The 709383-nt window shown below is 66.9% G+C and carries 624 protein-coding genes, 6 tRNA genes, 1 rRNA gene, 5 pseudogenes and 3 riboswitches (1 of these 639 running past the window's edge); of the genes and pseudogenes, 355 read left to right on the top strand and 281 right to left on the bottom strand.

Going from position 1 to position 709383, the window contains the following annotated elements:
• Positions 1-109 (top strand): 5S ribosomal RNA (rrf, locus tag N440_RS17885); the annotation flags it as partial.
• Between the two features lie 370 nt (positions 110-479).
• On the opposite strand, the gene N440_RS17880 is transcribed toward rrf, so the two are convergent.
• The 3 genes from N440_RS17880 to hemH all read right to left on the bottom strand — a co-directional run bounded on the left by N440_RS17880 (position 480) and on the right by hemH (position 4689).
• Positions 480-2585 carry a methyl-accepting chemotaxis protein gene (locus tag N440_RS17880; RefSeq protein WP_133935940.1) on the bottom strand — a complete coding sequence of 702 codons (2106 nt, stop codon included), beginning with the start codon at positions 2583-2585 and terminating at the stop codon, positions 480-482.
• A 290-nt stretch (positions 2586-2875) separates the two neighbouring features.
• Entirely contained in the window at positions 2876-3730 is an 855-nt protein-coding gene (locus tag N440_RS17875; RefSeq protein WP_133935939.1) for an alpha/beta hydrolase, read from the bottom strand.
• Complete coding sequence (gene hemH, locus N440_RS17870) at positions 3727-4689, bottom strand: ferrochelatase (RefSeq protein WP_133935938.1); 963 nt, start codon at positions 4687-4689, stop codon at positions 3727-3729. Before hemH ends, N440_RS17875 begins: the two co-directional genes overlap by 4 nt.
• Positions 4690-4854: 165 nt before the next feature.
• Here hemH and N440_RS17865 point away from each other — a divergent pair, with 165 nt between their 5' ends.
• From N440_RS17865 to tatC, 4 genes are all read left to right on the top strand, one after another.
• Positions 4855-5748 (top strand): YSC84-related protein, encoded by an 894-nt coding sequence (locus tag N440_RS17865; protein WP_133935937.1) that lies wholly within the window; start codon positions 4855-4857, stop codon positions 5746-5748.
• Positions 5749-5823: 75 nt separating this feature from the next.
• Positions 5824-6051 (top strand): Sec-independent protein translocase subunit TatA, encoded by a 228-nt coding sequence (tatA, locus tag N440_RS17860; protein ID WP_005420453.1) that lies wholly within the window; start codon positions 5824-5826, stop codon positions 6049-6051.
• 15 nt (positions 6052-6066) lie between these two features.
• Positions 6067-6531, top strand: coding sequence for a Sec-independent protein translocase protein TatB (gene tatB / locus N440_RS17855; protein ID WP_133935936.1), 465 nt, complete (start codon positions 6067-6069; stop codon positions 6529-6531).
• Positions 6528-7277: a twin-arginine translocase subunit TatC gene (gene tatC, locus N440_RS17850; protein ID WP_008267959.1), complete on the top strand. Its 750-nt coding sequence runs from the start codon at positions 6528-6530 to the stop codon at positions 7275-7277. The genes tatB and tatC overlap by 4 nt, the downstream gene beginning before the upstream one ends.
• Positions 7278-7347: 70 nt before the next feature.
• Here the strand turns inward: tatC and N440_RS17845 are convergent, their stop codons facing one another.
• From N440_RS17845 to N440_RS17835, 3 genes are read right to left on the bottom strand one after another with little or no spacing between them, the layout of a single operon-like run.
• Positions 7348-8259 (bottom strand): BPSS1780 family membrane protein, encoded by a 912-nt coding sequence (locus N440_RS17845; RefSeq protein WP_049455838.1) that lies wholly within the window; start codon positions 8257-8259, stop codon positions 7348-7350.
• 50 nt (positions 8260-8309) lie between these two features.
• On the bottom strand, positions 8310-9056 hold the full coding sequence (locus N440_RS17840) for a glutamine amidotransferase (RefSeq protein WP_133935935.1): 747 nt from the start codon (positions 9054-9056) through the stop codon (positions 8310-8312).
• Positions 9028-10863 carry a GspE/PulE family protein gene (locus tag N440_RS17835; protein ID WP_133935934.1) on the bottom strand — a complete coding sequence of 612 codons (1836 nt, stop codon included), beginning with the start codon at positions 10861-10863 and terminating at the stop codon, positions 9028-9030. Before N440_RS17835 ends, N440_RS17840 begins: the two co-directional genes overlap by 29 nt.
• An 84-nt stretch (positions 10864-10947) precedes the next feature.
• On the opposite strand from N440_RS17835, the gene glyQ reads away from it, so the two are divergent.
• The 8 genes from glyQ to N440_RS17795 all read left to right on the top strand — a co-directional run bounded on the left by glyQ (position 10948) and on the right by N440_RS17795 (position 27377).
• Positions 10948-11859 carry a glycine--tRNA ligase subunit alpha gene (gene glyQ, locus N440_RS17830; RefSeq protein ID WP_053451179.1) on the top strand — a complete coding sequence of 304 codons (912 nt, stop codon included), beginning with the start codon at positions 10948-10950 and terminating at the stop codon, positions 11857-11859.
• Positions 11860-11930: 71 nt separating this feature from the next.
• Positions 11931-14006 carry a glycine--tRNA ligase subunit beta gene (glyS, locus tag N440_RS17825; RefSeq protein ID WP_133935933.1) on the top strand — a complete coding sequence of 692 codons (2076 nt, stop codon included), beginning with the start codon at positions 11931-11933 and terminating at the stop codon, positions 14004-14006.
• Between the two features lie 195 nt (positions 14007-14201).
• On the top strand, positions 14202-15998 hold the full coding sequence (locus N440_RS17820; RefSeq protein WP_133936057.1) for an autotransporter assembly complex family protein: 1797 nt from the start codon (positions 14202-14204) through the stop codon (positions 15996-15998).
• The gene (locus tag N440_RS17815; protein WP_133935932.1) at positions 15995-19855 is read left to right on the top strand and encodes a translocation/assembly module TamB domain-containing protein; all 3861 of its coding nucleotides are present in this window, start codon (positions 15995-15997) and stop codon (positions 19853-19855) included. Before N440_RS17820 ends, N440_RS17815 begins: the two co-directional genes overlap by 4 nt.
• 171 nt (positions 19856-20026) lie before the next feature.
• Entirely contained in the window at positions 20027-22174 is a 2148-nt protein-coding gene (locus N440_RS17810; protein ID WP_133935931.1) for a S46 family peptidase, read from the top strand.
• A 135-nt stretch (positions 22175-22309) separates the two neighbouring features.
• On the top strand, positions 22310-25768 hold the full coding sequence (locus N440_RS17805; protein ID WP_133935930.1) for a PAS domain-containing hybrid sensor histidine kinase/response regulator: 3459 nt from the start codon (positions 22310-22312) through the stop codon (positions 25766-25768).
• 252 nt (positions 25769-26020) lie between these two features.
• Positions 26021-26110, top strand: a riboswitch (yybP-ykoY riboswitch).
• An 88-nt stretch (positions 26111-26198) separates the two neighbouring features.
• Positions 26199-26774 (top strand): manganese efflux pump MntP family protein, encoded by a 576-nt coding sequence (locus tag N440_RS17800; RefSeq protein WP_010482394.1) that lies wholly within the window; start codon positions 26199-26201, stop codon positions 26772-26774.
• A 147-nt stretch (positions 26775-26921) separates the two neighbouring features.
• Positions 26922-27377 (top strand): transposase, encoded by a 456-nt coding sequence (locus tag N440_RS17795; RefSeq protein WP_133935929.1) that lies wholly within the window; start codon positions 26922-26924, stop codon positions 27375-27377.
• Positions 27378-27480: 103 nt separating this feature from the next.
• Here N440_RS17795 and N440_RS17790 read toward each other — a convergent pair whose 3' ends face one another.
• Complete coding sequence (locus N440_RS17790; protein WP_006477308.1) at positions 27481-28146, bottom strand: response regulator transcription factor; 666 nt, start codon at positions 28144-28146, stop codon at positions 27481-27483.
• 121 nt (positions 28147-28267) lie between these two features.
• Positions 28268-30211, bottom strand: a complete 1944-nt coding sequence (gene acs, locus N440_RS17785; RefSeq protein WP_049455828.1) for an acetate--CoA ligase — start codon at positions 30209-30211, stop codon at positions 28268-28270.
• A gap of 245 nt (positions 30212-30456) precedes the next feature.
• On the opposite strand from acs, the gene N440_RS17780 reads away from it, so the two are divergent.
• From N440_RS17780 to xth, 4 genes are all read left to right on the top strand, one after another.
• A complete protein-coding gene (locus N440_RS17780; RefSeq protein ID WP_133935928.1) occupies positions 30457-31884 on the top strand; it encodes a DcaP family trimeric outer membrane transporter in 1428 nt (475 codons plus the stop codon).
• Between the two features lie 111 nt (positions 31885-31995).
• The gene (locus N440_RS17775) at positions 31996-33660 is read left to right on the top strand and encodes an MFS transporter (protein WP_133935927.1); all 1665 of its coding nucleotides are present in this window, start codon (positions 31996-31998) and stop codon (positions 33658-33660) included.
• A 185-nt stretch (positions 33661-33845) separates the two neighbouring features.
• Positions 33846-35255 (top strand): coniferyl aldehyde dehydrogenase, encoded by a 1410-nt coding sequence (locus N440_RS17770; RefSeq protein WP_133935926.1) that lies wholly within the window; start codon positions 33846-33848, stop codon positions 35253-35255.
• Positions 35256-35377: 122 nt separating this feature from the next.
• On the top strand, positions 35378-36160 hold the full coding sequence (xth, locus tag N440_RS17765; RefSeq protein WP_133935925.1) for an exodeoxyribonuclease III: 783 nt from the start codon (positions 35378-35380) through the stop codon (positions 36158-36160).
• Positions 36161-36263: 103 nt separating this feature from the next.
• Here the strand turns inward: xth and N440_RS17760 are convergent, their stop codons facing one another.
• On the bottom strand, positions 36264-36515 hold the full coding sequence (locus N440_RS17760; protein ID WP_005411656.1) for a GlsB/YeaQ/YmgE family stress response membrane protein: 252 nt from the start codon (positions 36513-36515) through the stop codon (positions 36264-36266).
• An 84-nt stretch (positions 36516-36599) separates the two neighbouring features.
• Between N440_RS17760 and N440_RS17755 the strand changes: the two genes are divergently transcribed.
• The 9 genes from N440_RS17755 to N440_RS17715 all read left to right on the top strand — a co-directional run bounded on the left by N440_RS17755 (position 36600) and on the right by N440_RS17715 (position 44886).
• Positions 36600-37199: a 4'-phosphopantetheinyl transferase superfamily protein gene (locus N440_RS17755; RefSeq protein WP_133935924.1), complete on the top strand. Its 600-nt coding sequence runs from the start codon at positions 36600-36602 to the stop codon at positions 37197-37199.
• Between the two features lie 39 nt (positions 37200-37238).
• Complete coding sequence (gene rsmG / locus N440_RS17750; RefSeq protein WP_133935923.1) at positions 37239-37877, top strand: 16S rRNA (guanine(527)-N(7))-methyltransferase RsmG; 639 nt, start codon at positions 37239-37241, stop codon at positions 37875-37877.
• 112 nt (positions 37878-37989) lie between these two features.
• Positions 37990-38787, top strand: a complete 798-nt coding sequence (locus tag N440_RS17745; protein ID WP_006476989.1) for a ParA family protein — start codon at positions 37990-37992, stop codon at positions 38785-38787.
• A complete protein-coding gene (locus N440_RS17740) occupies positions 38787-39710 on the top strand; it encodes a ParB/RepB/Spo0J family partition protein (protein ID WP_008267278.1) in 924 nt (307 codons plus the stop codon). Before N440_RS17745 ends, N440_RS17740 begins: the two co-directional genes overlap by 1 nt.
• A 126-nt stretch (positions 39711-39836) precedes the next feature.
• On the top strand, positions 39837-40568 hold the full coding sequence (locus N440_RS17735; protein ID WP_133935922.1) for a suppressor of fused domain protein: 732 nt from the start codon (positions 39837-39839) through the stop codon (positions 40566-40568).
• 51 nt (positions 40569-40619) lie between these two features.
• Entirely contained in the window at positions 40620-41585 is a 966-nt protein-coding gene (locus N440_RS17730) for an NAD-dependent epimerase/dehydratase family protein (RefSeq protein WP_133935921.1), read from the top strand.
• 89 nt (positions 41586-41674) lie between these two features.
• Positions 41675-42397, top strand: coding sequence for a glycosyltransferase family 2 protein (locus N440_RS17725; RefSeq protein WP_049455817.1), 723 nt, complete (start codon positions 41675-41677; stop codon positions 42395-42397).
• The gene (locus N440_RS17720; RefSeq protein WP_006476984.1) at positions 42397-42744 is read left to right on the top strand and encodes a lipid-A-disaccharide synthase N-terminal domain-containing protein; all 348 of its coding nucleotides are present in this window, start codon (positions 42397-42399) and stop codon (positions 42742-42744) included. Before N440_RS17725 ends, N440_RS17720 begins: the two co-directional genes overlap by 1 nt.
• Before the next feature lie 393 nt (positions 42745-43137).
• The gene (locus tag N440_RS17715; RefSeq protein WP_230078963.1) at positions 43138-44886 is read left to right on the top strand and encodes a DUF885 family protein; all 1749 of its coding nucleotides are present in this window, start codon (positions 43138-43140) and stop codon (positions 44884-44886) included.
• 133 nt (positions 44887-45019) lie between these two features.
• On the opposite strand, the gene N440_RS17710 is transcribed toward N440_RS17715, so the two are convergent.
• From N440_RS17710 to N440_RS17690, 5 genes are all read right to left on the bottom strand, one after another.
• Positions 45020-48229, bottom strand: a complete 3210-nt coding sequence (locus tag N440_RS17710; protein ID WP_133935919.1) for a CusA/CzcA family heavy metal efflux RND transporter — start codon at positions 48227-48229, stop codon at positions 45020-45022.
• Positions 48230-48239: 10 nt separating this feature from the next.
• On the bottom strand, positions 48240-49445 hold the full coding sequence (locus tag N440_RS17705; RefSeq protein ID WP_133935918.1) for an efflux RND transporter periplasmic adaptor subunit: 1206 nt from the start codon (positions 49443-49445) through the stop codon (positions 48240-48242).
• Positions 49442-50695, bottom strand: a complete 1254-nt coding sequence (locus N440_RS17700) for a TolC family protein (protein WP_133935917.1) — start codon at positions 50693-50695, stop codon at positions 49442-49444. The genes N440_RS17705 and N440_RS17700 overlap by 4 nt, the downstream gene beginning before the upstream one ends.
• A 56-nt stretch (positions 50696-50751) precedes the next feature.
• Positions 50752-51084 carry a hypothetical protein gene (locus N440_RS17695; protein ID WP_133935916.1) on the bottom strand — a complete coding sequence of 111 codons (333 nt, stop codon included), beginning with the start codon at positions 51082-51084 and terminating at the stop codon, positions 50752-50754.
• Between the two features lie 233 nt (positions 51085-51317).
• Positions 51318-51716, bottom strand: coding sequence for a RidA family protein (locus tag N440_RS17690; protein WP_133935915.1), 399 nt, complete (start codon positions 51714-51716; stop codon positions 51318-51320).
• Between the two features lie 108 nt (positions 51717-51824).
• Between N440_RS17690 and N440_RS17685 the strand changes: the two genes are divergently transcribed.
• From N440_RS17685 to N440_RS17650, 8 genes are all read left to right on the top strand, one after another.
• Positions 51825-52718, top strand: a complete 894-nt coding sequence (locus N440_RS17685; RefSeq protein WP_133935914.1) for a LysR family transcriptional regulator — start codon at positions 51825-51827, stop codon at positions 52716-52718.
• 82 nt (positions 52719-52800) lie between these two features.
• The gene (gene dnaQ, locus N440_RS17680; RefSeq protein ID WP_133935913.1) at positions 52801-53310 is read left to right on the top strand and encodes a DNA polymerase III subunit epsilon; all 510 of its coding nucleotides are present in this window, start codon (positions 52801-52803) and stop codon (positions 53308-53310) included.
• A 318-nt stretch (positions 53311-53628) separates the two neighbouring features.
• On the top strand, positions 53629-53865 hold the full coding sequence (gene rpmB, locus N440_RS17675; protein WP_005411638.1) for a 50S ribosomal protein L28: 237 nt from the start codon (positions 53629-53631) through the stop codon (positions 53863-53865).
• Positions 53866-53875: 10 nt separating this feature from the next.
• Positions 53876-54043 carry a 50S ribosomal protein L33 gene (rpmG, locus tag N440_RS17670; RefSeq protein WP_170272460.1) on the top strand — a complete coding sequence of 56 codons (168 nt, stop codon included), beginning with the start codon at positions 53876-53878 and terminating at the stop codon, positions 54041-54043.
• Between the two features lie 249 nt (positions 54044-54292).
• Positions 54293-55711, top strand: a complete 1419-nt coding sequence (cls, locus tag N440_RS17665) for a cardiolipin synthase (RefSeq protein WP_133936055.1) — start codon at positions 54293-54295, stop codon at positions 55709-55711.
• A gap of 45 nt (positions 55712-55756) precedes the next feature.
• On the top strand, positions 55757-57178 hold the full coding sequence (locus N440_RS17660; protein ID WP_133935912.1) for an FAD/NAD(P)-binding protein: 1422 nt from the start codon (positions 55757-55759) through the stop codon (positions 57176-57178).
• 9 nt (positions 57179-57187) lie between these two features.
• Positions 57188-59380: a DNA helicase II gene (gene uvrD / locus N440_RS17655; protein WP_133935911.1), complete on the top strand. Its 2193-nt coding sequence runs from the start codon at positions 57188-57190 to the stop codon at positions 59378-59380.
• A 194-nt stretch (positions 59381-59574) separates the two neighbouring features.
• On the top strand, positions 59575-60129 hold the full coding sequence (locus tag N440_RS17650; RefSeq protein WP_133935910.1) for a hypothetical protein: 555 nt from the start codon (positions 59575-59577) through the stop codon (positions 60127-60129).
• A gap of 85 nt (positions 60130-60214) precedes the next feature.
• Here N440_RS17650 and N440_RS20390 read toward each other — a convergent pair whose 3' ends face one another.
• Positions 60215-60361 carry a hypothetical protein gene (locus N440_RS20390; RefSeq protein WP_166671571.1) on the bottom strand — a complete coding sequence of 49 codons (147 nt, stop codon included), beginning with the start codon at positions 60359-60361 and terminating at the stop codon, positions 60215-60217.
• Between the two features lie 186 nt (positions 60362-60547).
• Here N440_RS20390 and N440_RS17645 point away from each other — a divergent pair, with 186 nt between their 5' ends.
• The 3 genes from N440_RS17645 (at position 60548) to N440_RS17635 (ending at position 70560) form a co-directional block, all read left to right on the top strand.
• Positions 60548-60994, top strand: coding sequence for a universal stress protein (locus N440_RS17645; protein WP_005411629.1), 447 nt, complete (start codon positions 60548-60550; stop codon positions 60992-60994).
• Positions 60995-61464: 470 nt separating this feature from the next.
• Positions 61465-63024: a ShlB/FhaC/HecB family hemolysin secretion/activation protein gene (locus tag N440_RS17640; protein ID WP_208322809.1), complete on the top strand. Its 1560-nt coding sequence runs from the start codon at positions 61465-61467 to the stop codon at positions 63022-63024.
• A 9-nt stretch (positions 63025-63033) separates the two neighbouring features.
• Positions 63034-70560 carry a filamentous hemagglutinin N-terminal domain-containing protein gene (locus tag N440_RS17635; protein WP_133935909.1) on the top strand — a complete coding sequence of 2509 codons (7527 nt, stop codon included), beginning with the start codon at positions 63034-63036 and terminating at the stop codon, positions 70558-70560.
• A gap of 54 nt (positions 70561-70614) precedes the next feature.
• On the opposite strand, the gene N440_RS17630 is transcribed toward N440_RS17635, so the two are convergent.
• Positions 70615-70899, bottom strand: coding sequence for a DUF2782 domain-containing protein (locus N440_RS17630; protein WP_040006855.1), 285 nt, complete (start codon positions 70897-70899; stop codon positions 70615-70617).
• Between the two features lie 98 nt (positions 70900-70997).
• On the opposite strand from N440_RS17630, the gene polA reads away from it, so the two are divergent.
• Both polA and N440_RS17620 read left to right on the top strand, forming a co-directional pair.
• Entirely contained in the window at positions 70998-73772 is a 2775-nt protein-coding gene (gene polA / locus N440_RS17625) for a DNA polymerase I (RefSeq protein ID WP_133935908.1), read from the top strand.
• 328 nt (positions 73773-74100) lie between these two features.
• Positions 74101-74580, top strand: coding sequence for a YetF domain-containing protein (locus N440_RS17620; protein WP_008266839.1), 480 nt, complete (start codon positions 74101-74103; stop codon positions 74578-74580).
• 74 nt (positions 74581-74654) lie between these two features.
• Here the strand turns inward: N440_RS17620 and N440_RS17615 are convergent, their stop codons facing one another.
• The 7 genes from N440_RS17615 to N440_RS17585 form a co-directional block, all read right to left on the bottom strand.
• A complete protein-coding gene (locus N440_RS17615) occupies positions 74655-75818 on the bottom strand; it encodes a hypothetical protein (protein WP_133935907.1) in 1164 nt (387 codons plus the stop codon).
• A gap of 96 nt (positions 75819-75914) precedes the next feature.
• Positions 75915-76811, bottom strand: a complete 897-nt coding sequence (hemF, locus tag N440_RS17610) for an oxygen-dependent coproporphyrinogen oxidase (RefSeq protein WP_133935906.1) — start codon at positions 76809-76811, stop codon at positions 75915-75917.
• A 54-nt stretch (positions 76812-76865) separates the two neighbouring features.
• The gene (locus tag N440_RS17605; RefSeq protein ID WP_133935905.1) at positions 76866-78476 is read right to left on the bottom strand and encodes a hypothetical protein; all 1611 of its coding nucleotides are present in this window, start codon (positions 78474-78476) and stop codon (positions 76866-76868) included.
• A 37-nt stretch (positions 78477-78513) separates the two neighbouring features.
• The gene (locus N440_RS17600) at positions 78514-79635 is read right to left on the bottom strand and encodes a hypothetical protein (protein WP_133935904.1); all 1122 of its coding nucleotides are present in this window, start codon (positions 79633-79635) and stop codon (positions 78514-78516) included.
• Between the two features lie 35 nt (positions 79636-79670).
• Entirely contained in the window at positions 79671-80228 is a 558-nt protein-coding gene (locus N440_RS17595) for a hypothetical protein (RefSeq protein ID WP_133935903.1), read from the bottom strand.
• A gap of 30 nt (positions 80229-80258) precedes the next feature.
• Positions 80259-80678 carry an NUDIX domain-containing protein gene (locus tag N440_RS17590; RefSeq protein WP_133935902.1) on the bottom strand — a complete coding sequence of 140 codons (420 nt, stop codon included), beginning with the start codon at positions 80676-80678 and terminating at the stop codon, positions 80259-80261.
• A complete protein-coding gene (locus N440_RS17585) occupies positions 80675-83044 on the bottom strand; it encodes a S9 family peptidase (RefSeq protein ID WP_133935901.1) in 2370 nt (789 codons plus the stop codon). The genes N440_RS17590 and N440_RS17585 overlap by 4 nt, the downstream gene beginning before the upstream one ends.
• A gap of 167 nt (positions 83045-83211) precedes the next feature.
• Here N440_RS17585 and N440_RS17580 point away from each other — a divergent pair, with 167 nt between their 5' ends.
• From N440_RS17580 to N440_RS17550, 7 genes are all read left to right on the top strand, one after another.
• Positions 83212-83541, top strand: coding sequence for a hypothetical protein (locus N440_RS17580; protein ID WP_005414880.1), 330 nt, complete (start codon positions 83212-83214; stop codon positions 83539-83541).
• A 37-nt stretch (positions 83542-83578) separates the two neighbouring features.
• Positions 83579-84238 (top strand): sigma-70 family RNA polymerase sigma factor, encoded by a 660-nt coding sequence (locus N440_RS17575; protein ID WP_133935900.1) that lies wholly within the window; start codon positions 83579-83581, stop codon positions 84236-84238.
• Positions 84235-84450, top strand: a complete 216-nt coding sequence (locus N440_RS17570) for a hypothetical protein (RefSeq protein ID WP_133935899.1) — start codon at positions 84235-84237, stop codon at positions 84448-84450. The genes N440_RS17575 and N440_RS17570 overlap by 4 nt, the downstream gene beginning before the upstream one ends.
• Positions 84451-84649: 199 nt before the next feature.
• Positions 84650-86047: a cytochrome ubiquinol oxidase subunit I gene (locus N440_RS17565; protein ID WP_008266442.1), complete on the top strand. Its 1398-nt coding sequence runs from the start codon at positions 84650-84652 to the stop codon at positions 86045-86047.
• 1 nt (position 86048) lies between these two features.
• Positions 86049-87062: a cytochrome d ubiquinol oxidase subunit II gene (gene cydB, locus N440_RS17560; protein ID WP_006476247.1), complete on the top strand. Its 1014-nt coding sequence runs from the start codon at positions 86049-86051 to the stop codon at positions 87060-87062.
• 150 nt (positions 87063-87212) lie between these two features.
• Positions 87213-87473 carry a YcgL domain-containing protein gene (locus N440_RS17555; RefSeq protein WP_006476245.1) on the top strand — a complete coding sequence of 87 codons (261 nt, stop codon included), beginning with the start codon at positions 87213-87215 and terminating at the stop codon, positions 87471-87473.
• A complete protein-coding gene (locus N440_RS17550) occupies positions 87466-90804 on the top strand; it encodes an ankyrin repeat domain-containing protein (protein WP_133935898.1) in 3339 nt (1112 codons plus the stop codon). Before N440_RS17555 ends, N440_RS17550 begins: the two co-directional genes overlap by 8 nt.
• Positions 90805-90930: 126 nt before the next feature.
• On the opposite strand, the gene N440_RS17545 is transcribed toward N440_RS17550, so the two are convergent.
• Positions 90931-92709, bottom strand: a complete 1779-nt coding sequence (locus tag N440_RS17545) for a monovalent cation:proton antiporter-2 (CPA2) family protein (protein ID WP_133935897.1) — start codon at positions 92707-92709, stop codon at positions 90931-90933.
• Positions 92710-93052: 343 nt separating this feature from the next.
• On the opposite strand from N440_RS17545, the gene mgtE reads away from it, so the two are divergent.
• Positions 93053-94423 carry a magnesium transporter gene (gene mgtE / locus N440_RS17535; RefSeq protein ID WP_053451136.1) on the top strand — a complete coding sequence of 457 codons (1371 nt, stop codon included), beginning with the start codon at positions 93053-93055 and terminating at the stop codon, positions 94421-94423.
• A gap of 83 nt (positions 94424-94506) precedes the next feature.
• A complete protein-coding gene (locus tag N440_RS17530; protein WP_133935896.1) occupies positions 94507-97233 on the top strand; it encodes a bifunctional acetate--CoA ligase family protein/GNAT family N-acetyltransferase in 2727 nt (908 codons plus the stop codon).
• Between the two features lie 24 nt (positions 97234-97257).
• Here N440_RS17530 and N440_RS17525 read toward each other — a convergent pair whose 3' ends face one another.
• Entirely contained in the window at positions 97258-97638 is a 381-nt protein-coding gene (locus N440_RS17525; protein ID WP_006475882.1) for a YbjQ family protein, read from the bottom strand.
• 159 nt (positions 97639-97797) lie between these two features.
• On the opposite strand from N440_RS17525, the gene N440_RS17520 reads away from it, so the two are divergent.
• Positions 97798-98520, top strand: coding sequence for an alpha/beta hydrolase (locus N440_RS17520; RefSeq protein WP_133936052.1), 723 nt, complete (start codon positions 97798-97800; stop codon positions 98518-98520).
• A 99-nt stretch (positions 98521-98619) separates the two neighbouring features.
• Here the strand turns inward: N440_RS17520 and dkgB are convergent, their stop codons facing one another.
• Together dkgB and N440_RS17510 are read right to left on the bottom strand one after the other, a co-directional pair.
• Positions 98620-99429, bottom strand: a complete 810-nt coding sequence (gene dkgB / locus N440_RS17515) for a 2,5-didehydrogluconate reductase DkgB (protein WP_133935895.1) — start codon at positions 99427-99429, stop codon at positions 98620-98622.
• Between the two features lie 86 nt (positions 99430-99515).
• A complete protein-coding gene (locus tag N440_RS17510) occupies positions 99516-100730 on the bottom strand; it encodes an MFS transporter (protein ID WP_133935894.1) in 1215 nt (404 codons plus the stop codon).
• Between the two features lie 106 nt (positions 100731-100836).
• On the opposite strand from N440_RS17510, the gene N440_RS17505 reads away from it, so the two are divergent.
• The gene (locus N440_RS17505; protein ID WP_133935893.1) at positions 100837-101739 is read left to right on the top strand and encodes a LysR family transcriptional regulator; all 903 of its coding nucleotides are present in this window, start codon (positions 100837-100839) and stop codon (positions 101737-101739) included.
• Positions 101740-101900: 161 nt separating this feature from the next.
• Here the strand turns inward: N440_RS17505 and N440_RS17500 are convergent, their stop codons facing one another.
• Positions 101901-104021, bottom strand: coding sequence for a methyl-accepting chemotaxis protein (locus N440_RS17500; protein WP_133935892.1), 2121 nt, complete (start codon positions 104019-104021; stop codon positions 101901-101903).
• Positions 104022-104205: 184 nt separating this feature from the next.
• On the opposite strand from N440_RS17500, the gene N440_RS17495 reads away from it, so the two are divergent.
• From N440_RS17495 to N440_RS17480, 4 genes are all read left to right on the top strand, one after another.
• Positions 104206-104661: an Rrf2 family transcriptional regulator gene (locus N440_RS17495; protein WP_133935891.1), complete on the top strand. Its 456-nt coding sequence runs from the start codon at positions 104206-104208 to the stop codon at positions 104659-104661.
• Complete coding sequence (locus tag N440_RS17490) at positions 104651-105556, top strand: NAD(P)/FAD-dependent oxidoreductase (RefSeq protein ID WP_133935890.1); 906 nt, start codon at positions 104651-104653, stop codon at positions 105554-105556. The genes N440_RS17495 and N440_RS17490 overlap by 11 nt, the downstream gene beginning before the upstream one ends.
• 176 nt (positions 105557-105732) lie before the next feature.
• Positions 105733-107403 (top strand): SulP family inorganic anion transporter, encoded by a 1671-nt coding sequence (locus N440_RS17485; RefSeq protein ID WP_133935889.1) that lies wholly within the window; start codon positions 105733-105735, stop codon positions 107401-107403.
• Positions 107400-108020: a ParB-like protein gene (locus N440_RS17480; protein ID WP_133935888.1), complete on the top strand. Its 621-nt coding sequence runs from the start codon at positions 107400-107402 to the stop codon at positions 108018-108020. The genes N440_RS17485 and N440_RS17480 overlap by 4 nt, the downstream gene beginning before the upstream one ends.
• A gap of 69 nt (positions 108021-108089) precedes the next feature.
• Here N440_RS17480 and N440_RS17475 read toward each other — a convergent pair whose 3' ends face one another.
• The 4 genes from N440_RS17475 to N440_RS17460 form a co-directional block, all read right to left on the bottom strand.
• Complete coding sequence (locus N440_RS17475; protein ID WP_133935887.1) at positions 108090-109310, bottom strand: RtcB family protein; 1221 nt, start codon at positions 109308-109310, stop codon at positions 108090-108092.
• A 56-nt stretch (positions 109311-109366) separates the two neighbouring features.
• Positions 109367-110491, bottom strand: coding sequence for a slipin family protein (locus tag N440_RS17470; RefSeq protein WP_049457716.1), 1125 nt, complete (start codon positions 110489-110491; stop codon positions 109367-109369).
• Between the two features lie 354 nt (positions 110492-110845).
• Positions 110846-110919, bottom strand: a tRNA-Arg gene (locus N440_RS17465).
• A gap of 647 nt (positions 110920-111566) precedes the next feature.
• Entirely contained in the window at positions 111567-112523 is a 957-nt protein-coding gene (locus tag N440_RS17460; RefSeq protein WP_133935886.1) for an aldo/keto reductase, read from the bottom strand.
• 169 nt (positions 112524-112692) lie between these two features.
• Between N440_RS17460 and N440_RS17455 the strand changes: the two genes are divergently transcribed.
• The 3 genes from N440_RS17455 (at position 112693) to N440_RS17445 (ending at position 114523) form a co-directional block, all read left to right on the top strand.
• Positions 112693-113550, top strand: a complete 858-nt coding sequence (locus N440_RS17455) for a class I SAM-dependent methyltransferase (protein WP_133935885.1) — start codon at positions 112693-112695, stop codon at positions 113548-113550.
• A 104-nt stretch (positions 113551-113654) separates the two neighbouring features.
• The gene (locus N440_RS17450) at positions 113655-113915 is read left to right on the top strand and encodes a hypothetical protein (protein WP_133935884.1); all 261 of its coding nucleotides are present in this window, start codon (positions 113655-113657) and stop codon (positions 113913-113915) included.
• A 68-nt stretch (positions 113916-113983) separates the two neighbouring features.
• On the top strand, positions 113984-114523 hold the full coding sequence (locus N440_RS17445; protein WP_008264992.1) for a pseudouridine synthase: 540 nt from the start codon (positions 113984-113986) through the stop codon (positions 114521-114523).
• A gap of 72 nt (positions 114524-114595) precedes the next feature.
• Here the strand turns inward: N440_RS17445 and N440_RS17440 are convergent, their stop codons facing one another.
• Complete coding sequence (locus tag N440_RS17440) at positions 114596-114970, bottom strand: hypothetical protein (RefSeq protein ID WP_008266133.1); 375 nt, start codon at positions 114968-114970, stop codon at positions 114596-114598.
• 135 nt (positions 114971-115105) lie between these two features.
• Positions 115106-117610 carry an ATP-dependent helicase HrpB gene (hrpB, locus tag N440_RS17435; RefSeq protein ID WP_133935883.1) on the bottom strand — a complete coding sequence of 835 codons (2505 nt, stop codon included), beginning with the start codon at positions 117608-117610 and terminating at the stop codon, positions 115106-115108.
• Positions 117611-117677: 67 nt separating this feature from the next.
• On the opposite strand from hrpB, the gene N440_RS17430 reads away from it, so the two are divergent.
• Positions 117678-118475, top strand: coding sequence for a TatD family hydrolase (locus tag N440_RS17430; protein ID WP_133935882.1), 798 nt, complete (start codon positions 117678-117680; stop codon positions 118473-118475).
• Between the two features lie 66 nt (positions 118476-118541).
• Here N440_RS17430 and N440_RS17425 read toward each other — a convergent pair whose 3' ends face one another.
• The 4 genes from N440_RS17425 to N440_RS17410 form a co-directional block, all read right to left on the bottom strand.
• Positions 118542-119441 (bottom strand): NAD-dependent epimerase/dehydratase family protein, encoded by a 900-nt coding sequence (locus N440_RS17425; RefSeq protein WP_133935881.1) that lies wholly within the window; start codon positions 119439-119441, stop codon positions 118542-118544.
• The gene (gene panE / locus N440_RS17420) at positions 119438-120376 is read right to left on the bottom strand and encodes a 2-dehydropantoate 2-reductase (RefSeq protein ID WP_053451121.1); all 939 of its coding nucleotides are present in this window, start codon (positions 120374-120376) and stop codon (positions 119438-119440) included. The genes N440_RS17425 and panE overlap by 4 nt, the downstream gene beginning before the upstream one ends.
• Before the next feature lie 253 nt (positions 120377-120629).
• Positions 120630-121421 carry an ABC transporter permease gene (locus tag N440_RS17415; protein WP_008267475.1) on the bottom strand — a complete coding sequence of 264 codons (792 nt, stop codon included), beginning with the start codon at positions 121419-121421 and terminating at the stop codon, positions 120630-120632.
• Entirely contained in the window at positions 121418-122386 is a 969-nt protein-coding gene (locus N440_RS17410) for an ABC transporter ATP-binding protein (RefSeq protein WP_006428385.1), read from the bottom strand. The genes N440_RS17415 and N440_RS17410 overlap by 4 nt, the downstream gene beginning before the upstream one ends.
• Positions 122387-122471: 85 nt before the next feature.
• Between N440_RS17410 and N440_RS17405 the strand changes: the two genes are divergently transcribed.
• Positions 122472-123221: a ferredoxin--NADP reductase gene (locus N440_RS17405; protein WP_133935880.1), complete on the top strand. Its 750-nt coding sequence runs from the start codon at positions 122472-122474 to the stop codon at positions 123219-123221.
• An 89-nt stretch (positions 123222-123310) separates the two neighbouring features.
• Here the strand turns inward: N440_RS17405 and N440_RS17400 are convergent, their stop codons facing one another.
• The 3 genes from N440_RS17400 to N440_RS17390 all read right to left on the bottom strand — a co-directional run bounded on the left by N440_RS17400 (position 123311) and on the right by N440_RS17390 (position 126547).
• A complete protein-coding gene (locus N440_RS17400) occupies positions 123311-124474 on the bottom strand; it encodes a lytic polysaccharide monooxygenase (RefSeq protein WP_133935879.1) in 1164 nt (387 codons plus the stop codon).
• Positions 124475-124655: 181 nt separating this feature from the next.
• Positions 124656-125828: a lytic polysaccharide monooxygenase gene (locus tag N440_RS17395; RefSeq protein ID WP_133935878.1), complete on the bottom strand. Its 1173-nt coding sequence runs from the start codon at positions 125826-125828 to the stop codon at positions 124656-124658.
• A 233-nt stretch (positions 125829-126061) separates the two neighbouring features.
• A complete protein-coding gene (locus N440_RS17390) occupies positions 126062-126547 on the bottom strand; it encodes a DUF1203 domain-containing protein (protein ID WP_133935877.1) in 486 nt (161 codons plus the stop codon).
• Positions 126548-126701: 154 nt separating this feature from the next.
• Here N440_RS17390 and N440_RS17385 point away from each other — a divergent pair, with 154 nt between their 5' ends.
• The 4 genes from N440_RS17385 (at position 126702) to N440_RS17370 (ending at position 131423) form a co-directional block, all read left to right on the top strand.
• Complete coding sequence (locus N440_RS17385) at positions 126702-127904, top strand: GGDEF domain-containing protein (protein ID WP_133935876.1); 1203 nt, start codon at positions 126702-126704, stop codon at positions 127902-127904.
• Positions 127905-127972: 68 nt separating this feature from the next.
• Positions 127973-129499, top strand: coding sequence for an alpha/beta hydrolase (locus tag N440_RS17380; RefSeq protein ID WP_133935875.1), 1527 nt, complete (start codon positions 127973-127975; stop codon positions 129497-129499).
• A complete protein-coding gene (locus N440_RS17375; RefSeq protein ID WP_040006902.1) occupies positions 129496-130242 on the top strand; it encodes an ATP-binding cassette domain-containing protein in 747 nt (248 codons plus the stop codon). The genes N440_RS17380 and N440_RS17375 overlap by 4 nt, the downstream gene beginning before the upstream one ends.
• Positions 130239-131423 (top strand): ABC transporter permease, encoded by a 1185-nt coding sequence (locus N440_RS17370; protein WP_049455978.1) that lies wholly within the window; start codon positions 130239-130241, stop codon positions 131421-131423. Before N440_RS17375 ends, N440_RS17370 begins: the two co-directional genes overlap by 4 nt.
• Before the next feature lie 24 nt (positions 131424-131447).
• On the opposite strand, the gene N440_RS17365 is transcribed toward N440_RS17370, so the two are convergent.
• Together N440_RS17365 and N440_RS17360 are read right to left on the bottom strand one after the other, a co-directional pair.
• Positions 131448-132158, bottom strand: a complete 711-nt coding sequence (locus N440_RS17365) for a transposase (RefSeq protein WP_133935874.1) — start codon at positions 132156-132158, stop codon at positions 131448-131450.
• A 100-nt stretch (positions 132159-132258) separates the two neighbouring features.
• Positions 132259-133056 carry a helix-turn-helix transcriptional regulator gene (locus tag N440_RS17360; RefSeq protein ID WP_133935873.1) on the bottom strand — a complete coding sequence of 266 codons (798 nt, stop codon included), beginning with the start codon at positions 133054-133056 and terminating at the stop codon, positions 132259-132261.
• A gap of 77 nt (positions 133057-133133) precedes the next feature.
• Here N440_RS17360 and N440_RS17355 point away from each other — a divergent pair, with 77 nt between their 5' ends.
• Positions 133134-133388 (top strand): hypothetical protein, encoded by a 255-nt coding sequence (locus N440_RS17355; RefSeq protein ID WP_133935872.1) that lies wholly within the window; start codon positions 133134-133136, stop codon positions 133386-133388.
• Positions 133389-133469: 81 nt separating this feature from the next.
• On the opposite strand, the gene N440_RS17350 is transcribed toward N440_RS17355, so the two are convergent.
• Both N440_RS17350 and N440_RS17345 read right to left on the bottom strand, forming a co-directional pair.
• On the bottom strand, positions 133470-134471 hold the full coding sequence (locus N440_RS17350) for an energy transducer TonB (RefSeq protein WP_006475839.1): 1002 nt from the start codon (positions 134469-134471) through the stop codon (positions 133470-133472).
• A gap of 201 nt (positions 134472-134672) precedes the next feature.
• A complete protein-coding gene (locus N440_RS17345; RefSeq protein WP_040006910.1) occupies positions 134673-135314 on the bottom strand; it encodes a TIGR00645 family protein in 642 nt (213 codons plus the stop codon).
• 110 nt (positions 135315-135424) lie between these two features.
• Between N440_RS17345 and N440_RS17340 the strand changes: the two genes are divergently transcribed.
• The 4 genes from N440_RS17340 to N440_RS17325 all read left to right on the top strand — a co-directional run bounded on the left by N440_RS17340 (position 135425) and on the right by N440_RS17325 (position 140906).
• On the top strand, positions 135425-136114 hold the full coding sequence (locus N440_RS17340) for a glutathione binding-like protein (RefSeq protein ID WP_133935871.1): 690 nt from the start codon (positions 135425-135427) through the stop codon (positions 136112-136114).
• A 158-nt stretch (positions 136115-136272) separates the two neighbouring features.
• Positions 136273-138498, top strand: a complete 2226-nt coding sequence (locus tag N440_RS17335; RefSeq protein WP_133935870.1) for a DPP IV N-terminal domain-containing protein — start codon at positions 136273-136275, stop codon at positions 138496-138498.
• A 25-nt stretch (positions 138499-138523) separates the two neighbouring features.
• Positions 138524-139039 (top strand): cytochrome c oxidase assembly factor Coa1 family protein, encoded by a 516-nt coding sequence (locus N440_RS17330; RefSeq protein ID WP_133935869.1) that lies wholly within the window; start codon positions 138524-138526, stop codon positions 139037-139039.
• A gap of 67 nt (positions 139040-139106) precedes the next feature.
• Positions 139107-140906, top strand: a complete 1800-nt coding sequence (locus N440_RS17325) for a DUF885 domain-containing protein (protein ID WP_049455985.1) — start codon at positions 139107-139109, stop codon at positions 140904-140906.
• 95 nt (positions 140907-141001) lie between these two features.
• Here the strand turns inward: N440_RS17325 and N440_RS17320 are convergent, their stop codons facing one another.
• Positions 141002-141472 carry a hypothetical protein gene (locus tag N440_RS17320; RefSeq protein WP_133935868.1) on the bottom strand — a complete coding sequence of 157 codons (471 nt, stop codon included), beginning with the start codon at positions 141470-141472 and terminating at the stop codon, positions 141002-141004.
• Positions 141473-141656: 184 nt separating this feature from the next.
• On the opposite strand from N440_RS17320, the gene N440_RS17315 reads away from it, so the two are divergent.
• From N440_RS17315 to N440_RS17300, 4 genes are all read left to right on the top strand, one after another.
• On the top strand, positions 141657-141905 hold the full coding sequence (locus N440_RS17315) for a hypothetical protein (RefSeq protein WP_006475755.1): 249 nt from the start codon (positions 141657-141659) through the stop codon (positions 141903-141905).
• 122 nt (positions 141906-142027) lie between these two features.
• Positions 142028-142945 (top strand): bestrophin family ion channel, encoded by a 918-nt coding sequence (locus tag N440_RS17310; RefSeq protein WP_133935867.1) that lies wholly within the window; start codon positions 142028-142030, stop codon positions 142943-142945.
• A gap of 19 nt (positions 142946-142964) precedes the next feature.
• Complete coding sequence (hemB, locus tag N440_RS17305; protein WP_133935866.1) at positions 142965-143954, top strand: porphobilinogen synthase; 990 nt, start codon at positions 142965-142967, stop codon at positions 143952-143954.
• Positions 143955-143986: 32 nt separating this feature from the next.
• A complete protein-coding gene (locus N440_RS17300) occupies positions 143987-144256 on the top strand; it encodes a hypothetical protein (protein ID WP_006475735.1) in 270 nt (89 codons plus the stop codon).
• A gap of 87 nt (positions 144257-144343) precedes the next feature.
• On the opposite strand, the gene N440_RS17295 is transcribed toward N440_RS17300, so the two are convergent.
• A complete protein-coding gene (locus N440_RS17295; protein ID WP_133935865.1) occupies positions 144344-145207 on the bottom strand; it encodes a PD40 domain-containing protein in 864 nt (287 codons plus the stop codon).
• A 48-nt stretch (positions 145208-145255) separates the two neighbouring features.
• On the opposite strand from N440_RS17295, the gene aroE reads away from it, so the two are divergent.
• From aroE to dinG, 3 genes are all read left to right on the top strand, one after another.
• The gene (gene aroE, locus N440_RS17290) at positions 145256-146101 is read left to right on the top strand and encodes a shikimate dehydrogenase (RefSeq protein WP_008268064.1); all 846 of its coding nucleotides are present in this window, start codon (positions 145256-145258) and stop codon (positions 146099-146101) included.
• Positions 146102-146104: 3 nt separating this feature from the next.
• Complete coding sequence (locus N440_RS17285; RefSeq protein ID WP_133935864.1) at positions 146105-146458, top strand: hypothetical protein; 354 nt, start codon at positions 146105-146107, stop codon at positions 146456-146458.
• A gap of 155 nt (positions 146459-146613) precedes the next feature.
• Positions 146614-148716, top strand: coding sequence for an ATP-dependent DNA helicase DinG (dinG, locus tag N440_RS17280; protein WP_049455991.1), 2103 nt, complete (start codon positions 146614-146616; stop codon positions 148714-148716).
• Positions 148717-148784: 68 nt separating this feature from the next.
• Here dinG and N440_RS17275 read toward each other — a convergent pair whose 3' ends face one another.
• On the bottom strand, positions 148785-149957 hold the full coding sequence (locus N440_RS17275; RefSeq protein ID WP_133935863.1) for a DUF418 domain-containing protein: 1173 nt from the start codon (positions 149955-149957) through the stop codon (positions 148785-148787).
• An 85-nt stretch (positions 149958-150042) separates the two neighbouring features.
• Positions 150043-151881: a dihydroxy-acid dehydratase gene (gene ilvD, locus N440_RS17270; protein WP_133935862.1), complete on the bottom strand. Its 1839-nt coding sequence runs from the start codon at positions 151879-151881 to the stop codon at positions 150043-150045.
• A 409-nt stretch (positions 151882-152290) separates the two neighbouring features.
• Between ilvD and N440_RS17260 the strand changes: the two genes are divergently transcribed.
• Together N440_RS17260 and N440_RS17255 are read left to right on the top strand one after the other, a co-directional pair.
• Positions 152291-152863, top strand: a complete 573-nt coding sequence (locus tag N440_RS17260; protein WP_014038869.1) for a DUF1190 domain-containing protein — start codon at positions 152291-152293, stop codon at positions 152861-152863.
• A 7-nt stretch (positions 152864-152870) separates the two neighbouring features.
• Complete coding sequence (locus tag N440_RS17255; protein ID WP_133935860.1) at positions 152871-154049, top strand: glutathionylspermidine synthase family protein; 1179 nt, start codon at positions 152871-152873, stop codon at positions 154047-154049.
• Between the two features lie 299 nt (positions 154050-154348).
• Here N440_RS17255 and N440_RS17250 read toward each other — a convergent pair whose 3' ends face one another.
• The 9 genes from N440_RS17250 to baeS form a co-directional block, all read right to left on the bottom strand.
• Positions 154349-155647 (bottom strand): DUF58 domain-containing protein, encoded by a 1299-nt coding sequence (locus N440_RS17250; RefSeq protein WP_133935859.1) that lies wholly within the window; start codon positions 155645-155647, stop codon positions 154349-154351.
• Positions 155644-156630, bottom strand: a complete 987-nt coding sequence (locus N440_RS17245) for a MoxR family ATPase (protein WP_005411535.1) — start codon at positions 156628-156630, stop codon at positions 155644-155646. The genes N440_RS17250 and N440_RS17245 overlap by 4 nt, the downstream gene beginning before the upstream one ends.
• Positions 156627-157811 (bottom strand): DUF4350 domain-containing protein, encoded by a 1185-nt coding sequence (locus N440_RS17240; protein ID WP_133935858.1) that lies wholly within the window; start codon positions 157809-157811, stop codon positions 156627-156629. Before N440_RS17240 ends, N440_RS17245 begins: the two co-directional genes overlap by 4 nt.
• Positions 157808-159433, bottom strand: a complete 1626-nt coding sequence (locus N440_RS17235) for a DUF4129 domain-containing protein (RefSeq protein WP_133935857.1) — start codon at positions 159431-159433, stop codon at positions 157808-157810. The genes N440_RS17240 and N440_RS17235 overlap by 4 nt, the downstream gene beginning before the upstream one ends.
• Positions 159423-160415 (bottom strand): stage II sporulation protein M, encoded by a 993-nt coding sequence (locus N440_RS17230; protein WP_133935856.1) that lies wholly within the window; start codon positions 160413-160415, stop codon positions 159423-159425. Before N440_RS17230 ends, N440_RS17235 begins: the two co-directional genes overlap by 11 nt.
• Complete coding sequence (locus N440_RS17225; RefSeq protein WP_133935855.1) at positions 160412-161101, bottom strand: RDD family protein; 690 nt, start codon at positions 161099-161101, stop codon at positions 160412-160414. Before N440_RS17225 ends, N440_RS17230 begins: the two co-directional genes overlap by 4 nt.
• Positions 161102-161224: 123 nt before the next feature.
• Positions 161225-161755, bottom strand: a complete 531-nt coding sequence (locus N440_RS17220) for a gamma carbonic anhydrase family protein (RefSeq protein WP_006475442.1) — start codon at positions 161753-161755, stop codon at positions 161225-161227.
• Between the two features lie 157 nt (positions 161756-161912).
• On the bottom strand, positions 161913-162617 hold the full coding sequence (locus N440_RS17215; RefSeq protein WP_133935854.1) for a response regulator: 705 nt from the start codon (positions 162615-162617) through the stop codon (positions 161913-161915).
• On the bottom strand, positions 162614-164017 hold the full coding sequence (baeS, locus tag N440_RS17210; protein ID WP_133935853.1) for a sensor histidine kinase efflux regulator BaeS: 1404 nt from the start codon (positions 164015-164017) through the stop codon (positions 162614-162616). Before baeS ends, N440_RS17215 begins: the two co-directional genes overlap by 4 nt.
• Positions 164018-164134: 117 nt before the next feature.
• Here baeS and smeA point away from each other — a divergent pair, with 117 nt between their 5' ends.
• From smeA to smeC, 3 genes are read left to right on the top strand one after another with little or no spacing between them, the layout of a single operon-like run.
• Positions 164135-165331, top strand: coding sequence for a multidrug efflux RND transporter periplasmic adaptor subunit SmeA (smeA, locus tag N440_RS17205; RefSeq protein WP_133935852.1), 1197 nt, complete (start codon positions 164135-164137; stop codon positions 165329-165331).
• A 12-nt stretch (positions 165332-165343) separates the two neighbouring features.
• Positions 165344-168493, top strand: coding sequence for a multidrug efflux RND transporter permease subunit SmeB (smeB, locus tag N440_RS17200; protein WP_133935851.1), 3150 nt, complete (start codon positions 165344-165346; stop codon positions 168491-168493).
• Positions 168490-169905 carry a multidrug efflux transporter outer membrane subunit SmeC gene (smeC, locus tag N440_RS17195; protein WP_133935850.1) on the top strand — a complete coding sequence of 472 codons (1416 nt, stop codon included), beginning with the start codon at positions 168490-168492 and terminating at the stop codon, positions 169903-169905. The genes smeB and smeC overlap by 4 nt, the downstream gene beginning before the upstream one ends.
• A 281-nt stretch (positions 169906-170186) precedes the next feature.
• Here the strand turns inward: smeC and mnmG are convergent, their stop codons facing one another.
• Positions 170187-172076: a tRNA uridine-5-carboxymethylaminomethyl(34) synthesis enzyme MnmG gene (mnmG, locus tag N440_RS17190; protein ID WP_133935849.1), complete on the bottom strand. Its 1890-nt coding sequence runs from the start codon at positions 172074-172076 to the stop codon at positions 170187-170189.
• Positions 172077-172610: 534 nt separating this feature from the next.
• Complete coding sequence (locus N440_RS17180; protein ID WP_040006928.1) at positions 172611-173102, bottom strand: hypothetical protein; 492 nt, start codon at positions 173100-173102, stop codon at positions 172611-172613.
• A 159-nt stretch (positions 173103-173261) separates the two neighbouring features.
• On the opposite strand from N440_RS17180, the gene N440_RS17175 reads away from it, so the two are divergent.
• Positions 173262-174224 carry a pyridoxal-phosphate dependent enzyme gene (locus N440_RS17175; RefSeq protein WP_133935848.1) on the top strand — a complete coding sequence of 321 codons (963 nt, stop codon included), beginning with the start codon at positions 173262-173264 and terminating at the stop codon, positions 174222-174224.
• Entirely contained in the window at positions 174221-174853 is a 633-nt protein-coding gene (locus N440_RS17170; RefSeq protein WP_006475275.1) for a YdcF family protein, read from the top strand. The genes N440_RS17175 and N440_RS17170 overlap by 4 nt, the downstream gene beginning before the upstream one ends.
• 122 nt (positions 174854-174975) lie before the next feature.
• Here the strand turns inward: N440_RS17170 and bioC are convergent, their stop codons facing one another.
• From bioC to bioB, 5 genes are all read right to left on the bottom strand, one after another.
• Positions 174976-175860: a malonyl-ACP O-methyltransferase BioC gene (gene bioC, locus N440_RS17165; RefSeq protein ID WP_133935847.1), complete on the bottom strand. Its 885-nt coding sequence runs from the start codon at positions 175858-175860 to the stop codon at positions 174976-174978.
• A 12-nt stretch (positions 175861-175872) separates the two neighbouring features.
• Complete coding sequence (locus tag N440_RS17160; RefSeq protein WP_133935846.1) at positions 175873-176652, bottom strand: SDR family oxidoreductase; 780 nt, start codon at positions 176650-176652, stop codon at positions 175873-175875.
• A gap of 29 nt (positions 176653-176681) precedes the next feature.
• Positions 176682-177461 carry a pimeloyl-ACP methyl ester esterase BioH gene (bioH, locus tag N440_RS17155; protein ID WP_133935845.1) on the bottom strand — a complete coding sequence of 260 codons (780 nt, stop codon included), beginning with the start codon at positions 177459-177461 and terminating at the stop codon, positions 176682-176684.
• 18 nt (positions 177462-177479) lie between these two features.
• Positions 177480-178703 carry an 8-amino-7-oxononanoate synthase gene (bioF, locus tag N440_RS17150; RefSeq protein ID WP_133935844.1) on the bottom strand — a complete coding sequence of 408 codons (1224 nt, stop codon included), beginning with the start codon at positions 178701-178703 and terminating at the stop codon, positions 177480-177482.
• A 67-nt stretch (positions 178704-178770) separates the two neighbouring features.
• On the bottom strand, positions 178771-179814 hold the full coding sequence (gene bioB, locus N440_RS17145; RefSeq protein ID WP_133935843.1) for a biotin synthase BioB: 1044 nt from the start codon (positions 179812-179814) through the stop codon (positions 178771-178773).
• Positions 179815-179933: 119 nt separating this feature from the next.
• Here bioB and N440_RS17140 point away from each other — a divergent pair, with 119 nt between their 5' ends.
• The 5 genes from N440_RS17140 (at position 179934) to N440_RS17120 (ending at position 183724) form a co-directional block, all read left to right on the top strand.
• Complete coding sequence (locus N440_RS17140) at positions 179934-180332, top strand: hypothetical protein (protein ID WP_238581834.1); 399 nt, start codon at positions 179934-179936, stop codon at positions 180330-180332.
• Positions 180333-180474: 142 nt separating this feature from the next.
• Positions 180475-181815 carry a chloride channel protein gene (locus N440_RS17135; protein ID WP_133935842.1) on the top strand — a complete coding sequence of 447 codons (1341 nt, stop codon included), beginning with the start codon at positions 180475-180477 and terminating at the stop codon, positions 181813-181815.
• Positions 181816-181951: 136 nt separating this feature from the next.
• Complete coding sequence (locus N440_RS17130; protein ID WP_133935841.1) at positions 181952-182647, top strand: ComF family protein; 696 nt, start codon at positions 181952-181954, stop codon at positions 182645-182647.
• A 58-nt stretch (positions 182648-182705) separates the two neighbouring features.
• Positions 182706-183257 carry an HdeD family acid-resistance protein gene (locus tag N440_RS17125; protein ID WP_133935840.1) on the top strand — a complete coding sequence of 184 codons (552 nt, stop codon included), beginning with the start codon at positions 182706-182708 and terminating at the stop codon, positions 183255-183257.
• Positions 183254-183724, top strand: coding sequence for a hypothetical protein (locus tag N440_RS17120; protein ID WP_133935839.1), 471 nt, complete (start codon positions 183254-183256; stop codon positions 183722-183724). The genes N440_RS17125 and N440_RS17120 overlap by 4 nt, the downstream gene beginning before the upstream one ends.
• A gap of 51 nt (positions 183725-183775) precedes the next feature.
• Here N440_RS17120 and N440_RS17115 read toward each other — a convergent pair whose 3' ends face one another.
• From N440_RS17115 to N440_RS17090, 6 genes are all read right to left on the bottom strand, one after another.
• The gene (locus N440_RS17115; RefSeq protein ID WP_133935838.1) at positions 183776-185554 is read right to left on the bottom strand and encodes an MFS transporter; all 1779 of its coding nucleotides are present in this window, start codon (positions 185552-185554) and stop codon (positions 183776-183778) included.
• Between the two features lie 186 nt (positions 185555-185740).
• Entirely contained in the window at positions 185741-186868 is a 1128-nt protein-coding gene (nagA, locus tag N440_RS17110) for an N-acetylglucosamine-6-phosphate deacetylase (RefSeq protein ID WP_133935837.1), read from the bottom strand.
• The gene (locus tag N440_RS17105; RefSeq protein ID WP_049458368.1) at positions 186865-187641 is read right to left on the bottom strand and encodes a DeoR family transcriptional regulator; all 777 of its coding nucleotides are present in this window, start codon (positions 187639-187641) and stop codon (positions 186865-186867) included. The genes nagA (N440_RS17110) and N440_RS17105 overlap by 4 nt, the downstream gene beginning before the upstream one ends.
• 34 nt (positions 187642-187675) lie before the next feature.
• Complete coding sequence (locus N440_RS17100) at positions 187676-189010, bottom strand: D-tagatose-bisphosphate aldolase, class II, non-catalytic subunit (RefSeq protein WP_133935836.1); 1335 nt, start codon at positions 189008-189010, stop codon at positions 187676-187678.
• 16 nt (positions 189011-189026) lie between these two features.
• Complete coding sequence (locus tag N440_RS17095) at positions 189027-189965, bottom strand: ROK family protein (protein ID WP_133935835.1); 939 nt, start codon at positions 189963-189965, stop codon at positions 189027-189029.
• Positions 189958-191112 (bottom strand): SIS domain-containing protein, encoded by a 1155-nt coding sequence (locus N440_RS17090; protein ID WP_133935834.1) that lies wholly within the window; start codon positions 191110-191112, stop codon positions 189958-189960. Before N440_RS17090 ends, N440_RS17095 begins: the two co-directional genes overlap by 8 nt.
• 322 nt (positions 191113-191434) lie before the next feature.
• On the opposite strand from N440_RS17090, the gene N440_RS17085 reads away from it, so the two are divergent.
• The 3 genes from N440_RS17085 to N440_RS17075 all read left to right on the top strand — a co-directional run bounded on the left by N440_RS17085 (position 191435) and on the right by N440_RS17075 (position 199312).
• Positions 191435-194794 carry a TIM-barrel domain-containing protein gene (locus tag N440_RS17085; protein WP_133935833.1) on the top strand — a complete coding sequence of 1120 codons (3360 nt, stop codon included), beginning with the start codon at positions 191435-191437 and terminating at the stop codon, positions 194792-194794.
• Positions 194795-194915: 121 nt separating this feature from the next.
• Entirely contained in the window at positions 194916-197891 is a 2976-nt protein-coding gene (locus tag N440_RS17080; protein ID WP_133935832.1) for a TonB-dependent receptor, read from the top strand.
• 65 nt (positions 197892-197956) lie between these two features.
• A complete protein-coding gene (locus tag N440_RS17075; protein WP_133935831.1) occupies positions 197957-199312 on the top strand; it encodes a Gfo/Idh/MocA family oxidoreductase in 1356 nt (451 codons plus the stop codon).
• Between the two features lie 60 nt (positions 199313-199372).
• Here N440_RS17075 and N440_RS17070 read toward each other — a convergent pair whose 3' ends face one another.
• The 3 genes from N440_RS17070 to N440_RS17060 form a co-directional block, all read right to left on the bottom strand.
• The gene (locus N440_RS17070; RefSeq protein ID WP_133935830.1) at positions 199373-199786 is read right to left on the bottom strand and encodes a DUF5615 family PIN-like protein; all 414 of its coding nucleotides are present in this window, start codon (positions 199784-199786) and stop codon (positions 199373-199375) included.
• Complete coding sequence (locus N440_RS17065) at positions 199783-200487, bottom strand: DUF433 domain-containing protein (protein WP_133935829.1); 705 nt, start codon at positions 200485-200487, stop codon at positions 199783-199785. The genes N440_RS17070 and N440_RS17065 overlap by 4 nt, the downstream gene beginning before the upstream one ends.
• 146 nt (positions 200488-200633) lie before the next feature.
• Positions 200634-200710 (bottom strand) — tRNA-Arg (locus N440_RS17060).
• A gap of 149 nt (positions 200711-200859) precedes the next feature.
• On the opposite strand from N440_RS17060, the gene ubiA reads away from it, so the two are divergent.
• Positions 200860-201753, top strand: coding sequence for a 4-hydroxybenzoate octaprenyltransferase (gene ubiA / locus N440_RS17055; RefSeq protein WP_133935828.1), 894 nt, complete (start codon positions 200860-200862; stop codon positions 201751-201753).
• 168 nt (positions 201754-201921) lie between these two features.
• A complete protein-coding gene (locus N440_RS17050) occupies positions 201922-203346 on the top strand; it encodes a TIGR00366 family protein (protein ID WP_180869447.1) in 1425 nt (474 codons plus the stop codon).
• Between the two features lie 206 nt (positions 203347-203552).
• On the opposite strand, the gene N440_RS20385 is transcribed toward N440_RS17050, so the two are convergent.
• Both N440_RS20385 and N440_RS17045 read right to left on the bottom strand, forming a co-directional pair.
• The gene (locus N440_RS20385) at positions 203553-203774 is read right to left on the bottom strand and encodes a hypothetical protein (RefSeq protein WP_166671570.1); all 222 of its coding nucleotides are present in this window, start codon (positions 203772-203774) and stop codon (positions 203553-203555) included.
• 69 nt (positions 203775-203843) lie between these two features.
• Positions 203844-204470 (bottom strand): YiiX/YebB-like N1pC/P60 family cysteine hydrolase, encoded by a 627-nt coding sequence (locus N440_RS17045; protein ID WP_133935827.1) that lies wholly within the window; start codon positions 204468-204470, stop codon positions 203844-203846.
• An 81-nt stretch (positions 204471-204551) separates the two neighbouring features.
• Here N440_RS17045 and N440_RS17040 point away from each other — a divergent pair, with 81 nt between their 5' ends.
• Together N440_RS17040 and N440_RS17035 are read left to right on the top strand one after the other, a co-directional pair.
• Entirely contained in the window at positions 204552-205058 is a 507-nt protein-coding gene (locus tag N440_RS17040) for a hypothetical protein (protein WP_133935826.1), read from the top strand.
• A gap of 77 nt (positions 205059-205135) precedes the next feature.
• Entirely contained in the window at positions 205136-206986 is a 1851-nt protein-coding gene (locus N440_RS17035) for a M3 family metallopeptidase (RefSeq protein ID WP_133935825.1), read from the top strand.
• Positions 206987-207007: 21 nt separating this feature from the next.
• Here N440_RS17035 and N440_RS17030 read toward each other — a convergent pair whose 3' ends face one another.
• From N440_RS17030 to N440_RS17020, 3 genes are read right to left on the bottom strand one after another with little or no spacing between them, the layout of a single operon-like run.
• Entirely contained in the window at positions 207008-207679 is a 672-nt protein-coding gene (locus N440_RS17030) for a VOC family protein (RefSeq protein WP_133935824.1), read from the bottom strand.
• Between the two features lie 58 nt (positions 207680-207737).
• A complete protein-coding gene (locus N440_RS17025; RefSeq protein WP_133935823.1) occupies positions 207738-208850 on the bottom strand; it encodes an alpha/beta fold hydrolase in 1113 nt (370 codons plus the stop codon).
• A 13-nt stretch (positions 208851-208863) separates the two neighbouring features.
• Positions 208864-209691: an AraC family transcriptional regulator gene (locus tag N440_RS17020; RefSeq protein ID WP_133935822.1), complete on the bottom strand. Its 828-nt coding sequence runs from the start codon at positions 209689-209691 to the stop codon at positions 208864-208866.
• A 187-nt stretch (positions 209692-209878) separates the two neighbouring features.
• On the opposite strand from N440_RS17020, the gene N440_RS17015 reads away from it, so the two are divergent.
• The 3 genes from N440_RS17015 to N440_RS17005 all read left to right on the top strand — a co-directional run bounded on the left by N440_RS17015 (position 209879) and on the right by N440_RS17005 (position 214178).
• Positions 209879-210286 carry a hypothetical protein gene (locus N440_RS17015; RefSeq protein ID WP_133935821.1) on the top strand — a complete coding sequence of 136 codons (408 nt, stop codon included), beginning with the start codon at positions 209879-209881 and terminating at the stop codon, positions 210284-210286.
• A 188-nt stretch (positions 210287-210474) separates the two neighbouring features.
• Entirely contained in the window at positions 210475-212877 is a 2403-nt protein-coding gene (locus N440_RS17010) for a TonB-dependent receptor (protein WP_133935820.1), read from the top strand.
• Positions 212877-214178: an aminotransferase class V-fold PLP-dependent enzyme gene (locus N440_RS17005; protein WP_133935819.1), complete on the top strand. Its 1302-nt coding sequence runs from the start codon at positions 212877-212879 to the stop codon at positions 214176-214178. Before N440_RS17010 ends, N440_RS17005 begins: the two co-directional genes overlap by 1 nt.
• A gap of 87 nt (positions 214179-214265) precedes the next feature.
• Here the strand turns inward: N440_RS17005 and N440_RS17000 are convergent, their stop codons facing one another.
• The 4 genes from N440_RS17000 to N440_RS16985 are packed head-to-tail and all read right to left on the bottom strand — an operon-like array spanning position 214266 to position 218138.
• Positions 214266-215780, bottom strand: a complete 1515-nt coding sequence (locus N440_RS17000) for a PLP-dependent aminotransferase family protein (protein WP_133935818.1) — start codon at positions 215778-215780, stop codon at positions 214266-214268.
• A gap of 9 nt (positions 215781-215789) precedes the next feature.
• Positions 215790-216389 carry a DUF6436 domain-containing protein gene (locus tag N440_RS16995; RefSeq protein WP_133935817.1) on the bottom strand — a complete coding sequence of 200 codons (600 nt, stop codon included), beginning with the start codon at positions 216387-216389 and terminating at the stop codon, positions 215790-215792.
• Positions 216389-216667: a hypothetical protein gene (locus tag N440_RS16990; RefSeq protein ID WP_243831360.1), complete on the bottom strand. Its 279-nt coding sequence runs from the start codon at positions 216665-216667 to the stop codon at positions 216389-216391. Before N440_RS16990 ends, N440_RS16995 begins: the two co-directional genes overlap by 1 nt.
• A gap of 55 nt (positions 216668-216722) precedes the next feature.
• On the bottom strand, positions 216723-218138 hold the full coding sequence (locus tag N440_RS16985; RefSeq protein ID WP_133935816.1) for a PLP-dependent aminotransferase family protein: 1416 nt from the start codon (positions 218136-218138) through the stop codon (positions 216723-216725).
• 183 nt (positions 218139-218321) lie between these two features.
• On the opposite strand from N440_RS16985, the gene cyoA reads away from it, so the two are divergent.
• The 5 genes from cyoA to N440_RS16960 are packed head-to-tail and all read left to right on the top strand — an operon-like array spanning position 218322 to position 222867.
• On the top strand, positions 218322-219227 hold the full coding sequence (gene cyoA, locus N440_RS16980; protein WP_049456487.1) for a ubiquinol oxidase subunit II: 906 nt from the start codon (positions 218322-218324) through the stop codon (positions 219225-219227).
• Positions 219228-219232: 5 nt separating this feature from the next.
• Complete coding sequence (gene cyoB, locus N440_RS16975; protein ID WP_014038802.1) at positions 219233-221209, top strand: cytochrome o ubiquinol oxidase subunit I; 1977 nt, start codon at positions 219233-219235, stop codon at positions 221207-221209.
• The gene (gene cyoC, locus N440_RS16970) at positions 221206-221841 is read left to right on the top strand and encodes a cytochrome o ubiquinol oxidase subunit III (protein ID WP_080357230.1); all 636 of its coding nucleotides are present in this window, start codon (positions 221206-221208) and stop codon (positions 221839-221841) included. The genes cyoB and cyoC overlap by 4 nt, the downstream gene beginning before the upstream one ends.
• A 1-nt stretch (position 221842) precedes the next feature.
• Entirely contained in the window at positions 221843-222175 is a 333-nt protein-coding gene (gene cyoD / locus N440_RS16965) for a cytochrome o ubiquinol oxidase subunit IV (protein ID WP_006399830.1), read from the top strand.
• A gap of 11 nt (positions 222176-222186) precedes the next feature.
• Entirely contained in the window at positions 222187-222867 is a 681-nt protein-coding gene (locus tag N440_RS16960) for an SCO family protein (RefSeq protein ID WP_133935815.1), read from the top strand.
• 110 nt (positions 222868-222977) lie between these two features.
• Here N440_RS16960 and N440_RS16955 read toward each other — a convergent pair whose 3' ends face one another.
• Together N440_RS16955 and N440_RS16950 are read right to left on the bottom strand one after the other, a co-directional pair.
• Positions 222978-223553, bottom strand: coding sequence for a hypothetical protein (locus tag N440_RS16955; protein WP_053451042.1), 576 nt, complete (start codon positions 223551-223553; stop codon positions 222978-222980).
• A complete protein-coding gene (locus N440_RS16950) occupies positions 223553-225331 on the bottom strand; it encodes a S8 family serine peptidase (protein WP_133935814.1) in 1779 nt (592 codons plus the stop codon). Before N440_RS16950 ends, N440_RS16955 begins: the two co-directional genes overlap by 1 nt.
• 310 nt (positions 225332-225641) lie before the next feature.
• Between N440_RS16950 and N440_RS16945 the strand changes: the two genes are divergently transcribed.
• Positions 225642-226082, top strand: a complete 441-nt coding sequence (locus N440_RS16945) for a DUF2231 domain-containing protein (RefSeq protein ID WP_053451040.1) — start codon at positions 225642-225644, stop codon at positions 226080-226082.
• Positions 226075-227385, top strand: a complete 1311-nt coding sequence (locus tag N440_RS16940; protein WP_133935813.1) for a sorbosone dehydrogenase family protein — start codon at positions 226075-226077, stop codon at positions 227383-227385. The genes N440_RS16945 and N440_RS16940 overlap by 8 nt, the downstream gene beginning before the upstream one ends.
• 138 nt (positions 227386-227523) lie before the next feature.
• Here the strand turns inward: N440_RS16940 and N440_RS16935 are convergent, their stop codons facing one another.
• On the bottom strand, positions 227524-228186 hold the full coding sequence (locus tag N440_RS16935) for an exopolysaccharide biosynthesis protein (RefSeq protein ID WP_133935812.1): 663 nt from the start codon (positions 228184-228186) through the stop codon (positions 227524-227526).
• A gap of 151 nt (positions 228187-228337) precedes the next feature.
• Here N440_RS16935 and yidA point away from each other — a divergent pair, with 151 nt between their 5' ends.
• Entirely contained in the window at positions 228338-229171 is an 834-nt protein-coding gene (gene yidA, locus N440_RS16930) for a sugar-phosphatase (RefSeq protein ID WP_133936050.1), read from the top strand.
• 516 nt (positions 229172-229687) lie between these two features.
• Positions 229688-232006 (top strand): TonB-dependent receptor, encoded by a 2319-nt coding sequence (locus N440_RS16925; RefSeq protein WP_133935811.1) that lies wholly within the window; start codon positions 229688-229690, stop codon positions 232004-232006.
• 190 nt (positions 232007-232196) lie between these two features.
• Here N440_RS16925 and N440_RS16920 read toward each other — a convergent pair whose 3' ends face one another.
• The 4 genes and pseudogenes from N440_RS16920 to N440_RS16905 form a co-directional block, all read right to left on the bottom strand.
• A complete protein-coding gene (locus tag N440_RS16920) occupies positions 232197-232712 on the bottom strand; it encodes a hypothetical protein (protein ID WP_133935810.1) in 516 nt (171 codons plus the stop codon).
• Between the two features lie 13 nt (positions 232713-232725).
• Entirely contained in the window at positions 232726-233556 is an 831-nt protein-coding gene (locus N440_RS16915; RefSeq protein ID WP_133935809.1) for a hypothetical protein, read from the bottom strand.
• Positions 233557-233765: 209 nt separating this feature from the next.
• Positions 233766-234821 carry a radical SAM protein gene (locus N440_RS16910; protein ID WP_133935808.1) on the bottom strand — a complete coding sequence of 352 codons (1056 nt, stop codon included), beginning with the start codon at positions 234819-234821 and terminating at the stop codon, positions 233766-233768.
• A gap of 498 nt (positions 234822-235319) precedes the next feature.
• Positions 235320-235922, bottom strand: a pseudogene (locus tag N440_RS16905) (ATP-binding protein); the annotation flags it as partial.
• 16 nt (positions 235923-235938) lie between these two features.
• Here N440_RS16905 and N440_RS16900 point away from each other — a divergent pair.
• From N440_RS16900 to N440_RS16890, 3 genes are all read left to right on the top strand, one after another.
• The gene (locus tag N440_RS16900; RefSeq protein ID WP_133935807.1) at positions 235939-237111 is read left to right on the top strand and encodes a tyrosine-type recombinase/integrase; all 1173 of its coding nucleotides are present in this window, start codon (positions 235939-235941) and stop codon (positions 237109-237111) included.
• A gap of 263 nt (positions 237112-237374) precedes the next feature.
• Entirely contained in the window at positions 237375-238724 is a 1350-nt protein-coding gene (locus N440_RS16895; protein WP_133935806.1) for a hypothetical protein, read from the top strand.
• A gap of 1260 nt (positions 238725-239984) precedes the next feature.
• Positions 239985-240512: a hypothetical protein gene (locus tag N440_RS16890; protein WP_133935805.1), complete on the top strand. Its 528-nt coding sequence runs from the start codon at positions 239985-239987 to the stop codon at positions 240510-240512.
• Positions 240513-240950: 438 nt separating this feature from the next.
• On the opposite strand, the gene N440_RS16885 is transcribed toward N440_RS16890, so the two are convergent.
• The 3 genes from N440_RS16885 to N440_RS16875 all read right to left on the bottom strand — a co-directional run bounded on the left by N440_RS16885 (position 240951) and on the right by N440_RS16875 (position 241836).
• Positions 240951-241325 carry a hypothetical protein gene (locus N440_RS16885; protein WP_133935804.1) on the bottom strand — a complete coding sequence of 125 codons (375 nt, stop codon included), beginning with the start codon at positions 241323-241325 and terminating at the stop codon, positions 240951-240953.
• A 127-nt stretch (positions 241326-241452) separates the two neighbouring features.
• Positions 241453-241545 (bottom strand) — tRNA-Ile (locus N440_RS16880).
• Positions 241546-241596: 51 nt separating this feature from the next.
• Positions 241597-241836 (bottom strand): hypothetical protein, encoded by a 240-nt coding sequence (locus N440_RS16875; RefSeq protein ID WP_069138757.1) that lies wholly within the window; start codon positions 241834-241836, stop codon positions 241597-241599.
• A 157-nt stretch (positions 241837-241993) separates the two neighbouring features.
• On the opposite strand from N440_RS16875, the gene N440_RS20575 reads away from it, so the two are divergent.
• The 5 genes from N440_RS20575 (at position 241994) to N440_RS16840 (ending at position 254765) form a co-directional block, all read left to right on the top strand.
• Positions 241994-242248, top strand: a complete 255-nt coding sequence (locus tag N440_RS20575) for a helix-turn-helix transcriptional regulator (RefSeq protein ID WP_133935803.1) — start codon at positions 241994-241996, stop codon at positions 242246-242248.
• A 1010-nt stretch (positions 242249-243258) separates the two neighbouring features.
• Positions 243259-248316: a hypothetical protein gene (locus tag N440_RS16865; protein WP_208322794.1), complete on the top strand. Its 5058-nt coding sequence runs from the start codon at positions 243259-243261 to the stop codon at positions 248314-248316.
• Positions 248317-249828: 1512 nt separating this feature from the next.
• Positions 249829-250743 (top strand): DUF4238 domain-containing protein, encoded by a 915-nt coding sequence (locus tag N440_RS16850; RefSeq protein ID WP_133935802.1) that lies wholly within the window; start codon positions 249829-249831, stop codon positions 250741-250743.
• A gap of 658 nt (positions 250744-251401) precedes the next feature.
• A complete protein-coding gene (locus tag N440_RS16845; RefSeq protein ID WP_133935801.1) occupies positions 251402-253471 on the top strand; it encodes a hypothetical protein in 2070 nt (689 codons plus the stop codon).
• Positions 253472-253910: 439 nt separating this feature from the next.
• Positions 253911-254765, top strand: a complete 855-nt coding sequence (locus tag N440_RS16840) for a hypothetical protein (protein ID WP_133935800.1) — start codon at positions 253911-253913, stop codon at positions 254763-254765.
• Positions 254766-255202: 437 nt separating this feature from the next.
• Here the strand turns inward: N440_RS16840 and N440_RS16835 are convergent.
• The 4 genes and pseudogenes from N440_RS16835 to N440_RS16820 form a co-directional block, all read right to left on the bottom strand.
• Positions 255203-256108: pseudogene (locus N440_RS16835) on the bottom strand (YifB family Mg chelatase-like AAA ATPase); the annotation flags it as partial.
• 179 nt (positions 256109-256287) lie between these two features.
• A complete protein-coding gene (locus N440_RS16830; protein WP_133935798.1) occupies positions 256288-257064 on the bottom strand; it encodes a hypothetical protein in 777 nt (258 codons plus the stop codon).
• 979 nt (positions 257065-258043) lie between these two features.
• Positions 258044-258303 (bottom strand): annotated as a pseudogene (locus N440_RS20515) (hypothetical protein); the annotation flags it as partial.
• Positions 258304-258340: 37 nt separating this feature from the next.
• Positions 258341-258697: a hypothetical protein gene (locus N440_RS16820; RefSeq protein WP_133935797.1), complete on the bottom strand. Its 357-nt coding sequence runs from the start codon at positions 258695-258697 to the stop codon at positions 258341-258343.
• 663 nt (positions 258698-259360) lie between these two features.
• Here N440_RS16820 and N440_RS16815 point away from each other — a divergent pair.
• From N440_RS16815 to N440_RS16785, 7 genes are all read left to right on the top strand, one after another.
• Positions 259361-259963, top strand: a complete 603-nt coding sequence (locus N440_RS16815) for a DUF998 domain-containing protein (RefSeq protein ID WP_133935796.1) — start codon at positions 259361-259363, stop codon at positions 259961-259963.
• A 55-nt stretch (positions 259964-260018) separates the two neighbouring features.
• Positions 260019-260384 carry a hypothetical protein gene (locus N440_RS16810; protein WP_133935795.1) on the top strand — a complete coding sequence of 122 codons (366 nt, stop codon included), beginning with the start codon at positions 260019-260021 and terminating at the stop codon, positions 260382-260384.
• Between the two features lie 192 nt (positions 260385-260576).
• Positions 260577-261134 carry a TIR domain-containing protein gene (locus N440_RS16805; RefSeq protein ID WP_133935794.1) on the top strand — a complete coding sequence of 186 codons (558 nt, stop codon included), beginning with the start codon at positions 260577-260579 and terminating at the stop codon, positions 261132-261134.
• A gap of 8 nt (positions 261135-261142) precedes the next feature.
• Positions 261143-261979: a macro domain-containing protein gene (locus N440_RS16800; RefSeq protein ID WP_243831358.1), complete on the top strand. Its 837-nt coding sequence runs from the start codon at positions 261143-261145 to the stop codon at positions 261977-261979.
• A gap of 36 nt (positions 261980-262015) precedes the next feature.
• A complete protein-coding gene (locus N440_RS16795) occupies positions 262016-263236 on the top strand; it encodes a toll/interleukin-1 receptor domain-containing protein (RefSeq protein WP_166671568.1) in 1221 nt (406 codons plus the stop codon).
• A 431-nt stretch (positions 263237-263667) separates the two neighbouring features.
• Entirely contained in the window at positions 263668-263964 is a 297-nt protein-coding gene (locus N440_RS16790; RefSeq protein ID WP_133935791.1) for a hypothetical protein, read from the top strand.
• Positions 263965-264181: 217 nt separating this feature from the next.
• The gene (locus tag N440_RS16785) at positions 264182-264553 is read left to right on the top strand and encodes a DUF4279 domain-containing protein (protein WP_243831357.1); all 372 of its coding nucleotides are present in this window, start codon (positions 264182-264184) and stop codon (positions 264551-264553) included.
• Here the strand turns inward: N440_RS16785 and arr are convergent.
• Both arr and N440_RS16775 read right to left on the bottom strand, forming a co-directional pair.
• Positions 264546-264980: an NAD(+)--rifampin ADP-ribosyltransferase gene (gene arr, locus N440_RS16780; RefSeq protein WP_133935790.1), complete on the bottom strand. Its 435-nt coding sequence runs from the start codon at positions 264978-264980 to the stop codon at positions 264546-264548. The two genes, N440_RS16785 and arr, sit on opposite strands and share 8 nt — an antisense overlap.
• Before the next feature lie 126 nt (positions 264981-265106).
• On the bottom strand, positions 265107-265358 hold the full coding sequence (locus N440_RS16775) for an accessory factor UbiK family protein (RefSeq protein ID WP_008268279.1): 252 nt from the start codon (positions 265356-265358) through the stop codon (positions 265107-265109).
• A 154-nt stretch (positions 265359-265512) separates the two neighbouring features.
• Here N440_RS16775 and N440_RS16770 point away from each other — a divergent pair, with 154 nt between their 5' ends.
• The gene (locus N440_RS16770; RefSeq protein ID WP_005411374.1) at positions 265513-265851 is read left to right on the top strand and encodes a P-II family nitrogen regulator; all 339 of its coding nucleotides are present in this window, start codon (positions 265513-265515) and stop codon (positions 265849-265851) included.
• Between the two features lie 219 nt (positions 265852-266070).
• On the opposite strand, the gene N440_RS16765 is transcribed toward N440_RS16770, so the two are convergent.
• On the bottom strand, positions 266071-266730 hold the full coding sequence (locus tag N440_RS16765; protein ID WP_133935789.1) for an RIO1 family regulatory kinase/ATPase: 660 nt from the start codon (positions 266728-266730) through the stop codon (positions 266071-266073).
• Between the two features lie 434 nt (positions 266731-267164).
• Between N440_RS16765 and N440_RS16760 the strand changes: the two genes are divergently transcribed.
• The gene (locus tag N440_RS16760) at positions 267165-268070 is read left to right on the top strand and encodes an aspartyl/asparaginyl beta-hydroxylase domain-containing protein (RefSeq protein ID WP_040009311.1); all 906 of its coding nucleotides are present in this window, start codon (positions 267165-267167) and stop codon (positions 268068-268070) included.
• 132 nt (positions 268071-268202) lie between these two features.
• Here the strand turns inward: N440_RS16760 and speE are convergent, their stop codons facing one another.
• Positions 268203-269057, bottom strand: coding sequence for a polyamine aminopropyltransferase (speE, locus tag N440_RS16755; protein WP_014648709.1), 855 nt, complete (start codon positions 269055-269057; stop codon positions 268203-268205).
• Between the two features lie 191 nt (positions 269058-269248).
• Between speE and speA the strand changes: the two genes are divergently transcribed.
• Positions 269249-271138, top strand: a complete 1890-nt coding sequence (gene speA, locus N440_RS16750; protein ID WP_133935788.1) for an arginine decarboxylase — start codon at positions 269249-269251, stop codon at positions 271136-271138.
• 36 nt (positions 271139-271174) lie between these two features.
• Complete coding sequence (locus N440_RS16745) at positions 271175-271495, top strand: DUF6122 family protein (protein ID WP_133935787.1); 321 nt, start codon at positions 271175-271177, stop codon at positions 271493-271495.
• Between the two features lie 97 nt (positions 271496-271592).
• Here N440_RS16745 and N440_RS16740 read toward each other — a convergent pair whose 3' ends face one another.
• From N440_RS16740 to N440_RS16730, 3 genes are read right to left on the bottom strand one after another with little or no spacing between them, the layout of a single operon-like run.
• Positions 271593-272921, bottom strand: coding sequence for a sensor histidine kinase (locus N440_RS16740; protein ID WP_133935786.1), 1329 nt, complete (start codon positions 272919-272921; stop codon positions 271593-271595).
• On the bottom strand, positions 272918-273577 hold the full coding sequence (locus N440_RS16735) for a response regulator transcription factor (protein WP_133935785.1): 660 nt from the start codon (positions 273575-273577) through the stop codon (positions 272918-272920). Before N440_RS16735 ends, N440_RS16740 begins: the two co-directional genes overlap by 4 nt.
• On the bottom strand, positions 273577-273867 hold the full coding sequence (locus N440_RS16730; protein ID WP_133935784.1) for a PepSY domain-containing protein: 291 nt from the start codon (positions 273865-273867) through the stop codon (positions 273577-273579). The genes N440_RS16735 and N440_RS16730 overlap by 1 nt, the downstream gene beginning before the upstream one ends.
• Before the next feature lie 145 nt (positions 273868-274012).
• On the opposite strand from N440_RS16730, the gene N440_RS16725 reads away from it, so the two are divergent.
• Positions 274013-274447 carry a PepSY domain-containing protein gene (locus tag N440_RS16725; protein ID WP_133935783.1) on the top strand — a complete coding sequence of 145 codons (435 nt, stop codon included), beginning with the start codon at positions 274013-274015 and terminating at the stop codon, positions 274445-274447.
• A gap of 127 nt (positions 274448-274574) precedes the next feature.
• Here the strand turns inward: N440_RS16725 and N440_RS16720 are convergent, their stop codons facing one another.
• From N440_RS16720 to N440_RS16710, 3 genes are all read right to left on the bottom strand, one after another.
• A complete protein-coding gene (locus tag N440_RS16720) occupies positions 274575-275054 on the bottom strand; it encodes a hypothetical protein (protein WP_006474647.1) in 480 nt (159 codons plus the stop codon).
• 202 nt (positions 275055-275256) lie between these two features.
• Positions 275257-276468, bottom strand: a complete 1212-nt coding sequence (locus tag N440_RS16715) for an FAD-dependent oxidoreductase (RefSeq protein ID WP_133935782.1) — start codon at positions 276466-276468, stop codon at positions 275257-275259.
• A 12-nt stretch (positions 276469-276480) separates the two neighbouring features.
• The gene (locus tag N440_RS16710) at positions 276481-276975 is read right to left on the bottom strand and encodes a lipocalin family protein (RefSeq protein WP_133935781.1); all 495 of its coding nucleotides are present in this window, start codon (positions 276973-276975) and stop codon (positions 276481-276483) included.
• A gap of 182 nt (positions 276976-277157) precedes the next feature.
• Here N440_RS16710 and N440_RS16705 point away from each other — a divergent pair, with 182 nt between their 5' ends.
• Both N440_RS16705 and N440_RS16700 read left to right on the top strand, forming a co-directional pair.
• A complete protein-coding gene (locus N440_RS16705) occupies positions 277158-277406 on the top strand; it encodes a hypothetical protein (protein ID WP_006474562.1) in 249 nt (82 codons plus the stop codon).
• An 87-nt stretch (positions 277407-277493) separates the two neighbouring features.
• A complete protein-coding gene (locus tag N440_RS16700) occupies positions 277494-279923 on the top strand; it encodes a DUF3772 domain-containing protein (RefSeq protein WP_133935780.1) in 2430 nt (809 codons plus the stop codon).
• 520 nt (positions 279924-280443) lie between these two features.
• Here N440_RS16700 and N440_RS16695 read toward each other — a convergent pair.
• The gene (locus N440_RS16695) at positions 280444-282549 is read right to left on the bottom strand and encodes a phosphoglycerol transferase I (RefSeq protein WP_133935779.1); all 2106 of its coding nucleotides are present in this window, start codon (positions 282547-282549) and stop codon (positions 280444-280446) included.
• 244 nt (positions 282550-282793) lie between these two features.
• A pseudogene (locus N440_RS16690) lies at positions 282794-284449 on the bottom strand (AarF/UbiB family protein); the annotation flags it as partial.
• 198 nt (positions 284450-284647) lie between these two features.
• On the opposite strand from N440_RS16690, the gene N440_RS16685 reads away from it, so the two are divergent.
• On the top strand, positions 284648-285574 hold the full coding sequence (locus tag N440_RS16685) for a DUF808 domain-containing protein (protein ID WP_133935777.1): 927 nt from the start codon (positions 284648-284650) through the stop codon (positions 285572-285574).
• A gap of 105 nt (positions 285575-285679) precedes the next feature.
• Here the strand turns inward: N440_RS16685 and N440_RS16680 are convergent, their stop codons facing one another.
• Positions 285680-287218, bottom strand: coding sequence for a GGDEF domain-containing protein (locus N440_RS16680; RefSeq protein WP_049456251.1), 1539 nt, complete (start codon positions 287216-287218; stop codon positions 285680-285682).
• A 105-nt stretch (positions 287219-287323) separates the two neighbouring features.
• On the opposite strand from N440_RS16680, the gene N440_RS16675 reads away from it, so the two are divergent.
• The 3 genes from N440_RS16675 to N440_RS16665 all read left to right on the top strand — a co-directional run bounded on the left by N440_RS16675 (position 287324) and on the right by N440_RS16665 (position 289255).
• Entirely contained in the window at positions 287324-287959 is a 636-nt protein-coding gene (locus N440_RS16675; RefSeq protein WP_049456257.1) for an NAD-dependent dehydratase, read from the top strand.
• Positions 287959-288666: a YafY family protein gene (locus N440_RS16670; RefSeq protein ID WP_133935776.1), complete on the top strand. Its 708-nt coding sequence runs from the start codon at positions 287959-287961 to the stop codon at positions 288664-288666. The genes N440_RS16675 and N440_RS16670 overlap by 1 nt, the downstream gene beginning before the upstream one ends.
• 202 nt (positions 288667-288868) lie before the next feature.
• Complete coding sequence (locus N440_RS16665; RefSeq protein WP_133935775.1) at positions 288869-289255, top strand: VOC family protein; 387 nt, start codon at positions 288869-288871, stop codon at positions 289253-289255.
• 30 nt (positions 289256-289285) lie between these two features.
• Here N440_RS16665 and N440_RS16660 read toward each other — a convergent pair whose 3' ends face one another.
• The 5 genes from N440_RS16660 to pdhA form a co-directional block, all read right to left on the bottom strand.
• Positions 289286-290275, bottom strand: a complete 990-nt coding sequence (locus N440_RS16660; RefSeq protein ID WP_243831356.1) for a hypothetical protein — start codon at positions 290273-290275, stop codon at positions 289286-289288.
• Between the two features lie 231 nt (positions 290276-290506).
• Complete coding sequence (locus N440_RS16655; RefSeq protein WP_133935774.1) at positions 290507-291895, bottom strand: dihydrolipoamide acetyltransferase family protein; 1389 nt, start codon at positions 291893-291895, stop codon at positions 290507-290509.
• A complete protein-coding gene (locus N440_RS16650) occupies positions 291892-292245 on the bottom strand; it encodes an SH3 domain-containing protein (protein WP_012512332.1) in 354 nt (117 codons plus the stop codon). The genes N440_RS16655 and N440_RS16650 overlap by 4 nt, the downstream gene beginning before the upstream one ends.
• A 1-nt stretch (position 292246) precedes the next feature.
• Positions 292247-293314: an alpha-ketoacid dehydrogenase subunit beta gene (locus N440_RS16645; RefSeq protein ID WP_006474353.1), complete on the bottom strand. Its 1068-nt coding sequence runs from the start codon at positions 293312-293314 to the stop codon at positions 292247-292249.
• Positions 293307-294389: a pyruvate dehydrogenase (acetyl-transferring) E1 component subunit alpha gene (pdhA, locus tag N440_RS16640; protein ID WP_049456247.1), complete on the bottom strand. Its 1083-nt coding sequence runs from the start codon at positions 294387-294389 to the stop codon at positions 293307-293309. Before pdhA ends, N440_RS16645 begins: the two co-directional genes overlap by 8 nt.
• Positions 294390-294724: 335 nt before the next feature.
• On the opposite strand from pdhA, the gene N440_RS16635 reads away from it, so the two are divergent.
• From N440_RS16635 to N440_RS16620, 4 genes are all read left to right on the top strand, one after another.
• A complete protein-coding gene (locus tag N440_RS16635) occupies positions 294725-295600 on the top strand; it encodes a tryptophan 2,3-dioxygenase family protein (protein WP_008265566.1) in 876 nt (291 codons plus the stop codon).
• A gap of 180 nt (positions 295601-295780) precedes the next feature.
• On the top strand, positions 295781-297280 hold the full coding sequence (locus N440_RS16630; RefSeq protein WP_133935773.1) for a peptide MFS transporter: 1500 nt from the start codon (positions 295781-295783) through the stop codon (positions 297278-297280).
• A 19-nt stretch (positions 297281-297299) separates the two neighbouring features.
• On the top strand, positions 297300-297905 hold the full coding sequence (locus tag N440_RS16625; RefSeq protein ID WP_133935772.1) for a thioredoxin family protein: 606 nt from the start codon (positions 297300-297302) through the stop codon (positions 297903-297905).
• A 263-nt stretch (positions 297906-298168) separates the two neighbouring features.
• Positions 298169-299308 (top strand): hypothetical protein, encoded by a 1140-nt coding sequence (locus N440_RS16620; protein WP_133935771.1) that lies wholly within the window; start codon positions 298169-298171, stop codon positions 299306-299308.
• A gap of 79 nt (positions 299309-299387) precedes the next feature.
• Here the strand turns inward: N440_RS16620 and N440_RS16615 are convergent, their stop codons facing one another.
• Positions 299388-299879 (bottom strand): MarR family winged helix-turn-helix transcriptional regulator, encoded by a 492-nt coding sequence (locus tag N440_RS16615; RefSeq protein WP_053451008.1) that lies wholly within the window; start codon positions 299877-299879, stop codon positions 299388-299390.
• A gap of 129 nt (positions 299880-300008) precedes the next feature.
• Here N440_RS16615 and hppD point away from each other — a divergent pair, with 129 nt between their 5' ends.
• Positions 300009-301121 carry a 4-hydroxyphenylpyruvate dioxygenase gene (gene hppD, locus N440_RS16610; protein WP_006474253.1) on the top strand — a complete coding sequence of 371 codons (1113 nt, stop codon included), beginning with the start codon at positions 300009-300011 and terminating at the stop codon, positions 301119-301121.
• 104 nt (positions 301122-301225) lie between these two features.
• Positions 301226-302533 carry a homogentisate 1,2-dioxygenase gene (gene hmgA / locus N440_RS16605; protein WP_133935770.1) on the top strand — a complete coding sequence of 436 codons (1308 nt, stop codon included), beginning with the start codon at positions 301226-301228 and terminating at the stop codon, positions 302531-302533.
• 75 nt (positions 302534-302608) lie between these two features.
• Here hmgA and N440_RS16600 read toward each other — a convergent pair whose 3' ends face one another.
• Positions 302609-303169, bottom strand: coding sequence for a hypothetical protein (locus N440_RS16600; protein ID WP_133935769.1), 561 nt, complete (start codon positions 303167-303169; stop codon positions 302609-302611).
• A 125-nt stretch (positions 303170-303294) separates the two neighbouring features.
• On the opposite strand from N440_RS16600, the gene N440_RS16595 reads away from it, so the two are divergent.
• Both N440_RS16595 and N440_RS16590 read left to right on the top strand, forming a co-directional pair.
• The gene (locus N440_RS16595; RefSeq protein WP_133935768.1) at positions 303295-303951 is read left to right on the top strand and encodes a hypothetical protein; all 657 of its coding nucleotides are present in this window, start codon (positions 303295-303297) and stop codon (positions 303949-303951) included.
• A gap of 73 nt (positions 303952-304024) precedes the next feature.
• Positions 304025-304990: a sodium:calcium antiporter gene (locus N440_RS16590; protein WP_133935767.1), complete on the top strand. Its 966-nt coding sequence runs from the start codon at positions 304025-304027 to the stop codon at positions 304988-304990.
• A gap of 87 nt (positions 304991-305077) precedes the next feature.
• On the opposite strand, the gene N440_RS16585 is transcribed toward N440_RS16590, so the two are convergent.
• From N440_RS16585 to N440_RS16550, 8 genes are all read right to left on the bottom strand, one after another.
• On the bottom strand, positions 305078-305467 hold the full coding sequence (locus tag N440_RS16585; protein ID WP_133935766.1) for a Na+/H+ antiporter subunit G: 390 nt from the start codon (positions 305465-305467) through the stop codon (positions 305078-305080).
• Positions 305464-305748, bottom strand: a complete 285-nt coding sequence (locus tag N440_RS16580; RefSeq protein WP_006399171.1) for a K+/H+ antiporter subunit F — start codon at positions 305746-305748, stop codon at positions 305464-305466. Before N440_RS16580 ends, N440_RS16585 begins: the two co-directional genes overlap by 4 nt.
• Positions 305745-306251 (bottom strand): Na+/H+ antiporter subunit E, encoded by a 507-nt coding sequence (locus tag N440_RS16575; protein ID WP_133935765.1) that lies wholly within the window; start codon positions 306249-306251, stop codon positions 305745-305747. The genes N440_RS16580 and N440_RS16575 overlap by 4 nt, the downstream gene beginning before the upstream one ends.
• Positions 306248-307783: a monovalent cation/H+ antiporter subunit D gene (locus N440_RS16570; RefSeq protein ID WP_133935764.1), complete on the bottom strand. Its 1536-nt coding sequence runs from the start codon at positions 307781-307783 to the stop codon at positions 306248-306250. Before N440_RS16570 ends, N440_RS16575 begins: the two co-directional genes overlap by 4 nt.
• Positions 307780-308172 (bottom strand): Na+/H+ antiporter subunit C, encoded by a 393-nt coding sequence (locus N440_RS16565; protein ID WP_006474204.1) that lies wholly within the window; start codon positions 308170-308172, stop codon positions 307780-307782. Before N440_RS16565 ends, N440_RS16570 begins: the two co-directional genes overlap by 4 nt.
• On the bottom strand, positions 308172-311000 hold the full coding sequence (locus tag N440_RS16560; protein WP_133935763.1) for a monovalent cation/H+ antiporter subunit A: 2829 nt from the start codon (positions 310998-311000) through the stop codon (positions 308172-308174). The genes N440_RS16565 and N440_RS16560 overlap by 1 nt, the downstream gene beginning before the upstream one ends.
• A gap of 333 nt (positions 311001-311333) precedes the next feature.
• The gene (locus N440_RS16555) at positions 311334-311819 is read right to left on the bottom strand and encodes an Mpo1-like protein (protein ID WP_049456234.1); all 486 of its coding nucleotides are present in this window, start codon (positions 311817-311819) and stop codon (positions 311334-311336) included.
• A gap of 135 nt (positions 311820-311954) precedes the next feature.
• Positions 311955-312881: a phosphoribosylaminoimidazolesuccinocarboxamide synthase gene (locus N440_RS16550; protein ID WP_166671567.1), complete on the bottom strand. Its 927-nt coding sequence runs from the start codon at positions 312879-312881 to the stop codon at positions 311955-311957.
• Positions 312882-313025: 144 nt separating this feature from the next.
• Between N440_RS16550 and N440_RS16545 the strand changes: the two genes are divergently transcribed.
• From N440_RS16545 to N440_RS16500, 10 genes are all read left to right on the top strand, one after another.
• Positions 313026-313355: a DnaJ domain-containing protein gene (locus N440_RS16545; RefSeq protein WP_005411327.1), complete on the top strand. Its 330-nt coding sequence runs from the start codon at positions 313026-313028 to the stop codon at positions 313353-313355.
• Between the two features lie 29 nt (positions 313356-313384).
• A complete protein-coding gene (gene rpe, locus N440_RS16540) occupies positions 313385-314059 on the top strand; it encodes a ribulose-phosphate 3-epimerase (RefSeq protein ID WP_032127160.1) in 675 nt (224 codons plus the stop codon).
• A 60-nt stretch (positions 314060-314119) separates the two neighbouring features.
• Positions 314120-314602, top strand: a complete 483-nt coding sequence (locus N440_RS16535; protein WP_133935761.1) for a GNAT family N-acetyltransferase — start codon at positions 314120-314122, stop codon at positions 314600-314602.
• 268 nt (positions 314603-314870) lie between these two features.
• Positions 314871-315824 carry a lipid kinase YegS gene (gene yegS / locus N440_RS16530; protein ID WP_133935760.1) on the top strand — a complete coding sequence of 318 codons (954 nt, stop codon included), beginning with the start codon at positions 314871-314873 and terminating at the stop codon, positions 315822-315824.
• 196 nt (positions 315825-316020) lie between these two features.
• Entirely contained in the window at positions 316021-317496 is a 1476-nt protein-coding gene (trpE, locus tag N440_RS16525) for an anthranilate synthase component I (protein ID WP_133935759.1), read from the top strand.
• A gap of 67 nt (positions 317497-317563) precedes the next feature.
• A complete protein-coding gene (locus tag N440_RS16520; RefSeq protein ID WP_049456228.1) occupies positions 317564-318343 on the top strand; it encodes an SIMPL domain-containing protein in 780 nt (259 codons plus the stop codon).
• 2 nt (positions 318344-318345) lie between these two features.
• Entirely contained in the window at positions 318346-318933 is a 588-nt protein-coding gene (locus tag N440_RS16515; protein WP_008267909.1) for an aminodeoxychorismate/anthranilate synthase component II, read from the top strand.
• Positions 318934-318949: 16 nt separating this feature from the next.
• Entirely contained in the window at positions 318950-319981 is a 1032-nt protein-coding gene (gene trpD / locus N440_RS16510) for an anthranilate phosphoribosyltransferase (RefSeq protein ID WP_133935758.1), read from the top strand.
• A gap of 74 nt (positions 319982-320055) precedes the next feature.
• On the top strand, positions 320056-320850 hold the full coding sequence (gene trpC / locus N440_RS16505) for an indole-3-glycerol phosphate synthase TrpC (RefSeq protein ID WP_014038737.1): 795 nt from the start codon (positions 320056-320058) through the stop codon (positions 320848-320850).
• Positions 320847-321563, top strand: a complete 717-nt coding sequence (locus N440_RS16500) for a haloacid dehalogenase-like hydrolase (protein ID WP_008267607.1) — start codon at positions 320847-320849, stop codon at positions 321561-321563. The genes trpC and N440_RS16500 overlap by 4 nt, the downstream gene beginning before the upstream one ends.
• A 123-nt stretch (positions 321564-321686) precedes the next feature.
• Here N440_RS16500 and N440_RS16495 read toward each other — a convergent pair whose 3' ends face one another.
• Both N440_RS16495 and crp read right to left on the bottom strand, forming a co-directional pair.
• Positions 321687-322448, bottom strand: coding sequence for a sulfite exporter TauE/SafE family protein (locus tag N440_RS16495; RefSeq protein ID WP_014038735.1), 762 nt, complete (start codon positions 322446-322448; stop codon positions 321687-321689).
• Positions 322449-322510: 62 nt separating this feature from the next.
• On the bottom strand, positions 322511-323200 hold the full coding sequence (gene crp / locus N440_RS16490) for a cAMP-activated global transcriptional regulator CRP (protein ID WP_010482649.1): 690 nt from the start codon (positions 323198-323200) through the stop codon (positions 322511-322513).
• Positions 323201-323349: 149 nt separating this feature from the next.
• Between crp and speD the strand changes: the two genes are divergently transcribed.
• On the top strand, positions 323350-324144 hold the full coding sequence (speD, locus tag N440_RS16485) for an adenosylmethionine decarboxylase (protein ID WP_006473908.1): 795 nt from the start codon (positions 323350-323352) through the stop codon (positions 324142-324144).
• A gap of 170 nt (positions 324145-324314) precedes the next feature.
• Positions 324315-324635: a quaternary ammonium compound efflux SMR transporter SugE gene (gene sugE, locus N440_RS16480; protein WP_005411314.1), complete on the top strand. Its 321-nt coding sequence runs from the start codon at positions 324315-324317 to the stop codon at positions 324633-324635.
• 93 nt (positions 324636-324728) lie between these two features.
• On the opposite strand, the gene coq7 is transcribed toward sugE, so the two are convergent.
• Positions 324729-325373: a 2-polyprenyl-3-methyl-6-methoxy-1,4-benzoquinone monooxygenase gene (gene coq7 / locus N440_RS16475; RefSeq protein ID WP_133935757.1), complete on the bottom strand. Its 645-nt coding sequence runs from the start codon at positions 325371-325373 to the stop codon at positions 324729-324731.
• Between the two features lie 197 nt (positions 325374-325570).
• Between coq7 and rplM the strand changes: the two genes are divergently transcribed.
• Together rplM and rpsI are read left to right on the top strand one after the other, a co-directional pair.
• Entirely contained in the window at positions 325571-325999 is a 429-nt protein-coding gene (gene rplM / locus N440_RS16470) for a 50S ribosomal protein L13 (protein ID WP_005414692.1), read from the top strand.
• A gap of 2 nt (positions 326000-326001) precedes the next feature.
• Positions 326002-326394, top strand: a complete 393-nt coding sequence (rpsI, locus tag N440_RS16465) for a 30S ribosomal protein S9 (protein ID WP_005411311.1) — start codon at positions 326002-326004, stop codon at positions 326392-326394.
• A gap of 278 nt (positions 326395-326672) precedes the next feature.
• On the opposite strand, the gene N440_RS16460 is transcribed toward rpsI, so the two are convergent.
• Positions 326673-326747, bottom strand: a tRNA-Gln gene (locus N440_RS16460).
• Between the two features lie 55 nt (positions 326748-326802).
• Positions 326803-326879: transfer RNA gene (locus tag N440_RS16455), tRNA-Met, on the bottom strand.
• A 120-nt stretch (positions 326880-326999) separates the two neighbouring features.
• Here N440_RS16455 and N440_RS16450 point away from each other — a divergent pair.
• The 3 genes from N440_RS16450 (at position 327000) to bfr (ending at position 328552) form a co-directional block, all read left to right on the top strand.
• Positions 327000-327620, top strand: coding sequence for an RNA pyrophosphohydrolase (locus N440_RS16450; RefSeq protein WP_008265361.1), 621 nt, complete (start codon positions 327000-327002; stop codon positions 327618-327620).
• A gap of 108 nt (positions 327621-327728) precedes the next feature.
• Complete coding sequence (locus N440_RS16445) at positions 327729-327938, top strand: bacterioferritin-associated ferredoxin (RefSeq protein WP_006473776.1); 210 nt, start codon at positions 327729-327731, stop codon at positions 327936-327938.
• Positions 327939-328081: 143 nt separating this feature from the next.
• Positions 328082-328552 carry a bacterioferritin gene (bfr, locus tag N440_RS16440; protein ID WP_005419804.1) on the top strand — a complete coding sequence of 157 codons (471 nt, stop codon included), beginning with the start codon at positions 328082-328084 and terminating at the stop codon, positions 328550-328552.
• Positions 328553-328575: 23 nt separating this feature from the next.
• On the opposite strand, the gene N440_RS16435 is transcribed toward bfr, so the two are convergent.
• From N440_RS16435 to N440_RS16425, 3 genes are read right to left on the bottom strand one after another with little or no spacing between them, the layout of a single operon-like run.
• Complete coding sequence (locus tag N440_RS16435; protein ID WP_133935756.1) at positions 328576-330777, bottom strand: ATP-binding protein; 2202 nt, start codon at positions 330775-330777, stop codon at positions 328576-328578.
• A gap of 1 nt (position 330778) precedes the next feature.
• A complete protein-coding gene (locus N440_RS16430; protein WP_006473693.1) occupies positions 330779-332665 on the bottom strand; it encodes an EAL domain-containing protein in 1887 nt (628 codons plus the stop codon).
• A 44-nt stretch (positions 332666-332709) separates the two neighbouring features.
• The gene (locus N440_RS16425) at positions 332710-333327 is read right to left on the bottom strand and encodes a DUF4126 domain-containing protein (RefSeq protein WP_008268141.1); all 618 of its coding nucleotides are present in this window, start codon (positions 333325-333327) and stop codon (positions 332710-332712) included.
• A gap of 179 nt (positions 333328-333506) precedes the next feature.
• On the opposite strand from N440_RS16425, the gene N440_RS16420 reads away from it, so the two are divergent.
• The 5 genes from N440_RS16420 (at position 333507) to ampE (ending at position 337189) form a co-directional block, all read left to right on the top strand.
• Positions 333507-334250 carry a DUF6776 family protein gene (locus tag N440_RS16420; protein ID WP_049456220.1) on the top strand — a complete coding sequence of 248 codons (744 nt, stop codon included), beginning with the start codon at positions 333507-333509 and terminating at the stop codon, positions 334248-334250.
• A 4-nt stretch (positions 334251-334254) separates the two neighbouring features.
• Positions 334255-334719 (top strand): polymer-forming cytoskeletal protein, encoded by a 465-nt coding sequence (locus N440_RS16415; RefSeq protein WP_008268410.1) that lies wholly within the window; start codon positions 334255-334257, stop codon positions 334717-334719.
• A 31-nt stretch (positions 334720-334750) separates the two neighbouring features.
• Positions 334751-335143, top strand: a complete 393-nt coding sequence (gene erpA / locus N440_RS16410; protein ID WP_049456218.1) for an iron-sulfur cluster insertion protein ErpA — start codon at positions 334751-334753, stop codon at positions 335141-335143.
• Positions 335144-335262: 119 nt separating this feature from the next.
• Positions 335263-336168 carry an NAD(+) diphosphatase gene (gene nudC / locus N440_RS16405; RefSeq protein ID WP_133935755.1) on the top strand — a complete coding sequence of 302 codons (906 nt, stop codon included), beginning with the start codon at positions 335263-335265 and terminating at the stop codon, positions 336166-336168.
• A gap of 133 nt (positions 336169-336301) precedes the next feature.
• The gene (gene ampE / locus N440_RS16400) at positions 336302-337189 is read left to right on the top strand and encodes a regulatory signaling modulator protein AmpE (protein ID WP_133935754.1); all 888 of its coding nucleotides are present in this window, start codon (positions 336302-336304) and stop codon (positions 337187-337189) included.
• 507 nt (positions 337190-337696) lie between these two features.
• Here the strand turns inward: ampE and N440_RS16395 are convergent.
• The 9 genes from N440_RS16395 to N440_RS16355 all read right to left on the bottom strand — a co-directional run bounded on the left by N440_RS16395 (position 337697) and on the right by N440_RS16355 (position 351938).
• Entirely contained in the window at positions 337697-338122 is a 426-nt protein-coding gene (locus tag N440_RS16395) for a DUF2752 domain-containing protein (RefSeq protein ID WP_006473646.1), read from the bottom strand.
• 43 nt (positions 338123-338165) lie between these two features.
• On the bottom strand, positions 338166-338444 hold the full coding sequence (locus tag N440_RS16390; RefSeq protein ID WP_006473644.1) for a CD225/dispanin family protein: 279 nt from the start codon (positions 338442-338444) through the stop codon (positions 338166-338168).
• A gap of 34 nt (positions 338445-338478) precedes the next feature.
• Positions 338479-338766, bottom strand: coding sequence for a CD225/dispanin family protein (locus N440_RS16385; protein WP_008265497.1), 288 nt, complete (start codon positions 338764-338766; stop codon positions 338479-338481).
• A 181-nt stretch (positions 338767-338947) separates the two neighbouring features.
• A complete protein-coding gene (locus N440_RS16380; protein WP_133935753.1) occupies positions 338948-340837 on the bottom strand; it encodes an MFS transporter in 1890 nt (629 codons plus the stop codon).
• Positions 340838-340976: 139 nt separating this feature from the next.
• On the bottom strand, positions 340977-341771 hold the full coding sequence (locus N440_RS16375) for an SDR family oxidoreductase (RefSeq protein ID WP_133935752.1): 795 nt from the start codon (positions 341769-341771) through the stop codon (positions 340977-340979).
• Positions 341772-341914: 143 nt separating this feature from the next.
• Positions 341915-344092 (bottom strand): YccS family putative transporter, encoded by a 2178-nt coding sequence (gene yccS / locus N440_RS16370; RefSeq protein ID WP_133935751.1) that lies wholly within the window; start codon positions 344090-344092, stop codon positions 341915-341917.
• 139 nt (positions 344093-344231) lie between these two features.
• Entirely contained in the window at positions 344232-347354 is a 3123-nt protein-coding gene (locus N440_RS16365; protein ID WP_053511607.1) for an efflux RND transporter permease subunit, read from the bottom strand.
• A gap of 31 nt (positions 347355-347385) precedes the next feature.
• A complete protein-coding gene (locus tag N440_RS16360; protein WP_006473613.1) occupies positions 347386-350619 on the bottom strand; it encodes an efflux RND transporter permease subunit in 3234 nt (1077 codons plus the stop codon).
• Between the two features lie 74 nt (positions 350620-350693).
• A complete protein-coding gene (locus N440_RS16355) occupies positions 350694-351938 on the bottom strand; it encodes an efflux RND transporter periplasmic adaptor subunit (protein ID WP_133935750.1) in 1245 nt (414 codons plus the stop codon).
• Positions 351939-352124: 186 nt separating this feature from the next.
• On the opposite strand from N440_RS16355, the gene N440_RS16350 reads away from it, so the two are divergent.
• From N440_RS16350 to N440_RS16295, 11 genes are all read left to right on the top strand, one after another.
• On the top strand, positions 352125-353444 hold the full coding sequence (locus tag N440_RS16350) for a M20 family metallopeptidase (protein WP_133935749.1): 1320 nt from the start codon (positions 352125-352127) through the stop codon (positions 353442-353444).
• A gap of 530 nt (positions 353445-353974) precedes the next feature.
• The gene (queF, locus tag N440_RS16345) at positions 353975-354793 is read left to right on the top strand and encodes an NADPH-dependent 7-cyano-7-deazaguanine reductase QueF (RefSeq protein WP_133935748.1); all 819 of its coding nucleotides are present in this window, start codon (positions 353975-353977) and stop codon (positions 354791-354793) included.
• Positions 354794-354970: 177 nt separating this feature from the next.
• The gene (locus N440_RS16340; RefSeq protein ID WP_006473550.1) at positions 354971-355264 is read left to right on the top strand and encodes a LysM peptidoglycan-binding domain-containing protein; all 294 of its coding nucleotides are present in this window, start codon (positions 354971-354973) and stop codon (positions 355262-355264) included.
• Between the two features lie 46 nt (positions 355265-355310).
• The gene (locus tag N440_RS16335) at positions 355311-355823 is read left to right on the top strand and encodes a hypothetical protein (protein ID WP_006473548.1); all 513 of its coding nucleotides are present in this window, start codon (positions 355311-355313) and stop codon (positions 355821-355823) included.
• Positions 355824-356718: 895 nt separating this feature from the next.
• Positions 356719-358941, top strand: coding sequence for an NADP-dependent isocitrate dehydrogenase (locus N440_RS16325; RefSeq protein WP_006473546.1), 2223 nt, complete (start codon positions 356719-356721; stop codon positions 358939-358941).
• Between the two features lie 282 nt (positions 358942-359223).
• Positions 359224-360189 (top strand): hypothetical protein, encoded by a 966-nt coding sequence (locus N440_RS16320; protein ID WP_133935746.1) that lies wholly within the window; start codon positions 359224-359226, stop codon positions 360187-360189.
• Complete coding sequence (locus N440_RS16315; protein ID WP_133935745.1) at positions 360182-360730, top strand: ATP/GTP-binding protein; 549 nt, start codon at positions 360182-360184, stop codon at positions 360728-360730. The genes N440_RS16320 and N440_RS16315 overlap by 8 nt, the downstream gene beginning before the upstream one ends.
• Positions 360723-361139: a roadblock/LC7 domain-containing protein gene (locus N440_RS16310; protein WP_006473506.1), complete on the top strand. Its 417-nt coding sequence runs from the start codon at positions 360723-360725 to the stop codon at positions 361137-361139. Before N440_RS16315 ends, N440_RS16310 begins: the two co-directional genes overlap by 8 nt.
• 54 nt (positions 361140-361193) lie before the next feature.
• On the top strand, positions 361194-361553 hold the full coding sequence (locus tag N440_RS16305; protein ID WP_006473505.1) for a hypothetical protein: 360 nt from the start codon (positions 361194-361196) through the stop codon (positions 361551-361553).
• 146 nt (positions 361554-361699) lie between these two features.
• Complete coding sequence (aceK, locus tag N440_RS16300) at positions 361700-363430, top strand: bifunctional isocitrate dehydrogenase kinase/phosphatase (RefSeq protein ID WP_133935744.1); 1731 nt, start codon at positions 361700-361702, stop codon at positions 363428-363430.
• A 61-nt stretch (positions 363431-363491) separates the two neighbouring features.
• Complete coding sequence (locus N440_RS16295; protein WP_133935743.1) at positions 363492-364382, top strand: energy transducer TonB; 891 nt, start codon at positions 363492-363494, stop codon at positions 364380-364382.
• 34 nt (positions 364383-364416) lie between these two features.
• Here N440_RS16295 and N440_RS16290 read toward each other — a convergent pair whose 3' ends face one another.
• From N440_RS16290 to N440_RS16280, 3 genes are all read right to left on the bottom strand, one after another.
• Positions 364417-365991, bottom strand: a complete 1575-nt coding sequence (locus tag N440_RS16290) for a sensor domain-containing diguanylate cyclase (RefSeq protein ID WP_133935742.1) — start codon at positions 365989-365991, stop codon at positions 364417-364419.
• A gap of 114 nt (positions 365992-366105) precedes the next feature.
• The gene (locus N440_RS16285; RefSeq protein WP_133935741.1) at positions 366106-367122 is read right to left on the bottom strand and encodes a cupin-like domain-containing protein; all 1017 of its coding nucleotides are present in this window, start codon (positions 367120-367122) and stop codon (positions 366106-366108) included.
• A 64-nt stretch (positions 367123-367186) separates the two neighbouring features.
• Positions 367187-370177, bottom strand: coding sequence for a TonB-dependent receptor (locus N440_RS16280; RefSeq protein ID WP_133935740.1), 2991 nt, complete (start codon positions 370175-370177; stop codon positions 367187-367189).
• A 488-nt stretch (positions 370178-370665) separates the two neighbouring features.
• On the opposite strand from N440_RS16280, the gene N440_RS16275 reads away from it, so the two are divergent.
• The gene (locus N440_RS16275) at positions 370666-371862 is read left to right on the top strand and encodes a sugar MFS transporter (protein WP_083797423.1); all 1197 of its coding nucleotides are present in this window, start codon (positions 370666-370668) and stop codon (positions 371860-371862) included.
• A 17-nt stretch (positions 371863-371879) separates the two neighbouring features.
• Here N440_RS16275 and N440_RS16270 read toward each other — a convergent pair whose 3' ends face one another.
• Positions 371880-372887: a LacI family DNA-binding transcriptional regulator gene (locus N440_RS16270; protein WP_040006979.1), complete on the bottom strand. Its 1008-nt coding sequence runs from the start codon at positions 372885-372887 to the stop codon at positions 371880-371882.
• A 341-nt stretch (positions 372888-373228) separates the two neighbouring features.
• Between N440_RS16270 and N440_RS16265 the strand changes: the two genes are divergently transcribed.
• Positions 373229-375760 carry a glycoside hydrolase family 3 protein gene (locus tag N440_RS16265; protein ID WP_133935739.1) on the top strand — a complete coding sequence of 844 codons (2532 nt, stop codon included), beginning with the start codon at positions 373229-373231 and terminating at the stop codon, positions 375758-375760.
• Positions 375761-375870: 110 nt separating this feature from the next.
• On the opposite strand, the gene rho is transcribed toward N440_RS16265, so the two are convergent.
• Both rho and trxA read right to left on the bottom strand, forming a co-directional pair.
• The gene (rho, locus tag N440_RS16260) at positions 375871-377622 is read right to left on the bottom strand and encodes a transcription termination factor Rho (RefSeq protein ID WP_008266970.1); all 1752 of its coding nucleotides are present in this window, start codon (positions 377620-377622) and stop codon (positions 375871-375873) included.
• Between the two features lie 228 nt (positions 377623-377850).
• A complete protein-coding gene (gene trxA / locus N440_RS16255; RefSeq protein WP_005411275.1) occupies positions 377851-378180 on the bottom strand; it encodes a thioredoxin in 330 nt (109 codons plus the stop codon).
• Positions 378181-378691: 511 nt separating this feature from the next.
• On the opposite strand from trxA, the gene rhlB reads away from it, so the two are divergent.
• The 8 genes from rhlB (at position 378692) to N440_RS16210 (ending at position 385834) form a co-directional block, all read left to right on the top strand.
• Complete coding sequence (gene rhlB, locus N440_RS16245) at positions 378692-380413, top strand: ATP-dependent RNA helicase RhlB (protein ID WP_133935738.1); 1722 nt, start codon at positions 378692-378694, stop codon at positions 380411-380413.
• A 197-nt stretch (positions 380414-380610) separates the two neighbouring features.
• Complete coding sequence (ftsE, locus tag N440_RS16240) at positions 380611-381297, top strand: cell division ATP-binding protein FtsE (RefSeq protein ID WP_006473446.1); 687 nt, start codon at positions 380611-380613, stop codon at positions 381295-381297.
• Positions 381298-381300: 3 nt separating this feature from the next.
• Positions 381301-382248 carry a permease-like cell division protein FtsX gene (gene ftsX / locus N440_RS16235; protein WP_133935737.1) on the top strand — a complete coding sequence of 316 codons (948 nt, stop codon included), beginning with the start codon at positions 381301-381303 and terminating at the stop codon, positions 382246-382248.
• A 7-nt stretch (positions 382249-382255) separates the two neighbouring features.
• The gene (locus N440_RS16230) at positions 382256-383098 is read left to right on the top strand and encodes a response regulator (RefSeq protein ID WP_006473442.1); all 843 of its coding nucleotides are present in this window, start codon (positions 382256-382258) and stop codon (positions 383096-383098) included.
• Positions 383095-383808: a uracil-DNA glycosylase gene (ung, locus tag N440_RS16225; RefSeq protein WP_133935736.1), complete on the top strand. Its 714-nt coding sequence runs from the start codon at positions 383095-383097 to the stop codon at positions 383806-383808. Before N440_RS16230 ends, ung begins: the two co-directional genes overlap by 4 nt.
• Before the next feature lie 278 nt (positions 383809-384086).
• Positions 384087-384962, top strand: a complete 876-nt coding sequence (gene rpoH / locus N440_RS16220) for an RNA polymerase sigma factor RpoH (RefSeq protein WP_006473441.1) — start codon at positions 384087-384089, stop codon at positions 384960-384962.
• A gap of 166 nt (positions 384963-385128) precedes the next feature.
• Entirely contained in the window at positions 385129-385518 is a 390-nt protein-coding gene (locus N440_RS16215; protein WP_133935735.1) for a type II toxin-antitoxin system RelE/ParE family toxin, read from the top strand.
• Complete coding sequence (locus N440_RS16210) at positions 385502-385834, top strand: DNA-binding transcriptional regulator (RefSeq protein WP_006473426.1); 333 nt, start codon at positions 385502-385504, stop codon at positions 385832-385834. Before N440_RS16215 ends, N440_RS16210 begins: the two co-directional genes overlap by 17 nt.
• A gap of 85 nt (positions 385835-385919) precedes the next feature.
• Here N440_RS16210 and purD read toward each other — a convergent pair whose 3' ends face one another.
• From purD to purH, 3 genes are read right to left on the bottom strand one after another with little or no spacing between them, the layout of a single operon-like run.
• Entirely contained in the window at positions 385920-387203 is a 1284-nt protein-coding gene (gene purD, locus N440_RS16205; protein ID WP_133935734.1) for a phosphoribosylamine--glycine ligase, read from the bottom strand.
• Between the two features lie 58 nt (positions 387204-387261).
• The gene (locus N440_RS16200; RefSeq protein WP_133935733.1) at positions 387262-388140 is read right to left on the bottom strand and encodes a hypothetical protein; all 879 of its coding nucleotides are present in this window, start codon (positions 388138-388140) and stop codon (positions 387262-387264) included.
• 16 nt (positions 388141-388156) lie between these two features.
• Positions 388157-389740: a bifunctional phosphoribosylaminoimidazolecarboxamide formyltransferase/IMP cyclohydrolase gene (gene purH / locus N440_RS16195; protein WP_133935732.1), complete on the bottom strand. Its 1584-nt coding sequence runs from the start codon at positions 389738-389740 to the stop codon at positions 388157-388159.
• A gap of 209 nt (positions 389741-389949) precedes the next feature.
• On the opposite strand from purH, the gene N440_RS16190 reads away from it, so the two are divergent.
• From N440_RS16190 to N440_RS16165, 6 genes are read left to right on the top strand one after another with little or no spacing between them, the layout of a single operon-like run.
• Entirely contained in the window at positions 389950-390567 is a 618-nt protein-coding gene (locus N440_RS16190; protein ID WP_133935731.1) for a CDP-alcohol phosphatidyltransferase family protein, read from the top strand.
• 34 nt (positions 390568-390601) lie between these two features.
• Positions 390602-392353, top strand: coding sequence for a bifunctional alpha/beta hydrolase/class I SAM-dependent methyltransferase (locus N440_RS16185; protein ID WP_133935730.1), 1752 nt, complete (start codon positions 390602-390604; stop codon positions 392351-392353).
• A gap of 20 nt (positions 392354-392373) precedes the next feature.
• Positions 392374-393684, top strand: coding sequence for a phosphatase PAP2/dual specificity phosphatase family protein (locus N440_RS16180; protein ID WP_243831380.1), 1311 nt, complete (start codon positions 392374-392376; stop codon positions 393682-393684).
• Positions 393681-394118, top strand: a complete 438-nt coding sequence (locus tag N440_RS16175) for a hypothetical protein (protein ID WP_133935728.1) — start codon at positions 393681-393683, stop codon at positions 394116-394118. The genes N440_RS16180 and N440_RS16175 overlap by 4 nt, the downstream gene beginning before the upstream one ends.
• A gap of 13 nt (positions 394119-394131) precedes the next feature.
• Complete coding sequence (locus tag N440_RS16170) at positions 394132-394761, top strand: lysophospholipid acyltransferase family protein (protein ID WP_133935727.1); 630 nt, start codon at positions 394132-394134, stop codon at positions 394759-394761.
• The gene (locus N440_RS16165; RefSeq protein WP_133935726.1) at positions 394758-395753 is read left to right on the top strand and encodes a phosphatidate cytidylyltransferase; all 996 of its coding nucleotides are present in this window, start codon (positions 394758-394760) and stop codon (positions 395751-395753) included. The genes N440_RS16170 and N440_RS16165 overlap by 4 nt, the downstream gene beginning before the upstream one ends.
• A gap of 127 nt (positions 395754-395880) precedes the next feature.
• On the opposite strand, the gene fis is transcribed toward N440_RS16165, so the two are convergent.
• The 3 genes from fis to prmA form a co-directional block, all read right to left on the bottom strand.
• The gene (fis, locus tag N440_RS16160) at positions 395881-396156 is read right to left on the bottom strand and encodes a DNA-binding transcriptional regulator Fis (RefSeq protein ID WP_005419706.1); all 276 of its coding nucleotides are present in this window, start codon (positions 396154-396156) and stop codon (positions 395881-395883) included.
• Positions 396157-396271: 115 nt separating this feature from the next.
• Entirely contained in the window at positions 396272-397039 is a 768-nt protein-coding gene (locus N440_RS16155; RefSeq protein WP_133935725.1) for a DUF3426 domain-containing protein, read from the bottom strand.
• A 42-nt stretch (positions 397040-397081) separates the two neighbouring features.
• On the bottom strand, positions 397082-398002 hold the full coding sequence (gene prmA / locus N440_RS16150) for a 50S ribosomal protein L11 methyltransferase (RefSeq protein WP_049458317.1): 921 nt from the start codon (positions 398000-398002) through the stop codon (positions 397082-397084).
• A gap of 151 nt (positions 398003-398153) precedes the next feature.
• Here prmA and N440_RS16145 point away from each other — a divergent pair, with 151 nt between their 5' ends.
• Positions 398154-399119 carry a hypothetical protein gene (locus N440_RS16145; protein ID WP_133935724.1) on the top strand — a complete coding sequence of 322 codons (966 nt, stop codon included), beginning with the start codon at positions 398154-398156 and terminating at the stop codon, positions 399117-399119.
• A complete protein-coding gene (locus N440_RS16140; protein ID WP_040006982.1) occupies positions 399116-399490 on the top strand; it encodes a hypothetical protein in 375 nt (124 codons plus the stop codon). Before N440_RS16145 ends, N440_RS16140 begins: the two co-directional genes overlap by 4 nt.
• A 127-nt stretch (positions 399491-399617) precedes the next feature.
• Here the strand turns inward: N440_RS16140 and accC are convergent, their stop codons facing one another.
• From accC to N440_RS16115, 5 genes are all read right to left on the bottom strand, one after another.
• Positions 399618-400985 carry an acetyl-CoA carboxylase biotin carboxylase subunit gene (gene accC, locus N440_RS16135; RefSeq protein ID WP_006473295.1) on the bottom strand — a complete coding sequence of 456 codons (1368 nt, stop codon included), beginning with the start codon at positions 400983-400985 and terminating at the stop codon, positions 399618-399620.
• 10 nt (positions 400986-400995) lie between these two features.
• The gene (gene accB / locus N440_RS16130) at positions 400996-401475 is read right to left on the bottom strand and encodes an acetyl-CoA carboxylase biotin carboxyl carrier protein (protein WP_133935723.1); all 480 of its coding nucleotides are present in this window, start codon (positions 401473-401475) and stop codon (positions 400996-400998) included.
• Between the two features lie 53 nt (positions 401476-401528).
• Complete coding sequence (locus N440_RS16125; RefSeq protein ID WP_133935722.1) at positions 401529-401954, bottom strand: lysozyme inhibitor LprI family protein; 426 nt, start codon at positions 401952-401954, stop codon at positions 401529-401531.
• Positions 401951-402400, bottom strand: a complete 450-nt coding sequence (aroQ, locus tag N440_RS16120; protein WP_133935721.1) for a type II 3-dehydroquinate dehydratase — start codon at positions 402398-402400, stop codon at positions 401951-401953. Before aroQ ends, N440_RS16125 begins: the two co-directional genes overlap by 4 nt.
• A 321-nt stretch (positions 402401-402721) precedes the next feature.
• Positions 402722-403462 carry a DOPA 4,5-dioxygenase family protein gene (locus tag N440_RS16115; RefSeq protein WP_133935720.1) on the bottom strand — a complete coding sequence of 247 codons (741 nt, stop codon included), beginning with the start codon at positions 403460-403462 and terminating at the stop codon, positions 402722-402724.
• A 163-nt stretch (positions 403463-403625) separates the two neighbouring features.
• On the opposite strand from N440_RS16115, the gene N440_RS16110 reads away from it, so the two are divergent.
• On the top strand, positions 403626-404453 hold the full coding sequence (locus tag N440_RS16110) for an isocitrate lyase/phosphoenolpyruvate mutase family protein (RefSeq protein ID WP_133935719.1): 828 nt from the start codon (positions 403626-403628) through the stop codon (positions 404451-404453).
• A gap of 33 nt (positions 404454-404486) precedes the next feature.
• On the opposite strand, the gene N440_RS16105 is transcribed toward N440_RS16110, so the two are convergent.
• Positions 404487-405020: a hypothetical protein gene (locus N440_RS16105; protein ID WP_133935718.1), complete on the bottom strand. Its 534-nt coding sequence runs from the start codon at positions 405018-405020 to the stop codon at positions 404487-404489.
• 127 nt (positions 405021-405147) lie between these two features.
• On the opposite strand from N440_RS16105, the gene N440_RS16100 reads away from it, so the two are divergent.
• Entirely contained in the window at positions 405148-405744 is a 597-nt protein-coding gene (locus tag N440_RS16100) for an NAD(P)H-dependent oxidoreductase (protein ID WP_133935717.1), read from the top strand.
• Positions 405745-405760: 16 nt separating this feature from the next.
• Positions 405761-406354, top strand: coding sequence for a TetR/AcrR family transcriptional regulator (locus tag N440_RS16095; RefSeq protein WP_049458309.1), 594 nt, complete (start codon positions 405761-405763; stop codon positions 406352-406354).
• A gap of 13 nt (positions 406355-406367) precedes the next feature.
• Here the strand turns inward: N440_RS16095 and N440_RS16090 are convergent, their stop codons facing one another.
• On the bottom strand, positions 406368-407150 hold the full coding sequence (locus tag N440_RS16090; RefSeq protein WP_133935716.1) for a D-alanyl-D-alanine carboxypeptidase family protein: 783 nt from the start codon (positions 407148-407150) through the stop codon (positions 406368-406370).
• Positions 407151-407270: 120 nt separating this feature from the next.
• Between N440_RS16090 and N440_RS16085 the strand changes: the two genes are divergently transcribed.
• A complete protein-coding gene (locus tag N440_RS16085) occupies positions 407271-408818 on the top strand; it encodes an alkaline phosphatase (protein ID WP_133935715.1) in 1548 nt (515 codons plus the stop codon).
• Here the strand turns inward: N440_RS16085 and N440_RS16080 are convergent.
• Positions 408815-408994 (bottom strand): hypothetical protein, encoded by a 180-nt coding sequence (locus N440_RS16080; protein WP_133935714.1) that lies wholly within the window; start codon positions 408992-408994, stop codon positions 408815-408817. The two genes, N440_RS16085 and N440_RS16080, sit on opposite strands and share 4 nt — an antisense overlap.
• A 98-nt stretch (positions 408995-409092) precedes the next feature.
• On the opposite strand from N440_RS16080, the gene N440_RS16075 reads away from it, so the two are divergent.
• From N440_RS16075 to N440_RS16060, 4 genes are all read left to right on the top strand, one after another.
• The gene (locus N440_RS16075) at positions 409093-409998 is read left to right on the top strand and encodes a LysR substrate-binding domain-containing protein (RefSeq protein WP_133935713.1); all 906 of its coding nucleotides are present in this window, start codon (positions 409093-409095) and stop codon (positions 409996-409998) included.
• 89 nt (positions 409999-410087) lie between these two features.
• Positions 410088-410777: an HAD-IA family hydrolase gene (locus N440_RS16070; RefSeq protein WP_133935712.1), complete on the top strand. Its 690-nt coding sequence runs from the start codon at positions 410088-410090 to the stop codon at positions 410775-410777.
• Positions 410774-412069 (top strand): DUF5690 family protein, encoded by a 1296-nt coding sequence (locus tag N440_RS16065; RefSeq protein WP_133935711.1) that lies wholly within the window; start codon positions 410774-410776, stop codon positions 412067-412069. Before N440_RS16070 ends, N440_RS16065 begins: the two co-directional genes overlap by 4 nt.
• 11 nt (positions 412070-412080) lie before the next feature.
• Positions 412081-413235 (top strand): TIGR03364 family FAD-dependent oxidoreductase, encoded by a 1155-nt coding sequence (locus N440_RS16060; protein WP_243831355.1) that lies wholly within the window; start codon positions 412081-412083, stop codon positions 413233-413235.
• Positions 413236-413274: 39 nt separating this feature from the next.
• Here N440_RS16060 and phnF read toward each other — a convergent pair whose 3' ends face one another.
• Positions 413275-414021: a phosphonate metabolism transcriptional regulator PhnF gene (gene phnF, locus N440_RS16055; RefSeq protein WP_008268280.1), complete on the bottom strand. Its 747-nt coding sequence runs from the start codon at positions 414019-414021 to the stop codon at positions 413275-413277.
• 100 nt (positions 414022-414121) lie between these two features.
• Between phnF and N440_RS16050 the strand changes: the two genes are divergently transcribed.
• Both N440_RS16050 and N440_RS16045 read left to right on the top strand, forming a co-directional pair.
• A complete protein-coding gene (locus tag N440_RS16050) occupies positions 414122-415264 on the top strand; it encodes an alpha-D-ribose 1-methylphosphonate 5-triphosphate diphosphatase (protein WP_133935709.1) in 1143 nt (380 codons plus the stop codon).
• A gap of 136 nt (positions 415265-415400) precedes the next feature.
• Complete coding sequence (locus N440_RS16045) at positions 415401-418013, top strand: TonB-dependent receptor (protein WP_133935708.1); 2613 nt, start codon at positions 415401-415403, stop codon at positions 418011-418013.
• An 83-nt stretch (positions 418014-418096) separates the two neighbouring features.
• On the opposite strand, the gene N440_RS16040 is transcribed toward N440_RS16045, so the two are convergent.
• From N440_RS16040 to N440_RS16030, 3 genes are all read right to left on the bottom strand, one after another.
• Positions 418097-418813, bottom strand: a complete 717-nt coding sequence (locus tag N440_RS16040) for a transporter substrate-binding domain-containing protein (RefSeq protein ID WP_133935707.1) — start codon at positions 418811-418813, stop codon at positions 418097-418099.
• Positions 418814-418874: 61 nt separating this feature from the next.
• Positions 418875-420398, bottom strand: a complete 1524-nt coding sequence (locus N440_RS16035; protein WP_133935706.1) for a carotenoid oxygenase family protein — start codon at positions 420396-420398, stop codon at positions 418875-418877.
• Positions 420399-420424: 26 nt separating this feature from the next.
• The gene (locus N440_RS16030) at positions 420425-420847 is read right to left on the bottom strand and encodes a DUF2141 domain-containing protein (protein ID WP_133935705.1); all 423 of its coding nucleotides are present in this window, start codon (positions 420845-420847) and stop codon (positions 420425-420427) included.
• A 161-nt stretch (positions 420848-421008) separates the two neighbouring features.
• On the opposite strand from N440_RS16030, the gene N440_RS16025 reads away from it, so the two are divergent.
• Genes N440_RS16025 through N440_RS16015 form a run of 3 tightly spaced genes read left to right on the top strand, consistent with a single transcriptional unit; the run spans position 421009 to position 423138 of the window.
• On the top strand, positions 421009-422109 hold the full coding sequence (locus N440_RS16025; RefSeq protein ID WP_133935704.1) for a histidine kinase: 1101 nt from the start codon (positions 421009-421011) through the stop codon (positions 422107-422109).
• Positions 422106-422744, top strand: coding sequence for a response regulator transcription factor (locus tag N440_RS16020; protein WP_133935703.1), 639 nt, complete (start codon positions 422106-422108; stop codon positions 422742-422744). Before N440_RS16025 ends, N440_RS16020 begins: the two co-directional genes overlap by 4 nt.
• Before the next feature lie 22 nt (positions 422745-422766).
• Complete coding sequence (locus tag N440_RS16015) at positions 422767-423138, top strand: VOC family protein (protein ID WP_133935702.1); 372 nt, start codon at positions 422767-422769, stop codon at positions 423136-423138.
• A 97-nt stretch (positions 423139-423235) separates the two neighbouring features.
• Here the strand turns inward: N440_RS16015 and N440_RS16010 are convergent, their stop codons facing one another.
• A complete protein-coding gene (locus N440_RS16010) occupies positions 423236-424075 on the bottom strand; it encodes an arylamine N-acetyltransferase (protein ID WP_133935701.1) in 840 nt (279 codons plus the stop codon).
• A 203-nt stretch (positions 424076-424278) separates the two neighbouring features.
• Between N440_RS16010 and N440_RS16005 the strand changes: the two genes are divergently transcribed.
• A complete protein-coding gene (locus N440_RS16005) occupies positions 424279-426846 on the top strand; it encodes a methyl-accepting chemotaxis protein (protein WP_133935700.1) in 2568 nt (855 codons plus the stop codon).
• Between the two features lie 77 nt (positions 426847-426923).
• Here N440_RS16005 and N440_RS16000 read toward each other — a convergent pair whose 3' ends face one another.
• The 5 genes from N440_RS16000 to N440_RS15980 all read right to left on the bottom strand — a co-directional run bounded on the left by N440_RS16000 (position 426924) and on the right by N440_RS15980 (position 435159).
• Entirely contained in the window at positions 426924-429449 is a 2526-nt protein-coding gene (locus N440_RS16000) for a sulfite reductase flavoprotein subunit alpha (protein WP_133935699.1), read from the bottom strand.
• 583 nt (positions 429450-430032) lie between these two features.
• A complete protein-coding gene (locus N440_RS15995) occupies positions 430033-430584 on the bottom strand; it encodes a TlpA disulfide reductase family protein (RefSeq protein WP_133935698.1) in 552 nt (183 codons plus the stop codon).
• The gene (locus N440_RS15990; RefSeq protein ID WP_133935697.1) at positions 430581-432965 is read right to left on the bottom strand and encodes a protein-disulfide reductase DsbD; all 2385 of its coding nucleotides are present in this window, start codon (positions 432963-432965) and stop codon (positions 430581-430583) included. Before N440_RS15990 ends, N440_RS15995 begins: the two co-directional genes overlap by 4 nt.
• A complete protein-coding gene (gene cutA, locus N440_RS15985; RefSeq protein ID WP_133935696.1) occupies positions 432962-433300 on the bottom strand; it encodes a divalent-cation tolerance protein CutA in 339 nt (112 codons plus the stop codon). The genes N440_RS15990 and cutA overlap by 4 nt, the downstream gene beginning before the upstream one ends.
• A gap of 68 nt (positions 433301-433368) precedes the next feature.
• On the bottom strand, positions 433369-435159 hold the full coding sequence (locus tag N440_RS15980) for an endonuclease (protein ID WP_133935695.1): 1791 nt from the start codon (positions 435157-435159) through the stop codon (positions 433369-433371).
• A 355-nt stretch (positions 435160-435514) separates the two neighbouring features.
• On the opposite strand from N440_RS15980, the gene N440_RS15975 reads away from it, so the two are divergent.
• Together N440_RS15975 and groL are read left to right on the top strand one after the other, a co-directional pair.
• A complete protein-coding gene (locus tag N440_RS15975) occupies positions 435515-435802 on the top strand; it encodes a co-chaperone GroES (RefSeq protein ID WP_006396661.1) in 288 nt (95 codons plus the stop codon).
• Between the two features lie 81 nt (positions 435803-435883).
• On the top strand, positions 435884-437533 hold the full coding sequence (gene groL / locus N440_RS15970; RefSeq protein ID WP_006473018.1) for a chaperonin GroEL: 1650 nt from the start codon (positions 435884-435886) through the stop codon (positions 437531-437533).
• 157 nt (positions 437534-437690) lie between these two features.
• On the opposite strand, the gene N440_RS15965 is transcribed toward groL, so the two are convergent.
• Entirely contained in the window at positions 437691-437957 is a 267-nt protein-coding gene (locus N440_RS15965) for a hypothetical protein (protein ID WP_133935694.1), read from the bottom strand.
• Between the two features lie 155 nt (positions 437958-438112).
• On the opposite strand from N440_RS15965, the gene N440_RS15960 reads away from it, so the two are divergent.
• From N440_RS15960 to N440_RS15935, 5 genes are all read left to right on the top strand, one after another.
• Positions 438113-438613, top strand: a complete 501-nt coding sequence (locus tag N440_RS15960) for a MarR family transcriptional regulator (protein ID WP_133935693.1) — start codon at positions 438113-438115, stop codon at positions 438611-438613.
• The gene (locus N440_RS15955) at positions 438610-439347 is read left to right on the top strand and encodes a DNA alkylation repair protein (RefSeq protein ID WP_133935692.1); all 738 of its coding nucleotides are present in this window, start codon (positions 438610-438612) and stop codon (positions 439345-439347) included. The genes N440_RS15960 and N440_RS15955 overlap by 4 nt, the downstream gene beginning before the upstream one ends.
• A gap of 112 nt (positions 439348-439459) precedes the next feature.
• Entirely contained in the window at positions 439460-439717 is a 258-nt protein-coding gene (locus tag N440_RS15950; RefSeq protein ID WP_006472969.1) for a hypothetical protein, read from the top strand.
• 295 nt (positions 439718-440012) lie between these two features.
• A complete protein-coding gene (locus N440_RS15945; protein WP_133935691.1) occupies positions 440013-441086 on the top strand; it encodes a 3-deoxy-7-phosphoheptulonate synthase in 1074 nt (357 codons plus the stop codon).
• A gap of 360 nt (positions 441087-441446) precedes the next feature.
• Entirely contained in the window at positions 441447-442310 is an 864-nt protein-coding gene (locus N440_RS15935; protein ID WP_133935689.1) for a hypothetical protein, read from the top strand.
• Between the two features lie 31 nt (positions 442311-442341).
• Here N440_RS15935 and N440_RS15930 read toward each other — a convergent pair whose 3' ends face one another.
• Positions 442342-442959, bottom strand: coding sequence for a trimeric intracellular cation channel family protein (locus N440_RS15930; RefSeq protein ID WP_006472906.1), 618 nt, complete (start codon positions 442957-442959; stop codon positions 442342-442344).
• Between the two features lie 84 nt (positions 442960-443043).
• Positions 443044-443147, bottom strand: a riboswitch (glycine riboswitch).
• 13 nt (positions 443148-443160) lie between these two features.
• A riboswitch (glycine riboswitch) is annotated at positions 443161-443250 on the bottom strand.
• Positions 443251-443290: 40 nt separating this feature from the next.
• Between N440_RS15930 and N440_RS15925 the strand changes: the two genes are divergently transcribed.
• Together N440_RS15925 and N440_RS15920 are read left to right on the top strand one after the other, a co-directional pair.
• The gene (locus N440_RS15925) at positions 443291-443566 is read left to right on the top strand and encodes a GIY-YIG nuclease family protein (protein WP_049456845.1); all 276 of its coding nucleotides are present in this window, start codon (positions 443291-443293) and stop codon (positions 443564-443566) included.
• 120 nt (positions 443567-443686) lie between these two features.
• On the top strand, positions 443687-444118 hold the full coding sequence (locus N440_RS15920; RefSeq protein ID WP_133935688.1) for a nuclear transport factor 2 family protein: 432 nt from the start codon (positions 443687-443689) through the stop codon (positions 444116-444118).
• 82 nt (positions 444119-444200) lie between these two features.
• Here the strand turns inward: N440_RS15920 and N440_RS15915 are convergent, their stop codons facing one another.
• Positions 444201-445481, bottom strand: a complete 1281-nt coding sequence (locus N440_RS15915) for an NAD(P)/FAD-dependent oxidoreductase (RefSeq protein ID WP_008264780.1) — start codon at positions 445479-445481, stop codon at positions 444201-444203.
• 123 nt (positions 445482-445604) lie between these two features.
• On the opposite strand from N440_RS15915, the gene N440_RS15910 reads away from it, so the two are divergent.
• Both N440_RS15910 and N440_RS15905 read left to right on the top strand, forming a co-directional pair.
• Positions 445605-446384: an NYN domain-containing protein gene (locus tag N440_RS15910; RefSeq protein ID WP_133935687.1), complete on the top strand. Its 780-nt coding sequence runs from the start codon at positions 445605-445607 to the stop codon at positions 446382-446384.
• 112 nt (positions 446385-446496) lie between these two features.
• Positions 446497-447117 carry a glutathione S-transferase gene (locus N440_RS15905; RefSeq protein WP_133935686.1) on the top strand — a complete coding sequence of 207 codons (621 nt, stop codon included), beginning with the start codon at positions 446497-446499 and terminating at the stop codon, positions 447115-447117.
• A 95-nt stretch (positions 447118-447212) separates the two neighbouring features.
• On the opposite strand, the gene N440_RS15900 is transcribed toward N440_RS15905, so the two are convergent.
• Positions 447213-449390 (bottom strand): primosomal protein N', encoded by a 2178-nt coding sequence (locus N440_RS15900; protein ID WP_133936045.1) that lies wholly within the window; start codon positions 449388-449390, stop codon positions 447213-447215.
• Between the two features lie 412 nt (positions 449391-449802).
• Between N440_RS15900 and N440_RS15895 the strand changes: the two genes are divergently transcribed.
• From N440_RS15895 to sppA, 4 genes are all read left to right on the top strand, one after another.
• Positions 449803-450807: a hypothetical protein gene (locus N440_RS15895; RefSeq protein ID WP_133935685.1), complete on the top strand. Its 1005-nt coding sequence runs from the start codon at positions 449803-449805 to the stop codon at positions 450805-450807.
• The gene (locus N440_RS15890) at positions 450800-451375 is read left to right on the top strand and encodes a DUF3106 domain-containing protein (protein WP_133935684.1); all 576 of its coding nucleotides are present in this window, start codon (positions 450800-450802) and stop codon (positions 451373-451375) included. Before N440_RS15895 ends, N440_RS15890 begins: the two co-directional genes overlap by 8 nt.
• A 199-nt stretch (positions 451376-451574) precedes the next feature.
• On the top strand, positions 451575-452939 hold the full coding sequence (locus N440_RS15885) for an MATE family efflux transporter (protein ID WP_133935683.1): 1365 nt from the start codon (positions 451575-451577) through the stop codon (positions 452937-452939).
• A 120-nt stretch (positions 452940-453059) separates the two neighbouring features.
• Positions 453060-454982, top strand: a complete 1923-nt coding sequence (sppA, locus tag N440_RS15880; RefSeq protein ID WP_040006996.1) for a signal peptide peptidase SppA — start codon at positions 453060-453062, stop codon at positions 454980-454982.
• A 75-nt stretch (positions 454983-455057) separates the two neighbouring features.
• Here the strand turns inward: sppA and N440_RS15875 are convergent, their stop codons facing one another.
• Complete coding sequence (locus N440_RS15875) at positions 455058-455270, bottom strand: hypothetical protein (RefSeq protein ID WP_133935682.1); 213 nt, start codon at positions 455268-455270, stop codon at positions 455058-455060.
• A gap of 111 nt (positions 455271-455381) precedes the next feature.
• Here N440_RS15875 and N440_RS15870 point away from each other — a divergent pair, with 111 nt between their 5' ends.
• Positions 455382-456158 carry an SDR family oxidoreductase gene (locus N440_RS15870; protein WP_008267396.1) on the top strand — a complete coding sequence of 259 codons (777 nt, stop codon included), beginning with the start codon at positions 455382-455384 and terminating at the stop codon, positions 456156-456158.
• Between the two features lie 92 nt (positions 456159-456250).
• Here the strand turns inward: N440_RS15870 and N440_RS15865 are convergent, their stop codons facing one another.
• From N440_RS15865 to N440_RS15825, 9 genes are all read right to left on the bottom strand, one after another.
• Positions 456251-456994, bottom strand: coding sequence for a hypothetical protein (locus N440_RS15865; RefSeq protein ID WP_133935681.1), 744 nt, complete (start codon positions 456992-456994; stop codon positions 456251-456253).
• 35 nt (positions 456995-457029) lie between these two features.
• Positions 457030-457725, bottom strand: a complete 696-nt coding sequence (locus N440_RS15860) for a DUF4124 domain-containing protein (protein ID WP_133935680.1) — start codon at positions 457723-457725, stop codon at positions 457030-457032.
• A gap of 43 nt (positions 457726-457768) precedes the next feature.
• Positions 457769-458359, bottom strand: a complete 591-nt coding sequence (locus N440_RS15855) for a Sua5/YciO/YrdC/YwlC family protein (RefSeq protein ID WP_080375971.1) — start codon at positions 458357-458359, stop codon at positions 457769-457771.
• Between the two features lie 140 nt (positions 458360-458499).
• Positions 458500-460977 carry a DNA topoisomerase I gene (locus tag N440_RS15850; RefSeq protein ID WP_133935679.1) on the bottom strand — a complete coding sequence of 826 codons (2478 nt, stop codon included), beginning with the start codon at positions 460975-460977 and terminating at the stop codon, positions 458500-458502.
• 193 nt (positions 460978-461170) lie between these two features.
• Positions 461171-462103 (bottom strand): RDD family protein, encoded by a 933-nt coding sequence (locus N440_RS15845; RefSeq protein WP_133935678.1) that lies wholly within the window; start codon positions 462101-462103, stop codon positions 461171-461173.
• A 49-nt stretch (positions 462104-462152) separates the two neighbouring features.
• Complete coding sequence (locus N440_RS15840) at positions 462153-462905, bottom strand: pilin (protein WP_049456862.1); 753 nt, start codon at positions 462903-462905, stop codon at positions 462153-462155.
• 39 nt (positions 462906-462944) lie between these two features.
• Entirely contained in the window at positions 462945-463418 is a 474-nt protein-coding gene (locus tag N440_RS15835) for a DUF494 family protein (RefSeq protein WP_006472770.1), read from the bottom strand.
• Positions 463419-463461: 43 nt separating this feature from the next.
• Complete coding sequence (gene dprA / locus N440_RS15830) at positions 463462-464589, bottom strand: DNA-processing protein DprA (RefSeq protein ID WP_133935677.1); 1128 nt, start codon at positions 464587-464589, stop codon at positions 463462-463464.
• Positions 464590-464718: 129 nt separating this feature from the next.
• Positions 464719-465852, bottom strand: coding sequence for a LysM peptidoglycan-binding domain-containing protein (locus N440_RS15825; protein WP_133935676.1), 1134 nt, complete (start codon positions 465850-465852; stop codon positions 464719-464721).
• A 126-nt stretch (positions 465853-465978) separates the two neighbouring features.
• On the opposite strand from N440_RS15825, the gene def reads away from it, so the two are divergent.
• The 5 genes from def (at position 465979) to N440_RS15800 (ending at position 472018) form a co-directional block, all read left to right on the top strand.
• Positions 465979-466491, top strand: coding sequence for a peptide deformylase (gene def / locus N440_RS15820; protein ID WP_008267110.1), 513 nt, complete (start codon positions 465979-465981; stop codon positions 466489-466491).
• Between the two features lie 120 nt (positions 466492-466611).
• Positions 466612-467535 carry a methionyl-tRNA formyltransferase gene (fmt, locus tag N440_RS15815; RefSeq protein WP_133935675.1) on the top strand — a complete coding sequence of 308 codons (924 nt, stop codon included), beginning with the start codon at positions 466612-466614 and terminating at the stop codon, positions 467533-467535.
• Between the two features lie 3 nt (positions 467536-467538).
• The gene (gene rsmB, locus N440_RS15810; RefSeq protein ID WP_133935674.1) at positions 467539-468870 is read left to right on the top strand and encodes a 16S rRNA (cytosine(967)-C(5))-methyltransferase RsmB; all 1332 of its coding nucleotides are present in this window, start codon (positions 467539-467541) and stop codon (positions 468868-468870) included.
• Between the two features lie 23 nt (positions 468871-468893).
• Positions 468894-470603 (top strand): glycosyltransferase family 39 protein, encoded by a 1710-nt coding sequence (locus N440_RS15805; protein ID WP_133935673.1) that lies wholly within the window; start codon positions 468894-468896, stop codon positions 470601-470603.
• A gap of 158 nt (positions 470604-470761) precedes the next feature.
• Positions 470762-472018 carry an O-antigen ligase gene (locus N440_RS15800; protein ID WP_133935672.1) on the top strand — a complete coding sequence of 419 codons (1257 nt, stop codon included), beginning with the start codon at positions 470762-470764 and terminating at the stop codon, positions 472016-472018.
• Between the two features lie 27 nt (positions 472019-472045).
• Here N440_RS15800 and N440_RS15795 read toward each other — a convergent pair whose 3' ends face one another.
• Entirely contained in the window at positions 472046-472852 is an 807-nt protein-coding gene (locus N440_RS15795; protein ID WP_133935671.1) for a glycosyltransferase family 2 protein, read from the bottom strand.
• Here N440_RS15795 and N440_RS15790 point away from each other — a divergent pair.
• Positions 472851-473909 (top strand): CDP-glycerol glycerophosphotransferase family protein, encoded by a 1059-nt coding sequence (locus N440_RS15790; RefSeq protein ID WP_133935670.1) that lies wholly within the window; start codon positions 472851-472853, stop codon positions 473907-473909. The two genes, N440_RS15795 and N440_RS15790, sit on opposite strands and share 2 nt — an antisense overlap.
• An 85-nt stretch (positions 473910-473994) precedes the next feature.
• Here N440_RS15790 and N440_RS15785 read toward each other — a convergent pair whose 3' ends face one another.
• The 4 genes from N440_RS15785 to N440_RS15770 all read right to left on the bottom strand — a co-directional run bounded on the left by N440_RS15785 (position 473995) and on the right by N440_RS15770 (position 478243).
• Positions 473995-475533 (bottom strand): PH domain-containing protein, encoded by a 1539-nt coding sequence (locus N440_RS15785; protein ID WP_133935669.1) that lies wholly within the window; start codon positions 475531-475533, stop codon positions 473995-473997.
• Positions 475530-476030, bottom strand: coding sequence for a PH domain-containing protein (locus N440_RS15780; RefSeq protein ID WP_053510186.1), 501 nt, complete (start codon positions 476028-476030; stop codon positions 475530-475532). Before N440_RS15780 ends, N440_RS15785 begins: the two co-directional genes overlap by 4 nt.
• Positions 476031-476105: 75 nt before the next feature.
• Entirely contained in the window at positions 476106-477239 is a 1134-nt protein-coding gene (ribA, locus tag N440_RS15775) for a GTP cyclohydrolase II RibA (protein WP_133935668.1), read from the bottom strand.
• A gap of 83 nt (positions 477240-477322) precedes the next feature.
• Positions 477323-478243, bottom strand: a complete 921-nt coding sequence (locus N440_RS15770) for a lauroyl acyltransferase (RefSeq protein ID WP_008267479.1) — start codon at positions 478241-478243, stop codon at positions 477323-477325.
• A 61-nt stretch (positions 478244-478304) separates the two neighbouring features.
• Between N440_RS15770 and dtd the strand changes: the two genes are divergently transcribed.
• From dtd to N440_RS15750, 4 genes are all read left to right on the top strand, one after another.
• Complete coding sequence (gene dtd, locus N440_RS15765; RefSeq protein ID WP_006472318.1) at positions 478305-478745, top strand: D-aminoacyl-tRNA deacylase; 441 nt, start codon at positions 478305-478307, stop codon at positions 478743-478745.
• A gap of 90 nt (positions 478746-478835) precedes the next feature.
• Positions 478836-480689 (top strand): RNA polymerase sigma factor RpoD, encoded by a 1854-nt coding sequence (gene rpoD / locus N440_RS15760; protein WP_008265787.1) that lies wholly within the window; start codon positions 478836-478838, stop codon positions 480687-480689.
• 267 nt (positions 480690-480956) lie between these two features.
• Positions 480957-481268: a hypothetical protein gene (locus tag N440_RS15755; protein ID WP_133935667.1), complete on the top strand. Its 312-nt coding sequence runs from the start codon at positions 480957-480959 to the stop codon at positions 481266-481268.
• 40 nt (positions 481269-481308) lie between these two features.
• Positions 481309-481384 (top strand) — tRNA-Ile (locus N440_RS15750).
• Positions 481385-481453: 69 nt separating this feature from the next.
• Here the strand turns inward: N440_RS15750 and N440_RS15745 are convergent.
• Positions 481454-481966, bottom strand: coding sequence for an integrase (locus N440_RS15745; RefSeq protein ID WP_208322793.1), 513 nt, complete (start codon positions 481964-481966; stop codon positions 481454-481456).
• Here N440_RS15745 and N440_RS15740 point away from each other — a divergent pair.
• Positions 481938-482297: a hypothetical protein gene (locus tag N440_RS15740; RefSeq protein ID WP_133935666.1), complete on the top strand. Its 360-nt coding sequence runs from the start codon at positions 481938-481940 to the stop codon at positions 482295-482297. The genes N440_RS15745 and N440_RS15740 overlap by 29 nt on opposite strands.
• 737 nt (positions 482298-483034) lie before the next feature.
• Here the strand turns inward: N440_RS15740 and N440_RS15735 are convergent.
• Positions 483035-483925: a sel1 repeat family protein gene (locus N440_RS15735; protein ID WP_133935665.1), complete on the bottom strand. Its 891-nt coding sequence runs from the start codon at positions 483923-483925 to the stop codon at positions 483035-483037.
• A 166-nt stretch (positions 483926-484091) separates the two neighbouring features.
• Between N440_RS15735 and N440_RS15730 the strand changes: the two are divergent.
• A pseudogene (locus N440_RS15730) lies at positions 484092-484903 on the top strand (SOS response-associated peptidase family protein).
• Positions 484904-485022: 119 nt separating this feature from the next.
• Here the strand turns inward: N440_RS15730 and N440_RS15725 are convergent.
• From N440_RS15725 to N440_RS15700, 7 genes are all read right to left on the bottom strand, one after another.
• A complete protein-coding gene (locus tag N440_RS15725) occupies positions 485023-485877 on the bottom strand; it encodes a DNA adenine methylase (RefSeq protein WP_133935664.1) in 855 nt (284 codons plus the stop codon).
• Between the two features lie 12 nt (positions 485878-485889).
• Entirely contained in the window at positions 485890-487542 is a 1653-nt protein-coding gene (locus N440_RS15720; protein WP_133935663.1) for an AAA family ATPase, read from the bottom strand.
• 71 nt (positions 487543-487613) lie between these two features.
• Complete coding sequence (locus N440_RS20590) at positions 487614-488183, bottom strand: DUF4113 domain-containing protein (RefSeq protein WP_343133948.1); 570 nt, start codon at positions 488181-488183, stop codon at positions 487614-487616.
• On the bottom strand, positions 488138-488863 hold the full coding sequence (locus tag N440_RS20585; protein WP_343133947.1) for a Y-family DNA polymerase: 726 nt from the start codon (positions 488861-488863) through the stop codon (positions 488138-488140). Before N440_RS20585 ends, N440_RS20590 begins: the two co-directional genes overlap by 46 nt.
• Positions 488847-489329, bottom strand: a complete 483-nt coding sequence (umuD, locus tag N440_RS15710) for a translesion error-prone DNA polymerase V autoproteolytic subunit (RefSeq protein ID WP_133935662.1) — start codon at positions 489327-489329, stop codon at positions 488847-488849. The genes N440_RS20585 and umuD overlap by 17 nt, the downstream gene beginning before the upstream one ends.
• Before the next feature lie 384 nt (positions 489330-489713).
• Complete coding sequence (locus tag N440_RS15705) at positions 489714-490181, bottom strand: hypothetical protein (RefSeq protein WP_133935661.1); 468 nt, start codon at positions 490179-490181, stop codon at positions 489714-489716.
• 86 nt (positions 490182-490267) lie between these two features.
• Positions 490268-491056, bottom strand: coding sequence for a hypothetical protein (locus tag N440_RS15700; protein WP_133935660.1), 789 nt, complete (start codon positions 491054-491056; stop codon positions 490268-490270).
• 265 nt (positions 491057-491321) lie between these two features.
• Between N440_RS15700 and N440_RS20570 the strand changes: the two genes are divergently transcribed.
• The 6 genes from N440_RS20570 (at position 491322) to N440_RS20380 (ending at position 495116) form a co-directional block, all read left to right on the top strand.
• Complete coding sequence (locus N440_RS20570) at positions 491322-491456, top strand: hypothetical protein (RefSeq protein ID WP_279587429.1); 135 nt, start codon at positions 491322-491324, stop codon at positions 491454-491456.
• 204 nt (positions 491457-491660) lie between these two features.
• Complete coding sequence (locus N440_RS15695; protein ID WP_133935659.1) at positions 491661-493019, top strand: hypothetical protein; 1359 nt, start codon at positions 491661-491663, stop codon at positions 493017-493019.
• A gap of 88 nt (positions 493020-493107) precedes the next feature.
• On the top strand, positions 493108-493386 hold the full coding sequence (locus N440_RS15690) for a hypothetical protein (RefSeq protein ID WP_133935658.1): 279 nt from the start codon (positions 493108-493110) through the stop codon (positions 493384-493386).
• 98 nt (positions 493387-493484) lie between these two features.
• Positions 493485-493799, top strand: a complete 315-nt coding sequence (locus N440_RS15685) for a DUF5076 domain-containing protein (protein ID WP_243831354.1) — start codon at positions 493485-493487, stop codon at positions 493797-493799.
• A 694-nt stretch (positions 493800-494493) separates the two neighbouring features.
• Positions 494494-494850, top strand: a complete 357-nt coding sequence (locus N440_RS15680) for a hypothetical protein (RefSeq protein ID WP_008267900.1) — start codon at positions 494494-494496, stop codon at positions 494848-494850.
• A 104-nt stretch (positions 494851-494954) separates the two neighbouring features.
• The gene (locus N440_RS20380; protein WP_166671565.1) at positions 494955-495116 is read left to right on the top strand and encodes a hypothetical protein; all 162 of its coding nucleotides are present in this window, start codon (positions 494955-494957) and stop codon (positions 495114-495116) included.
• A gap of 63 nt (positions 495117-495179) precedes the next feature.
• Here N440_RS20380 and N440_RS15675 read toward each other — a convergent pair whose 3' ends face one another.
• From N440_RS15675 to N440_RS15660, 3 genes are all read right to left on the bottom strand, one after another.
• A complete protein-coding gene (locus N440_RS15675; protein WP_243831379.1) occupies positions 495180-495653 on the bottom strand; it encodes a fasciclin domain-containing protein in 474 nt (157 codons plus the stop codon).
• 265 nt (positions 495654-495918) lie between these two features.
• Entirely contained in the window at positions 495919-496170 is a 252-nt protein-coding gene (locus tag N440_RS15670; RefSeq protein WP_006472189.1) for a hypothetical protein, read from the bottom strand.
• Positions 496171-496699: 529 nt separating this feature from the next.
• The gene (locus N440_RS15660) at positions 496700-497530 is read right to left on the bottom strand and encodes an alpha/beta hydrolase (protein ID WP_133935656.1); all 831 of its coding nucleotides are present in this window, start codon (positions 497528-497530) and stop codon (positions 496700-496702) included.
• Positions 497531-497731: 201 nt separating this feature from the next.
• Between N440_RS15660 and N440_RS15655 the strand changes: the two genes are divergently transcribed.
• On the top strand, positions 497732-498730 hold the full coding sequence (locus N440_RS15655) for a helix-turn-helix domain-containing protein (RefSeq protein WP_208322792.1): 999 nt from the start codon (positions 497732-497734) through the stop codon (positions 498728-498730).
• Between the two features lie 76 nt (positions 498731-498806).
• Here N440_RS15655 and N440_RS15650 read toward each other — a convergent pair whose 3' ends face one another.
• Positions 498807-499205, bottom strand: a complete 399-nt coding sequence (locus N440_RS15650) for a DoxX family protein (protein WP_133935654.1) — start codon at positions 499203-499205, stop codon at positions 498807-498809.
• Between the two features lie 120 nt (positions 499206-499325).
• On the opposite strand from N440_RS15650, the gene N440_RS15645 reads away from it, so the two are divergent.
• Positions 499326-499745: an H-NS histone family protein gene (locus tag N440_RS15645; RefSeq protein ID WP_053510169.1), complete on the top strand. Its 420-nt coding sequence runs from the start codon at positions 499326-499328 to the stop codon at positions 499743-499745.
• A 49-nt stretch (positions 499746-499794) separates the two neighbouring features.
• Positions 499795-500202, top strand: coding sequence for a hypothetical protein (locus N440_RS15640; protein ID WP_133935653.1), 408 nt, complete (start codon positions 499795-499797; stop codon positions 500200-500202).
• Between the two features lie 23 nt (positions 500203-500225).
• Here the strand turns inward: N440_RS15640 and N440_RS15635 are convergent, their stop codons facing one another.
• Complete coding sequence (locus N440_RS15635) at positions 500226-500867, bottom strand: glutathione S-transferase family protein (protein ID WP_133935652.1); 642 nt, start codon at positions 500865-500867, stop codon at positions 500226-500228.
• Between the two features lie 473 nt (positions 500868-501340).
• Between N440_RS15635 and N440_RS15630 the strand changes: the two genes are divergently transcribed.
• Positions 501341-501793, top strand: a complete 453-nt coding sequence (locus N440_RS15630) for a PA2169 family four-helix-bundle protein (RefSeq protein WP_133935651.1) — start codon at positions 501341-501343, stop codon at positions 501791-501793.
• A 150-nt stretch (positions 501794-501943) separates the two neighbouring features.
• Here N440_RS15630 and N440_RS15625 read toward each other — a convergent pair whose 3' ends face one another.
• Complete coding sequence (locus N440_RS15625; RefSeq protein ID WP_133935650.1) at positions 501944-505303, bottom strand: autotransporter domain-containing protein; 3360 nt, start codon at positions 505301-505303, stop codon at positions 501944-501946.
• A gap of 188 nt (positions 505304-505491) precedes the next feature.
• Between N440_RS15625 and N440_RS15620 the strand changes: the two genes are divergently transcribed.
• Both N440_RS15620 and N440_RS15615 read left to right on the top strand, forming a co-directional pair.
• Positions 505492-505692, top strand: a complete 201-nt coding sequence (locus N440_RS15620; RefSeq protein ID WP_006472022.1) for a hypothetical protein — start codon at positions 505492-505494, stop codon at positions 505690-505692.
• A 122-nt stretch (positions 505693-505814) separates the two neighbouring features.
• Positions 505815-506165 carry a VOC family protein gene (locus tag N440_RS15615; RefSeq protein WP_133935649.1) on the top strand — a complete coding sequence of 117 codons (351 nt, stop codon included), beginning with the start codon at positions 505815-505817 and terminating at the stop codon, positions 506163-506165.
• A gap of 15 nt (positions 506166-506180) precedes the next feature.
• Here N440_RS15615 and N440_RS15610 read toward each other — a convergent pair whose 3' ends face one another.
• Positions 506181-506798, bottom strand: coding sequence for a TetR/AcrR family transcriptional regulator (locus N440_RS15610; protein ID WP_133935648.1), 618 nt, complete (start codon positions 506796-506798; stop codon positions 506181-506183).
• Positions 506799-506923: 125 nt separating this feature from the next.
• On the opposite strand from N440_RS15610, the gene N440_RS15605 reads away from it, so the two are divergent.
• Complete coding sequence (locus N440_RS15605) at positions 506924-508396, top strand: MFS transporter (protein ID WP_133935647.1); 1473 nt, start codon at positions 506924-506926, stop codon at positions 508394-508396.
• An 11-nt stretch (positions 508397-508407) separates the two neighbouring features.
• Here N440_RS15605 and N440_RS15600 read toward each other — a convergent pair whose 3' ends face one another.
• Together N440_RS15600 and N440_RS15595 are read right to left on the bottom strand one after the other, a co-directional pair.
• Positions 508408-508713, bottom strand: a complete 306-nt coding sequence (locus N440_RS15600; RefSeq protein ID WP_133935646.1) for a KGG domain-containing protein — start codon at positions 508711-508713, stop codon at positions 508408-508410.
• Positions 508714-508876: 163 nt separating this feature from the next.
• Positions 508877-509341 (bottom strand): MarR family transcriptional regulator, encoded by a 465-nt coding sequence (locus N440_RS15595; RefSeq protein ID WP_133935645.1) that lies wholly within the window; start codon positions 509339-509341, stop codon positions 508877-508879.
• A gap of 50 nt (positions 509342-509391) precedes the next feature.
• Here N440_RS15595 and N440_RS15590 point away from each other — a divergent pair, with 50 nt between their 5' ends.
• The 4 genes from N440_RS15590 to N440_RS20375 all read left to right on the top strand — a co-directional run bounded on the left by N440_RS15590 (position 509392) and on the right by N440_RS20375 (position 514428).
• Positions 509392-510303, top strand: coding sequence for a S41 family peptidase (locus N440_RS15590; protein ID WP_133935644.1), 912 nt, complete (start codon positions 509392-509394; stop codon positions 510301-510303).
• Between the two features lie 98 nt (positions 510304-510401).
• Positions 510402-511295 carry an NAD(P)-dependent oxidoreductase gene (locus N440_RS15585; protein WP_133935643.1) on the top strand — a complete coding sequence of 298 codons (894 nt, stop codon included), beginning with the start codon at positions 510402-510404 and terminating at the stop codon, positions 511293-511295.
• Between the two features lie 210 nt (positions 511296-511505).
• Positions 511506-514037, top strand: a complete 2532-nt coding sequence (locus N440_RS20565) for a methyl-accepting chemotaxis protein (RefSeq protein ID WP_133935642.1) — start codon at positions 511506-511508, stop codon at positions 514035-514037.
• Between the two features lie 220 nt (positions 514038-514257).
• Complete coding sequence (locus tag N440_RS20375; protein WP_166671564.1) at positions 514258-514428, top strand: hypothetical protein; 171 nt, start codon at positions 514258-514260, stop codon at positions 514426-514428.
• A 58-nt stretch (positions 514429-514486) separates the two neighbouring features.
• Here N440_RS20375 and N440_RS15575 read toward each other — a convergent pair whose 3' ends face one another.
• Positions 514487-516532, bottom strand: a complete 2046-nt coding sequence (locus N440_RS15575; protein ID WP_133935641.1) for a TonB-dependent receptor — start codon at positions 516530-516532, stop codon at positions 514487-514489.
• A 491-nt stretch (positions 516533-517023) separates the two neighbouring features.
• Here N440_RS15575 and mdoH point away from each other — a divergent pair, with 491 nt between their 5' ends.
• The 5 genes from mdoH to hemC all read left to right on the top strand — a co-directional run bounded on the left by mdoH (position 517024) and on the right by hemC (position 522897).
• Complete coding sequence (mdoH, locus tag N440_RS15565) at positions 517024-518949, top strand: glucans biosynthesis glucosyltransferase MdoH (RefSeq protein ID WP_133935640.1); 1926 nt, start codon at positions 517024-517026, stop codon at positions 518947-518949.
• Between the two features lie 50 nt (positions 518950-518999).
• Entirely contained in the window at positions 519000-519659 is a 660-nt protein-coding gene (locus tag N440_RS15560) for an alpha/beta hydrolase (RefSeq protein WP_080374968.1), read from the top strand.
• A 3-nt stretch (positions 519660-519662) separates the two neighbouring features.
• Complete coding sequence (locus N440_RS15555; RefSeq protein ID WP_208322791.1) at positions 519663-520706, top strand: sensor histidine kinase; 1044 nt, start codon at positions 519663-519665, stop codon at positions 520704-520706.
• A gap of 10 nt (positions 520707-520716) precedes the next feature.
• Positions 520717-521448: a LytTR family DNA-binding domain-containing protein gene (locus N440_RS15550; RefSeq protein ID WP_133935638.1), complete on the top strand. Its 732-nt coding sequence runs from the start codon at positions 520717-520719 to the stop codon at positions 521446-521448.
• A 537-nt stretch (positions 521449-521985) separates the two neighbouring features.
• A complete protein-coding gene (gene hemC / locus N440_RS15545) occupies positions 521986-522897 on the top strand; it encodes a hydroxymethylbilane synthase (protein ID WP_133935637.1) in 912 nt (303 codons plus the stop codon).
• 117 nt (positions 522898-523014) lie between these two features.
• Here the strand turns inward: hemC and N440_RS15540 are convergent, their stop codons facing one another.
• On the bottom strand, positions 523015-523791 hold the full coding sequence (locus N440_RS15540) for a DUF481 domain-containing protein (RefSeq protein WP_133935636.1): 777 nt from the start codon (positions 523789-523791) through the stop codon (positions 523015-523017).
• Between the two features lie 106 nt (positions 523792-523897).
• Positions 523898-524500 carry a hypothetical protein gene (locus N440_RS15535; protein WP_133935635.1) on the bottom strand — a complete coding sequence of 201 codons (603 nt, stop codon included), beginning with the start codon at positions 524498-524500 and terminating at the stop codon, positions 523898-523900.
• An 81-nt stretch (positions 524501-524581) separates the two neighbouring features.
• Here N440_RS15535 and N440_RS15530 point away from each other — a divergent pair, with 81 nt between their 5' ends.
• Positions 524582-525553 carry a YafY family protein gene (locus N440_RS15530; RefSeq protein WP_008267051.1) on the top strand — a complete coding sequence of 324 codons (972 nt, stop codon included), beginning with the start codon at positions 524582-524584 and terminating at the stop codon, positions 525551-525553.
• Positions 525554-525579: 26 nt separating this feature from the next.
• Positions 525580-526374, top strand: coding sequence for a MetQ/NlpA family ABC transporter substrate-binding protein (locus N440_RS15525; protein ID WP_008264544.1), 795 nt, complete (start codon positions 525580-525582; stop codon positions 526372-526374).
• Between the two features lie 106 nt (positions 526375-526480).
• Here the strand turns inward: N440_RS15525 and glpK are convergent, their stop codons facing one another.
• The 3 genes from glpK to N440_RS15510 all read right to left on the bottom strand — a co-directional run bounded on the left by glpK (position 526481) and on the right by N440_RS15510 (position 530409).
• On the bottom strand, positions 526481-527980 hold the full coding sequence (gene glpK, locus N440_RS15520; protein ID WP_049458454.1) for a glycerol kinase GlpK: 1500 nt from the start codon (positions 527978-527980) through the stop codon (positions 526481-526483).
• Between the two features lie 105 nt (positions 527981-528085).
• The gene (gene glpD, locus N440_RS15515) at positions 528086-529591 is read right to left on the bottom strand and encodes a glycerol-3-phosphate dehydrogenase (RefSeq protein ID WP_133935634.1); all 1506 of its coding nucleotides are present in this window, start codon (positions 529589-529591) and stop codon (positions 528086-528088) included.
• 182 nt (positions 529592-529773) lie between these two features.
• Entirely contained in the window at positions 529774-530409 is a 636-nt protein-coding gene (locus tag N440_RS15510) for an OmpW family outer membrane protein (protein ID WP_133935633.1), read from the bottom strand.
• Positions 530410-530595: 186 nt separating this feature from the next.
• Between N440_RS15510 and N440_RS15505 the strand changes: the two genes are divergently transcribed.
• The 3 genes from N440_RS15505 to lpdA all read left to right on the top strand — a co-directional run bounded on the left by N440_RS15505 (position 530596) and on the right by lpdA (position 534907).
• Positions 530596-531165, top strand: a complete 570-nt coding sequence (locus N440_RS15505; RefSeq protein ID WP_133936042.1) for a DNA-deoxyinosine glycosylase — start codon at positions 530596-530598, stop codon at positions 531163-531165.
• Between the two features lie 113 nt (positions 531166-531278).
• Entirely contained in the window at positions 531279-532991 is a 1713-nt protein-coding gene (aceF, locus tag N440_RS15500) for a dihydrolipoyllysine-residue acetyltransferase (protein ID WP_133935632.1), read from the top strand.
• A 107-nt stretch (positions 532992-533098) separates the two neighbouring features.
• Positions 533099-534907, top strand: coding sequence for a dihydrolipoyl dehydrogenase (gene lpdA / locus N440_RS15495; protein WP_133935631.1), 1809 nt, complete (start codon positions 533099-533101; stop codon positions 534905-534907).
• Between the two features lie 448 nt (positions 534908-535355).
• On the opposite strand, the gene N440_RS15490 is transcribed toward lpdA, so the two are convergent.
• A complete protein-coding gene (locus tag N440_RS15490; protein WP_133935630.1) occupies positions 535356-536174 on the bottom strand; it encodes a hypothetical protein in 819 nt (272 codons plus the stop codon).
• Positions 536175-536633: 459 nt separating this feature from the next.
• On the opposite strand from N440_RS15490, the gene N440_RS15485 reads away from it, so the two are divergent.
• The 9 genes from N440_RS15485 (at position 536634) to N440_RS15445 (ending at position 543850) form a co-directional block, all read left to right on the top strand.
• A complete protein-coding gene (locus N440_RS15485; RefSeq protein WP_006471338.1) occupies positions 536634-536999 on the top strand; it encodes a hypothetical protein in 366 nt (121 codons plus the stop codon).
• Positions 537000-537030: 31 nt separating this feature from the next.
• A complete protein-coding gene (gene atpB / locus N440_RS15480) occupies positions 537031-537831 on the top strand; it encodes a F0F1 ATP synthase subunit A (protein ID WP_133935629.1) in 801 nt (266 codons plus the stop codon).
• 73 nt (positions 537832-537904) lie between these two features.
• Positions 537905-538210 carry a F0F1 ATP synthase subunit C gene (atpE, locus tag N440_RS15475; protein WP_005411133.1) on the top strand — a complete coding sequence of 102 codons (306 nt, stop codon included), beginning with the start codon at positions 537905-537907 and terminating at the stop codon, positions 538208-538210.
• Between the two features lie 106 nt (positions 538211-538316).
• A complete protein-coding gene (locus tag N440_RS15470; RefSeq protein ID WP_005419512.1) occupies positions 538317-538787 on the top strand; it encodes a F0F1 ATP synthase subunit B in 471 nt (156 codons plus the stop codon).
• A gap of 2 nt (positions 538788-538789) precedes the next feature.
• Positions 538790-539317, top strand: a complete 528-nt coding sequence (locus N440_RS15465) for a F0F1 ATP synthase subunit delta (RefSeq protein ID WP_133935628.1) — start codon at positions 538790-538792, stop codon at positions 539315-539317.
• Between the two features lie 44 nt (positions 539318-539361).
• Positions 539362-540909: a F0F1 ATP synthase subunit alpha gene (atpA, locus tag N440_RS15460; RefSeq protein ID WP_008266965.1), complete on the top strand. Its 1548-nt coding sequence runs from the start codon at positions 539362-539364 to the stop codon at positions 540907-540909.
• A gap of 97 nt (positions 540910-541006) precedes the next feature.
• Positions 541007-541870 carry a F0F1 ATP synthase subunit gamma gene (atpG, locus tag N440_RS15455; protein WP_006471334.1) on the top strand — a complete coding sequence of 288 codons (864 nt, stop codon included), beginning with the start codon at positions 541007-541009 and terminating at the stop codon, positions 541868-541870.
• 37 nt (positions 541871-541907) lie between these two features.
• Positions 541908-543314 carry a F0F1 ATP synthase subunit beta gene (gene atpD, locus N440_RS15450; RefSeq protein ID WP_006471333.1) on the top strand — a complete coding sequence of 469 codons (1407 nt, stop codon included), beginning with the start codon at positions 541908-541910 and terminating at the stop codon, positions 543312-543314.
• 113 nt (positions 543315-543427) lie between these two features.
• Positions 543428-543850: a F0F1 ATP synthase subunit epsilon gene (locus N440_RS15445; protein WP_006471332.1), complete on the top strand. Its 423-nt coding sequence runs from the start codon at positions 543428-543430 to the stop codon at positions 543848-543850.
• Between the two features lie 176 nt (positions 543851-544026).
• Here N440_RS15445 and N440_RS15440 read toward each other — a convergent pair whose 3' ends face one another.
• Positions 544027-544413: a GtrA family protein gene (locus N440_RS15440; protein ID WP_133935627.1), complete on the bottom strand. Its 387-nt coding sequence runs from the start codon at positions 544411-544413 to the stop codon at positions 544027-544029.
• Positions 544414-544496: 83 nt separating this feature from the next.
• Here N440_RS15440 and glmU point away from each other — a divergent pair, with 83 nt between their 5' ends.
• Positions 544497-545864 (top strand): bifunctional UDP-N-acetylglucosamine diphosphorylase/glucosamine-1-phosphate N-acetyltransferase GlmU, encoded by a 1368-nt coding sequence (glmU, locus tag N440_RS15435; protein ID WP_133935626.1) that lies wholly within the window; start codon positions 544497-544499, stop codon positions 545862-545864.
• Positions 545833-546366 (top strand): GNAT family N-acetyltransferase, encoded by a 534-nt coding sequence (locus N440_RS15430; protein WP_133935625.1) that lies wholly within the window; start codon positions 545833-545835, stop codon positions 546364-546366. The genes glmU and N440_RS15430 overlap by 32 nt, the downstream gene beginning before the upstream one ends.
• Positions 546367-546422: 56 nt before the next feature.
• Here the strand turns inward: N440_RS15430 and N440_RS15425 are convergent, their stop codons facing one another.
• From N440_RS15425 to N440_RS15395, 7 genes are all read right to left on the bottom strand, one after another.
• Positions 546423-547775, bottom strand: a complete 1353-nt coding sequence (locus tag N440_RS15425; protein WP_133935624.1) for an ATP-binding protein — start codon at positions 547773-547775, stop codon at positions 546423-546425.
• Positions 547772-549118 (bottom strand): sigma-54 dependent transcriptional regulator, encoded by a 1347-nt coding sequence (locus tag N440_RS15420; protein WP_133935623.1) that lies wholly within the window; start codon positions 549116-549118, stop codon positions 547772-547774. The genes N440_RS15425 and N440_RS15420 overlap by 4 nt, the downstream gene beginning before the upstream one ends.
• 121 nt (positions 549119-549239) lie before the next feature.
• On the bottom strand, positions 549240-549617 hold the full coding sequence (locus N440_RS15415) for a PDZ domain-containing protein (RefSeq protein WP_049456533.1): 378 nt from the start codon (positions 549615-549617) through the stop codon (positions 549240-549242).
• Between the two features lies 1 nt (position 549618).
• Positions 549619-550836 carry an FtsX-like permease family protein gene (locus N440_RS15410; RefSeq protein WP_133935622.1) on the bottom strand — a complete coding sequence of 406 codons (1218 nt, stop codon included), beginning with the start codon at positions 550834-550836 and terminating at the stop codon, positions 549619-549621.
• A gap of 20 nt (positions 550837-550856) precedes the next feature.
• On the bottom strand, positions 550857-552155 hold the full coding sequence (locus N440_RS15405) for an ABC transporter permease (protein ID WP_133935621.1): 1299 nt from the start codon (positions 552153-552155) through the stop codon (positions 550857-550859).
• Between the two features lie 10 nt (positions 552156-552165).
• The gene (locus N440_RS15400) at positions 552166-552891 is read right to left on the bottom strand and encodes an ABC transporter ATP-binding protein (protein ID WP_133935620.1); all 726 of its coding nucleotides are present in this window, start codon (positions 552889-552891) and stop codon (positions 552166-552168) included.
• A gap of 35 nt (positions 552892-552926) precedes the next feature.
• On the bottom strand, positions 552927-554204 hold the full coding sequence (locus N440_RS15395; RefSeq protein WP_133935619.1) for an efflux RND transporter periplasmic adaptor subunit: 1278 nt from the start codon (positions 554202-554204) through the stop codon (positions 552927-552929).
• Between the two features lie 203 nt (positions 554205-554407).
• Between N440_RS15395 and glmS the strand changes: the two genes are divergently transcribed.
• Both glmS and N440_RS15385 read left to right on the top strand, forming a co-directional pair.
• Complete coding sequence (glmS, locus tag N440_RS15390; protein ID WP_133935618.1) at positions 554408-556246, top strand: glutamine--fructose-6-phosphate transaminase (isomerizing); 1839 nt, start codon at positions 554408-554410, stop codon at positions 556244-556246.
• Positions 556247-556693: 447 nt separating this feature from the next.
• Entirely contained in the window at positions 556694-557125 is a 432-nt protein-coding gene (locus N440_RS15385) for a CBS domain-containing protein (RefSeq protein WP_006471195.1), read from the top strand.
• Between the two features lie 67 nt (positions 557126-557192).
• Here the strand turns inward: N440_RS15385 and N440_RS15380 are convergent, their stop codons facing one another.
• Both N440_RS15380 and gloA read right to left on the bottom strand, forming a co-directional pair.
• Entirely contained in the window at positions 557193-557621 is a 429-nt protein-coding gene (locus N440_RS15380) for a VOC family protein (protein ID WP_133935617.1), read from the bottom strand.
• A 93-nt stretch (positions 557622-557714) separates the two neighbouring features.
• Positions 557715-558230, bottom strand: coding sequence for a lactoylglutathione lyase (gene gloA, locus N440_RS15375; RefSeq protein ID WP_133935616.1), 516 nt, complete (start codon positions 558228-558230; stop codon positions 557715-557717).
• 125 nt (positions 558231-558355) lie between these two features.
• Between gloA and N440_RS15370 the strand changes: the two genes are divergently transcribed.
• The gene (locus N440_RS15370) at positions 558356-559468 is read left to right on the top strand and encodes a PLP-dependent cysteine synthase family protein (protein ID WP_133935615.1); all 1113 of its coding nucleotides are present in this window, start codon (positions 558356-558358) and stop codon (positions 559466-559468) included.
• A gap of 83 nt (positions 559469-559551) precedes the next feature.
• Here N440_RS15370 and N440_RS15365 read toward each other — a convergent pair whose 3' ends face one another.
• Positions 559552-559956, bottom strand: a complete 405-nt coding sequence (locus N440_RS15365) for a hypothetical protein (protein ID WP_006471153.1) — start codon at positions 559954-559956, stop codon at positions 559552-559554.
• A 170-nt stretch (positions 559957-560126) separates the two neighbouring features.
• Here N440_RS15365 and N440_RS15360 point away from each other — a divergent pair, with 170 nt between their 5' ends.
• The gene (locus N440_RS15360; protein WP_133935614.1) at positions 560127-562157 is read left to right on the top strand and encodes a M3 family metallopeptidase; all 2031 of its coding nucleotides are present in this window, start codon (positions 560127-560129) and stop codon (positions 562155-562157) included.
• An 83-nt stretch (positions 562158-562240) separates the two neighbouring features.
• Here N440_RS15360 and N440_RS15355 read toward each other — a convergent pair whose 3' ends face one another.
• The 3 genes from N440_RS15355 to N440_RS15345 form a co-directional block, all read right to left on the bottom strand.
• Positions 562241-563044: an SDR family oxidoreductase gene (locus tag N440_RS15355; RefSeq protein ID WP_133935613.1), complete on the bottom strand. Its 804-nt coding sequence runs from the start codon at positions 563042-563044 to the stop codon at positions 562241-562243.
• The gene (locus N440_RS15350) at positions 563041-563607 is read right to left on the bottom strand and encodes a DUF1415 domain-containing protein (protein ID WP_133935612.1); all 567 of its coding nucleotides are present in this window, start codon (positions 563605-563607) and stop codon (positions 563041-563043) included. The genes N440_RS15355 and N440_RS15350 overlap by 4 nt, the downstream gene beginning before the upstream one ends.
• 101 nt (positions 563608-563708) lie before the next feature.
• Positions 563709-564191: a YajQ family cyclic di-GMP-binding protein gene (locus tag N440_RS15345; RefSeq protein ID WP_006471121.1), complete on the bottom strand. Its 483-nt coding sequence runs from the start codon at positions 564189-564191 to the stop codon at positions 563709-563711.
• A gap of 146 nt (positions 564192-564337) precedes the next feature.
• Here N440_RS15345 and N440_RS15340 point away from each other — a divergent pair, with 146 nt between their 5' ends.
• From N440_RS15340 to N440_RS15330, 3 genes are all read left to right on the top strand, one after another.
• Entirely contained in the window at positions 564338-565234 is an 897-nt protein-coding gene (locus N440_RS15340; RefSeq protein ID WP_133935611.1) for a DMT family transporter, read from the top strand.
• A gap of 147 nt (positions 565235-565381) precedes the next feature.
• Positions 565382-566389 carry a methionine ABC transporter ATP-binding protein gene (locus N440_RS15335; RefSeq protein ID WP_133935610.1) on the top strand — a complete coding sequence of 336 codons (1008 nt, stop codon included), beginning with the start codon at positions 565382-565384 and terminating at the stop codon, positions 566387-566389.
• On the top strand, positions 566386-567075 hold the full coding sequence (locus N440_RS15330; protein WP_006471118.1) for a methionine ABC transporter permease: 690 nt from the start codon (positions 566386-566388) through the stop codon (positions 567073-567075). Before N440_RS15335 ends, N440_RS15330 begins: the two co-directional genes overlap by 4 nt.
• Positions 567076-567206: 131 nt before the next feature.
• On the opposite strand, the gene N440_RS15325 is transcribed toward N440_RS15330, so the two are convergent.
• Entirely contained in the window at positions 567207-567803 is a 597-nt protein-coding gene (locus N440_RS15325; protein WP_133935609.1) for a lipocalin family protein, read from the bottom strand.
• 127 nt (positions 567804-567930) lie between these two features.
• On the opposite strand from N440_RS15325, the gene N440_RS15320 reads away from it, so the two are divergent.
• Together N440_RS15320 and N440_RS15315 are read left to right on the top strand one after the other, a co-directional pair.
• Positions 567931-568257: a hypothetical protein gene (locus N440_RS15320; RefSeq protein WP_133935608.1), complete on the top strand. Its 327-nt coding sequence runs from the start codon at positions 567931-567933 to the stop codon at positions 568255-568257.
• Positions 568258-568326: 69 nt separating this feature from the next.
• On the top strand, positions 568327-570423 hold the full coding sequence (locus N440_RS15315) for a prolyl oligopeptidase family serine peptidase (protein WP_133935607.1): 2097 nt from the start codon (positions 568327-568329) through the stop codon (positions 570421-570423).
• A gap of 74 nt (positions 570424-570497) precedes the next feature.
• On the opposite strand, the gene N440_RS15310 is transcribed toward N440_RS15315, so the two are convergent.
• On the bottom strand, positions 570498-571685 hold the full coding sequence (locus N440_RS15310; RefSeq protein WP_133935606.1) for a pyridoxal phosphate-dependent aminotransferase: 1188 nt from the start codon (positions 571683-571685) through the stop codon (positions 570498-570500).
• Positions 571686-571865: 180 nt separating this feature from the next.
• On the opposite strand from N440_RS15310, the gene N440_RS15305 reads away from it, so the two are divergent.
• From N440_RS15305 to hslU, 9 genes are all read left to right on the top strand, one after another.
• Positions 571866-573977, top strand: a complete 2112-nt coding sequence (locus tag N440_RS15305; protein WP_133935605.1) for a S9 family peptidase — start codon at positions 571866-571868, stop codon at positions 573975-573977.
• Between the two features lie 54 nt (positions 573978-574031).
• Positions 574032-574457: a YbaN family protein gene (locus N440_RS15300; RefSeq protein WP_006471105.1), complete on the top strand. Its 426-nt coding sequence runs from the start codon at positions 574032-574034 to the stop codon at positions 574455-574457.
• An 82-nt stretch (positions 574458-574539) separates the two neighbouring features.
• A complete protein-coding gene (locus N440_RS20500) occupies positions 574540-574791 on the top strand; it encodes a lipoprotein (RefSeq protein ID WP_049456714.1) in 252 nt (83 codons plus the stop codon).
• The gene (dapF, locus tag N440_RS15290; protein ID WP_133935604.1) at positions 574784-575635 is read left to right on the top strand and encodes a diaminopimelate epimerase; all 852 of its coding nucleotides are present in this window, start codon (positions 574784-574786) and stop codon (positions 575633-575635) included. The genes N440_RS20500 and dapF overlap by 8 nt, the downstream gene beginning before the upstream one ends.
• Positions 575632-576306 (top strand): DUF484 family protein, encoded by a 675-nt coding sequence (locus N440_RS15285; protein WP_133935603.1) that lies wholly within the window; start codon positions 575632-575634, stop codon positions 576304-576306. The genes dapF and N440_RS15285 overlap by 4 nt, the downstream gene beginning before the upstream one ends.
• Before the next feature lie 16 nt (positions 576307-576322).
• Positions 576323-577213, top strand: coding sequence for a tyrosine recombinase XerC (gene xerC, locus N440_RS15280; RefSeq protein WP_006471088.1), 891 nt, complete (start codon positions 576323-576325; stop codon positions 577211-577213).
• A 77-nt stretch (positions 577214-577290) separates the two neighbouring features.
• Positions 577291-577491 carry a DUF3079 domain-containing protein gene (locus N440_RS15275; protein ID WP_024957056.1) on the top strand — a complete coding sequence of 67 codons (201 nt, stop codon included), beginning with the start codon at positions 577291-577293 and terminating at the stop codon, positions 577489-577491.
• A gap of 74 nt (positions 577492-577565) precedes the next feature.
• On the top strand, positions 577566-578117 hold the full coding sequence (gene hslV, locus N440_RS15270) for an ATP-dependent protease subunit HslV (protein ID WP_005411093.1): 552 nt from the start codon (positions 577566-577568) through the stop codon (positions 578115-578117).
• 103 nt (positions 578118-578220) lie between these two features.
• Positions 578221-579594: an ATP-dependent protease ATPase subunit HslU gene (hslU, locus tag N440_RS15265; protein WP_133935602.1), complete on the top strand. Its 1374-nt coding sequence runs from the start codon at positions 578221-578223 to the stop codon at positions 579592-579594.
• A 63-nt stretch (positions 579595-579657) separates the two neighbouring features.
• On the opposite strand, the gene N440_RS15260 is transcribed toward hslU, so the two are convergent.
• Together N440_RS15260 and smeT are read right to left on the bottom strand one after the other, a co-directional pair.
• Complete coding sequence (locus N440_RS15260) at positions 579658-580644, bottom strand: Gfo/Idh/MocA family oxidoreductase (protein WP_133935601.1); 987 nt, start codon at positions 580642-580644, stop codon at positions 579658-579660.
• A gap of 61 nt (positions 580645-580705) precedes the next feature.
• Entirely contained in the window at positions 580706-581365 is a 660-nt protein-coding gene (gene smeT / locus N440_RS15255; RefSeq protein WP_133935600.1) for an efflux transporter SmeDEF transcriptional repressor SmeT, read from the bottom strand.
• Between the two features lie 209 nt (positions 581366-581574).
• On the opposite strand from smeT, the gene smeD reads away from it, so the two are divergent.
• The 3 genes from smeD to smeF all read left to right on the top strand — a co-directional run bounded on the left by smeD (position 581575) and on the right by smeF (position 587404).
• Positions 581575-582759 (top strand): multidrug efflux RND transporter periplasmic adaptor subunit SmeD, encoded by a 1185-nt coding sequence (smeD, locus tag N440_RS15250; protein WP_008265543.1) that lies wholly within the window; start codon positions 581575-581577, stop codon positions 582757-582759.
• Positions 582760-582771: 12 nt separating this feature from the next.
• Positions 582772-585894, top strand: coding sequence for a multidrug efflux RND transporter permease subunit SmeE (gene smeE / locus N440_RS15245; protein ID WP_133935599.1), 3123 nt, complete (start codon positions 582772-582774; stop codon positions 585892-585894).
• 124 nt (positions 585895-586018) lie between these two features.
• Positions 586019-587404 (top strand): multidrug efflux RND transporter outer membrane subunit SmeF, encoded by a 1386-nt coding sequence (gene smeF, locus N440_RS15240; protein WP_133935598.1) that lies wholly within the window; start codon positions 586019-586021, stop codon positions 587402-587404.
• A gap of 143 nt (positions 587405-587547) precedes the next feature.
• Here smeF and N440_RS15235 read toward each other — a convergent pair whose 3' ends face one another.
• The 4 genes from N440_RS15235 to N440_RS15220 form a co-directional block, all read right to left on the bottom strand.
• Positions 587548-587970 carry a low affinity iron permease family protein gene (locus tag N440_RS15235; protein ID WP_133935597.1) on the bottom strand — a complete coding sequence of 141 codons (423 nt, stop codon included), beginning with the start codon at positions 587968-587970 and terminating at the stop codon, positions 587548-587550.
• Positions 587971-588032: 62 nt separating this feature from the next.
• Positions 588033-588359 carry a hypothetical protein gene (locus tag N440_RS15230; RefSeq protein WP_008266057.1) on the bottom strand — a complete coding sequence of 109 codons (327 nt, stop codon included), beginning with the start codon at positions 588357-588359 and terminating at the stop codon, positions 588033-588035.
• A 74-nt stretch (positions 588360-588433) separates the two neighbouring features.
• Positions 588434-588694 carry a hypothetical protein gene (locus N440_RS15225; protein WP_008266493.1) on the bottom strand — a complete coding sequence of 87 codons (261 nt, stop codon included), beginning with the start codon at positions 588692-588694 and terminating at the stop codon, positions 588434-588436.
• A gap of 198 nt (positions 588695-588892) precedes the next feature.
• Positions 588893-589345: a nucleoside deaminase gene (locus N440_RS15220; protein ID WP_005411083.1), complete on the bottom strand. Its 453-nt coding sequence runs from the start codon at positions 589343-589345 to the stop codon at positions 588893-588895.
• 80 nt (positions 589346-589425) lie between these two features.
• Here N440_RS15220 and ubiE point away from each other — a divergent pair, with 80 nt between their 5' ends.
• From ubiE to N440_RS15200, 4 genes are all read left to right on the top strand, one after another.
• Complete coding sequence (gene ubiE / locus N440_RS15215) at positions 589426-590187, top strand: bifunctional demethylmenaquinone methyltransferase/2-methoxy-6-polyprenyl-1,4-benzoquinol methylase UbiE (RefSeq protein ID WP_006471026.1); 762 nt, start codon at positions 589426-589428, stop codon at positions 590185-590187.
• 301 nt (positions 590188-590488) lie between these two features.
• Positions 590489-592417 carry a M1 family metallopeptidase gene (locus N440_RS15210; protein ID WP_133935596.1) on the top strand — a complete coding sequence of 643 codons (1929 nt, stop codon included), beginning with the start codon at positions 590489-590491 and terminating at the stop codon, positions 592415-592417.
• Positions 592418-592541: 124 nt separating this feature from the next.
• Positions 592542-593273, top strand: a complete 732-nt coding sequence (locus tag N440_RS15205; protein WP_053450830.1) for a hypothetical protein — start codon at positions 592542-592544, stop codon at positions 593271-593273.
• Positions 593273-593896, top strand: a complete 624-nt coding sequence (locus tag N440_RS15200; protein ID WP_133935595.1) for an HAD family hydrolase — start codon at positions 593273-593275, stop codon at positions 593894-593896. The genes N440_RS15205 and N440_RS15200 overlap by 1 nt, the downstream gene beginning before the upstream one ends.
• A 178-nt stretch (positions 593897-594074) precedes the next feature.
• Here N440_RS15200 and N440_RS15195 read toward each other — a convergent pair whose 3' ends face one another.
• Entirely contained in the window at positions 594075-595013 is a 939-nt protein-coding gene (locus tag N440_RS15195) for a carbohydrate kinase family protein (RefSeq protein ID WP_008266164.1), read from the bottom strand.
• A gap of 283 nt (positions 595014-595296) precedes the next feature.
• Between N440_RS15195 and N440_RS15190 the strand changes: the two genes are divergently transcribed.
• The 9 genes from N440_RS15190 to N440_RS15150 all read left to right on the top strand — a co-directional run bounded on the left by N440_RS15190 (position 595297) and on the right by N440_RS15150 (position 607175).
• Entirely contained in the window at positions 595297-596343 is a 1047-nt protein-coding gene (locus tag N440_RS15190; protein ID WP_005419402.1) for a rod shape-determining protein, read from the top strand.
• Positions 596344-596464: 121 nt separating this feature from the next.
• Positions 596465-597601 (top strand): rod shape-determining protein MreC, encoded by a 1137-nt coding sequence (gene mreC / locus N440_RS15185; RefSeq protein ID WP_133935594.1) that lies wholly within the window; start codon positions 596465-596467, stop codon positions 597599-597601.
• Positions 597598-598083 (top strand): rod shape-determining protein MreD, encoded by a 486-nt coding sequence (gene mreD, locus N440_RS15180; protein ID WP_008265483.1) that lies wholly within the window; start codon positions 597598-597600, stop codon positions 598081-598083. The genes mreC and mreD overlap by 4 nt, the downstream gene beginning before the upstream one ends.
• A gap of 3 nt (positions 598084-598086) precedes the next feature.
• On the top strand, positions 598087-600162 hold the full coding sequence (gene mrdA, locus N440_RS15175) for a penicillin-binding protein 2 (protein WP_133935593.1): 2076 nt from the start codon (positions 598087-598089) through the stop codon (positions 600160-600162).
• Positions 600159-601271: a rod shape-determining protein RodA gene (gene rodA / locus N440_RS15170; protein WP_053511901.1), complete on the top strand. Its 1113-nt coding sequence runs from the start codon at positions 600159-600161 to the stop codon at positions 601269-601271. The genes mrdA and rodA (N440_RS15170) overlap by 4 nt, the downstream gene beginning before the upstream one ends.
• A 91-nt stretch (positions 601272-601362) precedes the next feature.
• Positions 601363-602457 carry a rod shape-determining protein RodA gene (gene rodA / locus N440_RS15165; RefSeq protein WP_133935592.1) on the top strand — a complete coding sequence of 365 codons (1095 nt, stop codon included), beginning with the start codon at positions 601363-601365 and terminating at the stop codon, positions 602455-602457.
• 986 nt (positions 602458-603443) lie between these two features.
• Positions 603444-604589, top strand: coding sequence for a lytic murein transglycosylase B (gene mltB, locus N440_RS15160; protein WP_006470749.1), 1146 nt, complete (start codon positions 603444-603446; stop codon positions 604587-604589).
• Positions 604586-605854: a septal ring lytic transglycosylase RlpA family protein gene (locus N440_RS15155; protein ID WP_053450825.1), complete on the top strand. Its 1269-nt coding sequence runs from the start codon at positions 604586-604588 to the stop codon at positions 605852-605854. The genes mltB and N440_RS15155 overlap by 4 nt, the downstream gene beginning before the upstream one ends.
• A 100-nt stretch (positions 605855-605954) precedes the next feature.
• The gene (locus tag N440_RS15150) at positions 605955-607175 is read left to right on the top strand and encodes a D-alanyl-D-alanine carboxypeptidase family protein (RefSeq protein ID WP_008264856.1); all 1221 of its coding nucleotides are present in this window, start codon (positions 605955-605957) and stop codon (positions 607173-607175) included.
• Positions 607176-607432: 257 nt separating this feature from the next.
• On the opposite strand, the gene N440_RS15145 is transcribed toward N440_RS15150, so the two are convergent.
• On the bottom strand, positions 607433-608506 hold the full coding sequence (locus tag N440_RS15145; RefSeq protein WP_133935591.1) for a lipid A deacylase LpxR family protein: 1074 nt from the start codon (positions 608504-608506) through the stop codon (positions 607433-607435).
• Between the two features lie 342 nt (positions 608507-608848).
• Between N440_RS15145 and N440_RS15140 the strand changes: the two genes are divergently transcribed.
• From N440_RS15140 to gnd, 8 genes are all read left to right on the top strand, one after another.
• Positions 608849-609841, top strand: coding sequence for a CsgG/HfaB family protein (locus N440_RS15140; protein WP_133935590.1), 993 nt, complete (start codon positions 608849-608851; stop codon positions 609839-609841).
• A gap of 168 nt (positions 609842-610009) precedes the next feature.
• Positions 610010-610288, top strand: a complete 279-nt coding sequence (locus N440_RS15135) for a YbeD family protein (RefSeq protein WP_005411067.1) — start codon at positions 610010-610012, stop codon at positions 610286-610288.
• A complete protein-coding gene (gene lipB / locus N440_RS15130; protein WP_006470564.1) occupies positions 610276-610986 on the top strand; it encodes a lipoyl(octanoyl) transferase LipB in 711 nt (236 codons plus the stop codon). Before N440_RS15135 ends, lipB begins: the two co-directional genes overlap by 13 nt.
• 18 nt (positions 610987-611004) lie before the next feature.
• Complete coding sequence (gene lipA / locus N440_RS15125; RefSeq protein WP_133935589.1) at positions 611005-612015, top strand: lipoyl synthase; 1011 nt, start codon at positions 611005-611007, stop codon at positions 612013-612015.
• Between the two features lie 282 nt (positions 612016-612297).
• Positions 612298-614475, top strand: a complete 2178-nt coding sequence (locus N440_RS15120; RefSeq protein WP_008267560.1) for a carboxy terminal-processing peptidase — start codon at positions 612298-612300, stop codon at positions 614473-614475.
• A gap of 187 nt (positions 614476-614662) precedes the next feature.
• The gene (locus N440_RS15115; RefSeq protein ID WP_133935588.1) at positions 614663-615262 is read left to right on the top strand and encodes a DUF2242 domain-containing protein; all 600 of its coding nucleotides are present in this window, start codon (positions 614663-614665) and stop codon (positions 615260-615262) included.
• Between the two features lie 23 nt (positions 615263-615285).
• Complete coding sequence (locus N440_RS15110) at positions 615286-616518, top strand: hypothetical protein (RefSeq protein WP_208322790.1); 1233 nt, start codon at positions 615286-615288, stop codon at positions 616516-616518.
• A gap of 10 nt (positions 616519-616528) precedes the next feature.
• Positions 616529-617434, top strand: coding sequence for a phosphogluconate dehydrogenase (NAD(+)-dependent, decarboxylating) (gnd, locus tag N440_RS15105; RefSeq protein WP_133935587.1), 906 nt, complete (start codon positions 616529-616531; stop codon positions 617432-617434).
• 298 nt (positions 617435-617732) lie between these two features.
• Here the strand turns inward: gnd and N440_RS15100 are convergent, their stop codons facing one another.
• On the bottom strand, positions 617733-618776 hold the full coding sequence (locus N440_RS15100) for an oxidoreductase (RefSeq protein ID WP_133935586.1): 1044 nt from the start codon (positions 618774-618776) through the stop codon (positions 617733-617735).
• A gap of 171 nt (positions 618777-618947) precedes the next feature.
• Between N440_RS15100 and N440_RS15095 the strand changes: the two genes are divergently transcribed.
• The 4 genes from N440_RS15095 to N440_RS15080 all read left to right on the top strand — a co-directional run bounded on the left by N440_RS15095 (position 618948) and on the right by N440_RS15080 (position 623304).
• A complete protein-coding gene (locus N440_RS15095; protein ID WP_006470382.1) occupies positions 618948-619331 on the top strand; it encodes a BON domain-containing protein in 384 nt (127 codons plus the stop codon).
• 202 nt (positions 619332-619533) lie between these two features.
• Complete coding sequence (locus N440_RS15090; protein WP_133935585.1) at positions 619534-621351, top strand: ATP-binding protein; 1818 nt, start codon at positions 619534-619536, stop codon at positions 621349-621351.
• A complete protein-coding gene (locus N440_RS15085) occupies positions 621348-621788 on the top strand; it encodes a response regulator (protein ID WP_005411057.1) in 441 nt (146 codons plus the stop codon). The genes N440_RS15090 and N440_RS15085 overlap by 4 nt, the downstream gene beginning before the upstream one ends.
• A 4-nt stretch (positions 621789-621792) precedes the next feature.
• Positions 621793-623304: an ATP-binding protein gene (locus tag N440_RS15080; RefSeq protein WP_133935584.1), complete on the top strand. Its 1512-nt coding sequence runs from the start codon at positions 621793-621795 to the stop codon at positions 623302-623304.
• A gap of 75 nt (positions 623305-623379) precedes the next feature.
• Here N440_RS15080 and N440_RS15075 read toward each other — a convergent pair whose 3' ends face one another.
• Positions 623380-624123, bottom strand: coding sequence for a 20S proteasome subunit A/B (locus N440_RS15075; protein WP_133935583.1), 744 nt, complete (start codon positions 624121-624123; stop codon positions 623380-623382).
• A 90-nt stretch (positions 624124-624213) separates the two neighbouring features.
• Between N440_RS15075 and folK the strand changes: the two genes are divergently transcribed.
• On the top strand, positions 624214-624699 hold the full coding sequence (folK, locus tag N440_RS15070) for a 2-amino-4-hydroxy-6-hydroxymethyldihydropteridine diphosphokinase (RefSeq protein WP_133935582.1): 486 nt from the start codon (positions 624214-624216) through the stop codon (positions 624697-624699).
• A 60-nt stretch (positions 624700-624759) separates the two neighbouring features.
• On the opposite strand, the gene N440_RS15065 is transcribed toward folK, so the two are convergent.
• Positions 624760-625497 (bottom strand): pteridine reductase, encoded by a 738-nt coding sequence (locus N440_RS15065; protein ID WP_133935581.1) that lies wholly within the window; start codon positions 625495-625497, stop codon positions 624760-624762.
• Positions 625498-625556: 59 nt separating this feature from the next.
• On the opposite strand from N440_RS15065, the gene N440_RS15060 reads away from it, so the two are divergent.
• Both N440_RS15060 and N440_RS15055 read left to right on the top strand, forming a co-directional pair.
• Entirely contained in the window at positions 625557-626741 is a 1185-nt protein-coding gene (locus N440_RS15060) for an SAM-dependent methyltransferase (RefSeq protein ID WP_133935580.1), read from the top strand.
• A complete protein-coding gene (locus N440_RS15055; RefSeq protein ID WP_008265663.1) occupies positions 626738-627130 on the top strand; it encodes a membrane protein in 393 nt (130 codons plus the stop codon). The genes N440_RS15060 and N440_RS15055 overlap by 4 nt, the downstream gene beginning before the upstream one ends.
• Positions 627131-627174: 44 nt before the next feature.
• On the opposite strand, the gene N440_RS15050 is transcribed toward N440_RS15055, so the two are convergent.
• From N440_RS15050 to N440_RS15040, 3 genes are all read right to left on the bottom strand, one after another.
• Entirely contained in the window at positions 627175-629532 is a 2358-nt protein-coding gene (locus N440_RS15050) for a family 20 glycosylhydrolase (protein WP_133935579.1), read from the bottom strand.
• Positions 629533-629643: 111 nt separating this feature from the next.
• Positions 629644-632307, bottom strand: coding sequence for a TonB-dependent receptor (locus N440_RS15045; RefSeq protein WP_133935578.1), 2664 nt, complete (start codon positions 632305-632307; stop codon positions 629644-629646).
• Between the two features lie 143 nt (positions 632308-632450).
• Positions 632451-633467 carry a glucokinase family protein gene (locus N440_RS15040; RefSeq protein ID WP_133935577.1) on the bottom strand — a complete coding sequence of 339 codons (1017 nt, stop codon included), beginning with the start codon at positions 633465-633467 and terminating at the stop codon, positions 632451-632453.
• A gap of 376 nt (positions 633468-633843) precedes the next feature.
• Here N440_RS15040 and N440_RS15035 point away from each other — a divergent pair, with 376 nt between their 5' ends.
• The 6 genes from N440_RS15035 to N440_RS15010 all read left to right on the top strand — a co-directional run bounded on the left by N440_RS15035 (position 633844) and on the right by N440_RS15010 (position 642831).
• Positions 633844-635130, top strand: a complete 1287-nt coding sequence (locus N440_RS15035) for a sugar MFS transporter (protein WP_049458851.1) — start codon at positions 633844-633846, stop codon at positions 635128-635130.
• A gap of 39 nt (positions 635131-635169) precedes the next feature.
• On the top strand, positions 635170-636237 hold the full coding sequence (locus N440_RS15030; protein ID WP_006391719.1) for a LacI family DNA-binding transcriptional regulator: 1068 nt from the start codon (positions 635170-635172) through the stop codon (positions 636235-636237).
• Positions 636238-636244: 7 nt separating this feature from the next.
• On the top strand, positions 636245-637273 hold the full coding sequence (locus N440_RS15025; protein ID WP_133935576.1) for an SIS domain-containing protein: 1029 nt from the start codon (positions 636245-636247) through the stop codon (positions 637271-637273).
• Positions 637273-638421: an N-acetylglucosamine-6-phosphate deacetylase gene (gene nagA / locus N440_RS15020; protein WP_133935575.1), complete on the top strand. Its 1149-nt coding sequence runs from the start codon at positions 637273-637275 to the stop codon at positions 638419-638421. Before N440_RS15025 ends, nagA (N440_RS15020) begins: the two co-directional genes overlap by 1 nt.
• A complete protein-coding gene (locus N440_RS15015) occupies positions 638421-639488 on the top strand; it encodes a heparan-alpha-glucosaminide N-acetyltransferase domain-containing protein (RefSeq protein ID WP_133935574.1) in 1068 nt (355 codons plus the stop codon). Before nagA (N440_RS15020) ends, N440_RS15015 begins: the two co-directional genes overlap by 1 nt.
• Before the next feature lie 313 nt (positions 639489-639801).
• Positions 639802-642831 carry an autotransporter outer membrane beta-barrel domain-containing protein gene (locus tag N440_RS15010; RefSeq protein WP_133935573.1) on the top strand — a complete coding sequence of 1010 codons (3030 nt, stop codon included), beginning with the start codon at positions 639802-639804 and terminating at the stop codon, positions 642829-642831.
• 179 nt (positions 642832-643010) lie between these two features.
• Here N440_RS15010 and N440_RS15005 read toward each other — a convergent pair whose 3' ends face one another.
• Positions 643011-643442, bottom strand: a complete 432-nt coding sequence (locus tag N440_RS15005) for a hypothetical protein (protein ID WP_133935572.1) — start codon at positions 643440-643442, stop codon at positions 643011-643013.
• A 374-nt stretch (positions 643443-643816) separates the two neighbouring features.
• Here N440_RS15005 and N440_RS15000 point away from each other — a divergent pair, with 374 nt between their 5' ends.
• From N440_RS15000 to N440_RS14990, 3 genes are read left to right on the top strand one after another with little or no spacing between them, the layout of a single operon-like run.
• Positions 643817-644851, top strand: coding sequence for a S41 family peptidase (locus N440_RS15000; protein WP_133935571.1), 1035 nt, complete (start codon positions 643817-643819; stop codon positions 644849-644851).
• A 3-nt stretch (positions 644852-644854) separates the two neighbouring features.
• Positions 644855-645190: a hypothetical protein gene (locus N440_RS14995; protein WP_133935570.1), complete on the top strand. Its 336-nt coding sequence runs from the start codon at positions 644855-644857 to the stop codon at positions 645188-645190.
• A gap of 49 nt (positions 645191-645239) precedes the next feature.
• Positions 645240-645674 carry an SseB family protein gene (locus N440_RS14990; RefSeq protein ID WP_006470037.1) on the top strand — a complete coding sequence of 145 codons (435 nt, stop codon included), beginning with the start codon at positions 645240-645242 and terminating at the stop codon, positions 645672-645674.
• A 342-nt stretch (positions 645675-646016) separates the two neighbouring features.
• Here the strand turns inward: N440_RS14990 and N440_RS14985 are convergent, their stop codons facing one another.
• The 3 genes from N440_RS14985 to N440_RS14975 form a co-directional block, all read right to left on the bottom strand.
• Positions 646017-647237, bottom strand: a complete 1221-nt coding sequence (locus tag N440_RS14985) for a multifunctional CCA addition/repair protein (protein WP_133935569.1) — start codon at positions 647235-647237, stop codon at positions 646017-646019.
• Positions 647238-647312: 75 nt separating this feature from the next.
• Positions 647313-647549, bottom strand: a complete 237-nt coding sequence (locus N440_RS14980) for a hypothetical protein (RefSeq protein ID WP_008267778.1) — start codon at positions 647547-647549, stop codon at positions 647313-647315.
• A 66-nt stretch (positions 647550-647615) separates the two neighbouring features.
• The gene (locus N440_RS14975; RefSeq protein ID WP_133935568.1) at positions 647616-649601 is read right to left on the bottom strand and encodes a transglycosylase SLT domain-containing protein; all 1986 of its coding nucleotides are present in this window, start codon (positions 649599-649601) and stop codon (positions 647616-647618) included.
• A gap of 151 nt (positions 649602-649752) precedes the next feature.
• Between N440_RS14975 and N440_RS14970 the strand changes: the two genes are divergently transcribed.
• The 3 genes from N440_RS14970 (at position 649753) to N440_RS14960 (ending at position 653542) form a co-directional block, all read left to right on the top strand.
• On the top strand, positions 649753-650160 hold the full coding sequence (locus tag N440_RS14970) for a biopolymer transporter ExbD (protein WP_133935567.1): 408 nt from the start codon (positions 649753-649755) through the stop codon (positions 650158-650160).
• Positions 650161-650218: 58 nt separating this feature from the next.
• Positions 650219-650449 carry a hypothetical protein gene (locus N440_RS14965; RefSeq protein WP_208322789.1) on the top strand — a complete coding sequence of 77 codons (231 nt, stop codon included), beginning with the start codon at positions 650219-650221 and terminating at the stop codon, positions 650447-650449.
• Positions 650450-650680: 231 nt separating this feature from the next.
• Entirely contained in the window at positions 650681-653542 is a 2862-nt protein-coding gene (locus N440_RS14960) for a TonB-dependent receptor (protein WP_133935566.1), read from the top strand.
• A gap of 87 nt (positions 653543-653629) precedes the next feature.
• Here N440_RS14960 and fhuE read toward each other — a convergent pair whose 3' ends face one another.
• From fhuE to N440_RS14940, 4 genes are all read right to left on the bottom strand, one after another.
• Positions 653630-655789: a ferric-rhodotorulic acid/ferric-coprogen receptor FhuE gene (gene fhuE / locus N440_RS14955; protein ID WP_133935565.1), complete on the bottom strand. Its 2160-nt coding sequence runs from the start codon at positions 655787-655789 to the stop codon at positions 653630-653632.
• A 229-nt stretch (positions 655790-656018) separates the two neighbouring features.
• Positions 656019-656495 carry a hypothetical protein gene (locus N440_RS14950; RefSeq protein ID WP_133935564.1) on the bottom strand — a complete coding sequence of 159 codons (477 nt, stop codon included), beginning with the start codon at positions 656493-656495 and terminating at the stop codon, positions 656019-656021.
• 75 nt (positions 656496-656570) lie between these two features.
• Positions 656571-657122, bottom strand: coding sequence for a M23 family metallopeptidase (locus tag N440_RS14945; protein WP_133935563.1), 552 nt, complete (start codon positions 657120-657122; stop codon positions 656571-656573).
• A 90-nt stretch (positions 657123-657212) separates the two neighbouring features.
• Positions 657213-657695, bottom strand: a complete 483-nt coding sequence (locus N440_RS14940; RefSeq protein ID WP_040007093.1) for an Lrp/AsnC family transcriptional regulator — start codon at positions 657693-657695, stop codon at positions 657213-657215.
• Positions 657696-657767: 72 nt separating this feature from the next.
• On the opposite strand from N440_RS14940, the gene N440_RS14935 reads away from it, so the two are divergent.
• Positions 657768-658637 carry an EamA family transporter gene (locus N440_RS14935; protein WP_133935562.1) on the top strand — a complete coding sequence of 290 codons (870 nt, stop codon included), beginning with the start codon at positions 657768-657770 and terminating at the stop codon, positions 658635-658637.
• Between the two features lie 65 nt (positions 658638-658702).
• Here N440_RS14935 and N440_RS14930 read toward each other — a convergent pair whose 3' ends face one another.
• The 4 genes from N440_RS14930 to N440_RS14915 all read right to left on the bottom strand — a co-directional run bounded on the left by N440_RS14930 (position 658703) and on the right by N440_RS14915 (position 661991).
• Complete coding sequence (locus tag N440_RS14930) at positions 658703-659440, bottom strand: endonuclease/exonuclease/phosphatase family protein (RefSeq protein WP_008267450.1); 738 nt, start codon at positions 659438-659440, stop codon at positions 658703-658705.
• A gap of 53 nt (positions 659441-659493) precedes the next feature.
• The gene (locus N440_RS14925; RefSeq protein ID WP_133935561.1) at positions 659494-660327 is read right to left on the bottom strand and encodes a thiol:disulfide interchange protein DsbA/DsbL; all 834 of its coding nucleotides are present in this window, start codon (positions 660325-660327) and stop codon (positions 659494-659496) included.
• A 106-nt stretch (positions 660328-660433) separates the two neighbouring features.
• Positions 660434-661084 (bottom strand): thiol:disulfide interchange protein DsbA/DsbL, encoded by a 651-nt coding sequence (locus N440_RS14920; protein ID WP_133935560.1) that lies wholly within the window; start codon positions 661082-661084, stop codon positions 660434-660436.
• Positions 661085-661190: 106 nt separating this feature from the next.
• Complete coding sequence (locus tag N440_RS14915; protein ID WP_133935559.1) at positions 661191-661991, bottom strand: c-type cytochrome; 801 nt, start codon at positions 661989-661991, stop codon at positions 661191-661193.
• A gap of 156 nt (positions 661992-662147) precedes the next feature.
• Between N440_RS14915 and yihA the strand changes: the two genes are divergently transcribed.
• Together yihA and N440_RS14905 are read left to right on the top strand one after the other, a co-directional pair.
• Positions 662148-662750, top strand: coding sequence for a ribosome biogenesis GTP-binding protein YihA/YsxC (gene yihA / locus N440_RS14910; protein ID WP_133935558.1), 603 nt, complete (start codon positions 662148-662150; stop codon positions 662748-662750).
• 40 nt (positions 662751-662790) lie between these two features.
• On the top strand, positions 662791-663222 hold the full coding sequence (locus N440_RS14905) for a hypothetical protein (RefSeq protein WP_133935557.1): 432 nt from the start codon (positions 662791-662793) through the stop codon (positions 663220-663222).
• A 65-nt stretch (positions 663223-663287) separates the two neighbouring features.
• Here the strand turns inward: N440_RS14905 and N440_RS14900 are convergent, their stop codons facing one another.
• From N440_RS14900 to N440_RS14885, 3 genes are all read right to left on the bottom strand, one after another.
• Positions 663288-664262, bottom strand: a complete 975-nt coding sequence (locus N440_RS14900) for an MBL fold metallo-hydrolase (protein WP_133935556.1) — start codon at positions 664260-664262, stop codon at positions 663288-663290.
• Positions 664263-664947: 685 nt separating this feature from the next.
• Positions 664948-665772, bottom strand: coding sequence for a helix-turn-helix transcriptional regulator (locus N440_RS14890; RefSeq protein WP_133935554.1), 825 nt, complete (start codon positions 665770-665772; stop codon positions 664948-664950).
• Positions 665769-666473: a VIT family protein gene (locus tag N440_RS14885; protein ID WP_133935553.1), complete on the bottom strand. Its 705-nt coding sequence runs from the start codon at positions 666471-666473 to the stop codon at positions 665769-665771. Before N440_RS14885 ends, N440_RS14890 begins: the two co-directional genes overlap by 4 nt.
• 152 nt (positions 666474-666625) lie before the next feature.
• Between N440_RS14885 and N440_RS14880 the strand changes: the two genes are divergently transcribed.
• Positions 666626-667990: a glutamate--cysteine ligase gene (locus N440_RS14880; RefSeq protein WP_133935552.1), complete on the top strand. Its 1365-nt coding sequence runs from the start codon at positions 666626-666628 to the stop codon at positions 667988-667990.
• 49 nt (positions 667991-668039) lie between these two features.
• Here the strand turns inward: N440_RS14880 and N440_RS14875 are convergent, their stop codons facing one another.
• On the bottom strand, positions 668040-669296 hold the full coding sequence (locus tag N440_RS14875; RefSeq protein WP_133935551.1) for an NnrS family protein: 1257 nt from the start codon (positions 669294-669296) through the stop codon (positions 668040-668042).
• 65 nt (positions 669297-669361) lie between these two features.
• A complete protein-coding gene (locus tag N440_RS14870; protein ID WP_049455898.1) occupies positions 669362-670420 on the bottom strand; it encodes an NAD(P)-dependent alcohol dehydrogenase in 1059 nt (352 codons plus the stop codon).
• 107 nt (positions 670421-670527) lie between these two features.
• On the opposite strand from N440_RS14870, the gene N440_RS14865 reads away from it, so the two are divergent.
• Positions 670528-671412 carry a LysR family transcriptional regulator gene (locus N440_RS14865; RefSeq protein ID WP_133935550.1) on the top strand — a complete coding sequence of 295 codons (885 nt, stop codon included), beginning with the start codon at positions 670528-670530 and terminating at the stop codon, positions 671410-671412.
• Between the two features lie 67 nt (positions 671413-671479).
• Here the strand turns inward: N440_RS14865 and N440_RS14860 are convergent, their stop codons facing one another.
• Positions 671480-672133 (bottom strand): TetR/AcrR family transcriptional regulator, encoded by a 654-nt coding sequence (locus N440_RS14860; protein WP_133935549.1) that lies wholly within the window; start codon positions 672131-672133, stop codon positions 671480-671482.
• 85 nt (positions 672134-672218) lie between these two features.
• Between N440_RS14860 and N440_RS14855 the strand changes: the two genes are divergently transcribed.
• On the top strand, positions 672219-672914 hold the full coding sequence (locus N440_RS14855) for a hydrolase (RefSeq protein WP_133935548.1): 696 nt from the start codon (positions 672219-672221) through the stop codon (positions 672912-672914).
• Between the two features lie 12 nt (positions 672915-672926).
• Here the strand turns inward: N440_RS14855 and N440_RS14850 are convergent, their stop codons facing one another.
• Both N440_RS14850 and N440_RS14845 read right to left on the bottom strand, forming a co-directional pair.
• Positions 672927-673343 carry a VOC family protein gene (locus N440_RS14850; RefSeq protein WP_133935547.1) on the bottom strand — a complete coding sequence of 139 codons (417 nt, stop codon included), beginning with the start codon at positions 673341-673343 and terminating at the stop codon, positions 672927-672929.
• A gap of 59 nt (positions 673344-673402) precedes the next feature.
• Positions 673403-674506, bottom strand: a complete 1104-nt coding sequence (locus N440_RS14845; RefSeq protein WP_133935546.1) for an alkene reductase — start codon at positions 674504-674506, stop codon at positions 673403-673405.
• A 130-nt stretch (positions 674507-674636) separates the two neighbouring features.
• Between N440_RS14845 and N440_RS14840 the strand changes: the two genes are divergently transcribed.
• The 5 genes from N440_RS14840 (at position 674637) to N440_RS14820 (ending at position 679542) form a co-directional block, all read left to right on the top strand.
• On the top strand, positions 674637-675542 hold the full coding sequence (locus N440_RS14840) for a LysR family transcriptional regulator (protein ID WP_133935545.1): 906 nt from the start codon (positions 674637-674639) through the stop codon (positions 675540-675542).
• Positions 675543-675612: 70 nt separating this feature from the next.
• Entirely contained in the window at positions 675613-675888 is a 276-nt protein-coding gene (gene frmR, locus N440_RS14835; protein WP_008266233.1) for a formaldehyde-responsive transcriptional repressor FrmR, read from the top strand.
• Positions 675889-675946: 58 nt separating this feature from the next.
• Entirely contained in the window at positions 675947-677056 is a 1110-nt protein-coding gene (locus tag N440_RS14830) for an S-(hydroxymethyl)glutathione dehydrogenase/class III alcohol dehydrogenase (RefSeq protein ID WP_133935544.1), read from the top strand.
• Between the two features lie 50 nt (positions 677057-677106).
• Positions 677107-677937, top strand: coding sequence for an S-formylglutathione hydrolase (gene fghA, locus N440_RS14825; RefSeq protein WP_133935543.1), 831 nt, complete (start codon positions 677107-677109; stop codon positions 677935-677937).
• Between the two features lie 159 nt (positions 677938-678096).
• On the top strand, positions 678097-679542 hold the full coding sequence (locus N440_RS14820) for a GGDEF domain-containing protein (RefSeq protein WP_133935542.1): 1446 nt from the start codon (positions 678097-678099) through the stop codon (positions 679540-679542).
• A 34-nt stretch (positions 679543-679576) separates the two neighbouring features.
• On the opposite strand, the gene N440_RS14815 is transcribed toward N440_RS14820, so the two are convergent.
• Both N440_RS14815 and N440_RS14810 read right to left on the bottom strand, forming a co-directional pair.
• Entirely contained in the window at positions 679577-680047 is a 471-nt protein-coding gene (locus N440_RS14815; protein WP_133935541.1) for a hypothetical protein, read from the bottom strand.
• 5 nt (positions 680048-680052) lie between these two features.
• Positions 680053-680499, bottom strand: coding sequence for a universal stress protein (locus tag N440_RS14810; RefSeq protein ID WP_133935540.1), 447 nt, complete (start codon positions 680497-680499; stop codon positions 680053-680055).
• Positions 680500-680640: 141 nt separating this feature from the next.
• On the opposite strand from N440_RS14810, the gene N440_RS14805 reads away from it, so the two are divergent.
• The 4 genes from N440_RS14805 (at position 680641) to N440_RS14790 (ending at position 685755) form a co-directional block, all read left to right on the top strand.
• A complete protein-coding gene (locus tag N440_RS14805; RefSeq protein ID WP_049455908.1) occupies positions 680641-681549 on the top strand; it encodes a LysR family transcriptional regulator in 909 nt (302 codons plus the stop codon).
• 176 nt (positions 681550-681725) lie between these two features.
• Complete coding sequence (locus tag N440_RS14800) at positions 681726-683240, top strand: MFS transporter (protein WP_133935539.1); 1515 nt, start codon at positions 681726-681728, stop codon at positions 683238-683240.
• A gap of 23 nt (positions 683241-683263) precedes the next feature.
• A complete protein-coding gene (locus tag N440_RS14795; RefSeq protein WP_133935538.1) occupies positions 683264-684346 on the top strand; it encodes an HlyD family secretion protein in 1083 nt (360 codons plus the stop codon).
• Positions 684343-685755 carry an efflux transporter outer membrane subunit gene (locus N440_RS14790; RefSeq protein WP_133935537.1) on the top strand — a complete coding sequence of 471 codons (1413 nt, stop codon included), beginning with the start codon at positions 684343-684345 and terminating at the stop codon, positions 685753-685755. The genes N440_RS14795 and N440_RS14790 overlap by 4 nt, the downstream gene beginning before the upstream one ends.
• A gap of 112 nt (positions 685756-685867) precedes the next feature.
• Here N440_RS14790 and N440_RS14785 read toward each other — a convergent pair whose 3' ends face one another.
• The 5 genes from N440_RS14785 to N440_RS14765 form a co-directional block, all read right to left on the bottom strand.
• Positions 685868-686206 (bottom strand): hypothetical protein, encoded by a 339-nt coding sequence (locus tag N440_RS14785; protein ID WP_006469105.1) that lies wholly within the window; start codon positions 686204-686206, stop codon positions 685868-685870.
• A 77-nt stretch (positions 686207-686283) separates the two neighbouring features.
• A complete protein-coding gene (locus N440_RS14780) occupies positions 686284-687225 on the bottom strand; it encodes a DegV family protein (protein ID WP_133935536.1) in 942 nt (313 codons plus the stop codon).
• A gap of 95 nt (positions 687226-687320) precedes the next feature.
• Positions 687321-687953, bottom strand: coding sequence for a 2-hydroxychromene-2-carboxylate isomerase (locus tag N440_RS14775; RefSeq protein WP_133935535.1), 633 nt, complete (start codon positions 687951-687953; stop codon positions 687321-687323).
• A 20-nt stretch (positions 687954-687973) separates the two neighbouring features.
• Positions 687974-689257 (bottom strand): amidohydrolase family protein, encoded by a 1284-nt coding sequence (locus N440_RS14770; RefSeq protein WP_133935534.1) that lies wholly within the window; start codon positions 689255-689257, stop codon positions 687974-687976.
• Complete coding sequence (locus N440_RS14765; protein WP_133935533.1) at positions 689257-690666, bottom strand: amidohydrolase; 1410 nt, start codon at positions 690664-690666, stop codon at positions 689257-689259. Before N440_RS14765 ends, N440_RS14770 begins: the two co-directional genes overlap by 1 nt.
• 159 nt (positions 690667-690825) lie before the next feature.
• On the opposite strand from N440_RS14765, the gene N440_RS14760 reads away from it, so the two are divergent.
• The gene (locus N440_RS14760; protein WP_005414446.1) at positions 690826-691602 is read left to right on the top strand and encodes an AMP nucleosidase; all 777 of its coding nucleotides are present in this window, start codon (positions 690826-690828) and stop codon (positions 691600-691602) included.
• A gap of 43 nt (positions 691603-691645) precedes the next feature.
• Positions 691646-692185: a DUF924 family protein gene (locus N440_RS14755; RefSeq protein WP_133935532.1), complete on the top strand. Its 540-nt coding sequence runs from the start codon at positions 691646-691648 to the stop codon at positions 692183-692185.
• 78 nt (positions 692186-692263) lie between these two features.
• Here N440_RS14755 and grxD read toward each other — a convergent pair whose 3' ends face one another.
• From grxD to N440_RS14740, 3 genes are all read right to left on the bottom strand, one after another.
• Positions 692264-693190 (bottom strand): Grx4 family monothiol glutaredoxin, encoded by a 927-nt coding sequence (grxD, locus tag N440_RS14750; RefSeq protein WP_049455915.1) that lies wholly within the window; start codon positions 693188-693190, stop codon positions 692264-692266.
• Between the two features lie 172 nt (positions 693191-693362).
• Positions 693363-693980 carry an SGNH/GDSL hydrolase family protein gene (locus N440_RS14745; RefSeq protein WP_133935531.1) on the bottom strand — a complete coding sequence of 206 codons (618 nt, stop codon included), beginning with the start codon at positions 693978-693980 and terminating at the stop codon, positions 693363-693365.
• Between the two features lie 3 nt (positions 693981-693983).
• Positions 693984-695258: a pyridoxal phosphate-dependent aminotransferase gene (locus tag N440_RS14740; RefSeq protein WP_053450757.1), complete on the bottom strand. Its 1275-nt coding sequence runs from the start codon at positions 695256-695258 to the stop codon at positions 693984-693986.
• A 123-nt stretch (positions 695259-695381) separates the two neighbouring features.
• On the opposite strand from N440_RS14740, the gene rsgA reads away from it, so the two are divergent.
• The gene (gene rsgA / locus N440_RS14735; protein WP_243831377.1) at positions 695382-696482 is read left to right on the top strand and encodes a ribosome small subunit-dependent GTPase A; all 1101 of its coding nucleotides are present in this window, start codon (positions 695382-695384) and stop codon (positions 696480-696482) included.
• Positions 696483-696675: 193 nt separating this feature from the next.
• Positions 696676-697929: a flavohemoglobin expression-modulating QEGLA motif protein gene (locus N440_RS14730; RefSeq protein WP_133935530.1), complete on the top strand. Its 1254-nt coding sequence runs from the start codon at positions 696676-696678 to the stop codon at positions 697927-697929.
• Between the two features lie 430 nt (positions 697930-698359).
• Here N440_RS14730 and N440_RS14725 read toward each other — a convergent pair whose 3' ends face one another.
• The 4 genes from N440_RS14725 to N440_RS14710 form a co-directional block, all read right to left on the bottom strand.
• Positions 698360-700660, bottom strand: a complete 2301-nt coding sequence (locus tag N440_RS14725) for a TonB-dependent receptor (protein ID WP_133935529.1) — start codon at positions 700658-700660, stop codon at positions 698360-698362.
• A gap of 227 nt (positions 700661-700887) precedes the next feature.
• The gene (gene phbB, locus N440_RS14720; protein WP_053509577.1) at positions 700888-701628 is read right to left on the bottom strand and encodes an acetoacetyl-CoA reductase; all 741 of its coding nucleotides are present in this window, start codon (positions 701626-701628) and stop codon (positions 700888-700890) included.
• Between the two features lie 24 nt (positions 701629-701652).
• The gene (locus tag N440_RS14715; protein WP_049456280.1) at positions 701653-702981 is read right to left on the bottom strand and encodes a CitMHS family transporter; all 1329 of its coding nucleotides are present in this window, start codon (positions 702979-702981) and stop codon (positions 701653-701655) included.
• Positions 702982-703056: 75 nt separating this feature from the next.
• A complete protein-coding gene (locus N440_RS14710) occupies positions 703057-704193 on the bottom strand; it encodes a porin (protein ID WP_133935528.1) in 1137 nt (378 codons plus the stop codon).
• Between the two features lie 232 nt (positions 704194-704425).
• On the opposite strand from N440_RS14710, the gene N440_RS14705 reads away from it, so the two are divergent.
• The 4 genes from N440_RS14705 to N440_RS14690 are packed head-to-tail and all read left to right on the top strand — an operon-like array spanning position 704426 to position 708230.
• Complete coding sequence (locus N440_RS14705) at positions 704426-705115, top strand: response regulator transcription factor (RefSeq protein ID WP_133935527.1); 690 nt, start codon at positions 704426-704428, stop codon at positions 705113-705115.
• Entirely contained in the window at positions 705108-706499 is a 1392-nt protein-coding gene (locus N440_RS14700) for a sensor histidine kinase (protein WP_133936039.1), read from the top strand. The genes N440_RS14705 and N440_RS14700 overlap by 8 nt, the downstream gene beginning before the upstream one ends.
• Positions 706496-707551, top strand: a complete 1056-nt coding sequence (locus tag N440_RS14695) for an ABC transporter substrate-binding protein (RefSeq protein ID WP_133935526.1) — start codon at positions 706496-706498, stop codon at positions 707549-707551. Before N440_RS14700 ends, N440_RS14695 begins: the two co-directional genes overlap by 4 nt.
• A gap of 28 nt (positions 707552-707579) precedes the next feature.
• Positions 707580-708230: a response regulator transcription factor gene (locus N440_RS14690; protein ID WP_008268765.1), complete on the top strand. Its 651-nt coding sequence runs from the start codon at positions 707580-707582 to the stop codon at positions 708228-708230.
• 530 nt (positions 708231-708760) lie between these two features.
• Here N440_RS14690 and N440_RS14685 read toward each other — a convergent pair.
• Positions 708761-709383, bottom strand: partial view of a PAS-domain containing protein gene (locus tag N440_RS14685; protein ID WP_133935525.1) — the 3' end only. 2020 nt of this gene lie beyond the right edge of the window; 623 of the gene's 2643 nt are visible here — the last part of the coding sequence; its start codon lies off the right edge, out of view; its stop codon occupies positions 708761-708763.

Below are 709383 nucleotides of genomic sequence, written 5' to 3'. Positions count from 1 at the left end.
GAAATTAGCGCTGTGGAACCACCCGATCCCATCCCGAACTCGGAAGTGAAACGCAGCTGCGCCGATGGTAGTGTGGCTCAAGCCATGCGAGAGTAGGTCATCGCCAGGGTTTACACCCAAAACCCCGCTGCTCACGCAGCGGGGTTTTTCTTTGGCCGCAGGAAAATACACCTGCCGGAATGCACCGGTGGATCCACGCCACGCGTGGAGTGCTGCCGACCCTGGTTGGCGGCTACCGATGATGGTCCGTGCGTTGTATCGGGTGGTGGCTGTCGTAGACCCACGCCATGCGTGGATGTGTGACGTAGGCCTGCGCAATGCGCAGACCGTGGTTGCCGGCCAGCGGCCGGCGCTACCGATGGATCATGCCGTCGTGCGACGCCCATCAAACGTGCCCTTCCCGTGATCCATCACGCAGAGCACATAAAAAACGGCGCCCTGCGGGCGCCGTCTCCAATCGATCCGGTTGCACGTTCCGATCAGGCGACCAGAGCGACCTCACGCGTTTCCTGCTGGCGGAATACCGAGACCGCCTCGGTCAGCGTTCCCGCCTGTGACTGCAGTTCACGCGCGGCAGCGGTGGCTTCCTCCACCAGTGCAGCGTTCTGCTGTGTGGCCTGATCCATCTGCACCACGGTCTGGTTGATCTGCTCGATGCCGATCGACTGTTCCTGCGAAGCGGCTGATATCTCCCGCATCAGGTGGCTGACGCTCTCGACACCACCGACGATGCCCTGCATGCGCTGGCCAGCATCGGCCACCAGCTGCGCACCTTCACCCACCTGGCGGCCGGCTTCGTCGATCAGTTTCTTGATTTCCTGCGCGGCTGCGGCGGAACGCTGGGCCAGCACGCGCACTTCGCTGGCCACCACCGCAAAGCCGCGGCCCTGCTCGCCGGCCCGCGCGGCCTCGACCGCGGCGTTCAGCGCCAGGATGTTGGTCTGGAACGCGATGCCGTCGATGACGCCGGTGATATCGCCGATGCGCTTTGACGCGCCCTCGATCGCCTGCATGGTGTCGACCACCCGCTGCATGGCGGTGTTGCCGTCACCGGCGGCATTCTGTGTGGAGGCGGCCAGCTCACTTGCCTGGCGGGCATGGGCAGCGTTCTGGCGAACGGTGGCGGTCAGTTCCTCCATGGATGCCGCGGTTTCCTGCAGGTGCGCGGCCTGGCGCTCACTGCGTTCGGACAGCGCGCCATTGCCGGCGGCGATCTCGCTGGCGGCGGTACTGATCGAGATGGAGCACTGCTGGATGCGGCCGACCATACGCGCCAGCTGCCCGGCGGTGGCGTTGGCATCACGCTGGATCGCGGCGAAGGCGCCTTGGTACTCGCCGTGCATGCGCCGGTCCAGATCGCCATTGGCCAGCGCAGAAAGCATCTGTCGCACTTCGTCGACAGTGCTGCCCAGCGTATCGAGCAGTTGGTTGATGCCACCGGTCAGACCCTCCAGGAAGCTGGCACCTTCGCCCGCTTGCAGACGCTGGTCGAGATCGCCTGCGGCGGCGGCGGCAACAATGCCGGCGACTGCGTTCTCAAGCGACAGTTCGTGCGTGCGGTCATGCCACTCCACGGCGAAACCGAGGCGCACGCCCTGTGCATCGAACACCGGCGTGACCACCTGCGCAAAGTGCACCGGGCCGATCTGTACCTTGCCGTTATGCGTGACCTGCAGGCCATTGAGGATCGCGCGGATGCGGTCCGGGTTGGCGTGGAAGCGGTGGATGCTGCTGCCGACCAGACGCTCGGCATCGAAGTCGGGGAAGGCCTGGCGCAGTGTCGCCTGCTGGTTGCGCAGCAGGGCTACCACCGAGCGGTTCACGTAGCGGATCACGTGGTCATTGTCGGCAATCATCATCGCGGTGCGCGAGGCGTCCAGGGCCTGGCGGATCTGTGCGTTCTCGGCGTGTGCTTCAGCCTCGCGCCCGCGCTGGGCCTGCACGTGGCGCGCGGTATCGGCCAGCGCGTGGGCCAGCGAACCGGGTGCATAGGCCGTGGTATCCGCATGCGCGCCAAGATCGGCACCGGTGGCGATATCGCGGGCCAGCGCAGCCAGGCGGCGTGGGCCATGGCCCAGCGCCTCGGTCTGCTGGCGCAGGCGCAGTGCGACCTGGCCGAGGAACAGTGCAAGGCCGGCAAACAGCGTTGCCTGCAGCAGCGTTGGCCCGGCCGCGGCACCTTCCAGCAGCGGCTGCAACAGCGCGAGCGTGCCAACGCCACCGGCCAGCCATACCGGCAGGCGATCACGGTGGCTGAGCAGCACGCCCAGCAGCACCGCGATCGGCAACGCCGGCGACAGGCCGACCACCACGCACAGCAATGCCAGCTGCAGCGACAACAACAACGCCAGGCCGTTGCGGGCGAGGCTGTGGCCGGCCTGTGGGCCGGCCAGCCAGATGGCCGGCAGCACGGCGGCCGCAGCCAATGCGGCACCCGGCACGTGGGGCCCACGCAGGGCCAGAACCAGGCCAGCCACGGCCAATGCCGCGCTGCCGATCAGCAGTCGGCGATCAGCACGGCGGGCGAGCTGCTGCAGATGCGGCAGGCGGGCGGTATCGGGGGGGCGGGAGGATGCAGCGGACATCGGCGACTCCTGGATCAACAGACGGCAGCGGCCACGCCGCGACGCACGCATGAGCGCGTGGCCTGGGCGTGGACCGGGAATTCGGGGAATGCGACGTCATCAACGCCGCGGAGACAGCGCGCCGTGACCCCATCCTGTGGGTGACGGTGCAGTAGAGCGGGCATGCGGACTTCCTTGCAGAACCAGACACACGCCGCAGGCCCGACCGGGCCCGCGTGCTGCGGGCGCAGGGGCCCGCAACTGATGTATCGGCTGCAAACGCGCGGAGTGAAGCGCGCCGAGACGCGGACTCAGCCGGCGTTGTCGTTGCTGAAGAAGTGCAGGATCACGTCGGCAACCTGCGCCGGGTCTTCCATGTGCAGGTGATGGTTGCCGGGAAACACTGCCAGCCGTCCATCGCGCAGGTGCCGCAGGCGATCGCTGCGCATGGGCTCGGGGTAATAGGACTGCGCTGGCGTGGCGTAGATCACCTGCGTCGGGCAGGCGATGGCCTGCAGCAGATTGTCGATCTGGCCTTCGCTGAGGCGGATCGCGGTGGGCAGCATCAGCCGCGGATCGCTGCACCAGCGATAGCCGCCTTCGACCGGTTCCACGCCGCGTTCGACCAGCAGTCGTGCGCAGTGTTCGCTGAGCTGGTTGGTCATCATCCGTGCGCGGATCGGCGCAGCCAGGTCGGGGAACACGCGTAGCTGCTTGCGTGCGAGCGCACGCGTGGCATTCACATGCTCGCGCAGGCGATGCGCGGTTTCTTCCTCCGGCCCGCGCAGGCCGCCGAGTGCTTCGATCGCCAACAGCCGTTCGATGCGGTCGCTGACCGAGGCGGTGAGGCTGGCGATGCCCGCACCCATCGAATGGCCGAGCAGGCTGAAACGGTCCCAGCCCAGTGCATCGGCCACATCAAGCACGTGGCAGATCGCGGCGGGCGTGGTGTAGCTGGCCCCCACCGGAAGGTGCGCGCTGTGGCCATGGCCGGGCAGATCGATGGCGACCAGCTGCAGCGAGGACAGGTGCGGGGCCAGCGGCACGAAGCTGGCGGCATTGTCGAGCCAGCCGTGCAGGGCCAGCACGCACGGACCCTCGCCGTGGTTGCGCAGGCCGGCGACGCGTGCGCCACCGACCTCGAGTTCAAACGGATGCAGGCTCATGCCAGCGAGGCCACGGCCAGCCGCGCCAGGGCGCGTGCGTGCTCCGGTTCGGCGTTGAGGCACGGGATGTAGCGCATCGTCGCGCCGCGTTCGGCCAGCGTTTCGGTGAAGCCCATTGCCACCTCCTCCAGCGTCTCCAGGCAGTCGGTGGCGAAGCCGGGGCAGACCACGTCGATCTGCCTGACGCCAGATTCGGCCAGCGCCCACAGGCTGGGCTCGGCGTACGGTTGCAGCCAGCGCTCGCGGCCGAAGCGCGATTGATAGCCCATCTGCCACTCGTCCCTGCCCAGGCCCAGCGCGTTGGCAATGGCCTGCGCGCTGGCCTCGCACCGCTGCGGATACGGATCGCCGCCATCGGCCAGGCGTTGTGGGATGCCGTGGAAGGAGAACATCAGCGTCTGGCCACGGCCGTGCTGTTCCCAGTAGCGCTGGATGGAGCCGGCAACGGCCTCGACCCAGCCCGGGTCGACCGAATAATCGCGCACCAGGCTGACCGTCACGCCGGGGTTGCGGCGCTGCCAGGCATCGACGCGGTCTTCGACCGAGGCGGTGGTGGTGGTCGAGTATTGCGGATACAGCGGCAGCACCACGATGCGACGCGCGCCTTCGGCGGCCAGGCGGTCGAGCTCGCCGGCCAGCGCCGGTTCACCGTAGCGCATCGCATGGCGAACCCTGAGCGTCGGCAGCAGTGCCTGCATGGCCTGCGCCAGCTGGCGCGTATGCACCATCAGCGGAGATCCGTCGGGCAGCCAGACCTGGGCGTACTTGGCCGCCGAACGGCTGCTGCGCAGCGGCAGGATCAGCCCGCGCAGCAGTGGCTGCCACAGCAGTGCCGGGATCGAGACCACGCGGGGGTCGGACAGGAATTCAGCCAGGTAACGGCGTACGGCGGGGGCCGTCGGCGTCTCGGGCGTGCCTAGGTTGACCGCCAGCACGGCGGTATCGGGTGCGTCGAGCATGGGATGTATTGTCGCCGATCCGGTGCCGCGCCGGCATGCAGGGTTCGGATCGCGGGCATAGCGGGCATCTATATGAGCAGGCAACGCTCATTGGCGATTCATGGCAACACTACTAATTTCAGTCACTTGCTATATCTTCCTATGGACTGACTTCTGGAGCCTGCCATGCGTCGCCCGATCCAAGCCCTGCTGATCGCCGCCAGTCTGCTGTCCAGCCAGGCCATGGCCGGACCGCAGGAAGACCAGCGCGCCCGCAACGCCGTGCGTGTGCTGGCCGAAATCCAGGGAATCCCTGAACAGGGCATTCCGGACAAATTGCTCGACGAAGGCCGCGCGGTCATCGTCATTCCCGACACGATCAAGGCCGGCCTGGTCATCGGTGGCCGTCGCGGCCATGGCCTGATGTCGGTGCGCATGGCCAATGGCGCCTGGTCCAACCCGGTGTTCGTCAAGCTCACCGGTGGCAGCATCGGCTTCCAGGCCGGTGTGCAGTCCTCGGACGTGGTGCTGGTGTTCCGCAACGACCGCAGCCTGGACAATCTGGTCAACGGCAAGTTCACGCTGGGCGCCGATGCCGGCGTTGCCGCCGGTCCGGTCGGCCGCAACGCCGCCGCCGCCACCGATGGCCAGCTGAAGGCCGAGATCTGGTCGTGGTCGCGTGCCCGTGGCCTGTTCGCCGGCGTCGCCCTGGACGGTGCGGTGCTGCAGATCGACGATGCCGCCAATCTGGACGCCTACGGCAGCAACACCACGCCGCGCATGATCTTCGAAGGTCGCGCCGTCGGTTCGCCGTCAATGGACGTGGTCGCGTTCCGTGATCGCCTGGAAGAGGCCACCTACGCCGCGCGCAACAACCGCAACGGCAACGGCGGCAATGCGCCGCGTCCGGCAGCGGCCCCGGCGGTCGCCCCGGCGCCTGTTCAGGCAGCACCGGCCGCCCCCGCCGAGGCCACCACCGCGCCGCTGCAGAACGTGCCGCAGACCCCGCCGCCGCAGCAGCAGGGCTTCCAGCCGGTCAACGACGGCGAGATCCGCACGGAAACGCTGGGCGGAAACTGACTTTCGTCACGCGCGCCGGCTAACAGCCGGTGCGCTATGCTCGACAGCCTGATCACTAACGTAACGAGCGTCTTTATGGGCAGTTTCAGCATCTGGCATTGGTTGGTCGTGCTGGCCATCGTCCTGCTGGTGTTCGGCACCAAGCGCCTGACCAGTGGCGCCAAGGACCTCGGTTCGGCGGTCAAGGAATTCAAGAAGGGCATGCGCGACGAGGACAAGCCGAACGCGCAGCTGGGCGACGAGTCGCGCAGCCAGGACGCCTCGCGCACCGCGCAGGACGAGCACGACCGTAACGCTCGCTGATCCGGAGCGGTTGCGGTGTTTGATATCGGCTTCAGCGAACTGCTGGTGATTGCGGTGGTCGCCCTGGTGGTGCTCGGTCCCGAGCGCCTGCCCAAGGCGGCCCGCTTCGCCGGCCTGTGGGTGCGTCGTGCCCGCAATCAGTGGGATTCGGTGAAACAGGAGCTGGAGCGCGAACTGCAGGCCGAGGAGATCAAGCGGCAGATGCAGGACGTGCGCCAGGGCATGCAGGACACCGAGAACCAGCTGCGCGCCAGTGGTGAAGCGATCCGTCGCGAAGCCCAGCAGGTACAGCAGCAGGGCGACGATCTGGCGCAGCAAGTACGCACGCCGGCGCCGGCCGATCTGCCGCCGCACCTGGGCGAACCGGCTGCCACGGACCAGGCACCGGCACAGGACGTCGCTGCGGTAACGCCCAGCGCCGCCACGGCCACTGAAACCAATGCGACGCCGCCGGCGCAGAACACGGAGCGCCCCTCATGAGTGAGCAGGATTTCGGCGAAAGCTCGCTGGTTGAACATCTGGTGGAACTGCGCGGCCGCCTGGTGCGCGCATTGCTGGGCCTGGGCGTGGCGCTGCTGGCGCTGCTGCCATTCACCCAGAAGCTGTACAACGCGCTGGCCGAACCGCTGGTCTCGCAGCTGCCGAACGGGCAGACGATGATTGCGACCAACCCGGCCGGTGCCTTCTTCGCGCCATTGAAGCTGACCTTCTTCGTCGCCCTGTTCGTGGCGGTGCCGTGGCTGCTGTACCAGCTGTGGGCGTTCGTTGCGCCGGGCCTGTATGCGCGCGAAAAGCGCCTGGCGGTACCGCTGCTGGTGTCGTCGGTGGTGCTGTTCTACACCGGCTGTGCGTTCGCCTACTTCCTGGTGCTGCCGGCGGTGTTCCACTTCCTCACCACCTTCAGCCCGGACGTGATTGCGATCACCCCGGATGCGAACGCCTACCTGGACTTCGTGCTGGCGATCTTCTTTGCCTTCGGCGGCAGTTTCGAACTGCCGGTGGCGATGGTGATCCTGGTGCTGCTGGGCTGGGTGACGCCGCAGCAGTTCAAGGAAGGCCGCGGTTACGCGATCGTCGGCATCTTCGTGGTGGCCGCCGTGCTGACCCCGCCGGACGTGGTGTCGCAGCTGATGCTGGCCATCCCGATGTGCCTGCTCTACGAGCTGGGCATCCACGCCGCACGCTGGCTGGTGCCGTCGTCGGTAGTGAAGAAACCCGCCGCCTGAAAAAAGGGGACGGAGGGAATCAAGTCGTTTGTGCCGCTAACGACTTAATTCCCTCCGTCCCCTTTTTCGGTCAGGCGTGGAAGATGTCGCTGGAGGTCGGGGTGGTCGGGATCGGCGGTGCGGCGCGGCTGCCGCGGTGCACGAACATCTGCTTCCATGCGGCATAGACTGCGCCGACGTACAGCGGCATCAGTACCGTGGTCAGTACCAGCTGGGCGATGAAGGCTGCGGCCAGCGGGCCGCCGATCAGCATCGCGATCTGGATCACGATCACGAACAGAATGTACATGCAGAACGCGGCGATCAGGCCGAGCACGGCGAACACGATCATCGCGCCGATGTTCTCGATGCAGCCCTGCAGGCTCAGGCGCAGCGCGTGCATGCCGCTCTGCTTGTCGAACACCACCAGCGCCGGCTGGGTGAACATCGCCAGCGACAGCGCGACCGCACTCAGGAACACCAGCAGCATCCACAGCGCGATGCGCTTGGCCGGCAGGTTGGCGACCAGCGCGGCGGCATCGTCCGGCTTGATCTGCTGGCCGCTGCGGCTGATCTCTTCCATCTTGGTCATGACCTCGCTGAAGGCGGTGAAGCCCTCGCGGCCGATCATCATGAACAGCAGCGCGCCCAGCAGCAGCACCGCCAGCACCTGGATCGCCAGCGGTACCAGCAGGTGGCTGACGCGGTGGTCGCGGATCGGCTGCAGCAGGTGCGAGGCCAGGCCCGGGCGGCCTTCGTCGATCTCGCCGACGGCATACAGCATGCCGCCGAACATGATCGGCGAAATGGCCAGGGTCATCAGCTGCACCGCCATGCCGGCGGCGCCGGGAATCAACGTCGACAGCAGGGTGACCACCCAGCTCACCAGCAGCCAGGTCAGGCCGATCCGGGCCAGCTGCAGCGGCGCACGCCGGTACAGGGAGAACGTATCCAGCAACCACTGGGCGCCCGCCGAAGCCGGCAGCTTGCGAATCTCTTTCATGGACATCCGGGAGGGACAGGAGGGGGCCGGGCGGCTGCCCGTGGCGCCGATTATCCCTGTTTTGCCGCCGGCTGGGCTGAAGACAGCCGCGCCTGGCGGACGAAGCGGCGCAACAGCTGGCGGGCCAGCGGTGCGGCGCTGACCGCGCGCTCGATGCTGCGGGCACAGCCGCCGTGGCGGCCGATGCAGTCGGCGCGGGCGCGCACGTAGCCACGCATGTGGTGGGTGGCGAATTCCGGATGGAACTGCACGCCCCACGCCTGGCGCCCCCAGCGGAAGGCATGGCAGCCATCCAGCGGCGAGCGCGCCAGTACTTCGGCACCGTCGGGCGCGCGCAGCACGGTCTGCAGATGGGTGGCGTGGGCGGCGAAGTGCTGTGGCAGCCCCTGGAACAGCGGGTCCTGCGCGGCCTGCGGCTGCAGTTCCAGCTCGATCGTGCCGGATTCGCGGCCGGCCGGGTTGTAGGCCACCTCGCCGCCCAGCGCGTGCGCCAGCAACTGATGGCCGTAGCAGATGCCGAACACCGGCAGGTCGTCGTGGGCGGCCTGGCGCAGCCAGGCGGCGCTGCGCTCGCTCCAGTCGGCGTGGTCGGTGACGAACGCGGCCGAGCCGGTCACCAGCACGCCGGCGAAGCCGTGCGGATCGGGCAGGGCGCCACCGTGTTCGACATCGACCACCACCGTCTCGTGCTCTTCCAGCCCGGCGGCGACGCGGATCCAGTGCGGGAAGCGCCCGTAGCGGCGCAGTGACGGCACCGGGCGGCCGGTTTCAAGGATCAGGAACGGAGCTGGGTTCATCCGGGGGCGGCAGCACTGACAGGACTTCCTCGATTGTAGTCAGCCCCTGCGCCACCTTTTCAAGCCCGGCCTGACGCAGGGTTCGCAGCCCTTCAGCCCGCGCGGCGCGGGTGAAACCGGCCAGGTCCATGTCGGCGCGGATCTGCCCGCGCAGCCGCGAGCCCAATGGCAGCAGCTCATACAGGCCGATGCGGCCGAGGAATCCGGTGCGTCGGCACTCCAGGCAACCGACCGGCCGACAGGGCGTGGCGGCATCTGGATATGCAGCATGGCTATCAGCCAGCACCGCCCAGTCGGCGGCGCCAAGGCTGTGCGGCTGCTTGCAGTGCGGGCACAGGGTGCGCACCAGGCGTTGGGCGAGGATGCCGTTGAGGGTGCTGGCCAGCAGGTAATGCGGCACGCCCAGGTCGAGCAGGCGGGTGACCGCCGAGGGCGCATCGTTGGTGTGCAGCGTGGATAGCACCAGGTGGCCGGTCAGCGAGGCCTGCACCGCCATCTGCGCGGTTTCCAGGTCGCGGATCTCGCCGATCATGATGATGTCCGGGTCCTGCCGCAGCAGGGTGCGCACGCCACTGGCGAAGTCCAGGTCGATGTTGGTCTGCACCTGCATCTGGTTGAACTCGGGCGCGATCATCTCGATCGGGTCTTCCACCGTGCACACGTTCACGTCCGGCGTGGCCAGCCGCTTCAGCGTGGAATACAGGGTGGTGGTCTTGCCCGAGCCGGTCGGGCCGGTGACCAGCACGATGCCGTGCGGGCGCTCGACCAGTGCATTCCAGCCGGCGGCCTCCTGCGGGCTGAAACCGAGCTGGTCGATGCTCTTGAACGCGGCATCCGGGTCGAAGATGCGCATCACGCACTTCTCGCCGAAGGCGGTGGGCATGGTCGACAGGCGCATCTCGACTTCGCGGCCACCCGGCGAGCGGGTCTTGATGCGGCCGTCCTGCGGGCGCCGGCGCTCGGCCAGATCCATGCGGCCGAGCACCTTGATGCGGCTGACCACGGCGGTCATCACTGCCGGTGGCACTTCGAACACCTTGTGCAGCACGCCGTCGATGCGGAAGCGCATGCGTCCCATCTCGCGGCGCGGCTCCAGGTGGATGTCCGAGGCGCGCTGTTCGTAGGCGTACTGCAGCAGCCAGTCGACGATGTGCACGATGTGCTGGTCGTCGGCGTTGACGTCGCCGGTACGGCCGAGCTCGACCAGCTGTTCGAAGCTGGGCAGGGTGATGCTGGCTTCGCCGCGCGCATCGCTGCGGGCGCCACGCACCGAACGGGTGACCCCGTAGAACTCCATGGTGTAGCGATGCAGGTCCAGCGGGTTGACCACCGCCAGCTCGATGCGGCGCCGGGTCAGGTGCTGCAGGTCGCGGCGCCATTCCTGCACCAGCGGCTCGCTGGTGGCCACCAGCACGCGCTCGGCATCCACCGCCAGCGGCAGGAAGCGATGGCGGCGGGCATAGGCATGCGACACCAGCGCAGTGACCGCGGCGACGTCGACCCGGGTCGGGTCGATGCGCAGGTAGCGGCAGCCGGTACGCTGCGCCAGCCATTCGCTGAGGCGTTCCAGGGTCAGTTCGCCGCCGCCGGTGGCGGCCAGCTTGAGGTTGGACAACAGCACCAGCGGATGCACTTCACTGGCGTTGCGCGCCCCCTGTGCGGAGAACCGCATGCGCTCGCGGTCCTGCTCGGCCACCAGGCCATCGGCGATCAGCGCCGCGGCGATCTGCTCGAAATGCAGGCGGCCCCAGGGCAGCGGAACGCCGCCCGCCTCGCCGGGCGTGCCCACCGGCAGCCGATGTTCCATCTGCCTGCTCCTCCCGGGTACGGAATGCCCCGCAGGTCGGCCGTTATACTAGCGCACCCCCCTTGCCGGCCAAGAATCGTCCGCATGTCCGCGACCCCGACCGTTCCGATCACCTTCCAGGGCCTGATCCAGACCCTGAACCAGTTCTGGGCCCAGCAGGGCTGCGTGCTCATCCAGCCGCTCGACCTGGAGGTGGGCGCCGGTACCTTCCATCCGGCCACCTTCCTGCGTGCGATCGGTCCGGAAGGCTGGAATGCGGCCTACGTGCAGCCCTCGCGCCGCCCGACCGACGGCCGCTACGGCGAGAACCCGAACCGCCTGCAGCGCTACTACCAGTACCAGGTGGCGATGAAGCCGGCGCCGGACAACATCCAGCAGCTGTACCTGGATTCGCTGAAGGCACTGGGCATCGACCCGCTGGTGCACGACCTGCGCTTTGTCGAGGACAACTGGGAATCGCCGACGCTGGGTGCCTGGGGCCTGGGCTGGGAAGTCTGGCTCAACGGCATGGAAGTGACCCAGTTCACCTACTTCCAGCAGGCCGGTGGCCTGGAATGCCGCCCGGTGCTGGGCGAGATCACCTACGGTCTCGAGCGCCTGTGCATGTACCTGCAGAACTGCGACAACGTCTACGACCTGGTGTGGACCTATGGCCCGGATGGCCAGCCGGTGACCTACGGTGACGTCTACCACCAGAACGAGGTGGAGCAGAGCACCTACAACTTCGAATATGCCGACGTGGACGAACTGTTCCACCGCTTCGATGCCTGTGAGCGCGAAGCGCAGAAGCTGGTGGAAGTGAACCTGCCGCTGCCGGCCTACGAGCAGGTGATGAAGGCCAGCCACACCTTCAACCTGCTCGATGCGCGCCGCGCGATCAGCGTGACCGAGCGCCAGCGCTACATCCTGCGCGTGCGCGCGTTGGCCCAGGCGGTGGCCAAGGCCTATTACGAGCAGCGCGAGAAGCTGGGCTTCCCGGGCGCGAAGAAGGCCTGACCGCCGCTCTCCCCCTTACTCCGGGGCGCCGGACGCGTCGCGCGCTGCGCCCCCACCACAGGATTGAAACGATGAGCCAACTGTCCCCCCTGCTGATCGAACTGGGCACCGAGGAGTTGCCGGTCAAGGCACTGCCGGGCCTCGCCCAGGCGTTCTTCGATGGCGTTGTCGACGGCCTGCGCAAGCGCGGCGTCGCACTGGACCTGGGCGACGCCCGCCCGTTGTCGACCCCGCGCCGCCTGGCGGTGCTGCTGCCGGGCGTCGGCCTGGAACAGCCGGAACAGCACAGCGAAGTGCTGGGCCCGTACCTGAACATCGCGCTGGACGCCGAAGGCCAGCCGACCAAGGCCCTGCAGGGCTTCGCCGCCAAGGCCGGGATCGACTGGACCGCGCTGGATAAGACCACCGACAACAAGGGCGAGCGCTTCGTGCACCGCGCGGTGACCCCGGGCGCGCGCACTGCCAGCCTGCTGCCGGAGATCCTGCGCGAGGCGATCGCGGCGATGCCGATTCCCAAGCCGATGCGCTGGGGCGACCACGCCTGGGGCTTTGCGCGCCCGGCGCACTGGCTGGTGCTGCTGCACGGTGCCAACGTGGTCGAGGCCGACCTGTTCGGCCTGCAGGCTGGCCGTGTCAGCCGTGGCCATCGTTTCCACCACGACCAGGCCGTGTCGCTGGCACAGCCGCAGGATTACGTGGAAGCCCTGCGCGCCGCGTTCGTGCTGGTCGACCCGAGCGCGCGCCGCGCGCGCATCGTCGCCGAGGTCGAGGCCGCTGCGGCCAAGGCCGGCGGCAGCGCCCGCATCACCGAGGACAACCTGGAGCAGGTGGTGAACCTGGTCGAGTGGCCGTCGGCGGTGCTGTGCAGCTTCGAGCCCGCGTTCCTGGCGGTGCCGCAGGAAGCGCTGATCGAGACGATGGAGATCAACCAGAAGTTCTTCCCGGTGCTGGATGACAGCGGCACGCTGACCGAGAAGTTCATCGGCATTGCCAACATCGAATCGAAGGACGTGGCCGAAGTGGCCAAGGGCTACGAGCGCGTGATCCGCCCGCGCTTCGCCGATGCCAAGTTCTTCTTCGACGAAGACCTGAAGCAGGGCCTGGCGTCGATGGGCGAGGGCCTGAAGACGGTGACCTACCAGGCCAAGCTGGGCAGCGTGGCCGACAAGGTCGCCCGCGTGGCCGCCCTGGCCGAGGTGATCGCGCCGCAGGTTGGCGCCGACGCCGCGCAGGCGCGGCGCGCCGCCGAACTGGCCAAGAACGACCTGCAATCGCGCATGGTCAACGAATTCCCGGAACTGCAGGGCATCGCCGGCCGCCACTACGCGGTGGCAGGTGGCGAATCGGCCGAGGTCGCGCTGGCCATCGACGAGGCCTACCAGCCGCGCTTCGGTGGCGATGACATCGCGTTGTCGGCGCTGGGCAAGGTGCTGGCGATTGCTGAACGCGTGGACACCCTGGCCGGTGGTTTCGCCGCAGGCCTGAAGCCGACCGGCAACAAGGACCCGTTCGCCCTGCGCCGCAATGCGCTGGGCCTGGCCCGCACGATCATCGAGAGCGGCTTCGAGCTGGACCTGCGCGCGCTGCTGGCCAGCGCCAACGCCGGCCTGGCCGCGCGCAACGTGCAGGCCGACGTCGGCGAGCTGTACGACTTCATCCTCGACCGCCTGAAGGGCTACTACGCCGACAAGGGCGTGCCGGCCACGCACTTCAACGCAGTGGCCGAGCTGAAGCCGGCCTCGCTGTATGACTTCGACCGCCGCCTGGATGCGATCGGCACCTTCGCCGCGCTGCCGGAGGCGGAGGCACTGGCAGCGGCCAACAAGCGCATCCGCAACATCCTGCGCAAGGCCGAGGGCGACATTCCGGCCCAGATCGACACGGCGCTGTTGCAGGAAGACGCCGAGCGCGCGCTGGCTGAAGCCGTCACCGCGGCCATCGACGACACCGGCGCCAGCCTGCAGCACAAGGACTACGTGGCCGTGCTGGCCCGCCTGGCCCGCCTGCGCCCGCAGGTCGACGCCTTCTTCGATGGCGTGATGGTCAATGCGGAGGACCCGGCGCTGCGTGGCAACCGCCTGGCGCTGCTGACGATGCTGGGCGAGCGCCTGGGCAAGGTCGCGGCGATCGAGCATCTGTCGAGCTGAAGCCGGTATCGGTAGTGCCGGCCGCTGGCCGGCACTACCGGCGGATGTCCATCGGGGTCATCGCCGGCATCGCGGACGATGCCGGCTTCCTCATCGGCATTCACGACGATCGCCACAAAGGCGCGTATTTTGACCGCCACTTAACAACCGATCCCGAATGACGTGATGCATTTCGCATCGTCACCTCCGGTCGGTATGCTGTGCCGCATGCAGCCAAAGAAATACGCCCTGCCGCTGATGGTCCTGTCGCTGGCCGCCACTTCCGTGGCCCACGCGCGCGGCACCATCGACAAGGTGGACATCAAGGGATTGGACAAGGGCGACGACGCCGCAATCATCGAGAACATCCAGGAATCGCTGTCGCTGTACGACACGATCGGCAAGGAGCAGGGCGAGTCGCGCCTGGAATACCTGTTGTCGCAGGCCGAGCGGCAGACCCGCCAGGCGCTGGAACCGTTCGGGTACTACAACCCGGTGATCAAGGTCGAAGCTCCGCGCGAGGACGAGCACGTGCGGGTGCTGATCCATGTCGACAAGGGCGCCCCGGTGACCGTGCGCCGCGAGCACATCGACATCACCGGCCCGGCGATCTACGACCAGTACCTGCAGGACGACCTGGCCGCGTTCAAGCCGCGCAAGGGCCAACGCTTCGAGCACACCCAGTACGAAGCCAGCAAGATCACCATCACCCGCCGCCTGGCCGAGCGTGGCTACTTCGACGCCGACTACACCCAGCGCCAGGTGCAGATCACCCGTGCCGACAACGCCGCTGACATCGACCTGACCTGGGACAGCGGCCGCCGTTACAACATGGGCCCGGTGCGCTTCCACCAGGACTACTTCGTCGACAAGCTGTTCGACCCGCTGGTGTACTGGGACCAGGGCAGCTACTACCACGAAGGCAAGCTGGACCGGCTGCGGCAATCGCTGACCAAGCTGGACTACTTCAGCGTGATCGACATCCAGCCGCGGCCGGACCAGGCCGACGACAACGGCGACGTGCCGGTGGACGTCAACCTGACCCGCGCCAAGCGCACCATCTACACCGCCGGTCTGAGCTACGGCAGCGAGAGCGGCCCGGGTGTGCGTGGTGGCATCGAGCGGCGGTTCCTGAACAACCGCGGCCACAAGATGAACACGCAGCTGGACTACGCGCAGAAGCGCAAGAGCCTGGTGACCAGCTACCGCATCCCGGCGTTCAACTGGCTCGACGGCTGGTACACCTTCGCCGCCAGCGCGTATGACGAACAGACCGATTACATCGATCTGCGCAACTTCAAGCTGATCGCCAGCCGCAGCGGCGAGATCAACGAGCACTGGACCGCGATCGCCTCGGTCAACGCGCTGCGCGAGCGCTGGCGCTACGCTTCCGGCACCGAATTCACCGATGCGGTCTACAACACCTCGACGCTGGTGTACCCGCAGATGGTCGCCGACTACGTCAACGTCGACGACCAGATGTTCCCGCGCAAGGGCATCAGCGGCACCGCGACGCTACGGACCGGCATCGAGGGCGTCGGTTCGGATACCAGCTTCGTGCAGGCCAATGCCGTGCTGCGCTGGTACATCCCGGTGGGCGAAAGCAACCGCCTGATCCTGCGCGGCGAGGGCGGCACCACCTGGACCAGCGACCTGGTCGCGATGCCGCCGAGCCTGCGCTACTTCGCCGGCGGCGACCGCAGCATCCGCGGCTATGCCTACCGTGAGGTCGGCCCGCGCACCCCTGCGCCGGACAAGTACGCACTGGGCGCCAAGAACCTGGTGATCGGCTCGGCCGAGTACGAGCACTACTTCAATGGCGGCCCGTGGGGCGCGGCGGTGTTCGTTGATACCGGCAGTGCCTTCGACAACACCATCGACCTGCATACCGGCGTCGGCTTCGGCGTGCGCTGGAAATCGCCGGTCGGCCCGGTGCGCATCGATATCGCGCACGGCCTGAACAACCCGGATTCGCAGTTCCAGCTGTACCTGAACATCGGAGCGGACCTGTGAGCACGCCTGCACCCACGCCGACCCCGAACACGACGCCGCGCGTGCGCTTCTACCGCCGCCGCCGCTTCTGGGCATGGTCCGGCGCCGGCGTGATCGGGCTGGTGCTGCTGGCCCTGCTGGCGGTGTACTGGCTGCTGCAGACCGTGGCCGGCCGCGATGTGCTGCTGGCGCAGGTGGTGGCACGGCTGCCGGTGGGCGCCAGCTTCACCTGGGACAAGGTGGACGGCCCGGTGGCCGGTCCGCTGACCCTGTACAACGTCGACTTCCGCTATGACGACATCCATTTCCACGCCGAGCGTGCGCACCTGGAGCCGGACCTGCGCCCGTTGCTGGGCCGCAAGCTGCTGCTGGACAAGCTGGAACTGACCAACGCGACGTTGAACCTGGCCAAGAGTGACGAGCCGTTCAAGCTGCCGTCATGGCCGGATTCGCTGCCGCAGATCGAAATGCCGCTGGCGATCCAGGCCGATGCCATCGCCATCGATGGCTTCCGCATCAGCCAGGCCAACGAGCCGGTGATCGACATCAGCCGCGTGCGCGGTGGCATCGAGATCGCCAACGGCGAATTCCAGGCGCACAAGCTGGTCGTGGACAGCGACATGGGCAACTTCACCGCCCAGGGCCGCTACATCCCGGCCAAGGACTACGACACCGACGTGACGGTCACGGCGGTGCTGCCGGCCCCGCGTGGGCGCACTGCGGCGACGGTGGGGCTGGTAGCACGCGGCGACCTTGCGCACATGGAGGTAGCGGTGGCCGGGCGTGCACCGAAGCCGCTGCACGCGATGCTGGTGTTCGACGGGCGGACCGATCCGACCTGGAATGCCAGCGTGCGCAGCGACGAGCTGGATCTGTCGCTGCTGTCGCCGGCGCTGGCGAGCTCGGCGATCGCACCGTTGGCACTGGACTTCACTGCCGCCGGCAAGGGCGGCAACGCCAACTTGCACGGCAAGGTGAAGCAGGGCGACCAGGAACTGGAACTGGCACCGTCGGTGGTGTCACTGCAGGACCAGGTCCTGAAGGTTTCGCCGCTGCTGGTGAAAGGCCTCGGCGGCGAAGCGCGGCTGGAAGGCACGGCCGATTTCAGCCAGGAAGACCAGCAGAAGCTCAATTTCTCGGTGGTCGCACGCGATCTGACCTATGTGCCGGCCGCGGACCCGAACACCGCCGGCAGCGCGCCGGTACCAGTGACGCTGAAGGAAGCGCGTTTCGGCCTGGCCGGTACGTTGAAGGCGTGGGCGGCGATCGGCCGCGCCGAGGTCGAACGCGAAAAACAGAAGGCGCAGCTGCGCTTCGATGTGCGCGGCAATGACCAGGCTGCGTCGATCCACCAGCTGCAGGCGCAGACGCCGGGTGGCCAGCTGCAGGTGGAAGGCCAGGTGGCATGGGCGCCACAGCTGGACTGGGACGCCAAGGCTGCACTGAAGGATTTCGACCCCGGCTATTTCGTGCCGGGCTGGAATGGCCGCCTGTCCGGCAACCTGGCCTCCAAGGGCCGCCAGCTGCCGCCGCCGGCCAACGCCGCACCGGGCACTGCCGGCACGCTGGAAGCCACGGTGGACCTGCCGTCGCTGAAGGGCATCCTGCGCCAGCGCAACCTCGACGCGCAGGGCACGTTCGCGCTGCAGGGCGATCAAGGCCAGGGCGACCTGAAGCTGTCGCTGGGCAGCAGCCGGGTCACTGCTTCGGGCAAGGTCGGTGATCGCCTCGACATCGACGCACGCTTCGAACCGCTCCAGCTGAGCGATCTGCTGCCGGGCGCCGACGGTGGCCTGCGTGGCCAGGTACAGGTGAAGGGCCCGCGCGATGCGCCGGACATCACCGCCGACCTGATCGGCAACAACCTCAACTGGGATGGCTACGGCGCCGAGAGCGTGAGCATCAAGGGCCACCTGCCGTGGCGTGGTGACAGCGGCACGCTGGCGGTGCAGGGCCAGCAGGTCAACGCCGGCATGCTGCTGGAACGGCTGAACATCGATGCGCAGGGCAGTGTGTCCAACCTGCGGCTGGCCGCGCAGACGCGCAACGAGATGGGTGCGATCGAGCTGCAGGGCAGCGTGCGCCAGCAGGGCGCGCAGTGGCGTGGCGAGCTGGCATCGCTGCGCATCGCACCGGTGAAGGGCGATGCCTGGTCGCTGCGTGCGCCGGCCGCGTTTGCGATCAATGGCAGCACCTACACCCTGTCCGAAGCCTGCCTGGCCGCCGCCAGCAGTGGCGCGTTGTGCGCGCAGGCGAACTGGCCGCGCGAGGGCCTGGTGGTGCGCAGTGATGCGCTGCCGCTGGCGCTGGTGCAGCCATGGCTGCCGCCGCAGTCCGGCCGTCGCATCTACCTGCGCGGCGATGTCAGCCTGGACGCGCAGATCCGCCCGCGCGGCAACGCCTGGGAAGGCCATGTGGAAGTGCGCTCGAAGGAAGGCGGCGTGCGCCTGGGCGAGAACCGCACCACGGTGGGCGATGCGTCGCGTGGCGAGCTGGTGCGCTACGACCAGTTCTCGCTGAAACTGGACATGACCCCGGCCAGCATCAAGGGCTATCTGGGCATGGGCTTCCAGGGCAACGGCTTCGTCGATGCCAAGATGCAGACCGGCTGGGAAGCCAGCGCGCCGTTGAACGGTGAGCTCTACCTCAACATGTCGCGGCTGTACTGGCTGGAGCTGTTCTCGCCGGATATCGTGCGCCCGACCGGCCTGATCGAAGGGCACGTCAGCCTGCGCGGCACCCGTGGCCAGCCGTCGCTGGGCGGTGATGCGCAGCTGAGCAACTTCAAGGGTGAATTCCCGGCGCTGGGCCTGACCTTCGACCAGGGCAAGGGCAGCTTCGTGGCCCAGCCCGATGGCTCGGCCAGGATCACCGCCCAGGCCAATTCCGGCCAGGGCACGCTGTACGTGGATGGCGGCCTGTCGTGGTTCGGTGATGCACAGCCGCTGCAGCTGAAGATCCACGGTGACAACGTGCTGCTGTCCAACACCAGCGAACTGCGCATCGTCGCCAATCCCAACCTCGATTTCACCCTGGCCAAGGCGGCTATGGAGTTGCGTGGCACCGTGCATGTGCCCGAGGCCGATATCGACCTCGAACGCCTGGACCGCGGTACCTCGGTGTCTGAAGACGTGGTGGTGCTCGACCCGGTCGATCCGGAAGAATCGCGCACCTCGCCGCTGGACATGGACCTGGTTGTCAGCCTCGGCGACAAGGTGAAGATGACCGGCTTTGGCCTGAAGGGCGCACTGACCGGCAAGATGCAGGTCTGGGCCAAGCCTGGCCGCGAGATGACCGCCAATGGTGGCCTGGAAGTGAGCGGGCGCTACAAGGCGTATGGGCAGGACCTGACCATCACCCGTGGCAACCTGACCTGGAACTACAACGCGGTCTCCGACCCGCGCATCAACATCCGTGCCGAGCGCCGGGTCGGTGATGTCACGGCGGGCATCGACGTGACCGGGCGTGCGCAGCAGCCGCGTGCGGACGTGTGGTCCGATCCGGCGATGTCGCAGTCCGAGGCGCTGGCCTACCTGGTGCTGGGCCGCAGCCTGACCGGCGCAAGCAGCGACCAGACCCAGCAGGTCAACGCGGCCTCGGCGGCACTGTCCGCGGGCAGTGGCCTGCTGGCCTCGCAGCTGGGCGCCAAGCTGGGCCTGGACGACGCCGGCGTGAGCCAGTCGCGCGCGCTGGGGGGCTCGGTGATCGGTGTCGGCAAGTACATCTCGCCCAAGCTGTACGTCGGCTACGGCGTGTCGCTGGTCGGTGCCGGTTCGGTGATCACGCTGAAGTACCTGCTGCGCCGCGGCTTCGACGTGGAAGTGGAATCGAGCACGGTGGAAAACCGCGGTTCGATCAACTGGCGGCGGGAGAAATAACGATCCGGTAGTGCCGGCCGCTGGCCGGCAACTGCACCGTATCTCCCGGGTTGCGTGGGTTGCCGGCCAGCGGCCGGCACTGCCGTGCACGTCGGCCCCAACCATCGGCCGTTGCCGCGGCCGCCCCCAGCGGCTATGGTCCCGGGCTGTTCTGTCGTACCGGATTGCCCCATGTCACCACGCAAAGCCCTTCCCACCGCCCTGGCCCTGGGCCTGACCCTCGCCGCCGGTGCCCACGCCGATGAAGGCATGTGGATGCCGACGCAGCTGCCGGAGCTGGCCAAGCCGCTGCAGGCGGCCGGTTTCAAGGGCAATCCGGCCGACCTGGCCAACGTCACCGCACCGCCACTGAGCGCCGTGGTGCGTGCCGGTGGCGGCACCGGTTCGTTCGTGTCCGCCGACGGCCTGCTGCTGACCAACCACCACGTGGCGATGGGCGTGATCCAGTACAACAGCTCGCCCGAGCACGACCTGATCAACGGCGGTTTCATCGCCAGGGACCGTGCCGATGAGCGCCCGGCCAACCCGGACTTCCGCGTGCTGGTCACCGTCGGCTTCGACAAGGTGACCGACCAGGTGCTGGCGCAGGCGCGCGGCAAGACCGGCCGTGCCTACTTCGATGCGGTGGATGCGGCCAGCAAGCAGATCGTGGCCGAGTGCGAGAAGGACGGCAGCGTGCGTTGCTCGGTCGCCAACATGTACTACGGCACCGACTTCTACCGCATCGCCCAGCTGGAGCTGAGCGACGTGCGATTGGTCTACGCGCCGCCGCGTGCGATCGGCAACTACGGCGACGAGATCGACAACTTCATGTGGCCGCGCCACACCGGCGACTTCACCCTGCTGCGTGCCTACGTCGGCAAGGACGGCAAGCCGGCCGCCTACAGCAAGGACAACGTGCCCTATCAGGCGCCGGCACACCTGCAGATGTCGGTGGAAGGCCCGAAGGAAGGCGATTACGCGATGCTGGCCGGTTACCCGGGCATCACCTACCGCCACCGCACCGCCGCCGAATTCGCTGGCCAGATCGATACCGTGCTGCCGCGCCGCGTGTCGGTGTTCCAGCAGATGATCGACACCATCGAAGCCGCCAGCGCCAAGGATGCGCAGGCGCGTACCCGCTACGCCTCGCAGCTGCAGTCGCTGAAGAACAACCGCAAGCGCGCCGCCGGTGAGCTGGAAGGCCTGCTGCGCAGCGACGCCAAGGCGCAGCGTGCCGCCGACGAGACAGCCATGCTGGCCGCCACCGATCGCAGGTACCAGGGCGACATCAAGGCGCTGCTGGCCAACCTGTCGCAGGGCGCGACGGTGGGCGAGCGTGACCTGCTGCTGGACCAGATGGCCGCGCAGAGCCAGCTGCTGCGCTCGGCATTGCTGCTGGAGCGCCTGCGCATTGAGTCGGCCAAGCCCGACGCGCAGCGCGAGAGCGGCTACCAGCAGCGCGACCAGGCGATGATCGAAGGCGTGCTCAAGCAGGTGCAGCGCCGCTATGCGCCGGAGGTCGAGAAGGCGCTGCTGACCACCCTGCTGACCCGCTACCAGCAGCTGCCGGATGCGCAGCGCGTGGCCGAGTTCGACGCCGCCTTCGGCCGCACCCCGCAGCAGCTGGCTAAGGCATTGGACACCCTGTACGCCGGCACCCAGCTGGGCGACGAGGCGCAGCGCCTGTCGCGCTTTGCTGCCGCCCGCGAAGGCAAGGCGCTGGCCGCCGATCCACTGATCGCCGTGGCCGGCCCGCTGGTGGCCGCGCAGCTGCGCATCGAGAACGAGAGCAAGACCCGCGAAGGCGAGCAGCTGCGCCTGCGCCCGGCCTACATGCAGGCGCTGTTCGCCTGGCGTGCCAAGCAGGGCCGTGCGGTGTACCCGGATGCCAACCGCACCCTGCGCATCAGCTACGGCAAGGTGGAAGCACTGCATCCGCGCGATGGCGTGAGCTACTCGCCGGTGACCACCGTGGCCGGCATCGTCGAGAAGAACACCAACGCCTATCCGTTCGATGCACCCAAGCCGCTGCTGGCGGCGATCGCCAAGGGTGACTTCGGCAGCACCGCCGATCCGGCGCTGAAGACCCAGACGGTCAACTTCCTGACCAACCTGGACACCACCGGCGGCAATTCCGGCTCGCCGGTGCTCAACGCCAAGGGTGAACTGATCGGCCTGAACTTCGACAGCAACTGGGAATCGGTCAGCGCCAGCTGGTGGTTCGACCCGCGCTACAAGCGTGCCGTGCACGTGGACATGCGCTACCTGCGCTGGCTGCTGGCCAAGGTCTACCCGGCGCCCGAGCTGCTGAAGGAAATGGGCGTGCCGGCCCAGTAAGAAGCCGGCCACGACCAACGGTCGTGGCCCGCACCGCGTAGGCCCCCACCCTGGTGGGGGTGGTTGCCCCCAACGAGCCCGTACACCCGGCCATGCCTGGCCTACACTGCGGGTTCCTCCGACGGAAACACGCGCGTGGTCTCCAGCTGGATCCTGCTGCTGGTCTCGGTTGCCTATGCCGCGCTGCTGTTCGGCGTGGCGTGGTGGGGTGACCGCCGGCCGATGTATCCCGACCGGCCGTGGCTGCGGCCGGTGGTCTACAGCCTGGCGCTGGCGGTGTACTGCTCGTCGTGGACCTTCTACGGCGCGGTCGGCACCGCTGTGCGCAACGGTATCGGCTACCTGCCGATCTACATCGGTCCATTGCTGCTGCTGATGTTTGGCTGGCGCATCATCGAGCGCCTGGCGCTGATCGCGCGCAGCCAGAACGTGGTCTCCATCGCCGATTTCATCTCCTCGCGTTTCGGCCGCTCGCGGCGGTTGGCAGCGCTGGTGGCGATCATCGCGCTGATCGGCATCGTTCCGTACCTGGCCCTGCAGTACAAAGCGGTGGCGATGAGCCTGCAGGTACTAACCGGCAACACCGGCCCGACCGGCTACTTCAGTGACCCCGCGTTGTACGTGGCGTTGTTGATGGCGCTGTTCGCCACCCTGTTCGGTACCCGCCAGGTCGATGCCACCGAACACCATCACGGCATGATGCTGGCCATTGCGCTGGAGTCCGTGATCAAGCTGGTGGCGATGGTGGCCGTGGGCGTGTTCGCCTACGTCTGGCTCAGTGACCGCAATGAAGCAGTGGTGGAATCGGTGCATACGCTGTTCACCGGGCTGCCTCCGGTGGGCTTCCTGTCGCAGACGCTGCTCAGCTTCCTCGCCATCATCTGCCTGCCGCGCCAGTTCCACGTAGCGGTGGTCGAATGCGGGGATGTGCGTGATGTACGCCGTGCGCGCTGGATGTTCGGCGGCTACCTGGTACTCATTTCGGCGATGGTGCTGCCGATCGCCACCGCCGGTGTCAGCCTGTTCGGCACCGGCAGTGGCGTGGCCGATGACTCGATGGTGCTGGCCCTGCCGCTGGCGGAAGGGCGCAACGCACTGGCGTTGATTGCCTATATCGGGGGGTTCTCCGCGGCGACCGGCATGGTGATCGTGTCCTCGATCGCGCTGGCCACCATGGTCAGCAACGATCTGGTGATGCCGGTGCTGCTGCGTCGAAGTGGTGATCATCAGGAAGCGGCCGACGTGGCCTCGCGCGTGCTGTGGATCCGCCGGCTGGCGATCCTGCTGCTGGCACTGATGGCCTACAGCTACTACCGCAGCAGCAGCAACGACAGCACCCTGGCCAGCTACGGCCTGATGGCGTTCGCTGCAGTGGCGCAGTTCGCACCGGGGTTGATCGGTGGCCTGTACTGGCGCGGCGCCAGCCGCCGCGGCGTCGAGGCGGGCATGCTGCTGGGCTTCGGCACATGGTTGTACACGCTGCTGCTGCCGGCGATGACGATGGCGGGCTGGATGGACGCCGGCTGGGTACAGAACGGCCCGTTCGACATCACCTGGTTGCGCCCGCAGCAGTTGTTCGGGATGACCGGTTGGGACCCGCTGACCCATGGCACGTTCTGGTCACTGCTGGTCAACGCGGCGACGATGATGCTGGTGTCCGCGCGCTGGCGGCCGGGCGTGGACGAGCGGCTGCGCGCCGCGCCGTTCCTCGATCCGTATGCCGAGCGTCCTTCGGTGGCCGGTGGCTGGCCCGGTCATGTGCACGTGGGTGACCTGCTGGCACTGGCCTCGCGCGTGGTCGGTGAACGCCACGCGCGGCGCGCTTTCTTCGAACAGGCGCAGTCGCTGGGACGCGAGTTGCAGTCCTCGGCACCGGCCGACCGGCCCTGGGTGCAGTTCACCGAGCGACTGCTGGCCGCATCGATCGGTGCGGCCTCCGCGCGGCTGCTGCTGACCAGCCTGCTGCGCGGCTCGGGCATGGACCTGGGCGAAGTGGTGGCGGTGCTGGATGAAGCCGGGCAGGAGCTGCGCTTCAACCGCGAGATTCTGTCGACCACGCTGGAGAACATCAGCGCCGGGGTCAGCGTGGTCGATCCGGACATGCGCCTGACCGCCTGGAACCGTCGTTACCAGGACATGTTCGGTTACCCCGACGGCATGCTGTATGTGGGGCGCCCGGTGGCCGATCTGATCCGCTACAACGCCGAACGCGGCGAGCTGGGCGAGGGCGACATCGAAGTGCAGATCAACCGTCGCATCGGCTACATGCGCGCCGGTTCACCGCACGTGTTCGAGCGCACCCGCAGCGATGGCAAGGTGATCGAGATGCGTGGCCAGGCGCTGCCCGGTGGCGGCTACGTCACCAGCTACAACGACATCACCGATTACAAGCACGCGGAAAAAGCACTGCTGGAAGCCAACGAGACGCTGGAACAGCGCGTGGCCGAGCGCTCACATGAGGCCGAGGTCGCCCAGCAGTCGAAGACCCGCTTCCTGGCGGCGATCAGCCACGACGTGCTGCAACCGCTGAATGCCGCGCGCCTGTTTGCTTCCGCGCTGCGTGACAGTGACCACGTCAGCGATGAGCAGAAGCATCTGGCCGAACGCGTGGACGCCTCGCTGCGTGCTGCCGAAGAACTGCTCGATGGTCTGCTGGATGTGTCGCGACTGGATGCCGGTGGCCTGCACCCGGTGATCGGCGAGTTCGACGTGAGCGCGCTGATGCGCGAACTGGCTGCGCAGTACACCCCGGTGGCCGCCGGCCGTGGCCTGCGCCTGGACCTGTTCGCGCGACCGGCGTGGGTACGCAGCGACCGCCGCCTGTTGCGCCGCGTGCTGCAGAACTTCCTGGCCAACGCGCTGCGCTATACCCGCCAGGGCCGCATCGTTCTGGCCGTACGCCACCGCGGCGACGAAGTGGAGCTGCAGGTGTGGGATACCGGCCCCGGCATTCCCGAGCACCACATGCGGCAGATCTTCGACGAATTCCACCGTTACCAGCAGCCGTTCGACTGGGGCGAGCAGGGCCTCGGCCTGGGCCTGTCGATCTGCCAGCGCATCTCGCGCCTGCTCGACCATCGCCTCAACGCGCGAAGCCGCGTGGGCAGTGGTTCGATGTTCTCGATCATCCTGCCGCGGGTGGCGCCGCTACCCGGTTATACCGAGATGGCCTCGCCGGTACAGGCCGTGGCCGCACCGGTGCGCAGCGATTCGCTGGCCGGGCTGCGTGTGCTGTGCGTGGACAACGACGAGGAAATCCTCGACGGCATGCGCGCGCTGCTCGGCCGCTGGCAGGTGCAGGTGATCACCGCTGCCACCGTCGACCAGGCGCTGGAGAAGATCGCCGAGCGCCCGCAGGTGATGCTGGTGGACTATCACCTGCACGACCGCATGGACGGCCTGGATGCGCTGGTGGCCCTGCGCGATGCGGCGGGCTACCCACTGCCCGGCGCGCTGTTGACCGCCGACGGCCGCGATGAACTGAAGCGCATGGCGCGCGAGCGCGGCTACCGCGTGCTGACCAAGCCGATCAAGCCGGCCTCGCTGCGCGCCTTCCTGGGCGCGCTGCGCGACGCCGGCAGTGGTGACGCTTGAATCGCAGTTGTAGAGCCGAGCCCATGCTCGGCCCAGGCGCGGAGCGCGGGTCTCCGTGCTCGGGCCGAAGAGCAGCCGAGCGTCGGCTCGGCTCTACAAAATCCGGTTGCGCGAACCGTCTGTAGAGCCGAGCCCATGCTCGGCTCCCGAACGCATAGCGGCGCCGATATAGCCATCGCTATAAAAACCAGCCCTGCCTGCGCGTTTCGCTGGAAATGCGCCACGCGCGGATCGCGGTGCTAAGCTTCGCGTCCCCTTGGGGAGTAGCCGGATTCCTTCGCAGGAATCGTCCACGTCAACATACTCGGCCAGTGCGCCGTGGCGTGGACAACCATGATGGTTGGCGAGACCAGCGGCCCGCGCGCGCAACGTCAGGTTGGGCGCGAGCGCAGGCCGTGCGTCCGTCCTAGCCCGACCTCAGCCACCGCCCATGTCCCCCATTTCGATCCTCCTGATCGGCTTTGCCATGTCCACCGATGCCTTCGCCGCTGCAATCGGCAAGGGTGCGGCCATGCGCAAGCCGGTGTTCCGCGATGCACTGCGTGCCGGCATCATCTTCGGCGTCATCGAAGCGATCACGCCCATCATCGGCTGGCTGCTTGGCCGCGCCGCCCTGCAGTACGTCGAAGCCTTCGACCACTGGATCGCCTTCGGCCTGCTCGGCGCGCTGGGCATCCACATGATCTACAACGGCCTGCGCCCGGACAGTGCCGAGGAAGACGAAGACCCCTCGCAGCACCACGGCTTCTGGAAGCTTGCGCTGACCGGCTTTGCCACCAGCATCGACGCGATGGCGGTGGGCATCGGCCTGGCCTTCATGGACGTGCATATCGGCGTGATGGCTGCGGTGATCGGCCTGTGCACGCTGACCATGGTCACCGTCGGCATCATGCTCGGCCGCGTGCTGGGCAGCATGGTCGGCAAGCGTGCGGAGATCATCGGTGGCGTGATCCTAGTGATCATCGGCGCGACGATCCTGTACGAACACCTGCACGGCGTGGGGTAATCAGGGGTACCTGCACAGCCGAACCCTCGCTCGGCTGCCTCACACGGTAGCCGAGTGTGGGCTCGTCTCTACATTGGGGCATTCGCCGATGTCCAGCGCAGCATTCTGCTGATGTAGAGATCCTCTGCTGCGCCGTAGTCTTCCTGCATGGCCAGTCCCGCACTCCGCTTTGGTCGCTGGTCGCAGACCGGCAATGTCTATTCGATCACCGCCGTCACATTCGCGCGTCGCTGCTGGTTCGACGATGCGGCCAACGTCGAACTTCTGATCGAAGCACTACGCACGGTAGAGCGGACAGGTCGAAGCTTCTCCCTCGCCTGGGTGGTCATGCCGGATCATCTGCATTGGCTGCTCGAACTACGTACCGGGACGCTTGCCGGCTGCATGCAGATACTCAAATCGCGGAGCGGGCGTTCCATCGGCAGGCGCGTGGATGCCAACGCGCCGATCTGGCAGCCGGGGTTCTACGATCATGCGCTGCGCAGTGACGAGTGCCTGCGCACGCAGGCGATGTACATTGCAGCCAATCCAGTGCGTGCCGGGCTTTATACCTGTCTCGGCGATTATCCCCACGCTTGGAGCAGGTGGCCTCTGCGGGACTAATGCAGCCTTTATGCGAAAAGCAGCCGAGCGTGGGCTCGGCTCTACAAAGGCATCATGAAGGCTGTAGAGCCGAGCCCATGCTCGGCTCCGCAGTCCGTTACGATCAGTCTTCTTCCGGTGGCAGCACGATGGCGTCGTCGTCGATCGCCAGCTTGCCGGCCATCAGCACGGCCTGGGTGCGGTTGGTCACGCCCAGCTTGCGCAGGATCGCAGTGACGTGGGCCTTGATCGTCGCTTCGGAGACGTTGAGGTCGTAGGCGATCTGCTTGTTCAAGCGGCCAGCGCCCAGCATCTGCAGCACGCGGAACTGCTGCGGGGTCAGCTCGCGCAGGCGCTGGCCGACTTCGCGTTCCTCGCTGCCGGTGGGCGGCACGTTGTGCGCTTCCGGCGGTGCCCAGGTCTCGCCATCGAGGATGGTGCCCAGTGCATGGCCGATGGTGTCCGAGTCGGCCGACTTCGGAATGAAGCCGAGCGCGCCGTGGTCGAGCGCGCGGCGCATCACCGTGGCTTCTTCGCGTGCGGACACCACCACCACCGGCAGGTGCGGGTGCAGCGAGCGCATGTGCACCAGGGCGTTGAAACCCTGCGCTCCGGGCATGTTGAGGTCCATCAGGACCAGGTCGGCGTCGTTGTGCTGGTCGGCCAGCGCGTACAGCGCTTCCACGCTGTCGGCCTCGAACAGCTGCACGCCCGGGATGACCCGCTGCACCGCCCCACGCAGGGCTTCGCGGAACAGCGGGTGGTCATCGGCAATCAGGAGGGTGGTCATGGGTCGAGCTTATCGATCAGGAAAAGGAGCGACGTGATGGCAGGTGCAGGACGGGTCGGACGCGGCCGGGTCCCTCCTCCCGGCCACGTCCCTGGCGCGTCCTGCGCCTGCAGTCACGCCATCAGCGCACCTTGCGCTCGTCCACCAGCGACGCCACCACCGACGGATCGGCCAGGGTCGAGGTGTCACCGAGCTGGTCCGGCGCGTTCTCGGCGATCTTGCGCAGGATGCGGCGCATGATCTTGCCCGAGCGGGTCTTCGGCAGGCCCGGCGCCCACTGCAGGTGGTCCGGCGTGGCGATCGGTCCGATCTCCTTGCGCACCCAGGCGACCAGTTCCTTCTGCAGTTCGTCGCTCGGTGCTTCTTCGGCCACCAGGGTCACGTAGGCGTAGATGCCCTGGCCCTTCACGTCGTGCGGGAAACCGACCACGGCCGCTTCGGCCACCTTCGGGTGCGAGACCAGCGCGCTTTCCACTTCGGCGGTGCCGATGCGGTGGCCGGACACGTTGATCACATCGTCGACGCGGCCGGTGATCCAGTAGTAGCCGTCCTCGTCGCGGCGGCAACCGTCGCCGGTGAAGTAGCTGCCCGGGTAGGTACGGAAATAGGTGTCGATGAAACGCTGGTGGTCGCCGTACACCGTGCGCATCTGGCCCGGCCAGGAATCACGGATGATCAGGTTGCCCTCGGTCGGGCCGTCCTGGATCTCGCCATCGGCATTGACCAGCGCCGGCTGCACGCCGAAGAAGGGCAGGGTGGCCGAACCCGGCTTGAGGTCCATCGCGCCGGCCAGCGGCGAAATCAGGATGCCGCCGGTTTCGGTCTGCCACCAGGTATCGACGATCGGGCAGCGGCTGTCGCCGACCACTTCGTAGTACCAGCGCCAGGCTTCCGGATTGATCGGCTCGCCGACGCTGCCGAGCAGGCGCAGCGAGGCGCGCGAGGTCTTCTTCACCGGCTCCTCGCCCTCGCGCATCAACGCACGGATGGCGGTCGGGGCGGTGTAGAAGATCGACACCTTGTGCTTGTCGATCACGTTCCAGAAGCGCGAGGTATCCGGATAGTTCGGCACGCCTTCGAACATCAGCGAGGTCGCGCCGTTGGCCAGCGGCCCGTACACGATGTAGCTGTGGCCGGTGACCCAGCCGACGTCGGCGGTGCACCAGTAGATGTCGTCCTCGCGCAGGTCGAACACCGCTTCATGGGTGTAGGCCGCGTACAGCAGGTAGCCACCGGTGGTGTGCAGCACGCCCTTGGGCTTGCCGGTGGAGCCGGAGGTGTAGAGGATGAACAGCGGGTCTTCCGCGTTCATGCGCTCGGGTTCGCAGGTGGCCGGCTGGCTGTCCACCACGTCGTGGAACCAGCGGTCGCGCGGCGCCTGCATGTCCACCGCGCCGCCGGTGTGGCGCACCACCAGCACGGTTTCCACGGTATTGGTGCCGGGCAGCTTCAGAGCCGCATCGACGTTGGCCTTCAGCGGAATCTTCCGGCCACCGCGCAGGCCTTCGTCGGCGGTGATGATCAGCTTGCTCTGGCAGTCGCTGACGCGGTCAGCGATCGAGTTCGGTGCGAAGCCACCGAACACCACCGAGTGGATCGCACCGATGCGCGCGCAGGCCAGCATCGCCACCGCAGCGTCGACGATCATCGGCAGGTAGATGGTGACCCGGTCGCCCTTCTTGACACCCAGGTTGCGCAGCGCGTTGCCGAGGCGGCAGGTGCGCTCGTACAGCTCGCGATAGGTCACGTGCTGGGCCGGCGCGTCGGGACCATCCGGTTCGAACAGCAGCGCGGTCTTGTCGCCGCGCGTGTCCAGCTGGCGGTCCAGGCAGTTCACGCTGGCATTGAGCTCGCCATCCTCGAACCACTTGATGTGGAAGTCGGACAGGTCGTAGCTGACGTTCTTGATCTTCGTCGGCTTGCGCATCCATTGCAGGCGCTCGGCGGCCTTGCCCCAGAAACCATCCGGGTCGGTCACCGAAGCCTGGTACTGCTGTTCGTACGACGTCTTGTCGATGCGTGCCTTGGCGGCGAACTGCGGATCGACGGGGTAGATATCAGCCATGGCACCCTCACTTGCACGTTGACTTTGTATGTGCGGTCGCAGCATCGCGGCGACCGATTCCCCTCAGTTTGCCCCATCCACCCCCGGCCGCGTCACCACTCTGGTTAGACCATGGTCGAAAGTGAGCGCCCAGCAGGGCCGGGTTCGACCAATGGCGAATAGCCGCTGTGCGCGAACGCCCCGCAGTCTCGGCTCGACCGTGCCCCACGCGCGGCATCACCTTGCCACTTGGGAGAGAGGGCAACATGAGCCACCGTACGTTGAAAGCCGTGCGCACACCTTTGGCGGCCTGCCTGTTGGTCGCCCTGGTCGCACCGGGCATGGCGTTCGCAGAGACCGCCAAAGAGAAAGCGCTGGAAGCACGCGTTGCCGAACTGGAACGCCAGGTCCAGCTGCTGCTGTCTTCGCAGCAACAACAGCAGACCCAGATCAGCCAGACCCAGCAGGCGGTGACCGAAGTCCGCACGGTGCAGGCCGGGCAGAAGCCGGTCGCACAGGTGCCGGCCGGCAAGCAGCCGATCCAGGTCACCACCCTCACTCCGGGCGCCGCGCCGGGCACCACGGTCAAGTTCGGCGGCTTCATCAAGGCCGACTTCCTGGCCACCCAGACCAGCGATGGCCAGCTGGCCGACGATGCCACCGGCCGTTCGCTGTACCTGCCGGGCCAGACCCCGGTGGAAGGCGCTGGCGGCACCGGCAAGCGTTCGGGCACCGACCTCAACGCCCACGCCAAGTTCTCGCGCTTCAACCTGGGCATCGACAACGTGAGCGAGTCCGGCAACAAGGCCGGTGCGTTCTTCGAGATGGACTTCTTCGGCAACTCGCTGGGCAACCAGACCGCCACCAATACCTATGGCGTGACCCTGCGCCACGCCTACATGTACTGGAACAACTGGCTGGCCGGCCAGACCTGGTCCAACTTCATGGACGCCGCCGCGCTGCCCGAAGCGGTCGACTTCGTCGGCCCCACCGACGGCGTGATCTTCGTGCGCCAGGCCCAGGTGCGTTACACCCAGGGCGGCTTCAGCGTCGCGCTGGAGAACCCGGAAACCACCACCCTTACCGGTACCCGCAACCCGGTCACCGGTGCCTGGACCAACACCAGCGCCAACTCCGATCGCGGCAGCCTGCCCGATCTGACCCTGCGTTATGGCTGGAAGGGCGACTGGGGCACCTTCGGTGTCGGCGGCATCGTCCGCCAGCTGAAGGTCGACAACCAGGCCACCGGCGCCAAGGCCGACAAGGTGGCCGGCGGCCTGACCCTGGGCGGCAAGTGGGTGATGGGTGACAGCGATTCGCTGCACTACCAGCTGACCGGCGGCGAAGGCATCGCCCGCTACATCGGCCTGGGCATCACCGCCGACAGCGCCTACGACGTGGCCCGCGACGAGCTCAACCCGACCGGCGTGCTTGCCGGTTATGTGGGCTGGCGGCATGCGTTCTCACCGAAGCTGCGCACCAACCTGATCTACGCGCGCAGCGACTACGACAACGACAGCGTGCTGGGCCCGCTGGTGACCAAGAGCGTGCAGAGCGTGCGCGGCAACATCTTCTACTCACCGCTGCCCAAGGTCGATATCGGCGCCGAGCTGATGTACGGCCGCCGCGAGATCGAGAACGGCAACAAGGGTGACATCACCCGGTTGCAGTTCACCACCAAGTACAGCTTCTAAAGGAGTGCCGACCAACGGTCGGCACCTACCGAGATTGTGTGCCGGCCAGCGGCCGGAACCTGCCAAATTGAGTGCCGACCAAGGTCGGCACCTACAGAGGGAACACGTCCCATGTCCAGCACTGCATCAAGCCCGCACAATCCAGCGGGCACCCTGACCCAGGGCCACAAGAAGGTCATCTTCGCATCGAGCCTCGGCACGGTGTTCGAGTGGTACGACTTTTTCCTGTACGGCTCGCTCGCCGCGATCATCGCCAAGCAGTTCTTCAGTGGCGTCAACGAAACCACCGGCATGATCTTCGCGCTGCTGGCGTTCGCCGCCGGCTTCTTCGTGCGACCGTTCGGCGCGGCCTTCTTCGGCAGCCTCGGCGACCGCATCGGCCGCAAATACACCTTCCTGGTCACCATCCTGATCATGGGCATCTCGACCTTCCTGGTCGGTGTGTTGCCCAATTATGCCTCGATCGGCTTCGCCGCTCCGGTGATCCTGATCATCCTGCGCCTGGCCCAGGGCCTGGCGATGGGCGGTGAGTACGGCGGTGCTGCCACCTACGTGGCCGAGCATGCGCCGGACGACAAGCGTGGCCTGTACACCAGCTTCATCCAGTGCACGGCCACGCTCGGCCTATTCATGTCGCTGCTGATCATCCTGGCCTGCCGTTACTTCCTGGGTAACGAAGCTTTCGAGGCCTGGGGCTGGCGCATCCCGTTCCTGGTCTCGATCCTGCTGCTGGGCATCTCGGTGTGGATCCGCCTGCAGCTGAGCGAGTCGCCGCTGTTCCAGCAGATGAAGTCGGAAGGCAAGGGCTCCAAGACGCCGTTCCGTGACAGCCTGAAGGGCGGCAACCTGAAGCTGATGCTGCTGGTCCTGCTTGGTGCGGCAGCCGGCCAGGCCGTGGTCTGGTACGGCGGCCAGTTCTACGCGCTGTTCTTCCTCAGCAGCATGCTGAAGGTCGATGCCACCACGTCCTACCTGCTGATCGCCGCTGCACTCGCACTCGGCGTGCCGTTCTTCATCTTCTTCGGCTGGCTGTCCGACCGTATCGGCCGCAAGAAGATCATCCTAGCCGGCTGCCTGCTGGCTGCCGTCACCTACATCCCGATCTTCAAGGGCCTGACCCACTTCGCCAACCCGGCCATCGAAGAAGCCCGCAGCAATTCGCCGGCGCTGGTGGTTGCCGATCCGGCAACCTGCTCGTTCCAGTTCGATCCGGTGGGCCTGCGCAAGTTCACCAGTTCCTGTGACGTGGCCACCGCCGCGCTGACCAAGGCCGGTGTGCCGTACGACGTGCAGCCCGCCGCCGCCGGTTCGCTGGCGATGGTGAACGTGGGCAGCGCCAGTGTCACCTCGTACGAGGCCGCCGGCCTGAGCAAGGACGAAGGCAAGGCCAAGGCCGATGCGTTCGGTGCCGAGCTGAAGACCGCGCTGACCACGGCGGGCTACCCGGCCAAGGCGGATGGCGCGCGCATCAACATCGCAGGCACGATCTTCATGCTGTGGCTGCTGGTGCTGTATGTGACCATGGTCTACGGCCCGATTGCCGCCTACCTGGTCGAACTGTTCCCGACCCGAATCCGCTACACCTCGATGTCGCTGCCGTACCACATCGGCAACGGCTGGTTCGGTGGCTTCCTGCCGGCGATCTCGTTCGCGCTGGTGGCCGGTACCGGCAACCTGTACTACGGCCTGTGGTACCCGATCATCATCGCGTTGATGTCGGTGGTGGTGGGTGGCCTGTTCCTGCGTGAGACCAAGGACGTGGACATCACCAAGTAACCGGCGTGCCGACCCACGGTCGGCGCCCACCGGGTTTCAGGGGCCGCGGTGCAGACCGCGGCCCTTTTGTTTGGTAGTGCCGGCCGCTGGCCGGCAAATGCACGATGTCTGCCGGAGATCCATGGGGCTGCCGGCCAGCGGCCGGCAATACCATTGCGTTGCGCAGCACCCCGTATAGTCGGCCCATGACCACCACCACGCCCGCCGAGCTCCCTGCCGTCCTGCACACCCTGCGCAGCGCTTGGCAGTCGCAGCGGCCCACACTCGACCAGCGCGAGGCCGACCTGCGCCGCCTGCGCGAGGCGCTGAGGCCACGTCTGGACGAAATGGCCCAGGCCATCGCCGAGGACTTCGGCCACCGCGCCCGCACCGAATCGAAGCTGGCCGATGGCATGAGCGTGCTGTCGGCCATCGACCACCTGCGCCGCCACCTGCGGCGCTGGTCGAAGCCGCAGCGGGCATCGGCTGGGTGGAAGCTGTGGCCGGCACGCGCGCAGCTGCGGCCGACGCCGCTGGGGGTGGTCGGGGTGATCTCGCCCTGGAACTACCCGGTCACGCTGGCGCTGGTGCCCTTGGCTACAGCCATCGCCGCTGGCAACCATGTGCTGCTGAAACCCTCCGAACACACCCCGCGCACCAGCGCGTTCCTGGCCGATCTGCTGGCCAGTGTGTTCCCGCCCGATCGGGTGGCGGTGGTACAGGGCGGGGCGGACGTGGCCGCGGCGGTGTCCTCGCTGCCGCTGGACCATCTGCTGTTCACCGGCTCGACGGCGGTGGGCCGAAAGGTGATGGCTGCCGCGGCTGAGCATCTGGTGCCGGTCACGCTGGAGCTGGGCGGCAAGTCGCCGGCGATCGTCTGCCGCGATTTTCCGCTGGCCACCGCCGCCGCACGGCTGGCCACCGGCAAGTGGTTCAACGCCGGGCAGACCTGCATCGCGCCGGACTACGTGTTGATCGACACCGCACGCCAGCGCGAGTTCGTGCAGGCGCTGCAGCAGCAGGTACGCGAGCGCTATGGCGATTTCAGCGATGCCGAGGATTACACCCGCATCATCAACGAAGGCCAGTACCGGCGCCTGCAGGGCTATCTGGCGCAGGCGCGCGAACGCGGCGTGCCGGTGATTCCGCTGGCGCAGGTGGATGAAGCGCGCGCCGACCGTGAGCGCCTGCTGGTGCCGACCGTGGTGCTGGACCCGCCGGACGACCTGGACCTGATGCGCGAAGAGATCTTCGGCCCGATCCTGCCGGTGCGCGCCTACCCGGACCTGGAGGCCGCGCTGGCCGACGTGCTGTCCCGTGACCGGCCGCTGGCGTTGTACCCCTTCAGCCACGACAGGGCGACGGTGGAGCGCATCCTCGGCCAGGTGGTGGCCGGCGGGGTGACGGTGAATGACACGCTGCTGCACTTCGCCGCCGATGGGTTGCCGTTCGGGGGCGTGGGCGCCAGCGGCATGGGGGCGTACCACGGCCGGGCCGGGTTCGACGCGATGAGCAAGCGGCTGCCGGTGCTGTGGCAGTCGCGCTGGGCGGCCAGTGACCGGCTGCGGCCGCCGTATTCGAAGATTGCGGGGTTGTTGAGGCTGCTCGTGCGGTAGTGCCGGCCGCTGGCCGGCAGATGCAGGGTCTTGCCGAGGGTTGCCGGCCAGCGGCCGGCACTACCCGGTAGGTGCAACCAAGGTTGGCGTCTACCAAACCCGGGCCGGGTAGAATGCCCCCCATGAAGATCGCCTCGTGGAACGTCAATTCGCTCAATGTCCGTCTGCCGCACCTGGAGCAATGGCTCAAGGCGTTCGGCCCGGACATCGTCGGTATCCAGGAAACCAAGCTGGAGGACCACAAGTTCCCCGATTCGGCGCTGATCGCCGCCGGCTACCGCAGCGTGTTCGCCGGCCAGAAGACCTACAACGGCGTGGCGCTGCTCTCGCGTGAGCCCGCGCAGGACGTGCAGATCGGCATTCCCGGCTTCGAGGACGAGCAGAAGCGTGTCATCGCCGGTACCTTCGGCGACCTGCGGGTGATCAACCTGTACGTGGTCAACGGCCAGGACATCGGCACCGACAAGTACGACTACAAGCTGCGCTGGCTGGAGGCCGTCCATGCCTGGATCGCCGAAGAACTGCAGCGGCACCCGAAGCTGATCGTGATGGGCGATTTCAACATCGCCCCGGACGCGCGCGATGTGCACGACCCGGAGGTGTGGAACGAAAACCACATCCTGACCTCCACCGCCGAGCGCGGCGCGCTGAACAAGCTGCTGCAGCTGGGCCTGCACGATGGCTTCCGCCTGCACAACGACGAGGCGGGCACCTTCAGCTGGTGGGATTACCGTGCGGCCGGCTTCCGCCGCAACCTGGGCCTGCGCATCGATCTGACCCTGGTCTCCGACGCGCTGAAGGGCAGCGCGGTGGCCTCGGGCATCGACCGCGAGCCGCGTACCTGGGAACGCCCGAGCGATCACGCGCCGGCGTGGGTGGAAGTAGCGTCGAGCTTGCTCGACTGATCTCCCATGCAGTCGAGCAAGCTCGACTCCACAGAACGGGGCCCGACGATTGCCGGGCCCCTTGTGATGCGTCTGCCGGCCAGCGGCCGGCACGACCACCGCGTCAGCGTATGCTCTTGCGGGTGAACAGGTTGACGATCGCCAGCAGGATCACCGCACCGATCAGCGAGAACAGGAAGGTGCGGATGGTGATCGCTTCGTTGATGCCGCCGCCGAACAGCCAGCCGGAAATCAGCGCGCCGACGATGCCGACCACGATGTTGAGGATGATGCCCTGCTGGGCGTCGCGCTTCATGATGATGCTGGCCAGCCAGCCTACGATGCCGCCGACGATCAGCCAGATGATGATGCCCATGATCGAACCTCCGGTGGGGAACTGTGACCAGTTGACGCGCATGGCTGTGAACCCGTCGTGCAATTGCGTGATGGGCGCGTGCGGATGAGCCTGCCAGCCACCCTCGACGGCCCGTGGCGCTTCGGCCCGGTGACGGTCTGGCGGCGCACCCACGTGCCTGGCCAGCGGGGCGAACCGCAGGCGCGGCAGGTGCTGGCGCAGGCGCTGGGAGCCGAACCGGAGGCGCTGCCGCTGGTGCGCGACGGCAAGGGACGGCCTGAACTGAGCGGCGCACTGGCCCACTACGGCACCGGCTGGAGCCACAGCGGTGAGGTGCTGCTGGTGGCGCTGGGCGAGGGCGTGCGGCTGGGCGTGGACCTTGAGCTGCTGCGGCCGCGACCACGCCTGCTGGAAATCGTGCGGCGCTTCTTCCATCCCGAGGAAGTGGCCTGGCTGGAGAGCCTGGACGAGGCCGGGCGCGAGCACTGGTTCTTCCGCGTGTGGTGCGCCAAGGAAGCGATGCTGAAAGCCCACGGCCAAGGCATTTCGTTCGGCCTGCACCGGCTGCAGCTGGCCCCCGGCAATGACGGCGCCCTGCACCTGCGCTGGTGCGACCCGGAACTGGGCGAGGCCGCGCGCTGGCACCTGCACGAATGGCAGGCCAGCGGGCAGTTCCGCGCGGCATTGGCCTGGTATCCGCACTGAAGCGGCGAATCAGCGCGCAAAACCGGCGATAATGCCGGCATGAGCGAACACCCACTTCCCGCCAGCGTGACTGCCACGCTGGAACAGGGCCTGGCCAGCATGGGCCTGGATGCCGCGCTGGCACCGCCGCTGCTGCGCTACCTGGCCCTGCTGCACCGCTGGAACGGCACCTACAACCTCACCGCGATCCGTGACCCGCAGGAGATGGTCACCCGTCATCTGCTCGACTCGCTGGCGATGCAGCCGTTCGTGGCCGATGGCAGCCTGGCCGACCTCGGCACCGGCCCCGGGCTGCCCGGCATCCCGCTGGCCATCGCCTGCCCGGGCCTGCAGGTCACCCTGGTCGAGAGCAACGGAAAGAAGGCGCGCTTCATGCGCGAGGCGGTGCGCCAGCTCGGCCTGGGCAACGCCCGCGTGGCCGAATCGCGCGCCGAGGCACTGGACGAGGCCGGCCGTTACGACCAGCTGACCGCGCGCGCGATGGATACCCTGGCCGGCATCGTCCGCGTCGGCGGCCACCTGCTGCGCCCCGGTGGCGTGTTGCTGGCCATGAAGGGCGTCTATCCCCATGAAGAGATCGCGGACCTGCCGGAAGGCTGGCAGGTGCGTGAGGTGACCCCGCTGAGCGTGCCCGGCCTGGCCGGCGAACGCCACCTGGTCGCTGTTACAGGCCCCTGATTACCGCCGCCAGCCCCTTGTGGAACAACGGGTTGGCGATTCACGATTTCCGCAAGGGGCCGGTTGTACGCATAATGACCGGTCCCAGCACACGTCGACGAGGCACACCCGCATGGCCCGCATCATCGCCATCGCCAACCAGAAGGGTGGCGTCGGCAAGACCACGACCGCCGTCAACCTGGCCGCTTCCCTGGCCAACGCACCCAAGCGCGTGCTGTTGGTCGACCTGGATTCGCAGGGCAACGCGACCATGGGCAGTGGCGTGGACAAGCGCGAGCTGGCTGCCTCCACCTGCGATCTGCTGCTTGGCGAGAACAGTGCTGCCGACGTGCGCGTGCAGGCTGCCGAGGGCTACGACCTGCTGCCCGGCAACATCGACCTGACCGCCGCCGAGATCCAGCTGATGGGTGAGAGCGAGCGCGAGCAGCGCCTGAAGCGCGCGCTGGCGCCGATCCGCGACGAGTACGACTACATCCTGATCGACTGCCCGCCGGCGCTGTCGCTGCTGACGCTCAACGCGCTGGCCGCCGCCGATTCGGTGATCGTGCCGATGCAGTGCGAGTACTACGCGCTGGAAGGCCTGAGCGCGCTGGTGGAAACCATCGAAGCGCTGCGCACCAGCCTGAACCCGGCGCTGGAGATCGAAGGCGTGCTGCGCACCATGTTCGATGTGCGCAACAACCTGGCCAACGCGGTCTCGGCCGAGCTCACCGAGCACTTCGGCGACCGCGTGTTCCGCACCATCGTGCCGCGCAACGTGCGCCTGGCCGAGGCGCCCAGCCATGGTCAGAGCATCGTCGGCTACGACCGCGCCTCGCGCGGTGGCGTGGCCTACCTGGGCCTGGCCGGCGAGATCATCCGCCGCAACAACGAACGCAACAAGGCCGCCAAGGCCGTGGAGACCGTCTGATGACCAGCAGCAAGCCGGCAGCCAAGAAGCGAGGCCTCGGCCGTGGCCTGGATGCGCTGCTCGGTCCCAAGGGCGCGGTCAGCCAGGTGCAGGCCACCACCGCGGTGATCGAGCCGCTGCCGGGTGAAGTGCTGCGCAAGCTGGCCGTGGGCCAGCTGCAGCCGGGCAAGTACCAGCCGCGCCGCGAGATGGACGAGGGCAAGCTGTCCGAGCTGGCCGACTCAATCAAGTCGCAGGGCGTGATCCAGCCGATCCTGGTGCGCCAGCTGCCGGCGGGCAACTACGAAATCGTCGCCGGTGAACGCCGCTGGCGCGCCTCGCAGCTGGCTGGCCTGGACGAAGTGCCGGTGGTGGTGCGCGAGCTGGAAGACCGCACCGTCATCGCGATGGCGCTGATCGAGAACATCCAGCGCGAAGACCTCAACCCGCTGGAAGAAGCCGAAGCGCTGCAACGCCTGATCAGCGAATTCACCCTGACCCATGCCGAGGCCGCCGAGGCCGTCGGCCGCTCGCGCGCGGCGGTGTCCAACCTGCTGCGCCTGCTGGAGCTGCCGGTGGCGATCCGGCTGCTGCTGGAAACCCGCCGCCTGGAAATGGGCCATGCCCGTGCGTTGCTGACCCTGGCCCCCGAGCTGGCCGGCAAGCTGGCGCAGGAAGCGGCCGACGAAGGCTGGTCGGTGCGCGAGGTCGAGCGCCGTGCGCAGGCCTTCGCCGCTGGCAAGGTGCCGAGCAACCGCCCGGTGGCCACGCCGAAGGTGCAGCAGGCCGACATCGCCTCGCTGGAAACCGAGCTGTCCGAAGCGCTGGGTGCCAAGGTGGCGATCAACCACGGCCGCGGCGGCAAGGGCAAGCTGATCATCCATTACACCGATCTGGACACGCTCGACGGCGTGCTGGAAAAGCTGCGTACGCGCCAGGGCTGAGCCCGGTGCAGCAACGGGGGACGCGGCCCGTTCCTGCCGTGTCCCGCGAATGACAGGGAACGCACCGCCGCGCGCGCCGTGGGATGTACTGCCTTCCGGCCCGTGGCCTCATCCAGGGAGCAGGACATGAGCAACGCATTCGACGACGTCAGCCCGGGCGGCAGCCCGATCATGGTGCACAGTCGCCAGAAGGACTTCACGCCGGCGCAGGGCGAAGAGCACATCGAGGCCATCGGCGCGCACATCGAGCGCCATCTCGGCCCGGTGTCCGGCGTCTTCCACGAGATCATCTCCGACCTGGTGCACATCGACGTGCACGTGGTGCCGGCCAATGAGCAGTTCCCGTACCTGCGGCTGGTGACCTCCGGCATGAGCGACCTGCCGATGACCGTGCCCGCCGAGGTGGATGCGGACGTGCCGCGCTACATGGAGCTGATGGTGACCCTGCCGGCCGACTGGCCGATCTCGCAGGACGCCTTCGAGGACGAGCGCAACTACTGGCCGGTGCGCCTGCTGAAGGGAATGGCGCGGCTGCCGCACGAGTACGACACCTGGCTGGGCTTCGGCCACACCATCCCCAACGGCCACCCCAGCGAGCCCTATGCGCCGGGCGTGGGCTTCGACGGTGCCATCGTGCTGCCGCCGGTGACCACCCCGGAAGACTTCGCCGAACTGGTGCTCGAGGACGGCAAGACCATCGCCTTCATGGCCCTCATGCCGCTGTACCCGGAAGAGATGGACCTGAAGCTGAAAAAGGGCGCCGAAGCACTGCTCGACCGCTTCGATGCGAAGAACATCCAGGACGTGATCGAACCCGGCCGCAGCAATGTGGCCAAGAAGCGTTTCGGGCTGTTCTGAGCCCGCAGCGTATCCTCTGCACCTGTACTCATTGATTTCCAGGCAACTGCAATGACCCTCCTGCTTACCGGCGCTGCCGGCTTCATCGGTGCCTACACCGCCCGCGCGCTGCTGGAGGCGGGCCAGCCGGTGGTCGGCCTGGACAACTTCAACGACTACTACGACCCGCAGATCAAGCGCGACCGCGTGGCCGCGCTGTGCCCGGCGCTGGACCTGCGCACGCTGGACCTGACCGACCGCGATGGCCTGGCCGCGCTGTTCGACGAGGTGCAGCCGACCGCGGTGATCCACCTGGCCGCACAGGCCGGCGTGCGCTATTCGCTGGAAAACCCGCACGCCTACGTCGACAGCAATCTGGTCGGCTTCGTCAACATGCTCGAGCTGTGCCGCCACCGTGGCGTGCAGCACCTGGTATATGCCTCCAGCAGTTCGGTCTATGGGGATTCGGCCACGCCGCCGTTCTCCGAGGACCAGCGCGTCGACCAGCCGCGTTCGCTGTACGCGGCGACCAAGGCCGCCAACGAGCTGATGGCCTACACCTACGCGCAGCTGTATGGCCTGCATGCCACCGGCCTGCGCTTCTTCACCGTATATGGTCCGTGGGGCCGGCCGGACATGGCGCCGCTGCTGTTCTCGCGCGCAGTGCTGGCCGGTCGGCCGATCGATGTGTTCAACGAAGGCCGCATGCAGCGCGATTTCACACATGTCTCCGACATCGTGGCCGGTATCCTTGGCGCCCTCGCGCATCCGGCCGACGGTCCGGTGCCGCACCGGGTGTTCAACCTCGGCAACCATACGCCGGTCGAGCTGGAGCGCTTCATCGGCGTGATCGAGCAGGCTGCCGGCCGCTCCGCGCAGAAGGTCTACAAGCCCATGCAGCCCGGCGACATGGTGCGCACGATGGCCGATACCCGGCGCGCCCATGACGCCTTCGGCTTCGACGCGGTGACCCCGATCGAAGCGGGACTGCCACCCGTCGTGGAATGGTGCCGCGAGTACTTTGGTGATCGCGCCTGAGGACGGATCCTCACGCCGCCGGGTTCATCTTCGGATAACCTCGGTTTCGGAGAATGCGCGGTCTTTGTCCCCCTTTGGCCGAGTGCCTTATGAGCCAACCCGAGCTTTCCGTTGTCGTCCCCGTGTTCAACGAGCGCGACAATGTCACCCCGCTGGTCACCGAAATCACCGCGGCGCTGCGTGGCCGGGTACCGTTCGAGATCATCTACATCGATGACCACTCGCGCGATGACACCCTGGCCGTGCTGCAGGGCCTGAAGGCGACCACGCCGGAACTGCGGGTGCTGCACCACGTGAACCAGAGCGGGCAGAGCACCGCCGTGCGCACCGGCGTCAAGCATGCACGGGCGCCCTGGATCGCCACCCTGGATGGCGATGGCCAGAACGATCCGGCCGACATTCCCAAGCTGCTGGCCGCGCGCGATGCGGCCGAGGCGCAGGTGAAGCTGTTTGCCGGCTGGCGCGTCAACCGCCAGGACAGTGGCAGCAAGCGCTGGGCCAGCCGTTGGGCCAACGCCATCCGCGCGCGCATGCTGCGCGATGACACGCCCGACACCGGCTGCGGCATCAAGCTGTTCGAGCGCAGCGCCTTCCTCGACCTGCCGTACTTCGACCACATGCACCGCTACCTGCCGGCGCTGATGCAGCGTGCCGGCTGGAAGACCACCAGCGTGCCGGTCAACCACCGCCACCGTACCGCCGGCGTGTCCAAGTACAACAACCTGGGCCGCGCGCTGGTCGGCATCCGCGACCTGCGTGGCGTAGCTTGGCTGATCACCCGCAGCAAGCGCACCGCGGTGGAAGAGCGGTGATGGGCCTGGCACTGCACTGGCTCGACCAGCCGCTGACCTGGCTGTACTGGACCGGCCTGCACGTGACCGGCTGGAAGCTGATCGGCTATACCGGCGCGCTGATGTTCGGCGGCCGCTGGCTGGTCCAGTTCATCGCCTCCAAGCGTGCCGGCAAGCCGGTCATCCCGCGCCTGTTCTGGTACATGAGCGTGGTCGGCAGCCTGATGACGCTGAGCTACTTCCTGTTCTCGGCCAAGCAGGACTCGGTGGGCGTGCTGCAGAACCTGTTCCCGGCGTTCACCGCGCTGTACAGCCTGCAGCTGGACATCAAGCACCGGGGCTGGAAGCGGGACAGGGCCAGCCACTGAGGCCTCCGGGGCCGCCATCCGGTGGGTGCCGACCTTGGTCGGCACATATGTATCCGGGCCCGGGATATCCACGCATGGCGTGGATCTACTGCATGCCCGGCGACCGTCCCCGGTATATGCCGACCTTGGTCGGCGCTGGGTTTCCGTGATGCCAACCAAGGTTGGCAGCTACCAGAGCAGCGGGACTTTGCCACGTCTGGCGGAAGAGCAGCCGACTAACAGTCGGCTCTACCACGCGCCTTCGGCGCTGGGGCCCCGGCCTGCGGCCGGTTCCCGGTCCTGCCTGCGTTGCAGGCAGGACCTTCGTCCCATGCCACGGGCGGTGGGCGGTGCCATGATCGGGGTCTGCCTTCCCGGGAACCTGTGCTCGTGAAAACCCGTCTTGCCCTTGCCCTGCTGATTGCCCTGTCCACACCCGCCGTGGCCCTGGCCGCACCGCCCGCCACCGCTGCACCGGCCAGCGTGGCCACCGAATCGCCCGCCGACGCCGCCTTCCGTGCGGTGTACGAGAAGGAATGGAAGTGGCGCCAGGACGGCGGCGGTGAGGCCAGCGAGGACGAAGACGCCCCGGCCAATGCCACCCGCATGCCCGACGTCGGCCCGGCCGCACAGCAGGCACGCCTGAAGGTGTGGGACGAGACTCTGGCCGCGCTGAAGAAGATCGACCCGAAGACTCTGTCGGCCGACAACCAGGTCAACTACGCGATCTACCGCGACCAGGTGTTCAACCTGGCCGAAGAGGTGCGCCTGCGCGGCTACGAGATGCCGTTCAACGCCGACTCCTCGTTCTGGTCGAACCTGTCCTTCATGGCCCGGCGCGAGATGAAGACCGTGCAGGACTACCAGAACTACATCGCACGCCTGAATGACGTGCCGCGCTACTTCGGCCAGCAGACCGAGAACATGCGCGCCGGCCTGAAGCGCGGTTTCAGCGTGCCGCGTGCCGTGCTCGACGGCCGCGAGGTGTCCATCGCCACCGTTGCCGAACTGAAGGACCCGACCGAATCGCCGCTGTACGCGCCGTTCAAGAAGCTGCCCAACAGCATCCCGGCCGCCGAGCAGGCCCGGCTGCAGGCGCAGGCGCGCGAAGCGATCAGTGCCAAGGTAGTGCCGGCATTCCAGCAGCTGCGCACCTTCTTCGTCAGCGAGTACGTGCCGCAGGCGCGCACCACGCTGGCTGCCGAAGCGATGCCGGACGGCAAGGCGTACTACAAGCAGCAGATCCACGAATACACCACGCTGGACCTGTCGCCGGACGAGATCCACCGCATCGGCCTGGGCGAAGTCGCTCGCATCCAGGGCGAGATGAACGACATCATCAAGCAGGTGAAGTTCAAGGGCAGCTTCGCCGAGTTCCTGACCTTCCTGCGTACCGATCCGCAGTTCTACGCCAAGACCCCGGAAGAGCTGCTGTCGCGCGCGGCGTGGATCTCCAAGCGGGCTGACGGCCAGCTGGGCAAGTACATGACGCTGCCGCGCGCGCGCTTCACCATCGTGCCGGTGCCGCCGGACATCGCGCCGTTCTGGACCGCCGGTCGTGGTGGCATGGGCACCTACTGGCTCAATACCTACAACCTGCCGTCGCGCCCGCTGTACAACCTGCCGGCGCTGACCCTGCATGAATCCGATCCGGGCCACGCGCTGCAGGGTGCCATCGCCGCCGAGCAGAAGAACCTGCCCGAGTTCCGCCGCAACGCCTACATCTCCGCCTATGGCGAAGGCTGGGCGCTGTACTGCGAGAAGCTGGGCGTGGAGATGGGCATCTACGAAACCCCGTACGAAGATTTCGGCCGCCTGACCTACGAAATGTGGCGCGCCGCGCGCCTGGTCATCGACACCGGCGTGCACAGCAAGGGCTGGACCCGCGAGCAGGCACTGGCCTACCTGCGTGACCACACCGCGCTGAGCGAGCATGAAGTGACCACCGAAGTGGACCGCTACATCTCCTGGCCGGGCCAGGCGCTGAGCTACAAGCTGGGCGAGATCGCCATCGTGCGCCTGCGCGCGCAGGCCGAGAAGGAACTGGGCGACAAGTTCGACATCAAGGGCTTCCACGACACCCTGCTCAAGCAGGGCTCGGTGCCGCTGCCGGTGCTGGAACAGCAGATCCAGGCCTACATCGCCGAACGCAAGAAGGCCTGACCGTTCCAAGGTAGTGCCGGCCGCTGGCCGGCAACCTGCATGCACTGCAATCGTTCGACATTGCCGGCCAGCGGCCGGCACTACCGGGGATCGGAAAACGGGGTCGGATCGCAGGATCCGACCCCGTCATGTTTCACCCCATCGCCCGCGGCTTGGCCACGCGCGCGGCAAACGTCGGCAGCACCAGCAGGGTCAGCACGGTGGCGGTGATCAGCCCGCCGATCACCACTGTCGCCAGCGGCTTCTGCACCTCCGCACCGGAACCGCTGGCAATCGCCATCGGAATGAAACCGACGATCGCCACCAGCGCCGTGGTCAGCACCGCGCGGATACGGCTCGATGCACCGTTGATCGCCGCCTGCAGCGGCAGGTCGCCGGCATCCAGGCGCTCGCGGATCGCCTGCATCAGCACCAGCCCGTTCAAGGTGGCCACGCCGGACACGGCGATGAAACCGACCGCCGCCGACACCGAGAACGGCATGCCACGCAGCAGCAGCGCGAGGATGCCGCCAACCAGCGCCAACGGTACGCAGCTGAACACCAGAATGGCTTCCTTGCCGCTGCGCAGTGCCATGAACAGCAGGCTGCCGATCAGCAGGAAAACCACCGGCACCACCGTCGCCAGCCGCTTCTCGGCGCGCTGCAGGTTCTCGAACTGGCCGCCCCAGGTCAGGTAGGCACCCGGCGGCAGTGCCACGTCGGCCACCGCCGCCTGTGCTTCGCCGACGAAGCCGCCCAGGTCACGCCCGCGCACGTTGGCCTGCACCACCACGCGGCGGCTGCCGTTGTTGCGGCTGATCTGGTTCGGCCCTTCGCTGACCGTGATGCGTGCGACCGACGACAGCGGAATCACCAGTCCCGACGGCGTAGCGATCGGCAGTGAAGCGAGCTGGTCCGGATCGTTGCGCGAGGCATCGTCCAGGCGCACCACCACGTTGAAGCGGCGATCACCTTCGAAGATCTTGCCGGCTGCCGTACCGCCAATGCCGGTGGACAGCGCATCACTCACGTCTGCGGCAGTCAGCCCGTACTGTGCCGCCGCCACGTGGTCGATGGCCACGTTCAGCGTAGGGAGGCCGGAGATCTGCTCCACCCGCACGTCGGCCGCGCCCTCCACTGCACGCAGCTTCAACGCCACCTGGTCGGCCACCTTCTGCAGCTGGCTGAAATCATCGCCGAAGATCATCACCGCCAGGTCGGTACGCACGCCGGAAATCAGCTCGTTGAAGCGCAGCTCGATCGGCTGGCTGAACTCGAAGCTGTTGCCCAGCTGCTGCCCGGCCAGCGTTTCGAAGCGCGCCACCAGCACATCCTTGCCCAGCTTCGGATCCGGCCAGTCCTTGCGTGGCTTCAGCACGATCACGCTGTCGGAGATGTTGGTCGGCATCGGGTCGATGGCGGCCTCGGCGGTACCGGTGCGCGAGAACACGGTTTCTACTTCCGGCTGCTTGGCAATCGCCTTTTCCAGTGCCAGCTGCATCGCCAGCGACTGCTCCAGCGAAGTCGACGGCACGCGCAGGGCCTGCATCGCCACGTTGCCTTCGTCCAGCGTCGGCATGAACTCGCGTCCCAGCAGCGAGAACGAACCGATGCCCACCACCACCATCATCACCGCTCCGGCCAGCACCGTGCGCGGATGGGCCACCGCCCTGCGCACCACCGGCTCGATGCGCGCACGCAGTACGCGGATCAGCTTGGTCTCGTGCTCTCCATCATCGGCATGGGCGTCGCCGTCTTTGGCCTTCGGCTCGCGCACCAGCAGCGCGGCCATCGCCGGCACGAAGGTGAAGGAGAAGATGAAGGCACCGACCAAGGCCAGCATGAAGGTGGCCGCCATCGGGTGGAACGTCTTGCCCTCCACACCTTCCAGGGTGAGGATCGGCGCGAACACCAGCAGGATGATCAGCTGTCCGAACGCCGCAGGGCGCGCCATCTTCATGGCCGAATCGGCGGCCACGCGCAGGCGTTCCATCGCGGTCAGCGCACGACCCAGCTCGGCGCGGCGCTGGCCCAGCATCAGCAGGGTCGATTCGACCACGATCACCGCACCGTCCACCAGGATGCCGAAGTCCAGCGCACCCAGGCTCATCAGGTTGCCGCTGATGCCGAAGCGGTTCATGCCGATCACCGCGAACAGGAACGACAGCGGAATCACCAGCGCGGTGATCGTCGCCGCACGCAGGTTGCCCAGCAGCAGGAACAGCACCACCACCACCAGCAGCGCACCCTCGGTGAGGTTCTTGGCCACGGTCTTGATGGTGGAATTGACCAGTACGCTGCGGTCCAGTACCGGCGCTGCCACGATGTCGGCCGGCAGCGATGTGTTCACCTGTTCAAGGCGTGCGGCAGCGGCCTGCGCCACGGTGCGGCTGTTGCCGCCGGCAATCATCAGCGCGGTGCCCAGCACGGCTTCATGGCCGTTGCGGCTGGCCGCACCCAGGCGCGGCGCGCGGCTCAGCTCGACCTCGGCCACATCGGCCACGCGCACCACCACGCCGTTGCGGGTGGCCACCGGGGCCTGTGCCAGATCCTCGGTGGTCAGCGCCAGGCCATCGGCACGCACCACCAGGCCTTCGCCGGCACGCTGCACGAAACCGGCACCGGCCTGCACGTTGGAGCGCTGCAGTGCGGTGACCAGATCGGCCAGGCCGAGACCGTGCGCGGCCAGCCGGGCGCTGTCCGGATGCACGCCGTATTCCTTGACGTAGCCGCCGACCGTATCGACGCCGGCCAGCCCCGGGCTGGAACGCATCTGCGGCGCGATGATCCAGTCCTGCACGGTGCGCAGGTAGGTGGCGCGTTCTTCCGGCGTGCGCAACAGGTTGCCTTCCGGCGTGCGGTAGACCTCACCGGCCTGCCAGCCGGCTTCACCGAGCTTGGCCAGCCTGGCCGGATCGAACGTGGTGAAGTCCACCGTCCACATCAGCACTTCGCCGAGGCCGGTGGTGACCGGCGACAGCATCGGCGACGCGCCATCGGGCAGGTCTTCGGATGCTTCGCGCATGCGCTCGGCCACCTGCTGGCGGGCGAAGTAGATGTCGGTGGCATCGGTGAAGATCGCGGTGACCTGCGAGAAGCCATTGCGCGACAGCGAGCGCGTGGTGGTCAGGCCGGGAATGCCGGCCAGCGCGGTTTCCAGCGGGTAGGTCACCTGCCGCTCGATCTGCTCCGGGGTCAGCGCCGGTGCCACCGTGTTGATCTGCACCTGGCGGTTGGTGATGTCCGGCACCGCGTCGATTGGCAGCTTGCCCAGCTGGAACAGGCCCACGGCAGCGATCAGCGCCGCCATGAACACCACCAGCCAGCGGTGGCGCACCGCTGTTTCAATGATCAGCTTGAACATGGTCGCCTCCTCAGTGGCCGTGCTCGGCTTCGCCCTTGGCCAGTTCGGCCTTGAGCAGGAAGGCGTTGGCGCCGACGATGCGCTCGCTGCCGCTCAGCCCGCCGAGGATCTCGATGCGGTCGCCGGCCCGACGCCCGGCCAGTACCGGCTGTGCCTTGAAGCCGCCGTCGACGGCAACGAACACCGCGCTGCTGCCATCAACGTTCTGCACCGCATCGGCGGGCACGCTGAGCGAACCGTCCTGGCCCTCGGTGACCACCACCGCCGAGACCGGCGAACCGGCCGGCGGCAGCGCGGCATTCACCGGCGTGGCACGGATCACCGCCACACCGCCCTGCTGGCGCACATCGGCGGCCGAACCGGTAACGGTGGCGGTGAAGCTGCCCCCCGGCACGCTCACTTCCAGCGTCATGCCCGGCGTGACCTGTGCGGCCAGCGCCGGCGGTGCGGTGAACACCAGCTCGTTCATCGCCGGATCGGCGACATCGGCCACCGCGCTGCCGGCGGCAACCACGCCACCGGGAGTGACCTGCACGTTGCCGACGATGCCGGCCACCGGGCTGGTGATGCGCACGCGGCCACTGGCATCGGGCGCACCGTTGGCGGCGGCCTGCGCCTGCGCGGCGGCGGCCTGGGCCTGTGCTGCCAGCGAGCGGGCGCGCGAGGCTTCCAGCTCCTGGCGGGCGACCACGCCCTGGTCGACCAGCGCCTTGTCGCGGCCATAGGCCAGGCGCGCGGCCTCGGCTTCGGCCGACGCAGCCAGCGCATTGGCGCGGAACACCGCGGCTTCACCACTGACCACGATGGCCAGCGCCTGGTTCTGCTTCACCGCCGTGCCGGGCGCAACCAGCACGCGTTCAACGCGGCCGGTCACCGTGGAGGCCACCGAGGCACGTGCGCCTACCGACGGTTCGACCCGGCCGGACAGGCGGGTCGAACCGCCACCGCCGCGGCCGACGGCGACCACTTCAATACCGGACGCCTTGATCTGTTCCGGGGTCAGTTGCACTACGCCTTCATCTGCGTCCGCAGGCGCCTTCGCCGCTTCCGCCTTGGCTTCCTTGCTGTCGGCGGCGTGGCCGTGGCCATCGTCGGTGCCGGCCTTGGCCGTTGTGGGGTCTTCATTGGCAGGTGTCTGCGCGTTGCCGGCGCAGCCGGCCAGGAACACGGTCAGCAGGAGGCCGCCGATCAGGGGGAAGGAACGGGAGAGAGTCATGGGGCCTCCACAAAAGGTGCGCGCCCTTCCAGGCGGGCAAGATCGATTTCCGCGCCGACGCGTGACAAGCGCGCGTCCACGGCGGTGCCGCGGGCGGCGATGAGGGCGCTGCGCGTGCTGCGCAGTTCCAGCTGCGAGATACGTCCGGCATCGAAGCCGACGCGGGCCAGGCGATACGCCTCTTCGGCGGCGACCACGCTTTCATCGGCGGCGCGGGTACGGCTGCCGGCGGCCTTCAGGCCGGCCACGGCGGACAGGCGTTCGGCCTCGCTGTCGCGGCGCTGCTGGTCCAGGCGTGCCTCGGCCGCGCGCTGGTCGGCATTGGCGGCGCGGATGCCACCGCGGTTGCGATCGAACAGCGGGATGCTGAGGCTGACCCCGAGGTTGTAGGCACGCTCGCCGCCTTCGCGGAAGCGGGTTTGCGCTGCGGTAACGCTGAGGTCGGGCAGGGCGCGCTTGCGCTCCACCTCGACCAGCTTGCCGGCCGCATCGGCCTCGGCTTCGGCGATGCGCACGGCCAGCGCGACATCGGTGGCGCCACGCGGCAGCGGCGGGGCACGGTCGAGCAGGCTGTTGTCGATCGACTGCACCGGCGCATCCAGCAACGCGGCACCGGCCAGCCGCGCCAGCGCGGCATCGCGGAACGCCTGTGCTTCATCCAGCGACGCCGTGGCATTGGCCACTTCGCTCTGCGCCTGCACCGCGCGCAGCTGCGGTTCGCGGCCCTGCTTGACCATCGCGTTGACGGCGGCCGCATCATCGCGGGTCAGCGCGAGCGCTTCGCTGGCGAGGGTGTAACGACGCAATGCACTTTCCGCCTGTGCGTAGACCACCGCCAGTTGACTGGCGACATCACTGCGGCTCTGCGAACCACGCAGGGCAGCGGCTTGTGCCTCGGCCCGGGCGGCACGGACGCGCGCGCCACGCTGGCCCCAGACCTCCAGCGGCTGGGACAGGGTGAGCACGGTGTCGGCCTTGCCCATGCCGCCATAGGAGCCGGTGCCCCAGGCATTTTCGGCCGAGTAGGAGAGGGAAGGGTTGGGCAACGCACGGGCCTGGTCGGCGCGCGCATCGGCGGCTTCGGCCAGTGCCGTGCCCACACGGGTGCCGGGCAGCTGGTCCAGGCGTTCAAGCAGGGTGTCGTAGGAGGGGGCGGCTTGCGCCATCACCGATGCCGCCGGGGCCAGGCCCAGCAGCACAGCGACGACCAGCCCGGCCGCGCGCGGCGACCGAGGTGTCAGGATCGACATAGGGGGATTCCGGTTGTGAGTGAAACGGGAGCCCGCAATCGCGGGACGCGCTCAACTCACGCCCGGGGAGGACGCGTCAATTCATCCTGGGCGACCGCATAGGTCGCCGCATCGCCTGCATTCATCCAGCGCGCCGGCAGTGGCGCACCGAAGGCAGCGAGGGTGCTGGCCGGCAGGCTCAAGTTGGAGTGGTGGCAGTGGTTGTGGCCACAGGCACCGACATGCTTGCCATCGGTATCGCCATTGGAATCCGGCGCGGACTCCACGTGCACCGTGCTGGCGTGCGGTTCCACCGTGCACGCCAGTGCGTCGGCCACCGGCACGACCACGAACGCCGCCATCAGCAGCATCAGCAGGTACGAGCGGAGGTGGCGGGAGATCCGGCGCATGAAGGGGAGGCTAGCAAGCGGTTTTCGCCGGATACAATATCAATGGCCGCTTCGGGAATCCGTCGGAATCTCCCGTTCAGGTGGACGGCCTGGGGGGCTTTCTGCGCATGTGGGCGCTGACCTCCTGCCCTGGTAGGTGCCGACCTCCTACCCTGGTGGGTGCCGACCTCCTGCCCTGGTGGGTGTCGACCTTGGTCGACACGCCTTTCGATGCTGCCGGCCAGCGGCCGGCACTACCGGTCTGCAGGCAGCTTCGCGATCACCTTGATCTCGAACTGGAAGCCATACAGCCAAGTCACGCCGATACCGGTCAGGGTCGGATGCGGCGCCTCGCCCCAGTACTCGGGCACGATCGCCCACGCCTTCTCGAAGTTGGTTTCCGGATCGACCAGGAACACGGTCACGTCGATCACGTCATCGAACGTGCAGCCTGCGGCAGCCAACACTGCATTGAGATTGTCGAAGGCGCGGCGCACCTGCGCTTCGAAGTCCGGCTCGGGCGAGCCGTCCTCGCGGCTGCCGACCTGGCCGGAAACGAACAGGAAGCCGTCGGATCGGATCGCCGGCGAGTAGCGGTTGCGCTCGTACAGGGCCTGGCGCCCGGCGGGGAAAACGACATCGCGCTGTGACATGGGGAAGATCCCGTGGGAGAGAACGCCATCGTCCGCCCCTTCGCTGTCTGGATAAACCGCGATGATCTGCCTAAATTGATTGCCAATCCCAAACAATCACGGCCTGTCATGGACCGCTTCGAGGCGATGCGGGCGTTTGCCCGGGTGGTGGAGACCGGCAGCTTCACCCGCGCCGCGCTCTCGCTTCAGGTCAGCCGCACCACGGTCACACAGCTGGTACAGCAGCTGGAGGCGCACCTGCGGCTGCGCCTGCTCAACCGCACCACGCGCCGGGTCAGCGTCACCGCCGATGGCGCGGCCTACTACCCGCGCATCGCGCGCCTGCTGGCCGAGCTGGAAGAGGTGGAGGGTGGGCTGGGTGATGCGGCCACCCAGCCGCGCGGGCGGCTGCGGGTGGATGTGCCCGGACCCTACGCTCGGCTGCGGCTGGTGCCGGCGCTGCCGGATTTTCAGGCGCGCTACCCGGAGATCCAGCTGGACATCGGCGTCAGCGACCGCGAGGTCGATGTCATCGCCGACAACGTCGACTGCGTGATCCGTGGCGGCACCCCGGCCGACCCGGCACTGGTGGCGCGGCCGCTCGGCGCGCTGCCGATCGGCTTCCACGCCAGCCCGGGCTATGTGCAGCGCTTCGGCCTGCCGGCCGACCCGCGCGCGCTGGAAGGACCCGATCACCACATGGTCGGCTTCCTCAGCCCGCGCAGTGGCCGGGCCAGGGTGTTCAACGCTCAACGTGGCGATGAACGCATCGAGGTGCAGGGCCGCTACACGGTCGGCTTCGACGACGGTAACGCCTATCTGGCGGCTGCGTTGGCGGGGCTGGGCGTGGTGGCGTTGCCCAGTTACATGGCCGCGCCGCACGTGGCGCGTGGCGAGCTGCTGCCGATGCTGCAGGAATGGCAGCTGCCACCGATGCCGATGCATGTGATGTTTCCGCCGAACCGGCACATGAGCCAGCGGCTGCGGGTGTTCATTGATTGGGTGGTGGAGGTGCTGGGGTGAGCATCTGCAACGTTTCCGAATCCGCTCACGCGGCTGCACGTGCGAAAATCACCACGGCACGCAACAGGAAACTTCGTCACGCATGAGCCGCATCGTCGCACTGGATACCGAAACCACCGGCATCTCCCATCGGCTCGGCCATCGCGTGATCGAGATCGGTGCCGTCGAACTGATCGATGGCCAGCTCACCGGGCGCCAGTTCCACACCTACCTGCAGCCGCAGCGCAAGGTCGACTGGGGCGCACAGCGCGTGCATGGCATCAGCGATGCGATGCTGGTGGGCAAGCCGCTGTTCTCCAGCAAGGCCGCCGAACTGCTGGCGTTCCTGCGCGGCAGCGAGCTGGTCGCGCACAACGCCACCTTCGACGTGGGTTTCCTGGACAACGAGCTGCGCCTGTCCGGCATTCCCGGCACGCTGGCCCAGCATTGCCGCATCACCTGCAGCCTGAAGCTGGCGCGCGGGCGTTGGCCCGGCCAGGGCAACAAGCTGGACGATGTACTGCAGCGCCTGCGCATTCCAGGCAACCGCGGCCTGCATGGCGCGTTGAAGGATGCCCATCTGCTGGCCCAAGTGATCCCGCACCTGCGTTGAGCCCGGCCGCTTGTGTAGAGCCGAGCCCACGCTCGGCTCGGTCTTGCGGGCCGAAGCAGCCGAGCATGGGCTCGGCTCTACAGGAAGGCGGCCATCCTGTTCAGCTCCGGCCTGTGGGTAACTTGCGCAAGTGCTTGAACCCATGCATAATGCGCGGCTCGCTGTGTCCGGTTTTCTACCGGGCGGCACCCCCGGGAGCACGTCCCCGGCCGCCCAACGCCAGCGTAACCCTTTGATTCTCTTGACGTGTGGTGGGCAACCACTGAGGCCGCCGTCTCCCGGGCTACGGGCTGACACAACTTACTATCGAGGTGCGCCATGTCCCGCGTATGCCAGGTTTCCGGCAAGCGAGTGCAGACCGGTAACAACGTCTCGCACGCCAACAACAAGACCCGTCGTCGTTTCCTGCCCAACCTGCACGAGCGTCGCTTCTGGGTTGCCAGCGAGAACCGCTGGGTGAAGCTTCGTGTTTCCGCGCATGCACTGCGCACCATCGACAAGAACGGCATCGATTCCGTTCTGGCTGAGCTGCGTGCGCGCGGCGAAAAGGTCTGAGGAGTAGACGATCATGGCAGGCAAGCGCGATAAGGTCCGTATGATTTCGACCGCCGGTACCGGTCACTTCTACACGACTGACAAGAACAAGAAGAACACCCCGGGGAAGATGGAATTCTCCAAGTACGATCCGGTCGTGCGCAAGCACGTCCCGTACAAGGAAGGCAAGATCAAGTAATCCGCAAGGATTGCTGGTCCCCGCGAAGAAACCCGCCCTTGTGGCGGGTTTTTTCATGCCTGGTATTCCCGTGGAGGGGCCGACCGTTCCGGCATTGCCGCAGTGGGTGCCGACCGTTGGTCGGCATGCTGTCCCCACACCCGGTAGGTGTCGACCTTGGTCGACACGCTGGTTCAAAGCCGTCGAGCAAGCTCGACTCTACACACCCTGCTGGGCAGAATGGCCCATCACCTCCCGACGGGCGACGCGATGCTGTTCGAGTGGTTGCTGGGTTCGTACCTGCTGCTGATCGACTGGCTGATCCGGCTGGTCGCACTGTGCTGGATCCCCACCCGCACCACGCCGGGGGCGGCGCGCAGCTGGCTGCTGCTGGTCGGCTTCGTGCCGCTGCTGGGCCTGCCGCTGTACCTGCTGTTCGGCCACCCGTGGCTGTCGCGCGAGCGCATCCGCCGCCAGGCCGAGGCCTCGCAGGTCATCCGCGAGGAGCAGGCGCTGCAGCACCGCCTGCGCTGGACCCCGCAACCGGACACCGCCTGCGCCGAGATCGTGCCGCTGGTGCAGCGCCAGGGCGATTTCATGCCGGTGCACGGCAACGCGGTCGACCTGCTGACCGACTACGACGAATCGCTGCATACGCTGATCGCCGACATCGACCAGGCCGAAGACCGCGTGCACCTGCTGTACTACCTGATGTTCGATGATGCGGTGGGCGAGGCGGTGGTCGAGGCGCTGCAGCGTGCAGCCGCGCGCGGCGTGCAGTGCCGTGTGCTGCTCGACGCGGTGGGCGCCAAGCGCGGCCTGCGCGCCTATCGAAAGCGCCTGGAAGCGCGCGACATCGAAGTGCGTGCAATGCTGCCCGGTGGCCTGCGCTGGCGCCGCAGCGGGCGCATGGACCTGCGCAACCACCGCAAGATCGCGGTGATCGACAACGAAGTGGCCTATGTCGGTTCGCAGAACCTGGCCGGCCCCGGCTTCGTGCCCGGCCACCCGAACCGCGAGCTGGTGGCGCGCGTGCGTGGCCCGGCGGTGGCGCACCTGGAAGCGGTGTTCGCCAGCGACTGGTACATGGAAACCGGCCAGCGCCTGGACGTGATCGCCGATGTACCCGAGTGCAGCGATGACATCGCCACCCAGCTGCTGCCCAGCGGCCCGGCCTACCCGTACAGCAACGCACGCGATGCGGTGGCGGCGCTGATCCACCTGGCACGGCGCCGGCTGGTGATGGTCACCCCGTATTTCGTGCCTGACGAAGCCACGCTGAGCGCGCTGCGCATTGCCGCGTTGTCCGGCGTGCAGGTGCAGCTGATCCTCTCGGCCAGCAACAACCAGCGGCTGACCTCATGGGCGCAGGAGGCGTACTACGACGAGCTGCTGCGTTGCGGCGTGCGCATCGCCCTGTACGAACCGCAGTTCCTGCATGCCAAGCACATGAGCGTGGACGAGGACATCGCCGTGCTCGGCTCGATCAACATGGATATCCGCTCGTTCGCGCTGAATGCCGAAATCGGCCTGATCTGCTACGACCGCGCGCTGGTCCAGCAGCTGTGCGCGATCGAGGACGGCTACCTGCGCGAGTCACGGCAGCTGGACCTGCAGCAGTGGCGCAGCCGCCCGACGTGGCGGCGCAGCCGCGAAGGCATCGCACGCCTGGCCGATGCGTTGATGTGAGGCCGCAGTAACCGCCCGCTTCGGCACGCCGGCCTGTCATCGCCGATGGCCTACAATCGGCCCATGACTGATTCACCGCGTAATGGCGAACTGGACCTGGCGATCATCGGTGGTGGTGCGGCCGGGGTGCTGGTGGCGATCCAGGTATTGCGCCAGGCCCGTGCGCCGCTGGCGCTGGCCATCTTCGAGCCGGCCTCGCAGCTGGCGCAGGGCATCGCCTATGCCACGCCGTGGCCCGAGCATCTGCTGAACGTGCCAGCGGCGAAGATGAGTGCGTTTGCCGACGCGCCCGGCGATTTCCTCGACTACCTGATGGCCGCCAACGCCTACCCGGGCGAGGCGCGCGAGGTGCTGGGCGAGCGCTACGTGTGCCGCCACTACTTCGCCGCCTACCTGCAGCAGCGCCTGCAGGACGCCGCCGCGGCCAGCCCGGCGCAGCTGCAGGTGATCGCGCAGCCGGTGCTGGGCCTGCAGCCGGATGACCATGGTTACCAACTGCAGCTGGGCGATGGCCAGACGCTGCACGCCGCACAGGCGGTGCTGGCCACCGGTAACAGCATGCGCCCGCTGCCGGTGGCCGGCGCCGATGCGCTGCCTGCCGATGACGTGATCGAGGCTTGGGACTACGACGGCGTACGCACCCTGGCCGGCGAGCAGGCCGTGGCTATTGTCGGGTCTGGCCTGAGCATGGCCGACACCGTGCTGGCGTTGGTCGCTGCCGGCCATAGCGGACCGCTGCACGTGATCTCGCGCCATGGCCTGCTGCCGTTGTCGCATGCCCACGGCGGCCTGCCCAGCTTCGACCCGGCCACGCTGATGCCGATGAACCTGCGCCAGCGCCTGCGTGCATTGCGCGGGTTCGCGCGCCAGGCTCAGGCCGAAGGCCTGCCGTGGCAGGGCGTGATGGACCGCATCCGTCCGCACGGGCAGACGCTGTGGTGCAGCCTCGATGAGGCCGACCAGCGCCGCTTCCTGCGCCATGTGGTGCGGTATTGGGACGTGCATCGCCACCGCATCGCCGAAGAAGTGGATGCGCAGTTGCAGGCGCTGCAGCACAGCGGCCAGCTGCGCATTCACCGCAGCCGCCTGCAGCGCGTCTGGCGCGAGGGCGGCGCCGTGCAGCTGTCCGGCCGCGATGCCTCGGGCAATGAACAGCAGTGGACGATCGGCGGGGTGATCAACGCCACTGGCGTGGAAACCCGTGCCAGCGCGCTGCGCAATCCCTTGCTGCAACAGCTGCAGGCCGAAGGGCTGGCCCGCCCCGGCCCGCACGGCCTGGGCCTGGACAGCACGGTGCCGGGTGATCGCCTGTGTGCCGCAGGCGGCCAGCCGCAGGCACGATTGGGCGTACTCGGCAGCCTGCGCATCGGCAGCCTGTGGGAAAGCCTGGCCGTGCCTGAACTGCGTCAGCAGGCGCAGGCACTGGCAACCCAGGTGGTCGCAGGAGCCGCGACGGCGATGCCGTAAAATGGGGGCATGGATGTCTCCCACCTGCTTGATGGCCTGAACCCGGCCCAGCGCGAAGCCGTCTCCGCTCCCCCCGGCCACCACCTGGTGCTGGCCGGTGCCGGTTCCGGCAAGACCCGCGTACTCACCCACCGCATCGCCTGGCTGCATGAAGTCGATGGCGTGCCGACCCACGGCATTTTCGCGGTGACCTTCACCAACAAGGCAGCCGGCGAAATGCGCCACCGCATCGATGCGCAGCTGCCCAACGGCAGCCGCGGCATGTGGATCGGCACCTTCCACGGCCTGGCCAACCGCCTGCTGCGCCTGCACTGGCAGGACGCCAAGCTGCCCGAAGGCTTCCAGGTGATGGATTCGGACGACCAGCTGCGGCTGGTCAAGCGTGTGGTGCAGGCGCTGGAACTGGATGACGGCAAGTACCCGGCCAAGCAGATCGCGCGGTGGATCAACGCGCAGAAGGACGAAGGTCGCCGCCCGCAGCACATCCAGCCCGAACCGAACGACGCGTGGCTGGAAACCATGCGCCAGGCCTACATCGAGTACCAGGCGCGCTGCGACCGCGCCGGCCTGGTCGACTTCGCCGAGCTGCTGCTGCGCGCGCACGAGCTGCTGCGCGACAACCCGGCGCTGCTGTCGCACTACCGCGCCCGCTTCCGCGAAATCCTGGTGGACGAGTTCCAGGACACCAATGCCATCCAGTACGCCTTCGTGCGCGTGCTGGCCGGTGATTCCGGCCACGTGTTCGTGGTTGGCGACGATGACCAGGCCATCTATGGCTGGCGCGGTGCCAAGGTGGAGAACGTGCAGGGCTTCCTGCGTGACTTCCCGGGCGCGCAGACCATCCGCCTGGAACAGAACTACCGCTCCACCGCCAACATCCTCGGCGCCGCCAACGCGGTGATCGCGCACAACCCCGACCGCATCGGCAAGCAGCTGTGGACCGACAGCGGCGACGGCGAGCCGATCGACCTGTATGCCGCGTACAACGAGATGGACGAAGCGCGCTACATCGTCGAGCGCGCGCGCCAGTGGGTGCGCGACGGTGGCAGCTACACCGAAGTGGCCGTGCTCTACCGCAGCAACGCGCAGTCGCGCGCGCTGGAAGAAGCCCTGCTGAGCGAGCAGGTGCCGTACCGCGTGTACGGTGGCATGCGCTTCTTCGAGCGTGCCGAAATCAAGGACGCGCTGGCCTACCTGCGCCTGCTGTCCAACCGCAACGATGACGCGGCGTTCGAGCGCGCGGTCAACACGCCCACCCGTGGCATCGGCGACCGCACGCTGGACGAAGTGCGCCGCGAGGCGCGCGCGCAGGGCATCTCGCTGTGGGAAGCGACCATGCTGGTCACCCAGGGCAGCGCGCTGGCCGCACGTGCGCGCAATGCGCTGGCCGGCTTCCTGGTGCTGGTCAACGAGCTGCAGGCGCAGACCCTGCACATGACCCTGGCCGAGCGCGTAGACCACGTGCTGGCCCGCTCGCAGCTGCGCGAGCACTGGAGCAAGGAAAGCCGCAACGCGCTGGATTCGGAATCGCGCACCGACAACCTCGACGAACTGGTCTCGGTGGCTTCGCGTTTCGTACGCCGCGCCGACGACATCGAGGAAGTGGGCGAGGACATGGACGAGCTGGTCGCGTTCCTGGCCTATGCGGCACTGGAGGCCGGTGAGGGCCAGGCGCAGGCGGGCGAGGACGGCGTGCAGCTGATGACCCTGCACTCGGCCAAGGGCCTGGAATTCCCGCTGGTGTTCCTGGCCGGCCTGGAAGAAGGCCTGTTCCCCAGTGCACGCTCGCTGGAGGAAAGCGGTCGGCTGGAAGAAGAGCGCCGCCTGGCCTACGTGGGCATCACCCGCGCGCGCCAGAAACTGGTGCTGAGCTACGCCGAATCGCGCCGCATCCATGGCCAGGACAACTACAGCCTGCCGTCGCGCTTCCTGCGCGAGATCCCGCGCGAACTGCTGCATGAAGTCCGCCCGAAGGTGCAGGTCTCGCGGCCGGCCTCGCTGGGCAGCAGCCGGGTGATGGGCCATGCCTCGATCGAGGCACCGCCGCTCAAGCTCGGCGCACTGGTCACCCATCCCAAGTTCGGCGAAGGCATGGTGACCGACTACGAAGGCAGCGGTGCCCACGCCCGTGTGCAGGTCGAGTTCGCCGACGCCGGCAGCAAGTGGCTGGTGATGGCGTATGCCAACCTGACGGTGATCTGATCGCCGTCGAGGGGCCGGGAATTCCTGTAGAGCCGAGCCATGCTCGGCTGCTTCTGGTGGGGAAGGAGCAGTCGAGCAAGCTATGCCGGTCGTCCTGACCGGCACCCTTCGGGCCGTCGCAAGCGACGTTGGCAGCGGCTCCTGCCGCTACCTTCGACTCTACAATAGGCGGCACTTCTCACAGGAACGCCCCCATGACCGAACCCACGCTGCACGTCACCGTGAAGTTGAACGCCCGGCTGCAGCCGGAGCACCGCCATGAACTGTTCGAGGATCCGCTCGATGCGCTGCTGCAGGCGGCCCAGGTGGGTGAGCTGACCGGCGGCGGCACCGCGATGTCCGACCTGGGTGAAGTCGAGTACGGCGATATCGAAGTGGCGCTGATCGATGCGAGTGGCGTGCCGAAGCTGATCGATCTGCTGGAGCAGCTGGGCGCGCCGAAAGGCTCGCAGCTGCAGGGCGCAGGCGAGGCTGACCGCAGCTTCGGCGTGACCGAAGGGCTGGGCATCTACCTGGACGGGCTGACCCTGCCGGACGACGTCTACGAGCAGTGCGATTCCAACCACGTGTTCGAACAGCTGTCGGAGAACATCGACGGCCTCGGTGAGATCTGCAGCTGGTGGCAGGGCCCGACCGAGACCGCGCTGTACATGTACGGCGAATCGTTCGTGGCGATGCGTGATGCCATCGCTGACTTCGTGGCCAGCTACCCGCTGTGCCAGAACGCGCGCGTGGTGCAGATCGCCTGAACAAAGCAACGGTAGAGTCGAGCTTGCTCGACTGCTTCTACCCGCAAAGAAAGCAGTCGAGCAAGCTCGACTCTACGGCAGCCCGTTAGCGGCCGGCCGCCTGCCGCGCGTTGTCGCGCAGCGCCATGTCCTTGCCGATCTGGTAGCCGCCGAACAGCACCGCCAAGGCGATGATCGCGGCGACCAGGATGGATTTCTGGGAACTCCAGGCGGGCGGTTTGTTGTCCTGCATGTCGGTCGTCCTTGAGCGCGGCAGTGCGCCGCCCGCCGAGCATGCGCCGCACTGACCGGCGCACGCAAGCGGGCGATGCGCACACGCCGCTGCGCGGCGCCGGATTGATCCTGCTCAAGGCGCGGCCTGCACATCCGGTGTGCAATGGTGTCGTTCCCATCTGGCAGATCGCTACGGAGCCCCACCATGTACAAGCGCATCCTGATTGCCACCGACGGGTCCGAGCTGGCCGACAAGGGCCTGGCCAAGGGCCTGGAGCTGGCCAAGGACCTCAATGCCGAGGTCGATATCGTGACCGTTTCCGAGCCGTGGGCCGTCGGCATGTACGACGCCATGGGCTGGAGCGTGGGCTATATGAACAGCCCCGAGTACAAGGCCGACCGCGAGGAAGGCGCACAGAAGGTGCTGCAGCCGGCGCTGGCCAAGGCCGCCGAGCAGGGCATCACCGCCAACCCGGTGCATGTACTGGACCGCTACGCGGCCGACGGCATCATCGAGACGGCGGGTGAGCGCAACAGCGACCTGATCGTGATGACCTCGCATGGCCGCCGTGGCGTCACCCGGGTGCTGCTGGGCAGCCAGACCGCCGAAGTGCTGGCACGCAGCACGCTGCCGGTGCTGGTCATCCGCTGATCCACACCCGCTGATTCACGCGTTCCCGGGGAGGGGACCCGACGCCGGCCGCAGGATGCGCGCCGGCGTTGTCTTTTGTGGGCCCTGAGTGGCGCACGAGCATTCAGATCGATCCATGTGGCGTCGACATCGGCCCTGCAGAGGCGTGTCCGACGAACGGTTACGAACGGCACGCGTCGCCGTTCATTCTTTGTGGCATCCTCCGCGCGGGGTTGTTGAGGTGCATGCATGTCTGGGCCGTGGGCGGATCGCCTGCTGGCTGCCAGCGCGTTCTGCTGCGCCTGTCTTTTTCATGCACTCCGCCCGGGGACTGGCGGAGCGTTGTCCGTTGCCTTGGACATCTGCCGTCATTGGAGGACATCTTGATGCCGTTGAAGCGTTCGTCGTTCGCGTTGCTGCTGTCTGCAGCATTGCCTGTTGCGGCGGCGGCCCCCCCGGCCGACATTCCAGCGGACACCCGGTTGCCCGACATGGACGCGCGTACCGGCAGCCAGACCCTGCAGGTGCGTGGTTTCCGCGCCAGCGACGTCGGTGAGCATCCACAACGAGGCATCACGCCCGCCCACGTCCAGGCTGTGCTGGATGCGTACTTCGCGCGTATTGCGCAGGGCGCCGACGTGGCGGTGCTGGACTTCGCCCAGCTGCAGGGGGCGGCGGACGCGGTGACGGCGGCCTATCGCAAGGCGGGTTTCCTGGTCAGCGTCGCCTACCTGCCGCCGCAGAAGCTCGATGCCGAGGGCCGCATCGAAGTGCGCGTGCTGGAAGGGCGCATCGGCAAGGTGGTGGTGCAGGGCAACCAGCGTTACCGCAGTCATACGCTCAGCAACGTGGCCGAACGCCTGCGTGGGCAGCCGTTGCGCCAGGCCGACATCGACAGCGCGTTGCTGTACGCGCGTGACCTGCCGGGGGTTTCCGTTTCCTCGGTGCTGCAACCCGGCGAGAACGTCGGTGAAACCGACCTGGTGCTGGTCGCGCGTGAAAGCGGCCGGCCCTACGAGATCAGCACCAGCGTGGACAACCATGGCACCGCGTTGACCGGGCGCGGCCGTGCCCAGCTGGGTGTGACCTGGAACAGCCCACTGGGCCTGGGCGATGTGTTCGCCGCCAGTGGCACCTATGCATTCGATCCACAGGCCAGCCGTGCCGGCGCACTGTCCTACAGCGTGCCATTGCAGGCTGTCCAGGGCCTGTCGGTGCTGGCCGGTGCCAACCGCAGCGAGCTGGAGGTGGACGACGGCATCCTGCGTGGCTTCAAGCTCAAGGGACCGGCGTCGCAGGCCTATGCAGGCGCCGACTGGAAGTTCATCAACCGGCCCGATCTGCAGGTGACCAGCTCGGCGCGCTACATCCGTGAAAGCTCGCGCTTTGAAGCGCTGGGGCTGGTTCTTTCCAAGCAGAAATACGATGTGGCCGAGGTGGGGGCCAGCGTGCGCCACAACGATGCACGCTGGCATGGCATCAACCTGGCGCAGTTGAGCGTGCGCCAGTCGCTGCGCGATCGCTCGGCCGACTTCGATGCGATCAACCCGACACGTGACAGCCGGTTCAACGTGGTGCGCCTGGGCCTGCTGCGGCTGCAGTACCTCAGCCGCAGCCAACGCCTGCTGTTCAAGTTCAATGGCCAGTACAGCAACAACTCGTTGCCGGCACTGGAGCAGTTCCAGGTCGGTGGCAACGACAGCGTGCGGGGATACGCGCAGGGCGAGACCCTGGGTGATCGTGGCTGGTTCGGGGCGCTGGAGTACCACGTCGACGCGCCGGGCTTCGGCGATGTGGCCTCGCCGTTCCGGGGCGTGCCATGGCGCGAAGTGCTGGAGCTGGATGTGTTCGCCGACCAGGCGCGGGTGTTCGATGTTGATGGGCTGGAGGCACCGGCCGACCTGGCATCGGTGGGAATGGGCGCGACCTTCCGCCTGCGCCAGTGGAAGAACCTGGAACTGCGCGTGGCGGCGGCCAAGCCGACCAGCGCCCTGCGACCGGGTGACGGCCGCGATGTCCGCGTATATGCGCGGCTTGGCCTGACCTTCTGAGGAGCGACCATGAACCGTATCTACCGACTCGTCTTCAATCCTTCGCTGGGCCAGGTGCAGGTCGCTGCGGAGTTCGCGCGCGGGCCACGCCGCGCTGTCCCGGCGCGATCGCACACCCCTCTTTGGCTGGCACCGTTGACCGCGGCGCTGCTGCTGACCGGCAGCCTGCAGGCCACCGCGCAGACCCTGCCACAGAACGGCACCATTACGTCGGGCTCGGGAATCATCAACGTCAATGGCAACACCATGACGATCACCCAGCAGAGCCAGGCTGCGTTGTTCCAGTGGAGCAGCTTCAACATCGGCTCAGGCAACACGGTCAGGTTCGATCAGGCGGGCTCGAGGTCGACGGCCATCAACCTGGTGACCGGCCCGTCGGCCAGCATCATCAGCGGCCAGCTGCTGTCCAACGGGCAGGTATTCCTGCTCAATCCGGCGGGCATTACCTTCACCGGCACTGCCAGCGTCAACGTGGGCGGGTTGCTGGCGAGCACCCTGGCGCCCGGCGCACAGGGGATTCCGCTGGATGGTGGTGGGTTGGCACCCAGTTTCGAACTGGGTGGCGCAGGGGGCAGTGCCGCGGTCAGCAACCTGGGAGGTACGCTGACGGCTACGGCCGGCGGCATCAGCCTGGTCGGTGGCTCGGTGTTCAACAACGGTTACATCGCCGCACCGCTCGGCAACATCGATCTGGTGGCGGCAGGTGCGGTGACCGCGGTGACCGGTGTGTCATCGACCGGCATGCCGAGCCTGTCGTTCGCCACCACTGCGTCGAGTGGCAGGGCAGGTACCGGCATCAGCAACGTCGGGACCCTCAGTGCACGCAACATCAACATGACCGCGCTGATGGGACCCGGGCTGTCCGCCACCGGCATCAACGCGGGTGGCACGATCATCGCCAACGCCATCGATGCCAGCGACGGCAGCCTGACCATCCGCAGTTCTGCACCGGTGGCGATCAACAACGCCATCGTTACGGCCACGGCGATGTCCACGGTGGGATCGGCTGTCATGGGGGGGCCGGTCGCCATCCAGATGACCGGCGGCAGCATCGACGCCACGACCGTGAACTTGAATGGCGGCATCAACGGCGACGTGGTGCTGTCAGGCTCGATCAAGGCAGACTCGATCGGAATCGACGCGAACAACATCACCCAGACCGCGGGTTCGCTGGAGGGCGCGCTGCAACTGGATACGCAGGGCCGAGTGACCCTGGGACAGGCGAGCAATGCCGTCAGCCGCGTTGGCGGCCATGTCGGTACCGACCTGACCCTGGCCACCTCGACCAGCCTGGCGAACAGTGGGGCGCTGTCGGTCGGTGGCAATACCACGCTCGACGCAGCTGCGGGCAATATCACCCTGACCCATGCCGGCAACAGTTTCGGCAACCGGGTCAGCGCGAAAGGAGCCGATGTCAGTCTGGTCGGCATCGGTGCACTGAACCTGGGCGATATCGATGCGCGCAGCCTGGATGCGCAGGGCGGCAGCCTTGGCCTGAGCGGTACGATCACCACGTCCGGTGACCAGGCCTATCGGTCCGCGGTGACACTGCAGGGCAACTCGACGCTGCAGGGTGGGACGATCCTGTTCGACGGCACCGTTGATGGCAGCTACCAGCTGGGCGTCGACGCCAGCGGAATGGCCACGTTCTCCGGTGCCATTGGTGGCAGCACCGCATTGCAGGGTCTCAATGTCAGCGCCGGTAGCGGCGCGCGCCTGTTCGGCGATGTCAGCACGCTGGGCACGCTCGGGTTCGCTGGTCCGGTGCGCGTGTACGGTGTGCGCAGCCTGACCTCGCTTATCGGGAGCCTGACACTCGGCGGAACGGTCGACGGTGACGGCGGCGGTCTGAATCTGAGTGCACGCCAGCTCACGATCGGCGGCGAGGTGGGAGGAACCGGGGCGGTGGGTCGCCTGCACGGCCGCGCCGATACCATCGTGCTGGGCAGCCGCCTCACCAGCAACGGCGAGATCCTGCTGCAGGGCAACGTGGTGCTGGACGGCAACACGCAGCTGATCAGCACCGGCGGCGGCGCCCTCACCACCGACGGTATCTCCAGCAACACCGCCGGTGGCTACAACCTGGCAATGAAAACCGCTGGCCAGATCCAGGTCAACGGCAACATCCAGGCCGCCGATGTCAGCATCACCGGGCATCTCTTCAACGGTCAAGGCATCGTCAGCAAGGGCAACCTCAACATCGATTCCGGAATCAGCCTGACCCAGATGGGCAGTTTCCAGGTCGATGGCCGGACCTCGCTCAGCAGTGCGGGCGACATCAACGTCACCGATGCAGGCAATCGCTTCGGTGGCGAGGTCAGCCTGAGGGGCAGAAGCGCCCAGCTACGCGCGGGCGATCTGCTGCTGGGCAACAGCACGCTGTCGGAGAACCTGCGGCTGGATCTCACCGGCGGGCTGCAGCAAGCCGCGGGCAGCATGCTGGACATCGGCGGCACCACCCATGTCGACGCCGGCGGTCCCATCAATCTCGACAGGGCGAACGGCTTGGGCCAGCCGGTCAACCGGTTTGGCGGTGAGGTGTCACTGAAGGGTCGCGGCAGCTACATTTCCGCTGCGGGCACGCTGGCCTTCTCCGATTTCGACGTGGACAGCCTGTTGGCGACGGCGGATGTCGTGCAGCTTCCCGCCAGCGGCAGGAGCATCGGCCTGCAGTACTTCCAGGGCAATGTGGTGCTGACCCGCGACAGCGTGCTGGACAGCCAGCTTGGCCAGATCAACTTCCGGGGGCGCATCGATGGTGGATACGCACTGACGCTCGCACGCGGGCTCAATGTAGTGTTTGCCGGTGACGTGGGCGGCAATCAGGCGCTCGCCAGCCTCGACAGCCGTGGTGCGGGTCCGCTCCAGCTCGGCGGCAACATCACGGCCGACGGCGCGATCCGCCTGGGCAACGTCAACCTGGTGGCGAACACCCCCCGGGTGTTCAGCATCCGCAGCAACAATGGCAACCTGTTGGCCGGTCGTATCGACGGCAGCAGCGATGGCCGCAGCAGCCTGGTGCTCAACGCGCACGGTGCGCTTGAACTGCAGTCCGGCGCAGGTACCACGCCCGGCGCGGGGCTGGCCAATCTCGAACTCAAGGGGGCAAGCGTGATCGCGCAGGCGATCCGCACCAGTGGCCGGCTTGACGTCAGCAGCACCACCGGGTTCACCCAGGGCGGTACGCTCACCGTCGGTGGCGATGCCAGCTTCAGCGCCGGCAGCGGTGGCGACCTGATGCTGGATACAACGGCCAACACCTTTGCCGGCAAGGTCGCGTTGAGCGGCAACCAGGTGCGGATCCGTGCGCAGCCGGGCCTGGCACTGGATGGGGTGACGGCTGCGGCGCTGGATGCAGACAGCGCGGGGGCGCTGTCGTTGGCCAATGCCAATGTTGCAGGCACTGCGGTCCTTGACGGCACGTCCCTGCTGTTCGACCAGGTGAGCATCGGCGGCGCGCTGGTGGCGACCGCACGCGCAGGTGCCATCAACCAGGGAAGTGGCAGCCTGGCGATCGGCAACAACAGCCAGCTGACCGCCGGCACCGACATCGTGCTGGGCGGAGCCGGCAATCAACTGGGCAGTGCCTTGCAGGTGCAGGGGCGCGACATCACCCTGTCCAGCAGCACGGCCCTGGACCTGCAGAATCTTCAGGCCGCGCGTGACGTGCGGCTCAGCGGCAACGGCGTGCGGCTTGGTGCAACCTCGGTGCAGGGAACACTGCAGGTGAACAGCACGGGTGCGATCACCCAGTCTGCTGCACTGCAGGTGGCAGGCAACAGCCGCTTCCAGGCGGGTTCGGACATCACCCTGGACCAGGCCGGCAATCGTTTCGACGGCAGCGTCGCCCTGCAGGGGGCCAATGTTGCCCTCGGCACCAGCGGTGGCCTGCTGTTCGACGCCGTATCGGTGTCAGGAAATCTGGATGCACGCGCTGGCAGCGCCGGTGTTTCCCAGCAGGCGGCAGTCCAGGTCGGCGGCCGCAGCGACATCCGCACGCAGGGCGCCATCGCGCTGGACCGAGCCGACAACCGGTTCACAGGTGCGGTCGGACTCGATGGGAAGGGTGTCGATCTGCGCGCCGCAGGCGATCTGCAGATTGATCGTCTGAACAACGCCGGGCAATCCGATATACGCCTGCGTGCGGGCGGAGGACTGCAACTGCCCACCTCTGCCATCGATGCCGGTACCGGCAACCTGACCCTGCTCGCCGAGGGTGGGGTGTTGCAGGCCAATGCGCTGCTGGCCGGCAACAACGTCACGCTGACAGGCCGCGATGGCGTGCGGCTGGGTGGTGACCTGCGCAGCGGTGGTTTACTGACCCTGTCCAGCAGCAATGCGGACATCGTGCAGGCCGCTGCGCCCAACGGCGTGGGTGGCAGCGTGCAGTCGGTCGGTGCGGTGCAGGTCAACGCAGGCAACGGACGCATCGCCCTGGGCAACGTCGGCAACCGTTTCGGTGGCGCGCTCAACCTGTCCGGTGGTGATATCAACGTGGCCGCCGACACGCTGCTGCTGGGCAGCGTCAACGCGGGCGGCACGTTGTCACTGGCCAGCGCCGGCGACATCCGCCAGCAGGGTGCCGCGCAGGTGGTGGGCACGACCCGCCTGAGTGCCGGCGGTGACATCGACCTGCAGGCCGCGGGCAACCGTTTCGGTGATGCCGTGGCCGTGCAGGGCCGGCAGGTGGCATTGGCCAGCACCGACCCCCTGCAGCTGCAAGGGGTGACGGCGGACAGCCTGATCGCGCGTAGCGGTGGCCACTTGAGCCTGGGTGCCGCCGGCATCGCGGGCAATGCCACGATCGAAGGGGCCTCCCTGCTGCTGGATGGAGCCACCATCGGCGGCACGCTGTTGGCGACCGCACACGCGGGTGCGATCCGCCAGGGAAGTGGGAGCCTGGCGATCGGCAACAACAGCCAGCTGACCGCCAGCACCGATATCGTGCTGGGCGGAACCGGCAATCAACTGGGCAGCGCACTGCAGGTACAGGGCCGTGACATCACCCTGTCCAGCAGCACGGCACTGGATATCCAGCAGCTGCAGGCTGCGCGCGATGCCGTGCTGGCGGGTAACGGCGTGCGGCTCGGGGCCACCTCCGTGCAGGGAACACTGCAGGTCAACAGCGCCGCTGCGATCACCCAGTCCGATGCGCTGCAGGTGACGGGCAACAGCCGCTTCCAGGCCGGTTCGGACATCAGCCTGGATCAGGCCGGCAATCGTTTCGATGGCAGCGTCGCCCTGCAGGGCGGCAACATCGCCATCACCACCGGTGATGGCCTGCTGCTCGACAGCGTGTCCGCCAGCGGCAACCTGGATGCACGCGCGGGCCTGGGCGGTGTCTCCCAGCAGGCGGCGCTCGAAGTCGGCGGCCGCAGCGACGTGCGCACGCAGGGCACCATTGCACTGGACCGTGCCGACAACCGCTTCACGGGTGCGGTCGGGCTGGACGGCAACGGTGTCGATCTACGCGCAGCGGGCGATCTGCAGGTCGATCGCCTGAACAACGGCGGCCCGTCCGATGTGCGCCTGCACGCCGGGGGAGGCCTGCAGCTGCCGGCCATCGATGCCGGTGCCGGAAACCTGACCCTGCTCGCCGATGGCGGTGCGGTGCAGGCCAATGCGCTGCTGGCCGGCAACAACGTGACCGTGGTCGGCCGCGATGGCGTGCGCCTGGGGGCCGATCTGCGCAGCAGCGGTTCGCTGAGCCTGGCCAGCAGCAACGCGGACATCGTGCAGGTCGCCGTGCCCAATGGGGTGGGGGGCGGCGTGCAGTCGGTCGGTGCAGTGCAGGTTGATGCAGGCAGCGGGCGCATCGCGCTGGGCAATGCCGGCAACCGTTTCGGCGGCGCGCTCAACCTGTCCGGCGGTGACATCAACGTAACCGGCGATACGCTGCTGCTGGGCAATGTGGCCGCGAGTGGCCAGCTGTCGCTGGCCAGCGCCGGCGACATCCGCCAGCAGGGTGCCGCGCAGGTGGTGGGCACGACCCGCCTGAGCGCTGGCGGTGACATCGACCTGCAGGCCGGTGGCAACCACTTCGGCGATGCGGTCACGGTGCAGGGCCGGCAGGTGGCGCTGGCCAGCGATGGCCCGCTGCAGCTGCAGGGCGTGACGGCGGACGGCCTGGCTGCACGCAGTGCAGGACGCCTGACCCTGTCGACGGCCAATGTCGCCGGCGATGTGACCCTGCAGGGCCAGCAACTGCACTTCGGCACGACCCGCGTGGGCGGTAACCTGCAGGCGGTGGGCAGCAACGGCATCGATCAGGACGGCACGCTGCGCGTGGATGGCAGCACCGACCTGCGCAGCAACGCATCGATTGCACTGGGATTGGCTGGCAACGATCTGCGCGGCGCGGTGTCGCTGGCTGGCGCGGGTATCGATCTGGCCAGTGCGGGCGACCTGCGCATCGGTTTGCTCGACAGCCACAGCGCGGCGGTTCGCCTGCAGGCCGGGGGCGCACTGGATCTGCCCAGCGGCGCAATCGATACCGGCAACGGTGACCTGCAGCTGCTGGCCGGCGGCGCATTGCGGTTGCCGGCGGCGCTGCGCGGCAACAACATCACCCTGCGCAGCGGCCAGGACCTGCAGCTCGGCCAGGATGTACTGGCCGCGGGTGTACTGCAGCTCGCAACGGGTGGCACGCTGACCCAGACCGGCGGTGTACTGGCCGCACAGCGCCTGCAGGGTAGTGCCGGCGGCAAGGCCAGCCTGCGTGGTGACAACCGTATCGCCACGCTCGGTGACTTCAGCAGCCAGGGCCTGGAGTTGAAGACCCTGCACGGTCTACAGGTGAGCGGCGACGTGCAGGCTGGCGCGCAGGGCCTGCTCGATGTGCACGGTGGTGATCTGCTGCTCGATGGCAGTGTGCAGGCGGGCGGGCTGCGCCTGCAGTCGTCCGGTGCGATCCGCGCGGGTGCCGGTGGCCGCCTGCTGGCTGACCAGCTCAGTGGACGCGCGGCCGGCCCGACGATGCTGGGCGACGCCTCACTGTTCGTGGCCAATGCCATCGGCACCCTCGGTGATTTCCAGTCGCCCGCAGGCTTCAGCCTGACCAGCGCCGGTACCCTGACCCTCGCCTCGCTCAACGGCAGCGCATTCAGCGTCGATGCCGGTAGTAGCGGGTTCCACCTGAAGGTGCAGGGCGGTGACATCCGCCAGCTGGGTACCGCGCCGGTGCTGGCCGGTGCCAGCCATTGGTGGTCCAGCGGCAGCATCGGCACCCAGCCCCTGCCGATCTATCTGACCAGCGCCGGCAGAACGCACACGATCGATTTCATCGGACGCCCGCCGGCCTATTTCCATGCCGTAGGCACGGATGGCCGCCCTCTCGTGGTGGGCGATGGACCTGATCCCGAAGCGATGCGTCCTGGAGTGCTCGCACAGGGCGCGGTGCTGCCGCGGGCCGTCTATGTCGATGCGGCGGCGGCAGCCGTTGAGCAGCGTGCGATCGGCATCACGTACCCTGGAATCCGGTTGCCGGCGGCGACGGCGCGGGCCTGCGACGGTGACGCGGCGGGTTGCGTGCAGTAACCCGTTGAACATGGGCGGAGTGCTGCCACTCCGCCCGGTTCGATGCCGGTCACATCACCAGCTGTACAGCTTCCAGTACACCGGCGACACGCCGTCCTTGTCGTTGTCGAAACGGCCGTCGCCATTCTTGTCGTACATGTAGTACGGCGCGCCGCGCGACGGGGTCACCTTGACCATGCGCAGCTGGCCGGACACGCGGTATTCCTCGATGGTGTCACCGTTGTCCATGGTGCGCTTGGAGACATCGGCGCCCTTGACGTCCACCGGGGGAGCACCTGCGCCACCCATGCTGGCGCAGCCAGCGAGCAGGAGCACGGAAGCCAGCATCAGGGTCTTCATCGGCGGGGGCCTTTGCCTGGATAGAGCCCTGATTATGCCCCATCGCCGGGTGCGTGCCGTGTCGTCGCGGTGCAGGCACGGGCGCGTAGAATCGGCGCATGAGCAGATTAGTCCTGATCGACGGGTCCAGTTACCTGTACCGCGCGTTCCACGCGCTGCCGCCCCTGTCCAATGCACAGGGTGAACCCACCGGCGCGCTGTTCGGCGTGGTCAACATGCTGCGCTCGACGCTGAAGGAACGCCCGGCCTATGTCGCGTTCGTGGTCGATGCGCCCGGCAAGACCTTCCGCGATGACCTGTACGACCAGTACAAGGCCAACCGGCCGCCGATGCCCGACGAGCTGCGCAGCCAGGTCGAGCCGATGTGCCGCATCGTCGAGGCGCTGGGCATCAGCATCCTGCGCATCCCCGGCGTGGAAGCCGACGATGTGATCGGCACGCTGGCCCTGCAGGGCCTGGCACAGGACCTGAAGGTGACCATTTCCACCGGCGACAAGGACTTCGCCCAGCTGGTGCGTCCGGGCATCGAGCTGGTCAACACCATGACCGGCAGCCGCATGGATTCGGACGCGGCAGTGATGGACAAGTTCGGCGTGCGTGCCGACCAGATCATCGACCTGCTGGCACTGATGGGTGACACCGTCGACAACGTGCCGGGCGTGGAGAAGTGCGGGCCGAAGACCGCCGCCAAGTGGCTGGCCGAGTACCAGCACCTGGACGGGGTGATGGCGGCCGCGCCGACCATGAAGGGCAAGATCGGCGAGAACCTGCGCGCCGCGCTGGAGCGGCTGCCGCTGAACCGCGAGCTGGTGACCATCCGCACCGACGTGGCGCTGGACGCCAGCCCGACCACACTGGCCCTGCGCGAGCAGGACGTGCCGGAGCTGACCGAGCTGTATACGCGCTACGGCTTCACCCAGGCGCTGAAGGAACTGGGGGCACCGCTGCCGGCGCCCACCGCTGCCAGTGAGGCCACCCCGAGCCTGCGTGGTACCGCCGCCGGCTTCGCCCGTGGCAGCGCCGAGGCGCCGGCCGCCGGTGCGCTGGACCCGGCGCTGGCCGCGCCCGGTGAATACGAGACGGTGCTGACCACCGAACAGCTGCAGGCCTGGGTCGAGCGCCTGCAGCAGGCCGACCTGATCAGTTTCGATACCGAGACCGATGCGCTGGACGCGATGCGTGCGCGCCTGGTCGGCGTCAGCCTGGCCGTCGAGCCGGGCAAGGCCGCCTACATTCCGGTCGGCCACGACTACCCGGGTGCACCGGCGCAGCTGCCGATGCAGCAGGTGCTGGACGCGCTGCGCCCGGTGCTTCAGGACCCGGCGAAGAAGAAGCTGGGCCAGCACGGCAAGTACGACCTGCATGTACTGCGCCGCCACGGCGTGGACGTTCAGGGCTACCACGACGACACCATGCTCGAGAGCTTCGTGCTCAATTCCACCGCCACCCGCCACGACATGGACTCGCTGGCCCTGCGCTACCTGGGCTACAGCACCATCAAGTTCGAGGACGTGGCCGGCAAGGGCGCCAAGCAGATTCCGTTCTCGCAGGTGGGCATCGACGAAGCCAGCCGCTATGCGGCCGAGGACGCGGACATCACCCTGCGCCTGCACCACGCGCTGCAGCCGCAGCTGTTGGCCGAGCCGGCGCTGGACAGCGTATACCGCGACATCGAGATGCCGCTGGTGCCGGTACTGACCACGATCGAAGCCAATGGCGTGCGGATCGATACCGATGAACTGCGCCGGCAGAGCCAGGACCTGTCCTCGCGCATGCTGGCCGCGCAGCAGAAGGCCACCGAGCTGGCCGGGCGCAGCTTCAACCTGGATTCGCCCAAGCAGCTGCAGGCGGTGCTGTTCGATGAGCTGAAGCTGCCGGCGGTGGTGAAGACCCCCAAGGGCCAGCCCAGCACCAATGAAGAGGCGCTGGAGGCGATTGCCGAGCAGCACGAGCTGCCGCGGGTGATCCTGGAGTACCGCGGCCTGGCCAAGCTGCGCAGCACCTACACCGACAAGCTGCCGGAGATGGTCAACCCGGACACCGGCCGCGTGCACACCAGCTACCACCAGTCCGGTGCCGCCACCGGCCGCCTGTCCTCGTCGGACCCGAACCTGCAGAACATTCCGATCCGCACCGAGGACGGCCGCCGCATCCGCCGCGCGTTCATCGCGCCGGAGGGCTTCCAGCTGCTGGCGGCCGACTATTCGCAGATCGAGCTGCGGATCATGGCCCACCTGTCAGAGGACCCGGGCCTGGTGCGGGCCTTCGAACAGGGCGCCGACGTGCACCGTGCCACCGCCGCCGAGGTGTTCGGGCGCACGCTGGAGGAAGTGACCCCGAACGAACGCCGTGCCGCCAAGGCGATCAACTTCGGCCTGATGTACGGCATGAGCGCGTTCGGCCTGGCCCGCAACCTGGGCATCGACCGTGGCCAGGCGCAGGACTACGTGGCGCTGTACTTCAGCCGCTACCCGGGCGTGCGCGACTTCATGGAGCGGATGCGCCAGCAGGCCCGCGACCAGGGCTACGTGGAAACCCTGTTCGGCCGCCGCCTGTACCTGAACGACATTCATGCCCGCAACCAGGGCCTGCGCGCGGGTGCTGAACGCGCGGCGATCAACGCGCCGATGCAGGGCACCGCCGCCGACATCATCAAGCGCGCGATGGTGGACGTGGACCAGTGGCTGCGTGACAGCGGCGCACCGGCACGGATGATCCTGCAGGTGCACGATGAACTGGTGTTCGAAACCGAAAGTGGTTTCGTCGAAGACTTGCGTTTGCAGGTGGTGGAACGCATGTCGCAAGCGGCCAAACTGCGGGTGCCGCTGGTGGTCGATACCGGCATCGGCAACAACTGGGACGAAGCACACTGACCCCGTTTCAGGCCGAAAACGACGTGAATTTGTTCATCAGTCGGAGGTTTCTGACTCGATCATGAATGTTCCCCCGATTGAAGTTCATTAAATTGGGCCCCTTCACGAACCGTTAGTGTTCGGAGTGCTTCTATAACTCTCGACAGGCGCAATGCCTGTTGTGGATCTCTCCCATCCCCTGGAGCAGATCTCGGAACGGGGACTCCTCCCCAAGTGCCCGTTCCCCGGCCCCGTTGACCTCCCCCTGGTCAGCGGGGCTTTTTATTTGTGCCGTTGCCAGATTCCCTGGTCTGCGCCACGCTGGGCCACCGCTCCGCAGGGGAAAACGATGCCCGATCTGTTCGCACTGGCGATGCCGTGGTGGGAGTTCATCCTGCGCGCGGTAGTGGTCTACGTCGTAGTGCTGGGCATGGTCCGGCTCAGCGGCAAGCGCGCGCTGGGGCAGATCACGCCGTTCGACGTGCTGCTGATCGTGCTGCTGGGCAATGCCGTACAGAACGCCCTGCTGGGCACCGACACCTCGCTGGGCGGCGGCCTGCTGCTGGCGGCGACCCTGATCCTGCTCAACTACGGGGTGGGCTGGGTCAGTACCCGCAACCGGCGGATCGAGCGCCTGGTGGAGGGAGAACCGGTGGTGATCGCGCGCGATGGGCGCCTGTTCGACACCGTGCTGCGTCGCGAGCAGGTCACCCGCGCCGATTTCGAGGCCGCCATGCGCCAGCAGGGCTGCCTGGGCGTGGAGGATGTCGAACTGGCCCTGCTGGAGATCAACGGGCACATCACCATCATCCCCAGGAAGAGCACCTGACCGGGTAGCGCCGTGCCTGGGCCCGGCTGCACGGTGCATCAGCCGGGCGGGGGACCGGCGCTACCCAGCCCCGGTCATGGCGTGCAGCGTTCGTTGCCCGCCGCCGGCTTGCGCTCGTAGTAGGCGAAGCGGTTGCCACCGTCGATACCGGCCAGGTTGCCGTTCTGCAGCAGCTGCAGCACGAAGTCGCTGCCGAGTTCGCGATGGATGAGGATGCGGCCGTCGCGCAGGCTGGCGCGTAGTGGCTGCTCGCGGCCACCGGCTTCGACCACGCCGCCCTGCAGGAAGCGCAGCTGCGACAGCACGCTGCGTTCGGCTTCAAAGCTGCCGCAGGGCAGCGCGCTGGCCGTGACCGGTGCCAGTGCCGTGCCAGGAGCGCTGGCCAACACGCCGAGGTCCTTGGCCGGCCCGCAGGCCGGGGCGTCCGCGCGCTGTGCACACGACAGCTGCAGCGCCTCGCGGGCCTGCTGCAGGCGGCCACTGCTCCACAAGGTCTCGGCGGTGTCGGCGCAGAACGTTTCGCCCTGCTGCACGCGGCACAGGGCGATCAGTTCATCCAGCTGTTCCGGCGGCAGCGGCGCATCCACCGAATGCTGCAGGCCGAGCAGGGCCTTGCCCATCATTTCCGAGGCGACCTGCCTGGCCACTGCCGTGCAGCCCTCGGCGTCGAACGACGGTGACTCCTCCTTGCAGATCTCGGGCATCGGCGGCTCCGCTGTGCTTGGCGAAGCGTCCTTGGCCTGCTGCTGGTAGGTTTCCAGCAGGCGCATGCAGGCGGCGCCCACGCCCTCGGCGCACCAGGCATACAGCTTCTGCGGCTCGGCTTCCGGCAAGGCCTCCAGGCACTCGGAGGTGTTCATCACGCAGCCGTCTTCGATGGGCTCTGGCATCACCTTGCATGCGGCGGAGCGCTCACGGGTGAACTCGCGGTACGGGGTGCTAAGGGTGCGGTCGTTGTCGGAGAAGTACCAGTTCTCCAGGCGGCCTGTGGACAGGTTGCCGGTGCCGAGCACGTCGTCCTGGCGGGCGATGCGCAGTTCCTCGGTGGCCTGGTAGGGGCCGGACAGGAAGCCGTGGCCCTCGCTTTCGAGGGTCAGCGTGGTGTTGCCGCTGCTGTCCTTGTAGGTGCCGCAAGCCATCGATTGCGCGGCGGCCGGCAGGCTGGCCGAGGCCAGCACGAGCAGCAGCAGGGAGCGCCAACCCGCAGCGCGGGGGCGGAGGGCAACAACAGCAGGCATGACATCATCCTTGAAGAAGAAAGAACACGACCTGTCCGGTGCAGGACGCACCGCAGGCAGGGGAAAGCACCACGCCCCAGGCGTGGCGCCGGAAGCTCAGAGCCAGTCGCGTGGCACCAGGTAATCCGCCAGGCGTGCCTCGGCACTGCCGGCGTCCGGGTTGAAGCCGTATTCCCAGCGCACCCGCGGCGGCAAGCTCATCAGGATGCTTTCGCTGCGGCCACCGCTCTGCAGGCCGAACAGCGTACCGCGGTCGTAGACCAGGTTGAATTCCACGTAGCGGCCACGGCGGTACAGCTGGAACTCGCGTTCGCGCTCGCCATGGGGCGTGTCCTTGCGCTGCTGCACGATCGGCAGGTACGCCTCCAGGAAGCCATCGCCGACCGCGCGCAGATAGTCGAAATCGCGCTCGAAATCGCCATGCAGGTCATCGAAGAACAGGCCGCCGACGCCGCGTGTTTCGTTGCGGTGGCGCAGGAAGAAGTACTCATCGCACCAACGCTTGTGCGCGGCGTAGCGTTCCTCGCCGAAGGGTGTGCACAGATCGCGTGCGACCCGGTGCCAGTGCTGCACGTCCTCGTCGAACGGATAGAAGGGGGTCAGGTCGAAGCCGCCGCCGAACCAGCTGGCCACCACTTCGCCGTCGCGCTGCGCCTGGAAAAAGCGCACGTTGGCGTGGGTGGTCGGCACGTAGGGATTGAGCGGGTGGAACACCAGCGACACGCCGGTGGCGCGCCACGAGGCGCCGGCCAGTTCCGGGCGGTTGGCCGAGGCCGACGGCGGCAGGCGGCTGCCAGCCACGTCGGAGAAGCCGATGCCGGCCTGTTCGAACACTGCACCGTCGCGCAGCACGCGGGTACGCCCGCCGCCGCCCTCGGCCCGCTGCCACAGGTCTTCCTGGAAGCGGGCCTGGCCATCGGCGGCCTCGATCGCCGCGCAGATGCGGTCCTGCAGGTCGGTGAGGTAGGCGCGCACGCGCTCGAATTCGTTCATGGCGCGTACTTTACCGCAGGGCCCGCCCGAAGCTGCGGACAGGCCCTGGCGGGCTCAGCGCTTGCGGTTGGAATTGCGTGGCGGGGTGCCCCCTGCCGCCGCGTCTTCCATGGCCTTCTGCAGGGCGCGGCCCAGTTCCAGCGCGCTCCAGTTGCCGGTTTCCAGCACGTCGCAGGCGACGTGGCGGCCACTGCCATCGGCGTTGCACAGCTGCTCCAGCGTGGCATGGGCATCCACCTCGGGGCTTTCGCCGTGGGCGGTGACCAGATTCTCGCAGCCCTCGCGCACGCCAGCGCGGCACACGGTGGTGAAGTGCCCGGCCGCCTGCGGCCACTGCCCGGACATCGCTAGGCGATTGCCCAACACGTTGCAGCCCTGCAGCCTGCCTTGTGCGCAGCAGTCCTCGGCAGATCCGTCGGCCAGCGCCTGCGGGCAGTCCTGCGGCAGCGGCAGCACGGTGTACTGCTTCGGCGCGCTGCAGCTGGCGGGGGCATCGCCGGTGGCGGTGAACACCTGGTAGCGGGTCCACTTGTCCAGGCCCAGCAACTGGCCGCCCGGCAACGGACGCAGCACGAAGTCGCCGCCTTTGTCATGACGGATGCGGATGTCGCCCTCTTCGATACGCGCACGCAGCTGGCTGTTCCAGCCGGTGCCGACCAGGCCGGCATCGCCGAAGGCCAGCGTATCCATCAAACCGCCATCGGAATGGAAGCTGCCGCAGGGCAGGGCGGTCGCCGGTTGGGGCATCAACGCGGTACCCACTGCCTGCAGGCCGGGCAGGTGGGCGCAATCGGTGGCTTCAGCGCCTGTCGCGCAGGACAGAGCCAGCGCCTGCACCGCCTGCAGGTGGTCGCCCGATTCCCAGGCCAGCTCGGCCACCCGCGCGCAGAAGCGCTCATGGGGTCGCTGCTGGCACAACTGCAGCAGCTGCCGGCGCTGTCCCCTGGGAACCACCACCGGTGTGGACGGGGACACCATCGACTTCATCGTTTCGGCCATCGCCACGCCCATCACCGCCCTGACGATCTTTTCCTGCAGCGCTTGATCGTCTTTCAGTGCGGCGGCACAGGCGGGCGTCTCGTTGCTGAAGCCACCGTCGCGGCAGGCGGCGGGCAGCTCGATGCCGGCCAACGCCGCATCGACGATGGCTTTCTGTCCGGATGCATCCGGCCTGGCCGGGGTAGCGGCATCGTCATGCCAGCGATCGGCCAACTGCAGGCACATGCCGGGCACCCCTTCGCGACAGGCGGCTTCCAGCGCGGCCGGCGTCGCCTCGCGACGATTGTCCATGCAGGCCGCTGCATCGGCCAGGCAGCTTCCGTCCGCCGCGGCGGCGGCGGCCGCGCAGGTTGCCGGCTCCTGCAGGTTGAACACTGTGCCATCCACCTCGACCGTGCGGCCGCGGTCGCGCACCTGCAGTTCGCGGGGCAGCCCGTATTCCAGGCTCACCAGCTGCAGTTTTCCATCGATCCGCTGGAAAGCGACCGGAGAGGGTGCACTGCCGAAGTGCTTCTGCTCGCCACGGTTGGGTGAGCTGATGCGCAGCGTGCTGCTGCCTTCATCGGCCTTGAACAGGCCGCATTGCAGTGACTGCGCGGCGGCCATCGGCGCGGCCAGCAGCAACGCCCAGGCCAGCCAGCGGCGGCGCGGTGCGGGTGAATGCATGTCGTCTCCTTGACGATCGAACGGAAAACTCCAGGCGCTACGGCGAACCACGGCCCTCGCGCGGGGGCGTGCATTGTGCCGTGCCTGGCACGGGTTGGTAACGCTGGTAGGCCGTCTGCACATCCATGCCAAGCAGGTCGCCATTGCCGAGCTGGCGCAGCGTCAGGGTTTCGCCGTTCTGCTGCAGCTGGACGGCGCCTTCGTGCAGGCGGGCCTGCGTGCCATCGCCGAAGTCGAGCATGTCGATCACGCCACCGTCAGCCTGGTAGCGGCCACACGGCACATGTTGGAGCGCCACCAGGCGCAGGTCGGCACCGAGTTCACGCAATGGTGCGGTACGTTCGCAGGCACTGACGCGGCCGCCATCGCAGGTGACCTGCAGGGCCTGCACCGCCAATGCGGGCTCCAGCGCGATCAGCTGCTGCGCGGCCACTTCGACGCAGAAGCGCCCACCACGGTATTGCAGGCACAACTGCTGCAGGCGATCGCGTGCAGCGGCCGGAAGCGGCGCATCCAGCGTGTCTTCGTCTTCCTGTGCCAGCCGTTGGGCCACCCGCCGCATGGCGGTGGCCAGTGCATCGTCGGTCATGGCTTCGCAGGCCTGCCGCTCGTGCCCGGCGGTGTGTTCGCGGCACGGCGGCGGGCGCTCGAAGACGGCCGGGCCGGCGTCATCGGCAGCATCCGCCGCACTGCCCTCACGCATCAGCCGCAGCAGCGTCGAGCAGCCCGCACCCACGCCCTCGTCGCAGGCGCGCCGGGCCTGGCCGGGCGAGGCCGTTGGCAGCTGCACCATGCAGTAGCTGCCAGCAGCGCGGCAGCTGCCGGCCACCGCGCCGGGTTCGGCGGTGCAGGCCCGGGACTGGCGCAGGGTGTAGATCACCGTCACGCTGTCCTCGATGCGCTGCCCATCGGCGCTGATCCGGATCGGTTCCGCCACGCCATCATCGAGCATGACCAGGCGGGTCTGTGCCGCACTGCGATCGACCCACAGCGGTTCCGGCTCACCGATGCCGTTGTGGCGGTAGCCGCTGCTGGGGCTGGTGAACACCAGTGCCATGCCGTCATCGAGGCTGCGATACTCGCCGCAGCGCAGGGCATCGGCGCTGGCAGGCAGCGCGGCGAACAGCAGCAGGGCAGGGAAAAGAGCCAGCAAGCGCATGCGACGGTCCTTGTCGTGCGAGAAGGGGATGGGGCTCAGCGGAAGCGTGAGCGGATATCGGGCCGCAACAAGCGCCAGGCCAGCCAACCCTGCAGACCCAGGAACAGCACTGAAGTGCCGAGCAGGGTGAAAGTCATCATCCAGCGACGCGGCTGCAGCGACTGCTGCATCTCCGGCCCGTCGGCGAGCAGCACGATCATGTCGCGCATGAACACGTCCCACCACCAGGTGATCGCGAAATTGGCCAGTGCGCTCAGCAGCAGCATCACCACGAAACTCCATAGGCCCCAGTAGCGTTCGCGCAGCAGCCCCCAGCTGGCCACGGCCGAGACCAGGCAGAGCAGTGCGGCGATCATCGAGGCAACCACCGGGTGCGCCAGCAGCCAGGCCACGCTGTGCATCTGCCGATGCTGTGCTTCACCCGCCAGCAGCTGCCAGAGTGGAACGTCGTGCAGCGGCCAGACCAGTAGCCCCTGCAGCACGAAATAGCCGGCCAGCAGCGCGGACAGCCAGAAGGACGCCTGGACCAGTGGCCGGATCCACGCGTGGTAGGGCGAAGGCTGCAACGAGGGCGGCGGGAGCGGCACTGACATCCGATGTCCTTGCAATCGGCACCCGCGCGGTCAGCGGGCCGTCACCCGGGTGGCGACGGCCGGCAGGATATGGTGTTCGCTCAGCGGTGCCAAGGGCAGGCCGTGTGGCGGCTGCAGCGGCACCCAGGCCAGTTCGGCAATCTCGGCGCGCGCCTGCGGGGTACCGTCCACCTGCACCCACCAGGCCTGCGCCTGCACGCGGTGGCCGGGCTCGTTCACCGCCCAGTCTTCGAAGGTGCCCAGCGCCAGGGCGGCATCGGCGCGCAGCTGCACGCCCAGTTCCTCGTCCAGCTCGCGGGCCAGCGCCTGCAGCGGCGCTTCGCCGGGTTCGGGCTTGCCACCCGGCTGGATGAAGCGGTGGGCGCCCTGCTTGCGCACCACCAGCGCCCGGCCACGGTCATCCAGGATGACCGCGGCCACGATCTCTATCGTGGCCGCGGCAGTGCTCACTTCAGGTTCTGCTCGAACAGCTTGAGGATGCGCTTGTACTGGTCCAGCCAGGAATCGGCACGGACATAGCCGTGGCGCTCCAGCGGGTACGGCGCGATCGACCAGTTGTCCTTGTGCAGTTCGATCAGGCGCTGGGTGAGGTTCACCGAGTCCTGGAAGAACACGTTGTCATCCATCATGCCGTGGGCGATCAGCAGGTTGTCCTGCAGGTTCTGCGCGTACTCGATCGGCGAGGACACGCGGTACGCCTCCGGATCGATGTCCGGGGTGTTGAGGATGTTGCTGGTGTAGCCGTGGTTGTACTGGTGCCAGTCGACCACCGGACGCAGCGCGGCGCCGGCCTTGAAGGTGCCCGGCGAGCGGAACAGCGCCATGAAGGTCATGAAGCCGCCGTAGGAACCGCCGTAGATGCCGGCGTGGTCGCGGTCTCCCTGCTGGGTGTCGACCAGCCAGTCCAGACCGTCCTTGTAGTCTTCCAGTTCCGGGTGGCCCATGTTGCGGTAGATCGCCGTACGCCAGTCGCGGCCGTAGCCCTCGCTGCCGCGGTAATCCATGTCCAGCACGATGTAGCCCTTCTGCACCAGCAGGTTGTGGAACATCTGCTCGCGGAAGTAGGCCGGGTAGCGCTGGTGCACGTTCTGCAGGTAGCCGGCGCCGTGCACGAACATCACGATCGGGTACTTGCGGCCCGGCTGCTTGTTTTCCGGTTCGTAGTACTTGGCCCAGACCACGCCGGCGCCATGCTTGGACGGCACTGCCACCAGCTTCGGCTGGACCCACTGGCGGGCCTTGTAGTCGGCGGTGCGGGTGTCGGTCAGCACGCGTGCCTGGCCACCGGCACTGGGCAGCACCGCCAGCTGCGGCGGCAGGTAGGCGCCGGAGTAGCGCACCAGCAGCTGCTGGCCATCCGGCGACAGCGAGAAGTCTTCCACGCCGTTGAGGCTGGTCAGCTCGCGCACCTGGCGGCTGCCGGTGTCGACCGCGCAGACCTCATAGTCATGCGGGGCCTGCTGGTTGCACAGGAAGTAGAAGCCCTTGCCATCGGCCGACGGCACCGGCGCCGAGGTTTCCCACTTGCCGCTGGTCAATGCCTGCGGCTTGGCGCTGCCGGCCTGGGTGTACAGATGCGAGAAGCCCGATTCCTCGGACAGCAGCCACAGCGTGCGGCCATCGGCCATCCAGCCGAAATCGTTGAAGCCCCAGTTGATCCAGGCGTTGTCGGTCAGCCGGTGGCGGTTCTGCACGCGGCCGTCGGCGGCATTGACGCTGATGATCCAGCGGTCCTTGTTGTCGTTGGCACGCAGCATTACTGCAGCCTGCTGGCCGTCGGCGCTCCAGCGGATGCCACCGCCCATGAAATCGCTCATCACCTGCAGGCTGCGCTCGCCCTTCAGTGCGTCCTTGCCGGCCTTGCGGCGCAGTTCGGCCAGCGGATCGGTGCCGATGCCCGGCAGGCCCGACAGCGAGATCTTCTCGGCCTTGCCGGTGCGCACGTCGACGTACCACAGGGTGTGCGGCTCGAAGCCGTTGCGGCCAACGCGGGTGCGGGTGTCCTCGGTTTCCTCGTAGCCCGATTCGGTCACGTACAGCGGCATCTTGCCGCCGCGACCGTCATCGAAGTCCTTCGGCTTGGTCACCACGATCAGGTGGCCCAGGTCCGGCGACAGCACGCTGTCGGCAATCTCCACATCGGTGCCCAGGTACACCGGGCCCGGCGCGCGGGTCGGGTCGGCCTGGCGCCAGCGCTGGTCCTGGTCCTTCAGCGCCTCGCGCTGGTCGCGGTCACGGCGCAGGGTTTCCAGCGTACGCAGCTGCTGGTCGCGCAGCACGTCGGCCTTCGGCGGCGTACGCGGGTCCTTCTCGGCCTTCAGGCTGGCCACCTGCTGCACACCACTGGCGGCAGTCCAGTGGAACCAGTTCTGGCCGACGCGCCAGATCACGCCGTTGTCGGCAGCGAAGTTCACGTTGCCCGCGCGCTCGTTGCTGCGGGTCAGCTGGGTCAGCGCACCACTGCGCAGGTCGCGCACGAACACGTCGCCATTGCGGACGAACGCACTGCGGCTGCGGCTGCGGTCGTAGACCGGCTCGGCCACGTCCAGGGTGCCGCGCTGGTCATCGGCCACCTGCGCGGCCACGCCACCGGCCACCGGCTGGCGGAAGGTGTCGCGCACCGGGCTGCCGTTGCGCTTGAGCTGGTACTCCACCTGCTGGCTGTTCCACGACCACCAGGCCTTCTCGACCGGCGGACCGATCCAGTCCGGGTCGGCCATGGCCTGTTCGATGGTGATCGGCGTCGGCGCGGCATGCGCGGCCGGTGCGGCCAGCACGGCCGACAGCAGGAGGGACAGGGGCAGCACTCGGGACATGGGCGGACGGCACCGGAAGAGGAAACCGGGCAAGGGTAGCAGTCGCCCCGGTCGCGGGCAGGGGCCACAGGTCATGGCAGCGGAATCGGCAAACTGCTGCAACCGGTTGCCGGGCTCGCGCATCCATTGTCCTGAACCCGCATCATCCACCGAACAGGAGCCCGACCATGCAGGAACTGATCCCGATCACCCTCTTCATCTGCATCGCCTACGCGATCCATGCCATTGCCGATGCCCGCGCCCGCAGCAAGCTGGTGGCCCCGCACGTGCCGGAGGAGGTGATCCGCTCGCTGGCCGTGCTGGAAGAAGAGCGCCGCCGCCAGGGCGCGCTGCGCTGGGGCATCAGCCTGGTCTGCCTGGCACTGGCGATGGCCCTGCTGGAAGCCATCGGCGCCCGTGACCTGACCTTCGGTGCCGCCGCCGCGCTGGTTGGCAGTGCTGGCCTGGGCCAGCTGCTGGCCTGGCACTTCACCCGCCCCGCCGCACGCAAGGGCTGAGCCGCCGCATGCCACGGGCACAGGGGGCGCCCCGTAGATGAGCCTGCTCGGCGAAGCATTGTCGGCACTGCGGGGCCGTCGCCGCCACGATGCAGCGGCGACGGCGACGGCGGCACCCGCTGCACCGCTGGATGCGGACCAGGCCCTGGTACGGGCCATCATCGACGGCTCGCAGGCGGCGTTTTCGCAGCTGGTCGAGACCCATCAACGCACCTGCGCGCATGTGATCGGGCGCATGGTGGGCGACCGCGACCAGGTAGCCGACCTGCTGCAGGAGACCTTCCTGGCGGTGTTCCGCCAGCTGCACCGGTTCCGCTTTGAATCCTCGCTGCGCACCTGGGTTTCGCGGGTGGCCTACACCACTGCGTTGCAGCACCTGCGTCGGCGGCGGCTGGAGGCGCAATGGATGGTGGCGGTGGAGGTGCCTGAGGAACTGGGCATCGGCGATGAAGGCCCCGGGCCGGCTGAATTCAGCGAATCGCTGCAGGCCGGTCGCCAGCTGGGCGCGGCACTGGAGCGATTGAGTGCGCCGCAGCGATTGATTGTGGGCCTGCACTATCTGGAGGACTTCGATCTGGCCGAGATCGAGCAGGTCACCGGGCTGGCGCGCGGTACCATCAAGAGCCACCTGTACCGCGCGCGACAGATCCTGAAGCAGGAGCTGACGCGGCACGCCACCGCCGGAGAACTGCTGTGAGCCAATCGACTGACCCTCGCGATGCGGACGAGCGCGCGCTGGCACAGGCGTTGCGTGAACAGGCGCAGCAGGAACAGATGCCGGATGTGAGCGAGGCGCTGCAGAAGCGCATTGGAGCCGAATCGCGCGATAGCGGTGTGCTTTACGTGGTGGTGCAGGTGCTGTTGTTTGGCGCGCTGCTGGCTGCGGCGGCCTGGTATTTCTGGAACTGAGGCGCCCTCCGGGCGGTGGGCCTGGTAGATGCCGACTTTGGTCGGCGTTTGGGCGTGTGTGCCAACCAAGGTTGGCAGCTACCAGAGCGGTTGACCCCTGCGACAAAGTGAAGCAGCGCGTCACCCGGTCGCATCCCGGCTTAACCAAATCCTCCTAAAGTGGTCCGGTATCCCACCGGTCGCAGGCAGGAGGCGTCCCTTGGACGCGTTGTTGTTGTCCCGGATCCAGTTCGGATTCGTCATCAGTTTCCACGTGCTGTTCCCGGCCTTCACCATCGGCACGGCCAGCTGGCTGGCCTTCATTGAATGGCGCTGGCTGCGCACGAAACTGCCCGTGTGGCGCGAGCTGTATTTCTTCTGGCAGAAGATCTTCGCCGTGTCATTCGGCATGGGCGTGGTCAGCGGCATCGTCATGGCCTTCCAGTTCGGTACCAACTGGCCGCGGCTGAGCGAAGTGGCCGGCACGGTCATCGGCCCGCTGCTGACCTATGAAGTGCTGACCGCGTTCTTCCTGGAAGCCAGCTTCCTCGGCGTGATGATGTTCGGCTGGGGGCGGGTGTCGCCGCGCCTGCATTTCCTGTCCACCTGCATGGTCGCGCTGGGCACGCTGTTCTCCACGTTCTGGATTCTTTCCTCCAACAGCTGGCTGCATACGCCGGCCGGCTACGAGATGGTCAACGGCATCGTGCACCCGGTGGACTGGTGGCAGGTGGTGTTCAACCCCTCGTTCCCGTACCGCCTGGCGCACATGGCGCTGGGTTCGTTCATCACCACCTGTTTCGTGATCGGTGGCGTCGGCGCGTGGTACCTGCGCAAGGGCACGCATGTGGAAGCCGGGCGGCGCATGCTGGTCGCGGCGGTAGCGTTCGCGGCGCTGACGGTGCCGGTACAGATCTTCGTCGGCGACATGCACGGCCTGAATACGCTCAAGCATCAGCCGATGAAGATCGCGGCGATGGAAGCGCACTGGCATGAAACCAAGGAAGGCGAGGGCGTGCCGCTGGTGGTGTTCGCGCTGCCCAACGAAAAGGAAGAGCGCAACGATTTCGAAGTGGCGATCCCGAAGCTGGGCAGCGTGATCCTCACCCATTCGCTGGACGGCAGCTTCGATCCGCTCACCTCGGTGCCGGCCAGCGAACGGCCGCCGGTGACGCCGGTGTTCTTCGCCTTCCGCATCATGGTCGGGCTGGGCACGCTGATGCTGCTGCTGGCCTGGGTCTCGGCATTCCAGCTGTGGCGCCGGAAGCTGCTGGATTCGCCGTGGCTGCTGCGCGGCTGGAACTGGATGTTGCCGAGTGGCTTTATCGCACTGCTGTCCGGCTGGTTCGTCACCGAAATGGGGCGCCAGCCGTGGGTGGTATATGGCGTGCTGCGCACCGCCGACGCAGTGGGCCCGCAGAGTGCGTGGATGACCGCGCTGTCGCTGGGTGTCTACGTGGTCGGCTATGCCTTCGTGTTCGGCTGGGGCATCTGGTACCTGGTGAAGATCCTGCGCCATGGGCCGCAGCCGTATGCCGAAGGGCCATCGCTGGACCACGGCAGCCATACCCCGGCGCGCCCGCTGTCGGCAGCCGACGAACCGCTGGAGGATCGCTGACATGGACCTGATGACCTGGCTGCCGGTGGCGTGGTTCGCGGTGATCGGTTTCGGTGTGCTGATGTATGTGGTGCTGGATGGCTTCGTGCTCGGCATCGGCATCCTCGCCCCGTTCGCCGAAGACGAGGAACAGCTGGACCTGATGATGAACACCGCCGCACCGATCTGGGACGGCAACGAGACCTGGCTGGTGCTGGGCGGCGCCGGCCTGCTGGCGGCATTCCCGAAGGCCTATGCGGTGCTGCTGTCGGCGCTGTATCTGCCGGTGCTGCTGCTGGTGGTGGCGCTGGTGTTCCGCGGCGTGGCCTTCGAGTTCCGCTTCAAGGCGCATCGCTCACGCCGGTTGTGGAGCGTGGCGTTCGCACTGGGCTCGCTGCTGGCCACCTTCGCCCAGGGCGTGATCCTCGGCACGCTGGTGCAGGGCCTGCCCCTGCAGGACGGCGTCTATCACGGTGGCCCGTTCGCCTGGTTCAGTCCGTTCGCGATGTTGACCGGCGCCGCGCTGGTGGCCGGCTACGCGCTGCTGGGCAGTACCTGGCTGATCCTGAAGACCGAAGGCCGGGTGCAGGCGCTGGCGCGGCAGATGACCCGGCCGCTGGTGGTGGCGGTGATCGCGGCGATGGGCCTGGTCAGCAGCTGGCTGCCGTTCCTGCAGTCGCGCCTGATGGACCGCTGGTTCAGCGATGGCAACTTCTGGTGGCTGTCGCCGGTACCGCTGCTGACCCTGGCGGTGGCGGCCGCGTTGTGGCGCAGCGCCACCCATCCGCGCCGTGACCTGCCGCCGTTCCTGCTCAGCCTTGCCCTGTTCGTGCTCGGCTTCCTCGGCCTGGTGCTGGGCATGTGGCCGTACCTGCTGCCGCCATCGATGACCTTGTGGCAGGCCGCTGCGCCGGCATCATCGCTGGGCTTCACCCTGGTCGGGCTGGTGATCCTGCTGCCGGTCATCCTCGGCTATACAGCGTGGTCCTACCGGGTGTTCCGCGGCAAGGTACACGCCGACGCCGGCTATCACTGAGCACCGGGCCAAGGCTGAACGCCGTCGCCACATTGCTGAACCTCGTCGGGGAAACACCGTCGATCACGCCGCCATCGTCGGCTGACGGCTTTCCCCGGTGTCGGCTTTCCGACACAATCATGGCTCTTCCCGGGTTATTGTCCCGCGGACATGCACGCCTACGTCTATAAAAGCCAACTCAAGCCGGACACCTACGTCTACGTTCCCCGACGCGAAGATTTCAGCGCGCTGCCTGCGCCGCTGCTCAAATCGCTGGGGACGCTCACTTTCGTGCTGGACGTTGCCCTGGATGCCCAGCGCCGTCTGGCGCAGGCCGACCCGGACAAGGTTCGCAGCGAAATGAGCGAACGCGGCTTCTACCTGCAGGTGCCGCCCTCGGTGGCCAGCTTGATGCCGCGGCACTATGACTGAACCTTCCCGTCCGCGTGCCCTGTCGATCGCCTTCACTGTTGGCGCCGTGCTGGCGCTGGGCGCTGCCGTGGGCGGCGTCCCGGGCGCCCTGCTTGCCGCACTGGCGCAGCCTGCGTTCGCGCTGGGCGTGTCGTGGTGGCGGCGCAGCCGCGCGCTGCTGCCGTTGAAGGTGGTTGCGCGCCAGGACCTGCCCGCGCTGCTGGCGCTGTGGGCGGCCGCACCGGTCCTGCTGGCGCTGCTGCTGGCCTGGCCGCTGGCCGCGCTGCGCGATAGCGGCAGCCTGGCGGCGGTGCTGGGCCTGAGCGTGCTGGTCAGTGCCGGCCTGCTGGCGGCCTGGCGTACCTGGCCGCTGTGGAATGATGTGGAACGCCTGGATGGCAGCCTGGCCCAGCACTGGCAGGCGCTGGCCGGACGTGACCTGACCGCCTGGCGCGGCCTCGGTGTGGCCGCACTGGTGATCGCGCTGGCGGCACTGGTGGTGCTGCCGGCCTGGCCGGGCCTGCTGCCGGAAAGTGCTCGCTGGCCGGCCGCGCTGGCCGTAGTGGTGCTGTCGCCGCTGCTGCACCTGTTGCTGCAACGGGTGGCACCCGCACCGCTGGTGTCGTTGCGTACCGGCGCGTTGAACGCGACCAGCCACGAACACGAACCGATGTTCGCCGCCGCGGCCGAGACTGCGCCGCTGGAGGCGATGGCGCCGCAGGAACTGACCCCGGCCCTGTACGAAGCCGCCCGCCATGGCCGCATCGACCGCGGCCTGCAGCTGCTGCAGGCCGGTGCCGATCCCTATGCATTGCCGGACCCGAACTGGCGCGACCAGCGCAGCCTGGCGGTACTGGCCGCGGTGCTGCCAGACCTGCGCCTGCTGCGCGAGCTGATCGCCCGCGGTGTTGACGTGAACGCGCCGCACCGCGGCATGACCCCGCTGCTGGCGGCGACCCGTGACAGCTGGCATGGCCGCCCCGAAGCGGTGATGACCCTGCTCGCCAACGGTGCCGATTCGCGCGCCACCGACAGCGACGGCAACACGCCGCTGCATCATGCCGCGCGCAGTTCCGACCCGGGCGTGGCGGCGCTGCTGCGCGATGCCGCGGCCGAAGTCGATGCGCTGAATAGTGATGGCTGGTCACCGCTGGCGGTGGCCTGCCAGGTCGGCAACTGGCGCCTGGCGCGTTTCCTGCTCGAACGCGGTGCCCGCAGCGAGCCGGCCGAAGGCACTCCGGTGCTGCTGGCCGCCGCCGCCACCGAAGACGACGATCCGGCCGGCGTGCAGCTGCTGCTCAAGCACAAGGCACGCGCCGACGCGCGTGATCGCCAGCGCCGCAGCGCGCTGCACGAGGCCGCATTGGCGGGCCACGTCGAGATCATCGGCGTGCTGCTCGGTGCCGGCGCCAACCTGGAAGCGCGCGATGCGCTGGGCCGTACGCCGTGGCTGGAAGCGGCCCGTGCCGGTCGCGCTGCGGTGATCGAGCACCTGCTGCCGCACAAACCGGACCTGGTCGCCGTGGACGGCGAAGGCCGCAACGCAGTGCAGCTGGCGGTGATGGCCGAGGATGTCTCGCCGCTGCTGATCAAGCGCCTGGTCGAGCTGGGCATCGCCGCCGATGCCGCCGATCCGGTCGGTCGCCGCGCGGTGGACTACGCCGCCGAAGCGGGTCGCTGGGCGATCGTGGCCCTGCTGGACCCGTCCTATCCGTTGCCGGCCGCCGTCAGTGATGGGCTGGCCGAGCGCGGCGAAGCGGCCATGGCCAGCGGCCTGCTGCCGGACCGTCCGCCGCTGACCCTGCTGCGTGAAGCGCTGGGCTTCGGCAACACCGAAGGCATGGCCGCGCTGGCCAGGCTGTGCCAGCCGGAAGAACTGGGTGGCCTGCTGCTCGATCCTGAGCTGGCGCTGGAGCCGCGTGCGGTCGACTGGCTGCTGGGCCACGGCGCCGATCCCTATGTGCGTGACGCCTGCGCCGACACGCCGATGTTCGCGCTGCTGTCGCGCGGCATCGATGCGGTGCCGGCACTGCAGGTGATGCTGCAGCGTGGCCTGTCGCCGGCCGGGCGCGGTGGCCTTGCGCGCTTCCTCGCCGCCTGCGCCCAGCACGACCAGGCCGCCCGAGGGCTGGAACAGCTGGCGCTGGAATTGCTGGAGCGTGGCGCCGATCCGTTTGCGGCCTCGCCGGCCGGCGATCCGCCGCTGTCGCTGGCGGTACGCCTGGGTTGGCTGCGCCTGCAGCAGGCCCTGCTGAAGGCTGGCGTCGATCGCGAAGCGCGCGACAGCCACGGCATGACCGCCTTGCATCTGGCCACCGCGCTGGCTCGCGAAGGTGCATTGAAGCTGCTGGTGCAGCACGGCGCCTCGCCGGAAGCACGCGCCGCTGATGGCCAGACGCCGCTGGGCGTGGCGCTGTCGATTGGACGCCGTGACCTGGCCGACTGGCTGGACTGGCGGGTGTGGCCGTTGCCGCGACGCACCCTGCGCGAGGCCGATCTGCCGGCCGCCGCGATGGCCGGCGACGTCGATGCGGTACGCCGCCTGATCGATCTGGGATTTGCGGTCGACGCGGTCGATGCACAGGGCTGCACCGCGCTGCTGCGTGCGGCCGGTGGCGGCCATCTGGCAGTGACCGATCTGCTGCTGGCGCGTGGCGCTGATCCGCAGCACGCGGCGGCCAGTGGTGCCACGCCGTTGTCGGCGGCGGTCAGCATGCGCCAGGTCGATATCGTCTCGGCCCTGCTCGATGCCGGTGCCAAGCTGGAACATCGCCTGCCGGGCGGTGTGACGGTGCTGATGCTGGCCTCGGCGCTGGGCCTGCCGGACATCGTCGCGCGCCTGCTGACCGCTGGCGCCGATGTACATGCCGGTGACGCGCAGCAGCTGGGTCCGCTGCACTGTGCCGCGCTGTATGGCTTCAGTGCCCGTGACCGCTCGCGCCTGCTGGCCCTGCTCGACACCCTGCTGCTGGCCGGCGCCGAACCGGACCAGGCCGCTGCCGGTTCGGTCACGCCGTTGCTGCTGCTGCTGGGCGCACGCGCCGAGCCGGGTACCGCCTGCGACGAGCAGGTGGTGATGGCCGCGGTGGAGCGCCTGCTGGACGAGGACGTGAGCCTGGACGTGCGCGACCCGCGCGGCTTCGGCCCGCTGCATCTGGCCGCCCTGCATGGCCTGCCGCTGCTGGTGCAGCGCCTGCTGCGCGCCGGTGCCGATCCGGAAGTGCGCGACAGCCTCAACCGCAGCCCACGCGAGATCGCCGTGATGCGCGGTTTCATCGACGTGGCCGGTGAGTTCGAGCCGCGCGTGCCGGGTGTTTCCTCGATGGCCCGGTTCCTGCGCGATAACGGCTGATCCCTGGAAATGGGTAGTGCCGGCCGCTGGCCGGCAACCTCATGAAACCTCCGGGATCTCGAGATTGCCGGCCAGCGGCCGGCACTACCGCAATCTGTGGTGGGTGCCGACCGTTGGTCGGCACGCCTACGTGTCGTCGCTTTCCGCGTCGGCCTCGAACAGGTGCATCAGGTCGTTGCGCGCATCGCGCGAGGTCTGGATCACCGCGGCCTCGTCGTCGTAGACCAGGTACTGGTCGCGCAGCAGCTGTTCGTCATGTTCGCGGAAGCGCTGCACATGGCGCTCGGCCACGTTCGCCGCAATACCCAGCGCGGTCAGCACACGCCCGCTCATCTCCAGGCTGGTGCCGAACACTTCGCGGAACGGCTCGGCCGACATGTCCATCAGCCGCCACGCATGCTGGCGGTTGCGCGCGCGGGCCAGCACCGTTGCATCCGGATACAGCCGGCGCACCATGCGCACCGCGCGCAGGTTCGTCTCCGGGTCATCCACGGTGATCACGAACACATCGATGTGCTCGCCGCCCGCTGCGCGCAGCATTTCAGGCCGGGTCGGGTCGCCGTAGTACAGCTGGTTGCCGAAGCGGCGCAGGTCGGCCACGGTGTCCGGGTTCGCCTCCAGCGCCACGAACGGCACCTTCTGCGCGGTCAGCAGGCGCGCGATCACCTGGCCGAAGCGGCCCATGCCGGCGATCAGCACCTTCGGCCGATTGTCCGGTGCCACCTTGTCAGCCTCGGCGGCCTGGCGCGGTGCGGCCTTCTCCTGGCCGAGCAGCTTGAGCAGCGCGATCATCAGCAGCGGTGTGATCGCCATCGACAGGCCGACGATGGCCACCAGCCGGTCATGGTTGGCGTTGCCCAGCAGGTGCGCGCGCTGCGCTTCGTTGAACACCACGAAGGCGAATTCACCGCCCAGCCACAACACGCTGCCCAGCAATAGCGACTGCCGCGAACTGAGCTTTGCAATACGCCCGATCACGTACAGCAGACCGAACTTGACCACCAGCAGGATGCCGACGCCCGCGGCGATCAGCCACGGCTCGGACGCGATGCGGTCGAGGTCGATGCCCATGCCCACCGCGATGAAGAACAGGCCCAGCAGCAGCCCCTTGAACGGCTCGATCTGTGCTTCCAGTTCGTGCCGGAATTCCGAGTCGGACAGCAGCACGCCGGCCAGGAACGCACCCAGGCTGGGGCTGAGGCCGGCTTCCTGCATGAACCAGGCGGTGCCCAGCACCACCAGCAGGGCGGTGGCGGTGAACACTTCCGGGCTGCGGGTGCGCGCGATGATGCTGAACACCTTGCGCAGCACCGGTCGCCCGCACAGGATCACCACCGCCAGCGCACCCAGCGCCACGGCGGCATCCTCCCAGCGCAGCGTCTCGTTCTTGACCCCGCCCAGCAGCGGAATGGCCGCCAGCAACGGGATCGCGATCAGATCCTGGAACAGCAGGATGGCAAAGCCCAGCCGGCCATGGTCGCTGTTGATCGCCTTGTGCTCGGACAGCAGCTGCAGGCCCACCGCGGTGGACGACAGCGCCAGCGCCACACCCACCACCAGCGCGCTTTTCCACTGGAAATGATCGAGCAGCAGGAGGCCGCCCAGCACCAGCCCGGACAGCGCGACCTGCGCCGCACCGGCACCGAACACCGAGCGGCGCATCACCTTCAGGCGCGCCGGTGACAGTTCCAGGCCGATCACGAACAGCAGCATCACCACACCGATCTCGGCGGCGCCGAGGATGCGGTCGGCGTCCTGCACGAAGCCCAGCCCGTCAGGACCCAGCACCACGCCGGCCGCCAGGTAGCCCAGCACCGCACCGAAGCCGAATTTCTTGAACACCGGCACGGCAATGACCGCCGCCAGCAGCAGCACCAGCGCCAGTTCCAGACCACCGCTATGCATGGGAATACCTGGTCATCGGGGGAACCGGCCGCGCGTCCGTTCGGAGGAGGGAAAGCATGGCGAACGCCACGGCCACATTATGCGCGCCGGTGCGTGTACGCACGAGGACACGCGTGCCGGCAACGGTGCCGGCTGGCCCCGGGTTGACCTGCATGCCCGGCAGGTCCAGACTCCCCGCCGCTGGCGGCGCGTCCGCCGGCACACGCATCCCGGAGTCCCCAACCCATGTCCAGCGACAGTAGAAGTCGACCTCGTTCGACGCCAGCGATGGCCACCGCCTGACATCGGGACGGTTTGCCTGCGTTGGCGTTGCGCGAGGTCGCACCCCCACAAGGCAGAACCGATGAACCAGAAGCAATTGCTGCGCGCAGGGGCCGATGCTGCTGCCCTGGCCGCACCCCTGGCGAACTACAACACCGCCGACGCGGTGGAGTTCCTCAATACGCTGGAGCTGACGCGCGCCGCGGACACGCTGGCAGCGCTGCCGTTGCCGCGTGCGGTGAAGATGCTCGAAGCACCGGAGCTGCACCGCAGCGGCGAGCTGGTGGCCGCGTTGCCGCCGGCCCGCGCCGCCGCCCTGCTCGGGCTGATGGCCGACGACCGTGCCACCGACATCGTGCACGAGCTGGACGAGGACGAGCGCGCGCGGTTGATCCCGCTGCTGGGCACCGATGCGCGCCAGGCCATCCAGAAGCTGCTGAGCTACCCGCCCAACACCGCCGGCGCGCTGATGACCACCGAGTACGTGGCGGTGCCCGCCAGCTGGACCGTGGCGCAGACCCTGCAGCACATCCGCCAGGTCGAGCGCACCCGCGAAACGGTGTACGCGATCTACGTTCTGGACCCGGCCAGCCAGCACCTCCAGCAGGTGGTGACCATGCGCCGGCTGATCACCGGGTTGCCGGAGGAATCGATCCTGGACGTGGCCCAGGTCAATCCGCCGGTGACCGTGGACGCGCTGATGGACCAGGAAGAAGTGGCGCGGTTGATCCGCCGCCACGACCTGCTGGCGATCCCGGTGGTCGACGCGCAACAGCAGATGCTCGGCATCGTCACCGTCGACGACGTGCTGGATGCACTGATCGAGGAGTCCACCGAGGACGCGCACAAGTTCGGCGGCATGGAAGCGCTGGACAAGCCGTACATGCAGATCGGCTTCCTCGAGATGCTGCGCAAGCGCGCCGGCTGGCTGAGCGTGCTGTTCCTGGGCGAGATGCTCACCGCCAGCGCGATGCAGCATTACGAGGACGAGCTGGCACGCGCGGTGGTGCTGACCCTGTTCATTCCGCTGATCATGAGCTCGGGTGGCAACTCCGGCTCGCAGGCCACCTCGCTGCTGATCCGCAGCCTGGCGCTGCGCGAACTGCGTCTGCGCGACTGGTGGAAAGTGGCCCTGCGCGAGATCCCGACCGGCATGGTGCTCGGCGCCATCCTCGGCTGCCTGGCCATCGTGCGCATCGTGATCTGGCAGCTGGGTGGCCTGCACGACTACGGCGAGCACTGGATCCTGCTGGCGATCACCATCGGTGCGGCGCTGGTCGGCATCGTCACCTTCGGCTCGCTGTCCGGCTCGATGCTGCCGTTCATCCTGAAGCGCCTCGGCTTCGACCCGGCCAGCGCCTCGGCCCCGTTCGTCGCCACCCTGGTGGACGTGACCGGCCTGGTGATCTATTTCAGCATCGCCGCGATGATCCTGCACGGCACGCTGCTGTAACAAAAAGGGGACGGAGGGGATTAAGTCGTTTGTGCCACAAACGACTTAATCCCCTCCGTCCCCTTTTTGGGTACCGTAGGCGCATGAGTACCTACCATCTGCAGTCTGTGTTCCGTCCGCAGTCGGTCGCGGTGATCGGTGGCAGCCCGCGCGAGCGCTCGGCCGGCCGTGCGGTGATGCGCAACCTGCGTGGTACCGGCTTTCCCGGCAAGGTCGCCTGGATCAACCCGCGGCATGCCGAGATCGATGGCATCCGCACGGTCAAACGGCTGAAGGATCTGGACTGGGTGCCCGACCTGGTGGTGATCACCGCGCCGGCGGCGATCGTGCCGCAGGTGGTGCGCACCGCCGCCGAGCGTGGCGTGCAGGCGGCGATCATCCTCACCGCGCACCTGGGCGAAGGCCCCGGCTCGCTGTCGGCGCAGGTGGAGGCGGTGGCGCGCGCGCACGGCCTGCGCATCCTCGGCCCGCACTGCCTGGGCGTGATCGCGCCGCATGCGCGGCTCAACGCCAGCATTGCGGCGCATTTCCCGCAGGCCGGCGACCTCGCGCTGATCTCCGAATCCTCGGCCATTGCCGCCGCACTGGTGGAGTGGGGCGTGGCGCGCTCGGTCGGTTTCTCTGCCGTGGTCTCGCTGGGCGACACGATGGATGTCGACTTCGGCGATCTGCTCGATTACTTCGCCACCGACTACCGCACCCGCGCCATCCTGCTCTATGTCGAGCAGATCAAGGACGCGCGCAAGTTCATGTCGGCCGCGCGTGCCGCCGCCCGTGCCAAGCCGGTGGTGGTGGTGAAGTCGGGCCGCGCCGAACGCGTGCAGCCGGGCAGCCGCGATACCCATGTGCAGGCGCTTGCGCGCGCCGACGATGTCTACGGCGCGGCGTTCAACCGCGCCGGCCTGCTGCGCGTGGGGGCGCTGGACGAACTGTTCACCGCCGCCGAGTCGCTGGGGCGGCTGGGCACCTTCCCCGGCCGGCGCCTGGCCATCCTCAGCAACGGCGGCGGTGTCGGCCGTCTTGCAGTGGACCAGCTGATCGCACTGCGGGGCACGCTGGCCAACCTGTCCGACAGCACCATCGAAAAGCTCGACGCGGTGCTGCCGCAGGGCTGGTCGCGCAGCAATCCGGTCGACATCGTGGTCGATGCCGACGGTGACCGCTACGCCGCGGCCATCGAAGCGCTGCTGGCCGACAGCGAGAATGACGCGGTGATGGTGGTCAACGTGCCGACCGCGTTCACCTCGTCCGCCGATGCAGCGCAGGCGCTGACCCGCACGCTCGGCCTGCGCCCGCGCCATCACCGCGACAAGCCGGTGTTCGCGGTGTGGCTGGGCAACGACGACCAGGCCACCGCCACGCTCAACGCGGCGCGGGTGCCGACCTATCCGACCGAGGCCGAAGCCGTGCGTGGCTTCCAGCATCTGGTGCGCTACCGCGAAGCGCAGAACGCGCTGATGGAAACGCCGCCCAGCCTGCCACAGGATTTCAATGTCGATGCGGCGGCCGCGCGCGCGTTGGTCGATGCCGCACTGGCCAACGGCCAGCAGTGGCTGGACCCGCTGGCCACCCACGAACTGCTCAAGGCCTATGGCATTCCGTCCGCACCGGTGATGCACGCGCGCGATGCGCACGAGGCGATGGACCTGGCGCAGCCGCTGCTGGAGCGCGGCGCCAGCGTGGCGTTGAAGATCCTGTCGCCGGACATTCCGCACAAGTCGGAAGTGGATGGCGTGCGCCTCAACCTGGGCACGCTGCCGGCAGTGCAGAGCGCGGCCAATGCGATCCTGTCGCGGGCCCGCCAGCTGCGGCCGGACGCACGCATCGATGGCCTGCTGGTACAGCCGACCATCGTCCGCCCGAAGGCACGCGAGCTGATCGTCGGCATTGCCGACGACGCCACGTTCGGCCCGGTGATCGTGGTCGGTCGTGGCGGCACTGCGGTCGAAGTGATCAACGACAAGGCGTTGGCACTGCCGCCGCTGGACCTGCGCCTGGCCCATGAACTGATCGGCCAGACCCGTGCCTCACGCATCCTCAAGGCCTACGGTGACGTGCCGGCCGCCGACGAGCGCGCGCTGGCGCTGGCGTTGGTGAAGCTAGCGCAGCTGGCCGCCGACATCCCCGAAGTGCGCACGCTGGACATCAATCCACTGCTGGTCGATGGCAAGGGCATCCTCGCCCTGGATGCGCGCGTCGCCATTGCGCCCTCGCGCATCCTGCACAAGGGCCGCGGCCATCCGCGTTTCTCGGTGTTCCCGTACCCGAAAGAGTGGGAGCGCACCATCGAACTGTCCGACGGCGGCCGCGCCTTCGTACGGCCGGTGCGGCCGGAAGACGACGCGCTGTTCCGCGCGTTCTTCGCCCGGGTCAGCGACGAGGACCTGCGCCTGCGCTTCTTCCAGTCGGTGAAGCACTTCAGCCACGAATTCATCGCGCGCCTGACCCAGCTGGACTACGCGCGCTCGATCGCACTGGTGGCGATTGAACCGCGCAGCGGCGAGATGCTCGGCGCGGTGCGCCTGCACGCCGACGCCGATTACCACCGCGGCGAGTACGGCATCCTGATCCGCTCGGACCTGAAGGGCCACGGCATCGGCTGGCGGCTGATGGCGATCATGATCGAGTACGCCAAGTGGCTGGGCCTGGATGTGGTCGAGGGCCAGGTGCTGCGCGAGAACAGCACCATGCTGGCGATGTGCCAGAGCCTGGGCTTCAAGACCAAGCTGGACCCGGACGACCCGACGGTGATGATGGTGACCCTGCCGGTGCAGCAGGTCGAGGTGCCGGAGGTGCCCCCGGTGGCGTGAATCACGCCCGGCGGCACACCGGCCTCAGCGCAGGGGTTCCACCACCACCGCCGTGCCATAGCACAGCACCTCGGTCAGCCCGGTCATCACATCGGTGGCGTCGTAGCGCATGCCGATGATCGCGTTGGCGCCCAGTTGCCGCGCGTGCTTGACCATGTCGCGGTAGGTTTCCTCGCGGGCCTGTTCGCACAGTTCGGTGTAGATGGTGATGTTGCCGCCGAACAGGGTCTGGATGCCGCCCAGGAAGTTGCCGACGATCGAGCGCGAGCGCACGGTGATGCCACGCACCACGCCGAGGTTGCGCGCCACACGGTAGCCGGGCAGCTCGAAGGCGGTGGTGACCAGCGAATCGTCGAAGCGCAGCGCCGGAGGGGAGGGGATGCCGCTGTTGTAGGGGTCTGCCATGGTCGCGTCCGTGTCGTAGAGTCGAGCTTGCTCGACTGCCAGCCAGACAGTCGAGCAAGCTCGACTCTACGGCGGGAAGCAGTCGAGCAAGCTCGACTCTACAACCCAATGGCCCGATGCGGCATGGCTCCGTCACCGTACTGGCGCGACAATACCGCCATGACCGACCGCATTCCCCTGCTGCTGCTCCCCGGCCTGCTCAACGATGCCGAGCTGTGGCGCGCCCAGCTGGCCGACCTGGCCGATATCGCCGACTGCACGGTGGGCGACCAGACCCGGGGCGAAACCCTGCAGGCGGTGGCCGAAGACGTGCTGGCGCAGGCACCGGAGCGGTTTGCGCTGGCCGGCTTCTCACTCGGTGGCTTCGTCGCCCAGCAGATCCTGCGTATCGCTCCGGAGCGGGTAGTGCAGCTGGCATTGATCGACACCTCGATCCATGCCGATTCGCCCGAGCGCGCCGAACAGCGCCGCAGCCAACGTGCCAGCGTGCGCCTGCCGGGGAAATTCCATGGCTTCGGTGATGCACTGATGTGCAGCTACATCGATGCCTCGCGGCTGGACGACTACGTGCTGGTTCAGCGCGTGCGCGACATGACCGCGCGGCTGGGCGCCGAAGTGTTCCTGCGCCAGAGCGCGCTGGAGCGCCGCGATGGGCATGACGTGCTGGCGGACTACCGCGACCCGCTGCTGATCGTGTGCGGTGCCAACGACCGCATCACGCCGCTGGCAGTGGGCCAGGAAATGCACGCGCTGGTGCCGCATTCGCAGCTGGTGGTGGTGCCCGATTGCGGGCACCTGGCGCCGATGGAAAAGCCGGATGAGGTGAGCGCCGCCATGCGTAGCTGGTTGCTGCAGGACGAGAAACAGCCCCGCCTTTGGTAGGTGCCGACCTTGGTCGGCACGCTGTTTCAACGATCGATCACAGGTCAGTGCCGACCAAGGTCGGCACCCACCGATTCGGTGCCGCAAACACGGTCGGGATCAATCCCAGGCCGGGGCGATGCCTTCCGGGTTGGCCAGGCGCTGGCCGCGGTCGAGCTTGGCGATCTGCGCCATGTCTTCGTCGGTCAGGCGCACGGCCGCCGCTTCCAGGTTGGCCGCCAGGTTCTCGCGCTTGGTCGACGACGGAATGACCGAGAAGCTCTGCTGCAGCGCCCAGGCCAGCGCAACCTGTGCCGGGGTGGCCTGGTGGCGGCCGGCGATGGCCTGGATCACCGGGTCCTTCAGCACTTCGCCATAGGCCAGGCTCATGTAGGCGGTGATGTGGATGCCATTGTCCTGCAGGAACTTCACCAGCAGGCGGTTCTGCAGGTACGGATGGATCTCGACCTGGTTGGTGGCGATCGCGTCGGCACCGAGAATCTCGATCGCCTTGCGGGTCTGCGCGATGGTGAAGTTGGAGATGCCGATCTCCCGGGTCAGTCCCTGCGCCTTGGCTTCGGCCAGTGCCGGCAGGTATTCCTCCATCGGCACGTCGACCTTGTCATTCGGCGACGGCCAGTGGATCAGCGCCAGGTCGACGCGGTCGGTGCGCAGTTTCTCCAGGCTGGTGCGCAGGCTGGCCAGCAACGCATCGTGCTTGAACTCGGTGATCCACACCTTGGTGGTCAGGTACAGATCGTCGCGCGGCACACCGGATTCGGCGATGGCCTGGCCGACTTCGGCTTCATTGCCGTAGATCTGCGCGGTATCAACGGCGCGGTAGCCGACCTCCAGCGCGTTGCGCACCGAGTCGATCACGGTCTGGTCTTTGAGGCGGAAGGTGCCGAGGCCAAAAGCGGGGACAGTCATGGAAAGCTCCAAGGGGGGAGGGACCAGCAGAGGAAAGAGGGTAGGCCACGTGCCGTATGCATGCCGGCAACGGTGCATTGCATGGATCAATGCGCGGTGGCGGCAATGCCGTCGGCGCGCGGGTCGATACCATCGCGACGGTCCAGGCGACCACTGAGCGCGGTCAGCGCGTAGGCGCCAACCACCACCAGCGCACCCAGCCACGGCGTGTGCATCAGGCCGATGTGCTCCACCACCAGGCCACCCAGCGAGGCGCCCAGGGCGATGCCGATGTTGAATGCGGCGATGTTCAGGCCCGAGGCCACATCGGTGGCCTGCGGCGCATAGCGCTGCGCCTGCTTGACCACGTAGACCTGCAGGCCCGGCACGTTGCCGAAGGCCACGGCCCCCAGCGCCAGCACCGTCAGCAGCATCAGCACGCTGTTGGAGGCGGTGAAGGTGAGCACGAACAGCACGATGGCCAGCAGCGCGAAGATGCGCTTCAGTGCCGGCACCGGGCCCAGGCGGTCGGCGAGGCGACCGCCCCACAGGTTGCCGATCGCCACCGACACGCCGTACACCAGCAGCACCAGGCTGACCGCATTGGCCGAGAAGCCGGTGACGTCCTGCAGGATCGGCGCGAGGTAGGTGAAGGCCAGGAAGGTGCCGCCGTAACCCAGGGCGGTCATTGCATAGACCAGCAACAGGCGCGGCTGGCCCAGCACCGCCAGCTGCTGGCGGAAGCTGGCCGGCGCGCTCTGCGGCAGGTTGCGCGGAACGAACAGCAGCGCGCCCAGCAGGGCGATCACGCCGAGGCCGGCCACGGCCAGGAAGGTGGCGCGCCAACCCAGGTGCTGTCCGATGAAGGTACCCAGCGGCACACCGGTCACCAGTGCCACGGTGAGCCCGGTGAACATGATGGCGATGGCACTGGCGGCCTTTTCCTTCGGCACCACCGCGGTGGCGATGATCGCGCCGATCGAGAAGAACACGCCATGTGCCAGGCCGGTGAGGATGCGTGCGGCGATCAGCGAGGTGTAGCCCGGCGCCATGAAGGCGATGACGTTGCCGAGGGTGAACAGCACCATCAGCGCCACCAGCAGGGTCTTGCGCGGCACGTGGCCGGTCAGCGCGGTCAGCACCGGCGCACCGATGGCTACGCCCAGTGCATACAGGGAAACCAGCAGGCCGGCCGAGGGCAGGCTGACCTGCAGGTCGGCGGCAATGGTCGGGATCAGGCCGACGATGACGAATTCGGTGGTGCCGATGGCGAACGCGCCGAGGGTCAACGCCAGCAGGGCGAGGGGAATGCCACGGATCATGACAGGGTCCAGCAGGGGAAGAGGCTGCGCAGTCTGCGCCGCCATCTCTGGCCGAAAAACCGGTCTTCACGCCAATCACTCTTGCCGTGCAGTCAATAATGGCGGCATGAAGACGACGCTTGATGAAATGCAGGCCTTCCTGGCGGTGATCGACAGCGGTTCGATCAGCGCCGCCGCCGAGCAGCTGGGGCAGACGCCGTCGGGCGTGAGCCGCGCGCTGGGGCGGCTGGAGGACAAGCTGGGCACCACGCTGCTGACCCGCACCACCCGCCGCTTGCACCTGACCGCCGAGGGCGAGGCGTACCGGCGCCATGCGCGCGCGATCATCGATGCGGTGGAATCGGCCGAGGAACAGATGGCGGCGCGCCGCGAGCGCCCGGCCGGGCGCCTGCGCGTGGACGCGGCAATGCCATTCGTGCTGCACGTGATCGCGCCACTGGTGGCCGGTTATCGAGAGCGCTACCCGGACGTGCAGCTGGAGTTGAACAGTTCCGACCGCTACATCGACCTGCTGGAACGGCGCACCGACCTGGCGATCCGGATCGGACCGTTGGCCGACTCCACTTTGCATGCACGGTCGCTGGGCCGCTGCAGGCTGCGGTTGGTGGCCAGCCCGGCCTATCTGGACAGGCTGGGCGAGCCGAGCACGGTCGCCGCGCTGGGCCAGCACACCCTGCTTGGTTTCAACGAGCCGGAATCGCTGAACCGCTGGCCGCTGGCCGGGGAGTCGGAGGGATTGCTGCTGGTGCGACCGGACATCGCGGTGTCCAGTGGCGAGACGCTGCGCCGGCTGGCGGTGGAAGGGGTGGGCATCACCTGCCTGTCCGACTTCGTCACCGATCGCGACCGCGCCGCCGGCACGCTGGTGCCGGTGCTGGCCGCGCAGACGCTGGAGGTGTACCAGCCGATCCATGCGGTGTACTACCGCAACACGGCGGTGTCAGCGCGGATCAGCTCGTTCCTCGATTATCTCGGTGAAGCGATGGCGCAGAGCGATTACCTGCGCTGAGCGTTGCCGCCGGGTTGCCGGCCAGCGGCCGGCACTACCACAGGCTCCGGTGGGTGCGGACCGTGGGTCCGCACTGTTCTGCCGTCGCCCGACCCACGGTCGGGCGCTACCCATGTCCGCGTTCCACGGTAGTGCCGGCCGCTGGCCGGCAACCGGATCAATCAGGCCGCACGTTGCAGCGCATCCTTTGCCGCTGCCGTTGCCGACAGGTCAAACACATCCACGGCGTCGATCAGGCGGTTCGCCTGCTGCTCCAGGCTGCGTGCAGCGGCGCTGGCCTCTTCCACCAGCGCAGCGTTCTGCTGGGTGGTGCCATCCATCTGGATCACGGTCTGGCTGACCTGCTCGATGCCAGCGCTCTGTTCCTGCGACGCGGCGGAGATCTCGGCCATGATGTCGGTCACGCGCTGCACCGAGGCCACGATCTCGGCCATGGTGTCGCCGGCCTCGCGCACGCGCTGCGCGCCGTGCCCGACCTGTTCCACCGACGCTTCGATCAATGACTTGATCTCCTTCGCCGCAGCGGCCGAACGCTGCGCCAGCGTGCGCACCTCACTGGCGACCACGGCGAAGCCCCGGCCCTGTTCACCGGCGCGTGCCGCTTCCACCGCAGCGTTCAACGCCAGGATGTTGGTCTGGAACGCGATGCCATCGATCACGCTGATGATCTCGGCGATCTGCCGCGACGAGGTCTCGATCGCGCCCATCGTCGCCACCACCTGGCCGACCACGCTGCCGCCCTGCGAGGCGACGCTGTGCGCGCCGATCGCCAGCTGGTTGGCCTGGCGTGCGTGCTCGGCATTCTGCCGTACGGTGGATGTCAGCTCTTCCATCGAAGCGGCGGTCTCTTCCAGGTTGGCAGCCTGCTGCTCGGTGCGACGCGACAGATCGTTGTTGCCGGCGGCAATCTCCGCCGCCGCTGTGTGGATGTTGCCGGAGGCGTGCTTGATGTCTGTGACGATCGTCGCCAGCTGGGCGGCGGTAGTGTTGGCGTCGCCGGCGATGCGGGCGAACACGCCCTGGAAATCACCGTGCATGCGTGCGCCGAGGCGGCCATCGGCAATCGCGCGCAGCATGCCGGAAACCTCACCGAGGTTCAGTTCGGTGGCCTGCATCAGCCGGTTCAGGCCGTCGACCATCGCGCGGAAATCATGTTCGAAGCGCGCGCTGTCGCCGCGCTGGCTGAAGTCGCCGGCGGCGGCGGCTTCGGCCAGGCGGCGGATCTCGCCGTTGATGGTGCCCAGATTGGCCTTGGCGGTATCCAGCGCTTCGGTGATCACCGCCTTCTCGCCGGGCAGGCGTTCCATGTCCTGGCTGAGGTCGCCGATGGCATAGCGGCCCATGATCGCGATCGCGCGCATCTTCACCTGGATGTGCGCATCCACCAGCGCGTTGCTGTCGGCCACCATCTCGCCGAATGCGCCGGGGAAGGCGCTGGCATCCATGCGATGGCTGATGGTGCCGGCCTCGTGCGCCTGCGCCATCGCGCCCTGTGCGTCCAGTACGCCGCGCAGCGTGGATTGCACCGCCTGCATCGCCTGCGCGAGGCGGCCGATCTCATCGCGGCTGCTCACCCGCACCACGTGCTGCAGGTCGCCAGCGGCGACCGCGCGTGCGGCAGCTTCCACCGCCAGCACCGGCTGCACCACCGCACGCCGCAACCACCAGGCCAGGCCGATCAGCAGCAGCACCGCGGCCAGCACGGTCAGCGCCGCGCACAGCAGCAGGGTCTGCCGCGCCTGCTGCGAACGCGCCGCCAGTGCCGCCTCGGCCACCTGCGTGGCCTGCGTGCTCAGCGCATCCAGTGCGGTGGCCACCGGACGATCCTTGCCACGCACCAGGGTGTCGCCAGCGGCGGGATCGTAGCCGGCGGCGGCGAAGGCCTGCAGCGCGGCGTGATAGTCCTTCTGCAGCTGCGCATGCAGGCCGATGAAGGCCTGCGCCTGCTCGCGCGTGCGCGCATCCGGGCTGCTGGCAAGGCCTTTGGCCAGCTGTTCGACCAGACGGCCTTCGCTGTCGAAGGCCTCCAGGTGACGCTGACGCAAGGCATCGTCGTGCCCGCGCAGCAGCACGTTCTTCCATTCCTGCACCTGGCCGCGGAACTCGCGCTGCAGGCGTTCGGCATCGCGGCTGTGCGCGACTTCGGGCGGGACATCGGTGGACAGCTTCAACCAGGCGGAAGCAAGACCTGCCAGGGCGCACAACAGGACTACGGCCAGGCCAACGGAAACCGCGCCGAGCAGCTTGGACTGCAGGCGGGGTGCACGGACAGACGCATTCATCGGAAGGGGCTCTCGGGAAGGGGCGATGCGGTATCGACCGGTTTCGATCACCTCTGAAGTGCGACGTTGATCACATTCGCGTTTCGTTTAGCGAAGTGAAGGGAACGTTTCATAGGACAAATGTGTCCAGATGGAACAAAAGCAGACTCTGGACAGGGGATTTAAATGTAACTATTGTTGTTACATGAAATCCGCGAACCCGCTTTCCGATGCCCTGCACGTGATGGCGCATCTGGTCGGCCAGACCGCACCGCGCACCTCCGAACAGCTGGCGTCGTGCCTGCCGACCCATCCGGTGGTGATCCGGCGCCTGCTGGCGCAGCTGCACAAGGCCGGCCTGGTGCACAGCGCACGCGGCCATGGCGGCGGCAGCCAGCTGGCCCGTGACGCCGCCACCATCACCCTGCACGACATCTATCTGGCCGTAGGCGCGCCGCCGCTGGTACAGGTCGGCGCCCGCGATTCCGGCGGCGGTTGCCCGATCCAGCAGCTGGTCAACAGCGCCCTGCTGGAGGGCGCACGCGAGGCGCAGCGCCTGCTCGAACAGCGCCTGCAGGCAGCCACGCTGGACCAGCTCGGCGCCGATTTCGCCCGCCATCTCGCCCATCACCGTTCCCTGGAAGGTCACCATGAATCCTGATGTGCTCATCGTCGGTGGCAGCTATGCCGGCATCGCCGCCGGCCTGATCCTGGCCCGCGCCCGTCGCCCGGTCACGATCATCGACGCCGGTTCGCCGCGCAACCGCTTCGCCAGCCATTCGCACGGCGTGCTGGGGCTGGATGGTGTCAGCGGCGCCGAGCTGCTGAAAACCGCACGCCAGCAACTGCTGGACTACCCCAGCGTGCGCTGGCTGCACGCCGAAGCGGTGCATGCCCGCAGCACCGCCGAGGGCGTGGACGTGGAAACCGCCGACGGCCAGGTGCTGGCCGCACGCAAACTGCTGCTGGCCAGCGGCATCGCCGACCAGCTGCCGGACCTGCCCGGCCTGGCCGAGCGCTGGGGCAGCACCGTGCTGCACTGCCCCTACTGCCATGGCTATGAAGTCGGTGGCGGTGCGATCGGCCTGCTCGGTGGCCATCCGATGTCGGCCAGCAAGGCGCCGCTGTTCGCCGACTGGGGCAATGTCACCTTCTTCAGCCAGGGCCTGCCGATCACCGATGACGAACGCGCCGCCATGCAGCAGCGTGGCGTGCAGATCGAGACCTCGCCGGTACTGGGCGTGCAGGGCGACCAGCCGAGCTGGCTGGAAGTGGAACTGGCCGATGGCCGTCGCGTCGCGCAGCGGGCACTGTTCGTGCCGGCCACCCAGGCGATGGCCACGCCGCTGGTGCAGCGGCTGGGCTGCACGTTGGCCGAGAGCCCGCTGGGCGTGTTGATCGAGGTCGATGCGCTGAAGCAGACCTCGGTGCCGAACGTGTATGCCGCAGGCGATGCGACCACGGTCGGCAATATCACCCTGGCCACCGCCGAAGGAGTGCGCGCGGGCATCGGCATGCATCATGCGCTGGTGAGCGAAGACAGCGTGCCGCGCTGATCGGGCTTGTTCTGTAGATGCCGACCCTGGTCGGTGCCGTTCCATCCACGCATGGCGTGGATCTACTGCACCCTCGGGGCCGGATCCCATAAGCAGAAATGGATCTGACCGCTGACGCCATTTCCACTTCCCAACGCCGATAGTGGCTGCAACGTACCCGCGCGCCCGAACCCGGCATGGACGAAGCAAACCGCCTCAGATCGCTGCTGGCCCCGTTGCAGGGCCTGCGTGGCTGGCGACCGGCGCAGGCCACGCGCGATGCGATTGCGGGCGTGACCCTGGCCGCAATCACCCTGCCCGAACAGATGGCGACGGCGCGGCTCGGTGGCTTCGAACCGCAGGTCGGCTTCTACGCTTTCGTCGGCGGCACGCTGGGTTTCGTGCTGCTGGGCCGCAACCGCCGGCTGACCGTCGGCGCCGATTCCACCATCACGCCGATCTTCGCGCTCACCCTGGCCGGCCTGGCCGCGCAGCACAGCGGCGTACTGGCCGGCAGTGCCGTGGTGCTGGCGCTGCTGGTGGGGGTGTTCCTGGCGCTGGCGGCGCTGCTGCGCATCGGCGTGGTGGCCGCGCTGCTGTCGGTGCCGGTGGTGACCGGCTTCCTCGGCGGCATTGCAGTGCACATCGCCGCTTCGCAGCTGCCGGTGGCACTGGGTGTCAGCCTGCAGTCCAGTGAGCTGCCGGAGCGGCTGTACGAACTGCTGCTGGCGCTGCCACGGGCACAGCTGCTGCCGACCGTGATCGGCTTCGGCGTGCTGTTGGCCATGGCTCTGTGCGACCGGATCAATCCACGCATTCCCGGCGCGCTGATCGCCGTGGCCATCGCCACCGTGCTGGTCGCTACGCTGGGCGCCGAACGGCTGGGCGTGGCGACGCTCGGTGCGGTGTCACCCTATCCGCCCGCGTGGCAGCTGCCCTCGCTGGCGACCTTCACCACGCTGGTGCCGCTGGCCCTGCTGTTGACCCTGGTCATCATCATGCAGGTGGCCGCCGTCGATCGTGCGTTTCCCGGCGAGGAAGAGCCCGACGTCAACAAGGACTTCCTCGGCGTCGGCGCCGGCAACCTGCTGTCGGCCGCGTTCGGTGCGTTCCCGGTCAATGCCAGTCCGCCGCGTACCGCAGTGGCGGTGGAGGCCGGGGCCACCTCGCAGCTGGGCGCCTTGATCGCCGCAGCACTGGTGATGCTGCTGGCGTTCTGCGGCGGCAGCGTGCTCGGTGCCATTCCCGATGCGGCACTGGCCGGCGTGCTGCTGTTTGTGGCGGTGCGCCTGTTCCGCTTGCGCGTGCTGATCGATATCGCCCGCCGCGCGCGCGGCGAAGCGCTGCTGGCGGTGCTGACCTTCCTGGCGGTGGTGTGCCTGCCGATCCAGTCGGGCATCGCGATCGGCGTGGGGCTGGCCCTGCTGCATGGCGTGTGGATGATCGCGCACAGCCCGATGCTGACGCTGACCCGCCTGCCGGGCAGCACCGTCTGGTGGCCGGGCAGCCGTGGCGAGAGCGAACCCGGCGTGACCGTGCTGGCGTTCCAGGCGCCGCTGCTGTTCGCCAACGCCGACAGTTTCAAGCGGCAGCTGCTGGCCAGCATCGAGGCGACGCCACCGCCCGGGCTGATCGTGCTGGAGGGCAGTGCCATCGTCGAGATCGACTACAGCGCCGCGCAGACCCTGCGCGAGGTGATCGGGCTCTGCCAGCAGAAGGGCATCGTGTTCGTCATCGCGCGGTTGGGCTCGCTGCGCGCGATGCAGGCGCTGGATCGCTTCGGCATCGCCGCCCTGCTGGGGCCGGACGGAACCACCCACAGCGTGCAACAGGCCGTTGACCACTACCGCACACGAGGCACGCCATGACCCGCATTCCCGAACCGCGGCTTTCGCCGGTCGCCATCCTCGAACTGCGGCCGACGCAGATGAGCGTGGGCCTGCTGGAAGTCCAGCGCAAGCGTGCGCAGTGGAAGACGTTGCCGAAGCAGGACGAGGAACGCTACCTCGGGCGGCACATGGTGCCGGTGGTGGTGGGGCCGTCGGGGCGGTTCTACCTGATCGACCATCATCACCTGGCGCTGGCCCTGCACGAAGAAGGTATCGAGCACGTGCTGACCGCGGTGCAGGCCGATCTCTCGCACCTTCCGCGGAAGCTGTTCTGGACGGTGATGGAGCGCTACTGCTGGGCGCATCCGTTCGATGCCGAGGGCGTGCGGCAGCCGCCGTCGGCGATGCCGAAGTCGCTGCTGGACCTCGCCGATGACCCGCATCGCTCGCTGGCCGGCGAAGTCCGCCGTCGCGGCGGCTACGCCAAATCGGTGCAGCCGTTCGCCGAGTTCCTGTGGGCGGATCATTTCCGCCAGCGCATGACCCGTAAGGTGATCCGCCGGGATTTCCAGCAGGCGGTGGCCACTGCCACCGAGCATGCCCGCCACGCTGACGCGCGCTATCTGCCGGGCTGGTGCGGCATCGAGCACGATTGAGCGAAGTCGGATGCCTGGCGTGGTCGGCTTGACGTGTGGTGGGTGCCGGCCTTGGCCGGCACCGTTCCCTCATCCCTTCACGCACAGCACCTGGCGCAGGGTGTGCACCACGTCGACCAGATCCAGCTGTGCGGCCATCACGTCGTCGATCGACTTGTATGCGGCCGGTGACTCGTCCAGCACGCCGCTGTCCTTGCGGCATTCCACATGCGCGGTCGCCTCGCGGTGCTGGGCCAGCGTGATCTGCTGGCGCGCAGTGCCACGGCTCATCACCCGGCCGGCACCGTGGCTGCAGCTGTGGAAGCTGTCCGCGTTGCCCTTGCCACGCACGATGTAGCTGCGCGTGCCCATGCTGCCGGGAATGATGCCCAGCTCGCCCGCGCGCGCGCTGACCGCGCCCTTGCGCGTCACCAGCAGCTCCTGGCCGTGGTGCGTCTCCTTCTGCACGTAGTTGTGGTGGCAGTTCACCGCCATCGCTGCCAGCTGGAACTTCGGCAGCCGGTGGCGCATCTCGGCCAGCACCCGCGACATCATTGCCTCGCGGTTCTGCCGGGCGTAGTCCTGCGCCCACGACACCGCTTCAACGTAGTCATCGAACAGCGGCTCGCCTTCCATGAAGAACGCCAGGTCCTTGTCCGGCAGGTGGAAGCCGAGCACGCGCCGCGCCAGTTCCTCGCGCGCCTTCTCGATGAAGTAGGTACCGATCAGGTTGCCGGTGCCACGCGAGCCGCTGTGCAGCATCACCCACACCGTGTCCGTCTCGTCCAGGCACAGTTCGATGAAGTGGTTGCCGCCGCCCAGCGTACCCAGCTGGCGGTCGAGCTTGTCGGTGCGGATCCTGCGGTGCCTGTCCTTGATCTTCTCCAGGCCGACGGCCAGCCCGGACTGCACCAGCCGGGTGTTGATGCTGTCGGGCATGCGCTGGTGCTCGCCGCCGCGGCCGTTGCCGACCGGGATGCTGCGCTCGATGCTGTTGCGCAGCTGCCGCAGGTCATCGGGCAGGTCGTTGGCGCGCAGCGTGGTACGCACGGCGGCCATGCCACAGCCGATGTCGACGCCGACCGCGGCCGGGATGATCGCGCCGCGGGTCGGGATCACCGAGCCCACGGTCGCGCCCTTGCCCAGGTGCACGTCCGGCATTACCGCCACCCACGGCCCGACGAACGGGATCGCGGCGATGTTGCGCAGCTGCTCATGCGCCTGTGCTTCCAGCGGCACACCGTTGACCCAGCCCTTGATCGGCGTGGTGCCCTCGGCGTGCAGCCATTGATAGTTGTGTTGAGTGTCCATGTTTTCGTGTATGTCCTTGATGGGCCGGCGGCGCGTCCCTGCGCCGCCGCTACCCCCTACCTGATCGTCACCAGCTGCTTCAGCACGCCATCCAGGCCGCCGAACACGGTGAGCGTGTCGATCTTCTCGGTGACCTTCTCCAGCGCCTCCAGCTCCTTCAAGCGCATCAGCACCGGGTTGTCCTCGATCAGCTTTGCGGTGTTGAGCTGCGAACGCGTGGCATTGGCCTCCTCGCGCCGGCGGATCACGCTGGCCTGGGCCTGCTTCTCGGCCAGCACCACACCGTTGAGGATCTCCTTCATCTCGCCCGGCAGGATCACGTCCTTGATGCCGACGCCGAGCAACCGCACGCCGTGGCCCTCGATCGCCGCCTGCACATGCGCGGCGATCTCGCCGTCCAGTGCCGCCTTGTCGCCCAGCAGCTCGTCCAGGCTGCGCGCGGCGATCGCCTGGCGCAGGCCGAACTGCAGTTGCCGGTAGACGAACTCGTCGGCATTGCTGAGCGTGCGGTGTGCGCGCACCGGGTCAACCACCTGCACGGTCGCGGCCAGGTTCACCCGCAGGGTCACCTTGTCGCGGCTGAGCAGCTCCTGGCCGGACACGTCCAGCGAACGTGCACGCAGCTCCACGCGCTCCACCGACACGTTGCCGTTGAAGTTCCAGAACGCGTGCAGGCCGGCGTCCAGCGTCTGCCGCAGCGTGCCATCGATGAACAGCAGGCCGACCGACTCGCTCGGCACGGTGCTGATCACCGCCACACGCGGCAGCACACCCAGTTGGCCCAGGCGCTGCTGCACGTCCACCGCGATGCGCGGCTCGTCACCCAGGGCCATCACCCGCACCTGGGTGTCGACCGAACCCCGCCAATACAGGCGGCGGCTGCCCGGCGGCAACACTTCATCGATGCGGCCATTGCGCAGCAACAGGCCGACCTCGGTGGCGCCGACATTGGCCAGCACGAAGTGCGTGCCCAGCGTCGCGCCCAGTGCCTCGATCAGGCTGTCCTGGTCGCTGCCGGTGTAGGCCGCGCCCTTCGATGCGGTGTGGATGTCCACCTGCGGGCGGCCGCCGAACGGCGACAGGCGGTGCACGCCCGGCAGCAGGATCTGCTGGAAACGACGGTTGCGATACACCAGGCCGCGCTCGCCGTCGCCGATCACGACCTTGATGGTCCAGAACATGGGAATCTCTCCTTGTATGGCTCTGGTGGTTCGACCCGATGCGATGAAACGCCATGACCCGGGCCGATCAGGTCGTGGCGTGGCCGGCTGCACAGCGTGTGCAGCCCGCGGAAGAGGGCGGCCATCGCGGGACGGTCCGCATGCGGAGCCTGCGGCGCGTCATCACCCGTGCCATCGTCGTTGCCGGCAGGCAGCACCGGTGCGGAGCGGAGCAGCAGGTGGCGACGGGCCAGGGCCCGGCGTGTGGTCCGTTGCCTTCCTGGCCGCGCCCGAAGGCGGTGGCAGGGAAGGCGGCGATGGCCGCTGGGGCTTGCGCCCCGGGTGTTGCTTCAAGTCATGACGTGACAGGTCATGTGGTTTGGAGTGGGAATCGAACCCACGACAGACGGATTAGGGATCCGTTGCTCTGACCAAGCTGAGCTATCCAGTTGGGAACCGCGCGGAATCGAACCGCGTACCGGCGAACCGGCGCCTGCGTCCAGCAGGCGATCCAGGCGATGGCCTGTCCGCGACCTCCGGCATACGCCACGGCAATGCCGCGCGCACCAGCCCGTGGTGGAAACGGGACCGTTGGAAAATCGAGGGTGCAGGCCGCCGACATTATCGCGAGCGATAATGTTCGGGTGCGATGCAGATAATGTCCAGGCGTCGCCGTTCGCGCGAAGTAAATCCTTCGGCGGGGCGGGAAAACCTGGGTCAGTGCGCGGCGGGCTGCCGCGCGGGGTGCAGTTCTGGCATCGCGGGTCCTTGTGCCGACGCAAACGAAAACGCCCCCGGGACTTGCGTTCCGAGGGCGTCGTCAGGCCTCGGAGATCGGGGTGGCCGATCTCCGCAGGGCGGGTATCAGGCCGTTGTCAGCTGGACGTCCTTGCCGAACGCGCGCGCCAGCAGGTCCATGCGAAGGCATGGCAGCAGCTTGGCGATGGCGACGGAATGCGCGTTCAAGGGAAGTTTCCAGTGGTTGTTGAAACGAGGTGCGCACGATAAACCACGATTTAGTCGTGCGCAACCATTTTGTTCAATTATTTTCTTCGACGCACGTGTCATGCCGGCCAGCGGCCGGCACTACCGGGTCTCAAGATTCCTTGCTGGCGGCATCCAGCTGCGCGACATCCTGCACGCTCAGCGACACGTTGGCCGCCGCCAGCAGGTCGTGCAGCTGCTCGACGCTGGTGGCGCTGACGATCGGCGCGGTGATCGACGGCCGCGCGATCTGCCAGGCCAGCGCGATCTGCGCGGCGCTGGCGTTGTGCTTGCTGGCCACATCATCCAGCGCCTCCAGGATGCGCAGGCCGCGCGGGTTGAGGTAACGCTTCACCACGTTCTCGCCCCGCGCCGGGCTCTTGGCCGCATCGGCCGCGGTGCGGTACTTGCCGCTGAGGAAGCCACTGGCCAGCGCGTAGTAACCGATCACGCCGATCTGCTCGCGCTGCACCAACGGTTCCAGTTCCTTCTCGTAGCCGGCGCGGTCGTACAGGTTGTACTCCGGCTGCAGGGTTTCGTAACGCGGCAGCTTGTAGTCGGTGGACACCTTCAGCGCATCGGCCAGGCGCGTGGCGCTGTAGTTGGAGGCACCGATGGCGCGCACCTTGCCGGCTTCGATCAGCCGCCCGAACGCGGCAAGCGTGGCTTCCAGTGGCGTCGACTCGTCATCCTCGTGGGCCTGGTACAGGTCGATCACGTCGGTCTGCAGGCGGCGCAGTGAATCCTCGACGGCGGCATTGATGTTGTCCGGGGTCAGGCCGGGGCGCTCGGCCCACTTGGCCACCTTGGTCGCCAGCACCACCTTGTCACGCTTGCCGCTGCGGGCAAACCATCTGCCGATCAGCGTTTCCGATTCGCCGCCGGCATTGCCCGGCACCCACGCCGAGTACACGTCGGCGGTGTCGACCAGGTTGAAGCCGGCGTCGACGAAGGCATCGAGCAGGGCGAAGCTGGCCTTCTCATCGGCGCTCCAGCCGAACACGTTGCCACCGAAGGCGAGCGGACGTACATGCAGGCCGGAACGGCCCAGTTCGCGGGTTGCCGTCATGGGCACGGACTCCTTGGGGGAAGTGCTCCAGAATAGAACGCGCTGTGTGACCGCGCTGCGGCGGCGACCACAAAACAGTGTTCCGCCGCGCGCCTCCGGCTAACGTTTTGTGAACACCTGGGACGCCGCGACTGCTAGTCTCGCCGCATCTTCCGCTGGAGTCGCCCCGATGATGCCTGCTTCGTCCCTGCGTGGTTGCCGCCTGCTGCTTGCCTCGGCCCTGCTCGCCGCTGTTCCCGCATTCGCCGCACCGGCCACGGTGGCACCGGCGAAGATCCAGGTCTCGCCGGCCATCGATGCGGCGGTGAAGGCGCCCACCCGCGATGCCAACAACGTCAAGCGCGACACCTATCGTCATCCCGCGCAGACGCTGTCGTTGTTCAAGGTCGCGCCTGACAAGACCGTCATCGAGATCACCCCCGGCAATGGCTGGTACTCGGAAATCCTGGCGCCGCTGCTGCATGACAAGGGCCACTACGTTGCCGCCGTGGTCGATCCGATGGCGGTGCCCGAAGGCCGTGGCCGTGATTACCAGCAGCGCAGCCGCGACAGCCTGGAAAAGAAGTACGCCGCTGCACCGGCACAGTTCGGCAAGACCGCCGTGGTCGCCTACGACCCGGCGAAGCCGGTGTTCGGCCCGGCCGGTTCAGCCGATGTGGTGCTGACCTTCCGCAACGTGCACAACTGGCGCAAGGCCGGCCAGGCGCAGGGCATGTTCCAGGGCTTCTTCAACGTGCTCAAGCCGGGTGGCGTGCTGGGCGTGGTCGAGCATCGCGCCAAGGCCGATGTGGCCGACGACGATGACACCGGCTACGTCGGCCAGCAGCAGGTGATTGCGATGGCCGAGGCGGCTGGCTTCAAGCTGGACGCACGCAGCGAGGTCAACGCCAACCCGCGCGACACCAAGGACCACCCGAACGGCGTATGGACGCTGCCGCCGACCAACCAGCATGACAAGGCCGACGACGCGAAGTACCAGGCAATCGGCGAAAGCGACCGCATGACCCTGCGCTTCATCAAGCCGTAAGGCGGCACGCCGCATTGCCCGCGCGGAGTGCCCACCATGGAGCCGGGCCCATGCCCGGCTCACCGCGCGCGCCGGGGTTCAATCGTATTCAAGGACATGGACTGTTGAAGAAGATCCTTTACATCGCCGTCGCGGTACTGGTGCTGACGCGGCTGATCGATTTCGTGTTCTACGGCGGCCACGCCCACGACCTGGTCGGGGCCGCTGGTTTCGGAGTGCTGTTCGCCGGCATCCTGCTGGAAGAACGTGCACGCAGCGCCCGCCCGCCCTCCGCACACCTGCGGCGCCGCGCCAACATCATCGCGGCGTGCGGCATCGCGCTGGTGCTGGGGTCGTTCCTGCTGGAATGGAAGGTGTTCGGCTGAGCCGGCGGTGATCGCGGCGGCGGCGCGGGAATGGGACAATGCCGTACCCACCGCCTGCCGCACCCGCGATGCTGATTGCCTTCAACAAGCCCTTCAACGTGCTCTGCCAGTTCACCGACCGCAGCGTGCCGCCGCGGCCGACCCTGGCGGGATTCGGCCTGCCGCCGCGGGTGTACGCCGCCGGCCGCCTGGACCACGACAGCGAGGGCCTGCTGCTGCTGACCGACAACGGCACGCTGGCGCACAAGCTCACCGACCCGAAGCACAAGGCCGACAAGACCTACTGGGTGCAGGTGGAGGGAACGCCCAGCGACGAACAGCTGCAGCAGTTGCGCGACGGCGTGCTGCTCAATGACGGGCCGACCCTGCCGGCGAAGATCGAACGCCTCGATCCGGCGCCCTCGCTGTGGACTCGTGATCCGCCCGTGCGCTTCCGCAAGACCGTGCCCGATGCGTGGCTGGCGATCACGATCCGCGAGGGCCGCAATCGCCAGGTACGGCGGATGACCGCAGCGGTGAACCTGCCGACGCTGCGGCTGGTGCGGGTGGCGATGGGGCCGTACCGGCTGGACGACCTGCAGCCGGGGCAATGGCGGCAGATCGGCTGAACGCACCGCAGAAACGGAAAGGGCCGGAGCGCCTCCCGTGGAAGCGGTCCGGCCCTGGCAACGCGCAATGCCTCAGGCGTCGCTGCCGATATCGCTATGCTCGTCAACCACGGTGGCATTGCGGCGGTCACGTGCGCTGATGCGCTGTGCCTGCCCATTCACCACATGGCCATTGGCGGCCTTCTTCTTCTGCTGCTTGCGGTACAGCGCATAGCCCAGCAGGCCGACACCCACGGCGGCTGCGGCCACGGCCACTGCCGGGTTGCGGCGCACGAACTTGGTGGCGGCTTTGCCGCCGGTCTTCACTGCGCCGATGGCGGCACCGGTCTTGATCCAGTCCGCATTGCGCAGGCTGCCACCGGCGCTCTTCAGGCCATCGCCGGCGGTGTGGGCCAGCTCCAGGGCGCGCTCCAGGGCGCGGTCGGTGATTACAGTCAGCTTGCTCATGCGGGGGTCCTTTGCCTCGGGTCGAAGTCCAGTGTCGCGTGTTGTCCGTAAACGGTATGTCAGGCGGGGCCGTGCGTGGCGTGACCCCAGCGCAGCCATTCAGGATCAGGCAGGGTCTGCAACCGGCACGACCGGTCAGGTCCCGCGCGGCTTGGCCCGGTGCGTGGCGGTGGCCCTCCACGGATCATCCGGCCACGGATGACGCGGGTAACGGCCCTTCATTTCCTTCTTCACTTCGGCGTAGGTGTTTTCCCAGAAATTGCGCAGGTCCTGGGTGACCTGCAGCGGGCGGCCGCCGGGCGAGAGCAGGTGCAGGGTCAACGGCACGCGGCCCTCGGCGATGCGTGGGGTGTCGGCCAGGCCGAACAGTTCCTGCAGCTTCACCGCCAGCACCGGCGGCTGCGGTTCGCCGTTCTCGCTGTCCAGCGCATAGGTGATCGGCCGCTCCAGTCCGGAAGGCACGGTGATGCGGGTCGGCGCATGGCGTTCGACCTGCTGCCGTTGTGACCACTCCAAGGGCGACTTCAGCGCCTCGCCGAAGCTGGCTTCATCCAGCGCATCCAGGCGGCTCTTTCCGGCGAACGCGGGTTGCAGCCACTGCGCGCGGTTGGCCAGCAGGGCGGCGTCGCTGCAATCGGGCAGTTCCAGCTCCGGCATCCAGCGTCGCAGCGATTCCACCCGTGCCTGCCACTGGCGCAGGCCTTCGGTCCACGGCAGCGCCTGCAGGCCGAGCTCGGCCACCGCGTCGGTCAGCGCCTGCGCAGCCTGCTGCGGATCGACACGGCCGGCCGAGCGGCTGTCCAGCACGATGCGGTCGAAACGGGTCTCGCGCAGCGCCACCAGGGCGCGACGCTCGCTGTCCCAGCGCACCACATCTTCGGTCACGAAGCGTTCCGGCCACGCCGTGCGCAGCTGGCCTTCATCCACCGGTGCGGCGCGCAGCAGCAGCGCATCGCGCGCCTCGAAGCGCAGCTCGCTGGCTACCAGCCAGGGTTCGCCGCGCAGGTCGCTCAGTTCGTGCAGGCGTGCACTGCGGCCATTGGCCAGCAGATAGCGCAGCGGATCGTTGGGGTGCTGGACGCCAATGCGGTCGGGGAAGGCATGCGCAAGCAGGTCACCCAGTTCATGCGCTTCGATGCTGGAGGGCGGGGTGGCCTCGCAGCGCAGGCGTCGGCGCCACTGCTTGGCGGCCGCATCGATGGCGGCCAGCCCGCTGCGGTTGGCATCACCCGGCGCACGGCCATTGCGGAACGCCGCCAGCGCCCGCCAGCGTGCCGCCAACGCGTCACCGCCCTGGCGCAGCGGATCGCGTGCCTCCAGCAGCGCGGCCAGATCGGCCGCCAGTGCCTGCGCACGTGGATCCGGTGCGGCCAGCAGCATCGCCGCCATCCGCGGATGCGTGCCCAGCGCCAGCACGCGGCGACCGAGCGCGGTGATCGCGCCGGACTCGGACAGCGCGCCCAGTCGTTGCAGCAGTTCGCGTGCCGCGCCCATCGGGCCGGCCGGCGGCGGGTCGAGGAAGCGCAGGTCGCTGCTGCCCCAGGCCGCCAGCTCCAGTGCCAGCCCGGCCAGTTCCACCTGGTCGATCTCGGCACGGCGCTGTGGTTCCAGCCGCTGCGACTGCGGCCACAGCCGCCAGGCCACGCCCTCGGCCACGCGCCCGGCTCGGCCGGCGCGCTGGTCGGCCGAGGCCTGCGCAATGGCGACCACATCCAACCGGGTGAAACCGCTGTTGGGGTCGTAGCGCGGTTCGCGTGCCAGGCCGCTGTCGATCACCACGCGCACACCGGGCAGGGTCACCGAGGATTCGGCCACGTTGGTGGCCAGCACCACGCGGCGGCGACCATCACTGGCCGCCTGCAGGACGCGTGCCTGCTGCTCCACCGGCAGTTCGCCGTGCAGGGCCAGTACTTCGACGCCGACATCCAGTGATTCCTGCAGGCCCGCCTGCACGCGCGCGATCTCGCGCTGGCCAGGCAGGAACACCAGCAGGTCACCGGGGTGTTCTGCCAGCGCCTGCTGCACCGCGCGGCGCACCTGCAGTTCCAGTGCTTCGTCGCGACGCGCCGGGAAATGGCTGATCGCCACCGGGTAGCTGCGGCCCTCGCTGCTCAAGCGCGGTGCATCGAGGAAGCGGGCCAGGCGCTCGCCATCCAGCGTGGCCGACATCACCACCAGGCGCAGGTCGTCGCGCAGCTGTGCCTGCACGTCCAGCGCCAGCGCCAGGCCAAGGTCACCACTGAGGTGGCGTTCGTGGAATTCGTCGAACAGGATCGCGCCGACCTGTTCCAGCATCGGGTCGTCCTGCAGCATGCGGGTCAGGATGCCTTCGGTGACGACCTCGATGCGGGTGCGCGCCGAGACCTTGTTCTCGAAGCGGATGCGGTAGCCGACCGTGCCGCCCACCTCTTCGCCCAGCTGCCGCGCCATGAACAGCGCCGCGCTGCGCGCGGCCACTCGGCGTGGTTCCAGCAGGATGATCTTCCGTCCCTGCAGCCACGGCGCATCCAGCAGCGCCAGCGGCACCTGGGTGGTCTTGCCGGCGCCCGGCGGCGCTTCCAGCACCAGCCGCGGCTGTGCGGCCAGGTGCTGCTGGATCTGGGGCAGCAGTGGGGAGATCGGGAAGAGCGGGGCGTTCATGTGCAAAGGATAAGGGGCCACGGCGGGCGCAGGTACAATGCGCGGGCACTTTTCCCCCGCGATGACCATGCACCTGATCGATATCGGCGCCAATCTCACCCACGATTCCTTCGACCGCGACCGCGATGCCGTACTGGACCGCGCGCGCCAGGCCGGCGTGGTGCAGATGGTGATCACCGGCGCCAGTCGCGAGCACTCGCCGCTGGCCCTGCAGCTGGCGCAGCAGCATCCGGGCTTCCTGTACGCCACCGCCGGCGTGCACCCGCATCACGCGGTGGAGTACACCGAAGAGTGCGACGCCGAGATGCGCGCGCTGCATGCCCACCCGGAAGTAGTGGCGGTGGGCGAGTGCGGGCTGGACTACTTCCGTGATTTCTCGCCGCGCCCCGCCCAGCATCGCGCGTTCGAACGCCAGCTGCAGCTGGCCGCAGACAATGGAAAGCCGCTGTTCCTGCACCAGCGCGACGCGCACGCGGATTTCATGGCGCAGATGAAGAACTTCGAAGGCCGCATCGGTCCGGCGGTGGTGCATTGCTTCACCGGCGAACGCGATGAACTGTTCGATTACCTGGACCAGGACTGGTACATCGGCATCACCGGCTGGTTGTGCGATGAGCGCCGGGGCGCACACCTGCGCGAGCTGGTGAAGAACATCCCGGCCAACCGCCTGATGATCGAAACCGATGCGCCGTACCTGCTGCCGCGCACGCTGAAGCCGCTGCCGAAGGACCGTCGCAACGAGCCGATGTTCCTCTCGCACATCGTGGAAGAACTGGCACGCGACCGAGGCGAAGACGTGGCGGTGACCGCAGCCAACGCGACCGCAGCGACCCGTGCGTTCTTCCGCCTGCCCGACGCCGGTTGATCCGGTAGTGCCGGCCAGCGGCCGGCAATCAGACGGTGCTGCCGGCCAGCGGCCGGCACTACCGGTTCAACCGCGAAGATCCGTATCAGTCAATGCGCGCAGCCCTTCGCGATAGGTCGGAAACTGCGGCTCCCAGCCCAGCGCTTCACGCGTGCCACGGCTGTCGATGCGCTTGTTGCTTTCGTAGAAGCGCCGCAAGGTCGGGCTCAATCGCGGGTCGTCCCACGCCACGGCAGGCGGCATGGCAAACCCGCCCAGCTGCGCGGCGAAGGCCAGCACGTCCTGCGGCGGTGCCGGCTCGTCATCGGCCGGCAGGTACGTGGCGTGGGGCGTGGGCCGTTGCATCGCAGCGATGATCGCCGCCGCCAGGTCCTGCACGTGCAGCCGGTTGAACACCAGGCCAGGCCGCACCACATGGCGTGCGCGCCCCTGTGCCAGCTGCAGCAGCGCATTGCGTCCAGGCCCATACAGGCCGGGCAGGCGCAACACCGCCGAAGCGATGCCGCGTTGTTCGGCCAGTGCACGCCATTGTGCTTCGGCCTGCCTGCGTTGCTGGCCGGCGGCTTCGGTGGCGTCCGCCACGCTGGTTTCGTTGATCCAGCCGCCGGCGCGATCGGCGTACACCGAGGTTGACGACAGATAGCCGACCCAGCGCAGCTCGGGGCTGGCCTGCAGTGCCGGCAGCAACAGGCGCAGTGCAGGATCGCCTTCAGCGTCGGGTGGCACGCTGCACAACACGGCGTCGGCCTGCGCCATTTCGTCGAGCAGGGCCGGTGACAGTGTCGCGTCGGCGCGCAGTTGATGGCGCCGCACGCCGTCGTGCGGTGCCGACGCCGGATCACGCACCGTGCCGGCCACATGCACGCCCCGTGCCTGCAGCTGCGCGGCCAGCGCGCGTCCGCTCCAGCCCAACCCGAGGATCAGCACCCTTGTGGGCAAGGTACCCGCGGGCGAGGGGAGGCTCACGCGCTGCGCAGCGCCTGGTAGGCCTGCAGGCTGCTGTAGGCGACCTGCAGCAGCAGGGCTTCCTGGTCGGCCTTGCGTGCGCGCGCCAACATGTCGCCGACGATCTGTTCGGCCTCCACCTGCTGGCCGGCTTCCAGATCGCGCAGCATCGACGCCTTCAGCGCTGAACCCGCCTGGGTCAGCGTGCCGCGTGCGGTCTCCTGCGCAGCATCGGGAACCGGCTCACCGGCGGCCTCGGCCACGGCCAGGCATTCGTCGTACAGCCCCCGCACGATGGCCTGCCCATCATCGGTGGCGACGATGCTGCCGATATCCGCGCGCAGCAGGCAGGTGGCGGCAGCCAACGCGGTCAGGAAGGTGTACTTGATCCACTGCTCCTGGCCGATGTGCTCGCTGGCCAGATGCTCGAGGCTGGCCTGCGCACAGGCGGCGGCGAAGGCCTGCACGCGCGCGGAGATCGCGCCGCCATCACGCTCGCCAAAGGTGAGCTTGGCCGGCTTGCCCAGATGCAGCACCGCGCCATCGGGCGCCTTGGTGGCGCTGATGAAGCACAGGCCACCGAGCACGGCGTCGCGGCCGAAGCGCGCGTCCAGCACGTTGTAGTGATGCAGGCCGTTGAGGATCGGCAGCACGGTGGTGTCTGCGCCCACCGCAGGGGCGATGGCGTCAATCGAGCTGTCCAGGTCGTAGGCCTTGCAGCTGAGGATGACCAGATCGAACGGTCGCTGCGCGGCGAGCGCGGGCAGGGCGTCGGCAGTGACATGCTGCACCGGGAAGCTGGCATCGCCCAGCGGGCTGCGGATGACCAGGCCGTCGCGGTCCAGCTGGGCGGCGCGTGCGGGGCGGACCAGGAAAGTCACGTCCACGCCGGCCTGGGCCAGGCGGCCGCCGAAGTAACCGCCGGTACCGCCGGCACCGAGAATCAGGATGCGCATTGCACGTTCACCGTTTCTGGGGGAATCAGGCCTGCGATTGTGCCGGAGATTGCAGGCAAAAAAGAGCCGAGCATGGGCTCGGCTCTACGGGTAATACTTTGTCCACGCCTGGCGTGGATCCATCGTGTCGACCAAGGTCGACACCCACCAAGAGCGGGCCATGCCACCCCGCCATCCCACGGAAAGTCAGCTTTTGCCGTTGAAGTTGACGTTGATTCGGCGGGTGCAGGGCCGCAGGCCCTGCGCGCAGAACTCAACTACGCATGCCCACGCCACGGCGCAGCAGCCACAGCGCCAGCGCCGTCAGCACCACCACGAAACCGATCATCAGCCCGTAGGCCATCGGCAGCGGTACATCGCTGCTGCCCAGCAGGCCATAGCGGAACGCATTGACCATGTAGAAGATCGGGTTCGCGTGCGTGGCCGCCTCGGCCCAGCCCGGCAGCAGCTTCACCGAATAGAACACGCCACCCAGGTAGGTCAGCGGGGTCAGGATGAAGGTCGGCACGATCGCCACGTCGTCGAACTTCTTCGCATATACCGCGTTGATGAAGCCAGCCAGCGAGAAGATCGTCGCGCCCAGGATCACCGTGGTCAGCATCACGATCGGGTGCGGGATGCGCACCGGGGTGAAGAACATCGCGATGATCAGCACGATCACGCCCACCATCAGGCCGCGCAGCACGGCACCGGCCACGTAACCCCACAGGATCACCCAGTTCGGCATCGGGCTGACCAGCAGTTCCTCCACGTGGCGGCCGAACTTGGCGCCGAAGAACGAGGAGCTGATGTTGCCGTAGCTGTTCTGGATCACGCTCATCATCACCAGGCCCGGCACGATGAACTGCATGTAGGTGTAGCCGCCCATGTCACCCACGCGCGACCCGATCAGGTTGCCGAAGATCAGGAAGTACAGGGTCATGGTGATCGCCGGCGGCACCAGGGTCTGGCCCCAGATGCGCATGATGCGGGCGACTTCGCGGCGCACGATGGTCATCAGCGCGACGCGGTTGCGCTGGCCGTCGGTCAGCTCGGTGGTGCTCATGCGGAGGTCTCCAGGTTGCCGGTGAGGCGCACGAACAGCTCCTCCAGGCGGTTGCTCTTGGTACGCATCGAACGCACGCGGATGCCGGCCTCGTTGAGCGTGGCGAACACGCGGTTGAGGTCCATCGCGCGCGGCATGTCGATGTCCAGCGTGTGCGGGTCCGGTGCGGTCAGGGTCGCGCCCTCGATCACCGGCAGCTGCGCGGGCAGCTCACCGTCGATGTCCAGCAGGAAGCCTTCCACGTCCAGCTTGGCCAGCAGCGCGCGCATCGGGCCCTGCTCGACGATCTGGCCGTGGTTGATGATCGCCAGGTGGCGGCACAGGTACTCGGCTTCTTCCAGGTAATGCGTGGTGAGGATGATCGTGGTGCCGGCCGCGTTGATCTCCTTGAGCACGCGCCACATGTCGCGGCGGATCTCGATGTCCACGCCGGCGGTCGGCTCGTCCAGGATCAGCAGGCGCGGGCGGGTCATCATCGCGCGCGCGATCATCAGCCGGCGCTTCATGCCACCGGACAGCGTGCGGCTCATCACCTGGGCCTTCTCCCACAGGTGCGCCCGCTTCAGTTCCTCTTCGGCGCGCTGCTCGGCTTCCTCGCGCGGCACGCCGTAGAAGCCGGCGTAGTTCACCAGGATGTCGAAGGGCTTCTCGAACAGGTTGAAGTTGATCTCCTGCGGCACCAGCCCGATCAGGCGCATGGTGGCGCTGCGGTTGCGCACCAGGTCGCTGCCGAACACCTCCACCTGGCCCTCGCTGAGGTTGACCAGGGAGCTGATGATGCCGATCAGGGTCGACTTGCCGGCGCCGTTGGGGCCGAGCAGGGCGAAGAAGTCGCCCGGGGCCACTTCCAGGGAAACCCCCTTCAGGGCCTGGGTGCCGTTGTCGTAGGTCTTGCGCAGGTCGCGCACGCGCAGGGCGGGCGCCGTTTCATTCAGGGATGCCAAGCTCGAAGCCTTCGCGCCCATGGGCTGGCGCTGGAGAGGGGGCGGGGAGGGGCTATTATAGAAGACCCCGAGGGCTTGCCCCGGCTACACACTGTCCCGAAAAGTCGTGCCTGTTCAATTCCCCCTCAAGCTGGTCGGCCGCCGCATGCTGGCCCCGACCGTCGGCCACTACCAGTTCGTGCGTGATGACGGACAGCCGCTGGATTTCCAGCCCGGCCAGTTCATCCAGGTCCATTTCAGCTACGCCGACGGCACCGAGACCAAGCGCAGTTATTCGCTGGCGACCATCCACGACCACGCGCTGGGCCCGGGCGAGGCGGTGGATATCGCGGTCAGCTTCGTGCCCGGCGGTGCCGCCACGGCCCTGTTCGAGGCGCTGGAGGACGGTGGCCAGGTCAGCGCGTCCGGCCCCTACGGCCGCTTCTGCCTGAATCCCGGCGATCACAACGGCCGCTACCTGCTGATCGCCACCGGCACCGGCGTCACCCCGTACCGCTCGATGCTGCCGCTGCTGGAGACGGCCATGGCCGAGCGCGGCGTGCAGATCGTGCTGCTGCAGGGCGCGCGCAGCCCGGGCGAACTGCTGTACAGCGAAGACTTCTACAGCTTCGCCGAAAAGCACCCGAACTTCCGTTATGTTCCGTGCCTGTCGCGCGAACTGCCAGCCGATCCCCATCCGGACGTACAGCACGGCTACGTGCAGCAGGCGCTGGCCGGTTTCACCCCGGACCCGGCCACCGACATCGCCTACCTGTGCGGCAACCCGGACATGGTCGATGCCTGTGCCGAGCTGCTCAAGGCCGCCGGCCTGGGCAACCCGCAGATCCGCCGCGAGAAGTACGTCAGCAGCAAGTAAGTAAGGTAGTGCCGGCCGCTGGCCGGCAACCTCATGGCGCCTTGAAATGCCCACCGGAGGCGGCATCACGCCGCCCCCGGTGCCGTGACTCAGTACTCGATCCAGGCATCGCGCCAGGCAGAGCCGGTACCCGGGCGATAGGGTTCGGCATTGATGTTGCACCAGGCGCCTTCCGGGAACGGGCGGCAGGCGTACAGCTTGCCATCGGTGCCCTTCACCACGGTCTGGCCCGGGATGTAGCTGCCGATACCCGCCGGGTACACGAAGTCGTAGTCGCCAGGCGGCGGATCGACCGGATCCGGATCCGGCATCCGGGTATCGAGCTGGAACAGATGGCCTGGCGTGAGGTACACGCGGTTCTCGGTAGCCGATGCCACCGGCGTGATCACGCCATTCTTCAACACACCCACGCGGGCATGCTGGGCGCTCGCGTTGACCTTGCGGGCCAGGGCCAGCGGCCACTGCGTCGCGCCGGTCTGGCCGGCAACCAGGGTGATTTCCGGGCGTTCGAGGTCGTTGCCGTTGCCATTGAACACGCGCAGGGTCAGGGTCGTGCCCACTTCCAGCGCGCCACGGGCAGTGACCGGGCCGGCGTCCTGCCACTGCGGGGGCGGGGTCACGCCGCCACCGTCTTCAAAGCGCACGTCCATGCAGGTGTAGAACGCTTCGGTCGAATCGGCGCGCTGCCAGGTGTTGTAGATCACGTGCTGGCCGCTGCGCTTGGGCAACGGGCAGTCCAGCTTGTAGACGTCGCCGGAAAGCGGCACGTTGCCCAGCGTGCAGAACTCCTGCAGGTCGGCCCAGCGCAGCGGGCTGCCCGGTTGCCAGCCCTCGCGGGTGACGTAGAACTTCCAGTCGCGGGTGGCGTGGGGTGCCGGTGCCTTGAATTCGAAGGTATAGCGACCGCGCGCGTCGGCACGGATCGGTGAGGTCTGCCAGTCAGTGCGGTTCAGATCCAGCCCGCGGTACTTGCTGTTGCCACCACTGCACAGCTCGCCATCGGGCACCACGGCCTGGTGGTTGCCGTTGGCGTTGGCCTGGTTGATGCCGGCCCAGTCGTAGAACGGCTGCGCGCCGCCGATGGCCTTGGCTGCCGCACAGGCCGGGTTGGTCGGGTTTTCAGGGTTGCCCTGGTAACAGGAATAGACACGGCTGGATGGCTTGGACATGGTGCCGTGGGCGAACGCGCTGCCTGAAGCGGCTACGCCGGCGATCACGGACAGCGCGAGGACGGCCCGGTGGGACAGATGCATGGAGATCTCCTGTGGGTGGTGGAACCCGGTGAAGTCTCGGTATGCCGACTGCCTGTATCCATCGGATTACTTTGAAAAAAGAGGTGCGTGATCTCGAGTGCGAACGACTTCACGCTTGCAAGCCAGTGCGTTTCACGATTTGCAGGAAACGGTGCTCCGGCACCGTTCCCTGCATCCGATCTCAGTATGCGATCCAGGCATCGCGCCAGGCCGCGCCCACGCCGGGCCGGTACGCCTCGGCGTTGACGTTGCACCAGGCGCCTTCCGGGAACGGGCGGCAGGCATACAGCTTGCCGTCGCTGCCCTTCACCACGGTCTGGCCGGGCAGGTAGCTGCCGATGCCGGCGGGGTACACATGATCGAAATCGCCGCCCGGCGAGGGCGTGCCCGGGTCCGGCAGCTGGGTGTCGAGCTGGAAGCGGTTGCCGTTCTTCAGGTACACCCGGTTGCCGGTGGCTGACGCGGCGGGTGTGATCACCCCGTTGCTGAGTACACCCACGCGCGCATGCTGGGCACTGGCATTGACCTTGCGCGCCAGCGCCAACGGCCATTGCGCCGGCGCGGTCTGGCCACTGGCCAGCGTCGCCTCCACGCGTTCGACGTCGTTGCCATTGGCGTTGAACACCCGCAGGGCCAGGGTGGTGCCGACCGGCAGTTCGCCGCGTGCGGTCACCGGGCCGGCATCCTGCCATTGCGGTACCGGCGTGGTGCCACCGCCGGTGCCTTCAAATCGCACGTCCATGCAGGTGTAGAACGCTTCGGTCGAATCCGAGCGCTGCCAGGTGTTGTAGATCACGTGCTGGCCGCTGCGTTGCGGCAGCGTGCACTGCAGCTTGTAGGTGCCATCGGCCGACAGCGGCGTGTTGCCCAGCGTGCAGAACTCCTGCAGGTCGGCCCAGCGCAGCGGGCTGCCCGGCTGCCAGCCGTCGCGGGTGACGAAGAAGCGCCAGTCGCGCGTGGCGTGCGGCGCGGTCGCCTTGAACACGAAGGTGAACCTGCCGTTGGCATCGGGCTGGATCGGCGTGGTCTGCCAGTCGCTGCGGTCCAGATCCAGGCCGCGGAAGGTCGGGTTGTTGCCGCTGCACAGCTTGCCGTCAGGGACCACGGCCTGGTGGTTGCCGTTGGCATTGGCCTGGTTGATGCCGTTCCAGTCGTAGAACGCCTGCGAACCGCCCACTGCCTTTGCGGCGGCGCAGGCCGGGTTGGTCGGGTTCTCCGGGTTGCCCTGGAAACAGGCATAGACGCGGCTGACCGGCGTAGTCATGGTGCCATGGGCGAACGCGGTGCCGGCCAGGGCCAGGCCCGCAGCAGCGAATGAGGTGGCCAGCAACAGCGGTGTGGATCGGAATGACATGGCGCATCCTTGTGGTCGTCGAAAGGGAGCGGTGACCGCAGGAACTGCGCCGCGCGGCGGACTTCCGGCGCCACCCCGGCGAGTATCGAGTCGCCCTGCTGGGTGTGGAACCGTGGACGTTCCGATCCGTGACTGCGCATGTGAAGCCCTTCCCGCAGGCTTCACGTGGGGCTGAACGGATGCGCTGGGCGTCACGCGATCGGCGTGGCGTCGATCACGTCATGGAGGCCTCGCTACGCGGCCTGTGCATCGACCCTGTCGGCCTGGCACGAGAAGCAGCCATGCGCGGCGTTGTGCAACTGCACGAACGCCACCGCCGCGTTGGCGAACAGCGCATCCAGCTGCGCGGCGACCTCGGTACCCGCACAGACCTGGGCACCCAGCATCAGCGCAGACCGGTCGTAGGCACGCGCCGAGATCATCCGCCGCTGCACATAGGGAGGCACTACGCCGGGTGGCAGCACGCACCGGGTCACGCCGCGCTGTACGAAGATCGGGCCGGACGCGTGATAGGGCGAGTGCAGGGGCAGATGGACGTGCGACAGCAGGAGCAGTTCGCTGCCACTGGGCGGGTCGCTCAGGCTGATCCGGCAGGGATGGCCGCCGCCGTCGCCCGCCCAGCGGCGCTGGATGCCCAGCGCGGCAAGCGCCGTGTCGTTCTTCTCGAACAGGTGCTGGAAAGGGCGGTGGTCGAGGCCACCGAGGTACCACGCGTGCATGGGCAGCTCCTTGGGTTTGCGCGGATTCTGCGTGTGCATCGGTGGCATTGCTCGCCGTTTTCCGACCTCGCATCCGCACCGGGCCACGGAACCCCGCAGGCATCGCCAGGCAAGGCGCTAAGATGCGCGCGCCGCCCCGGCCGACGAGCGCCGCATGTCCCTGGATTTCCCCACCATCACCGTGCTTGGCTTCCTGCTCTGCATCGGCATCGCCGTGGGCTTCTCGCTGCTGCTGGTCGTGCTGCGCGGGCAACCGGTACTGCGGCAGTGGACCATCAGCCTGTGGCTGCTGACGCTGGGGGTGACCCTGCTGGCACTGCGGCCCTACCTGCCGCTGGCGCCTGCGGTGCTGGCCGGCAATGCAGCGATGGCCGGCTGTGGCCTGATGATGCTGCGCGGGGTGGCGCTGCACCTGCAGCAGCCACTGCCGCTGTGGCGGCCGCTGCTGATGGCGGCGGCATTCATGGCCTGCATTTTCGCCTTCCTGGTGCTCTGGCCGGACCTGCACATGCGCCTGCAGGTGTTCAGTGTGTTCGCACTGATCGTCGATGGCTGGATTGCCTGGCTGCTGCTGCGCCATGCGCCCGCGCAGCAACGCACCAGCTGCCGGTTGGCGGCGGTGGTGTTCCTGGCCGAAGCCACGCTGTATGCCGTGCGCCTGTTCCTGCCGGTGGCGCCCGACGCCGGCGAGGACATCATGCGCACCGGCTCGCCGATGTTCGTCACCTACATTGCCGGGGTGATGCTGGAGCTGGCGCGCTGCTTCGCCATGGTGTTGCTGCTGGTCGAGCGCATGCTGGTCGACCTGCGGCACGCGGCGCGTACCGATGGCCTGACCGGCCTGCTCAACCGCAGCGCGGTACTGGCCGATGGCCAGGCACAGCTGCAGCGCTTCCGCCAGCAGGGCCGCCCATTGGCGCTGTTGCTGGTCGATGTCGACCATTTCAAGCAGATCAACGACCGTTGGGGGCACCTGGCCGGTGACCAGGTGCTGCGCCACTTCTCTGCCGTGCTGCAGCACTGCACGCAGGGAAGGACGCACCTGCTGGGCCGCTATGGGGGCGAGGAATTCGTGCTGGTGCTGGCGGGCAGCACGTCGAGCGACGCAGTCATGCTGGCGGCGGTGATCCGCACCCGCCTGCAACGGCACCCGGCAGTGCTGGCGACGGGGCCGGTTGCGGTCACCGCCAGCCTGGGACTGGCCATGGACGAAGGGCAGGGTGACCTGTCCACGCTGCTGGCCGCCGCCGATGCGGCGCTGTACCAGGCCAAGGCCGCCGGGCGCGATCAGCTGGCCTGCGCACCGGCAGCGGCGATTTCGCCGTTTCCCATCGCCGTCGAGGCCGTGCCCGTGTAAGTTGGGTCACATCTTCCGCGGCAGCCCGTCGTGGTCGACAGGAACGTCCTCCAGGGGAAACAAGCACGATGCAAAGACACCACTTCGCGTTGGCCGGAATGCTGGCCAGCCTGATGCTTGCCGGTTGCAGCCAGCCGCCGTCAGCCGACACCCGGGGCGCCAGCGACGCCCCGAGCCGCCGCTTCGGCGCCATCGATTTCCAGCCCTGCACGCTGTCCACCGAGGGTGCCAGCGCCAATGTCGAAGCCCTGTGCGCGACCCTGCAGGTGCCGGAGGACCGCGCCCACCCCGGCGGCCGCCAGATCGACCTGCGCATCGCCTGGCTGGAATCGGGCAGCAGCGGAGCCGGCCAGCCTGATCCGGTGTTCTTCCTGGCCGGTGGCCCCGGGCAGGCCGCCAGCGAAGTGGCGGTCATCGTCGACAGCGCGCTGCGCCAGGTGCGCAAGCAGCGCGACGTGTTCCTGATCGACCAGCGCGGCACCGGCGGTTCCAACCCGCTCAGCTGCCTGGGCGCGGATGGCAAGGAACTGCAGATGGACGAGGACGCGGCCCCCACCGAGGCCTCGCTGCGCGATTACGCGCAGCGCTGCGCAGCCTCGCTGCAGGGGCGCGCCGACGCACGCTTCTACACCACCGCCGAGGCCATCGCCGATCTGGACGCCGTACGCCAGGCGCTGGGCGTGGACAGGCTGAACCTGGTCGGTGGTTCCTACGGCACGCGCGTCGCCCAGCGCTACGCGATCGCCTACCCGCAGCACACCCGCAGCCTGGTCATCGATGGCGTGGTGCCCAACGACCTGGTGGTCGGCGGCGAGTTTGCCCGCACGTTCGACAACGCGATCACCCTGCAGTCGGCGCAGTGCCGCAAGGATGCCGCCTGCAGCAAGCGGTTCCCGGTCGATACCCGGGAACAGCTGCGCGCCGTGGCCGAGACCCTGCGGCGTGCGCCGGTCACGGTCGATTACCGCGATCCCGGCACCAATGCGCCCCGCCAGGACGTGCTGACTCCGGACAGCGTGGTCGGCCTGGCCTTCGCATTCTCCTACGTGCCCGAATATTCTTCGCTGCTGCCGCTGGTGCTGGATGAAGCGGCGCAAGGCCGATACGCACCGCTGGCCTCGCTGGTGCGCGGCGCGACCCGCAGCATGGATTTCCAGATCAACCGTGGCATGCAGTGGTCGGTGATCTGCAGCGAGGATGCGCCGCGCTTCCAGGCCCCGGCAGAGAGCGATGACGCCTTGTTCGGTGCCGAAGCGGCACGTGCGTTCTTCGCGGCCTGCCCGGTGTGGCCGCACCAGCCGGCACCGGCCGCGCTGACCGCGCCGCTGAAGTCGGACCTGCCGGTGCTGCTGCTCTCCGGTGAGCTGGATCCGGTCACCCCGCCGCGCTATGCCGAACAGGTGCTCAAGGGCCTGCCCAATGGCCGTGCGCTGGTCGCCCGCGGGCAGGGCCATGGCACGCTCAACGCCGGCTGCATGCCGCGCCTGCTTGGCCAGTTCATCGACACCACCGATGCCAAGGCGCTCGATGCCAGCTGCCTGGATACGCTGAGCTACGTGCCGGCGTTCACCTCGTTCAACGGATGGACCCCATGATCGTCGCCGACAACCTGCACAAGGCCTTCGACACCCGCACCGGCCGTATCCAGGCGGTGTCCAACGTCGGTTTCCGTGCCGCCGATGGCCAGATCACCGGCCTGCTCGGCCCCAATGGTGCCGGCAAGACCACCACCATGCGCATGCTGTACACGCTGATGACACCCGACCAGGGCAGCATCAGCGTCGACGGCATCGACGCCGCCCGCGACCCGGTGGAAGTGCGGCGCCATCTTGGCGTGCTGCCCGATGCGCGCGGCGTCTACAAGCGCCTGACCGCGCGCGAGAACATCGCCTACTTCGGTGAACTGCACGGCCTGTCCGCGCAGCGCATCCGCGAGCGCATCGAAGTGCTGTCGCATGCACTGGACATGGGTGACATCCTCGACCGCCAGACCGATGGCTTCTCGCAGGGCCAGCGCACCAAGACCGCCATCGCCCGTGCGCTGGTGCACGACCCGCGCAACGTCATCCTCGATGAACCCACCAACGGCCTGGACGTGATGACCACGCGCGCACTGCGCCGTTTCCTGCTGGGCCTGCGCGAGGAAGGCCGCTGCGTGATCCTGTCCAGCCACATCATGCAGGAGGTGGGCGCGCTGTGCGACCACATCGTGATCATCGCCAAGGGCACGGTGATGGCCGCCGGCAGTGCCGATGAACTGCGCGCGCAGTCCGGCGAATCCAACCTGGAAGACGCGTTCGTGAAACTGATCGGCAGCGAAGAGGGCCTGCACGCATGAGCATGATGTCGACCCTGATGACGGTGATGCGCAAGGAGCTGCGTGACCTGTCGCGCGACCGCCGCACACTGGCGCTGACCCTGCTGTTCGGCCCGCTGCTGTACCCGCTGCTGATCCTGGGCATGGGCAAGCTGTCTGAAAGCCGCGTGCGCACCCAGATCGAGCAGCCGCTGCAGATTCCCACCATCGGTGCCGAGCACGCACCGAACCTGGTCCGCTTCCTGGCCGCCCAGGGACTGAATGCCACTGCCGCGCCGAAGGATCTGGCCGAGGCCATCCGCTCGCAGGAGATCGACGTGGCGCTGCGCATCAGCCCGGAGTTCGGCCGCAACTGGGCCGACGGCAAGCCGGCGCTGGTGGAGGTGATCCGTGACAGCACGCGGCGTGCCGCGGAGGTGCCCACTGCGCGCCTGCAGGCGGCATTGGCCACCTACAACGGCCAGGTCGGTGCGCTGCGGCTGATGGCGCGTGGCATCGATGCCCAGGTTGCACGGCCACTGGACATGGCCAGCCAGGACATGGCCAGTGCCGAAGCCAAGCGCGGCCTGATGCTGTCGGCACTGCTGCCGATCCTGTTGACCCTGACCTCGTTCCTGGGCGGCGCCTATCTGGTGATGGACACCACCGCCGGCGAGCGCGAGCGGCAGTCTCTTGAACCGCTGCTGGCCACGCCGGGTTCGCGCAGCGCCATCGTCAGCGGCAAGATCGCCGCCGCCTGCATGGTCGGCTTCGCGTCGCTGCTGCTGACCCTGATCGCGTTCAAGGTCAGTGCCCAGATCGCGCCGGGCAACATCGGCCGCCAGCTCAACATGAACATCATGGCGATGGTGCAGATGCTGCTGGTGATGCTGCCGATGCTGCTGATCGGCACCTCGCTGCTGACCTTCCTGGCCGCTGCGGCCAAGAGCATGAAGGAAGCCCAGAGCCACATGACGTGGCTGATGCTGTTGCCGATGCTGCCGGGTTACGCGCTGATTGCCTATCCGGTGAAAAGCCAGCTGTGGCAGTACGCGGTGCCGTTCCTGTCGCAGAACCAGATGCTGCTGAAGGTGATCCGCCACGAGACCATCACCCCCTCGGTGTGGGCGATCTACCTCGGCGCCAGCCTGGGCCTGGCCGCCGTGTTGTGGTTCGCCGCCGTGCGCCGCTACCACAACGAACGCCTGGCCATCTCCGGCTGACCCGCAAAAAGGGGACGGAGGGAATTAAGTCGTTTCTGTCCCTCCCGTCCCCGCTTTTCGCGGACGCCCCCGCTTGCGCAGCACCACGGATCTGCCCAGCGTCTGCTCCACCATCCGCAGGAACGCGTTCTCTCCCAATGGATGCTGTCCCGCGCTGTGGGCACGGATGGCCGGCAGGTCCGCCGGTGCATCCAGGTCGTGCAGGAACCGCGCATAGAGCATCGCGCGCTGTTCTCTTTCCAATGCCAATGCGTGGAATGCAGGATGCTCCGTCAGCATCGGATCATCACGGTGTTGCAGGTTTCCGTGCACGCTCGACCATGGATGGTCTTCCGGATCGATGGTCATGCCGGCGCGGACAGGATTGAGCTCGATGTAGCGATACACGCTGAGCAGGTAGCTGTCGCTGTCAACCATGGAGGAATGGAAGCGCCCCTGCCAGAGCGGGCCGCTGCGCGCATGCCGTTGATTGAACGCCTGGACATAGCTGTTGCCCTGCATGCGCATTGCATTGGCCAGGCCCAGACGGGTGGATGGCGTGGCCAGCAGATGAACGTGGTTGCCCATCAGAACGTACGCATGCAGCGCGACGCGATGTTTCACGAAGGCGTTGTGCAGCAGGTGCAGGAACAGTTGGCGGTCTATATCGTCAACGAAGATGGCGCCCTTGTTCACACCCCGCTGCGTTACGTGGTACGGCTGGCCAGCCAACATCAGGCGCGCTTGTCGAGGCATGGGGATCCACGCGTGCGGAGATTGCCCAGAGTGCTGCTGCCGTGCCTGTGGAAGACATCAGGCATTGCCGCGAAGTTGTGTGGGGCGTGGCAGAAGCGACTTAATTCCCTCCGTCCCCTTTTCCGTAGCGCGCGGGTGTCACCCCCATCTCGCGCTTGAACACGCCGATGAACGCACCGGGCGTGTCGTAGCCCATCGACAGCGCGACGCTGATTACCGGCTCACCCGCCAGCAGCTGCGGCAGTGCAAGCAGGACGCGCAGGCGTTGCCGCCAGCGGCTCAGTGTCATGCCGGTCTCGGCCAGCCAACGGCGGGCGAGGCTGCGGCTGGACAAACCACTGGCGATGGCCCACGCCTCGATGCTGCGGTTGTCGTGTGGCGCGCGTGCCAATGCAGCGGCGATCCGCCGCAGGCGACGGTCGCGTGGCTGGGCCAAGGCCAGCGGCAGCGGTGTGCTGGCAGCGATCTCATCGGCGATCACACCAGCCAGTCGCGTTTGCACAGCATCCAGTGGTGGGGGGGGCCATTGCAGCGCACGCGTCGTCGCAGCCTTCAGAAGCGCGTTGGGCTGAAGAATGCGTGGCGTGACGGGCAGGCCCAGGCAGGCCTCGGCATTGAAGTACAGGCTCCAGCCATCGAACCGCTCCGCGCTCACCAGTGCGTGCGGCAGTGAGGGCGGTATCCAGGCCACATGACCCGCCGGCAGCAGCCAGTGCAGGTGGCCAACGTCGATCCGCAACAGGCCCTGATGCGCGCCCAGCAGCTGGCCTCGGGCATGGTGGTGACGGGAGGTGCGGCGCGGGCCGTTCAGGCGCAACTGGGCCGCCCACACCACCGGTCCGTCGGCGGCATCGGCCAACGCGGGGTCGATCAATGCAGTGGATGTCTGATTTGACATATCGAATGGCCGTTATACGGCAGAACCGTCATCGCCAGGTGCACAGACTGGAGTCCACTTCAACGGAGTACTCCGCCATGCAGCCACAGGACATCCTTCCCGACCACCAGAACGACGTCCAGATCAACGGTCTCATCGTGCGCAAGGGCAGCGTCGGTGCCTTCCTCGCCAGCGCTCGTGACTGGCAGGACCCTGCCGGTGATCCCGCCGTTCGTGCCAACGCCGAAGCCGACCTGCGTGCGCTGTTGCCCGGTCTGCACGCACTGGGGCTGTTCAAGGTGCTGGCTGCGCGTGATCCGGCGTTGCAACGCCTGATCGACGGCGTGGCCTGAAAAGGAGAAGGCCCGGACAAGCCGGGCCTTTGCGTCAATCTGGGGCGGAAGCGACTTAATCCCCTCCGTCCCCTTTTTCGGTCAGCCGCCCGGCGCGAACACCAGCGTACGGCGGGTGGTAACCGGGGCGCTGACCGGCTCGAAGCGCCAGCGCTTCACTGCGTTGAGGGCTTCGCGGTCGAATACGCGGCCGGGCGTTGCGCGCAGCACGCGTGCGTTCACCACCGAGCCGTCGGTGCCGACGGTGATCTCCACCAGCACTTCGCCCGAGGTGCCCGAGCGCAGGGCTTCGCCCGGATAACGCGGCGCCGGCGTGCTGACCGGGCGCAGGGTCGGTGCGGCCGGGGCTGCAGCCTGGCGTGCGGCGCTGGCCTGCTGCGCGGCGGCCTGCTGCTGCTTCTGCTCGGCTTCACGACGGGCGGCGGCCTGGCGTTCGGCCTCCTGCCGCTCGTTGTCGCGGCGCGCGGCATCCTGCTGCGCGGCAATCTGCTTGGCGGCATCGGCCTCCTTGGCGCGCTGCTCGGTCAGACGCTGCTGCTCGGTCTGCTGCTTGCTGCGGTCCTCGGCGTCCTTCTTCGCCTTTTCGGCTTCCGCTTCGGTGCGCTTGGCGGCGTTCTGCACGCCCTTGGCCAGGCCTTCCTTGAGGCGCGGCAGCGCCGGCGCGGACGCATCCACTTTCTCGATCAATGCCACCAGGCGCTGCGCCTCGGTGTAATCCTCGCGGGCCAGATGCTGCTCGGCGGCGATCAGGGTGTAGGGCAGCAGGTCGGTCAGCGCACTCTTCACCGAGGCGTCGTCTGGCGTCTTGTCACGCAGGGCGAGGTAGTACTCGATGGCGTTGTCACCGGCCGGTGCGTACATGCGGTTCTCGCGCAGCGCCTGGCTGGCCGATTCGCGCAGCTGTTCGGTACCCATCGACTGCACCTTGGCAGCGACCACCGGAGCGGCCGGTGCAGCAGCGGCCGGTGCCTTGTCCGGTGCGGAAGCCGGAGCTTCCTCCTTGCCCGAGCAGGCGGCCAGCGCCAGTGCCAGGGCAACCGGCAGCCACCGGCGCGCGGCGGTGATCATTGAGACGTGCGACATCCTGCTCCCCTCTAGAAGACGACGTGACGTAAATCATTGATATGCATGGCCGGGACCTGCGGTCCGGGCGCGGCTGGGTGACGTTTCCCGACGCCACCGCCGGCAACGGCGAGGGTGCAATCTAGCATCCCGGCCACCGCCGCGTACAAGGGGCGGTGGCCGGGACAGGCAACGGCGGTCAGGCCGCTGCCGGCGACGGCCTCAGTGGTCGTGCGCCTTGTCGTGCGCCTTGCTGTGGCTGTTGGACATCAGCTTGTCGGTCCAGGCGATGCCGATCGCCGAGAGGATGAACACGCAGTGGATGATGGTCTGCCAGAGCACACCTTCCTGGGTCATGGTCGTGCAGGTCTCGACGCCAGCACTGTAGAAGCTGGTCGAAGCCGACGACACCGCGGCGGCCCATTGTTCCGGCTTGCACAGCGGCAGGCCCTTCAGCGCGCTGGTGGCGATGAAGGTCTTCAGCAGGTGGATCGAGGAGATGCCGATGATCGCCATCGCCAGCTTCACCTTCAGCACGCTGGCATTGACGTGGCTCAGCCATTCCGGCTGGTCCGGATGGCCTTCCAGGCGCAGGCGCGAGACGAAGGTCTCGTAGCCGCCGACGATCACCATCACCAGCAGGTTGGAGATCATCACCACGTCGATCAGGCCCAGCACGATCAGCATGATCTGCTGTTCGCCCATCGAGACGGAGTGGGACAGCAGGTGCCAGAGCTCCTTGCCGAACAGGAACACGTACACGCACTGGGCAAGGATCAGGCCCAGGTACAGCGGCAGCTGCAGCCAGCGCGAGGCGAAGATCAGCGAGGACAACGGGGACAGGGGACGAGGACTGTGGCTCATGCAGGACAGTGCGTTTCGGGGGAGCCGCGAGGTTACCGGCCCGCCATGACGGTGCCAACCCAACTCACGCACTAGACTCCAGGTTCCTTTCCGCACCCCGAGCCGCCGCCATGATCGACCTGTATTACTGGCCCACCCCGAACGGCCACAAAGTGACCCTGCTGCTGGAGGAAACCGGCCTGGAGTACCGCATCCACCCGGTCAACATCGGCTCGGGCGACCAGTTCAAGCCGGAATTCCTTGCGATCTCGCCCAACAACAAGATGCCGGCCATCGTCGACCAGGCCCCAGCCGATGGCGGTGCCCCGCAGAGCGTGTTCGAGTCCGGCGCGATCCTGCTGTACCTGGCCGAGAAGACCGGCCAGTTCCTGCCCAGCGACCCGCGCGGTCGCGTCACCACCCTGGAATGGCTGTTCTGGCAGATGGCCGGGCTGGGCCCGATGAGCGGCCAGATGGGTCACTTCAACGTGTACGCGCCGGAGAAGATCCCGTATGCCATCGAGCGCTATGACAACGAAGTGCGCCGCCTGCACGGGGTGATGGACAAGCGCCTGGCCCAGCACGCCTTCCTGGCCGGTGATGAATACACCATCGCCGACATGGCCAGCTACCCGTGGATCGGCGCCTACGACAGGATCCCGGTCGACTTTGCCGCGTTCCCGAACCTGAAGCGCTGGCATGAAGCGATCGCCGCGCGCCCGGCCACCCAGCGCGCCTACGCCCTGCGCCAGCAGGTGAACCCGAACGCCGGCAAGCCGCTCAGCGACGAAGAGCGCAGGCACCTGTTCGGCCAGCGTTGACCCGGGACGGTGGGTGCCGACCGCGGGTCGGCACTCCATACGGGCAGGCCTTATGGGCAAAAGGTCATGCTGTCTTCCTCCACGGGCTTGGTTAGGATGGGGGACGACCGTCCCGCATCCATCGTGGTGGGCGGACCTGCCGTTTGCCGGGATTCTTCATGCGCCACCTGTTCGCTTCGCTCGCCCTCATGCTCGCCACCAGTACCGCCGCCCACGCTGAAAAGCTGACCCTCGAAGCCATCACCGGCCCGCTGCCGTTGTCCGGCCCGACCCTGATGAAGCCCAAGGTGGCGCCGGACGGGTCGCAGGTCAGCTTCCTGCGCGGCAAGGACAGCGACCGCAACCAGCTGGACCTGTGGACCTACGACATCGGCAGCGGCCAGACCCGCCTGCTGGTCGACTCCAAGGTGGTGCTGCCCGGCACCGAGACCCTCAGCGATGAGGAAAAGGCCCGCCGCGAGCGCCAGCGCATCGCCGCGATGACCGGCATCGTCGATTACCAGTGGTCGCCGGACGCGCAGCGCCTGCTGTTCCCGCTCGGCGGCGAACTGTATCTCTATGACCTGAAGCAGCAGGGCCAGGCGGCGGTTCGCCAGCTGACCCACGGCGAGGGTTTCGCCACCGACGCCAAGCTGTCGCCGAAGGGTGGTTTCGTCAGCTTCATCCGCGGCCGCAACCTGTGGGTGATCGACCTGGCCAGCGGCAAGCAGCTGCAGCTGACCCGCGACGGCAGCACCACGATCGGCAACGGCGTGGCCGAATTCGTCGCCGACGAAGAGATGGACCGCCACACCGGCTACTGGTGGGCGCCGGATGATTCGGCCATCGCCTTCGCGCGCATCGACGAGTCGCCGGTGCCGGTGCAGAAGCGCTACGAGGTCTATGCCGACCGCACCGACGTGATCGAGCAGCGCTATCCGGCCGCGGGCGATGCCAACGTGCGCGTGCAGCTGGGCGTGATCGCGCCGGCCGCCGACGCACAACCGCGCTGGGTCGACCTGGGCAAGGAACAGGACATCTACCTGGCCCGCGTCGACTGGCGCGATGCGCAGCACCTGAGCTTCCAGCGCCAGTCGCGTGACCAGAAGCAACTGGACCTGGTGGAAGTGGCGCTCGATTCCAACCGCCAGCGCGTGCTCGCCCACGAAACCAGCCCGACCTGGGTGCCGCTGCACAACAGCCTGCGCTTCCTGGAAGACGGCAGCGTGCTGTGGTCGTCCGAACGCACCGGCTTCCAGCACCTGTACCGCATCGACAGCAAGGGCAAGACCACCGCGCTGACCCGCGGCAACTGGCCGGTGGACGAGCTGCTGGCGGTCGATGAGAAGGCCGGCAAGGCCTACTTCCGCGCCGGCATCGAGACCTCGCGCGAAAGCCAGATCTACGCGGTGTCGCTGCAGGGCGGCGAGCCGCAACGGCTGTCGAAGGCGCCGGGCATGCACAGCGCCAGCTTCGCGCGCAACGCCAGTGTCTATGTCGACAGCTGGTCCAACAGCAGCACGCCGCCGCAGATCGAGCTGTTCCGTGCCAATGGCGAGAAGATCGCCACCCTGCTCGAGAACGACCTGGCCGATCCCAAGCACCCGTATGCGCGCTACCGTGACGCGCAGCGCCCGATCGAGTTCGGCACGCTCACCGCCGCCGATGGCAAGACCCCGCTGAACTACAGCCTGATCAAGCCGGCCGGTTTCGATCCGTCCAAGCGCTACCCGGTGGCGGTGTACGTCTATGGTGGCCCGGCCAGCCAGACCGTCACCGACAGCTGGCCCGGCCGCGGTGATCACCTGTTCAACCAGTACCTGGCCCAGCAGGGCTACGTGGTGTTCTCGCTGGACAACCGCGGCACCCCGCGTCGTGGCCGTGACTTCGGCGGCGCGCTGTACGGCAAGCAGGGCACGGTGGAAGTGACCGACCAGCTGCGCGGCGTGGCGTGGCTGAAGCAGCAGCCGTGGGTGGACCCGGCACGCATCGGCGTGCAGGGCTGGTCCAACGGCGGCTACATGACCCTGATGCTGCTGGCCAAGGCATCGAACCAGTACGCCTGCGGCGTGGCCGGTGCGCCGGTGACCGACTGGGGCCTGTACGACAGCCACTACACCGAGCGCTACATGGACCTGCCGGCGCGCAATGAAGCGGGCTACCGCGAAGCGCGCGTACTGACCCATATCGAGGGCCTGCGGTCGCCGCTGCTGCTGATCCACGGCATGGCGGACGACAACGTGCTGTTCACCAACTCGACCAGCCTGATGAGCGCGCTGCAGAAGCGTGCCCAGCCGTTCGAACTGATGACCTATCCGGGTGCCAAGCATGGCCTGTCCGGTGCCGATGCGCTGCATCGCTACCGCGTGGCCGAAGCCTTCCTGGGACGTTGCCTGAAACCCTGATCCGCAGCCGGGAAGGAGCCCGCCGATGACCCTGCCACCGCCGATTCCCGCCCATCAGCAGCGATCTGCTGGCTGGTGGTGCCGCCACTGGCGCTGGGCGATGCCGTTGACCGTGGTGCTGGTGCTGGGCACGGTCGGCGGCGTGGTGGCCTGGAGCGTGCTGGGTTGGAGCGAGGCGGCGCGCGAGAGCCCGCCGATGCGCGAAGCACTGCGCCGCGCCGGTTGCAGCATCGAGCTGGTGGACGCGTTCGGCGAGCCGCTGCGTGCCGGGTCGATGCCGCTGGGCAGCATGCAGACCGCGATCAACGGCCAGCGTGATGTTGGCCTGACCGTCTCGCTGGAAGGGCCGCACGCGCATGGCCGGTTGTTCGTGAAGGGCACCCGCAGCGACGATGTGTGGGATTACCCGGTGATGTACGTGCTGGCCGAGGACAAGCAGACCTTCGACCTGACCGCGCTGGATGATGATGAAGCCGCGCACGAATGCGCGCTGCAGGCCTGCCGTGATCGTGGCGAGTGCCCGCTGACCGCCGCATTGTGACCTCCGGCCGATTGTCGACGCCGCACTGAACGCGTAGGGTGCGGGCAACCCTGTCCTGGAGTGCACCATGAAGCCGATCGCGTTGGCCGTTGCCCTGGCCCTGACTGCCGCCCCGCTGCTGTCCGCACCGCCGGCCCTGGCCGCACCCGCCGCCAAGGCCACCACCCCGGCCAGCCCGGCCTGGGTCGCCCGCAGCAATGCGCTGGCGCAGATCCTGCTGGATGCGCAGGGGCCGTTCCAGCCGGAAGAAACCGGTTTCTTCGGCGTGCCCGGCTACGACGACAAGGTGGCTGATCTGGGCCCCGACAACGGCAAGCGCTACCGTGCCGCGATGGCCAAGGCACGCGACGAACTGAAGGCGAAGCTGGCCACCGAGCAGGATCCCAACGTCCGCCAGGACCTGGAGATCATGATCCATGCCGCCAGCCAGAACATCGAAGGCAGCGAGCTCAACGAGAAGTACCTGCTGCCGTGGAGCGACGCACCGCAGACGGTGTTCAGCGGCCTCAACCTGCTGTTGTCCGACCAGGTGCCGGCCGAGCGCCGGGCCAAGGCGGTCGATCGCCTCAAGGCCTATGCCGGCCTGCAGCCGGGCGGCACCGCCTTCACTACGCTGGCGCGCCAGCGCTACGAAGAGCGGCTGAAGGACAGCACGCTGCTGCAGCCGACGAAGATCGAAGTGCAGCAGTCGCTGGACAACGTCGAGACCTACATCACCGGCATCGAGTCGCTGCTGAAGAAGTACCAGATCGCCGGCGCCGACGAGGCGATGAAGACCCTGGCCGGGCAGATGAAGGACTACGCGGCCTGGACCCGCACCGAGGTGCTGCCGAAGGCACGTGCCGACGCGCGCCTGCCGGCGCCGCTGTACGCCTACCAGCTCAAGCAGGTGGGCATCGACATCGACCCGAAGCTGCTGATGCAGCGTGCGCAGCTGGAGTTCATGGAAACCCGCTCGGCGATGCAGCAGCTGGCGCCGCTGGTGGTGAAGGACAAGGGCCTGAAGGTGGCCGATCCGAGTGACCCGGTGGCGGTGATCCGCGCGCTGAAGGCCGACAAGATCGCTGACGATCATCTGGAAGGCCATTACCGCAAGGTGATCGATGCGATCGACCCGCTGATCCGCGAGCACGCCATCGTCGACGTGCCCAAGCGCGCGATGCAGATGCGCCTGGGCTCGGCCGCCGAGAGCGCGGCCAGCCCGGCTCCGCACTTCCTGCCGGCGCCGCTGGTCAACAACACCGGGCAGCAGGGCACCTTTGTGCTGCCGCTGGGCAACCCGGCCGCGGGCCCGGGCGCGCAGTACGACGATTTCAACTTCGGGGCAGCGGCATGGACGCTGAGTGCGCATGAAGGCCGCCCGGGCCACGAGCTGCAGTTCACCGCGATGGTCGAGCGTGGCATCTCGCTGGCGCGCACCATGTTCGCGTTCAATTCGGTGAACGTGGAAGGCTGGGCGTTGTATGCCGAAGCCGAGATGGTGCCGTACGAGCCGCTGGACGGGCAGATGATCGCGCTGCAGTTCCGCCTGCTGCGCGCCGCACGCGCGATGCTTGACCCGATGCTCAACCTCGGCCTGACCGACCGTGCCAACGGCGAGCGCGTGCTGATGGAGCAGGTCGGACTGTCCAAGGCGATGGCTACCCAGGAACTGGATCGCTACATGGTGCGCATGCCGGGCCAGGCTGGCAGCTACTTCTACGGCTACACCCGCATCCTGGAACTGCGCATGCAGACCGAGCTGGCGCTGGGCGCGAAGTTCGACCGCCTGGCGTTCAACAACTTCCTGCTCGACCAGGGCCTGCTGCCGCCGGACCAGCTGGCCGATGCAGTGAACAAGGTGTTCGTGCCGAAGTACAAGCGCTGAGCATCGCCGGGCAGTGCCGGCCGCTGGCCGGCATTGCCTGGGGTTCCCGGGGTTGCCGGCCAGCGGCCGGCACTACCGGCGGTGGCGCAGTCGCGTCACCGCTGCGGCGGCGGTGGCGGCGTGATCACCTGGGTCGGCAGCCGTGCCGGCGGCTGCGGATTCGGCACCCAGATCGCCACACCGGCGGCGCGCTTCTGCGTGGTCGGAATACCGATGCCGACGCCGCCACCGACATGCGAGCCGAACGTACCGGCGCCGACCGACATGCCCACCGGCGAACCGCTGCTGCCGACACCCATCAGCACGACACCATTGGCACCCAGCGCCGCGGCCTCACGCTTCAGGCGTGCCACCGCCGCATCGGTCTGGCCCTGGGTGCCAAAGCCCACGGCGGACGCCGATTCCAGCTGCGCGATTTCCTGCGAACCGGCCGGCGGCGTCGAATAGATCTGCACCTGGGCCGGGTCGATCGGTGCGCGGGCGCGGCCCAGCATCACCTTGGACGTACTGGCACAACCGGCGGCGGCCAGCAGCATGGCCGCCAACGCGGCCCAACGAATGTTCATGGCATCACCCCTGCAGGACTGGTTGCGATCATCGGCGGGCCACTCTGAATCGGGGCCAACACCCGGGCCAGGGCACGCACCACCGCACGCTAGCACGGCCCTGGTGACAGCCCCGCCAATGGCAGTAGGCGGCAGCGGCGGGAACGTCTATGGTGGGCCCAGGAACCAACGGCGGGAGAGCGGCATGGGTGTGATCAGTCTGTTGTGGGGCGTACTGGCGCTGTTGTGGATGATCCTGGCGCTGATTCCGCTGCTGGGCTGGGGCAACTGGTTCCTGATCCCGTTCGCTGCCGTCGGTGCGGTGATCGCCGCGCTGGGCATCCTGTTCACCCACCCGAGCAAGCGCGGCCGGGCCTGGGCCGGGCTGGTCCTGAACGGCATCGTGGTGGTGGTCGGCATCCTGCGCCTCGGCCTGGGCGGCGGCGTGATCTGAGCCCGTCCCGGGGTGCGACAGGGCGTCGCAGGCACACGGCCCACAGCCGGGCAGGGGCGTACAATAAATGGCTGCGCGAGCCCCCCGCGTGCCTGTGAATCCGCGCCCGGCGCGGCTGCCCCATGATCATCCGACCCCGTCCCCACGGCTGGCAACTGCTCTACATCCTGCGCGGTTCGATCGTCAAAGCGATCGCCCCCAAAGTGCTGGCCATCCTGGTCCTGTCCATCGCGGTCGCCGCGGTGGTCGAACTGGCGCCGCCGACCGGCATCGAGCGCGTCTCGGTCACCCCGTTCACCCTGCTCGGCCTGGTGCTGTCGATCTTCCTCAGCTTCCGCAACAGCGCCTGCTACGAGCGCTGGTGGGAAGGCCGCAAGCTGTGGGGCCAGCTGGTCTTTGAATCGCGTTCGCTGGCACGCCAGGTCAACCTGCTGCTGGCCGATGACGCCGGCCGTCGCCGCCGCATCGCTTACCTCACCACTGCGTTCGCGCATGCGCTGGCGGCGCGCCTGCGCGGACGCATCGTCGCCCTGGCGGCATTGCCGTGGCTGGACAAGCCGCAGCGCGAACAGCTGGGACAGCGCGAGAACGTGGCCGATGCGCTGCTGGCGATGATCGCCGCCGAGCTGGCCCAGGCCCTGCGTGCCGGCGCGCTCAATCCGATCCTCTACGCCCAGCTGGAGGAGCGCCTGCACGCGATGTCGTCGATCCAGGCCGGCTGCGAGCGCATCCTCACCACCCCGCTGCCGTTCGCCTACACCCTGCTGCTGCACCGCTGCGCGTGGATGTTCTGCGTGCTGTTGCCGTTCGGCCTGGCCAGTTCGCTGGGCTGGGGCACGCCGGTGCTGTCGGCGGTGCTGGCTTACGCCTTCTTCGGCCTGGACCAGCTGGGCGAAGAAATGGAAGACCCATTCGGCCTGGAGCCGAACGATCTGCCGCTGGACGCGCTGGTGCGCACGATCGAGATCGACCAGCTCGACGCGCTCGGCGAACGCCCCTTGCCCGAACCCCTGCTGCCGCAGGGTTACCTGTTGCAATAGCCACTCCTCGGAGCCTGCCATGTCCCATCCGCTTTACCGCCCGCGCCGCATGCGCCATGACGAGTTCTCGCGCCGCCTGATGCGCGAGAACACGCTGACCACCGACGACCTGATCTACCCGGTGTTCGTGCACGAGCTTGCCGGCCGCACCGCGGTGCCGTCGATGCCGGGCGTGGAGCGGCTGTCGATCGAAGAACTGTTGAAGGTGGCCGAAGAAGCGCTGGAGCTGGGCATTCCGGTGATCGACCTGTTCCCGGTGATCGACCCGTCGCTGAAGTCGTTGGACGCGTCGGCGGCGTGGGCCGAGGACGGCCTGGCGCAGCGGGCGATCCGCGCGCTGAAGTCGCGCTTCCCGGAACTGGGGGTGATGACCGACGTGGCGCTGGACCCGTACACCACGCATGGCCAGGACGGCATCATCGATGACAAGGGCTACGTGCTGAACGACATCACCGTCGACGCACTGGTCAAGCAGTCGGTGTCGCATGCCGAGGCCGGTGCGGACATCGTCTCGCCGTCGGACATGATGGACGGCCGCATCGGCGCGATCCGCCGCGGGCTGGATGCCAGCAACCACATCAACGTGCGCATCATGGCCTATTCGGCCAAGTACGCCTCGGCGTTCTACGGCCCGTTCCGTGATGCGGTGGGCAGCGCGGCCAGCCTCGGCAAGGCCGACAAGAAGACCTACCAGATGGACCCGGCCAACGGCGACGAAGCCCTGCGCGAAATCGCGCTGGACCTGGAGGAAGGCGCCGATATGGTGATGGTCAAGCCGGGCATGCCCTACCTGGACCTGGTACGCCGGGTCAAAGAGACCTTCGGCGTGCCGACCTTCGCTTACCAGGTCAGCGGCGAGTACGCGATGATGAAGGCCGCCTTCGCCAATGGCTGGCTGGACGAGCGCGCCTGCGTGATGGAATCGCTGCTGGGCTTCAAGCGGGCCGGTGCCGATGGCGTGCTGACCTATTTCGCGCCGCAGGTGGCGCGATGGCTGCGCGAGCGCTGACAATAGCGCGACGATAGACGGAGGAATGCGCGATGGGACCCGAACTGGGATGGATGCAATGGCTGATCTGGGGCATCGGTACGCTGGTGTTCGGCGCCATCATTGTCGGTGTCTTCATCGCGGCCTGGCGGGCCGGCAAGCGCCCGCCGGAGCAGCTGTCGGCGGCCCGCCACGTGGCCCGTGAGCAGGCCCTGCCGGACAGCGTGCAGGCCGAACTGGCCGCGTTGAACCAACGCAGGGACAACGGCCAGTTGAGCGAGGTCGAGTACGAGCAGCAGCGCGCCAGGGTGTTGTCGCGCTGACGGGTGGGTGCCAACCCTGGTTGGCACTTTCCTGCATGCCAACCAAGGTTGGCATCTACCAGACGGCTATCCACGCATGGTGTGGATCTACTGCACGCACCCGGGCACCGCCGCCACCTTCGGCACCGCCAACCGGTACACATCCACGCCGCCGGCACGCGGCGCCTTGGCCGCACTGCTGGCGACCAGCATCTCGCCCGGCCTGGCGTTGTCGATCACCGGCGCGCCGGTCCAGCCGCCGGCCTGGTTGAACGACAGCCCCAGCGGCTGCAGCGCCACGCCGCTCCACGCGCAGCCGCTGCTCCAGACCTGCGCGGTCGCGCCGCTGCCACGGCTGAACACCACCGCGCCGTCATGGCCCAGCCAGTCGCCGTCGGTCTCGTCGTCGGCGCTGTTCAAGGCGGTCAGTGCGGTGGCTGGGCCACGCACACCCTGCGCATCCAGCGGCGCCACGAACAGGTCCCAGCCCGCGCCACGTCCCTGCTGGCGGGCAAACAGCAGGCGCTGGCCATCCGCGCTCAGGGCCGGTCCGCGCTCTTCCTGGCGCCCGCCATCGCCGGCCAGGGCCTGCGCAGTGCCCAGCCGGCCATCGGCGGCCAATGCCGCGCGATACAACGCCAGCGTGCCTTCGCGGCCGGCCGCGAACAGCAGCCAGCGCCCATCGCGGCTGAAGTAGGGATCGCGGGCCTCGCCGGCCACGCCCACCGGCAGGGGCTGCGCCTGCTGCCAGCGGCCATCGGCCACGCGCGCCTCCCACAGGCCCCAGCCGGACTCGCTGCGGCGCGCGAAAACGATGCGCTGGCCATCGGCGCTGATCGTGGCGCGGCCCTCGTCGGCGCGCGTCGAGACCACGCCCATGCCTTCGATGCCGTACTCGTTCAACGCCATCGCCACGGGGGCAGAGAGTAGACTGGCGGCGAGCACCAGCAGGGGCGGGGTGATGCGCATCATCCGGGTCCGTGCACGAAAGAGCATCAGTCTAGCCAGCTTGAGGATTCCATGACCGACCGTTACGCCGTCTTCGGACACCCCGTTGCCCACTCGAAGTCGCCGCAGATCCATGCGACGTTCGGTCGCCAGGAAGGCATCGCGGTGGATTACCGCGCGATCGACCTGGCCCCGGATGCGTTCCTGGCCGGCCTGGAGGCATTCGCCGCCGAGGGCGGTGTCGGCGCCAACGTCACCCTGCCGCACAAGGAAACCGCGTTTTCGGTGTGCACCACGCTGACCGCACGGGCGCGCCGCGCCGGCTCGGTCAACACTCTGCTGCGCAAGGGCGACCGCTGGCACGGTGACACCACCGATGGCATCGGCCTGGTGCGCGACCTGACCGACCGCCACGGCCTGGACCTGCGTGGCCGCCGCATGCTGCTGATTGGCGCCGGTGGCTCCGCACGCAGCGTCGCCCCGGCGCTGCTTGATGCCGGCATCACCGAACTGGTGGTGGTCAACCGCACGCCGGAACGCGCCGATGAACTGATCGACGCGATGGGCGAACCGGGCCGCGCGATCAGCCGCTACTGGGAAGACCTGCGCGACCTCGGCGACTTCGAGCTGATCGTCAACGCCACCTCGGCAGGCCGCGACCGCGATGTCGAGTTCAAGCTGCCGCTGTCGCTGGTCAACTCGATGACCACCGCCGTTGACCTGAACTACGGCGAAGCCGCCATCGCCTTCCTGGCCTGGGCGCGCGCGGCGAACTGCCGCAATACCGTCGATGGCCTCGGCATGCTGGTCGAACAGGCGGCCGAGAGCTTCCTGCAGTGGCACGGCGTGCGCCCGCAGACCGACGAGGTCTACCAGTCGCTGCGCCAGGGTGCGGCCGTGCTGGCCGGCGAGGACTGAGCCATGGACAGCACCGCCTTGCTGGTGACCGTACTGAGCATGGTCGGCGTACGCCTGCCGGTGCTGATCGCACTGTGCGTGGGCCTGGTCTGGGTGGTCGGCGCGCCGCGCGATGCCACCCGTACTGGCGCGCTGGTCGGGCTGGTGCTGTTGCTGCTGTCCTGCCTGGGCGGCCTGGCCGCCGGCATCCTGCCGATGTGGCTGGTCAGCAGTGGCAACTTCGGCGCCGTGTCGGGCATGGGTGCCGTGCTCGGCGTGCTGCACTTCGCGCTGGCGATGGTCGAGGCCATCGGCGTGGTGCTGCTGGTATGGGCGCTGGTGCGCCTGCTGCGGCTGCGTGGCAACCCGGTGCAGTGACGCCACGGTGACGGCCCTGGGCCGTCGCCAGTACCGCCCGGCGTGTTCATCCCGCTGCCGGGCGTCGTCGCTGCCCCGTTCAGGGTGCCAGCGGCGGCGGACGTGGCCGGCCATGCGACAATGACCGGCCTGATCCAGCCACGGTAATTCCCGGCGTGACCGAAACCGTCGCCGCTCCGCGCACGCTCGATGACCCCTTGAAGGACGCGATCCGCAAGGCGTACACGACGCTGCAGGCCAATACCCCCGGCTTTTCCACCCGTCGCTCGCAGAGCCAGATGATCGGCGTGGTGTCGCGCGCGCTGTCGAAAAGCGGTGGTGTCGGCGTGGTCGAGGCGCCGACCGGCGTCGGCAAGAGTCTGGGCTACCTCACCGCGGGCGTGCCGATCGCGCTGGCCAGCAAGAAGAAATTGGTGATCAGCACCGGCACCGTGGCGCTGCAGTCGCAGCTGGTCGAGCGCGATATTCCGAATTTCCTCAAGGCCACCGGCCTGGAAGCGACGGTGGCGCTGGCCAAGGGCCGTACCCGCTACCTGTGCACGCGCAATGCCGCCGAGGCGCAGGGCGAGGGCTCGCAGGGCGGCATGTTCGAGGATGACGCGCCGCTGTTCGACCGGCCGTTGGCGCCGATCGAGATGGACATCGCCAAGCGCCTGACCGATGCCTTCACCGGCGGCAGCTGGGATGGCGACATCGACAACGCGCCGGAGACCATCAGCCCCGGCCTGCGCAGCCGCATCACCACGCCGGCCTCGGGCTGCGCAGGGCGTCGCTGCGCCTATTCGGCGCAATGCGCGGTGCTGCGTTCGCGCAATACGGTGCGCGACGCACAGATCGTGGTGACCAATCACGCGCTGCTGCTGTCGGCGCTGTCGATCGGCGACAGCGACAATGGCCAGCCGCTGATCGCGGCGCCGTCGGACATGCTGCTGGTGCTGGACGAAGGCCACCACATCGGCAACGTGGCGATCGACCAGGGCGCGGCCAGCCTGGCGCTGGACGAGATGGCCAAGCGCACCGGTCGCCTGCAGATCCTGATCGCCGGCGCCTACCGCGCGGTCGACAAGGACCGCCTCGGCAACCTGCTGCCCAACGAGGCGATCGAGGTGGCCAGCAACGTGGCCAAGCAGCTGCGCGCCTTCCGTGATCACGTCGAGCGGGTGTGGATGCCGGCGCCGGCCGATGAGGAGCCGATGTGGCGCGCCGCCAATGGTCGCCTGCCGGAGGCCTGGCGCGAGCCGATCGAAGCGCTGGCCGACGATACCCGCAGCCTCTACAACTGGGCGCATGCGGCCACCGCGCAGGTGGCCAAGGGCAAGCCGGACGATGCCGCGCGCGAGCGCCTGCAGCGCAACCTGGGCATGGCGCTGGAAATGATCGAGCAGCAGTACAACCTGTGGCAGGCCTGGCGCCGCGAGGACAAGGACGGCGCGCCGCCGATGGCGCGCTGGGTCACTGCCACCCGCGACGGCGACCTGGTGCTGCACGGCTCGCCGGTGTCGGCCGCGCACGTGCTGCGCAAGCTGCTGTGGGACGAAGTGGATTCGGTGGTGATGACCTCGGCGACGCTGACCGGCGGCGGCGATTTCCAGTCGCTGGCGATCGACAACGGCATTCCTGAAGAGGCCGAGATGGTCTCGCTGTCCTCGCCGTTCGACCTGCCCAACCAGGCCGAGCTGATCGTGCCGAAGTTCCCGGTCACACCGGATGATCGCGAAGGCCACCCGCGCGAAGTGGCGCGCTACCTCGACACCGAGCTGGACTGGGCCAAGGGCTCGATGGTGCTGTTCACCTCGCGCTGGAAGATGGAGAAGGTGGCCGGCCTGATGTCGGCCGCGCGCCGCAAGCAGGTGCTGGTGCAGGGAGATATGTCCAAGACCCGGCTGATCGACGAACACCTGCGCCGCGTCGCGGCGGGCGAGGGCTCGGTGCTGTTCGGCCTGAACTCGTTCGGCGAGGGCCTCGACCTGCCCGGCGAAGCCTGCACCACGGTGGTGATCACCCAGGTGCCGTTCGCGGTGCCGACCGACCCGCAGACCGCCACGCTCAGCGAGTGGTTCGAAGGGCGTGGGCTCAACGCGTTCAACCTGATCGCGATTCCGCACGCGCTGCGCACGCTGACCCAGTTCGCCGGCCGCCTGATCCGTACCTCCACCGACACGGGTCGCGTGGTCATTCTAGATTCACGGCTGCTGACCCGCCGCTACGGCAAGCGCATCATCGACGCGCTGCCGCCGTTCAAGCGCGTGATCGGCTGACAAAAAAGGGACGGAGGGGATTAAGTCGCAAATGGCAAAAACGACCTGATCGCTTCCGTCTCCGATGGCTACCGACGCAGCGGCAGCCATTGTCCTTCGCTGGCGCTGCGCCACAGCCATTCCACCGGCCCGAAGCGATGGTCGCGCAGCCACCACGCACTCGCCCACAGCTGCAGCGGGAACACCAGTGCCGCCACCAGCAGCACCGGCCACAGCCCGTGCTGCGGACCGATGCCCCACCCGAAGCCGGCAAACAGCGGCACGCAGATGGCGCTTTGCAGCAGGTAGTTGCTCAGTGCCATGCGCCCGGCCGGGACAAACACGCGCAGCATGCGTTCGGCCCACGGGTGCAGATAGAGCAGGGCGAAGATGGCGGCCGCTGCGATGCCCAAGGCCAGTGGCGCAACGCGGTACGACACGCGCAGCAGGTAGCCCGGCACACCGCTACGCAGCACCGGCCACGCCTGCTTCAGCGCGTCGGCGTGGGCATCGATCCACAGGAACGCGACCGTCAACAGCAGCCCACCGACGGCGATCGCGCGCAGCAGCGGCAGATGCGCCTGCGGCTGCTGAAGGAGCCCGCGACGACCGGCCCAGTAGCCCAGCAGGAAGCGGCCGAGCACGAAGAACAGCAGTGCCCAGTTGCTCAGCTTCAGCCATGCCGCCAGCTGAAGGTTGTGCCACCACGCCTGCGCCAGGCTGCCGTGCGCCAGTGCATCGAGTGCTATGGCGTTCATCTGCGCGCGCGGTGTGAGCAGGGCCACCCATTCGCGGATCCACGGCGACAGCAGCGGTGGCAGCAACAGGGCGATGAACAGGCCACTGCACAGCAGGGCACGATCGCCCAGGTGCCGGAACAACGGCAGCAGCAGGCCGACCACGGCATACACCAGCAGGATGTCGCCCCACCACAGCAGTACCGAATGCAGCAGGCCGATCACCAGCAGCACCGCCATCCGCCGCAGGTGCGCGGCCATGCTGCCCGGCGCGTGGCCGCCCATCTGCATGGCTACGCCCATGCCGAACAGCAGCGAGAACAGCGTGATCGCCTTCATGTCCACCAGCCACTCCATGCCGGTGCGGATGGCCTGGTCGAGCGCTGCGCTGGGCAGCGCCTGCTGCGCGGCCTCGGTCATCAGCGCATCGAGCGAGAAGAAGCGCAGGTTGACCAGGAACACGCCGAGCAGCGCGAATCCGCGCAGGGCATCGATGAGGGGTTGGCGCGGCGGGCGTTGGATCATGCCGAGACCCTACACAAAAAAGAGGACGGAGGGGATTAAGTCGTTTGTGCCACAAACGACTTAATCCCCTCCGTCCCCTTTTGGGTCAGTCGCCCAGCAGGGCGGTGTTGCGTACGGCGCCCTTGTCGGCGCTGGTGGCGAGCAGGGCGTAGGCCTTCAACGCGCTGGTGACCTTGCGCGGGCGCGGCGCGCGCGGCTTCCAGCCACGCGCATCGGCGTCGGTGCGGCGCTGGGCCAGGGTGGCGTCATCCAGCAGCAGATCGATGCGGCGGGCCGGGATGTCGATGCGGATGCGATCGCCGTCTTCGACCAGGCCGATGACCCCGCCGCTGGCGGCTTCCGGCGAGACATGGCCGATCGACAGGCCCGAGGTGCCACCGGAGAAGCGACCATCGGTCAGCAGTGCGCATTGCTTGCCCAGCCCCTTCGACTTCAGGTAACTGGTCGGATACAGCATCTCCTGCATGCCCGGACCACCCTTCGGGCCTTCGTAACGGATCACCACCACCTCGCCCGGCTGCACTTCGTCGGCGAGGATGCCGGCGACGGCGGCGTCCTGGCTTTCGTAGACACGTGCGGCGCCTTCGAACACATGGATCGACTCATCCACGCCGGCAGTCTTCACCACGCAGCCATCCACGGCCAGGTTGCCGCGCAGCACGGCCAGCCCGCCTTCCAGCGAATAGGCGTGCTGCAGCGAGCGGATGCAGCCCTCGGCGCGGTCCACGTCCAGCGTCGGCCAGCGCGTGGCCTGGCTGAAGGCCTCCTGGGTAGGAATGCCGGCCGGGCCGGCCTTGAAGAAGGTGTGCAGGGTGTCGTTGTCGCTGCGCACCACGTCCCAGCGTTCCAGCGCGTCGGCCAGGCTGGCGCTGTGCACGGTCGGCACGCTGGTATCGAGCAGGCCCGCGCGGTCCAGTTCACCGAGGATGCCGAACACACCGCCGGCGCGGTGCACGTCCTCGATGTGGTACTTCGGCGTGTTGGGCGCCACCTTGCACAGCTGCGGTACGCGCCGCGACAACGCATCGATATGGGTCAGGTCGAAATCGACCTCTGCTTCCTGCGCAGCGGCCAGCAGGTGCAGGATCGTATTGGTTGATCCGCCCATGGCGATGTCCAGGGTCATCGCGTTGGCGAACGCGGCCTGGGTGGCGATGCCGCGCGGCAGCGCGCTCGGGTCTTCGCCGCCATACCAGCGGTGGCAGAGTTCGACGATCAGGCGGCCGGCGCGGCGGAACAGCGCCTCGCGGTCGGCGTGGGTGGCCAGCGTGGTGCCGTTGCCGGGCAGCGACAGGCCCAGCGCTTCGGTCAGGCAGTTCATCGAGTTGGCGGTGAACATGCCCGAGCACGAACCACAGGTGGGGCAGGCACTGCGCTCGAATGCGGCCACCTTCTCGTCGGAGGCGCTGTCATCGGCGGCCACCACCATCGCGTCGACCAGGTCCAGCTTGTGCTCGGACAGCTTGGTCTTGCCTGCTTCCATCGGTCCGCCGGAGACGAACACCACCGGGATGTTCAGGCGCAGCGCGGCCATCAGCATGCCGGGGGTGATCTTGTCGCAGTTGCTGATGCACACCAGCGCGTCGGCGCAGTGCGCGTTGACCATGTACTCCACGGCGTCGGCGATGATCTCGCGGCTGGGCAGCGAGTAGAGCATGCCGTCGTGGCCCATTGCGATGCCGTCGTCCACGGCGATGGTGTTGAACTCCTTGGCGACACCGCCGACCTGCTCGATCTCGCGCGCGACCAGCTGGCCGAGGTCCTTCAGGTGGACGTGGCCGGGCACGAACTGGGTGAAGGAGTTGGCGATGGCGATGATCGGCTTGTGGAAGTCGCCGTCCTTCATGCCGGTGGCACGCCACAGGGCGCGGGCGCCGGCCATGTTGCGGCCGGCGGTGGAGGTGCGGGAGCGGTATTCAGGCATGGCTGGCGGAACGGGCGGGCCGTACAACGTGGGGGTCGCCCGATCATGGACAATTTTTTCGGTTGCTGCTGCAACCACCTTCAGCGCTTGCAGCGGCTTGGTGGTCCACGCATTTCCCCTTATCCCCGCGCCTTCGGCGCGCCCCCTTGAACAACAAGGGGGCTTCTCGCCGGAGACTTGGCTGTGCGCGCTGGGCATCGCCGGGCGCCGCCGGGTGTGTGCCAACCCAGGTTGGCACCTACCAGAACGGTGCGCCGTCCGGAGTCGGATCCCATCGTGGCGCGATGGCCTCTGACCCCAATGCCCGACGAAAATGAAAGTCCGTTCATCTTTCCCACTTTGCCGATTCCGGTTGTTGGCCAGGATTTGGCATCATTGGGGCATTGATCCGTCGACAGGGCATGAGGCCATGAAACGTTCCCGCACCACCGCGCTGCTGCTGATGAGCGCCGCGCCGCTGCTGTTCACCGCCTGCCAGAAGGAGCCGGAGGTGAAGGTGCAGGAGGGCCTGTATACCTCGGTGGAGGCCTGCACCGAGGCCACCGGCGATCCGTCGTCTTGCCGCAATGCCTTCGCCGAAGCGCAGAAGCAGGCCGCCGATGCGGCGCCGAAGTACGCCAGCAAGGAAGCCTGCGAGAAGGACTACAAGCCGGAACAGTGCGTGCAGCAGCACACGTCGGCGGGTACCTCGTTCATCGGCCCGATGATGATGGGCTTCTTCATGTCGCAGATGCTGAGCAACCGCGGCGGCCTGGCCCCGCAGGCGCCGGCGGCGTCGCCGGCCTACCAGGACAAGAGCGCCGGTTGGGCGCGCCCGGCGCCGGGTGGCAGCGGCGGCCTGAACACTGCCAGCGGCATCGGCGCGGGCAAGGCCGGCCTGGCCCCGGTCACCAGCGAACCGAACCGGGCGGTCACCGCCAGCCGTGGTGGCTTCGGCAACACCAGCGCACGCCGCAGCACCAGCGGCAGCTACGGCGGCTGATCGACCCATGCAGCGCATCCGGATTGCCGAGCGTGCCCAGTGGCGGGCACGCGCGGAAGAGGCGGGTTTCCGCTTCCACACCATCGACGGTCAGCCGTACTGGGATGAAAGCGCGTACTACGCGTTCACCCTGCGCCAGATCGAGCAGGACATCGAAGACCCCAGCGCCGAGCTGCACCAGATGGCGCTGGACCTGGTCGGCGATGTCATCGCCAGCGAGCGATTGATGGATCAGCTGGCGATTCCGTCGCACTACCGCGACTGGATCGCCGACAGCTGGCGCCAGCGCCAGCCGCATCTGTACGGGCGCCTGGACCTGGCCTACGACGGCACCGGTCCGGCCAAGCTGTACGAACTGAACTACGACACGCCGACCTCGCTGTTCGAGGCCAGCTTCTTCCAGTGGCAGTGGCTGGAAGACCAGCGCAACGCCGGTCGCCTGCCGCAGCACGCCGACCAGTTCAACGCGATCCACGAGGCGCTGGTCGAGCGCTTCGGCGAACTGGCCGCGCAGCTGCCGCCGCCGCTGTATTTCAGCGCTGTGGGCAGTTCCGATGAAGACCGCGGCACCGTCGATTATCTGCGTGACTGCGCCTCGCAGGCCGGCCTGCATGGCCAGGCCATCGCCATCGAAGATATCGGCCTGTCCGAAGATGGCCGCTTCACCGCGCTGGACGATTCAGTGATCGGCACGCTGTTCAAGCTGTACCCGCTGGAAGACCTGATGAGCGAGGAATTCGGCCGCGCGCTGCCCGGCTCGGGCGTGCAGCTGCTGGAGCCGGCATGGAAGGCGGTGCTGAGCAACAAGGGCATCCTGCCGTTGCTGTGGCAGCGCAATGTCGGTCATCCGAACCTGCTGGAAGCACACTTCGATGACGGCAGCACGCTGGCCTCGGGCTGGGTGCGCAAGCCACTGTTCTCGCGCGAAGGCGCCAATATCGAGATGCACCTGGCCGACGGCAGCACGCAGCGCAGCGACGGTCCCTACGACGGCCCAGCGATCATCCAGCGCGCGCATCCGCTCACCCGTTTCGAAGGCGGTTACCCGCTGATCGGCAGCTGGGTGGTCGGCGATCACGCCTGCGGCATCGGCATCCGCGAGGACGACAGCGCGATCACCCGCGACAGTGCGCGCTTCGTGCCGCACGCAATCGTGGACGAGGCGCCGACGCGGATCTACGTTTGATGGAGGTACGGCCTACAGGGCCGTCGTGCCAACCAAGGTTGGCACCCACCAGAGCGATGTGCCGGTAGTGCCGGCCGCTGGCCGGCACCGTTGTTGGTAGATGCCGACCTTGGTCGGCGCTGTGGGTTCGTGCCAACCAAGGTTGGCACCCACCAGAGCGATGTGTCGGTCGTGCGGGCCGCTGGCCGGCACCGCTGTTGGTAGAAGCCGACCTTGGTCGGCGCTGTGGGTTCGTGCCAACCAAGGTTGGCACCTACCAGAGCGATGCGTCCGTCGCTGGCCTCCAACCGTCATTGGCATCAGAGCAACCCTTCGCGCTTCACTGCCAGGTAGCGCTCCACCAGCGCAGCGGGCAGCGCGTCGGCGGTCACGTCCAGCACCATCACCTTCTCGCTGCGCAGCGCTTCGTGTGCCTTCGCGCGCTGCTGCAGGTACAACGCAGCGGCACCCGCCTGGGCGGCATCCTCCAGCGTCTGCACCTCGTCCTCCAGCGCAACGTCCAGCTCGCGCTCGCGCAGGCTGGCCACGCACACCAGGTGGCGTTGCTGCAGCAGGCGAACGGCTGCCAGCAGGTCCTCGATGTCCTCGTCGCGCACGTTGCTGACCAGCATCACCAGGGCGCGCCGACGCTGTCGCAGTGACACTTCGGTGGCGGCGGCCAGGTAGTCGGTGGCTACCGCGCGCGGTTGCAGGTCGTAGCTGGCGCGCAGCAGATGCTCGACCGTGCCCATGCCGCGCTGCGGCGCCACCCAGCGGCGCTCGCCACCGGCGGCGAACAGGCCGGCGGCATCGCCCTGGCGCAGGGCCAGGTAGGCCACCACCAGCGAGGCGTTCAATGCATGGTCGAAGTGCGAGAGCCCGCCTTCGCTGGCCAGCATCCGTCGGCCACTGTCGAGCATCAGCAGCAGCTGCTGGTTTTTCTCGTCCTGGTATTCGCGCGAGATCAACTTGCGCGCACGCGCGGTGGCCTTCCAGTCGAGCTGGCGCAGGCTGTCACCGACGCGGTACTCGCGCATCTGGTGGAAGTCGGTGCCTTCACCGCGGCGGCGTTTGACGTGCGCACCGACCAGCCGCGAGGCCTGGTCGGCACTGAACAGGGCGAAGCGGGTGAGCGGCACGAAGTTCGGATAGACGCGCACGTCCAGCGCGGGCGGCAGCGTGCGCTGCTGCCACCACAGCCGCCAGGGCGAGCGCATGCGCAGGTGCACGCCTTCGAAGCGGAAGAGCCCGCGCTGCAGCGGTTGCAGGTGGTAGTGCAGGGTGGAGGCGCTGCCGGCCCGCAGCTGCACACGCTGTGGCAACGATTCCAGCGGCCAGCCACCGGGCACCAGGTCGAACACCTGCACCGTCATCGATGCGTCCGCCTGCAACCGCAGTGCGGCGCCGCGACGTACGCCCAGCGCCAGCGCCTCGGGCAGCTCGCGCTGCACCTGCGGCGAAGGTCGTCGCGCCTGCCGCCACAGGTCCCACAGCGCCGGCAGGGCGATGGCCAGTGCGGCCAGCGCCCAGCCCCCGCGCGGCAGCAGGCCGCCCAGCACCAGGCCGCCCAGCACGGCCCAGGCCAGCAGCAGCACCAGCAGCAGTGGGGACGGCCTCATCGGCGCGGTGCTTCCACCTTGGCCAGCAGTGCACCCAGCACATCGTCGGCGTCCTGGCCTTCGATCTGCAGTTCCGGGGCCAGCGCGATGCGGTGTCGCAGCGCCGGGCGAGCAATGTCGCGCACATCATCCGGCGTGACGAAATCACGACCGGCCAGCACCGCCTGCGCGCGAGACGCACGCACCAGTGCGATGCTGCCGCGCGGCCCGGCACCGACGGCGATCCCCGGCCACTGCCGGGTGGCCGCCACGATCCGCACCGCATAATCGATCACTTCATCATCGACGGTGATCGCGGCAGTGGCGCGCTGCAGTTCCAGCAACTCGCCGGCACCAAGTACGCGTGGCACCTGGCTCAGGTCGAAATCGCTGGCGGCGCGGCCGCTGGTGATCGCAGTCACCATGCGCTTCTCGTCTTCCAGCTGCGGGTAGTCGATCAGCACCTTCAACAGGAAGCGGTCCAGCTGTGCTTCCGGCAGCGGATAGGTCCCTTCCTGCTCCAGCGGGTTCTGCGTGGCCAACGCCATGAACGGCGGCGCCAGGGTGAACGCCTTGCCTTCGATGGTCACCTGGCCTTCCTGCATCACTTCCAGCAGCGCCGACTGGGTCTTGGCCGGTGCGCGGTTGATCTCATCGGCCAGCAGCAGGTTGGTGAACACCGGGCCGCGGCGGATCTTGAAGCTCTCGCTCTTCGGGTCGTACACCGCGTGGCCGCTGACGTCGCTGGGCATCAGGTCGGGGGTGAACTGTACGCGGCCGTAATCCAGTTCCAGGGCCTGTGCCAGCGCACGCACCAGCAGGGTCTTGCCCAGCCCGGGGACGCCCTCGATCAGCACGTGGCCACCGGCCAGCAGCGCCACCAGGATCTGATCCAGCACATCGGCCTGGCCGATGAAGGCATGGCCAACGGCATCGCGGATGGCGTCGACGCGTTCGATCAGGCGGGCGTTGGCGGCCGCCGGCAGCTCGGGCACTTCGGTCATAGCAGGGATCTCATCTGGAGCAGCAAGCGGATGCGCTCGCGCAGGGCGGAGGAATCGTGTGGCGGAGGGGGTGTGAGCGCGCTGGCAACGCGGCCCTGCGGCCACTTCAGCAGCTCGGCGATGGCCTGCTCGCGCGGTGCGCCGTCGAGTGCGGCGGCGACCGGCGCGCGCAGGCGCAGGCGGTGCAGGAACAGGGCAAGCACGGCGTCGTACAGGCGCGCGCCGTGGCCGAAGCGCAGCAGCAGTTCGCCGCTGGCACGCACATGCTCCAGCAGCGAGCGGCGTTCCAGCAGCGGCGACGGCTGCAGGCTGCCGAAGCGCTGCGAGCGGCCCCACAGCCAACCCAGCAGGGCCAGCAGCAGCGGCACCCACAGCGGCCAGCCGTGGTAGAACAGGCGCGCCCACAGCGACGGCGGGCGTCCGGCGTAGACCAGCCAGACCGCACCCCTGCCGTAGTTCGGATCGAGCAGATAGCGGGTCAGGTCGCGGTGGGCCGGATCGTGCAGGCCATCGCTGGGCCTGCCCGCAGCGGCGCCCAGCCGTGCGGCGGGTGTGTCGACATCGCCACGCATGAACTCCATGTCGGCCAGTACGCTCACCTTGCCCTGGCCATGGCGCAGGCGCGCGAACACCAGGTCGCGGTCACCGCCCCAGCGGCGTTCGGCCTGTGTGCGCGCGGCAAACCCGAGCGTGAAGCGGCGGCCTCCACAGAACTCGCTGTGACCGCTGTCGTCGTCGATATGGAACGGCTGGCAGTCGCTGCGCTGGAACAGGCTGTCCACTCCCAACTGGTCCAGCAAGGGTCCCTGCGTGCTGCCGGCATCGTCCTCCGCCGGGGGCGGTGTGCGCACCAGCAGATGCCCGCCCCGGTCGACCCAGTCCAGCAGCGGTTTCACGCTCGGTGCCGGCAGTTCGCTGCTGTCCTGCAGCAACACCACCGTGTCGTGCGGCCCCAGCGTCATCTGCTGCAGGTCCAGCCGTGGTCGTGAATGCACCTCGATGCCGTCGGCGCGCAGGGCCTGGCCGAGCACGTACAGCGGGTTGTAACTGGCCTCGCCCTGCGGCGGCAGGGTGAGCGTCTCGGTCACCCGTTCGTGCGTGCGCAGGTAGAGGATCGTCAGTGGCACGCCGATCAGCACCAGCAGGCCCAGCAGCAACGACCAGAACAGGCGCGGGCTCATGCCTGCCATCCGTACTGCTGGCGCAGCGTGTCGGCCAGCGCGTCGAAGTCGCTGCGGCTGGGCAGGCGGCCACCATAGGCGGCGTACTGCCACATGCGCACGATGCGCGCGAACAGGTCACGGTCGGCGGCCTCCGGCATGCGCCGTGAGGCACGCAGGCACTGCGCCTCGGTGGCGCCGGGGGGCAGCGCGATGCCGCTGCGCTCGCCAACGGTGCGTACGCTGGCGCGGTAGAGCAGGGCCAGCGCCTGCCGTGGCCGGCCCTGGTCCCATAGCAGGCCGGCCTGGGTGGCCACGTCCGGCGGCAGCACCGCGGGCAGTTCCACCGCCTCTTCAACCACCGGCGGCGCGGTACCGGCCTTGCGCCGGCTACTGCCACGCAGCCAGGGCAGCCACATCCGCGCAGTCAGCAACAGCACGAGCAGCAGGACGCCCAGAAGGCCCCACAGGCCCCACTCGGCCAGTCGCGCCAGCCAGGCGATGCCGTCCTTGCGTGCCTTGCGCTCGGCCTTGTTGCCGCTGTCGCCTTGCAGCGGCTTGTCTTCCTTCTTCTTTTCCTCGGCCTGCTCGATCGGCTTCCAGTGCGTGACCTGTCGGGTCGGGTGCTGCAGTGGGTCTTCGTAGGCACGGTTCACCGCCTGGCGGAAACCGGCGGTATCCACCGGTGTGTCGCCGAAGATCATCGCCGGCGTGTTGGCCGGGTCGTTTGCGGCGGTGGCCGGTTCCTCCGCGCTGTCTTCGTCCTCGCCGGCATTGTCGGCGTCGTCGGTGATCGACTGCGCGTCCTGCGCGTCCTGCGCGTGCACCGGTGCGCAGGCCAGTGGCAGCGCCAGGCACAGCAGCAGGGCCAGCGTCGACGCCGCCGGCAGCAGTCGATCACGCAGGCGGCGCAGGGCGATTTCCACATCCCAGGCTTCCATCTGCGTGCGCCGGTTCAAGTACAGGCCGAAGCCGGCACCGACGAAGAACGGCCCGACCAGCACCGAGGCCAGCCAGCACGCCAGGTTGAAGCCGAAGCGTGCCCATGCCGGCGTGTCCCGGCCGATCATGTCCCAGGCCGCACGCCACGATTCGGACATCAGGTCCAGCGGCATGAACATGAACACCGCACCGATCGCACCGGACACCAGCACCGCTTCGAATGCCAGGCAGGTCACCGTCAGCACCGTCGCTGCACCTGCGGCGCCGGCCGCGACCGCACGGCGGCGTGGGCCGCGCTGGTCCGGTGCGTTGCCTTCCAGCAGGTTCACCGGCAGGCACAGGCTGCGCAGCACGCTGAAGCGGCGCCAGCCCAGGTAGCCCCAGAAGCCGGTACCGCCCCAGTGGCGCTGCGCGCGCAGCGCCGCCAGCGTGCCCACCGGCTCTCCAAAGATGCCGCGTGACAGCACGTACAACGGCGCGCGTTCGAACAGCGGCTTGCACCACCACATCGCCAGCCAGGCCCAGCCGAACGCATCCAGCCACCAGCCCAGCGCGTTGAAGACCACGAACAGCGGCACGCTGGCCAGCAGCCAGCTGCCCCACACCGCACGCGCGTGGCGTCGGGCGAGGGCGCTGCCCAGCTCCATGGCTTCCCAGCTGCTGCGTGCGCGCAGCACCACGTCCAGGTGGTCAATGCGCATCGCCGGCTCCGCGTCCGCCACGCCACAGCCACAGCAGTACGCCCGTCCACAGCACGCCGGCCACGCTGAACTTGCCCCACGCCGGCACTTCAGCGATCGATGACCAGAACGCTTCGATGAAGGCGGCGACCAGCAGCATGAAGACTACGCCGAGGCACAGCCGTGCCCCGATGCGGCCACCGTCGACCAGCGCATCCAGCCGGCTGCGCCGGCCGGGTGCCAGCAGCTTCATGCCCAGCTGCAGCCCGGCGCCACCGGCGATCACGATCGCGGTCAGCTCGAACGCGCCATGCCCGGCCACGAACCGCCAGAACGGGCCGCCGTAGCCGATGTGCTGCAGGTGGCCCGCCACCGCACCGATGGTGACACCATTGAAGGACAGCACCAGCAGCGTGCCCAGCCCGGCCAGCAGGCCACTGGCGAAGGTGCGCAGGGCGATGCTGATGTTGTTCATGACGTAGTGGCCGAACATCATCCAGTCGGTACCGCTGTCGCGGCCCAGGCGCTCGGCGGCGGGGTCGTACATGCGCTCCATCGCGGCGATCTGGCGGTTGTCCATCAGCATGTGGATCAGGTCCGGATGGACCTGGGCCAGCACGAAACAGGCCAGTGCCGGCAGCGCGAACATCGCCAGCGCCACCCACATGCTGCGTGCCTGGCTGCGGACCAGCAGCGGGAAGTCGGCCACCAGGAACTCCAGCGCGGCGCGCCAGCGCGTTGGCCGCGTGCGGTACAGCACACTGTGGCCCTGCTGCATCAGCTGCTGCAGGCGCTGCACCAGCTGTGGGCTGTAGCCGCGTTCGCGGGCCAGCGCCAGCTGCTGGCACAGGCGCCGGTAGCGCTGCGGGAAGGCGGTGTCGTCCAGTGCCAGCCCACTGGCCTTGCGGCGGGCGCGGCGCGAGGCACCGGCACGCAGCAGCAGCCACTGCTCCAGGTCCTGCCACTCCTGCTGGTAGCGGGCGACGAACTGTTCCTGCTTCATCGCCGCCCCAGCAGCCAGTTGGCCATGGCATACAGGCGCAGCACGCCGATCTGGCCCTGAGCGCCGGTCAGCGGCTCGGCGATTCCGGCCAGTTCCTGCTGGCGCGCCGCCGACAGCCGCGGCGCGCGTTCGGCGAAGGCCATCAATGCGGCCTGTTCATCCGGGCGCAGCGGCTGCGGCGGGGCCAGCACGCTGTCGATGGTCGGCGGCGGCGGCAGGTACAGCGCGGGCGCATGCACCACCACCGTGCCGGCGACCAGGTCGCCGAGGCGGCGGCCATGGGGGTCGAACAGGCTGCTGACCAGGCCCACTGCATAGCCGAACGGCAGCATGTCCACGGTACGCAGCAGGTTGCGGGTGATCGATGCCATCCAGCCCACCGGTGCGCCATCGCGGGACAGCACGCGCAGGCCCAGCGCGCGCTTGCCGAGGGTGCGGCCCCACAGCGCCTCGCAGACGATCGGGTAAGCCCAGTAGACCAGGAACATCAGCACCAGGTAGAGGCCGGAACCGAACGTGTCCAGCAGCGCCAGCGGAATCGACATCAGCACCAGCACGGCGATGCGCACGCCGAGATCGACCAGCCAGGCCATGGCCCGCGGCAGCGGCCCGGCCGCCGGCAACTGCATCAGCACGCCCTCCGGCGTCACCACCTCGCGGTAGGTGTCGAGCATCGGTGCGGCCATCAGTGCGAAGGCCTTCGATGTGGGCGCCGGAGTCCTCTCCGGCAGGCAGCCACAGGCATGGGGGTCTCGACAGATCCTGGTCGGGCCCAGACTTTAGCAGAGCCGCATGGCGGCGTTGGCCGCTCAGCCCAGGTATTCGTCCTTCAGCCGCACGTAGTGGTCGGCCGAGTAGTGCAGCGACTCGATCTCCTTGTCGCTCAGCGTGCGCGCCGGCCGCGCCGGGTTGCCGACCCACAGTTCGCCCTCGCCGACCACCTTGCCTGGCCCGATCACGGCACCGGCACCGACGAAGCCGTGGCGCTCCACCCGGGCTCCGTCGAGGATGCAGGCGCCCATGCCGATCAGGCTGTAATCACCGATCGTGCAGGCATGGATGATGCAGCCATGGCCGACGGTGACGCCCTCGCCGATCAGCGTCGGGTAGCCGGCCTTGTTGTACGGGCTGTGGTGGCTGACGTGGATGATGGTGCCGTCCTGCACGTTGGTGCGCGCGCCGATGCGCACGTAGTTGACGTCGCCACGGATGACCGTGCCCGGCCAGATCGACACGTCGTCGGCCAGTTCGACGTCACCGATGACGGTGCAGGCCGGATCGATGTACACGCGCTCGCCGAGGACGGGCATCTTGTCGCGGAAGGGGCGCAGCGGGTTCATCGGTGTCTCCGGAAAATCAGGGCATTCGCGACGATGATACCTGCGTGGTCCGCACGCCGCGTGCCTGCCGCGGGGTAGTGCCGGCCGCTGGCCGGCAACCTCATGGGCGCACCTGGATTTCCGTGGTTGCCGGCCAGCGGCCGGCACTACCCGTTTGCTAGGGTTCGTAGCTGTAACCCATCCCGTAGACCGAACGGATTGGTTCGCCGTCCATGCCGGCGTCGGCGAGCTTGCGGCGCAGGTTGCGCACATGGCTGTCGACGGTGCGGTCGACCACCACGCGGTGGTCCAGATAGAGGCGATCAAGCAGTTCATCGCGTGCCCAGATCCGGCCGGGCGTGGCCAGCAGGGTGCGCAGCAGGCGGTATTCCACCGGGGTCAGGTCCAGGCCCTTGCCGTTCCAGGTGGCACGCGCGGCCGGTTCGTCGATGTGCAGGCCGCTGCTGGCGCGCGCGGCCGGGTCCGGCCTGTAGCGGCGCAGCACCGCCACCACCCGCGCCACCACTTCGCGCGGACTGAACGGCTTGCAGATGTAGTCGTCGGCACCGATCTCCAGCCCCAGCAGGCGGTCGATCTCTTCCACCCGCGCGGTGACCATGATCACCGGCACGTCGCTGCTGGCGCGCAGCTCGCGGCACAGGTCCACGCCATCGCGCTGCGGCAGCATCAGGTCCAGCAGCACCAGATCAGGCTGGTAGCGTGCGAAGGCGTCGATCACCTGGCCGCCATCATCCACCCACTCGCTGACCATGCCGGCTGCGGCCAGGTAGTCGCGCAGCACGGCGGCCAGGCGCGGTTCGTCCTCAACGATGAGAATCTTCGCCGGTGCGGCGGGCGATGTGCTGGCGGGGGAGGTGCTCATGCAGGCTCCGGCAGGGTGATGACCACGCGCAGCCCACCCAGCGGCGAGGGCTCGGCGTGGATCTGGCCGTGGTGGGCAAGAACGATGTTGTGGCTGATGGCCAGGCCCAGTCCGCTGCCACCGCTGGCACGATTGCGCGAGCTTTCCACCCGGTAGAAGCGCTCGAACAGCAGCGCACATTTTTCCGCCGGCACGCCCGGTGCGGTGTCTTCCACGATCAGCTGTACGCCGGCAGGCACCCGTGCGGCCTGCACGAGTACGCGGCCGCCGGCATGGGTGTAGCGCAGCGCGTTCTCCAGCAGGTTGGCCAGCACCTGCTGCAGGCGTCGCTCGTCACCGGATATCTGCAGCGGTGTGGCGGGCAGCGCTTCTTCCAGTGCCAGCCCCGCTGCGGAGAAGCGCACGCGCATGCCATTGAGCTCGCTGCGCAGCAGGGCCACCAGGTCCAGCGGGGCGAAACGGTACGCCAAGCCGCCGGACTGGGTCATCGACAGATCGTGCAGGTCGTCGATCAGCTTGCCCAGCTGGCGGATCTCGCCCTGCAGGGCACCAAGATTGGCGCGGTCCAGCGGGCGGATGCCGTCCTCGATCGCCTCCAGTTCGGCACGCACCACCGCCAACGGCGTGCGTAGTTCGTGCGAGATGTCGGCGATGAAGGCACGGCGGTTGCGCTCGGTATCGTCCAGCGCCTGCGCCATCCGGTTGAAGTCGTTGACCAGTGCGTCCAGCTCGTCATCGCTGGTGCGCTCGATGCGGGTGGCGTAGTCGCCGGCGGCGAGCCGGTGGGTGGCCGCCGCGAGCTTGGCCAGGCGCTGGCGCAGCGCGCGTGACACCAGCCAGGCCAGCAGCACCGTCACCAGCAGCAGCGAGATGCCAATCACCCACCAGGCGCGCATCTGGGTGTTGTAGAAGTTCAGGTCGTTGGTGGCGATGACGGTCTGGAACGGCACCATGCCCAGCCAGCCCACCGTGTGCCCGTCCACCTGCACCGCGTGCGGCTCGTCATCGCTGGTCGCGTCGGGATTGCCTGCCACGTAGCGGTGCTGTGCATCGAACAGGCCCAGCCGCGACGGAACGCCGGTCTGGTCGGACAGCGGTGGCACCGGCCCTTCATGCCCGTGCGCCAGGTCCGGGCGCAGCATCCGCGCCCAGCGATCACTGTCACCGCGCAGGTGGCCCCAGCCGCCGTGCTCGCGGAATTCGCGCTGCAGGTGCGGCATCAGGCGCTGCATGCGCAGGTCGCCCTGGTCGTTGAGGTAGTCCAGGAACCCGGTCTGGAACGCCACGCGGCTGGCAATGCCGTTCACTGCCAGCACCAGCAGGCAGGCAGTGAAGATCGCGAGGAAGGTCTTCGCGGTCAGGCCGAATTTGAGTCGAATCTTCGCCATCGCGGGGGCCATTAGCGGCGCATGCGGCGCCGAAAGCAAGCGCCAGCTGAGCCGGTCGCACAATCTCCATATTCTCTGCACAGTTCCACGGCAGCGTGCCCGGGTCAACGCAAGGCTCCCACGCCCCCCATGTCACTCCTGCGCCCGCTGTCCCGTTCTTCCCATCCCCTGTTGCTGCCGCTGTTGCTGGCCCTGGCAGCCTGTTCCGCCGGCAGGACCGAAGCGCCGGCCACGCCTGAAGTGGGCATCATCACCGCCAGCGCACAGCCGCTGGCGCTGCAGCAGACCCTGCCCGGCCGCGCAGTGCCGTTCGAAGTGTCCGAGGTGCGGCCGCAGATCGGTGGACTGATCCGCCAGCGGCTGTTCACCGAAGGACAGCAGGTCAAGGCCGGCCAGCTGCTGTACCAGGTCGACCCGGCGCCGTACCAGGCGGCCTTCGACACCGCCCGTGGCCAGCTGGCCCAGGCCGAGGCCACCGTGCTGTCGGCGCAACCGAAGGCCGAGCGCACCCGCGCGCTGGTGAGCATGGACGCGGCCAGCAAGCAGGACGCCGATGATGCGACCTCGGCATTGAAGCAGGCGCAGGCCAATGTGATCGCTGCGCGCGCTGCGCTGCAGGCCGCCCGCATCAACCTTGACTACACGCGGGTGACCGCACCGATCGACGGCCGTATCGGCACCTCCAGCGTCACTGCCGGTGCGTTGGTCGCCGCCGGCCAGGACGCCGCGCTGACCACCATCCAGCGGCTGGACCCGGTGTACCTGGATGTCACCCAGTCCAGCACGCAGATGCTGGCGCTGCGCAAGCAGCTCGATGCCGGCCTGGTGAAGGCCATTGATGGCAAGGCACAGGTGAAGGTCGTGCTGGAGGATGGCAGCACCTATGCCCATGAAGGCACGCTGGAATTCGTCGGCAGCGCGGTCGATCCGGGTACCGGCAACGTGGTGCTGCGCGCGGTCATTCCGAACCCGGACGGACTGCTGCTGCCGGGCATGTACCTGAAGGCGGTGCTGCCGATGGCCACCGATGCGCGCGCGCTGCTGGTGCCGCAGAAGGCGGTGGTGCGCAATGAGCGCGGTGAGCCGCTGCTGCGCCTGCTCGACGCCAAGGACCACGTCATCGAGCGCCGGATCAGCACCGGCCAGGTGGTGGGCAACCAGTGGCAGATCACGCAGGGCCTGAAGGCCGGCGAACGGGTGATCGTAAGCAACGGCAGCGCGGTAGCGCTGGGCCAGCAGGTGAAGGCGGTGGCGGTCACCACCGCGCAGCTGGCAGCAATGCCGGCGATCGACCCGAACGGCAACACCGACGAAAAGTCGCACTGAGGCCTGCCGCGCATGGTTCGTTTCTTCATCGACCGGCCGATCTTCGCCTGGGTGATCGCCATCGCGGTCAGCCTGCTCGGCCTGCTTGCGATCCTGATCCTGCCGGTGGACCGCTACCCGCAGATCGCCCCGCCCACCATCACCATCCGCGCCACCTACACCGGCGCCTCGTCGCAGACCGTGGAAAACGCGGTCACCCAGGTCATCGAGCAGTCCCAGCAGAGCCTGGACCACCTGATGTACATGACCTCCACCAGCGCCTCCGACGGCTCGGCGCAGGTCAACCTGGTGTTCGCCACCGGCACCAATCCGGATACGGCGCAGGTGCAGGTGCAGAACCAGCTGCAGGCCGCGATGGCCACGCTGCCGCAGGCAGTGCAGCAGAACGGCCTGACCATCACCAAGTCCAGTGGTTCGATCTTCGAGGTGCTGTCGTTCACCAGCGAAGATGGCAGCATGGACAACTTCGATGTCGCCAACTTCATGGAAGCGCGCATCGATGACCAGATCAGCCGCGTCAGTGGCGTCGGCAACATCCAGCCGATCGGCCAGGAATACGCCATGCGTATCTGGCTGGACCCGGAAAAGATGCGCCAGTACGCGCTGATGCCGTCGGATGTCGAGACCGCACTGCAGGCGCAGAACACCGACGTGTCGGCCGGTGAGTTGGGTGGCCAGCCGGCACTGAAGGGCCAGCAGCTGGACGCGACCGTGACCGCGCGCAGCCGCCTGCACACCCCCGAGCAGTTCGCGCAGGTGGTGCTCAAGGCCGATGCCAACGGCAGCGTCGTGCACCTGGGCGACGTGGCAACGATCGGCCTGGGGCCGGAGAGCTACGACAGCATCAGTACCTTCAACGGCAAGCCGTCGGCCTCGCTGGGCATCGAGCTCAATGCCGGTGCCAATGCCATCGCCGTGTCCAAGGCCATCGATGCACGGCTTCAGCAGCTGCAGAAGTACTGGCCGCATGGCTACACCGCCCACGTGGCCTTCACCACCACCCCGTTCGTGACCATCTCGCTGAAGGAAGTGGTGATCACCCTGATCGAGGCGATCATCCTGGTGGTGCTGGTGATGTACCTGTTCCTGCAGAACTGGCGGGCCACGCTGATCCCGACCATCGCGGTGCCGGTGGTGCTGCTGGGTACGTTCGGTGTGCTGGCCGCGTTCGGCTATTCGATCAACACCCTGACCATGTTCGCGCTGGTGCTGGCCATCGGCCTGCTGGTGGACGATGCCATCGTGGTGGTGGAGAACGTGGAGCGGGTGATGACCTTCGAAGGGCTGGCGCCGAAGCCGGCCACGCTGAAGGCCATGGACCAGATCACCGGCGCGCTGGTCGGCATCGTGCTGGTGTTGACCGCGGTGTTCCTGCCGATGGCGTTCTTCAGCGGTGTCACCGGGGTGATCTATCGCCAGTTCTCGGTCACGATCGCTGCCGCGATGATCCTGTCGGTGCTGGTGGCAATGACCATCACCCCGGCGCTGTGCGGCAGCATCCTGCACCAGATTCCCAAGGGCGGGCATCCGCACGGCGACCACGGCGGCGAACCGAGCCTGCTGGGCAAGTTCTTCATCTGGTTCAATCATCGTTTCGAGCGCACGTCGAATGGGCTGCGCCGTCGTGTGGATGGTTTTCTTGGCCGGCGCACGCTGGGCGTGCTGTTCTACCTGGTGCTGAGCGTGGTCACCGGCCTGCTGCTGTGGCACCTGCCCGGCGCATTCCTGCCCGATGAGGACCAGGGCATGCTCAACGCACTGGTGAAGCTGCCGGCCGGCTCCACCCTGGAGCAGACCCGTGCGGTGATGGATCGCCTCAGTGCCGCCGCGGTGAAGGACGACAGCGTGCTGTCGATCCAGGCCACCGCCGGCTTCAGCGTCACCGGCAGCGGCCAGAACGTCGGCCAGGCCTTCATCCGACTGAAGGACTGGGACGACCGCAAGGACGATGCCGATACCATCGCCGCGCGGCTGACCCGGGCGATGGCCAGCGTGCCCGACGCGCAGGTGTTCATCACTTCGCCACCGGCCATCCTCGGCCTCGGCGATGCCGGCGGCTTCACCCTGGAACTGCAGGACGAAGGCGGTGCCGGCCATGCCGCCGCCGTGGCCGCACGCAACACGCTGCTGAAGGAGGCCGCCAAGGATCCGAAGCTGGTCAACGTGCGCTACGCCAGCCTGGAAGACGCGCCGGTGTACGCGGTCAAGGTGGACGACGCCAAGGCACAGGCCATGGGCGTGAATCCGCAGGACGTCAATGACACCTTGAACGCGGCGCTGGGCGGCGATTTCGTCAACAACTTCATCTACAAGGGCCGCATCAAGAAGGTGTTCATCCAGGGCACGGCCGAAGCACGCATGCAGCCGCAGGACATCGAGCGCTGGAGCGTGCGCAACCAGGCCGGGCAGATGGTGCCGCTGTCGTCGCTGATCAGCACGCACTGGACCAGCGCACCGGCTGCGCTGCAGCGCTACAACGGTGTGTCGGCGATGGAAATCACCGGCCAGCCGGCGCCGGGTGTCAGCTCCGGCGAGGCGATGGCCGAGATCGCGCGCCTGGCCGATACCTTGCCGGAGGGCTTCAGCCACGCCTGGTCGGACATGGCCTACCAGGAACAGCTGTCGGGCAACCAGGCGCCGATGCTGTACGCCATCTCGCTGCTGTTCGTGTTCCTGTGCCTGGCCGCGCTGTATGAAAGCTGGGCGGTGCCGTTCGCGGTGATGCTGGCGGTGCCGGTGGGCGTGTTCGGTGCGGTACTGATGATGAACCTGCGCGGCCTCAACAACGACGTGTACTTCCAGGTCGGCCTGCTGACCACGATTGGGTTGGCGGCGAAGAACGGCATCCTGATCGTCGAGTTCGCGCGCATCCTCGAACAGCAGGGCAAGAGTACCCGCGAGGCGATCCTGCAGGCGGTCTACCTGCGGCTGCGCCCGATCGTGATGACTTCGCTGGCGTTCCTGATGGGCGTGCTGCCGCTGGTGTTCGCCACCGGTGCCGGTTCGGCCGCGCGCCGTTCGCTGGGTACCGGCGTGGCCGGCGGTACGGTCGCTTCGATGGTGCTGGGCATGTTCTTCGTGCCGTTGTTCTACCTGCTGGTGCGCCGCCTGTTCCCGGGCCGCGCGCCGGCCGACGCCACTGCCCCGGAGGCAAGCCCATGAAGCCGATGCTGCTGCGCGCCCTGGCGGCCGCCACCATGACCACCGTACTGGGCGGTTGCGTGAGCATGGCGCCGCGCTATCAGCGCCCCGAGGCGCCGGTGCCGGCGCAGTTCGGCAATGCTGCAACGGGCGAGACCGATTCGGCGTTGGCGATGCCGGCCTGGCGTGAGGTGTTCCTCGAACCGCGCCTGCAGCAGGTGATCGCGCTGGCATTGCAGAACAACCGCGACCTGCGCGTGGCGGTGCTGCAGGTCGAGAAGGAACGGGCGCAGTACCGTATCCAGCGTGCGGCATGGCTGCCCTCGGTGGACGCCAGTGGCAGCGTCACCCGCTCGCGCGTGAGCGATGCCAACAGTGAGACCGGGGCCACCCAGATAACCGAAGCCGATGCCGTGCAGGTCGGCATCAGCAGCTGGGAGCTGGACCTGTTCGGGCGCATCCGCAGCCTGAACAACGAGGCGCTGCAGAACTGGCTGGCCAGCGCCGAGAACCAGCGTGCAGCGCGCACCAGCCTGGTGGCCGAAGTGGCAACGGCCTGGCTGGCACTGGCCGCCGATGGGCAGTCGCTGGCATTCACGCAACAGACCCTGGACAGCCAGCAGCAGACCCTGCAGCGCACCGAGGCCCGTCATGCGCAGGGCCTGGCCTCGGGCCTGGACCTGTCGCAGGTGCAGACCAGCGTGGAGGCTGCGCGCGGCGCGCTCGCCAGGTTGCAGACCCAGCAGGCGCAGGATCGCGATGCATTGCAGCTGTTGGTGGGGTCGCCGCTGGATCCGGCCCTGCTGCCGACCGCGCAGGCGCTTGACGGTAGCGTGGCACTGGCACCGTTGCCGGCCAACCTGCCGTCGAGCGTGCTGCTGCAGCGCCCGGACGTGCTCTCCGCCGAACACGCGCTGCAGGCGGCCAATGCTGATATCGGAGCGGCGCGCGCTGCGTTCTTCCCGACGCTGACCCTGACCGCCAACTACGGCCACAGCTCCACCGCGTTGTCGACGCTGTTCTCGGCCGGCACCCGCGGCTGGTCATTCGCACCCAGCATCACCGCACCGATTTTCCACGCCGGTGCGCTGAAGGCGTCGCTGGATGCCTCGAAGATCGGCAAGGACATCGGCATCGCGCAGTACGAGAAAGCGATCCAGCAGGCCTTCAGCGAAGTGGCCGATGCGCTGGCCACACGTGATCACCTGACCGCGCAGATGGACGCGCAGCGTGCGCTGGTGGCTGCCAGCCAGCGCAGCTACACGCTGGCCGACGCGCGCTACCGCACCGGGCTGGACGGCTATCTGCAGGCGCTGGATGCGCAGCGCGGCCTGTATGCCGCGCAGCAGGACCTGATTGCCCTGCAGCAGCAGGAGGCGGGCAACCGGGTGACGTTGTTCAAGGTGCTGGGCGGGGGCGCCGACGCGCGGTAACACGCTTGCGCGGGTGTGTGCGTCCTCCGCTCCGTTGGGTGCCGACCTTGGTCGGCACAAAGGCCTTCATCCACGCATGGCGTGGATCTACCGGGGCGGGAGGCCTTGGTAGGTGCCGACCTTGGTCGGCACAAATGCATGCAGCATCGCGATCGGATGACTCGTGCCGACCAAGGTCGGCACCCACCAGGTCAGAGTCATGCGCCGACCAAGGTCGGCACCCACCAGGGCAGAGTCATGCGCCGAGCAAGGTCGGCACCCACCAGAAGCGACGGTGCTGCCTACGCCACGCGGCCGCGGCGGGCGCGCTCCAGGTGCACCAGCAGCAGCGAGATCGCCGCCGGGGTCATGCCCGGGATGCGCTGCGCCTGGCCGATGGTCTGCGGGCGCACACGCTCCAGCTTCTGCAGCGCTTCGGCCGACAGCCCGCGCACCGTGGCGTAGTCGAAGGCTTCGGCAATCGGCGTGGCTTCATGCCGCTGCTGGCGCTCGATCTCCTCGCGCTGGCGGTCCAGGTAGCCGGCGTACTTCACCCCGATCTCCACCTGCTCGGCCACCTTGCCGTCGGCCACGGCCGGGCCCAGCGACGGCACCTGCATCAGCTGCGCGTAGTCCAGCTCCGGGCGCTTGATCAGGTCCAGCACGTTGGTTTCGCGGCTGACCGCCACGCCGAGCGTTTCCTGCACTTCGCGGCCCAGCGCATTGGCCGGGGTCGCCCACAGCGCGCCCAGGCGTGCGCGCTCGGCGGCAACCGCGGCCTGCTTGGTCTCGAACGCGCTCCAGCGGCGGTCATCGACCAGGCCCATTTCGCGGCCGGCCGGGGTCAGGCGCTGGTCGGCGTTGTCCTCGCGCAGCTGCAGGCGGTACTCGGCGCGGCTGGTGAACATGCGGTACGGCTCGTTGGTGCCGTGGGTGATCAGGTCATCCACCAGTACACCCAGGTAGGCCTCGTCGCGACGCGGGCACCAGCCGTCCAGCCCGCGCACCTGGCGTGCGGCGTTCAGGCCGGCCAGCAGGCCCTGCGCGGCGGCTTCTTCATAGCCGGTGGTGCCGTTGATCTGGCCGGCGAAGAACAGGCCGTTGACCAGCTTGGTTTCCAGCGAGGCCTTCAGGCCGCGCGGATCGAAGAAGTCGTACTCGATCGCGTAGCCAGGGCGGGTGATATGCGCGTTCTGGAAGCCACGGATGCTGCGCACCATTTCCAGCTGCACGTCGAACGGCAGCGAGGTGGAGATGCCGTTGGGGTAGATCTCGACGATGCCCAGGCCTTCGGGCTCGACGAAGATCTGGTGGCTGGCCTTCTCGGCAAAGCGCACCACCTTGTCCTCGATGGACGGGCAGTAACGCGGGCCGATGCCTTCGATCTGGCCGCTGTACAGCGGTGAGCGGTGCAGCGCATCGCGGATGATCTGGTGGGTCTGTTCGGTGGTGTGGGTGATCCAGCAGCTGACCTGCTGCGGATGCTCGTTCACCGAGCCGAGGAAGGACATCACCGGCCGCGGCGTGTCACCGGGCTGTTCGTCCATCACGCTGTAGTCCAGCGAGCGGCCGTCGATGCGCGGCGGCGTGCCGGTCTTCAGGCGGTCCACCTGGAACGGGCGCTCGCGCAGGCGCGCGGCCAGCGTGGTGGCCGGCGGGTCGCCCATGCGGCCGGCGGCGTACTGGGTCGGGCCGACATGGATCTTGCCGGCCAGGAAGGTGCCGGCGGTCAGCACCACGGCCTCGGCGTCGAAGCGCAGGCCGGTCTGGGTGATGACCCCGCGCACGGCGTCGCCTTCGATGACCAGGTCATCGACGGCGGCCTGGAACACGGTCAGGTTGGCCTGGCCTTCGACGATGGCGCGGATCGCCATGCGGTACAGGTTGCGGTCGGCCTGGCAGCGGGTGGCGCGCACGGCCGGGCCCTTGGAGGCGTTGAGCGTGCGCCACTGGATGCCGGCGCGGTCGGCGGCATGCGCCATCGCGCCACCGAGGGCGTCGATTTCCTTGACCAGGTGGCCCTTGCCGATGCCGCCGATGGCCGGGTTGCAGCTCATCGCACCCACCGTTTCGATGTTGTGGGTCAGCAGCAGGGTGCGCACGCCGGTACGGGCCGCGGCCAGCGCGGCTTCGGTGCCGGCGTGACCACCGCCGATGACGATGACGTCGTAACGATGGAAGGACGGGTTCATGGGGGGGCTGTTCAGCTGGGGGCGGGCGCGGCCGGGGCGCCGCCGGGGTGGCGATTTTAGCGCCATTCGGGGCCGCGGCGCCGGCGCCCGCCGGCCGGCATCGAAATCAGCCCTAAAGTTGGCAGGATTTTTGCAGATAACCCAATAGCACCCACCGTGGCTGGCGCCGCAGGCGCCGGTGACCGGAATTGGAACAGGGGCCGGTACAGGCGCACGGTGGGGAAGCAGGGGGCCGGCAGTCGGGGGACTGTCCGGCCCTGTTTTTTTAGGGGGTTACCGGGAAAGCTCCATCCACGCATGGCGTGGATCTACGGATGCCTCCCCTCCCCAAAACAGACGGCCCCGCATTGCGGGGCCGTCTGCCTTCAGAGGTGCCGACATCCGACAGGGCCGGAACAGGGGGGATCCAGATGTTCCTGTCGGATATCGACGTAGAGCTTTTTGCGGCGGCCCGTGTCGTTTTTGTCACATTGTGACGCGGGCCGTCACTGCTCGCGTAGAGTGCGGCTTGGACCGTGTGAAATGCAAGATGGTTCAGCGCTCAAGTGTGCGCTGCGTCGCACGATCCATGTTGCGCCAAGGGGAGCCGTTCATCCTCGGCGCGCTCGGCGCCGGGGCTGGCCGGGCCTGAGGCGCGGGCGCCGACGGCTGCACGCTGGACTGCGGCGGGCGACGCATCGAGTCCATGTTCCGCCACGGCGAGCCACCGTTGTACGACGGACGCGACGGCGGCGGCGGGCGGTTCTCGCCACCGTTGCCAGGCGGGCGCGGCGGCGGCCGATGGTTGTGCGGCGGCCGGTAGATCGGGCGCGAGTAGTACGGATTGCCATAGCCGCCGTAATAGCCGCCATAGCCGCCGTAATACGGGTAACCATAGTTGTAGGGATAGCCGGCCGGGTAGCGGTACTCCACCGACGGCGCACCGTGGTAGTAGCCGCCGCCCCGGCCACCGCCGACGTAGTCGTAGGTGGCGCAGCCGGTCAGGGCCAGCATCAGGCCACCGGCAAGCATCAAGCGCATTTTCATGGTGGGTCCCCCCAGAGGACGGGTGTGCAGTCAGCTTCGTGCGCGGGCATTGAATCGGCCCTTAATTCCGCTGGCCAGGATGAATGGAGGTGAAGGGCTGCATGCTGGCATGACGTGTGCCCCGGTCGCCAGCGCGGGGGCATACGTTAATCTTGCGTCATGAGCGATTCACTGTTGCCCAGCGCCGAAGACGTCCTGCTTGCTGCCGCGAGGATCGCCCCGCATGCCAGCGTGACCCCGGTCCTGCGCTCGCACACGCTTGACGCGATGGCCGGGGCGCAGCTGGCGTTCAAGGCCGAACACCTGCAGCGCGGCGGCGCATTCAAGTTCCGCGGCGCCTGCAACGCGGTGTGGTCGCTCGATGCTGATCGCGCCAGTGCCGGCGTGGTCACGCATTCCTCCGGCAATCATGGCGCCGCGCTGGCCCTGGCCGCGCGTACCCGTGGCATTCCCTGCCACGTGGTGGTGCCCGAAGGTGCGGTGGCGGCCAAGCTGGCCAACATTGCCCGGCACGGCGCCACGCTCTGGCGCTGCCCGCCGACCATCGCCGACCGTGAGGCCACCTGCGCCAAGGTGCAGGCCGATACCGGCGCGACACTGGTTCATCCGTATGCGGACCCGGCGGTGATGGCCGGACAGGGCACTGCGGCGTTGGAACTGCTGCACAGCGACGGCCCGTTCGATGTGCTGGTGGTGCCGGTGGGCGGCGGTGGCCTGGCCAGCGGTACCGCGCTGGCGCTGCAGCATGCCAGCCCGCAGGCCCGGCTGGTGCTGGCCGAACCGGCCGGCGCCGATGACACCGCACGCTCGCTGGCCGCCGGCGCGCGCCAGGGCGCGTTCACCCCGGACACGATCTGCGATGGCCTGCGCACCCTGATCGGTGCGCCCAACTTCGAGCTGCTGCGCGCGGCGGGTGCGGAGGTGATCGTGGTCGATGACGCGGCGACGCTGGCGGCGATGCGCCTGCTGTGGGAGGTACTCAAGCAGGTGGTCGAGCCTTCCTCGGCGACCGTGCTGGCCGCGGTGCTGGCGCAGCCGCAGCGTTTTGCCGGGCTGCGCGTGGGCCTGGTGTTGTCCGGCGGCAATGTCGACCTGCCAGCGCTGCGTTGGGGGACGCCTTGAGCCGTGACCGGCAGCGGCATCGCACCGGCCTGCTGGGCTGGTTGTGGCGGCTGTTCGTGGTGCTGGTGATCTGGCTGCTGGGTGTGACCGCGTGGATCGTCTGGGTGGGCGAGCGTGACCAGGCGGCCAAGGCCGATGCCATCATCGTGCTCGGTGCAGCGGCCTATGACGCCAAGCCGTCGCCGGTGTTCGAAGAACGCATCCGCCATGGCCTGGATCTCTATGAGGCCCAGTACGCGCCACTGCTGATCTTCACTGGTGGCTATGGCGGCACCGGCGCGCGCTTTTCCGAATCGCAGGTGGCGCGGCGTTATGCGCTCAAGCATGGCGTGCCGGACGACGCGATCCTGATCGAGACCGCCTCGCGCAACACCGTGCAGAACCTGGTCGAAGCCAAGCGGTTGATGGATCAGCGCAACCTGCACCGGGTGATCATCGTCAGTGACCCGCTGCACATGGCGCGCGCGCTGCGGCTGAGCAAGGCGCTGGGTATCGATGCACTGGCCTCGTCCACGCCCAGCACGCGCTTCCGCAGTTTCCATACCAGCTGGCGTTTCCTGGTGCAGGAGATCTATTTCTTCCACCGCGACCTGGTGCGCCCGCCGCTGAGTTCACCGGCCAATACCTGAAGCGGAAGCCTGCTTCTGGTGGGTGCCAACCTTGGTTGGCACACGGCCGGCGGCACCGCGATCTGATGGGTTGTGCCAACCAAGGTTGGCACCTGCCAAAAAGCAGATTCGCGGTCGTTCGATCAGGTCTGCTTGCGCCGGATCGGAATCGCCGACACCGGTACCGAGGCCACGTCATGCCCGCCTTCGCGGATCGGGGCACCCGGGTCCGGCGCCCAGGCGTGGGCGTAGATCACTTCCCAGCTGCTAGGCAGCTTGCCGTCGGCGCGGCGCATCGGTTCGTATGCGGCGGCGGCCGCCGCGAAGCGGCCACGCCCGGTCAGCGTGTGGCGGCGGTCCGTCCGCGCGTTGGTGGCACCCATCGCGCGCAGCTCGCGCATCAGCGAGGGCAGATCGTCGTAGGTCAGGGTGAACAGGTCGCGGTCCAGCACCGGGTCGCGGAAGCCGGCCATCATCAGCGCGTCGCCGAACTGGGCAATCTGCGCGAAGCGGCTGACGTGCGGGCGATCGTCGGCGGCGGCGAAGGCTTCATTGAGTTCGACCAGCGTGTCCGGGCCGAAGGTCGAGCACAACAGCAGGCCGCCGGGCTTGAGCACGCGGCGGAACCCGGCGAACACCGCCGGCAGGTCGTCCACCCACTGCAGGCACAGGTTGCTGAAGATCACGTCCACGCTGTTGTCGGCCAGCGGCAGCGCGGCCGCATCGCCGCACAGGCGCTGGAACGGCTTCCACCAGCCGGCCTGGCGCTTGGCCTGGTCCAGCATCGGGAGTGCCACGTCCAGCGCGATCACCTGCGCCTTCGGCCAGCGCTTCTTCATCAGTGCACTGGCGTGGCCGGTACCGGCGCCGATGTCCAGCACCACCTCGGGCTTGCGTGCCTCCAGGTAGTCCAGCGACTCGATCAGCCGCGACTGCACCTCGCGCTGCAGGGCGGCGGCGGCGTCGTAGCTGTTGGCGGCGCGGGCGAACGCGCGGCGGACGTGGCGGGCATCGAAGTGGGACGGCATTGCGAAAGTCTCTTAGAACGTACCGGGGTAGGCGCCGCCGTCGATCAGCAGGTTCTGCCCGGTGAAGTAGCCGGCCTGTGCACTGCACAGGAAGGCGCAGGCGGCGCCGAATTCGTCCGGCGTGCCGAAGCGGCCGGCGGGAATCTGCTGGCGGCGGCGCTCGGCCACTTCGCCGGCGTCGCCGTCCTTGCCCGCACTGTGGGCGAAGTTGGCGCGCAGGCGGTCGGTATCGAACTGGCCGGGCAGCAGGTTGTTGATGGTGACGTTGTGGGCCACGGTGCGGCGCGACAGGCCGGCGACGAAGCCGGTCAGGCCACTGCGCGCGCCGTTGGACAGCGCCAGGATGTCGATCGGGGCCTTCACCGCCGAGGAGGTGATGTTGACGATGCGGCCGAAGCCGCGATCGATCATCGCGTCCACGGTGGCGCGGATCAGGGCGATCGGCGCCAGCATGTTGGCGTCCAGCGCGGCGATCCAGTCATCGCGCTCGAAGCTGCGGAAATCACCGGGCGGCGGGCCACCGGCATTGGTGACCAGGATGTCCACCTGCGGGCACGCCGCAAGCGCCGCAGCGCGACCGGCCTCGGTGGTGACATCGGCGGCGACCACGTGGACTTCAGCGGCGCCGGGCAGGGCACGCAGCTCTTCAGCGGCGGCCTGCAGGGCGGCTTCGCCCCGGGCCACGATCACCACGTTGACGCCCTCGCTTGCCAGCGCCCGCGCACAGCCCAGGCCCAGCCCCTTGCTTGCGCCGCAGACCAGTGCCCAGCGGCCGTTGATACCCAGATCCATGCGTCAGTCCTGCGCAGTTCGGAAGGCGCTCATTGTCCGCCATCGGCCGGTGACAGGCCGGCAACGAAGTGTTGCAGGGCGGCGGCGACCTCGTCGGCATGGCCGAGGAACGGCGCATGGCCGCCGTGGGCGACGGTCAATGCCTGACTCTGCGGGGCCAGCGCCGCAGCGGCCTGCATCGCAGCCGGCGACACCAGGCGGTCGCGCTGGCCGGCGATCCACAGGCTGGGTTTACCCAGGGCCGGAAGAGCGCCGCGCAGGTCGGTGTTTTCCAGCAGGCGCAGGCCTTCCAGCAGCGCACGTTCGGTGGGCGCACCGCGCTCGACCAGGCGCTGGCGCAGCGTGCGCAGCTCCTCGCGGGCGTGCGCCGAGCCCATCACGTCCAGTGCCAGGAAGCGTTCCAGGGTGCCGCCGAAGTCGGTGGCCAGCTCACGCCCGAACTGCTCGAACACCGCCGGTTCCACCGCATGCGGCCAGTCCTCGCCACGCACGAAACGCGGCGTGGCCGCGATCATCGCCAGCCCGCGCACCTTGGGCAGCGTCGCCGCCGCATGCAGTGCGAACAGCCCGCCCAGCGACCAGCCGCACCACACCGCCGGCGGCGTGGCCGCGGCAATGGCGTTGACCACGAACGGCAGGCGCAGCGGCGTGGTGTCGTTGCGGCTATGGCCGTGGCCGGGCAGATCGACCCGATGCAGGGTGAACCGGTCCGCCAGGCGCTGCACCAGCGGTGCGAACACACCGCCCTGCAGGGCCCAGCCATGGATCAGAACCAGGTCCAGCCCACGGCCGGTCACTTCAATATGCATGGGAAAACGGCAGCAGGCTCAGGCAAAGGCGGGCAGCGGTGGCGGGGCGCTCTCACGTGCGGCCAGGGCCACGTGGTCGCGCGCGCTGGCGATGGCGTCGACCAGGCCGCGCACCTGGTCCGGCGAGTGCAGCGCGGACAGGGTGACGCGCAGCCGCGCCTTGCCTTCCGGTACCGTCGGCGGTCGGATCGCGCCGACCAGCCAGCCGGCCTGTTCCAGCGCCCGCGACATCGCCACGGCCGAGTGGTCGTCGCCACACAGCAACGGTTGGATCGGGGTCTCCGAGGCCATCAGGTCCAGTCCGTGGCGACGCGCTTCGCTGCGGAACAGCGCGATCAGATCAGCCAGTTTGGAGCGGCGCCAGTGGTCGCGGCGCGCCAGGCGCACCGCTTCCAGTGCCGCCGCCGCCATCGCCGGTGGTACGGCGGTGGTGTAGATATAGGGGCGTGCGGTTTCGGCCAGATGCTCGATCAGGTCGTCGCGGCCCAGCACCAGGGCGCCGGAACCACCCAGCGCCTTGCCCAGCGTGACCAGCTGCAGCGGCACATCATCCACGCCCAGTCCGGCCGCCGCGACCGCGCCACGGCCATCACCGACCACGCCTACGCCGTGCGCGTCATCGACGTAGAACAGCGCCTGCTGCAGTCGTGCCACCAGCGACAGTGCACGCAATGGGGCGATGTCGCCATCCATGCTGAAGACACCATCGGTGGCCAGCATCGCCGCGCCATCAGGTGCGTGCTTGAGCTGACGCATCGCACCTTCCGCATCCAGATGCGGATAGCGGCGCAGGCGCGCGCCGGCAAGCCGGGTCGCATCCAGCAGGCTGGCATGGTTGAGCTTGTCCTGCACGCAGACATCGTTCTCTTCGCTCAACAACGCCTGCTGCACCGCCAGGTTGGCGGCGAAGCCACTGCCGAACAGCAGCGCACGCGGGTAGCCCAGCCACTCGGCCACCTCGCGTTCCAGTGCGTCGTGCATCGCGTGGTGGCCGCAGACCAGGTGCGAGGCACCGGCACCGGCGCCTTCGCGTGCGGCCGCGTCCTGCAACGCATTGACCACGCTGAACTGCTGGGCGAGGCCCAGGTAATCGTTGCTGCAGAAGCCGGTCAGCCACTGGCCGTCCACCTCCAGGCGCACGCCATCACGACGGCTGACCGTGCGTCGCGGGCGGCGACGCCCCTGGGCATCGCGCAGGGCGCGCTGGGCATGAAGGCGAGCGGTCAGGTCGGGGCGGGCCATGGCGGCTGAATGCGGCGACGGGGCGGCTAGGGTAGCGCGTTGCCGCGACGCCTGCCTGCATCCCGTCTCAGGCCGCGTGAGCGCAGCCGCAGCCGAGCGCATCGGCGCTGATGTCGGCGTGCACGGTGCCGCCGTGGTCGTGGCTCTCGGCATCCACCTGCACCGCCATCGGCTGCAGCCCCAGCCGCGCGAACAGGGCCAGGTCGCGCTCGCTTTCCGGGTTGCCGGTGGTCAGCAGCTTGTCGCCGTAGAAGATCGAATTGGCACCGGCAATGAAGCACAGCGCCTGCAGTTCGTCGCTCATGGCCTCACGCCCGGCCGACAGCCGCACCATCGAGCGCGGCATGGCGATGCGCGCCACGGCGATCATGCGCACGAACTCGAACGGGTCCAGCTCGGCACTGCCGTGCAGCGGCGTACCCGCCACCTGCACCAGCTTGTTGATCGGCACCGAATCGGGATGGGCCGGCAGCGTGGCCAGCGCCAGCAGCAGGCCGACCCGCTGCGCGCGCGTCTCGCCCATGCCGACGATGCCACCGCAGCAGGTTTTCAGGCCGGCGTCGCGCACGTGCTCCAGCGTATCCAGGCGGTCCTGGTACTGGCGCGTGTGGATGATCGAATCGTAGTAGTCCGGCGCGGTATCGAGGTTGTGGTTGTAGTAGTCCAGGCCGGCATCCTTCAGCGCACGCGCCTGTTCGCCACTGAGCATGCCCAGCGTGGCGCAGGTCTCCAGGCCCAATGCCTTCACCCCGGCGATCATCGCCGCCACCTTCGGGATGTCGCGGTCCTTCGGCGAACGCCATGCGGCGCCCATGCAGAAACGCGACGCACCGGCGGCCTTGGCCTGGCGCGCCTTGGCCAGCACCGCGTCGGTGTCCATCAGCTTCTGCGCGTTCACCCCGGTGGTGTAGCGCTGCGCCTGCGGGCAGTACGCGCAGTCCTCCGGGCAACCGCCGGTCTTCACCGACAGCAGCGTGGAGACCTGTACCTGCGACGGGTCGAAATGCTCGCGGTGGACCGCTGCGGCGCGGAACAGAAGCTCGGGGAACGGCAGATCGAACAGCGCCTGCAGTTCGTCGTGTTGCCAGTCGTGGCGGATGGCAGCAGCCATGGCGGGACCTTGGGTACGGATGGAGCGAGGGCGGCAGTGTGGGTGGGTGCGCCGGGGCTGTCAACCGGAATGTATTCAATATGGTTTACAGTGGCCGGTACGCGCGGCCGGGACACGCGTTGAAACTGATCCGGAAGGAGGCGGTGCGCGCTGCGCCGGCGATACACTCAGGCGTGCACATTCAATCGGGCCGCGTTGCAATGGACTCTCTCGACAGCTGGCTGCCGATCACCCGCGAAGAGCTGGAAGCCCTGATCGCGCGGCAATTGCAGGACTGCTCACCGGGGCACCGAGCCATCTTCGAAACGCTACGAGTGCCATTGCGTGCAATGCCACTGCACAGGCTGGGCACCATCGAGTCGGTGTGGGTGGTCGCACAACTGCCTGACGGGTTGCTGTACTACGAGGATGTCGAGGAGGGATTCGAGGTGGGTGCGCCCGGCGAGGACGGGGTACTGCCGGACCGGGGCTGTTCCCAGCTGGAGCTGACCCACGTTCTCCATCGTTTGGCGATCTGAACATCGGCGTTGCAGATCGTTGCATCTGTCCGGGCTTCGGGTGCGCTTCCCCGCAGTACCAGTGCATTTCACCGCATCCTGCAAGGCCTTCAGCCACAGTAGCCGCTGTCCGCCAGCGTTCGCAGCGTCCAGACTGCCCTGCATGATTGATCTTTACCGCCTCCGCGGCCGTATCACTGCGCTGGTCCTGAGCGAGGCCTGGCGCCGCCGCGCTGCGCTGTGGGGCGGTGCCGTGGCCGTAGCGCTGGTGGCGATCCTGTTCGCCAAGGCCAGTGATGCGGCCTTCCACCTGTTCCAGCGCATCACCTCGCACTCGCCGTGGTGGGCCCTGCTGCTCACGCCGGGGATCTTCGCGTTGCTGGCCTGGCTGACCAGTGGCGTGCTGAAGCCCACGCGCGGCAGCGGCATTCCGCAGGTCATCGCTGCGCTGGACAAGCCGGATGCATCGTTCCGGGACGCCAACCTTTCGCCCGCCGTGTCGGCGGGCAAGCTGCTGCTGACCTCGCTGTCGCTGCTGGGCGGTGCGTCAGTGGGGCGCGAAGGCCCGACCGTGCATGTGGGCGCCAGCCTGATGTACCTGTTCGGCCGCTGGTTCGGCTTCAAGGACCCGCGCGAGCTCTCGCACTTCCTGCTGGCCGGTGGCGCCGCCGGCATCGCCGCCGCCTTCAACACACCGCTGGCCGGCATCGTCTTTGCCATCGAAGAGCTCAGTGGCCGTTTCGAGCATCGCTTCTCCGGCACGCTGCTGACCGCCGTGATTGTCGGCGGCGTGGTGTCGCTGGGCCTGCTGGGCAACTACACCTACTTCGGCCATGTAAGTGCGCGGCTGCCGCTGGGCCAGGGCTGGCTGGCGATCCTGCTGTGTGGCGTGGTGGCCGGGTTGCTGGGCGGAGTGTTCGCGCGTGCGGTGCTGGCCAGTGCGGCGGGGCGTCCACGTTGGCTGGGTCAACTGCGGCAACGGCATCCGGTGCTGCTGGCCGCTGGATGCGGCCTGGTGGTGGTGCTGCTGGCGCTGGTCTTCGGTGAAGGCGCATTCGGTACCGGATATGAGCAGGCGCGCAGCCTGGTGCAGGGCCAGGCGCTGGTAGGCCACGAATTCGGGCTGATGAAGCTGCTGGCCAATCTGGCGTCCTATGTGGCGGGCATCCCCGGTGGCCTGTTCTCGCCGGCGCTGGCGGTCGGTGCCGGGCTGGGCCACAACCTGGCGGTGCTGATGCCGGGCGTGGACCCGCGCGCGTTCGTGCTGCTGGGCATGTGCGCCTACCTGACCGGTGTCACCCAGGCACCGCTGACCTCGGCCGTGATCTCGCTGGAGCTGACCGACAGCGGTGATCTGCTGTTGCCGATCCTGGCCACGGTGCTGATCGCCCGCGGTGTGTCCGGGCTGGTGTGCCGGGTGCCGATCTATCGTGGGCTGGCAGAGCTGTTGATGCCCGCGATTGCTGCACCGCCCGATCCTGCGAACCGCGAACACACGCGATAGCGGGAAGCGGCGCGTGAGGACGTGCTGCGTTCCGCTGCGTGATTCCGCATGCTGATGCGCAGTGGCGGACAGCGCCGACGCGGTGGCAGGCGGTTCACCGATGGCGGCGCTAGCGCTGGTAGAGAAAGCATGGGGCATGCCCATCCACCTCCTGCATGCGGCCGGTGCCGCCTCCCATGCGTTGCTGCGCATACTGCTGCCGCTGCGCTGCCTGGTCTGCAACGATCCCGGGCACGATGGCCTGGACCTCTGCGCCGCCTGTTTCGCGGAACTACCGTGGTCCGGCCGCGCATGCCTGCGCTGCGCATTGCCGCTGCCCGACACCGCGCTGATCGTCTGCGGCAGCTGCCGCGAAGAAGCACCGCCGCAGGCGGCAACCCATGCCAGCCTGTTGTACCTGCCACCGGTCGACCAGCTGCTGGTGCGTTACAAGTTCCATCAGGATCTGGCGGCAGGTCGGCTGCTCGCACAGCTGATGCAACGCACGCCCCCACCCTGGTCGTGCCTGCCATTGGTACCGGTGCCGCTGCACAACCGTCGCCTGCGCCAGCGTGGCTACAACCAGGCGGCCGAACTGTGCCGGCTGCTGTCGATGCCGGTCTGGAATGGCGTATACCGGCGCCGCCACACCGCGCCGCAATCCGAACGCAGTGCCGAACAGCGCAGGGAAAACCTGTTCGATGCGTTCGATGTGCGCGGGCAGGTGCCTTCGCGGCTGACCGTGGTCGATGACGTTATGACCACCGGCAGCACGTTGATGGAGATCGCCGAAACGCTGCGCTGCGTGGGTGCGGAAGAAGTGCGTGCGTGGGTATGCGCGCGGGTGCCGTGATCGCTCCCTTCATCGACAGGGGCTAGGATGAGCCAGGTTCCGGATCGAAGGAGTGGCCATGAATTCCCCCTTGTCTCCCTTGTTGTCGGCGGTCGGCCGTAGCTGGTGGATCCTGCTGTTGTATGGGCTGGTCGCGCTGGGCTTCGGCATTGTCGCCATCGGCTGGCCGCTGTCGGCGGCGATGGCACTGGCGTGGACGCTGGGCATAGTCGCCATCGTTGAGGGCGTCATCAGCCTGTTCGCACTGATCAGCGGTGGCAGTGGTGCTTCCCGTGGCTGGCTGGCGCTGTATGCCATCGCTTCGCTGGGCTTCGGCATCCTGGCGGTGATCAATCCGCTGGCCACCGCCAGCGTGCTGGTGCTGTTCCTGGCGGCGTGGCTGCTGGTGGCCGGCATCTATCGCATTGTGTTCGCGATCCGGGTGCGCAAGCAGATCCAGGGCGAGTGGTTGTTGATACTCAGCGGTGTGCTGGCGGTGGTGCTGGGCCTGCTGTTTGCGGCCAACCCGTACGCGGGCGTGGCGGTGACCACGCTGTGGATCGGCATCGGCAGCCTGCTCTACGGCCTGTTGCAGGTGCTGGTGGCGTTCAAGCTGCGGAAGCTGAAGTGAGGGCTGTGCTTCCGCTTCTGCTGGGGGCGGCGCTGGTGCTGAGCGGATGCGCGCCGGGTGCCATGCCCGATGCGTTGGAAGGCAAGGATCATGTGCCACGCCCCGGCGTGGACGTACGCCTGAGTGCGGTCGATGCGGCGGGCAAGGGTACGCCGGCGCAGTGGCAGGGCGAGACCCTCGCCCTGCGCGAGCCACCGATTGCCGGCAGCGCGGACATTGCCGATGTGCGCTATGTGCTGGATGAAGGCAAGCAGCCGGGCCTGCAGATCCGCTATCGGCGGGAGGCGCACCAACGCATCCACGATGGCACCGCAGCCCTGGTTGGCAAGCGCGCGGCGATCAGCGTGGACGGCCGCGTGCTGATGGTGGCGACCGTGCAGGGACCGTTCGGTGAATCGATGATGCTGAGCGGGCTGTCCAGCGTTGCCGAAGCCCAGGCGCTGGCCAGGCACATCACTGGAGAATGACGGGCACGCCAACACCCCGCGCTGCGCGCGGAGGTCGACCCAGGTCGACCGCTACCGGGCGAAGCGGGCCTCGATCTCTTCCAGCGACTTGCCCTTGGTCTCCGGAAGCCAGAATGCGGCTACCAGGAAGAACACAAAGGTGCATGCCGCCCAGAACACGAACATGCTGGCGTAGCCGTAGTGGCCCACCGTGGGCAGGAAGATCGCGGCGATGGTGGTGGACACGAACTGGTTGATCAGCAGCGCGATGCTCATGCCGTTGGAGCGGATGCGGTTGGGCATCAGCTCCGACAGCGCCAGCCACACGCAGACGCCGGGGCCGACCGCGAAGAACGCGACGAACACCAGGATGCAGGCGGCCACCGCCCAGCCGTGGGCCGGCGGCGGCACCGGGCCGATGCGTGCCTGCTCGATGCGCAACGGTGCCTGCGCGGCCTTGGCCGGGTCGGCGAATGGGTTCAGATGCAGTTTGCGGAAGAACGAGCCGATCACGCTGTCCGGCTGCACGGTGCCGGTGCGCTCGATGCGCAGTTCGCGGTCGGTCAGGTTGTCGCTGCGCAGGGCGCGCACATTGGTGAAATCGCCATAGGCGTACGACACGGTCAGCTGCAGCGGCCGGCCTTCGCTGTCGATGCCGGCGCCCAGGCGCTGCCACTGCGTTTCATCCAGCACCAGCTGCAGGCCATCGCCGCTGACCGCCGCCTGCAGCTGCGGCTGCACGTCGGTACGGCCGCGTTCGGCCTGGAAGAACAGGGTCGCGGCGGCCAGCAGGGCCACGCAGATACCGCCGCTGCCGAACATCAGCAGGAACTTGCGGCCCTTGCGATCGACCAGCAGCAGCGCGACCACGGTCATCACCGCATTGAGCAGCTTGATCGCCACGTCGGCGCCGTTGGCCACCGAGCCGGACAGGCCGGCCTGATTGAGGATGTTCACCGCGTAGGCCAGCACCGAGTTGATGCCGGTGGCCTGGGTGCAGGCCAGCACCACGCAGGCGAGCAGGAACGGCACCACGTAGCGGCGGCTGAGCAGCGGGTCGCGCTTGCCGCTGCTGCTGCTCGATTCCGGTGCCTGGATCTGCGCCAGCGTGGTCTCCACCTGCGCGGCCGGCAGCACGCGTTGCAGGCTGCGGCGGGCGTCGTCCACACGGCCGCGGCGCACCAGCCAGCGTGGCGACTCGGACAGCCAGAAGATGCCGGCGCAGAACAGCAGGCCCGGCGCCAGGCAGGTCCAGAAGATGGTGCGCCAGGCGTGGTCCTTCACCGTGAACAGTTCCTGCGCCTGCTGCGCGACCGGCAGTGAGCGCACGGCTTCAGCGGCGGCGTCGACTGCATGTGCGTGGTACAGGCCGATCAGCGCCGCCAGCACCAGGCCGATGGTCAGCAGCAGCTGGAACATGGCCGCGCCGCGCCCGCGTCGTTCGGGGCTGAGTACTTCGGCCAGGTACAGCGGAATCACCACGCCGATCAGGCCGCCACTGATGCCCTGCAGCAGCCGGCCGAGCAGCAACGGCGTGTAGCCCGAGGCCAGCGCCATGATCGGAATCGACGCGGTGAACAGCAGGCCCGCCAGCAGCATCGCGCCGCGGCGTCCGATCAGGTCGGCCACCATGCCGGCAAACAGCGAAGACAGCACGCTGCCCAGCAGTACCGCCGCCACGACGAAACCGAGCTGCTGGCTGCTGAGTTGCCAGGCGTGGCTGGCGGTGGCTTCGAGATAGGGCAGGGCGCCTGCGATGATGCCGATGTCGATGCCGTACAGCAGGCCGCCGAGGCCGCCGATGAAGAGCAGGTAGCGTACGGGCCAGCGCGGGGCGGTGGGTGCAGTCATCGGCATATTCCCAGGAGGCGTTTCGGTGCGGATTGCTTTCGTAGAGTCGAGCTTGCTCGACTGACCGCGCAGGGCGCGGCAGAGCAGTCGAGCAAGCTCGACTCTACAAAGGCGGTGCGTCAGGCATTTCCGGCGTCAAGGAGCGGCGGTACGTCAGGTGTTCCAGGCGTCAGGACGGGCGGCACGTCAGGCGCTTGCAGCGTTCAAATCGACCACGTGCCCGCCGACCACCACCTGCTGCAGGCGCAGCTCGGCGTCCAGCACCACCAGGTCGGCGCGGGCGTCGGGCGCGATGCGGCCGCGATCGCCCAGGCCGAGGTAGTCGGCCGGGAAGGTGGAAACGCGTTGCGAGGCGTCAGCCAGCTCCAGGCCCACCTGCACCAGGTTGCGCAGCGCCTGGTCCATGGTCAGCGCGCTGCCGGCCAGCGAACCGGTCGCCAGGCGCACGCAGCCGCCGCACTTGTGCACGCGCTGCTCGCCCAGTGCGTATTCGCCATCGGGCATGCCGGTGGCAGCGGTGGCGTCGGTCACCGCATACAGGTGCGGGATCGCGCGTGCGGCCAGCCGGATCACGCCGGGGTGGATGTGCTGCAGGTCGGGAATGATCTCGGCGTACTGCGCATGCGCCAGCGCCGCCGCTGCGATGCCCGGGCGATAGTGATCGACACCGGTCATGCCGTTGAACAGGTGGGTGAAGCCGGAGGCGCCGGCCTGCAGCGCGGCCACGCCTTCCTCGTAGGTACCCGCACTGTGACCCAGCTGAACGCGGATGCCCATCGCTGCAAGCGCGGGAATCAACGCGGTGTGCTCGCCGATCTCCGGCGCCAGCGTCATCACCCGGATCGGCGCGAGTGCATGCAGCTGCTGCACCAGGGCCAGCGTCGCTTCGATGGTGCGGTTGGGCTGCGCGCCCAGCCGTTGCGGGCTGATGAACGGCCCTTCCAGATGCACGCCGACGATGCAGGCCGCCTCGGCATCGGGCGCCGCCATGGTGGTGGCCACACCCTGCAGCGCATGCTCGATTTCGTCCAGGCCGGCGGTCATGGTGGTGGCCAGCAGCGTGGTGGTGCCGAAGCGCAGATGGGTGCGGGCAATGGTGCGCGCCACGTCGCCGCCCTGCATCAGGTCCACGCCGGCCGCGCCATGCACATGCAGGTCGATGAAGCCGGGCAGGATCACCGGCAGCTGCAGATCGTCAGCACCGCTGTGGTCGTCCACCTGCAGCTGGCGCACGTGCGAATCGAAGTGGACATGGCCGCGCCGCCAGCCCAGCGGGGTGAGGATGCGGCCATGCAGGGAACGGGTGTCGGTCATGCGGTGGGCTCGGCGATGATCACTTCGATGCCCAGCCGTTGCAGTCCCTCGCGGGAGGCGTCGTCGATGCCGGCGTCGGTGATGATGGTGTGGATCTGATCCAGCAGTGCGATGCGGTGCAGGCTGACGCGGCCGAACTTGGAGGCATCGGTCAGCACCACGATGCGGCGCGCGCGCTCGACCATGCGGTGGTTGAGGCGGGCTTCGGCTTCGTCGTGGGTGGTCAGGCCGAACTGCAGGTCCAGGCCATCCACGCCCAGGAACAGGGTGTCGAAGCTGTACGAGTTGAGGCTGGCTTCGGCCTGGCTGCCCTGCAGCGACAGCGACTGCTGGCGCAGCAGGCCGCCGGTCAGCAGCACGTTGATGCCGGGTGCATTGGCCAGTTCCCAGGCGATGTTCAGGCCGTTGGTCATCACCGTCACGTCGCGCTGTGTGCGCAGGTGGCGGGCCAGGGTCATCGTGGTCGAACCGGAGTCGATGATGATGTTGTCGCCGGGGCGCACCAGGCGCGCGGCGCAGGCGCCGATTGACTCCTTCAGCGGCAGGTTCAGCGCGTCCTTCTCGTGGATGTCCTGTTCCTGCGGCGGCGTGCGCACCAGCGTGGCGCCGCCGTGGGTGCGGTTGGCCAGCCCCTGCGACTCGAAATGGGTCAGGTCGGCACGGATCGTCACCGCCGACACGCCGAAGCGCTCGACCAGATCGGCCACCTGCACCGAGCCATGCTCGATCAGCAGCTGCAGGATCTGTTGCCTGCGGGAGCGGGTGTTGCGCATGGCCATCTCTCGGTGTCGTCAGGAAAGGTAGAGATTAGCCGTTCGCAAGAACGGAGGTGGCCGAACTTTCGTTCTGCTTGCGGTGGCCGGCCTGGTTGGCACTGCAGGCGCGGGCGTACTCGCCCAGGCACAGGCCGATGCGGTGCTGCACCAGTGCGGTGGGCGTGTTGGCCAGGGCGCCTTCGCGCACGGCACGGTACTGCTCCGGCAGGTACTGGCTGAGCAGCACCAGTGGCGGCGCGTGCTGTTCCAGGTTGGCGAACAGGGTCTGCACGGCCTGCACCAGCGCCGGCTCGCCCCAGTAGTAGCGGCAGCGGTCGCTGAAGGAGTAGCTGCGCAGCAGCCGCAGTGCGGCGTCATCGCCCTGGTAGTAGGACTGCCAGTACTTCGGCTGCGCCACCATCACCTCGTCCAGCACCTGCGGCAGGCGCGAGCATCGCGCGGCCGGCAGCAGTTCCGCTTCGATCGCAGCCAGCGCGAACAGCGCTTCGCGAAAGGCGAAGGTGGCGGCCGGGCCGACCTTGAGGATGGCGAAGTGGTCGCGCACCAGTGCGTGCAGGCCGCTTTCGCGCTGGTAGTCGGTGGAGTGCGCTTCGAACACGATGCGCGGCTGCTGTTCGAGGAAATCGGCCAGCGTGCCAGCGGCGGCGGCATCGTACTCGTGCACGCTGCTGTGGTCGAAGTCCACGCCCGGCTGCACCACCATCGCGATCACGCGCTGCCAGGCATCGCGCAGCTGCGGCGTATCGAACGCCTGCTGGTGGATGGCCAGGGTCTGCGCGGCGGCCGCGGGCGTGGTCACCTGCAGGCCTTCGGCCAGCGAGGCTTCACCACCGGGAATCGGCACTTCGGTACCGATCACGTAGACCGGCGGTGGCAGGCCACGCTCGGCGGCGGTGCGCTCGGCGATCTCCGCCAGCTCGGCCGAGCGCGCGGCGACGATGGCATCGGGCAACGGCACCGGGTCGTCGGCACAGGACATGCTGCAGTCCAGATGGATCTTGTGGAAGCCGGCGGCGACGTAGGCCTCGATCAGCACACGGGCGTGGGTCATCGCTTCGGCGGCCGGGCGCTTCTGCCAGGCATTCGGGCCAAGATGATCACCGCCCAGGATCAGCCGCTCGCGCGGGAACCCTTCTTCATCTGCCAGCGTGCCGACGTAATCGCGGTACTGCGGCGGGGTCATGCCGGTGTAGCCGCCGAACTGGTCGACCTGGTTGGAGGTGGCCTCGACCAGCAGCACGGTGCCGTGCGCCATCGCCACGTGCATGGCGGCGCGCAGCACCTGCTCGTTGCTGCAGCAGACGCTGTACAGGCCGACGTTGGCACCGGCGCGGTGGGAAGCAAGCAGGGTCTGCAACGGGGACATGGTCAAGCTCCGGACATCAGGAAAACGAGGGGTGGCAGGCGAGCAGGGCAGCACCACGTGCGCCGCCGGCATCGCCGAAGCGGGGCGGCACGATCGGGGGTACCTGCACGCCGTTGAACAGATGCGCCGATACGGCGGCCGGCAGTTGCTGGTACAGCGGCGCGTACTGCGAGAGGCCACCGCCAAGCACGATCACGTGCGGGTCCAGTGCCAGCACCAGCGCGGCCAGGCTGTGGCCGAGCAGGTCGCGGTGGATGTCCAGCGCCTTGCGCGCACGCGTATCGCCGGCCTCGGCGAGTGCGATCACCGCGCTGGCGTCGGTGGCGCTGCCACCCAGGTGGCGTTCGATCATCGCCAGCCCACTGCCGGAGACGTAACGCTCGACGCAGCCCTGCAGGCCGCATGCACAGTCGATCAGCGGCAGGCCATGGCGCTGCAGCAGGTGGCCGGGCACGCTCCAGTGGCCCCATTCTCCGGCCAGGCCGTTGAAGCCGGACAGCAGGCGGCCGTGCAGGCAGAAACCACCACCCGCACCCGTGCCGAGGATGGCGCCGAACATACTGGGGTAGCCATCGGCGGCGCCGCCGTGCGCTTCGGAAAGGGCAAAGCACTGCAGGTCGTTGCCGAAATGCAGTGGGCGCTGCAGCCGGGCCTGCAGATCGGCGGCGACGCTGTGGCCGGTCAGCGCCGGCACGTTCGCACTGAGCTGGCGACCGGTGCGGCGATCACGCACGCCGGGCAGCGCGATGCCGATGGCGGCGTCGTTGCGGCCCAGTGCAGCATCCGCATCGGCCACCAGCCCCAGCATGGCCTGCAGGAAGCCTTCATAGTCGCCCTGCGGCGTGCTGACGCGGCGGCGCCAGGTGACCTGCATCGCCGCATCGCACGCCACCAGCTCGATCTTGGTGCCGCCGATGTCGATGCCGTAGCCGGCGTGGGCGATCAGCTCAGCCATGGTGGATGGTGACGCCCTTGACGACGCGGTTGACGGTGCCGTCCGGGAACGGATTGTCCGGGGTCAGCCCGAGTGCGGCCGAGCGCTGCAGCGCGAACAGCTGCGCAAAGCCCAGCCACACCGGCGCCAGCCACGGGTCGTCCAGTGCCGGCACGGTGAGGGTGTATTCGTCTTCGGCACCGATATCCGAATGCGGGCCGATCGCCAGCACCTGGCCGGCCACGCCGTCGCGACGCAGTTCTTCCAGCAGGTCCTGCTCGTAGCGGCGCGCCAGCGGCTGCACGCTGCGCAGTACCACCACCAGCGTGTTGCCATCCAGCGTCGATTTCGGGCCGTGGCGGAAGCCCAGCGGCGTGTTGGCCAGCGCCAGCACGCGGCCGGCGGTCAGCTCCAGCACCTTCAGCGCGCACTCGCGGGCCAGCGCTTCCAGCGGGCCGCTGCCGAGGTAGATGATGCGGTTGAACGAGCGCTGCGCCAGCGCGGCGACCGGCGCATCCCACTGTGCCTGGCCTTCGCGGGCCAGCGCTGCGATCTGCTTCAGGCGCGCGATGCGCGCGTCCCACGGCGAGCGGTCGAATACGGTCAGCGCGGCCAGCAGCATGCAGGTCAGGCTGCTGGTCATCGCGAATGCGCGGTCGCAGCTGGCCGACGGCATCAGCAGGGTGCAGGTGTCGGCGCGGCCGGCGCCGCGGCGGGCCAGCTCGCCATCGGCGTTGCAGGTGATGTCGAGGAAGCGCGCGTCAGCCACGTCGCTGCGCACGCGGTCCACCGCCGCCACGCTTTCCGGGCTGGAGCCACTGCGGCCGAACGAGACCAGCAGGGTCGGGCGGTCGCGCTGCAGGTACAGCGCCGGGTGGGTCAGCAGGCTGGTGGTATGCACCACGCGCACGTCGGCTGGCCACTGCGCGTTGATCGCGTCGGCCACCATCTCGGCGATGAAGCCGGAGCTGCCGGCGCCGGTGAACAGCACGCGCTGGCGGGGATCGTTGAGGCTGTCGCCGAGGAAGGCCTGCAGGCGATCGCGGGCACGCGACAGATCCTGCGCAAGGGCTTCCCACAGCGCAGGCTGCTGGGCGATTTCGGTTGCGGTATCGGCTCCGCCCAGGCGCTGCCAGGCGGACACATCGGAAAGCAGGGTGACGTCCATTCGGAGGTTCCAGTTGGGCCAGCGCACCATCTGTGTTTTCTTTCGAAATGTCAAATACCGAAAGTAAAAAGAAAGAAAACGTGATGCCGTGTTTGCCTTGAGCTGGACGTGCGGGAAAACGAAAGAAGAGGCTGGATGCCGTATCGCACAATGCTTAACAGGCAGCTGCAAGCGCTTACACAAAGTATTGCGACGCAACAACTTTCGTTTCAATGGAATATATCTTCCTTTTTCCTTTCAATTTGTTGACATCTTTCGAATCGCTGCCCTAGAGTCGGCCCAACCGCTTTCGAAACGCCCGGTGAACGGGTTGGGAGTCCGCGTGGAAAACTGCGTTCGTCGCTCGCCGCTGCTGCTGGCCCTGTTGCCGGCGCTGATGCTGGCATCCCTGCCGGCCCGGGCAGAGCCGGTCGGCAACCTGCGTTCGGTGGCCGCCAGCAACGGCCGCGACGGCGTGCAGGGCTGGGACCTGCAGACCGACAAGGGCGCGCGCATCCGCATCGAACTGCCGGCGACCGACATCATCCGCGTGCAGGCCGGCCGCAATGGCACGCTGACCGGCGCCGGCGACAAGGCCGCGCCGATCGTACTGCCGCAACCGAAGGCGAACGTAAAGGCGCAGCTGGAAGAAGACGCGCAGGAAATCCGCGTGCGTACCGATGCATTGGTGCTGCATGTGCAGCGGCAGCCGTTGCGCCTGCGCCTGGAGCGCCTGGACAACGGCCAGCCCACCGCCTTGTGGCAGGAACTGCAGCCGCTGGACCTGGATGCCACGCAGAGCGTGCAGGTGCTGTCTTCGCGGGCCGATGAAGGCTATTACGGTGGCGGCCAGCAGAACGGCCGTTACCAGTTCAAGGGCCGCGAGCTGGAGGTGTCCTATTCCGGCGGCTGGGAAGAGGGCGACCGCCCCAGCCCGGCACCGATGCTGCTGAGCAGCCGCGGCTGGGGCATGCTGCGCAACACCTGGAGCGATGGCAGCTACGACCTGCGCCAGCCCGATCAGGCCACGCTGCTGCACCGCGAAGATCGCTTCGACGCCTACTATTTCGTCGGCGCGGACCTGCCGAAGCTGATCGAACGCTACACCCAGCTGACCGGCCGCCCGAACATGGTCGCGCGCTGGGCGCTGTCCTATGGCGATGCCGATTGCTACAACGACGGCGACAATGCGAAGAAGCCGGGTACCGTGCCCGAGGGCTGGAGCGACGGCCCGACCGGCACCACCCCCGACGTGATCGACAGCGTGGCCAAGCAGTACCGCGCGCACGACATGCCCGGTGGCTGGATCCTGCCCAACGATGGGTATGGCTGCGGTTACAAGCAGTTGCCGGAAACGGTGAAGGGCCTGGCCGGCTACGGCTTCCGCACCGGCCTGTGGACCGAGAACGGCGTCGACAAGATTGCGTGGGAAGTGGGCAAGGCCGGCAGCCGCGTGCAGAAGCTGGACGTGGCCTGGACCGGCAAGGGCTACCAGTTCGCGATGGACGCCAACCGCCAGGCGTTCAACGGCATCCTCGACAACTCCGATTCGCGCCCGTTCCTGTGGACGGTGATGGGCTGGGCCGGCATCCAGCGCTACGCAGTGGCCTGGACCGGCGACCAGAGCAGCAGCTGGGACTACATCCGCTGGCACGTGCCGACCCTGGTCGGGTCGGGCCTGTCCGGCATGGCCTACGCCAGCGGTGACGTTGATGCGATCTTCGGCGGCAGCGCCGAAACCTTCACCCGCGACCTGCAGTGGAAGGCGTTCACCCCGGTGCTGATGGGCATGAGCGGCTGGTCGTCGAACGCACGCAAGCACCCGTGGTGGTATGACGAACCCTATCGCAGCATCAACCGCGATTACCTGAAGTTGAAGATGCGCCTGACCCCGTACATGTACGGGCTGGTGCACGAGGCCGCGCAGACCGGCGCGCCGCCGGTGCGTGGCCTGATGTGGGACAACCCGCGCGATCCGCACGCGCAGGATGAAACCTACAAGTACCAGTTCCTGCTCGGGCGCGACCTGCTGGTGGCGCCGGTATACCGCAGCCAGGCGGCCAGCCGTGGCTGGCGACGCGACATCCATCTGCCGGCCGGCGGCTGGATCGACTACTGGGATGGCCGTCGCGTGCAGGCCAGTGCCGACGGCCGCCAGCTGGACCGTCAGGTGGACCTGGCCACGCTGCCGGTGTTCGTACGTGCTGGTGCGATCCTGCCGATGTACCCGTCGATGCTGTTCGACGGTGAAAAGCCGCTGGATGAGGTGACGTTCGACCTGTACCCGCAGGGTGATTCGCAGTACACGCTGTACGAAGACGATGGCAACACCCGCCGTTACCAGCAAGGCGAGTCGAGCACGCAGGTGATCCGCGTGCAGGCACCGGCGCAGGGCAGTGGCCCGGTGCAGGTGCAGATCGATGCGGTGCAGGGCCAGTACAACGGCCAGCTGGCGCAGCGTCGCTATGGCCTGCGCGTACTCAGCCGGCAGGCGCCGCGTGCGGTGCAGGCCGGCGGTCGCGCGCTGCCGGCGCTGGCGGATGCCGCCGCCTTCAACACTGCGGCCGAAGGCTGGTACTTCGACGCCCAGGAGCGCCGCGGAACGCTGCATGTGCGCACAACCGCGCAGGACATCCGCCAACCGCTGCAGCTGCAGCTGGACTTCGCGGTAGCCGCTGCCGTCGCCGATGATGCCTACCCCGCCGCGCCGGTGCTCGGCCGCGAACTGCCGGCCGACAGCCTGCTGGTGGTCAACCGCCCGGCCGAAGAGCCCGGCCATGCGCTGGAAAACGCCTTCGACGATGATCCCGCCACCTGGTTCCGCAGCGTGCGCAACCAGGCCGTGCGCACCGGTGCACACGAGTGGGTGATCGGCTTTGGCGAGCGCAGGATGATCGATGGCATCGACATCGCACCGCGCAACGACAAGAACTGGAAGCACGGCCAGGTGCGCGATTACGAGGTGTACCTGGGCGACAGCAATGGCGAGTGGGGCGAGCCGATTGCCCGTGGCCGCCTGCAGCTGAAGGAAGGCGTGCAGCGCATCGACTTGCCGGCGCATGCCGGTCGCCTGCTGCGGTTCCGCGTGCTGAGCGTGCAGAACCCGGAGGGCGACGGCGCCAGCAGCACCGACCCGATGGTCACCGCAGCGCAGGGCAGTGCCCGCGCCTTCGATGCGCTGCAGCCGCGCGACGTCGGCCCGATCGCGCTGTCCACCTTCCACATCCTTGAGCACCAGGAACCGGAGCGACCGGCCCGGCAGCGCTATCTCTCCGAGCTGCCGGTGCCGGCCGCGCTGGCCAGCCAGGTGCGCGCCGACCAGTCGTTCCGTGGCGATGCCGGCATGCGCATGAACGGCCTGCAGTTCCGCCGTGGCCTCGGCGTGGCCGCCAACAGCCGCATCGACCTGCGCCTGCAGGGCGGCTGGCACCTGCTGCGCGCCGACCTCGGCATCGACGATGCGTGCCGCACTGCCGGTGGCCTGCAGTTCCAGGTCTGGGGTGACAACCGCCTGCTGTACGACAGCGGCCTGGTGAAGGCGCCTGGCGTGGTCAAGCCGGAGCTGGACATCCGCGGCCTTTCTACCCTGAGCCTGCGCACGCTGGGTGCGCAGGGCAGCCAACCCGCCCAGGTCTGTGCCAACTGGGCCAACGCCGTGCTGATCGGCCAGGAGGGCGACTCCGCCAGCATCGTCGCCCCATGACCGCCTCGTAACACCGCTCCTCCCCCCGCCCATACCGACTACGGCCCTGCTGGCCGTGGCCCGGGAGCGTTTTGCCCGCCGATCCACCATTTGCGCCGCACCCTGCCAGGAGAGAACCCCGATGTTGCCCGCACGCCACCACCGCCCCCCCTGTCGCTCGATCGCTCCGCTGACGCTGGCCATTGCCGGCGTGCTGCTCTCGGTCGCCGTTCCTGCCGTTGCACAAGAGAGCAAGGACAAGGCCACCGACCTGGCCCGCATCGAGGTGACCGGCTCCAACATCCGCCGCACCGACGTTGAAACCGCATCGCCGGTGCAGGTGATCAGCAAGCAGGACATCCAGAACATGGGTGCGCGCACGCTGCTGCAGGTGCTCGACAACCTGCCGGCGGCGCGTCCGGCACAGCAGGACGCGCGTTCGCTGTTCACCGGTTCCGACGGTGCTTCGCAGGCCAACCTGCGCGGGCTGGGTGCACAGGGCACGCTGGTGCTGCTGAACGGTCGTCGCCTGTCGTACTACGGTGCACCGGCCGGCTTCCAGACCCAGTTCGTCAACATCGATGCGATTCCGGCCGCGGCCATCGAGCGCATGGAAGTGCTGACCGACGGCGCCTCGGCGGTGTACGGCACCGACGCGGTGGCCGGCGTGATCAACGTGATCACCAAGCGCAACTTCCAGGGTGCCGAAGTCAGCTTCACCAACGACACCTCCTCGCGCATCGACTCCTACGGCGAACGCCAGGCCAGCATCACCGCCGGCTTCGGCGACCTGGCCGAGAACCGCTTCAACATCTACGGCGCGGTGAACATGTACCGCCGCGACGCGATTCCGCTGAGCGACTTCTACGACAAGCGGCCCGACCAGTACTACGTCAACAACCCGAACTACCTCAACAACCTGCGCCTGGGCGTGGGCAGCAAGCCGGGCGAGTTCAACCCGGGCAGCTACTTCGCGTTTGACCCGGTCACCGGCCGCCGCGTGCAGGAGGCGGCACCGGGCTGCAAGAACGTGCTGACCAGTGAAGCGGCCGGCCCGCGTTGCGTCTGGGAAACCTGGATGAACAACGAGATCGATGCCGGCGCCAAGTCCGAGCGCAACACCGCCTACCTCAACGGCACCTTCCTGGTGGGCGACAGCACCGAGATCTTCGCCGAGGCGACGTACACCGACATCGACCTGCGCGCCAACGGTGGCACCCCGCGCACCTACGGCACCACCACCGGCAACCCGACCAGCTGGTTCTCGCGCAACACCGGCAACAACGTCAACCAGTTCCTGTATCCGTTCCTGGGCCCGAACAACGAGTACAACCACGCCAGCCCGGAAATGAAGGCGATGATGGGCGGCGTGGTCGGCCTGCAATACCTGCTGCAGGATGCCGGCGCCAACTACTTCGGCCAGCGCAACACCGACAAGAGCTATCGCGTGCTGGCCGGCGCGCGCGGCAACGTGGGCGACTGGAACTGGGAAACCGCGTTCGCCAGCGCCGGTACCCACTCCACCACCTACCAGACCATCAACGTCAATACCAAGGGCTTCGAGAAGGCCTTCGGCCCGTACACGATCGATCCGGGCACCGGCCGCGTGATCATTTCCGATCATCCGGCCTACAAGTTCGGCGAGATCAGCGAAGCCAACGCCGCACTCATCCGTGAAGCCTTCCCGACCTTCGACATCCAGTCGTGGACCCGCCTGCATACCCTGGACGGCAAGATCGAAGGCCCGCTGTTCCAGCTGCCGGCCGGCGAAATGCGTGCAGCGTTCGGCTTCAACGCCAGCCGCGAAACCTTCTACACCCCGGGCAACGCCGATGCGGCCAACGGCCTGATCACCCAGCAGGGCGGCTCGTGGTTCGATGGCAAGCGCAACACCTATGCGCTGTTCGCTGAGACCGTGGCGCCGATCACCGACAAGCTGGAGCTGGATGCGGCGGTGCGCGTGGACAAGTACCCGAACTTCAGTGCCAACATCGCACCGAAGATCGGCTTCAAGTACCAGGCCTTCGACCAGCTGATGCTGCGTGGTACCTACTCCACCGGCTTCCGCGCACCGAGCTTGGCCGAGTCCGGCAACGGCGGCGTATTCGCACAGCTGGGCGGCTTCCGCGACGAGCTGCGCTGCAACGAGACCAACGCCATCGCCAACCTGCTGCTGAAGTCGCAGCGGCCGGGCGATGTCGACCTCGGCAAGACCCTGCTGAACGTCGATTGCAACCGTACCGTGGCGCGCATGACCCAGCCGAACAAGGACCTGAAGCCGGAGAAGGCAAAGATCGCCACCCTCGGCTTCGTCTACGAGCCGGCCAGCTGGCTGTCGGTGTCGGCCGACTACTGGTTCATCTACCGCAACAACGAGATCGTTGCGCCGGACTACCGCCGCATGGAAGACATCATCTCGATGTCGCGTTCGCCCATCACCGACAGCGACCGGGCCAACCTGGCGCAGCTGGCGGCGATGTGCGCCGATCCGGCCAGCGGCGTGAGCTGCCCGGCGAACCTGCCGGGCTACTCGGCGGGCAACGTGGCCAGCGTGGTCGGCCAGTACAAGAACCGTGGCAAGACCCTGATCGACGGCTTCGACATCGATGCCCGCAGCCGCTTCTCGCTGGGTGACTGGGGCAACCTGAACATCGGCCTGGCCGCCACCATCGCCAACCGCAACCGCTTCTACATGGATGCGGAGAACGGCTGGTACTACGGCGATGTGGTGGGCTACTACAACAACCCGCGCCTGCGTGCCACGCTCAATGCCGACTGGACCTACAAGCAGGTCACCACCAGCATGTTCGTCAACTATGTGGGCGGCACCAAGTGGGCCACCGACCAGGTCGACGAAGCGAGCAACAACAAGGAAACCTGCACCGGCGGTTACCTGGCCCTGCAGAAGAGCAAGTGTGACGGTGCACCGTCGTGGTGGACCGCCAACATGAGCGTCACCTGGCGCCCGGATGATGCCTGGAACCTGAGCTTCACCGTCAAGAACCTGTTCAACCGCCTGCCATTCTACGACCCGAACAGCTTCCTGGGTGACTCCAGTGACTACGCGACCATCTTCGGTCGTGGTTACAGTGTGACCATCGGCTACCGGTTCAAGTAATTCCGTTTGCGTGACCTGGCGTGCCGGCTGTGGCCGGCACGCTGCCCAGAGGAGAGATGTTTGCCATGAAGCGTAGGGAATTCATCGCGGCCAGCGCCGCTGTCGCCGCCAGCAGCCTGCTGCCGCAGACCCCGGCATGGGCACGCGGGCGCAAGGTGCGCCTGGCCATGATCGGCACCGGCATGCGTGGCCTGGTGCTGCTGAAGGAACTGGTGCGCCGCGACGATGTCGAGGTGGTCGCGCTGTGCGACATCGAGCCGATCATGCTCGGCCGCGCCGTGGACATGGTCAGCAAGGCCGGCAAGCCGGCGCCGAAGACCTATGGCCAGGACCGTGACACCAACGCCTGGAAGCGCCTGCTGGAACAGAAGGGCATCGATGGCGTGATCATCGCCACGCCGTGGGAATACCACGCGCCGATGGCAATTGCCGCGATGCAGGCCGGCGTGGCCGTGGGCTGCGAAGTGGTGGCCGGCATCACCCTGCAGGACCACTGGGACGTGCTGAAGACCCAGCTGAGCACCGGTACCCCGTACATGCTGCTGGAGAATGTCTGCTACCGCCGCGACGTGATGGCCGCACTGCAGATGGTGCGCCAGGGCCTGTTCGGCGAACTGGTGCACCTGCAGGCCGGCTACCAGCACGACCTGCGCGGCGTGAAGTTCAACTCCGGCGATCCGAACCAGCCGTACGACAGCGGCGTGGAATTCGGCCCCAAGGGCTGGAGCGAAGCGCGCTGGCGCACCGAGCATTCGGTCGAGCGCAACGGCGAGCTGTACCCCAGCCACGGCATCGGCCCATGTGCGATGTATACCGGCATCAACCGCGGCAACCGCTTCACCCACATCAATGCGTTCGCGACCAAGGCGCGCGGCCTGCATGACTACACCGTGGCCAAGAGTGGCGGCACCACTCATCCCAGCACCAAGGTCAAGTTCAAGCTGGGTGACATTGTGACCACCACGCTGGCCTGCGAGAATGGCGAGACCATCCTGCTGCAGCACGACACCTCGTTGCCGCGCCCGTACTCGATGGGCTTCCGCGTGCAGGGCACCAAGGGCCTGTGGATGGACGTCAACCATTCGATCCATATCGAAGGCCGCAGCCCGCCGCACCAGTGGGAAGAGTTCAAGAAGTACCAGGACGAGTACGAACACCCGCTGTGGAAGCAGAACGCGGACACCGCCGCCAGCGCCGGCCACGGTGGCATGGACTGGTTTGTCATCCATGCCTTCGTGGAAGCCCTGAAGGCCAAGGCACCGATGCCGATCGACATCTACGACGCGGTGACCTGGAGCGCGATCACGCCGTTGAGCGAGCAGTCGATCGCCAACAGCTTCCAGACGCTGGAGTTCCCGGACTTCACCGCCGGCGCGTGGAAGCAGCGCAAGCCGATCTTCGCGTTCGACGGGAAGTACTGAGTTCTGCCCCTTTCATGCGGTGACAGCAACGCCGGGCATTGCCCGGCGTTGCTGTTCGGCTTAACGGGTCGACTTGATCTGTGCCAGTCGTCCGCCAGATGCTCTCGCGTGCGGCACGCGGAACATGGCGCCGGGTTGAACCAGTTGCGCTTGTTGCATCATTTTGGGCCACCACTCGAGCAGGCGTGCTGCACGATCATAGTGGCTGAGCGTGCTCCATCCCTTGGCCAGTACGAAAACCGTTAAACCGAGCCGTGCGATAGCCTCACGTTCGGCAGGTTTGCGCTGATGATGGTCCTGAGTGACGTGAACGCGGATACCGCGATGAATTGCGGCATCGAACAACTCGAGGTCGGTAGTGCCGGGCTTCACGAACTCTCTTACGTGAACAACCTCGTGATCATCACTGCGCGCAATGGCGTCGATGGCCCGGGCGAGCGCAGGCGGCAGATTCTCGTCGATCTGCGCCTTCAAGGCGTTTCTCGGCCTTCAAACTGCAGTGCTTTCCTGACTGCAGCAAGAGGCAGATCATACAGGCGTGCGACCCGCCGCTCGTCGCCGCCTTCGGTTTGCAGCGCTTCAACAATGGCAATCGTGGGAACGCCTGACTCGGAGAGAATGGGCTGGCCGAAACTTCGCTTCGGATCAAACACCACCGCCCTTGATCCCCTCATGGGGAACCATCGTTCTGCGCGATCATCGATACCCAACTCGATTCCATCGCGCAAGGAGGGAGCGATGACCTTGCGCATGACGTCCTGTCGCTTCACGACGTCAACCAACGCTTCATCGCCGCTCTCGTCCAGAAGCTCCATGAAGATGCGACGACCATCGGTCTTGAAGGTTGTACTGGTGAAGGGATAGTCCTTGCCCAGCCTCTCCCGTAGTTCGGTGATGGTCAGCCGGATCAGATTAAGTGGTACGCCACACGCAACAAACGTACGTATGAAGCGGAGTTCGATGAGGTCGCGGAAGCCGATCCCATCAATGTCCGACCCCGCCCACTGCGACGACCACAGTGGCGGGTGCGCCTGGACATTACCGTGATAACGGCTTTCGTATCCCTTGACCCAGCGCCTGAGTTCGGACGGTTTGCCACCAATGAAGCGCGCAGCATCGGCGTATGAGTACAGGCCGAGGCCAAGGCTGTCCGAAGCTGGCAGGGCGATTCCCATGGGGCTGAGTCTACCCAATGTAGGAGGAACAACGAATTCGGCTCTTCATCTTGTGCCAAGCAGGTCTCATTCACTGAGACAGATGGCACGCCATCACTTGTCCTCGCCATTTGCAGACGGGTCAAATCTGTCAAAAAACGTAAAGATGGCGCGCCCGGAGGGATTCGAACCCCCGACCAATGGCTTCGGAAGCCACTACTCTATCCGGCTGAGCTACGGGCGCGTTGTAGAACCGCCGCGCCGCCGACCAGTGCCGGGGCGGGCATCGCAGCGCCATGAAGCGGTGCGGGACCGGCATTCTATCCAGTTTCGCCGAACAAATCTCCCCCCACGGGCAAAGCCCTGCCAGAGGGGCAGGAGTATCCTATCGGCATGGCTGATACCCCCCTCACTTCGCCGCAGTCGTCGGCGACGCCGCGTTGGCGGCATTACTGGAGTCTGATGCGCGCTGATCGCCCGATCGGCACGCTGCTGCTGCTGTGGCCCACCTGGTGGGCGCTGTGGCTGGCCGCCGGCGGCCTGCCGCCGTTGTGGACGCTGTTCGTGTTCACCGCCGGCGTGTGGTTGACCCGCTCGGCCGGCTGCGTCATCAACGACTACGCCGACCGCTGGCTCGACCCGCACGTGGAGCGCACCAAGGCGCGTCCGCTGGCCACCGGCGCCATCAGTGGCCGCGCTGCGCTGGCGTTGTTCGCGGTGCTGATGCTGGTGGCGTTCGGCCTGGTGCTGACCCTGAACGGGCTGACCATCGGCCTGAGCTTCATCGGCGTGTTCCTGGCCGCCAGCTACCCCTACCTGAAGCGCTACACCCATCTGCCGCAGGTCTACCTGGGCATGTCGTTCGGCTGGGGCATCCCGATGGCATTCGCTGCCGTGCAGGGCGAGGTGCCGATGCTGGGCTGGCTGCTGTACGCCGGCAACATCCTGTGGTCCACCGCCTACGACACCTGGTACGCCATGGTCGACCGCGAGGACGACCTGAAGATGGGTTCGCACTCCACCGCGATCCTGTTCGGTGATCTCGACCTGGTCATCCAGGGCGTGCTGTATGCGCTGTTCCTGGCCACCATGGCGCTGGTCGGCGTGCGCGGCGGGCTGGGCGGGTACTACCTGGCCGGCGTGGCCGTGGCCACCGCGCTGGTGGTGTACGAGTTCTGGATCTGCCGCAACCGCGAACGCGGCCCGTGCTTCAAGGCGTTCCTGCACAACAACTGGGTCGGTGCCGCGCTGTTTGCCGGCATCGCAGTCGATCTGGCCCTGCGCTGACCCCTGGGTGAGGTAGCGCCGGCCGCTGGCCGGCTGTGCACGTGTGCGATCCCGAGGTTGCCGGCCAGCGGCCGGCACTACCAGCCTCCGCCACCTACGACCAATAGGTGGCTGACAGCCTGCACCCCACCGCCCAGAATCGAGCGATCGAACCTGGGAGGGTGGATGATGGCTTCGACGGCAGCAGTACAGGACGGCTGGATGGCGCGCGCAGCATTGCGCTCGGCCGCCTGGGCGGAAAAGTGGTTCCCCGATGCGTATGTGTTCGCGGTGCTGGGCGTGGTCATCGTCGCGCTGGCCGCGATGGGCTTCGGCTCGACCCCCCAGGCTACCGCCAGCGCCTTCGGTGACGGCTTCTGGAGCCTGATTCCCTTCACCATGCAGATGGCCTTCGTGGTCATCGGTGGCTATGCCGTGGCCACTGCACCGGTGGTCGCGCGCTTCATCGACTTCCTCGCCCGGGTGCCACGCACCGGCCGCGGTGCGGTGGTGTACGTGGGCCTGGTCAGCATGCTGGCCTCGCTGCTCAGCTGGGGTTTCTCACTGGTGTTCGGCGGCCTGCTGGTGCGGGCGCTGGCGCGCCGTACCGAGCTGCGCATGGACTACCGCGCGGCCGGTGCGTCGGCCTATCTCGGCCTGGGTGCGGTGTGGGCGATGGGGTTGAGTTCGTCGGCCGCGCAGCTGCAGGCCAACCCGGCCAGCATGCCGCCGGGGCTGGTGGAGATCACCGGCGTATTGCCGTTCACCGAAACCATCTTCCTGTGGCAGTCGATCGCGCTGACCGCGGTACTGATCCTGGTCTCGCTGCTGATTGCCTGGCTGACCGCACCCGCCGCCGGCAGCGCCCGCACTGCCGAGGAGTTCCCTGGCGCCGCGCAGGCCGAGCCGGAGCCGCTGCAGCGACGCACGCGCCCGGGCGAATGGCTGGAGTATAGCCCGCTGCTGACCGTGCTGCTCTCGCTGCTGGCGTTCGGCTGGCTGTTCAACGAGTTCGCCAACAAGCCGGTGGTCACCGCCATCGCCAACCTCAATACCTACAACTTCCTGTTCATTTCTCTGGGCCTGCTGCTGCACTGGCGGCCGCGCAGCTTCCTCAACGCCGTGGCCAAGGCGGTACCGAGCACCACCGGCGTGCTGATCCAGTTCCCGCTGTACGGTGGCATCGCGATGATCCTCACCCACGCTGCCGGTGGCGATGGGCAGACGTTGGCGCACCGGTTGTCGAGCCTGTTCGTGCACGTGGCCAGTACCGATTCGTTCGCGCTGGTGATGGGCGTCTACTCGGCGGTGCTGGGCTTCTTCGTGCCGTCCGGTGGCGGCAAGTGGATCATCGAGGCGCCGTACGTGATGCAGGCCGCCAACGAACTGAAGGCGCACCTGGGCTGGGCGGTGCAGGTCTACAACGCGGCCGAAGCGCTGCCGAACCTGATCAACCCGTTCTGGATGCTGCCGCTGCTGGGCGTGCTGGGCCTGAAAGCGCGCGATATCGTGGGCTTCACCTTCATCCAGCTGCTGGTGCATATCCCGCTGGTGCTGGGCCTGCTGTGGCTGCTGGGCATGACCCTGGCGTATGTGCCGCCGGTGATGCCTTGAATCCAGCGCGGGTGTCCCTGCAGCAGGGCACACCCGCCACGTTCAGCGCGCGTTTCCGGCCGCGGCAGCCATGAATGCGCGTTGCCCCGACGCTGGCATGAGCACATGCCGAACCCGCATGAATCCTTCATGGGCTTGTGCTGCAAGGGCCTTGGCGTGTTCATTCACGCGCGTACACACAGATGTAGCCGCCCACGCACGCGTGATTAACCAATCGCTGCAGACGATGGCCCCGTCCACCGCATTTCGCGCGTGGCTTTCGGAGAACGGACATGGCACAGCAGAACCAGAACCCGAACCAGAAGCAGCCGGGTCAGCAGAACCAGCAGGATCAGCAGGATCAGCAGCAGGGCCGTCGTGACCAGCAGCAGCAACAGCAGCAACAGGATCAGCAGCGCAAAGAGCGCAACCAGCAGCAGGGCGGCCACGACGAAGAAGAATGACCACGCGCGGTACGCGGCGTGACCGGTGAAGCCCCGCCTCGTGCGGGGCTTCGCTTATTCCAGCACGCCGATACGCTGCAGCACCGGCGCGGCCGACATGTCGTTGGGGTTGGTGCCGGGCTGATCCTGCGGAACCTCCATGCCCATGCCGTGGTACAGGTCGACCCAGTGCTGGGCGATCTGCCCGGTCTGCGGATTGCGGAAGTTCATCGGCTGCAGCGCGAACACATGGTGTGCGCGGAAGGCGCGCTCGATGAAGTCCGAGCAGTAGTAGCTGTCCTCGTTCAACACGTATGACGTGTTGTACGGCTTGCCGAGCATGGTGCGTGCGGTGGCGACCGCATCCTTGACGGTCGCCTGCTGCGGCGCACGCAGTCGATAGACCACGATCTGCCGATGCTTGGCACGCGCGTCCTGGCGGAACGCGGACAGCGACTGCCGGCGCGATCCCTTCTCGTCGGCGTGCAGTACCTCCCACCCTTTCGGCGCGGAAGCGACCAGCGCGACGTGATCGAAGCTGGGCGCGCCCTGCTTGCCGGTGGCATCGTCGATGGCCGCGCTGAGGCCGCTGCGGCCGGCGGTCACGAACAGCAGGTCGCCTTCGCGGACATCGACGGCCATTGCCACGGCCGGCCACAGGGCGGGCAGCAGCAGGCCGATCAGGAGCAGTAAGCGATGCATGGAATTCTCGGACGGGCGGAATACGGGAAGTGTAGGGGGCGCGGTAGCATGGGGCGACCCAACCGGATTCAGGATGAGCCCATGCGTCGATACCGTTCTGCCGCAGTGCTGACGTTGGCCTGTGGCGTGGCCCTGGTTGCCTGCACGCCCGAGCCGCCGCCAACGCCCACGGAAACCGCACCGGCCGCGCCCGCGCCGACATCCACGGCCGCAGCGGTTCAGTCGACGCCGGCCAGTGCTGAATGCCCTTATCCGCAGTTCGATGCGTTCCTGAAGCACTTCGGCAACGAGATCGCGCTGCAGGAAAAGGCCACCGCCGATCCGCTGCTGGACAGCTACATCGATGCCGAGGCCGAGCCGGAACCGCGCAAGGTCGAAAGCCGCCTGGCACTGGCCGACGTCGAGTGGCCGGTGATGCCTGATCCCGCCGCGCTGGCAGGGCAGGGGCGCGAAATGCAGGTCAGTGTGCTGGCCGATGGGCAGCGCCAGGTGCAGATCCGCACGCCGGACAGCAGCGACCAGCAGACCTACACCTTCGCGCAGGCGCCGTGCTGGACGCTGGTCAAGCGCGAGGACGAGTCGATCTGAAGGACGCCTGATCCGGCACAGGCGCGGGGCGGCAGCGGCTGCTAGGCTCAAGGCCTGGTCCAGGCAGGGAGACGCCGATGCAGGCTCGCAGGATGCGCACTATCACCGCCGCCATGGCTGCCGCGCTGGCGATGGCCCCTGTTGCCGGTATCCGGGCGGAATCGCTGCAGGCCGACGATCGTGCCTACTTCGCCGATGCGGCGGCCGAGCAGCGCGCGCGTGATGCGCTGGAAAAGCAGCTGGAGGCCCTGCAGCACGCGGCCGGCCTTGCGCCCGCGCAACGTTTCCAGCAGGCCGAGGCCATGCAGGCACAGTGCCTGCGCCATCATGCCTACTTGCACCTGCAGGCCGCCCGCAACGCGCGCGACCACCGACCGGCACAGGCGCTGGACCAGGTGATGGGGCTGTGCAGCCGCATCGCCCGAACTGCTCGCGCTGCACTGCGTGAGGCGCCCGTTGACGCCGAGTGGACAGCACCGTATGCGTTCCTGCGCGCGCGTGCACTGAAGGAAGCCGCCGTCCCGGCCGATGCCGCGCTGGATGAGGCGGTGGACGCCCTGGCGGATCCGGCGCTGGACAGCTTCGCGCGCCTGCGCGGGCAGATCCTGCGCAGCGCCGAATACCCGCAGATCGAGCGCGATGGACGGCACTGGGATACCGGGCACGACAAGCAGGCCCTGGCCCGGCATCCGGATCGCGCGTTGCGCGAGGCGGGCTGGAAGGGCTACTGGCAAGGTCTTCAATCACGCCGGGAGCCGATGGCCTCGGTACTGCTGGGGCTGGTGCAGGTGAACGATGCCGCCGCACGCCTGCAGGGCGATGGCTCTGCCCCGGCGCGTGGCTACCAGCGCATGGGCCTGGATACATCGGCGGTGGATGCGACGTTGCTGGCAATCGAACATCATGCTGGCGATCGGCGTGGCTACCAGAACATGCTGCTGCGCCACGCCGCGCGCTCGGGCATCGATGCGCCGCAGCTCTGGGATACCACGGTGCCCGATGCCGGATACACCCCGCCGGTGCTGGCGCTGCCGCAGCTGCGCGACACCGCCGCCGATGCCATGCAGCATCTGGGCCCGGCGTATGTTGGCGAGCTGCGCGCGCTGCTCGATCCGGCCAACCGGCGCATGGACCTGGCCACCGAGCGCGGTGACCGCAGCCTGGATGCCTTCCCGGTGAGCGCACCTGGCGCACCGGCAATGCTGTTCGTCGGCGTGCGCAGCGGCGAGCTGGAGAGCGATGTCGAGATCGCGCACGAAGCCGGTCACGCGCTGCATGGCGAGTGGATGCAGCGTGGCCATGCGTCGCCGCTGCAGCGCAATGGCAGCCCCTGGCTGACCGAGGCGTTCGCCATCTACAACGAACTGCGCTTCCGCGACCAGCTGTACCAGCAGGCGCAGGACCCGCGGGCCAAGGCCTACTACCTGAAGTCGTTGCTGGACGACATGGTGCTGCAGCTGTTCACCTCGTCCGAGGAAGCGCAGCTGGAGCAGTCGATCTACCGGGGCGTGGCCGATAACACGCTGGGTACCGCCGATGACCTGGATGCGCTGACCGGCCAGGTGCTGGCGCGCTTCGGCCAGGATCCGGAGCACTATCCGCAGCTGCGCAACAGCTGGATCGGCAAGCGCCTGATGTATGACGACCCGAACTATCTGGTGAACTACCTGTATGCAGGGCTGTTGGCCGTGCAGCTCTACGTGCAGGACCAGCGCGACCCGGAGCGGTTCCGCCAGCGCTATCTGGCCGTGCTGGGCGAAGGCTTTGATCGCGCGCCGAACGAGCAGGTGGCACAGCTGCTGGGGCAGGCGCCGGATTGGCCGGCGCTGGTCGATGCGGATCTGCAGGTGTTCAATCAGATGGCTGCCCAGCTGCAGGCCTTGCACGCGGGGATCGAAGCGGGGCAGGGCACGCGCACACACGAGTGAGCGTCGTGCCTGAAAGCCGTTTCAGACCGATACGACCTGCCAGCCCAGGGCGTCGTCGTGCAGTTCGCCGACGCCGGCCACGTCGCCCACCCGCAGCAGCAGCCCGTGCGCGTTGGGCAGGTCCTTCTGCTCGGGGAACCAGCGGCGATCGGCCGCCACCACGATCAGCAGGCCCTCGTCGTCGCCCATCGGCGCAAACTGCGGCGACGGCGGGCTGATCGGCTGCAGGCCGAACCGCTGGCTGGCCTGTTCGCGCACGCTGTCCACATCGTGGCTGGGCAGGCCGACTTCGCTGAGGCAGGTCAGCTCGCCGCCGTGGAAAGCGCCTTCGCGCGTGCTGGCCGGCAGGCGGCGGCGCCCGATCAGCTCCAGGATCAGGCCATCGGGGCCGGTGAAATAGACTGACTGCGACTGCCAGCTGCTTTCCAGAGCAAAGTAGTCCAGCCCCGCTGGATTGCGCTGCAAGGGGGTGCGCTCGCGCAGCCAGGCCATCGCCTCGCCGAAGCGGTTGTCCGGCACGTTGAAGGCCAGGTGCACGCCGCCGACCGGATGATCAGCGGCGGGCTGCAGTTCGATCGTGCTCCAGCCGACGTGCACGTGGTTGCCGACCACGCGCTGCTGCAGAACGTCGTGGAAGTACGCGGCGACGGTGGCCACGTTGGACACCGGCAGGGTCAGGTGGAGCAGGCGCATGATCGATCCTCCGTGGAGCGCATGCGCCGAGTTTAATCCTGCGGGAATTGCGCACGCGTCACCGTAGATGCAACGGTTCGTTATCGTGCGGCTCACGCAGCGCAGCGTCGAAGAACCCTATCGCTGCATCCACCGTCCGCCGGTGGGTTCCCGCCCTTGACGTCGCAGCGGTGCACAGGTCCGGTAGCCGCTGCACGCCGGCAGCCGTACAGGTGGACAGGAAATCGTAGTGGCCGACATCCGCCAGGCGCAGCAACGTCGCACCCGGAATCAATGCCTGTGCAGCTTCGCCATTGCTCGTCGGCGGGGCAACCTTGTCAGCGTCGCCCAGCACGATCGACACCGGCAGCTGCAACGAGGACAGCTGCCCGGGCGCGAACGCCTGCACGATCGCCGGCGCCAGCAGGAACACCGCGCGCACGCCGGGAATGGCGCGCGTGTCGTCAGAGTGGGAGATCCAGGGGGCCAGTGCAGGTGAGGCCGCGGCGGCCAGGCGCGCTTCCATGGTGTGCGTGGCGGCCTCCTGCTGCGGCCGGCAGACGCCGTCATCCGGACGAGCACGGCAGAACGCCAGCAGCCGTTGCAGGTCGGGTCGTGCACCGGCGGCCAGCAGCGCGGTGTAGCCACCGGCCGAGAACCCGACCACGCCCAAGCGGCTGTGATCGACGTGTGCGCCGAGCACCGGATCGGCCTGTACCGCCGCCAGCGCGGCGCGCAGATCATCCGCGCGCAGCCAGCTGAGCACGCTGCCCGGCAGGGTCATCGCGTCTGCGCCGTTGTTGCCGGGATGATCGACCGCGATCACCAGATACCCGGCGCGCGCCAGCGCCGTGCCCAGCCAGCCCATCATGCGCGCGCTGCCGCCATTTCCATGCGAGAGCAGCAGGGTGGGCAGACGCTTGCCTGCGACCGGTGCATCCAGCGCTGCACGTCCGACGTCGAACAGGGGTGCATCGGGTGGGCCGATGGTCAGCGCGGTTTCGCGGCTGCCGGCCTGTGCCGGATACCAGACCGTGTAGCGCAGCGCGTCGCGGTGCTGCACATCGCGCACCGCGGCGCTGTCCACCGTCGTGGTGCCGTGGCGTTCGCCGGCCAACCCGGTTTCGTCGGCGGCGGCGACGGTCGCCAGGCCCGTCAGGATCATTCCCAGCACAGCGGCCATCATGCGCATCTTCAACTCCATGTCAGCGAGGGCGTTGGTCCACCGGCAGCCAGATTTCCACACCGCCATTGCCGGTGTGCTCATCGAAGCGGGTGTCGTAGCGTTCCAGGTCCGGCGCATCGGCCAGGCTCAGACCCGAGCGGGGAAGGTAGTGGTCCAGCAGCCAGAACCACGTGGAGCGGATGCTGGAGATGTGCCCGCCGTGCCAGGCCACCAGATAGCGACGCGCCGGTACCGCCACGCGTTGCCAATGTGCGGGCACAGTCGAAAGCGCGCTGGCCGGCAGTGCCGCGATGTAGTCGAAGCCGCCGTCGTCATCGCTGTTGCAGCATACGCCGAAGCTGATCGGCGCCGGCGCCGGCCATTCACGGTTGAGCTGCGCCCACTGCCCGGGAATCGCACCGCCACTGTCACGGGTGTGACGCATGCCGATGCCGGCAACCTGGAAGGCGGGAGTGTCGAGCAGGTGCGGGGCTTCCGTGCAGGCGGCCGGCGCATCGTCCACGCGGATCGCCTGCACCAGTGCCAATCCGGCGATGCCGTTCTCGCGCACCTGCTCCGGCGTCTGCCCGAACTGTTCGCAGAAGGCACGGGTGAACGCGGCATGGGTGGTGTAGCCCGCCGACAGTGCCACCGGCAGGATGTCACCCGCACCCTCGGCCAGTCGCTGCGCGGCGGCGCTCAGGCGCCGCCCCCGCAGGTAGCGCACCACCGAGGTGCCAGTACGGGTCTGGAACAGGCGTGACAGATGGAATGGCGAAAGCCCGGCCGCCGCTGCGATATCGGCCAGCGTCAGTGGCGAATCCGCGTGCGTTTCGATGTACCACAATGCCTTGCCTGCCGCGCTCATTCCGCTGTTCCCCGAAGCCGATGCCAGGCACAGTAGCGGATCGCGTGGCGCTTCGTTTAGCAGTTCTTGCGCTGCCGGGGCTTTGCCGCTTCCTGCGTACCGGCCACAATGCGCGCTTCATGGATGAGATCAGGAGCAGGAAGATGCGAACGACGGCGTGGGATGCCCGGCCAGTGGAGCCCGGCCGATGATCGAGATGATCCAGATGCTGCTCATGCTCTGGGTACTGCCGAGTCTGCTGACCCTGGCGCTGCTGCTGCTGATGCTGTTCGGTGCGCCACGGTGGCGCGGCAATCCCTGGGTGTACCGCGCCGGCTTCGCGTTGCTGGGTGGGTGCCTGACACCGACGTTGTTTGGAGCCGGTCACGGTGGGTTGCCGTGCGCGACCATCGGCGGGCTGGTGATGATACTGACGCAGCTGCAGTGGATCGGCGATCTGCAGGCCGACGTCATGGGCATCGGGATTCGCAACCGCGGCATCTGGATCATGTCCACCCCCGCTCTGGTGGTGTTCGCCGCCCTGATGTTCGTTCCGCTGCGAACGGCGCGGCCCACCCGTTTCGGCTTTGGCAACGACAGCAACGGCAACGGCTAGCCCCCTATACGCGGGGATGGGGCGTCGGGCGGTGATGGGGTGTGGCAGGGGCCAACCTGGGTTGGCGCATCAAGCTGTCGTACTCACGTCATGGCTCCTTCACAGATCGCGCCGAGACTGCGCGCCTTGTCCAGCCCTGTCGTGCCTGCGCAGGTGCTGGCCCTGTCGTGCCTTTCCGGAGCCCTGCCGTGCATCGTTCGAAGCTTTCGCGTTCCATCCTCCTTGCCCTTTCCATGGCCAGCGCAGGAGGCGCGATCGCAGCGGAGGCCGATGCGGTCGATGCCACGGCGGGCAGCCGCGCGGCGCCCACCCAGCTCGATGCGATGCTGGTCACCGGCACCCGCGCCTCCAACCGCACCCAGTTCGAAACGCTGGCGCCGGTGGATGTGTTCACCAAGGAAGACATCAAGTCGGTTGAATCCACCGACCTGAAGGACGTGCTGGCCCAACTGGTGCCGTCGTTCGTCGTGCAGCGCCTGCCGATGGCCGACGGCCAGGTGTTCGTGCGCCCGGCCACCCTGCGTGGTCTGTCGCCGGACCAGACGCTGGTGCTGGTCAACGGCCGCCGCTTCCATCGCAGCGCGTTGCTGGGCAACCGTGGTGCGCAGGCGGCCGATCTGGCGCAGATTCCGACCAGTGCAATCAAGCGAATCGAAGTGCTGCGCGATGGTGCCTCGGCGCAGTACGGCTCGGATGCCATCGCCGGCGTCATCAACATCATTCTCGAGGATGGCCCCGGCACCGAGATCACCGCCGGCTATTCGCAGTATGCGCAGGGTGACGGTGCCTCGCGCGACTTCAGCGCGCGCACCGGCTGGTCGCTGGGTGACTACGGCAGCCTGGTGCTGTTCGCCGAATCGTCCAACTCCGATGCCACCTCGCGCACCCGCCAGCGCCCGGATGCCATCGCGTTCCAGGCCGCACATCCGGACCTGGATGTACCCAATCCTGTGCAGCGCTGGGGCCAGCCGGACCTTGAAAGTCGTCGCGTCGGCTTCAACGTGAAGGGCAACGCCAGCGACACGCTGGAGCTCTATGCCTTCGGCCTGTACAGCCACAGCGATGGCGTCAGCGATTTCAACTGGCGCAACCCCGATACCACCACCGGCGCCTACCGCACGACCACGATCTTCCCCGGCTGGAACCTGCGTTCGATCTATCCGGTGGGCTTCAGCCCGCGGTACGGCAACACGCAGAACGACCTGCAGCTGGTGGGTGGCCTGCGCGGCGAGATCACGCCCAAGCTGCGTTGGGATGTGAGTGCCTCGTACGGTCGCAACGCCATCGACTACAGCCTGAAGAACTCGATCAATGCCTCGCTCGGCCCGGCCAGCCCGACCGCGTTCGATCTCGGCCGCCTGACCCAGACCGAGAAGAACGCCAACGCCGACTTCAACTACGAGTGGGACGTGGCCGCGCTGGCCAAGCCGATCAACGTCGCCTTCGGTGGCGAGTTCCGCCAGGAGACCTACCAGGTGCGTGCCGGTGACCCCGCCTCGTATGCGGTGGGTCCGGGCGCGGCCGCGGGCCTGGAAGCCAATTCCAACGGCGCGCCGGGCTTCTCGGCCAGTCAGGCCGGACAGTGGAGCCAGCGCAGCAAGGCGGCCTATGTGGATATGGAGGTGCCGCTGGGCGAGCGCTGGAGCATCGGCGCGGCCAGTCGTTATGAAGACTTCTCCAGCTTCGGCAGTACGCTGGACGGCAAGCTCTCGGCGCGCTTTGCGATCACCCCGGACGTGGCCTTGCGCGGTACCGTGTCCACCGGCTTCCGTGCACCGACCCCGGCGCAGCTCAACACCACCAGCACCACGCAGGGCCTGGACACGCGCACGCTGCAGATCTTCACCAGCGGCCGCCTGTCGCCGAATGATCCGCTGGCCCAGCTGCTCGGTGCCCAGCCGTTGAAGCCGGAGGAATCGCGTACCGCGTCGCTGGGCCTGACCTGGCGCACCGACCTGGGCCTGTCCGGCTCGGTGGATGTGTACCAGATCAAGCTCACCGACCGCTTCAGCCAGTCGGCCAGCTTCGCCATTCCGGCCGGCACGCCCAACCCGCTGGGCTATACCTCGGTGAACTATTTCACCAACGACTTCGATACCACCACCACCGGCGTGGACGTGGTCGGCAACTACCTGCGCGACCTCGGCGCGGGCCGCATGACGCTGACCCTGGCCTACAACTACAACCGCACCCGCGTGGACAACGGCAGCACCTCGGTGGCCACCAACGAGACCCAGCGCGTGCTGTTCGAAGACCGCCTGCCCGAGCACAAGGGCAGCCTGACCGGCAGCTGGGACATCGGCGCGTGGTCGCTGATGGCGCGCATGCGCTACTACGGCGCCTGGACCGACTCCAGCGGCAACGCAGTGGGCGACATCTACCAGCGTTTCGGCGCGATGAGCTTCCTCGACCTGGCCGTGGGCTATCGCATCAACGAGCACCACAGCCTGCGCGTGGGCGCCGACAACGTGTTCGACCGCTACCCGGATGAGGCCACCTTCCAGGCCAGCCGTGGCCTGGTCTACTCGCGCAACGCGCCGTACGACACCGATGGTGCCAACCTGTACGCGCAGTACCGGTTGAGCTTCTGATGGACCGTACCCGCCGTTCCCTGCTGCGCGCCGCCACGTTGCTGCCGGCCGCCGCCGTGCTGCCTTCACTGCCTGCCCAAGCGGCCGCGCGCTACGCTGGGCCGATGGAGATTCCTGCGAAGACCGTGGCACCGGAAAAGCTGGCCCACGATGAAACCTACTGGTCCGCGGTGGCCAGCCACTTCGACATCACCGACGAAGTGAACCACCTGGAGAACGGCTACTGGGGTGCGATGGGGCGCGAGACGCTGGCCAGCTACCAGCGCCACACCGCCGAGGTGAACCGTGGCAACGCGTGGTATGGCCGCCGTGAGTTCCCGGCGCACTACATGGCGGTGCAGCGGCAGGTGGCCGAACTGCTGGGCGTGGCGGCCGACGAGATCGCGCTGACCCGTGGTGCCACCGAGGCCATGCTGGCCCTGATCGGCGGCTACAACCGCCTGCAGCCCGGCGACCAGGTGCTGTACGCCGACATCGACTACGACAGCATGATCGGCGCGATGCGCTGGCTGCAGCAGCGTCGCGGCGTGCAGGTGGAGCGCATCGCACTGCCGGCAGTGCCGGACCACGCGCAGATCCTGCAGGCCTACGAGGCCGCGTTCGCGCGCCTGCCGCGGCTGAAGCTGGTGCTGCTGACCCAGGTCAGCCATCGCCACGGGCTGGTGCTGCCGGTGGCGGAGATCGCCCAGCGTGCGCGGGCGCGCGGCATCGATGTGATCGTCGATGCCGCGCACGGGTTCGGCCAGATCGACTACGCGGTGCCGCAGCTGAAGGCCGATTTCGTTGGCATCAACCTGCACAAATGGATCGGTGCGCCGGTCGGCGTTGGCGCGATGTACGTGCGCAAGGGCCGCGTGGCGGATCTGGATCCATACATGGGCGAGACCGACGACAGCCGCGTGGGCAGCCGGGTGCACACCGGCACGGTCAACTTCGCTGCCTACCTGGCACTGCCGGAAGCGATCGCATTGCACCAGCGCATCGGTGCGGCCAACAAGCAGGCGCGCCTGCGCTACCTGCGCGAGCGCTGGACAGTGCCGGCACGGCAGATGGCACATATCGAAGTGCTGTCCTCGCCGGACCCGGCGCTGGCCAGTGCGCTGGCCAGCTTCCGTCTGCGCGGGCGCACCAGCACGGCCGACAACATCGCGCTGCAGAAGCGCCTGCTGAATGAGCACCGGGTGTTCACCACGCACCGTGACGGCCTCGATTCCGGCGCCTGCGTACGGGTGACGCCGTCGGTATTCACCCGGCCGGAGCAGATGGATGCATTGGTGAAGGCGCTCTCCGCCCTGGCCTGACCCTGCTCTGGTGGGTGCCAACCTTGGTTGGCACATTCCAACCGTGCCGGCGAATCTTCCGCCGGCCAGCGGCCGGCACTACCAGGCCTACCGCTCGATCGCCGGCAACGCATCGGACAACAACAAACGGTCAATCCGCCGCAGCGCACTTTCCAGTTGCCGGCGGTCCGCCGCCAGCCCCAGTGACAGCCGCACGCCGTTCTGATGCAGCACCCCGGACGGGCAGAACGCCGATGAGGGCGCAATCGCCAGCCCCTGCAGCTGCGCGGTGCGCACCAAGGTGGCATCGGTCCACGGCGCTGGCACCCGGCACCAGGCATGCAGGCCCTCGGCGCGCTGCAGCAGCGACGGTGCCAGCAGATAGCGCGCCATGCGCATGCGCTCGCGCGCCTCGCTGCGCACCTGTGCCAGCAACGATTGCGCCGAGCCATCCAGCAGCAACTGGCTGGCCAGCGCCGACACCAGCGGATGACCCATCAAGCGGGTCGCCCGCAGCGCGGCCGTCATCGACTCCGCATGCGCCGCATCCGGGCATTGCACGAACGCGGTTCGCAGGCCGGGGCTGATCACCTTCGACAGTGTGGCCACGTAGAACACGTGGCGCGGGGCCAGGGTTGCCAGTGGTGTCGGCGCGTCCTCGGCGAGGTGCCAGTACGGATCGTCTTCGATCGCCAGCAGGCCTTCGCGTTCCAGCACGCGCGCCAACGCTTGGCGCCGCTGCAGCGGCAGGGTCAGCGCCGTCGGGTTCTGGCAGGTGGGATTGAGATAGACCAGCCGCGCGCCGCTTTCGCGTGCCTGCCGGGTCAGTGCCTCGGGACACATGCCGTGTTCATCGCTGGCCACCGGCAGCAGGCGCCGGCCCAGTGCGGCCGCTGCCTGCAGCAACCCCGGGTAGACCAGCGTGTCGCACAGGATTGCATCGCCATCGCGGCTCTGGCTGACCAGGATCGCCGCCAGCGCGACCTGTGCGCCTTCGGTCAGCAGCAGGCAGCCGTCGTCCACGATGCCCAGCATTGGCCGCAGCCAGCGCGCCGCGGCATGGCGATCGGTCGGGTTGCCGCCGCCCAGGTGGTAGGTCATCAGGTTCGGCGCGTTGCTGCGCGCAAGTACGGCGGCGGCGCCACGGCGCAGTGTTTCGGCCAGTGCATCGGCATCGGGCACCGGTGGCACGTTCATGCTCAGGTCCACCACCTGCTCGAAGCCGGCCTTGGGCGGTGCGATGAAACTGCCCTGCGGACCCCGCGCCTCGATCAGGCCGCGCTTGCGTGCTTCATCGAAAGCACGGGTCACCGTGGTCAGGTCGACGCCGAGCTGCAGCGCCAGCGCGCGCTGCGAAGGCAGCCGTTGTCCTGGTGCAAGGCCGCCGCGACGCACCGAGCGTTCCAGTGAATTGACGATGCGCAGGTAGATCGGCCCACTGTGCGCGAGCACGTCCTGCACCCACTCGCGCGCTGCGACATCCGGTCGCGGCATGTAGGGAGCATGTCGGGGCGTATCGTTGCTTCCAACGGCGGGAGCCTGTCCATAACCATCGGTCGGTTCGGACAGGTGACCGCCGTTGTTGTTTACGGCGGTCGCGCCGGCCAGCCTCGGTGAAGTCATTGCGCGTCCTCAGCGCGGGGCGTGCCAGGGGCAGTAACAGCCCACGGCAAGCAGTCCTTTCGGGCGCACGGTTTCGTCGCGCACCAGTTTGTCCAGCAGCGGCTCGACGAAGCTGTTGGCCGAGTTGCAGACCATGCCGATGCTGTATGGGCCGGCATACGCGAGGTGGCCCTGCCGGTCCCAGATCGCCACCGCAGGGCTGGCCGGAATGTGTTCGATGCCGTCGATGGTCGGCAGGTGGATCACCTTGCTGCGTAGCGGCTCGGGCAGTTCACCCTCGGTCCCGGGGCGGCGGATCGCATAGAAGTCGATGCCGGCGCGGCGGTACATGCTGATCAGGTAACTCAGGTGTGCGCCGGTTTCGCGGTTGCACACACCGCAGGCCGGGTCCCAGAAATGCACCACGCGGATACGGCCGGTGTCACCGGCCAGATCGGCGGGCAGGCGCAGCTGCGAGTCGTCGAAGACGATGGCCTGTTCGGTGAAGGTGGATTGCGCGCCGTAGCCGAAGTACTGCCACAACGCCGCCGCCACGCCGGCCATGAACAGGCAGGCGAGGGCGATCATCATCGGCAGCAGCCAGCGGCGGCGCGGCGCGGCTGCGCCCATCAGGACGCGTCTCCGCCGAATTTGTGCGCGTACTGCTTGCGCATCTCGCGGCAGGAGTCGGCCTGCGCGCGGCGCTGGATCTCGCTACGCGCCGGATCCTCGCTGCGCTGCACGCACTGCTCGATGGCGTGGCGCTCGGCGGCCTGCACTTCCACGGTCTGCGGCTGCAGGCAGACCCAGGCCAGCGCGGCCAGCATCAGCACCACAAAGCCACCGCACCCGGCCATCACCAGATGGAACTTCAGTTTCTCGGCGCGCATCGACGCTCGTCCATTCATCCATACATTGCATACAAAATATCATCTTGTATGGATGTCGCGCCATGCGCACGCTTCAGACGATGGCGTTGTGCCGGGCCTCGGGGGCTTCGGACAGGATCTCATTCAGCTTGGCCAGCGCCCCGGCCAGCGCGCCCTGGTCGACCGCGCCGCCCAGCGACAGGCGGATGGCGTTGCCCGGTGGCGGTTCTTCCACACTGAAGGCGTCGGAGCTGGCAATGCCCAGGCCTTGTTCCTGCGCGGCCTGGATCAGCCGGTACTGGTCCAGCCGTGGCGGCAGCGGCAACCAGACATGCAGGCCGGCCGGATGGGCGCGGGCACGCGAAGGCAGGTACTGCGCGGCAATCGCCTGGCGTTCGCGCAGTTCCTGCTGGAAGCGCTGCACCATGTCCTGGGCCTGGCCGCTGCGGATCCATTGCGAGGCCACGGCCACCATCGACTGGGTCGGCATCAGCGCGATCGCGCGCAGCGCATCCAGCACCGGTTCCATCGGCTCGCCGGCCGGCACCACCAGATAGGCGGTGCGCAGGCCCGGCGCCAGGCACTTGGACAGGGTGGAGATGTAATAGACCGGGCAGCCGGCGTCGCGGTGGGCGGCCAGCGGCGGCGCGGCGTCACCGGCCAGCAACCAGTAGGGATCGTCTTCGATCACGGTCATATCGTGGCGCTTCGCTACCGCCAGCAGCGCCTGCCGACGCTGTGCCGACATCGTCGCCGTGGTCGGGTTCTGGATGGTCGGCACCAGGTACAGCAGGCGCGGGCGGCGCAGCTGGCAGGCTTCTTCCAGCGCGTCCGGAAGCATGCCTTCGGCGTCCATCGCCACCGGCACCACGCCCCGCTGCAGCACGCGCGCGGCGGCCAGCAGGCCGGGGTAGGTCAGCTGCTCGGCGGCGATCAGCTCGCCCGGCTGGGTACGGGCCAGGATCAGTGCACACAGCGCGGTCTGCGCGCCGGGGCAGATCACCACCTGGTCGGCCCCCACCGTACCCAGCATCGGTGCCAGCCACTGCACGGCGGCGGCGCGGTCCTCACGGGTGCCGGCGCCGACGTGGTAACTCATCAGCTCGCCCTGGCCCAGCTGCTGGCCCACGTGCTGGAAGCCGGCCTCCATGCCCTGCGCGAACGGCGCGCTGCCCAGCAGCGGCGGGATGTTCATGCTCAGGTCGACCGAGGTGCTGCGGTTGCCGGCCGACAGTGCAATGAAGGTACCGCCAGCGCCCTGCGCATCGAGCAGGCCGGCCTGGCGCAGCTCGGCAAAGGCGCGGGTGACGGTGGTCAGGTCCACGCCCACCTGTTGGGCCAGGTCGCGCTGCGGCGGCAGGCGGTCGCCGGGGCGCAGCACGCCGTCGTCCACCGCCTCGCGCACCTGCTGGGCAATCTGCAGGTACAGCGGGCCGGCGCCCTCGCGGAAGGGGCGAACCCAAGTGCGGTTGGGGTGTTTCAGGCGGCGGCCGGCGGCAGGAGGCGTCATCGGTCAGATTTTTCCATACGTGCAGATGCACAAGTCCATACAATCATGTATCTTGTATGGGCTTGATTGGAGTGGATCGCCTCCTTGTAGGCGACCTCGTACCCACAGTGTAGCCGCTCCACGCCCGGGCGCTGCGCGCAGGCGAGCCGGTCAAGCGCGCTTCTTCAACAGGGTTGACCTCCAATGAATATCTGCTGGAACCGCATCCGCCTGGCGCTGGTCGCCCTGGCCTGCGTCGGCCTGTCGGGCTGTGACTGGGTGCTGCTGGATTCGAAGGGCATGGTCGGGCTCGCCCAGCGCGACCTGATCCTGATCTGCATCGGCCTGATGCTGATCGTGGTGATACCGGCCATCGTGCTGACCTTTGTGTTCGCCTGGCGTTTCCGCGCCGGCAACACCAAGGCGAAATACACGCCGGACTGGTCGCACTCCACCAAGGTGGAGATCGTGGTCTGGGGCGTGCCGCTGGTCATCATCGCGGTGTTGGCGGTGATCGTCTGGCAGTCCACCCACGAACTGGACCCGTACAAGCCGCTGGACGTGGCTGGCGAACCGCTGCACGTGGACGTGATCGCCACCGACTGGAAGTGGGTGTTCGTATACCCGGACCTGGGCATCGCCACGGTCAACCAGCTCAACTTCCCGGCCAACCGCCCGCTGGCGTTCAACATCACCTCCAACTCGACGATGAACACCTTCTTCATCCCGCAGCTGGGTGGGCAGATCTATGCGATGGCCGGCATGCGCACGCAGCTGCACCTGATCGCCAACGAGCCGGGCCAGTTCCGCGGCATGTCCGGCAACTACAGCGGGCATGGCTTCTCGAACATGAAGTTCATCGCCACCGCCAGCAGCAACGAAGACTTCGAGCGCTGGGTGGCCGAGGTGCGCAGCGCGCCGCAGGCACTGGATTTCAACCAGTTCAAGGCGCTGGCCGCACCAACCAAGAACGCACCGGTACAGCACTTCTCCAGTGTCGAGCCGCTGCTGTTCAAGAAGGTCATCGACCAGTTCATCGGCGTGGGTGAGAACACCGCTGCCGCCACCCCGGCGGGCGCTGCCGGTGGTGCCCAGGTTTCCCAGGAGTAACGAACATGTTGGGTAAATTGACGTGGGAGGCCGTGCCGCTGCACGAGCCGATCGTGGTGGTCACATTGGCGGCCATGGTGCTGGGTGGCCTCGCGCTGCTCGGCGCGGTGACGTACTTCAAGCTGTGGGGCCCGCTGTGGCGTGACTGGTTCACCACCGTGGACCACAAGAAGATCGGCATCATGTACGTGGTGGTGGCGCTGGTCATGCTGGTGCGTGGCTTCGCCGATGCGCTGATGATGCGCGCGCAGCTGGCCGCGGCCGGCCCGGGCAGTGACGGCTTCCTGCCACCGGAACACTACGACCAGATCTTCACCGCGCACGGCGTGATCATGATCTTCTTCGTGGCCACCCCGTTCGTGGTCGGCCTGATGAACATCATCGTGCCGCTGCAGATCGGCGCGCGCGACATGGCGTTCCCGTTCCTCAACGCCTTCAGCTTCTGGATCTTCGTGGTCGGCGCCGCGCTGATGATGATCTCGCTGGGTGTTGGCGAATTCGCCATGACCGGCTGGGTGGCCTACCCGCCGCTGTCGGGTATCGAGTTCAGTCCAGGGGTGGGTGTCGATTACTACATCTGGGCGTTGCAGGCTTCGGGCATCGGCACATTGCTGACCGGCGTCAACCTGTTCATCACCATCCTGCGCATGCGTGCGCCGGGCATGACCCTGATGAAGATGCCGGTGTTCACCTGGACCGTGCTGGTCACCAGCGTGATCATCATCGCCGCGTTCCCGATCCTGACCGTGGCGCTGGGCGCGCTCACCCTGGACCGCTACCTGGACTTCAACTTCTACACCAACACGTTGGGTGGCAACCCGATGATGTACGTGAACCTGGTGTGGGCCTGGGGCCATCCGGAGGTGTACATCCTGGTGCTGCCGGCGTTCGGCATCTTCTCTGAAGTCACCGCCACGTTCGCGCGCAAGAAGCTGTTCGGCTACAAATCGATGGTGGGCGCCACGCTGGCGATCGGCATCCTGTCGTTCATCGTCTGGCTGCACCACTTCTTCACCATGGGCTCCGGTGCCAGCGTCAATGCCTTCTTCGGCATCATGACGATGATCATCGCCATCCCCACCGGCGTGAAGATCTTCACCTGGCTGTTCACCATGTACGGTGGCCGCGTCGAGTTCAGCGTGCCGATGCTGTGGACCATCGCGTTCCTGGTCACCTTCACCATCGGTGGCATGACCGGCGTGCTGCTGGCCATTCCGGGCGCGGACTTCCTGCTGCACAACAGCCTGTTCCTGGTCGCCCACTTCCACAACACCATCATCGGCGGCGCGCTGTTCGGCTACCTGGCCGGCTTTGCCTACTGGTTCCCGAAGGTGTTCGGCTTCACCCTCAACGAGCGCCTGGGCAAGTGGTCGTTCGCCTGCTGGGTGATCGGCTTCTACCTGGCCTTCATGCCGCTGTACATGCTCGGCTTCATGGGCATGACCCGCCGCATGAACCAGTACGACAACCCGGCGTGGACGCCGTACCTGATTGCTGCCTTCATCGGTGCGCTGTTCGTGTTTGCCGGCATCATCCTGATGCTGGTGCAGATCTACGTGAGCGTACGCGACCGCAAGCGCAACCTGGACCTGACCGGCGACCCGTGGAATGCACGCACGCTGGAATGGGCCACGCCGTCGCCGCCGCCGTTCTACAACTTCGCCGTGGTGCCCAAGGCCGATGAGCTGGACGCCTTCCACGAAGCCAAGAAGCGCGGCCTGCCGCCGCCGCCGAAAAAGTACGCGCCGATCCACATGCCGAAGAACACCGGCGTGCCGCTGATCCTCAACATCTGGATTCTGGTGCTGTGCTTCGCGTTGGTCTGGCACATCTGGTGGATGGCCGCGGCCAGCTTCATCGCCATGATCGTCACCCTGATCGTGCGCTCCTACGACGAGGACGTGGACTACTACGTCAGTTCCGAAGAGGTGGCGCGCACCGAAGCGGCCAGCCTCGCCAAGCTGAAGGAGGTACGCGCATGAACCTGTTGACCCGCCCGGAGCTGGCCAGCGACACGCAGGCGCACGAGGACCACCACGCACACGACCATGGCCACGAGCAGGGCGGCATGAAGGTGTTCGGCATGTGGGTCTACCTCATGTCCGACCTGGTGCTGTTCGGTTCGCTGTTCGCCTCGTACGCGGTGCTCAGCACCGCCTACGCCGGCGGCCCCACCGGCAAGGATCTGTTCTCGCTGCCGTTCGTGATGGCCGAAACCTTCCTGCTGCTGGTCTCCAGCATCACCTACGGGCAAGCGGTGCTGGCGATGCATCGCCACGATACCTCCGCGGTGCTGCGCTGGCTGGGCGTGACCTTCGTGCTCGGCGCGTCGTTCATCGGCATGGAGATCTACGAGTTCTCGCACCTGATCCACGAAGGCGCAGGCCCCAGCACCAGTGCCTACCTGTCAGCGTTCTTCGCGCTGGTGGCCACCCACGGCCTGCACGTGGCCAGTGGCCTGATCTGGATGGCGGTGGTCATGCACCAGGTCTACCGCCGTGGCCTGACCCCGACCAACATCACCCGCGTCTCGTGCCTGAGCCTGTTCTGGCACTTCCTGGACCTGGTGTGGATCTGCGTCTTCACCTTCGTCTACCTGATCGGAGCCTTCTGACATGGCCCACGTCGAAACCTCGCGCGCCGGCAATGCGCACGGCTCCACCAAGTCCTACCTGATCGGCTTCGTGCTGTGCGCGCTGCTCACCGTGGTGCCGTTCGCACTGGTGATGAACCCGGTGCTGTCGCGGCCGCTCACGCTGTTCCTGCTGGTCGGCTTCGCGGTGGCGCAGATCCTGGTGCAGCTGGTCTATTTCCTGCACATGGACCGCAAGTCCGAAGGTGGCTGGAACCTGGCCAGCTTCGTGTTCACCCTGGTGATCCTGTTCATCGTCGTCGCACTGTCGGTCTGGATCATCTGGAGCATGCACTACCACATGATGATCAACTGAGCCTGCGAACCGTGAAAGGCATTGCGTTCCCCCATCGTGGCCTGCGCCTGGCCGCAGGCCTGCTGCTCGGACTGCTGGCTGGCTGCAGTGCGCAGTCGCGCATGGACTTCTATTCCAAGGACATCGCCTGCGAAGAACTCGGCCAGCACTGGTCGATGCCTGACAGCCACGGCACCGTGCGTGGCCCGGCGGATCTGCAGGGGCAGGTGACCTACCTGTTCTTCGGCTTCACCAGCTGCCCGGACGTGTGCCCGACCACGATGGTCGAGTTGAGCCAGGTCAAGCACCTGATGGGCAAGGACGCCGACCAGCTGCAGGTGGTGTTCGTCAGCGTCGATCCGGCCCGCGACACGCCCGAGGTCGCCCGCACCTACGTGGAAGCGTTCGACCCCAAGGCAATCGCGCTGGTCGGCAACGAGGCACAGTTGGCCGCCATGGCCAGCGACTTCAAGGCGTTCTATGAAAAGGAACCCGGCCCGATTCCGCAGACCTACACGATGAGCCACATTGCCGGTGGCTACGTGTTCGATCGCCAGGGCCGGCTGAGGCTGTTCGCACCGTATGGCATGCCGGTGGACAAGCTGTTCTCCGACGTGCAGCGCCTGCTGCTCGAGCCGGCCCACCCGGCGGCCGGCAGCGACCCGCTGGCCAGCTGCAGCCTGACCCACAACGGCACACTCGCCGCCCGCTGACGCTGGTGGGTGCCAGCCACAGCTCCTGGTGGGTGCCAACCTTGGTTGGCACACCCCTGATCCCCCGGCCGGCCAGGAGAGCCAACCGGCCGGGGGCACCACTCAACGCCTTACTTGGTTTCTTCCCACTGCACCACGTCCGGCTCGGTGGCGCGGATGCCGGCGGTGGACAGCAACTTGGTGGTCGCATCCAGCGCCGCGTTCACCGACGGGTACTCCACGATGGCCTGGCCCGACGCCTTCGACACCTTCACCACGCTGCCGCCCGTGGCGCTTGCTGCGCGCTGGGCAGCGGCTGCATCGGTGAAGAACACCTTGACCCGCGACGTCGCCACCACCGGCGCTCCGTCGTGGGATACCGCCGCGGCGAACTTGCCGGCGCCGGCATCAGCAGGCGCGGCCGCTGCGCCGTCCAGCGAACGCTTGGTACGCGTGCTGGTGGCCGCCGCCTGCGAGGTGATCGTGAACCGACCGCCGCTGACCTGCTTCACCGTGGTCGTGGGAGACAGCTGGAAACGCGTGCCACCCACATCGAACGAGCGGCCGGTAGCGGACGCCTTCAGTTCCTGCGCATCCACGGTTGACGGGGTCCTGGCCGGAGGCGTCTGCCCCGAGCTCTGTGCCCAGGCAGGGGAGGTCATCGCCGCGAAGGCGAGCGTGCTCAACAGAATGGTCTTTTTCATCATCAGTGCCCCAGAACGCGGATCTTGAAGGATTCGAGGTTGCCACGCGATGCAGCAGTCGCGGCCTGCCCCATGTCGGTCACTTCCAGCGTCCAGGTGCCGGTGGCATTCTCATCCAAGAAGGCATTGCTGGACAGCAGGTCCCAGCTGGTGAAATTGCTCTGCGCGTTCCCCGTGCCCGAACCGATCGCGGTGAACGCCGGTTGCACCACGCTGCGGGTGCCGCTGGGCGAAACCAGCACGAACTGCAGCTGGCGCGTATTGCGGTGGTTGACCCGGAAGCCGAGCTGCACGCTTTCGATGTTGCGCGCGCCGTTGGCCAGCTGGAAGGTCAGGCGCGCCGCGGCGGCCGAGGTGTTGCCGATGGCCACGGTGCGCGTGGTGGTGCGCCAGCCGCTATCGACCAGCGGTCCCAGCGACTGGAAGTTCTCGGCGACCTCTACTGCACGCGCAGCATTGACCACGCCGAAGCCATACCAGTTGCTGTAGGCACGGTTGGCGGCGTTCACCGTCCAGCCCGGCACCAGCGTGCGCCCGTCGGCCAGTGTCACCGCCGGCTGGTTCGGGTGGTTGCGGGTGGCGGTGGTGGCCAGGATGTACTTCACATCGCGATAGGACAGGTTCGGATTGGCTTCCAGCACCAGCGCGGCCACGCCCGATACCATCGGTGCCGACGCTGACGTGCCGTTCATCTTGGCGGTGTAGTTGCAGGTGCTGTCGATGGCCGACTGGTTGCTGTCCAGCGTGTTCTCGCGGTTGGTGTTCTTGTTGCTGCCCTGCGCGCACCCGGTCACGTCGGTGGTGACGATGGCCGGGTCGTACGCGCGTGCCACCAGGCCCGGTGCGTACTGGGCCTGCAGGCCGTACTCACCGCCAAAGGCCGAGACCCACAGGGCCGAGCCGGTGGAGGAGTACGACGAGCGCACGCCATCGGCGCGCACGGCGGCAACGGTGATCACGTTGAACAGGTTGTTGCGCGGATCGCGGCCAGCCGGCACGCAGCCGGTGTTGCGGTTCTTGGTGTCATTCGTGCAGACATCGAAGGTGTTGCCGAGGTTGTCCTGCCAGTACCCGTTGTTGAAGTTGTTGCCGGCCGACTTCACGTAGATGCCGCCGCGGCCACCGCGCGTACCCGACAGCGCCTGCTCATACGAACGTATCGTGTTCTCGCTGTACGCCAACGGCAGGTTCGGATTGCCCGGGCCGGCGCCCCAGCTGTTGTTGAACACCTGCACGTCGGCCGATTCCGCGCCATCCCACCAGGCGTACTCGATGTTGCTCTGCTGGTTGCCCTGGGCGGAGCGCGAAATGGGGTTGAAGCCCTTCAGCGTTGCCGCCGGAGCCACACCACGCACGCCCAGGTTGTTGGCGCCCACTGCGCCGGCGATGCCGCCGACCATGGTGCCGTGGTTGTCGGCGTCCGGATTGGACGGGGTGGGATTGTTCGAACCATTGGCGAAGTTCTTGCCGGCCACGGCCGCCACGTTGGCGGCCAGGTCCGGATGCGCGATCTGCAGGCCGTCATCGACGATGGCGATGGTGACGCCCTGGCCGCGGATGCCGTTGCGGTACAGGCCATCCACGTTCAGATCGTTGCCGGCCACCGGCAGCGTGTCGGCCGGTACCGTCTGCCCGGTATTGCGCAGGTGCCACTGGATGCCCGCCAGCGGATCGGCCTGCTGGGCCTGTGCGGTGACGGCCAGGCTGCCCAGCACCAGGGCAGTGGCAAGGGCCAGCCGCGCGGAGCGCGGTGGCGCGGAGCGTTGCGTGTGTCGCTTCATACACGAATCCTTCTGTTGTGAATCGGCATGGCAGGACGGCGGGGCGGAACTGCCCCATCGCAACGAGCCAAACGCGAGACAACGAAGAACCCCCTACCTCTTCACAGCAGCAATCTGCGGATGTGCCAATTCCGTCACAAACACTTATGACGTGGGGTAATGACGGCTGCGTTGGCTGGCATCTGGGGGATGCCAACCTTGGCTGGCACCCGCACCCACGCATGGCGAGGATCTACCCGGCGTCATCGCGCGCCCTCACATCCGCCTGTGCTACTACGGCCCTCGCACACATCCGTACCGGAGCACCCAGATGGTCAACCCCCTCGCCCAGGCCCATCGCGGCCCAGGCACTACGCTGTTCAGCCTGTTGAACCCGATACCGTTCGGCTTCTTCGTCGGCGCGCTGATCTTCGACGCGATCTACCTCAACAGCGCCGAGGTGATGTGGGGCAAGGCCGCGGCCTGGCTGATCACCTTCGGCCTGCTGATCGCCATCGTGCCGCGGCTGATCAACCTGTTCGCGGTCTGGCGCCGCAACGGCACGGCCACCCGCATCGACCGCATCGACTTCTTCCTCAACCTGGTGGCCGTGCTGCTGGCGATCTGGAACGCCTTCGTGCACAGCCGTGATGCCTATGCCGTCGCGGTGCCGGGCACGATCCTGTCGGCGCTGACCGTGGCCCTGATCGCACTGGGCCTGATCCTGCTGTCATTGCAGCCGCCGGTGCTGCAGGGAGGCCGTCATGGCTAAGCACATCCTGCCCGCCGTGGCCGCCCTGGCACTGGCCGTCACCCTGTCGGCCTGTGCAGGCAAGGCCGAGTACCACCCCGCCGACCAGTCCGGTACGAAGCCGCCGCTGCCGGCGCCGAAGAACTTCCTGATGCCGCCAATGCAGGTGCCCAAGGGCGTCGGCTGGGCCGAAGGCCAGTCACCGACGGTGGCCGACGGCCTGAAGATCGAGCGCATCGCCGCCAACCTGCAGCATCCACGGCGCCTGCTGACCCTGCCCAATGGCGACGTGCTGGTGGTGGAAGGCAACGGCCCCGGTGAAGAACCGGTCACCACGCCCAAGCAGTGGATCGCCGGCAAGGTGAAGGCCCGTTCGGGCAAGGCCGGCAAGGGCGGCAATCGGGTCACCCTGCTGCGGCGTACGCCCGGCACCACCACCTGGAACCAGCACGTCTACATCGAGGGCCTGCACTCGCCGTTCGGCATCCAGCTGATCGGTGACACGCTGTACGTGGCCAACACCGGCAACATCATGCAGTACCACTACGTGCCGGGCGAAACCCGTATGTCCGACAAGGGCCGCGAGTTCACCGACCTGCCCAGCACCATCAACCACCACTGGACCAAGGAACTGCTGGCCAGCCGCGATGGCAGCAAGCTGTACGTGGGCGTGGGCTCCAACAGCAACATCACCGAGAACGGCCTGGCAGTCGAATACCGCCGCGCCGTGGTGCTGGAAGTGGACGTGGCAACGCGTGGCAGCCGCATCTATGCCTCGGGCATCCGCAACCCGACCGGGCTGGACTGGGAGCCGAGTACCGGGAAACTGTGGGCGGTGGCCAACGAGCGCGACGAGATCGGTGCCGACCTGGTGCCGGATTACCTCACGTCGGTGAAGGAAGATGGCTTCTACGGCTGGCCCTACAGCTACTACGGCCAGCACGTGGATGAGCGCGTGCAGCCGCAGCGTCCGGATCTGGTGGCCAAGGCGATCGTGCCGGACTACGCCATCGGCTCGCACGTGGCACCGCTGGGGCTGCTGTTCTACACCGGGCAGGCGCTGCCGGCGCAGTACCACGGCGGCGCCTTCATCGGCGAGCACGGCAGCTGGGACCGCTCGCCGCTGAGCGGCTACGAAGTGGTGTACGTGCCGTTCAAGGACGGCAAGCCGACCGGTCGGCCGCAGACCGTGGTCGGTGGCTTCACTTCCAAGGACGAGAAGACGCTGATGGGCGCACCGGTGGGCATGGCAATGGATGCCGAAGGCGCACTGCTGGTGGCCGACGATGTGGGCGACGTCGTGTGGCGGGTGTCGGCCAAGTAGCCTTGTAGAGTCGAGCTTGCTCGACTGCTTTGGATCTGGCCCTTGTAGAGTCGAGCTTGCTCGACTGCTGTTGGAAGGAGCAGTCGAGCATGGCTCGACTCTACAAAAAGCCGGAATCAGCCGAGCATCGCCTCGGCGCTACGCTTCCGACGGCGCCGCGCGCAACCCGCTGAACACCGACTCAGCGGCAAACCCCACCCCACCCAGCAGCACGCCGAAGTACACCACCGTGGCCACCACGAAGGCGTAGCCGGCCGCCACCGCCGCACCATCACGCTGGATGAAACCGATCGCAAACGACATCAGCGCCAAGGCCGGCAGCGTGTTGCTGAAGGGAATCGGCCCGGCCGGCGCCATCAGCAGCAGGGTCGCGAACACCAGCATCAGGTTGTTCAGGCGCATCATCTTCTTTGAGCGCACCATCACCGCCAGCCGCATCGGCCGCGACAACCGCTCCATGCGGTGCACCCACTTCAGCGCACGGCCCAGGTTGGCCTTCAGCTTGTCGGTGGCGATCTCGCGGCGCGCCAGCTTCTGCGGCACCCACAACGGGCGGTTGCGCACCCGGCTCAGGCCGATCAGCAGGATCGAGGCACCGAACACCGTGCTCAGCCCGGGTATCGACACCGGGATGATGAAGATGGCCGAGAGCAGGATCACGATCAGCAGCAGGCCCTCATCGCCCAGCGCACTGAGCAGGGTGCCGACGCTGACCTGGTCGCCGGGCAGCTCGTCGATCATCTGCTCGATCTGCTGGGCCAGCGGCGCGCTGTCGTTGGTTTCGGGGGCACGGTAGGTCATGCGTCGCAAGGTTCTCCAGGGAAGGGCGGTCAGCGGGCCGTCCTGCGGTGGGGGACGCACAGGCTCCCGCAGTATCCCGGCCAACGCCGGCAAAGAGGTGAACCGGGCATGAGGGGGTAAAATGGAGGGCCCGCATGAAGGTAAGACGCTGATGGACATGGGCCGCAGGCAATCGACCATCGAACTGGTCGCCATCGACATGGATGGCACCCTGCTGGATCCGGCCCACCAGCTCACCGCACGGGCCAGGCAGGCCATAGCGCAGGCGCGCGCGCTGGGCGTGCACATCGTGCTGACCAGTGGCCGTCCGGTTCCCGGTCTGGCGCCGTTCCTGCAGGAGCTGGGCATCAACGGCGACGATGACTACTGCATCGCCTGCAATGGTGGGCTGGTGCAGCGCATCGGCACGCGCGAAACCGTGGTCGAGTATCCGCTCAGCTTCGACGACTTCCTGTTCTGCGAGCAGGTGGCCCGCGACCTGGGCGTGCACTTCCAGGCGCTGGACAGCCAGCGCATGTACACGCCCAACCAGGACATCAGCTACTACACCGTGGCCGACTCGCATCTTTCGCGGATGCCACTGTCGTATCGCCGCGTGCAGGACATGGACCCGTCGATGTCCTTCATCAAGCTGATGATGATCGACGCGCCGGACGTGCTGGATGCCGCCATCGCGCGCCTGCCTGCCGAACTGACCGAGCGCTTCGCGGTGCTGAAGAGCGCGCCGTTCTTCCTGGAAGTGTTCGACCACCGCGCCGGCAAGGGGCCAAGCCTGCAGAAGCTGGCCGAGCACCTCGGCATCGACCGCGCCAACGTGATGGCCATCGGCGACCAGGAAAACGACCTGACCATGCTGCAGTACGCCGGCACCAGCGTGGCGATGGGCAACGCCATCGATGCGGTGAAGGCCGTGGCGCGGTTTGAAACCACCAGCAACGCCGACGAAGGCGTCGCGCGCGCGATCGAGCGTTTCGTCCTGCAGTAACCACGCGTCCCTCTGCCCTGGTGGGTGCCAACCCCGGTTGGCAAACGCAGACGGCAAGTGCCGACCAAGGTCGCCTCCACCAAGTCTATCCACCTTGGTGGGTGCCAACCTTGGTTGGCACACGCAGGCGGCAAGCGCCGTCCCAGGTCGGCCTCCACCCAGTCCCATCCGCCCTGGTAGGTGCCAACCTTGGTTGGCCACGCAGACGGCAGGCGCCGACCAAGGTCGGCCTCCACCACGCCGGACCTATACCCACGTATAACCCACCCATCCCCACCGCCATCGGCGCTGTACCACGGCGCAATGGCGGATGCGGCAGTGCGATGCAAGAATTTCGCACGTCGAAATCACCCCACCGAATCCCACGGCAGATGATCGCTTTCATCTGCTGACCGGCGCGCGCTGCGCCGTCTTTCCTCAACGCAATCGCATCGCCAGCCAGGGCGCCGACACACCGGTGCTGCAACGCGCTGGGCGTGCGCCTGCGCCGCTCTCTCCCTGCACCTGGATCTGCCCATGAACACTCCACCCACGACGCGCCTCGCCCTGGCCATCATCACCGTCATCGCCACACCCGCCTACGCCGCCGAATCGGCCGACACCGCGCACGACACGCCCACCACCTTGAACGCCCTGCAGGTGATCGCCACGCCGCGTGGCGCCGCCGTCGCGCCGACCCAGGTGGTCGGCCCCAACCGCTACATCATCAAGGCCGAAGACCTCGACGCGATGGTCACCGGCAACAACGGCCTGGCCATGCTCAAGCAGGTACCCGGCGCCAGCTACACCGCCACCGACGGCCTGGGCCTGGATATCTCGGCCACCAGCCTGTTCGTGCGCGGCTTCCGCATGAATGAGATGGGCATCACCTTCGAGGGCGTGCCGCTGAACGACAACGGCTTCCTCTCGCTCACCGGCACCAGCGTGGTGAATGTGGGCGTGCCCGATGGCATCGGCGCGATCACGGTCAGCCCCGGTGGTGCGCCGGTCAGCGTGTTCTCCAGCAGCGTCAACGGTGGCAGCCTGGAATACCGCCTGCGCGAGCTGCAGGACACGCCCAGCCTGCGTGTGAAGCAGGGCGTGGGCAGCAACAGCACGCGGGTCACCACCGTGTCCGGGCAGAGCGGCCAGCTCGGCGAGCACGGCCCGAAAGTACTGGTCGACCTGCAGCGCGTGTCCGCCGACAAATACCAGGGCGAGGGCACCCAGAACTTCCTGCGCGGCGATCTGAAGCTGCAGCAGGACGTGGCCTGGGGTGACTTCACCGTGTTCCTGTCCGACAGCAAGGCCAAGGTCTGGGGCTACAACAACATCTCCTTCGACATGATCCGCAAGCTGGGCTGGAAGGCCGATATCTTCTATCCGGACTACGCGTGGGCCTGGTACGTGGCCTCGCCGGAAAACGCGGACAAATCCTGCGGTGCCTACACCTGCGGTGAGCTGTCCGAACTGATCCCGTACGACACCGGCCAGACCACCCGTGATCGCGTGTCCTCGATCAACCATCGCTTCCAGATCAGCCCGGCGCTGAGCGGCAACGTGCAGCTGTACAACGCCAACAGCCACACCCAGGCCACGCTCACCGACCCGACCGTGCCATCGCCGAACGGTGCACCGTTCTCCGAACAGGTGCAGACGCCGCGCGTGAACCGGCTGGGTGGCATGCTCAACCTGCAGTTCGAGACCGGCGCGCATACCTTCACGGCCGGCATCTGGCAGGAGAAGAGCAAGGCCGCGGCCAAGACCGAGTGGTACCAGCAGCCGCTGCTGGGCGAGGGCCCGCCACTGAAGGCCACCGGTCCGTTCGATGTGTATGGCCCGGCGTTCAAGACCGACAACGCATCGAGCTGGGTGACCCGCTCGCGCCAGTTCTACCTGCAGGACGACATCGTGTTGAACGACACGCTGAAGCTGGGTGTCGGCTTCAAGGCCGTGGACTTCCGCACCAGCGGTGGCGGCCTGGGTGATGCCAAGGACCGGCCGGTGAACGGCACGCTGCGCGCGAAGAGCAACTTCCTGCCGCATGTCTCGCTGTTCTGGAGCCCGACCGAATCCACCGATGCCTTCATCGATCTGGCCAACACCATGAACGGCTACCGCGTGGCCCAGCGCGGCAACATCGGCTACACCGCCTCGGCGTGGACCATCACCGACCAGGAAGAATTCGACCGCGTGGCCGGCACGCTGCGCCCGGAAAAGAACTGGAACCTGACCGTCGGCGCGTCGCATCGTTTCGACCGGCTGACGATTACCGGCGATGTGTTCTACAACGACATCCGCAACCGCCTGCTGTCGGCCGCCATCGGTACCCAGTTCGCGCAGATCAACACCGTGCGGCTGATGCCGAAGATGCACGTGATCGGCGCCGACCTCGGCATCACCGCCGACCTGACCGCCCACCTGCAGTTCTACCAGGGCGTGGCCGTGGCCCGTTCGTACTACGACAGTGATTTCGTGGTGGGCGATACCGTGTACCCGATCAAGGGCAATGCGCAGCCGGGCTACCCGCAGATTTCGCTGGTGAGTGATCTTTCCGCGCACTTCGGTGACTGGCGTTTTGGTGCCACCAGCACCTCGTACCTGCGCCAGCCCTTCACCTACGAGAACGACATCCGCGTGCCGACCTTCTGGCAGGTCAACGCCTATGCCGCCTACCGCTTCGGTGCGGACAGCGCCGTGCCGGGGCTGGAACTGCGGCTGGACGTGAGCAACCTGTTCAACCGCCACAACATCGGCACCGCCACCATCGCCGGCTCGTCGTTCTCGGGGGATTACCAGACCCTGCAGCGCAGCGCGCCCCGGCAGCTGATGTTCAGTACGTCGATGGCGTTCTGAGGCAACCCCCACAATGTCTGCAATCCGGTAGCGCCGGGCCATGCCCGGCGGAACACCGCCGACGCCGACAAAACCCGCCAACCAGGCTTCGCTTCCAACAGGATCTGGGCCGGTCCCTCCAGTGGCTGATCTCGGTTGGCAATCACTTCCTCATGATCGCGGCATCATGGGACTCGGTCCGGCTGCGGACCTAGCGAGCTGGTGTGCGGCGATCACACTGCAAAAGGTCATCAACTGTCGATTGGTCCAACACCACGCTGAAGTCGCCGCTGATGGGCAGAAGAACGGGGCTACGTCCAGCGGACAGGGCGAAGACACGCCTCCCGCCCGGATCCTCGAACCAGCCCACATTGACACCGCGCGAGCTCATGCCGTTCCTGCGCTTACCTAGTGAATCACCCACCGGTTCAGTTGCGCCGATACCCACCAGCGCGACCGTTGGCAGCTCGGCCTTCCAGAAGCCCGCCTGCAAAGTGGAAGTATCCCCTTCGACTACGATCTTCGAACGTAGCGCCAGCATCGCTGTGGAGGCAGAAGTTGCGGCGCCGATCATGCAAAGGATGGCAATTGCAGCCGCCTTCTTCCTCGGGGCCAGGCCGTCATGGAATGCGAGGCCTATGGCACAGATGAAGAGGATGATTGCTGGGGCAAGCTCCTGTAGGAGCACGCCGCGATTGAACAGAGTAACGGGAATGGTGCACTGCATGTGTTCAGGCCTCCTAGCTCATCCCAATCGACTTCTCCGTGAAGGCTAGCGTTGCCTCTACGAGATCTGGAAGCTCGACTTCATCGTAATCAAGCAGGTGATGTTCCTTCATCGCTACAAAGAACGCACCGAGCTCCGCTTTGGCTAGCTCATCTCTGGTGAGCTCAAAGACGCGAGATGAGCCGGTAAGCTGCGCCAGTCGGCTTGCGACCTCAATATTCTGCTGGGCACCGGGATCTGAGCTCTGCAATAGGTGACCATATGCTTGGGAAGAGCGACTCTTCTCATCATCCTCGCCATCGCCCTCCACGGTGACGCTGGATACGATTGCCAGCCAGGTAAAGGCAACCACGGCCGAGTGAACGCCCACAGCAGCGCCAATGGCGGCAACGACGAGGGCGAATGCGCCGAGGATCAGAGACGCATCGTTGTTGTCTCCAATCGCGGCCAAGGCCGCTGCATCCAGGGGAGTCGCGCCGCCGCCCGAACTTGCAAGCAGTTTCTTGTAGGTTCCAAGATCAAGTTTAGTGCCGGGAGCCAACTTGAGGCCGCTGGCAATCGAATCCCGGTTGTGCTGCAGAACTTGATCAACTCTCTGCGCCAGAGCCTCGGTGGACACAGGAGAGAATGCGCCTGCTGCTTGGAGATAGGAAATAACCGCCCGGTAGTCCTTGTCCAAGACCGCCTGTTTTACCTCAGGCTGGGACATCGCAATCAACAGCGCAACGTTCGCATCGCCCTTCACTAGCTCCGAGCCATCCATGCCGCGGGCATTCAGAAACCCGGCGGGGTCGCGATTAAACGCTGTACTGGCCGCTCGATCCTGTAGCAGATCCTCAATCAAGGCGCTGAACCTTGAGTACTCCAGCCATCCCTCAACTGGAACGCCTGCTCTCGAGATGGGTAGCATGAAGCGGGCGGCCCCTTGAGCACCACCGGTCAAGCTTCCTGGCTCGCCGTAGAGTCGTGTACTGACATTGGATGCTGCCAAGGCTGTTGCAGCTGGAGCTACCGTTGCAGCGACAAGTGTGGACTGTATGAAACGACGACGCTTCACTGCATTGCCTCCATAGCGGTTTGGCTTGCGATTCGATTAAAGCCCACGTCATTGACAGCTTTGGCCAGGAAGAAGCGGGTCATCACTGATGGCATGAAGCTCCTGTGCAGTTCTAGCAGGCGATTGCGTACCTCGGTGCTTCTGTGAAGGATTACGCAGGCTTGACAGATGTGGACCACGTCTTTCAGAAGATCGTTGGCGGATTGCTCCGGAAGGATTTTCTCAATGATCTTGTATGGACCATCAACATGAATCCAGTACTTGAGGAAGTCATTCGTCTGCCGCCGGTAGATCTCTGATGCCGATTCATCGTTGATGCTGCCCAATTTCATCTCCGGGATATGTTCGAGAGTCAGGCCGCAGCACGCGGAGACCTCTCCGTAGGGCGTCACAACGATGTTGTCGAAGATCTGGCTACAACCCCTGCGAAGGGTCTGCCTAGTAACTGTTCCGCCCCTCGCGTCGTCGGTCTCATGAAATGGCATCCACGAGTTGGATTGAATGAAGAGCTTTCTGGCCTGAACCAATGCCCGAACCTCGGGTTGCTCCACTACTGCGCGGAAATGCGGACTCCCCTCAACGTCCGCTTCGACCGTAATCAAGCAAAACAGCCCATGCTCCGCAGCAGCAACAGCGCAATGCATTATGCTCTTGGCAGGAACCCACTCCTGATGGTCTTTTCCGGTGCTGAGGTTTAGCTCCTTCAGCCCTGCGTCGGCCAGCTCGGCGATCTTCCTGCGCGCACTGGAGAGCGTTCTCCCCCACGAACCGTTACTGACAATTCTGGTTGAAAGACCTTCTTGGGTAGCATGTGCGACAGCGGCCGAAAGATCAGCCTTGAGCATAGTGGCTTCACCGCCACTGAAAACGGCAACCAGTAGTGAGGTGAAGCTGTGCTTTGCATCGGATATGGACTGCTTCATCTCTTCCAGAGATAGGCGGCCTTTAATGCGCGGACTCGACTCGAAGCAGCACTGACGACATTCTGCGGTGCAGCCGTACGTCGTGATCATAGTGATGGTTCGAGGAGTAAGGTGCTGGTCCAGCGACACGTCGAAACCTCCTTGTCAGGATGCGAAGTTCTATTTCGGAGCGAGATCAGACCATCGCTCTGTCGCTACTGCTGGCTGCGACGGAATTTTCTATCACGGCATTTTGCAAAATGACAACGCATTGCCGAAGGATTCAAAGAAGTCCTATGTTCGCCCGGAAGAAACGACTCTTTGAGTGAGATCAAGAGTAAGCGGGCTGTTGCACCGCTGATTGCACACGGCGATGCCGAGTAGCGGCAATGCATTCCATGGCAGGGGGCGTGAGTGATGCTCAGTATCCAATGGCCGCTTCCGCGTATCCCATTGGTTCAATCCGGGCGGACTACGATTGTATGGCGCAGTAAGCGCTGGAACGGTCCTCTTCGCCGGAATGCAATTGGGGCGTGAGCTGCATATGGCGGTGCGCTCGTCTTGCCCCACATGCCTGCTCCTGACAGAAAGGGAGGGCATAAGCGACATGTTTTGCACTTGATCCCAAGTGAGACGCTGGGAGTTCTTTCAACCCCCGGGCTTCCCCCGATCCAACTGCCGGTACCCGATCGCTTCAGAAAGATGCGCGGTCTGGATCGCTTCACAACCCGCCAGATCCGCAATCGTGCGCGCTACCCGCAGGATTCGATGCATCGCCCGTGCCGAAAGCTGCAGGCGCTCGATGGCCTGCTCCAGCACATCCTGATCGGCCTCGCTCAACTTCGTGCAGGCGCGCAGCGCCGCCGGTGGCAGATGGGCATTCAGCCCGCCACGCGCCTGTTGCCGGGCATGCGCGGCTTCCACCCGCTCACGCACCGATGCACTGGGCTCTCCCAGCGGCGTACTCTCGCGCAGTTCCACCGCGTCCATCCTGGCCACGCTGATATGCAGGTCGATGCGGTCCAGCAGCGGCCCTGACACCCGCGCGCGATAGCGGGTGATGCGCTCATCCGTGCACAGGCAGCGGTTGCTGCGGTCACCGACCCAGCCACACGGGCAGGGGTTCATCGCGGCCACCAGCTGAAAGCGCGCCGGATACTGCACGCTACGCGCCGCGCGCGCGATACGGATATGCCCGGATTCCAACGGCTCACGCAGCGTCTCCAGTGCGCTGCGGTTCCATTCCGGCATTAGGTAATCCTGTGTCATGTCACGCGGCTACACTGTATCCGAGGGACTCCACTCGGGAGATCATCCTATGCTTCTGCTGATAGTGAAGGTGCGTGATCCCAGCCTATTCAGTCAGTATCTTCCTGCCGGTACCCAACTGGGGGCCAACATGACAAGCAGGCTTCCTGAAGGTTTTCCATTGCTCATCGATGGTGAGGGGAAGCTAAATTGGGCTTGCTTTTGCTATCTCTTGGAGAAGTACCGGATAGATAGTGCTCGGGATCGTCGGAGAACGCTCCAGACCTATGCCGAAGGATTGAAGGACTGGTTACAGCACCTTGACGCTCGGGGTATGGACTGGACCAGGCCACCTCCAGTGGCGCTGAGTGATTTCAGGAGGTCCATGGCACAGGGTATCGGGCGAGGGCGTCCTGCCTCAAACTCTACAGTCAATCTAAGAACTGCAATTGTCAGGGACTTCTATGCCTTCCTGGTCGATTGGACCAGATGGCGCCTCCATCATCCTTTGGAAGAGATCGACCGATATCCGATTGATAGGTTTCTGCATGCGGCATCGAAAGTGGCAGCCGCCAAAGCCTACAAAAAAGTTCCGAAGACGCTCTCTGCGCAAGATGCTCAGAGCATCGCTGTTGGACTGAAGCTTCCTTACTCGCTGATGTTCAAGTGGTGCATAGCCACGGGGCTTAGGCGGACCAACGTTGCAAATTTAACTATCGCGCAACTCCCTGAAGAAGTCGACGAAATTGCCTATGTCAGGCTGACGGTAAAGGGAGGTAAGCCGCTAGATGTCCCTGTTACCAGAGCTCTAATGAGTGTGACTTGGGACTACATTGAAACGGTTAGGCCGAGGCTTCTGTCGAGGACGCGCATAGAAACGGATCAGATCTTCGTCAATGAGAAGGGAATGCCTGCTACTTCCAGCTCTTACTACAGTGCATTTCGACGTGCCGCGATGCTGGCGGGAATACGCGCGTCACCTCACTGTACACGTCATACCTTTGCCGCTCACATGAACGCTGCCCTCGAGCGTTGTGCAGTCAGTGGTGCCGGGATAAATCCGACCAAAGTTCTGCAGCACATTCTTGGTCATTCCAGTCCTGCGACAACAGAGCTATACCTGGATACCGTTAAAGCGATGGACCTCGGAGTGCTGCGAGCGCTGATCGAAGTGCAGGAGAGCCTTGAATGAAGAATGAGAGCCTAGTGATCAGGTTTGTGAGCGACATTCCGGGACGGGACGTGGAGTCATACGATTTTCGTTTGTTGGGTCTCAGTCCTGCTGTCGCCTCGCATCTAGCAAGGTCATTCCAAGCATTGACGGCGACCTACAGATCCGTAAGCAGAAGGCAAGCGTGGGCCTCGGTAAGAAAGTACTGCAGATACTTGGCAACTCAGCATGATCCTAATGCGGCAGTGAAGCGTCAGTCAGTCATTAAGGACTTCCTCTGCTCCATGGATCGGAATGTTCGCCAGTCAACTGCGATCTCTCACTACAACTTCATTGCAGCGATCTACAGATGGCTTTCGCTGAACGACGCAGCGAACACAATTTTGTGGATGAATGTTGATTCCGGTCCTTGCGGATTGACGCGAGAGGCAAAGTCTGTGCGCAGTATCAGATTGTCTGTCAGCGACCTATCTGTGATTTTTTCAGCTAGTAAGAAGGGCATTGATCGTGTGCGTCGACGATTAGAGGTTGGCGAGACCGCGATCAGAACTGGTGAATGTGAGGAGCTCTCCGGCCGTGACGTTGTCACATTGGTTGGCATCCAGAAGGGGTTGCAGCGAGGAGTGCTAGCAAAGCACCAGCTGACAAGGAGTGGCTTGATTCAGCACAGCTGCCGGTACAGGGAGGTTCGTCGCTACCTCGTCTTGGACGCACGTGATTTCATCCCATATCTCATTTGTCTGATGTGCCAGACACTCGCTAATCCTCAGTCGGCAATGGAGATCTCCGTGGACTGTGTTGAAGCGCATCCGGTTGACCCGTTGAAGAGACGCGTCATATGGGACAAGTACAGGGCCGGACGGCAGCAGGTGCTAGACGTGAGTGCAGATGGTCGTTACTCAGTTCCTGCTCTGGTAGACGATATCACTCAAAAAACTCGCGTCTTACGCCCGATTGCTGGTGATTTTTCAGCGCGCTTGTTCATCAGTCCGTTCGGGGCGGGGGCGAGGACTCCCAATGTCCAGGGTTGGCACAACGCGCTGGCCGAATTCATCAAGGAGCATGATCTTCCGGACTTCAACTTCGTCGACATTCGCGCGTCTGGTGCAGAGGCTCTGAGTACATCAGGTGTTGGAATTGAGTCCATACAGAGGAAGATGCAGCACAGCCATCCTAGGACAAAGCAGCGATACCTGAGTCAGCATCCTCCCTCGTCACAAGCTCGAAGAAGAGTTGCGACGTTCATTGGCAAGGTTCTGGAAGAGGCCAGGCGTCCAACTGTGCGTCGCTACGAAACTGTGACGGGATTGCAGTGCTCTGATCCGTCTTCGGGGGTCGCGCCGCAGTCAATTGTTGGGAAGGAGTGTCTCCAGTACCTGCAGTGCGCGACATGCCCCAATAGCATTGTGGTGATTGACAGCGCGAAGCATGTGTCCAGGATGCTCGCAACACTGAGTTCGCTAGAGCGAATGAAGAAGCAGGCCTCTAAATCAGTCGATGTCCGAGCACGCTATCTGGAAGCTTTTGAGGCAACGCACCAGGTCTTGCTGGCATTGCTGGAAAGGGTTCCCAAAAATGTGCTTGAAGTAGCGAGGCCGCTTGCTCTGAAGATCCCGCAGCTGAGTATGGAGTGATCTATGAAGAGGATCCGATCTGCGCCCCCGGAGGTTGCTTTCGATCTCGCCAAATTTGGTGTCCGGTATGAAGATGGCTGCTGGGAGCTCCGTCAGTACGTTGTTGGTGATTCCTATCATAGGGCCTGCTTAGACTTCCATAAGTTGCCCTCCGCTTGGAGGTCTTCCGCGAAGGATTACTTTGCCAAAACTCTTCTAGGGTTGGTTCCGCGGGCGTCGACTAACCCATTGACGTTGAGAGAGCGGTTCTACGCTATCAAGTCTTTCGCTGTCTGGTGTAAAGAACACGGCGCTGCATCGCCCAAAGAAATTGATTCTGAGCTGATTGAGTATTGGGGCCGCAAGGTTGTGGGATTTCAGAAGGGAAGGCGGATCACTCCGCGTGCGGAGGCCTGTCGGTCTACGAACGTGGAGGATTTTCTAAGAGGACATACTGGCTGTTCTGCCGAGGTACGGGCCGCCAGCTCTGCGGTCGCACAGCGCTCACGCAAGAGAATTAGGATGGCTGGGAATGAGCCCGGAACTGACGCTCTCGGCGAGGATCTGATTCTAAGGGTGCTGAGGGACGCACTGGTGGTGATACAGGAGGATGCACCGGAGGTACTTAGGCTCGTCAGCAAGTTTGCCGGACCCAGGGCCACAAGGACTGCCAGACGTGGGCGTCGCCATTGGCACTCAGAGTGGGTAGGGGATCGGCCGAGCTTTCGCTCTGAGGCCATGAAGAGGCTTGGAGAGCGCGCGTGTTTGAGCGAAGAGCGGATGATTTGCACAGTGATCGGTGCCGCTATCGCCGCGATTGCGCTTCTTTCGGTTATGCGAACGTCCGAGTTGCAGCGACTCTGTGTCGGATGTGTTGAGAAAGAGGGTGACGATGAGTTCGGTAGTTGGATCATCAAGGGAACTCTTGCCAAAAGTGGGCGTGCCCACACTTGGATAGTGGTCCCAGAGGTCAAAGCTGCTGTGGAGGCAATTGAACTATTGGGGGCAGAAGGACGGGCTAGTAGCGGCACTAAGGCGCTCTTGGCGGCGCGAGTGGTGAGCAGAAAGCCGTATCTGAGTGGCCGGACGCGCGCACCATCTAAGGTTGCATGGGCTTCGATGTTGCTATGCAGAGTGAGAGAGTTCGCCCTGCTTTCGTGCCCTGAGGGAGGAGCGGCGCTGGAGTGCCTGAGTTTTCGGAAAACCCGGAGATTCCTAGCCCGATTCATTGCGAGGCGAGATCGCTCCAGTCTCGGTACTCTCGCATTTCAGTACGGCCACTTGGATGCGCAGATCACTGATACGTACTATGTCGGCAGCGACCCAGAGCTGACCAAGCTGCTGAACGAAGAATCCAGCTTAGAAGTGATCAGGGCCATGGAGGATATTGCGCGCTCTAATTTGGTACATACGAATATTCCTGCTGAAGTGATGGAAGCGACCAGGCAGAGGATCGAAGCCGTACTGTCGCGCGCGAGCACCCAGAAGGAGGTGTTTCGAATGCTGGGCGCCGGGGTTGTTCTGGGTCCCTGCGATTGGGGATACTGCTTCTATCGGCAAGGTCGATCGAAGTGCGAGGGGAATGAAGACGGACCGAACAAGGCGAATAGAACTCCAACTACCTGTGCGAGCTGCTTGAACTTCGCAGCGACGCCTCGGCATGCCGAGTGGTGGAGGCGGCGCGTTGCTGATTTGGAAGAATTCGCCAGGTTTCGAGGAACTCCGGCGCAGTCCAAGAGGATCGCCGCTGAGAGATTGGAACAGGCAGTGAAGATTCTCTCTACCATTGGGGGAAGTGATGAACCGTGAGTGTCTTTTGACCGAGTTCGAGCTGCAGCTGGCGGCTTGGAGGGCCGGTGGCAGAAAGCCATCAGTTAGATCGGTTGCAGAAGGCTGTGGGATCTCGAGACAGTCCGTCTATCGGTCCCATCAATGCGTGGTTGCGAAGATTGCTGAGCTTTCAGACCCGCAAAAACGCGAGAGGGACGTGGCCTTGAAGGTCGATCTTCTTCGAGAGCGACTCAAGCGCGAAGTTGAGAAGGTCGGGATTCTTACCACGTTGTGTGGTGAGCTGGCAGCGGCCTTGCATGATGCCCGTGAGGAGCTCGCCTTTGCGCAGTCAACGGTTGAACGACTCCGAATGAAGAAGGGGCGAGGATGACGCTCGGCAAGCCTGTAGCAACATTCTGAGGACATTTGTGCCGATGCCTGGTCAGTTCTCTGACTGGAATTCAGCAAGCGCAGCCCTCAAGACTTGGTAGGGCATTGTTGAGAGGAGCTCTGCAGGCGATCGCCCATCCAGAAGGGCATGGCCGGAGAGAAACCATTCAATCTCTGCCCAACCAGTGGTTCGTCCTTTTGCGTCAAGAAACTGGCCGGTGCTTCGAATCGATCCAAGGATCTCCGTGAGGTATTGGACTGGCTTGCCATCGCTGCCGAACTGCCAGGGTGGAAAGCGCCAGCTACCGCCCGAGTCAGGTAGATAGGCTGCCAGAAGTCTTCCTTCACGAAGCCATCGCATAGCGGATGGCGCTTGGCCGCTTCGCTCGTCGCTAAGAGCTTGCTCGACTTGCGCTGCAACCGACCATTGGTTGGCGAGTTCAGTTCGCCGAGCAGCTGCAACCTGCTCCAGTGTTGTCGGCCTTCTATTGCTAGGCACAGAGGCTTGCTCCAGCGGGTTCAAGCAGATTGAGCGGCAGACGCTCGTGCTGACGGGCACGACCTGTCGAGGTGACAGGCGCGTGGTGCATGGTGCCCCTGGTCGGGCTCGAACCGACACAAGCCGCTTATCTGGCGCTGACGGGTTATAAAACCGCTGCTCTACCCATTGAGCTACAGGGGCATGTCAACTGACGATGCCTCCGTATTCGGTGATACGAAGCGAGGACCTTGTTCATAGCACGGCTTCGCCGGCGAGAAGGTCCCGGTTGTGCTCTGCAACGCGCACCACATCCAAGAAGACGGTTTCCGCCAGATAGATCGACAGCTGTCGGAGAAGGCTGTCTCTGAATGCTTCAGCCCCTGAGTCGCGTGCCATCACACCCAGTCGGAAGTCGGTCACGGCTTGGACCTCCGGGCCAGAGACTCCGTCCAAGACCTCACGAACAGACCAGCTCAAGATCACTTCGATCATGTTGTCTCCTCACCCAGCAGGATGCGGCCAAGGCGTCAGGGGGATGGCGGTTCCGCGTACGCGGCTGCCTCCACCGGTCAGATCGATAGTACATGATTTTCTTGTATTCGGTGCGTGAGCCATACCTTGCCAATCGCCCCGGTTCGGCGATGGTTCGATGGCCAGAAAAACGATCTACCAAGCCGAATATAGAAGCTTGATCGAAGCACTACGGCTTCGACGTGAGGCGTTGGCAAGGAGCCAGACGGAGGTGGCCAAGGCACTGGGTTGGTCCCAGCAGGCTCTTTCGGCGGTAGAGGCCGGGGCGCGTCGTCTCGACGTCATTGAGTTCGTTCAGCTGTGCCGGGTGCTCGAGATCTCCAAGGAGGATGCGTTCGCACTCCTGCCCGACCTGCAGACTGGTTCGGTCTAACCGTCCGGCAAGGTAATCGCTACGCCCCAGCGCCGTTGCTCTCTCCGCCGCAGCCCAGTGTCCCGTCCGGTCTATTCCTTCCTCATCTCAGCTCTCCTTGTCTAATGCAGCGCGTACTCCGTAGGCAGCAATCACAACCAGCGTCTGTACGTTCATTGTTGTCCAAACTGCCAGACCGGCGTGGATTGGATGATTCCAGTTGTGCATTCGGACAACTGCACCCCAGCACCAAGCTCAGCCGTTATGGCTAGCTTCCAACCAAGGCGCCCGCTCAATTGCATTGCGGTGGCTCCTGCAGATTTCGACTTTGGCACGGCACAGTCGGAGCAGAGTGCAGTTGAAAACTCGGCGATTTCCCGACCCGAAATGTGATTCGCTCGAGACGAATCCCCTGTCGCGGCTTGGCTCGGTTGGAGCTTCACGGAATTCTGCTTCTGGCCACTGCAAGACAAGCCAGCCTGAGTCAAGTCTTCTGACGCTGATCGGCCGAGGTCTGCTTCTGGTTGATGGCGGACATCGCGCCCGGCCGGAGCCGTCAAAGTGGTGATAACGTCTGCTTGCGATCCATTTGAGACGTCCCGGAGGTCTGCTTCCCGGTGCGCACCCCAGATTTTGATTGCAGGCTCGGTGGATTCGGGACCTCCTGGTAGGCACAGTTTCTCGGTGCAACTCAGTGTGCTGAACTAGCAATTGGGAATCTACGACGCGCTTCAAGTCCAAGGTAAGATTGCGAGGCCCCCCCCCCAACGCTTGTTTCCGACGGACATGGCAATAGTCCAGAGCTGCTGAGCATTAGGAAGCTAATGGCCCGATCAAAGAACACATCGAAGCCGAAGGGGCCTCGCGGCGGCAGTGCGAAACGCGCGCCCGCGACGCTGCGATCAACTAGCGGCGCCGGGTTTGATTTCGAGGACCTGATTAGTTCCTGGCAGTTGGTGAAAGCCCTATCAGGTGAACCGGCACCAGGAATCGGAGGCGTCGTAACACAGGTCCAAGCCCAGGTCTCAACCTTGGGCTGGCGTATCGATGACCTGCTGCTGACAGCGCAGGCGACCGGCGTCCCACGGCGGTTGGCGATTTCGGCCAAGGGCAACTTGCAGGTAAGCGCAGCCGGCTTGCCCGCTGACTTTGTGACGCGCGCCTGGGATCAGTGGCGTGATCTGCAGGGACCTTTCAGCCGAGTTGCTGACGGGCTTGCCTTGGTGACGATCGGGAACGACCAGGCGTTCAGCCCGACGTGGCGCGAGGTGAAGAACGCATGCAGCGGTACAGATATGGTGCTTGCGTTGAGTCGCATCCGCAGCAATACGAGGCAGTCGCGCGTCTTCGACAGCGTCCAAAAGCCCGGTAGCGCGTCCGACGAAGAGACCATCGAGCTCATTCGCCGCCTGCATGTGCTGTCGACCGACTTTCAGCTCGCGCACTCCGATACAGAGTACCAGGCTATCGCGCAGTGCCGTCGCTTGCTCGAATCCACCCGCGAGGACGAAGCGCAGTCTCTCTGGAAGGAGCTAACTAACGTCGCGAAAGAGGTGCGCCTTCGTAATGGGACCGTCACCGTCCCGGGCCTGTTGTCCTTGCTCCGGCGCCAGTTCGGCCTTCGCCATCACCCAGACTATGAGCGTGATTGGGAGACGCTCTCCAACATCACCGAGGACCACAAGGCACGGATAGAAACCGAGCTGCCGTCAGGCTATGCCGTGCCCCGCGCGGAGGAGAATGCGACGCTCCAGGCTGCGATCTCCGACAATCCGGTCACGGTGGTCTTCGGGGAGTCGGGCTCGGGCAAGTCGGCGCTGGTCAAGTCGGTGTTGGATGGCGCGTACCCATCTTGGAACCAGGTGTGGTTCGGTTCGGGTGATTTGAAGACGGCGCTCAGTGCGGCGCGCCGCAGCGCCCTTCCCCTGACGCACGAACTTTCACTTGTGCTGAACGCCACGGTGAAGCCGCAGAACGTGCTGGTCATCGACTCTGCGGAACGAATCGAAGCCGGCGAGTTCGTCGTGATCCGCCAGCTGCTTCAAGCCATCCTGCCGAATGACGGCGACGAGACTGAGCGTGCGTGGCGCGTCGTTATCGTCACGCAGACGCAGAGTTGGGTCGAAGGCGAGGCGACGATACTCGGCGGATGGAAAGCGCATCTGGTTGAGGTCGAGGCGCTCAAGGGCGATGCTGTGAAGTTGGCGCTTCTGTCGTCGTCCAGCTTGGGTTGGTTGATCGCGCATGACGACACCCTCGCGGCATTGACGAACCTGCGGACGCTGGCGTGGGTAATTAAGGCTGGTGCGGCGCTGGGGTCGATCGCCGGTAGGCTGGCGTCTCACACCGCTATCGCCGATCGCCTCTGGAAGCACTGGACGGGCGACCGCGCTGACGTGCAGGCCCTGATGATGCGCCTCGCCCAGCGAGAAGCGTCGTTCGAGCGCAGCTTCGCGCTGACAGATCTGGAGCCGGCGGACGTGGCGACGTTCGCGGGACGGCCCGAGGAGCTTCCGCTGCACCTGAACGAGCGGACTAACCATATCGAGTTCGAGCACGATCTAGCGGCGGATTGGGCGCGCTTCCAATTCCTGAAGCAGATTTGTAGGGACACGCCGAAGTGGGCCGCCCTGGCGGGAAATCCGCTATGGACGAACTCGCTTCGGATGCTCGGCCAGTTCCTGCTACGACAGCCGGCCGAGGCTGGCACAGCCTGGGACGTAGCGTTCCAAGCCGCGGCGGCCGCGAAGAACGAGCTGGCCGGCGATATCCTCCTTGATGCGCTCTGCTTGGACCCCGATGCCGAACGCTTCTTGACCGAACGTGTCGACCTCCTGCTCGAGAACGGCGGGAAACACTTGACACGGCTGCTTCTGCGCTTCCACCACATCGCTACTGTGCCGACCGGCGACAGAATGGGACTTAGCGCGGCAGTCGGCTTATACATGGAGGCGCAGTTCCGCTCGATTGTCTTTGGCCGGTGGCCGCCCGTTCTGCGCTTCCTCATCGCGCAGCGGGAGCGACTAGCCGGACTGGTTTCGTCCGCTCTCGCGAAGGTGATCGAGACCTGGCTGACGGATACGCCGCGCACGCTGAGCAGCGGCGATCTGATGCCGTTCCGGCGAGAGATGGCGGAGATGGCGCTCACAATGGCTCGGACCGTGCAGGTCGAGAAGGGCCGTGGCGTGATGTATTTGTCGCGTGAGCCGTTGCTGTACACCGCACCACTGGCTGGCGCGGCCGACCTGCCGACCGAGGTCGGTAATTGGGCGCTCGAACTCGCGGGGCGCCGAGAGATCGACGTTTATGTCCAAGGACGCATCTCCGAGGTTCAACTACAGGCGGCGAAGACCCACATCGAGCGCCTGAAGACCGATGCCGAGTACAAGGCTCGAGAAGAACGGAAACAGATGTTGGGCACCATCGGGGCGTTCCGCGAACGCTTGCCGCCCTGGCCGCTTGGGGCCAGTGGCGAGGTCGACATGGATTTCCGGACCGCCTGCCTCAAAGAGAATGCCATCCGTTTTCTGATGCGCGCGCAACCTGAGCTGGCGGCCGAAGTCCTGCTCGCGCTCATCATTGAAGACCAGCCGGAACGGGACTATGCGTCCGATCGGTTCGAAATGGACCTCGGCCTCGAATACTCCAAGGACGCGTACCCGACGGCGTTCTGGAAGAGCCCGTTCTTTCCCTTCTTCCAGCTGGCCCCGGAAACCGCGCTCACCTCGCTCATCGCGCTGGTGAACTTCTGCACGGAGCGCTGGCTCGCCGAGGTCATGGAGCGGCGTGCAGGTGAGGTTCCCGGGGTGACACTGCAATTCGCGGACGGGTCGGATAAAAATTTCCCCGGCTGGTGGCAGGTTTTCGACTGGCCGCAGTCCAGTGACGCGATGCGCAACGGAAACCTGTTCTGCGCGCTCGATGCGTTGGAGCGCTGGCTTACGCTGCGGCTCGACGCAGGTGAGAACATCACCGATGATATCCGGAGGATACTCCGGGAGGGGAACTCCGCAGCGCTCGTCAGTGTGCTTCTCAACGTCGCCAAGTATCGACCGTCGTTGCTGACGGGGCCGCTCGCGGCTCTATTGACGTTCCCAAACCTGTTCTATTGGGACAGCGTCCGAGTGAAGCAGGTTGGCTCTAAGTTCATCGGTTGGAGCTGGCTCAAGGGCGGCCAGGCGATATATGACTTCGCCCGTGATTGGACCTTGGCGCCCCATCGCCAGCGGAAGTTCCTCGATGTCGTAGTCGAACTCCTGTTGGTCGACCATGACGTTGCGCGGAGTCTTCGAGCCCTGCTGCCAACCTGGGCGCTGCCTGATGACCAGAAGGAGGCGTTGGAGTTCAAATTGCTCTTTGCCGCGCTCGACGAAACCAACTATCAGACCGTCACCGACCCGGCGACGGGCGCGGAATCCAGGCGCTTCGTCTGTCCCGAAGAGCTGAGCGTCGAGGTGCAGTCGTGGCAAGCCGACAGTGCGTCCACCCTCACATACCTTCTCGTTCCGGACCAATGCGAGCGGCGGCTTCAGGGTGGTCGTCCGCTCACCGACGATGAGGCCACGTACCTCTTCAATCTGCTCAAAGAGTGTGAGGCCGGAGCGGAAGGCGAAGATGAGGATGTGAAATCGAAATGCCGTTTCGCCATAGCCGGCACGCTCGTCGCGTTAGGCGGCGCTTGGCTTAGCCAGAGCCCTGAAGCGCAGAAGCACGTGCTCGAACTCGTGCGCACCGCTGTGGCAGCGGTCGCGTCGACAGTAAGCGAGATTCGTAAGCGGCGCATGGGGTGTCTCCGCTACGAGCTGAAGTTTGTCGCCTACGCGGTCATGCACCTGTGGCTCACCGATGGAGATGGTGTTCAGGAATGGGAGGTCGCCGTCCTGCGCCTTCTGACGAGTGGCGACAGGCAAACGACCGCCGTTGTGGTCGGCGTCGCCTACGCCAACCGAGAGCAGCTTGGCACCGCCTGGTGGCGGCTGCTCCGCGCCGGGTTGTTCTGGTCAGGCCTTATCCTGCTCGCTCCGCACCACGGCGATGGCGACGTCGCGGAGCGCGCCTGGACGGTGTGGCTCGCACGACTGCGTCGCTTTCCGCTCCGTGGACCGAATGCGACGCCTGATGATCTCGACTTCAAGCGTGTGGCCGCTGGCCAAGAGCGATTGGATTTCCAGCGCCGGATGCGGCTCTATCGTGCCGGCGACCAGGCTTGGCGGGGAAAGCCGGAGCGCGAACGGGGCGGTTCGCTAGACGGTCACTTCCTCGAAGTCCTGTTCAACTGGCTCATCGACGGCGATGGCACAGGCAACCGCGAACTCGACACGCGCTTGGTGCTGCGCATTTGGGACTACGACGCCACGCGCGCCAAAGCGCGCGCGAAGAAGGAAAACGGGGTGTACGACCTGCCTAGCCAGGACCTCGGCTACGATATCCTCCTGAAGCTCGCATTCCTGTCGATCGCGGCGCCCGAATGGCTAGCCCGCTCGGTTTGGGAGCCTGTTCTCACCCACGGTCCGGCCGCGCACTACGCGCTGCAGCACTTCATTCGTGGCTTGTTCATGCGTCTCGGGAAAGGTGACGACCCGGTGGCATTCGAGCGCGTCTGGCGGGCCACTGCCGAGTACGGCATCGCCGCCGATTGGTCTCAACCCGGCCTCTGGTTCTACGGCGAGCGCCTGATTTGCGACTTGCTCGGCTTCGGTAACGAGGATGCGTTGTCCCGGCTGAACCCGGGTGCGGCTCTGCGGATGAAAGGTGCATACGAGCGCTGGGCCGCCGCGCATTTGAGTCAGGACGAAGAATGCGTCACGCGTTTCTGCCACTTCCTGACGACGAGCTTCGGAGCCCCGCTTCGCCTTGACGGACTTCGCTGGCTTGCCAGCACGCAACGCGAGTCTTCCGGTCGCTGGTATCGTGAGGGTACTGACGAAGCGCTGGTGGAGCTGTTGGCGGCGGCATTGATCTCCGACGCACGAGCTCTCACCCAAGACGCTCAGGCGCGGCAGGCGCTTGTCGAGATAGCCGCCACCCTCGCAGCCAAGAACATCCCAACCGCCCTGGCTCTCCAAGAGCGTATTAAGCAGCTGCGATAGAGGTCGCGAACAGGCTTCGCTCGGTCGGCGTGACGAAAATCTATTCGCTGCACCAATCTCATTGTCTGCTTTTGGCCGACAGCAGACATGCCGGCGCCAGGCGGCGCGACCAAGAATGCTAGAGTCCGCTATCGACCCATAGCGGTCATTGGTGCGGCCGCCGAGCGTACCGCCGGGTCTGGTTATACGCCGCCTTGTTAGTCGGACCCAGCCGCCCTAAGATTGAGCTGCATCAGGGGGGGGGGCGGTAAAAATGGGGCTTTGTGAATAAATCGTATATCTGGACCCACCGGTCCTTCTATTAGATAGCTAGTTGCCGTGTCCAACAAGATAGCGACTGAAAGAAAGATTCTGCGTTGCATCAACGACATGTATCTTCCGCAGTATCCCTACCGGCCCGACAAAGGCCCCGTTGGACAGGTCATGATTCCGATTGACGTCGAGGCGGTGGCGAATCGTCTAGGCATGAGCAAGCACCTACTCTTCGGTTACCTAACCTCGTACTTAGACCACAAGTGGCGGCACAAGACAGGAGAGAACAGCTACGCGCACCTTTTTGCCGCTGCGTAGGTGACATGAGGCATGTTCAATTTCCCTTACCTTGCGGCAATCCTAGCCAGCCATGACCAAGAGCATTCAAAATTCGCGTGGTCGCTTGGCGTGTCCCTGGTGGCATTGGCATTGTCAGTCGGTGCCATTATTGCGCAGCTGGTGTCCGCGTAATGGAACCCAACAATTCATTCGAGCCGACACCGCTTCGCGGCGCGGCTTAATTCAGGCGTTATGCCATTGGCGGAATCTATGCTTTCAAACTACTTGGGAACGATGGTACTGATCGGATTTTGCGCGATGCTGCAAATTGGGCTTGGAACCTACCTGTTCTACGGCAGAAAGATTTCCCCGCCAGTGCGCCTAATCTTCGGCGTAAGCATGGCGCTTCTAGGGGTGCTTAGCTATCAACTTACGGATTCCGTGATTGAAAGCCAAGAAGCGCTCATTCACGCCATCGGCGGTTACGGCCCTGACGTCATATCACTTCAAACATCAGTTACGTGGCTTACCACGGCGCGTCTTGTGTTCTCACTACTTGTTCCCGCTTTGGGGTGCGCTCTCGCACTTTTCTATCCGGCACTTCCAACGAAGGACGGGGCTCCCGCTAAACACCGGGATGCCGCAACTCCATCCTCAACTGACGTGAACCGGAAGGTTAAATCTCCCCCCAAGACCTCTGATGATCCAGAATCAGAGGTCTAACATTTCGTTCAAGGCGGGACGTCGCGATCAGTGTGATCAGATGTCCTGTAGTGGAGCCCTAGTGATGCGTGGTGGAGTGGGACGCGGGTCTCGCCGTCTGATGGGGGCCAAATACCCTGGGTAGCGTAGCTTAGGTGGCCCAAATCCCGTTCTGGCCGGAAGCGGACTTCAGGGCTACTTAAGAGACTGGTCTGGTGCTAGCGCTCGCTTTCGACCCATAGCAGACATTGTCGTCTGAGCTCAAAGGTAAGATAGGCCATGGCTCCCGCTAACAAATACGATCCGCTCGAAACCCGGAACCAGCACTACGTGCCCCAGTTTTGGCAGCGTCGCTTCGGGCCCGGAAATGGAGAAGTCTGGACCCTACAAGACAACCGCACGAAGAAGGCCGGCCCGAAGAAGTTAATGAGTCAGGATTGGCTCTACACGATCTATGACGCGGGAGGGCGTCCTTCCAATTCGTTGGAGCGCGCGGCGGGTCACTTCGAGGCCAGGGCAGCGAAGGCGTTCTCGAATTTGGACACGCCAGGTGCAGTGGGCTCGGTAGAGGACCAGATCTTCCTTCGATGGTTCGTGGCCTTCAGCGCATGTCGACATCCGGACACCTTGAGCATGGGTCACCGCAGGTCGAAAGAGCTCGCTGTCGCGCTGGCTGACGCGTTCAATCAGCCTCTGAGTGACTATCAGGTCAGCTTGAGCACCTTTGGAATCGGGCCTGAGGAAGCTGCCTGGGCCTACGACCTCATTCGGAGACGGGATGAGGAAGCGTTACTTGAGGAGATGGACGATGTGCTCACCCGGCCTCCGAACGACGCAATCTTGCCCTCGCAGATCGCGCTCGATCCAGAAACGATTGAGCGCGTCTTCTTCCAACTGGCGCGGCACAGCGTAGAGATCCTGGACGCTCCGGTCGGAACGGCCTTCGTGTTGGGAGACACTCCGTTTCCCCCCGACCTCGGCTCGGGGTTCACCTTGCCTATCTCGAGCGGACTAGCCCTTCGGTGGAGTCCCGCGGACGGCGACATGCTTCCCGATTGGACGCGCCGGCTCGCGACGCCAACCGAGGTGGCTGAAACGAATCGGGTTCAAGCGGACAACGCGGCCTGCGTCTTGATTGCGCAGGCGGAAGCTGACCTATTGCCCTTCAAGTCTTGTCCAAACTTGGGTGCCTAGTAGCTGCTCAGCGCGTCTGCGTCCACACACATAGCCGCTCGACTCTTATCGACGGGCTACGCAGTTCGATATGTCCGCTCCTGTCCGATAGCAACAGGCAGGGAGACGTCGCAGTGAGGATGGCAAGGACAGACCATGTAGGCAATGACGCAACAGCGACATTGCTAACGTGGTGGGTTGAGAAAGGATTGCACGCACATGACCAACCTATGGCTGCATTATGGCATGCGCGGCACATGTAGGTCGCAACGACGGGTTGTACCCAGTAGAGCTCGGGAGGCAGTACGCACTAAACGGCTGACGACCGTCTACGAAACCCTGTGCGATTCACTGGAGCGATTCGACGATCGCGACCAGCTGTCGACTGGCGTGCTAAGGCTCTATCTGTTCCTTCGTCAGCGCGGATTTTGTCGAAATCCGCGTGAGCATCCTCCGTTGTCGCAAGGCGCGTGTATATGAACAATCCTGCATACTAGACAAGTTATACCTGTGGCCGGCAATGAACGGGCATGATCGTCCTCTGACCATGGGTCCGAGGGAAATTTTTTCAGCAATCTACCTTGGCACCTGGCGACCCGCTAGCCTTGCTTGGTGCACGCTTCCACGCGAATGCCGCGTGGCAACCGAAGGGCGATCTGCACGAATAAGGATTTTAATCATGGCAGGTAAACGGCAGCACTACATTCCCCGCTTCCTTCAACGAGGCTTTCTCGCCTCGGATCGAGAGGAACGTGATGGCGAATGCACTTGGTGGCACTTCCGAGGTAATCCTCCTCGCAAACTACCTATTAGCCACGTCGGCGTTCGAGAGTACTTCTACTCAAGGGCTGCTACGAACGGCGAGCGCACGCTGGACGACGTAATTACCGATCAGGAGTCGCGTGTGCAGTCGGACCTGCAGTATGCGCGCATCTCACTGGCAGGGGATCGGCTCGACGCCGAACGGATCGGCGCACTTGTAACTCATCTGGTTCTTAGGACCGCGTACATTCGCTCCGCCTTGGGTGACGCAGGCGAAAAGATTACACAAGCGATGCTCAACAGCGTGGGGAGCCCGGCTGGCCTTCACAAACTGCTAGACGTTGATGCCCCTGCTCCAACTGCTCAAGTGCGAGCCATAACTTCAGGTGTGGTCGAGCGCTTGGAAGCAGAGGGCCACGACGTTATCCCGGCGCTCCTGGAGCGCACGCTTGCGTATTATGTCCGTGAGAACTTTGAAGATTTCATTCCGGAGTTCGACTGGACGTTCGGTGGGGTGCAAGCAGAAATTGCCAGGCAGCTCCCCGTGATCATCGCTCGCTCTCACCAAGCCACGCTGGCAGAAGGCAATTTTGGCGCTTGGGATAGCGCCCTTTCCAAGCTCGCCTGGACTAAGGTTTCTTTGCAATCGGTGGTCCTGCCCGATTGCATCGCTGTTGCGCGTTCAAGCAAGATGGATTGGGCTCCCCTGTTGCTAGTAGGTACCCAGGACCTGGATGCATGCATCCTTCCGCTGGACGATTCCAGTGTGCTGATTGGGGCGGCCAGCGAGGGAGTGTCTGTTTCCGCCGGCGAGCTCAGTGATATCTGCGCCGCCTGCAGCGATGATTTTTTCATCGCCGCATCGCCGATGCCAGAACTATCCGGGGCACTAGGTCGACGATCCGGCCAAGCCGTGGTCCACTTGGTGCAAGACGCTGTGGAGGACGTTCAGTCGTCAGTTCATCCACCGTCGTTCCCGCACGTAGCGCCATCGCCGCCTGCGCCGCGTTTGCGTGAGTACACACTTAGCATGCCAGCCGATTTGGGCGAGGAGCATGCAGCATTGCTGACTGACGCCGTGCGGGAATCGGTCGAGGATCTCTCCGCTGTCTTTCCCCTTCACATGCTTGATGGCATCACGATCGCACGGAACTATGCCCAGACGCTGCAGGAGCTGGACATGGGTGATCCCCGACTGCCGGCGCAAACTAGCAGCCCGCGGCCTGATGGCGTCGGCGTGGGTAGATGCGTGAGCGTTTCTCGAAACGGCGTTAAAAAACAACACATCGTGCTCGGCTGGCCGGTCGCACAAGGCTTGCTTTCAGACCGACCTGACGCGCAGCGCGCCTCAATTCACACCATGGCTAAGATGCTGGTGTCAGCGAGCTTCGATGAAAGTCATGTCCTTCAGAATACTGAAGGTACATGCCCGGCCGGGCCATTCACGCACATCCTGCATCGCGCAATCTCCACGGTTCCGAGCCAGTACTACATTTCACGTGCGACTGCCTCCGTCGATACGGAGGCGAGCGATCGCTATGCTGCTCTTATCAAAGGGTATGTCCCTGACATCATCGTGGCGTTGCAACAGGCGCACGTGCGGTATCAAGCCTCCGAAGATGTCAACGAGCTGCTGGAAACTGCGCTTAGTTATGTTGGCCCACTCATCGAGCATGTGGCGCAGTGGTGTGGCCACGTCGATGGCCATAACAAGTCGAGTGGTGACCCGCAGAGCTCTGGAGCCGCTGCGGGAGGGCACGAACCCATCCAGGCAGCCTTGGCACCGCTGCAGCTAGGCAGATGGTCGAGCCTACTACATGGTGATCTTCGCACGCTATTCGAAGTGCCTGAGAACTTCACCACCGAAGGCGTGTATGCGCTCACAAGCCATCTGGAGCGTGCGCTCTGGTCTGTCGGGATTCACCCATGGCCAATGGACGACGGTCAGATGTACGTGACAGTGGGTGCGCCGCCCTGCACACCCTAAGACGCTTTGCGCAGATTGATGGATGGACTTCCCCCAAGATGCCGTGTCCCGATTCAGTATCGGCCTGGCTCATCGAAGCCGCGTGATGACTAGGGAAAAGGGGCATCCCATCATTCAAGCCGAAGCCGCTTAGCGGCTCGGCTTAATTCAGGCGTTGGACGTCCGCTTCTGGCCGAAAGCGGACACCGCACATGGTGACTGTCCAAGACCCCGTGAGCGCTCCCTCCGCCCGTCCGAACATCTCGATGTAATTGAATACATCAGAGTGCGCCTCGTCCCGGGTTGGGTAGATCCGTCGCTTGATTCGACCGCCCATCGCTAGTCACTAAAGCGAAAAGTCGATATCCTTAATCGTTACGATCAATGAAAATTTCGCTTGAGTTTGGAGCAATGCGGGCGGGTGGCATTGTGCCGCCGAACATACAGGGGAGTCATTGGGGTGGGTGAATCTTTTTACGCCGTGGACTGGGGACTCATCACCGCCATCGGCGCAGCAGGATGTGCGCTCGGCATCGCGGTTTTTGTCCTCTCTTATCATCTAAACAGCCGTCGCCGGCGCGGCATAGAGGTCGAAGGTGTTGAGGCATCTCGGTACTTGGCGAGCGAGCTGTCACAGGTTTGGTCGGCGATCAAAAGGCTCGAGGCTTCCGAGGGGCTGCCAGGCAGGGGCGCTAGCGTGGTCACGGAGGAACTCGTCAGGGCTCACCTACCAACCATTACAGAGGAAGTCGCTGACCGGGTCCGGGGATCCTTGGCTAGTGAAGTAGTGGAATGGGAGAGGGTTGAGCAGGTCCGGAAGACCATCGCATTGGCGTCCTCTAGACTATCCCTTGAAATGGAGTTGCTTAGGTCCCGTGCAAGTAGCAACCTTGCGTTCGGATCAATTGCAACAGTTTTCGCTATTGGCCTATTGGCGTACATGGCTTTTTCGGTTAATACCTCGACTTCGTTGACAGCGATGGCGACCATGCAGCTTCCGAAGCTGAGTCTAGCGATCTTTATTGAGGTGTTCGCATTCTTCTTCCTAAAGCTTTACAAGGCTAATCTCGCCGAGATTCGCCTGTATCACCTTGATCTTAGCCAACTTGCATCACTCGGCGCTGCAGTGGAGCTTGCATGGGCTGCGGACGGAACTAATGCGCTTGGTGACTTTGCTCGGGACTTGTTGGGAAGAAAGGTTGATGTGGGTGAAGTTGGAACAGCGCCCCGTTCTACCGAAGGGAAAGTGGATCCCAAATTGATCGCCGACTTGGCAGCATCCATAGCTAAGATAGTCTCTGCACATAACAAGTAAGGAATAGCAGGCATCCCTTACCCTCGGTTGCTGCCTCGAAAGCAGTCAGTTCTCGCCGGTCGGCGGCACTCGCCAGAGTACGTGGTCGGCGCGAGTTAGTTGCAGGAAGACTGTTGCGGGGGGGGGCATGAAGAAGCATGCAAAACGAATGTGGGATCCTCACCAAGAACCACATCGCCTTCTACTTGTGAGCACTATGGTTGTTCATTCCACCGCCGTGGCCCGCTCGCGGTGCTTGGACTCGACGAATTCGTCGTCGGCAAAGTCGATTTGCAGTTGCCGTTCCATTCAGCGGCAACAAAACGCACCGTCCGAGTGCATCCGACCGATGGCAGCTTTCTTTGTCCGAGCGGCTTGCGTGCATAGTGGAAGCTTCCCATCCGCAGGGTTGAACACAACAAGCCCCCGGTTGACTGTCAACTTGACAACCTAACTTTCAGCTCGTCCAGGAACAGCACCCCGTGGTGCGCCAGCGAAATCTCGCCGGGGCAGGGCGGGTTGCCACCACCCACCAGCGCCGCCGCACTCGCACTGTGGTGCGGCGCCCGGAACGGACGCTGCCGCCAGCGGCGCGGGTCCAGCCCCTCACCGCTCACCGAGGCAATCGCGGCCAGCTGCAGCGCTTCAGTCTCTTCGGTGTCCGGCAACAGACTGGGCAGGCGCGAGGCCAACAGCGTCTTGCCGCAGCCAGGGCTGCCGATCAGCAGCAGATGATGCCCACCGGCTGCGGCCACTTCCAATGCGCGCCGTGCATGCGCCTGCCCGCGCACATCGGCCAGATCCGGCAGTGGCAACGGCGTTGTGTCCACACGCTCCACTGGCGGCAGCAGGCGTGGGTTCCCCAACCCAGCGCAGCACTCCAGCAACGTACGCGCTACCCGCACATCAGCGTGCTCGGCCAGCGCGGCCTCGGCGGCATTGCCCGGTGGTACCACCAGGATGCGCCCGGCTTCAGCGGCTGCAATCGCCGCGGGCAGCGCTCCGGCCACCGGCCGCAGCTCGCCGGTCAGGCCCAGCTCGCCCAGGAACTCATACTGAATTAGCGCCTGCGGATCGACCTGGCCGCTGGCCGCAAGAATGCCCAGCGCAATCGCCAGATCGTAGCGGCCACCCTCCTTGGGCAGATCGGCAGGCGCCAGGTTCAAGGTGATGCGCCGTTGTGGAAAATCGAAGCGTGCGCAGAGCAGTGCCGCACGCACGCGTTCGCGTGATTCGCGCACGCTGGTTTCGGCCAGGCCGACAATCTGGGTGGCGGGCAGGCCGCCAGAGAGATGCACTTCCACCCGCACCAGCGGGGCATCGACCCCGGCGCGGGCGCGGCTGTAGACCAGCGCCAGGCTCATGTACGGTTTCCTGCGGCGAGATGTTCGATGGTGCGGCCGTCGAACTACTGTGCACCATCAGGCGTTGCGGAGGATCAACCTAGGAGTATCCCGGCCCGAGGGCCGGGTACATCGCCTCGGCAGAGAGGAGCAGAGCGCCGGCGTTTTGGCGTTGGACATGACCGAGCAGGAAGGTGAGCTCAATCCAGTCCGGCCGTTCTGCGCATGCTCTTGTAGCTGCTGTCGACAGCGCTGGGATCCATGGGCCCCATTTTCTCCAGGTAAGCCTGCAGCAGCCCGGAAGATCGCTTGTCGCCCAGTTCGCCTGCCACTGCGATGGATGCGGCAACAGGGAAGGGAACACCTCCGGTTGCGGCGCTGCTCACGCCGAAGAGGTACGCAGAGAATGGGCTTGGATGGAACTTCAGCAGCTCCCCGGCGGTGACATGAGCATCAATGAAGTCCTGTTGAAACCTGTCGCGAAGCTCGGGAGAGGCTTGAAAGGCTTCCAAGATGTTTTCGGCGCCGGACGAGGCTGTCAGCGATTCAATCATCTGCAGTTGCCTGTCAACATAGAAGGCCTTTGCTTTTGTATCCCCCTTCTCTGCTTTGGCCTTCAACGCGTCCGTAGACAGATTCCGAGCCTCGATCCATTCCTTTGCTGTCGGGAACCCAAGTGCCGCCACTTCAGCGGCCGGCATTGCATCCAGACCCGAGAAGATATTGTTGTAGCGCGTGGACAGCGCACTCAGGTACCGACGATCTTCTTCAGAGAAATGGCCCCGGTCCTCAGGCCACTGGAGCTCCGATGACGGTCGCTGGATTTCATCAGCGCCATTCTGCGCCGGCGCCGTCTCTGCCTGCAGTGCGGATTGATCAGGTTGTGGCGTCTGGACTGCTGATGGCTGGCATGCGCAGACAAAAAGCGTTGCGACGACGAGGGAAACAAGATGTCTGGCGGAGTAACCCTTGTTCATGGATTGCACCCGTTGGCTTTCATGTCATGTACCCACGCGGCACACGCGTTTGCGGAGATTGATTGTGCGTAGGCATCGTTTGATTCATTTGTGGTGGCTACGGCACCATGATAGAGGCCTGCGTACCCGGTGCAGATGTTGTAGGAATCAGGTCTGGACAAGCCCTGGCATCCAGATTCCATGGCATGCCTGAACTGCGTATCGCACGTCCCCCGGTGCTGCGCGCTCCCCCAGCAGGCATCGTGGCTATTGCACGCTTCAAGGAAGCTGACACCCGGAAAAGGGGCATTGAGGTCACCGGAATAAGTAGAGGAGCTGGCGTACGATAGAACCTTGCTCAAGAACCAGTTCGACCGCGGGCCCGTGCCACATCCATTGGCGGTCCAGGCAGCATCGAATCCAGGTACCGATGGTGGTGAACCATAGTTGCAGTTGGCGGGTTTGCCTTCCCGCATGCTTCTACACACCTTTGTAGTGTCCAACTCGAGAGGCTCATCCGGGTAGCGGTCGTTCTCCTCCAGAAAGCGTTGATGTGCAGACAAGGATTCCTGATTGACCGCATTGGAGCAGGCGGTACCAGTACATTTGAAGTCACCTCCACCAGCCCGAGGGGCGGTAACCAAGACGGGGGGGAGTGCTACTGGTTGAGAGTGTGCAGAGAAGAGCAATGAGCTGAGAATCGTAGATGCAAGGATGATCCTTCTTTTCATATGGATTCCATTCGTCGCGTGTGATCAGCGTGTTGGCAAGCAGGTCCCTTCTCTAAGTACGATGGAAAGTGCCGGATGGACGGTCACGCACCATGCCGTGGAAGGTGCGTGAGATCATGAGTCCTGAGGAATTGGGAAGGTATGGGGGAAACCTTCGCAGAGGCCTAGGGTGACGGCGCGTTTTGCAAGATGCATTGCCCGATAAGCGTGCTGACCTTCAGTTGTGTTCAATTCACGCGAATGTCTTCGCGCCCGTGCATCGAAATCCTTCAGCGGTTGCGCATGCAGGCCACTGGCAGCAAGTACCTTCGGTCAGTAGCGACCTTAGGATCCAGCAGACATCGCTTCGTTTCAGGAACGACGACACTGAGGCGCCCAAACCGAGCCTGGACCCCGCGGCCCCCGCACGCTCCACCAGCAACCGGCCCTGGCGCTGGTGGATATTCAGCCAATGCGCGAAGCTGATGCGCAGGCGCTCGATCTCCGGTGCCCGCTGCCTCGCATCGGCGGGCATACGGATCAACACACGGCACATACGCAGGAAGAGACGCGCCGTACGCGCGCCCTCAATCCCTGGGCCGCATCCGCTCGTGGATGAATGCAGTAAGTGCAATATCGGCCATCACCAGCCCCTCCATCACCCGATCACCCACGTACTGCTCGGGCTCGCCGTTCTGGCGCGTGCGCTCGGCCGCCAGCAGGATTTCCTGCACGATGCGCTGGCCGGTTGCCGCGCAGTCGGCGTCGGACAGCGCGATCTGCCGGCTGCGCAGCTGATGGCGCTCGGGCCAGGGCTGGCCGTCGGCCGCAGCGCCCGCGCCAATGGCGTGCAGGACGGCGATGAGGCTGGTGGGGTCCAGGGTGGGGCCGGGTGATGGCGGCTGCTGGATGGGGCGCGGGGGAGGGGAGTGCGGCTTGGTCATGTCAGGCTCCGTGCATGTAGGCAGAAGCCGCCACCGATAAGGGTGGCGGACGGGGCATGGCTCGAAAACCGGATGTTGGGAACCGGCGGGTACAAGACCCCCACGCCCCGCCCGCCATAGCTGGCAGACGGATTGCCAGCCGGCACCACGCAGGGTGATGCCGGCTGGCAAGCGCAAACTACTTCCCAACGACGGGTTTTCGAGGCCCGACCACCGATGCACGGTGGCGGGGTAACGATTACCTGCTGTTGGGAGGAATGCCAAGGGGTGGGGGCCAATGCCGCCAAAACCCGAGACGTTTTTGGCATTGTCGCATAGCGCGGAAAGGGGCGAGAGCCTTGGCGTGCTTGGGAGACGACACTTCTGGAACGGAGTCGTCAGATCGTTCGGCCAGAGACGCAAGGCGCGGCAGATGCGACAACATTGGGCCGACGGCAATGTGTGATCGCCAATGCGATGGAACCGGCGCAACGGCCGCTGATGGGTGCCGCGTGCTTCGCCTTCAAGCGCGAGTGACTTTCTGCCTATTGACCCCGTAGGGCGTCACGCAGAATCTGACTACCGCTGTAGTCACGCGGAGCTGTCCTGTCCGCAGCAGGAAGGTTTTGCGGCGTTTGAACGGATTCCATCCACTGACGCAGGCCAATACAAGGATCACTGTACGTGTTACGTCGCAATCGACTTCTTCTGCCTGCAGGTCTGGTCCCGCTTCCGTGGTTCCTGTTCTGGACCAGCGTTGCTGCGGTGTTCGCGCCGGGCTACAACCCGCTTGTACTGCACGCCAGCGAGCTGCTGCATGCGCCTACCCTCGCAAGCATCTGCGCCAGGATCGCCGCCATCGGTTCCGGCGTGGGCTTCGTGGCGTTCTCCATCGGGGTATGGCGGGAGTCCGGTCGCCGCATTGCCGTAGGCGCGCTCTGCTGGATGATCTTTGGCGTCTCGATGTTGACCAACGGGCTCTGGCCGATGGGTCATCCGATGCACGGCTTCTACACCATCGGTATCGCCAACATCATTGCACCGGCGATGTCGCATATCGAGTTGAGCGCGTGGTCTGCCCATCGAAGGGCGTACGCCGTGACCGCTATGGTGAGCATCGCGGCAGTCGCCTATCTCTGGTTGAATCTGGTGGGACTGGACCCTGAGGGGTACCGGGGACTGACCCAGCGTTTGTTCTCGTCGATCAACTCGATGTGGCCATTCCTGGTTGCGCTGTACCTGCTACGCAGGGGATCAAGTGCGCTGAAGGCGCAGCCGGCGCTTTGATGGAAAGGCATGCAGGCACGTGGACGGCTATTGGGCGTGTGGAGATGAAAAGGGGATGAGGATCTTTCGCCGTCAGCTGATCTACGTTCAAGTGCACCAGGACCACTTCATTGCCCGCGTGGTCGGTGGAGACAGGACCATCCGTCGCCAGTGTCATGCCCTTGGCAATCGTGCGGGGCCGATCAAGGACTTCTCCACTCTCCGGCCCCAGCTCAAGGCGATCTTCTCGGAGCTCCTGCCTGGGTTCTCTCTCGTCAAGCCGTGGGGGCTTCTGCACTTTGATCCGGTGGAGTATCCGGTCACGAAGGAAGAACTCGCTGGGTTCCAGAAGGTTGCCATGCAAAGCGGCGTGAGCTTCTGCCTTCTCTCCACGTGGGAGCAGCGGCATGAAGACAGGGATCTGTTGGAGATGTTCAAATGAGGCTGGCTCGAGATTTACTTCAGGGCCAAACCGCTTCGTGATGGGGCGTGGTTGAATTATTGCGAGCGTCGGCTTCCGGCCACATGGTGTCATGCAACCCAAAGCGCCAATCTGAGGCCGATAGTACTTGGGTGCTTCCGGACGGAAGTTCATTTACATTATGGTCTAGAACCCGGCTAGGAGATCAAGCACGTGCGTACCGGCAATTATGCGGCCTTCTACGTGGCCGAGCCTTTCAACGCTGGCCCCTTGGCGGCACATGCAACGAAGGATTTCGTCTACTACAACACCTTGAGGATGTGGAAAGGTGCGGATCCGGCATTTCCGTTTTCGGACTCTCACGCCACGACATACAACGTACGCGATGGAAGCGATTGGGAGACTACGCTGAAGCCGCGGCTACGGGAACGGTTGCGCAACTCTAAGAACGTCCTCCTGTTTCTTAGCGCCGAGACAGTGAACTCAAGGGCTATTCGTGAAGAGATCGAATACGGCATTCAGGTTCAGAGGCTGCCCTTCATTGTCGTGTATCCCGACTACAAGACGCGAGCCGAATTGCTTCGCGACGGCCGTCTCAAACAATCCGTCCGCGATTTGTGGAGCAAGGTTCCAGCGTTTCGCGATAATATGGGCCAAGTGCCGACACTGCATGTTCCCCTACACAAAGAAACGGTCACGTTGGCTCTTCGAGCAAGAGAATTCATGTTTGAGACCAAGATTGATCCCTGCATCCGTCGCTATGACCCGTGAGCTGGTCCATGGCCAAGGTGAGGATTAGAGATAGACGCGTACGTAAGGTATTTCAAGAGAAGGCAGCCGCCTTCTTTGGATTGCTTTCCATCGTTGTTATATTCGTAGACATCCCGGATGAAGTTCGTTTTTGGGCCGGCATTGCCGTGCTTGCTGCAGCGGGCATCGGTTACCTCGCTGTATGGTTCTGGGCCGATAATCTCAATGAGATCAGCATTGAGATCGAAGGGAGCAGCGTCGACATCAAGGTGGGTGACATCTTCGCTCAGCCTGGCTTCAAGGCGATTGCCTTCAATGAGTACTTGGACACCCAGGTCGATGATAGGGTAATTAGTAGGGCGTCGCTCAACGGAGTGTTCATAGAGAAGCATGTTGGCGCCGACCTAGCCGCCTTGGATGCCCATATCGATAGCTACCGGTTTGACCCCGATGCGGTCGAAGACCGAGAGGTGGAGAGGCACGAGGGCCGGCGGACGCGGTATCAACTAGGAACCATATGCGTCTATGGGGATTACTTGCTGACGGCGTTCTCCAAATTTGACGAGAAGAACAGAGCTTCATTGACAATGCCTCAGTACCTCGAGTTCCTGATCGCCTTTTGGGATCGCGTAAATCGCGTATATGCCCAAAAGAACGTTTCTACGGCGATCTTTGGTTCTGGTATTACGCGCATTCAGGGCCACCGTGATATTAGCGATGAAGACCTGTTGAAGATCATGCTTTGGACATTCCGCATCAGCGAGATGCGATTCAAGTATCCCGCCAAGCTGACCATTGTGATCCATGAGGACAAGATCGACAGGATCAACCTCTTGGACATCAAGTCTGCTAGGAACGGCGTGTAGACCTAAACGGCTGCTGAGGGGAGGAGCTATATGGTCATGAAGTTCAATGGAAAGCCTTTTCGGCCTGGCGATCTTGAAAGGGCCATTGACAAGGCGGCAAAAGAGCTCGTCGTCAAGCGCATTCGCGAAACCGCGGGAACGCTCCGCGACCCCGATACAGATCAGTTCGCAACTGTGGCGGTAGATGGGGCCGATCTACACAATCTTGCCATTAGCGTAGAATGTTCCGCACAGTTGATGGAACACGTCCATGAGAATTTGAAGCTGCAGCCAAGTATCAGCGCTGAAATTGAGGAAGGTCATACCGAAATCGTTGAACCGCACGTCTTTCTGAGCTTTGGTTGGGAGGACCGCGCGCTTGCTGAGCACATCGCTACACAGCTAATTGAAGCGGGGGTTCAGACATGGTGGTCCGAATGGGAGATTCGTGCAGGAGACAGCCTGCGACGCAAGATTGATGCGGGAATTGGCGGCTGCACTCATTTTGTCGTTCTTCTCACGCCGACGTCTATCACCCGTCCTTGGGTTCAAGAAGAAGTTGATGCCGCTTTTGCAAGAAAGATGGGTGAAGGGATCAGCCTCATATCTCTTCGGCACAACGTCGAGATGGGTCAAGTTCCGCCACTGCTTGCGGGTTCGCTTTGCCCGCAGATTGGTGAAGGAACGAATGCCATCAAGCAGCTCGTCAACGATATCTTAGGTATTTCACGTAAGCCGCCGCTGGGAAGCAGGCCCGCCGCGGCGGGCCTGCCCAGGTCCAACTATTCACAGGCTGCCATGGCAGTAGCAAAAGTATTCGTCGAGGGCAGCCCGTTTGGAACCTTCAATGACCACGCACTAGGTGATGAACATCTTCAGTCGCAAACAGGCCTGACAAAGGACGACCTAACTGATGCACTGTTTGAGTTGAAGCGATGGGTTGAAGTTAGGTTCGGTACGGTATTCGCTCGCGAAGGTCTCTACGCGGAGTTCGATGCATTCTGGATGGACTGGAAACCTGCAGACGATGCGATATTTCTAGCTAGCCAACTCATGAACGATCCCCAATTCCCCCATGAGCCGAAGCGTATCTCCGAACTACTCGAATGGCCTCCTCGGCGACTGAACCCTGCGATCACGTATCTTGAAAGGCGAGAGATCGTGAGAACGCTTCGGGGGCTTGATACTGAGCCGTACATGGTGTTCAGCATCGAACCTACTAACGACACCAGAAGGTTCCTAAGAGGTAGGTATTCTCCAGGGTCAGAGTGGAGCTAAGGATCAACTTCGCAATTTCTGTTGACTGAACCGACTTCACCGATCGGTCCGGTCAAGGATTGAATGTCTGCTTCTGGCCGAAGGCGGACACTGGCAATGGTCGTCTAGCCGGGACTTACGCTAATGTCTACGTTCGAGCCAAGGCGGGCATCTGAAGTTTCACAGGATCCGCGTTGCGGTGGTCACTGAGCCCTCTGCTCGGTCCGGTCGTAAGTTGGCTTGTTCGGGCAAGCCCAGCCGCCCTCAGGACGAGTCGTGTCAGGGCAATAGTGCGCCACGCGTTTCGATGTGAATAAGTAGTACAACGGGGGCCAAGGACCCGGCTGTTAGATAGTTAGGACGCAGCGCGGGGATTGTCGCGGGCTGCGAGCCTAGTAGGCGGGAACCGGTGGCGATCAATCTCGCCAGTCAATATTCACAGGGGAAAAACAATGAGCTACCTCGTCTTCTGCACATTTGACCTCAAAGGTGCGTCTAGCCAAGACTACCAAAATGCATATGCTGATCTTGAAAAGCTCGGGCTGAGGAAGGTTCAGAAGAACAACCAAGGCGGAAATGATGTGGTTCCAACTACATCAGTCATGGGTTTCTTTGATGGAGCCAGCGCCTCTAAGGTATGTGGACACATCCGGGACAATGTACGGGTAGCCTTCACTTCTCGTAAGTTCAAGTCAGAAATATTCGTAGTAACTGGTGGTGACTGGTCGTGGGTCGCTTCTACAACTTGAGCCTAGGACAGCGACCTAACAATTCATTCAAGCCGAGCCCGCTTGGTTCCGGAGCTGAGCGTCGGCTTTGGGCCGATAGCTGACCTGACGCCGATGAGGCGTGTGGATTGGAAGAGATTCCGAAAGGACAACTGGATTCCCTTGGCAGCAATCGATCATTCCCTGGTAACCCTCCGATTATTCGGGGGACGACCTTCTGCCCGATGAAATCTCTGTCATGCTCGGGGCGACTCCGACCGCGTCGCATCACAAGGGCCAGAAACTTACAGCCAGCCAATCAGGCGCCCTGCGCATCGCCAGGACCGGTAGCTGGCGACTCAGTGCTCCTCGTCGTGAGCCTGAAGATCTGGAAGCGCAGATCTTCGAAATCCTCGATCAACTCACAGGCGATCTCGCCGTATGGCAGTCATTGGCGCGCTTCCGACCTGACCTGTTCTGCGGTCTCTTCATGGGCAGCAGCAACGATGGCGTCTCGCTTTCGCCCCGCGCGCTGCTTGCCTTGGGGCAGCGCGGCATCGAGCTCGGGCTGGACATCTACGATGCCGATGAAGAAGAGCGCAACGTTCCGCGCCCGGAGGCCATCAGTTGATGATTTCCCCACTCCCCGAAGCAACAAACGCCTTCAACTGCCGAACGAACTCCGCGTCGTAGAGCTCCCATTCCGTAATCTCCCCCACAATCCGCAACGGCTGCGCACTGCGATACGACCGCGTCGGGTTCCCCGGAAACTTCTTGTTGGTGACATTCGGGTCGTCCTCAAACGGCCCGGTCGGCTCCACCACATACACGCGCGGCCTGCCTTCGCCCCGGGCCATCTCCGCAGCCAACCCGGCGCCCTTGGCAACCGTAGTGAAGTAGATGTGGTTCATCACCACGCTGTCGCGATAGTTGGAGCGAAAGCCCGCACTCAGCAGCTCGCCCACCGCGAGGTCTGCGCGGGTGCCGTGATAGAACGGCCCGGCCACCTGGTCACAGGTGTCATGCGAAACGGGTCTCCATTCGGTGTCCTGTGCCATCAGCACTGCCCCTTCGTGTCCTGCCGGATCGACAGGCCGGCGAGTCTAGGGCGCCCGGTAGGCCTTGCGGCAAGGCCCCATCCGCGAAATACTCTGTAAGTGGGAGGCGCGGTGCGCCTCCTTTTTTCATTCTGCGGTGCCGCGCCCTTCCAGTTCGCGCACGGCCGTTTCCAGCGCGTCCAGTTTTTCGCGGGTCTTCAGCAGCACGGCGCGCTGCACTTCGAACTCCTCGCGGGTGACCAGATCGAGCTTGGCCAGGCCGGCCTGCAGCGCGCTCTTGAAGGTGGCCTGCAGTTCCTCGCGCGATTCGCGCAGGCCCGGCGGCACCAGGTCGCTGAGGCGACGGGCGAGGTCATCGATGTGGTTCAGGTCGATCATGGGGTGCTCCGTGGGGGTGGGCCCGTGCATCCGGCGCGGGCAGGCCAATCGGCACAAGGATACTGCCGGCACCCGCTGCCCGGACAGGCCGCAGCGGCTTCGCACGGGCCGCGTTCAGGCGCTATCCTCCACGCCGGAAGACAGGAGACAGACGATGAAGATGGTCATGGCGGTGATCAAGCCGTTCAAGCTCGACGACGTGCGCGAAGCGCTGGCCGAGCGTGGGGTTACCGGGATCACGGTGACGGAAGTGAAGGGCTTTGGGCGCCAGAAGGGCCATACCGAGCTGTACCGTGGTGCGGAGTACGTGGTCGATTTCCTGCCGAAGGTGAAGCTGGAAGTGGCAGTGACCGATGACCAGGTGGAGGCGGTGGTTGAGGCCATCGTGAAAGCTGCGGGTACCGGCAAGATTGGTGACGGCAAGGTGTTTGTCTACGACCTGGGCAGCGTGGTGCGTATTCGTACCGGTGAGTTGGACGCGGACGCGTTGTAACCCGGTTTTGTGCGTATTCGGGCTGTAAAGCGGCTTTTGTAGAGTCGAGCTTGCTCGACTGAAGCGCAGAGCAGTCGAGCAAGCTCGACTCTACAAAGAGCGGTAAAGCAGTCGAGCAAGCTCGACTCTACAAAGAGCGGTAAAGCGGTCGAGCAAGCTCGACTCTACAAAGAGCGGTAAAGCGGTCGAGCAAGCTCGACCCCTACCAAAACAAAGCATTTACCGGCGCTTTGCCCACCTGTAGAACCGCTTCCAGCCCTGGCGCACCGCCGCCACCCAGCCCGGGTCGGCCACCAGCGCGGCCTGCGCGGCGCTCGGCGCCTGGCCGGTCACGCGCTGGCGGATCTTCAGCAGGTTCTTCATGTCGCTGCGGCGCATCTGCCGGCTCAGCGGGCCGCGGCGCAGCCAGCGGGGTACGCGCCAGGCCGAGGTGAAGTCCAGCAGCACCGGCACGCCGCTACTGACCACCACATTGGTGCCATGCAGGTCGTTGTGGGTGATGCCGGCTGCGTGCAGGCGGCTGAGCGCGTGCTGCAGCTGCTCGAACACGTCGTTGCCGACGGCCTGCGCGGTGCTGAGGGTCTGGCCGGGAATGAATTCCATGCCCAGTGCCAGGCCACCGAGGGTGCCGAGCAGGGCCGGGGCGTGTTTCCAGCCGCCGAGGCGCTGCAGCATGCGCGCTTCACGGCGAACCATCAGCCGGGCGATCAGTGAAACCGGGGTGCCGCGGTAGCGGGAGTAGTCCTTTATGACCGCTTCGCGCCCGTCCAGGCAGGTGCGGTAGACGTCGGGGGCCAGGAAGCGTTTGCCGCGCTTGAGCAGCAGCGGCGCCGCGGCGTCATCGCCGCAGGAGGAGGGGGGCAGTGCAGGGAGATACATGTCGGGGTCTCGGTCGACCCGGTGGGTGGCGCAAAGCGTCAAGCGAACCGGTGTTACAGGAAGTTACTAAGCATTCGTTAATTTTAGTACTCGCCAGTTCGCTAATCGACGATTTGTCGGAGAAATGTCGGGGTCGTGGCTGGAACAGTTCGTCACGCAGAATCGGACAATTGTGTCTCACTTATGCGGATCATCCTGTTGGATCAACAGGTTGGGCGCACTTCTGGCCCATTCATCGGCGGCGCGCTGAACGCGACGCACGCCCGGCTTGACCCCGACGCACGCGCTGCCGACCATAAGCTGTTAACCCGCGACATCGGCGGCCGCCCCCTCCGGCACGTCCCCGTCCCCTGCCGCGCTCCCACCGGTGCTGGCCGCCAGGCCGTGCATCGCCCCGTTTCCCGTTCCGGCCGCGGCTGGAGGAAAGTGCTTTGATCATCAAAATCGTCATTGCAGCGCTGTTCGTGGCCTGCGTGCTGTACATCCACTTCCGTGGCAAGGTCCGCGCGCGCTGGTCGCGCCAGTTGCTGGACCACTCCAGTTTCATGGCCCCCATCAACGTGGTCATGTACATGTTCTCGAAGGTGCCGACCACGCCGTTCCTGGACCCGGCCAAGGAGTTCCCGCAGCTGGAGCCGCTGCGCCAGAACTGGCAGATGATCCGCGATGAGGCACTGGCGCTGCGCGATGCGCAGAAGATCGCTGCCTCCAGCACGTTCAACGACGCTGGCTTCAACTCGTTCTTCCGTCGTGGCTGGAAGCGCTTCTACCTGAAGTGGTACGGCCCGTCGCACCCGTCGGCGAAGGCGATGTGCCCCAAGACCACCGCACTGCTGGAATCGCTGCCGGACGTGCGCGCGGCGATGTTCGCGCAGCTGCCGTCGGGCAGTGAACTGCGCCCGCACCGCGATCCGTTCGCCGGTTCGCTGCGCCTGCACCTGGGCCTGGCCACGCCGAACAACGACGGCTGCTACATCGAAGTGGACGGCATCAAGAAGAGCTGGCGCGATGGTGAGTGGATGATGTTCGACGAGACCTACATCCACCATGCGCACAACGAGACGCCGGATGACCGTGTGATCCTGTTCTGCGACATCGCCCGTCCGCTGCACTTCGGCCTGCCCGGCCTGTTCAATCGTGCGGTGGCGGCTACGCTGCTGGCCGGTGGTGCGTCGCCGAACCTGCCGGGCGACCCGACCGGTGGCGTCAACAAGGCGTTCGGCAGCGTGTACAAGGTGCGGCTGAAGGCCAAGGCACTGCGCGAGCGCAGCGTGGTGGCCTACCAGCTGATCAAGTGGGGCCTGGTGGTGGCGGTGATTGCCGGTATCTGGGCGCTCTGAATTGTAGAGTCGAGCCATGCTCGACTGCATTTCAGTCAGATTGCAGTAGCCCCGCAGAAGAGCAGTCGAGCATGGCTCGACTCTACAGAAGGCAGAAACCCGCGCTGTTGCCAGCGCGGGTTTTTTGTTGGATCAACCCTTCAGCGCCGCCTGCACGAACGGCGGGGTCACCAGCACGCCGGTGTGCAGCGCGGCGGTGTAGTACAGGGTGTTGAAGGTCTTGGCGGCCGAGTCGGCCTGGCGGAAGTCGAAGCTGCTGTCGCCCTTGCGCGCCATGGTCACGCTCCACCAGCCGGTGGGGTAGCACGGCTGCGGGAACGGCAGGGTCTTGAACGAACCGAAGCCGGCCTTGCCCATCTCGGTGCGCATCTCGTTGATCAGGTCCAGCTGCATCAGCGGCGACTCGGACTGCTGCACCAGGATGCCGTCGTCCTTCAGGGCCTTGAAGCAGCTCTCGTAGAAGGCCTTATTGAACAGGCCTTCACCCGGGCCGACCGGATCGGTCGAATCGACGATCACCACGTCCACGCTGCCGGCCGGGCAGTTGGCCATGTAGGCCACGCCGTCGTCGAACAGCAGCTCGGCGCGGGCGTCGTCGTTGGAGTCGCACAGTTCCGGGAAGTGCTTGCGCGCCATCACCGTGACCTGCTCGTCGATATCGCACTGGGTCACGCTCTCCACGCCGCTGTGCTTGAGCACTTCGCGCAGGGTGCCGCAGTCGCCACCGCCGATGATCACCACGCGCTTGGGCGCGGCGTGGGTGAACAGCACCGGGTGGCTGATCATCTCGTGGTAGAAGAAGTTGTCCTTGCTGGTCAGCATGATGGCCCCGTCGATGGTCATCAGGTTGCCCCAGTCGGTGGTCTGGAAGATCTCGATCTTCTGGAACGGCGACTGCACCTCGTCCAGCTTGCCGGTGATGCGATAGCCGATGGCCGAGCCGGTGCGCTCGAAGTGTTCGATGTACCAGTTGTTGCTGTCAGTCATTGGAAAACAGTCCTGTTCGGAGGGGTGAAGCCGGGCTGGCGGGCGGGGCCGCGTGGCACAGATGCCACATCCGGACGGATCGGCCCGTTCAGGTTGGAACCTGTCACGGGCGCGGGCGCGCATGATAACGAACCTGTGGGCATATAGGCGTTATCATGCCCCCCCTTTTATTGCCAACAAGGCCGACTGAAATGACCGATTGGTCCCTCGACCAAGCCCGCAAGACCTACTCGATCCCGCATTGGGCGGACGGTTACTTCGACGTGGATCAGGCCGGGCACATGGTGGTGAGACCGACCGGGGCGGACGGCCCGGTGGTGTCGCTGCCCAAGGTGGTCGATGCGGCGCGCGCGGCGGGGGCCAAGCTGCCGCTGCTGGTGCGCTTCCCGGACATCCTCGGCCAGCGCCTGGGCAAGCTGCAGGCGGCCTTCGGCCAGGCCCAGCAGGACTGGGAATACAGTGGCGGCTACACCGCCGTGTACCCGATCAAGGTCAACCAGACCCGTGGCGTGGCCGGCACCCTGGCCAGCCACCATGGCGAGGGCTTCGGCCTGGAAGCGGGCAGCAAGCCCGAGCTGATGGCCGTGCTGGCGCTGTCGCGCCCGGGTGGCCTGATCGTCTGCAACGGCTACAAGGACCGCGAGTACATCCGCCTGGCCCTGATCGGCCGCAAGCTGGGCCTGCAGACCTTCATCGTCATCGAGAAGCCGTCCGAGCTGAAGCTGGTGCTGGAAGAGTCCAAGGCGCTGGACGTGAAGCCGGGCCTGGGCGTGCGCATGCGCCTGGCCTCGCTGGGCGCCGGCAAGTGGCAGAACAGCGGTGGCGACAAGGCCAAGTTCGGCCTGTCGCCGCGCCAGCTGCTGGACCTGTGGAAGTCGCTGCGTGACACCGAGTACGCCGACTGCCTGAACCTGCTGCACTTCCACATGGGCTCGCAGATCTCCAACGTGCGCGACATCGCCAACGGCATGCGCGAAGCCACCCGCTACTTCGTGGAGCTGTCGCGCCTGGGCGCGAAGATCACCCACGTCGACGTGGGCGGTGGCCTGGGCGTGGATTACGAAGGCACCCGTTCGCGCAGCTTCTGCTCGATCAACTACGGCCTGCATTCCTACGCCAGCAACATCGTGCAGCCGCTGGCCAATGCCTGCGAAGAGTTCGGCCTGACCCCGCCGCGCATCGTTACCGAGTGCGGCCGCGCGATGACCGCGCACCACGCGGTGCTGATCGCGAACGTCTCGGAAGTGGAAGAGGCGCAGGAAGGCCGCGTGCCGGACCAGCACGACGACGAGCCGGCGGCGATCCGCCACCTGCGCGAGATCCACGACGAGCTGGACGTGCGCCCGGCGGTGGAACTGTTCCAGGAAGCGCAGCACTTCCACGCCGAAGGCCTGGCCAGCTATGCGCTGGGCCAGATCGACCTGCCGCAGCGTGCGCGCATCGACGATCTGTTCTACGCCATCGCCCACGGCGTGCGTGCGCGCCTGAGCTACGACGAGAAGAGCCACCGCCCGGTGCTGGACGAACTGAACGAGCGCCTGGTCGACAAGTACTTCGTCAACTTCAGCGTGTTCGAATCGATCCCGGACGTGTGGGCGATCGACCAGGTGTTCCCGATCGTGCCGATCGAGCGCCTGGACGAAACCCCGGACCGTCGCGGCATCATCGCCGACATGACCTGTGACTCGGACGGCATGGTGGAAACCTATGTCGAGAACGAGAGCCTGGACAGCTCGCTGCCGCTGCACAAGATGAAGCCGGGCGAGAGCTATCGCATCGGTTTCTTCATGGTCGGCGCCTACCAGGAAATCCTGGGCGACATCCACAACCTGTTCGGCGACACCGACGCGGTGGAAGTGCTGGCCGATGCCGATGGCTATGCCATCACCCAGCAGCGCCGTGGCGATACCACCGACGTGATGCTGGACTACGTGGGCTACCGCCTGGACGAACTGCGTGCGACCTATGCGCAGCGCGTGGCCGAAGCCCAGCTGTCGCCGGAACGTGCGCAGGAACTGTCGGACGCGCTGGAAGCCGGCCTGACCGGTTACACCTACCTGTCCGACGAACCGCTGGTGTAAGGGGCGCGCCGGGCCTGCCTGGCGCCACCGTTGCCGATGAGCGCACGCGCGATCTTCCACCTGTTCCTGCATGCCGCCGTGCCAGCCCTGCTGGCATGGCTGTTCTGGCGCAAGCGCTTCGCCTCGGCGTGGCTGCTGATGCTGCTGGGCTGGATCATCGATCTGGACCACCTGCTGGCCGATCCGATCTATGCGCCGAACCGCTGCAGCATCGGCTTCCACCCGTTGCACACCGCGCCGGCCATCGCGGTCTATGCCGGTCTGTGCGTGCCGAGGAAGACGCGGCTGTTTGGCATCGGCTTGATGATCCACATCGTGCTGGACGCGATCGACTGCTGGTGGATGCATCACCGTTGATGCTGGGTGCGTGTCGACCAAGGTCGACACCTACCGGGCGCATGATCATCGACGGAACTGACGGACTGCTTTGGTGGATGCCGACCTTGGTCGGCACCTACCGCTGGGTAATGCCCGGCAACCACAACGTGGCTCGCAATCCCGGCTGTGCATTTTCCAGTGCCAACCGCCCGCCATAACTGGCGGCGATATCCCCCACGATCGCCAACCCCAATCCGCTGCTGCCTTCGCGCTCATCCAGCCGTACACCACGCTGGGTGACCCGTTCCAGCGCTTCTGCAGCCAGGCCGGGGCCGTCGTCGCGTACTTCGATGCGCAACTGCCCATCGATGGCGTCCGCCTTGAGGCTGACCTGCTGCTTCGCCCACTTGCCGGCGTTGTCCAGCAGATTTCCCAGCATCTCCTCCAGGTCCGCACTGGCACCGGCGAACTGCAGCGCCGGATCGATATCGTGGGCCGTGAATGAGATGCCGTCGTTGCCATGCACGCGCTCCATCAACCGGCACATGGCCTGCGCGGCTGTTGCCACGTCGGTGCGCTGTCGGTGGTCGGCGGCCAGCCCGGTCGCCAGGTAGCGATCAACGCTGGCCTGCATGCGCGCGCCCTGCTCGCGGATGGTGGCGCGCCACTCGCTACCGGTGCCTTCGGCTTCGGCACCCAACACGCTCAAGGGGGTTTTCAACGCATGCGCCAGATCCTGTGCACTGGTGCGCGCGCGCGCGACCATGCGTTGCTGGTGGTCCAGCAGCGCGTTGAGTTCTTCGCCCAACGGCGCGACTTCTGCGCCCAACCCACGTGTCTCGATGCGCTGCGCGTCGCCGCGTCGCACCCGTTCCAGCTGTGCACCGAGGCGATGCAACGGACGCAGGCCGAAGTGCACCTGGCTGGCCAGCACTGCCAGCCAGGCCGCCACCAGAACCCCCAGCGCGATGGCGGTACGCTGGCGGAATGCGGCGACATCCGCATCCAGCGCGCTGCGGTCGGCGGCGACCACGGCCACGAAGGGCTCGCTGGCGCGGGGCAGGCGTACCTGTTGCACGCGTGCGCGCAGCGATTGCTGCAGAGGCCCAGCCAGATTGCGCGTGGCTGCCCCAGCGGCCGTAGTCGGCAGGGTTTCGTCCCACAGTGAGCGCGATTGCAGCAGCACGCGGCCATCGGCCCCGGCGATCTGCCAGTACGTGCCGGAGAAAACGCGCTGGAAGCGCGCGTCATTCGGTTCCTGGCGCAGGCGCAGCTGCCCTTCCGGGTCCACTTCGGCCTGCGCCAGCAGGGTCAGCATGTCCTGCTGCAGTTCGTGGTCGAGGCGGTCACGCGCGCTGCGCTTGAACAGCTCGCCCAGCAGCGCACTGGCCAGCAGCGAAACCAGCAGCAGGCCGACGCCGCCGGCCAGCAGCAGGCGGCGCCGCAGCGACGCCTGCCGGCTCACGGCACGGCCAGCCGCCAACCCTGGCCGCGCACGGTCTGGATCAGCTCGGTGCCGAGCTTGCGGCGCACGCGCCCGAGCAGCATGTCCAATGCGTTGGAGTCCGGGTCATGGCCGCCGTCGAACACCTGCTCGCCCAGGCGATCGCGACCGATCACCTGCCCACTGTGATGGATGAAATAGCTGAGCAGGCGGAACTCCTGCGGACTGAGGGACAGCGCCTGCCCGTCCAGTTCGAAGCGGCCGGCGTTCACGTCCAACTGCAACGGGCCGCACTGCAGGCGCGGGCTGGCGTGGCCGCGGCTGCGGCGGATCAGGGCGCGCAGGCGCAGCACCAGTTCATCGGCCTGGAACGGTTTGGTGAGGTAATCGTCGGCACCGGCATCGAAGCCGGCCAGCTTGTCGTGCCAACGCCCGCGCGCGGTCAGCACCAGCACCGGGAAGCTGCGGCCATTGCCGCGCCAGCGTTCGATCACGCTCAGTCCATCCAGCCCGGGCAGGCCGAGGTCGACGATGGCTGCCTGCAGGTCCTCGATCTGGCCGATCTCTTCGGCCTGGCGACCGTCGGCGACCACTGCCACCACATAGCCGGCCTGCTCCAGCAGGGGCAGCAGGCGTTGTGCCAGTGCGGCGTCGTCTTCAGCCAACAGGATGCGCATCAGTCGTCCAGCTCCGTCTTCAGCAGCTTTCCGCTGCGGGCATCATAGTCCAGCTCCACCACCACGCCGTCGCCACGCAGGATCTCCACTTCGTAGACGCCGTCGTCCAGCTCCACTTCCAGCAGTTGGCCGGGGTAGCGCCTGAGTGCATCCCGCACCACGCTTTCCAGTGGTACGTAGCGGCCCTGCTGCACGGCACGGCGCGCGACCTGCTGCGCCGGGTCCTGTACGGGCGCGGCGGCGATCGGGGCGTTGGCCAGGGCCAGCAGCAGGGGCAGGGTGGCGAGCATGCGGGTGCGGAAAGAAAGAGGGGAACAGGCGCGAGTGTGGCGGGGATGACTAACAGCGGGCTAACAGCCGTGGCTAAGGCGCTGTTAGCCGGGGCCTGCATCGTGGCGTTGCCGGAATGATCCGGCCACGAACAGGAGAACCCCCATGTTGAAGTCGCTCACCCTCGCCACCGTTGCCCTGCTGGCCATCGCACCGGCCGCGCAGGCCGCACCGCTGGGCATGGCCCAGGTCGAACAGGCCCTGCGCAAGGCCGGCTACACCCAGATCCACGAGATCGAACGCGATGATGGCTTGTGGGAGGCGGATGTCAGCCGCGCCGATGGCCGCTTCAGCGAGGTCTACGTGGACCCGAAGACCGGCGAGATCTTTGATGAACACAGCAGCCGCGCGCTGTTGACCACCGAGCAGGTGCTGGCACGCGCGCAGGCGCATGGCCTGCGCGAGATTCATTCGCTGGAACGCGACGGCGCGACCTGGTCGCTGGAAGCGCGCAATGCCCGCAACCAGAAGGTGGAGGTGCGCCTGAGCGGTTATGACGGCCGCATCCTGCACAGCGAGCGTGATGGCTGGCTGGATTGATTCGCGTGCCGGTAGGTGCCGACCTTGGTCGGCACACGGGGGAGAAGCGTGTCGACCAAGGTCGACACCCACCGTCACATGCACCGGTAGTGGCCGACCCTGGTCGGCCCGCCTCCCGCGCGCGGCGTTACCAGCCGTACGGCGGCGGGTAATCCCAGCCCGGGCCGCGGCCGTAGTAGCCGCCATAGGGGCCGAAGAAGCCCGGGCCCTTGCCTTCACTCACGTGGATGTTGAGGTTGAGCCCGTGGGTCTTGCCTTCATCGGTGGTGTAGTTCTTGCTGAGGTTCAGCGTGGCGGCGTTGTAGTGGCTGTTGCCGCCGTTCTTGGAATAGCCGATGCCGGTGGTGAAGCTGCCGGATACCTTGACCTTGTCGTCGGTCACGTCGGCGATCCTGGCGTCGTCGTGCACGCGCGGGCCGCTCTTGTCGCCGTAGTAGGTGCCAGGCGGGTCCTGCTGCAGGGCCGGGTCGTTGAGGTAGCGCATCGGCGCCTGCGGCAGCGACAGGTCCAGGCCGGCCGCCTGCGGCGCGGTGGCGCCGGCAGCGGACTGGGCCAGCACGGTTCCCGGCAGGGCCAGGCACAGCAGCAGGGTCAGGGGGCGGATCATGACGGCGCTCCAGCGGACAGGTGGCCACGCAACACGCGGCGGTACAGGCCGACGCTAGCAGGGGTTGCTTGAATGATGCCTGTCGGCTGCCGCTTGCGGTAGATCCGGGCCTGCTCGATTGCGGCCTCTGTAGCGTCGAGCCATGCTCGACTGCTCCTGCCGACAGCAGTGGAGCATGGCTCGACGCTACAAGAGGCGGGCGCTACGGCAACCGTTCAAAGCTGAACAGCCCTTCCAGCGCATGCTTCCGCCGCTCGATGCGGGCCCGCAGCAGCTGTGCGCCGATCATCGAGTAGGTGATGCCATTGCCGCCGTAGGCCATGGCGAAATGAACCCGGGGACCCCACTGCGCGTGCGGGCCGAAGAACGGCAGGCCGTCCGCGGTCTCGGCGAAGGTGCCGGCCCAGGAGAAGGCCGGCACCGGATCCAGTCGTGGGAACCAATGCCGCAGCTGTTTCATCAGTTTGTCGGCCTTGCGCTCTACCCGCCGGTCGCGCCGGGCGGGAATGTCGATGGCGTCGTCCAGCCCGCCCACCAGCAGGCGGCGGTCGCCGGTGGCGCGCAGGTACAGGTAGGGGCGGGCGCTCTCCCACACCATCGTGTTGCGCAGCAGACCCAGCATGTCGGCATTGATCGGATCGGTGATGAAGGCGTAGCTGCTGCGGTTGCGTGCGACCCGCTGTTCGAGCCAGCGCTGGTTGGCATAGCCCATGGCCAGCACCACGTGGCGGGCGTGGACGGTGGCGCCGGCCTCGGTCAGCGCACGCACGCCTCGCGGGCCCGGCGTGAGCGCGTGCAGCACGGTACGGTCATGCACGTGGCCGCCACGCCGGCGCACGCGCTGCAGCAGCGCATAGGTCAGCCGGTAAGGGTCGACCCGTGCCGCCTGGCGGGTCAGCAGCGCACCACCGGCGTCCACGTTGAAGCGTTCCCGCAGCGCCTCCGGGCCCAGCCAACGCGCATCCAGGCCGATGCCGCGCCGCGCGGCACCCTCGGCCATCAGGCGTGGCACGTCGCGATGGCGGCTGGCCAGGTACAGGCTGTCCATGCGCCGGAAGTCGACGTCCTTCAGGCCGCGTGCCACTTCGCCCAGCGCCGGTATTGCCTCGGCACAGGCGAGGTAGGCCCGTGCAGCGGCGTCCTGCCCGTAGCGTTCGGTCAGTTCCAGCAGGTGGGTATCGATCTCGTACTGCAGCAGCGCGGTGCTGGCGGCGGTGCTGCCCCAGCCGATGTCGCGCTGCTCGATCACTGCAACGTCGTGGCCGTGATGGGACAGCTCGTCGGCGATCAGCGCGCCGGTGATGCCGCCGCCGACCACCAGCACGTCGCAACGCACGTCCTGCTGCAACGGCGGGAAGGCGTGGATCAGGCCGTTGCGTACTGCCCACCACGGGTAGCCACTCTTCAGGTCCATGCGCGGCGTTGCTCAGGCAGTGGGGCGGCCGGTGTGCGGGGTCTGGATCAGTTCGGACAGATCGAAGCCCTGCAGGCGGGCGGCCGCCAGATAATGGTCCTGCACGGTCGCGTCCAGGCGCGGCTCGCGCGCCAGCAGCCACAGGTACTTGCGATCCGGGCTGCCGACCAGCGACACGCTGTAGTCCGGGGCGATCTGGATCACCCAGTAGTCGCCCTTGGCGAACGGCAGCCAGCGCAGGCCCTTGGGCAGGAAGCTCACTTCCAGGCGCGCGCTGTCGTTGTCGACGGCACAGGCCTCGCCACTGGCCTCCTCGATCTCGCCGTCCATGCGGCAGCGGTTGGTGACGCCGACGTTGCCGCTGTCGAGCAGGGTGTAGTGCGCCGACACGTCGGTGCAGCCTTCCGGCTCGTGGCGCATCGGCAGGCGCGCGATCTCGTACCAGGTGCCCAGGTAGCGGGGCAGCTTGAGGTCGGCGACGGTCTTCAGCGGTGGGTGGTCGGTCATCGGTGGTGGTGGCAGGGGTGGGCCTCCACGATGCCGATGGCCTTGCCATGGGCGGGTGAAGCCGGGGCGATGGCCGTGTCCAGAACGTTCCGTCGCCCCGGCGGAGTGCGCGTTGTCATCGGCGTGGCGGTATCCTGCCGCCAGCGCCGTGTTTTCCTGATCCAACCGAGGTGGAGGTGCCGATGTACCAGGTGATCCTGTTGAAGAGTGAATCCGCGTTCGCACGCGAGCAGTGGCCGCAGGTCGATGACCTGGTCGACTACGAAGGCGTGAGTTACAGCCTGCGCGCCGGCCCGCGCCAGCCGTTGCCGACCGACCATGACTGGCACCCGGTGGCGGTGTATGCGCCCGACGAGATCACCGAGGAAGAGTTCCAGGACTGGTACGCGCTGCAGCAGCCGACCGTGGAAGAGCTGCGCCTGAAGTACTGACACTCGACGCTGCCGGGGCTGCCCACCCGCCCTTTATCGGCGGTGCCGTATAGTCGCGCGCAGGCGCGGTGGTCCGCGCGAACCGGTGTGGCTGGCGTGTCTTCTTTCCTGCGATCGATCCGTGCACGGGGCCCCTGGCTGGCCCTGCTGCTGTGCAGCGTCTTCCTGCTGTCCGCGCCGGTGCTGGCGCAGGACGAGGACCCCACGCCGAAGCAGCAGCTGGCGGATATCGACTCCAGCCTGAAGGAGATCGACCGCAAGCGTGGCGATGCGGAAGCCATCGAGACGCTGGCGATGCTGTCCGAGAATGCCTCGCAGGCACGGCGCGATGCCGAGGCGCTGGATAAGTCCCTGCAGCCGCAGCTGGACCGCCTCAACGAACAGCTGGCGCAGCTGGGGACGCCGGCAGAAGGCACGACCGAACCGCCGGAACTGGCAACGCAACGGCGCACCCTCACTAAACAGCGCGACGGCCTGGCCGCTTCGGTGGCGCAGGCCAAGGCCAGCGCCGTGCGTGCGCAGCAGCTGGCGGCGGACATCGAGCAGCAGCGCACCGCACAACGCACGGAAGAACTGGGCCAGAAGGTCGCCTCGCCGCTGTCGCCTGCGCTGTGGAGCAAGGTGGCCGAGCGCCTGCCGATCGATATCGCGCGCGTTGCGCCGCTGGCCGAGCAGGGACGCGACGCGTTCGTCGCCGGCATCCGCACCCATGGCTGGGGCACGCCGGTGCTGGGCCTGATTGCCGCGCTGGTGATGATGTTCCCGCTGCGGTTGTGGCTACGCCGCCTGGGGCGGCAGTTCGCTGCGTCCGACCGTGCACCCGATGGCCGCCTGCGCCGTTCCGGCCTGGCCATGTGGCTGTTGCTGGTGGGCACGCTGCTGCCCGGCTATGCGGTGGTGGTGTTCATCGCCTCGCTCAACGCCATCGGTGCGATTGCGCCGCGCCTGCAGAACGTGGCCGACGGCGTGCAGCAGGCCACCTTCGCCGCCGCGTTCATCGCTGCGCTCAGTGCCTGCCTGCTGGTGCCGTCGCGGCCCTCGTGGCGGCTGCTGAACCTGGATGACACCGCTGCGCTGAAGCTGCGCAAGTATGCCTGGGGCGCGGCCGCGCTGGCCTGGTTGAGCACGGTGCTGGTCGCCATCGACCGGGCCACGCGCACCAGCGATGTCACCACGGTGGCGCTGGACGGTGTGATCGCGCTGACCTACCTGGGCCTGATCATGGCCATGCTGGTGACGCTGGCACGCCTGCATCGGCGGCAGACCGCCGAGGCCGAGGCCAAGCTGGAAGCGCAGGCCGAAGGTGTGGGCGCGAGTACGCCGGTGCGACGCAGCAGCTGGCTGGTGCTGGCACGCGTGGCAGGCAACATCGCGGTGGTGGCGGCCATTGTCGCGACGCTGCTGGGCTACGTGAATTTCGCCAAGTTCGTGAACCAGCAGTTGATCGGTGGCAGCATCGTGGTGCTGGCGGCGACGTTGCTGTTCAAGTTCGTCGATGACCTGAGCACCTGGATGCTCAACGCTGACAGCAAGGTCGGCCAGACCATCCTGCTCAGTACCGGGCTGAGCGTGTCGCGGCTGGAGCAGGCCGGCGTGCTGCTGTCGGCCATGTTGCGGACCCTGGTGGTGCTGGTTGCCCTGCTGGCCCTGGCCGCGCCGTTCGGCAATGTCGGCACGATCGTCGAACGCATCGCCTCGCTGTCCAATGGCATCAAGATCAACGAGGGCCTGACGCTGCAGCCCGGCCGCATCGTCACCGGCGTGCTGGTGCTACTGGTAGGCATGGGGCTGACCCAGCTGCTGCAGCGCTGGCTGACCGACACCTATCTACCCAAGACCGAGCTGGATCTGGGCGCGCGCAACTCGATCAGCACCATCGCCGGTTACGTCGGCATCATCCTGGTGTGCCTCTGGGCGCTTACCGCGATGGGGCTGAACCTGAAGAACCTGGCGCTGCTGGTCAGCGCGTTGTCGGTGGGTATCGGTTTTGGCCTGCAGGCGATCATCCAGAACTTCGTCTCGGGCCTGATCCTGCTTGCCGAGCGCCCGGTGAAGATCGGCGACTGGGTGAAGCTGGGTGACCAGGAGGGCGACATCCGCCGCATCAACGTGCGCTCGACCGAGATCCAGGTGGGCGACCGGTCGACGCTGATCGTGCCGAACTCGGAGCTGATCACCAAGACGATCCGCAACATGACGATGGGCAACAACCAGGGCCGCATCCAGATCCAGTTCGCGGTGCCGCCCAGCACCGATGTCGGCAATCTGCGCCAGGCGCTGCTGGATGCGTATACCGCGCATACCAACGTGCTGAAGCAGCCGGCGCCGACGGTCTACATCGACAGCATTGCCGGCGGCCAGATCACCATCAACAGTTTCGCGTACGTGGCCAGCCCGCGGCAGGTGTATGCCACCCGCAGCGATCTGTACTTCAGCCTGTTGCAGATCCTGGCGGAGCGGAACATTCCGCTGTCGACCCCGACCGACATCCACATCACCCGCGATCCGCAGGAGTAGGGGTTTCTTTGCAGGGCTGCGCCCTGCACCCGCTACGGGCTAGAGCAAACGCAACAGCAACAGCAACAGCGTGCATTCCGTGGGATGGCGGGGTGGGTCCGGTTGCGGGGGACGCCGTAAATACGTCCATGTAGGCTCGGTCGCCGCATCCATGCGGCCCACGCCCCCGCAACCGGACCCACCCCGCCTTCGACAGTTGGCCGCGATCTGTCGGAACGGCGTTCTGCTCTGGTGGGTGTCGACCTTGGTCGACACGGTAGATCTGATCCGAATTTGATTATCGATATCTGACAGAAGTGTCGACCAAGGTCGACACCCACCGACAGCCGCAGGAATCTGTCAGAGGTGGGGCGGTGCCGGAGTGCGGGGTGTCAGCCGCATGGATGCGGCTGCCAAGCCCCCATGGATGGGTTTACGGCGTCCCCGCACTCCGACACCGCCCCGCCAACCCACGGACTGCCCGCTCTTGATGTTGCCGTTGCTTGCAGCAGGTGCAGGGCGCAGCCCTGCAAAGAAACCCCTACCCCCGCGGGCGGCTGCGCGAGGGCACCAGTGCGAACGTATCCACCGCCAGCTTCTCGGCATGGTTCAACCACGCACGGATCTCCAGATCATCCACTTCGTGGTCCAGCCCGAACGACACGTTGATCTTGCCGTTGGCATCAGGCTGTACCCACTGCTGGGCCAACACCACCTTGCGCTGCGAGGACACCGCCTCGATCCAGAAACCGCGATCCGGGCGCGTGCTCGCCACCAGCTGCAGCATGTACTGGCCGGCGCGGGTACGGCGGCCCTTCTGGGTGATCATGTGTGCCTGGCGCACGCTCGGGCGCGGGCCCTGGAAGGCGTCCAGCGGTGCATCCACCGCGATGCCGCCGCGCAGGTCATTGTCGCGGTAGAGCTTGATGCCGTTGTCGCGGTTGACCAGCAGGGCGCACCAGTCGCCGTCGGCCGAGCCGTCCTCGAACGCGGTGCAGCGGTCGACGTAGGCCAGGGTGTTGTCCGGATTCGCATCGTCGAACTGGCGCGAGGTGTTTTCCAGGTACACCGACTTCAGGCCCCAGTCCTTGTCGTACTCCAGCAGCACCGGCGGCTGCACGTGCTGCAGGCCGACCACTACCTGGTCATCGCCATCGATCTTCAGTTCGCGGGTCGGTTCGCCCAGCCACAGTGAACGCGCGAAGGCGAGGTACTGCGGATAGTCACGGCCACCCTCGCGGCGTGCGGCCACGCTGGCACTCGGTGCGCGCTTTTCATCCAGCAGCGAACGGCCGAAGCCCATGGTCTGCAGCCTCGGGTCGAGCAGGCTGAGCAGGGTGGCGCCGGAATCGAGCGTCGAACCGTCCTCCACCGCCAGCTGGCGCGGTGCCACGCCGTTGCCGAGGAACAGCAGCAGGTTCTCGCGCTTCTGCTGGGTCAGGATGTGGGTGAGATCGTTGGGCATCGCCAGGTGGTCGGAGGCGATCACGATCAGCGTGTCCTTGCCGTACGGGCTGGCCTGGATGCGCTGCACCAGCTGCGAGATCAGCCGGTCGCTGCACTTGAGCGCGTTGAGCATGTTGATGTTGCCGTACTGGCTCTGGTAACGCTCACCCTTGCACGACACCGGCAGGTGACCGGCGGGATGATGGGTGTCCATCGTAAGCGTGGTCAGCATGAACGGTGAGCCCGCACGCGAGAGCTGTTCGAAGCGCTGGTAGGCGGTATCCAGCAGTACATCGTCATGCACGCCCCAGGCCGAGTAGTGGATGCGGCCGATCTTCTTCTGCTGCTTGAACCACGCCAGGTCGTGCACTTCATCGAAGCCGTGGCTGGCCAGGAACTGGCCCTTGCCGGCGAACTGGCCGTTGGCGCCGCCCAGGTAATGATTGGTGTAGCCCTGCTGCTTCAGGTAGTCGCCCAGGCACACGGCCTTGGGCAGGAAGCTGCCCATGCGGTCCATGCTGTTCTCGTCGCCCTGCGAGGTGGTCAGCGGCACGCCGCACATCGACGACACCAGGCCGGCGATGGTCCAGCCGCTGCCCTCGGCCGAGGCCAGCCCACGCACGTCCAGCGACTGGGACGCCAGGCGGTTGAGGTTGGGCATCAGGCCCGGGAACACGTTCTCGTCCAGGTAGGTGCGCTCCAGGCTTTCGCCGTAGATCCAGACGATGTTGCGCGGGCGCTGCAATGGCTGCGTCGGCACCTGGTATTCGGGTGCGATACGGGCGAAATCGACCGGGCGCAGCTGCTGGTACAGGCGCTGGCCGTCACGCGCCAGCGGGCTGATCATGATCGTGGCCACCCACACCGCCGCGAAGCCTGCAAACCAGGCAGCACCGTGGCCGGACCGGCGCCAGCGCTTCACCCGCGTGGCGAACAGCGGTAGCAGCGAGACCAGCGCCAGCACGATGAAGCCGGCGATATAGCCCTTGAAGTCGGAGACACCGGCGCCTTCCATGTCGGCGCCCAGGTGGTACAGGGTGGCGGCATTGAGCCCATCACCGGACAGCTTGTCGATCAGCCACCACGCACTGAGTGCAAGCAGCAGCAGCGAGAACGCACCGGCCTTCCACCACACCCACCTGTCGGACGCGAGGAACAACCAGCACAGCAGCAACAACGACAGCAACAGTATCCAGAGCATAGGCAGCTTCGGCAGTGACGGGGTGGTGGTGATGGACGTCGTACCGACGCGTGTCCATCCGACCGGCGCTGCCGCAAGCACATTCACATGACAGGCCGATGACCCGATAGTGCATGCACGAACCTGACTGAAATGTTTGTTGAAATGACGCGCGCGCAATCACGCCCGCAAGGTAAAGCGGGCGTGAAAGGCTTCGTTGGATTGCATTAAAAACCGCATGAATACGGCGGTTTCAATGCATGTGCTAGCGGTGGCCGCGTTCCTCGCGCGCCCGCGCGCGACGATCAAACAACAGTGCGCTGGTCACGATGCCCAGTCCGAGCACCACGCCGATCAACAGCAGGACCAGCGCGATGAGCGGGTAGCCGAACAGATGCCAGCCGGTGTCGATCTTCATCATCATCGCAGCGGCCATGATCAATGCGGCGCTGATGATGCCGGCCGCCACGCGGTTGGCGATCTTCTGCAGGTTCTCCATCAACCGTGACTCTTCCAGGCCGGTCACCTTCATCTGCAGGCGGTTCTCGGCCAGCAGCGCCATGATGTCCGACAGCTTGCGTGGCCCATCGCGCAGCAGCTGCTGCAGCTCCATCGCTTCGCTGGCGATGTTGGCGGCCGACAGCGATTTCTTCAGGCGCGCGCGCATCACGTGCTGCAGCTGGCGCTCGACGATGCGGCGGGTTTCCAACTCGGGCGCCAGCAGCCGGCACACCGTTTCCAGGTTGAGCAACGCCTTGCCCAGCAGGCTCAGCTCCGGCGGCGTGCGCAGGCCGCAGGCGGTGGCGATGCGCACCATGTCCAGCACCACGCGGCCCTCGGAGAAACTGCCGCTGGCGGCGTAGCGCGCAATCAACTGGCCGGTCTCGCGCAGGTAGCGCTCCTCGTCGAACGCCTCCAGCCGGGTGCTGATGCTGATCAGGTCGTCGGCCACTTCTTCGCCGCGGCCATCGACGGCGGCGAACAGGATCTTCAGCAGCCGCTCGCGCAGGCGCGGCGGCATATGCGCGACCATGCCCAGATCGAAGATCGCCAGTCGGCCATCGGGCATCACCCGCAGGTTGCCCGGGTGCGGATCGGCATGGATCTCGCCGTGCACGAAGATCTGGTCCAGGTAGCCACGGATCAGCGCCGCGGCCAGCGGGTCCATTGATTGCTCGGTGCGGCGCACATCGGGAATCGCGTCCACGCGCACGCCGGTAGCCAGTTCCATGGTCAGCACGCGCTGGCTGCTGTAATCCCACAGCGGTTGCGGAATCCACAGCCGGCGGAATGGCTTGAGATGGCGACCAAACCGCGCCAGGTTCTCGGCCTCGGCGTGGTAGTCCAGCTCCTGCATCAGGGTCTTGGCGAACTCGTTGAGCCAGTCGCGCAGGCGCACGCGGCGACCCACCTGGGTCAGGTGGTCGGCGGCCAGCGCGAAGCTGCGCAGCGCCTCCAGGTCCGAGCGCAGCTGCGCGGCCACCTCGGGCTTCTGTACCTTCACCGCCACCTGCCGGCCATCGTGCAGCACCGCGCGGTGCACCTGCGCGATCGATGCGCAGCCCAGCGGCTCGGGATCGAACGAAGCGAACAGCTTGTTCACCGGCGCACCCAGTTCCTGCTCGACGATGGCATGGATGCGCTCGACCGGGATCTCGGCCACCTTTTCCTGCATGCGCTCCAGCGCGGTGGCGAATTCCACCGGCACCATGTCCGGTCGCGTGGACAGCATCTGGCCCAGTTTGACAAAGGTCGGCCCCAGCGCTTCCAGATCGCTGACGAACTGTTCCGGGTTGCCGTCGGCGGGCACGTCGGCCTGGTGGCTGGCAGCATCCAGGTTCATTCCCGAGAACACCCCCGAATGGCGGTAGCGCATCAGCAGGCGCAGGATCTGGCTGCGCCGGTTCATGCCCTTGACCAGCGGGGGATTGCCATTGGCGGTGGGCGGATTGCTCAAGCGACACTCCCATGCGACAAAGTTGGTAGTGCCGGCCGCTGGCCGGCAATGTCCAGATTCCGCAGTGTCGCCGGGGGGCGGTAGGCACGCGGTGAATCCGACCGCTTCCGCAGCGGCCCCGGTATCGGTCAGAATCCGCTCATTCCCTCACTTGGATGCCCCATGGCCGGTGCCAGCCTGTTCGCCCTGCTCGACGATATCGCCTCCCTGCTGGACGATGTCTCGGTGCTGACCAAGGTGGCGGCGAAGAAGACCGCGGGTGTGCTGGGCGACGATCTGGCGCTGAACGCGCAGCAGGTGACCGGGGTCAACGCCAACCGCGAGCTGCCGGTGGTGTGGGCGGTGGCCAAGGGGTCGCTGGTCAACAAGGTGATCCTGGTGCCGGCTGCGCTGGCGATCAGTGCGCTGGAGGCGTGGCTGCACAGCCGTGGCTGGAATGTGCCGCTGATCGTGCCGTTGATGATGATCGGTGGCGCCTTCCTGTGCTTTGAAGGCGTGGAGAAACTGGCACACCGCTTCCTGCACTCATCCGATGACGACGCTGAGCGCCAGGCCGAGCGGCGCAAGGCGCTGGCCGACGCGCAGGTGGACATGGTGGCGTGGGAGAAGGACAAGGTAAAAGGGGCGATCCGCACCGACTTCATCCTCTCGGCCGAGATCATCGTGTTGACCCTGGGCGTGGTGGCCACCGCGACCTTCACCAACCAGCTGCTGACGCTTGCGGTGGTCGCACTGGCAATGACGATCTTCGTCTACGGACTGGTGGCGGGCATCGTCAAGCTCGACGACGTTGGCCTGTACCTGTCGCGCAAGGGCGGCGCGATTGCGGCGTTCGGTCGTGGCCTGGTCGCCTCTGCACCGTGGCTGATGAAGTTCCTGTCGGTGGCCGGCACCATTGCCATGTTCCTGGTCGGTGGCGGCATCCTGGTGCACAACGTGCCGGCACTGCATCACGCGGTGCAGGCACTGGGCGGCGAGGGCCAGTGGGGCTGGTTGATCAGTGCGATCGGCAACATGGTGGTCGGCGTCATCGCCGGTGCCATCGTGCTGGCTGCGGTGAGCGGCTTCCAGAAGCTGCGCGGGAAATAAGCGGCGACGGGTTCCCCGGTAGGGGCCGGCCTTGGTCGGCGCTTTGTTTTTCGCGTGTGCCAACCAAGGTTGGCACCTACCTGGGCGGTTCACGGGGGCCGGGCGCTATCCCGCCTGCACCCGGTTCTTGCCTTGGCGCTTGGCCGCGTACAGCGCATCATCGGCGCGCCGCAGCAGCGCCTCGGCATCATCGCCGGGCTGCCATTGGGCCAGCCCCGCACTGAAATGCACCGGCACCCGCCGGTCCTGCACGGTCAGCACGCGGTGCGCCAGCGAGCGCTGCAGGCGCTGCACGGTGGCCATGCTGTCGGCACCCTGGGTTTCCGGCAGCACCAGCACGAACTCGTCCCCGCCCAGCCGCGCGATGCCATCGGTGGCGCGCAGCAGCAGTTTGCACACGGCCACCAGGTGCTGCAGCAGCGCATCGCCACCGGCATGGCCATGCGCGTCATTGGTCTGGTGGAAATCATCCAGATCGATCACCGCCACGCCCAGCGGCGAGTTGTTACGCGCGGCACGCGCCAGCTCGCGTTGCAGCAGCTCTTCCAGGCCACGGCGGTTCAGTGCCTGGGTGAGTGGATCGATGCGGGCCAGATCGCCGGCCGCGCGCAGTTCCTGCTCCAGCTCGGCGATGCGTTGTTCGGCACGCTCAACTTCCTGGCGCGCATTGGCCAGGTGGTCGCGCGCCTGCGCCGCTTGCTGCTGCACCTTGCCGGTGTCGCGCATCACGTCCTGCAGCAGCTGGTTGAGGTCGGCGATGCTGCGCGCCTCGCGCAGCTGCAACGCGTAGCTGCCGATGCGATCGTGGTACTCGCCGGTGCTGGCAGCCATGCCATCCATGCGCTCGATGAACTCGCCCATCAACCCGCGCATCGCTGCCTTTGAATCGTCGATGCCCTGGCGCAGCAGGCCCTGCTTGTAGATCACTTCGCGCAGCTCGGCGCGGGTGCGCTCGACGGCTTCGGCTTCCAGCGGCCCGTCCAGCAGCTGGCGCACCGCAGCGATCTGGCCCTGCAGCCAGCTGCGGTCGTCCAGCAGCTCGCTCACGTTCTCCAGCAGCAGCGCGAACAGCTCCAGCAACAGCGCCTGCTGCTCCTGCCAGCTCTCGGCGCGCACACCGACCTGGTGGCCGAGTTCGCGCACGCCCTGTTCGATCGGCTCCAGTGCGGTGCCCGGTTGCCACTGGCGCAGGCGCAGGGCGAGCGCCTGTGCCTGTTCGCGCAGGTCCGGGTCGTGCTGCAGCAGTGCAACCACCGCGCCGCCCAGCAGCAGCCGCAGCTGCTCGGACAAGCGCAGGCTTTCCGGCTGCCCGTCCGGTGAATGCTGCTCGATGGTGCGGATGTACTTGTCGATCAACTGCCGCATCGCGCGCCCGTAGCGTGGCCAATCGGCACTGGCCTGCGCCGACTGCAGGCGGTCACCCATGTCGCCCAGTTCACCGGGCAGGGTGGCCATGCCGTTGGCGAACGCCGCCAGCAGCGGCTCCGGCGCGTCGGCACCGGCGAACAGCTGTTGCAGGGCGACGCCACCGCCACCCTGCAGCACCACGCGGTCACCCAGCCCGTCATCCACCACCGCGCGCACGCGTGCCGGCGGACCAAGGGCGGTACCGGGGGCAGGGCGGTGGTCGGGCTGGTCCGTCATGGAGCAAATCCTGGGGCTGGCAGGGACTGGTTCCAGCATATCGGCGCGGCCGCCGACGGCTTGAACGGCTAGGATGGGCGACAGGATGCCGCAGTGGAGGTAGTGATGCGCGTGATGCTGCTGGGGGCGACCGGCCTGGTCGGCGGGCTGGCCCTGCCGATGCTGCTGGACGACCCGCGCTGCCGCGCCGTGGTGGCCCCTTCCCGGCGGGCGCTGACCCTGGCCCACCCGAAGCTGTACGCCCCGCTGCTGCAGTTCGACGCCCTGCCGGAGGCGCCCGACTGGGCCCAGGTCGATGCGGTGATCTGCGCGCTGGGCAGCACGATGGCCCAGGCGGGCAGCCGTGAGGCCTTCCATCGTATCGACCATGACTACCCGCTCGCGTTTGCGCAGCTGGCACGCGGCCAGGGTGCACGCGCCTTCGTACTGAATTCGGCAGCGGGAGCGAATGCAGGCTCCGCGATCTTCTACAACCGGGTGAAGGGTGAACTGGAGCGCGACCTGCGCGCGCTCGAGTTTGCTTCGCTCACCCTGGTGCGGCCCGGCCTGATTGGCGGGCAGCGGCAGCAGGTGCGCCGTGGCGAACACTTCGCCCTGCGGGTGCTGGGCGTGTTGGGTCCGGTGTTGCCGCGGGCGTGGCGGATCAATCCGGCCGAACGGATTGCCAGGGCGCTGGTGGATGCCGCGCTGGCGCCGCCGCCGGGCGAGCACGTGGTGGCATCCAGCGCACTGGTCGGCTGATGTCGCGTGCGCTGCGCCTGACCCAGCTGCTGCAGCTGCTGCGCCGCCATCGGCGGCCGGTGGCGGGGCAGGCACTGGCCGATGCGCTGGGCATCAGCCTGCGCACGCTGTACCGCGATATCGAGACCCTGCGCGAGCAGGGCGCCGACCTGCGCGGGGAAGCCGGCATCGGCTACCAGCTGGCGCCGAGCGATACTCTGCCGCCGATGACCCTGCCACCGGCCGAGATCGATGCATTGGTGCTGGGCCTGCGCTGGGTCGCGGCCCGTACCGAGCCTGCGTTGGCCGAGGCCGCACGCGATGCGTTGGCGCGAATCGCGCATGTGTTGCCTGCAGCGCGGCGCGAGGCATTGCGCGACAGTGGCCTGCGCGTTGGCCCTTCGCGAACGGCGGCCAAGGTGCCGGCGGCGCGCCTGCAGGCCGTGCGCGAGGCGGTCAGTGCGCAGCAGCGCCTCAGGTTCGGTTACGAGGATGCGCATGGCCAGCGCAGCGAACGCATCGTCTGGCCGTTCGCGCTGGCTTACTTCGATGAAGTGCCGATGCTGGCGGCCTGGTGCGAGAGCCGCGAGGACTTCCGCCATTTCCGCCTGGACCGCATCCGCCGGGTGCGCGCGCTGGAAGATCGCTACCCCGTGCCGCGCGCCACCCTGCTGCGGCGCTGGCAGAAGGCGCAGGGTATCGCACCGGACTGGCTGGACCGTTCGTAGCGTCGAGCCTGCACGACTGCTTCCGCGCTTCGCTTCCTGCTTCTGGGGGAGGGCGGCCTTCGCTCTTCGCTCTTGGTAGGGGTCGAGCTTGCTCGACCGCCTTTGATCTTAGCGAACACCCGCCGAGCAAGCTCGACGCTACTGACAGAATCTGTCAGCAGGCCGGCACCAACATGAAGCCTCCCAACAACGGAGCTTCCCCATGTTCACGCCCAGCACCCTGCTGCAGTACGTACGCGACGTCGCCGCCAGCGCCACCTTCTACAGCGGCATCCTCGGCAAACCGCCGGTCGAGCAGTCGCCCGGCTTCGCCCTGTTCCTGCTCGGCGATGGCGCCGCACTGGGCCTGTGGCAGCGCGATGACGTGCAGCCCCCCGTCTCTGCGCAGGCCGGTGCCGCCGAACTGGCGATGGTGGTGGCCAACCCGGAGGCCGTGCAGCAGATGCACGATGCGTGGCGCGCGCTCGGCGTGCAGATCCTGCAGGCGCCGGTGACATTGGAATTCGGCCACACCTTCGTCGGCGCCGATCCTGATGGCCACCGCCTGCGTGTCTACAGCCGCGCCGAGGGGTTGGCCGCGCGCGATTGATTCAGGGAGGGAGCCGGTGCTGGCCGGCCCCTAGACCTGCCCTTGCTTCTGCGCTGCTTCGATGACGATTGAAAATGTCTCGTCGTCTTCCGAATCCCACTCAATGGCCAGCTGGGCCAGCTCTCCGACCACATCGCGGCCGGGATTGCACCGCCTGAGTTCCCTGATGAACTGCCGTATCTGACGGGGCGTCAGTTCACAACCTGGATAATCAAACAGATTGAGCGCGGCATCTGAAGCACGGTCCAGCAGTTCAGGTGCGAGGATGGAGTAGGCTTTGATGTAGCGGGAGAACGGAATATCCGACAGGAAGTTGTCCGTTGCGGTCATGATCGACGCATCATGTGGTGGGTCGCGAAGAAATTCCCTCATGACTGCCAGCACGACTTCTACTGATGGTGGTTTCGTCAGAGGCCTGTAGAAGTGGTCGGCGTATGCCCAGCAGCCTTCTTGGGTGACCGCAGCATCCGATAGCGTTGCCAGCGTTGAGATCCAGACGTCAGCGTCCAGCGGCGTAGCCGGTTCGGCGTCTCCTTGTTGATCGGTCTTGGGGATGACCGCCCGGACGAGGGGTTCACCGTTGCGCCATGACTGTAAACGTGAATCGATAATCGCGTACACCTGCTCCTGTTTGTCCCACATGGCTTCCGGCGAAGGCATGTCGCTTTGCGGAAAAAGGGAGAAGAAATCCGAGGGGTAGGGTGCGCGGAAGCAGAAGTAGTCCAGGGTGAACTCCAGCAATTCCGGGTCGAACGCAGATCCGGGAATCTCGTCCTGGAAAGCAGCTTTGATGCATGCCAAGGCATCCGCCAGTGAGGGGGCGGCTGCCACCGTAGACCCTACCGATGCGTCAAGGAGCGCGCGATTTCGAGCGAGCCAGCGCAGGAAGATGATGTCGAGAACCCAATTCCTGTCCGTGGGATCCTCATCCCTCGTCAGCAGTAATAAGAACGGGGAGGCACGGAAAATATCATCGCCCGCCTTCAGGATTTCTTCGATTGTGGGTGCTTTCTCCAGCATGGGAACTCGACGTCTCAAGAGAAGCTCAATGCTATCGAGCTGCTCTGGGGAATCCATGCAACTATTCTCAAAGTGCTCTCTTGCGCTCTCGACCGATCGACGGAGAGCCCTGTAGATCCACGCCATGCGTGGATGGGGCGCGACGGAGCGGGCACAAAAAAACGCCGGGCAGTGCCCGGCGTTTTTCCAGATCATATGCCAACCAAGGTTGGCACCCACCGACCAGCTGAATCAGCTGGCCAGCGCCAGGTCGTCCATCATCGCGCGCAGGAAGCGGGCCGCTTCACCACCAGTGGCCGCGCGGTGGTCGAAGGTGACCGACAGCGGGATCACCTTGTGCGCTTCCACGCCGCCCATCACCGGGGTCATCTGGTGGCGGGCACGGCCGGCACCGACGATGGCCACGCACGGCGGCACCACGACCGGGGTCGCGTAGCGGCCGGCGAACATGCCGAAGTTGGACAGCGAAATGGTGTAGCCGCTCAGTTCCGAGGCGGCGATCGAGCGCGATTCCACCTGCTCGCGCAGGCGGTTCACGCCTTCGCGGATGCCGCGTGCATCGAGCATGTCGGCATTGCGCAGGGCCGGCACGAACAGGCCATCGTCGGTGTCCACGGCAATGCCGATGTCCACCTGCGCGTGCAGGGTGCGGGTCAGCGCTTCACCGTCGAACCAGGCATTCATCGCCGGCACCTTCTGCGCGGCCACCACGATCGAGCGCACCAGGCGCGCGGTGACGTCGTTGCCCGGCAGCCAGGCGTGGATGTCGGCGTCGTCGTTCAGCGTGGTCGGAACGACCTTGCTGTGCGCATCGGCCATCACGCGGGCCATGTTGCGGCGCACGCCCTTCAGCGGTTCCGGCTGGCCCTTGGCCACCACGCCCGGCGGCTGGGTGCGCATCGGCTTGCCGGCGGCGGACAGCGGGGTGCGTGCTTCGCTCTGCACCGGCGCCGACACCTGCGCCGGGGCCGGCGCGGCATAGGCAGCCGCGGCAACCGGTGCCGGGGCGGCGCCGAGCTTGGCGCTGCCATCTGCGGCGGCCTGCTTGACGTCGGCCATGGTCACTGCGCCATCGGCACCGGTGGCACGCACGCGGGACAGATCCACGCCCAGCTTGCGCGCGGTGGCACGCACGGCCGGAACGGCCTTGACGCCACCGACGGCCAGCGCCTGCTCGGCGTGCACGGCGTTGGAGCTCTGCATCGCGCCGACCACGGTACCGGCGTCATCGCGCTCGGCAGCGGCAGGCTTGGCGGCTTCGGCAGCCACCGGTGCGGCAGCGGCCGGCAGCGGCGGTGGGGTCGGTGCGGCGGCAGGTGCGGCATGGCCATGGCTGTGGCCGGTGTCCTGGCCATCGGCACGCTGCGGCAGGTTCGGGTCCAGCTCGAAGCTGGCCAGTACCGAACCGGTCGGGATGATGTCACCGGCGGCGCCGGACAGCTTCAGCACCTTGCCGGAGAACGGCGAGGGCACTTCGACGACGGCCTTGGCGGTCTCCATCGAGACCAGCGGCTCGTCCAGCTTGATCACATCGCCTTCCTTGACGAACCACTCGACGATGGTCGCGTCCGGCAGGCCTTCGCCCAGGTCGGGCAGGTTGAAGCTCTTGGTCTGGCTCATTTGCAGTTCTCTTCCAGCAGTTCCAGTTCGCGGGCCGGCAGCCAGCCCGTCGCGCCATTGGCGCGCTCGGACCACCACCACCCACCGTGTTCGTGATGAAGCTTCACCATCTCGCCGCTTTCCACATCCAGCTCGCGGGCGTCGTAGTCGCACAGCGCTTCGGCGCGACCCTCGTCCAGCAGCTGCAGCCAGGCGATGGGCGCCCATCCAGCGCGCCCATCGTTGGTGCGTACCCAGGCAAACGCCGGCCATTCCTCGTCACGAACGCCTACTTCGACGATCTGGCCGGTGCGGAACCGGAGCGGGTTGGGATACTGGCTGCGGTAAGCCCCCAGAAGGCGGGCCCGCATGTCAGCCGGCCGCCACCGCGCGCTTGGCCGCAGCCACGATCCGCTCAACGCTCGGCAGGTACTTCATTTCCAGGCGGAACAGCGGAATGTGGGTGTCGTAGCCAGTGACGCGCTCGACCGGAGCCAGCAGGTCGTAGATCGATTCCTCGGCCAGGCGCGCGGCGATCTCGGCGCCGAAGCCCGCGGTCTTCGGGGCCTCCTGCACGATCACGCAGCGACCGGTCTTGGCCACCGACTCGGCGATGGTGGCGAAGTCCAGCGGACGCAGCGTGGCCACGTCGATCACTTCGGCGCTGATGCCTTCGCCGGCCAGCTTGTCGGCCGCTTCCAGCGCTTCCTTCACCTGCGCGCCCCAGGTCACCAGGGTCACGTCGGTGCCGTCGCGCAGCACGAAGCAGACGTCCAGCGGCAAGGCTTCGCCGTCATTGACGACCACTTCCTTGTACTGGCGGTAGATGCGCTTGGGTTCCATGTAGATCACCGGATCCGGTTCGCGGATCGCGGCCAGCAGCAGGCCATAGGCGCGCTGCGGCGAGGACGGCAGCACCACGCGCAGGCCCGGCACGTTGGTGAAGATGGCCTCGTTGGCTTCGCTGTGGTGTTCCGGCGCGCGGATGCCACCGCCCCACGGCACGCGCAGCACCATCGGGCAGTGCAGGCGGCCACGGGTGCGGTAACGCAGGCGCGCGGCGTGGCAGACGATATGGTCGACCATCGGGTACATGAAACCGTCGAACTGGGCTTCGGCCACCGGCTTCATGCCCTGCGCGGCCAGGCCGATGGTCAGGCCGGCGATGGTGGTTTCATCCAGCGGGGTGTCGAGGATGCGTTCGGAGCCGAAGCGCTGCTGCAGGCCGGCGGTGGCACGGAACACGCCGCCGTTGACGCCCACGTCCTCGCCCAGCACCAGCACCGACGGGTCGTGCTCCAGCTCCCAGGCCAGCGCCTGGGTGATGGCTTCGATCAGGGTGATGGGGGTGGTGGTCATGCTCTGTTCTCCGCGCGCGACGGCGGCGCTGTCGGCGGCGTTGGTGTGCGCGCCGGGCGCGCCGTTCTTGATCTCATCCATGGCGCTGCTCCAGGGCGATCGCCTGCGCACGCTGGGCCAGCAGGTCCTGCGGTGGATCGGCGTACAGGAAATCGAACATCGCCTCGACCGGCTGCACCGGCGTGTTGAGGTAGAGGTTCACTTCCTCGTCCACGCGCGTGCCGCACGCGGCGACCCAGGCGGTTTCTTCTTCCTCGCTCCAGACGCCGGCGTTGATCAGGTACTTGCGCAGGCGCAGCATCGGCTCGCGCTGCCAGGCATCCTTCACCTCGGCATCGTCGCGGTAGCGGCGCGCGTCATCGGCGGTGGTGTGGTCGGACAGGCGATAGGTCATCAGTTCCAGCACGGTGCCACCGTCGCCGGCCAGCGCACGTTCGCGCGCCTGCTCCATGGCCGCCAGCACCGCGATCAGGTCGTTGCCGTCCACCTGCAGGCAATGCAGGCCGCCGGCCAGGCCCTTCTGCGCCAGCGTCTCGGCACCGGTCTGGGCCGACCGCGGAACCGAGATGGCCCAGCCGTTGTTGACGATGCACAGGATCAGCGGCAGCTTGTAGGCGCCGGCCGAATTCAGTGCCGCGTAGAAGTCGGTCTTGGAACTGCCGCCGTCGCCGCACACGGCCACCGCGATCTGCGGTTCCTTGTTGAGCTTGAACTTCAGCGCCGCGCCTGCGGCGTGCAGGCACTGGGTGGAGATCGGCACGCAGAACGGGAAGTCCTTGGCCGCGTTGCCGCCGTAGTCGTTGCCGCGCTCGTCGCCGCCCCAGTACATCAGCACGTCGTGCGGACGCACGCCACGCATGAACATCGCGCCATACTCGCGGTACGAAGGCGCGAACACGTCGTCCTTCTGCATCGCGGCACCGATGCCCACGTGCGCGGCTTCATGGCCCAGGCAGGCGGCGTAGGTGCCGAGCTTGCCGGTGCGCTGCAGCGCGATGGATTTGCTGTCGAACGTACGTACGAACAGCATCTGCTTGAACAGCGGTACCAGGACCTTGGGGTCGCGCAGCGACGCGGGCAGGTCATCGCGGACGAGCTTGCCGTCCACGTCCAGGTACTGCAGGTATTCGATCTTGAATTCAGCGGCAACCGTCATTGCGTACTGCACCTTCGACAGAGAAGTTACAAATGATATGAATCGCCATGTTAAGGAACGCGTACGGAATAGCCTTCCTGCGCCGCAACACGGGGACTCCCCGTTTTACCCCTGCCGGCGGGTGGGGGGCCAATAACAACAACGTATTCAGTCGTTGCTGCAAAGCATCAGAATACGCCTCTGGCTGACTGGCTGCGCAACGGCCTGATCGGTTCCACGCGCAGCCCCGGCATCGGCCGATGCTCCACGGCCAACCGCACGGCCCGGTATGGACCCGGCGGCTGCCAGCGCGGCGGCAACGCGCTACCCTTGCCGCCCCCGATCTGGTCCCGCCCATGTCCGTCGACAACAACCAACGCGATCTCGAAGCCGGCATCCACACCGATCTGCAGGGGCGCCTGACCTATGGCGGCTACCTGCGGCTGGACCAGCTGCTCAGCGCGCAGCAGCCGCTGTCCAGTCCGCCGCACCACGACGAGATGCTCTTCATCATCCAGCACCAGACCTCGGAGCTGTGGCTGAAGCTGCTCGGCCACGAACTGCGGGCGGCGATCGGTTTCCTGCAGCGCGATGAAGTCTGGCAGTGCCGCAAAGTGCTGGCGCGCAGCAAGCAGGTGCTGCGCCAGCTCACCGAGCAGTGGTCGGTGCTGGAAACGCTGACCCCGTCCGAGTACATGGGTTTCCGCGATGTGCTGGGCCCGTCCTCGGGCTTCCAGTCGCTGCAGTACCGCTACATCGAGTTCCTGCTGGGCAACAAGAACGCGCAGATGCTGCAGGTGTTCGAGCACGACCCGGCCGGGCAGGCGCAGCTGCGCACCGTGCTGGAGGCGCCGAGCCTGTACGAGGAATTCCTGAAGTACCTGGCCCGCTTCGGCCACGCCGTGCCGGCGGTGTACGAGACCCACGACTGGACCCAGCCGCACGTGGCCGACGACGCCCTGCAGCCGGTGTTCGAGCGCATCTACCAGGACACCGACCGCTACTGGCGTGAGTACTCGCTGTGCGAGGACCTGGTGGACCTGGAGACTGCCTTCCAGCTGTGGCGATTCCGTCACATGCGCACCGTGATGCGGGTGATCGGCTTCAAGCGCGGCACCGGCGGCTCGTCCGGGGTGGGCTTCCTGGCCAAGGCGCTGGAGCTGACCTTCTTCCCCGAGCTGTTCCAGGTACGCACCAGCCTGCAGGCGGCGCCCCCGGCCGCATTGGGCTGATCCCCATTCAGCTTGAATCCCGGCCGGCGGCTGGATCGTTTCAGATGCAAGTTCAGCGAGCAGGCGGTGACCTGCCTCAAACGGCGTGTATTTGACGTGAACGCCAGAAGTCGGTGATCCTCGCGCGTTGCTCCACTGCACATCGGACGTGCTCGTCATCCACCGAACCAGGAAACCCGCATGAGCGTAAACGCCACTGCGAACACCCCAGAGCCGGCGCTGCCGGACTTCAAGACCACGCTGGGCCATCCGCGCCCGCTGTGGATGCTGTTCATGACCGAGTTCTGGGAACGCTTTGCGTTCTACGGCATCCGCTGGGCCTTGGTGCTGTACATCGTCTCCCAGTTCTACAACGGCAACGCTGCCGGTGAAGGCGATGCCAGCCGCATCTACGGTGCCTACCTGGCCCTGGTGTACGCCGCGGCGATCTTCGGTGGCTATGTGGCCGATCGGGTACTGGGCTACCAGCGCTCGATCCTGACCGGCGCGATCATCATGGCCGCCGGCCTGTTCATGATCTCGCTGCCGCAGGAGCACATCTTCAAGCTCGGCCTGGCCACGATCATCGTTGGCAACGGCCTGTTCAAGCCGAACATCTCGACCATGGTCGGCAAGCTGTACGGCCTGAAGGACGAGCGTCGCGATTCGGGCTTCACCATCTTCTACATGGGTATCAACATCGGCGCGATGATCGCCCCGGTGCTGACCGAGTACCTGGCCCGCAAGGTCTTCGGTACCTCGGAAATGCCGTCGTACAAGGTCGTATTCATCGCCTCGGGCGTGGGCATGCTGATCTCGCTGGTGTGGTTCTACATCGGTCGCGCCGGCCTGAAGGGCATCGGTGCACCGCCGGCCGGTGCTGAAGGTTTCGGCCGCATCCTCATGGTGCTGGTCGGTGCCGTGGTCGCCATCCCGGTTGCGTACTTCCTGCTGGCCACCGGCGCCACCGCGCTGGCCTGGATCCTGGGCGCGATGTTCACCGCGCTGGCCGTGCTGCTGCTGGTTGAGGGCATCCGCGAGGGCAAGGTGCAGCGCGACCGCGTGATCGCCATGCTGATCATCTTCGCCTTCAACGTGATGTTCTGGATGTTCTTCGAACAGGCCGGCAGCTCGTTCACCTTCCTGGCCGAGAACATCGTCAACCGCCAGATGGGTGACTGGACCTTCCCGACGGCCTGGTTCCAGTCGGTCAACTCGGTGGCCATCATCACCCTGGCGCCGATCATTGCCTGGATCTGGGTGGCCCTGGGCCGCGCCAATCCTTCGATTCCGCGCAAGTTCGGCCTCGGCCTGCTGTTCAACGGCGCCGCCTTCGCCCTGCTGATGTACGCGCTGTCGCAGATGGTCGTGGACGGCAAGATCCCGTTCTGGACCCTGTTCATGGTCTACGTCATCCAGTCGGTGGGTGAGCTGTGCCTGTCGCCGATCGGCCTGTCGATGGTGACCAAGCTGGCTCCGGTGCGCCTGGTCGGCTTCGGCATGGGTGGCTGGTTCCTGTCCACCGGCATCGGCAACAACCTGTCGGGCATCTTCGCTGGTGTGGTCAGTGGTGAAGGCGGCATGACGGTCGAGTCGGCCCTGAAGGGGTATACCTTCGGGTTCTGGGCCCTGATCGGCTCCGGCGTGGTGCTGTTCCTGATCGCCCCGCTGATCAACAAGCTGATGCACGGCGTCAAGTGATGAAGAGAGGGTAGCTGGCATGCGTATGAAGCTCGGTAGTGCAGTGGTGGTGGTCTGTGCGGCGCTGATCGGCGCCTGTTCCCAACCGCAACCGCCTGCCGCCGCCGAGCCGACGCAGCCGCTGGACACCCGACCCACCGAGCCACCGGTCGCTGACCCCAGCGAACCGGTGGCCTCGGGCAACACCCCGGTGGCGGCGGACATCGCCGCCATCGCCGGGCTCGGCGCGCAGTTCGACCCGGCCCGAGACCCCGCCGACGATCTGGCCACCGCCAAGGTGGAAGCCCAGCGCGGCAAGAAGCGCATCCTGCTCGAGGTCGGCAACGCCGCCTGCGATCGCTGCCAGGCGCTGGACGAGCTGGTGGAAGGCAACGGCGACCTGCGCCGCTTCCGCGATGCCCACTACGTGTGGATGAAGGTCAACGCCAGCGACGCACAGCCCAACACCGCCTTCCTCGCCCAGTTCCCGGTGATGGAGCGCGACTACCCGCACCTGCTGGTGCTGGACGCCGACGGCAGCCTGCTGGCGTCACAGGCCACCGCTGAGTTGCGTCGGGGCGAAGCGTTCCAGCCTCTGCGTGTGAGCGCCTTCCTCAAGCAATGGGCGCCTGACAAACCGGAGTGAGGTCGCGCCGGCCGCTGGCCGGCATGCTCGGTGGGTGCCGGCGGTTGGCCGGCATGCTCGGTGGGTGCCGACCGTTGGTCGGCATGCTCGGTGGGTGCCGACCGTTGGTCGGCACTGATGCCGGGTCGCATCCACGCCCCGCGCGGATCTACTGCGCGCGCCGTCACACTCTCCGAATTGGCGTCTCAACTTCACCGCACGTACGCCGTTACCGGCAAGGACTTCAGTCGACGCTCCGTCGACGCAACCTACCGGAACGCCCCATGCACAGCGACCACGCCGAACGATTGCCCGAAGCTGCCAGCGAACTGGCCGACGCTGGGGCAGGCGACGGCGTGACCCTGCCGCCGCAGGAGGCTTTGCTGGATGACGCCGGCATCGGCGAGGACACCGTCGAACTGGCACCCCCGCGCCACCGCCTGCCGCAGATCGCGCTGCCCGACAACGTGGTGCTCAAGGGCGCGGTGCAGAAGCTGGTCGAACAGAAATCGCGGCTCGACGCGCTGGCCGCCGAGGGCCAGCTGGCCGGGTTGCTGCCGCCGGAATGGCAGGGCCATGGCGTGCGCGCGATCGAGCTGTCCACCTTCATCCAGGGTGTGCTGCCATTCCTGCAGCCGGGCGAGCGGGGCGAGACCGCCCCGGCGCGGCTGCCGGTGCGCCACGTACTGGGCGATGACAGCCGCTGGGGGCTGGACGATGTGTCCGAACCGAAGTCACTGGCCTGGTACCTGGCCAGTGACGAGCGCGCCACCGCCGGCAGCAAGGACGTGGCCGAGGCGTACCTGGTGGGGGCGCTGGGCCTGGCGTGGATGCAGGAAGGGCGCAGCCGCCCGGGCTTCCTGCGTGCGATGGGCCAGGACAGCCTGGCGGCACGGGTGACCATGCTGGGCTACCCGCCGGCCAACGAGCTGGCGCTGTACAGCGTCACCGCGCACGGCCAACCGCAGATCTGGTGCGTGCACGGCCGCCGTCGCATGCGCCCGCTGGTGGCGCCGTGGTTGAGTGTGCCGCTGCTGACCGCCTACGGCGTGCCGGCACCGGTCGCGTGGCCGACCAGCTTCCCGCCGGTGGAGGCAGTTGCCGAGTTGCTGGCCACCGCCCGGCTCGGCCGCGCGCTGCCGGAAGTGGATCTGGGCAAGGTGGTGGCGAAGATCGCTGAAGACGCCGCATCCGAAACCTGGCAGCCGGTCAGCCTGCTGCAGCTCAACACCTGGTCGCCGCGTTGGCACTTCTTCCTGGGCACCTTCGTCGGCCTGCCGTCACTGCTGCTGGTGGCCGCGGCGCTGGCACTACCGGGGGCGGTCGAAGCGGCCACCGTCGCCGCCTCGCTCGGCTTCGCCGGCGGCGCCATCGCGGCGCTGGCAGTGCCGTGGATCCACGCGCGGCGCAAGCACCTGAGCTGAAAAAGGGGACGGAGGGGATTAAGCCGCAATCAGCACACGTGTGCCTGAAACGACTTAATCCCCTCCGTCCCCTTTTTGCTCAGACCCCTTCGCCCATCCGCTCCAGGCCGTCGCCGGCCAGGCGCAGGATCAGCTTTTCAAGCACCTGCTCTTCCTCGTCGCTCAGTACCGACATCAGCTTGCGGGTGATCTCGATCACCATCGGCGCGATGGTCTCGTACACCTCGAAGCCGGCCGCCGACAGTGCCAGCACCGAGCGCCGGCGGTCGTCGCCGTGTGTCTCGCGCTTGATGAAGCCACGCTCCAGCAGGCGGGCCACGGCGCGGCTGACCGCCACCTTGTCCATCGCCGTGCGGTCGGACACCTCGCTGGCCGAGGAACCCGGATACAGCGCCAGGATGGTGATGACCCGCCACTCGGGAATCGCCAGGCCGTAACGATCGCCGTATAGCTTGGCGATGTTGCCGCTGACCCGGTTGGACAGCACGCTCAGCCGGTAGGGCAGGAACTGTTCCAGGTCGAGCAGGACGTGCGAGGCACGCAGGCGGGTCGAGGCGGGTTCGGGGCTCATGTTGCGGTGCACCTTGCTGGTGGTTTCAAGTGTAACTATAAGGGGTAGGTCCAGACCCTGCATTCTCGCCGGGTCCCTACCTGCCCGCACCTGGTTTGTACCGATGCGGTACCGATTCGGAGCCACGCCATGAATACCGCAGTCCCGACCGCCTCGCACCCCAACCCCGGCATGCAGGTCACCACCTTCGAGAACCCGATGGGCATCGACGGCTTCGAGTTCGTCGAATTCGCCGCCCCGGCCGGCCGTGGCCAGGAGCTGCACGAGTACTTCCGGAAGATGGGCTTCAGCGCGGTGCTCAAGCACAAGCAGCGTCCGATTACCGTCTATCGCCAGGGCGACGTCAACTTCCTGGTCAATGAAGACCCCGATTCGTTCGCCGCCGACTTTGCCGAAAAGCATGGTCCGTGTGCCTGCGGCTTCGCCATCCGCTTCAAGAAGCCGGGCCAGGAGGTCTACCAGACCGCACTGGGCAACGGCGCCGAAGCCATCGCCTTCAAGCCGGACAGCAAGGCGGTCAACGCGCCGGTCATCAAGGGCATCGGCGACTGCATGCTGTACCTGGTCGACCGCTATGGCAGCGCCGGCAGCATTTTCGACGGCGACTACGAGCAGATCCCGGGTACCGACCTGCACCCGGTCGGCTTCGGCCTGACCTTCATCGACCACCTGACCCACAACCTGTACTTCGGCAACATGCAGCAGTGGTCGGACTACTACGAGCGCCTGTTCAACTTCCGCGAGATCCGCTACTTCGACATCAAGGGCCTGAAGACCGGCCTGGTGTCCAAGGCGATGACCGCGCCGGACGGCATCGTGCGCATCCCGCTGAACGAATCGTCCGACCCGAAGAGCCAGATCAACGAGTACCTGGACGCGTACAAGGGCGAGGGCATCCAGCACATCGCCTGCTTCACCGAGAACATCTACGAGACCGTCGAAGCGATGCGCGCGCAGGGCGTGGACTTCCTCGACACGCCGGAGACCTACTTCGACGTGATCGACCAGCGCGTGCCGAACCACGGTGAGGACGTCGCGCGCCTGGCGAAGAACAAGATCCTGATCGACGCCGATCCGGAAACCCACCAGCGCAAGCTGCTGCAGATCTTCACCCAGAACTGCATCGGCCCGATCTTCTTCGAGATCATCCAGCGCAAGGGCAACGAAGGTTTCGGCGAAGGCAACTTCACCGCGCTGTTCGAGAGCATCGAGCGCGACCAGATCCGCCGCGGCGTGCTGTAACGTTCATCGGTAGCGCCGGGCCATGCCCGGCGCCTGCTCACCTGTAGAGCCGAGCCATGCTCGGCTGCTTTCCGTTCCGGTCTCGCCGTTCTTCAGGAGCCCCCATGTCCACCGCCCTCACCGCCCGCGGCTACCAGTCCGGTTTCGGCAACGAATTCGCCACCGAGGCCGTGGCCGGTGCACTGCCGGTCGGGCAGAACTCGCCACAGAAGGTGGCCCACGGCCTGTACGCCGAACAGCTGACCGGCACCGCGTTCACCGCGCCGCGCGGCAGCAATCGCCGCAGCTGGCTGTACCGGATACGCCCGGCGGTCACCCACGGCGAGTTCACCCCGTTCGCGCAGTCGCAGCTGCAGTGTGATTTCGGTGCACAGCCGGCCTCGCCGAACCAGCTGCGCTGGAGTCCGTTGCCGCTGCCGGAACAGCCGACCGACTTCGTCGAAGGCCTGTACACCATGGGCGGCAACGGCTCCCCCGATGCGCATGCGGGCGTCGGCATCCATCTGTACGCGGCCAACCGCGACATGGTCGGCCGCTACTTCTACGACGCCGATGGCGAGCTGCTGATCGTGCCGCAGCTGGGCGCGCTGCGCCTGCTGACCGAGATGGGCGTGATCGAGATCGAGCCGCAGCAGATCGCGGTGATCCCGCGTGGCGTGCGCTTCCGGGTGGAACTGCCCGACGGCCCGAGCCGCGGCTACATCTGCGAGAACTACGGCGCGCTGCTGAAGCTGCCCGACCTCGGCCCGATCGGCTCCAACGGCCTGGCCAACCCGCGCGACTTCGAGACCCCGCACGCGGCGTTCGAGGAGGTGGACGGTGATTTCGAACTGATCGCCAAGTTCGACGGCCGCCTGTGGCGCGCCCCGATCGACCATTCGCCGCTGGACGTGGTGGCCTGGCACGGCAATTACGCGCCGTACCGCTACGACCTGCGCCGCTTCAACACCATCGGTTCGATCAGCTACGACCATCCGGACCCGTCGATCTTCCTGGTGCTGCATTCGCCCAGCGACACGCCGGGCACCAGCAACATGGACTTCGCGATCTTCCCGCCGCGCTGGCTGGTGGCACAGAACACGTTCCGCCCGCCGTGGTTCCACCGCAACATCGCCAGCGAGTTCATGGGCCTGGTGCATGGCGCGTACGACGCCAAGGCCGAAGGCTTCGTGCCGGGCGGCGCGTCGCTGCACAACTGCATGAGCGGCCACGGCCCGGATGCACCGACTTTCGACAAGGCCTCCAATGCCGATCTGTCGAAGGCGGACGTGATCAAGGACACCATGGCCTTCATGTTCGAGACCCGCGCGGTGATCCGGCCGACCGCACAGGCGCTGGCCGCCGGCCATCGCCAGGGCGATTACCAGCAGTGCTGGAACGGCCTGCGCAACAATTTCCGGCCGTCCCGCTAGCTTGGTGGGTGCCGACCTTGGTCGGCACGCACTTATATGCTTGAAACGACTTAATTCCCTCCGTCCCCTTTTTCTTTACGCCGCTTCGGCGAAGGCGTCGCAATGCTCCAGCGGCAGTGCCTCCAGCAGGCGCTGCCGCACGCGTTGGCAATAGCCGTCCGAGGTCAGTCCGGGCAGCATCTGCATCGCCGACTGCAGCCGCTGCAGCACCTCGTCCTCCGCACGCGCCTGCTGCAGGTCGCGGAACAGCGCCGCCGCCTGCGGGTGGCGCTGCATTTCCAGAATGCCCAGTACATAGATGCGCGCGGCCACCAGCGAGCGGCGGCGTTCGACCGGCGCGGTGGGCGCTGGTGCGGGCGCGCTGGCCGTGATGGGCGTCGGGGCCGGTGGCGCAGCGGGCCGTGCGACCGGTACTGCGGGCGCTGGCAGCGGTGCTGCGGTCGGCCCGGTGTCCAGGTAGCCGCTCTGCACCAGCTGGATCACCATGGCGGGCGCTTCCTGGCCGAGCAGGCCGGTCAGCTCGGCGACAGTGCGCTGGCCGTCGCACAGGATCAGCAGCCGGCGCTGGCGCATGTCCAGCGGCGCGCGGTGGGCCTGCAGCGCGGTTCGGGCGAGATCGGTCTTGCGCGGTTGCATGGAAGGGACTGGCGAGTCGGTGCAGGCCGAGCCTGAACGAAGGCGATGAAACCGCGATGACAATGCAGCGCCTGCACGCGCGTTGCGCTAGCGTGCAGCCACCTTCGTGCCAGGGAACCGCACCGATGAAGCACCTCCCGATTGCTGGTCTGTTGCTCCTTTCGCTCACCGCCTGCAACGGCGGCTCCGACAAACAGGGAGCTGCGGGCAGCGGCAGTGACACGTCGGCGGAAACCGCGTCCGCAACCGGGCCGGCACAGTCGGCGGATCCGGATCTGGCCGCCCGCTCCGCCAATGACCTCCGGGCTGACAGCCCGGCGCGCCTGGACGGCTTCGCAGGCGCCAAGCTGGGCGCCAACATTGCCGAGGTCCGTAGTGGATTTGGAGCGCCGCTGCAGGGGCTCGGCACCGATGCCGCCGGCAAGCCGCTGCCGGCCGACGACAGCAACGATGGCTGCTACTTCCTGCGTCCGCAGGACGCCGAGGATCCGCACCTGATGATCGAAGGCCGCAAGCTGGTGCGCTATGACGTGCGCAGCGCCGCGATCATCGCACCGGGCGGTGGCAAGGTCGGCATGACCCTAGGCGAGCTGCAGGTGCTGTACCCCGAGCGCGCCGATGTCGGCCCTGACAAGTACGACGAGAAGGCCCAGCACCTGCGTGTGCGCCCGGCGCAGGAAGGCGATGCGGTGATCGACTTCGCGCTGGGTGCCGACGGCAAGGTCGGCGCATGGCGGGTCGGAAAGACTCCGCAGGTCGATTACGTGGAAGGCTGTGGCTGATCCTTGATCCACGGCCCAGCCACGCGCGCGGGGCCAGCGTAGAATCGCGCCACGACCGCTGGGGGAGTGCTCGATGATCGCCATTGCCATTGCCTGGTTCCTGCTCGGCCTGCTGCTGCTGGCGCTGGGCGGGGACTCCATCGTCAAGGCCGTGTCCGGCCTGGCCCAGCGCTGCGGGGCCAGCCCGTTCACCGCCGGCCTGCTGCTGCTTGGGGTGACCACCTCGTTGCCGGAACTGGCGGTCAACGCACGGGCGTTGGCGGTCGGCCAACCCGAGTTGGCATTGGGCAATGCGGTGGGCAGCAGCATCGTCAACCTGGGCATGACCCTGGCCCTGGCGGCGATCGCCGCACCGTTGCTGCTGCGCGCGCGCCTGCAGTCGGTGCTGTGGTGGTCGTTGCTGGCGGCTGCTGCGCTGCTGATCCTGTTCGGCTTCGACGGCCGGCTGGTGCGCTGGGAAGGCGGCGTGCTGGTCGCCGGCTTCATCGTCATGCAGGTCGTGCTGCTGCGCCGTGGCCGCCGCGAGAGCGCCGAGGTGCAGGCGGCCATCGCCGAATCCGCGCTGAGCCGCACCAGCCTGCCGTTGAACGTCCTGCGCGTGCTGATTGCTGCGCTGACCCTGTACTGGGGCGCACGCCTGGTGGTCGGTGCGGCGGCTGATTTCGGAACCGCGCTGGGCTGGACGCCGTTGCTGGTCGGCTTGCTGCCGGTGGCCATCGGTACCGCGCTTCCGGAGGTCGCCGCCGCCATCGCCGCCGCGCGTCGCGGTCATGGCGACATGGTGCTGGGGCATGTGCTGGGTTCCAGCGCGGTCAACCTGCTGCTGGTGATCGGCGCGATGGCCATGCTGCAGCCGCTGGCGCTGCCGGCCTCGTTCGTGCGCCTGGAACTGCCGGCGCTGCTGGCGTTCGCGCTGGTGCTGTACCCGATGCTGCGTGGCGACCTGAAGATCAACCGCGGTGAAGGCGCGATCCTGCTGGTCGCGTTCGTCGGCTGGCTGGCGCTGGAAGTGCTGCTGGTGGGCGCACCGGGGTTGTAGATCCACGCCATGCGTGGATGCAGTTGATTTCGTGCCGACCAACGGTCGGCACGCACCGGGCGTCACCCTGCCGGCCAGCGGCCGGCACTACCGATTCTGCGCGTGCTCTTCTTCCCGCACCGGTTCCGGCGGCGGCAGCTGTTCTTCGGCGGCCGGTTCGTTGCCCGGCAGGCTGGGACGCTTTTCCATCAGCAGCGACAGCGCGGCCTTGGCCATCATGTGTGCGCTGATCGGCGCGGTGATGAACAGGAACACGGTGATCAGCAGCTCACGCGGCTGCGGGTCCTGGCCCAGGAAGATGTGGTAGCACACCGAACACACCAGCACGCAGCCCACGCCCAGCGTGCTGGCCTTGGTGGGGGCGTGCAGGCGCTTGAAGAACGTGGACAGCTTCACCAGGCCCAGTGCCCCGACCAGGATGAAGAAGCAGCCGAACAGCAGCAGGATCGACAGGCCGATCTGGATCGCGGTGATCATTCGACGATGTCCCGGCGCAGCACGAACTTGCTCAGCACCACGGTGCTGCCGAACCCGAGCATGGCGATGACCAACGCGGCTTCGAAGTAGATCGCGGAGTTGAGATACATGCCGAACAGCATCAGTTCGGCGATCGCGGTCACCGACAGGGTGTCCAGCGCCAGGATGCGGTCGGGCACGGTCGGGCCGCGCAGCAGGCGCCAGGTGGCCAGCAGCATGGCCAGGCCGACCACGTGCATGCACACCACCAGCGTGGTCTGGATGATCTGGAATCCAGTCATGGGAAGATCTCCATCAACGGGGCTTCGTAACGTCGCTTGATCGTATCGATCAGATCCTGCGGGTCCTCCAGGTGCAGCACATGCACCATCAGGAACCTGCGGTCGTCGCTGAGCACGGCCGAGACCGTGCCCGGGGTCAGCGTGATCATGCTGGTCAGTGCGGCGATCCCGTGGATGTTGGCGATGTCCAGCGGCAGCCAGATGAAGCCCGGGTGGATGTTCTTCTCCGGGCCCAGCACCTGGATCGCCACGCGGATGTTGGACATCAGGATGTCCCACAGGGTCACGCACAGCAGTTTCGGCAGCGGTCGCAACGTGCCGATGCGGGCGAACTCGCGGTCCAGGCGTGCGGCGAACAGGGGCACCACCACGCCCAGCACCAGGCCCAGCACGATCTGGCCGAGGGTGAAGCTGTCGGACATCAGCAGCCAGAACGCCACCACCATGATGCTGAGCACCGGCGAGGGAATGACGCGGCGGAACAGGGAGCGCTGGGCGGTCATGGCTGGCGGATCTCCGGCGTGGTCGCACGCAGCTGCTGCACGTACTCGCTGGGGTGCAGCAGCTGTGCGGCAGTGGCGTCGGTGTAGCGCATCAGCGGTGCGGCGGCCAGGGTCATGCCGATGCCGTAGGCCAGCAGGATGCAGGCGGCGTACAGCTCGACCCGGCGCAGCCGTGCCTTGCGTGGCGGCGGCGCCTCCGGGTCGACCGGCGGCACGCGCCAGAACAGGCGGATGCCGCCGCGGGTCAGGCCCATGATCACCAGCAGGCTGCTGACCAGCACCGCGGTCCACACCGGGCCGGTGTACTGCGCCGGCATGCCGGCCAGCAGTGCGGCCTTGGCCAGGAAGCCGGACAGGGGCGGCAGGCCGGCCACCGACACCGCGCCGATCAGGAACAGCACCGCTGGCGTTTCCTTGCCCGGCATCGGCGCGACCACTTCCTTGCGGTCGCTGGCGCCACCGCGGCGGCGGCGGATCAGGTCGGCAATCAGGAACAGCGCGGCGGCCACGAAGCTGCTGTGCGGCAGGTAGTACAGGCCAGCGGAGAGCACCTGCGGCGTACCCACGGCGAAGGCGATGAACAGCGTGGCCGCCGAGACGATCACCAGGTACGAGATCAGCACGCGCAGGCGGGTCGCGGCCAATGCACCGAGGCCACCGAGCACCAGCGTCGCCACGCCGGCCCACAGCAGCCAGTCGCGGCCATAACCCGCCATCGCACCGGCGTCGTCGCCGAACCACAACATCTGGATGCGCAGCACCGCGTACAGGCCGACCTTGGTCATGATCGCGAACAGCGCGGCCACCGCGGCCGGGGCACGCGAATAGGCTTCCGGCAGCCACAGATAGAGCGGCATCAGTGCCGCCTTGGCGCAGAACACCAGCAGCAACAGGCCCATCGTTGCCTTGACCAGGGTCAGCTGCGTCGGCGGCACCTCGGCGATACGCTGCGACAGCTCGGCCATGTTCAACGAGCCCAGCGAGGCATACAGCAGGCCCAGCGCGATCAGGAACAGGGTCGAGGCGGTGACGTTGAACACCACATAGTGCAGGCCGATGCGCATGCGCAGGCCGCGGCCGCCGCTGAGCAGCAGGCCGTAGGAGGCGATCAGCATCACCTCGAAGAACACGAACAGGTTGAAGATGTCGCCGGTTAGGAATGCACCGTTGAGGCCGACCAGCTGGAACTGGAACAGCGCATGGAAGTGCGGCGCGCGGCGGTCCCAGCCCGAGCAGGCATGCAGCAGGCAGGGAATGGCCAGCAGCAGGGTGGTCAGCAGCATCCACGCCGACAGCCGGTCGGCCACCAGTGCGATGCCCAGCCGTGACGGCCAGTCGCCCAGCAGGTAGACGTTGATCTCACCACTGGCGGTGGTGGCGAACAGCAGGCCGACCGCCAGGGCCAGCGCCGACAGCGAGGTCCAGGCCACCGCGCGCTGCACCCTGGGTCCGTAGCGGCGGTGTTCGACGAACAGCGACAGCGCAGCACCGAGCAAGGGGATCAGGATCGGCAGGATCACCAGATGGTTCATGCGCGGTCCTCGCCCTGGCGCGGCGAAATGCCCTCATCCTGCAGGTCATCATCCGGCTCGTGGGCGTCCACGTGGTCGCTGTGGTTGTCGCTGCGGCTGCGCATGGCCAGCACGATGCTCACCGCAGTCATCGCAAACGCGATCACAATCGCGGTCAGCACCAGCGCCTGCGGCAGCGGGTCGGTGTAGTTGCCGAGGTGGCTGTCCACGCCTTCCTGCAGCACCGGCGCCTTGCCCAGTACCACGCGGCCACCGGCGAAGATCAGCAGGTTGGTCGCGTAGGACAGGAAGGTCATGCCGAGGATCACATCGAAGCTGCGCGCACGCAGCAGCAGGTAGATGCCGATGGCGGTCAGCACGCCGATCGCGGTAGCCAGGGCCAGTTCCATCAGTGCATCTCCCCGGTGCGTGCCGAACGGCGTTGCAGGTCGATCTCACCCTTGCGGGCGGTACGGGTACGCGACGGCTTGATCGTGCCCATCATCGACAGCATCAGCATGGCGCCGCCGAACACCACCAGATAGACGCCGATGTCAAAACCAATCGCGCTGGCCAACGGCACCTCGCCGATCAGCGGCAGGTGCAGATCGAGGTGGCCGCTGGTCAGGAACGGTACGCCGAACAGCATCGAGGCGCTGCCGCTGAGCAGGGCGATCAGCAGGCCCATGCCGATGCAGCGGATGTAGTCGAAGCCGAAGCGCGATTCCACCGACGCGGTACCCTGGATCACGTACTGGATCAGCAGCGGCACCGCCAGCACCAGGCCGGCGATGAAGCCACCGCCCGGCGCGTTGTGGCCGCGCAGGAACAGGAAGATCGACACGGTCAGGGTCAGCGGGAACATGATCTGCGCCAGGTCGGCCGGCACCGGCAGCTTGATCGGCGGGCCGGGCATGATCTGCTCCGGTGCCATCCGCGTACGCCGCAGCAGCGCATGCACCACCAGCGCGGCGATGCCGAACACGGTGATCTCGCCGAAGGTATCAAAGCCGCGGAAGTCGACCAGGATCACGTTGACCACGTTCTGGCCATACGCCTCGGGCAGCGCCCGGCCCAGCAGTTCGCCGGCCATGGTGTTGGGCGGCAGGGTCATCGCCGAATAGGCCAGCGCGCCGAGGCCGGCACCGGCGAGGATGGCGATCACCGCATCGCGGCGCTTTCGCCAGCGCGGCCGCTCCGGCCCGGACTGCGCGGGCAGGTAGTTCATGCCCAGCAGCATCAGCACCAGGGTGACCATCTCCACCAGCAGCTGGGTCAGGGCCAGGTCGGGCGCGGACAGGAACACGAAGGTCAGCGCCACCATCAGGCCGACGCCGCCGACCAGCAGCACCGCCAGCAGGCGTTGCTTGTAGACGCGCAGGGTGGCCACCGCACAGGCCATCATCACCAGCCACAGCGCCCAGCCCAGCAGCGGGATCGGCTGCGGTGCGGTCCAGTTCGGCGAGGCCGGATTGGCCACGAACGGCGCCGCAGCAACCACGATCGCCACCAGCACCAGGCCCAGCAGCATGCGCTGCAGGCTGCCGTTGGCGATGCCGTTGGTCAGGCGCATGGCCAGCGCGGACACCGCATCCAGCTGCGCATGGAACACGTTGCGACCGGTGCTGACGTTGGTCACGCCGTGCAGGTTGATCAGCTTGCGCAGCCCGAAGTACAGCGCCACGCCACCGACCAAGCCGATCGCGCTCATCGCCAGCGGCAGGTTGAAGCCGTGCCACACGGCCAGGCTGTACTCGGGCATGGCCGGGCCGAGGATCGACGCGGCGGCGGCATGCAGCACCGGTGCCACGGTCAGCGCTGGGGCCACGCCCACCGCGATGCAGATCACCACCAGCAGCTCCACCGGCACCTTCATCCAGCGCGGCGGCTCGTGCGGCACGCGGTCCAGGTCGTGCGGGCCAGGGCCGAAGAAGGTGTCGTGCACGAAGCGCAGGCTGTAGGCCACGCCGAACACACCGGCCAGCAGCGCGGCGATCGACACTGCCGTGCGCATGGTGCCCGGGCCGCCTGCGGTGATCGCTTCGGCGAACAGCATTTCCTTGGACAGGAAGCCGTTGAGCAGCGGAATGCCAGCCATCGCCAGCGAGGCGATGATCGCCAGCGCACTGGTGAACGGCATCAGCCTGCGCAGCCCGCCCAGCTTGCGCATGTCACGGGTGCCGGTCTCGTGGTCGATGATGCCGGCGGCCATGAACAGCGAGGCCTTGAAGGTGGCGTGGTTGAGGATGTGGAACACGCCGGCCACCACCGCCATCGGCGTGGACAGGCCGAACAGCAGGGTGATCAGGCCCAGGTGCGAGATCGTCGAATAGGCCAGCAGGCCCTTCAGATCGTGCTGGAAGATCGCGTTCCAGGCGCCGATCAGCAGGGTCAGCGCGCCGATGCCGCTGACCGTGTAGAAGAACAGGTCGCTGCCGGCCAGCGCCGGATGCAGGCGCGCGAGCAGGAACACGCCCGCCTTCACCATGGTGGCCGAGTGCAGGTAGGCCGAGACCGGGGTCGGTGCCGCCATCGCGTGCGGCAGCCAGAAGTGGAACGGGAACTGCGCACTCTTGGTGAAGATGCCGGCCAGCACCAGGAACAGCGCGTAGGGGTACAGCGCACTGGCGCGGATCTGCTCGCCGGCAGCCAGCACCACGTCCAGGTCGAAGCTGCCGACGATGCGGCCGATCAGCAGCACGCCACCGAGCAGGGCCAGGCCACCGCCGCCGGTGATCACCAGCGCCATCCGCGCGCCCTCGCGGGCGTCCTGGCGGTGCGACCAGAAGCCGATCAGCAGGAACGAGCTGATGCTGGTCATTTCCCAGAAGATCATCAGCAACAGCAGGTTGCCCGACAGCACCATGCCCAGCATGGCGCCCATGAACAGCAGCAGGTAGCAGTAGAAGCGGTGCGCGTTGTCCTGCTGGCTCAGGTAGTAGCGCGCATACAGCACCACCAGCGCGCCGATGCCCAGCACCAGCCCGGCGAACATCCAGGCCAGCCCGTCCAGGCGCAGGGTGAAGTCCAGGCCTATCTGCGGCAGCCAGGGCACCATCGTGCGCACCACCTGGCCATCGAGTACGGACGGGGTCAGCCAGCCGAGGATGGCCAGCCCGCCCAACGGCGCCAGCGCCGCCAGCCAGGCAGCAGTCGAGCGCGAACTACGGGGGAAGGCCGCAACGGCCGCTGCCATCAGGAAGGGCAGGGCCAGCAGCAGGGGCAGGCTGGGGAGCATGCAGGGAATCCATGATTCACGAGCAGGTCAGGGAGGATAACAGGCTGCGAAATGTCGCCGAAACCCATCGAACAGCGATCAATTGCATGTAACGTTCGCTGATTCATCTTTTCCGCGGCGCAACATCGCGTTCCTGCCTCTCCTCCCCGGTTGCCTTCGGGGGACACCCTACGCCCACGCAGGGAGACCGCAGGCCCTGTCGCACAGGGGCTGCCGTCGACGGGCGGGACGTGGGGAGCGGTTCACCGGCGCAGGCTGGCAGGGCCGCCGTAGAGTGGGGGTGACGGAACCCGCCCGTTCAGGAAACGACGGCCGCTGTCGGCCGCCGGCACCTCAGTAGCGCCAATCGAGCTTGCGGTAGGCCTTGGCCATCACCCAGGCCGGGCCGATCAGCAGGTAGGTCAGGTCGGTCAGGAAGCTGGGCTTGCGGCCCTCGAACTTGTGGCCGATGAACTGCGCGACCCACGCCACCACGAACACGCCCACCGCGAGCCAGAACAGGTTGTGCAGGCCGATCTCGGCCTCCAGCAGGCGGCACAGGCAGCCGAACACGAAGAACTGGATGAGCATGCCGATGCCCAGTGGGCGCGACAGCTTGTTGTAGAAGCACCAGGCGCTGAACATCGCGAACGCCGACCAGATGCCGTACTGGAACCAGGTGATCAGTGGCGGGAGGCACCACAGCAGGGCCACCACCGACCAGAGGATGGCCGGCACCGCCACCACATGGATGCGCTGGTTGATCACATTGCGGTGGTCGTCGGAGTAGCTGGCGAAGTAGCGGTCGATCGGCCGCGCAAGCTGGGTGGTGGTCTGCATGCGGCCAGCATACTCCCGCAACGCCGGCGGGGTAGGGTCGACCATCGCGCGCAGCGCGGGGTTGAGCGGATCCGGGCGAAACCGGTCGCCCCATTCAGAACGCCCCCAGCCAGGCCGGCCGGGGGCGCAGGGGGATCAGTCGACGCTGATCCCGGCCAGGCGCTGCAGCGCCTCGGCGTACTTGGCGCGGGTGCGCTCGATGATCCCGGCCGGGATGCCCGGGCCCGGGGCGGTCTTGCCCCAGTCCAGCGTCTCCAGGTAATCACGCACGAACTGCTTGTCGTAGCTCGGCGGGCTGGTGCCCACTTCGTACTCGTCGGCCGGCCAGTAACGCGAGGAATCCGGCGTCAGCATCTCGTCCATGATGTACAGGCGGCCATCGGCATCGGTGCCGAACTCGAACTTGGTGTCGGCCAGGATGATGCCGCGCTCGCGGGCATAATCGGCAGCGAACTTGTAGATGCGCAGGGTGGCATCACGCACGCGCTCGGCCAGGTCCGCACCCACCTGCTTCACCATTGCATCGAAATCGATGTTCTCGTCATGGTCGCCGACGGCGGCCTTGGTCGAGGGGGTGAAGATCGGCTCGGGCAGCTGCTCGGCCTGGCGCAGGCCGTCGGGCAGGTCGATGCCGCTGACCTTGCCGGTGCGCTGGTAGTCCTTCCAGCCGCTGCCGATCAGGTAGCCGCGGGCAATCGCCTCCACCGGTACCGGCTTCAGCTTGCGGGTGACCACCGCGCGCTTGGCATACAGGGCCGGGTCCACGCCTTCGGGCAGCACGCTGGCCACGTCGATGCCGGTCAGGTGGTTGGGCATCAGATGCGCGGTCTTGGCGAACCAGAAGTTGGAGACCTGGCAGAGCATCTCGCCCTTGCCCGGGATCGGGTCGGGCAGCACCACGTCGAACGCCGACAGGCGATCGGTGGCCACCATCAGCAGGTACTCGCCCGGCGGGGTTCCGGCTGGCAGCCGCTCGCGCGGGATATCGAACACATCACGCACCTTGCCGCGATGGCGCAAGGGCAGGCCGGGGAGATCGGATTGCAACAGCGTGGTTGGCACGGGCACTCCTGGGGCGTTGTCGATACGGCTGCTGCCCAACGGACCCGGCGGGCCCGCTGACCAGCGGGCGGCCTAGTGTAAAGCGGTCCGGGCCCGCTGTGACGTAAAATGAGCGTCCATTTCGTCGGTCTACCCCGGAGCGCCATGCGCTGGTACGGAAAACTGCTCGGATTCATCGCCGGCGCCCTGCTGTTCCGGCCCAATCCGCTGTTTGGCGCGGTGGTCGGCCTGTTGATCGGCCACGCCTTCGATTCGGACTGGTTCCGCCTGAACAAGGAGAACCCGTACCGGGAGCTGGGGCTGACCTCGGAGGCCACCGATGCCGAGGTCGAGCGCGCCTATCGCAAGCTGATCTCCCAGTACCACCCCGACAAGCTTGGCGGCGCCGCCCCCGAGCTGCAGCAGCAGGCCGAGCAGAAGTCGCGGCGGATCAATGCCGCCTACGACCGCATCAAGACCCTGCGCAAGCGTTGACCCCTTTCCCCTCGTTGCAAGGCCCGGCCATGTCCAACTGCCTCATCGCCCCGTCCATCCTGTCCGCCAACTTCGCCCGCCTCGGCGAGGAAGTCGACAACGTCCTCGCCGCCGGCGCGGACTGGGTCCACTTCGACGTGATGGACAACCACTACGTGCCGAACCTGACCATCGGCCCGATGGTCTGCCAGGCCCTGCGCAAGCACGGCGTGACCGCGCCGATCGACGTGCACCTGATGGTCGAGCCGGTGGACCGCATCATTCCGGATTTCGCCGAGGCCGGTGCCACCTACATCAGCTTCCATCCGGAGGCCAGCCGCCACGTGCATCGCACCATCCAGCTGATCCGCTCGCTGGGCTGCAAGCCGGGCATCGTGCTCAATCCGGCCACCCCGGTGGACATCCTCGACTGGGTGCTGGATGACCTGGACCTGGTGCTGCTGATGTCGGTCAACCCGGGCTTCGGCGGCCAGGCCTTCATTCCCTCGGCGCTGGACAAGCTGCGCGTGGTGCGCAAGATGATCGACGCCAGCGGCAAGGACATCCGCCTGGAGATCGACGGTGGCGTGAAGGCCGACAACATCGGCGAGATCGCCGCCGCCGGCGCCGACACCTTCGTGGCCGGCTCGGCCATCTTCAACGCGAAGACCAGCTACCAGGACGTGATCGCGCAGATGCGCGCGAATGTCGCCGCAGCGCGCTGACAAAAAGGGGACGGAGGGGATTAAGCTCGTTTAATTCCCTCCGTCCCCTTTTCTCTGCTCATGGCACTGTTGAACATCCGCCCGGCCAGTGTGGCCGATGCCGGCCTGATCCTGCATTTCATCCGCGAGCTGGCCATCTACGAGAAGGCCGAGCAGTCGGTGCAGACCGACGAGATCGGCATCGCCGAGAGCCTGTTCGGTGCCGACGCCACGGCGCGCGCGCTGATCTGCGAAGCCGACGGCGAGGCCATCGGCTATGCGGTGTATTTCTACAACTACTCGACCTGGCTGGGCCGCAAGGGCATCTACCTGGAAGACCTGTACGTCAGCCAGGAAAAGCGCGGCGCAGGCGCGGGCAAGGCGCTGCTGAAGTACATCGCGCGCCAGGCCGTGGCCGAAGGCTGCGGCCGCTTCGAATGGTCGGTGCTGGACTGGAACACCCCGGCCATCGAGTTCTACACCGCCGCCGGTGCGAAGCCGCAGGACGAGTGGACCGTGTACCGGCTGCAGGGCCAGGCGCTACACGATTTCGCCAACGGCTGAGGCTCGTGGGGGCAAACCCCAGTTGGGTGGGTGCGAACCGCAACCCGGTGGGTGCGAACCTTGGTTCGCACTTCCTGTGAACTGCAAAAAAAAGCCACGCCAATCACTGGCGTGGCCCTGCTGCATGCGTGGGAGGCTGATCCTGCCTCCATCCATCGTCCCTGCTATGGCCTTCCATTCTCCGGTAGCTGAATGACATCTGCGTGACATTCACTGCGGACAAACAGCGCATTGCTAGCCTGTGCCACCCCCGCACCGGAAGCACTGCATGGCCATCCCGCGCTGGCGCCTGATCCTCAACGGAAAATCCGCGGGCAACGACGCGCTGCGCGACGCCGTCGGCCATTGGCGCGGACAGGGCGTGCAGCTGGACGTGCGGGTGACCTGGGAAGAGGGGGATGCCGAACGCTACGTGGCCGAAGCGATCGACCACGGCGTGGACGTGATCGTTGCCGCTGGGGGTGACGGCACGCTCAGCGCAGTGGCGGAAACGCTGGCGCATCGCGAGGAGCCTGCCGATGCGCTGCCCTCGCTGGCGCTGATTCCGATGGGGACGGCCAACGATTTCGCTACCTCGGCCGGCATTCCGACCGAACCGAAGGACGCCTTCGCGCTGATCGGGCAGGCGCAGCCGCACGCCATCGACCTGCTGCGCGTGGACGCTGATGGCACGCCCTGGTGGTGCGCCAATCTCGCCAGCGGGGGCTTCGGTACGCAGGTCACTGTCGAAACCGATGCTGGCCTGAAGAAAATGCTGGGTGGGCTGGCCTACGTGATCACCGGCATTGCCAAACTGGGGCGGATCGAGCTGATCAGTGCGCGCCTGTCGGGCCCCGATTTCGCCTGGGAAGGCGATTTCATCGCACTGGGCATCGGCAACGGTCGCCAGGCCGGTGGCGGCCAGCAGCTGTGCCCGCAGGCACTGATCGACGATGGGCTGCTGGATGTAACGGTGCTGCCGGAGCTGGAAGGCGAGGTGACCGCCACGCTGGGCCAGATGCTGAAGTCGGGCACCCAGGCCGCGCTGGAACAGCTGGCTACGCGCGCGCGATTGCCGTGGCTGCAGATCGCATCCGAGCGCCCGTTGACGCTCAATCTGGATGGCGAACCGGTGGAGGCCCGCCAGTTCCGCATCGAGTGCGTGCCGGGCAGGGTGCGGATGCATCTGCCGGCCGGCTGCCCGTTGCTGGTTGGAGTCTCCGGCATCAACGGTGGGCCGTAGCGCGGTCTCCCTGGCCGCCCCGGACTCGCCGTGATTCAGGTTCACAGGGTTCCCCTCCCGCCCATGCTGCGATACAGTCAAGGGGTGTCCAGCCTGACGACCCCGCATACCCTTTCTTCCGCACGCCGTTGGTGGCGATGGTGGCCCGTTGCCGTCGTCCGCCCCCATAACGCTGTGTCCCGGAAGGAAAGTCGTCTTGAACTCGCACGCTCAGTTTCAGCTGCAGGCCGCTGAAGGCCACACCCACATTCCCGTTGTCCGCGAAGTGCTGTCCGACCTGGACACGCCGCTTTCGGTCTATCTGAAGCTCGCCGACGGCCCCAATACCTACCTGTTTGAATCCGTCGAAGGCGGCGAGCGCTCTGGTCGTTACTCGATCATCGGCCTGCCGGCGCGCCGCGTGTACGCCTTCCACGGCCACACGCTGACCGTGCGCGAGGACGGCCAGGTGGTGGAAACCCGCGAAGTGGCCGACCCCTTCGCCGAGGTCGAGGCGCTGCGCAGCGCCCACTCGGTGCCCAAGCTGGACGGCCTGCCGGGCTTCACCGGTGGCCTGGTCGGCTGGTTCGGCTTCGAGTGCATCGGCTACATCGAACCGCGCCTGGCACCGCCGGCCGGCCGCGATGAGCTGGGCACCCCGGACATCCTGCTGCTCGATTCCAACGAGCTGGCGGTGTTCGACAACCTCAAGGGCCGGCTGTACCTGATCGTGCATGCCGACCCGCGTGTCGACGGCGCCTTCGAGCAGGCCCAGGCCCGTTTGGATGCACTGACCGCCAAGCTGCGCGCGCCGGGTGCCGGCTATCCGGCGCCGCTCAACAGCGACGTGCTGGACGAATCCGATTTCGTCTCCGGGTTCACCCGCGAAGGCTTCGTCGATGCGGTCCAGCGCAGCAAGGAATACATCCGCGCCGGTGACATCTTCCAGGTAGTGCTCAGCCAGCGCTTGAGCGTGCCGTTCAAGGCGCGCCCGGTGGATGTGTACCGTGCGCTGCGTGCACTGAATCCTTCGCCGTACATGTATTTCCTCGATGTCGGCGACCTGCAGGTGGTCGGTTCTTCGCCGGAAATCCTGGTACGCCTTCAGGACGGCGAAGTCACCGTGCGCCCGATCGCCGGTACCCGTCCGCGCGGCGCCACCGTCGAGCAGGACCTGGCGCTGGAGGCCGAGCTGCTGGCCGACCCGAAGGAGCGCGCCGAGCACCTGATGCTGATCGACCTCGGCCGCAACGATGCTGGTCGCGTATCCAAGGCCGGTACCGTGGAAGTGGGCGAGCAGTTCGTGATCGAGCGCTACAGCCACGTCATGCACATCGTCAGCGAAGTGACCGGGCAGCTGCAGCCGGGCCTGAGCTATGCCGACGTGCTGCGCGCCACCTTCCCGGCCGGTACGGTCAGCGGCGCGCCGAAGATCCGTGCGCTGGAAGTGATCCGCGAGCTGGAACCGATCAAGCGCAATGTCTACGCCGGCAGCATCGGCTACATCGGCTGGCATGGCGATGCCGATACCGCGATTGCGATCCGCACCGCGGTGATCAAGGACGGCCGCCTGTACGTGCAGGCCGGCGCCGGCATCGTCTACGACTCGGACCCGGACAAGGAATGGGACGAGACGATGAACAAGGGCCGCGCGCTGTTCCGCGCCGTCGCCCAGGCCGCCAGGGGCCTGTGAGCCTTCCCGTGCCGTGGCCTGCGCCGCGGCACTCTTCGCTGTTCCCCGTCAAGACAAGGAGTACCGCATGAAGCTGCTGAGCGCATTGCTGTGGTCGTCACTGCTGGCCACGATGGCCCCGTCTGCGTGGGCGCAGGCCAACACCATTCCCTCGCAGCCGCATCTGCTGGTGAAGGGCGAGGCGCGCCGTGTGGTGATGCCGGACCGGTTCGGCCTGCAGCTGAACATCGAAGAGACCGACATGGACGCCGATGCGGCGCGGCGCCGCGTGCAGGACAACGTCGCCCGCGTGCTGGGGCTGTTCAAGCAGTACAAGGCGGTGGACGGCAGCGTGCGTGCGGACAACCTGCGCATTGGTCCTGCGACGCGCTATGAACAGAGCCGGCAGGTGTTCATGGGCACGCGCGTGTCGCGCCAGCTGCGTGCCAGCTTCGCCAGCGTGAAGGCGATGCAGGACGTGCTGGGCGCGCTGAAGGCCAACGAAAACGTGCAGGTCAGCAGCGTGGCCCCGACCTACTCGGGCGAAGTAGCGCTGCGGCGCGAGCTCAAGGGCGAGGCGGCGGCGCAGACGCGCGAGTCCGCGCAGGGCCTGGCCAAGGCCTACGGCACCAGGCTGCGCGGCCTGTACAGCATCTCCGATGTGGCGCCGAACTTTGCCTATGGCATCCAGGCCGGGCAATGGCCGCAGCCGGGCGAGGATGGCGAGTATCTCGACCGTGTCTCGGTGACCGGCAGCTACGCACCGGCCTCGGCACCTGCGCCCGGTGCGCCGGAATCAATTGAAGCCGGCCCCATCACCTACACCGAAAACGTGTACGCCATTTTCCTGATAAGCGACGGAACCTGACCATGTTGTGGATGATCGACAACTACGACAGCTTCACCTACAACCTCGTGCAGTACCTGCAGACGCTGGGCGCCGAAGTGAAGGTGGTGCGCAACGATGCGATGAGCGTGGATGAGATTGCCGCGCAGAAACCCGAGCGCATCGTCATCTCGCCTGGCCCGTGCACGCCCAACGAAGCGGGCGTGTCGCTGGAACTGATCGAGCGCCTGGGCCCGACCACGCCGATCCTCGGCGTGTGCCTGGGCCACCAGGGCATCGGCCAGGTCTACGGCGGTACGGTCATCCGCGCCGGCAACATCATGCACGGCAAGACCTCGCCGATCCGCCACCAGGGCAAGGGCGTGTTCGCCGGCCTGCCGGACCGCTACCAGGCCACCCGCTACCACTCGCTGGTGGTGGACAAGAACCGCTTGCCGGACTGCCTGGAAGTGACCGCCTGGACCGAGAACGACGACGGCTCGATCGAAGAGATCATGGGCCTGCGCCACCGCCAGTTCCCGGTGGAAGGCGTGCAGTTCCATCCCGAATCCATCCTCACCGAACACGGCCACGCCCTGCTGCGCAATTTCCTGCAGCGCCCGGCGGCCTGATCCAAGGAGCATTCCCATGAGCTTCTCCCCCCAGGAAGCCCTGCAACGCACCATCGAACACCGCGAAATCTTCTTCGACGAAATGGTCGACCTGATGCGGCAGATCATGCGCGGCGACGTCTCGCCGATGATGACCGCTGCGATCCTCACCGGCCTGCGGGTGAAGAAGGAAACCATCGACGAGATCGCCGCAGCGGCCACCGTGATGCGCGAGTTCGCGCTGGCGGTGCCGGTGGCCGACCCCACCCACCTGGTCGACATCGTCGGCACCGGTGGCGATGGCTCGCACACCTTCAACATCTCCACCTGCGCGATGTTCGTCGCCGCCGCCGCCGGTGCGCGCGTGGCCAAGCACGGCAACCGCAGCGTGTCGTCCAAGTCCGGCAGTGCCGATGCGGTGGAAGCGCTGGGCGCGGCCATCGAACTGCAGCCGGCGCAGGTGGCCGCCGCGATCGAGAAGACCGGCATCGGCTTCATGTTCGCGCCGATCCATCATCCGTCGATGAAGGTCGTCGCGCCGGTCCGCCGCGAGATGGGCGTGCGCACCATCTTCAACATCCTCGGCCCGCTGACCAACCCGGCCAGCGCACCGTCGGTGCTGATGGGCGTGTTCCATCCTGATCTGGTGGGCATCCAGGCGCGCGTGCTGCGCGAGCTGGGCACCGAGCGCGCCATGGTGGTCTGGGGCCGCGACAACATGGACGAAATCTCGCTGGGTGCCGGCACCCTGGTCGGCGAGCTGCGCGACGGCAAGGTGCGCGAGTACGAGATCCACCCGGAGGACTTCGGCATCGCCATGTCGGCCAGCCGCAACCTGCGCGTGGACAGCCCGGAGCAGTCCATCGCGATGCTGCGCGCGGTACTGGACAACACCCCGGGCCCGGCACTGGACATTGTTGCCCTGAACGCCGGTGCCGCCCTGTACGTGGCCGGCGTGGCCAGCGACATCGGCGACGGCCTGGCCCGCGCCCGTGCCGCCATCGCCAACGGCAGCGCCCGCCAGCGCCTGCAGCAGTACGTTGACACCACCCGCGCGCTGGTTGCCTGAGTGCGCGGTTCAGCCTGATCCCCGCGATGGCCGATAATGGCCGTCCTCACCGCCCCCGCATTGAACCGACGACGATGAGCGACATCCTGCAGACGATCCTGGCCCGCAAGGCCGAAGAAGTGGCCCAGCGCCGCGCCCAGCGCCCGCTCGAGGAGCTGCAGGCCGCCCTGGCCAGCGCCCCGCCGGTACGTGGCTTCGTGCGCGCGCTGCAGGCCGCGGTGGCCAACGGCGACCCGGCGGTGATCGCCGAGGTGAAGAAGGCCAGCCCGTCCAAGGGCGTGATCCGCCCGGACTTCCGCCCGGCCGACATCGCCGTCAGCTACGAGTTCGGCGGTGCCAGCTGCCTGTCGGTGCTGACCGACGTCGATTTCTTCCAGGGCGCCGACGCCTACCTGCAGCAGGCCCGAGAGGCCTGCACGCTGCCGGTGCTGCGCAAGGACTTCGTGATCGACGCCTACCAGGTGTACGAGGCGCGCGTGCTGGGCGCCGACTGCATCCTGCTGATCGTCGCCGCGTTGGACGATACCCAGCTGGCCACCCTGTCCGAACTGGCGCTGTCGCTGGGCATGGACGTGCTGGTGGAAGTGCACGACATCGACGAACTGGAGCGCGCGCTGCAGGTGCCGGCGCCGATGATCGGCATCAACAACCGCAACCTGCGCACCTTCGAGGTCTCGCTGCAGACCACGCTGGACATGCAGAACGCCGTGCCGCGCGACCGCCTGCTGGTGACCGAGAGCGGCATCCTCGGCCCGCAGGACGTGGCGCTGATGCGTGACGCCGGCATCCACGCGTTCCTGGTCGGCGAGGCCTTCATGCGCGTGGAAGAGCCGGGCGAGGGCCTGCGTCAGCTATTCTTCGCGGCATGACAACGCACTATCCAACGCCGCGCGGGGATGCGCCGCTGGTGGTCTTCGACTTCGACCACACCCTCTACGACGGCGATTCGGGCACCCACCTGTTCGCCTCGCTGATCAAGCGCAATCCGCTGCGCATGCTGGCCGCGCTGCTGGTCACGCCGATCGCCGGGCCGATGGTGGCAATGCTGCCGACCCGTCGTGCCGGCATTTCGGTCTATGTATGGATCGGCAGCTTCGGCCTGCATCGCGCGCGCGACTTCAACAAGGTGATTGACGCCTACGTGCTGCGCAATGAGGCGCAGATGCGCGCCAAGCTGCTGCCGCAGGCGCTGGACGTCTTTGCGGCGCATCGCGCCAAGGGCGATCGCGTCGTGGTCGCCACCGGCGCGCCCCCAGAGCTGGCGCGCGCGATCCTGGCCTTCGTCGCCCACCAGGACGTGCCGGTGATCGGCACCGAGGTCGGTCCGCGACTGGGCGGCGTCGGCCCGACCCGTCACTGCCACAACGAAGAGAAGATGCGCATGCTGCGCGAGCGCGGCTATGGCGATATCGACATTGCCTATTCCGACAGCACTGCCGACCTGCCGCTGCTGCTGGCCGCCAGGGCGCCGGTGGTGGTGAACCCGAAGCCGGGCAAGGTGGACTTCTTCCGCCGCGTGCTGCCGGCCGGCACCCGCATCCTCAACTGGGGCTGCGTCGACCGCGGCGGTGACAAGGCGTAATACGGTAGTGCCGGCCGCTGGCCGGCAACCTGGCACGCCCCTCCGCAGATCATGAGGTTGCCGGCCAGCGGCCGGCACTACCGAACGCCGTGCATGCATCGCAGGGCCATGCCCGGCGAGCGCTCAGCGCGCCAGGTAGCCGGTCAGCGCGTGGCCGATCTGGAACAGGCTGATGCCCAGCACCAGCACGCCGACGGCCACCAGCACCCAGCGCTCCTTCAGGCGCTTGACCAGCAGTGCGGCCACCGGGGCAGCCATCATCCCGCCGATCAGCAGGCCGGCCACGATCTGAAGGTGATGCAGGCCCATCGACAGCAGGAACGTTGCTGAAACCGTCAGGGTGACCACGAACTCGGCGGCGTTCACCGTGCCGATGGTGGTGCGCGCCTGGCCGCCACGGGCGAGCAGGGTGGAGGTGGCTACCGGTCCCCAGCCGCCACCGCCGCTGGCATCCAGGAAGCCAGCCACGAAGCCCAGCACGGGTACCCGCTTGACCTCGCCCTTGGGCATCAGGCGGCCCGCGGCACGGGCCAGGATGATGATGGCCAGCACCAGCAGGTAGAGATAGATGAGCGGGCGGATCACCTCGCCGGGCAACTGGGTCAGCCCGTAGGCACCGACTGCGCCGCCTACCGCGCCGGGCAGCGCCAGGCGCAGGAACAAGCGCTTATCGACATTGCCGGCGACCAGATGCGACACGCCAGAGGCGCCAGTGGTGAAGACCTCGGCGGTGTGGATGGCGGCGCTGGCCTGCGCGGGCGGAATGCCCATGGCCAGCATCACCGACGACGACACCAGCCCAAACGCCATGCCCAGTGCGCCGTCGACCAGCTGTGCGCCGAGGCCGATGAGGATGAACCACCAGAATGCGCTGCTCAGTTCCATGCACCGAGCCTAGCGCGCAACGGAGTGCGGACCAAGGTCCGCACCCACCGGGTGCTCAACGGTCAACGGGTGCCGTACAGCACCACGGTCTTGCCGCGTGCATGCAGCAGGCCGTCGGTCTGCAGCTTCTTCAGCACGCGGCCGGCCATCTCGCGCGAGCAGCCGACCAGGCGCGCCAGTTCCTGGCGCGAGACGCGCAGCTGGCTGCCCTGCGGATGGCTCATCGCCTCCGGCTCCTGCGCCAGGTCGTGCAGGGTGCGCACGATCCGGTCGGTAACGTCCAGGAATGCCAGGCGGCTGGCCTTGCGGCTGGTGTCGAGCAGGCGCTTGGAGATCTGCTGGCCCAGCGCATACAGCAGGCGCGGGGCGTCGGCCGACAGCGGGCCGAGGAACAGCTGGTGCAGGCGTTCGTAGCTGATCTCGGCCAGTTCGCAGGCGGTACGGGTCCGCAGGATCACCTCGCGGCGGTCCGATTCGACGAACAGGCCCATCTCGCCCACGAACTCGCCGGCACCGAAGTAGCCCAGCACAAGCTCGCGATCGTCATCTTCCTCGGCCATGATCGAGACCGAGCCGCTGATGACGTAATACAGGGTTCCCGCCGGGTCACCGGGTCGGAAGACGTCGGTACGGGTGGGATATCGCCGCCTGTGGCTGTGCGCCAGGAAACGATCGATGGTGGCGATATCCAGGGCCAGTGGACTGCTAGCTAGGCGCACGGTTGACACGATAGGGGCGCTCCCTCTGCGCATGAACGGATTCACGGGGTCGATAGCGGAGCTTAACCAGCGCAATTGTTAAGGGCAAACAGTGTGCCAGAACTCTTGCGTCTTCACGTTCCCCCCGGGGGCAGTTTGCCCCATAATTCCCCCTTTCCCTTCTTACACAGGAATCGACCGCCGTGGTCAAGCCGTTGCCTCGCCTGAGGCTGCAGGGTTTCAACAACCTCACCAAGGCGCTGAGCTTCAACATCTATGACGTGTGTTACGCGCGCACCGAAGAGGAGCGTCAGCGTTACATTGAATACATCGATGAAGAGTACAACGCCGACAGGCTGACTCAAATCTTGACCGATGTCGCCGAGATCATCGGCGCCAACATCCTGAACGTGGCCCGCCAGGACTACGACCCGCAGGGTGCCTCGGTGACCATCCTGATCTCCGAAGAGCCGGTGATCGACAAGAAGCAGGCCGGCAAGGAGCTGATCTCCGACGCTGTGGTCGCGCACATGGACAAGAGCCACATCACCGTCCATACCTACCCGGAAACCCATCCGCAGGAAGGTATCGCGACGTTCCGCGCGGACATCGACGTGGCCACCTGTGGTGTCATTTCCCCGCTGAAGGCCCTGAACTACCTGATCGAAAGCCTTGAGTCGGACATCGTGATCATGGACTACCGCGTCCGTGGCTTCACCCGCGATGTGAAGGGCAAGAAGCACTACATCGACCACAAGATCAACTCGATCCAGAACTTCCTGGCCAAGAACATCAAGTCGCGCTACGAGATGTTCGACGTCAATGTCTACCAGGAAAACATCTTCCACACCAAGATGCACCTGAAGGACTTCGACCTGGACCAGTACCTGTTCGAGGAAAAGGCCAAGAACCTGTCGTTCAAGGAACGCATGAAGATCGAAGCGCTGCTCAAGCGCGAGATCGAAGAGCTGTTCCACGGCCGCAACCTGTCCGAGTAAGCCCCATGCGCGATGCCCGCAGGCATCGCCGCCCAGGCGGGACGACCCGCCCTGTGGAGCCCCTGTACTGCGCAAGCGTCATGGCTCCACGGTGATGTACCGACCTACGGCCCGGTGTGAAAACACCGGGCCGTTTCGTTTTTTTCAAAAAAGGTAAGGAGCCCCCACCCATGCCCTGGATCTACCTGCTGCTGGCCGGCCTGTTCGAGATCGGTTTCGCCCTTGGAATGAAGTACTCCGAAGGTTTCAGCAAACCCCTGCCCACCGCTGCCACGGTGGTGTCGGCGCTGATCAGCCTGTACCTGATGAGCCAGGCGATGAAGAGCATCCCGGTCGGCACGGCCTACGCGATCTGGACCGGCATCGGCGCCATGGGCGTGGCGGTGCTGGGCATCTACCTGTTCAACGACAGCGCATCGCCGGCCCGCCTGGCCTGCGTCGGCCTGATCGTGGCCGGGGTGATCGGCCTGAAGCTGGTCTCGCCCAACTGAAAGGCGGCCCGACGGCCCGACCAACGGTCGGGCCCCACCATCGGGCCCCACCGTGCCTTGGGTAGGCCCCCACCGTTGGTGGGGGCGCCCCGTTCAAATGCGGTAGGCGATGGTCTTCATGACCTTGGAGGCCAGTGCCATCGCTCCCGGAATCGGGAACGGCAGGCGGCGGGCGCCGGCCTGTTCGGCGTGTTCCGCATGGCGGGCTTCGTCGTCCTTCATCACCTGGATGACGGCGCGGCTGCGCAGGTCACCGGCCGGCAGATCGACCAGGTGCTCGTCCAGATGGGCCTCGACCTGGCGCTCGGTTTCGACCACGAAGCCCAGGTTCCAGCCGTCGCCGCGCAGCCCGGCCAGGGTGCCGATGGTGTAGCTGCCGGCGTACCACAGCGGGTTGAACAGGCTGGGACGGCTGTCCAGCTCGCCCAGTCGGGTGGCGCACCAGGCCAGGTGGTCGGTCTCTTCCTGGGCGGCTTCCAGCAGGTGTTCACGCGTGGCCGGGTCGCGGGCCACCGCCGCCTGGCCGAAATACAGGCCCTGCGCGCAGACCTCGCCGACGTGGTTGATCCGCATCAGGCCCGCCGCGTGGCGGCGCTCGGTGCTGTCCATGCCCGGCTCGTCGGTGTCCGCAGCCGGGTAGGGGCGGGCCGCCGGCGGGTTGCCGAACACCGTGTCCAGGGCGCGCTGCGCCTCGGTCAGCAGGTGGTCCAGCGGGGTGGTCTGGCGGAGTGCGGTCATGGCGGTACGGGTGGGGCGGGGGAGGGCCCGATTCTCGCCCGGCCCTGCCGCCCTGCCAACCCGGGGGCAGGGGCGACTTGCGCCCGGCGGCCAGGGTGCGTACAATCCCGCCTCTTACGCTTCACCTTTTCACAACGCGTGGCAGAGTTCCGGCGAGCCTTTCGCCGCAATGAGCCCGACCTAACCTAGAGTTCTTCATGAGCACTTTCACTGCCAAGAACGAGACCGTCCAGCGCGACTGGTACCTCGTCGACGCCGAGGGCAAGACCCTGGGCCGTCTCGCCACCGAGCTGGCCCGCCGTCTGCGTGGCAAGCACAAGCCGGTCTACACCCCGCACGTTGATACCGGCGACTACCTGGTCGTCATCAATGCAGAAAAGATTGCCGTCACCGGCAAGAAGCTGCAGGACAAGATGTATCACCGTTTCACCGGTTACATCGGCAACCTGAAGACCGAATCCCTGGCCCAGGCGCTGGAGCGCCACCCGGAGCGCGTGATCGAGATCGCCGTGAAGGGCATGCTGCCGAAGGGTCCGCTGGGTCGCCAGATGTACCGCAAGCTCAAGGTCTACGCCGGCACTGAGCATCCGCACGCCGCACAGCAGCCGCAGGTTCTGGATATCTAATCATGGCTATCACTCAAAACTACGGCACTGGCCGCCGCAAGTCCTCCACCGCTCGCGTGTTCCTGCGCAAGGGTTCGGGCAACATCACCGTCAATGGCCGTCCGCTGGACGAGTTCTTCGGTCGTGAGACCGCGCGCATGATCGTGCGCCAGCCGCTCGAGCTGACCAAGAACACCGAAAGCTTCGACATCCTGGTCACCGCCGCTGGCGGCGGCACCACCGGCCAGGCCGGTGCGATCCGTCTGGGCATCGCCCGTGCTCTGGTCGAGTACGACGAAACCCTGAAGTCCGAGCTGCGCAAGGCCGGCTTCATGACCCGTGACGCCCGTGAAGTCGAGCGTAAGAAGGTCGGTCTGCACAAGGCCCGCCGCGCCACCCAGTTCTCCAAGCGCTGATTCACCGCGCCTGGTTGGGCTCCCTCGGGAGCCCGCTGGCTGGAAAAGCAAAAGCCCGGCTTCGGCCGGGCTTTTGTCGTTTCAGGGCTGAACATTTCGAGGTTGCCGGCCAGCGGCGGGCACTACTCCAAGTCTGCATACCTGACCCCGGTTTCTGTCTGGAGGAGAGCCCGTTGTTCAAGGGGGCGCGCCGACAGGCGCGGGGATAAGGTGGGATGCGTGACCAAACAAAAAAGAAAAAAGCCTGATCTTTCGATCAGGCTTTTTTCTTTTTTGTTTGGCTGCCCCGGATGGATTCGAACCACCGAATGCCTGAGTCAGAGTCAGGTGCCTTACCGCTTGGCGACGGGGCAAAACGTGAAACTATTTTCTCACTTTTCACACTGAAAAACAACTTGATTTTCAGTGTGGTGGCTATGGGTGGACTCGAACCACCGACCCCAGCATTATGAGTGCTGTGCTCTAACCGGCTGAGCTACATAGCCTTGGTGAGCCCGCTATTCTGCGGATGTGTATCGCCCCTGTCAACACTTTTGTATCGTGCTTGTGGGGCGGCAGAGGGCATGGGATAGTCCCGGCCAGTAGATTTTTTAGGAGTCCGCATCGTGATCGATCCGGACGGCTATCGACCGAACGTCGGCATCGTGCTGATGCGGCAGGATGGTCAGGTGTTCTGGGCACGACGTGTGCGCCGGGACGGCTGGCAGTTCCCGCAGGGTGGCATGAACACCGACGAGACGCCTGTCGAGGCCATGTATCGTGAACTGCAGGAAGAGACCGGCCTGCTGCCTGAGCATGTGGAAGTGCTCGGGGCGACACCCGGCTGGCTGCGCTACAAGCTGCCGGCCCGGGCCATCCGCCGCAACGAGCGGCAGGTCTGCATCGGCCAGAAGCAGGTCTGGTTCCTGCTGCGCCTGACCGGCGACGAATCCCATGTGAAGCTGGACCACACCGACTCGCCCGAGTTCGACCATTGGCGCTGGGTGGACTTCTGGTACCCGGTGGAGCATGTGGTGATGTTCAAACGCGGCGTCTATGCGCGTGCCCTGCGACACCTGGCGCCGTTGGCGCGCGGCGTGGCGGGGCAGGGCGTCACCGCCATGCCCAAGAGCGCCGCCGAGGCGTGGATGCCAGGCCACACGGCCGGGCACGAGCGTCCCCGCAAGCGCCCGCGGACCCGCGGCTACTGGCCGAAGAAGGCGCAGGGCGACGGCCCGGCCAGCTGACGGGCTGAACGGTATCGAGAATGGTTCAGGTCTCTGATTGACAACCATTCTCGTTTCCATTGGAATAGCCAACAGGCCGCTTCTGGCCTGTCAGCCCGGTTCCCGCCCGTGTACGTCTGCATCTGCAACGGAGTCACCGACCACCAGATCCGCGAAGCCGCCGGCAATGGCGTCAGCACGGTGGCCGAACTGACCATGCGTACCGGCTGTGGTGCCACCTGCGGTTCCTGCCTGGACATGGCCGGCGAGCTGTTGGCCAAGGCTCGCGCCACCCACGATCTGCCGCTGCCGGTATTGGGCCTGGCACAGGTCGCCTGACCGTTTCTTTCGCGGCGCGTTGACGCCGCGCTTTCGCATCCTTCACTGCTGGCCGCACAGGCCAATGCGCACGATTCGCGTTCCTTCACGAGGCTGCGCAAGGCGCTAAAGTGCCTGCGTTTTCAGCGTGCAGGAGCATCCCCATGAAGGGCGACACCAAGGTCATCGAATTCCTCAACAAGGTCCTCTACAACGAGCTGACCGCGATCAACCAGTACTTCCTGCACGCCAAGATGCTGAAGAACTGGGGCATCAAGGAGCTGGCCGAACACGAGTACAAGGAATCGATCGACGAGATGAAGCATGCCGACATGCTCGCCGACCGCATCCTGTTCCTCGAAGGCCTGCCGAACTTCCAGGCGCTGGGCAAGCTGCGCATCGGCGAGAACCCGACCGAGATCCTGCAGTGCGACCTGTCGCTGGAACGCGACGGCGTGGTCACCCTGCGCGAGGCCGTGGCCTATTCCGATTCGGTCGGCGACTACGTCAGCCGCCAGTTGTTCGTGAAGATCCTCGACTCGGAAGAAGAGCACATCGACTGGCTGGAAACCCAGCTGGACCTGATCGAGCGCATCGGCGAGCCGAAGTACCTGCTGAGCAAGCTGGAAGAGTGACGTAGCGTCGAGCTTGCTCGACGCTACCGATGCTGCGCCAGGTAACCCGTCAGCGCGACGCGCGCGCGGGCGAATTCGGCCACCAGCAGCGCCACTGCCACGGCAGGGCGCTGCAGGCTGTCACTGCGGGCTTCATGCTCGATCCGCTGCGCGACCGCAGACAGCGACAACGCGCCGACGTTCGCACTCGATGACTTGAGGCTGTGCGCGATCGCCTGCATGCGCGGCGCGTCGCCATTCTGCGCGGCCTGCTGCAGTTGCTGCACCATTGCCGGAGCATCGTCCAGGAACACCGAGACGATCTGGCTGGCGCTCTCGCCGATCACCGCGTGCAGTTCGTCCAGTACATCGCGATCCAGCACCGGCTGCGGGACCGCCTGGCTCTTCGTACCTGGCAGGGCCGCGCCATGCTCGGCCGGCAGGATTCGACCGATGGCGGGCGCATCGCCGCCGGGCGGGTTCGACGCTGCCGCATTGCCCGATCGCTGTCCCCAGCGTTTCAACAGCGCATGCAGCGTGGCGCGTGCGATCGGCTTGGACAGGTAGTCGTCCATGCCGGCCTGCAGGCAACGTTCGCGGTCACCGGCCATCGCATTGGCCGTCATCGCGATGATCGGCAGCCGCAGCTGCCCGGATTGCGTTTCCTCGGCGCGCCAATGACGGGTGGCGGCGTAGCCATCCAGCACCGGCATCTGGCAGTCCATCAACACCACATCCACGCCGCCTTCGCGCAGGGCGAGCAATGCCTGCTCGCCATCGGCGGCGTTGCGCACCTCGCACTGGAACACGCGCAGCAGCTGCTCGGCCACCATCCGGTTGACTGTGTTGTCTTCCACCAGCAGCACGCGCAGGTGCAACGGCGGCAACGTCGGCGCGGGCAATCCGTCTTCAGCATTGGCCAGCAATGCGGCGGGTCGCGCGTGCGCGACCGGCACCGCCAGCAGCGCATGCAGGGCGGCATCATCGAAACGTGCGGGCAGCCGCTGCTGACGCGGGCGCGCCGCAACGGCGTCGTCCTGCAGCCACAGCACCTGCAGCATGTCTTCCTCGCCCCGTTCGGCCAGGGCCTGCTGCAGCGTGGCTTCACCCGCCCGGCGCGCATGCGCGTCGACCAGCAGCCAGGCCGGCGCCGGCTGCCCGGGGCGTGGCGGCGCGCGCAGGCGCTCGACCACCGCGCCGGGCTGTGCCAGCACCTGCACCTGCAGCCCATGGTAGGCAGCGATGCGTTCGACGCGCGCCTGCAGGATCGCATCGGCGCTGCACAGCAGCAGTGCAGCGGGCGGACCTGCCATGGCCGGCAGGTCGCCGGGTACTTTCAGCAGCGGAATCTCGAACCAGAACGTGGCGCCCTGGCCGGGCGTGGACTGCACGCCGATGCGGCCCTGCATCAGGTCGATGATGCGCTTGCAGATGGCCAGGCCCAGGCCGGTACCCCCGTAGAGGCGGGTGGTGGAGGCGTCGGCCTGGCTGAAGGACTGGAACAACCGCGCCTGCAGCACCTCGTCGATGCCGATGCCGGTGTCGATGATCTCGAAGCGCAGCTGGTGCTGCGCTGGGCCTTCGCCCAGCCGCTGTACCCGCAGCAGCACCTGGCCGCGTGCCGTGAACTTGATCGCGTTGGCCAGCAGGTTGCTCAACACCTGGCGCAGGCGTACCGGGTCGCCGCGTACCGGCAGGCGCACTGCTGGGTCCAGCTGCAGCGCCAGCGACAGGCCTTTGGCGTCGGCGGCGCGCTGCATCAGCTGGACCACGCCATCGAGCAGGTCACGCAGGTTGAAGCTGGTGATCTCCAGTTCCAGCGCCTGCGCTTCCAGCCGTGAATAGTCGAGGATGTCGTCGACGATGCGCAGCAGCTGCTGTGAACTGGCCGAGGCGGTGGCCAGCATCTGTCGCTGGTCTTCGCCGAGCGGTCCACGCGCGATCAGCTCCAGCATCGGCAGGATGCCGTTGAGCGGGGTGCGGATCTCGTGGCTCATCGTGGCCAGGAACTCGCCCTTGGCCAGCACCGCGGCCTCGGCGGCCTGCTTGGCCTGCAGCAGCTGCTGCTCCAGTTGGCCCTGGCGTTCGGTGGTGCGGCGCAGCTGGTCGCGTTCGGCGGCCAGAGCGCTGTGCCCGCGCTGCAGCTGGGCCAGCGCAAGGTTGCGCGCACGCAGGCGCAGGCCCAACAGCAGCAGTGCGATGGCGGCCGCACCAAGGGCAACCAACAGCACGCCCCACAGCGGCACGTCAGAGCACCGCGTTGTGGAAGTCGAAGTTCAGGTCGCTGCCGGCCGACTGCACCATGTTGCCCTGGATGTAGTCGACGCCGCCCACCCACATCGCGGCCGCCGCCTGCGGATCTTCGATCTGCTGGCCGATGATCTGCAGCCCGGCTGCATGGGCCTGCTCGATCGCCCTGCGCAGTTCCTCGCGGGTGGCAGGGTTGGCGTGGCTGCTGGAGAAGCGTGCTGCCATGCGCACGAACGACAGCGGGAGGTGGGTCAGCAACGCATCGGCTTCGCCACCCGGTTCGAACTGGCTGAGGCAGAAACGCACGCCGGCACCGGCCATGCGCTGGCAGAACTGCAGCAGCGGCACGGTGTGGATCAGTGCGTCGGGCAGGCGCACATCGATGACCAGCGCGCTGCCGGGCAGGTCGCGCTGGTGCAGCGACTCCAGCAGCCAGTCGGCGAAGGCATCGCGCTGCAGGGTACGCAGCGACTGCGAGACGAACAGGTTCAGCGGCTGGGTCGCGTGCCGGTACAGGTCCAGCAGGCCCAGCGCGTGGTCCATCACCTGCTGGTCGAGGTCGGCGATGCGCCCGGCGGCTTCCGCTGCAGGAATCACCTGGCCGGCCGCCAGCACCGTGCCATCGGCCTGGCGCAGGCGCAGCAGCAGCTGGTACTGCGCGGTGTTGCCGCCGGCGACGGCGACGATCGGCTGGTAGGCCAGCTCCAGCTGGCCCTCCAGCAGCGCCAGGTGCTCCTGTTCGCTGATCGCCTCGCGGTGTACGTGGCCGGCCACGCCGGCGCTCAGCAGGCGCGCCTGCAGGGTGGTGCGTTCGACGGCTTCCAGGGCACTGTTGGCGTCGTCGAAACCTGAGGACAGCGGGGCATAGCCGACCACGCCGCGCAGGTGCACGGATTCGTCATCGCGGATCACGAACGCGCGCGCCGACAGCTGTTCGCGCAGGGCTGCGGCGATGCCTTCCAGGCTGTCTTCATCGGCGGTGCGCGCCAGCAGCAGGAAGCTGTTGTCGTTCAGGCGTGCCAGCAGGTGCGGGTGGCCGGCCTCGGCCAGGCGCTGGCCGGCCTGCACCATCAGGCGCTCGAAGGCGGCATAGCCATAGCGCTCGCGCAGGCCCAGCGCGCTGGAGACTTCGACGAACAGCACGCCACCCGGATCGCGGTGGGCAAGCGCGGCGTTGAGCTGCTGCAGTACGTGGTGCCGTGTCGGCAGGCCGGTTTCCGGATTGCTGGTGGCCGGTGCACCGGAGGCTCCAGGCAGGGTCGCGGCCTGCGCACGCGCGCGCCGGATGCGGTTGGCCACGGCGGCGATCAGGTGGCGCGGGCGGATCGGCTTGCTCAGGTAGTCATCGGCGCCGCTGTCGAGCACTTCGAACTGGCGCTCCGGATCCGGGTCGCCGCTGAGGAATACGATCGGCAGCAGCTGCAGGCCGGGTTGCTGGCGGATCAGCGCGGTCAGGCGCATGCCGTCCAGCCCGGGCAGGTGCAGGTCCATCAGGATCAGGTCCGGGCGGTGGTCCTTGATCGCCTGCAGCGCGCCGTCGGCATCGCTGTGCACGATCGCCTGCATGCCGGCACCGTGCAGCACGCTCTGCGCGAACAGGGCCTGGGCGCGATCGTCCTCGACGATCAGCACGCGATAGGGCGAATCGGACGCCGGCGGCGCCTGGTCGTTGTTGCCGGCTTCTGCCAGCGCTGAAGGACCGGGAAGCGGTGGCGGCGCGCTGTTGATCGATGGCGCATCGGCCGTGCCGCCCTGTGCCGTGACCGCTGCCGGTGCGGCGGGAGCGTGGGTGACCGCCTCGACGGCCCAGCGTTGCCAATGATCGGCCGGAGGGGTTTCAGCGCGTCCCGGGCGGGCGCCCGCGGGGGATTCGATTGCGGCCATCGGTGCTCCTGGTGTTCGCCTTCATTATGCGGCAAGCCCGGCGATCAACCGGTGCCGGGCTGCCGCGGGCTGTCCGTCGCCGCGCCGCGTGCCAGCCAACGCACGCCTTTCCACAAGGTGCGCCAGACCAGCCAGACCAGCAGCGCGCCAGCGAGGCTGCAGGCCAGCACCACCACCAGCGCGATCCAGGGATGGGCCAGGGCCAGCGCCAGGCCGCCGATCACCACGGTGTCTTCGGCGGCGGAGGCCACCCAGTTGCTGGCCGGTTCCGGTGAGGTATTGAGCAGGGCGCGGGTGCCGGCCTTCAGGCCATGGCTGGCCAGCGCGACACCGGCACCGGCGGCGAGTGCGCCGGTCCCCAGCTGGCCGTCCGGCGACAACGTGGCGGCGGCAAGGAAGGCACCGGCGGGCACGCGTGCCAGGGTTTGCACCAGATCCCACACCGAGTCCACGCCGGGGATCTTGTCGGCGAAGAATTCGGTCACTGCCAGCGCCGCCGAGGTGCCCAGCACCCACCACGATTCGGTGGCCTGCAGCGCGGGTGGCAGGTCGACCCAGCCGAGCAGGCCGGCCAGCCCGACGCCGAACACGGTGAGATAGACGCGGATGCCGGCCAACCAGGCCAGCAGGATGCCGATCACGAACAGGTGGGCTTCGGTCATGGCGATGCTCCGGCGACGGAACTGTGCGGGGGGCCTCACTATCGGCGATGGCGTGCCTGAACGCCACAGACCGCGGCCGGCCACTGCGCAGGAAACCCACCCGTCCTGTCATACACTAGCCCGTCGTTTGCCACAGGGGCCGTACCGGTGTCGCTCTTGCGATGCCCCGGAAACCACCCATGAACAACCGCCCTCCCATGCGCGTGCAGGTTCGCCTGCCCGGCGCGCCGCAACCGCCGGTCGATCGTCGCCGCCTGCTGGTGCTCGGCGGCATCTGGCTGCTCAGCCTGGTGCTGGCGGTGCTTGGCGGCTGCTGGATGGCCACCCCGCGCGATGCGCAGGGCCAGCGCCTGCAGGCTGCCGAGAAGCACGCCGAGACGCTGCAGGCGCAGCTGACCGAGCTCCGCCAGAAGCAGGCCACGCTGGAAGCCTCCGACCGCATCAGCCGCGCCGCCAACACCGAGGTGCAGTCCTCGCTGGCCGAGCGCGATGAGGAAATCGCCGGCCTGCGCGCCGACGTCGCCTTCTATGAGCGGCTGGTCGGTTCAACCAGCCAGCGCAAGGGCCTGAATACCCATTCGATCGAGTTCAGCCCGGAAGCGGCCGGCACCTGGCAGTACACCGCCGTGCTGACCCAGAACCTCAACCGCGGTGCCATCAGCCAGGGGCAGATGCGTTTCACCGTGGAAGGCGTGAAGAACGGCAAGCTGGCCACGATCAGCTGGGATGATCTGCACCAGCGCAGCAAGGTACCGGGACAGGATTACTCGTTCCGGTACTTCCAGCAGATCACCGGCAGCGTGATGCTGCCGGCTGACTTCACCCCGCAACGCGTGCGGGTGACATTGGGGAGTGGTACGGGGGGTACCACCCAGGTATTCGACTGGAAACAGGCCGGCGCGCCGGCCAGCAAAGGGGAGTAGGCAGATGTTCGGAAACAGCAAATCCAACCGTGATGGCCAGCTGGTGGTGGATGCCCTGATCGGCAACCAGGTGGTGATCCGCGGTGATGTGGAATTCAGTGGTGGCCTGTACGTGGAAGGCCGCATCCACGGCAAGGTGATTGCCGCCGAGGGCGCCAGCGGTGCCACCCTGACGGTCGCCGAGCATGGCGTGATCGAGGGCGAGATCCGTGCCCAGGTGGTGGTCATCAGCGGCCGCCTGGACGGTGACGTGCACGCCACCGAGAAGGTCGAACTGACCCCGAGCGCACGGGTCAATGGCAATGTCCATTACCAGGTGGTGGAGATGAATGCGGGCGCCCAGCTGAACGGCCGCCTGATCCATGCCAGCGCCCCGATGGCGGCCCTGCCGGCCCCGGAGGCCGACGACGCCAATGGCGGCAAGGGCGACACCGCCGCGCGTCGCAAGCTGGCCGAGGCGATGGCTTGAAAGCCCTCCTCGGCACCCCCATGCTGACGGCATGAGCACGCTAGTCTCCCTGCCCGGCGCCACCCCGGCCGCCGCGCCCGATTACCAGTCGCTGGAGCGACCGCTGAACTTCACCGAGTCGGCGGCCGCCAAGGTCAGATCCCTGATCCAGGAAGAGGGCAACCCCGACCTGGCCCTGCGCGTGTACATCGAAGGTGGCGGCTGTTCGGGCTTCCAGTATGGCTTCGAGTTCGACGAGAACCGTGCCGAGGACGATCTGGCGGTGCAGACCAGCGGGGTGACCCTGCTGGTCGACCCGCTGAGCCTGCAGTACCTGATGGGTGCCGAGGTGGACTACACCGAAAGCCTGACCGGGGCCCAGTTCGTGATCCGCAACCCGAACGCGAAGACCACCTGCGGCTGCGGCAGCAGCTTCAGCATGTAGGCAGGGCGCGGGGCCTGCCCCCTGCGCGACAAGGTGTGTGGAGCAAGCTCCACACACACCGCTGGTTTCCGCAAAGCCCGCGGCTTGCCACCCGCATCGATTGGCGGCACGCTTGCCGGATGCCCAATACTTCTTCGCCGCTTTCCGGTTATGCCTTCGTGGGCGAACCGCTGGAGCGCGCCGATGCCCTGCGCGACGATGCCGATGCACTGGCGCGCCTGTGGCCGGGCGCGCGCATCCTCGTGCTTGATCAGGACGGCAGCGCCTTCACCGGCGATGACGATCAGCCACTGGCGCTGACCGGCGCCGACATCGGCGGTGGCCCCGGTGCCGCGATCTTCCTCGGCCTGCGTGGTGATCAGGCATGGTTTTCAGTTGAAGCCGCCAGCGTGACCATCACCGCACCACGCCGTCTCGACCTGCGCCAGGCCGCGCTGCTGTGGTCGATGGCCGATGCGACCGCCTTCAGCTATGCCCGCGGCATGTCCTACTGGCACTCGCGTACCCGCTTCTGCGGCGTGTGCGGCGGTGCCGTGGCGTTCGCCCGTGGCGGCTTCGTCGGCCGCTGCGCGCAGTGCTCCACCGAGCATTACCCGCGGGTGGATCCGGCGGTGATCGTGGCGGTGGAGAACCAGGGCCGGCTGTTGCTCGGGCGGCAGTCGAACTGGGCGCCGCGCCGCTACTCGGTGCTGGCCGGCTTCGTCGAACCGGGCGAGACCTTCGAGCAGACCGTGGTGCGCGAGGTGCACGAGGAGAGCAAGGTGCGGGTGACCGCCTGCCAGTACCTCGGCTCGCAGCCCTGGCCGTTCCCGGGGGCGCTGATGATCGGTTTCCGTGCGCAGGCGCAGGATGATCTGCCGAGCGTGGACGGTGAGCTGGAAGATGCGCGCTGGTTCAGTGCCGACGAAGTTGGCGCGGCGCTGGCACGCGATGTCGAGGACGATGGCCAGGGCATCCGCGTGTCGCCGCCGATCTCGATTTCGCGGGGCCTGATCGAGCACTGGTACCGCCAGCAGAAGGGCTGAAGCGGGCCAAGCGCGGCGGCTGTATTGCCGCCACCTGAACACGGCCCGGGTTAGAGTCCGGTTCACCGCTGAGGGCGCCGCTGTGACAGGTAAGGTAGCGGCGCGAGCGTTCTGTTTCGTAGGGAGACCCGCCATGTTCACCACTCTGGCTGCCGTGCTGGTGGCGCTGGCCCTGGGCCATGTCGCCCCGGCCGCTGCTGCCTCGCTGCGCCGTTTCGACGGCTTCCGGCGCTGGCTGGGTTGGCTGGATGCCCGGGGTGGCAAAGCCTGGCAGAGCCCCGCAGGCGTGGCCCTGGCCCTGCTGCCGCCGCTGCTGCTGATGGCCCTGCTGGCCTGGCTGCTGCGTGGGGTGTTGTTCGGCCTGCCGTCGCTGCTGCTGGGGGTGCTGGTGCTGGCATGGTGCTGGGGACCGCGCGACCTGGACCGCGATATCGAAGCGATCATCGACGCTGACGATGCCGCGACGCGGCAGGCGGCGGTGCGCAATCTGCAGGCGGCCGGTGGCAGCCTGCGCGAAGACGTGCCGTCGCTGGTCGAAGCAACGGTGCTCAATGCGCTGCGGCGCTGGTTCGCGGTGTTGTTCTGGTTCCTGCTGCTGGGCCCGGCCGGTGCGCTGGGCTACCGGCTGCTGGCGCTGATGGCCGAAAGCCCGATGCGCGCCCGCGTGCCGGTGGAACCGCTGGCGCTGGCGCAGCGCCTGCTGGGTTGGATCGAATGGCCGGTGGCGCAGCTGATGGCGTTCTCGATGGCGCTGGTGGGCAACTTCGATACGGCGTGGAAGGCCTGGCGCCAGGCCCACGGCGAGCGCCTGGCGGGGAACATCGGCTTCCTGGGAGCGGTGGCGCGCGCCAGTGTCAATGCCGAGCTGCGCGAGGATGCGCACGACTACACCGAGGCAGGGCTGCTGCCGGTGTGGCAACGGCTGCCGGACCTGCGTGATGCGATGAGCCTGGTGTGGCGGATGCTGCTGCTGTGGCTGGCGATCCTCGCCCTGCTGGTGATTGCAGGCTGGGTGACGTAGTTGCTTTTGCAGGGCTTGCAGCCCTGCACCTGCAGAGGCAACAGCAACGGCAACAGCAACAGCAACAGCAGCCCTGGATTGCTGAGGGTTGGGCGGGGCGGTGTGGGCCTGCAGGACACGCCGTAAACCCGTCCATGGGGGCTCGATGGCGCCATCCATGGCGCCAACGGTCCTGCAGCCCCACACCGCCCCACCCCCGACAGATTCCGGCGGCTGTTGGTAGGTGTCGACCTTGGTCGACACGGTAGATCCACGCCATGCGTGGATGCAGAGCGAAGCGATCCGCTTTCGATTTTGATTTTTTTCTTTTCCGTGGTGGACGCGCACGGAAACTGTCCGTGGCCGGGTGGGTGGGCTGCGTAGGGGCGTGAGCCGCATGGATGCGGCGACCGAGCTTACATGGACGTACTTGCAGCGCCCCCTGCGCAGCCCACCCACCCGGCCAACCCCAAGGCTTCTGCTTTGAAACGCCGCCCACCACGAGGGGCTGCGCCGTTGGCCGGAAACCTAGATCGGTGCCAGCGCGGTGAACGGCGCCCACGGCAGGTTGCGCAGCAGCGCATACCCGGGCAGCACCCAGAGCCAGAACACGGGATTGGCCAGCACCCGCATCAGCGGGTCGAGCACGCGCGGGCGAATGCCGGCGATGTTCAGCAGCATCAGCAGCAGGAACGGCAGGCTGATGACCAGCAGCGGGTTCATCGCCATCGCGCCCGGAAGGTCGAAATGGACCAGCGAATACAGGCAGCGCGTGCTGCCACAGCCCGGGCAGTACAGGCCGGTCAGCGCGTACAGCGGGCAGCTCGGCAAGGGATTGCCGGCAACATACGGATTGACGTTGCGCAGCACCACCGTGGCACCCACGGCCAGGCCGGCGGAGACCAGCAGCGGCGCCCAGCGGGCGAGTCGGGAACGGGCGGGAAGCGCGGACATGCAACAACGGATCCGGCGCAGGCGCCGGATCCGTCCAGGCGTATCAGTAGCCGCTGTTGCTCATCGCGCCCATGCCGCCGAGCACAACGAAGAACAGCACGTACAGCACGACCACGACGACCCAGGCGATGGCCGACCAGATGGCCCACTTCTTGGCCTTGGCGGCCGAATCCTGGGCGCCAGCGATGTCGCCCGCAGCCAGCTTGCCGTTGACCTGTGCGGCGTAGACGATCGAGACGATGCCGGCCGGCAGACAGCAGAACAGGGTGGTCAGGATGGCCCAGACCAGGTTGTTCGGGACCTGCGGAGTAGCAGTGTTCATGGGTTCAAGCTCCTTGATGGGTGGTGGTTGTGAATCATTGGTCGGAAAGAGCGCCCAGTACGGCCAAGCCGCCGAACAGCCCGAACCACAACAGCAACAGGACCGGCAGGGTCACGGCCGAAGCCACCGCCCACCAGCCCGCCTTGCGCGACGCGCTGTAAGCCCCCGGAAGGTCGCCGGCCGCGCGGCGGCCATCGACCTGGGAAGCGTAGACGATCGACACCACGCCCAACGGCAGGCAGCAGAACAGCGTCGTCAGGATCGCCCAGACCAGATGGTTGGGGATGTAGACCGGACGGCTAAGCGGTGGTGGTTGATTCAAAGCGAGACTCCATTCCTTGGTGGCCGGCCATGATGCATCGGCCGGGCCTCCCCCCTGTGGGTGCGTAATCTACCGCAACCGGCGTTGCATGTATGCGTTTACATGCACGCCATGACGTGTTCTCCACTGGACGGTGGCGTATGCGGGGAGGTCGCCGGGCCGGCCTGGCGGGCCGGCTACGTCAGGCGTGATCCCCGCGCAGGGCGCGCACCTGGGCTTCCAGCGCAGGGGCGTCGGTGCTGCGGCCGTCCACGGCCGGTGCCGCCACCACCTCGATGGTGGCGCGGAAGCGGCGCGGCACGCGCATGCGCCCGAGGCGGCTGTCGCGGCGGCTCCACATGCTCGACCACATGCCACGCAGCGCCATCGGCACCACCGGCACCGGCCGCCGTTCGAGGATCTTCTCGACGCCGGACTTGAACGGCGCCATGGTTCCGTCCCTGGTCAGTGCGCCTTCCGGGAAGATGCAGACCAGCTCGCCCTCGGCCAGCGCGGCATCGATCTCGTCGAACGCGCGCTGCATCAATGCCGGATCTTCGCGCGCACCGGCGATCGGGATGGCCTTGGCGGTCCGGAAGATCCAGCGCATCACCGGGATGTTGAAGATCCTGTAGTACATGACGAAGCGCACCGGGCGCGGGATCGTCGCCGACAGGATCAGCGCGTCCATGTAGCTGACATGGTTGCAGACCAGCAGCGCAGCACCCTCGTCGGGCACATTGGCCTCGATGCCGTGCGGGCGCAGCCGGTACAGGGTGCGCACCATCACCCAGCTGAGGAAGCGCATCAGGAATTCGGGGACGATGGTGAAGATGTAGATCGCCACCAGCGCATTGGCGATGGCCAGCGCCAGGAACTGCTGCGGGATGGTCCAGTGCAGCAGCTTGTGCGCGGCCAGTGACAGCAGGGCGGCGGCCACGATGAAGCCGGAGTTCTGGATGTTCAGCGCGGCGAACACGCGTGACATCTGTGCCTTGGGCGTGCGGCTCTGGATCAGCGCGAACAGCGGCACCACGAAGATGCCGGTGAACAGGCCGATACCGACCAGGTCGATGACGATGCGGAGGCTGCCGGGCTGCTGCAGGAAGGTGCCGACGGTCAGCCCGTGCACGGTGGCCTCGCCGCTGCGGGCGAAGTACAGATCGAGCAGGAACGCGGTCATGCCGAACGCACCCAGCGGCACCAGGCCGATTTCGACCGTGCGTGCCGACAGCTTTTCGCACAGCAGTGAGCCGACGCCGGTGCCGACCGAGAACAGCGCGAGCGCGAAGATGTACAGGGTCGGCTCGCCGCCGAGGTTGGCCACCGCGTAGGCCGGCAGCTGCGAGGTCAGCACGGTACCGACGAACCAGAACCAGGACACGCCCAGGATCGCGTTGCGCACCGCTTTCTGCTGGCGCGCCATGCGCAGCACCGCCAGCGATTCCGGCAGCGGATTCCAGTTGATCTTCAGGTTCGGGTCGCCGGCGTCGACCTTGGGAATCAGCCGCGCGGCGATGTTGCCGCAGATGGCCAGGCCGATGATCGCGCACGCCGCCACCACCGTGCCGTGACTGCCGGCCACGGTGAACACCAGGCCGCCGACGATCATGCCGGACAGGATCGACATCGACGTGCCCATCTCGACCAGGCCGTTGCCACCGGTCAGTTCCTCGGGCTTGAGCACCGACGGCAGCACCGAGTATTTCACCGGGCCGAACAGGGTCGACTGCATGCCGGTGCAGAACAGCGCGATCAGCAGCACCGGCAGGCTCTGGGTGAGGAAGCCGGTGGCGGCCAGCGACATGATCACGATCTCCATGGTGGTGGTGATCACGATCAGCCGCGATTTTTCCAGCTTGTCGGCAATCTGCCCGGCCAGTGCCGAGAACAGGAAGTACGGCAGGATGAAGATGGCCGGTGCCAGCGTGGCGTACAGCCCCAGTTCTTCTTCCGGCACGGCCATGAACAGCAGCATGCTGATGATCGCCTGCCGGTAGACGTTGTCGTTGAACGCACCGAGCGCCTGGACCACGAAGAACGGCAGGAAACGGCGCTGGCGCAGCAGGGCGAACTGGTTGTGACCGGACATGGAGCCTCCTTGACCGGCGCAGCCTAGCATTCCTGCCTATCCGCCGGGACCATGGCGGGATGCATCCACGCATGGCGTGGATCTACTGAAACCCCATGACTGTGGGTGCGGACCTGTGGTCCGCACACCTCCAGCGGTCTCAGACGATATCGTCGACCACGCCGCCATCCACGCGCAGCGCCGCGCCGGAGGTGGCCGAGGCCTGCGGCGAGGCCAGGTACACCACCATGTTGGCCACTTCCTCGACCGTGGCGGCACGCTGGATCACCGAGGACGGGCGATGCTCCATCACGAACTCGCGGCCGATCTGTTCCAGCGGCTTGCCGCTGCGCTGGCGTTCATCTTCAAACATCGCGGCGAAACCGTCAGAGAGCGTCGGACCGGGCAGTACGGCATTGACGGTGACGCCACTGCCGGCCACGCGCTTGGCCAGGCCGCGCGACAACGACAGCTGCGCGGTCTTGCTGACCCCGTAATGGATCATGTCGGCGGGGATGTTGCGCGCCGATTCGGAGGAAATGAACAGCACGCGGCCCCAGCCGGCATCGACCATCGCCGGCAGCAGCGCACGCGACAGGCGCATGCCGGACATCACGTTGGTCTGCCAGTAGCGCTCCCAGGTGGCGTCGTCGGTCTCGAAGAAGTCCTCGGGGCCGAAGATGCCGGCGTTGTTGACCAGGATGTCGACCTGGGGCAGGCCGGCGAGCAGCGTTTCGACGCCGCTGGCATCGGACAGATCGGCGGCGACACCGTGCAGGTCGGCGCCCGGCACGGCGCTGATCAGCCGCTGGCGTGCGCGTTCGATACTGTCGGTGCTGCGGCCGTTGAGGACCACCGTTGCACCGGCCGCGGCCAGGCCCTGTGCGATCGCCAGGCCGATGCCGGCGGTGGAGGCGGTGACCAGTGCGGTGTGGCCGCCGAGTTCGATCTTCATGGGGACATCCAGGGCAGGGGAGATGCCCCAGTATCGATCCGGCGGCGTGATCGGGATGCAGCGCAGGGCGCAACGCGTTGTTGCACGCGGCGCGGTGGATCCACGCCATGCGTGGAGGGCATGCCCGATTCAGCGGTGAGGGATCAGGTCAGGCTGGTCACCGCTTCATTGGCCGCCGCGCGTACCTTCGGCAGCAGGCGCAGCACCAGCGCCATCTGCGTGCGGATCAGCTGCAGCTTCGGTGGCATCGCCTCGTCGATCTGCTCCAGCTCGGCGGCGACCGCGCGATCCGCATCGTTGTCGTCCTCTGCGACCGGCTGCCGTGCGGTCAGCGCCGTCGCCAGCTGCTGCAGTGCCTTGCGCACACGATCACCGGCGGCCAATGCCAGCGGATCGCCGGCATAGCTGTCCACCTGGTCGCGATGTGCGCCCAGGGCCGACAGGTGGCCGAGCAGGGTGTTGGACAGGGCCAGGAAGTGGAAGCCGGCATCGAGGTTGCGGCGCACGTGGCCGGGCTCGCGCAGCATGTTCGACAGCGCGGTGGACAGCGCCGCGTCGGCGTTGTGCATGTCACGGCGGGCGATGCGGTAGGCCAGGTCGTCGCGCATGCCGCTGCGGTACTGGCCCAGCACCGAGTCCAGGTAACGTGCGGCGGTGTCCAGCACGCGCGCCAGAACAAGGTGCAGCTGGCGGCCCTGCCAGTCGGGCAGGATCAGGAACGCCGCTGCCGCTGCGATCGCGCAGCCCAGCACGGTGTCGACCATGCGCGGCACGATCAGCACGAAGCCATCGCCGATCAGGTTGAAGCAGGTCAGTGCCATCACCGTGATCGCCGCCGACGCCACCAGGTAGCGGTCGGTGCGGGTGAAGAAGAACAGCAGCGCCGAAAGCAGGGCGATCAGAAGCTGCACGTGCAGCTGCGGGAACAGCTGCAGCAGTGCCCAGGTCAGCACCAGGCCGGCGAGCGTGCCGACGATGCGCTGGGCCAGGCGTTGGCGGGTGGCGCCGAAGTTGGGCCGGCACACGAACACGATGGTCAGCAGCACCCATGAACCGTTCTGCGCATTGAACAGGCGGATCGCTGCAAAGCCGGCGATCAGTGCCAGCGCCATGCGCAGGCCGTGGCGGAACAGCACCGAGCCGGGCGTGAGCTGCTGGCGGATGCGCACGCCCATCTCGCGCAGGGTGTGGGGGTTGCTGTCGCGCAGGCGGGTATCGACGTTGTCCAGGCTGGCTTCGGAGCGCTCGGCATCCAGCAGGCGGCGCTCGATGCTGCGCAGGTTGTGCACCAGCAGGTCCAGCGAACCGAGCAGGCGCTGCCACTGTGGCCGTTGCTGGTCACGCAGGTAGGCCAGCGCATCGGCCAGGTCGCGCCCGGCCTGTTGGTTGTTCTCGCCATACACGAACGGGCGGCGCAGGCGGATCGCTTCGCCCAGCCGCGCGCAGGCCTGGCCCTGCAGATCGAGCAGGCGCTGGCAGCGGTACAGCACGTCGCTGTGGAAGAAGGCATCGACCAGCGCGCCATACGGGTAATGCGACGAACTGGCGCGTTCGTGGAAATCCTGCGCCATGTAGTACAGGCGCAGGTACAGGCCAGAGTTGACGCCGGGCCGGCCGGAACGGCCGAAGCGCGCCAGGATCGCCGTCTTCGCCTCGTTCAGCGCGCCGACTACGCGCCGGTTCTGCTCGGCCAGGTCGAGCTGGCGGCGTTGCAGGTCGGCCTCGCGCACCGGTTCGAACAGGGCGGCTTTCAACTGCAGGTAGCGGCCCAGTTCCTGGTACAGCCGTGCCACGCGCTCGCGCACCGGCCGGTTGGCGAACAGCGCGGTCCACAGGATCGACAGCAGGCCGTACCAGACCGCACCGGCCAGCAGGTGGCTGACGGCGTCCAGTGCGCTGTGCAGGTCGCTGGCACCATGCTGCTCCAGGCCGATCATGGTGTAGATGGCCAGCGTCACCGTGGCCTGGGCAATGGATGCATAGCGCTCGCCGAGCGCACCGAGCAGGGTCAGGCCGAAGGTGGACAGCGCCAGCGCGCCGATGAAGACCCACGGCCACGGGAACAGCCAGATCACCGACGCCGCGGCGATGCAGAAGCACAGCAGCGACAGCAGCACGGCCTTGGTCCGGCCCCACCAGTTGTCATCGGTCTCGGCGATGGCGCTGGCGATGATGCCCAGGAACACGCCGGGCAGGGCGGTCAGTGCATCCAGCTGCCAGCATGCGGCCACCGCTGCCGTGAGGGCGATGAACACCCGCAGGCCGTAACTGGCCTTCTCGTGGGCCCACAGGCGGCTGAGACGGGATTGTCGGGCGGACATGCAGGCTCGGTGGAAGGATCTGCCACCATTATTGCGGGCTGCGCGTGAAATATGCAGTGCGGACCAACGGTCCGCACCCACCCTCCGTGCTCCGGCACGACCGATCCAGTAGATCCACGCCATGCGTGGATGCGCTTTCCTAGGCCCGTTGCGCGCGCTTGAGCAGCTTCGCTTCGCGCTTGCGTGCGCGCCGTGCCCGCCAGCGTTCGGCCAGGCAGGAGAAGATCACGTACAGCGCCGGCGTGCTGAGCAGGGTCAGGCTCTGCGAGAACAGCAGGCCGCCGATCATCGCGATGCCCAGCGGGCGCCGCAGTTCGGAGCCTTCGCCGAGGCCGATCGCCAGCGGCACGGCCGCCAGGATCGCCACCATGGTGGTCATCATGATCGGGCGGAAGCGCACGATGCTGGCCTCGCGGGCGGCGTCGCGGGGCGCCAGCCCGTGCTCGCGCTGTGCTACCAGCGCGAAGTCGATCATCATGATCGCGTTCTTCTTGACGATGCCGATCAGCAGCACCAGCGCGATCATCGAGATCACCGACAGCTCGGTGTTGGTGCCGAACAAGGCCAGCAGCGCACCCACGCCCGCCGCCGGCAGCGTGGACAGGATGGTGACCGGGTGGATCAGGCTCTCGTAGAGCATGCCCAGCACCAGGTACACGGTCAGGATCGCCGCCAGCACCAGGATCAGCATGTCGCTGGGATCGGAGTTGAAGCCGAAGCCTGCATCATCGGCCAGGCGGATGTCGCCCGGCATGCGCATGCCGGCCACGGTCGCGTCGATGATCGCCTTGGCCTCGCCCATGCTCACGTCCGGAGCCAGGTTGTAGCTGAGGTCCATCGTCGTGTACTGGTTTTCATGGGTGATCTGCGACGGTGCCAGCCCCGGAATCTGGGTGGCCACCGCGGTGATCGGCACCATGTCGCCGTTGCGTGCCCGCACGTACACCTCATCCAGCGCCGCCGGCGTGGCGGTCTGCGAGGGCAGGGCGTTGACCACCACGCTGTACTGGTTGATGTCCGAGTAGATGGTCGAGATCTGGCGCTGGCCGAAGGCTCCGTACAGCGCGCCGTCGATGGCGCCGACGGTGATGCCCAGGCGCGCGGCCTTGGCGCGGTCGATCTGGATGTTCTGGCGCAGGCCGGCGTTGTCGACATCGGTGCCGACGTCGCGCAGTTTCGGGTTCTTCTTCAGTTCCGCCTGCAGCTTGGGCAGCCATTCCTGCAGCGCGGCCAGGTCGTTGCCCTGCAGCGAAATGCGGTACTGCGCGCCCTGGCTGGAGCCACCGCCATCGTTGCTGGGCAGGTCCTGGATCGCGCGCAGGCGCAACTGCAGGTCCGGGTAGCGGTCGGCCTTGGCGCTCAACCGCGCCAGCGCATGCGCGGTGGTTTCGCGGCGGCCGTCGCTGCGCGATTTCAGCTCGATGTTGAACTGCGCGCTGGAGCCCTGGCGGCCGCTGCCCAGGCGTACGCCCACGGTCTTCACCGCCGGGTCGGCCATCAGCATGTCGGTGATGCGACGCTGGCGGGCGACCATGTCCTCGAAGGAGACAGTGGCGCTGGAGTTGGCGCGGCCCCAGATCAGGCCGGTGTCCTGCGGCGGGAACGCCCCCTTCTTCACTGCACCGAACAGGAACACGGTGACGCCGATCAGGATCAACGGGGTCAGCGACATCAACAGCGCGTGGCGCAGCGAGAAGTCGAGGAACACGGTGTAGACACGCAGCATGCGCTCGTGGCCTGCATCCAGCCAGCGGCCGAAGCGCGATGGTGGCGCCGCGTGGTCGTGCGCGCTGAGGAAGCGGCTGCACAGCGCCGGAGTCAATGTCAGCGAGACGATCATCGAGACCACGATGGCCGCCACCAGGGTGACGGTGAACTCGCGGAAGAACGCGCCCATCATGCCGCTGGCGAACAGCAGCGGGATGAACACCGCCACCAGCGAGGCGGTGATCGAGACGATGGTGAAGCCGATCTCGCGTGCACCGGTCAGCGCCGCCTGCATGCGCGGCATGCCCTCGTCGAGGTGGCGCATGATGTTCTCGATCACCACGATCGCATCGTCGACCACGAAGCCGATCGCGATCACCAGCGCCAGCAGGCTCAGGTTGTTCAGGGTGAAGCCCATCACGTACATCACCAGCGCGGCACCGGCCAGCGACAGCGGCACGGTCACCGCGGCGATCAGCGTCGGTGCCAGCCGGCGCAGGAACAGCGCCATGGTCAGCACCACCATCGCCAGGCTGATCAGCAGGGTGATCTGCACTTCATGCAGCGACGAGCGGATGGTCGGCGTACGGTCGAAGTACGGCGTCATCGTGGTGCCTGGCTGCAGGTAGTCGCGCAGGGTCGGGATCTGTGCCTTGACCCGGTCCACGGTCTCCACGATGTTGGCGCCGGCACGGGTGAACACGTACATCACCACCGCCGGCTTGTGGTCGAACCAGGCCGCCTGGTAGGCGTCCTGCTGGCCGTCGTAGACGTTGGCGATGTCCTTCAGTCGGATCACCCGGCCATCGCCCTGGGTCTTGACCACCAGGTCGGCGAAGTCGGCGGCACGCGCCACCGAATCGTTGGCGATGATCGCGGTGGTGGTGTTGCCATCGCTGAGGAAGCCGGTGGGCGAGGTCACGTTGGCCGCGCGCACGGCGTTGCGCAGGTCGTCGGCGGTCAGGCCGAGGGCGTTCATCAGGCGCAGGTTGACGTCCACGCGCACGGCGGGCGTAGAGGCACCGGCGATGTCGACCGAGGCGACGCCGCTGATCTGGCGGATGCGCTGCGCAAGCAGCGAGTCGGCGACGTTGTAAAGCTCGTCGGCCGACTGCGTCTGCGAGGTCAGCGCGATGGCGATCACCGGGTCATCGTTCGGATTCGCCTTCTGGTACATCGGCGAACCCATGCCCGAAGGCAGGTCGGCCTGCGCCGAGTTGATCGCGGTCTGTACGTCCAGCGCCGCCGAATCGATGTTGTGACCGCTCTGGAAGATCATGAACACCAGCGAGCTGCCTTCCGAGCTCGACGAGCGCATGCGGTCGATGCCTGGCAGCTGGCCCAGGTGGCGCTCCAGCGGTGCGGTGACCGTGGTCGCCATGGTGGCCGCGTCGGCGCCGGACTGGCTGGCGTGCACGAAGATCACCGGGATCTCGATGTTCGGCAGTGCCGACACACCCAGGCGCAGGTAGCAGATCAGGCCGACCATGAACAGACCGATGGCCAGCAGCGCGGTGCCGATCGGGCGGCGGATGAAGGGGCCGGACAGGTTCATCGTGCGGCCCCCCGCAGCAGCGGGGCGTGGATCATGCCTGCGGCTCCTGCAGCGAACCGTTGCGCAGCGCACGCTGTTCGCGGCGGCGGGCCAGCCACTCGGAGAAGCGCTCCATGTACAGGTAGATCACCGGCGTGGTGTACAGGGTCACCAGCTGCGACAGCAGCAGGCCGCCGACGATGGCGATGCCCAGCGGGCGGCGCAGCTCCGAGCCGATGCCGGTGCCCAATGCCAGTGGCAGCGCGCCCAGCATGGCGGCGGCGGTGGTCATCATGATCGGGCGGAAACGCAGCAGGCAGGCGCGACGGATCGCTTCATGCGCGTTGGCACCGGCACGACGTGCCTCGATCGCGAAGTCGACCATCATGATGCCGTTCTTCTTGACGATGCCGATCAGCAGCACGATGCCGACGATGCCGTCCACCGACAGGCTCAGGCCGCACAGCATCAGCGCCAGCAGCGCACCGACACCGGCCGGCGGCAGCGTGGAGATGATCGTGATCGGGTGGATGTAGCTCTCGTAGAGCACGCCCAGCACGATGTAGATCACCACCAGCGAGGCCAGCAGCAGCCACACCACATCGGTCTGGCTGCCGGTGAACTCGGCGGCCTTGCCGATGAACTCGGCATGCAGGTGGGTGGGCATGTCCAGGCTGTCCTTGGTCTCCTGGATTGCACGCACGGCCTCGGACAGCGAATAGCCCGGTGCCACGTTGAACGAGACGGTCACTGCCGGCAGCTGCTGCTGGTGGCTGACCACCAGCGGCGCGCTGCTCACCTTGCCTTCGGCCAACGCCGACAGCGGGATGATGTTGCCGGCGCCGACGGTGATGCCGGTGTTCTGCGCGCCGATGCCGGTGGCGGTGGATGAGTTGGACGAGGTGACCTGGCCGAAGCTGGTGGCGTTGGTGCCGGTCAGCGCGCCGGCACCGTTGGAGGCCACGGCCAGCTGTTCCATCAGCGCGGTGCTGGTGCGGAACTCCGGTGCCACTTCCAGTACCACGCGGTACTGGTTGAGCTCGGTGAAGATGGTCGAGATCTGGCGCTGGCCGAACGCATCGTAGAGCGTGTCATCGATGGTCTGCATCGGCACGCCCAGCACACTGGCCTTGTCACGATCGATGTTCAGCTCAAGCGCGCGGCCCTGGTTGGACAGGTTGTTGTCGACGTCGGCCAGTTCCGGGCGCTGGCGCAGCGCTTCGGTCAGGCGCGTGGCCTGGGTGGCCACCGTCGCCGAATCCACGTCCGACAGCGAGTACTGGTACTCGGTGGCGGCCACGCGGGTATCCAGGGTCACGTCCTGCACCGGCTTCAGGTACAGCGCCACGCCCGGAATACCGGCCACCGCCTTCTGCAGGCGCGGCAGGATCTCGTCCAGGCCATCGCGCTGGCTGCGTTCCTTCAGCACGATCGACAGCTGGCCCTGGTTGAGCGTGGGGTTCATGCTGCCGGCACCGATGAAGGCCGACACGCCGGTCACGTCCGGATCGTGGCGCAGTGCCTCGGCCACCTGCTTGGTGCGCTGCTCCATCTGCGGGAAGGCGATGTTCTGGTCGGCCTGGACCACGCCGGTGATCAGGCCGGTGTCCTGTTCGGGCAGCAGGCCCTTGGGAATCAGCACGTACAGCAGCACGGTCAGCACCAGCGCGCCGCCGGCCACGGCCAGGGTCAGGCGCTGGTGGCCCAGCACCCAGTCCAGGCTGTGCTCGTACAGGCCGACGGTGCGCGTCCACAGATTCTGCTTGCCGGCCGCCGCTGCACGCTCATGCGCGTCCTCGCCCTCGGGCAGGGCATCAGGCTTGAGCAGGTAGGCGCACATCATCGGGGTGAGCGTCAGCGAGATCAGCATCGACAGCACCACGGCGATGCTCAGCACCCACGCGAACTCATGGAACAGGCGGCCGGTGACGCCGGGCATCAGCAGCAGCGGCAGGAACACCGCCACCAGCGAGACGGTCAGCGACAGCACGGTGAAGCCGATCTGGCGCGCACCGATCTCGGCCGCCTCCTTGCCACTCTTGCCTTGCTCGATGTAGCGCACGATGTTCTCGATCATCACGATCGCATCGTCGACCACGAAGCCGGTGGCCACCACCAGCGCCATCAGCGACAGGTTGTCCAGCGACATGCCGGCAAAGGCCATCACCGCGAAGGTGCCGGCCAGCGACAGCGGCACTGCCACCGACGGGATGATCGTGGCCCACAACCGGCGCAGGAACACAAAGATCACCGCCACCACCAGGCCGATGGTGAGGATCAGGGTGAACTGCACTTCATGCACCGACGCGCGGATGGTCTCGGTGCGGTCGTTGAAGATCTCCAGGTGCACGTCGGCCGGCAGCACGCCCTGCAGCTGCGGCAGGATCGCGCGGATGCGTTCGACGGTCTGCACGATGTTGGCGCCGGGCTGGCGGCGCACTTCCAGCAGTACCGCGGGCTTGCCATCGGCCCAGGCGGCCAGCTGGTCGTTCTCCACGCCATCGACCACGTCGGCCACGTCGGACAACCGCACCGGGCGGCCGTTCTTGTAGCTGATGATGGTGTCGCGGTACTCGGCGGCACTGGCCAGCTGGTCGTTGGTGCCGATGCTGTAGGACTGGGTCTTGCCGTTCAACGAACCCTTGGGCGCGTTGACATTGGCCTGGGTCAGCGCGCTGCGCAGCTGTTCCAGGGTCAGGCCCATGTTCGACAGCTGCGCCGGGTTGACCTGGATGCGTACCGCCGGGCGCACGTTGCCGGCGATCGAAACCAGGCCCACGCCCTGCACCTGCGACAGGCGCTGGGCCAGGATCGAGTCGGCGTAGTTGTTGACGTCGCGCAGCGGGCGCGTGTCAGACGTCAGCTTCAGGGTGACGATGGCCGCGTCGGCCGGGTTCACCCGGTTGTAGACCGGCTGGTAGGGCAGCGACGAGGGCAGGGTGGCCTGGCGGATCGCCGCCTGCACGTCCTGCGCGGCGATGTCGATGTCGCGGTCCATCGAGAACTGCAGGATGATCGTCGACAACCCGGCCGAGGAGTCGGAGGTCATCAGCTCCAGCCCGGAGATCTGCCCGAACTGGCGCTCCAGGGGCGTGGTGACCAGCGAGGCCATGGTGGTGGCGTTGGCGCCGGGGTACTGGGTGGTGACCACCAGGCTGGGTGCATCGATTTCCGGCAGCGCCGACACCGGCAGCTTGCGGTAACCGAGGATGCCCAGCAGCAACAGCCCCGCCATCAACAGCGAGGTGGCGATGGGGCGGCGGATGAAGATCGTCGAAAAGCCCACGGACTGATCCTTGCTGGCACTTCATTGGCAGCGCCGGCGGGGATGCCGGCGCGGGAGAGGTCAGTGGCCTGCGCTCAGCGCGGGCCGCCACCACGACGGCCACCGCCGCCACCGTTCTTCTGCTCGGCGGCCTTCAGTTCGGCCTCGGTCGGCGCGGCCGGCGTTTCGCCCAGCTTCAACGCGGTGACCTTGCTGCCCGGCTTGAGGCGGAACTGGCCTTCGCTGACCACGCGCTCGCCACCCTTCAGGCCTTCGGCGATCTGCACCTGGCTGTCGCCCACTTCCACGCCGCTGCGCACTGTCTGCATCTTTACCGTGTTGTCGCCCTGCACGATGTACACGTACTCGCCATCCGGGCCACGCAGCACCGCCTGGGTCGGGATGACCACGCCGCCACCGATCGTGCGCAGCTGCATGCGCACGTTGACGAACTGGCCCGGCCACAGCCCGTTGTCGGTGTTGTCGAAGATCGCACGAGCCTTGAACGTGCCGCTGTCGGCGCTGATCAGGTTGTCGACCACATCCAGCTTGCCGTCACCGGAGAGCACGTGCGAATCGGCGCGGTCCAGCGCGGCTACCGGCACGGTGCCGGCCGCCTGCGCCTGGCGCACGTCGCCGAGCTGGCGCTCGGGCAGGTTGAACAGCACGTGGATCGGATGGATCTGGGTCAGCGTGACCAGTGCGGTACCGGCGTTGACCACGTTGCCGGCGTCGACTGCGCGGATGCCGGCAATGCCGGAGATCGGTGCGGTGACCTTGGTGTACTGCAGCTGCACCTGTGCCGAGCGCATGCTGGCCTCGTTGGCGGCCACCGCGCTTTCGTACTGTGCCACTTGGTTTCGCTGTGTATCCAGATCGGTCTTGGCGACGTACTGGCGATACTCCGGCGCGTTGGAGCGCTGGAAGTTGGAGCGTGCGGTGGCCAGCAGGGCTTCGTTCTGGCGCTTGGCCGCCGCCGCCTGGTCATAGCTGGCCTGGGCGGTGCGCGGATCGATCACCGCCAGCACGTCACCCTGCTTCACTTCCTGGCCTTCGCGGAAATTGAGGCTCATCAGCTGGCCGCCCACCTGCGGGCTGACGGTGACCGTGTTCATCGCCGTCACCGTGCCCAGCGCGCTGGCGTACACCGGCACGTCCTGGCGCGTGGCGTCGACCACGGTCACCGGCACCGGGCCGGCATCCGGGTCTTCGCCGCCCTGGCGTGCGCCCGCAGCGGGTTTTCCAGCCTTGTCCTTGCCTCCGCCGACGACGCGCAGGCCGACCACGGCCAGCACCAGTACCGCCACGACCAGCAGCACGATCTTCCAAACACGTGACATTACGAGGACTCCAAGAGGGCTGGACCGGGCGGGACCCCGGGGGCAATGCGCAAAGCATACCTGTGCCACATCACGTTTCCTGCATGACGGATGGGACGGGCGCTAAGACCGGATCCAGCCGCGGAGGTTCCCGTAGCGGCAGTGTTGCCCTACATTCAGCTGGAACCCCTTGCCGTGGAGATTGCGATGCGCCGTTCGCTGCTGTTGTCCGCCCTGTTGCTGGCCCTGCCGGCGCTTGCCCATGCCCAGGACGGGCAGCGCCCGGAAGTGACCGCTGCCGCGCAGCGGCTGCAGGCCCGGGTGGTTGAATGGCGCCGCGATTTCCACCAGCACCCGGAGCTGTCCAACCGCGAGGCGCGCACTTCGGCCGAGGTCGCCAAGCGCCTGCGTGCGATGGGCCTGAAGCCGAAGACCGGCATCGCCCATCATGGTGTGGTGGCGATCATCGAAGGCGGCAAGCCGGGCCCGAAGATCGCGCTGCGTGCGGACATGGATGCGTTGCCGGTGACCGAGCAGACCGGCCTGCCGTTCGCCTCCAAGGCCACCGACCAGTACCGCGGCCAGACCGTGGGCGTGATGCATGCCTGCGGCCATGATGCGCACACCGCCACCCTGCTCGGCGTGGCCGAAGCGCTGGTGTCGATGAAGAAGGACCTGCCGGGCCAGGTGATGTTGATCTTCCAGCCGGCCGAGGAGGGCGCACCGCCGCCGGAAGAGGGCGGTGCGGCACTGATGTTGAAGGAAGGATTGTTCGCCGACTTCAAGCCGGAGGCGGTGTTTGGCCTGCATGTGTTCTCCAGCGTGCAGGCAGGGCAGATCGCAGTGCGTGGCGGCCCGCTGATGGCCGCCTCGGATCGCTTCGGGATCAAGGTGATCGGCCGCCAGACGCACGGCTCGGCGCCGTGGAATGGCGTGGACCCGATCGTGGCCACCGCCGATCTGGTCGGCACCGCGCAGACCATCGTCAGCCGCCGCGCCAACCTGTCCAAGCAGCCGGCGGTGCTGACCTTCGGCGCGATCAACGGTGGCATCCGCTACAACATCATTCCCGATGAAGTGGAGATGGTCGGCACCATCCGTACCTTCGACGAAGGCATGCGCCAGCAGATCTTCGCCGACCTGCGCAACGTGGCCGAGCACACTGCTGCCGCGCACGGCGCGAAGGCAGTGACCGACATCTACGAGTCGGAAGGCAACCCGGCCACGGTGAACGACCCGGCGCTGACCGCGAAGATGCTGCCGAGCCTGCAGGCGGTGGTGGGCAAGGACAACGTGTACGAGCCGCCGCTGCAGATGGGCGCGGAAGACTTCTCGCTGTACGCGAAGGAAGTACCGGGCATGTTCTTCTTCGTGGGTTCGACCAGCGTGGGCATCGACCCGGCGACGGCGCCGGCCAACCATTCGCCGAAGTTCCTGCTGGATGAGAATGCGCTGGATGTCGGGCTGCGGGCGTTGCTGCAGGTGAGCCTGGATTACCTGCACGGTGCCGGCACTCCTGCGGGCTGAGGGTTTCCGGCAGGGCTTGCAGCCCTGCACCCGCTTGAATCAACGGCAACAGCAACGTCAAAAGCGGGCATTCCGTGGGATGGCGGGGTGGGTCCGGTTGAGGGGGACGCCGTAAACCCATCCCTGGGGGCTTGGCCGCGGCATCCATGCCGCGGACACCCCCTCAACCGGACCCACCCCGCCTTCGACAGTTTCCTGCGATCTGTCGGCACGGCGTTCTGCTTTGGTGGGTTTCGACCTTGGTCGACACGGCGGACGTCATGAATGTCTGAAGGATCGGCTTTTGATTTTGATTTTCCTGATCTTTCCCGTGGTGGCGCGGGAAACTGTCCGTGGTCGGGAGGGTGGGTTGGCTGGGGGCGTGAGCCGCATGGATGCGGCGACCGAGCTTACATGGACGTACTTGCAGCGGCCCCCAGCCAACCCACCCTCCCGGCCGACCCGAGATCCTGCCCTGAACCACCACGGAGGGGCTCCGCCGTTGGCCGGCCCGGCCGAAGGCCCGCTTCTGGCGCGATACAATGACGCCCATGAACACCCCACAGGATTCCAGCCTCGGTCGCGAGGTCAGTTACCCGTCGCAGTACGATCCCGGCCTGCTGTTCCCCATCCCCCGCAGCGGCGCCCGCGCCGAGATCGGCCTCGATGATGCGGCGCTGCCGTTCGTCGGCCACGACCGTTGGCATGCCTTCGAGCTGAGCTGGCTCGACCCGCGCGGCAAGCCGCAGGTCGCCGTCGCCACCGTGCAGGTGCCGTGCACCTCGCCGCGGCTGATCGAATCGAAGTCGTTCAAGCTGTACCTCAACTCCCTCAACAGCACCCGCATCGACACCGCCGAAGCGCTGCGCGCACGCATCGTCGCCGACCTGTCGGCCTGTGCCGGTGCGCCGGTCCATGTGGCGTTCGGCCTGCCGGGCCTGCGCGAGACGCCGCTCGGCGAATCGATTGACGGGCTGGAGGTGGAGATCGACTGCTATGGCCCCCCGCAGGCGGACTTCCTTGCCGCTGATGCCGGCCAGGTGGTGGAAGAGACCCTGGTCTCGGCGCTGCTGAAGTCCAACTGCCCGGTCACCGGCCAGCCGGACTGGGCCACGGTCAGCCTGCGCTACCGCGGGCCGAAGATCGACCGCGCCGGCCTGCTGCGTTATCTGGTCAGCTACCGCGAGCACGCCGAGTTCCACGAGCAGTGCGTTGAGCGGATCTTCAGCGAGGTGTCCACGCGCTGCCAGCCGGAGTGGCTGGAAGTGGAAGCCCGCTATACCCGCCGTGGTGGCCTGGACATCAATCCCTGGCGGGCCAGCCCCGGCATCGCCGCCCCGGCTGCGACCTACCGCGAACTGCGCCAGTAACCGCCGCAGGCGGTTACATATAGTGCCGGCCGCCGGCCGGCAACCGCGTGGAACCTGCCTACCCGCTCTCCCGATTGTTCAGCCGCCCCGGGGGGCGGCTTCACATCTGCACCATCCCCATTTAACAACCTCCATGGCAACGTGCGAACCACGTAGTCATGCAGACGGGAGTTGTGGATGAGTACCGAGAAGAAAGCCGATTTCTCCGGCGTCAGTGCCAGCGTCGACAGTACCGCCGAGCAGGTGCCGAAGGCGGACTTCTCCGGCGTCAGCGCTTCGGTGGACAGCACCGCCGAGGTTGTCAGCGGCGGCACCTACACCGTGCAGAAGGGAGATTCGCTGTCGAAGATCGCCAAGCAGCACCTGGGCGACGCCAATGCCTGGAAGAAGATCTTCGAAGCCAACCGCGATGTGCTCGACGACCCGGACAAGATCTTCCCGGGCCAGACCCTGAAGCTGCCGCCGAAGTAAGCCGGCGATCGAACGCCGTCCGACAATCCCCTGGGAGGAACCCCGAATGATCAAGACCACCCCGCTCCAGACCGCCCTGATCGCCGCCCTGCTGGGCAGCGTTGCCCTGGTGGGTTGCAAGAAGAAGGAAGAGTCGACCGACAGCAACGCCGCACCGGCAGCAACCGCCCCGGCCGAACCGGCAGCGCCTGCGCCGATGACCGGCGCGCCGCCGCCGATGGCCGAAGCCGCTGCGGTCAGCGTCTCCACCGTTACCGTGGGCAAGACGGCCGCTGCCGACAAGTCGGTCGCACCGGCTGCCCTGTTCGCACCGAAGGATGACGTCATCGTCTCGATCAAGACCGACGGCGCCGCCAACAATGTCAATGTCGGCGCCAAGCTGACCTACCAGGACGGCCAGGTGGCCGGCGAACAGACCGCGACCCTGAATGCCAGCGGCGCGGAAACCACCAACGTCACGTTCAAGAATGCAAAGGGCTGGCCGGCCGGCAAGTACCGCGCCGAGGTCATGGTCGATGGCAAGGCGGCCGGAACGCCGCAGGAGTTCGAGGTCAAGTAAGTCCTGCCGACTCTCTCCCGGCAGGACTCACGATGGACGCAGCCGCGAGGCTGCGTCCTTTTTTATTGGGCGATGCTCGCTCGACATGGATCTCGGGTACCCTCAGCCGCATACGGACAGGTCGGGGGACAGGATGCTCAGCTGGATGGCACTCACCCTCGCAATCGCACCCGCTGATCTGTGGAGCTACCGCTGCGACCACTTTCTATACGGTGCCTGTCTTCGCGTGCCGACGGGCATGTCCGTGACCTATGAGGCACCTGTCGACTTCGGCCTGCACCGCGTCAGGCGAGATGGTCGGGAAGTCGCCTTGATCTACGAGGGCGATGCACCTGAAAAGCCTGCGCCCGGAAGCACGCCGGATCTGCGCTTCACGGACAGCGGATATGCAGTGTCGGGGTACGCAAGCGCGGACGGAGGTTCCACCCGGTACGACGTCTACGTTCGACCCAGCGTGCCTGGCGCCGGTTCGCTGCACATCCGAGGTGCTGCAGCGACGGCAGATGAAGTCGCCAGCCTGGCCGCCGTCGTTGGAGGATTCCGCGTCTGCAGCTTCCGGCGAAGCAAACGCGCACAGACGTTGACCTGTCCGATGGGCGCCGAGTGGGGGCAGCGATTGTCGGAGTGGGTCGTGCGTGCCTCCACGAGCGGGAAGTCGAACTAGCCGACCAAGCCTCAGGTTCCAGGCGGGAAGCTAACCAGCCGCGCAACACAGTGGTGCAGTACCGCCGCGTATGGCGCGGCTTTGCCCCGCGCGGCTGAAAACGCGACAATGCAGGGGTTTCCCCTGCCGCGCGCCCACCCTGACGGCGGCAGGGAAAAGCGACACGGTTGCACGTGGCCCGGCGCTGGCGCCGGCCTTCCCCTGAGCACTGCTACAGAGTCCAAGTCCCCCATGTCCAAGATCCTCTACACGCTGACCGACGAAGCCCCGTTCCTGGCCACCCAGTCGCTGCTGCCGATCGTCGATGCCTACACCGCCACTGCCGGCATCGTGGTCGAAACCCGTGACATCTCGCTGTCCGGCCGCATCCTGTCGCAGTTCCCGGAACTGCTGTCCGATGCACAGAAGGTCAGTGACGACCTGGCCGAACTGGGCCAGCTGGCGACCACCCCGGACGCCAACATCATCAAGCTGCCGAACATTTCGGCGTCGGTGCCGCAGCTGAAGGCGGCCATCAAGGAACTGCAGGACCAGGGCTATCCGCTGCCGGACTACCCGGAAACCCCGGCCGACGACCAGCAGCGCGACTACAAGGCGCGCTATGACAAGGTCAAGGGCAGCGCGGTAAACCCGGTGCTGCGCGAAGGCAACTCCGACCGCCGCGCACCGCTGTCGGTGAAGAACTACGCGCGCAAGCATCCGCACCGCATGGGCGCCTGGGCGGCCGATTCGAAGTCGCACGTCGCGCACATGGCCGCCGGTGACTTCTACGGCAGCGAGAAGTCGGCCACCCTGGCCAACGCCGGTTCGCTGAAGATCACCTTCCACGGCAAGGACGGCAGCGCCGTCGTGCTGAAGGAAAAGACCGCGGTCAAGGCCGGCGAGATCGTCGATGCCGCGGTGATGAGCCGCAAGGCGCTGGCCGCATTCATCGGTGAGCAGATCGCCGATGCCAAGGCCCAGGGCGTGCTGTTCTCGCTGCACCTGAAGGCGACCATGATGAAGGTCTCCGACCCGATCATGTTCGGCGTTGCGGTCAACGAGTTCTACAAGGACGTGCTGGCCAAGCACGCCGACGTGCTGAAGCAGGCCGGTTTCGATGCCAACAACGGCATCGGTGACCTGGCCGCGCGCCTGCCGTCGCTGCCCGAAGCCACCCGCGCCGCGATCGAAGCCGACCTGGCGGCCGAGTACGCACAGCGCCCGGGTGTTGCCATGGTCAACTCGGACAAGGGCATCACCAACCTGCACGTTCCGAGCGACGTGATCGTCGACGCCTCGATGCCGGCGATGATCCGCGACTCCGGCAAGATGTGGAACGCCGAAGGCAAGCTGCAGGACACCAAGGCGGTCATCCCGGACCGCTGCTACGCCGGCGTCTACCAGGCCGTCATCGACGACTGCAAGGCGCACGGTGCCTTCGATCCGGCCACCATGGGCTCGGTGCCGAACGTCGGCCTGATGGCGCAGAAGGCCGAAGAGTACGGCTCGCACGACAAGACCTTCCAGATCGCCGCCGATGGCGTGGTCAAGGTCACCGACGACGCTGGCAACGTGGTGTTCGAGCATGCCGTGGAAGCCGGTGACATCTGGCGCATGTGCCAGACCAAGGATGCGCCGATCCAGGACTGGGTGAAGCTGGCCGTCGAACGCGCCCGCCTGAGCAGCACCCCGGCCGTGTTCTGGCTGGACGCCGCCCGTGCCCACGACGCACAGGTCATCGCCAAGGTCGAAACCTATCTGAAGAACCACGACACCGCCGGCCTGGACATCCGCATCCTGCCGCCGGTGGAAGCCACCGCGTTCTCGCTGGACCGCATCCGCAAGGGTGAGGACACCATCTCGGTGACCGGCAACGTGCTGCGCGACTACCTCACCGACCTGTTCCCGATCATGGAGCTGGGCACCAGCGCCAAGATGCTGTCGATCGTGCCGCTGATGGCCGGTGGTGGCCTGTTCGAGACCGGCGCCGGCGGCTCGGCGCCGAAGCACGTGCAGCAGTTCGTCGAAGAGGATTACCTGCGCTGGGATTCGCTGGGTGAATTCCTGGCCCTGGCCGCGTCGCTGGAACACCTGGGCAACCGTTACGACAATGCTGCTGCCCGCGTGCTGGCCAAGGCGCTGGACGAAGCCAACGGCCAGTTCCTGGACAACGACAAGTCGCCGTCGCGCAAGCTGGGTGGCATCGACAATCGCGGCAGCCACTTCTACATCGCGCTGTACTGGGCCCAGGCCCTGGCCGCGCAGAATGAAGATGCCGCGCTGAAGGCGCGCTTCGCCCCGCTGGCCAAGGCGCTGACCGACAACGAGCAGAAGATCGTCGACGAGCTGATCGCCGTGCAGGGCAAGGCCGTGGACATCGGCGGCTACTACCGCCCGGACGTGGCCAAGGCCAGCAAGGCGATGCGCCCGAGCGCGACCTTCAATGCCGCACTGGAGCAGCTGCGCGGCTGATCCATCGCCGTCCCGTTGCGGCCCCGGAACCCGCGCTTCGGCGCGGGTTTCTTTTTGCGTGGCCGGCCGCGTCCGACCTGCGGCCAGAAGCGTGAAATCCGTCGGCTGTCGTAATGCCGTCAAGAGGGCATGAAACTTGCCCACGATGGTTGTCGCAGAAAGGAAATGGCTGCGTTCGCGATCACTTCCAATCTGAGCAATCGATCACGACGGTCGCCGCAGGCGATGCCCTAGCCTTGGCGACGCGAGACCACCGGGGAGGTGGTCGCACGGGGAACACCGATGGCACGCGTGCTGGTAGTGGGAACCGACATCCAGGGCGAGCAGGCCCTGCTGCAACGGCTGCGCCTGGCCTCTGCACTGCCCGATGGTCAAGTGCGGCGCAGCCAGGACCTGGATGACTGCGACCTGCTGGTCATCCGTGATACCCCGGCGCTGCGCAATGCGGCCCAGCGCATGCGCCAGCAGCGCCCGCGACTGCAGTGCTGGATCGAGGACCTGGGAGGCCAGCTGCGTGATGGCGATGGCCATCAGGACGTACTGGACGACGGTGCCATCGGCCGCGCCTTGCGCGGCATGCAGGTGGCCGTGGAGCCCCTGGCCATGCACGCACCCGCTCCGATCCGCCTGGCCGATGGTGCACACGCCATCACCCGACTGCTGCGCGAACGGCTGCCGCTGCGCCAGGGCCAGGCCCTGTTGAGTGATGCGGGCGAGCCGTTGCTGCTGATGGATCTGGAGCATGATCAGGCGGTGCTGCTGCAGGAGCCTTCCGCCGCACTGGTAGAGCGCCTGGCCGACGCCTTCGAGCGGCTGCAGCTGGACGCGCTGACACCGGCACGACTGCAGGTGTTGGCCGGCGACCGTGCACGCCAGCCACTGCGGCCGTTGCTGTGGCAGTGGGCACAGCGCAGCCGCCACTGGCAGGCGCTGGACGAACGCCTGCGCGGCGCATCGGTGAAGCTGCTGCGCTGGCCCGATTTCCGCGTGCTGGGCCACGATCACGATGGCTTCCGCCTGTGCTCGCTGCTGCTCAAGCGGGCCTGCACGGTGGACGAGTGCGCGATGCTGCTGGAACTGCCGGCGGCGGCGGTGCGCGACTTCATCCATGCCGCCTATCTGTGTGGCTATGCGCAGCTGCAGGCTGCACCGACGTCGTCGGTAGCGACGGCGCGCAGCGTGGGTGCCGATCATGGCCTGCTCGCCCGCCTGTGGCGGCACCTGCGCGGGAGCGAGCGCAATGCGTGAGCACAAGGTGGTGGTGCTGGGCGGGATGGGCAGTGGCAAGTCGACCCTGGTGCGCAGCATCGCGGCTGGCGCGGTGATCGATACGGATGTGGCCAACAGTGATCGCCTTGGCGCCGACAAGGCCTCCACCACCGTCGCGCTGGACTACGCCGACATCGATCTGCCCAACGGCGAACGGCTGCGCCTGTACGGCACCCCGGGCCAGCAGCGCTTCGACTTCCTGTGGCCGATCCTGCTGCAGGGTGCGCGCGGTGCGGTCTTGCTGCTGGATGCGCGTCGCGCCGGCGTGGCCGCCGAGCTGGAGGACTACCTGCAGGTGCTGCGGCCGTTCGCACCGGCGCTGGCCCTGGTGGTGGCGGTCACCCATCTCGACCAGGCACCCCATGCCGCGCTGGATGACTGGGCCACGCGTGCCTGCCTCGATGGCCAGCCATTGCCACTGCTTGCAGTGGATGCCCGCGACCGCGAACAGGGACTGCTGCTGATGGACGTGCTGATGGGCGAAATGGAAGCACACGCACTGGTGGCCGCGCATGGCTGACGGGCAGGTGGCGGTCCTGCCCGATGCCGGTCAGCGTGAGCGCCTGCAGCCGCTGCTGCAGGACCTGCAGCAGCGCGTGGAAGGCGTGCGCACGGTCGTGCTGGCCAGCGTGGATGGTTTCGCGCTGGTCAGCGCCGGTGCCGACGGTCGCGGCGAACGGTTGGCGGCGATGACCAGCGCGATGCTGGCGCTGGCCGCGGCGGTGGGGCGCGAGCTGGTGCTGGGCGATCTGCAGACGCTGATGCTGGAAGCCGCGGGGGGCAAGGTGCTGATGCTGGCGATCCAGGCCGAAGGGCGCGCACCGCTGCTGCTGATGGCAGCCTGCGACCAGCGCAGCGTGATCGGCCAGGTGCTGTGGCAGAGCAGGGAATGTGGCCAGGCGATCCTGGCCGAACTCAGCGGATCGTGAGCCCGGCCGCAGGGGAACAAGGGGCTCGAACCAACACTGACAAGGGGATACGACGTGGCCGGATTGACTGAATCGTTGAACGCACTGATGGGCATCGATGGCGCACAGGCGGTGGCGCTGGTCGATTATGAAAGCGGCATGCTGCTGGGTGAAGCCGGTGCCGGCATGGACATGGAAGTGGCCGCGGCCGGCAACACCGAAGTGATCCGCGCCAAGATGAAGACCGCCGCGTCGCTGAACCTCAATGACACCATCGAGGACATCCTGATCTCGCTGGGCAAGGCGTACCACATCATGCGTCCGGTGGCGAAGAAGAAGGGGCTGTTCTTCTACATCGTGCTGGACCGCACCAAGTCCAACCTGGCACTGGCCCGGCGCAAGGTGCAGGACGTGGAGGCCGAACTGGCGATCTGAGCCGGTAGTGCCGGCCGCTGGCCGGCATCTGCATGGATCCACCGGCGGTCCAGGGGCTGCCGGCCAGCGGCCGGCACTGCCTGCGCGCTCGACGGCGCCACACACGCCAGCGTATGGTGAAGCCGGTCCTCCCCGGTGAGCCCTGCATGTCCCAGCCTGACATCACCGCCGAGCTGGCGTCGCGCATCGCCGGCGCCATCCGTGATGGCTTCGAGCAGTATCACGCCCGCTTTGCGGCGATCACCGCGCGTGCGCGGCAGCGCTTCGAGCAGCGCGACTGGGCCGGCGCCCGCCAGGATGCCGTCGAGCGCATCGCCCTGTACGACCTGTGCATCGCCGAGCAGATGGATGCCCTGCGTCGCCTCGCCGGTGAGGCGATCGGCGCGCGCGCGCTGTGGCTGCAGGTGCACGCGCGCTACAGCGCCCTGCTGCAGGGGCTGATCGATGCCGAGCTGTACAAGACCTTCTACAACACCTTGTCGCGGCGCCTGTTCGCCACCCGTGGCGTGGACCCGGCGCTGGAGTTCATCGCCTTCGACGTTGAGCCTTCCGATGCCATCACCCATCCGGTCGCACGGCATACCTACGCGGTTTCGCCCACGCGGCCGGTGGAGGCGCTGCAGCGGGTGCTGGCCGATTACCGCTTCGACATTCCCTATGCCCACCAGTTGCGCTGCGCGGCGGCGATCGCAGTGCGCCTGCAGGACGATCTGGCCCATTGGGGTGACACGCCGGTACGCAGCATCGAGCTGCTCGACACCGTGTTCTATCGCGAGCGCCGCGCCTATCTGGTCGGCCGCGTGTTCGGCGAGCATCGCTTCTCGCCGTGCGTGATCGCCCTGGTCAACGATGAGCGCGGGCTGCGCGCCGATGCCGTGCTGACCCGGCGCCGCGATGTCGCCCACCTGTTCGGCGTGTCGCGCAGCTACTTCCAGGCCGACCTTGCCACGGTGGGGGATGCGGTGGTGTTCCTGCGCAGCCTGCTGCCGGGCAAGCCGATCGACGAGATCTACACCGTGCTGGGCCGCGCCAAGCAGGGCAAGACCGAGCGCTACCGCACCTTCTTCCGCCACTTCAACGAGCACCCGCAGGAGCGGCTGGTGCCTGCCGAAGGCACGCCGGGCATGGTCATGGCGGTGTTCACCCTGCCCAGCTATCCGTTGGTGTTCAAGCTGATCCGCGACCGCTTTGCCTGGCCCAAGGCAATGTCGCGGCAGCAGGTGGAAGAGAAGTACGCGCTGGTGTTCAACCTCGACCGTGTCGGCCGCCTGCTCGACGCACAGCCGTATCGCCATCTGCGCTTTCCGCGTGACCGCTTCGCGCCGGCGCTGCTGGACGAGCTGCTGCAGCAGTGCGCACAGAGCGTTCGCGTCGATGGCGACCAGGTGGAAGTCGCGCTGTGCTATGTGCAGCGTCGCTTCCGCCCGTTGAACCTGTACCTGCGCGAGCAGGGTGGGGAGGCGGTGCGCGCGGCGGTGCTCGACTATGCGCAGGCCATCACCGACATGGCGCGCAACAACATTTTTCCCGGTGACATGCTGCCGAAGAATTTCGGCGTGTCGCGGCATGGCCGCGCCGTGTTCTACGACTATGACGAGCTGTGCCTGGTCAGCGACTGCGTGTTCCGCGCCTGGCCGCAACCGCGCAGCCCGGAAGAGGCAATGGCCGATGAGCCGTGGTTCCATGTAGGCCCACGCGATGTTTTCCCCGAACGCTTCGGCCCGTTCATGGGCCTGCCGGCCGCTGAACTGGCCGCGGTGCGCGAGCATTTCCGGCACTTGTTCGATCCGCAGTGGTGGCAGCAGCTGCAGGACAGGTTCGCGCGTGGTGACTACCCCGACACCCCGCCGTACGCGGGCGCCCATCGGCTGGCGTGAACGGGCTGCCGTGATGGCCGCGACTGGGGTACGCTCGGCACTCATCACCAAGGATCCGGCAATGATGCGTTCCCCCCTGTTTCTCGCCCTCGCGCTGGCCGTAGGCTGCGGCGCCCCCTTGCTGGCCGGCGATGCCAGTGCACAGACCGCACGCGCCGTGCGCGCCACGGCGGAAATGAGCATGGTGCTTTCCGGCCATGTCGAGATCACCGCCGATGGTTCGGTCAGCACGCTGGTACTGGACCAGAAGTCGATGCTGTCTCCGAGCATCGCGTCCTTCGTCGAGGGCACCATTGCAGGTTGGCGCTTCGAGCCGACGCTGCGTGACGGCAAGGCGGTGGCGACGCGTGCTCCCATGCACGTGCGCCTGCGCGGCAAGCCGATGGCGGATGGCGGCTACGAAGTCAGCATGACCAGCGTCAACTTCAGCGAATACGATCCGAAGGCGACCGACTCGGTGACCGACCGGCGCATGACGCCGCCGCGTTACCCGGAAGAAGTCTTTCGGAACGGTGGCCAGGGCGAGGTGCTGCTGATGGTCAAGGTGGCCCGCGACGGTACGGTGGCCGATGTCGTTGCCGAGCAGGTCAACATGGCCGTGGTCGGGCCCGAGCAGACCCTGGCCAGGATGCGCGACAGCCTGGCCAAGGCCAGCGTCAGCAGCGCGCGCAAATGGACCTTCACCCCGCCGACCACCGGCGAGGACAGCACCCGGGACAGCTGGACGGTACGCGTGCCGGTGACCTTCGCCCTGAACAACGACCGCAATGCCGGGCCGGAGCGCCTGGGGCGCTGGCGCGTCTTCATTCCGGGGCCGCGGCACGCCGTGCCGTGGCGCAGGGCGGACCCGATCGAGCAGGCCGGCAGTGACCTGCTGCAGGAGGGCGGCGTCTACATGGTGGATGGCGCCAGGCGCGGCGTGCGCCTGCTGACTCCGCTGGAACAGGGCTGAGCAGGATGGCGGAGCTGGCCGGGCCGGCTCCGCCTCAGTCGGCGTAGGGGTAGATCACGACCCGGTTGCGGCCCTGTTCCTTGGCCATGTACAGCGCCTTGTCGGCCAGCCGCAGCGCCTGCTCGGCATCGACATGGAAGCTCGGGAAGTGGGCCACGCCCAGCGACACGGTGATGGTGCCCACCGGCTCGAACGGGTGGTCGGCAATATGCTGGCGCAGGCGTTCGCCGGCCTGGCGTGCCGGCTCGGCGTTGATGCCCGGCAGCAGCAACAGGAATTCCTCGCCGCCGGCGCGGCAGAGAATGTCGCTGTCGCGCGAATAGCGGCGCATCTGATCGGCGATATGGACGATGGCGGCATCGCCGACGTCGTGGCCGTGGGCATCGTTGATCGATTTGAAGCGATCGATGTCCAGCGCCAGGATCGCGAACGGGATGCCCTGCACCTGCAGTGCATCCAGTGCCTGCTGCAGGCCACGACGGTTGAGCAGGCCGGTCAGCGGGTCGGTGCGGCTGGCCCGGTTGAGCGTGCCGATCCGGTCCTGCAGTGCGTTGAAGCTGTGCAGCACCGCGTGTTTCAGCTGCGCGACCTCGAAGTACCAGGCACGGATGCCGCTGACATGGTTGATCGCATTGCCGGTATCCTCGCCGCCCTGCACGTTGCGCGCCAGCTGCCACAGCGGCATCGAAATGCGGCGGGCGAACCACCAGGTGACCAGCAGCGACAGCAGGCCGAGCGGAATCGCGTTCCAGATCACTGCGGTCATCAACCGCGACAGCGGTTGCAGGGTGGCCTCGGTCGGACGCTGGGCGATGATGCCCCAGCCGGTCGCCGGCACCGGTGCATACCCGGCCAGCATCGACACGCCCAGGTTGTTGCGCACCTGCTGGGCACCGCGCTCGCCACGCACCACCGCCTTCACCGCCGGATTGCCGACCACGTAGTCACCGACCCGCTTGCCATCGGCGTGATAGAGCAGGCGACCATGGCGGTCGACCACGTACAGGTAGGACCCGTCGCGGTAGTAGTGCTTGCCCAGCAGCGTATGCAGTGCGCTGCGCTGGCGCAGGTACAGGGTCCCGCTGACGTAGCCGCGGTAGTGGCCCTGGCGGTTGAAGATCGGGTGCGACAGCGACACCAGCAGCTTGCCGGTGGCCGATTGGTACGGGTCGCTGATCATCGGCTGGCGCGCCGCCAGTGCGGCGTTGTTGCCGACGCTGTGCAGCACCTCACCCTGCAGTTGCAGGGTCTGCGGCGAAGTGGCGATCACCAGGCCATCGGCGTCCACCACCAGCGAGGAGTTGAAGCTGTTGGTCTGCAGCTGCAGGCGGCTGGCCTCATCCTGCGCCCGCTGCGGATCCAGATCGTCCTGGCCGAGCCGGGTGGCCGCATAGGCCAGCTCCTGCTGTGCGGCCAGCAGGAAGTTCTGGGTGGTCTCGGCCAGCTTGGTGGCATAGACGCGGTTGGCTTCCAGGGTATTGCCGACCAGCTGGTCGCGCTGCACCCGGTAGCTGGCCAGCAGGGTATTGGCCAGCGCGATGATGGCGCTGAGCAGGGCCAGGGCAAGGATCAGCTTGCCCAGGTTGAGGCGGGGCGAAATCAGGCGCATGCGGGGCAAACGAAGGCAGAGGGCGCTCGGCGCGGTCAGGTACCGGCGGAGGCGGGGCTGCATTATCGCCACAAAAGGGCCGGGCGCGGGTGAAGCACGCGCCAGCCAGGGGATTCACCGTTGCAGTCGCTGACGAAGGATCTGCCGTATCTGCGCGGCGCCGTCGGCGTGCAGCGGGGCCAGCACGCCACGCGCATGCGCAGGAATATGTGCGCTGGTCGACGTATCGGCGTCGAACACGTAGTGATCGAACATCGCGCGCCACTGCGCGCGCTGGGGTTCGGGCAGGTCGCGCACCGCCAGGATCGCCAGCATCAGTGCGTTCATCGGGGAATCCATCCAGGCCGGCACCGGGCGCCACCAGCTGTTGATCAGCACGTTGAAGGCGTCCAGTCCTTCCATGTGGTGCCACCAGAGCGAAGGAATGAAGACGGCATCGCCCGGCGCCAGCTCTGCCACCTGCGCCTCTGCCAGCGCCTCGCGGAAGCGTGGGAAGCGCTCGAAATCCGGTGCGTGGAAGTCAACCAGGCTGATCGCCTGGCCGGCCGGGGTCAGATCCAGCGGGCCGACATAAAGATTGCGCACCTGGTCGGGGGCGAACAGGGTGACCCGGCGGCGCCCCGCAGCCACGCAGGCAAGATTGTCGGGCACATCCTGGTGGGCGGCGATGCGCGAGCGGTTGCCGATCCAGATGCTGGTCAGCGGGTCGGCCACGCCCAGCTGCAGCGGATTCGCTTCGGCCAGGCCGGGCAGGAAGCTGTCCAGCGTGGTCGAGGCGACGTAGATCGACGGCGGCGACGGGTCGCGTGCGTACTTCAGCAGCGTGGCCAGCACGACGTTCAGTGGCACCTGTTCGCGGCGGAAGTTGAAGCCGCTCATGTCCTCGTTGTAGAACAACCGCCCCTGCGTTTCGGGCGCTGCAGTGGTCGCGGTCACCGGCATCCGGCCGGGATCGAAGCTGGCCAGATGGGCGACTGCAGCGGCATCGGAGGTGCGTGCGGCGGCCACCAGCGGCCAATGCGAGACCAGCCCGCGGATCACCTTCGGCGTGGTCCATCCCGGCAGCTGCTGGTGCAGCTGTGTCGGGTCCAGGCCATGTACCTCATCGATGGGGCGGGGCGGCGGCAGCATGCGCGGATATCCGGTGGGGTGTGTGGAGCCGGGCCTGCGCCCGGCTCCACGATACCGTGGCCGGTCAGAACTTGTAGCGCACGCCGAACATGTAGCGTGGGCCGGTCTGGGTGGCGTAGCGCAGCATGTTGGTATGGCGCGAGTACGTGCGCATGGTCTCGTCGGTGAGGTTGATCGCTTCCAGGCTCAGGGTCAGCTGTTCGCTCACCGCATAGCTGATGTTCAGATCAAGCTGACCGTAGGCGGCGGTGTAGTTCGGATTGGGACCCTGGCCGCCGATGCCGTTGAGGAACTTGTCGCGCCAGTTGTACGCCGCACGGATCTGCCAGGCGTTCTTGTCATAGAAGGCGACAACGTTGGCCGAGTCGCTCAGGCCGATCATCGGGTACTGGTCACCCAGGCTCAGGTTGTTGAAGGTCAGCCCCGACTTCACCTTGGTGTAGTTGGCCGCGACGCCGAAGCCGGACTGGCCGAACAGGTGCTGTACCGCCACTTCCCAGCCATCGAGATGGTCCGAGTGCTGGTTGGCGGGCACGGTGACGTCGAAGCCGGCGATCGGATCTCCCGGCAGGCCGGTGATGGTGCCGGTCTTCTGCCCGGCCGAATTGGTGCCGGTGTAGGTCACGCCCGGATCGCCGGCATGGTTGGTGAAGATGTAGTCGCGGATGCAGGGCATGTCGGTGGTGCCGCAGCCTGAAGCCAGTGCCTCGTTCCAGTACGCGCCGCCCACCGGGGTGTGCAGCGTGCCGGTGTTCTCGCGCACGATGGTGTCGCTGATGAAGTTCTTGATGTTCTTGCGGAAGAAGCCGACCGAGGCATAGCTGGCCTCGCCGTAGTACCACTCCAGCGACAGGTCGAAGTTGTCCGAGATCAGCGGCTCCAGCCCCGGGTTGCCACGACTGGCGGTGCCGCCCTGGGTGCGCACGATGTCGGCCAGCGACTGGCCGCTCTGGATCTGGGTCCAGCTGGGGCGGCCCAGCGTGCGGCTGTAGCTGCCGCGCAGCGCCAGCGATTCGCTCAGGTCCAGCTTCAGGTCGACGTTGGGCAGCATGTAGTCGTACTTGCCACGGCCACCGATGAAACTGCTGTCGGCCGCGTAGACGATGTTCAGCTCGTTGGCCGAGCCCCAGCTGATGCCGGTGGGCACGCGCACCATCGCGTTGGATTCCACTTCGGTGCGCTCGTAGCGCACGCCGGCGGCCACGTGCAGCGGCATCGACCAGTCGAAACTGGTGCGGTACTCCAGGTAGGCGCTGCGGGTCTTCTCGGTGGTGCGGATATCCTCTGAATACTGGCTGGGCGCGTAGTAGCAGCTGGGGCAGGCCGGATCGGAGGCGCTGCCGACCTGCGCAGCGCGATCGATCAGGCGGTCGAAGTCGAAGACCAGGAACTGGCCGGTCAGGCGCGGATCGCTGTGGCCGGAGAACGCCTTGAAGTACTTGGCCATGTTGTCCGCATACCAGATGTCATCGGCGTAGTCGGACGGTGTTCCCAGGCCACCCCAGGTATTGCGCTGCATGATCGCCGACGCCGAACGGTTCTCCACCTGGGCGTGGCCGATGCCGAAGTCCAGCGCCGAATAGTCGGCAAAGCGGAACGTACCGCGACCCTGGTACTGCTGCACTTTCGACTTGTTGTAGCTGTTCTGGAACACCGAACCGGTCACCAGCGCATCGGACGCCTGCACGCCGCCGGGCGGCAGCGCGATGTTGATGATCGGCAGGTCGCCGCTGTAGTCCACTGTGGTCTTGCCGCGCACGAAGGCGGCCACGCCCAGCACGCCGGCCGAACCATACGGACTGTCCGGCTTCGACTCGGCGGTGGAGTTGTGGGCATCGAACGAGAGGTCCAGCGCGTCGTTCACTTCCCAGTCCACGTTGAAGCCCAGCGAGTGCATGCCGGTCTTGGTGGCCAGCTTGGCACCGCCCATCGACACGTCCGAATTGGTCATGTCCTCGCTGTAGATGATCGGCGCGGCTACCGGCCCGTTGGTCCAGGTGCTGTCGCCCGGTCCGTAGTTGAACCACACGGACAGTTCACTGCGTTGCTGCTGCACCTTGTTCTCGACATAGGTGTAGTCCAGCGTGGTCGTCACGTTGTCGGCCGGCTTCCACTGGAACGTGGCCTGCGCATTGGTGCGCTGGCGCTGCACGCCGTTGACGTTGTAGGCAGTGTTCTGCGGGCGCGCGTACACATCGTTCGGCCCGGGCCGATTGGTGATGCGATCGGCATAGCCCTGGCCCGGCTGCGGCAGCGCACGCCAGTCGGTGGTGTTGTTGCCGTACAGCGTCGCCCAGCCTTCGGCCACCGTGGCCTGGTTGAAGCCCGAATCGCGTTCCTGATGGCTGGCACTGAGGGTCACGCCGAAGCGGTCATCGGCGTAGCGCTGGCTGAAGATGCCCGACAGCTCACCGGTGATGTTCGAGCCCTGCAGCGTGCGCGGCAGGTTGTCGTTGGACGAATCATTGACCGCCTTCAGGCCCAGGCTGATCACCGGCTCCGATTCCAGCGGGCGCATCGTCCTGATGTTGATGGTGGCGCCGATGCCGCCCGCCGGGTTGTCGGCACGGCTGGTCTTGTACACCTCCACCGCCGAAACCGATTCGGAGGCAAGGTTGGCGAAGTCGAACGAGCGCGAGCCATTCAGGCCGCCACCACCGTTGCCGAGGTTGGAGGCGGGCATCTGGCGACCGTTCAACAACACCAGGTTGTAGTCCGGGCCGATGCCGCGCACGGTCACCTTGGAGCCTTCGCCGCTGGAGGTACGGTCGATCGACACGCCGCTGATGCGCTGCAGCGATTCGGCCAGGTTGGTATCCGGGAACTTGCCGATGTCCTCGGCGACGATGCCATCGACCACGCCCTGGCTGTCGCGCTTGAGGTTCATTGAAGACTGCAGGCTGCCGCGGATACCGGTGACCTGCACGGTATCCAGCGTGGCCGGATCGGCCGGGCCGGCGGCGGGTGCGTCCTGTGCCCAGGCCGGTGCAGCCAGCGCTGCCAGCAGCGCGGAAGTGAGCATCGTCTTGCGAGGTACTGCCCTGTACGTCTTCATGCAAGCTCCCTCCCCAGGGAATCCGGTGGTGTTGTTGCGTTGTTCTGATCGCGGTTACTGCACGTGGCCGGATTGGAGCGACGGTTGACAGCGTTGTCAACAAACTGCCATCAAGTGCGCCTGAGCAGCGGCCGTGCAGGTCGGGATGTAACCGTTGCCAGGAAGCCGCTCGCATCTGCGAATTGCCTTTATTGAAGGCATCTGCAGCGGTTTTTAAGGGATGACAGCGCTGCCAATCCGGATGCGGAAAAGCGTTGTGCGGTGCAGAACGAAACTGCGCGGATGACGGTGCGGGGGCGTGCCGGGGAGGCTGCGCGGCGCGTTGACAGCGTTGGACAATCCAGTTGGCCTTCGTGTGCCGCGCATGACCGATGGATGGCTTGAATCACTGACCGGGAGGACAGGCTTTGGACACAGCAACGACCGTCAGCGGACAACACGTGCAGGGCAACACGCGCGCGTTGGCCGTGGTGACCGCGATCTTCTTCATGTGGGGCTTTCTCACCTGCCTCAACGACATCCTCATTCCCCACCTGAAGGCCGCCTTCGCGCTCAGCTGGGTGCAGGCGATGCTGATCCAGTTCACCTTCTTCGGTGCCTACTTCCTGATGTCACTGCCGGCCGGACGGCTGGTCGCGGCGCTCGGCTACAAGCGCGGCATCGTCGCCGGGCTGGCCATCGCCTGCGTGGGCGCGCTGATGTTCTGGCCGGCCGCTGCCGCGCATGTGTACGGCCTGTTCCTGGCGGCGCTGTTCGTGCTGGCCACCGGCATCACCGTGCTGCAGGTGGCGGCCAATCCCTATGTCGCGCTGCTCGGTGACGAGCGCACCAGCTCCAGCCGGCTGACCCTGGCGCAGGCGATGAACTCGCTGGGCACCACGCTGGCGCCGCTGTTCGGCGGCCTGCTGATCCTCTCGGCGAAGCCGCGCAGCGAGGATGAGCTGGCCCTGCTGCCGCAGGCCGAAGCACTGGCCTATCGCGCGGCCGAAGCGCAGTCGGTGCAGCTGCCGTACTTCGGCCTGGCAGTCGCGCTGTTCCTGCTGGCCGTCGCGATCTGGATGTTCCGCCTGCCCACCATTCCGGGCGTAGAGGGGCGCGCCAGCAGCGAAGGCCGCGTATGGGACGTGCTGCGCCATCGCCACGTGCGCCTGGGCGTGCTGGCCATCTTCTGCTACGTCGGTGCCGAGGTGTCCATCGGCAGCGTGCTGGTCAATTTCCTGTCCTCGCCGGGCATCGGCCAGGGCCTGACCGAGCAGGAGGCCACCGGCTACGTTTCGCTGTACTGGGGCGGCGCGCTGGCCGGCCGCCTGGTGGGGGCGGCGCTGCTGGCACGGCTGGACGCACGCCATCTGCTGGGCCTGTTCGCGGTGGCGGTAATGATCCTGCTGGGCATCACGGTCACCGCCAGTGGCGGCCTGGCCAAGTGGGCCGTGGTCAGCATCGGCCTGTTCAACTCCATCATGTTCCCGACCATCTTCGCCCTGGCCATCGCCCGCCTTGGTGCACTCACCGGAAAGGCGTCCAGCCTGCTGGTGATGGCCATCGTCGGTGGCGCGGTGATTCCGCTGGCAATGGGCTGGCTGGCCGATCGCCATGGCCTGCAGCTGTCCTTCCTGCTGCCGGTGCTGTGCTACGTCTACATCGCCTTCTACGCGTGGAAGGGCTCACGGCTGCCAGCGCCATGAGCCGGGTTCCGCCGCCGTCAGCGCCGCCGGGGCGCGGCGGTCGACTCGCGATCCAGCACCGCGTGCTCGACCGTGATCATGCGTCCTGCGGTCTCGGTGCGGATGTGCTCGATCAACTGCTCGGTCGCCAGCCGGCCCATGTGCGCGGTCGGCTGGCGCACCGTGGTCAGCGCCGGATAGATGTGCCCGGCGATCGGGGTATCGTCGAAGCCACACACCGACAGATCGCGCGGGACACGCAGGCCACGCTCGCCGGCCACGCGGTACACCGCCGCGGCCATGTCATCGTTGGCCGCGAAGATCGCCGTCGGCGGATCGTCCAGGTCCAGCAGGATGTTGGCGGCATCCACGCCCGATTCGAACGAGAACTGGCCGTTGACCACCAGCTGCGGGTCGTAGGCGATACCGGCGCCACGCAGCGCCTGGCGATATCCGGCGTGGCGCCACTGGCAGGCACCGTGTGCGCGGGGCCCCTTGATGTGGCCGATGCGGCGATGGCCCTGCGCGACCAGGTGGCCGATCAGTTCGACCACTGCGGTGGTCTCGTCCATGCGCACGCCGATGCGGCCTTCCGGGTGGCGTGGCGCGATGCAGGCGAAGGGGATGTCCTGCTCTTCCAGGTAGGACAGCACCACCTCATCGTCGGTCAGTGGTGGAATCAGCACCACGCCGTCCGGGCGCGAGTTCTCGAACAGCGCGGCCAGGTCGGGCAGGGTGCGGCGGCCGGTGCCGACCGGCCCCAGGATCAGGTTGTAGTGCTGCGCATGGCAGGCTTCCAGCATGCCGCTCTGGATTTCCATCAGGTAGTTGCGCGAAGGATTGTTGTAGACCAGCGCCAGTGCATACGAACGCTGGCCGGCCAGGCTGCGCGCCGACAGGTTGGGCTTGTAGCCCAGCCGCGCCACTGCCGCCAGCACGCGTTCGCGTGTCTGCTCGCGCACGTTCGGCTCGTGGTTGAGTACGCGGGACACGGTCTTGATCGAAACCCCGGCGACGGCGGCGACATCCTCGATTCGACTGCGCATGGTGCGATGGATCCTCCTGGAAGGCGGCGGGCACGCGGCGATGGTAGAGCGTGCTGGCCGGGTCGATGTTGCCGAAGCAGGCGGATGTTGCCACGACAGGAGGCCCGCTGGCACGTCCGGATTCCTTGTCGCGATGCAGCACCCGGGCGTGACTGTGGTGCGCCATCACCGCGCCGGAGCCCGTCGTTGCGCGGTCACCGTCCCATTGCGCACGAACGACGATTGACAGCACGTGAGCGGCCTTATATGACAGCGCTGTCAGGAGCGGTGCGCAGGCACCCATGCCGGCGTGCCATCGCCGCCGCGCATGCCAGGAACTTCATCCACGGAGGTAGAGCCCAGTGAATCGCCCCACCCAGACCCTTCTTGCCAGCTGCCTGCTGGCCGCGCTTGCCGCACCGGTCGGTGCCGCACAGGCCGAGGGCGAACGCCTGCAGGACTGGCCGCGCGTGCACAGCGTGATCGCCACCGACGCCGGTATCGAACGCCGCGTGCAGCAGATCCTTTCGCAGATGACGCTGGCGCAGAAGATCGGGCAGATGACCCAGGCCGAGATCAAGACGATCACGCCGGAACAGGTGCGTCAGTACTACATCGGCTCGGTGCTCAACGGCGGCGGCTCCTGGCCGGGCATGGACAAGCACGCCAGCGTACAGGCCTGGCTGAAGCTGGCCGATGCCTACCACGCGGCGTCGCTGGCAACGGATGCGAAGACGCCGGTGCCGGTGATCTGGGGTACCGATGCGGTGCATGGCCACAACAATGTGCTGGGCGCCACGCTGTTCCCGCACAACATCGGCCTGGGCGCGGCCGGTGATGCCGAACTTATCGAGCGCATCGGCGAGGCGACCGCACGCTCGGTGCGTGCCACCGGCATCGGTTGGGTGTTCGCGCCCACCCTCGCTGTGGCCCATGACCCGCGCTGGGGCCGTACCTACGAAAGCTATTCGTCCGACCCGGCGGTGATCCGCAGCTTCGCCCACGCCTACGTCAAGGGCGCGCAGGGGGCGTTCAAGGATGACGGCAACGTGGTCACCACCGCCAAGCACTACCTGGGCGACGGTGCCACCGACAACGGCCGGGACCAGGGTGAGGCGCTGGTCGACAAGGCCACCATGATCAACGTCCACGCGCAGGGCTATTACGGCGCGCTGGCCGAAGGTGCGCAGACCGTGATGGCCTCGTTCAACAGCTGGAACGACCGCGCGGGTGGTGTCGACTACGGCAAGATGCACGGCAGCAAGGTACTGCTGACCGATGCGCTGAAAGACAGGATGGGCTTCGACGGCTTCGTCGTCTCCGACTGGAACGGCATCGCCCAGGTGCCGGGCTGCCGCAACGACAGCTGCGCGCAGGCCATCAACGCCGGCATCGACATGGTGATGGTGCCCGACGACTGGAAGGCCTTCATCGACAACACCACCGCACAGGTGCAGAAGGGCGAGATCCCGATGGCGCGCATCGACGATGCGGTGACGCGCATCCTGCGGGTGAAGCTGCGCGCCGGGCTGTTCGAACACAAGCCGTCCGACAGCCGCTACGCCGGTGATGCCAACGCCGTGCAGCACCGCGATCTGGCGCGCCGCGCGGTGCGCGAATCGCTGGTGCTGCTGAAGAACGAAGGCAAGGTACTGCCGCTGCGCCGCGACGCGCGCGTGCTGGTGGTCGGCAAAGGCGCCGACAACATCGGCGACCAGTCCGGCGGCTGGTCGCTGACCTGGCAGGGCACCGAGAACAGCAACGCCGACTTCCCCAACGCCGATTCGGTGCTGGGTGCGTTGCGCGCCGAACTGGGCGCGGACAAGGTCAGCTTCAGCGCCGACGGCCAGGGCATCGACCCGAACACCTTCGATGTGGTGCTGGCAGTGATCGGGGAAACGCCGTATGCGGAAACCAACGGCGACATCCTTGCTTCGGACACGGTCAGCCACAGCCGCACCTACCCGCAGGACCTGGCCGTGCTGAAGGCCGCCGCAGCGAGCGGCAAGCCGGCGGTGACGGTCTACCTGTCCGGTCGGCCGATGTACACCAACGACCTGCTCAACCTGTCCAGCGCGTTCGTTGCGGCCTGGCTGCCGGGCACCGAAGGCAAGGGCGTCACCGATGTGCTGGTGGCCGGCAAGGGTGGCAAGCCCGCGCACGACTTCCGCGGCCGCCTCAGCTTCCCGTGGCCGGGCGTGCCATGCCCGGCGCCGATCGACCAGCCCGATGCGAAGAAGCCGTCTCTGTTCGCACTGGGCTATGGCCTCAGCTATGCCAAGGGCGGCACGCTCGCGCGGCTGGACGAGGCCAACCCGGACAGCTGCGGTGAAGTGACCGTGCTGCCGATCTTCAACCGCGCCGACACGCCGCCGTTCGCCCTGCACGTGGCCGCCGCTGGCGCAACGCAACCGCTGGGCAATGATCTGAATGCCACGCTGCGCTGGCCGGCTGCGAAGCCGGTGGTGCAGGTGCGCACCGTGCAGGTGAACACCCAGCAGGACGCCAAGGAAGTGACCTGGCTGGCCCCCGCGCAGCTGATCGCGCGCAGCACCTCGCGCCGCAACCTGGGCGCCTTGGCGCGCAGCAACGGCGCGCTGCAGTTCGATGTGCAGCTGGTGAAGCGCCCTGTCTCGCCGGTGAAGGTGACGATGCAGTGCGGCAGTGGCTGCGAGGGCGGGGTGGATATCGCCCCGCTGCTGGGCAAGCTCTCGCCGGGCCAGAAGCAGACGGTGACCGTGCCGCTGGCGTGCTTTGCCAAGCAGGGCGTGGCCCTGGGTGCGGTGGAAGCCCCGTTCGTGGTGACTGCCGACACGCCGTTCGCTGCAGCGTTCACTCAGGTCAAGCTGACCGCCAACACGGCCAATGCCGAGGGTGCGGTGGCCTGTCCGTAAGCCGCGCGGCCGCGCCGGGCCACGCCCGGTGCGGCCGGTAGATCCACGCCATGCGTGGATGCCGCCTATCCCGACGGCAAAAAAAAGCCCCGCAATGCGGGGCTTTTCTCTTAGCGCTTCATGGAACCGAAGAATTCGTCGTTGGACTTGGTGTTCTTCATCTTGTCCAGCAGGAATTCCATCGCGGCCATTTCATCCATCGGATGCAGCAGCTTGCGCAGGATCCAGATCTTCTGCAGCAGCTCCGGTTCGATCAGCAGGTCTTCGCGGCGGGTGCCCGAACGGTTGATGTCGATGGCCGGGAACACGCGCTTTTCAGCGATACGACGGCTCAGGTGCACTTCGCTGTTGCCGGTGCCCTTGAACTCTTCGTAGATCACCTCGTCCATCTTCGAGCCGGTGTCGACCAGCGCGGTGGCGATGATGGTCAGGCTGCCGCCTTCTTCCACGTTGCGTGCGGCACCGAAGAAGCGCTTCGGGCGGTGCAGGGCGTTGGCGTCGACACCACCGGTCAGCACCTTGCCCGAGCTCGGCACCACGTTGTTGTAGGCGCGGGCCAGGCGGGTGATCGAGTCGAGCAGGATCACCACGTCCTTCTTGTGCTCGACCAGGCGCTTGGCGCGCTCGATGACCATCTCGGCCACCTGCACGTGGCGCGCGGCCGGCTCGTCGAAGGTCGAACTGATGACCTCGCCGCGCACGGTGCGCTGCATTTCGGTCACTTCTTCCGGGCGCTCGTCGATCAGCAGCACGATCAGGTGCACGTCCGGGTGGTTGGTGGTGATGGCCGTGGCGACCTGCTGCATCATCATCGTCTTGCCCGCCTTCGGCTGGGACACGATGAGCGAGCGCTGGCCCTTGCCCTGCGGTGCCATCAGGTCGAGGATGCGGCCGGTGATGTCTTCCGACGAACCGTTGCCACGCTCCAGGGTGAAGCGGCGGCGCGGGAACAGGGCGGTCAGGTTCTCGAACAGCACCTTGTTCTTCGATGCTTCGATCGGCTCACCGTTGATGGTGTCGACGATGTTCAGCGCGAAGTAGCGCTCGCCGTCCTTCGGGAAGCGGATGCGGCCGGAGATATGGTCGCCGGTACGCAGGTTGAAGCGGCGGATCTGGCTGGGCGAGATGTAGGTGTCGTCCGGGCCGGCCAGGTAGCTGGCTTCGGCCGCGCGCAGGAAGCCGAAGCCGTCCGGCAGGATTTCCAGCACGCCGTCGGCGGCGACGCCGTCACCGTGGCGGGTCAGCACCTTCAGCAGGGCGAAGATCACATCCTGCTTGCGGGCGCGGGCGACGCCTTCGGAGATCTGCAGCTGCTCGGCGATTTCCAGCAGCTTCTGCGCCGGCATGCGCTTGAGGTCGCTCAGCGAGTAGACCGGGAAGCCCTCGGGCACGTTGGCATGCGGGCGCGGCACGAAGGGCTGCTGCTCGCCGCCGTCGTTGGGCATGCCATCGTCGCGGAAGCGGTTGTTGCGGTCACGGTCGCGGCGGTTGCGGAAGCGGTCGCGGCGGTTGCCCTGACCCTGTCCCTGGCCCTGCTGGCCGTTCTGGTTGTACGGGTTCTGGCCCTGGTTCTGGCCACCTCCCTGGTGATTCTGCTGGCGCGGCTGGCCGGATTCGCGGCCCTCACCACCTTCGCCGCCGCCACTGCTGGCGGGGGCCTCGGCGGCGGGCGCGCTCGGCGCAGGGGCTGCCGGCGCCGGCGCTGGCGCTTCCGGCGCGGCGGCCAGCGGCAGGGTCGGCTGCGCCGGAGCGGCGCTGGTTTCGGCGGCGGCCGGAGCGGCAGCCTTGGCTACGCGGGGCTTGCGCACGCGCTTTTCGGCGGGCGCATCGGCGCTGCCGGTTTCGGAAGTGTTATCGGACAAGAGCGTTATTCCTCGCTTGAAGGTGCGAGCGCCCGGCTGGGGCGGCGAACGTTGGGAATGGGTCTGGAAGACACTGCGTCCAGAAGGTGCGGCACGCGAACGCGGCCGGATATGCCGACACTATCATCGGCCAGCGGCGCCGTGCAAGGGTCGCCGGGAACAGCATTCATCATGGGCGCGTGGCGCCCGCCGGCAGCCGCGGGCGGCGGCTGCCGGGGAACCGCAGGATCAGGCCAGGGCCTTGTCCAGCAGGCCGGCCAGCTGGGCCTTGCCGACCGCACCGATCTGCTCGCCGACCTTCTCGCCGTCCTTGAACACGACCAGGTACGGAATCGAACGCACGTGGTACTTGGCGGCCAGCGCACGGTTGTGGTCGACGTTGACCTTGGCGATCTTGGCGCGGCCCTGGTAGGCATCGGCCAGTTCGTCCAGCGCCGGGGCGATCATCTTGCACGGGCCACACCACTCGGCCCAGAAATCGACCAGCACCGGTTCCTTGGAATTCAGCACTGCGCTATCAAAGTCGGCGTCGCCGACATGTACAACCTTGTCGCTCATCTTGGTTTCTCGTCTTGGATTGCACCCGGCCATGCCGGAGGTGGGTGAACTGGGCCATGCCCGGTGGCGCGACCCTCGTCGTTGCCTCGCGGCGCACTGCCGCGGTGCGTTCGGCGGAATGCCTGGACGCTCACGGCCGGCAGTGTACCCCTATCGCAGGGCAGGGACAGGCGCCGGCTGGAACCCAGCGTATCGTGATCGGTTCGATGCCTGGTATGTGTCGGATTTCACTGTCTTCCTGTACATGGGGCTGGCAGTGGGCGACACCAGCGACCCCGGCCAGGCCGTTCAAGTGCGGTGTGGCTGGGTGAAGGTTCTCCGTCTCTTGGGTTATTGAGACGGCCCATTCCGGTTTGCCTGCCCGAGTGCGTTAAACTGGGGCATTGTGCGGCGTGCGGACCGGGTGGTCCCAGCCTGCCAACCCGCCGCAGGGGCCGCAGTTTGCGACGGTGCCCCTAGACGCTGAAGTGCCAGCCGCCCCACGGGCCGGCGGCCATACCAAGACGGACACATGAGCGACAAACCGCTGACCGATTTGACCTTCTCCTCCTTCGAGCTGCATCCGGCCCTGCAGGCCGGCCTTGAAGGAGCCGGATTCACCCGCTGCACGCCGATCCAGGCGCTGACCCTGCCCGTCGCGCTGCCCGGTGGTGATGTCGCCGGCCAGGCCCAGACCGGCACCGGCAAGACGCTGGCCTTCCTGGTCGCTGTCGTGAACCGCCTGCTGACCCGCCCGGCCCTGGCCGACCGCAAGCCGGAAGATCCGCGCGCGCTGATCCTCGCCCCGACCCGTGAACTGGCCATCCAGATCCACAAGGATGCGGTGAAGTTCGGTTCCGACCTCGGCCTGCGCTTCGCGCTGGTCTACGGCGGCGTGGATTACGACAAGCAGCGCGAACTGCTGCAGCAGGGCGTGGACGTGATCATCGCCACCCCCGGCCGCCTGATCGATTACGTCAAGCAGCACAAGGTGGTTTCGCTTCACGCCTGCGAGATCTGCGTGCTGGACGAAGCCGACCGCATGTTCGACCTGGGCTTCATCAAGGACATCCGCTTCCTGCTGCGCCGCATGCCCGAGCGCACCATCCGCCAGACCCTGCTGTTCAGCGCCACCCTCAGCCACCGCGTGCTGGAGCTGGCCTACGAGCACATGAACGAGCCGCAGAAGCTGGTGGTCGAAGCCGAGACCATCACCGCCGCGCGCGTGCGCCAGCGCATCTACTTCCCGGCCGACGACGAGAAGATCCCGCTGCTGCTGGGCCTGCTGTCGCGCAGCGAAGGCGCGCGCACCATGGTGTTCGTCAATACCAAGGTGTTCGTCGAGCGCGTGGCCCGTTCGCTGGAAAAGGCCGGCTACCGTGTCGGCGTGCTGTCCGGCGACGTGCCGCAGAAGAAGCGTGAGAGCCTGCTCAACCGCTTCCAGAAGGGCCAGCTGGAAATCCTGGTGGCCACCGATGTGGCCGCGCGCGGCCTGCACATCGACGGCATCAAGTACGTCTACAACTACGACCTGCCGTTCGATGCCGAAGACTACGTGCACCGCATCGGCCGTACCGCGCGCCTGGGCGAAGAGGGTGATGCGATCAGCTTCGCCTGTGAGCGCTACGCCATGGGCCTGCCGGACATCGAGGCCTACATCGAGCAGAAGATTCCGTCCGAGCCGGTGACCAAGGAACTGTTGACCCCGCTGCCGCGTCCGGAACGTCCGGCCCCGGCCGCTGGCGAGGAAGGCGAAGAGAACGAGAGCGTCGGCCAGATCTTCCGTGAAGCGCGCGAAGCCCGTGCCGCCGAGGAAGAGCGTCGTGGTGGTGGCCGGAGTGGCGGCCGCTCCGGCGGTGGTCGTGGCGAGCGTCGTGACGGTGAGCGCAGCGGCGAGCGCCGTCCGCGTGGCCCGCGCAAGCCGCGCGTGGAAGGCGAGCAGACGGCAGCCGTGCCGGTCGACGGTGCCGAGGCCGCGGTGGCCCAGGCTCCGCGTCCGCCGCGCCCGCCGCGTGCCGAAGGCGCACCGGAAGGAGCGGTGGAGGGCGAGCGCAAGCCGCGCAAGCGCCGTCGTCGTCGCCACGGCCGTCCGGTCGAGGGCGCCGAGGGCATGCAGAACACCGCCGGCAACGGCGCCAGCCCGGTCACCCCGGTGCAGGTGGTGGCCAAGCCGGTGCGCACCGCCGCCGATACCGGTGATTCGTTCCTGACCCGCATCGGCCGCAAGATCCGCCGGATGCTGTCGGGCAGCTGATCGGCGCTGCCGATCAGCGGGTAGCGCCCGACCGTTGGTCGGGTGGCTTTAAAGGTGTGCCGACCAACGGTCGGCACCCACCACCAACGGTCGGCACCCACCCTGGCCGGCAATCCACGCAGGTGCCGGCCAGCGGCCGGCACTACCGATCATGTGGGCATCTCCACGTCGTCGCGCCGCTCCTGCATAATCGGGGCATGAGTGTCCTGCGCTTCGACAATGTCAGCAAACAGTACGCCGGTGGCCACGAGGCGCTGATCGATGTCAGCTTCGAGGTCGCGCCGGGCGAGATGCTGTTCGTCACCGGCCATTCCGGTGCGGGCAAAAGCACCCTGCTCAAGTTGATCCACCTCGACGAGCGGCCCAGCCGTGGCGCGGTGGTGTTCGACGAGCGCAACCTGCTGAAGGTGCGTGGTGGCGACGTGCCCCGCCACCGCCGCGCCGTCGGAGCGGTCTACCAGGACCACCGGCTGCTGATGGATCGGTCGATCGCCGAGAACGTGGCGCTGCCGCTGATCCTGCGCGGCACCCGCCGCGGCGACATCAGCAAGCGCGTGCGCTCGGTGCTGGAACGGATGGGCCTGGGCCATCGCGAGAAGGCGCTGCCCTCGCAGCTGTCGGCCGGCGAGCAGCAGCGCGTCGGCATCGCCCGCGCCATCGTCGGCGAGCCCAAGCTGCTGGTGGCCGACGAGCCGACCGGCAATCTCGACCCGACCCTGGCGGCGGAGATCATGGCCCTGTTCGCCGAGCTGCCGTCGCGCGGCACCAGCGTGCTGGTGGTCAGCCATGACCTGCCGCTGCTGCGCCGCATGCGCAAGCGCGTGCTGATCCTCGACCACGGCCGGCTGGCGGACGACATCTCGCCGCAGGACCTGGCGGAGTAACGCATGGCGAAGAACGAAAACAGCGAAGCCGCCGCCCCCTCGCGGGTGGGCGTCTGGTTCCAGCACCACGTGCACAGCGTGGTGTTCAGCCTGGGCCGCGCTTGCCGCAAGCCGTGGGCGACCCTGCTGACGGTGATGGTCATGGCGCTGGCGCTTGCGCTGCCGCTGGGCCTGTCGATCGCGCTGGACAATCTCAAGCAGTTCGCCGGCAGCGTGCAGCAGTCGCGCGATATCAATGTGTTCCTGAAGGGCAATGTCGATGGCCCCGGCGCACTGCGCCTGGCCGGCCAGTTGCGCGACCGCGACGATGTCGCCGAAGTGAATGTGCGCACGCCCGAACAGGGCCTGCAGGAACTGCGCGATGCCGGCCTCGGCGAGGCGATCGACGCGCTCAACGACAATCCGCTGCCGTCGCTGCTGGTGATCACCCCGGGCCAGGGCAAGGATGATGCGCGCCTGGCGCGCGCGCTGGAAAGCCAGCCCGAGGCCGATCTGGTGCAGCACGACGCACTGTGGCGCCAGCGCCTGGATGCCTGGCTGGCGTTCGGGGCACGGCTGGTACAGGTGCTGTCGGTGCTGCTCGGCGCCGGCGCCGCGCTGGTGGTCGGCAACACCGTGCGCCTGGATATCCAGGCCCGCCGCGAAGAGATCGGCGTGTTGCAGCTGCTCGGTGCCAGTGACGGCTTCATCCGCCGCCCGTTCCTGTACCTGGGCGCCTGGTACGGCCTCGGTGCCGGTGCGGTGGCGCTGGCCCTGATCGCCGCCGCCGGTGCCGCGCTGCGCGTGCCGCTGGCCGAACTCTCGCGCAGCTACGGCAGCCCGTTCGTGCTGCACGGCCTGGACCTGCTGCATGGGGGCCTGGTCCTGCTCGGCACGCTGCTGCTGGGTTGGCTGGGCGCCTGGCTGGTCACCGGCCACTTCCTCCGCCAGACCCGTCCGACCGACACCTGAGACCGGCATGCAACCGCAAGCGCTGAAGCACCTTGATGGGCCCGCGACGCGGGTGATGGTGGTCGATGGTTCGAAGCTGGTGCGCAAGCTGATTGCCGACGTCCTGACCCGTGAGCTGCCGGGCGTGGAGGTGATCGGCTGCGACAGCATCGAGGATGCGCAGCAGGCGCTGGCGCAGGGCCCGGTGGACCTGGTGACCACGTCGCTGACCCTGCGCGATGGGGATGGCCTGGCGCTGGCGCGGATGGTCCGCGACGCCGTGGGCCAGGCCTACGTGCCGGTGATCGTGGTGTCCGGCGACGCCCAGCAGCACCTGGAACAGCGCCGCTTCACCGAGTACGTCACCGACTATTTCGACAAGGCGCTGGGCCACGAGGCACTGGCGACCTTCATCCGCGGCTACGTGCAGCCGCAGACGATTCCCGGTGCGACCATCCTCTACATCGAGGACAGCCGTGTGGTGGCCGAGGCCACCAAGCGCATGCTCGAACGCCAGCAGTTGAACGTGCTGCACGTGGTCAGCGCCGAAGAGGCGTTCACCCTGCTCACCGCCGAGTCGCTGGGCCGCAGCCGCCACCGCATCGACCTGGTGCTGACCGACGTCACCCTGAAGGGTGAACTGAGCGGCCGCGACGTGGTGCAGCGTGTGCGCGTGGACTTCGGCTACGGCAAGCGCCGCCTGCCGGTGCTGGTGATGACCGGCGATGGCAATCCGCACAACCAGACCGGGCTGTTGCAGTCCGGTGCCAATGACCTGGTGCTCAAGCCGATCGAAGAACGGCTGCTGGTCACCAAGGTGCTGTTCCAGCTGCGCCTGGCCCGATTGAACGATGGACCCCTGATTCGATGATGGATGAAGTAACCGACACCCCGACGATCCAGCTGGAACCGAGCTGGAAGCAGCACGTCGGTGATTACCTGCTGCAACCGCAGATGCGCGAGCTGTCCAGTTTCCTGCGCCAGCGCAAGGCCAGTGGTGCCGCGGTATTCCCGCCCGGCCCGCAGATCTTCGCCGCGTTCGACGCCACGCCGTTCGAGCAGGTGAAGGTGGTCATCCTCGGCCAGGACCCGTATCACGGCCGTGGCCAGGCCCATGGCCTGAGCTTCTCGGTGGCGCCGGGCGTGCCGGTGCCGCCGTCGCTGCTGAACATCTACAAGGAGATCGAGAGCGATCTCGGTATCCCGCGTCCGGATCACGGCTGCCTGATCCCGTGGGCGCAGCGCGGCGTGTTGCTGCTCAATGCGGTGCTGACGGTGGAAGAGGGCAAGGCCGGCGCGCACCAGGGGCGGGGCTGGGAAGGCTTCACCGACCACGTGGTGGACGTGCTCAACCGCGAGCGCGAAGGCCTGGTGTTCATGCTCTGGGGGGCCTATGCGCAGCAGAAGGGCAAGGTCATCGACACCCGCCGCCACCGCGTGCTGAAGTCGCCGCATCCGTCGCCGTTGTCGGCCCACCGCGGCTTCCTCGGCTGCCGGCATTTCTCGATGGCCAACGAGTACCTGCAGCGCCGCGGCCAGGCTCCGATCGACTGGTCGCTGCCGCCCCGTTCGGCGCTTTGAGCGCCCGCGGGCGGCTGGGCCTGAACATCGGGCAACGTCCTCGGCCCTGAATGGGCCTTCGGGGCAGCCCGTTCAGCTCCGCTTGACCGGAATCGGCCGGTTTCTGTTGGGTAATTGCTTGAATTCCAAGGGATTGTGAATCCCGAAAAGCGTGCTCGCCACTGTCATCAAATCGCGCTACGGTAGGGCTCTGTTTGGGACCAGTGTTGCATCAATAGGATGCTGGAACTTTTTCCTCCTTTAGCAGTCCAAATCCCGGACTGCTAAGATGGGTGCCTATGAGCCAGAACACCTCTACTGCCCTTGTGGCAAACAATCTCCCGATTCCCAGTGCGCTCGGTTCGCTGGACGCCTACATCGGTGCCGTGCACCAGATCCCGGTGCTGTCGGTCGATGACGAACAGGACCTGGCCCGTCGCTTCCGCGACGGCAACGATCTGGACGCCGCCCGCGAGCTGGTGCATTCGCACCTTCGCTTCGTGGTGCACGTGGCCCGCGGTTACAACGGCTACGGTCTTGCGCTGGGCGACCTGATCCAGGAAGGCAACATCGGCCTGATGAAGGCGGTCAAGCGCTTCGACCCGGACATGGGCGTGCGCCTGGTGTCCTTCGCCGTGCACTGGATCCGTGCCGAGATGCACGAGTTCATCCTGAAGAACTGGCGCATCGTGAAGGTCGCCACCACCAAGGCGCAGCGCAAGCTGTTCTTCAACCTGCGCAAGTCGAAGACGCGCCTGGGCTGGATGAACGCGGCCGAAGTCAGCGCGGTGGCCAAGGATCTGAACGTGTCCGAGCGTGAGGTCATGGAAATGGAATCGCGCCTGTCCGGTCGCGATATCGGTTTCGATGCACCGACCGACGAGGACAACGAACACGCGCCGCCGTCGCCGGCCGCGTTCCTGGTTGCCAACGACGAAGACCCGTCGATGGCCTACGAACGTGCCGACAGCGAAGACAACCAGATGCAGCTGCTGCGCGAAGGCCTGGCCGAGCTGGATGCCCGCTCGCGCGACATCATCCGCCGTCGCTGGCTGGACGCGGACAGCAAGGTGACGCTGCAGGAGCTGGCCGACGAGTACGGCGTGTCGGCCGAGCGCATCCGCCAGGTCGAGGCGAACGCGCTGAAGAAGATGAAGGCGCTGTTCACCGCGTAAGGCGGGGTGGCGTTGGAATGGAGAAAGGCCCGGCAATGCCGGGCCTTTCACGTTTGTGGGGCTCATCCATGCCCTGCGTGGATGCCCTGACGCCAGGACGGTGATTGCGCCGACCGGGTCCTGCGCTGGATCCTGATGTTCACGCCGTACCACTGGGTGGCACGGTATGATCATGCCACGCGTTTTCCGCACCCGAAGTTTCAACCGCAGCATGCGCAGGACCGTGCTGTCTGACGCTGCCTTGTGTCAGTCGGTAAGGGAAATGGAAGCGGGTCTGGTGGATGCAGATCTTGGCGGAGGCCTCTTCAAGAAGCGCGTAGCGTTGCCGGGACGGGGAAAGCGCGGAAGCGCTCGAACCATCGTCGCAACACAGCGAGGCGGGCATTGGTTCTTTCTTTTCGGATATGAAAAGAACGAACGCGCCGCGATCACGAATGCGGAACGAGATGCACTGCAGTTGTATGCATCGGAGTTCCTGAAAATGAGTCCGGCACAGCCGAAGCGTGCCGTGGAGTACGGGGATCTACAGGAGATCTGCCATGGCAAAGGCCCCTGAGCGAAGGCGCGCAAAAAGTTTGCTGCTTGAGGCGGTGCACGATGCGGCTGTGAGTCTGCATGCGCACGGCTTCATCGACAAACGTCGGTTGAGCAGCTACGAGGCGCTGTGCCTTGAGCCTGTTCCCGAATACAGCAGTGCCCAGATCCGCGCGCTGCGTACATCGTTGCAGCTCAGCCAGCCAGTGTTTGCCGGGGTGCTGAACACCAGCGTCTCCACGGTGCGCAGTTGGGAGCAAGGCGAGAAGAAGCCCAGCGGGCCCTCACTGAAACTGCTGAACCTGATTGATCGGAAGGGACTCGAAGCAGTCCTGTAAAGCAAGGGCCCGGCATTGCCGGGCCCGTTCCTTTCGGCGCTATTCAATCCACGCCATGCGTGGATGTCCCGATGCCGTGACTGTCTCAGCCCTCGCGTGCGATCGCGCGCCAGCCGATGTCGTTGCGGTGGAACTCGTTGGCCCAGGTCACCTTGGCCACGCCGGCATAGGCGTTGGCCTGTGCATCGCGCACGCTGTCGCCCAGCGCCGCCACGCACAGCACGCGACCGCCGGCACTGAGCACCTGGCCCTGCGCGTCCAGCGTGGTGCCGGCATGGAACACCTTGGCACTGGCCGGCACGTCGCCGAGGCCGGAAATCACGTCGCCGGTGATCGGCGATTCCGGGTACGGCCTGGCGGCCATCACCACGCCCAGCGACGGCCGCGCATCCCACTGTGCTTCGATCTGGTCCAGGCGGCCGTCGATGGCCGCTTCCACCAGCTCCACCAGGTCCGACTGCAGGCGCAGCATCACCGGCTGGGTTTCCGGGTCGCCGAAGCGCACGTTGAATTCGATCACCTTCGGCGCGCCGCTGGCATCGATCATCAGGCCGGCGTAGAGGAAGCCGGTGAACGGAATGCCGTCGGCGATCATGCCCTGCACGGTCGGGTTCACCACCTCGCGCATCACGCGTGCGTGTACCTCCGGCGTGACCACCGGGGCCGGCGAGTACGCGCCCATGCCGCCAGTGTTCGGGCCGGTGTCGCCGTCGCCGACGCGCTTGTGGTCCTGCGAGGTGGCCATCGGCAGCGCATGCACGCCGTCGACCATCGAAATGAAGCTGGCCTCCTCGCCATCGAGGAATTCCTCGATCACCACGCGTGCACCGGCATCGCCGAACGCGTTGCCCGAGAGCATGTCACGCACCGCGTCTTCGGCTTCGGCCAGCGTCATTGCGACGATCACGCCCTTGCCGGCGGCCAGGCCATCGGCCTTGACCACGATCGGCGCGCCCTTCTCGCGGATGTAGGCCAGCGCGGCGTCCACCTCGGTGTGCACCGCATAGAACGCGGTGGGGATGTTGTGGCGGGCCAGGAAATCCTTGGCGTAGGCCTTGCTGCCTTCCAGCTGCGCGGCGGCAGCGGTCGGCCCGAAGATGCGCAGGCCGGCAGCGCGGAAGCGGTCAACCACGCCGGCCACCAGCGGCACTTCCGGGCCGACCACGGTCAGCGCCACGCCTTCGGCCTGGGCCAGCGCGAGCAGGCCATCAATGTCGGTGACCTTCACCGCCACGTTGCGGCACTTGTCTTCGCTGGCGGTGCCAGCGTTGCCGGGCGCCACGATCACTTCGGTGACACGGGAGGACTGGGCCAGCTTCCATGCCAGGGCGTGTTCGCGGCCGCCAGAGCCGATGACAAGTACGTTCATCACGAGATTCCAGATTGCGTGGGAAGGGAAGTTCGGTATCCCCGGTGGCGCGCGTGGTTCACTCGCAGCCTTCGCGTCGAAGCGCTTCGGGGAGGGAATAGGTCCAGGTCCTGCTGTCCAGGGTGAAGCGGTGCTGCTGCCGGACCGGTTTGCCGCCACAGGTGGTGCCGGTCTCCTCGATCAGCAACGGCCAGGTGCGCGCGCTGCGGTCACTGTCGTCGAAACGCAGTGCGAAATCGATGCTGAAGCGGCGGCTGCGGCAGTCTTCCGCCGTTTCAGGATCGGCATTGGCGTCGACGTTGTCGCACTCGTACTGGGCGTCATTGTCGATATGGCTGCGTAGGCTGCCACTGGCAACCAGGCCGTTCGGGCCCGGCAGGACCAGCGATTGCGAGAGCAGCGAGAAGCCCTGGCCGAACCAGCCGTCCTCGACGCGGAAACCGTAGAAATCGCTGCCGGCACGGATGACGCTGGCGGTGCCGGGTTGGCCGCCGCTGCCGAAGCGCTCGCCGGTCAGCTCGCTGGCCACTTCGAAGCCATCATCCTTCGGGCGCAGCACGAAGAAGTCGATGGTGCCCGGGTCGATGTGCGCACCGTCGGCCAGTGCGCCACAGACCGCCAGCAGCTGCTGCCAGTGGTCACCGCTGACCACCGGCTGCTCGGCGCAGACCTGCCAGTCCATCGCATGGGTGTCGCCCTCGTCGGTCCAGCTGCCGCGCCATTCACCGGAGAGCTTGGCGTTGCCGCCGTAACGCTGGACCAGGAAGGCCTGCAGTCGTGCGGTGCGGCTGACCTGCTGTGCCGGTGAGGCGAGGGCCACCGAAGGCGCATCCACCTTCGGCGCCGCGCTGGGCTCCGCAGCAGGCTTGCAGCCCGTCAGTATGGCCGCACCCACGAGGGCGAGGGCGGCCAGCGATGTCACCGAAACTGCGGACATCCGTGTCGCTCCAGGATCAATGACGGAAGTGGCGCACGCCGGTGAACACCATGGCCAGGCCATGTTCGTCGGCGGCGGCGATCACTTCGGCATCGCGCATCGAACCGCCCGGCTGGATCACCGCCTTGATGCCGGCGGCAGCGGCGGCGTCGATGCCATCGCGGAACGGGAAGAACGCATCGGAGGCCATCACCGAACCTTCGACCACCAGGTTCGCATCGGCGGCCTTGATGCCGGCGATGCGCGCCGAGTACACACGGCTCATCTGGCCGGCACCCACGCCGATCGTGCGGTTGTCCCTGGCGTAGACGATCGCGTTGGACTTCACGAACTTGGCCACCTTCCAGGCGAACAGCAGGTCGGTGAACTGCTTGTCGGTCGGCGCCAGCTTGCTGACCACCTTCAGTTCGTCACGGGTCATGCCGCGGTTGTCGGAGGACTGCAGCAGCAGGCCCGAGCCGACGCGCTTGCTGTCGAAGTTGTTCAGGCCATCGCCGTGCGGGATGCGCAGCACGCGCACGTTGGCCTTCTTCTGCGCGTATTCCAGCGCGGCCGGCTCGTAGTCCGGGGCAATCAGTACTTCGACGAACTGGCGGTCCAGGATCACCTTGGCGGTGGCGGCGTCCAGTGGCTTGTTGAAGGCGATGATGCCGCCGAAGGCGCTGGTCGGATCGGTGGCGTAGGCCAGCTCGTAGGCATCGCCGTTGCCGGCACCGACGGCCACGCCGCACGGGTTGGCATGCTTGACGATGACGCAGGCCGGCGCGTCGAACTGGCGCACGCATTCCCACGCCGCGTCGGCATCGGCCAGGTTGTTGTAGCTCAGCTCCTTGCCCTGCAGCTGCTGGAACGTGGCCAGCGTGCCCGGCACCGGGTACAGGTCGCGGTAGAACGCGCCGCTCTGGTGCGGGTTCTCGCCGTAGCGCAGGTCCATCACCTTCACGAAGGTGGAGTTCATCTGCGCCGGGTACTCGGCACGGGCCGGCACCGCGGCGTCGGTGGCGGTAACGGCCGAGAGGTAGTTGCTGATCGCCGCATCGTACTGGGCGACGCGGTTGAACGCGGCCACCGAGAACGCGAAGCGGGTGGCGGCCGACAGCTGACCGTCGTTGGCGTCCAGCGAGGCCAGCAGTTCGGCGTACTGCGACGGGTCGGTGGCCACCGCCACGCGGGCGAAGTTCTTGGCGGCCGAACGCAGCATCGCCGGGCCGCCGATGTCGATGTTCTCGACGGCGTCGGCCAGGGTGCAGTCGGACTTGGCGGTGACCGACTCGAACGGATACAGGTTCAGCACCAGCAGGTCGATGGCGCCGATGCCGTGCTCGGCCATCACCGCATCATCCAGGCCGGAACGGCCGAGCAGGCCGCCGTGCACCATCGGGTGCAGGGTCTTGACCCGGCCGTCCATCATCTCCGGGAAGCCGGTGACGTCGGCCACGTCCTTCACGGCCAGGCCCGCATCGCGGATCGCCTTGGCGGTGCCGCCGGTGGACAGCAGCTCCACGCCGCGTGCCGCCAGCGCAGTGGCCAGCTCGGCCAGGCCGGTCTTGTCGGAAACGGAGAGGAGGGCCCGACGGACGGGCAACAGATCAGCAGTCATGGGACAGAATCGGCAGCGGAGCGGGGCCGATATTGTAGGCGGTGGGGGCCGGTGGCGGGCGCTGGCGGGCAAAATCGGCTGGCGCCGACGGCCCTGCGGCCGCCTTCAGCACACCCTGGGCCGGGGCGGCCTGCACGCATTTCGATGGGGGGCGCTGCCGCAATCGGGTAGGCTGTGGCCGAACTGCCAAGGATCAGCGGCTTCGGATCATGTCGATCTATGCATTGAAGGGACGTTTCCAGGACCTGTTGCGTCCAGCCGTACGCGGCCTGTACCACATGGGGGTCACCGCCAATGCGGTGACCGTGGCCGCCGCCGTGGTCTCGCTGCTGGTGGCCGCCGCGGTGTGGTGCTGCGCCCCGGCCCAGCCGCTGTTGTACCTGCTGCTGCCGCTGTGGATGCTGCTGCGCATGGCGCTCAACGCCGTGGACGGCATGCTGGCCCGCGAGTTCGGCCAGCAGTCGCGGCTCGGCGCCTACCTGAACGAGCTGTGCGATGTGATCGCCGATGCCGCGCTGTACCTGAGCCTGCTCAGCGTGCCGGGCGTGCGCCCGGAAGCGCTGTGGCTGCTGGCCTGGACGGCGGCGCTGAGCGAGTACGCCGGCGTGCTGGGGCTGATGGTCGGTGCCAGCCGCCGCTACGACGGCCCGATGGGCAAGAGCGACCGCGCGTTCGTGATCGGTGCGCTGGGCCTGCTGCTGGCGTTTGAGTGGGTTGGCGCGATGACGGTCACTGGCGTTGCTGCAGCCATGGCGGCGCTGTGCATGCTGACCATGATCAACCGCGTCCGTCGCGGACTGCGGGAAGCGGCGGTTTCGCCGAATTAATCAAGCAGATACAAAAAGACAATCAGGAGATTGCATGCGTCAGGCGCAGGAACGGGAATTCCACAGCTTCGACCAGGTACCGCTGTTCTACCGGTACTGGGCGGCCACCACCGCAACCCCGGCCAGCAAGGCCATCGTGCTGCTGCATCGTGGCCACGAGCACTCCGGTCGGGTCACCCACCTGGTCGACGAGCTGGACCTGCCGGATACCGCCTTCTTCGCGTGGGATGCGCGCGGCAATGGCCGTTCGCCGGGCGCGCGTGGCGATGCCCCCGGCTTCCCGGCACTGGTACGCGACCTGGACAGCTTCATCGCCCACATCGGTGCCGAGCACGGCATCGCGGTGGAAGACATCGTGGTGATCGCGCAGAGCGTGGGCGCCGTGGTCGCTGCCACCTGGGTGCATGACTATGCGCCGCGCCTGCGGGCGCTGGTGATGGCCTCGCCGGCGTTCAAGGTGAAGTTGTACGTGCCGTTCGCTCGCCCGGGCCTGGCGATGATGCAGAAGCTGCGCGGCAACTTCTTCGTCAACAGCTACGTCAAGCCGCAGTGGCTGACCCACGACCCGGCGCGGGTGGAGAGCTACCGCACCGATCCGCTGATCACCCGGCCGATCTCGGTGCGCGTGCTGCTGGGCCTGTACGAGGCCGCCGACCGCATCGTGGCCGATGCACAGGCGATCAGCGTGCCGGTGCAGCTGCTGGTGTCCGGTTCGGATTTCGTCGTGCATCGCGGCCCGCAGGACTGCTTCTACGAGCGCCTGTCCAGCCCGGTCAAGGAGCGCGTGCACCTGCCGGGCTTCTTCCACGACACGCTGGGCGAGCGCGACCGCGCGCCTGCGCTGGCACGCATCCGCAGTTTCATCCAGGCGCGTTTCGCCGAGCCGCTGCGCGAGCTGTCGCGACGTGATGCGCACCGCCATGGGCCGACCTTCGAAGAGTCGGAGATCCTGGCGTGGCCACCGGAGCGCAACAGCCTGGCCGACCTGCGCTGGCGCGTGGTGCGCGGTGGCCTGCGCTTCGGCGGCACGCTGTCCGAAGGCATCGCGCTGGGCCTGCAGACCGGTTTCGATTCGGGCAGCACGCTGGACTACATCTACCGCGACGAAGCCCGTGGCAAGGGCCCACTGGGGCGCATGGTCGATCGCAACTATCTGGATGCGATCGGCTGGCGTGGCATCCGCGTGCGTGGCCAGCACCTGCAGGAACTGCTGCGCGATGCTGCGCAGCGCCTGCGCGGGCAGGGGGTGCCGGTACGTGTGCTGGACGTGGCCGCCGGCCACGGCCGCTATGTGCTGGAAGCGCTGGGCCAGGGCGAACAGCGTGCCGATCGTATCGTGCTGCGTGATTTCAGCGACCTGAATGTCACCCAGGGCCACGCACTGATCGAACGGCTGGGGGCGGCCGACATCGCGCGCTTCGAGCAGGGCGATGCGTTCGATCCGGCGCAGCTGGCCAAGGTGGACCCGGCGCCGACGCTGGCGGTGGTGTCGGGCCTGTACGAACTATTCCCCGACAACGATGCGGTGCTGCGCTCGCTGCAGGGCATCGCCGCGACGGTGCCGGTGGGCGGCTACCTGGCCTACACCGGCCAGCCCTGGCACCCGCAGCTGGAGTTCATCGCCCGCGCGCTGACCAGCCACCGCGGCGGCGCGGCGTGGGTGATGCGGCGTCGTACCCAGCAGGAGATGGACGAGCTGGTACGCCTGGCCGGGTTCGAGAAGGTGGCGCAGCGCATCGACGATTTCGGCATCTTCACCGTGTCGCTGGCGCGCCGGACGGCGTGATGGCAACGCTCGCCGCCCCGCTGGCCGTGGAGGGACGCCCCTGGCGGCGCGCCCTGCTGTGGCTGGCCTTGTTGGGCCCGTTCTTCTTCGCCAGCTATGGCTTCGCCAACTGGATGGCCAGCCGCCATGCCGCGCTGCCGGTGATGGCGTTCGCCTGGGAAACGCACATTCCGTTCGTGCCGTGGACGATCGTGCCGTACTGGTCGATCGATCTGTTCTACGCGATCTCGTTCTTCCTGTGCCGGCGTCGGCTGGAGCTGGACCGGCACGCGCTGCGGCTGTTCAGTGCGCAGGTCATCGCGGTGGCGTGTTTCCTGCTGTGGCCGTTGCGCTTCAGCTTCGAACGGCCGGAGATCGGCGGTGTATTCGGCTGGCTGTTCGATGTGCTGCTGGGCTTCGACAAACCCTTCAACCAGGCACCGTCGCTGCACATCGTGCTGCTGATCGTGCTGTGGGTGAAGTTCGCGCAGTACCTGCACGGTGCCTGGCGTTGGGTGCTGCATGGGTGGGCGTTGCTGATCGGCGTTTCGGTGCTGACCACGTTCCAGCACCATTTCATCGACATCCCGACCGGCCTGCTGGCGGGCTGGTTGTGCGTCTGGCTGTGGCCGGAGCACGGCACGCCGCCGTTGCGCGCCTGGTGCTCCGCACGCGACCCGAAGCGCTGGCGATTGGCGGCGCTGTACCTGTTGGGGGCGACGGCGTTGCTGGTGCCGGTGGTGCTGCTGCGTGGTGTTGCGCTGTGGCTGCTGTGGCCGGTGGTGTCGCTGCTGCTGGTGGCACTGGCTTACGCCGGGCTGGGCACGGCGGTGTTCCAGAAGCGCGCCGATGGACGCCTGACCATGGCGGCACGCTGGTTGCTGGCGCCGTATCTGGGTGCGGCCTGGATCAACTCACGGGTGTGGACGCGCCGTGCGCCGCAACCGGTCGCGGTGATGGACGGCGTGTGGCTGGGCCGCATTCCCAGCGCCGCGTTGCCGCCGCCGCTGCGGGGCGTGGTGGACGTCTGTGCCGAATTGTCCTGCCGTGCGCCGGGTGCGGCGTACGCCCGCGTGCCGATGCTGGACCTGGTGGTGCCCACGCCGGCCCAGCTGCGCGAGGCGGCCGAGGCGATCGAGCGGCTGCGTGCGCAGGGGCCATTGCTCGTGTGCTGTGCGCTGGGTTATTCGCGCAGTGCCGCCAGCGTCGCGACCTGGCTGCTGCGCAGTGGTCGCGCCACCGATGCCGACGCTGCGGTGGCGATCGTGCGCACCGCGCGGCCGTCGATCGTCCTGCATGACAGTCATCTACAGGCCATCGCGGCGGCCGCCGCACCGGAGAGCACTGCATGAGCAACACTGCCGATCTGCCGATGATGCACCTGCTGCTGCGCCAGGGCCGCCTGCCTGCCATGTTGTCACTGGGCCTGCTGCTGGTGGCGCTGCTGTTGCTGGGTAGTGAGCCGGGGCTGGCGATGATCGCCGCCGGGCTGCTGTTGCTGAGCGTGGCGATGGGCGTGGTGCAGGCGTACTACGCGGTGCGCGTGCAGCTTGACGCCAGCCTGCTGCAGCTGGTGCTGCGCGAACACCTGCGGGGGGATGCGGCTGCCGAACGGGTGGATGCCGCCCTCCACACCGCTGGCCTGCGTCGTCGTGATGCGCAGGCGCCGATGCGTGGCTGGGACGCGCGCTGGATCGGCATGCGGCGCCTGCTGGTGCGCCAGTACGTGGCCACCCTGCTGCAGTTTTCGGTACTGCTGCTGGCGGTGCTGTGGCCGCAGACGTGAACGGGAGGAACCGATGTTCGCCGAACTGATTGCCCGCGCCTGCAGTGGCGCGATCCATGTGGTAACCGGCGCACGCGCGCTGTGGATCGGCTGTGCACCCTCCAGCGAGCACCGCGTCTATTACGGCAACCACGCCAGCCACGGTGACTTCGTGCTGATCTGGTCGTCGATGCCACCGGCGCTGCGCCGCCAGGTGCGTCCGGTGGCGGCGGCCGAGTACTGGCAGGGTGATGCCCTGCGCCGCTACCTGATCGATGCGGTGTTCAATGGCGTGCTGGTCGAGCGCGAGGCTGGGCATCGCCAGCAGGACCCGTTGCAGGTGCTGCGCGAAGCGGTTGATGAAGGGTGTTCGCTGATCCTGTTCCCGGAAGGCACGCGCAACGTCGGTGACGAGCCGCTGCTGCCGTTCAAGAGCGGCATCTACCACCTGGCGCGGCAACGGCCGGAGCTGGAGTTCGTGCCGGTGTGGATCGATAACCTGAAGCGGGTGATGCCCAAGGGCCGCTTCCTGCCGTTGCCGCTGCTGTGTACGGCCACCTTCGGTACGCCGCTGCGGCTGCAGGCCGATGAGGACAAGACCGCCTTCCTGGCGCGCAGCCGGCAGGCGCTGCTGGACCTGGCACCGAATGGAGGCCGCGCATGAGTTTCGTGCTGGATGTCTCCGGCGATCTGGCAACGCAGAGCGTAGGCCAGCAGACCGGCCTGCTGTTTGCCGGTGTCGGCGCGGTGCTGGTGCTGGCCACAGTGGTGGCCGAGACCCTGCGCTGGCGCCAGCGCGGACAGCCCAGCGCGGTGATCGCCAACCTGGTCTCGCGCATCCGCGCGTGGTGGGTGATGGCGATCGTGGTCGGGCTGGCGCTGTTCTTTGGCCGTGCCGGGGTGATCGTGCTGTTCGCGATCATCTCGCTGTTCGCGCTGCGCGAGTTCATCACCCTGGCGCCGACCCGCTCGGGCGACTACTACGCGCTGTTGGCCGCGTTCTACATCGTGCTGCCCTGGCAGTACTACCTGGTGTGGATCGACTGGTACGGCATGTACACGCTGCTGATCCCGGTCTATGCGTTCCTGTTCCTGCCGATCCTGTCGACCATCGGCGGCGACACCACCCACTACCTGGAGCGTACGGCAAAGGTGCAGTGGGGGTTGATGATCTGCGTGTTCTGCATTTCGCACGTTCCGCTGCTGCTGAACCTGCACGTGCCGGGGCATGACCCGTCGCGCAACGTGCTGTTGTTTGCCTTCCTGGTGATCGTGGTGCAGTCCTCGGACGTGCTGCAGTACATCTGGGGCAAGCTGCTGGGCAGGCACCTGATCGCACCGAAGCTGTCGCCGTCGAAGACGGTGGAGGGCTTCGTGGGGGGCGTCCTGAGTGCCAGCGCGCTGGGCGCGGCGCTGTGGTGGATTACCCCGTTCACGCCACTGCAGGCCTTCGGCCTGTCGCTGCTGATCAACCTGATGGGGTTCTGGGGTGGCCTGGTGATGTCGGCGATCAAGCGCGACCGCGGCATCAAGGACTGGGGCCACATGATCGAGGGCCACGGGGGCATGCTCGACCGGCTGGATTCGGTGTGCTTCGCCGCGCCGGTGTTCTTCCATGTGGTGCGGTACTACTGGAAGGCGGGCGGCGGCGGTTGATTCCGGGAGAGCGCCATCCACGCATGGCGTGGATCTACCGGTAGTGCCGGCCGCTGGCCGGCAACTGCAACATCCTGCCATCGTTCATGGGGTTGCCGGCCAGCGGCCGGCACTACCCCTGTGGCGCTTACGCGCTGATGCCGTATTCCTTCAGCTTCTTGCGCAGGGTGGCACGGTGGATGCCCAGCATCGCTGCGGCGCGGCTCTGGTTGCCTTCGCAGTGGTTGAGTACTTCCACGAACAACGGGATCTCCATCTCGCGCAGCACGATCTCGTAGACATCGTCCGCGTCGCAGCCATCGAGATCACGCAGGTAGCGGCGCACGGACTGGGCGACGTGTTCACGCAGCGGTGGCCGGGGAGCGCCACGACTGTTGTCAGGACGAGAAAGGACAGCGTTCAAGGGGGTTCCCGATTCGGTTGGCCCGTGCGCGCGGAGCGCGCGGCCGGACGAGGTGGTGGCGGTCAGTCTAGCGCGAGCGTGCTCGACCTGCCACGGCTGGGCGTCTTCAGCCTGGTCAGAGGAAGTCGAAGGTGAATGCGACAGTGGATGCGGCGGGCTCCTGCACACGGAACGCAATGCGTGCGCTCTGGCCCGGTTCCAGCGGTGCCGCGCCGGGGGCCTCGCCCAGGTACTGCGCGGGGGTGAACACCCCGCTGCCGATCACCCGGCCATCGGCATCGGACAGCGACAGGCGAAGGTCCGGCCAGGCCTGCGCCCAACGCGCGTCGTTGCGGATGCTGGCCTGTACCTGCAGCACGCCGGCCTGTCCGGGCAGCGGGCGGATCTCGCGGCTGGTCATGGTGAACGCGCTGGGTTCATGCCAGGGCGGCAGGCTGCAGTGGAGAACGCCGCACAGCGGGCCCAGCCATGCGCGGTTGCCGGCGTCGGCGGCCAGGCGTGCGCGGTCGGCCAGCACGCTCTGCAGCACCAGCAGCAGCGCCAGCGCGGCCACCAGCAGCCAGTGCCAGCGCGGTGCCGGCAGGGGGCGCGGTCGGATGTTGCCGAGGAAACCGGGGGCATCACCGGCAAGCGGTGTTGCCGACACCGCAACCGGCGCTGGTTCAAAGGGCGGGTCCTGCACGACGACACTGTCATCATCGTGTCGCCTCTCTGCCGCCGGCGGTTGCGCCGGTGCGATGGGCTCGGCCGGAGGTTGCACCGTGGGCGCTGCAGGCGCGGCGTCGTCCTGCATGCGCGCATCGGTCGCAGGTGCGGCTTCACCCGCCGGCGCAGTGCGCAGGAAGGTAGCCAGGGGGCGGCGCGGTGGGTTCGGCTCGGACATGCTCAGGGCGCGGGCTCGGATCCAGCAGTCATTCAACCACGATCAGGCGCGGCGCACGCCGGTGATGCGCATCCAGTCGCCATCCTGGGTGGCCTGCAGGTCGTCGAACCACGCGGCGTAGCGCTGCAGCAGCTCGCCTTCCTGTCCATGCAGGATGCCGGACAGCGCGATCCGGCCGCCGGCGGCGACGCGCGTGGCCAGCAGTTCGGCCAGTGCATCCAGTGCCGAGGCGAGGATGTTGGCGACCACGATCGGATAGGTCGCGACCGGTTCGTCCTGCGGCAGGTACACCTGCATGCGCGCCTGCTCGCCGTTGCGCTCGGCATTGTCGGCGGTGGCAACCAGTGCCTGCGGATCGTTGTCCACGCCGATGGCCTCAGCAGCGCCCAGCTTCAGCGCAGCCAGCGCGAGGATGCCCGAGCCACAACCGAAGTCGAGCACGCGCTGGCCCTGCAGCTGGCCGTCCACGGCCAACTGGTCCAGCCAACGCAGGCACAGTGCCGTGGTCGGGTGGGTGCCCGAGCCGAACGCCAGGCCCGGGTCCAGCCGCACCACGGCGGCGTCGGCGGCCTGTGCGGCGTCCGGCAGCTCATGGTTCCACGGCACGATCCAGGTACGGCTGCCGAAATCCATCGGCTGGAACTGGTCCAGCCAGGCGCGTTCCCAGTCTTCATCCTCCACCGCGCGGAAGCTGCCGCCGCTCCAGTCCAGCTCCGGATCGAAGGCTTCCAGTGCGGCCAGCAGCAACAGCGCGTTGCTGTCGGCGGGGAACAGTGCGCTCAGTACCAGGGTGTCCCACAGCGGGGTCTCGCCCACGCCCGGTTCGAGGATGGCCTGCTCGTTGCTGGTATCGGCTTCGGCATCGAGCAGGGTGACAGCCAGTGCGCCGACATCTTCAAGCGCGTTTTCATAGCGGGGCTGTGTGGCTTCGGTGCAGCGCAGAGTCAGTTCCAGGAACGGCATGGCGGTGGGGGCAATCGCGGGAAAGAGCGCCATGCTAGACCATCGAGGCGTCTCCGTATGCCTTGAGATGAACGAAGCCGGTTCAGACAGGGCTGTCGGGCCTTGCTAAACTGTGTGCTTTCCTGTGCGCCCTGACGCCTCAACGCCGCCGATGGCCTTCGCTCCGACCCTGAAAACCTGGTTGCTCGTGCTGCCGGCGGTGGCCGTGCTGGGCGTGGTCGGGTATCGGGCCAGCGGCCATGTTTCCGCGGTGCCGATGCCGCCAGAGCTGCCGACGGCGCTGTCGGCGGACACCCCCGGCACGGCGATGCCGGTGGTGCCCGAGGCACTGGCGCGCCGCCTGTCGACCATTGAACGAGGCAACGCGCTGCCGTCGGGGCTGCCGCTGGATCTGCGCGCCGACTTCGAGGAGGCCACCGATCTGTACGCCTACGCGCAGCGTCTGCGCGTGCAGGCCGATGACGGCAATCATGAAGCGCGTTGGATGCTGAGCCGGGTCTATGACTACTGCGCGCAGTACGCGCTTGATCCGGGTGGCTATCGCCTGGACAACAACGTGCTGGCCGGACTGGGGCTGACCGCCGCGCCGGCGATGGTGCAGGCACGCGAACGTGTCGCGCAGCGCTGCGGTGGTTTCGTGCCGGGCGACACGCTGGGCGCCGCGCGGGTGCTGGCCGAGCGGCGCAAGGCGGCCGCACAGGGCAACCTGGCGGCGGAGGCCTCGTTGTTCGCCGAAGGGGAGCCGCTGCATGACAGCCCCGAATACCGCCGTGATCTGGTCGAGCGGGTGCGTGCGTCGCGCGACCCGGAGGCCTTCATGGCCATTGCGCCGGGGATGGGCACGCGGGCGGCGGGGGATCGCGCGATTGCCGACCAGGTGGCCGGTGAGCCGCTCAGTGAACTTGCATGGCGGGTTGCGGCCTGTGAACTCGGTCTACCGTGTGGTGCGGACAGCGTACTGGTGAACAGTTTTTGTGCGAACGGAGGGATCTGTTCGCAGGATGGAGCGCAGGATTTCCGGGATTTCGTGTATGACGCTGCGGTTTCGCGGCAAGGTTCGGGGAAGATGAAGCAGTGGATCAAGCGATTGGTTGGGAAGAAGAGAGGCGGGCAATGAACTATCGTCGACTTCTGCATGGGGCCAAATTCTGGTTCTGGGTGGCGTTGTTCGTGGCTTACTCGGCGGGTGCGGTCGGTCTGTTGATGATCGATACCTACGAGGATCGCTACCGGCATCTGTCAAAAGTGGAACTGACCACGGTAAAGGCGCAGGAAGACGTTCGCCGCGCCGGTGCCAGCCAGGTCGCGGCGGTCTATCGCGCGCAGAGCGGCATGCCGTTCGCCTCATTGCCGGCCGGCAGCACCTTCCAGGTGGTCTGGCCCGATGGTTCCACCGAAACCATGGTGATCGTCGACCCGAGTTCACCCAATGGCGTTCGCCCACTGGCGAACACGCAGATTCCGGCCGCAGTGGCCGACAAGCGCTGAACCTGTTTGTGTAGAGCCGAGCCCTGCTGGGCCGCTCTTCGGCAGGCCGAGCGTGGGTTCGGCACTGCAGACAACGAAAAAGGGCGGGGAAATCCCCGCCCTTTTCATGTCCAGCGCCGGCTGCCGATCAGGTCAACGCGATCGGCTTGTTCTTGCGCTCGGCCAGGCGCTTTTCCAGGTAATGGATGTTCTGGCCCCCGGCCTGGAAGCCCTTGTCACGCATGATCCGCTGCTGCAGGGCGATGTTGGTCTTGATGCCGTCGACCACCATCTCGCTCAGCGCCACCCGCATGCGGGCGATGGCGGTTTCGCGGTCCGGGCCGTGCACGATCAGCTTGCCGATCATCGAGTCGTAGTTCGACGGCACGCGGTAGCCACTGTAGATGTGGGTGTCCACGCGCACGCCAGGGCCGCCCGGCGGGTGGAAGCCGGTGATGGTGCCCGGGCTCGGCACGAAGGTTTCGGCGTCTTCGGCATTGATGCGGCACTCGATGGCATGGCCGGTGAGCACCACGTCGCTCTGCTTGATCGACAGCTTCTGGCCGGCGGCGATCTTCAGCTGCTCGGCCACCAGATCGATGCCGGTGACCATTTCGGTGACCGGATGCTCCACCTGGATGCGGGTGTTCATTTCGATGAAGTAGAAGCGGCCGTCCTCGTACAGGAACTCGAACGTGCCGGCGCCGCGGTAGCCGATGCGCACGCAGGCTTCGGTACACACCTTGCCGATCTGCTCGCGCTGTTCGGCGCTGATGCCCGGTGCCGGCGCTTCTTCCACCACCTTCTGGTGGCGGCGCTGCATCGAGCAGTCGCGCTCACCCAGGTGGATGGCGTTGCCCTGGCCGTCGGCCAGCACCTGGATCTCCACGTGGCGCGGATTCTCCAGGAATTTCTCCATGTAGACCTCGCCATTGCCGAACGCGGCCTTGGCCTCGCTCTTGGTGGTTTCGATCGAGGTCTTCAGCGACGCTTCGGCGTGCACCACGCGCATGCCACGGCCACCACCGCCGCCAGCCGCCTTGATGATGACCGGGTAGCCGATCTCACGGGCGATCTTGGTGTTGGCGACGATGTCTTCGCCCAGCGGGCCGCCCGAACCCGGCACGCAGGGCACGCCGGCCGACTTCATCGCGCGGATGGCCTCGACCTTGTCGCCCATCATGCGGATGGTGTCGGCCTTGGGGCCGATGAAGATGAAGCCCGATTCTTCCACGCGCTCGGCGAAGTCTGCGTTCTCCGACAGGAAGCCGTAGCCCGGGTGGATGGCCTGGGCATCGGTGACTTCAGCGGCAGCGATCAGCGCCGGGATGTTGAGGTAGCTCTGCGGCGACGGCGCCGGGCCGATGCAGACCGACTCGTCGGCCATGGCCACGTGCTTGAGGTTGCGGTCGACCGTGGAATGCACGGCCACCGTGCGGATGCCCAGGGTATGGCACGCGCGCAGGATGCGCAGCGCGATTTCCCCTCGGTTGGCGATGACGACTTTGTCGAGCATGGCGCGCCCCTCAGCCGATCACGAACAGCGGCTGGTCGAACTCCACCGGCTGGCCGTTTTCGCCGAGGATGGCGACGATGGTGCCGGACTTGTCGGCTTCGATCGGGTTGAACATCTTCATCGCTTCGATGATCGCCAGGGTCTCGCCTTCCTTGACCTGCTGGCCGACGCTGACGAAGGCCGGCTTGTCCGGGGCGGACGAGGCGTAGAAGGTGCCGACCATCGGCGAGCGCAGCACGTGGCCTTCCGGCAGCGCCGGGCCCGGCTTGGCGGTGCCGCCGGTGGAGGCTTCGGTCGGCGACTGCATCGGCATCGCCTGCGCGGCCGGAGCAGCCGGGGCGGCATACACCGGTGCCGGCAACGGTGCGGCATAGCCGGCCACCGGGGCACGCGACAGGCGCACCGACTCTTCGCCTTCCTTGATTTCGATTTCAGCCAGGTTCGACTCTTCCAGCAGGTCGATCAGCTTCTTGATTTTGCGGAGATCCATGGTGGCCTCTTTGCTCTTGATGTCAGTGTGGTGGGGAGCGCGTCGCGCTCGGGTCAAAGCAGTTCGTAGAACGCGCGCAGCTGCCGCGTACGGTCGCGCGTCTGGGTGATCAGGCATTGCATCTTCGCGGGATTGCGCGAGGTGCCGTCTGCGTTGAAGGCATACACCGCCTCGCAGTCTGCATCGCGCAGGGTGATCCAGATGCGCTGGGCCTTCACCAGCTGTTGTTCGGCCGCCGCGCAGCGGCTGCAGCTGCCATCGGCCGCCTGTGCCTTCAGTTCGTCGAGTGCCTGCGCGTAGACGGCGTTCAATTCGCGGTCGACATCGTCCAGGCGATCGGAATCGCACATGTCGCGCTCGTAGCCGCCGGTGGCCTGCGCGCAGTCAATGCCTTCGGCATTGCGGTCGCCCGCGTGGGCAACGCCGCACAGGCCGGCGCACAGCGCGAGGCTGGCAAGCACGCGCGGCAGCATCTTCACGCGCCCGCCGCCTGCACGCGCAGCAGCGCCGCGTCCATCGCGTAGCGGTAGCTGTCGGCACCGAAGCCGCACACCACGCCCACCGCCTTGTCACTGAAGTAGCTGTGCTGGCGGAACGGTTCGCGGGTATGCGGGTTGGACAGGTGGATCTCGATGAACGGCACCGCCACCGCCGCCAGCGCATCGCGCAGGGCGACCGAGGTGTGGGTGAAGGCGGCCGGGTTGATCAGGATGAAAGCGGTTCCGTCGCTGCGTGCGGCCTGCACGCGGTCCACCAGTACATGCTCGGCGTTGGACTGCAGGCTTTCCACGGCGTGCCCGGCGGCGGACGCCTGCGCGGCCAGCGCCTGGTCGATGTCGGCCAGCGTGGTGTGGCCGTAGACCTCCGGCTCGCGGGTGCCGAGCAGGTTGAGGTTGGGGCCGTGCAGGACCAGCAGCTTCGCCATGGGATCCGGAAGACGGGAAAGGGCGGCAGTCTGGCGGAAGCGGCGGATGCTGTCCAGTTCGGCGAAGTTTGCCGTGTTTCAATCGATTGTTTGAAATTCGCCGGAGTGCTTGCGGCTGTATGGCGGGAGCCGGATCAAGGCGCGCTGAACGCCCGGCTTCCGGGGGATATGCGCACGTAGGCCGACGATGGCGACACGCCCACGGATCAGTAGATCCACGCCATGCGTGGATGAAGGAAGTTCGGTGCGCAGCAAGCTACGCACCCACCGAGGGGCAGCCCAAGGTGCGCTGCACACCCACCGCCCCCGCCACGCACCCGCTCAGGTCTCCAGCGGCACCGTCGGCACCACGTTCGGGAAGACTTCCTCCAGCGGCTCTCGTTCGCCGGGCTTCGGTGCCGGCCAGTTGTAGGCATTCACCGGCTGCGCGCGGTTCACCCACAGCGCGTAATGCAGATGGTCGGCGCGGCCGTCGCCGGTATTGGGGTGGATCAGGATGGTCAGGCCCAGGCTGTTGAGCTGCAGCCAGGGCAGCAGTACCGGCAGCAGGTCGTTGGTGAAGCCGAAGTAGAACGAAGGTGTGACGTGCGGCCCGCGCGGCTCCAGGTTCCAGTTGCCCAGCTCCACCGGGAAGCGTTCGGCGGCCCAGCGCCGCAGCAGAGCCGCCTTGGCGAAGCTGTCCTCATCGAAGTAGATGTGCGCGTGATAGCTCTTGATGGCGGTGTACGCGCGTGGGGTGGCGGGCAACGTGGCTTCGCCGGGACGCACGCTGGCCGGTCGCGGGGTGGGCTCGCTGGCCGTCGCCTGGCCCCACGGGCTGCTGCCCTTCGCCGCCGGCGGGACGATGGCGCGAAAGCCGGGCTGCCCGGGCTCGGTGGTGTTCACGGCACGGTCGTCGCGCGTGGCTGCCGCTGCCGTCGACGCGCTGGCCAGGCCGCCGGCGGCCAGCCCGGCCGAAGCGATCAGGCGCCGGCGGGCGGGCGACAGCAGTTCGGCCCACTGCGCGTCATCGTCGCCTGCGTCGATGTGGGTGTCAGCGGGGGAATCCAGGTCGGGGTGCATGAACGGCTCCATGGCAGCATGAGGGGGCAGGCAAGCACGCTCCGGCACGGCCCTCGGCCGCGTCCAATAAGCAGGCGGCATCACTTCATGCGCCTGCGCATGCCGCCATTGAGCGCAGGCGATGGCCGGGCTAGGGTGCCGCTGTACCGTACCGGAGCCCGCCATGACCTCGATCGACGCCGACATCCCGCGCAGGCGCGCGGCCTTCCGCCAGCTGCATGCGCAGGGCTGCTTCGTGCTGCCCAATCCGTGGGACGTGGGCAGTGCGCGCTACCTGCAGCGGCAGGGATTCCAGGCGCTGGCGACCACCAGTGCCGGCTGTGCCTGGAGCGAGGGGCGGCCGGATGGTGCGGTTTCGCTGCAGGCCACGCTGGAGCATCTGCGCCTGATGGTGGGGGCGACGCCACTGCCGGTGAACGCCGACTTCGGGGATGGCTTCGGTGCCACGCCAACGGTGGTGGCAGAGGCGGTGGCCGCGGCGATCGATACCGGTGTCGCCGCATTGTCGATCGAGGATGCCAGCGGTGTGGCCGATGCACCACTGCGCCCGATCCAGCAGGCGGTCGAGCGCCTGCGTGCGGCCCGCGCGGCGATCGACCATGCCGGCGCCGATGTGCTGCTGGTGGGCCGTGCAGAGAACTTCTTCGTGGGGGTGCCGGACCTGCAGGACACCCTGCAGCGCCTGCGCGCCTATGCCGAGGCCGGTGCCGACGTGCTGTACGCGCCGGGCATCAGCACGCCTGAGCAGATCAGCGCGGTGGTGGCCGCGGCAGGAGCGAAGCCGGTGAACCTGCTGGTGGGTGGACCGACGCCCATGCGCCTGCAGGACATCGCCGCACTCGGCGTGCGCCGGGTCAGCCTCGGTGGCGCACTGGCCCGCGCGGCGTGGGGTGGCTTGATGCAGGCGACCCAACCGATCGTGCAGGACGGGAGCTTCGATGGCCTGCAGCAGGCGACCCCGGGCGCGGCGTTGAACGCGCTGTTCCAGTAGATCCAGGCCCTGCGCGGAGGGATGCGCCGCCGCCTACAGCGCCTCGATGTCCCGCTTGGGCAGGGTCACTCCGGGTTCCAGGGCGGGCAGCAGTTGTCGCAGCAGCTCGGGATTGCCCTGCAGGCCGGACCCATCCAGATAGGTCCAGTCCGCGCTGCCTACGCGGCGCACGGCCACCATGAACGTGGTGCTGCGCATCGGCGTTTCGCGCACCCGCACCAGCGACTGGCGCGGCACGAAGCAGACTTCTTCCTCCCCGGCAGCATAGGTCCGGGTCGGTACGCCCACCTCTTCGCTGATGACCACCACGCCGGTGCCGCGCAGCTTCTTCAATGCATCGCGGGTGATCGCCTGGAACGCCTCATCGCCACCGGCCAGCTGCTTGAGGCTGGGATGGGTGCGTTCGATGAGGAATTCCGCATCGCCGCGGGCGTAAGCGGCCATCATGGCGCGCACATCTTCGCGCAGTGCCTTCGCGTCACTGGGGCTGAGTTCACCGGCGAAGGCAGAAGGCAGCAGCAACGACAGCAGCAGGGTCAGTATCGGCAGCGGCAGGTATCGGCGCATGTGCGGGCGTCGTGCAGGGGACCACCGCACTATACGGGGGATGCGGAAACAGCGTCCCATCGATGGGCTTGGTGCGCGGCAATCCGTTACTTACCATTGGTAGGTAATGAATTCCGGAGATCGCCCCATGCACAGCCTCATCGTCATCGCCCATCCTGATCCTTCCTCGTTGACCCACGCCATCGCCGGGCGCATCGGTGAGGCCATCGGCGCGGCCGATGCTGGCAACAGCGTGGCCCACGCCGATCTGATGGCCGAGGGCTTCGACCCGCGTTTCAACCTGCAGGACCAGGCGCTGTTCCGCGGCACCGGCGCTGTACCGGCCGATGTCGCCGCCGAGCAGGCGCGGCTGGATGCGGCCGACACGCTGGTGCTGGTCTACCCGCTGTACTGGTGGTCGTTCCCGGCGCTGCTGAAGGGTTGGATCGACCGTGTGTTCACCCAGGGCTGGGCCTACCAGGAGGGCGCCGACGGCAAGGTGCAGAAGAAGCTGCAACGGCTGTGCGTGCACCTGGTCGGGGTGGGCGGGGCCGGCGCGGAGATGATCGAGCGGCGCGGCTATGGGGCGGCGATGAAGACCCAGATCGACATGGGCATCTTCGACTACTGCGGTGCGCGCGTGCTGTCATCCGAACTGCTGCTGGACGCCGATTCCGGCGCCGCCGGGGCACATATGCAGTCGGCAGCGGAGATCGGCCGTAAAATCGGTACTCCGATGCGCTGACCGCCGTGCCCTGCCGATGCCTGCCACGCCCGCTCCCACACGCCGCCGACTGACCCGCGAGCAACGCGCCCGCCAGTTGCTGGATGTAGCCTGGGCGCTGGTCGGCGAGGAAGGCACCGATGCACTGACGCTGGGACGCCTGGCCGAGGCGGCGGGCGTGACCAAGCCGGTGGCCTACGATCACTTCGTGACCCGCAACGGACTGCTGGCGGCGCTCTACGATGACTATGACGGGCGCCAGACCGTGGTCTTCCACGAGCGCATCGGCCGCGCCAGGGCGCAGCTGGCCGATCGCGCGGCGGCCATCGCCTCCGGCTACATCGACTGCATCCTCAGCCAGGGCAGTGAAGTGCAGGGCATCCTCGCCGCGCTGGTCGGCGCGCCGGAACTGCACGAGGTGCGCCGGCGCTACCAGCAGGACTTCATCGACAACTGCCAGGTCTGGCTGGGCCCGTTCGCCGCCGAGGGGGCCGTGCCGCTGGCGGGGCGCTGGGCGATTCTGGGTGCGGCTGAAGCGCTGTCGGAAGCCGTGGCTGCCGGCGCACTGGACAAGGCCGACGCCGAGGCCGAGCTGCAGCGCGTGATCGTGGCGACGGTCAAGCGGCGCTGAGCCGCATGGCCGGTCAGCTGTTGGCCAGTGCAGCGAACCCTGCCGACAACTGATCGCGCACCAGCGCGTCGCGCGCGTCGCGGCTTTCAGAACCCAGCACCACGGTAATCAGCCGCACCGGCTGCACCCGCCCGGGCACCGTGCGGCACGCGGTGGCGGCCAGGCAGAAGCCTGCGGCCCGGGTGTAGCCGGTCTTCAATCCATCCACGCCGTGCTCGCCAAGCAGGGCGTTCTGGTTGTTGCGGCTGAAGCGGCCATGCGCGAACGCACGCTGTGCGGTGATCGCCAGAATCTGCGGATGATCGTTCAGCAGGCAGGCGGCCAGCACTGCCATGTCGCGCGCGCTGGACGCATGGTGCGGGGTGGTGATGCCGGAGACGCTGGCAAACCAGGTGCTGCGCAGGCCAAGCTGGCGCGCATGCCGGTTCATGCGATCGAGGAATGCGGTCTGCGATCCGTCCAGGTGGCGCGCGATCGCCAATGCAGCGTCATTGCCGGAGACGATCATCAAGCCTTCCAGCAGGCGTGCCAGAGTAATTGTTTCGCCAGGCACCAGGCCCATGCGCGTTTCGTCATCGGCCACCGCATGCACATCGTCGTCGGCAATGGTGACCGCTTCGTCCCATGCGCGCCCGCGTTCTTCGACGCATGCATACGCGGCGTAGGCGGTCATCAACTTGGTCAGTGATGCCGGTTGCCGCGCGGTTTCTGCGTTGTGCTGGTGGATCACCGCGAAGGTGGCCGCATCCAGGGTGATCGAGGACAGCGGCGCGCGCTCTGGAACGGGGAGGGACATGGATCATGCGGTGGCAATGGAGAGCCGCAGGATAGTGCGCGGCGGCTGCATGAAGCTGCAACATTGAAACGATATAACGTATCGTCATTGTGGGCCGCCGCTGGCCCGACGGGATATCCGATGACTGCACACGCGCCATGCCGCTGGCTCCATTCCTCGTTGCTGATCGCGCTGGCAGCGCTGGCCGGCTGCCAGCCCAACCTGCGCGCCGAGGCTGTGCCTTCCGCCGAAGCGCGCCCGCACAACGTGATCGTGATGATCAACGACGGCGCCGGTTGGGGCACCTGGGATGCCGCCGCCTACTGGCAGTACGGCAGCCGTGAAGGTGCCCCCTATGCGGATTTCCCGCAGCGCCTGGCGGTGACCACGTTCCCGTTGAATTCCAGCAGCCAGCCGACCCGCGACAACGCGCAGACCCTGGGCTACGACGCGGGCAAGGCCTGGGATACTGAACCGGTGCCCGCGCCGGACCTGCCGTTCGTGGGCTACCAGTACCTGGCGGCGGTGGCGACCGACAGTGCGGCCGCCGGCACCGCGTTGTCCTCGGGCATCAAGACCTACAACAATGCCATCAACTACAACAACGACGGCAACCCGGTCGAGTTCAACACGCTGCGCGCCAAGCGCCTGGGCATGGCCACCGGCGTGGTCACCTCGGTGCCGTTCGCGCATGCCACGCCGGCAGCGTTCGCGGCGCAGAACGCATCGCGCAACAACTACCACGCCATCGCCCACCAGATGCTGGCACAGGGCCACATGGACCTGGTGATGGGCACCGGTGGCCCCGGCTACAGCGTGGATGGCCTGGCCTGTGGGCCGGCCACGGGTGCAGCGCAGGCCGAAGGCTGCGCGACTCCGTGGGAATGGGTGTCGCAGCAGGATTGGCAGCAGCTGGAAGCGGGCCGCACCATTGGCGGCAACCCGTCGGGGCCGTGGCGACTGATCCGCGGCAAGGAGGAATTCGCCGCGCTGGCGCAGGGCCAGCTGCCGGCCGACCGGCCGCTGATCGGCGTGCCACGCGTGGCCAACACGCTGCAGCAGGCACGCCAGCTGCAGGTGCTGGGCAAGGATGCGGCCACGCCCTCCGGCGTAAGGAAGATCGACAGTGTGCCGGATCTTGCGACCATGACCCGCGGTGCGCTGCGGTTCCTGCAGCAGCGCTCCTCGAACGGCCTGTTCCTGATGGTGGAAGGCGGCGCCACCGACTGGGCCGCGCACACCAGTGCCTGTGGCACCGAATGGCACTACGGCCAATGCAGCGACCAGCCGCAGTACGGCCGCCTGATCGAGGAAACCGTGGAGTTCAACGACGCGGTGGCGGCGGTGGTGGACTGGATCGAGCGCAACGGCGGTTGGGAGCACAACCTGCTGATCGTCACCACCGACCACGACAACAGCATGCCGATGGGCCCGGATGCACAGAGCGTCGCGTTCCAGCCGGTGCGCAACAACGGCCGCGGTCGCATGCCGGGGATGAGCTTCCGCCCCACCGGCAACCACTCCAATGCGCTGGTGCCGCTGTGGGCCAAGGGTGCGGGTGCGGAGTTGCTTGCAAAGCGCGTGCGTGGCGTCGATGCCGGCTACCGCCAGCACGTGGGCTGGAACGACGGCCGCTACATCGACAACACCGACGTGGCGGCCGCGGTGCAGGAGGCGCTGCAGCGTTAGGGGCGTGCCGGGCAGCGGCCGGCAGCTGCGGGCTGCCCGGTTGGCGAGGTTGCCGGCCAGCGGCCGGCACTGCCGGAAGTGCTGCTGGACGGCGGGACCGGGCTGGCCAGTTGCCGGGCCAGCTCGGCGTTGGCCACATGGCCGTGCAGGAACAACAGGCTGCTGAAGATGTTCATGAGCGTGCCTCCACTTGAGTGGATTGCACGATACGGGCAGCATGGGCGTGCAAAAAGCGACATTTCCGCAAGCGCGCCTTGAGAGAAATTCAAGCCTGATGTCCCGTCCGCCCCTCCATGCCCTGCAGGGTTTCGTGGCTGCCGCCCGGCTCGGCAACCTGTCGCGTGCGGCGGCATCGATGAACCTGACGGTCAGCGCACTCAGCCATCAGATGCGCCAGCTGGAAGAGCGCCTCGGCCAGCCGCTGCTGATCCGCCAGGCACGAGGTGTCACCCTTACGCTGGAAGGGCAGCGCCTGCTGGAGCAGGTCGGCCCGCATCTGGACGCGATCAACGAGGCCTTCCAGCCCTATGCGGCGCGCGCCGAGCACGTGCTGACGATTAGCGCGGTGCCATCGATGGCCTCGGCGTGGCTGGTGCCACGCCTGGGCCACTTCGTGGCTGCGCACCCGCAGATCGAGATCAACCTGCAGTCGAGCGAACGGCTGGTCGATTTCGAGCGGCAGCGGCAGTTCGACGCCGCGCTGCGACTGGGCACCGGGCACTGGCCGGGGCTGGTGGTGGAACCGCTGTTCGACGAGTGGCTGCTGCCGATGGCCAGCCCGGCGCTGATCGAACGCATGGGTGGCATCGACCGCGTGCCGCTGACCCAGTGGCCGCTGCTCGGTGATCCCGACGGCGCGTGGGGCGCGTGGTTCGCGTTGAGCGGGCAGAGCCCGCCGCCGCGCTTCGTGGCGGTACTGGATGATTCGGAGGCCCACCACCGGGCCGCGCTGGACGGGGTGGGCGTGGCGCTGGGACGGGTGACGCGGGCGCGCCTGTTGCTGGAATCCGGCCAGCTGGTCGCGCTGTCCAGCCAGCGCCTGAAGACGGCGTGGCCGCATTGGCTGGTGTACCCGCAGCGCTCGGCCCGCCATCGCGGCTTCCTCGCCTTCCGCGACTGGCTGCACGCGCAGGCCGCCGAACACGTGCGGCACATGGCCACGCAGGGGTCGCCCGGCTAGACAGGTGCATCGGCCTGTCCGGGCGCTGTCATCAGGGCGTGGCCGGGCGCGGCGAAGCTGGGCACCTTCGCTCAACAGCCCCTGCCGCCATGCGCTACCGCCTCGCCGTCCTTGATATCGCCGGAACCACCGTTGCCGACCCGGGCCTGGTGGCCCATGCCTTCGCCGAAGCGATGGCCGCCGCGGGCCACGCCATCGATGTGGAAGACGTACGCCCGTTGATGGGCTACCCCAAGCCGCAGGCGATCGCGCGGCTGCTGGGCGCCACGGTGGACGACCCGCGCGTGGCACCGATCCACACCGACTTCGTGGCGCGCATGCTCGAGTGCTATCGCCATGCACCGGGCATTGCACCGCTGCCGGGCGCCGAGGCGTTGTTCGACATGCTGCGCGCACATGGCATCCGTATCGGCCTGGACACCGGCTTCTCGCGTGACATCGCCGAGGTGATCATCGCGCGGCTCGACTGGCAGGATCGCATTGATGCACTGGTGGCCAGCGATGACGTGCCTGCAGGCCGCCCGGCGCCGTACATGATCCAGGCGCTGATGCAGCGTACCGGGGTGGACGATGCCGCCGCCGTGGTGAAGGTGGGCGACACCGAGGTCGACATCAACGAAGGCCGCAACGCGGGCGTCGGCCTGAATGTTGCGGTCACCACCGGCGCGTTCACCCGGGCCGAGCTGCTGCCGCATGGCCCGGACCACATCATCGACCACCTCGACCGCCTGCCGGCGCTGCTCGGCCTGGCACGCACCGGCACGGTCGCCGCTGCATGAGCGGGCCATCGCTGTGGGCACGGCTGCAGGGGCATCCGCTGGCGTTGACCGTGTTCGCAGGCAGTGCGGCGCTGTCCACCTATGCCTGCATGTATGCCTTCCGAAAGCCCTTCGCCGCTGCATCGTTCGATGGCCAACACCTGTTTGGCGCCGACTACAAGGTGTGGCTGGTGGTGGCGCAGGTGCTGGGGTACATGTGCAGCAAGTTCATCGGCGTGCGGGTGATCGGCGAGTTGCGCGCCGAGCGCCGCGCCAGCCTGCTGCTGGGCCTGATCGGCATCTCCTGGCTGGCGCTGCTTGGCTTCGCACTGGTGCCGGCGCCCTGGAACATCCCGTTCCTGTTCCTCAATGGCCTGCCGTTGGGCATGGTCTGGGGCCTGGTGTTCAGCTATCTGGAAGGGCGCCGGACCACCGAAGCCATGGGCGCGATCCTGGCCTCCAGCTTCATCATGGCCTCCGGCGTGGTGAAGTCGGTGGGCAAGTGGCTGCTGCTGCAGGGCGTGAGCGAGTTCTGGATGCCGTTCCTGTGCGGGCTGCTGTTCCTGCCGCTGCTGCTGGTGTCGGTGCGCATGCTCGAACGCATTCCCGCACCGGACGCCGACGACCTGCGCGAGCGTTCGCCGCGCCTGCCGATGGACCGCACGCAGCGCCGCGCGTTCGTGCGCCGCTTCCTGCCGGGGCTGGCGTTGATGATCCTGTGCTACGTGTGCCTGACCGTGGTCCGCGATTTCCGCGACAGCTTCGAGGCCGAGCTGTTCCGCGAGCTGGGTTATGGCGGCAGCGCCGGCGTGTTCGCCGCCATCGAAACGCCGGTGGCGTTCGCGGTGCTGGTGCTGACCGCCGGGCTGACCTGGTTCCGCAACAACCTCAACGGCCTGATGGCCCTGCACGTGCTGATGTTCATCGGCCTGGCCACCGCCGGCCTGAGCACGCTGGCGTTCCGCGAGGGCATGCTGCATCCGCTGGCGTGGCTGGGGCTGGTGGGCTTCGGCCTGTACCTGGCCTACGTGCCGTTCAACTGCGTGTTCTTCGAACGCCTGATCGCCACCTTCAAGGTGGCCGGCAACGTCGGCTTCGTGATGTACCTGGCCGATGCGTTCGGCTATCTCGGCAGTGTGCTGGTCCTGCTCGGCCATGAGTTCTCCGGCCTGCAGCTGTCGTGGGTGCGCTTCTTCTCCAGCGCCGTGATCCATCTGTCGCTGCTGGGCGGTGCCTGCCTGTTGTTGTCCCTGCTGTACTTCCACCACAAGGCCCTGCGCCTGGCCCGCATGCCGGCGCTCGCCTCCGTCTGAGTCCATCCCCCATGAAGAACACAACCGCCCTCGTGGTCGGTGCCGGCATCGTCGGCCTGGCCGTGGCCCGCGCACTGGCCGTGCGTGGCTGCAAGGTCACCGTGCTGGAGCGCCATGAACGCGCTGTCGGCGCCTCCATCCGCAACTTCGGCATGGTCTGGCCGATCGGCGTGCCCAATGGACCGCTGTATGAGCGCGCGCTGCGCTCGCGGCAGATCTGGCAGGAACTGATTGACGTCGCCGGCCTCTGGCATGACCCCAGCGGCTCATTGCATGTTGCCCACGCCGACGACGAATGGGCCGTGCTGCAGCAGTACGCGGCCGCCAATGCGCAGGTGCGCCCATGCCGGCTGCTGGACCGGGACGCGGCATTGGCGAAGTCGCCGGCGCTGGTCGCGCGCGAACTGCGTGGCGCGCTGTTCAATGCCGATGAGCTGGTGGTCGATCCGCGCCAGGCGATCCGCGCGTTGCCGGATGTGCTGCGCGAGCGCCATGGCGTGCAGTTCCAGTGGCGTACGCCGGTGACGGCAGTGGAAAGCGGCCGGGTGTGGTCCGGCAGCCGCCTGTTCGAGGCCGACCAGGTGTTCGTCTGCAGCGGCCCGGAGTTCGAACAGCTGTATCCGGAGCTGTATGCCGCCGCGCCGCTGACCCGCTGCAAGCTGCAGATGCTGCGCCTGGCCGCGCAGCCGTCCGGATTCCGCCTGGGGGCCGCCCTGTGTGGCGGCCTGTCGCTGGTGCACTACGCCGGCTTCCGCGAGGCCGCCGATGTCGCCCCGCTGCAGGCGCGCTACCAGGCCGAGCATGCCGACCTGATCGAGCTGGGAATCCACGTGATGGCGGCACAGAACGGCCTCGGTGAAATCACCATCGGTGATTCGCATGCCTATGCGCATACGCATGACCCGTTCGACGAGCACACCATCAACCAGAAGGTGCTCGATTACCTGTCCCGTTTCATGCAGGTAGCGGACGCGCGCATCGCGCAGACCTGGCACGGCATCTATCCCAAGCTGCTGGACGGCAGCAGCGAGTTCGTCGCCGAGCCGACCCCGGGTGTGACCCTCGTCAACGCGATCGGTGGCGGTGGCCTGGGCATGACGCTCAGCTTCGGCCTGGCCGAGGAACTGGTGGACGGTCGCTACACGGCATTGCGCCGCGCGGCATGAAGCCTGCGCGCGGCGGGTGCAACGCCCGCCGCGCTTCTCCTAGAGGTCGCTGCTGACCATCAGCTGCACCCAGTCACCGGCGAAGCTGGTGATGCCGAACTGCACCGGTTGTCCCTGCGGATCGACGTTGAGCGAGTGCACGCACAGTACCGGCCGCCGCGTTGACTGCCCGAGTACGCGCGCGACTTCGGCGTCGGGCAGGCGTGCCATCACCGTGGTGTGCCGGCGCAGGTAGTCGGTGACGCCGAACGCGGCCAGGGTGCGGGTCACCGAGGGCGTGCGTGCGAACACCTCTCCCAGTCCCGGGAATCGGGTGGCGGGAAAATAGGCTTCGCTGTGGTCCACGGTGCGTCCTTCCACCTGGCTGGAGTACACCACCCGATGCACGCGTTCACCTGCAATCAGGCCGAGCGCGCGCGCCACCTGGCGGCTCGGCACCTGCACGCGGGTGTCGAGCAGGGTGTAGTGGCTTTCCACGTTCAGGTCATGCATGGCCCGGCCGAAGCGCGTGCGCCGGCTGATCGGGTAGTGGTACGGATGCTCCTGCACGAAACTGCCGCGACCGGTCTCGGTGCGCACGTAGCCACGCTCTTCCAGCGCCTCGATCGCGCGCCGCACGGTGTGGCGGTTGACCGCGAAGCGCTTGGCCAGCACCTGCGCCGAGGGCAGTGCATCGCCCTCCACCAGCTGGCGTTCGCGGATCTGCCGCAGCAGCGCCTGTTCGATCTGCTGCCACAGTGGCAGCGCCGAATCGCGTGGCGTCAGGGCCGGGTCGGGCATGGTCATCAAACCTCCATCTGCGGCTGCTGGACTAGACAGGTGCACTGCACGTGCAGGCATATCAACGCGCTGCGATTGCAATGGCGTGACACGGGCTACGGAAACCATGGGCGAACACATCCTCGACAACCTGAAACTGGTGCTGGCCGATGAGATCGTGCACGGCCATGTGGTGCTGGACGGGCCACGCATCCACGCGGTGGGGCAGGGGCGCGTGCGGCGGCCGGGCGCCGAGGACTGCGGCGGCGACTGGCTGCTGCCGGGGTTTGTCGAGCTGCATACCGACAATCTGGAGAAGCACCTGGTACCACGCTCAGGCGTGGCGTTCCCCGCGGCCGCGGCCGTGCAGGCGCACGACGCACAACTGCTGGCCGCAGGCATCACCACCGCCTGCGATGCCTTGGCCGTGGGCGACGTGGAAGCCGACAGCGTGCGTGTGCGCAGCCTGCAGGCCGCGCATGCGGCGCTGGCCGAGGCGCGCCGTGGCGGCGGCCTGCGCAGCGACCACTACCTGCACCTGCGTGCCGAGCTGCCGTATCCCGGGTTGCTGCCATTGCTGGAGCCGCTGCTGGACGATCCGGCGGTGCGCCTGCTGTCGCTGACCGACCACACCCCGGGGCAGCGCCAGTTCCGCAACCTGCACCGCTATGCGGCCTATTACGGTCTGCCGGCCGACGCACCGGCCCCCTATCTGGACGACCTGCTGCAGGCACGCCGGGCACAGCAGGCGCGCTATCGCCCCGTACACCTGCAGCAGGTGCTGCAGTGGGTGCGGGAACGGGGCCTGTGCCTGGCCAGCCACGACGATACCGTGCCCGCGGATGTGGACGAGGCCGTGGCCAGTGGTGCGCGCATCTGCGAGTTCCCGACCACGCTCGAGGCGGCCGCGGCGGCGCGTGTGGCCGGCCTGACGATCGTTGCCGGTGCCCCCAACCTGGTGCTGGGTGGCTCGCATTCGGGCAATGTGGCGGCGCTGGAACTGGCCCGTGCCGACTGCCTCGACGTGCTGTCCTCCGACTACGTGCCGGCCAGCCTGCTGCCTGCACTGGGCGTGCTGTGCGCGCAGCTGGGCTGGAGCCTGCCGCGCGCGGTGGGCACGGTCAGCCATGCACCGGCACAGGCGCTGGGCCTGCATGACCGGGGTCGCATCGGCGAAGGCCTGCGCGCCGATCTTGTGCGGGTGCGTGGAACCCTGCCGGACTACGTGGCCGAGGTCTGGGTGGGTGGCCGCCGCCTGCTGGCCCAGTAGCCACCCTTGCGATCACCTAGACAGCTGCCCCGACCTGCCTAGTGGATGCCGCCTGCGCTTCACCGCGCTGATTGAAAGTGGCCGCCATCGCCGCTCCCGCTGGAGCGGTCCACTTTCCCTTGCTGCCGCCTCCGCCATGTCTAACCTGCCTACGCGCCATCCGCTCACCCTGGGCCTGCTCGCCCTGCTGCATGCCCCGCTGGCCGTCCAGGCCGCTTCCCCGGTCGCGACCGATACCGCACCCACTCCCTCTGCCGTCGATCTGGATACCGTCACCGTGGTCGGCAGCATCGTCAGCGGCGAGAAGCAGGCGCTGGATGCCCAGCGCGAAGCCAGCAACCTGATGAACGTGGTCAGCGCCGATGGCATCGGCAAGCTGCCCGACCACAACGCCGCCGAAGCCGTACAGCGGGTACCGGGCGTGTCGATCGAACGCGACCAGGGCGAAGGCCGCTTCGTCGCCGTGCGTGGCCTGCCCGCGCAGTGGAACTCGACCACCCTCAACGGTGACCGGCTGCCGACCGCCGAAGAGGAAACCACCAGCCGCGCCACCGCGTTCGATTTCTTCCCCACCGAGCTGATCGAGCGCATTGAAGTGAGCAAGACGCTGACGCCGGACCGTGAAGGCGACGCCATCGGTGGCCAGGTGAACTTCGTTACCCGCACCGCGCCTGCGCGCCGCACCTTCGCCGCCAGCGTGGCCGGCAACTACAACGACAAGGCCGTCGATACCGGTACCAGCGCCAATGTGCTGTATGGCGACCGCAGCGCCGATGGCCGCTTCGGGTTCCTGATCAACGGCACCTACTGGAAGCGCCCGTGGGCGACCGACAACTTCGAGCCGCGGCGTAGTGCCGATGGCCTTGGCATCTACCGCCTGGAGCTGCGTGACTACACCGGCGAGCGCACCACCCGCGGTGTCAATGGCGGCATGGAATTCCTGCCGGCCGACGGCCACCGGCTGTACGTGCGTGGCCAGTATGGCGAACTGAGCGACGATGAGACCCACTACAAGCACCGCTACCGTTTCGACAAGGATCGCGTCGAGCTGCAGAACATTCACAACGAGCTGATCACCGAGTTCAAGACCTTCGAGTTCGGTGGTCAGCACACCTTCGGCCGCGGCCAGGTGGACTGGAAGCTGGCCAGTGCCGAGAACGACTTCCGCTACGGCTGCATTCCCACCTGTGCCGACAACGCCTACTTCGTGGTCCAGTTCAACCAGGGCAAGGTCGGCTACCAGGGCCTGCAGGATCGCGGTGCAGGGCGCAACTCGTACAACACCGTCGATGGCGGCAACGTCGACGCCGATACCCCGCAGACCCATCTGCCGCCCGGCTTCGCGATGGACCCGCGCAAGATGTCGCTGAGCGCCGTGGAACTGTACCGGGTGGCGGTCAATGAGAAGGACAGGGCCGTCGCGCAACTGGACTTCACCTTCGACGCCAGCGACACGCTGACCTGGAAGACCGGTGCCAAGTACCGTGACAAGCAGCGCCGCGCGCGCTTCTCCGACGAGTTCTATGCCTGGAACACCGCGACCGGCGGCCCGGTGCCGACCCTGGCCGACTTCCCGTTGATGGACCAGCCCGGCCGCAGCGGCTATGACATCGGCAACGGCCGCGACTACGCCCGTGACTTCTCGCAGGTGGTGCCGATGCAGGCCCTGGCCGAGTGGTACCGGCAGAACAAGCAGCATCTGGTGCTGGTGCCGGGCGACTCGGCGCTGGTGGCCAATGGCGCGGCGCTGGGCCGCAACTTCGACGTGGCCGAGAAGCAGTACGCGGCCTATGCAATGGGCACCTGGACGCCGGACGAGCGGTGGGACGTGGTGGGTGGCGTGCGCCTGGAACGCACCGCCACCGACGTTCGTGGGCAGGTGCTGGAGCGCGATGCCGATGGCAGCAGCGCGCTGGTGCCCAACCTGGGGCGCAAGCGCTACACCTCGGTGCTGCCGCAGCTCAACGCGCGCTTCTCTCCGCGCGGTGACCTGAACCTGCGACTGGGCCTGACCCGCAGCTTTGCCCGCCCGAACTTCGGTGACATCAATCCGGGTGGCTCATTCATGGAAGCCGATGGCACCTTCACTTCCGGCAATGCCGATCTTGACCCGACCTATTCGGACAACCTGGACCTGATGGCCGAGTGGTATGCCGGACCGCTGGGCCTGCTGTCCGGCGGCGTGTTCTACAAGAACATCAGCAACCCGGTGTTCCAGAGCAGCAGCACCGGCAATTTCAACGGCAACACCAATGTCACCTTCTACCGGCCCGAGAACGGCGACGACGCCAAACTGTGGGGTGCCGAGTTCGCCTTCGTGCGCCGCTTCGATTTCCTGCCGGGCCTGTGGAGCAATTTCGGCATCAATGCCAACCTGACCCTGATGGATTCGCGCATGCGCATTCCGGGCCGCAGCGGCAACGTGCCGATCACCGGCCAGGCCGACCGCCTGTACAACGTCACCGTGTACTACGACGATGGCGCGTTCGCCGCCCGGCTGGCGACCAACCACAAGGGCGCCTACATCGAATCGCATGGCGACAGCAGCACCACCGATACCTGGTACGGTGCCAACACCTCGGTCGACTTCAGCGCGTCCTACACGCTTGATCGCTGGACCGTGTTCGCTGAGCTGAGCAACCTGACCAACGAACCGCTGAAGTACTACCAGGGCAGCCCGCAGCGGCCGCTGCAGGTGGAGTATTACGGCCGCCGCGCGCAGATCGGCCTGAAGTACCTGTTCCAGTAGGCCGCACGCGCTCTGTAGCGTCGATCCATGCTCGACCAGGCCTCTGTAGAGTCGAGCCATGCTCGACTGCGTGTACGCTGCATTCACCGCACCAGCGTGACCGCCTGCCCGGCCCGGGCGAAGGCTTCGCCCAGCAGCGGGCCTGCCTTGATCGCCTGCACTTCCTCGAACAGTGCCTGCAACGCATCGGCCGGGCGCGAGGCCGGTGCCGCTACCGCCTGCTGGATCGCGGTGAAGCGATCGGCCAGCACGCGGTGGCCGGGATGCAGGTGTGCCCAGGCCACCAGCGGCTGGCGTACACCAGCGGCGGCATCCAGGCGCTGCTGGTCGAACAGGTCAATGGCGGCCGCAGAGGTGTCGGCGCGTTCGATCGAGGCGTGGCGCAGCTCGCGGCTGAGGAACAGGTCGTAGGCCGCACCGCGGCCCACCGCGATGCGCAGGCCATCGTGGTCCAGGTCGGCAACGCGCTGCGCCGGGCTGTCCGCACGCACCAGGTAGGTGCCTTCGATTTCCACGTACGGCGCGCTGAAGGCGATGCGGTCCGCCCGCGCCGGATCGATCGCCAGGAAGGCCAGGTCCCATTCGTCTTCGGTGGCCGCAGCAACCACCGAGGCTGCCGCGTCGTGACAGGTGAAGCGGGCCTGCACCCCCATCCGTTGTGCCAATGCGGTGGCCAGTTCCAGCGAGGGGCCACGCGGCGAACGCGCATCACCCTGTGCCAGCACCGGATTGCCCAGGTTGATCGCCACGCGCAGGAATCCCTGCGGTGCCAGCGCGTTTCGATGGTCTGCCAGGGACATGCCGGGCTCCGCAGCAAGGGGAACCCCAGCATGCCAGCGCCGGTGTCCGTGCGGCGTGCACTCAGCCGCGTGCGGCGAACGTTCCGTGGAAGCCCAGCGGCACCGCGTAGGGCAGCCAGGCCTGTGCGATCGGGCCATCGTCCAGGTGGCGCGCATCGAGTACGGCCAGGCCGCTGCGCTTGTTCGACGGATCGAGCAGCGTGCCGATGAGCCAGCCGTCGTCGGCGTTGCGGCTGCCCGGGCGCGGCACGAATACGTGTTCCTCGGCCATGATGTCCGGCCCGTAGTGCCACAATTGGCGGCGGCCCCGCTCGATGTCGAATGCAGCCACCGCATTGAAGTAGGGCGCGTTGGCTGGACCATCGATGGTGGGTGCGTAAAGCCGTGCGCCGCGGGTGTTGGCCGAGCGTGGATCGAACAGCGGAAACTCCACCGCGCTGATGCCAAGTGGCTCCCAGCGTGCCTGGCCACGGCGCAGGTCCAGGTGCAGCTCGACCAGGCTGGCACCACTATTGGCCGCATGTGCCCCATCGCCGGCCATTGCTTCCTTCATCGGTGAGCGCGCTTCGCTGATGTCGTCGTGGCGCACCGCGCGCAGCACGATGCCGCCATCGCGGGTGAAGGCATCACCGAAGTGGTAGATCGCCGCGAACGGCGCCTCGAACCATTGCGCCTTGTCCGGTGCATCCTTGGCGACGACCGCGATGCGCGCCGCACGCTGCGGTGCGAACTGCATGCGTTCGAAGAAGCTGCCACCGGTGCCGGTGAAGTCGAACGGCATCAGCACGAAAACGAGGTGCTGTTCGGTCATGGCGAAGGCATGCAGGTAGCCGTGCTCCGGCGTTTCAATCACGTTGGCGCTGCGCAGCTGACCGTCCTTGCCGATGTGCCAGACCAGCAGGCCGTGGCCCCCCATCAGGCTGATCGAGCCGAAGTTCCACACGCTGCCATCGCGGTCGGGCAGGGGATGCGCGGAGAACGGCAGTGCGGCCAGGTCCGGGCGCCAGGTGACCGGGCCAAGGGTCTGCAGTGAATCGGGGTCCACCTCGAACGCCGAGCCGGATTCGCAGAGCGCGAACAGGCGGCCGTTGATCATCGTCACCGAGGTGTTGGCGACGTTGGCATCGTCGTTGTTGCGTACCGCCAGTGCACCGGGGACGCTGGTGCCCGCCGCCGGGTACTGGAAGCGGCCGGCCTTCTGCTCACGGCTGAACTTCGGCGTGGCCACCATGCGCCCGTGATGGGTCAGGCTGCCATCGCCGTTGAAGCGCCAGCCATGCACCATGCCGTCGCCGTCGAACCAGTGGTCATAGCGGAAGCCATCGCGCTCGGTCCAGGCCGGGCCATTGCGGTACAGCGTACCGGCCAGCCCGGCCGGCAGCCGGCCCTGCAACTGCACGTTGGCCGGGCCGAGACTTTCACTGCTGACGCTGCGCCAGCCGAGCAGCCACGGGTGCTCCTGCAGGCCCTGCGCGAAGTGCGCAGGGTCGCCGGCGAAGGCGGGTGCGCTGCGCAGGGCGGTGGCGCCAAGCGCCAGGCAGGCACTGCTGCTGAGCAGGGTACGAAGGAAGCGGCGACGGTCCATGATGGCCTCGGGTCTGGATGCAGGAATCAGCGCAGGGTGATGTCGATGGCGGCACCGGCGGCCGGCACGTTGACGCGCGCTTCGTCGAAGGTCGGCTTGCGCATCACTTGCGGGTTGTTGCTGAAGCCGTAGCCTTCCACCGGCATGCCGACCAGGTTGGTGTCGAGCTTGCCGTTGTCGTTCTCGTCGTGGGTGAGCAGCACCGCGTAGCTGCCGGCCGGCACGTTCTTGAATACGAAGTGGGCCCTGTCGCCACTGGGCCTGGCCTGCTGCGCCTGCACGGGCGCAGCCTTGCCGTCCCAGGCGTTGGCGTTGTCGACCAGGGCAACGCGCAGCGTACCGGTCTGCACGCGGACATCGTGTACGGTCACGGCCAGATCGGCGGCGTGGGCGCCGCCGGCCAGGGCAAGGGCGGTCAGGACGGTGCTGAGCAGGGCGGTGCGGATCATGGCAGTGGCTCCGGAAGTGGGCGGTGTGCTGCGGTGTGGGGCCAGTCTGCGCGGAGGCCGGTAGCGGGTTCAGGGCCAGTGGTCATCGATTCGACGTGCCAGAAGTCACTTTCTGCGCCGGACCCATTGCCGACGGCAGGCGCGGCCGTCAGCATCTGGCCATGCCCAGCCTGCTCCGCCACCTGTTGCGTCCGCTCAGCCTTGCCGGTCTGGTGACCGTGCTGGCGGTCGGCCTGTCATTCGCCGTGCAGCGCGGCGAGGCCGGCCCCAGCCTGCTGTTGCTTGCTGGGTTCCTGTTGCTGTTCGTGCTGCACGGCTGGGCGTCGATGCCGTCGCGCGTGCGCGCCGTCGCTGCCGTGCTGCAGGCGCTGCTGGCGGTTGCCCTGGTCGCGTTGCAGCCGCGTACCGGCACCGCTCCCGTGCTGCTGGTGGTGCTGGTCGCACAGCTGGCCGAGCACTGGCCGCCGCGCTTCGTGCTGGGTGTCGCATTGCTGGCCAACCTGGCGATGTATGCGGTGCTGCGCCACAGTGGCTTCAGCCAGCCGTTGCTGGTGGTGCTGCTGTACGGCGGCTTCCAGGCGTTTGCCGCACTGACCGCACACTATGCACGCAGCACGGCCCTGGCCCGCGATGACCTGGCCCGGGTCAATGCGGATCTTCTGGCCACGCGTGCATTGCTGGCCGACAGCGCCCGCGATGCCGAGCGCCTGCGCCTGGCGCGCGAACTGCATGATGTGGCGGGCCACAAGCTCACCGCGATGCGGTTGAACCTGCGCGCACTGGCGGCTGATCCTGCGCTGGCCGGGCGCGACGGCCTGGTGCTGGCCGAGCAGTTGTCGGGCGAACTGCTGGCCGACATCCGCCAGGTGGTGCAGTCGATGCGCGATGATCGCGGCCTCGATCTGGCCACCGCACTGCACGCGCTGGCCGCACCCTTCCCACGGCCGAAGCTGCAGCTGCGGATCGGCGAGGGCGTGCGCGTGACCGATCCGCTGATGGCCGAGACCGTGCTGCGGCTGGTGCAGGAAGCGCTGACCAATGCCGCCCGGCATGGCAACGCAGATACCGTATGGCTGACGATCAACGAAGAGGATTCCCGGTTGCGCATCGATATCCATGATGACGGCCAGCGTGCCGAACGCATCCGCGAAGGCAACGGCATTGCCGGCATGCGTGAGCGCCTGGCCACGGTCCATGGCCGGCTGGAACTCGCGCGCACCGCACAGGGCGGCATGCTGCTGACCGCATGGGTGCCGGCATGAGTGGCGCCGCGATCCGCGTTGCCCTGGCCGACGACCAGGCGCTGGTCCGCGCCGGCCTGCGCGCGCTGCTGCAGGGGCTGGGGGTGGAGGTGGTGCTGGAGGCCGAGGACGGCCAGGCCCTGCTGGACGCGTTGGCCACGCAGCCGGTGGACGTGGTGCTCAGTGACATCCGCATGCCGGGCCTGGATGGGATCGAGGCGCTGCGCCAGCTGCGCGCACGTGGCGATGCCACACCGCTGCTGCTGCTGACCACCTTCGATGAGAGTGACCTGCTGCTGCGTGCCAGTGAGGCAGGTGCACAGGGCTTCCTGCTGAAGGATGCCGCGCCGGCCGACCTTCGTGAGGCAATCGAGCGCGTCGCCGCCGGCGAGACGCTGCTGATGCCGGTCAGCACCGAGCCGGTGCGCGCGCGCTACCGCTTTCACGACGAAGCACCGCCGACTGACACCTTCGGTGAACGCGAAGTGGCGATCCTGCGCTTGCTGGCCGGCGGCTACAGCAACAAGGAGATCGCGCGCAGCCTGTTCCTGGCCGAAGGCACGGTGAAGAACTATGTTTCCGCCATTCTCGACAAGCTTGGCACCCGCGACCGTACCCGTGCGGTACTGAAGGCGATTACCCTGCGCATCATCTGACTGCGCCGCGCGAGGAAAGCCCGTGAACCCGATCCTGCATGTCGAGATCCCCGCCAGTGACCTGGCCCGTGCCATCGCCTTCTATCAGCGATGGCTGCAGGTGGTGGTGGACGAACCGATCCTGCTGCATGACTGCCACATGGCCTACCTGCCATTCTCGGACGACGCGACGGGTGCCAGCATGTCGCTGGTGCAGGGGGCGGACTACCAGCCCTCCGAACAGGGCGCGCGCCTCTATATCGGTGTCGATGATCTTGAGGCCAGCCTCGACCGTGCGCTGCAGGCTGGGGCCGAACTGCGCTTCGGCCCCGCCGACGCCGGCGACTGGCGCGTGGCCGAGATCCGCGACAGCGAAGGCAACCGCATCGCGCTGCAGGCGCGTGCAGTTCTGTAGAGCCGAGCCCACGCTCGGCTGCTTTTGGGGTGCTGGGAACGCGCGAGTCGAGCATGGCTCGACTCTACAAAGGCGCCGGCCGAGCATGGGCTCGGCCCTACAAGATCGTGGCGCGCGAGCGCTGCAGCCAGTCATTGATCGCCGGGTCCAGCCGCGGGTCGTCCGGCAGCTGCACGCCGAAGCGCTGCTGCAGCACCTCGCGCACGTCGCCGACATCGTGCAGCGGGCGTTTGTCCGGCGCTTGCCCCGGGCGGTACTCGGTGTAGTTGCCACTGCCGATGGTGCGGCGCCAGTCCGGCCCGGTCAGCGACGCGCGCAGCTGGCCCGGGAAACTGGAGTCGGGATGGGTGCACACGTACCAGTTGCCCACCACGTTGTCGATCGGCGCAGGCGCCTGCAGGTCGAAGCGGTACATCGCCCGCCAGCCATCGCTGGATTCGGCTGACAGCACGAAATCGCCGTCATCGCCCAGCCGCTGCAGCAGGTAGCGCTCGTGCGGCGTGGCCTGCGGTGCGGTGTCGTGCAGGCGCAGCGGCACGGTCGGGGTCAGGCTGCCGAAGCCGGCATCGACCAGCCAGTCCTCACCCTCTACATGCACGCGCAGCAGCAGATGGGTCCGTGCGGTCAGCTCGCCATCCTGTGCCGCCAGCAGCACGCGTGCGCTCAGCGGCTGGGCATCGAAGCCCAGTGCCTGCAGCAATGCCAGCAGGCCGCCATTGAGTTCGAAGCAGTAACCGCCCCGGCGCTCGTCGAGCAGCTTGCGCTGCACGCTGTCCAGGTCGATCGGTACCGCGTCACGCAGCAGGCAGCTGAGGGTCTCGAACGGCAGCAGCGCGTTGTGGCGTTGCTGCAGCAGGGTCAGGCCGGCCAGGGTCAGCGGGGGTGGTGCATCCAGCTGCAGGCGATGCAGGTAGCGGGGGATATCGAGCGTCGTCATGCGGACACCGGGCAGGGGAGGGACGTCCACTGTGCGCCCCCAACCGGGGTTGAGGTCAAGCGCAGCGCCGGTGTCATGCGCCCGTCGCCTGTGCCCGGTACAAAGGCCGCGTCCGCCGGCGAGCGTCGCTGCGGCACGAAAACAGGCCTAAAGTTGTCGGGAATCCAGCCGATACAGGTGCGTCCTTCCGCCTGGAGTCTGTCATGTCGGCCGTTGTTCCCCATCTCCGGTCCCTGCGCACGCATCTGGCCCGCCTGCGCTCGGCGTCGCCCGGCGTGCTGTCGTCGAGCGTGCTGTCGTCGAACCTGCTGCTGTGGCTGCAGCCGCACCGGCTCAGCGTAGCCAACAAGCTCAAGGCAACCCTCTGGGTCTGTGGCCTGGGCCTGGTGGCAATTGCCGCGGTCTACGCCTGGACCGGCCACGCCAGCGCACAGGCCGCACGCAATCAGGCCAGTTACCAGCGCGGCAGCGACCTGGCCGCCAGCCTGGCCACGCGTGTGGCCGAAGCTCGGCGCCTGCAGACCCAGTATGCGCGCAGTTTCGACGATGCTGACCGCAATCAGTTGCTGGCCACGCAGAAGGCACTGCAGGCCGACCTGCAGGCGCTGCGCGCGATACCGATGGATGCCGGGCGGCGCAAGGCGCTGCAGGTGCTGACCGAAGCCGCGGACGCGTTCTCTCAGGGCGTCGCGGCCCTGTTCGAACGGGTCGACGAGATGGGCCGGGGTGATGCCGGCCTTGCCGCGCAGCTGCAGCAGGCCGCCGACAGCCTGCAGGCGCAGGTCGATGCGCTGCAGCGCCCCTTGCTGGCGCTGTCCCTGCAGAAGATGCGGCGGCAGGAAGCATTGCTGCTGCTCGATGGTGACTCGGCCCATGCCGACCGCGCCAGCGAAGAGAAGCTGCCGTTCGACCTCGCGCTGGCCGGCCTGTCCACCGATGTGCAGGATGCCCTGCGCAGCGGCATGGAGGCTTATCAGGTCGCCTTGCTGGGTTACACCGCCGCCCGCGTCGGCCTGGATGTGGAGGCGCAGTCGCTGCTGGACACCGCCGCCGGCGTGGCGCCGGCGCTGGCCGCCTTCCAGCAGGCCCAGGTGGCGGCGCTGGCCGAGGCACAGGCGCGCCAGCAGGCCGGCACGCGCACCATGAGCGTGCTGTTTGCGCTGACCCTGCTGCTGGTCGCGGGCGTGCTGATCACCAGCCTGGTGCTGGTCCTGCGCGCGGTGCGCCAGCCGATCCAGGACACCCTGCGCTTCGCCAGCGATATCGCCGACGACCGCCTGGACACCACGCTTCGCGTATACAACGCCAATGATGAGATCGGCCAGCTCGCCCAGCGCCTGGTCGACATGCAGCAGCGCCTGCGTGCGCGCATCGAGACCGAGCGTGCGGTGGCGCGCGGCAATACCCGCGTGCGCCAGGCGCTGGACAGCGCACAGACCGGCCTGATGGTGATCGATGCCGAAGGGCTGGTGGCCTACGCCAACCCGGCGCTGCTGCAGCAGCTGGACCTGCAGGTTGACGCGCTCGTGGGCAGCGAAGCGATGCGCCTGCATCCGGCGCTGGCCAGCCTGGCCGGCGTACGCCAGCGCGAAGAACGCGAGATCGGCCACGACGGCGTTCGCTACCAGCTGATCGCCAATCCCATCACCGACGAAGGACAGTTCCTCGGTGTGGCGGTGGAATGGCGCAGCCGCGCACTGGAAACCCTGCTCGAAACCGAAGTGGCCGCACTGGTCGACGCCGCCGCACACGGTGACCTGCACGGTCGCATCGTACTGGACGGCAAGCAGGGCTTCGTGCGCACGCTGTCGACCAGCATCAACCGCCTGCTGGCGACCTTTGAAACCAATCTCGGCGACCTGCAGGCACTGCTGGCCGCGCTGGCACGCGGCGACCTCAGCGTGCGCATGGACGGCGACCTGCAGGGCGTGTTCGCGCGCATGCGCGACGATGCCAACGCCACCGTCGCGCAGCTGGGCCGCATCGTCACCCGCATCCAGCAGGCCACCTCCAGCCTGGATACCGGCGTTGGCGAGATCGTCGCTGGCCACCACGACCTGTCGCAGCGCACCGAACAGCAGGCGGCCAACCTGGAAGAAACCGCGGCGTCGATGCATGAGCTGACCGACACGGTGGGCCGCAATGCCGACGCGGCCGGTCGTGCCGATGCGCTGGTCAAGGGGGCGGCAGCGGTGGCTCAGCGCGGCGGCGACGCCGTGGGCCAGGTGGTGGCGACCATGCACGGCATCAGCGAAGCCTCGCGGCGGATCGGTGACATCACCCAGCTGATCGATGGCATCGCCTTCCAGACCAACATCCTTGCACTGAACGCAGCGGTGGAAGCGGCGCGTGCCGGCGAACAGGGCCGCAGCTTCGCCGTGGTGGCTGCGGAAGTGCGCCTGCTGGCCCAGCGCAGTGCCGAGGCGGCCAAGCAGATCAAGGGATTGATCGAGGATTCGGTAGCGCGTGTCGGGCAGGGCAACCAGCAGGCCGAGCAGGCCGGCACCACGATGGGAGAGATCGTCGGCAGCGTGCAGCAGCTGGCGGACCTGCTGGCCGGCATCCGCAGCGCATCGCAGGACCAGCATGCCGGCATCGCACAGGTGAACCAGACCATCGTGCAGATGGAAGCCAGTACCCAGCGCAATGCCAGCCTGGTGGAAGAGGCCGGTGCTTCGACTGCACAGATGCAGGCGCAGGTGCATGCCCTGGCCGAAGCGGTGGGAGCCTTCCGCCTGCAGCCGGCGCGGCAGGCCCGCGCCGCGGCCTGACCCTGCCCCGGTAGTGCCGGCCGCTGGCCGGCACGTCCATGATCATGCCGGCCAGCGGCCGGCACTCCTCGTGTGACTCAATACACGTCGCGGCGGTAGCGCCCGTTCTCCAGCAGCGTTTCCACCGCGTCATCGCCCAGCGCAGCGCGCAGCACCTGGTCCACGCCTTCGGCCATGCCCTGCAGCGAGCCACAGACGTGGATCACCGCGCCGCGCTGCATCCAGTCGCGCAGCACATCAGAGGCCGCACGCAAGCGATCCTGCACATAGCCACCTTCGCCATCGCGCGAGAACGCCAGGTCCACCCGCGCCAGATGGCCCTGCGCCTGCCAGGCCTCGATCTCTTCGGCAAACAGCAGGTCGTGCGCGCGCTGGCGCTCGCCAAACAGCAGCCAGTGCCCGTGCTCGCCTGCATGCGCGGACTCGCGCAGCAGGCTGCGCAGGCCGGCGATGCCGGTGCCGTTGCCGACCAGAACCATCGGCGCAGCAGGCACCCGATGGAAGCCGGGATTGCGATGCACGCGGGCCACGATGCTGGCGCCGATCGGCGCATGCAGCGACAACCAGCCCGAGCCCAGCCCGGCACGCCCGGCGGTGTCATGCACCAGCCTGACCACCAGCTCCACCTCGCCGTCGTTCGCGGCGGAGGCGATCGAGTACTCGCGGCCGGGCAGCATAGGCAGCCCGGACAGCCACAGGCAGGCATCCTGCACGGGCAACGCGGCATCGGCCTCCGGCAGCTCGCGTTCGCTGGCCAGCGCCAGCAGCGTGCGCGGCGCGCCGTCAACCAGCAGCGGCTGCAGCGGATCCAGTCCATGCGCCTTCAGCACGGCAGCCGCATGCCGCGCGTTGTGGCGGGGCGCGATATGCAGGATGTCACCGGCCTGCCACTGCACATCGGCCGGGGCGGCAAGACGGATACGCCAGATCGCGCCGCCGACGCTGCCCGGGTTGAGGCGGTCACGGCCGAGCAGGCGCCAGTCATGCATCTGCGTCGCCGGCGGCAGCACGCTGTCGTCGGTGGCGATGCCGGTCAGTGCGCCCAGCTGCAACTGCCACTGGCGCAGGGCCGGCACCGAGGCGGCATCGACGTCGATACGCGCGAACAGTGCGCGTGCCCCGTTGCCGGTCAGCCAGCCATCAACCTGGCGCCCGAAGCCGCAGTAGTGCGGATACTGGCGATCCCCCAGCGCGAGCAGGCCGAACTGCAGTCCCGACAGGTCCGGTGCCTGCGCGAGCAGCAGGCGTGCCGCGCGTCGTGCTGCATCCGGCGGTTCACCGTCGCCGAAGGTGCTCAACACGAGCAGCGCCTGCGAGGTGGCCTGCAGCTTCGCGGCATCGATGCGCGACAACGGCAGCACCTGTACCGCGTAACCGGCCGCCTGCAGCTGCGCGGCCGCGCGCCATGCAAGCTGTTCGGCCAGGCCGCTCTGGCTGGCATGCACCACCAGCCACGGTGCGCCATGGCCATCGGTGGCGGCTGGCATCGGCAGCGACTGGCGCAGCCCGCGTGCCGCGCGTTGGCTGCGGCGGCGATCCAGGTACAGCATCCAGCCGGTGATGAAGAACAGGCTCATGCCCAGGCTGCTGAGCATCACCACCACGCGCCCGGGCAGGCCGAAGTAGCTGCCCGAGTGCAGCGCGAACACGCTGGTGGCCAGCTGGCCGCCCGCGCCCTGCCGATCGTAGGGGCGGGAATCGAGCACCGCACCACTGGCCGGGTCCAGCTGCAGCAGATCGTGGGCGCGATCGTGGTGCCCTCCGCGTTGTGACGGATCACCGGCCATCACCCGCACGTTCAGCGCCTGGCCCGGCTTTTCCGGCAAGCGCAGGTCGATGAAGCCGGTGCGCACGCCGGGCAAGGCATACAGGGTGGCTTCGACACGTTGCAGGTCCAGCGGCGCATCGATGGCCACCGTGTGCTTGGCCGCCGGCGCGACGCCCAACACGTTGTTGGCGGCGCTGCGGTACCAGTCGAACGACCACCACAGGCCGGTCAATGCGCTCATCAGGTAGATCAACAGCACCCAGGTGCCGACCACCGAATGCAGGCTCCACAGGAAACCGCGGCCGCTGCGTTTCCACTCCACCGCCAGCCAGCTGCGCCAGTGCCACCAGCGCCGTGGCCAGCGCAGGTAGAGCCCGGACAGGGTGAAGAACAGCAGGGCGATCGCACAGCTGCCGGTGATCCACTTGCCGCGTTCGCCGGCCGCGAGATGGCGATGCAGGTCTTCCACGAAATCGAAGAACGCCTGTCCGCGCAGGGCACTGAAGCGCTCGCCGCTGTACGGGTCGAAATACACCCAGTGCTGCTTGCCGCCGGCAAAGCGCGCGACCGACGGTCGTTGCCCGGTGGCGTCGACGCGCAGGCGTTGCAGCGGGCGTTCACTGCCGGCCTGCAGCCGCGGCACCAGCTCGCTGAGCGCGAGCGGAAGCTGGCTGTCGGCGTGGTGTTCGGCGATGGCCGCAAAACCGGGGTTGGCCGCACGCAGCAGTTCGTCCTCGAAGGACAGCACGGCACCACTGAGGCCCATCACGGCCAGGATGGCACCGGCGGTGATGCCCAGCAGCCAGTGCACTTGGAACAGGATGTTCTTGAACATCGAAGGAGGAGGGCCCGGAAGGCTGCCGCCCGCATCCTGCGCAACAGCAAATGAGAATTAGTCGCGGAATTTTCCGTGGCCCCCTGGCTGCGGTCAAGCGGGGGGTATCGGCCGGGCTGCGCCCGGCACCCGCCGAGGCGACGTCAACGTCAACGTCAACGTCAAAAGCGGGCTATCCGTGGGATGGCGGGGTGGGTGCGGTTGAGGGGGGCGCTGCAAGTACGTCCATGTACGCTCGGTCGCCGCATCCATGCGGCTCACGCCCCCTCAACCGGACCCACCCCGCCTTCGACAGATTCTCGCGACCTGCCGTAGATCCACGCCATGCGTGGATGCTTTTCGTTCAATTGTCGAAATATTCGATTTCGATGGAGATTCATCTCCAACGCAGCGGGAATCTGTCAGAGGTGGGGCGGTGTCGGAGTGCGGGGTGTCCGCGGCATGGATGCCGCGGCCAAGCCCCCAGGGATGGGTTCACGGCGTCCCCGCACTCCGACACCGCCCCGCCATCCCACGGAAAGCCGCTTCGGCTCTGGCCGTTGCGGTGGCCTCTGCAGGTGCAGGGTGCAACCCTGCCGAACCCTTACTTCACCCAGCCGTCGATCTCGCCGCGGGCGAACGGCCCCAGCTTCGCCTTGACCATCCGCCCCTGCGCATCGAACAGCACGCTGTAGGGCAGCAGGCCCTGCGCATTGCCCAGCTGTACGCTGGCATCGCGCGGGCCCGGGGTCTCGATCACGATCGGGTAGTCCACCGGAACCCGCTGCAGGAAACCACGCACGTCCTCCGGGGTATCCAGCGCCAGGCCCAGCACCTGCACGCCGTCGCTGGCCTGGAGGCGGGCGAAACGGGCCAGTTCGGGCATTTCTTCCACGCACGGCGCGCACCAGCTGGCCCATACGTTGATCAGCAACGGGCGGTCGGCGAAGTGCTGGCGCAGATCCAGCGCGCGCCCTTCAAGGTCGGGCAGCGACAGCGCGGGCATCGGATCGCCCGCCCGCAGGGACGGCTTCGCGGCAGCCGCCGGTGGCGCGATCGATGCAGCGGGCCCTGGTGCCAGTCGATGCCCGGCCCACAGGCCCAGGCCGGCGGCCAGCACCGCTGTCCACAGCAGCGCTGGCCGTTGCCACTTCATCGTGCGGTGCGCAGCAGCGCTTCCTCGACCACCGCCTGGGTGAGCAGGGTCGGCAGCACGGTCGGTGGTGCGCCGGGGCCGTACACCACGTACAGCGGCACGCCCACCGCCTTGTGCTCTTCCAGGAACGAGGTGATCTGCGGGTCCACGTTGGTGTAGTCGCCGCGCATGTACACCGCGTTGGTGCGCTTGAGCAGGTCCTTGAACTCCGGTCGCGACAGCACCGCGCGCTCATTGGCCTTGCAGCTCACGCACCAGTCGGCGGTCATGTTGACGAACACCACGCGGTTGTCGGCGCGCAGGCGGTCCAGCAGCTGCGGCGAATACTCGACCACGTTCTCGCTGGCCGCCTGTGCGGCACGCGTCGGCGCTGCCAGCTGGGTTACGCCCCAGGCAGGCACCAGTGCGCCGATGGCCAGCAGCACGCCCAGCAGGGTCACCGCGCGCGAGCCGGTCCAGCGGTTGCGCTCGAACAGCCACAGGCCGAAGGCGAGCAGCAGCAGGCCGCCCAGCACCAGCGCCATGCCATCCACGCCGCGCTGCTTGCCCAGCACCCACAGCAGCCACAGCGCGGTGGCATACATCGGGAAGGCCAGCACGTGCTTGAGCGTTTCCATCCACGGGCCCGGCTTGGGCAGGCGGCGCGCCAGTGCCGGCACGAAGCCGATCAGCAGGAACGGCAGGGCCAGGCCCAGGCCGAGGAACAGGAACACGGTCATCGCCTTCAACGGCGGGGCAATGAAGGCGTAGGCAATGGCACCGCCCATGAACGGGCCGACACAGGCACTGCCGACCACGCAGGCCAGCGCACCGGTGAAGAAATCACCGGCCGGGCCGCTGCGGCTGGCCAGCGACTGGCCGAGGTTGCCGATGCCGCCGCCCAGGGTGAACACGCCGGACAGGCTCAGGCCCACCGCGAACATGATGTAGGCCAGCGCCGCCACCACGCCCGGATGCTGCAGCTGGAAGCCGATGCCGACCGCGTTGCCGATCGCGCGCAGGCCCACCATCAGCGCGCCGATCACCGCGAACGCGACCAGCACGCCGAGCGTGTACCAGAGCGCATGGCTGCGCGCACGCTGCGGGCTTTCGCCACTCTGCGCCAGGCTCAGCACCTTCAGCGACAGGATCGGCAGCACGCACGGCATCAGGTTCAGCACCAGGCCGCCGGCCAGCGCCAGCAACAGTACCCAGACGAATGAACGGTCCGGGTTCGGGGTGGTCGCCGGCGGGCGCGTGCGCAGCGCGTTGTCACCCTGCGCATCGGTGGCAAATTCATTGCCTGCGCCCTCAGCGCCTGCGGCGGCCGGGCGGGCAGCTCCGTCGTTGGGCACGGTCGGCAGCAGGCGCAGCGGAGCGCCGTTGGCCGCTTCGCGCGGTGCGCCACTGCCAGCAGCCAGCGGGCTGATCACCTCGTTGCGCGGCGGTGCCTGGTCGGCGCTGGCGTTGGCCTTGCCGGCCGGAATCGACAGCTTCACCCGGCGCGTCATCGGCGGGTAGCAGATGCCATCGGTCTGGCAGCCCTGGAAGGTCACCACCAGGGTGCTGTCGACCGCCTCGCTGACGGTGCGGCGCAGCGGCAGCGGCACTTCCACCTGGTTGAAGTACACCGAGACATCACCGAAATGTTCATCGCGATGCGACTGCGCGGCCGGCCAACGCGGCTTGTCGGCCAGCACGCCGGCGCTGCCTTCCAGCTTCAGCGAGGTGCGGTCGCGATACAGGTAGTAGCCCGGCGCCGGGCTGAAGCGCAGCAGCAGGGTATTGCCATCGCTGGCGATGGCATCGAAGCCGAAGGCCTGTTCCGACGGCAGCGGCAGCGCCTGGCTGTTGCTGGCCGCACCCGGCAGGCGCAGGCCGCCCGTGCTGCCGGCACCGGCCAGCGGATTGTTGAACGGGTTGCCGGCGCTGGTACGCGCCGCAGGGGCTGCAGCCTGCGCACCGCCGCCCGGCAGGGTGACCTGCACCACGCGCTTCTGCGGCGGGTAGCAGACGCCGGCATCGGCGCAACCCTGGTAACGCACTTCCACGCTGATGGTGCCGGCCGCATCGGTGGGTGTGCCGGGCAGGGTGGCCTGCAGGCGCTCGCGATAGGTTTCAACCTCGCCGAAGAAATCGTCGTGGTGCCTGTCGCCCTTGGGCATCTGCAGCGTGCCGGCGTTGAACGCGGGGTCCGCCTTGACACTGGTGCGGTGGCGATACAGGTAATAGCCCGGTGCGATCTTGAACTGCAGCTGCACCTGGCCACGTTCGGGGGCGGTGGCGGTCAGCGCGAACGCCTGGTCCACCGGCAGCAGGTCCTTCTCATCCAGCGCGAAGGCCGGCAACGAGAGCCACAACAGGGCGCACAAGGCGGCGCCACGCGCAAACAGAGTCTTCAATCAGTGTCCTCCCGGGTCTGTGCCCGGATCCAGTCCAGATACGCCGGCAGGCCGGCCCGGGTTTCGACCGCGATGCACTCCGGGAGTTCATACGGATGCAGTTCGACGATCCGGGCAATCGCGTCATCGACGCGGCTCGCGGTGGTTTTCACCAGCAGCTGCAGCTCGCTGTCGGTGGTCACCTCGCCCTGCCAGCGGTAGGTCGACTGCGCACCCTCGAGTCGGGTCACGCACGCGGCCAGGCGCTCGCCGACCAGCGCGTGCGCGATGCGCTCGGCACTGGCCCGGTCCGGGCAGGTGGTCAACAGCAGCAGGACGGGATCGACGGTCGACATGGCCGTCGAGTATAGGGCCGCCGCCGGGCCAGGGCCCGGCGGCGGCAGTGGACCGCTGCGTTGCGCGGTCAGTTGGCCAGCTGGCAGGTGGCCGGCTTGGCCGAGGTGAACAGGGCCGGGGTGGCCCACTCGGGGTGGTCGATGAACGGGTTGCGGTTGCCCTGGAACGAGTAGATCACGTCATTGCGCGAGCGCTCGGCATCATCCGGCGGGTCGGACAGGTGCCAATCGATCAGCGTCGACAGCAGGCCCATGTAGGCCGGCGAGCTGCTGGTCTTGACGATCTTGCTGCGGTCGTCTGTCAGCTCCAGGTCCGGCTCGGACTGGCCGGTGGCCGCATCCTTGCCGCCCTCGTAGCGGATCGCCATGTACATCACCGCACGCGCCATGTCGCCCTTGCGCTTGCCCCACACTTCGAAGGTGCCGGCGTTGCCGTCCGGCGTGCGAACCCAGTTGGAATTGCCCGGATAGCCGCCGCTGCCACCGCCCTGGCCGTTGTTGGCTTCGGTGGCGCGCTCGCCGCAGTTGGCGTCGCACTTGGCGAACGGCTTGTTGCCACGGTCGGCGTTCCACTGTGCGTCGGTCAGGTACAGCATGTGGGTGTCGGTGTAGGGCGCATACGGCAGGCCCTTGTCACCGGTGGTGCTGGCAAAGCCCAGCGAGTTCGGCCAGGTGTGCTCGCGGTTGTACTTCAGGCCACTGCCGCTGCCGGCGCGATCGGTCACCTTGGCGTAGCTGCGGTTGCGGTACGCGTCCAGGATCCTGCCGCTGTTGTTCGGATCCTCGTCGGCGATCTCCAGGATGGTCCAGGTGCTGGTGCCCGAGCCGCTGTACGGGTATGCGGTATGGCCCTTGATGGTGGCATGCAGCGAGCAGCGCAGCTGGCTGGGGCTGGAGGTGTTCACCTTCGCGTAGTAGCCGGCCGGCACGCCCGGGTTGCCCGGGTCGGGATTGCCGCCGGTGCTGGCCACGGTGAAGGCGATGCGGCTGTCGGCGGCCGGGTGCGCGCCCTGCAGGTCGGTGATGCGCGCGGCGCGAATGTCGAAGCGGCAGGCCTCGCCGGCCACCAGCGCGGTGTTGGTGGACAGCTTCACGCTGCGGCCACTGGCCGGGAAGGTCAGCGGAACACTGCCGGAGCTGCCGCAGCTCAGCGCGAAGGCGCCGCTGGCCAGGTTCACCGTCTCGCTGAACACCACTTCCAGATCGGCGGCGGCCGGGAAGGTGGTGCTGCCCTGCGCCGGGGTGGTGGTGGACACCGACGGCGGCGTGTTCGGGCCCGGCGTGCCACCGCCGCTGAAGGTCTGGCCGTTGTTGCAGCTGCCGAACGTCTGCTTGGCCGACTCGGCCCAGGTGAAGTGCGCATACTGGCTGCCACTGCCGGTCAGCTGCAGCGAGGTGCCCGGCGCCGTGCTGTTGGTCTCGGCCACCGGGATGTTCTGGCTGGTCATCCCGGCAGCGGGGCCACCGGAAGCGGTGATGGCGCCCTCGTAGCTGAGGAACTGGACCACCTTGCCGCTGGCATCGACCAGGGCGATGCCGTCGTTCGGGCCGTTCTGGAGGCCGTTGGTCGGGTAGTTGACCACCGCGATGGTGGCGCTGCCGCAGCCGGCGGCGGTGCCGGCCGGCACCGGGTTGTTGGCGTAGACCACCGCGGCCGAGGCGTTGGCGCCGTTGTACAGGTACAGGCGGTAGCCGGACAGGTCCTCGCCGGCGGTGGCCACGACCTCGATCGCTTCGCCGACGTCACCGGCCGGGGTGCTGTCGTCGTAGTGCAGTTCGTTGATGAAGACCTCGGCCTGGGCCGGCGCGGCGGCCAGCGCCAGCAGGCAGGCGGCGGCAAGCGGGGACAGCAATCGCATCGACTACTCCTTGTGATTGGGAATGCGCGGCCGAGCCTAAGGCCGATCCAGTGACACTTTGTCGTAAATGAACGTCAGATATCTGACAGTGCGACGCGGATCACCAAATGTCGAGGATTCCCCTGTGGGGATGCGGCACCGCACGCGATGCGGGGTCTTCACGCGGACGTGGATGTCCGGCTGCGGCGCGGTGAAATTTTTTCCGGCGGCGGCCTTGAAAGGCCCTGGGGCAGCTCCATCTCTGTCCTGCTCCCGATTCGTCGGGCTTTTTCGCGAGCAATGCTGGCAGTCACCTGGGGTGAGTGCTAACATCGCCAGACTTTTTCAGACCAATCAATAACTTAAGAGGTCTCTCATGAGCATCAAGCCGCTGCACGACCGCGTTGTGGTCAAGCCGATCGAAGCCGACGAAATCTCCGCCGGTGGCATCGTCATTCCGGATTCGGCCAAGGAAAAGTCCACCAAGGGTGAAGTCGTGGCCGTCGGCCCGGGCAAGCCGCTGGACAACGGCAGCGTGCGCGCGCCGTCGCTGAAGGTTGGCGACAAGGTCATCTACGGCCAGTACGCCGGCAGCTCGTACAAGAGCGAAGGCGTCGAGTACAAGGTCCTGCGCGAAGACGACGTGCTCGCCGTCATCGGCTGAGCCTCGGCGCGACCTGCTTTCCTGTAAGACATCCCCTTTCGTCGCCGGGCCCGGCCCGGCGCAAACATCGAGGTAATCGCAATGGCTGCCAAGGATATTCGTTTCGGTGAAGACGCCCGTTCGCGCATGGTGCGCGGCGTCAACGTTCTCGCCAATGCCGTCAAGGCCACCCTGGGCCCGAAGGGCCGCAACGTCGTGCTGGAAAAGAGCTTCGGCGCTCCGACCATCACCAAGGACGGCGTCTCCGTCGCCAAGGAAATCGAACTGGCTGACAAGTTCGAGAACATGGGCGCGCAGATGGTGAAGGAAGTTGCTTCGCGCACCAACGACGACGCCGGCGACGGCACCACCACCGCCACCGTGCTGGCCCAGGCCCTGATCCGCGAAGGTGCCAAGGCTGTTGCCGCCGGCATGAACCCGATGGACCTCAAGCGCGGTATCGACAAGGCCGTCGTGGCCGCCGTTGCCGAGCTGAAGAACATCTCCAAGCCGACCGCCGACGACAAGGCGATTGCCCAGGTCGGTACCATCTCGGCCAACTCGGACGAGTCGATCGGCCAGATCATCGCCGACGCGATGAAGGAAGTCGGTAAGGAAGGCGTGATCACCGTTGAAGAAGGCTCGGGCCTGGACAACGAGCTGGACGTGGTCAAGGGCATGCAGTTCGACCGCGGCTACCTGTCCCCGTACTTCATCAACAACCAGCAGTCGCAGACCGCTGACCTGGATGACCCGTTCATCCTGCTGCACGACAAGAAGATCTCCAACGTCCGTGACCTGCTGCCGGTGCTGGAAGGCGTCGCCAAGGCCGGCAAGCCGCTGCTGATCGTTGCCGAAGAAGTCGAAGGCGAAGCGCTGGCGACCCTGGTGGTCAACACCATCCGTGGCATCGTCAAGGTCGTGGCCGTCAAGGCACCGGGCTTCGGCGACCGCCGCAAGGCGATGCTGGAAGACATGGCCGTGCTGACCGGCGGCACCGTGATCTCCGAAGAAGTGGGCCTGTCGCTGGAAAAGGCCACCATCAAGGACCTCGGCCGCGCCAAGAAGGTGCAGGTTTCCAAGGAAAACACCACCATCATCGATGGCGTGGGTGACAAGGCTGCCGTCGACGCACGCGTCGGCCAGATCAAGACCCAGATCCAGGACACCTCCTCGGATTACGACCGCGAGAAGCTGCAGGAACGCGTGGCCAAGCTGGCCGGCGGCGTTGCCGTGATCAAGGTCGGTGCCTCGACCGAAATCGAAATGAAGGAAAAGAAGGATCGCGTCGACGACGCCCTGCACGCCACCCGTGCAGCCGTTGAAGAAGGCGTGGTCCCGGGCGGCGGCGTTGCCCTGGTCCGTGCGGTCACCTCGCTGGCTGGCCTGAAGGGCGCCAACGAAGACCAGAACCACGGCATCCAGATCGCCCTGCGTGCGATGGAAGCCCCGCTGCGCGAAATCGTCGCCAACGCCGGTGAAGAACCGTCGGTCATCATCAACAAGGTCAAGGAAGGCACCGGCAGCTTCGGCTACAACGCCGCCACCGGCGAGTTCGGCGACATGCTGCAGTTCGGCATCCTGGACCCGACCAAGGTGACCCGTTCGGCGCTGCAGAACGCTGCCTCGATCGCGGGCCTGATGATCACCACCGAAGCCATGGTTGCCGAAGCTCCGAAGAAGGACGAGCCGGCCATGGGTGGCGCCGGTGGCATGGGCGGCATGGGTGGCATGGGCGGCATGGACTTCTAAGTCCACGCATTCCCGAAGCAATGAAGAACCCCGCCGCAAGGCGGGGTTTTTTTTGCCGGTGGATCCACGCCACGCGTGGATGAACCCGAGGCATCATCAATAGCGCAACGTATCCCGCAGTAGATCCACGCCATGCGTGGATGAACCACCTGCGACCTCAACCGCGCAACGCGCGCCGATCGAACCACACCTTGGCGATGAAGAACGTCGGCACGCCGCCATACAGCAGCCCCTTCACCCAGGGCAGGCCAGACTGGTAGGCGATCAACGCCCCTGCAGTCATGCCCACCAAGCCGATGGCGGCCGCCCTGCGCTGCCGCTGCAGCTGCTGCAGCTCCTCCTGCTGGCGCGCGGCGATCTCGGCGCGCCGGTCGTCCGGCTGCATCACGGCGCTGGCAATGGTTTCCGCTTGCGAAGGGGTCATGCTGGGATCCAGAAAGAGACTGATGTGGTTCTTATAGTGGGCCGACCGCCAAGGTCGCGTAAACGCTCTGGCATCGCAGGCGGCTTGGCAGGCGGCTTGACCCGATCCCATTCATTCGATTTATGATTAGGCGCCTAATCATGAGGGTGTGAGGCATGTTCGAAGCCAAGCATGGTGCCTTGCTGGACGAAGCGAAGCGCCGCGGCCACAGCAACGTTGCGCAGCTGCGCCTGTGCTTCCAGCTGCTGTCGCTGTCATCGTCGATCGACCACGACTGCGCCACCCGGTTGGCCCCGCATGGACTCAGCGAAGGGCGCTTCATCGTGCTGTTCCTGCTGCATGGGGCAGGTGGCACGCTGCCGCCGCATGCGCTGGCCGAGCGCGCGGGGGTCACCCGCGCCACCATCAGCGGCCTGCTTGATGGCCTGCAGCGCGAAGGCCTGCTGCAGCGTCGCAGTGATGCCGAGGATGGCCGCCGCCTGCAGATCGTACTGACCGCAAAGGGCACGCGCCTGGCGGAAACCCTGTTCGAACGGCACACACAGTGGATCGGTGGCCTGTTCGATGGCCTGGATGCGTCCGAGCAGCAGCAGCTTTCGCAGCTGCTGCACAAGGTCTGGCTGCACACCGACGCCGGGCGCGGGAGCGGGGCATGAGTGCGATGACCACGCAACGCCAGCACGCGCTCAACAGCGGCCGCATTGCGACGACCCATCTGGCCGAGTGCCTGGCGGTAGACTTCGGTGAGTTGCTGCGGTGTGTGGCGCCGTCGCTTGAACCGGCAGCGCTGCAGCGCATGCGGGACGCCTCAGGCAAGGGCATCACGCTGCGCATGGCCTTGGCCGCGCAACTGCTGCGTGAGGCGGGGCAGGGCGCGCCTGCGCTCTGGCAGTATCACAGCTCCGATACCGTGCGCGGCTGGGCCTGCTACCTGATCGGCAGTGATGCCCGTGCAACCTTGGCAGAGAAGCTGCAGCAGATGCGCACGCTGGCCGATGACCCGCACTTCGGCGTGCGCGAATGGGCGTGGCTGGCGTTGCGCGCGGACATCGTTGCTGCGCCGTTGCAGGCGTTTGAGCACCTGCGCCCTTGGACGCAGGAGGCATCGCCCTGCCTGCGCCGGTTCGCCTGCGAAGCACTGCGTCCGCGCGGTGTGTGGGCCACGCACATCGCGCCGTTCAAGCAGCATCCAGAACACGCGTTGCCGCTGCTGGAAGCGCTGGCCGACGATCCGGATCGCTACGTACAGGACTCGGTAGGCAACTGGCTCAACGATGCGGGCAAGACGCAGCCGCAGTGGCTGCGTGACCTGTGCGCGCGCTGGCAGCGCGAGCACCCCAGCGCCGCCAACGCCTACATCCGCAAGCGCGCACTGCGCTCGCTGCGGTAGTGCCGGCCGCTGGCCGGCTACCCCGGACCGTTCAAGCGGGCATGGCACATGCGCCTGTCACCCAGACACGGTAAACAGGGTGCTGCCCCTGTCATCCGCACGGAAGTCGATCATGCAGAGCACGCTCCAGGTCACGCTGTTCGGCCCTCTGGGTGAAACCCCGGCGTTGCAGCTGCCGGAACACGAGGGGCCGTCGGTGGCCATTCCCGAAGCGGTGCTGCGGCGGCTGGTCTCCGACCTCTACACCGCGCGCTCGCTGCTCAACCCCGAGCAGCTGGACGAGGCCCGGCAGGAGCTGGGCCGGGTGCTGGAGCGCTGGGCCGACATCCATGAAGGCCTGCTGCTGGATGTGGAAGTGCATGGCAGATGAGCGACTTCGCGTGGTTGCCGCCGCATGGGCCGGGCCGGCGCGCACCTCGCTGAACCGCGTCCCCAGTTGCGGATGAAACATTTTGCACTGCGCAAAAGCTGTGCTATCAATACACCCCATGAACGCAGCCGCCGCCCGCTTTTACTGGTATTACTTTCCGAAGCCTCTGGCGGAGGAAGGACTGCGCTCACCCTGAAGAAAGCTTCAGACGCATTCCCGAAAGCCGCCAGCGAACCTGGCGGCTTTTTTCATGCCGCCACGCTGGGGACCCCCAACGTTCCGGAGAACCCCCGCAATGCCCCCGCACACCGACGACCTGCGTATCCGCACCATCGAACCGCTGACACCGCCCGCCCAGCTGCTGGCGATGCTGCCGTGTGACGATGAAGCCTCCGACACCGTCAGCGCCTCGCGCGCGGCCCTGCACCAGATCCTGCATGGCCGTGATGACCGCCTGGCCGTGGTGGTCGGCCCGTGCTCGATCCACGATCCGCACGCTGCCATCGAGTACGCCCAACGCCTGAAGCCACTGCGCGATGCGCTGGCCGGCGAACTGGAAATCGTCATGCGCGTGTACTTCGAGAAGCCGCGCACCACGGTGGGCTGGAAGGGCCTGATCAACGATCCGGACCTGGACGGCAGCTTCAGGATCGACAAGGGCCTGCGCATCGCCCGCGGCCTGCTGCGCGACATCAACAAGCTCGGCCTGCCGGCCGGTGTCGAGTTCCTCGATGTGATCTCGCCGCAGTACATCGCCGACCTGGTGGCCTGGGGCGCGATCGGCGCACGTACTACCGAAAGCCAGGTGCACCGCGAACTGGCCTCGGGGCTGTCGTGCCCGGTCGGCTTCAAGAACGGCACTGATGGCAACGTCAAGATCGCTGCTGACGCGGTGGGGGCTGCCTCCAATCCGCATCATTTCCTGTCGGTCACCAAGCAGGGCGGCACCGCCATCGTGTCGACCACCGGCAATCCGGATTGCCACGTGATCCTGCGCGGCGGCAAGCAGCCGAACTACGACGCAGGCAGCGTCGCCGAGGCCTGCCAGGCGCTGGCCAAGGCCAAGCTGCCGACCCGCCTGATGATCGACGCCAGCCACGCCAACAGCCTGAAGAACCCGGACAACCAGCCGAAGGTGATCGACGACATCGCCGTTCAGCTGGAAGACGGCGAACAGCGCATCGTTGGCGTGATGATCGAGAGCCATCTGGTTGGTGGCCGCCAGGAACTGGTGGAAGGCCAGCCGCTGGTCTACGGGCAGAGCATCACCGATGGCTGCATCGACTGGGATACCACCGTGACGGTGCTGGAGCGACTGGCTGCAGCCGTGCGCGCCCGTCGTGAAGTGAAGGTGTCCGAAGCCGCCTGATGGAAGCCGCTTGAGTGCGGCACGCGTGTGGATGGTGGCCAGCGCCTGCGGGGGTGCGGCCGCGATCAGGGCCGGTCGGAGTTGGAGGCCGGCCCATCTGCACCGGCGATGCGCCTGGCGCTGCGCATGAGCGACAGCGCCAGGTACATCGCCGGGGTGGCAGGATCCACCGCCTGCGTGGATGCCGCCCTTTGTAGCGTCGAGCCATGCTCGACCATCGCGTGAAGCGCGGGCGATGCAGTAGATCCACGCCATGCGTGGATATCGGCATGCCATGCGACAGGATTTCGGAAAAGTTGTATGGAGTCTCTTTGCGGGTTGGGCCGAAGATCAAGGTCCCACCCGCACTGGACTCCATCAATGCATGTCTTCCCTGACGACAGCCCGCAGGGTGTGAAGTCCCGCTCGATCTCCTGTGAGGCGGCCGTGGCGCTTGTACGCTCGAGGGGAGGTGGGATTGCCGAGAAGATGGTGTCGGTCATCGAGGACTGGTTTGAGCCCTCTTCTGCTTCGAAGACGGCTGACCTGCTTGCGGAGCTTGATGAAAGAATCGAAAGCTATCGCCACCAGGGAGATCAGGCGCTTCTGCGTACTACCCTGAAAGCACGGGCGATGATCGCGGCTTCTGCCGACGGAGAGCCGGATGAGTGCGAATCCCTGTTCAAGGTGGTTCCCGCCGCCTCCCTCGTCGGCAATTGGAAGTCGGACTGCAGAACGCACTGCGTGATCGTCGATGGCGATCTATGCGTGGAGGGAGTGCTGGCGCTCAACGATTTGAATGAGGCACTTTGTGTGATCATTCTTGGAAGCCTCAAGACCCGGAATCTTGAATGTGGTGGCTGGCTGTTTGTACGGTACAATCTCGACTGTGAGCATCTCCACGCTTGCTCGCTCAACGATGGAATACTGGCCGTCGGCGGAAACGTCAGCGTGCGGACCTTTCTCGAGACAGGCACCTATACGCATGTGGAGGGCGATCTCCGGGCGCTGTTCCTCTCCACCGTTCAGAACGAGATCGTTGTTGAAGGCCAGATCCACTCCCCGGAATTCAATAGGAGATCAGATCCTGACTACCTGTCTGGATGGGTTGATCCCGGGTTGCTTGAAGAGATCGAAGTCGATTGCAGCAACGGTGGGATCCCATGGAATGTCTATCCGTCAGAGGCCTACCGGCGGCGCATCCTGGCAGGGGAGAGCCCGATGAGTGTCAACCTGCAGGGTTGAACCACGAGGCCCCACGCCTGGCACACAGCATTCAATGCACCTCGTCGTGGTACACGAACTTCGGCATTTCCCAGCGGTAGTGGATCGCCAGCAGGCGCAGCGCGAAGCCGCCGCCGAGGCAGCACAGGATCGCGGTCGCGTCGGCCACGCCCCAATGCAGCAGCAACAGGTACACCGCGCCGGTCAGCAACGAAATGATCGCGTACAGCTCCTTCTGGAAGATCAGCGGCACCTCGTTGCAGAGGATGTCGCGCAGCACGCCGCCGAACGCGCCGGTCAGCATGCCGGCGATCAGCACGATGGGCGTGGCATGGCCGGCCTCGCGCGCGATCGAGCAGCCGATCAGGGTGAAGGCGATCAGGCCCAGCCCGTCGAGCACCAGGAAGGTGCGGCGGAAGTGGTGCATCCAGCGCGCTACCCAGGTGGCGATCAGCGCCGCGCACACGGTGAAGGCGAGATACTCGGGATGCTTCACCCAGCCCAGCGGATAGTGGCCGAGCAGGATGTCGCGCAGCGAGCCGCCCCCTAGGGCGGTGACGCAGGCGATCATGACCACGCCGAACAGGTCCATGCGGCGGCGGCCGGCGGACAGCGCGCCGGTCATGGCTTCGGCGGAAATGGCGATCAGGTAGATGATGGACAACAGCATGGGGCAGGCTCCGGGCGCGGTGGGGCCGGCCATGCGCGACTACCGCCACTGCCTGCGCAATGACGGGATGACGATGACCGGTGCCGCTCCCGCTGTCCTTTTGCCTGAGAGTTCAGCGGCGTTGGCCGCGTGCCCCTTCGGCGGATCGTCCCGGGCGTGCCCGGTGACCTCTCTCCAGCTCGGCGAGTCGAATGCATGGTTGATGGGATTCCAGCCCACCGGCCTGAGCGATCATGGGAGCCTGCGCCTTCGGCGGGCGCCAGCGCGGCGCCTCTCTCCTGCATTCGGGCGCCAGTATATCCGCTGCAGTGCAGCACGGCATAATCCGGCCATGGCCCCGTCCCTCCGCCCGTGGTTCCTGTACCTGCTCGAATGCCGCGATGGCAGCTATTACGCCGGGATCAGCACCGACGTGGAGGCACGTTTCGCTGCCCACCAGGCCGGCAAGGGCGCGCGCTACACCCGGGCCCGCCCGCCGCTGCGCGTGCTGGCCGTGCGCGAGTACCCGGACCGGGCCGCCGCCTCGCGCGCCGAATGGCAGCTCAAGCAGCAGCCGCGCGAACGCAAGCTGGCCTGGCTGCAGGCACCCGCCGGAACGCTGCTGTAGATCCACGCCCACGCTCGGTTCCGGCTTGCCGACATCGCCGGACCCGTAGATCCACGCCATGCGTGGATGGGCTATCCGGCCCATGCGATGATCGCCCCGCGCCCAGAGCTGGAGACCCGGATGTCCACGATTGCCCTGCTGTACGCTCTTTCCGCATCATCGAGTCCCGCCGCCGACCCAGCCACGATCGCGGCCATCGAAGCCACCTGCCACGACTACGTCGACGGCCAGTTGGAAGCCGATCCGCAGCGCGTCGCCCGTTCCCTGCATCCGGACCTGGCCAAGCGTGCCGTGCTCGGCGATACACCCGACGAACGCCTGGGCCTGCGCCGCATGTCGAAGGAAGAGCTGGTCTCGCTGACGAAGCAGGGCGCGCTGAAGACCCCGAAGGATCAATGGGACCGCCGCTGCACGGTGCTGGACGTAACCGGCAATGCAGCCTCGGTACGACTGGAAACCCCGTGGTTCGTCGACTACTTCCACATGGGGCGCTTCGACCAGCGCTGGGTCATCGTCAACGCGTTGTGGTACCCGAAGCCGAAGGCGCAGTAGAGCCGGGCCTACGCTCGGCTTCTACACTCCGCGCGAAGTGCAGCCGAGCATGGCTCGTCTCCACAGGAACATGCGCGCGGCCCTATCGCCTTGGCCGTCGGTCTTCCTGGTCATCTCCAAAGATGATGCGTGCGCTGCGCTGGTAGCTCCAGTACGCCACCGCCCAGTTCAGCAGCACCACGATGCGGTTGCGGAAGCCGATCAGGAAGAACACGTGCGCGGCCAGCCAGAACCACCAGGCCAGGATGCCCGACAGCTGCAGCCGGCCCAGGTGCACGATCGCGGCCATGCGGCCGATGGTGGCCAGGTTGCCGTAGTCGGCGTACTTGAACGGACCGGGCGCGGGCTTGCCGTGCAGGCGCGCGCGGATCACCTCGGCCACGTACTTGCCCATCTGCTTGGCGGCAGGGGCCACGCCGGGCACCGGCTTGCCATTGGCCTGGTTCAGTGCGGCCAGGTCACCGGCCACGAACAGTTCCGGATGATCGGGCAGGGTCAGGTCCGGCTGCACCTGCACGCGTCCGGCGCGGTCCAGCGGCACGTCCAGCGTGCGCGCCAGCGGCGAGGCGGCCACACCGGCGGCCCACACCACGGTGCGGGCCGGCACGAACTGCTCGCCCAGCTTGAAGCCCTGGCTGTCGATGTCGCTCACCGGGGTGCCGGTCAGCACTTCCACGCCGAGTTTTTCCAGCTGCCGGCGCGCCTTCAGCGAAAGTACTTCGGGGAACGAGGACAGCACGCGTGGGCCGGCCTCGACCAGTCGCACCTTGGCGCTGGCCGGGTCGATATGGCGGAACTCGTTGCGCAGCGTGTGCCGTGCGATCTCGGCCAGCGTGCCGGCCAGTTCGACACCGGTGGGGCCACCGCCGACGATGGCGAAACTCAGCCAGGCGGCCTTTTTTGCCGGGTCCGGTTCGGCCTCGGCACGCTCGAACGCCAGCAGCAGTTTGCGGCGCAGTGCGATGGCATCGTCCAGGGTTTTCAGGCCGGGCGCATCATCGGCCCATTGGTCGTTGCCGAAGTAGGCGTGGGTGGCGCCGGTGGCCAGCAGCAGGCTGTCGTAGTCCAGCGTGCTGCCATCGGCCATGCGGATCTGCCGGGCCTGCTTGTCGATGGCCACCACTTCGCCGAGGCGGACTTCCACATTGCGCTGGTGGCCAAGGATATGGCGCAGCGGTGCCGCGATGTCCGGCGCGGACAAGCCGGCGGTGGCCACCTGGTACAGCAGCGGCTGGAACAGGTGATGGTTGCGGCGGTCGACCAGGGTGATGCGTATGCGCTCGCGGGCCAGGGCACGGGTGGCCCAGAGACCGGCAAAACCACCGCCGACAACGACCAGGTGGGGGACGCGCTCACGACTCATCGACTCACTCCAGTGGGGGCATTGGGGGAAGCGCCTGGCATCTTCGCACGGCGGCCGCCTGTCACGTCAGCGCCCGCGTGGATCGGCGATACTCGGGTTCAGGCAACGTCCCGTGAGGAGCCCATGAGCGAACCGGAAAAGCGCATCGCCCTGTTGATCGACGCCGACAACGCGCCGGCCTCGAAGATCGACGAAGTGCTGGCCGAAGTGGCCCGCTACGGCGTGGCCAACGTGCGCCGCGCCTACGGCAACTGGAAGAGCCCGCGGTTGAAGGGCTGGGAAGCGGTGCTGCACGAGTATGCGATCCGCCCGATCCAGCAGTTCGCCTACAGCAAGGGCAAGAATGCCTCGGACATGGCGATGGTGATCGATGCCATGGACCTGCTGTACGCGCGCAACCTCGATGGATTCGCCATCGTCTCCAGCGATGCCGATTTCACCCCGATGGTGATGCGGCTGCTGACCGATGGCGTGAAGGTGTATGGCTTCGGCGAGAAGAAGACACCCGAACCGTTCGTCAACGCGTGCTCGAAATTCACTTATCTGGAGGCACTGGGCCAGACCCATGCCAGCGTGCCGGATGCCGAACAGGCCTCCAGCGAACAGGCCTCCAACGAACCGGTGACCAACGATGATGCACGGCCGCGCAAGAGCAGTGCGGAAATGCGCAGCGACACCCGGCTGGTGAAGATGCTGCGTCGTGCGGTGTCGGCGGCCGAGGGCGAGGATGGCTGGTCGCACCTGGGTCCGGTCGGCAGCCAGATCGGCAACCAGGCCTCGTTCGATCCGCGCAACTATGGCTACGGCAAGTTGAGCGATCTGTTGGCGGCGATCGGCCTGTTCGAACTGAAGAAGGACGGCAAATCCTCCTACGTGCGCGCGCTGCCCAAAAAGAACAGGTAGTGCCGGCCGCTGGCCGGCAGCGTCCAGATGCCAGATCCCGCATCCGGCACGCACACACCCACACCGATCAGGCGTATCGTTGCCGCTCGCATTGCCAGCAGGGAATACCCGCATGTTGAAGATCTGGGGCCGTCGCAATTCCAGCAACGTCCGCAAGGTGCTGTGGTGTGCCGAGGAGATCGGCCTGCCGTATGAGTCCATCGAAGTCGGTGGCAGCCACGGTGGCACGCAGACGCCGGAGTACCTGGCGATGAATCCCAACAGCCTGGTGCCGGTGATCGAAGACCACGGCCTGCCGCTGTGGGAATCGAACGCGATCGTGCGCTACCTGAGCGCGCGCTACGCGCTGGGCACGCTGTACGCCGAAGACCCGATGCAGCGCGCCCAGGCCGAGAAGTGGATGGACTGGAGCACCTCGCGGATGGCGCCGATCTACAGTGACCTGATCTGGGGCATCATGCGCACCGCGCCGGCCGACCGTGATGAAGCGCGGATCAATGCCGCCATCGTGCGCGCCGGCGATTATCTGGCGATGGCCGACGCGACCTTGGCGACGCAGCCGTGGCTGTCCGGTGATACGTTCGCGATGGGCGACATCCCGCTGGGTTCGCTGATCTATGCCTGGTTCGAACTGCCGATCCAGCGCCCGGAACTGCCGCACCTGGCGGCCTGGTATGCGCGCCTGTGCGAACGTCCGGCCTACCAGCGCGGCGTGATGTCGCCGCTGACGTAAGCGGTGGCGTTGGGCGTAGAGTCGAGCTTGCTCGACTGCGTCTGGCGCACGGCAGTCGAGCAAGCTCGACTCTACGCAGTACCGGTTGCCAGACCTCAATACAGATCGGTCGGATCCACATCCAGCGACCAGCGCACCTTGCGCGCTTCCGGCAGCGCATACAGCTGCGGCACCAGCTGTGCCAGCACGCCGTGCAGTGGCGGCCGCTGCAGTGCCGACAGCAGCAGCTGCGTGCGCTGGTAACCGGCACGGCGCGGCATCGGCGCCGGCATCGGCCCGTAGGCCTCCACCGCGTTCTGCTCGCCCAGCAGTTGCCGCGCCGCCAGCAGGAAGGCGTTGGCGTGCTCGACCTGCTGCGCTTCCGCGCGCATCAGCGCCAGGTGCGCGAAGGGCGGGAAGCCGGCGGCCTGGCGCTGGTTCAACTCGGCCTGCGCGAACGGGTGGTAACCACCGTTCACCAGGGTCTCCAGCAGCGGATGCCCGGGATGATGGGTCTGCAGCCAGACTTCGCCCGGGTCGCGTGCACGGCCGGCGCGGCCGGCCACCTGGATCAACTGCTGCGCCAGTTTCTCGCTGGCACGGAAGTCGGCCGAGAACAGGCCCTCATCGATGCCCACCACCACTACAAGGGTCAGCTTGGGCAGGTCGTGGCCCTTGGCCAGGATCTGCGTGCCGACCAGGATGCCGGGCCGGTCGCCCAGCTTCGCCAGCTGCTGTTCCAATGCATCGCGGCGCGAGGTGGTGCCACGGTCGATGCGCACCACCGGGAAATCGGCGAAGGCCGCAGTGAGATGCTCTTCCAGGCGTTCGGTGCCGATGCCCTGCGGTTGCAGCGCCAGGCTGCCGCAGGCGGGGCATGCCAACGGTGCCGGTTGCCGTGCACCGCAGTGGTGGCACTGCAGGCGACGGCCGCCGCCATGCACGGTCATCGGTGCATCGCAGCGGTTGCACGGGGCGGTCCAGCCACAGTCGTGGCACAGCAGCACCGGCGCATAGCCGCGGCGGTTCTTGAACACCAGTACCTGCTGGCCACGCTGCAGGTGCTCGCCGATGCCGGCCAGCACATCGGCGGAGAGACCGTCATGCAGTGGCCGCTTGCGTACATCGAGGATGCGCACGCGCGGTGGCCGCGCATCGCCGGCGCGCTGTTTCAGGCGCAGGTGGGTGTAGCGCCCGGCATAGGCGTTGTGCAGGGTTTCCAGCGAGGGCGTGGCGCTGCCCAGCAACACCGGAATGCCCAGTGCCTTGGCCCGCACCAGGGCGAAATCGCGTGCGTGATAGCGGATGCCGTCCTGCTGCTTGTAGCTGCCGTCGTGTTCCTCGTCGACGATCAGCAGGCCGGCCTGCGGCAGTGGCGTGAACACCGCCGAACGCGTGCCGACGATGACCCGTGCCTCGCCACGCGAAGCGGCGGCCCAGACGCGCGCGCGCTCGTTGTCGTTCAACCCCGAATGCAGTGCGTGCACGGCGATGCCGAGGCGGCCGCGGAACCGCGCCAGGGTCTGCGGGGTCAGGCCGATTTCCGGCACCAGCACCAGCGCCTGCCGGCCCTGGGCCAGGCACTGGATGATCGCCTGCAGATAGACCTCGGTCTTGCCGCTGCCGGTCACGCCATCCAGCAGGAATGGCTGGAAGCCTTCGGCGGCGTTGATCGCGGCCACGGCCTCGGCCTGGTCCGGATTGAGCGTGGGGCCGGGCAGCGGCTGCGCGTGCTGCGGCGCCACGCTGAGCGCAACGCGCTCGGCCAGCTCGCGCTTGGCCAGGCTGCGCGCGGCAGTGCGCCAGTCCTGCATGCGCTCGCCCAGCACATCTTCATCCACCACGGCCTCGGCCAGCAGCTCAGCCAACTGGCGCGGGCGGCTGCCGGCGCGCAGTTTTTCACGCTGGGCGCGACCTTCGTGGGTCAGCTGCCAACCCCAGTGATGGGTCTCGGGCAGGGCCTCGCCATGGCGCAGCGGGCCGGGCAGGGCGGTGCTCAATACCTCGCCCAGCGGTGCGTGGGTGTAGCGCGCCAGCCATTGCAGGCTCTGCCACAGCTCGCCCTGCAGCAGCGGTTGCGGGTCACACCAGGCCAGCGCCTGGCGCAGCCCCTGGCCGTCGTCGGCCTGGCCGTGGCCAACCACCACGCCGACCAGCTCGCGGTTGCCGAAGGGCACCTTCATGCGGCAGCCGACCACCACCGCAGGGGCGTCGCCCTCCGGCGACAGGTAGTCGAACAGGCGCGGCAGCGGGACGGGCAGGGCGACCTGCAGGGTCGGAATCGGTGAAAGCATCGGGCCAGTGTAACGGGCCATGCGCGGACGGATGGCGGGACCTGGGGCACTCGAGCGCCGTCGGTTGAATCATAAATGTCACCTAAATATCGGTGTCCATTGGAGATTCAGTCTTATCCACATGTTCTGTGGATAACGTTGTGCGTTACCGGTCGACGGGGGCGCAGGAGGCCGATGGCGACGGCCTCATGCCTGGGTTGGTCAAAAAATCGCCACATGAGAAAGTCAATATAAATCAATGTGTTATGTGTGAAACATTGCTGAAACAGAGTGGATTCAGCTCGATGCCCCAGTTTTGCCCGAGGGGGGCGTGGTGCTGTGCACAACCTGCAGCACGAAGTGCCAGCGGGCGCAAGTCCTACGGGCGTCGATGGCCTGCCGCTATCATGCCGGCAGACCTTTGGAGTGACCGATGACGGCTGTGCCCGCCCCTGTTTCCTCGACCGCGGCCGGCGCGCTGTCGGCGTTCCTGCGTGGTGTTGAACGCCGTGCCCTGGTGGTGGCTGAACTGCAGTGCGGCGATGCCGCCCGCGCCGAGCAGACCCTGGTGGCGGTGATGCGCGCGTTTGCCGCGGTGGCCAGCGACCTGCCGATGGCGCAGTGGCCAACCCGCTTCTGGACCCTGCTGGGCCAGCGCCAGGCATTGCGCGAGCCGGTGGGCGGCCAGTGGGCGCCGCCCTTGGCCGCGCTGGGCGGGATGGACCCGCTGCCGCGCCTGGCCTTGTTGCTGCGGGTGGGCGGCAGTCTGGACGAAGGCATCGCCATGCGCGTGCTGGACCAGGACGAAGCGGGCTACCAGCACCTGCTGGCCGATGCCTGCCCGCGCGATGTGCACGGCCAGCCCGACGCGTCGGCCTGGCGCCAACTGGCCGAACAGGTGCAGCTGCGCATCCGCGACCTGCCGGCCAAGCGCCTGCAGCAGCTGCAGCAGCCGGCCGCACCGGCCGCCGCCAGTGATGCCCCGACCTCCAGCTGGCGCGCACCGCCGCAGGAAGCGCGTGCCGCCGCCAACGGCAAGCGCCGCCGCCCGACTGCCAAGCCGCGCTGGCGCGGTCCGCTGATCCTGCTGCTGACCGTAGCGGTGCTGCTGGCGGCGGCGCTGGGCTGGCGCTACCTGCAGGGCCATTCGTTCGGTGCCGCGGCGCCGTTGCCGGAAGGCGTGGTCGGCGAGGCCGGCCCGGTCACGGTGGAGGCGTTGCCGCCGAGCACGGTCAATGCCACGCCGGATACGACGCCGTCCCAGGCCGCAGACGACGCCACGATGCTGGCCGACCGCGACTACCCGCTGCTGGCCGATGCCGATCTGTATGCGTGGACCGCCGCAGGTGGTCCGCTGCCGGTGGACGAATCGCAATCCAGGCCGAGCCGGCCCGAGCCGGCCAGTGCCACGCTGGAAACCACCGCTGCCGATGAATAAGACCCTGTTCGCCAGCCTGCTGCTGGCCCTGCCGCTGTCGCTGTCCGCCGCACCGCAGACCTTGAATGTGCCTCTGCCTGCGCCGGCGCCCGGGGTTGAGGCGACAGCACCGACCCCGGCCGCCGCGCCGTCGGCCTTCGCGCAGCTGGATGCAGCGCAGCAGCGCCAGCGACGTGCCGACTACGCCGCGTGGCGGGCACTTCCGGAAGGCGAGCGTGAGCGCATCCGCCAGGCCGCAGCGCGATTCAACGCGCTGCCCGCCGACCAGCAGCAGCGCCTGCGCCAGCAGTTCCAGGCGCAGGACCAGGCCTTCCGCGAAGGCTGGCGACTGGGCCCGCAGCTGGGCCTGGTGTTTCCCAAGCTGCATGGCCTGTTCGGCTACGTGCCGCCGCAACAGCGCGAGGCGGCCCTGGCCGTGCTGCGCCAGCTCAGCCCGGCCCAGCTGGCACAGCTGACCCTGGTCGCACAGCGCACGCCGCCGCAGGAACGCGACACGGTGCGCAGCGCCTTCCTCGCCGTGCCCGCCGCCGAGCGTGACACCTGGCTCAAGCGCCAGGCCGGACAGTAAAAAAGGGGACGGAGGGGATTAAGTCGTATTCGGAACAATTGGGTCTGAAACGACTTAATCCCCTCCGTCCCCTTTTTGTGGCTGGAACCCAGCATTCACGCCGTTTCATGGGAATGCGCGCGCTGCGCGCGTAAGATGACCGGCCGCAACCCGGTGCCTGTGCCCTTCGCGCGCAACCGTAGTTCGCGTCAAGCACCTTATGTCTACTGCAACCCCCACGCCGCGCTTCGGCAAGGAAGTCGGCGCCACCGGTCTGCTCGCCCTGCCGCTTGTGCTGGGCCATGTCTCCACCGGCCTGATCTCCTTCGTCGACAACGTGATTGCCGGCCACCACGCCACCGCGACCCTGGCCGCGGTGACCATCGGCACTGCCCTGCTGTGGCTGCCGATGCTGATCCCGATCGGCACCCTGATCTCGCTCACTGCCTCGGTGTCGCAGCTGCACGGCGCTGGCCGCGAGCGCGAGATCGGCCCGCTGTTCCGCCAGGCACTGTGGCTGGCGTTGGGCCTTGGCCTGATCATGTTCACCTTCCTCACCGTGGTGCCGCCGCTGCTGCCGGCCTTCGGCATCGCACCGGACATCGTGCCGGGCGCGACCGCGTTCCTGCATGCGGTGCGCTGGGGCGGCCCGGCGCTGACCCTGTACTTCTGCATGCGCTACCTGAGCGAGGGCATGCACTGGACGCTGCCGACCATGCTGCTTGGCTTCGGCGGCCTGCTGGTGCTGGCGCCGATGGGCTATGTGCTGGCCAACGGCAAGCTCGGCTTCCCGGAAATGGGTGCCGAAGGCCTCGGCATCGCCTCGGCGGTGATGATGTGGCTGCAGGCGATCGCCTTCGCTACCTACATGTGGTTCACCAAGCGCTTCGCCCACCTGCAGCTGTTCTCGCACTTCGAAGGGCCGCGCTGGAAGGCGATCTGGGAACTGCTGCGCACCGGCCTGCCGATCGGCATCACCGTGCTGATGGAAGGTGGTCTGTTCATCGTCACCGCGCTGCTGATCGGCCGCCTGGGTGCCAACGAGGCGGCCGCGCACCAGATCGCGATCAACGTCGCGCAGCTGTGCTTCATGATCCCGATGGGCGTGGCCGAGGCCACTACCGTGCGCGTCGGCCATGCCGTCGGCCGTGGTGATGGCTTCGGTGTGCGGCGTGCGGCGTGGGCGGGTTACGCGATCATCATGGGCACGCAGACGCTGTCGGCGGCGGTACTGCTGTTCGGCCACGATGCCATCGTCGGGGTGTATACCAACGATCTGGCGGTGGCCGGCCTGGCCTCGACCCTGCTGCTGTACGCGGCCACCTTCCAGTTCCCGGATGGCATCCAGGTGCTGTCGGCCGGCGCGTTGCGCGGTCTGAAGGACACCCGCGTACCGATGTTCATCGCCATGTTCGCGTACTGGGGCCTGGGCATGCCGCTCGGCGCCGGGCTCGGCCTGGGCCTGGGCATGGGCCCGCAGGGCATGTGGATCGGCCTGATCGTGGGCCTGACCGCGGCCGCCATCCTGATGGGCTGGCGCCTGCGCCGCAGCAGCCTGCGCATCGGCCAGTCCACCCTGTCCTGATCCTTCCTTCCTGCCCGCCATGCTGACCCATGGCGGGCGATCCCCTGACTTGTGTCCGATGCCGCATCACACGGCACCGGCTATGCTGGTACCACGGCAAGAAGCCATCCGGAGCGTTCCATGAATCAACCCGTGCCCCCGCTGCCCCCGGCGCGTCGCAATCCCGTCGCCAGCTTCTTCATCGGGCTGTGGGACGTCATGAACTTCACCCGCCGGTTGATCCTCAACCTGGTGTTCTTCGGCCTGCTGTTCCTGCTGCTGGTGATGTTCGTCATCGCCGCCGGAATGGGCGCCGGTGCCAGCAAATCGCTGCAGGACCGCACCACCCTGGTGATCGCACCGGAAGGCCGCCTGGTCGAGCAGTTCAGCGCCGATCCGGTCAGCCGCGCGCTGGCCAAGGCGGTGGGCGACAACGGCGCCGAGGAGATCCAGCTGCGCGATCTGCTGCGGGTGATCGAGTCGGCCAAGGAAGACAAGAAGATCGAGCGTGTGGTGCTGGAGCTGGACAAGCTGCAGCCGTCGGGCTTCGCCTCGCTGCGCGAAGTGGCGTCGGCGCTGCAGGACCTGCGCGCGTCCGGCAAGCAGTTGGTGGCCTACAGCGAGAGCATGGGGCAGTCGCAGTACCTGCTGGCCGCACAGGCCGACGAGGTCTACCTGGACCCGATGGGGTCGGTGGTGCTTGAGGGCCTGGGCCGCTATCGCCAGTACTTCCGCACCGGCCTGCAGGACAAGCTGGGCGTGGACGTGCATCTGTTCAAGGTGGGCGAATACAAGTCCGCCGCCGAGCCGTACGTGCTCGACGCCGCCTCGCCGGCCTCCAAGGAAGCCGACCTGTTCTGGATGAACGACGTGTGGCAGCGCTACCTGGCCGACATCGCCAAGGCCCGCCGCCTGGATCCGGCCCAGCTGGCCGCCGGCATCGACACACTGCCGGAGGGCATCGCCGCAGCCGGTGGCGACCTGGCCAAGTTTGCCCTGCAGCAGAAGCTGGTAACCGCGCTGAAGACTCGCGAGGAATTCGAGGATCTGATGATCGAGCGTGGCGTGGCCGATGACGATGCCGACGGCGGTTTCCGCAACGTCGACTTCGGGCGCTACCTGGCGCTGCTCGACGCTCGCCGCAACCCGGTGGACTCGCGTCCGCAGGTGGCGGTGGTGGTGGCCGAAGGCGAGATCAGCGGCGGCGACCTGCCGGCCGGCCGTATCGGTGGTGAGTCGACCTCGGCGCTGCTGCGCGCCGCGCGCGACGACGAGAACGTGAAGGCCGTGGTGCTGCGCGTCGATTCGCCGGGCGGTGAAGTGTTCGCCTCCGAGCAGATCCGCCGCGAAGTGGTGGCCCTGCAGGCCGCCGGCAAGCCGGTGGTGGTGTCGATGGGCGATCTGGCTGCGTCCGGTGGTTACTGGATCAGCATGAATGCCGACCGCATCTATGCCGATCCGTCGACCATCACCGGTTCGATCGGCATCTTCGGCATGGTGCCGAACTTCAGCCGCGCGCTGGACAAGATCGGCGTGCACACCGACGGCGTCGGCACCACCCGTTTTGCTGGTGCCTTCGACGTTACCCGTCCGATGGACCCGGCGGTGGGCCAGGTCATCCAGACGGTGATCAACAAGGGCTACGCCGACTTCACCGGTCGCGTCGCCGACGCGCGCAAGAAGCCGGTCGAGGCCGTTGATGAAGTGGCCCGTGGCCGCGTGTGGAGCGGCGCGCAGGCCAAGGAACGTGGCCTGGTCGACGCCTTCGGTGGCCTGAAGGACGCCGTGGCCGATGCGGCCAGCCGCGCCAAGCTGGGCAAGGCCGATGCCTACCGCGTGCGCTACATCGAGAAGGCGGCGACGCCGTTCGCGCAGTTCGTCAGCGGTTTCGCCGGCAGCCGCGCCGGTGCCTGGATGCTGTCCGACTCGGGCATGGCGCGGATGATGCTGGCCCGCACGATGCCGGAAGTGGACACGCAGTTGCGCTTCGTCGAGAACGCGGCGCGCGAGAAGGGCAATGGTGCACCAGTGAAGGCACTGGCGTACTGCTTCTGCGGGTTCTGATCGGAGCGCCCATCCGCGCAGGGCGTGGATCTACTGGAAACGCCCGGCTTCGGCCGGGCGTTTTCGTTTGCGCGGTTACTGCGTCGCCTCGGCTTCGGCCGTGCGCTCACGTGCAGCGGCATCGTCCACGGTTTTCTGCACGCCCTTGGCGCGGTCCAGCGGCTCATTAATCGCGCGCGACATCGCCCGGGGCACCGGTGGCTTTTCCGGGTTCGGCGCCGGTGGGCGCTGGCAGCCCGCCAGCAGCACGGTGGCCAGCAGGGACGAGGAAAGGATCAACATGCGCATGGCGGCTCTCCGCGGTGGGCGTACGGGCAGTGTCGCACCCCCGGCAGGGAGCCGCCGTGAGCGCGTATCCTTGCGCCATCGAAATACAGCGGGCGCGGCCCCGGAGGACACATGACCCAGCAACGGTGGCGCCTGGATGGCCAGACCGCCCTGATCACCGGCGCCAGTGCCGGTATCGGCCTGGCCATCGCGCATGAACTGGCCGGCCTCGGCGCCGACCTGATGATCGTCGGGAGAGATATCGACATGCTGGAGACGGCGCGCGACGAACTGCTGGACGTGTATCCGCAGCACCAGGTGCACGCGCTGGCTGCCGATGTCTCCGATGACGAGGACCGCCGCCAGATCCTGGACTGGGTGGAAGATCACAGCGATGGCCTGCACATCCTGGTCAACAATGCCGGTGGCAACGTCACCAAGGCGGCCACGGAATATTCCGAGGACGAATGGCGCCAGATCTTCGAGACCAACCTGTTCTCTGCGTTCGAGCTGTCGCGCTACGCGCATCCGCTGCTGGCCCGTCACGCGTCGTCGTCGATCGTCAATGTCGGCAGCGTGTCCGGCCTGACCCATGTGCGCAGTGGCGTGGTGTACGGCATGAGCAAGGCGGCGATGCACCAGATGACCCGCAACCTGGCCGTCGAGTGGGCCGAGGATGGCATCCGGGTCAATGCGGTGGCGCCGTGGTACATCCGAACGCGGCGCACGTCCGGTCCGCTGTCGGACCCGGACTACTACGAGGAAGTGATCAACCGCACGCCGATGCGCCGCATTGGCGAGCCCGAGGAAGTGGCGGCAGCCGTGGGCTTCCTGTGCCTGCCGGCAGCCAGCTATGTCACCGGCGAGTGCATCGCGGTGGATGGCGGTTTCCTGCGCTACGGGTTCTGAGCGTTCGATGGTAGTGCCGGCCGCTGGCCGGCAACCTCAGGATCTTCAGATGATTGCAGTTGCCGGCCAGCGGCCGGCACTCCCGGTGGCTGTCACCCCGGCACCGGGCAGTTGCTGGCCTCCAGCACACCCTGCAGCCGCTCGCGTTCACCGCGTGCGGCATCGCGGTTGTCCGGGGCTGCGAAACGCTCGCGGCCGCGTGCATCGCGGAAGCGTTGCTGCCAGCTGCCGCAGCGCTGCGCCTCGGGCAGCGCCTCGCAGCGGTCACGCACCACTTCGCAGCCTGCTGCATTCACCGGCGTGGCGCCGCCCAGCCCCTGCACGGTCATCAGTTCGCAGCGCCCGGGCGCCGCTTCGTACTCATGCAGGTAGCCACCGCCCTGGCTGTCGGTGCACTGGAAGATCGGTGGCAACGGCGGTTTCGGTGGCCCGTCGCCGGATGCGGCGCGGGCCTCGGCTTCGCGTCGCAGCGTCGCGCTGTCGAGAATCTGGTCGCCGCCTTCGCGTTCAACCATGCCTGCTTCCATGATCGTGCGCCCTTGATCCGCGCGCCGTGGCGCCGCGGGCGTTGCAGGCGCTGCAGCGGGTTCGCTGGCCTGGGGAGCCGGTGGCGAAACCGGAGCCAGCGCCTGTGAGGGTTCAACCACGGCCGGTTGCGGGTTGGAGGGCGCCGGCATGCGCACGACCTGCTGCGTGCTGCCGGCCGGGCAGGGCGTGCGCTGCAGGATGGGGATGTCACTGCTGACGGACATGCAGCGGTAGATCACGCCGTCGTCAGCCAATGCAGCGCCGGGCAGCAGGGCCAGGGCCAGGGGCAGCCAGATCAATCTGTTCATGCGTACAGCGTACAGGCTGCGCCTGGACGCCGCGCTCAGCGCTGGCAATCACGCGACAGGCGCGCATCGATACCGCGTTGCTCGTTGCTGATGGCGGTACGTTCGCTCTGCAGTGCGCTGTTGTAGCGTCGGTCCAGTTCCCAGCGGCGATCCTGCAGGCGCGCGCAGACTTCCTGTGGGGGCAGCGCGTGGCAGCTGTCGCGGACCAGCACGTTGCCGGCCGGAACCTGCACGCCCACACCCGCCGCAGGCGGGCGATACCCCGCGCCTTCGCCGGCAGGCGTACCGATCGGCGTGCCGATGGCCGGTCGCGGTCCGGGGTGGACCGGGCCATGATGCCCATGCGGTAGCCAGACACTGGTCCACAACGGGACCCAGCGCGGATTGCCTTCGTTGCTGTCGCTGGTATAGCGCCGGCCATCGTCACTCACGCATTCGTACATCGGCTGCGGTGGCTGGATGTAGACGTGGCGGACTTCGCGCTCGCGGATGACCGGCGTTTCGCTGGGCGGCGGCGGCGCGGCATCGCTGCGAACCACGCGGGGGGCGGGATCGCGCGGACGCTGCAGGTCGCGTACTTCCTGGCGGCCACTGTTGCACGGCCGGTCCTGCAGGGCGACAGCGCCGTTGCTGGCAACGCAGCGGTACACGCGCACGTCCTCGGCCTCGGCGGTGCTCGCCGTCCACGGCAGCAGCAGGATCAAGCTCAGGGCGGCGCGCAGCAGGGTCATGGCGGCAGGGTGCGCGATTGTCCGGCGCAGTGCAATCGGTCGCTCAGGAGCGCAGGACGTTGCCGCTGAGTGCGTCGCGGATCGGGGTGGGCTGGGCCAGACCGCCGGTCTGTCCATCGAGGAGGCCGTCGAGCAGGCGCAGCAGGCGTGGGTCCAGCTCTTCGCGGCTGCGTGCCGGTGGTTCCCCGGCCAAGTTGGCGCTGGTGGAGACCAGCGGGCCTCCCCAGGCACGGCACAGGGCGGCCACCAGCGGGTGGGCGCTGATGCGCACCGCGATGCCGCTGTGCTCGCCGGTGACCCAGGGCTGCGCACGCGGGCCGGCCGGCAGGATCCAGGTGTTGGCACCGGGCCAGCTGGCCAGCACCGCGCGCTGGCGCGCGTCGGGCAGTGCCTGCAGCCGTACCCAGCCTTCCAGCTGGGCCAGATCGGCAGCGACCAGGATCATGCCTTTCTCGATCGGGCGCTGTTTCAGCCGCAGCACCATGTGCACCGCCGCCTCGTGCGAAGGATCGCAGCCCAGGCCCCAGACCGCTTCGGTCGGATAGGCGATCACGCCGCCCGCGCGGAGCGTGGCGACAGCAGAGTCCAGGGTGAGTTCTTTCATGGCGGCGACCGGCCCGGCGTGGGGCTTCATTATCCCCCTGCTGCGTGCAGAAGGGGTGGAACGATGCCGCTCGGTGGTGCCGGCCGCTGGCCGGCATTGTTGGTGGGTGCGGACCGTGGTGGGTGCGGACCGTTGGTCCGCACACCCCCTCATCCACGCAGGGCGTGGATCTACTTGGCTGCCTTCTTTACGGCCTTCTTGGCCGGCGCCTTCTTCGCCGCGGCCTTCTTCGCCGCTTTCTTGGCGGGGGCCTTCTTGGCGGCGGCCTTCTTCGGCGCCGCTTCCTTCTTCACCGCCGCCTTCTTGGCCGGCGCCTTCTTCGCAGCGGCCTTCTTGGCACCGAAGCCCTTGCGCACCGGCTTGCCGGTTTCTTCCATCAGCTGCTGCACTTCGGCCAGGGTCAGCGAAGCCGGCTCGCGATCCTTGGGGATCTTGCCGTTCATCTTGCCATCGCTGATGTACGGGCCGAAGCGGCCGTTCAGCACCTGGATGTCGCTGCCCTCGAACTCCTTGATGATCCGGTTGCGCGCGATCTCTTCCTTCTCTTCGATCAGGAACACGGCGCGGGCCAGGTCGATGGTGTACGGGTCGTCTTCCTTCTTCAGCGAGGCATAGGTGCTGCCACGCTTGGCGAACGGACCGAAACGACCGATGCCGACGCTGACCGGCTCGCCGTTGTCCTCACCCAGCGCACGCGGCATCAGGAACAGTTCCAGCGCGTCTTCCAGGGAGATGGTGTGCATCGACTGGCCAGGCCGCAGCGAGGCGAACTTGGGCTTTTCCTCGGCGTCCTCGGCGGTGCTGCCGATGGCCGCGTACGGCCCGAAGCGGCCCAGCCGCACGCTCACCGGCTTGCCGGTCTTCGGGTCGGTGCCGAGCTCGCGGGCGCCACTGGCCTCGGCACGGTCGACCGATTCCTTCTTGTCTTCCACCAGCTCCTTGAACGGCTCCCAGAAGCGGGCCATCAGCGGGATCCACTCCTCCTCGCCACGCGAGACGGCGTCGAGCTCGTCCTCAAGCTTGGCGGTGAAGTCGTAGTCCACGTACCGGGTGAAGTGGCTGGACAGGAACTTGGACACCGCACGGCCGACATCGGACGGGCGGAAGCTGCGGCCTTCCATTTCCACGTACTTGCGGAACAGCAGGGTCTGGATGATCGAGGCGTAGGTCGAGGGACGGCCGATGCCGTACTCTTCCAGCGCCTTCACCAGCGCCGCTTCGGTGTAGCGCGGCGGCGGCTGGGTGAAATGCTGCTCGGCCTGGATGCGTTCCAGCGGCACGCGGTCGCCGGGCTTCATCGCCGGTAGCTTGCGGCCTTCGTCTTCGTCCTCGGCGCTCTTGCTGTCCTTGCCTTCCTCGTACACGGCCAGGAAGCCGGGCACGACCACGGTGGTGCCGCTGGCGCGGAACACGTGCTCGCTGCCGGCCGACAGATCGACGCTGACGGTGTTGAGCGTGGCCGGAATCATCTGGCAGGCCACCGCACGCTTCCAGATCAGTTCGTACAGGCGGCGCTCGTCGTCGGTCAGGAACCGCGCGACCTGGGCCGGGGTACGCAGCGCCGAGGTCGGGCGTACGGCTTCGTGCGCTTCCTGGGCGTTCTTCGACTTGGTCTGGTAGGTGTTCGGCTGGTCCGGCAGCGAGGCGATGCCGTAATCGCGGGCGATCACGTCGCGGATCTCGGCCAACGCATCCTGCGACAGGTTCACCGAGTCGGTACGCATGTACGAGATCAGGCCGACGGTGCCTTCGTCACCGATCGCCACGCCTTCGTACAGCTTCTGCGCCACCTGCATGGTCTTGCGGGTGGTGAAACCGAGCTTGCGCGAGGCTTCCTGCTGCAGGGTGGAGGTGGTGAACGGCGGCGCCGGGCGGCGCTTGCGCTCCTTGCTGGCCACGTCGGTGACATGCAGCGAGCCCTGCGCCGCCTGCTGGATGCGCATGCGGGCGGCTTCGGCAGTGTCACCGTCGGTGATGGTGAACTGCTCGAACTTCTGCCCGTCCAGCTTGATCAGCTTGGCGTTGAAGTGCTGCGACGGGTGCGCGCACTCGGCCGCGATCGACCAGTACTCGCGAGCGATGAAGGCTTCGATCTCTTCCTCGCGCTCGACGATCATGCGCAGCGCCGGGCTCTGCACGCGGCCGGCGGACAGGCCGCGCTGGACCTTGCGCCACAGGACCGGGGACAGGTTGAAACCGACCAGGTAGTCCAGCGCGCGGCGCGCCTGCTGGGCATCGACCAGGTCACTGGCGATCTCGCGCGGCTGGCTGATCGCCTCCTTGATCGCGCGTGGCGTGATCTCGGTGAACACCACGCGCTGCATCGGCTTGTCCTTGACCAGCCCGCGTTCCTTCAGGATCTCGGCGATGTGCCAGCTGATCGCTTCACCCTCGCGATCCGGGTCGGTCGCCAGCAGGATGTCGTCGGCGCCCTTGGCGGCCTTGGCGATCGCATCGACGTGCTTCTCGTTCTTGTCGATCACGTCGTAGTGCATGGCGAACCCGTTGTCCGGGTCGACCGCGCCTTCCTTCGGAATCAGGTCTCGCACATGCCCATACGAGGCCAGGACCGTGTAGTCCTTGCCGAGGTATTTGTTGATCGTCTTGGCCTTGGCCGGCGATTCGACGATGAGCAGGTGCTTGGGCATGGCAGCAGGGTCTGTGGGGCGAACCGTGGGGAAGGGGCCGCTAGGGTGGAGCAAACGGCCGCATTAGTGAAGCGGCCACGCGCAAATCCATAAACTGAACGCCCGGTAATGTGCCGGGCGTTCAGGTTTCACCTTATTAGAGGAATCACGCCCGGCCAGCCCATGTCAAGCAGCCAGGCGTGATGATGGCCGTTCAGGAGGCCATCTTGGCGATGAAGCCGACCGCGAAGACCAGCAGGGCCAGGCCCACCAGCGACAACAGGCCGGTCAACACCAGCACCAGCACCGTGACCGTGCCCAGCTCGCGGCGCTGCAGCTGTGGCTGGTCGGTGAAGGCCCAGCGGTCGACCACCAGGGTGTCGCAGATCATGTCGTGCAGGCCCTGCTTGCGCTCGGTGAAGGCCGCCATCAGGAAGCCGATGCCAAGGGTGAAGCTGCTCAGCAGCATGGCCCAGTAGCGACCGAACGCGCGCGCCTTGGTCAGGCGTTCGCCATTGCTGCGCACGACCTTGATGCCGACCGCCATCTTGCCCAGCGTGGCGCCGCCCTTGGAGGCATGGAACCAGGTGTAGTACGCCATGCCGATGGCGAAGTTGATCAGTGCGCTGGACAGCTGCGCGACCACCTCGATGGCCGATTCACCACTGCCCACCGCGCCCATGCTGGCGCCGAGCGCCACACCGACGATGGCGCCGATGATGCTGCCGGGGATGAACAGCACGAAGTAGTCGATCATGTAGGCGGCCACGCGCTTCCAGAAGCCCGCGTAGACCACTTCGCCGCCCATCACCGGCTGCGCGTGGCCAGCGCTGCCAGCGGCGGCAGGCGCGCTGTACGGCGAGCTGCCGAGGGCGCCGGTGCCGGGCAACGGCGCGGTGCCGTTGTCGATGGCGGCATAGTCGCCGCGCAGGTCGAAGCCGCCGCTGCCGGCGGCCGTGGTGGCATCGGCCAGCGTCTGCAGTTCAAGCTCGTCGACCACCTGGCGCAGCGCCGCCCACTGCGCCATGCCTTCGCGCCAGACCAGGGTGTCCAGGTTCAGTTGGCCGCGCTGGAAGCGCTGGCGGATCTCCTGGGCCGGCAGCGGGCCCTGGCGTTGCTGTCCTTCGGCGTAATACCACTCAGTCATTGCATGTTCCCTGTTGGATCGTCCTTGGAGGTGCCGGTACGCGCGCGGCTCAGCCGCGGCACGACGGCGGCAGGTACTTGTCGTCGCTTGCGCCGCTGCATTCCCAGCGGCCGCTGTCGCGGTCGTATTCCAGCCACAGCAGGTCTCCGTCGATGCTCTTGCCCGGCATCGCCAGCGTTGCCTCGACGCCACAGTGGCCGTTGTTGAAGCGGCCGATGTTCACCGTCGACAGGCCAGCCTGGGTGAAGTCGCCCGGGGCCGGGAAGCCGGCATCGTTGGCGCCGGGGCAGCGGCCTTCGTCGTCGGCGAAGTGCTGCACCTGTTCCTTCAGCGGCTGCAGGGCGTTCACCGCGCTGGAGACCTTGGCGCGAACCGTGTAGTCGTTATAGGCGGGCAGCGCGATGGCAGCGAGGATGGCCACGATCGGCACCAGCACCAGCAGCAGAGCGCCCGCGATGATGGCAGTGAGCGCGCAGCCGGACAGCTTCTTCTTCGGCGGCGGCACAACGCCCGCCGGTGCGCTGGTGGAGTACGGTGTGGACGGTGGCAGCACCGGTGGCTGCGGCGGCGGCGGTGCCACCGGTTCCGGCGCGGGCTCGACGGTCGTTGCCGCAGCGTCCAGTGCAGGCACGATCAGGCCGAGTTCGTCGACGACAGTGCGCAACGGCTGCCATTGCGGCAGACCGTCGCGCCACACCAGGGTGTCCAGGGAGATCTGGTTGTTGCGGAACAACTCAACCAACTGTTCCGCCGGCAGCGGGCCTTGCTGCCGGTTGCCTTCTGCGTGGAACCACTCGCTCACGGGGACGCTCCTGAATGCGCTATGCCCCCAAGTGTACGGTCAGTGCAGGGGTTCTGGCTCGTCCATGAACATCTGCGTCTCCATCCAGGCATAGGCCGCTTCGGAGCCGGGCTGGTTGAACAGCACCATCAGCACGACCCATTTCAGGTCGTCCAGGTCCAGTTCGTCCTGGTCCAGGGCCATCGCCCGGTCCAGCACCAGCTCGCGCTGGTCGGCATCAAGGATGCCGTGCTGTTCCAGATACAGCAGGAAACCGCGGCATTCCACGTCCAGCTTGTCCAGCTCGGGGCCGTGGTAGACGCGCACGGGGCCGTCGACCCGGGCCTGGGACATGCTCGGCCGTTGCGCGGCCAGGGCATCGAGCCAGTCGAATGCCTTGTTGATCTCGGTAGGGCTGAAACCGGCCTGGATCAGGCCGTTCTGAAGCGAATCGCGGTCACGGATCAGGTCCGCATCTTCGCTGAAATAGTGTTCAAACAGGTACAGCAGTACGTCCAGGATGCTCTCTTTCATTGCCCCTCGGCCTGCGTCGCGCGACGCTGTGGAGGTGAAGAAACTAGGGAGTTCGACAGTAGCGGCCGTGTACGCACACCACGATTCCCGCCAGTTCCATGGCCAGCAGCATGGAGGACACCTGGGGCGCCGTCAATCCACAGCGCGTGATCAGTGAATCCATACCGCTTGGGTTGTGGTCCAGGGCCCGCCACAAGCACTGGTAGTCAGGGTCGTCGGCCCAGCGCGCCGGCAGGAGTGCCGGCGGTGCCTGTTCAGTGGGGGTGGCCAGCCGCGATTGCAAGCCCGGCAGCTGCTGGCGCAGCGCGGGGGCCAGCAGCTCCAGTACCTCCTCGGGGCGTTCGACCAGCGCGGCGCCTTCACGGATGAGCCGGTGGCAGCCCGCCGCCCGTGGATTGAGCACTGAACCGGGCAGGGCGCAGACCTCGCGACCGGCCTCGGCGGCCAGGCGCGCGGTGATCAGCGCTCCCGAGCGCTGGGCGGCCTCGACCACCACCGTGGCCAGGGCCAGCCCGGCCACCAGCCGGTTGCGGGCCGGGAAGTGCCCGGGGCGGGCCGCGGTGCCAGGACGGTATTCGCTGAGCACGGCCCCCTCGGTGGCGATCCGGGCCTGCAGCCGGGCATGACTGTCCGGGTAGGCGCGGTCGGGACCGGTACCGATCACGGCGACGGTGCAGCCGCCGGCGTCCAGGGTTGCCAGGTGGGCGGCTGCATCGATGCCGGCAGCCAACCCGCTGGTTACCGCCAACCCGGCCTCGACGAAGCCGCTGGCAAAGCGGGCCGCCAGCGCGCGTCCACCCGGCGTTGGCGAGCGGCTGCCGACCAGGGCCACGGAGGGGCGCCAGGCCAGGCTGGGGTCACCGGCCACGAACAGCGCCAGCGGTGGGTTGGGTACCTCCAGCAAGGGGGGAGGAAAGGCCGGGTCGGTGAAGGCCAGCAGGTGGTGGTCGTCGTCTTCCAGCCAGCGCTGCGTGGCTGTCCACGCCCGCGTATCAGGGCGTTCCAGTGCGGCGCATTGCTCCGGTGTGCAGCCGTGTGCTCGCCAGTTCGCGGCGCCCTGCGCGATGGCCGCGTCCGCGCAGCCCGCGCTCTGCAGCAATGCCCGTCGCGGCGCCAGTGCGCCCCCTGCCATCACCAGGCGCAGCAGCGCCTCATCAGCTTGCTTGGTCATTCCCCACTATCGACCGCATGCAACAAAGGCGCCCTCGGGCGCCTTCGCATGTACGTGTCAGGTTTTGCCGGAGGTGCCTGCCGGCCAGGGGCCGGCGCTACCTGGGGTGGCCGGGGCAGCCGGCAACCGTTATTTCGCGTCCGGGTGCAGCGCGTTGTAGCCCACCCGCACCGGCTTCACGCCCTGCATCACCAGCGCGTAGCTGACGTTGTCGAAGGTACGGAACACCATCGCGTGCGCCGCGTACTCCTCCGGCAGTGCAACCCGGCCGACACTGCCGCTGAGCGCATCGTCCATGCGCGACGACGTCGGGTACTTGAGGCGGTTGGCCACATGACGACCCTGCCGCCACAGCGAGAACACGGTGCCATTGTCCACGCCCTGGACGCGGCCGGCCGAAATCGCGATCACGTCGCGCGGGCCGCCGGCGGTGAACATGTCGGTCACTGCGAGCACGCGCACGTCCACGCCTTCCACGCCTGCGGCCGGCACATGCGGCACGAACTGCAGGTCATAGGGACGGGCCTCGACCGGCACCAGGCGGTCGCCGACACGGACTTCGCGGCCGCCTGTGTTCTTGTCCAGCGCCAGCGTGGAGGCCCCGGCCTTGCCGTCGGCAACCCGGGTGATGGTGCCGGTGGCGAGCTGGGCCAGTTCATAGCCCAACACGCCGCGGCGCGCGTTGGGGGCGTTGTACGCCTTCCACAGGTTGCCGCTGCCGGGGGTGACGTCGCCGTTGGCATTCAGGTCTTCGGTCGGCTTGGGCTGGGCGTAGCGCACGGTCGGGCGGACCACGGCCCAGCGCTGTCCCAGCTGGGCATCGCCCAGCTTCACGTAGGCGGTATCGCCGCCGGCCACGCGCAGGCGGTTGTCTTCCAGGCCGACCACCTGGGGCAGCTGCTCGATGCTGTCGACCACGCTCAGCTGCTTCAGGAACGGCTCGACCTGGGCCAGCGGAATGGCGTCGATCGGGGCCTCCTGGCGCGGGCCCGGCTGGGCCGCCACGGTCACCCGGTCCAGATAGGCCAGGCTGAGCACGTCACCGGGATAGATCAGGTGCGGATTGGCGATCTGCGGATTGGCCTGCCAGATCTCCGGCCACAGCCACGGCTTCTGCAGGAAACGTGCGGCGATATCCCACAACGTATCCCCTTTTCGGACCACATAGGTGTCCGGGTGCCCGCCATTCACTTCCACGGCGGTAGCATAGGCAGCCACGGTCAGCATCGCCGCGGCGACGACCGTACGAAAACGAAGCAACATAGGTGTGAAGCCCTGATTCCCCAACAGGTCCGCGCACTATAGTCCAGAAACCGGGGCGCAAGGCAAGCGTTGGAGCTAGAATCTGCGACGTATGCCGGCGTGCCGGCCCCCTATCCGGAAACAGCCATGGCCCTTCTCCCCATTCTCGAGTTCCCCGATCCGCGCCTGCGTACCAAGGCTGCGTTGATCGAAGCCGCCGAAGTCACCACGCCGGCCTTCCAGGAACTGATCGACAACATGTTCCTGACCATGTACGACGCCCCGGGCATCGGCCTGGCCGCCACCCAGGTGGATGTGCACAAGCGCTTCATGGTCATCGACGTCAGCGAAGAAAAGAATGAACCGCATGTGTTCATCAACCCGGAAATCGTCGCCAAGGACGGGGGCCGGGTGTACCAGGAAGGCTGCCTGTCGGTGCCGGGCATCTTCGCCGACGTGACCCGCGCCGACACCATCACCGTGAAGTACCTGGACCGCAATGGCCAGGAACAGCAGCTGGAAGCCGGCGAAGTGCTGGCGACCTGCATCCAGCACGAGATGGATCACCTGGACGGCAAGCTGTTCATCGACTATCTGTCGCCGCTCAAGCGCGAGATGGTGCGCAAGAAGCTGGCCAAGCAGCGCAAGCACGTGGCGTGATCGCCGATCCGGGCCACCCTTCGGGTGGCCCCTGCCTGCGCGACGCGCGCGGGCTGTACGGCGCCGGCCGACGGCGCCGTTTTCTTTCCTGCACGAATCCATCCTGCAAGTGGGGTAGCCATGAGGATTGTCTTTGCCGGTACGCCGGAATTCGCGGTGTCATCGCTGCGCGCGGCTGCGCGCCATCACGAGGTCGTGGCCGTCTACACCCAGCCTGATCGACCGGCCGGTCGTGGCCGTGGCCTGGCGCCGTCGCCGGTCAAGCTCGAAGCCGTGGCCCGTGGCATCCCGGTCTACCAGCCCGAATCGCTGAAGGGCGACGCTGCCCAGCAGCAGCTGCGCGACCTGCAGCCGGACCTGATGGTGGTGGTGGCCTACGGCCTGATCCTGCCCAAGGCCGTGCTGGCCATTCCGACCCACGGTTGCTGGAACGTGCATGCTTCGCTGCTGCCGCGCTGGCGCGGTGCCGCGCCGATCCAGCGTGCGATCCAGGCCGGCGACGCCAAGACCGGCGTGTGCCTGATGCAGATGGAAGCGGGCCTGGATACCGGCCCGGTGCTGCTGCACCAGGAACTGCCGATTGCCGCCACCGATACCGGTGGGCAGCTGCACGACAAGCTGGCCGAACTGGGTGCGCAGGTGCTGTCCGATGGCCTGGGCCTGCTGCGTGCCGGCATCAAGCCGATCGCGCGGCCGCAGCCGGAGCAGGGCGTGACCTACGCGCACAAGCTGGACAAGGCCGAAGCGAAGCTGGACTGGGCGCAGGACGCCGCTGCGCTGGCGCGCACCGTGCGCGCGTTCAATCCGTGGCCGATCGCCGAGGCGACGCTGGCCGGCGAGCGCGTGCGCATCCATGGCGCGGTGGCGCTGGATGAGGCCCACGCCCAGGCGCCGGGCACGGTGCTGGCCGCCGGCCGCGACGGCATCGACATCGCCTGCGGCCAGGGTGTGCTGCGCCTGCGCGTACTGCAGCGCGAAGGCGGCAAGGCGATCACCGCCGCCGACTACCTCAACGCTCGCCGCGACCTGCGCGTGGGGGCATAAGCGGTGTCGAAGCAGAATGATTTCTCCATCGCCAAGGCGGCGCCGGGCGCGGCCACGCGCATGCTGGCCGCACGCGTGCTTGCGCAGGTATTCACCCGTGGCCGTTCGCTGAAGGCCGAACTGGCCTGGGCGTTGCCGAAGCTGGCCGACAGCCGCGACCGCGCGCTGCTGGAGGCACTGTGTTTCGCCGTCCTGCGCCGCCGCAGTACCTATGACGCCGCGTTGCAGTCGTGGATGCAGAAGCCGCTCTCGGCGCGTGATGCCGACCTGCGCACCCTGCTGATGGTCGGCTTCGCCCAGCTGGATGTGCTGGAGCTGCCGGCGCATGCCGCACTCTCGGCCACGGTCGATGCCGCTCGCGCACTGGGCCGCGAGCGGCAGGCTGGCCTGGTCAACGCGATCCTGCGCCGCGCGCAGCGCGAAGGTTTCCCGGAGCAGCCCGCGCGCGATGCCTTCCCGGAATGGCTGGCCGAGGCGATCGAACGTGATTGGCCGGCGCAGGCCGAAGCGGTGTTCAACGAAAGCCTGCAGCCTGCGCCGCTGTGGCTGCGCGCCAACCGCCAGCATGGCGGCCGCGACAAGGCCCTGGCAGCGCTGGCCGAGGCCGGCATTGCCGCTGAACCCAGTGCGCTCAGTCCCGATGCGTTGCGCCTGGCGGCACCGGTGGCGGTGAACCAGCTGCCCGGCTTCGCCGACGGCGCGCTGTCGGTGCAGGACCTGTCGGCGCAGTGCGCGGCGGATGCACTGGCGCCCGCCGCTGGTTCGCGCGTGCTGGATGCCTGCGCAGCGCCCGGTGGCAAATCGGCGCACCTGCTCGAACGCGACCCGAGCCTGCGACTGCTGGCGCTGGATATCGACGCCCGGCGCCTGGCGCGCGCCCGTGACACCTATGCCCGTACCGGTGTCGGCGAACATGCGCAGACCCTGGTGGCCGATGCCAGCGATCCCGGCGCCTGGTGGGACGGCGTGCCGTTCGACGCGATCCTTCTGGATGCACCGTGTTCGGCCACCGGCGTGATCCGCCGCCAGCCGGACGTCATGTTCCACCGCCGCGCCGAGGACATCGATGCGCTGGTGGGAGTGCAGGCGCGCCTGCTGGAGGCCTGCTGGTCGATGCTGCGCCCGGGTGGCGTGATGTTGTATGCGACCTGCTCGATCCTGCGTGCCGAGAACATCGATCAGGTGCGCGCGTTTCTCAAGTGGCATCCGGATGCCGAGGCGCAGCCGCTGGGCGACGCATTCGGCGTGGATTGCGAAGGCGTGGCGCGCCAGCGTCTGCCTGGTGACAACGATGCTGACGGTTTCTTCTACGCGCGTCTGATAAAAGCAGGCTGATCCCCGCTGCCGTTTCGAGTCCCATGCTGAAAACCCACGCGTCGCGACAGACGTGGCTGTTGGTGGTGATGGCCCTGCTGGTGCTGGGGGCCGGCCTCGGCCTCCGCGATCCATGGCCGTCGGACGAGCCGCGCTTCGCGCTGGTGGCCAAGCAGATGGTCGACAGCGGCTACTGGTTGTTCCCGCATCGTGGGCCCGAGCTCTACTCGGACAAGCCGCCCATGCTGATGTGGTGGCAGGCCACGCTGTACGGCCTGGTCGGCCACTGGCGCGTGGCCTTCCTGCTGCCTTCGCTGCTGGCCGCGCTGGGCACGCTGTGGTGCGTGGTGGATCTTGGCCGGCGCCTGTGGACACGGCGGGTCGGGCTGTATGCCGGCTGGGCGCTCCTGTTCGCGCTGCAGTTCACCTTCCAGGCGAAGAAGGCGCAGATCGACCCGCTGCTGCTGCTGTTCATCACGCTGGCCAACTATGGCCTGCTGCGCCACCTGTTGCTGGGCCCCGCCTGGCGCTGGTGGTGGCTGGGCTGGTTCTTCGCTGGCATCGGAGTGATCACCAAGGGCGTGGGCATGCTGGCGCTGCTGATGATCGTGCCAGCGGCGATCGCAGCGGTACTGCGATGGCCACGGGTAGGCCTGCACGCGCGCGACGTGCGCTTCTGGGCGGCGCCGCTGGCCTTCCTGCTGGCGGTGTCGTTGTGGCTGGCCCCGATGCTGCTGGCCGGCCTGGCCACCGGCTCGGACGAGTACCGGGCCTACATGGACGACATCCTGTTCCAGCAGACCGCACGGCGCTACATGCAGTCCTGGGATCATCACCAGCCAGGCTGGTACTTCCTGGCGATCATGCCGTCGATGTGGCTTCCCGCCTTCCTGCTGCTGCCCTGGGCGCTGCCTGCCTGGTGGCGTCGGCTGCGCCGCCGCGACCCGCGTTACCTGCTGCCGCTGGCCTGGTGGCTGCTGGTGGTGCTGTTCTTCTCGATTCCTGACGGCAAGCGCGATGTGTACATCCTGCCGGCGCTGCCGATGTTCTGCCTGGCATTGGCACCGTTGTTGCCGGGGTTGCTGAAGCGGCGCGATGTGCAGGCCGTGGCGGGGCTGTTCACCGGACTGTTGTCGCTGGGCCTGGCACTGGCCGGCGCGTTGGCAGTGCTGGGCGACCCGGCCTTCGAGCTGCGCCTGACCCACAGCCGCGGACTGGCCCCCGGGGCGGTCGACGCACTGGCCTGGACGATCCTGGCCATGGGGCTGTGGGGCGGACTGAGCCTGTTGGTCTGCGGCCGTCGCAGGCACCATGCGCTGGTGTCGACGTTGGCGGTGGTCTGGCTGCTCTACAGCCTGGTCGGCTATCCACTGTTGAACGATTCCAGCTCCGCCCGTGGGCTGATGCGCACCGTCGGAAGTCGTATCGGCCCTGATGCGGAGCTGGGGCTGGTGGCCTGGAAGGAGCAGCATCTGTTGCTGGCCGACCGCCCTGCAGCGACCTTCGGTTTCCGGGTGCCGTGGGACGAGCAGCTGGTCGCCGCCACGCGCTGGCAGCGGCTGGTGCCAGCGCGCCGTTGGCTGCTGGTCAACGAGAACGCAATGCTGTCATGCGTCGACCGAACCCGCTCCGAACTGGCCGGCGTGGCCAACCGGCGGCGCTGGTGGCTGGTGCCCGCGGCGGCGGTGACGGTGCCCTGCGTGGTCACCGCAGAGGAGCGCGAACGTGGGAGGCGTCTGCAGGAACATGACTGACTGCCCCGATTCCCGCTTGTCCGGTCTGCCCAAGCAGGGCCAAAGGCAGTAAAGTGAAATGGCAGGCTGGGATGGCCCCTGTCGGGGCATTCCCGTTCTTTCAGTAGATTGCAGCGATACTTCCCGACGTGCCAGCCTCAGCGGACAATCTGAACCCCATGGCCGGCGATCCGCTGGGCGTGCCCGTCGGTGGACGTCACGGAGTGGCGCATGCACTGGCCCAGCTGGGCCTGTTCTGCCTGCCGGCACTCGTGCTGACCGTGCCGATCAACCTGTTGCCCTATGGTCTGCTGCTGCTGCTCAGTACCCTGCTGGCGCCCGAGCTGCTGTGGCGCACGCGCGGCATGGCCGGTCAGCCGGTGAAGGTGCTGGCCTGGCTGATGCTGGCGGTGTTGGCCCTGGGCGTACTGTCGGTGCTGCTGTTCGAGCAGGGGCTGCGCGACGTCGACAACCGCTCGCGGTTCGTCGTGATCCCGTGGATCGCGCTCTGGGTCTGCGCGCTGCGTCCAAACCTGCGCTGGCTCTGGTATGGCGCGCTGGCCGGCCTGCTTGCCACCTTCGGGATGTCGCTGTGGCAGGTGCTGCGCGGGGCTCCGCGCGCGGAGCTGTTCACCAACGCCATCGTGCTGGCCGACATCGTGATGGTGCTGATGGTGCTGCTGGTGTTCTGCCGCCCATCACGCCGCTGGTCGCTGGTGATCCTCGGCATGGCTGCCGGCTGCGGCACCATCGTGCTGACCGGCAGCCGTGGCGTGTTTGCCGCGTTGCTGGCACTGCTGGTGGTCCTGGCGCTGAGCCTGCGCTGGCGTACCGGCGTGGCCCGGCTGTCGGTGCTGGCTGGCATGCTGGCGATCGGTGCGACCCTGCTGCTGTCGGTGCCTGAGCTGCGCCATCAGGTCCGCCTCAGCGAGCTGCACAGCGATGTGCAGCGGATGGAGCAGGGCGACAGTGATTCGTCCGCCGGTGCCCGGGTGGAGCGCCTCAAGGTGGCCTGGGAGACCTTCCTCGACCATCCGCTGGTGGGTGTCGGCATCGGTCATTTCGACAGTGCAATGCAGCGCGTGCCGGTCTGCCGCGAGAACCCGGGTGAGGCGCGCTGCCACCTTGGGCATGCGCACAACGACGTGGCCGAATGGGCCGCAACCCAGGGCGTGCCGGGCCTGGCACTTCTGCTGGCGGTGTACGGCATCCCGTTGTGGCTGTTCGTGCGCCTGCATCGTCGCAGTGGACGGGTGACCTTCCGTGGGCCGGCCGCGGCCGGCGTCATGCTGGTGATCACCTATGCGTTGTGCGGCCTGACCCAGTCGATGTTCGCCCACCAGATGACGGCCAGTTTCTACGTGACCCTGGTCGGCCTGCTGACCGGTCTGTCGATTCTCGAAGGTGCGCGCCACCGGGCGATCATCGGGTCGTGATGCTGTGGCGCTGGCACGGCCCGGCGATCAACGGTCCGGGGGATCCGCAACGGCCTGGCCGTTGCCCAGCATCCACAGCATGATGGTCTTCTGCCGCACGTAATTGGCACGCACATAGGCGTAGACCAGGCCGTGCCAGCCGTCGCGGAAGCCACCACGGAACAGGAAGCCGCGCCAGAAGCGCCAGGCCGGGGCCAGCACCAGCTTGCCGAGCGTGGCGCGCTTGCCGCGTGCGAACTCGTGCTCGGCCATCATCCGCGCGTACTTTTCCGTCTTCGCCAGCTGCTGCTGCAGCGAGCGGTAGGGGTAGTGGATCAGGTCGCCGTGCAGGGTGCCGACGCTGCCGTCAACGCTGGCCGCCTCGTGGATCTCGCGCTTGCCGCGCCAACCGCCACGGCGGCGGTCGAACAGACGCATCACCCGGTCGGGGTAGGCGTTGCCATGGCGCAGGAACCTGCCGAAGTACTCCGACAGGCGCGCGAAGCGGTAGCCGGCGTGGCCGGCGAAGCCGCCGTCGCGGGCCTGTTCGATGGCCATGCGCAGTTCCGGGCTGATGCGCTCATCGGCATCCAGGCACAGCACCCAGTCGTGCCGGGCCTGTTCGACGCAGAACGCCTTCTGGCTGCGGAAGCCCTCGAACGGGCGCTGCAGCACGCGGGCGCCTGCGGCCTCGGCAAGGGCCACGGTGGCATCGGTGGAGTACGAGTCCACGACAATGATCTCGTCGCAGAAGGCCAGTGAGGCCAGGCAGTCGCCGATGCGGCCGGCCTCGTTGAACGCGATAATGCAGGCCGAGATGCGAGGCCGTTCGATGGGAGCGGTCGTGGAGGACATGATGGCCGGGTACCTGTTGTTTGCGACGGAGCGCTATGCGCTGCCTATTCTCGCCCCGTTGGCGCAGGCCTTGCACGCGTCCGGGCAGGACGTGGCCGCCTGGTTCGAAGGTGGTGCAGCCGGCAGCCACCTGCCCGGGGTGCCCAACATCGGCCTGAAGGAGGCCCTGGCGATGCGCCCGCGCGCCGTGTTCAGCGCCGCCAACTGGGTGCCGACCTTCCTGGCCGGGGCCAAGGTGCAGCTGTTCCATGGCTTCAACGTGGAGAAGCGCGACAGCGCACGCGGCCACTTCCGGGTGCGCGGCATGTTCGACCTGTACTGCACGCAGGGGCCGGCCACCACCGTGCCGTTCCGCGAGATCGCCGCCCAGCAGGGCCACTTCGCGGTGGCCGAGACCGGTTGGCCGAAGCTGGACCCGCTGTTCCGCGACGATGGCGGCGAGAGTGCCGCGCTGCGCGCGCCGGCCGCTGGCCGCCCGGTGATCCTGTTTGGTTCGACCTTCACCGAGCGGTTGAGCGCGGCCCCGCACCTTCACGCGCAGATCGCCGCCGACATCGCCGCCGGTGACCGCTACTGGCTGCTGACGCTGCACCCGAAGTGCGCGCCGGAACTGTTCGAGCGCTACCGCGCGCTGGCCGGTGCCAATGCCCGCTTCATCGAGCCGGAGCAGGTGATGGCCGCGCAGCGCGCCGCCGACGTGCTGGTGTCGGACACCTCGTCGATCGTTTCGGAGTTCATCGTCCAGCACAAACCGGTGGTGACCTTCCGCAACCGCGTACCGAAGCCGCACATGATCGATTTCGATGACCCGTCACAGCTGGCGGCGATGCTGCAGCGCGCGCTGCACCCGGATGCCGCGCTGCAGGCGGAGATCGTGCGTTACGCCGATGCCATCCATCCATACCGCGATGGCCGCTCCAGCGAGCGGGTGATCGCCGCGACCGAGGATTTCCTGTCCGGTGAAATGGGCGCGCTGCGGCGCAAGCCGTTCGGCACCTGGCTGCGCGACCTGCAGATCCGCAAGGACCTGGGCTACTGGGGCCCATCGCAGCGGTGAGGTAGTGCCGGCCAGCGGCCGGCAAGCCGAGCATGGGCTCGGCTCTACAGTAGATCCACGCCATGCGTGGATGCCGGCCCTGCCGTCACCAGCGCAGCTTGCGCCGTGCCAGTGCCGCCGCCAGCTGTTCCATCACCTGCTGTGCCTGTTCGTGTGGCAGGTAGTGCAGGGTCAGTGCCACATCACCATGCGCACCGGCGGTATCCAGCTGCAGGCTGCTGGTGCCGAGCAGCTTGTCCAGCGGCGAGCGCTGCAGGCGCAGGCCCTGCACCTTGTCCAGCTCGGCCCAGCGCCACCAGCGCTTCCACCAGCCGCCGCGCACCGCCACGTAGTGATCGTCCAGGTACCAGCCCATGCGTGCCATCTGCCGATGCGCGACCAGCAGTGCCATCGGCATCCAGGCCAGCACCACCAGCCCCCATGATCCCCACCGCCAGTACGCGGCCGCCGCCAGCAACGGCGCCAGCAGCAGTGCACCCAGGCACAGCCGCCACCAACCGCGCTGCGGAATGGACTGCCACTGTGCCGGCGGCCACTGCAGCTGCGGCAGCAGGTGCTGCACCAGCTGCTCGCAACGCGCGCGTGATGCCAGCGGCGCCAGTTCGCGCAGGGCGCGGTCCTCATCGCGCGAAGGCCCGCCGGCGGCGCTGTCGATGCGCAGCTGGCGCAGCCCGAACCAGCGATGCAGGGTGCTTTCGCGCAGGGTCCAGGCCTGGATGCGGCGACGCGCCACGCTGCTGCGGGTGCGGCTGAGCAGGCCGGCCGAGACGGTCAGGCGGCGCTCCTGCTCGCTGAGCGTGAAGCCGTGGTAGCGCAGCAGGGTCAGCACCACCGACAGCACGCGCAGCGCCAGCCAGCCCAGCAGGAGCGCGGTGCCCGCCAGAAGGAACGCGCCGGCCACGCCCGGGTGCAGGTGGCTGGCGTAGCCGAACGCCTCGCGGCCACCGCGCTGGAGGGCGTCATCCATCACCGGCCGTGGCACGGTCTGGAACAGCACGCCGACGGCGGCGATCGCCAGCGCCCAGCCCCGGTTGGACAGCAGGCCCATGCGCACCACGTCCCCGCTGGACAGGCGCAGCAGCACGTGTTCATTGCCGGTGTCGGCGATGTCGGCCACCGTAATCGCTTCGCTGGCCTGTGGCGCCCGCCCGCGCTGGCGCACCAGCCGCTCCAGGGCCAGGGCCTGGTCCAGCTTCAGCACCCGCATTTCAGCCTCCGGGCGTGCGCCACCGGCCGACTCCAGGCGCAGCTCGGCCACGCCGAACAGGCGGTGCAGCGGGTTCTGCCGTACTTCCACGTTGTGGATGCGGGCAAACGGGATCTCGCGACGGTTGCGCGCAAGCAGGCCGCTGCGCACGGTGATCGCATCGCTGCCGATGCGATAGCGGTAGCTCAGGTACTGCAGCACCGACACCAGCACCAGGACAGCAATGGCCGACAACGGGATCAACTGCGCCCACATCGGATCGCGATCGCCGCGCTGGCCGAATACCAGCAGCGCGATCAGCGGCAGGAAGTAGTGGCGCAGCTGCATCAGCAGCACGAACAGCCACGACCATGGATGCAGGCGATGGTCTTCGCCACCGTCGGGCAGCGATGCGGGCAGGGGCGGCGGCAGGCTCACAGGGCGTCGGCGTCCTGGTCGAGCTGGTGCGAAAGGGTGTCGCGCAGGCGTTCGGCGTCGGCCTCGTCCAGGCCGCTCACGGTCACTGCGCTCATGCGGGTCCCGGCGGTGTGCACGATCAGCGTGGCCAGGCCGGCGCGGCGCTCCAGCGGCCCCCGGCGCAGGTCCAGGTGCTGCACGCGCGAAATGGGAATGCGGGTTTCCAGCTGCCACATCAGGTCGCGGCGCAGGCCCAGGCCCTGTGCATCCAGCCGCCAGCGCGTGCGGACCAGGCGGCGATGGCCCAGCCATGCACCGAAGGCGATGCCGATCAGCAAGCCGAGGGCTGCAGTCCACAGCCCGCCGGGCAGATCGAAGAACCACGCCGCCGCCGCCAGCGGCAGGCCCGGCACGAACAGGCCGCCGAAGGCGCCTTCCAGTGCGGCCAGGCGGGCCGCGCGTTGCGGTAGTACCTGCCAGTCGGAGGCGGGGGATGCAGGAATCGAGGCGTCGGTCACGCGGGCTCCGTCAGGCAGCAGGGCGGGCGGTGGCGGCCGTGGCCGCACCGCGCAGACGGTAGCAGGTCGGCCGCGTTACTGGGCAGCCTGGATCAGCGCGTCCACGTCCAGCATGTGGCCCGCACGGTCGGCCTTGGTGCGCAGGTAGTGCTCGTTCTCGGCGGTGATCTCGCCGGTGACCGGAATGCAGTCCAGCACCTCGATGCCGGCATTGCGCAGGCGCTGCGCCTTGGTCGGGTTGTTGCTGAGCAGGGCCACGCGCGCGATGCCCAGGCCGTGCAGCATCGCCACCGCGCTGCCGTAGCGGCGCTCGTCGGCGCCGAAGCCCAGCTGTGCATCGGCATCGATGGTGTCCAGGCCATCGTGCTGGTAGCCGTAGGCACGCATCTTGGCTGCGATGCCGGTACCGCGGCCCTCCTGGTCCAGGTACAGCAGCACGCCGCCACCCAGTTCCTTCAGCTTGCGCAGGCCGCGCCGCAGCTGGTCGCCGCAGTCGCACTTGAGTGAGCCGAACAGGTCGCCGGTCAGGCACGAGGAATGCACGCGCACCGGCACCACCGCCGAGAGGTCCGGTTCGCCGACGACGATCGCCACCTGGTCGCGCTGCGCCACGCCGCCGCGGAACACCGCGAAGGTGGTCATGCCAACGTCGCGCAGCGGCACCGGGGAGCGGGCCACCAGTTCGTAATCGTGGGCCGCATGGGCCGCGCCCTCGGCGAGGTCGCACAGGGCGACTTCGGCGGCACCGTCGAAGGTGGCGTCACCTGCGTCCAGGCGCACGGCCACCATTGCCGGCAGCAGCAGGCCCAGGCGGGCCAGTTCAACCGCGCCGGCATCGAAGGCGTCACCGGCGCTCCAGCCCTCCGGCATCGGGCCGGGCTCGCGCAGGTAGCCCAGCGAGGGCAGGGCATCGAAGGCGATGCCGGCCAGCGGCAGGCGTGCGCCTTCCGGAGCTTCCACGCCGAGCACGCGGGCGCGGGTGGCGGTCAGGAACAGGTAGTGGCGCTCGCGAGCGGCGCTGGCGAAGGCGGCAAAGCTGCTGGCGGTAGCGCTGTCCAGCGCGATCACCGCCAGGCGTTGGCCCTGGCCATCGTGCAGCAGGACCGGGCGACCGGCGCGCAGTTCGGCCACCGCGCGCTCGCAGCGGATCGCGGCCGGATCGCCGAACAGGGAAGAAGCAGACATGGCAGGACCGGGGGAGGCGGACATCGCAGTCTCTATGGGGGCGCCGGCGTCGTATTCAACGTGGTGCGGCCGCCGGTCGCAGGGAGCGGTCGGGCTCAGTGGGGCCGCTAGTGGGGATGCTCTTCGGTGGCGTAGGGATCTTCCTCGCCGCTGCCCGCCGGTCGCAGCGTATAGCGCTTGTACGTCCACTGGTACTGCGCGGGGTCGCGGCGGGCAATGCGTTCGATGCCGGCATTCAGCGCAGTGGCCGCCACCTGCGGGTCCGGGTCGGCCACCGCCGGGTCGGTCGGCTCGATGTGCAGGGCGAACTCCATGTCCGGCCCGATGCGCTCGCACCAGCCATACAGCACGGTGGCACCGGTGCGCTCGGCCAGGCGGTTGACCAGGGTCATGGTCAGCGCCTGCACGCCGAAGAACGGCACGAACACGCCATCGCCGGCCTTGGGCTGCTGGTCGGGCAGGATGCCGGTAGCACCGCCGTCCTTGAGCACCTTGAACAGCTGCCGCACGGCCGGGCCCTCGGCGCGCACCTGCTGCACGTTCTGGCCGCCGCGCACGATCTGCAGGAAAGCGTCGCTGGCCTCGTCCTCCGGCGGCTTGTAGACGATGGCGATCTGCCCGCGCGAGGCCAGCCACTGGTTGAGCAGCTCCCAGTTGCCGAAGTGCGGCGCAGCCACGATCACGCCCTTGCCGCTGGCCAGCGCCGCGTCGTACAGCGCTTCACCATGGCGTTGCTTCAGGTGCAGGCGCAGGTTGTCGGCCGGCTTCTGGCTCCACAGGCGCAGGGTCTCGATGGCCTGCAGCGCGGTGGAGCGCAGCAGCTCGCGGTGCAGGCGGTCGCGCGCGGCGGCATCCAGTTCGGGGTAGGCCAGTTCCAGGTTGCGCCGGGTGACGCGGCTCTCACGGGCATTGAGACTGATCCACGCCCACGCCAGGGCGCGCGCGGCGCCCCGCAGCAGCGGCCAGGGCAGGCGGGCGAACAGGGTGGTGGCGCGGTAGACCAGCCGGGCTTTGCGTTGCGGATTCATCGGCGCCAGTTTAGCCAAGGGCGCTGCTATCGTGGCCGGCCCTGTTCATTCGGAGCCCGCGATGCTCGTCCTGATCCAACGTGTCAGCCAGGCCGCCGTGCATGTCGACGACGAAGCGGTCGGACAGATCGGCCCCGGCCTGCTGGCGCTGGTCGGCATGGAGCCCGGCGATACCGAGGCCCAGCTGCAGCGGATGGCCGAGCGCCTGCTGGGCTACCGGGTGTTCGCCGACGAGGCCGGGAAGATGAACCGGTCGCTGCGTGATACCGGCGGCGGCCTGCTGCTGGTCAGCCAGTTCACGCTGGCCGCCGACACCCGCTCGGGCATGCGGCCGAGCTTCACCAGCGCGGCGCCGCCGGACGAGGCTGAACGCGGGTTCAATCGATTTGTCGGGATCTGTCGTGAAAATCACGCGCCCGGGGTGGAAACGGGCCGATTTGGTGCCCATATGGTCGTCAGCCTGGTCAATGACGGTCCCGTGACCTTCCTTCTCAGGCCCTGAGCCTGCGGGACCACCGCCCGGCAGGCGGGGCCCCGGGCTGGTATAATGCTACGTTCCCTATTTCTCCCTAGCCGGTGGCGCGAGCACTACATGGCCAACGAACGTCCTGCCCAATCCGAAATCAAGCAACTGATCAGCAAGGGCCTGGAACAGGGCTACCTGACCTACGCCGAAGTCAATGACCATCTGCCGGACGACATGGTCGACCCGGAACAGATCGAAGACATCATCGGCATGATCAACGGCATGGGCATTGATGTCCATGAAGTTGCGCCGGATGTGGAAACCCTGCTTCTCAACGACGGCAACACCGGTAACCGCGAAGTCGATGACACCGCGGCCGAAGAAGCCGCCGCCGCGCTGAGCGCGCTCGACACCGAAGGTGGCCGTACCACCGACCCGGTGCGCATGTACATGCGCGAAATGGGCACCGTCGAGCTGCTGACCCGCGAAGGCGAAATCGCCATTGCCAAGCGCATCGAGGAAGGCCTTTCGCAGGTGCAGGCCGCCCTGGGCCAGTTCCCGGTGTCGGTCGAGTCGCTGCTGAACGACTATGAAGCCCACAAGGAAGGCAAGAAGCGCCTGGCCGAAGTGATCGTCGGCTTCAACGACCTTACGGACGAAGCGCCGGCGCCGGCCGCGGCTGCCGCTGATGACAGCGACGATGCCGACGCCGATGGCGACGAGGACGAGGACGATGATGTCGAGGGTGGCGAGGAAGAAGCCGCACCGACCGGTCCGGATCCGGAGGAAGTCGCCGCGCGCATGCAGGCGCTGAGCGATGCCTTCACTGCCTTCAAGAAGGCGGCGACCAAGGGCGACAAGAAGAACCTGCCGCGCCTGCGCGAAGAGATGTCGGCGGTGTTCGTCACCCTGAAGCTGCCGCTGCCGTTGACCGACGTGCTGACCAAGCAGCTGCGCGACACCATGGCCGACATCAAGTCGCATGAGCGCCGCGTGCTGAACCTGGCCACCGTTACCGCCCGCATGCCGCGCAAGGACTTCATCCGTTCCTGGGAAGGCAACCAGACCAACCTGGAATGGGTGGAAGATGCACTGAAGCGCAAGCAGAAGTGGTCTTCGGCGCTGCGTGAAGTGAAGGACCAGATCATTGCCGAACAGCAGGCGACGATCGACATCGAGAAGCTGACCCAGCTGGACCTGGAAGAGCTGAAGGAAATCAGCCGTGCCATGGCCTACGGTGAAGCCAAGGCGCGCAAGGCCAAGAAGGAAATGGTCGAGGCCAACCTGCGCCTGGTGATCTCGATCGCCAAGAAGTACACCAACCGCGGCCTGCAGTTCCTCGACCTGATCCAGGAAGGCAACATCGGCCTGATGAAGGCCGTGGACAAGTTCGAGTACCGCCGCGGTTACAAGTTCTCGACCTACGCCACCTGGTGGATCCGCCAGGCGATCACCCGCTCGATTGCCGACCAGGCACGCACCATCCGTATCCCGGTGCACATGATCGAGACGATCAACAAGTTGAACCGCATTTCCCGCCAGATGCTCCAGCAGTACGGCCGCGAGGCCACGCCGGAGGAGCTGGCCAAGGAAATGGACATGCCGGAAGACAAGATCCGCAAGGTGATGAAGATCGCCAAGGAGCCGATCTCGATGGAAACCCCGATCGGCGACGACGAGGATTCCCATCTGGGCGACTTCATCGAGGACACCAATGTGGAGTCCCCGATCGAGAACACCACCAACATCAACCTGTCTGAAACCGTGCGCGACGTGCTGGCCGGCCTCACCCCGAGGGAAGCCAAGGTGCTGCGCATGCGCTTCGGCATCGACATGAACACCGACCACACGCTGGAAGAGGTCGGCAAGCAGTTCGACGTGACCCGCGAGCGCATCCGCCAGATCGAAGCGAAGGCCCTGCGCAAGCTGCGTCACCCGAGCCGCTCGGAGCAGCTGCGCAGCTTCCTGGATATCGATTGATTTCCAGCGGCTGTTGAAGCGTTGAGAGAAACCCCGCCTGGTGCGGGGTTTTTCTTTGGTGGGTGCCGGGATATGCCCGACGGCTCTTGCCGATGTCGCATCTGCCGTTTGAATTCTTCCTGCGACGGTCAGCACGCTGATCGCGCAGATGCTCAACACATCCCGTAGGCGGGCCGGTCATCACCGGCGCCGATGCAAACGCGCGGCAGGTCACGTGCAACTCGCACGGCCTGCGGCATTGATTCGTCATGCATCTGGAGTCACGCCATGAATGAAGTGGAGCACGATTTGCCTGAGCCCGTACGAGCCGATTTCCCGCCGCTGCTGGACTGGGATGAGGTGATGCGGGATGAGTGCGAGGATCGGTTGGGGTTTGCACGTCGTACGACGTATGCGCTGCTGACGCTGTCTGAGGCCGGATTGCTTGCCGGCTTCAGTGGCGACAACCAACAGGGACTGGAGGAGGTCAGAAGGATGGTCGCGTTGTTCCAGGCGTACCTGAGGCGACAGGTATGGCTCGCGGAAGCAGCGGATAGGCGGCTGGGGCGTATTTCGGAGGCGCTTGCCGCCGCCGGGTAGCCGATCGAGCGCGGCCTCCACTACACTGTGACGCTGCGCAGGGCCTATAGCTCAACGGTTAGAGCAGGGGACTCATAATCCCTTGGTTCCAGGTTCGAATCCTGGTGGGCCCACCATCGAATCAGGCACTTAGGCTTCCGCCCAAGTGCCTTTTTTTGTGCCAGCGGGAAAATTGCCGGGAAAATTCAACGCTTGCGCGGTGGTTTCTCGACTGGCAAGTCATGATCGTAGCGGCCCGTAGTGGTGGGCGGTTCGTGCCCGGCCGCATCCTGCTTGTCGCCACGGTTGCCCTCGGTGTCGGTAATGCCTCGGTGCTTGAGGCCGTGCATCGAGAACCGTTCTTCCTCCGCGATCACCCCCTCGCTCATCGCCAAGCGGATGAAACGTTGCCACGCGCAGGACATAGATGATCGCGCGATGGGGTTGCCGGTCTGTTCCACCAGAAGGAATCGCTGCTCCGGCCTGATGGGCACAGGAAAGTTGCGGCCTTTGCGGATCCAGATCGCACTACGACGGGCTACCAGGGCCTCCCATGCCTCGATCATCTCTTCGTTCCAATCAGTGACCGACGCGCGCGAACCTTTCCGACGTTCGCCGTGCACGCCTTGGTCGAGACGGTGGGCGTGGCTATCAATCAGACGCTGGGCATCATTTCCGTGGAGCAATGAGATGTCGACGATTCTTTCCGAAAGCAACAACAACCGGGTCGAGATGTTGGCGACCCGAATCGAGGTTCAGTGGGATTTCCGAAACAACGATGGCCCGGTGCTGTTCAACTTTGACCGGGTGGATTGGGACCCGGTCGCGAACCACGTGAACAGCCGGGAGTATGACCGCACCATCCCGGCGCGGATCCAGACCTTGATCGATCGCGAGTACACCATCATCCACCCGGCGACTGGCGAGCAGGAGGTGGTGCCTGGCTGGAAGCTCATGGCGCTGATCAAGGCCGCGACGGACCGGGTCTGGGAGGCGGCGACCTCGGCCGCAGCCGTGGTTACAGCGCCGCTGGGTGACGGCGGGGGCTGACAGTTGGCCCGTGGCGCCCCCAACAAGAGTTGCTGTGGCTAGATGGCGTCATGTGCTACTCCGCTCAGGTCACTGCCGCCTAGCAGAAGCAGGTACATCTGATCGGCGTAACTGGCTGCCTGTCCCAGCTCACGCCTACCGCTCAAGTCTGGCGACATGTCAGAACATAAAAAAGGCGGCCTTTCTAGGCCGCCTCCAACGCTTCATGACGCTAAATTTCTTGCGAGCCCTTCGGGAGTTTCGGAAGCGGTGAGCCAGGGCCGGCTGACACTGTGCCGGTCCATCCGCCGCCGCCATAACTGCCTCCAGGAGGGTTAGCTCCGCCACCCGTTCCGACGCCCTGGCCGCGGCCATTGCCCGTGCCAGAGCCAACGCCGCCGCCGCCATTTGGGGTTGAAGTTTGAGGCGTCGCATTGCCGCCGAGGTAGCTATTGCTGTCGGTCATCGTGTAGGTGACGCATGCCGTTCCGTTGCATACAACGACCTTGTCGTTAGGTTTGACCACAATTTGAGTCCAAACTGCCGCCGTGTGTCGAACGTCCCATGCCCAAGTATCAAGGAAGGTTTGGGTTCCGGGCCCTGGCATTGGGGTCTCCAAACGGCACGCTGAGCAAGGCAGCGGACCATAAGTTTGGCCGCCTTCGGTTGCCTTGGCGTAGAAGATCCAGCCGCAGGCCGCTACCAGCGCGATGGAGAGTACTGCATTGGTACTAGGACGCATCAGAAATCCTTTCTGGCTATTGGCAGCAATTCTTGTAAATCGCATCGGCTCGCCTGATGGCCGCCTGCTGCTCAGCGGCGCTCAGTTCCTTCTGGTACATGCCGAGCAATTTTTCCGAAAACGCTGAGGGCATTGCCCTTTTGGCTGCCAAGTAGTAGGCAAGCGCTTCGGTCGGATTCTTTTTTACAATTATGCCATTGGCGTTAGCGCGCCCTAGGGCAACCAAGGCGTCAACGCTGCCTTGGCTCGCCGCAGCATTGAGGAATGAGTCAGCGTCAGTCTTCCATTCGGCAACCGCTTCTGGGTTCTGTATGGCCGCACTTGAGCCGCCAAATGCCGATTCGGTGTCGGTGGCATACAGGAGCATGGCTTCAATAGAGCCTTGGCGCGCGGCCTTGATCAGCCACTTTCCTGGAGGCGAAAGGCTGGAGTCCTTCAGTAGCGAGGAGCACTCCTTCAGACGCGTCTCGGAGGATTCCAGTGCCCCTTGCTGTTCTGATTTGCTTGGTAGCAAAGCTGCAGACTGAAGTTCGCCCGGTGACCCCGCATTTCTGCAATCTAGGGCGGCGAGATAGATTTCGTAGGTGGCAATGCTGTCGCCAGCGTCCGACGCACTGATACGGGAGAGGATGAAGTCTTTGGCATCGCCACTAGGGCGAAAAGCACCATCACGAGAAACAACAAATGCCCTTGATCCCACCTGCTGCACGACTGTTGGGTCAAGCTTTCGCTGGGCGATAAGAGACGCGAGCGGCTTCGCCGTGTTGCCGTCTGGAACTGAGGTCGAACTGTCGCTAGCTTCGACTGGTTCGGTGCGAGGGTCACGTCCGGTGCTTCCGAATTTGATTACGATGATGCCTACGGCGGCTGCCAGTAGGGCAAGAGCTACGATCAAGATCTTTTTCAATTTCGTACCGCCGGGCCCAAGTCTATGCCGATTGCTTGAAGAAAAGTCGCAGTGACGCGGGGTGTTGTCAATCGGGCAGCCTCTCGAATTGACGTAGGGGAATCCCTACTCAGTGATGCCTGCCACTCTCACATCGCCGCAACGGCCGCTGCTGCCAGATGGCGCCATGTGCTACTCCGCCCAGAGCACCGCCGCCTACCAGGAGCTGGTCCGGACGACCGGTGCCACACTGTCGCTGCAGGAGTTCGCGGCGCTGTACGCCCATGACCCCGGGAAGAGGCGCCCGAAGACTCCGAAGGCGATGGATGACGCGTTCCGCGCCGGCGCGAGCGCGGCGGGGCTGGCGGTGTGGGCGGAGGTCGAGCAATGGAACCTGGCCGAGGCCTTGGTGCTGGAGCAGGAGCTGTTCGCCAACCGCAAGCGCCTGGCCGACCTGAAACGCACGGAACCCAAGGACCGGGACAGCCGCATCTTCCCTGGCGTCTACGCCCCGGTGATCGTGTCCGACGGCGGCAAGCTGATCATCAGGCCCATGCGCTACCAGTGCCGCCTCGCCGGGAAGCCACCCAACTACGATCAGCGCTACCCCGGCACCTACAACGCCGGCCGCGACAGTCTGGAGAAGTTCTGGGCGCCGGCCTTCGGCCACACCCATGGCCTGCTGGTGGTAGATACCTTCTACGAGAACGTGGAGGGGCCAGACGGAAGAACCAAGTGGTGCAGTTCACGCCGCGCACGGGTGGGGCGATGCTGGTGGTCCGCTTGTGGTCACACTGGACTGACCCAGCTGGCCAGGAGCCGGATCTGCTGTCCTTCGCCGCGATCACCCATGACCCGGAACCCGAGGTGGCTGCGGCCGGGCACGACAGGACCATCATCAACATCAAGCCCGAGCACGTCGACGCCTGGCTAAACCCGGACACGGCCAACTTGGCCGCGCTATACCGGATCTTCGACGACAAGCGGCACCCGTTCTAGGAGCACCGTCAGGCGGCGTGATAGATCAGGCGGCGTGGGGGGCGGTTCCCGGCATCAAGGACGTGGACATAATCTACGACCTGAGCGGCGCTCACGGCCTAGTAAAATCCGCACAGCTTTCAAATTTTATTGGGAACTACCGAGAGTCTGTCACTGAAATACATGACTTCATCTCCTACGTATCGCCGCTGTGCTGTGTAATTCAGACCATAAGATACGCCGCTAGCTTCGCCGTACATCTCGCGAATCTCTGCGGCATTGTCGTACGACACGATCCAAGGGAAGGGGAAATCCTTCGTGAGAAGAAGTCTCGCAATCTTCTTGTGATCGTCGTCTTTGTATGAATTACGGTACAGTCCTGCCCCCTTTACATAATAAGGGGGGTCGAGATAGATGAGCGTTCTATCTGGAAGGAACTCTGTGCTGCGATGCAGAATGGACTGTGCATCTTCTTCGTAGACATTGATGCGGCTCGAAAGCTGTCCAATGCGCTTAAGTCTTTCGCAGATCTTCTCTCGCATAAAACGCGCATCAAGACGGTATTTTCCAGCTTGTTGCTTCCCTCCTATGACTCCGCCCTTCAGGATTCCAGACCGATTGGTTCTGTTCATGAAGAGGGTCGCAAAGCCACGCTCAAGGTCCGTTCCAGCTGCCTCGCCAATCATTACCGAACGCCAATGGTGCCACGCATCCATTGAAACGTCGGCCATTTCCACCATCCTGATAAGGCGGTCAGTATCGCTGACTGCAGCTTTCCAAAAGGCGGCAACCGCTGGGTCGATATCGTTGATGTGAATTGCCTCGACCACATCATCAACCAGTAGTATGAGCGCAAGCCCAGCCCCGCCTGCAAACGGCTCAAAATAATGGCCTCCATGAAGGTCATTATCTCGAATTATGCGCTCTATCAAGGAAGAGAAGCGTGCCTTCCCTCCTGGATATCTTAGCGGCGTGTACAGCTTGTTGGAGTACATAGGTCCCGTTAATTAGCGTAGGCGGGTCGAGGTTACTTTTACCGCATTTTCAAATTCTTCCATGAACAAATTAACCTCGGCTTGGTGGCAGTCTGCCCACACCTCAATGACCTTCCATGCCTTCAGCTTGGGCCAATTCTTATTCCACCATTTTTTCGTCGACTCGCGGTCTGGTGATACTTTGGGGCCGTCGGGGAAAAACGTGTTCAAAATCTTGTCGGTCGAGACGTTCTTGACGTTAAGACTCAACATCGCGTCCAAGTATACTCCGTCCTTTGCCTTCGTCATGGCAACTAGGAACTGAATGATCATGTTCTCCGGCGACCGCGCTGTGCCAGTAGCGCCTGTGGGGCACGGCAGCTTCACAACGTTGCCGCGCTTCTTGGCTTTTGCAGGCACGGGCGTGTCGGCGTCAACCACAAGCACACGATCCTTGAAGATTGGGTCGTGTTCTGGAAGCTTGAGCAGGTTGGAGCCGCCCACCTCCAGTGCGATCGGCTTCACCGTGACGTCATATTTTCTCGAAAGACTCATGCGCTTTCCGCGTGTCACGATCGCATCGAAGATCTGAACTCCCTCTTTGTCCTCGAAATAGACGCCGAGCTTGGGTTTCGTGCTGGTTTGGGGAACATTCTCCCGAAGTGCCATGTCGTCCAGGATTGCAGTGAGTGACTGATCCTCAGCGACACGCGGCCTAGCCGTGTCAAGCAAATAGACGACTGCATCTGGGGCCAAAGCGACGCCCTTGCCATCAGGATGAATACACTCGATCAGCGCCGGTGAGTGCGTTGTCGCTATCACTTGAACGTCGAGCTTTTTCGCATGCTTTTTGAGAGCGCCCGCGAGACGTTCAAGCGCGTGCGGATGGAATCCGACGTCTACTTCATCAATTACTAGAAGGCCTCCCTGATATGCAGCCCCCTGTTCGCGCCTCAGTCGATTAAAGGACGCGAATGCCGTGGCAATACTGCCTAGGCTATCCTGGCCTGTTGATATGGCCATCGCGTCATGCGCGTCAAACCCCGGCTGAATTGACGTTTTCCCGGCGCCACGTATAACTGTCTGGGTCATTTGATCATTGACGCGAGCACCGACGATCACCGAGCCGACGAAATCGACCATGAGTCGGCGGTCCTCTTCGTCCATCTGAAGGACAGAGCTGGCAACGTCCTTCTCGTCGGCCTCACCAATCGGAGCTAGGCGGCGCAGTCCAAGGAAAATGGTGGGGAGCGGCACCTTGGCATCTTGGCCAACCGGATCGTCAGCAGCCTTCTCCACGGTGCGAGGTACAACACGCGCGCGATTCCAGACTGTGCGCTGCGTCATGGCGCTACGCTTTCGGACTGTTACCTCGCCGACGGTCGAAACTACGATCGGTGCGGAGGTTGGATTATCTTTTGCATACGCGGCTTCATCGAGAGATAGGTATACAATTTTCTCGATATTGGTGTAGAAGCTCTCGCCGAAGTAAGTGCGTGGTTCTTTTGTGGTGACGCCAAACGTGTTTGCTAGAAGGCCCAGAATTGTTGACTTGCCAATACCGTTGTGGCCAGCGATAAGCGTAACGCGCTCTGCAAAATCAATTCTCAACTTGCTCAGCTTACGAAACGGCGGTTGATTGAACTCAATTGACCGCACAAGGATCCTTCCACTATTCGCAACCACAGCAACTCCTTTGATGCACGGACGGTCGTGCTTACAGCCAATTCTATACGCAACCTTAACGAAATGCGTTGCTAGCAACGGGCATTTGGGAGGGCTTCCAATGAAGTTGTGTAGGACGGGGACAGCATGTTCTGCCGCATGCCCCAGGCAGGCCGAGCCTGCCAACCTGACGCCCCTAATCCTGCGGTGCCACGCCCGAACCTCTCGTTGATCCGGTCCATGGTGGCCATCAGTCGTTCGTTGCCCACCACCGTGGTTCCGAACAGATCCGCCTGCAGCTCTTCCGGCCGGGCTAGGTCCAGCAGGGCCACACCCGCCTTCTTGTACCCGATGCCCTCCCGCAGCAGGCCGCGCAGCAGCCGGCGCACGACACCCAGCACCACCATCGTGTCAGCGGTCGAGGCCGGTAGGCTTACAGACCGGGTGGCGTTGTGCTGCCGCAGCTCCGGACGGAACGTGTCGGAATGCGCGAACACCCATACCCCGGCGGTGACAAGGCCGCGTGCGCGTAGCTTCTCGCAGGCCCTGACGGCGAACGTAGCAAGTGCTTGGGCAACCGCGTCATGGTCTTCCACCCGCTCCGCAAAGGACCGGCTCACCATGATCTGCTGCCGATCTGGCTCAACTTCCTCCAGTTCCATGCAAGGATGTCCCTGCAGCTCACGTTGAGTGCGTGCCAACGTGACACCGAAGGTCGCCAGGATGTCGCCCGCCGGCGCGTCGCGTAGTGCTGCGGCGGTGCTGATGCCATGGATTCCAACCGCGGTGCCAGCCGACGCCCGACGCCCCATAGATCACCTACGGGGAATGTCCGAAGCACCGTGTCCCGGTCGGACGCATTGCCGAGGTCGATCACACCGTCAGCACCCTTGGCCGCCTTGTTGGCCAACTTGGCCAGGGTCTTCGTGGGGCCAATGCCGATGCAAATCGGTATGCCGGTCCACCGGTGCACGCGTTGGCGCAGATCCCGGGCGAACCGCTCGCGATCCCGGATTCCGTCCAGGTCGATGAAGCTCTCATCGATGCTGTAGACCTCCACCCGCGGCACGGCCTCCCGCAGAACGCTCACGACCCGGGCGCTCATGTCTCCATAGAGCCCGAAGTTGGCCGAGCGCATCTGCAGGCCATGCCGGCGCACCAGGTGCTTCAGTTCGTGAGCGGGCTGGCCCATCTTGATGCCGAGCGCCTTTGCCTCGGCCGAGCGCGCGATCGCGCAGCCGTCGTTGTTGCTCAGCACCACCAGCGGGACGCCGCGAAGGCCCGGCTGGAACACGCGCTCGCAGCTGGCGTAGAAGTTGTTGCCGTCAACGAGCCCGAACACGGCCGCTCCGGCGTTTGATCTGGCGGACGACTCCAACGACAGCGAACACTTCCACCTCGGTGGATTGCTCCAGCACGATGGGGGGAAAGTCCGGATTGGCCGAGTGCAGCTCCATGTGGCTTTCAAAGAGCTGCAGCACCTTGCAGGTGGGCTGGTTTCCGTCCCAGATGGCGATGACCAGGTCCCCCGCCTGAGGGGTTACCGACCGGTCGACCATCAGGATGTCCCCATCGCTGACGCCGGCGCCGCTCATGGACCAGCCATCGGCGCGATACAGGAACGTGGCTGCTGGGTTGCGTACCAGCAGGCGATGCAGGTCGATCGCGTCGTCCATGAAGTCGTCGGCCGGCGAAGGGAAGCCAAGCCGAGCGCGCGCTGCGGCAAGGGGCACGAACTGCGCCGGGCCATCGATCATGGCCGGGCCGATTGGGCGGGCCAGCGTATGGGAGTGGGGAAGGGACTGCATGGGCGTACTCTGGTAGCGGCATGTCTCACGGGTCGAGACGGGGCGCATGTTAGTACAAGTACTAATTGCTGGCCGTGATCGCCGCCCTCGGATTCCTGAACGCGTTCCGCACAGAGGCCCAGGCGCCGCGGGAGTCGCGAACTGCGCGACGCTCAGCAGGCATCCTGCAGCGATGGCGAACTGGCAAAAGGACCCGGCCTCATTGGAGGCCAAGGCTGCGGCCAAGCTGCAGCAGGCGTCGGATCTCGAACGAGATACCTCCGGAAGTTGGCGTTGCCGCGCGCGCCGCCGGCAGAGCGCGCAACGTCTGCGCGCTACGGCGAGCAGTCATCAACGCGCCGCAGGCCGCCTGGTAGGCCTGGATCTGCCCGAGGACCTGCCGTTCTAGCGGCTCAGGCCCTTGCGCATCGGCACCACTGTCGCACCGGTGCCGGTAAGCAGTTCGTACAGGGCCTCCACCGCAGCGCGCTTCTCCGCGTCGTACTCGAAGAAGTTGTAATGCCGCTTCTGGACGCCACTCAGGCCGTGGGATTGCAGGTGACCACGGACTTCTTCCGACAGGCCCAGCGCAGCGAGCCGGGTCTCCACCGTGCGTCGTAGGTCGCCTGGCGTGAATGGCGACGTCAGCTCGCCGACGGCCACCATGTTGGCCACCACCGGATCCATGATTCCCCGGAACTCGTCATAGGTGGCCGGCGCCTTTCCGGCGGTGAGCGAGAACAGGTGCGGCCTGGCGCCGTCGCCGCCGCTGTCATCATCGCCGCGCATGACGGCGAGATCCGCAGCCATCAGCGGCAGCAGCGGCACCAGGTGCACTCGAGGCAAGCGGCGCCGCCCCTTGATGTCGAGCAAGCGCACGGATCCGGTGCCGGTGTCCGTGTCGTGATCGTGATCCGACCACTTCAGCCGCATCAGCTGCGCAATGCGCTGCCCGCCGGTCAGCAGATGGAAGCGCAGGAGAGCGCCCTGTCGCCCGGGCAGTGCCTCAATCCGGCGCCAGTAGGCACGAAGCTCTGCCACCGAAAGAACCCGGTCGCGCGGCTGACCGCTGTCGAGCGTGGCCAGGTCGCGCGCGCCGGGTTTCTGGATACGTTGAGCACGCGCAGAGCGTCAGGGGCAGCCGCGTCCTGCTTCGCCGCGATCGCCGCCGCATACGCCGCACGCAAGTACAACCGGATCTTGCCGCCCTCGCGCAGCTTCTTGGCGCGCACCAGTCGCGACAGGATCGGGAGCAGGTCATCCAGCTCGAGTTCTGATGCCGGGCGCGCCCAGAGGGATGGCCACGGATCTTCGATGTGGCGCTTGATGGAAGCGCGTGTTGCGGCGGCAGATACCTTGCCGGCATCTTCCAGGCTCTGGACATAGGCCATCATCAGAGCGCCCAGCGTTGCGCCTGATCGGCGCGTCGATTCGGCCAGATCTTCGGCCTTCGCGCGTTCCGCTGCAGCAGCCTCGGTCTCCATCGCCTCGCGCAGATCCCGGTCGCCGGTCTGGTACCGGCGGGACAACGCCGCCGCTGCCTCGCGTGCCGCGGTCAGGGCTAGGCCCGTGCCGAGCAGTAGGCGATCGCGCTGCCCGTTGGCCTTCGTGTACCGATAGTAGAACCGCAGCTGGCCGCCAGCCAGCTTGCGCACGTCCAGGCAGCCTGTGCCGCGCGGGGCAGGATCAGAGGCCCATTCGCCGACCGGCAAAGCGGCCAGTCCCTTCGCTGTAAGCATTCCCTTCATTGCGCCCATTGGTGACCGCTCGGTGACCGTTTGTCCGTGGAAAGAGGTGGACGATGATGGGCGCAGGTGGTCGCACAACCTGAGAAAATCAACCACTTAGCTTAAAGTCGGAACGCCTGTGGAAGCGCGTGGAAGCCCTATAGAGGCCTCATAATCCCTTGGTTCCAGGTTCGAATCCTGGTGGGCCCACCACGTTGACGTCCAGCGAAGTCCAGAGGCGTCCGCGAAGTCCTTGAGTTCCTTGATTTCAGCTTGGGATGCATCCATGACCGTCCAGCGGCATCCACTTGCATCCGACATTGCCGGGCAGATCAACACGCTGCTGCAGATCGGCAAGAAAGAGGACGACGACGAGATGATCGAGCTGGCTCAGCGTCTGAGTCGCTCAGGATGCCAATAGATAGTCGCTTGCGTCTTCCGTTCTCTCGCCAGTCTAGATAGGCGAAACGCCCTCTTCGAAAGAATGAGACCTTTGTCATCGCAGGTGTCCTCCAGGACATTTAGGTGCGACTGCCAGCGATCCTAGGCTTTGGACACTCTCTGGCCATATGATCTTCGGGCGGTTGCGACCTACTGACGGTCATTTCATTGGAGATTGGGGTGCATGGAAGAGCTAGAGCAGTTCATTGATGGCGTTCACCTGCGCGGCGTCAGTTATCGGACGGATGCGCCGTATGAAATTATCCATCCTCGCATTGTCAAGCGCGACGGCGAAATTATGATCTACCGTCACGACCAGCGACACCAGGCGGACGGGCCATACTTGCCGGTGAAGGTGTTCCTGCGCGAGTTGGTGCGAGGGACGCCGGGGCTAACTGCAACTGGGTACAGGGCTAACAAGAAGCAGACCACGCTTACGTTCGACAAAAGAGACCGGGTAGAGATCTCGCCAGCGCTGCGTGCTTACCTGTCCCGCGAAGTAGTGAGGCCTCATCTTGACGCGGAAGCTAACCATTTCAAGGCGCGCTTCCTTGACAGAAATAATTCTTCGCTTGACACGTGGCTGCCGAAGTATCGGGAAGCCACTGTGGCCGTCGCTAGCGCTCTGCGCAGCGATAGGGTTGATGACATCATCGACCTGATTTGGGTGATGCAGGACAATTCCATCAGTCATGCCGGTCAAGGAACTCTCGGAAGAGCAGCAGTTGAGCGCGTTCGCCCACAACTCGTCGAGATGACAAAGCAGATCTCGGCTGACGGAACGCCTGAGAGCTTCCAGAGATTGGGGGCTGTCCTTGAGCGTTGGGCAACGGATGGCTTGATCCCAAAGAACCCGCGCCTCGTCTTGGCTAGGGCGTTTGCCGCCATCCATCCCGATACGTACCACACTGTCGTCGACGGCAAGAAGCATGCTGAGGTTGCGCAATGGTGTGCTCGGCATACCGGCTTCATCAATCCGGGTGGCAATTGGGCGAGCCAAGCTGCTGCGCTATCGGCGCACCTGACAGAATGCGAAATAGCTGAAGAACCGCTCGTTAGGAACATCTTTCCTTGGTTCGTCTATCGCAACCTGGTCGCCGGGTCCGACAAAGTAAAATTCGTGCCAGGGCATAGATCGCGTGTTGCTAACGGCACCGCAGAGGTAGAGGCGGGGTTGAAGTCGATCCAGTACAGGCAGAACGTCATTCAGGATCGCCTCGTCGATTTGCTTCGTAGAAAATTTGGTGACTCGGTAGCGACCGAGCACCCAACAGGTACGGGTGGCTCTGCGGATGCGCTAGTGTTAAGGCAGGATGGCCAGTTCGTCCTCTACGAGATTAAGCCAGCCAGGACAGCCTCTGATGCGGTGAGGCAGGCCATGGGGCAGTTGCTGGAGTACTCCTACCGTGGAAATGGCCTAGAGGCGGCCGCGCTGGTCGTTGTGTCAAACGCGCATCTTGATCGCGTAACGGAGGAATACCTTGATCGTCTCCGGTCGCAGTTCAGTCTCCCACTTGAGTACATGCAGGTCGCGGATGACTGATAGCCGGGCATCGGCGTAAGTCGCCCACAACCGCCTTACCAATGTGCGGGATGGTGCGGGCAATACGCTTATCGGCCTGAGCTATGACGTGCAGGGCAACCTGAAGTTGAAGAATGGCCTCAACCACAGCTTCGACTTCGGCAATCGACTGCGCGAGGTGACCGGTAAAGAGAGCTATCGCTACGACGCGTTGGGGCGCCGCATCCTTGCCTCCGCCCCAGGGCTGGGAGTGGTGCTTTCACAGTATGCGCAGGACGGTCGGCTGTTATTCCAGAGTGATGGCCGCAAGGGGCTGGGGCGCGAGTACGTTCATCTGGCCGGCAGCCTGATCGCTCGCCGGGACGACGCAGGCGCAGGCCATAAATGATCGAGGTGGCAAAGAAAATTTGGATAACAAACGAAATGAGGTAGCTCCCCCTCGATGGGAGGAGCGAAATATCAGGCCGCCAGAGAGGTAACGTCTAAGTGATCAATGAACGCCCCATTCCGGATGCAGCCTTCGAGGATGAGAATGCAGTAGAGATGCTGCGTGTCTGGATTGCAGCAAAAGGGCTGCATTGTTCTATGAAGGTTGGAATGTATAGGGAGCAGTTTGAAGTGCCTGAAGAAAGGGCCTGGGGAAAAATTTTGGCAGACGTTGCACGGCATCTGGCGAACGCGCTGGAAACCGGGTACGGTGCTGATGCGCATGCCTCCCTTCGTGAGATACAGGAGTGCTTCAATAATGAGCTTGGCAAAAATTCACCTGCAATCAAAGGTGGTTTCATCGATCGTCATTAAGTGATGGTCGTGGCTGCGTAGGTTGAAGGTTCGACTCCTGTTTCCGGCACCATGTTTGATGAAAAGCCCCGGCCTTGGTCGGGGCTTTTTGTTGGGGGAGTGGGCTGCACAGTAGTGCCAGCCCATGGCTGGCAAAACGGAAGCCAATCGTCTGTCGCTTTCTGCATGATCGGTCCGCCAGTTGCGAGACATCCCACGGCGCCGCCAACTGGCCGTCCATTCGGCCAGGCTGCTTCATGCAACTATTGGTAAGCGGGAAACGTCACGGGTCTCAAAGATCTACAAGCTATTTGCGGCACCACATGTCGTCACCGCCCAAGCACCAGCGCGCTCGCGTCTTCTCGTGTCGCCCCTGCCATCTACTGCGCATGCAACAATTCGTACCGCTTCTTTCGATGCATCCGAACCTTTCGGATTTTTCTCATTGAATCGAAGGTGCAGGCGTAAACAACATGGCGCGCCATCGAAAAAGGGTGGCCGGGCATCCAAACCCGCGATACGTGCTGTAAACGCTTGCCAGCCGGCACCGTTCTGAAACGGTGCCGGCTGGCAATCCGTCGGCCTTTATGGCGGGCGGTGCGTGGGGGTCTTCGGACCCGCCGGTCTAGCACGTATCCCGGTTTGGAACCCGCACCGTCCGCCACCCCGCTTCCGCGCGGTGGCAGTGTTAAGTACAGCCACGGAAGCCGACGCCATGACCACTCGCAAGATTCCGCCATTCCCCGTCGATGAACCCACCAACGACGACGACAACCCCGCTTTTGACCTCAGCACCTTCCAGGGCTGCCTCAAGCGCATCCGCGATGGCGAAGGGTCCGATGGCATGCTGTGGCCGGAAGAGAACCTGTCAGACGGCCGCCGTCAGTCCCTGGCCAGGATCGACCGCGCGGCGGTGGGCATGCTGACGGCAGTGGAGATGCTGCATGCGGCCAGTCGCTGCGAATCCATGGCCACGCCCGACCGGCATCTGGATGAGGGCGTCGTCGAGGGGCTGTTCTTCGCGTGCCGCGAACTGGCTGAACTGGTGTGCAGGGAAGTCCGGCCATCCTGACCTCTCGCGCCTGGGCAACCACTCATGCCATCTCGCAGTGAATCGCCATTGCTGGATGCGTTCAATGGACTCTGCTGATCTGGTGACCGTTCTACAACCGGCGCATGCTCTACGACGACCTGGATCGGCGGATCGCGGTCGGCTCCAACAACCTTGGCGGCAATTTCTGGTATCGGCTCCGCCATAAGGTGCTCGACAACCTGACTCGCCCGATGCTCAAGGGCCGAGGACCATCGCTGCTGGTCAAAGGGTGCAGCCGTGCATAGCCGGGTCTCCTCTCACGCCAGCGGCAGCCGCCGTATGCGACTGCCGCGAATGCGGTTGCGTGGTTACTTCGGCATCAGCACGGAATCGATCACGTGGATCACGCCATTGGACTGGCCCACATCGGCAATGCTGATTCCCGCCTTGCCACCCTTGGCATCGATGACCCACAGCTTGCCGTCATGCAACGCGACGGTGAGGGATTCACCTTCAACGGTCTTCAGCATGGCCTTGCCGCCGTGCTTCCTGGCATCGGCCATCAGTTGCGCGGAACTGTAGTTGCCCGGCACCACGTGGTAGGTCAGGATCTTCGTCAACTGCGCCTTGTTTTCAGGCTTTACCAGCGTATCGACCGTGCCTGCGGGCAACTTGCCGAAGGCTGCATTGGTGGGTGCGAAAACGGTGAAGGGGCCAGCACCATTGAGGGTATCGACCAGCCCGGCTGCCTTGACCGCGGCGACCAGGGTGGTGTGGTCCTTGGAGTTGATGGCGTTCTGGACAATGGTCTTGGTGGGATACATCTCCGCTCCGCCCACCATCACGGTGTTGGCGGCGAAGCTCAAGGAAGTGGCTGAAACGAGTACGGCGAAGCTGACGGTGGCGGCTATCCGCTGAAGAGCTTTCACGGCGCGTTCCTCTATGGGAGGCCCGCAAGGCGCGGGCATCCTACATACGCGGGGGCGCGGTGCTTGGATGCAGGCAGATGCATCTGGGTGCTTCTTCGCCGGAGGTGGCGACGCGTTGTAAAAGGCGAGTGAACGTCTGCGTCTGCTGGCGCGCTACGCGATACGAACCGCGTGCCACTCAGCGGCGCGGATGACGGATGTCGGATGGGCTGCTTGAAAGGCGCGCGTTGCTGATGGCCTGGCGGACGCCACAGTTGCGGCAGGCCAGCACGGTTCCCCCGGCGACATGTTCCATCTCATCTTCGCCCCACACGCTCGTAGCGCCGCAGGCCGTGCACGTCGCTACGATCTGCAGTGCCCGCGCCAGAGTGCCATGCTCTCCGGCTTTGTACGTCAGGTTGGTGATCTGAAACAGTCCGGTATGACTCATGGGAAGGCCGGCAAATATCGGTTGACTGAAGGCTAGCGCCGAACAGGTATCGGCAGCGTCGGTGCGATGTTGATGGAAGGTCCAGGCGCTGGCTATTCGCCGTTGCGTCGATTGAGCTCTTCGAGCCGTGCCCGGCTGACTGACTGGTGATTGCCGCAGGTTGGGCAACTGAGGGCCGCTGCCCCATCAAGATCGACCAGCCCATGATTGGGTATCGCCCTGAACTGCCACGAGCACTTGATGCAGGCGCAATCGATTCGAGTGACCTGCAGGAGTGTGCCGTCCGCGCGCGTCACTCCCTCGACGCTGGTTACGTAGAACTGTCCGATGTCACGCATGAAGATGAACGGAAACCCTGACTTGGAGGGCGCTCATCATGCTGCTTTGCCGGACGCATGGCACGAAGGGCGCTTGATCGAATTCTGAAGAGTTAAGAATGCGCGTCTCGACCTGGACCTGGTGTGTGTGACAGCGGCTGTCGCCGTCCATGGCCGGGAAGTGCCTGAAGCACTTCCCGGTTCCTTCATGCTCAGCTTTCCAAAAACGCCAGCAGGTCGGCGTTGATCCGGTCCGCGTGCGTGGTCGGAATGCCGTGCGGTGCACCTTCGTAGGTGATCAGCTTGCCGTTCTTCACCAGCTTCGCGGAGAGAACGCCGGAATCCGCATACGGAACCACCTGGTCATCGTCGCCATGGATCACCAGCACCGGAATGGAAATGCCCTTCAGGTCTTCGGTGAAATCGGTCTGCGAGAAGGCGACGATGCCATCGTAGTGCGCCTTCGCCGAGCCCTGCATGCCCTGTCGCCACCAGTTCCAGATTACCGCGTCGGAGGGCTTCGCACCGGGGCGGTTGTAGCCATAGAAGGGGCCTGACGGCACGTCGTGGTAGAACTGCGCACGGTTGGCCGCCAGCTGCGCCTGGAAGTCGTCGAAGACTTCCTTGGGCGTGCCCTGCGGGTTTGCGGCAGTCTTGACCATCAGCGGCGGCACCGAGCTGATCAGCACCGCTTTGGCTACATTCTTCTCGCCGTGGCGGGCGATGTAGCGAACCACCTGGCCACCCCCGGTGGAATGGCCGACATGCATCGCACCCTGGGTGCCCAGCTTCTCGACCACTGCGGCAACATCGTCCGCGTAGTGATCCATGTCGTGGCCATCCCACACCTGGCTGGACCGGCCATGCCCGCGGCGGTCGTGCGCGACCACGCGGTAGCCCTTGTTGACGAAGAACAGCATCTGCGCGTCCCAGTCGTCGGAGGTGAGCGGCCAGCCATGATGGAAATGAATGACCTTGGCGTCACGCGGACCCCAATCCTTGTAGAAGATTTCGACGCCATCTTTCGTGGTAACCGTAGCCATTCCAGGGTTCCTCGCTGTTGTGAGTCGGGGGGCGTCCTGCATGCCGGCGACCTTGTATCGGCGCAGGAGGAAGGACGCTGTCAGTGCGGGTTGTGGAGTGGCCTCAGGCGCGCATTTCCCTCTATCCTGAGGCGGCCATCACTCCGTCCGAGTCCATTCTAGGTAGCGCTGCATCAATTGAAATTGGCGGAGGTGACATTCATGGGTATCGAAACTGACAAGCGGATTGAGATCGCTCTGCTGATCTATCCCGATTGCCAGATGGCGGCGATCCACGGCCTGACCGATCTGTTCCGGATCGCGAATGAATGGGCCACGTATCCGCACGAAGATGACCGGCAGTGTTTCATACGGGTGACACACTGGCAGTTGAACCCGGCATCGGGGCGCATGGAATGCTGCTGGGACAGTGATCCCGGCGATGTGAATGCTCCCGCATTCGTGATCTCGCCCCCCAGCGTTGCGATGCCCGGGCGGATGCCCGCGATGCCACGCCAGGCACAGTGGCTCAAGGAGCTGCATTCACTTGGCGCGATCATGTGCTCGGTCTGCGCAGGCGCCTTCGTGCTCGCACAGACCGGCCTGCTTGCGCGACGCCGGGTCACCACGCATTGGGCATTCGCGGAGCTGCTTGCCAGCACGTACTCCGACGTGCAGGTGACGACCGAGAACGTTGTCATCGATGACGGGGACGTCATTACGTCCGGCGCGATCCTTGCCTGGAATGATCTCGGTCTGTTGATCGTCGATCGCACGATGGGCTCCAGTGTGATGCTGGCAACGGCGCGCTTCATGCTCAGCGATGGGATCCGGCAGGACCCGCGGCCACTGCAGGGATTCCTGCCAAGGTTCGATCATGATGATGCGGCGGTGCTGGCCGTCCAGCGCTTCATCCTTTCGCAGCCGGGACAGCGCCACACGGTGATCGCCTTGGCCGAGCGTGCGCATCTCACCGAAAGAACCTTCATCCGCCGCTTCCAGAAGGCCACCGGATTCAATCCGGCCGACTATATCCGCCAGGTCAGGATGGCCAAGGCGAGGGACGCGCTGCAGCTCGGGGATCTTCCCGTTGCCCGGATAGCCGCGTCACTGGGATACGACGACGCGGGATCCTTCCGCAAGGCGTTCCAGGGCATCGTTGGCATGTCCCCTTCAGCGTATCGGGATCACTTCCGGATCCGGCGGCGTATGCAGGGCTGAGGCCCTCAGCGCTGACGCGTGCGTGTCGCCCTGCGCGCGAAGACGGCACCGGGCAATGCCCGGCGTTGCGCCTCCATCATCGCTGCGCGCGCCGCCCGCGCCCATCAATGCTGTAACGCCCGGCCCCGGTGCAGGCCAGCAGCAGGAATCCACCGGCCAGCCCGAGGTTCTTCAGGAACATGATCTGCTGGGTCGGGTCGGCGACGTTGTGGTGGAAGATGAAGGCGGTCACCAGGCTGAAGCCCGCCAGCACCATCGACACCAGGCGGGTCTGGAAGCCGAGCAGGATGCAGAGCCCGCTGCCGATCTCGAAGGCGATGGTCGGCCACAGCAGGATGCCCGGCACGCCCATCGCTTCCATGTAGCCCTGGGTGGCACCGGGGTCGCCGAGCTTGCCGATGCCGGAGACCAGGAACAGCGCCATCAGCAGGAGGCGTGCAAGCAGGTAGGCGAGCGAATGCGATGAGGTGCTCACGTCGATGTCCTCGGAGATGGCGTGCGAAGGCGATCGGAGCCCAGCGGCGGTGAAGCCTGTGTGTATGCCCGGCCATCAGGATGCCTTGACAGCCGCCGCGGCGCGGTAGACCTTTCCCGCATGACGATTGATATTGAATCGCTCAGCCTTCGCGAGCTGGGCGCCCTGGTGGTTGCCGCTGAACAGCGGAAACAGCTGATTTCCAACCGCCGTCCGGCCAGTGCGGTACGCCGCCTGCTGAAGGCCGCAGCGGCCGAAGCGGGCTACACCCTCGAGGAACTGTTCGGCGCAGAGGCCATCGAAGAGGCCGCCCCGCGCCGGAAGCCGGCACGGCGCAGGACCGGAAAAGTGGCGGCCAAGTACCGCGACCCGGAGTACAAGCGGCTCACCTGGTCCGGCCGTGGTCGCATGCCGCGCTGGCTGGCCGCCAAGGTCCAGAAGGGCCACAAGGTCACCGACTTCCTCATTCCAGGCCTGGCCAGGCCGACGGCGCGCAAGAGCAGCCCGATCGGCAAGCGCACGGTCTTCAAGAAGGATTGACCCGGTGGCGCTGTTACCCTGCCCGGGTCTTTGAACGAAGGAGCAGGCGATGGCATACAGCGGCAGCATGACGATCGCGCCGAAGTGGCTGTACCTTGCCGCAGGCCTGTCGATACTGGTCAGCCTGCTGGCCTGGTCGGTGGAATGGAGCGGCCTGGCCTACGTCTGCCCCTACTGCCGCGTGCAGCGCACGGTGATCGGCGTGCTGGGGCTGTTGATGCTGTTCGCGCGGCCGGGCGGCCTCATCGTGCCCTGGCTTGCGTACACCTCAGGCGGCTTCGCGTTCGTGGTGGCCGCCATGCAGCACTTCAACGGCTGGAAGCGGATCTCCGCCGGAGAGTTCAGCTTCAACGCGCAGTGGTACATCGATCCGTGGCTGTTGTCCGGGTGCGCGATGCTGATCCTGGTGGCACAGCTGATGCTGGTACAGGCCGCCTGCCGGCCCAGGCCGCGCTGAGTGTTTCCACGCCGGGCGCGGAACTACCCGTTCTGGAACACCGCCCGCTGCGCGGCGAACGCGCGCTGGTAGGCGGGGCGCTGCGTTGCGCGGTCCAGGTAGGCGCTCACCCGCGGGTACTCGTCGAGCAGACCGCTGCTCTTCAGCCGCAGCAGCACCGCAGCCATCATCAGATCGCCCGCGCTGAATCCGCCGTCCAGCCAGGCGGAATCGCCCAGCGCTGCGGACAACTGCGCCAGCCGCGTCCGCACGCGCTCATCGAGCATCGGTAGCCGCTGCGCGTACCAGGGTTGCTCGCGCTCCAGTACCCAGGCCATCGAGCGTTCAACAACCGGCGGCTCCACCGTGTTCAGCGCGGCGAACATCCACATGATCGCGCGCATGCGCGCATCCGGATCGCGCGGCAACAGGCCCGGGTACTGTTCGGCCAGGTGCAGGACGATGGCGCCGGATTCGAACAGGACCTGGCCGCCGTCCTGCCAGGTGGGAATCTGCCCGAACGGATTCCTTGCGAGGTGGGCGGGCTGCTTCATCTCGGCAAAGGTCAGCAGCTGCACGTCGTAGGCCACGCCCAGTTCTTCCAGCGCCCAGCGCACGCGCATGTCGCGGGCCAGGCCCTGGCCGCGGTCGGGTGAGGTGGCGAAGGCAGTGAGGATGGGACACATCGGGAGGCTCCTGCAGGCCGACGGGCCTGGCTTCCAGTGTTTCGACGAACGACAGCGCCTGGAATCGACATCGGCTCCGGCGCGTGCACGTCGCTTGCACGTGCCCTCTACGCGGGCACTGATTCAGATCCATCACGCTGGCGGGGTCATCCGCAGAAACAGGTGTGCATCCATGAATACCCCAGGAAAGCCGAAGCCCAGCTGGCGCCAGCGAAACGTGCTGATGGCAGCGCTCGCCGCGGTGCTGGTCATCGTTCTGGTCATTCTCTTCATCCCCTGGTGAGACCCGCGCGGACACGTCCGCGTGAACGCAACACCACCGTGGCGTGAAGCGGTCAGTGCGGGTTGGGCGAGGTGATGCATGCATCAATCGATGCTCACCCACTAAGCACATGAGCCTGTCCACAGTGGTCCCGCAGGCAGCACTCACGGCTGCCTCTCTCCCACGGAATCGACTACACAGGAGCAATGACATGAGCACCCAGTCCACCATCGAACATCGCCTCAACGACCTGATCGAGATCGCCCGTGATGGCAAGTCCTTCTATGAAGAGGCCGCGACCAAGGTGAAGGATGCCGAGCTGTCGGCACTGTTCACCCGCATTGCCGGCGTCAAGGGCCGCATCGTCGCCGCACTGAGCGGCTCGGTCGCCGCCAGCGGTGGCGAGCCGGCCGAGCACGGCACGGTCGTCGGCTCGATGCAGCAGTTCTACGGCAAGGTGCGCGCTGCCTTCGGTGATACCAACTACGGCTACGTGGCCGAGCTGGAAGAATCCGAAGATCGCCTGCTCGGCGCGTTCAAGGATGTGCTGAAGGAGAACGATCTGCCGCCGGCCGTGCGCCAGGAAGTGACCCAGCTGCTGCCGGACGTGCAGGAATGCCACAACGTCATGCGTGAGCGCAAGCACGCGATGAAGGCAGCCTGACGCTTGAAGGCGGCCTTCTCCCCGGGGCCGCCGCGGCCGGGGCAGTGTTCTGCCCCGGCCACCTTTGTCCAGGGAACGCGCATAAAAAAAGGGGCGGCCGCGAGGCCGCCCCAACCCGTCAAGAGAGCACGTGACTAACCGGGCACGTGACTAGAAGCGGATCGACCAGCGGGCATTGGCACCGTGATCGCGGCTTTCGCTGCCGAACTGGCCGCTGTAGCCCAGTTCCAGCTGCTGCCGCGGGGTCAGCCAGGCCGACAGGCCCAGTTCGGCCACGACGGCATTGTCGGCAATCGGTGCGCCCTCGACCGCGAACGTCGTGGTGCTGTTGGCGAAGGCGAGGTTGGCTACCTGGCTGCGGTCACCCGAGGCGCGGCGATAGCCCACGCCACCGCGCAGGTGCAGCCAGCTGTCCTGCTGGAACGACGCCTTCAGGCCCTTGTCGAAGCGCACGCCGGCGGTGGCGACCGTGGTGCCGGTGTCGTCCACCTTGCCGTGCAGTGCCGCCGCACCGCCGCGCTCGTCGATCTGCTTGAGGTCCACTTCCACACGCGCGACCTGCAGGTACGGCTCCAGGCCACCCTCGGCGCTGCCGAAGCGGTAGCCCGCCTCGATGAAGGCCTGGCGGGTGTGTGCGTTGTAGCGCGCGCTCAGGCTGTCACTGAAACCGGCAAAGGCCACGTCGCGGTTGCTCTTCACTTCGTTGCGGCTCCATGCGACGCCGCCACGCAGGCCGAAGCCGCCCCAGTTGTGGCTGGCGTAGGCACCGAAGTGGGTGTTGTCGATCTTCGACCGGGCGCGACGCTCCTGCTGCTTCACGTCGGTGCGGCCAGTGCCGGCCAATACGCCGATCTGCCAGCCGCCGAACTCGCGGTCGACGCCGACCAGCACACCGTTGCTGTTGGTGTCGGTGCGCGCGGTGTTGGAATTGCCATCCAGCTTGCCGTTGCCGCCGATGGCCTGCACCCATGCACCGGTGGCGTCGCCCGGCTCCGCACCGGGTGCCGCAGCGCCGGCGCGGCGCGACAGCGCGGCATCACGGACATGGCGGCTGCCTTCGACCAGGGCCAGCGCGGTGGCAGCGTGCAGTTCGCCACCGATGCCGTCGAGCACGCCGCCGACCTGCTGCGGGAACAGCTGGGTGAGCGGCTTGGGCAGGCCCTGGTTGATCGCCAGCACGTCGGCGGCCGCAGCGACCGCGCGTTGGTTCGGCGTGCTGGCCGCGCTGGCCAGCAGCGCACCGCGTGCAACGTCGATGCGGGCGCCGTTGGCACCGTAGGCCAGGCTGAACTGCAGGAACGGCGAGAAGGCGCTGAAGTCGGTCCTGGCGAACTGGCCGCTGACGCCGCCGTCGGCGCGGATGAAGTTGAACTGCTCGCCCAGGTAGTAGGTGCCCGGTTCCGGCAACGCCACCAGGGTGCCGCCGAGGGTCGCGGTGCCGGTCACGTGCAGCTGGTCGCTGCGTCCACCCGGGGCCAGTTCGGCGGCAAACACGCCGCTGGCGCCCTGCACGTAGTTGCCGTTGATGGTGAGCGTGCCGATGGAGTTGCCGGGGGCGATGGTGCCATCGACGCGGGTGCTGCCCAGCGTGCCGACGCCCTTCAGCAGGCCGTTGGCCCCGACCGTGGTGGTGCCACCGGTCTGCGTGCCATTGAAGGACACCACGCCACCGTCAACCGTCAGGTTGCTGTTCTTCAGCACGCCGCTGGCGCTGACCGTGCTGACGCCGCCGTGGGTGGTGAGCGCAGTGGAGACCAGGCTGCCGTTGAGCAGGAACTGCCCACCCTGCACGTCGACCGCCGACGTGAGCGCGTTGCTGCCGTTCAACTCCAGCGTGCCCTCGCGCAGTACAGCACCGTTGAAGGTGTTGTCGCCGCTCAGGCGCAGCCAGCCGATGCCGGATTTGGTCAGCTTGCCGGGGCCGCCGATGGCGTTGGTCCAGTCATCCCATGCATCGCCTTCCCACACCTTCAGGCCACCGGCCTTCTGGTTCATCACCACGTTGGTATCCACCCGCAGCGATCCATAGCCTTCGATGGCCTTGCGCAGGTCGACCATGCCCCAGCCGTAGATGGGGTCGATGCCTGCCGCACCCAGATCGCGCGCGGTGGTCAGCAGCACATCGCGCACCTGGGCGTTGTCCAGGTACGGGAAGCGCTCCATCAACAGGCCGAGGGCGCCGGTGATGTGTGGTGCGGCCATCGACGTGCCGGTCTTGGTGCCGTAGGTGTACTGTGTGTTCTCGCTGTCGATGATCAGCCGCACGTACGCCGAGGTGTTTTCGATGCGGCCCTTGATTTCGCCGGACACGATGGTGCTGAGGATGTCGGTGCCCGGGGCGGAGATGCACCAGTTGGCGGCGACACCGCAGATGCTGGAGCTGCCGTCGATCACGTAGTCGGTTTCGCCGGCGGCGGCATTGGGCCGGCGCACATTGGCCACCGCCAGCCAGTAGGGTTCGATTTCTGGCTTCCAGCGCGGCATCGACGCGGTGATGCCGGCCACCGCACCACTGCCGTTGCCGGCCGACCAGACCTGGATCAGCGTGGAGCCGGGCTTGTCAGCGCTGCCGGCATAGATGCTGCCGTACACGTCGTAGCCATCACCGATCGCCGCATACTGCGCATCCAGCGCGGCGGCAGTCATGTTGCGGGTGGAGATGCCCCAGCTGTGGTTGATGGCGCGCACGCCCTGCGCCTGGATCTGCGCATACATGTCCAGCGTGGCGGCATCATCCGGATCGGTGCGATACAGCGCACGCGGGCGATAGAAATTGTCCGGGTCCAGGCGCCACTCGTAATAGGTATCACCGAAGACGCGGGCAGCGGTCAGGTTCGAACCGAAGGCCACGCCGTGCATGCCCTTGCCATCACGGTTGGCACCGATGGTGCCCAGCACGTGGGTGCCATGGTCGGCGTAGCTGAAGCCATAGGGCTGGCCTGCGGCGATCAGCCGTGCGGCCAGCGCGGCGGGAACACCGGGGCCGAGGCCGTAGTAGTTGTAGCCCGGCTGCTCGCCACGGGTCTGGCCGCATGCGCCGGCACCGGCCACCACGCCGGGCGTGGCGCAGTCCGCACCGATGGTGATGCTGGAGGTGTTGCGCCCGGCAAATTCGGGGTGTGCCAGTGCCGAGCCTGAATCGAACAGGGCCAGGCGCACGCCCTGGCCGGTCAGGCCGCGCGCGTAGGCGTAATCGGCGCCCATCGCACCCAGTCCCCAATCGGCGTTGAACTCATCGCTGCGCCAGCTGGCTGCATCGCCGGGTTTGCCGAGCAGGGCGCTGTTTCCCGTTGCAGGCGCGGTGGCGGTGGGCGCCGTGGAAGCCGATGCCACATCGGCGACGGGCCGCGCCCAGGCTGCCTGCAGCTGGCGTTGATGCTGCCAGGCATCGAGTGATTCGCTGGCCATGGCCGGCAAGGTGGTGGCCAGCAGCAGCGAGCTGGCAACAGCAAGCGCCAGCGGGCGATGCGGGAGGGAGCGGGACGAACGGCCGTACTGCGGGTGATTCATCGGACAACTTCCTTGGTTGACGGACAACAACGCCGTTAACGCCAAGGCAGGCCGATGCCCCCCAGTCGTGTGAAGGAAATTTTATGAACTGGTTAAGGATTCGTGACGCGGGCGTTCACCTCGCCTCCCGGTGGCCCGGCTACGGTGGGCCGGCCTGGGCTCACCAGGCTTATCAAGGAGTGATGACGATGCGTGCGTTGAAGAAGATGGTCGCCGGTGCGGTGTTCGCGCTGGCCTGCACCGGTTCGGTGGCAGTGGCAGGGCCGGTCGAGCCCTGTGACAAGCCGTGCTGGCGGGCCTATCAGATGTGCCTGGCCAGCGGTGTGGATGCCGGTGAGTGCCAGCAGGCCTACAACACCTGCGTGGTCGACCTGTGCATGGGCGTGTGAGTCGCGCCATTTGAGCTCTGAGCCGTCTGGAGCCCCGTCATCGACGGGGCTCTTCTGTTGCAGGAGGTGACGCTGGCATCGATGCGGTACTCTCGATGCGTCTTCCGGGAGAGGGAAATGCCATGGCTGTCAGGCGCGTCGTTGCCAACATCGCCACGCCCGATCCGCAACGCGCCGCCGCGTTCTACGGCGACCTGCTCGGCATGCCGGTGGTGATGGATCACGGCTGGATCGTCACCCACGGCGGGCAGGGCAGTGCCCTGGCGCAGGTCAGTTTTGCCAGTGAAGGAGGCTCCGGCACCGCAGTGCCGGACCTGTCGATCGAGGTGGACAATCTGCAGGAAGTGCTGGAGCGCATGCACGCGGCCGGCATCGCGCTGGAATACGGCCCGGCCGACGAACCCTGGGGCGTGCGCCGCTTCTTCGTGCGCGATCCGTTCGGAAGGCTGTTGAACATCCTCGCCCATTGCTGAGCGGAGGCTTGCGGGTCAGCGATGCGGCGCTGCCGGCGCTGTGCCGACCATGCGCAGGCAATCGCCCACCACGGCGGAAATGAAGGCGTCGGCGTCCTGCGCGGGTGCGGCGATCAGGTCATCGGTGGCGCCGTGCACGCCGGCATAGATCAGCGAGGCGGTGACCTGCGGCGACGGCAACTGCCACAGGCCGGCGGTCATTCCTGTTTCAAGAATCGACAGCAGCTGCTGCTGGATCGCATTGCGTTCGGCATTGCCGCGCTGGTGATGATGGTGATGGGCGAAGACCACATCGTGCACGGCGTGCGTGCGCACGTAGATCTCGATGTTGGCGCGGATCCAGGCGCGCAGGCGTGCCACGCCATCAGCGGCGGGGTGCTGCTGCACGGCCTGATCGACGTCCTCGATGAAGTGCCGGGTATAGCGCTGCGCCAATGCCTGCAGGATCTCGCTGCGCGAGGCGAAGTAGGTATAGAAGGTGCCCTTGGCCACGTCGGCTGCGGCCACGATGTCACTGACGGTGGTGGCCTCCACGCCCTGTGACAGGAACAGCGCCTGCGCGGCGTCCATCAGTTCTTCCTGGCGGGTTTCGGCGGGCTTGGTGCGAGGCCTGGCGACGGCGGGGGGCTGCATCGTGGGTGGATCCGGAGGTGTCGGCCGCCATTCTAGCCCTGCCTCGGGAGTGACTGACCGTCGGTCATTGACCGACGGTCAGTCAGTGGCTACGATGCGCGCACGTCCTCCCCCGGGATCCGAACATGCAACGCTTGCGACGACCGGCCCTGGTGCTGGCGGCCTACCTCGGCACCTTCCTCGCATCGCTGGACATCAGCATCGTCAACGTCGCCCTGCCGACCCTGCAGCAGGCGCTGGACACCGACATGGCCGGCCTGCAGTGGGTGATCAATGCGTATGCCATCGCGTTGTCGGCGCTGATGCTGTCAGCCGGCCCACTCGGTGATCGCTATGGGCACCGGCGGATGTGGCTGCTCAGCGTCGCCACCTTCACCCTGGGGTCGTTGCTGTGCGCCTGCGCCGGCAACCTGCAGACGCTGGTGGCCGGGCGGGTGGTGCAGGGCATCGCCGGTGCGCTGCTGATTCCCAGCGCCATGCCGATCCTCAGCCATGCGTTCCCCGATCCGCGCCAGCGTGCGCGTGCAATCGGGGGCTGGTCGGCGTTCAGTGCGCTGGCTCTGGTAATGGGCCCGCTGTTGGGCGGCGTGCTGGTGCAGCGCGCCGGCTGGCCGAGCATCTTCCTGATCAACCTGCCGCTGGGCCTGCTTGCCCTCGTGCTCGGTGCGTGGGGTATCCCGGAGCGACGGCATCTACACCATGCCGCGCTGGACCCGGCGGGGCAACTGCTCAGCGTCGTTGCACTGGGTGCACTGAGCTATGGCCTGATCGCGATCGGCGAGCAGGGCCTGCTGGCGCCGGCAACGCTGTCGGCGCTGGGCATCGCCGGTGCCGGGCTGGTGTTGTTCGGCCTGGTCGAACGCCGGGTGGCACGCCCGCTGCTGCCGCTGGACCTGTTTGCCGATCGCCGTTTCGGCATGCTCAACCTGGCTTCGTTCGTGCTGGGATTCACCGCCTATGCGAGCCTGTTTTTCCTGTCCCTGTTCTTCCAGCAGGCGCAGGGGCTCAGCGCAGCCTCGGCAGGCTCGCAGCTGGTGCCGCAGTTCCTGTTGATGGGCGTCGTCTCGTTGTTGTTCGGTCGCCTGGTGGTACGCGTGGGGCTGCACACCGCGCTGGTCTGCGGCTATGTGCTGGTTGCCGTGGCGCTGTGCGCGATGGCCACGTTGCAGCCCGCGACGTCGCGCGGGCAGGCCAGTGCCTTGCTGATGCTGTTGGGCATCGGCATGGGGCTGGCGGTACCTGCAACCGGCATGGCGGTCATGGCCCAGGTACCGGCCGAGCGCGCGGGCATCGCGTCAGCCACGATGAATGCATTGCGCCAGGCGGGCATGAGCCTGGGCATCGCGCTGCTGGGCAGCCTGATGGGCCTGCGTGCGGTACGCCAGTTTGCCGCGTCCGCACTGGCCGCCGGGCAGCCAGGGCTGGCGGCCCATGCACGCGGGTTGATCCTGCACCCGGGCTCGTCGTATTCCACGCCACAGGTGGTGGCGTGCTACCGCAGTGCGATGGCCAGTGGCTTCGGGTGGGCGATGGCGGTGGCAGGCGTGCTCGCCCTGCTTGCGGCCATCGGCCTGCGCCGACTGCGCCTTGCGCACTGACCGCGCAGCGTTCATCCCTGCTGGCGTTGTGGATCCTTTGCGGCTGGGTCTAGCGGCGCCTGTTGCTGCTGCTGCTGGCGTGCGTTGGCGTGGCGCGCGTGGCCGCCTTCGCGGCCGATCGCCGCCATGTGCTGCCGATCGCGGCTGATCGCTTCGCCGCCCTTGCGGCCGGCGACGCGGGCTTCGTCCGGGCTGAATTCATGCGCGTTGCCGGAGGCATGCGCGGCGCGTCCGCCCTTGGCGGCGATCGCACGTTGCTTGTCCCCGTCCATCGAGGCGAAGCCCCGGGTGGAGCTGCGCGGGTTCTGGCCAGTCATGTGAATCCTCCTGCGGTGTGGGCGTCGCCGTCGTCGACGACAGCGGCCATGCTTGGCCATCGCGCGCTAAGTCCAGGTCGCCATCCTTGCAGCTGTCTTCACGCGGCCTGCGCACCGGGTTCAATCGGCCGGCCGCCATCGGCCGCAGCGGCGCCGAACCGTGTCAGTCTTCGCGTGCCTCGCGCAGGCGCTGCGCGAAGGGGCGTTGTTCGAGCGCCTGCAAGGCGCTGCGCAGCACCTGTTCCAGCGACTGGCCGAGGTCGGCCTCCAGGCTGCGTGCTGCACGCGCGGTGGTCTGCCATTGGGCCTGCAGCGCCGGCACGGCCTGCAGCGCATGCGGGCTCAACTGCAGGATGCGTTCGCGGCTGTCTTCACCGATGGCGCTGTGCAGCCAGCCGTCGCGCACCATCGCTGCCACGGTCTGGCTGAGCGCCGAATGGCTGAGCCCGCAGGCCAGTGCCAGGTCCTTGATGCGGCACGGCCCCTGCGCCATCAGCGTGCGCAGCACCGGGGTGTAGCGCGGCCGATAGTCCAGCTGCAGATCGCGGTAGGCCTGTTCGACGGCCGGGTCGAGCTGATCGAGCAGGGCGCGCAGCAGCGTCCCCAGGGTGGCGTGTTGGAGATCCATGATCGCGATGATATATAAGCGCTTACATATCATCAATGCGGGGTGGGGTCATGGCGGTTTCGTGGATGCTGGGTGCGCTGCTGGCGGCGGCATGCCCGTCCCAGGATGCGGTGCTGCAGGCCGCGGCCACCGCAATACAGGCGCAGTACCTGGACGAGGCCGAGGGTGCCCGCATTGCCGCAGCGGTGCGCGGCTGGTCCAGCCAGCGGCGCTATGCGGACAGCTGCGCGGACCCGCAGGCGTTCAGCGCACGCCTGAACCAGGATCTGGACGTGTTCGATGGCCACTTCCATGTGGAACGCGTGGACGCCGATGCCGGCCAGGACGACTGGCTGATGGCCTGGCGCGCGGACGCGCGCGGCAATGGTGCGGGCGTGCGCGAGGTACGGGTGCTGGAGGGCAACATCGGCTACCTGCGCCTGAGTACCTTCTATCCGCTCGACCTTGCCCGGCCGAAACTGGCAGCGGCGTTCAGCCTGCTGGCCGATACCGACGGCCTGGTGCTGGACCTGCGCCAGAACGGCGGTGGTGATGATGGCAGCGCGGACCTGCTGGTGCGCACCCTGCTGGAGCCGGGAATCACCGAGGTACAGGCGCTGGAGCAGCGCGGGCGGCGCACTGCGGTCCGGTTGCCGCCGGCCAGCCTGCCGCCCTACCTGAAGCCGCTGGTGGTGTTGATCGACCGTCGCACCGGCTCGGCGGCCGAGTTCGTCGCGTACTCGCTGCAGGCGGTGGCGCGCGCGCGTATCGTCGGTAGCCGCAGCGGTGGCGCCGCGCACATGTTCGATGATCCTGTGCAGCTGCCCGATGGTTATCAGATCAGCATTCCGGACCGTCAGCCGATCAACCTGCGGACCGGCGGCAACTGGGAACGAACCGGGATCACGCCGGATGTGCCCGGCGGTGATGATCCGCTGTTCATCGCGCGGCAACTGCTGGCACCGCCAACGTCGCCACGATGAACGCGTTTTTGCAACATCCGGCTATCGCAGACGACATGCCGCTTGCCTAGAATCGAATCATCCCGGTAGTTCCCGGGCGCTTCGAGCGAATGGACTCAATGAAGATTCTGTTGACCGGCAGTTCCGGACGGATCGGGCGTGCGATCTTCGGCGCACTCGCGGCCGCCCACGAAGTGGTGGGGCTGGATCGCAGCCCGTTCGCCACCACCCGCATCATCGCCGATGTCACCGATCGCCAGGCCGTGGAACGCGCTGTCCGTGGTGTCGATGCAGTGATCCACACCGCCGCCCTGCACGCGCCGCATGTGGGACTGGTGCCGGATGCGGTGTTCCAGCAGATCAACGTGGAGGCTACCGCGCACCTGCTGCAGGCAGCGCGCGAGGCCGGTGCGCGGCGGTTCGTGCTGACCAGTACCACCGCGCTGTACGGGCATGCGGTGGTGGTGGGAGGATGCCGCTGGATCGATGAAGACACCGAGCCCTTGCCGCGCACGATCTATCACCGCAGCAAGCTGCAGGCCGAAGCCCTGGCCATGGCCGCCGCCGCACCGGGCTTCAGCGTGCGCGTGCTGCGCATGGGCCGTTGCTTCCCGGAGCCGCCCGAGCGCATGGCGATGTTCCGCCTGCACCGTGGCATCGACGCGCGTGACGTGGCCAGTGCGCATGCCGCGTTGCTGCTCGATGACGGCGCCGCCTTCGCCCGCTACATCGCCTGTGCGCCGACGCCGTTCCGGCGCGAGGACTGCCTGGAACTGGCCACCCAGCCGCGCAACGTGCTGGCCCGGCGCGTGCCGCAGTTGCTGGCCGAGTTCGAACGCCGCGGTTGGCCGTTGCCGATGAGCATCGACCGCGTCTACGACAGTGCCCGCCTCCGCAGCGAGCTGGGCTGGCAGCCGCGGTTCGGCCCGGACGAGGTGCTGCAGCAGTACGCCGCGGGCAGCATCGAAGTGCTGCCGCGGGCGCAGTGGATCAAGGACCGCGTAGCCGAATAGGGCGGCCGCAGGGCGGGTTGCTGACTTGTCCCTGAGCAGATTCAGGAATGTGCAGGCGGGCCGCCTCAACCTCGTGGGTGGGCGGCCGCTAACCCGGTGCGCTTCCAGCGCCGGGCGTGCCCCGGCGGCCGGCGGCCTGCGCGACGGATCGCGCGCCTGCGCGGTGCCCTCGCGGTACCGGTCATCCTGAACTGCCTAGCGGACCCTTCCATGCCTTCTTCCCGTTCCGCCGCTGCCCGACGCCCGGGCAGCATCGCCCATAAGCTGATGCTGGGCACCGCCGTGATCGCGCTGCTGTGCTTCGGCCTGACCGCGTTCCTGATCTACCGCCAGGCCAGTGCCAGCCTGATCGATGCCTCGCGCCAGACCATGACCAGCGAAGCCAACGCCGAGGCGCGCCAGGTCGCGGCCGATCTGGGCACGGCCTTCGCCAGCAACGACGCGATGGTCGAAGCCGTACTCGCCCAGCGTGCGCGCGGCGATGTACCCGACCGCGCCAGCCTGGCGGCGGTGCTCGGCGAGCAGCTGCGCACCCATCCGGAATGGCTGGGCAAGAGCACCATGTGGGAAGCCGATGCGTTCGACGGCAAGGACGCCGAGTTCGTCAACACCGAGGCGCACGATGCCACCGGCCGCTACATGAGCTACTGGGCCTGGCAGGACGGCGCACCGCAGCAGTCGCCGATGACGGACTACACCGAAGCCGCCGATGGTTCGGCCGACTGGTACATGGATCCCAGCCGCGACAAGCTGCCCAAGGTCAGTGAACCCTATGCCTACGACATCGGCGGCCAGCAGGTGCTGATGAGCACACTGAGCACGCCGATCATCGAGAAGGGCACCTTCCTGGGCGTGTTCACCGTCGACTTCTCGCTGGCGGCGCTGCAGAAGCACCTGGCCACGCTGACGCCGATGGGCGCCGGCCGCGTCGAACTGCTTTCGCCCAAGGGCGTGGTGCTGGCCTCGGCCAACGCAGCCGAGATCGGCAAGCCGCGCAGCGACGCGCTGACCCGCAGCATGCTGGCGGACATCGCCGCCGACCGCCGCTTCGAAGCCTTCACCCCGGATGCCGCCGGCAACGTGCGCGTGTACGTGCCGCTGCGCGTGGGCGACGCCCCGCAGCGTTTCGCGCTGGGCGTGGTGATGCCGCATGCGGTGATCGTGGCCGAGGCGCGCCAGCTGCTGTGGCTGACCCTGCTGGTCGGCGTGGTGGCGGCCCTGGCCCTGAGCGCGGGTGTCTACGTGCTGCTGCGCCGGCTGGCGATCCGCCCGCTGGCCGAAGCCGTGCGCGTGGCCGGCGATGTCGCCGCGGGCAAGCTGGACAGCACCCTGCCGGCGCGCAGCAATGACGAAGTGGGACGCCTGCTGGAGGCGATGCAGGGCATGCGCGGCCAGCTGCAGGCGGTGATGGCCGCGCAGGCGGAAATGGCCCGCCGTCATGACGCCGGCGAGCTCAGCTACCGCATGGACGCATCGGTGTTCCCGGGCGAGTACGGCCGCATGGTGGCCGACAGCAACCAGCTGGTGGCCTCCAGCAATGCCGTCACGCAGCGCCTGGTCGAAGTGATGCAGCGCTATGCCGTGGGCGACCTCAGCGTGGACATGGAAGCCCTGCCGGGCGAGAAGGCCGTGTTCAGCGCCGCGATGGCCACCACCAAGAGCAATCTGGCCGCGATCAACGATCAGATCCAGCAGCTGGCCGCAGCCGCCGCTGCCGGTGATTTCGCGGTGCGTGGCGATGCGCTGCGCTTCGACCACGACTTCCGCCGCATGGTGGAAACGCTCAACACCATGATGCAGGTCAGCGACCACAACCTGGCCGAGCTGTCGACGCTGCTGCGTGCGATCGCTGCCGGTGACCTCACCGCCCGCATGCAGGGTGACTTCCACGGGGTGTTCGCGGTAATGCGCGACGACGCCAACAGCACCGTGCAGCAGCTGACCGGGATCGTCGGGCAGATCCAGCAGTCCGCGGCCAGCATCCGCCTGGCAGCCGGCGAGATCGCGGCCGGCAACAGCGACCTGTCGCGGCGTACCGAACAGCAGGCCGCGAACCTGGAAGAGACTGCCGCGTCGATGGAGGAACTGACCTCCACCGTGCGCCAGAACGCCGATCACGCGCTGCAGGCCAACACGCTGGCCGGTTCCGCGGCCGGCGTGGCCAGCGAAGGAGGGCAGGTGGTCAGCCAGGTGGTGCAGACCATGGAGCAGATCGAGGCCTCGTCGCAGCGCATCGCCGAGATCATCTCGGTGATCGATGGCATCGCGTTCCAGACCAACATCCTGGCGCTGAACGCCGCGGTGGAAGCGGCACGTGCCGGTGAGCAGGGCCGCGGCTTTGCCGTGGTTGCCAGCGAAGTGCGCGCGCTGGCGCAGCGCTCGGCCGGCGCGGCCAAGGAGATCAAGGAGCTGATCGACGCCTCGGTCGCGCAGGTCGGCGCCGGCGCGGAACTGGTGCATGGCGCCGGTCGCACCATGCAGGAGATCGTCGGCCAGGTCGGGCGGGTAAATGAAATCATGGCCGAGATCTCGGCCGCCTCGCGCGAGCAGTCGGCCGGCATCGAGCAGGTCAACCAGACCGTGGTGCAGATGGACGAGACCACCCAGCAGAACGCTGCGCTGGTGGAGGAAGCCAGTGCCGCCGCGCGGGCGATGGAGGAGCAGGCCGAGCAGCTGGCGGTGGCGGTGTCGCGCTTCCGCCTGCAGGCCGGGCCGGTGGCGGTGGCACGCCGCGCGGCGTGAGCCCCCGGGCGGCGGCCGGGGCGGTCATGGCGATGTACCGTGCACACGGCAACGGGTTCAGGAATGCGCCCCGCCACCGGGAATTCAAGCGTATGGCCGCCGTGGCGCTGCGGCCGGGCGCCGCACCGTCACCCATCCGCCTTGTTTTTAGGATAGGGTGCGCAGTTCCGCTGCCGCCCCAGCTGAATCCGTGCGGCGGCGGGATGTCCATGGAGGTTGCATGACCACACCTGCTACACCGGAAAACGCACCGGGACCGGTGCTCCTGCCGACACCTGAAGTGGTGCAGGCACAACAACTGCTCGCACGCCAGCAACTGGCGGTGGCGATGGACCGTGCACGCACGGCCGCCACGCGCACTGCGGCACCGGCCGCACTGGAAAGCGAGTAACCCGCAACACCGTCGATCGCGCTGGCCCACCGCCAGCGCGATCGCGGCGCGCCGCCGGTCAGAACCGCGCGGTCATGCTGAGGAAGTAGCTGCGCCCGGCCACGAAGTAGTCGGTGGAGCCTTCGGCATAGAGCTTCTTGTCGGCCAGGTTGCTGACGCCGCCGCGCAGGGTCAGCACCGGGTTGACGTTCCAGGCGGCAGTCAGGTCATACAGGGTGTAGGCCTTGAGGAAGGTGGTGGCCACGCCGTCCTGCTTGCCGGTGTACTGCGCCGACAGGCTGCTGGAGAACGCCGTGTTCGGCGTCCAGTCCAGCGACGAATAGCCGGAGAACTCCGGCGTGTCGATCAGGTTGCGGCCGGTGGTCAGGTTCTTGGCTTCCTTCATCCAGGTCGCCGAAGTGCGCCAGCGCCAGTGCTCGCCGAAGCGGAAATTGAGGTTGCCTTCCATGCCACTGGTGCGTGCGCGCTGCACGTTGCTCATGCGCGTCCACCAGATGCCGTTGAACCTGCCCAGCGGGGCGTACTCGATCTTGTTCCTGAAGTCGGTGTGGAAGTAGGTCAGGCCGGCATCCACCCAGTCGTTGTCGAAGCTGATGCCGATCTCGCGGTTGGTGCTGGTTTCCGGGTCCAGGTCCGGGTTGCCGGCCATGTAGCAGCCGCCGCGGGTATAGCCCAGCGGGATCAGCGAGGTGCAGCCACGGCCACCGGACTGGGTAGCGGCAGTCGCCGAATTTTCGGTCAGGCTGGGTGCGCGGAAACCCTTGGAGACGCCGCCACGGATCGTCCACTGCTCGGCCGGGTGCCAGACCAGGTAGGCACGCGGGCTGACGTGGCCGCCGAATTTCTCATGGTGATCCAGGCGTGCGCCCAACGTCAGCGCCAGGGTGCGGTGCAGCTTCAGTTCGTCCTCGACGAACAGCGCCCAGGTGTCCACTTCCAGATCGGAGCCGCTGACCGCGTTGCCGGCATAGTCGATCGGTGCACGGCCGATGGTGTCGGTGTTGGTCAGCTCCTGGCGCTTCCACTGGCCACCCACGGCGAACTGGTGCTCAACGCCGAGGGTGAACGGCGTGGTCAGGCTGCCCTCGATGATGGTGTCGGTGGCCTCGGAGCGGCCGGTGGCGCCGATGTCGTTCTTGTACTCGGTCCAGTACGCGCTGATCTTCGAGTTGCCGAAGCGCCACTTGCCATCGTGGTTGAGCGCCAGCGAACTGCGCTTGAGTTCGGTGGCACCCCACGCACCTTCGTCCTGCTTTTCCAGGGCGGCATCGATGAAGGCCTGCTGCACGCCGTGGCCGGCTTCCAGCGACAGTTCCTGCGCGTCGCTGAGTTTCCACTGCAGCAGCGCGTCGACATTGCGATCCTTCTCGCCGGCATAGGCATTGCCATAGACACCGCCATTGGACTGGTCGGAATCGCGGCGCATGCTGTTGGCGCCGATGCGCAGGCCGAAGCGCTCGCCGAGCGGGCCGGAGAACGTAGCGCCGATCTGCTGGGTGTCGCCGCGCTTGTCGTCGCCCGGTCGCGTGTAGCTGTGGGTGGCGCTGCCGTTCCAGTCATCACCGATGCGCTTGGTGATGATGTTGATCACGCCGCCCATGGCGTCAGAGCCATACAGCGACGACATCGGCCCGCGCACCACTTCGATGCGCTCGATCTGGTCGGGCGAAATCCAGTTCAGGTCCTGGCGTCCGAGATCGGGGCGGTAGTTGGTCGAGGCCGAGCTGCCCATGCGCTTGCCGTCCACCAGCACCAGCGTGTAGTTGGACGGCATGCCGCGCAGCTTGATCTTGGACTGCTCGCCGGCCGCGCTGAGGCCACCGGTCACGCCGGGCACGCGGCTGAGCAGGGTGGCCAGGTCGTGCACCGGCTGGCGCTCGATGTCCTCGCGGCTGATCACGCTGATGCTGGCCGGGGCATCCTTGATCCATTGCTGGTTGCCCGAGGCGGTGACCACCACGGTGTCCAGATCCTTGGTGGACGCATCGGCGCCGGCCCCGGCGACGGCCAGGCCGGGCAGGGCAAGCAGGCAGGTGGTGGCAACGGCGACGGCCAGGCGGCTGCGCGCGGGGGGCGCGGAACGGGAACGGAATGACAGGGACATGACGGCTTCCATGGGAGAAAGAGAGACCCGGTGGAAGCGCAGGCGCAGGCAGACAGCAGGCAGCCCCCCTTCCGTGGGTCGTCGGCGCGCGGCGGGGCCGGCGCGGCTGGGTGGGTCTCAACCGTCGGGAAGACGGTGACCTGCCTGGTTAATGAAATGATAACCGTTCGCGTTTGTTACGATCCAGTACCTGTCGTAATAAAGCGACAACCTCGATTGCGGGACGTCATCGCCTGCTGTTTGCTGAATGGGGATAATTCCCGGCGTAGGCCTTCGCACCCGGCTTACATCCGGCGCCCTAGACTGGGGCGCATTTTCGATTCCGCCCCGTTGGAGATCGTGTGGGTTCCGGTAGTGACAGACATCGACTGTGCGGCCAAGGGCCGGCACAGCCAGGACAAGTGCGGGCGCCGGGAAGGCGCGCCGGGAACCTTCGTGCATGCAGCCCGGCCGGGATGGCCGGCCGTGCCGAACGTGCGGAGTAGGCGGTGATGGGGGGTCAGACCATCCACGCGGAAGCGGATGCGCCCCGGCTGGATGCCGGCTGGGCGCTGCTGCCTGCTGAATCTCCGTTGCAGATGCCCGAGCAGACCCTGCGCGAAGGCGCCCTCAAGGTCCGCCGGCATCGCACGTCGCCGCGCCTGATCGGCCTGCGGCGGTTCTATATTTTCGGTGGCACGCTGGGCATGACCGCCGTGGCCACGCGGATGATGTGGCGGGTGCTGTCGACCAATGGCATCAGCGTGCTTGAAGCCTGCCTGCTGGTGTTGTTCGTGGGCCTGTTCGCCTGGATCGCGCTGTCCTTCGCCAGCGCACTGGCGGGCTTCCTGACCGCCGTGTTCGACCGTGGCTACCGCCTCGGCATCGACCCGGACAAGCCGCTGCCGACCGTGCACAGCCGCACCGCGCTGCTGATGCCGACCTACAACGAAGATCCGCGCCGCCTGCTGGCGGGCCTGCAGGCCATCTATGAATCGGTGGCCGCCACCGGCCAGCTTGAGCGCTTCGACTTCTTCGTGCTCAGCGATACCCGCCGCGAGGACATCGCGCGCGCCGAAGAGCAGGTGTTCGCCGAACTGCGCGACCGCGTGCCGGACGGCCGGACGCGACTGTTCTACCGCCGCCGTGGCGACAACAGTGGGCGCAAGGCCGGCAACATCGCCGACTGGGTGCGCCGCTTTGGCGGTGCCTATCCGCAGATGCTGATCCTCGACGCCGACAGCCTGATGACCGGCGACAGCATCGTGCGCCTGGTCGCTGGCATGGAGCACAACGCCGATGTCGGCCTGATCCAGACGCTGCCATCGGTGATCGGCGGCCGCACTCTGTTCGCCCGCATGCAGCAGTTCGGCGGCCGCGTGTACGGCCCGGTGATCGCCCGTGGCGTGGCCTGGTGGCACGGCGCCGAGAGCAACTACTGGGGCCACAACGCGATCATCCGCACCCGCGCCTTCGCCGACCACGCCGGCCTGCCGGCGCTGCCGGGGCGCAAGCCGTTCGGCGGCCACGTGCTCAGCCACGATTTCGTGGAAGCCGCGCTGATGCGCCGTGGCGGCTGGGCCGCGCACATGGTGCCGTACCTGGGCGGCAGCTACGAGGAAGGCCCACCGACGCTGACGGACCTGCTGGTGCGTGACCGCCGCTGGTGCCAGGGCAACCTGCAGCACGGCAAGGTGGTGGGCAGCCGCGGCCTGCACTGGATCAGCCGCACCCACATGCTGATCGGCATCGGCCATTACTTCACCGCGCCGATGTGGGCGATGCTGATGCTGATCGGCATCGCCATCCCGTTGTTCCAGCAGGGCATCGACTTCAACGCCCTGCTGCACCTGTCGCCCAGCGTGTACTGGCGGGCCCAGGACGAGGAGCAGGTGGTGCGCCTGTTCGCCGCCACCATGGCCGTGCTGCTGCTGCCCAAGGTGCTGGGCTACCTGGCGATGCTGCTGGACCCGGTCGACCGGCGCGGCTGCGGTGGGGCGATCCGCGCGTTCGTCTCGATGCTGGTGGAAACCGTGCTGGCCGCGCTGATGGCGCCGGTGGTGATGTACGTGCAGTCGCGCGGCGTGGCCGAAGTGCTGTCCGGCCGCGATTCCGGCTGGGACGCACAGCAGCGCGACGACGGTGGCATCTCGTGGCTGGCGCTGATCCGTGGCTACGGTGGCCTGGGCGTGTTCGGCGCCTTCATGGGCGTGCTGGCCTGGGCGGTATCGCCGTCGCTGGCGGCGTGGATGGCACCGGTGGTGATCGGCATGGTGCTGGCGGTGCCGGTGGTGGCACTGACCTCCTCGCGCGGCCCGGGCGCCTTCCTGCACCGCCTTGGCCTGCTTGATATTCCCGAGGAAAACATCCCGCCGCCGGTGCTGGTACGCGCCGCACAGCTGCGCCGGGAAGCAGCCGAGCAACCGCCGCTGTACTGATCGCCCCGCGCCAGCGGCATAATGCGGCTCGAACTTGAAGGAGCCGCATCATGCTGCAAACGGTGGAACAGGAAACCGGCGCCTCGCCGCAGTGGTCGGTGATCTGGCTGCACGGCCTCGGCGCCGATGGCCATGACTTCGCGCCGATCGTGCCGGAGCTGGTGCGGCCGCATTGGCCGGCGCTGCGCTTCGTGTTCCCGCACGCGCCCGTGCGGCCGATCACCATCAACAACGGCGTGCCGATGCGTGGCTGGTACGACATCGTCGGCATGGACTTCCGTTCGCGCGCCGACATGGCCGGCGTGCAGGAATCGGTGGTGCAGCTGGATGCGCTGATCGCACGTGAGATCGAGCGTGGCATCGCGCCGGAGAAGATCTTCCTGGCGGGCTTCTCGCAGGGTGGGGCAATCATCCTCACCGCGGCGCTGTCGCGCACCGCGCCGCTGGCCGGTCTGATCGCGCTGTCCACCTACCTGCCCGAGGCTGAAAGCGCCAAGCGTGTTGACGGTGCCGTGCAGGTGCCGGTGTTCATGGCCCATGGCAGCAGCGATCCGGTGATTCCGCAGGCGGTGGCCGTGCACAGCGCGCAGGCACTGCAGGCGCTCGGCCTTGAACTGGAATGGCACAGCTATCCGATGGCCCACCAGGTCTGCGCCGAAGAGATCCAGGCGCTGGGCGACTGGCTGCAGGAACGGCTGGGCGCTGCCTGAGCCATGGCCCCGGCCAGCACACCGCGGTGGATGCCGGAGCTGTGCCGCGTGCCGCGGTTGGCGGCGATGCTTGGCCTGGCCGAGCTGGTGGTGGTGGTGCTGGCCCTGGCGCCTGACGGCAGTCGTCACTGGACCTTCGGTGAACTGCTGTCGGCCAGTGGCTTCGCGCTGTGGCTGGCGCTGGCGGTCTCGGCCAGCCTGTGCCTGCTGCGGCAGGCGCTGTCGAGGTTGCCGCAGGTACTGGGGGCGGTTGCGGCGATCGCCCTGGCGACCCTGATTGCGGTGGTCTGCGCCGGCATCGTGCATGCGCTGTACGCGGTGCTGGGGGACAACTTCGCCAGTGGTATCAGCTTCTGGCGCTTCACCCTGGGCAGTGCGGCCACCACCGCACTGATCACGGCGCTGGCGTTGCGCTATTTCTATGTAAGTGATCGCTGGACCGCGCAGGTGCAGGCCAACGCGCGTGCGCAGGCCGATGCGCTGCAGGCGCGGATCCGCCCGCATTTCCTGTTCAACAGCATGAACCTGATCGCCAGCCTGCTGCATCGCGATCCGGCCGTTGCCGAGCGCGCGGTGCTCGATCTGTCCGATCTGTTCCGTGCCGCGTTGGGCGCGGGCGAGGGCGATTCGACCCTGCGCGACGAATGCGAGCTGGCCGAGCGTTATCTGTCGATTGAATCGCTGCGCCTGGGCGAGCGCCTGCAGGTGCAGTGGCAGCGCGACGAACCGCTGCCGTGGGACCTGCCATTGCCGAGGCTGGTATTGCAGCCGCTGGTGGAGAACGCCGTGCTGCACGGCATCTCGCGCCTGCCCGAAGGCGGCACCATCGAGCTGCAGTTGGTGCGCGAGGGTCAGGAGCTGCAGATCCGCGTGCGTAATCCCGCGCCCGATCCGCAGGCCCCGGGGCTGGCGCTGGCGCGCGGTGCCGGGCATGCCCAGCACAGCATCGGCCATCGGTTGGCCTGGCGCTTCGGCAGTGCCGCGCGGATGACGGCCGGCTGGAGCGAGGGCTACTATGCCTGCCAGGTGACGGTGCCGATCCAGTGAGGGGACGATCGTGAGGGTAGTCATCGCCGATGACGAACCGCTGGCGCGCGAGCGCCTGCGCAGCCTGTTGGCGGCGCAGGAAGGCGTGGACGTGGTGGCCGAGGCCGGCAACGGCGAGCAGGCCCTGCACGCCTGCGCGGAGCTGCAGCCGGACCTGGTCCTGCTGGATATCGCGATGCCGGGGCTGGATGGCCTGGAAGCGGCCCGCCACCTGGCCAGCTTCGAGCCACGCCCGGCGGTGGTGTTCTGCACCGCCTATGACGCGCATGCGCTGTCGGCCTTCGAGGCGGCGGCCATTGATTACCTGATGAAGCCGGTGCGTGCCGAGCGCCTGGCCGCCGCGATCGCACGTGCACGTACCTTCCTGGCCGGGCGCGACGGCCAGCCGCAGGACAACAGCGGGCAGCAGGCACGCAGCATGCTGTGCGCACGCCTGCGCGGCAGCCTGCGGCTGATTCCGCTGGACGACATCCATTACCTGCAGGCCGAAGAGAAGTACGTGGTGGTGCACCACGCGCGCGGCGAAGACCTGATCGAGGAATCGCTGAAGTCGCTGGAGGAAGAGTTCGCCAGCCGCTTCATCCGCATCCATCGCAACTGCCTGGTGGCACGCCACGAGTTGGTGGAACTGCGCCGTGGCTCGGGTGGGCAGGTGCAGGCCGTACTGCGGCATGGCAAGCAGCCGCTGGAAGTCAGCCGCCGTTGCGTGGCGACGCTGAAGCAGGAATTGCGGCACCTGTGAGGGGTCCGCGCGGCCTGCGGCCGCGACTGCTTCGAAATCAACATCAAGTTCAACAGCAACAGCAGGTTGTCGGCTCTGTGTTGTTGCGTGTTGGGTGAGGCGGGATGGGCGGGCGGGACACGCCGTAAACCCATCCCTGGGGGCTCGATGGCGCCATCCATGGCGCCAACGGTCCCGCCCGCCCATCCCGCCTCACCCTCGCGAATTTCCCGGTGACGGACGGCAAAAGCATTGGTGTTATCGGGTGGGGAGGGAAATGTAGAGTCGAGCCATGCTCGACTCAGAGCGAAGCGACCCGCTGTTGCTCCTGCTCTTCTTTTGATCTTCCGTGGCTGGACGCGCACGGAAACTGTCAGAGGCCGGGCGGGGTGGGTTCGCGGGGGTGTCCGCGGCATGGATGCCGCGGCCAAGCCTCCACGGACGGATTCACGGCGTCCCCCGCGAACCCACCCCGCCCGGCCAAGCCCAGCTGCTGCTCCAAGCCACGAGGGGCTCCGCCGTTGGCCGTATCCGCGCCGAAGGCGCGATAATGCCCGGATGGAAACCGTCCGCATCGCCACCCGCAAGAGCCCGCTCGCCCTCTGGCAGAGCGAACACGTCGCCGACCGCCTGCGCCAGGCCCACCCCGGCCTGCACGTGGAACTGGTGCCGATGAGCACCCGCGGCGATGAGGTGCTGGACCGCTCGCTGGCCGCCATCGGTGGCAAGGGCCTGTTCCTGAAGGAGCTGGAGCTGGCCATGCTGCGCGGTGAGGCCGACTGTGCCGTGCATTCGCTGAAGGACGTACCGATGGAGCTGGACGCGCCGTTTGCGTTGCCGGCGATGCTGACCCGGCACGACCCTGCTGATGGCTTCGTCTCCAACCTGTACGCCTCGCTGGAGGCGCTGCCGATCGGTGCGCGTGTCGGCACGTCCTCGCTGCGCCGCCAGGCCCAGTTGCGCGCGCTGCGCCCGGACCTGGAACTGCTGGACCTGCGCGGCAACGTCAACACCCGCCTGGCCAAGCTCGACAATGGTGGCTACGACGCCATCGTGTTGGCCGTGGCCGGGCTGGAACGGCTGGGCCTGGGCCAGCGCATCGTCGCGCGCCTGCAGCCGCCGCAGTGGTTGCCGGCGCCGGCACAAGGCGCGGTGGCAGTCGAATGCGATGGCGGCAACGCACGCCTGATGGCCCTGTTCGCGGGACTTGATGACGCTTCCACGCGCGCCTGTGTGGAGGCCGAGCGGGCGATGAACCGTGCGCTGCATGGTAGCTGCCATGTGCCGGTGGCGGCCATTGCGCAGTGGCAGGGCGATGACCTGCACCTGCAGGGCCTGGTCGGCAGCGCCAGTGATGGCCGCGCGGTACGCGCTGAAGCGGTGGGGTCGGCCCGTGACCCGGATGCGCTGGGCCAGCGCGTGGCGACGATGCTGCTGGACGCCGGTGCCGGCGAGCTGCTGAACGTCTGAGCCACCGTAGGTAGTGCCGGCCGCTGGCCGGCAACCTGGTGCCCCCAGTTGGATGCAGTTGCCGGCCAGCGGCCGGCACTACCCAAAAGAAGAACGGGCGCCTTTGGCGCCCGTTGCTTATTTGAACTTGTAGACCACGTTCATCGTGGTCAGCGTATCGGTCTTGCGCTTGTCCTCGGCCACGTCACTGTTGTAACGCGCCTGCCAGCCGGCCTTCAGCGCCAGGTGCTCGTTCATGCTCACCGAAACGCCGAAGTCATTCTGGCCGAAGGTGTTGTACGAACCGGATTCGACCAGCAGGGTGTTGACCAGGTCGGTGTTGTCGGTCAGCGAGTACTTCAGGTCGAACAGGCCGCGGCCGATCATGCCGGTACGGGTGCGGTCGTCTTCGGTGCTGTGGGTGCGGCGCACACCGGGGCCGATCTGCGCGTCGAAGGATAAGCGCTCGGTGTTCCACAGGCGGGTGCCGTAGCCCAGACCGAACGAACTCTGGCGGTCGTAGGTGGCGAAGTCGTCGCGCTCGGTACGTACCGTGGCGGTCAGCTGGCGGTGTTCGCCCAGCTGCAGCGCGCTGCCGGCGCTGCCGGTGTAGCGGTTGGCGGTGGTGTTGTTGCGACGGGTGGTGGTGCCGTCGTCGGCGGTCTCGGTCACCTTCGAGCTCGAGCGCAGGCCAAACAGGTCCATGCTGTGCACCCAGTCGCCATCGGTGTAGCGCAGGCGCAGGCGGCCGTTGAAGCTTTCGGTGCTGCTGTTGCCGCGTGCCGACGCGAAGCCGAGCTCGCCGCCGCTGCCGCTCCACGGCGAGGACATCGCCGCCAGTTCGGAAGCATCCTGTGCATACGCGAGCGGCGCGCACAGCAGCAGGGGAATCAGCAGGGGCACGCGAAGGGACATCGAGGCTTCTCCGAAGCGATTGACAGCCGGTGATGATACTGGAAGCGTGATGGCGGTCCGAATCGATCCAATGCGCGCTTCAGCGAACGTTGCCGCGATCGCCTATTCAGGGCAGATCGACGCGCAATGCCGGATCGTTGAAGCGCGAGTAGCGCAGGCGCAGCTGGAAGCTGCGGCCATTGCTGCTGCCGCTGCGCACCAGCTGCCGCGGCAGGCCCTGGGCATCGACCCAGTACTCCAGTCGCTCACCGGGCTGGCTGCCACGCAGCCGGTAGTGGCGGGTCTCGACCCCGTCCAGCGTCTGGGGGCCCAGGTCCTCGGCCTGCAGGTCGGCGGGCAGCGCATCGGCCGGCAACGGGTTGCGCCACTGTTCGAGCAGGCCCGGAGGGGCCGGCACCTGGCGGATCGCGCCTTCGGCCTGCAGGAACAGCGTGTCACCGATGATCGTCTGCGGTCCGGCCGGGGTCTGCACGCGGAAACGGTCGGGGGCGACGAAGTCCATGGCGCTGCGCACCGGCTGGGGGGCGCCCAGCACCTCCAGCTCGGCGTGGAAGCTGCGCAGCGCGGCAAAGCGCTGGCTGGCGCCCAGCACGGCCTGCGCCGGATCGGCGACCGGTACCGGGGCTTCGGTGCTGGCCGGCGCCGGCGCGCGATCGCAGGCGGCCAGCAGCAGGCAGGCCAGCAGGGACAAGGCAGGCAACCGGCGCATCGGGCGTTCCATGGGGGTGGGGGCGATCACGATAGCCCAAACGTCCCACACAAGACCCGCGAGTCGGACATAATCGGGGGTATGGACCGATACGAACGCATTACCGCCCTGCATCGTCTGCTCAAGTCCGCGCGCTATCCGGTGACGGTGGCGACCCTGCAGGACAAGCTCGGTTGTTCCCGTGCCACCGTCTACCGCGACCTGGCCTTCCTGCGCGACGCGCTGATGGCGCCGATCGAGGGCGACGGTGAGGCCGGCTTCCGTTACCACGCCGACGAAAGCGATCGCTTCGAGCTGCCCGGCCTGTGGCTGAGCTCGGAGGAGCTGCATGCCCTGCTGGCCTCGCAGCACCTGCTGGCGCGCACCGGCGGCGGCGTGCTGTCGTCGGTGCTGGCACCACTGCAGCAGCGCATCGAAAGCCTGCTGGCGGCCCAGGCAGGCGTCTCCAGCTGGCCGGTGGACCGCGTGCGGGTGATCCCGCACCGTGGCCGCAAGTTCGATGAAGGCAGCTTCCGCAGCGTGGCTTCGGCGGTGCTGGAGCGCCGCCAGCTGGCGTTCGAGTACCGCGCCCGCTCCACCGACGAGCCGACCAAGCGCACGGTCTCGCCGCAGCGCCTGACCCACTACCGCGACAACTGGTACCTGGATGCCTGGGACCACGACCGCGACGCGCTGCGCAGCTTTGCCGTGGACCGCATCCACAAGGCGCGGGTGGTCGACAGCACTGCGCGCGATGTTGCCGACAGCGAACTGGACGAGCAGCTGGGCGCCAGCTACGGGATCTTCTCCGGCGCGCCGAAGGGCTGGGCGACCATCCTGTTCAGCGCCAAGGCCGCGCGCTGGGTGGCCGACGAGCACTGGCACTCCAAGCAGCAGGGCCGCTTCCTGGCCGATGGCCGCTATGAACTGAAGGTGCCGTACAGCGTCTCGCGCGAGCTGCTGATGGACGTGCTGCACTATGGCTCGGATGCCGAGATCGTGGAGCCGGTGATGCTGCGCGAGCAGGCCAAGGCACTGCTCGAGCTGGCCCTGAGCAACTACGACAACGCCTGACCCTCCCCACGAGAACCCCACCCCCCATGAAGAAGACCCTGTTGCTGCCCCTGCTTGCCGCCGCGCTGGCCCTGACCGCCTGCGGCAAATCCGGCGAACCCTCGCAGAAGCTGGTGGTGGCCGCCACGGCCGTGCCGCACGCCGAGATCCTCGAGGTGGTCAAGCCGATCCTCAAGCAGGAGGGCGTGGACCTGGACGTGCGCGTGTTCAACGACTACGTGCAGCCCAACGACCAGCTGGTGCAGAAGCAGGTGGACGCCAACTACTTCCAGACCGAGCCCTACCTGGATGCCTACAACCGCGATCGCAAGACCGACCTGGTGAAGGTGGTTGGCGTGCACATCGAGCCGTTCGGTGCCTACTCGCGCAAGATCAAGTCGCTGGCCGAGCTGCGTGAGGGCGCCGACGTGGTGATCCCGAACGACCCGAGCAACAACAGCCGCGCGCTGATCCTGCTGCACAAGGCCGGCGTGATCGAGTTGAAGGACCCGACCAACGCGTTGTCGACCCAGCGCGACATCATCGCCAATCCGAAGAACCTGAAGTTCCGCGAGCTGGACTCGGCAATGCTGCCGCGCGTGCTGGACCAGGTCGACCTGGCCCTGATCAACACCAACTACGCGCTGGATGCCGGCCTCAACCCGACCCAGGACGCGCTGGCGATCGAAAGCAAGGATTCGCCGTACGTGAACTTCCTGGTCGCGCGCCCGGACAACAAGGACGACGCCCGCGTGCAGAAGCTGGCCAAGGCCCTGACCAGCCCGCAGGTGAAGACCTTCATCGAAGCCAAGTACAAGGGCGCGGTGCTGCCGGCGTTCTGACCGGCGCTACGGACGCTCTGGCCACGCGCTGGTGCCGGCCGCCGGCCGGCAATCGGCAGACGCTGCCAAGGATCATGGGGGTGTCGGCCAGCGGCCGGCACTACCCTCAGTCGACGTGGAAGGCGAGGGTGGCAGCCACCGCCTGCTGCCACCCGGCATACAGCTTCTCGCGCCGCGCCACCTCCATCTGTGGTTCGAAGCGCCGGTCCAGGCCCCATTGCGCGGCGATCTGCTCGCGGCTGGTCCAGAACCCGACGGCCAGCCCGGCGAGGTAGGCCGCGCCCAACGCGGTGGTCTCGGTCAACCGCGGCCGCAGCAACGGCACGCCGAGGATGTCGGCCTGGAAACCGGCCAGGAAATCGTTGCCGATCGCACCTCCGTCGGCGCGCAGCTCGGTCAGCGCGATGCCTGCATCGGACTGCATCGCATCCAGCACGTCGCGGGTCTGGTAGGCCATCGCCTCCAGTGCCGCGCGCACGAAGTGCGCCTTGCGCGTGCCCCGGGTCAACCCGAACATCGCACCGCGCACGTCACTGCGCCAATAGGGCGCGCCCAGACCGACGAACGCAGGCACCAGGTAGGCACCTCCACTGTCGGGCACCTGTGCGGCCAACGCCTGGCTGTCGCCGGCGCGCTCGATCATGCGCAGGCCGTCGCGCAGCCACTGCACCACCGAGCCGGCCACGAAGATCGAGCCCTCCAGCGCGTACTCCACGCGCCCGTCCAGGCCCCAGGCGATGGTGGTCAGCAGTCCGTTGCGCGAGCGCACCGCCTGGGTGCCGGTATGCATCAGCATGAAGCAGCCGGTGCCGTAGGTGTTCTTGACCATGCCCGGCTGGAAGCAGGCCTGGCCGAACAGCGCCGCCTGCTGGTCACCGGCGATGCCGGCGATCGGGATCGGATGGTCAAAGAAGAACTGTGGCCGGGTATGCGCGTATACCGAACTGGAGTCGCGCACCTGCGGCAGCATCGCGCGCGGGATGTCCAGCAGCGCCAGCAGGTCGTCATCCCAGTCCAGCGTGTGGATGTTGAACAGCAGGGTGCGCGCGGCGTTGCTGTAGTCGGTCACATGCGCCTGGCCGCCGCTGAGGTTCCACACCAGCCAGCTGTCGATGGTGCCGAACAGCAGTTCGCCGCGCTCGGCCCGCTGCTGCGCGCCCTCCACATGGTCGAGGATCCAGCGCACCTTCGTTGCGGAGAAGTACGCATCGATCAGCAGGCCGGTGCGTTCGCGGACCAGCGCCTCGTGGCCATCGGACTTCAGCCGCTCGCAGAGGGCGTGGCTCTGCCGCGATTGCCAGACGATGGCGTTGTGGATCGGCTGGCCGGTGGCGCGGTCCCAGACCACGGTGGTCTCGCGCTGGTTGGTGATGCCCAGCGCGGCGATATGGCGCGGGTCGATCTGCCCGCGGCTGAGCAGTTCGGTCAACGTGGCATAGACGCTGGTAAGGATCTCGCGCGGGTCATGCTCGACCCAGCCGGGGTGCGGGAAGATCTGCGCGAACTCGCGCTGCGCGCTGCCGACGATGTTGCCGGCACGGTCGAACAGGATCGCGCGCGAACTGGTGGTGCCCTGGTCGATGGCCAGCACGTAGCGGGGCGTCATGCAGCGTCTCCGGTAGCGATGGGGAAATCCTAATGCATTGGTCGCACCGCGCGCGGCCGCCCCGGTAGCTGCCAACCTTGGTTGGCACACGTGGAAACACCAGGGTCAGAGCCCTTTCCATGGGGAAGGGATCCGCCCCCGCATCCATGCCTGCAGCCGTGCCAGCTGCGCGGCATCCAGCCGCAACCCCAGCTTGCTCCGCCGCCACAGCACATCGTCGGCGGAGCAGGCCCACTCATGCTCACGCAGGAAATCCACTTCGCGCGCATGCAGGCCCGCACCGAAGTGCTCGCCAAGATCGTCCACGGTCTGTGCTTCACCCAGCAGCATCGCGCTGCGGCTGCCGTACGCCCCGGCCCAGCGTCGCGCGATGTCCGCGGGCAACCAGGGGGCCAGCGCGCTCAGGTGCGAGCGGGCCTGTGCGGCGTCCCCCCAGTCGCTGCCCGGCAGTGCGGCTCCGGTTGCGGTCCAGGCGGGCCCCATCTGCGGCAGGGCAGGGCGCAGCAGGTCCAGCGCTTCTTCGGCCAGTATCCGGTAGGTGGTCAGCTTGCCGCCGAGCACGTGCAGTGCCGGCGCGGGATCGGACTGTACCTGCAGGCGGTAGTCGCGGCTCAGCTTTGCCGCACGCGGGTCCGGATCGGCCAGCAACGGGCGTACACCGGCGAACTGCCAGGCCACGTCTTCGGCGGCGATCGGTTCGCGCAGGTAGCGGTTGGCCGCATCGCACAGGTAGGCCACCTCCGACGGCAGCACGCTGCAGCGCGCCGGGTCGCCACGGTAATCGGTGTCGGTGGTGCCGATCAGCAGGTGTCCATGGGCGAACGGCAGCAGGAACACCACACGTCCGTCGGGCTGCTGCAGCAGGCAGGCACTGTCATCGGGCCAGGGGCGGCGCACCACGATGTGGCTGCCCTGCACCAGGCGCAGGGCGGGACCACCGCTGCGCGCCTGCATTCGTTCCAGCAGGCCACCGGCCCATGGACCGGCCGCGTTGGCCACCGCGCGTGCGGACACGTGCCGTTGCTGACCATCGCAGGCTTCCAGCACGGCCTGCCAGCGGCCCTGCAGCGCACGCAGTTCGATGCAGCGGCTGCGCACCTGCACCTGCGCGCCGCGCTGCGCGGCATCCAGTGCGTTCAGCAGTACCAGCCGCGCATCATCGACCTGCGCATCGGCATAGCTGAAGGCCTGCCGCAGCGTCGGGGAGAGCCAGGCGCCGAGCGAATCCTGCTGCAGGTCCAGCGCGTGCGAGGCCGGGAACGCAGGGCTGCGCCGGCCCAGGTGGTCGTACAGCCACAGCCCCACGCGCAGCATCCAGCGCGGGCGCAGGTGCGGTTCCCAGGGCAGCACGAAGCGCAACGGATGGACCAGATGCGGTGCCAGCCGGCGCACCACCTCGCGCTCGCCCAGCGCCTTGCGCACCAGGCCCAGTTCGCCCTGCTCCAGGTAACGCAGGCCGCCGTGGATCAGTTTGCTGCTGGCACTGGAGGTGTGCGCGGCCAGGTCGTGCTGTTCGCACAGCAGTACCCGCAGGCCGCGACCGGCCGCGTCACGGGCGATGCCGGCACCGTTGATGCCGCCACCAATCACCAGCAGGTCAACCTCCTCCATCGCGCCTCCGTGTCCTGTGTCTGTAGAGTCGAGCTTGCTCGACTGCGTTGACGATAGTCGAGCAAGCTCGACTCTACGAAAGGCAGTCGAGCAAGCTCGACTCTACAGACCGCAGGTGACGGAAACGACGACGGACCCCGCAGGGCCCGTCGCGTTGCATCAATGAAGCGGTGCTGCCTGGATCAGAAGCGGGCGCCGATGCCGAAGCCGACGGTCCACGGATCCATCTTGGCTTCGCCGATCTTCTCGCCGCCGACCTTGATGTCCGGGCGGGCGCGCATGTAGCGGGCGTCGGCACGGGCGAACCAGGTGGAGTTGATGTTCATGTCGACGCCGACGGTGCCGATCACGCCCTTGGCATCCTTGAAGCGGATGTCGGTGTCAGCGCCGTTGCCCAGCTTCTCGTTGCTGAAGCTCGACTGGTAATAACCGACGCCCACGAACGGGCGGAACACGTTGTCAGCCTGGCCGAAGTGGTACTGGCCGCTCAGCGCGATCGGCTGCTGCTCGACCGAGCCCAGGCGGGCATTGTTCGGGCCCTTGAACTTGTTCTCGAACTTGTCGGCAGCGCCCCACAGCTCAACGGCCCAGTTGTCGTTGATGTAGTAGCTGAAGCTGACGGTCGGCGCCGGGCCGCCATCGGTCTTCTTCACGCCGGTGATCGGGTCGTTCTTCGGTTCCAGCAGCGAGATGCCGCCAACAACGGCAAAATGCTTGCCCGAAGCGGTATCGGTGCTGCTGCTGTCCTGGGCGAAAGCGGCCGGCGCGAACGCGGCGGAGGTCAGCAGGGCGAGACTCAGGATACGGATGGAGCGCATGGGGGTATCTCCTAATGTTTCTTGTTTTGGGCCCCCGGTTGCGGGGCGAGCACACCGTAGTCGCCTCAACATGAATCGAATCCGACGCGCGTTAAAAATTAGTTTTCCTTGTTCAGCGACTAGTGCGAAAAGCCTGTTTTCATGGGGTTTTCTGCCACTGCTGGCATTCACCAAGTTGGAGAAGATGTGAGCGCGGCAACGTTGTGCATCGGCCTGCAAGCGCAGGTGAACGCGGATTGCAGAGTGTTGCTGCTGGGGTCGATGCCGGGTGTGGCGTCGCTGCAGGAGCAGTGCTACTACGCGCATCCGCGCAATCGCTTCTGGCCGCTTTTGGCGGAAATCTGCGGGTTCGACGCGGCATTGCCGTATCCGCAGCGGCTGCTGGCATTGCAGGCGGCGGGCATCGGCCTGTGGGATGTGATCGGCCAGTGCGAGCGGCGCGGCAGCCTGGACGCGGACATCGTGCGCGGCACGGAAGTGCCCAATGCGCTGCCGTCACTGATCGCCTCGCTTCCTGAGCTGGAGCTGATCGCCTGCAATGGCGCGGCGTCGATGCAGGCGTTCCAGCGCTGGGTGCTGCCCCGGCTGGAGGCGCCGCCGAGGCTGCTGGCGCTGCCCTCCACCAGCCCGGCCAATGCGGCGTGGTCGCTGCCGCGCCTGCGCCTGGCCTGGCAGCCGGTGGCCGACGTGCTGGCGACATCAAGCGGACATCGTCGGGACAATACGCTACCGACTGGTCAAGGCCGCAGCCCATGAGCAACAGCGTGTCCCGGCTGCGTGCGTACTGAAAACACCTGTAACGGTTGGCGCTGGACCCCGCTGGCCGCACAATAGACGTTTCCCTACACCAGATTGCCGGAGTTATCCCCATGGCCGAAATCAAGGAAGCACTTGTCCCCGATATCGGTGACTACAGCGATATCCCGGTAATCGAGGTGCTTGTCGCCGTCGGCGACACGGTCAAGAAGGACCAGGGCCTGGTGACGCTGGAAAGCGACAAGGCGACCATGGAAGTGCCGTCCTCGGTGGCGGGTGTGGTCAAGGAACTCAAGGTCAAGGTCGGCGACAACCTGTCCGAAGGCAAGGTCGTGGCGCTGATCGAAGTGGCCGAAGGCGAAGCTGCCAAGCCGGCCGCCGCCGCACCGGCACCGGCCAAGGCCGCTGCCCCGGCACCTGCCACCCAGAGCGCGCCGGCCCCGGCCGCTGCTGCGCCGGCCGCCCCGGCCGCCAGCGGCGGTGCCGTTGAAGCGCTGGTGCCGGACATCGGCGATTACACCGATATTCCGGTCATCGAAGTGCTGGTTGCCGTCGGCGATACGGTCAAGAAGGACCAGGGCCTGGTCACGCTGGAAAGCGACAAGGCCACCATGGAAGTGCCGTCGTCGGTCGCTGGCGTGGTCAAGGAGCTGAAGGTCAAGGTCGGCGACAACCTGTCGCAGGGTGCCGTGGTCGCCATCATCGAGGCCGAGGGCGCTGCTGCGCCGGCTCCGAGCAAGGCGGCCGCTGCCGCTGCCCCGGCCGCCGCCGAAACCGCCACCAAGGTCGAGCCGGTCGCCGTTCCGGCCCAGCCGGACAAGCTGGCCGCCCGCGAGATCGCCTCGGCCGGTACCCCGTCCAGCCCGCCGGTGCAGTTCAATGCCGATGGCGTGCTGCCGGCCAAGGTGCCGTACGCCACCCCGGCGGTGCGCGTGTTCGCCCGCGAACTGGGCGTGGACCTGCTGCAGATCAACGGCACCGAAAAGGGCGGCCGCATCACCAAGGGTGACGTGCAGAAGTTCGTCAAGGCCGCGCTCAGCGGCGGCGTGCCGGCCGCTGCCGGTGCTGCCGTTGCCGCCGGCGGTGGCCTGAACCTGCTGCCGTGGCCGAAGGTCGACTTCAGCAAGTTCGGCGAGACCGAAGTGCAGCCGCTGTCGCGCATCAAGAAGATCTCCGGCGCGAACCTGGCCCGCAACTGGGCGATGATCCCGCACGTCACCCAGTTCGAGCAGGCCGACATCACCGACCTGGAAGGCCTGCGCGTGGCGCTGAACAAGGAAAACGAGAAGGCCGGCATCAAGCTGACCATGCTCGCCTTCCTGATCAAGGCCAGTGCCGCGGCGCTGAAGAAGTTCCCGGAATTCAACGCCTCGCTCGATGCCAGCGGTGAAAACCTGACCTTGAAGAAGTACCTCCACATCGGTTTCGCCGCCGACACGCCGAACGGCCTGGTCGTGCCGGTCATCCGCGACGTGGACAAGAAGGGCGTGGTGCAGATCGCGCAGGAAACCGGCGAACTGGCCAAGAAGGCGCGCGACGGCAAGCTGGGCCCGGCCGACATGAGCGGCGGCTGCTTCTCGATCAGCTCGCTGGGCGGCATCGGCGGCACCGCGTTCACCCCGATCGTCAATGCACCGGAAGTGGCCATCCTCGGCGTCTCCAAGTCCTCGATCCAGCCGGTCTGGAATGGCAAGGAATTCGCGCCGAAGCTGATGCTGCCGCTGTCGCTGAGCTACGACCACCGCGTCATCGATGGCGCCCTGGCCGCACGCTTCACCACCTACCTGTCGCAGGTACTGGCCGACATGCGCCGCGTGCTGCTGTAAGGCACCGCTTCGCCCCCACCGTGTGGCCGCTGCCCCCTGGCGCGGCCGCGTGAACAGATGCAGTGACAGCCCGCCGGCCATGCCGGCCGGGCACGAGGAAAACCACCATGGCCACGATTGAAGTCAAGGTTCCCGACATCGGCGATTACAGCGATGTGCCGGTGATCGAAGTGTTGGTCGCCGTCGGCGACACGGTGAAGAAGGATCAGGGTCTGGTGACCCTGGAATCGGACAAGGCCACCCTGGAAGTGCCGTCCTCGGCCGCCGGTGTGGTCAAGGAACTGAAGGTCAAGCTGGGCGACAGCCTGTCCGAAGGCGCCGTGGTCGTGGTGCTGGAAACCGAGGGCGCCGCCGAAGCCCCGGCCAAGGCCGCGGCACCGGCTCCTGCCGCAGCCGCGCCGGCCAGCAAGCCGCCGGTGACCCCGTCGCACCGCGCCCCGGCCGAGCCGGCTGCGCCGAAGCCGGCGCTGTCCAGCGGCAAGCCGGCCGATATCGAATGCGAAATGGTCGTGCTGGGCTCGGGCCCGGGCGGCTACACCGCCGCCTTCCGTGCCGCCGATGTCGGCCTGGATACCGTGCTGGTCGAGCGCTACGCCAGCCTCGGCGGCGTCTGCCTCAACGTCGGCTGCATTCCGTCCAAGGCACTGCTGCACGCCGCAGCGGTCATCGACGAAGTGGCCCATGCCGGTGATTTCGGCGTCGAGTTCGGCAAGCCGACCATCACCCTGGACAAGCTGCGCCAGTACAAGGAAAAGGTCGTCAACCAGCTGACCAAGGGCCTGGCCGGCATGGCCAAGCAGCGCAAGGTCCGCAGCGTGCAGGGCGTCGGTAAGTTTGTTTCGGCCAACGAGCTGGAAATCACTGCCGCTGACGGCAGCGCCCAGCTGCTGCGCTTCCAGAAGTGCATCATCGCCGCCGGTTCGCAGGCGGTGAAGCTGCCGAACTTCCCGTGGGACGACACGCGCGTGATGGATTCCACCGACGCGCTGGAGCTGGCCGAAGTGCCGGGCTCGCTGCTGGTCGTCGGCGGCGGCATCATCGGCCTGGAAATGGCCACCGTGTATGGCGCGCTGGGCAGCAAGGTCACTGTGGTCGAGTTCATGGACCAGCTGATGCCGGGCGCCGACAAGGACCTGGTCAAGCCGCTGGCCGACCGCCTGAAGAAGCAGGGCATCGAAGTGCACCTGAAGACCAAGGCCTCGGGCGTCACCGCCGATGCCAAGGGCATCACCGTCACCTTCGAAGCCGCCGAGGAAGGCCAGTCGCCGGCTCTGGCGCAGGGCACCTTCGACCGCGTGCTGGTGGCCGTGGGCCGCTCGCCGAACGGCAAGAAGATCGATGCCGAGAAGGCGGGCGTGCAGGTCACCGAGCGTGGCTTCATTCCGGTGGACCGCCAGATGCGCACCAACGTGCCGCACATCTTTGCCATCGGCGACATCGTCGGCAACCCGATGCTGGCCCACAAGGCCACGCACGAGGGCAAGCTGGCCGCCGAAGTGGCCGCTGGCCACAAGAAGGAATGGGTCGCCCGCGTGATTCCGTCGGTGGCCTACACCAACCCGGAAATCGCCTGGGTCGGCGTCACCGAGACCGAAGCCAAGGCCAAGGGTCTGAAGGTCGGCGTGGCCAAGTTCCCGTGGGCGGCCAGCGGTCGCGCGATCGGCATCGGTCGCACCGAAGGCTTCACCAAGCTGATCTTCGACGAAGAGACCCACCGCATCATCGGTGGTGCCATCGTCGGCGTGCATGCCGGTGACCTGCTGGCCGAGATCGGCCTGGCCATCGAGATGGGTGCCGAAGCCGAAGACATCGGCCACACCATCCACGCCCACCCGACGCTGAGCGAATCGGTGGCGATGGCCTCGGAAATCTACGACGGCACGATCACCGATCTGTACATGCCGAAGAAGAAGTAAGGCGCCCGCGCCGTTGCGAACGAAAAGCCCTGGCTTCTGCCGGGGCTTTTTTTCTTCGATCAGGGCTGCGGTAAACGGTGGGGCCGCTGCGCGGGTGGCGGGCATTTCGACAAATGTCCCCCGTCGCCCGCCTATGGCGGTCGCCTCCTCCTTTACTTTGTCGAAACGCCCGCCACCCGCGCAGCGGCTCGGCTTACGGACAGTCGAGAGCAGCTGCCTGCGGCCGCCTGGATGACTGATACGCGGAGGGAGCGGGGGCTGTGTGCGAAGTAAAGGAGGAGGCGTCGGCCGCAGGCCGGCGCCGGGGGACATTCGCACGCAGCCCCCGCTCCCTCCAGCGCTCGACCAACCCGCTTCTGCTGTCCCGTCAGGAGTCCACAAAAAAAGCGCGGCCCCGATAATCCGGAGGCCGCGCCAGGAGAGAGAGTGCCGTGGAAGGGGCGGGGGATCAGAACACGAAGCTGACGCCTGCCACCGGGCCCTTGAATTCCTGCTTCAGGCCGACGGTACCGTCGCTGCCCTTCTTGTCCACGTCCAGCTTGAACCAGTCGTAGCCGGCGAACACGCCGAAGTTCTTGGTGAAGCGGTAATCGACGATGGCATTGGCGCGGCTCAGGTCGCCCTTGTAGTCATCGAAGCTGCCCCAGCGCGTGTTCAGGTACTGACCCTGCAGCGTGATCATCCAGCGCTCGGAGGGCGTGAAGGTCATGCGCGCACCCACCACCGGCGCGATGCCGTCGGCCTTCTCGTCGAGGAACTGGCCTTCGTACACGGTACCCAGGTCGGCATAACCCTTGGTGCTGACCTTGGCGTACTCGCCACCGATCTGCAGGCCGAGGTCGAAGGTGTCGGTATCGACGACCGAGTAGTCATAGACCAGGCTGGCCACCTGGTACTTCAGCTCACCCTTCACGAAGCTGCCGGCCGGCACATTCTCACCGCCGAAGGAAATGCCCTGGTCCAGCGTCTCGCGGCGATCCTTGTCGTACTTGAAGTAGTTGAACAGCAGGCGCTGGCGATTGCTGATGCGGAACATGCCGTCGATGCGCGGCTCCCATTCCTTGCCACCCAGCTTGAAGTCCTGGTTCAGGGCGATGTCCTGGCCAGCCACATTGGTCTTGCCGCGGATCGTATTGTCCGAATCGATGTTCATCGCACCCAGGCGGATGGCGAAACGGTCGTCGCCTTCAGCGGCATGGGCGGCATTGGCGAACGAGGCGCCGGCGGCGAGCAGGGAGAGGGCAAGCAGGGTGGGAACGGAGCGCATCGAAGAGTCCTTGCAGTGGTTCATCAGAATGAAATCCACTGTGCCGGACATCGACGTCCACCATCCGTGAACGTATGGTCCACGCGATGTGCACGGTTCAGCGCTGTCGCGACGATGCAAAAAGATGGCCCCGGAGCCGGGCTTCGGGGCCATCGTGGGACCTGCGGGGCGAAGCGTCGACGAGGTTGCTGCAGGCAGGTCGAATGATCGGACCGGTGCCCGAGGCAAAAGTTCCGCGCCTGCGACCAAAGTTCAATATTGCAGCGCAGCATGACACGGACGTCATTGTCCCCCGGGTGGTACGCAAAAATGTAACCGTTACCGCAACTTGCGGCTTGCCGGGATGAACAGGCAGCGGTTGTCTCGCAAATTGTCCCATTGCTATAATTTGGCGGCTCGATGAGGCCCCCTCTGCTGTAGCCGCCTCAGCCCTCCACTTGCAACCACGCGGGACGTCCTGTGCTGAACTCCGTTGATGCGGGTCGGCGACTGATGCTGCGCGCCGCGGTCTACCCGCTGGCCGCGGTCGCTGTCCTGGCCTTGGCCTTCCTGCTGGTGGGTCCGAAGTATGCCCTCGGCGCGCTGGCGTCCGGTGTGGCCATTTCGGCCGGTGGCTGGGTGGCAGCGCGGATGGCACTGAGCGGGGGAGCCGTGGCCGCAGGATCGGCGATGGCTCGCCTGATCATTGCGATCGTGGCCAAGTGGGTGGTGGTTTTCGGCGTCCTGCTGGTGGGGTTCCTGGTCTTCAAGCTGCCTGCATTGGCGCTGTTGGCCGGTATCGCCGTCGGCTTGATGTTCCAGGTCCTGGCCATGGCCAGGCGTTGACAGAATTCAATTAACTGAAGGTTCCGGACACATGGCGGGCGAGGCTCTAACCCCTACCAGCTACATCCAGCATCACCTGCAAAACCTGACCGCGCCGGTCGGCAAGGGTGAGGGTATGTTCTGGCATATCCACGTCGATACCTTCCTCACCGCGGTCCTGATGGGCCTGGTGATCGTGGTCGCCTTCTGGCTGGGCACCCGCAAGGCCACCGCCGGCGTGCCGGGCAAGTGGCAGGCCTTCGTCGAGATCTGCCTGGAGTTCGTCGACCGCCAGGCCAAGGACACCTACCACGGCAAGAGCAAGCTGGTCACGCCGATCGCCATCACGATCTTCTTCTGGATCCTGATGATGAACCTGATCAAGATGATCCCGGCCGACTTCATCGCCAAGCCGCTGGAATGGGCGGGCATCCACTACTGGAAGCCGGTGCCGACCGCCGACGTCAATGCCACCCTGGGCATGGCTATCAGCGTGTTCTTCCTGATGCTGTTCTTCGCACTGAAGTCGAAGGGCCTGCTGGGCTTCATCAAGGAATTCCTGACGGCGCCGTTCGGCAAGTGGATGATGCCGTTCAACCTGATCCTCAACATCGTCGAGTGGCTGAGCAAGCCGATCTCGCTGGCGATGCGACTGTTCGGCAACATGTTCGGCGGCGAAATCGTGTTCCTGCTGATCTGGGTGCTGGGTGGTGCCGGTTTCTTCGGTGCCATTGCCGGTGGTGCGTTCGGCCTTGGCTGGATGCTGTTCCACCTGCTGGTGATCCCGCTGCAGGCCTTCATCTTCATGATGCTGTCGATCGTGTACCTGAGCCTGTCGGAAGACGCTCACTGAGTTTCAAGCTTCAACGCGTTTCAACCTTCATCCGTTTCATCACCCTTAGCAACTTAAGTTCCTGGAGATAACCATGTACTTCGCCGTCCTGACCAACTTCGCGCAGATTCAGAGCTCCACCGCCCTTGCCGTCGGCATCATGATCGGCCTGGCCGCGCTGGGCGCCGGTCTGGGTCTGGCCATCATGGCTGGTAAGTTCCTGGAGTCGGCCGCCCGCCAGCCGGAACTGATCCCGGTCCTGCAGGTCCGCATGTTCATCACCGCCGGCCTGATCGACGCCGCGTTCATCATCTCGGTCGCCGTCGGCCTGCTGCTGGCCTTCGCCAACCCGCTGTCGGCTGCCTTCGCTGGCGCCGTCACCAAGGCTCTGGCCGGCTGATACAGCGGTTTGAGACGACCGGGTGCTGATGCACCCGGTTTCGGATGAAGGCCGGATGCGCCGCTACGGCGGCGCGTCCACCCCGAAACCAGCGATCGAGCTAACCATGAATATCAATTTCACCCTTCTTGCGCAGGCGCTCGCCTTCGCTGGTCTGATCTGGATCATCGCGACCAAGATCTGGCCGCCGCTGATGAACGCGATCGAAGAGCGCCAGCAGAAGATTGCTGAAGGCCTCGCTGCTGCCGACCGCAGCCAGAAAGATCTGGCCCAGGCGCAGGAGAAGGTCAACGAAGCGCTGAAAGAAGCACGCACCAAGGCCAACGAGATCATCGACCAGGCCCACGCGCGCGCCAACCAGATCGTTGATGCTGCCCGTAACGAAGCGATCACCGAAGCCACCCGTCAGAAGGAACTGGCCCAGGCTGAAATCGACGCCGCCGCCAACCGTGCCCGTGAAGATCTGCGCAAGCAGGTGTCCGCGCTGGCCGTGACCGGTGCTGAAAAGCTGCTCAAGCGCGAAATCGACGCCAACGCCCACAAGGCGCTGCTCGACGAGCTGGCCTCGGAGATCTAAGGATGAGCCAGGCCCTCACGCTTGCCCGCCCGTACGCCCGCGCCGCGTTCGCGACCGCGCGCGACGAAGGCGCGTTCGCGCCGTGGTCGGACGCCCTGGCGTTCTCCGCCCACGTCGCCGCCGACCCGCGCGTGGCGGCCCTGCTCGCCAACCCGGAGCTGGGCCGTGACGACGCCGTCGCCCTGCTGGCGCCGGTGACCCACGGCGAGACCTACTCGCGCTTCCTGGCCATCCTGGCCGACTCGCATCGTCTGCCGCTGCTGCCGGAAATCTCCGGCATGTTCGATGCCCTGCGCGCCGAAGCCGAGCACGTGGTCAAGGCCACCGTGACCTCGGCGGCCGAGCTGTCGGCCGTTGAGCTGGATGCGATCAAGGTCGCGCTGCGCAAGCGCTTCAACCGCGAGGTCGACGTGACCACCGCGGTCGATGCCTCGCTGATCGGCGGCGCCGTGATCGACGCCGGCGACGTGGTCATCGATGGTTCGCTGAAGGGCAAGCTGGCCCGTCTGCAGACCGCGCTCGCTAACTGAATTCATTTAACGTCCGGCCCCGCTGCCGGCACTAGGACTTGACGATGGCAACCACGCTCAACCCCTCCGAAATCAGCGAACTGATCAAGAACCGCATCGAGAAGGTCAAGCTGGCCGCGGAATCGCGCAACGAAGGCACCGTGACCAGCGTGTCCGACGGCATCGTGCGCATCTTCGGTCTGGCCGACGTGATGCAGGGCGAAATGATCGAACTGCCGAACAACACCTTCGCCCTGGCCCTGAACCTGGAGCGCGACTCGGTCGGCGCCGTGGTCCTGGGTGACTACGAGCACCTGCGCGAAGGCGACGTCGCCAAGACCACCGGCCGCATCCTGGAAGTGCCGGTCGGTCCGGAACTGCTGGGCCGCGTCGTCAACGCGCTGGGCGAGCCGATCGACGGCAAGGGCCCGCTGGGCACCGACCTGACCGCTCCGGTGGAGCGCGTTGCTCCGGGCGTGATCTGGCGCAAGTCGGTCGACCAGCCGGTGCAGACCGGTTACAAGTCGGTCGACGCCATGATCCCGATCGGCCGTGGCCAGCGCGAGCTGATCATCGGCGACCGCCAGACCGGCAAGACCGCCATGGCCATCGATGCGGTGATCAACCAGAAGGGCACCGGCATCAAGTGCGTGTACGTTGCGATCGGCCAGAAGGCTTCGACCATCGCCAACATCGTGCGCAAGCTGGAAGAGAACGGCGCGCTGGCCCACACCATCGTGGTGGCCGCGACCGCTTCCGAATCGGCTGCCATGCAGTACATCAGCGCCTACTCGGGCTGCACCATGGGTGAGTACTTCATGGACCGCGGCGAAGACGCGCTGATCGTGTACGACGATCTGTCCAAGCAGGCCGTGGCCTACCGCCAGATCTCGCTGCTGCTGAAGCGCCCGCCGGGCCGTGAAGCCTACCCGGGTGACGTGTTCTACCTGCACTCCCGTCTGCTCGAGCGCGCTGCCCGCGTGTCCGAGGAATACGTCGAGAAGTTCACCGAAGGCAAGGTCACCGGCAAGACCGGTTCGCTGACCGCGCTGCCGATCATCGAAACCCAGGCCGGCGACGTGTCCGCCTTCGTTCCGACCAACGTGATCTCGATCACCGACGGCCAGATCTTCCTGGAAACCGACCTGTTCAACGCCGGCATCCGCCCGGCCGTGAACGCCGGTATCTCGGTGTCGCGCGTCGGTGGCTCGGCCCAGACCAAGATCATCAAGAAGCTGTCGGGCGGCATCCGTATCTCGCTGGCCCAGTACCGTGAGCTGGCTGCGTTCGCGCAGTTCGCCTCGGACCTGGACGAAGCGACCCGCAAGCAGCTGGAGCGTGGCCAGCGCGTCACCGAGCTGATGAAGCAGAAGCAGTACGCGCCGATGTCGATCGCCAACCAGGCGCTGTCGATCTACGCCGTCAACGAGGGTTACCTCGACGACGTGCCGGTCAACAAGCTGCTGGCGTTCGAAGAAGGCCTGCACGCCCACTTCGCCAACACCCAGGGCGAGCTCGTCAGCAAGGTCAACGCCACCGGCGGTTGGGACAACGACATCGAAGGTGCCTTCAAGAAGGGCATCGCCGAGTTCAAGACCACCGGCAGCTGGTAATCGCGGTCCTGTAGAGCGGAGCCACCGGCTCCGCTGGACCAGATGACAAACGGTTGAACAACGCGGGGCATCAGCCCCGCGCCACGGGAAACAAGAGATGGCAAGCGGACGCGAAATCAAAACCAAGATCAAGAGCGTGCAGAACACCCGCAAGGTGACGCGCGCCCTGGAAATGGTCTCGGCCTCCAAGATCCGCAAGGCGCAGGATCGGATGAAGACCTCGCGTCCGTACGCGCAGGCGATGAAGCAGGTGATCGGCCACCTGGCCCAGGCCAGCACCGACTACCAGCATCCGTTCCTGGTCGAGCGCGAGCAGGTCAAGCGGGTCGGGTTCATCGTGATCTCCTCCGATCGCGGCCTGGCCGGCGGCCTGAACAACAACCTGTTCCGCAAGATGCTGGGCGAAGCCAAGGCATGGCAGGACAAGGGTGCCGAAGTGGACCTGGTGACCATTGGCCAGAAGGCATCGACCTTCTTCCGCCGCGTGAAGGTCAACATGGTCGGCAGCGTGACCCACATCGGCGACGTGCCGAAGCTGGAATCGCTGATCGGTGTGATCAAGGTCATGCTCGACGCCTTCACCGAAGGCAAGGTCGACCGCGTGTACCTGGTCTACAACCGCTTCGTGAACACCATGACGCAGAAGGCCAGCTTCGATCAGCTGCTGCCGCTGCCGCCGGCTGAGAAGCAGGTCGCTCACCACGACTGGGATTACCTGTACGAACCCGATGCCGCGACCGTGCTGGAGCACGTGATGACGCGTTACATCGAGTCGCTGGTGTACCAGGCACTGCTGGAAAACGTCGCCTCCGAGCATGCCGCACGCATGGTTGCGATGAAGGCGGCGAGCGACAACGCCAACAAGCTGATCGGCACCCTGCAGCTCGTCTACAACAAGGCGCGCCAGGCAGCGATCACCCAGGAAATCTCCGAAATCGTCGGCGGCGCGGCAGCAGTCTGACCGCGTTCGTTCAAAGCACACATTAGAGGATGCAGCAATGAGTCAGGGCAAGATCGTTCAGATCATCGGCGCGGTCGTCGACGTCGAATTCCCGCGTGAGTCGGTGCCGAAGGTGTACGACGCACTGAAGGTCGACAACACCGAAATCACCCTTGAAGTCCAGCAGCAGCTGGGCGACGGCGTGGTGCGCACCATCGCCCTCGGTTCCACCGATGGCCTGAAGCGCAACCTGATCGCCACCAACACCAACCGCGGCATCTCCGTGCCGGTCGGTGCTGGCACCCTGGGCCGCATCATGGACGTTCTCGGCCGTCCGATCGACGAAGCCGGCCCGGTGGCCGCCAGCGACAGCTGGGAAATCCACCGTGCGGCCCCGTCGTACGAAGACCAGTCCCCGGCCACCGAACTGCTGGAAACCGGCATCAAGGTCATCGACCTGATGTGCCCGTTCGCCAAGGGCGGCAAGGTCGGCCTGTTCGGCGGCGCCGGCGTCGGCAAGACCGTCAACATGATGGAACTGATCAACAACATCGCCAAGGCGCACAGCGGTCTGTCCGTGTTCGCCGGCGTGGGTGAGCGTACCCGTGAGGGCAACGACTTCTACCACGAAATGAAGGACTCCAACGTCCTCGACAAGGTGGCGATGGTGTACGGCCAGATGAACGAGCCGCCGGGCAACCGCCTGCGCGTCGCCCTGACCGGCCTGACCATGGCCGAGTACTTCCGCGACGAGAAGGACGAAAACGGCAAGGGCAAGGACGTCCTGCTGTTCGTCGACAACATCTACCGCTACACCCTGGCCGGTACCGAAGTGTCGGCACTGCTGGGCCGTATGCCGTCGGCCGTGGGTTACCAGCCGACCCTGGCCGAGGAAATGGGCGTCCTGCAGGAACGCATCACCTCGACCAAGAACGGTTCGATCACCTCGATCCAGGCCGTCTACGTTCCCGCGGACGACCTGACCGACCCGTCGCCGGCGACCACCTTCGCCCACCTGGACTCGACCGTGACCCTGTCGCGTTCGATCGCCTCGCTGGGTATCTACCCGGCCGTCGATCCGCTGGACTCCACCAGCCGCCAGATGGACCCGCTGGTCATCGGCCACGAGCACTACGACACCGCCCAGCGCGTCCAGCAGACCCTGCAGAAGTACAAGGAACTGAAGGACATCATCGCGATCCTGGGCATGGACGAGCTGTCCGAAGAGGACAAGCAGGCCGTGTCGCGCGCCCGTAAGATCGAGCGCTTCTTCAGCCAGCCGTTCCACGTGGCCGAAGTGTTCACCGGTTCGCCGGGCAAGTACGTGCCGCTGAAGGACACCATCCGTGGCTTCAAGGCCATCGTCGATGGCGAGTACGACCACCTGCCGGAGCAGGCGTTCTACATGGTCGGCGGCATCGAAGAAGCGGTCGAGAAGGCCAAGAAGATGGCCGAGAAGGCCTGATCCGGGACGGGCGGGAGCGATCCTGCCCGACCTGACGCCGGTGCCGGGCAACCGCCCGCACCGGTGGACTCCCACGGTGGCATTGCGCCGCCGCGAACAGCGAAGAGATTTGCATGAGCACGATCCGTTGCGACATCGTCAGCGCCGAGCAGGAAATCTTCCGTGGCGAAGCGACCCTGGTCGTGGCCACCGGTGAGCTGGGCGAACTGGGCATCGCGCCCAAGCACGCGCCGCTGATCACCCGCCTGAAGCCGGGCAAGGTGGTGGTGACCACGCCGAACGGCGAGCAGCTGGATTTCGCCATTTCCGGCGGCATCCTGGAAGTGCAGCCGCAGGTGGTGACCGTGCTGGCCGACACCGCGATCCGCGCGCAGGACATCGACGAAGCCTCGGTCCGCAAGGCCAAGGAAGAAGCCGAGCGCATCCTGGCCAACCGTGGTGAAGCCATGGAAATTGCCGAAGCCCAGCAGAAGCTGGCCGAGGCCGTGGTGCAGCTGCAGGCGCTGGAACGCCTGCGCAAGACCCTCAAGCACTGAGGTTCGCGCTGCACCCACGAGAACGCCGGCCCTGCGCCGGCGTTTTTGTTGATGCCAACCGCACTGGGTAGAGTCGACCGTTGGTCGACTATCGCGCGCAGCGCGGGTTTTTCGCGGCCTGATGGAAAAGCAGTCGACTGACAGTCGACTCTACAGATCCCGATCCCCACCTCGTATCAGCGATACACGACCTGTCGCAGCAACAGGAACGAGACCACGGCCAGGCCGCCTTCCACCAGCGGCTTGGCCAGCCAGGCGTACTGCAGGCCCAGCGCATGATCCGCGGCAGATACCAGCAGCGTGCTGGCCGTGGTGAGCAGCAGCCACAGTGGCAGGAAGCGCGCGAAGCGGCGCCAGCCCAGCCGTTGCTGGCCATCGGCCGTGGCGAAGGTGATCCGCCCGTTCAACCAGAAGCCCAGCAGCATGCCGGCCAGGCGCCCGGCCAGGTTGCCCGGTACCACGGGCAGGCCGGCCGCCGTGGCCAGCACGAACACCGCCCAGTCGAGCAGCAGCTGCAGTGCGCCGATGATGAGGTAGGCGCTTCCCTGGCGGAGCAGGTTCATGGCTGGGGTGAAGACGGGCAGGCCCCCATGTTAGCGGCCCACGCACTAGAATCATCGGCAACGAACCATAGATTGCCGTTGCCATGACCCAACCCCTGCACGTCATCATCCTCGCCGCCGGCGCAGGCAAGCGCATGAAATCGGTGCTGCCGAAAGTACTGCAGCCGATCGCCGGCGAGCCGATGCTGGCACATGTGATCGCCGCGGCACGCGAACTGCAGCCTGTCGCCATCCACGTGGTCTACGGCCACGGCGGTGAAGCGGTGCGGCAGCACTTTGCGGACCAGCCTGACCTGCTGTGGGCCGAGCAGGCCCAGCAGCTGGGCACGGGTCATGCGGTGGCGCAGGCGATGCCGCAGGTTCCCGACGCGGTGCAGGTGCTGGTGCTGTACGGCGACGTGCCGCTGATCCGCGCGCAGACCCTGCGTGACCTGCTGGCGCAGCCGGGTCGCCTGGCGGTGCTGGTCGCCGAGGTCGATGACCCCACCGGCTACGGCCGCGTGCTGCGCGATGCCGAGGGCAAGGTCGGCTCGATCGTCGAGCAGAAGGACGCCACTGACGATCAACTGCGTGTACGCACGATCAATACCGGCATCATTGCGGCCGAGTCGACCGCACTGCGCCGCTGGCTGTCGCAGCTTTCCAACAGCAACGCACAGGGCGAGTACTACCTGACGGATGTCTTCGCCTTCGCTGCACACGAGTACACACCGGCCGAGATGGCGCTGGTGGCCGACGCGCAGGAGGCCGAGGGCGCGAACGATCCCTGGCAGCTGTCGCAGCTGGAGCGCGCCTGGCAGCGGCGCGCCGTGCGGGCCCTGTGCGCGCAGGGGGCGCGCGTGCGTGATCCGGCACGTCTGGACATCCGCGGCACGGTCACCGTGGGCAGTGACGTGCTGATCGATGTCGATGTGGTCCTGGAGGGCAACATCGTGCTCGGCGACGGCGTCACCGTCGGTCCGTTCAACCGCCTGAAGGACGTCAATCTCGGGCCGGGCACGGAGGTGCGCGCGCACTGCGATCTGGAAGGCGTGGTCACCGAGGGCGCTGCGCTGGTCGGCCCGTTCGCGCGCCTGCGTCCGGGTACCGTGCTGGCCGATGGCGTGCACGTCGGCAACTTCGTCGAAACCAAGAAGGTCACCCTCGGCGTCGGCAGCAAGGCCAACCATTTGACCTACCTGGGCGACGCGGTCATCGGCAGCAAGGTGAACATCGGTGCCGGCACCATCACCTGCAACTACGACGGCGTGAACAAGTCGACCACCACCATCGGCGACAACGCCTTCATCGGTTCCAACAGCTCGCTGGTGGCGCCGGTGACCATCGGTGAGGGCGCGACCATCGCTGCCGGTTCGGTCATCACCCGCAACGCGCCGGACGGCAAGCTGACCCTGGCACGCGCACGGCAGGAAACCATCGATGGCTGGAAACGCCCTGTCAAGAAATCCTGAGCCCCGTATTCCGCATGCCGACGAGCTCAGGGTGCTGCCGGGCATCGAGCAGCGCGCTGGCGAACGGCTGAAGGGCCACGAAGCCTATCCGGTATTTGCCGCTCACGGCCTGGATCTGCCGACACTGCAGGACGGCCTTGAGCGCCGGCAGCTGTGGGTCGTGGATGCGGCTGACGGTGGCATCGCCGGCTATCTGCTGGGCGGCGAGCTGTGTGGCGAGTTCCATGTCCTGCAGATGGATGTGGACCCCGCGCATGCGCGTCGAGGCCATGGCCGTGCATTGCTGCGGCATGCCTTGGCGCAGGCCAGGGCCGCCGGCTTTGCTGCAGCGGTGCTGACCACCTTGAGCGATGTGCCGTGGAATGCAGCCTTCTATGCCAGCGAAGGGTTCGACATCGTGCCTGAGGCGGAGTGGAGCGACGGCCTGCGCGCCGTCATGGCCGAAGAGGCTGCGCTCGGGTTTCCGATGCACGTGCGGGTGGCGATGCGACGGGTTGGGTAGCTGCCGAGCTTGGTCGGCACATCCACGCATGGCGTGGATCTACCCCATCGGCCGGCTCAACCCGCCGGCAGCAGGATCGACACGCACAACCCGCCATCGCCGCGATTCTGCAGCGACACCCGCCCGCCGTGCGCCTCCACGATCTCGCGGGTCAGCGCCAACCCCAATCCAGTGCCGTTGCGCTTGGTCGAATAGAACGGCATCAGCGCGTTCTGCAGTACCTGCTCGTTCATGCCCTTGCCGCGGTCCAGCACGTCCAGGCGCAGCCATTGCGGCAGCCGTGTCAGCTGCACCTGCACGTCATCGTTGGGTGGATCAGCTTCCGCGCAGGCTTCGTGCGCGTTCTTCAGCAGGTTCAACAGCGCCTGCCCGAACTGCGCGATATCGATGCGGCTGCTCAGCGTTTCGTCCGGCTCGCGCTCCATGGTGAACGGAATCTGCTGGCGCAGGCTGGACAGGAACGGCGCCCAGTGCACGGTCTGCAGTTGTGGCTGGGGCAGCTTGGCAAAGCGCGCATAGCCACGGATGAAGCCCTCCAGGTGGCGCGCACGGTCTTCGATGGTGGTGAAGATTTCCGGCAGCCGGTCGAAGCGTTCGCGCTGCACCAGCACGCCGCCGGAATGGGCCAGCGAAGCGATCGGCGCCAGCGAGTTGTTGAGTTCGTGGCTGATCACCCGGATCACCTTTTTCCAGGTCTGCACTTCCTGGCGGCGCAGTTCGGCGGTCAGCAGGCGTACCAGCAGCAGGTCGTGCGGGCGGCCGTTGAGCTGGAACGCGCGGCGTGAGAGGTGGTAGACCTGCTCGTCGTCCTCGTCGCCGTCCTCGCCTTCGGCATGCACCGCGAACAGGCTGTCACCGCCGCGAGCAATCGCATCGCGCAGCTCCACCGGCACCTGTTCCAGCACGTCTTCCAGGCGCTGGCCTTCCAGCTTCCAGCCGCCGTGCAGCAGCTTGCGCGCGGCCAGGTTGGAGAACACCACGCGGGCGATGCCATCGCCGCCGGACGCGATCAGCAGCATCGCCACCGGCGTGTTCTGCACCATGGTGTCGAGCAGCAGTTCGCGCTGTACCAGCCCTTGCCGCTGCGCACGCAGCACATCGCCCAGCTCCCGGTGCGCCTGCACCAGGTCGCCCAGCTCATCATTGCCCGGCCAGTGCACGCCGAAGTTGAATTCACCATCGCGGTAGCTGCTGGTGGTGCCGGAGAGGGCGCGCATCAGCGAGCGTACCGGCGCGGTCGCACGGCGCAGGGTCCACCACATCAGCGACAGCAGGACCAGCGTCGATACCGTGGTGATCACCCAGCCGTGATCCATCCAGTACGCCAGCAGCCACGGCAACGCGGCAGCCAGCGCCAGCACCGGCAGCAGGCGCAGGAACAGGCGGAAGGTGAACGAGCGCCGCTTCATTCGCGCGGAATGCCGTGGCGGTCCATGCGCCGGTACAGCGCCTGGCGGCTGAGCCCGAGCTCGGCCGCGGCCTGCGCGATCACGCCATGGTTGCGTGCCAGCACATCCTCGATGCGCGCGCGATCAGGATCATTGCCGGCACCCGGTGCCGGGCGCGGTGCCGCCGCGGTGCGCGGCAGGTTGAGGTCAGCCACTTCGATGCGGCTGCCGGTGGCCAGCAGCTGGGCGCGCTGGATCACATTGCGCAGTTCGCGCACATTGCCGGGCCACGGATGCCGCTGCAGCGCCGTGGCCGCGGCGCTGGACAGTGGCTTGTCGGTGGCCAGGAAGCGCTCGGCCAAGGGCACGATGTCGCCCGGGCGTTCGGCCAGTGGCGGCAGCACCAGTTCCACCGTGTTGAGGCGGTAATAGAGATCTTCGCGGAAGGTGCCGTCGCGGATCATGGCCGGCAGGTCGGCGTTGGTCGCACTGACCACGCGCACCTTGACCTGGCGCTCGCGGTTGGAGCCCAGGCGCTCGAAGCGGCCGGTTTCCAGCACGCGCAGCAGCTTCATCTGCCCGCCCAGCGACAGGTTGCCGATCTCATCGAGGAACAGGGTGCCACCGTCGGCCGCTTCGAACTTGCCCTCGCGTGCTTTGTTGGCACCGGTGTAGGCACCGGCTTCGGCGCCGAACAGTTCCGCTTCGATCAGTTCCGATGGCAACGCACCGCAGTTGACGGTGATGAACGGGCCCTTGGCCACCAGTGAATTGGCCTGGATGATCTGTGCGATCTTCTCCTTGCCGGCCCCGTTGGGGCCGGTGATCAGCACCGGCAGTTCCGAGCGCGCGACCTGGCAGGCCAGGGCGATGACACGCTCGCTGGCCGGGTCGGCGAACACGGCGCCGCACAATTCGTACTTCGCTTCCAGGGCGTTGCGCTGGCGCAGTTCACGGCTGCGACGCCGATCCAGTTCGCGACGCGCCTCGGACAATTCCAGCAGGTTGTTGACCGTGGTCAGCAGCTTGCGGTCGTCCCACGGCTTGGCCAGGTAGTCGGCGGCACCGGCCTTGACCAGGTCCACCGCGCTGCTCAGGTGGGTCCAGGCGGTGAGCAGGATCACCGGCAGATCAGGGTGGCGCGCACGGATCTGCGCGAACAGAGCCTCGCCCTCCTCGCCGGACGTGGTGTCCTCGCTGAAGTTCATGTCCTGGATCACCAGGTCGACCGGCTGCGACTCGAGCAGTGCCAGGCCCTCGGACGGGCTCTGCGCCTGCAGGGTGTCGATGTCGTGCAGGGAGAACAGCACGTCCAGCGCGGTACCCACGCTGGCGTTGTCGTCGATGATCAGGATCGAAGGCATCAAGCGGTTCTGCAGAAAGGGATGGGCGGCGCCGTTGGAGCCGTTCGTGTCCACGCGCCGGGAGAGCCCGGCGCCGCCCATCAAGCATAGCCAAACCTGTGGCCGCAGGTGCGGTCCGGGCTTACCGCGGCGGAGGGGGCGGCGGCGGCGGCGGAGCAACCAGTGCCAGACGCCAGGCGGCCGCATTCACTGGCACGGTCAGTTCACGTCTGTCGCGGCGCAGCAACAGGTAGGCGGTGGGAGCCGTGGAGTGGCGCAGGGCTTCGGTCAGATGCTCGATCCTGCGCACGGCGCTGTCGTCCACGCGCAGGATGCGGTCGCCACTGCGCACGCCGAAGCGGGCTTCGGGGGCAGCGGCTTCCACCCGCACCTGGCCTTCGGTCGAGCGCAGCGCCAGCCGTGCATCCTGCTGGCGCCACTCCAGCGTCTGCGCGCTGCTGCTGCCGGCCAGGGCCGGCAGGGATGGAAGCAGCATCAGCAGCAGCCAGCAGGCGCGCATCTCACGCGCCCCGCGTGGCGACCGCCGGCGGTACCGCTGCGGCACGCCGGGCCGGTCCGAACACCGCGATCTGGCCCAGCACCCACAGCAGCAGCGCACCCAGCGGCAGGTAGTACAGCGGCATGCGCGGCAGCTCGTACAGGTTCATCAGTGCCAGGTTGATGGCGTAGGCCGCCAGCATGCCCAGCACGATGCCCAGTGTGGCCAGCAGGAAGTTCTCGGTCTGGAAGTAGCGCAGGATCTGCCCGCGGGTAGCGCCGAGTGCGCGGCGGATGCCGATCTGCTTGCTGCGCTGCTGCACCCAGAAGCTGGCCAGGCCGATGATGCCCAGCGCGGTGACCACCAGCAGCGAGATGCTGACGGTGATCAGCAGGCCGACCATCGCGCGGTCGTTCTTGAAGAAGTCCTTGCGCTGGTCCTCATAGGTCAGCTTGTCGCGCATCAGCCGGTTGGGATCGTTGCGCTCCAGTGCGGCGGCACCGGCGTCGAGCACTTCCTGGCGGCGTTCCGGCGTAGTCCGCAGCACGTACGTGCCACCCTTGTCGAAGGTGGAGCGGATCGGCAGCAGCATCGAGTTGGTCCAGTTGTCGCTCCAGCCATTGGGCGTGCTGAGGGTGTCGACGATACCGATCACATGCAGCGACTGCTTGCCCATGTAGTAGGTCTTGCCCAGTGCGCTGCCGTTGGGCTCCATCTTGGCGGCAGTGGCCTGGGTGAGGATGATCGGGATGGCCTTTTCCTTGGCGCCGCCCTTGCTGACGTCTTCGAAGTTCTGGTACTCGTCGGGCAGGAAATCGCGGCCTGCGATCAGGTTGATGCCCATCGTGGCCAGCCCGTTCTCGGACAGCGTGTACATCGAGGCGTTGGTGGTCGGCCGTTCCTGGTCGATCACGCGCGAGATGCTGCTGCTGGAGGAGCCGTTGCGGAAGGGGACCTGGTTGATGATGGTGACGTTGCTGACGCCGGGGATGGCGCGCAGCGATGCCAGGTCTTCGCGGGTGCGTGCCAGGGCGTCGGTCTGCTTACCGATGCCACTGACGCGCAGCATCACCAGTTCGTTTTCAGCGATGCCGCTGGGCATGCTGATCTTCTCCACGCGCTGGCTGACCAGGAACAGCGCATTGCAGACGATGGCGCAGGTCAGCGCGACTTCCAGCACGATCAGGGCAGCGGCGGTCTTGTGCCGGCGCAGCGTGCTGAGGATGGGGCGGATGTCCATGGGAGTCCTCGTTCGGATGCTTACTGCGACTTGAGCTGGATGGCCGGGGTGACCTGCATCGCGCGCCAGGCGGGCAGGAAGCCGGCGGCGAGGCTGGCGAACAGGGTCAGGCCCAGTGCGAGCAGCAGCATGTTGCCGTCCAGGTGGGCGAGCTTGGCGTACTCCACCGGCTGCTGGCGCACCGCGAACAGGCCGAGCAGGGCCAGGCCGATGCCCAGCACGCCACCGACCACGCCGACTGCGCCGGCTTCCACCAGGCACTGCAGGAAGATCTGGCCGCGGCTGGCACCGAGGGCACGGCGCACGCCGATCTCACCGCTGCGGCGCAGGAACTTGGCCAGCAGCAGGCCCACCGTGTTGACCAGGCAGACGCCGAGGAAGCCCAGTGCCAGCCACAGCTGCAGGCGCACGTCGCTGGGCACCGCTCCGTTGAAGTCCAGCCATTCCATCACGGTGCGCAGGCGCACGTTCGGCGGATGCTTGAAGCGGCCGGCCTCGCGCTGCTGGGTCGAATAGTTCTCCAGGTAGCGGCGGTAGTCGCCGGCCTTGGCCGGGTCGATCTCCACCCAGTACTGCAGCCAGGCGCACGGCGCATTGAGCGAGTAGCTGTTGCCGTCGGGATTTTCGCCGAAGCAGTTCATGTTGCCGTTGTTGCCGAGCTTCAGGTCGAACGAGGTGGAGATCGGCAGCAGCAGGTCTTCGTTCTTGCCGTAGCTGCCGGTGGTCAGGTCATAGAAGTGCGGCTCCGGGCTCCATTCCTTCATCACGCCGACGATGCGGTAGCTCTGGCCTTCCATGCGCAGGTCGCGGCCCACGCTGTTGGCGCCCTGGTACAGCTTGTCGTTGAGCGCCTTGGAGATGACCACCACGCGTGCGCGGCCTTCATCGTCCTCCCGCGTCCACGGCCGGCCGTACTGCATGGGCACCTCGAACATCGGGAAGAAGTCGGCCGAGGTCCAGCGGGTGTCGATGCTGAAGGGCTTGAGGGTGCTGTTGTCCGGCTCGATGGTGCCGCCGCCGCCGCTCATCAGCGCCTGGCGCTCACCCTTGGCTTCGCGCAGCAGCGCTTCACCGTCGAAGCGGGTCAACTGGGTTTCCGGCTCTTCGCCGGCGACATAGGCGCCGGTCGCGGCATCAAGCTGCACGTAGAACAGCCGGTCGCTCTTGCTGGGAATCGGGTCGCCGGACAGTACGTGGAAGACGGTCAGCGTGGTCATCGAGGCGCCGATGCCGAGTGCGATGGCAACCACCATCAGCGCGGTCAGGACCTTGTTGCGGCGGAAGCTGCGCGCCGCCAGTCGGGCGTAGTAGGCGAACATGGTCGGGCCCTCAATCGTTGACGGCGACGATGTGGCGCACCGGCGTGGCCAGCACCGGCTCACGCACCAGGTCGGTCACCTGGCCATCGACGATGTGCACGTTGCGCTGCGCGCGCGCGGCCAGTTCCGGATCGTGGGTGACCATCACGATGGTGGTGCCGGCCGCATTGATCTCTTCCAGCAACTCCATCACGCCGCGGGCCATCTGCGTATCCAGGTTGCCGGTCGGTTCGTCGGCCAGCAGCAGGCGTGGGCTGCCGGCCAGGGCGCGCGCGATCGCCGCACGTTGCTGCTGGCCGCCGGACAGTTCATTCGGGTAGTGCTTCATGCGCGAGCCGAGGCCGACCTGGCTCAGTGCCTTCTCGATGCGCTCGCGGCGTTCGTTGGCACTCATCTTCCGATAGCGCAGCGGTACGTCGACGTTGTCGAACAGGTTGAGGTCCGGGATCAGGTTGAAGCCCTGGAAGATGAAGCCGATCTTCTGGTTGCGCAGGCGGCTGCGGGCATCGTCACCCAGCGTGCTCACGTCCTGCCCGTCCAGCATGTAGGTGCCGCTGGTGAAGGTTTCCAGCAGGCCGGCGATGTTGAGGAAGGTGGTCTTGCCGGAGCCGGACGGACCGGTGACGGCGACGAACTCGCGTTCCTTGACCTGCAGTTCCAGCGAGCGCAGTGCGTGGGTTTCCACCTGTTCGGTGCGGAAGACCTTGGCGACCGAACGCATTTCGAGCATGTACATGGGGTGTCCTCTCTCCAGGATTCAGGGTTCAGGTATCAGTTGACGGAGACGCGTTCGGCGTCCTTGAACAGGTCGCTGCCGGAGACCACGATGCGGTCGCCCGGTTGCACACCCGACTTGATTTCCACTTCGCCCAGGCTGCTGACGCCCAGTTCCACCGGACGGCGCACGGCGGTGCGGCCATCCATCACGTAAGCGATGCCGTTGCCCTGTTCGACGAACGGGCCGCGCTCGACCTTCAGCACGTTCCTGCGGGTATCGAGCAGCACGCGCACCGACATCCGCTGGCTCTGGCGCAGGCCCTCCGGCTGCGCGCTGGCGAAGCGCACGCGGGCGTTGACCTCGCCATTGACCACCTCCGGCGACACCGCGCTGATCTCGCCCGGGAACGGCTGGCCGTTGCCGCCGGTCAGCTGTGCGGGCATGCCGATGGCCAGGTCACGGGCGAAGCTCTCCGGAACCTTGATCTCGACTTCGAACTTGGACAGGTCGACCACACCCAGCACCGGTGCGTTGGCGGCCAGGTTGGTGGACTGGATCGCCTGCACCTGGCCGACCTGGCCATCGAACGGTGCGCGCAGGGTCAGTGCATCGACCTGGCGCTGGACTTCGGCCACCACGGCCTTCTGGCGATCGGCCAGCAGCCGCTTGTTGCGTGCGTCCAGGTCGGCGCCCTGGCTCTGCAGGCGTGCATCGGTGGTGGCATTGGCCAGGGTGATGTCGGCCTTCTTCAGCGAGTCCTTGGCCTTGGCCAGGTCGATCTGCGGCACCGCGCCGCCGTCGTAGCCGCGCTGGTAGCGCTGCAGGTCGCGGTCGGCGGCCTGCCGTTCGATGGTGGCCTGGTCGGTTTCCTTGCGCGACTTGGCGCGGGCCAGGGTCGCGTCCAGCGCTGCGCGGCTGGCCTCGGCTTCCAGGCCGGCCAGGGTGGCCTGTTCCTGGGCCAGCTTGCTGCGCAGTTCCGGGCTGTCGATGATCGCCAGTTCCTGGCCCTTCTTGACCACGTCGCCGGCGACCACCTTGAGGTCCACGGTGCCGGCCGAGATCGCATACAGGATCGGGCTGTTGGCGGCGATCACCCGGCCGTCGGCGGCGATGTCACGCACCAGGTCGCCGCGCTTCACTTCGGCGATGCGCACGCGGCTGCTGTCGTAGGAACGGCTGGCATTGGACCAGGCGTGCACGGCCCAGCCGATGCCGGCCAGCAGCACGAGGGCGCCCGCCGCCGGCCAACGGTAGCGGTGCCAGTTGGCGCGGGTGGCGCTGGCCGGTGCGGAGGAAACGATCTGGTCCTGGGCGGAAGTGTCGCGGATCATCGGATGCGTGCCTTGCGGTGGTAGCCAATACCAAGCACGTAGCGTGCCAACTTTATTCTGTTTCAGATCAATGGCTTGTCGGGTCCGTCGCGATGTCCGGGTGTCCGCGGACACCTTTCCGGACACTTTCATTAAGCGGACAGGAGGGGGAACCCGGACACGCAGGCTAGAATGCGCCGATCGTCTTCAAGGAATTGCGTGACATGTGTGGAATCGTGGGTGCGATCGCTGATCGCGACGTAGTGCCGGTGTTGATCGAGGGCCTCAAGCGCCTTGAGTACCGTGGTTACGATTCCTCGGGCATCGCCGTGATCGATCAGGGCGAACGGCCGGAGGTGCGTCGCGTGCGCCGTACCGGCCGTGTGTCGGAAATGGCCACGGCGGCCGAGGCTGAAGGCTTCAATGCGGTGCTGGGCATCGGCCACACGCGCTGGGCCACCCATGGCGGCGTCACCGAGGCCAACGCGCATCCGCACATCAGCCAGGGCGTGGCGCTGGTGCACAACGGCATCATCGAGAACCACGAAGAGCAGCGCGAAAGGCTGCGCGCGCTCGGCTACACCTTCGAGTCGCAGACCGATACCGAAGTCATCGCGCACCTGATCCATCATCACCTGAAGGATGGCGACGATCTGCTGGTGGCGCTGCAGCACACGGTGAAGGAGCTGACCGGTGCCTATGCACTGGCCGTGGTCAGCCGTGCCGAGCCGGAGCGCTTCGTCTGCGCGCGCATGGGCTGCCCGCTGCTGATCGGCCTGGGTGAAGGCGAGAACTTCGTTGCCTCCGATGTCTCGGCGGTGATCTCGGCCACCCGCAAGGTGATTTTCCTGGAAGAGGGTGACACGGCCGAGATCCGCCGCGACGGTGTGCGCGTCTTCGACGAGCACGATCAGCCGATCGAGCGCGACGTGCATCTGTCCGACGTGTCGCTGGCATCGCTGGAGCTGGGCCCGTATCGCCACTTCATGCAGAAGGAAATCCACGAGCAGCCGCGCGCCCTGGGGGATACCATCGAGGCGGCAATCGACGCCGGTGGCTTCCCGGCCGAGCTGTTCGGCAAGAACGCCGAAGCGGTGCTGTCGGGCATCGAAGGCGTGCAGATCATCGCCTGCGGTACCAGCTACTACGCCGGCCTGACCGCACGCTACTGGATCGAAGCCATCGCCGGCCTGCCGTGCAGCGTGGAGATCGCCAGCGAGTACCGCTACCGCGCCGCCTATGCGAACCCGAAGCACCTGATCGTCACCATCTCCCAGTCCGGCGAAACGCTGGATACGATGGAAGCGCTGAAGTACGCCAAGTCGCTCGGCCACAAGCACACGCTGTCGATCTGCAACGTGCCGGAAAGTGCGATCCCGCGCGCCAGCGAGCTGGTCTGCTACACCCGCGCCGGTGCCGAGATCGGCGTGGCCTCGACCAAGGCCTTCACCACCCAGCTGGCTGCGCTGTTCCAGTTGACCGTGGTGCTGGGCAAGCTGCGTGGCCGCATCGACGCGGCGCAGGAAGCGGACTACCTGGAGCAGCTGCGCTTCCTGCCGGGCAGCGTGCAGCACGCACTGAACATGGAGCCGCAGATCGCGGCATGGGCCGAGCGTTTCGCGCGCAAGAGCAGCGCGCTGTTCCTGGGCCGCGGCCTGCACTACCCGATCGCGCTGGAAGGCTCGCTCAAGCTCAAGGAAATCTCCTACATCCATGCCGAAGCCTATCCGGCGGGCGAGCTGAAGCACGGCCCGCTGGCGCTGGTGGACGAGGACATGCCGGTGGTGGTGATCGCCCCCAACGACAGCCTGCTGGAGAAGGTGAAGTCGAACATGCAGGAAGTGCGCGCCCGTGGTGGCGAGCTGTTCGTGTTCGCCGACCAGGACAGCAACTTCAACGAGTCCGAAGGCGTGCACGTGATCCGCACGCCGCGTCATGCCGGCGTGCTCAGCCCGATCGTGCACACCATTCCGGTGCAGCTGCTGGCCTACCACACCGCGCTGGCGCGCGGCACCGACGTGGACAAGCCACGCAACCTGGCCAAGAGCGTGACGGTGGAGTAACGCCGGCTGGTGGACCTGGAAGCGGTACGCGAAGGGGGCCCATGTGGCCCCCTTTCGTTTGCGCCGATAACCGCATCAAGTGGGACAGCCGCCGGCCGTTCTGTCCGCCGTCGGCAGGCCGCAATCAATCTTTAATGCGCAATGCCGCCTGTATTCAGCGGCGGTTTCAGCCGCGGTGCCATTCTCTGGATCGTCAGTTGGTTCCCACGACGAACTGTCCTATCGATGCCGGTAGTGACCGATGGTCGCAGTCGTAGAATCGATTTGACCGAGGCATGGGTTGCGCGGTTGAACCCACCTCGTTCGCGTTGCAGTACGTCGCCTGCCGATGCATCTCCCAGGGCAGGCACGTGCGCCAGACGTGCGCTGAAAGGTCTGTTCCCGGGGAGGGGGCGTATCGGAAGAGCACACTTTTTTGACTTCAGTGACCTGCACCAGGAAACAAGAATGAACGTCCGCGAACTCCTGCAATCCAAGAAAGAAGCTGTCATCACCATCGACGCCGAAGACACCATCGGTGCCGCTGCCCACAAGATGAGCGCGAACAAGATCGCTGCGCTGGTGGTGATGAAGGACGATGCCCCGGTCGGCATCATTTCCGAAAAGGACATCGTGCGTACCCTGGCCGATGACGGCCCGCAGGCCGGCCGCCGGGTGATTTCCAGCGTGCCGACCACCGGCCTGGAAGGTATCTCGCCGGAGGCTACGCTGAAACAGGCCATGTCATTGATGACGTACTCGCGGCGCCGTCATCTGATGGTCACCGAAGGCACCCGCCTGGTCGGCATCCTCAGCCTGGGCGACATCGTGAAGAACCTGCTGGGCGAGCTCGAGCTGGAAAAGGCCGTGCTTCAGGACATCTACATGGCCGCTCACTGAGGGCTGCAGCGCTGGAAGCAGAGAAGCCGGGCATTGCCCGGCTTCTTCGTTCACGGCATCGGTGAAATCAGAAAGTGACCTTCACCGAGTCGGCGCTGTAGCGGGCCGGACCGTGATAGACCACTTCGATGTTGTTGCCGTCCGGATCGAGCACGAAGGCGCCGTAGTAGCCCGGATGGTAGGGGCGTTCGCCCGGCGCGCCATTGTCGGTACCGCCAGCGGCGATCGCGGCGCTGTGGAAGGCATCGACGGTGGCGCTGTCGCGGGCCTGGAACGCCAGGTGGTGGCGTCCGGTCAGCTGGCCAGCGGCGGCCTCGCTGCTGGCGCTGGAAACGAACAACTCATCGGCCCAGAAGTAATCATCGCCTTCGCCGGCGATCGGGATGCCGATCGTATCGAACACCGCCTGGTAGAAGCGGCGGCTGGCGGCCAGGTCACGCACCACAAGCTGCAGATGGTCGATCAAACGGCCGCGGTGCAGTTCCATCGTTTCCATACCAACCTCACAAAAAAGGGGACGGAGGGAATTAAGTCGCTTTCAGCCCAATAGTGCCAGAAACGACTTAATCCCCTCCGTCCCCTTTTCGGGTCAGTTGGCGATGATCTCGACCCAGTAGCCGTCCGGGTCCTTGATGAAGGCCAGGTTCTTCATGCGGCCGTCGGTCAGGCGCTTCTGGAAGGTCACGCCGAGGTCCTCGAAGCGCTGGCAGGCGGCTTCGATGTCCGGCACCGACACGCAGATGTGGCCGAAACCGCGCGGGTCGCTGTTGCCATCGTGGTAGACCGTGCCGTCCTGGGCCTCGGTGCCATGGTTGTGGGTCAGTTCCAGCACGCCCGGCAGGCCGGCCATCCACAGGCGGCGCTGGGCGTCGTCTTCCGGCACCACGGCGCCGGCCGGCACGTAGGCCAGGAAGTACAGGCTGAACTGGGCCTCCGGGAAGTCGCGCTTGTCGATCAGCTGGTAGCCGAGCACGCGGGTGTAGAAGTCCAGCGAGGCGGTGATGTCCTTCACCCGCAGCATGGTGTGGTTGAACACGAAGCCGGTGGTCTCGGCCGGGGCCTGGGCGGCGACGCCGGGGACATCGCGCAGGGCGGGAATGGTCATGGGGGAGATCCTTCAGACAGGGCCGTTGCCGGCCGGATGTCCCCATTCTAGCGAGCAGCACCTGACCGCACTGCGACGTACAATGGCCGGATCGCACCGTTCCGTCCTGACACCGATGGCCCGCCATGTCGCAGCGTGAATGGGTGGCTGCCGCCATCCGCAAGATCGAAGCCGATTTCAACCGTTCGGCCGATACCCACCTGATCCCGCTGGCGCTGCCCGGGTTCGAGGGCATCGACCTGTACCTGAAGGATGAATCGAGCCATCCTACCGGCAGCCTGAAGCACCGGTTGGCCCGCTCGCTGTTCCTGTATGCGCTGGCCAATGGCTGGCTGCGCGAGGGCCGGCCGGTGATCGAGGCCTCCAGCGGCTCGACCGCGGTGTCCGAAGCCTATTTCGCGCGCCTGCTCGGGCTGCCGTTCATCGCGGTGATCCCGGCCACCACCTCGCCGGAGAAGATCGCGGCGATCGAATTCCATGGTGGCCGCTGCCACCTGGTCGAGCGCGCCTGCGACCTCAACTGCGATTCGGAAAAACTGGCCCGCGAAACCGGCGGCCACTTCATGGATCAGTTCACCTACGCCGAGCGCGCCACCGACTGGCGTGCCAACAACAACATCGCCGAATCCATCTTCAAGCAGATGGCCGAGGAACCCAGCCCGATCCCGGAATGGATCGTGTGCAGCCCCGGTACCGGTGGTACCGCCGCGACGCTGGGCCGCTATGTCAGCTATCGCCGGCACGACACCCGCATCCTGTGCGCGGACCCGGAAGTGTCGGTGTTCTTCGATGGCTACAAGGCTGCCGTGGCCGGTGAGCCGGACTGGCGAGGCCTGACCTGCAGCGGCGGTTCGCGCGTGGAAGGCATCGGCCGGCCGCGGGTGGAGCCGAGTTTCATCCCGACCAGCGTCGACGCGATGGTGAAGGTGCCCGACGCGCTGAGCCTGGCCGCGATGCGCCATGTCAGCCGCCAGCTCGGCCGCCGCGTCGGTGGTTCCACCGGCACCAACTTCATCGGCGTACTGCAGGCCGCGCAGTGGATGCGCGAGGCTGGCCACCACGGCAGCATCGTCAGCATCCTGTGCGACAGCGGCGAGCGTTACGCGCAGAGCTATTACGACCCCACGTGGTACGTGCGGCAGGGGATCGATGTCGAGCGCGCCGATGCGCAGCTGGCGGCAGCGGTGGCCGGACAGGGCTTGCCGGAACTGCCGTGGAGCAGCCTGGAAGCGCTGTAGCGCCTGCGTAGCGTCGAGCCATGCTCGACTCCGGGAAAGAGCCGTCGAGCATGGCTCGACGCTACATACTCAGTACCCCGCCCTCAGTACCCCGCCGCGGTGAACGCATCCAGCACCGCGTCACGCAAGGCATCGGGCAGCGCCTCGATGTCCATCGCGCGATCATCCAGGTGCAGGCTGGGGTCCAGCGTGCTGGCGCGGCCCTGGGCCAGGGCCTGCAGCCACAGCAGCACGCAGATCACGAACTCGCGTTCATGGCCCAGCTGCAGCTGGCTGGCGCCGCGCTCGATCACTTCGAACGGGTACCACTCCTGGGCGTCATTGAACGTGCCGCCCTGCTGCAGCACCGCCTGCAGCTGCTGCAGGTGGCGCGGGGCGTCGTCGCCGGCATCGCACAGTGCGGCGATCCAGGTCAGTTCGGCCGGGCTGGCAGACAACGCCAGTGACCGCGCCGCTGGGGCGGATGCAACTGCAGCCAGACCTTCCATGTAGGGCCTCGTTCGGTACGTACCGCTGCGGACTCCCCCGCAACCAAAGCTTCGAACCGCGACCGTAAGGCCGACGTGAATGCCAGGTGTCACCCCCTTGTCAGCCACGCCCTCCAGCGCCATATGTACCAGGCTGCCCGCCTGCCGGGCCCGTACCCTGGAGATCTGCCGTGACCGCTGCCAACCCCCTGCTCGATTTTTCCGGCCTGCCGCGCTTCGAGGCGATCCGCCCCGAGCACGTGGCGCCGGCGCTGGATGTGCTGCTGGCCGAGGCCGAAGCGGCCGTCAGCGCCGCCGAGCAGGTGCAGCCGGTGCGCTGGGAGAGCTTCGTCGCCCCGCTGGACGACGCCACCGAGCGTCTGTGGCGCGCCTGGGGCCTGGTCGGCCACCTGCAGGGCGTGGTCAACACCCCGGAACTGCGTGAGGCGTACAACAGCAACCTGCCGCGGGTGACCCGCTTCGCCAGCGCGCTGGGCCAGAACCTGGCGCTGTACCGCCAGTACCAGGCGCTGGCCGCCAGCCCGGAGGCCGCAGGTTTCGACGAGGCCCGGCGCAAGGTGCTGGACAACACCCTGCGTGATTTCCGCCTGGGCGGTGCCGAGCTGGCGCCCGAGGCGCAGCAGCGCTTCGCAGAGATCAAGGAGGAACTGTCGGCACTGTCGGCGAAGTTCTCGCAGAACGTGCTCGACGCCACCGATGCGTGGTCGCTGATCATCGAGGATGAAGCGCGCCTGGCCGGCCTGCCGGGGGACGTGAAGGCCGCCGCGCACGCTGCGGCGGAAAAGGACGGCAAGCAGGGCTGGAAGCTGACCCTGCAGATGCCGTGCTACCTGCCGGTGCAGACCTGGGCCGAAGACCGTGACCTGCGCGAGATCCTGTACCGGGCCAGTGCGCAGCGCGCGTCCGAATTCGGCGACGACGCGCTGGACAACAGCGGCAACATCGACCGCATCCTGGCCCTGCGTACGGAGCTGGCCGCGCTGCTCGGCTTCGGTTCGTATGGCGATTATTCGGTGGCGACCAAGATGGCGCAGGACCCGGCCGAGGTGCTGGGTTTCCTGCGCGACCTGGCCGCGCGTGCCAAGCCGTTCGCGGCCAAGGATCGCGCCGAGCTGGAGCAGTTCGCGCGTGAACAGCTGGGCATCGACAGCCTGCAGGCCTGGGACCTGGCGTTCGCCGCCGATCGCCTGAAGCAGGCGCGCTACAGCTATTCCGAGCAGGACGTGAAGCAGTACTTCACCGAACCGAAGGTACTGGGCGGCCTGTTCTCGGTGATCGAGCAGCTGTATGGCCTGCGCGTGCAGGAAGACAGTGCGCCGGTGTGGCATGAGGATGTGCGGTTCTTCCGCCTGGTCGATGCGCAGGACGCGCTGGTCGGCCAGTTCTACCTGGACCTGTATGCGCGCGAAGGCAAGCGCGGCGGTGCGTGGATGGATGATTGCCGCAACCGCCGCGTGCGTGCCGACGGCAGCGTGCAGACGCCGCTGGTCTACCTGGTGTGCAACTTCGGCCGCGGCGCCAACGGCAAGCCGGCCACCTTCAGCCACAACGAAGTGACCACGCTGTTCCATGAAATGGGCCATGGCCTGCACCAGCTGCTGACCCGCATCGGCGAACTGGGCGTGGCCGGCATCAATGGCGTGGAATGGGATGCGGTGGAACTGCCCAGCCAGTTCATGGAGAACTTCTGCTGGGAGTGGGACCACCTGCAGGGCATGACCGCGCACGTCGAAAGCGGCGAACCTCTGCCGCGCGCGCTGTACGAGCGCATGCTGGCCGCGCGCAATTTCCACAGCGGCATGGCCACCGTGCGCCAGCTGGAATTCGGCCTGTTCGACATGCTGCTGCACAGCCAGTTCGAACCGGCGCAGGACAGCGTGCTGGCACTGCTGGACCGCGTACGCGCGGACGTGGCGGTGAACCATCCGCCGGTCTGGAACCGCTTCCCGCACCAGTTCAGCCACATTTTCGCCGGTGGCTATGCGGCGGGCTACTACAGCTACAAGTGGGCCGAGGTGCTCAGCGCCGATGCCTATGCCGCGTTCGAGGAAGCACCGCAGGCACTGGCTGAAACCGGTGCGCGCTTCCGCGATGAAATCCTGTCGCGCGGTGGCAGCCGTCCGGCTGCGGAGAACTTCAAGGCCTTCCGCGGCCGCGCACCGCAGATCGACGCGCTGCTGCGCCATTCGGGCATGGCGTAAACCGTTGTGGTAGGTGCCAACCCTGGTTGGCACTTTCCTGAAAAAGTGCGGACCAAGGTCCGCACCCACCGGAGAGCGGTGCTCTATTCGGCGTAGATCATCTTCCGGGTCATGCCGCCGTCGACGATGAAGTCCTGGCCGGTGGTGAAGCCGGACAGCGACGACAGCAGGTACACCGCCAGCGCGCCGATGTCCTCGGGGTGGCCGACACGGCCGACCGGGTGCTGGGCGTGATCGGTGGCCGAGTAGTCGGGTTGGTGGCGCCGCGAGGGCGCCTGCCAGGCCGAGGTGCCGATCCAGCCGGGGCTGATGCTGTTGACCCGCACCGCCGGGCCGCTGCTGATCGCCAGCGCGTGGGTGAAGGCGACCAGCCCGCCCTTGGCCGCCGCATAGGCCTCGCTGTGCGCTTCAGACTGCCAGGCGCGGGTCGAGGCGATGTTGATGATCGCGCCCTCAGTGCGGGCCGAGAGTGCCGGCAGTGCGTGCTTGCTGCACAGGAAGGCGCCGTGCAGTGACGACAGGCGGCGCTGCCATTCCTCCCACGCCATGTCCTGCAGCAATGTGCCATGCGGGCCAGCGATGCCGGCGTTGTTGACCAGTCCGTCGATACGGCCGAACCGCTGCAGGGCCACCGCGATGAAGTCGCGCACGCTGGCTTCGTCGGCGATGTCCAGGCGCTGGAACGCGGCATCTTCACCGCGTTGCCATTCGTCCAGGCAGGCCTGGCCGGCTTCCACGTCCAGATCGCCGATCATCACGCGTGCCCCGGCGCCGAGTACGGCCTGGGCGATGCCACGGCCGATGCCGTTGGCGCCGCCGGTGACCAGCACCACCTTGTCCTGCAGCGGTGCCACCGGCCACGCCGCGATCGGTGGCACCGTGCTCATGACAGGTCTTCGCCGCGCAGGCGGCGATGCCAGCCGTCCACGCCGATGCGGTCCAGGGTCTGGATGTTGCGCTCGACGATCACGTCCGGGTCCGGATAGACATCCACCGCGCGCGCCACGCTGTCTTCGCGCAGCAGGTGCAGGGTGGGGAAGGGCGCCCGGTTGGTGTAGTTGCTGGCGTCGTCGGCGGCCACGCCGTCGAACTGATAGTCCGGGTGGAAGCTGGCCACCTGCAGGATGCCCTGCAGGTCCAGCGCCTCGATCGCGGCGTCGGCGTTGTCGAGGAAGTCGTTGTAGTCGAGGAAGTCGGTCAGTACCTGCGGGTGCACGATCAGCGTGGTGTCGATCTGCTCGGCCGGGGTATCGCGCAGCAGCACCAGCTCTTCGGCCAGTTGTTCGACCAGCGCCTCGGGCGTGGTGGCGTCGCTCAGCACGATGCGGACCTGGTCCTTCACGTACACCGCCTTGGCGAACGGGCACAGGTTCAGGCCGATGACGATGCGCTCCAGCCACAGGCGGGTGGCGGCGATCGGGTCATCGGTGGGCAGCTGGGAATCGGTCATGGCGGGCACGTCGGCTGGCGGGGCCGCCATTGTAGGCGCGTCGCCGGCAACGCGCCGTCGTACCCGCTGGCTGCAACGCCGGGCGATGCCCGGCGCAGGCCTCAGTCGCGGAAGTTGTTGAACTGCAGCGGCAGCTCGAACTTGCCGGCCTTGAGCACGGCAATGGCGTCCTGCAGGTCATCGCGCTTCTTGCCCTGCACGCGCAGCTTGTCGCCGTTGATCTGGCTTTCCACCTTCAGCTTGGCGTCCTTCAGTGCAGCGGCGATCTTCTTGGCGATCTTCTGCTCGATGCCCTGCTTGACGGTGATCTTCTGCCGGGCCTGGGCCAGGTTGGTCTCGATGTCGCCGAATTCCAGGCTGAGCACGTCGATGCCGCGCGCGGCCAGGCGGGCGCGCAGGATGTCGTTCATCTGCTTGAGCTGGAATTCGGTCGGCGCGGTCTGGTTGATGACATCGCCATCGCGTTCGAACTTCGCGTCCACGCCCTTGAAGTCGAAGCGGGTGGCCAGCTCACGGTTGGCCTGGTCGATGGCGTTGGTCAGTTCGTGGGTGTCGACTTCGGACACGACGTCGAAGGAAGGCATGGGCGCGGCTCCGCAGGATTCAGTGAGGGTCATTCTATCGTGCCGACCTGCCAGCTTTTTGTAGAGTCGAGCTTGCTCGACTGTTTTGTGAAGAGCAGTCGAGCAAGCTCGACTCTACAGAACGGCGCGGTCGGCGATAATGGGCCATGAACGTGCAACGCTCCCCCTCGCGCGCGGTGGCCTGGATGGTCGCGGCAGTCGCCTGTTTCTCGCTGATGGACGCTGGCATGAAGCAGCTGTCGGCCAGCTATCCGACCCTGGAAGTGACCTTCCTGCGCGGCGCGGCCTCATTGCCATTCGTGCTGGTCTGGGTGCTGGTCAGCGCCGGCCCGCGGTCGCTGGTGCCACGTCGCTGGGGCCTGCACCTGCTGCGTGGCGCACTGGGCATGGCGATGATCGGCTGCTTCGTGTTCGCCCTGCGCGACCTGCCGCTGTCCACCGCCTACACCATCTATTTCGTCGCCCCGCTGCTGATCGCGGCACTGTCGGTGCCGCTGCTGGGTGAGCGGGTCGGGCCGCGGCGCTGGGTCGCCATCGGCATCGGCCTGGTCGGCGTGCTGGTGGTGCTGCGGCCGGGCGTGGACGGCTTCATTTCGGTGCCGGGGTTGATGGTGCTGGCCGCGGCCACCGCCTACGCCGTGGCGGCGATCACGGTCAGCCTGCTGACCCGCACCGACACCTCGCAGTCGATGGTGGTCTGGTTCCTGGTGATCATGGCCGTCGGCGCCGGCCTGCTGGCCCTTCCCGGCTGGGTGCCGCTGCAGGTGGCGCACGCACCGCTGATCGCCGGCATGGGCCTGGCCGGGGCACTGGGCCAGATCGCCCTGACCAAGGCCTTCCAGCTGGGCGAAGCCTCGATGATCGCGCCGCTGGAGTACAGCGGCCTGGTCTGGGTGATCGGCTGGGATCTGGCCTTCTGGGGGCAGCTGCCGGACGGCTACACCTGGGTGGGCGCGGCGATTATTGTCGCTTCCGGCCTGTACCTGCTGCACCGTGAGCGGGTGAACCGGCAGGAGCCGCCGAAGCCGCTGGACCACCCGTAAGGCAGTTGCCGGGCAGCGGCCGGCCCTGCCGGGCCGGGCAGCTTAGAACCAAAAGGAATAACATTCCGGCTTATGGCGCGGGCGCGTGAGCGCCGGCGCTGGTAGGCTGCACGCCCCCTTCCGTCACCCAGCCGGTGAGCCACGCCCGTGATCGAGTTCCAGCGCCTGCACAAATCCTATGCCGTTGCCGGCCGCGAAGTCAGCGCGCTGCAACCGCTGGACCTGACCATCGAGGCCGGTGAGGTCTTCGGCATCATCGGCCATTCCGGCGCGGGCAAGTCGACCCTGATCCGCATGATCAACCGCCTGGAAGAACCCAGCGGCGGCCGGCTGCTGATCGGTGGCGAGGATGTCACCGCACTGGACGCCGACGGCCTGCGCGCGTTGCGCCGGCGCATCGGCATGATCTTCCAGCACTTCAACCTGCTGTCGTCGCGCACGGTGGCCGGCAATGTCGCCTTCCCGCTGGAGCTGGCCGGCACGCCGAAGGCGGAGATCGACGCGCGCGTGGCCGAGCTGTTGCATACCGTGGGCCTGGAGGCGCATGCGCAGAAGTATCCGGCGCAGCTGTCCGGTGGCCAGAAGCAGCGCGTCGGCATTGCCCGCGCGCTGGCGACGCGCCCGCAGATCCTGCTGTGCGACGAAGCCACCAGTGCGCTCGATCCGCAGACCACCGCCTCGGTGCTGTCGCTGCTGTCGAAGATCAACCGCGAGCTGGGCCTGACCATCGTGCTGATCACCCACGAGATGGACGTGATCCGTCGCGTCTGCGATCGCGTCGCCGTGCTCGATGCCGGGCAGATGGTCGAGACCGGACCGGTTACCCGGGTGTTCCTGCACCCGCAGCACCCGACCACGCGCCGATTCGTCAGTGAATCGGAGCATGTCGACGAAGGCGCGTTGCACCGTGATTTCGACGCCGTCGGTGGCCGCATCGTGCGCTTGACCTTCCTCGGCGGCGACACCTACGAGCCCTTGCTGGGCAGCGTCGCGCGCGAGACCGGCGTCGATTACAACATCCTGTCCGGCCGCATCGATCGGATCAAGGACACCCCGTATGGCCAGCTGGTGGTCGCCCTGGTGGGCGGTGACCAGTCCGCCGCGCAGGCCGCGTTCGTGGCCGCCGGCGTGCACGTTGAGGAACTGCGTCGATGATCATCGCCACTGCCGGCGGCTTCTTCCGCCACCTGGATGCGGGCAAGTGGGCCGATATCGGCCAGGCCACCCTCGACACCCTGCTGATGCTGCTCGGTTCGTTGCCGCTGACCCTGGCCATCGGCCTGCCGCTGGGCGTGCTGCTGTACCTGTTCGGCGCGCCGCAGATGAAGCGCCGGCCGCTGGCCTATGGTGTGCTGGCGCTGGTGGTGAACCTGCTGCGCTCGGTGCCCTTCATCATCCTGATGATCGTGCTGATCCCGGTCACCCTGTTCCTGATGGGCACCTCGCTGGGCGTGCGCGGCGCAATCGTGCCGCTGGTCATTGGTGCTGCGCCGTTCTATGCGCGCCTGGTCGAGACCGCGCTGCGCGAGGTTGACCGCGGCGTGATCGAAGCGACCCAGGCGATGGGCGCCACCACCTGGCAGCTGGTCACCCGCGTGCTGCTGCCGGAGGCGCGCCCTGGCCTGATCGCCGGTGCCACGGTCACCACCGTGGCCCTGATCGGTTTCACCGCCATGGGCGGTGCGATCGGTTCCGGTGGCCTGGGCGACCTGGCGTTCCGCGACGGCTACCAGCGTTCGCACACCGACGTGGCCCTGGTCACCGTGGTCCTGCTGCTGGTGCTGGTGCAGCTGCTGCAGATGCTCGGCGACCGCCTGGTCGCGCATTACAGCCGCAAGTAACGGGGTGCCCCGGCCGCATCAGGTAGTGCCGGCCGCTGGCTGGCGAATGTGGCAGGGTTGCCGGCCAGCGGCCGGCACTACCGGAATCTGTACGCGGTCCACTCGCCGGGCCATGCCCGGCGGCGCTTTGCTCAGCGCGCGTTCGGTACTTCGTAGCCCAGTTTGCCGACCTGGTCGGGATGCTGCGGCACGCGCTTGAGCTTGTCGGTATTCACGCCGTACTCGTCGCGCAGGCGATCGGCCAGCTCCTTGTACAGGGCCTTGTCCATGTCCGGCTTGCGCGCGAAGATCCAGGCCATCTCGCGGCCCGGGTAACCGATCAGCGCCCAGGAATAATCCGGGGCCACTTCCAGCACGCGCGAATGGGTCGGCACGACACGGTAGAACCAGGTGCGCCAGCCGTGGTTGCCACTGTCCGGATCGACACTGGCGCGTGCGTGCACCTCCTGCACCGGTTCACCGAAGCCATCGCGGTAGCGGTAGGTGATGCCGACCTTGTGCGTGTCGCGAAGCTCGTATTCGTTGACGCTGGCGACATGGCCACGTTCGATGAAGTTCGGCACGCGGCCGATTACGTACCAGGTCCCCATGAAGCGCTTCAGGTCGATCGGCGCGTCCAGAGCGGCCGCGCCGGTGGCGCGGGGCGACGGCGGCTCACTGGCGGCCATGGCGGGGCCCGCCAGCGACAGGGCCAGCAGCACGGCGCAGAACGGGCGGATCGAAGTCATGCGGGAGCGGGCTCCAGTGGGCTTGCACGCGCATGGTCGACTGTGTGCACGCGATCCGTCAATGGTGTCGCAGTCCGTGAGAAGGCTCTTGCCCACGCTGTGTTGCATTGTCCACCGGAGAAGCCCCATGAACGTACGTTCCGTCCGTCGCCCTGCAACTGAACGCGTCATCTTCGAGCGTGCCGATCCACGCCTGCTGCGCGGCGTGCAGCAGGTGGCGCTGGCCGGCGTGGCGCTGGTGCTGGTCTGGCCGGCCGCACGCGGTAGCAGCGCATGGCTGGGCTGGCTGCCGATGTGGCTGGTGGGCATGCCGCTGGTGGCGTGCTGGGCACTGCTGCGTTTCCCGTTGCCACGCCTGTCATGGCTGCGTCTGGCACGGCGTACCGGTGGACAGGCACGGCGCTGTCCGGCTCCGGCTGCACGCGGTCGGCGCCGCCCGGCGGCCACGGCCTGACCTTCGACACGGGGGCGACCGCGACATTCCATGCTAGCGTTCCACGGCTTATGACTGCCTGGAGCTGCAATGTCACGACTCGCTTCCGCCTGCCTGCTGGCCGGCATGATGACCGCTGCCTCGGTGGGGACCGCCGTGGCCGCTGAAGACACCGATCGCTACGCCTGGCTGGAGGACGTCACCGGCGACAAGCCGCTGTCCTGGGTCAAGGAACAGAACGCCAAGTCCGAGGCGCGCCTGGCGCAGACCCCGGCCTTCAAGCAGATGGAGACCAGCATCCGCGAGGTGCTCGACTCCGATGCCAAGATCCCCGGCGTGCAGAAGATCGGCGACTACTACTACAACTTCTGGAAGGACCAGCAGCACGAGCGCGGCCTGTGGCGGCGCACCACGCTGGCCGAGTACCGCAAGGCCTCGCCGCAGTGGGAGACCGTGCTCGACCTGGACGCGCTGAACAAGGCCGAGGGTGAGAACTGGGTCTGGCACGGCGCCGACTGCCTGCGTCCGGACTACAGCCGCTGCCTGATCGCGCTGTCGCGCGGCGGCGCCGATGCCGACGTCACCCGCGAGTTCGACCTGGCCAACAAGACCTGGATCAAGGATGGCTTCTTCCGTCCGGAGTCGAAGGGTGGCCTGAACTGGATCGACCGCGACACCGTGTTCGTCTACACCGACTTCGGTGCCGGCACCATGACCACGTCCGGCTATCCGCGGGTGGCCAAGCTGTGGAAGCGCGGCACGCCGATGGCCTCGGCCAGCGTGGTGTACGAAGGCAAGCCGGAAGACATGTACATCGCGGCGATGCACGATGACACCCCGGGTTTCGAGCGCAACCTGGTCAGCCGCACGCTGGCGTTCTACAACAACGAGATCTACCTGCGTGGCGACGACGGCACGCTGACCAAGATCGACGCGCCGAACTCGGCCGAGAAGGGCCTGCACAAGCAGTGGCTGACCCTGGAGCTGCGCGATCCGTGGACCGTGGGTGGCAAGACCTACGCGTCCGGTTCGCTGCTGGCGACCCGGCTGGACGACTTCCTGGCCGGCAAGCGCGACTTCGAGGTGCTGTTCACCCCGACCGCGACCACCTCGCTGGCCAGTGCCACCTGGACCAAGAGCCACCTGGTGCTGAACGTGCTGGACGACGTCAAGAACCGCCTGTCGGTACTGACTCCGGGCGCCGATGGCTGGCAGACCAGCCGCTTCGTTGGTGCGCCGGCCTTCGGCACGCTGGGCGTGGCCGCCGTGGACAGCAACGACAGTGACGCGGTGTGGCTGACCGCCACCGACTACCTGACCCCGACCACGCTGGCCCTGGCCGAGATCGGCCAGCCGCCGGAAACGCTGAAGACCATGCCGGCCTTCTTCGATGCCAAGGGCAAGGTGATCGAGCAGCACTTCGCCACCAGCAAGGACGGCACCCGCGTGCCGTACTTCGTGGTGCACGACAAGGCGATGAAGCTGGATGGCTCCAATCCGACCCTGCTGTATGGCTACGGTGGCTTCGAGATCTCGCTGACCCCGAGCTACTCCGGTGGCATGGGCCGCGCCTGGCTGGAGAAGGGCGGCGTGTATGTGGTCGCCAACATCCGCGGCGGTGGCGAGTACGGCCCGCGCTGGCACCAGGCGGCGCTGAAGCAGAACCGCCACAAGGCCTATGAAGACATGGCCGCGGTGGCACGTGATCTGGTCAAGCGCAAGATCACCACCGCCAAGCACCTGGGCGTGCAGGGCGGCAGCAACGGCGGCCTGCTGACCGGCAACATGCTGACCCAGTACCCGGAACTGTTCGGTGCGGTGGTGGTGCAGGTGCCGCTGCTGGACATGAAGCGCTACAGCCATCTGCTGGCGGGCGCCTCGTGGATGGCCGAGTACGGCAATCCGGACACCAGTGACTGGGAGTTCATCAAGACCTTCTCGCCGTACCACCTGTTCGACGCGAAGAAGAACTACCCGCCGGTGCTGTTCACCACCTCCACCCGCGATGACCGCGTGCACCCGGGCCATGCCCGCAAGATGGCGGCGAAGATGATCGACGCCGGCAAGGACGTGACCTACTACGAGAACATCGAAGGCGGTCACGGCGGCGCAGCCAACAACGCGCAGGCCGCGCATATGTCCGCGCTGGCCTACAGCTTCCTGTGGGAGCGGTTGGGCGGCAAGTGATGGAATGAAAAACGCCGCCCTCGGGCGGCGTTTTTCTTTGGGTTCCATGCGCGGATGCCGTTCGCGCCGGGTGATCAGGCCCCCCAGCTTTTCAATCCACGCGTAATCCGTGCCACCGCTTCCTGCAATCGTGGCACTTCCTGCGTGTACGCCAGGCGCACGTGCTGGTTGGCGCGATGGAAGCCGAAATCCAGGCCCGGGGTGAAGGCCACGTGCTCGGTTTCCAAGAAGTGGGCACAGAACGCCTGCGCGTCGTCGGTGAACGCGCTGACATCGGCATACAGGTAGAACGCGCCCTGCGGCTCGACTTCGATGCGGAAACCCAGCTCGCGCAATGCGGGCAGCAGGAAGTCGCGGCGCTGGCGGAAGGCTTCGCGGCGCTGCTCGAAGATCGCCATCGATTCCTCGCTGAAACAGGCCAGCGCTGCATGCTGGGCAATGCTCGACGCGCTGATGTACAGGTTCTGGGCGAGCTTCTCCAGATCGGGTACCGCTGCCGGCGGCGCCACCAGCCAGCCCAGCCGCCAGCCGGTCATGCCGAAGTACTTGGAGAAGCTGTTCAGCACGAACGCGCTGTCGTCCACCTGCAGTACGCTGGGCGCATCCAGGCCGTAGGTCAGGCCGTGGTAGATCTCGTCCACCACCAGATGGCCACCGCGCGCGTGCAGGCTCTGCGACAGTGCCGCCAGTTCATCAGCGGACAGCACGGTGCCGGTCGGATTGGCCGGTGAGGCCACCAGCGCGCCGACGCTGTCGGCATTCCAGTGCTGTTCCACCAGCGATGGGGTCAGCTGATAGGCGGTGTCCGGGCCGACCGGCACCAGCTGTGCGCCGCCTTCGACCAGGCGCAGGAAATGGCGATTGCAGGGATAGCCCGGGTCGGCCAGCAGCCAGTGGCGGCCGGGATCGACCAGCAGGCTGCTGGCCAGCAGCAGCGCACCGGAACCGCCCGGGGTGACCAGGATGCGTTCGGGGTCGATATCCAGCGCGTAGTGGCTGCGATAGAAGCCGCTGATGGCCTGGCGCAGGGCCGGAAGGCCGCGTGCGGCGGTGTAGCGGGTGTGGCCGGCCGCCAACGCGGCCTGGCCGGCGCGCACCACGGGTTCGGCGGTGGTGAAGTCCGGTTCGCCGATCTCCAGATGGATCACATCGTGGCCGGCCTGCTGCAGCGCCTGTGCGCGGGCCAGCAGGGACATCACGTGGAACGGGGCGATTTCATGGCTGCGCCGGCTGTAGCCCGGCGTGTGGGGCAGGGTACTCATGCGCCCATGGTACGCCGGCCGCCGGGGGGAGTGCCGGCCGCTGGCCGGCAACGTCGGGATGCACTGTCCACTCCGGTGGTAGAGTCGAGCTTGCTCGACTGCTGTTGCGGTCAGTCGAGCAAGCTCGACTCTACCTCTGCCAAGGACGCCATTGCGTAACCGCACCAGGACCCCTATCTCATGAAATCCACCCTCTGCCTGTTGCTTGCCAGCCTGATGACCACCACCGCTACCGCTGCCACTCCGCCCGTTCCGCCGGATGCCGCCAAGCATCCGCACGTGGTCAAGGCGCCGTTCGGCGCGACCCGCAACGACGACTATTACTGGCTGCGCGACGACAAGCGCGAGAACAAGGACATGCTGGCCTACCTGCAGGCCGAGAATGCCTACGCCGACCAGCTGCTGGCACCGCTGAAGCCGCTGGAAGACACCCTGTACAAGGAGATCGTCGGCCGCATCAAGCAGGACGATTCCAGCGTGCCGGCGCGCGAGCGCGGCTACTGGTACTACAGCCGCTTCGAGACCGGCCAGGACTACCCGATCCATGCGCGCCGCAAGGGTGGCATGGATGCGGCCGAGGAAATCCTGCTGGACGTCAACACGATGGCCGCCGGCAAGGGCTACTTCAGCGTCGGCTCGATGGAAGTCAGCCAGGACAACCAGCTGCTGGCCTGGGCCGACGACGACGTCGGCCGTCGCCAGTACACGATCCGCTTCAAGGACCTGGCCACCGGCAAGGTGCTGCCCGATGTGATCACCGGCAGCTCCGGCGACCTGGTCTGGGCCGACGACAACCGCACCGTGCTGTACGTCGAGAACGATCCGGAAACCCTGCTGACCGTGCGCGTCAAGAAGCACGTGCTGGGCACCCCGGCCAGCGCCGACAGCGTCGTCTACGAAGAGAAGGACGACAGCTTCTACATGGGCATCGGCCGCACCCGCGACGATCGCTTCATCACCATCGGCGTGCACAGCACCGTGTCCTCGGAAGAGCGCTACGCACCGGCCAGCGACCCGACCACTTTCACCGTGCTGGCACCACGCCAGCGCGACGTCGAGTACGACGCCGATCACTACGACGGCCGCTGGGTGATCCGCACCAACGATGGTGCGAAGAATTTCAAGCTGGTCACCGCGCCGACCGAGGCCACCTCGCGCGCGCAGTGGAAGGATTGGATCGCGCATGACGATGCGGTGTTCATCGAAGGCTTCGAGCTGTTCGACAGCTACACCGCCATCGCAGAACGTTCCGAAGGCCTGGAGCGCATCCGCCTGCTGTTCAAGGACGGCCGCAGCGATTACGTGAAGGCCGACGAGCCGGCGTATTCGATGGGCCTGGGCGACAACACCGAGGCCGATACACCGTGGCTGCGCTACGTCTACACCTCGATGACCACCCCGACCACCGTGTTCGAGCTGAACACCGCTACCGGCGAGCGCCGCCAGCTGAAGGTGCAGCCGGTGATCGGCTATGACGCCTCGAAGTATGAAACCGATCGCGTCTGGATCACCGCGCGCGATGGCGTGAAGGTGCCGGTGTCGCTGGTCTACCGCAAGGGCTACCAGAAGGACGGCAAGGGCGCGCTGTTCCAGTACGCCTATGGCAGCTACGGCATGTCGATGGACCCGTACTTCAACCAGACCGCGGTGAGCCTGCTCGATCGTGGCGTGGTGTATGCCATCGCCCACATCCGCGGTGGCCAGGAGATGGGTCGCGACTGGTACGAGAACGGCAAGCTGCTGCACAAGCAGAACACCTTCAACGACTTCATCGACGTCACCCGGGGCCTGGTCGCGCAGGGCTGGGCGGCGAAGGATCGCGTCGCCGCCTCCGGTGGCAGTGCCGGTGGCCTGCTGATGGGTGCGGTGGCCAACCAGGCGCCGCAGGATTACCGGGTGATGGTGGCGCAGGTGCCGTTCGTCGACGTGGTCACCACCATGCTCGACCCGACCATTCCGCTGACCACCAATGAGTACGACGAGTGGGGCAACCCGGAGCAGAAGCCGTTCTACGACTACATGCTGTCCTACTCGCCCTACGACAACGTGAAGAAGCAAGCCTATCCGGCGCTGTTCGTCGGTACCGGCCTGTGGGACTCACAGGTGCAGTACTGGGAGCCGGCCAAGTGGGTGGCCAAGCTGCGTGACGACAACACCGGCCATTACCCGATCCTGTTCCGCACCAACATGGAAGCCGGCCACGGCGGCAAGTCGGGGCGCTTCCAGCGCTACCGCGAGCTGTCCGAGTCGTATGCGTTCGTGCTGCAGCAGCTGGGCATCGCCCAGCCGTGATCGCAACGGGGTGCCGGGCGTTGCCTGGCACCCTGAACCGGTATCCTTGCGGCCATGAGCGCGCCTGATCCTTCCGCCCCTCGCGATGCCCCCGCGCCCCCGCGCGTGGTGCGTTTCCGCTGGGCGTGGTGGCTGCTGGCCTACGTCAGCCTGGGTACCGGCATCGTCGGCATCTTCGTGCCGGGGTTGCCGACCACCGTATTCATCCTGATCTCGGCCTGGGCCGCCTCGCGCGGTTCCGAACGCCTGCACAACTGGCTGCTGCAGCATCCGCGTTTCGGCCCCGCCATCGCCAACTGGCAGGCGCATGGCGCGGTCAGCCGCTACGGCAAGTGGATGGCCACGATCACCATGGCGGTGTGTGCCGCCATCATGCTGTGGTGCGTGCCGATCGCGTGGGTGAAGTGGTTTTCGATCGGCAGCATGACCGTGGTGGCGATCTGGCTGTGGACGCGGCCGTTGCCGCCACCTGTGGATTGAGCGCCTGCGGTAGTGCCGGCCGCTGGCCGGCAACCCGATCCCCTGCACCAACCGCTCAGCCGCCAATGGCTATACTCGGGGCATGAAGATCCCCCATCGAAACGTCATCCTGATTCCGCTGGCAGCGGCCTCGCTGCTGTTCCTTGCCGCCTGCGGCAACAAGGGTCCGCTGGTACTGCCGCAGAAGCCGGTGCCGGTGGAAGAGACCGTCGAACCGGCAGCTGCACCTGAAGCGACCCCGGCGGCCACGCCGGCCGCGACCCAGCCGACCAGCGACGGCAGCCCCTCGGTCACCCCGGACCCGATCAAGCCGGTGGACGGCGGGAATGAGTAAGGCCGGCTCCACGGCCCTGCGTTTCAGCAAGATGCATGGCGCGGGCAATGATTTCGTAGTGATCGACCTGCGTGACGGCACCGCGCCGCCGACGCCCGAGCTGGCTGCGCGCCTGGCGGATCGCCATACCGGCGTGGGCTGTGATCAGATCCTGACCCTCGAAGCGCCGCGTGCGGACGGTTCGGTGGCCTCGTACCGGATCTGGAATGCCGACGGTTCCAACTCCGAGCAGTGCGGCAACGGCGCGCGCTGCATTGCCGCGTGGCTGGTGCGCGAGGGCAGTGCGCAGGGCGATGTGTTCGTGATCGACAGCCCGCTGGCCAGCCATGAAGTGAAGGTGCTGGGCGATGGCCAGTTCGCGGTGACCATGGGCGTGCCGGCGTTCGAGCCGTCCAACGTGCCGCTGGTGGGTTTTGCCCACCCGCGCGAGGAGTACCTGCTGCCGCTGCAGGGCGAGAGCGTGCGGTTCGCCGCGGTGTCGATGGGCAACCCGCATGCGGTGATCGAAGTGGGCCTGATCGACGCGGCGCCGGTCGAGCGCGTGGGTGCGCTGCTGCAGCAGCACGCGTCGTTCCCGCGCTCGGTGAACGTGGGTTTTGCCCAGGTGATGGGCCCGGACCATGCGCGCCTGCGCGTGTTCGAACGTGGCGTCGGCGAAACCTTGGCCTGCGGCAGTGGCGCCTGTGCCGCCGCCGTCACCCTGATGCAGCGCGGCCGGCTGCAGCGTGATGCACGCATCAGCCTGCCCGGTGGCGAGCTGCGCATCCAGTGGCCGGGCGATGGCCAGCCGGTGGTGATGGCGGGCCCGACCGCATTCGTCTTCGAAGGGGAGTGGATCGCATGACCGAAGCCGTCGACAAGCTCGGGGCCCATGAAGTCGCCGCCTGGTTGCGGCGGCATCCGGGCTTCCTCAAGCAGTTCCCGGACCTGGCCCTGACCCTGGTGGTGCCGCGTGACGACGGCCCGACCGCGTCGCTGGCCAGCTACCAGCTGGAAGTGCTGCGCGAGAAGAACCGCGAGCTGGCACGACGGTTGGCCGACCTGGGCGCGACCGCCCAGGTCAACGAACGCCTGGCGGTGCGCACGCACCAGCTGACCCTGGCGCTGATGAAGCAGGACAACGCCGCCGACACCCTGCGCGCGATGGCCGCTTCATTGCAGGAAGACTTCGCCGGCGATCTGGTACGGCTGGTGGTGCATACGCCGGTGGCCGGGCTGGAGCAGGCCGACTGGCTGCAGGTGATCGCCGCCGATGATCCGCAGCTGGGTCCGTTCCGCGATTGCCTGAAGGACGGCGAGCCGATCTGCGGCCGCCTGCAACCGGAAAAGAATGCCGTGCTGTACGGCGTGCGCAGCGAGGAAGTGCAGACCACCGCACTGCTGCCGCTGCCCGGTGTGGGCCTGATCGCAGTCGGCAGCCATGACCCGAACCGCTTCTATCCGGGCATGGGCACGTTGTTCCTGCGCATGATGGGCGACGCCCTGGCCACTGGCCTGAACCGCTTCGCCGGCTGAGCAGGACACGACGACGATGAGTGCGGTACAGGCCTTCCTGCAGCACCTGCAGGTGGAGCGGCGGATGTCGGCGCACACGCTCGACGCCTACCGCCGTGACCTGGACGCGCTGTCGGCATGGGCCGAGCCCCGTGGCATGGCCGTGGAAGCGCTCGATGCCGAAACGCTGCGCCAGTTCGTCGCCGATGAGCATCGTCGTGGGCTGTCGGCCAAGAGCCTGCAGCGCCGCTTGTCTGCCTGCCGCAGTTTCTATGCGTGGTTGCTCAAGCACGGCCGCATCGAGGTCAGCCCGGCAGCGACGCTGAAAGCGCCGCGTGCACCGCGGCGGTTGCCGCAGGTGCTCGATGCCGACGAAGCGGTGCAGCTGGTCGAACTGGAACCGGAAGGTGAACTCGGCCGCCGCGATCGCGCGCTGCTGGAGCTGTTCTATTCCTCGGGCCTGCGCCTGAGCGAAGTCTGCGCGCTGACCTGGCGCGACCTGGACTTCGCCAGCGGCCTGGTCAACGTGATGGGCAAGGGCAATCGCCAGCGCCGGGTACCGTTCGGGCGGCCGGCACGCGAAGCACTGCAGGCGTGGCGTGCGGAAAGCGGGGGCGGCCCGGCCTCGCCGGTGTTTCCCGGCCGCAACGGGCCGATCAGCCAACGCGCGGTGCAGATCCGCATCCGCCAGCTGGCGCAGCGCCAGGGCCTGTTCAAGCACGTGCACCCGCACATGCTGCGGCACAGTTTCGCCAGCCACATCCTGGAATCGTCCGGTGACCTGCGTGGCGTGCAGGAACTGCTCGGCCACGCCGACATCGCCACCACGCAGATCTACACCCACCTCGATTTCCAGCACCTGGCCAAGGTCTACGACGCCGCGCATCCACGCGCCAAGCGCCGCAGCAAGGGCGACAAGGCTGAATAGCCGGCCCTTGATCTGGATCAGGGCAGGTCGGATGCAACCGGCGCACCGTGGCCGCAGGCCACGAGGACACCGCCGCCATGGCGAAGCCGATACCGTTGCATCCCAAACACCCCGAGCGTATCTGCTGGGGCTGCGACCGCTATTGCGCGGCCGATGCGCTGGCCTGCGGCAATGGCTCCGGCCGCACCCAGCATCCGATCGAGACGCAGGGTGAAGACTGGTACATCGCGTGGGGGATCGAACCGAATCCGGATCGGCCGTCGCACGCCAAGCGCTGAACGGCAGCCATCCGCGCAGGCTTGATCGCACCCGGCGCTGTCCCCATGTCCCGTGAACAGCTATCGGAGGCCGCATGGACCCCAGTCAGAACCCCAACGTTTTCCACGCCACCACCATCGTCTGCGTCCGTCGCGGCGAGCACGTGGCCATTGCCGGCGACGGCCAGGTCACGCTGGGCCACACCGTGATGAAGGGCAATGCGCGCAAGGTGCGCCGCCTGGGCCGCGACGGCCAGGTGCTGGCCGGCTTCGCCGGTGCCGCCGCCGATGCCTTCACCCTGTTCGAGCTGTTCGAGGCCAAGCTGGAAAAGCACGGCCAGCTGCAGCGCGCGGCGGTCGAGCTGGCCAAGGATTGGCGCACCGAGCGCCGCCTGGGCAAGCTGGAGGCCCTGCTGGCGGTGGCCGACAAGGAAACCTCGCTGATCATCAGCGGCACCGGCGATGTGATCGAGCCGGAGGACGGCATCATCGCCATCGGTTCCGGTGGCTCCTATGCATTGTCGGCTGCGCGCGCGCTGATGGCGCACACCGAACTGGACGCACGCACTATTGCCAGCGAGGCGATCGGCATCGCCGGCGACATCTGCATCTACACCAACCGCAACGTGGTGGTCGAAGAACTCTGAGGGTCGTGCCGGCCGCTGGCCGGCACCCTCATGATCCCCCACGCGCGTGCCTGGTTGCCGGCCAGCGGCCGGCACGACCGACAACGAATCCGTGAGCACATCCATGTCGAAGATCGAAGTTTCCTCCGCCACCATGACCCCGCGCGAGATCGTGCAGGAACTGGACCGGCACATCGTTGGCCAGCACGACGCCAAGCGCGCGGTGGCCATCGCCCTGCGCAACCGCTGGCGCCGCATGCAGCTGGTGCCCGAGCTGCGCAATGAAGTGATGCCGAAGAACATCCTGATGATCGGCCCGACCGGCGTCGGCAAGACCGAGATCGCGCGCCGCCTGGCCACGCTGGCCAACGCGCCGTTCGTCAAGGTCGAAGCGACCCGTTTCACCGAAGTGGGCTACGTCGGCAAGGACGTCGAGCAGATCATCCGTGACCTGGCCGATACCGCAGTGAAGCTGTACCGCGAACAGGCCAAGGTGCGCGTGCGTACGCAGGCCGAAGAGCGTGCCGAAGACCGCATCCTCGATGCGCTGTTGCCGCGTCGCAGCGGTGGCATCGGTTTCGATCCGGACGTGGCCCGCAACGAGCCGTCGGCGCAGGACAACGAGACCCGCATCAAGTTCCGCAAGATGCTGCGCAATGGCGAACTGGACGAGCGTGAGATCGAGCTCGACCTGGCCGCCAATGTCAGCATGGACATCATGACCCCGCCGGGCATGGAGGAAATGGGCCAGCAGCTGAAGTCGATGTTCGCCAACCTCGGTGGCGGTGCCAAGGCGCACAAGCGCACGCTGACCATCAAGGCCGCGCGCCCGCTGCTGATCGAGGAAGAAGCCGGCAAGCTGGTCAACGAGGACGACATCCGCACCGCGGCGATCGAAGCCTGCGAACAGCACGGCATCGTCTTCATCGACGAGATCGACAAGGTCGCCAAGCGTGGCGATAACGTGGGCGGCGGCGATGTGTCGCGCGAAGGCGTGCAGCGCGACCTGCTGCCGCTGGTGGAAGGCTCCAACGTGTCCACCAAGTACGGCACGATCAAGACCGACCACATCCTGTTCATCGCGTCGGGCGCGTTCCACCTGGCCAAGCCCAGTGATCTGATTCCGGAGCTGCAGGGCCGATTCCCGATCCGCGTGGAGCTGGGCGCGCTGAGCAAGAACGATTTCGTGCGCATCCTGACCGAGCCGAAGGCCGCGCTGACCAAGCAGTACGAAGCGCTGCTGGCCACCGAGGGCGTCAAGGTCAGCTTCACCGCCGATGCCATCGAGCGCCTGGCCGAGATCGCCTTCCAGGTGAACGAGCGCCAGGAAAACATCGGTGCTCGCCGCCTGCATACCGTGCTGGAGCGCCTGCTGGATTCGCTCAGCTACGAGGCACCGGATCGCGACGGCGAGACGCTGGCCATCGACAGTGCCTACGTCGATGCGCATCTGGGCGAGCTGGTGCAGGACCCGGACCTGAGCCGCTACATCCTGTAATGCACAAGGCCGCCGAAAGGCGGCCTTTTTTTGGCGCGAAGGGCATTCACGCATGGCGTGGATTCACAGTCTGGCGCGGTAGGCCCGCAGTACCTGGTCGATCACCGCGTTGGTGCGGGCGGCGCTGAGGCCGGTCGAGGGCGAGCGTCCGTGGCCGCGCAGTTCGTCCACGAGGGTGGCGATCAACGGCTGCTGGATCGACGGCGGGTTCGGGATCTCGAACGTCTGCACGCCGGATTCGGTTTCCAGCAGCACCGGAACATCCTCGAAGGTGGCAAAACGCAGCTGCCCACGGTCGCCGGTGATTTCGATTTCATCCTGGCGCCGGAACGCACAGAAGCTCCACTGCGCGATGCCGTGCGCACCGGTTCCGGTGCGGAAGCACATCGAGACGCTGTCCTCGACCGCATACGCGCCTGCCTGCGAACTGGCCAGGCCGCTGACATCGCTCAGCGGGCCCAGCAGATGGTCGAGCAGGTCCAGGGTGTGCGAGCCGAGATCGACGAACAGGCCGCCGCCGGAGATCGCGGGGTTGGTCCGCCAGAAGTCCGGCGATGTGGCATGCGCCGAGTGTGGCCGATGCAGGGTCGCGCGCACGCTGCGCGGCGTACCGATCGCGCCGCTGTCCAGCAACTGCTTGACCTTCGCGAAGCGGGGCAGGGCGCGGCGGTAATAGGCCACGAACACCGGTACGCCACTGCGTGCGCTGGCCTCCAGGATGCGCTCGCACTCGCCATGGTCCATGGCCATGGGCTTTTCGATATAGACCGGCTTGCCCGCCGCAATGGCCTGCAACGCGTACTGCATGTGGGTGGAGGGCGGCGTGGCGACGTAGATCGCGTTCACCTCCGGATCGGCGATGAGCGCATCAGCATCGGCGTACCAGCGGGGAATCGCATGGCGCCGTGCGTAGTCCTCGGCCAGCACCGCATTGCGGCGCATCACTGCAGCCACCCGTGAACCGGGCGTGCCGGCCAGCGCGGGACCGCTCTTCTTCTCGGTGACGCTGCCGCAGCCGATGAAGCCCCATACCACGTTGTCCAGGATCATCGCTGCGTTTCCGGAGAGAAGCAGGGAGGGTGCAGGGCCGCAGCGGCAGCTGCAACCCGGTTCACGCCTCCGGCAACGGCTCGGGCACCGTTCCGGGCACGAACACGCCGTCCTTCACGTAGGCGGCCAGGGTCATGTCCAGCGCGAGCATGCCGTCGCGCTTGAGGTCCATCAGTTCCGGTTCGACCATCGCCCCATGCAGCACGCCCAGCACCGTGGCGTGCAGCATGCGCGCGGCGATCTTCGGGTCGGCGCCGTCGCGCAGCTGGCCCAGGTCCCTGGCGCGACGCAACGCCCGTTCCATGCGGTCCAGCGCATCGCGGAAGCCGGCCTGCTGCAGTTCGGTCAGCACCCTGGTATCGGCCGAGGCATCGCTGCGCAGCATGATCTCCATGGTCTTGCGCAGGCGCTCGTCCTCGGACAACTCAATGAACGAGTGGATCATCACCGCGCGCAGGTCATGCACCGGCGTGTCGCGCTGGTCGGTGGAGGTGCGCTCCAGTTCCTGCATGAAAGGCAGGTGCACGCGCTCGACGATCGCGGCTAGCACCTCGCCCTTGTTCTTGAAGTGCCAGTACACCGCGCCACGGGTGTAGCCGGCGCGGGCGCCGATCATTTCCAGCGTGGTACGGGCCACGCCGTGTTCATGGAAGCAGGCTTCGGCGGCGTCAAGGATGCCTTCCCGGGTTGCCTGGGTGTCCTCTTTGGTCTTGCGGGCCATGGGTGTGGGTACGAGTGCGGGTGAAACGTGGCTGAATTGTACCGGTTTACAAACAAACAAGCATGTATGTATATTTCGCACCCATCATTCCCGTCGTGTGCGTGGCAGGCCGTTCTGGCTACCACTCACCGCCGGCATGCGTTGTCTGCTGGCGCTTCTGGCCCGTATCAGCGTTTTTTGAGATTCCTTCCCCTAAGAGCCTTTCCGTCATGTTGCTGAGCCGAATCCGACCCTTCGCGCTGTCGCTGGCCATCGCCGCGACCGTGGCTGCCTGTGGCGGCCAACCCCAGGCCCCCGAACAGGGCCCGGGCGACGTCACCGTGGTCACGCTGAAGTCCGAGACCGTGGGCCTGACCCGCGAACTGCCGGGCCGCACCAATGCCTTCCTGGTGGCCGAAGTGCGCCCGCAGGTCAACGGCATCGTTGCCAAGCGCCTGTTCACCGAGGGCGGCATGGTCAAGGCCGGTGAGCCGCTGTACCAGCTCGATGACGCCAGCTACCGCGCCCAGGCCAACAACGCCCGCGCCCAGCTGGCCCGCGCCGAAGCCACTGCCAACGCCGCCCGCCTGAGCGCCAAGCGCATCACCGAGCTGGCCAAGGTCGACGCGGTCAGCCAGCAGGACCTGGAAAACGCCGTGGCCGCGCAGAAGCAGGCCGAGGCCGACGTCGGTGCCGCCAAGGCCTCGCTGGATGCGGCCAACGTCACCCTCGGCTACGCCCGCATCACCGCGCCGATCAGCGGCCGCATCGGCAAGTCCAGCGTCACCCAGGGTGCGCTGGTCAGCGCCGGCCAGGCCAACGCGCTGGCCACCGTGCAGCAGCTGGACCCGATCTATGTCGACCTGACCCAGTCCTCGGCCGAGCTGCTGCAGCTGCGTCGCGAACTGGCCGCCGGCCGCCTGCAGGACAACCAGACCCTGCCGGTCAGCATCCTGATGGAAGACGGCAGCACCTTCGAGCACAAGGGCACCTTGGAGTTTTCCGAAGTCAGCGTCGATCCGGCCACCGGCAGCTTCGGCCTGCGCGTGAAGGTGGACAACCCCGATGGCCTGCTGATGCCGGGCATGTACGTGCGTGCGGTGATCGGCGGCGGCGTGCGCAGCGATGCGGTGCTGGTGCCGATGCAGGGCATCGCCCGTGATCCGAAGGGCGACACCACGGCGATGGTGGTCGACAAGGACAACAAGGTCGAAGTGCGCCCGGTCAAGGTCAGCCGCACGGTCGGCGACAAGTGGCTGGTCGATGACGGTCTGAAGGCCGGCGACAAGGTCATTGTCGAAGGCCTGCAGAAGATCGGCCCCGGCATGCCGGTCAAGGCCACCGAGAAGGGCGCTGCACCGGCCAAGCCGGCGGCAGCCGCCCAGCCTGCCGCCCCGGCCGGCGACGCGAAGTAAGCGGAGAACCCCATGGCACGCTTTTTCATCGATCGACCCATCTTTGCATGGGTGATCGCCATCATCATCATGCTCGCCGGCGGCCTGGCCCTGTTCAAGCTGCCGGTCTCGATGTACCCCAACGTCGCACCGCCGGCGGTGGAAATCAGCGCCACCTATCCGGGTGCATCGGCCAAGGTGGTCGAGGACTCGGTGACGCAGATCATCGAGCAGAACATGAAGGGCCTTGACGGCCTGATCTACTTCTCCTCCAACAGCTCGTCCAACGGCCAGGCCACCATCACCCTGACCTTCGAGAGCGGCACCAACCCGGACATCGCCCAGGTGCAGGTGCAGAACAAGCTGCAGCTGGCCATGCCGCTGCTGCCGCAGGAAGTACAGCGGCAGGGCATCAACGTGGCCAAGTCCAGCTCGGGCTTCCTGAACGTCATCGCGTTCGTGTCCGAGAACGGCAGCATGGACGCCAACGACATCGCCGACTACGTCGGTTCCAACGTCGTCGACCGTCTGAGCCGCGTGCCGGGCGTGGGCAACATCCAGGTGTTCGGTGGCAAGTACGCCATGCGCATCTGGCTGGACCCGAACAAGCTGCACACCTACGGCCTGTCGGTTGCCGAAGTGACGGCAGCGGTGAAGGCGCAGAACGCCCAGGTGGCCATCGGCCAGCTCGGCGGTGCGCCGTCGGTCAAGGGCCAGCAGCTCAACGCCACCATCAACGCGCAGTCGCGCCTGCAGACCCCGGAACAGTTCCGCAACATCATCGTGCGCGGTGCGCAGGACGGTGCCGAACTGCGCCTGGGTGATGTCGCCCGCGTCGAACTGGGTGCCGAGTCCTACGACTTCGTCACCCGCTACAACGGCCAGCCGGCCAGCGGCCTGGCGGTCACCCTGGCCACCGGCGCCAACGCGCTGGACACCGCAGCCGGCGTGGATGCCGCGCTGCAGGACATGAAGAGCTTCTTCCCGGCCGGCCTGAAGGCCGAGATCCCGTACGACACCACCCCGTTCGTGCGCGTATCGATCAAGGGCGTGGTGCAGACCCTGATCGAAGCGATCGTGCTGGTGTTCGTGGTGATGTACCTGTTCCTGCAGAACTTCCGCGCCACCCTGATCCCGACCATCGCCGTGCCGGTGGTGCTGCTGGGTACCTTCGGCGTGCTGGCGATGCTGGGCTTCTCGGTGAACATGCTGACCATGTTCGCGATGGTGCTGGCGATCGGCCTGCTGGTGGACGATGCCATCGTCGTGGTGGAGAACGTCGAGCGCATCATGTCCGAGGAAGGACTGTCGCCGCTGGAGGCCACCCGCAAGTCGATGGGCCAGATCACCGGCGCGCTGGTGGGTATCGGGCTGGTGCTGTCGGCGGTGTTCGTGCCGATGGCCTTCATGAGCGGCTCCACCGGCGTGATCTACCGCCAGTTCTCGGCCACGATCGTCTCGGCGATGGCGTTGTCGGTGCTGGTGGCGATCGTGCTGACCCCGGCGCTGTGCGCGACCATGCTCAAGCCGCTGAAGAAGGGCGAGCACCACGTCGCGCACAAGGGCTGGTCCGGTCGCTTCTTCAACGGTTTCAACCGTGGTTTCGACCGTACCAGCGAAAGCTACCAGCGTGGCGTGCGGGGAATCATCCACCGTCCGTGGCGTTTCATGGGCATCGTGGCGGCGCTGTTCGTGCTGATGGGCGTGCTGTTCGTGCGCCTGCCCAGTTCGTTCCTGCCCAACGAGGACCAGGGCGTGCTGATGGCGCTGGTGCAGGCACCGGTCGGTGCCACCCAGGAGCGCACGCTGGAATCGATCACGGCACTGGAAAACCACTTCCTGCAGAACGAGAAGGATGCGGTGGAATCGGTGTTCTCGGTGCAGGGCTTCAGCTTCGCCGGCATGGGACAGAATGCGGGCATGGCCTTCGTCAAGCTGAAGGACTGGAGCGAGCGTGACGCCGACAATGGCGTGATGCCGATCACCGGGCGCGCGATGGCGGCACTGGGCCAGATCAAGGATGCCTTCATCTTCGCCTTCCCGCCGCCGGCCATTCCGGAACTGGGTACCGCCTCGGGCTACACCTTCTTCCTGAAGGACAACAGTGGCCAGGGCCACGAGGCCCTGGTGGCCGCGCGCAACCAGCTGCTGGGGCTCGCCGCCGGCAGCAAGAAGCTGGCCAACGTGCGCCCGAACGGCCAGGAAGACACGCCGCAGTTCCGCATCGATATCGACGCGGCCAAGGCGACCTCGCTGGGGCTGTCGATCGACCAGATCAACGGCACCCTGGCCGCCGCGTGGGGCAGTTCGTACATCGATGACTTCGTCGATCGCGGCCGCGTCAAGCGCGTGTTCGTGCAGGCCGACCAGCCGTTCCGCATGGTGCCGGAGGACTTCGACCTCTGGTCGGTGAAGAACGACAAGGGCGAGATGGTGCCGTTCAGTGCATTCGCCACCAAGCACTGGGACTACGGTTCGCCGCGCCTGGAGCGCTACAACGGTGTGTCGGCGATGGAAATCCAGGGCGAACCGGCCCCGGGCGTCGCCTCCGGTGATGCCATGGCCGAGATCGAACAGCTGGCCAAGCAGCTGCCGGCAGGCTTCGGCATCGAATGGACGGCGATGTCCTACCAGGAACGCCAGGCCGGCTCGCAGACGCCGCTGCTGTACACGCTGTCGCTGATGATCGTGTTCCTGTGCCTGGCCGCGATGTATGAAAGCTGGAGCGTGCCGACCGCCGTGCTGCTGGCCGCCCCGCTGGGCATCCTCGGCGCGGTGCTGGCCAACACCTTCAAGGGCCTGGAACGCGACATCTACTTCCAGGTGGCGATGCTGACCACGGTGGGCCTGACCAGCAAGAACGCGATCCTGATCGTCGAGTTCGCCAAGGAAAACCTGGAGAAGGGCGCGGGCCTGATCGAGTCGATCATGCACGCCGTGCGCGACCGCCTGCGCCCGATCGTGATGACCTCGCTGGCCTTCGGCATGGGCGTGGTACCGCTGGCGATCTCCACCGGTGCAGGCTCCGGCGCCAAGCAGGCGATCGGTACCGGCGTGCTCGGCGGCATGATCGTCGGCACCGTGCTCGGCGTGTTCTTCGTGCCGCTGTTCTTCGTCGTGGTGCAGCGCGTTTTCAAGCGCAAGTCCACGACGTGACCTGAAACGGTAGTGCCGGCCGCTGGCCGGCACCTACTGCTCGCGTGATGTGAATCCAACGAGGTTGCCGGCCAGCGGCCGGCACTACCTCCTGCCATCCGGCAGTACCGATGGAAGTCAACCCATGAAAAGTGCATCCCTGTTCCTTTCCATTGCCGCCGCGCTCGCGCTGGCCGGCTGCTCCACCCTGGTGCCGAAGAACACCGCTGTCGCGCCGGCCATTCCGGCGCAGTGGCCGGCCGAGGCCGCGCAGGGCCAGGTGGCCGATGTTGCCGCCGTGGGCTGGCGCGACTTCTTCACCGACGCGCGACTGCAGCAGGTGATCGACCAGTCGCTGCAGAACAACCGCGACCTGCGCGTGGCCGTGCTCAACGTGGAACGCGCACGCGGCCAGTACCGCGTGCAGCGCGCCGACCGCGTACCCGGCGTGGCCGTCACCGGCCAGATGCAGCGCCAGGGCACCGATGCCGGCGTCACCGAGCAGTTCACCGCGGGCGTGGGCGTGGCCGAGTTCGAGCTGGACCTGTTCGGTCGCGTGCGCAACCTCAGCGAGGCGGCGCTGCAGCAGTACTTCGCTGTGGCGGCCAACCGCCGCAATGCGCAGCTGAGCCTGGTCGCCGAGACCGCCACGGCGTGGCTGACCTATGGTGCCGACGCACAGCGGCTGAAGATCGCCGATGCCACGCTGAAGACCTACGAGGATTCGCTGCGCCTGGCCGAAGCCCGCCATGAGCGCGGCGGCAGTTCGGCACTGGAACTGACCCAGACCCGTACGCTGGTGGAAACCGCGCGCACCGATGCCGCACGCCTGCGTGGGCAGCTGGCCCAGGACCGCAACGCGCTGGCACTGCTGGCCGGTGGCCAGCTGGATCCGTCGCTGCTGCCGGACAGCATCGAACCGCAGCTGCTGGCGCTGGCACCGCCGCCGGCCGGCCTGCCCAGCGATGTGCTGCTGCAGCGCCCGGACATCATGGCCGCCGAACACCAGCTGCTGGCCGCCAACGCCAACATCGGCGCAGCACGTGCGGCGTTCTTCCCGAGCATCTCGCTGACTGGCAGCATTGGCAGTGGTTCGACCGAACTGTCCAACCTGTTCGACAGCGGCACCCGCGTGTGGAGTTTCCTGCCGAAGATCACCCTGCCGATCTTCCAGGGCGGCAAGCTGCGCGCCAACCTGGCCATTGCCAACGCCGACCGCGATATCGCGCTGGCGCAGTACGAGAAATCGATCCAGGTCGGCTTCCGCGAAACCGCCGATGCGCTGGCGCTGAATGTCAGCCTGGATGAGCAGGTGAGTTCACAGCAGCGCCTGGTGGAAGCGGCCGAACAGGCCAACCGCCTGTCGCAGGCGCGTTATGACGCCGGCCTGGACAGCTTCGTCACCCTGCTCGATGCACGGCGTACCGCCTACACCGCGCAACAGACGCAGCTGCAGGCGCAGCTGGCCCAGCAGACCAACCGCATCACGTTGTACAAGGTGCTGGGCGGCGGCTGGCACGAGCGCGGGTAAACAGCGCTTCTGGTAGGTGCCAACCTTGGTTGGCACGAATGCGTCAGCGCAGGCGGCTGGCCCTGTGCCAACCAAGGTTGGCACCTACCTCGATCATCGATGGGAGTGCCGGCCGCTGGCCGGCATTGTCATTCCAGGGCCTGCTACACCGCCTCATCGTCGCGGCGGGTGACATGGCAGGCGCGCACCCGTGCCAGCGCGTCGCCGGCTTCGCGCGCCATGCGCTCGTACTCGCGGCGGATCTCTTCCAGTCGTTCCTCGTCCAGTTCTTCCAGATCCAACAGTTCGTTGTTGGCTTCGGCCGTCGCGCGGATCAGCTCGTCGAGCTTGATCTGCATCGCCGCGGTGTCCGAGTTCTGCGTGTGCTGGATCAGGAACACCATCAGGAAGGTGATGATGGTGGTACCGGTGTTGATCACCAGCTGCCAGGTGTCGTTGAAACCGAACAGCGGGCCACTGATGCCCCAGATCACCACGATCGCGACCGCAGCCAGGAAGGTCCACGGCGAACCGGTGGCGGCCGCGGCCTTCTTGGCGATCGTATTGAACAGGTTTCTTGCTTTCATCGTCGTCGTCCCACCCAGGTGACGAGGATGATCGGCAGTGCCTTGTGCAGGGGCCGTGCAGCTCAGGCGCGCAGGCGCGGAGCATCCTGCAGGCGCACCCGGCTGGTCTGGTAGACGTGCTGCCAGCAGCGGTCGACGAATTCGCGGGCCTGGGCTTCACTCAGGCGCGGCATGATCTGCAGGGCGTACTGGGTCTGGAACATCTCGTCGCGCTGCGCATTGCTGGCGCGCGGCTGGGTGATCAGCGAATCGCAGGCGAACTTGATCCACGGTACGTACGAGCCGAACGAATTGTGCGGCAGTGCACCGTCGGCATGCTGGCGGCGCCAGTGGTCAAGCTCGGCGTCTACGTTGATGACCGGGGGAATGGTGGGAACTTCAGCGTGCATGTCGATCCAATCGGTTGAAGTGGATGGGAGTGGGGGTTCATCGCAGTGTGGCCTGAGCGGCAGTGGATGCCGCGTCAGGGAGATGTGCAGCCAGCGTTGCGATTGCCGATCAGTTGCGCATGCTCGACCGCGCCCATTTCTTCGGCCATGTCGGCCATTGCGTTGCACAGGCGCTCGTGGTCGAGCGGACGGCCCTGTACCAGTTCCAGCTGCAGGCCCTGGTAGGCCGTCCAGAACAGGGCGCCACGCTGATGCAGCGCGAACTGCTGCTGCAGGCGCGTGCGGATGGCGGCGAGGATCGGGTCGGGCGTGGGGCGTACGGCGTGCGCGCGCATGGCTGGCTCCGCCGGGGAAGTAGGTCCCGGTAACCCCACCCTAGGCGCCCTGCGCGGATGAGGTGTTACCGCAGCGTGTGCAGGCAGTCCAGCTGACTGTGCACGGGTTCACGGTAAGCGCCGCAAACGCTGCCGGCACTAGGGCGTGCCAGCACTGAAGCGTTCATTAAGCAGGTTCACCAGTACGCTGCGCGGTGCTCATTCGCCGATGTCTTCGTTCCAGATCTCCGGATGCTGCGCAATGAAGCCGCCGAGCAGATCGACGCATTCCTGGCTGTCGAGATCGATCACGTTGACGCCGTTTTCGCGCAGCCAGTCGATGCCGCCCTGGAAGGTGCGCGATTCGCCCACCACCACCGTGCCGATGTTGAACTGGCGCACCAGCCCCGAGCAGTACCAGCACGGGGCCAGGGTGGTGACCATGATGGTGTCCTGGTAGCGGCGCTGGCGGCCGGCCTTGCGGAACGCGTCGGTCTCGCCGTGCACGGAAGGGTCGCCTTCCTGCACGCGGCGGTTGTGGCCGCAGCCGAGCAGGCGGCCGTCGTTGTGGTACAGCGCCGCGCCGATCGGCACGCCGCCTTCGGCCAGGCCCTGGCGGGCTTCGGCGATGGCGGTCTGCAGCAGGGCCTGGTAGTCGGGCGTGGTGATCATGCGGGGCTCCGGTAAGTCGTGGCCCGCCATGATACGGGCAGGGGGTGCCGCTGGCCCCCGGCGGTGCGATAATCGGGGTCATGAGCGAATCCCCCTACAAAGCCGGTACCACCCATTTCGGGTTCCGCGACGTCGCCGCCAAGGACAAGCAGAAGCTGGTCGGCCAGGTGTTCACGTCGGTCGCGCGCAACTACGACCTGATGAACGACCTGATGAGCCTGGGCGTGCACCGGGCGTGGAAGCGCTACTACGTGGCGACCGCGCAGGTGAAGCCGGGTGATCGCGTGCTCGACCTGGCCGGTGGCACCGGCGACATCGCCGCCCTGCTGAAGGAGCGCGTGGGCGCCGAAGGCTCGGTGGTGCTGGGCGACATCAACGCCGGCATGCTGTCGGTCGGCCGTGACCGCCTGACCAACCGCGGCCTGGTGCTCGGCCTGGACTACGTGCAGTGCAACGCCGAGGCCCTGCCGTTCCCGGACAACAGCTTCGATCTGGTCACCATCGCCTTCGGCCTGCGCAACGTGACCGACAAGGACGCCGGCCTGCGCGAGATGTATCGCGTGCTGAAGGTGGGCGGCCAGGCCCGCGTGCTGGAGTTCTCCGAAGTCACCGCCGACTGGTTCAAGCCGATCTACGACTTCCACTCGTTCCGGATCCTGCCCAAGCTGGGCAAGCTGTTCGCCAACGATTCGGACAGCTACCAGTACCTGGCCGAGAGCATCCGCAAGCACCCGCCGCAGGACGAGCTGAAGGCGATGATGGGGCAGGCCGGTTTCGAGCGCTGCCACTACAAGAACCTGACCGGCGGCATCGTCTCGATCCATTCCGGCTACAAGCTGTAAGCCCCGCTTTGGTGGGTGCCGACCTTGGTCGGCACGGGCCTGCCGCGATCATCCGCTCTGGTGGGTGCCGACCTTGGTCGGCACGGGCCTGCCGCGAGCGATGAAAGATCCGTGCCAACCAAGGTTGGCACCCACCTGTAGATGCCAACCAGAGTTGGTACCTACCTGTGGATGCCAACCTTGGTTGGCATGCGCCGGAGGCGCAGGATCGGCCCCGCCCGCCATTACCCCGCACCGCGCAACGCCTGCGCGGTCGGAGGGAGGTACCATTGGGGTTTGATCCCCGTAACGGTCCCGATTCATGCGTAATCCGCTGATGCTCCTTCCGCTGGCCGTGGCCCTGGCCGCCGGCTGCTCCCAGGAGGCGGCCGCGCCCGCCGCCGCCCCGACTGCCGCAAAGGCCCCTGCCGCCCCCGTGAACGCCGAGAACCGCAGCCACGACGAAAGCTCGTACGCCGAGCCGGACAAGGTCGTCATCAAGGACATCGCGCTGGATCTGAAGCTGGACTTCGACCAGAAGCAGATCGGCGGCACCGCCACCTACACCCTGGAATGGAAGCAGAAGGACGCCAAGCAGCTGGTGCTCGACACCCGCGAGCTGACCGTGTCCAAGGTCGAGGCCGTCGCCGCCGATGGCGCGCGCAGCCCGCTGAAGTTCGAGCTGGCCGCCGCTGACAAGGTGTTCGGCAGCAAGCTGACCATCGAAGCGCCGGAGCAGCCGGCCAAGGTGGAAGTGGCCTACCACACTGCACCGACCGCCTCGGGCCTGCAGTGGCTGGCGCCGTCGATGACCGAGGGCAAGAAGCTGCCCTTCATGTTCAGCCAGTCGCAGGCCATCCACGCCCGTTCCTGGGTGCCGCTGCAGGACACCCCGAGCGTGCGCTTCACCTACAGCGCGCACGTGGTCTCGCGCCCGGACGTGATGGTGCTGATGAGCGCCGACAATGATCCGAAGGCCGCGCGTGACGGTGATTACACCTTCAAGATGCCGCAGCCGATTCCGTCGTACCTGCTGGCCATCGCCGCCGGCGACCTGGTGTTCGAGCCGATCTCCGGCCGCTCCGGCGTCTGGGCCGAGCCGACCATGGTCAACAAGGCCGCCAAGGAATTCGAAGACACCGAGAAGATGATCGGTGCCGCCGAGAAGCTGTACGGCGAATACCGCTGGGGCCGCTACGACATGCTGGTGCTGCCGCCGTCGTTCCCGTTCGGTGGCATGGAAAACCCGCGCCTGACCTTCGCCACCCCGACCGTGATCGTCGGCGACAAGTCGCTGGTGTCGCTGGTGGCCCACGAACTGGCGCACAGCTGGTCGGGCAACCTGGTGACCAACGCCAGCTGGAAGGACATCTGGCTCAATGAAGGCTTCACCACCTACGTCCAGGGCCGCATCACCGAAGCCCTGTATGGCAAGGAGATGGCCGAGATGGAGAAGCAGATCGACCAGACCGACCTGCTGGCCGAAGTGAAGGACATGAGCCCGGCCGACCAGGCGCTGGCGCTGCCGCCGCTGAACGAGCGCGACCCCGACGAAGCCCTCAGCCAGGTCGCCTACGTCAAGGGTTCGTGGTTCCTGGAGTTCCTGGAACAGCGCTTCGGCCGCGAGACCTTCGATCCGTTCCTGCGTGGCTGGTTCGATGACCACGCCTTCCAGAGCGCGAACACCGACCAGTTCATCGAGTACCTGAAGAAGAACCTGCTGCCGAAGAACCCGTCGGCGGTAACCGAGGCCGAACTGAAGGCGTGGCTGGACGAGCCGGGCATCCCGGCGTTCGCGGTCAAGGCGCAGTCGCGCAACTTCAGCAGCGTCGATACCGCGCGCATCGCCTTTGCCAGCGCCGGCACGGTGCCGAGCAGCCAGGTCATCGCCGACTGGAGCACGCAGGAATGGGTGCGCTTCATCGACGGCCTGGGCGCCACCCAGCCGCTGGACAAGCTGGCCACGCTGGACAAGGCGTTCCACTTCACCGGCACCCCGAATGGCGAGATCGCCATGCGCTGGTACCCGCTGGCGATCCGCAGCGGTTACGAGCAGGCCAACGAAGGGGCCGCTGCGTTCATCGAGCGCGTCGGCCGTCGCAAGCTGATCCTGCCGATCTACGCTGAACTGGTGAAGACCCCGAAGGGGCTGGAGCTGGCCAAGCAGGCCTTCGAGAAGGCCAAGCCGGGCTACCACCCGATCACCACCGCCTCGGTGCAGGACATGCTGGCCAAGGCCGAAGCCAAGTAAGCAGAAAGCGCCGGGCACCCCCCGGCGCTTTTTTTGTAGAGTCGAGCCATGCTCGACTGGCTCTTCAACAGCAGTCGAGCATGGCTCGACTCTACAAGAATGCGAAAACACCAAGGACCTCCGCATGAAACGACTGATCCTGCTCACCGCCTGCACCCTGGCCCTGGCCGCCTGCAGCAACCCCGAGGAAGAGCGCAAGGCGCAGGAAGCCGCCGCGGCCGCCGTGCAGGCGCAGAAGGAAGCCAAGGCCGAAGACGTGGCCAAGCAGTACGACATGGCCGTGGCCGCGCAGGACTGGGAACGCGCGCGCCTGCATGGCGCCTCGCTGCTGGACCAGTACAAGGACACCGCCGCCGCCGAGCGGATCGCCGCCGGCTTCGACGAGGTCAAGGCCAAGGGCGATGCCGCGCGTGACCTGCGCCGCATGCAGGCGCTGTGGCAGTACAACCAGATTCCGGTGGGCAACAAGGGCAACCAGGTCTCGGCGCAGATCTACAGCAAGGAACGGGTGGACGTGGATGGCAGCGGCGCCAAGCCGGTGCAGCTGGTGTTCCGCGATCATCCGGAGTGGAAGCGGCATGCCTACCTGGTGCTGCAGGCCGGCGATTTCCGCTGCCCGCAGTGCACGGTGAAGGTGACCGTGGACGACGGCAAGCCGGTGTCGATGGCCGCCTGGCGGCCAAAGACCGATGAAGCCATTGCGATGTTCATCACCGACCAGAAGGCGCTGTGGAAGCTGGCGCGCAAGGGCAAGTCGATCAGCATCGAATTCCCGGTCAAGGCCGGTGGTACCCGTACCGCAGTGTTCGAGACCGGCGGTGTCGACGCCAGCCGCATGCCGCAGTGGTGGCAGTAATGATTGCGACGGGCAGCGCAGTGCACGCGTTGTCCGCGATCCGGCACTGGGTGTTCGACATGGACGGCACGCTGACGGTGGCCGTGCATGATTTCGCCGCGATCCGCCGCGCGCTGCAGATCGCGGCCGAGGAAGACATCCTCGACCATATCGCCGCGCTACCGGACGCACCGGCACGGGCCAAGCGCGAGTGGCTGCTGGATCACGAACGCGCGCTGGCCGAGGACGCGCTGCCGGCACCGGGTGCGGTGAAGCTGCTGCGCGCGCTGGCGGCCGGCGGCTGCCGGCTGGGCATCCTGACCCGCAACGACCACGCGCTGGCGAAGCTGACGCTGGAGGCGATCGGGGTCGGGGAACTGTTCGACGATGCCGACATCATCGGCCGCGATGAAGCCGTGCCCAAGCCTTCACCGGATGGCCTGCAGCAGCACCTGCGGCGCTGGGGCGTTTCCGCCGGGCAGGCGGTGATGGTCGGTGACCACGCTTACGACCTGGAGTGCGGCCGCGCTGCGGGCACCCACACAGTGCTGGTCAACCTGCCGGAGAACCCATGGCCGGACTGCACCGACTGGCATTTCGCCGACTGCCGCGACCTGCTGGCCGCCTGGCAGCAGACGGGCTAGTGCCGGCCGCTGGCCGGCAGTGTCGACCAAGGTCGACACCTACCAGGGTAAAGCGTGTCGACCAAGGTCGACACCTACCAACAGCATTCCCGATAGCGCATCGGGTGGAAAGCCCCCTTGTTGTTCAAGGGGGCGCGCCGAGGGCGCGGGGATAAGGTGGAATGCGCGGGCAATTTGGTTACGCGCTAAGCGCGTAGCCAAATTGCTGCTTGAACTGCTCGTTGAACTCATCGAAGGTGAAGCGCTGGTTCTGCGTGCCCGGGTGCTCGACCTTCAGCGCGCCCATCAGGTTGCCCATGCGGCCGATGGTCAGCCAGTCGTAGCCCTTCTGGATGCCGTAGATCAGGCCGGCGCGGAACGCGTCGCCACAGCCGGTCGGGTCGACCACGCGGCGCTCGTGCGCCGGCGGGATGTCGTAGCTCTTGTCCGGGGTGTGGATGACCGCGCCCTTCGGGCCGCGCGTGGTGATGTAGGCCTTGACCCGGCTGACGATCTCCTTTTCGTCCCAGCCGGTGCGTTCCTGCAGCAGGTTCGACTCGTAATCGTTGACCACCACGTAGTCGGCCTGGTCGATGAAGGCACGCAGCTCCGGGCCGTTGAACAGCGGCATGGCCTGGCCCGGGTCGAAGATGAACGGGATGCCGTCTTCGTGGAATTCCTGCGCGTTCTGGATCATGCCCTCGCGGCCGTCCGGACCAACCAGACCCAGGGTCACGCCCGGCACGCCACGCACGTGGTTCTCGTAGGAACGCATCATCGCGCCCGGGTGGAAGGCGGTGATCTGGTTGTTGTCGTGGTCGGTGGTGATGAACGCTTGCGGGGTGAACAGCTCATCGATCACGCGCACGCGCGACAGGTCGATGCCCAGGCCTTCGAAGTATTCGCGGTACGGGCCGAAGTCCGAACCCACGGTGCCCATCGGGATCGGCTGGCCGCCCAGCAGGTGCAGGTTGTAGGCGATGTTGCCGGCGCAGCCACCGAACTCGCGGCGCATGCGCGGCACCAGGAAGGACACGTTCAGGATGTGCACCTTGTCCGGCAGGATGTGATTCTTGAACTGGTCCGGGAACACCATGATGGTGTCGAAGGCAAGAGAACCACAGATCAGAGCGGACATCGATGTAAGCCTATGCGGTGAATTTTGGGATGGGCCGGCCCGGTTCAGCGGGCAAGCAAACGGCGCCCTTGGGCGCCCGACGGCGCAAAGGTTACCCGCTGGTGCCGCTCAGGGCCAGAACCGGGTAATGCCCGATCAGGCCGAAAGCCTGTGAAGACGCGGGTTCAGCTAGTTTTTTCCTTGCTCGGCGGCAGGCGGGTTGCTAGGCTTGTCGGCCTCGATTTCTGCCCATTTTTTCGCCATCCCGCGGCGGGCACGACACCCCTCAGGACTCCTTCCTCAGATGTTCAAGAAACTCCGTGGCATGTTCTCCAACGACCTGTCCATCGACCTGGGCACGGCCAACACCCTCATCTACGTGCGCGGGCAGGGGATCGTGCTGAACGAGCCGTCGGTCGTGGCCGTGCGTCAGGACCGTGCCATTGGCGGCACCCGTTCGGTGGCAGCCGTAGGCGCCGAGGCCAAGCAGATGCTGGGCCGTACCCCGGGCCACATCACCACCATCCGCCCGATGAAGGATGGCGTCATTGCCGACTTCACCTATACCGAGGCGATGCTCAAGCACTTCATCAAGAAGGTGCACAAGTCGCGCGTGCTGCGCCCGAGCCCGCGCGTGCTGGTCTGCGTGCCGGCCGGCTCGACCCAGGTCGAGCGCCGCGCGATCAAGGAATCGGCCGAGGAAGCCGGTGCCCGTGACGTGTTCCTGATCGAAGAGCCGATGGCCGCGGCGATCGGCGCCGGCATGCCGGTGACCGAAGCCCGTGGCTCGATGGTCATCGACATCGGCGGCGGCACCACCGAAGTGGCGGTGATCTCGCTCAACGGCATCGTCTACTCGGCGTCGGTCCGCATCGGCGGCGACCGCTTCGACGAGTCCATCACCAACTACGTGCGCCGCAACCACGGCATGCTGATCGGTGAAGCCACCGCTGAGCGCATCAAGGTCGAGCTGGGCTGCGCCTACCCGCAGGCGGAAGTGATCGAGATGGAAATCTCCGGCCGCAACCTCGCCGAGGGCGTGCCGAAGATGATCAAGATCAGCTCCAACGAGGTGCTTGAAGCCCTGCACGAGCCCCTCTCGGGCATCGTCAGTGCGGTCAAGCTGGCGCTGGAGCAGACCCCGCCGGAACTGTGCGCCGACGTCGCCGAGCGCGGCATCGTGCTGACCGGTGGTGGCGCCCTGCTGCGCGACCTGGACCGCCTGATCTCCGAGGAAACCGGCCTGCACGTGCAGGTGGCCGACGACCCGCTGACCTGCGTGGCCCGCGGCGGTGGCCGTGCGCTGGAGCTGGTCGACATGCACGGCAACGAGTTCTTTGCGCCGGAGTAAGCCGTCCCGGCTGCCTGCGCCCGCTGCGCCCCTCCGGGGTGCGGCCCGCCATGAGGGTGGGCCGGCACCGGTGGGGCGCCCGCGTGTTTCCCTTCCGCCTTCTGCCAGTTGAAACGTTGCCGTGCCGCCCTACGCCGGACCTCCCGTCGCTTCCCGATCCGGTGATGCCGCCAGCCCGCTGCGGCTGCTGGCTTATCTCGCACTGGCCATCACCCTGATCGTGCTTGACGACCAGGCCGGCTGGCTCGCGCAGCTGCGCGGGCAGGCCAACAGTCTGGTGCAGCCGGTGTGGGCGCTGGCGGGCCTGCCGGGCAAACTCGGCAATCAGGTCAAGGATTCCGCTGCCAGCCACACCCAGCTGGTCACCGAGAACCGCGAACTGCGCAACCAGCTGCTGCTGGCCAACGCGCGCCTGACCCGCCTGCAGACCGCCGCGCTGGACAACGCCCAGCTGCGCGAGCTGCTGAACGTGGCCGAGCGCAGTGGCCTGGACGTGCAGCTGGCGCCGGTGCTGGATATCGATCTGGACCCGGTGAAGCAGCGGCTGGTGCTCGACGCCGGCAGCCGCGAAGGCGTGCATGTCGGGCAGGCGGTGATCGATGCCGGCGGCCTGATGGGCCAGGTGATCAGCGTCACCGGCGGCACCTCCACCGTGCTGCTGCTGACCGACCCCGACCACGCGGTACCGGTCACCGTGGCCCGCAACGGCGTGCGCCTGATCGTCTACGGCCGCGGCGACAAACTGGAACTGCGCGACATTCCGCTCAGCGCTGGTGTGGAAGTGGGCGATGAGATCGTGACTTCCGGTCTGGGTGGCCGCTTCCCGGCCGGCTTCCCGGTCGGCACCATCACCGGCCTGCGTCCGGACGATACCCATGCCTTCCTGGTCGGCGAACTGAAGCCGGCGGCCCAGCTCGACCGTGGCCGCGACGTGTTGCTGCTGCGCCCGGGTGCGGCGATCCGGATTCCGCCGGAACTGCGCCTGCAATTGGAAGCCACCGCGCCGGGCGGCCCGGCCACAGGTGCCACCGCGCCTGCGCCAGCCGCAACGACGCCGGCTCCGGCCAGTGCTCCGGTAGTGCCGGCCGCTGGCCGGCAACAGCCCTCGTCGCAAACGAGGACTGTTGCCCCCGCATCCCACCTTCCCCCCGCGCCTTCGGCGCGCCCCCCTCAACAAGAGGGGGGCTTTCCCCCAGCCGGGTCCACGGTAGTGCCGGCCGCTGGCCGGCAACCGACCACGCCGGAGGCGCAGCGATGAGCCGTCTGCGCGACAACCCGTGGGTGCTGCCGGCCAGCCTGGTGGTGGCGCTGCTGCTGGGCCTGCTGCCGCTGCCGGCGCTGCTGCAGCCGCTGCGCCCGTACTGGCTGGCGCTGGTACTGGCGTACTGGGTGATCGAAGCGCCCGAACGCGTCGGCCTGGGCGTCGCCTTCGCCAGTGGCGTGATCGCCGACCTGCTGTACGGCGGCGTGCTCGGCGAACAGGCGCTGCGGCTGGTGATGCTGGCCTTCATCCTGCAGCGCTTCCGTGCCCGCATCCGCTTCTTCCCGATGTCGCAGCAGATGCTGGCCATCGGCGGCCTGCTGTTCAACGACCGCATCGTCAGCGCGCTGGTCCACATCCTGGTGGGCGAGCCGACGTTGCCGTGGTCGTACTGGTGGGCGCCGCTGCTGGGCATGGGCCTGTGGCCGCTGGTGTTCGTGCTGCTGGACGCGGTGCGCTTCGGCAAGCGCGGGCGCTGAACCATGATTCCGCGCCGCCAGGTCAAGAACCCGCACGCCGAAGCCGAACAGTTCCGCCGCCGCGCGGCACTGGGTTTCCTGGGCGTGCTGGTCTGCCTGCTGGGCCTGGGCGGCTGGTACTTCAAGCTGCAGGTGCTGGACCACGACGTCTACGCCACGCGCTCGGAGGCCAACCGCATCAAGCCGCGGCCGGTGGTGCCCGGGCGCGGCATGATCTACGACCGCAACGGCCGCCTGCTGGCCGAGAACGTACCGGCCTTCCGCCTGGACGTGACCCCGGACAAGGTCAAGGACATGGACGCCACCCTCGAAGGGCTGGCGAAGATCATCAGCATCAGCCCGGAAGAGCTGGAAGCGTTCAACAAGTCGCGCAAGGCGCGCCGCAAGTTCCTGCCGGTCACGCTGAAGCTGCGCATGAGCGACGAGGAGATGGCGCGCTTCGCCGTCGACCGCTGGCGCTTCCCCGGCGTCGAGCTGGAGCCCTACCTGACCCGCCGCTACCCGTACGGCGACCTGTTCGCGCACATCATCGGCTACGTCGGCCGCGTCGATGACAAGGATCTGGAGATCCTCGGTGAAGGCAATGCGGCGCTGACCCACATCGGCAAGTCCGGCCTGGAGCGCTATTACGAGCAACAGCTGCGCGGCAAGGTCGGCTACGAGCAGGTCGAAACCAACGTGCAGGGCCGTGCGATCCGCACCATCGGCCGCGTCGCCGCGCAGTCCGGTGCCGACCTGCGGCTGTCGATCGACGCCGACCTGCAGCGCGCCATGGTCGCTGCCTTCGGTGACCAGGAAGGCTCGGCGGTGGCGATGGACCCGCGTACCGGCGAAGTGTTGGCGATGGTCAGCCTGCCGTCCTACGACCCCAACCTGTTCGTCAACGGCATCTCCCATGCCGACTTCAAGGCACTGAACGAGAATCCGTCGCGGCCGCAGTTCAACCGCCTGGTGCTCGGTGGCGTCGCCCCCGGTTCCACGCTGAAGCCGCTGATCGGCCTGGCCGGCCTGGATTCGGGCGTGCGCCGCCCGGAAGACAAGGTGCTGTCCACCGGTATGTTCTACCTGCCCGGCACCTCGCGCGGCTGGGGTGACGCCCACCGCGGCGGCCACGGCTGGACCGACCTGCGCAAGTCCATCGCCGAGTCGGTCAACACCTACTACTACAAGCTGGCGCTGGACCTGGGCATCGAGCGCTTCGACCACTACATGGAGTACTACGGCTTCGGCCAGCCGACCGGCATCGACCTGACCGGCGAAATCGGCGGCATCCTGCCGTCGCCGGCTTACAAGCGGAAGACCCGCAAGGAAGCCTGGTACCCCGGCGATACGGTCAACATCAGCATTGGCCAGGGCGACTGGAAGGTCACCCCGCTGCAGCTGGCGCGTGGCGTCAGCGCGCTGGCCGACGGCCAGCTGCGCACCCCGCACCTGGTGATCCAGCAGCGCGACGGCTTCGACAGCGACTGGGCGGCGACGTCGCCCGGCGAGATCAAGCCGGTCAGCCCCAACCCCAGCAACCTGCAGGCGGTGCGTGAGGGCATGATGGCGACCATGCGGCCCGGCGGCAGCGGTTGGCGCGTGGCGGTGGGTGCGCCGTACGTGATGGCCGGCAAGACCGGTACCGCGCAGGTCATCAGCCGCAAGGGCACGGCTGCCGTGAATCCGAAGAGCCTGCCGATGCACCTGCGCCACCGCGCGCTGTTCGTCGGCTTCGCCCCGGTCGAGAACCCGGTGATCGCGATCGCGGTGGCGGTGGAAGGCGGCGGCTACGGTGGTTCGGCGGCCGCGCCGATCGCACGCAAGGTGTTCGACGCCTACCTGCTGGGCAAGATGCCTGAAGGCATGCAGCCGCTGGACAGCGAGCGCGGCACCACCGCCATCGGCGCCACCGCGTTCGACAACGAAGATGCCGGTGCGCGCCAGGCGGGTGATCTCGCCGCGGGGCAGCTGGGTGAACATCCGGTGCTGGTCGGCGTGCCCGCGCCCGCACCGGCTCCTGCACCGCCGCCGGGCACACCGGCCGCCGCGGCGCTGCCGGCCACGCCGCGCCCGACCTCTGCGGAGCCCGCACGATGAAGGTGTTCCTGCGCTGGGCCGGCGACATGCTGCGCCGCTTCTTCAGCACGCTGGACTGGGTGTTGTGCCTGGCGCTGGGCGCGTTGATGGTGATCGGCCTGGCCACCTTGAAGAGTGCCGGTGGCGATGGCCTGGTGATGGCCCAGGGCGCGCGTTTCGCGGTGGGCATGGCGGCGCTGTGGGGCATCTCGCGGGTGCCGATCCTGCGCATCCGCTCGGCGACCCCGCTCATCTACGCGATCTCGATGATCCCGCTGCTGGCGGTGTTCGTACTTGGCACCGGCAAGTACGGCCGGCAGTGGCTGGACCTCAAGTTCTTCTACCTGCAGCCGGCCGAGCTGCTGAAGGTCAGCCTGCCGATGATGGTGGCCTGGTACCTGCACCGGATGCCGCTGCCGCCGCGCTTCAACACCGTGCTGGTGGCGCTGGTGATCATCGGTGTACCGACCGGGCTGGTGATGCTGCAGCCGGACTTCGGCACCGGCGTGCTGATCGCTGCCAGTGGTGTGTTCGTGCTGCTGCTGGCGGGCCTGCCGTGGTGGTGGGTCGGCCTGGGCGTGGGGGGCGTGGCTGCGGTCGCGCCGCTGGCCTGGTTCTGGTTGCTGCGGCCGTACCAGAAGGACCGCATCATGATGTTCCTGGACCCGGAGATGGATGCGCTGGGCGCGGGCTGGAACATCATCCAGTCGAAGATCGCGATCGGTTCCGGCGGCTTCGACGGCAAGGGCTGGGGCGAGGGCTCGCAGTCGCACCTGAACTTCATTCCCGAGCAGACCACCGACTTCGCGTTCTCGGTGCTGAGCGAGGAATTCGGCTGGATCGGCGTGGCCACCGTGCTGGCGCTGTACCTGGTGGTGATCGGGCGCTGCCTGTGGATCGCCAGCCAGTCGCGCGACTCCTATTCGCGGCTGCTGGCCGGCGCCACCGGCCTGGCGTTCTTCGTCTACGTGCTGGTCAATGGCGGGATGATTTCCGGCCTGCTGCCGGTAGTGGGCGTGCCGATGCCGCTGATCAGCTACGGCGGCACCTCGGCGGTATCGCTGCTGGCCGGCTTCGGGCTGGTGATGGCAGTGCGAAGCCACAATCCGGTACACGGCGGCTACGGCTGAGCCCGGCTCCGCCGCCTTCGTAGAGTCGAGCTTGCTCGACTCAGAAGCACCATGACAGCTTCACGCAAGCACGCATTGCTACCGTGCCCGCGTGGAATGGAAACGACTGTTTGGCGGCTGCCGTGAGGCGGTGCGCACGATCGACCTGCCGTTGCTGGTTGCGCTGTTGATCCTGATGGGCGCCGGCCTGGCGGTGCTGCACAGCGTGTCCGGCCCGGTGGCCGGGCAGGCCGCGCGCTTTGCCGGTGGCCTGCTGGCGATGTGGCTGCTGTCGCGGGTCTCGCTGCTGCGCCTGCGCGCGTGGACACCGGCGTTGTATGCGCTGTCGATGCTGCCGCTGATGGCGGTATACGTGATCGGCACCGGCAAGTACGGGCAGCGCTGGCTCAACCTGGGCGTGTTCTACCTGCAGCCGTCCGAACTGCTCAAGCTCAGCCTGCCGTTGATGATGGCGTGGTACCTGCACCGGCAACCGCTGCCACCGTCGCCACGCACGGTGCTGACGGCGGGCGTGCTGATTGGAGTACCCGCAGTACTGATCCTGATGCAGCCCAACCTGGGCACCGCCACGCTGGTCACGGCCAGCGGGGTGTTTGCCTTGCTGCTGGCCGGCCTGCATTGGGGCTGGGTCGCCACTGGCGCGACCGGGCTGGCGCTGGCCGCACCGCTGGCGTGGTTCGGCCTGCTGCGGCAGTACCAGAAGGATCGCGTGCTGACCTTCCTCGACCCCGCGGCGGACCCGCTCGGCACCGGCTGGAACATCCTGCAGTCGCGCATCGCGATCGGTTCGGGTGGCTGGCAGGGCCGCGGCTGGGGGCAGGGCACGCAGGCCACGCTGGATTTCCTGCCCGAGTACACGACCGATTTCGCGTTCTCAGTGTTGGCCGAAGAGTTCGGCTGGATCGGTGTGGCGACGGTGTTCGCGCTTTACCTGTTCGTGGTCGGGCGCTGCCTGTGGATCGCGGTGCACGCACGCGACACGCACGCACGGTTGCTGGCCGGCAGCCTGGGGCTGGCGTTCTTCGTCTATGTCCTGGTGAACGGTGGAATGATTTCCGGCCTGCTGCCGGTGGTGGGCATTCCAATGCCGTTGATCAGCTATGGCGGGACATCGGCGGTTTCGCTGTTGGCCGGTATCGGGTTGGTGATGGCGGTGCGCGGGCATCGGCCGGTGCACGGGGGATAGGGGTTCCAGCCAACGGCGCAGCCCCTCGTGGGTGGTCGCGTAACGCGGGTCATGTAATTGGGGCAGGCGCGGTGGGTTCGCGGGACACGCCGTAAACCCGTCCCTGGGGGCTCGATGGCGCCATCCATGGCGCCAACGGTCCCGCGAACCCACCGCGCCCGCCCCCTGACAGTTTTCGGGCGCGTCCACCCACGAAAAAGAAAAAAGAAGATCAAAAGCAAAAGCGGCCTGGCGGATCGCTTCATTGCCTTGTGTAGAGCCAAGCCGTGCTCGGCTCACGAGCAAGCGCAGCGCGCGACCCGCTTTTGATCTTTTTTTCTTCTCCGTGGGTAGAGAACACCCGTGAACTGTCAGCGGCCGGGTGGGTAGGCAGTGCGGGGTGTCCGCGGCATGGATGCCGCGGCCAAGCCCCCATGGATGGGTTCACGGCGTCCCCGCACTGCCTACCCACCCGGCCAGCCCTCAGCAATCCGGCTTTCAGCGACCACCCCCACCCACGAGGGGCTGCGCCGTTGGCTGGAAATTTCCTGACTCTGCGCAACGCCCGTTGTGGAAGCGTTCTCACAGGAGCCCGCAGCTGCATTGCCACTGACCGAAGTCCAGAAAAAATGTAATCCGGTTCACACTTTTACGCTGCGTTGATCCTGATCAATGGACTTGTCGTAATCGGCCTGCACAATGGCGGCCCGTTCGGCACGGCGCGCCGTCAATCGTTGCAGCGCGAGGGGGCGTCGGGCGGGAAGCAGTACTGATCCAACGGGTACAGGGAGCGCGGGGTACTGCCACTGGGGAGCGGCAGCCGCGCAGGTACCGACCGGATCCGGTCGCCGGTTGCGTCTGCGGGGATGGGGACGCAACCGGCAACCTCTATCTGAATGGGGTGGGTCTATCACGACGTCTTCACATTTCCCGCTGAACGCGGGCAAATCGTTGTGATTCATGGTGTTAGGGGTTTTAATTCATCCATGACCTGCTAACCTGCGACGATGATTCGACGCACTCTGGCCTGCATGCTCACCCTCGGCCTGGTCGCCTGCGCGACCCAGCCGAAGTCCCCACCGTCTTCGCCCCAGGCCAGCAGCACGCCGCGCCAGCCCGCCAGCAAGGCCCATGGCCCGGCCGAGGCCGCTCCCGAAGCCACTGCGGCCACCGCGCCGCCGGTCGATCTCACCCCGGTACCGTTCGAGGTCGCTCGGGCCCGCTTCATTGCCGACACCGCCAAGCGCTATGGCCTGAAGCCGGAGCAGATCAGCAGCGTGCTTGACCAGGCGCAGGTGCGCCAGCCGATCATTGCTGCCATGTCGCGCCCGGCCGAACGGGTCAAGCCGTGGAACGAGTACCGGCCGATGTTCATCAGCAAGGCGCGTATCGATGGCGGCCGCGCGTTCCTGGCGCAGCATCGCGCCGAGCTTGATCGCGTGCAGCAGCGCACCGGCGTGCCGGCCGAAGTGATCGTGGCGATCATCGGCGTGGAAACCAGTTACGGCAAGAATGCCGGCAGCCATCGTGTGCTGGATGCGCTGTACACGCTGGCGTTCTACTACCCGCGCAGCGGCGACCCGGCCAAGCTGGAACGCGAAGTGCGCCGCGAGCTGTTCTTCCGCGATGAGCTGGCCAAGCTGTTCGAGCTGGGCCGCGAAGAAAAGCTGGACATCACCACGCTCAAGGGCAGCTATGCCGGTGCGATGGGCATGGGCCAGTTCATGCCGTCCAGCTATCTCGATTACGCGGTGGACGGCAATGGCGATGGCCGCCGTGACCTGTTCAACAGCTATGACGACGTGTTCTCGTCCATCGCCAACTACTTCGTGAAGAAGGGCGGTTGGGTGCGTGGCGGCCAGGTCGCCGTGCCGGCCACGCTGGCGCCGGGGCGCGAGGAGTTCAACCCGACCGAGTGGATGCCCACCTGGTCGCTGGCCGACCTGGCGCAGCGTGGCTACCAGCCGAGCGCGCCGGTGCAGCCCGGTGCCACCGCTACCCCGATCACGCTTGAAGGCAGCACCGGCAAGCAGTACTGGCTGGGCTTCCAGAACTACTACGCGATCACCCGCTACAACCTCTCGAAGATGTACGCGATGGCCGTGTTCCAGTTGTCCCAGGCCATCGCCGGACAGGAGCTGCCCCCGGCATGAACATCAGATGGTTGGCCCCAGGCTTGATCGTCCTCGCGCTGGCGGCCTGCAGCAGCGCGCCGAAGAAGCCGGCCACGGCCGGCCATGGTGGCAAGTCCAGCGGCACGCTGGTGCAGGGCCGCGGATCGCGCCCGGCGCATTGCCCAGACGGTTCCCCGTACGCGGCGGCCAAGGAAGACCTGAGCACCCGCGGCAACTACACCGCCGGTGGCCTGTACAAACCGGGCGTGCGCGACAGCACGCCGGACTACATTCCCAACGTGGCCTGCATTCCCGAGCCGGAAGTGACCGCCGAGGAACGATCGGCGATCGGCAACAAGTCGCCGTACGTGGTGCTGGGCAAGTCGTACAACGTGCTTGACGACACCCGCAACTACGTCGAGCGCGGCACCGCGTCGTACTACGGCGCCAAGTTCCATGGCCGCCTGACCTCCAACCGCGAGGTCTACGACATGTACCAGTTCACCGCCGCGCACAAGACGCTGCCACTGCCCAGCTTCGCCCGCGTGACCAACCTCGACAACGGCGAGTCGGTGATCGTGCGCGTCAACGACCGGGGGCCGTTCCATGATGGCCGCGTGGTTGACCTGAGCTATGCCGCCGCCGTGCGCCTGGGCATCACCCAGCGCGGCACCGGCAATGTCGAAGTGCGCGCACTGCAGCCGGGCGAGAGCAACCTGCTGGCGCAGAAGCCGTCGCGTCGCGAGCGCCGCGCCGCCGAAGCGGCTGCTGCTACCGCCGTGGCCAGTGCACGACCGGCACCGGCCGCGCGGGTCGCCGCCGACAGCGACATCGATCGCCTGGTCCAGCGTCTGCCGGCCGACGGCATGCCTGCACGTGGCCAGCCGGCCACCACCCAGGGCGTAGCCAGCACCGCGCCGGACGTGGCGGTCAGCAGCCTGCCACCGAGTGCACTGCCGGTGCGCAGCTCCGCACCGGCACCGGTTGCGGTGGCCAGCGCGGCACCGCGTGCGGCTGCGCCGGCCCCGGTACGTTCCGCCCCGACGACACCCAGCCTGTCGCAGCAGGTGGTCGGCGCAGTGATGGTGCAGGTCGCCAGCTTCTCCAACCGCGACAACGCCAACCGCGCGATGGGCCAGCTCAATGCCGCAGGCATCGTCGGCGCCACCATCAGCGACATCGCGGCCGGTGGCCGCACCCTGTTCCGCCTGCGCGTACCCGCCAGCGACCATGCCAGTGCCGCGGAACTTGTCGGCCGCATCGCCGGTCTGGGCCTGGGTTCGCCGCAGATCGTCAAGGATTGAACCGCCCGGGCCGGTGCTGCCGGCCCGTGCTCCCCCGGCCTTACAATGGCCGTTACGTTCCACCCTCCATTCCCGGCCGTCCCCTGGAGCCTGCTGTCCAATGAATTTCCGTTCCGCCGCCACTGCCCTGGCCGCCACCCTGGTGGTGGGCCTGGCTTCCGCCCAGACGCCGCTGCCGACTCCGGCCACGCCGGCGCCTGCCGCCGCCGCTGCTGCCCCGGCCACTGTCGCCACTCCGCCGGCCCCGGCGCCGAGCGTGTCCAAGGCCTGGGTGCTGATGGACTACGCCACCGGCCAGGTGCTGGCCGGCGAAAACGTCCACGAGCAGCTGGCCCCGGCCAGCATCACCAAGGTGATGACGTCCTACGTGATCGCCGCCGAGGTCAAGAACGGCAAGGTCCGTGCGGATGACCAGGTGATGATGAGCGAGCGCGCCTGGCGCGAAGGTGGCGCCGGTACCGATGGCAGCTACAGCGGCTTCCCGGTCAACCAGACCGCGCGCCTGGAAGACATGGAAAAGGGCATGGCGATCCAGTCCGGCAACGACGCCGCGATCGCCCTGGCCGAGCACGTGGCCGGCAGTGAAGAAGCCTTTGCGTCGCTGATGAACAGCTACGCCGCCAAGATCGGCATGAAGGACTCGCACTTCGTCAACGCCCACGGCCTGACCGCGCAGGGCCACCACAGCACCGCCTACGACCTGGCGCTGCTGGGTCGCGCGATGGTGCGCGACTACCCGGAAACCTACGCGTACAACAAGATCAAGGAATTCCAGGTCGGCAACATCAAGCAGCCGAACCGCAACCTGCTGCTGTGGCGCGATGGCAGCGTCGATGGCATCAAGACCGGCCACACCTCCGAAGCCGGTTACTGCCTGATGAGCTCGGCCCAGCGCGGTGACCAGCGCCTGATCGCCGTGGTGCTGGGTGGCGCGTCGGAAAAGCAGCGCGCCGACGACAGCCTGGCCCTGCTGAACTGGGGCTTCCGCTTCTTCGAGACCCACCGCCTGTACGAGCCGGGCAAGGCCGTGGCCGAGCACAAGGTCTGGAAGGGCACCACCGACAAGGTGCAGCTGGGCGTGGCCCAGCCGATGCTGGTCAGCGTGCCGCGCGGCCGCTACAACGACCTGAAGCCGAGCATTGATGTGCCCAAGACCCTGGAGGCACCGTTCACCGCCGGCCAGCAGGTCGGTACGGTGAAGGTCACCCTGGATGGCAAGGTCATCGCCGAAGCACCGCTGGTGGCCGTGGCCGCCGTTGAGCAGGCCGGCTTCTTCAAGCGCCTGTGGGACAGCTTCTGGATGTGGTGGGAATCGGAATGATCCACGCCGTGGCGTGGTGAACGAAAAGGCCGGCGAAAGCCGGCCTTTTCTGTTTCCGGATGCCGGCGCCGCATGAGCCCATCCGCAGATCCTGATGGTAGTGCCGGCCGCTGGCCGGCTCCTCATCACTCCATCCGGATATGCCAGCAGCCGGCCAGCGGCCGGCACTACCATCAGCCCCTCGCTTACAGCGAGCGAAGCAAACCGGCGTGCCGGCCAACGGCCGGCACCTACCCGCTTCACCATCAGCCCCTCGCTTACAGCGAGCGGCTGATGGTGAAGCTGCCGAACACCGGCGACTGGCGCTGGCCGTAGAACTCGCGGGTGCTGTGGTAGCGCGCGACCGCGAACTTCCAACGTCCGCGCATCACCGCGATGCCATAGCCGCCCTGGGCGACCACGTGGCGCTTGTCCACACTGTGGCTGCTGCGGAACGTGTTGCCGTCCAGGGTGATGTCGCGGATCACCCACGCCGCGTCGGTGGTCGCGAACAGGTGCCACGACCAGCCGCTGGGACGCCCGCCGCGTGTCGGCGCAGTGTTTTCACCGGCCGGACGCAGCGGCGTGCTGCCGAAATCATCGGGCAGCTTCCAGCCGAAACGCACTTCACCGCCGGCATTGGCCTTGGTTTCCAGGTTGCCGATCGCACCGCCATAGTGGCTGATCGCATCCCAGCCCCAGCCGCCGGCATTGACGCTGGCATCGGCCGGCCAGCGGCGCATGCGCTCGTGGGTCAGCATGAACAGCGGTTCGTTGTGCAGCTGGTTGTCCCAGCCCTCGAACTTCTTGTCGTTGAGGATGTCGTGCACCGCATCCTGCACCTGCTTGCCCTGTGCCCACGGACCGACCACGCCCAGCGTCAGCTGGGTGGTCTGCAGGCGGTCGCCGCTGCGCGCGTTGAAGCCGAAGCTGGCGATCAGCACGCCGGCATACGGTCGATCATCCTTGATCAGGTCGCGGCGGGCTGGATCGGTCGGGGTGAAGATGCCCTGGCCGATACTGAAGATCATGTTCTGCTGCTCGAACCTGCCCGGGTGCAGGCCTTCCAGATACTGGTTCACCCAGCGCGCCATCCGCGGCAGGCAGGGGTCGTCGGTGTAGTCGACCAGGTTCGGCGAGACCAGGGTCAGCTGGGCGCCGTTGGTGTAGCCCTGGTCCTGGTGGCGGCCACCGAACAGGTCGTTGTCGACGCGGATGTTGACCTGGGGCGGGTGGTCGCGCATCGCATCCGGGCCGCATCGTTCGGCGGCCTGGGCGGCAAGGGGGAGGGCAGCGGCAAGCAGGCCGGACAGCCCGAGGGCTGCAAGGCGGGGGTGGGAAGGGGGGCTCATCGGGGCGCGGGTTCTTTTGTCGATTTCAGCCGCGACACGGTACCCCCAGGTGGTCGCCAAAACGACCACATGGCGCTCACTTGTCTGTTCCGAAAACAACATTGTCCAACCGACACAATGTGATACACGGTGTCGGGGCGGGTCCGCCAGCTGGCGCCATCGCCCGGGTTGGCCAAATCTGTCGTCGTCCGCACTTCCAGTCAGCTGCGGTTGTGGTTGGGTCCCTGCATGCCCTATCCTCTGCGCCGACGCCTGGGGGGCGTCGCCAAAGGATTCAGGTCCCAGACCCTTTCTCAACCCATGGATTGTGCTTCGCCGTCGGCGAAGTGCTGGATGACTCATATGAACAAATCGAATTCGCTCGCCCATGTGCTGGCCTGCGCGCTGCTGGGTGCCGGTCTGGTGGCCGTCAGTGCCCCGGCGTCGGCCGGTCTGCGCGACAGCTTCGCCAACAGCCGCACCTCTGCCCAGGAGCAGAGCAAGAAGGGCCAGGCCGAGATTCCGGTCTGCACCAAGCCGCTGGGTTCCATCTCGGTGATCGAGCCGGAAGACGTGGTGAACTGGTGGACCGGCCAGCAGCTGCCGGCGCCTTCGAAGCTGATCAAGGTCTTCGTCAACAAGTCCAAGTGCTTCACCCTGGTGGACCGTGGCGTCGGCATGGCCGCTGCCCAGGCCGAGCGTGCGCTGGCCAGCGAAGGCCAGCTGCGCGGCCGCTCCAACATCGGCAAGGGCCAGATCCGCGCCGCCGACTACGTGCTGGTGCCGGACCTGATCTCGCAGAACAGCAATGCCGGCGGCAACGCCATCGGTGGCCTGCTGGGCGGCCTGATCGGCGGCAAGGCCGGTGCGGTGGTCAGCGGCCTGAACTTCCGCAGCAAGACCGCGGACGTGACCCTCACCCTCACCGACGTGCGCTCCTCCGAGCAGGTGGCCATCGTCGAGGGCAACTCGAAGAAGACCGACCTGGGCTGGGGCGCCGGTGGCGGCCTGTTCGGCGGCGGCGGCATCGGCGCGATGGGCGTGGGCGGCTATGCCAACACCGAAATCGGCCAGGTGATCACCCTGGCCTACCTGCAGGCGTATACCAACATGGTGGCCGAGCTGGGCGGCCTGCCGGCCAATGCCTCGGCGGCCAACTCCGGCCAGGCAGTGACCATGCTCAAGGCCGGTCGCCTGCTGGCCAATGCCAAGGGCACTGGTGCGCCGGTGCGCTCGCTGGAGCCGGGCATGCTGCTGTACCCCACCGGCGTCAAGGAAGGCACCATGTGGGAAGTGGAAGACGAAATGGGCAACAAGGGCTGGGTCAATTCCACCCTGATGGAAACGGCCAAGTAAGCCGCCTGCGTGCCGGCCCTGCGCCGGCACGCGCCGCCTGCCGGGCCGGCCTTCGTGGACGGCCCTGCCAGAGGCGCGGCCCCGCTGCAACGCAGCGGCTCGCCGGTGCCGCCTTTGACTTTGATGAATACTCTTGGGTTTGTTGCCCTGCGGCCCGATAATGGGGGCATGGAAATCAAGTCCGACAACCCCGACCACGGCTTCCAGTTCCCCGGCCAGTTCGAGCTCAGCGCCATGGGCCCGGCCAACCGCGGCCTGGAACATGAGCTTCCCCGCCTGCTGTTGGCGGCCGGCATTGATGTCGTCAATGAACGCATCAGCTGGAAACACTCAAGCAACGGCAAGTACGTCTCCGTCCGCATCGTGTTCAAGGCCGAGAGCCGCGAGCAGTACGACCTGGCGCACCAGGCGCTGCGCGACCACCCGGAAGTGAAGTGGACGCTGTAGCCGACAGCTGCCCGGCCGAAGCCGCCCCGGAAGACCGCGCGCCGCGTCCGGCGGTGGTGCGTGACCTCGGCCGCCAGGCATACGAGCCGGTGTGGCGCGCCATGCAGCGCTTCACCGACCAGCGCAGCGACGCCGACGCCGACGAGCTGTGGGTGGTCGAGCACGATCCGGTGTTCACCCTGGGCCAGGCCGGCAAGGACGAGCACGTGCTGGCGCCGGGCGAGATCCCGGTGCTGCATGTGGACCGCGGCGGCCAGGTGACCTATCACGGCCCCGGCCAGATCGTGGTCTATCCGCTGCTGCGGCTGCCGCGGCTGGGCATTGGTGTGCGCGACTATGTCTGCCGCATCGAGCAGGCCCTCATCGACACCCTGGCCGAGTGGAACATCGGTGCCGAACGCCGCGAGGGTGCCCCGGGCGTCTACGTCGGCGGCGCCAAGATCGCCGCGCTCGGCATCCGCGTGCGCCGCGGCTGCACCTTCCATGGCCTGGCCTTCAACGTGTCCATGGACCTGGAACCCTTCCACCGCATCAACCCCTGTGGCTATCAGGGGTTGCAGGTGACATCGGTAGTAGACTTGGGCGGGCCCTCCGGGATGGAGGCCGTCAAGCCGGTGCTGCTGGACCACCTGGCCCGCCAGTTCGGCCTGCTGCTGCAGCACACGCCCGAACTGCCCGATCTTTCTGCGGCCGCCTGACCGCCCCCCGGAACTGCCATGACTGAAACCACCGCCCGTTCCATTCCCCTGCAGATCGTGCAGGGCGACTCTCCGTCCGCCGCGCCGTTGCAGGCCGGGGTCAAGCAGCTGGGCGGTGACAAGATCAACCGCTCGCCGGTGCAGTTCGCCGATGCGCCGGTGCTGCGCAAGCCGTCCTGGATCCGCGTGCGCATTCCCTCGGGCAATGCCGTGCAGAACCTGAAGGCCAAGCTGCGCGAGAACCGTCTGGTGACCGTGTGCGAGGAAGCCAGCTGCCCGAACATCCATGAGTGCTTCGGCCACGGCACCGCCACCTTCATGATTCTCGGCGAGGTCTGCACGCGCCGCTGCTCGTTCTGCGATGTGGCGCACGGCCGCCCGAAGCCGCCGGATGCCAACGAGCCGGCCAGCCTGGGCCAGACCGTGGCCGACATGGGCCTGAAGTACGTGGTGGTGACCAGCGTCGACCGCGATGACCTGCGCGACGGCGGTGCCCAGCACTTCGTCGACTGCATCAGCGCCATCCGCGCGAAGTCGCCGGGCACCCGCATCGAAGTGCTGACCCCGGACTTCCGCGGCAAGGGCCGCATGGAGCGCGCGCTGGAGATCCTGGCGCAGAACCCGCCGGATGTGTTCAACCACAACATCGAAACCGTGCCGGACCTGTACCGCAACGTGCGCCCGGGCGCCGATTACCAGTGGTCGCTGAACCTGCTGAAGAACTTCAAGGCGCAGCACCCGGAGGTGCCGACCAAGAGCGGCATCATGCTGGGCCTGGGCGAGGAGTTCGAGCAGATCAAGGCCACCATGCGCGACCTGCGCGCGCATGACGTGGACATGATCACCATCGGCCAGTACCTGCAGCCGACCGCGCACCACCACCCGGTGCTGAAGTACTGGACCCCCGAGGACTACAAGGCGCTGGAAGACTACGGCTACGAGCTGGGCTTCAGTCACGTGGCCTCCGGCCCGATGGTGCGTTCTTCGTACCACGCCGACGTGCAGGCCAAGGGCGCAGGGGTCTCCTGACGACCCAGGCGGGCGCGGCCCGCCGTCTTCGGTGGGTGCGAACCTTGGTTCGCACGCCTTTGCCTGCTGTAGAGCCGAGCCCATGCTCGGCTGCTTGCTGGTGGCCTGCCGAGCAAGGGCTCGGTCCCGCCTTCGCCTGCATTCACAATTTGCTACACCGGCCCCGCTAGGCTGGTTTTCCACCGAGCGCGGCCGGGTGACAAACCCGGCAACTTTCGGCACTGTCGTGGTGTCTGAACACCCTGCAGTCTCCCCCTTGGCAAGGCGCCTTCGAGCACGTCAATGAAATTCAAAGCCCCCGCATTCCTGATGGCCCTGGCGCTGGTCGCACCGCTGGCGCTGGCGGCCAAGGCCGACTCGCCTGCATTGCCCGCGGCGGCCACCGCCGATCAGGTGACCACCTCCAAGCTGGTGTACGGCCTGCTGTCCGACAGCCGCTACGCCTACCGCCCGCGCGCGCTGGACGAGGCCACCTCCAAGGACGTGTTCAAGCGCTACCTGGAGACGCTGGACGGCGGCAAGCAGTACTTCACCCAGGCCGACGTGGCGCGCTTCGCGCCGTTCGAAGCCAATATCTCTTCGGCCATCCGTGGCGGCGAGCTGGAGCCGGCGTTCCAGGTGTTCGCCGTCTACAAGCAGCGCGTGGGCGAGCGCGTGGCCTACGCGCGCAAGCTGCTCAAGCAGGAGCCGGATTTCACCACCGACGAGCGTTTCGAATACGACCGCAAGAAGGTGCCGTGGGCGGCCAGCAGCGCCGAACTGGATGAACTGTGGCGCAAGTCGGTCAAGAATGATTGGCTGCGCCTGAAGCTGGCCGGCAAGAAGCCGGACGACATCCGCAAGACGCTGGACAAGCGCTATGCCACGCTGGAGAAGTCGGTCAATGAACTGAAGGGCGAAGACGTCTTCCAGTTCTTCATGAACTCGTACACCAGCGCGGTTGATCCGCACACTGATTACTTCACTCCGCGCACCGCCGAGAACTTCAACCAGGCGATGTCGCTGTCGCTGGAAGGCATCGGCGCGCAGCTGCAGCGCCAGGACGACGTGGTGGTGATCCGCGAGATCATCGCCGGTGGCCCGGCCGCGGTGGACGGTACGCTGAAGCCGGGTGACCGCATCGTCGGCGTCGGCCAGGGCAAGTCCGGCCTGGTCGAGGACGTGATCGGCTGGCGCATCGATGATGTCGTGGCCAAGATCCGCGGCGCCAAGGACACCCAGGTCAAGCTGGAATTCATTCCGGCGGCGGAAGGCGCCGACGGCAAGCACCACACCCTGGTGCTGACCCGGCAGAAGGTGCGCCTGGCCGAACAGGCCGCCAAGGGCGAGACCATGACCATTCCGGCCGCCAACGGTGAACCGGCACGGAAGGTCGGTGTGATCAAGCTGCCGACCTTCTACCAGGACTTCGAAGGCCGTCGCCGCAATGCCGCCGACTACGCCTCGGCCACCCGCGACGTGGCCAAGCTGCTGGCCGGTTTCAAGAACGACAAACTGGACGGCGTGGTGCTGGACCTGCGCAACAACGGCGGTGGTTCGCTGGATGAAGCCATCGAACTGACTGGCCTGTTCATCGAGCAGGGCCCGGTGGTACAGGTGCGTGAGTCCGGTGGCCGCGTCACCGTCAACAGCGACCGCAACCAGGGTGTGGCGTGGGATGGCCCGCTGGCGGTGCTGATCAACCGCGGTTCGGCCTCGGCCTCGGAAATTTTCGCCGGCGCCATCCAGGACTACGGTCGTGGCCTGGTGATCGGTGAGACCAGCTTCGGCAAGGGCACCGTGCAGAACATCGTGGACCTCGATCGTTGGCCGAGCGGCGAGACCCAGCGCTTCGGCCAGGTCAAGCTGACCATCGCCCAGTTCTTCCGCATCAGCGGCAGCAGCACCCAGCACAAGGGCGTGGTGCCGGACCTGGCCTTCCCGGCCAGCGTCGATGCCACCGAGTTCGGCGAAAGCACCTACGACAACGCATTGCCGTGGACCCGCATCGCCGCCGTGCCGCACACCCAGTACGGCAACTTCGCACCGCTGCTGCCGAAGCTGGAAACCCGTCACGATGCACGCATCGCCACCGACAAGGAATTCCAGTGGTGGAACGAGGACGTGCAGCAGTTCCGCACCGAAGCGGCGAAGAAGTACATCTCGTTGAACGAGGCGACGCGCCGCGCCGAACGCGAGCGCCAGGATGCCCAGCGCAAGGAACGCCAGGTGCAGCGCAAGGAACTGGGCCTGGCCCTGGACCCGCTGGCCGATGACAGCAGCGACGACGGCCTGACCGGCAACGAGCGCGACATCGTCAAGGATGCCGCGCGCGAGAAGGCCGCCGAGAAGCGTCCGGATCCGCTGCTGCGCGAGTCGGCCTCGATCCTGGCCGATGCGGTGAACCTGCTGGCCAACGACCGCCCGCTGTCGGCGCAGGTGCTGCCGCAGTCCACCGGCGCCGGCCGCTGGGCCGACTGAGCCGCCATCCCGCTTGAAAAGGGGACGGAGGGGATTAAGTCGTTTGTGGCACAAACGACTTAATCCCCTCCGTCCCCTTTTTTGTGCATGAACAGGCCGCAACGGCGGGGGCGGGCGAGCGTACTTTCGACCTCCCGCACACGGCTGCGGGACTACCCTTGGCGGCACCGTCCTCGCAGGAGTACCCATGCGGGCCTCCCGTCTTACCAGCGCTGTCGTGGCCCTCAGCAGCGCCCTGATCCTGTCGGCCTGTGGTGGCCGCGCCGCCGACAGCACCCTGCTGCGTGAATCCTTTGATTCCGGCGACACCTTCTCGCGCACCGTCGATGGCCGTCCCGGCGACGCCTGCGAAGCGGCACGGCGGACCCTGCTCAGCCAGGGCTATGCCATTGCCCGCTCGGACGAGGCACAGGTGGAGGGCAACAAGAATTTCCAGCCCCGCGACGACGATCACGAGCAGTTGGTACTGCGCATCTCCTGCGCGCCGCGTGGCAGCCAGACGCTGGTGTTCGTCAGCGCGGTGCAGGACCGCTATGCGCTGAAGAAGAGCCCGACGTCGGCCAGCGTGGGCGTGGGTGCATTGGGCTCGGTGTCGCTGCCGTTCGGCAGCAATGATGATTCGCTGGTGAAAGTGGCCAGCAGTACGGTCACCGATGCCGAGTTCTATCGTCGTTTCTTCCAGCGCCTGCAGCAGTACCTGCCTGCGGACGCAGCCACGCCCGCGCCGCCTGCTTCGCCCGTACCTGCGACTCCGGAACCTGCACCGGCCAGCACGGACCAGGGGTGAGCGTGCGCGGCAGGTTGATCGGCATGGCCCTGCTGCTGGCGCCCGTGCTGGGAGCGGCGGCCACGCCCGTGGACTGCACGCAGGGCCTGCTGCAGCGGCTGGGCTGGCGCTTCGAAGAGGCGGCGGTGGCCACGCCGCAGGTGCACGGCGGTGCCGTGTGCACGCGCGCCACGTTGGCCGAGGCGCAGGCGGCGGGCGATCTACGCGTGCAGTGGCCGGCCGCAATGCCCGCTGCGGCCCGACAGGCACAACTGCGGCAACTGCTGGACGACCCGGCCACGGTCTGCGCCTATGCGTTCGAACTGGGCGCCGCCACGCAGCGTGCGGCGACCGCATTGCAGGACAATCCCACGTTCCGTTTTTCCGGCCCGCAGCTGGGCTGGATCGGCTTCGGCCTGCGGGGTGCACCTTCGCAAGGGTGGCAGCGTACACGCAGTTTCGGCCGCGGTTACGTGCCCAGCGCCGGCAACAGCCGTGCACTGCAGACGTTCTACAGCGGCAGCGTGCGTGCCGAATGTGGCGTCGGCCGTCAGGTCGCGCAGCTGGCCACGCAGCGCGAGCTGTATGGTGATGCTGCGTTCGATACCGAGTTCAAACCCGCAGAACTGTCGATTGGTACGTTCCTGGCGCTGCATGACACCGACAGCATTCTGCTGGGTGCAAGCGCAGGCGATTTCTTCGCCGATGGCAAGGCGGTGCGCACATCGATGCTGGGACGGCAGGCGTTCGTCGGTGTGCCGGGTTTCATCGAACATGTGTACGACAAGGGCACGCTGGACGATCTGAGCAACCAGGCCGAGAACTTCGTGGTGGTCGAGGTGGGCGAGGGCGCTGCGCAGGCGCTGGCCCTGCACCGCGGGCTGGCCTGGTACGACCAGCGCAATGTCGAGCTATGGAAACTTGCGCAGGACATCCCACGTGTCGGTCAGCGCTACTTCGAGCGCCTGCTGTTCGAGCGCGACCCGGACCTTCGCGCACGGCTGGAACCGCGCTACCACGACACGCTGGCACGCATGGACCAGCTGCTGGACGATCCGTTCTACCAGCAGTTCGTGATCTATGTGCACCCGCGCGGTATACGTCCCATCGGCTACCACGTCGCCCGCCTGCTTGATCGCAACCCACGAACACCGTTTTCGATCGACCTGGCGGTGCACAATCTGCATACCACGCTCTACCGGCGTTGGCGCGAGGCGCAGCTGCGCCACTGCGCGGCCACCGGCAGGCCAGGCAGCCTGACCCTAGACCCCAACTGAAGGTGAAACAATGGATATTGCAATGATCGGCCTCGGCCGCATGGGTGCCAACATGGCCCAGCGCCTGCATCGCGGCGGCCACCGCGTGGTCGGCTACGACCCGGGCGAAGGCGCGCGTCAGCGTGCGGCTGAGGCCGGCCTGGAGGTGGTTGATTCGCTGGCCGCTGCCGTCGCTGCGCTGCCAGTGCCGCGCGTGGTGTGGCTGATGGTGCCGGCCGGCGAGACCGTCGACCAGACCCTGGGCCAACTGACCCCGCATCTGGCCGAGGGTGACATCGTCATCGACGGTGGCAACTCCAACTACCAGGACTCGATCCGCCGTGCCAAGGCGCTGGCCGAGGACGATCTGGGCTACGTCGACTGCGGCACCAGCGGTGGCGTGTGGGGCCTGCAGGAAGGCTACAGCCTGATGGTCGGTGGCGAAGCGTCGGTGGTGGAACAGATCGCGCCGCTGCTGCGCACGCTGGCCCCGGCCGAAGATCGCGGCTGGGCCCGCGTGGGTCCGTCCGGCGCAGGCCACTTCACCAAGATGGTCCACAACGGCATCGAGTACGGAATGATGCAGGCCTACGCCGAAGGCTTCGCGCTGATGGAGCGCAAGCAGGAGATGGAACTCGACCTGGCCCAGGTGGCCGACGTGTGGCGCCACGGCAGCGTGGTGCGTTCGTGGCTGCTGGACCTGAGCACCGAAGCGCTCAAGCGCAATCCGTCGTTGGACGGCATCGCACCCTATGTCGAGGATTCCGGTGAAGGCCGCTGGACCGTGGCCGAAGCGATTGCCTTGGACGTGCCGGCCCCGGTAATCACGCTGTCGCTGCTGGAACGCCTGCGTTCACGCGAATCCAATTCGTTCACCGACCGTCTGCTGTCGGCGATGCGCAACGAATTCGGCGGCCACGCCATCAAGAAGTCGTAAGCACTGCGATGGGGGCAGTCGAGCATGGCTCGACGCTACAAAAGCCTGCTCCGATCATTACCAAGTCGATGTGTCGACCAAGGTCGACACCTACCGTCGGGCGCGGATAACTGTCGAAGGCGGGGTGGGTCCGGTTGCGGGGGTGTCCGCGGCATGGATGCCGCGGCCAAGCCCCCAGGGATGGGTTTACGGCGTCCCCCGCACCCGGACCCACCCCGCCATCCCACGGATAGCTGGCTTTTGCTGTTGCTTCGGCTTCGGCTTCGGCTTCGGCAGTTGCACGGCGCAGCCCTGCCGATCACCCCAACGCGATTCGCCGCCCTTCGCGCGCACTGTCCATCCCGGCCTGCAGCAACCGCATCAGCTGCAGCGCCTGCACCGCACTGACCGTCGCCTCGCCATCGCCATGCATCGCCGCCGCGAACTGCGCATACAGCCGTCGGTAATCGCCGGGCAGGTTGTCGACGGTGCTGCGCTGCACGTTGTCCTCGGCATCGCAGCGCAGCAGCTCGCCATGCCGCGGATCGATGCCCCAACCCGGCGCACCCGGTGCAACACCGCGGCGCAGCTGCGCCTCCTGCACATCCAGCCCGTGCTTGATCCAGCTGCCCGTGCTGCCATGCACGCTGAAGTGCGGTGTGGGGGCCGCCACCAGCGAGCCCGCATGCACGATCGCGCGATGCCGTGGGTAGTGCAGCACTGCGTGGAAGTAATCGATGCCGCTGCCGCCCTCGCGCTGCACCGCCAGATCGGCGTCGATGGCCTCGGGCCAGCCGAACAGCACCAGCATCTGGTCCAGCAGGTGCGGGCCCAGGTCGTACCACAGGCCGCTTCCCGGGCCATCCTGTTCGCGCCAGCGCTCGCGCACCTGCGGCCGGTAGCGATCGAAATGCGCATGGCACTCGGCCACCTCGCCAAGCGTGCCTTGCGCAAGAAGCGACTGCAGGGTGAGGAAGTCGGCATCGAAGCGCCGGTTCTGGAACACGGTCGCGATGCGCCCGGCATCGCGCGCCGCGGCCAGTATCGCTTCGGCTTCGGTGACGTCGAGCGCGAACGGCTTGTCGACCAGCACATGCTTGCCCGCCGCCAGCGCGGCGATCGCCAACGGCGCGTGCTGTTCGTTGGGCGTGGCAATCACCACCGCATCCACCGCCGGATCGTCGAAGACCTGCTGTGGCGTGGCCCGAACGTGCACGTTGCTGAACGTGCGCAGGAGCGTGTCGCGCTGCGAACTGACGACGCTGTGCAGCACCAGTCCGGGCGTGTGCTGGATCAGCGGCGCATGGAAGACCCGGCCGGCGAGGCCGAAGCCGATCAGGGCCAGTTGCAGGTCGGGGCGCATCGCACAGCTCCGGCAGAGGGAAAGGGCAGGGTAAACGACCGGCGATCACCGTCCAAAACTGAACCGTTGCCGTTGGAAACGCTTCGATTCACAGCGGCATGACTGCAACGCCACGCCTGCTCCACGGCCGCTTGTCCAGACTGGCAGCACATCCCGAAGGAGTACGACACGATGAGCAATACCACCCGCACGCTGATTGCTTCTGCCCTGACCCTGGGCCTGGCGCTGTCCTCCTCGGCCGCCTTCGCCAAGGACCCGGCCGCGAAGAGCCCGCCGACCAGCACCCATCCGGCGACCCACGCTGATCGGCATGACTCCAACGAGCCGGTGACCGATACCTGGATCACCACCAAGGTGAAGGCTGACCTGCTGGCCAGCAGCAACGTTCCGGGCACTGAAATCAAGGTGGAAACCGTGAACGGCGTGGTCAGCCTGAGCGGTGCCGTGGCGACCCAGGCCGAGAAGGACAAGGCGGTCACCACCGCCAAGGGCATCAAGGGCGTGACCCGCGTCGATGCCGCAGCACTCAAGGTCAGCGCCGCTGCCAAGCGCTGAACCTGATGGGCGCCCCAAGCTGGGGCGCCCAGCGGTTCCCTTGGAGCCGGGCCCTGCTCGGCTCCACCAAGGGGACGCCCCAAACCCGTTCAGCCAGCCGCGCCCTGAATCCCAGAGTTGTGACCGCCTGCGCTATATTGCCGGTTCCGCCGCAGCCGGGCTGGTCCCGGCAGGTGCTCCGCGGCCGTGCTGACGAGGAACTATGGCGCTGGTTTTCAGTGACGACATCTGGGACCGCTGGCGTTTGCCGGCCTTGGCGCTGGCGGCCGTCGCGATCATCGTGGTGCCATGGCTGACGCTGCGCAAGCTGCAGCAGGACAGCGAGCAGGCGATGGCCTGGGTCAACCACACCCAGGCCGTGGGCGTGGCCCTGCAACAGTTGCAGGCGGACGTACGTGATGTCGAATCGGCCGCGTTGACCCTGTCCAAGGGCGTGGATGCGCCCGGCCTGCGCGAGCGCATGGCGCGCGCGAACGAAATTCCGGGGCGCCTGGCCGAGCTGGGCCGGATGACCCGCGACAATCCCGACCAGCTGATCCGCATCGGCCGTATCGAATCGATGCTGGAAGGCCGGATGGCGCTCGCCCGCGAGCTGGCCAGATCAGAGCCCAACAGCGATCAGCGCGAGCTGGTGCAGGACTTGAGCACGCGCTACCCCATTCGCGGGCTGGTTGAAGAGCTGCAGGCCAGCGAGCAGAAGCTGCTGACACTGCGTGCAGAACAGGCGGCCCGGCAGCACAGGCAGACCGAGTTTGTGTCCTGGAGCTCGCTGGTAGTGCAGCTGGCCCTGCTGGGCCTGGTGCTGTGGCTGCTGCATCGCCAGATTGGCCGTCGCCTGCACGCCGAGCGGCAATCGCTGCGTTCGGCTGCGCGCGCGGCATCGGTGCTGCAGACCGTGCGCGAGCCGATCGTTCTGCTCGATCGCGAACTGCGCGTTCAGCTGCACAATCCCGCGTTCGCCGAGCTGTACGGACTGGAAGACGAGCGTGCCGACGGCCTGCTGCTGGAAACCGTCGGCGAAGGCGCCTGGCAGGACCCGGTGATGCGCCAGCGTCTGTCCGACGTGCTGCTGCGCGGCCGCGAACTGTGGGACTTCGAGCACGAGCAGCGCGCCGCCGACGGCATGGTGCGCTACATGCTGCTCAACGCACGGCGCATGCCGCTGCCGGATACCGATGACGAAGTGGTATTGATGACCGTCAGTGACGTGACCGTGCAGCGTGCCGTGCAGCTGCGCGTGGAAGAGCTGAACCGGCAGCTGGAAGGCAAGGTCGCGCAGGTGTCCGAGGTCAATCGCGAGCTGGAGGCCTTCAGCTACTCGGTCTCGCACGACCTGCGCGCGCCGCTGCGCCACGTCGCCGGATTCTCGGACAAACTGTCACGCCACCTGGGGGAGCAGGCCGATGACAAGAGCCGCCACTACCTGGAGGTGATCTCCAGTTCGGCACGTCGGATGGCAGCGCTGATCGACGACCTGTTGGTCTACTCGAGGCTGGGCCGTGCGGCGATGCGCCAGCAGGCCGTGGACATGCAGTCGCTGGTGGCCGATACCCGCGCCATGCTCGATTCCAACCTGCAGGCCGAGGCCGAAAGCAGCGGCCACGCGCATCAGGTGGAGTGGAGCATTGCACCGTTGCCGATCGTGGTGGGCGACGAGAACATGATCCGCCAGGTCTGGCTGAACCTGCTCGGCAACGCGGTGAAGTATTCAGGTAACCGCGAGCCGGCAAAGATCCGCGTGGACTACCAGCAGCAGCCCGATGGCGGCCATCAGTTCACGGTCAGCGACAATGGTGCAGGCTTCGACATGGCCTATGCCGGCAAGCTGTTCGGTGTGTTCCAGCGCCTGCACAAGGCCAGTGACTACCCCGGAACCGGCATCGGCCTGGCCAGCGTGCGCCGCGTGCTGACCCGCCATGGCGGCCGGATCTGGGCCGAGGCCGAACCGGACGTCGGCGCCACCTTCCACTTCTACCTGCCTCCCGCGATCGACGCGGACAAACAAGGTCCTTCTGCATGACGACTCTGCGCACCATTCTTCTCGCCGAAGACAGCCCGGCCGACGCCGAGATGGCGATCGATGCCCTGGAAGAGGCGCGTCTGGCCAACCCCATCGTGCACGTCGAGGATGGCGTGGAAGTGATGGACTACCTGCTGCGCCGCGGCGCCTTCGCCAACCGCGAGGAAGGCCTGCCGGCGGTGCTGCTGCTGGACATCAAGATGCCGCGCATGGATGGCCTGGAAGTACTGCGGCAGATCCGCGAGCACGAAGAACTCAAGCGCCTGCCGGTGGTGATCCTGTCGTCCTCGCGCGAGGAAAGCGACCTGGCCCGCAGCTGGGACATGGGCGTGAACGCTTACGTGGTCAAGCCGGTGGATGTGGACCAGTTCTTCGGCGCCGTGCAGACGCTGGGCAAGTTCTGGGCGTTGATCAACCAGGCACCGGAACTCGAGTGAACCCATGCCCCTGACCGGTCCTGCCCTGGGGGCGCTGCGCATCCTGCTGGTGGAGGACTCACCGGAAGATGCCGAGCTGATGTCCGAACAGATGCTCGAGGCGGGGCTGGACGCCCGCTTCGAGCGTGTCGAGAGCGAGGCCGAACTACGCCAGGCGCTGGCCGCGTTCCAGCCGGACATCGTGCTGTCCGACCTGAGCATGCCCGGCTTCTCCGGTGACGATGCGCTGCGCATCGTGCGCGAGACCTCGCCGGAAGTGCCCTTCATCTTCGTCTCCGGCACCATGGGTGAAGAGAACGCGGTGGCGGCGCTGCAGAAGGGCGCCAACGACTACATCATCAAGCACCAGCCGGCGCGCCTGCCGTCGGCGGTGGCGCGTTCGATCCGCGATGCGCGCAGTGCGATCGAACGCGCACGCGTGGAAACCGAGCTGATGCGTGCGCAGCGGCTGGAAAGCCTGTCGCTGCTTGCCGCCGGCCTCAGCCATGACCTGCGCAACATCCTGCAGCCGCTGCTGATCATGCCGGACCTGCTGAAGGCGCGCACCGAAGATCCGCAGCTGCACCACCTGGCCGATGTCATCGCCGAGTGCGGCCGGCGCGGCCATGAGATGGCCGAGTCGATGCTGTCGTTCGTGCGCGGCTCGCGCAAGCCAAGCGAACGCATCGAGATCGACGGCCTGTTCGATGCGGTTGCGCTGCTGTTGCGCAGCAACGTGCCGGACGCCGTGAGGCTGGAACTGCAGGTGCAGGACGAAGGCCTGGTGGTCGACGCCAACTACACCGAGCTGCAGCAGGTCATGTTGAACCTGGCGCTGAACGCGATCCAGGCCATGCCCAATGGCGGTCGCCTGAGCCTCATTGCCAGCCATGCCGGCCAGCGCGATGGCGTGGACTGGATGCACATCCGGGTGGCCGACGAAGGCATCGGCATGGATGCGGACACGTTGTCGCACCTGTTCAACCCGTTCTTCACCACCAAGGCTGATGGCACCGGCCTGGGCCTGATGTCCTGCAAGCGCATCGTCGAAGGCGCCGGCGGCAGCATCCATGTCAGCAGCCAGCCGGGGCAGGGCACCTGCTTCGAACTGCGCCTGCCGATGCATGAAGCCAGCGACGGCAGCGAGCCGATCGAGCAGCTGGCGGCGCTGGGTAGCGGGCAGTCGATCCTGGTGGTCGATGGCGAGGCGACGCGGCTTTCGCTGCTTGGCAATGCGCTGTCCAGCCAGGGCTATCAGCTGCAGCTGGCCTCCGACGGCCCGGCCGCGCTGCGCTGGATGCAGCAGGAGGCAATGCCGGCACTGGTGATCGCCGATGCCGGTTCCAAGCTGCTGCCGGCCAGCCAGCTGCTGGGCGAGATGGCTGCGCTGGGCTACCGTGGCCCGGCACTGGTGCTGGAGGACACGACGGCAGCGGTCGCGCCCGATGCGTTCCCGCCCGGTGTGGAGGTGCATGTGCTGCGCAAGCCGCTGCAGATGCAGCAGGTATTCCGCGCGGTGGCCGAAGCGCTGGGCTGATGCCTGGGTAGTGCCGGCCGCTGGCCGGCATCGGCGTGCGGTGGGATCACTGCGGTTGCCGGCCAGCGGCCGGCACTACCGTTCGGTGGTTTCCCACGGGAACCGCGGCAGGCTGTCCACCGCCTGTTCCAGCCGTCGCGACCAGTTCTGGTGGATGTCGGCATACAGCGCGGAGTCCGCGCCCAGCCGCAGCTGCTGGCCGATGCGCAGTTCGCCGTCGCGCAGCAGCGCCAGATCGATCGGCAGGCCCACGGACAGGTTGGAACGGATGGTCGAATCGAGCGAGACGATCGCCGTGCGCGCCGCGTCTTCAAGGCGCGTGGCCGGGCTGAGGATGCGGTCGAGGATCGGCTTGCCGTACTTGGATTCGCCGATCTGCAGGTAGGGCGTCTCCGGCGAGGCGGCAATGGCATTGCCCAGCGGATAGATCATGTACAGCCCCGGCCGCTCGCCAGCGATCTGGCCGCCGAAGATCAGCGTGGCCTGGGTGTTGACCCCGTCATGGCCGTGCTCGCTGTGGACGCTGTGCACCTGGCTGTCGACCAGCAGCTGGCCGACGTACTCGGCGGCCTCGAACAGATGGGCCATGTCGCGCAGGTTGGGCGCGCGCCGTTCGGCGGCATCGCGCCCCAGGCGTGACACCAGCAGCTGGGTAGTGGCCAGGTTGCCCGCCGCCATCAGCACGTAGGCCGCCTGGCCGGGATACTCGAACACGTGCAGCTTGCGGTGCACGCGCACATCGTCCAGCGAGGCATTGGTCCGGGTATCGGCGGCGAAGACCAGGCCCTCGTCGACCTCGATTCCAACGCAATAGGTCATGTTGGTGCCCTATCATGTGCGTCCCGGATTGTAGGCAGGCCGCCGTGACGACGGCATGTCCACGCCCCCCAGCACTGTCACCTGAACCGCATGACCACCGTGCTCCTGAGCCTGGGCAGCAACGTCGAGCCCCGCCGCTACCTCCACGCCGCGGTGACGGCCCTGCGCGAGCGCTTTGGCGCGCTGCAGGTGTCGCCCGCTTACCGTACCGCCGCGGTCGGCTTCGATGGCCCCGCCTTCCTCAACAACGCGGTGGCGATCGAGACCGACCTGCTGCTGCAGGAGCTGGATGACTGGCTGCATGCGCTGGAAGACGCGCACGGCCGTGACCGCAGCGGGCCGCGCTTCTCCGACCGGACCCTGGATATCGACGTGGTGTTCTACGGCGACCTGGTGGTGGAAGGCCCGGGCCACCTGCGCATTCCGCGCCCGGAACTGAAGCATGCCTTCGTGCTGAAGCCGCTGGCCGACATCGCGCCGGATTTCATCGATCCGGTCAGCGGGCAGGATCTGGCCACGCTGTGGCGCGCGCACCCGCAGTTTGGCGAGGCGTTCGAGGTCGTTGACCTCGGATGACGGAGGTTGCCGGCCCCTGGCCGGCACTGCCGGTAGTGCCGGCCGCTGGCCGGCAACATTTCAGCTGACCGTACGCCCACCGTCCACGCGCAGGGTATGGCCGGTGACGAAGCTGGCCTCGGCCACCAGCCAGTACACCGCCTCGGCGATCTCCTCGACCGTGCCGATCCGTGCCAGCGGCGTGCGCGCCAGCAGCGCCTCGCGGGCGAAGTCATCCTTGCCCTGCTCCGGCCACAGGATCGCGCCGGGCGCCACCGCATTGACCCGCACCTTCGGCGCCAGCTCCAGCGCCAGCGAACGGGTGGCCATCTCCAGCGCGGCCTTGGCCATGGTGTAGGCGATGTGGTCACGCATCGGGTCAGTACCATGCAGGTCGGTCAGGTTGACGATGCAGCCCTGCTGGCGGCGCAGGTAGGGCGCCGCCGCCTGCGACAGCAGCAGCGGCGCGCGCGCGTTGACCGCATACAATTCGTCCATCGCCTCGGCAGTGACCTGGCCGAGCGGCGTGGGGAAGAAGTTGGAGGCGTTGTTGACCAGCGCGTCCAGGCGGCCGAAGTGGGTGACGGCCTGTTCCACCAGGTCGGGCAGGGCGTCGGCGTCCCGCACGTCGGCCTGCAGGGCCAGCACGCTGCCCGGGCGTACGTTGTCGAAATCGAACGCGGCCTGCTGCAGTTCGGCGCTGGACGTGTTGGCGTGCAGCACCACCGACCAGCCACAGGCGTGGAACTGGCGCGCGATGGCCGCACCGATCCGGCGCGCGCTGCCGGTGATCAGGACCACGGGGTGGGTGTCGCTCATCGAGGGTCCTCCAAGGCTCGGCTATCCTGTGCACCATTGTCACCGCATTCGAAGACGCCATGCAGCCCACCTTCCCCCTGCCCGAAGCCGATGCCCTGGCCCACAGCGACCAGCTGGCCGCCGCCCTGCGCGCCGAAATCCTTGCGCAGGGCGGGGCGATGCCGTTCTCCCGCTTCATGGAGCTGTGCCTGTACGCCCCCGGCTGGGGCTATTACAGCGCCGGTGCCAGCAAGTTCGGTGGCAGCGGCGACTTCACCACCGCGCCCGAGCTCGGCAGCCTGTTTGCCGGCAGCGTGGCCAACGCCCTGGCGCCGGTCTTCGCCCAGCTGGGCGCGCAGGCGCGGATGCTGGAACTGGGCGGCGGTACCGGCGCCTTTGCCGAGGCCGTGCTGCTGCGCCTGGCGGAGCTGGACGCGCTGCCGTCGCGCTACGCCATCCTTGAACCCAGTGCCGACCTGCGCGAGCGCCAGCAGCAGCGCCTGCAGCAGAACCTGCCGGCCGAACTGGCGGCGCGCGTGGACTGGGTCGATCGTCCGTTCGAAGAGGACTGGGAGGGCGTGGTGTTCGCCAACGAGGTGATCGACGCACTGCCGACGCCGCGCTTCCTGATCCGCGACGGCGAGGTCTATGAGGAAACCGTCGAGCTGGATGGAGACGGCCATTTCATCCGCGGCGCGCAGCCGGCCGACATCCTGCTCAACGGGGCGGTGCGCCATATCGAGCGCTATCTGGAGAAGCCCTTCGCCGAGGGCTACCGTTCCGAAGTGCTGCCGCAGCTGCCGTACTGGTTGCAGGCGGTGGCCGGTGGCCTGCAGCGCGGTGCGATGTTGTTCGTCGACTATGGCTACAACCGTGGCGAGTTCTACCAGCACGACCGCGACGATGGCACCGTGCGAGCGTTCTACCGCCACCACGTGCACAACGACGTGCATCGCTGGCCGGGCCTGCAGGACATCACCGCCTCGGTGGACTTCACCGCGATGGCCGAAGCGGGCCTGCACGGTGGCTTCGAACTGGCCGGCTACTGCAGCCAGGCCAGCTTCCTCCTCGGCAACGGCCTGGACCAGGTATTGCTGCTGGCCGAGGAGCGCACCGATGAAGTCGGCCGCATCCAGTTGCGCGACCAGGTGAAGAAGCTGACCCTGCCGACCGAAATGGGCGAGCGCTTCCAGGCGATCGGCCTGCAGCGTGGCGTCGATTTCGAGCCGGCGTTTGGATTGGGCGACCTGAGCTGGCGGCTGTGAGTGATGCACGCCCGCTGATCAAGCCGCTGCGGCGGCCGCGGCTGTGGACCGTGCTGTGGGCGCTGGCGGTACTGCTGGTGATCGTGGTGTGCCTGATTCCGCCGCCGCCGATTCCGCTGCCCGAGAACGGTGACAAGGGCGAGCACTTCCTCGCCTATTTCATCCTGGCCGGCAGCGCGGTGCAGCTGTTCCGTCGGGGCCGCCCGCTGCTGTGGGTGGGCGTAGGACTGGTGCTGATGGGCATCGGCATCGAGTTCGCGCAGGGCGCGCTGACCAGCAACCGCACGGCCGATCCGATGGATGCGCTGGCCAACACGATCGGCGTGCTGGCCGGCATGGCCACCGCATTGACGCCGCTGCGCGACCTGCTGCTGCGCTGGCGGGGCTGAGGGCGTGCCAACCAAGGTTGGCACCCACCAGGACAGACCTGCCCTCATTTCCCCAGCGTCACCTCATCCAGCACCCACATCGCCGGGCGCGTGTCGCCGGTGAAGTTGATGCACAGGTCGCCGTTGCCCTGGGTACCCTTCGGCAGCGTTGCACGCAGGGTCACGAAGCCATCCGCATCCGGCTGGGCCGGCAATGCAACTTCAGCCAGCACCTTGCCGTTGCAGTCGCCTCGATGCACCTGCATCTCGCCATGCGCACGCCTGGCCCTCTCGAAGCGGCGCTTGGGTTCGTCATGGGCCAGCTGGAAGTAGTACGGAATGCGGCCTGCGCGCACGTCCACGCTGCCGACGCCGTCCAGCTGCGCCTGCGGCCAGCGCCAGCAGGGCTGGAAGATGTCCACGTTGAACACCGCACGGGTTCCTTCGCGCGGGCCATCGTCTTCCAGGCGCAGCACCAGGCCCTTCTTGCCCACGCAGCTGAGCAGCTCATCGCTGCGGCGGGTGAGCAACGATTGCGCAGTGAACGCGGCGACGGTCGGCTTCGCGGCCAGCATCTGGCCCTGGTAGAACGCGGCGGCCTGCACGGTGGCGGGCAGCGTCGCGGTCAGCGGCTGCTGGTACAGCGGCGACTGCGCGCTGACCGGCTGGCCATCGATGCTGTAGCGCACCTCATAGCCCAGCGGGTTGGCCAGCGACACGGTCACGGTGTTGGCGGTGCGGTTGTCGGTGTAATCCACGCCCACTTCGAACGGCGTCTGCGCATAGGCCAGGCCCCAGGCGCGGTAGCGCTGCAGCTGCGCCGGCAGGCGGGCGAGGAAGTCGCGGAAATCGCGATGTTCCGGCGTGCTCCAGCCGGTCTCGGCTACAGCGGCCAGGCGCGGGAACAGGTTGTGCTGCAGGCGTGCATAGCTGCGCGTGTGCTCGGTGAACATGTTGGCCTGCAGGCCAAGGATGTGCCCGCGCTTGTCGGCAGCCAGTTCGGCCGGCACCGGCTCGAAGTTGTACAGCTTGCCAAGGTTGACCTGGGCCGGGCGGCCCGGCGGCTCGTTCGGCGAGGCGGTCTGCAGGTAATCCAGGTACAGGTAGCCAACTGGCGACATGATCACGTCATGGCCGGCACTGGCTGCGGCCAGGCCGCCTTCGGTGCCCTGCCACGACATCACCGTGGCCTGCGGTGGCAGACCCCCTTCAAGGATCTCGTCCCAGCCGATCAGGCGCCGGTCGTGTTCCTCCAGGAACGTCTCCAGGCGCTTGATGATGTGGCTCTGCATGGCCATCTCGTTGTTGATGCCCAGCGCACGCATGCGCTGCTGCACCTGCCTGGAGGCTTCCCACTGGTCCTTGACCGCCTCGTCGCCGCCCACGTGCACGTACTTGGCCGGGAACAGCTCGATCACTTCTTCCAGCACGTTCTCCAGGAAGGTAACGGTGCTGTCTTCCACGTTGAACAGGTTCGGGAACACGCCCCACTCGCTGATCGGCTTCAGCGGGGTGCTGATCGAGCCCAGCTCCGGGTAGGCGGCAATCGCCGCGGTGGCATGGCCGGGCACGTCGATTTCCGGAATGACCTGGATATGCAGCGCGGCCGCATAGGCGATCACTTCGCGGATCTGCTCCTGCGTGTAGAAGCCACAGTACGGATGTTCCTGGCCACTGACCGGATCGATGCCGCCGTCACCGGCGGGCAGGCGGCAGCTGCCCACTTCGGTCAGCTTCGGGTAGCGCTTGATCTCCATGCGCCAGCCCTGGTCGTCGGTCAGGTGCCAGTGGAAGGTGTTGAGCTTGTGCGCGGCCATCGCATCGAGCACGCGCTTGATCTCGTCCAGGCTCTGGAAATGCCGCGCCGAGTCGAGCATGAAACCGCGCCAGCTGAAACGCGGCGCGTCCTGGATCTGCACCGCCGGCAGCACCCCGTTGCTGCCACCGGTGGCAAGCTGGGCAAGGGTGGTTGCGCCATAGAACAGGCCGCTCTCGTTGCCGGCCTGGATCACCACGCCCTGCGCGGTGCTGTCCAGCGTGTAACCCTCACCGCTGTCGCGGAAGGTGGGCACGATCTGGAAACGGATGCTGCCGGCCTTGCCTGCTGCCTTGCCCTTGGCCAGGGCCAGGCGCGGGCCACCACTGCGGGCCAGCAGGTCGGCGAACTGCGAGGCGACCCGCTGCGCGGCCTCGCCTTCGGCGTGCAGCACGGTATCGGCACGGACAGTGATGCCGCTGCCCTGGCCACGCTGCACGTTGGACGGCGCGGGAATCAGCATCAGGCTGCCGGCGCGCAGCTGCGGGCCGGGTGCTTCGGCGGCGGGCGTGGGATCGGCGGCGAGTGCCGGCATCGCCGGCAGCAGGGCGAGCAGGCTGCCCAGCAGCACTGCGCTGCGCATCCGGGCGCGGGAAGGCTTGACCATCGGAACGATTCCTTGGAACGGTGCGATGAACGCTATACATGAAAAACGCCGGGCCCGGAATGATCCAGGCCCGGCGTGCGTGCACGACTCGGCGATGTTGCCGCCGCTGGATCAGTACTTGAAGCGGAAGTTGAGGTAGTACTGGCGACCGTTGCTGTAGAACGAGGTCGGGATGGCCGCGGTCTGGTAGTACTTGTAGGTCGGGTTGTTGAGGTTCAGGCCATCCAGGCTGATGCTCAGCCAGTCGGTGGCCTTGTAGCTCACCGATGCCGACAGCGTGCCGAAGTCATCCTGGTAGTACGGGTTGGTGCCCGACAGGCTGATCAGGAACGAAGAACGGCGGGTGTAGCTGACCCGGGCGCCAAAGCGCTCGTTCTCGAAGTAGGCACCCACGTTGTAGGTGTTCTTCGAGGTGCCCAGCAGGTTGTGCGAGCCATCCGACCAGGTGTGCGAGGTCGTGCCATTGGCGTAGGTGTAGTTGGCATTGATGCCGAAGTACTCGCCGATCGGCTGTTCGTAGGCCACTTCCACGCCGGTGACCTTGCCGTCGGCATTGATCGGGGTGGAGATCTGGTAGGTCTCAAGCCGGTTGGTCAGTTCGCTGTACAGCTGGCGTGAGACCACGTCGAAGGCGATGTAGTCCTTCAGGTCCATGTGATAGGCGCCCACCGACAGCATGCCGCGCGGCATGAAGTACCACTCCAGGTTGGCATCCAGGTTGGTCGACAGGGTCGGCTTGAGGTTCGGGTTGCCACCGCCGCCGGTCCGGTTCAGGTCCGAACCGTACGAGGAGGCACCCAGCGCCGAGTAGTCCGGCAGGGTCTGCGTCTGCGAAGCGGCAACGCGCAGCACCAGCTTGTCGTCCAGGTCGAACTTGATGTTGGCGCTGGGCAGCACACGGTTGCGCTTGTTCTGGAAGGCCAGGCGCTCCCACATGCCGAACAGGCTGCTGACATCGGCGTCGGCGGCCTTGCTGACGGCGTTGTAGGTGTCGATGTCCTGCTTGATGTTGACGTAGCGCAGGCCGACGTTGCCGCTCCACCAGTCGCCGCGGAAGTTGGCCTGTACGTAGCCGGCGAAGTTCTTTTCCTTCACCTTCCACTCGGCGCCGTAATTGTGGCGACCGGTCGGGCCATCATTGCCGGCCAGCCAGGTGGAGTTGTTGGTCACCGCGTCCTTCAGCGCGCCCGGGGTGAAGTACCAGAGATTGCGCGGGAAGGTGCCGCCGATGTCACCGGCGAAACCACTCGGGTAATTGGCCGTTGCACCGTTCTTCAGCGCGCTCCAGATGTCACCCGGGGTTGCACCTTCCGGCGACAGCGCTTCGCGCTTGTGGTCGGCGAATCGCAGGCCGAAGTCGATCGAGCTCAGCACGCCGCCATCATTGAAGTACTGGTTGAAGTCGAGCGTGGCCCACTTCTCCTTGTCTTCTGCGGTGACCTGCTGGTTGCCCCAGGTGCCGAAGCTGGTCACGCCGTTGGGCGAGATATCGCCGCCGACGTTCCAGTCGATCGGCGAGCCATTGCCGTGCGTGGCCCAGCTGGCGCCGCCACCGTTGGCCAGAGTGACCTCGGCGATGTACTGGCGCGGCGTTTCGCCGGTGCCCTTGGTGCTGCCCGCCTGGAACTTGGCGGTCAGGCTGTCGCTGATCTGCCAGTCGGCATCGAAGGTGACATAGCTCGACTTGGCCTTCGACTCGCGGTAGATCATGTCGTACACCGCGTAGTCGGTGCCCGGCACGCCCTTGTAGGTGGCGTTGGTCAGCACGCCATCCTTGATCACATAGCCCGGATCCGGCGCCTGCGACTTGGCGAAGCTGTTGCCGAACATCATGAAGTTGCGGTTGTAGTTGTTCGCCTTCAGTTCGGAACTGAAACCGTTCAGGCCCAGGGTGAGGCTGTCGCTCGGCTTGAACTGCAGCGAGACCAGGCCACCCTTGCGCTCACGGGTCTGTTCGAACAGGGTCGAACCCAGCAGGCCCGGGACATTGACGCCGATCAGGTCGGGGTTGGTCTTGGCCACCGGATCACCGGCGCCGATCTTGAAGAAACCGCCCGGAATTTCCTGCGCTTCACGGCGCAGCTCGCGCTTCTGGCTGAAGCCCTGCACCATCACGCCGAAGGTGCCTTCGTCGTTCTTGTAGTTGAACAGTGCCGAATACTGCGGGTCGTTCGACTTGGCCTGGTCCGAACGCACCATGCCGATCGAGCCTTCAGCGGTGAACTGCTTGGAGAACTCCAGCGGCTTGCGGGTGATGATGTTGACGGTACCGGTGGTGCCGCCATCCTGCAGCTTGGCTTGCGAGGACTTGTTCACCTCCACCGAGCTGACCAGTTCCGACGGCAGCAGCGAGTAGCTGACGCTGCGGCCGACGTTGTTGCCCTGGCTGAGCACGAACCAGTCGGCTGAGCCGACGGTATGGCCGTTGATCAGGGTCTGGGTCAGGCTCGGGCTGGTGCCGCGCAGGCTGACACGGTCGGCTTCGTCGAAGCCGCCTTCGTCGGCGCTGGACGAGCTGATGTTGACGCCCGGCAGGCGCTGCAGGGTATCGGCGACGTTGTGCGCCGGCAGCTTGCCGACGTCTTCGGCGGTGACCACTTCCACGCGCGCATTGGCTTCGCGCTTGGTGTCCAGCGACTTTTCCATCGAGCCACGGATGCCCGTAACCGTCACGGTGTCCAGGTCGGTGGCGGTCGGGGCGGCCTGCTGCGCGTGCGCACTGAAGGCGATGCAGCTGACGATGGCGGCCGAAAGCAGGGTCTTGCGGGTGTTCATGATGTCTCTCCTCATCACTCGATTGGATGCCGGCGGCGGTGTTCGATTACGGTTGCGAAGACATGCGCGGGGTGGCGGCGAAGTCCCGTGCGTTGGCGTGCCACGTACTGCGTGCTGCGATTGCGTTGAAGCCTGTTGCGGTGTCAGGCGGCCGACTGCTGCAGGTACCAGCTGGCAGCGCCGACCACGCCCAGCTGGCCGTGCTCGACGACCTTCACCGGGATGCGTGCCAGTGCTTCGCCCATCGGCCCCTTCTGCAGGTAGCGTTCGACGAAGGTGCTGGCGTGCAGGTATTCGCGGATCTGCGGCAGGATGCCGCCGGCCAGGTAGACGCCACCATGGGCGCCGTAGAACAGCGCCATGTCGCCGATGGTGCTGCCGAGCAGGCCGCAGAACACATCCAGCGCCTGGCGTGCGTGCGCATCGGTATCGGCCATGGCGGCGGCAGTGACCGCATCCGGGCTGGCCAGGGTTGGTACCTGCCCCTGCAGCGCACATACCGCGCGGTACAGGTTCATCAGGCCCGGGCCGGAGATCGCATGCTCGATCGACACGTGCGCGCGGTCGCGCTGCATGTGGCGGACGATGGCCATTTCCAGTTCGGTGCTGGCGGCCAGGGTCGGCTGGCCGGCTTCCGTCGGCAGCACCACCGGGCCGTGTGCGGTGGGAATCCACAGCGCGGCGCCGAGGCCGGTGCCCGGGCCGACCACCAGGGTTGGGCCGCGCGCAGCGGTCTCTGGTCCGCACAGGTGCAGCACGCCGCTGGCGTCCACCTGCGCGGCGGCGTAGGCCACCGCTTCAAAGTCGTTGACGATGTACACCCGCTGCAGGCCGACGTCCGCTTCCACCTGGCGCGCCGACAGCGGCCACGGCAGGTTGGCGGTGATCACCGTGCCGTCCTCGCGGGCATAGCCGGCGCTGGCGACCACGCAGTGCGAGGGCCGCGGGCCTTCGCCGAGGAAGTCGGACAGGATCGCGCTGAGGCCGGCATGGTCGGCATTGCGATACTTGCGGTACTCCAGCACCTGCACCGGGTGGGCGGCATCACCGCTGGCCTGGACCCGGGCCACGCGCACATGGGTGCCACCAACGTCGGCGGCCAGGAACGAGGGCGCGACTCGGGACAGGACATGGGCCGGGGCGGGGTGGCTGGCGGTCACGCGGGCTCCTGCTGCAGGTGGGGCCGGCCCCGGGATCGAGGGCGGCGATTGGGGCGGAGTCTGTAACCCCGCTGACAACGATGTCAACGAGTTCGTGACACTTTCGTTGCTGCGCCGCAACGAATGCGACATGCAGTAAACGTTTACATGGCGTGAGCATGGGTTTCACGCGGGAACCTTTGCTGCACGGGGCTCAAGGGCTGCGGCGCATTCAGCTGGATGCGCCGGGATCGGCTTGCGCAGTGCAGCACGGGGTTCACGGGGTGACGCAGGGAAGTTGACAAACCGCCGTTGTCCATCGAAAGAATGTGACAACGTTGTTCCCAGCCACTCTCCGACGCCGCGTTCTGCGGCCGTCGCCGCAGGAGCCCTCCTGATGTCCGCCGTCCCCGCTGCAAGCGCGCGCCCGAACGTGGCCACCTCCATCGCCATCGTCGGCGTGCTGTTCTTCCTGATCGGCTTCTTCACCTGGCTCAACGGGCCACTGATCACCTTCGTCAAGCTCGCCTTCGAACTCAGCGAGGTCGGCGCCTTCCTGGTGCTGATGGTGTTCTACCTGTCCTACTTCTTCCTGGCCCTGCCGGCGTCGTGGATCCTGCGCCGCACCGGCATGAAGAAGGGCCTGAGCCTGAGCCTGCTGGTCATGGCCGGTGGTGCGGCGCTGTTCGGCGAATTCGCCACCCAACGCTGGTATCCGGGCGCGCTCGGCGGCCTGTTCGTGATCGGCAGCGGCCTGGCCCTGCTGCAGACCGCGATCAACCCCTACATCTCCATCCTCGGCCCGATCGAGACCGCGGCGCGGCGCATCGCGCTGATGGGCATCTGCAACAAGATCGCCGGCATGCTCGCCCCGGTGCTGATCGGTACCGTGGTGCTGCATGGCATCGGCGATCTTTCGGCGACGGTGGCCGCTGCCGATGAGGCGACCAAGGTGCAGCTGCTCAATGAGTTCGCTGCCAAGATCCACGCGCCGTACCTCGCCATGGCCGGCCTGCTGGTGCTGCTGGCGGTGGCCGTGCTGTTCTCGCCGTTGCCGGAAATCAAGTCGTCCGAAGCCAATGCCACGCCGGTGGCCGCCGGTGCCGCCGAGCGCCGCAGCATCTTCCAGTTCCCGCACCTGTGGCTGGGTGTGCTGTGCCTGTTCGTGTACGTGGGCGTGGAGGTGATGGCCGGCGATGCGATCGGCACCTATGGCCATGGCTTCGACCTGCCGCTGGACCAGACCAAGATGTTCACCTCGCTGACCCTGGGCGCGATGCTGGTCGGCTATGTGGTCGGCCTGCTGCTGATCCCGCGCGTGGTCTCGCAGTCGCGCTACCTGACCATTTCCGCCGTGCTGGGCGTGGTGTTCTGCCTGGGTGCCTGGGCTACCCACGGCTATGTCTCGGTGGCCTTCGTGGCACTGCTGGGCTTTGCCAACGCCATGATGTGGCCGGCGATCTTCCCGCTGGCGATCCGCGGCCTGGGCCGTTTCACCGAGACCGGTTCGGCGCTGCTGGTGATGGGCATTGCCGGCGGCGCGATCATTCCGCAGCTGTTCGCCGTGCTCAAGCAGCACATCGACTTCCAGCTGGTGTTCGTGCTGCTGATGGTGCCGTGCTACCTGTACATCCTGTTCTACTCGGTGGTCGGCCATCGCGCCGGCCTGCCGCAGGAGCGCTGATCGGCGATGATGGACGGCAGCCAACCCCAGGGAAAACCCATGCGCAGAGCGACCATCAAGGACGTTGCGGAGAAGGCCAAGGTCTCGCTGAAGACGGTCTCGCGGGTGATCAACAACGAGCCCTCGGTGATGCAGGCCACCCGTGCACGGGTGCTGCGTGCCATCGCCGAGCTCGACTACGAGCCCGACCCGTCCGCGCGCAACCTGCGCAGCGGCACCACCTTCGTGATCGGGCTGGTCTATGACAACCCGAACCCGTACCACATCATTGGCGTGCAGAACGGCGTGCTCGCTGCCTGCCGCGAGACCGGGTTTGGCCTGCAGATCCATCCCTGCGATTCCAGCTCGCCGCTGCTGGCCGATGAGCTGGCCGACTGGGTGCAGCGTTCGCGCCTGGCCGGGCTGGTGCTGACCGCACCGATGTCCGAGCGCCGCGACCTGATCCAGGCGCTGACCGCGCGTGGCATCAAGCTGGTGCGCATCATCGCCGCCACCGAGGATCCGGCCGATGGTGCCTGCGTGTTCGTCGACGACCGCGAGGCCGCCTACGAGATCACCGAACACCTGATCCAGCTGGGCCACCAGCGCATCGGCTTCCTCTGGGGCGGCATCTCGCACCGCTCCTCCGGTGAGCGCTATGCCGGTTACGAGGCTGCGCTGAAGGACTACGGCATGACCGTGGACAAGCACCTGGTGGTGCAGGGCGACTACACCTTCGACGATGGTTTCCGCGGTGCGCGCCGCCTGCTGGCGCTGCGCGAGCCGCCCACCGCCATCTTCGGCTCCAACGATGAAATCGCCGCCGGCGTGCTGGCCGCCGCCAAGTCGGCCGGCATGAACGTGCCCTATGACCTGTCCATCGCCGGTTTCGAGGACAGCCCGTTTTCGCGCCAGTCGTGGCCGCCACTGACCACCGCCAAGCAGGCCACCGAGGACATCGCCCGCCACGCTGCGCGCCTGCTGATCGCGCAGCTGCGTAGCGACGCCTACGACGATGCGCCGGCACCGCTGCACAACCAGGGCTTCGTGCCGCAACTGGTGGTGCGCGGTTCGACCGCGCCGATGCGCCCGGCCGGCGCACGCCCCCTTCCTTCCGATCCCGCCTGAGCCTGCCATGTCGCTGTCAGACCCCACTTCCACCCTGATGTTCGCCGAGGCCGCTGAAGCAGCCGACGTGGTCGCCCGCCAGTTCTCGCGCAACCACGCCACCCTGGAAACCCTGGCCGCCAGCCTGCGCGCGGCGCCGCCGCCGTTCGTGGTCACCTGCGCGCGTGGCAGCTCCGACCACGCCGCCACCTACGGCAAATACCTGCTGGAAACCCAGCTGGGCCTGGTGGTGGCCTCGGCCTCGCCGTCGGTGGGCTCGGTGTATGCCGCACCGCTGCAATTGCGCGGCGCACTGTTCATCGTCATCTCGCAGTCGGGCAAGAGCCCCGACCTGTTGCGCAATGCGGAAGCCGCCAAGGCGGCCGGTGCGCGCGTGATCGCGCTGGTCAACGTCGAGGATTCGCCGCTGGCGCAGCTGGCCGACACGGTCATTCCGCTGCATGCCGGTGCCGAGAAGAGCGTGGCGGCCACCAAGAGCTACCTGGCTTCGCTGGCTGCGCTGCTGCAGCTGGCCGCGTACTGGAAGCAGGACAGCAACCTGCGCGCGGCGCTGGACCTGTTGCCCGATGCCATGCGTGCGGCCTGGCAGTGCGACTGGAGTGCGGTGACCGAGGGTCTGGTCGAAGCCACCAACCTGTTCGTGCTCGGCCGTGGCCTGGGCCTGGGCGCGGCGCAGGAAGCCGCGCTGAAGTTCAAGGAAACCTGCAGCCTGCACGCCGAGGCCTACAGTTCGGCCGAGGTCAAGCACGGCCCGATGGCGCTGGTCGATCGTGGCTTCCCGGTGCTCGCCTTCGCGCAGCCGGACGAGACCGGCGCCGGTACCCGCGCAGTGGTCGATGAGTTCACCGCGCGCGGTGCGCAGGTGTGGATGGCTGGTGCCGGTGGCAACCTGCCGGTGGCGGCCGCGCCGCATCCGCTGTGCGCGCCGCTGCTGACCGTGCAGAGCTTCTACCGCGCGATCAACGCGCTGGCGCTGCGGCGTGGCTTCAACCCGGATCTGCCGCCGCACCTGAACAAGGTTACGGAGACGGTCTGATGGCCACGGTGCTGCGCAACGCCCGCATCCTTGCAGGCGATGAATTCCGCGACGATCTGGCGGTGGTGATCGAGCACGGCTGCATCAGTGCGCTGCTGCCCGATGCCGCGCCGCAGCTTGGCCAGGCCGCCGAGCAGGTGGACCTGGGAGGCGGCTGGCTGCTGCCCGGCTTCATCGACGTGCAGGTCAACGGCGGCGGCGGTGCGCTGTTCAACAACACGCCGGACGTAGCATCGCTGCGCACCATCGCGAAGGCGCACCGCCGTTTCGGTACCACCGCGATGCTGCCGACGCTGATCAGCGACGACGTGGGCGTGATGCGCGAGGCCATCGGTGCGATGCGCGAGGCCATCGCACAGGGCGTGCCGGGCGTGATCGGCATCCATCTGGAAGGCCCCTACCTCGCACCTGCGCGCAAGGGCACCCACGATGCCAGCAAGTTCCGCGTGCCGGACGAGGAAGAGATCGCGCTGGCCACCTCGCTCGACAACGGCGTGACCCTGCTGACGCTGGCGCCGGAACGCGTGCCGCTGGAGACCATCCGTGCGCTGGTCGAGCGTGGCGTGATCGTCGCCGCTGGGCATACCGCAGGCACCTACGAAGAGATCCGCGCCGGCCTGGATGCCGGCGTGCGTGGCTTCACCCATCTGTACAACGCGATGTCGCCATTGCAGGGCCGCGAACCCGGCGCAGTGGGCGCCGCGCTGGAAGACCGCGACAGCTGGATCGGCATCATCGTCGATGGCGTGCATGTGCATCCGGCCAGCCTGCGCGTGGCCCTGGCGGCCAAGCCGCGTGGCCGCCTGCTGCTGGTGACCGATGCGATGCCGCCGGTCGGTGCCGACGACCCGAGCTATGTGCTGTACGGCGAAACCATCACTGCCATCGACGGCGTGGTCCGCAACGCTGCAGGTGCATTGGCCGGGTCGGCGCTGGACATGGCCACCGCGGTGCGCAACACGGTGCAGCTGCTCGGCCAGCCGCTGGCCGAAGCCGCGCGCATGGCCTCGACCTATCCGGCGCAGTTCCTCAATGTCGATGACCGCCTCGGCCACATCGCAGAGGGCTACCAGGCAGACCTGGTGCTGCTGGATGACGCCCTGCAGGTGCGCGGCACCTGGATCGCCGGACAGTACGAGGCCGCCTGATGAACGCTACGCCGCCACGCCGGCTGGGCTCGATCGATGCTCTGCGCGGCATCACCGTGGCGGCGATGCTGCTGGTCAACAATCCGGGCGACTGGAGCGCGGTGTTTGCGCCGTTGCGCCATTCGGATTGGCACGGCTGCACGCCCACCGATCTGGTGTTCCCGTTCTTCCTGTTCCTGGTCGGTGTGTCGATGGCCTTCAGCGTGGCACCGCGCGCGCTGGACGCGTCGGTCCGCCCTGCGTTGGCGCGTGGCGTGCTGGAGCGCGCGCTGCGCATCCTGCTGGCCGGTGCGCTGTTGCATCTGTTGATCTGGTGGGCGCTGGATACACACCATTTCCGTATCTGGGGCGTGCTGCAACGCATCGCGGTGTGTGCGGCGCTGGTGGGCGTGCTGGCGGTGTATGCGCGGCCGCGCGTGCAGGCGGCCGTGCTGGTCACGCTGCTGGTGGGGTACACCGTACTGCTGCTGGGCATCGGCGATCTGGCGCCGTGGACCAATCCGGCCAGCCGTCTGGATACCACGCTGTTCGCCCCGTGGATCTACCAGTGGCACGCCGATACCGGGCTTGGCCATGACCCGGAAGGATTGCTGAGCACCCTGGGTGCCCTGGCCAGCACCGTGCTCGGCCTGTTGGCCGGCGGCCTGCTGCGCAACGGGCGTTCGGCGGCCCTGGCCGGGCTGGGCGTGGCAACCGCTGTGCTCGGGTTGCTGCTGGCCACCGTGCTGCCGTTGAACAAGCAGCTGTGGACGCCCAGCTATGTGTTGTGGACCGGTGGCCTTGCCGCGCTGGCGCTGTGGCTGGGCCACGTGCTGATCGACCGCAAGGGTTGGCCCGCGCTGGGGCGGCGCTTCGGGGTCAATGCGATCACCGCCTATCTTGGCGCGTCGGTCATGTCGGTGGTACTGATGGCCACTGGCGCCTGGGGCTGGATCTGGCAGCAGCTGGCCCATGCGATGCCGCAGGCGCTGGAGCTGGCATCGATGCTGCAGGCAGTGGCGTTCGTCGCGCTGTGGTGGGGCGTGGCATGGTGGTTGGACCGGCGGAAGATCTACCTGAAGATCTGACCCGCCTCATCCACGCATGGCGTGGATCTACTGGTGCGGTTGGGCCTCATCCACGCATGGTGTGGATCGTCCGGGATGCGCGTGTTGGTTCAGTAGATCCACGCCCTGCGTGGATGCTCTTCTCGCTACTGGTGGCCTCCAGAAAAATGAATGGTTTCAGTCACGTAGAGACCAGGTGAGAATCGCTCGAGTTCGCAATTGAAGTGTGATCACTGGCATGTAAATTCACCTGTCGAAACCATTCACGACAGGGCAGACTGCATTCGCAGTACCGCATATCCGCAGTTCCTGATCCCCTGTCCAGGAGTGCTGTATGTCCCGTGCCGTCCCGCGCGTGTTTCGTCCGCGTCGCCTCACCATTTCCGTGCTGCAGGCCCTGGCCGTTCCCTCCGTCATGCTGATGACCGCCAGCGTCGCCTGGGCCGGCTGTGATTCCATCGCGCCCGTTGCCGGCCAGACGGTCACCTGCAGCGCCAGTGCGCCCAACCCGCAGACCGTTCCCATCGCTGCCAGCGGCGCGGCTGGCATCACCGTCAACGTTGCCAGCAGCGCCCAGCTGCAGCAGAGCGGTGGCGGTTCCGCCATTGCGCTGGTCGGTGCGGGGGGGCACCTGCTGTCCAACCAGGGCGCGATCAGTTCGGTCAACGGCGTGGCGGTGCAGCTCGGCGGCGGCAGCCGCGTCGAGAACCTTGGCAGCATCAGCACGGGCAACAACATCGCCTTGCAGTTCGTCGGTAATGGTGACAGCGTGCTGGTCAACCGCGGAACGATCAGTGGCGGAACCGGCGTGCAGTTCGGTGCCGGCAATGATCGCCTGGAGATGCAGGCCGGCAGCATCACCGGCGGCGTCCTGCAGGGCGATGGCAACGATGTGCTGCTGCTCAACGACGGCACCCTCGATCGTGTCGACCAGGGCAGCGGCGATGACCAGATGACGGTCACCGGCGGCACCATCACCGGCGTGGTCGCACAGGGCAGTGGCCGCGACGATTTCGTCATGACCGGCGGCACCGTCGGCGCCCTGCAGCAGGGCGACAACATCGACACCTTCCGCATGAGTGGTGGCCGCATCATCGGTGCCTTCGAAGATGGCGACCGGGCCTGGATGACCGGTGGCCGCATCGGCCGGGTCAACATGAAGCTGGACAAGAACCTGTGGGACATGTCCGGCGGTACCGTGGACGGCAACGTGGTGACCGGCTTCGACACCGACACCATCATCATTTCGGGCACGGCCTACATCGGCGGCAACATCAGCGTCAGCGGCGGGGCCGACAGCGTGACCATCACTGATGGCACCGTGCGCGGCCAGGTGCTGCTCAGCACCGGCAATGACACGTTCAACTGGACCGATGGCGGCATCGTCTACGGTGCGATCGACATGGGCCCGGATGACGACGTTGCGAACCTGGCCAACCTCACCCAGACCCACGTCGGTGCAGTCCCCCTGTTCGACGGCGGCAGCGGGACCGACCAGCTCAACCTCACCAACGTCAAGACCACGGGGGTGGGGCGCTTCCAGAACTGGGAAACGATCAACCTGGCCAGCAGCACCGAACTGACCTTCGATGGCGCTCTGGTGCTGGGCGATGCCGGCACCGGCACCGGTACGCTCACCGTCGACGACACCAGCACGCTGTTCGCTGGCGGCGGCAACTACGCGATTCGCCCGTTCGCGGCATCGGGCCTGGTCAACGTGGTCAATGCCGGGCGCATCGATCTGACCAACACCGGTAGTGCTGGCGATGCCTTCACCGTGCGTGGCAATTACCGCGGAGACGGTGGCGGCGTGTACCTGAAGACGGTGCTGGGGGCGGATGATTCGGCCAGTGACAAGCTGGTGTTCGACGGCGGCACGGCCACCGGCAGCACCGGCATCGGCATCCTCAATGTGGGTGGCGGCGGTGCGGCGACCCGTACCGACGGCATTCTGGTGGTGCAGGCATTGAATGGCGCCACCACCGCACCGGGCGCATTCTCGCTGTTCGCGCCCGTGGCGGCCGGTGCCTACGAGTACTTCCTGTTCAAGGGCGGGGTCAGCGCGGGTACCGGCGAGAACTGGTACCTGCGCTCGACGCTGGTGCAGGGGCCAACACCGGCGCCCAATGGCGGCGCTACCGTCACGCCGCCACCGCCGACACCGCCGGTGGTCGCGCCGCCGCCGATCACGCCGGCGCCACCCCCGCCGCCGGAAGGTGCCACCGATCCGGACCTGACCGCCGGCGAGACTGCGCCACCGCCACCGCCGCCGGCGCCACCCCCGGCGCCGCCGCCGACCGATCCTGAAGTGCCCGAGGTGCCGGTGGCGGGTGGCAGCCTGCCCGGCACCGGCGCGCCGCCGACACCGGATGCGCGCCCGGCAGAAGGGGCCGTGGTGCCGCTGTACCGCGTGGAGACCGCCACCTACGCGGTGGTGCCACCCCTGCTGCGCGAGGCATCTCTGGCCAGCCTCGGCACGTTCCACGAACGGCAGGGCGAGCAGCGCCTGCTGTACAGCCAGGGCAGCCTGCGCACGGCGTGGGGGCGGCTGGTCGGGCAGAGCAGCGAGATTCACTGGAAGGGCGACGCGCAGCCCGGGTTCGACGGCGATGTGATGGGCCTGCAGGCCGGTCTTGATGTGTGGGCCGCGGCCAACGACAACCATCGCAACCAGATCGGCGTGTTTGTCGGCCGCACCCGCGCACAGGGCAAGACCACCGGCCTGGCGCTGGGCTGGGAAAACGTGCAGGTGGGCCAGAACCGGCTGGATGACAAGCACGTAGGCCTGTACTGGACGCTCACCGACAGCAACGGTGGCTACATCGATGCAGTGGCGATGCAGAGCCGTTACGACGGTCGCGTGCGTTCCTCGCGCGGGCTGGGCTTCGGCATCAAGGGCGATGGCACCAGTGTGTCGGTGGAGGCCGGCAAGCCGCTGCTGCAGTTCGGCCAGTCGGCCTGGTGGCTGGAACCGCAGGTACAGGTGATCTGGCAGCGCACGGCGCTGGATGACCGTCGCGATGCGGTGTCGAGCGTGCGCTTCGACAACGACAACGCCTGGACCGGCCGCATCGGCCTGCGCCTGGCCGGTGACTACCAGTTGGCCGACAACGGTTGGCAGCCGTACTTCAAGCTCAATTACTGGCACGGCCGCTCCGGGGAGGACCGCATCCGCTTCGACGACGACGTGATCGTCAATTCGCAGCGCTCGCGCGCACTGGAAGCCGGCGTGGGCGTGGTCGGGCGCTTCAACCGCACCATCAGCGCCTACGCGGTGGCCGATTACACCCGCGAACTGGGCGGCGACCGCAACGAGAAGCGCCGCATCATCGAAGGCAACATCGGCCTGCGCGCGGACTGGTGACGGCCGCGCGCCCGGGTGGGTGCCGACCTCGGTCGGCACTCACCCATCACCGCCATGATGCGCTCTGGATTCCAATCCGCTCTGGATTCCAACCGGCGCCATGACCTGCTCCGGGTTCCAACCGACGCCATAATCTGCTCTGGTGGGTGTCGACCTTGGTCGACACGAATCCATCGGCGTCACGATCCCGCGCGTGCACCCGGTGCCACCAACCCACCCGCATGATCGGCCAGCACCACCACCGCATGCAGCAGGCCTTCCTCCACCTGCGGCGGGCACTGCGTGGCCACATCATCCATCTCGCGCGCCGACTGCGCCGCCAGCAACACACCCCCACAGGCGGATACCGCCGCGAGGCACCGCGTGGCCTCGGCCAGTTCCCGGCCACGCGCCTCGCTGAGGTTCCGTTCGCGCCAGGCCCAGCCATCGGCAGCGTGGCTTTGCGTGATACCACGCAACCGGGCGAAGAAGGCCGACGGCGCGGCATCGCCATCGCCCTCGCACAATGCGTCTTCCAGCGCTTCAGCCACGGGAGTGGGCAGCGCCAGGCCGGGCAGGGCGTCGCCCAGCAGGGCGTGCAGGTGTGGATAGGCGGGATAGGGCGTGTTCATGGCAGCAACCTCACAGGGCAAGGCCACCTGCGGGATGCAAGGTGGCGGGCGGTGCGGGTTGGCGTGCCGGTCAAAATCGAAGCGAAAAAAGCCGACGGATCACGAGGATCCCCACGCACCGCCCGCCATGGGCGAGCCGGTGCATTGTCGCGATTGCCGTTGAGGCGGCAACTCGATCGCTTCGATGTTTGATTCAGGACGCCAATCCCGGCCAGCGCAAAGCGCGCCGGCAGAGCCACCTTCGCGCTTATGCTCAAGCGACAACATGGGCAAAGTTGTAAATGCTGTTGTGCGCGGCGCGTGCCAAAGCCGACATACAACGACAGCGGCAAGCGCGTATGCTGCGCTACTCATCCACGACGAAGGAACGTCGAATGCCGCTTGATCTCCGCGTGATCGCCGCTGCACTGGGCGCCCTGTTCTGCAGCAGCGCACAGGCCGCCGCCCCGGCCGCCATCGACCTGCCGACAGCACAGGCGCAGGCCCAGTTGCTGGACATGCTGGAGAAGGAGTCGCTGTACCGCGACCGCGTGGACTGGCCGGCCATCCGTACGCGCCTGAAGGCGGCGCAGAACGATCCGGCGCAGGCCCGCGCGGTGCTGCAGGAGGCCACCGGCCGCAGTTCCGGCGGGCATGGCGCGTGGATCAGCGCCAAGCAGTTGCAGGCGAAGGCAGAGCGCCTGGCACGCGCCAATGGCGCAGTGACGCCGGCGCCGAGTACAGCGATTGCTTCGGTCGAAGCGCTGGACCCGCGCATCGGCCGGGTCGAAATCGGGGGCTACAGCGTCATGCAGGGCCCCACCGCGCACCAGCAGATGAAGGAACGTGCGCAGCGCTGGCAGGCGATCATCCGGGACCAGGACGGCCGCCATCGTTGCGGCTGGATCGTTGATCTGCGTGGCAACACCGGCGGCAACATGTGGCCGATGCTGCTGGGCGCAGCGCCACTGCTGCGCGCCACGCCCGGCGCCGACGAGGACGTGGGGTCCTTCGCCGCCGCGGATGGTCCCACGCGCTGGCAGCTGACACCGTCCAGCGTGCGTCTTGGAGAGCGCGTGCGGGTCGATCTCGGTGGGGCCGGTTATCTGCTGAAACACCCAGGCGCGCCGGTGGCGGTGTTGACCGGACCGCGTACCGCCAGTTCCGGCGAGGCGACCGTGCTTGCTTTCCGCGGTCGCCCGCAGACGCGCAGTTTCGGCCAACCCACCTCGGGGCTGTCCACTGCCAACGTGATGCGGCCGCTGGTCGATGGCAGCGCACTGCTGCTGACCACCAGCGTGATGCAGGATCGCAATGGCCAGGGGGATGGGCTGAAGATCGAACCGGACCAGCGCACCGACAGCGATGCCGCCACGTTGGCGGCGGCGCAGCAGTGGTTGCTGCAGCAGCCCGCCTGCCAGGCGCGCTGATCCATGATCCTGATCGGCCAGCAGGAACGGGTGGTGATCGTCGGCCCCACCGAAGCGCATCACTGCCTGCGCTGCCAGACCGAAACCGAGTTCGCGCCGCAGCTGCGCTACAGGATGGCGCGCATCGACCTGCTGTTCGGCTTCGCCTACCAGCGCCGTTACGAGCTGGCCTGCACCCGGTGCGAGCACGGCTGGTTACTGGACACCGAAACCATGGACCAGCAGCTGGGTGGGGTGCCGATCCCGTGGCGGCACCGCTTCGGCCTGCCGCTGATGCTGGTGGTCGTGGCTGGCCTGGCCCTGCTGGGCTGGCTGTGGCGGCATGGATTCATCGGTTGAACGCCGGGGCTGTTAAAGTCTGCCCTGCAATCACGTACCGGAACCGACCATGGACCACGACACCCCGTTCGAACCCCTCAACGACCTCGAGGTGCGCCTGCTGCAGGCCCAGGACGGGACGCTGACCGCATCGCAGTTCCTCGATGGCCTGTTGACCTCGACGGCGTTCGTGCTGCTGGACAAGGCCATCGGCGAAGACGGCGCCTGGGATGAGAGCATCTCGCCGCTGGTGCTGACCAGCGAGAGCGGCGAACCGATGTTCGCGGTGTTCACCTCGCCCGAGCGCGCCGGCCTGTGGCACGAGCAGCTGCCGCAGTTTGCCCATGCCATGCCGATCGCGGTGCACGCGCTGCTGGCCGGTATCGGCGACGGTGTCGGCCTGGTGCTGAACCCGGGTCTGGACGTGGGCATGGAGATGATTCCCGATGCCGTGGCCCAGCTGAAGCAGCGCGCGGCGGCGATCACGCGTGGCATGGCGCACTGAATCGAGCGATATCGGGGTGCCGGCCAGCGGCCGGCACTACCCGTGGTGCCAGATGGCTGCGATGGCTTGCAAGCGCGGTCTGTTCGATGGAGAAGAGCACCGTGGGCAAGCGTTTTAACCGATCGCTATGGGTCTATGAGATCGGCCTTCTTGTGGGCTTGATACTGGCAGCTGCCTTCATTACCCGGTTCAATCCGGTGGAGACGCTCCGGCTGGGTGGATGGCTGTTCCTCTTGATGCAACCCATCCTGTTGGGTGCTCATGCTGTCGACCACTTCTCGCGCAGGCGCCGTCGATAGACGGGCGATGGGTGCCGGCCAGCGCCCGGTAGGACCAGATGCTTCAGCGGGCGGCGGCGATGGCTTTCACCCGCGCCCTGGCCAGTGCTTCGCCAATGGCCGGTCCCTTCAGATGGGTGGTATCCAGATCCCGTGCCTGCACTGACAGAGCGGCCCGGTGCAGACGCTTGAGCGTTTCGCCCTGTGGGTAGTCGGCGTCCTCAAATCCGAGCCGGCCGCGCTTGTCGGCCTCGCAGCACAGCGCGATGCGGGCCACGCGCTCGGGCCGGCGCAATGCGTCGCAGCGGCCCAGCAGCTCCAGCACGGTGACATCACGTAGTTCATCGATGCGGTGCACGTTCAAGTGCTCGCGGCAGACCGCTTCGGCCACTTGCTGGTGCTCGGTGGGGATCTTCAGCCGCGCGCATAGTGCCTTCAGTGGCTTGATGCCGCGCTGCTCGTGCATGATGTGGCGCGGCCATTCGTCCGGCGGCGTCAGACCCTTGCCGAGGTCGTGGGTGAGGGCGGCGAAGCCGACCAGGTCATCACCCGGCGCCAGTTTCGCGGCCATGTCGCTGACCATTTCCTGGTGGATGCCGGTGTCGACCTCCGGGTGGAACTGCGCGCGCTGCGGCACGCCGTACAGCGCTTCCAGCTCGGGCAGGATCGGGCCCAGCGCATGCGCGTCGTGCAGCGTGCGCAGGAAGGCAGAGGGCCGTTCACTGGCCAGCGCCTTGCGCAGTTCCTGCCACACTCGCTCCGGCACCAGTGCATCCAGTTCGCCACTGGCGGCGACCTCGCGCATCAGCGCCATGGTCTCGTCGGCGACGGTGAAGCCCAGTGGCGCGAAACGCGCCATGAAGCGCGCCGCGCGCAGCACGCGCAAGGGATCTTCGACGAACGCAGGGCCGACGTGGCGCAGCACGCGCTGCTCAAGATCACGCACGCCGCGGTAAGGATCAACCAGCGCGCCGGTGACTTCGTCGCAGGCAATGGCGTTGATGGTGAAGTCGCGGCGCTGCAGGTCCTCTTCCAGCGTCACCGCTGGATCGGCATCGACCACGAAGCCGCGATAGCCGCGACCGGATTTGCGCTCGGTGCGTGCCAGTGCGTATTCCTCGCCGGTCTGCGGGTGCAGGAATACCGGGAAATCGCGGCCCACCGCAGTGTAGCCCTGCGCTTCCATCTGCGCGGGCGTGGCACCGACGACCACCCAATCGCGGTCGCCGGCGGGGCGCTGCAGCAGGCGGTCGCGCACGGCGCCGCCGACAAGATAGATCTTCATGGTGGGATGATCGCATGGTCGGCGCAGATGCACCGGTAGTGCCGGCCAGCGGCCGGCACTACCCATGCAGGGGCATTACGGAAGGCCGCGCCACTCCGGCACGAACAGGCCGGCCAGGAACCACAGCCCGTAGACGATCCACAGGCAGAGGAAATACAGCTTGATCTGCGCTTCGTCCCACAGGCTGCCCCAGCTGTCGACGAAGGCCAGCGACTTCCAGCCTTCCATCCAGGCCGCGCCACCCCAGCGCAGCACCCAGGTAGCGAACAGGCTCCAGGCGGCGAACATCCCGATCCAGGCCAGCAGGCTCATCGTTTCCCTCCCCAGGGAGTGGATACCGGGGAGTGCCGGCCAGCGGCCGGCACTCCCGTGTTGCGATCAATCGCCGCCCTGATCGGCGTTGGCGGCGCAGCTGAAGCTCTTGCGCTTGTCGACCAGGCGGCCCATCAGGCGGTCGCTCAGCGGCAGCGCATCGCCGTTGAGGCGCCAGTCGTAGATCACGCTGAAGGCCAGCACGCGGGCCACGTACTCGCGGGTTTCCTTGTAGCTGATCGTTTCGATCCACAGGTCCGGATCGAAGCCCGGTCGCTGGCCCTGCCAGCGGGCGGTCGGAGTCGGGCCGGCGTTGTAGGCGGCGATGGTTACATAGGGCAGGCCGTCGTACTTGTTCATCAGCTGGCGCAGGTACGCGGTACCGATGGCGATGTTGGTGTCCGGGTCGTACAGGCTGTCGGCGCCGCCGTAGCCGGTCAGGCCGATCGACTTGGCCACGCCGGCACCGGTGGCCGGCAGCACCTGCATCAGGCCCATTGCGTTGGCAGGCGAACGCGCGCGCGGGGTGAAGGTGCTCTCCGCGCGGATTTCCGCCGCCACCCAGGCCGGGTCGATGGCGTTGCGTGCCGATTCGCGGCGGATGGTGGCGTCGTGGTGCAGCGGGAAACGCAGGTCGTACAGGCGCTGTTCCTGCGGCTGCTTGCCAAGTGCGAACACGGCGCGGTCGAACCAGCCGTTGTCCTGCGCCACGCGCACGGCAAGGCGGCGCTGGGTGTCATCGAAACGCGACAGTGCGCTGTTCCATTCGGCCACGGCCCAACCGGTGCGGTCGATCTGGTACAGCGCCATCGCGCGCTGGATGGCCGGGTCGCGCGCGATCACGGCCTGCGCCTGCGCGCTGTCGTTCGGCTTCCACGGGCACAGCGTATAGCCCTGCTGCAGCTTGTCGGCGGCGAGGAAGCCGTGGAAGGTGGGGGCGCGCGCGGCATCGCGGAACAGCGCCTGGGCCTGCGATGCCTGGCCGGTCTTCTCCAGCATCCGGCCTTCGAAGTAGCGCCAGCGCGGGTCGCTGCGTTGCTTGCTGCCCATCTTGCGCAGCGCGGTCAGCGCCGCCGGCCAATCGCCACGCGACATGGCCTCGCGCACGCGCCATTCGTGCAACCGCTCGTCATACGCCGACTCCGGCACCGCATTGAGGCGGCGCGCCGACTCCGGCAGATAGGAGGCGACCGTCCACAGCGCGATCTGGTACAGCACCTGGCCCTGCTGGTCGGCACTCAGGCCGAGGGCCTGCGCGTACTGCGGCAGCTGCTGCTCGGTGGCGCCCGGGTCGGCCTTGGCCAGCTTGGCCAGGCCATCGGTGGCGATGCGCCGGCTGCGCTCGTTGCGCGGCCAGTTCAGTGCGCTGGCGTTGGGCTTGTCGACGAAGGCGGCGTACGTGTTGGCCAGTGCCAGGTCGGTGGCGGGCAGGCCGCGCGCCGCACTGCGCATCACCGCCGGCTGCTGCGCGTCGGCGGCGGCGTCGATGCGTTCCCAGCGCAGGGCGTCACTCAGCCCGCCCTGCGCCTGCAGCACGGCGAAAACCGCATCGCAGCCGTCGGGCAGCGACTTGCCGTTCTTGCGCCACAGGTCCTGTGCCTCGCTGATCCACTGCGGATCGACCTTGCCGGTCACCTGGCGCGCGGTCAGCTGGGCGCAGCGCAGGCCGGCGTTGTCGGTCGGTGCCCAGTTGGCGAGCAGGGTCGGCCAGTCCTGGCGGCGCGCGACCGAGGGCAGCCACACGCTGCGGAAGGTGGTGGCCACGGCCTGGCCGTCGTAGCGCTTGAGGAAGGCCTGTGCCTGTGCGGTATCGACGGTGTCGATGTTGCGGCGCAGGTTGGCGTATTCCAGCCAGCCATAGGCCGGGTGGCGGCTGAGCGCACCGGCCTGGCCGGGATCGAACTGGCCGCGCTCGGCGGCAGCGATGGCGGCTTTCAGCTGCGCATTCTGGGCATCGAGGGACTGGGCATTGGCGCAGCCGATCAGCAGCGTGGTGGCCAAGGGCAGCAGGGACAGGGCGGTCGAAGAGCGTCGGGTCATGGCGTCCAGCATAGCGGGCGCTGGCTGAATTCAGTTTCGCATTGTGTGCACGCGGCAGCTCGGCAACGGCAGCTGAATGTTCCGGATACCGGCACTGCCATCCGGGGCGGCACGCGCCGTAGTGTCGGCCTTGGGCGAACGGCCCGGCTGCAGGGAGCGGCACATGGCGTTCAGTAGCGAAGGACGAAGCGGCCCACTGGCGGAGATCAATGTCACGCCACTGGTGGATGTGATGCTGGTGCTGTTGATCATCTTCATCGTGACCGCGCCGATCGTGGCCCGGCCGATTGCCGTGCAGTTGCCACAGACCACCGATCGCACGATCGATCGCCCCGAACCGCCACCGCCGATCGAGCTGCGCCTGGATGCGTCCAACCAGCTGAGCTGGGACGGGCAACCGATGGCGATCAGCGATCTGCAGGCGCGCCTGCAGGCGCAGGCGGGCGAGCACGCCGGCAACCTGCCGGAGCTGCGTATCGCCACCGATCCGGCGGCCGAATACGAAGGCATGGCCAGGATCCTCGCCGCCGCCGAGGCGACCGGCATGCAGCGCATCGCCTTCGTGCGGTGAGTGGATCAACGGGCGGCCTGCCATCGGCAGGCCGCCCTTCCTGGATGCCGCAGGGGGCATGTTCCTGAAGGGACAACCGCTGGATATGCCGGCGCTGCAGCAGGTGCTGGCGCAGGCGCAGCAGCTGCCACTTCCGCGTCGCCCGGCGGTGCGCCTGTCGACCGACGACGACACCGATTACCAGGACATGGCGCGTGTGCTGCTGGCTGTCAGCCAGCGCGGCCTGCGCGTGGACGCACTCGGCCGCCCTTGGCGGCACTGGCAAGACGGCTTGATGGAAGACGGTTGATCTCGGCGCACGCTGTCGCAGCTGGCATTTGTGCTGCGCACAGCGAACAGTACCGTCCGGTCTTAATCTGTCGTCATTTGACGCAAGCGGCCGTCAATTGCGTCAATTCCGCGTGAAAGAGTGTCGATCATCACGCCGTGATTTTTACCGCTTGTTTACAAAGGAGACGCTGCCGCCATGCAGGGGGAGCGCGGCAGCCAATGTCCCGACATTCCTTTGGAGAGAGAGCGAATGATTCACCTGCATCACCGCCCGTTGGCGGTTGCCGTCGCGCTGTGCGTGACGGCCCTGGCACCGCTGGGTGCCGCTGCACAATCCACCACCAACCTCGATGCGGTGGAAGTCACCGGTACCCGCATCAAGCGCGCTGAAGTCGAAGGCCAGGTGCCGATCCAGACGCTGACCCGCGGTGACATCGAGCGCACCGGCCTGACCTCGATCGGCGAGGTGCTGCAGCAGCTCACCGGGTCCGGTTCGGCGCTCAACGCCAAGTTCAATTCGTCCGGCAACTTCGGCTTCCCGCCCGATGGCAGTGGCGTGGGCGCCGGTTCGGCGCAGGTCGATCTTCGTCATCTGGGCGCCAAGCGCGTGCTGGTGCTGGTCGATGGCATCCGCTGGGTCAATGAATCGTCCGCGTCCGGCGTGGGCTCGGCCACCGACCTCAACACCATTCCGCTGGCCATCGTCGAACGCATCGAAGTGCTGGAGGATGGCGCGTCGTCGCTGTACGGCTCCGACGCCATTGCCGGCGTGGTCAACATCATCACCCGCCGCGATTTCGATGGCGGCCAGGTGACGCTGAACTACGGCGAATACAGCAAGGGCGACGGCGCGCAGAAGGGCGTTGACCTGGCCTGGGGAAAGAGCGGCGATCGCTTCAGCCTGTTCCTGGGCGCCAGCTGGACCAAGCAGGACCCGGTGTTCGCCAAGGACCGCGAGCAGTCGCGCTTCCCGATTCCGGGCACCGGCCTGGCGTTCGGCAGCGGCGGCATTCCGCAGGGCCGCTTCGCCTTCGTCGATCCGAACACCGGCGCCTCGCAGAACATCGTGCCCAATACCGGCGTGAGCAATCCGCGTTACGACGGCAGCGCCGGCTGCAACCGCACCGACGACTACCATTGCTTCACAAGCGCCGACCGCTTCAACTTCGCCGAATACAACATGGTGCTGACGCCGTCGGAGCGCAAAGGCCTGTTCGGCCAGTTCCGCTTCGACATCACCGACAACGTGCAGTGGTACGTCAAGGCACTGGGCAACCGCCGCGAGTCGACCAACCAGGCCGGGCCGGAGCCGCTGTTCTTCGGCCCCGACGGTGCGACCGGCAATCCGCTGGCCGACAACATCGTGGTCTCGCGCCTGAACCCGTACAACCCGTTCGGCTTCGATCTGGTGTCCGGCGACAACATGAGCCTGATCGGCCGCCGCCCGGTGGAAGGCGGTGCGCGCGTGTTCAAGCAGAAGGTGGACACCACCTACTTCGCCACCGGCCTGGTCGGCGACTTCCATGCCGCCGACCGCAGCTGGTACTGGGACGTCAACGGCATGTACAGCAAGAACAAGGCCGAACAGACCAACTACGGCAGCTATGACATCTACAAGGTGAACATGGCGCTGGGCGATCCGGCGGTGTGTGCGGCGACCCCGGGCTGCGTGCCGCTGAACATCTTCGGTGGCGTCGGCTCGATCACCCCGGACATGCTGAAGTGGATCCAGCCGGTGGTGCGCGACCGCAGCCAGAACGAACTGAGCCTGTTCACCGCCAACCTGTCCAGCGAACTGTTCTCGCTGCCGGCCGGCCCGGTGTCCTTCGCCACCGGCGTCGAGCATCGCAGGTACAAGGGGTCCTACCAGCCCGATCCGTTGACGGTGATCGGCCACTACAACGGCGTACCGTCGCAGCCGACCTCCGGCTCCTATGACGTCAACGAGGCCTACCTGGAGCTGAGCGTGCCGATCTTCGCCGACTCGCCGTTCGGCAAGAAGCTGGACCTGAGCCTGGCCGGGCGCTACTCGGATTACTCCACCTTCGGTGGCGAGTTCACGCCGAAGTACGGCCTGCGCTGGCAGGTGACCGACGACTTCGTGCTGCGCACAACTTATGCCGAAGGCTTCCGCGCACCATCGATCGGTGAACTGTACGGCTCGGCGGCGCGTGCCGACCTGCAGCTGTTCGATCCGTGCTCGGTGGGCCTGGGTGGCACGCCGCCGCGTGGCAGTGCGGCCAACTGTGCCGCGCTGGGCGTACCGGCCGGCTTCCAGCAGGCCAACTCGCAGATCTCGGTGACCACCGGCGGCAACCGCGAGCTGGACCCGGAACGTTCGCGCAGCTTCAGCGCCGGCTTCGTGTGGAGCCCGTGGTTCGGCAACAACGCGTCGTGGTCGGAGCGCTTCGATGTGGAGGTGACCTTCTACCGTCATGCCATCGACGGCGCGATCCAGGCGATCAACGCGCAGACCCAGCTGGACCTGTGCGTGGATACGCTGGACCCGATCTACTGCAATGGCATCACCCGTGCCAGCACCGGTGCGGTCAGCAGCTTCAACAACCGCCTGACCAACCTGGGTTCGATCAAGACCGATGGCTGGGACGTGGATCTGTTCTGGACGTTGCCGCAGACCTCCATCGGCCAGTTCAAGCTGGCCTGGAAGAACACTTTCGTCGGCCGTTACGAGGCCACCGGTGCGGCCGGGCAGAAGCAGCCGCAGAAGCCCGGCGTGGAAGTGGCCGACAGTTCGATTCCGGAGTGGACCAGCAACGCCAGCATCGCCTGGACGATGGATCGCTGGAGCGCCAACTGGACGGTGCGCCACATCTCCGAGCTGACCGAGAACTGCGGCGATGCTGCGGTGTTCCCGGTGTGCAGCAACCAGGCTGCCGGCACCAACACGCTGTCGGCCACCACCTTCCACGACATGCAGGTGGGCTACAAGATCGACTGGATGAAGGGGCTGCAGCTGACCGCTGGCCTGAACAACGTGTTCGACAAGGATCCGCCGATCTGCCTGTCGTGCTCGTTGAACGGCTACGACGCCTCGACCTACGACATCCCGCGTGGCCGCTACTGGTACCTGCGCGCGGACCTGCGCTTCTGACGGCTGGATGCCGCGCCGGGATCCTCCCGGCGCGGCGCTCGACGCTACGGAACGCACGGCGCCGGCTTGCCCCCGGCGCCGTTTACATCAGAACGACCAGGTGAACGTCAGCGAGCCGTTGCGGCCATCACCGAAGGCGCCATAGCCGTTGATCTGCGACAGGTACTTCTTGTCCAGCAGGTTGTTGAGGTTGGCCTGCACGCTGAACTCCGGCGAGATGCGGTAGCGCACGAAGGCGCTGACCAGCGCATAGCCGCTCTGATCGATGCGGCCATAGGCCGGCACCGTGTAGTAGATGCGGTTCTGCCAGTTGGCGCCGCCGCCGACGGTCAGTTCCTGCAGCGACTGCGGGGTGTAGCTGGTGAACAGCTTCAACGCGGTCTGCGGCAGGTTGGTGTTGATGTCGCTGCCGTTGATGTCCTTGGCCACGTAGCGTGATGCGCCGAAGGTGGCATTCCAGCCCGGTGCCAGCTCGCCGTTCACTTCGAACTCGAAGCCGCGGCTGACGGTGCCACGCGCGGCAATCGAAGCGAGTTCACCCGGCCGGCCGATGATCGGTTCATTGGTGGCCTGGGCGACGTTGTCCTGCTCGATGCGGAAGACCGCCAGCGAGGCATTCAGGCGATTGTCGAACCAAGCGGCCTTGACGCCCACTTCGTAGCTCTTGCCATCCACCGGATCGAGGTAGCGATCGTTGCGGTCGCGCGCGGTCTGTGGCTGGAAGATTTCGGTATAGCTGGTGTAGGCAGACCAGGTGTCGTTGATGTCGTACACCAGGCCGGCGTAGGGCGTGGTCACCTTGTGTTCGCGGTCATCGTTCTCGCCTTCGCTCTTCCAGTCGGTGTAGCGCGCACCGAGGATCAGCTTCAGCGGGTCGGCCAGCGTCAGGCGGGTGGCGAGGTAGCCGGCCTTCTGGGTGATGGTGCCGCGGCTGGCCAGCGCCAGCGGGTTCCAGTTGGGCTGGCTGATGTTGCCGGTCCAGTTGAAGTAGCTGGCAAACGGATCCCACAGCAGGTTGGCGCCGCCCACCTGGTAGTCGCCGTAGTTGGCGTACTCACGCTTGTTGTAGCTCAGGCCGGCCATGAACTGGTGTTCGCGGCCGAACAGGCGGAACGGACCATCCACGTAGCCATCGACGGCGTTGACCTTGCGCTCGGTGTTGTAGAAGCCGGCCGACGGCGAGATGCCAGCACCGGTGGTCTTGTTGAAGTTGGAGGCCCCGGTGACCCAGTTGTTGTAGGCCGGATAGAACAGCTTGTCGTCGGCCTTGGTCTCGTCGTGGGTGGCGCCGATCTTGAACTTCCAGCCGTTGCTGAAGGCATGCTGCAGCGTGGCGAAGGCACGCTTGCTGGTGGTGTCCCAGTAGGTCCAGTCCGGGCTGGCATTGAAGGACTCGTCATACGGCGTACGGCTGCCGTCCGAGTACAGCATCGGGAAGCCGCCCCAGGTGGCGCCATTGGCGCGCTTCTGCTGGTAGTCGTAGCCCACGCTCAGCTGGGTGTCCGGGGTCAGGTCGGCATCGATGACCGCGTAGCCCAGCGTCTTGCGCTGGTTGTAGCGGTCCATCTGGCCGTCGGTATCCAGGTAGCTGCCGATGACGCGGCCACGCACGGTACCGCTGGCATTGAGCGCGCTGCCCACGTCCACGGTGGTGCGGGTGCGGCCCCAGCTGCCCACGTTCACCGAGACGCTGCCGGTCAGTTCGGCGCTGTCGGCATGCTTTCGGATCAGGTTCACCGATGCCGACGGATTGCCGGCACCACTGAGCAGGCCGGTGGCACCGCGCACCACTTCCACGCGGTCGTACAGGGCCAGATCGAGGCCGGAATCACCGTAGCTCCAGTTCTGCACCATCTGCGTCGGCAGGCCATCGAACTGGTAGGCATCGATGTAGAACCCGCGCGCGTAGAACTCGGTGCGCTCGCTGTCGGACTGGGTGCTGGTCACGCCGGTGGTGTTGGCCAGCACGTCGATGATGTCGTCCAGCTTCTGGTCTTCGATGCGCTGGTGGCTGATGATGCTGATCGACTGCGGGATCTCGCGCGGTGCCAGGTCGAAACGGGTACCGGCCGAGGTGCGGCGCACCGAATAGCCTTCGGCGCGCTCGCCCTTGACCACGACCTTGTCGAGGGTGGTCGGGTCGGCAGCGGTGTCGGCGAAGGCGGCCGGGGTGATGGCCAGGCTGAGGGCGGACAGCACCGCCGCGGACAGGCGATGTGGCAGAACGGGGGAGGTCGAACGGATCATTGGGGTTCCTGGACGGGCACGTGCGTGCGTCCGACCGGCTTCCCGGATGGTCTGGCGCCGCGGCTGGTGGGGATCTCACGCCGCTGGCGGAACCCTGCGTTCAGGGCGGTGGCTGGGCAATGCGAGCACGGACGAACCGTCCTGGCCGTCCGCAAAACGCAAATATCGTAATGGGAATTGTTTTCGTTTACAAATGGGCGAGGGCGGTGCGCATGCTGTCGCGGCCGATCTAGTCCTGCGGCGGCAGGCGTTCGGCCTGGATGTTCATGCGCGGCCGTTCACCCTCGATGCCGATGGCGTATTCGACGGTGATCACCACGTCCGCGTCGAGTCCGCGCACGTCCAGGGATTGCACCCTCCCGGTCACGTATTCCGGGAACAGCCGTTCCGAGCCGGCGTAGCGCGTCCCGGGGGCCAGGCAGGCGAGGACGCGCTGGATGTTGATCGTGGCGAACTCGGTGGACGTATTGGGCAGCAGCCAATCGCAGAACTGCCTGCCCGCGGGATTGCCGCCATGCGTGCAGTGCTTGCTGAAGCTGCTCCAGTCGCTGACCAGTTCAATCGCCGGGCGGTTGCCGATCGAGGCGCTGTTGGCGAAGGCGAGAAGGTGCGCACACAACGGGTCGTGGCGTGCCTGCAGGGTGCTGCAGCTGGTGGCCAGCAGCGCCAGGGTGACGAACGGCGCGATGGTGCGAAGGCGGGTCATCGGTGTGCTTTCCCTGTCACTGCGGTCGATGATGCGTCTGGCCGGGCGTGGCGTCGAGCCCGGTCGACGAAAGGGTCAGCGCAGCAGCGGCAGCGGGTCGCGCGCGCCTTCGGCGCCGTAGATGCCCCAGTGCAGGTGCGGCGGGGTGCCCTTGGCGTTGCCGCTGTCGCCCACGTGGCCGAGCAGGTCGCCAGGCTGGACGATCTGGCCGCGCGCCAGGCCATCGGCCCAGTCCTCCAGGTGCGCGTAGTAGTAGCGCTCGCGCGCGGGCCCGATCACCCACACCTGGCGGCCACCGAGCCCGCCCTCACGGACATCGGCGATGACCCCGACGGTGGCGCTGCGCACCGGCGTACCGCGCCTGGCGAAGATGTCGATACCCGCGTGCGTGCGATCACGACCGCGCGGCGCACCGAAGGTGTCGGCGATCTGCCTTGGGCGCACGCCCTGCACCGGCACCGGCAGCACGGTGGCGGCGGGCATCTGCGAGAGTGTCCACAACATCTTCGGTGTGGCCGCCCATGGGCTGTTCCACAGCGTGATCCCTGCAACGATGGCGATGGCCAGGAACAGGCCGCGCAGCAGCCAGCGGCGCAGGCGATGGGCAGGGGAGGTGGTTGTGCTCATGGCTTCAGACTGTAGCGTCGAGCCACGCTCGACGGCTGTTGCTTTGCGGCCAAAGGGGAGTCGTAAAAGGGCAGTCGAGCAAGCTCGACTCTACAGGGGCGGTAGCAGCGGCACTTCGAAACTGCGTTTCAACGTGCCCAGTGCCACCGAGGTCCGGAAGCGCTCGATGTTGTCATCACCGCCGAACAGGCGCTCGGTGATCGCCTCGTATTCTTCCATCGATGCCGCTGAAAGCAGCAGCAGGAAGTCGCCGTCGCCGGTGATCGAGTAGCACTGCTGCACCGCCGGGTCATCCTGGACGCGGCGCTTGAACGGCGCCACGCGCTCGCGCTGTTCACTGACCACGCGCACCTCGACGATGATGGTCAGCGGTCGCCCGACCTTGGCTGCGGCGACCACCGCCACGTTGGCGGCGATCACACCGCTGTCCTGCAGGCGCTTGATCCGGCGCTGCACGGCCGGGGTGGACAGGTGCACTGCCTCGGCAATTTCGCGTTGCGGCAGGGTGTTGTCCCGCTGCAGCAGGTCGAGGATGGCGCGGTCGAAACTGTCGAGCACGGGGGCGATGGCCATGGCGAGCAGAAATTGCACGAACGGGCTGTCAATTGAGCCAAGTGCTCGGCGTGGGCGCAATAGACTTTGCCCATGCAGACCTCACGATTCGCGCCGATGTTGCCGGCGCTGGCGGTGCTGGGCTCGGTCACCTCGCTGGCCATCGGCACCTCCTACGCAAAACACCTGTTTCCGCTGATCGGCGCCCAGGGCACCAGCGCGCTGCGCGTGGGCTTCTCGGCGCTGTTGCTGCTGCTGTTCTGGCGGCCGTGGCGCTGGAAAACCAGCCGCGTGGATGCGATCACCATCCTGCGCTACGGGCTCACCCTGGGCCTGATGAACCTGCTGTTCTACATGGCCCTGCGCACGATTCCCTTCGGCATCGCGGTGGCCATCGAATTCACCGGGCCGTTGACGGTGGCGATGCTGTCATCACGACGACCGATCGACTTCGTCTGGGTAGGCTGCGCGATGGTGGGGTTGTTGTTGCTGCTGCCGTTGGGGGGCGGCCCGGCGCTGGACCCGGCCGGTGTGCTGTATGCAATGGGTGCGGCGGCGTGCTGGGGCCTGTACATCGTGTTCGGCAAGCGCGCCGGCCACCTGCACGCCGGCCATTCGGTGTCGCTGGGGCTGCTGGCGGCGTCGCTGGTGGTGGTGCCGGTGGGCGTGGTGCATGCCGGGGCCGCGCTGCTCGATCCGAAGATCCTGGCGGCGGGGCTGCTGGTGGCGCTGGTATCCAGTGCAATCCCGATGTCGCTGGAAATGATGGCGCTCAAGCGCCTGCCGAAGGAGACCTTCGGCATCCTGATCAGCATGGAACCGGCGGTGGCCGCGCTGTGGGCGATGCTGCTTCTGCACGAGCACCTGCACGGGCTGCAGTGGCTGGCGATCGGCTGCACCGTGCTGGCCTCGGTGGGCAGCACGATGACCGCGCGAAGGCTGAAGGTGCCTGTCACCGCATGAAAAAAGGGACGGAGGGAATTAAGTCGTTTGTGCCACAAACGACTTAATTCCCTCCGTCCCCTTTTTCAGCGCAGGGCGTCGGCCGGGACGTCGATCGCCATCGCCAGGGCGAGGTGATCGGAGAACGCGGCCGGTACGGCTTCCACGGTGCGGGTCTGCAGCCCGCTGCTGACCAGGATGTGGTCGATGGCGCGGTCGGGGCGCCAGCTGGGGAAGGTCGGCACGATGCAGCCGGGCGGCTGCAGCCGGGTCTTCTGGTACAGCACCTGCATTTCCGGGCGTTCGGCCAGGCAGTTGAAATCGCCCATCAGCACCGCGTTGGGGTGGTCGGACAGCAGTTCGGCGATGAAGCCCAGCTGCGACATCCGGGAACCCGCGCCGAGTGACAGATGCGCCACCGCCACCGCCAGGCCATCGGCACCGTCGCCGAACTTGGCCAGCAGCACGCCGCGCCCGCCGATGCGGCCGGGCAGGGCGTGGTCCTGCACTTCCACCGGTTCCAGCTTGCTCAGCAACCCGTTGGCGCTGGAGGCGACCCCGCCCATGCGCCGGTTCGGCTGGTGGCTCCAGTAATTGAAGCCGGCGCGCTGGGCCAGGTAATGGGTCTGGTTGGTGAAGCCCGAGCGCAGGCTGCCCGGGTCGGCCTCCTGCAGGCCGACGATGTCATGTTCGCGCGCCAAGGTGGCAATCGCGTCAAGACTGCTGCGCTTGCGACCCGCCGGCAGCGCATGTGACCAGCTGCGGGTCACATAGTCGCTGTAGCGGCGGGTACTTGAGCCGGCCTGGATGTTGGCCGTCAGCAAGCGCAGGGTCCGTGTACGGGGGGAATTCACGGCCGGGAAACGCTTCTCTTGGATCAGTGAGCCTGGGCCGCACCGCGTTCGCGGGCGATCAGGTGGTCGGCAATGCGCAACATGTCCGGGAAGCTCTTGCCCTTCACCAGGTACTTGCCGTTGACGATGATCGACGGCGTGCCGCTGATCTGGCTGCGCTGGGCGAACTGCTTGGCCGAGTTGGTCTTGGCGTTCACCGCGAAGCTGCCCATGGTGGCGGCGAACTGCTTCGGGTCCACACCGTAGGCGCCGTAGAACTTGGCGATGTCGTCCACCGAGTCACGGCCGCGCTCGCCCTTCAGGGTCTTCTGCGAGTGGATGGCGGCGTACAGCGCTTCGTGGGTCTTCTCCTGCACGCCCAGGGTCTGCGCGGCGTAGAAGGCACGGGCGTAGTCATCCCAGGTGCCGCCGAACATGGCCGGCACGTAGACGAAGTTCACGTCGCTCGGCAGGCCGGCCTTCCACGGGCCGACCAGCGGCTGGAACGCGGCGCAGGCCGGGCAGACGTAGCCGAAGATCTCGGTCACTTCGATCTTGCCGGCGGCCGGCTGGAACGGCTGGCCGTTCGGGATGACCTGGTAGTCGGCGCCTTCCACCGGGGCCGGGCCGGTCAGCGCGGCGGTGGTCGGGGCCGGAGCCGCTGCCGGAGCAGCTTCGGCCGCAGCCTTGTCGCCTTCGGCAGCGGCCGGGGCAGCGCCCTCGGCGCCCGCCGCCGGAGCCGAAGGCTCGGTGCTGTCCGGTGCCGCCGCCGGTTCGGCCGGTGCCGCGGTGGTGTTGGTGCTGCCGTCGTCGGCCTTGCAGGCGGCCAGGATCGGCAGCAGCGCTGCGAGGGCGAGGGCGGCGAAACGGGTCTTCATGGAAACGTCTCCAGCATCTGGAATGGTGGGGCCGGCGTCAGGCACCGGCCAGAGGGAAATGATGACATGCGGCGGCGACAGCGCCGTGTCGATGGTGGGTGTTGGTTCAGCGGCCGCGGGCCGCGCGGGCCTGGGCGATCAGTGCCGAGGCGATGCGCAGCTGGTCGTCGAAGCTGTTGCCACGCACCAGGTACTGGCCGTTGATGATGATGGCCGGGGTGCCCGGCACCTTGGTGCGCTGGGCGAACGCGCGGGCGGCATCGACCTTCTTCTGCACCGCATCGCCCCGCAGCGCCTGCAGGTAGCGGTCCGGGGCCACGCCGTAGGCCTTGTAGAAGGTGGCGAGCTCATCGGCCGAGATGTTCTGCATCGGCAGCGTGCCGTCCTGGTGCAGTGCCTTGAACACGGCGGCATGGCTGCGCTTGGCCACGCCCACTTCTTCAGCGGCGTAGTAGGCCAGGGCCCAGGCATCCCAGGCGCCGCCGAAGGCGGCCGGCACCGGGGTGAAGCGCACGTCGGCCGGCAGCTTGGCCGCCCAGGCTTCCAGCTGCGGTTCGAAATGGGCGCAGTGCGGGCAGGTGTAGCCGAAGACCTCGACCACTTCGATCTTCCCGGCCAGCGGCTGGAACGGGCCCGGCTGGGCGATGCGTTCGTAGTCTTTGCCTTCCACCAGCGGTGCGTTGGCAGGGGTGGCGGCACTGGCAGCCAGCGGCAGCAGGACCAGCAGGGACAACAGCAGGCGGGGAATCAACCTCATCGACACGCATCTCCGTTGAAAAAAGCAACGCCGGCGCGGTCGCCGGCGTGAAGGAAACATACCGCAGGCGGGGGCCGCGGTGGCGGCCCGGCCCGACCAGTGGTGGTCAGGGGGCGGCAGCCGGTTGCGTCGGCGTGGCCGCGGCGGCCAGGTCGTCGGCCTTGTTGTGCAGGCCCTGCAGGTAGCTCGACAGCGCCTGCACCTCCTGTTCGCTCAGCTTCTGCGCCACCGTGGCCATGATCTGGAAATGGGTCTTGTCGGTCTCATGGGTCTGCCCGGCCTGGTACTCCTGCAGGCGGCGCGCGACATAACTGGCGTGCTGGCCACCGAGATGCGGATAGGCGGGCCCCGGATTGCCGGCGCCGCTGGGGCCATGGCAGGCCATGCAGGCCGGCAGGCCGCGCTTGGCGTCGCCACCGCGGTACAGCTGCTGGCCGATCTCGTAGAACTTCATGCCCTTGTACGGGCCGTCGGTGACCGCGGTGTCGTCGGCGATGCCGGCCGTGGCCTTCTGGGTGGCGAAGTAGGCGCCGATGTCACGCATGTCCTGCGGGGTAAGGTTCTGCACGAACGGCACCATCGCCACCGCCGCGCCGGAACTGCGCTGGCCGTTGGCGATCAGGGCCATCTGCTGGGCCACGTAGCGTTCGCTCTGGCCGGCGATGGACGGGTACATCTCCACCGTGGCGTTGCCGTCGGCGCCGTGGCAGGCCGCGCAGGCCGAGGCCTTGGTCTGGCCAGCCTTGGCATCGCCCCAGTGGGTCTTGCTGAAATCCACTTCCAGCGAGGCGGTCTTGATCGGCCCGTTGTCAGGCAGCGGGGTCAGTGTGGTCTGCGCGAACGCAGCGGCGGCAACGACTACGGCAGTGGCAAGGGCGGATACGGCAAGAACGCGAGCGTGGCGCATGCTAAAGCTCCGTATGGACCGGGCCGGGCGGTGGCCGCCGGCATCGCCCGGATTATCAACGGCGTTTCCGCGCACGGTCAACGCAGCAGTGCAGCAAAATGCCCGCAACGGCCGCCGGCACGGGCGCGCGGCGCCGCAACATGCGATCCTAGGCACATGTCATTGCTCATCGAACGCGCCCGTTACCACCTCTCGGCCCACAACGTACGGCAGCTGCCGCCCGATGAAGGCGCCGAAGTGGCCTTCGCCGGCCGCTCCAACGCTGGCAAGTCCAGCGCCCTCAACGCGCTGACCCGCCAGAACGCCCTGGCCCGCGTGTCCAAGACCCCCGGCCGCACCCAGCAGCTGGTGTTCTTCCAGATCACCCCGGACGCCCACCTGGTCGATCTGCCCGGTTACGGCTACGCCAAGGTGCCGCTGGACCTGCAGGCGCACTGGCAGGCCTTCATCGACCGGTACTTCCGCACCCGCGAAGCCCTGAAGGGCCTGGTGGTGGTGATGGACATCCGCCACCCGCTGAAGGACTACGACCGGCAGATGCTGTCCTACGCCGTACAGCGCGGCATGCCGGCGCACGCATTGCTGACCAAGGCCGACAAGCTCAGCCGCAGCCAGCAGATGCAGACCCTGCAGAAGGTGCGCAAGGAACTGCAATCGGCCTACGGCGACAGCGTCAGCGTGCAGGTGTTCTCCGGCGAAGACCGTACCGGCGTGGACGAAGCCCGCGGCGTGATCGGTGGCTGGCTGGGGCTGGAATAAGGCGGCCTGCGGTCGCCAGCCTTTTCATCGGGGTGTACGGATGGAAGGATTTGCAGCAACGCTCTGGCAATGGCACGGGGCGGGTGACGGTGCTCGCGTCGAAGCGGCCTGCACCTTGCTCTCTGCCCTCGATTTCCTCCAGCAGGACGCATTAGGCCAAGCGGCAAAGCTGCCGCAGTGTCTTGCCTGTGAGGTCCAGTCGTCGGTCCTGATGCCTCTGGTGGCCGTCATGGACGGTCTGGCCGATCAGGTGCCGCCATTGGGCCAGCAGGCGCTGCTGAGGCTTCGCGCATCCTGCGCTGAGCTCGATGCGACCTCGCTCAGCTGTTCTGATGCCGGGATCTTCGAACATGCGCAGTGGCAGGCGATCCGGATGGACGCGCGGCAAGCGGGTTCGTACTTGGCGCTGCAGGAACTGTTGCCGTACCTGGACGAACTACGGGACGCGCAGCGCTTGGCACCCGGCCGGTAGGGCCGGGCATGGCCCGGCGCTACCGGTCTGCTTCCGGGTAGTGCCGGCCGCTGGTCGGCAACACATCATTTCAACGGCGAATACTCCGTTGGCACCCACGCATAGGCCTGGCCTTCGCTGCGCACATGGCCCAGGCCCGGGAACGGCAGGTGCGCACCGGCCACCCACCAGCCCTTGGCGCTGGCCTGCTGCAGCAGGCCGCGACGGCTGGCCGTGGCCGCCTTGCGGTCCGAATCGGCCTCGAACGCGGCCTCCGGGTGCGCGAACTGCACCGCGTGGAAGTGCAGCACATCGCCCCACACCAGCAGTGACTGGCCCTGGCTGTCGAACCGGTAGGAGACATGGCCAGGCGTATGGCCATGGGTGTCCATCGCCACCGCGCCACCGGGCAGGGCATCGCCGGGGCTGAAGGTGCGCAGGCGGCCGCTGGCCTGGTACGGCGCTACTGCGGTGCGCGCCAGCGGGAAGGCGAAGCGCACACCCTTCGGCGCCGTGGCCTCGCTGGCCGGATTGAGCCAGTAATCGGCATCGGCCCTGGACAGCCACACGGTGGCATTCGGGTAGGCCGGCTTGCCCTGCGCGTCGAGTACGCCGCACAGGTGGTCCGGATGGGCATGGGTCAGCAGCACCTCGTCCACCTCGGCCGGGTCCACGCCGGAGGCGCGCAGGTTGCCCAGCACCTGGCCCAGGCCGGGGCCGAAGCACTGCGCGGTGCCGGTGTCGACCAGGGTCAGATGGTTGCCCTGGCGCACCAGGAAGGCGTTGATCGCGGTCTGCAGGCCCTTCGTGTCTTCCGGCACGTAGCGCCCCTCGAGCAGGCGACTGACCAGCGTTGGCGGCACGTCCACCACTTCCTGCCGGCCGAGTGCGACCACGCCGTCGAACAGGGCGGTGACCTGCAGGGTACCGACGCGTTGGTGGTAGACGCCGGGCACCTGCCGGGTGGGAGCGGGCGAGCTGGCTTCGGCCAGCGCCGCCAGCGGCAGGGCGGACAGGGCCAGCAGCAGGGCGCTGCGCAGGGGCAGGTGATGCAGGGGCATGGCGGTTCTCGGTGGATGACGGGCGGTTCCGTTGCCGGACAGCGTGCCGTGGACAGCGTGTGCGCGGCGCTCAAAGCAGTGCGCGGAATGCTCAGGGAGGGGGGTGTCTGCAGGGCTGCGCCCTGCACCGCTGCAGGCAACAGCAACAGCAACAGCAACAGCCGAAGCAACAGCAACAGCAACAGCAACAGCCGAAGCAACAGCAACAGCCGAAGCAACAGCAACAGCAGGCTATCCGTGGGATGGCGGGGTGGGTCCGGTTGCGGGAGACGCCGTAAACCCATCCATGGGGGCTTGGCCGCGGCATCCATGCCGCGGCCCCTCCCGCAGCCGGACCCACCCCGCCTTCGACAGATTCCTGCGATCTGTCGGAACGGTGTTCTGTTCTGGTGGGTGTCGACCTTGGTCGACACGGTAGATCTGACCCAAATTTGATTATCGATATCTGACAGATGTGTCGACCAAGGTCGACACCTACCAACAGCACACGGAATCTGTCAGAGGCGGGGCGGTGTGGGTGGGCAGGACCGTTGGCGCCATGGATGGCGCCATCGAGCCCCCATGGATGGGTTTACGGCGTGTCCTGACCACCCACACCGCCCCGCCATCCCACGGAATGCATGGCTATTGCTTTGGCTCTTGCTGTTGCTTCGGCAGGTGCAGGGCGCAGCCCTGCCGAACCCCCTTAAATGTCTGTGGGAGCCAGTCCGTACTGCTCGGCGAAGCGCTTGCTGAAACTGGCCGCAGACCGGTAACCCGCGCGTGCGGCGACGGTCTTCAGCGGCAGGTCGGTGGTGTAGAGCAGCTGCATGCCATGCGCCAGGCGCGCCTCGGTCAGCAGCTGGCGCAGGCTGGTGCGCTCGGCGGCAAGGCGGCGACGCAGGGTCGCGCCGCTCAGCGCGAACTGTTCTTCCACATCCCGTGATTGCCAGTCGCGTGCCGGTTCGGCGGCTATGCGGTCGCGGATCTGTTCGCCCAGGCTCGGTGCCTGCGGCAGCAGCAGGTTGCCATGGCCCTGCCGGCACAGGGTGAGCACCAGCGAGGCCAAGGCCAGACGTGCCTCGCTGTAGCGGCCCTCCTGCAGCGACTGCCGCCACTGGCGCAGCACCGCACCGTGTTCGATCAACGGCAATCGGGCCATCGCCGGGCCCGCGCTGGGCAGTTCCTCGTTCCACAACGTGCGCGCTGCTGCCAGCACTTCGGCGCACAGCGGCACGATCGCGCTGAGGTAGCGGCCGCTGTGCGGATCGGGGCTGTTGACCACGTCGATGCGGCAGCGCTGGGTCAGCAGCAGGATGTCGCCGGGCACGAACTCCAGCGATTGATGCGCGGTGCGCACCTGCTTGCGGCCCTCCAGCAGGATCGCGAACTGCGGTTGTGGAATCTCCACCGAGCTGGCGCCATGCTCGCGGCGTGCGGTGATGCAGGCATAGCCTTCGGCACGTTCGCAGCCGGCCAGGCCGGCCATTTCAGCCAGCAGCGCGGTGGCTGGCGGCAGCATGGCGGTCATGACACGTGGGCACCCAGCAGGCGACCGACAGCGGCGGCGGCGGCCATCGCCAACGCGCCCCAGAACATCACCCGGACAGCGCCGCGCACGGGCGGCGCACCACCGGCCTGCGCCGCCATCGCGCCGGTCAGGCACAGGCCGAGCAGGGTGCCGGCGGTGGTGATCATCGCGACCTTGTCGACCGGAGCGAGCAGGGCGGTCAGCACCGGCAGCGCGGCACCACAGGTGAATGCCCCGGCCGAGGCCAGCGCAGCCTGCAGTGGGCGGGCACGCAGGGTGTCGGTAATGCCCAGTTCGTCGCGGGCGTGGGCGCCCAGCGCGTCGTGGGCGGTGAGCTGTTCGGCGACCTGCCGCGCCAGCGCCGGGTCCAGGCCGCGATGGCGATAGATTGCACTCAGCTCTTCCAGCTCACTGTGCGGGTCTTCGTGCAGTTCGCGTTTTTCCGCGGCGAGGTCGGCTTCTTCGGTGTCGGCCTGGGTCTGCACCGAGACGTACTCGCCGGCAGCCATCGACATCGCGCCGGCTACAGTGCCAGCGACCCCGGTGGCCAGGATCGTACTGGCCGAGGCGCCGCTGGCGGCCACGCCGACCACCAGGCCGGCCACCGAGACAATGCCGTCGTTGGCGCCCAGCACGGCGGCACGCAGCCAGCCGACACGCTCGGAGCGGTGCAGTTCGGGGTGTCGTGAATGGCGACTCATGGCCGTGAGTGTACGAGGGTCAAGAGGGCGTCGGTAGGATGCTGAAACCCGTCACCGTCGCATGACGTGACGGAGTGCCACGCTATAGTGCGCCCTTGCGATGGAAGGGCTCCAGCCCCACATCCCCTGCCACTGTCCAGCGAGTCCTCCCCTTGTCGAGCCCCAGCCACGTCGCCGATACGCCCATTACCGACCGCTCGCAGCTGGTTGCGGAGATCGCCTCCGGCGAGAAGCCCCGTGCGCAGTGGCGCATCGGTACCGAGCACGAGAAGTTCGGGTTCCGCCTGGATGACCTGCGCCCGCCGACCTTCGACGGCGAGCGCGGCATCGAAGCGCTGCTCAAGGGCCTGGTCCGCTTCGGCTGGCAGCCGGTGCAGGAGAACGGCAACACCATCGCGCTGCTGCGCGACGGTGCCTCGGTGACGCTGGAACCGGCCGGCCAGCTGGAACTGTCCGGCGCGGCGCTGGAAACCATCCACCAGACCTGCGTGGAAACCGGCACCCATCTGAACGAAGTGGCGCAGGTGGCCGGCGAACTGCAGCTGGGCTTCCTCGGCATGGGTTTCCAGCCGAAGTGGAAGCGCGACGAAATGCCGTGGATGCCGAAGGGCCGCTACAAGATCATGCGTTCGTACATGCCCAAGGTCGGTTCGCTGGGCCTGGACATGATGACCCGCACCTGCACGGTGCAGGTGAACCTGGATTACGCCAGCGAAGCGGACATGGTGAAGAAGTTCCGCGTGTCGCTGGCGCTGCAGCCGATCGCCACCGCGCTGTTCGCCGATTCGCCGTTCACCGAAGGCCAGCCGAACGGCTACCTGAGCTATCGCTCGCACATCTGGACCGACACCGACGCCGACCGTACCGGCATGCTCGACTTCGTGTTCGAGGATGGCTTCGGCTACGAGCGCTATGTCGATTACCTGCTCGACGTGCCGATGTACTTCTCCTACCGCGATGGCATCTACCACGACGCCAGCGGGCAGAGCTTCCGCGACTTCATGCAGGGCAAGCTGCCGGTGTTGCCGGGTGCGTTGCCGACCCTGCGCGACTGGTCGGACCACACCACCACCGCGTTCCCGGAAGTGCGCCTGAAGAAGTACCTGGAAATGCGCGGCGCCGACGGTGGCCCGTGGAGCCGGCTGTGTGCGCTGCCGGCGTTCTGGGTCGGCCTGCTGTACGACGATACCGCGCTGGATGCGGCCTGGGACCTGGTGCGTGACTTCAGCCTGGCTGAGCGTCATGCGCTGCGCGACGGCGTGCCGAAGCATGCGATGAACCTGCCGTTCCGCAGCGGCACGGTGCGCGACCTGGCCCGCGAAGCGGTGAAGATTTCGGTGGAAGGCCTCAAGCGCCGCGCGGCGCGCAATGCCGATGGCCAGGATGAGAGCAAGTTCCTGGATGTGCTGCAGGAAATTGTCGAGTCCGGTCTGACCCCGGCCGAGCGCAAGCTGGCGCTGTTCCATGGCCGCTGGCACGGCGACGTCGATCCGGTGTTCCGCGAGTTCGCTTACTGAGTGATTACGGTGCCCGCCGGGCATGGCCCGGCGCTACCGCTGGAGGCTGTCAGCCTGGCTTGCCGTCGCGCCGTGGGCTCAGGTAGATCCAGCCCAGCCGTGCCACCCATGGGGCCAATGCCAGCAGCCAACCGATGGCAGCAGCGAAATGCCCGGTGTAGGCATCGGGCATCAGCTCGGCAACGATGCGCATGATCGCCACTGCCTGCAGCGCGACGAACGCAAACCAGGCCACGGCCGGCATCACCAGCGGTCGCCCGGAATGGCCCTGGGTGACCCGGGTCACCATCGCCACCAGCAGGCTGCCGAACAGGCCCACGGCGAGTGCATGCAACGGCGCGCGGCCGAGCAGCTGCGGATGGCCCAGCAGTTGACCCACGTCCTGCAGCAGATACAACGCGAAGCTGATCGGCAGCCACGCCAGCGCCAGGAACAGGGCCGCGAGCAGGCCCGGCATCGGCCCGCGTGGCCACCAGTGCCATAGCGCCTGCAGCGACAACATCAGCAGCGGCGCATCGGCCAGCCACAGCAGGTTGTCGATCTGCAACGCGCTCAACAGTAGGCGCAGCATCAGTAGCGCCCACATCGCGGCCAACCAGCGCAGCGGTCGCCACGGCACGTAGCCGTCCACCACGTTGTTGGCGAAGAACGGGATCATCCGGTGCGCGACGGTGAGGTAGACCGGTAGCAGCAGGCCGAAGGTGCCGAGTGCCACAGTGACCGGCATCAGCGTAGCGTGGCCGCGCACCACCGCCATGAACAACAGCAGCCCCAGCCAGCCCAGCAGCAGTGCGGCATAGCAGGCGCGCGCATGCCAGTTGCGGTTTGGACCAGCGGCCTTGAGCACGCGTCCCAGCACGATCAGTCCGGCGCTCCAGCCGGCCAGTGCCAGCAGCAGGCCGGGCCACAGCCCGGGTCTCCACCCGCAGGCGGCGGCAATCAACAGCGCCTGCCCGCCGAACAGGCCGATGCCGACCGGTGCATAGCGGCTGCGCGGCAGCTCGGGCTGGTTCATCCAGCGCGGAAACACGGTGAGCAGGAAGCCGAAGATGAAACTGGGCAGCACCAGGTACTGCATCAGCAGCGCGTGCAGCCAGGCCGGTGGCAGCGGTGGTGGCGGCGGCGTCCACAATCCGCGCAATCCGCCAAGCCACAGCGCCCACCACAGCATCGCCAGCAGCAGGTTGCTGGCGCCGATGAAGAACAGCAGACGGTGCGGCGCACGCATCAGCATTGCAGGGGAGGGCAGGCGGGCCATGCGGGGAGTCTGCGCTTGGCCGGTGGCCGCCTTCTTGACCTTCGTCATGCCCAACGCAGGACCAGAAGAAACCCCGGCATTGCCGGGGTTTTTCATATCCGCAGCAATGGCTGTCAGGCGGCGTTCGGCAGCGTCGCCATGTCGATCACGAAGCGGTAGCGCACATCGTTCTTCGCCATGCGCTCCCAGGCTTCGTTGACGTTCTTGATGTCGATCATCTCGACGTCGCTGACGATGCCGTGCTCGGCACAGAAGTCCATCATCTCCTGGGTTTCGGCCATGCCGCCGATCGCCGAACCGGTCAGGTGCTTGCGGCCGAAGATCACGCTGCCACCGGTCAGCGGCGGGTCCAGCTCGGTCAGCACGCCGACCAGACACATGGTCGCCTCGCGCTTGAGCAGGCCCATGTACGGGTTGGTGTCATGGCCGACCGGGATGGTGTTGAGCAGGAAGTCGAAGCTGCCGGCGTGTGCCTTCATCTGCGCAGCGTCGCGCGAGACCAGCACTTCGTCGGCACCCAGGCGCTTGGCGTCGGCACCCTTTTCCGGCGTGGTGGTGATCATCACCACGTGCGCGCCGAGTGCCTTGGCGAACTTCACGCCCATGTGGCCCAGGCCACCGAGGCCGATCACACCGACCTTCTGGCCCGGGCCGACCTTCCAGTGGCGCAGCGGCGACCAGGTGGTGATGCCGGCACACAGCAGCGGCGCGGCCGCCTTCAGGTCGAGGGTGTCGGACACCTTCACCACGAAGCGCTGCTCGACCACCACGTGGTCGGAATAGCCGCCGTAGGTCGGTGCGCCGCTTTCGCGTTCACGGCCGTTGTAGGTCCAGGTCGCACCTTCGGCGCAGTACTGCTCCAGGTCGTGCTCGCAGGCGTCGCAGTGGCGGCACGAGTCGACCATGCAGCCGACGCCGGCGTGGTCGCCGACCTTGAAGCGGGTGACGTTGCTGCCGACTTCGGTCACGCGGCCGATGATCTCGTGGCCCGGCACCATCGGGTAGATCGAGCCACCCCAGTCGTCGCGGGCCTGGTGCAGGTCGGAGTGGCAGATGCCGCTGTAGAGGATCTCGATACGGACATCGTCCGGCCCGACCGCGCGGCGTTCGAATTCGTAGGGAATCAGCGGGTCGGTATGTGAATGGGCGGCGTAACCACGGGCGAGGGACATGGGGAATCCTTGGCAGGGTTTGTCGAAAGGCGTTTTACAATACGCCCCGCACCCAGCGGCAAGAAGCCCGGATATCGGCATGATTCATCAAGTGAAACTGCACAATCATGGCCACTGACAATCTGTCCCACCTGGCCGCGTTCGCGGCGGTCGCCCGTCATCGCAGCTTCCGCCGTGCCGGCGCCGAGCTGGCGCTGTCGACCTCGGCGGTGAGCTACGCGATCCGCGCGCTGGAGGAACGGCTGGGGGTAGGCCTGTTCCATCGCACCACCCGCAGCGTGGCCCTGACCGAGGCCGGGCAACGCCTGCTGGAGCGATTGCAGCCGGCACTGGGGCAGGTGCACGACGCGCTGGAAGAGATGAACCAGTTCCGTGCCGCCCCGGCCGGCCTGCTGCGCATCAACGCCACCCGCGCCGCGGTGGCGACCCAGCTGGGGCCACGGCTGGCGCGCTTCCTGCACGCAAATCCGGACGTGCGGGTGGAGCTGACCGAGAACGATGGCCTGGTCGATATCGTTGCCGAAGGCTACGACGCCGGCGTGCGCCTGCATGAGTTCATCCCCGAGGACATGGTGGCGGTGCCGATGGGGCCGCCGCTGCGCGGGCTGATCGTCGGTTCGCCGGACTACCTGCGGCGGCACCCGGCGCCACAGCATCCACGCGATCTTGCTGCACACGAATGCATCCGCTTCCGCTTCGCCAGCGGGCATCTGTACAAGTGGCAGTTCGAGCGTGGCGGGCAGGCGCTGGAGATCGACGTGCCCGGACGGCTGACGCTGGGCGAGCAGGGCACCGTGGTCGGCGCGGTGCTCGATGGCATCGGCCTGGCTTACGTGCTGGAAGACACCGCGCGGCCGTACATCGACTCGGGGCAGATGGTGGCGGTGCTGGAAGACTGGAGCGAACCGTTCGCCGGTTTCGCGCTGTACTACCCGAAGCAGCGGCAGATGCCAGGCGCGCTGCGCGCATTCGTGGACATGCTGCGCGAGTGAAGAGCTGCAGGAGTGCCGATCAACGGTCGGCACCCACCGGGGCAGGGCATCCGTGGATGGCGCCAGGCTACGGGCGCTGCAACACCGGCGCCAGCAACACCAGGCAATCACGCAGATGCATCTCCACCGGTGCATCCTCGGCCACCACGCCGATCACGCGTTCGCGCAGCGGCTCGGCCACGGCCATCGCCAGGATCAGCCTTGCCATGCACGCGGGGTCTCCCTCGCGCAGCAGCCCGCGCTGCTGTTGCCGCGCCAGCCAGTCGGCCAGCAGCACGCGGCCCCGTTCGATGCCGTTGTCCAGATAGGCCTGCAGCAACGCGTCCTTGCCGGGGAAGTCGGTGGCCAGCAGGCGGAACACCTGCACTGCCTGCGCTGACAGCACCTGTGCGCAGACCGCCTGCAGGATCGCGTGCAGCAGCGGCAGCACTTCCTCGTTGTCGCGCGCGTCGCGCTGCAGCTGCGGTGCGAAGCCGTCGGTCCACTCGCGCACGGCCAACCCCACCAGTTCCTCGCGGTTGCTGGCATGGCGGTACACGGTCTTCTTCGCGACCCCGGCATGCGCCGCCACCGCTTCGATGGTGGTCGCTTCGTAACCTTGTGCCAGCAGCAGTTCCAGGGTGGCCCGCAGTACTGCGTGGCGGACTTCGGCTTCCGGTCGCGCGGGGCGACCGCGGCGACGGGTCGGCGTTTTGGGCTCGGGCAGGGTGGTGCTGTTCATTGCGCCCCATCTTACCGCATTTGATTAATTGCGAAACGTTGTGCGTTTCCGTATTGTCGAGTCTCCCAACCCACAGGAAACGTTGATGGATACCGCTGTGAACGCGCGCGCCTGGCTGGACCACCACGATCTGCTGGATCCGGCGCCGATGCATCTGGAGACCGGCATCCAGCGCCGCGAAGACGGCACCCTGCGGGTGGCCGTCCGTACCGATCTGCACGGCTGCAAGGGCCGCATGCTCGATTGGTGGTTCACCTTCTTCGAGACCAGCCAGCACATCCGCTGGTGGCATCCGCTCGATCACGTCGAGCATCGCGGCTGGGACGCGGCCTGGCAGCGTGGCCGCAGCTACCACGGCGCCAGCATCCATGCGGTGGAATCGCTGGCCGACATTCCGCCAGTGGCGGCGCGGCTGAAGTTCCATGACCCGCGCACGCTGTTTGCGCGCGAGCGCCTGCAGGCGGCGCAGGAGGCCGGTGATGTGTCGGCGGTGATCGCCGCACGCATCGGTTTTGGCGATCACGTGCGCCTGGATGCGCAAGGCGACCCCTGCGATGGGCAGATGCTGCACGTCGCGCGCGATACGCCGTTCGGCTGCGTGCTGCGCAGCCGCTTCGTGCTGGGCCTGGACAGCGCCGAACCGCAGCGCGATGCCAGCGATGCGGTCGGACTGGGCCTGCTCAAGCACTGCTACACGGAGTTCAGTTTCCTCTCGCGCCTGCTGCCGTCGCTCTACTACGGCGAGCGCGCCAACGACGAGGCGGTGCCGTTGCCGTGGTGAAAACCGCGCCGGTCATTCGACCAGCGCATCGTAGCCTTCGCCACTGAACTGGATCAGGCAGAAGCCGTGGCCGAACGGATCGGCCAGCACCGCGATGCGGCCCCAGCGACGCTCGCGCACCGGCTGCTCCAGCGTTGCTCCGGCCGCAACCGCACGCGCCAGCGCGGCCGTGATGTCATCCACCACCCAGTCCAGGTGCAGCGGCGTCCAATGGCGCTCGTAGTCGCGCACGTCGCCGTCCTCGGTGGCGGCGCTGCCTGCCTCGTTGTGCAGCAGGTACAGCGGAGTCGGGCCGCCGAGCAGTTCCACGGCACCCGCGCCGAGGCGGCGGCCGATGCGCAGGCCGAAGGCTTCGGTGTAGAAGGCTTCAGCCGAGGCCAGATCGGGGACGTCGAGATTGGCGATGAACGCTGCGGTGGGCGTATCCATAAGCAGGCGCAGTGGATGCGGGCAGGCAGTGTACGCCCGCATCCCCGCATGGGGTGGACCTACACGGCGCGCGGGTAATCGAGATAGCCCGCTTCGCCGCCACCGTAGTAGCTGCTGCGGTCCGGAGTGGCCAGCGCAATGTCGTGCTGCAGGCGCTCGACCAGATCCGGGTTGGCGATGAACGGCTGGCCGAACGCGGCCAGATCGATGGTGCCGGCCTCGACCAGCTGCAGGGCGCGCTCGCGGGTCATGCCGCCGGCCAGGATCAGCGTGCCGCCATAGGCCTGCTTGAACTGCCGCAGGAAAGCCTCACCCAGCACCGATGCACCCTGCTGCAGATTGTCGTTGAGGTGCACGTAGGCCAGCCCACGCTTGCCCAGCGCCTCTGCCAGGTACAGATAGGTGGCCTCGTTGTCGGGGTAGAACGGCATGTCGAAGGTGAGGTTGTTTGGCGCCAGGCGCACGCCGATGCGATGCGCACCGATGCGTTCGGCCATCGCATCCACCGTTTCCAGGATCAACCGCGCACGGTTCGGCAGCGAGCCGCCGTAGCGGTCCTCGCGCTGGTTGATGAGCGGGTTGAGGAACTGTTCGAACAGGTAGCCGTTGGCGGCATGCAGTTCGATGCCGTCGAAGCCGGCGGCGACCGCGTTGTCGGCACCGCGCACGAAGTCGTCGACGATGCCTGGAATTTCGGCCGTATCCAGCGCACGTGCCGGAGTGGGATCGGCGTGGCCGCGGCTGCCGTCGTCCAGGTACACGAACGAGGTGTTCTTTGGTGCGCTGGCCACCGGGCGGGTGCCGGCGCTGACCGGCTGGCCACCCCCGGGCTGCAGCGAGGCATGCGACATGCGGCCCACGTGCCAGAGCTGGGCGAAGATCGTGCCCTGCGCGGCATGCACCGCCTCGGTGACGAGCTTCCAGCCCGCCACCTGTTCGGCGGACCAGATGCCCGGTACGTCGATGTAGCCCTGGCCCTGCGGCGAGACCGGCGTGCCTTCGCTGATGATCAGACCGGCGCTGGCACGCTGCCGGTAGTACTGCGCGGTGAGGTCGTTGGCGACCGATCCGGGGTTGCGGGCACGGGTCATCGGCGCCATCGCGATGCGGTTGCGCAGGGCGGTGCCTGCCAGGTCGAACGGGTGGAACAGGGCAGCGGTCATGTCGGTCATCTCGGTGCGGGGGAGGGGCGCCAGCGGCGCCATGCACACAGGATGGAGTTGACATGCGGGCGCATAAAGCGCTTCGATTTCCCTTGGTGCGGGACTATTTGTCCCTAATGAGGGATTGAAGATGCTGCCGCTGGAATCCTTGAATGGCCTGGTCACGTTCGTCACCACGGCCCGCTCGGGCAGTTTCACCGAGGCCGCCGATACGCTGGGCATCTCGCGCTCGGCCGTGGGCAAGGCCATCGCCCGGCTGGAAGCGCGGCTGGGCGTGCGCCTGTTCCATCGCACCACGCGGCGCATCGCGCTGACCACCGATGGCGAGGCCTATTACGCTTCGTGTGCGGCCGCGCTGGAAGAGATTTCCGCCGCCGAGGCCTGCCTGGGCTCGGCCGGCCTGCCCAGCGGGCGGCTGCGCATCGACATGCCGTCCTCGTTCGGGCGGCTGGTGGTGCTGCCGGTGCTGTTGCGCCTGTGCCGGCAATACCCGGACCTGCAGCTGACGATGACCTTCACCGATCACTTCGTCGATCCCGTCGAGGAAGGCATCGACCTGCTGATCCGTTTCGGCGGCCTGCACCAGGCCGAGCACCTGGTCGCGCGCCGGCTGGGCCGCCAGCGCCTGGTCACCTGCGCCGCGCCGGCCTACCTGCAGGCGCACGGCGTGCCGGGCAGTGTGGAGGAACTGGCACAGCACCGCAGCATCGTTGGCTTCCGCCACGGGCAGCCGGTAGCGTGGCGCATCGGCAGTGATGATGCCGAAGGAACCTTCATCCCCAACGCGGCCTACCAGCTCAACGACGGCGATGCGGTGATCGACGCCGCCATCGCCGGGCTGGGCATCTGCCAGATGCCGGAATCGCTGGTACGCCGTCACCTGCAATCCGGCGCGCTGCAATCGGTGCTGGATGCGCACATGCAGCGCCACATCGACATCCACGCGCTGTGGCCGCCGACCCGCCACCTGCGGCCGAAGGTGCGTTATGTGGTGGACGAACTGACCCGGTTGGCGGGCGAGGGGCTGTTCGATTGAGCTGGCGGGATTGAGCTGCCCGGGGCTCTGTGTATACTATCCCCCAGTATAGTTCCGAGGTGGCCCCGCCATGCCGCACTCCCCCGAAGAGAAAAAGAAGGTGCTGGCGCGCGTGCGCCGCATCCGCGGCCAGTGCGATGCACTCGATCGTGCGCTGGAAGCCGGTGCCGACTGCGCGCCGGTGCTGCAGCAGATCGCCGCCATCCGGGGCGCGGTCAATGGCCTGATGTCCGAGGTGATGGAGGCGCATCTGCGCGAGGAATTCGGCCAGCCCGCAGCCTCCGACGAACAACGCGCCGAGCGCGTGCGCGACATGAGCGCGTTGATCCGCTCGTACCTGAAATAAACGACGGCGCAACATTGCGCCGCCCATCCTGTCATTGCCTGTCTTTGGAGAAGCCACCATGAAGTCCCGTGCCGCCGTCGCCTTTGGTCCCGGCCAGCCGCTGCAGATCGTCGAGATCGACGTCGCCCCGCCGAAGAAGGGCGAAGTGCTGGTGAAGATCACCCACACCGGTGTCTGCCACACCGATGCGTTCACCCTGTCCGGCGATGATCCGGAAGGCCTGTTCCCGGTCGTGCTGGGCCATGAAGGCGCGGGTATCGTGGTGGAAGTGGGCGAGGGCGTGACCAGTGTCAAGCCGGGTGACCACGTGATTCCGCTGTACACCGCCGAGTGCGGCGAGTGCCTGTTCTGCAAGAGCGGCAAGACCAACCTGTGCGTGTCGGTGCGCGCCACCCAGGGCAAGGGCGTGATGCCCGACGGCACCAGCCGCTTCAGCTACAACGGCGAACCGCTGTACCACTACATGGGCTGCTCGACCTTCAGCGAGTACACCGTGGTGGCCGAGGTTTCGCTGGCGAAGATCAATCCGGACGCGAACCCGGAACACGTCTGCCTGCTCGGCTGCGGCGTCACCACCGGCATCGGCGCGGTGCACAACACCGCCAAGGTGCAGGAAGGCGACAGCGTGGCGGTGTTCGGCCTCGGCGGCATCGGCCTGGCGGTGATCCAGGGCGCGCGCCAGGCCAAGGCCGGCCGCATCATCGCGGTGGACACCAATCCGTCCAAGTTCGAGCTGGCCCGCGAATTCGGCGCCACCGACTGCATCAACCCGAAAGACCACGACAAGCCGATCCAGCAGGTCATCGTTGAAATGACCACCTGGGGCGTGGACCACAGCTTCGAGTGCATCGGCAACGTCAACGTGATGCGCGCGGCGCTGGAATGCGCGCACCGTGGCTGGGGCCAGAGCGTGGTGATCGGCGTGGCCGGTTCCGGGCAGGAAATCTCCACCCGTCCGTTCCAGCTGGTGACCGGCCGCAAGTGGATGGGCACCGCCTTCGGTGGCGTGAAGGGCCGCAGCCAGCTGCCGGGCATGGTCGAGGACGCGATGAAGGGCGATATCGAACTGGCGCCGTTCGTCACCCACACCATGGACCTGGACAAGATCAACGACGCCTTCGACCTGATGCATGAAGGCAAGTCGATCCGTTCAGTGGTCCACTACTGAGCCACGCCGGGCGGCAGGCTTGAGGGCCTGCCGCCCCTCGGGAGGAACCCATGGAACGCATCGAACACCGCGCCTGCTTCGGCGGCTGGCAGGACGTCTACCGTCATCATTCGACCACGCTGGGCTGCGACATGCAGTTCGCCGTGTACCTGCCGCCACAGGCGCAGACACAGGCGCTGCCAGTGCTGTACTGGTTGAGCGGGCTGACCTGCACCGAGCAGAACTTCATCACCAAGGCCGGCGCACAGCGCTACGCAGCCGAGCACGGCGTGATCATCGTTGCGCCCGACACCAGCCCGCGTGGCGATGACGTGGCTGATGCCGAAGGCTACGACCTGGGCAAGGGTGCAGGGTTCTACCTCAACGCCACCCGTGCACCGTGGGCGAAGCACTACCGCATGCATGACTATGTTGCGCAGGAACTGCCGGCGCTGATCGAGGCGAGCTTCCCCGCGACCGGCGCGCGCAGCATCAGTGGCCATTCGATGGGCGGCCACGGTGCGCTGGTGATCGCGCTGCGCAACCCGGGGCGCTACCGCAGCGTGTCGGCGTTCTCGCCGATCGTTGCGCCCAGCCATGTGCCATGGGGGCAGAAGGCGTTCCACGCCTACCTGGGCGACAACCCGGCCGACTGGGCGCAGTGGGATACGTGCGCGCTGGTGGCGACGGCCAGCGAGCGCCTGCCCCTGCTGGTCGACCAGGGCGGGGCCGACGAGTTCCTGCAGACCCAGCTGCAGCCCGAGCGCCTGCAGCAGGCCTGCGATGCGGCCGGCCACCCGCTGACCCTGCGCCTGCAGCCCGGCTACGACCACAGCTACTACTTCATCGCCAGCTTCATCGGCGAGCACGTGGCACACCACGCCCGCGCCCTCCAAGGCTGACACCCCCGGAAAAGGGGACGGAGGGAATTAAGTCGCTTTTGCCATTGTGCCGAAATCGACTTAATCCCCTCCGTCCCCTTTTTTCTGCGCTGGATCACGCCATCGTGGCGCGACGCCGCGCTATCGTGCGCGCATACGGCCTTGCGGATCGGGGGAGGCATGCCGGTAGTGCTGGCGCTGCTGTATGTGCTGTGCCATGGCTTGGTCGTGACCCTGTGGCCGGGGGCGACCGGCGTGGGCTCCTTCGTTTTCCTGACCGGTGCGCCGCTGCTGGCGGCGATGGCCTGCCTGTGGCGGGCGCGCCGCGACCGTGCCGCGCTTGGCTGGCGTGCCACGGCGCTGGCGCTGCTGCTGTGGGCCGGCGGCATGGCCTTCAACATGATCGATGCACTCGGCGCCGGCCGCGCCGATATCACGCCGCAGGCCAGCCTGTTCCTGTACGTGCTGTATGGCGTCCCGCTGGTGTTCATCCTGGCCCGCGCGCGCCGTGAGCGCCTCAGCATCAGCCTGATCGACGCCGCGATGGCGGCGCTGCTGGGCGTGTTGTTCTTCGTGCATACGCAATCGTTCGCCGCCCGTATCGATATCGACGATTCGGCGATGGCCAGCATGCAGCGCATGTTCGATATCCAGAACCTGTGCATCGCCGGGTTCGCGGTGGTGCGCTGGCTGGCCGGTGACGTGCCCGAGCGGCGCGGCTTCTTTCGGGTGCTGGCGCTGTACGCGCTGTCGTACCTGCTGGTGGCCTACTACATCAACCACTACACCTCGGGCGATTCCTTCGGTGCCTACAACGATCTGCTGATCGACCTGCCGTTCCTGCTGCTGGCGTTGCTGGCGCTGAGCCGGGCGCCGGTACCGGGCTCGGCGCCGCACCCACGGCTGGCGCGCACCGTGCAGGCTGCAGGGCCGATGATCCTGCCGTTGCTGCTGCTGGTGGTGGGCACACTGGTGGTCGACCATGCGCGACCGCTGGCGGTCAGTGGCTTCGTGGTGGCCACGCTGGGCTTCGGCCTGCGCAGCATCCTGCTGCAGACCGACCTGATGGAACGCCAGGCTGGCCTGGACCAGCTGGCGCGGCAGGATGGCCTGACCGGGGTTGCCAACCGCCGCGAGTTCGACGCGCTGCTGCTGGCGGAGTGGAACCGCGCACGGCGCAGTGGCAGTCCGCTGGGCCTGCTGCTGGTGGACATCGACCACTTCAAGGCCTTCAACGACCAGCACGGCCATCCGGCCGGCGATCGCTGCCTGCAGGCCGTGGCCGCGGTGTTGAAGGCCATCGCCGGCCGTGCCGGCGACAGCGTGGCGCGCTATGGCGGCGAGGAATTCGCGGTGATCGTGCCTGGAAGCGCGCTGTCGGGCGTGCTGGCGCTGGCCGAACGGCTGCGTGAGGCGGTGGAGGCCCTGCCGCTGCCGGAAGGGTCGGTCAGTATCAGCATCGGCGTGGGCTACCTGCATCCACCGGCCCTGGCCAGTGCCGATCAGTTGCTGGCGGACGCCGATGCCGGCCTGTATGCCGCCAAGCGGGCCGGCCGCAACCAGGTGGTGCTGCACGCGCATGTGCTCGATGACGAAGGCAGCACGCACGGCACGATGGATTGCTGAAGGCCATGGTTCCCGTGGTGCCTGCGCGTGCGCATCATCGCTGCCGCAGCCAGCCGGCCGGATCGAGCAGACGGAGCCCGACCGGTGACAACGAGCGCTGCCGTAGTGGCAGCTTCGCCGCGTGCACCGCGAATGCACAGCGTGCCAGTTGCCGGCGCAACGGCGCCAGCGTGTCATCGTCGCGGGGGCGTGCGTGCCGCCACTGTGCAATACGCAGCAGGCAGACCAGCAGGTCCAGTTCGCTGGCGGCAATGAACGGCGAGCCGGACCGCAGCAGGTCGATCGGCGCGGCCGCCGTGGCCAGCAGCGGCAGCAGGTTGATGAACGCGTCGCAGCCCTCGGGATCAAGGCCGAGGCCGCTCAACCCGGCCAGCCCATCGGCCCGCAGGTCGGGCTCGCGCAGTTGGCGTATCGCAGCGAGCAGTGCCTGCTCGCCAGGACCCAACTGGCGGCCGAATGCCCGGAAGTTGATGCGGGTAGGAAACAAGGGGGAACGGGAGGCCATGGCAGCTAGGGTTGTGGGTCGCGGGTTTCCACCAGCACGGGACAGGGCGCGTGGTCGATGGTCCATTGCCCGATCGAGGGTTCGAACAGGCGTTGCAGGCGGGACAGGTGGCGGTGGCCGATCACGATCAGGTCGCACTTCAGGCGCTTGGCCTGTTCGCTGATGACTTCGCCGGGATCGCCGGAGGGAATCTGCGCCATGGCATCGACGCCGCGTTCGCGCAGTTCGGCCAAGGCTTCGGCCAGCACCGCTTCGGCGCGCGAGCGCTGGCGGGCGGCTTCCGGATATTCGATGCGGTCGGCTTCGCTGGCATCGGCGGCCAGCGCGAATTCGGGATCGAGCACGCACAGCAGGTGCAGGCGGCTGCGTGGGCCGGCGATGGCCGCGGCCAGGTCCAGCACGCGCGCGTGCTGGGGGCCGCCGTCGAGGGCGACCAGCAGGGTAGTGAACATGGATGTCTCCTTGGCAGGCCGGGGATGGTCGCCGATGTCGCTGCGCGCACCTATGCCGTGTGGCGCAGGCAATACGTGCACTGCATGCAATCGACTTTTACTTGGAGTGTCGTAGAGTCATTCCATTTATTGGAGGCTGCCATGCCCTTGCCCGATCTCAACCTGCTGCTGGCCCTGGATATCCTGCTGGACGAAGGCAGCGTCGCCGGAGCGGCTCGGCGCATGAATCTGAGCGCGCCGGCCATGAGCCGCACCCTGGGGCGGATCCGCGACGCGCTGGGCGACCCTGTGCTGGTACGCGCCGGCCGCGGCCTGGCGCCGACCCCACGTGCGCTGGAACTGCGCGAGCAGGTGCGCGACGTGATCGAGCAGGCCCATCGGGTGTTCAACGAAGGGCGTGAGGTGGATATCCAGACCCTGGAACGTACCTTCAGCATCCGCGCCAACGACGTGTTCATCGGCAGCTACGGCGGCCGCCTGCGGGACGTGTTCCGCGAGCACGCGCCAGGCTGCACGCTGCGGTTCATGCCCGAAGGCGATACCGACGATGACGCGATGGTGCAGGGCCGGATCGACCTGTATATCAGCACTGCCGGCAAGCACACGCAGGAAACCAAGGTGCAGAACCTGTTCACCACGGCCCTGCTGGGCGCAGCGCGCAAGGATCACCCGCTGTTCGACGGCGATATCACCGCCGAACGGTTTGCCGCCTGCGACCACATCGCCGTCTCGCGGCGCGGCATCGCGCATGGGCCGATCGACGACGAACTGGCACAGCTGGGCCTGCAGCGGCGGGTGGCGATGGTCATCCCCACCTTCCATGGCGCGATCTTTGCTGCAGCCGCCTCGGACCTGGTGCTGCCGCAGATGCCCAGCGTGATGCTCGATCGCATCGCCTACATGGGGCTGCCACTGCGCATGTTCCCGTTGCCGGTGCCAGTACGCACGGTGGCGCTGGTGCAGGCCTGGCACCCTCGCATGGACAACGACCCGGCGCACCGCTGGCTGCGCCGTGCGATCAAGAGCATGTGCGACGCCGACGCTGTGTAATCGTGTGCCGACCAACGGTCGGCACCCACCCAAACCCGTGCGTCCCGCGCACGCCTGGCATTGCATCCACGCCATTTTTCGCAGCAGTGGGCCTGCCTAGACTGCGCTCCCCACATTCACGGAGCGCACGCCATGTCGCTTCACCTGCCGTGCGCCGCACGGATCGGCCCGCGCCCATGAGCGCGATCACCGTGCCACAGGCCCCGGCCGCCCCGCTTGCCCCCGCGTTCGATCGCCGCATCGTGGTCGGATTGTGCGGCGTGCTGCTGGTGGTGCTGCTGTCGGGCTTCAACGAGAACGTCACCAAGGTCGCGCTGGCCGACATCCGCGGTGGGATGGGGTTCAGTGCCGATGACGGCAACTGGATCACCGGCATCTACAGTGCCATGTCGGTCAGCGCGATGGCCTTCGCGCCCTGGTGCGCGGCCACCTTCTCGCTGCGCCGCTTCGGCCTGGTGATGATCGCCGCCTTCATGGTGCTGGGGGTGCTGTGCCCGCTGGCGCCGAACCTGCCGACTTTCCTGCTGCTGCGCGCATTGCAGGGCCTGGCCGGCGGTGCGCTGCCGCCGCTGCTGATGAGCGTGGCGCTGCGCTTCCTGCCGCCGGGCATCAAGCTGTATGGCCTGGCGGGCTACGCGCTCACCGCAACGTTCGGGCCGAGCATGGGCACGCCGCTGGCCGCACTGTGGGTCGAGCACGCCGGTTGGCAGTTCGCGTTCTGGCAGATCGTGCCGTTCTGCGTGGCCGGCATGGTGATGGTCGGCTGGGGCCTGCCGCAGGACCCGATGCGCCTGGAGCGCTTTGCCCAGTTCAACGGCGTGGGCCTGGCCCTGGGGTTGCCGGCACTGGTGATGCTGGTACTGGGCCTGACCCAGGGCGCGCGCCTGAACTGGTTCGATTCGCCGCTGATCACGGTGTTGTTGGGCGGCGGCACCGGCCTGCTGGTGTTGTTCTTCATCAACGAGTGGTTCCACCCGCTGCCGTTCTTCAAGCTGCAACTGCTGGCCCATCGCAATCTCAGCTATTCGCTGGTCACCTGCGTGGGCGTGCTGTTCGTACTGCTGGCGGTCATCTCCATCCCCTCCGGCTTCCTCGCCAGCGTGCAGGGCTACCGCCCGCTGCAGACCGCGCCGATGTTGTTGTGGGTGGCACTGCCGCAGGTCATTGCGTTGCCGCTGGTGGCTGCGCTGATGAACCAGCGTGCGGTGGATTGCCGCTGGGTGCAGGCGGCCGGGCTGCTGCTGCTGGCGGCGGCGTGCTTCATCGGCGCACACCTGGATGTGCAGTGGAACCGCGATACTTTTCTGTGGGTGCAACTGCTGCAGGTGGTGGCGCAGCCGATGGCGGTGCTGCCGTTGCTGCTGCTGGCGACCACCGGGCTGGCGCCGCAGGACGGTCCCTATGCCTCGGCCTGGTTCAACACCGTCAAAGGCTTTTCGGCGGTGTTTGCCGGTGGCGTGCTTGATGCGGTCGGACAGTCACGGCGCCACCTCCATTCCACCGCGCTGGTCGACCACCTGGGCAACCAGCCGTGGCTGCCCGCCAGCGCCGATCTGCCCGCACGCCTGCACGCCCAGGTGCAGGCGCTCACCTCGGCGGACCTGTACTGGCTGGTCGCGCTGGTGGCCCTGGGCTGCCTGCCGCTGCTGCCGTGGGCCACCCGTGTCCATCCGCCACGTGCCGTGGCCTGACCCTCACCCGTAAGGACTCCCCCATGAGCCTCAACAAGACAACCCTCAACACCGGCCTTGTGCTGGGCGTGCTGGCCCTGGCGATCGGCAGCTGGCTGCTGCTGCGCGACGGGCGCTACCAGCGCACCGACAACGCCTACGTCAATGCGGATTTCACCGTGGTCGCACCGAAGGTGGCCGGCTTCGTCAGCAGCGTCGAGGTGGACGACAACCAACCCGTGAAGGCCGGCGACGTGCTCGCCCGCATCGACGACCGTGACTACCAGGTGGCCCTGCAGGCAGCGCGTGCCGACCTGGCCAACGCGCGTGCACAGTTGGTCAACGCACAGGCCGCACTGGCCCAGCAGGGCTCGCTGATCGAACAGGCCAGGGCCAGTGTCGATGTCAGCCGCTCCGAACTGAGCCTGGCCAGCGCCGACCAGCAGCGCTACCGCGAACTGGCCCGCGATGGCGCCGGCACCGTACAGAACGCGCAGCAGGCGCAGTCGAAGCAGGCGGTGGCCAGTGCGCACCTGCAGCAGGGCCAGGCCGCACTGTCGACCGCACGCCAGCGCACCGACATCCTCAGTGCCGGCGTGCAGGCCGCGCAGGCCGCAGTACAACGCGCCGAAGCCGCGCAGGCGCGTGCCGAACTGGATCTGTCGCACACCGTGCTGCGCGCGCCGATCGACGGCATGGTCGGCCGCCGTGCGGTACGCGTTGGCGCCTACCTGACGCCGGGAACGCCGGTGGCGGCGGTGGTGCCGTTGAAGCGCGCGTTCGTGGTCGCCAATTTCCAGGAAACGCAGATGACCCGCATGCAGGCCGGCCAGCAGGTTGAGCTGAAGGTGGACGTGTTCCCGGGCAAGCCGCTGCGTGGCCACATCGACAGTATCGCTCCGGCGACTGGGGTTACCTTTGCTGCCGTCGCGCCGGAAAACGCCACCGGCAACTTCACCAAGGTGGTACAGCGCATTCCGGTGAAGATCGTGCTGGAGCCGGGCCAGCCGCTGCTGGAGCAGCTGCGTGCGGGCATGTCGGTGGAAGCCCGCGTTGACCTGGACAGCCGCGTGCGCGTGCAGAGCGCGCAGCGCGTGCAGGACCGCACGGACGGGGAGGGCGCATGAGCGCTGGCAGCGTGTTCCGAACCTTTGTTGCGGCGACCCTGTGCACGGCCCTGGCCGCCTGCACGATGGGCCCGGACTTCGTACGCCCGCAGGCGGAACTACCCAGCCACTGGCAGGGTGAGGCCGTCGCAGGTAACGCGATCGATCAGGACGCCGCCTGGTGGGCCGGCTTCGACGATCCGCTGCTGGGCCAGCTGGCCAGCCAGGTGCTGGCGGCCAACCTGGACCTGCAGCTGGCCGCCAACCGGGTGCAGCAGAGTCGCGCCGCGCGTGGCATCAGCGCCGCCGACCGTCTGCCCAGCGTCAGTGCAACCGCCAGCGGCCTGCGCGCACGCAACAGCGAGGTGGGCTTGAGCGATCCGTCCGGCAACGGCGGTCGTGAGGACTACGGGCTGTTCCAGGCCGGCATCGGCCTGAGCTGGGAACTGGACCTGTGGGGGCGTGTGCGCCGCCAGGTGGAAGCGGCCGATGCACGCGTGCAGATGGCCGAGGAGGATGCACACGCGGTGCGCATCGCGCTGCTGGCGGAAACCGCGCGTGACTATCTGCAGCTGCGCGCGACGCGGCAGTTGCGGGCGATCACCGAGGACAATCTGAGCATCGCCCACGACATCAAGCGCCTGACCGAGGCACGCCAGCGCCAGGGCGTGGCCAGCACCTTGCAGGTTTCCAGCGCAGCAGCGCAGGTGGCCTCGTTGCAGGCGCGCATCGCGCCGCTAGAACATCGCGAATCGCAGCTGCGCAATGCGCTGGCGTTCCTGCTGGCACAACCGCCACAAGCGCTGGACGCACAGCTGCAGGACGCGCGCCGTGACTGGCCGGCGTTGCCGGCGGTGGCAGTGGGTGTGCCCAGCGAACTGGCCGAACGTCGCCCGGACATCCGCCGTGCCGAAGCGGCATTGCATGCGGCGACGGCGGGCATCGGCGTGGCCAAGGCCAGCTTCCTGCCGCGTATCACCTTGAATGGCGATGCCGGATTCCAGGCCAGGCAGCTGGATGACCTGGACGGCTGGAACGCGCACCGTTTCAGCATCGGGCCGTCGATCAGCCTGCCGATCTTCCAGGGCGGGCGTTTGAAGGCCAACCTCGCATTGAGCCGGCTGCAGCAGCAACAATCGGCGTTGCAGTTCCGCCGCACCGTGCTGCTGGCCTGGCATGAAGTGGACGATGCCATCGATGGCTACGCAGCCGAGCAGCAGCGCACCGTGCAGCTGCATGTGGCGGTGGACGAAAGCGAGACCGCACTGGGTGCGGCGCGACGGCAGTACCAGGCTGGCGTGGTCGACATGCTGGACGTGCTGACCACCCAGCGCATCGCGCTGGACAACCAGGCCGCGCTGGCCAACAGCCAGGCCACCGCGGCGATTGCACGGGTGCAGCTGTACCGCGCGCTGGGCGGTGGCTGGTAATGCCGGCCGCTGGCCGGCACCTTCATGGATTCTGCAGTTGCCGGCCAGCGGCCGGCACTACCGTGTGACCGGGTAGTTGCCAACCAAGGTTGGCATCTACCCGAGCCAGGCCTCATCGCACGTCGCGCAGTTCCCAGTGGTGGCCGGCCAGCAGGCGCAGGCGCTGCTTGAACACGTCACTGTCGATGCGGGTGGTGGCGACCAGGTTGATGCGCAGGTCCTTCTGCTCGCCGGTCACGGTGGCGTCCGGGTCGGTGACGCCCCACTGCGGTTCCACCGCATCCGGGTCGGGCTGCTTGGCCTTCCAGCGCTCGAACAGCGTGCCGCTGCGCAGGGCGTCCTGCAGCTCTTCGGCGAAACCGGCGGCGCCCTGCGAATGGAAGGACAGGTCAGGGTCGTTGCCGCGGGCCTTGGACGGGTCGGGCAGGCTGATGTGGTACTGCGCAGGCATGGTGTTCTCCTTGAAGTGCGGCAAGGCTGGCACAGTCGCGGTGGAATCGATGTGCAGATTCCGGCCGTGGCCAGCGCTCATTCGAACCGATGCGGCCCATCGGCGAAGCCCACGGTGACCGCGCCCTTGCCGACGTTGACCATGCCGGTCAGGCTCATCACCGATTCGTACACGGTCACGCCATGGGTGGCGCAGACCTCTTTCAGCGGTGCATAGCCGGGCAGGCTGCGCAGCTCGTCCAGCTCACCGCCGTAGCTGACACACACGGTCGGCGTCATCAGTCCGGCACGCACGCGCTGGCCAACCACCGCGAACAGCTTCTGCACCGCGTTGTCGAAGCCCTTGATCTTGGCCACCGGCCCGGTCTCGCCGCGGTAGCCGTGCAGCACCGGCTTGATGTCCAGTGCGCTGCCCAGCGCGGCGCTGAGCAGGCCGACGCTGCGGTCGCCCTTGTGCCGCGCGCGTGCGCGCATGTAGTACAGGTCGCGGGTGACCATGTAGCCGTGCACGTTGCCGGCCAGTTCCTCCAGCCGCTCGCGGATCTGCTGAACGCTGGCGTTGCTGTCGCGCAGGCGCACCGCTTCCACCGCAGTCACCGCCTGCGCGGCGAACAGGTTCTGGGTATCGAGCACGCGCAGCGCGAACGGCGAGTTGTAGCCCGCGGCCTGCCGCACCGGCTTGTAGTCGTTGAGGATGGCGAAGCTGGCCTGCAGCGCGTTGTCGTGGATCGGGCTGCGGGTCTTGGTGATGGTCATGCAGAACACGTGGTCGTAATCGATCACCAGCTGCTGCAGGAACAGGTCACGGATCTGATTGACGCTGAAGGGGATGGTTTCCGCCTCCGCACCATGCTCGGCCACGTGCGCGTGCAGGAAGCTCAGCGTGGCCTGCTCATCGCGATGATCGGCCAGCACGGCCTCGCCGATCCGTACGGTGATCGGCAGCAGCACGATGTTGTGCGCGGCAATGAAGTCCTGCGGCAGGTCGCAGGCCGAGTCGACGACGATTCCGATGCGCATCCGCGGCTCCCCCTCCAGGCCGGTTGTAGGTTCGGAAACGTGAAATCTATCTCAAAACCGGGCGTGGCGCGCGAGGAAAACGCGCCACGCCCTGTTCAGCGGTTGCGCTGCACCGCTACCGGCAGGCTGGCCAGGCGCTGCCATTCGGGCTGCAGCAGCAGGCTTGGGTCGGCCAGCACGGCGGCCATCAGCGGGTGCGCGTCGTTGCCCCAGAACAGCTCGTCGTCGATGGCCAGGGTGGGGACCCCGAACACACCTGCGGCGATCGCGGCTTCCGTGTTGCGCCGCAGCTGCTCCTTGACCGCCGGCTCGGCGATGGCACGGTCGGCATCCTCGATGCCCAGCCGCGCCGCCGGCTCGCGCAGCGCATCCGCACTGTCGGCGGCGTTGCCGTCGCGCCAGATCCAGTCGAACAACACATCCACCGCCTGCGCGCTGGCACCGGCGGCCAGGCACAGGCGCAGCGCCGACAACGGGTTGAACGGATGGCCCGGCGGGAATCGCAGGGGCGTACCCTCGGCCTGCGCGGTCCACAGCAGCTGGCGGTAGATGAAACGGCGCTTGGCGGGAATCTCGGCCGGCCCGAGGTTGCCCAGGTGGTGCAGCACCGCACCGAAGGCAATCGGCACCGGCTGGATCTGCGCGAACTGCGGCAGCTGCTTCAGCTTCTGCCAGTGCAGGTAGGAATACGGCGAGACGAAGTCGAAGTACCAGCGCAGCGTGGCCATGGGAATCTCCTCGTGTACGGTCAGGGCTGCGCGTTGCGTTGCAGGTAGCGGTCGCGCAGCTCGGTCTGGCGCGAGCGCATCGGCATCGCGCGGCCGCCCAGCCAGACCTGTTCGGCATAGTGCGCCACATCCAGCGGGTCGCCTTCCCACAGCACCAGGTCGGCGCGCTTGCCGGGCTCGATGCTGCCGATCTGGTCGGCCACGCCGAACGCCTGCGCCGGTACCCGGGTCAGGCCGGCCAGGCCGTCGGCCCAGGGCAGGCCATGGGCGACCGCATTGCCGGCCAGCTGGCGGATCTTGCGGGCGTTGTGGGTGGCGTCGCCGCGCTGCACGAAGGAGACCGCCACGCCCGCGCGCTGCAGGCGAGCTGCATTCTCCAGCGTGGCCCCGATCTGGTCGAAGCTGGCCGGCAGGTTGGCCAGCACATCAACGAACACCGGCACGTGGGCAGCGGCCAGCTCCGGCGCCACCTGCCACGCTTCGCTGGCCCCGGCGATGGCGATCTTCACCTTCTCGCGGGCGGCCCAGCGCAGCAGCTGGTGGATGTCGGCGGCACGGTCCACTTCCACCACGATGCGGCCCTGGCCGGCCAGGTAGCGGCTCAACGTGCGGCGGCCGGCCGGGGTCAGCAGCGCATGCGGCGAGTCTGCGGCCACCTGGCCACGCGCCTCGTCGATCATCTGCTGCAGCAGCATCCACTGCGCGGCGCGCGACTGGCCGGTCAGTTCCGAGGCGGCCGCGCCGATGCGCAGGAACAGGGCACGCGGGCCGATCGGATCGATGCTGCCATCGAGCCGCATCACGCCGCCCTGGCCAGCCACGAAGCCACCGCCGGGGGTTGCCCCCAATGCGGTGAAGCCGATCCCTTCCAACCGGGTCACCGGAATCAGCACCGAGGCCGGGTTGTAGGCCAGGGTCACGTCGAACTCGGGCCGCAACGGCTGCTCGCCGATCTTCAGTGCGCTGTCGACGGTGCTCCTCTCGACCAGCACCTCTTCGATGCCGGTCTCGGTGATGCCGCCGAACAGCGCAGGGGTCAATGGGCGGCCACTGGCCTCGACCACGGTTGCGCCAGCGGGCGCGGACAGGCCGTTGCCCACCGCACGGATGATGCCGCCCTGCACCAGCACGTCGGTGTTCTGCAGGCTGCCGCGTGCGCTGGCGGTGTGCACCGTGGCGTTGCGCACCAGCAGGTCCTGCGCCTGTGCGGATGCGGAGATGCACGCCAGCACCATGGCGGTAGAGCCGAGCCATGCCCGGCTGCCATTCGCGGCTGAGTGCAGCCACTGCTTGAGCACCCTCATCAGCGCACCTCCTGGCCAAGCTGGAAATCGGAACGCGGCGTCGCCGCCGGCGCACTGCGGTCGTACAGCCGTCGGCCGTCGATGAAGACCTGCTCGGCCAGCGCGTAGGAACTGAAGGGATTGCCGTTCCACACCACCACGTCGGCCATCTTGCCGGCCTCCAGGGTGCCGGTCTGGCCCTCGATGCCCAGCGCCTTGGCGGCGTTGGCGGTCATCCAGGTGATGGCGTGCTCGGGTGTGATCTGCGGCATGCGCGCACGGCGCGCCGAGGCCATCACCTTGGCCGCCTCCTGGTTGAGGCGCTGGATGCCTTCGGGTGAATCGGAATGGACGATGGCACAGCTGTTCTTCGGCCGGTCGACCAGCGCGATGTTCTCCGGGATACCGTCGAAGGCCTCCATCTTGAAGCCCCACCAGTCGGCCCACAGTGCGCCGCAGACGCCGTCGGCGGCCAGCCGGTCAGCCAGCTTGTAGGCCTCCACGCCGTGGTGGAACGCGGCCACCTTGAAGCCGAATTCCTTGGCCAGGTCGAGCATGGTGGCCATCTCGTCGGCGCGGTAGCAGTGGATGTGCACGCGGATGTCGCCTTGGATGGCGCCGGCCAGCGTGTCCAGCTTGAGGTCGCGCTTGCCGCCGGCATCTCCGGCGCTGTCGCCCTTGTCGCTGCCGAACCAGCCCTTGCGCTTGGCCGGCTTGGGCGTGTTCTTGGCGATGTAGTCGGCGGCATCGATGAAGGCTGCGCGATAGCCGGCCACGTTGCCCATGCGCGTGGCCGGGGCCACGCCCTTGCTTTCGCCGTAGACCCGCTTGGGGTTCTCGCCGCAGGCCATTTTCAGGCCCCACGGCGCGCCGGGGAACTTCATCGCCTGGTAGGTCACCGCCGGTACGTTCTTCAGGGTCACGCCGCGGCCACCGACCAGGTTGGCCGAACCGGGCAGCACCTGCATGCTGGTCACGCCGCCGGCCAGCGCCGTGGCGAAGCCCGGGTCCTGCGGCCACACCGAATGCTCGGCCCAGACGTTGGCGGTGACCGGCGCGGTCATCTCGTTGCCGTCGCTGTGCGCGCCGACGCCCGGGCTGGGATACACGCCCAGGTGCGAGTGCACGTCGATCAGGCCCGGCGTGACCCACTTGCCCTGGGCATCGATGCGGGTGACGCCGGCGTCGGCCTGCAGCTGCTGGCCGACCGCTACGATGCGGCCCTCGCGCAGCAGCACGTCGGCGTTGTCCAGGCGTTGGCCGGTGCCGGTCAGCACGGTGGCGTTCTGGATCAGCACCGGCGCATCGGGATGCGCCTGGTAGGTGCTGGGGTAGGGGTCGGCGAGGAAGCGCGAGGCGCCCACCGCCGGTGCCGTACTCAATGAAAGCAGCGCCAGTGCCACCCCGGCGCGCAACAGCGTCGATGCCATGCAGTTCCCCTTGCTTGCGGCTTGGTCCAATCGCCGACGCTAGCCGGGGCGTGGTGGGCTTGCCAAGTGACCTTCTTCACAGGCCCGCCGCTGGCGGCTCGACGGCATCGCCGGTCTGGCCGAAAATAGCCGGTCCCCCGCCGTGCCGGACCCCCGCCCATGAAGAGCAAGCAGGAAATCGTCGACAACTGGCTGCCGCGCTATACCGGCGTGCCCCTGGACCAGTTCGGCCAGCACATCCTGCTGACCAACTTCGGCGGCTACCTGCATACCTTTTCCGAGCTGACCGGCGCCCCCGTCATCGGCCTGGACCGGCCGATGGCCAGTGCCACCATCGACGGTATCACCATGATCAACTTCGGCATGGGCAGCCCCAATGCTGCGATCATCATGGACCTGCTGTCGGCAGTGATGCCCAAGGCGGTGCTGTTCCTGGGCAAGTGCGGCGGGCTCAAGCGCAAGAACCAGCTGGGCGACCTGGTGCTGCCGATCGCCGCGATCCGCGGCGAGGGCACCTCGGGCGACTACCTGCCGCCGGAAGTGCCGGCGCTGCCCGCGTTCGCGCTGCAGCGTGCGGTCTCGACCATGATCCGCGACCTCGGCCACGACTACTGGACCGGCACCGTCTACACCACCAACCGCCGGGTCTGGGAACACGACGAGGCCTTCAAGGAGCGGCTGCGGGCGATGCGTTGCATGGCCATCGACATGGAAACGGCCACGGTGTTCGCCGCCGGCTTCGCCAACCACATCCCCAGCGGCGCGCTGCTGCTGGTGTCCGACCAGCCGATGATCCCCGATGGGGTCAAGACCGAGGCCTCCGATGCCAAGGTCAGCTCCCAGTTCGTGGAAAACCATATCCAGATCGGCATCGAGGCGCTTAAGCTTATCCGGCGCAACGGCAAGTCGGTCCGCCACCTGCGCTTCGACGAATGATGATGATGGCCTGGCGCGGCGCGCCGGCCCTGGGGAGTAGGTGATGGACGTTGCCGCGCAAGTGGTGGAATTCTGGAAAGAGGCGGGCCCTGCGAAGTGGTTCGCCCGCGACGATGCGTTCGACGCGCAGTTCCGCCAGTTGTTCCTGGATGAGCATTTCGCCGCGGCTTCACGCGCGCGCGAGCATTGGCTGGGCAGTGCCGAGGGCGCGCTGGCGCTGATGCTGCTGCTGGACCAGTTCCCGCGCAACTGCTTCCGCGGTACCGCCCATTCCTACGCTACCGATGGCCTGGCCCGGCACTACGCCATGCGCGCCATCGAGGAAGGCCTGGACCTGCAGCTGGTGCCGAAGCTGCGCGCCTTCATCTACCTGCCGTTCGAGCACTCCGAGGATCCGCTGGACCAGGACCGCTCGGTGGCGATGTTCGACGTGCTGGGTGACAAGGAATACCTGCAGTACGCCGAACTGCACCGCGACATCATCCGCCGTTTCGGCCGCTTCCCGCATCGCAACGCGGTACTGGGCCGCATTCCGGCGCCGGAAGAGCTGGACTACCTGGCCGAAGGCGGCTTCGCCGGCTAAGAAAAAGGGGACGGAGGGAATTAAGTCGTTTAAGGCATAAACGACTTAATTCCCTCCGTCCCCTTTTTCGGGGTCAAATCAGTACTTCGGCACGCCGTTGTCCACGTCTTCCGACCAGGCGTTGATGCCGCCGGTGACGTTGAACACCTTGGTGAAGCCCAGCGCACGGAACTGCTCGGCGGCCTGCGCGCTGCGGCCACCGTGGTGGCACATGAAGGCCAGCGCGGTGTCCTTCGGCAGGGCTTCCAGCGCGGCGCGGCCGTTGCCGTCGAAGCTCTTGAACGGCACGCCGACGGCGGCGATGGCGCGTTCGTCGGCCGGGCGCACGTCCACCAGGGTGATGTTGCCGGCACGCACCAGGTCGTCGGCATCGCGAACGCTGATTTCCTGCACCGGCTTGGGCGCGTTCGGGTTGTCGATGGCCAGGCCCTTGCCGCGGATGTCGTCCACCCAGTCGATGGTGATGCCGTTGGCGCGACGGGCGCTGGCCAGGTCGAACTGCACGCGCAGGCCATTGGACTCGGCGGCGATCGCGCCTTCGTCGTGCGGGGCCAGCTGGAAGTTCGGCTGGAAGCCGGCGTCGATGGTCAGCTGCAGGGCGGCGCCCGGGGCGTCGGCCAGCGCGCCCTTCAGCATTTCCACGGCGGCCGGGGTCACGGTGATGCTCGGCGGGGTGCGGTCCGGTGCGGCCAGGCCCAGCACGCTGCTCAGCTCGCCGCTGGCGGCCATCTGCAGCACGATGTCGCTGCCGCCGACCAGTTCGCCGTCGATGTACAGCTGCGGGATGGTCGGCCAGTCGCCATAGGCCTTGATGCCTTCACGGATCTCCTGGTCGGCCAGCACGTTGACGTGGGCGAACTCGACGCCGAGGTCCTGCAGGGCGCCCACGGCCTTGGCCGAGAAACCGCACTGCGGCATCGACGGCTGGCCCTTCATGAACAGCACGACGCGGTTGTCGTTGAGGATGGATTCGATGCGCGAACGCAGGGCGGGATCGAGGGACATGGACGTCGGGGTTCCGGGAATTCGAATGATCAATTCTACCCCCGGCGGCATCGCGCGGGATGAGCAGGGCAGGAACATTGCGTCGCATCGCGCCACGGCGTGGACGGGCCTGCCAGGTCCGGGGTGTCGCAGCCGGCCCTGATCCTGGCCCGGGCCGCCCCGCTGGGGGATGTCAGCCGGCGCGGCCGAGCAGGTGCGCGGCCACCGGCAGCGCCCGTTCGCTCCACAGCGCGTACATCCGCGCCGAGGGATGCAGGCCATCCTCGGCGATCATCGCCGGGTCCTCGCCCTGGGCGCGGCTGATGTCGGTGATATCGACGAAGGCCACGTTGTGCTGGGCGCTGATCACCTCGGCGGCCGCGTTGAACTCGTCGGTCTCGATCTCGATCGCGGCCAGGTCGCGGCCACTGCCAGCGCCGAACGGGGTCGCGCCCCAATCCGGGAAGGACAGCACCAGCACCCGCTCGGGGCGGCCCGCGGCGAAGCCGATCGCGCGCTGCAGCAGGGCCGCGAACTGGGCGCGGTACTCGTCCAGCGGGCGACCGCGGTACTGGTTGTTGACGCCGATCAGCAGGCTGACGAAGTCGAACGGGCCCTGTGGTGCGGCCGCATTGATGCCAGCGTCCAGCTCGTCGGTGGTCCAGCCGGTGGTGGCGATGGTCTGCGGGTCGGCCAGGTCCACGCCCTGCGCGCGCAGGGCGGCGGCCAGCTGGTGCGGCCAGCGGCCTTCAATCGCGACCGCTTCGCCGATGGTGTACGAATCGCCCAGCGCCAGATAGGACAGCGCCACCGCTCAGGCCACCGAACGGCGCGGCTTCAACGGCACGACCTTGGTCGCGTCCTCGGCACGTCGGGCCAGCACGCGGTCGATGCGGGCGAACACATCGCGCATCACCGAGGCTTCCGGCATCAGGGTCACGCGGAAGTGGTGGCGGTAGGGCACGTTGAAGCTGGAACCCGGCACCACCAGCACGCCTTCGTTGTTCATCAGGTCCAGCGCGAAGTTGTGATCGTCGAAACCCTTGGCGGCGGCGCCGACCACGGCCGGGAACGCATACAGCGCACCGGCCGGCGCGACCAGCGACAGGTGCTCGCTGGCTTCGCAGGCCTCGATCACCGCGCGCCGGGTCTCGTAGAGGCGGCCACCGGGCGTGCACAGTTCGGAAATGGTGTCCGGGCCGTTCACGGCGGCCTCGATGGCGTACTGGCCGGGCACGTTGGCGCACAGGCGCAGTGCGCCCAGCAGGTCCAGTGCTGCCCGGAAGTCGCCCAGTCGGGCATCGTCGCCGCTGAGGTGGGCCCAGCCCACGCGCCAGCCGCAGGCGCGGTGCACCTTGCTCAGGCCGCTGAAGGTCAGGCACGGATGATCGCCGGCCAGCGGGGCCACCGGCTGGAACACCGCGTCGTCGTAGAGGATCTGGTCGTAGATCTCATCGACCAGCAGCAGCAGGTTGTGGCGGCGTGCGATCTCGACCACGCGTTCCAGCAGTTCGCGCGGATAGCTGGCGCCGCTGGGATTGTTCGGATTGATCAGCACGATGGCGCGGGTGCGCGAAGAGACCAGCGTCTCGATCTCGCTCGGGTCCGGCTGGAAGCCGTTCTCCGGCGCGCAGCGGTAGTACACCGGGCGGCCATCGTTGAGGATGGTCGAGGCCGACCACAGCGGGTAGTCGGGCGAGGGCACCAGCACTTCGTCGCCGGGGTTGAGCAGGGCGCGCAGCGAGAGGTCGATCAGTTCGCTGACGCCGTTGCCGAGGAAGACACGGTCCGGGTGCGCATCGGGCGCGCCACGGCGGGCGTAGTAGCCGGCGATGGCTTCACGTGCGACCGGCAGGCCCTGCTGGTGGGTGTACGGGTCGGTGCGGCCCATGTCGTCGGCGATCGCGCGCTGCAGGTGCTCGGGCGCACGGAAACCGAAGGCACCGGGATTGCCGATGTTGAGCTTGATCAGCTTGCGGCCCTGCGCCTCCAGCTCCCGGGCTCGTCGCGCCAGTTCTCCGCGGATTTCGTAGCGCACTTCGGAAAGGCGCTCGCGGATGGCCAGGGGCTTGGGCGAGGGGGTGGACATGGGGGCTGGGCCGTCAAAAGGCATGGGGTTTCCATCCTACCGGAATTGCTGCAGTGCATGGCAAGGGCTCAGCGCCTGCCGTTGCTGGGCTGGCAGGGCATCGGGCCGGTTAGAATGGCGGCGATGACCCAGACCCCCGATTTCACCGCCCTGCAGACCATCGGCTGGCCCTGGCCGGGCCCGGCGCAGCAGGCCGACTGGCAGGCCGCGATGGCCGCCCATCCGCAGGCCCGCCCGGCGCGGGTGATCGAGCAGCACCGCACCCACTACGTGGTGGCCGACGGCCCGGATGCATCGATCAAGGCCGAGTCGCTGCCGGAATGGCAGCGCCCGCGCTTCCCCAGCCATGAGCGGCCGGCGGTGGGCGACTGGGTGCTGCTCGATGGCATCCGCATCGTCGCCCTGCTGCCGCGCCGGACCGCGATCAAGCGCGGTGCGGCCGGCGAGCATTACCACCAGCAGGTGATCGCGGCCAACATCGATACGGTGTTCATCGTCTGCGGCCTGGATGCCGACTTCAATCCGCGCCGCATCGAGCGCTACCTGCTGCTGGTTGGCGGCGGTGGTGCCGAACCGGTGGTGGTGCTGACCAAGGCCGACCAGACCGAATACAGCGAAGACGCACTGGCGGTGCTGGAAGAGCTGGAGGTGCAGGGCATCGCGCTGCATGCGATCAACGGCCTGGATGCCGACAGCGTCGCCGTGTTGCAGCCCTGGCTGGGCCCGGGCCGCACGGTGGTGCTGGTCGGTTCTTCCGGTGCCGGCAAATCCACGTTGACCAACACCCTGCTTGGCGAGCAGCGGATGAAGACCAATGCCGTGCGCGCCAACGACTCGCGTGGCCGCCACACCACCACCCATCGCGCGCTGATGCCGCTGCCGACCGGCGCCTGCCTGATCGACACCCCCGGCATGCGCGAGCTGAAACCGACCGGCGAAGAAACGCTGTCCGAGGGCGGCTTCGCCGATATCGAAGCACTGGCCGCACAGTGCCGTTTCAACGACTGCAAGCATCAGCAGGAGCCGGGCTGCGCCGTGCGCGCAGCGATCGACGCCGGTGAGATCGAAGAGAGCCGGCTGCTGAACTACTTCAAGCTGAAGGAAGAGGTGGCCGCCGCGGCCGCCAAGCTGGCGGTGCGCCAGGCCGAGACCGCGCAGGAGCGCGGCGGCAGGAAGGGCAAGGGCCAGCAGTTCCGCCCGGCGGGCAAGCCACGCCGGCGCTGAGCCCGCTTCTGGTAGGTGCCAACCTTGGTTGGCACGGATGTGTCCGAAGCCCGCCTTTGCCAGTCCTTGGTAGGTGCCGACCTTGGTTGGCACGGATGTGTCCGAAGCCGCCTGCGGCGGATGCCAGCCAAGGTTGGCAGCGACCCGGTCCTCCGCCCGTCCCAAAGCAAGGGCAGAGCGCTATAGTCCGCGCATGGAACCGACCGCGACGCTGGACCGTGACGTGGCCCACCATGCAGCGCTCGATGCGCGCCTGGTCGAGGCCGTGGGGGGCATCCGCCTGCTGGGCCTGACCAGCTGGCCGGCAACGGTACAGGCACCGTTCCTGGACAGCGTGGCGCGCGGCCAGCCGGTGCTGCCGAAGGTGGACTACCCGCGCCTGGACTTCAGTCAGGAACGCCGTGCGCTGGCCGCCATCGCGGCCGACTGCGATGACAGCCATCCATTGGGCCACTACGTGCGGCAGTCGGCGCAGAGCTGGGACCTGGCCGCGCAGCTGCTGGAAGGGCTGGGCACCGCCGCTGTCGATACCTGTTCGGTGCAGCTGTTCGGCGCGCCCGAGCAGCCGCTGCCGGGCAATGGCCCGAGCACGCGCGAAGCGGCGCGGCACTTCATCCAGATCGCGGCCGAACTGGACCACGAACTGCTGGCGCCGGAAGAGCAGGTGCCGGTGTCGGCCATTGCCCTGCAACTGCAGCTGCAGAACGACCTCGATGCCTTCTTCGAATCGCGCATCATCCAGGTGCAGCTGGATCCGGAGCTGGTCTCCAAGGCCGCTGCCGGCCCGACCCGCATCCGCCTGCGCACCAGTGCGCGTTTCAGCGCCTACGACCGCGCGCAGCTGTTCCACCATGAAGCACTGGTGCATTCGCTGACCGCGTTGAACGGCCGCGAACAGCCGGTGCTGCCGAGCCTGTCGCTGTCGTCGCCGCGGGTGACCGCGACGCAGGAAGGGTTGGCCACGTTCGCCGAGCAGATCACCGGCAGCATCGACATCGAGCGCCTGAAGCGCATCAGCCTGCGCACCGAAGCGATTGCAATGGCACGCGAAGGTGCCGATTTCATCGAAGTGTTCCGCTACTTCTGCGATGCCGGGCAGAACACCGAAGAAAGCTTCGCCTCGGCGCAACGCGTGTTCCGCGGCGTGCCGCCCAGCGGTGGCCTGGCCTTCACCAAGGACACGGTGTACCTGCGTGGCCTGGTGTCGGTGCACACCTTCTTCCGCCATATGCTGGCCGAAGACCGGCTGCAGGTCTGCCGCTGGTTGTTCGCCGGCAAGATGAGCCTGACCGATGCGATTGCGTTCGCGCCGCTGTTCGAGAGTGGCGTGCTGAAGCCACCGCGCTGGCTGCCGCACTGGGTGAGCCGGGCGAACGGGCTGGCCGGCATGCTGGCGTTCTCGCTGTTCGCCAACCGGATACGGATGGACCAGCTGGCGCCGGAATGAAATGCGTTGGCGGACCTCCCAGCGCCTGCCTGCTAACGGTGGGGAGGAGGCGGGCCACCCTGGCCAGGACACGCAAAAGCCCCTCCATGGTGCTCGATGGCGCCATCCATGGCGCCAACGGTCCTGGCCAGGGTGCCCCGCCTCCTCCAGACAGTTTCCCGCGGGCGCGGTAGCAGGTACGCCGAAGGATTGCGCTTGAAAAGCAAAGAGCCGGGCAATGCCCGGCTCTTTGCTTTTTGCTCTTGCTCTTCATTGCCTCCGCGCCGGCGCAGGGAATCGTCCAGCGCGGGTAGGCAGGCCCATGCAGGACCGTTGGCGCCATGGATGGCGCCATCGAGCCCCCAGGGATGGGTTTACGGCGTGTCCTGCATGGGCCTGCCTGCCCGCGCCATGCAGGAACACTCGATGCGCCGCAGCGCCCGCTTCTGACTTAGAACTCCGCCGCCACCGTCATGAACACCTGCCGCGGCGCGCTCGCATGGATCGCATAACGCGTGCCGTTCGGATCGGTCGGTGCGAACGAGCTCAGCTGGCCGGCATAGCGCTTGTTGGTCAGGTTGGTCGCGTTCAACGACACCCGCACGTTGCGCAGGCCCAGGCCCGGGCCGAAATCGTAGCCCGCGCCAGCGTCGAAGGTGGTCACGCCCGGCACCGACTGGTCGTTGGTGTAGGTGTAGTAGCGCTTGCCGGTGTACTTCGCGCGCAGGCTGGCGAAGAAGCCATCACGATTCCAGCTGATTTCACTGGAGGCCATGCGCTGCGGCGTATCCACGGTGATCTTGCCGGCCACCGGCACGATCGCACCGCCCGAGGTGTAGTCATCCTCGTAGGTGGTCTTGTTCCAGGACAGCGCGTTGTACCACTGCAGGCCGTCGATCGGCTTGAGGATGAAGGTCAGCTCCGCGCCATGGCTCTTCACCGAACCGACGTTGATGAAGCGCGTCACGCACTCCGGACGCGTGCCCACCTCGATGCTCGAGCACGGGTTCAGCGACAGCAGGCGGTTGTCGAACTTCACGTTGTAGGCGGCGATGGACGCCTGGTACTTCTCGCCGAAGGTACGGAAGCCGGCTTCCAGGCTCTTGGATTTTTCCGGCTCCAGCCCGGCGCTGGCCGCGAACGATTCCGGCGAGACCTGCAGCGGGCCGCCGCTGCCACCGCCGACGAAGGCAGCAATGTTCTCGGCATACGAAGCGAACAACTCGTTGTTGGCGTTGAGCTTGAAACCCAGGCCGACCTGCGGCAGCACCGATTCCTTGGCGGTCAGCGTGCCCGAGGCGATGCTGGTCTCCACGCCCGGGTTGGCGGTGGCGCGCATGCGGGTGTTCGGGCTCTTGATGCCGACGTCCACGGTCAGGCGCTGGTCCAGGAAGCGCATGCGGTCCTGCACGTAGAACTGGCGCGTGCGGATGTCGAAGTCCTGGTTGAACAGCAGGCGGTCCGGGTTCTTCAGGTACAGGTCGTCCAGGAACGGGCCGCTGATGTAGTAGAAGTTGCGCGAGACGTTATGGTCGTTCTGCTCGAACCACAGGCCGGCTTCCAGCTCGTGGATGCCCACCGTCCACGACAGTGCGGCGGTCAGGCCATCGCGGTTGATGGTGTAGTTGGTGCTGCGGATCGAGATCGGCAGCATCTTGTCGGTGCCCGGGTAGGACGGCTGGCCCGGCGCCCACCAGTGGCCCTGGCCACGGTTGTCATGGTGGTAGGCCAGCAGCTTCAGGCGGCCCTGCTCGCCCAGGCGCAGGTCGGCATCCACCGAGTACAGGTTGTCGTCACGCAGTGCGCGGCTCTGGTAGTACGCATCGTCGATGCTGCGGACATTGCCGCTGAATTTGCACTTCGAAGCGTTGAAGGTGCCCGGCGCGCAGTACGCGGCCGCCACGGCGCGGTCCCAGTCCGGCGCATAGATGTTCCAGTCATAGCCCAGGCCGCGGGCCAGCATGTCCTTGGACAGGTAGGCGTAGTTGGCCTGGCTGGCGCGCGAGGTCGCCACGAACGCACCGAAGCGGTGGTCGCCGACATTCCACACCGCCTTGGCGTTGAACTGGCGGGTGGTCTGGTTCTGGTGCGGCGCGGCCCACATGTCCTGGTCCTGGTGCACGCCGGACACGTAGGCCGAGAAGCCGTTGATGTCGCCGGTGTCCACGCGCAGGTAGCCGCGACGCTGGTTGTTGTCACCGACGGTGACGCTGGCGCGGCCGCCGAATTCGGTGGACGGGTCCATCGAGAAATACTGGATGGTGCCACCGAGGTTGCTGGTCGAGGCTACGCCCAGCGAACCGATGCCCTGCGACAGTTCGGCGCCGGCCAGGTTCTCGGCGATGATCGCGCGGGCGATGCTCAGGCCGTTGTAGTTGCCGTAGCTGTTGTCGCCCAGCGGGATGCCGTCCAGCGTGTAGCCGAGGCGGCTCTTGTCGAAGCCGCGCAGGCTGATCGTCTGCGATTCTTCGTTGGCACCGAAGGCATCGTTGGACTGCACCGACACGCCGGGCAGGCGATCGAGGATCTTCTGGCCGCTGGTACCCGGCGGCAGCACTTGCTTGTCGACCGCGGTGATGCGCTGCACCTGGCGGGTCTCGCCCTGGCCGATCACGGAGACGGTATCCAGCGTCTGCGCGCTCAGCGCGGCATCGGTGCTGGCATTGGCGCCGGTATCAGCCACGGTGGCGGCATGGGCGCTGGCGGCGGAAAGCGCGATCGCCACGGCGATCGTCAGGTGTCGGGTCTGCATGGTGGTCCGTTGCATTGGGGGTGGTCACCGGCATGCATGCGCGGTGCATGGCCACTATGCGAACGGAACATGAAACCTTCTTTACGAAAAACCAACGAACGATGCAGGACGCCCGCGCATGTCCCGCAGCCGAATGAAAAAGGGGCCGGATCCCCCTCGCACGCGAAGGTTCACCGGCCCCGCGCACTCCGTGGGGGAGGCAGTCCACGCGGTGCGTGGAAGCGGGCTCAACCCATGTACAGGCCGCCATTGACCGGGTAGTCCGCACCGGTCACGTACGAAGCCTCGTCCGACGCCAGCCAGGCCACCAGGCCAGCCACTTCCTCGGGGCGGCCAAGGCGACGCACCGGCACCGACGCGGCCAGCCGGTCCAGTACATCCGGTGGGAAACTGCTGATCGCCTGGCTGGCGATGTAGCCCGGCGACAGCGTATTGACGGTGACGCCGCGCGAGGCCACTTCGGCGGCCAGTGCACGGCTGAAGCCATGCATCGCCGCCTTCGCCGTTGCGTAGTTCACCTGCCCGATCTGGCCCTTGTGCGCACTCACCGAGCCGATGTTGATGATGCGACCCCAGCCACGCGTGGCCATGCCGTCGACCACCTGCTTGGTCAGGTTGAACAGCGAATTGAGGTTGGAAGCGATCACCGCGTTCCAGTCTTCCACCGTCATCTGCCGGAACAGCAGGTCGCGGCTGCCACCGGAGTTGTTGACCAGTACATCCACCTCACCGACTTCGGCGCGCACCTTGGCGAACGCCGCGCTGGTAGAGGCCCAGTCGGTGGCGTTGCCTTCGGACGCGATGAAATCGAAGCCCTGTTCGCGCTGCTCGCGCAGCCAGTTGGCCTTGCGCGGTGAGTTCGGCGCGCAACCGGCGACCACGGTGTGGCCGCTGCGGGCCAGGCTCTGGCAGATGGCAGTACCGACACTGCCCATGCCGCTGGTGACGTAAGCGATTCGAAGCGTCATTGCAGAAGGCTCCTTGGTAAGGGGTCAGGCGGCGAGCGGATACAGGCCGAACAGCAGGCTGCCGACCATCAGCAGCATCGAGATGGCGATGGCCCACTTCAGGGTGAACTTCTGATGGTCGGCGAACTCGACCTTGGCCAGGCCCACCAGCAGGTAGGTGGAAGGCACCAGCGGGCTGAGCAGGTGCACCGGCTGGCCGGCCAGCGACGCGCGCGCCATTTCCACCGGGGTGATGCCGTAGTTGCCGGCGGCCTCGGACAGGATCGGCAGCACGCCGAAGTAGAACGCGTCGTTGGACATGAAGAAGGTGAACGGCATCGACGCCACCGCGGTGATCACCGCCAGGTACGGGCCCCACGATTCCGGAATCACCGCCAGGAAGCTGTGCGACATCGCTTCGACCATGCCGGTGTTGTTGAGGATGCCGGTGAAGATGCCGGCGGCGAAGATCAGCGACACCACCGACAGCACGTTGCCGGCGTGGTTGACCACGCGGCGGCGCTGCTCGGCCAGGTTCGGGTAGTTGATCACCAGGGCGATGGCGAAGCCGACCATGAACAGTACCGGCATCGGCAGCACGCCGATGATCAGTGCGGTCATCAGCGCCACGGTCAGCGCCAGGTTGACCCACAGCAGCTTCGGGCGCTTGATGTCTTCGGCGTCTTCCACGGTCGGCAGCGGGTTGCTGTCGTCGGACACGCTGTTGTCCATCCAGCTGCCGCCCTTGGGCAGGGTCACCACGCCCAGCCGGCGGCGTTCCTTCAGGCCCAGGTACCAGGCCAGCAGCAGCACGCCGGCACAGGCGATCACCATCGACGGAATCAGCGGCACGAACACATCGGCCGGGTCCACGTGCAGCGCGGTGGCCGCGCGTGCGGTCGGGCCGCCCCACGGGGTCAGGTTCATCACGCCGCCGGCAAGGATGGTCACGCAGGTCATGTTCAGCGCGTTCATGCCCAGCCGCTGGTACAGCGGCAGCATCGCCGAGACGGTGATCATGTAGGTGGTCGAGCCGTCGCCATCGAGCGAGATCAGCATCGCCAGCACCGCGGTGCCGAGCACGATCTTCATCGGATCGCCCTTGACGAAGCGCAGGATCACCCGCACCAGCGGATCGAACAGGCCGGCATCGATCATCACGCCGAAGTAGAGGATGGCGAACATCAGCATCACGCCGGTTGGCGCGATCTTCTTGATGCCTTCCAGCATCATTTCGTCGATGTTGGCGCCGAAGCCGCCCAACAGGGCGAAGATGATCGGGATGGTGATCAGGGCGACGAGCGGCGACAGGCGTTTGCTCATGATCAAGTACATGAACGTAATGACCATGCCAAAGCCGAGGATGCTCAGCATCATCTGCGGACTCCTTGCGAAAACAGGACGTGGGGGAGTGGAAGGGGCCCGGGCGGCATGCCCGGGATGCCGGGTTTAGAAGTCGTACTGCAGGCGGCCGGTAACGGCACGCGTGCGGTCCACCGTGACCCCGGCCAGGCGGTCGCGGTTGCGGCTTTCGATCACGTTGAGCATGAAGCGCAGGTTGTCGCGCAGGTACCAGTTGCCGCCCAGCGTCCATGCTTCGGTGCTGCCACGGCGCAGGTCGGGCGCACCATCGAGGTGCTGCGCGCCCCACATCTGGTCGTAGCGCAGCGCCACTTCGAAGGCTCCGGCCTTGTGGCGGATGTCCTTGACCCGCGCGAAACGGCCGGTCTTGCGGTCGTAGGCACGGCTTTCGCCGGTGACGAACCAGCTGAGCATGCCGTAGGCGGCCATCACATCGCCGCGCTGGGCGCCGTCATCGAAGGTGGCACCGCTGAACTCGCCCTGCCACGACAGCGGGCCGCGCACCTGCGCGTACTCCAGCGACCACTTGTTGACGTCGGTATCGCGGCCGGCGGAGAAGTCGACCAGGGTCAGGCGGCTCTCGTCGGACAGATGGCCCGCCGGGCGCGGGCGGATCTTCAGGCCCGGAGCGCCGTTGGCACCCGGGTTGTCATAGGCTTCGCGGGCCAGCGACAGGCCCAGGTGCAGCACGTCACCGTCGCGGGGCGAGGGCGCCCAGGTGACCCGGCCGCCGGCGGCGCGGCCCTTGACCTGCCAGGCATCGATGCTTTCCAGGCTGTAGACGCTGGCGGCCCAGGTGAAATCACCCGGATTGGCCTGCCACGACGCGCCCAGCCGGTACAGCGGTGCCAGCGTGGTGCCGGCGTTGCCGCGCTCCAGGAAGCTGCCGTAGTTGGAGCTGGTGCGGTCATCCAGCGAAAAGTACTGCTTGAACTGGCCCACGGTCAGCTTGCCGGCCTTGCCGAAGCTGCGCGCCAGGTACACGTCCTTGGCCTCGACACGGTCGCCGGAGAAGTCGGCTTCCAGCTTGTAGTCGACCACGAAGAACTTGCCGGACACATCGACCCAGGCGCGGCGGATCTCGGTGTCGTCCTTGTTCGGCGTACCGCGGTTGTCGTTGTCGAAGGTGGCGAAGTCCAGGTGCAGGCGGCCACCGAGGGTGGCGGTGACCGGACGGTCGTCTTCGGCGAAGGCCGGCGCCGACAGGGCAGCCAGAGCCATCATGGCGGCAGGACGCCGCCAGGCAAACGTGAATTCCACAAACCCTCCCAGGTGCGCGCCAGGCGCGCGGCAATCGTGGGCACCGGACGGTGCGCGGCCGCAGTCTGGGTCGCCGTAGCTGTCATCGTCCTGTCAACGGTTTGTGCGCTGCAGCGTAAATGGTCGCCAGGCACGGCGCGGAGAGTGCATCCTGCGCCATGCGGTAGCATTCGTTTCCCCTCCCACCCGTGTGCCCATGCGCCTGCTGCTGGTCGAAGACAACCCGGATCTGGCCGATGCGATCATCCGTCGCATGCGTCGTAGCGGCCACGCCGTGGACTGGCAGGCCGACGGGCTGGCCGCCGCCAGCGTGCTGCGCTACCAGAGCTTCGACCTGGTGGTGCTGGATATCGGCCTGCCCAAGCTGGATGGCCTGCGCGTGCTGGCCGGCATGCGCGAGCGCGGCGACAGCACGCCGGTGCTGATGCTGACCGCGCGCGACGGCATCGAAGACCGCGTGCAGGCGCTGGATGTGGGTGCCGACGACTATCTGGGCAAGCCGTTCGATTTCCGCGAGTTCGAAGCGCGTTGCCGCGTACTGCTGCGACGCGCGCGGGGCCAGGCCAGCGAAGTGGTGCAGATTGGCGGCTTCCAGTTCGACAACGCCGCGCACCGGGTCAGCCTGGACGGCGAGGCGATCGAGCTGCCGAACCGCGAATACCGCTTGCTGGAGATCCTGGTCGGTCGCCTTGGCCAGGTGGTCGGCAAGGACGAGATCGGCAATGGGCTGTTCGGTTTCGATGACGAGGCCGGGCCCAATGCCATCGAGTTGTATGTCGGGCGCCTGAGAAAGAAGCTGGCTGGTGCCCCGCTGCGCATCACCACGGTGCGCGGCGTCGGCTATCTGCTGGAAGCCAGTGACGGCAGTGCCGACGCCGATGGTTGACGCGCGCACGGCGAACGCCGCACCGGGGTCGCTGCGGCGCACGTTGCTGCTGTACCTCGGCGCGTTGCTGGCGGTGTTCGCGGTGGCCCTGCTGTTCGCTGCGCGCGACTACGGCCAGCGCGCCGCCAACCGCTCCTACGACCACCTGCTGGTGTCTTCGGCACTGTCCATCGCCGATTCGGTGGCGCTGGTCGATGGTCAATGGCAGGTCGATCTGCCGTATGCGGCCCTGGACCTGCTGGCGATGGCGCCGGAAGACCGCGTGTTCTACAGGGTGGCCGACAACCGCGGCAACCTGATCACCGGCTACGGCGACCTGCCGGCGCCGCCGCGCCGGCCCGGCACGCAGCCGCAGCTGTTCGATGCTCCCTACAGTGGCGAGACTGTGCGTTTCGTGGTGGTCGGCCGCAGCTTCGCCGCGGCCTCGGCGCAGGGCGAGGTGCAGGTGCAGGTGGGCCAGACCCGGCGCGCGCGCGAAGCGGTCGCACAGGACATGGTCAATCGTGCGCTGCTGGCCATTGGCGTGCTGTCCGGGCTGCTGCTGGCGCTGGTGGCGTTCGGCGTGCATCGGGCGTTCCGGCCGCTGGTACGGGTGGAGCGCGAGCTGTCGCGTCGTGAACCCTCCGACCTGAAGCCATTGGACGCACGCGTGCCGCGCGAGATGGACCAGATGGTGGCCGCGTTGAACCGTTTCATGGAACGCCTGTCCAGCAGCAACGAGACTCTGCGCGCGTTCATGGCCGAGGCCGCACACCAGATGCGCACGCCGCTGGCTGCACTGCGCGCGCAGGCACAGCTGGCGCTGGACGACGACGACCCGGAAGACATGCGGCGCAGCCTGCAGGCGATCGAGCGCAATGCTACGCATATGAGCCGACTGCTCAACCAGCTGCTCAGCGATGCCAGCGTGATCCACCGTTCCCACCTGCAGCGCTTTGCTGCGGTGGACCTGGCCGAGACCGTGCACCAGGCCCTGCATGAAGCCCTGCCGCAGGCGGGCCCGGCACCGCGCGTGCAGCTGGCGATGACCGCTGAACCGGTGCTGGTGCATGGGGATGCACTGCTGCTGCGCGAGGCGATCAAGAACCTGGTCGACAACGCGCTGAAGTACGGCGGCGATGGTTCATTGCAGATTGCGTTGACCGTGGAGGGTGGCCAGGCCGTGCTGACCATTGCCGATCACGGTGAAGGCATCGCGCCCGCCGATGCCGAACGTGTGTTCGAGCGCTTCGCGCGCGGCGAAGGTGCGCCGTCCGGCGGTGCCGGGCTTGGCCTGGCCATCGTCAAGCGGGTGGTCGACAGCCACGGTGGCCGCATCGACCTCAGCAACCGCCCGCAGGGTGGGCTGGTCGCCACCATCCGCCTGCCCCGGAGCAGCTCATGATCCGTCTGTTCGCCACGGCCATCGCCCTGCTGCTGGCCCTGCCGGTGCTGGCCGCGCCGGGTGACGTGCGCCGTTTCCCTGCGCAGGGGACGGCCACCGCGCAGCTGCGCATCCACGGCACCACCGACATCGAAGTGTTCGCGGTGGTCATCGCCGATTACCAGCGCCTGCATCCCGGCACCGAGGTGGTGTACGAGGACATCATCACCCAGGACCTGTATGCGCGTTACCTGCACGACCGTGCCGGGCCAGCGTCGCCTGACCTGCTGATTTCCAGCGGCATGGACCTGCAGACCAAGCTGGTCAACGATGGCCATGCGCTGCCGCACCGCTCTGCGCAGACCGCGGCGCTGCCGGCGTGGGCGCAGTGGCGCAGCGAGGCGTTCGGGATCAGCTACGAACCCGTGGTGATGGTCTACAACACGCGCACGCTGCCGGCCGCGAAGGTGCCGCATACGCGCCGCCAGCTGCTGGACCGGCTGCGTGCAGAAGGTGCGCCGCTGCGCGGCAAGGTCGGCACCTATGACATCGAGCGCAGCAGCGTGGGTTACCTGTTGGCCACCCAGGATGCGCAGCGTGGCAGCATTGCCGGTGCGCTGCTGGGGGCACTGGGTGACAACGACGTGGTGCGTGAGGAGCGCACCGGCGTGCTGCTGGACAAGGTGGCCAGCGGCCAGCTGTCGCTGGTCTACAACGTGCTCGGCTCCTACGCGCAGGCGCGCATCGATGCAGGCGCGCCGCTGGCCATCGTCGAGCCCGAGGACTACACGCTGGTGGTGCTGCGTACCGCAGTGATTCCGCGCACCGGCCCGCATCCTGAAGAAGCGCGGCGCTTCCTCGACTACCTGCTGTCGCCGCGTGGCCAGCAGGTGCTTTCGCGCGAGGCGCGGTTGATGCCGATCGTGACCGGCAATGCGCGCAGCGATGACGCGCCGGGCCGCAGCCGCCGTCCGATCCAGCTCGGCCCGGGCCTGCTGGTGTACCTGGATGCGCTCAAGCGCCGCCAGTTCCTCGACGCGTGGCGCAGCAGCGTCGAACCGGCAGGACGCTGACACTGCTGCCTGCCCGTACAATGGCGGCATGAGCGAATACACCATCCTGATTGCCGACGACCATCCGCTGCTGCGTTCGGCGGTGGTGCAGTCATTGCGGCAGAGCCTGCCGCTGGCACAGGTACGCGAGGTGGCCAGTGCCGAGGCATTGGCCGAGGCTCTTGACGCGCACCCGGATGTGGACCTGGTGCTGCTCGACCTGACCATGCCCGGCGCGCACGGTTTCTCCGCGCTGCTGCACGTGCGCGGTTCGCATCCGGACATCCCGGTGGTGATCCTCTCGTCCAACGACCATCCGCGGGTGATCCGCCGCGCGCAGCAGTTCGGCGCGGCCGGTTTCATCCCGAAGTCGGCCCCGGCCGAGACCATTGGCGAGGCGGTGCAGGCGGTGCTCGACGGTGGCCTGTGGTTCCCGGCGATGGCCGCCGAGCGCTCCGAGGCCGACGCGCTGCTGGCCAGCCGCCTGGCCCAGCTGACGCCGCAGCAGTTCCGCGTGCTGCTGTGCCTGGCCGATGGCCTGCTCAACAAGCAGATCGCCTACACGCTGGGGCTGGCCGAGAACACGGTGAAGGTACATGTCACCGCGATTCTGAAAAAACTCGAATGCCACAGCCGCACGCAGGCAGCGGTACTGGTGAAGGCGCTGGAGCCGGAAGGCGACGCCGGCGCCGGGCTGTAGTTTCCAGCCAACGGCGCAGCCCCTCGTGGGTGGTGGGTTGGTCGCTGAAAGCAGAAGCCGCGAGTTGGCCGGTCGGGTCGGGTGCGCGGGGGACGCCGTGAATCCGTCCCTGGAGGCTTGGCAGCCGCATCCATGCGGCTGACACCCCCGCGCACCCAACCCGACCGGCCTCTGACAGATTTCGGTGGCCTGCACCCACGGAAAAGAAAAAGAAGATCAAAAGCGGGTCGCGCGCTGCGCTTGCTCGTGTAAAGCCGAGCGTGGGCTCGGCTCTACAAAAGGCGGCCTGCCAGGCTGCTTTTGCTTTTGATCTTCTTTTTCTTTTCCGTGGGTGGCAAACATCCGGAATCTGTCAGCGGCCGGGTGGGTGGGTAGTGCGGGGTGTCCGCGGCATGGATGCCGCGGCCAAGCCCCCATGGACGGGTTCACGGCGTCCCCGCACTACCCACCCACCCGGCCAGCCCTCAGCAATCCGGCTTTCCGCGACCAACCCAAACCCACCCACGAGGGGCTGCGCCGTTGGCTGGAAACTACCCGCGATGGCGGATCAGCAGCTGGCTCATCAGCGCCCGCAGCGCTGGCGGTTTCACCGGCTTGGCCATCATTCCCCAGCCGCGCTCGGCGGCCATCTCGCGCAACCCCGCATCGCGCTCGGCGGTCACCAGCACCACCGGCGGACGTGCCTGCCACAGTTCCGCAAGCGTCTCGTACAGCACCGGACCGTGGTGATCGCCCATGCGCACATCCAGCAGCACCAGCTCCGGCACGGTCGTGGTACTGGCCAGCTGCAGCGCAGCCTGCGGGCCATCGGCCAGCATCACCTCGCAGCCCCAGCGTTCCAGCAACGCACGGCTGGCCGCGCAGACGTGGGGATCGTCATCGATCACCCAGACCCGACGCCCGCGCAGCGGATTGTCCGCGGCCGGTTCCTGCACCAGCACCGGCGCCGGTGCCGTGGTGGGAATCGCGCTGGCGTCGCCGAACGGCACACCCACCGCGAACACGCTGCCCTGGCCTAGCTGCGAGCGCAGCCGGATCGGATGGCCAAGCAGGCGGCCGATGCGGTCGACGATGGCCAGGCCAAGGCCGGCACCGCGCTGCTGGCCGTCGTGCAGGCGGCGGAATTCCTCGAAGATCTCGCCCTGCAGCGCAT

This window comes from Stenotrophomonas sp. CC22-02 (genome assembly GCF_004365115.1).
GTDB lineage: Bacteria > Pseudomonadota > Gammaproteobacteria > Xanthomonadales > Xanthomonadaceae > Stenotrophomonas > Stenotrophomonas forensis.
This window is presented reverse-complemented; position numbering and strand designations above follow the sequence as displayed.

Coding starts and splice junctions, on each gene's coding strand:
- N440_RS14925 (WP_133935561.1), bottom strand. CDS start 660,327: ATGAAGACCCGTTTCGCCGCCCTCGCCCTCGCAGCGCTGCTGCCGATC.
- N440_RS16545 (WP_005411327.1), top strand. CDS start 313,026: ATGCGCTGGTACGGAAAACTGCTCGGATTCATCGCCGGCGCCCTGCTG.
- N440_RS15045 (WP_133935578.1), bottom strand. CDS start 632,307: ATGAACACCCGCAAGACCCTGCTTTCGGCCGCCATCGTCAGCTGCATC.
- N440_RS14705 (WP_133935527.1), top strand. CDS start 704,426: ATGCGCCTGCTGCTGGTCGAAGACAACCCGGATCTGGCCGATGCGATC.
- N440_RS16955 (WP_053451042.1), bottom strand. CDS start 223,553: ATGATGAAAAAGACCATTCTGTTGAGCACGCTCGCCTTCGCGGCGATG.
- N440_RS17500 (WP_133935892.1), bottom strand. CDS start 104,021: ATGAATGCGTCTGTCCGTGCACCCCGCCTGCAGTCCAAGCTGCTCGGC.
- N440_RS14950 (WP_133935564.1), bottom strand. CDS start 656,495: ATGACCCGCCTTCGCACCATCGCGCCGTTCGTCACCCTGGCGCTGCTG.
- N440_RS17770 (WP_133935926.1), top strand. CDS start 33,846: ATGACCACCACCACGCCCGCCGAGCTCCCTGCCGTCCTGCACACCCTG.
- glmS (WP_133935618.1), top strand. CDS start 554,408: ATGTGTGGAATCGTGGGTGCGATCGCTGATCGCGACGTAGTGCCGGTG.
- N440_RS16210 (WP_006473426.1), top strand. CDS start 385,502: ATGGCAAAGGCCCCTGAGCGAAGGCGCGCAAAAAGTTTGCTGCTTGAG.
- N440_RS17800 (WP_010482394.1), top strand. CDS start 26,199: ATGTCCCCCATTTCGATCCTCCTGATCGGCTTTGCCATGTCCACCGAT.
- N440_RS17365 (WP_133935874.1), bottom strand. CDS start 132,158: ATGCCTCGACAAGCGCGCCTGATGTTGGCTGGCCAGCCGTACCACGTA.
- N440_RS15150 (WP_008264856.1), top strand. CDS start 605,955: ATGAATTTCCGTTCCGCCGCCACTGCCCTGGCCGCCACCCTGGTGGTG.
- ftsE (WP_006473446.1), top strand. CDS start 380,611: ATGAGTGTCCTGCGCTTCGACAATGTCAGCAAACAGTACGCCGGTGGC.
- N440_RS15465 (WP_133935628.1), top strand. CDS start 538,790: ATGAGCCAGGCCCTCACGCTTGCCCGCCCGTACGCCCGCGCCGCGTTC.
- N440_RS14725 (WP_133935529.1), bottom strand. CDS start 700,660: ATGCAGACCCGACACCTGACGATCGCCGTGGCGATCGCGCTTTCCGCC.
- N440_RS17725 (WP_049455817.1), top strand. CDS start 41,675: ATGAGCCAACCCGAGCTTTCCGTTGTCGTCCCCGTGTTCAACGAGCGC.
- N440_RS17035 (WP_133935825.1), top strand. CDS start 205,136: ATGCAGGCTCGCAGGATGCGCACTATCACCGCCGCCATGGCTGCCGCG.
- purH (WP_133935732.1), bottom strand. CDS start 389,740: ATGACTGCTGATCTGTTGCCCGTCCGTCGGGCCCTCCTCTCCGTTTCC.
- N440_RS17285 (WP_133935864.1), top strand. CDS start 146,105: ATGGACAGCACCGCCTTGCTGGTGACCGTACTGAGCATGGTCGGCGTA.
- N440_RS15025 (WP_133935576.1), top strand. CDS start 636,245: ATGTCGCTGTCAGACCCCACTTCCACCCTGATGTTCGCCGAGGCCGCT.
- N440_RS17025 (WP_133935823.1), bottom strand. CDS start 208,850: ATGCGCATGATGGCCGCTGTGCTGGGAATGATCCTGACGGGCCTGGCG.
- dtd (WP_006472318.1), top strand. CDS start 478,305: ATGCTCGTCCTGATCCAACGTGTCAGCCAGGCCGCCGTGCATGTCGAC.
- N440_RS15595 (WP_133935645.1), bottom strand. CDS start 509,341: ATGGATCTCCAACACGCCACCCTGGGGACGCTGCTGCGCGCCCTGCTC.
- N440_RS17635 (WP_133935909.1), top strand. CDS start 63,034: ATGAACCGTATCTACCGACTCGTCTTCAATCCTTCGCTGGGCCAGGTG.
- N440_RS15905 (WP_133935686.1), top strand. CDS start 446,497: ATGTTGAAGATCTGGGGCCGTCGCAATTCCAGCAACGTCCGCAAGGTG.
- N440_RS16620 (WP_133935771.1), top strand. CDS start 298,169: ATGCACAGCGACCACGCCGAACGATTGCCCGAAGCTGCCAGCGAACTG.
- N440_RS17350 (WP_006475839.1), bottom strand. CDS start 134,471: ATGTCGCACGTCTCAATGATCACCGCCGCGCGCCGGTGGCTGCCGGTT.
- N440_RS14710 (WP_133935528.1), bottom strand. CDS start 704,193: ATGATGGCTCTGGCTGCCCTGTCGGCGCCGGCCTTCGCCGAAGACGAC.
- yidA (WP_133936050.1), top strand. CDS start 228,338: ATGGACATGGGCCGCAGGCAATCGACCATCGAACTGGTCGCCATCGAC.
- N440_RS14940 (WP_040007093.1), bottom strand. CDS start 657,695: ATGGCCATCGCCCCCGTGCTCGACAGTTTCGACCGCGCCATCCTCGAC.
- N440_RS16900 (WP_133935807.1), top strand. CDS start 235,939: ATGTCACGCGGCTACACTGTATCCGAGGGACTCCACTCGGGAGATCAT.
- N440_RS16615 (WP_053451008.1), bottom strand. CDS start 299,879: ATGAGCCCCGAACCCGCCTCGACCCGCCTGCGTGCCTCGCACGTCCTG.
- N440_RS14875 (WP_133935551.1), bottom strand. CDS start 669,296: ATGACGAAGGTCAAGAAGGCGGCCACCGGCCAAGCGCAGACTCCCCGC.
- lpdA (WP_133935631.1), top strand. CDS start 533,099: ATGGCCACGATTGAAGTCAAGGTTCCCGACATCGGCGATTACAGCGAT.
- xerC (WP_006471088.1), top strand. CDS start 576,323: ATGAGTGCGGTACAGGCCTTCCTGCAGCACCTGCAGGTGGAGCGGCGG.
- N440_RS16875 (WP_069138757.1), bottom strand. CDS start 241,836: ATGATCGAAGTGATCTTGAGCTGGTCTGTTCGTGAGGTCTTGGACGGA.
- N440_RS17615 (WP_133935907.1), bottom strand. CDS start 75,818: ATGCCTGCTGTTGTTGCCCTCCGCCCCCGCGCTGCGGGTTGGCGCTCC.
- ampE (WP_133935754.1), top strand. CDS start 336,302: ATGTTCACCACTCTGGCTGCCGTGCTGGTGGCGCTGGCCCTGGGCCAT.
- N440_RS16050 (WP_133935709.1), top strand. CDS start 414,122: ATGGGCGAACACATCCTCGACAACCTGAAACTGGTGCTGGCCGATGAG.
- N440_RS15755 (WP_133935667.1), top strand. CDS start 480,957: ATGAATGAAGTGGAGCACGATTTGCCTGAGCCCGTACGAGCCGATTTC.
- N440_RS16320 (WP_133935746.1), top strand. CDS start 359,224: ATGGCACGCGTGCTGGTAGTGGGAACCGACATCCAGGGCGAGCAGGCC.
- N440_RS14785 (WP_006469105.1), bottom strand. CDS start 686,206: ATGCCTGCGCAGTACCACATCAGCCTGCCCGACCCGTCCAAGGCCCGC.
- rpsI (WP_005411311.1), top strand. CDS start 326,002: ATGGCTATCACTCAAAACTACGGCACTGGCCGCCGCAAGTCCTCCACC.
- N440_RS16115 (WP_133935720.1), bottom strand. CDS start 403,462: ATGCACCCCGACCTGGATTCCCCCGCTGACACCCACATCGACGCAGGC.
- N440_RS15865 (WP_133935681.1), bottom strand. CDS start 456,994: ATGAACAGATTGATCTGGCTGCCCCTGGCCCTGGCCCTGCTGCCCGGC.
- N440_RS17310 (WP_133935867.1), top strand. CDS start 142,028: ATGATCATCCGACCCCGTCCCCACGGCTGGCAACTGCTCTACATCCTG.
- ubiE (WP_006471026.1), top strand. CDS start 589,426: ATGAGCGAATCCCCCTACAAAGCCGGTACCACCCATTTCGGGTTCCGC.
- N440_RS20570 (WP_279587429.1), top strand. CDS start 491,322: ATGACCGTCCAGCGGCATCCACTTGCATCCGACATTGCCGGGCAGATC.
- N440_RS17835 (WP_133935934.1), bottom strand. CDS start 10,863: ATGGAACATCGGCTGCCGGTGGGCACGCCCGGCGAGGCGGGCGGCGTT.
- rplM (WP_005414692.1), top strand. CDS start 325,571: ATGAGCACTTTCACTGCCAAGAACGAGACCGTCCAGCGCGACTGGTAC.
- N440_RS17275 (WP_133935863.1), bottom strand. CDS start 149,957: ATGATCCAACGCCCGCCGCGCCAACCCCTCATCGATGCCCTGCGCGGA.
- speE (WP_014648709.1), bottom strand. CDS start 269,057: ATGACTGACAGCAACAACTGGTACATCGAACACTTCGAGCGCACCGGC.
- N440_RS14995 (WP_133935570.1), top strand. CDS start 644,855: ATGATCCTGATCGGCCAGCAGGAACGGGTGGTGATCGTCGGCCCCACC.
- N440_RS16830 (WP_133935798.1), bottom strand. CDS start 257,064: ATGAACAAGGGTTACTCCGCCAGACATCTTGTTTCCCTCGTCGTCGCA.
- N440_RS15540 (WP_133935636.1), bottom strand. CDS start 523,791: ATGTCCCTTCGCGTGCCCCTGCTGATTCCCCTGCTGCTGTGCGCGCCG.
- nagA (WP_133935575.1), top strand. CDS start 637,273: ATGGCCACGGTGCTGCGCAACGCCCGCATCCTTGCAGGCGATGAATTC.
- smeA (WP_133935852.1), top strand. CDS start 164,135: ATGTCACTCCTGCGCCCGCTGTCCCGTTCTTCCCATCCCCTGTTGCTG.
- N440_RS17440 (WP_008266133.1), bottom strand. CDS start 114,970: ATGAGCAAGCTGACTGTAATCACCGACCGCGCCCTGGAGCGCGCCCTG.
- N440_RS17525 (WP_006475882.1), bottom strand. CDS start 97,638: ATGGCAGACCCCTACAACAGCGGCATCCCCTCCCCTCCGGCGCTGCGC.
- N440_RS14845 (WP_133935546.1), bottom strand. CDS start 674,506: ATGACCGCTGCCCTGTTCCACCCGTTCGACCTGGCAGGCACCGCCCTG.
- N440_RS15670 (WP_006472189.1), bottom strand. CDS start 496,170: ATGAGTCATACCGGACTGTTTCAGATCACCAACCTGACGTACAAAGCC.
- N440_RS17015 (WP_133935821.1), top strand. CDS start 209,879: ATGATCGAGATGATCCAGATGCTGCTCATGCTCTGGGTACTGCCGAGT.
- N440_RS15975 (WP_006396661.1), top strand. CDS start 435,515: ATGAGCATCAAGCCGCTGCACGACCGCGTTGTGGTCAAGCCGATCGAA.
- bioF (WP_133935844.1), bottom strand. CDS start 178,703: ATGGCCCGCCCCGACCTGACCGCTCGCCTTCATGCCCAGCGCGCCCTG.
- hslV (WP_005411093.1), top strand. CDS start 577,566: ATGGACCCCAGTCAGAACCCCAACGTTTTCCACGCCACCACCATCGTC.
- N440_RS17315 (WP_006475755.1), top strand. CDS start 141,657: ATGGGTGTGATCAGTCTGTTGTGGGGCGTACTGGCGCTGTTGTGGATG.
- smeT (WP_133935600.1), bottom strand. CDS start 581,365: ATGGCCCGCAAGACCAAAGAGGACACCCAGGCAACCCGGGAAGGCATC.
- N440_RS15490 (WP_133935630.1), bottom strand. CDS start 536,174: ATGCGCTCCGTTCCCACCCTGCTTGCCCTCTCCCTGCTCGCCGCCGGC.
- N440_RS20380 (WP_166671565.1), top strand. CDS start 494,955: ATGCTCTACGACGACCTGGATCGGCGGATCGCGGTCGGCTCCAACAAC.
- N440_RS14775 (WP_133935535.1), bottom strand. CDS start 687,953: ATGGCCACGCTGCGCTGGTACTTCGACTTCGTCTCGCCGTATTCCTAC.
- N440_RS14765 (WP_133935533.1), bottom strand. CDS start 690,666: ATGGCATCGACGCTGTTGCGCGCCGGGGTGGCACTGGCGCTGCTTTCA.
- N440_RS16680 (WP_049456251.1), bottom strand. CDS start 287,218: ATGACGGACCAGCCCGACCACCGCCCTGCCCCCGGTACCGCCCTTGGT.
- N440_RS16415 (WP_008268410.1), top strand. CDS start 334,255: ATGTTCGGAAACAGCAAATCCAACCGTGATGGCCAGCTGGTGGTGGAT.
- N440_RS16590 (WP_133935767.1), top strand. CDS start 304,025: ATGATCGCCATTGCCATTGCCTGGTTCCTGCTCGGCCTGCTGCTGCTG.
- arr (WP_133935790.1), bottom strand. CDS start 264,980: ATGGCACAGGACACCGAATGGAGACCCGTTTCGCATGACACCTGTGAC.
- N440_RS15275 (WP_024957056.1), top strand. CDS start 577,291: ATGGCGAAGCCGATACCGTTGCATCCCAAACACCCCGAGCGTATCTGC.
- N440_RS17300 (WP_006475735.1), top strand. CDS start 143,987: ATGGGACCCGAACTGGGATGGATGCAATGGCTGATCTGGGGCATCGGT.
- atpB (WP_133935629.1), top strand. CDS start 537,031: ATGGCGGGCGAGGCTCTAACCCCTACCAGCTACATCCAGCATCACCTG.
- N440_RS16625 (WP_133935772.1), top strand. CDS start 297,300: ATGCGTATGAAGCTCGGTAGTGCAGTGGTGGTGGTCTGTGCGGCGCTG.
- N440_RS16695 (WP_133935779.1), bottom strand. CDS start 282,549: ATGCTCTGGATACTGTTGCTGTCGTTGTTGCTGCTGTGCTGGTTGTTC.
- N440_RS14715 (WP_049456280.1), bottom strand. CDS start 702,981: ATGCTGAGCATCCTCGGCTTTGGCATGGTCATTACGTTCATGTACTTG.
- N440_RS16580 (WP_006399171.1), bottom strand. CDS start 305,748: ATGACTGGATTCCAGATCATCCAGACCACGCTGGTGGTGTGCATGCAC.
- N440_RS17875 (WP_133935939.1), bottom strand. CDS start 3,730: ATGAGCCTGCATCCGTTTGAACTCGAGGTCGGTGGCGCACGCGTCGCC.
- N440_RS17480 (WP_133935888.1), top strand. CDS start 107,400: ATGACCCGCATTCCCGAACCGCGGCTTTCGCCGGTCGCCATCCTCGAA.
- N440_RS17820 (WP_133936057.1), top strand. CDS start 14,202: ATGCTGTGCCGCATGCAGCCAAAGAAATACGCCCTGCCGCTGATGGTC.
- atpE (WP_005411133.1), top strand. CDS start 537,905: ATGTACTTCGCCGTCCTGACCAACTTCGCGCAGATTCAGAGCTCCACC.
- N440_RS17370 (WP_049455978.1), top strand. CDS start 130,239: ATGAGCATGATGTCGACCCTGATGACGGTGATGCGCAAGGAGCTGCGT.
- bioB (WP_133935843.1), bottom strand. CDS start 179,814: ATGGCTGCTGCCATCCGCCACGACTGGCAACACGACGAACTGCAGGCG.
- N440_RS15220 (WP_005411083.1), bottom strand. CDS start 589,345: ATGATCACCACGCCCGACTACCAGGCCCTGCTGCAGACCGCCATCGCC.
- mrdA (WP_133935593.1), top strand. CDS start 598,087: ATGATTCCGCGCCGCCAGGTCAAGAACCCGCACGCCGAAGCCGAACAG.
- trxA (WP_005411275.1), bottom strand. CDS start 378,180: ATGAGCGACAAGGTTGTACATGTCGGCGACGCCGACTTTGATAGCGCA.
- N440_RS14900 (WP_133935556.1), bottom strand. CDS start 664,262: ATGCCCCTGCATCACCTGCCCCTGCGCAGCGCCCTGCTGCTGGCCCTG.
- N440_RS15110 (WP_208322790.1), top strand. CDS start 615,286: ATGGCCCTGCTGCTGGCGCCCGTGCTGGGAGCGGCGGCCACGCCCGTG.
- N440_RS17730 (WP_133935921.1), top strand. CDS start 40,620: ATGACCCTCCTGCTTACCGGCGCTGCCGGCTTCATCGGTGCCTACACC.
- N440_RS16665 (WP_133935775.1), top strand. CDS start 288,869: ATGTTCACGCCCAGCACCCTGCTGCAGTACGTACGCGACGTCGCCGCC.
- N440_RS15590 (WP_133935644.1), top strand. CDS start 509,392: ATGGCGGTTTCGTGGATGCTGGGTGCGCTGCTGGCGGCGGCATGCCCG.
- N440_RS17415 (WP_008267475.1), bottom strand. CDS start 121,421: ATGAGCACCACCGAGCTGACCGACGGCCAGCGCAACCGCGTCGCGCTG.
- N440_RS15560 (WP_080374968.1), top strand. CDS start 519,000: ATGCTGCAAACGGTGGAACAGGAAACCGGCGCCTCGCCGCAGTGGTCG.
- dkgB (WP_133935895.1), bottom strand. CDS start 99,429: ATGACTGTCCCCGCTTTTGGCCTCGGCACCTTCCGCCTCAAAGACCAG.
- N440_RS14865 (WP_133935550.1), top strand. CDS start 670,528: ATGGCCACTGACAATCTGTCCCACCTGGCCGCGTTCGCGGCGGTCGCC.
- N440_RS15805 (WP_133935673.1), top strand. CDS start 468,894: ATGCTGAAAACCCACGCGTCGCGACAGACGTGGCTGTTGGTGGTGATG.
- N440_RS15425 (WP_133935624.1), bottom strand. CDS start 547,775: ATGAAGCGGCGCTCGTTCACCTTCCGCCTGTTCCTGCGCCTGCTGCCG.
- N440_RS20575 (WP_133935803.1), top strand. CDS start 241,994: ATGGCCAGAAAAACGATCTACCAAGCCGAATATAGAAGCTTGATCGAA.
- N440_RS17795 (WP_133935929.1), top strand. CDS start 26,922: ATGGCCAGTCCCGCACTCCGCTTTGGTCGCTGGTCGCAGACCGGCAAT.
- N440_RS17595 (WP_133935903.1), bottom strand. CDS start 80,228: ATGTCAGTGCCGCTCCCGCCGCCCTCGTTGCAGCCTTCGCCCTACCAC.
- aceF (WP_133935632.1), top strand. CDS start 531,279: ATGGCCGAAATCAAGGAAGCACTTGTCCCCGATATCGGTGACTACAGC.
- cyoD (WP_006399830.1), top strand. CDS start 221,843: ATGGCCCACGTCGAAACCTCGCGCGCCGGCAATGCGCACGGCTCCACC.
- N440_RS16920 (WP_133935810.1), bottom strand. CDS start 232,712: ATGCAGTGCACCATTCCCGTTACTCTGTTCAATCGCGGCGTGCTCCTA.
- N440_RS15260 (WP_133935601.1), bottom strand. CDS start 580,644: ATGATCCTGGACAACGTGGTATGGGGCTTCATCGGCTGCGGCAGCGTC.
- cls (WP_133936055.1), top strand. CDS start 54,293: ATGCTGTTCGAGTGGTTGCTGGGTTCGTACCTGCTGCTGATCGACTGG.
- N440_RS16600 (WP_133935769.1), bottom strand. CDS start 303,169: ATGCAACCGCGCAAGACCGATCTCGCCCGAACCGCGCTGCAGGCCCAC.
- N440_RS14695 (WP_133935526.1), top strand. CDS start 706,496: ATGATCCGTCTGTTCGCCACGGCCATCGCCCTGCTGCTGGCCCTGCCG.
- N440_RS15960 (WP_133935693.1), top strand. CDS start 438,113: ATGTTCGAAGCCAAGCATGGTGCCTTGCTGGACGAAGCGAAGCGCCGC.
- N440_RS15140 (WP_133935590.1), top strand. CDS start 608,849: ATGAACAAATCGAATTCGCTCGCCCATGTGCTGGCCTGCGCGCTGCTG.
- ilvD (WP_133935862.1), bottom strand. CDS start 151,881: ATGCCTGAATACCGCTCCCGCACCTCCACCGCCGGCCGCAACATGGCC.
- N440_RS15915 (WP_008264780.1), bottom strand. CDS start 445,481: ATGAGTCGTGAGCGCGTCCCCCACCTGGTCGTTGTCGGCGGTGGTTTT.
- N440_RS16765 (WP_133935789.1), bottom strand. CDS start 266,730: ATGTATCTCCCTGCACTGCCCCCCTCCTCCTGCGGCGATGACGCCGCG.
- ubiA (WP_133935828.1), top strand. CDS start 200,860: ATGGCTGATACCCCCCTCACTTCGCCGCAGTCGTCGGCGACGCCGCGT.
- glpK (WP_049458454.1), bottom strand. CDS start 527,980: ATGACGCCCCGCTACGTGCTGGCCATCGACCAGGGCACCACCAGTTCG.
- N440_RS15870 (WP_008267396.1), top strand. CDS start 455,382: ATGACCCAGCAACGGTGGCGCCTGGATGGCCAGACCGCCCTGATCACC.
- N440_RS15345 (WP_006471121.1), bottom strand. CDS start 564,191: ATGCCTTCCTTCGACGTCGTGTCCGAAGTCGACACCCACGAACTGACC.
- rpoD (WP_008265787.1), top strand. CDS start 478,836: ATGGCCAACGAACGTCCTGCCCAATCCGAAATCAAGCAACTGATCAGC.
- N440_RS17005 (WP_133935819.1), top strand. CDS start 212,877: ATGGACCGTACCCGCCGTTCCCTGCTGCGCGCCGCCACGTTGCTGCCG.
- N440_RS16090 (WP_133935716.1), bottom strand. CDS start 407,150: ATGTCCCTCCCCGTTCCAGAGCGCGCGCCGCTGTCCTCGATCACCCTG.
- N440_RS17790 (WP_006477308.1), bottom strand. CDS start 28,146: ATGACCACCCTCCTGATTGCCGATGACCACCCGCTGTTCCGCGAAGCC.
- N440_RS16145 (WP_133935724.1), top strand. CDS start 398,154: ATGGCCTTCGCTCCGACCCTGAAAACCTGGTTGCTCGTGCTGCCGGCG.
- ung (WP_133935736.1), top strand. CDS start 383,095: ATGATGGATGAAGTAACCGACACCCCGACGATCCAGCTGGAACCGAGC.
- N440_RS16430 (WP_006473693.1), bottom strand. CDS start 332,665: ATGGCCGCAATCGAATCCCCCGCGGGCGCCCGCCCGGGACGCGCTGAA.
- N440_RS17690 (WP_133935915.1), bottom strand. CDS start 51,716: ATGTCACAGCGCGATGTCGTTTTCCCCGCCGGGCGCCAGGCCCTGTAC.
- N440_RS14980 (WP_008267778.1), bottom strand. CDS start 647,549: ATGAGCCTGCTGGCCTGGATCGGGATGTTCGCCGCCTGGAGCCTGTTC.
- N440_RS15325 (WP_133935609.1), bottom strand. CDS start 567,803: ATGACTTCGATCCGCCCGTTCTGCGCCGTGCTGCTGGCCCTGTCGCTG.
- N440_RS15860 (WP_133935680.1), bottom strand. CDS start 457,725: ATGACCCTGCTGCGCGCCGCCCTGAGCTTGATCCTGCTGCTGCCGTGG.
- N440_RS17460 (WP_133935886.1), bottom strand. CDS start 112,523: ATGACGGCAACCCGCGAACTGGGCCGTTCCGGCCTGCATGTACGTCCG.
- N440_RS16425 (WP_008268141.1), bottom strand. CDS start 333,327: ATGACCGAAGCCCACCTGTTCGTGATCGGCATCCTGCTGGCCTGGTTG.
- N440_RS16925 (WP_133935811.1), top strand. CDS start 229,688: ATGAACACTCCACCCACGACGCGCCTCGCCCTGGCCATCATCACCGTC.
- N440_RS15400 (WP_133935620.1), bottom strand. CDS start 552,891: ATGTACATGCTCGAAATGCGTTCGGTCGCCAAGGTCTTCCGCACCGAA.
- N440_RS15790 (WP_133935670.1), top strand. CDS start 472,851: ATGATGGCCGGGTACCTGTTGTTTGCGACGGAGCGCTATGCGCTGCCT.
- N440_RS16000 (WP_133935699.1), bottom strand. CDS start 429,449: ATGTTCAAGAACATCCTGTTCCAAGTGCACTGGCTGCTGGGCATCACC.
- N440_RS16290 (WP_133935742.1), bottom strand. CDS start 365,991: ATGCGCCTGATTTCGCCCCGCCTCAACCTGGGCAAGCTGATCCTTGCC.
- umuD (WP_133935662.1), bottom strand. CDS start 489,329: ATGCAGTCCCTTCCCCACTCCCATACGCTGGCCCGCCCAATCGGCCCG.
- N440_RS16365 (WP_053511607.1), bottom strand. CDS start 347,354: ATGAACCTGTCCGGCCCCTTCATCCGCCGCCCGATCGGCACCGCGCTG.
- N440_RS20375 (WP_166671564.1), top strand. CDS start 514,258: ATGACCACACCTGCTACACCGGAAAACGCACCGGGACCGGTGCTCCTG.
- dapF (WP_133935604.1), top strand. CDS start 574,784: ATGAGTAAGGCCGGCTCCACGGCCCTGCGTTTCAGCAAGATGCATGGC.
- N440_RS16085 (WP_133935715.1), top strand. CDS start 407,271: ATGACTGCACACGCGCCATGCCGCTGGCTCCATTCCTCGTTGCTGATC.
- N440_RS14860 (WP_133935549.1), bottom strand. CDS start 672,133: ATGAACAGCACCACCCTGCCCGAGCCCAAAACGCCGACCCGTCGCCGC.
- fghA (WP_133935543.1), top strand. CDS start 677,107: ATGGAACGCATCGAACACCGCGCCTGCTTCGGCGGCTGGCAGGACGTC.
- N440_RS17255 (WP_133935860.1), top strand. CDS start 152,871: ATGCAGCGCATCCGGATTGCCGAGCGTGCCCAGTGGCGGGCACGCGCG.
- N440_RS16140 (WP_040006982.1), top strand. CDS start 399,116: ATGAACTATCGTCGACTTCTGCATGGGGCCAAATTCTGGTTCTGGGTG.
- N440_RS16025 (WP_133935704.1), top strand. CDS start 421,009: ATGCCCAGCCTGCTCCGCCACCTGTTGCGTCCGCTCAGCCTTGCCGGT.
- N440_RS16065 (WP_133935711.1), top strand. CDS start 410,774: ATGAGCGGGCCATCGCTGTGGGCACGGCTGCAGGGGCATCCGCTGGCG.
- N440_RS15210 (WP_133935596.1), top strand. CDS start 590,489: ATGCGTAATCCGCTGATGCTCCTTCCGCTGGCCGTGGCCCTGGCCGCC.
- trpC (WP_014038737.1), top strand. CDS start 320,056: ATGAGCGACATCCTGCAGACGATCCTGGCCCGCAAGGCCGAAGAAGTG.
- N440_RS15430 (WP_133935625.1), top strand. CDS start 545,833: ATGGCTGGAAACGCCCTGTCAAGAAATCCTGAGCCCCGTATTCCGCAT.
- mnmG (WP_133935849.1), bottom strand. CDS start 172,076: ATGAACCCGTCCTTCCATCGTTACGACGTCATCGTCATCGGCGGTGGT.
- N440_RS17175 (WP_133935848.1), top strand. CDS start 173,262: ATGAGCGATTCACTGTTGCCCAGCGCCGAAGACGTCCTGCTTGCTGCC.
- uvrD (WP_133935911.1), top strand. CDS start 57,188: ATGGATGTCTCCCACCTGCTTGATGGCCTGAACCCGGCCCAGCGCGAA.
- N440_RS16705 (WP_006474562.1), top strand. CDS start 277,158: ATGTACCAGGTGATCCTGTTGAAGAGTGAATCCGCGTTCGCACGCGAG.
- N440_RS17075 (WP_133935831.1), top strand. CDS start 197,957: ATGAAGCGTAGGGAATTCATCGCGGCCAGCGCCGCTGTCGCCGCCAGC.
- smeC (WP_133935850.1), top strand. CDS start 168,490: ATGAAGCCGATGCTGCTGCGCGCCCTGGCGGCCGCCACCATGACCACC.
- N440_RS15285 (WP_133935603.1), top strand. CDS start 575,632: ATGACCGAAGCCGTCGACAAGCTCGGGGCCCATGAAGTCGCCGCCTGG.
- N440_RS14855 (WP_133935548.1), top strand. CDS start 672,219: ATGGATACCGCTGTGAACGCGCGCGCCTGGCTGGACCACCACGATCTG.
- N440_RS14690 (WP_008268765.1), top strand. CDS start 707,580: ATGAGCGAATACACCATCCTGATTGCCGACGACCATCCGCTGCTGCGT.
- N440_RS17755 (WP_133935924.1), top strand. CDS start 36,600: ATGAGCCTGCCAGCCACCCTCGACGGCCCGTGGCGCTTCGGCCCGGTG.
- phbB (WP_053509577.1), bottom strand. CDS start 701,628: ATGACGCTTCGAATCGCTTACGTCACCAGCGGCATGGGCAGTGTCGGT.
- rodA (WP_053511901.1), top strand. CDS start 600,159: ATGAAGGTGTTCCTGCGCTGGGCCGGCGACATGCTGCGCCGCTTCTTC.
- N440_RS15555 (WP_208322791.1), top strand. CDS start 519,663: ATGGCCCCGGCCAGCACACCGCGGTGGATGCCGGAGCTGTGCCGCGTG.
- hemH (WP_133935938.1), bottom strand. CDS start 4,689: ATGCTCGACGCACCCGATACCGCCGTGCTGGCGGTCAACCTAGGCACG.
- cyoA (WP_049456487.1), top strand. CDS start 218,322: ATGAATATCTGCTGGAACCGCATCCGCCTGGCGCTGGTCGCCCTGGCC.
- N440_RS17105 (WP_049458368.1), bottom strand. CDS start 187,641: ATGCGCAACACCCGCTCCCGCAGGCAACAGATCCTGCAGCTGCTGATC.
- N440_RS15825 (WP_133935676.1), bottom strand. CDS start 465,852: ATGTTGCTTCGTTTTCGTACGGTCGTCGCCGCGGCGATGCTGACCGTG.
- N440_RS16355 (WP_133935750.1), bottom strand. CDS start 351,938: ATGTCACGTGTTTGGAAGATCGTGCTGCTGGTCGTGGCGGTACTGGTG.
- N440_RS15355 (WP_133935613.1), bottom strand. CDS start 563,044: ATGAGCACGGTGCCACCGATCGCGGCGTGGCCGGTGGCACCGCTGCAG.
- N440_RS14960 (WP_133935566.1), top strand. CDS start 650,681: ATGATTCACCTGCATCACCGCCCGTTGGCGGTTGCCGTCGCGCTGTGC.
- accC (WP_006473295.1), bottom strand. CDS start 400,985: ATGCTCGACAAAGTCGTCATCGCCAACCGAGGGGAAATCGCGCTGCGC.
- N440_RS16670 (WP_133935776.1), top strand. CDS start 287,959: ATGTCGCGTGCGCTGCGCCTGACCCAGCTGCTGCAGCTGCTGCGCCGC.
- mgtE (WP_053451136.1), top strand. CDS start 93,053: ATGAACCAGAAGCAATTGCTGCGCGCAGGGGCCGATGCTGCTGCCCTG.
- N440_RS17495 (WP_133935891.1), top strand. CDS start 104,206: ATGAAATCCGCGAACCCGCTTTCCGATGCCCTGCACGTGATGGCGCAT.
- glyS (WP_133935933.1), top strand. CDS start 11,931: ATGAGCCAACTGTCCCCCCTGCTGATCGAACTGGGCACCGAGGAGTTG.
- N440_RS16990 (WP_243831360.1), bottom strand. CDS start 216,667: ATGAATGGACGAGCGTCGATGCGCGCCGAGAAACTGAAGTTCCATCTG.
- N440_RS16595 (WP_133935768.1), top strand. CDS start 303,295: ATGAAGCACCTCCCGATTGCTGGTCTGTTGCTCCTTTCGCTCACCGCC.
- aroQ (WP_133935721.1), bottom strand. CDS start 402,400: ATGGCGAAGCTGCTGGTCCTGCACGGCCCCAACCTCAACCTGCTCGGC.
- N440_RS15395 (WP_133935619.1), bottom strand. CDS start 554,204: ATGATCCGCGACACTTCCGCCCAGGACCAGATCGTTTCCTCCGCACCG.
- N440_RS15350 (WP_133935612.1), bottom strand. CDS start 563,607: ATGACCGATTCCCAGCTGCCCACCGATGACCCGATCGCCGCCACCCGC.
- N440_RS16845 (WP_133935801.1), top strand. CDS start 251,402: ATGGCAGGTAAACGGCAGCACTACATTCCCCGCTTCCTTCAACGAGGC.
- N440_RS14810 (WP_133935540.1), bottom strand. CDS start 680,499: ATGTTCACTACCCTGCTGGTCGCCCTCGACGGCGGCCCCCAGCACGCG.
- hslU (WP_133935602.1), top strand. CDS start 578,221: ATGTCGAAGATCGAAGTTTCCTCCGCCACCATGACCCCGCGCGAGATC.
- polA (WP_133935908.1), top strand. CDS start 70,998: ATGAGCAGATTAGTCCTGATCGACGGGTCCAGTTACCTGTACCGCGCG.
- N440_RS16800 (WP_243831358.1), top strand. CDS start 261,143: ATGGCCAAGGTGAGGATTAGAGATAGACGCGTACGTAAGGTATTTCAA.
- N440_RS17250 (WP_133935859.1), bottom strand. CDS start 155,647: ATGAGGCCGTCCCCACTGCTGCTGGTGCTGCTGCTGGCCTGGGCCGTG.
- rpoH (WP_006473441.1), top strand. CDS start 384,087: ATGAGCCAGAACACCTCTACTGCCCTTGTGGCAAACAATCTCCCGATT.
- N440_RS16795 (WP_166671568.1), top strand. CDS start 262,016: ATGAAGTTCAATGGAAAGCCTTTTCGGCCTGGCGATCTTGAAAGGGCC.
- N440_RS17580 (WP_005414880.1), top strand. CDS start 83,212: ATGCAGGAACTGATCCCGATCACCCTCTTCATCTGCATCGCCTACGCG.
- N440_RS17555 (WP_006476245.1), top strand. CDS start 87,213: ATGCACGCCTACGTCTATAAAAGCCAACTCAAGCCGGACACCTACGTC.
- N440_RS15010 (WP_133935573.1), top strand. CDS start 639,802: ATGTCCCGTGCCGTCCCGCGCGTGTTTCGTCCGCGTCGCCTCACCATT.
- N440_RS16030 (WP_133935705.1), bottom strand. CDS start 420,847: ATGATCCGCACCGCCCTGCTCAGCACCGTCCTGACCGCCCTTGCCCTG.
- N440_RS16775 (WP_008268279.1), bottom strand. CDS start 265,358: ATGATCGACCTGAACCACATCGATGACCTCGCCCGTCGCCTCAGCGAC.
- N440_RS16215 (WP_133935735.1), top strand. CDS start 385,129: ATGATCATGCCACGCGTTTTCCGCACCCGAAGTTTCAACCGCAGCATG.
- N440_RS17360 (WP_133935873.1), bottom strand. CDS start 133,056: ATGTCAAATCAGACATCCACTGCATTGATCGACCCCGCGTTGGCCGAT.
- N440_RS16280 (WP_133935740.1), bottom strand. CDS start 370,177: ATGAAGACGTACAGGGCAGTACCTCGCAAGACGATGCTCACTTCCGCG.
- N440_RS17605 (WP_133935905.1), bottom strand. CDS start 78,476: ATGCATTCACCCGCACCGCGCCGCCGCTGGCTGGCCTGGGCGTTGCTG.
- speA (WP_133935788.1), top strand. CDS start 269,249: ATGACCGATTGGTCCCTCGACCAAGCCCGCAAGACCTACTCGATCCCG.
- N440_RS17160 (WP_133935846.1), bottom strand. CDS start 176,652: ATGGATCTGGGTATCAACGGCCGCTGGGCACTGGTCTGCGGCGCAAGC.
- N440_RS15405 (WP_133935621.1), bottom strand. CDS start 552,155: ATGTTCGCCTACTACGCCCGACTGGCGGCGCGCAGCTTCCGCCGCAAC.
- N440_RS16100 (WP_133935717.1), top strand. CDS start 405,148: ATGCACAGCCTCATCGTCATCGCCCATCCTGATCCTTCCTCGTTGACC.
- bioC (WP_133935847.1), bottom strand. CDS start 175,860: ATGCCGTCCCACTTCGATGCCCGCCACGTCCGCCGCGCGTTCGCCCGC.
- N440_RS16335 (WP_006473548.1), top strand. CDS start 355,311: ATGATCAAGACCACCCCGCTCCAGACCGCCCTGATCGCCGCCCTGCTG.
- N440_RS16310 (WP_006473506.1), top strand. CDS start 360,723: ATGGCTGACGGGCAGGTGGCGGTCCTGCCCGATGCCGGTCAGCGTGAG.
- N440_RS17880 (WP_133935940.1), bottom strand. CDS start 2,585: ATGTCCGCTGCATCCTCCCGCCCCCCCGATACCGCCCGCCTGCCGCAT.
- queF (WP_133935748.1), top strand. CDS start 353,975: ATGAACACCCCACAGGATTCCAGCCTCGGTCGCGAGGTCAGTTACCCG.
- N440_RS15445 (WP_006471332.1), top strand. CDS start 543,428: ATGAGCACGATCCGTTGCGACATCGTCAGCGCCGAGCAGGAAATCTTC.
- N440_RS15645 (WP_053510169.1), top strand. CDS start 499,326: ATGACGATTGATATTGAATCGCTCAGCCTTCGCGAGCTGGGCGCCCTG.
- N440_RS17330 (WP_133935869.1), top strand. CDS start 138,524: ATGACCCTGCCACCGCCGATTCCCGCCCATCAGCAGCGATCTGCTGGC.
- N440_RS15420 (WP_133935623.1), bottom strand. CDS start 549,118: ATGCCTTCGATCCTGATCATCGACGACAACGCCAGCGTGGGTACCGCG.
- N440_RS15620 (WP_006472022.1), top strand. CDS start 505,492: ATGCGTGCGTTGAAGAAGATGGTCGCCGGTGCGGTGTTCGCGCTGGCC.
- N440_RS17620 (WP_008266839.1), top strand. CDS start 74,101: ATGCCCGATCTGTTCGCACTGGCGATGCCGTGGTGGGAGTTCATCCTG.
- N440_RS15235 (WP_133935597.1), bottom strand. CDS start 587,970: ATGAAAGCAAGAAACCTGTTCAATACGATCGCCAAGAAGGCCGCGGCC.
- tatC (WP_008267959.1), top strand. CDS start 6,528: ATGAGTGAGCAGGATTTCGGCGAAAGCTCGCTGGTTGAACATCTGGTG.
- N440_RS16390 (WP_006473644.1), bottom strand. CDS start 338,444: ATGAACACTGCTACTCCGCAGGTCCCGAACAACCTGGTCTGGGCCATC.
- N440_RS17045 (WP_133935827.1), bottom strand. CDS start 204,470: ATGCATCGCTTACTGCTCCTGATCGGCCTGCTGCTGCCCGCCCTGTGG.
- N440_RS17840 (WP_133935935.1), bottom strand. CDS start 9,056: ATGAACCCAGCTCCGTTCCTGATCCTTGAAACCGGCCGCCCGGTGCCG.
- N440_RS17240 (WP_133935858.1), bottom strand. CDS start 157,811: ATGAGCCCGCGCCTGTTCTGGTCGTTGCTGCTGGGCCTGCTGGTGCTG.
- N440_RS17780 (WP_133935928.1), top strand. CDS start 30,457: ATGAGCCACCGTACGTTGAAAGCCGTGCGCACACCTTTGGCGGCCTGC.
- N440_RS15000 (WP_133935571.1), top strand. CDS start 643,817: ATGCCGCTTGATCTCCGCGTGATCGCCGCTGCACTGGGCGCCCTGTTC.
- N440_RS15910 (WP_133935687.1), top strand. CDS start 445,605: ATGAGCGAACCGGAAAAGCGCATCGCCCTGTTGATCGACGCCGACAAC.
- N440_RS17340 (WP_133935871.1), top strand. CDS start 135,425: ATGATCGACCTGTATTACTGGCCCACCCCGAACGGCCACAAAGTGACC.
- N440_RS14970 (WP_133935567.1), top strand. CDS start 649,753: ATGGCGTTCAGTAGCGAAGGACGAAGCGGCCCACTGGCGGAGATCAAT.
- N440_RS16155 (WP_133935725.1), bottom strand. CDS start 397,039: ATGTCCGAGCCGAACCCACCGCGCCGCCCCCTGGCTACCTTCCTGCGC.
- N440_RS14870 (WP_049455898.1), bottom strand. CDS start 670,420: ATGTCCCTCGCCCGTGGTTACGCCGCCCATTCACATACCGACCCGCTG.
- N440_RS16275 (WP_083797423.1), top strand. CDS start 370,666: ATGTGGGGCTTTCTCACCTGCCTCAACGACATCCTCATTCCCCACCTG.
- N440_RS15845 (WP_133935678.1), bottom strand. CDS start 462,103: ATGACTGAGTGGTATTACGCCGAAGGACAGCAACGCCAGGGCCCGCTG.
- N440_RS16790 (WP_133935791.1), top strand. CDS start 263,668: ATGAGCTACCTCGTCTTCTGCACATTTGACCTCAAAGGTGCGTCTAGC.
- N440_RS15065 (WP_133935581.1), bottom strand. CDS start 625,497: ATGAGCGACACCCACCCCGTGGTCCTGATCACCGGCAGCGCGCGCCGG.
- N440_RS15100 (WP_133935586.1), bottom strand. CDS start 618,776: ATGCGCCCCGACCTGCAACTGGCCCTGATCGGCTTCGGCCTCGCCGGC.
- N440_RS16945 (WP_053451040.1), top strand. CDS start 225,642: ATGGTCAACCCCCTCGCCCAGGCCCATCGCGGCCCAGGCACTACGCTG.
- N440_RS17030 (WP_133935824.1), bottom strand. CDS start 207,679: ATGCGCCTGCTCCACCTGACCCTGCCGGTGTCCAACGTGGCCACCGTC.
- N440_RS16650 (WP_012512332.1), bottom strand. CDS start 292,245: ATGCGGGCCCGCCTTCTGGGGGCTTACCGCAGCCAGTATCCCAACCCG.
- purD (WP_133935734.1), bottom strand. CDS start 387,203: ATGAACGTACTTGTCATCGGCTCTGGCGGCCGCGAACACGCCCTGGCA.
- hemF (WP_133935906.1), bottom strand. CDS start 76,811: ATGAACGAATTCGAGCGCGTGCGCGCCTACCTCACCGACCTGCAGGAC.
- N440_RS15120 (WP_008267560.1), top strand. CDS start 612,298: ATGAAATTCAAAGCCCCCGCATTCCTGATGGCCCTGGCGCTGGTCGCA.
- N440_RS17235 (WP_133935857.1), bottom strand. CDS start 159,433: ATGCGCATTGACCACCTGGACGTGGTGCTGCGCGCACGCAGCAGCTGG.
- N440_RS17080 (WP_133935832.1), top strand. CDS start 194,916: ATGTTGCCCGCACGCCACCACCGCCCCCCCTGTCGCTCGATCGCTCCG.
- N440_RS14885 (WP_133935553.1), bottom strand. CDS start 666,473: ATGAGTCGCCATTCACGACACCCCGAACTGCACCGCTCCGAGCGTGTC.
- N440_RS15770 (WP_008267479.1), bottom strand. CDS start 478,243: ATGAATCCGCAACGCAAAGCCCGGCTGGTCTACCGCGCCACCACCCTG.
- N440_RS17470 (WP_049457716.1), bottom strand. CDS start 110,491: ATGTTCTGGACCATCAAGGTCGTGATCGGCGACGGCGAGCGCGGCCTG.
- N440_RS16745 (WP_133935787.1), top strand. CDS start 271,175: ATGAGCGCACGCGCGATCTTCCACCTGTTCCTGCATGCCGCCGTGCCA.
- N440_RS16175 (WP_133935728.1), top strand. CDS start 393,681: ATGAGCAACACTGCCGATCTGCCGATGATGCACCTGCTGCTGCGCCAG.
- N440_RS15385 (WP_006471195.1), top strand. CDS start 556,694: ATGAACGTCCGCGAACTCCTGCAATCCAAGAAAGAAGCTGTCATCACC.
- N440_RS15615 (WP_133935649.1), top strand. CDS start 505,815: ATGGCTGTCAGGCGCGTCGTTGCCAACATCGCCACGCCCGATCCGCAA.
- N440_RS15380 (WP_133935617.1), bottom strand. CDS start 557,621: ATGGAAACGATGGAACTGCACCGCGGCCGTTTGATCGACCATCTGCAG.
- N440_RS15575 (WP_133935641.1), bottom strand. CDS start 516,532: ATGTCCCTGTCATTCCGTTCCCGTTCCGCGCCCCCCGCGCGCAGCCGC.
- N440_RS16645 (WP_006474353.1), bottom strand. CDS start 293,314: ATGGATGAGATCAAGAACGGCGCGCCCGGCGCGCACACCAACGCCGCC.
- N440_RS15050 (WP_133935579.1), bottom strand. CDS start 629,532: ATGGTCAAGCCTTCCCGCGCCCGGATGCGCAGCGCAGTGCTGCTGGGC.
- N440_RS16040 (WP_133935707.1), bottom strand. CDS start 418,813: ATGTCCCTGGCAGACCATCGAAACGCGCTGGCACCGCAGGGATTCCTG.
- N440_RS14920 (WP_133935560.1), bottom strand. CDS start 661,084: ATGAGGTTGATTCCCCGCCTGCTGTTGTCCCTGCTGGTCCTGCTGCCG.
- N440_RS14770 (WP_133935534.1), bottom strand. CDS start 689,257: ATGAGGGTGCTCAAGCAGTGGCTGCACTCAGCCGCGAATGGCAGCCGG.
- N440_RS17245 (WP_005411535.1), bottom strand. CDS start 156,630: ATGACCGAAGTGCCCGAGCTGCCGGCGGCCGCCAACGCCCGCCTGATC.
- N440_RS14985 (WP_133935569.1), bottom strand. CDS start 647,237: ATGAAGATCTATCTTGTCGGCGGCGCCGTGCGCGACCGCCTGCTGCAG.
- N440_RS15190 (WP_005419402.1), top strand. CDS start 595,297: ATGTTCAAGAAACTCCGTGGCATGTTCTCCAACGACCTGTCCATCGAC.
- N440_RS15440 (WP_133935627.1), bottom strand. CDS start 544,413: ATGAACCTGCTCCGCCAGGGAAGCGCCTACCTCATCATCGGCGCACTG.
- N440_RS16070 (WP_133935712.1), top strand. CDS start 410,088: ATGCGCTACCGCCTCGCCGTCCTTGATATCGCCGGAACCACCGTTGCC.
- N440_RS17220 (WP_006475442.1), bottom strand. CDS start 161,755: ATGAACCCGCTGCGCCCCTTCCGCGACAAGATGCCCGTCCTCGGCGAG.
- N440_RS15305 (WP_133935605.1), top strand. CDS start 571,866: ATGAAATCCACCCTCTGCCTGTTGCTTGCCAGCCTGATGACCACCACC.
- nudC (WP_133935755.1), top strand. CDS start 335,263: ATGCCCAATACTTCTTCGCCGCTTTCCGGTTATGCCTTCGTGGGCGAA.
- mltB (WP_006470749.1), top strand. CDS start 603,444: ATGATTCGACGCACTCTGGCCTGCATGCTCACCCTCGGCCTGGTCGCC.
- N440_RS17125 (WP_133935840.1), top strand. CDS start 182,706: ATGAATTCCCCCTTGTCTCCCTTGTTGTCGGCGGTCGGCCGTAGCTGG.
- N440_RS17505 (WP_133935893.1), top strand. CDS start 100,837: ATGAAGACGACGCTTGATGAAATGCAGGCCTTCCTGGCGGTGATCGAC.
- N440_RS14890 (WP_133935554.1), bottom strand. CDS start 665,772: ATGACCGCCATGCTGCCGCCAGCCACCGCGCTGCTGGCTGAAATGGCC.
- N440_RS16585 (WP_133935766.1), bottom strand. CDS start 305,467: ATGATCACCGCGATCCAGATCGGCCTGTCGATCCTGCTGCTGTTCGGC.
- N440_RS17865 (WP_133935937.1), top strand. CDS start 4,855: ATGCGTCGCCCGATCCAAGCCCTGCTGATCGCCGCCAGTCTGCTGTCC.
- N440_RS15625 (WP_133935650.1), bottom strand. CDS start 505,303: ATGAATCACCCGCAGTACGGCCGTTCGTCCCGCTCCCTCCCGCATCGC.
- N440_RS20390 (WP_166671571.1), bottom strand. CDS start 60,361: ATGCAGGACAACAAACCGCCCGCCTGGAGTTCCCAGAAATCCATCCTG.
- N440_RS16020 (WP_133935703.1), top strand. CDS start 422,106: ATGAGTGGCGCCGCGATCCGCGTTGCCCTGGCCGACGACCAGGCGCTG.
- N440_RS15410 (WP_133935622.1), bottom strand. CDS start 550,836: ATGGACATCCGCCCCATCCTCAGCACGCTGCGCCGGCACAAGACCGCC.
- dnaQ (WP_133935913.1), top strand. CDS start 52,801: ATGAGCCGCATCGTCGCACTGGATACCGAAACCACCGGCATCTCCCAT.
- N440_RS15875 (WP_133935682.1), bottom strand. CDS start 455,270: ATGCGCATGTTGATCCTTTCCTCGTCCCTGCTGGCCACCGTGCTGCTG.
- baeS (WP_133935853.1), bottom strand. CDS start 164,017: ATGGCCCCCGCGATGGCGAAGATTCGACTCAAATTCGGCCTGACCGCG.
- hrpB (WP_133935883.1), bottom strand. CDS start 117,610: ATGAACGCCCCGCTCTTCCCGATCTCCCCACTGCTGCCCCAGATCCAG.
- N440_RS14850 (WP_133935547.1), bottom strand. CDS start 673,343: ATGGATACGCCCACCGCAGCGTTCATCGCCAATCTCGACGTCCCCGAT.
- N440_RS14780 (WP_133935536.1), bottom strand. CDS start 687,225: ATGCGCATCGGAATCGTCGTCGACTCGGCCTGCGACCTGCCGCAGGAC.
- N440_RS16315 (WP_133935745.1), top strand. CDS start 360,182: ATGCGTGAGCACAAGGTGGTGGTGCTGGGCGGGATGGGCAGTGGCAAG.
- N440_RS17215 (WP_133935854.1), bottom strand. CDS start 162,617: ATGAGCACCTCCCCCGCCAGCACATCGCCCGCCGCACCGGCGAAGATT.
- panE (WP_053451121.1), bottom strand. CDS start 120,376: ATGCGCATCCTGATTCTCGGTGCCGGCGGTACCGGCGGTTACTTCGGC.
- N440_RS16710 (WP_133935781.1), bottom strand. CDS start 276,975: ATGACCGACCACCCACCGCTGAAGACCGTCGCCGACCTCAAGCTGCCC.
- N440_RS16060 (WP_243831355.1), top strand. CDS start 412,081: ATGAAGAACACAACCGCCCTCGTGGTCGGTGCCGGCATCGTCGGCCTG.
- N440_RS15835 (WP_006472770.1), bottom strand. CDS start 463,418: ATGAAAGAGAGCATCCTGGACGTACTGCTGTACCTGTTTGAACACTAT.
- N440_RS17510 (WP_133935894.1), bottom strand. CDS start 100,730: ATGATCCGTGGCATTCCCCTCGCCCTGCTGGCGTTGACCCTCGGCGCG.
- atpG (WP_006471334.1), top strand. CDS start 541,007: ATGGCAAGCGGACGCGAAATCAAAACCAAGATCAAGAGCGTGCAGAAC.
- N440_RS17845 (WP_049455838.1), bottom strand. CDS start 8,259: ATGAAAGAGATTCGCAAGCTGCCGGCTTCGGCGGGCGCCCAGTGGTTG.
- rpmB (WP_005411638.1), top strand. CDS start 53,629: ATGTCCCGCGTATGCCAGGTTTCCGGCAAGCGAGTGCAGACCGGTAAC.
- ftsX (WP_133935737.1), top strand. CDS start 381,301: ATGGCGAAGAACGAAAACAGCGAAGCCGCCGCCCCCTCGCGGGTGGGC.
- rsgA (WP_243831377.1), top strand. CDS start 695,382: ATGACCCAGACCCCCGATTTCACCGCCCTGCAGACCATCGGCTGGCCC.
- N440_RS15230 (WP_008266057.1), bottom strand. CDS start 588,359: ATGCACGCTGAAGTTCCCACCATTCCCCCGGTCATCAACGTAGACGCC.
- frmR (WP_008266233.1), top strand. CDS start 675,613: ATGCCGCACTCCCCCGAAGAGAAAAAGAAGGTGCTGGCGCGCGTGCGC.
- hmgA (WP_133935770.1), top strand. CDS start 301,226: ATGTCCACCGCCCTCACCGCCCGCGGCTACCAGTCCGGTTTCGGCAAC.
- N440_RS16520 (WP_049456228.1), top strand. CDS start 317,564: ATGAAGCTGCTGAGCGCATTGCTGTGGTCGTCACTGCTGGCCACGATG.
- N440_RS16675 (WP_049456257.1), top strand. CDS start 287,324: ATGCGCGTGATGCTGCTGGGGGCGACCGGCCTGGTCGGCGGGCTGGCC.
- N440_RS15155 (WP_053450825.1), top strand. CDS start 604,586: ATGAACATCAGATGGTTGGCCCCAGGCTTGATCGTCCTCGCGCTGGCG.
- dprA (WP_133935677.1), bottom strand. CDS start 464,589: ATGACCAAGCAAGCTGATGAGGCGCTGCTGCGCCTGGTGATGGCAGGG.
- N440_RS17395 (WP_133935878.1), bottom strand. CDS start 125,828: ATGTCATTCCGATCCACACCGCTGTTGCTGGCCACCTCATTCGCTGCT.
- smeE (WP_133935599.1), top strand. CDS start 582,772: ATGGCACGCTTTTTCATCGATCGACCCATCTTTGCATGGGTGATCGCC.
- fhuE (WP_133935565.1), bottom strand. CDS start 655,789: ATGATCCGTTCGACCTCCCCCGTTCTGCCACATCGCCTGTCCGCGGCG.
- acs (WP_049455828.1), bottom strand. CDS start 30,211: ATGGCTGATATCTACCCCGTCGATCCGCAGTTCGCCGCCAAGGCACGC.
- N440_RS14740 (WP_053450757.1), bottom strand. CDS start 695,258: ATGTCCACCCCCTCGCCCAAGCCCCTGGCCATCCGCGAGCGCCTTTCC.
- N440_RS16080 (WP_133935714.1), bottom strand. CDS start 408,994: ATGAACATCTTCAGCAGCCTGTTGTTCCTGCACGGCCATGTGGCCAAC.
- fmt (WP_133935675.1), top strand. CDS start 466,612: ATGAGGATTGTCTTTGCCGGTACGCCGGAATTCGCGGTGTCATCGCTG.
- pdhA (WP_049456247.1), bottom strand. CDS start 294,389: ATGACGGTTGCCGCTGAATTCAAGATCGAATACCTGCAGTACCTGGAC.
- N440_RS15680 (WP_008267900.1), top strand. CDS start 494,494: ATGACCACTCGCAAGATTCCGCCATTCCCCGTCGATGAACCCACCAAC.
- hemB (WP_133935866.1), top strand. CDS start 142,965: ATGTCCCATCCGCTTTACCGCCCGCGCCGCATGCGCCATGACGAGTTC.
- N440_RS17760 (WP_005411656.1), bottom strand. CDS start 36,515: ATGGGCATCATCATCTGGCTGATCGTCGGCGGCATCGTAGGCTGGCTG.
- N440_RS17490 (WP_133935890.1), top strand. CDS start 104,651: ATGAATCCTGATGTGCTCATCGTCGGTGGCAGCTATGCCGGCATCGCC.
- N440_RS15030 (WP_006391719.1), top strand. CDS start 635,170: ATGCGCAGAGCGACCATCAAGGACGTTGCGGAGAAGGCCAAGGTCTCG.
- N440_RS17650 (WP_133935910.1), top strand. CDS start 59,575: ATGACCGAACCCACGCTGCACGTCACCGTGAAGTTGAACGCCCGGCTG.
- N440_RS15890 (WP_133935684.1), top strand. CDS start 450,800: ATGAATAAGACCCTGTTCGCCAGCCTGCTGCTGGCCCTGCCGCTGTCG.
- N440_RS17475 (WP_133935887.1), bottom strand. CDS start 109,310: ATGGACACTCAACACAACTATCAATGGCTGCACGCCGAGGGCACCACG.
- N440_RS15895 (WP_133935685.1), top strand. CDS start 449,803: ATGACGGCTGTGCCCGCCCCTGTTTCCTCGACCGCGGCCGGCGCGCTG.
- N440_RS17645 (WP_005411629.1), top strand. CDS start 60,548: ATGTACAAGCGCATCCTGATTGCCACCGACGGGTCCGAGCTGGCCGAC.
- N440_RS17700 (WP_133935917.1), bottom strand. CDS start 50,695: ATGTCGATCCTGACACCTCGGTCGCCGCGCGCGGCCGGGCTGGTCGTC.
- N440_RS16230 (WP_006473442.1), top strand. CDS start 382,256: ATGCAACCGCAAGCGCTGAAGCACCTTGATGGGCCCGCGACGCGGGTG.
- N440_RS14790 (WP_133935537.1), top strand. CDS start 684,343: ATGAGCGCTGGCAGCGTGTTCCGAACCTTTGTTGCGGCGACCCTGTGC.
- N440_RS17720 (WP_006476984.1), top strand. CDS start 42,397: ATGGGCCTGGCACTGCACTGGCTCGACCAGCCGCTGACCTGGCTGTAC.
- N440_RS15315 (WP_133935607.1), top strand. CDS start 568,327: ATGTCACGACTCGCTTCCGCCTGCCTGCTGGCCGGCATGATGACCGCT.
- N440_RS16720 (WP_006474647.1), bottom strand. CDS start 275,054: ATGATCCGCCCCCTGACCCTGCTGCTGTGCCTGGCCCTGCCGGGAACC.
- N440_RS17810 (WP_133935931.1), top strand. CDS start 20,027: ATGTCACCACGCAAAGCCCTTCCCACCGCCCTGGCCCTGGGCCTGACC.
- N440_RS20590 (WP_343133948.1), bottom strand. CDS start 488,183: ATGGAACTGGAGGAAGTTGAGCCAGATCGGCAGCAGATCATGGTGAGC.
- N440_RS17135 (WP_133935842.1), top strand. CDS start 180,475: ATGATTGATCTTTACCGCCTCCGCGGCCGTATCACTGCGCTGGTCCTG.
- N440_RS15470 (WP_005419512.1), top strand. CDS start 538,317: ATGAATATCAATTTCACCCTTCTTGCGCAGGCGCTCGCCTTCGCTGGT.
- N440_RS16630 (WP_133935773.1), top strand. CDS start 295,781: ATGAGCGTAAACGCCACTGCGAACACCCCAGAGCCGGCGCTGCCGGAC.
- N440_RS17545 (WP_133935897.1), bottom strand. CDS start 92,709: ATGCATAGCGGTGGTCTGGAACTGGCGCTGGTGCTGCTGCTGGCGGCG.
- N440_RS16110 (WP_133935719.1), top strand. CDS start 403,626: ATGACCTCGATCGACGCCGACATCCCGCGCAGGCGCGCGGCCTTCCGC.
- N440_RS16515 (WP_008267909.1), top strand. CDS start 318,346: ATGTTGTGGATGATCGACAACTACGACAGCTTCACCTACAACCTCGTG.
- N440_RS14990 (WP_006470037.1), top strand. CDS start 645,240: ATGGACCACGACACCCCGTTCGAACCCCTCAACGACCTCGAGGTGCGC.
- N440_RS16165 (WP_133935726.1), top strand. CDS start 394,758: ATGAGTTTCGTGCTGGATGTCTCCGGCGATCTGGCAACGCAGAGCGTA.
- N440_RS16185 (WP_133935730.1), top strand. CDS start 390,602: ATGCGTCAGGCGCAGGAACGGGAATTCCACAGCTTCGACCAGGTACCG.
- N440_RS15075 (WP_133935583.1), bottom strand. CDS start 624,123: ATGACCTATTGCGTTGGAATCGAGGTCGACGAGGGCCTGGTCTTCGCC.
- N440_RS16655 (WP_133935774.1), bottom strand. CDS start 291,895: ATGAGCCAGACCAAGAGCTTCAACCTGCCCGACCTGGGCGAAGGCCTG.
- N440_RS15600 (WP_133935646.1), bottom strand. CDS start 508,713: ATGACTGGCCAGAACCCGCGCAGCTCCACCCGGGGCTTCGCCTCGATG.
- N440_RS14755 (WP_133935532.1), top strand. CDS start 691,646: ATGGACGTTGCCGCGCAAGTGGTGGAATTCTGGAAAGAGGCGGGCCCT.
- N440_RS17130 (WP_133935841.1), top strand. CDS start 181,952: ATGCCCATCCACCTCCTGCATGCGGCCGGTGCCGCCTCCCATGCGTTG.
- aceK (WP_133935744.1), top strand. CDS start 361,700: ATGTCCCAGCCTGACATCACCGCCGAGCTGGCGTCGCGCATCGCCGGC.
- N440_RS16635 (WP_008265566.1), top strand. CDS start 294,725: ATGTCCGTCGACAACAACCAACGCGATCTCGAAGCCGGCATCCACACC.
- N440_RS16730 (WP_133935784.1), bottom strand. CDS start 273,867: ATGCTCGCCACCCTGCCCCTGCTGCTGGCCCTGGCCAACGCCCCGATC.
- N440_RS17550 (WP_133935898.1), top strand. CDS start 87,466: ATGACTGAACCTTCCCGTCCGCGTGCCCTGTCGATCGCCTTCACTGTT.
- N440_RS14945 (WP_133935563.1), bottom strand. CDS start 657,122: ATGAGCACAACCACCTCCCCTGCCCATCGCCTGCGCCGCTGGCTGCTG.
- N440_RS16995 (WP_133935817.1), bottom strand. CDS start 216,389: ATGGGCGCAGCCGCGCCGCGCCGCCGCTGGCTGCTGCCGATGATGATC.
- N440_RS16170 (WP_133935727.1), top strand. CDS start 394,132: ATGTTCGCCGAACTGATTGCCCGCGCCTGCAGTGGCGCGATCCATGTG.
- N440_RS17740 (WP_008267278.1), top strand. CDS start 38,787: ATGACCAGCAGCAAGCCGGCAGCCAAGAAGCGAGGCCTCGGCCGTGGC.
- N440_RS17575 (WP_133935900.1), top strand. CDS start 83,579: ATGAGCCTGCTCGGCGAAGCATTGTCGGCACTGCGGGGCCGTCGCCGC.
- rhlB (WP_133935738.1), top strand. CDS start 378,692: ATGAGCGACAAACCGCTGACCGATTTGACCTTCTCCTCCTTCGAGCTG.
- N440_RS17695 (WP_133935916.1), bottom strand. CDS start 51,084: ATGCGCCGGATCTCCCGCCACCTCCGCTCGTACCTGCTGATGCTGCTG.
- N440_RS16075 (WP_133935713.1), top strand. CDS start 409,093: ATGTCCCGTCCGCCCCTCCATGCCCTGCAGGGTTTCGTGGCTGCCGCC.
- yihA (WP_133935558.1), top strand. CDS start 662,148: ATGTCATTGCTCATCGAACGCGCCCGTTACCACCTCTCGGCCCACAAC.
- N440_RS16850 (WP_133935802.1), top strand. CDS start 249,829: ATGGCTCCCGCTAACAAATACGATCCGCTCGAAACCCGGAACCAGCAC.
- N440_RS15660 (WP_133935656.1), bottom strand. CDS start 497,530: ATGGCTACGGTTACCACGAAAGATGGCGTCGAAATCTTCTACAAGGAT.
- def (WP_008267110.1), top strand. CDS start 465,979: ATGGCCCTTCTCCCCATTCTCGAGTTCCCCGATCCGCGCCTGCGTACC.
- N440_RS14905 (WP_133935557.1), top strand. CDS start 662,791: ATGGAAGGATTTGCAGCAACGCTCTGGCAATGGCACGGGGCGGGTGAC.
- glpD (WP_133935634.1), bottom strand. CDS start 529,591: ATGGAGGAGGTTGACCTGCTGGTGATTGGTGGCGGCATCAACGGTGCC.
- N440_RS15610 (WP_133935648.1), bottom strand. CDS start 506,798: ATGCAGCCCCCCGCCGTCGCCAGGCCTCGCACCAAGCCCGCCGAAACC.
- yegS (WP_133935760.1), top strand. CDS start 314,871: ATGGCCATCCCGCGCTGGCGCCTGATCCTCAACGGAAAATCCGCGGGC.
- N440_RS15795 (WP_133935671.1), bottom strand. CDS start 472,852: ATGTCCTCCACGACCGCTCCCATCGAACGGCCTCGCATCTCGGCCTGC.
- N440_RS17710 (WP_133935919.1), bottom strand. CDS start 48,229: ATGTTCAAGCTGATCATTGAAACAGCGGTGCGCCACCGCTGGCTGGTG.
- N440_RS15635 (WP_133935652.1), bottom strand. CDS start 500,867: ATGTGTCCCATCCTCACTGCCTTCGCCACCTCACCCGACCGCGGCCAG.
- N440_RS17630 (WP_040006855.1), bottom strand. CDS start 70,899: ATGAAGACCCTGATGCTGGCTTCCGTGCTCCTGCTCGCTGGCTGCGCC.
- N440_RS17230 (WP_133935856.1), bottom strand. CDS start 160,415: ATGAAGCAGGAACAGTTCGTCGCCCGCTACCAGCAGGAGTGGCAGGAC.
- N440_RS16105 (WP_133935718.1), bottom strand. CDS start 405,020: ATGCGCCGATACCTGCCGCTGCCGATACTGACCCTGCTGCTGTCGTTG.
- N440_RS17100 (WP_133935836.1), bottom strand. CDS start 189,010: ATGTCCCCGTTGCAGACCCTGCTTGCTTCCCACCGCGCCGGTGCCAAC.
- cyoB (WP_014038802.1), top strand. CDS start 219,233: ATGTTGGGTAAATTGACGTGGGAGGCCGTGCCGCTGCACGAGCCGATC.
- N440_RS16575 (WP_133935765.1), bottom strand. CDS start 306,251: ATGACCGCCCAGCGCTCCCTGTTCCGCCGCGTCATTCCCTCGCCGGTG.
- N440_RS16190 (WP_133935731.1), top strand. CDS start 389,950: ATGTCGATCTATGCATTGAAGGGACGTTTCCAGGACCTGTTGCGTCCA.
- N440_RS16420 (WP_049456220.1), top strand. CDS start 333,507: ATGAACAACCGCCCTCCCATGCGCGTGCAGGTTCGCCTGCCCGGCGCG.
- N440_RS17260 (WP_014038869.1), top strand. CDS start 152,291: ATGAAACGTTCCCGCACCACCGCGCTGCTGCTGATGAGCGCCGCGCCG.
- aroE (WP_008268064.1), top strand. CDS start 145,256: ATGACCGACCGTTACGCCGTCTTCGGACACCCCGTTGCCCACTCGAAG.
- N440_RS16295 (WP_133935743.1), top strand. CDS start 363,492: ATGATGCGTTCCCCCCTGTTTCTCGCCCTCGCGCTGGCCGTAGGCTGC.
- N440_RS16200 (WP_133935733.1), bottom strand. CDS start 388,140: ATGTCCGCAGTTTCGGTGACATCGCTGGCCGCCCTCGCCCTCGTGGGT.
- N440_RS16935 (WP_133935812.1), bottom strand. CDS start 228,186: ATGACCTACCGTGCCCCCGAAACCAACGACAGCGCGCCGCTGGCCCAG.
- N440_RS15655 (WP_208322792.1), top strand. CDS start 497,732: ATGGGTATCGAAACTGACAAGCGGATTGAGATCGCTCTGCTGATCTAT.
- N440_RS15225 (WP_008266493.1), bottom strand. CDS start 588,694: ATGCGCGCGCACGCCGTACGCCCCACGCCCGACCCGATCCTCGCCGCC.
- N440_RS16895 (WP_133935806.1), top strand. CDS start 237,375: ATGGATCGGAATGTTCGCCAGTCAACTGCGATCTCTCACTACAACTTC.
- N440_RS17090 (WP_133935834.1), bottom strand. CDS start 191,112: ATGGACGTCACCCTGCTTTCCGATGTGTCCGCCTGGCAGCGCCTGGGC.
- N440_RS17640 (WP_208322809.1), top strand. CDS start 61,465: ATGGACGCGCGTACCGGCAGCCAGACCCTGCAGGTGCGTGGTTTCCGC.
- N440_RS15955 (WP_133935692.1), top strand. CDS start 438,610: ATGAGTGCGATGACCACGCAACGCCAGCACGCGCTCAACAGCGGCCGC.
- N440_RS17345 (WP_040006910.1), bottom strand. CDS start 135,314: ATGAGCCACAGTCCTCGTCCCCTGTCCCCGTTGTCCTCGCTGATCTTC.
- N440_RS15145 (WP_133935591.1), bottom strand. CDS start 608,506: ATGAGCCCCCCTTCCCACCCCCGCCTTGCAGCCCTCGGGCTGTCCGGC.
- bfr (WP_005419804.1), top strand. CDS start 328,082: ATGAAGGGCGACACCAAGGTCATCGAATTCCTCAACAAGGTCCTCTAC.
- gnd (WP_133935587.1), top strand. CDS start 616,529: ATGGATATTGCAATGATCGGCCTCGGCCGCATGGGTGCCAACATGGCC.
- N440_RS15085 (WP_005411057.1), top strand. CDS start 621,348: ATGACGACTCTGCGCACCATTCTTCTCGCCGAAGACAGCCCGGCCGAC.
- N440_RS15365 (WP_006471153.1), bottom strand. CDS start 559,956: ATGGAAGGTCTGGCTGCAGTTGCATCCGCCCCAGCGGCGCGGTCACTG.
- N440_RS15900 (WP_133936045.1), bottom strand. CDS start 449,390: ATGCTTTCACCGATTCCGACCCTGCAGGTCGCCCTGCCCGTCCCGCTG.
- xth (WP_133935925.1), top strand. CDS start 35,378: ATGAAGATCGCCTCGTGGAACGTCAATTCGCTCAATGTCCGTCTGCCG.
- N440_RS15035 (WP_049458851.1), top strand. CDS start 633,844: ATGTCCGCCGTCCCCGCTGCAAGCGCGCGCCCGAACGTGGCCACCTCC.
- N440_RS17180 (WP_040006928.1), bottom strand. CDS start 173,102: ATGAAAATGCGCTTGATGCTTGCCGGTGGCCTGATGCTGGCCCTGACC.
- N440_RS17430 (WP_133935882.1), top strand. CDS start 117,678: ATGCACCTGATCGATATCGGCGCCAATCTCACCCACGATTCCTTCGAC.
- N440_RS16095 (WP_049458309.1), top strand. CDS start 405,761: ATGCCTGCCACGCCCGCTCCCACACGCCGCCGACTGACCCGCGAGCAA.
- N440_RS17385 (WP_133935876.1), top strand. CDS start 126,702: ATGTCCCTGGATTTCCCCACCATCACCGTGCTTGGCTTCCTGCTCTGC.
- N440_RS15015 (WP_133935574.1), top strand. CDS start 638,421: ATGAACGCTACGCCGCCACGCCGGCTGGGCTCGATCGATGCTCTGCGC.
- N440_RS15310 (WP_133935606.1), bottom strand. CDS start 571,685: ATGAGTACCCTGCCCCACACGCCGGGCTACAGCCGGCGCAGCCATGAA.
- N440_RS17320 (WP_133935868.1), bottom strand. CDS start 141,472: ATGAACATTCGTTGGGCCGCGTTGGCGGCCATGCTGCTGGCCGCCGCC.
- N440_RS16380 (WP_133935753.1), bottom strand. CDS start 340,837: ATGTCCGGTCACAACCAGTTCGCCCTGCTGCGCCAGCGCCGTTTCCTG.
- N440_RS16500 (WP_008267607.1), top strand. CDS start 320,847: ATGACAACGCACTATCCAACGCCGCGCGGGGATGCGCCGCTGGTGGTC.
- N440_RS15585 (WP_133935643.1), top strand. CDS start 510,402: ATGAAGATTCTGTTGACCGGCAGTTCCGGACGGATCGGGCGTGCGATC.
- yccS (WP_133935751.1), bottom strand. CDS start 344,092: ATGTCCGCCCGACAATCCCGTCTCAGCCGCCTGTGGGCCCACGAGAAG.
- N440_RS17380 (WP_133935875.1), top strand. CDS start 127,973: ATGCAAAGACACCACTTCGCGTTGGCCGGAATGCTGGCCAGCCTGATG.
- N440_RS16685 (WP_133935777.1), top strand. CDS start 284,648: ATGGCCGGTGCCAGCCTGTTCGCCCTGCTCGACGATATCGCCTCCCTG.
- N440_RS15925 (WP_049456845.1), top strand. CDS start 443,291: ATGGCCCCGTCCCTCCGCCCGTGGTTCCTGTACCTGCTCGAATGCCGC.
- phnF (WP_008268280.1), bottom strand. CDS start 414,021: ATGACCATGCCCGACCCGGCCCTGACGCCACGCGATTCGGCGCTGCCA.
- trpD (WP_133935758.1), top strand. CDS start 318,950: ATGAGCTTCTCCCCCCAGGAAGCCCTGCAACGCACCATCGAACACCGC.
- groL (WP_006473018.1), top strand. CDS start 435,884: ATGGCTGCCAAGGATATTCGTTTCGGTGAAGACGCCCGTTCGCGCATG.
- N440_RS16560 (WP_133935763.1), bottom strand. CDS start 311,000: ATGCTCCCCAGCCTGCCCCTGCTGCTGGCCCTGCCCTTCCTGATGGCA.
- hemC (WP_133935637.1), top strand. CDS start 521,986: ATGGAAACCGTCCGCATCGCCACCCGCAAGAGCCCGCTCGCCCTCTGG.
- N440_RS15945 (WP_133935691.1), top strand. CDS start 440,013: ATGCCCCCGCACACCGACGACCTGCGTATCCGCACCATCGAACCGCTG.
- lipA (WP_133935589.1), top strand. CDS start 611,005: ATGACTGAAACCACCGCCCGTTCCATTCCCCTGCAGATCGTGCAGGGC.
- accB (WP_133935723.1), bottom strand. CDS start 401,475: ATGGATCTCCGCAAAATCAAGAAGCTGATCGACCTGCTGGAAGAGTCG.
- N440_RS14700 (WP_133936039.1), top strand. CDS start 705,108: ATGGTTGACGCGCGCACGGCGAACGCCGCACCGGGGTCGCTGCGGCGC.
- N440_RS17095 (WP_133935835.1), bottom strand. CDS start 189,965: ATGGCTGAGCTGATCGCCCACGCCGGCTACGGCATCGACATCGGCGGC.
- N440_RS15850 (WP_133935679.1), bottom strand. CDS start 460,977: ATGCCCAAGCACCTGCTCATCGTCGAATCGCCGGCCAAGGCCAAGACG.
- N440_RS14730 (WP_133935530.1), top strand. CDS start 696,676: ATGGAACCGACCGCGACGCTGGACCGTGACGTGGCCCACCATGCAGCG.
- N440_RS17745 (WP_006476989.1), top strand. CDS start 37,990: ATGGCCCGCATCATCGCCATCGCCAACCAGAAGGGTGGCGTCGGCAAG.
- cydB (WP_006476247.1), top strand. CDS start 86,049: ATGGACCTGATGACCTGGCTGCCGGTGGCGTGGTTCGCGGTGATCGGT.
- mdoH (WP_133935640.1), top strand. CDS start 517,024: ATGGGGGGTCAGACCATCCACGCGGAAGCGGATGCGCCCCGGCTGGAT.
- N440_RS15525 (WP_008264544.1), top strand. CDS start 525,580: ATGAAGAAGACCCTGTTGCTGCCCCTGCTTGCCGCCGCGCTGGCCCTG.
- N440_RS15060 (WP_133935580.1), top strand. CDS start 625,557: ATGCAGCCCACCTTCCCCCTGCCCGAAGCCGATGCCCTGGCCCACAGC.
- smeF (WP_133935598.1), top strand. CDS start 586,019: ATGAAAAGTGCATCCCTGTTCCTTTCCATTGCCGCCGCGCTCGCGCTG.
- N440_RS15800 (WP_133935672.1), top strand. CDS start 470,762: ATGGCCGGCGATCCGCTGGGCGTGCCCGTCGGTGGACGTCACGGAGTG.
- sppA (WP_040006996.1), top strand. CDS start 453,060: ATGAATCAACCCGTGCCCCCGCTGCCCCCGGCGCGTCGCAATCCCGTC.
- N440_RS17600 (WP_133935904.1), bottom strand. CDS start 79,635: ATGCGCTTGCTGGCTCTTTTCCCTGCCCTGCTGCTGTTCGCCGCGCTG.
- bioH (WP_133935845.1), bottom strand. CDS start 177,461: ATGCATATTGAAGTGACCGGCCGTGGGCTGGACCTGGTTCTGATCCAT.
- N440_RS15930 (WP_006472906.1), bottom strand. CDS start 442,959: ATGCTGTTGTCCATCATCTACCTGATCGCCATTTCCGCCGAAGCCATG.
- N440_RS17485 (WP_133935889.1), top strand. CDS start 105,733: ATGGACGAAGCAAACCGCCTCAGATCGCTGCTGGCCCCGTTGCAGGGC.
- N440_RS16770 (WP_005411374.1), top strand. CDS start 265,513: ATGAAGATGGTCATGGCGGTGATCAAGCCGTTCAAGCTCGACGACGTG.
- folK (WP_133935582.1), top strand. CDS start 624,214: ATGACCACCGTGCTCCTGAGCCTGGGCAGCAACGTCGAGCCCCGCCGC.
- N440_RS15675 (WP_243831379.1), bottom strand. CDS start 495,653: ATGGTGGGCGGAGCGGAGATGTATCCCACCAAGACCATTGTCCAGAAC.
- rsmG (WP_133935923.1), top strand. CDS start 37,239: ATGAGCGAACACCCACTTCCCGCCAGCGTGACTGCCACGCTGGAACAG.
- rpe (WP_032127160.1), top strand. CDS start 313,385: ATGTCCAACTGCCTCATCGCCCCGTCCATCCTGTCCGCCAACTTCGCC.
- N440_RS15950 (WP_006472969.1), top strand. CDS start 439,460: ATGCAGAGCACGCTCCAGGTCACGCTGTTCGGCCCTCTGGGTGAAACC.
- N440_RS17335 (WP_133935870.1), top strand. CDS start 136,273: ATGCGCCACCTGTTCGCTTCGCTCGCCCTCATGCTCGCCACCAGTACC.
- N440_RS14760 (WP_005414446.1), top strand. CDS start 690,826: ATGAAGAGCAAGCAGGAAATCGTCGACAACTGGCTGCCGCGCTATACC.
- N440_RS16950 (WP_133935814.1), bottom strand. CDS start 225,331: ATGAAGCGACACACGCAACGCTCCGCGCCACCGCGCTCCGCGCGGCTG.
- N440_RS16785 (WP_243831357.1), top strand. CDS start 264,182: ATGCTCGGGGCGACTCCGACCGCGTCGCATCACAAGGGCCAGAAACTT.
- N440_RS15205 (WP_053450830.1), top strand. CDS start 592,542: ATGAAACGACTGATCCTGCTCACCGCCTGCACCCTGGCCCTGGCCGCC.
- N440_RS17585 (WP_133935901.1), bottom strand. CDS start 83,044: ATGTCCCGAGTGCTGCCCCTGTCCCTCCTGCTGTCGGCCGTGCTGGCC.
- N440_RS17225 (WP_133935855.1), bottom strand. CDS start 161,101: ATGGCCGCACCGATGCTCGACACCTACCGCGAGGTGGTGACGCCGGAG.
- gloA (WP_133935616.1), bottom strand. CDS start 558,230: ATGACCATTCCCGCCCTGCGCGATGTCCCCGGCGTCGCCGCCCAGGCC.
- N440_RS17040 (WP_133935826.1), top strand. CDS start 204,552: ATGCGTCGATACCGTTCTGCCGCAGTGCTGACGTTGGCCTGTGGCGTG.
- N440_RS15700 (WP_133935660.1), bottom strand. CDS start 491,056: ATGAAGGGAATGCTTACAGCGAAGGGACTGGCCGCTTTGCCGGTCGGC.
- N440_RS14975 (WP_133935568.1), bottom strand. CDS start 649,601: ATGCTGGACGCCATGACCCGACGCTCTTCGACCGCCCTGTCCCTGCTG.
- sugE (WP_005411314.1), top strand. CDS start 324,315: ATGCCCTGGATCTACCTGCTGCTGGCCGGCCTGTTCGAGATCGGTTTC.
- glmU (WP_133935626.1), top strand. CDS start 544,497: ATGACCCAACCCCTGCACGTCATCATCCTCGCCGCCGGCGCAGGCAAG.
- N440_RS15005 (WP_133935572.1), bottom strand. CDS start 643,442: ATGAACACGCCCTATCCCGCCTATCCACACCTGCACGCCCTGCTGGGC.
- N440_RS14820 (WP_133935542.1), top strand. CDS start 678,097: ATGCCGGTAGTGCTGGCGCTGCTGTATGTGCTGTGCCATGGCTTGGTC.
- N440_RS15605 (WP_133935647.1), top strand. CDS start 506,924: ATGCAACGCTTGCGACGACCGGCCCTGGTGCTGGCGGCCTACCTCGGC.
- N440_RS16270 (WP_040006979.1), bottom strand. CDS start 372,887: ATGCGCAGTCGAATCGAGGATGTCGCCGCCGTCGCCGGGGTTTCGATC.
- N440_RS15370 (WP_133935615.1), top strand. CDS start 558,356: ATGTCGCAGCGTGAATGGGTGGCTGCCGCCATCCGCAAGATCGAAGCC.
- N440_RS16035 (WP_133935706.1), bottom strand. CDS start 420,398: ATGGACCGTCGCCGCTTCCTTCGTACCCTGCTCAGCAGCAGTGCCTGC.
- N440_RS17390 (WP_133935877.1), bottom strand. CDS start 126,547: ATGCACGCGTGGTACCTCGGTGGCCTCGACCACCGCCCTTTCCAGCAC.
- N440_RS20565 (WP_133935642.1), top strand. CDS start 511,506: ATGCCTTCTTCCCGTTCCGCCGCTGCCCGACGCCCGGGCAGCATCGCC.
- N440_RS14815 (WP_133935541.1), bottom strand. CDS start 680,047: ATGGCCTCCCGTTCCCCCTTGTTTCCTACCCGCATCAACTTCCGGGCA.
- N440_RS16565 (WP_006474204.1), bottom strand. CDS start 308,172: ATGGAACTGGCCCTGGCTACCGCGATCGGCGTGCTGACCGCCATCGGC.
- N440_RS14935 (WP_133935562.1), top strand. CDS start 657,768: ATGCAGACCTCACGATTCGCGCCGATGTTGCCGGCGCTGGCGGTGCTG.
- N440_RS15415 (WP_049456533.1), bottom strand. CDS start 549,617: ATGCGCGCCTGCTGGCTGCTGCTGATGCTGCTTCCATCCCTGCCGGCC.
- N440_RS16005 (WP_133935700.1), top strand. CDS start 424,279: ATGTCGGCCGTTGTTCCCCATCTCCGGTCCCTGCGCACGCATCTGGCC.
- N440_RS15320 (WP_133935608.1), top strand. CDS start 567,931: ATGAACGTACGTTCCGTCCGTCGCCCTGCAACTGAACGCGTCATCTTC.
- N440_RS15195 (WP_008266164.1), bottom strand. CDS start 595,013: ATGTCCGCTCTGATCTGTGGTTCTCTTGCCTTCGACACCATCATGGTG.
- N440_RS15510 (WP_133935633.1), bottom strand. CDS start 530,409: ATGCGCTCCATCCGTATCCTGAGTCTCGCCCTGCTGACCTCCGCCGCG.
- N440_RS17375 (WP_040006902.1), top strand. CDS start 129,496: ATGATCGTCGCCGACAACCTGCACAAGGCCTTCGACACCCGCACCGGC.
- crp (WP_010482649.1), bottom strand. CDS start 323,200: ATGCGCAGAGGGAGCGCCCCTATCGTGTCAACCGTGCGCCTAGCTAGC.
- N440_RS15920 (WP_133935688.1), top strand. CDS start 443,687: ATGTCCACGATTGCCCTGCTGTACGCTCTTTCCGCATCATCGAGTCCC.
- N440_RS17295 (WP_133935865.1), bottom strand. CDS start 145,207: ATGATGCGCATCACCCCGCCCCTGCTGGTGCTCGCCGCCAGTCTACTC.
- N440_RS17325 (WP_049455985.1), top strand. CDS start 139,107: ATGAAGCCGATCGCGTTGGCCGTTGCCCTGGCCCTGACTGCCGCCCCG.
- N440_RS17065 (WP_133935829.1), bottom strand. CDS start 200,487: ATGGGAATCGCCCTGCCAGCTTCGGACAGCCTTGGCCTCGGCCTGTAC.
- N440_RS17705 (WP_133935918.1), bottom strand. CDS start 49,445: ATGACTCTCTCCCGTTCCTTCCCCCTGATCGGCGGCCTCCTGCTGACC.
- N440_RS17050 (WP_180869447.1), top strand. CDS start 201,922: ATGGCTTCGACGGCAGCAGTACAGGACGGCTGGATGGCGCGCGCAGCA.
- N440_RS15695 (WP_133935659.1), top strand. CDS start 491,661: ATGGAAGAGCTAGAGCAGTTCATTGATGGCGTTCACCTGCGCGGCGTC.
- N440_RS17775 (WP_133935927.1), top strand. CDS start 31,996: ATGTCCAGCACTGCATCAAGCCCGCACAATCCAGCGGGCACCCTGACC.
- tatA (WP_005420453.1), top strand. CDS start 5,824: ATGGGCAGTTTCAGCATCTGGCATTGGTTGGTCGTGCTGGCCATCGTC.
- N440_RS14830 (WP_133935544.1), top strand. CDS start 675,947: ATGAAGTCCCGTGCCGCCGTCGCCTTTGGTCCCGGCCAGCCGCTGCAG.
- N440_RS16495 (WP_014038735.1), bottom strand. CDS start 322,448: ATGGAACTGAGCAGCGCATTCTGGTGGTTCATCCTCATCGGCCTCGGC.
- N440_RS15885 (WP_133935683.1), top strand. CDS start 451,575: ATGTCTACTGCAACCCCCACGCCGCGCTTCGGCAAGGAAGTCGGCGCC.
- N440_RS16325 (WP_006473546.1), top strand. CDS start 356,719: ATGTCCAAGATCCTCTACACGCTGACCGACGAAGCCCCGTTCCTGGCC.
- N440_RS20500 (WP_049456714.1), top strand. CDS start 574,540: ATGAAGATCCCCCATCGAAACGTCATCCTGATTCCGCTGGCAGCGGCC.
- ribA (WP_133935668.1), bottom strand. CDS start 477,239: ATGTCCGCCTCCCCCGGTCCTGCCATGTCTGCTTCTTCCCTGTTCGGC.
- N440_RS16940 (WP_133935813.1), top strand. CDS start 226,075: ATGGCTAAGCACATCCTGCCCGCCGTGGCCGCCCTGGCACTGGCCGTC.
- N440_RS15115 (WP_133935588.1), top strand. CDS start 614,663: ATGCGGGCCTCCCGTCTTACCAGCGCTGTCGTGGCCCTCAGCAGCGCC.
- coq7 (WP_133935757.1), bottom strand. CDS start 325,373: ATGACCGCACTCCGCCAGACCACCCCGCTGGACCACCTGCTGACCGAG.
- N440_RS15340 (WP_133935611.1), top strand. CDS start 564,338: ATGAACGTGCAACGCTCCCCCTCGCGCGCGGTGGCCTGGATGGTCGCG.
- N440_RS17410 (WP_006428385.1), bottom strand. CDS start 122,386: ATGGGCGCGAAGGCTTCGAGCTTGGCATCCCTGAATGAAACGGCGCCC.
- N440_RS15995 (WP_133935698.1), bottom strand. CDS start 430,584: ATGAAGTGGCAACGGCCAGCGCTGCTGTGGACAGCGGTGCTGGCCGCC.
- N440_RS17455 (WP_133935885.1), top strand. CDS start 112,693: ATGATGCCTGCTTCGTCCCTGCGTGGTTGCCGCCTGCTGCTTGCCTCG.
- N440_RS16535 (WP_133935761.1), top strand. CDS start 314,120: ATGGCACTGTTGAACATCCGCCCGGCCAGTGTGGCCGATGCCGGCCTG.
- erpA (WP_049456218.1), top strand. CDS start 334,751: ATGAGCACGCTAGTCTCCCTGCCCGGCGCCACCCCGGCCGCCGCGCCC.
- N440_RS17530 (WP_133935896.1), top strand. CDS start 94,507: ATGAGTACCTACCATCTGCAGTCTGTGTTCCGTCCGCAGTCGGTCGCG.
- N440_RS15855 (WP_080375971.1), bottom strand. CDS start 458,359: ATGAAGCCCCACGCCGGGCCGGTCGCCGCCATGAAAGAACTCACCCTG.
- N440_RS14915 (WP_133935559.1), bottom strand. CDS start 661,991: ATGCGCCACGCTCGCGTTCTTGCCGTATCCGCCCTTGCCACTGCCGTA.
- N440_RS15535 (WP_133935635.1), bottom strand. CDS start 524,500: ATGCGCCGGTTGCCTGCCTTGTCCCTGCTGGCCTGCCTGCTGCTGGCC.
- grxD (WP_049455915.1), bottom strand. CDS start 693,190: ATGTCCCTCGATCCCGCCCTGCGTTCGCGCATCGAATCCATCCTCAAC.
- N440_RS15090 (WP_133935585.1), top strand. CDS start 619,534: ATGGCGCTGGTTTTCAGTGACGACATCTGGGACCGCTGGCGTTTGCCG.
- N440_RS17000 (WP_133935818.1), bottom strand. CDS start 215,780: ATGACTTCACCGAGGCTGGCCGGCGCGACCGCCGTAAACAACAACGGC.
- N440_RS15135 (WP_005411067.1), top strand. CDS start 610,010: ATGGAAATCAAGTCCGACAACCCCGACCACGGCTTCCAGTTCCCCGGC.
- N440_RS17115 (WP_133935838.1), bottom strand. CDS start 185,554: ATGACTGCACCCACCGCCCCGCGCTGGCCCGTACGCTACCTGCTCTTC.
- N440_RS14965 (WP_208322789.1), top strand. CDS start 650,219: ATGTTCCTGAAGGGACAACCGCTGGATATGCCGGCGCTGCAGCAGGTG.
- N440_RS16820 (WP_133935797.1), bottom strand. CDS start 258,697: ATGACCAAGCCGCACTCCCCTCCCCCGCGCCCCATCCAGCAGCCGCCA.
- N440_RS16555 (WP_049456234.1), bottom strand. CDS start 311,819: ATGCAGACCACCACCCAGCTTGCGCGGCCGATCGACCGCTACTTCGCC.
- N440_RS15300 (WP_006471105.1), top strand. CDS start 574,032: ATGAGCGCGCCTGATCCTTCCGCCCCTCGCGATGCCCCCGCGCCCCCG.
- N440_RS14800 (WP_133935539.1), top strand. CDS start 681,726: ATGAGCGCGATCACCGTGCCACAGGCCCCGGCCGCCCCGCTTGCCCCC.
- N440_RS16350 (WP_133935749.1), top strand. CDS start 352,125: ATGCGCCGTTCGCTGCTGTTGTCCGCCCTGTTGCTGGCCCTGCCGGCG.
- N440_RS17355 (WP_133935872.1), top strand. CDS start 133,134: ATGCAGCCACAGGACATCCTTCCCGACCACCAGAACGACGTCCAGATC.
- N440_RS15740 (WP_133935666.1), top strand. CDS start 481,938: ATGTCGACGATTCTTTCCGAAAGCAACAACAACCGGGTCGAGATGTTG.
- N440_RS15725 (WP_133935664.1), bottom strand. CDS start 485,877: ATGTACTCCAACAAGCTGTACACGCCGCTAAGATATCCAGGAGGGAAG.
- N440_RS17660 (WP_133935912.1), top strand. CDS start 55,757: ATGGCCTACAATCGGCCCATGACTGATTCACCGCGTAATGGCGAACTG.
- N440_RS15640 (WP_133935653.1), top strand. CDS start 499,795: ATGGCATACAGCGGCAGCATGACGATCGCGCCGAAGTGGCTGTACCTT.
- smeD (WP_008265543.1), top strand. CDS start 581,575: ATGTTGCTGAGCCGAATCCGACCCTTCGCGCTGTCGCTGGCCATCGCC.
- N440_RS15965 (WP_133935694.1), bottom strand. CDS start 437,957: ATGACCCCTTCGCAAGCGGAAACCATTGCCAGCGCCGTGATGCAGCCG.
- N440_RS15530 (WP_008267051.1), top strand. CDS start 524,582: ATGGACCGATACGAACGCATTACCGCCCTGCATCGTCTGCTCAAGTCC.
- N440_RS16045 (WP_133935708.1), top strand. CDS start 415,401: ATGTCTAACCTGCCTACGCGCCATCCGCTCACCCTGGGCCTGCTCGCC.
- atpD (WP_006471333.1), top strand. CDS start 541,908: ATGAGTCAGGGCAAGATCGTTCAGATCATCGGCGCGGTCGTCGACGTC.
- N440_RS16285 (WP_133935741.1), bottom strand. CDS start 367,122: ATGCTGCCGCCGCCCCGCCCCATCGATGAGGTACATGGCCTGGACCCG.
- nagA (WP_133935837.1), bottom strand. CDS start 186,868: ATGACCGACACCCGTTCCCTGCATGGCCGCATCCTCACCCCGCTGGGC.
- N440_RS16660 (WP_243831356.1), bottom strand. CDS start 290,275: ATGCTGGAGAAAGCACCCACAATCGAAGAAATCCTGAAGGCGGGCGAT.
- hppD (WP_006474253.1), top strand. CDS start 300,009: ATGAATACCGCAGTCCCGACCGCCTCGCACCCCAACCCCGGCATGCAG.
- N440_RS15200 (WP_133935595.1), top strand. CDS start 593,273: ATGATTGCGACGGGCAGCGCAGTGCACGCGTTGTCCGCGATCCGGCAC.
- N440_RS15095 (WP_006470382.1), top strand. CDS start 618,948: ATGAGCAATACCACCCGCACGCTGATTGCTTCTGCCCTGACCCTGGGC.
- N440_RS15080 (WP_133935584.1), top strand. CDS start 621,793: ATGCCCCTGACCGGTCCTGCCCTGGGGGCGCTGCGCATCCTGCTGGTG.
- smeB (WP_133935851.1), top strand. CDS start 165,344: ATGGTTCGTTTCTTCATCGACCGGCCGATCTTCGCCTGGGTGATCGCC.
- N440_RS14840 (WP_133935545.1), top strand. CDS start 674,637: ATGCTGCCGCTGGAATCCTTGAATGGCCTGGTCACGTTCGTCACCACG.
- N440_RS16570 (WP_133935764.1), bottom strand. CDS start 307,783: ATGAACCATCTGGTGATCCTGCCGATCCTGATCCCCTTGCTCGGTGCT.
- cutA (WP_133935696.1), bottom strand. CDS start 433,300: ATGTCGACCGTCGATCCCGTCCTGCTGCTGTTGACCACCTGCCCGGAC.
- N440_RS17020 (WP_133935822.1), bottom strand. CDS start 209,691: ATGAGCGCGGCAGGCAAGGCATTGTGGTACATCGAAACGCACGCGGAT.
- N440_RS16735 (WP_133935785.1), bottom strand. CDS start 273,577: ATGCGCATCCTGTTGGCTGAAGACGACGCCGCACTGGCACAACGCCTG.
- N440_RS17520 (WP_133936052.1), top strand. CDS start 97,798: ATGACCGACCGCATTCCCCTGCTGCTGCTCCCCGGCCTGCTCAACGAT.
- atpA (WP_008266965.1), top strand. CDS start 539,362: ATGGCAACCACGCTCAACCCCTCCGAAATCAGCGAACTGATCAAGAAC.
- N440_RS16395 (WP_006473646.1), bottom strand. CDS start 338,122: ATGTCCGCGCTTCCCGCCCGTTCCCGACTCGCCCGCTGGGCGCCGCTG.
- N440_RS14795 (WP_133935538.1), top strand. CDS start 683,264: ATGAGCCTCAACAAGACAACCCTCAACACCGGCCTTGTGCTGGGCGTG.
- N440_RS17445 (WP_008264992.1), top strand. CDS start 113,984: ATGCTGATTGCCTTCAACAAGCCCTTCAACGTGCTCTGCCAGTTCACC.
- N440_RS17400 (WP_133935879.1), bottom strand. CDS start 124,474: ATGCATCTGTCCCACCGGGCCGTCCTCGCGCTGTCCGTGATCGCCGGC.
- N440_RS15980 (WP_133935695.1), bottom strand. CDS start 435,159: ATGCGATTGCTGTCCCCGCTTGCCGCCGCCTGCCTGCTGGCGCTGGCC.
- cyoC (WP_080357230.1), top strand. CDS start 221,206: ATGAACCTGTTGACCCGCCCGGAGCTGGCCAGCGACACGCAGGCGCAC.
- N440_RS16725 (WP_133935783.1), top strand. CDS start 274,013: ATGTTGAAGTCGCTCACCCTCGCCACCGTTGCCCTGCTGGCCATCGCA.
- N440_RS16985 (WP_133935816.1), bottom strand. CDS start 218,138: ATGACGCCTCCTGCCGCCGGCCGCCGCCTGAAACACCCCAACCGCACT.
- glyQ (WP_053451179.1), top strand. CDS start 10,948: ATGTCCGCGACCCCGACCGTTCCGATCACCTTCCAGGGCCTGATCCAG.
- N440_RS15630 (WP_133935651.1), top strand. CDS start 501,341: ATGAGCACCCAGTCCACCATCGAACATCGCCTCAACGACCTGATCGAG.
- N440_RS15330 (WP_006471118.1), top strand. CDS start 566,386: ATGATCATCGCCACTGCCGGCGGCTTCTTCCGCCACCTGGATGCGGGC.
- N440_RS15935 (WP_133935689.1), top strand. CDS start 441,447: ATGCATGTCTTCCCTGACGACAGCCCGCAGGGTGTGAAGTCCCGCTCG.
- N440_RS16375 (WP_133935752.1), bottom strand. CDS start 341,771: ATGAAGATCGAACTCGGCGGCCACACCGCACTGGTCACCGCCTCCACC.
- N440_RS14805 (WP_049455908.1), top strand. CDS start 680,641: ATGCCCTTGCCCGATCTCAACCTGCTGCTGGCCCTGGATATCCTGCTG.
- mreD (WP_008265483.1), top strand. CDS start 597,598: ATGAGCCGTCTGCGCGACAACCCGTGGGTGCTGCCGGCCAGCCTGGTG.
- prmA (WP_049458317.1), bottom strand. CDS start 398,002: ATGCCGTTCCTGGAACTGACTCTGCGCTGCACCGAAGCCACACAGCCC.
- N440_RS16715 (WP_133935782.1), bottom strand. CDS start 276,468: ATGGACCTGAAGAGTGGCTACCCGTGGTGGGCAGTACGCAACGGCCTG.
- N440_RS16810 (WP_133935795.1), top strand. CDS start 260,019: ATGAGGATCTTTCGCCGTCAGCTGATCTACGTTCAAGTGCACCAGGAC.
- N440_RS17685 (WP_133935914.1), top strand. CDS start 51,825: ATGGACCGCTTCGAGGCGATGCGGGCGTTTGCCCGGGTGGTGGAGACC.
- N440_RS16340 (WP_006473550.1), top strand. CDS start 354,971: ATGAGTACCGAGAAGAAAGCCGATTTCTCCGGCGTCAGTGCCAGCGTC.
- N440_RS16010 (WP_133935701.1), bottom strand. CDS start 424,075: ATGACGACGCTCGATATCCCCCGCTACCTGCATCGCCTGCAGCTGGAT.
- N440_RS17735 (WP_133935922.1), top strand. CDS start 39,837: ATGAGCAACGCATTCGACGACGTCAGCCCGGGCGGCAGCCCGATCATG.